Raw genomic sequence first — 879,615 nt, 5'->3', positions numbered from 1 at the left:
TTTCAAGGAAGGCTAAAATGTCCTCCTTGAGCTTCTCGTCTGGAGTATAACCCTCCTTGAGCCTTATTATGGCCTTCACTACCTGTCCCCTGATTCCCTCTGGGTCAGGAACGCCTATGACAGCACACTCGGCAACTGCCGGATGGGTGTTGAGGGGTTGCTCTATTTCATCTGGCCCGATTCTGTAGCCGCTGGACTTGATTAGGTCGTCATCTCTGGAAACGAAGTATATGTAGCCGTTTTCATCTTTCCTGACGAAGTCTCCGAGCACGTTCCAGCCGTTCTTCACACTCTTCGCCTGCTTCTCGCTCAGGTCTCTCGATGGGTGATTCCAGTATCTTATTCCGGTCGGACCTTTGATGTATAAGCTCCCCACTTCATCTGCCCCGCACTCCTTTCCAGTTTCAGGGTCAACTATCTTAGCAATATAGCCCGGCACTGGAAAACCTATGCTTCCAGCAACGGGCTTGGGAGCGCAGGCGTTGGCGATACAGATGTGCAGCATCTCTGTAGCACCCAGAGACTCGTAGATGTCCATTCCGAAGACCTCCTTCCACCTCTTTGCCGTCTCAGCACCCAAAGCTTCTCCACCGCCCGTGAAGAGCCTCAGACTGCTGATGTCGTACTTGTTCATGTACTCCTCCAGCTTGGGGTCGGCGAGAATCATTCTGTAGGATGTTGGAAGTGAGGAAAAGACTGTGATGCCGTGCTCCTCCACGTACTTGAAGAAGTTCTCAACGCTGAATCTCGGCCAGATGCTCGCTGCAGCACCGTGGAAGTAGGGAATTAGGCAGCCGTTGCCGTAGCCCATCGCAAAGCTTACCGGAGCGGGCCCTCCAACAACGTCATCTGGTGTGAGCTTCCAGACGTGCTTGCCCACGAGGTAGACTGATGATATCACATTCTCAACGAAGTGCACACAGCCCTTTGGCAAGCCTGTTGTGCCAGAGGTGTAGAGAATCAGTGCTGGGGTTCCGATTTTGAGCAGTATTGGGTCAAACTTCGCACTCTCAGCCGTAACCTCCGAGAAGGGGATGAAGCCCTCCTTCTCCCCATCCATCACAACCATGGCCTTTGCAGTCTTGATCTCATCCTTGACCTCATTCACCGCCGGGAATACTCTCTCGTCACCGCTGACAAACAAGGCCTTAATTTCAGCGTTGTTCGAGACGAATGACACCTCCTTGCCCGCCCACATTGGGTTTAGAGGCACAGGAATGGCTCCTGCCTTCATTATGCCGAAGTTCACTGCAATTGCTTCCGGCATGTTCCTCGTTCTGAAACCGACTCTATCATACGGTTGGACGCCTATCCCAACAAGGAAGTTGGCAATCTTGTTGCTCAGCCTGTAGAGGTCTCTGTAAGTTACTCTCCTGTCCTCAAAGTAAACAGCCACCTTTCTGCCTCGCCCTTCCCTGATATTTCGGTCAAGCAACTCTTCAGCCAGATTCAGCTCCTTCCTCTCTCCAATATACTCCTGCACCTCGACAGGAATTATTATCTCGGGCCAAGTCTCCTTTGGAACGATATATCTCTCAATCTCCATAAACTCACCCCAAAACCTCCTTTATCTTCTCCAGCGAGTCCGGATTTTCCAGAGCTGAGGTGTCGCCAAGCTCCTGCTTGGCAACAACAGCCTTTATCAGCCTCCTCATAATCTTCCCGCTCCTCGTTCTCGGCAGATCGGGGACAAACACAACCCTGTCCGGCTTGAAGGGCTTTCCGAACTCCTTCACAATTTTGTCAACGATTTCCTTCTCCAGCTCCTCACTCGGCTCATAGCCGGGCTTTAGAGTCACAAAAACCCAAACAACCTCTCCCTTAAGCTCATGCGGAACTCCAATGCATGCGGACTCCTGGACAGCAGGAATGGAGTTCACGATGGTCTCAATCTCTGCAGGTCCCATTCTCTTTCCTGCAACCTTTATGACGTCATCGGCCCTGCCGAAGAGGAACCAGAAACCATCCTCGTCAACATAAGCCCAGTCTCCGTGGTACCAGACTCCCTTCCACCTGCTCCAGTAGGTCTTGATGTACCTCTCAGGGTCTTTCCAGAAGCCTCTTGTCATTGATGGGGCTGGCTTCTTGCAAACCAGATATCCAATCTGCTGCCTCACAGAGTTTCCAGCGTCATCAAACACATCCACGTCCATCCCCAATCCGGGATAGCCCAAGGTTGTCGGCTTGAGGGGCATTGCGGGAGAGGGAAGCAAAAAGCAGCCGAAGATCTCGGTTCCTCCTGAGAGGTTTATGATCGGGCACCTCTCCTCGCCAACGACCTTCAGCAGCCACATCCACGTGTCGTGGTCTATCGGCTCTCCGGTGTTGCCCGTAGCCTTTAAACTGCTCAGGTCGTGCTGCTTTACCGCCTCATCTCCGTATCTCTTCAGCAATCTGTAAACCGTCGCTGAACCACCAAGCTGCGTAATTTCAAACTCCTCAATCATCGCCCATATCCTGTCGGTGTTGGGATAGTCGGGGGCTCCCTCAAAGAGAACGTGAGTCCCGCCGAGATGCTGGCAGCCAATAATCTGCCAAGGCCCCATCATCCAGCCAATGTCGGTGATCCAAAGAAAAACGTCTTCAGGCTTCAAATCCATGTTGAAGAAAATCTCCTTGCTGCTCTGCAAAATCACTCCCGCATGGGATAAAACAACCCCTTTCGGCTTTCCGGTTGTGCCTGAGGTGTAGAGCAGCAAAGCAGCATCGTTGGGGTCCATCTCAACCGTCTCACACCTGCTGCTCTCCTTAACCTCATCCCAGTAAACGTCCCTATCCTCCTTCATCTCAACTTCGGTGTCCGCCCTGTTCACCACAACAACCTTCTCAACCTTCGTCCCCTCAAGGGCCTTGTCGAGTTCGGGCTTGAGTGGCACAGCCCTCCCTCTTCTGTAGCTTGCATCTGCTGTAACAACAACCTTCGCATCTGAATCAGCAAGCCTCGTCTGAATGGCTGCAGAGCTATAGCCCGAGAATATCGGCATCGCAATGGCGCCAATCTTCATGGCAGCAAAGAGAGTAACGACAGTTTCAGGAAACATTGGGAGGTAGAGGGCCACAACGTCCCCCTTCCCAACTCCAAAGGCCTTGAGGGCGTTGGCGAGCCTGTTCACTTCCCTGTAAAGCTCGAGGTAGGTGTATCTCCTCACTTCTCCATCCTCTCCCTGCCAGATGAACGCTAACTTGTTCCTCTTCTTTCTGTGCCTGTCCAAGGCGTTGTAAGCGGCGTTTACTCTGCCGTTCACGAACCAGTCAGTCCACTCTATGCCCTTCGACATGTCGTAGACCTTCTCGTAGGGCTTGAACCACTCCACATTGAGCCACTCAACAGCCTTGCTCCACCACCACTCTATGTCGTCAGTGGACTTCTCAACCATCTGCTTGTAGTCGGAAAAGCCCTCAGCATCCATGAAGGCCTTGACGTTGGACTCCTCAACCAATTCTTTTGGCGGATGCCAGATAAAGCCCATTTTTCTCACCTCAAAAAATAAAATTAAACAATTCCTTTCTCCTTTAGCTCCTCAAGCTTCTTACCCGAAATACCCAGATACTTCCCATAAATGTACTCGTTATCAGCCCCAATCGGCCTGCAGACCCACTTAACTCTTCCCGGAGTTTTGGACATGAACCTCAGCGTTGAGTTGGGGACAAGCACCTCACCGTAGTGCGGGTCCTTCATTTTTACGAACATCCTCTTGACCTTGAAGTGCTCAATGTCCAGAACCTCCTTTGGAGCGTTTAATCTGCCAGTAACAACCGTCCCCTTCTTGTCGGGCCTTCTTGAGTACTCAGTCACAATTTCAAGAAGCTCCGCAGCAGTGTAGTTCATTGTGAACTTCTCAATCTCATGCTGAATCTTGGGCTGGTTCTCTGGAGTCAGCCTTTCCTTGATTGTGGGGAACTGCTGCTGCAGATCGGGGCGGTTCATTATCTCGCAGAGGGCAGCCCAGTTTGGATCAGTGAAGCCCGACATGAAGGCGTAGCCGTCCTTGCATCTCACGTAGGTGTAGGGGAAGACAGCGTAGTCGAAATTGCCAGCCCTTACCATCTTGTTCTTGGTGAGGTGGAAGTACTGCATCAGGTAGTTGGAGATTGCCATCATCCCCTCTGGCGGGGCGGCATCAATCATCTGCCCCTTTCCCGTCTTTCTCTTGTAGAACATCGCCAAAAGAATTCCAAAAGCCGCCCACGTACCGCCAACATACCACCCCATCCAGTTTCCGTGTTTGAGAGGTTTCTTGTACTCCTGTGGAACTTCAGGGTCAAGCTCTGGCTCGCCTGTCACCGACATTACAACTCCCCTAGCCTGATCAGTCATGTCATAGTCGGGCTGATTTGAATGCTTCTTCGCATCCTCTCCGAACTGGCCGTAGGTGTTTACAGCACAGTAAATCAGTCCGGGATTGATTTCTTTCAGATGCCTGTAGCCAATGCCCAGAGAATCCATGTATCCCGGCTTGAAGGATTCAATAAGAACATCGGCCTTCTTGACAAGCCTCTTAAGGAGTTCTCTGCCCTCTTCCTTTTCAATGTTGAGCGTAACGTGAAACTTGTTTCTTCCCTCAGTCAGATAAGCCAAACCTGCATCCTTGACCATTATGCCGTAAGGCGTCATTTTTCTGGCAATGTCTCCTTCAGGCGGCTCGATCCTGATAACCTCCGCCCCAAGCTCAGCAAGCAGAGACGATGCAAACAGCCCGGCGTAGTTCCCGTAGCTCATATCAAGGACGACCATGTCGTCTATTGCCTCGGGCTTTCTCATCACGTCGTCGGGATTGGTTTCGTTGTAGATGAATCTGGCATACTGGGGGTCGAGGGCCATTCCAACAATCGCCTTCTCCTCCATTCTATCACCTCACGGGAACTTCAACCCCTTCTTTCCGTCCCAGTCCGGCGGAGGGCACTGCGGCTTCACGTCTGGATTCCACCTGTAGATGACGCCCTCCTCGTAAAGCTGCTCGATTTCATCCATGCTCAGGCCGAGGTACTTTGTCAGTACAAACTCATTGTCAAAGCCCAATGGCCTCGCACCCCACTTCAGCCTTGAAGGCGTTTCCATCCTTGGCGGGTAGCAAGGTTCAACAAATTCCCCATACAGTGGGTCGTCGTAGGCCATAATTGCCCCCCTCTCCCTCAGATGCTCGCTGTAGTAGGCCTCGTCAACCTCAATAACATGTGAGGCTGCAAAGCCGTATTTGTCTGCAAGCTCCTCAACATCCTTAACCGTCTTGGTTTTTGCCCACTCAGCAATTTCCTTCAGAATCAGCCTCGCATTCTCATCCTTCAGCCTCTCAAGCGGGTCGGCAAACTTCTCGTAGAGATCCATTCTCCCCATAGCCTGGCACAGGCCTTTGAACTCCTCTTCGCTGAAAGCAACGATTGCAACCCATCCATCCTTGCAGTCGAATAGGTCAGAGGGGCAGATTGCCAGATCCCTGTTCCCCACTCTCTCCCTGTTCTCTCCTGTCATATCCACGTAGGTCCAAGTCCAGTCCAGAAATCTGATGACGTTCTCAACCTGAGAATAGTCGATGTACTGCCCTTCTCCTGTCCTCTCCCTGTAGTTCAGGGCTGCAACGATAGCAACTGCACACATCAGAGCAGTTGTCCAGTCAGCAATCCACACACCCGACTTGAGCGGGCCTCTCCCCTCAAAGCCAGTAATGTAAGCCAAGCCACCCTCGCTCTGAGCAATCGCATCGTAGGAAGTTCTTCCAGTGTATGGTCCCCAGCTTCCGAAACCAGAGACGTGAAGCTGTATAATCCTCGGATTAATCTCTCTCAGCCTGTCGTAGCTAATACCCCACTTTGAAAGCCTTCCGGGAGTGAGGTTGTCCACGACCACATCGCTCCGCTTCACGAACTCGTAGAAGAGCTCTCTCGCCTTAGGGTGGCCGAGGTGCATGCCAACCCAGTACTTGTTGTGGTTCTGCTCCAGCAGTCCCGGAGAGAGGTTTCTCCAGAAGTAGGCGTACGGAGTGACGTAGCGCATCTGGTCTCCCCTGCGGGCTTCGAACTTTATCACCTCTGCCCCAAACTCAGCCAGATAGTCTGTTGCTGCAGGTCCGAGAACGACGCTGCAAACCTCAAGAACCCTAACGCCCTTGAGGGGCTCATCCCTGTCAAAGAGGTCTTCAGCACCGAGCAATTTTTTCATATAATCCATATACTCCTCCACACTACTCAATACAATCCCTCCATGCAGTATTAATAATTTGGTAATTTTCAAATGTATAAGTTTTTCGATTTCAAACTTTAAAAAATTGTAGAAATATTAGAAAATGTGATACTGGCGGTCTCTCTCAACTCTCTTTATAAGATCAAACAGCATATCGATAGTTTTTATTCCGTACTTCAGAATTTTAAGAAGCTGAACCTGAAAAATCTGGGCCGTTATGAAGGCATCGGCGAGGGCGTTGTGCCTGTAGCTTACCTCAACCCTGTATTTCTTTGCCAAATTGTCCAGAGTCATTTCCCCTACCGGTCTCTCTCCGAGAATGTAGCAGACCGCCTTTTCGAAGTCTATAACATCTATCCTCTTGTTCTCCACTTTGTAGCCCTCTCTCTTTAAAGCTCTCTTTAGGAAGCCATAGTCGAGTTCTATCGCGTAACCCACCAGCACCTTTCCCCTTAAGAGGTCCGCAACTTCTTCAGCAATCTCTGAGAAGTCGTGTGCCGTCTTCAGTCTTGCGGGGTCGAGGCCGTGGAACTTCATCGACTCATGCTTGAATTTTTCCGGTCTGAGAAGCCTGTAGTAGCTTTCTCCGGCCAAAATTCTTGTTCCGATTATTGGGACTGCTCCTATTGCGATGATTTCATCTTTTTTCTGGTTTAAGCCTGTGGTTTCCAGGTCTATCGACAGAAACTGTACTTTCCTTAAACTGCCCTCCATTAAAGACCCCTCTCAATGCTGTAATGCCCCTTTAAAAAGTTCTGGAACTTTTTGATAACCTTGAAGCCCTCTTTAAGGACGAAGGCCTCGATTCTGTCGATCTCAGACACTTTGATGACGTTATCAGCTTTTTTGCCCTCAACAACCTCTTTCGCCTGGAGTCTAAGCCTTAAATCCTGGAGAAACTCGTAAGTTTCCTTAAGGGACTCGGCAAGGTCTGCGTCCATTACATGAGCCTCCTTAAGCTCTTCCAGCCTTTCCCTCGTGTTAGTTACTTCGATTAATCCGTGCTCTAAAGCAAGAACCCTCACACCGTTTACAATAGGGTATATTCCGTTCATCTTTAGGTCAATTTCCTTCTTCATTCTTAACCCAAAAAGCCCAAGGGGAGGTTCCGCTATCGTGGCATCGTAGGCGAGGTATCGTAGGGATTGAGAAGTGTGCTCCCTCTTGATGTGCTCAATCAACTCTTTGCAGAGTTTTTCGTCTCCGTAGATGACCCTCAGGTCGAGAAATACTGAGAGGAATCTGAGGTTGTCTGGTGTCAGCTTGATAAACCACTCTGAAAAAACGCTTTTCCACTCTTCAACGCTCTTGCACCAGTTCATCGCCATGTACCCTCCCCTGCATTTCGGAATTCCAACGTAATCGAGAGCGTTGTTGACACTCTCCGCAAATTGGCTGAGCCCCTCTCCGTCACCCTCATGAACGATTGCGTTGTCCTGGTCGGTTGCAATTACCTGCTCCTTCCTGGCTGAGCTTCCCATGTGCACCCATGCGAAAGAGGGCAGCTTTCCCCACTCCCTCTCAAATCTCTCCTTTTCCATCTCAATCACCTTTACAACCAGATAGTCGTAGATTTCCGTCAGTATGTTGGAAAGGTCGTAGAAGTGCATACCTCGCATTACAAGGGAAGAAATCGATTTTGTCAAATTCTTAAACGTGTTTTTTATTTCTTCGAGGCTCTTGGCCTTTTTCAGTTTTCTGTACAGCACGATGAGGGAGGTTGTTGGCTCAAAGAGTGTTAAGATGTCGTTGGCCGTTATTACGCCCCTCACCTTTCCGTTCTCTGTGACAACAAGGTGATTTATGCCCCTCTTCAGTAGCTCGAGATGGGCCTCGAACACCGGTGTTGAGTAGTCAACAGCAACTACTGGAGAAGTCATGTACGCGGAAACTTTTTCCTGGTGGCTTTTTCCGTAGATAATGAAGGTTCTAAAGTCCTTGCTCGTTAGTATTCCGAGGGGTTTGAGATTGTCATCCACCACCACAATCGAACCGACTCCGTTAAGCTCCATCTTAATTGCAGCGTCTCTGATTGACGTGTATGGACTGCAGACAACCGGTTTTTTTGAAATAAGCTCTCCAACTCTTGTCAGAAATAACCTGTCAGTAATTTCTTCCTCCCTGAAGAGGTCAGGAATTCTGCTAAACCTTTTCTCCTCAAAAGATTTGAAAAAGTCTGAGAAAAGCTTGTTTTTTTCCATGATGTCCATGAAGACGTCTTTCTTGATGAGGTAGCAAATCGTGTCCTCCTCAGCTACAGCAACCCTCTGCGGGTTATGCGTAAGGCCAAATATTTCTCCCCTTGAGAACCGGTCAATTAGCTCTCCATTTTCATATACTCCGACAACGCCAGAGTAAACGAAGTAAACGTAATTGCTGTTCTCCCCGCGCTTTATTATCTCCTCGCCCTCCTCGTAAGCCTCCACTTCCAGCTCGCCAACTATTTTCTCAAGCTCTTCCTCTTTCAGTAGATTGAAGGGTTTTATTTTTCTCAAAAACTCTTTAGGCGGCAGCATTTTTTATAATTAACAAATCTGGCAATATAAAGCTTTTGCAGATACACTCATTTTAAATATCAATCAACATTAGTTGTGTTCATAAATGAAAAAATTTAAATATGTTGGATTTATCACAAACAATAGAGAAGGTAGGTGAGAAAATGCCTTGGCCGCCGAAAGTGTTTTGGGTAGGTTTGGTAGTGTACTACGGCTTTGTGGCACTTTGCTGGATTGGGGAAGCGACTGCAGGGATAAACCACATACCGACGGCAGCTTTCTGGTACGCGTCGTTCCTAGGGACGTTCTTGATACCGCTGTTCATGTCGATAATATACTTCTACTTCCCGGAGAAGGCTGAAGAAGCGAGAGGTGGTTCGTAATGGCTCAGGTGGAGGCACCGGTCATAGGAATTACAGTGCTGTACTTCCTGGCCATAATTATAATAGGATACTATTCGAGGCAAAGGCTGAAGAGCGCTACAGACTACTACGTTGCTGGAAGGCAGGTTGGCGCTGTTGTTAACGGTCTTGCACTGGAATCTACTTACCTGAGCCCTGCTTCGATGCTCGGACTACCGGCATACATCTTCATCCTCGGCTACCCCTTCTGGTGGGCGATGTCGGCCATAATTGCTGGAATGCCCATTGCAACTCTGCTGACAGCATCAGCACTGAGAAAGTACGCACCAACAAGCTTTGCTGACTACTACGCTGACAGGTACAACGACCAGAGGCTCAGATGGCTTGTGGGTATAGTTACAGTGATTGGTGCGGTGCTCTACATAACGCTCTCGCTTGTGGGTATGGCCCTCTTCCTGTTAGCTGTCGCAAAAGTGCCCTACATCATTGGACTGATAGTTGGAACGATTATAGTGATGCTCTACGTTGTGTGGGGCGGAATGATAGCAACGAGCTGGAACGCTGCCTTCCAGGCGTTCCTGATGACTGTTGCTGCAGTTATTGCTGCTGCAGTAATTGTTATCAAGCTCGGAGGACTTGGAGGATTTTACGAGGCTGTTTTGGCCAACAATCCCAAGTTCTGGAACACCCCGAGCGACCCTGAGCCACCCCACCTCCTCAGCGGAACGTGGATTGCAGTTATTGGCTGGTTCTTCGTCTGGCACTACGGATTCGCAACGATGCCCTACACCGTCGTGAGGTTCTTCACAACCATGGACATCAAGACCGCAAGAAGAAGCATTTTCTGGTGCACTCTCGCTGCAGGCATTTTCTACATGGCTCTGGAAATTATCGGTGCTGCCTCAAAGCTTATGATTGAAACAGGCCCGATGGGAGGAGAGGGAGCCAATGCGGTCAAAATCCTTCAGAGCTACATGGCCCAGTATGGAGTTGGAGGGTGGACTGACTACTCAATGATTGCAGCAGTTGAGGCCTTACAGAATCCATGGGTTCTCGGTATCCTCTGTGCTGGCGGTTTAGCAATTGCAATGTCAACTGCAGCAGGATGGGTTATGGTTGTCAACACTCTTCTGACAAGGGACTGGGGAGACATGCTTCTGAAGAGCAAGTTTGCTAAGGAGAAGCCGGTGACTCTGGCCAGGATAATCTCAGTAATATTCCTGATCGTGGGATTCCTCGTTGCCATCAACCCGCCGGGACTTGTGCTTGACCTGTCAGGATGGGCATTCGTCGTCATCATCTCCGCCCTCGGTCCAGGACTTGTGCTGGGACTGTGGTGGAAGAGGGCAACGAGAGCGGCGATGTGGACAACAGCAATAGTCATGACCCCACTGCACCTCTACGCATGGCTGAAGGCAAAGCTCGTGCTCGGGCATCATGCCTTCTTCTTCCTCAACGACGTGCTGTTTGGCAACGCAAAGGCCCTGATTACGCCACACCAAGTCTGGGCAATTCCAGTGGGCTTCCTGCTGTTCATCATCGTGTCTCTCATAACCAAGCCCGTTGAGGAGGAGGCTGTACAGAAGTACTGCGTTGAGCTGACCAAGGAGGTTTAAATTTTTATTTTTATATTTTTGTTTTTAACACGCTGTTTTTAGCGTACTGTATTTAGCTTTAATGTCAATAATTAATTACGAGAGCAAATGAAAAATCTAAACGCGTAAAAATTGAATATATCAAGTATTAATTGGAACAAATTCGGTACAGGCGGATTATCTATTTTTAAATCGGCACATTACGTAAAATTTAAGTATTAACGAAATGCAAAGAATAATTGGTGATGGAATGGTAGCTGTTGTGGGAGTTGGTTATGCGGGTTTCAACTCCACCACGCCCGACCTGAGCTGGAAAGAAATTATGTACGAGGCTGCGGTCAGAGCCTACACCGATGCTGGCATAAATCCGCGCAGGGATGTGGACAGCTTTGTAACGTGTGCTGAGGACATATACGAGGGCTTTGCCATTTTCGACGAGTTCGTCCCGGACCAGCTCGGAGCGGTGGTGAAGCCGACGTGCACCGTAACGGCAGACTTCCTCTATGGCGTTGCGACGGCATACATGCACATAAACAGTGGGCTGGCGGACATCGCAGTTGTTGAAGCCCACAGCAAGGCGAGTGACATTCAGACATTTGGCAATGTTGTTAAGTTTGCGATGGACCCGATATGGCTGAGGAACGTTGGAAATGCCCATCCATATTACCTCGCTGCTCTCGAAATGTTCCAGTACATGGCTGAGAGGTGTCTCAGCGAGGAAGACGTGGCAAGGGTTGTAGTGAAGAACAAGAACAACGCCCTGCTCAATCCTGCAGCCCCTTACGCTGCAAACGTAACTCTTGACGACGTCATGGCGAGCCCTAAGCTCTTTGACCCCATGAAAAAGATGGAAATAGCTCCTCTTGCTGACGGCTGTGTTGTCTTTGTCCTTGCAAGCGATGAGGTGGCGAGGAAGCTGACAGACAACCCAGTCTGGGTTAAGGGAATTGGATGGTGGAGCGAAACCTACGGCTACGATACTGCGAGCTTCTCTGCAATGTATGCCTACAAGGCAGCAAAGATGGCCTACAAGATGGCGGGAATAGCCAATCCCGCCAAGGAGGTGGACTTTGCTGAGGTTGACGACAGGTTTGCCTTCAAGGAGATGCAGCACATCGAAGCATTGCAGCTTGCTGGCAAATTCGACGTTGCAAGGCTTATGGCTGAGGGCTACTTCGACAGGGATGGTGCCAAGCCGGTAAACGTTTCTGGAGGAAGTCTGGGAGTTGGCAATCTGCTGGAGTGCACAGGAGGGCAGAAAGCTTTAGAGGTGGTTCTGCAGCTTCGCGGTGAAGCGGGCAAGAGGCAGCTTAGCGATGTGGAGGTTGGAGTGGCTCAGGCATGGCGCTACCTGCCGACGCACAGCGGTGCTGTAGCAGTTTTTGGTGTGTAAGGTGGTGGTTATGGAAGTTGAGAGGATAAGCGGTTTGAAGTTTCACAAGAAGCAGGATGTGGCCATTGTAGGAGCGGGAATGACCACCTTCAAGAGGAGGCTCAATGAAACGGGAAGAGAGCTGAGCTACCTTGCTGTAAAGCAGGCTTTAGAGGAGGCTGGCCTTACGATTGACGACATTGAGATGGTGGTGATGGGCTCTGCACCAGACGCCTTCGATGGCTTCCACATGAAGGGAGAGTACCTGCTCGACGGCTCTGGTGGGAGTAACCGCCCTTACATGAGAGTTTTCGTCGGTGGTGGAACTGGAGTCTTTGCCCCAATCGCTGGCTACTGGCACGTTGCAAGCGGTTTAGCTGATGTCTGCCTTGTCGTTTGCGAGGAGAAGATGTCTTCAGTCCATCCCCATCCCCAGTCGGCTTTCAAGTACATCTGGGACCCCATCCTCGACCGCCCGCTTAACCCCAACCTGATATGGATTTTCGCACTCGAAATGCGCCGATACATGCACGTCCACAACATAAAGCACGAGGATATCGCTTTGGTTTCTGTCAAGAACAAGGCAAATGCTTTGGATCATCCGTGTGCTCAGGTGGCGGAAAAGATTACTGTTGAGGATGTTCTCAACAGCGAGCCGATGGCATTGCCCGTGAGAAGGCTCGACGTCTCACCGCCATCAGACGGAGCTGCAGCGCTGATAATGGTCGCCCCGCACATTGCGAGGCAGCTAACCGACAACCCAGTCTGGGTGACGGGAGTTGGCTGGGCCCTCGACACGACCTGGTGGACCAACAGAGACCTCTACTTCCCGCGCTATGTGGCTGAGGCTGCGAAGATGGCTTACAGGATGGCCCACATCACTGACCCAAGAAAGGAGATTGACGTTGCTGAACCCTACGACCCCTTCGACTACAAGGAGCTGCACCACATGGAGGGATTGGGATTGGCGAAGAAAGGTGAGGCTCCAATTCTGACAAGGGAAGGAGTTACGCAGAGAGACGGTGACTTGCCCACCTGCCCGTCAGGAGGTCTGCTTGGTGTTGGAAATCCAATTGCAGCTACAATGGGTGTTAAGGCGTGCGAAATCTACTGGCAGCTCGCCTACAGGGCTGGAAAGAGACAGGTGGCGAAGGAAGTCACAACAGGAGTATGTCAGGCATGGGGAGACCTGATGCAGGTTGGAACTGTTATGGTTATGTCTAACAAGAGGTGATAGGATGGCTGTAGGCAAAAAGGATATTGAGTGCCCTCCCTATGCTGAAGGCACACCGCTAAGCGATGCGGATATCAAGGAAAAGAGGGTTACCTACGTTGAGGACCACCCTGACATCCGCTACTCGTGGACTGCAGGACAGGCGATAAGCAAGTTTCTTAACGGCCTGAAGGAGGGCAAAATTTTGGGTGTGAAGTGCAACAAGTGCGGTAGAGTTATGGTTCCACCCAGAATGTTCTGTGAGCTCTGCTACAAGCCCATCGACGGATGGGTTGAGCTTAAAGATACGGGGACGGTTGAGACCTTCTCTATATCCTACATCGACCCCGATGCGAGGCCACTGCCTGAGCCGGTTATTGTTGCAGTGATTTCCATAGATGGAGCCTCACCGCACATGGGAATCATGCACATTCTCGATGAAGTGAAGCCTGAGGACGTTTACATCGGAATGAAGGTCAAAGCAGTGTGGAAGAGCGAAGAGGAGAGGGAGGGAGCGATTACAGACATTAAGTACTGGAAGCCGTTGGAGGGGTGAAGATGATAGAGAAGATTGTTAATCCCAAGGAGTTGAGGCACTGGGATGGTAAAATAGAGCTTTACTGGATTTACACAAGCGGCAAAGCGGGAGACGAGTTCTTCAAGAAACTGAAGGATGAGGAGAAGTTTATTGCAGCGAAGTGCAAAAAGTGCGGAAAGGTTTACTTCCCGCCCCGCATCTACTGCGAGAAGGACTTCAGCGATACTGAGTTTGTGGAGGTTAGTGGGGAGGGATGTGTGAGAGCCTTCACCGTTGCAAGGCTCGACGCCTACGAGAACCCGCTTGAGAAGCCCGAGATTTACGCTGTAATTGACATTGACGGCACTGATGGTTGTCTCATCCACCTACTCGGCGAGGTGGAGCCAGAGCAGGTTGAGGTGGGGATGAAGGTAAAGCCCGTTCTGAAGCCAAAGGAGGAAAGAGAGGGCAAAATCACCGACATCCTCTACTTCAAGCCCCTTTAATTTTTTGAGGTGATTTTATGAATTTTGAGCTTAGCGAAGAGCAGAGAATGATTGCAAACGCTGCGAGAGACATTGCAAAGGACTTTCCGCCCGAGTACTGGAGGGAGAAGGAGGAGAATGGTGAGTTTGCGGAGGAGTTTTTCAAGGCGATAAGCGATGCGGGCTTCATGGGCATTGTTATTCCAGAGGAATACGGTGGTGGCGGCTACGGGATGACAGAGCTGCTCATTGCAATGGAAGAGCTCGCTGCCAACGGCTGCGGGATGGCTGGAGTCTGGTACATGGTTCTGACGGAGGTTTTTGGTGCCCTTACCATCGTCAGACACGGAACTGAGGAGCACAAAGAGAAGTATTTGCCGAAGATTGCCAAGGGGGAGATGGAGTTCTGCATGGCCTTAACGGAGCCTGATGCGGGCACAAACACTTTGGCAATAAGAACCACTGCCGTGAAGGATGGTGACGAGTGGGTTATAAACGGAAACAAGATTTTCATCAGCGGGGCGGACAGGGCGAAGGGAATGCTCATCATCGCCAGAACGACGCCGAGGGAGAAGGCTGAGAAGAAAACTCACGGCATAAGCCTTTTCCTTGCTGATCTTCCCAACGATGCAGTTAAGGTTAACCCAATTCCAAAGCACGGGATAAACTACTCAAAGACCTGCGAGGTGAGCTTCAACAATTTGAGACTGCCTGAAAACGCCCTCATCCCGCCCCTCGATGGCGGGTGGTATCACCTGCTCGACACACTCAACCCTGAAAGAATGAGCTTCACAACTGCTGCCATCGGCATCAGCAGATTGGCAATAAGCAAGGCTGTTGAGTATTCAAAGCAGCGCAAGGTTTTTGCAGACCCCATCGGGAGCTATCAGGGCCTGCAGTTCCCCTTAGCTGAGGCTTACGCTACCCTCGAATGTGCGGAACTGATGAACTTCAAGGCAGCAACTCTCTTTGATCAGGGGGCACACTACAGAGAAGTTGGGGCTGCTGCCAACATGGCTAAAGCTGTGGCTGTTGAGGCTGGCATTAAGGCGGTTTACTGGGCAATGCAGACCTTCGGCGGCTACGGCTACGCTAAAGAGTACGACGTGGAGAGGTGGTGGAGAGAAATCAATCTGATTCGCCTCGCTCCAGTGACGCAGCAGATGGCGCTGAACTTCATAGCGGAGCACATCCTCGGCATGCCGAAGAGCTACAGGACGTGAAATTATGGCTGCAGTTGAATACAGAGAGGAAGACGGAGTTCTGTGGGTGAAGTTCAACCGTCCCGAAGCGCTCAACGCTATAAACAAGGACTTCGTTAAAGGGCTGAGAGAAGTCGTTGATTATGCGAGGAACAACAAGACTGTGAGAGTTATCGTCCTCACTGGAGAGGGGAAGGCCTTCTGTGCTGGAGCGGACATAAAGATGTTCTCTGAATCCTCCCATTTTGTTGCGAGAAGCACAATTGAGGAGCTCGGCAAAGTTCTTGAGGAGATGGAGGATTTGGAGGTGCCGGTGATAGCAGCCATAAACGGCTTTGCCCTTGGTGGGGGCTGTGAGATTGCGATGGCGTGTGATATTATAATAGCAAGCGAGAGGGCGAGCTTCGGTCAGCCTGAAATTAACCTCGGCATCATTCCCGGAGCGGGAGGAACGCAGAGGCTTGCCAGGATAGTGGGCTGGAAGAAGGCCATGGAGCTCTGCCTCACGGGAGAGAGAATCTCCGCAGAGGAAGCCTACAGGCTCGGCTTGGTAAATAAGGTTGTGGAGCACGATAAGTTGATGGATGAAGCAAAAAAGATGGCAGAGGTCATCAAGAGCAAGTCTCCCTACGCAGTAATGCTGGTTAAGCAGGCCGTGAACAGGGGCTTCAAGATGGGGCTGAGAGATGGTATAATGTATGAGAGGGACCTCTTCGCCCTCTCCTTCTCATCTCCCGATGCGGAAGAGGGGATAAAGGCCTTCGTGGAGAAAAGGAAAGCTGACTTCAGGAGGGAGAGGGAGTGAAAGATTTTAGAGTTGTATTTTCCCTTATTTTATTGACTGTGTTTATCCTTGGTTGCACACAACCCGCTCAACCTACCCAGCCCCAACCTGAGGAGAAAATAAAGGTTGGAGTTCTCATCCCCGAAACTGGCCTTTATTCCTCCGCCGGAGTTGCGATGAAGAATGCTGCTGAGCTTGCTGCTGAGCATGCCGGTAATGTCGAGCTTGTTTTTGCCGACTGCGGCGACTCTCCAGAAAAGGCGAAAACTGCCTTTGAGTATTTAGTCTCACAGAAGGTTGATGCTGTTGTTGGGGCATACTCAAGCCCGCAGGCAATGGTTGTTGCCGATGCTGCTGGGGAAAACAAGGTTGTTTATCTGGTTAGCGTGGCATCGACGGGTGTGATAGAGAAGAAGGTTACAGAGGGGAACAGGTACGTTTTCAGAACTGCTTACAACACCACATACTGGGGTGTTCTGGCTGCTGAGTTTCTCAGCTTATCGAAGCCAGATAAATACTACTTCGTCGGCTACGACCCGCTGAAAACCTTCAATCAGGGAATGCTCGCAAAAATCAATGAGCTGTATGGAGAGCCTGAGCTGGAGGTTTACTACAAGTCTCCAAGCGTCTCGCCTGATGACTACAAGAATGTTGCGAAGCAGATTGCTGAAAGGGCTGGCGAGAGGGATGCAATAATCCTTGGTGACCCCGGAGGAGTTTCAATTAACTTCCTGAAGGAGTACAGGGCGAATGGGGGTAAAGGCATAATTTACTCTGTTGGAGGTGCCCTCGCTTTGCCCGCAACTCTGAAAAAGCTCAATGCTGGCTACACTGCCTTTCAGGCCGCTGCGCTTGAAGAGACGGAGAAAACCGATTTAACTGCCAAGTACTTTGCCGACTACAAAGCAAAGTTTGGGGAAGATGCCAACAACTACGCAGGGCTGCTCACCTACGACTCCATAATGATTCTCTCGCAGGCCTTCGAAAAGGGTGGAAAGGAGAAGCTTATCGAAACGCTTGAATCAGGAAGCTTTAAGGGAGCTGCTGGGATTTACAGGTTTAACGAAAACCATCAGGCGCTCTGGGGAAGCGAGGAGCTGAAGGGAACGATTGGAGAGTTCGTTAACGGCAAAGTGGAAGTTGTTTATCCGCCCGAATTTGCCACCTCACAAGTAGTGTGGCCGGAATGATTTCAGCAGTTTTTACAGCAATTTTTTTATCCTTTTTCGCCTCTGCAGTAATCCTGAACTACAAGCTCGGCAGAATGCTGAACCTCACCTTTGCATCCCTCTTTACGCTGGGAGCTTACCTCTACCTTGCAGTTGAGGAGCTATCTGTGCTTGCATCACTTCTGGCAGGATTTCTGGTTGGTGCCATACTTTCGAAGTTAACTGAAAGGTTGTCTGTGGGCGAGGCTACCGTGGTATCTCTGGGATTTGCCATTGCCATTGAGGAGCTACTCAGAATTCTATTCAGAAGTGCCTACTATCAGATTGTGGAGGCGAGCTACTTAGAATTTTATGGGGAGACTCTGGAAATCCACGAAATCCTGAATGCTGCTGTTTTATCTTCTCTTCTCGTGGTTTTTGGCCTGATACTGAATTCAAGAAGAGGGCTTGAGCTGAAGTTCATGGAGGAGGACTGGGAGTTGGCGGAGATTTACGGAGTCAGGACGGAAAGAATAAGGCTTATTGCTGTATCTCTTTCGTCGGCTTTGGTCTGCCTGAATGGTGCTTTGCTTTCCCCCACCCACATCCTTCATCCGGCGATGGGCTGGAGCGTTATGGTTGTTGCAGTAATTGTAGCGTCACTTGCAGCAGCAGCGGGCAACACCTTCAGGAAGTACGCAGCAACCTTCCCCATCGCCCTCGCCTACTCAATTCTGGTGGGGTGGTTGCCCTGAAGGCAGAATTGCTGCTCCTCGCCCTTCTGATTCTTCTGCCAGCAACCTTTCAGAGCAGCTTTGCAGTATCGGTTGCAGCTTTGGCGATGATTTACTCCACCCTATCGCTTTCATGGTACTTCATGGAGAGAAGGGCAGGCTGGGTCAGTCTTTCTCACTCAATCCCCTTTGGCCTCGCAGCCTACTGCCTTGCCATAAATCCCTTCCTGATTTTACTCTCAGTCGTTGCCTCTCTCCTCATCTTTCTTGGCTTGAGTAGACTCGGCAGAGAGAACTTTCCCTTTGCAACCTTTTTCACGGCAGTCATTTTCTGGTACCTCTCCCACTACATCGTAGTTGAGAAAAATGGGGAAATGGTTGGTGGTGAGGAGGGTTTTGGCTTTACATCAATTGGCCTCCTTAACTCCTACCTCCTCGCCTCCCTTCTTTTGACTCTTACGGTTTTTTTCCTGATGGCAGTAAAGAGGTCGGCTCTCGGCCTTAAAATCGAGGCTGTTAGGGATGATGAGGTCGCTGCGAGGGCGGTGGGAATTGACGTTTTGAAAATCAGGGCTGTGAGCTTTCTGATTTCCGTGATATTGGCAACTCTGGCTGGGGTTTGCTACCTGCTTTACTTCGGCCATGCCTCGCCTGAAATTTTCTCGATGGAGGTTGCTCTGCTTCCCTACATAGCAACTCTAATTGCAGGAAAAAGGCTGATTTCGCCTGTAGTTGGTAGCTACGTTGTTGTGGTGGTTTCAAGGGCCTTTTCGGGAGTGCTGCCTGAAGCCCATCTCTTGCTTTACGCTGCGGTGCTCATTCTCTCCCCAAAGCTGAGCAGGTGGTGGAATGCTCAGAGTGATTGACCTCTCAAAGGTTTACAACGGAAATGTGGTGTTGAGGGGAATAAATCTTGAGGTAGAGGGATTTGTTGGAATTTTCGGGCCAAATGGTAGCGGTAAGTCCACACTTCTGAAAATCATAGCCGGACTTGAAAAGCCCACCTGCGGGAGGATAATTTTTGAGGGAGAGGACATAACGGCGATGAAGGCGGAGAAAATTGCCAGAATGGGAATATCAATGGTTTTTCAGATTTCAAGGCCCTTCAAGAATTTGAGCGTTGTGGAGAACATTGCTACACCTCTTCTGCTCTCAAAGAGATACAGAGAGGCAATGGAGAGGGCGGAGGAGATTTGCGAGTTTGTCGGGCTCGATGCTTTAAAGGAGGAGAGGGCGGGGAAGCTATCTCAGGGGGAGCTTAGGTTGCTGGAAATCGGGAGGGCTTTAGCGATGCAGCCAAAGCTTTTGCTCCTCGATGAGCCCTTTTCGGGGCTTGATGTGGAGAATGCGAGGAGAGTCAGGAGGATTCTCAGGAAGATTAAGAAAGAGGGGGTTCCAGCGTTGATTACCGCCCACAGAATGAAGCTTTTAAGGGATTTAGCTGACAAAAGCTACGAGATGAGGGGTGGAAAGCTTGCTGAAGGCTGAGAATATCAGTGTAAAGCTTAACGGGAGGGAGATTTTAAAAAAGGTCACCTGTTGGGTTGAGAGGAGAGAGATCATGCTTGTTCTCGGCCCCAACGGAAGCGGCAAGTCCACACTGCTGAAGGCGATGATGGGGGTGGTGGAGCATGAGGGAAGGGTTTTTCTTGATGGGGAAGATGTGACTGCGCTGAAACCATCTGAGAGGTTCAGGCTTGGTTTAACTTTGGCCCCTGAGAGGCTGAGGGTGGCGAAGAAGCTTACAGTTGAGGAGAACCTCGCCATTGCTGGGGATGTTGAGAGGGCCTTTGAGCTCTTTCCAGAGCTTAGGCCGCTGGCGAATAAGAGGGCTGGAAAGCTCAGCGGTGGGGAGAGGCAGATGGTGGTGCTGGCGAGGGCTTTCATCTCCAATCCGAAATACCTTCTTCTTGACGAGCCCTTTCAGGGTCTCTTCAGGGAGGTCAGGGGGAGAGTTGTTGAGCTAATTCACGAAGCTTCAAAGAAGAGCGGGGTGGTGGTTGTTACTCACGACGAAATAAACGAGGTCTTTCCTATGTCGGAGAAAACCTGCGTTCTTGTTGGTGGAAAAGCCATTTACTTCGGGGAGGGTGATGGAGCGGAGAAGCTTGTTAAGGAAATGTTCATGTAATAAATTATTAAAAGAGCATATTAATGCCTTCAATGAATGCCTCAACTGAAGCCATGATTATATCCGTTCTCGCACCCCTTGCTGTCACGATTTTGTTGTCCTTCTTCAGCTGCACGACCACGTCAACAAGGGCATCAGTTCCGCCGGTTATTGCGTCAACGTGGTAGCTCACGAGCTTTATGTCGGCAAACTCCTTTATGGCCCTTCTTATGGCGTTTATTGCCGCGTCAACAGGTCCAAGGCCAACAGCGGCCTCTATCCTTTCCTGACCGTCGATTTTGAGCTTCACGCTTGCCATCGGCATGACGTTTTTACCGCTGAAGATTGCTAGGTCTTCGAGCTTGACCTTCTTTTCCCTCTTTATCTGCAGAACCGTCTCGATTATCGTTCTGACGTCTGCGTCCGTAACCCTCTTGCCCTTGTCTCCAATCTCCTTGATCCTTGCGAGGATTTCCTTCATCTGCTCCGGCGTTGCCTTGTATCCAAGCTCGTTCATTATTGCCTCCACGCTAGCCCTGCCTGCGTGCTTTCCAAGAACGATGACCCTCTTTCTTCCGACAACTTCGGGAGATATTGGCTCGTAGGACTTTGCATCCCGGAAAAGGGCCGAGGTGTGTATTCCGCTTTCGTGCGTGAAGGCGTTGTCGCCCACAATCGGCTTGTTTGGAGGGACGACAACTCTTGAAAGCTTTTCGACGAGTTTTGAGGTGTTGTACAGCCTCTCCTTTTTGATTTTCGTCTTGATTCCGTAGAGGTACTCAAGGGCAATAACGACCTCCTCTATTGCTGCATTACCCGCTCTCTCCCCCAGACCATTAATGGTTCCGTGAAACTCCTCGGCTCCGGCCTTTATTCCGAAGATTGTGTTCGCAGTAGCGAGACCAAAATCGTCGTGGCAGTGGATTGCGAGCGGCAGCTTAACTTTGGCCTTGATTTTCCTTACTATCTCCTCCATCTTTTCGGGGGAAAGAACTCCTACGGTGTCGGCAAAGGTAATTCTGTCAGCCTTAGCCTCCTCTGCCCTCTTGAAAAGCTGAATTACAAAGTCCAAATCCGCCCTTGAAGCGTCTTCAGCTCCAAACTCGACTATCAGACCTCTTTCCTTGGCATACTCAATGGCCTCAACGCTCTTTTCGATGACGTAGTCCCTGTCCTTTCCCGGAAACTTGGCGTTGATGTGTATGTCGGATGAAGGGGCAACCATGAAGATTGATTCGGCCCCGGCATCGGCAGCGGCATCTATGTCTTCCCTTTTGATTCTCGCAAAGCTGCATATCTCCGCATTCAGACCTCTCTGCGAGATTTCCTTTATTGCCTGAAAGTCTCCCTCAGAGGCTATGGCAGTTCCGGCTTCGATGATGTCAACTCCGAGGTTGTCCAAGGCCTCGGCTATCATCACCTTCTGCTCCACGCTCAGCGAAACGCCGGGTGTTTGCTCTCCATCCCTGAGTGTTGTATCAAGGATTTTGACTTGCACGGATTAGCAAATAACGAGTGGGTAAAAAAACTTTGGCCTTCCAGAAGGTTTAAATGAACTTCATAGAGAGCTTTGACATGGATGATGAAGAGAAGGAAAAGCTCCTTGAAAAGCTTGCTTCCCAGCAGTTGAGGGCCGATTACCGGAAGGCTCTGGGAAGCGAGCACAAGAGAAGGTATATGGATATGGAAATTGAGAAGATATTCAAGAAGGGGAAGAAGGATGAACGCTGATGAGTTTGTTGAGGCTTTTAACAATGCAAAAGACTTGACAGAGCTTGAGCTGCTTGCAGAGCTTGGAAAGAGCATTTCTGACGACCTTGAGGGTCACGAGAAGGGAAAGGTTCTCGGAACGCTGGGCAATATCTACTACGCTCTCCACAGGCTGAAGGAGGCTGAGGAGGCATACCTTGAGGCCTTGAACGTTTATCTGAAGCTCTCCGAGGAGGATGAGGGTTTCCTGCCCTACGTTGTCGGATGCCTGTACAATCTCGGCAACCTCTATCAGGTTTCCCGGAAGTTCGCTGAGGCGGAGAAGGCCTACACGGACGCGTTGAAGGTTCTGGGTGACGTGAGAAACGATCAGAGGCTCGCTATTCTGACCGCTCTCGGAACGATGTATGCAAAGCTGGACATGAAGGAGCACGCTGAAAGGTGCTTGGTTGAGGCCTTCGAGATGGCGAAGGTGAAGGGAGATGCAAGGTTGCTGGGGACTCTGCTTAACAACCTGGCGGTGGTTTATCAGAGGGGAGGAAGGAAGAGAGAAGCTGCAATGCTTTTGAAGATGGCTTTAGACGCTTTAGAGCGGGTTGGAGAGGACCTGGGAATTGCGGCCGTTTTGCAGAACCTCCTGCCCTATCTGGACGAGGATGAGCTGAGGAGAGTTATGGAGCGTCTTGAGAGCTTTGGAGAGCTTCCAATCGATTTAAAGGCTAAGATAGCTTACTTCAAGGCGAGAAGGGCCGAGGAAAAGGGGGAAGACTCCGCCAAGCACTACATGGAGGCGGCCTGTTTGGGCTTCATGGCCTACAGAAATTTCGGTTTTCAGTCCATTAACTTCATGCACTGCCTGGATAAGGTCATTGAATCGGATTCGGAGCTCAGAGAAGACGCTGTAGTTCTGAAAAAGGTAATTCTGAAGTACTACTACGGGAGCCAGAAGGTGGAGATTGACTTTGACAGCAGAGTTGGGAGAATGATAAAGGCTGTGCTTGAGGGGGACGACATATACGAGGACGGAATTCTTGAGGATACGGTGAGGCTGATAGCTGAGGACCTCCTCAAGGCAGGGACGAAGGTATAACGACAAAGGTATAACCCTAATTTTTTAAAAAAAGTTTAATAGGCGTAAATTCTGCCGTAAGGCCTCTTCGTGACGGGCTTCAGCTTGAGGAACTTGCCGCCGAGTATCTCATCCTTCTCGAAACCAAACTCCTTGCAGAAGTCTCCTATGTGTTTTTCGAGGAACTTCCAGTCCTCTTCTTCCATATCAACGATGCCGACCTCCTTGCCAAGCTGCCACTGCTCCACCTTTCCGCGGATGTACATTATTCCCCCATGCATGCCCGTTCCTATGTACCGCGCTCTGTGGGGCTTGTCTCCGAGATTGAGACCGAGAAGAACAACCCTTCCACCCGCCATGTACTCCCCAAAGAAGTCCTGAGCCGTTCCGCCGACTATCAGCACCGGAACCTTGTCCTTGTACTCCTTCATGTGGATTGCCGTTCTGTAGCCGACGTCGTCCCGAATCATGATCCTCCCTCCCCTCATCGCCATAGCCACGACATCTCCTGCCCTGCCGTGAACTATTATTTCTCCATCATCCATCGTGTTTCCGACTCCATCCTGTGCGTTGCCGTAAACCACAATTTTGTGCCCTGCGAGAAACGCTCCGAGGTCGTTTCCTGGGAAGCCGTGCACTTCAATTTCTACCTTTCTGGAGTCCGGGAGGTAGAGCCTCGTCCCGATATATCTCTGCCCCATCACGTTCAGCAGCTTGAGCCTCGACACTCCCTTCTCAACCACAGCATACCTCATCAAATCGTTCAGCTCCTTGTGCGTCAGCCCTTTAGCGTCGATTACTGCCGTATCGCCTTCCACCTTGACCCTGTCAAGCAAGTCCTCAATTCCTTTGCAGAAGTCGAGGAAGAGGTCGCAAAAACCACCAATAGAGTACTTCATTCTCCCGCCCCCTTTATTCCGAGAACTTCAAGCTCCCAGTCCTCAAGCCCAACACCGCGGAGCTGCTCCCTGTTTCCTCTCAAGCTCTCTATGGCGTTTATACCCATCCCACCGAGCATCTCCTTTATTTCGTGACTCCACGCCCTCAGGAGGTTAACAAGCCTCTTTGCAGTGATTTCCGGGTTGAGCCTCTTTGCCAGGTAGGGGTCTTGGGTGCAGATTCCCCAGTTGCATATACCCGTGTGGCATTTCTGGCAGAGGGTGCATCCCATCGCAACCAAAGCCGGAGTTCCGATGTAAACCGCATCAGCACCAAGGGCAATTGCCTTGACAACATCAGCGCTGCACCTGAAACCGCCAGCCACAAGGATGGAGGCCTTGTTCCTGATTCCCTCGTCCCTCAGCCTCTGATCAACTGCTGCGAGTGCGAGCTCAACGGGGATACCGACATTATCCCTAATCATCTTCGGTGCAGCCCCCGTTCCTCCTCTCAGGCCGTCAATGGCTATTATGTCTGCTCCTGCCCTCACCATACCGCTCGCTATCGCTGCAACGTTATGCACGGCTGCAATCTTAACGCTCACGGGCTTCTCGTAGTTCGTCGCTTCCTTGAGGGCGTAGATGAGCATGCTCAAATCCTCAATGGAGTAAATGTCATGCTGAGGAGCGGGCGAGAGAGCATCTGTCCCCTCAGGAATCATTCTGGTGACTGAGATGGGGAGAGTGACCTTCTCGCCCGGCAGGTGACCGCCAATTCCCGGCTTCGCCCCCTGTCCTATCTTGATCTCAACCACCGCTGCAACGTTGAGGTACTCCGGATCGACTCCGAACCTACCGCTTGCGCACTGGACAATGGCATTCTTGCCGTACTTCCTGAGCTCTTTGGGCAATCCGCCTTCTCCGGTGTTGAAAAGCGTACCAAACTCGCTTGCGGCCATCGCAAGGGATTTGAATGCCTGATAGCTTATGGCTCCATACGACATGGCCGAGAAGACGATCGGCGTTTCAATCTGAACGTTGGGGTAGAGCTCGGTTGTAATCTCTATATCCTCAAAGTCTTCTGAGTACTTGAACTCCAGCCTGTCCTGCTTTCTGCCGAGGAAAGTTCTCAGCTCCATCGGCTCTCTCAGCGGGTCGATGGAGGGGTTGGTGACCTGAGAGGCGTTCAGCACGATGTGGTCCCAGTAGATTCTGTAGGGCTTGTCGTTTCCCGAGCCAGTGAGAAGGACTCCTCCTGTTTCAGCCTGCTTCTTCAAGTCCTGCAGCCTTTCCCTCGTCCAGTTGGCGTTGGGTTTGTAGTTGCCGGGATGCGGTTTCACCACAAGAGCGTTTGTCGGGCACATCACAGCACACCTCTGACAGCCGACGCACTTCATCTCGTCCTCTCTCATCATGTCCATTTCTTCATCATACCAGTGAACGTTGAAGCCGCACTGCCTCTCGCAAACTCTGCAGCGTATGCAGCGGTCCTGTCTTCTTTCAATCATGAATTCGGGAAGCATGTGAGTGTGAAATTCACCCTCCAGCATCATTCCACCTCTGAAAGCTGCTTTGCCAGCTCCTTCTCCCTGCTTTTCAACCTGCCAATGACGGGCTCTCCACCCATCGGCGTGTAAACTCTGTCCAGATCTGGACACACAGCTCTGATTGCCGACTCCTCGGATGAGACGAAGAGCAGGTCACCCTTCTCTCCCGAGGTTATGGGCCTGAGCCTTATTCTGTCAGTGATTCCAAACATCTCTCCGTGCCTCGCAACAACTATCGTCCAGGGGCCGTTTATCAGCAGAGGTCCGTAGTTCATTCTTAAAGCGGTGTAGAACTTCTTCTTTTTCTCGTCCATTATGTCGATGTGGTCCCACATTGGCGGGGCGAAAATCTTGGAGACTATCTCGATGGGCAACCCCTGCTTTCTCATGAGTAAGTCAACTGCGTAGGCCATCACTTCTGTGTCTGTAAGCAGTGTGCAGTAATAGCCAAACATCTCAAGGTAGCGCTTGTTCGTGCCGTAAGATGAGATTTCGCCGTTGTGAACAACAGTCCAGTCGAGGATGCAGAATGGATGCGCACCACCCCACCATCCGGGAGTGTTTGTTGGAAAGCGGGAGTGGGCCGTCCACATGTAGCCCTTGTATTCCTCAGCAAGCATGAAGTATTCTGCAATGTCCTCAGGGAAGCCGACTCCCTTGAAAACGCCCATGTCCTTGCCCGATGAGACGACGTAGGCGTTGTTAATCTTCGTGTTTATCTCCATAACCTTCTTCACAACATAGTCATCATCGCTGAGCTTCTTCTCATCCCCCTTCTTGTTTGGCGAGACGAAGTAGCGCCAGAATAGCGGGGGTGAGGCCACATTCGCTTCCGGATTGACCGGAATCTCCTCTGCATACACAACATCAAAGTTTGCGTCCAGAAACTCATCAACTCTGTGCTTTGCCTCCATGTCCCAGTCCTGGAACATCACGTGAAGGGCGTAGTAGTCCTTGTACTCAGGATAGATGCCGTAAGCTGCAAAACCACCGCCAAGGCCGTTTCCTCTCACCTTCATGTTTATCATGGCATTTATGGCCATCTCACCACTGAATCTCCTGCCACTGCGGTCTATAACTCCGAAAAGACCGCAGGCTTGGTGATCCTTATCGGGAAGAACGACTCTCTTACCCCTCATATCTCTCTCACCACTCCAAGCTTGATTTTATCTTCAATCAGCTTCCATCTCGTTGGTTCGGGAATGTCCAGAAATCCGAAGTTGTCCTTAAGCAGCTTCTCCTTAAAGGATGAGACGTCTATTCCCTCCTCCATCAGCTTGAGGAATATTCCTGCTCTTTCCATCTTTCCTGCGATTATGAATCCCGCGATTCTACCATCCTTAAGGGCGAACTTTCTGTAGCTGTCCCCCTCCAGCCTGTAAATCACCTCAAACTCCTCGCTGTCGTTTGGAACGTTGAGGCCAGCGTTGATTATATAGTAATCAAAGAAGTGCATGGCGTTCATTGATGTTGCCAAATTGTACTCCCTCTCGATACCAACCATGTTGAATCCCGCAATTCTACCGCCAGTGTAGGCTGTGGGCCAGAGTGGCAGAACTCTGTTCGCTCCAAACACGAAATCGTAAATCTCAGCGCAGTCACCGCATGCGTAAACGTCCTTTACGGATGTTTCCATTTTCCTGTTGACCACTATGCCCCTGTTGACCTTTATCGGAGTGTTCTTCACGATGTCAACATTCGGAACGACACCTACAGCGACGAGCAGCATGTCCGCCTCAAGCTCCCTTCCATCCCTCAGAATGACTTTCTCAACCCTTTCCTCTCCAACAACCTTGGAGATGGTGTTGTTGAGTATGATCTCCACCCCATTCTCCTCAAACTTTCTCTCCACGATTCTTGAGGTTGTTTCATCAACAACGGGAGCGAGAACCCTATCTGCGAGCTCAACAACCTTCACATCCAAACCCTTTTTGGCCAGAACCTCTGATGCCATCAGACCGATGATACCTCCACCGAGAACCACCGCCTTCTTTGCCTCCTTGATGGCCTTCTCAACCGCAAGCACATCATCCATCTTCAGGAAGGTGAAGACGTTGCTCTGCCCTCCCAGCCCTTCCATCGGCGGTATGAAGGGCTTTCCTCCTGTTGCGATGAGAAGCTTCCCGTACTCAACCTCCTCTCCGCTCTCAAGCAGAACCTTCTTAGCTTCAACATCAACTCCTACCGCCCTCACTCCGAGCTTCGTTTCAACGTCCATTTTCTCGTAGAAGTCTGGTGGGCGGTAGTACATCTTCTCGAACTCAATTTTGCCGTCGAGGTAGTAGGGGATGAGGGCTCTTGAGTAGGCGTGGTACTTCTCTGCGGAGATTACCAGAATGCTTGAATCCACATCAAGCTCCCTTATCGCCTCCACGCATCCAATTCCTCCTGCCGAGTTTCCAATAATCACGTAATCGTACTTCATACGTACTCCTCCACCTCTTCAACGATTTCCAAGGCATTGTTCGGGCAGTACTTAACACAGTAAGGATAATCAAGCCCCTTGCACAGGTCGCATTTCAGGGGCTTTTTGGTTTCAATATTGATTCTTATGGCCCCGTAGGGGCAGGCCATGATGCAGCTATAACAAGCAACGCATTTACTCTCATCGTGAATCACAATCCCATCGTCATCCTTGTAGAGCGCTCCAGCTATGCATGCCGCAACGCACTTCGGCTCCTCGCAATGCCTGCACTGCAGGGCGTAGGTTTCCGGCAAGTCCTCCTCAACAAGTATCCTTGGCTGCGGTCTGGGCTGCTCGTAGAGGAAGGCCTTGATGATGTCCTTTGACTTTGAGTGGGCGACACTACACCATACCTCACACAGGTGACATCCAATGCAAACCTCCGGTTTTGAAACAATCCTTATTCTTGCCATGTTCTCGCCTCCGGACATGGGCTTCAACTCTAAGTGTATTTAAACCTTACCGTCAGGATACATGAGGATTTGTGTTGTTAAAATTGGTTTGTATTGGTATGTATTTGAGAATTGGTGAAGATTTTTCAGATTTACCTACGCTTGCCTGCAGGTAATTTAACAAATCCCCTTGAATGCAAAAAAATATATATCGAAATGGTAAGGCGGCTGAGAGGTGATTGTATGGAGGAGGTTGAGAGAGCTAAGGCGGTGTTGAAGGAAAATAACGTCAGACAGGTACTCTGTGCATTTGCGGATGTTAGGGGATACCTTCAGATGTTCTCAATTCCCGCGAGGGAGTTTGTTGACGGCAGCGCCTTCGAGAACGGAATCGGTTTTGACGGTTCCTCAGTCAGAGGGTTCAGAACGATAGAGAAGAGCGACATGGTCTGGATGCCTGATGCATCATCGCTTAAAATCATTCCGTGGATAGATGACCCTATTCAGAAGTCCGCGATAATGTTCGGCAACGTTTACGAGGCGTGGGGCACTGAGATTGCTGACTGTGATCCAAGAGGTTACGTGGCCAAGAGGTACGAGGACATGCTGAAGAGCGAGGGAATGTCAGCCATATTCGGGCCAGAAATTGAGTTCTTCCTTTTCGAGGGTGTTGACTTCACAAGGCTGAGCTGGGACATGTGGGTCTCGCCCAACGGCGGTGCGGGAGACAGCTGGGGTCCGCCGAGAATCATGCCCATCAGCTCTGAACTTGAGAGTGGGTACATGATAAGGCCCAAGGAGGGTTACTTCAGACCTCCACCTGAAGATACAACGGTTGAATATAGAAACGAGCTGGTTTACTATTTGGAGCAGCTCGGAATAGACATTGAGTACCACCACCATGAGGTTGCCACAGCAGGGCAGGTGGAGCTGGATTTCAAGCCAAAACAGCTTGTGGATGTTGGTGATGCTTTCTACCTCTACAAGTTCGCAGCGAAGAACATTGCAGCGATGCACGGGTTGTATGCGACCTTCATGCCAAAGCCGCTTTACCTCGACAACGCGAGCGGAATGCACACCCACCAGAGCCTCTGGAAGGGAGAGCCCTTCAGCGGCGAGGCTGTTTTTGCAGATCCTGATGATGAGTACATGCTGAGCCAGAAGGCCCGCTACTACATAGGTGGGTTGCTGGAGCATGCAAAGGCTCTGACAGCACTCTGCGCTCCGACAGTGAACAGCTACAAGCGCCTTGTGCCGGGCTTTGAAGCTCCCATCTACATCTGCTGGAGCCCGAGGAACAGGTCCGCTTTAGTGAGGGTGCCGATGTATGTCAAGAAGCCCTCAGCAATAAGGGTGGAGTACAGGGGTGTTGACCCGAGCTGCAATCCTTATCTTGCCATCACAGCCCAGCTTGCTGCCGGCTTAGACGGAATAAAGAAGAAGATAGACCCCGGTGACCCGCTGCTTGAGGACGTTTACGAGCTGACACCAGCACAGAAGAGAGAGCTTGGAGTGGGAGAGCTGCCTACAACGCTTAGAGATGCGATAGACCATCTGGCAAGCGATGAGCTTATGCAGGAAGTGCTGGGCAGCCACATCTTCGACGCCTTCATGGAGCTGAAGATTGACGAGTGGAACCAGTACTGTCTCTACATCACTCCGTGGGAATTCATGAAGTATTTTGATATCTGATTTCTTCAATTTGTTTTTCAGTTCATTTTTCAGGTTCTACCACTGATAATCAAAAACAAAATAAAGGAAATGTCAGAGAATGTATGTGGCTCCCGAAATCAGGCGCAATGATAAACTGCTGGAAAGTCTGAGGGAAGACTTTAGGGAGTTCGCCGATTCCTGTCTGGGCATCCTGCTCTACGGCTCATACGCCAGAGGTGAGGAGACGAAGAGAAGTGACATTGACGTTTGTCTGGTCAGGCCAGAGGAGGGGATTTTTGACAGGGTAATGCATAAGCTGGGCGGGAAGTATGACGTTAAGGTGTTCGAAGACCTTCCATTTTACGTTCGCATTGAGGTGATAAAAAATCACATCAGGATTTACGCAAAGGATGAGCTTGACTTTTACCTCTACAAGCAGAGGAAAATATGGGAAGACATGGAGAGGAGGATCAGGGAGAACGAGTTCAGTAGCGTGGAGGAGAAAATTCAGGCGAGGAAGAGGTGGTTAAGTGCGAAGAAGGAGATACTTGGAAAAACTTGAGTGGGTGGAGAGGGAGATTAACTTTGCCACTGAGCATGCGATGTCGGATGAGGTGAGGAAGAGAGCAGTTCTTTACTCCATCATGACAGCGGTGGAGGTTGTAATGGACATTGTAGCGATGTTAGTGAAGGATTTGGGAAAGCAGGTGGAGGATGACTACACCAACATTTCAAAGCTTCTTGAAGAGTGTGTAATTGAGGAGAGCGAGGCGGAACTTTTGAGAAGATACAACGGCCTCAGGAATGCCATTGCCCACCACTACAACCACCTGGACCTCTCAAAGGTTGAGAGAGCGTTAACGCAGCTTGACGAGCTCTACGAGGTTGCCGTGAAGCTCGTGAAGACTGCTGATAAGCTTGCAGGTTAGTTTGCAGCTCTAGCAGGCAGAATCCCTCAACTTTCGTTCCAGTTCAGTTAGTTTTTTTGTCATACCCTCTCCTTACTTCCTTTCAACCCAGCCTTCCCTCAATACCTATCGATTGTTACAATTTCCTTCCTCATAAGCAAAAGGTTTAAATATATGAAGGGACCATTAAATTACGGTGGCGGCGGGTTAGCTGATGCTGTAGCTTTCCCGCCGCCATAAAAACAGGAGAATTTATATAGTTGAAGGTGAGATGGAAGGTGAGAAAAGGAGGTAGAGAAGTATGAAAAGGGTAGGATTAATAGGCGTAATAATGGCGGCGCTTTTAGTGATATCAGCGACTCCAGTGATGGCAGGAGTGTCGGTTAAAGTGTCGGTTAACACGACTTATCCTGGCGAGCTGACAGTCGAGAATTTCAATTTAACGCCAACTTACGGCAGGGTTCCACTGACTATAAACATTACTGATGTCTATCTGAAAAATACTAACCTCACTACGCCTCTTTCGGGTACAGTGTACTTGTACGTAAATGGGCAAATAAAGAATAATTACTACTGTAGTGTAACACAGACGAATAACACGACCAGTTGGATGTCATGTGGCATTGAATATACAATAACAGACACAAGTCAGACCAACATCTCAGTTGGAAACAAAACAGACTATCTACAAAACGTGACGCTCACTCTCTGGACAACTCAGCTACCGGAATCCTATGTCCCTCAGATTCCAACGCTGGACTTGAAAGATGACGGTCCGATATCTGTGGATGTACTGAAAATACCGTCGTTGAAGTTGTCAGATGACCAAGTTAACGTTGGGGAGACTGTGACCATTGAAGCCAATTGGAATTACTATGCCAAAGAAGATGGTACAAGAAGGATTGCAGTGGTTTCATGGGCGGATTACAGGAACATAAGGAGTGGGGCCACGATTGACGTAGCTACACTTCTCGACAAATCGAAGATGACGATTTCTCTTCCAGAAGATGGCGGCTCTAACAGTTGGGATTTCACACCCACGGAGCCAGGTTACTATGTAGTGGTAGCGTTTGTGGACGACACCAACTTCTCTGATGTGCTGGTGTTTAGAGCAACACCAACAGCGGCTGAGAAGCCAACGGTCTCGATAAGCGTCAGTAAGAGTGTGGTTGCTCTTGGAGATTACATCAAAGTGGGTGCGTCAATGTCGACGGATCAGGCAGTAAAGCCAATTGCGGTGTTTATTACAGGTGCAAATCAGACTGAGGTGCTGTGTAGCTATCCCGAGCCAGGGGCTTCGACTGTAGGGGCTTGGACTGTGAAGGAAGCCTGCGGCGATGACGAGTGGTGGATACAAATAAAAGACAGACCAGAGGGGGTTTATGTTGCTAAAATAGATGTCGGAGAGGGTGAACTCAGGGCTGAGGCAACGGCTGTGTTCCAGGTTGTCAAGCCGAAGATCCTTAGCTTGGACGTTCCATCGCAGCATGTCAAAGGACAGGACTTGGTAATCACGGGTACAACTAACTTGGCTAAGTCGGGTACCGAAGATGATAGTGGAAGCAATGCCGCGGAAAATAAGGCGTACCTGGTTATAAAGGACCTCTCAGGTAAGGAGGTATTCAACGATACTTTGAGCAATCAGGTGTACGATTCAACAGGAGGAAAAGTTAAGAGTAATGCTGTCTCCCTCATCGACTCGGATGGAAGCTTCAAATTCAAGATCGACTACTTTGGTAAGTACTTTGCGACTGAAACTGGATTTTACATCGCCGAAGTGAAAATACAGTCCGACTCTCTTGGAGAATACACGGACACTGAGACTGCCACGTTCGAGGTTGTTAAGCCCGAGTTAAAACTCATAGCTGATAAGACAACTGTCACGAGAGGTGACACAGTTACATTCACAATTGACACGAACCTCAAAATTAATTCAGAAGTGAAATTCAAGATAGACGATTTGGCCTTCTGCAGTGGTGATCCAGACTGTGACGTAAAAGAAAAAACTTATTACGTTGACGCATTGGGCGATGTTGTAATAAAGCTTGATGTCAACACAGAGGCTCCGTTGACTGACTACAAGTTTACAGCAGAAATTCCTGGTTTGGGCATCTCAACAGACATTAGGGTTAGTGTAGTTAAGCAAACGCTGGATATCAGCGTCGACAGAACTACAGTTCCCAGAGGTGGAGATATAAGAGTTACAGGATCCTCGACTGCCGACGGAGTTTACATCTATGCCAGCGATTCAGGTGTGTTTACGGTTGGTGATACACCAGTCCCGGATGTGGATCTGAAGACTAAAGGATCTAAGATTAACACTACCGATGTTCCTTACATGGAACCTGACGATAATGACAACATTGATTTCCAGATATCAGTGAACGTTACGGGGGTGGAGACTGGAACATACTATCTGTACTTCTACGCACCAGCTAACATCTCAGTAGTCGATAAAGCCTCAGACCCGCAGAAGATTATCGCAGTCACTGTTACCGACCCGCAGATCGTTGAAGTCACCGCTCCGAGCAAAGTTCCATACCAGTCCAAGTTTGAAGTAAGTGTTCTTACAGATCCCGGTGACAGGGACAATGTCGAAGTTAGGCTCGTCCTCTCTGGGCCTAATGTTAGAGATACAACAGTAGCGGATTGGGCTTCCGTAGATACAAATAACTACTTCAACAAGACGGTAGATCTCAGGGATATAGCGAAAAATAAACTTAACCTTGACGCACTTGAGCCGGGGCTTTACGTACTGACAGCTGAACTTAGATTCAAGCAGAGCTTAGGTGGAGAAAAGGTGGATTCAGAGGACAAGCTGATTGAAATCCTTGGGCTCACGTTCGAAGTAGATGTCAACACACCTGTGGTGATTGGTGACGAGATAGTTGTCAACATAACTACTGACAGGCTTGAGGCAGGATACGACAAAATATTTGTGACTCTGGTAGGTACAAATTACAAGGTTACTCAGGTTGCAACTCTCAATAGCGAGGGCAAGGCTACCGTAACCTTCGAAACATATGGGATGAGCGCGGGAACTTACAAAGTTTACGTGAGAGATACAATGGATACTTGCAGCGAAACCGACCAATACACTTGGGTTGATGAACACTATATGCTTGACCCGGCAAGTGAACTTGCTCCAATGTACAAGGCCGACGATGACGTCCTCGTAATCAAGACAATCGAACTCCTTGAAACCGCACCAACTACAACAACAGTCGTAACAACCACGACTGCCGTTACAACCACAACAGTTGCCACAACCACCACAGCAGTAGAAACCACAACAACCGAAGCTGTCACAACCACAACCGAAGCCCAGCAGGGCGGCGGAGTGCCTGGCTTCGAGGCAGTGTTCGCCATTGCTGGCCTGCTGGCAGTGGCGTACCTGCTGAGAAGGAAGTAATTCCCCAAATTTTTCTCTTTTTTATTTTGTGATAAAGTTTTTAAGCTACGAGCCTGTATTCTGGTTATGAAAAAGCTGATGCTCATCCTGTGTCTCGTGGTTCTAATCGCACCGACTGCAGCTCTTGAGACACTTACGAAAGACAACTTTGCCACTCCTGATACACAGGTGAGTCCAGAGAAGGATTACTATTTCCCTGGCGATACTGTGTCAGTTGACTACATTATTCTTCCAAAAACCGAAGACGATATGAAATTAATTGGAGGTGAGGATTATAAAACACCCAGAACATACACATTTGAAACTGCTCTTGAAAACCCGTACTGGACAATAGTCATTCGCTACAATTACGGCAGCGCAACCAAGTCCGAAGATTTCACCGGCAATAAGGTAAAAGTGGATGTTTATGGTTTGGTCATTGAAGGTGAGCTAAAAGGGGTCAAATACATAGAGGCGAACTTAACAGGCAGAATACCTTCAGTGACAGAAAGGGTTGAAGAGATTGACCTTGTCAGCGTTTCAGTAGAGCAGGCAGAAGAAGACGCCCTCCCACCTCTAACAGTGAAGGTTGTCAACGTGCAGAAGTTCAGCGAGGACATTAGCAAAGTAAGGGCAGACGCAGACAAGCTGAAATCGGATCTTGACTCGGCGGGCGTTTCGTACAACCAGTCCGACTTTGATGAGGTCTATTCACTCCTTGACGAGGCCTATAATCTGTACATTCAGGGAAAGTACCTCGAAGCTGATGATAAAATTAATCAGGCTGAGGAAAAGCTCGATGAAATCGCATCTCAGGCTGACAGGCTAAAGGCCGAAACGCTAAGGTCCAAATTGAAAGACAGCCTTGATAATGCCTACCTGAACCTCAGCATGCTTGAGGTTGCCCTGAACAAAATTGAGAACAGCCAGAACTACACGAATTATCTCCAAAGCTACGCTGAGCTCAAGAGCAGGTATGATGACGTTAAAAAGGATTACGATGCTGCCGACGATCTTTACAAGGACGGGAAGTACTCCGATGCCTACAACTCCTTTAAAGAGCTGGAAGACGACATTAGCAGTCTTCTTTCAGACATAATGACTCTCAGGGAGAAGGTTGACGCTGAGGTTACATCGTCGCCAACGCAGGGGGGTTTTGGGCTTCCAGCGCTGAATGTTGAACTTCCGATCTCGCCCCTTTACCTGGCAGCGGCTTTGGTTGTGGCAGCAGTGGCCATTGTAGCTGCCATCAAACTCAGGGGTGGCAGGAGAAAGTGGGACGAACTCAGGTAACCCTTCATTTTTAATTTTCTCGAAAATTTTAAATTCTCGTTGTATAAATTTTAACATGCGAGCAAAGTCACTCTTACTGATTGCGACTTTAGCAGCAATCCTGACCATCCCGGCTTCAGCCTTCGATTTTGATTACTCATGCTCAAAAACGTTCGATGACTACTATTTTGGCGGGGAGTACCTCTACTTCACATGCACAATTATTCCGGCCTCATCAAGCGACTCAAAGCAGGCTGATGACACGGAGTACACCTTTTTAACAAACCTCGACTCCTCGGCAATTACCGTCACCGTGGAGTTCAAGGACGGGAAGAAGCATCTTCACCCGGCTCCTGACGATGATTACGAAAAAATTAACGGAACAACACTTTCCTTCTACATTCCTGAAACTGACGATGGAGTTGAGGAAATTCAGGTTGCTGTAAGTGGCTACGTTCCCGTAATAGAAAAAAGACTGGAGAACATCTCAGCTCTGAAAGTCACTGCCGATGAGGAGCTCTTTGACCTTCAGATTACTGTTGTGAATAAGCAGAAGTTCTACTCAGACTTAAAGGAATTTGAAAAGGAAAGCTGTGCCGACGAGAAGAAGCTCAGGGAGGCAAAGACGCTTTACAACGAGGGGAAGTATTCTGAGGCTGAGAAACTTCTCGCTGAGGTTGAAGAGGCAATCAACGAGTGCCATTTCAGAACCCTGAAGGAGAAATACGATGAGGAGATCGATGACCTCAAATCACAGCTGTCAAAAATCACGACCACCCTTGCCTTTATTCAGTACCGGCTTGATTACGATAGGGAAAAAATTGAGAATTACGATGAAATGATGGAGGAATGGAGAAACCTGACTCTGCAGAGGGAGCAGCTTGATAACGAGATTGATGAGCTTGTTGAGCTTGTTTCCAAGGGGCAGTTCTCCGCTGCTGATGAAAAAATTGAGAGCATAAGCAGCAACCTTACGTCGCTGAAGGTAAGGGCTGAGACTCTGAAAGAATCAATCAACGTAAAGAACACCTTTGAATTTGATTTAGTAACGCTGGCCATCATAGCTGGGGGTGTTGCAGTTATAATAGTGACAGTCTACACCATCGTAAGCATAAGGAGGAGAGACAAATGGTAGAAGTTTAAAGAAATCTTGCAGATCGACTTGACCCAGCAATTACAGCATCTATCAGCTCTTTCGAAAAGATACCGTTCTCGACAACCCCGCTAATCAGCTTTATCTCACCCTCCAAACCCTCAACCCTATCCTCTTCTATAACACCAAAGTCGCAGTCCACAACAAAATTTCCGTTATCCGTTATCACCGGCCCAATCTTTCCCTTTCCTTCCCTCAGCCTTGCCTTGCATCCCATTTTCTCAATCTCCCTCAGAACCCATCCGTAAGCGAAGGGCAGCACTTCAACCGGCACAGGCATTGACAGTTTTTCCACAAGCTTGCTCTCGTCCACGATTATCACAACCTTCCTGCTCGCCTTGGCAACGATTTTTTCCCTCGTCATCGCTCCCCCGCCGCCCTTTATGCAGTTCAGCTTGGCATCTACCTGATCAGCCCCGTCAATGCACAGGTCCGGCTCGAACTCAACCAGGTCAACAATTTCAACCCCATTCCTGATCGCAGCGAAGTAGGACTGGTATGATGATGGAATTCCGTAGATTTCCAGTCCCTCCTCCCTTATTTTGTCTCCGAGCAGGTTCAGAAACACCTCAACTGTAGAACCACTCCCTATTCCGAGAACCATGCCATCCTTTACAAGCTCAAGAGCAAGCTTTGCGGCGTTATACTTCCCACTCGAGTCCATCAAACCACCCTTCTACTATATCAAACTCAACCGAAGCTGTCAGGTCGATTTTCAGGGGCGTGATGCTCACGTACCCCTGCCTGAGTGCGTGGATGTCAGTCCCCTCCTCCGCATCCTCCGTTTCCTCTCCATAAATCCAGTAGTACTCCCTCCCTCTCGGATCCAGCCTCTTCTCGACGCTTACTCTGTACATTCTTCTTGCGAGCCTCGTTACAGCAATTTTTCCGTTCGGCTTTGCCGGAACGTTAACGTTCAACAAGTCCACACCCTCAGGCAATCCTTTGTAAAGCACAATTTCCGCTATACCCCGCAGCACCTTGGATGCAAAGCTAAAATCGGCCTTGCTCGTCAGCTCGAACTTGCTCACGTCAGGCATTTGCAGGGAGATGGCTATGGTTTTGCTTCCGTGGGTTGCTGCTTCAAGCGCTGCGCCAACAGTGCCTGAGGTTGTAGCGGCCTCTGTTGAGAGATTTTCCCCTAAATTAATTCCGCTGACCGCTAAATCGGGAATCTCTCCGATTACCTCGTACATTCCAATGATTACTGAGTCGGTGGGGGTGCCGTCAACCGCAAAAACTCTCATCCCGTTTACTTTAACCTCCGAAACCCTTATCGGCTCCATTATGGAAAGGCTTCTCCCAACACCGCTCCTCTGCACTGCTGGGGCTACAACAAAAACCTCCCCAAGCTCGCTCAACGCGTCATAAGCGGCTTTAAGTCCGGCGGAGTAAAGCCCGTCGTCGTTAGTTAAGAGGATTTTCATACTTCCTTCTCTACTCTGTCGATGTAGAGAGCTATTTCGTTTATCACTTCGGGATCAAGCTTCTTTTCAATTTTGAAACCCTTGCTTTCGGCGAACTCCTTCAATCTTTCGAAGTGAATCGAAAGCTGGGAAACAACGTACGTTTTGAGGAGGTAGAAGTTTCTCTGAACCTCCTCTTTCTCAGCCTTACCGCTTTTGTAAAGGTTTAATATTTCCTCGCAGTCACTCCTGAACATTTCAAAGATGTTTTTCTGGTCTAAAAGCTTGTCCGCCTCCTCAACGCTCTTTTCTCCTCTAATAATCTCTCCCATTCTGTCAAGAAACGAATTGATGTAGAGCATCAGATTGAGTTATTGGTAAGGGCTATAAATCCGTTGCGATAATGCATTTTTAATGAAAGAGATAGAGCGGAGATGCTTGCGGGCTTTAATCGGTATAGTTCAGAACATATACGACCAGATGAAGGCTGGGCAGGTTCCCGAGCTTCACATTGCAACGAGAACCAAGTACAACATCGAGTTTAATGAGGAAAGTGAGGTTTGGGTTTACGGTGACAGGAAATCCGTAAGGTCGGCTAAAACCGTTAAGGGTGCGTACAGAATCCTCAAGATGACGTATGTTATCGGCTTCCTCAAGGAGCAGCTTAACCTCAACAAGTCCTCAACCCTCAGAGAGCTTTACTACATCTCTGAGGGCTGGGGGGCGGCGAAGTTTGAAGAGCAGCCGGAGAGCGACAGGCTTGTTGAGGACCTCGAAATTCTTACGAACTTCCAGAGGGAGCACTTTCACATCCGCCCTGAGGAAGATGGTGCCACCGTCATCGGCCCTCTGAGAGTCAGGGAAGAGACAAGAAGAGGAGTGAGGGAGATACACTGCCAGGATGATGTCGGAGAGGGAGGTTACCAGATTCCTGTCAATGTGGACAAGATTGAGTTCGTTGACCACGACGCCAAGTTCGTCATCGCCATTGAAACCGGCGGTATGAGGGACAGGCTTGTGGAGAACGGATTTGATGAGAAGTACGATGCAATCATAGTCCATCTGAAGGGCCAGCCTGCGAGAAGCACCAGGAGGCTACTCAGGAGGCTCAACACTGAGCTAAATTTGCCGGTTGTTGTCTTCACCGATGGCGACCCCTGGAGCTACAGAATCTTCGCCAGCGTAGCTTACGGAAGCATCAAATCCGCCCACCTTTCCGAGTATCTCGCCACCCCAGCTGCGCAGTTTGTCGGAATAAGGCCGACGGACATCGTCAAGTATGACCTGCCAGCTGACAAGCTTACGGAGGAAGACATCAAAGCTCTCAACGCCATTCTTACCGACCCACGCTTTGACTCCGAGTTCTGGAAGAAGGAGGTAAACCTGCAGCTCGAGATAAACAAGAAGTCAGAGCAGCAGGCCCTGGCAAAGTACGGTTTGGACTACGTTACCGATGTCTATCTTCCGGAGAGACTTTCCGAGCTTGGCGTGATTTAGCTCTCATCGAAGGTGACCTCAAGGCTCATAAAATCCTCAGCGATAATCGTGTTCTCAAACACCTTCTTTGCCTCTTCAAGCAGTGGAGAGGCGTCTTTGGAGTAGCGGGTGCTGATGTGAGTAAGTATCAGCTTTTTCACGTTCGCCTCTCTTGCAACTTCGGCAGCCTCCTTCGCCGTGGAATGCCCGCTTTCGATAGCCCAGTCCTTCAACTCCTCTTTGAATGAGGCATCGTGGATGAGGATATCCGCATTTCTTGCAATCTCAACTGTCCTCTTTGTCGGCCTGCTGTCACCTGTGTAAACGACCTTTCTGCCCCTCCTCTTCTCACCCAGAACCATGTCCGGAGTTATTGTCCTCCCCTTCCAGACTATGCTTTCTCCTCTGGCGAGCTTTGCGTAAAGCGGCCCGGGAGGGATTCCAAGCTCCTTCTCCGCCTTCTCTCTGTTGAACTTTCCCCTTCTGTCGTTCTCAATGATGGCGTAGCCAACGCTCTTGACTATGTGCTCCGTTCTGAAGGCAACAACCTTAAATCCATCAAATTTCACTTCCTCGCCATCCTTAAGCTCTCTCACCCTGATATCGTAGTTCAGCTGGTCGTAGCCGAAGGCCTCGAAGAGAGCCCTTAGCACCTCAGCCCTTGGCGAGTAAACGTTCAGCTCCCTGCTTCTTTCGTTCAGCGACATGGTCTCAATCAGCCCGAAAAGCCCGATGAAGTGGTCGGTGTGTAGGTGGGTGATGAATATGTTGTCGAGGTTTCTGAAACCGGTTTTGGCAATCATCATCTGCCTCTGCGTCCCCTCACCGCAGTCGAAGAGCATTCTTTGCCCGCCAAATTGAACAAAAATAGCAGGAGAATTTCTCTCAACACTTGGAATTGTGCCAGAAGTGCCAAGAAAAGTGATTTTAAATAACATTCAGGATTCGAGGACTATTTCAATGTTCACGTCTCTCGGAACCTGAATCCTCATAATCTGCCTCAGTGCCCTCTCGTCGGCGGAGATGTCTATCAGCCTCTTGTGAACCCTCATCTCCCAGTGGTCCCACGTTTCGCTGCCCTCTCCGTCGGGAGCCTTTCTCACAGGCACAACCATCCTTCTCGTTGGGAGCGGAACGGGACCGCTGAGCTCGACGCCGGTCTTGTTGGCAATCTCTTTAATCTGGCTGCAAATTCTGTCCAGCTCTCTTGGATTCAGGCCGGAGAGCTTAATTCTCGCCTTTGGACCCTTTATCGGCATGAGACCACCAAAAAAATAAAGTTATTTTCTTGGGGTAAGGTCGAGAACCATTCCGGCTCCGATGGTCATGCCCATGTCTCTGATGGCGAACCTGCCCATCGGCGGGATGTCCTTGACTCTCTCGATGACCATCGGCCTTGTTGGCTCAAGCTTGACAATCGCTGCATCACCTGTCTTGAGGAACTGCGGGTTCTCCTCCTTAACCTGGCCGGTTCTCGGGTCAATCTTCTTCTGCAGCTCTACGAACCTGCAGGCAATCTGGGCGGTGTGAGCGTGCACAACTGGAGTGTAGCCTACTGTGATTGCTGTGGGATGCTGCAGAACCACAAGCTGGGCCGTGAAGTCCTTCACAACAGTTGGCGGGTTGTCTGGATGGCCAGCGACATCTCCTCTCCTGATGTCCTTTTTGCTGACACCTCTAACGTTGAAGCCGATGTTGTCACCCGGATAAGCCTCCTGGATGGGCTCGTGGTGCATCTCGATGCTCTTTACCTCACCGCTTACGCCGGCAGGCTCGAACACGACCTTGTCTCCAACTCTGAGCACACCGCTCTCGACTCTGCCAACAGGCACCGTTCCAACACCGCTGATTGAGTAAACGTCCTGGATGGGAATTCTGAGCGGCTTATCAACAAGCTTCTCCGGTGGCTTGAGCAGGTCGAAGGCCTCAAGCAGCGTCGGACCGTTGTACCAGGGGGTCTTATCGCTCTTCTTTGCAACATTGTCTCCGTAGTAGGCTGAAACTGGGATGAACGGAATCTCGTCGACCTTGTAACCCACCATCTTGAGAAGTTTGCTTACCGCCTCCTTTGCAGCCTCGTACTCCTTCTGGTCGTAGTTAACTCTGTCCATCTTGTTTATAGCCACGATTATCTGGTTAATGCCGAGAGTTCTTGCGAGGAAGATGTGCTCCCTCGTCTGCGGCTGCACCTTCTCAACGACATCCATGACGAGAACTGCTGCATCCGCCTGAGATGCGCCGGTAATCATGTTCTTGATGAAGTCCCTGTGGCCGGGGCAGTCGACGATGGTGATGTAGTATTTGTCGGTCTGGAACTTTCTGTGGGCTACGTCGATTGTAACTCCTCTCTCCCTCTCCTCCTTCAGTCTGTCCATGACCCACGCGAACTCGAAGGTGGCTTTGCCCTTCTCCTGAGCCTCTTTCCTCATTTTCTCGATGATGTGCTCCGGAATCTCACCCGTTTCGTAGAGCAGCCTTCCAATCAGAGTGCTCTTTCCGTGGTCCACATGCCCTATGAAGGCAACATTAATGTGCTCCTTTTCCTTAGCCATACCTATCTCCTCCTTTCTGGTTTTTCGTTAAATCCATTAGGAGGATATATAAACCTTTCACCAGCTTAAAATGGTGGAGATTAGCAGATACAGTAAATCCCCAAGAATAAATGCAACAATATACCCCGCTGTGATGAAGAGAAGGAAGGGCAATGCAGGGGTAACCCAGACTTTCTCCACACCGCTTTTTCTCAATCTGTTAATCATCTGCTCATCGGGCTCGACAGCCCTCCTCACCCGCCTTAACTCTCCATTCTCGTCTATGTACTCCAGGAGGTTGTGGAACTTCGGTAGATTTCCAACCTCAGCCCTGTATCCGGTGAAATAGTAGAGCAAATTCCCCTTCAGCGACCTTACCCCTTCTTTCGCCAGATTTCGCAAGAACATGAACAGGAGGAGGAACGGTGCGGCTATTACGGAATTTGCGAGGGTGGAGAAGGCAAAGGAGAAGCTAGGCCCGAGAAGAGGGAAGCCGTTGAAGGTTGGGTAGAAAGGGAAGATAACTGCCAGAGCCATGATTGCCTTTGCATCCGCACCACCGTAAGCTCCGATTAGGTAAAGGGCGTAGGAGAGGGCAATGACCATCACAACAAAAATTCCCGCAATCATGTACTCGAAAATGAGGTGTTTTCCCAAGAAAAGCTGGTAAACTGTTATCGGCAAAGAAACGAGCAGCATGCGCTTCCATACCCTGTTGGGGACTATCCTGCTCTCTAAATCCAGCTTGCATGCGTATAGCAGAAATCCGAGGACTACCAGGAACTTAGCGAGGTCCAGCATAGATCTCGTACAGGTCTGACAGTATCGCTGAGGCGGTCTCCTCCTTTCCTGCTCCCCTTCCCGCCACGAAGATGCTTCCTGCTGTATCTGTTTTGAACATGGCTGCGTTCATTGTCCCTTTGATTGCAAGGGGGTGGTGGAACGGCACGAGTCTGGGGGAGACCTTTAGCTTTTCTCTGCTAACCTCTGCAATTAGCCTGATGGTGTATCCCTTCTCGGCAGCAACCTGAAAAGCCTCAGGAGTTATCTGGGTTATCCCCGTAACCTCAACGTCCTCGTAACTAGCTTTAACACCTATCGTGTTCGCAATTATCACGAGCTTAAGCGCTGCATCTATCCCCTCAACGTCGTAGCTCGGGTCAGCTTCGGCATAGCCGAGCTCCTGCGCCTCCTTGAGAATATGCTCGTAGGGGAGCCTTTCCTCTTCCATTCTCGAGAGGATGTAGTTGCAAGTCCCGTTGAATATCCCCTTTACGCTCTCTATCTCGCAGAGGGCAAGGTACCTTTTGGCCAGCTTTACGACGGGCATCGCCCCTCCCACCGTTGCTTCGTACATTAGCCTTACTCCGTTTCTTTCTGCGAGGCTCATCAGACCGTGGAATTCGGCAACGAGCGGGCCCTTGTTGGAGGTTACTACGTGCTTGCCCCTCTTGAGAGCTTCGCGAATGTAATTCACCCCCTCTCCTCCGTCAACTCTCGTCACGCTCGCCTCAATCAGCACGTCGTAGTCAGCGCTCCTCACAACCTCGATGGCCTTTGCATCATCCCTAAGCATTCCGGTCTCTCGTTTCATTCTCAGCGCTTCAACTAAGCTGAAGTCCCCGCTTATCGAGCTCTTGGAGTCTGCAACCGCCGTAACTTTGAACTCACCGATGGCCTTCTCAATCTCCTCCCTTTTCCTGATTAAAAGCTCGGCAACCCCCTGTCCGACAGTTCCGAATCCCACGATGGCTATCTTTATCATACAAGCTCCTCGTTGACCGGCTCAATCAGAATTATTTCCTTCTTTCTGCAGACCTCCTTAAGCTTTTCCACCGCCTCCTTCAGCTTCTCCTTTCCCGAGGCGGAGATCGTTATTATTGCAGTCGAGGGGCCGGATATCTCAGGCATGCTGACGTGCATCTCCACACACTCAGCCTCACCATCAACGTCTATGCTGCTTATCGTGTCGCTGATGTCGGTGTGTATTAAATGGCCAATCAGAAGAACCGACGTCGTTGCCGTAAGCCTAACCTCATTGAAGCTCCTTATTATTATTCCAAGCGATTTCAGCTCGTCTATCAGCTTCTGCACTTTCTCGCTGTCCATTTTGAAAGAAATCTCTACGGGAAGTCTGTTCAGAGGTGTCTTTTTTCCTCTCTGGTGGACTATTCCGACTATGTTTCCCCCCATCCCTGAGATGGGCTGTAGAACTTTCAGCAGCTGGCCCGGCCTGTCCTCCAGTTCGACGCTCAGGGTAATCAGAACATCACTCATATATTGGTACGCCTTCGCTTTCGGTGAGCTTGCTGAACTCCTCCATTAGCTTTCTCGTAATCTCTCCGGGCTTTCCGTCTCCGATTTTTCTGCCGTCGATAACAACAATAGGCGCAATTTCAGCAGCGGTGCCGGTTACGAAAACCTCGTCTGCCGTGTAGAGGTCGTAGAGGCCTATGTTCGTCTCCTTGAAGGGTATTCCTAACCTGTTTATTATCTCTATCACAGCTTCCCTCGTAATTCCCCTCAGGTTGTTTATCGTCGGTGGGGTTGTGATAGCTCCATTTTTCACCACGAAAATGTTGTCTCCGCTCCCCTCCGAAACGTAGCCGTTTCTGTCGAGGAATATGGCCTCGTCCCCTCCCTTAGCGTTTGCCTCTATCTTTGCCAGAATGTTGTTCAGGTAGTTGAGCGACTTTATGTTTGGCGGGAGCGCGTCGAAGGAGTTCCTTCTCACGGCAACGGTGATCGCCGTAAGCCCCTTCTCGTAGAGGTCCCCGTAGAGCTTCCCCCACGGCTTTGTTATGACTATTATCGACGGATTCTGGCACTTTCTCGGATCAAGCCCGAGGTCTCCAATCCCCCTCGTCACTATTGGTCTGATGTAAGCATCTCTGAGGTTGTTTTTCCTGAGCGTTTCCAGGATTATCTCCATGAACTCCTCCTTTGTTATTGGTATTTCGAGGTCGATGGCCTTTGCCGAATCGTAAAGCCGGTCTATGTGCTCTTTTAACCTGAAGACTCTCCCGTTGTAGGCCCTTATCCCCTCAAAAACGCCATCCCCGTAAAGAAAGCCGTGGTCGAAGATGCTCACCTTCGCTTCATTTTCCGGTACGAACTCACCATCCATATAAACGTACAGCATCAACCAGAAATGAAGGGTGAAATTAAAAATAGTTTCGTTTCTCTGATAGAATTGCGGCAACCTTTGCAGCCCTCTCGACCGAGTCAAAGATTAGCGTTTTAGACCCCTTGAGCGCCTCCTTAATCTCTGCGTAGTTTTCGGGAGTTGAGGAGTAGCCGAGAATGGATGGTTTTGTTATTCTGCCCATAATCTGGGATATGACCTCTGCCGGCAGAACCCAGCTTGGGGGTGCAACTGCGTAGAGAAACATAACCAGCCCCACGTCATCATCCCTGCACACCGTATCGATTACCTCCGCGAACACCTTTAGGTTGAGACCGCTGAAAGACAGGTCAACGGGGTTCTCCCTTAAGGTTATGGGGGGTAGCAGGCTCTTCAGCTTCCTTACCGTCTCCTCTCCAAACCTTGCCAATCTCCCCCCGCTGCTTTCGATGATGTCAGCCGCAACGATTCCAAGACCGGCCTGTATTGTTAAAACAGCCACCCCACCACTGACTTCAAACTTTTCCATTGCGATTGCTGTGTCAATAAGCTCCGTCGGAGTTTCAACCACCACTGCGCCAGCCTGCTTCATCGCTGAAGCGAAGACTCTGTAATCTCCCGCCATGCTGCCCGTGTGGCTTACAGATGCTTTGTCAGCAACGCTGCTCCTTCCGGACTTCATCACCACAACTTTCTTCTCACTGCAAAGCCTCTTTAGCTCCTCGAAGAGCCCTCTCCCGTTGTCGATTCCCTCAACATACACCGCAACTACGTCGGTGTTTTCATCTTCCCTTAGAAACCTCATTACATCGGGAAAATCAACGTCGCATCTGTTTCCCAGATGCAGGATATGGCTGAACCCAGAATCCCTGAACTTGTGGATTATGTAGTGGCATATCCCACCGCTCTGCGAAACCAGCGCTATTCTGCCCTTTTTCACCTCACTGAACATTGGAGTAAAGCTCGCGTTGATGCCGCCCACTACACTCACAATACCAAATGTGTTGGGCCCTACAATTCTTATTCCGTACTTTCTGGCAATTTCTCTCAGCCTCTCCTCCCTAACTTTCCCCTCCTCAACCTCTGCCTCCTTAAAGCCGGATGAGATTATTACCACTCCCTTCACTCCAGCCTCTGCGGCTTCCCTTACAGCGTCAAGAACGAACTCGGCGGGAACGGTTACAATTGCTATGTCCGGTACCTCTGGAAGGGACTTAACTGAGGGATAGGCTTTCAGGCCGAGAATTTCGCTGGCATTCGGGTTTATCGGGTAAATTCTCAGGTTTTTGTTCGACATCAGGCTTCTTACAACGGAGTTTCCGACCTTTATCGGATTGGTGGAGGCCCCAATAACCGCCACACTCCTTGCTTTGAAAAAGAAGCTTATATCCCCAACATCCATCTCAAACCTCTTCCTCTCCCCAACAACTATCCTCGCATCCACCACAACAGCTCCTCTCTCATAAACAAAAACAGGATTCAGGTCCATCTCCACTATTCCTTCCTTTTCAACAACCTCATTCAGCTTAAGCAGCAAATCAACAACAGCCCCAACGTCTCCCTTAACCCCTCTGTAACCCTCCAACAATTTATACCCCTTAACCTCCCTAACCATCTCCTCCGCATCTCTCCTTGTTAAGGGCAAAAGCCGGAAGCTGACATCCTTCAGAACCTCAACAAAAACACCACCAAGCCCAAACATTGCAACGCTTCCAAACTGCTCGTTCTCTGCAACGCCAATAATAACCTCGATCCCCTTCTCAAGCTGGGGCTGAATGTTAACTCCCTCAGCCTTTGGAATGGACATCAGCCTTTGAAAAACCTCCCTAACCTCATCCTCCGATTTAACGTTAAGAATGACTCCACCAACGTCGCTTTTATGGATGATTTCCCTCCCTGCAACCTTCATCACAACGGGAAAGCCGATTTCCTTCGCAGCTTTAACAGCCTGCTCTTCTGTTTCGCAGAAGATGCACTTTGCAGTCTTTATGCCATACTTTTCGAGCAAAGCTTTGGATTCGTGTTCGAGGAGTAATCTCATACTCGGCGAGTTAATCAGCTGATTTAAAACGTTTTTCCGTTCTAATCGATTTCGATCACCTCTCTCGTTCTCTCGTAAACCCTCAGGCCCACTACCCTCTCAAGCTCCTTGGCAAATTCCTCTGAGGTAAGGCACTCCAGAAAGTCCCTCACTGCCTTCTTTTCCAGCCTGTCTTTCCTTATCAGGAAATCGTACTCCTCGCTTCTCAGCGGTATGAAGTCAAGGCCGTACTGGGAGGCAACGCTCCTTATCCCCACCCCGACATCAGCCTTTCCGCTTGCTACTGCAACTGCAACGGAGGTGTGGGTTTTCGCCTCAATGCTGTATCCCTTAATGGAGGCTGTGAGCTCGTTAAAGCTCAGCCCCTTTCTCTCCGCAACCTCTCTGAGGTACATGTCGGTCAGAATCCTCGTTCCACTCCCCCTGTTTCGGTTGATGAAGGTGACGTCTTCTCTTAGCAAGTCTTCGAAGCCCGTTATGCTTTTAGGATTCCCCTTTGCAACAATCAATCCCTGCTCCCTCAGGTAGCCCTTGACCAGCACAGCATCCCTTACACCATATCTCCTTACAATTGGTTCGTTGTAAACTCCGCTCTCATCAAGCAGATGCGTTCCCGCAATGTCCGCCTCACCCCTCTTTACTGCAAGAATTCCTCCTGTTGAGCCGACGTTTACCACCTTGCTTGTGTAGGGCTTTTTCTTCCGCATAAGGGAGAGCAGGATGTCAACGCCAATGCAATGACTCCCGATTATCATCAAATCTGCAGGCTTTAGATGGCTGAAGAGCTTCACCTCAACCTCATCGCCCTCTTCGAGCATCACAACATTTTCAGGAATCTCCACAAAGCCGTCGGTGAAGGCAAAGGCTGTGACAGCCCCGCTGTAAGAACCGCTTACCGGATAGGCAGAATATCCCTCAGCTCCCTCCACAACGTTCACCGGCAGATATTCTCTCCTTCCTTCAGCTGAGAAGACCTTTATAGCGAGCCTTGCCCTCACCTTTGCCCCCGAAGATTCCCTTCTTCCTGCAAGCTCCCTTATTATTGGAGCCACGATCACCTCAAAAACCGTCATTGCAGATGTTGGATAACCCGGCAGTCCAAAAATGGGCTTTGAATCACTCACCGCTATCACAGCAGGCTTTCCGGGCTTTATGGCTATGCCGTGAACGATTACTCCCGGATGAAAGTCATCGAGAATGCGGTACATCACGTCTCCAGCTCCGGCGGAGGTGCTCCCGCTCGTTATGACAATGTCCGCTTCTCTTAAAGCTTTAGCTATAATGCTGCGCATCTCCTCCTCGTTATCCCTTGCAATGCCCATCAAAATTGCTTCACCACCGTTCTCCTCCACAGCAGCGGCAATGCTGTAGGAGTTCACGTCGTAGATCTTTCCCTCTCCCAGCCTCTCTCCCGGCTTCACAAGCTCATTGCCTGTGGAGATTATCGCCACCTTCGGTCTGCAATAAACCTCAACCTCGCTTATTCCGCATGCAGCCATCACGCCAATCTCCCTGTGCGTCAGTTCTGTCCCCTCTCTGGCTATAAGCTCACCAGCCATCACGTCGCTTCCTGCGTACATTACATTCTCTCCGGGAGAGACAGGCTTGAAGATGTCAATCTCGTCCTCCCTTCTCCTCGTGAACTCCACCATAACAACTGCATTGGCCCCCTTTGGCATCATAGCTCCCGTTGCGATCTCCACAGCCTTACCGCTTTCAACCTCCAACTCAGGCCTCTTTCCCGCCTCCACCGTTCCAACAACTTTGAGTGTGACTGGACTATCCTCCTCGGCCTCAAAGGTGTCCTCAGCCCTTACCGCATATCCGTCCATCGTCGCTCTATCGAAGGGGGGGACATCCGTTAAAGCGTAAACGTCCTTTGCCAGAACCCTTCCTGCTGCGAGGTGGAGCGGAACGACCTCAGTCTTTCTGCGAGGGCTGAAGTGATTGAAAAGAAGCCCCCTTGCTTCATCAACTGTCACAACATCACGAAAAACCTTCCTCATTCAAACACCTCTGTTACATCTCTCAGAAGGGTAACCTCCACCTCCTCGCCCTCCTCGTATCCCTCCTTATCCTCGGGAACAACCAAGAGGGCATTTGCCCTGACAAAGGAGCTGAGAATCCCCGACCCTGAAATTCTTATCGGATAAACCTTCCCATCCTCCCACAGAACCCTTACGTTACTCCTCACTCCTATCTCCGACGGTATCCTGCCCTGCAGCACACCCTTCTGCCTGCTCCACTTTCTCGCAATAATCCTGACGTTCATCATTCTGTAAAGCGCAGGAATGGCGAAAGTGTAAAAGCCGAGCAGGGCAGCAGCAGGAGAGCCCGGAAGCATGAAAACAGGCTTTCCCTCAACAACCGCAGCTCCAGTGGGCATACCGGGTTTCATGGAAACGCCATGGAAAACAATCTCACCAAACTCGCCAACAACATCAGGAACGAGGTCCTTCGCTCCTACAGAAGTGCCACCCGTAATCACAGCAGCATCAAATTCCAGAGCTTTCTGCAGCTTATTTCGCAGCTCCTCCTCATCATCCCTCGCAATTCCAAGGGAAATCGCCTCGAAACCGAACTCAAGAAGGGCATTGCAAATCATCGGGTTGTTGGAGTTGTAGATTTTGGCCCCTTCAAGCGGCTCACCAACCTCCGCAAGCTCGTTTCCGGTGGTGATAACCGCCACCCTCGGTTTGCGGTAAACTCTGACGCTTTCAATTCCCAGTGAGGCAATCACTCCGGCATCCTGAGGCTGCAGAATTTCCCCTTTCCTGAACACAACCTCTCCCGCCGCTATGTCCTCTCCCACCCTCGAAACGTTTTTCATAGGCGTTACGGACTTCAAAACCTCAACAAAGTTGCCGTTTAACCTTGTGTGTTCGAGCATTACAACAGCGTTGGTGCCTTCGGGCATCATTGCCCCGGTCATTATTCTGACAGCCATTCCCGACTCCACCACGACCTTCGGCACCTCTCCAATCTCAACGCTTCCCGCAAGCTGGAGCATGATGGGGTTGCTTACGGATGCACCGAAGGTGTCCTCGGCTTTGACGGCGTATCCATCCATCGCCGCCCTGTTGAATTTCGGCACATCGAAGCCCGCTACAATATCCTCTGCCAGAACACGGCCTTGGAGGTTATAAACGCTAACATCTTCAGTTTCAAGAGCTTTAATTTTTTTTAGCAACCTGTAGAGGGCTTCATCAACCCTTTCCCTCTTCCAGAACCCCTTTTCCCTGACCATTATGCATGGTCGTGCAGAACGGTATAAAGCTGTTGCTCCGGAAGGCTTTGAAAATCAATGCCGGGGAAAAAGTAATTTTTACTCCCGTCCAACAAACTCTGATGAAACAGCTCATACTGGCTCTTGATGTGATGGATGGTGAAAAAGCGATGGAAATCGCCAAAAAAGTTGCTGAACACGTTGACAGAATAAAGGTCAACTATCCTCTCGTTCTTTCTGCTGGCGTGGGGATAATGAAGCGACTTTCCGAAATCAAACCCGTAATTGCGGATTTCAAGATTGCTGACGTCCCCTACACAAGCTCCCTCATCGCGAGAATTGCCTTCGAGAACTCAGCCGAGTCGGTAATTGTCCACGGCTTTGTTGGCAGTGACACTCTTAGAGAGGTTTGCAGAGTGGCTGAGGAGTTTGGGGGAAAGGTTTATGCCGTAACGGAGCTCAGCAGCCCCGGAGGGGAGGAGTTCATGAGTGCAGTTTCTCTGAAAATCGTTGAGAAGGCCAAAGAAGCAGGCTGTCACGGCCTCATCGCTCCGTCAACAAGAATTGAGAGGCTGAGGGAGATAAGAAAAGCTGCGGGGGATATGGAGATACTCTGCCCGGGAATTGGGGCACAGAAAGGCAGCATCGAAGCTGTGAAGTATGCTGATGGAATTATAGTGGGGAGGGGAATTTATGCATCAGGTAATCCAGCAGAGGAAGCCAGAAAGCTCAGGAGAGTCCTCAAGATTTGAGCTAATTGCCTTCGACCTTGACGGAACTCTTATCGAGCTCAACATCCCCTTTGATGAGATAAGGAGAGAGCTTGGAATTGAGGGGAGGTTCATCCTTGAGTCCATAATGGATGAGAAGGACCTTCAGAGAAGGCAGGAAATGCTCAGAGTTCTTGAGAGCTATGAGCTTAGGTGTGCGATGGAGGCAAGGCCAGCCTACTACGCCGTTGAGCTCGTTAACGGCCTTGATGCCATAAAAGGAGTCATTACAAGGAACAGCAGAAGAAGTGCGGAAATAGTTGCCGAGAGGCTCGGCTTCGAGTTCGATTTTATCATCGGAAGGGAAGATGCCGAGCCAAAACCCTCTCCTGAGCCCTTGAACCTCGCCTTGAGGATGTTTGACGTCAGCCCCTCAAAGGCTTTGATGGTTGGAGACTTTCTTTTCGACTTGCTATCGGGAAAGGCGGCGGGAGCAAAAACCGCCCTGATACTGACAGATAGAAACAGGGGGATGGCAAAGTCTTTTATCCAGCACGCAGACTACGTTTTTGAGTCCCTGAAAGAGCTGGCAGATTTCCTTGAGGTGGAGCAATGAAGGAGATACCGAAAAGCCATCCGAGATACGCGTCGCTGGTAACAAGGGAGAAGCTTGTCGAGGGAGTTGAGCTGGGAGTTACTGCGATGCCAGGGATTGATAGCCCACGGAAGGGGGGAGGCTTTCGACTACATTCTCGGCGAGGAGACGAGAGATTTCGCCCTGAAGGCAGAGAGAGCTGCAGTCGCTTTAATGCTTCTGGCAAAGCATCCCGTAATCTCCGTTAATGGGAATACAGCGGTGCTCGTTCCAGAAGAGACGAGGAAGCTTGCAGAGCTCGTAAATGCAAAGGTGGAGATTAACGTTTTCCACCACAGCCCCGAGAGAGTGGAGAAGATTAAACGCTACCTTGAAAAGCACGGAATTGAGGTTCTCGCTGCAGGAGATGCGGTGCTTGAGGGCCTTGAGTCGGCGAGAAGGATAGTTGACAGCAGGGGGATTCTCATCGCTGACGTCGTGCTTGTGCCCTTGGAGGATGGTGACAGGTGCGAGATTCTGAAGAGGCACGGAAAGAAGGTTATAGCCATTGACCTCAACCCCCTGTCGAGGACAGCAAGAATGGCTGACATAACCATCGTTGACAACATAATCAGGGCCTTTCCAAAAATGGTAGAGATGGCCGAAGAAATGAGGAAGTGGGAAAGGGAAAGGCTGAAAGAAGTCGTTGAAAATTACGACAACTCAAAGGTTCTTGCTGAGGCCGTGGAGGGAATTATCCAGTATCTGCAAAAGGTAAAGGGAGAGTTGCTCAGTCCCTGAACCTTCTGTCGATTATGTAGAAGGTTGCAGTGCCAGCAGCAACAAGCTCTCCTTCCTCGTTCCTCACCTCTCCGTAACCAACCGTAACCTTTGAGCCGATATGCATCGGCATTCCCACTCCCACAATCTTTCCCTCCGTAACGGGCCTGATGTAGTGAATGTTGAGCTGTGCTGTCACTGCAGTTTTCCCCATCTTCACCACCTCTCTGTTGACGTTCAGGCCAATGGCAGAATCGAGAACACTGGCAATTGCCCCACCGTGAGTGGTGCCGAGGGCCTGAAGATGTTTGCTTCTATCAATCTCCATCTCTACAACAACCCTGTCTCCCTGTAACTTCGGAACCATTCCGATTAGCTTGTACCAGGGTGCAGAGCCAACAGCTTTCAAAAGCCCCTCAAACTCATCCATAAAATTGAAGGGGAGGGAAATTTTTAATAATTTTGGATTTGAGTTTGGTGAATCAAGGAGGTTAAACGAAACATATTTATTTTTGAAAACATATAAATTACATGCTCGAGTCATGGGCAACAAGCAGCCTAATTTTGTTCGTAGCGATTCTTGTGGTCATATCTTTATCTTTATTATATTGCTCATACTTAAGGCGGGAGAGGTGGTGGAAGATTTCGGGAATTTTCAGTGTTGCTTCATTTGCGGTTTATATCCTTCTTTTCTTCTGGTCATTCTGGAATTTACTTTCCAACCTATTATTTATCTTATTGGTAGAATTAGCGGTCTTTATAATACTCTTGCCGATTTTTAAGGTGGTGTTTGAATTGAAATTTGAAAATGAAGAGAAATACGGCGAAATTGATGGTATTCCTGTTATTATTGGTTACGAAAAGGGCAAGAAAGTATACAACGCATTTTATACACCGCTTAAAAGAAAAATTTTTGTCACGAAAAGTCTTAAAGACGTTCTTTCCGGTGAGGAGCTTAAAGCTGTTATTTACCATGAATCAGGGCATTCTAAAAACAAGTGGTGGATGATAACTAGATCTACTGCCATGATGTTTTGGGTTTTGATAGCTGCTGTTGTATTAACTACACTTTTTCTCTTGGAAATGGGCAAATTTCAACCAAATCTTAAAGTAAGTCTTTTTATAACCCTAGGAGCGCTACTTATCATTTACGCAACATTTTTCATGGTTTTCAGCTGGATAAACGAGCATGAAGCCGATTTATTTGCAGTTAAAAAGTCTGGGTACGAAAACTTCTCCAAAGCTCTTTTCAAGACGTATTTTTACAATGTTCTTGGGGATTATGCAGAATTTGTCGGCAAAATAGACCTGAAAAACTTCAATTCGGGAGATGTGACACCATTTGAAATCCTGAAAATTTTGTTGAAACAGAGTATTTACTACCTCTTCCCTCGGAATATCCTTAACCAGCCTATTCCTCAAACTCACCCGCCCCTAAGATACAGAATTTTGTTGGCGCATCAAACGTTAAAATGTTGAGGAGTCGGAACAAATAAAGAAGGAGGTGAAAAATGTGAAATTCATAAAAAAGAGTGAAAGTGTTATAGGACTCTGGTTACCTATATTGGTCATTTTGATTCTTTTTGCATTTCTTGTTGCTGAATCTGTTATTATGAAGGACATAATCCTCTCAAATTCAGTTGTTGCTTTAGCAACAGCCATAATGGCATCAGCAGCACTCGTGACTATTTTAGTTAGTAACAGACAGGTTCAGCTGATGGCAAGACAACAGAGATTGAAAGCAATCGAAGATAGACTAGAAAAGTTCTACATACCGCTAATAAAGGCTTTCTCAAGCTATGTGTATACAGCCCAGACTGAAGATGAAATCGAGACGATAATAACATGCAGACGCTACTTGGCAGGTAATAACCTGTTAAGAGTTTTGCCAATGCATTTCAAATTCAAGGCCGATAAAATCGCTGGATCTGCAAATTGGACTTTTTATGCCAAGGAAGATTTTGAACAGTGGAAAGAGGCTCTGGATGTTCTTTGGGAGGAATTTCTTGAAGTCTTAAAAGAATACTACACACTAAGCGGCACAGAAATTTCCTTACCCGAAAAGCCAGATTGGCTGATTGGCTACAAATAATTAAAAAGGGTAATAATCTTGATTTTAGCCCTTGGACACAAACATTTACCACTCAACGCTGATGGCGTTGTTGGGGCAGGCCCTCACGCAAGCGCCACACTCCATGCAGGCATCCTCATCAACGTAAGCCTTGCTGCCATTGAGGTGGATGGCATTTCCCTTGCACTCTGGAATGCAAAGCCCGCATCCGTCACATCTTGCCGCATCTATTACAGCAGGCATAAAATTCGATACATGTTTCGAAAAATAAAATCAGGGAGGTTTTGAGGAAATTTTTCAATTCCACGGAGGAAAATTTTTAATGTTTAAGAAAGAACAATTCTATGGCCGTTGTCTATGATGAGATCGGGCCGGAAGTGGTGATGCGGTTCTACGACCCGAAATACGGGACAAGGTCCTTGACACTCTGAAATTTGGTGCATGTGCCGGTGGAATAAGGATGCTGCCCGACGTTACGGTTGAGGAGGTTGCATGGCTTGTGAGGGCTATGAGTCTCAAGGCTGCAATCTTTGGAATTCCCGTTGGCGGGGCGAAGGGAGGAATCTGTGCAGACCCAAATTCGGAGCATAGGAGGGAGATACTTACCAGTACGCCAGATACATTGCTCAGTTTCTTAAAAAGGCCCTTTACATCCCCGGCTCTGACATGGGGACGAGCTGATAGATGCCCACCTGCACGTCACGGGCTTCAGGAGTGGGGACTACGTGAGGGAGAGCCTGCTTACACCTTCGGCGTTTTCGTTGCTAGGGCAATAAAGGATTTGGAGGCGATGCTTGATGCTGGATATACTACCATAGTTATGCAGGGAGTGTTGTGGCTCTGCATCTCAGAGAAGCGGTTAAGGAGGGTGTTGTGAGGGGGGCCGAGAATAGTGGCGTCTGGATATCCCCTCTCGCAGACCTTCGGGCATGGGGACATCCACTTCCTCCCCCCTGAGCTTGCAGACGCAAGAACTTCGAAGATAAAGGTCCCTTTCCAGTCTCTCCTCTGCGATGGGGAGGATGAGTTCAGGAAAGGTGCTCGCTACGTTCTGAGGGAAGGAGTGGACTTCATCAAGATTTTTGTCACCGGAGGTGTTGCGTCGCAGAAGGACAAGCCCGAATTCCCCCAGATGACGAGGGGGGAGATTGCTGCTGTTGTTGAGGAGGCGAGGAGGGCAGGCAGGCTTGTCCACGCCCATGCCGAGTCATCTGAGGGATACATCAACGCCGTTGAGGAGGGGGTAAAAACCCTCGCCCACGGAATGGATTTGAATCAGGATGCAATAAATCTGTCAGTTGAAAAGGACGTTACTCTCATTCCCACACTCTCCATCGTTGACGTCGCACTGAAATTCGGGCCCTCAAACAACCTGCCCGAATGGATGCTTGAGAAGCTGAAAGAAGTGCACGAGATACATGCCGAGTCCATAAAAAGGGCTTACAGGGAGAGAGTGAGGCTTGCAACGGGAACGGACTTCTTCATAGGGGCAAAGGAGGTGCAGCTTTACGGCCTGAACAGCCTTGAGATCAAGCTTCTCGTTGGTCTGGGAGTAAAGCCGATGGATGCCCTTAAAGCGGTGATAAAAGAGGGAGAAATTGTAAAGCAGAGCTAAGGAACGAGCCTGTGCCTGTCCCTCGGGAAAAGCACCGCTTCTCTCACATTTTTCAGGCCGAGCATGGACATGATGAGCCTCTCAGCTCCAAGTCCCCAGCCTGCATGGGGCGGCATGCCGTAGCGGAAAGCTTCAAGATAAAAGCCGAAGCTCTCGGGCTCCATTCCCTTCGCTTTTATGCTCTCAACCAGCATGTCGTAGAGGTGAATTCTCTGGGCTCCGCTCGAAAGCTCAAGCCAGCCGTGCATTAAGTCGAAGCTCTTGCTGATTTCAGGCCTGTCTTCATAGGGCATCGCGTAGAAGGGCTTTGATTCAGTAGGCCAGTCGGTGATGAAGTAAAGGCCTCCCATCTCCTCTCCAACAAGCTTGAGGGCGTTGGTGCTCAGGTCCTCTCCCCACGGAATCTCCTCTCCCTTTCTCGCTGCAATCTCCCTCGCCTCGTCGTAGGTTATTCTGGGGAAGGGCAGCTCAGGTATTTCCAGCGAAACTTCGAGCCAGCCAAGGTAGCGCTCGCACTTCTCAGCCACATCCTCGTAAACCCTCTGAACGAGCCTTTCAAGGACGTCCATGACTCCGTTGTGGTCGGTGAAGCTCATCTCAATGTCGATGGAGATTGCTTCATTGAGGTGGCGTGTGGTGTTGTGCTCCTCGGCCCTGAAAATCGGGCCAATTTCAAAGACCTTCTCGAAGCCAGCAGCCATCAGAACCTGCTTGTATAGCTGGGGGCTCTGGTTGAGGAAAGCCTCCTTCTCAAAGTAGCTTATTGGGAAAAGCTCCGTTCCTCCCTCAGTTGCGGTTGAAACAATCTTTGGTGTGTGCACTTCAATGAAACCCTCCTCTGACAGAAATTCTCTCACGCTCTGCATCACCTGATGCCTTATTCTGAAGATGGCCTGAACTCTCGGCCTCCTCAAATCCATGAAGCGGTGGTCAAGGCGAGTGTCGAGCTCTGCTGGAACTTTCTCTGTGACCTCAAGGGGAAGGGGAGCATCAGCTTCGTTCAGAACCTCAATTGATTCTGGAATAATCTCCACACCACCCGGAGCCTTCTCTTCCCTTCTAACCTCTCCCGTTACCGCAATAACGCTTTCCCTTCTAATTTTCTTGGCCAGCTTGAAAACCTGCTTGCTGACAAACTTTCTCGGGAGAGTAATCTGAACAATCCCCTCCCTGTCCCTCAGCAGTATGAACACCAGCCCACCGAGATCACGAACTTCGTGAACCCAGCCGTACAGCGTGACCTTCTGACCTTCCATTTCAGGCTTTACGTCGGCAGTGTAAACACGCATGCTCTTACACCTTCAGGCAGTTTTTTAAGTTTAGCCTCAAAGCTCCAAGATGCTTATCTCTCCGTCCTCGACTATGGCGTAAGTCCTCTTGCCCGTCAGGTAGCCGCAAACCTCTCCGGGATTGAGCAGGTTCTTTTCTTTCAGCACTTCATGCGTGTGGCCGAAGACAACGAGAGTTTCGAGCTTTTTCAGCACCTCCAGCACTCTCTTGTCTGTGCCGTGGTAAACCACTCCGCCCGGAAATTCAACGATGTCGCCAATCTCCCAGCTGTTTCGCTCCGCAATCTGCGTGAGAATTCTCCTCTCGCCGTCGTTGTTCCCGAAGGCTATGTAAAGCTTCACTCCGAGCCTTTCGAACTCTTTCAAGGTGAAGGGGGCAATCACGTCGCCCGCATGCACCACAAAATCCAGCTTCTCTTTGCTCAGGGCATCAGCAAGCTCCTTCACCGCTGAAAGGTTGTCGTGCGTGTCGCTCACAACGGCAAATCTCATAATGGTTGTTCGACAGAGGAAAGAATAAATTTACTCAATGATGAACTGCCAGCGCCTCTGCATCATCGGAACGCTTCCGAAGGCATCCCTTTTTACAAGCATAAGCTCCCCTATTTCGAACTCCCTCAAAAACCAGCGCATGTTCAAAAGAAGGCAGCCCGGAATTCTTACGCTGGCGATTTCTGAAAGTCTGTAAGCAGTTTGAAGGTAATCACCCAAGCTCTCAGCCCTCTCAACGTCAAGCCTTTTCAAAAGCTCTGTGTTCTCTCTGTAGATGGAGAGGGGCTGCAAGAAAAGCTCATCAGCCTGCGAAGCAATCTCGGCAATCCTTTCAAGCTCCTCGTCATTAATGCCCGGCATGAAAACTGTCCTTACAACTGTGTAAGTATGTTCTGACATTTTTTCGATGTTTTTCACAACCCTCTCGAAAAAATCTTTCCCCGTTATCTCAGCATAGCTCTCCCTGCTACCAGCATCGAGGCTGATCATGACTATGTCCGCCTCACTGCCGAGAATTTCCGGCTCAAGAAGTGTTCCGTTGGTCTGGATGTCAATCCTCACTTCCCCAAACCTTTCTCTGAGCTTTCTGATGATTTCTACAACCCTGGACGTGCCAACAACGAAGGGCTCCCCGTACTGCGAGATGGTGATGGCCTTCGGATTTAAAGAACCGTAGTAGCCCGGTTTTGGGGCAGTGCCTTTAAGCTGGGCAACTCTGGAGTAGCAGAAGATGCATCTCAGGTTGCAGGATGGTGTGACTTCGTAGCTTGGATGGTGCACTGGATTCTCAGCATTCTCATCAGTGCCCTCGCAGTGGATGCAGTGCTTTGGATACGGTAAAGATTCCAAGAATTTCTTTATTTCTGCCACATTTACTATCATAGCCCATCAAAAAGCTTAACCACGAACTCTGCGAGCCTTACGGCATCTTCCTTTGTCTTCATTATGGTGTTCGTGGCCACACTTCTCTCCATTACACCTTTGTCGGCTTCATCAACCACCAGAAGGTCAAGGAAGTCCGCATACACATCCGCCACTCCTCTTGCAGAAACTTCATAGCCCTTCGCCCTCATTAGCTTCCCCGCCGGACCGCTAACAGCCTTCTCTCCCACTATGGGGGAGATTGCTATAACCTTTTTGTCCCTCAACCTCTCTCTGAAGTCCTCAACGCTCAAAATCGGCAGTATGCTGGTTATTGGATTGCTGGGGCCTATAAGCACTTCCTTTTCCTTCCTCAGCCTTTCTTTGACCTCATCGGGAATTCTCGCTTTCTCAATGCCCCTGAAGTAGACGTCCTTCACTTCAGGCTCTCCCCTCCTGAGAACCCAGAACTCCTGAAAGTGCATCTCCCCCTCATCTGTCACAACAGTGGTGGAAACCTCCTCCTCGCACATCGGGAATATTTCCTGCTTTACCCCATAAGCCTCAGCAACAGCTTTTGTAGCCTCGCAGAGAGATTTTCCAGCCCTCAGCATCTCGCTCCGCAGAATGTGCGTTGCCCTGTCCAAGTCCCCAATCCTCATGCCCTCGTCAAAGCCGAGCTCCTTCAGCCTCTCGTGCGTGTGGAAGGTGTCGCCCTTTATCCCCCACCACTTCTCATCGTCGATGACCTCCGCAATTGCGTAGATGACCGAATCAATGTCAGGGCAGATTTTGTTTCCCGAAACCCAGACATCTTCGGCTGTGTTCACGACAACCCAGAAGTCAGCTACCTCCTTCAACCCCTGCAGAAGCTTTGGCGTCCCTGTTCCCCCAGAGAGGACGAGCAAAGCCTACACCTGCCTGAAGACCTCCCCGAACTCCGTTATGTCCTTCTCACTTCTCAGCAGCTCCTTGAGGATTGATGGGAGTTCGCCAAGCTTCACCCTAACCTGTGCAGTCGTGTCTCTGTCCCTGATTGTTACGGTCTCATCCTCAAAGGTCTGATGGTCAACGGTTACGCAGAAGGGAGTTCCTATCTCATCAAAACGCCTGTATCTTCTCCCTATGCTTCCCGAATCGTCGTAATCGGTGAAAATACCCTCTTCTCTCAGCATCTGGACAATCTCCATCCCCTTCGACTCGAAGGGCTCCCTTGAGAGCAAAGGTAGGACGGCAACCTCAATCGGGCTGACCCACCTCTTGAGCCTCAGAACTCTCCTCTCTTCTCCATCAACAACATCCTTATCAAAGGCGTGCTCAAGAACGGAGTAGGTAATCCTGTCAAGGCCGAAGGATGGCTCTATGACGTGCGGTATGACCTTCTCTCCCGTAACCTCCTCCTCGACCTCCTGAATCTCGAAGAACTCCTTCGTTACCTTTACCTTCTCGCCGTCAACCTCAACCTCTACCTCATCCAAGTCAGCTTCAACATTTAAAGCTTCAAGAGCCTCAGCTACCTTCTTTGCCTTCTGCCTGAACTCGGGACCGAGCTTGCTCAGTATGGGGACAATTTTCCTCCTCTTCACCTTAACTGGCTCCTCGTAGGGCACGAAAACGCTCAGATCTTCACCGCTGAACTTGCTGTGCCTCTTCAAATCGTAGTTTGTTCTGTCCGCAATGCCAACAACCTCAATCCAGCCGTAGCTGGTTAAAACTTCTGCATCCCAGCAATCAGTTGCATAATGAGCCCTCTCTACATCCTTGTGCTGCCTGAACCTCAGCTTCTCGTCCTTGATGCCTATCTCAAGCAGAAATCGCCTCGTCTTTCCTATGAAGTACGCCAGAATCTGGTTGGCTATGATTCCCTTCTCCACCGCTTCCTCAAGCGTTATCTCGTGCTGGCTGTCAAACTTATCCACAAGCTTTACCACATCTTTAGCGTAAAGGCTGAAGTGTGGATGCTTCTTCTCCCCCGGATGGACGAAGAACTCCAGCTCCGCCTGATTGAACTCTCTCAGCCTTATCACTCCCTGCCTCGGGCTGATTTCGTTCCTGTAAGCCCTTCCAATCTGCGCCACACCGAAGGGAAGCTTTTCCCTGAAGAAGTTCGCCAGCCTCTTGAAGTCGACAAACATTCCCTGAGCGGTTTCGGGGCGAAGGTAGCCCTTCTTTCCCTTCCCCGGCCCAATGGTGGTGGAGAACATGAGGTTCATGGGGGCAGGGTCTTTGAATCTCCCTCCGCATTCGCACTTCAAGTCGTAAACTTCCATGACCTCCTTAACCGCCTCGACAGTCTCATCTACCTCGATTCCCAGCTTTTCCTTGACGTAGTGATCTGCTCTGTAAACCCTCCCGCAGTTCTCGCATTCAATTGCAACATCCGTGAAGGAGGTTGCGTGGCCAGAAGCTATGAAGACTTCCTCTATGCCTATGGTTGGTGTGTCAATCTCAGCCGCTCTTTCATTGATCACGAAGTACTTCCGCCAGATGTTCTCAATCTTCCTTCTGAGGTTGTTACCAAGAGGAGCGTAATCGATAAAACCTGCCATTCCTCCGTATATCTCGAAAGACTGCCAGAGGAATCCTCTGCGTATCAGCATTTCCATGATTTCGCTCATGTGCATGCAGTGCAGAATGCAACTTAAAAGGTTATCTTCTTATGGTGCCGCGCAGCCACTAAAATATGGACAGGAAAAAGGTCGTTGAGTGGTGGGTTGACAGGCTTCTGATCAACTACCCCGTAAAGCCGGTCTTTGAGGTGGTCAGCTTCCTTCAGGAGGCTGCTGAGAAAATAGTTGACAGAGCATTGAGCCTTTATGAAGGAAAGAGCGTTGATTTGAGCGATGCGGTGGATGACATTATGCGTTTTCTTGCCACAGATAGGAATTTTGGTCCCGGAGACAGCATAAGGCTCTTTTGCGAGTTGAGGGACTTCATGGCTGACGAGCTTAACCTTAAAGCCGAGGACAGGCTAAAATTTGGCAGGAAGTTTGAGGAGATACTCTTCACGGCCTTTGACGCCTACATGGCGTGCAGAGAGAAAATTTTCGAGCTAAGGCTGAAAGAAAAGGAAGCTGACCTCGAGATGATGAGAAAAATAATGGATTACGCCTCTAGGTCTTTATCCTCTCAGGATTGAATCCCTTCTTTATAAGCAGTTCCTTAACCCTGTTCACGTGATTGCCCTGAAGCTCTATCACTCCGTTCTTTACCGTCCCACCGCACGCCAGCTTTGACTTCAGGTATTTCGCAAGTTCCTCAAGGTTTATCTCTCCCTTATCAATTCCCTCGATAATGGTCACTTCCTTCCCGTAGCGTCTCTTGCCAGTTTTAATCACTATAAACTGCTGCTCTTTCGCAACTTCCTCGCAAACACACAAATCTTTCGGCAGTCCGCAAACAGGGCAGATTTCCGACATCTTCCCGCTTAACCTCCTTTTTAAGAAGTGGGTATATGCAAAATTTTAAATTTTCGGTTACATCATCATTCCCTGCTTTGCATAGGCAATGCGGTTTAGCTTTGATGACGTCAAAGGTTTTTAACCCCTCGTATAATCAATTACATGAAGGTAGTTTTCCATCTCGACATGGACAGCACCTCACTGCTGGAACTGTGCCTCGCTAACGTTAATAACTTCCTTAATGATGTTCCAGAGGCCGAGGTTGCGGTGCTGGCCAACGGCTATGCGGTAAAGCTATTCGTAAGAGCAGCAAATCCCAAGCTCGAAGATAGGATGAGAGAGCTGTCAGAGAGAGGAGTTAAGTTTTTCGTATGCAACAACGCCCTAACCCTTCACGGTATAAAGATAGAAGACGTCTTTGATTTCTGCGAAGTTGTTCCAGCAGGTGTTACAAAGCTCGTGGAGCTTCAGAATGAAGGCTATGCGTACATTAAGCCTTAGTAATTTCTTTTTTGAAAGAAAATTTTAAGATTAATTTGCGGAACTCCCAGTGTGAGGTGGCTCGCCACATTTGTAGCCTTGCTAATCGCAATTTCCTCGGTTAGTGCGGCGGAGGTGCATATATTTGTAGATAAGGAGAGCGTAAACCTGGGGGATCAAATCCGGTTTCAGGTCTATTTTGAAGTTAATCGCTCGGCGGATATAGCAGTTGTGGGGGATGGTGGGGATGGCGCTCTCCTCTGTCACGTGGATGAGGGGGAAGACCTCTATGAAAAGTGCGGGGAGGAGTGGGTTTTTAGAATCCCCGAGGACTGGCAGGAGGGAACGTACCGTTTGAAGGTTGTGATTGACGACACCGAGCCTGAAGAGCATTCTGAAGAGTTCAAGGTGGTCAAACCAAAAATAAAGGAATTCGAACTGAAAAATCTTGTGTATCAGAGCAGAACGGAACTGGAGGTTCTCGTGGAGAGTGCGAATCCGGCGAGTTTGAAGCTGAGGCTTTACGGAAACAACGTTGACCTTTACTACGAGGAAACTGCAGATTACGAGGAGGAGAGCAACGTCTACTCCGCCAAATTCGACCTGAATCTGAGGGAAGTGTATGAGAGAACGAGGGATATTGCTGATGCGGTAAAACCTGGAAAGTACATCCTAGATTTAAAGCTTGAATACGGCGGGAAGGTTTGGGATTCCAGAAGAGTTACGGTTTCAGTCGTAAAACCAGAGGTTGCGGTTTCCGCACCTGAAAAAGTGAAGGTTGGGGAGCCAGTAGTTGTTAGCATCGACACGAACAGAGTTGGTGACACTGAATACGACGGAATACTGGTTGTGCTGGAGGGCAACAATTTCCTGCTGTACAAGAAGGCGTATCTTGATGAAAACGGGAAAGCAAAGGTTCAATTCGAAACTGCAGGACTGAGGGAGGGGAAGTATGCAATTTACGTTAGAGACACGTCCAAAACCTCAACCCTCTCGATCTCAGATCTGGCTAAAAACTACTACGACCTGCCGCCTGACAACAGCTTTTCAAGGATAATTCAGGCTGAGGATGACGTTCTGGTGAAAAAAGAGCTCTGGATAGTGGGGAATGGGAAGGAAAGTGTGAAGGTTATTCTTCAGCCCTCAAAAGCGGAAATCTTTAACGGAACCACCATGAGCTTTAAAGTTCTCCTCAACCAGTCGGTGGAGCTATCATCCTTCGAATTCGTTATTTTTGTTTCCGGAAACAGCGTGAAAATCGAGTCGGTTACTTTACCCGACGGTTTCAGGCTGCTCGACAAAACCCTTTATCCCGACTACCTGAAAATCAGCGCTTACACCACGAACAAAACGAAAACGGGCTTTCTTGCAGAGGTAAAGGTTGCTGCTCAGAGTCCGGGCGAATCAAGGCTCTTGATAAAAAATGCAGGGGTTTACAACGGATTGGGGGAATTCGTTGACGTTACCACCTCTCAGGCTGACGTGGTGGTGAAGGAGAGCAGGAAGGAGGGCAATACTGCCAACGTCAGCATAACTTTGAAGGAGAATGCCACCGGCGCAGAGAACGTTACCAACAACTCCGTTACAGCCACCACTCCGCCTGCTAAAGCTTCTCAGCAAACTCCTGCACCCGCCACACCTCCTGTTTCAATGAACGTCGGTGAAATTGACTTCACGAAAGTTTTCATGTTCACAGCAGGTTTTCTTGCCACGTACTCTGCCGGAAGGATTATGATGAGAAAGCTGTCCGCGAGAGGAGGCAAACGTTAAATATTGTATGGTTGGCATCACGCCATGGGCACGGTAAAACCCGCTTACATCAAGGTCATCGCGAGGGAATTGTTGAAGAAGTATCCGGAAGTGTTTACGGGCAACTTCGACGAGAACAAGAGGCTCGTGGCGGAGCTTACCAACATCCAGAGCAAGACCGTGAGAAACAGGGTTGCTGGATACATCACGAGGAGAGTTAACAGAGGGTTGGTCAATGTTTGAGGGCGTGATTCCCGCAATGGTAACGCCCTTCAAGGAGGACTTCAGCGTTGACTACGAGGGGATAGCGAAGAATCTCGACTACCTTGAGAAGCACGTCAACGCTCTGGTTCCTGCTGGGACAACAGGAGAGGCTGCAACACTCAGCTACGAGGAGCACATCGATGTTGTGAGGTATGTTGCAGAGACGTCAAAGCTTCCTGTAATTGGTGGTGCAGGTTCAAACTCAACGAGGGAGGCAATTTGGCTTGCAAAGGAAGTTGAGAAGGCTGGTGCAGAGGCTGCAATGCTCGTCACTCCCTACTACAACAAGCCCAACGCTGAGGGGCTCTACCAGCACTACAAGGCTGTTGCGTCTGAAGTTTCCATTCCAATCATAGTTTACAACGTTCCCAGCAGGACGGGCATAAACACAACTCCCGAACTCGTAAGAAGGCTGGCGGAGATTGACAACATTTTTGGCATTAAGGAGGCGAGCGGGAACCTCAAGCAGATCTCCGAGATTATAAGAACAACACCAGACGACTTTGTCCTGCTTTCTGGCGATGATTTTCTCACCCTGCCCATTCTCTGCCTTGGAGGAAAGGGCGTAATCAGCGTTGCCGCCAACGTCGCCCCCCACCTGATGAAGGAGATGTACGAAGCTTTCGTTGAGGGGAACATAGAAAGGGCGAGGGAGATGCACCACAGGCTTACGCCACTCTTCGACGTGCTCTTCATCGACACCAATCCTATTCCGGTTAAGAAGGCTTTGCAGCTTATGGGGCTTGCAGCGGGAAAGCCGAGGCTGCCTCTGGTCGAGCTCTCTGAAGAGAAAACTCAGAAGGTTAAAGAAGTTCTCAAGAGTCTTGAGCTGATTAGCTGAACATTTTATATACTCCAGCTCAATTTTATTTATGCGAGTTGCGGTTTCCGGGGCAGCGGGCAGAATGGGCAGGCTTGTTGTTAAAAATGCAGTGGCAGAGGGCTTGAAGGTCGTTCAGGCTTTCGACATCAACGAAGTTGGAAAGGATGCGGGAGAACTTGCTGGAGTTGGAAAGATTGGTGTTCCGATTGAGGACGACATCTCAAAGCTTGATGCTGATGTGCTGATTGACTTCACCACAGCAGAGGCTGCAATGAAGAACGCTGAGGTTGCTGCGGAGAAGGGAGTGAGGGTGGTGATGGGGACAACAGGCTTCACTGACGAGGACAGGAAGAGGCTTGCAGAGCTGGCGGAGAAGGTTCCGATGATTGTTTCGCCAAACTTCAGCCTCGGTGTCAACATTTTCTGGAAAATTGTTGAATACGCCGCAAAAATGCTCTACGAGTGGGATGCAGAGATTGTGGAGCTTCACCACAGGCACAAGCGTGACTCTCCGAGCGGAACTGCCCTGAAGCTTGCTGAGATCATAAGGAAGGTTAAGGAGGAAAAGGGAATAGAAGCAGACCTAAAGACGTGCAGAGAGGGAATTTCGCCGAGGGAAAGCGAGATTGGTGTTTTTGGTATTAGAGGAGGAGACGTCGTTGGAGAGCATACAGTCTTCTTCTTCGGAAGCGGGGAGAGGATTGAGCTTACACACAGGGCGATGAGCAGAGAGTGCTTTGCGATTGGGGCAGTTAGGGCTGCGAAGTGGATTGCAAAGGTTGACAAGCCCGGCTTTTACACCATGGACGACTTTTTGGAGTGATTATCAACCAGTACCCCTCATTTTTTTGACCGACTCCTCGTAAGCTTTGGGAACTGGCAGCGGCACTCTCAGGCCAGTTGAAGGAATTGGATACCTTATCCCCCTCCTGTGAGTCTCCCTCAAACCCTCCACAAGCTCCTCCGCCATCTCGAAGGGGAAGGAGAAGGCTATTTCGAAGTCCTGAGTCTGGCCGAAGAGCCTGTCACCGTAGCAGGGAATAACAAGCCTCGGCTCCTTTGAAATGAAGGCATCTAAAAATTCAGCACACGCCCCTCTTCCCCTTATCACCGTCTCAAAGCCCCCTCCTCTCCTGAAAAGGTAGGCGTGAACGAATCTGAGGATTTGGGCGGGCATTCCGTAAACCACGACGAAGTCTGGCTCTTCCTCCGCTATTTCAAGGGGAGAGACCTTGCATCCAATGTACTTCTCGGCCAGCTTTGGTAATGCATCCTCATACTTCACTCCAGTTTCAGGAGAGTCCACATATCCCGCCTCGTAGGCGAGCTGCCCGCTTTTGTAAAGCTCATCAGGCTCCGCAAAGCCATAGGCGACAATTCCAACAGGGCAGGTAGTGTTGAGGTCGAAATAAACAATCCAGCGATACCTCCTCGCCATGTTGTAAATCTGGCAGATTGTAAGCCCCTCGAACCTCCTCGCCTTTCCGATTTCATCCTCGCTTTTAACCATTTTGAAGCCGAGGGGAAAGGTCTGGGGCTTTATGTACCTCCCAATTTCCTCGGCAAGAGTTTTCGGGTTCATAACAATAATCAGTTTACAATATTTTTACTTTTCGAAAGTTTGGAAAATTAACACGATATGAAAAAAGTTCATATATTTTTGCGCTTACGAACTCAGGTGGGGGCGAGCAGGTACAGATGGGTTGTATTCGGTGTGATGGCTTCAATCTACTTCTTTGTTTATTTTCACCGCACGTCATCAGCTATCCTCGCAACCACGCTCATGGAGGAGTTTGCCGTAACCGCTCTTGCCGTCGGTGTACTCTCATCTGCCTATTTTTACCCCTACGGCTTAATGCAGATTCCGGTGGGTTACCTCTCCGACACCAAGGGACCGAGGTTGACAACGACCGTGTTCACGCTGCTGGCCTTCGTAGGGACTGTACTCTTCGCCGTGTCCCCAAACTTTGAAGTGGCCGTTCTTGGGAGATTCCTGATTGGCATCGGCGTGTCGGGAGTTTACATCCCTACGATAAAACTGCTATCCCGATGGTTTAGAGTAGACGAGTTTGCCACCTTGACAGGCGTGCTGTTCGCTGTGGGCAATATGGGTGCATTAGTTTCGGCCTATCCGCTTGCAACGATGGTCTCTCTGTTCGGATGGAGGGTCACGTTTCTCTTCATTGGGGCAATTACCTTTGTTCTTGCTCTCAGTTGCTGGATTTTCGTGAGGGATTCACCGGGAGGAGTTTTGGAAAAGTCCAGAGAGGGTGGGAGGTTTGCGACTAATTTTCGCGTGGTGGTGCTCAACCCGGTTGTCTGGTTAATCGCCACGTCTGCCTTTCTGAGATACGGCATCGTAATGGGCTACCAGGGGCTGTGGGGTGGTCCGTACCTAATGGACGTCTACGGAATGCAGAGGGAAGAGGCTGGCGGTGTGTTGATGATGGTCGGTCTCGGAACGATTCTGGGAGCGCCAATCATAGGATTCCTCTCAGACAAGGTTTTCAGAACGAGAAAGTGGTTCCTCGTTGCTGCGGGTATCGGATTCACCTTTACGATGGCTCCGCTCGTCTTCTTCACGGCCAGCCTCACGGTATTCCAGCTGTACGCAATATCATTTCTTATTGGCCTTTTCAGCGCTGCGGGTCCGGTTGCCTACGCCCTGATTAAGGAGTCTTACCCGCTCGAAGTTACCGGTCTGGCGACAAGCATCGTAAACGTTTTCCCCTTCTTTGGCGGAGCCCTCTTCCAGGTTTTCATGGGCTATCTTATGGACACGGTGGGGATGGTTGATGGCTCCTATCCTCCGGAAGCATACTCACTCGCGTTCTCCTTTTGCCTCGCTGCATCAGTGGTTTCGGCGGTGCTGATTTTATTTGTCCATGAAAAACGATAAGCTTTTTTAAATCACACGAATTCGTCAAGTTAATGATAATTGGGATTGACGTTGGTGGAACCAACACGGACGCTGCTATTGTTTCTGACGAAATCAAAACGATTAAGCTCCCGAATGAGGCGGGAATAGGTGGAATTCTCAAGGAGATTTCGAAGGAAGCTAACCTAATCGAGGAAAAGGTTGTTGTTAGCACGTCCTGGCCGTTAAACCTCATCATTTCAAAGTTTAGCGAGTCCCGCACTCTCAGCCTCGTAATACCTGGGCCGGGGTTGAATTACTCTGAGTATGGTGAGGTTTTGAAGGGCTATGTAAACCACAGGGGAGACGTTGTTGAGGACATCGATGAGTACGAAATTGCGGCAATCTTCAGGGAAAATTCCTACGATAACGTAGCGATTTCATCAAAATTTTCGGTCAGAAACGGTTCTCTGGAGGACAGAGTGGCTGAGATTGTGAGAAATTATGTGGAAGACTACAGAATTGCCCTGAGTCACTATGCAGGTGGGATGAACTATCCTGCGAGAATTCACACGACTGTAGTAAACGCCAAAATAAGGGAGACTGTTTACAGGCTCACCGAGCTGATTAAAGCTTATGCCGGGGATTTCTACTACTTCAAAGGGGATGGAGGAATTGTGCCGTACACGATAGCCCTCAACAATCCTTCAGAGCTGTACAACTCATCTCCTGCCGCTGTGGCTCTTGGTGCCGTTTATCTGACGGGGGAGAAGAACGCTCTGGTTGTCGACATAGGGGGGACTTCAACGGACTTTGTTGAGGTTATTGACGGAATGCCGAAGATAGTAGAGGGGATAGAGCTTGCCGGAAGGAAGACGCTGATAAGGTGCGTTGACTCTGTCAGCATTCCGTTTGGTGGGGATTCGGTGGTTGAAAACGGAAAGCTCGTTCCAGTCTGCTCAAAACCTATCGCCTTTGGAGGAGAGAGTTTCACGCTCACCGACGCTTTGAACTGCGCTGGATACGAAATTGGAGACTACAGAAGCTCGAGAAAGTATGAGTGTGACGTTGAGAAAGCCCTTAATCAATTTGTTTCTCTTGCAGCGACAACGGTGAGGGAGATAGGCTGCAAAAAGATAGTAGGCACGGGTTACCTGGCACCGTATCTCATTCCCGAGGTTGCAAAGGCTGCAGGGGTTGAATATGTAATCCCTGACCACTACGAGTCGGCAAACGCCGTTGGTGTGGCAGTTTCAAGGGTGAGCCTCACTCTCTACGTTCGCATTGATACGGAAAAGTGCTTTGCAGCGTACAACGGCCACACCGAAAGCTGCCCCTTCAAACCGGGTAGCTTGCCGGACGATGAGCAGATTCTAGAGGTAGCAAAGGAGAAGGTCGTTGAAGTGGCGAAGAAGTTCGGGGCGAGCGAGGAGGAGCTTGGGAAAGTCAGGACTGTTTACTTCAACTCCTTCACCGTCGTCAGAGGAGGGATGAAAAGGGGTGTTATCGCGGACGTTATCGTTCAGATAGAGCCGGGAATCAGGTATGGAGGATTATAAGCCATTTTTTGAAGCCATTGACGAACTGAAGGAGAAATCGGAGAACGGCTGGGTTGTGGTGGTGGAGGGGAAAAAGGACGTCAGGTCTCTGAGGGCGATAGGGGTGAGCGGTGAGATTGTTGTGTTTACGGGCTACGCATCAACCGCCGACACTTTAAAGGACAGAAAAGTCATAATTCTGACAGATTCGGATGCAAAAGGAATGGAGATAGAAAAGGGCCTCGTAGAAGCTCTGAAAACTTACGGAAAGATTCCGGACGTTGAGATTAAGAGAAAGATTTTCAGCAACGTAAGAAAGGAAATTTCGAAGGTCGAGGAGATTTCGGCTTTTTACGAGAAAATAAGTGGAATTGAACTCTAATATCCCGGATCGAAGGGCAGAAGGGCGAAAACCTTTGCGTCCTCAACCATGTTGTCTATTACGCAGTACTCGTTTGCCTGGTGAGCGACACCGTCTGCGGTGCACCATGCAGCAGTTTCGGTGAAACCGCTTTTCCTGAAAAACGAAGCGCATGTGTTGCCGCCAATTCCGTAAACCTTCGGCCTGAAACCTCTTAGCTCCTCTATCGTGTGTCTCAGCCTTTCGATTATGTGGGCTGTTTCGGGGGTTGGCGGGGAGGACACCTTTTGCACCACTTCAATTTCAATCTTGCTGTTGCCCCTCATCTGGTGGAAGCTCCTGATGTCCTCTATGTAGTCCAGCACCTCCTCCACGTCGTAGTCAGGAATTATCCTGCAGTCCATGTAGCTCACGTCGAGGCCGGGAATGGTGTTAATGTTGTCCACATTCTTCTCCCTCTTTGTTGGCTCGAAAGTGGAGTAGGGCGGAACGAATAGCCTGTTTCTTGCGTTGAACTTCGAATGAAGCTTTCTGTCCAGGTCAAGTATGAACTCCATGGCCCTTCTGTTTGCGTTCAGGCCTGACGGCATGCTTGCGTGGCTCTGCTGACCGTGAACGACGAACTTCAGCCACAAAATGCTCTTCTCAGCAATCTCTATCATATCCCCTTTGGGCGTTCCGATGTCCGGAACGACAAACATGTCCTCCCTGTCGAAAATGTTCTGCTTGAGAAGGTGCTTTATTCCGTAGTTGCTTCCCGCCTCCTCGTCAGCCACGTAAACAAGGCCGAGGCTGTACTTTGGAGTCAGGCCGCTTTCAACGATGGCTTTCGCTGCGTAAAGCGATGACACTAAGCTCTGACCGTTGTCCTCGCTTCCCCTTCCGTAAATCCTTCCGTTCTTAACGATTCCCTTGAAGGGTGGAGTTTCCCACAGCCTTTCATCACCCTCGGGAACGACGTCAAGATGGGCAACAATCCAGATTGTTTTTTCGAGGACGCCCTTAACCTTGGCGACTATGTTGGGCCTCACACCGTCGCTAACTCTGTCATCCTCAACGTCGTACCTCTCAACGCTGTCAAAACCTTCGAGGTGCTTCATCAAATACTCCGCCTTCTTGTACTCCCCGTCCCCTCCGAACTCAGGGGCTATGGCTTTTATTTCAATCAAATCGCAAAGCGTTTTGACCATGTCATCTCTGAAGTCTTCAACCGCCTCCACAATCCTCATTTCGCCCCCTCTATTTTTCTCTTAACTTCCGATATCAGTTTTTTAGCCTCCTCGACAACGAAGCCATCATTAGTTGACTTGGCAAGCATCTCCAGTTCCGCCATTACGGGAAGGTAAACTCTGACGTCTCCGTTTGCATTGCTGTAAACGTCCTTGAGGATGTCGAGCTTCATTCTTGAGTTGAAGTCCTTTTCAAGCTCTGTGTAGAGGTCCCTGAGCATCGAAGCTACCACCTTCCCGTAGGGCGTCAATGAAACGACCCTCATCCTGCCTTCAGGCCTGCTTTCGACGAGAGAGCACTTTTCGAGCTCTCCCAAAACCTTTGAAACGTAGCTGTACGGTGAACCGATATCAGTTGAAATTTGAAGCGGGTATATCTTTTCTCCGTTCTCCTCAGCTTTGAGGATTCTAAGAATAATCTCTACAGTTCTTTCATGAAGAAACAGCCTTGTAAGGCTCAATTTTACACCTCCTCTTCTGTCTTCTTCCCTCATATATTTAAAAATTTTCCAGTCTATTTAACGTGGTCAATAAGGTGACTACCGTCACAGGATTTAGAGGGGAATTCGAAACCTTCCCTGCAGAACCCCACACCGACTCCGATTTCTTCACAGAAGCTCTTTATTTTGAATAGAACCCTTCTCCGCACCTCTTCAGGGAAATATCTGTAGGCACCCTTTCTCTCAAACTCAATTCTTTTCAGCCACGGCAGCTTTTTCGCCATTCTTGCCAGTGAGTCGGCTTTCAGTTTAAGGGTGGAGGTTACAACGTGGTCGGGCATAGCCTTCTCGATAATATCAAGCTTCGAGTCGTTCACTCCCGGAATTACGGGGTCTAAGCGCAGAACAGCTGGAATTCCCGCATCTTTAACCGCTTTCAGCGCTTCTATTCTTTTTTCAGTTGGTGGAGCGTTTGGCTCAAACTCATCGAGGCCTGTTATGGTGATGCTGACCGCACTTCGCATTTCACTCAGCAGCCTGAGGTCTCTAACCACAATATCGCTCTTCGTAACAACCATCACCCTGACGTCGTAGTCTTTCATGATTTCGAGACACTTTCTCGTAATCTCCCTTGCTTTCTCAACTGGCGGGTAGGGGTCGGAGCTGTTGGACATTGAGATGAGAGCGTTTGCTGGAAGCTCCTGAAGGTCTCTCTCAAGATTTCTGAAAAGGTTCCTCTTCTCTCTGAGCTTGAAGAAGCTGGGGATGTAGGTGGCGTAGCAGTAAAGGCAGCCGTGAGCGCAGCCGGTGTAGGGGTTGAAGGAGTACTTCTCCGGGCAGGTGCATAGGGGCGATTTCCACGGGTCGAATTCCCTTATGACCCTCATAGGTACATTTCTCGGTTGATGAAGGGGATTAGAGCCATTGTTACGGAGATTCTTGAGAGGTCGGTTCTCGATATTGCCCCCTTGCTGAGGTAGTGCACGGCCCCCACCTTTTTGCCAAGGTTTTTTATCCCTGAAACCTTCTCCATCACTTCTCCAACCTCTTTCCCCTTCAGAACCTCCTCAACTACCAGTTTTGGGTACTCAAATCCCGGTCCGAATCCGATTGTGCATCTCTCCCCATCGTAAACAGCGGCAACCTGAAAGTCGAGGTAGCCCGTTATCGTGCACTCAGAGCGGAAAAGTCCTGCCTCTATTCCGACTGAGAAGTCGAAATCAGGTGAGTAGGCTTTCTTCGCCCTCTCTATAGCCCCCCTCACTGTTTCAGCATCGAAGGGCTGTGGTGGGGCTGAGGTGCTGACCTCAACACCCACAATTTCCACATCGTCGAAATACTGCTCAAAGGCCCGCCTCGCCCCTTCAATTTTCGTTGGATTTTTCGAGCCCACGACAACCCTCACCATACTATCAAACCTTAACCCTCTCAAAGCAGAGATAGTTTTTCCCGTAGGCAAAGACCATCCTCTTCCTCACGTTCTGGGCCAGTCTTACAGCCCTTGCAAGGTCGATGAGCCTGATTTCCCTGCTGTCTGCAATGTCTACAAGGTACTCCGAGTGCGGCAGGTCGTCAACGCTCTCGACTTTCCTGTAAACCCTGAACTCGCTTCCGAATTTGAAGCCAGTTTTGACCACAAACCCCCTCTCCTTGAGGTTTCTGTAAACCTCATACCTCCTATCAAAGTTTCTCTCAACCTCCCTCGCTCTCTTAACAAGCTCTTCTCTGTCAGCGTTCAGCAGATTGAGCTTTCCCAAATCGAGAAGGTAGAGGCTCTCAATCAGCGAGAGTGTGACGAGATCTCCTTTCTCGCTCCCGTAGAAGTATCTGCTGAAAATCTCGGTCTGCTTTGTAATCACATACTCATCTGACAGAATTCCTGCTATCTCGGGAAGCTCCTCCTTTTGCTCTCCCATCATATCTGGCTCATACACCCTGAAATAGGTTATCTCGCTCTCCTCGTCAACGACAGCAAGCCTTAACTCGTCGAAATTTCTTGCCTTTTCGGCAATTTCTTCCATTCTGATTGTTTTTCTTTCAGAAATTGGTAAGTAGGGCTTTTTCGTCAGCAAAAACTCCCCCTGAATCTTCACCTTGTTTCCTCTATCCCTCAGGTCCTCGTAAACGAAGTAGTAGGTTGAGAAGTCCTCCATCCTGCTTTCAGCCCAACTCAGGACATCTTCGAGCTCTCCAAAGCTCTCTATCCCCTTTATCTGGAGGTAAACAACCTCAAGCGGGTGAAGGTAGATTTTATCCCCTCTCTTAACCCCGAAGCCCCTCCTCTCAAGGCTTTTCTTGGCCTTTACCACAGCAAAATCTCCGCCTATCATGCTGCCCAATTATTCTTCCAGTTCCACACCATAAACCTTTTCGACGTTCTCAACGCAAATTTTGTAGGCAATGTCTTCATAACCAAGCTCGATAAGCTCCTTCACCTTTCTCGGAACCGTCTTTGGTCCGAGAACCGCTCCCGGCCTTTTCCTGTCGTCTATGTAGTCTGTTTCAACGGTAAAGCGGTTTCCCTGCTCTGCGGCCTTTAAAACGTTATTGTTTCCAGCAAGAACAGAAGGGAAGATACCTATCTCCTCGAACTCCTTGATCAGTGGTGGGGAGAAGTGCTTTACCACCTTCTCCCTCTTCAGGCCAACCTCGTCGGCCATTTTTGCAATTTCAAGCATTCCCTCCTTCGTGTAGCTCTCCGTGTGGAGCTGAATGGCACATCCAACATCCTTCGCAACCTCAAAGGCGTGCCTCAAAACATCATTGCTCAGCTGCCAGACGTGCCTGCTTACAGGATAGTGGGGCCTTCCAGATTTCAGTGCAACAGCTTTGCCCTCCTCAACGTACTTTCCCGCAATTTCGAGAGCCTCCTTCATCATCTCCGCCGCTTTTTCGTGGCCAATTCTGTCCCCTATTACGGTAATCTCAGCTGGATGGACTCCCAGCACTGCGTAAGCCTTCACGATTTTGTTCGCCTTCTCAACAAGGCTGAGATGCCTTTCGAAAACCTCCCTGAAGTCCTTACCGCTTGTAGGCCTTATGCCGTAGTGGTGGCACAGAAGGTTGACAAGGAAGACGTGCGTCCCTCCCGCATCCCTGAACTGCTCTAATGCTTTGAGCTTGAGGTGGTTGTACAGGTGCATGTGGTCGTCGGTTATTATCATATCTTTTCCTCGTGACTGCTGGTTAAAAATTTCCTGATTGGGTTTGGTAAAGGTTAGGAATCGGTAAAGGTAATAAGAAAATTATGAAAAATTAAAGGAAAGCAAGATTAGGAAGATGGTTCAAGGTGGGAAAACACGATAAGCTCAAATCAAATCATGGGAGAGATGGGGAAGGCTGCAATCTCAACTACAAAAGAGTCTTGACGGCAGCTGGGTCGACACCCTGAGGACGAAGACACATCTTGCAACTGAGATCAAAAACGCTCTGATCAACCTGAAGCTCCGCCTTGCCAACATGCAGGCCAGAAGACCCCCTTATAACCTCAGGGTCTGAACATGATCAAGGCCGTAATCGAGGAGGGTTTGCAGAGTTGCACAGAGCCTCGGAGCTATGAGGAGGGTTATGTTGACGCGGATGGAAATCTGGTAAGATATTACGAGGTGCAGGCTCCGAACTACGATGATATAAGGCCTCCGATAAGTCAGCAAGAATTCTGAGAAATGCAGGGTAGCAACCTATCTAAGCGTAGTGCTCAGCAAAATCGTGCTGGATCTGGTTATCGTCTTGTAGAGGCGGTTAAATGGCTGAAGGAGCAGTTGAATTGAGGATTAGAGATGTTGCAATCTTCGTTGATGGTTCTGAGGTCGATGGATGTGGGGTTCACACCTAAAGACTCTGAAAATGTCAAACCCGTCAAAAGACTGGACGAAGAGAACTGTTGCGGTTTCGATAACATAGGATAACGGGGAGAGGTTACACTGCTCGCGTCAAGCAAAAACAACGCTCCACTGATGGGCTTCGTCAAATAGAGCTGTGTGATTTCTACTAAGGATGAATAACAGGTTTCAATAGCATAACAATGGAGCAGACATACTTCCCCTTCCCCGAATCGAAGTTCGAAGCGGAAAAGCCAAAGCTCACGTGGAAGTTCTGAAGAACTGGTATCAAGATGGAAAGAAGTTTTAATACAATTATTTTTAAATAAATATCTGAAGAATTGATGTTAGGAACTTAGCATTGAAGTTAGGAGAAAAATGCTAAGTAATGCCAAACTTAGATAAGTCTCCATGCATTCTTTTAACTTCTTTTTTAGCTTCTTCGTAAGCTTTCCTCTCGGCTTCTTTGTTTATGTAGTTATTTCTGTATTTTCTTTCTAAATTCTCTCTAACTGTGCTTATTCGCTCACCTCTACATTTTATGCAATATCTATTTTTCTTTACTTCTTCAAATATCCCATATTCGATACCATGGTTTATTATTTCTGATGCTTTTTGTTCGGCTATAGATCGCAATGTTAAATTATCCACAGCTAAGTCACTAAATTCATCAACAAGCGCATTTACGACTTCGATGTAAGTAAATTCCTTAGGATTCGCTTCATCTAATCTCTTCTTTTCTACAAAAATTCTTTCGTAAATTACTCTTTCAATGAACCTCCACGGTTGTGAACAATATTCTAAATCCAAATCCGAGAGGTAATCAAATAGGGGAGGACCTCTCATGATCCTATCGAAATTTGTGTCAAGGTGATTGCCATACACTTTAACTATTTTGTTTTCGCCTTCAAGAACAGACCAAATTATTATCCTGTTAATTTTGTCCTCACTTAATTCATTGAATGCTGAACTTTGTCCTCTTCGCTTTTTATTGGTGTGGTCGTTTACAGACTGCAAAACTCCTCCAGTATTAATCGATTCCACGCACAAAATAAATTCAGAGTCTTTAATATTTATCCCTAACATTTTTTCAATGTGGCTGCAGTGTTCATTGAATGACACAATCTTTTTAGCAAAACTCTTCAACATGTATTTTGAATTATGGCCAGTTTTACATTCGATTAGTGAAGCTATTCCGTTTGTGGAATTTATTGCTACCAGATCGAAAACAGAAATATCATTCTTTTTCAGAGATAGGTCAATCAACGGCTCACGCATAATAATGTCATACCCTATGGGAGTGTTTTCATATAAGTTAATCAAAAGAGATTTACAATGTCTAACAAGCGAACAATGGCGTTTATCTAAAGTTATTGCGGAATCAAGCTGCACTTCTACATGTCTTCTAGCTTCTTCTAACTTCTTTTCCGCTATTTTTTTAATACTATTGGCGAACCAATCTCTATCATATTTCGCCATCTTCGATCAAGTTAGGTATGCACTCGGATCGAGTGATGACCTTACAGACTGGAAGAACCTAAGAGAGGAGCCGAGATCTAACTTATCAGAAGGGTAAATCTTTAGATTTTTGTTATTATAAACAACAGAGAATTCACTTGGTTTTATTAGGTCTATAACTCTAAAATAACTGAAATCCAAAAATTCTGAATTTTCTGCATTCTCACTAATATCAATGTCTAATGGTAAAAATTGCCATTCAGGTTCCAAAACTTTAACGAAGTCATCAAATTTTACGCATTCAAGCTGCTCAGTTAGCTTTATGGACCAAGGTATTTTGATGTTTATTTTGAATTCTTTGCGTTTTGTTTTCATGAATTTGTCCAAGACACGGGCTCTGGTAATTTTTTGTTTAGACTTTTCAACTTCAGAAACAATACTATCCATAAGCTGATAAATAAAGTTAAAAGACGATCTAGCTTTTATAACTAAAATCCCTCTGTAGTCTAGTCTATACGTTCCGTATCCAATCAGATTGAATTCAAAAACCCTCGGAAGAATTCCATAGTATTTTTTGTATTCCTCATAAATTTGAATTGCATCGTCACCCCTATATTCGACAAATCTCTCTATGTTCGGACGTATTAACGCTTTTCTTTTGAAAAATGGACTGTACGTCCCTGTAAAGTATGTTCCCATAATCTGGTCTGAATATTCTTTTTTAAGAGACTCGACTAATTCGTCCATTTTAGTTAAGCTTATCCATAAATTAGATATATAGGGGGATTTGTTTAAATATTCAAGTAAAGTCGGTGGTATCTCTTTTGTTTTTGTTGCTAAGGTGAAAAAGATTGGATTGTGATTTTCAGTGAAAAGAGCAAGATATCTTACATCTCCATACTCAGATTTTTTTGTGAGATAAAAAACGCATCCGTAGTCAGATATTAGCTTAAATCCAGATTTCTTTAGATCATAGAGAAATTCATCAGCGCTCTTAAAATTGGAAATTGTGAAAATCGCCTTGAGTGAGGTCGGCATCTCTTTACTTTTTATGACCCTATCTAGGTAGTCTATAAACTCTGCCGATAACTCAAAACGCTCGGTTGTTGGTGGCTTGATGGGGAACATGATCTCCACCTCCTTCTTTGTTAACTATCCCAGATATAAGATTTATGATAGTTGGTCAGTTCTATCTCCACCCTAGGCAAGAGCTCTTTGAGTATTTTTTTCGAATTCTCTGTTTGTAGCTAAACTATATCTCAACCCACGCAGGAATTACTTTTTCCTTGATATAAATTTTTGTGCATTTATGGGACGTGTCCACTTAACACAAACACCACCTATACCTGTTATAATAGAGCATAAACAGCTTACAGAGATTATGGCAGCTAATCGAACAGAAAAAGATCTTAATTCGCTGCTTCAGCGAAGAGAAAACTGATTCGACCAGACTTCTCTCACCGAAAGGTTTGGTGTTCGTATTCCAATCCAAGACTCTCCAAACTGAACCAGCCAGGGAGCCTTATCCACCACAAATTTTGGTTTATTCTCGCAATACTCAAGCACTTCCTTGATAAAGGACTTTGTGGTCAGGTAATTCCTTGTCGTATAGACTCTCATAAGAATAAGCTCATTCCTCTCCACATCTATCGCAGCATAGACGTAGTAATGCTTCCTGTTCGCCTTAACCACTGTCTCATCCATCGCTATCAGATTCCTTTTTTCTCCGCTGAGATGGGAAATTTCTCCTCAAACTTCTTTATCCAGCGATGTACTCATGATTTGGAAACCGGATGCAACTCTGACAGAATTTTAGCAGTTCTTCTCACCGATGATGTCTGGATATAGGTTGCTACTCCCAAAACTTTAATTTCGAAAAGACTTTAAGCTCCTTAACAATATTCTTTACTGATTGCATATTTTGGTGTTATTTTTTGGTACTTGTTTGTTTTAGTAATGGGGACATGTCCCATTTATGTGATATCCCGAAATAATCTCACTCCTCAAACAACCAACCCTTTGTGTACTCAAACACTCTCAGCTTCCTGAGAAAAACCTGATATGGAGTCTCCATTCATCAAAATTCAGGCTCATTTGATGTTTAACATAATTGTACCAGTAACGTCTTGAATTTTACCTAATTCCTCATATTGCTTCTTGGTGTTACTTTCATCAGCAGATATCTCCTTTACTGGGCTCCCTTGTTGAGCTGTCAGATTATCCACCTTATTTTCTTGTTCTTGGCTTTCTCACGTGAAGTGGGTGTTTAGTAATGAAATAATTCAGGATACTATTACCCTTACATCCTCTCAAGCGGCTCTATTCCCAGCAGCTCGAGGCCGTTTCTAAGCACGACTCTTGTGGCATCAACTATGGCCAGCCTGTGCATTCTAACCTCTGACTCCGCTTTCAGAACGGGATGGTCCCGGTAGAAGTCGTTGAAGGTTCCCGCCACGCTCAGCAGGTACTCCGCAAAAACGTTGGGACGAAGCTCGCTAACAATCCTCTTCACGACGTACGGCATTTTCGAGAGAAGCATCACGAGCTTTCTCTCTCCTGCCGTGCAAAGCTCTCCTTTGAACTCAAGCTCAGGCATGCCATCTTCAACGGCCTTTCGGAGAATGCTGCATGCCCTTGCGTGGCTGTACTGTATGTAGCTTGCGGTCTGCCTCTCAAAGTCCAGAGCCTTACTCCAGTCGAAGGTCATGTGCTTCTCCGGGGCGATTTTTATGAAATCGAACCTTATTGCCCCTACAGCAACTGCATCGGCAATTTTCCTTTTCTCATCCTCTTCCATATCCCTCTCCGAGAGTATCTTCCACGCTTCATCCCTGACCTTGCTTATCAGCTCATCGGCGGAGATGAACTTGCCCCTCCTCGTGCTCATGCTGCCCTCAGGCAGAGAAACGAACTCGAAAAAGATTATTTCCGGCGGCTTGAGTCCGAGAAGCTCAAGAATTTTCGACAGCTGAGCGCCGTAAAGCTTGTGGTCTGCCCCAAGAACGTTTATGAATCTCTCGTAATTCTCATTCTTCCACATGTGATAAGCGAGGTCTCTGGTGATGTAGAGAGTCGTTCCGTTCTCCCTTCTTAAAACCACCTCTTTGTCGAAGCCTTCAAGCTCAATAGTCCAGGCACCGTTTTTCTTTACAAGACCCCTCTCTTCCAAAATTCCAAGGACTTTGCCCACGTAACCGTTGCGGACGAACTCACTCTCCCAAACAAACTCGTCGTGCTCGACGTTAATCGTCTTCAGAGTTTGCTTTATACCCTCTAAAGCCGTCTCCACAGCCCTTCTGAACTTCTCAACAGTCTTCTCGTCTCCCTCCTCGTAAGCGAGCATCAATTTTTCCACCTGCTCCTCAAGTTCGGGATTGCTTTCGAGCAGCTTATTGGCCTCGATGTAGGCCTCAGCAACCGCGTGGTCTGGCTTCTTGTCCTTGAGGCCAAACTTTTCAATGCCGAGAACGGTGATTGCGGTCTGCCTTCCCATGTCGTTTACGTAGTAGTGCGTTTTAACGTCGAACCCGGCCTTGGCGAAAATTCTCGCTATGGTGTCCCCTATTATGGAGTTTCTTATGTGACCTATGTGCAGGGGCCCGTCGGGGTTGGCTGAGGTGTGTTCAATCAGAATCTCTCCTTTTAGGTTGAGGTGACCGTAATTCTCGTCTTCGTCGAGGATTACGTTAACGGTGTCCTCAAGAAACTCGTAACTCGCAAAGAAGTTGATGTAGCCGTTTACGCTTTCAACACTGCCGATGTATTCGCTCTCTACTTCGAGATTCTCCACTATCTCGTCCGCTATTTCCTTAGGGCTCTTCTTTCTCTCCTTTGCAAGCTTGAAGGCTATCGTTGAGGCAAGGTCAGCGTGCTCGCTCTCCCTCAGAAATTTCTTGTCTCCGTATTCACCCAGTGCTTTAATCACTTCCTCTATGAAGCGCAGGAACATCGGTCAGAATTGGCTGGAGGATTTTTCAATTTAACTGAAAAGGTGGGCACGCCTCGGGTCGACCTGCCTTACGGGCGGCTTGAAGCCCCAGGCACCTCCTCCCCGCACCCCCGGAAGCGCCGGTCGTCCGGGGTTAGCCTGCTCCCTTCCGGGCCTGGGCCGTTCCCCCCGGCTAATATGGCGGACAGCCCCTCCGGGCAGCCCGGCCATAACCGCCGGCCCTCCGGGACGAGGACTCTGCGGTGCCTGGAACCGCTGCCGCCCGCTTGACAGGCCTCCCCTCGGCTTCGGCCCCCGCGTATCGGCGGTTTCGGGTTACAGGGGACGCCGAACCCCCCGGCCTAGCCCACCAAATAAAGTATTGTCACAGTGAGTTATAAAGGTTATGGCAAACTATTTTAAGGATTTAATTCAAGATTAAATAATGTTAGATCTTGATGTAGCCCTTCCCCTCGAAGTTTTGGAAAAGCTGAGAACGGGCATTTACGTGTATCAGGAAGGTAGATTCGTTTTTCTCAATAGAGAGGTTGAGCGGATTTCGGGCTACACCAGAGAGGAGCTATTGAGGAAAAGTCCTTACGATTTGCTTGCTGACGAGACGGACAGAGAAAACATAAGGCTTTTTACCGAAATGTCTGAATCCGGTAAATTTGACAATCTTCCGGAGAGGTACGTGGCGAAGATTAGGCGAAAGAACGGTTCCCCGGCCTGGGTTGAAATGAAGGCTTTTCCGGCCATTTTTAAAGGAAAGGAAGCTATAGTTTGCAACGTCATCGACATTACCGAACTGGTGCTGGAGGAGGAGAGAAAAAAGAGCATCGAGAGATACGTTGAACTTGTAGGGAAAATTATCCGTCACGACCTTGCTAACAAAATCTCCGCGGCGATGAATCTCCTTGAGCTTTCAATGGAAAAGCGGGAGGATGAAATAGTCTCGAAAGCATACCAGATTTTGGCGGAGTCGGTAAAGACCCTCAGAAGGTTGAGAAACCTGGAATTGCTGATGAAAACGGGAGGTGAGCTTAGAGTTGTGTCGGTAAAGGAGGTTTTTGAGGAGGTTAGCAAGAACTACAGCATTAACGTCGTTGTGACGGGAGATGCAGCAGTAATGGCAGACGACGGTCTTTACTCGATCGCAGACAACCTGCTGAACAACGCCGTAAAGCATGGAAGATGCAAAAACGTGAGAGTTGCCACTGAATGGGAAAAAGACAAAGTCGTTGTAAGGGTTGAGGATGATGGTATTGGCATTTCGGATGAGAACAAGAGCAGAATATTCAACGAAGGTTTTCATTCGGGAGAGGGTCAGGGACTGGGTCTGTTCATCGTTGCAAGCCTTATGGAGAGATACGGAGGGAATGTGGAGGTTAAAGACAACGAGCCCACAGGGACAGTCTTCGTTTTGAAGTTTCCGTATAAGAAAGACTAGAAGGCAAGAGTCAGAGGAACTTTATCCCTAGCTCCCCCATGCCGTTAAAGCGCATTATGTTCAATATTAAGGGCGTCAAGGACTCGACAAGCCTCGAGTTGCTCAGAGGCCCCGCATCGAGTGGGCGAAGTCCATCAATTTCTGATATGAGGCTCATGACCACCTTCTTTGACTCATCATCATCCCCGCAGACCGGAACATCCCAGTCAAACTTCTCATCGAGGTTTGCAAACCTCGCAGCGGGGATGGTGTGGAGGGCGGAAACTACTTTTTCGCTTTCTAGCACTTCCGCAACGATCTCAGCAGCAGACCTCTCTGAGCTGTAGGTAAAGCCCTTAGCACCTCTGGATACAGGCACGAGAGGGGAAACGACGATTTTTTCCCTCAGAATGTTTTTGAGGTCTCTTGCAGTGTCTATTGCGTGTTCCCATGGAATCGTGAGGACGGCAATGTCGCAGGCTTCTGCAGCATCCTCATTTTTCATTCCCGTAATGCTAGCATCTCCAGCAATTCTTCTGTATTCAGCCGCCTTAGCTTCGGCTTTCTCTTCCCTACGAGAACCGACAACAATTTCATGGCCTAAAGTGGCAAGCCTTAACGCCAGACCCTTTCCCAGATTACCTGTGCCTCCAAGAAGGGCTACCCTCATCTCTAGTCGTTATGTATTGAGGTATATAGTCTTTCTCCAGTAATTTCAAATTTGAAGGTTAGCGTTTTAAAAGTGGGAAGGAAAATCCGCTCTATGTGCGAGGGTCTGTACTTCAGAAAGGTTGATGACCTCGAGGAGGGGGAAAGGCAAGATTCAAAACAAAAGTAAGTTTTTATAGTGTTGTAAACTACCCCTTGCATGGACACCTACGCCATCATCTCATTTTTATTAGGGATAGCTTTCGGATTCCTGAGGAGGGGAAAGGAGGACAGAGCCAAAATTATCGAAGTTATATTCGTTTCCCTGCTGCTGGGTCTGGTTTCCGGAATCGCTCTCTCCCATGCTGTTCTTGACGGTGCAGGATGGGGTGAATTCGTGAAAGCCTTCGGCCTGATTGTTGCGGCGTTAATCTACGCAATCTTTTTTGCTGCTGGAACCTACTTGGGGGACTTGCTTGAAAAATTGAGGAAATAAAAAATTTATTCAGAGGCTGAAGGAATTTCTCCAACAACGTTGTCCACGAAGAAGTTCATCGAGAGGAGTTCCTTGTCGGTCATTACCTCTCCTTCTGCCTTAACGAGGTTGCCCTGCTGGTCGTAGATTGGCCCTACGAACGGGTACTGCTCCGGAACCTCCCCGTTCAGATACTTCTGCTTCTCCTCCTCTACCATCTTCTTCACGTCTTCAGGTACTACGTCGCTAAGAGGTGTTAGACCAACAACGCCCTTGTCTATTCCCCACCAGATCTGCTCGCTCTTCCAGGTTCCCTGCATCACCTGCTCTATGACGTAGGAGTAAATCACGCTCCAGTTCCAAACGGCAGAGGTGAGGTGCGCGTGAGGAGCGAACTTGGACATGTCGCTGTGGTAGCCTATAGAGTAAACCCCCCTCTCCTCTGCAGCCTGCTGCGCTGCTGGAGAATCCTGATGCTGGGCTATAACGTCACACCCCTCATCGATAAGGCTGAGCGCCGCCTCCTTCTCTTTAGCTGGGTCATACCAAGTCCCCGTCCAAACAACGTAAATCTTGGCATCCGGATTCACCTTCTTGACACCGAGAGCGAAGGCGTTTATTCCTCTGATGACCTCCGGAATCGGAACTGCGGCAACGTAACCTATCTTGTTGGTTTTTGTCATTGCTCCTGCCACGAGACCGCTCAGATACCTGGCCTGGTACATTCTGCCAAAGTAGGTTCCAACGTTCTTCGCGGTCTTGTAACCGCTGCAGTGCATGAATATCGTGTTGGGGAAGTCCTTCGCAACGGTTATCGTGGCATCCATGAAACCGAAGGACGTTGTGAATATCACGTCATAGCCCTGCTCTGCAAACTCTCTGATAACCCTCTCATCGTCACCACCTTCGGCAACGTTCTCTGCGTAGGCGGTTTTCACTCCGTAAACCCTCTCAATATACTGCCTCCCTAAGTCGTGGCTGTAAGTCCACCCCGCATCCCCAATCGGGCTTACGTAAACGAAGGCAGCGCTAAGCTTTTTCTCAGATGCAGTTTCAGTAGTTGTGGTTTGCGTGGTTGTAGGAGTCTTCTCTTCTCCTGCACACCCTGCAAACAGCCCAGCAGCTAATACCGCTAGAGCGATAAAAACCAGAACCTTTGCCTTCATATCTTCTGCCAAATGCCAAAAGAAATAAACTTTACTCTTTCCTCCCCCTGACATACGGTATTCCAAGTGCTGCAGGCGCTCCAAAGGCAGCCCTTTTTCTCACGACACTGAACAGCAGCACTACTATCGTGACGACGTAGGGGACCATTTTCATGAGGTGGTACGACACCTCTATTCCCGTCGCCTGGAGCTTGAAGGACAGCACGTCAAGACCTCCGAAGAGGTAGGCACCAAAAACTGCTCTCTGCGGCATCCATCCGCTGAAGATAACTAAAGCTAAGCAGATCCATCCCCTTCCTGCGGTCATCCCCTCCGTCCACAGCTTCGCGTAGGCGAGGCTGAGATACGCCCCTCCAATCCCAACGAGAAAGCCTCCTAAAAGCGTGCTCAGGTACCTCACTCTGTCAACGTTAACACCCATGCTGTCAGCAGCCTCCGGTTTCTCTCCGGCTGCAATTATCTCCAAACCGTACCTCGTCCTGAAAAGGATGAACCACATAATTGCTGCGAGAATTATTGCGAGATAAGCCAGCGGATCGTGACTGAAAAGAATTTCTCCGATGTAAGGAATGTCTGACAAGACGGGAATCTTTACTGGATCGATGTAGAACGCAACTTCCCCTATGTAGTTTCTCCCCAGAAATCCCGTTATGCCGAGACCGAGAAGAACCAGCATCAATCCGGTTATGGACTGGTTGGCTCTCAGCGTTATGGAAAAGAACGCATGCACGAAGGCGAGAGCCATTCCGGCAAGCCCACCGCAGAGAACTCCGAGCCATGGGCTGCCGGTCGCGAGGCTTACGGCAAATCCGGTAAAGGCTCCGGTAATCATTATCCCCTCAAGTCCGAGGTTAAGAATTCCGCTTCTCTCGGTAAGAATCTCACCCAGCGTTGCGTAAAGCAGTGGTGTACCGGCCCTAATCGAGGAAGCCAGCAGCGAGGCCAAGAAGCTTGGGTCCACCATCTTAATCCCTCCTCCTTAGCGATTGCCCGCCTATTATGAACAGAACTATCAATGACTGAAATACGTAGACTATAGCAACTGGCACAGAGTAGGTGGTCTGGAGCGCTGAGCCACCAACGTACAGAAAGCCAAACAGCGCTGCGGAGAGCATGACGAGCAGCGGATTTCCGGAAGCGAGAAGAGCAACGGGAATTCCCGCGTACCCGTATCCGGTGGAGATTGAGGGCCTCAGTCTTAGCTGAATACCGCTCACCTCAATCATCCCCGCTATTCCTGCGAGCATTCCGCCGAGAAGCATGGAGTATATTACCATTTTCTGCCTGCTTATCCCCGCGTATTCAGCAGCCCTCGGATTCGCTCCGACAACCTTGAGGGAGAAGCCAAAATCCGTCTTCCTGATGATGTAGTAAATTACCAAGGCAATGACGACAGCAATGAAGAACCCAAGGTGGAAGCGAGTTCCGAAGAACCTTGGAAGTGTTGCGGCATCGGGAAAAAGGTCTGTGTACGGGAAGTTGTAAACCTCCTTGCCCCTCATAGGGCCGTAAACCATGTACTCCACCCAGTATATGGCGACGTAGTTAAGAAGGAGTGTGGAAATTATCTCGTTGAGGTCGAATTTTGCCTTCAAAACAGCCGGAATTGCCGCCCAGCCCATCCCGAACAAAGCTCCCACAGCAAACATTGCCGGGAGCATCGCGTATCCCGGAAGGTTGGAGTAAAGGGCCACAACGCTTGCGGCGAAGGCACCCATGTAAAGCTGCCCTTCCGCGCCGATGTTCCATAGCCCCGCTCTTAGTGGAATTGCCACCGCCAAGCCGGTGAGTATCAGAGGTGTTGTTTTCACGCACAGCTCCGCGAGACCGAATTTGGATGTGAAGGACCTTGTGAACATCACAGCGTACGCTTCGAGGGGATTTATCCCTATGGCGGCGAGTAAAATCCCCACCAGGACGAGGGATGCGGCTACGGAAATGACTGGAGTTACTATGTCCCTCATGCTGCGACCTCCAAACCTCCCGCCATCAGGTAACCAATTTTCTCGTAGTTGGCATTTTTCCTGTCCACGATTCCCCTTATCTCACCCTCGTACATAACCCCTATTCTGTCGCTGAGCTGGAAAATCTCATCCAGATCTTCGGAAATCAGAAGGACTGCAGACCCCCTCATCGCCGCCTCTATAAGCCTCCTTCTCACGTAGTCTATGCCGGCAACGTCAAGTCCCCTTGTTGGTTGGGAGGCTATGATCAATCTGGGATTTCTTGAAAGCTCTCTTGCGAGAATCAGCCTCTGGATATTTCCACCAGAAAGCGTTCCTGCCGGAGAGTGCAAAGATGGAGTTTTTACAGAGAATTCCTCAACGAGGCTCATCGCTCTCTTTTCCATTTCTTCGAAGTTCAGGGAGAAGCGCTTTTTGTACTTTTTAAAGTCCTTCAGCATAAGGTTTTCCAGAACGGAAAGAGAGGGTGCCAACCCGACGCCTATCCTGTCTTCGGGTATGTATGCTATGTCCTCTCTTTCCGCCACGCCTTTGGCTGTTATATCCTTTCCGTCAAGAATGATTCTGCCCCTCTCAACCTTTCTCAGTCCCGCTATAGCCTCTTCGAGCTCTTTCTGTCCGTTGCCCGAAACTCCGGCAATCCCAAAAATCTCTCCCTCTCTTATTGAGAAGCTCACACCCTTCACAGCGTAATTTCCCCTTTCGTCCCTAACCCACAAATCCTCGACCCTGAGGACTTCTCTGCCGGGCGTTGAAGGCGGTTTTGTAATATCAAGCACTATGTCCCGACCAACCATCATCCTGGTAAGCTCTCTTTCGTTTGTTTCAGAAGTTATGACAGTTCCCACCTTTCTCCCTCTTCTCAAGACGGTTATCCTGTCCGTGACCTTAAGAGCCTCCTTTAGCTTGTGAGTTATGAAAATAATTGTAAGACCACTCTTCGTCATGGATTTCAGAGCGTAAAAAAGGCTGTCAACCTCCTGAGGTGTGAGAACAGCTGTCGGCTCGTCGAGGATGAGAAGCTTAACGTCACGGAAGAGAGCCTTCAAAATTTCGACCCTCTGCTCCTCTCCAACGCTCAAGTTCATAATGACCTCGTAAAGCGCCACGTCAATCCCGTACTTTTCGGAGAGACGTTCAATTCTTTCCTCAACCCACCTGTGGTTTATTAGGGGGTCAGAGGGAGTGCGATAACCGAGAACTATGTTTTGAAGTACGTTCATCCTCGGAACAAGCATGAAATGCTGATGGACCATCCCTATACCGGCTGAGATGGCATCTTTCGGACTTTTGAATCTCACCTTTTTACCCTCGAAGATTATTTCTCCCTCATCCGGCTGGTAAATTCCGTAGAGAATATTCATTAAAGTCGTTTTACCCGCTCCGTTTTCACCCAGAAGTCCGTGAATCTCGCCCCTTTTTACTTCGAAGTTGATGTGGTCGTTGGCAACAAGGCTGCCGAATCGCTTAACTATGTTCCTCATTTCGAGCAGAGTTTCCAAAGGCTATCACCTCAGCCTGAAGGTCGGTTTATCTCTGAGTCTTTCAATAAGTTGAAATATTTTGCTGCAGAAACTGTATCGTGATATCTGTTGATTGGTATCACAGAAGAATGAAGCTCGTCAGGAAATTTGCCAGGGACATTGAGGTGGATGAGCTGGCTATCTGCATTCCTCTCGAATACAAGTCCGCTTGTCTAATTTACGAGCTTTCCAGGTACACCAACGTCTATGCTGCAAAGCTCGACGATTTTTCAACGAAACCTGAGGTTGTTAGTTGGTTGAAGGAGAAGGGTGTTGAGGTGAAGATGAAAAGGGACGTTGTTAATGCTGAGTACTTCCTTGATTGTGCAGCGGTGCTTTCGAGAGTGGCGGTAAAAAGCGGGAAGGAAAGGCTTAAGGTTGTGGAGCTCACGAAAACCGGCGAGGAGTACCTGCGAAAGATGGATGTTAGGATGAAAGCAATATCGCTTGACTCCTCGACGTTAAAGGGCACTGGAGAGAACACACATGGGACGGCTTTTGGTTTGCTCGATGCGTTGCTAAGGCTGAACGTGTTTTTGCCGGGAAAAAAGGCCCTTATTCTGGGTTTTGGCAGAGTTGGGAGAGGTTGTGCGAGACTCCTGAAGTCTGTAGGCTGTGATGTAGCCGTTTGGGACAATGACGAAACGAGGCAGATTGAAGCTCTTTATGAGGGATTCAGAGTCGAGAAAGATTTTACCGCGGAAGTGGTGGTAACGTGCACCGGAGTTAAAGGTGTTCTCGGTAAAGAGGAGCTTGAAGAAATCTCTGATGGGAGCATTATTCTGAACATGGGTGCTGAGATGGAAATTGAGCCTGCAGGTGAGCTTATCAAAGACTACGGCCTGGTTAAGGAGTACGAGATAGCCGGGAAAAGGTATTTCTTGGTCGCTGACGGTTATGCGGCAAACCTCGCCCTCGGTAGCGGAACACCGATTGAGGTGATGGACAGGACCTTTTCCGCGGCAATCCTTGCTTTAAACCATTTGAGCAGGAGCGATTTTGACGGAATTATCCCCCTTCCCCACCACATAGAATCGACAATTTTGGAAGCCATAATGATGTACAAATAGAAATGCTTTTAAAAAAGAAATTCTATCAGGATTGATTGAGGTGGAACTATGCTTTTAAAGCCGGAGGAATACATAGAGAGGTTGGGTGAATACAAAAGGGATATCTACGTTCTCGGAAAGAAAATTGAGGATTTCGTAAACCATCCGAATATAAGGCCGACGGTTGAGGCAATGGCCTATACCTACAGCATAGCGGAAAAGTACGCTCCACACTCCGAGCTTGTTGGAGAGAAGGTAAACAGGCTGAACTACGTTAACCAAACTTTTGAAGACCTGATTGCGAGATATGATTATCAGAGAGAGCTAAGCCTAAAGCTTGCAACCTGCAACTACCGATGCACCGGTTGTGATGCAATTAACGCCATTTACCCGGCAACAAAGGCGCTTGACGAGAGGGAGGGAACGGACTATCACAGGAGGTTTTTGGAACTGCTCAAAGAGATCCAGAAGAAGGATTATGCCTGCACCGCCGCGCTGACGGATGTTAAGGGGGATAGGGGAAAGAGGCCCTCGGAGCAAAAGGACAAGTACCTTCGTGTGGTTGAGAAGAGAGAAGATGGGATAGTGGTCAGAGGAGCTAAGATTTGCCAGAGCGGTGCCTTTGCGGCAGACGTCAACTTCGTCTTACCAACTCAGACCTTCCGTCCAGGAGAGGAGGAATTCGCTGTCGTTTTTGCCGCCATGCCCGAGGACGAGGGGATAAAGTATATCCTTCAGAACACTGGAATTCAGGCGAAGCAGCGCGAAGGGGGAAAGTTTGAGGCAGGAAATAAGTACGGAGACAGAACAACCTGCATGGTTGTGTTTGACGACGTCTTCATACCGTGGGAAAGGGTTTTCGTTTTTGAGGACTTGAAGGCGGCGAGGGACGTGGTCAGCTACTTCGCACCCTCTCACAGGTGTGTGGGGGCAGCGTGCAAGGCAGGGTTTATCGACTCGATGGCCGGTGCAGCGAGTCTAATGCTAAAGACGAGCGGTCTTGAGAACGTTTCAGCTTTGCAGCAGAAAGTGGCTGAGATGGTTGCAGTCAGCGAGGGTGCCTTTGCAATCTCCGTCGGTGCTGCGGTGAAGGGGGCAAATCACAACGGCTGCTGGTTGCCCAACTTTCAGATGGCAAATTCCGGGAAGGTTATAGGTGTAGAGGGGTTCGCCAAAGCTCTGATGAACCTGATAGACATTTCGGGAGGGATTATAGGCACCTCTCCTTCAGAATTTGACCTTGAAATGGTTGGGGACTTCCTCCGGGCAAGCGAGAAATTTACCGCGGAGCAGAGACTTAAAATCGTGAAGTTCATCGAATTTTGGACTACTTCATCCCACCTGGTGGGAGCATTCCACGGCGGAGGCTCACCAACGGCCGCCCTCATTACCCTGCGGTTTTTGATGGACTTGAGCAGCAGAGAGGAGGCTGTCAAGAACTGCATTGACTTTTAATTTTTTGTGTGAGTTTCCAAGCACAAAAGGATAATGCTCCGGCCGGGATTTGAACCCGGGTCGCCGGCTCTCTTCGGCGAAACCTCGAAAGGCCGGAATGATTGGCCGGGCTACACCACCGGAGCTTAGGATTGACTTAAAGAGAGTAGATATATATCACTTTCGCCTACCTCTCAGCCAGCCTCACTTCAACCTCAACCACGTCTCCGACCTTCAACTCGTTCATGCTGTAGTAATCGTAGGGAACGGTGAGAAAGGCGTCGAACTGCATGAGTTCCTCTATCCTCCTCGCCAGGTCCATCCCCATCTGCAGTCCGAATTCGATTACCTTGACCGGATCGCTGAAATCGGCTTTGGCCATAACGCCCGGCTTCCTGCTGGCCGATTTCAGGTAAAGCGTAACTTCATCGTCACTTTTAAGCTCTATCCTGACTATTCTGTACTTCATGCTCTGCCATCATCTCCAAAACATAAATACATTTGCGGTAAGAATTAATAACCTCTGCACAAACTGAGTGCATGCTGAGAGAAAGCAGGATGAAGAAAGGCATGGACCCAAAGGCTCTGAAGCTCTCCTCTTCAATCGAGCACGATAAAAATATCTTCCTGTACGATATTCTCGTTGACGTTGCCCACGTCCTGACTCTCAAGAAGGGAGGCTACTTAAGCGAAGAAGAAGCAAAGGAGATAATTTTGGCTCTGAAAAAGGTAAAGGATTCTGGATTTAGGGAAGATTGGCCCTACGAAGACGTTCACGAAGCCATTGAGGCAGAGGTGACGAAGATAACCCCTCACGGTGCAAAAATGCACACGGGAAGGAGCAGAAACGATGAGGTTGCAACCTGCCTGAGAATGTTCGCGAGAGACCACCTGCTGAATCTCGCAGAGGCAATCCTCAACGCGCTGGATGTTTTGATTAAGAAGGCCGAGAAGTCCCACTTTCTGATGCCCGGATTCACGCATCTCCAGTATGCGCAGCCAACGAGGCTGTCGCATCACCTTCTCGCTTATCACGATATGCTCTCAAGAGACTTTGAGAGGGCAATAGAGGCGTTCAGGAGAGTGAACAAATCACCTCTCGGTTCCGCTGCCTTCGCGTCCACGGGATACAGCCTTGACAGAGTCTACGCTGCAAGGTTGCTGGGATTTGACGGAGTCGTTGAGCACAGCGAGGATGCAGTGGCGTCGAGGGACTTCGTTATTGAGTCCATTTTTGTGGCGGCCGAGGCAATGCTTTCAATCAGCAGAATTGCCGAGGAAATTGTCCTGTTTTCGTCAGAATTCGGCTTCATCACCTTACCTGATGAGTTTTCGTCAACGTCCTCCATCATGCCTCAGAAAAAGAATCCTGACATTGCAGAACTTTTGAGAGCCAATGCGGGAAAAATTGCGGGGAATTTAACGTCAGCAATGATGATTTACAAGGCGACACCCTTCAGCTACAACAGGGACTTTCAGGAGATGAATCCCCTGCTCTACGAATCTCTGAAAAGAACGCACTTGGCTGTGGAGGTTTTTGCCTCAATGATGGGTAAAATAAAGTTCAACCCTGAGATTACGGAAAGAAAAGCCTCAAAGGGGTTTGCCACCGCAACCGAGCTTGCAGACATGCTCGTAATGAAGTACGGCGTTCCCTTCAGGATGGCGCATCGCATTGTTGGGAGGTTGGCTGCAAAGGAGCTGGAGAGGCCTACAGCATCCGATGTTAATTCGGCAGCTAAAGAACTTGGTGTTGAAATAAACGTCAGAGATGAAGACGTGCTTGAAGCTCTGGACGTTGAGAAGGTCGTGGAGAACAGGGGAAATCTGGGAGGGACGAGCAAGGCTGAGGTGGAGAGAATGATAAAAGCGAGGAAAAGCGATCTGAAAGACAGGAAAACTTTGTTAAGGAAGCTTAGGGGAGAGGTTAAAATGGGGCTTAAAATGCTTTACGATGAGGCCAAAAAGCTGGGGGTGGATATCAATGTCTGAAAGGCTTGAAGGCAAGAGAGTCAGAATAAAGGCAAAGGGAAAGATTTTTGAAGGCATAGTGATGCCCTCCTTTACCGGAAACTTTGTCCTGAAGCTTGATAATGGCTACAATGTTGGATTTAAGGAGTACGAGCTTCTCGAAGTCCTTGAGGTTGAACCCTTCGAACCCCATCTTCCTGAACTGGTTAAGAGGGAGGGATTGCCGGATGTCAAGATTATCTCAACGGGAGGCACTATAGCCAGCAAGGTTGATTACAGAACCGGAGCGGTAACAAGCCAGTTCACAGCGGAGGAAATAGCCTCGGAAGTGCCTGAGCTAACCGAAATCTGCAATGTTGATGCCGAGCTGCTTTACAACATTCTGAGCGAGAATATGAAGCCAGAGAATTGGATTGAGCTTGCAAGGCACGTCTACAAAGCTTTAAAAGACCATGAGGGAGTAATAATCACCCACGGCACCGATACAATGCACTTCTCCGCTGCTGCGCTTTCATTTATGCTCTCAACACCAAAGCCCGTGGTTTTTGTTGGTGCCCAGAGAAGCTCCGACAGGCCCAGCAGCGATGCTGCGATGAACTTGCTGTGTGCTGCGAAGGCAGCAACAGAGGACATTGGCGAGGTGGTGGTTTGCATGCACGGCTCGACAAGTGATGATTACTGCTTAGTCCACCGCGGTGTGAAAGTAAGGAAGAACCACACCTCCAGAAGGGATGCCTTTCAGTCTGTAAACGCAAAGCCCATAGGCAGAATCGACTACCCCTCGCTCAGCGTTGAGTGGCTTTCTTGGCGTTACCGCAGGGGTGAGAGGGAGTTGAAGCTTACGGACAGGCTTGAGAGGAAAGTAGTCCTCATCAAGTTCTTCCCCGGGCTGAGCAGCGACATCCTCGAATACTACCACTCCAAGGGTTACAGGGGATTTGTTATCGAGGGGACTGGATTGGGCCACGTTTCTACTGATTGGATTGACACGCTAAGAAGAGTTTGCGAGGACTCCGTTGTTGTGATGACCTCCCAGTGCCTCTGGGGGAGGGTCTGCGATAGAGTTTACGACACCGGAAGGGACATTCTGAGGGCAGGAGTAATAGAGGGAGAGGACATGCTTCCAGAAGTCGCCCTAATAAAGCTCATGTGGCTGCTTGGAAACTACAGCATAGAAGAGGCGAAAGAAATGGTGAAGAAGAGTGTCGCCGGCGAAATAGAGCCGACGACACAGTATTAGCCTCTGCTCTTCTTCCCCCTCTTGGCTATCACCTCCAATCTAATTTAACCAAAAAATCATTAATAAATTTTTTGCTCAAAATTGCAATTACTTTCAGATTAAGTAACTCTACCCCTAAGCTGTATAACGAACCTTGCACCCTTGGAGGAGGGCTCAGCCCTGACATTACCACCATACCTTTCAATTAGCTTTTTAACCAAGAACAGCCCCAGACCCATCGCCCCACCCTTTCCGAATTTTACACCTCTCTCAAACACCTTCTGCAGCTTGTCCTCAGGAATTCCAGAGCCGTCGTCCTCAACCACTATCTCGCAAAGTCCATCTTTCTGAGTGCATTTAATCTCAACAAGGGAGGCGTTTCCGTGGACGACAGCATTTCTTATCAGGTTGTCGAAAACAGAGAAAAGGGCATCATCAGCCTCCACCACAGCATCTCCCTGAAGTGATATCTGAATGTCGTATTTTCCCCTCAATTCCCCAACAATTTCGGAGATTCTAATCTCCTTCAGCTCCTTTCCATCTTCAGAGAGAACTTCAAGCTCTCTCATCCTCTTTATCAGCTTTACAGCATCATTCAATCTTCTTTCAACTGTAGAAAGAAGGCTCTCCTCCCTTAAATCCCTGTAAACTTCAAGCATTCCAAGGGCTGCAGTTAAGTCGTTTATCAAATCGTGGCGGAGAATTCTGTTGATGGTTTTGAGGAGTGTTGTTCTGCTCTCAAGCCTTTTCTGGAGTAACAGGTTTTCGGTTATGTCTGAGAAGGCTACAAGGTAGGCTTTCTCTCCCATCCACTCCGTCTCAATGTATCTCACACTGAGCCAGATTTCCTTACCATCCTTTCTCTTCATCTTTGAAATGAAGCTGCCTTTCTCTCCTTCAATTTTGGATGAGATTTCCTCCAAAGACGGAAAATCTTCCCTGCTATATCCGAGAATCCTTTCGGCCTCTTTGTTGGAGTATATAATCCCACCATCACCCAAAACAATAATTCCAAAGGGAACGTTCTCTGCCAGCCTTCTAAGCTCTTTTTCGAGCTTTTTGATTTTGCTCACGTCCCTCATTGTAACTACAATTCCCTTAACTGGCGTGTGAAGGAGGTTTTTGCCCATTGCTTCCACTTCCACCCAGTGCCCGTCTTTATGCAAAGCCCTGAACTCGATGAACTCTGGAACTCCTGGGTTTTCGAGCAAAAACTGAAGTTTGGAAAATATGTAGTCAACCTCGTCGGGATGGGCAAAAATGAAGGTATTAACTCCTATGAGCGAATCACTGTCATATCCCGCAATATCCTTCACAGAAGGAGAAATGTACTTTATGTTTCCATATTCGTCGATGATCATCAGTATTTCGGACGAATTATCCACCAATGCCTTATACCACTCAATCTCCTGCTCATCCTGCTTCATTGTTGATTCCCCGCAAGCTTGATGATGTTGTCCTCAATTTGCTTGAAGGCAATTTTCTTAGCTTTATCGGCTTCAATTGCTTTGGCCTTTATTGCTATGTTGTTGGTTACGGACTCAAAAAACTCCTTCATTTCCTCAGAGAACTCAGTTGGAGAGTGCAGAACGTTAAAGCCTATCACATCACCGTTTATTATGAGAGGAGCAATGATGCAGCAAAGCCTTGGCTTCTTGGTGTAAAAGGGGCAGTCCTCGTCTCTATCCTCTGCAGAGACAATGATGGCTTTCTTCTTCCTGAGAACCTCCTCAAAGCATTTTGGATAAGTTGTAATCTCAACTGCACAGCAGCAACCCTCGCAGTAAACCTTTGTTATTTCTCCATTTGAAAGCATGCCTATCCAGCAGGAGCTTTCCTTGCCTATGTCGGCCAGAAGCTTAACGGATTGCTCAAAAAGCTCCTCTCTGTCATCCACTCTGACAATAAGGTCGTTGGCGTAGGTAATTGCCCTGAGCAGTCTGCTTGTTGCCTCAAACTCAGTAATGTCTTTAATGCTGAGCAGAATCTCAGAGTTAATCTTTTTTATTCGATAAACCATTATTTTTCTTCTTCCCCCGACCAAAGCTTCAATCTCGGATTCTTCAAGTGAGGGGTCGATATCCAGAATTTCCCGTATATTTTTCCCTTTAAGCTCTTCACCACTTACACCAAACTCCTCTTCAAAAGCCTTATTGACCTCAATAATGCTGAAACTACCATCGAGAAGGACCATGGGCTCGAAGGATGTGTCGAAAACACCCCTATACTTCCTCTCAGACTCAACTATTTTCTGCATGGCCTCTCTTCTCTTTGTGATGTCTCTGTAAATAGCAACTGCATACTTTCTGGAAAAGGGGAGGGCGGTTAGCTCAAAATATCTCTCTCCAGTCTTTGTAGCTCTCTTAACCTCAACAAACACCACTTCACCCTCTTTAACTCTTCTGTTCAAATCTAAGGCCTCTTCATGATTCTCAGGTGGTACAACAAGTTTATCGAGGTAATCGCCCACAATAAAACTTCCATTATTGACGAACAAGTCTACAAAGGACTGATTGGCGTAGACAATTACGGGTTCTTCACCCACAAACCTTCCGATCACTGCAGGATACTTTATTCTCTCAAGAAAACTTTTAAGAAAGGAAAACTCGCCCTTATCTGACTCAAAGAACTCGACTTTGCAAGCAGGATTTTTCCTCTTTATCTCAGCACTCAGTTCAGCAGCTTCAGCCCAGTCGATTTCAAGGTTGATTTTAGCCTCTTCTATGCTGAAATGCAGAACTTTGCTGAATTCCTCCATGCTCAGAATTATTTTCCAGCCCGGAAGGTAATGCGATTCCTCGTTTGAAATGATTAAGTTCATTATAGTGAGTATTGTGGAGAAAATATTTAACGATTTTGTTTGATAAATTAGCTTAAAAATAGGAGAAATTACTCGATTTTCTCGAACTGGTCCTTTGTCGCACCGCAAACAGGACAGACCCAGTCATCAGGCAAGTCTTCCCATTTCGTACCTGGAGAAACGTCACTTTCCGGATCCCCTTCAGCTTCATCGTAAACGTATCCGCAAATCGTGCACTGATACTTTGCCATACCCAATCATGTTTCTTCTCAGTTATAATCCTTTCGCTTAAATATCGCCTCAACAACATTGAATGATGGAAAAGGTGGCAGTGGTTCACTACGGTGAGATTGGTATCAAGGGCAAAAACAGGGAGTTTTTCGAGAGGAAGTTGATTGAGGCAATAAAAAGGGCCACCGGCATGAGGGTTAGAAGAAAATACGGGAGAATAGAGGTGGAGTACAGAGAAGGTCTGGAAAGCAGGATGGCGAAAATTCCAGGAATAAGGTATTTTGGTGTTGGGTTTAAAACCGAACTCAACCTTGAATCAATTAAAAAGGCAGCTTTAAGTGTGCTGCCCGAAAGCTTCAAAACCTTCAAGGTTGATACTTCGAGAAGCAACAAAAACTTCCCAATGAACTCCGTTGAAGTCAACAGAAAAGTTGGAGCGTTCATTGTGGAAAAGACGGGAAAGAAGGTCGATTTAACGAATCCTGACGTAACAGTTTGGATTGAAATCTGCGAAAAGGAGGCTTACGTTTACTCGAAGAGGTACGAGGGGATTGGTGGCCTGCCGGTTGGTGTTGCCGGAAAAGTTGTTGCTCTCATTTCAGGAGGGATAGACAGTCCCGTTGCTGCATTTATGGCGATGAAGAGGGGCTGTGAGGTGGTGGCTGTCCACTTCTTCAACCAGACCATGCACTCCCCAAAGGTGAGGGAGAAGATAAGGATGCTTGCTGAGAAGCTTGCTGAGTACCAAGGAAAAATTAAGCTTTACATGGTGCCGTTTAAGGAGGTGCAGTTTGAGATAATCAACAGGGTTCCGCCCAAGCTGAGGATGGTTGTTTACAGAAGGAGCATGATGAGAATGGCCAACCTTATTGCAGAAAAGGAGGGATGTAAGGCCGTAGTCACGGGAGACAGCCTCTCTCAGGTTGCGAGCCAGACGCTCGACAACATCAATGTCATTTACTCAGCCTCAAAGCTTGCGGTTCTTCCACCACTGATAGGAATGGACAAGGAGGAGATTGTTGCCATTGCAAAGAGAATTGAAACTTACGAGATTTCCATTCTTCCCTACGAGGACTGCTGCAGCTTCATGGTTGCCCAGCATCCCGAGACAAGGGCGAAAATTGAAGACGTCGTTAAATACGAGGGTTTTGAGGAACTTGAAAGGAAAGCGGTAGAGGAGAGCGAGATTCTGGAGGTGGGAAGCTGAATCTTGAAGAGTGGATGGAGATTTACGAGCAAATTCTCAGGGATTTCGGATTCAGCAGGGAAGAGGATGAGAGGGCTGCAAGGCTGATGAAGGAGCTGGCTGGGGACAGGCTGCTTGAAAGCTCTGTTCTTGAATTCATAAGGGGGAAAAGCGTGGCGGTAATCGGTGGGGCTTATGAGGGTGAGAGTATCAGAGAGGAGGTAGTAATTACGGCAGGAAAGGCCGTAAACAAGGTCAATTTCGTTCCGCATATTCATGTAACCGACATGGAGGAGGATGAGAAAATCTTGGCAAGTTTGGAGGAGAGGGGATGCATTCTTGTTCTGCACGCTCATGGGGACAATGTGGAAAGGATAAAGAGGGTTGTTCCAGTAGTGCAAAGATTTGTGGGAACGACTCAGAGCACACCTTTCGACAGAATCTACAACTTTGGTGGCTTCACAGATGGAGACAGGGCTGCATTGCTGGCAAAGAAGTTCGGGGCGAGGAGAATAAGACTCTACGGCTTTGATTTTGAGAAAGCTGATAACCCTGTCAAGCTGAAAAAGCTTAAGTGGGCAAAATTCATCCTTGAAAGGGAGGGTATAATTTGGGGGCCCGTGGGGTAGTGGATATCCTGGAGGTCTCCGGAACCTCCGACCCGGGTTCAATTCCCGGCGGGCCCGGTATTTTTTGGTGATAAAGACGATTGGCAGGATTGTCACAAAAATGAAACTTGCAGGAGTTTCTGAAAACCAATTGCATCATTAACCTCTAAGTTCGCACGAGTATCAAACATAATGAAATAAAAATAAAATTAAATATTAGTCGCCTCAAACCCCTTTTTGACCGCTAACACGTCCCCGTAGCCCATTTCTCTGTATATCACGCTCATCAGACGTTTCAGGTCCACAACTCCCAGCTTTGCTATCGCTCCGAGCATTGCAATTTCAGGCTTACTTCCGCACCTTTCCGCAATTTTATCCGCGTTTAACGCAATTCCTCCGTTCTCAGGCATTTTTCTCGCATTCACGATTAGCAAACAATCGTCGCTTTGAACGCTTCCCTTGCAGACTATCGTTATCCTCCTTTTCGCACCAACCAACCTCAGCTTGAACCCTCTTTCGAACTCCTCGAAGCTCTCAACCCTGCTATCCGTTCTCAGAGCTTCCCTCAAAATGCCTGCAACTTCTCCTTCCCCGATAAACTCTATCTCGTACGATGCTACCACCTCCGTTATGTAATGAAAAATAATTACTTATCCGGTATATAAAGTTTGTGGTTCAGTTTAGGTTTTGTCTCTGCGATTTCAATCCTTGAGCTTTTAGCCTCTTTTTCTTATTGCCACCGCTGCAACCACCGCTGCTGCGACAGCAATAGGTGCTAATATATAGCCCACAGCAGGAAAGCTCCACACCTCGTTGATTCGGTTGTTGGCATTTTTGTACCTATCGTCTATCTTCCCCATTGAGCGAGCGTAATCAACCACGGCCTCCCAGACCTTCACCTCCCTTCCATTGGCCTTTATAACAAGCTCGCCGAACCTTTCAGGAGGTATTGCATTTCCATGCTTGTCCTTCGGCACAACTGTGAGCTGCGGCAGAACTTCCGCAACCTTGGGGAGGAAGGAGAGGATGTAGTTGTCGGTAACGACTCTGTAAAGTTTGTCACGCTCAATTTCACCCTCCGAGGTTTCGGCCTTCACCACCGCTCCCAGGTTTCCGGGAAGAAGAACGGTGGGGATTTTCTTGTCGATAAAAGGAAGATCTATCAGGGCATTGTCGGGGTTGTAGTAAACCCTCAAGCCTGAAAACTGCAGAAAAAAGTCATCACCGTAGAATTTCTGTAGCAATACCGCAATTTCGAGAACTTTGTATATTTCATCCCCCGTGAGGTAGAAGCTAACCAGGGAATAGCCTGCACTGCCGTCGCTCCCCACTCCAAGGCTTACGGGAACAAGGAGGTTGTAAAGGGAAATTTCGCCATTAACCGGAGTGATGTTACCTCTAATCTCCCCGTTGGCGAAGACTGCAATATCTGCTTTCTCACCCGTAGCCTTCTCAACAGCGAAGCGCATGGCGTCGGTTATGAAGTCACCCAGGTTTGACTCCCTGAACTTCTGAGTGGTCAGGCTGAAGTCCGATCTCACCACCGTTTCGAAAATGCTGTTAAACCCACTTCTTTCCTTCACAAAGGCATTCAGCTTTTCAACGTAGTTTTGAACCATCAAACCTACTTCGGGGTCGTCAGGAATGCTGTCGTTGATTTCCAAAAGGCTGTAGCTTTTGAGCTTAACTTCATCTTCGTATTCAATCTCCAGAACACCCAGATATCTGAGACTGTCTCCGGTTTCCACGATTACTGTCCCTCCGGGGGTGACAATCGGTTCTTCGAGCACCCTGTGGTCGTGGCCTGCTATGATGACGTCTATTTCAGGCACCTCCTCTGCAAGAACGAGGTCCTCATCGATTCCTGAGTGAGACAGAGCGATGATAACCTCCGCTCCCTCTCTCACAAGATCTTCAACAGCCTCTTTAGCTGCAACAACAGGGTCTTCAAAGGTGACGTTTTCGTGGGAATACACCTTTCTCTGAGCATCAACGCCAAGTATTCCGATGAAACCGACCTTAACCCCGCCAACGTTGGCGATGTAGTGCTTTTTTAGAACCTCTCCAAGCGGCCCCTCAGCATGAACATTTGTCGCCACCACCGGTATCGTCACGTTCTGCAGGTAGCCTTGAAGGGCCTTTGAGGTATAATCGAACTCGTGATTTCCTATTGTGACGACGTCGTAGCCTACTTTCTGCATTATTGAAATCTCAGGTGAGTAGCCTTCTGCTATCAGCCACGAAAAGGGAGTTCCACCGATGTAATCCCCCGCCGAAACGAGAATTACGTTCTGCTTATCTTTTTCCAGCTCTTTCACTAAGTAGGCAAGCTTCGCAAACCCCCCTTTTCCGTGGTATGGGATTAATGCGGAATGCTCGTCGTTGGTGTGAAGAATTGTTATTGTTGCTGCCTGGGAGGTGGAGGAGAGAACAACAATAATTGAAATAACCAGTAGAAGTTTTAACTTCATCCCATCACCGCCTGATTATTTTCAGCAACAATCTTTGCTCTGTACATACCACCAATTCTAGCATGATTCCCTATAAAAGTTTCTTCGGATGGAGGCAATTAAAAACCAATGTGCGCGGGCCGGGATTCGAACCCGGGCTAACGCCTCGGAAGGGCGTTGTCCTACCGCTAGACTACCCGCGCTTGTCATTGCTGGAGCTTCAGGGTTAAAAATGTTTTCGACTTGTGTGCCTTTAAGCTCTCAGCATCTGGCAAAATTCGGGTTCAGCGATATTTTTAAATAACTCCTCCTGCAACGAACCTTAGATAATTCTGGAGGGAAAGAATATGCCACCAAGACCATTGGATGTGCTAAACAGGTCCCTGAAATCCCCAGTCATCGTAAGGCTGAAGGGGGGTAGGGAATTTAGAGGAACGCTGGATGGATACGACATCCACATGAATCTCGTGCTGCTTGATGCGGAGGAAATTCAGAATGGAGAGGTCGTCAGAAAGGTAGGAAGTGTGGTTATAAGAGGAGACACGGTTGTTTTCGTTTCACCAGCTCCGGGTGGTGAGTGATGTCGGACGGAACGGCTGCGATGGGTAAGAAGGGCAGAAAGAGAGTTCATATCAGGTGCAGAAGGTGTGGAAGGCACTCATTCCACAGAAGAAAGGGTTATTGCGCTGCATGTGGGTTCGGAAGGAGCAAGAGGCTTAGAAGCTACAACTGGGTTAGAAAGAAGAAAAACAGAACGTAAATGTGTGGGGTTGTAGGTATATACCATCCTGACGGGGAGCTTGCTCCCCGACTCGCCTACTATTCTCTCTTCTCCCTTCAGCATCGCGGTCAGGAGTCGGCAGGTATCGCGTCCTTTGACAACCACATAAGGCAGAAGAGGGGCATGGGCCTCGTCACCGAGGTTTTCAACGACGAGGACTTTGAGCTGCTTGCAGGCAAATCGGTAATCGGCCACGTCAGATACTCAACGACCGGTAGGTCGAGACTTGAGAACGCTCAGCCTTTCGTCGTCAAATCAAAGGCGGGATACATAGCTGTAGCACATAACGGAAACCTCGTTAACTACTCTCAGCTGAGAAACGAGCTGGAAAACGAGGGAAGGGTTTTCACAACCGATTCAGATACCGAGGTAATTTCCCAGCTGCTCTCAAAGTTTCTGATCGAGGAAGGGGACATCATAAATGCTCTTGAAAGGCTGAACGAATCACTTGTGGGCAGCTACACCATGACCATGCTCGTTGACGATGCGGTGATAGGCTACCGCGACCCTCTCGGCTTCAAGCCGCTGTGCGTTGGAAGGATTGATGATGGTTATGTGATATGCAGCGAAAGCTGCGCAATCGATGCTCTCGGTGGAGAGTTTATAAGAGACGTACAGCCTGGGAAAGCGGCGATTATAAAAGATGGTGAGCTTGAGTTCGTAAAAATCGCCAAATCGGAGAGGAGAGCTGTTTGCATTTTCGAGTACATATACTTCGCCCGCCCGGACTCAATAATTGACGGAATAAGCGTTTACAAAGCGAGAAGCGAGATGGGAAAGGTTCTGGCGAGGGAGTCTCCTGTCGAAGCTGACTTCGTTTCAGCTGTACCCGACAGCGGAATAACCGCGGCAATAGGCTACGCTCAGGAATCAGGGCTGCCTTACTTTGAGGGCTTGATAAAGAACAGATACGTGGGCAGGACTTTCATAATGCCGGTTCAGAGTCTAAGGGAGACGTCAGTGAGGCTGAAGGTAAACGTCGTCAGGGAGAACGTGAGGGGGAGGAGGGTTGTGCTGGTTGACGACAGCATAGTGAGAGGGACCACCTCAAGGAGAATCGTGCAGATGATAAAAGACGCGGGAGCAAAGGAGGTGCACATGAGAATCGGCAGCCCCCCAATCATAGCCCCGTGCTACTTCGGAATAGACATGAAATCGAGGGAGGAGCTGATAGCCGCCAGCCATACCGTTGAGGAGATAGGGAGAATTTTCGGAACGGATAGCCTCGCCTACCTGAGCCTGGAAGGTCTTCTCGAAGCGGTTAGGAGGGCGGGTGGAAAGAGGGGATACTGCCTTGCCTGTCTGACCTCCAAATACCCCGTTTCAGTGCCTGGAGAGGAGTGTGAGTGTTAAAAAGTTAAATCTTAAAATAGGGCAGCCACATCATCACAAGCAGCAGAATCAGAATTCCGAACATCAGAATCATGAAGTTCCTCTGCCTCTTCCTCTCTTTGTTGAGTATCTCTCCACACTCATCGCTGCAAACCTGCTGGTCAGGCTCAATGGCCTTGCCACAAACCACGCAGTGCCTGTGAGGGACGATGCCGGGCATAACTGCATTTGGACGGAGACAATATAAACGTTAGCTTTTTGTAATTCTAATCATAGCTACATCATGATTGTTTCGATACTGGGAGCGGGTGCAATGGGCTCAGCCCTCTCCGTCCCGCTCGTAGATAACGGCAACGAAGTGAGAATCTGGGGGACCGAGTTCGATACGGAGATTTTAAAATCAATCTCAGCCGGCAGAGAGCATCCAAGGCTTGGTGTAAAGCTCAATGGCGTGGAAATTTTCTGGCCAGAGCAGCTTGAAAAATGTTTGGAGAATGCAGAGGTTGTACTTCTGGGTGTTAGCACGGATGGCGTGCTGCCCGTAATGAGCAGAATTCTCCCGTATCTCAAGGACCAGTACATCGTACTCATCTCTAAAGGGCTGATTGATTTTGATAACAGTGTTCTGACGGTTCCCGAAGCTGTATGGAGGTTAAAGCACGATTTGAGGGAAAGGACTGTGGCGATAACCGGGCCCGCTATTGCAAGAGAGGTGGCGAAACGCATGCCCACAACCGTTGTTTTCAGCAGCCCATCCGAAAGCTCGGCCAATAAAATGAAAGAAATCTTTGAGACAGAGTACTTTGGCGTTGAAGTAACAACAGACATAATTGGCACGGAAATAACCTCCGCCCTCAAAAACGTTTATTCCATAGCCATTGCATGGATAAGGGGCTACGAGAGCAGAAAAAACGTTGAGATGAGCAATGCAAAGGGAGTGATTGCAACGAGAGCCATAAACGAGATGGCAGAGCTGATAGAGATTCTCGGAGGGGATAGAGAGACCGCCTTTGGCCTTTCCGGATTTGGAGACCTCATCGCAACCTTCAGGGGAGGAAGGAACGGGATGCTGGGAGAGCTGCTTGGAAAGGGGCTTAGCATCGATGAGGCGATGGAGGAGCTTGAGAGGAGAGGAGTTGGTGTGGTTGAGGGCTACAAAACGGCAGAGAAAGCATACAGGCTGTCCAGCAAAATAAATGCAGACACAAAGCTGCTCGACAGCATCTACAGAGTCCTTTATGAAGGACTGAAGGTTGAGGAAGTGCTGTTTGAACTCGCTACATTTAAATAAATCATTATTGAAGGCTCAACATGGAGAGTCACCACAAGTGGGGCATCGCTTTCATTGCAGCAGGGCTGGCACTTGAAATCCTCTTTCCCGTCCTTCTGGTCTTCGACACAATACTGATTGTTGTTGGAATCGCGCTCATACTGTTTGGAGGAAGAGAAAAGAAAATCGAGGGGGTGAGTTGATGGAGAAGGAGATAATAATTACAACAACCGAAACAGTTCCGCAGCGTGAGGTTGCTGAGATTCTGGGAGTGGTTTTCGGAAACACAGTCAGGGCGAAGCATGTCGGTAAGGACATTCTGGCGGGTCTGAAGAACATAGTTGGAGGGGAGATAGAGGAGTACACGGAAATGCTGAGGGATGCAAGGATGGAGGCTCTGAACAGGATGATTAAGGAGGCCAAAAAGCTCGGCGCTGATGCAGTGGTAAACGTTCGATTCACAACTTCACAAACAATGGCTGGAGCTGCTGAACTTCTCGCCTACGGAACGGCTGTGAGGCTGAGGTGATAGCCATCGAAAAAGCTCTTGAGGAAATCAGGGCTGCTGGGATAGCGGTCTCCACAAACATGGAGGACAGAATTGCCTACTGCAAGGACTACAATCCCCTTCACCTTCCCAAGCTGCTCAGGCGAGAGTTTTCTGCAATGCCTGACGCTGTTGTTTTCCCGAAGAGCACTGAGGAGGTTTCAGTCATTCTCAAGGTCGCAAACACCTACGGCATACCTGTGTACGTTTTCGGCGGTGGGAGCGGGGTTATAGATGCAGCAACTCCCTACGAGGGGGGAATAGCTCTCTCCACGCTCTCCCTCGACCAGATAGAGATTGATGAGGAGAACATGGTTGTTAGAGCGGGAGCTGGGGTTGTTGGGGGAAGGCTGGAGAAGATTCTGAACCATCGGGGCTTCACGCTCCGCCACTCTCCCCAGAGCCTCTACTGCTCGACCGTTGGCGGCTGGGTTGCTACGGCAGCGAGCGGGCAGTTCTCAACTGGCTACGGCAACATCGAGAACCTTCTTGTCTCCCTAACGGCTGTTCTCCCGGATGGTGAAGTGGTTACGGAGAGGGCAACTCCCAGAAGGGCTGGGCCCGATTTAAAGAAAATTTTTGTGGGAAGCGAGGGGCTGCTCGGTGTTGTTACCGAAGCGGTAATGAAGATTTTTCCATTGCCGGAAGAGTTTCTAACGCTCTCAGTCGAATACGATGGTATTGGTGAGGCTGTGAGGGATGCAAAGGCTTTGATGCAGCTAAGACCAGCTCTCATGAGAATTTTCGACGATGAGGAGAGTCTGAGGTACTTCGACTCGGAAAGCTTCACTCTGATAGCGGTTTTCGAGGGAAGGGCTGCGTCTGCAAAGCTGAAGGAGGCCAGAAATCTCGTTAGGGGAAGGTTGGTTGAGGGAAGGGCGGAGAAGTGGCTTGAGAAGAGGTTCGACGTTTCGGATATAAGCCGAATCGTCCCCCTCGGCTTCATCTTCGACACCATAGAGGTTGCGTGCTTCTGGAAGGATGCGGAGAGAGTTTACTCAGAGGTTTTGAAGGCCATAAGGAGCGTTGAGGGAACAGTCACAGCCTCAGCCCACGCATCGCACTTCTACGAGAGCGGTTTGTGCTTCTACTTCACCTTTGCCGGTTTGCCGGCAGACATAGAGAGCTACTACTTTGAAGTATGGAGGAGGGCCATCGAGGCTTCGCTGAAGAACGGTGGGAATCTGACGCACCACCACGGCGTGGGGAGGTTGAGGAAGAGGTGGCTTTCGGCAGAGATTGGGGGATACTATCCTCTGCTGAGAGACCTGAAGAGCGTTCTGGACAGGAGGAACATCCTCAACAGGGGGGTGATGCTGTGATAAATCCGAAGGTCATAACGAGAATTCTGGCCAACACCGACCTGAAGACGAAAATGAGGCTGGCAAAGGTGGTTCCAAAGCTCGGCAAGTCTGATGACGTGACGAAGTGCATGCTCTGCCCGAACATGTGCCTCCATGTCTGTCCAGTATTTGACGCTGAAAGAAGGCTGACCGTCTCACCTTCCGTGAAATCGAGGCTCGCCTACCTCGGTGAAACGGAAGAGGCCATTTACCACTGCCTTCCGTGTGATGCCTGCAAAAATGCCTGTCCCATGGATATAAGCGTGAACGACAATCTCAGGGGTTACAGGGGAGGGGAGAGGGCTATGAAGGCCATAGAGAGGTTTGAGAAGTCCATGAGAAAAGTGGAGGTTGAGCCAAGAGACGGGAAAATCCTATACTTCCCCGGCTGCAGCACCTTTGAGAGTGGTCTCTTCGACGTAACAGTTGAGGTTCTGGAGAAGCTCGGCGTTGATTTTGCCGTTAAAAACCTCGAATGCTGCGGAATGCCCTACTACGAACTCGGCTTGGTTGATAAGTTCAGGGGGAAGATTTCAAGTCTCAAGGATGCTGCAGCGAAGTATGAGGGGGTTATCAGCAACTGTCCGCACTGCGTTCACGTAATGAGGGAGAACGGAATAAAGGCTGCCCACCTTCTGGCTGTTCTCAAGCCCGTAAAGATTGGCGGGGATGTGTCCTACCACGACCCATGCATTCTTGCAAGGAAGCTGGACATTGTTGAGGAACCAAGAAGGCTGCTCGCAGAGATGGGCTTTGTTGTCCACGAGCCGGTGTTCAATGGTAAAGACACGCACTGCTGCGGTTACGGCGGGGTTTACAGATTTGTCGTACCAGAAATGGCGGAAAAAGTTGCGGAGAGGAGGATGGAGCACTTTGAGCATCAAATCGTGACTCTCTGCCCCTCGTGCAGGATGGCGCTGAAGGCAAAGGATATTGTTGAGATTATAGCTGAGGGCCTATGATTGGGGTAATCGATGCGGGAACAACAACGATAAAGCTTGCCGTTTACGATGAGGATAAACTTGTAGCGATCAAAAAGGAGCCGGTTGTCAAGCACAATCCAAAGCCGGGATGGGTTGAGATCGATGCAGAGGATTTAGCGAGGAAGTGTGTGAGCTTCGCTGACACAGCCATTGACGAGTATGGTGTTGAGGTAATTGCCATAACCAACCAGCGAACCACCGCAGTTCTGTGGGATGGTAAAACGGGCAGGCCAGTCTTCAATGCCCTTGGATGGCAGGACATGAGGGCCAACGCTCTTGCTGAGGAGATGAACAGAGACTCTACCATCAGGATGGCAAGGACTGCTGGAATGATTGCGAGAGGGGTGGTGAAGCTGCTTCCAACGCTGAAAAACAAGAGAAGGGTTAAGTGGCTCATCACACTCTCCCGCCTCTCAATCCGCCCCAACCACACCAGCGTGAAGCTCTGCTGGATGCTGAGGGAGCTTGGAGAGAAAAAGGAGAAGTATGATCTGAAAGCTGGAACCGTTGACAGCTGGCTTGTATACAGGCTGACAGGTGAGCATCTTACAGATTACTCCAATGCTGCTGCTACAGGCCTCTACGACTCCTACTACCTGCGGTGGAGCGAGCCCATTCTAAAAATTGTTGGAGCAGATGAGGAAATGCTTCCGAAAACCCTCGAAAGCGACAGAATCTTTGGAGAGTACAGAAATGTGCCAGTCACTGGAGTCATCGCCGACCAATCCGCCTCCCTCTACGCCCTCGGATGCTGGGAGGAGGGAGACATCAAGGCCACCAACGGAACCGGAACCTTCGTCGACCTCAATGTTGGAGAAGAGCCCCAAGCCTCTCCCGGAGGTTTGCTTCCCCTCATAGCGTGGAAGCTGAAGTCGGAAATGAGATACATGATGGAGGGGATGCTCTTCTACAGCGGTTCTGCCGTGGAGAAGCTGAAGGAAATCGGCATCTACGATGATGTTTCTAAAACTTCAGAAATGGCCTTCAGGTCGAAGAATGACGACATGCTGCTCATCCCCTCCTTCACCGGCCTCGCAACTCCCCACTACGTCTCGGTTCCCGGCTTGCTTTACGGGATATCCAACGCCATGACGAGGGAGGATATAGTGAAAGCCCTGCTCGAATCCATAGCCTTCAGAATAGCCGAAATCGTCGAGATTATGCGGAAGGAGTTTCCCTACGAAACTGACAGAATCAGATGCGACGGAGAGATGTCCTCCAACGACTTCTTCCTGCAGAGAATTGCCGACGTTACAGGCTTGAAAGTTGAGAGGGGGGCAGTGCTTTCGGGAACTTCTTTCGGGGCGCACCTCGTTGCTGGGAGGGCTTTGGGCAAGTGGAAAAAGGACTTCTGCATGCCCTTCGATAAAGTTTTCGAACCCTCTTTGGATTTATCGGAGAAGTACAGAAGGTGGAAGAGGCTGCTTGAAATATCGAAAAAGCTTAAGGTGTGAAAAATTTTAGCTGTGGGGAAAAATTTTTAAAGATAATTATCAACTTGCATCATGCCGTATGCTGACAACGGTGTTAAAATTTACTACGAGGTTGAGGATGGAGGAGAGCCGGCAATCGTTTTCGTTCACGGATGGACCGCCAACATGAATTTCTGGAGGGAGCAGAGGGAGTACTTCAAAGGCAAACACAGAATGCTTTTCATCGACAACAGAGGACACGGAAAGTCGGACAAGCCCTTCAACAGGAGCTTTTACGAGTTCGATAACTTCGTTTCCGACTTGCATGCCGCGGTTAAGGATGCGAGTTTTGACAGATTCGTGCTCGTTGGGCACTCCTTCGGAACAATGATTTCGATGAGGTACTGCGTGGAGCATCCTGGGAGGGTTGAAGCGCTTGTTTTGATAGGGGGTGGTGCGAGAATCCAGTCCCTGCACCGCTACGGCTACCCAATTGGAAGGCTTTTCGCTACATTGGCTTACGGAATCTCCGCAAGAATCATAGCAAACATGGCCTTCGGGAGAAAGGCTGGAGAGCTGAGGGATTGGGGGCTGAAGGAGGCACTGGAAAACACTCCCAAACATGCAGCCCTTAACACTCTCTGGACTCTGACTACAGTGGATTTAAGGGACATTGCGAGAGAAATAGAGAAACCGACGCTGATAGTTGTCGGAAAGGAGGACGCACTGCTCCCCGTAAGCAAGTCGGAGGAGCTTTCGAGGCTGATAAAGAATTCAAAGATGGTGATCGTTCCCGATGCCGGACACTGCGTGATGCTTGAGCAGCCTGAAATCGTTAACAGGGTTTTGGAGGAGTTCATACACACGTTTTCGGCGATGCTTATCAGAGCCTGAGGTGGTTTGTTGGAGAGGCCAACCGGTGTAACTGTTTTGGCGATTCTGTATGTCTTGGCGGCTGTATTTTTCTTTCTAGCAGCAGCGGTATCCGGATACCTTGCACAAGTCGCCTCTACAACTCAATTGGGAGAAATACCTTACGCTGAGCTGTTTTTTGCGTTCAGCGGAATCTTTTTCTCGATTACCGGCACCGTCTGGCTCATAACCGCCTATGGGCTTTGGAAGGGCAGGGGCTGGGGTTGGTGGTTGGCTGTGATTTTCACGGCATTCGGTCTGATATCATCGCTGCTTTCACTCCCAAAGGGAGTGGTGGGGATTGTGGTTTTGGGAGCAATCCTTTACTACCTCACAAGACGTCACGTTAGGGAGTTTTTCGGTGTCTGAAATGGAGAGCGACATACTACGTGCAGGATGGGAGGCCTGGAGGAGAAATCCGGTAACGGCGGTTCCGTTTGTGCTTCACGGGCTATCAGTGATTGCCGTTTCAATCGCCACTCTGCTTTCGGCAATCTACGCCATAATGCCAGAGCTTCCTGCAGCGATTCTTTCAGGAGATTTTGGCGATGAGGCCTTCAAGCAGATGTTCGGGGAGTTTTTAAAGAGGTGCCTCGGTAATATTGAGCTGCTGGGCGTGACCTTTGTTTTCGGGCTGGTTATTGTAGCGGCTCTTGCTGCGCTGTTTAAAGCCTGGTGGATTAAGCTTTGCTACGACGCTCTTGAGGGCAAGGCCATACTCTCTACAGCGTTTCACCACGCGAAATCCCTCTTCGTTCCTCTGTTCAAATTCGAGCTTATTCTTACGCTATTGATTGGCATCGCCTTCATCCCTCTAATCAATCTTGGACTGGATTTCTTCAGGAACATTCACATGCTCACCAAGGAGGCGGCTCTATATTACGTTATTTCCTTCATGATTTGGAGCGCATTCTTGGGCATCTTCGCAATCACGATTCAGTTTCTCTTCACCTTCGTACCGTACGCCATTGTAATCGACCTGAAGGGGACGCTTTCGGGGATAAGGAGGGGAGTTATGGTTCTGAGGCACAACTTGGTGGATACGATAATTATGTGGCTTCTTGTCGGGCTTGCGGGTATGGCTCTCCAGGTAGCAGCTTACCCCTTCAGATTCTTCGGATTCTGGGGGACTTTGGCGGGGACGCTGGTTGCAGTTATTCTCGGCTGGGTTGCTGTAATGCCTATCACGACGTGCTGGTGGGTTGAGCTTTACAGAAGGAGGAGTAAAACTTTAAACAGTTTCCCCAATGGGTGAACATGGAGGGCATTTTGAAGAAGATTACGGATTACAAGTGGGAACTACCGAAGAGTTACAAGCCTGGAATGAGGGTTCCCGCTTACTTTTACATAAGCAGGAAGCTGATGCAAATTCTTGAAAAGGATGCGGTTGAGCAGGCTGCAAACGTTGCGACAATGCCCGGAATACAGGTGGCATCGCTCGTCATGCCAGATGTTCACGTTGGCTACGGCTTCCCCATCGGTGGGGTTGCCGGGTTTGATGTTAACGAGGGAGTGGTCTCACCCGGAGGAGTGGGCTTTGACATAAACTGCGGTGTAAGGCTTTTGAGGAGCAATTTGAATGTTGAGGATGTCAAACCGCTAATCAAAAAGCTGATAGACGAGCTATTCGTTGCTGTGCCTTCGGGAGTGGGCAGCGAGGGTAGGCTGAGGGTAAGTGATAGAGAGCTTGACGAGATTTTTGTTGAAGGCGCGAGATGGGCTGTTGAGAACGGCTACGGATACGAGAGGGACTTGAAGCACTGCGAGGAGGAGGGAGCTTTGGAGGGAGCGAGGCCAGAGGTTGTGAGCAAGAAGGCGAGGGACAGAGGAAGGCCACAGCTCGGCACTCTCGGCAGCGGAAACCACTTCCTTGAGGTTCAGTATGTTGATAAGGTCTTTGATGAGAAGGTTGCGGCAAAGTTCGGAATCGAGGAGGGAATGGTTACGGTGATGATACACTGCGGAAGCAGGGGGCTGGGACATCAGGTCTGCACAGACTTCCTTGAGGTTCTCGACAGAGCTGTTAAAAAGTATGGAATAAAGCTGCCAGACAGGCAGCTTGCATGCGCCCCGATAAACAGCAAAGAGGGGCAGGATTACTTCGCAGGCATGGCTGCATCTGCCAACTACGCATGGTGCAACAGGCAGATTATCGCCCACTGGGTGAGAGAGACCTTCCAGAAGGTAATGGGGATGAGCGAGGATGACTTGGGCATGGAGCTTGTTTATGATGTGGCCCACAACATAGCGAAGTTCGAGGAGCACAGGGTTGATGGCAAGAAGATGAAGCTCTGCGTCCACAGGAAGGGAGCTACAAGAGCTTTCGGGCCGGGACTGAAGGAGGTTCCGGAGGACTACAGGGATGTTGGACAGCCTGTCCTCATTCCGGGCAGCATGGGAACGCCGAGCTACATCCTCGTCGGGACGGAGAAGGCCATGGAAGAGACTTTCGGCTCAACCTGCCACGGCAGCGGGAGGGTTATGAGCAGGGCTGCTGCAAAAAGAAAGCTGAGGGGCAACGTTGTGAAGCAGAATCTCGAAAGAAAGGGAATTTATGTCAGAGCGACGCACGGAGCTTTGCTGGCTGAGGAAGCGCCTGAGGCATACAAGCTCAGCGACGATGTTGTCGATGTAGTCCACAGAGCGGGCATTTCAAAGCTTGTGGCGAGGCTGAGGCCCTTAGGCGTTGCTAAAGGGTAATTTTTTTAAATTTCTTCCGAAGCATAAAGTTGATAAGCTGAAGTTCACTAAGCTTGCCTGAGCGGGGGTTGCCGAGTGGCCAAAGGCGGTGGACTCAAGACCTGATGGGGAGAAATCCACTCCCGTAGGGGTTCGAGGGTTCGAATCCCTCCCCCCGCATCACTGAACCTTCTCCCACTTGTATAGCTCCACCACGTCCGCGAGCGTCCTGCCCTTCTCCTCTATCTCCCCCCTTATCCTGTCCTCAGACTTCTTGACCTCCATTGCCCTTCTCGCGATCTCGTAAGCCCTCCGCTTCGGAATCACCATAACACCGTTGTCGTCCGCTATAATCCAGTCTCCGGGGTTTACCTCAACGCCGCCGCAGATAACCTTGACATTAATCTCCCCGAATCCCTTTGGCTCACCTGCGTTGGGAACCTCCTTTCTGGCGAAAAGCGGAAATCCAAGCTCCCTTATGTCATCCACATCTCTGACAGCTCCATCGATTATTACACCCGCAATCTTCCTGTTTATGCAGCTCCTCGTGGCAAGCTCTCCCCATACCGCCGCAGTATCGCCTGAAACCTTGATGACCAGCACATCTCCCTCTCCAGCAACGTTTATAGCCTCAACCGGCTTGGCCCAGTCACCATCCATCGTGCTTACGGTAACAGCCTTTCCTACAATCTTCTTTCCCCTTACAAGCGGATAAACGCCGTCCATGGCTTTAGCTCTGTGCATAGCATCGCTCACATTGGGTGTAGAGACTCGCATCAGCAGCTCCCTTATCTCCTCGTCGAGGCTCTTTCTCCTTACCTCCACACCACCTTTTTCAGCCGCCCTGTCAATAGCCTCCCTCACTTTTCTGGCAGACTCCGTCACGTTCCTTGATTTCACGATGTTGCTTCCCACTATGACTATGCTCGCCCCCATGGAAACGCATGCTGCGGCTCTTTCAGCATCCAGACCTCCTGCAGCAGCGACGGGAATGGAAACACTGTCAACAACGTCCTTCAAAACCTCAAGCGGGTCCAGCCCTTTCATCTGCTGGTCGATACCGACGTGAACGTTAAGGTAATCAACACCGAGCTCCTCGACCTCCTTCGCCCTGCTGGCAGGGTCAGGGACATTAATGAGGTCAGCCATAACCTCGCAGCCGTACTTCCTTGCGGCCCTTATCGCCTCGGCGATTGTGTCATCATCAGACAACGCGAGGATGATTACAATGTCAGCACCGCTCTTTGCTGCCATCTCCACCTCAATCGCTCCCGTATCGATAGTCTTCATGTCTGCTAGGACCTTGTGTCCCCTGTAGTGTTTCTTGAGCTCCCTTATCGCGTTCATCCCCTCGCTTTTGATTAAAGGCGTTCCAGCCTCGAGCCAGTCCGCCCCACCCTCTATTGCCTCCCCCGCAATTTCAATCGCCCTTTTAAGCTCGAGGAGGTCGAGGGCGACCTGAAGTATGGGTCTTTCCATAACCTACCTTCGATTTGGGGAAATTTAATCTTTTTTAGAAAATAACTTTAAAGCCGAGATACCAATAGCGACAGTGGTGAACCATCCCTGCATAGTGCAGGTGAGAGATGTTCAGCCGGATAAGATTGAAATCGTGAGGAACATGGCGCTGAAAAGGAACGCGGAAGTGGAGAAGGCCAAAAACGGACTGGATATTTACTTTGAGGACGTTAACGAGGCGAGGAAGTTCATTTCCAAGCTAAGAAAATCGATGAAGTTAAGGATAAAGATGTCGACGAAGTATGCTGGGCTTAGGGGGAGCAGGGTGAGGGTTCTCTTCGTTTACTCGCTAAGGGGGTTGTGATGAGGATAGCTGTCAAAGAGTTTTTGAAAATCAGGAGGGAGCTGAAGACGCTCAGCGACATTCGGAAGCTTCCTTATCCCAGAGGAACGCTGCACTGCATTCTGCAGCAGAAGAAGGTTGACAGTGTGAAGAGGAAGTACCACACCTTCGCGGAGAGAATTCCGGAAATTATAAGCTACTGGGAAAGGGAGAAGAAGTTTCCGAAGTGGCTCACCCTACCGCCTGTGATGAAGATAAGGCTGCTCATGAAGGGCATGGGATTTTCAGCGAAGTCGATAAACAAAGCTCTCCGAAATCCTGAGGATGTTGTTGAGGATGAGAAGCTCGCAGAGCAGATTAGAAAGGCCGTTTTGAGCGACTACGTTTACTCCCCTATTGCCGCAAGGCTTCAGAGGGCGAGAGGAAAGCTGGGGGAGAGGGGTCTGGCATACGAGCTTGAAAAGGCCGGAATTGAGTTTCTGACCGAGAAGGACTTGAAGGGCCGGTTCAGCAAGACTCCGGACTTCTACTTCGAGGAGCCGGTGGAGTTCATGGGAGAGGAGTTGAAGTGGATCGAGAGCAAGGCCCTTTTCGGCGATCCGAGGAGCCACGACCTTTACTGGAAAAAGCAGTACTCAAAGTACTACGAGATGTTCGGTAACGGCCTCATCGTTTACTGGCTCGGCTGCGTTGAGAGTATTGAAGCAAGCGACGGCTCGGAGTTCAAAAACGGATACAGGACCTCTTTACTCGATATGCTGCTGTATCTGACGGATTCGAAGGATGAAAGCTACGCGGAAAGGCTCAATGCAAGATTCATAGAAGTCAACGAGCAGAATGATGTTCTCGCTGCCGAGAAGGTGGTTGATGCCTACGCAGAGGGCAGAGTCCTGGCGTTCACCGATAGGAAGAGGGAGGTAGCGAGAATTTTAAAAAATATGGGGTTTGATGTGACTTTGGGACAAAATTACCTCACCACCCTAACAGCAAACACATTGTGCCACAGCCCAACAGCAAACAAAGCCATCTCTCTCCTGTCCTCCCTCCTCTGCCTTATCAACCATCCAAATCTCCTCTTATCAGCAGAAAATCCTGCCTCACTTAAGTTCCTCTTGAAGTACCTCTTCAGAAACCTATAAGGAGCTTCAACAATCCTCTCGATAACCCTCAACCAGTCAAATCCTATTCTGGCAAGATTTCGCTTTGGAATGACGTAGACAGCTGTCTCAGCATCAAACAGCCTCAGAGTCTTCCTACTGCTGTAATACTTATCCAGAGAAATCGAGTTTACCTTCACCCCCATGCTTTTGAGCATTCCTAAAGCCTTCTCAAAGGCATCTTTCTCAGATCTGTCAGAATAGCCAAAGCCAACGTACATTCCCGTATCGATGTCAATTATCCTGAAAACGTATCTGAAGTCTTTACCTTTCCTTTTAGGATTGCTTCTATAGTGCTTAGTGATGGTTAGGCTGTATCCTGTCCCATCTCCTGAAAAATCTCCTGAAACTCCTTCCTCTCTAAGCAGAAGGATGAAGAGGTTGTGTAAAGCCATTCTAACTTCTTCATCCGAGTATAATCTTTCTATCGTTTTGTAGCTAACCTTTATCCCGAATAAAGGTTCAAACAGCTCTAAAAGCTCCTCAATATCTCTGTTTGATTTGTCCATCAGCCTTGCAAACAGAAAGAGCATAACTCTCTTCTCCAGATCAACTTTCTTTGGTCTTCCCACCCTCTTTTGCACGGTTATCACAGAAATAGCCTCTCTAACGTATTCAGGGAGTTTTCTCAGCCTTTCCTTAACAACTTCTCTCTTCCTCTCCCATTCTGTGTACGGATACTTTTCCTTCTCCTCCTGTCTTATCTCCTCTGCAATTTCATCCAAAACATCCAGAAGTTCCCTTACAAACTTCCCTGTCACTCTGAATCCAAGGTTCATGTTCTGATTCCAACCAAAAAGTATTTAAGTATTTCTATGGATATACTTAACATGAGGAGGGTTGAAGTGAAGAAGGGAGATTTTGTTCTGAAAGAGGAGGTTGAGGTTGTTTTCGAGAAGAGAGTCACGCCTTTCGGTAATTCAGCAAAGGTTGATGTGCCCAAGAGGTATATTGGGTGGAGAGCGTATGTGATTGTTGTCAGGGATTAAAGGAATTTTGTCCCAAAACCGGTTTGATGTGGTGATTATTTAAAAGAGGGCTTTTCCCCCTTCGGGGGACTTGGAACGAACTCCACCCCGGGATGCCTCTGCATCATCGGCTGCGGGTAGAGCTCCATCAGCTCGTAAACCTCCTCCGGAACGTCTGTTGAAACTTTAAGGCCGAGCTGCCTTAGCTCTTCAACGGTAAGCGGGTAATCGTGAGTCCACCTGCCCTCGGTGAGTATCTTCGCCACCTCCCTCGCTTTCTCCTCATCCATTTTGTCCTTGAGCAAGTTGAAGACAGTCTCTCTGACCTGGTTAATCGCCTTCTCTGCTATATCCGCCATGATGAGCGTTTTATCGTCGATGTCCTTCGGCTCCTTCTTCTCGACCACCTTCAGAATTGACGGAGCGGGATAGTTCATGAGCTGTGGGTCAACGGGGCCGAGAACAGCGTGGGGGTCGATCAGAATCTCGTCCGCTGCAAGGGCGATAAGCGTCCCTCCGCTCATGGCGTAGTGCGGGACTATTACGGTTGTTTTCGCCGGGTGGTCGTGGAGAGCCTTGGCTATCTGCGTTGCGGCAAGAACAAGCCCTCCGGGAGTGTGGATGATCAGGTCAATCGGCTTGTCCTTAGGTGTGCTCCTTATCGCCCTCAGAACCTTCTCCGAATCGTCGATGTCTATGAAGCGGTAAATCGGAATGCCCAGAAAGCCTATGCTCTCCTGGCGATGAATCATCGTTATGACGTTACTTCCCCTCTTCATCCCTATCCTGCGCATAGCCCTCCTTCGTGCCGCCAAAAGCTGCTGGTGCTTCAGCTGAGGCGCAAAGATCAGATAAAGGAAGAGCAGTATCCAGAACAGCCCGCTTAGCGATGCCATCGGGTCTGAATACGTAACCATGAAAGTCTTTTGCATTAAAAAATAAAAGGTTTGTGTCTAATATCCGAGTTCCTCAAGCCTCTCCCTTAAAATCTTGGCGGAGTTTCTTAGCTTCTCAATTTCCTCGTCACTAAGCTTGATGTCCGCAACCTCCGCCCCATTCTTTCCGAGCTTTGCGGGAACTCCCACAGCCACGTTCTCAATTCCGTATTCGCCCTGCAGAATCATGCTTGTCGGGATGATTTCGCCGGTATCCTCAACAACGGCTTTAACCATGCGGTAAATTGCTACGGCGGGACCGAAAATTGTAGCTCCCTTCCTCTTTATTACTTCAGCAGCTACAAATCTGACGTCATTCTCCACAGCTTCCCAGTCCACCTCTCCGTCGAAGTCGGCAAGGCTTTTGGCAACGAACATGCTGTCTCCGTGCTCTCCAATTATCCATGCCCTCCTGATGTTTCTCGCCCCGGCATTGTAAAGCCTCTCCTTCAATCTCTGCGAATCGAGCTGGTTGCCCATGCCGAAAACCTCATTTCTCGGCTTTCCGCTCTCCTTCCACATTATGTAAGTCATAACGTCCATCGGGTTTGTCACGACCAGAATCTTGCTCTCAGGAGCGTTTTCGACGATCTTTTTAGCAATGTCCTTGATTATTCCCGCATTTTTGTGCGCCAAGTCTAAGCGGGTCATCCCCGGCTTTCTTGCGAGGCCTGCAGTGACGACGATGATTTCACTACCCTTAAGCAGTGAGTAGTCCGCCCCACCAACTATTTTCGGGTACTTGTCTATTCCCGCCGCTGCGTGAGCCAAATCCATTGCCTCCCCAACTGCGAGGTCTTCGGCTATATCCACAAGTGCTATCTCGTCAACGTCAAGGTTTAGCAAACACGTGAATGCTGAAGTGCTTCCAACCCTTCCCGCACCAACAAAACCGAGTTTCATGAAGAAAATTTGATGCTAAATTTATAAGGTTTCCTTAATCGATTACCCTTCTGTCCTTCGGCACGAAGTTCCTGAGCACTCTCCCGTTCCCCTTCCCGCATCCGGCGAAGTAGCTCCCGTGTTTCACTATGCAGTAACCTTTAACATCCGCCTCAATATCCTCTCCCCTCATCCATCTGCCGAAGCTCTCCTCATCAAGCTCGATTACGTTTTTCTTGGCAAGTTTGCCGGCAATGAAGCTCCCCTCAATGGACAGCCTCAACCCGTCCCTCTCGATTGTGCCAAAATAAATCCCCCTGTGCGAGGCAATTTCGTCAAACTCGCAGCTCTTGTACGCGTAAACTCTGCTCTTCCCGCCCATGTAAAACCTGATATCCTCCGGAAGCTCCGCTTCGAACTGCTCTTTAAGCAGTCTCCTCACGGTTTCCTCAACTTCGCCACGAAGAACCCCTCTGTGTCGCTGCTCTGGGGATGAAGGCGAAGGCATTTTCTCACCTCCTCGCTGTATTCTTTACCGTCAAATTTCGTAAACGGCTCCACACCCTTCACGGGTAGATTTACCTCCTCTATCTCGGCATCTGTGTTTCTCAGGATGTAGTCCACTACCTCCTCATTCTCAATTGGCTCCAGAGTACATGTTGAATAAACTACTACACCACCGGGCTTTACCGCTTTGTAGGCAGCCATTAAAAGGCTTTTCTGCAGCTTTGAAAGTCCGTAGCAGTCCCTCATTTTCCAGAGCCTTATGTTTCTGTAGTTCTTTCTTATCATTCCCATGTTACTGCACGGAGCGTCGACAAGCACGGCATCAAACCTGTTTCTGAACCTTCCGAAGTACCTTCCGTCCTTGACCGTAACCTTTGCGATCAGAACTCCGCACCTCTGCAGGTTGGAGATGAGAATGTTTATTCTCGAGTGCTTTACATCGTTCGCGACGATGCACCCCTCGTTCTGCAGGTACTGGGCAATCTGCGTGGTTTTGGCTCCGGGAGAGGCGGCAATGTCGAGCACCGTCATTTTCGGTTCCAGTTCCATGACAAGGGGTGGTATCATCGATGCTGCTTCCTGTGAGAAAATCAAACCGAGCTGATGCTCTGGAATTCTCGAAAACTCGTCGATGGAGAGGTAAAACCCCTCTTCGCACCACGGAACTCTTCCAGTGATTAGCTCCTTCAGATTCTCGACCACCTCATCAACTTCCGCCTTAAGTGTGTTCACCCTAACACTGACTCTCAGCGGTTTTACCATGTACCTGAAAAACTCGTCGCTTCCGTCAATTTTAAGCAATCTCTCGTAAAGTTCCGGGTTGATTAGTCTGAAAGCCTCCTTTATCTCTTCAATGTCCCCATCGGGGTCTATGAAAACCTTCATCTCAAATCGGGGAAGTGGTAAGCTTCGCTCTCGTCAAAACTATACTTTATAACGTTAAACCTCTCTTTAAGCTCCTTAACCTCGTTCCTAAGCTCATCGACGGATTTTTTCTCCTTTATCGCCGCATCCATGATTTCTGCAATCGCCCTCATCTCTTCCTCCTTCATTCCAATTCTCGTTACCTCCTGCACTCCAATTCTTATTCCCGACGGATTTGCGGTCTTTTCGAGGGAGTCCCAAGGCAGCAGGTTCTTGTTAAGTATGATTCCTGCATTTTCGAGGACTTTCGCCACCCTCTCCCCACCTCCGAACTCCCTGACGTCAACGGCCACCTGATGGGTTTCGGTGAACCCCCTCTTCTCTCCGAGAACCTTGTAGCCGAGGCTGTAAAGCTCCTCCGCCAGAGCCTTTGCATTCCTAACCACCTGCTTTGCGTAATCCTCACCGAACTCCAGCATTTCCATTGCGGCAACAACATAGCCTGCAAGGGTGTTAAGGTGGTGGTTGCTCACCACCCCCGGAAATACGGCCCTGTCAACCTTCTCGGCAAGCTCCTTTCTGCTGGCGATTATTGCTCTCTGTGGGCCGAAGAAGGTCTTGTGGGTGCTGCCGGTCATTACGTCTGCCCCCTCCTTGAGCGGGTTCTGGAAGGCCTTTCCGGCAATGAGTCCGAGAACGTGGCTGGCGTCGTACATTACGTAAGCGCCAATTTCGTCCGCAATCTCCCTAATCTCCTTCACAGGCTGCCTGAAGAGTATGAGGGACGAGCCGAGGATGAAGAGCTTCGGCCTCTCCCTTTCTGCAACCTTTCTCGTCTCGTCAACGTCAACGCTCATCTCCTCGCTGTTAAAGGGATAGTGAATCACCCTCAACCCTCTCAAACCAGCCGCAGAAACCCTATCGTGGCTTATGTGCCCGCCACAAGGGACGGAGATGCTCATAATGGTGTCTCCAACATTTGTCAGAGCGAAAAAGGCTGCGAGGTTCGCAACAACACCGGAAATTGGCTGGACGTTTGCGTGCTCAGCCTCAAATATTTTTCTCGTTAACTCAATCGCCATGCTCTCGATTTGGTCAACATACTTGCAGCCCTCGTAGAACCTCTCCCCCACTCTTCCCTCCGCATACCTGTGGCCGAGATCGGAAACGTAACACCTCCTCACGGAGAGGGAGGTTAAGTTCTCACTGGCAATCAGCGGTATGGAGTCCCGCATCAGTTTGGTATGCCCTTCGATGATTTGGAAGACGTCTGAAGGATTCATGTCCTCTGCTACGGATGAAAAATATTTAAGGCTTCCGTGAACATCCCTCATGGAATTCATCTCTTCGAGAGATATGCAAATTCTTGACACGAACTGCGAGTATTTCGGTCTGAGCAGGATGCTCCTTATGGAGAACGCCGGCAAAGGAGTGGCTGAGGAGGTAATGAAGAGGTTTTACGAGGGAAAGGTTCAGATTTTTGCGGGGAGTGGAAACAATGGCGGTGACGGATTCGTGGCTGCGAGGCACTTAAAAGGTTTTGACGTCGAGATATTCCTGCTCTCAAAGCCGAAGACGGAGCTTGCGATTAAAAACCTCGAAATCTGCCGCAAAGCAGGATTTCCTGTAAAGGAAGGTTTGCCCGAAGAAATCGATGCTGACATCGTCATTGATGCGATGCTCGGAACGGGCGTGAGGGGAAGGCTGAGAGAGCCATACAGCACGGCTGTAAAGATGATTAACGAGAGCGACGCCTTCAAGGTGGCTGTTGACGTTCCCACAGGCCTGGATCCCGACAGTGGAAGTTATGAAGAGGCTGTTAAGGCTGATCTGACTGTGACATTCCACAAGGCGAAGCCCGGGCTGGCAAAGGCAAGAGAGGTTTGCGGAGAGGTTGCGGTCAAGGACATAGGAATCCCGGAAAGCTTTGAAAACCTATGCGGCCCGGGGGATGTTGCATTCTCCTACAAAAGATACGAGGATGCGCATAAAGGGGTTCACGGAAAAGTGCTCGTTGTGGGTGGTGGGGATTACACAGGCGCTCCGGCCTTGGCGAGCCTTGCAGCGCTGTATGCTGGGGCTGATATCGTCACAACTGCCGTTCCAATGGCGATAAGGAAAGTAGTTGCATCCTTCAGCCCGAATCTTATAGTGAGAGGTGTTGGCGAGGAAAGGATAGAAATGAAAAATCTTGAGGAGCTCGAGGAGCTGGTAAAAAGGCACGACGTAGTTGTTGCTGGAATGGGTGTGGGGGAGAACCCAGAATTTAAGGAGGTTGTCGAGGAACTCCTTAAAAGCTGCAAAAAAGCCGTTCTAGATGCTCAGGGGATTGTTGATAGTGTGCCAGAAAACTGTGAGTGCATTCTCACACCCCACAGAGGAGAGTTCGGAAGGGTTTTCGGTGATACTGAGGTGCAGAAGGCTGCGTTGAAGGCGAAGGCAGTAATACTGCTGAAGGGGAGGGAGGATGTTATAACGGATGGCAGCAGAGTGAAGGTTAACCGCTCGGGAAATGCGGGCATGACGGTTGGCGGAACCGGAGATGTTCTGGCAGGAATTGCGGCCGCTTTCCTCTGCAACGACGATGCTTTCCACTCTGCCTGTGCTGCAGCCTTCCTTAACGGGTTGGCGGGAGATGTGTGCTTTGAAAAATTCGGCTACAACTACACGGCGACGGATTTGGTAAAAGCAATACCTGAGGCAATTCTGAGGTGTAAAAGCTTTTGAGGTTTAGAGCCTTTAATCTCCCCTTCTTTTCAGCCCTCTCCTCACGTATTCCATAATATCAGATGTTATGTAGTCAAGAAGCGTCCCCTTAGCCTCGAAAATCCTCATGTAGTCCACTATCTCTCTGTACTCTCCACCAGCAATTGCGTTCGCTATTATCGCCGCTCCCTGGGCGGATTGCTTGCCCCTCCCAAAACCGCCGAGCAGCCTGACCTCCTTTCCCTCACCCCTCAGCTTTCTCAGCACGTCTGGAGCAAACCTGCCAGAAAGCATGTAGAAGTCGGCATCCGTTGAAACCTCCATGGCTCTTATCCCCTTCAGCACGAACTCCGAGAGGATGTTGGTAACCTCGTTTTCGTTGACCTTCCACTCACTTGCGAAGCTCTTTACCCCCCCGCTGAAAATCAGCTTCTTTGGGAACTCCCCGATGATGTAGGCAAGCTCAGCATCCATAGCTCCGAGAGATGAGTAGCCGGGGAATGACGTCGTCCCTCCCATTCCGTCAACAATCCTCCCGTTCCGGACGGCAATAAAGGCGTTGAATCCCTCTCCAACCTCTGCCAGAATGAAGTTCAGCTTTGTAAGCTCCTCTTCCTCGCTCAGCTTAGCAACGGCAAGAACTGCCGAGCACAGCTTGTCTGCAGTTCCGATGTCGATTCTGTTCATCTTCCTCCACGGCGGTACTGTGGGGAGGTGGATTACTGCAGGGACTGTGTAGAGGTTAACGTTTCTCTCTTTCACAGCTTTGATTATATTTCTCAGCCCTATTGCCCTTTCGGAGTCAAAGTTTAGCGTCATGAGGAGCAAGTCCACCTCATCGAGCTCGGAGAAGCGCTTTACCGGAAGACCGTAGCCCGAAAGCCCGGCAGCAACCTCAGCCCCCGACTCCTCGATAACTTCAACTATGACATCCGGCGAGGCTCTGACCTCCTCTGTTGGAATGTTTTTTCTGAATACAACTTTTCCGTCTTCAATTGCGACGACATCATAGCTCCCCGTTCCCGGATCGATGCCTGCGGATATCATGCTACCTCCAGGTTGAGCCTTGAAGTATGCCCCTTATCCTGTCACTTGTACTTCGCATGATTCTTTTTAACTTTACCCTTCCCCCGTCCAGAACCTCGATTCTGAAGTCAACTCCGAGCAGCTTCATGTGGAGTTTGAAAAGTTCAAGGACGTCTGGGCTTTCAAACACAAGCTCGCTCTCCTCGCAAACCATCTCCCCCCGCTTGCACTCCCTGATGCTCTCTATCATCGGTTCAAGTATAGCCCTGCCAAGCCTGAGGCATCTCTGATTGAAGTCCTCCTCCCCTTCCTCAAACTCAAAGCTCTGGAATGCTTCCCTGATTACTCTCGACAGCATGAAGTCTCTGCCGTACTCCCCGAAAAACCTGAACGCATACCTCAGATCCGACTGATTAGCGTAGCTTGTGGTGTACTTTAACGGATTCAGCACCATCTCGCGGTCTTTAAAAACAACCCCCTCCCTTCGGTTTTTGTTCAGCTTCTCCACAACCTCTTTTATCCTCGCAACGTCGTCGGAGCTAACGGTTTCGAGAATTTCAGCAAGCCTGAAACCGTATTTCTCCGCAATTTCCTTTTTCTCGTCAATCGTTACAGGCTGGTTGGTTTTTCCCTCCCTGACATCGAAGAGAAAGAATTCAAGGGTTTCTATGCCGTAAACGTCCGTAGGGACGTAGGGTGAGGCTCTCCCAACGGCCTCGCAGCACAGCATGTAATCGGGATAGTCCCTGAAGAACTCGTCGTCTATGAGAGTTCTCGCCTTCTCTGTTGTGTAGGGGCAAATGAGCCCCCTTCTGGTGATGGCATAAAGGTTGTCCCCGACTTTGACAATTCTGACGTTGTAGCCGTTCATCTTCTCCTCAAGCACCACCTCTCTATCGCCGAAGTGCTTTTTTATCGTTGGATCGAGCAGCAGCGCCCTCCTTATCTTGGGAAAGCCCCTGAAAACCTTTAGAGAATCCTTAGCCTTTATTACTATAGTCCCCTCTTCATACTGGCCAAACTTTTTTTCGAATCTGAAGGCCTCCTCAATATCGGCAAAAAAAGGGTGCCTGACAAACGCCTTTCTGAGAATATTTCTCTCTTCCAGCCTTCCGGCTGCTGATTTCGATAAATTTAAAGCCTGAGCAATAAAATTCATGATTTGGAGTATAGGAACCTGATCAAGTCCCTTTCAGTGATAATTCCTTCAAGCTTGCCGTTTTCCACAATAAGGGCTACTCCGTAACCCTTTTCCAGCATAGAGCTAACAAGCTGGGATATGCTTATGTTCCTTGGAAACGTGAGGATATCCTTGTAAACAAGCAGCTCATCGTTCGCGAGGATGGTTGAAATGGGTTTGTCGATTGCATCCTTTATGTTTCCGCTCGTAAGCATCCTGAAAGCCTCTCCCGTCCCGAAGTACCTCAGTATCTCCCTTACCGTTATTAGCCCAACCAGAATGCCGTCATCTATTATGGGTATTCTTCTCAGCTTTTTCTCAATCATCGTTCTCATCGCCCTCTCTATGGAGTCCTTGGGCCTGAGCGTGATTACGCTTGAGGTCATGTAGTCTGAAGCAACTCCGTCTATGCTGCGGTTAGCCCCCAGATACTTCAGAATGTCCCTCTCCGTGATGATTCCCACGACAACGTCGTCTTTGTTGACTATCGGGCAGCCACCAACATTTTTTTCAAACATCGTCTCAACAGCCTCTTCGAGAGAATCTGATTCGTTAACCGTGACCACTTCACGCTCCATAATTGTTTCCACAACTTCATTCACAGCAGCGGAGAGATTTCCACCGTACCTCCCCTTGATAAGCCCGAACTTCGGACCTCCACCAAAGATGTTGACGAAGTCGGTGGCGGATATTATTCCTTCAAGCCTTTTCGTTCCCGGATCGGCTATGGGGATCCTTCTGAAGTTTCGCCTGAGCATCATTTTTAGAGCGTTCATCAAGGTTGAGGTTGGCGGGAGTGTGAAAACGTCTTTTGTGGCAATTTCCATCACATTTCGCGTTAAAACCAAAACAAATCACCCCTCAAAATCCATGCAATCCTCACAAAGGTTCAAACCGTTGCTGGGATAGAGCTTATCCGCATACTTACCACACCTGTCGCAAATTCCACCGATTTCCTCTTCTTCCTCGATAACGGGCCCCTCCAGCTGAATTGTGTAACCTGAAGCATCCTGCGTTACTAGGGATGCGAACTCTCCAAGGTCAAGCGAGACGCTGAGGATGTCGTTGTCTGTAATTATGCCAATAAGCTCCTGGTTGTTGTTCACAACGGGTAGCCTTCTTATCCCTCTTTTCATCATAATTCTCGCCGCCTCCCTAAGGCTCGTGTTGGGGCCGATTGTTATTACAGGCTGCGACATAACCTCTTCAACGAGAACTTTGCTTGGCACTTTGTTCCTCGCGACGATTTTCGAGATGAGGTCCTTCTCGGTCACTATGCCCACTGGCCGACCGTCCTCAACGACCACTGCACTTCCCACTCCGTACTCGACGAGCTTCTTCGCTAAGTTGTGCACACTGTCGGTTCTCTTTACAGTGCAAACGACAGTGGTCATCACTTCCTTTACTGGCAGGTCTGTCTGCATTGTACCACCTCATGGTTTGGTCTTCAGGTGAATTAAAAGCTTTTTTGATGTTCATGAAATTTCAAAATTGCAGACAAATAACTTTAATAATTTCGTACAGCCTTTCCACATTATGATAGAGGAGAATCTGGTTGAATTCATCGAGATTCTCATGCTCGCTACCGCTGTTGCAGTTACGGTTAAATTCATCCGATTACCCTACACCATAGCTCTCGTTCTTGCTGGGCTTTTCGTTGGACTTGCCGGCCTTTTGCCGGAAGTCCCTCTGAGCAGGGAAATCGTCTTTTTCATTTTCCTCCCTCCTCTGCTGTTCGAGGCGGCGATGAACATGGATTTAAAGGAGCTGAGGGAGAATTTCGGGCCGATTGCGCTTATCGCCTTTTTGGGAGTCGTGGTTACAACTACTGTCGTTGGATTTTCTTTGAACTGGATTCTCGGTATCCCTCTGGCACTTGCCCTCATTTTCGGTGCGATGGTCTCCGCAACCGACCCTGTTTCGGTTCTCGCAACGTTCAAGTCGATCTCCGCTCCGAAGAAGCTTTCCATACTCATCGAGGGTGAGAGCGTATTGAATGATGGCGCCGCAATCGTGGTTTTCGCAATAGCCCTCGAAATGATGCTCAAGGGCGTTTTCGACCCTCTGAACGCTGCGTTGGACTTCGCTGTTGTCTGCGTTGGTGGTGCGGCTGTTGGATTGGCGGTAGGCTACCTTGCCTACAGAATACTTGCAAAAATCGACGACGCCCTTGTTGAGATAGCTGTAACGATAGTCGCAGCCTACCTCGGTTTCGTTCTGGCGGAGAGGTTTCACTTCTCCGGTGTGATTGCGGTGGTTGCAGCAGGCCTAATCCTCGGAAACTACGGCAGGGACTTTTCAATGTCCCCCACAACGAGAGTTATCATGCTGGATTTCTGGAGCGTCATTGTTTTTCTCGTGAACTCCATAATATTCATTCTGATCGGCGTTAACACGCACATAACAATTTTCTCGGCATGGAAGGAGATTTTGGTGGCCATAGCTGCCGTGATTCTCGCAAGAGCCTTTGTTGTTTACCCGGTAATGACCTACTACCGATTTCCAAACCTGTGGAAGCACGTGGTTTTCTGGGGTGGTTTAAGGGGTGTAATTCCCGTTGCCCTCGCCCTCAGCTTCGGCAACCAGCTTCTCTCGGCAATGGCATTCGGTGTCGTGCTTTTCTCCCTGCTTCTGCAGGGCATTTCACTCGAAATTTTCGTCAAGCGGAAGTTCGTCAGCGAGAGTGAGAGGGAGTTGGAGGAAATTATAGCCAGGTACATCGCTGCAAGGAGCGCGAAGTTTGAGCTGATGAAGGCGGTTGAGCAGGGGAGAATCGTTGAGCCTGTGGCGAGAGAAATGCTGCCGAACCTCGATGCGGAGATTGAGGAATTGAGGTCGAAGCTTGAGGAGAAGATAAGGGGAGGTATGGGGTCGAAGTTAAGGAAAGCCGCTGTGAAGTACGTCATCGACGCAAAGAAGAGTGCCGTGGTTGACGCAATGGCCGGAGGGCTGGTTTCTCAGGAGGTTGCGCTTGAGATAATGCGAGAGCTTGATAGCAAAACCGCCGAACTTATGGAATGAGTTGTCTGCCACTATTTAACTGCCCTACAACAAAGTGGCAAATCTTATATTTTGAAAATGAGAAGTTAAAATCATGAACTTTGAGTTTGAGGAGGAGCACCGAATTCTGAGGGACAGCGTTAGAGAGTTTGCTGAAAAGGAGATCATGCCTTACGGCAAGGAGTACGACGAAAAGGGAGAGTATCCCTGGGAAATATTCAGGAAAGCCGCCAAGCTCGGCTATGTGGCTGCGGACATTCCCGAGAAGTACGGTGGTGCGGGGCTCGATTACCTCGGATGCGCCATAATTGCTGAAGAGTTCACAAGGGCTGACAGCAGCATAGGCTCAGCGGTTTTGACAGCTTCCCTTGGTTGCCCGATGGTCAAGTACTTTGGAACGGAGGAGCAGAAGGAGAGGTATCTGCCGAAAGTTGTAAAGGGTGAGACGCCCTCGGCTATCGCCATAACCGAACCGGATGCGGGGAGCGATGTGCAGGCCATAAAGACAAAGGCGGAAAGGGTTGATGGGGGCTGGAAGCTTAACGGAACCAAGACCTTCATAACCAACGGCAGCGTCTCGGAGTGGGTTGTGATTCTCGCCAAAACTCAGCCTGATGCTGGCTACAGAGGAATTTCCGCCTTTCTCGTCGAAACGGGATGGGATGGGTATGAAGCGAGGAGAATAAAGAAGATGGGGCTGAATTGCCACGATACTGCGGAGATATACCTGAAGGACGTTTTCGTTCCCGAAACGCACATTATCGGCCAGGAGAACTTTGGCTTTTACCAGCTTATGAGGTTCTTCAACGAGAGCAGGGTGTTTGTTGGTGCCGTTCAGCTCGGAATGGCTGTTGGAGCCTACGAAAGGGCTTTGGAGTACGCGAAGCAGAGAAAGGCCTTTGGAAAACCGCTCATAGAGCATCAGGCGATACAGTTCAAGCTCGCTGATATGTGGAAGGATATTGAGGCTGCTAAGCTTCTGATTTACAAGGCCGCTTGGCTTATTGATAGGGGAAAAGCGAATCCTGCGTTGAGCTCTGCAGCAAAGCTCTTCGCCAGCGAGACTGCGATTAAGGCAACGTATGAAGCTTTGCAGATTTTCGGCGGCTACGGCTACAGCAAGGAGTACGACATCGAGCGCTACTACAGAGATGCCAGAGTTGGAACGATTTATGAGGGTACGAGCGAGATACAGAAGCTCATCATCGCGAGAGCCATTGCTGGAAAGCTCAGATTATGAAAAGCTTTTTATTTATTACATTCCAGAAAAGTTCATGGAAAAGTTCATTGAGAGTGTGGCCAATTTTATTGACGAAGAGGACGTTAAAGTTTTGAAGGCAATTGGTAGCGACCCGATCGTTCTTCACTCCATCAAGAAGATTTTCGATTATCCCGAAAAGGCTAACAAGTATCTGATTCTGCTCAGGGACTCTCCCGTAGCTGTGTATCTTGTGGCCAAGATATCCGAAAGGCTCTCCAGGTATCTGGAGGGTGAGGATGAGGCAAAGTGCTTTGCGGTTTTTTTAACCGCTTTGAGGGAGCTGAGGGAATGTGGGGACAGGAGGGTTCTCCAGAACATGTTCCTTCTTCTGAAAGAGGCGATAGAGCGCAGACTTTCGGACGGAAAGTATGAGGATGCAGCAAAGCTCGTCATGGAGTTTCAGGATTTCGGCTTCAAGAGCTACGTAAAGAAGGTTCTGTTCTTCGCTCTCGAAGTTTCGGAGGAGGGTGACTACAGGAGGGCCATGAGGATTCTCGAACTTCTGCCTGAAACCGATGCCGTTATTGACGCAAAGGCAAGTGTTCTGCTTGAGTGGGGCAGAAGTCTCGCGATGAGCAACCCCGAAGCGGGGATGAAGAAGATAGAAGAGTCGCTCAGGCTAAAGGATACCGTTGAGGCAAGGCTGGCTATGGCCGAAATCCACGAGAGCATGGGCAACTACGAGAAGGCCTACTTCATCTACACCTCTCTGAGGTCTCTCTACCCCGGAATCGACAGGAGGATTGCCAGAATGCTGATGGAGTGGGGTGAGGAAATCGGAGACGTTGAGAAGCTCAGAGAGGCTTACAACCTCGCTATGGGGGACAGGTTGCTTGCGGAGGAGATTGAGAGAAGAATAAAGAAGCTCGAAGCTCAGAGGCTTTCTGGATCATAGCCTAGAACGACAACCCACCACCACCTCGCCATATCCACCAAATCCTTGCTGAAAGCTCCAGACAGATGATACTCCCCATTTCTGATCGTTATCATCCCCGCTCCGAGAAGCTTGTTCCTCATGGAGTAAAAAGAGGAGCGCACCATTCCCAGCTCCTCCATTATCTGCTCCCACTCCTCTACTCTGAGCGGCTTCCCGCTCTTCTGCCTCTCCTCGACCAGAGTGAGGAACTTCACAGCTTTAAGCGCAACTTCTTCCTTCCTGAAAATTCTTCGCATCAGCTCAAGCATTGGCATCTTCGACTGGGAAATTCTAGCATTGGATGCTGACCTCACTATGATGGAGGTGGCTGTTTTGGGCGCGTCCTTTACCTTCACGCCCTTAAATCCTTTTTGGACAATATAAGGTTTTAGATGGTGTTTGCAGCTTTGCAAATCTAAGCAGAAAAATTTAAATATCACATCGCTAACGAGAAGTTACTAACAACACTAAAGTAAAATGTAGTGATAAAACATGAGGTGGTTGGATGATACTGCTCGTTGCTCTGCTTTCTGGGCTGGGACTGTTCCTCGGTGTGCTTGCAGGACTCGCCGGACTCATCCTTGGGTCGATTTTCGTGGTGTCGCCGTTCGTGCTGCTCAGCGCAGGAGGCCTTGCACTGCAGGTGTTAAACTTCCTTCTCCTCTTCATATCGACGATTGCCGGTGGTTTTCTTGGCTTGCTGAGCTTCATTTGATCTATTAAACCTTAACTCAAACCTACCATTTTTCCAAAAATCGCAAACCAAATAAACCCCTGCGAAGGACTGTCAGTGTTATGGGAGCTACGATAATTGTTGGCGGATTCTGGGGAGATGAGGGGAAGGGAAAGATAGTGGCTCACGTTGCACACAGCGATAAGCCTGTTATTATTGCCAGGGGAGGCGTAGGGCCAAATGCGGGCCACACAGTGGAGATTGACGGTCAGAAGTTTGGAGTGAGGATGATTCCGTCGGGGTTCGTTTACAAGGACGCGAAACTGCTGATCGGGGCCGGAGTTCTCGTCAATCCCGAGGTTTTTCTCAAAGAGGTTGAACTTCTGAAGGTTGGGGACAGGGCGAGGGTTGATTACAGGTGTGCGATAATTGAGCCGAAGCACATTGAGGCTGACAAGGGAAGCGAGCACCTGAGCAAGAAAATCGGCACGACCGGAACTGGCTGCGGGCCGGCGAATGTTGACAGGGTTAACAGAGTTGCAAAGCAGGCGAAGGACATTCCAGAACTCAAAGACTACCTTGCTGACGTCCCCCTTGAGGTGAATCAAGCTATAGAGAACGGACAGTTTGTGCTGATAGAGGGGAGCCAGGGGTTCGGTCTCAGCCTGTACTACGGAACCTACCCGTATGTGACGTCTAAGGACACAACTGCCTCGGCCATAGCCTCGGACGTTGGGGTTGGGCCGACGAGGGTTGATGACGTTATTGTCGTCTTCAAGTGCTTCCCGACGAGAGTTGGTGCTGGTCCGTTCCCCACGGAAATGCCTCAGGAGGAGGCCGAGAAGCTCGGCATAGTTGAGTACGGCACCGTGACCGGAAGGAGGAGGAGAATAGGCTACTGGGACGGAGAGTTCGCTCGCTATTCCGCAATGGTTAACGGCGCAACGCAGGTTGCGATAACCGGAGTGGACAAGCTCGACAAGGAGTGCTACGGGGTTACGGAGTGGGAGAAACTTACTCCCAAAGCGAAAAAGTTCATTGAGCAGGTTGAGGAGGACGTCAGGGTTCCGGTAACGCTCATCTCCACCGGACCTGAGCTGAAGCAGATTATAGATTTAAGAAAAGAAAAGCTTTAACTCTTTTTCTTTAATTTCTCTGCTTCCTCCTCCCTCAGAACCCTCCTCAGCACCTTCCCAACGAGGGACTTCGGAAGCTCATCTCTGAACTCGTACAGCCTCGGTACTTTGTAGGCAGCGAGCCTCTCCCTGCAGAACTTGTCCAGGTCTTTTTCCGTGACCTTCCCCTTGTATTCTGGCCTCAAGACCACAAAGGCCTTGACCGTCTCTCCTCTGTACGGATCAGGCACTCCGACAACAGCAGCTTCAGCAACAGCGGGATGCTCGAAGAGAACTTCCTCAACCTCTCTTGGATAGATGTTGTAACCTCCTGCCACAATCATATCCTTCTTCCTGTCCACGATGTAGAAGTAGCCATCCTCGTCCATCTTCGCCATGTCCCCCGTTAAAAGCCATCCGTTGATCAGAGTTTTTTCAGTTTCCTCATCCATCATCCAGTAGCCCTTCATCACCTGAGGGCCGTATATGGCAAGCTCCCCCTCCTCACCGGGCGGGAGAATGTTGCCCTCCTCGTCTATCACAACGGCATAGGTGTCGGGATAGGGAACTCCAATGCTTCCGGCCTTATTAAGCCCATAGAGCGGGTTGCAGTGCGTAACAGGGGAAGCCTCGCTCAACCCGTAGCCTTCAACAAGCTTTCCTCCGGTGATTTCCTCCCACTTCCTTTTCACCTCAACAGGCAGGGGAGCGGCACCGCTCACGCAGACCCTGAGGCTAGTTAAGTCGTACTTGCTAAGCTTCGGATGGTTGAGCATGCTTATGAACATAGTCGGCACTCCGGTGAAGGTTGTGGCTTTGTACTTGTGCACGGCTTTCAGTATTGCCTCAACATCCCTCGGGTCGGGGATTGGAATGACCTTCATCCTCAGAACCGCCGATGAGTTCAGCATGGTCATGCCGTAAACGTGGAAGACCGGCAAGCAACCAACAGCAACGTCGCTTGGCGTCGTTCTCGGGTCCCACTCAGCAACCTGATAAGCATTCACCACGAGATTGTAGTGGGTGAGCATAACGGCCTTTGGGAATCCTGTCGTGCCGCCCGTGTACTGGAACATTGCCACGTCCTCTTTCGGGTTTATTTCAGCCCTCTTGTCAGTTCTTTCGTACTTCAAAACGTCCTGCCAGAAAACAACCTCCTTCCTCCTGTCGATATCAACCTTACCGACCATCTTCTTCTTCAGAAACGCCTTGAAAAGTGCGCTCATCACAAACCCCAGAAAATCCTCAATTCTGCATATCACAACCTTTTCAAGCGTGCCGTCCTCGATTAGGGGCCTTATTCTCGGATACATCCCCTCAAAGGCGAACATCCTTGTTGCACCGCTGTTCTTTACGATGTATCTGATCTCCCTCTCGGTGTAAATCGGGTTGCACTGCACCACTATGCCCCCCACCTTGTATATTGCGTTGGCTATGATTGCGTAGTGCGGGAGGTTTGGCAGTGCAACGACGATTCTGTCTCCCTTCTCAACCCCTATGTCGAACAGGAAGTTTGCGACCTTATCCGAAGCATCCTTCATCTGCCTGTAGGTCCACTTTGTTCCGAAAAACTCGAAGCAAATCTTGTCGGGATCGGACGCGGCGGCATCTTCAAGAATCCTGTAAGCGGGCATTACCGGATAATCGATGTTTGCTCTCACACCCTCATCGTAAAACTTAGTCCAAACGCGGTTTATTTTTGTCACGTCCACCTCTCGGATGTTCTCTCCTTCCACACCAAGTACGTTCATGATAGAAGGTGATAAGTATTTTTTAAAAACTTTTCTCTTCTAGTAGCACATCAGAATAAAAAATTCCTTCTTTTATTTCCGACTAATGGTAAACTTAATTGCAAGTTTATTGCTACCACATTCCTTTACCACCTTTCTCTCCAGAAGGTTGGTATGAATAGAGACACAACCGTGAAGATTTCCAATCTGCCTATCCACATATTGACGGCAAGCAGAATTTTGGTTAGAGAGGGAAACGACGCGTAGTTCTCCGCCGCCCCCGCTAGTCCAAGTCCGGGTCCGACATTTCCAAGAGTTGCTGCGGTAGCTGAGATTGAGGTTACTATGTCGTATCCGGAGAGGGAGACTAAAATTGACGAAACGGCAAAAATCAAAATGTAAAGAACGAAGAAGGCAGCGATGTCGTCGAGGATTTCCTTTTTAATTGCCCTTCCCTCAAATTTCACTGCCCTCACTGTCCTAGGTTCAGCAGCCCTCAAAATCTGGTGAACAGCGTACTTGATTAAAAGGTAGATTCTTATGACCTTAATCCCTCCTCCTGTTGAGCCGCTTGACCCTCCGATGAACATGAGAACTACCAGAATGAGCTTGGCGGAGTCGCTCCACGCATCAAAGTCTGCCGTGGTGAAGCCGGTGGTGGTCATGATTGAAACGGCCTGGAATATCGAGTACCTGAGCGATTCAAAGATGCTGTATCTGTCGAGGTTGACAGCTGCTATAACAACCGAAGCCAAGGCGAGGAAGCAGACGTAAGCCCTAAACTCGGTATTTCTAAAAATCACGGGCTTTCCGGAGAGCAGAAAGTAAATCAATGCGAAGTTCGCCCCGCCCAAGAAGGCAAAAAAGGCTACAACCGCCTCCACTCTAACGTCTTTAAAAAAGGCTATGCTCTCTGAGTGCGTTGAGTAGCCGCCCGTTGAGAGCGTCGTGAAAGTGTGGTTGATTGCGTCGAACAGAGAGAGGCCAAGAGCGTACAGCAAGGCTACTTCGGCAATGGTGAGAAGGAGGTAAACCTTGTAGAGGGATAATGCCGTATCCCTGATTCTCGGCTTGAGCTTCGAAAGGCTCACTCCGGGATACTCCGCCTGAAACAGCACTGTGCTTCTTTTCGCCACGTTTGGGAATATGGCCAGAAAAAGAACGATTATGCCCATTCCCCCTATCCACTGCGTTAGACTTCTCCACAAAAGCAAAGACTTTGGAAGCTCCTCAGGAGTCAGGACCGATGCGCCGGTCGTGGTAAAGCCGGACATGGACTCAAAGAATGCATCGACGGGACTGATTCCGAAAATGATGTACGGAATTGAGCCAAAGATTGACATGAAAAGCCAGATTAGCGCAACTATTGCGAAGCTCTCCTTGTGCCTCAGAGAATCGAATTCGCTCTCAGTTTTAATTCCGTACCCCAGAACTGCCCCTACAAGGAGGGAGAGCGCGGCAGGAATCAGGAAGGGATGATAAGGCTCCTCGAAAACGTGGGCGGCTATCAGGGGAAGTATGAAGGAGAAGGAGAACAGCATGAGCAGTTTTCCAAGTATGCTGGCGGTTAATCTGAGATTCATCTGAATATCTCCTCTATCTTCTCGATCTCATCCCATTTCGCGAATACAAGCAGCCTGTCCTCGTACTCTATTGTGGTGTCCCCCCTCGGAATCAGGCACTCGTTCCCCCTGACTATAGCGCCGATTATGGCGTCCTTTGGGAGGGGCAGATCCTTCAGAGCTTTTCCAACGAGTCTTGTATTTCTCACAACAACCTCCACAACCGCCGTCCCCTCTATCTCTGCCAAAGTCTCTATGCGCATCGTCCTGAGGAGCTTGGAGACCTCGTTGTAGGTGACGCTTCTGGGGTTCAAGGCTACATCAACGCCAACGGCTTCAAAAAGCTTCACGTACTCCCTCTTCTCAACCTTGGCTATCGCTATCCTAGCCCCCAGATTTTTCGACAGCAGGGATATGAGGAGATTCTTCTCGTCGCTCTCCGTTGCTGCTAACACCGCATCCGACTTTCCTATTTCCTCTTCAATGAGAAATTCGATGTCTGTGGCATCTCCGCACACGATTCTCACGCCCTCAAGCTCGCCGCTGAGAGCTTCGCACCTCTCCATGCTCGACTCAATCAGCTTGACGCTGGTCATACCTTTAGCAAGGATTTTGGCTGTGTAGCTTCCAATCGTACCAGCGCCGAAGATTGTCACCCTCCTCGTTACTGGAGGTCCGAAGATACCCTTCAGCATCTCCACGTCCTCTGTTTTGCTAACGATCGCTACCCTGTCACCAGCTCTCAAAACCGTATCTCCGCGAGGGATTTCTATGTGTCCGTTCCGGTAGATCGAGGCTATCACCACGTTCTGCGGGAGGTAGAGATCAGCAATGGCTTTGCCGTCGGCCTTCGACCCCTCCATCACCTGGAGTTCGATCATTTCCACCTTTCCACCGCTGAAGGTCACTACCTCAATCGCTCCCGGAATTCCTATGAGCCTCGCCGCCTCCTGCGCGAGAGAGAGTTGAGGGCAGATAAGCACGTCATACCCCAGCGGATGCTCCTTCACAATCGGCCTGTCAACGTACTCCGGATTCTCAACCCTCACGATAACATTTTTTGCCCCAACCTTTTTGGCTGCAAGGCCCGAGAGGAGGTTAACCTCGTCGTTGCCAGTCACAGCCAGAAAAACGTCTGCCCTCTCGACTCCCGCATCCCTTAGTACTTTCATATTGGCTGCATTACCGTTAATTGCCACTACATCAAGCTCCGAAACTCTTTCAAATCTCGAAACATCCTTTTCTATGATGATTACATCGTGGTTTGGGGCGAGTGACATGGCCAGATGGTATCCAACCTCGCCCGCCCCAGCAATCACGATTCGCATATCTTCTTTCTCCCCAAACTTCTCTATTTAACCTTTTACGTTGAATCTCAGGAGGGCAGCTATTCCACCGAGGCTCATCAGCCTCTTACCCGGCTCGAATTCGGTGCTCATTATCACCACCTTTCCGCCCGACTCCTCAACTTCCCTGAGCAGTCCGTCAACATCCCACTTCTCCCTCTCCTCAAGCAGAAACTCATCCGCAACGAGCAAAACCTCAATCGCCCTGTAATTGTGCGCCTCCCTGACCTCATCCAGACCGTAAGCGACTCTCTCTCCCTTCGCTATCCCTTCAAGCAGCCTGTCTATATACTCCGCCTCCTCAGCAAGTCTAACTTCCCCAACTATTTTGTCAACGACCCTTCTCTTCAAAATTTCAATGAAGCCCCTTGAGCCGACGGAGGAAACGTCCACCACAACGGCATTCTTAGCCATCTCAGGATACCTCTCCTTCAAAAAGTCGAGAAAATCGTTTTTGGCGAATCCCGGTCCAGCAACGATGAGGTATTTAAAATCGAAGCTCTCAAGCTTTGCCGCAACCTCTCCGAAGAACTCTTTTCTGCTATCCCCCATACCCTTTCCGTAGCCCATCCTCTCCTCAAAAATCTCCTCAACACCCCACTGCCTCAGAACTCCTGCAACAGCGTAACCTTCCTCAATGGTCAGCATCACGATTTCGGGGCGGTTGGAATCCTCAACGGCCCTCCTCAGTCTTTCAAGCTGCTCTGGCTTCCACTTTTTAATTATGCTCAGCTCCTTGCCCACAGTGATATTCAGAGTGTGGTATCCGGACTCCTCAATCCCGGCAACTATCTTCCCAGAAACCCTGAGACGGTTGGCGAACCTGTGAAACTCCACCTTCTCCACCTCGATGCCGAGCCTCACCGTGACCATCTCCTTATCGCTCCTCAGCTTGTCGCTGCTCTGGCTCGCCCTTTTCGTAGTTGCGAAAACCACATCTCCCTTCTCGATTATGAAGCGGAGATGCCAGAGGTCGTCGAGCGTTTCGGGGATTAGCTTTATCTCACCCTCGTTATCCCTCAGGTTCTCCTCAACAATCTGCACACCACTTCTGGATTGCGGTTTTATAAAAGTGTTAGCGTCTCAAGTAAAAGCGGTCGTTGAACATCACGAATCTTTAAGGCTGCTTGCCGCCAGATAACCAAGCAAAACCGAAGCCACAAGTTTCAACCACTCTACCCCGCTCAGAAAGAGAATTGGGATGGAGAAGGCTGTCAGCAAGCTTAATATTGGTTTTTTGGGCACGTTTCGTCTTAAGACAGGAATAACCGCCAAGGAAACGATTGAGTAAACAAGAGGACTGAGGTCTTTACTGTAAAACCCAAGAAATGACGCAATGGAAAAAAGAAGGGCTGAGATAGCCGCAGCTATAATAACGGCTCCTACAATACTTGCGATGATGTCAACGGTGTTGCGGGCCCTCATATTCAGTAGTTGTATTAAAAACTTTTTAATTTTTTCCATGCTGAAGCATTCTTCGTATTGTTTGGCAATTCTGGTTTATCAAAAGAATAGAAAAGCCGTGATGTGGGGCTCTGACCTTTTCTATCACTTGAGAGGTTTTAGTTCTATTTTCGAACAAAAAACTTATATTTACGAGAGCATTCTTTCCCTACAACGGAAAAACCGAGTAAGGTTTAAGTTACCTCGAATAATATGAATGAATGAGGTGGTGAGATGGCATCCATTTCTGAAAAAATGGTTGAGGCTTTGAACAGGCAGATAAACGCTGAAATCTACTCAGCATACCTCTACCTCTCCATGGCCTCTTACTTCGACTCCATCGGGCTTAAGGGCTTCTCAAACTGGATGAGGGTGCAGTGGCAGGAGGAGCTGATGCATGCGATGAAGATGTTTGACTTTGTCAGTGAGAGGGGAGGGAGAGTTAAGCTCTACGCTGTTGAGGAGCCACCATCTGAGTGGGATTCGCCTTTGGCAGCCTTTGAGCACGTTTACGAGCATGAGGTAAATGTTACGAAGAGAATTCACGAGCTTGTTGAGATGGCAATGCAGGAAAAGGACTTTGCAACCTACAACTTCCTGCAGTGGTATGTTGCGGAGCAGGTTGAGGAGGAAGCCTCTGCCCTCGACATTGTGGAGAAGCTGAGGTTGATTGGAGAGGACAAAAGGGCTTTGCTTTTCCTTGATAAGGAGCTTTCTCTCAGGCAGTTTACTCCTCCAGCTGAGGAGGAGAAGTAAGGAGGTGGTTTTGTGACGGAAGTTATGCAGGTGTATAAGTGCATGGTTTGTGGAAATATTGTGGAAGTGGTGCATGCCGGAAGGGGACAGCTAGTTTGCTGCGGGCAGCCGATGAAGCTGATGGAGGTAAAGACGACCGATGAGGGCAAGGAGAAGCACGTCCCCGTCATTGAGAGGGAGGGCAACAAGGTTTACGTGAAGGTTGGAAGCGTTGCCCATCCAATGGAGGAGCAGCACTACATCGAGTGGATTGAGGTAATTGATGACGGCTGCGTGCACAGAAAGCAGCTGAAGCCGGGGGACGAGCCAAAGGCGGAGTTCACGGTGATGTCAGACAGGGTCTCTGCCAGAGCTTACTGCAACATCCACGGCCTCTGGCAGAGCGGGTGAAAGCATGGAGACGCCCAAGAACCTCCTGAAGGGCTACATCGGAGAGAGCCTGGCCATAAGCAGGTACCAGATTTACTCAAGCATTGCTGAGGCCGAGAAGTTCATCTATGTGGCGAAGTACTTCCGAGAGGTAATTGAGAATGAGAAGAAGCACGCTGAAATCTTCGCCAACCTGATAAAGAAGCTCGATATCGAGCCGTCTGAGGTTGAGGTGAAGGCTCCGATAAAGTTTGGAACCACCGCTGAGAACCTCAGGTATGCGGTTGAGGGTGAGAAGTGGGAGGCCGAGGAGTTCTACCCATCAACCGCAGAGGTTGCAGAAAAAGAGGGTTTTAAAGAGGTTGCAGAGAGGTTTAGGGCTCTAACCAAAGTTGAATTCTCACATCAGAGAAAGTTTGCCAAGCTCTTGGAGCTGATTGAGAATGACCAGATGTTTAAGAGGGACGAAGAGGTTGAGTGGATGTGCCTCGTTTGCGGCTACACCGAAAAAGGGAAGGAGCCGCCAAAGGTCTGCCCCAACTGCGGGGCGATGTACTACCACTTCGTCTCGAAGGACATTCTGGCTTATTAGGAGGTGAAAGTATGGGAACGCTTGAAAATCTTGTTAAGGCCTTCATTGGAGAGAGCATGGCGAGGAACCGCTACACCTTCTACGCCAAAGTTGCGAAGGATGAGGGCTACGTTTTCATCCAGAGAGTTTTTCTGGAGACTGCTGAGAACGAGAAGGAGCATGCAGAGAACCTCCTGAAATTCATTCAGCAGCTCAGAGGAGATAATGCAGCAATCAAGGTTGAGGCAGAGGCACCGCTCGTATGGGGCACGACAGTTGAGAACCTGAAGGCTGCCATAGAGGGGGAGCACTACGAGAACTCTGAGATGTACCCGCAGTTTGCCGATGAAGCGGAGAAGGAAGGTTTTAAGGATATTGCAGACAGATTAAGGGCCATAGGAAAGGCTGAGGAGCACCATGAAAGGAGATACCGCAGGCTGCTGGCTGAGGTGGAGAACGGAACCTTCTTCAAGAGGGATAAGGAAATTGCGTGGGTCTGCCTTGAGTGCGGATACATCCACTACGGCACTGAACCGCCCGAGGAGTGCCCGAGCTGCGGGCATCCCAAAGCTTACTACGTAGCCGAAGACTTGCTTTCCCTTTAATTTTTTGGTGGTTTTATGGATGTTGAGGCCTTTTACAAAATCAGTTACGGACTCTACATTGTCACCTCTGAAAGCAACGGCAGGAAATGCGGGCAGATAGCCAACACGGTCTTTCAGCTCACTAGCAAGCCCGTGCAGATTGCCGTTTGCCTGAACAAGGAGAACGACACCCACAATGCCGTAAAGGAGAGCGGGGCTTTTGGTGTCAGCGTTCTTGAGCTCGAAACACCGATGGAGTTCATAGGAAGATTTGGGTTCAGGAAGAGCAGCGAGTTTGAGAAGTTTGATGGGGTTGAGTACAAAACGGGCAAGACTGGAGTGCCTCTCGTAACCCAGCACGCTGTGGCGGTGATAGAGGCAAAGGTTGTTAAGGAGTGCGACGTCGGCACCCACACGCTGTTCGTTGGGGAGGCTGTTGATGCTGAGGTATTGAAGGATGCAGAGGTGCTTACCTACGCTGACTACCATCTCATGAAGAAGGGTAAGACGCCGAGAACGGCAACGGTTTACTTCGAGAGCAAATGAATCTCGAAGAGCTCAAGCCCTCAAAGCTTATAACTTTTTTATACCACCCAGACGAGCTTTTGAGGTTCAAGGCTGCTGAAGTTCTCGGCAGGAAGGTTAAGGGAGAGGGGGCGAGGAACTTCATCCTGAGGCTTTTCTGGCACCTCAGCGATGAGAGCGGGGCTTACTGCATCGGAGCGCCTCTCGGCATAGCGGAGATAGGCAGAAACAATCCTGAGGTTTTTGAGGGCTTTAAGAACAAATACGTCTCGCTCCTCGACGACTGGGAGGTGGAGAGGAAGTACGTTGCCTACGGGATCGGGAGGGCTGCTGAAATTGTGAGGGATGCATACCCCAATCCGGTGGAGAAGCTGAGAGAGAAGGTTGAGGAGATAGGGGACGCGAGCTTTATCGCCTACGCAATCTTCGCACTGAAGGTGCTCGGGGATGACGTTTCTGACATGATTGCTAGGTTTAGGAAATCAGAGGAGATTGTTGAATTTTACGATGGAAGTGAGATGGTAAGAACAAAATTGTCTGATCTTTTAGTCGAAGTTGCAGAGGACTAGCTGATTTAAAAAATTGCCCTGTTTCATCATACTTGGAATTTCACTCCACCATATAACCCTTCCCAACCATCTCACCAATAAACGACTCATACTTCTTCCTCTCAGCGTACCTTTTAAGCAGCAAATTAAGCAGGTTCTTTGCCCCTCCTTCGCTCCAACACGTCCACTTCTTCACCCTCTTCGCTATCTCACCCCACCAGTTGTTGTGCCATGGGATTGTCATTCCTTCAAGCTTTTTGTAAGCAAACAAAAGAATGCTCTTCATGTGCCTTTTAAAGAACCTCGTTACTCTCTAAATCTGGCTTTTCCAGAGAGTTCTTTAACCGAAGCAGGATTCCCTTAACTTCGTTCACGTATTGCTTTCTAACTTCGAGATCAACTCCATGCTGCCAGAGTTTGTAATTCACCTCTCTCTAGTCGTGAATTTATAATTAGTATAGTTTGAAGAGAATCGTGAATTGTTGAATAAATTGTGAAATAAAGAATTATAAAACTACGCAAAAAAGGAAAAGCTTATATGTAATAATGTAAAATCACAAATGGTGAAAAAATGAAAGTGAGGGGTTTCGTACTCATAGTTCTGGTAGCGGTGGCCCTTTTGATGGCAGGATGTCAGCAGCAGGAGCAGCCAGCAGCCACAACGACTCCAGCTGAGGCTCCTACTGGGGAGTTTGCCGGAACAGTATACATCGGCTTCAGCGGTCCTCTGAGCGGTGGCGCGGCTTTATACGGGCAAAATAACCTGCAGGGAATTCAGTTTGCAGTTGAAGACATAAATAAAGCAGGTGGTATAGAAATTGCAGGAAAGAAATACAGACTTGAGGTTGTTTCGGCGGACGATAAGTACAGTCCCGCCTTAACGGTTCCAAACGCTGAGAAGATGCTTGAAGTCTACAAAACGCCGGTTATTTTCTGCCCCCACAGTGGAGGAATTCTTGCAATGGAAAAAATTAACGAGGAGAGAGGATTCATAATTGGTGCTTACACTTCAAGCCCGGCAATTCTCCAAGGTGGAAATAAGCACATTTTCCAGATTCCGCCTAACTTCGAGCTAGTTTACGTTCCATTCCTCTCAAACGTCTTCCTCGATAAGGGGATAAAGAGGGCAGCAACGATGGAAGGTACGCATGAGTACGGAGTGCTTTGGGGCGAGAAATTCAAGGAATACTGGAAGTCTAAGGGTGGAGAAATAGTCGCAGAGGCTCCAGTAAACTATTACACTGAAACGGATTTCACAACGCACCTCCAGAAGGTACTTGCAGCAAATCCAGAGGTCATCCTTGTGGTTGGCCCGTCCGAACCGATTGCCAACCTAATAAAAACTGCAAGAGAAATGGGCTACGAAGGTGGTTTTCTGGTGGCTGAGCAGGCCAAGATTGAGGAAATAATGTACTTCCTTGGAATAGAGTACGATTTCTCCACAAAAACTGTCACGAAAGGCGACCTTTCGCTGCTTGAGAAGACCGCAGGAACTTCAGCACCAGAAGCCCTCGTTCAGCTTCCGGAGGTAACAAGCGATTACAGAAACAAAGTTCTGACTCAGGACCCGCTGATTGAAGGTTACAAGGTTACTGTCAGCAGAATTAAGGAAAGGCTGGGGGATTACCCGGTTACCTGGGAGCATGCACTCGAGTACCAGGCAATGATGGTCCTGGCTAAAGCAATGGACGAAGCGGACTCTCTCGATCCGGATGCGATAATGGATGCCATGGAGAACAAGGTCTGGCCCATGGATGGCTACATGGGTATTCCGAGCTACATCTACACGAAACTGCTCAGAATAGCTCCATGGGACACGAGAGGAGCTCTTAACACCCCCGGAAGCGCCCTTGTAATCTGGGATGGGCAGGTTACGGGCTACATCGAAATATATCCGAAGTTCTGGGGACAGGAGTACTACTACACGGATGCCTCAGGAAACAAGGTCTGGGGCTAAACTTTCCATTATTTTTTGGTGATATATATGCCGATTGTGGTTGCAGTAGATAAAAAGTCGGATAGGGCTGAGAGAGTTCTTAGGTTTGCCGCAGAAGAGGCCAGGTTACGTGGAGTCCCTGTGTATGTAGTCCACTCTCTACCAGGTGGAGGAAGGACGAAAGATGAGGACATAATCGAGGCGAAGGAGACTCTTTCATGGGCAGTCAGCATAATAAGGAAAGAAGGGGCAGAGGGGGAGGAGCATCTTCTCGTGAGGGGAAAGGAGCCACCAGACGATATCGTGGACTTTGCCGACGAAGTTGACGCAATTGCAATAGTCATCGGGATCAGAAAGAGAAGTCCTACTGGAAAGCTGATTTTTGGGAGTGTTGCGAGGGATGTAATCCTTAAAGCAAACAAACCGGTGATATGTATTAAGTGAGATTTTGGTTATCCTAAAGTGCTCAAAAGGCGAATTAGTGAAACTCCATGAGGAAAAATTTCACTTTCTATGATGTACAGTGGGAGTCTAATGCTATTAATTGGAAAAAAACCAAAAAGGTTTTATACTTTTGCAATCCTATTTTAAAATGATGATTGAAATAAATTATTTCATGAACCTGCTCTTAGGGGGACTCGTAGTGGGGTTCATTTATGCCCTAACGGCACTGGGGATTACAATAATCTACGGTATTTTGCAGATTCCGGATTTCTCCCACGGGAACAGATACATGATCGGTGCTTACGCGGGATTCCTTGCAGCCTCAGTAGCTGGCAGCATGCTTGAAATCAGCTATGTTGCTGCAATTCTCGGTGCAGTAGCAGTCTCTTCCGTAATTGCCGTTCTGAGCTACCTTTTCGTTTACAAGAGATTGCTAAGTGCTCCTCACATAACGTCATTCATTGCAGCAATAGGTCTTTTAATGCTGCTGGAAGGATTCGCCCTGGCAGTCTTCGGTCCGAGATACCAGCGCATTCACACACCCTTCGACTACATGGTTGTTATTGGAGCACTGAGAATTAACGCGCAGAGGCTTATCGTCCTTTTCTGCTCCATCGCCGCCATAGCGTCTCTGCTGTACTTTTTGAGAAGGACGGTAACCGGAATAGCTCTCGAGGCTGTTGCTCAATCGCCAATAGGAGCGAAGCTCGTTGGAATCAACACCGATAAGATGACGCTAATAGCCTTTGCCATTGCCGGGGCGCTTGCAGGTTTCGCAGCGGCATTAATTGCTCCAATAACTCTTGTGTATCCTATAATGGGTGCTGAGCTCAACTTGAAGGCCTTCGTAATCTGCGTCGTTGGTGGGCTTGGGAACATCCCGGGTGCCATAGCCGGAGGGCTGGTCCTCGGAATTGTTGAATCCCTCTACGGCGGTTATTTTGACATCAGGTGGAAAAACCTCGTTGCGTTTGGGATTCTTGTCGCCATCCTGATTCTCAAGCCAGAAGGTCTGTTTGGTAAGAAGGAGAGGAGAGCATGAACTGGAAGTTTGTTTATCCCGTAATTTTGATTCTGGCAGTGCTTCTGCCGCTGACAGGTTCGTCTTATGCGCTCAGGATTTCAACGCTGTTCATAATATACACAATAGCTGCCATGGGGCTGAACATAATAATCGGATACACAGGCCAAGCTTCTCTGGCTCAGGGAGCTTTTTACGGTCTTGGAGCCTACGTTAGCGCCTTGCTTGTGCTTAACGGCTGGTCTTTCTGGGCGTCAGTGATCGTGGCAATCGCCTTCGTGGCCTTTGTGGCGTTCCTGATAGGTCTAATGACTCTCAGACTTAAGGGTGCGTACTTTGCCATTGCCACGCTCTTATTCAACGTCATAATCTATGAAGTTGTGGACAAGTGGGATGAGGTTACCAGAGGGCCGAGGGGGCTTTTTGGCATCCCTTCTCCGTCAATTGAGCTTAGCGGTATTTCAATCAGTTTCAGTGGAACCTACAACTTTTACTACCTCATGCTGGCCGTTCTGATCGTCATGACTCTCCTTTACTGGCTTATAATCAGGTCCTCCTTCGGCAGCATAATAGTTGCAATCAGAGAGAATGAGCTATTGGCCGAGTACGCAGGGGTAAATCTTACGAAGTTCAAGGTTGCCTCTTTCGTCTTAAGTGCCATCTTCGCCGCTGTTGCTGGAGCCTTCTACTCTGCATACATCGGCAGCATCTTTCCAGATATTACGAGCTTCGTTAACAGCTTTGCATTCCTCACCGCTATCATCTTTGGAGGCGCTGGAACTATGCTTGGACCGTTCATAGGAACCGCCGTTGTTACGCTGATAAACGAGGTCTTCTTCACACTCGCTCAGTACACAGTCCTCGTTCAGGGAATCGTATTCCTTTTGGCGATTCTGTTCATGCCAAAAGGAGTTATGGGGGCTTACTACTCTAGAAAGGCCGAGAAGGGAGAAAAACTTCCCAAAAGGGCTCTTGTAGGTAAGTTCTGATAGGTGGTAGAATGCTGAAAGTTGAGGGAGTTGGAATAAGATTTGGAGGTCTAATAGCTCTGAACAACGTAACCTTTGAAATCAGGAAGGGGGAAGTTCTGGGGATTATTGGGCCAAATGGGGCTGGAAAGACGACCTTGTTCAACGTCATTTCGGGCCTTTACAAACCAGATGAGGGTGTTATAATCTTCGAGGGGAAGAACATAACGACCATGCCTCCACATAAAATCGTAAGGCTCGGGATAAGCAGAACTTTCCAGACGGTCAGTCTGTACTTCAACCTACCTGCAATCGGTAACCTGCTCATAACGCTCACCGCATGGTACAGAAGCGGCGTTCTATCCGCCCTGAGAGAAGAGAACGGTGACGAGACCTTCAAGGAGGCCATGGAACTTTTAAACTTTGTTGGACTTGATGAAAAGGCCTTCACTCCTGTCAAAAACCTTCCGCAGGAAGCTCAAAGGAGGCTTTCCATCGCCATTGCACTGGCAACAAAGCCAAAGCTGCTTTTGCTCGACGAGCCTACAGCAGGTCTGAATCTGGAGGAGACGGACAGAATTCTGGAAATTATAAGGACTCTGAAGGAGAGAGGTGTTACAGTTGCAATAATTGAGCATAAAATGAGGTTCATAATGGGTGTTTCTGACAGAATTGTCGTTCTGGACAGCGGAGAGATTATCGCAGAAGGCAGCCCTAAGGAAATCGTAGAGAACGAAAGAGTCATTAAGGCATATTTGGGTGAGAGCTATGTTGTTTGAGGTTAAAGACCTTCACGTAGCATACGGCAGCTACGAGGTTCTCAGAGGTGTGAATCTCGAAGTTGACCGTGGCGAAATCGTCTCGATAATTGGTAGCAATGGTGCAGGAAAAAGCACTCTTTTCAGAACTATTTCTGGCCTAATCAAGCCGAGAAGCGGCAGAATAATCTTTGAGGGAGAAGACATTGCGGGGAAAAGCCCTGAAGAGATTGTTTCAATAGGCATCACCCACTGTCCGGAAGGTAGATTCCTCTTTCCAGAGCTTAGCGTTTACAAAAACCTCCTCCTCGGCTACTACACTAAAAGGAAGGACAAGAAGGGGTTTAAGGAAAGGCTTGAGTACGTTTTCGAGATATTCCCGGTTCTGAAAGAAAGAATTAACCAGAGGGCAGGGACGATGAGCGGTGGTGAGCAGCAGATGCTCGCAATTGCCAGAGCTCTGATGCCATCCCCGAAACTCCTGCTCCTGGACGAGCCAAGCCTGGGATTGTCTCCTAAGCTTTCGTGGAGTGTTTTTGAGGTGTTAAAAGAAATAAAAAAAGACACGGCTATTCTTGTCTCAGAGCAGAACGCCTCTCTCTGTTTGAAAGTTTCCGACAGGACTTACGTCATGGAGCTTGGAGAAATAAGGCTCAGCGGTAAAGCCGATGAGGTCTTGGCAAACCCAGAGGTGAAGAGGGCATATCTCGGTATTTGAAGATATCTCTTATTTTTTTGTTTAAATAAAGCTTCTGAACAAAGAAAAGCCGAATTTTAGGCTATTTCCTCCTTAAATAAGAAAAGAAAATTCACAAAAACTCTTCCTCTCTCCCCAGCTTTCTTATAATCTCCATCTGTCTCAGCACGAGCTCTCTCGCTTTCTCCATGTCTGTATTTTCGATAATCTTCCCGCCCTCTATTACCTTCCTCAGCAGTGGCTCGCCCTTTCCGCTGTATTCTTCCCTGAAAAGCTTCACCTCATCCCTAAGCTCATCCCAGTGCCTGTAAACCTGCTTCATTCCTCCTCTCTTGCCCCTCTTGGCCGCAAATCTGCCCTCTCTCTCCACTATGTCCAACGCGAAGTCAACGGGATTCGCTCCGCTTATTGCAGTCCCAACGCCAAAGGCATCAACGATGTCCCTCAGCTCAAGAACGTCCTTTAAGCTGAGCCCTCCGCTGACGAAAATTCTGACGTGCTGCTTTCCCCTGATGTCCAGCTCCCACCTCACCTCTTCGACAATCTTCCTGAACTTGCCCCTTCTTGATGAGGGAGTGTCGAGCCTCACTCCGCTCACGTTCTCAACATTCTCAACGGCCATCACAGCTTCTGTTTTCTCATCAAAGTAGGTGTCCACCAGCATCGTTCTCGGCACTTCTTTGTCAACAACCTCATCAAAGCTCCTCCACGCCTCAACCTGGTTGCCGAAGCAGATTATCATGGCATGAGGCATCGTTCCCATGCTTTTCAGGCCGAGGTACTTCTCGGCAGAGTAGTTGCTGACCCCATCAACACCGCCGATGTACGCTGCTCTCTCTATTGCAGGGGCTATGGCAGGATGCATCCTCCTCGTGCCAAAGGAGTAAACCCTCTTGTCCCCAGCCGCAAGCTTGAACCTGAAGGCCTGTGTTGCGACAGCGCTGGCGTGGCAGAGGAAGCCCAGCAAAGAGGTCTCATACCTCGCAAAGTCCTGGTATTTACCTACAATGGTCATCACGGGCTCGTGGGGGAAGAAAAGGCTGCCCTCTGGCATTGCGTAAACGTCAATGGGCAGACCTTCGAGGAGGTTGAGGGCATCTTCAAGGCCTGCGAAGACTCCCCATCCTGACGTCGTAACCTCTGCCACCACAGTGGGATTGACGTTCTTCGCCTTCAGAACCTTCTCCGTCCAGATGAAGTACTTATCCGTAACAATTCCGTTCTTAATATCGTCCTCGCTTACCATCTTGAACCTCATTTCGAATCACACTCACACGGCTTTTTTCCGCAGCGAATGCAGTAACCGGGATACTTTTTTAAAATTTCCTCCTCCACGTCAACATCCAGCAGATTGGCGAGGCTTACGAGCCACGCCATCACATCCGCAATCTCCTCTCCAACGTTAGTTCCCTTCCTCACAGCCTCAGCAAGCTCCCCAACCTCTTCAACAACCCACAGCATGGTCTTTTCAACGCCCCTCTCCCTGTCACGGTTTATGTAAATTTCCGAAATCATCCTCTGAAACTCGGAAATTTTCACAATCTCACCTGCACGCCCCTCTCAGCCAGATACTCCTTAATTTCCCTGATTCCAATTTCTCTGTAGTGGAAGATGCTTGCAGCTAAGCACGCATCGGCCTTCCCTTCCACAAACCCCTCGTAGAAGTGCTCCTTTGTTCCAGCTCCTCCTGAAGCTATGACTGGAATGTTAACCTCCTCGCTTATCTTTCTCGTTATGGGGATGTCGAAACCATCCTTCGTGCCGTCTCTGTTCATCGACGTGAGCAGAATCTCTCCAGCGCCAAGCTCCTCAACCCTCTTCGCCCACCAGACCGCATCTATGCCGACGGGCTTTCTCCCGCCGTAAATCACAACCTCGTACCACGCCTTCGTGCCATCCTCAAGCTCCACGATGTATTCACCCTTGCTCAGGTCGAAGTTCCTCCTGCAGTCAATGGCAACAACAATGCACTGGCTGCCGAAAATATCCGCAGCCTCTCTCACAAATTCGGGGTTTTTGACGGCGGCGGTGTTGATAGAAACCTTGTCCGCTCCAGCAGAGAGAATGGTGTTTATGTCCTCAATGCTCTTTATCCCCCCTCCAACGGTGAAGGGGATGAAAACCTGCTCCGCAGTTCTCTCTATAACATCAATCATCGTCCTTCTCCCTTCTGGAGAGGCTGTGATGTCAAGAAAAACAAGCTCGTCTGCCCCCTCCTCGTCGTACCTCTTCGCCAGCTCAACTGGGTCGCCAGCATCCCTAAGATTGACGAACTCCACTCCCTTAACAACCCTCGCTTCACTTTCGTCAAGAGTTACGTCGAGACAGGGGATTATTCTTTTGGCCAGCATCAGTAGGCCACCTCGAAGCTTTCGTAGTTTTCAATTTCAGCCTTTTTAACCTCAACCCCCCTAACAGTGGCAAGCGGAGGTCCAGATTTTACGGCTGAGAGGAACTTGTCAAGAGTAAGCTCCTCTCCGACGGCGTATATGTAAACCCTCCCGTCCGGGAGGTTTTTAACGTAACCCTTAATGCCCAGCTCCCTCGCAACCCTGCGTGTGAAGTACCTGAACCCCACCCCCTGAACGTTGCCGCTGACGTAGATTTCGAGGGCAATCATAACCCCACCTTTTGCCTGCGGTATATAAGTTTGAATTCTTTTGTATGAATATTTTCGAACGAATTGAAATCATATAAATAGTTTGCCTGCATAGCAATTGACATGAAAAAACTAATTGCGATAATTGCGGTGGCGGCGGTGGTTATTGCGGGATTTGTTTTCACTGCCAATCAGCCAGAGCAGGCTGAAGAGGTGGCGAGCCTGAAAACCTTCTCCTCTCCTGATGAGTTCAGGGAGTATCTGGCAAAAAGCGCTGAAATCTCTGCATTCTATCCAGTGGTTTACACCGCAAGGGCTGAAGTGATGGTGGATTCCTCTAAGGGAGCTCCCTTGGGGGAAGCAACTCCCACAGCCATTCCAGCAGTAACTACGACTCCCGAAAGGTATTCTGAGACCAATGTTCAGGTTAAGGGCATCGATGAGCCAGACATCGTTAAAACGGACGGAGTCAACATCTACTACTCTCCCTTCCCCTTCATTGTTTATATCCGCTATCCGGAAAAATACTACATCGACACAACGAAGGTAATCAGAGCCTTCCCACCATCGAACCTCAGCATTACTGGTGAAATAAAAGAGTCCGGCAACCTCCTCCTCCACGAAAACGTTCTGATGATTCTCAACTCCGAGGGCATTTATGCTTACAACACTGAAACGCAGAAGGAGGTGTGGAGCGCCGAGTTTAACGGCAGCTACGTTGATGCAAGGCTTTATGGCGGAAAGCTCTACGTTGTAACGAGAAGCTGGCTGAACTTTGGCGAACCATGCCCCATAAGACCTCTAACAGTTAACGGAAAGTCCGTGGAGATTGCTTGCAGCAGAATCTATCATCCAACAATTCCCGTAACCGTCGACACAACCTACACCGTCGTTAAACTTGACGCCAAAACGGGAGAGGTTGAGAACTCAGTCTCCTTTGTCGGTTCATCGGGCATGTCGGTTGTTTACATGAGCAAAAATGCAATCTACGTCACCTACAACTCCTATGCTGACCCTGCAAAGCTCACCTACCAGTTCATTTCCGAAAACCCCGACTTGGTTCCGGACTGGATTAGAGAGAAGATAGAGAAGCTGATGGATTACGACATAAGCAGCAGAGCCAAGCAGGTCGAGATAATGTACCTTCTGGAGCAGCTCAGAGCTTCAATGAGCGAGGACGAGAGGCTGAAGTTTGAAAATGAGTATTACAACAGGTGGGAGAACTTCACGAAGAAACACGCGAGGGAGATTGAGAAGACGCACATCGCCAAATTCTCTCTGCAGCTTGAGGCTGAAGGGATGAACTCAGTCCCGGGAAGGCTCCTCAACCGGTTCTCCCTTGATGAATACAACGGCTACCTGAGAGTGGCGACAACAGTTGATTGGGACGAGAACGACCTCTACGTGCTTGACGAAAAGCTTGAGGTTGTGGGGAAGATACAGGGATTCGGCCTCGACGAGAGAATTTATGCAGTGAGGTTTGACGGAGATGTTGGATTCATCGTAACCTTCCGCCAGACCGACCCCTTCTTCGTCCTCGACCTCTCAAATCCTGAAAATCCGAAAATCGTGGGAGAGCTGAAGATTCCGGGCTTCTCTTCCTACCTCCACAGAATTGATGAGAACACCGTTCTCGGCGTAGGCAGAGAAGAGGGGAACGTCAAGCTCTCCCTCTTCGACATCTCCGACTTAACCAGCCCGAAGGAGAAGAACAGGTACATTCTACAGGAATACTGGAGTGAGGTGCTCAGCAACCACCACGCCTTCCTCCTCGACAGCCAGCACGGAATCTTCTTCCTGCCTGCAGGGCAGAACGGCTACATCTTCTCCTACAAAGATGGTTTGAAGCTGATTAAAGCTGTGAAGGGAAATGCCGTTAGGGCAATCTACATTGACGATTATCTATACATCATCGGCCCTGAGGAAATCAGCGTTTACGATGAGAACAGCTGGGAGAAGGTTGGGGAGCTGAAGCTTCAGTGATTTCTTATTTTTCATGGTAATAACAATTACTATTATCATTTTTATAAAAACTCCGAAAAGATTATATTTTCGTAATGTTTAATTGAGACATGCGCTGGTGGTTGTGCATTCTGGTTTTGCTGCTTGCTGTTCCTGCGCAGGCGTTATTGATGCCGGGGACGAGAGTTGTGGAAGAGCACCACGCCAATCCTTTTGAAATCGACGTCTCTTCGATAGACAACCTGGGCGATATTCCGGTGGATGACCCGTCTGATGGAATCAACTGGAGCTTCTTGTACCTCCCCTATCCAAACTGTACATCCGGCACTGGTGATGCGACTTTTATTGCGGTGAGCAGAGGCTCTTCAAACAACATCCTGATTTACCTCGAAGGGGGTGGGGCTTGCAGCGACTTCTACACCTGCGGAATGGGGCAGTACGTTGACCATGCGAGCTGTAATGCCACACCAACAGCCACGGTAACCACTCTGAATCCGAATCCATGGGTGGTAAGCTACCACTACAGGTACGGCATCTTCGACCGAGCGAATCCGGACAACCCCTTCAGGGACTGGACGATTGTTTTCGTTCCCTATTCGACCGGCGACGTGCACTGGGGGAACAGGGTAGTGAAATACTGTTACTACAACCCCTACAACCTCAGCCAAGTGGATTGCTCAATTAACTTCACAGTCCACCACGTCGGCTTCGTTAACGCTATAACAGCCATAAGGTGGGCTGCTGAACAGGGCGACTTTGATAAGGTTGTCATTGCAGGTTCAAGTGCTGGAGGTTACGGAACGATTGTTCACTCTTTCTATGCGAGAGAAATCTTTGGAAAGCCGATTTTGGCAATAGACGATGCAGGGCCGGGATTAAACGTAAACCAAAGCAACTTTACAATACAAATGTTGTTTGGTATTGAAACTCTCAATGAAACGTGGGGAGCCTACGATAATCTCCCTGATGATGCCCAAGATTTTCTTGGGGACAGGGACCCAATCTTCTTCGTTGACTACTTCCTTGACCACTACCCCGACAGCAGGTTTGCCCTCTACGAGGACCAGATGGACTACACCATCGGGGTTTTCTTCAACGGCTACACTGAGGAGCAGTTCAGAGATTTGCTGCTGAATAAGGCATGCGAAATAAAGGCCATGCACAGACACAACTTCTTCAGATATCTACCCCTCGGAACAGAACACACCATTCTTGCCTATCCGTGGTTTTACGAAAAGAACATCCACAACTATCGGGTTTACGAGTGGGTCTGGGACTTGATCAAGGGGAAGAAAAGGGATGCTGTTGAGCTGGATGGTGTTAGGGGTATATACCTTGCATGCCCACCGGGAATTTTTGCTAAATAATTTTTCTACTTCTTAAAATTTTTACAACCACATCCCTGTCCGCATCTGTCTTAACACAGAAACCGCAGTAGTGCGTCCTTGAAGCTTCGTAGCCGAGCTTTTTGAGCTCCTCAACAACCACATCGGTCGGTGGGAGAGTGAGAGAGTGGATTTTTGCCAGCGCTGGGAGGCTGTAGGCAGTCGGAGCATCAATCTCAGCCAATATTTTTTCAAGAAACGCTCTCAGCTTCCCCTCAGCCTTTTCTGCAACCTTCTCAGCAAAATCCCTCTGCTTGAGCTCTCCCAGCCAGATTGGACCGATTAGGCTGAATTTCCCACCACATTCACACCTCTCCGCCCCCTCACCCATTCCCAGCACCTTTTTCCTCAGGCAGGTGCTGCAGTAAGCTAAGTAGCCCATTTTCTCGTAAACCTTTGCCGACATTGCTGTGGACTTCTTAATTTTGAAGTGAACCCTGTAGTAGTGCTCCCTCACCCAAGATATGAGGGGAAACAAAGCTTTCTCGTATTTCGTTGCCTCTCTCACAACAAAGCCAATCAGCATCCTCAGCCCTACCTCATGGTAAACGTCAGTTTTCACAGCGAATGCTCCGTATTTTTTCAGGCCGGAGTTTGTGGCGCTCCCGCAAAGGGCAGCGGTGTCGGTTGCGGTAACGCTCAGATACCTCTTTGCAGAGAAGCAGGCTGAATCCATGAATGGGGCTGGAGAGCCGAAAGGGTCGATGTCTATGTGCTCGAAGGCCCTCTGCCTCATCACCGCTGCCGCATCGCCGTTGATAACCTCCCCACTTACGCCATTCTCCCTTAAATTCTCCTCTATAACCTTCACGGCCTTTGGGCTTACGTCGTTGAAAACAGCTTTCTTCCCTGCCTCAAGCGCAGCCCTGATTCCCCTTATCCCGCTTGCTGAGAGGGCGTCGAAGTATTCCTTAGAGTCCATTGTTGCAAAAACAAGCATGTCCAGATCTCTGCAGAATCTCATCCTCGGGTTGTAAAAAACTCCCTCAACCTTAACTCTCGCCCTTCCCTCCTCAACCTCCATCCTACCCCTCTAAGATTCTGGTTATCTCCTCAGCTATCCTGTTTCTGTTGCTTTCATCGATGACGTAAACCTTGAACTCTCTCCTGATTCTGTCCAGCAGTCTGTGCCTTGATTTGAGGTGAATGGTGAAGAGCAGCCTTTCTCTCCCCATCAAATTTTCCACGAACCTCACAAACTTCCTGCTCTTGAGCTCCATTGGCCCCACTTCGTCAATGATTACCAAATCAGCATCCGTCCTCACTGAATCCAGAAACTCCTCAAGCCCCTCAACGTTAACAGCATACTTTCCAACCCTTGCTTTTCCCTCACCAACTCTGGCAAGCCACTCCTCATTGCCAGAGCTCAAATCAACGAGCTTGAATCCAACTCTAACACCATCCCTGCGAACCTCTTTAGTAATAAACCCGCCTACAGTCATTTTGTCCTTCAACGACTCGTGCACCTTAAGGCACAGGGTTGTCTTCCCCACTCCCGGTCTTCCGGTGACCGCAACTTTCACAGCCTGAAATTGGTGGACGAGTAAAAGTTTTTATCGTAAAAGTTTTTAGCTCTGCCCCTGAGCGTGAGAGGTATGAAAGTGCTTGTTGCAGAGCCAATCAGTGAAGAGGCCATCGACTATATGCGCAAAAACGGATTAGAGGTTGAAGTAAAAACAGGAATGTCGAGAGAGGAGCTTATTCGGGAAGTGCCCAAGTATGAGGCCATCGTCGTTAGAAGCCAGACCAAGGTGGATGCTGAAGTCATTCAGGCAGCTAAGAACCTCAAGATTATCGGAAGAGCAGGAGTTGGAGTGGACAACATAGACATCAACGCCGCAACGCAGAGGGGAATAGTTGTTGTTAACGCTCCGGGAGGAAACACGATCTCAACCGCTGAACATGCAATCGCCCTAATGCTCGCCGCTGCCAGGAAAATCCCGCAGGCTGACAGAAGCGTCAAGGAGGGGAAGTGGGAGAGGAAGAAATTCATGGGAATTGAGCTTAGGGGGAAGACTGCTGGAGTCATCGGGCTTGGCAGAGTTGGTTTTGAAGTAGCAAAGCGCTGCAAGGCCCTAGAGATGAACGTTTTAGCCTACGACCCCTTCGTGTCCAAGGAGAGGGCCGAGCAGATTGGGGTTAAGCTTGTTGACTTTGACACTCTCTTGGCATCATCGGATGTCATAACTGTCCACGTTCCGAGAACGAAGGAAACCATCGGTCTGATTGGAAAGGGGCAGTTTGAAAAGATGAAGGACGGTGTGATAGTCGTCAACGCTGCCAGAGGTGGAATTGTCGATGAAGCAGCGCTTTACGAGGCGATAAAGGCGGGAAAAGTTGCGGCTGCTGCCCTCGACGTTTACGAAAAGGAGCCGCCATCTCCAGACAACCCGCTTCTCAAGCTGGATAATGTGGTCACAACTCCTCACATCGCCGCATCAACAAGAGAGGCTCAGCTCAACGTGGGGATGATAATTGCGGAGGACATCGTGAACATGGCGAAGGGTCTGCCTGTTAGAAATGCAGTCAACCTGCCCTCCATTGAGCCCTCCGATTTCGAATTTATGATGCCTTTCCTGACGCTGGCCGAGAAAATGGGGAAGATTGCGAGCGTGAGGCTTGGGGGAGCAATAAGAAAAGTCAAGGTGACCTGCAGCGGAAAGCTTGCAACCAAGAATACCGAATTCGTTACGAGAGCGCTCCTCAAAGGTCTTTTCGAGCCTATTCTCAGCAATGAGATAAATCTGGTTTCAGCGAAGCCGGTAGCAGTTGAGAGGGGGATAACCATTGAGGAAAGCAAGGTTGAGAGTGTGGAGCACTACGAGAGCTTGCTGGAGGTTTGGGTTGAGAGCAACGGAAAGGAGATGTATCTCGCAGGCACATGCTTCGGCAACGAGTACAGAATCCTGAAAATTGACGTTTACAATGTCAACTTCGTCCCGAAGGGCCACTACATCATCTCCCTGCACGAAGACAAGCCCGGTGTCATCGGCAGAGTGGGGACGCTGTTCGGCAGGAACAACATCAACATAGCGGGGATGATTGTTGGGAGGAGCGGAGACAAGCCGGGAGGAATTCAGCTTATGCTCCTGCTCGTAGATGATCCGCCAACGCCAGAGGTGCTTGAGGAGATGACGAAGCTTGATGGAATAATCGACGCAACCTACGTCGAGCTTTAGCTTTTTTAAAAAATTTAGAGGCACCAGCTTCTCGCCACCAGGACCTGCCTTTCAGTCCTCATTCCTGCGGGATGGTAGGCTATCACAGGAACGCACCCTCTTACGTCCTTCCATATTTCCATTTTCATTGCGAGGGAGCCGTTGAGGAGATATTCGACCATCGTGACGTAGTAGCCCTGAACGTTCTCCCCCTTCCTCGGCCCATCCGGAATCACCACTTTATCCCAGGTCGTTGTGGCTTTGCCGACCTCAAGAAGCTCGTCGAGCCCCATGAAGTCCAGCGCCTCAAGCGGCTCTGGAGGCTTGACTGGTGGCTGGTAGCTGTAGCCCTCAGCAACCTCAACCTCTCCATCAGGTGAGATGTAAGCTATAACCACACCCCTCGACTCCACCGTCATTGCCCCCATTCTACCCTCGCTTCTCCACCTTTTTCCGAGCACGAGGGGGTAGTCGAAGGAGACTATTTCAGTATCGAAGACAAGCTTCCCGGAGCCCTTCAGAAACCACGTCCATCCTTCTCTGTCCTTCTCCCATTTCGTGTCGTAGGGGGCGAGACGCTGGTAGAAAACTGAAACAACCTCTCTGTTCTCGTTCAGAAAAACCTGCGCCTCATAGCTGCCAATACCTTCGTGCAGCTTTCCGTAGCCGTCGAGAAAGAAAACCTCGCCCTTGTCGACATCCTCGTAAACGTACCTCTGCTCCCATCTGAACCAGTATTCGGGTTTTGGAAAGATTATTTTTGCGCTTTCCGGATACTCAACTTCCATGCCCCTTCGTCTAAGGCTTGTTAAAAAATCTGGCGGATTTTGGCTGTCCGTAAAGATTACATTGAGGTCAGGGAGGAGCTCTTCGACTGGGGATTGCTGGACAAAATAAGCTTTGAGGACTTTCTGGAGAAGCTTGCCAAGCACTACAGTCCCGAACCAGTTAGGGAGATGGAGGAATAAATTTTGCTAATTAGTCGAGCTTTAATGCGAGCTTCCTGATTTCCCTAATCATCCTCGGCATGTCTATCTTCATCGGGCAGACTTCCCTGCACTTTCCGCAGAGTGTCGAGAGGAAGCAGTAGTCAGTTATAGCATCGGTTATCGCGCTCCAAATCATCCCCATCGGCCCTCCGTAAACTTCTCCGCCCCACACGTTCCCTGCAAGCTGGAAAACCGGGCATTCGAGTTGACACCTTCCGCATCTGACGCAGGCGAGCTGCTCCCTGAACTGCGTGTTTTTCCTGCCATTATCGAGGAGTATGACGTGCATGTCCTGCTGCTGAACCTTCTCGTTAACGTTGATGTATGCAGGCGGAAACGTGCCGAAAAAAGCAGACTGCACGCAGATTGATTTCAAACAGAGCTCATCTGTTGGCAGGATCTTTTCAATGCTGACCAGTGCGAGGTAGGTTTTCGGAAGGGAGGTTGACAGCCTGATGTTACCCTCATTCTCAATCAGAAATATCCTTCCCGTCTCTGCGGAGAAGGCGTTGCAGCCCGAAACACCGACATCGGCCTTAAGGAACTTCTCCCTCATGAACTTTCTGACTTCTCTGGCCAGAACCTCGGCACTCTCTCCTTCAACACCAATCCTTTTCAGGATTTCCCCAACTTCCTGTTCCGAGTAGTGTAGAGCCGGAATCACCATGTGCATCGGCTTATCTCCTGCAACCTGAACTATCAGCTCTCCTAAGTCGGTCTCCCAGACCTCGTTTCCGATCTTCTCCAGCCACTCTCTCAGGTGAATTTCCTCCGAAACCATCGACTTCGCCTTGACGACGAGCTTTCCCTCACCAACAACTTTGCCCGCTATTTTCCTTGCTTCTTCAGCACTCTCTGCATAGTAAACGTTAACTCCGCGTGACTCAAGCACATCTTTGGCCTTATCGATCCAGAAATCGTAGTTCTCGGCAACTTTCAGTTTTGCGCTTTTCACATCTTCGGCAAAGTCGATAAGGTAGGGGTGGTTTTCGACGTTTCTTCTGACGTTCTCACTCAGATTTCTTAGAGACCTGAGTATTCCCTCCTTTATGGATTTTCTCCGCAAAGCATCGTAGATGTTCACTTTCTCACCACCAGCACTACCGTGAACTTTCTCGGCCCGTGCATGCCGAAGACGGTCTTTCCTTCAATGTCCGCAGTCTTTGAGGCACTGCTTGAGGCAAAAAGAACGTCGGATTTTCTTCGAGCGTGTTCGTAGGCCAGCAGTATGTTTTCTTTCACGTCCTCCTCCTTCAGAATCGCAACATGGTGCTCGGCAAGTCCGGCCTTCATCTTTTCCTCGAAGCCTCCAAAAAAGATGACTCCTGTCTTTTCATCCGCACTCAACGCATAGCTTATGTGAGCATTCTCAAAATTCTTTATCAGAACATCAGCTTTCTCGGTAATAATAACCTCCACTCCGTTCGCCTTCAGAGCTTCTACAATCTTCATCCCACCACCATCGAGAAGTCAACGGCGTTACCACCCGCTCTCCTCAGATTTGCAAGGCAGATGGGGCAGAATGTTATTATTCGCGAATTTCCAAGCTCCTCCACCCTTAACCTCGCTATTTCTCTTGATATTTTCGGAGATAAAGCCTCCACAGGACCTCCGCAGCAGTTTGTCAGCCTTCCGGAATACCTGACGCCTCTGTATTTGACTCCAGCGCAGTTGAGAACTTCTCTCACTCTGTCCGATAGCTCGAGATAGCGGCCGTAGTAGCACGGGTCGTGAATTACGAACTCCTCATTAAACAGGCTTTTTGCATCGCTCAGCAGCTCAATGTAGCTTTTAACATCAAACTCCACTCCCGTAAACTTCGGATAGAGAACTTTCAGCGCGTAGGTTGTGTGGGGGTCAGGGGTAACGATCTTTTCAATTCCTGCGGATTCAAGCCTTTTGCAAACAAACTTCGCGTGTTCTGCAAAAGCTTCGTCATGCCCGAAATCGTAGAGCAGAATACCGCTGTAAAAGTCGAGATGCGGGGCGTAGAAGACGTCAACCGATTTTGCAAGTAAAAAGTAAACTTTTTGCAGAATCGTTTCAGCCTCTTCCCTGGCCTCTCTTGGGGTAATCGCCTTCAGCAGTGAGAATGGGACGGGAAATGCTTTGGAGAGTGTGAGCAGTCCCTGAAGTCTGGAGTTTTCGATCTTCTCTAAGAATTTTACAGTGGCCTCGATATAGGGCGTTAGCTGGTAGAGCATCCCGGTGAAGAATAGCCAATCCCCTTCCTTGCTGATTTCAACCTTCTTCCACCAATTGTTGGTTTTCTCGTTTTTTATTCCGAGGGGGTTTCTTGTCTTCTTCATGTTTTCCGAAAGTAACTTAACTACATACTCAGGCTTGATCATTCACTTCACCTCTGACAGCTTCAACATATACTTTCTGAATGACCTAATAACCTCGGGAATGTTTATCCCTGCAGGGCAGAATGCAGCACAAGCTCCGCATCCCAAACAGGAAAAAAGACCGTTCACACTTTCCTCTGTTGCAAGACCTTTCAGGTAAAGGGAAATTGTGTTAACTCTCCCTCTCGGCGTGTAGTTTCTTTTAATGAGAAATCTTGTGGGGCAGGACATCTCGCAAAATCCGCAAAAGGAGCACCGTGAAATCTCCTCAAGAATCTCTTTGACCTCCACTATACCACCTTTCCAGGATTGAGGATGTTCTTAGGGTCAAAGAGCTTCTTGATTTCCCTCATTATTTCCAGAGCTTTCTCGCTCTTTTTGTACTTCATTTCCATTTCAAGCCCCTCTTTTTTAACCACGCCAATTCCGTGCTCAGCGCTTATCGTACCACCAAGCCTTAGAGCGAGCTCCATAACTTCCGTGTAGAACTTATGTGACCTGCTCATCAGCTCCTCGTCCTCCGGAGACGTCCATATCGTTGGATGGAGGTTTCCGTCACCGACGTGGCCGGCTATGAAAACTGTAAAGTCGTATTTCCGGGCAATTTCCTTTATCCCTCTGATTGCCTCTGGCAGCTTTGAGACCGGAACGGATATATCCTCAATCAAAACGAGCGACTTTTTGGTTCCAAACTCCTTGGAAGCCAATTTGATTGCCAGAGGGTAGAACGCTCTCCTCAGAGCCAGCAGGTTTTTCTCCTCTAGCTCTCTCTGATTTCTTGCTATTATCACTCTTCTCGCTGTCTGTGACAGTATGCTTTCCAGAGCGCTTGCGATTCTCTCACTCGCCTCGTGATTGCACTCAATTCCAACAACAAGCATGTTTCCTTCCTCGTCAATTCCAGAAATCTCCCGACCAGCTTTCACGAGGTCGCTGTCGAGGAACTCCATTATTGCCGGCCACATGTGCTTGATTTCCACAACGGCCTGCATCGCCTTTTCCGGGCTGTCGAAGAAAGCCCCTGCATAGACTATATTTTCCGGTAGCGGGGCGATTTTCAGAATTGCCTTTGTAACTATTGCGAGAGTCCCCTCGCTTCCCACAATCAGCTTAGTCAGGTTGTACCCCTGCCTGCACTTGAGCGTTCTTGAACCTATGTTGAGAACTTCTCCATCTGCTGTGACAACTTCCAGTCCCAGAACCCAGTCAACCATGGTTCCATACTTTGCTCCCCTCATCCCTCCCGCTCCGGTGTTTATCGCTCCGCCAACTGTTGCTGACCTCACCGAACCCGGATCGACGGGGAACGTGTAGCTGTGTTCGTTCAACCTTTCCTCCAGCTCCGCAATTCTCACTCCCGGTTGAGCCACTGCATAGCCATCCACAACGTTTATCTCCTCGATTTTATTCATTTTTGAGAAGTTTATGACTATCCCGTCTTCAGGAACCGAAGACCCGCTTAACTCCGTTGAGCTTCCCTGAGGGTAGATTTTAATGTTGTTCTCGTAGCAGAGTTTTGCAATCCTCGCAACCTGCTCCGTATTTTCCGGAAAAACTACCGCAGTTGCGTTACCGGCTTTTCCAATAGCATCAGTCGAGTGGAGCGTTACAACAAGAGGGTCGGTGCTGACGTTCCCCTTACCAAGGATTTTCTCAAGCTCTTTTGTTATCTTCATTACATTACAAAGATCATTGAAACAATTTGGTTTTGGGGTTCATATGTTTACCATATCTTTTATATTTTTTTAGAGCGTGCTGGTAACATGAAAACGATAGACGAGCTTGTTGAAAGCGCCAGACAGATACTTCAGGAAAGGGATGTGAACATAGAGGTTTTAGAGGGGGGTACGGAGAGGGGGTTGACGGTAAGGAGAAACAGAGAGATTTTAGACTCCATCGGAATAAAAATGAACCTCCTATCAGACTTCGAACCTTCTTTGGAAACGGAATTTCTCGGAAGGAAGATTTCCATGCCTGTTATGCCGGCCCCGCTTTCAGGGCTGGTAAAATCTGTGGATGCCAACTGTTTTAAGAGAATAATCCGCGAAGCGTGGGAGGCGGGGGTTGTTCCGTGGATAGGCCATCCTATTCAGGATGATGTTTCGGAATTCGAGAAGGAGTTCGTCTGGATTATCAAGCCTCTCAGAAACACCAAGAGAGTGTACGATGATGTTGAGAAGGCAGAATCGTCAAAGGCCATGGCAATTGGCATGGACATTGACTCTGCAGCGGGAATAAAGGTTGGGGGGACAATTCTGAGCTACGGGGGAACTAAGGTGTGGAGCAAGAAGGAGCTTGCTGACCTCGCCTCCACGACGAAGTTGCCATTCATCGTCAAGGGGGTTCTCAGTGAGAGGGATTACTACTCACTCGCCGACATTAGCTCTGCCATTGTCGTCTCGAATCACGGCGGGAGGGTGCTCGATTCGGCTATTTCTCCGCTCGAACTTCTGCCATACTTAGAGAAAGTGGTTCCAACCGGTGTTGACAGCGGCTTCAGGTACGGCTCGGATGTGTTCAAGGCCTTAGCTCTGGGAGCCGATTTCGTCCTTTTTGGCAGACTCATGGTTTACGCGCTTGCAATTGAAAACGGAGTTCAGACTGCTTTAAACATGATCAGGGATGAGCTTTTGAGGATTATGAAGCTCACGGGAGCGAAAAGTGTGAAAGAAATAAGTAAAGAAGCTGTTGTGCTTTAATTTTTTTAAATCATTTGTATTTTCAGGATGAAGACTGCTATCGCCGCCACCACGCTGACAACTATTGCGTAAATCGTTGCCGGCACGAGGTTCTTCCTGATCACGTCTCCCTCTTGGCCGAGGATTCCACAGGTTGTGCACACAGCAACAACGTTGTGGACACAAATCATGTTCCCCACCGCTCCACCCACGTTTTGCAGGGCGAGAATGATGGTTTTCGGCAGGCCTGTTGCGTTTGCAATTTCAAACTGGAACCCTCCAAACAGTATGTTCGAGACGGTGTTGCTGCCGGACATGTAGGCTCCGAGTATTCCGACAAAGACTGCGAGCATTATGTAGCCCAGTCCTGTGGCGTTGGCGAGGCTTACCGCCATAACCTTTAGCATGCTCGGCATTCCGGAGAGGTTGTTTCCAGAGTTCATCATAATCTGCGACAGTGATACGGCGAATACGAGGGCAATCGCTGCAGGGGCAACTCCTATGGCTGTTGTCTTTAGAGCTCTTGCCGTGTGCTTGGGACTTAGTCTCGATACAGCGTTGCTGATCAGCACGGCAATAATGAATATTGTTCCGGGATTGTAGAGCAGTTTGTATGTGTGGGACAGCGAAGTGCCGAGAATACCGCTGATTCCGATTACGAGATTCGTTGTGACAAATTGATTTATTGCTGGAACTGTCCTAGTTAGAACGAGTCCAAGAGAGACGAGAACGTAGGGAACCATGGCTTCCAATATCGAAAACTCCTTTTCGATTCTTTCTGACTCTTCTCCGGCTTCATGCTTTTTGGCGAAATCCCAGGAAGTTTTCGGCACAAAACCTGCCTTAAGGGTAGCGGAGTATATCACGAGACCGATTATCCCACCGAGAAGCGATGGAAATTCCGGACCGAGCGAAGCGGCAAGAATCCAGTAGGGAATGGCAAAGCTTAGTCCAGCTAGCAGCAGTGAGGGTGCAGCATCCTTGACATCGCTAACCTTTCCTCCGCTCCACTTGACCATGAAGACTGCACCGAGCAGAGGTATGAAGACCGCCATTATGCCATGAAGGGTTGCCGTCCAGAAGGTGACGTCGGTGTAAAGGAACTGCTTCAGCGTGTATCCGTACGATTCCAGAACTTCTTTAACTACCGGACTGTCCAATGAGGAGCCAAGTCCTCCCCAAACGGGAATTCCCACAGCTCCAAAAGATACGGGTGAGGAATCGAAAATCAGAACCAGGGGAGCCGCTATCGCCGGCGGGAATCCGATACCCACGAGCAGAGGTCCGACTATAGCCCCCGGAGTTCCGAACCCAGCAGCTCCTTCGAAGAACGTAACGAGCAGGAATGCTATTCCTGCCTGTATTCTTCTGTCTGCAGACAGTCCCATTATCCCTCTTGTTATAGCTCTTGTCGCACCGCTAAGCCTAGCGTCGTAGTAAAGGTAAACCGCTCCGAAAACAACGAGCAGGATGTCAAGGGCCGAAAGAGTCCCCTTAATTGTTGCTGCTGCTATCCATTCCGGTGGCATTTTCCAGTAGAAAAGGGCAATGATCACCGTAACGAGCCAGCCGATTGGCATAGCTTTCATGGCCGACATTCTGAGGCCCGCCATCAGAAAAAGCACCAATAGTATCGGTGTTGCTGCAACTATTGCATCCACTCTATCACCTCCATGTTTTAATTTTTAAAATTTTAATCAAAGATGGTAATTGAGTTTGGGGTTCACATGTGAACAGCAAAGGTTATCTAACGATGCAAAAAAGATAAATCATAATGAAATTGTTAATGATTGAACTGCATCAAGAAGACTGCAGCAATATTGCTGTGAGTGAAAAGATAAAGGATGCAGAACTCAATTTGGTAAATGTAAGAGAAGATGGAGACTACACTCATATTGATGCTATTTTCTTGGGGGATATGTTTAAAGAGAACGTGATTAGCACGCTTCGAAAAGAGAAAGCTTTTAACATAAACCTGAAAATGAAGTCAAGGTCGGAGATCTGGGTTTCTTACGATATTCTCACCACCGCTGCTTGGAGAAATTTTTCATCGCTCGGTTGTACGGTTGTTCCCCCACTGCGGGTTGCTAACGGCGTCGAGAAATGGTTTGTGTACACACCTGATGAAATCTCGCAAAGAGACATAAAGAGACAGCTTGAAATGGACAACGCAACGCATATTTCAAGAATCAGGGAGTTGACGCTGAAAAGCTTTTTGAAGGTTATATTTAACATGGACTTTCTTTCTGACTTTATTGATACAATGGAGGCACTCACAGACCTTCAGGTTAAAACGATAAAGCAGGCTTACGTTAACGGCTACTATGATTATCCGAGGAGATGCACCCTCGGTGATCTGGCCAAAATTAACGGGATTTCAAAAAATGCGATGGCAAAAAGATTGAAGAGCGTAGAAAAGAAGATTTTTGAGTGCCTTTTTGGTTATATTTAGGCCCTAACGACAAGATTAAATTTTCAGAATATTCACGAGCGTCATGGCTCTGTGCGGAATAGACGACGAAAGACCGCTTAAGGGGCGATTTTTCCATCAAGGACTAGGTCTATGTGTCTTCGGCGCCTTTTACGCTGCCAGTTGAGAGGGCAAGACAATCGGCTCAGAATCAGCCATAAATCCTCGTTGCTCTATAACAGGAACGCCAACGTCAATCTCATCGTATGGCACAACGGTCCTCTTGACCTTTCTGTTCCCCTTCTTCGCTCAAATATCTTTTGACCTTCAAATCAAAATCTACCGAAGCCATCAACCCATCATCTTCGCCGCCTTGATGAACTTCAGAATTTCAGGAATCACATACTTACGAGCCTGCCAAATTTCAATACCCATTATCTTCCTCTCTTTGTTGTATTCAACGAAAATGTCCTCTCCCAGCTCGCCCATATCCTCAACTTCCTCGATTGATATGTAGAGGATGTCAGCGTCATACTTGACCTTCATATCTTTACCCACCTCTCCGCCTTAATTCTGTTTTTAACAATATTAAACTTTGAGGTGGCAACCACCGTCACATCCCTCACTATCTCTCCCGGAATTAAATCACCAACAGCCATTTGCTGTTTCTCTTCCGAATAACCACGAAATAGCCGTCTGAGTGTCGTAAAAGATTTCATCTGAATTCTCCAAATCATCTCTTACCTCTCTTCGCTGACTTTCCTTTTCCTTATCCTCTCCAAGGCATGCCTGAATTACGGTCATTAAATCCACTTAAGCCTTCTTTCACTCCCTACTGCATTTAAAACTGGTTTTAAAGGGCCCGGACCGGGATTCGAACCCGGCTCCTGGGATCCACAGTCCCAGAGGATAACCACTACCCCATCCGGGCCATTCGGAGGTATGGAGCCATCAGACCTCCAGTATTTAAATTTCACCATCCGGTTTAAATTCTTTTTCGGTAGGCGTATGGTGTTGTTTTCGGGTTTGCTCGAAATCCGGGGATTACTTCACCATATCCACAGCTATGGCCCCGATGACGGCAAATGTGCTAATAAGGATTGTAGCGTTGATGAACTGCGTTGTTGTGAAGTGCGCCACGATATATATTCCGTAGAGGTAAATCATTCCGGCTGAAATGAGGTATGCGATGACTAAAACGGTTAGAAGCCTTCTTGGGATGTAGAAAAGCGTCTCCTTTTTCAAATTTCCAATTTTAGACTTAGTGATAAAAAGGTAAGCGATAACTACCGTTATGATAAAAATCGCGAGTGAGCGCTCAAGCGAGATCTCTTTGGCAATCTCCCACAGCTCCCCGGTAAAGAGAAATGGAAAGGCAAAGGATATTGCACCGATTATCTCCTGAGTTATGTCGTCCCATCCCAGCTTGTCTGGCTGCTCCTCAAGCTCTCCACGCAGCCTCTCAAGGCTATTGAAGACTTCGTCAATCTTTCCCTCGATTTCAGCCTGTTTTTTCGCCATCTCATCTACCTTCTTGGAGGTCTCGTCCACAAAAATGAGATTTGCCCAAAATTTATATAGTCTTTGCAAAGCAGTAGACGGTGAAGTTATACGAGTGCGTGAGACGCAAGTTATATATTCCAATCTCTGAAAGAGGGCTGGGAGGTGACGATCATGGCAAGAATTCATGCGCGAAGAAGGGGTAAATCAGGATCAAAGAGAATTTATCGCGACTCACCGCCGGAATGGGTGGACATGTCACCGGAGGAAGTGGAAAAGAAGGTTCTGGAGCTTTACAATGAAGGATACGAGCCGAGCATGATCGGAATGATTCTCAGAGACCGCTACGGCATCCCGTCGGTAAAGCAGGTGACAGGGAAGAAGATTCAGAAAATCCTGAAGGAGCACGGTGTGGAGATAAAGTATCCCGAAGACCTGAAAGCTCTGATAAAGAAGGCACTGAAGCTGAGAGCTCATCTGGAAGTCCACAGGAAAGACAAGCACAACAGAAGAGGTCTGCAGCTGATCGAGGCGAAAATCTGGAGGCTTTCGAGCTACTACAAGGAGAAGGGAGTGCTGCCGGCAGACTGGAAGTACAATCCGGATAGACTCAAAATTGAGATTTCGAAGTAACTGTTTTTAATCCCTCCACACTTTTAATTTCATGTTCTCAACTAGCGACGGAATTCTGACAGTGGAGGGTGTGAAGGTAACGGAGATTGTCAGGGAAACTGGCACGCCCGTTTACGTCACTTCAAGGGCCCTACTTGAGAGAAACCTAGAGGCTTACAAAAAAGCCTTCTCCAACGAAGGGCTGCTTTATGCTGTAAAGGCCAATAACAACCTCGCTTTGATGAGGATAATCGCCTCTCATGGCTTTGGTGCTGATGTTTTTAGCGATGGTGAGCTGTACCTTGCATCTCTCGCAGGCTTCAGGAAGGATATGGTTCTCTTCAACGGCAACTCGAAAAGCAGAAAAGAGATAGAAATGGGGGTTACTGCTGGAGTCAAGTTCAGCGTTGACAGTCTGGATGAGCTCAGAACTATTTCGAAAATTGCTAAGGAGGTTGGAAAGGAGGTTGAGATTGCTTTCAGGGTCAATCCCGACGTTGACCCGAAAACTCATCCGAAAATCGCTACGGGGCTTAGAGAGTCAAAGTTCGGCATTCCGCATGAAATGGTGAGGGAGGCTTACGAGATGGCTTTGAAGCTGGACGGTGTTGTTCCGGTTGGAATACACTGCCATATCGGCAGCCAGATACTCGACCTCTCCCCGTTCGTGCACGCGCTGAACAAGGTTATGGACATCGCCGTGGATATCGAGAAGCTTGGTGTTGAGCTGAGCTTTGTGGACATGGGTGGTGGGCTCGGAATTGACTACGAGGGGAAGGGCGCTCCAACCCCCAAGGACCTCGCAAGCGCAATTCTACCTGAATTCGAAGGAAGAAAGGCTGATTTAACTTCCGACCCGCAGCTCTGGCTGGAACCTGGAAGGAGCATTGTTGGCAACACAACCGTCTTGATTACAAGAGTGAACGCCGTGAAGAAGGGCTACAAGAACTTTGTTGCTGTTGATGCCGGCTTCAACGTCCTAATCCGTCCCGCGATGTACGGTTCCTACCACAGGGTGGCGGTAGCGAACAAGATGGATGCCGAGCCTGAGGAGGTTTATACGGTCGTTGGGCCGATATGCGAGAGTGGAGATGTTCTGGCCAGGGACAGGAAGCTACCCAAAGTTGAAGTGGGTGATTTAATCGCCGTTTTCGACGCGGGAGCCTACGGTTTCGTGATGAGCAGCCAGTACAACGGCAGGCCGAGGTGCGCAGAGGTGCTTGTGAGCGGGGATAGATGGGACGTAATCAGGGAGAAGGAGAGCTACGGTGATTTAATCGAGAAGCAAAGGTTACCTGAATGGCTGCTATGAGGATTTTAATTTTTGGGGACACCCATATCCCGGAGAGGGCTGATGAAATTCCGAGGGAGTTCACCGACTACCTCGTGGACTTCGACATGGTAGTAATCACTGGTGACCTGACCTCAGAAAGGGTGCTGAGGTTCGCTGAGAGGGTTGCGGAATCAGTAATAGCGGTGAGGGGAAACATGGACGACCTCCCTCTCCCGCATTCGGCGAAGTTCAGGGTTGAAGGACTCAGTTTCGGAGTTGTTCACGGTCATCAGGTTTATCCGAGGGGCAACAGAGAGCAGCTTGAGCAAATAGCGCTCGAGATGGACGTTGATGTGTTGATTTCCGGCCACACACACCTGCCTGATGTTTATAGAGGGGCTAAAATCCTTCTCAATCCCGGTTCCATGACGGGAGTGTGGGGTGGTGGGGCCTATAGCACCTATCCGTCATTCATGGTTCTCGAAGTGAAAAAGGGAAGTTTCAGAGGAAGCCTTTACAGGCTGCTTGATGAAGAAGTAACTGTTGAGCAGTTTTCGTTTTAGTGGTAAAAGAAATAAATCCTCCCGAAAACATTGAACAGCCGATGATGACTGATGGGCGACCTGAGAAATGATGAAAGGGAGAGTCTGAGGCTAATCCAAAATGTTGTAGAGCGTATCCCTCTGTTTTGGAACTCTCCCCGCAATTTTTATTAGCTCTCTTAGCTCTTCCGGATGCATGAACTCACCACTCGTCGCTCCTGCTGATTTGGAGATGTTCTCCTCCATCAGAGTGCCGCCGAGGTCGTTCGCGCCCACGTGAAGCGCAGCCTGAGCCAGCTTCTGACCCATCTTAACCCACGACGCCTGTATGTTTTTGATTTCGGGGTAGAGCAAAATTCTGGCGATGGCAATCATCAGCAAGTCATCAAATCCAGAACTGCCCTTCGCATACCTTCCAAGCTCGTTGTTTTTGGACATGAATGGCAGGGGGATGAGCTCAGTAATACCTCCCGTTTCCTGCTGTATTTTCTTGATTAGAAGGAGGTGGTTTATCCTGTGCTCCCAGGTGTCGATATGACCGTACATTATCGTCGCCGTTGTTGGAATGCCGACTCGGTGAGCAGTCTTTATAACCTCGACCCATTCCGCCGTTTTAAGCTTCCTCGGGCAGATAAGCGCCCTTATGCTGTCGTCGAGAATTTCCGCAGCCGTCCCAGGCATCGAGCCAAGACCTTCCTTTTTAAGCTCCTTTAACACCTCCTCCACCGTCATTCCGCTGTTCCTTGCCGCATGAACGACCTCCATTGGGGAAAAGGCGTGAATGTGTATCTTTTTGTCAACATCCCTCACAGCCTGAAGAATTGAAAGGTAAAAGTCTAGGTCTGCATCGGGCAGCAAACCACCCTGGATGCAGAGCTCTGTGCAGCCGAATTCAACTGCCTCCTCAACTTTCTGCTTGATTTCATCCAAGCTCAGCAGGTATTTCTTCCTATTGCGGAAGGAGCAGAACTTGCAGTCGTTGATGCAGATGTCGGTGAAGTTTATGTTTCTGTTGACTACGTATGTTACGGTATCTCCTACAAGCTCTCTCCTGAGTTCGTCGGCAATTCTGAAAGTTTCGTAAGGATTCTTCAGCAAGTCGTCAAGGGCGAGCATAACCATCAGCATCCGAATACTTTTCAATCAGCGGCTCTAAGGCTTCGCCATACCATTTAAGCTTTACGAATCTCGGATAGATGGGCAGCCTCTCTTTAAGTATAAACTCCCCACGAAGAGCTCTCTCCAGCCTCTCAACTTCCGGCCACGGTGACTCGGGATTGATGTAATCATGGGTTACGTTTGAAATGCCTCCAACGTCGTTTGCTCCGGCCTTAAGGAAGGGGTAAATGTCATCAACCAGATTGGGCGGTATCTGGATTGCGACTTCCTGAGGGAGTATCTCTCTCGCAGCCTTCACAGCCTCAAGCATCTCCTCAAGTGTTGGAGGGGGAGTGTTCTCCATAGGTGTGCCCTTCTTCGGCTTGAAGTTCTGAACAATCACTTCCTGAATGTGGCCGTAGTTGTCCTGAATTTCTGCTATAATCTCGAGAGAGTAAAGCCTGTCCTCCCTGCCTTCCCCTATCCCCACCAGTATTCCTGTGGTGAAGGGGATTTGAAGCTTTCCAGCATCTCTGATCATCTTTATCCTCACTTCCGGCTTTTTGCCTGGGCTGTTTGCGTGACACTCAAGCTCCACAGCCTGCTCCAGCATAAGCCCCATGCTCGCGTTGTAGGGCTTTAGCTTCCGCATCTCTTCCTTAGAGAGAATTCCGGCGTTTGTGTGTGGTAGGAAGCCCATTTCCACGGCGATTTTATTCATTTCAAGGATGTAGTCAACCATGCTTTTATAGCCCATTTCAAGCAGCATCGCTTTGAACTCGGGATACACCTCATCTGGCCTCTCCCCAAAGGTGAAAAGCGCCTCCTTAGCCCCCCTTGCTGCCGAAAGGATTTTTCGCACCTCTTCGGCGCTCATTACTCCAATCTCTTCGCTCCTGAATCCGCAGTAGTCACAGCGGTTTCTGCAGTTCCTCGTAAGAGGGATGAAAACGTTTTTGGAGTATGTGACGATTTTCACAGCCAAGAGTTTGCAGAGGTTAAAAAAAGATTTAGTTAAAGGTGCATTTTTATCTCATGCAGAAGCTGTGATGGAGATTTTATCGGGTAATCGAGCTTGTCAAGAATCTCCTCAGCGCGCTTACCCTTTATGACGAGCCCCTTTAACCTCTCAACCAAAGCTTCCTTGTTTACCGGGAAGTCCAGTCCCTTTATCCTTGCCAGAACGTGCACAGCCCAGTCAATATCAAGAACCTCCAGTTCTTCCTGCTTTATCTCGACCTCCTCCGCATCAAGTCTCCCCTCTTCCTTCAGCTTCCTGTATACAAGCTTCGCTATTCCTCCGGCTATGTGCTCTTTTGGCCTTTCTTCAAGCTCGCCTTCAAGGTATCTCTTTACTTCCTCTTCATCAGCGGTTGCGATGTTTTTAGCGGTCTGCTCGGTGATTCCAAGCTCCCTGGCAATCTCTCCGTATGTTTTCATTGCCTCGTTTTTCAGCACAACGACGTATGCGGCTTCTGCAAGGCTTGGAAGCCAGGTGAGGTTTCTGTACTCTACAAGCTTCTTCAAACCTCCAAGAAGGTTTATACTCTCGTAAAATACCTTCTCGGCCATCTTGTCAAGGTTTCCACCCTTCGGTTTTGCGATAACCTCAAATCCCATTCCAATCACCTCCTGTTATTTTTCCTCATCTAAATCCTTCTTCCCCCTTTTCTTTATGTACTCGCTCAGCGGTGCGATGATTTCTATCGTGCCGATTTCGCTGATTTCGAAGACCCACACTCTTGAGTCGTGGGGAGCAATTCTGCATCCATCAATCCTTATCGTTCTGAGAATGCTGCCGAGAGGCAGGCCGTAGAGGCTGACATCCCAGCGAGACTCTATCAGCTTTTTGTCCAGCACGATTGTACCATCGACGATGTGCGCCACCGCAAGACCTCCCGCAGCCTCAGCACTCTCGCTCGCCTGCGCGGACCTCTTCTGCGAAACGAAGATTCCCGTCTGGCGATACTTCTTCATGAAGTTGAAGAACTGCCTCACTATCTGCCTCGCCATCATCTCCTTGTGCTCGTAAAGTCCCGTGATGCTGTCGATTATCGTGTTTGTAACCTTCTTCTCCTTAATCGCGTAAGCCATGGTCTCCATGAGCGCTTTCGGATTCTCTCTCAGCTCATCGCTCTCGCTCGCATCGATGACAACGACGTTGCTCTCAACCTTGGTGAAGTCCACACCCATGGCCTCGCTTCTCTCCTTCATCGCCGTGTAGAGGAAATTGGCTGGGCTCTCAACTGTCACGTAAAGCACTCTGTAGCCGCTGCCGGCCTGGGTAATGGCGAACTGCTCAGCCAATAGTGATTTTCCAGTATCCGGAACTCCTGTGATGTTCATCACCGCGAGGTGAGGAATTCCTCCAAGCGGCTTTCTAACGTACCTGTCCCCCTCCTTTTCAACCTTGTAAAACAGCTCGTCAAGCTTAGTTCCTGTGGGGATGCCGAAGAGCTTTGGAGCCTTTCCTTCGAGCTCCCTTAGCTCATAATACCTATACATGTTATGTTTTATGGTGATTCTGAATTTATAGTTATCTATTAGTCGAACACCAAGAAATGGAAAGATATTTTAACCTCTTAATAGAAGTACGTATCGATGGAAGTAAGGAAGCTTCAGTTAATAGGTGGTTCAAGCTACATGGTAAGTCTCCCGAAGAACTGGGTGAAGGAGAACCAGCTAAGGCAGGGTGACGACATATATCTGCAGGTTGAAGACAGCGTGATAACTCTCTACCCCAAATCCTTTCGAGAGTTTTCGAGGATAACGAGTGTTCAGATTGATAAGCTGCTAAGACTCGACGAAAAGTTCGTGCGAAGGTTCATCTACGCTCTGTATCTTCAGGGGATTGATGAGATTGTAATCAGCGATGACAGGATAAACGCGAGGATGGTGAGCAGGATAGGGGAGATTGTAAAGGACTTGATTGGAATGGAGATTATTGACGCAACCGAGGGCAAAGTTGTGCTGAAGTGCCTAACTTCAACCGATTTCGACGTTTACGGCGTTGTGAGAAGGATGAGCCAGATTATCCAGAGCATGATAGCGACAATAATGGAAGGCATTGAAAAGGGGGACAGAGAGGCTTTAAAGGATATAGAGAACCTTGAAAAAGATTCAGACAGGCTGTACCTGCTTGCGGTCAGGCAGGAGCACAGGCTAGTTAGAGAGTTCTCAAGTCCGAGCAAGTGGAACGAGTTGAGGTTGATTCTCGGTATCAGAACTGTTGCAAAGCTTATAGAGGAGATTGCCGACTCGCTATACAACTTCTCAACCTATGCAGTCGAGATGACTCCAGAAGAGCTACGGAAGGTGAGGGTTTACTTTGAAAGGCTCGGTAAAATTTTCGACTCCCTGGCGAAGGCCTACTTCAACTCGGATGTTGAACTTTCGGAGGAAACAATTGAAGAGCTTGAAGAGCTTGAAGAGCTTCTTTTGAGCAATATGGACGGCGGTGTTTATTACCGACTGGCAGTTGAAACCATTTTAAGCGCCTGCAGGCACATGAAGTCCATAGGTGAGATAGCCTTCAACAAGTCAGTCAGGGAGTCTCTGAGAGAGATGAAAAAATCAGAGAGGATGCAGTCAGCAAAAAGTATCCAGTGAAGACTATCCCGGCCACGATGGCAGAGTATTTTAAATTCAGATTTCTCGCATTTTTAACGGCAAAGGTCCAATAAACTGCCTGCCATAATGCGGTTGCAACTCCGAGAATCGTGTTTGGCAGTAGAGAGCTTTTTATTCCGTAGAGCATCTGCTGACTCGTTTCGTAGCTGAGATAAATCGATATCGGGCTTAGGACTATGACGGAAATGTAAGAGTATGCAACAAGCTTGGCGAGATTGCTGAAACTACCCTCTCCTCCGAAAACTGCCGAAAGTATGTGGAGAATGCCGGAGATTAAAATCCAGAAGATGAGCGTCGTGAAGAAGGGAGTTATCAGCATTCCGTAGTAGGTTATCTGAAGCATCGCCTTAATCTGCTCTTCAGTTAACGTTCCAACCTCCGCAATCTGCTCTCTCACGGCCTCAAGCACCATTGGAGCCACAATGTATGAAGCAAGAGACGAGAGCAGAGCGGCAATTACGACAACGGCCAGAGCCTCGCCAAATCCCCTTTCAAGCCTTTTTCTCAGAAAGCTATCGGGATTTGTGATTACCTCCATGCTGATACTTGATGTCAGACGTATATATCTTTTGCCTGTCTATGGGTAGCCCAACATTAAATACTCGCGTATTAACAAACAGTATGGAGCTGAAAGTGGGATGCTGCGGCTTCCCGGTTTCGATGAAAAGGTACTTTGAAACGTTTGACGTGGTTGAGGTTCAGAAGACTTTTTACAAGCCGCCGGAAGTCAAAACCGCTGAAAAGTGGAGAAAATCTGCCCCTGAAGATTTTGAGTTCACCATAAAGGCGTGGCAGGTAATCACCCACCCTCCAAGCAGTCCCACCTACAAAAAAGCGGGAATCAAGTTCGAAAACTGCGGCTTCTTCAGACCGACAGAAGTTGTTTTTATGGCTTGGGAGGAGACTAAGAAGATTGCAAAAGCTCTAAAGGCCGAAATAATCGTCTTTCAAACGCCGAAGAGCTTCAGAGATACTGCTGAGAACATGGAAAACATGCGGGCTTTTTTCAGCAGCATTGACGGAAGTTTTACCTTTTGCTTTGAACCGAGAGGCTGGAGCGAGGAGAGCGTAAGGGCAATATGCGAGGAGCTTGATTTAGTCCACGTCGTTGACCCCTTTGTCTCCAAGCAGCTTTACGGGGAAATCTGCTACTACAGGCTTCACGGATTTGATTACAAGCACAAGTACACCGATGATGAGCTTGAAAAGCTGCTCGGGATAGTTGACAGGGACGGCTACGTTATGTTCAACAACGTCCACATGTTCGACGATGCGCTGAGGTTCAAAAAGCTTGTTGAGAGAGAAGCAAAGTCAAAATAAAGCTTAAGGTGAAGGCCGTAAATGGCGTTAAAATCCAGCTTGCAACAATTCTTTTCAGGAATGCAAATTTGACACCCCTAACACTCTTGTAGAGCCCAACTCCAGTTACCGCACCGACGGTGCAGTATGTTGTGGAGACGGGCATTCCGATGAGTGTGAAGAGTAAAACCGTTATTCCAGCCGCAAACTGCGCGGCAAACCCCGTAAATGGGTCGAGGGCTGTTATTCCCTTCCCGACAACCTCAGCCACTCTTACGCTGACAATCCACGCACCGAGAAAAAGCATTGCAGAGCCGAGGAGTGCTGCTTCAAACACGTTCATCACTCCGAACATCACTATGGGGGCGAGGGCGGTTGCGAGCTCATTGGCGCCGGTGTTAAAGCCAATAACAGTCGCACCGATAAATAGCAGAACTCTAAGGACTCTCTCAACTCTTAAGGCGGGGAGCTTTGCGAGAGTTCTTTCCATAATCCAGTAAAAGACAATTGAAAGAAGGAGCGCTCCAAAGGGTGAAATAACCCACGACAGGACGATTTTCGCCACCGTACTTACATCAATTCTGTTTCCGAGAGCAAAGGCCGAGCCGATAAGGCTCATTACTATGGCCTGATGGCTTGAAACCGGTGTGCGGAGGTAGTTAGCCGCAACGATGGCAGCTGAGGAGATAATCAGAGAGACGGAAACAACAATCTCGTTGAGCTCAACCATCTCTCTGCCCACAGTGTCCATTATTCTGCCGCTGCCAAACAGCATTCCTGCAAACACCAGCAGGAAAAGAATGTACGCAGCCCTTTTCATCGTAAGCAGACCGCATCCCACACAGATTCCAAAGGAGTTGCAGGTATCGTTGGAGCCAATTGCAAAGGCTATTGCAAGTGCTGCAACGAGAGCGATGGTCACGTCCATTGAGTTTTTTTGAATTGAACCATACTTATTTTTTTCCGAGAGGTAAGAGTGGAGAGCGATAGGGGAATAAATAAAACACTTGGTTTAACTGAAGTCAATGGACGTCTTTAACAGAAATGCCGAGAGGTACGATGCGTGGTACGATAGAAACAGGGAGCTTTACGAAGCAGAGCTGGAACTGCTTCCCAAACCGATTTCTCCTTCTGTGGAGGTTGGAGTTGGAACAGGAAGGTTTGCGGTAATAGGCATTGATCTCGGAGTTGACGTCTCGCTCCAAATGCTGAGAATTGCTAAAAAGAGGGGGGTCGAGTGCGTTGCAGGAGATGCTGCTCATTTGCCCTTCAAAGATAAATCCTTTCGCTCCGCATACCTCATCTTCACCCTCTGCTTTCTTGACGAGCCGATTAAGGCTCTAATGGAAATCAAGAGAGTTCTCGAAGGCACTCTTGTGGCATGCGTGGTTCCTGCGAACTCCGGCTTGGGGAGGGAGTACTCTGGGAAGGACAGCTCCTTCTACAGAAAAGCGAGATTTTTAACAGAAGACGAGGTTCTCTCAATGCTTCGTGAGACGGGCTTCAAGGTCAAAGAAATAAGGAGAAGAAAGCTTAAGTACGACGAAAACGACTTTGTTTGCTTTATTGCTGAGAGTTAAATCCCAGCTCCTCTTTTAGCCTCTCTATCTCCTTTTCGAGCTCGTCGAGCTCAGCAAATCCGAACTCCTTTTCTCCCACTCCAGCAAGTCTCCAGAAAAGCCTCGCTACAATGGGCATCATCTTGCCCGCGTAACCCGGAGAGTGGGGGAGGAGTTTTGCTGCCAAATCTCCAAGTTTTTCAAGCTGCTCCTTGCTGAGCTTGTCGAGGTTCATGCTCGCCTCGCCGAGGAGAGAAACCCCTGCTCCAACAACCTTCTCCCTCTGGGCGTAATACTTTGCAGCCTCGCTCGTGATTCTGTGCACACCCATACTATCACCCCAATTTTATCTTTGTTTTCAAACTATATGAAGATTGCGGTATTTCAAAAATGCTCAGACTTAGAGGCTATACTCTGAGAGAAACGATGATTACTGCCAGCAATATTAAAAATGCGCCAAAGTACTGCACCGGTGTTAGAATCTCCGCCAGAACTGCAACGCTGAAAAGATGGGCGAAAACCCCTTCGAGGGACAGAATAACAGCCGCATCGGAGGATTTGGTGTAGCTCTGAAGCCAGTTCTGTAGCATTTTTGCCACGAAAGTTGCGAAGAATGCTGTGATGAGGAGGCATAGAATGACGGTTGTGTTTATCTCGAATTTGGTGGTTGTGAAAACAGCAAAGGGAGCGGAGAGAATGAAAATGGCGAAGGACTGCCAGAATGCCAGCATCGTGGGATTGCTGAGGCGAGAGTAATGGGAAATCATTGCAATCTCCGCTCCAAAAAAGAGGGCGCAGAAGAGCATCAGGATGTCTCCGATGTTGAAGCCCGAGTACCCTGAAAGAAAGTAGAACCCTACGAAGGCGAGCAAAACTCCTGAAACATCCCTTTTGTCGAAAACATCCTTGTACACAAGCCATGAGATGATGGGGGCGAGAACGACGTAGGTTGAGGTTATGAAGCCAGCGTTGGTTGCGGTGGTGTAGTCGAGCCCTACAGTCTGGAAAGTGTATCCAAGGAAGGACGCTATTCCGATTTTAAAACCGTCCTTAAAATCCCAACCCTTGAGGAAGGGGAGGAAGAAAAGACACGCTATGAAAAACCTTACCGTGTTGAAGGCGAAGGGCGACATGCTGTCCAGGGCTATCTTTACTACCGGGAATGTGGAGCCCCAGATTAAGGCGACCAGAGCCAGCCCAAGGTCAGCATAGAGACGCTTCACTCCCTCAGCCCCTCCCTGTTGTTTTATAAAGCTAACTTTTAGAGAACATATATTATTACGAAGAAAATTGTCATCATAATCAACCCTAAGGGAACGCCTATCCTCGCCCACTCACCCATCGTAATCCTCAGCCTTCCCGCAACGACGATGTTCGGAATGTTTCCGGGGATCAGCATACCTCCCGAGATTATCAGACCCATCAGAGCGCCCTTTATCTGCAGCTCGGTTAATTGAGGACCTATTTCAGCTGCGGCGAGCGTTGCATTGTCGAGGATTGCGGAAACCATGTTTACCCAGTATATTATCTCGGGCGGTATCTTTGAGATGTACCAGTAGATGATCGGCGTAAAACCTTCCCCAAGCAGCACCAATGCCGCGATAAACACGTAAACTCTGACCGCCCTAATCACAACGGTTCTCAGAGTTTCGGTGTATTCCGGAATTTCTATTTCCTTAACGGAAACACCACCCACTCTCATAGCCGCGTAGATTCCCAGTATTATCACCGACGGGATGATGTACTCCCCTACAAGCTCTATTAAGTAGAAGAAGTCCTCGTTGAGCTTCTTAACGACTATGGTGGAAAGGGGCTCGCCTACTGGAGTTAACGCAGCCCCAAAACCCACAGCAAAGCAGGCTATAACCACGAACTCAACTTTCGACTTTCTTTCTAAGGGCATCACGAGCGCGATTTCCGCAAGTATGACTGCAGAAACTATGACCGAGATTATGCTAGAAGCAAGACCGAAAACTGTCACAACGAGGAACGCAAAAACTTTGATTCCCAGCTTCTTGAGAACAGCTACCAGAAAGGAGTAAACCTGCTTGTTGTAGTAGTGGATAATCAATCCGACGATCAGCACAACCTGAAATATACCCACCGGGATGCCCATAACCTCCGTTATCCTAACAGGCGTCTCGAGAGCTTCAATAATTAGTTCCAGGCTCCACAAGCCGCTTACAGTAACGGCGACGATTCCCATTATCAGGAAAAAGGGCTCAAGATTCTCTTCGATTTTTCTGACTCTAAACGGAAGAATGAGAACGAGGAAAAGGATTATGAAGAGACCAGCAGCAATTAACGGGTCCTCCTGCATGTGGTGTTGAACAGCCATGCACTTTCTATTTCAGCCAACATATAATTTTTTCGGAGAATTTGCCAGAAACTTACATAATCACAAGGTTCATAAACACGTTATCTTAGTTTCTGGAAAAAGCCGGGGTTGCAGAGAGGTACTGCGCCAGCCTTGAGAGCTGGTGCCCGTAAGGGCTCCTGGGTTCAAATCCCAGCCCCGGCGCTGGGGGTATTTTTTGAGTTATACATATCGAGCATATCGAGTAATAGCTTCTTTTAAAGCTCTAATACAACGATTTTACCGATTCGCCTTCTCTGTACGGGATATCAAGGTAGTAATGCTTGTTACCGTCGATAATTTCAAAATCAGGGAATATTTCCCCGTCACACCTCTTTACCCTCAATCCCATCCTACTTCTTTACAAAATTAACTTCGCCAAAATCTTGGAGCAAAGCGTTATATTTTATTAATTAAACAAAATTCATGCGGATTCCAGCGACAATCAAAAAGAAGATGGCCCTTCCACCCGCAACTCCCGTCTTCACCGGCGAAAAGAAAGTTGAGGAAACTAAAATTACTGCGGCAATTTACGACGAGAAATCGGTGGAGTTTAAGGAGCTAGAGGTGGGGGAGCTTGAAAGTGTGGTCAGAAGCGCGCTCGCACTCAATAAAAAGCTCTGGATTGATGTCGTTGGTGTTCACGATGAAAGTCTTATCGCTAAAATCTGCGAATTCCTGGGAATCCACCCTCTCGCTGCTGAGGACATTCTCAACACAGCCCAGAGGGTAAAAATTGAAGACTACGACGACCACCTTTTTCTTGTACTTAAAATTCTGCTTTACAACGAGACCCTTGAAATTGACCAGCTCAGCCTGGTTTTGAAGAAAAACCTTGTGGCGACGTTTGAAGAAAGAGAGTACTGGATTCTCGACTCCATCCGCTCAAGGCTTAAGTCCGGGGGGAGAATGAGAAAGCTCGCTGGCGATTATCTTGCCTATACCATACTCGACGCGGTTGTTGACAGCTACTTCGAAGCACTTCTGAAAATTTCGGATGAGATTGAGGTGTTGGAGGATGAGGTTGTTTCTGGGGACAGCACACTCATCGGGAAGATTCACAGCCTGAAGAGGGAAATACTTGCCTTCAGAAACGCCGTATGGCCCCTAAGAGATGTTCTCAGCTTCTTTACCAGAGTTGAGCACGAGCTTATAGGTGAGGAGGTAAAGGTGTATTACAGGGACGTTTACGACCACGCTGTTCGACTCATGGAGGTTCTTGAGACGCAGAGAGAGCTGCTGGTGAGCTTGAGAGACTTATTTCTGTCAGCGGTCAGCAACAAGCTCAACGAGATAATGAAGGTGCTCACTATGATTGCGACCATATTCATTCCCCTGAGCTTCATTGCGGGTGTTTATGGGATGAATTTTAAGTACATGCCTGAGCTGGAGTGGAAGTACGGGTATCCGGCCGTTCTGACAGTTATGGCCGTCATCGCACTGGTAATGATTGCCTTCTTCAGGAGGAAGGGGTGGTTATGAGAAAAATCATAGTCAGGGGGAGGAAGGAAGACCTAGAGGAGATAGCGAGGGAATTGGGAGATAGAGCTTTCATTTACGATGACAGAATCGAGCTATACGTTCAGGACAGTGAAACGGAGGAATTGGTTAGCAGAATTAAGGATAAGCTTGACCTGAGATACAAGGAGAGCATAATCGAGGTTTACAAACCTGAGTTCGTCATCTCCCCCGCTTCGAGGAGGGAAAAGGCGGAGGAAAAGACTCCGGTTGAGAAGCTTGTTGAGATGACAAAATCGTATGCTAGCCTCAATCCCGGAAGAAGCGTGGTAACGGCCATTGCAGGCGTCATCGCCCTCTCGGGCCTCATTATGAACAACGCCGTTATAGTCATCGGAGCGATGCTCCTTGCCCCTCTTCTCGGTCCGATACACGGTTTTGCCGTCAATCTTTCCGTTGGATACGTAAAACTTGCCTTCAGAAGCGCTCTTAACCTCCTTTTTGATCTTTTCCTCACCATGGTCTTTTCTACGCTTTTTGCGATGATGATTGGTCTCGTCCATCCCCTTCAGCTAACACCGGAAATTCTGCTGAGAACGGAGGTAAGCCCAGTTTACGAGCTTCTTGCAGTCCTTCTTGGGTTTGCCTCAATTCTTTCCCTTAGCAGGGGAATATTGGAAAGCCTAGCAGGTGTCGCTGTTTCAGCCTCTCTGCTACCTCCGGCAGTGGCTACTGGGATTCTTCTCGTTATCAGCCCTCCTCTTGCCGTGAAATCGCTGACTCTCACCCTTCAGAACGTAGCCGGATTGATGGCGGGAAGCTTGGCTGGAGTTTACGTTTCGGGCATAAGAGCGGAGAGGTACTACGAGAAAAAGGTAGCAAGAGCGTATCTTGCAAGGTCGCTCATTGCCCTCACCCTCCTTCTTATCGCTCTGCTCTTCCTCTCGATTTTGGCGGGCTAGGATATACGACGCTGCGCTCTCTCCAACAGCAAGAGGCAAAGTTATTAATAGTTCCCAGACTACAGAAATTGATGCTCGGATGGGGCGAGATGGCGATCATAATAATAGGAGCGATAATACTGCTCGGCCCGGAAAAGCTAACGGATTTCGCCAGAGAGCTCGGAAAGCTTTACGGAGAGTACAAGAAGGCCATGAGAATGATCGAGCTTGAGTACATTTACGGAGTGAAGCAAATCAGCGATGAAGAGCTTGAAAAGGATTTGAAGGAAAAGCACCAGCAGCTGCTGGATGAGATAAAAAGGTTAAACTCAGACTAAATCCTCCAGCTCCTCCTCGCTCATTCCGGTTATATCGATTATGGTCATCCCGGTTTTGAGCCTCTGAGCCTCCTCCTTGGACATTATCTCCTTGAAAGCCTCGTCCGAAACGATTAGGCTGTTACCGAAGGGGTCCTCAAGAATGAGAGTGAGCTCCTCGTCTCCGTCAATCGTGTTTCTGATTCTTTCGAGAATCCACTCGCACCTCCTCACCTTCTCCTCGTCATCGGAGTTCCAGCGCATGGCTGTTCTAACAACACCCTCCACCCTGTCCAGCACGCCTTCGAGGTTTGTGATGAAGGCCTGGCTTGCCGGGCCGGGCTCAATTGCCACCCCGATTTCGGGAATGCGTATGGTTCCTGAAGTGGACCTTATAACCTTGGTGAAGAGGTTCTCCCTGTTTATTTTTATGATGTATCTCACCGGGTCCTTTTCTCCGAGAACAACGGAATCCGCGTGTCTGAAACCGCACTCACAGCTAATCGACGTGAGAAGAACCTTGCCGAAAAACGGAACGTCGTAGGTTGATACTACCGCCCTCAGCTCCCTTCCGCAGCTCGGGCAGGGAATCATCTTGAGGAACTCCTAATCTTGTTTCTGTCCACCTTAATTCCCGTAGGCGTTATTATCACGTAATCCTCGCCAAGCCCGACGATATCTCCCTTCACGTCTTCAGCGAGTTGCCTCAAATCCTTTAGCACTCTATCGAGAGTGAGCTTATCGTGCTTTATGAAGGCGATATCCGCCACAACAATGTTCCCGTCGTAAATCTCCCTTTTGATTTCAGGAACTTCGTTCAGTCCTGTAACCTCGGCCACCCTGATGTAAACTCCGGCAGCCTCACTAATCTCAGCCTCATACTCGCTGAGGTCTAGCTCTTCATATTCATCAATGTTCAGTTTTTCGGATTTGCCGAGAATCTTGTCTATAATCCCCATGGTTTCACCGAAGCTATTTTTGATTTAAAGTATTTAAAGATTTTTTCCAAACCATTCGGCATTCATCATCAAACTCTGAAAACCCTCTCCCCCGCAAGCCTGCGAAGCCGGTCCATGATTGCCTCGTTCTCCACGCCCTCGATGACAATAATATCGGGACGTCTGGATTCGGCCTCTCTTACCGCAGAGAAGAGGTTCGCCGAATACTCCTCAGCCGATTTTCCGATCACAATTGTTTCATCCGTAATTTTCTCCCTCGCAATTACAACAACTCTACCCCGCTTTTCTGCCTCATCAACAAACTCCTTTATTCTCTGCAAGGCTCTTTCACCGACGAAAACGTAAACCTGGCAGGATAGGCTGTAGGTCTCTTTTCTCGGCTCAACCACGACCTCAACATGCTTCTTTATGCTCTCAACGCTTACCGCACCAACTCTCAGAACCTTTGCAGGAGTTTCGGTCAAGTCAACTATCGTCGACTCAACTCCCACCTTGCATTCTCCCTTTACGACGGCATCTATTCTGCTTCCAAGCTCCTCAACAACGTGCTCCCACCTCATCAGGCTCGGTCTTCCTGAGAGGTTTGCAGAGGGAACGACAATGGGTTTCCTAAGCATCTCCATAAGCTGTAGAGGAACCTCGTGCGCGGGCATCCTCACGGCTATCTTTCCCTTTGGAGAAAGCAGCGAGGGCATAACACCCTTGCTTTTCAAAACGAGGGTTAGGGGACCGGGGAAAAAGGCTTCCATGAGCTTTTCCGCTCTTTCATCAACTTCGGCAATCTTGCCCACATAATCCCTGCTCCAAACGCCTACGATGAAGGGCTTATTCAGGCTCCTCCCCTTAATCTCGTAAAGCCTTCTCAAAGCCTCTTCATTGGTTGCGTCGCATCCCATCCCGTAAACGGTTTCAGTCGGGAAGGCAACGATTCCTCCTGCTCTCAAAACCGCAACAGCCTTCCGAATTCCCTCTCTGCTTGGCTCAAGAACTTCTGCCATTAAAAAAACTCATTATGCAGGCTATCAATTTTTCGGAAAAACCTTTTATCCGCCTGATTAATGGTTAAATGGTGATTGAATGGACAGAGTTGAGAGTTTAGCCAACCAGATTTTTGAAGATTACAAGGATTATGGAGTTGACAGAAAGGAGATTGTTGAGAAGCTCAGAAAACTTCTTATCGAGTTCAGAGTTCCGGAAAATGAAGCTGTTAGAACCATCAGAAATTACATCATCAGGGAGTACGGAGCACCTGCAACGGTAAGGAGGGAGAGGATTACAAAAATTGAGGAAATAAAGGAGCCGAACAAATGGGTTACGGTGAAGGCCAAGGTCATTCAGCTTTGGGAGAGCAGCAGCCCCTCAATAGCCCAGGTGGGGTTGATTGGTGATGAAACCGGCTACATCAGGTTTCTCGTGTGGACGAAGGCCAAGAAGCAGCCAGTTGATGAGGGTAAAAGCTACATATTCAGGAACGTTGTTGTTGACGACTACGGGGGAGTTTTAAGGCTTAACGTAACGAAAATAAGCGAGATAGAGGAGATTGAGGAGGATGTGAAGGTCAAACCGCCGGAAGAGCTGAGCGAGGACGTGGAGGTCGTTGGGGCGCTTGTAGCGATTCAGCAGAACAGCGGACTCATTCAGCGCTGCAGCGTTGAGGGCTGCAACAGAGTGATAAAGATGGGGAAGTGTCCGGAACACGGAAAAACGAAGGCGAAAGACGATTTGAGGATTAAAGGAGTGCTTGACGACGGATACAGAACCTACGAGGTTATCATAAACGAGGAGGGTGTGGAATCTCTGACCGGAATTAACCTTGAGAAGGCAAAGAAAATAGCCGAGGAAACTTTGGATAGAGGTGCGGTTCTGACAGAACTTAAGAAAATGCTTCTCGGAAAGTACCTGAGGGTTGTTGGCACCGCAACGCCGAGATACCTGATAGCCAAGCATGTTGAGTTCTTCAGACCAGATATCAGAAAGGAGATTGAGAAGGTTAAAGCCCTTCTGGAGGAGGTATAATGACGGCTTTTCTTAAAAGAGAGGTTGCGAGAAGGGTTTTTGCGAAGGAGCTCATGAACTCAACCTACACCTTAAAGGATGAGTCGGAGAAAAGTCCAGTTTACGTCCTCACACCTCTCGGATTGAAATGCAACAGAGTTTTTATAATCGGAGTTCTCACAGAAAAGGGGGGGAGGGGAGAGGACGGAAGCATTTACAGAATTCGCGTTGTTGACCAGACCGGCTCTTTTGTAGGCTACGTCGGAAGGTATCAGCCCGAAGCGTATGAAGCGCTGGAGGACATAGACACTCTAACTCTCGTAGCTCTTACCGCCAAGGTGAGGGTTTTTGAGGGTGAGACGGGAAAATTCGTTACTTTACGCCCCGAAACGATAAGCATCGCCGATCCGGAGTCGAGGGACTATTGGGTGATGGAGACGGCAATTCAGACGCTCGAAAGGATAAAGGAGATGGAGAAGGGGGAAAAGGAGACCGCAAGACTCGCCATGGAGGTTTACAACACAAACCTCGAAGAGTACAAGAACGCCGTAAGGGAGGCAATAGCGAGAGTTATGGAGGACTACGGCGAGATTGGGGTTGAGGAGGAGGAAGAAGAGGAGATAGAGGAAGAGGAGTTTGAGGTTGAAGAGGAAGAGATAAGCTTTGAGGAGGAGGAGATAGACCTAACCGAGCTGCTGGAGGACTAAAGCTTTCCTGCAACGGCCCTCTCAAAGTCGTATTCGGTCAGGATGCCTTCAGCGTGAAGGAGGGAGTTTGCCTCCTCAAAGGTTTCCGCCCTCTCCACTATTTTTGCAGCGTGATTTATTTCAAAAACGGCTTCCGCCCTGAAGTAGAATATCAGCGTTGAGAGTGGTGTAACGAGAGCGCTTCTCCCCTTTCTGAGCTTCTTCAGCCCCATTTCACCCTCGAAGGCCATGAGGGGAATCATGCTCGCCTCGGTGGTTACGTCTTTCACAGCATTCCTCATCAACTCGTAATCCCTTCTGCTCATCGAGCAGCATCCCAGAAAACCGCCTTTTTTGATGATGTCGGAGATGTTGAGCAGCAGCTCCTCAACTCTCAGCTCTCCATCGCTCCCGAAACCTGTTACGGCAACAATCCCGCCAACTTTCTTTAAGGCAGCAACGCAGATTGCATCTGCAAGCGGACTCCTCACTCCCGACTCAAAACCGACGGAGATTGCATCTCCCCCAGCGTCAACTCCAACAATGAGTGAGATGCCCTCTTTTTCAGCAAAATCTCTGATCCCCTCAGCAAGCTTCCCTACATTCTTTGTGAGGTCAAGAGCGACGACTTTGCCAAAGTGCTTGGCAGCCTTTGCGATGTTCGGAATTACTCCATCAGCAGTTTTGGTACTCTCGTTTGCAATTCCAACCGTCTCGTTAATTCTTTCGATGCCAACAAGCTCTTCCAGAGGCCTCGGCCCAGGCTTCGGATCGACGACGATCCTGTCCCAGACCACGCTTCCGTGTAGCGTCTCAAATCCGAAGTGGCCGAGAAAGTTTGCAACGGGAATCGTGCTTACAATGTCCCCTCCACCGCCAATGCCAAACGTCAGAGCCTTTTTCGGCTCCAAAGATTTGAGAATCTCTATAATCTCCATTTCAGAACTTCAGATATCCCTTTCTCTCCAGCCACTCAACCTGAGGATTCGTGTATCTCCATACAATGTCCGCCCTGTCCTTCTGGAACGACCAGGGAACAACGATTACCACATCACCCTCTCTAATCCATATTTTCTTTCTCATTTTCCCCGGAATTCTTGCGAGCCTCTCAACTCCGTCCTCGCACCTGACCTTAATATGCCCTGCACCGAGCATCGAGGTTACCACTCCGAAAAGCTCCCCCTTCTTCCTGTCCGGTAACCTCACCCTAATTACGTCATCCTCGCTGCTCAGACAGACACCCCTAACCTTTTTCTTGCATCTTCAAGAAGCATGTTTAAATATTTTGCCACCGCAATCTTTAGGTCGAGGGGGTGAAGCTGGCCCGATTTGAAGTCCTCAGCGAGCTCCTCGAAGGAAGCGTACTCCACATCCCCTCCGAATTTCGCATCCCTCTCCACGACAATTTTTCCGAATCTGGGCAGAATGTGGTATTTGGCAATATCGAGAATCGGGTTCTCCTCAACAACTCCGGCAGGGCAGTAGGCCTTCCTGATCTTCCTCTCCACCTCCTCAGGCGGGTCTCTGACGGAGATGTAGTTCCCCTTCGAGCTGCTCATCTTCTGACCGTCGAGGCCGACGAGAATTGGCGTGTGAAGGCAGACGGGAGAACTGTAGCCCAGCCTGGGGAGGTTCTCCCTCGCAAGCATGTGGATTTTTCTCTGGTCTATTCCTCCTACAGCTAAATCAACTCCAAGGTGGGCGATGTCGAGGGCCTGCATGAGCGGGTAAATCATCTGAGAAACCATTGGGTCCTCCTTCCTTCTGCTCACCTCATCCATGCTTCTCCTCGCCCTGTTGAGAGTGGTTATCCTCGCCATCTTAAGAACGTCAAGGACGTAATCTCTGCTCAGCTGATACTCACTTCCGAGAACGAACTTGGCCCTGCTCTCATCCAGGCCGAGAGCGATGAAGACCTTCTTGTTGTAGTCCGCAACTTCGGCAATCTCCTCAAACGTGCCCTTCTCGTTGAGGTAAGCGTGAATGTCCGCAAGAAGAACGATAATTTCAAACCCGGCCTCCTGCAGGTCCATTAGCTTCTGGACGGTCATCATGTGACCGAGGTGTATTTCACCGCTTGGCTCGTATCCAACGTAAGCCCTCGGCTTCTCCTTGGTTTCAATTAGCTGCCTTAGCTCCTCCTCCGTCACAACTTCCTCGGCATTTCTCGTGATCAGCCTCAGTTTCTCCGTGATGTCCATACCGAACGAAAACCCAGGCTGTTTTTAAAGTTGTTTAAATGTTTAAAAGCCCTCCAAAGCTTGCTACCTGCTAATGATGAAAAAGGTTGCAAAGGCTTGAAAATATATTTATACTTCTTAAACTAACTTCAATTAATGCTGGAAAGAATTAAGTCGGGCGTCATCGGGCTTGATGAAATCCTCGGTGGGGGGTTCATTAAAAACACAGTCAATGCAGTCGTAGGCGGCATGGGGTGTGGTAAGACCATTTTCTGCATGAACTACCTTCTTGAAGGCCTTGAAAACGGTGAAAAATGTATGTACGCTTCACCAGACCTCGATGTTGACGAGTTTCTGAGGCTTGCCGAATCAATGCATTGGGACTTTTCCAAGTACATTGACAACGGGCAGCTGAACATAATGACGGTTGTGGCGGAAGACGCAGCATCGTTCATAAAAATGGCTTTTGAATACGACAGAGTTGCCGTGGACGCATTATCTCCTCTAGTCATTGACGTTGAAGCCGGAAGCAGAAAGGAGATAGGCTGGTTGCTTAAAAATCTCAAGTCGAAGGGGACGGCCCTGATTACTGTGGAGGAGCCTTTAAGACAGAATGCCGATTTGCTGTTGCTTTTGGCTGATAGCGTTATAAGCCTCAGATACACCGGTTACGGCGGTCCTTTCAGCAGGACGCTGAGAGTTCTAAAGCATAGAATGTCCTGGCACGGAGATGGGGTTTATCCCTTCTACATTATTGAGGGTGCTGGGATAGTTATTGACGAAAAGAGGGGAGAAGGGTTTGAATTAGAGGAGGAGATGAACCTGCCCGAAAGGGCCAAGGAAAAAATCGCAGAGATGTGTAAAAAGGGCACTCTCACCTTAGAGGATATTAGCAAAATAAAGCGGAGAATACCATGAGGGCGGACTTGCTTGAGCTCATAGAGCCCTTCAGAACTGACGAATCCGTTCTCTTTGCGGTAGTTTACAGTATAGACGGCACGGTTCTTGCCAGCCACATAAAAAGCAGGGAGTGGATACCAACCCTTGAATGGGCTGAAAAGGAGGTTGAGGTGGTAGCGAGGCAGGTGCTTGAGGAGAACCTGAACAGCGTTGAGTTCAGATTGGGGAAGGAGGGAATCCTCATAAGGCCGATTTCGAGGTCGATGCTCCTTGTTGTAGGAATTTCCGACGCTGCCTCGCTTTATAAGGTGAGAATAGACACCGAGTCGCTGCGAGTCTATGATTGAGTTCGCATACAGTCTGAAAAATGACCCCAAAAAGGCGTTTGATGAAATCAGGTCCAAAGCGGAGAATTTGGACTTCAGGCCAAATCTCGCGATAGTTTACCTCACCGAGCATCTGCAGAAAGATGCAAAGGTGTTCAAATTCGATTTTGACACGCTCTGGTGCCTGTTGAAGGGTTTATAACTCCCGATGGCGTGTGGACTCGCGGATGCCTGTGCATGTTTGCCGACATCGACTACACTCTGAACGTTTTCAGGGGTAATCCAGACGAGGTGGTCGAGCAGTTGAGAAGCGCTGAGAAGGGGAGGTTCAATTTGCTGGTCTATCCGCTGTTTTATGTTGATAGTAGATATTCTTTTTTAAGTAGCTTTTTAAGACTTAAAATGGCAAGAAACGTTGAGGAGGCATCTAGAATATTTAAAGAAGCGATATATCCTATAAATACGCTTTTGCGTCCATTCAGAGATGAAAAAGCAAACGCTGTTTCGCTTAATCTCTTCCCTCTAAATTTTGGTATTGGTAAACCAAAGATAGCAATAAATGGTTCTAATATTGGGAGGAGTGTAATTCTTCTAACTATTGATAAAAATTTTGGCACAAAATATGATGACTTCTTACCTGAAAGAGGAACTGATGTTGAAGAAACTAAGAAAATTTTAAAGAAAGAATTCCAGTTCATTGAAGATGTTGCCATAAGCAAAGGAAATTTGTCCATAGCAAAAATAAATAATATGAGTATAAGAGAATTCTTAAGGTCTCATAATTTAAGAATGAGAGGTGATTTGGAAAACGATGTTAACAGAGAGGGCATATTCGGAGCGTCACCTTACATTTTAGCTTTAATCAGCAAAGAAACTAATGGTTCTACATGTTTAGGATTGATGGATTATAATTTAAAATTTTATCCTTCCTTTTTTACTTTAGATATATTTTATGACGAGGGATTATTTTTAGGAGAGCAGCTGAAAGGTGGGTTGGATAGAATAAAATTAGTAATAAACTCAGAAAAGTTTGACTTTATTTTCGTTGACCAGAATATTATGTTAATGTTCGAGGATTGGATTGTAAATGTTTTTCGGGGAAAAGATGTATACGGCGTTTTAGTGTCTTTCCCGTCGTACACAGGTAAAATGCAGAAGAGATCAATGAGTGAAGTAGAAGAAAAAATTTGTTTAAACACAACGTTGTCGACAGTGTTTCTTAATTTATAGTACTCCACGTTTTTTTTTGCTTAATTATTACAGTTTACAACCTATAGCAAAGGCAATTAAAAAACCTAGATAAGAGTAAGTGTAAATTTTTAAAGAAGAAATAATATTTTTAGTTATTTTCCATTTTTCTTTATGAAATTTGTAGATTGCGAACAAAATGGGGGGATATACTGTGAGAACTAGCAAGGAACTGGTAGGAGTCACATCTAACAATGATGAAAAAATTACGACAAAAGTTGAGGCAATAAACAACATCACCGATATTATCAATAAAGTGCTGGGTGAAAGAACTACGGCTAATGTTCTGTAACCAGATTTTATATCGGCAGAAATGTCTTTTAAGTCTTTTAAGAAGAAACCCGAGAGATATGTAAATCCAGTAGCCAAAGTAAAAACCACTCCAACTTGAGAAATTTCAGAAAAAATGGTCCAAAAACTTAGTGGAAAAGAAAACGAACACAAAATATATGTAAATACTTCAGTCTTGTAATCCTCTTTGAATCGTCTGATAATTTTTCCAATAAAAATTTTATCAGAGTAAAGCCAAGTTAAAACGACAGATAATCCTGTTAATAGTAATGCAATTTCTTTACTTTTTGATATAAAAAATATTAATAAAAAAGATACAAAATAAAAAGCAACGACAAATTCTGTCACGATTTTGCGATGTTCAATAAGAAATCTTGCATAGTTACGACCGGCATTAAGATCATCTTCAGCATCATTTAGGTGATTCCAAAGGTTAGCGGCTGTAAAAAATGAAAATGCGAAAATATACGAAATAATAAGCTCGTTATAGCCAGACCCTGAGAGCATGAATGCCAAAAGAGATAGTAAAGGTATAGGATAAGCAAAATTTATTGGTTGAGACCCGATCTTTATTATTTCAAATATCATTAACCTGCAAATATCTTAATCTCCTTGAACACCTTCTCCGCTTCCTTTCTCTCGTCCTTCCTCTCCATTTTTCATCACCTCAGTCATTATTAAACCTTGTGATATATAAATTTTACTATCATGTAAGCATAATTGTAATAACAATGACCATTATTACGTAAATAATAATTATCATCAACATGCTGCAAAAGAAACAGAGGATAAAATGCTACTCTTGCGCCTAAACAAGATAAAGTTTAAATGTTGATAAACAACGAAAATTGATGTGGAAAAAAGTGCAATTGAAGCCCTTGAGATGCTTTGCTCGGATGACCTTGAAAGTACGCTTCCTAATCTCTGCAGCTTTCTTGTAAATTATGCTAAGGTGAGTTATGCAGAAATAGAAGTGGGTGGGCTGAAAGCAGAGCAGGGGAGCAGAGTGGCAAGGTAACTGAGGTAAAAACTGGAGATGCCACGATAAGGCTCTGCGGGGATGATGAGGTAATAAAGCTTCTGATTCCCTTGCTGAGCAAGCTGCTGGACAGGTTGCTGCTCTTCCAAGAAGTCGTGACCTTTCTCGACCGCACCCCTGACATCATTCTAACGATGAACGAAGAGGGGGTTATAGTAAGCCAGAATGAGACAGCCCGCAGAGTTTTTGGGGATGTGGGGGGAAAAATCTACTCTGAGATTTGTAAAGATGACACCTGCTCCGTCGGTGACAGATACTACAGCATGGTTGCCATTAAGGGATTCAGGAGGACCATAGTTGTGGGGAGGGACATCACTGAGAGAATCAGGCTTGAAAAAGAGCTTGAGGACAGGGAGAGGAAGTTCAAAGCCCTTGCAGAGCTCTCACCAGCAGGAATCCTCGTGCATCACCAGGGCACAATTCTCTTCGTGAATGAGGCTCTCTGCCAAATTCACGGCTACACCAGAGAGGAACTTCTGAATAGGAAGGTCTGGGATTTGATTCATCCAGATTACCACGACTTGGCAAGGGCTATGATGCAAAAGAGGCTTGAGGGAGAAAAGCCGGTTTACGAGCTCAAAACCATCAGAAAAGACGGAAGCGAAAGGTGGGTGCTCGTTGCCGGAGGGGCGATTGATTGGGATGGGAAGAAGTCCGTCATGGCCTTCGCAATAGACATAACCGACAAGAAAATGATAGAACAAAGGCTTGCAGAAAGGGAGGAGCTTTTCAGGAGCATATTCAACATCTCTCCTGCTGGGCTTTACATACTCGTAGGGGGTAAGTTTAAGCTCGTCAATCCAGCATTTGAGCGAATTACGGGCTATTCTGCTGAGGAGCTTGTTGGAATGAAAAGCCTTGAGATCGTTGCTGAAGAAGACAGGGAGTTTGTGAGGCGGAAAGCCATTGAGATGCTGAAAGGGCGTGAGACAGAGCCCTACAAGTACAGAGTAGTGAGGAAAGACGGTAAAATCAGGTGGGTTTACGAGAACGTGGCTTCTATCGCTTATGAAGGAGAGAGGGCGGCACTCGGCAGCGTTATCGACATCACAGAAATTGAGGAGGAGAGAAAAAGGCTGGAAGAGCTGACATCCATGCTCGAGCTGATAAACAAGACGCTAAGGCATGACGTTCTCAACGCCCTGACTTCGGCAATGGCCCTCCTTGAGATGGGTATTGAGGAGAGCAACAAGGACTACCTGAACAAGGCTTTGACGTCAATTAACAGAGCTGTAAGCATAGTCCGGAACATGAGGGCGTTTGAGGATGCCGTGAAGTCTGGAGAGTTGAGATGCATAGATGTTGGAGAGCTGGTTTCCGAGGTTGCAAAGTCCTTTGAGAACGTTTCGGTTAAAGGAGAGGGCAGGGCTCTTGCCGACGAGGGTCTGAGGTCTGTGGTAGAGAACATCGTGAACAACGCATTCATCCACAGCGGTACGGACAGAGTGGAAATCACAGTTTCTGAAGGCAAGGAATGGTGTGAGATAAGGATTGCCGATTTTGGAATCGGTATTCCGGATGAGATAAAACAGAGAATTTTTGAGGAGGGGTTCAAGTACGGGAAGGCTGCGCAGACAGGACTGGGGCTTTTCATCGCAAGAAAAATAGTCGAGAGATATGCTGGAGAAATCTGGGTTGAGGATAACGAACCAAAAGGCTCAGTTTTTGTAATCAGGCTTAAGAAATGCTGAAATCTGCTCCAATATGGCTTCTCGGGCTGTTTTGTAGTCGGCAAAGCCCATGAAGCCTCCCAAAACCTCATCTCCATCTGCAAGAACCAAGGTGGGGAGCATCAAAACCTCGTACTTCTCAGCAAGCTCCCTTTTCTCGTCAACGTCCACGACTTCAAATTCCACAGTGCCGTTAAGCTCCCCCATCAATCTCTCGACAACTTTCTCAAAGGCCCTGCAGTAGGGGCAGTATTTGCTGGTGAAAACCAAAGCCTTCATCACTTGCCCCAGAAGGGATTGTCCTTTCTCTTAATCTCAAGAAACTCCTTAAAGGCCCTCTTTGTTTCCTCGTCCAGCGAGTCCAGAAGGTCGCGCTCTATAACCTTCGCATGCCTTTCAGGGACATCAACGTAAAGCTCCTCATCTCCCTCAAGCTGCCTGCCGATGGTAACATCCTCAATGGCGATGGCAAGCTCATCACCGGCAGAGGCTATTGCAACATTCTTGCCCTCCTTCTGCATTGTCCTCACTGCCCCAACCTTCGTGCCGTCGGGCTTGATTAGGTCAACCCCCCTCCTCAGCTCACCCGCAAGAACTCTCACTCCAACAATTGCCGGCTTGCTCCTCCTGAAAATAAACTCCTTCAGAAGCTTGATCTTGCCGGGCTTGATTAAAGCCTCAACCTTCTGCCTCTCCCTCGCCAGCCTCTCCTCCTCTCTCCACTTGACAAAGCTTTCGATGAGAGTGTAGATGATTTCGTGGGAGAAAATCCTGACACCGTACTTCTTCGCCTCCTCCTCAACTCCGGGAAGAAGCTTGACGTTGAAGGCGAGAACGACCTTGTTAAGCTCATCCTTGTTGGCGGAGGCATCGACAACGTCCCTCTTATCAACATCCCCCACTTCTGCCTTCTTTATGGGGATGCCCTCCTGCCTCAGCTCGTTGATTAATGCCTCGAGAGAGCCGAGAGTGTCGGTTTTGAGCACAACCCCCTCCTCATCAGTTCTAATGGCAATCTCCTCGTACTCTTTCCTGACCCTCTCCTCGAACTTCTTTATGTCCTCCTCGCTCTCAACAACCTCGAACTCGCTTCCCGCAAGCACGTTTTCGAGGTTTGGGGCAACAATCTTTATACCGGCTGCAGCGGTAACGCTCTTCACGCTCTGGAATTTGCTCTCAACCCTCATTTCTCTAACTGGAGGGGGCTTCAGAATCGCCTTAACGTTTGTGACGATTACCTCATCCTTTCCTGCAATGGCAATCCTGTCCCCAACTTTGAGCGTTCCGTCGTAGAGGATTGCATCGCAGGTAACCCCTAAACCGCGCTCCTCTTTAACCTCCAAGACAGTTCCTCTCCCCTTACCCTCGATGTGGAGCCTCAGGTTCTTCTCAAGGTACCTCTGGGCAAGGCCAACAAGAATGAGGAGAAGCTCCGGAATCCCCTCTCCCTTTAGGGCTGAGATTGGCACCACTGCGACAGTTCTCGTGAAGTCAGATATCCTGTCAAAACGCTCAGCAGAGAAGCCACGCTGGTAAAGCTCTGCAATGAGGTTGTAGAGCCTGTTCTCAAGGTTCTGCTTCGCAAAGTCCTCCTGCATCGCGTAGCTCTTCATGAAGGGCGTGTCTTCGTGGCTCTGCCAGCCGGGAATTCTGTCAATCTTGTTGGCGGCAACAACGAAGGGCGTTTTGAAAGTTCTGAGAATGGATAAAGCTTCCTCCGTCTGCGGCTTAAAGCCCTCGTTGATGTCCACAATCAGAATGGCGAGATCTGCCAGAGCTCCACCCCTTCTTCTGAGGTTGGTGAAGGCCTTGTGGCCGGGAGTGTCAATAAAAAGAAGACCGGGAATCTTAACCTCAACCTTCCAGATGTCTTTGCAAATCTGCTTGATGACATCTAGGGGAACCTCAGTAGCCCCGATGTGCTGCGTTATTCCCCCAGCCTCCTTTGCCACAACCTTCGACTTTCTGATTCTGTCCAGTAGTGTTGTCTTGCCGTGGTCAACGTGGCCCAGCACGGCAACAATTGGAGTTCTCAGAGCTTTTGCTTCTTCTTTCTTTTTGCTCATCTCTCCTCGTAAATCCAGTCTTCGTCAGCCTTCTCCCAGTTCACAATTTCATCATCGCTGAAGAAAAGCGAAATTTCCCTCTCTGCGGACTGAGGAGAGTCGGACGCATGAACAACGTTCCTGCCCACATCAAGTCCAAAATCTCCTCTGATGGTTCCCGGTGCTGCCTCAGCTGGGTTGGTTGCTCCAACCAGCGTTCTGACAACCTTGATGGCGTTTTTGCCCTCAACAACCATCGCCACAACAGGCCCGCTGGTGATGTAGTCAACAAGAGCGGAGAAGAAGGGCTTCTCCCTGTGCTCCGCGTAGTGGTTCTCTGCCATCTCCCTTGCAATCCAGAGCATTTTCATTGCAACAATCTTCAGCCCCTTCCTCTCAAGCCTGCCGATGACCTCTCCGACGAGACCCCTCTGTACCCCGTCAGGCTTTACCATAACGAAGGTCCTTTCCATGGAATCACCTTGAGTAGTGCTTGGTCCACTTCAGCTTTCTCGGCTTCCTCTTCAGCTTGAGCATGTTCTTCTCGCACTTGCCGGAGCAGAAGTAAAAGACCCTTCCGTCCCTCCTGACGTACATCTTGCCTGTCCCCGGCTCTATGTCGTATCCGCAGAAGGAGCAAACTCTCTTCTCCATCTCTTCACCTCACAGCAAGCTTCCTTGCCTCTCTTGCCGTCTCCTTAATCATAATGATGTCTCCAACCTTGACCGGCCCGAAGACGTTTCTGGTTATGACTCTTCCCTTGTTCTCTCCAGCAAGCACCCTGACCTTCACCTGAGTAACCTCTCCGTGCATTCCTGTCCTGCCGACAAGCTCAACAACCTCAGCAGGCTGAATATCCTCCTCGTCAGCCATATTATCACCTTATTTACTTCTGAAGGCCTTTAATCTTCTCCACAAGGCTTCCAAGCTCCTTTCTCAGCTCTCCCTCGTTGATTATCGCTGCCGAAGCGCATGGCACCTCAATGCCCACAGCCCTTCCAAGGTCGTTCTTGCTTTTAACGTAAATGTACGGCACATTCTTCTCCTCGCAGAGGAGGGGCAGATGAGCAACGATCTCAGGCGGGTCAACATCCTCTGCGATGTAAACGAGCTTTGCCAGTCCCCTCTCCACAGCCTTTGTCGTCTCGTTGGTACCTTTCTTTACCTTACCGCTCTCCCTAACCTTCTCCAGCAGACTCAGAGCTTCGTTCTGCATGTCCTCAGGAACCTCAAATCTCACGTACATGTCATCACCTCCTTCATCAAATCATCATTCATCGGCTCTTCCCTAATTCCCCGTGCAGTTTTAAAAGTTTTGGTAACACTGATATGTGATGATGGTAATCACAAGATTTAAATGGATTAACATCCTATTTTTTATGATATGGACAACCAAGCTAAACTGAGCTTAGACCTGTTGCTAGGACTTTCAATATTTCTCACCACCTTCTTATTCGTAGCCAACTTTCTGCCGGGGATTTTTGCCGACGTAAGGCATGAGATTGCCCTCGGAAGTCATGCGTATCGTGTTGCTGCTTTGCTTGTGGAGGATCCGGGGTATCCAGATGACTGGTGCACTGCGGTTGACACCTCCAACTGTATTAGCAAAGAATTTCGACCCGGATTGGCAATATTTGACGAAAACAACGGAACAGAATACAATTACCTCAATACATCCAAAATATTCAAGCTACAAGAGCTTTTAAGCAACTCGGCCTGCAGGGACACTGTGAGGAATTACTTGGGACTGAATTCTACGAATTTTAAGTATAAGTTCTACTTCAGCCTGAAGTACCTCAATGACACAGAAATCGTAAGCGGTGGGGATAATTTGCCTGAAATGGGCAACATCATCAAGTTTGACAGGCTGGTTTACGTTGACAACTGCACCGCAATACCCTGTGAAAGCATCGCGGAAAGGTGTGTTTGCAAATTGGAGGTGGCGGTATGGATTTGAGGGGGCAAACCTTCACGCTCGAAGGGGTTGCTGCTTCACTGCTCATTCTCCTCGCAGTTTACACCATCTTCCAGAGCACCGTTGTCATCGCCCCCTCCTGGAGCGATTACGCTAACGTTCAGCTAAAGCAGCTTGGATATGACATCCTAAGAGTTTTTGACTCAGATGGTGGCAACTCATCCTTAAAGGGGGCAATTGTGAACTGCTCATCCGGCTTCAAAGCCCCTGACGAATTTAATGCGAACCTGTCAAAAATTCTCGATAGTCTAAATGCCTTCGGGAAGGTTGAGCTGATATGGGTTAATGGCTCAAAAATTGAAAGCCATGCGCTTTACGGATTTAACAAAACACCCACGCCCGACGCTGTTAGGGTGAGCAGGTTTGTTGTTGTCCAGGATTTAAACAATTCAGAGTGCTTTAACTTAACCACGCCAACAACCAAAGTTGTGGAGGTGAGGTTAACGCTATGGAGAACATAATGGATGAGAAGGGGCAGATGATACTCCTCTTTGCATTCGTAGTTGTGATTGTCGTTCTAACTCTGTCCTATGTTTACGCCCAGAACATTATTGCGGGTGTGGAAAGCTCAAGGGCCATGCTCGCCTTCCCTAAAGAGGAAATCAGGAATCTGGAGGAAATCCAGAAGAACTTTGGAGGGGACAGTGAGGTCAATTCGCAAATACAGACGCTATGCGCCAAAAATGGATGGGTTTGTTATGTTGGGGTAGATAAGGTTGAGTTTAAGAACGTGGAGGTGGATTATTGTGCGGGAAGTGATTGTTGAGCCCGATGAAAGGGGAGTTTCGTTACTTTTAGAGTATTTGCTACTCACCGCTATTCTAGGAGTGTTTGTTGTAATCTTAGGCTTATCAATCCACGACACACTCACTGAAGCTCAGGTTTCAAGGGTTGTTGAAAACCAGTTTGCCGATGTGGCTTCCCAGATTTCTGCCTTTTACACAGACTACATTTTGCTCAGGCCGCCCTCTGGCTACATTAAAACGAAGGTGTCCATTTTACCTGAAGTTGGTGACTATGAGTACAACGTTAAGTTGGAAAAGGAAGGAAGCAACGTTTTTGTGAGAGTAAAAAGCACCACGGGTGAATTTGAGTCTGCGAGCGGGCTTGGATTGGACAAGTTCATCCTTCCAAACGGAGAAAAGCTTGAAATAAACGCCCAGGGTGAGTTTATAAGCACAAAGGCGGAAGGTGAAGAAGAGAAACCTGAAATTGTTTATGGGAGAGAGGAGGAGTGTCCTTTTGAAGTCAAACCCCGGTTTAAGTTCTCGCCAAGCAGTATTGAGAAGGGAGGCAGCACCGAAGTGGACGTGTACTTTGATAACTCTGACGAAATAACAAAAAATGTGGCTTGGAATATCACCCTCTGGAATGGAACGGTTATACATGGAACTGAAAAGTCAGCCAGCTTTGATATTAAAGTTGATGACATTACTGGCTGCAACCAAGTTGGAACTTATGAATACGAATGCAAGGCAGAAATCTTTGCATGGATTGATGAGCCAGAATACACCGAAAACGGAAATTTAAGATGTAATGGAACCTATACTCAATCTCTGCTTGTGTCTGAGCAGCCGGCGCAGTCAAACCCTTACTTGGTTTACGACAAGTGGGTCGAGCCAAAAGACGTTTCTCCGGGAGAGACTTTTGAAGTTCATCTGAGGTTGGAGGGCAGAGGGTTTGTAAATCAGGCAATTAACCTCTCTACTGTGCATGTGGTTGATGTTTCCGGGAGCATGATGGACCCTACAATATACAAAAACTATACTGTAACTGTTGTTCCCAAAATTGTAAGGAAAACAATAAATCTTACTGATTCTGGGAAACTTGAAATTTGGGCTTACACGACTGACCGACTTCCAGAATGGTACACAGATGATGCCTGTAAGGCATGTTATGCCAACTGTCCTTGGTACGGTGAAGGGTATGACGCCTCTTTTGTTAGATTGTATGTTAATAATGTGGAAAGTGGTAACGAGTACTCAGAAGGAGCAAAGTTGGGCAAGTACTATTCCGACACTGTCGGTCCGGGTAACTACACAATTGAGGTTGTAGCGAGAGCCCCCAAGCAAATAAATTTAACGATCCTCGTTAAATTTAATTCTACAGAAGAGATTCTAAATCAAACCGTTCCCTATGAGAACTATCAGGAAATCAGCTTTGAGCTGCCGGGATTGGTTGAGTATAAGTGGTTGGCAATTACGGGACTGGACCACACGCCGTATTGGAGTAACGCGTATTGGAGCGATTGGAATACAATCGAGTATTACACAGTAGACGATAGAGTAAGATATTGGAGATATATTGAGAGAATATGTGGTTACAATTCTTTCACCTATGACGGAGAAAATGTCCTCCTTGACCAATGGGTGGTGGGACCATCCGAGAAAACATATGTTCTGAAGAGATATTATGATGGGAACTATTATGGGTGGTATTACGCTTGGAACAATTATGGATACGATTTTTATTCGGACTTTTTTGTACCAAACCCCACTCCGGGAACTTATAAAATCATAATTGTTCCATTGACAAAAGAAAGTATTGTCATAGAACCAAAAGTTGTTATGAAAAGAATGGATGCCGCAAAATTGGCAGCAATAACTTTCAATAACATGCTTGGAGAGGGTGACTTCGTAGGTCTAGCAACATTCACAACATATGCTGAGAGGATTTCAGTTAATCAGACACCACTCAAGTATATGACTAAGGATAAACTCAGAGTGAACAATGAAATCGAGGGATTATACGCTAAACTGGCGACAGACCACGCCGACGCCCTGTACTGGGGAGTGAAAGTATTTCCGATATGGCCTGACGAAACACAGAACAACTGCACAGAGTGCATAAACAACACACGCCCGTTGATGATATTGCTGACTGACGGTGAGACAACAACATGCGACAAAAATGAAGACTACTTCAACAACACTTGTAAAAACAAATGTGTCAGGGATAACGGGCATTATGGTGCTCAACAGGCATTATGTGTGGCAGATTATATAAAGAGAAACATAAAGGTTAATGGCTTCAATATACCAATTTGTACAATCGGATTCGGGACGGATATAGGCAGTGACGGGCAGGCTTTCCTTAGAGATATAGCCTCACCCCGTCCGGACAACGGCGAAGCGTGCTACTTCTTCGCTACAACCAGCGAGGAGCTTATTGAAGCCTACAAGACCATTTTCAACATATTCCAGATAGCCGCAAAGAACATCTCAATACATGAGACTGTGAACGTTTCTACGGGTGGTATTTTTGAGTTCGTCAGCGCACATGCAACGTCCAACAAGGGCACCCCTGTAAATCTACAGGTTGAGCACTTAGCGGACAAGACAGTAATAAAAATAGACCTTCAGTCAATACAGAAAGACGAGGTTGTTGAGCTTGTTGTGAAGCTGAAGGTGAAAGAGGATGCGCCGGAGGGAACCTACGATATAAATATTGACGGAGCTACCGAATCCTACATTGAATTTACCGCCCTCAACTATCTTGGCCAAGAAACCACGCAGTGTCCTGCCGGCACAACGCCCGCTGACGGGAAATGCAAGCTTCTGATTCAGTCCGATAGGGACAAAGTTACAATAAGAAAGGGAGAGGGAGGTGCTATATCACTTGAATAACAACGGCGTTTCAGAAGTTGTGGGAGCACTACTTACAGTTGTAGTCATAGTCACCGCAGCCGGAATAATCTACGTAATCTCGCATCCAGTTATAGCAAACTCCATAGACAACGTGAACTACCAGAACGCCGTAAAAAACATGGCCGAAATCAAGGAAATTGTGCAGAGAATGAAGTACGGCAGTGAGGTTGCAACGTCTAAAGTTATTCAGCTCAACGGTGGGAGCATGTCGAATGCGAGATTTTTCAATTTCACAGTTTTTACTACCGAACTCCCACCCGGGTTGCAGGGAAATCCTAATCCTAACATCAATGCAATCATTCATGCTGCTCACGACATAGAGGTTGACTGGTACACGCATACGCTTAACATTGAAATCGCAGGAAGGGAAATCGTGTTCGAGTCGGGAATATTCGTTAAGGAGTATGGCTCGGTAAATCCTATTCCCATATCCGAACCTGACATCATAGTCACCAACGACACGCTATACCTGTCAATCTACGACTTTATAGGAGATTACTCTGCCGGAGGACAAAAAATCACTATCAACTTCAAACACAACTTCACAACAATTTTCAGCAACGTAACCTCCTTTGAACTTAAGTCGGAATTCTGCGATATATGGAAAAAATCTTTCGAAAAAGCGCTAAACGACGTTCCGTCAAAGCCCGCTGATTTCGAGGATGATGACTGCATCGACAACACGATAAAAATTAAGAAAGCCAGTGGCGACATCAGCATAATTTTCACGAGGGTTGAGGTCACATGAGCAAGGCCGTATCGGAGATTCTGGGCTACATGTACATCTTTGGAATTGTGATGGCCGTACTTGCCATTGTTTTTGTTCAGGTTAACACCATGACGGAGGACATGAAGAGGAGCGTCATGTCGCAGAGTCTGGAGCAGAGCTTCAAGAAGATACAGTACATCATCCATTCCGTTTCCTTTGGAGAGGTTCCTTCTCAGGCGGTTGAAATAGAACTGCAGGGAGGGACCTTAACTCTTGACAAAAGTGATCCGGAGTTCATTGTAGCATTCGTCAACTACACTGAAACGAATCCCTCAAACTTGCCGTGCGGCAGAGTTCCAAATTCCGTTCCATTGTGCATAAACCTCTCCACTGGAAGGCTTTATACTGCCTGCACTCACACCGGTTACAACTTCTCAGCGTGCACCCTTAACCACACCATCGGAAAAATTGTTTACAGATACAAGGACTGGTTTTTAACGCTGGAAGCGGGAAGCGTTTTTTCAAAGTACTCTAACCAGGATTACTCAAAGTTGCTATACGAGCCGAGAATTCTCTACAACGCAACCCTCTCCACACCAGGAAAAAGATTTCTCGTAATGACAATTCCTTTGCTGGATGGTGAGCTGTCCATAGGGGGCTCAGGGAGATTTAGGTTTGTTTTGAATGAGGGAAACAGCAATGTGAGCTTAATAAGCGTCAGCAACCTTGGGCAGGACTTCAACGATGCCTATGTAATTTTGAGGGGTACGGAAAACAAGGATGCTTGGTGCAGGTTTTTTGAGAGGAGTGGAGACGTTTTTAACACAACCTTGGATGATACTAAAACGTCCTACCGCAGATGCTCGAACTCGGAAAATGCGATGGCAAGCATTAAACTTAGCAACGTTCACGAAATTATTGTTATATTCAGACAAGTTTTGTTTTCCACCTAACCCGAATTTTTATCTAAAGACTCCAGAATCTCCTCTATCCTCCTCACTTCCTCCTCAATCTTCTCTATAGCCTTGCTGCAGTCCAGGTAGTCAAGCATCGCCCCGCAGCGTGGGCAGGTGAAGTTGAGCTCCATCGCATCGTTATACGAAACTTTGACGCACATGTTGGGGCAAATGTAGTAGATGGTGCTCGTCTCGGCCTCTATTTTCTCCCTCAGCTTTTTTGCAGTCTTCTCAAGCTCCCTTTTGAGCACGTCCAGCGCTTTGTCGTAGTTTATCCGCCAGTAGTACTCCATCCACCCTGTCTCGTCGTCCCTTCTCCTCACGTAGTCCGCCAGACCTATTTCGTATAGCGCAAACAGAGCCTTTCTTATCTCGTTAATCTCTATTCCGAGTTCAAGGGAAAGCTGGTCATCGGTAAACTCACCCTCAATGCCAAGCGAAAAGAGAATCAAACCAACCTCACCAGCGGCCCTCCCAACAAGCTCGTTCAGCAGCTCCTCTACACCAGTCGTCGTCTCAGCTTTCACAAATATATCTAATGGTCACAAACCTTTTTTAACCTTTTGGTCTTGATAAAATGAATCCAGCAAAAATTTATAAAAAATTAGAGTTCAGCGAAGGCTTTTTCGAGGGGCGGTACAACCTGCTTTTTCCTGCTCATCACACCATCCAGCCACACGCTCTTGCCCTCAAGCTTCTTTCCGAAGGCCTTCTCGACAACTTCCGGATAGTCTGTAACCACCAGCAACTCTGTGCCCTCTTTCATTATGTCGGTCAGCATCAGGAAGATTCCGGCGTAGCCGCCCTCCTCCTTCATCTTCTTCATTGCCTCGTAAATCTCGTCAATCCTGCTTTCTATTAGCGAGAGGTCAACAAGCTCAATCTGACCCACACCAACCTTCTTCCCGCTCATGTCGAAGTCCTTGTAGTCCCTCTTTATGATGTCCATGGCCGTCAAATCGTCAACTGCGGAAAGCTTGGCCTTGATCTCCACTCCGAACTTCGTCAAGTCATCAATTCCTGCAATCTTCGCGAGCTCCTCTGCAACCTCCTTGTCAAGCTCGGTTGTTGTCGCCGACTTGAATATTACCGTATCGCTCAGTATCGAGGAGAGCAGAATTCCGGCAATATCCTTTGGAATCTCAACTCCCGTCTTGTCGAACAGCAGCTTTATGACAGTTGCAGTGCACCCTACAGGCAGGTTGACGAAGAGTATTGGCTGTGGGGTGGTAACATCCCCGATTTTGTGGTGGTCAACGATTGCAACAACCTCAGCCTTGTCTATGCCGTCGACGGTCTGTGCCTTCTCGCTGTGGTCAACGAGGGCAACCTTCTTGCCCTCACCGTTCGTCATAATCTCAGGCACTTCAAACCCAAACTTCTCAAGAACGTACTTCGTTTCCGGATTCACATCTCCCTGGATTACTGGTTTCGCTTCAGCCTCAATCTTCATCATCTTGGCCACATTTCCGCCCTCTTTCCACTTGTTCCAGAGATAGGCAAAGGCAATTGCAGAACAGACGCTGTCTGTATCGGGATTCTTGTGTCCAACAACATAAACCACGTGCTCCATAGCAAAGTCAATGATGGGAAGGTAATAACGTTTTCGAAATTTTTTCAAAACCTATTCGTACTCAATTCAGACTCATCTTTAACTCGATTCTAGCTCCGTTGAGTTCAAAATAATTACACGTATTTCGAATACAGCGAAATCTTTCATACACAAAAATTTAAAATATCACTCCGATTTCTTCCAAAAAAACGAAAGGGGGTGGTGAAATGGTCGAACCGACAAGAGAACTTCTTTGGGGTGTTGAGGAGCTTCATGTCACGGTTCACTACCTTTACTTTATAGTAGCTGGAATAGTTTTCCTGTTCGGCCTTTTCAGGCTGTACAGAATAATTAAAGCTGGCAGGAACGATGAGAACAGGTTTGATAACCTTCCTGCAAGAATTATCACAGCTTTGAAGGACTCGGTTTTCTTCGTGCGCCTGTTTCTGCGTGAGGCCAAGATGGGTTTGATGCATGTGCTGATTCTTTGGGGGGTAGCCATCCTTACCGTCGGTACGGCGGTTCTTACAATTGCCGACCACGTGACGTCGGACTTTTTCAGGGGCACCTTCTACCTCATCCATGAGGCCCTGATGGACATTGCCGGCTTAGCGTTTCTCACAGGACTTTTAATAGCAATCGTGAACCGCTACATTGTCAAACCCACAAGGTTCGCAAAGAAGTGGCCATATGCCAATGATGACGGCGGAGTGCTTTTTGGGCTGTTAATTGTTGCCCTCCTCGGATTCGCAATAGAGGCATTGAGAATTGCGTCGGGCTATCCCGCATACACCGCCTTTATTGGGGGATTAATCGCCTCAACCCTGCCCTTTGATGTCTCTGCTTACAGGGCGGTATGGGTGGCCCACTCCATCTTTGCCCTGACTTTGATCGCCCTTGTCCCCTACACGAAGCTCCTTCATGCCATAGCTGCACCACTCAATATTTTGACGAAAACGAACAGAGTTGGGGCAAGGGAAGTTAGCGATGAGGAGTACATGGGTGCTGTAAGTGCAAGAGATTTGCAGTGGAGGGACCTGCTTTCGAGCCTTGCATGCATGCGCTGCGGGAGGTGTCAGGACAACTGTCCGGCGTTTAACTCCGGAACAACTCTCTCGCCCATGTACCTGATGCAGAACCTCAGGAGGAGCCTCAACCAGAAATCCGACATTACCGGCAACCTCGGTGATTTCGAGCTCGTTGGCAATGTTCTGGATGAGGAAGCAGTTTGGGCGTGCACAACTTGCAGGGCATGCATGGAGATGTGTCCGGTTTACATAGAGCAGATGGAGATAATCGGGGAGATGAGGAGGGGATTGGTTGAGAGCGCTGAAACACCGCCAGATATAAGGGACTTCCTGACGAACGTGCAGAAGCAGAAGAACCCGTGGGGAGAGGCGAAGTTCAAGAGGGATCAGTGGGTGAAGAAGAGCGATGTGGAGGTGCTGACTGTCAAAAACAATCCGGAGTTCGAGTGGCTGTGGTTTGTGGGCTGCGGCCACAGCTTCGACAGCAGGAACCAGCAGGTTGCGATAAAGCTTGCCAGGCTGCTCTCGGACATCGGCATCAACTACGCCATCCTCGGCAGGGAGGAGGGGTGCTGCGGAAATGACGTAAGGAGGGTTGGAGAGGAAGGGCTATTCCAGCTGCTTAGAGAGGAAAACTACCAGACCTTCGAGAAGTACGGCGTTGAGAGACTCTTCGCAACCTCCCCGCACTGCTACAACACCTTCAAGAACGAGTATGAAGGTATCGAGGCCAAGTTCATCCTCGAAATTATCTACGATGCGATAAAGTCGGGGAAACTTCAGCTGAAGCACGAGGTGAAGAAGAGGGTGACCTTCCACGACCCCTGCTACCTCGGCAGATACAACGGAATGTACGAGCTGCCAAGAGAGATTCTGAAAGCCATTCCGGGCGTTGAGCTGGTTGAGATGCCGAGGAACAGGAACAGGAGCTTCTGCTGTGGCGGTGGTGGAGGAAACTTGGTTAGAGAGTATCCGGGCGAGGACAGGCCAAACAACATAAGGGCAAGGGAGGCTGCTGAAACCGGTGCGGAAATTCTGGCAGTTGCCTGCCCCTTCTGCATGATAATGCTTGAGGATGGCGTGAAGGCTGTTGGAGCTGACAAGCAGATGGCGGTGATGGACGTCACTGAGCTTGTGTACGCTGCTGTGTATGGTGAGGAGTAACTTATTGTTATCATAATTTTTATGAGATTGGTCAATAAATTTTTTAAGTATGAAGTGCAGTTTTAATGATGATTGGCAAAACTGAGGCGGTAACGCTTTACATGATTTCTGAAGGTATAGGTAGTGTTGAAGAGCTTAAGACGGTCCTTCCCATCTCGGACAGCGAGGTTGAGGGCATAATTAGAAATCTTGAGCAGGAGGGTTACCTGGTAAACTCAAACGGTCTCAAGCTGACAAAGAGGGGTTTTGAGGTTTTAATGGATGAAGAGGTCGTGAAGATGGTCAGCGAGGTGAGGAAGCACATTGAAACGCTCGCTTCGGACGATGACGCGAGAGAGGAAATTGAGAGGCTTATTTCCGAAGAGGATGTATTAGGAAAGGTTGGAGAAGCAAAGCTGTTTCTGCAGAGGCTTGAGGAGGAGCGCAATGCTGAGCCTGTTGAGCTGGGCAAGACAGAGATAGTAATCCTTTACCTTATATCCGAAGGTGTGAGCCATTCCGTTGATATCAAAACTCTCCTTCCTATCTCGGCCAGCGAGCTGGACAGACTTCTTGAAAAACTTGAAATGGATGGCTATCTGGAGAAATCGGATGGTTTTAAGCTCACTAAGAAGGGTTTCGACGCTCTGCTCGAGCATTCCAGAGAGGTAAAGGACTACGTGGAGGACTACCTCAAGAAGAAGGCTCAGAAGGTCAGCGAGGTGAAGAGGCTGATAGAGAAGCTTACTTCCGACGAGGTGGAGGTGAAAAGCGGAATCAGGTACTACCTCTCTCCCGAGGAGGAGATTTTATCGCATTGCAAGGACAGCTTAACGGGGTACGAGTTTTACGCAACCAACGCGAGAATTCTGAGGTACAGGGCAACGACAAAGGGTGAGGATTTTGCAGAGCTGTCATACTCCGAAATCGACGGATTGACCCTCTCTACCGGAAGAGATGTCAGGCTGCTTGCAGTTGGGGGAGCGGTTATAGCTCTGGGAGTTCTTGGCATAGGAGTTCCCGCTTTCCTGCTCGGTCTCGGTGCTGTCGGACTTTACCTCTACAGGAGCAGTGTTTTTTACGAGTTCGTAGGAAAAGATAGTCTTGAGAAGAAAAAGGTGGCAAAGAGCTGGAGAATATACGATACGGAGTCAAAGGAGGTTCAGGAGTTTGTAAGGACAGTGAGGGAGGAAATTTCAAAGAGAAAGCTTCGAAGTAGTAGTTAGCGGCCATATTGGAGTGTAAAGGGCAGGGAACTGGGAACATTGATTTGGGTTATGTGACATTCAGTTGTTCGTAACTGTGGGTAAAGGAGGCTTTGAAATACGCCTGCCGAACAAAAGTGATTGAGGAGACTTTTTAAAGTTGATTTTAGGTATTAAGCAGTTTCTTAGCTCATTTAAAAATTGTTTCCACACGAAGCTTTACCCACCTCGAAAAAATAAATATAAATCGGCCTGAACTCCTTCGTTCATGAGGAGAACTCTCCCGGTCATCGTCCTGCTCATCATAGCATCTCTGATAAGGCTTTACAACCTCTCCCTCCCACCCTTATTCTTCGACGAGAGCATTCACGCTACGATTCTGAAATCCCTCTTTCAGGGAACCTACAGGTACGACCCCGCCTATCATGGCCCTTTGCTTTACTACATCCTCTACGCTCCTGTTAAGCTGCTGGGGGAAAGCGAGTTTTCGTTGCGCATCCTTCCCGCCATTACCGGCGTGGTTGTGGCTCTTACACCCCTCCTCTACAGAAGGTTTCTTGGGAGTAAGGCAGCGCTGATAGCCTCAACTCTTGTGACGATTTCGGCGGTAATCGTGAACTACTCGAGGTTCTGCAGGGCGGACATCTTCCAGCTTCTCTTCACCGCCCTCTTCGTTTACTTCATTTTCAGGTACCTTGAAAGGGAGAAGAGGCTAACAGACTTCAAGCTGGACAGGGACACGCTGCTGCTGGTAGCGGCCTTTACCTTCCTCGCTCTTTTCGCCACGCTGAAGGAGACCTTTTATCCAATAGCGGCAATCTTCCTGCTGTACTTCATTTTTGACGTCAAAAAATTCAGGCTCTCCGATCTGGCAGTTTCAATTGCGGTTTTTTTCGCCATATACTCGGCCTTTTACACCAATTTCTTCACTTACACCACCCCTCTGACGAACTTCTCAGAGTTTCCGGCCGTGAAAGCTGTGAGCTACTGGAAGTACCAGCACGATATAGCGAGAATTGCCGGACCGTGGTACTACTACCTCGAACTCATCCTTCTCTACGATTTGCCGGCCTTTCTGGCTGCAGCATTTGCGGTGTATGTTATAATCAAGAAAAGAACGAACTTCGAGGCTTTTGCGGCCTACTGGTTCCTCAGCAGTCTGATTTTCTTCTCCTACATGCAGGAAAAGGTTCCGTGGCTCGACGTCCACATCCTCTTCCCCATGTATCTCCTCACGGGAATCGGATTGAGCAGGCTTGATTTGGATGGAAAAAAGATTTCCGCGCTCGCCGCACTTTGCATTCTCTTCTCAGCCTACGGTTCTATCCATGTTAACCACATCAACCCGGTTAATCCTGCAGAGCCTGCCCTTTACCTCCCAACCCAGTACGACGTCAGAGAGTTCGCGGAGAAAACGAAAAATGAGACGGTTTACGTTTTCACGAGTGTTGGAGAGTACTGGCCCCTTGCATGGTACCTCAGGGACCACAGGGCTTACTTCATAACGACGGGTGTTGAGGGGAGAAGCTTCATCTCTGGAAATTACATCGTGGTCAACGCGACCAACGACATGAGGCTGGACAAGACAAATCTGGAGTTCGTGGAGACCATGGTCGTCAGATGCTGGACCTTCTGGACCACACCAGAGTTGCAAAGGATTCCAGCGTTCCTTGCGTTCAGAGAGCCCCTCACCGACGTCTCCTGCATGAACTTCAGCGTTTACAGGGCAATCTGACAAAGCTTTTAAAGCTCCCTCACCACAAGCATTCGTGAAGCTATCGATTGCTGACTTCGAGGAGTGGCTGAGGGAAAGGGGATACGATTTGATGATGGGTGAGCAGAACTTCAGGCTTTACCTCGACCTTGGCTTTTCGGCTCTGCTCTTCTACAACAGCAACCTCCTATTCAGCTTCATCCTCGACAAAGTTGGTCTGAAAAGTGCCGACGAAAGGGTGCCGGACAGGCTGAGGTTCGAGATTGCCAAAAGGCTGAGAAGGATTGAGGCAACAAAGGACGAGATCGAGATAGAGCTACTCTGAAACGACTCTCTTTCCCCTCTCGCTCGGAATCACCTTAATCTTTGCGTCATCAAAGCTGATGTCGAAGACTTTGCCCAGAACCCTGTCGAGAAACACTGCAAGTGCTGCAACCTCGCTGTGCGGCTGAGTGCCGATTGAGATGTTCAGGTCGCAAAGCTCGTAAACCTCCGGCGGAACCTTCTCCGCCCCAACAACCACGAGAACCTTATCAGCCCTCTTGATCTCTTCAAGCTTTTGAGGCAGGGGAATGCCGTACATCGTCAAGTGAACCTTAAGCCCGTCAAACTCCCTTAGAAGCTTTTTCCAGCTCACTGCCTTGATGAAGAAGTCCCCTCCCCACCTCTCCACAACGTCTCTGACACTCTCAAAAACGGATTTGTCCTCAGTATCGAAGTATATTCCCTTAGCCCCGAAGGCTCTCGCTGTCAGAGCAACGTGAGTCGAGATCCGCTTGTCCCTTTCCGGCCTGTGCCCCAGCCTCAAAACGTAGACTTCCATACCGCATCCTCGTAAGTTTCCTTCTCCTCAGCGTAGAAAATTCCGCAGGCCTTTGCGTCCGAGCAGTTTTTCATGGCTTCGAGAAGGTCGCTGCTCCTCTCAATCCAGTAAATTTCCTTCCTCATTTCCCAGAAGTTGTTGAAGCTCACGCACGGCTGCATAACCTCAACAAACGAGAAGCCTTTGTGCTTCATTGCATTGTAAAAAACTTCCGACAGCCTCTCCTGCTCCCCTGCAAAGACCCTCGCGACAAACGTGGCCCCGCTGACGAGCATGAGATGGCACGGGTTTAGAGGATACTCCGGATTTCCGCGGGGAGTTGACCTGCTTTTCCTGCCTCTGGGGGAGGTTGCCGTAACCTGCCCGGTTGTGAGCCCGAAAACGCCGTTGTTGTGAAGGATTATTGTAATGTCGGTGTTTCTTCTCGCCGCATGGACGAGGTGCTCCACACCCTCGTTAAGCCCGTCTCCATCTCCTGAGAATCCAACAACCACCAGATTGGGGTTTGCAAGCTTCAGGCCGGTGAGGAAAGGAGGAACCCTGCCGTGAATGACGTGGAAACCCGGCAGACTTAGGTAGTCTGAAATCTTTCCATGGCACCCTATGCCAGACGAGACCGCAATGTCAAAGCCCTCCTCGATTACTCTCCTGCTTGCCCTCTCAAAGGCTTTGAGAATCGCGAAGTTCCCGCATCCGGGACACCAGGTTATCCTGACCATTTCTCCACCTCCTCTCTGACCTCTTCAGGCGTAAACGGCCTTCCATCCCACCTGAGGATTCTTTTAACCTCAACCCCCTCAGCCTCGATCAGCCTTGCGAGCAGTCCCGTGTAGTTGCACTCCACGCAGAAAACATTCCCGCTAATTTTCGGCAGGAAGAGGGGTCTCATGTACCTGATCGCCGCCACGCTGAATCCAAGCTCCTCAGCAACCTCCTTCACAGCTCCAAAATTGCTGCCCCACGTAACAATCCAGTCCTTCCCGTTTTTTACCACCACGTAGGGGTTGAGATTCGCTACGACCCTCCTTATTTCCTCCTCCTTCCTCATCCTTTTCGCGTACATCTTTGTTGCGGTTTCCGCATCATCGGTTGCAAAGCCGTATTCATCGTGCTCGTTGCTGTTTGCCTTGAATATGGCCGGAGGGGCAGCGTAGGGGGAAATACCGCTCTCCGTTATCGCGTACCTCTTGAAAAGCTCCCCCTTTTCTCTGAAAATCTCTACTTCCCTCTTAACCACCCCTTCGAGCTTCGCTGTTGCAAGGCTTTCCGTGATGTGCTTCTCCGTCAGAAGTATTGCTGGTGTCTGGAACTGCCATGCCAGATTCAGAAGCTCACCCGCAAGCCTGTAGGAGTCCTCGATGGTTATGGGTGATGCAACTATAAGCGGAAACTCGCCGTGCGCTGGGTTAAGGGCAAAGTAAAGGTCCTGCTGAGCGGTGTAGGTCGCCATTCCCGTGGATGGCCCGCTCCTCTGGGCGAGAATGATCAGAACGGGCACCTCAGCCATCCCTGCAAGGCTTATGCTCTCGCTCATCAGCGCAAACCCACCACCGCTCGTCCCCACTGCAGCCCTCTCCCCGCCAAAGGCGCTCCCTATGGCCATCATTATTGCGGCAATCTCGTTTTCGGGTTGCAGAGCTACACACCTGCTGTCTGCGGCCAGAATGTGGAGTATTGGCGAGGCGGGCGTCATGGGGTAGGCGTAGTAAAACTTCAGTCCGGCTGCCAGCATCCCTTCGGCAATTGCCCTCGCACCGGAAACGAGCTCCTTTTTCTCACCAACCCGCTCAACACGCCCAACTTCAGCAGAAAGGTCAAGGCTCTCATAAACCTTCCCAACAATTCTGAGGTTTTCCTCACCCCTCTTCCCAAGCTCCTCCTTGATTACTTCCTCAACAACGCCCCTCTCAACCCCCACCGACCTGCAGAAAATGGCAATGGCCGCAATGTTTCTCGAAATGTCGGGCAGGCCAAGCTCCTTTACCGTTTCGGCAATCGGAAACTCCAGCTTTGGGTCATAATTTAGGTTAAGGGAAGAATCGCTAATCAGCAACCCTCTCAGCCTATCGGCGTGTTTCTCAAATACGTAATCCCGAAGGCAGATTAGGGCGTCGTAGTGATAGCTGTAGGAGTTAATTTCTTTCAGCGATGCTCTCACCACGCTGGCGTTGTGCCCACCCCTGATCAGAGACTGATATTCCTGATACACGAAAACGTGGTAGCCAAGCTCAGAGAAAATCCTTCCGAGAATAGTCCCAGCCCCTCTTACTCCATCTCCAGCGGCACCAGCAATGCAAACATTCATCGCCCCTTCATCACTCCTCCTCTTTAAAAGGTTTCAGAACCCTCACAACCCCATCTTCAATGGCCACCTCTGCCCTACCCACACCCAGCGGATTTCCGTCGCACGAAACGACCTCGTCAGCATCTATTTTCACCACCTCATCGTCAAAACTGATGGTGCTCGTGACGATGGGCTCTACTCTCCTCAAATCTTCCTTTGTGTAGGTGGATACAACAATTCCCTCGCTCACGCACGCCACGACACCTTTAAAGCCGAGGAAAGCTGAGAGGGACGCTCCGCCGGCAATACCCTTACCGAGAAATCTCCTGTCGGTCATTGCGACAAAGATGTTGCCGAAAACGCCCTCAACAACCCTCTCACCGACCTCCACCCTTGCTCTGAACTTTCTGGGCGTGGCTATGACCTTCTCGCCCCTCATGTACCTCCGCGCATCAACCTGAACTCTTTTTCCGTCAACCGTTGACAGTATCGTGGAGCCAACAACTACATCGTTGAAGGCAACTCTCTCCTCCCCACCAAATTTGACCACCAGCCCCCTCATCTCGACCTCTTCCAGCCTGTCAAAGTCCGGTGGACAGAGCGCAGGACTTACGTTGGTCGTGCCGATGCCGATGCATAGGAGGGGTGTTTGCGGTTTGGCTGATGCTGCGTCGCTTACGGTTCCGTCACCGCCGAAAACGGCTATAACGTCAACATTGCCGTCGAGAGCTTTCACCAGATTTACCGTGTCGAGCCTCGTGTTTGTCTCCTTAACTTTTACCCTCTCAGCCTCGATGCCGAGCAGTTCCGCTACTTTGTCAGCAGTAACAAACTCCCCATCGAGCTTTTTCAGAACTCTAACCACCACTCTCCTCTTCAAGTCATCAAACCCTCCGCCGGCGTGCGGATTCAGAACGATGCCGACCTTCACAGATAAAGTTGCCGGGAACTTTTAAAAATCTCGCCCGAACTTGCTTCATGCGAATTGCCTTTACTAAAATGCACGGTAACGGTAACGACTTCGTCCTGATTGACGAATTCGAAGGAGTGATTGTGGGAGAAGAGGAGAAGCCGAGGTTTGTAAGGGCAGTATGCCACAGAAACTTCGGCGTTGGTGCTGACGGTGCGCTTTTTGTTCAGCCCTCGCAAAAGGCGGACGTCAGGTTCAGGTACTTCAACAGCGATGGCAGCGAGGCTGCGATGTGCGGGAACGGTATAAGGTGCTTCTCCCGCTACGTCGTGGAGGAGGGCTATGCTGGGGAGAGGTTGAGAGTAGAAACCCTCGCTGGGATTCTTGAGCTTGAGGTAAAGAGGGAGAACGGCTGGTGGGTGAAGGTTGACATGGGAAAGCCTAAGTTTGGAAGGGAGGAGATTCCAGCAAAAACCGACGTGTGGGGGTATGAGGTGGAGCACGACGGCAGGAAGTTCAGGATTTACGCTGCCAACACCGGAGTGCCGCACGTGGCCGTTTTCGTGGACAGTCTCGACTTCGACATCGTCCCCCTTGCGAGAAAAATCCGCTATTCCGAGATTTTTCCGGAGGGAACCAACGTAAACTTTGCGAAAGTTGATGGGGACACAATTACGGTCAGAACCTACGAGAGGGGTGTTGAAGGGGAAACACTGAGCTGCGGAACCGGAAGCGTTGCCGTTGCGGCAATAGCAAACAGGCTCGGCCTAACCGGAAGTAAGGTTGACGTTGTAACGAAGGGAGGTTTGCTCAAGATAGAGCTTACAGAGGATACTGCCTACATGACGGGTGGGGCGAGCAGAGTTTTCGACGGGATTTTGAGGCTAAACGAGCTGAGATATGATATTTGAGAACCGCCTCGCTCTCTCTGCGATGGCCGGAGTGAACAATGCGGAGTTTTGCAGAAAGCAGAAAGCGTCGCTTGTAATCCTAGGAGGGTTCAATGCTGACAGAAGGGCCCTTGAAGCGGCGGAAAAAGCCGTTAAGAGGGGTAGAAAGGAGTTTCTGTTCGGGATTGACGGAATTGAAGGCGAGATAAAAAAGCTTGGGAGGAGGAAGTTTGCGGTAAACGTAAGGTCTTCATCCCTTGAAGGCTACCTGAACGTTGCTGAACTGGTAGCGGAGTTTGAAGGCATAATTGAAATAAATGCTCACTGCAGGCAGCCGGAGTTCGTTGAGATAGGCTGCGGGGAGTGGCTGCTCTTCAACCACGAGAGGCTGGTGGAAATCGTCAGCAAAACCTCAAGAATAGCACCCACATTCGTGAAAATAAGGGGAGGTCACAAATTGGATTACGAGAAGATCGCTCGAAAGCTCTTCGATGCCGGCTGTCTGGCAATTCATGTCGATGCCATGATTCCGGGTGGTGGATGCGATTTTTCCCTGATTGAGAGAATTTCAAGAATTGGGAATGTGATAGGAAACAACTCCTTCGTTGACATCGAGAGCGGGGAGAGAATCATAATGGCAGGGGCGAAGATGGCTTCGGCAGCCAGGGCTGTTTTGAGGGACGAAAACTTCTTCGAAAAAATGCTGAGAAGTCCCCTCCTTTCCCAGCCCGTTGAGCTCAGCTGTGGGCGATTCCGATGAGGTCGGAGATTGTGCAGTCTCTTGCCCTCGTAAAGGCTATCAGGCTCTCCTTCAGGCTGTAGAAAATTCTCCGGCTGTAGTAAACCGCCGAGCCTATCTGCACGGCCCTTGCACCTGCCATTATAAACTCAAGAACGTCCTCAAAGCTCGTTATCCCCCCACAGCCCACTATTGGAACCTCGATTTCCTTGTAGAGGTCGTAAACGCACTTTAGGGCTATGGGCTTGATTGCCGGCCCGCTCACACCGCCAGAGAGGTTGCTCAAAACCGGCTTTCCAGACATTATGTCTATCTTCATTCCCCTGAGAGTGTTTGATATCGTTATTCCATCAACTCCGGCATCCTCAAGGACCTTTGCGAGCTTCAGGTAGTCGTGCATCGCTGACAGCTTGGCAAAAACTGGGTTCTTCGTCTTTCCTTTCAGCTCCTCAACTATTGCCGCTGAAAGCTCAAGGTCCATTCCTATATCGAGGCCCGCTCCCTTCACGTGAGGGCAGCTGAGGTTTAGCTCGTAACCGTGGAGATAGGGAAGAGCGGAGTCAAAGGTGTCAACGAGATCGGAAAACTCCTCAACGGAATGTCCGTAGAGGCTTATGAGGAGAGGTGCCTCATTCGTGTAGTCCTTCAGCTCCTCGGCAAAATCTTTGGCCGCAGGAGAAGCTAGTCCAACTGCGTTTATCAGCCCGCATTTCCAGTTTACGACGGTCGGATTCCTGTAGCCCTCCCTCTCCTCAACACCGACAGACTTTGTAACAACCGCTCCCGCATCCCGCGCGATGAGATTGAGGGAGTGAACCTTACTGCCCATAATCCCGCTTGCAAGCATGAGAGGGTTTTTCATTCTTAAACCGCCAATCTCCGTTTCCAGCGGGTTCATCGTGTTTATTTTGCATGGACATTATAAAGGTTTGGTGCTCCAATCGGAAAAATTAAATCCCCAACATGGAAATTTAATTGTGGAAAAAATCCTCAAGCTCCTGGAGAGGGGAGAGGGAGAAAACGTAGAGTTCAAGGAGTTCTTGGGCAACTTTCACCTTAAAGAGGGCAGGTTCAGGCAGCTCGCCTGCCAGATGAACCACAGGATTATAATGGGAAAGGGTGTGGCTCTTTACGTTGTTGGCGTGTCAGACAGCGGTGAGATAAAGGGTATTGATGAAAACAAATTTTCCGAAACCATTGAGGTTTTGAAAAAGCTTGCCACCGAAATTGAGGCTGAGGTAAGCTCCGTTGAGAGGCATGAGGTTAACGGAGGCTACGTGGGGTTGGTGGAGATAAGGAAGACAAAGGCGAAGGAGCACATATTGGTAGGAACAGCGGGACATGTTGACCACGGGAAATCAACGCTCGTCGGCTGCCTCATCACGGGAAAGCCAGACGATGGGGATGGCGCGACGAGAGTTTATTTAGACGTTCTGAAGCACGAAATTGAGAGGGGGCTGAGTGCTGAAATAAGCTTTGCCGTTTTCGGTTACAAAGACGGAAAAGTTCTGAGAATGAAAAATCCGCTGAGCAAGGCAGAGAAAGCAATGGTTGTTGAAACGGCCGACAAGCTGGTGAGCTTCGTTGACACCGTAGGCCACGAGCCGTGGCTCAGGACTACCATAAGAGGTCTGTTGGGGCAGAAGGTCGATTACGGCCTCCTCGTGGTTGCTGCAAACGATGGTGTGATGAGAACGACAAAAGAACACCTCGGAATAATGCTCGCGATGGATTTGCCCGTCATCGTGGCTGTAACCAAGGCGGACATGGTCGACGATGCGAGACTCAGTGAGGTTTTGCAGGAGATATCAGCCACTCTCAGGAGAGTTGGGAGGGTTCCAACCGTCCTGAAGTCAAGGCACGACGCCAGAAAAGCTGCTGAGATGGTAAAAAGCAACAAACTTCTCGTTCCCGTAGTCATAACTTCTGCTGTTACTCTGGAGGGCTACGACATCCTTGAGGAGATTTTCCTGCACCTGCCAAAGCGCTATACTGCTGACGAAGACTTCCTCATGTACATCGACAAGATTTACAGTGTTACTGGAGTGGGGACAGTCGTGAGCGGGAGCGTGAAGAGCGGAGAACTTGCTGAGGGCGATGAGGTTTACATCGGACCCTTTCAGGATGGCAGCTTCAGGAGGGTGAGGATTCAGAGCATAGAGATGCACCACTACAGAATCGACAGAGCAAAGGCGGGAGACATAATTGGTGCTGCAGTCAAAGGAGTAAGGTACGACGAGTTGAGGAGGGGAATGGTCATAAGCAGGAAAGAGCCAAGGGCTGTCTGGGAGTTTGATGCTGAGATTTACGTCTTCACCCACCCAACCCTAATCAGCGTCGGCTACGAGCCGGTTATGCACGTCGAAACCATTTCAGAGACTGTGACGTTTGTTGAGATGGATAAGGAATACCTCAAGCCCGGAGACAGAGGAATAGTGAGAATGAAGTTCAAATATCACCCCCACTTCGTTTACGAAGGCCAGAAGTTCATCTTCAGGGAGGGAAGGAGCAAGGGGATGGGGGAGATAATCAGGGTTTTTTGAAAACTTTTTAATCGCCTCTCGCCTTTTTAAGAGCTTTTCAGAATTTTTCACGAAAACTCAAAATAGCCACTATTATAGGGCGCACGGAATTTTCTTGACAGCGTAAACCTTACTGTGCTGGAAATGAAGGACATTCTGCAGAATCTGAACAGGTGGCTAATCTGATTGCAGGGTTCTCATCAAACTTGCATGGAATCTTTGATTTAATTTTGTATTGAAAATTTTAAAACTCGGATTTGCCGCAAACGAATACTTTTTTATAAATTTCCGAACGAAGTTATGCATGGAAGAGGGCATTACGAGAATCGGTGTGAGCCTGCCGAAAAATCTCTTAGACGAGTTTGATAGGATAATATCCACCAGAGGTTACTCCTCAAGAAGTGAAGCCATCAGAGATGCAATAAGGACGTATATAACCGAGTACAGGTGGCTTGAGAGCGAAAAAGGGGAGATTGTGGGCGTTCTTGTGGTGCTCTACGACCATCACGTAAAGGGCGTTAGCGATTTACTGATCGACTTGCAGCACGATTTTCATGAAATAATCACCTCAAGCACGCACATACACCTCAACGAGGACCAGTGTCTTGAGATGATACTGGTTAAGGGCAAAATGGAGAGAATAAAAGTGCTCGTTGACAAAATCTCAGCCGCAAGAGGCGTTATGAACGTCAAACTGATCTCTGCGGTTAAGAAGGTTTAGGAATCGTAGCTTGCATCCCCTCTGCAAATCAGAAACACCGCTGCGTACTCGGGCAGTTTAACTCTTCCCGGGTAAATCTTCCCGCTGAAGTCCCCGATGCTCAAATTCAGCTTTCTCGCTACCTTTACCACGACCGCTTCATCACCGAAAGCAAGAGCATCTTTAAGAGGGTTGAAGCTCTCAATATCCTCAACTTCCGTCACCCTCAGTCCGGTTTTCCCGTGAAGGCTTCCCGGAAGCCTTATCAGCCTTTTAACGTCCGCAGTGACTGGAGCATCGATGTATATGCTGAGGGCGGAGTAGTCAAACTTCTCGACAGCACGGATAACCTTCTTCGTTAGCTTCTCCTTTTTCAGGTCTGCAGGTTTGATTTTGAGCTTGCTGGTCAGCCTCTCATCCTCCTCAAGCTTCTTTCTGAGGTAATTCAGAACCCTCTTTGCCGCGTTTGAGTTGGCAAACCTGTCCTCAACCACGATTTTAGGGGAGTTGAGGCGGAGGTAATCCACTATCTCCCTCCTCTCCGCGCTTCCCAGAGAGAGGAACTCCTCGTCGTGGACGTGAACGTGATACCCCCTCCCGCCTGAGAAGTAAATCTTCATATCTCTTATTCCGAAATCCGCACGAAGGACGGCTGTAAGCTTTTTAATCTCCCTCTTCGCCATCTCAAGAGCCTTTTCGAAGGATTGCGCTTTTACCGGCAGGTGGTCCGCATCAATGTCGAAGATTAGGTCCGCACCGAGCCAGCCCTTGTTCTCCATTTTGTCCTCAGCGGGTCTCTCGTAGTATGCGGAGGAGAAGTAGATGTGGGCTGGAACGTTGGACAGTATGTAGGCTCTGAAGTCAGTCTCCGACCTGAAGGATATGTGCCGGTGCATCACAAAATCGGGAAGCAATTCCAGCGGGACGAAGGCGAACTCTCTGTTTTTGAACTTCCTCGGAAGTTCAACCTCATTTTTCGAGTAATACTCCTCGAACTTCTTTTTAAGGAAAAGCTTTGTCAGCATGAGCGCAGAATCTGCAGGATTACCCTTCTTCTCCTTCTTCTGGTATCGAAGTTGATAATCACAACCTGCTGCCATGTCCCCAGAATCGGTTTTGAGTTGTGGAAGGGAATTAGGACGGATGGGCCTATTATGCTCGCCTTAACGTGCCCCGAACCGTTGTCATCCCCCCACGTCTTGTGATGCTCGTAGCTGTCCCCATAGGGGGCAATCTTCTCCATAATCCTCGGAAGGTCTTTTTTCAAGCCCGGCTCGTATTCGATGGTTGTCACGGCCCCTGTGCTTCCAACGCTGAAGACGAGAACCGCGCCACTCTCCACGCTGCTCTCCTTGACGAATTTCTCAACCTCAGGGGTTATGTCGGCCATGTCCCCGAAACCGTCCAGCTCAACCTCTATTTCCTTAATCATAATTCTCCCTCCTTATGAGGTAAAACTGCGCACCTTTATAGTTTACAATTCTCGCCTCCATGTAGTCCCCGTAGAGGGGCTTGATGAGGCAGTCCGCACCAACTTTCCGCGAAACCTCGACTATTGCGGAAAAAAGCTCCGGTGGTGGGCGGAGGGAGTAGATGAGAGAGGCCCCTTCATATATTTTGAGGTTGGGCTTTGTCACGTCGTCAACGTAAAATCTGCAACCCTCAGGAGCTCTCCGCTCAACAACATCCGTTGCGAAAACCTCAAAGCCCCTCCTCGCCAGAAGCTCGGCTACCGCAGTAAATCTCCCTATTCCCACCTCCACGACCTTACCTCTGTAGTTTTCTGCTATGTAGTCGGCAATTTGCAGCATGAACAATTTTTATATCTCAGAGGGGCAATTAAGTTTTGTGCAGACGGTGATAATCAGGGACTACACGCACAAGGACTTTAAGGAAGTTCTCGAAATAGATAAGGAAGCCTTCTCTCCGCGCAATCCTGCTTATGACGTTTACGTTTACATAACCTACGGCACCGACCTGCTTGTTGCGGACATAGGGTCGAAAATAGCCGGTTACATCGTTACGATGGATGTTGACGAGTTTACAGGCAAGATAATAGCTTTTGCTGTGAGGAAAGAGTTCAGGGGGATGGGTATAGGAAAGATGCTTCTCTCGGAAGCGATTAAAAGGCTTGAGGGGAGGGGAAAGAGGAAGATAACCCTGGAAGTTAGGGTCTCAAACGTTCAGGCTCAAAAATTGTATAAAAAATTTGGATTCGAAATTATCGATGTTATCAGTGGCTACTACAGTGACGGAGAGGACGCTTATCTCATGGCTCGCACAGCTCAGGTGCAATAGATTCGATTACGAACTTCAAATTCTCGCTTTCTATCAGGTCCTCAGGGCTGCGCTCCCTAAAAATCTCCGAAATCCCCTTACAAAGCAGGGAAATAGCCTTTTTGTGCTCGGTTTTGCTTTTGTGAATGTGCACGGGCTGAACGCCCAGCTCATCATAGGCCTTGAAGTGGCCGTTGGCGATGCCGGCATTTTCGAAAAGCTTTTTAATGTTGTAGAGGGTCAGGTGCAGCAATATTATTTCTTCCTTGTGCATGGGACATCACTCCCTCAGAAGCGAGTATTCAACATCATTTATAAGTTTTTCTGCTGTATTTTGGTTTAAATACTTTTATAACGTTTTATTCTTTACATTTTGCCGGGAAAATTTTAATTTAGAAAAAATATTTAAATCTAGCCACCCGAAATAACTCTCACGACCTTTACTTCCCCTCCTTCTGCCACGTCGTCCACCGGTACAGGGATGTTGTCCTTGACTACAACAACTGTTTCGGGGTTGATGCCGAGAGACTCAAGGATTTCCGAGTACCTCTGCCCGTTAACTTCAACTTCAACTTCCTTCTGGTCAAAACCGACAAACTTAATCTTCAGCTTCATTCTTCAGGCAGGACCTCTTTGGAGATCTCCTTTATGCTTCCACCACTGGTCGCGGTCTTTATTTCGGAGACATTGCTCTCAAGGAGCTTTTCATCCTTGCTAAAAAGCTTTCTCATGCCCTTTCTTCTGAACTTGCGCCAGTTGAACCGCCTCATCTGATCACCAATCATATATAGTGTAAAAGGAGGTAGAAATAGTTTTTGTTTCAGTTCTGTGAGTCAGGTATAGTTGAGGCTCAACTGCTCCTCTGCAATGTCTCCGAAAATCGGCAGCTTAAATGCCTCTCCTCTGCTTGCCTTGACGATGCAGAAAGCCCAGAGAATTATGCTGAAGGCCATCACCACTCTGGAGAGCAACGCACCGCCGGGCAGAACTGGAAGCAAAATGACCAGAGCCGTTATTGTTGAGAATGTTAGGGTGGACTGGACCGCGTGGAACCTCACGAAGGGGCTTCTGTCGAACAGCAGGAAGAGAACTCCTGTTACGAAGCCGAGGGTGTAGCACATGGCCGCCCTAATGTTCTCGTTTATTACCTCCATAGATTCAGTTTTCTCTCACACTTAAAGACATTACCCCCTCAGCTGCTCCCCTATTATTCTGTCGAGGAGCTTCAAAAACTCGTCCTCCCTTCCCTCAGGAATTGTTGCTCCCGCTGCAACGCTGTGCCCGCCTCCAACTCCACCAACCGCCTCGGCAGCCCTCTTGAGGGCTTTGGCAAGATGCACTCCCCTTTCAACGAGCCTGTAGGTTGCTCTGGCAGACACCTTAACACCCTTGTCGCTCTCAGCAAAGGCTATTATTGGCTTCTCCCTGTTTCCCTTGTAGAAGCACATCCCTGCAACGATTCCCACGATAGTATCGGGAATGTTGCTCCCCGCGTGGAAGTACTGGATGTTCTCAAGCTCCTCTATTCCCTCCCTGTCGACAAACCTAATTCCGTCCGAAAGGTTCTTTCTGTGGTTCTGCAAGAGTGTCCTCGCCCTTCTATACGCCCTCTCATCACCCAGACAAACACCCATTCCAACCTCGGCCTCATTGTAGCGGGCAGTTGCGTTAAGGAGTGTGGAGAACTCCATCGCATCCCTCTTTTCCGTCCCCTCCTCCTCGTTCACGAGGATGTAGCACTCCCCGACCATCCTCAGAATGCTCGTGTATGGAATGCCGAAGTCCATGGCAAGGCTGACTAGGGCGGAAACGACCCTCCTTTTCTTTTCAATCTCAAGGTCTATCCACCTCACCCACGGATCGACTCCAAGGCTCTCCAGGAGGTTAAGAACCCCCGACTCGTTGGCGGTAATTCCGGGAATGAAGGGGTCGGAGTTGTACTCGAGCATCTTCGCAACGGGCCTCGTCTGCTTGCCGAAGAATCTCAGGTCTCTTAAAACGGCAATCTGTTTCTTCCTCAACCCCTCCATGACTATCTCCCTGTTCAGACCCTTCAGCATGCCCCACCTTGAGTCCTGCAAATCCCCCACTGCTCCGACGATTGAGATTGGTAGAAGGTCGGAGTTGTCGTTTTCGTAGTCAAACAGAGTCCTTCCGTTTCGCAGGTATTTTGAGACAAGATAGGTTGTTGTCGCACCGCTGAGCTCAAAAGCACCATCGTAGCCGAAATCGTGCGGGTTCAGCTGCATTGGATGATGACTTTGCGGGAGGTGGTGGTCGGTAATTGCAAACTCTATCCCGTCAAGCATGTTGAGAACCCCGCTGCCTATGTCCGTGAACCAGACAAAGGTGTTCTCGTCTTTTATCGCCTCAATCTCGCTCTCATCGAGCTGCTTTACGAACCTAATCCCGCTCTCAACACCGGCCCTCAGCAGAGAGGTGTGAGCGATGGTTCCTGCGGTTATGCCATCAGCATCGATGTGGGTCACCACTAAGACCTCTTCGTTCTTCAAAATCCTGCCTGCCAGCTCGGCGGCTCTCTTCAGGAGTTCATTCACAAAAAGAGTTTCGGAGAAAAGAACTTAAACTTTTTTGCTCCATTTCCTCTGTGGGAAGTGCATTCGTGTTTCTTGAGGCATCGCTCGAACTAATCCCCCAAAAAATTCGGGGTCATCCTGCGGTGAGGGCAGATGCAATAAGAAGGGGGAAGAGACCAGAGAAAATCCTTCTGGACGACTCGAAGCACCATACGGCGATGAAATCCCTGGAATTCAGGGAAAAGAGGGGCAGGCCCGATATAGTCCATCAGTGCCTCCTTCTCCTCCTCGACTCACCTCTGAGGGATTTCGAAGTTTACGTGCACACCCTCAACGGGGAGATAATATGGGTAAATCGCGAAACAAGGCTTCCGAGGAACTACAACCGCTTTGTTGGGCTAATGGAGAAGTTATTTGAGGAGAGAAGGATAACAGCTGGGGATACTACCCTCATCGAGTTCAAAGATGTCGGCCTGAGGGACATCGTCAGAGGGAGGGACGTTCTCCTTTTCAGAGAGAAGGGGGGGCGCTTTGAATTCTCCGAGCTGCTTGACGGTGACGTTGCGGTCTGCATCGGCGCATTTCCGCACGGTGACTTTTTCGAGGAAACCCTTCGGGAGCTTGGGGAGTTTAAGGAGGTAAGTCTTGGTACAGAAAGCTACACAAGCCTTTATGTGACGAGTCGTGTTCTATGCGAATATGAAAGAGTTCGAGCTCATAAAGTTGGTTGAGCGCCTGTTTGGGGATGAAGATGTCATTACTCCCGCAGGAAAGCACGATGCTGCTTACGTCAAAATCGGAAACAGGCTGATCGTCCTCACCTGTGATACCGTCAACGAAAAAAGCGATTTTCCACCTTACATGCTTCCCGAAGAAATGGGGTGGATGGCGATTGCTGTCACCCTCTCGGACGTAGCTGCCTGCGGAGCAAGACCTCTTTACTTCCTCAGCTCAATCTCGCTCAAATCGATCGAGTTCTTCGAGGACATACTGCTCGGAATCAAGAGGTGTGCGGACAGATTCGGAGTGAAGGTTGTCGGGGGGGATATCGATTTCAGCGAGATAACGACGATAGCCGGTTTTGCCATCGGCGAAGCGAGAAGGCACATAACGAGGAGGGGGGCGAAGGTGGGAGAGGGGGTTTTCATAACCGACCTTCCGGGAAAAGCTCAGCTCTGCCTGGAAATGCTCGAAAGAGGGGCGAAGAGGGAGGAGCTGCCTTATGCGGAAAAGCTCTACACTCCCGTGCCGAGGATTGAGGAGGGAATGAGAATTGCCAGATACGCCTCGGCCATGACCGACGTGAGCGACAGCCTTGCCGTCAGCCTCCATCAGATCAGCCAGAGCAGCAACGTGAAGATAGTTCTCGACAACATAGTTTTATCTCATCTCAGCCCAGCGGAGAATGCACTGGAGCTCTTTCTTTACGGTGGAGGTGATTTTGAGCTGGTTTACACCGCAAAAAGCAGCGATGATGGCATCAGAATTGGCAGAGTTGAGCGGGGCAAGGGCGTTTTTGCAGAGATTGACGGGAAGACCTTTGAGGTGGAGTTCAGAGGTTACTCCCACTTTTAGCGCTCTCCAAAAACAACAAAAACAGGATTTAGCGAGCGAAAAGCCAAACCACCAGCCAGCTCGTAGCTTTTCGCCGCATTAACTAAAACAATTTCTCTGAAGATGCCCTTTTCCCTCATTTTTCTGGCGGCGCTTAAAGCCACCTCAATCCTCGCTGCATTAACCACAACCCTTCTGGCGTTGCAGATTTCCAGCATCTCCTCAACGCCCTTTGTCCCCCCTATGAACACCACATCAGGACTGTATTTTTTCAGAAACTCCTTGCCGTCCATCTCCAGCAGAACCACGTTGTCAAACCTCTTCAACCTCTCTCTGGCCTCATCTGAAATTTCTATATCAATAGCATAAGCTTTCCTGACGTAGGGAGCAAAGAACTCCGTCACCGCCCCACTTCCGCATCCTATATCGGCAAACACATCATTGGGAGAGGGCCTTAGCTTGGAAAAAACTACTCCTATAACCTCCTCCTTGGTGAACTTCCCCGTCATAGTCTCTCAACCTCAAGAGGATACTTCTCCAGCTCCTTTATAACCCAATCGTCCCTCCCCAGAACCACCACAGTCTCACCCTCGAAGGCCTTCAAAACTGCCCTCTCAAGCTCATCAGCCGAAAAGCAGGGATGATCATCAATTTTACTCTCAGCCAGAATCACCTTTCCCAGCGAGAAAGACCTTATCCCAAGCTTTCTGGCAACGCTGTAGCTGAACTCCTCCCCTTCCCACACAATTTTCCCATCATCCATGAAGTAGAAGTAATCTCCAACCTCCTTAGCCAGATCAGCGTCGTGAGTGGAAACAACAACTCCCTTTCCCTCTTCCCGCAGCTTCCTGATAATCTCAGCAATCATCCTCAAACCCTCCCCATCTACGTTGGCAGAGGGCTCGTCCATGATGCAGTAGTCGGGATTCATTGCCAAAGCCGAGGCGATGGCCAACCTCCTCTTCTCCCCACCGCTCAGAGTGCTGCATAGCCTTTTCTCGTATCCCGACAAACCCACAGCCTCCAAAGCATTTCTAACAACCCTCTCCAACCTCTCTCCCTTCAGCCCGAGATTTCTTGGGCCAAAAGCGACATCCTGCCAGACTGTTGGTGAAAGAATCTGGTCGTCCGGATTCTGGAAGACGTAAAAAACCCTCTTTCTCACCTCAAGCAGGCTTTTTCTGTCGTATTTAAGCTCCCTTCCATCAATGATGACCTTCCCCGATTTGGGCCTCAGAAGGCCGTTGAGGTGCTTCAGCAAAGTCGTTTTTCCAGCACCATTCCTTCCCATGAGAACCGTAACCTTCCCCCTCTCAGCTTTGAAGTTAACTCCCTTCAGAACCTCAGCATCCCCGTAGCAGAAGTGGAGGTCTACTGCCTCAATCATAACAGCCACCCTGCAAGGCAGAGGGATGCAAGAACCGCTATGGCAACCCCAACCCCCCTGTTCTCCACGAAGGGCTCTGGATGAAGTCCAGAGTAGCACCGTGCCTGCATGGCCTCCTCCATTATCTCCGCTCTTCTCATTGACCTGATGAAGGCTGAAAATGCGAGCAAAGAAGTCGTCCTTACCATCTTTGCCGCATTGATGTAGCCCATCCTGATTGAAGCTGCCGTATCGAGTCTGGAAAGCTCCTCGAAAAGTATCTGGATTGCCCTGTATGCGAGAAACATCAGTTCGAGGATAAAAGATGGCATTCTAAGCCTTGAAAGCGTCGAAACGAACTCAGGAACTGTTGTTGTTAGAATCATAAACGCCACTATCGTGAGCGAGGATATGCTCCTCAGCAATGTGTTTACCGCAATCAGCAAGCTTCTGTCCGTAATCTCCAGAATCCAGAATCTGAAAAGGCTTTCTCCATCAATCGTGAACAGAATGACGAGAGTTCCGGCCAGAAGGAAAAATAAGGGAACCCTCAGGATTTTAACATAAGCCCTTCCATCACCGTAAAGCCCGAGGGCTGCGAAAAGGGCTATCGACAGAATCTGCGCCCCCCAGCCCAGAATCTGAACGATGATAAGGGAGGATAAGGCAAGATAAACCTTCAAATGCCCATCCACAACCTTTCTCGATTTTACCTGAGCCTCTTCAAGCGTTTCGTGCATGCTTCAGCCCTCTGTAGTAGCCGAGGAAGTAGCCTATGATGAGCGAGCCTATGGCAGCCTGTAGGCTGAAAAGCATGCTTTCAATCTCTCCGCTTGGCGGCTCGAAAATGGGGCTGAACCAAGGCTCGTAGTCTGGCTTAAGCTCCTTTATTACCTCTTCCGCTTTCTCATCCGCCCCAGCCCACTCCTCCGCTGTAACCTTGGCAGCAAAAATCAGCAGAATGAGAAGTAAAAGAAGCTTTTTCATGCCTTTACCACCTCCAGAACGTCGCTTCTAACTTCAAAGATGTAGGAGACGAGCATCACAGCCACCACGCCCTCAATGATGGAGAGCGGAACCTGAGTTACGGCGAATATGCCCATGAAGGTCGCAGCGGATTTGATTATGCCTGCAACTCCAGCTGAGCTGGGAAAGGCAAGGGCGAGCTGCAGTGAGGTGACCACATAAGTTACCAGATCCGAGAGCATCGCAGCAGCAAAAACAGCCACTCTGAAATTGACATTCTTCAGCAGCTTGAAAGCAATCCACCCAACAAAGGGGCCTATAACGCCCATGGAAGCAGTGTTTGCTCCGAGCGTTGTTATCCCTCCATGAGCCAGCAGCAAGGCTTGGTAGAGCAGCACTATTGCCGAAAGCAGGGCTGTCACCGCAGGCCCGAAAAACACCACTGCTATGCCAGTCCCAGTCGGATGTGAGCAGCTTCCAGTCACAGATGGAAGCTTGAGGGCTGAGAGGACGAAGATGAAGCCTGCAGAAACAGCAATTAAGGACTTCATCGATGGCTTTTCCTCTATAATCCTCTTAACTCGAAGAGCTCCGTAGACCAGAAATGGTATGGCAAAAACATACCAGAATGCAGCCCACTCAGGTGGCAGGTAACCCTCCATTATGTGCATCACAACACCTCCAGATTTCTTGAGCTTGTGTCAGATTGACTTTATTTAAATTTTTTGGATTTTCAGTAAGATTTATTTAACTGAGTTTAGAGTTGCAGCAATGGCAAAACTGCTCTACGGCGTTGGAATTGGCCTGACAAAGAAGCACCTCACGCTTGAGGCTATTGATGTGATTAAGGAAGTAGATGACGTTGTTGTGCCGGGAAAGATGGCCTACGAGGTTATTAAGGATATTAGGGAGCCGAGAGTTGTTGAGTTCCCGATGGGGGACAGCGAGGAGGTTGTGAAAAATCTTGCAAAGGAGATTAACGAGTTCGATGGCACGGTTGCCTTCTGCTGCATAGGCGACCCGGTTTTCTACTCCACCTTTAACCATCTTGTGAGGGAGGTAAGGAAGCTCGACCCCAATCTGACAGTAAAGGTAATCCCCGGAATCAGCAGCATCTCAGTTGCCCTCGCCAAAACTGAGACTTTCGTAACCAGATCCGCCTTAATTGCAACTCAGGATTTTAGAGATGCAGATGTTGCCGTTGTGCTGAAGGTCAAGAATCCGAGGGAGGTGGAGAGAAGGTTGAGAGAAAAAGGTTACAACGATTTCACTCTGCTTGAAAAGCTTTTCATGAATGGGGAGAAAATTTACTGTGAAATGCCCGAGAAGTCGAGCTACTTCAGCGTGATGGTTGCGAGGAGAGTTGAGGAGAGATGAAGGTTTACTTCGTGGGCTTCGGACCGGGAAATCCAGAGCTTTTAACCTTAAAGGCCTACAAACTGCTTAAGGAGGCGGATTTGGTAGTTTACCCCGGCTCGATTGTTCCTGAGAAGTTTTTTGAGGAGTTTAAGGGGGAGAAGGTGAACAGCCACGGCAAAACCCTCGAAGAGATTGTTGATTTGATTGAAAGATACGTGAAAAGGGGAAAGAGGGTTGTTAGGGTGCAGAGTGGAGATCCATCAATTTTCGGGGCTGTCTGGGAGCAAATAAGGGAGCTGAGGAGGAGAGGGATTGACTGCGAGGTTGTTCCGGGTGTGAGCAGCGTTTTTGCTTCAGCCGCATCACTTGGAATTGAGCTGACCTCCCCCTCAACGGAGGGAGTTGCTATAGTCAGGCCAGCAGGGAAAACTCTTGAGAAAGACCATCTTGAGGAGCTTGCAAGGCTGCCCCTCACTCTCGTAATTCTCCTTGGCGTTGACAAAATTGGTGAGATAGCGGAAAAAATTGCAAGAGTGAGGGGGTGGGATGAGCCCTGCGCCGTTGTCTTCCACGCCTCAAGGGAGGATGAGATAAGGATTAAGGGCACACTCAAAGATATTGCGGAGAAGGTGAGGGAGAAGGGGATAAGAAGGACTGCAACCATTATTGTGGGAAAGGTCGTTGAGGGATACGATGAGAGGTCGCACCTCTACTCTTAAGGTTGCCATTCTCTGCTTTGAAAAGGACAGGCCAAAGCTTGAAGCCCTGAAGGAAATTCTCGGCAGAAGCTACGAGGTGGAGTTTGTTGATTACAGCAAGGATGTGTGGGATGATGTTCTGCAGTATGACTGCATTGTTGCCTACCTCGCCTCTGGAATTGTTGTGAGGGGCATCTGCGGAAGGCTGAGGGGGAAGTGGAAAGACCCGGCAGTAATAGTGCTGGACAAGCCGCTAAAGCACGCTGTGGTGATGCTGGGCGGGCATCACGGCGGGAATGAGGTGGCAAAGAAGCTTGAGGAAGCTGGGCTGAAGGCTGTCATCACAACTGCAATGGAATTCACCGAGGGCTACAGCGTTGGGGTGGGGTTCAGGAAAAATGCCACGGCGGATGAGATTCTTGAGGCCATTGCAATGGCGCTTGAGGAAGTTGGAGGGAGGATGGAGGAAATAAGGGTAATCTCCACGGTTGATGCGAAGAGGGACAGCGCAATTGTGGAGGTGGCGAACAGGTTAAAGAGACCGCTGATTTTTGTGAGGGCGGAGGAAATCAACTCCATGGATATAAGAGAGACGAAGGCAGTTAAGATAGGTGTTAAAAATGTGGCCGAAGCCTGTGCAATTTACGCATCAAATTCGGGAGAGCTAATACTCCCAAAGAGGGTTTACGGAGGTGTTACTGTTGCCATCGCGTGGTAAGCTCTACGTGGTTGGAATAGGCCCGGGAAAGGAGGAGCTGATGACATTGAAGGCAAAAAGGGCCATTGAGGAGGCTGATTATATCGTAGGCTATCAGACCTACGTTGATAGAATCTCACATCTAATTGAGGGGAAGAAGGTCGTCACGACTCCAATGAGGAAGGAGTTGGATAGAGTAAAGATTGCCCTTGAGCTTGCCAAAGAGCACGTTGTTGCCCTCATCAGCGGTGGTGATCCATCCATTTATGGCATCCTTCCTCTCGTCATTGAGTATGCTGTAGAGAAAAAGGTTGATGTTGAAATTGAGGCTATTCCGGGTGTAACAGCTGCCTCAGCAGCCTCATCACTGCTCGGCTCAGCTATAAGCGGTGATTTTGCTGTTGTTAGCCTCAGCGATTTGCTGGTTCCGTGGAGTGTGGTGGAGAAGAGGCTCCTTTACGCCCTAAGCGGGGATTTTGTGGTGGCAATCTACAACCCATCCAGCAGAAGGAGGAAGGAAAACTTCAGAAAGGCAATGGAGATAGTTAGAAGGTTCAGGGGAGATGCGTGGGTCGGGGTTGTGAGGAACGCGGGCAGAGAGGGGCAGCAGGTTGAAATCAGGAGAGTTTCTGAGGTTGATGAGGTGGACATGAACACCATTCTGATTGTGGGAAATTCAGAGACGAAGGTTGTGGATGGGAAGATGTTCACGCCCCGCGGTTACTCGAATAAGTACAATATCGGTGAAAAGAGAAGGGCGGAAAGGATGGGAGCATCGACGAAAGGTGGAATGGAGGTGGCGAGAAGGAGCGAGGAGATTCTAAGGAGCTTTTATCCTGAAGAGGGGCTGAGAGGGGACATAATTAGGAGATGCATCGCGACAACGGGGGATGTGACGATAAAGGACGTTATCAGGTTTGTGGGGGATACCGAGGAGGGAGTCCGAGCTTTGCGGGATGGCTGCAGGATAATCGCAGACGTGCACATGGTAAGGGCCGGTTTGAGGAGAGATGCGATTGTTGCTGTAGACTTTGCCAGAGGTGATGACACGAGGACTGCTTCAGGCATCAGAAATCTTGCGGAGATGATTGAGGGAAGTTTGGTTGCCATTGGCAACTCGCCCTCGGCAGCCTTTGCTTTATGCGAGGTGGCTGAGAAGCATCCGCCAAGGTTCATCGTTGCCACTCCCGTTGGCTTCGTGAATGCTGCAGAGTCGAAGGAGATGGTCAGAAAGCTGCCAGTTCCTTCAGTGACAACCGAGGGGCCGAGAGGAGGAAGCGGGATTTGTGCTGCGATAGTTAACTGCCTGATCGAGCATGCTGATAGACCCGATTGAGCTTTACCGCTATCCCGAAAAGTGGATTAAGGATAGGGATGCGGAGAAGAAGGTAAGGTCAGGGCTTTACATTCTCACGGAGGACGGCTATCTGCGGAGGGGGATAACTACTGGAACTACAGCCTCCGCTGCTGCTGTTGCTGCTATTGCCTCTCTGAAAGAGAAAGTGGAAAAAGTAAAGGTTTCCACGCCTGCAGGGGTGGATGTTGAGGTGGAGGTTGAAGCTGAAAAGGGCTTTGCGAGGGTGAGGAAGTTCTCGGGCGACCACGAGTTTGATGTTACCAACGGCATTATCTTTGAGGCTGAGGTTTGCGAAACATCTGGAATATTTTTCGGCAGGGGCGTAGGTGTTAAGGCTGGAGAGAAGGCGGTAAGCAGGTCTGCAAAGCTTCAAATCCTTGAGAACTTCATAAAAGCCAGCAGGGAGTTTAATTTCAGTGGAGGAGTTAGGATTTCTGTTCCGGATGGGGAAGAGGTGGCCAAGAAGACCGGCAACGAAAAGGTAGGGATAAAAGGCGGAATATCCATACTGGGAACAACTGGCTTCGTTGAGCCGTGGTGTAAGAAGCTTGTAGAGACGAAGCTGAAAATTGCGATGCAGTACCACAGAATAGCAATTACAACGGGCAGAAAGGCTTGGCTCTACGCAAGGAAGAAGTTTCCCGAATATCAGCCCTTCGTCTTCGGAGTGCACATTGATGAGGCTCTAAAGCATCCGGGAGAGAAGATTATCGTGGGATTTCCGGGATTGCTGAAAATCTGGGCTGGCAGCAGGGATAGGATTGAGGAGAGGGCCAGAGAAGAAGGAGTTAGAGTGGTGGTGATTGAGGATGATATGGATAGTTGGGTCTGGGACGTGCAGGGGACAGACCACTGAAAGGGCTAAGGAAATCATAGAAAGGGCGGAGGTAATCTACGGAAGCAGAAGGGCGTTGGAGCTGGCTGGTGTTGTGGATGACAGCAGGGCGAGAATATTGAGGAGCTTTAAGGGAGATGAAATCAGGAGAATTATGGAGGAGGGGAGGGAGAGGGAGGTTGCTGTAATCTCCACCGGAGACCCCATGGTTGCCGGGCTGGGGAGAGTTTTGAGGGAGATTGCTGAAGATGTTGAAATTAAAATCGAGCCCGCCATTTCCAGCGTTCAGGTTGCCCTCGCAAGGCTGAAGGTTGATTTGAGTGAGGTAGCAGTAGTGGACTGCCACGCCAAGGATTTTGATGCCGAGCTTACCGAGCTTCTAAAGTACAGACACCTGCTCATTCTCGCTGACTCGCACTTTCCGCTTGAGAGGCTCGGTAAAAGGAGGGTCGTTCTTCTCGAAAACCTCTGCATGGAGGGAGAGAGGATTAGAGAAGGGAATGCCGATTCCATCGAGCTGGAATCGGATTACACAATAATTTTTGTTGAAAGGGAGGTGATGGAATGAGAAGAGGTCTGGTTATAGTTGGGCACGGAAGCCAGCTCAACCACTACAGAGAGGTTATGGAGCTGCACAGGAAGAGGATTGAGGAGAGCGGAGCCTTTGATGAGGTTAAGATAGCCTTTGCTGCGAGGAAAAGGAGGCCGATGCCCGATGAGGCGATAAGGGAGATGAACTGCGATATCATTTATGTAGTCCCCCTCTTCATCTCCTATGGCTTGCACGTCACCGAGGACCTGCCGGATTTGCTCGGTTTTCCGAGGGGAAGAGGGATTAAAGAGGGAGAGTTTGAGGGGAAGAAGGTTGTAATCTGCGAGCCAATCGGAGAGGACTACTTCGTCACCTACGCCATCCTCAACTCCGTGTTCAGGATCGGCAGGGACGGGAAAGGTGAGGAGTGAGCATGACCGCTGGCAAAACAATCGCAATGTGGAGTGGTGGAAAGGATAGCTGCCTTGCATTATGGAGGGCAATGAAGGAAATGGAAGTTGACAGCCTCGTCTGCATGATGCAGCACGGAAAGGCGAGGGCACACGGAATCAACGCCGAAATTGTTAAGGCGCAGGCCGAAAGCATAGGCATAGACATTGTTGTTGAAGAGGCAACGTGGGAGGATTATGGGAGGAGGTTGAAGGGCATCTTTCACAGATTAGGAGTTGAGAGGGCGGTTTTCGGGGATATATACCTCGAAGAGCACAGGACGTGGATAGAGAGGGTTTGCAGGGAAAGTGGTGTAAAGCCGTTTTTCCCTTTGTGGGGTGAGAGCACTGAAAAGCTGGCGGAGGAGTTCATCGAGGCGGGGTTTGAGGCTTACGTCATTGCAACGAAAAAGGAGTTCAGAGACCTTCTTGGAAGAAGATTTGACCGCAAATTTGTTGATGAAGTTAAGAAAAGGGGAATCGACCCCTGCGGTGAAGATGGTGAGTTCCACACCTTAGTTGTTGACGGACCAATTTTCGAAAAAAGGCTGGAAGTGAAGCTTCTGGATGCCTACGAGGGGGAGAGGTACTGGCACTTGGGGGTGGAACTTTTGAGAGCTTAAACCTCAAAAACGCTCCCGCTCCCAACCATCACATACTTCTCCCCAAGCTTCTCCTTGAGCACGAACTCATAGCCTAAACCAGTGCAGTGGCAGGGAGCAATCTTCTCGATTATGGCATCAAGCCACTTGATGATTTCAGGAAGCTCTGAAGGCTTGAAGGCGATCAGATGCGTCCCACCTACAATGTACTTCACCTCATCTCCCACAACCTCCTCTGCCCACTCAACCGTGTTCCTCAGCCCTGCGTGGCAGCAGCCGAGGACGAGAAGCAATCCTTTATCGGTTTTTACGGCTACGGATGTATCGTCCAGCAGCCCGTCAAACTGCTTTTCTCCATCAACCACGATGTAGGAGTCCTCAAGCAGCGCTTGCTCGTGCTTCCTTGGCACTTCTCCAAGCATCCACACGTCTTTTGCAACCTCCTGAGGCTCGGTAACCTCCACAACCTCAGCCATCGCCTCAATCCTCTCCCTTACAAAAGGTATGCCCACATGCATCCCCTTGTAAAACCTCGGCAGGAAAGCATGGGGATGAGTGTAGAGCTTCATTTTTGGCCTCAAAACACTCATCAGCCCGCCCGTGTGGTCGTAGTGGGCCGTGGGCTCAGTACCATCTTTTGCGGCAATTCAAGCCCCCTCACCAGCATGTTCCTAAAGGCGATATCGGATGCCTGAATCCATCAAAACAGGCTCCTTAGCGTCAATGTATGCAGAAAAACCCCACTCAGCCTTCATTCCCGGTGGCCTTAAGTCAACTACCTTATTGTCCACAAGAACGTAAACTTTCACCATAATTATATTTAATTCCAGGGCATTTTAATCCTTTTGATTTGGGATGCTTAGTTCCGCCTCAACTTCCAGGAGGTTGTCAGTTTTTCCAGCCAAAGCGATTCTGCAGCCCTCCTCAATTGTGAAATTGAGGTCCATGATAACCCTCCCGCCGCATTCCGCGGCAATTACCTTCACACCCTTACCCTCGAGCTCCTTTAGGGTTTTTCCTACTACCTTGGACCCCCTCTTTACCTCGTAAACGGCAATCTCGATATTCTCAAACCTCATTCTCCTTCTTATAGATTCTCCGAAAACCTCTGAGAGAATCATCTCAGCCGTAACCATTGGCAACACAATAACGTAGTCCGCTCCCGCCACGTACATCTTCTCCGCATTCTCACTTTCGTTGCATCTGACGTAAATCTTCAAATCCTCCCTCATTCTTCGTAGAGTTAGAACGCAGAAAATGGCATGTGTGTCTTCTGGAAGGGCGATAATTGCGGCATCGAAATCGGATAGCTCGATATTTTCCCAGAAGGATTCCGACGTTACGTCGGCCCTTATAAACTCGGCACTTCCCTCGGGCTCGTGCACCTCCTTATCAACGACGACTGTATCCACTCCCCTCGAGGTCAGAATTCTTGCCGCTGTCCTCCCAACGTCACCGTAGCCTAAAATGAGTACCCTCATACACGATCCCCTTTATTGCCTCCTCAGTACCGGCCAAAAGTGCAACGCAACCCTTTTCAAGAACTCTGTCCTTTGGTGGGTTGAACTCCAGATTTCCGAGACGGCATGCTGCAATGACCCTCAGCCCTCTCTCCTCAAGTTCTGAGACTGAAATATTCGACGGCAGCACGATTTCAATTGCCTGCACACCATCGAAAATCTCCCTTCTCTTCCCGATCTCGACCTCCTGAAGTATCATCCTCGCAATGCTCGAAGCTATGAGACTTTTCGGCAGGAACACCTTCTTTGCCCCCGCGTAGAGCAGGTATTTCGTGTACCTGTAATCCCCGTAGACAACATACTTTGGAATGCCATACTCCTTGAGTGTGAGCAGCGTGTCGAGAATGTCCTCCACCCTGTCCCATGCTACTATCATGGCGTTTGCTCTCTCAACTCCGTTCTCGAGAAAAGACCGCTCGGAGCCGCTGGTGAGGACGCAAACGACTCTGTCATCCAGAGCCCTTCTTACCCTTTCAGGGTCTTTTTCAAGAACGACGTATTAACACCGAATTCTCTGAGTATCTTGCAGAATTCGACTGTGAAGAGGTTGTATCCGCAGATAATAATGTGGTTGCTCATTTTGACAGATGTCGGTAAGACGAGCTTTAGCCTCTCCTCTGCCCAGGGAATTATGGCGTACGGAAGCAGGAAGCCGAAGAAGTACAGCACACCGCTGACCATTACAACAACCGAGAAAATCTTGCCCGCCGGTGTAGTGAAGTAAATATCCCCATACCCGACGGTTGTTATCGTCGCTATGACCCAGTAAAACCCATCGACAATTGAGTAGCTTCTCCCCTCGTAATTCTGCATCAGCGCAACGAAGAGCGTTGAGTAGAAGAGAATTAGAAAAATAAAAATTAAAATCGAATTTAGGATTCTTGACCTCATTCGGGCTTTGCCATCAGCTGGGTCTTGCCGAGGATTTTTCCATCTTTGGCGTGCGGGTTTCTGAAGACGGTGTCGTTGCTCTTCTCAATCTCCCTCGCCTGATCGGCAAGGATTGCGGCGATTCTCATCATCTCGTGAGCTGAAGCGACAAGCGGGATGTACTTCTCTGGATCCTTCTCAATGAAGCATCCCTTCACGTCGATGTCCGCAACCTTCTCTGCAATGTAGAATGCCGCCATCGCCTTCGCCTTGGCGTATGGATTGCTGAACTTACCAGCCTCGACTGCCTTTTCGGCTGTGACAACAATCTGCGGAAGCTCAGGCTGCTTTCCAGCCTTAATATCTTCAATAACCTTGTCGATTGCCTCCTGCACGAGCCTGAAGGCTCCGGTAGCGGCGAGAACCTTCACAACATCAGCGTTGAAAAGCGCCATCTCTGTCGGGTCGAGGAACTCTCTCCTCGCTCCAATCATGGAGTCTGCGTTGATTAGAATGTATCCGAATCCCTTCTCCTTAAGCTCGTCCTTTGCCTTCTTTGCCGGTGCGTCGCTGATTACAATTACAGGCTTGCCCTCAAAGGCCTCTCTGGCAGCCTTTGGCCCTGGTAGGGCTGCGTTTGGTGAAACAACAATCACAACATCCGGGTCGAACTCCTTGAGCTTCTCAGCCACAACAGCCTCTTCAGGCTGCATTTTTGCACCGCTTGTAACAACTCTAACCTCGATGTCCTCTCTATCAGCCCTCTCATCAAGCAGATACTCCACAAGCAGAGCAGTGCCAATAGCACCCATCTTCAAAACACCAACTTTCACAACCATTTTTATCACCTGCTGGCTGTATGCTTCAGTTTATTTAACATTTCCTTTTTAATCTCATTGCTGATATGGGAGCATGAAGGTATTTTTTGTGGTTGATATAAAAAGCGGTAAGGTAGTTGCGGGAAAGGGAGGGGAGAGGGAAAGCTACCCTCCCATAACCGCCATCAGCAGGCTTGTGTCATCTGATGATGCCTTGAAGGTGATTGAGGAGATTAAGCCAAGATTTTTGTATGCTGCAGACCTCGACAGGATTGTGGGATTGGGTGACAACTTTTCCCTGCTATCGAAGCTATCAAAGAGGGTTGAAGAGCTCATAGCTGACTGCGGTTTCAGAAGCCCCGAAGAGCTTGAAAAATTGCCCTTCACTCCTGTGGTTGGAACGGAAACCTTCGACATAACTCAGCTTGACAGGAAATGCTACGTCAGCCTCGATTTCAAGGAGAAATTTCTGGATGCATCTGGAAAGTTCGAAAGCTGGGAGGAGGTGGTTAAATTCCTTAACTCCTTCGACCTCTACGGGCTGATAGTCCTGCCGATACATGCTGTTGGAGCTATGAAGCCCGACCTCTCCGTTTTAACTAAAACTCTCGAACTTTCCGAACATCCAGTCATGCTTGGAGGGGGGATTTCGGGAGTTGAAGATTTGGAAAGGCTCAAGGAAATGGGGTGCAGCGGTGTTCTGGTTGCCACGGCGGTGCATAAAGGCAAAATACCGCTTGATGTAGTAAGGAAGGGGAAATTTTAGCCGTAAAGCTTCTCGGATATCGCTACAACCACAATCCCTATCCCGTAGGCTGTGAAGCAGTATGGGCAGAAGTAGCCGTGCAGAACCGCGTACGTTCCGAGGAAGGACTCTCCAAAAACGCCGGAAAACCTCCAGAAGGTGAGCAGTGCTCTGTTAACTCCTGCGGTGAAAACGACAATGGAAAGGACGAACCAGCAAAGGCCAAGAAGAGCCGGGACAAAGGGGGGGAGGGAGAAGACCGATATTGACGCGCACACCCCTGTTGGGCAGGGAACCGCCTCGCTGAGAAGAAGGTAGGATGAATCAGCGATTCCTGCAAGGGATAGCAGGATTGCCAGTCTTCTCATTTCATCCCCTCTATTGCTGTCCTAACCTCATCAGAACCCACAAAAACGTGAGCCTCCTCGTCCATTATAACGAGAGTAGGCACGTACTTAATTCCAAACTCCTGAGCTATTTTGGAGCAGTTTGCGTCCATTTCCGCGACATTGCACCAGGTTAAGTTGTGCGTTTTTGCAAACTCCTCCACGTACGGTTTCACTTCGCGGCAGTGGGGGCATGAGTCGGAGTAGAAGAAGTAAATTTTAGCTTGAGCACCTAAATCCGAGTTGAAATTGTGGTACAAGGCATTCCCCACTACGGCAGCGAGAACTCCTGAAATGACTGCAATTGCATAAAATGCAGCTTTCCTCACCATTGGCATCTATGATTTCCTGCTTAATATATCGCTTGCGATTCCGCTCCACCTAAAATTTTTTAAGGCTTTGGCAAACTCAGAACGAGGTGAGTAAATGCCGGTACTCTGGTTGGCGGATGTTGATAAAAACGATATTCCTCTTGTTGGTGGGAAGGGTGCGAATCTTGGTGAACTTTTAAGAGCTGAAATTCCGGTTCCTGATGGTTTCGTTGTTGACGCTCGAACGTTTCGCGAATTCATTCAGAAAACAGGGATAGCTGAGAAAATTTACTCCCTGCTAAGGGAACTCGATGTTGAGGATACGGAAAAGCTGGATGCTGTTTCGAGGGAAATCAGGGAAATCATCGAAAAGACGGAGATGCCTGAAGACATTGAGAGGGAGATCAGAGAGGCGTACAGGAAGCTCTGCGAGGAGGAGGGAAAGGAAGTTTACGTTGCGGTCAGAAGCTCAGCAACCGCAGAAGATTTGCCGGATGCAAGCTTTGCGGGGCAGCAGGAGACTTATCTGAACGTTGTTGGCGAGGACGAGGTTGTTGAGAAGGTCAAGAAATGCTGGGGGAGTCTTTTCACACCTAGGGCCATTTACTATAGAGTCCAGAAGGGCTTCAGGCATGAGGACGTCAGCATCGCCGTCGTTGTGCAGAAGATGGTGAACAGCGAGAAGAGCGGAGTAATGTTCACGTCCCATCCGGTTAGCGGGGAGAAGAAGTGCATCATCGAGGCGGTTTTCGGCCTGGGAGAGGCTATTGTAAGCGGTCTCGTCACTCCCGACACGTACGTTTACGACAGAGTGAAGAGAAAGATAGAGGAGGTCAAGATTGGTGAGAAGAAGTTCATGCTTACGAGAAAAGACGGGAAGACCGTTAAGGTCGAGCTTCCACCCGAGAAAGCAAACGAGAGGGTGCTGAGCGATGAGGAGATAGAAAAGCTCGTAACTCTTGGAGAGCTGATAGAGGACCACTACGGCAAGCCGCAGGACGTCGAGTGGGCTATTGAGGGGGGCAAGATATACATAGTCCAGTCGAGGCCGATCACAACCATAAGAAAAGAGAAAAAGGAGGCTGAAGAAGAGGTTTCGGAAGAGGCAGAGGGCAAAATCCTTCTGAAGGGGCTTGGAGCATCTCCGGGTATCGCCTCGGGTAAGGTGAAGGTGATTTTCAGCGAGAAAGAGATTTCCAAGGTTGAAGAGGGAGACATACTGGTCACAACGATGACCACACCAGACATGGTCCCGGCGATGAAGAGAGCAGCCGCCATTGTGACGGACGAGGGAGGTATGACCTGCCATGCAGCCATAGTTTCAAGAGAACTCGGAGTGCCGGCGGTTGTTGGAACTAAAGTCGCAACTAAGGTTCTGAAAGACGGAATGGTTGTAACCGTTGACGGTGAGAAGGGAATCGTTTACGAGGGCAGAATTGAGAAGAAGGAGGAACCAAAACCGGTAGTGGCTTCCGCTCCAATCATAACCGCGACAGAGGTGAAGGTGAACATCTCAATTCCCGACGTGGCGGAGAGGGTTGCGAGGGAGACAAATGCGGATGGGGTCGGTTTGTTCAGAATCGAGCACATGGTTCTCGGGCTCGAAAAGCATCCGATGAAGTTCATAAGAGATGGTGAGATTGACAGGTACATCGATTTGCTCTATCAGGAAATGAAGAAGGTTGTCAAGGCGTTCTATCCCAAGCCGGTTTGGATCAGAACCATCGACGCTCCAACGGATGAGTTCAGGGCTATGGAGGGTGGAGAGGACGAGCCTATTGAGGCCAATCCGATGCTCGGATTCAGAGGAATCAGAAGGGACCTGGCGGAGGAGGAGCACTTCAGGGCCGAGATGAGGGCGATAAAGAAGCTTGTGGACGAGGGATACACCAACGTTGGGGTGATGCTTCCGCTGATAACCTCTCCGGAGGAGGTCAAAAGGGCTAAGGAGATAGCCATCAGCGAGGGATTGCCGCTGGACAAAATTGAGTTTGGAGTGATGGTTGAAACGCCGGCAGCAGCGCTAATACTTGAGGATATCATTAAAGAGGGCATAGACTTCGTCAGCCTAGGAACAAACGATTTGACGCAGTACACTCTGGCGGTGGACAGGAACAACGAGAACGTCGCATACCTTTACAACGAAACCCATCCTGCCGTGCTCAAGCTCATCGAGAGAACAATAAAGGTTTGCAAGGAGCACGGAGTGAAGAGCTCGATCTGCGGTCAGGCTGGCAGCTATCCGCACGTCGTTGAGAAGCTGGTCGAGTTTGGCATCGACAGTGTTTCGGCAAATCCCGATGCGGTCCAAAGGATAAGGGAAGTCGTGGCAAGAGCTGAGAAAAGGATAATTCTGGAAAAGCTCAGAAAGATTTAGCCGTAGGCAATTATCTTTCTTGCCTCCATTTTTCCAATTTTTGAATTCCCTTCGATCAAAAGTCTGTTTCCTGCCCTTATTTCGTCGATTTCGCAGTTCTTCGCAACCCTTACGTCGCTTTTTGCGGTTATCCTTTTACCCTTGCACCCAGCAAGAACAACAACGTCCTCAGCCTCGATTTCGTTGAAGTTGCTGTAGGCTCCAACGGTAACCTCCTCAGCCCTGATAACGCCTCCAACAACGCACCCTCTTCCCAAATTTACTTCCTTTGCTTCGATGCTCCCAAGAAAGCTGCAGTCGATTCCCGCCACAACCGTTCCGTCGAACCTAAGATTTTTGGTTACCACACTACCCGACTTAACGCTCAGAACCATGTTTTTCCTGTCAATCCGCATCATCTCTTAACACCCTGCCTGACCTTCACGGCCATTCCCCTCTCCATTTCAAGCATTTCGAAGGCTGAGAGCACCGCTCTTCCAGTGGCGAGCAACTTGTCAGCAGTGTTGACCACCACAACTTCATCGTTCGCTCTGATTTCCTCATCGACTTCAACAACGTGCTTGGCAAAAACGCTTTTGCCTGCTGCAATAAAATCGGACACCTCATCCATCACCACAACTCTCATCTTGGGGAAGGGGAGCGCCTCCTTAACCCTCCTTGCTCCCTCAATGCTCAGCGTAAACCACCCGGAGTCAGGCTTGAGCGTGGCAATCCTAACGCCCCCGTCAACAACCTGTCTAACCCTCCCTGAGCTGGAAAGTATGAACTTGCAGGTGTCCGGGAAAAGCACTCTCCCAACACCTCTTCCGAACTGGTAGTCAGCAATAACCCTCAGCATCCTGAGATTCTCATCTTCCATACCTTCTTTCCCTCCTCTGATATTCTCTCAATATCCTGAGAAAGTCTGCATATCTGAGATTTTGCCAGTCAATATCCGCAAAGTACAGTTCGGCATAAATGCCTTGCCAGATAAGAAAATCGGGAATATCGTTTCCCGCCTTTATAATCATGTCGGGGGGAGATTTAATGGTCAGAAATTTCTCAAAGAGGTTTTCGTCCACCTCATCCACCTCAAGCTCGCCCCTTTCCACCATTTTCGCAACCTTCCTAACGACGTTGATTATCTCCTCTCTCCCGGTGAAGGTCAGAATGTTTATCGTGGGCTTTAGCCCATCTTTTTCCTCAACGCTTCCGTTTCTGATTATCCTGAGCTTAAAGCCATCGAAAAAGGACTCGTCAATCTGAGTGTTTCCGCAGATGGTTATTTCATCAACTCCGAACTTCCTGCACCATTTTGCGAGGTTGAGAAATCCCTCCCCTATGCTGTTCGTCACAACGACAATGTGCTTCGGAACCTTTTGAATTTCCCTCTCGAGCAGCTTTTCGTAGATTCTCAGCAGCATCTCATCAAAGTTTAAATGCAAGGAATACTTAACTTTTCCCGATGCATCCAGCTTTGGTGCTTGCAGCAATAGCTTTGATTGCGATAAAACTCGATCCAAGGTTTGTACTCGGATTGCTGGTCTTGCTAACGTTAATCTACGGTAAAAAGAGAGGATTTAGCCTGAAATTGAGAAATGTAACTGAAGATGAATCTTATTTTAATGCGTTTCTCTTCTCAACGATTCTTTCAGCTCTGTCATGCTTCTCACTGCCTAAGGACGTTGTTTTCGCCTCAATTTTTCTCATATCCGTTCACAACTACAGAAAAAACGCTCTCTGGAATATAGCGGTTTACACAACAGCATCTCTTTTGTACTTTCTCTGCTATCATGCAGTAAACGGTGTCGAACTCAGACTCGCGCATACCTTCTTCATCTCCCTATCGGGCGGTCTGACGGCAGCGCTGGTTGAGAGCGTTGACACTAATGCGGACCGCAGGCTCACGTTACTCTTAGCCATCTCATCCGTCTTCACGATATTCAAGATGTACGTGCCCTCAGCTTCAATATACAGCTTGGCTTTTGCCTTCCTGCTCTCATTCTTCGTGAGCCTCCTTGCCCTCTACGCAAAGGTTGCGGACGAGTCGGGATTGATGAGCGCGACCATTGTCGGCACGACGCTGATTCTCTTCGCAGATATAAGGTTCTTCGCAGTAATTCTGCTTTTTTACGCCCTTGGCTCAGCGATAACGAAGTACAAGTACAGCGTTAAGCTGGAAAGGGGAATAGCTGAGCAGGCCGGAGGGGCAAGGGGCTACGCAAACGTTTTCGGAAACAGCCTTGCCCCCCTCTTCTTTGCAGTTCAGTTCGGTGTTTCGGGGGATGCAATTTTCGCAGCAGCCTTTGTTGCAGCTGTTGCAGCGGCTCTTGCCGATACCATGGCGAGTGAAATCGGAAAGGCGGAGGAGAAGGTGTATCTGATTACAAACTTCAGCAGAGTTGAGCCCGGCACGAGCGGCGGAATTTCTGTTAAAGGAGAGTTTGCTGCACTTTTTGGATGCATAGTTACGGCACTGCTGTCTCTCCTCCTCGGCATTATTGGCTTCGATGTGCTTTTGCCAGTAACGCTTTCGGCCTTCGCGGGTGTTCACATAGACAGCTTGCTCGGTGCAACGCTTGAAAAAAAGGGATATTTGACGAACTCCGCTGTAAACTTCCTCGGAACACTCTCAGCAGGGATTATCTGCGTCTTGCTGCTATTGCCGCTGCTGTGATTGCAGTTACTGCTGCTAAGCCCTCAAATCCGGGAGTTTCGACGATTCTCTCTATCGTCGATTTTCCGGAGGGTGTGTAGTGGGTGTATGGGTTAAACTCTGCATGGACAAGCTCCTTTTCCCCACCTGAGCTCACCATGAGCGAGAGCAGCTTTGCCAGCCTCATTGAGAGCTTGTAGTACATCAGTTTCGCGTACTGGTTGTCGAGGTTCTCGGCGTACTCGAAGTACGCAGCGGGCAGCACCGGAAACAGCGATTTCTCAGCCTCTGAAATTGCTGCCATCGCTGCCTCCCTCGCCCCCTCTACTTTGTCATCGATTTTGCCGTAGGTAACCTCGATGGAAAGGCTCGCGTCAGTAATCGAGTTCAGGGCCATCACTGCCGCTCCCGCATACAGGCCCTCGGAAAGCAGCCTTTTGGCTGTGTCAAGGGACTCAAAACCCTGGTTTATCAGATACTCGTTCCCATTAAGCGATGAGGCGTAAATTAGCAGCGAGCTCGCCTGCGTAACGTAGAACTCGGCTCTCCTCTTAAGAGCATCTTTGGAAATTTCGTAGTCGTTCTTCAAATCGGGGAGTATTGACAGCCACACCTTGGCGCTCTCTACCCTCTCCTTCGCGTAGGCGAGATACTGTAACGCCTCATCATCTGATTTTGCATTTTTAGCATTCTCAAGCAGGTTTTCTGCCTCAGCAACCCTCTCCTGTGCAGCGGCAATGATCTGCAGGGAATTCACGCCCATTTTCTCCTTCGCAAGGTAGTCCTTCAGCTGGTCAATTTCGTTCTGGATTTTTCCAACCTCTTCGTCAAACTGCTGGGCTGTAACAATCTTGCTCTTGTACTCCTCGTACCTCTTGAGGATTTTCGCCTGGAAGTAGGTGCTGGTTGCCGTGTAGTACTTACCCTCTTTGTAGAACTCGTCGGCCTTTTTAATCAGCTTCTCAGCATCTTCGCTGGTGGCGGTAACCTCATCGAGAGAGGCTTTCATGCGGTCGGCAAGCTTCTTGAGAATTTGCGAGTAGCTTCCGATGTTGAACTGCCCCTCTGGTTGCTTTATCTCGTAACCGGTGAAAAACTTCAGTGCATCGTTTAGCGTGGCAACCTCGTAAACGTTCACACCGAGCTTCTTTCCGTATTCAACCAAATCGAGCTCTTTGTATTCGACTTCGATGTAGCTGATGATTCCAACTCTCCTGACCTTCTTTTCTTCCACGTAGGTTATCCTCTGGCCCTGGGGTATGAGGAAAATTTTGGCACCGTTTTTGGCAGCAGCTTCGAGCTTGTACTTTAGCCCTCCAACAGGGCCGATGTATCCGTCCGGGTAAATCATTCCGGTCATGTAGACGTCATCCCTTATTGTTAGGTTTTTGAGGGCTGCCACCGTTGCGACCGTCAACACACCCCCAGCAGAGGGGCCACCGACAATTGGCGCTTCTGCCTCTATGATGTAGAAAAAGTCGTATTTTGTAAAGTCTATACCGAGCAAATCGCATGCAGTAATTGCGGCAAGCTGAGCGCTTCCCTGCATGTCTATTTCGGTGTACGGTGTTGTTGAGACGAAAACTCTGCCATCGCCGGGTGTAACGATTACGGAGATGTTTATCACAACACCCGTTGGCTGGTCGCCGCTTGTGACAGCCACGGCCTTTATGCTCGCTTTCTGAGCGTTCTCGAACTGCGCTCCGGCAGGAGTGATTAGAATCAGCATCAACGCGAGAATTTTCAAAGCAGACTTCATGAAAACTCTTTGACCTGCGTAATTTAAACATTGCAGATAAAAAGTCTATAACACCCTCAAATCCAGCACGTACCTGTTGACGTAGGGGGCGAAGTTGCCGCACCTCCTCATTTTCACAACCTCAACCTCAAGACCCTCATCCTCAAACTTCCTCCTTACCTTTTCGGGCAGAATTTTCTCCTCATTCTGGCTGTCAAAGGTGTAGTAGTGAACAAACCCTCCCCTTCTAACCTTACCTCTGAGAAGGTGGATGAAGTTCTCCGCTGAATAGGGAGCAGGCATCACCACCCTGTCAAACTGCCCGGAGAGTTGGGGAACAACTTCCTCAACGTCCCCCTCAATCACCTTCACAACACCCTCAACCTTATTGAGCCTGACGTTTTGCCTGAAGTACTCCACAGCGTGGGGGTTGAGCTCAACCCCAACAACCTCTCTCGGCCTTGCGAGCTTTGCTATGACTATCGGGTAAGGCCCAACACCCGCGAACATCACCAGAACTCTCTCCCCTTCACCAACAAGTCTCGCAATTCTCTCCCTTTCCCCCGAAAGCTTTACCGAGTAGTAAGCCTTAGTTGGGTCAACCAGAAATCTGCAACCGTGCTCCCTCACAACAGTCTCCGTTTTCTCACCGTAAATGGGCTCGTATCTGGCAACTCTGTAAACGCCATCAACCTCACCAACCTTTCTCAGAACCGTTTTTACGTGCTTGTGCCTTTTCAGTATCGCTTCCACAATATCCCTGCTGTGGTGCATTATCTCATCCGGAATCTCAATGATTACGACATCTCCTATTATTTCAAAGCTCCTCCTAACGAGTTTCAGCTCCTCCTCACTTAGCCTGTCCTTGAGCAACTCCTTCAGCGACACACCTGAACTTTAAATCGGCGGAGATAAAAACGGTTGCGATGGGTTTAAGCGTTATGATAATGCTCATGAGGTCAGTAAAGATTAAATATTTGAATTTAGCAAGCTTGAGCAATGATAGGAGTGCTGATACCTCTGCTGCTCCCCATAGCCCTCTTAGAACTCGTCTCGTTCATCCCAGTCTTGCTTTTTGCCCCGATGTACCTTCTGGGAAGTGTCGTTTCGCAAAGTTCTACGGAATTGGCCGTGAGCCTCATAGGATTCGTGGGGCTGATGTACTACTTTTTGAGGGGCTAAAGCGGGTACGATGAAAGTTATAAATGCCGCTAAAATTTACTGAGGTTATGGAAGCAGAAATCACAAAGGCAATAGTCGAAACCGCTTCGGAGGAATGGGTCGAATACGCGGAGTCCGACGTCATTGTTGTTGGTGCCGGGCCATCGGGGCTAACCGCTGCGAGATACCTTGCGGAAAAGGGCCTTAAGACGCTCGTTCTTGAGCGCAGGCTGAGTTTTGGCGGTGGGATAGGCGGAGGAGGAATGCTCTTTCATAAAGTCGTCGTGGAGAGGGAGGCGAAGGACATCCTCGACGACTTTGGTATCAGGTACACCGAGCACAGAAACTTTCTCGTTGCGGATTCTGCCGAGTTCATGGCAAAGCTCGCCGCAAAGGCCATTGATGCCGGAGCAAAGATAATTCACGGAGTTTCGGTAGAGGACGTTATATTCAGGGACGACCCGCTTGGGGTTAGGGGTGTTTGCATTCAGTGGAGCGCGGTTGAGATTTCTGGACTGCACGTTGACCCGCTTTTCCTGAGAAGCAGGGCTGTTGTGGATGCAACCGGGCATGATGCGGAGGTTATATCCGTTGCTGCAAGAAAGATACCGCTGGAAGTCTCCGTTGTCGGCGAAAGGTCCGCTTACTCCGAAGTTGCGGAGAGGGAAATCGTGGAAAAGACTGGAAAAATCGTTAAAGGGCTTTACGCTGCAGGAATGGCCGTTGCAGCAGTCCATAACCTGCCGAGAATGGGGCCGATTTTTGGCGGAATGCTGCTGAGCGGAAAGAAGGTTGCGGAAATAGTTGCTGAAGACCTGAAGTTATGAGGGTGGTTTACACATCCCCGAGGATTGAGAATCTCCAATTTTTAAAATCGGAGTTCTCGAATTACAGCGTGATAGTTCTCGAAGAGCCGAAAAACGACCTTTTTCACGACGTTCTTGAGGGGAAAATAACGGTGGACCTTTACGTGAGGAAAATCAGCACGCAGTTCCCCCTTTACACGCGAAAGCTAATCGAGATGCTGAAAGAGCTGAAGAGCAGGGAGATAATGCAGGTAGAGCCCTATCTTGAAGAGGTGGAGAGGCTGAAAAATTTCAGCGAGGGGGATGAGAGGGTGAGGGAGATGGAGAAGAGGGTCAATGCTCTCTACATCGATTACACAGAGTCCTTCCTGAAATCTGACTTTGACGAGATCGTTGAAAAGGTTTTGAGGTTCTCCGAGGCTGAAGCTGAAAGAATAATGCTGAGGGACGAAATGAGGGCCAAGGCACTTGATGATTTGGATGAGGCGGTCATCGAGGCTGGAATGAACCACATTAAGCTGGCAGAAATTCTCGATGCTGAAAGTGTGAGGATTCCGGAAATCATTGCTGAAAGGCTTGGAACTAGGTACCTCGAAAATCCGGGGGAGAAATTGCTGAAAGCGTTCATCTTTGAAGAGGATGACGACCTGAGGCTTCTTGCGGCCAGAAATTTAATATTCACATCTCTGCTGGAAAAAAGGGAGATGGAGCCCGATTTTGATGGGGACTATCCCCACTTCACGCACGAGCAGAAGCTGGTGAGGTTCGTCGATAAACTTGATTATGAAAAATGTAGAAAGCTCTTTTACAGGTTCTGGAGCCCCAGATAGCTCAGCAAGATTTATATTTCTTGCTTAGGGCAGGAAATAGGATGAGAATCGTAATGAAGTTCGGAGGAGTGAGCGTTAAAGATGGGGAAAACATTTACCATTGCGCTAATCTCGTTAAAAAGTTCTCGGAGGGAAATGAAGTTGTAGTCGTTGTCTCAGCGATGCAGGGTGTGACTGATGCACTTTTAAAGGCCGCGCACCGCTGCTGCTCTGAACCATCTGCCGGATTCATCAAGATGTTCATCGCGGATATGATGAAGAGACACTACGAGGCGATCGAGTATGCGGTCAGGAACGACGAAATCAAGGCAAAGGTGATTGCAGCTGTAGAGCGACTTCTTGATGAGCTTGAAAAGGTTCTCCTCGGAATCAGCTACCTTGGCGAGCTTACGAGGAGAAGTGAGGACTATATAGTCTCCTTCGGCGAGAGGCTCTCAGCTCCAATATTTTCAGCAGCCCTTCTTTCCCTCGGCGTTGATTCTGTAGCTCTCACTGGAGGGGATGCAGGAATAATCACGGACAGGAACTTTGGGAGGGCAAAGCCGCTTCCCGGGGTTTACACAACAATCAGAAACAGGCTTGAGCCTTTGCTGACGATAAAGAAAACTATTCCCGTCGTTACGGGCTTCATAGGCGCAACGGATGACGGCAGCATAACAACCCTCGGCAGAGGAGGGAGCGACTACACCGCAACAATACTCGCCGCAGCCCTTGACGCGGACGAGGTGTGGCTGTGGAAGGAAGTTGACGGAATAATGACCTGCGACCCCAAGTACGTGCCCAATGCGAGGGTGATTCCGGAGATATCCTATCAGGAGGCAATGGAGCTGTCCCACTTCGGAGCAAAGATACTTCACCCGAGAGCCTTGGAGCCGGTGATGAGGAAGAACATTCCAGTAAGAATCAAGAACACCTTCAACCCCGATGCTCCGGGAACCGTGATTGGCCCGACAACGAAGGATTCAAGCGAGATAGTGAAGGCTTTAAGCCTCATTCCGCAGGCGGGGATAGTCAACGTCAGCGGTGCGGGCTTCGATTTTGCGGAGATAATGTCGGAGGTTTTTGGCAGACTTGCTGAGGAGAGGGTAAACGTCATTATGGTAGCTCAGAGCTCCTCAGAGCTGAATCTGTCGATAGTGGTCGATATCCGGGACTTGGAGAAGGCCTACAACGCCCTGAAAAGCTTGGAAAACGGCGTGATAAAGGTCGAAAAGATTCCCTACATAGCGGTCGTGAGCGCAGTTGGTTCGGGAATGGCTGGAACGCCGGGCGTTGCAGGAAAGATTTTCTCAGCGCTTGGCAAGAACGGAATAAACGTAATAATGATCAGCCAGAGCTGCTCTGAGTACAACGTTTCGTTCGTCGTTGACGGTAGCGATGGCGTTAATGCTGTGAAGGTAGTGCACGATGAGTTCGGGCTCGGCAATTAACCTGCTGAGGGAGAGGGCAAGGAGGGCTGCCGACCTCGTTGCAAGGCACGACTTCATCAGAATATACACACACCATGATGCAGATGGAATCTCAGCTGGTGCGATCATAGCCAAAGCCCTCCTAAAGGCGGGTAAGGCCTTTCACATCACTTTTCTGAAGGGTCTGAACGAGCCCTTTGAGTACGAGCAGGGAGAGCTTCTGCTCTTCGCCGATATGGGGAGTGGTTATGCTGATTTAATCTCGCAGGTTGACACGGATGTTGTCATACTAGACCACCACATCCCCAACGGGGAGATAAGGCCGAAGAGGAATCTTGCCCACGTCAACCCCCACCTCGTGGGCATGGACGGAACCTTTGAACTATCGGCAAGCGGCGTATGCTACTTCTTTGCCAACGAGCTCGGGAGGAACAGGGAGCTGGCATCTGTAGCTTTGATCGGCGCCCTCGGAGACAAGCAGAGGATGGTTGGGGGTAACGAGGAGATTCTGAGAAACGGTTTGGAGGCTGGAGTGGTTGAGGAGAGAAAAGGGGTGAGCCTCCCGTCGGGGAAGCTGCGCGACGTGCTGGTCCAGAGCCTGGAGCCGTTTCTCGACTTCTACGGAAAGGAGGAGGAGCTTGAGGAGTTTCTTGAGAAGGCGAGGCTCGATGGAGACAAGGAGTTTGATGAGCTTAGCGACGAGGAGATCAGGCGACTCGCTGACGCGATAGTGCTGAGACTTCTAAAGATGAATGCCTACACGGGCATATTCAGCCAAATCGTTGGAAAAAGGCTGATTCTGAAAAACCTGCTCATCAAGAATGCTGTTACGGCTGTCGATGTTGTAAACTCCTGCGGGAGGATTGGGGCTATGAGCACGGCCTTAGCCATGCTTCTCGGAGACGTGGAGGCGATGAACAGAGCCATCAGGATAAACAACGAATACGTCATTCAGACTCTTGAAGAGCTCAAAAAATGGAGAAATGAGGTTAAAGAAGGCTTCTGCATAAGGTATCTGGTTATGGAGAACGGGCTCTCCGCGAGTCCGATAGCGACCATATTTTCCCGCTACGTTTTCACAGACAAACCCCTGATCGTCGTCAACATCAAGAATGAGTACGCGAAAGTTTCCGCGAGAACTAACGAGGCTCTGGCTGAGAGAGTTGACCTTGCGGAAGTAATGAGGCTTGCAGCCGAGAAGGTTGGGGGAAGAGGAGGGGGGCACAGGGTTGCAGCGGGAGCGAACATCACGCCGGATAAAGTCGAAGAGTTTCTGAAGGAGGTTGACAGGCTTTGCTGTGCCATGCTCGCTTAGAAGTAGAATCCAAAGACCCTGAGGCTGTTGTGAAGGCTCTCAAGCCAGACGACCCCGAGTGGTGCAGCTGCTGGGCTGATAACCGCATCGTGATAGAGGTCAGGGTTGAGAAAATCGGAACTCTTCTCTCCGCCTTGGATGATTACCTCATGAACATAAAAATGTGTGAAGGAGTTCTTGAGGTTCTCGGCTGATTCAAACGCCGATTTTAAAGCTCACCCTTCATCCTCTCAAGTCTCGACCTGATTGCGGTAAGCTCCTCCTTCGTCACGCTCACTCTTGCCCCGACCTCGCGCAATTCTCTGTTTAATTCTCTCACTTTTTTTAGGAGCAGCAGGTTCAGAGCTATGCTGATGACCAGCAGCAAAACAAGCAAATACTCGAGCACGTCCATAACCCTCACCTTCTTCTGAATATTCTAAGCATTTTTGCAAGAGCCCCCTCCTTCTTTTTCTCCTTAACCTCTGCCGGGACCTTCTTCTTCGCCCCTCCGGCAATGTAGTTTGCAAGCTCCACTATGGCTCTTGCCGCGGGGGAGTTGGGGGACCTCAAAACGACGGGCTTACCGTAAGCCGCGGCCCTCCTAACCTCGGGGTCTTCGGGAATAAGCCCGATAACCTTTGCTTCGAGAATCGCCTCTATCTCGTTTTTTGCCATCTCAATGCCGAGCGTTGTGATTCTGTTAACGACGACTCCGAGAACCTTGGTGCCCAGCCTCTCCGCTACTATCTTAGTTTTCAAACCGTCGGTAATCGAGGAGATTTCGGGATTGACAACGAGAAGAAGCTCCTGAGCCGCGGCTATGGCTATAACGGCGCTCCTCTCAAGACCCGCAGGGGCGTCGAGAAGCAGTATGTCCGTGCTTTCCATAATTTGCGTGAGCACGTCCTCAAGCTTCTCAGGGTTTGCCTTTCTGAGCCCCTCGAGGCTCACACCAGCAGGCACGACCTTCACGCCACCCGGCCCGACGTATATTGCTTCATCAATTCTCGCCTCTCCAGCGAGCACGTTCTGCAGGGTGACAGGTAAGCCTTCCATTCCAAGAATGAGCTCCAGATTTGCCATTGTTATGTCTGCATCCACTATTGTGACGTCGTGCCCAAGCTGAGCGAGAGCCACACCCAGATTTGCCGTTATCGTCGTTTTTCCCGTCCCGCCCTTTCCTGAGGCAACCGTTATGGTTCTGACCATTGTAACCCCTCCATCCTAATACTCATTATGACCTTACCATATTTAAATATTTTGTAATGGCAAGGCAAAATTGCAATTTCAGCTTTGAAACTAAATCAGCTGCATCGCCCTATCAACAACCTCTGCATCGTATTTTCCCTGCACATATCTCGTCTTGCCTCTCCCCTTTTCTCCGAAGGAGATTTCAATCAGCTTCAGCCTTTCGAGCTTTTCGAGGATGTTGTAGTACTTTCTGTAGCTCATCTTAATTTCGCTGCACACCTGCTCGTAAAGGTCGCCGGTTGAAATTGCGTTCTGGGAGTATATCATTCTGAGAACTGCCCTCTCCTCGCTGTTAAGGGCCGTGAGAATCTTTGCTATGAATGAAAGGGACTCTCCGGCGTGGGCGACCTCAACGTCCCTCTCCTCAACCTTTCTGCTCCCCCTGCTCTCCGCGTTCATTCCCGCAGCCTTTAGGAGGTATATTCCGTACCTGACATCACTCGCCCTGTATGCGAGCTCAACAACTCTTCTGAATGCCCCGTCATCGAAAACCCCTTCGTAAAATCCGTGCTCGACCCTTTTCCTCAAAATTCCCTCAATCTCCGCATAGCCGTACGAGGGGTAGTGTATCTCCATGTAGTGGAACGATGCCCCCACGAAGGGGTCGAGTAGCAGGGGGAACTTTACATCGGTGGCTGCTGCAACTATTCCCACCTTAACTCCGTACTCGTCTGGAGCCTTCAGGATTTCGTAAAGAATCTCGTTGGCGTAATTCTTTCCGAGGAAGTTTATGTCGTCGAGAACGACCAAAAGGGGCTCGTCAAGGTTGCTCCAGACTCTGTCCATCAAAACCGTTTTGCTTATCCCGGATGGCGGGGACTGCTGTCCCAGAACGTCCTGAAAAATTTTGGAGAAGACTTTGTAGGGCTCCTTGAACCTCGGGATTCGTATGTAGGAGTAAAGCAGCCCCGTTTCTCTCTCAGCTTCTCTGAGAACGTACCTTATCGTCGAGGTCTTTCCCGTTGACGGCGGTCCGAGGCAGAATGCGTTAATCGGGGACGAGTTGAGCATTGCTGGCTTTATGCACGACACAAGCTGCCTGATCTGGCCGTCCCTGAACAGCAACTCGTCCGGAATGTAGTCAGGGTCGAAGACCTCCGGATTTTTGAAGAGCGTCTCATCCCACGAGAGCATTAATGTAAAGGAGACGTTAATATGTATAATCCTTTTCACTTGCATCCGGGGGTCGAAGTTTATATTGACCTTGGAGCATTACCTACTATGATTGAGGTACTTTCGGTTGAGGTGTATGGAGGGTTCAACGCTGTAGCCGCACCGTTGGAAGTGTGCCTTGACTTTTTGAACGGCTACAGAAGCAGATTTCCAGCGCTATACGTGTGTGGAAACAGCTCAAAGGCTCTGGATGGTATCAGGGGGAACTTCAGGGTGAGGAGAGGCTTTACAATTCACCAGCTAATAGAGATTCTCCTCAACGCCTATCAGGACATGATATTCATCGAGCACGACGCACTACTCTTTGAGGACTGCGATTTCCACACCCTTGAGGACTTCGTAATGCTTCTGAGGCAAATAGGGAGGGACAGAACGGTCGTTTACTTCACAACCAATCGAGACAGAATCTTTGACTTTCTAACCACGCTCGCGGACCGCTACATCCTCGTTGAGGCTGAGGAGGGTGGGTACTTCATAGCGGAAGTTGATGAGAAGGGAATAAACCAGCGCTTCTATCCGAAGATGGTTGGACAGCTCACGCTGGAGGTGTTCTGAATGGGAAGGAGCGTTTCAAGCGTTAGAATGGGGGTAAAGAGGATTGCAGAGCGGTGGGAGAGGACTGCAAAGGCTATGAAGAAGGAGGAAAGCCTTTACGCCATAAAGCTTGCCGGCATGGTCAGGAAGCACAGCAGCGAGGCGTTTTACACCTTCGATGACCCACTGGAAGCGGCGATCTTCTCCGTGCTTGTTGAGCTCCTGAAGGAGCTTGATGGAAATGTGGATACTGGACTGCGCGCCTTCGGGAAGGGGGATTGACCTCTGGATCAAGAAGGAGAACGGAAAAGTTGTCAGGAGAAGTTTCAGGTTTGAAAATTACTTTTTTCTGCATTTTCCCGACAGAGCTCTCCACGTTGAGCTTTTAGAGGCTCTGGAAACTCGCTACAAAGTTGAGGAGTGCACTTTCAAAACAATTTACGGTGAAATTGAAGGATACAGAATTTACGCCGGGAGGAAGGTTGCGGAGATGATAGAGAGGCAGGCAAAGGATGCTAAGCTCTTCAACGTTGACGTTAGGCTGGAGCAGAAATTCATGGCCAGAAAAAGGATTTTTCCGTGCTCTCACGTTCTCGAAGACGTTTCGGAAAGGTTTGAGGCTGACTTCGACCTGCCGTTTGAAGTTCTAAGGGTGGGTGTTAAGGGAGATGTCTTCAAACCCGAGGTCGAGGAGATGAGCATAAACGGGAAGAGAATTGAGGGCAGCGAGAAAGAGCTGTTAGAGGAGCTTTCCGGTGCGATGGAGGACATGAATCCCGACATCGTTGTGATGGAGGATGCGGATTTCTGGATGCAGCATCTCGGCTTGAAGGCGATGAGCAGAACCGGAAGATTTCGGAAGCTCTCTCAGAAGGTTTACTGGAGCTACGGCAGGGCGAGATACAGAAAGCAGGCCCTGATACCGGAGGGAAGAGTTCTCATAGACTCGAACTCCTTCAACTTCAGGGAGGGTGGGCTTAGGGGAGTTCTACTCGCCTCAAGGATATCCGCCATATCCCCAAACCACGCATCCCGAATCACACCCGGCTCGCTCATCTCGCTTTACGAGGTCTTTGAGGCGCTGATGAGGGGCATTGCGGTGCCATTCAGAAAGAGCGACGCTGAGAGGGTTAAGAGCATCGAGGAGCTGAGATTCTCGGACAGAGGCGGGATGATTTTCCAGCCCGAACCCGGAATTTACGAGAACGTCTGGCAGCTCGACTTCACGTCCATGTATCCGTCGATAATTGTGAAGCACAATCTCTCACCAGAGAGCATCGGAAAGGAGGGGAGGGGATTCCTGGCGGAGGTGCTCGAGCCCCTTCTCAGGCTGAGGATAAAGACGAAGAGCCTTAAGAGGAAGGATTCCCGCTATGCGGGAGTGGACTCAATTCTCAAGTGGATGCTCGTCACTTGCTTCGGCTACACCGGCTACAGAAACGCCAAGTTCGGCAGAATAGAGGTTCACGAGGAGATAAACAGAATCGGAAGAGAAATTCTTATAAAAACAAAGGAAATTGCGGAGGAGCTAGGCTTTAAGGTTCTTCACGGGATAGTTGACTGCTTGTGGGTTAGGGGTGAAGACATCGGCAGCTTCCAGGCGAGGGTTGAGGAGGAAACGGGCCTGCTGACCGAGGTGGAGAAGTTCGACTGGATAGTCTTTCTTCCGATGAAGGACGGCAGTGGAGCGTACAACCGCTATTACGGCAGGCTGAGCAGCGGAGAGATGAAGCTCAGGGGGGTTATGGCTAGAAGGCGTGACGTACCGGAGTACGTGAAAAGAATGCAGAGGGAGTGCTTTGATGTTATGAAAAGAGCAAGAAGCGCTGGCGAGCTTCTCAGGCTTTTCCCCGAGCTGAGACGGATTTACGAGAGATATGCCGAGAACATAAGAAGGGCGAGGCCTGAGGAAATGATTATCAGAAAGGTTGTTGGAAAGGCGGAATACGGAAAAAAGCTGCTGGAATCTTCGGCAATCAGAGAGTACAGAAAGGCAGGAATTGAAATCAAGCCAGGGATGGTTGTGGAATACGTGGTTGCTGACTCCAAGAGGAAGGTCGTCAGTGTGAGGAACCACTCGTATTTTGACGTCAGATACTACAGAAAACTGCTCGATAAAGCGTGGGAGGAGCTGAGCTGGTTTTTAAAGTCATCTCATCAAGAATTTGATTAGAATCGAGGCAAAAACAATGGTGCCGTAGGCAGTTCCTGCAAGAAGGAAAAGCATTGCAGCAGGAAAGGCCTTGAATGAGGAGGTGATAAGGAAGGCAGTCAGATAGACGAGGAAGCAGGCAGCAAAAAATCTTCTCTCACCTTTTTTCTCGCTTGTCTTGCTCTCAGGTTTACAGCTTTTGATGTTTATTATGAGATAGAAGAGAAGCAGGTAGAAAAGCCAGACGACCAGCTGGCCCGAAAAGCTTCCCATTTTGTCGAATCTCAGGGCAAAGGTCCAGAAAAGGTAGAGGATTATCAGGGCGAAGGTTAGCAACTTCAAAACCCTACCGCTGGGCATTATATCCTCAATCTTCCTCTTTTCCAGCAGGAAGGATGGGGTTAGAATGGTGAAGAAGCTCAGCAGAGCAACCCAAAACATAGACGGAGGAGTGTTGACTGACTGGTTGAGTCCGGCCAATGCTGCTAAAAGCAGGGCAAACTTCTTTCCAGCTTTTTGCATCAGTGGAAACTGCTTTGCTGCGTTCAGCAGAGTGTTTGAGCTTGTGTAGATGTACTCTGCAATCAGCAGAGGTAAAATGAAGGCAAAAATTGGATGCCAGAAGAATACGAGAACAGCAAACTGAAACCAGTAGATTCCCAGAAACTGGAAGGCGTCTGGCCCCCAGTAGGGGTTCCAGAGAACCTTTGTGATGTAGGCCTCATACATCCCGAAAACGCAGCCGAAAAGAAAGAGCCTCTGCCAGTTCACACCCAGCCGGAAAAGCCAGCCACCCAGAACGAGAGCGTGGAGGGAGTAGAGAGGAAAAATCACCCCAATTCCCCATGCATCAAACACACCTGCAGGATGGGATGATGAGAGCACTTCTGCAAGAGTTGAGGATAGGAAGCCGATAAGCAGCCAGTATAGCGCTTTCATACATACTTTGCGTAGGTTTCGGGAAAGAGTTCAGGCCTTCCCGGAAGTGAGAGAGCAGCCCTGTATTCCTCAACAAAGTCCGCATCCGTTGAGAGGTCAAAGTAGGCGAAGGCGTTTGCAATTGTCTCTGCAAGCTTCCTTTTTCTCTCCGACACGAGGGCGAGGTATGCTCCAGCAAGTGAGCCGTTGCCTATCTGCTTTACCTCCGCTTTCAGTTCGGGGAATAAGCCAATTGTAACGGCATTATCAAAGTTTATGTAGTATCCAAAGGCTCCCGCAATGTAAAACTCGTCTATATCCTCAAGTCCCAGACCAGCTTTCTTTATCAGCACCGCTATCCCCGCACACACCGCAGCTTTGGATTTAAGCAAAGTTTCGACATCCTTTTCGGTGAAAACGATGTCTTTGGCTGTAGCGGACTTTTCAGCCTCAACCACAACAAATTCGTAGCCATCCTCTCCCCTCCTAACTCTCGGATGCTTTTTGTTCATCGCCCCGGTAGCGTCGAGAATGCCGTTCTTGAACATCTCCGCCATCAGGTCAATTAGCCCACTACCACAAATGCTCCTCGGCTTTCCATTGCCAATTACAGTGTACCTCACCTCCTCGCCCTCAATTTCAACGTGGTCTATCGCCCCTTCAACCGCCCTGCTTCCGTGCTTGATTTCGTAGCCCTCAAAGGCCGGCCCGCTCGCCACGCTCGTCGCCATTGCCCAGCCCTCACTCCCCACAACAATCTCCCCATTGGTTCCGAGGTCAACCATCAGCGAAATGGTGGCAGAATCGACAATTCTTGAGGCGAGAATGTCGCCAACAATGTCACCGCCAACAAATCTGCCCACTGGAGGCAGGCAGAAGAGCTCGGCGTTGCTGTTCACCTTCAATCCAATTTCTGAGGCATTTACTACAAAACCCTCCCTTTCTACTTTTACATCGGGAGAGGAGAAAAGGTACTCCACGTCCTTCCCCACCAGAAAGTGGGTCATTATTGTATTTCCTGCGGCAACAACATCATAGATTCTGTCAGGCGTTGCGTAGCCCTCCAGAAGTTTGTCAATGAGCTTGTTTATCGACTCCACCACAGCCCTCTGCAGAACCTCAACACCATCCTTCCTGCTTCTTGCGAACTCAACCCTGCTGAGCACCTCCTCACCGTAAATAATCTGCCCGTTGTAGTCTGATGCTACATTCACCACCTTCCCATCCTTCAAATCCACAAGAGCTGCTACAATAGTCGTTGTGCCCACATCAACAGCCAGCCCAAAGGCTTTCTCGTCGGGAAGGACATCGATAACCTCCTTACCCCTCACAACAAGCCCGAAATCGCCCTCCTCCACGTCTGTGCTGCAAGCAAGCCTCAACCCCTTCTGCGACAAAACTTCAGGAAGGAAAGCGTCGCTGCAGAACTCCACCTTCACAACCGGGTTGAACTCTTTGGAGGAGATGAAGAAGTCCTTGAGGATTTGCTGCCTTTCCAGCCTCGATTCAGGAGGAATGAAGACCTCAACATCACCTTTGACTGCAGTCTGGCAAGCGAGGTAGTATCCCTTTTCCCTGACAAACTTCTCGTGAGCCTCCTCACTTAAAATCTCCACATCTCCCTTCCTTACCACCACTAAACACTTACCACAACTCCCTTTTCCGCCGCATAAGCTTCTAATTCCTTCACCAATTTCCTGAGCAGCAGAGAGAATGGTTTTACCTTCATCAACCTCAGCACGCTTGCCTGAAGGAAGGAAAGTGATAATCGGCATGCTTAAAGACAAACTAAAAGTTATAAATCCCTTTTCCCAAAATTGTTTATGGACATTGCAATGGTTTACTCTGACAGATTGCTTTCTCCCCAGATTCCTCCCTCAAGAAAGCTCAGAGTTTTGAAGGAGGTCGAAATAAGGCTTATTGAGGGTGAGGAGCAGGAAGTGGAAGAGCTAATCATGCAGATTCACTCTGAAGAGTATTTTAGCAGAATTAGAAGTCACCCCTTCTTTGAAAATGCTGTTGAGAATGTGAAGTGCATACTTACTGGCCTTAAGGCGTTGAAGGATTACGACGCTGTGATAGTTCCTGTTACCACCGCGGGACATCTGGCAGAGCAGAGCAGAATGAGGGGCTACTGCCTTCTGAATGGTCTGGCAATAGCTGTTAAGGCGGCTGAAAGCTACGGACGAATTGCTGTTATTGAAACTGACGCCCACCACGGAAAGGCCTCAATTGTTTCGGAGGAAAGAGCAACATTCTTCTGCATCGGCAGAAGGGAGTGTGAGATTTCCGAAGACCTTAGATGTGTTCTCGGAAGGAGGATGGGGAAGGATTACGTGAAGTCCTTCGAGGAGTTGGTAGAGAGAGTTAAGGAATACGACCCAAATCTTGTCATCTGGTATCTCGGGCTTGATTTGGACAGCAGAGAGTATGCGGAAATGCCATTCGGGAGAGAGGAGTGGGAAAAGCTGGTGAAGAACTTCATGAAAATGGCCGAAGGAAGAAAGAGCCTGATAATGCTTGCTTTAGGATTGAGGGATGATGTGCTGAAAGACATCGTTGGGTTGTTTGCGGGTTGGTAGAGTTCAGCAATCAAGCTAAATCTGGTCAAGCAGCTTTCTTTTCTTCTCTTCGAATTCCTCTCTTGATATTACTCCACTTTCATAAAGCTCCTTCAGTTTTCTGATTCTCTCTATTGGATCCTCCTTCGGAGCCGCTTTGGCGACAGCTTGCGGATAGGTGCGTGTAATAAACTCCTTCGGCTTGCTCAGCTCAAGCTCGAATCCGAGAATCCCCTTCCGTTTCTGAATGGAGACCGGCTCCACGGCAATCGCGTTGATAGCATCCCTAATCGCTTCAATAGCCTTTTCAGCCTCATCTTTCTCCATCCACGTCAAAACTATTTCCTCTCCCTCCTCATTTCGAATGATGAACTTTGCTCCGATTTTTCCCTTTTTGAAATGCACAAATTCGAGTTTTTCGTATGGAATATCAATCAGGTCGTATCTGCCAAGAATTTTTTGGTCAAGGTAGATGATACGCCTGTCCGTTACAATCAGGTATTTCGGCTTCAGCTCGGTGTAGAGCTTCTTCTTAACGCTGTAAAGCACGTCTTCGCCCGGGTAAAGGTTTTCCAATATTTCGTCGGGAAGTTCCGCCAACCAAACCACCTCTTTCTGAGAAATTAAATATCAAACCATTTAAAAATTTCTCACATTTCGGTCAATGTTAATGGGGAAAAATCAGAAAAGCCCTGAAGGGTCTCTTCCCTTGTCAGCCAGCAGCTCCTGAACGTAGGTCATTCCATCTGGCAGCTCAAGCAGCTCATCCCTCTCAACCAGCTCAATTGCCTCCATCGGGCATGTTGGCACGCAAACTCCACAACCCAAACACTTTTCAGCATCGACGCTGGCTGGCTCTCTGTTAATCTTTGCCTTTATTGCCTTCATCGGGCAGCGGAGCATGCAGATGCCGCATGCAATGCATCTTGAGGTGTCAACAGTGGCAAGGTAGCTGGAGTGGGCGATGGTGTTCGGATGCTTTGCCTCGTGAACGGCTTTGAAGAAAACACAGCAGTCGCTGCAGCAGTTGCAGATTGTTGCCACGTGCTTTGACCTTTCTGTGAGATGTACTAGCCCCTCCCTGTTGGACTGCCTCAGAATCTCTATTGCTTCATCAGCAGAAATTCTCCTTCCAAGCCCGTGCTCGACCATGTATTTGCCAACGGAGCCCATGTGGATGCAGTTCTCAATGCTGTGCCTGCAACCCTCCCCAACAAGCCTCGCCATAACTCTGCAGGGGCAGTAACCCACAGCAATGTAATCTCTCTCCTTCACAAGCTTTACTGCATCCTCGTAGGGCAGAATCTCCGATTTCTCTGAAATGGTGTCCCTTTCGGGCAAAGCTCTCATTATCGGGTGCTCTCTATCACCAATCTCGTCCAGAAATCCCTCTTTCCTGTACTGACTCCAGAGCCTTGCGAGCTTCTCTTGCCTTGGATCCTTGCCGGGGCCGGGCCAGAAGGGAGTCTCCGCAAAGCCCACTATCACTGGAAAGAGGCGGTAGTATGTTTGGCCGTCCTTTTCACCCTTCCAAACCGTCCCCTTTTTCGCCATCTCATTCAGAATCTTCTCCACATATTCCAAGCTTTTCCCCGTCCTCTCGGCAAGCTGCTCTGCTGTAAACCTGATGAAGGGCATGTGAACTGCAATCTTCGCCTCCTCCTCATCGAAAAGCACACTCAAAAGCTCCTTTTCGACACCGCTTACAGTTTTTGGTAAACCTATGGGTGCCTTATTCAGCTTCTCCCTCAGCTTCTCGTATATTTCGAGATGGTGCGAGTGGTGCATGCTTTCACCTCATAGCCTTTTCTCCGCAAATTATATAACTATATCGCAAATGCTATAGATTTGTATAGTATATGATGAGCTACAGTCTGATGGAGGAGCTGCTGGAAGGCTGGAAGAAATGGGCAGGAAAATTGATGTTTTGCAAGACAGCATGACAGCTTGGTTCTCACATGGATTGTACGAATCAATATAGTAAATTTTTTTAAAATTAAAAATTGACACCAATACATGAGAGGAGAGGATGTATTTTACGAAATTAATGACGAAAACGTCAGAGAGCTGAGAAAGAGATACAACAAAATCAGAAGGTGGGTAATTGCGGACTTTTTGAGGCGGAGCGGGAGAAGATATCCGGAAAAAACTGCGCTTATCTTCAACCATCCCGATGGCAGGGAGATCAGACTAACTTACAGCGAGCTGGACAAAATGGCAAATAAGGTGGCAAATGCTCTCCTGAATTTGGGGATAAAGAAGTATGACAGAGTTGCCATTCTCGCTCACAACACCCTGCACCACGTTTTGACAATCTTCGGCTGTGCTAAGGCTGGAGCGATATATCTCGGCCTGAACTACCTGATGTACGGAAAAGATCTGGCCTACTGCATCAACCACTCGGAGGCAAAGGTTCTGATTGTTGAGGATGCTCTGTTTGAAAGAATCGAGCCGGCGATGGACCAGCTCAAGACGGTCGATACGTTCCTGTGGTCGAATCAGGGTGTTGGGGTTGAAGGTGAAGGGAGATGGGAAAGTTTCGATGATTTCTTTGATGGAGAGAGTGATACGGAGCCAGATACGATACTGAACATCGAAGACCCGGTGCAGATGACCTACACAAGCGGAACTGAGAGTCTGCCGAAGTGTGTTGTTCACACCAATGAGTCGCTTATAGCCCAATATGTTGGATGCATAGTGGATGGGGAGTACACAGCTAATGACATCATGCTTAACACGATGCCCATCTACCACTGCGCCCAGCGAGATGTCTTCATGATGCCAATATTCTACGTTGGCGGAACGAATGTAATGATGACGGAGCCCAATCTGGATTTAATGCTGGAATACATTGACAGATACAAGCCCACGATGCTCTTCCTTGCCCCCACTGTCTGGATAGGATTGCTGAGACATCCTGATATCGACAAATATGACCTTCAATCACTGAGAAAGTGCTACTACGGGGCCTCAATCTTTCCGGAGGAGCCCCTGAAAGAGCTCATGGAGAAGCTTCCACAGGCGAGATTTTTCCAGTACTACGGACAGACGGAGCTCGCTCCATACCACACAGTTGCGAACCATGAAGAGATACTGGAGTACACAAAGACTGCTGGCAGAAGCGGGCTGAATCTTGAGTCAAGGCTTGAAAACGACGAGCATGAGGAGATAGCTGAAATAGGGGTTCCGGGAGAGATTACCGCCCGCGGACCTCACGTTATGCTGATGTACTACAAAGACCCGGAGAAGACTGAAGAGGCTTTCAAATGCGGATGGTTCCACAGCGGTGACATTGCGGTGAAGTACAGGGAAAGCTACTTCGAAATCGTTGACAGAAAGAAGGACATGATAAAGACTGGTGGTGAGAACGTATCCAGCAGGGAGGTGGAGGAGGTTATATACAAGCACCCTGACGTCTGGGAGGTTGCCGTCATCGGTTTGCCGCATGAAAAATGGATTGAGGCTGTAACGGCAATCGTTGTGCCCAAGCCGGGGAAAACAATCAATCCTGAGGAGATTATTGAGTTCTGCCGTAAGGAACTCTCCCCCTACAAGGTTCCCAAAGGTGTAATCGTGCTTAAGCCTGAAGATTTGCCAAAAACGCCGTCTGGAAAGATAATGAAAAGGGAGTTGAGGAAAATCTTTAAGGATTATTATTCGGCTTGAAGGAAGAGCTAAGAGAGTACTGCTCAAAATACATCGCCGACTACAAAATGTTTTTCCCATTTAGGGCCTTCCTGTTCAGCAATTCGGTGTATTTTTCCCATTCATTGTCTTCTGACTCAGACCTCCAGATGACGAATCTGCAGACATCGGCCCCGGCAGGGATGGTTGTCTCGAACTTCACCTGCCACTTGAGCTTTTTCCCTGTCTCCTTCTCATATTTTTCCCTCAGAGCCTCAAGCATTCCCTGAACAAAGTATCTCTGAACTCTGCAGTCGAAAGCGGAGTAAACGTCCTGATGAGGGCACCACAGGATATCAAAGCCCACTCTTTCCTCGCTTTCAACCCATGGCTTTTCGATGGATGCGTAGGCAATGGTGTTTACGATTGTGGCGAAGAAGCTCAATAGCTCGGCCTCATCCATACCCTCAAATTTGCTGCTGGAAATCATCTGCTCCGCAACCTCCCTGCCAACCTTCTTCAGCGCTTCATACACGACCTTCTGTCCTTTTTCGCCAAAATCACTCTCACAGGCCTTGAGGGTCTCAATAACAGCCCTTGCCTGCATGGTTCCCCAAACCCACAGCACCGCTGGGTCATAGTCAGTATTGAGCAGCTCTCTCACCCTTTTGAGGCCCTCACTGTAAGGAAAGACGAAAGTAAAGCCTTTCTCAGCCATTTCTCTGCGATTCCAGTGGGTTTTCTCACTCATCCAACCACCTCCTCACCAAATCAGGGCTCAAAACATCTCTCAACTTTTCACTCTCATTGGTAAATTCTGCCTCCCTTTTATCTCTGAAGGCAGCAGGCCCCTCGAAGAAGTCCCTGTTGAGCAGCAGATTCCAGAAGAGCAGGTTCTCCACCCTTACACCCTCCTCAATCGGCCTTCCAATGCCCCTTATCACGGCCTCCTTGTCCATTCTTACCGAGCCCTGAGGGAAGGAGCATATTCTCCTCGCCACTTCCTTTGCCCTCTTCAAAAGCTTCTCCGCAGGGACAACCTCATTCACGAGCCCTATCCTGTATGCTTCTTCCGCATCGATCTCCTTCCCCGTCAGAATAAGCTCCATTGCCCTTCCAAGCCCAACTACCCTCCAAAGCCTCTGAGTTCCTCCGTCACCCAATCCAACATTCCATCTTCTGTTCAACACCCCAAATCTGGCATTTTCGGAGCAAATCCTTATGTCGGCTGCAAGTGCAATTTCAAGACCGCCTGCATAGCAAAGGCCGTTTATGGCAGCAATTATCGGCTTGAAAATCTCCATCCCCCTCGTCAACCCGCCAAAGCCCGGGCCGTAGTAGGCGTTCTTCCTCGGGAAGTTAACCCTCTGCTCCAGCACAAACTTGTGCCACGCCTTTAGGTCAGCTCCAGTACAAAACGCTCTGTCAGTTCCCGTGATTATTGCAACCCACAAATCGTCGTCGTCTCTGAAAGTTTTCCAAGCCTCAAAAAGCTCTTCATTGGTTTCGGGGTCTATGCAGTTCAGAACTTCGGGTCTGTTGATGCGTATAGTGAAAACCCTCCCATCCTCTTCTACCTCAATATTTTTGTAATTCATAGACCTATTTATTGTGAAGAAATAGAAATTTTTGGAAAATTCTATGAACTCCTCAAAGGCTTGAACTAGCATTTATTGACATTAAAAATTCCATGCCCCCGCCGGGAGTTGAACCCGGGTCGAGGAGTCCGCAGCCCCTCAGGATATCCGCTACCCCACGGGGGCGACGTGGAAAAATTGGACTCTTGCAAGATAAATCTTTCCTTTAAAAATTAAATTGAAAACAGAAGATAAAGCCCGTAGAAGAACGCCAGAAGGAAGGCGAGCGTTGTCAAAGCTGAAACTGCCCCCTTTTTCCTCATTCCCGCATTGGTGTCCAGTAGTATTGCCCTCAGCCCGTTGAAGGCGTGGAAGGACACTGCAAGCAGTAAAAGCGCATAGAGAGCCTTGAACTCAGGCTGAGCGACCCTCTCAACAACCTCAGCATATCTAAGCGCATCATGTGTGGTCATGTGGGTCACATAGAAGTGGGCTGTTACCAGCAAAATCATCAGCAGTCCGGTGATCATCTGCATAAGCCATGCAAGTGGTTCCAGAACGCTCTTTGCAGACTCCATTTCAACCACCCGTTAGAGAATACATGATGTAGCTTGCGTAGAGCCACACCACCACTGCAATTAAGGTGAAAATCACAAGAAGAGGCTTTCTGTACTCGTAAGCCACCCCAAACTCGTGCAGGATTATTCTGAAGCCGTTAACTCCGTGAAAAACACCGCAGAGCACAAGCAGCAGGTCGAAGACGAGAAACTGCCTTGAGACAGTAAGAGCTATCATCCCCTCGTAAGTTGACCCAGTCTTGTCCATAAGGGACGAGAGGTAGGTTAGATGCATCAAAAGGTAAATCAGCAGCACAACTCCAGTGAGACGCTGAAACGTGAAGGCCCAGCTGAAAAGGCTCCTTCCCTTAAACCTGAACCAGCCTGAAACGCCCATTCTACCACCCCAAAAGGCTCTTCAGAATGCTGAAAGCTGTCTTTTTCCTCAGCATCTGCACAGCCTTGGCAGGCTCCACATTTTTTGGACAAACCTCGCTGCACTCCATTGCTAGATGGCACCTCCAGACTCCGTTTGATGAGCTGGCAATCTCGTACCTCTCCCTCTGCCCATCATCCCTGCTGTCAGCGCAGAATCTATAGGCAGCAGTCATTGCAGCGGGGCCAAGGTAGCCGTCAAGAGTTGCTGCTGCTGGGCAGACCGAGTAGCAGGCTCCGCACTTGATGCAGAGTGTGAAGACGTAGTACTCATTCAGCTCCTCCGGAGTCTGCAGCAATTCTTTGGGCTCTGCGTAGTTGTCATCCTTTCTTATCAGATATGGCTTCACGGCCTTGTGCTTGGCGAAGAATCCATCAAACTCCGTAATCAAGTCTTTAATCACCTTGAAGTTATCCAAGGGCTCAACCTTCACAGCATTGCCGAGAGTTAAAACCTGAGTCTCACACGCTAACCGTGGCTTATCGTTTATCTTCATCGCGCAGCTACCGCAAATTCCCATTCTGCATGAGGCTCTGAAAGCAAGGCTTGAATCGAGATTCTCCTTGATGTAGTATAGAGCCTCAAGAACGGTCATCCCCCTCTTTGCAGGCACCTCGAAGCTCTGCCAGTAAGCCTTTGTCCCATCAAACCTTCTAATCCTGAACTCCACCATCCAACCACCTCAGTATTTCCTTTCAACCGGCTGCCACTTCGTTATGGTTACTGGCTTGTAGTCGAATTTCGGCCCCTCGGGGGTGTAGTAGGCGAGAGTGTGCTTCAGCCAGTTCTCGTCGTCTCTCTTTGGGTAATCAAGGCGGTAGTGGGCTCCTCTGCTCTCCTGTCTCTTCAAAGCCCCTATGGCAACAACCTCAGCCAAGTCGAGCATGTAGCCGATTTCGATGGCAGAGGTCAAATCGGTATTGAAGCCCCTCGACTTGTCGTTGATTTCCACGTTTCTGTAGCGCTCCTTCAGCTCCTTTATTTTCTTCACAGCTTCCTTCAGTCCCTTCTCCTCTCTGAAAATCCACATGTTAGCCTCCATCGTTTCGTTCAGCTCCTTCTTTATCTGGTATGGGCTCTCGTCCCCGCTTTTGCCCAGAAGCTCATCGAATATTCTCTTCTCCTCCTTCTCCCTGAACTCGGCTGAAATCTTCCCCTGCTTCGCCTTCAATGCATACTCAGCCGCAACCTCTCCCGCAACCCTTCCAAAAACCAAGCATTCAGCAGTGGAGTTTGAACCAAGCCTGTTTGCTCCGTGAATGCTTACGCATGCGCACTCACCGGCAGCGAAGAAGCCCTTTACTGCTGTCTCACACCTCACGTTGGTATCTATTCCACCCATCGTGTAATGAGCGACCGGCCTTACCGGAATCGGCTCCTCCACGGGGTCAACGCCAGCGAATTTTATTGCTGCATCTCTGATTAGCGGTAACCTCTCCTCTATCTTCTCCTCGCCAAGATGTCTCAGGTCGAGGGCTATGTAGGGGCCATACTCCCCCTCAAATCCTCTTCCCTCAATGATCTCAGTCCACATCGCCCTCGAAACGACATCCCTTGGCGCTATCTCCATTTTTTCAGGAGCGTATCTTTTCATGAACCTCTCACCGTTCTTGTTCAAGAGGTAGCCACCCTCACCTCTGCATCCCTCGGTCATCAAGATGCCTGAAGGTACAAGGCCTGTGGGGTGGAACTGGAAGAACTCCATGTCCTTCAGCGGGATGCCATTTCTGTAGGCTATCGCCAGCCCATCTCCCGTAACCTGGTGGCTGTACGTTGTGAAGCCGTAGAGCCTCCCCGCTCCTCCGGTGGCGAAAATCACGGCTTTTGCTTCAAAAAACTCCATCTCTCCCGTCTTGAGCTGGATTGCTGAAACTCCCTGCACCGCTCCATTCTCAATCGCTAAGTTGGTTATGAAGTACTCAGGGAAAATCTCGACATTGTCGTACATCAGCATCCGCTCGTAGAGGGTGTGAACTTCATGAAAGCCCGTCCTGTCCTTCGCGTATGTGGCGCGATTGAAGCTGTGTCCTCCGAATGGCCTCTGGGCAATCGTTCCATCCTCGTTTCTGCTCCACGGACACCCCCAGTTTTCCAGCCTTATGATTTCCTTAGGGCATTCCCTCACAAAAAACTCCACCGCATCCTGATCAGCGAGAAAGTCTGCACCCTTAACCGTATCCCAGGCGTGCAGGTCAAAGCTGTCCCCTTCCCTTAAAACAGCAGCCGTCCCACCTTCCGCACAAACGCTGTGGCACCTGATGGGGTAAGTTTTTGCGATAAGAGCGATGGATAGCTTTCTGCTTTTTTCTGCTGCAGCTATTGCAGCCCTCATCCCTGCAATCCCTGCCCCGACAATAACGATGTCGTGTTCCATTACACCACCTTGTTTAACTCTATTAATCCCTCTATATAAACATTATACTAACTGTTGCCTCTCTTTAAAATTCACTTCGTATGCTTTGTATTGATTAGTACGCACGAGAAAAAAGATTTTATATAACAAACCTAAACTTCAAGCGATGGCGCAGCTTGAAATCATAGACCTCCACAAGAGATTCGGTGAGCTTGAGGTTCTCAAAGGCGTGACGATGAAAGTAGAAAAAGGAGAGGTTGTGGTCATTATAGGGCCTTCTGGAAGCGGAAAATCCACTTTGCTGAGATGCATAAACCGTCTCGAGGAGCCTACGAGCGGAAAAATTCTTCTGGATGGCGTTGACATAACCAACAGCAAGATTGACATCAACAAGGTGAGGCAGAGAATAGGAATTGTTTTTCAGCAGTTCAACCTCTTTCCTCACCTCACAGCCTTGCAGAACGTCACTCTTGCCCCAATCAAGATAAAGAAGATGAGCAAGCGAGAGGCCGAGGAACTCGGTATGAGGCTGCTTGAAAAGGTCGGTTTGGAGGACAAGGCTGACTACTATCCGGCTCAGCTGAGCGGCGGGCAGCAGCAGAGGGTTGCAATCGCAAGGGCTCTGGCCATGAATCCCGAAGTGATGCTGTTTGATGAAGTGACTTCCGCTCTTGACCCTGAGCTCGTGAAGGAAGTTCTCGATGTCATGAAGCAGCTCGCAAGAGATGGTATGACGATGGTTGTAGTTACGCACGAAATGGGCTTCGCAAGGGAGGTGGGGGACAGAGTGATTTTTATGGATGGTGGTGTGATAGTAGAGGAGGGGAAGCCGGAGCAGATATTCTCCAACCCCAAACACGAGAGAACCAGAAAGTTCTTGAGCATGATACTTTGATTTTTATAGTACTTGACATAACTAACTTAACCAAAATTCAAGAACTTTTTTATCCACTTTTCTTCGAAGCTCATTCTCTGAGTTAACTGGTAAAAGCTATTCGAAATCACTTCCTTAAGCTCTTCCAACGTTTTAATGAAGAGAGGAGACAACACTCTCTTTATAACTCTCCAGATTTGCTCAATAGGATTCAGATCGGGAGAGTAGGGAGGCAGATAAACCAGAACCATGTTCAGCTTCTTTGCCTTTCTTCTCGTCTTTCTGGCCCAGTGCGATCTGAAGTTATCCAGAACAATGATTATGATTTTATCCGGATTCTTCTCTCTTATCTTCTCAAGAAATTCACATACGGATTCTTTCTTAGAATTTTCCTTGAAATCTACAACGCTCTCCCCATTTATCGCATAGAAACCGAAAGTGTTGGCTCTCATTTTTGTAGTGTTCTTCTTCACAGATGGTTTATTGAAGGACCAAAGCCTTTGAGTGTTTGCGTTGAGCTGGGGCGAGGTTTCATCCAGAAATCCTATGATACAACTTTCTAAGTCAACTTCAAGTTCTTCAAGTTTTTTTAAACTCCTCTTCTGCGTTCTCAGGCCTTCTATAGTCTTTCTGGTATGGCTTGGCGTATTTCATGCCAAATGATTTTAGCAGCCTGCTCACGTGCCTTAAGCTATACTCTACTCCGAAATTTTCCTTGATGAGTTCTCTTACCTCTTTTGTTGTCCAGTTATCTCTCTCTTTCAGAATGGATTTTAACTCTTCCTTCTGCTCATCGCTTAATTCTGAAGGTCTTCCCCCTCCGTAGTTCGGTTTTAAGCCTTCCAAACCTTGTTTATTCCACCTTTCAAGCCATACATAGCCTATGACTTTGCTTACTCCAACTTCTTTCGCTGCTTGAGGAACAGTTGCCCCCTTGTATAGCTCTTTGATGAAGAAAAGTTTTCTGAGGACTTCCGAACAGATTTTTCTCTTGCGAATTTCTTCGTTTAACTCTTCCAGGGTTAGCCACCTAACTACCTCTTTTTCGGGTTTTCGTCCCATGTATTTGTTTTGTAGTTGTTAGTTAAAAATGTTTTGTCTAATACTCTAATTGAATAAAAGTTGACAGTTCAATTAATATCAGGTATGATTTATCTCAGCACGCTTTCGCAAGTTTTTTAAAATAGATTTTAACAATAAATAAATATATCTATTAGAGGTGATGAAATGGAAGAGTTTAGAAAGTTGTGGCAGGAAGCGTATGAAAATCCTGAAAAGTTCTGGAATGAGAGGGCTGAGGAGGCCATGGACGACATAAACTGGTTTGAACCTTGGAAGAATGTTTTTAAATGGGAATACCCAAAGTTCAGCTGGTTTGAAGGGGGGAAGACCAACATCTGCTACAACTGCCTTGACTACAAGGTGAAGAGGTACGGTTCAAAGCCTGCCTACATCTACGAAAACCCCGAAATGGACTTGAGCTATGCAATTACCTACAGACAGCTTTACAGCATGGTTAAAAAGTATGCCGCATCTCTGAGAGGAGCTGGACTGAGCAAGGGGGACAGAATTCTTCTTTATCTTCCAAACTCAATCGAAGCTGCGGCAATGCTGCTCGCAGCAGCAAGAATTGGCGTTATTTCTGTGACAGTCTTTGCTGGTTTCTCCCCCAAGGCCGTTGCCGACAGAATTGAGCTGACCACACCGAAGCTAATCTTCACGCAGGATTTCTCCACAAGGAGAGGGAAGCTGGTGAGGCTGAAGGACAACATCGATGAGGCTCTGAGCTACGTGCCTGAAAACGTAAGGGAAAACGTCGGAATGGTGGTCGTGAAGAGAGCGATGCCGGAAGAGGAGGTCGATTTAAAGGAGGGGCGGGATTTCACCCTGAAGGAGTTTCTTGACCTGAAAGGAGGAGAAAGCAGTGATTATGTTGAGATGGATGCGATGGACCCAATCTTCGTCATGCCCACATCAGGCACAACGGCCAAGCCCAAGCCTGTGGTTCACGTTCAGGGAGGTTATCAGATATGGAACTACTATGCTGCTAAGTGGGTTTACGGCCTGAAGCCTGACGATGTGATATTCAACACCTCGGACATAGGCTGGATTGTCGGGCAGAGCTACATGGTTTTCGGCCCGCTTCTCGCAGGCTCTACGTGCATTCTCTTCGACGGCACTCCTGATTATCCCGAGCCGGGCACGTGGTGGGAGGTTGTGGAGAGAAACGGAGCAACGCTGATATGGACATCCCCGACTGGTGCGAGGATACTGAGAAAGCTTGGAGTGGAGAAGGCAAAGGAGTACGACGTGAGCTCGGTCGAGAGGGTGGTTTGTGCGGGGGAGGTTCTGAATCCAGAGGTGTGGTACTGGCTCTACAGAGATGTTTTTGAGGAGGAAATTCCAATAATTGACCACATGTGGCAGACCGAAACCACCGGAGCGCTATTCGGCTATCCCTACGGTCTCTACGGGGATGAAATTAAGGAGTACATCAAGCCCGGCTCCGCCGGACTTCCCTTACCTGGAATAATTCCCGTCGTTCTTGACGAGCTGAGTGGAGAGGAGCTACCACCGAGGGAAAAGGGAGTCATGTACCTCAAAAGACCTTTCCCCGGCCTAACACCAACGCTCTGGGACAGCTTTGACAGATACGTGAGGTCATATTGGGAGGTTGGAGCGGGCAGAGGAATGTACTGCACCGGAGATGCTGCCTACATTGACGAGGATGGCTACGTGTGGTTCACGGGAAGGGCTGATGAGGTCATAAAGATTGCAGGTCACAGAATTGGGACAATAGAGGTTGAGAATGCCCTGATAAGTCATCCGGCAGTAGCTGAGGCAGGTGTAAGCGGCATACCTGATGAAATCAGGGGAGAGGTTGTGGCAGCATTCGTCGTTCTCAAGCCCGGCTACTCTCCGAGCGAGGAGCTGAAGAGGGAGATAATAGACCACGTGAGGAAAACTCTCGGCCCGATTGTTGTTTTCAAGGACATACAGTTCGTGAACATGCTTCCAAAGACGAGGAGCGGTAAAATCATGAGGAGGGTCATGAAGAGGCTTTTCCTCGGGCAGGAGCTTGGTGACCTGTCAACGATCGAGGAGGAGGCATCGGTTGAGGAAATCAAGGAGGCGGTTGAGAAGCTCAAGAAACTTTAAAAATTTATTCCTTTTTTTCTCTTGCTCCGGTAAAAATCAAAAAGTTTAAAGGTGTAACTGCAAAGCAATCACATGAACCTGATTTTTCTCGGCCCACCCGGAGCGGGTAAGGGTACGCAGGCAAAGAGAGTTTCCGAAAAGTATGGCATTCCGCAGATTTCAACCGGTGATATGCTGAGGGAGGCTGTTGCTAAGGGGACGGAGCTGGGAAAAAAGGCCAAGGAGTACATGGACAAGGGGGAGCTTGTGCCTGACGAGGTTGTTATTGGCATAGTCAAGGAGAGGCTGCAGCAGCCTGACTGTGAGAAGGGCTTTATCCTCGACGGATTTCCGAGAACTCTCGCTCAAGCAGAGGCTCTCGACGAGATGCTCAAAGAGCTGAACAAGAAAATCGATGCCGTCATCAACGTTGTTGTTCCTGAGGAGGAAGTCGTAAAGAGAATCACGTACAGAAGAACGTGCAGAAACTGCGGAGCCGTCTATCATCTGATTTACGCTCCACCCAAGGAGGATAACAAGTGTGACAAGTGCGGTGGAGAGCTATACCAGAGAGACGACGATAAGGAGGAAACTGTGAGGGAGAGGTACAGGGTTTACAAGCAAAATACGGAGCCGCTTATCGATTACTACAGAAAGAAGGGCATACTCTACGACGTGGACGGAACCAAAGATATAGAGGGCGTCTGGAAAGAGATAGAGGCCATATTGGAAAAGATCAAATCCTGATAATTTTTTCCTTTATTTTCCCGTCAAGCCACTCGGCAATTAGCTCAACAATCCTATTGTCATGCCTTAAAAAGTGGTCTCCCTTCTCCACCTCCACGAATGCCTTGGGCTCCCTCGCAAGGTTGTAAAGTGTGAGCCCATTCTCGAACGGAACAATCTCATCCAGCCTGCCATGAACGATTAGCTTCTCGGCACCAACATCTCCTATCCAGTTTTTGGGCTCAATCTCGGTGAACTCCTTCAAAAACAAATTCTTAAAACTCTCAAAGCTTCCAATCCCCTTAAGGGTGTTTTTCATGCGAGCATTTTCGTAAACCAATTTCAGAACCTGCTCGGTAAACATATCCAGGCAGCAGGGTGAGGAAACAACGACCATTTTCCGAAGGTTCCTCAACTCAGCAGCGGCTCTTACAGCAACTGCTCCGCCCATACTGTATCCGAGTATGCTAACCTCCTCAAAGTTTTCTGCAATCCTCAGCAAATCCTCGACCCAGGCTTTAAGGCTGAAGTGCCCGTCGCTCAATCCTGTTCCCGAAAAATCAAAAATTAGGGTTGGAAAACCACGTTTGGAGAAAAAACCGGCGAGGTCTGTGTAGCTCTTTTCAACTACTGAACCGGGCTCGTAGGGAAGTCCGTGGCAGACAATTAGCGCCCTCTCCACGTATATCCTCGCGAATACTCTGCCAATTTTTTTATCAAAGTGCATTTATTTCAATCCGACGAGCTTCTCAAGTTCCTCGAGGTCCTTCTCAATTTTCTTTATTTCCTCCTTTTTGTTCTGGACAAGCTCTGAAACTATCTCTTTCAAATCTCTTGTGAGCTTGTAGCACTTGAGCGGTCTTCCCTTGCCCTTCTTTTTGAGCTCCCTTTCCTTAATCCATCCCCACTCTTTCAGGTCCTTCATCGCAAGGCTTACCTCTGGTTGTCTGAGGTTTGCGGCTCTCTCTATGTCTCTTGAAACCGCCTCACCAGCCTTCGCAAGGAAAACCACAACTTTGGCTATATTCCTGTTCAAACCCGTTTCTGAGAGCAGCTGAACGATTCTCTCCTCCTTCTCGGTCAGCTCTTCAACCATGTGATTCACCTCCCATTACCGTTATGTGCAACACTCTTTACTTATACTAAGGACTATATAAATTTTTTTGCATTTAGGTATTTATCTAATATCCAATCGCTATTTTGTCAGATAAATCATTAGATGGGAAATATTATAAAGTCCTAAAGCCGACAATCCTTAAAATGAAGAAAAAAGACCGCTACACGATTTCGGAGCTTGCAAGAGAGTTCGAGATAAGCACGAGGACCATTCGGTATTACGAGGAAATTGGTCTTCTCAACCCCGAAAGAACGCCGGGAAATCAGAGAATTTTTTCGAGAAAAGACAGGGCAAAGCTGAAGTTGATTTTAAGGGGTAGGAGGCTCGGTTTCAGCCTTGAGGAGATTAGAGAGATGATTGAGATGTACGATGTGGCAGGAGAGCCGGAGCAGATAAGGCTGACGCTGAAGTACGGCGAAAAGAAGCTTAAAGAGATTGAGGAAAAAATCAGGGAGCTCGAGCTTCTAAAAGAGGACCTTCTCAACTTAAGGGAGATGCTAGTCAAGAGACTTGAGGAGCTGGAAAAGGGAAGTTAACGTAAACGTTAAATTTAAATATTATTTATGGCTTATTTTTGTTTGGGTGAGAGTGTGTTTACTATACCGTATCTTCTGGAAAGAGCGGCAAAGCTTTTTCCCAACAAGGGAGTTGTTGGCAGGGAAGGGACAAAAAGCTACTCAGAAGTAAGGAAAAGGGTTCTTGGGCTAACAGCGTTTTTTGAGAACATAGGGATACGGAACGAGGTTGTGGCAGTAGCGGACTGGAACACACCGGAGTTCTTCGAGCTGATTTATGCGATAACTGCAGCTGGAGGGATTCTGTATCCGGTCAACATAAGACTGCCACCAGATCAAATAGCCTACACGCTGAAAAAATCGGAATCGGGACTTCTGATTTACTCCGACGACTTTTCAGCCCTTGCAAAAGTTCATGAAGGAGAAAGCTTGCACATAAAAGAGGTGGCTGAGAAGGCTGATGAGGCAGAGCCTGAAGTCAACGTTAAGCAGGATGATATGGCTGTTATGCTCTTTACCAGCGGTACCACGGGATTGCCAAAGGCTGTGAGATACACTCACGAAAAAATGATTCACGGAGCTCTTAGCATAGCACATCAGCTTGCTCACCACGAGACTCCTGCAAATCTAACTCCGAGGGACGTAATCTTCCCTCAGATACCCATCTACCACATTCTCGCTTGGGGAACTGTGTTCATAGCCCCCTACATGGGTTTGAATCTGGTGATGGGCGGAAGATTTGATCCGGCAGAGGCTGTGAGGCTCATCAAAAAAGAGGGGGTAACATGGATTAACGCCGTTCCGACAATGGTTAACATGCTCCTCGAGACGAAAGAGGACCTCAGCGGCATTAAGGTGCTCATCGGAGGGAGTACGATTACAATTGACCTGGCAAGGCGCATGGAAAAAGCAGGAATGAAGTTCTCAACAATCTATGGCGGTACCGACATGCTGGCTGCATCCATTGCTATTATGACCGAAGAGGCCAAGGTGAAGGGTGTTGACTACATCAGGCAGGTAACTCATCCCGTTCCCTTTGCGGAGTTCAAAATAGTCCCCCAGGAGGGAATGGGGGGTGAGTCGGGGGAGATATACTTCAGAGCCCCTTGGCTACCCATGGAGTACTACAAGGACGAGGAGAAAACCAAAGAAGCCTACACCGAAGATGGCTGGTTCAAAACAGGAGACCTCGGAGTTGAGATGCCAGACGGAGGAGTAAAGATACTCGACAGGGTGAAGGATGCCATCAAATCCGGCGGAGAGTGGATTCCGAGCAGCATTCTCGAATCAGTGATTTCGGAAATTGAGTGGGTGGAGTACGTTGCAGTTCTCGGCAAGCCCGACGAGAAGTGGGGTGAGAGACCTTTTGCAGTAATAAAGCCCGTTGACAGGAGTAAGGCGAGCATTGAAGAGGTGAAAGAGCATCTGGCCAAAGCTGTTGAAGAGGGCAGAATTGCCAAGTGGTGGATTCCGGAGGAAATTGCGATTGTTGATGATATGCCTCTCACGAGCACGGGAAAAATTAACAAACTTTCGTTAAGAAAAATGCTGTTGGAGAGGTGATGTAAATGCTCGAAAACGACGCCCTTCTTACTGAAGAGGAGATTAAGATAAGGGAGGAGGCAAAGGAGCTTGTTAATGCTATTGACCCCGAGCTTCTGAGGAAAATGGACAGGGATGAGGTTGACTACCCCTTCGAGTTTCTTGAGGAAGCTGCGAAGAGGAAAATGCTTGGATTGAGATTTCCGGAAGAGTACGGGGGGAGAGGGCTTAGCTGGACTGCTGAGAGCGTTGCTGTTGAGGAGGTTGGCGTTCTGGGCAACGGAATAGGGTGCAGTTATGCGATGGTCAGCATTGTTGGGGAAGCAATTTACCGCTTCGGTCAGGAGTGGCAGAAGGAGGAGTTTCTGAAGCCGATAATAAAGGGTAAGAAAGTCTCTGCCGAAGGACTGACGGAGCCGAGAGGAGGGAGCGACTTCTTCGGAACAACAACGAGGGCGGAGAAGAAGGGGAATGTGTGGGTGCTGAATGGTGCGAAGAGGTTCATAGCTGGTGGCAAGGTAGCGGACTTCTACCTGATTTACGCCAGAACTGATCCAACTGCTCCAGGCCACAAGGCCCTTACAGCTTTTCTGGTTGAGAGGGACATGGGCGTTGAGGTGGAGGAGCTCTACAACCTCCTCGGCTTCAGGGGAATGGGGACTGCGAGGATTGTGTTTAAGGATGTTGAAGTGCCAGATGAGTACAGGCTGGGAGAGGTTAATGGGGCCAGAGTGATTTTCAACAGGATGATGATTCCCGAAAGGATGACCTCCGCTGCAGGAGCGCTTGGAACCGCAAGGGCGGCGCTGGAGGTGGCGGTGAAGTACTCCAACAAAAGGAAAGCCTTCGGCAGGAAAATAAGGGAGTTTCAGGGAGTCAACTTCATGGTTGCTGAGGCTGTGACGAAGCTTGACGCTGCAAGGGCTTTAACCTACAACGCTGCGAGGGCTGTGGACCTCTACGATGCGGGAAAGGGCCCCGACCCAAGAAGGCTGGTCAGCGAGGCGAAGTACTTTGCAACCGACGTAGGATGGGATGTTGTCAACAAAGCAATGCAGATTCTCGGTGGAATAGGCTACACCCAGGTTTATCCGGTCGAGAGGATGCTGAGAGACATGCGTCTCGCCCCTATATGGACTGGCAGCAACGAAATCATGAAGGTGCTGATACAGCACGAAACCTACAAGATGATGGGGCTGCCGTCAAAGGACAGGGATGTTGAGAAGGACGCGATGGACTGGTACAAGGAGTGGGAGAAGGTTTACGAGTGACTTACAGCAAACTCCTCGGTATCAGCCCCTGCATCAGCATGCAGTCGGCCAAAACCAAAGCCACCATTGCCTCAACCACGGGCACGGCCCTTGGAACTATGCAGGGGTCGTGCCTGCCCTTTACGCTTATCTCAGCCTCCTCCATTTTTTCGTAGTCAACGGTTCTCTGCTTTTTTGAAATTGATGGTGTGGGCTTGATTGCTGCCCTTAACACTATATCCTCCCCATTCGAAATCCCTCCCAGAATTCCTCCTGCGTTGTTGGTGGCAAAGCGGATTCTGCCATCCTTCAGCACTATGGGGTCGTTGTTCTCGCTCCCCCTCTTTCTTGCGGCCTCAAATCCGGCGCCGATTTCCACACCCTTTACAGCAGGAATGCCCATAACGGCGTAAGCCAAGTAGGCGTCGAGCTTTCCGAAGACCGGCTCACCCAAACCGGCAGGGACGTTTTTTGCAACGACCTCCACCACCCCACCCACGCTATCCCCCTCGCTCATCGCCTCCTTTAGCCTCTGCTCCGCCTCCTTCTCCGCTCTCTCGTCCGGCATCCTCAAAGGACTCCTTTCAGCCCTCTCAAAGGCCTTTTCAGCATCATCGACCTCACAGCTTACTCCTGCAATTTCCTTCGCGTACCCCATAACTTTAACGTCATACCTTCTGAGCAGCAGCTTTGCCATCGCCCCTGCAGCAACTCTTGCAGCGGTTTCCCTCGCTGAAGCCCTTCCACCACCTCTCCAGTCCCTCACGCCAAACTTGGCCCAGTACGTGTAATCAGCGTGTCCCGGCCTGAAAACGGTCTTCAAGCTCTCGTAAGCGCTCGAATCCGCATCGACGTTCCAGACAACCATTGATATGGGCGTGGCGGTAGTGAGACCCTCAAAAACTCCGGAGAGGATTTCAACTCTGTCAACTTCCTTTCTCTGCGTAGTGTACTTCTTCCCCGGCCTCCTCCTTTCCATTTCCCTCTGAATGAACTCCTCGTCAACCTCAAGACCTGCGGGAAAGCCGTCTATAACGCAGCCCACCGCTCTGCCGTGACTCTCTCCCCAGGTTGTGACCCTCAAAAAATGGCCGAAGGTGTTCATTCTCGCTCTCTATCCGCTATAAGCTTCCCACCAACGCCAACGTTCTCGGCTGGAGGCTCGTGAATCAGAATTGTAATCGCGCTCCTGTCCATGCCGTAGATTTCTGCAGCAACCGACGTCAGCCTCTCAACAAACTCCCTCTTTTTACCCACATCCAGCTTGGGGCCGTAAACAATCAGGACTGGCATAAAGTGTGTTGGCAATTGGGTAATAAAACGTTTTTCTAAACCCTTAAATCTTCAACTGCATCGTCAGGATTCGATTTATCGGTCTTTCTGACCTCGATTCCTGCCTCTTTCAGTCTTTCCAGCGCTCCTTCTCCTATGTTCCTGCATACTACCACACTGACACCCTTTTCCCTGAGAATCTCGGCAATCATCCTACCTCTACCCTTTTCCGCTTCCGGGATTTCAACAACGCTTGATTTCCCGCTTTCAAGGTCAAGAATGTAAAATCGTCTGGCCTTGCCAAAGTGCGGGGCCACCCTCAAACCATCCTTTTGGTCCAAAATCGGCATGGCAACCCTCATCTTCTCAGCCTCTCGATTTCCCTTTTTATTTCCTCAAGCTCCGCTTCGAGCTCATCCCTCATTCTCTCAAGCATTCTGAGTTTCTCGTCCCTTTCCGATTCATACCTCATCCATCCCGGCTTTCCGGTCGAGTAACATCTCCTTTTCCAGCCCCTGCCCCATCCTCCTCTCATGCATCTCATATTCTCACCTCCTATTTGAAATATGTTTCAATAGCAAAGTATTTAAATTTTGCGACATGTTTCAAATTTGTGTTCCGCTGGAGAAAGGGGAAGTGCAGGGGAAGAAAGCTCAGAGATATTTACATCTCAGGTCTGCCAGCAGTAAGGGCCATGATTCCAGAACCGGGAACCGGAAAGAAGCCTGTCGCGATAAATCTTGCTGAGGCCGAGGCTTTAAGGCTTGTGGATTACGAAGAGATGAGCTTTGATGATGCCGCAGCAAAAATGGGAGTTTCGAAGGCTACAGTCTGGAGACTGGTGAATGCTGCAAGAAAAAAGATGGCAAAGGCAGTTTTCGAGGGCAGAGCAATCCTAATCACTAAGGGTGGGGAGCTTGAAAGGCTTTAGCCCATGCTAACCCTCTCGACGTACCTCCCCCTCTCCTCAATCTCCTTTGCCCTCTCTATTACCTCCTCACTTCCCCCCTCTGCGAGGTACCCTTCAATAAAGGCGTCTCTCAGCCTCTCCCAGTTCTCAAAGCTCGCCTTCAGCGATTCAAAGTAAACGTGCACGTCCACACCCATCGGCTCCACTTTGTTATCGAAGAAAGCGAGCCCAAAATCAACGAAGTATATTCTGCTGTTGCTTAAAATCAAGTTCATAGGGGTTATGTCTCCGTGAATTATTCCCGCTCTGTGGAGCTTCGCGGCCATTCTCCCTACTTCTCTGCTCACGTCCTTACTCATCACATCCTTCACAGCCTCTCCGTAAATCCTTTCCATGACGATGGTGTCCTCCTCAACATCCAGAACGATTGGTGTTGGCACACCAGCTCTTCTTGCAGCGGAGATTATCTTCGCCTCCATCTTTGTCCTTCTTAGCCTCAGCTCCCTGTCAAGCTCCTTTATCCTGTACCTCTTTGGGATTCTGGTTTTTACAACCACATTTTCCAGAATTTTTACTTCCGCTTCTCCACCAAGATAGACCTTCACGGCTTGAAAAAAGAGTAAGGGAAGTTAAAGCTTGCCTTCTGCAACTCTTGTTACATTGAAAACACCAATGAGCTGCCCTTTTCTAACCTCTCCATCCATTATCGGCAGGAAAACAACCTCTTCTATGGTTTTTCTGCTCTCCAGACTCCAAGGCTCATTTGCAATCCCACCAACCATCGTTCCGTAGGCCTGCCTCATGATGCCGAGAGGATTAACTACTGCATAATCAGGAACGTTAATCGGCCGGATTTTGATGATTTCCGCAACACCCCTTATGAGCTTCCTGTTCTCGTCGGAAATGGCTGGCCTCCACTCCCCCTTTCTGCCTACCCTGAGTGGCTTGCTTCGGTATTCGTGAATCGTCTTGACAACACCTTTGCCGGCCTTTCTGGAGAACTGCAACTGTCTGCTGTTGCCCCCTCCACTGCTCTCGCCCATAACGCAGACGAGACCCAGAACTTCCCCCTTCTCAACAACTCCATCGCTGAACCCAACCAAAACGGCCTCATCGAAGACTCTATCCTCCTCAAACTTCCTAGTTCTACCCCCTACAAGATCAAGAAGCTGAGCAAAGGCGTTTGCGGCCAGACCGTAGGGGGTGATGATGCTTCCCCCCTTCACGTCCACCCTCTCTATTTCTACAGCCGAAACTCCTCCCTTCTCGATCCTCACCCTCTCGTCCGCAACAATCGGCAGAAGACTGCACCTCTCACTCTCGAAGTATCCGCTGAACGTTCCCGTTACGTTTTCTCTATAGAAAACTCCGCCCTCCACCCACGTCAGAGATGCTTTAACAGTTCTTTCCTCCACCCTCGGTTTTGAGGGAATCACCCTGGAGAGCAAACCCGTCCTAACGAAATTTATCCGCAGCATTCCTAGCAAGTCGCCCTCCTTTACGTCCCCAGACCTCGTTGGGATGAAAACTGCGTGATTTATGCACTTTTCGTCCTCAACCATTCCGGGAGCCCCGCACTCAATTACGTCTGCAACAAAACCGTTTGCATGGCTTATTGCAGCCACAGGCCTGACAACGGTGTTTTCAGGTATTTCGATTACTCTTGTACCAACAACCGCAACCTCCCCCTCGCAAACGGTGAGGTCCTCACTTGCGATTATGGGGCTGAGCTGGCTAACCTTCGAAATTACGTAGCTTCTCGGTTCGACATCAACATCAAATTCAAAAGTTTTGCTACCCACTCCCTCTTGCCATGACAGAAGCTTAGCTCTCAACACACTAAATAAACAATTTAACCTTAAAAATGTTTTCGGTTTCCAAAAATCCTGGATTTCGAATGTGGCTTAATTTCGATACATTTATTAACTTCTTTTCAAGCCAGAGGTTGAAACAGGCAATCAGGTGTTAGCTATGGCTGGCGAAATACTTGTTATAGGAGGCGGAATTTCTGGACTGACTGCTGCTATAGAAGCTGCCGAAACGGGATATGATGTGATTCTCTTGGAAAAGAACCCGTACCTTGGCGGAAGAGTATCACAGCTGAACAAGTACTTCCCAAAGCTTTGCCCACCGTTCTGCGGGCTTGAAATCCTCTTCAAGAGAATGAAGAGCACACCAAAGCTGAAGTACTTCACAAACGCCGAGGTTCAGGAGATAAGCGGAGAGTCGGGGAATTTTACGGTTAAAGTCAAACTCAAGCCGAGATACGTCAACGAGAACTGCACAGCATGCGGGGCTTGCAAGGAGGTTTGCCCGATTGAGGCTCCGGACGAGTACAACTTCGGACTGAAAAAGAAGAAGGCCATCGATTTGCCTAACATCATGGCGATGCCCTTCCAGTACTACATTGACGACAAATACTGCAATAAGTGCGGTGAATGCGTTTCTGCATGCAAGTACAACGCCATAGACCTCAATGAAGAGGAGAGGGAGATGACCCTGAATGTGTCATCCATAATTGTTGCGACAGGCTGGAAGCCCTACGATGCAACCAAACTTGATAACCTCGGCTACGGAAAATACAAGAACGTCATAACCAACATGGAGATGGAGAGGCTTGCATCGCCAAACGGGCCGACTGGTGGCGTTATTCAGACGATGGACGGTAAGCCAATAGAAACAATCGCATTCGTTCAGTGCGCCGGAAGCAGGGATGAGAACCACCTGCCCTACTGCTCTGCAATCTGCTGCTTAGCGAGCTTGAAGCAGGCAACCTATGTGAGGGAGCAGTATCCTGATGCGAAGATATACATCTTCTACATCGACATCAGAGCCTTTGGAAGATACGAGGACTTTTTCGCAAAAGTTAAGGCTGACGAAAAAATCGAACTCATCAAGGGAAAGGTTGCGAAGGTTGAGGAGGTTGACGGAAAGCTTGTTGTGACTGCTGAAGACACGCTTACCGGTGTGAAAAGCAAGAAAGAGGTCGACATGGTTGTTCTCGCCACAGGCATGCAGCCTGCCATCGAGCCCATTCCCGGGCTTGAGCTTGACGAGTATGGATTCGTTAAGCCAAAGCCGGGCATCATTCCGGTAGGTGTTGCGGCGATGCCCATGGAGGTCGCCTCAGCCAACGAAACCGCAACGGCAGCAGCGCTGAAGGCTATTCAGCTTGCAAGGAGGTGAAATGATGGAGAAAGTTGGTGTTTACATCTGTACCGGTTGTGATATCGATAAGCTGGACATCGAAAGGCTGAAAAACGTTGCAAAGGAGGAGTTTGGAATTGAGGCAAAGATCCATCCGCACCTCTGCTCGCAGGAAGGAGTTGAAATGCTCAAGAACGATGCTGCGGAGCTTGACGCTCTTGTAATTGCAGCATGCTCACCCCGTGTGAAAACGGCCCTCTTCACCTTCGATGACAAGTACGTTGAGAGGGCGAGTCTCAGAGAGGGAGTTGTCTGGAGCCACGACATTGATGAGCACGCTCAGGAGCTTGCCGAGGATTACCTGAGAATTGCCATCACCAAAGCCCAGAAGGCTGAAAAGCCCGAGCCATACATTGAGGAGGTATCGAAGGACATCCTCGTCGTTGGCGGTGGTGTTACAGGCTTAACCGCCGCTCTTGAGGTTGCAAAGGCGGGTTACAAAGCCCATCTTGTGGAGAAGGAGGCCGAGCTCGGAGGATGGGTGGCCAAATACTACAAAACTCTGCCCGTTGAGCCGCCATACACGAGAATTGAGGAGAATCCTGTATTCCAGCTAATTGATGAGGTAAAGAGTAATGGAAACATAGAGGTTTACACCTCCGCAGAGATTGACTCAATCAGCGGCCAGCCGGGAATGTTCGACGTTGTGCTAAACAAGGATGGAGAGAAGGTGCAGTTCAGAGTTGGAGGAATTGTTGTCGCAACCGGCTGGAAGCCTTACGACGCCTCAGCTTTAGAGGAGCTTGGCTATGGGAAGTTTGCCGACGTCGTCACAAACCTTGAGTTCGAGGAGATGGCAAAGGAGGGCAAAATCCTCAGAAAGTCTGATGGAAGCGAGGCGAAGAATGTGGTGTTTATCCAGTGCGCAGGGCAGAGAGACGAGAACCACCTGCCTTACTGCTCATCCGTCTGCTGCCTCGTGAGCCTTAAGCAGGCAAAGTACGTGAGGGAGCTTACCAATGGCAATGCCTTCATAATCTACAAGGACATGAGAACTCCAGGACTTTGGGAGGATTTCTACAAGGAAATGCAGCAGGACGATGGAATTTTCCTGACGAAGGGTGACATCAAGGAAATCAAAGAAGAGGGTGGAAAGCTGACGGTTGTCGTGACCAACACGCTACTTGGAGAGGACATTGCAATTAAAGCTGATTTGATCGTGCTCGCAACGGGAATGGTCTCAACGCTGAAGGGACTTTATACGGTAAAGGAAGAATTCCCGGATGAAAAGACCGTGCCTTACAAGCACATTTCCGAGCCGCATTTGATTAAGAGCGAGGAGGATGTTGAAGTAATCAAGCAGGCCGGGCATATACTCAACCTGCAGTACAGGCAGGGTCCCGAGCTTCCCACGCTGAAGTACGGGTTCCCCGACTCCAACTACATCTGCTTCCCCTATGAGAGCAGGAGGCTTGGAATTTACGCTGCCGGAGCTGTCAGGGCACCAATGGAGATTGCCTCATGCATTGAAGATGCGAAGGGAGCAGCCTTAAAGGCGATTCAGGCGGTTGAGCTCGTTGCTGAAGGTAAAACGACTTTCCCGAGAACTGGAGATATCGACTACCCGCAGTTCTTCCTCCAGCGCTGCACTCAGTGTAAGAGGTGTACTGAAGAGTGCCCCTTTGGTGCACTTGATGAGGATGAGAAGGGCACTCCGATGCCCAATCCGCTGAGGTGCAGGAGATGTGGTATCTGCTTCGGTGCCTGTCCTGAGAGAATCATCAGCTTCAAGACCTACAGCATCGACCAGATGGCGTCAGCGGTTAAGTCAATCTACGTCCCTGATCCCAACTGGGATGAGGGGGCTGAGGACAAGTTCCGCTTCATAGTCTTCGCCTGCGAGAATGACGCTTTGCCAGCTTTGGACATGTCCGCTCTGAACGGAAAGAAGTGGAGCCCGCTTGCCAGAATCATCCCGGTGAGGTGCCTCGGTTCGGTCAACACCGTCTTTATCGCAGACGCACTCTCAAAGGGTATTGATGGGATTCTGCTTGTAGGATGTAAGTACGGAGAGGACTACCAGTGCCACTTCATCAGGGGAAGTGAGCTTGCCAACAGAAGAATGGAGAATGTGGCAGAGACTCTTGAGAGGCTGATGCTGGAGAAGGAGAGAGTGCAGGTGGTGGAAATCTCTATAAACGAGTGGGACAAGATTACAGAGATTATAGACAACTTCGTCAACCAGATCATGGAGATTGGTGCGAACCCGTATAAGGGGTTCTGAGGTGGACTATGGAGGTTGATGCGCAGTTCGTCAGGGATGTGATAGGATTTGGAGGTAAGACGCTTAGAAAGTGCTACCAGTGTGCAACATGCAGCGTCGTATGCCCGCAGAGCCCCGAAGAGGCGCCATTCCCAAGGAAGGAGATGATATGGGCTCAGTGGGGGCTGAAGGATAAGCTGATTAAGGATGCGGATGTCTGGCTCTGCCACCAGTGCAACGACTGCAGCGAGTATTGCCCGAGAGGTGCAAAGCCCGGAGAGGTTCTCGGAGCTATAAGGGCCAAGGTAATTCAGGAACTCGCATTTCCAAACTTTTTTGCCAAAATACTGTTGAAGCCCGCTGGAATAGTCGTCTACTTTGCCATTCCAATCATCCTCACGTTAGCCTACCTTGCGGCCTTCAGCCCGGAAATACCCAGCGGGGAGATAGTGATTGGAAACTTCATTCCGCATCTGCACGTTGAGATAGCTGGCTTCTTGGTTGGAGGATGGGCTCTGCTGATTGCGGCCATTGGGGCTTACAGGTTCTGGACTGGGATAAACTCTGAGGTCTCGAAGGTTTACGAATACAGGCTCGGCGAGAACGCAGAGCTTGAAGTGGTTAGGGCAAGCCCAAGGTTCATTGAGTGCCTCTTCTGGTCAATAATAGATGTACTTAAACACTCACGGTTTGCCGAGTGCGGCACGGCAAGATACCGCTATTTTGCCCACTTCATGATCTTCTGGGGTTTCATCATCCTTGGCATCGCAACTCTCGGTGACATAGTCTATCTCTACGGTCTCGGAGTTGAGGAACTCGCTCTTCCACCAACTGACCCTGTGAAAGTTCTGGGCAACCTCGGAGCCTTGCTGCTGGTAGCAGGCTCCCTTTGGGCGATTGTGGCAAGATTCAGCAACGAGAAAATAGGTTACGGAACGTACTTCGACTGGCTCTTCCTCGGCACAATATTCGCAGTTGGTCTAACAGGAGTGGGCATTGAGGCTTTGAGGTATGCGGGTAGCGTGGCGGCGTACTACATGTACCTTGTACACCTGGTTCTGGTGTTTACGCTGATTGCCTACGCCCCCTACTCAAAGTTTGCCCACCTCCTCTACAGAACCCTCGCCTACACGTGGGCGAAAAGCGTGGGGCGAGAGCCCCAGCAGTGATTTTTTATGGAGCTAAAAGATTTTCAAAAAATTTTTAGGGAGAAGTACTACGAGACCGATTCGCGTAGCGGTCCTCTGTTTCTGCTGGCGGTGCTGTTCGAGGAGGTTGGAGAGCTTGCTGAGGCGGTCAGAAAAAACCAAAACGTTGAGGAAGAGCTTGCTGACGTGCTGTTCATGGTAATCTCAATTGCCAACCTGTACGACGTTGACCTCGAAAGGAAGCTGATAGAGAAGTACGTAAGGGGCGACCCCAGCCCCCGCTGGGACCTGCCTGACTTGTAAATTTGCAAGAAAAGCATATATTTTGGGAAATATAACATTTAGTCAATGGCAAAAAACCACTACGATATACTTAGAAGGCACATCAGGAGTGAGGACTTGCTTGAGACACCAGAGTTCGGTAGCGGTAGCAGGATCGTGGAAGAGTACTGGATACAGGAACCATTCACAAAGGCCATAATTGTTGAAAACGAGGATGAGTTCAGAAACGTCTATTACGCTCTCGAACCGACTGTAAGCTCCGAGGAGGCGGAAGTAATCTCCGCCCTTTACGATGACCTGAAGAAAATTTTGGTTCTGCAGGACGTCTCTGTTGATCTGGAAGAGAGAGCAGAAGTGCTTGTCAGAGCGATTGAAAAGCTCTCCAAGGAGTACGCTGTGAGTTTTACTGACAACTTCTACTCGAGAATGCTTTACTACCTTTTCCGCGACTTTTTCGGTTACGGTTTGATAGACCCCTTGATGGAGGACACCAATGTTGAGGATATCTCGTGTGATGGCTACAACATTCCAATTTTCATATACCACCAGAAGTACGGAAATGTGGAGACGAACATCGTTCTTGATCAGGAAAAGCTTGACAGGATGGTTCTGAGGCTGACGCAGAGAAGCGGGAAGCACATTTCAATAGCAAATCCGATTGTTGATGCCACGCTTCCCGACGGGAGCAGGTTGCAGGCGACCTTTGGCACCGAAGTAACGCCTCGGGGTTCAAGTTTTACGATAAGGAAGTTCACGATTGAACCGCTCACACCCATAGATTTGATAGAAAAGGGAACAGTTCCTTCAGGAGTTCTCGCCTACCTCTGGCTGGCGATAGAGCACAAGTTCTCCGCAATCGTTGTGGGAGAGACTGCGAGCGGAAAGACGACCACGCTAAACGCCATTATGATGTTCATTCCCCCGGATGCAAAGGTCGTCTCCATCGAGGATACGAGAGAGATAAAGCTCTACCACGAAAACTGGATCGCAGAGGTTACGAGGACGGGAATGGGTGAGGGAGAAATAGACATGTACGACCTTCTGAGGGCTGCGCTAAGGCAGAGACCCGACTACATCATTGTGGGTGAGGTTAGAGGAAGGGAGGCACAAACGCTCTTCCAGGCTATGTCTACCGGCCACGCGAGCTACTCCACACTCCATGCCGGAGATATCAACCAGATGGTTTACAGACTCGAATCTGAGCCGCTTAAGGTGCCGAGAAGCATGCTTCAGTTCCTCGATATCGCTCTCGTGCAGACGATGTGGGTGAGGGGAAACACAAGGCTAAGGAGGACGAAGGAGGTTAACGAAATCCTCGGCATAGACCCTGTTGACAAAAACCTTCTGGTGAACCAGTTTGTTAAGTGGGACCCTAAGGAGGATAAGCACATTGAGGTTAGCATGCCTAAGAAGCTTGAAAAGATGGCCGATTTCTTAGGTGTCAGCGTTCAGGAGGTTTACGATGAAATGCTGAGCAGAAAGAGGTACCTTGAACTCATGCTGAAAAGGGGAATCAGAAACTACAAAGAGGTTACGAGATATATCCACGCCTACTATCGCAATCCTGAGCTTGCTATGACGAAAATGGAGGAAGGCCTATGAGCCTCTACACTCCATTGGCGCTGAGGAGATTTTACAGGAAAAGATACATCCGAAGACCGGGAAGCTACTCGGAGCTGTCTTCAGCGATAGAAAGCGCGAGGCTGAGGATGACGGTGCCGGAACTGCTCTCCATCGCCCTATTTTACCCCCTTCTCTCCGTTATTCCGGGCATTCTTCTCGGCTTTCTCGTCTCGGAGGTGATAAATCCCGGAGGACCCTTAATCATAAGGAACACAGTCATCCCCTACTGGCAGTTCGAACTCGCTCTAATTACGGGCTTCGCAGTTCTCGCCTTCGGCTTCACGAGGTACCTGATTCTCTCGTATCCCTTCTACATCACCAACGTGAGAAGGGGCAAGATAGACTCATCCCTACCCCATGCTGTGAACATGATGCTGGGAATGGCGAAAGGTGGTGTACCTCTCATTTCGATATTTCGGTTTGTTGCGGAGAACAGGGAAATTTTTGGCGAAATAAGCCGGGAATTCGACAAAATAGTCACTCTTGTGGAGATATTTGGGTACGACATGATAACGGCGATGAAGTACGTTGCGGATACAACACCATCGGAAAAGCTGAAGGTGTTCCTGGAGAACTTCATCAACGTCTATGAGGGTGGAGGAGATGTTGTGGAGTACCTCCGTGCGAAGTCCGAGCAGCTGCTCACAGAAAGGGAGACTTACTACACTTTGTTCTTTGAGACCCTTCAGGTATACGCTGAGATATACCTTGCCCTCTTCATCGTCGCCCCGCTTTTCTTCCTCATAGTCCTCGTTGTTTTCCAGATGGTTGGTTCAGGCGCGATGCAGACGTTCAAGATTGTTTTGTTTGCCATGATACCTCTCGGCTCGCTCCTCCTCATGTGGCTGATAAAGTCCTCCATGCCAAGTGAGCCCGTGGGCTTTGCAGAGCACAAAAAGAGGGGGGATAGGGACATCTACTTCAGGATCGCTGACAGAGAACCGGGATTCAAGATTTACGTTTGGAGGATGAGGCTAAAAAAAGTTCTGAACTTCCTGAAGAGGCCTTTTACCGAGGAGCCTTACCTCCTCACGCTCCGCGCTCTCTCTTTCTACCTCATCGTGCCTGCTGTTGCCGTTTTCATTTATCTTTACGGCAAGGTGGACTTAGACCTGCTCATTTTCGTCACTCTTTCGATGGTGATTCTTCCATCAATTCTGTTCATCGAGTACAAGAATAGATTGCTCACTAAAATGGAGAAGGAGCTTCCAGAGTTCATGAAGCAACTCGCCTCCCTTAACGAGGCAGGGTTGAACGTAGTTGAGGCGCTGAGACACCTCTCGGAGAGCGAGCTCGGAGTCCTGGGGAGGGAGATAAGGAAGATCAAGAGGGAGGTTGAGTGGGGTGAGCTGATTACCTCCGCCCTGGAAAAAATCGAGAGCAGAGTCAGGAGCCAGATTGTGGCGAAGGCCATAACTTTGCTTGTGAAGGCAATTGAGTCAACACCGAGCATCAGAGATGCCCTGAACACAGCATCTATGTACTCGGAGCTGGAAGTGGAGGTAAGAGACAGGATAAAGGCCCAGATGAGTATGTACACCATCATAATCTATCTTGCATTCGCCGTTTTCCTCTACACTGCCTACATCCTGATTCAGAACATGCTCACGGTTTTTGCATCCGTGGAGGTTACGCAGTTCACTTCAAAGATAGACATTGGGGCTGTTAAGGACACGTTCATGCAAACTTCGTTGCTCGTTGCCCTCTTCTCCGGCATAATGGCTGGCCAAATGGGGGAGGGAAGGATTGAGGCAGGTTTGAAGCACATTTTCATTTTGGTGGTGGTAGTGTATGTCTTCTTCAAATTTGTCATCCCGTAAAACGAGAATTTCGGCGCACTTCCTTGATGCAGCCCCAGCAGAGGACGAAATTGTTACTGTTGAGGGGTGGTTGACCTACTATGACGAGGAGAAAAAATCCTGGATTCCCCTCGAAAGGGCTCAGGTCACCATTTATGTGGACGGCAGAGAAGTTGGAAAGGCCGAAACGAACGAGTATGGCATGTTCACCTTTGCCTTTCCCGCACCCTACAAGGGGAGGCACAAGCTGGAGGTGAGGTTTAAGGGGAAGGCAGGATACGAGAGCAGCAGCAAATCGCTCGACTTTCAGGTAATGGAAAGGGAGCAGAAGCTGAAGCTTGGAAGACTGGCAAGAGACGTGCTTTTGCTGATAATAGCATTGGTTTTCCTGCTGTTCGTTGCGATATTCATCACGAACATGCTCAGATGACCCTCACGCTTCTAAAGCGCAGTGACTTCGTTACTGTGTTTTCAATCTGTCTTAGCTCACCTAAGCCCCCTTCAACTTTTTTAAGCAATTCAAACACGTTTCCGTAAATCATTGCCCCCTTAACGGCCTTCTCCCCAAAGTAGGCGTTGTTACATTCCAGACTGAAATCACCGCTAACGGGGTTTGCGGTGTGGGAGCCGATTAAGGAGTGGATTGTAAGGCAGTTGTCGTCATCAGCGTCATCAACCTCCAGAACAACGTTGCTGACCATTGGTGCCGGAAAGCTGCTCTCCTCGAGTCTGAATCCGTTTCCAGTCACACCGTACTTTTTGGAGTGCTTCCAATCGGTGTAGTAGCTTCTAACAACACCGTTGTCTATAAGAAACGTCTTTCTTGCGGAAACCCCTTCATCGTCAAATCCGCAGCTCATTAAGCCCCCCTCAACAGTCGGGTCATCGATAACCGTTATTCTTCCAAACTCATCACCGAGCCTGATTACACTCCTTCCCTTTTCGACGTTCTCGGCGGAGAGGGAGGGATAGAGTGTATTGGAGAGCAGCTGGTGGACAGCGATTGGCTGGAGAATGACATCATAGGTGCCACCCTCAATTTTGATTGCTTTAGCCGAATCAACTGCAAGCTCCTCGGCCTTCTTCGCAGCCCCCTCTATGTCAAGCTCAATGCTTCTGCTCCCGCAAACTTCGTAAGCGCTTCCCCCCTCAAAAACAGCCTCCACTATCATGGACGACGAGGTTGACTTTTCACGGCTATCGAGGCCAAAGGAGTTGGTTATTCTGACCTCCTCCACCGCATGCTCAATGGTAGCTGAAGCTATGTTCGCTTTTTCTACGGCACTCCTCAACCTCTCAAATTCCTCCATAATAAGCTCCGAATCCGCCTCCTCCACTCTTTTGTCGTAGATTCCCTTAACACTTGCAGGCTTTTCATTCGGGAAGTCTTCAAGCTCATCTTCAGAGATTCTGGCGATTTTTTCCGCCAGAGAAAGTGCCTCATCCCTCGTCGAAGCGGATGCAAAACCAACTCTCCCTTTCAAAATCACTCTTGCGGAGAAGCTTTTGTCAACGTAGGAGCTGACAATCTTGAGCCTTCCCGCCTCGATTTCTGCCATTATACCTTTTGTTCTGTACTCGAAAACCTCCCACTCCATCAGGCCCCACCAACCGTCGCTCTGCACAAAACAGGGGGAGAACCGTCGGAGACGGGAACGAGCTGTCCCGCCTTGCCGCAGAATCCGGGGTCGAACTCAATCTCCCTGCCGATTTTCACGTTTCTCAGTATTTCAAGAGTGTTTCCGGACAGGGAAACGTCCCTGACCATCTCAGCCAGCTCCCCATTCTTAATGAGGTAGCCGTACTGGGCGTTGAAGTGGAAGTAGCCCGTTGCGGGATTGGTTTCTCCACCCCTCGAGCCCACAAGGTAAACTCCATCTCTGCACTCCTCCAAAAGCTCATCGAAGCTGTAGTGATGGGTATCAATGTACGTGTTGCTCATCCTGACGATTGGTACGTCAACACCCTGGCTTCTCGCGTTTCCCGCAACACCGCCAAGCTTCTTTGCCGTCTCTCTGCTGTGCAGGAAGCTTTTCAGAACCCCGTCCTCGACAATAACCTTTTTCTCTGCCCTAACACCTTCATCATCGAAGGGGAAGAAGCCAAATTCGGGAAGAGTTGGGTCGTCGATTATAGTAACGCTCTCATCTGCTACCTTTTCGTTCAGCCTTCCCTTGAGCACCGTTGCTCCCTGAAGGACGTGGTCGGCCTCAACCGCATGTCCGAATGCCTCGTGGACGAACACTCCAGCCAGGCTTGAGTCCATAACAACGCTCATCTCGCCTGAGGGCGGAGCTAAGGCGTTTACGAGTTTCGGAAGAACCTCAACGATTTCGTAGGCTTTTTCATCGACGCCGTCTAAAACCTCGTAACCGCCGACCCTCATCTGCCTTTTTGAAAGAAACTGCAGGCTTCTCCCCTTTCCCACACCCATTATGGAGACTCCCGTTCTCAAAACCTCGTACTCAACTTCCGACCCGCATGAGTCCCTGTATTGCAGCACTCTTCTGTTCTCAAAGTAGACCAATTTCGTGCTTACGCAGACGTCTCTGATAATTTTTTCGAGGTCTTTCAGCAGCTCCACCTTCTCCTCGATGGACATGTCCTGCGGGTCCCTCTTAACCCTCATTCTGTAGCGCCCTTTTGTTGCGATCTCCTCTATATCTCCATCGCCCTGAGTGAAGGCGTTTTTCTCTGCCTGCCTTAAACCTTCATCGTCGGCGACATTACCCTCGAAAATCCCCCAGAATCCGTTCTTGAGAACTCTAAATCCTTTGGAGGTCGATTTGTTGTATCTCGGCTTTTCCAGTTTGCCATTCTCAAGCTGGAGGTTCAGGGAGACATTTTCAACTCTTCTTATGTCCCAGAACCTCATTCACTCCATCCCTCTTTCCCTGAGTATGCCCTCTGCAGCAATCAGCCCTGTAACTGCAGCACCAACAATGCCTCTGCTAACCCCCGCCCCGTCGCCGATTGCGTAGATGTAGGGTATGTTCGTCTTCATCCACTCGTCAACTTTAAGCTTCAGAGAGTAAAATTTCACCTCGGGGGCGTAGAGAAGCGTGGAGTCGTCGGCAACGCCTGGAATCACCTTGTCCAACCTCTCAAGAGCATCGAGGATATCGTCAATTGCCCTTCCCGGATAGGCGAGGCTGATGTCTCCGGGGATTGCTGTTTTCAGTGTTGGCTGAACGAGCCTGTTGTTCTTTATCCTGCTCTCTGTGCTCCTCCTTCCGAGCCTCAAGTCCTTCAGCCTCTGGACTATTGGATTTCCCCCTCCGAGCTTTGTTGTTATCCTCGCCAAATCCCTTCCCCACTCGTTTGGCTCGTCGAACGGTTCGGTAAACTCATAGTGGCCCAGCAGAGCAAAGTTCGTGTTGCTGCTCTTTTCCTTGGCCTTGCTGTGTCCGTTAACGAGGCAGAAATCACCGTAATCTTCCCTAATCACCCATCCCCTCGGGCATGTGCAGAAGGTCCTCATGTAGTCGTCATGCCTTTTCGTGATAACCCTCAGCTTCGGGTCGTAGATTGCCGAGGTTATGTCGTCCATGATCGACGCGGGCACCTCAACTCTGACGCCAACGTCTATGGCCTTGGAGTTCTCCGCCACCTCGAGGTTGTAATCTCTTGCCCACTTTTCAAGCCAGCTCGCTCCGCTCCTGCCAACAGCTATGATGAGATAGTCGTAACCGAACTCCTCGCCCTTTTCGGTTCTCACAACCTTTCTCTCAGGGTCTATGTCAACCACGGTTTTTCTGGTGTAAATCTTCACACCTTCCTTCTTCAACTTGTCCTCGATGCTTTTCACAACCTTGGGCAGCTCGTCACTCCCCACGTGCCTCTGCCTCAGGGGAACGAACTCGATTCCGGCGGCGTTGGCCCTCTTAAGAAAATCTTCAATTTTTTCAAGGTCGTCGCCGTAAAGCTCATCTGGCGCACCGTGTTTGAGAAAGATCTCATCAACCTCATTCATTTTCTCGATGAGGTAGTTGGGGTCGAGAAAGTCGAAATCGCCGCCGACGGAGAAGCTTGAGGGATACTCAGGGTGGACGTAGTTGAGCTTCCCATCCGACAGACCACCCGCTCCCCCTACTCCGGAGGTTATGTTGCAGGGATTACACTTCGTGCAGTAACTCTCGGAAAGGTCGCTCGGGCACTTCCTTTTTGAAATATCCCTCCCCATTTCAAAAATGGCGGTGTTAAGCTTTCCTGCAAGCTTGTAAGCGGCGAACATCCCTCCAGGTCCTGCCCCTACAATTATGACGTCAAATTTCATACATTTTGAGCTTAGTGGCTGGAGGCCTTTTAAGCTTTGTTGTTTTGTAGTTGAATGTCACAAACACGGTAAAGGTTTTTAATATGCTAAGAGAAAACAAGTATTGGTGGAGCAAGGAGACGAGACTGACTTAACAAAACTTGAAGAGTTTCTGAAGGTTGTGTCGAAGAGCGGTGTTAATCTCGTGATATTTTCCCTTGAAAAAAGGCCAAAAAAGTTCTCCCAAATCATGGAAGAAACGAGGCTCAACCCCGGAATCGTGGATCGCAGTTTAAAGGCTCTTATCGAGCTTGGGTTGGTGAACAAAAGCGAAGGCAGGTACGAGCTTACCGAAAAGGGGATAAAAGCTCTGAAAGTTATCAAAGACATTCTCGACATTGTTAAGCAAAATTCATGACCTCTGCGCCGCTTAGCAGGTCCTCCTCGACCCCTTCAACAAGCGGATTCTTGTTGATTATCCTTCCTTTAAGCCTGTAGCTCACCTCTACTTCTTCATCCGGCTTCACTTCTAAGCTCCACGTAACCGTGGAGTAACCCGATCCGGAAACCTTGGCTCCGTCCGCCTCTACATTCCCTGAGCACATCTCGTAGAGCTTTATGCTCTTCTTTGAGCGCGTGAAGTTGGATACCCTTATTGTCACCACCTTGACACCGTCCCTTTCCTCCACGATCCTCTCAACGTGGAGGTAGCCCATTATCCTCGCGACGATTCTGTCTATTTCAAGAGGCTCCTTCTCAAGAATCTCGCAGACCTTTTTCGCTATCAGAGGTAATACTTTTCCGATCATCTCCTCCTTTTTCTTTTTCTTTTGCTGCCTGCTCTTTCTCTCGAGGTACTCTTTCAACCTCCTTCCCACTTCCTGCAGTGCGAGGCGGGTTTCATCTATTATTTCGGGAATAGCAGCAACGCTCTCCTTCGATTCAGAGGTGTAGGGGATGTTTGTTGACGCCAAATGTATGAGAATGACTGCAGGAGCGGACGGAAGCTCGCCCCTGTTCTGGACCATCCCGTAGGACTTCCAGTTGACGCTTTCAACCGCTTTGGTTAAAGCACAGCCACCCTGCTGGTAGAGAAGGGGTATCTTGTTCGCGTACCTTAAAAGCGTGACCTTCTCCGACTTTATCTCGCCACCGTAGGCAAGTCCAACCTCCACGAGGAACGGATGGCCGGAGTAAACCTTCGGTTTTCTTGTTACAGCGTACACGAACTCTGGCTGGAACTCGGCCATCAGGCTTTTTGCGATCATTGCCTCCCCTATTGGAGAGAGGCAGTCCGTAGGTGGAGGAAGAAAGTCGGTCTGTCGAAAGGCGTTGAGCAGCTTGGCAGCGTCATCCCTCCCCATTTCCTGCGGTGTTTCATCACCGCTGAACCCCGCCTTTCTCAAAACGTCGTCGGCAATCTTTTCGCCAACCCTCACGAACTCTTCCTTTAAAAACCTCCTCAACGTCGTCGCTCTGGTTGACTTCAGCATGCTCATCAGCGTTCCGAGCTCTATTCCGTGCGGATGGGGCTTGATGGACTTCGGTGGTTGCGGGATATCGTCCGTCACCCTCTTGAACTCGTTTATCGTACCGTCGGGCTCAACAAAGGTAATCTTTGCGTGCGGGTTTATAACTGAGGTTTCCCTCAGGTACTCGTAGACGCTTTGCTTCCTCTCTCTGACGTAGTTGCCTGCAACTTCAAGCTCGATTTTTGTGCCGCTTGGCAGGTACCACTCTTCTTCGCCCTCCTCAACGATCTCCGGCTCGTTCTTCTTTGTGTTGATGTAGAGAACCACCTTCTTCGCCCTATCCTCATCGGGCGTTTTCGAGATGACCGTCGCGGGCTTCCCCGTCGTAAGCTGGGCGTAGAGAACGGCTGCGGAAATTCCGATTCCCTGCTGACCCCTGCTCTGCCTTATTTCGTGGAACCTGGAGCCGTAAAGCAGCTTTCCGAAAACCTTGGGAATCTGCTCCCTGGGAATGCCGGGACCGTTGTCCTCAACGACGATTTTGAAATGGTCATCAACCTTCGAAATTCTAACAAAGATGTCTGGCAGAATTCCCGCTTCCTCACACGCATCGAGGGCGTTATCCACAGCCTCTTTAACAACGGTGATAATCGCCTTTGCCGGATTTGAGTAGCCCAGAATATGCTTGTTTTTCTCGAAGAACTCAGCTACGCTTATTTCCCTGTGCTTTCCGCTCATATCTCGGCTCCTATCACCGTCTGTGTTTTCGTTACCCCTTCAATACCTCTTATCTCGTCAACGAGCTTGTTCAGCTCAGACAAGCTGCTGGTTTCGATTATTACAACAAAATCGAACTCGCCAAAAACATGGTAAACCTCGCGAACGCCTTTTTTGCCCTTAACCGCGAGATAGACATCCTTCTCCTTTCCAGGAGCAACGTTGACCATAGTTACTCCGATTACCATGAATTAAAGTTCAAAAGAGGCTTTAATACTTTTCCCCTAAAAGATAGTCAGAAGGCCAAAACTATTCCGAACAGCTTGCCAAGCGAAAGGCCGAAGTTTCCCAGAATCTGGTTAATGTAGGGGCCGAATTTTAGCAGCGCTGGAACTATTGTACCGAGATTGCCGAAGAGCATTTGATGAGATTCGGCCATTTCAGCCTTTAGCGAGGGATTCTTGGAAATTTCCTCAAGCAGAAGCGTTGCAATCTTCATTGCCCATCCGAGAAGGGCGTTGAACTCATCCGCAATCCTGCTGGCATCAACGTTCGCCACCGCTATAACTCTATCTGCAGCAGCACTGGCTGTTGCTGAGGTCTCAGCAAACTTTGCAAGTGCCGCCATGAACTCTGCCTCGCTTACCATTTTCCTCACCTCCTATCAGTTCTCATTATTATGGTAATCATCAACTTCATGATAATGTCTTGTCCTCATGCTATTTAACTGTTACTCATAATGATTGTAATCGTAAAAATATAAGCAATTATCAATAGTTGTAATTCAACCTTTGGTTATCAAATCCTCCTTGGATTCGGCAAAAGCGAGGGATGGGAGATTGCCGGCTAAAGCTACCAGCTCATCTTTCACGACAAGAATTCCTTCAACAAAGTCAGAATACTTGCCGTAAAACTCTGAAACGGTCTTTTCAAGCTCCTTTTTTCCAAAATCCCCTATCAAATTCCCAAGAGCAGTGGCGAGGGCGTCGGCAACACTTGCGTCTCTCGCAACAACAGTGGCTGCATCCGCTTTGCCAAAGCTCACAGAGTGGCCAATTTTACCGCTGGAAGTGCAGATGGCAAGATAATCGACTGGAGGAACTTTGAAGGCGAGTTTTGAGGGATAAATTCCAACCAGCAGCTCTCTGTCGGAGTGGATAACTATATCTCCTCCGTTATCTACGACAGCAAGCTTTGCTCCAGCATCAATCATTTTTTCAACTGCGTATGCAGCGATAGTTCCTGCGACTGCTGCCATCGGCCCCACTCCTGCAATTTTTGCAGCGTTGCACATTCTGTTTATGATTTCTCCTCCTGAGCACTCAATCGGCTCGTAGCTGGTGAAGAAGTCAGGATTGTGCAAAATGTAGTCCTCAATTTCGCTCCTCGCCTCAAGGATGGCCTTCACAGCCGTTTTGTAGAATTCCTCGTTCTCGGTTAGAATTGTTACAATGGTCTCCTTGTATTGGAACTTGAACCTTCTCATAGCCCTATGAGCTTCCTGATTTCACTGAGGGAGTGCTTAACTGTTCTCCTGCTCTCAACTGCTATGATTTTGGGCAGAAGTTTTAGGGCGGTTAGGCGGTTGTTGTTGAGCATGGCATCCACAAACCTCTGCTCGTTCTCAATCCACTCAAGCTCCTTCAGAATCCTCTCCTCGTATTTTTCCAGCTCAGAATTTATCATGCATTCGGCAAGAATTTTTGCGGATGCGAGGGCAGGGGCGTTCCCCTCTCCCGCACCGCTAACACAGCCTATTGCCTCACCAACTCCCACAACGTTACCGCTGATGAAGGGTCTGCAGCGCGAGGGCGGGAGCATTCTTACTTTGCCCGTACACCTGCATGTTGAATCTGTGGGATTAAAGCCGTATTTAGCTCTAAGCTCATTCAGCAGCCTTTCAATTTCCCCCTTTTCAACATTCCCAGCCCCAATGTGCCACCATCCGTCGCCAAGGGGAAAGGCCCACGCGTAGCCTGTTCTTTCCATCTGGATGTAGAGGTTTGGCTCAACATCGTGCTTTTCGGTGGTTTGAACAGTCGGCAGAACTCTATCGTTAGCAATCTTGGGCAAAAAGGCTCTGGAGGAGCCAGTGGCATCGACAATGATTTCAGGATTCTCGGCTTTTCTCATCTCAACCCAGAGGTCAGCAAGGAGAGATTTTTTATCGAACATCACTATGTCCCTGTTCTTCAGCCAGATTCCGTTGGCGACGACGTATTCTGGTTTGAGAATCACGTAATCGTCGAAGTTGATGCCGATGTCGGAGTAAAAGCTCTTGGCTTCGCTGTAAACTATTCCCCAAGCACATCTACAGTCAGGCTCACTTCTTTTGTCGTAGATGGCAACCTCAAATCCCTCAGAGGATAAAAGGTGGTAGAGGTAGGTGCCTGCTATTCCCGCGCCGTAAATCTGAATCATAGCGACTGCAGGTTTTCAACCACAGCCTCTGCAAACTCCCTCGTTCCTACCTTCGTCCCGCCCATGTGGCGGTGGATGTCGTAGGTAACAATTCCGCTGCTTATCGTCATCTCCACAGCTTTCTTTATCATCTCGCTCGCATCCTTCCAGCCGATGTACTCGAACATCAGCGCTCCTGTGAGAATTTCGGCTGTGGGGTTGACCTTGTTCTGGCCAGCGTACTTCGGTGCAGAGCCGTGCACAGGCTCGAAGACGCCAATGCCATCACCTATGTTGCTGCCCGGAGCTATTCCAAGTCCCCCAATCAGGGCAGCAGCAGCATCGCTGAGGTAATCACCATTGAGGTTTGGCAGGGCAATGACGTCATACTCATCTGTCCTCGTCAGAATCTGCTGGAACATGTTGTCCGCAATCCTGTCCTTCACCACGATCTTGCCCTCAGGCTGCTTCCCGCCGTACTTGTCCCAGAGCTCGTCCTCTGTTATGCAATACTCGCCAAACTCCTGCTTTGCCACCTCGTAGCCCCAATCCCTGAAGGCTCCCTCCGTGTACTTCATTATGTTGCCCTTGTGGACGAGAGTCACGCTTTTCCTGTTGTTCTCTATTGCATATCTGATGGCCATCCTGACAAGCCTCTTGGTGGCAAACTCGCTGATCGGCTTTATTCCGATTCCAGAGTCCTCCCTTATGGTGACACCAAACTCGTTCTTGAGGAATCTTATTAACTTAAGGGCTTCCTCGCTACCCCTCGGCCACTCAATGCCAGCGTAAACGTCTTCGGTGTTCTCCCTGAAAATAACGAAGTTGACCTTTTCAGGATGCTTTATCGGGCTTGGAACTCCTTTCAGGTAGTAGACTGGCCTAACATTGGCATAGAGGTCGAGAACCTGTCTGATTGTGACATTTAGACTCCTGTAGCCACCTCCAACGGGGGTTGTGAGAGGGCCTTTTAAGGCAACTCTGAACTCCTTTATGGCGTTCAGAGTGTCATCAGGCAGATAGTTGCCGTAGAGCTTGTAGGCATCCTCCCCAGCATAAACCTGAAACCAGACGACTTCCTTGCCAATCTTATCAGCAGCGGCATCGAGAACTCTGATTGCAGCTGGAACCACATCCTTGCCTATGCCATCTCCCTCGAAATACGGGATGATGGGGTTATCTGGAACGATGAGTTTGCCGTTTTCATATCTTATCTTTTCTCCGTTCTCTGGAGGTTTGACCTTCTCGTACTGCATAGCGGAAGGTTGTGGTAGTTTATAAAATCCTTCCGCTCTTGGTTGAGTCGAAGATTGTCAAAATGTGCAAAAGTTTTTACGGTATAATTGCTTTAAGCCTCACATGAGCCTGAATTTCGATGCTGAAAGCTTTTATTTCGGAATATCACACCTGACCTTTGCCGCAATGGCCTCAAGTATGATTTTCGCAGCGAGAGTCTGAGTAACCTTGTTCGAGTCGGGAACAACCTCTACAACATCAAAACCAACAACTCTGTCTGCTATGCCTGCAAAAAACCTAATAAAATCTATAGGCTTCAAACCAAAAGGCTCAGGCGTTGAAACGCCGGGAGCGAAGGCGGGGTCGAAAGCGTCCACGTCAAGGGAAACGTAGATTTTGTCAAAGTCCTCCACCATTTTAACCGCCTTCTCGACCTCAAAGTCCCACGCGTGGAGGTATTTTATTCCGTTTTCCTCCGCAAACCTCTTCTCCTCTTTAATACCGCTCCTGACGCCGAAAATTGCCACCCGCATCCCGCTCTCAAAGATTCTCCGCGTTGTGCAGGCGTGGTTGAACCTGTCCCCATCGAACTCGTCTCTCAAATCAAAGTGCGCATCGAAAACGACGAAGCACGCTTTTCTGAACTTGCTCGTTGCTGCAAAGCTGATTGAGTGCTCTCCACCAATGGCTACGGGAAAACCCTCAACTTCACCAAGAAATTCCTTCGTTCTCTCAACAATCTGCTCAAAACCGCCATCGCAGTTTATGTTGCCCGCATCGCCCACTTTGACCAGCGAAAGCTCCACGTCAAAAAGGTTCGAATAGGACTCCAGATTCCAGCTTGCCTCTCTTATCGCGTTGGGAGCGAAGCGAGAGCCAGGCTTGAACGACTGAGTTGCGTCGTAGGGGATACCGTAGATTAGGTATTCAGCCTCCTCGGCATCGCAGTTTGAAAGGGAAAAGTAGGAATCGATGTGCATTAAGCCATTCTTTCAATTTTTCTCTTTCCGAGAGATTCAAGGTAAATGACTTCTCTTCCCTGCTCCATTTTGTCCTTGAGTTCTTCGGGAACCTCAAGTTCAAAGGTTTCATAGGTTTCGAGGTCCATGAGCTGTGCAACGTTTCCCGTAACGCTGATTATCTGCGCCCTCTTTCTCTCCACAATGGGCACGTAGATTTTTGCCGTTACCGGCTGCACGATGCTCCTCTTCTGCGAATCAAAGATGCCTATGGCGTCGATCCTCGCCTTAGCCGCACCGTGCTTTCCGGGCTTGCTGACGGAGATGCTGAGGATTTCGCAAGGCTCATCATCAATAACCACATAACCTCCCTCTCTGAGCTGTCTCACTTCGACCTGCTGCTTCATACCTTGCTGCCTAATTTTGCGTTAATTTAAATTTTTCTGAAGAAGAGTTAAAAATGCGACTGAGAAGAAAAAGCATGAAGCTCGCAAAAATCAGACGGCTGGTTCTGTTCTACTTCATGGTGCTTTCAGGAGTAATTATAGCCTTTACCGGAATACTGCTTTACCTCTGGCCTCACGGGCCAAATCAGGGCAGCTGGTAATTCTCGGATTCCAGAAGTCGTTCTGGCAGGATGTGCACACCTACGCGGCGATTTTTGGAGTTGTGGCAATCCTTCTCCACCTGATTGAGAACAGAAGGTGCGTGAAGCTTTACGTTAGGGAGACGCTGAGAGGTGTTTAGCTATATTAGCTTCATGGCTGCCTCTACAGCCTCAATTACGCTTTTTCCGGGCTTAATTGTTATCACAGGCACGTCAACAACTTTTTCTGCGAGGCTACTGAGTATGGGGGCGCAGACTATCGCCCTCGCACCATCCTTCTCGGCCCTCACAACGGCAACTATTGCATCCTCAAGAGTCGAAACGGGATAAACCCTGACTTTTTCCCCGAATTTAAGTTCTTCTAAAACGTATCTTGCTGCGATCAACGCCACAAACCCCTTTTTTTCGTAAAGTGCCGAAAAAATCCTTGTTATGTTGTCGTATCTGGGCTTGCTCCCCTTTAAAATCTTGTAGAGAGAGGATAAAGGGATGTTCGCCCTCTTTGCAAATTCGGAGGGATGCATTCCCCTCTCATCGAGCAATTTCTGGAGGCAACTTCCGAAATCTTCTCCCCTCGCAATGCATTCGGCAAGGCGGTATATCATAACCATAAAAGAGCATAATCCTTTAAAATTTTTCCCTTTTGGACTACGAATTTTCAAAAGGGAAAATTTAAAATTTCCGCTTCCTCCGACTTTGGGACAAAATTACCTCACCACCCTAACAGCAAACACATTGTGCCACAGCCCAACAGCAAACAAAGCCATCTCTCTCCTGTCCTCCCTCCTCTGCCTTATCAACCATCCAAATCTCCTCTTATCAGCAGAAAATCCTGCCTCACTTAAGTTCCTCTTGAAGTACCTCTTCAGAAACCTATAAGGAGCTTCAACAATCCTCTCGATAACCCTCAACCAGTCAAATCCTATTCTGGCAAGATTTCGCTTTGGAATGACGTAGACAGCTGTCTCAGCATCAAACAGCCTCAGAGTCTTCCTACTGCTGTAATACTTATCCAGAGAAATCGAGTTTACCTTCACCCCCATGCTTTTGAGCATTCCTAAAGCCTTCTCAAAGGCATCTTTCTCAGATCTGTCAGAATAGCCAAAGCCAACGTACATTCCCGTATCGATGTCAATTATCCTGAAAACGTATCTGAAGTCTTTACCTTTCCTTTTAGGATTGCTTCTATAGTGCTTAGTGATGGTTAGGCTGTATCCTGTCCCATCTCCTGAAAAATCTCCTGAAACTCCTTCCTCTCTAAGCAGAAGGATGAAGAGGTTGTGTAAAGCCATTCTAACTTCTTCATCCGAGTATAATCTTTCTATCGTTTTGTAGCTAACCTTTATCCCGAATAAAGGTTCAAACAGCTCTAAAAGCTCCTCAATATCTCTGTTTGATTTGTCCATCAGCCTTGCAAACAGAAAGAGCATAACTCTCTTCTCCAGATCAACTTTCTTTGGTCTTCCCACCCTCTTTTGCACGGTTATCACAGAAATAGCCTCTCTAACGTATTCAGGGAGTTTTCTCAGCCTTTCCTTAACAACTTCTCTCTTCCTCTCCCATTCTGTGTACGGATACTTTTCCTTCTCCTCCTGTCTTATCTCCTCTGCAATTTCATCCAAAACATCCAGAAGTTCCCTTACAAACTTCCCTGTCACTCTGAATCCAAGGTTCATGTTCTGATTCCAACCAAAAAGTATTTAAGTATTTCTATGGATATACTTAACATGAGGAGGGTTGAAGTGAAGAAGGGAGATTTTGTTCTGAAAGAGGAGGTTGAGGTTGTTTTCGAGAAGAGAGTCACGCCTTTCGGTAATTCAGCAAAGGTTGATGTGCCCAAGAGGTATATTGGGTGGAGAGCGTATGTGATTGTTGTCAGGGATTAAAGGAATTTTGTCCCAAAACCGCTTCCTCCACGCATTTTATGAAGAGGTTGCTGATTCTGCTGCTAGCCTCGGCAATCATGCTTTCCGGATGCTCACAGGTTGAGGACAAGAAGGTGAAAGTGGTCACGATGTCTCCCAGGGATATGGTTGAGCAGCTGAAGCTCGGAGAAATTGACGCCTTCGTAGCCTGGGAGCCTTTCGTTAGTGAGGCGGTTGTTAAAGGATACGGTAAAATAATAACAACTTCTGCCGACATATGGCCGAATCATCCGTGCTGCGTCGTTGCAACTGCTGAAAAAGATGATAGGGCAGTAGTTACAGCAATCGTCTGGGCACATGTGAAGGCAACCAGGTTCATAAACGACCCTGAGAACAGGGAAAAGGTTTTACAGTACGCAATGGAGTTTACGGGAAAAAGCAAGGAGGTCGTGGAAGAAGCATTGACGAGAATCAAGTTCATCGAGTATCCTGATGAAGGGGAGTTCGTGAAGTACTACGAAAACCTCAAAAAGGGTGGTTACCTCAAGAAGGATGTTGGAGAGCTTGGTTACAAAAGTGAGGATGAGTTCCTCCGCGATTTTCTTTACAGGGATGTCTATGACTACGTTGTCAGCAAGCTTGCAGAAAACGAGAGCTGGATTCCGGAAAAGGTGAACAGGAGTGTGAGAATGGGGTATCTCACAGCTGACCTCCACCAGCTCGCCTTCTACGTGGCGATGAAGGAGGGCTACTACGACCAGGTGGGGCTGAAGGTTGAGGCAAAGGAGTTTGCCAACGGTGTTGTGGAGATGGAGGGATTCAAGAACGGGGAAATCGACGCGGGCTATCTTGGAGGGGCTCCTGCAACACTGAAGAGAGTAAACGATGACGTCAGAATTAGCATAATTGCGGGGGCGAACAGCGAGGGCTCGGCTATTGTTGCGAGGAGTGCCAGCAGCATAGAAGAGCTTGCAGGGAAGAAGGTTGCCATTCCGGGCTTTGGAACAGTTCAGGACTTTCTGCTCAGAATGGCAGCTGAAAAGGCGGGGCTGGAGATAACGACATGAGGCTGAAGGGAGCGTTTGTACTCATTTTTTCCTGGTATCTGATTTCCGCCCTAACCGACCTCCCCCACCCCCACGAGGTTGCGGAGGTTTTTTTCACGCTGCTTGTTAACCCAGAGCCGGTTCTTGGCAAGACCCTCGTTCAGCACGCTGTTGCGAGTCTTTTCAGAGTTCTTGCGGCCTCTTTTCTTGCCTTCTCTATTGCAGTACCTCTCGGAATAATTTCGGGGTGGAACAGAACGCTTATGGAGTTTATTGCACCCGCAGTTGAGGCTTTGCGCCCCATACCCCCCTTGGCTTGGATTCCGCTCGCCTACATAATCTTTGCTCCACTGCCCAATACCGTTGAAGTTTCCCAGATTTTCATAGTCTTTGTTGGAGCTTTCTTCCCCTGCTTCATCTCCGTTTTTGACTACGCAAGAAATGTCCCGGAGGAGCTTTTGGAGATGGCCGAGGTCTTCAAGGCTCCTGAAAGGCTAATAATCACGGACATAGTCGTACCACACTCCCTGCAGGGGATTATGAGCGGTGTCAGAATTGGTCTCGGTGTGGGATGGATGAGCATCATTGCAGCAGAGATGATTGCTACCTCCGGAGAGGGCTTGGGTTACTTCATTATGGTAATGTACAATGTTGGCGGGAGGACTGCTGAAATTGTTGCGGGCATGGCGATGATTGGAATTATTGGGTACATGATGAACTGGCTGCTTCTGAGGGCTGAGAGGTGGGTGATGCCGTGGCGCTAATTGTAGAGGGGCTGAAGAAAAGCTACGGAAATCTGAGGGTTCTTGACGGGGTGACTTTCAGCGTTGAGAAGGGGGAGTTTGTCTGCCTTATTGGGGAGAGTGGGTGTGGCAAAACGACAATTCTCAAGATTATAGCGGGTCTTGAGAAGCCGGATGGGGGGAGGGTGGAGTTTGCAGGTGGAGCGAGAATGGGCTTCGTTTTTCAGGACGACAGGCTTCTGCCGTGGAAAACAGTTTACGGAAACATTCTCTTCGCCCTGAGAGCTTCGGGGATTGAGGATGGTGGAGTTGTGAGAGAGATTATAGATGCCGTGGGGCTGAGGGGGTTTGAGAACTACTACCCAAAGCAGCTCAGTGGAGGAATGAGGCAGAGAGTGGGGATTGCGAGGGCTTTAGCAGTGAATCCCGACCTTCTGCTCATGGACGAGCCCTTTGCCAGCCTCGACGCGAGAACGAGGGAGAGGATGCAGGAGGAACTTCTCAGAATTGTTGAGGGAAAAACGGTCGTTTTTGTTACCCACAGCATTGATGAGGCTGTTTATCTGGCTGACAGAGTGGTTGTGCTCTCCCCGAGACCTTCAAGAGTCCTGAGAATCGTTGAGGTTGACATTGAAAAGCCGAGGGACAGAAACTCGGAGGAGTTTATTGAGAAGAGGAAAGAAATTTACAGCGCTCTCAAACCTTAGTCATGGGGAAGCTGGTTGCAACTGCTGCAATCATCTTTGCTGTTTCATCCATCATCCTTCTCTCTCTTGCCCACCAGAATGATTACCTCCTCATTTCCGGCAGCGAAAGCTGCATACTTCCAGCTAAAAACTTCTCTGTATCTTTTATCCACTCTGTGGAGCTTTCAAAGGAGGTTGATTTCTTCTATGTCCAGAATGGGGAAATTTACCTCTACAAAACTCTCGTCAGGTCTGCGGGCTGGGGGCTGCCCAGCACAGAGAATTTCACAACCACTGATGAGGGCTTTGAGTATGCGATTAAAAGACGCATTGGAGTGTTAAGAATCTCCACAAATCCTTTAAACCACTACAGCCTTGGGGTGGATGGGAAGAGCATTTCCCTTGACAAATTTGGCAGCTCTCTGGAAATAAAGGTCGTGAGAATTAGCCCCTTGGTGGCAGCGTTGCAGAGGTGGTGCTGATGGGTGAGGCGGAGGTGGACGTGACAGAGCTTGAGAAGAAGTTCCTTCACGAGCGCGATTTGAAGGGGAGATATGCGTTGATAGTTTCTGCCGTGGCAATTGTATTCTCAACCTTTCACGTCATCAACGGCTCCTTTACCGGGTTGCTTCAGCACGACATCGTTAAATCTGTCCACCTCGCCTTTGCCATAGCCCTCGCCTTCCTGATTTACCCCCTCTCAAAGAAGAGAACTGAAACAAAGATCCCCTTTTACGATTTTATTCTCGCAGCGGTAGGATTCTATGTAGCATTTTATCTGGCGATGAACTACAAGGAACTGCTCTTCAGGGCTGCCATCGGCTACACTCCCTTCGATTTTTTCATAGCAGTTCTCGCTGTTATATTCGTCCTTGAGGCGACGAGGAGAGTGGTCAATCCTGCTCTCGTGGTTGTTGCGATAATCTTCATCCTCTACGCCAAGTTTGGTGCCTCGCTGCCGGGTGTTCTTTCCCACCCCTCCTACGACTGGAAGCAGATTCTTGAGCACCTCTACTACACCAAGGAAGGGATTTTTGGCACACCCATTGCCGTTTCTTCGAGCTTCGTAGTCCTTTTCGTTATTTTTGGCGCATTCCTTGAAAGGTCAGGGGCGGGTAGGTTCTTCATAGACCTCGCCTACTCCTTAACTGGCTGGATGGTTGGAGGGCCTGCGAAGGCTGCGGTTGTGTCGTCAGCCCTCATGGGAACGATTTCTGGAAGCTCCGTTGCCAACACGGTCACAACGGGGGCATTCACCATCCCGCTGATGAAGAGGGTTGGGTATAAGCCAGAGTTTGCAGGTGCGGTGGAGCCCGCTGCATCAACTGGAGGGCAAATAATGCCGCCCATCATGGGGGCTGCAGCCTTCATAATGGCCGAGTTCGTTGGAATGCCCTACATAAACATCGTTTATGCGGCAATCATCCCAGCCTTCCTCTACTTCTTTGGTGTTTTCTCTGCAGTGGACTTTGAGGCGAGAAAGGAGAACCTGAGGGGATTGAGCAGAGAAGAGCTCCCCTCACCCCTTCAGGTTTTGAAGGGGGGATGGTACTACCTCGTCCCACTCTTCATAATCATCTACATGCTGGTCAGCGGCTACACGCCAATTCTTGCTGGAGTTTACTCCATTTATGCGGTTATAGCCATAATGATTCTGAAACCGCTGATAATGAACTACAGAAAGCCTGCAGAGCAAAGGGAACCGCTTGGTAAAGTCCTGAAGGGTTCCATTCTCAACATCCTCTCAGCCTTAGAGCACGGTGGGAGGAGTGCAACAACCGTTGCGATGGCATGCGCTTCGGCAGGAATCATCGTGGGGGTTGTAACTCTAACTGGCTTGGGATTCAAAATCGCTGCTGCTGCCATAGCCCTCTCTCACGGCTACCTGCCCATAATACTTGCCCTAACAATGCTCGTCTCCCTAATTCTTGGAATGGGTGTGCCTACAACGGCAAACTACATCATCACCAGCACAATTGCCGCTCCAGCCATTATTACTTTCATGGCGCAGGGCTACGGGATGCCAGTGAGAGAGTTCCTCGAAACCTATCCAGAGCTTGTTCTCCCAGCCCACATGTTTGTTTTCTACTTTGGAGTAGCCGCCGACCTCACACCGCCAGTAGCCCTCGCAGCTTACGCCGGTTCCGCAATTGCTGGCGGTGATCCATGGAAAACGGGAATCAATGCCGTTAAAATAGGGATAGGGAAGTACCTCGTCCCCTACCTCTTCATCTTCTCTCCAGCTTTGCTGCTCATAGGCGTTAAAACTCCCGCTGACGTTTTTAATCTTCTAATTCTACTTGCTACGGTAATGCTTGGAATAATGGCGATAAATGCGGGCACCATAGGTTGCATAACCAAGCCTTTAAGCAAAGCTTACCGCCTTATTGCAATAGCTGCTGGGGCTTTGCTACTCTTCCCCGACTGGACTGCAAAGGTTGTGGGTTTAGTGGTTTTCACAATAATATTTTTAAAACAGCAATACAGTCTTCATAATGAGGTGGTAGAATGAAAAAGATTGTGGCTGTTCTGTTTCTTGCAGCCCTGATTTTGGGATGCGCACAGCAGCCAAGTGAGGAGAAAACGACAACTCCGGCGGCAACAACTACGGTGGCTGAGGTGAGAGAGGTAACTATTCTTACAGGCGGTTCTGCGGGAACTTACTACCCAATCGGAGGAGCGATGGCCCAGGCCATAACTGAGTTCGCTCCCGGCATTAAGGCAACTGCTGTGACGAGCGGGGCCTCAGTCGTCAATGCGAGAAAGGTTGGAGCCGGTGAGGCTGAGTTTGGACTTATGCAGAACGATGTTGCCTACTACGCCTACAATGGAATCGAGATGTTCAAGGACAACAAGATTGACAAGCTGAGAGGCGTTGCAACACTCTACCCAGAAATCATCCAGATTGTGACGCTAAAGGAGAGCGGAATTAAGACCGTTTACGACCTGAAGGGCAAGAAGGTTGCTGTTGGTGCTCCCGGCTCTGGAACGGCAGTTGATGCACTGCAGATTCTGAATGCAGCAGGCATTGATGAGAGCAACACAGACATCAGGTATCTCGACTTCAAGGAGGTTGCCGATGCCCTCAAGGACAGAACCATTGATGCCGGATTCATCGTTGCGGGAATCCCAACCTCTGCCGTCAGCGATGTTGCTGCAGTCAGAGAGGTGGCGATTGTCGAAGTTCCGGACGAGATTTACCAGAAGCTGAAGGAGCAGTATCCCTTCTACACTCAGGTTACCATTCCAGCAGGAACCTATCCGGGTGTTGACGAGGACGTTAAGACTGTAGCAGTCCTTGCAATGCTCGCCACCAACGCTGATTTGCCAGAGGACCTCGTTTACGAGGTTACCAAGGCAATATTCGAGCACAGAGATATTCTTGAGGCTGCACACAAGAGGGCTGCAGACATAACACTCGAAACTGCCCTTGAGGGCATGCCAATCCCGCTGCATCCCGGAGCAGAGAAGTACTATAAAGAAAAGGGATTGCTCCAGTAATTTTTTACCTTATTTTTCCCCTGAAGGGTATCAGGTCAACCATTGTTTTGAGGCCTGCCTCGCTTTTAACAACAGCCTCTGCAAGGTTGACTGCAACTGAAGCTGTTCCAAGGTCGCCCTTTGTTCCCGTTGACGTCCAGATGATGCTATTGTCGCCATAAATTTCAATTCTCTCGTATTCTTCTGCATTGGCGTAGGCGTGGAATTCAATCCTTATCTTCTCCTCCCCATTTTTCAAAGCACTTCCGTAGCCTATGGCTCCAAGAACCTCTCCGCTATCATGCACAAATTTCTGCCCCTCCCTTACCTCGTCAGGAGAGAAGTTAAGGGCCTCACTGATTAGAAGCACAGACTCCGCATAGCCAACATGCCCGGTAATCTCCCCCTTCTCAAGCTTCTCCTCTGCATCCTCAAGTTTCAGGCCAATTCCCACCTTCTTCTGGAAGGGCTCTCTCCTCTTCAACGTATCAATGCACCTTACAGCCTTTATCCTCTCAACTTCCGTGAAGGGGGCGGAGAGGAAAACCACCAGCGCATCAAGGAGGAAGCCGGGGTTTATGCCCGTTCCAAGGACAGTTTTTCCATTCTCGACCGCAAGGCTGTTGATTTTTTCAGCAAGCTCAGGATAGCGATAGCCGGGATAGCTGAGGGTTTCGCAGGTGCTTATAACGTTGAATCCTTTTCTCAGGCACTCCTCGATTTGGGGATAAACTCTGTCGAGGTAGGAGCCAGTGCAGAGGAAGGCAACGTCTCCTTCAAATTCCAGCCTGTCGCTGATTACGCCGTCAGACTGAATTCCGAATTCACTCAACTTCCTCCCCTTCAGCTCTGGATTGATGTCAACAGCTCCAACGACGTTTATTCCTCTCTTGGCACAGCATTCAGCAATCAGCCTTCCTATCGGCCCGAAGCCATAGATTACAGCGTCCATGGAGGGAGAGTGAGGGAAGGTATTAAACTTTAATTGTCATGTAAACCCTTATTTTTCAGCCTACTATCCCTCCTAATTTTTGCTGCCCCACCATGATGGTATATGCTTTTGCATGTCAAAATTCCGGAAAGGAAAGCTGATAACTTTTTTAATCCACCGGCTGTTCAGGTTTCATGCTTCCCGCTAAATACTCACCGAAGGATGTGGAATCTGAAATTTTCAAGTTCTGGGAGGATAATGACATCTACAGAAAAGTTAAGGAGAAAGGTGGAAGAAAGTTTTACTTCGTTGATGGCCCACCCTACACAACAGGAAGGATTCATCTGGGAACTGCGTGGAATAAAGTTCTGAAGGATACCATTCTGCGCTACAAGAGGATGATGGGCTTTGCTCCCACAGACACTCCGGGCTGGGACATGCATGGTTTGCCAATTGAAGTTAAGGTGGAGCAGGAGCTTGGATTCAGAACAAAGAGGGACATTGAGAGTTTTGGAATTGATAAGTTCATCGAGAGGTGCATGAACTACGCTCTGGCCAACAAAGACGCCATGACGGAGCAGTTCAAGAGCCTCGCAGTCTGGATGGACTGGGAGAATCCCTACATGACCATCAAGGCTGAGTACATGAACGCTGCGTGGTTTGCGATCAAGAGGGCTCACGAGAGGGGGCTGCTTGAGAGGAAGAAGATGGTTGTTAACTGGTGCCACCGCTGTGAAACGGCACTGGCTGATGCTGAGGTGGAGTACTGGGATGAGGAGGACCCCTCAATCTACGTCAAGTTCCCCGTAAAGGGGGAGAAGGACACCTACATCGTCATCTGGACCACCACGCCCTGGACACTTCCAGCCAACATGGCCGTTGCCGTTCATCCATCACTTGAGTACGCAAAGTTCAGGGCGGTTAAGGACGGGAAGGTTGAATATTTAATCCTCGCAAAGGAGCTTGCCGACTCCGTATTGGGAAAGGGAGACTACGACAGCTGGGAGGTGGTTGAAACCTACCTCGGAGAGGATTTAGAGGGTCTGGAGTACGAGCACCCCCTTGCCGATGAAGTGCCGTTGCAGAAGAACTGGAAGCATCAGGTTTTCTTTGCTGACTTCGTCACTGCTGAAAACACGGGCTGTGTCCACATTGCTCCGGGGCACGGTGTTGAGGACTATGAGCTTGGAGTGGAGAAGGGACTGGAGGTTTTCAATCCCGTTGACGACAGGGGGGTTTACACTGAGGAGGCAGGCAAATACGCAGGAAAGCACGTGAAGGAGGCCAATGACGACATCATTGACGACCTCTACCGCAAGGATTTGCTGCTGGCTGAGGAGAGAATTGTTCACCGCTACGGCCACTGCTGGCGCTGCAAGACGCCAATCATTTACAGAGCAACGGAGCAGTGGTTCATCAAGATTTCAGAGCTGAAGGATGAGATGCTGGAGGAAATAGACAAGGTAATGTGGATTCCCGAGTGGGCGGGAAGTGCGAGGTTCAAGGACTGGGTCAGCAACGCCAAGGACTGGTGCATAAGCAGGCAACGCTACTGGGGCATCCCCATTCCTGTCTGGATTTGCGAAAAGTGCGGAGAGATGAAGGTTGTCGGCAGCATTAACGAGATAGAGTGGGAAAACGACCTCGATTTGCACAGACCCAAAATTGACGCCGTAACGTTCAGCTGTCAGTGCGGAGGGGTAATGAGGAGAGTTCCAGATGTCTTTGATGTCTGGTTCGACAGTGGTGTGGCGAGCTGGGGGAGTATTGCTTATCCACTCAGAAAGGACAAATTCGAGGAGCTTTGGCCCGCAGATTTTATCACAGAAGGGCACGACCAGACGAGGGGATGGTTCTACTCCCAGCTTGGCACTTCAGTTGTTTGCTTTGATAAAGCCCCCTACAAAGCTGTTTTGATGCACGGCTTCACACTTGACGAGCAGGGAAGGAAGATGAGCAAGAGCCTCGGCAACGTTGTTGAGCCCGAGGAGGTTGTTGGCCAGATTGGCGTTGACGGCTTCAGGCTCTACGTCCTCTACTCCGCTCCCTGGGAGGACCTGAGGTTCAGCTGGGAGGAGGCGAGGAACATAAACAGAATGCTCAACGTCGTGTGGAATGCTGTCAGATTTGCCCACACCTACATGAGCCTTGATAATTACAGCTTTGGCGAGAAGGGAGAGCTTAAGATTGAGGACAGGTGGATTCTATCAAGGCTTGAGAGCTTTATAAAGGAGGCTAACGAGGCCATGGAAGGCTATCAGGTCCACAGAGTTGTCAGAGCCTTCTTTGACTTCTTCGTTGAGGACTTCAGCAGGTGGTACATCCAGATTATCAGGCCGAGAGTGTGGGAGGAGAGGGATTCCCCATCGAAGCTCGCAGCCTACTACACGATGTTCAGGGTGATTGACAGGTCTTTGAGAGCTATAGCCCCCTTCGCCCCGCTCATTGCGGAGTGGTTCTACCAGCACGTTGTAAAGGAGTTCAGGGAGGGGGAGGAGTCCATTTTCATGGAGGAGTATTCCACTGCTGAGGTTGAGATGATTGATGGCGAGCTTGAGGCAGCAATGAAGGTTGCGAAGGAGATTGTAGAGGCTGCAGCCAATGCAAGGAACAAGGCAAAGAGGAAGCTGAGGTGGCCTTTGAGGGAGCTTGTTATAGAGTCGGGCAGCGAGAAGGTAAGAAAGGCTGTGGAGATGCTTGAGGAGACAATTTTGAGCCAGTGCAACGTTAAGCAGGTTAGAGTGGTTGACAGCTTTGAGAAGGAGATTGAAATCAAGCCGAACTACAAGTACATCGGCCCGTTGCTCAAAGAAAAGGCTGGGGAATTTGCGAAGTACGTGGCATCGCTTAAGGAGATTCCCGAAAAGCTCGTTTTCGATGGTGTGGAGCTTGACCCCAAGCAGGCCATAGTTGTGGACTACAGGCTGCCTGAAGGATACGAGTATGCAGAGTTTTCAGGAGGAGTGGTTTACATCTACAAGGAGCTCGACGATGAGCTTGTGAGGGAGGCATTTGCCAGAGAGGTTATTAGGAGAATTCAGGAGATGAGAAAGGAGCTCGACCTCGACGTCGAGGAGTTCATTGAAACGACAGTGGAGATGGATGCCGAGCTCGTCAAAGGCTGGGAAGACTACATAAAGAGCGAGACGAGGTCACAGAAGCTGGTTTTCGGCAAAGCAGAGGGGTACGTTAGAGAGTGGAATATTGAGGGAAAGAAGGTTAAAATAGGAATAAAAAGGCTGAGGGGTTAGAAATCCCTCCAATTTTTGTTTGTGTACTCCTCCTCTTTCAAACCAAAAAGCTTATTATTTCCGTCAAGGGAAGAGATTTTATGTCGTTAAGAGAGAAAGTTGAAGAAGTTGTTGAAAAAGACATAAGACCGGCCTTGATGAGGGATGGGGGAAACATAGCGGTCGTCGACGTTGATGAAGGTTCTGGAACCGTCAAAGTTCAGCTTCTTGGCGCATGCGGTGGTTGCCCGATGTCGATGATTACACTGACCTCCTTCGTCGAGAGATACCTCAGAGCCAAGGTTCCTGAAGTAAAGAAGGTCGTGCCAGTCTGATTATGATAAAGCTGGTAGAGCCTCTTAAAAAGCTCATAATAGACGGAGTCGGAGTTAGTGGAGAAGAAGTGGAAGAGCAGCTTTTCGGTGGATTTTGCGAGTGCGGAGGAGTGATGTACCAGAGGTTCTGGTTTACCAGGGATTCCGAGAAAATTCTCGTCTCTGAATGTGAGAAGTGCTGGAAGCACAAGGCAATGATTTTTAACTCCCACTCCTTTGTGTCGCATCAGAGCGTTGAGGTTCTCGGAAAGTACGACTTCGTCGAGCTTTTAAAGGAGACGCTGGGCGAAAAGGAATTTGAGTCACTCGTCAGAAAGGCAAAAAATGAGGAATTTGACCCCGTTTCTTACACACGAGCAAAAAAAATGTTGACTTCAATGAATCTTGATATTGACGAGATTTTAGACCAGGTTCGATGAAGATTAAACTCCAGGAGATCAGGGAGAGAATTAAGCTTTACAGCGAAATGACCGATATCGCCTCGGTTTCGAGGCGTTACTTTATCATAGGGTTTTTTGATGGCGTTTTGACAATTCTGGGTCTCATAATTGGTTCTCACCTTTCTGGCGAGATTTCGGCAAGGTTGGTTATCACGGCTGGTGTTGCAACTGCTTTGGCGCTGGGCATTTCGAGTTCATGGGGCGCGTTCGAGGCGGAGAGGATAGAGCAGAAGATAATGAAGGATCAAAAAGAGAAAGCTCTGCTCGTGAACTCAAGAGAATCAACAATTGACCGAGCCCATCGCTTTGCGGCTTACGTTTCATCGATCATCCATGGAATAGCTCCAATTATCGGCGCAATCCTGCCATTAATTCCTTATGCTTTCCTCCCGCTTGAGGAAGCCTTCGTAATGGCTGTTGCGATAGGATTCGCTAGTCTCTTCATTCTCGGAGCGGTAATGGGGAAGTCGGCAAAGTTCAACGTGTTCGTGAGTGGTTTCAGGATGTTTCTCGCCGGTGTTGTGACTGCTGTGATAGTAACAATTCTCAGCCCCAGCCACTTCATCTGAAACCTTTTTTAATTCCGCCCCTACTTAGCTCATGGGAAGAGCCTGGAAGTTCGGAGATGACATAGACACGGACGTCATCATACAGGGAAAGTATCTGGTAATCAATGAGCCTGAGGAGCTCGCAAAGCATGTTTTTGAGAATCTTCGCCCCGAATTCGCCAAGGAGGTTAAGAAGGGAGATTTCGTTGTTGCTGGAGAGAATTTCGGCTGTGGGAGCAGCAGAGAGCACGCCCCTCTCGCTTTGAAGGCTACGGGAATTGAGGCTGTCATTGCAAAATCCTACGCCAGAATTTTCTTCAGGAATGCCATCAACATCGGTCTGAGAGTTCTTGAGTGCAAGGAGACGGACAAGATTGAAGACGGAGACGAGCTGGAAGTTGATTACGAGAAGGGCGTGATTTACAACAAAACAAAGGGTGAGGAGTATCCAATCAACCCACTGCCCGATTTCCTGAAGGAGATTCTGGAAAAGGGCGGGCTGGTTGAGTTTGCAAAGAGTTTGAGGGAGAGGGCATGAAGAAAATTGTGGTAATCCCCGGAGACGGCATAGGCAAGGAGGTTATGGAGGCTGCGATGCTAATTCTCGAGAAGCTCGACCTGCCCTTTGAATACAGCTACTACGATGCTGGAGATGAGGCTCTGGAGAAGTACGGAAAAGCTCTGCCTGATGAGACGCTGGAAGCTTGCAGGAAGAGCGATGCGGTGCTTTTCGGTGCCGCCGGGGAAACGGCGGCAGATGTCATAGTGAGGCTGAGAAGGGAGCTCGGAACCTTTGCCAACGTCAGGCCAGCGAAGGCAATTGAGGGCATTGAATGCCTCTATCCCGGCTTAGACATTGTTGTGGTGAGGGAAAACACAGAGTGCCTTTACATGGGCTTCGAGTTCGGCTTCGGGGACGTTACTGAAGCCATCAGAGTGATTACGAGAGAGGCTTCCGAGAGAATTGCGAGGTATGCTTTTGAGCTGGCTAAAAGGGAGGGCAGGAAGAAGGTTACAGCCCTGCACAAAGCCAATGTTATGAAGAAAACATGCGGGCTATTTAGGGATGTGTGCAGAGAAGTTGCGAAAGATTATCCCGAAATTCAGTACAATGACTACTACATCGATGCAGCTTGCATGTACCTCGTTATGGACCCCTTCCGCTTCGATGTAATCGTTACGACAAACATGTTTGGTGATATCGTCTCTGACTTAGCTGCAGGCCTCGTTGGAGGACTTGGTCTTGCCCCCTCAGCCAATGTTGGGGAGAGGACGGCCATTTTCGAGCCGGTACATGGTGCTGCCTTCGACATCGCTGGAAAGGGAATTGCAAATCCAACTGCCATGATTCTCACAGCCTGCATGATGCTCCGCCACTTCGGCTATGTTGAGGAGGCCAAGAAGGTTGAGGAAGCTGTTGAGAAGACCATTAAGGAGGGGAAGAAGACTCCGGATTTGGGAGGTAACCTCAAAACTATGGAGTTTGCCAACGAAGTTGCATCCCTTTTGGATTAGATTTAAATAGTAAAACTTGACTAATTTTTTTCATGAGCTACGAAATATTGATGGCAAGGTTGGGCTTTCCCGACTCGGAAAGGCTCAGGAGGATACTGGAGTATCTGATGAACGAGGAGGAGGCGAAAGTAGCTGCTGCACTGCCCGGAACTGCTGAAGAGGTTGCTGAGAAGCTTGGAATGGATGCGGAGAGAGTTAAGGAAATCCTTGAGAATCTCTTCTTCAAGGGCGTCGTCTTTCCAAAGGATTTCCAGAAGAGGGACTACTGGAGGTTTGCCAAGGATCTGGTTCAGCTTCACGATGCCACTCTCGCTTCTGTCCACATGAAAGACCCCGAGTATGCAAAAATGTGGAAGGAGTTCGGGGAAAAGGAGGCTCACGCCAAAATGGGGCAGCTGCTTGCAATGGCAGACTTCAAGGTCTGGAGAGTTGTTCCGGCTTACGGGGCGATAAAGGACCTGCCTGACGTGCTTCCGCAGGAGAACATCGTTGAGATGATAAAAGCTCAGGAGAAGATTGCAGTTGTGCCGTGCTCCTGCAGAAACGTCACATATCTTGCAGGGGATGGCTGCAAGCATACGGATGAGATGTCACTCTGGCACTGCATCCAGTTTGGTAGAGGGGCAGAGTACGTCATCACGAGAGGTTCGGGAAGGGAGATAACGGCAGATGAAGCAATAGAGATAATAATGAAGGCTGAGGAGGATGGTTTAGTGCATACATGGCCCAACACCGGCAAGATTGTTGACAGAAGGGTGACGGTTAACTGCAACTGCTGCGAGGACTGCTGTGAGTTCTTCCTCTCTGCAAAATACGGCAACGTTCCAATTGAAAGCCTGCTGGAGAAGAGCAGGTATCTTGCTTATGTGGACGAGGACATGTGCATAGCCTGCGGCGTTTGCGAGGAAAGGTGTCCCTTTGAAGCCATAACGCTCGAAGACGTTGCGAAGGTTGACGAGGAGAAGTGCTTCGGCTGCGGGGTCTGCGTTGTTGGATGCGAGCAGGAGGCGATTAAGCTTAAAGCCATTAGACCGCCCGAGCACATTCCTCCTTAATTTTTTAGCGTTTGCAATATCGTTTTTGAATATCCTAGAGCAGAGAATACGGAAACTGTTGGAGAAGGTTTGGTAGGTCTCATTAACAATATTATCAAAAATATAATATTTATCTAAAACCATTTTCCAATTTTCGATTTAACTGGTATTCGACCCCCGAAGACAATAAAAATGGCAGCAGAGCAGAACTCGTATACGAAGCATTCAAAGAAGAATTTGAATATTTACGACCTTAAACCAAAAATAAAAAATTAAATCGATATCCACAACATTAGAGTATGCTTCAATTTCTCTCTTCTTTTGATATAGCATATCTACGTAAACATCGTAACCTTAGCAGAATTCTTTCCAAGTACTTATATATTTTCAAATAAAAAACGAGCACATGGAGCACAGAATAGTGGGAAGGCCGAGTTACAGCATGCTGGAGCTTAAGCTTAGGCCAGGAGAGGAGGTGCTTGCCGAAACCGGAGCAATGGTTTACATGAAGGACGTTGAGCTAAAAACGGAGATGAAGGGTGGACTTCTTGGTGGTTTAAAGAGGTCTCTGCTCGGTGGGGAGTCCTTTTTCGTCAACCGGTTCGTTTCCAGAGGGGAGGGCGTTCTCGGCCTCGCACCAACCTATCAAGGCGATATTATCCACATACCGCTGAACGGAACAATCTTAGCCCAGAGTGGGGCCTTTCTGGCTTCGAGCGATGGCATTGAGGTTGACACGAAGTGGGGAGGTGGCAGAACGTTCTTCGCCGGAGAGGGACTGTTTCTTCTTAAAATTGAGGGCACGGGTGACCTCTTCCTCTCCTCGTTCGGAAGCATCGAGGAGCTCCAGGTTGACGGCCACCTTAGGGTTGACACTGGCCACATCGTTGCTTTCGAGCCCACGCTCGATTACAAAGTGAGCAAGGTCGGTGGGCTTAAGGCCACGGTTCTCAGCGGTGAAGGGCTGGTTGTTGACTTCAAAGGAAAAGGGAAAGTTTGGATTCAGACGAGGTCAGTAGCTGACTACGTTGGCTGGCTGGCCTCGCTTCTGCCCTCAGACTAACCGAAAATCCTTCTTTACTTTTTTGCTCTTCAGAACTTCAACACCCGCAACCTCTGCAGCTTCATTCACGATTTTCTTCACCGCTGAGTTCACGGACTTCTCGTCGATGATAATGTACTCAGCCTCGCTCAGCTTTACTGCCTTAACCAGAAATTCGGCTGTCAGGTGCTCGAAGGTGTACTTTGCGAAGTTGTGACCGAAGGTAAAGGTTGTGGTGAGCATGATTTCGGTCTGCCTTGGAGCGTAATGCGTCCCTCCAACACCAACCGCAACATTCCAGTCCATCTTTTCTGCCCTTATCGCATCCAGCATTGCCTCTGCGACTACTTCTGCAGCCTCTCTGTCTTTCCATTCCTCCTCAGTTGAGCCGATTTCGTAGAACGCCGAAGGCTTGGATATCTCAGATGGGCCGTGGTGCGTGACCTCCATTGTGAACTCGAATTCCGGCTTTCTGTCCAGCCTTTCCCTTAAGGCGAGAACGTAGTTCTTCATCGTTTGCGGGGATGGCTTTGCAAGGCTGTAGGGCTTTCCCCCGAAGTCTGCGGTCCCGACATTTCCCGAAACGTGTACGGTGAAAATCTTTCTGCCGTCCTTGCTGCTGTGCCTTGAGGCGAAAAGAATTTCCTCAAAATCGATGTACTTTGCCAGTTTTTCGTCGATGTGGTCGGCGTAGATGAGCCTCTCCTTTGTTTCGGCTATGTAAAACTCGTCTGAAAGGTAGAGTTTGAACTCCCCCACATCCTTTTCTTCGAAGTCGGCAAAGGTGAGTAAATTATCTTTGATGTTCTGACCTGCGGTGTCACTTTCACTGCAAACCACGAGTTTCATGCTGCTCCAACGACCACTGGCGTTATAAAAGCTTCAACAAAGGCCGCGATGAGCAGAATCGGTAAAACCAGTTTAACGTAAACCCTTACCGCTCTGAGCAGATACTTCTTGAATTCCTCCCCTCTGAACAATGCTAAGTAGAATCTGTATCCCAGCCACACCCCGTAAGCGCATGCGATAATAATAGCCGGAATTTCGAGGATTCCATGCGGTATGATTGCAAGAACGACCTTTGCCAGACCCCAGTCAGGCTCTCTCCACGAAATAACAACTCCAACAATGTAACCGTTAAGCATCACGAATGCAATAGGAAATATGCCGAAGAAGAAGCCGGCAAGCATGGCGATCAGCGATTTGCCAGCGTTGTTTGCGAAGATGATGAGGGCGAGAATTATCGGATTATCGAAGAATCCTCCTAAGTACTCGAAGAACCTTTTCAGCTCCTTCTCAATCGGGTAATCCTGCCCTGCTGTGTATCCGGCATAGACTGATGCTGTGAAAAGGATGGTGAGGAGCAAAGATGATGCGATTACGAACCTTCTCTCGTCATTCATTGTCTCTTTACCTCGAACTGTAGCTTATAAAGGTTCTCAACCCTCTCTATCGTATCCGCCTCGTCAACATCCTTATCATCCCTCAGTCTGACGAACCTGGGGAATCTCAGCGCATAACCGCTCTCGTATTTCGGGCTTTTCTGAATCTCCTGATACGCAACCTCGAAAACGTACTTCGGGATGAACTCCACCTTCTTCCCCTGCTGCGAGACGATGAGGGGTCTGAACATCTCTGTCAGCTCCTCCAGATCCTCCTCAGTGAAGCCCGTGGCGACCCTTCCTACCTTAAGCAGTTTGCCCGTTACCGGATCAAGGCAGGCGAGCTCAAAGGAGCTTAACCAGTGACTCCTTTTTCCCTCTCCCCACTCTCCTCCAACCACAACGAGGTCGAGAGTTTCCATTATCGCCTTGACCTTAAGCCAGTTCTTGCCCCTCTTCCCCGGAATGTAGGGGGATGAGGGTAGCTTGATCATCACTCCCTCGTGCCCTGCGCTGATAGCCTCATCGTACATCTTTCTTACCTCATCAACACTGTCCGTAACTATCTGCTTCGCCAGTTTGATTTTCTCCGACTCATTTACTGCGGATTCCAGTAGCTTTCTCCTCTCCCTCAGCGGAAGGTCTATGCACTCTCCATCGTGGTAGAGAATGTCAAAGAAGTGAGCTTCAAGCGGTATTTTCTCAACCATCTTTGCCACATCGTGCTTTCTCCTGAACCTTCTCAGCACATGTTGAAACGGCATCGGCTTTCCTTCCTTGACCGCAATAACTTCTCCGTCAAGAATGACGCCCGGCTTGACGCTCTTCTTTATCTCCTCCACTATGTCCGGCAAGGCGTTGGTAACGTTCTCAAGCCTTCTTGAGTAGATTGTAACTCTGCTCCCATCCCAGTGAACCTGAACTCTGCTCCCGTCGAACTTCCACTCCACCGCCGCTGTTCTCATCTCTCTAACTGCGCTTTCGAGGCTCTCAGCAACCTGTGCGAGCATCATTCTGACCGGAATGTGAATCTCTATCTTCATTTTCCTCAAGCCCTCCTCGCCCTCTTTCTTGGCAACCACTGCCACCCTGCCGAGGTCGTTGGTGATCATGTAAGCCCTCTCAACCGTTTCCGGATCCGCCCTGAAAGCTCTGGCTATAGCATCCCTCATTATGCCCTCTCCAACACCAAGGCGCATCTCATTCAAAATCAGCCTTGTAAGGTACCTCGCCTCTAGTGGAGTTGCGAGACCGTAGAGGCCGGTGAGGAGCATAATCTTTCTTTTCATGCTCCCTTCTCCCGTCAAAGATGCGATCTCATCGAAGGTCTCCCTCACTTTCCTCACTGTAAGCTCCTCGAAGGCGAGGGTTGTCATTTTCTTCTTCTTTATCAGCTGCTCCGCAACGAGACCGAGGTCTCCGTACTCCCTTATCATACTCTCTATCTCGCTTCTCTTGACTCCGCTTACGTTTTCAAGAGCCTCGTAGAGCAATCCAATCCCGACACCAAGCTCCCTCTCATCCCACGGCGGGTAAACCTTGCCGGTGATAAAAAGGACAACGTCATAAAGGTCTCTCTCATCCTCAATTTTTTGAAGAAACGCAGCTATCCTCGCGGTAAGCTCAAGTGTTGACGATATTTTTTCGAGCCTTTCGCAGAACTCGGCAAACTCGGCAAACAACATCATCGATTTTAGTCTGCCTGGTTCAATAAAATACTATCGCCAACCTTTTAATACTTCCTGCTTAGTTATATCAATGGCTCTTGAATCTCTCAAGGAAGTTGCAAGGAAAATTGCGGGGTCATCGAGCATTGATAAGAAATTCGTCGAGGAGATGGTTAAGGAGATACAGAGAGCCCTCATCAAGGCTGATGTCAATGTCAGGCAGGTTAAGGAAATCAGCGATGCGATAAAGAAAAGGGCTCTAAGCGAGGACGTTCTTCCCGCTCTCAACGCAAAGGAGCAGATTCTCAAAATCGTTTACGAGGAGTTGCTCAGGGGAGTGGGAGAGGGGCTTGAGATACCGCTGAAAAAGGCCAAGATTATGCTCGTCGGTCTTCAGGGGAGCGGTAAGACCACAACAACGGCCAAAATGGCCAAATACTTCAAAGACAGGGGGATGAAGGTTGCTGTTGTTGCAGCCGACACATGGAGACCTGCAGCCTACGAGCAGCTAAGGCAGCTTGCGGAGGAGTACGGAATAACGTTCTACGGCGAGAAGGGGGAAAAAGATGCGGTCAAAATAGTCAAAAACGCGCTGGAAAAGCTCAAAGACCACGACATGATAATCATAGACACAGCCGGAAGGCATGCGCTCGAAGATGAGCTGATTGATGAGATGATAAAGATTGCAGAGGTTGCGAGGCCGGACTACAAGCTGCTCGTGCTTGATGCAGCGATAGGCCAGCTTGCAAGCAAGCAAGCTCAGGCGTTTCACGAGGCTATAGGAATCAATGGCATAATCATCACGAAGTTCGATGGAACGGCGAAGGGTGGTGGTGCTTTGTCGGCAGCGAGGCAGATTGGAATACCGATAGCATTCATAGGAACGGGAGAGAAGGTGGAGGACTTCGAACGCTTTGATCCCGCTGGCTTCGTTTCGAGACTGCTTGGAATGGGAGATATCAAGGCGCTAATGGAGAAGATTGAGAGGATTGCAAGCGAGGAGGAGCTAGATCCTGAAGCATTCCTGAAGGGAACCTTCACGCTGAAAGACATTTACAAGCAGATAGAGGCAATGAACAAAATGGGGCCGGTTAGAAAGATTTTCGAGATGCTCCCCTTTGGCCTGGGATTGAAGGTTGATAATGACGTAATGGAGATGACGCAGGAGAAAATGAAGAAATTCAGAGTGATTATGGATTCGATGACTGAGGAGGAGTTGCTGAATCCAAAAATCATCGATTCTTCGAGGATAAGGAGGATAGCAATCGGGAGCGGAACCTCTCCTCAGGAGGTCAAGGAGCTTCTGAACTACTACAAGACGATGAAGAACCTTATGAAGAAGATGAAGAAGAACAAGCTGCCAATAAAGGGTCTGGGGAAGCTGGGTTTCTGATGAAGGCAGGCATCGATGAGGCTGGAAAGGGCTGCGTCATCGGCCCACTGGTTGTTGCAGGAGTGGCTTGCAGCGATGAGGATAGGCTGAGAAAGCTTGGTGTGAAAGACTCCAAAAAGCTAAGTCAGGGGAGGAGAGAGGAACTAGCCGAGGAAATAAGGAAAATCTGCAGAACGGAGGTTTTGAAAGTTTCTCCCGAAAATCTCGACGAAAGGATGGCTGCTAAAACCATAAACGAGATTTTGAAGGAGTGCTACGCTGAAATAATTCTCAGGCTGAAGCCGGAAATTGCTTATGTTGACAGTCCTGATGTGATTCCCGAGAGACTTTCGAGGGAGCTTGAGGAGATTACGGGGTTGAGAGTTGTGGCCGAGCACAAGGCGGACGAGAAGTATCCCCTGGTAGCTGCGGCTTCAATCATCGCAAAGGTGGAAAGGGAGCGGGAGATTGAGAGGCTGAAAGAAAAATTCGGGGATTTCGGCAGCGGCTATGCGAGCGATCCGAGGACAAGAGAAGTGCTGAAGGAGTGGATAGCTTCAGGCAGAATTCCGAGCTGCGTGAGAATGCGCTGGAAGACGGTGTCAAATCTGAGGCAGAAGACGCTTGACGATTTCTAAACGAAACCGTTATTACCACAAATGGCGAAGACTTTATGAAGCCCCGTGGTGTAGCGGTCAATCATGCGGGCCTTTGGAGCCCGCGACCGGGGTTCGAATCCCCGCGGGGCTATGTCTAAAATCAGCGTAATAATTCCTCCAACAAAGCACGCCATTTCCTGGTTATGTTCTCCCACTTAAGCCCCTCTGGTGGAGAATAGCGTTTGCCTTGTTTACGGTAAACCTCGGCAATGGCCTTCGCGATACTTTCAGGATTGGAGGGTTCGGCGAAAAGCGTTCACTTTTGATAGCGCCTCTAAAAGTCCGTTATGCTATGAGAATCCGTTGCTGGAGGCATGAACCCTCCTGGCTGGAATCCACAATTAATGGTATTTTTATCACTTTCTCAATAAAATTCTGCAGGTTCCATACAAATTACCGATTCCGACAGTCATGACTATCACAGACATTACCAGAGCCTCGATTTGTTGTCCTTTGCTTAGAAGCTTCCTTAAGATTGATCTGAGGATGAAGTTCAAATATTTACTTTCCATTTCTAGAGGAAATTCTTTCGCAAGAATGGCCTTGGAATAGCCTTCATAGAACGCTCTTTTTACTGCATAGCTGATTCTTACCCTACTCTTTGGAACTTTATGGTAAACCACCGCTGATGGTTCATAAATTATTTTAGCATCAGGCTTGATCTTCCTTAATCTCATAGCAAATTCAGCCTCTTCACCACTCAACAGCTTTTTACCGTATCTACCTATTTCTGATCTAAATGGACCGGCAATTTCAAAAGCTTCCCTTCGAAAACTCATGTTTGCCCCAATTGGATTTCTTATATTTGTCCTTTGCTCGGGCATACCTTTGTAAGTGCATCCGACAATCCAATCCAGTTCCTCAGGTAGCCACTTGGGTCTTCCGTTTTCGAAAACCGGAATAATCTTGCCACCAACACCGTAAACACCTTCGTCAGAGTAATTTTCGACGATTTTTTCCAACCACAAGTCATCAGCCCAAGCATCATCATCAATAAAAGCTATAATATCTCCTTTAGCTTCAAAAACACCCTTATTTCTTGCCTTCGAAAGGCCAAAACCGTCGGAGACTACCACTCTAACATCTTTTGGGACAATATTTTTATAGTACTCAACTAAGCTTTTTACAGGATCTAAAATCAGTAGAATTTCATAAGGTTTTAAACTCTGATGTCTAACGGATTCAATACATCTAAGCACGTCTTTATATCTTTCTTTGGTGTATGTGGAAATTATAACCGAGGTTTTCATTGCTTTCAATTTTGTAATAGGCAGGGTTTTTAAAATTGTTTAATGTCGAATGAGAAAAGCAGGAGAAAGTAGAAGAGTAAGTTGAGTTGGAAGACAAAAAATAAGTGGGAATCTTAAATATTGAATTCACAGAGAAATATGTGTATGCCCAACATAACCTTATCATTACCTGAAGACCTCTACAGGAAGATGAAAAAATATGGTGAAATCAGATGGAGTGAAGTTGTAAGGAAAGCAATAGCTGAGTATCTGGAAAAGCTGGAAGAGATCGAGACTGAGGTTGGCTCCAAGGAACTTTAAGAAGAACTTGGCGAAGATTTTAGAAATAGCCTTAAAGAACTGGATTTCGAGAAAGCTGTTGAAAGCTACGAGAAAATGAAGGATATTGAATGGAGAAGAACCTTTACGATACAAACAAATTGATCGAATTGTACAAAAATAAGGAAAGTATGAGCGGATACACGACGATACTAAACGTTATAGAATTTCCAAAGGCACTTGAGTTCAATCTAACGGTATTATACCTATCAAAATCTGACTACAGGCTGGCAATAAAGATTTCTACAGAACTTTTAAAAATTGGAGAGCCAGTACCTGCTGTGTATACATTAATTTCTGCAATCGCTAATAAACAACGGTTTAAGGGTTGTAACGCTGGACAAACTTTTTATGCTAGTTAAGGAGGTCATAAGCGAATTTGATGTTCTTGTAGATTAATATCTTTTTGCTGAAAAATATCAATATCCACCACAACAAAGTTTAATATCTGAAATTAAAGGGGAAAATGTGAAAATAGCCCAGGTTTGTCCGAGATTTTATCCCCACATAGGAGGAGTCGAAACTCACGTTTACGAAATAGCTAGTAGAATAGCAAAGAAGTTCGATGTTGAGGTTCTGACTACCGACCCAGGCGGAAAATTGCCGAAAGTTGAAGAAATTGATGGGCTTACCGTGAGAAGGTTTAAATCTCTCGCCCCTTCCGAGGCGTATTACTTCTCTCCCGAACTCTACGACTATTTAAAGAAAAATAGCTCGGACTACGATGTAGTTCACGCCCACAACTACCACGCGTTTCCCGCTCTGTTTGCTGCCTTGACCAAAGGAAAAAACAAATTGATTTTCACGCCGCATTATCACGGGAGCGGTCACAGCTTTTTCAGAAACGTCCTTCATAAACCTTACAAGATATTCGGAAGGAAGATCTTTAAGAGAGCCGACGCAATCGTTTGCGTTTCCAATTACGAGAAAAATCTGGTTTTGAAAAATTTCAAGGTCGCCGAGGATAGAACGTATGTAATCCCAAACGGAATAAATTTAGATGAGTTTAAAGACATTGAAAAAATTAAGAGAAATAAGGAAAGTTGGAAGAAAACTATCCTCTACGTAGGGAGAGTTGAGAAGTACAAGGGGTTGGATTATGTTGTGAAATCATTGAAACACTTGCCCGATAACTTCACGCTTGAGGTTGTCGGTAAAGGTAGTTACAAGTCGAAGATAGTTGAAATGGCGAAGAAGTTAGATGTTATCGACAGGATTAGGTTTTATCAGGACTTAAGCAGAAAAGAGCTCATCGATAGGTATGCGAAGGCTGATGTACTAGTTCTTCTATCTAAGCACGAAGCTTATGGAATTGTTGTAGCCGAAGCTCTAGCTGCAAAGACTCCATGCATTGTTGCTAACACATCTGCTTTGAGTGAGTGGATAGATAACAAGAACGTTTTTGGTATCGATTACCCAATCAACGTTTCGGAGCTTGCAAGACTGATAGAGAGAGTTTCAAATGTTAAAGCTGGAGATATGAAATTGTTGGATTGGGATGATGTTAATGAAAGATTAATAAGGATTTATTCCGCAAAAATTTAATAGCTAATATATCAAGCAAATTTATGGAAGTGAAATACCTCAAAGATTCAGAGTTTCTAGTTCTTCTGCTAATCACGACTTTTGTAGTGATCACCAATGTGTACTTTATTGCTTGGGATGACAGTCCTCAATCTTGGGACCCGGCTTTACATTTAACTTACTCGTTTGTGTATTTCAATCTAATAAAGTCGTTACAATTTTCCGAAATAGTTAAGGTTAGCAATTACTACCCCCCATTCTTTTATCTCTCTTCTACACCACTTTACTTTCTGTTCGGGTTTTCCGAAGATATCGCAATTTTAACAAATTTAATTTACTATTTTATTTTAATATATTCAGTTTTCCAAATAGCCAAGATTATGAAAGACAGAAACGCTGGAGTTATATCAGCTGTGATCATTTCCGCTTTCCCGGCGCTTATAAAATTTCAGCGAGTATATATGATTGACTTCGCTCTATTGTCTCTAACAGCCTTTGCTATTTTGCTTTATCTGAGATCGGAGGACTTCAGAAATTTAAAGTATTCAGTTCTTTTCGGCATAGTTTTCGGTATAGCTGAGCTAACAAAGTGGAATGCTTTCGTATATATCATCCCTTCGATTTTTGCATTGTTTTTAGTAAATTATTTCATGAGATGCCCATATTGTCACCAGATCGTTAAAAATGGGTGGAAAGTAGGTTACAGAAGATTCTGCTCTAAAAAACATCTAAAACTTTACGAAAAGTCTGCGAAAACAAATAATACTATGTTGAACTTTGCGATTTCCCTCTTTGTTGCATTTCTTTTTGCAGCTTGGTGGTACCTTCCAAATTTAAGCACGGTCATTATGCGACTTACCTACTTTGCAAACATAGGTGGAAAAGAAGGAGACCCTGCATTTCTAACGATTCAGGGCTGGATATACTATGCTAATTCAATACTCGACGCTGTTGGAGCTGTGTTCTTAATACTGTTTGCCGTTTCAATATACTATCTATATAAAAACAACCGATACCTCTTTTTAGGACTTTTGACACCAATTGCGCTTATTTACATCATCTTAACACTACTTTCAAACAAAGATCCGAGGTACATCATGCCCGTTTTACCGTTTGTTGCAATTTCAATAGGAGTTTTTGTAAGTAGCTTGGCGAATCGAAAATACAGTACGATTCTCACTTTCATCATTCTTCTTTTCGGTCTTTTGAATATATCCGCTTTAACTTTCGGGCAGCCAGATATAGACAATAAAATTCTCCCCAATCCAGAACACCCTAAAAAAGAAGACTGGAAGATATATGCTCTACTCGAAGCTATTAAAGAGAGTGGGGGAGAAGGAAAAATAGTCGTCGTTCTTCCTGATCATCCATATCTCAACGGGCAATCTCTGAACTTTTACAGACTTAAGGAGGGTTATAAATTTGCGATTTACAATGGAGTTTACATTGGCTATGAGGCCTTTGTTCATAATTTCGATAAGATTACATACATAATTCTAATAGAACCAAGGGAACACAAAGGAGTTTACGGAGATATAGAAAAGAAGCTATATGAGTTCTTCTACGAGCGAAAAGACAATTTTGAGGTTGTTAAGGTATTTGATCTCCCAGATAACTCTAAACTCTACATTTACAAAAGAACATGATTGAATTCTTAAGATTGCTAAAATTTGCATCTGTTGGAGCGTTCGGAGCTCTGATAAATACATTAATTCTTTACATCTTTACGGAATATTTCAGAGTTTATTACATCGTTTCCTCAATTTTGGCAATAGAGATAGCTATTGTAGTTCAATTTATATTAAATGATCGTTGGACATTCAGAGATAAAAGAAGCTCTGATTTGAGATTGTTTCTTTTCAGACTTCTAAAGAGCAATCTTTGGAGAGTTGCTGGTATTTTCGTGAACATATCCATTTTATACGTGTTGACGGAGCTCTTTAAGATATATTATATCTTTTCGAACTTTGTTGGCATTGGATGTGCATTTATTTTCAACTACATCATGGAGAGTAAACTAACTTGGCGTTGATACGAAAAATTAAGAAAAGGAAGTGATTTGGGGGAGATGCTATGAAGTTCCTAAGAGATGTTTACGAAAGGAGAAAGAAGTACTTCGATAATCTGTAGGAATTTTTGAAGGAGATAAAAGAGATTACAAAAAAGGATGTTCAAGATGCGGAAATATATCTCTACGGTTCGGTTGTTGAAGGTGATTACTCGATCGGCTTGTCGGATATAGACGTTGCAATCGTTTCAGACGTATTTGAGGATAGAAACAGGAAGCTCGAATTCTTCGGGAAGATTACCAAGAAGTTCTTCGATTCACCCTTCGAGTTTCACATCCTAACTAAAAAAGAGTGGAAGATGAGCAAACGTTTCATTAGGAAGTATAGAAGGCTTGATCTAATTACCTAACATCTACCCTAAAAATCTACGAAACACTCGTAATCATTGTCGGATTGGCGGACAAAAGCCTAAAGGACAAAAATTTGTTAAAATCGTCGTTGATTCGTTCATAAGATTAAGAGGTTTTAAAGATTGAACCACTCGTCAAAGATGATTTCTTGAATGCTTTAGATATCGTGAACTATTTCGGATTGGATTTCGAAGATTCTTTGCATTTTGCCGTTGCTAAGAGAAAGAACATAGAGGAAATAATCTAAAACGATATCGATTTCGATAAAACTGGCATTAAAAGGGTTTTTAAGCTTTAGATTTTGGAGAAAATATTTAAATAGTATCCACTTAATACGTATTTACATGGGAACATTAACGATCTCGATAAGCGATGATGTCGAAAAAAGGTTGAGAGATGTAGTTAAGGAGAAACACGGGTCGAGCAAGGGTGCGATGTCGAAAGTTATAGAGGAAGCTTTGAAGATTTACTTCTCAATACTGGAAAAGAAGAAAAAAGTCTTCAGAGCTTACAGAGGAGAAGAACTCGTCGCTGAAGCTCACGATCTTGAGGAACTTGCCAAAATACTGAGGGAGAAGAATGTGGATCCGAGGAGTGTGAAAATAGTCTCTTCAGAGCATATAAAGCCTGTTGCAAGGATGGGCTGGAAGTATGTTCGTTAACGGAACCCCAGTTATCGAGATCGTTCTGAGCAACCCTCTTCTTTCCGTTAAGTTTCCAGAATCTGGCAGTGTGCTTGCGGTCATCGACACAGGATATGAGGGCTTTGCAGTCGTCCCACAAGACATCTTTAAAAAGCTTCGTCTTGACGAGTTGAGTCAGCATAAAAGAGCATTAACACTTCCTACGGAAAGGTTGATTGAATCCACCGGCTCTTATGCCAGAATCATAATTCCAGAGCTGAAAACATTCAGAGACGGATTTGTGGAGACAACTGATGGAGTAGATGAGATAGTGCTCGGAACGGAGTTTTTAGAGGGATTTAAGCTTGTGCTTGACTACTGCACGAGAAGTTTTGAAATAAGCTCTTGCTGGTGATTCTCGATCCTGCTGAAGGAAATTAAGGTATAGGCTTTCTAAACGGATCCATTTTCAGCTCCACCAAAAGTCCCCCTCTCGTAGAAGAACTTGCTCAGCTCTTTTTTAAGCTCCTCCCATCCCGGCACCTTATTTTCATCTTCAACCGCAATTTCCAGCGTTACTGCAAACTTGTAGGGCTTTTCGAACATGTCGACAAGTTTCTTGTAGTCTTTGATCACGTAGTTATTTGCCGGTTTGAATCCCTTTTCAATCAACCATCTTGCAACTTCATAAACTTCCCTCGCCTGAGAAAGCTTATCAACTTCTTCCCCAAAGGCCCATAAAACGTCCTTAATGCTGTTAACTTCACGTTTGAAGGGATCTATTTCTGCAGCATTCCAGCAGTTTTTGGTGGATACGCGAACTTTAAAGCTTTCAATTGAAAGCACCTTCAGAACTGCCGGAGGCTCACTTCCTACTTCGGCTGAAATCTCGTAAGTTCCTCCTTCTTCGAATCTCTCCAGACGGGGTGGGTAGTACCTGAGGTCGAGCTTTAACTCATCTAAATCGAGTTCAACCAGGACTTCAGCTTTCACGTCGGAAAACTCGTAATTCCATCCTCTGTTTCTTACCTCTTCAAGGAGAGGTTTTACCCAAGGATGAAAATCCAAAATATCCTTCTCGTTTAAGCTGAACGAGCCTTTCAGCTTGATTTTGTGCTTCATTTATCTGCATCAGAGCAGAAAGTTGATAAAGTTTGGGGTAGCTTCGTGAAGCTTCGTGTAGTGTGGATTTTCCCCCCTCTCGACGCGCTCCCTCAAACATCTACAGTCGCACCGCATCTCGAAGCTCTTCGGCTTTTGGACGTAACCTCGCATCAATCAGAGTTTAAGCGTGCCGATTTCTGAGTTTGTGAGTTTTAAAAAGGCAAACTGATCGAGGAAAAGGTATTTATATTCTTTAAGACTAATAAAAAAGCATGGGAAAAGTAATCCAAATAGAAGTGCCCGATCGGGTTAATGAGAAACTAATAAACAAGTTGAAAGAAATGCTGGCAGATAAGATATTAGACGAAATAGGGAAAGATTACGCTGATATCGACTTGTACAATTTGTATCTAACGCTAAAATTCCCCAAAACAGAAGACGTTACGTTTGATACTGATAAAGAACTGGAATACCTTAGAAAGATGAAAGAGAAAGAGAAGAAAAGAGTATGGTCGTAGCGGACACGAACTTGGTAATTGAAAGAGTTAAGAAAAACGAAAGTATTGAAGAAAACATAACGGAAGTAACTATCGTCGAATTTCCTCCAGTTATAAACTACAAAAAATTTCACGGAAAAGTTCTAATCATCGAAAGAGGTGACGTTTTACTCTCTATAGAGCTACAAAGACGTTTAAGAATTGTTAGAAAGCCGAGAAACCATTTTCAGACCTTTTAATTGCCTCAATTTGTATAAATAGAGATGAAGAATTAATAACGAAGGATAGGGATTTCTTAGACATCGCAGAAGTCTCAAATTTGAGAGTTAAGTTAATTGAACCGTGAGAATAACTCACGTTTTTCCGAGATTCCGTCCTCATTCCTCACATATGCGGAGTCGAAACCCACGTTTACGATATAGCCAAGAGGATATCGAAGAATTACGATGTCGAAGTTTTAACAACCGATCCGAGCGGAAAATTGCCGAAAGTTGAAGAAATTGATGGGGTTACCGTAAGAAGGTTTAGGTCTTTCGCACCTTCAGAGGCTTATTATTTCTCACTTGAGCTTTACAGATAAAACAAGTTCGTCTAAATTCCTTCTTAAAACCTTATTCTTCTTAACTTTATGGCGTCGTCTCTTACAACTACAAATCACCAACGAAAACTATATTGTATCCACCATTCCTTAGTAAAATTGCAAGTTTCTTATTCTAACATTGGCATCTACTGGAATCCTCGTGCCTTTGATGACTGGCTTTCCAACCATAACTTTCGAGTCTACGACCATTCTTTCCATATCTTAGAGTTCGTCGTCATTGCTATTATACTCCGTAAATCGCTTGTCAAAAGACAGAAAACTCGAAGAGGTTCGAAAAATTTGAAGAAAAGGTAGTAAGAGCAGATTTAGACTTATCCAAACCGATTTTCTCTTAAACTCATAAATCACATTTTTAAGATTTGAGAACTTTCGATCAACATCAAGATTTTTAGCAAACGATTTCATGTTCTGACATATACAAACTCAAAATGCAATCCTTAATTTATTGGCAAAAATACGATAATACGCTTTAGTAATTGTGAGCAATGTGGTTAGCTTCAGGATACCTCCCGAGCTTAAGAAGAGAATGAAGGAGATCGACATCAACTGGAGCGAAGAAATCAGAAAATTCATCGAAGCCAAAAGTAGAGAATACAGGAAAAAGAAGGCTTTGGAGGAAATTAACGCTATGCTTTCGAACTTATCGGGAGCTGAAAAGGGAACCGCTGAAAAGTACGTGAGGGAAGATCGTGATAGTAATTGATGCGTTATATTTGGCTCAGGCGAAGAAATACGAAAGTCTTCTAACGAGCGACGAAAAACAGTGGAAGTTGCAAAAAAGATGGGAATTGATGTCAAATACGTGGAATAGAAACTGTGATACTTCCGACATTTGTCTTAGGAATCCTCCAAAGCCTCATCAAGTTTTTCGAGCGGAATAAACTCGGAAAAATCGCCTTTCCTGATTTTTTCTCTGACTTCTTTAAGCAGTTCATCCTCTTCCGGAGTTAACGTGGAATCGATGAGGTCTTCGATTGCCTTCCTCAATACGGTCGAGTTTTTTCCTGATTTCTCTGAGTTCCTTGAGAAGGTCAACGAGAGAGGCAGTTTCTTGCATAGTCGATAAATTGGTCAAAGAAGTTGATAAAGGTTTGTTCGAGCTTTAATTTATCTGCATAAGATTTTAAGCCAATTAAGGCTCGTTTAGATCAAATATTGTTTTCAAAACATGCCCGAAAGCCATCCACACCGAATTTTTAGCTTATGTTGAGAAGTAAGAAACGTTTTTAAACAACCTGAGTTAGCAAATCTTAAAATGAAGGTGCTGTTCGTCTATGCAGGAATGCATCCAGCTCACGAACCGTTCGTTGAAGCTGTGAAGGCTGATGTCTATCCAGCTTATCATAAAGATGTTAATGGATTTGTGAAGTTCGTTGAAGGTTTAAAAATGGCAAGGGAATATCCAGATTATGACGTTTACATACTTGAGGGCGGAATGCCAATGTTTCCGATGTATTTGCGGAAGAAGTTGTTCAGAAAAAATGGATTTGTTGTAGGTCTTTTGGCGGATGAAACTTTCATAAATCTCGTTGAAAGACAACCTCACTACTCCACTGCCGAAACTCTAATTCACAGAATTTCCGCTAAGGTTTTGGATGCCGCCATTGCTGTGTCTCCCTTTGTGAAAGAATACGCAGAGAAGATAATCGACGTTCCGATCGAAGTTGTAAGGCCAGCAATTCCAAAAGACAGTTATGAAAAACTCGGTAAAGTCAAGCCAAATCTTGAATCGAACGTAATCGTGTCTGTAGGACAGCCGAGGTTCAGCATAGGCATGGACGTTTTGGTAGAACAATTTAGAATAGCGAAAAAGCAAATCCCAGATCTTGAGCTTTGGATCGTCGGAAAAGGGCATCCAAAAGAGTATGAAAGGGTCGAGGGCGTCAAGGTTTTGGGCTACGTAGAAGATCTTTCCGAGGTTTTCGAAGAGGCAAGCCTTTTCGTTCACGCCGGAAGATGCTCAGCCTATCCGGTAGCAACGCTCGAGGCGATGAGAGCTGGTTTGCCTGTTGTTGTTTCAACCATGACAGGAACTAAGGAGATAGTCGAGAGAGTAGAAGAGCAAGTTAAAAGAGAGTTCGGCTTGAATTACGACGGTAACAAATTCATACAACCGCTCAACAGAATTTTTGAAGGTATAGTCGAATACTTCAAACTTGACAGCGAGGTAAGAAGAATAATGTCGGAGCTATACAAAAAAGAGTCTGAGGAGTTCGAGCCGGGGAAGAGGGGTAGGGAGTTTAAGGAGAAGTTTAAAAAATTATTGGCAAACTTTAATAACAAAGAGGTGCCATAATGTGAAGATAGCTGTTTTTCATGAATCTTTTGGCGAAATTGGTGGTGGTGAAATCCTCGCTTCCTATCTTGGTAGGGCTCTTAATTCAAAAGTCTACTCGATAGTAAAGGATGAAAATATAAATACGTTAGGTTTTGAAGACATTTCTCAGCATTTACCGTTAGTAGCCAAGATTCTACGAAGATTTAGAAGTTTTGATTATTTAACGTGGAGTAACGTTGATGTAAGAGATTTTGGAGATTACGATGTGGTTATAACATCGGGACTCACAGCAAGGGTGTTGATAACTCCGGACGACGTTATGCACGTTCACTACAACCATTCTCCAGCTCGATGGCTTTATGACTTATGGCACCACAGAAGAAAGTCAAAGGGTTGGCTCAAAAGGAATGTATTGCTTCCTTTAGCCTCAGAATTTTTTAGAATTTGGGATACGGCAGTGGACAAAAGGGTCGATTACTATTTCTCTAACTCACCAGTTACGAAAAGAAGGCTCTGGAAGTATCTAAAAAGAGATTCGGTAGTGCTGTATCCTCCTATAGAATTTGACAAATATAAATGTAAAAATTCAGAGGACTTCTACCTTTTCGTTGGAAGGTTGTGGCATGAAAAAAGACCGGAAGAGGCTATAAGAGGGTGCATAAAAGCCAAGAAAAAAATTGTGGTCATAGGCTCTGGTTATCTGGAGAAATATTTAAGGGACAAATACGGTAAAAACCCGTACGTGGAGATAAAAGGGTTCGTTAGCGAAGAGGAAAAAGTAGATTTATTGGCGAGCTGTAAAGCTGTAATCTATCCTTGCATAGCAGAAGATTTTGGGATAGTTCCAATTGAAGCTTTCGCTTCAGGAAAACCTGTTATTGCTGATAATTCTGGATTTCCTCCTTACGTCGTTAATGAGGAGAGAGGAATCATTACCGATTGCTCGAATCCAGATAACATAGCTAAGGCAATTGAAGAGTTAGAAAAGAAGAAATATGATCCAGATAAGATCAGAGAATTTGCGAAGCAGTTCGATTTTTCGGTGTTTAAGGAAAATTTATGGTATTGGTTAAAGAGGTGGTATGATGAGTTTAGCCAAAATGTACGATAAAGAGTATTTTGAGGGCAAAACTTATAAAGAAGGATACAAATTTGAAATATTCTATCCATTCCACAAGACAATTGCAGAAGCAATTTTCGAGATGTTCAAGCCCAGAATTGTGCTGGATGTTAGGATGTGCTATGGGATATCTTGTTAAAGCTTTTAGAGAATTAGGCGTAGAAGCTACGGCATAGATATTAATGAGTACGCTGTGAGCAATGGAGTTATCGATACTTTACTCATAGCTGATGCAACTAAGTTACCCTTTAGAAATGAAACATTTGATGTTGTTACCGCTCTCGATTTAATAGAGCACTTAGAACATCCTGAAAAATTTGTTTCTGAGGTGTATAGAGTCAGTCCTTAAAGCCTCAGGTTATTTGTTGGTGAAAACATGTTCTCCAAGCTCAAGAGATGCAAATGCAGACCCTACACATGTAACGATTCTTTCAGAAAAAGAATGGGTCAGAATTTTCGAGGATTACGGCTTTGTTAGATTAAGAGATAAGGAAAGAGATGTTAGACAAAAAATAGCGCTATATTATGCGAGCAAACAACCTAGCTCAACTTTGGGAAAAGTCTTAAACACTTTGAGGATTTAGAAAGCATGCAATCATTTTTAAAGAGCTCTTTATTCAGCCAAGATACGACTACTATTTCGTATTAAGGAGGGGTTAGAGGTATGGTCGTTGAGCTACAAGAACAAGTTTATCTTTGTAAAGTGCAAGAGAGTAGCCTCTTCGAGTATGGAAGAATTCTTTTGGAGATTCAGAGGGGAACAAGATGTATTTACACCCTAGCCTCCCAAGTGGGACAAAAGACAGAACGATCTGGGACACTACAATTTTCTTCTAGACATACCTTATGGTATAAAACTATTTGAAACTTTGCCAGAGCTTGGAATAAAAGACAAAGCTTATAGGATCGATTGGATCAAGGGAATTCCTTGGCTTTTTAAGAATAAGAAGAAGTACTACGACCACATGCCAGCTTGGATGATAAGAAACAGAGTAGGCAAAAAGCTATTTGATGGATATTTAGTTTTCTGCTTTGAGAGAAATCCGTGGGCAAAAGTCGTCAGCAGGTATCTCTATTATAAGAGATTTGATAAAAACTTCAATCTGAGCTTTAGAGAATTTGTTAAAAGTAATTGGATATACGATGCCTTAAACTTTCCACAATACACGGATCCACTAAGAAATTATAAAGTCATCGTAGACTTCATTGGCTACTACGAAAATCTAGAAGAGGATATTGCGAAGGTTATGAAGAAGATCGGATTGCCAGAAGAGCTTGACGTTAGGATAAATACGGCAGCAGATGACAATTACCGAAAAATTCTATGACAAGGAACTGAAAAGGATCGTTGAGGACGTCTTTCGTTTTGAAATTGAAATGCACGGCTACGAGTTCTAAGAAAGGATTAAATGTAATTCATTCAAGGAAGGGAGAGAACATGGTAAAGGTTTCGGCTCTTATCTTTTCAATGAATAGGGTTGGTAATGTCATAAACTTAGCTAGTAAGCTCAAGGATTATGTGGACGAGATCACGACGGCAAAGGAAACCTTAAAAACATATTTATGGGTGTATCACTATGGGGCATAAGATCATAATTATCTCATGTCCTTTTCCCATAACAGGAGGAGGTAGAAGGTCTTTTGAAGTTCTAAGAAGGCTACCGGACCACATGGAAGAGGACATCGAGATAGTTCTTCCTTTAGATTGTGTTAGAGCTATACTTCGAGACGAAATGGATAAAACTGACAAAATAATTGCGGAGCTGATAGATAGGGGAATTGAGATAAATGAGTACTCACTACAATTGTTAGAAAAATCGGCTAAGGCTAAGTTTAAACAATTTAAAAAAGATTGTAAAGGCTTAAATATTTCGGAGTTTCTCAGAGGGACTTTTTCGTTTGAGATATACAAAAAAGAAAATTCTGTTTATCTGAAGAATTGTCTAAAATTTGTCGATACAGAGAACGTTCATTGCGTTTATAGTCATCATGAGTGTTTAGATTCTGCTCTTCTTTCTTACTTATTAGCTGAAAAACTAAGAAAAAACTTAGTGGTACTTTTACAACTTGAACCTTTTAGACCTTTAAACTACCTGTTGAGGACTAAACTTAAATACACTTATTATGCACCAAGTATTAGAGAAATTATCAATACAATACCAGAGATCATTTTTAACGCTTACACAAGTAGAGTTTACAAAAAGATAGTGTCATCTAAATTTTTTAAATGTTTCTTTTCAGTTTCTTTAGCCCCAGTAATACTCTCAGGTCTTCAAAATTCCAGTTATAGCATATTAAACCCAGCTAATGCTTTTGAATCGGAGTTGCTGAAATACAGAAAGAACTTAAAGGAGAAAGAAGATTGTGCGATCTTCTTCGCAAGACTTTCTCCAGAAAAAGGGATATTTGAATTGCCGTATATTTGGAAAAAAGTTACCAATATCTTCCCAGATTTAAAGTTGATAATTTGCGGAATACCAGAAACAAGATTTCTAAGAAAGTTCGAAAATATTGCCAAAAAACAGGGAGTTAGCGATAAGATAATTTTAAAAGGATACGTTCCAAGAAACGAGTTGCTTGAAATCGTTTCTAGGGCAAAGGTGTTTATTTATCCAACTCATTCCGACTCATATTCATTGGTAGCTTTGGAAAGTCTTGCTCTCGGGACACCTGTTGTGACTTATGACATCCCTGCCATTAAATATAGTTATGGCGAGTTCGACAGTGTAAAGATCGTTCCGGAATGGAATATTAATGAAATGGGCTAAAAAGGTTGTAGAAGTTATTAAAATGAATGAGGACGATTATCAAAAAATGCTGAACGAAAGACAGCTACTGAATTTTTTGAAATTGCATAGTTCTTGGGAGAATGTAGCTAAGGCTGAAGCTAGAGAATTGGAAAAAGTCTTAAATACTTAACAAAAAGGTGAATCCCAATGGGACTAGTTCAGGATGTAAAGACTGTATTAAATCTTATACAAAATACTGAAAATTGGATGGAAATTTTAGTAAGAACGATCAGAAGTGGAAAGATCGAAAATACGACTGTCAAGCTTCGAAAATGTCCTATAAGGTTACACATAGGCAAGAGTGGTATACCAATTAGACCATCCCACATCAATTCGATTTCTAACGATTTAAAATATTACAAAGCTAAATTGGATAATGAATGTTATATTGATATTGATGACAATAAAATTAAACTGATATTTAACGATCAGATTATCAACTTACCAAACGATAAATACTCTTTAACACTCTCGTTACCTCGATGGATTATATTCTTATCATCTGATGGGAAAATTCTTAAGAGCGAAAATAAACCATTAGTAGAGATCTTTGGTTACAAATTTTATTTGCCAGATTGTAAAAACGGCATATACGAAATAATTGAAATGTTCATAGACGAAGTTTATAACAGATTTGATTTCAAAAATAAGACTGTTTTAGATATTGGAGCCTTCATAGGAGATTCATCAATTTGGTTCATTCACAAAGGTGCAAAGAAGGTCCTCGCCTACAAGCCAAATCCGAAATTATATCCTATCTTGAAGAAAAATATTGAAATCAACAATTTATCGAATAAGATTGTCCCAGAAAATTATGCTGTGGGCTGTTCTAAGGGTAAAGCAAAAATGAAAGTTCCGTGGTATGGCGCTGGTAATATTTATGGTCTATTTGAAAGCGAATATTCTGAAGAAGTGGAAGTTGAGATAGTATCGATTGATGAGATACTTGAAAACAACAATATCGACATAATAAAGCTGGATTGCGAAGGTTGCGAATATGAAATTTTAGATTATTTAGTAAAATCAAATTGGCTTGACAATTTGGAGGGTGTCGTATTCGAGTGTCATTACATCAACAACGAACTAAATCCAGAACGTATGGTAGCCAAACTTACCAGAAATAGTTATGACTGTTATATTAAGGGGAATATATTATCAGTTAGAAGGAGGGGAGGAAAATGATTAAGTTTGTGTTCAATGGATATTACAGATCCGGGACGACGATATTTTATAAGATTTTGAATGAAAGCAATCCGAGTTATCTTTGTCTTTATGAACCCCTGTCTCCTCATCTCTTCGAAGCTCTAACTAATCCAGAGAAAATTGTTCTTCATCTTCATGGATTTCATCCATATAAATGCTATAGGCACTTAAATTCTCAAAATCTTGACGAATTTCAAAGAATACACAAAGACATCTGCCAGAAATTTAAAAACTACGGGGACAACATACCGATCCATCTAAGCGAAGTCGTTGAGTTATTCGATTTTCTCAATAACTTAGAAAAAGATACAATCATTCAACCGAATAGGTGCCACTTCATTTTATCTCAACTCGCTCAAAGGTACAGATGCACGTTTATTCACATAATCCGAAATCCAATCGACGTTTGGATTGGGCAAACGTTAGAACCACTGGTCTTAGTGGGCAACGTCAAAAGGGCTAAGCTTGTTTACAAATTCAAAAACACCTTTATTGGAAGGTATGTTCTCACGAAGTATCTGCCAAATAGAGAATGGGTAAACGGTTTTGCTATAAACGAAAATTTCAAACTTATCAGGGTTTTCAATTTGGACTATCCCGATTCTCTTGATCTACTCGATAAAATGCTCATCGTCTGGACATACTGCAACTACTACGCATTCAAGCAGGCGGACAACGAGAGAGGGATGGTCGTTTACTATGAAGAAGTCACAAGAGAACCGGAAAAGTGGTTTAGGATTATGACGGAGTTTTCTGGAGTAAATTTTGACCTAAAATATGCAAAAATACTAAAACCGAGGATAACGAAAGACGAGAAACTAAGAAAACATTTCGTTGAGAGACTGGAAAGATTGGGTTTGATCGACATGGTAAACGAATTCTATCCTCCTAAAAGATGGTTTGGATAACACTTTAAAACTTTGAGATTGGGATTAAATGAATGTCCGCAATAATAGGAGCCCCAATTAACTCGAAAACAGCTTACATACTCGACAAGTTCTTAAAAAATCAAGAAGAAATTCAAAAGCACTCAGCAACGAAAGTTAAAACGATCTTCGCTAGTGAAGATATAACATTTGCCGAGAAACTCAAAAAAATTTTGCAAAAATACGATCTAAATCACGAGATAATAACATCCAAGCCAAACAGACCAAAAAATGCGAAAAACAGAATCTGGAACATAGTTTCAGCGAGAAACGCAATCAGAGAATATTTTTTAAAATCGAAAGCTGAATACTTAATTTTCATGGATGCTGACATGATATTCGAACCCGAAATTGTAAACAAACTGATAAAAATAGCCGAAAAGGGCTACGATGTCGTTTACAACGCCTATCTCGATAGGGGAAATCCGAATGGGATAAACCTCACGGGTTTCGGAGGAACTCTGATAAAAAGGTGGGTGATTGAAAAGGTCAAGTTCAGGTGTAAGGAGAAGATTGGAAGGGTTATCGATGAGGGTGTCTTCTTTGAATTCGACTTAGTGAAAATAGGTGCCAGAGTTTACAGAGGATTTATAGCTTATTCGGAACACCACGATCCGAAAAGACCTCCATCAATCTGCCATCCAAGAAAGCTGAGCTTTTCTGAAAGAATAAGAAACGACATCCGTTTTAGATTCGTCTTCCATGCGATCTCCATCCCGCTTTGCTACGATATCCTATGGAACGTTTCAATGATGTTGAAGAGATGATTTGTCGTTCACACCTGAAACCTCTAAAAAAATCAACTCTCTTAAAATCCTCAAAACGTAGCAATCAAAGTAGACATTTGGGAGTAAGTTACCCATAACATCCAAGGTGTTATTTCCAAAGAAGAAGCTCCAAAAGATTTATTTTATCGTCTTAAAAATAAGTAGTTTAATGGGGTTGAAGGTGCCTGCCTTCCAGAAGGAGATCGAAATTTAGAGTTACAGTAAGGGATAAAAAATGGAAGCTTATAGTCAATCCAGACAGAGAAGATGAGCTTTACAACATAAAAAGAGACCCCGTTTAAGCGGGAGAATAATAGTAAAGGAGTCTGATGCAGAAAAAAGAGCTGAGGAAACTTGCGGAGATGCACTTGAAAAAGAGGAGGGAAGAGGTTGAAGATTTAGTTCTAATATTAAAAGTGCATCAAATAAGTTTAAATATCCATTAGCAAGAAACCAACGAATTTTGACTTATGTATTGAATTTGTTCAACTTTTAAAGCTCTCCAGCCTCCCTAAGAATGTTCTCTATAATTTCCTTGCTCAATCTGAAACCTTTTTTAATAAGTTTCTCGATTACTGGCTTTATCTCGTCATAATAACCCCTTCTCTTTGCGAGAAGAATCAGTCCAACAGTTCCCGTAACCCTTAATCCGAGAGATTGAGCTGTGTTTCTTGCAGCTTTATCGTCAATAATTACAAGATCTGCATCGAGTTCGATAGCTAAGGCAATTGTTTCAGCTTCGCCTCTATGAAGCTTCTCTCTAAGCAAATCCACCAGAATTCTGTTTTTAACTCCTCTGATTTCAATCCATTCTGGAACAGAATCACCAAACTCCTCTGCGACACCTTCTGGTATTATTATTTTGTTAAAAAGGCGGTGGAGGATTTCAAATTCTCCAATGTTTGAAAGGACAATCAAAGGACTCGTGTTTGAAACAACAATCATAACAGCTCTCCAACAACATCTATATCTTTTTGTAGCTCTTCCAGATCATAATTTAACGGCACGTTTCTCCTTCTCAGTTCATAAAGAAATTCTCTGATACTCAAATCAGCTATCTCAGCTGCTTTTCCGAGGGAAACTATTCCTTCTCGATATAGTTCTATGGCGACAAGTAGTTTTGCTTCCTCTTCCAATCTTTTTTCTCCAAGGATTTTTGTTATATCTTTCGGGAACCATAATCTCACGTAAACCCCTTCACCCATGGTCAAGCACCAAATAAATGTTGCACGTTCCAACTAAAAACATTTTCCTCGAAAATTTTGTTGAAAACAGATTCGAAAGAGTTCAGAAGAGTGTGAGCTACCCCGCCCTAAAGGGCGGAACTTCTCCCGTTCCACCCGCCTTTACGGCTAAAGCTTCATCTGGGAGTTCGGGAAGCTCACTACACCCCCATCCCGACGGACTCATTATCCGTCGGGCTAAATTGATAGCGGAGTTCATGGGGAACATCCCCTAAAAGCTTAGTTGTGCTTCGAGTACTTAAACCTTGCGTATCCCCGCTTTGAAAAGCGAGGTTTTGCAAGCAACGATATTATAACCTTTGACATAGGCATATCTTTAAGCTCGAATTTAAAATGGTTTACCAACACACCCCTTTGTATATCTTAGCTTCTTTCATAGCCTTCTCAACTCTTCTTCCATCAATAACAATTTTACCGCTGTAATCAAGCTCCTCGAACTCCTTCCATTCGGTAACTATCAGCACAGCATCCGATTTTGTAATAACATCTTCAGCTGAGTTAGCATATTCTACTTGAGGGAAAAATTTCCTAAAGTTTTCTATGGCCTTTGGATCGTAGGCTATGATCTCTGCCCCCTCTTCCAGCAGAGCTTTGACGATTGGTATAGCCCTACTCTCTCTTACGTCATCCGTATCGGGTTTGAACGCCAAACCCAGAACTCCGATCTTCTTTCCTCTTAAGTTAGGAATGTGCTTCTTCAGAAGTTCTATCATCTTTAACGGCTGTCTCTCATTTACTTCCATAACAGCTTTCAGTATCTTCGGATTCTCGCCGAGTTCTTCAGACTTCCTAATCAAAGCTCTAACATCCTTAGGAAAACAGCTCCCCCCGAATCCAATCCCAGCTCTGAAAAATGATGGATTTATTCTGTGGTCCAAACCAACACCCTCAAACACCTTGTAAACATCAATCCTAAGCTTCTTGCATATGTTTCCTATCTCGTTGGCGAAGCTTATCTTCGTAGCTAAAAAAGCGTTCGATGCGTATTTTATCATTTCAGCGGTTTTTATCTCTGTGATAAGCTTTGGGCAATCGAAAGGTTTATACAATTCCTCTAAGACCGATTTAGTCCTTTCATCCTTAACACCAATCACTATTCTATCCGGATTGAAGAAATCATAAACAGCGTTGCCTTCCCTCAAGAATTCGGGATTCATAGCTAAACCGAAATCTTCGAACGCTTTTTTGCCAGATTCTTTCTCGATTATCGGTTTTATTTTATCCTCCGTTGTTCCCGGAACGACTGTGCTTTTAACCACGACGACATGAAAGTTATCGTTGTTTTTCAAAGCCTTTCCTATTTCTTTCGATGCCGATTCAGCGTATTTTAGATCAATAGAGCCATCACCTTTCGATGGTGTTCCAACGCATATGAATGTTAGCTCCGAACTCTCCAGAGCTTCTCTGTAGTCTGTAGTGGCTCTGTATTTGCCCCTGTTTTTCTTCATAAGTTCTTCGAGTCCTCTTTCGTATATCGGTGGTTTTGATGAATTTAACATTTCAACTTTTCTTTCATCAACATCTATGAATACTATCTCGTGACCAAGTTCAGCAAAACCAATACCCGTGACTATTCCAACGTATCCACTTCCTAAAATTGCTATCTTCATTGTATGGTGTCTAGTAAGAACGGATATTAAGTTTATCCTTATGTTATTTATAGCATTCACAATTGCCACAAAAGTTCTAAATTGGGGGAAAGTATCACGGTAATTTAAGAGTGGGCCATTCCACATTCCAGTTTCGAAAACATCACGATTGAATTTGCTTTTCCTGTTGAATGAATTTGCAACCCAGAGACACTCCAAAATATTGAAATCCTAGTAAATTGTAAAACCCTTATTTAACATCCATGATTGTTGAATTATAAGCTGTAACAATAACTTCTCAATGATATTATTCAAAATGGTTAGAGTGAGCAGGAAAACGGTTAAAGCATTAACACTATGATTGCAGGCCAAAAATCGTTAAACAACACCCTTCAACCAATTAGATCATTTCCACGCCAATACACTCCTTAAATACTCCACATCCTCCCTTCCAAAGCCCCTCAAAACGTAAAGCAACAGAAAGTAAATCCCAGCCCCTACCAACACCTTAAGAATCGCATCGGCAAGCGACCCGAATCCTGCATACCAAAGCAAAGCCGTCATTACAGCAGCGGATGTTAACGGTTTCAAAATGTAAGAAGCTCTGACAACAACTCCAAAATGCTTCACCGACAAAAAGGCAAGAGTAAACCAAACAAAAGCGTTTGACATTACAGTTGCGATTGCCGCCCCCACTATTCCCATTCTCAAGATAAATACGTAGTTCAGAACCACATTCAGTATCATTCCGAAAAAAGTTGCATATACCGGATATTCGGGCATCTCCTTGGCGTTGAAAAGCGCCCCCCAGAAGCCCAATGCCGATCGGAGAATCAGAATGGAGAGCACAACCATAACCCCTGCCGCCTGAAGGTAATCTGCGCCGTAGACGAACTTCACAAGAGGCTCGGCTATAACCATAAGTCCAAATGTGCAGGGGAAGGCAATAATCGATGCGTAGCGGAAAACTCTGCTGAAAGCGCTTCTCAGATCCTCACTCTCGAGCTGAACGAAAACGGGAAAGAGCACGCCTGGCAGAGCGACAATCCCGGAAACTGCCCCTACAATGTTGTATGCCGCTCTGTAAAATCCGACATCCTCTGAAGGTAGCATAGCCCCTATCATTACGGAGTCGACGTAAGCGAAGACGGTCCATGTTATGGAGCCAACGGTGAGGTAACCGGTAAACCTCACAATCCTTCTCCAGTCGACCCGCTTCGCTTTACCAAACAGAAAATTTCTCAATTTTCTGAAAAGCATAGCAAGTAGAGCGATAAGCGAAAGTAAGCTGGCACCCACGTACCCCAGCAACGCCCCGGCAACTGACAGACCGAGGTAGAGGAGAAGAAAAATGAGTGTTGCCCTTGAAATTTCGTAAACTAGGGCTCTAACAAAATTTGCCTTGAAGTCGTTAAAGGCGTTGAAAATGCCGTTTATAAATCCTGCCATTGAAAAGAACGTGATGTAGAGCGCCATTATTCTCAAGGGCAATGACAGCTCCGGTTTGCTGAAAAATTGCTCAGCAATAAAATCTGAGCCTAAGAAAAGCATTGAGGCCACAGCCAGCACAAGTAAAGCCTTTAACTTAGTCAGACTCCGAATATAACCCCTAACAAGCTCATCGTCACCTTTAATGTTGGCGTGGGCCACGTATCTTACCAAAGTCGCATTTATCCCGAGATCGGTAAAGGTCATTAGCAAAAACGCGACTGAAATTGCGAGCGAGTAAATCCCGAAAAGCTCGGGCTTCAAAACCCTTGCAACGTAAATGGATATAACCAGGCCCGCCAGATTCCCGATAAGCACGGAGCTGCTGTTGTAGATGACGTTCTTCAGAACTCTGCGGGCAAGCACACTCCAGCTTTTTCAGGCGGAAAAAATAGTTTTCTGTTGGGTAATTTTGGGCTGGTTTAAATTTCTGGCCAATTTCGATTCAACAAAACCAATGAGCATGAGCGAAAACATGCTGGCTGAATTGAATAACGAGCAGAGGAGATGAAAATTGTGCGCAGGCTTGGCTGTGATCTTCTACAGGAGATGAAGGAGTTTGCTGAAAAGGGTGTGCAGATTCCTTGGGATTAAACTATCTTAGGCCAACACCTAACAAAGCTACAAAATTCTCACAATTTTCGGCCTGAACACCTCCAACCACACCCTGAACTCTTCCTCGTCCATTATATGAAACTCGAAGGGATGCACAAACGGCAACCCAGCCCTCTCCTCAATTTCAGCTATTATTCTTGCCCTCTCTCTTGCCTTTCTCACTTCTTCTCTCGTTGTAACCACCAGAATATCAATATCGCTTGAAAGCACAGCTTTTCCTTCAGCAACGCTGCCAAAGAGGTAGACTTCAGCCTCACCCAGCACCTCTCTTGCCGCCTTAACTATTCTTGGCAGCCACTTCCTATACTCTCTCGCAATCCTAATCCTTTCCTTCCATAACTCTGGAAACAGCTGAGATCACCTCCTCTGCAATTTTAATCGCTTCCTCTGCATCCTCCCTTTCATAACCCGCCCCAAGGTAGCGGGCTTTGATGTAGGCGTCCTCAAGAAAAACAAGCTGTTTTCTATCAAAATCGAACTGCTCGTCAAGAAGCTTCGACAAAATTGACAGCAACTGCCTGATGGAATGAGTTCTCGGCACCTCTCCGCTCAATTCGAGAATCACAGACTTGAGGTAAAGCTGAACTGCCTGCTCAGCCATAAAGCATGTGAGGTCGTAATCACCTACCTTAAGCCTTTCCTTAGCGGCATCCATGAATCCCATCGCCCTTCTCCGAAGCTTTTCCGCAACATCTTTTCTGGGCATTGACGACAAACTGTCAGAAAAGTTAAAAATGTTGCCCAAAGCTCATGAGGCGAAATCCCTCAACATTTAAATACATTCCCCTAAGGATTGATTTCATGAGTGAAGTTCCGCTTCCTGAAGTTAATATCGGACTTGTCGGTCACGTTGATCACGGTAAAACCACTCTTGTTGCAGCGTTGAGTGGTGTCTGGACTGACAGACATAGTGAGGAGTTGAAAAGAGGTATCTCAATCAAGCTCGGTTATGCAGATGCGACATTCAGAAAATGTCCGGAATGTGAACCTCCCGAAGCGTACACGGTTGAAGAAATCTGCCCGATTCATGGCGTTGAAACTGAAATTTTGAGGACGGTAAGCTTTGTTGACAGCCCGGGCCACGAGATGCTGATGGCAACGATGCTCAGCGGTGCGGCAATCATGGATGGGGCCGTGCTGGTCATCGCCGCTAATGAGAAGTGTCCCCGTCCCCAAACAAAGGAGCACCTGATGGCTCTGCAGATCATCGGTATCGACAAAATAGTCATTGCCCAGAACAAGATAGATATCGTAAGCAGAGAGAGGGTGCTGGAAAACTATCAGGAAATAAAGGAGTTTGTTAAGGGAACAGTGGCAGAAAACGCTCCGATAATCCCAATCTCAGCGCAGCAGAAGGTGAACATGGACGCACTCATCGAGGCTATCGAGGAAACCATCCCAACACCTGAAAGGGACCTTGACTCCCCGCCGCTAATGCATGTGGCAAGAAGCTTCGATGTCAACAAGCCAGGCACTCCGCCCGAGAAGCTGCTCGGAGGTGTGCTCGGAGGGAGCCTTTCGAGAGGCAGGATAAGAGTTGGCGATGAGATCGAAATCAGGCCCGGGGTGAAGGATGAAAGGGGGAACTGGAATCCTCTCTTTACCGAGGTTCAGAGCATTGTGGCATCGGGAAGATTTGTTGATGAGGCAACACCGGGAGGGCTTGTGGGTATAGCAACGAAGCTCGACCCTACCCTTACGAAGAGCGACGCCCTCGTGGGAAATGTAGTAGGCCACCCGGGCAATTTGCCAGACGTGCTGACGAGCTTTACGATGGAAGTGAACCTCCTTGAAAGGGTTGTGGGGCTTGATGAAGAAATGGAGGTCGAGAAGATAAAGATGAACGAGCCCCTCATGCTCGCAGTGGGGACTGCAATAACTCTGGGAGTTGTGACATCAGCGAGGGATGACATCGTTGAGGTGAAGCTCAGAAGGCCAGTGTGTGCTGATAAGGGTTCGAGAGTTGCCATCAGCAGGAGAGTAGGGAGCAGATGGAGGCTGATAGGGGCAGGAATAATAAGGTGAGGTGCGCGGTAGTAGACACCAACGTTCTGATGTACGTATACCTCAATAAGGCCGACGTAGTTGGGCAGCTAAGGGAGTTCGGCTTCAGCAGGTTTCTGATAACGGCCTCAGTCAAAAGGGAGCTTGAGAAGCTCGAAATGAGCTTAAGGGGGAAGGAGAAAGTAGCGGCGAGATTTGCTCTAAAGCTTCTTGAGCACTTTGAAGTTGTGGAGACGGAGAGCGAGGGGGACCCCTCTTTAATTGAAGCCGCTGAAAAATACGGGTGCATTCTTATCACCAACGACAAGGAGCTTAAAAGAAAGGCGAAGCAGAGGGGAATTCCCGTTGGATACCTGAAAGAAGATAAAAGGGTTTTTGTTGAGCTGCTCGATTAGTCCCCGAAGTTATCACCGGGGAGGTGGCAATTCTCTTGGCTCCCATGCCCCTTATTATCGGCTTCAGGAACTTCACACGGCTTCTGTCAACGATGATGTGCACTGCCGCCCCACCCTTGGCCAGAGGAGAGATGGTGGGGTCGAAGCCGTTCTCGGTTAGGTAGTCTATTATCCTTCTCAGGTCGTCCTCATTTGGAACATTGAAGTAGAAACTCACAAGGTTTCTGGACTCGATCACCTCTTTGAGGTCCGTGACGAGGTTCTCCATCACCTGCTTCTTCTCCTCATCCTTGAGCGACTCTTTGTTGACGATGAAAACCGAGTGGACTTTATCCATAACCAAGTCGATAATCCTGCACATGTTCTCCTTCAGAGTCGTTCCGAACTCGGTGATCTCGATAATCAGGTCCGCCTCAGGCATTGGGGGGAGCAATGCGGCCTCGGTCTTTCCTATGGGGTCGAAGACGATTGCATTCAGCCCGTGCTTCTCAGCATACTTTCTCGCAATTTCAGGGAACTCGGAGGCTATGAAGACCTCTCTGTCCCCTACTTTCTCCTTGAAATCCTCTATCGTGTAAACGTCTGGATATATTTCTTCCGAAATCGCCACCACGAGCTTTGTCGGTCTCAACGGCAGCTCCTCCAGAATTTCAACGTTCTTCAGGTTAGACTTCAGCATCCAGTTCTGCAGAATGTCCTCTCCCGTTATCCCTCCATCTCCTTTCCCCATTTCTATGTAAAAGGGCATTATCTGCGGTCTCACCTGCTTAAAAACCAGCTTGGGGTGGTCAACGTCAATGAGGTATCCCCTCTCCGTCTTTCCAAGCCTGTATCCAGCGGTAATTAAGGCGTCCCAGATTGGCTTTTCAAGATGACCGTCAGGAAGTAGACCTTGACCTTTTCGTTCTGCATCATGGCTTTAGTGTTAAAGCGGTGGGTTTTATAAGCTTAACTTAGCGCGGAGGCGATAACATCAGCAACGCTCACGTGGCTGACCGGGCTAAGTATGGTGTCGGTGGAAACGATATCCTCTATCCCGGATTCGAGGATTCTCATCATCGCATCTCTCGCAAGAATTGCGTGGGTGCATGCTACAAAGACTCTTCTTGCTCCAGCCCTTTTCGCTATTCTTGCAGCCTGGCAGACAGTTCCTCCGGTGGAAACTATGTCGTCGACTATAACAACATCGCCCTCAACTCCCGTCCTTAAATCGTCTATAATCACGTTCTCCGCATCTATTCTTATCTTTCTCAGAGCCACAACGTCACAGTTGGCCTTGGCCGCAAACTTCTCCGCCCAGAATGCCGCTTTCTCGTCAGGGGCAAGGACGGTAAAACTGTCGGAGAACTCCTCAAGGCAGTATTCCGCCAGCTTCTCCATTCCGGTGAGGTCAACATGTTCAACGCCAAACACGTTCTCCTGAAGGTGGAAGTCAACCGTGATAATTTTCTTAACACCTGCTGCTTTCAGCACCTTCACGACGGTTTTGATGGGCAAAGCTTCCCCCTTTACGGTATCCAAACTACGCGCGTAGGCAAAGTAGGGAAAAACGCATGTAACCGACCTTGCTCCGTTGCTGTAGGCCGTTTCAGCTATGAGGAGCGTTTCGAAGATTATCTCGTCAGGATTGGGATGCATGGAGTTGAATATAACAACATCCTCCCCATCAATGTTCGAGGCAAAGCGGAAGTACTTCTCTCCGTCAGGATAGCGGTCAACGTGGGAGTAGCAGAGAGGGAGGCCGGAGATTTTCGCAACTTTCAGAGCCATCAGCCCGTTTGTCCCGCCCACCAAGATTACCATGAAATTTTGAGGGCTGCAGGATAGATATAGTTTGAGGTGCGGAAGTATTAATATCCCCACCCCCTATTCAGAGCAATGCAGAGGTTCGAGATTCTCGATAAGGATGCAATGGGCAGAATTTGCAGGATTGAGACCCCCCACGGCAGGATAGAGACTCCCACGATTCTGCCCGTAATAAATCCAAACATTCCCTTCATCAGAGCTGAGGAGATGAAAAAGTTCGGTGCGCAGGCCGTGATTACGAACTCCTACATCATCTACAGGAGCATGAGGGAGGAGGCTCTGGAAAAGGGAGTGCACGGAATTCTTGAGACAGACATGCCCGTAATGACGGACAGCGGGAGCTACCAGCTCATGGTTTACGGCGATGTTGAGATTAAAAATGCAGAGATTGTGGAGTTCCAGAGGCATATAGGCTCGGACATCATCGTCCCGCTCGACATTCCCACACCGCCCGATGCTGATTATGCTACCGCAGAATCTGATCTGAGAATCACCCTTGAGAGGGAGAGAGAGGCTAAGGAGCTTTTGAAGGGGGCAGAGAACCTTCTCGCTGTTCCTGTTCAGGGCTCCACCCACCCCGACCTTAGGAGGTTCGCTGCAGGCGAGGCAAGGAAGATTGGTGGGGACATCTACCCCATTGGTGCAGTGGTTCCGCTGATGGATGCTTATCGCTTCAGAGATCTGGCGAGGGTGATTCTTGAGGTCAGGAGTGCTCTTCCAGTTGAGCCCATCCACCTCTTTGGGTGTGGTCATCCAATGCTCTTTGCCATGGCCGTTGCTCTTGGCTGCGACCTCTTTGACTCCGCTGCCTACGCTCTCTACGCCAAGGACGACCGCTACCTTACGGTTTATGGCACAAAGAAGCTGTCGGAGCTGAACTACTTCCCCTGCAAGTGCCCCGTCTGCTCCAATCACGACCCCGAGGAGCTCAGGAGAATGGAGAAGAATGAGAGGGAGAGGCTGATTGCGGAGCACAACCTCTACGTCAGCTTTCAGGAGATTGAGACGATAAAGCAGGCTATAAAGGAGAACTCTCTGTTCGAGCTTGTTGAGAAGAGGGTGAGAGCGCATCCCAACATGCTGGCTGGATGGAGGCAGGTTAAGCATTACTGGGAGCTGCTTGAAAAGGCTGACCCCAAAATGAAGAGGAAGTTCCTCTACACCGGCATCGACAGCCTTTACCGCCCTGCAGTTAGGAGGCATGTCAAGGCAATCAAAAACGTGGAGCTTCCTGAAGAAGTTCTGGTTTCAACAGATTTTGGTATCTACGCCAACATCTATCTCCGCCCCGTCTTTGGCCCCGTGCCTGCAGAGATGCTGGAAACCTACCCCGCTGGCCATGCAGAAATTCCTGAAGAGGACGTTGTGGAGGAGGAGGCTCTGAAAGCGGCATCTGAAGCGCTGATGGAGCTTATGAACTCTCATCCAGAGAAAAGGTTTAAGGTTTACGTGTCAAAGGTGTGGATGAAGCACCTTCAGAATCTCCCACCGAACGGTGAGCTGAATGTTCTATCCTGAGAAAAGGGACGGGTTCTCCAGAACAGGAAAATTCGAGGTTGAAGGTAGAACAGTTCAAACGCCAGCCATACTTGAGGTGGGAGAGATTCCTGAGTGGGATTTCGGATTAGCCCCAACCTCCTTGAAGTTCATCAGTGAGGAGCTTTATTCAAGGCTCAGGCCGATAAACGAGGAGGTGGAGATTCTAACCTCCCTGCACTTGCTATCTCCCAGGCAGCTTGTTCAGGTCTTTGAAGATTTGAGCAAGGAAGGAGTTTCTCCCAAACCACTGTATGCTGCCTCCTCCGCTCTTCCATCAAACGTTTCACTGCTGATTTATCTTGGCGCCGACTTGGTTGACAACGTTCTGGCAATAGCAAAAGCTTACAGCGGCATTTACTTCCTCGGAGAGGTGGAGGTGGAGATTAGCAAGCTTCGCAGACTCCCCTGCAACTGCATACACTGCAGAAACAGAGTTGTTGATGAAGTAGAGAACCTTCTGGAGACAACAGCAAAGCACAACACGGAAATGCTGAGAATGGAAGTGGAGAAGTGCAGGAGACTAATTCTCAACGAAGAGCTCAGAAACTACGTGGAGGGAAAGGTGAAGCTGAACCCCGAATTTACAGCAGCATTGAGGCTCTCAGACAGTCTCAGAAATCACAGCACTTTTCCCAGATTCAGAAAGTCGAGGTGCAACTTTTCGGCTTTGGAAAGCTCCAGCAGGTTCGAGGTCAGGTATTTCTTTGAGAGGGCGCTTGAATGCTATAAGCCCTTCAGCGACACCGTTCTGCTGCTTCCGTGCACCGCCAGAAAGCCCTACCTCACCTCCAGAACCCACAGAGCTCTGAGGAGCAAAGTGAAGGTTAACGTTAATGAAATAATCATCTCCTCCCCGCTCGTCGTTCCAAGGGAGTTTGAGCTGCTGTATCCTGCAGTAAACTACGACACTCCGGTGACTGGCCACTGGAGCGAGGAAGAGGTTTCGTTTGTTGCGGGATGGCTTAAAAGGTTCATAGAAAAGGGAGGGTTCAGAAAGGTGGTTGCTCACGTCACTGGAGGTTACAGAAAGGTTGTGGAGAGGGTTGAAGATGAGGTTGAGGCGGAGGTAGTTTACACAGCTGAAAAAGATGTCCTGAGTGACGAATCAATTGAAAGGCTGAAGCAGGAGATTGAAAGCAAGGGAAAGGTCGACCTTTACCGCAGAATTTTGGAGCACATGCTTTCCTATCAGTTCGGCATCACATGGAGCGGAAAGGTTGCGGGGAGGTATCCGGAGCTGGAGTTACTTGAGGGGAAAAAGAGGCTGGCGAGGGTTGACAGGATTTACGGAATGCTGGACATATACGAAAAAATCGCCGCATACCTTCTTGAAAAGAACATCTACACTGTGGAAATCGGTGATTTCGAAGTGAAGGGCACGATTTTCGCAGGGGGAGTTCTGAGGGCGGACGAAAAAATAAGGCCAAACGACGTTGTTGTGTTCCACAACAGCCGCATTTTCGGAGTTGGGCTCGCAGCTATGAGCGGCAAGGAAATGGCGGGGAGCGAGAAGGGGATAGCGATTAACGTGAAGAGGAAGTTCTCTTTTTAACCTCAACCCTGCACTTTTCCCCGCAGGCAGCATTCACCTCAACATCGTAGCCAAAAACTTTGAAGAAGCCTTCCAAAAATCCGGTGCATATGACAGTTTTCCTCACTTCGGTCATCTCCCTGGACGGACAACCGTCGAAAACCACGCCACCCTCTTTCTCACTCACCCTCACGCCTGTAATCATGCTCAGGAACTCAGCAACGTCGCTGAAATCTTTCAGGTGTAGATTTCTCTTCACCTCAGCTCCCTTTTCCATCCCGTACTTAACGGAAAAGTCATGGAGCCTTTCGTTATCTTCAAGCATTTCCTCGATAAACCTGACCGCAAAGTCGCTGTAATGCATTCTGGAGAGCTTTATAAGCCTCCATTTTTTCGTTAGCTTCTCTCCTCTCATTTCTCACCTTACAATGGAGTAGAATATCGAGCTCAGGCCGGCAATCTGCATAAGAATTGCCACGACAACGACGCTCATGTCAAGCACTTGAGCAACGAAGGTTAGGACTGGCAGGGAAGCGCCGATGATGAGAAGAAAGAAGCCGATGGAGAGGTAAATGAGGAATTCCTGCTTCGTTCTCTTGTAGGTGTCGTAGATGTAAATGATAAACCCCCCTCCTATCAGAAGGTATATGGCCGTCAGTATGAGGGTCAGGATATCGAAGTAATCGCCCATCTCATCACCCCATCTCCGGAAACCATATTTCCTCCTTCAACCTCTTCGTCGTGACGATGCACTCCACCATCATAACCCCCTCCATCGCGGATATTTTCGACGTTATTTCACCAATCTTATCAAGGTCGCTCGACCTCACTTTGGCAATCATGTTGAAGTTGCCCAGGGCTTTGTAAACTTCAACCACGTTATCCATTGCTTTTATATTATTAAATACCTTTTCCGGGTTTTCTGCGCTTATGAGCAGAAAGGCCGTCACCGTATCGAAAACATCCGGGTTTATTACAGCAGTGTAGCGCTCAATAACTCCCTCCTTCTCGAGCTTTTTAACTCTCTTGTGAATGCTCGATACGGACATGTCGAGCATTTCGGCAAGCTCGGACAGGGTTTTTCTCGAGTCTTTAACAAGCTCGGAGAGTATTAGCATATCTTTTTCATCCATAATGAAAATGTTTTTGTCCTAAGATAAATTTTTTGTTGCAAATATGTAAGTACCGTCTTTTTCGAAAACCTTTTCGAAGCACCTTTCAAATTTTCTGACGTCTGGTGAGAACAGCCTCTTCTCCTCGTAGCCGAAGAAAATGTATTTTACACCGTACTTTCCAGCAATCTCTCTCATTTTTTCGCAGCTATCGGTGGAGTAGAACTCTCTCACGTCCTTCGCCCTCTCCGCAACGAGAGAGTAGTTTCTCCTCCACACGTACTCGTGGTTGGTCCAGGCGATCACTGCTGGATTGCCGGTGAAGGCTGCAACCCTTCCTCCATAGTGGTAGGCGCAGAGCGCACCCTGAGTGCATCCCTCCTCCATGACCACCCCATCCCTGCTCTGAAGCCACTTCACCGCGTAGTAGTCCCCATCGTACGCCTTCATGAAGCTCATCCCATCCAGCGTCATATCTGCTCTGCCGTATCTGACAGGTGTTGCGACAAGGGGATAAACAATGCCGATGATGAGCAGAGCGATGAACGCGAGTTTTTTCCACTTGCTCCACTCAATGTTGGCTGCTGCAGAAATCATAACCGCAGCCAGGCGTAGATGTAGAACTTGAAAACGGTGTTCATTCTCGACTCCACGGCAACGAATTCGGGAAGCGTGAAGGCCAGCAGGCCTGAGAGCAGTATGGCGGAATAGAAGTCTTTTTTATAGATTCCGATGGCGGATGCTGCTATTAGTGGAGCAAGTAGAGCGAGAACTGGAGAAAGGAAGTACAGGGGAACGGAGAGAGGGAGGAAGTAGAGCACGTGCTTTCTACCTGTGAAGACGTATGAGGCAGCAATCGGTGTGAAGGCGTACAGTACGAACTGCAAGACGTCACTTCTCTCGTCTATTACCGAAAACTCTGCAGCGGGAGTGTTCATGTGCAGGAAGAGGAGAGATGCGGGCACTGCAGATAAAAATGCTGAAGAGATGAGCCACCTGTCACGGCGGGCAATTCCAGCCAGAAGGGCGGCGAGAAATGCCAGCGGGTAGTGCCATGAGTTTGTTGCGAATAGGGTGAAGAGGGAGAGTATAAGCGCTGCATAGGAAAATCTGCTCTCCTCTTCGCGAGCCATAAGGGCAAAGACGAGCGCGATTATTGGGATTGCCACGACGTGAGCGTGCAAATCGGCGTGGATGAAGCTGAAGTACGGAAACTCGTTAATCGTGTTATCTATCACCCTCGTGCAGTTCCAGTAGTATCCGCCGTCAACTGGCAGACCTGAAAAAAGGCGGTTGAAGAAGTCAACGAAAGAGTAGAGGTTTCCCGAGAAAACTGTCAGGAACACTCCGAAGAGTGCTGTTTTGAAACCTCTGTTCCTCAGCATTCCGTAAATTATCAGAGAGGTGTAGGCAGGCAAGGCTGCAATGGCTACGTTGTACCCAACTTCCGGAGGTGCGAAGGATAGGAGAGTTATGCACGCTCCAATCAGGTGGCCGAAGTAGTAGTAGAAGTCGAGCTTGTATCCTGAAAGGAAGGGATCGTTGGGAGGGAAACTGTTAGCCCTCAAAACAGCGTTCATGAAAGCGGAGTCCATGAACTTCTCCGCATCGAGGATGTCAGGGTCAAGGAATCGCAGAAAGATGAAAAAGGCGAAGACTGCTGCAAATACCATTTCGGAGTTCTCCACCTTTACGTCGCTTCTGTAGATCACATACAAGGAGAGGGCCATGAAGGCCAGAAATGCAAGGTAGAAGGAAATTTTGAACGGAATGAGGAATCCCGCGAGGAATGAGATTGCCGAGAGGGTGAGGAGGGAGAGGAAGCGAGCCTCGTGGTATTGAAAGTGCCTGAGAAAAGGTGTTGTGAGGAGAAGAGAAGAGGTGTAGAAACAAACTGCGTAAATTAGGGTGTACATATTAACCCTGCTCCACCTCTTTCAAGCTCAGATTGAGAGATGCGAGTGATAGCAGGCCGAGAAGCACCGTTGTCACGTTTTTGACCGCGTGGTCAACCAGAGCAATCGTGAACGCTGTTCCAGCGGAGAACTGTGAAAGAAGAACTGCCGTAACCGCAGCCTCATACGTCCCCACACCTCCTGGAGTGATTGGCAAAGCTTTGACTATGTTTCCGACTGCCACCGCCAGAGCGATCAGTATGAAGCTCACATCTCCGAAGCTCAGAGCAATCAGGTAGCAAACTGTTATGTCGGAAAGCCAGAGCAGAAGTGAGAGGAAAGTCAAAACAATGCTCTGCTTAATCCCCATCACCTTCATGGCGTTTTTGAACACCTTCCCAACTACGTTCTCCATCCTTGAAAGGAGGAGGATGCCGGCAAAAATCATACCGGCAAAAATAAAGGCGTAAACGGGCTCCTTCAGCCCTGCTCCGAGAAGTAATGCCGAAACCGCAGCTATCAAAGCGACTGAAATCAAATCATAGACCCTCTCGGCAGCAATCCCCCCAATCGACTCTGAATACGGAACTTCCCTCCTCCTGAAAACGTAGGCTCTCGCCAAGTCACCTAATCTGATGGGGGTTATCACGTTAACGGTCTGGCTGATGCTTACCGCAGCGGTCGAGAACAGCAAACCCCTCTCCCTCCCCAAACTTCTCATGATGTAGTCGAATCTGAGGCCTCTCAGGATATATGAGAGGGAGTAGAGCAGAGCTGAGGTTAGGAGAAAAAAGGGGTTGATTGAGATCAGACTTTCGTAGACGTTCTCAATACCAGCTTTAACTGCAATTACTCCGAGAATGGCGAGAGCAATTAGAGTTGAGATGATCAGGTATTTCCTGCTCCTTTTCTTCTCATCCATCCACATCCTGAGAATCTGGGAAAACATGTAAAGGATGTCCTTTCCGAAGGCAACCTTCGTCTCTCCCCCGTGCTTCCACCTTACCGGAATCTCCTTGACTCTGTAGCCCCTCTTCTGAGCCAGAACTAATACCTCCGTGTCCCAGAACCAGTGGTTGTCCTTCACCTCTTTACCTAGATCCAGAATTAAATCCCGCCTGAAGGCCTTAAACCCGCACTGGTGGTCGTGGAGTTTTGAGCCGAGGAAAAGGCGAACGAGGAAGTTGTAGCCCCTCGACGCAATCTCCCTCTTTGCAGGCCTGTCCGTCTGGCTTTCCTTCATCAGCCTTGAGCCAGTAGAGAAGTCATAGCCTTCAACAATTATGGCATCAACAAGCTCCTTCAGGTGGGAGAGGTCGGTGGCGAGGTCAACGTCCATGTAAACGACAACGTCTCCGCTCGCCTTTGAAAAGGCGTTCATCAAAGCCCTTCCTCTCCCCAGCCTCTCGTCCGAGTGGAGATGCTTTATTCTGGGATTGCTGGCAGCAAGCTCCGCTGCGATTCTGTCTGTTCCATCCTTAGAGCCATCCTCTGCGATGATAATCTCGAAATCGTATCCCGTTTTTTCGGCTGCTTTGATAACCTCTTCAACAGCACCTCTGAGCCTTTTTGCCTCGTTGTACGCTGGGAGAACAATGCTGATTTTCATTGTGGTAAGGCTTTGAGCATGAAATATTTGCTTTTCCCTACACGTCAAACACAGCAACGAGAGGGAGGTGGTCGGATGGCTTTTCTGCCAGCCTCGGTTTGATGTCTGCGTAGCAGTCCACGCATCTTTCGGCGAGGGGTGGGGTGGCGAGGATGGCATCAACCCTCCATCCCAGCCCCCGCTCAATGGCTCCCTTAACCCTGTAGTCGTAGAAGGTGTAAATTCTCTCGTTGGGATGTATTTTTCTCAGCACGTCAACAAAGCCGAGTTCGAGTATTTTTTTGTATGCCCTTCTCGCATCCTCGTGGAAGCAGACGTGGTTCTTCAGCTTGTCTGGGGAGTGAACGTCGATTGGCTCAGGAGCAACGTTCATGTCTCCACACCAAACAGCAAAGCTTCTGAAGTCAACGGTTTTTTGAAGGTAATGGTAAAGCCTCTCAAGCCACTGGAGCTTGTACTGGTACTTCTCGCTGTCAATTTTGAATCCCTGAGGAACGTAGGTGTTAATCACGTCTATGCCAGCTATCTTTGCCCTTATCAGCCTGTCCTCGTCCTTCGGCTCTGAATCGAGACCGAAGCTGACATCCTCAGGCTCTTCGAGGGAAGCTATGGCCACTCCATTCCTTCCCTTGCTCCCGCTGAAGACGACGTGGTAGCCGATGCGGTGAAAATCGGCCTCAGGAAACTTCCTGTTCTCAACCTTCGTCTCCTGCATGCATAGAATGTCAGGCTTGTTCTCCTTCAGCCACGGAATCACGATGTGCAGTCTGCTCCTGATGGAGTTTACGTTGAAGGTGGCGATTTTGAGCATGATGTTAATTCATAAAGAAGTTGATAACTTTAGCGCTCCCAGCTTTTCTTAAGCATGTTCCAGATCTTCTCGGATTCAATCCAGCCATCCTCAAGCTTTTTGACAACATTGTTAATTCTTTCGACATTTTCGAGGATTTTATTGCTGCCAAGCCTTTCAGCCTCAAGAGCTATGGCTGTAAGCGGATTCCTGATGTGGTCAACCAGAACAGCCATCTGGTAAACGTTGTCCCGAGTTTTTTCCATCAAAGCTCTTCTTTCCTCTTCCAGCCTCATCTTTTCAATTATAGTGCTGAGCGTGCAGGCGAAGGTATGGATAATTTGCACTTCTTCCTCGCTGAGATTTCCATTCAGTTCGAGGGCAACGCTTCCATGGTTTCTATGGTCGATTAAGGTTATGTTTTCACGGAGTTCTCCTTTTTTTACCTCCCGCTTTTCCCCATTTATTTCCAATAAAACTTTTGAACCCCCATAGATTCTTGATAAGGTTTCTGCGACTTCTTTTGCAATTGTGTTGATATCCTTCTCCTCGGAAATACCTTCTGTCAGAATTAAAACTTCCTCAAGTAGCCTGTTTAGTTTTTTGAGCTTCTGCTCGTAGAGCTTCTTTTCGGTTATATCGTGCAAAGTGTGGATGAAAAGCCTTTTTCCTTTTAAAGTTAATCCTGTCCTGTAAACTGCTGAAATGAACCATTTTCCACTGGGGTCATATACCTCCCTCTCGGCCACATTCTTGTTCATCAGAACGGCTTCTTCAAGGGGGCATTCGGGGATAGGTTCGTTACTTCCATGGACAGCCTGAGGGCAGTATTTCCCCACAGCATCTGGAACCACTTCTTCAAATGCCCCGTTTGCCAATATAATTCTATGGTCCTCATCTACTATCAGCACGTAATATGGAAAGGCATCGAGAAGAACCTTCAGCTTTGAGAGGTCAGATGTGGTCACTTCCATCGAGAGTTTTTACTCCATTGCAGTAAAAAAGTTATGTTTCAAAAATGAAAGTTGCTATAAACATCTATAACACCTTTCGAAAAAAAGGTTCAGCAGTCCAAAACAACAAAAATTAATAATTTGTAAACCATTTCGAACATGCAAAACTCCCCCATTGAATTCATCCAAAAACTCTGCAGAGAGTGCGGGCCGAGGCTTGCGGGCAGCGAGGGCGAGAGGAAGTGTGGAGATATTATTTACGAAGAAATGCTCCAGTTCTGCGATGAGGTTGAAAAGGAGCATTTCAGGAGCCATCCAAGAGGCTTTCTCGACTACATCTGGTTCACCGCTGGATTCTACCTAGCTGGAGTGCTGCTTTACCTTATCGGACAGCCTGTTCTGGCGGGAATTTTGATGCTCGCAGCCTTTTTCATCTTCCTCTTCCAGCAGTGCCTCCACTACGAGATAATCGACTTTGTCTTCCCTGAAGTGGAGGAGTTTCACGTTGTGGGAAAAATTAAGCCGAAGAGCAGAGCGGAGAAGCTGGCAATAATTTCAGCCCACTACGACTCCCCCTACGAGTTTCCCCTGCTCGGAAGGTTGAAGAAAAAATCCTTTCTGATTATTGGCCCTGCAATAGCAATCACTCTGCTCACAATGTTCCTCTCCTTTGCTGAGGGTGCGGCAAACATCTCCCTTGCTTTTATCCAGAAACCTTTGATGCTTATAGGCAGCGCCCTTCTGCTCTTAATCGCCTTCACTCTCCGTTCCAGCTACGTTACTCTTGGAGCAAACGACGACCTCGCTGCCATTGCTGCTGTTCTTGAGGCTGGAAGGCAGCTCAGCAGGGAAAGGCCTGAGAAAACGGAAGTTTGGGTTGTTGCCTTCGCGGGAGAGGAGCACATGAGGGGGTCGAAGAGATTCGTTCAGAGGCATTACGACGAGCTGAAGAGCAGAAACGCAATAATGCTCGCCCTTGAGTGTCCCTCTGCCGACTACTTCCTTATAGCAACCGAGGAGAAGATGTACTTCGCCAAGCACTCTCCCCTGGCTGTTGAATACGCAAAGAAGGCTGCTGAAAAAATAGATTTTGACGTTAGAGTAGCTCCACTCCCCTTTGCTGGAAGCGACGCTGCCAACTTCTCAAGAAAGGGGCTGCATGCAGTATCAATATTCGGCCATTCCGCAAAGGATGACGCTCCCTACTACTGGCACACGAAGCAGGACATTCCCGAGAATCTGAGAGAAGAGCCAATAATGAAGGCCTCGCAGCTTGTAAAGAACTTCGTTTACGCAATCGACTCTACGGAATGATTTCGGTGGTGTTGAGAAATCTCGGATACATTATTTTTTCTTTGTTGGCCAAAATTAAGTGCTTACAGGCGAGAATTGAATCAACGAGGTTTTTCACCGTTGAGCAAACAAGCCTGAACCCTCTGTCCCCCCATAGCCTTTCGCGGTTAAAGAAAACGCACCTCCCACCGCAAAACCTGAAGTAGCTGCATGACAGGCAGGGCTCAAGTATTTCGAGCCTCCTTTTTATTCCTTCATCAAGGCTCCCAACCTCGTTCCAGTCAAGGTCTGGGCAGATGGGGCAGGCGAGAATTCTGCCGTCGGTGGCTATTGCAAAGGATTCGAAACCTGAGGAGCAGGGAGGGTGGGTGAATGGTTTAAAGATTGCCGTTGCAACCCCCATAAAAGGAACTAAGCCGTGCAAAACCCCCTTTCTCAGCTCGGAAGCCCAGAACTTTACGAGCTTCCTGACTCCAGCGTTGTACCTCTCAACCCACCTCTCGAAATCCCTCCAGACTCCGTCGCTGCTCCAGACTGCATCAATCTGCCAGTGAACGTGGGTGAAGCAGTCGAGGTTGAGGATGTGCATCACATCCTCGTAAATGTCAGTCTCCTGACTTGCGACCATTCTGGCGATAAGCTCGCCCTCAAAACCTTTCCTCCTGACGTTGAGAACGTTTTCAAGCACTCTCTCGTAGTTTCCCCTGTAAAGGTCGTGAACCTCCCTTCTCCCATCAAAAGACACGAGAATCGTCGAGAACCTCCTAATGTACTCATCCTCAAGCCTGTTTAGCTTTAGGCCATTTGTCTGAAGAATGAAATGCTCCGCTTTGACTGAGTCCATGATTTCTTTCATCTTTTCCATTTCAAGGAGAGGCTCTCCACCGTAGAAGGCTACGGAGTTTCCGTCGGCTATTTTTTTGAGGGATTCAAGGGGATACTGTATCTTGGGGGGCATCAGCCCTTCATCGTACCCCCCGCAGTAAAGACAGTTGCCGTTGCAGACTGGAGTCAGAATTACGATGAACAGCTTTCCCGCCATTAACCCCCCATTCTGGAGAGTCTCAGCCTTTCCAGAATGCTCCTGTATATCTCCTCCTCACACTCAAAAACGACCTCTGTTTGAGGTATGTTGAGTTCGCTTCTCCCAAGCTCTTTTAGGGATATCCTCACTGCCTTGCTGCCCTTCTCTGCCAGAATTTCCGAATCCATCTCCTTCACCTGAAATCCCAGCCTTTCAAGAACTCTCCTCAGCTCGAACTTGGCCTCCTCAGCACTCATTCCAAAAACGTGCCGCATCACAGGAACATTTTTGCAATTCTAAGGGAATTGGCTATGTGTCTTGCAGCGTTCCCCTCAATTATGTCCTCGTGGCCCGGATAGAGGTTCTCCACGTCCAGTTTAGAAAGCTTCTCAAGGGAATTTATAAGCTCCCTCGCACTCCCTCCGGGCAAATCAACTCTGCCAAAGCTTCCGTGGGCGAAAACCGTGTCACCGCTGAAAAGCCACTTCCTTTCCGGCTCGTATAAACAAATGCTGCCGGGAGAATGGCCGGGAGTGTGTATAACCTCCAAAGAAAGCTCTCCGAGCTCTATTACCTCTCCCCCCTCCAGCATTATGTCTGGCTCAAATTTCTTGAAGCTAACTCCGAACATGAAGGATGTGAAGCCCTGAGCCTTCAGCAGCGAGTACTCATCCTTGTGGATTGCAATCTTAGCTATCCCCTTGAAGTGTCCAGCTGCAGCAGCGTGGTCGTAGTGAGAGTGGGTTAAAATGATGTAGTCCAGCTCTCTCGGGTCAATGTACCTTTTGAGGGCGTTAAGGATAAACTGGATGTCCCCACCAACGTCTATCAAAGCCTTCTTCTCGTCAAGCAGTAGATAGCAGTTTGCAGCAAGAGGGGGAGCAACGATTCTTACAGGCTTCATAGAAGCTCCATGTCCTCTATCTCGACGCTCTCCACTCCCTCAATCTTGCCAATCTCCTCGATGTACCTGTCGCCAATGCCCTCCATGTCGGGCATAACTGCCATGAGAACGATAGCTTTCAGGCCAAAAGCAATGGGCTGAATTGCCGAATCTCTGATTTCCACACCTTCCATCTGGATGTTCTTGATTTTCTCCAGAACCTCGTTGAGGTCAACATCAACGTCGCTGGGCATCACTCTAATCTTCATCATTACGCTACCCATTCAACCACCTCCTTAAGGTCCCTCGAACCCGCAGCTCTCGCATACGTAGGGATTGCTCAGCCTTCTGCACTTCTTGCAGCGGTAAATCATCTCACCACATTCCGGACAGGGGAAAGCAACGTAGTTAGCGCCCACGAGGACTGCTCCACAGCTCACGCATCTTGTTATATCCATCATCGCTCACCTCCCACTATTAGCGTGCCTCTGCCTCTTCCTCTCAATATATAATTTTTTAGCTCCTCTGGCGAGCAAACAAACATGTTAATTCCGTATTTTACCAGCAGTTTGGGTGTGTAGCCGTCAACCACATCGGTCTTCAGCTCCGAAGCCCGCACCTCTTCAACAATTTTGCCGTCGAGCTCTTTTACACCACCAGCAGCCGTAACCTTCACAATCTCAGTAAAGCCGGCCTTCGCCGCAATCCACACAGCTATGCTGTCGGATGTAACCTCCCACGAGTGCGGGAGCTCATCGTACTTTCTCAGCAGACGGTAGGGCAAAAGCACTGCCTTTGCATCGGGAAAGTTGAAGTCTTCAGGCTCAATAACCTTGAAACCAAACCTGCTGGCGGTCTCTGCCATATAGAATCCGTAGGCGCTCATCGCAGTGATGGCCATCCAGTGGGAGGTTGAGGAGCTTAACCTCTTTTCGGCATCAATTTTCCTGACCAGATCAGCAAAAATCCACCCTCCTGGAATAGCGTAAACTCTCTGAAGATTTTCAAGGGCCTCAAATACTACCTCAAGCCTGTCAGCCACGCTCCCTCCAATCTTGACAATCACAAAAAGAGTGGTTTCTGGAGGATAAATCAGTTACTCATTTCAGCTTTTCTTCAACCGCCTTCACCTTGTCTGCCATCCTGCCCCCCTTAGCCCTGTTGTCTATCTTGATGACGTAGTAGTTTCTCGGCGAGCCAGCTTCAAAGAGCGCTCTGTCAACCTTCTCAAGGATTTCAGCGAGTCTGCCGAAGTTTTCCACCTCAAAGGAGGTCCCCATTGGCCCGAGGCTGTAATTCACCCCCTCCTCCTTCAGAACCTCAATAACCCTCGCAACGAAGCTGCTGAGAGATTCACCAACACCAATTGGTACTGCGGAAATTTCAACAATCATACAAAAAATAGAAAAAATTGGATTTTAAAGCCTGTCGATGATGGGAATCGAAACTTTCTGCTTCTCCCTCCTGAATTTCACAGGTTCAGAGAAGCTCTGCTGCTTTCTGAGTTTCTCACCGTTGTTCCGGCTCTCAACTCTGATATCTCTCAATTTTTGCTTTTGCAGCACGTTCTCGTAGCTTAATGAACCGACGAAGTCCCTGTCCTTTATTCCCGTCATTATCGAAACCACTCTCACAAAGCCCTCAAACTCCTTGTCAATCCTCGCTCCCCATATGACGTTGGCGTAGTCATCAATCTCGAAGGTGAGATTTCTGATAATCTCCTCGGCCTCCTTTAGAGTTAAATCGTGCCCGCCCGAGATGTGCACGAGAGAGCCAGTTGCCCCTCTGTAGTCAACATCAAGCAGCGGGTGGGATAAGCAGTCCCTTACAACCGCATTGGCCTTGTCCTGAGCCTTCGCCTCTCCAACAAGCATCACGGCAACTCCACCGTGACCCATTATCGCCTTCACATCCGCAAAGTCGATGTTCACGAGCGAAGGGATTGTTATCGTGTCAGATATGCCCTTAATCGTTTCAGCTATGAGCTGGTCCATAACGCTGAAAGCCGCATCGATGGGCAGGTTGGGGTAGTAATCCAGCAGCTTGTTGTTATCCAGAACAACAACAGTGTCGCAAACCTCCTTCATTTCCTCAAGACCGTCCAAAGCTTTCTGAATTCTCGCCCTCTCAACTCTGAAGGGCATCTGGGCAAAGCCTATGACTATAGCTCCCTGCTTCTTGGCCACATCTGCCACAACAGGGGCGGAGCCCGTTCCAGTCCCACCTCCCATTCCGGCGCAGACGAAAACCATGTCAGAATCGCAGAGCAAATCCTCAAGGACGTTTCTGGCCAGCTCAGCAGCCTTCCTTCCAATCTCGGGATAACCTCCTGCACCAAGCCCCCTCGTTATGCTCCTCCCTATCAGCACTCTCTTGTCAGCCTTAGTCCTCAAAAGCTGCTGCTTGTCCGTGTTGATTGCAATGGTCATGGCGCTCGACACATTCATATTCGACAGTCTGTGGACAGTGTTGTTCCCGCTACCTCCACAGCCAACCACCACAATTTTCGGCGTCTCGAAGTCCTTTATCTCCTCGCTAAACCTGCTATTCCTCTCCTGCTCCAAATACTGCTGGGCCTTACTCACAATACTCTTCATACCAACAACCTCCTAACGATAAGTATCCATCTGGGCAATACTCTCAAGCTGCTCCTTGTACTTCTCCAGAAGAAGCTTCACAGCTTCCCTGACAGCTTCGCTAACTGAAGTGAACTCCCCGCTCTCCACGAGGAGTTCGAGCTTCGTGTAATACTTCTCCGTGAGCCTTATGCTAATCTTTCTCGTTGGCGGCATCCTTCCACCGGAAATATTGCCCTACATCGGAGGACAGATGGAGGACTGGTGTCTCCATCTGTCCGACTTTGTCCTTCAGCTGGTATCAATTGTCCGACATTATAATATTTAAGTTTTTCGGATTCTATTATGATAAAGTGTTTAAGAAAATATTCCGCGAATGATAACTACTTGGCAAGGACTAATAAAAACTGCAGAAAATCAACAGCTGATAATAGTTGAGGAGCTCAAATGTCCGGAGGTAAGGATGATCGATGCTGGAGATCTTGAGGTTGTGAAGGAGCAAGAAGAAGAGTAAAAAACCATGATAACCGTATGTAATCCTCAAGATTAAATTCCAGCTTCAGAGATATTTTTAGCTGAACATGCTTCTTGAAGCTTTCAAACTCCTCCAAAACCGAATTCAGTGCGGGGGGAGGGATTCGAACCCTCGAACCCCTACGGGACGGGACCCTGAATCCCGCGCCTTTGTCCGCTCGGCAACCCCCGCTCAGGGCCTATTGATTAATTGGATTTATGAGGTTTGTGGTGTTGACCAGTTAGTTTGGCTCTGAAATTTGCAGTGGCATCAAAAGAGACCTATACCAAAGACACAATTCTAAATTATGATAGACGAGGACTCGTATTTTAAAGAGCAATCCAGAAAATGGGATGAAATTTGGCCCCATCCATGCCCGCCAAAAGAGCCTGTTTATCCGCTTGGAAAGATACCTCTTTTTAATCATCTGGACATTTACGCGGAGAAAAATCCAGGAAAAAGGCTATATCATTTACTATGGAAGGAGAACAAGCTATGGAGAGATGGGTGAACTGACAAATAAGTTTGCAAATTTTCTGCTCTCGAACAGATTCGCAAGAGGAGATAGAACAGCTTTGCTGCTTCCTAATTGCCCGCAGTACTACATTGCTCTTTTTGGAACGCATAAGGCGGGCGGTTGCGTTGTTTCGCTCAATCCAATACTAAAAGAGCCTGAACTAGAGTTTTACTTCAAAGAAGTGAAGCCAAAGGCAGTGGTATTGCTTGATGCACTGCTTCCCTTAGTCAAAAAGAGTTGTTGGCAGCTTGTCCTTAGAGTGCGTAGTAATACCCACAAGCTTTGTCGAGTTCTTGTCTGAAAACCCGGAGATACCTGTCCACCACTCGATGACGGGTTCAAATACTGATAAGGGACTGAAGGATCAATCGACGACGCTTCAGCCCGTAAACCAAAGTTGATGTTGACCTGGATAATTGCGCAACGATATTCTTCACGAGTGGGACGACTCGAGTCCGAAGGCAGTGCCGCACAAGCATGGTGGTTTTTGTACAAAGCCGCAAGCGTTGGACCTACAGTTCAGCACACCTTCTGGTGGAGGAATATCCGAGTAAGAAGGTTGATTTCAAGGAATTTGCTTCAAAACTCACAGAAGATGAGATCAACCTAAGAGTGATGCCAATATTCTGGGTTGCGGGACATGACAATGCTGTCCTGTCTTCGACAATTTCAGACTCAACTGTTGCTTTGCTTTCGAGATGGGACGTTATAGCAGCCATGGAGGCCGTGAGCAGGTACAAAGTCACGTCAATGTATCTGACATTCGATATGTACTGGCAAATTCTTGAGCATCCCGAGAGGGAACTTGAAATCTTTGAGGACCTGTACACGTTCAAGCTTTGTGAAAAAGGACTGACAGTACAGCTGAGAGAAAAATGGAAAGAAGTGGCTGGAGCAATACTCCGTGAGGCCAGAACATCTTGAGCTAAAGATGCCCAGCTCAAACGGAATACATCTCTTCCTCGATGAGCCCCTCTTCTCTTAGAATTTCGCAAACTCTGCAGAGGTAATCCACCTCGTCTTCGATGGTTATTTTGCCAGAAGCGAGGTTCTCCACAAGCTCCTTAACAACCTCATGTGCTTTCTCAGACTTTGATAGAATCTCCATTCCCCTCTGTCCCCTTTTGCTCTTGAGGTACTGCGAAACTGCTGCCTGTGTCAACCCGAGCAAATCTGCAACATCCTTTACCCTGTAACCTCTATCTATTAGCTCAAGCGCAACCTTCGCCCTCAGGGCGGGGAGTACGTATTTCACCATCATCACGCAGTGCGGTTTCATGGCTCAAGCCTCACAATACTCTCCGTGGTCGTCCATCTCACCCTTCTCCATCTTCTCAAGTTCCTTTTCCAGACCTAACTCCTTTATCTTATCAATTTTTCCATTTTTTCTAAAGTAGTCAACTATTGCCCTCCTCAGCGCATCTGCGGCCAAGTTGGAGCAGTGCATTTTCTGCTTCGGCAAACCGCCAAGGGCTTCGGCAACAGCATCTCTTGTAATTTTCAGAGCTTCCTCTATAGTTTTCCCCTTCGCCATCTCAGTGGCCATGCTGCTGGTTGCAATGGCAGCAGCGCAGCCAAAGGTCTGGAACTTGATATCCTCAATTCTGTTGTCCTTCACTTTAATGTAAATGGTCATCAAATCCCCGCAAACTGGATTGCCGACAGTTCCCACACCATCAGCATCCTCAATCTTTCCGACATTCCTCGGATTCTGGAAGTGGTCGAAAACCTTGTCGCTATACATAGCCCTCACCTCCTGTAGAGAGGAGACATGCTCCTCAGCCTCTCAATAACGCCCGGCAGCACCTCAAGCAGCCTGTCAACATCTTCGTCAGTGTTGTATCTGCCCAGCGTCAAAAGCAGAGTGCCGTGCGCCTCCTCATGCTTCAGCCCGCACGCCATGAGAACATGGCTTGGCTGCAAGGTTTTTGAGCTGCACGCCGAGCCGGTTGAAGCCTGAATTCCCGCCATGTCAAGGCTCAAAACGATTGACTCCCCCTCAATGTAGCTGAATCTAACGTTTACATTGTTGGGCAGCCTTTTTTCAGGATGGCCGTTTAGGTAGCTTTCCTCAATTTTCAGAACGTTATCGATTATCCTATCTCTCAACCTTCTGAGCCTCTCGGCTTCTTCTCTCCACTCCATTGCCGTGATTTCGGCAGCTTTCCCAAAACCTACTATCGAAGGAACGTTCTCGCTCCCGCTCCTGAGTCCGTTTTCCTGCCCACCTCCGAGGATTACGGGCTGAAGTTTCGCCTCCTTCCTTATCCAGAGCGCCCCCACTCCTTTGGGGCCGTAAATGTCGTTGCTTGAAATAGTCAGCATATCAGCACCGATCTTCTCAACATCCACCTCAATCTGCCCGACCGAGGCTGTGGCATCAATGTGCAGAGCCGCTTTTCCAGCCAGAACTTCGGAAATTTCCTCTACAGGCTGGATTGTTCCGATTTCATTGTTTGCATGCTGGACGGAAACCAGAATCGTATCATCTCTGAGCTTCTGATCTATAAAGGAGACGTCAACCTCGCCGTACTTACCAACAGGAATGTACTCAACTTCAAATCCCTGCTTTTGCAGGAACTTCGCGGGGTTTATGACAGACATGTGCTCCACAGCCGAGACGAGAATGTGCTTGCCTTTTCTCGCATTCCTCATTGCGTAGCCAATTATGGCTAAGTTGTTCGCCTCCGTTGCACCGGAGGTGAACACAACCGTCCCACCACCGCCATTTACGAGCTTTGCAACCTTTTCTCTCGCCTCTTGAACTGCCTCCCTTGCCTTAAAACCGTAGGAGTGGACGGAGGAGGGATTTCCGAATGATTCAGTCATGTAAGGCAGCATCGCCTCCAGAACCCTCTCATCTACGGGCTTTGCAGAGGTGTAGTCGAAATACGCCATGATACCACCTCAGAAGTACAGCACGCCGTCTGCTTCGAGCACGAGCTGATTGAGCGTTGCAGCACCGACAACCTTCACACCTTCAACGATTTCACCCTTATCTATTCCCAGCAGCTCGGAGCTTCTGTCGCAAACCATCATCTCAACACCACTCTGCACTGCCTGGTCCATCACTTCCTTCAAACTTGGGAAGTTTCCTATTTTAATCTTATCAGCGTTACCCTTTTTAACAACTGTTACACCCTTGATAACAAAGTATATGATGGCGTCGTCGCCCATCGCCTTTGCCGTCATGGCGAGTATGAATGGGGCGTAGAGCCTTTCGGGAGTGTCGATACCGCTCGTCTCCCTGCGAGAGTTCGCTTAGCCTGTAGATTACTCTCTCAACCTCTGTCTCTTTTATTATGCAACAATTTCCTGCAGGAATTGTCCTTCCGTGAGGACAAACCTGAGGATGGCCGAGAAGGGTGCAGATTGCCTCCTCCGCCTCATCGTCTATCAGATGTTCGAACCTGCACGCATGCTCCTCTACATCTTTAAAGCCAAGAATATCGCTGAGAAGCCTTTCGGCGAGTCTGTGAAGTCTTACGATTTTCTCAGCCCTCTTTCTCCCATCCTATGTAAAAACAAGCTTTCCGTCCTTTACGCCCACAAGCCCCTCCCTTTCAAGCTCCTCAATCACCCCCCTCATCGAAGGAATTCTTATCTACTTCCTTGCCCTCCTCTTCAGCCATCCACATTTCTCTCAGAGTATTCTCCGCTTTTTCTGAAATCAATCACACCACCCCTAACATTAAGGCGGTTACAAAGCCTGTAGTAAAGGCTATCGTTACGGAAAGCACAAAAACAAGCACCCCCTGTCTAAGTCCTCTCTCCTTGCATACTACGCTGAACTGCGCTACGCAGGGAACGAAGAGTGTAAGAGTAACCATGGCCACCAGAATCTGATTGTATCCGAGCAAACCCTCGCCAGCAATATCGAAAAGTCCTGCAGCACCGTAATCCCTCCTGAAGAAACCATATAGGAACACCTTTGAAGCTTCAGCAGGCAGACCTATAGCCGAAACCGGAACGCTCAGTGCAGCGATTATAATATCGAAGACTGTGGTTATTCTGCCAATTCATATCAGGAAGCTGATAAGAACGAAGATTGGCAGAACCTCCTTGAAATACCACTCAAGCCTCGACACGGTTTTGTAAAACACATTCTCAAGCTTCGGCACTCTCACCGGTGGAATTTCCATGAAGAAAACCGCCCTCTCCCGGTAAAATTCTGGAAGCGAAAAATCCGGTTATCAGGAGAACCGCAGTGACGATTGAAATCCACATCAGCATCGCTATGAAGTCGGGAGCTATACCAATCATAACTCCAAGCTGGGCGCTGCATGGTATGCCCACAGCAAGCAAAACCGTGGCTATAATCCTCTCCCTCCATGTCTCAAGAATTCTGGTCACGATGACTGCCATCGTCCCACAACCCGTGCCGAGCAGGAGCGGGATGACAGTCCTACAACTCATTCCGATTTTCTTGAAGACTCCATCGAGCAGATAAGCGGTTCTCGGTAGTAATCTTGAATCCTCCAGAATCGAAAAAGCGAGGAAGAAGGTCGTCACTATCGGGAAGATTATTGCTATCGCGTATCTGATGCTCAGCGTTATAATCCCGTAATCTCCGCCGATCAACTCCCTGATCCCAGTAGTTCGGAACGTTCTGGTAAAGGAAGGCATTGACAGCTGAATTAATGTTCTCTTCGAACCACGTCTCTATAAAATCAACAAGAATCTGCGCACCGATATACCCGGCAAGGAGGTAGATAAAGGCGAGGGACAGGATGCTGAGGGGAATGCCGAACAGCGGATTCAGGAAGAGAACCCCTATTTTCTTTGTCAACCCTTTTGAAGTCTCCTCATATCTCATAACCCCGTTTAGCATCTCTTCCGCATCCTCATAAATCTCCCTCATTATTTCGTAGGGGAGAACACCGCTGACGTTAACCCTTTCCACTATTTTATCATAATTTCTCTCCTTTTTAACCATTTCAAGGGAAATGGGGTCTTTTAAAAGCAGCAAAATCGCCATGGCCCTTTTGGAAATGCTGTAGTCTCCTTCAAGCATCTCTTCAACTTCCTTGACAACCTTCTCAATCTGGGGGCTGAACTGATAACCTGCCTGCCGTCCTTTCCCCCATCAATTCTCCTTCTGATCTCCTCCTTCAGGCTACCCACGCCCCTCTTCTCCGTTGCGATTGTCTTTATCACGGGAATTCCCAACCTTTGCTCAAGCATCTTCTCGTTGATGAATATACCGAGCTTCTCAGCCTCATCTACGAGATTGAGAACGAGAATCACGTTAAAACCCGCCTCGATTAGCTGAAGAGTGAAGGGAAGCGCCCTCTTTATGTTCTTGGCATCAACAACATGAACTACCAAATCAACCTCCTCAAGCAGTCTTCTCGCAACCTCCTCCTCACCGGTTACAGGAACCAAGGAATGCATTCCCGGTGTGTCTATCACCTCAATATCCCTCATTCTTGCAATTGCAACGTCAACTGTGGTTCCCGGATAATTTGAAATAGTTGCGTATTTTCCTGTTAATGCGTAAAAAAGTGCGCTCTTCCCCACGTTCGGATTTCCAAAGAGCTACCTTTCTGCGACTGCTTTCCATCACTGTGGGTTGATTAACACTGTGACACTTCATTTATTTTTAGGTTAACCTAAATTATTTAAAGGTTTTGGTTAATGCAGGAAATGTTAAGGTTTTTAACCTATGGCTAAACTTCTATACGTGATTGAAAAAATCGGCGAACCTCTTGAACTCGCAGAAGAGGATCAGTTCACGATTTTTGTGGGTAGAACACCATACAGAATAATGTGCACTCCAAAAAATCTGCAAGAGCTTGCAGTTGGATTTCTGATCTCTGAAGGGATTGCCAAATCTGTTGAAGACATCGAATTCCGTGAGGCACCCTGTTTGCAGAACAGCAATGCGGTCTTCGTCAATGTGAATGGAAATCCGGGCGAATCCACCATCAGGTCTTCCGGATGCATAGGAATCTACAGAGAGGATGAAGTTGTAGGGAAGGTTGAAGTGGGAGAGAGGTTCTCAATATGCCGAGACAGAAAGGGCTCTGGATTATCTTAACGTCGAAGAGTATGAGAGAACACATGGATATCATATTGCTGCAATAGTGGGGAAAGATGGATTAATTGTCCGGAGATACGACGTTGGAAGGCACAACGCTGTTGATAAAGCCATAGGGGCGGCTCTATTGATGGGGGTTGACCTGAGCCGGACTTTCTTGCTACTGTCAGGCAGAATTTCGAGGGGTATAGCGATGAAATGTGTGAGAGCCGGAATACCTCTTGTGGTGTCCAAGGCGGCGATACTGGATTCTGCGATAAAGGTGTGCGAAAAAAAGTGGTTTGGCTGCAGTGTCCTTTGCAACAAATGTAGTTGTTAGAGGGGACGCAATTGATGTCTAAAACAGCTGCTTCCCCGTTCTGTAGCCCTCCAGATCAACCAGAACCGATCTAAATCCTATTTCCTTCAGCCTGTCCCTCACTATCGTCGCTTTTTCGAGTAGCTTGCCTATCTCCTCTTCACCGACCTCCACGACTGCAACACCGTCATAATTCCTCACCCTTACCTGCCTCACCCCAGCAATTTCTATCACCAGATTCTCTGCCTCATCGACCATTCTCAGCTTTCGCTCGTCAATTTCAACGCCAGAAGGGATTCTCGAAGCCAAGCAGGCAAGAGACGGCTTGTCGTAAAACGAAAACCCCATGGACTTCGCTACCATCCTTATTTCCTTCTTCGTAATCCCAAATTCAGCCCAAGGACTGTAAACCCCGTGCATTTCCTTTACAGCTTTGTATCCCGGTCTGTGCCCTTCTAAATCGCTCGCATTTGTCCCTTCAAAAACTGCATCGTAACCCCTCTCCTCGGCCAAGGACACCAGAGATGAAAGAACCTTTTTCTTGCAGAAGTAGCACCTCTCAGATGTGTTTTCCCTGAATTCCGGTGTCAGAATGTCCATATTGACAAACTCGTGTTTCACGCCAATTTCCATTGCGATTTTTGCAGCATCTTTAATTTCCCTTGACGGAGATTTTTGAGAGACAACCGTTACTGCCAGAACATCAAGTCCTGCATCCTTGCAGACCGCAGCAAGAGTTGAGCTGTCAACACCACCGCTGAAGGCGATAACAACCCCTTTGAAACCTTCAAGAAATCCTCTCATCCTCTGCAGTTTTTCCAGTGTTTCTGGATTCATCGGTTGTTGTTCTGAGAAAAAAGATTTAAAGTTAACGTTGTTAACAAAGTTTAAAAAATTTATATGTTCTTCCCAAGCTCCCTCGCGATGTTCAGCAGCATTCCCAGAGCCTTCTGCACCTCAGGCTCTCTGAGTGCTTTCATCAGCCCTACCATGCCAACGGGCTCAGGCTCCCTCTCGCACCTGCAGATCGCATCTCCAAGAGCGTTGAGCAGAACCAAAGCTCTGTCGCTGGTGAACTTGGTCGAAATCAAGCCTATGTTCGATATCATCTCCATGTTCCTCTCCACCACCGCATCGCTGATTGAGTCCTGAACGATTTTGATGAGGGCTGAAAATCCAAGCAGAGCATCGAGATTCCCACTCTTCTCAAGCCAGACCAGCTTGTCAATCGCCTCTATGAGGTGCTCCTGATTCTCCGCTATTTTCTTCAGAAGGGGCTCAAGCTGCTTGACAGTCTCCTCTTCCGACATACTACCACCTCAGAGCATACCTCTTGCCGTAAGCCAGTACATTCTGTTGTAGGCAAGCTTCATCCAGTGGATGAACTTGTTAGGCTTTACGAATTTCGGTGGTGTCTCGTAGTCGAACCATATGTATGTCGCCTCGCTGAATCCCGTCTCGATGAAGCACATCGCCTTTCCGAAGTATCTGGCTGTTGGGGGCAGGCCCTTAATCTCCGCAGCTATATTCTCCGCCACAACCTCCGCCTCAAAGTGTGCCACACTGCCTGCTTTGCTTACTGGCAAATTCGTCGCATCTCCAACAACATACACATTCTCCAGTCCCTCGGCCTTCAGCGTGTACCTGTCAGTCGGGACCCAGCCATCTCTATCGCCAAGGCCTGAGTCGATGATTACCTGAGAGCCCTTGTGCGGCGGGATTGCTATAAGGAGGTCGTATGGCTCCTCCTCACCCTCCAGAGTCTCAATGACCTTCTTCTCAGGGTCGATGCTTACGGGATTGAAGAAGGTCTTGTAGTTTATCCCCCTCTCGTCGAACATTTTTTGGACAAGGTCGGAAACCTCCTCCATCGTGAAGACTCTGTTTATCGGGTAGGTGTAGAGCAACTCCACATCCTTCCTCACGCCGTGAATCTTGAAGAACTCGTGGAGCATGAAGGTAACCTCAATGGGTGCAACGGGGCATTTGTGCGGGATTCCCATTACGCTGACGACAACCTTTCCCTTCTTGAACCTTGCAAGCTCCTCTCTCAGCCTTTTTGCCCCATCAAGGTTGTAGAACCAGTGTCCGCCATCAACAAGCCCCGGCATCTCCTCAGGAGCAACTCTTGAACCTGTAGCGATGACAAGGTAGTCGTAGTTTACCACTTCTCCATTTTCAAGCTCAACCCTGCTCTTCTCCGCATCAATTTTCGTTGCCCTTGCAATCTTCAGCTCAATTAGCGGGTCAAGAAGGTACTTAACATCTTTGAGAATCTCGCTCTCCTCCATTCTGTTGAAAATGAGGTAAAGCAGTCCCGGCTCGTAGAGCTGCTTCTCCCTGTCTGAAATCAGGGTTATGGAGACGTTCTTCTCCCTGATTTCCTCCCTGAGCTTCATTGCGAGGTAGTTTGCAGTAATGGTTCCAGCAACTCCTCCACCAACAATAACAATGTTTTTCATATCACTTCAACTTCTTAACAACAATTCTCCAGTAGTCTTCTTCCTTCTTTACCTCAACAAGCTCATGTCCAGCTTTCTTGACCCACTCAGGAATGTCTTTGGCACTGCTTTCATCGCTGGAGAGAACCTCAACAACCTCTCCAACCTCAACCTGCTTGAGAGTTTTAATCATCTCCATCAGTGGGCCCGGGCAGTAGCTTCCCCTTGCGTCAACAACTACCATCTCAACCACCCCCAAAAAATTTAGATGAAGAGAACCTTTGCGTCCTCAACCATGCCGAGGAACTTCGTGACGCCAATGACGTCATCAAAGATGTCAACGAAGTCGTCAAGGCTCATCTTCAGCATGTCCATGACCATACCGCAGGCATAGACCTTCAGATTTCCTACCTCCTTTGCCTGCTTGAGAACGTCTATGAAGAGCGGTGCATTTGCCTGAATCATGCCCTTACCAAGCTCTCCAGCCTTCCATGCCTTGTTCTCCACCACGTCTTTCTTGAAGGCCATCAACCCGTCCATTGTGGCGAAAACCATTACCTCGCCGAGCGTTGCGGCGGTGCTTGCAATAATGCTCGCAGCCTGAACCTTCTCCAACTCACCACTTGCCAGAACAATTGCCAGTTTCATAACATCACCTCACTGAACTATCACTCTTATTTCTTAAATAGCTTTGCGAGGTTTTGATAATTTCGTGAAAAACTGCTCCCTGAAAATTTAACGGTGTTAAAAAGCTTTTATAAAAATATTCAAAAAGCTTTTACTTCTTTTTTATAAGAATACTCCATTCTTTCTCTCCTACCTTTTCCACTGAAAGAACCTCATGCCCCTCCTGCTCCACGCTCCTCGGCACGTCTCTCACTGCAGGCTCATGGTCAATGATAACCCTAAGAATCTCCCCGCTTTTCATCTCCTCAAGCTTGAGCTTTGTCTCGATGAAGGTGAAAGGGCAAACTTCTCCGCGAATATCAAGGACTTCATTAGCCTCAATCTGCCTCGATTCTGCACGTCTCGACATAGTAATCACTCCTCAGCTCCTCAATCCCACTCTCACCACACACCCTGCACTTCTCCTGCTTCTTTACCTCAATGAAGTTAAAATCGTTGTGGAGGATGTCGGCGTAGAGAAGCCTGTTGGTGAAAAGCTCACCTGTGCCAAGAATGAGCTTAATCGCCTCGTTGGCCTGAAGAACTCCAAAAAATGCTGTGGTCGTCCCTATTATCCCCGCCTCCCTGCAGCTCGGAACGCTGCCGGGCGGAGGAGCTTCGGGCAGAAAGCAGCGGTAGCAGGCAGTTTCGTGGGGGATAACTGTCATAATCTGCCCTTCAAATCTCAGCACGGCAGCGTGCACGAAAGGCTTACTTTCCAGAACGCATGCGTCGTTTATCAGGAACCTCGAACTGAAGCTGTCGGTGCAGTCCAGCACGACGTCGTATTTCGATATCACCTCTCTCGCATTCTCTGCAGAAAGGTGGAAGGGATACACATCAACCTCCACATCAGGATTGAGTTTCTCAACGAAGCTCGCTGCCGATTCAGCCTTGTTTACGCCAAGATTTCCTGCGTGAATGGTCTGGCGGTGGAGATTCGTTATGTCCACCTCATCTCCATCAGCGATGCCAATCCTGCCAACTCCGGCAGCTGCGAGAAACTCTATTGCGGGGCTTCCGAGCCCACCTGCTCCCACAACAAGCACTTTCGCCTTCAGAAGCTTTTCCTGACCTCTTCCACCAATTTCTGGAATCAGAATCTGTCTTCCGTAGCGCTTTACCTGCTCCTTGTTCAGCATTTAACCACCAGCCACCGTCGGAACGATTGAAACCTCGTCCCCGCTTCTTACCTCAGTTTCGAGCCCCTCAGCATACCTCACATTCCTGCCATTGACAAAGATGCTGATGAAGGGTGAAAGCTCACCGTCCCTCTTCAGAATTTTTTCGAGGTCTTTGCCGGTAATCTGAGAAAGCAGAGCTATTAGCTGGTTTACCGTAAGCTTCTCCGCATCAATTTCCAGATCTCCCTGATTTATCGATGCTGGAAGCCTGACCTTTATCGCCATCCCTTCACCTCCCCAAGACCTTCTCAAACTCTTCTACTCTGGCATCTATCTTTACGGTGCTCAGAGTCTCTGCCACAGCTTCAGCTGTTTTAAGCCCGTTTCCTGTGAGATACGCCACAACCTTCTCGTCTCTGTCAATTCTGCCGTCCTCAACCAGCCTTATTAGAGCAGCAACTGTCACACCTCCAGCAAGCTCGGTGAAAATCCCCTCAGTCCTCGCGAGGAGCTTGACAGCCTCGATAACCTCAGCGTCGCTCGGGTCTTCAGCGTAACCGCCGCTTCTCTCCACAACCTCCTTTGCAAAGATTCCGTCCGCTGGATTCCCTATGGCGAGGCTGTGGACTATCGTGCTGAACCTCTCTATTGGCTCAACCTGTCTTCTCTCCTTCACAGCCCTCGCTACCGGAAATCCCTCAGGCTGGGCGGCGTTGAAAGCAACTTCAGCCGAATCGATAAGTCCAACTGTCTCAAGCTCTTTGAAACCTCTGTAAATCGAGTAAAGCAGCGCTCCAGATGCGACGGGCACCACCACCTGAGATGGGGCCTCCCATCCAAGCCTCTCCGCAGCTTCAAAGGCAAGGGTTTTGCTTCCCTCCACATAGTAGGGGCGGAGGTTGATGTTCACGAATCCCCAGTTCCTGTTCTTCTCCGCTATTTCCGCAGCGAGCCTGTTGGCGTCGTCATAGGTTCCATTTACCTCAACAACCGTAGCTCCATGCACGAGAGCCTGAACGATTTTGTTCTTCTCTATACCAGCAGGAACGAATATGAAAGCTTTCAGTCCAGCCTTAGCGGCGTGCGCTGCCAAGCTTCCGGCGAGGTTTCCGGTAGAGGCGCATCCAACAACATCCATCCCGAACTCCAGCGCCTTGGTTACTGCAACGCTCACGACTCTGTCCTTGAAGGAGTAGGTTGGATTGGTCGAATCGTCCAGCAGGTAGAGGTTCTTTAGTCCCAGACACTCTCCAAGGTTCTTTGCGTGTATGAATCTCGTAAATCCTGCTCCGAGGTCAACGGGATCATGGTTGGTGGGTAAAAACTCCCTGTATCTCCATACGCTCTGCACTCTCTTCGAAATCTCCTCTTTACTCACGCTCTCCTTTATCCCCTCGTAATCGTAAACGGCTTCCAGCGGCCCGAAGCAGAGGCTGCAGTGGTAAAGGGGTTCGGGCGGGTATTCCGTTCCACATATCCTGCACTTCAACGCTACCAGATACATAACGTTGTTAAGATGCTATGAGTATTAATAATTTTTGGTCAGTGTTAAATTCATGGCAGTAATAAAGAGGACAAAAGAATTTTATCCCAGCAGTCAGGATAATGGCCAATGATTCTCATCAAGAATGCCAAGATTTTGACTCCCAAGGGAATTGTGGAGGGAAATCTGAAGGTTGAAGGGAAAAAGATTTCCGAAATAGGCGGTAAGGCTGTGAAGAGCGATGTCGTCATTGACGGCAGCAGGAAAGCTGTTATTCCCGGCTTCTTCAACACCCACACCCACGCTGCAATGACTCTCTTCAGGAGCTACGCTGACGACATGCAGCTTCACGAGTGGCTGGAGAAGAAAATATGGCCTTTGGAGGCAAAACTGGATGATAAAGCAGTTTACTGGGGAACGAAGCTTGCATGCGTTGAGATGCTGAAGAGCGGGACGGTGTTTTTCAACGACATGTACTTTTTCCCCGAAGCTATTGCAAGGGCGGCTGAGGAGTGCGGAATAAGGGCATGCGTTTCTGCAGCTTTCTTCGACTTCTTCAATCCCGATTTGCTGGAGTTGAACCTGAAGAATGCGGTGAAAAGCCTGAGGGAGATTGAGAAGTACGATGTGCTTAGAGCGATAGGCCCTCATGCTGTCTACACTGTGAGCCTTGACGGGTTGAGGAGGGCTGCTGAGATAGCGGAGGAGATGGACATCTTCATGCACTTCCATCTGGCAGAGACGGAAAAGGAGGTTTTAGACTTTAAAAAGCAGCACGGGAAGCTGATCGTTCAGGCTCTGGATGAAATTGGATTCTTGAGCAAGAGGCTTATCGCTGCCCACAGCGTCTGGCTGGAGGATGCCGAAATTGAAATTCTGGCGAAGAAGGGGGTGAGCGTTGCCCACTGCCCTGCGAGCAACATGAAGCTTTGCGTCGGTAAAGCGATAAGGTATGAGGCAATGAAGAGGGCTGGAGTTAACTTCACCCTTGCCACAGATGGTGCGGCAAGCAACAACAACCTCGACATGCTGGAGGAGATGAAGTTCGCCGCTTTGCTGCAGAAATTCCACCACAGCAACCCAACTCTGCTAAAAGCGGAGGAGGTTTTCGAGGCTGCAACGCTTAACGGGGCAAAGGCTTTTGGCATAAAGTCTGGAGTAATAAAGGAGGGCTACGAGGCCGATATTGTTCTGGTGGACTTAGCAAAGCCCTACATGCAGCCAGAGCACAGCCTCATCGCCAATCTTGTATATGCTGCCTCCTCAGGCTGCGTTGACACTGTAATAGTGAAAGGAGAGGTGGTGGTTGAGGGCGGGGTGTTCAGGAGCGAGGAGGAGGAGCTCAAAATAATAGAAAAGGCCAATGAAGTTGCAAAAAGGCTCACAGGTTCAGCATAATCGTCCAGCTTATGTACCAGCTTGAGAAGGTCAGGAAAGCAATCCCAGCCCAGTCCTTTCCCTCAAGCTCAATCCCCATTTTTGGCAGGATGAACTTCTGCACGTAGATGAGGAAAACGAGGATTATGATGCCGAAGGCATCCCTCTGCCTGAACTCGCCCGTTGCGAGGAAGGAAAGAATGCCAGCAACAACTCCCATAAGTATCGGGGTAAGAGTTTTCTTCATCTCCTTGGCCAGATTGTACTCTTCCTCCTTTGGTGCTTCAGGCTTCTCTTCCCTTTCCTTTCTCTTCTTCTCCTTGGCCATCTTTCTCACCTGAATGAGGGTCTTAGAGAGAGCAACTTTGGTAAGGGAAGGGGCATAAAGGGCTTGCCCTCGCACTCCGACCTGACTCTCTCAGCAAGCTCCTCTGCACTCATCTCCACTCTCTTCTGCTCCTTCTGCGTTGACTCAGCCCTTACGGTGACTGCAAGCTTCCCGCTCTCAATTTCCTTCTCTCCGACAACTGCAATGTATGGAATCCACTCGGTCTGCGCATCCCTAATCTTCTTGCCCAGCGTTTCGTTCCTGTCGTCAACGTCCACTCTTATTCCGTTTCTGGCGATATCATCGGCAATCTTAATGGCCGCATCGACAAACCTCTCGCTAACGGGAATAACCCTAACCTGAGTGGGGCTGAGCCACACTGGAAGCATTGGCAGCCTTCCTTCATCAAGCATGAACTTTGCCTTCTCAAGCAGTGCATACATCACCCTCTCCACCGCTCCGCTGACAGAGCAGTGCAGAATGTAGGGGTGCTTTTCCTTCCCGTCGGAATCTACAAAGGTAATGCCGTATCTCTCGGCATTTTCCACATCAATCTGCACCGTTGAGAGGGCAGAGGCTTTGTCGAGCGCATCCACAAAGTTGAACTCGAATTTGAGGACGAAGTAGAAGAAGCGGTGGTCCCACATTTCGATGAGAATGGGCTTCTTCAGAATGTCAACGAGGCTGTGCACGAACTCCCTGTTTTCCTCATAGAAGTCCTTGGTTATTCTAACCGCCACCTCGTAGTCCTCAGGCTCAAGCCCAATCTCCCTCAGAACCTCCACCGACAGGCGGTACTGGTTGAAGAACTCCTCCTTCGCCTGCTCCATGTCCTTTGCCACTGTGTGCATATCGGGCATCGTAAAGGCTCTGAGCCTCCTTAATCCAACAAGCTCTCCCCTCTGCTCCTTCCTGAAGGAGTAGCGGGTAAGCTCGTAGATTTTCAGGGGGAGATTGCGGTAGGTTATGGTCGAGCTGGAGAGCATCAGAAACTGACCGAAGCATGCAGCGAACCTCAAAAAGAACTCCCTCTTGTCCCCCTTGATGATGTACTGCCTTGCAGGGAATCTTTCGAGGTACCTCCTCAGCGTGGGGTGGTTGCGGTCGTACATGATGGGAGTTTCAACCTCCATGGCGCCATAGTCAATGCACTTTCTCGTTATGAACTGCTCAAGGAGCGTTTTCACCAGCCTGCCCTTGGGATAGTATCTGATGTGCCCCGAATCGCTCGCTGGCTCATAATCTGCGAGCTCAAGCCTTCTCATGTACTCCACATGCGGAGGAGTGACATCAACAGCCCTCCTCTTGGCAATCTCGTAGTTGACGAACTTTCTCAGCTTCTCATAGCCCGTGAAGTCGAACTTCTCCACCTCAACGAGCTCCTTTTCAGGGGTGAGGATATACCAGTAGCTTACAACCTTCTCCTCCTCATCCTTCAGCGCCTGAGTTACCTCAGCTTCAGCTTCTCCTCCAATCTCTCTCGAAAGCTCGCTCAGCGGATGACCCTTGCATGAAATCCTGAAGGCTTTATACCATCCGAAGGGGGAGCGATGAACCTCGAAGTCTGAAAGCTCAGCTTCAAGCTGCTTCAGCAGCTTAACGGCAGTCTCAGCATCGGCAAGATTTGACGAGAGGTGGGCGTAAGGATAAATCATTATCCTCTCAGCGTTGACCTTCTCGGCCACCTCTCTTATGGCTTCAGCGGCCTTCCTAACAACGTTCTCGTCATCGCCCTTCTCCACAGAGGTGAAAGCAACGAGAACTTCCTCAACCCTCTCACCTTTGCCATCAAAAGGTTCCGCAAGCTTCGTTTTCTTCTTCACCTCATACTCCATGTAATCAGCGTGAATCAGCAGAAGCTTCATGAAAAAGCGACAAATGGAGGAGTAATAAATTTTTCTAAGCAATTAAAAAAGAAAAAAGTTTACTCGTAAACCAAGGCGTTGGCAACGAGTTCGCTAACTCCGGAGAAGCGCATGTCGAGGTTGTAGTAGTTTATCATCTCTCTGAACTGCGCCTTGCAGTTGGAGCAGATTGTTGCTATTATTTTTGCACCAGTCTGCTTGAGCTGCTGAACCTTCATCTTGCCGTAGGTCTCCATTCTGAACTTCAGGAAGTCGTCCTTGGCCATGATGGCGAATCCACCGCCACCACCGCAGCAGTAGTTCCACTCTCTGTTCGGGTACATCTCTCTGAAGTCCTTGCAGGCTGCCTGCAGTATTCTCCTTGGCTCCTCGTAAATCCCACCAGTTCTTCCCCACTTGCAAGAGTCGTGGAAGGTTACGGGCTCAGGGTTCTTCTCCTTGTCAAGTTTCAATTTGCCTTCCCTTATAAACTGGTCAAGAAGCTCCATCCAGCTTATGACCTTGAATGGTCTCTCTTCCGGTGGGATTAGGTCTTTGGCAAAGTGGGCAATGGAGTCGTATGCGTGCCCGCACTCTCCAACGACCAGATATTCAACATCCAGCTTCTTTGCAGTCTCAACGTGGGCCTTCATCACTCTGACCAAATCTTCGTCGCTGTAGAACAGACCGTAATTGACAATGTCGTTGACACCCGTTTTTGGAGAGTTTAGAGTCCAGTCCTCCCCAACGTAGTTCATTATCTCCACAATTCCCTGAACTGTCTCAGTGAAAGCGAGGTAATCACCTGCGTTGTTCATTATGAGATACTTCGCTCCCTTCTTGTCAACGGGAATTTCTACCTCCACGCCCTTTTCATCCTCAATGTCTTCCTTTATGAACTCAAGGATGTCCATAAACGCCTCGTAGGGAATCTTCGGAGCATTTCCGTACTTGAGCTGGTTTTCAACACCATTGTCCTTTAGCTCGTCTGGAACAATTCCGAGGTCGGCGAAAATCTTTCTTGTCTCTCTTGTAATCAGCCCGTTGTCCAGACCAAAGGGACAGGCGAGGGCACACCTCCTGCAGACTGTGCAGCGGTAGGCTGACTCCGCAAGGGCATTTATGTCATCCTCAGTCGGGTCTTTGGCGCCAATTAATGGCCCGAAGAGCTTTCCGGTGAGGGTGAAGTGCTTCTTGTATATCTTCCTCAGCATGTCCGACCTGTAAACGGGACTGTAAATCTTCTTCCTTCCGCTGCCGAGATACATTGTGCAGGCCTCTGCACAGGTACCGCACTTCGTGCATGCTTCGAGCGTTAGCTTGTATGGCAGGAGGAAGGGCCAGTTCTGTTTGGTCAAATACTTTCTCATCGCTTCCAGAAACTTCTCCTTCTTTGGCTCGTCAGGGCGAAGAATTTCATCAGACATTGCGCGGTAATCGTCAAAAACTCTTCTCCATTTGGTTACCTCAACAGCCCTTTCCTTTCCCTTCTCAACAACTTTCTCCTCAACCATTCATATCACCTCGGGTAAATGTGCCTCTCGTCCAGAATCACCTTCTGACCGAAGAATATCGCTATCGGATGTATGAGCGTCTTGAACGGCAGGTACATCATGTAAATCTGCGCCAAGGTTATGTGCACAAGGAAAAGTGGGTGCGTTGGCGGGTCCACTGGGGAGAGGGTCAGAATTCCTCTAACCCACATCCACATGTGCTCGTGGTCCATGATTCCGCCAATTCTGAGGTAGGCACCGAGAGTAAGGGTGGCCATGAGCAGTATCAGTGCAAAGTAGTCCGCAAAGGTTGAATCGACCTTCGTCTTGTGCATTTCAATTCTCCTGATGAAGAAACCTATCGTTCCAATTGCGGCAGCAACGCCGGCAGCCGCACCGAGGTAGTACTCCATAGGCCCAAGCGATGGAACGAATATGTACTTGGCGTGTAAGCTAAGGCTCACAATCAGACCGATGTGGAAGAGCATCGCCAGAATCCAGATGGAGATGTCAACCTTTCTCGGCCCCGGCAGGACGAAAATCTTCTTCACCAGTCCGAGCAATATTTCAACGGTGTTATGCTTTGCTGGAAATATTGCCCACACTACAGGCCTCGGCATAACCAGCCATTTCACAAAATTGTAAACGAGGGCCAGTGTCATCACTGCCAGCGTTATGTAGGGCAGAATGTTCGCAATAAACCATGCTAATTCTCCAGCCATGGCTTTTTCACCTCCAACGCATTTTTTTCTCTGTCCCACTTATAAAGTTTTCCAAAGATAAGATTCATCTTTAGCATAATAATAATTTAAAAAAAGCATTAATAGACTTTAAATTATTAAATTTTCGTTTTTTATAGCTCATAACCTAAATTGCTGTTTTTTTCGCCTTAAGTCTCTATCTCATACCTTTTAAACCGATATTGAAATTGCAAACATTTGATTTGACCTTTTTAGACTATTAGCTATTGCATGTATATAAAAAATAAAAATTAAATTTTTTATCTTAATTATTAAAAACTTGAGAAAATTTTAAATAATTCAAAAGAGAGAGATTTATTGACGATAAGGAGGTGGTGCAATGATTTGGGTGCAAGCAATTGCTTACTTTGGGATTGCAGTTTTCTTTTTAGTTGTATCGGTGAAGTTTCTGAAGTATCTGTCGATGCCACTGCATCTCAGATGGGAGCTGTATCCCGTCCCGCATGAAAAGTACAGGGCGAAGTACGGAGGAAGCTACTACGAGGAGACCGAATGGTGGAAGAAACCGAGGGAAACATCCTTTGCCGGGGAGCTTAAGGAAATGCTGCTGGAGATGCTCTTCATTAAGAGGGCTTTCGAGTACAACCGCCGCCTGTGGTTCTTAACCTTCCCCTTCCACGCCGGTATTTACCTCATGCTTCTCTGGTTTGCCCTCATTTTCGCTTCTGCAGCTTTTGAAGTATTGTGCGTGGGCTTAGATCTAACAAATGCTGCGTCCATCGTCTTCGGTATCGGCGTCACACTTCTGATTTTCGGCACAACTGCGTTGCTGCTCAACAGGGCGATAGACAGAAAGCTCAGAACCTACAGCTCGCCGGTGGATTACTTCAACCTGCTTTTCATACTTGCCGTAGCTGTTACCGGCCTACTCGCAATGAGGGCTGACATGGAGTTCCAGCATGCCAAAGCCTTTGCCGTCTCGCTGATTACATTCACTCCTACAGGCGAGCTGCCGGCTGCAGTTGCCCTCCACACAGCCCTGCTTTCCCTGCTTGTTGCCTATATCCCCAACACGAAGATGTCCCACTTCATTGCTAAGTACTTCACCTACCATCAGGTGCTGTGGGAAGATACTCCGAACCTCGTAAACTCACCGCTGAGGGAAAGGATTGCGCTTCATCTCGGCTACAAAGTGAAGTGGTCGGCCCCTCACATAAGGGCAGACCTGACATGGGCGGAAGAGGCTACAGCCATCGAACCTGTTCTTGAGGTCAGGGCTCTGGCCGAGAGAAGAAAGAGGAGGTAAAAACAGAGGTAAGGGGATGCCAGAATACATCTTCAACTTTATTTCTTTTGAGGAGTTTTGTGAGGTGGAAAAGAGGATTCTCAGGCTCAGGTTGAGCGAACTTTCCCACGTTCCATTTTCAGAGGAGCCAGAGCTTCAGGAACCAAATCCTGAGTGGAGCGAGAAGTACGTTACTGAGCTTGACGGCTACATAGCCATAGACGAGCCTTGGAAACCGCAGAATGAGGAAGAGGAAAAGGAGCTGGTTGAGAGGTTCCTTTCCGGGCTGAGAAAGCTCCTTGACAGGGAGGCAAACTGGACATTCTTGCAGCCTTTAATGCTTTCTTTGGAGTACTGCGCCCGGTGCCAGACCTGCAGTGAAGCCTGTCCCATTTACGTGTCAAGCGGGAGGAAGGAAATTTACAGCCCCCTCTTCAGGTCAGAGATGTTCAGAAAAATCATCAGGGAAACAAAGGGCGGGAAGAGAAGGGGAAGGCTGACGGTAAAGGCCATTTTGAGGCTCGCTGAACTCGCCTACAGATGCACCCTCTGCAGAAGATGCACCCTCGCATGTCCACTCGGAATAGACAACGGCCTGATAACGAGAGAAATAAGGAAGCTCTTCAGCCAGGAGATGGGAATAGCTCCTTCATCCCTGCACATGCAGGGTAGTGTGCAGCAGCTTGTTGATGGCACATCCGTTGGCTTCACACCCATCGTAATGGAGGATTTTGTCAGAGAGATAGAGTTCATGGTAAGTCAGGTGCTTGGAAGGAGGTACTATCTTCCAGTGGACGTTAAAGGAGTTGACATCCTCCTGATTCACAGCGTTGCGGACTACATCCATCACCCTGAAACCATAGCCGCAATGGCAATCATTTTCGAAATGGCTGGCTATGAGTGGACGCTGAGCAGCAAAGCTCCGGCCCTCGATGCGGTCAATTATGGAATGTGGTATGACGATATACAGCTTGCAAGAATAGCTCTGAGCCATGTTAAAGTAGCGAGTGAGCTTGACGTTGAAAGGATTGTGGTTGGTGAGAGCGGGCATGCGCACAGCACGTTGCTGACGACTTCTGAAAGGTTCTTCGTCGAGCTTTTTCCAGTTGAGAGCTATCTCCCACTTCTGTGGAAAATTGTCAGAAGGAGAGAAATCAAATTTGACGCCGATTTAAACGACTTTCCAGTCACCCTTCATGACCCCTGCTACATAACGAGGTTTACAGGCATAATCAAGCCACAGAGGGACATTCTGAAGGACGTCTGCCCCCAGTTCAGGGAGATGAAGCCAAGCGGCGTGAAAAACTACTGCTGCGGCGGAGGAGGGGGGCTTGCAGTTATCAACACAATGAACTTTCCCGACTTCAGGGCGAGGATAGCGAGCAGGCTTAAAGTTAAGCAGATTGTAGATGCCTTCAACTCTGACGTCAGCGAGAAAGTGCAGAAGTATGTCTGTGCTCCCTGCAGCAACTGCAAGATGACAATAAACCACGCCCTCAAGCATTTTGGCCTCAACAGGTTCAATATGAAGTGTGTGGGAATCCCTGAGATTGTTTTGAACTGTGTTGAGAACGTTGAAAAGAAAATTCTCAGTATTGTTTAGGAGGTGGTTTAATGGTTTGGAGGAAGAAGGACGAGTTGATTACTGTTCAGGATATAGCCTTACCATACGAAAGGCTAGCTTACATACATCTTCAGGATTTGCTGAAGCTCCCCCCACCCTACGACAGCGGGGATGAGCCAGAGCTTCAGGAACCAAATCCTGAGTGGAGCGAGAAGTACGTTACTGAGCTTGACGGCTACATAGCCATAGACGAGCCTTGGAAACCGCAGAATGAGGAAGAGGAAAAGGAGCTGGTTGAGAGGTTCCTTTCCGGGCTGAGAAAGCTCCTTGACAGGGAGGCAAACTGGACATTCTTGCAGCCTTTAATGCTTTCCCTTGAGTACTGCGCCCGGTGCCAGACCTGCAGTGAAGCCTGTCCCATTTTCGTGTCAAGCGGGAGGAAGGAAATTTACAGACCAACCTACAGGTCGGAAGTATTGAGGAGGATAATCAAAAGATACCTACAGCCCACAGGTGGGTTGCTTGGTAAATTTACGGGTGCTGATATCGAGTTGAACGCTCTGACCGTCACAAGGCTCGCTGAACTCGCCTACAGATGCACCCTCTGCAGAAGATGCACCCAAACCTGCCCCCTCGGAATAGACAACGGCCTGATAACGAGAGAAATAAGGAAGCTCTTCAGCCAGGAGATGGGAATAGCTCCTTCATCCCTGCACATGCAGGGGACAGTTCAGCACCTCGAAAAGGGCTCTTCAACGGGCTTAACCACTGAAGGATTTAAAGACATCATCGAGTTCATTGAGGAGGAGATAGAGGAGAGAACGGGAAAGAAGATAAAGATACCCGTGGATGTAAAAGGAGCGGACATCCTTCTCTACCACAATGCAGGAGAATACCTCAGCTGGCCGGAAAACATCGCTGCCTTCGCCATAATCTTCGAGGAAGCAGGGCTGGACTGGACGCTTAGCAGTGAGATGGTTGGCTACGATGCTGTTAACTACGGAGTCTGGTATGATGACGTGCAGTTCTCAAGGATAGCCCTCAAACACGCTGAAATCGCAAGAAAGCTTGATGTAAACAGAATTGTGGTTGGAGAGTGCGGGCATGCACACAAAGCTCTGACAGTCATTGCCGATAGAATTTTCGTAGATGAGTACCAGATACCGAGAGAAAGCTGCCTGCCATTGCTCTGGGACATTGTGAGGAAAAAGAAGCTTAACCTCGACCCGGAGAAGAATAACTTCCCGGTCACACTGCACGATCCGTGCAACGTTGTTAGGCTGATGGGTATTGTCGAGCCGCAGCGCAGGATTCTCAACGAAATCTGCCCGCAGTTCAGGGAAATGCATCCAAACGGGGTTTACAACTACTGCTGTGGTGGCGGTAGCGGTTTCGCCATAATGAACTCCATGAACTTCCCTGAGTTCAGGGTTAAGGTGGCGAGCAGGATGAAGTTTAAGCAAATTCTTGATGCTTTCCAGGACAGCATCTCCCCCGAAATAAACAAGTACGTCTGCGCACCCTGCAGCAACTGCAAGGGGGCAATCAGGGACATTCTCACCCACTACAACGCAACCGAGAAATGCGGAATCTACTACGGCGGGTTGGTGGAGCTAATTGTAAATGCGATGGTTGATATAGAAGAACCATTCATTGAAATGTATTAAACTTTTTTAAAATATTTTTTGCTCCCTGAAATTTTTCTTCCTCTAGCTCATCGAGCAATTCTTCGACTCCAAACCGAGTTTCTTCAGATAACTCTTAAGGATGTCTTCTCTAATTGGATGGACGGAGGCGATGGCCAAGATGTCCTCTTTATTTTTTATTTCAAATTCTCCTTTTTCCGGCTCAATAAGCAGTTCCACATCAACGTGCTTTTTGAAAATCCGTCCCGCCTCAAGCACGAAATCTATCTCCGCACCCCTAACATTTTCTGCAGGGGGCCGGGTGGGGATTGCGAGATACGCTTTATCGGGGCTAACGGATTCGAGAAATTCAGCAATTCTTTCTACCTCCTCCAGAGTTGTCAGACCGTCAATAAGCATGGTTTCGGTTATAAGGGTGCCGTTGTAATCCTCGGCAAACTTTGAAATTCCATCGAGTATATCTTCAAGCTTAAGGGCTGGATGGGGGCGGTTAACTCTTCGCCAGAGCAATTCATCAACGGCATCGACTTTGAGCGAGACTAGGTTGGCTAAGTTCAACTCCAGCCTCACGTCTTCCATAAAAAGCAGGGATGAGTTGGTTACAACTGCAACTCTCCCCAAATCTTTGAGCATCGAAATCTCGGCACCGAGATTTTTTGTCCAGAGTCGGCTCACCATCGGGCACAAAGGTGATGTAGTCGACTTTCTCTTTTCTCACAGCATCTATCCTTCTCCTTACGCTATCTAAAATATCTTTGGGTTCGTAGAACTCTCCCCTCTCCACAGTTGTTTTTGGCGTCCTGCCAAGCTGGCAGTAAACGCAGGAGTAGCTGCAGTGCTTGAAAGGAATGTTGTTAACACCAAGGCTGTTTCCCAGCCTCCTAGAAGGTACGGGCCCAAAAACCAACATTAAGGCACATTTGGTGAAAGAGTTATAAGCTTTTCATGGAAAAATTAAAAATAATCTTCTGCTAACATGAGTTAAGGTGGTCGGTATTAGCTGGCAGATTGTCCTTGCCGTCATAGGAGTGGTAGCGGGATTTATTATAACTGACAAAATTCTAAACATGAAGGGATACAGGGGTAGGGAGATTTTAAGACCCATGGAGCTTGAAGAGCTTTGCAGCCATCTAATGACAAAGTACCTCGTAAGCGTGGCTGCAATTGCAGGCGATAAAAAAATTGTTGAGGGCGTTGACGACTACGAGATTGACGAAATCAGAACTCTGATGAGGAGCATGGGAAGCGAGGAAATTCTGCTCGTTTCGGGAAGCGACTACAGATACGCGATGAGGGGAAACGGTATTTTCATCTACATTAAAGGAAAATTTGTCTCCTTAGAGGATTTTGCAAAGGTCTGGAAGCTGGTTAAGAGCAGCATAGCGGGGGTGGGAGTGTGATTCTCCTTCTGCTTGCTTTAATCTCTGCCACAACTGCCTTTCAGGGCGATGTTGTCAACCTCACCCTCAACGAGCAGGCAACAGTAACCCTTGACGAGTGCATGTACTTTCTCGACACCCTCCAGAACTCCTCCACGCTCCCTCCTGGGGAATATGGGATAAAAATCACGCACTCATGCCTCGGAAACGAGCAAATCGAGATCAGAACGAACACGACAACTGATGTCATCACAATCAAGGTTGAGAAGGACCCAAATCCAGAAGAAAGCTTAGTTGAGGCGGAGAATGAAGTTTTGAGCTTGAGAAAGGAGGTTCAAAGGCTTGAGGGTGAAGTGAGCTACTATAAAAAGCTGTTCGAGGTTTTGAACAAAATAAACGTTGACCTCTACGACAAGCTTCAGAACTTAGCTACCGAAAACGATGAGCTGAAGAGGGAGCTTGAGCTGTACAAGTCTAAGGCGGGAAATTACAGTCAGCTGATTGATGAGCTAAGGTTGGAACTTTCCAAAATGAACGAAACTGTAAGGCAGCTTCAAGCAACCAATGAGGATTTGCAGGCAAACCTGACAAAAATTGATGCGGAGTTATCGAGAGCTTCAGCAAACCTTGAACTTTTCCAGACCCTCTTCTTCGTAACGCTATCCTTTTTAGTCGGCTCCGCCTTCGCACTGATGAGGCGGTAGAATGGAGGTGTTCGTTCTCGGATGTGCAGGCAGCGGTAAGAGCACCTTTGTGAGAAGCTTCTCAGAGTTCCTGCAGGAGAGGGGCTACAGCGTTAAATGCGTTAACCTCGACCCCGCAAGCGACCCGGCTTACCGTGCTGACAAGAACGTAAGAGAATTCGTCAAAACCGAGAACGTTATGGTTGAATACGGGCTTGGCGTTAACGGTGCCCTCATTAAATCCGTCGAGATTGCTTCGGAACACGCTGAAGAGCTGAAGGCGGAAGGGGACTTCGTGCTCTACGACACGCCGGGGCAGCTTGAGCTCTTCATCTACAGTGAAGCGGGGAGAAAGTTCGTTAGGGAGCTTTCGGGGAGCTTTTCCTGCTCGCTCTTTCTGGTCGATTTGACCACAGTCACCGATCCCGAGAGTCTTCTTTCCGCCATAATGCAAGATGTTATCGTTTCCCTTCGCCTCTCTCTTCCAACTTTGACGGCCTTCACCAAGTCGGATGTTGCGGATGTAGATGTCAGGTCATTGCTGGGTGAGATTAAGCACAGAGAGGGTGTGCTCGCTGAGCTGATGGAGAAACTCGTAGATTTTATTGAGCTGACAACTATACCATATAGACCAATAAAAATTTCAAATATTAAAAAAACAGGTTATGAGGAGCTTTTCTCCGCCTTATACGAGCTCTTCTGTGCTGCGGAGACCTGAGCTGACTTTACTCCTCTGGAATCTCGACCTGTCCCTCTTCAATCATCCTTGTGAGTTCCTTCGGGCTTTTGCCCTCAACGGTTATTCCCATCGAGTTGCAGGTTCCGAGGACCTCTTTGACTACCTCTTTAAGCGTGTATGACAGGGACTGCTGCCTCTTTATCCTTGCAATGTTTAGCAGCTGCTCCATCGTGAGGTTTCCAACAACCTCCCTGCCCGGATTGGAGGCTCCCTTTTCAATCCCCAGCTCCCTTTTAATCAGCGCTGAAACTGGAGGGATGCCAACCTCAATCTCAAAGCTTCTGTCGTCCTTGACTATTATTTTGACCGGAACGCTCAACCCCTCGTAGTCCTTCGTAGCCTCGTTTATTTTGTCAACAACCTGCTTCACGTTCAAACCGAGAGGACCTATTGCCGGACCCAAAGGTGGACCCGGAGAAGCCTGACCTCCTGGTACCAGAACCTCTACCACCTGCACCATTTTTACACCTCCTCCTTCTTGTCTATCACTCTCACGTGATCAGCCTTTACCGTTACGGGAATTGGCACAACAGCTTCAAGAAGCTCGACCGTTATTTCATTCTTTGCCTCATCCACCCTTTTGACGATGGCCATTTCACCTTTGAATGGCCCGGAGACGATTTCTACCTTGTCCCCTTCTCTAATTTGCTCTGCGGCCTTCTTCGGGGTCAGAAAGTGCTCTATCTCGCTGAAGCTTATCTCCCCCTTAACAACACCCTTCACGTGCGGCAGACCTCTTATAGCCTTCAAGAGGTCATCAGGTGTTTCAGCCTCGACTATAATGTACCCTTTCAGCTCCTTTGGGGCGAGAATGGAGTATACTTTAAGGTTATGCTTCCTCGCTGCCATGTCCATTAAGTTGGCCACAACCCTCTCCTGGTTGGCTGTTGTCTTAACAGCAAAGAACCTGCTCATTTCAGGGCACCCGGAAGTATTTCCATCAGAATGTAAATAACGAAGCCGACAAAGCCAACTATGAACATTACGGCGAGGGCCACCTTCGCGGTCATTGAGAACTCTTCCCAGTCGGGCTTCCTCGCCATCTTCAGGACATTGTAGTACTCCTTGAGCTTCGACTGTACTTCGTTGATCTGCATGCCGCTAATATCCACAACCTGTTTTTAAAGCTTTATCTTACAAAGTCAATCCCGTACTTTCTTGTGACAGGATAACCCTTCCTACCGAGTATCTGCGGGCTTTTCACACCCGTAACGATGATCAGCGTCCTCATGGTGTTCTCAAGCTCCGGGTCAATCATGGCTCCCCATATGATTCTTGCATCAGGGTCGACCTTGCTGTAAATCTCCTCAATTACGCTCTCAGCCTCCTCAATGGTCATGTCGGGCCCGCCAGTAACGTTGACGAGCGCTGCCTTGGCTCCTGAAACATCCACGTCGAGAAGCGGGCTCTTCAGAGCCTTTCTGACAGACTCCGCAGCCTTGTCCTCACCACTTGCCTCTCCGAGACCAATCATTGCAACTCCGCCCTTCTCCATCACTGTCCTTACATCAGCAAAGTCGAGGTTGATTAGTGCAGGCTTGGTTATAAGCTCCGTAATGCCCTTAACTGCCCTCATCAAAATTTCATCTGCCACCTTAAAGGCGAGCTGCATCGGATAGTTCGGAACTACTTCAAGAAGCCTGTCGTTCGGGATTACGATTACCGTGTCGGCAACCTCCCTCAGCCTCTCCAGTCCAGCTTCGGCGTTCGCCCTTCTTACAGCTCCCTCAGCCGAGAACGGGAAGGTTACGACTGCAATCGTAAGCGCCCCTGCCTCCTGCGCAGCCTCAGCAACAACAGGTGCCGCTCCAGTTCCCGTTCCACCGCCGAGGCCGCAGGTAACGAATACCATATCCGAGCCCTCTACAAGCTTCTTTATCTCGTCCTCGCTTTCTCTCGCAGCCTCCTCGCCAACCTGCGGCAGGCTTCCAGCACCCAGACCTCTGGTTCTTCTTTTCCCTATCAAAATTCTCCTGTTGGCCTTTGTGTAGTAAAGGTGCTGGACATCGGTGTTGAGGGCTATAAGCTCCGCACCCTCTATTCCCTCTTCGTACATTCTTGTTATGGTGTTGCAGCCGCCACCTCCAACGCCTATGACCTTGATTACAGTCTTCAGCTCATGCAGCACTTGCAGTATTTCATCCTCCACGTCCTCAAAACCCCTTCCTTCTATCCTTTCTTTCTTTTCTCTCTCAGCCCTTGCAAGAGCCTCCTCAACGATTGATTTCATGAACATCCCCCATTTCTTTTTCAATTATCAATGCAAGATAGTATATAAATTCTTTGTTCGCTCCGCCCTCTTCCTGTGCTTCTGATGGAAGAGAAATTCTTATAATTTTTTTCGATGTTGGTGAAAGGATGGTGGAAAGGATTGCTGACGGCATCTACAGAATAGAAGTGCCACTAAAGGGAAGCCCTCTCAGGTACACCAATTCGTACCTTGTCATGGATGGTGATGAAGCCCTGCTGATTGATACGGGATTTAACAGGGAATCGTGCTACAGAAGCATAAAGGGAGCCCTGGAAGAGCTGAATGTGAGGAACTTCAGAGTTTTCTGCACGCATATGCATGCGGACCACATGGGCTTGGCGGCAAAACTTGCGGATGAAGTCCTAATGGGAGAGACCGAGGCCAAAATTGTAAGGGAGACGATGGTTGAAGAGGATTACTGGCGGGATTTGCTGAAATTTTACATCAAAAACGGATTTCCCGCAAAAGAAGCTGAGAAGATACTCTCCCTTCATCCGGGAAGGAATTTTTGGGTTAAGGACGATGTCGAGTTCGTTGCAGTTGGGGAAGTGGTTAGAGTTGGCAGCTTCAGGCTCAAAGCCATCGAGACCCCCGGCCACTCTCCCGGCCATACGTGCCTTTACGACGAAAGCAGGAAGATATTCTTCTCTGGAGACCACGTGCTGATAGACATAACACCAAACATAACGTGGTGGCCTTTCCTCGAGGATTCGCTCTCGAGCTACCTGCAAAGCCTTGAGAAAGTCGAAAATCTGGACGTAAAACTCGTTCTTCCTGGCCACAGGCGTAGGTGGAACGACCTGAAAACCAGAGTGGAGGAGATTAAAAAGCACCACTCCAAAAGACTTCGGGAAGCGTTATCTGCCCTGAATACGCCGAAAACAGCCTGGGAGGTTGCACCGAGCATAACATGGGATTTGGTTTATACAAAGTGGGCAGACGTGCACGTCGTGCAGAAATGGTTTGCCGTCGGTGAGACCATTGCCCATTTAGAACACCTGTACCACAAAGGACTTGTCGGTAAGAAGGAGGAGAATGGTGAGATTAGGTACTTCAGAGTTTCCTGAGCTCCACCACCTTCTTCTCCACATCGATGACCGCAAACCTCCCCCACATCACCGGGCCAGGGTTGACGATGAGTTGGGGTGAATCCACTACTCCGTGACTTTCGTGGATATGGCCGCATAGAATTACGTCAAACTCTATCATTCTCTCTCTTATCGCCTCACAGCCAGCGTGCACTCCTGAGTAGGTCCTGTCAAGAAACCCCTTTGGAGGACAGTGAGAGAGGAGAATGTTGAAATCTCTGAGTACAAAGTTGTCCATGATTTCAAGAATTTCCCGCTCAGTGTACTCTGACGGCGTGTTGAAGGGCGTAATTCCGGAGCCACCAACCCCGTGAACTGTGTAGCCGTCAAACTCAACGCTTTTGCCGTGAATGAACTTTAAAGCCTTGTATTTCTCACCCAAGATTGCCTCATGGTCGCAGTTACCGTGCACGGCAAGGCATGAGTCAGTTTGTTCAGAAATAATTTCATCAACCACCTTGGCATCCTTCGGCCTAAATTGCGTGAGGTCTCCGGCGATGAAAACAGCATCGTATTCGGCGGCTTTCAGAATTTTTTCAAGGTTTTGCGTTGAAGAATGAATGTCGGAAAGAAGAAGCACCCTCATATTACGTAGATTTCTCCGTTCTTCGGTGCGTACGCTTCAACTCCAATGTTGTCCTTAATCCACTCTGCAAACGCCTCCGTCTCTTCACCATGAATTGTGAAGACGACCTCTGCCCCTCTGTCAACAACCCTCTTAACGTACTCCTTCAGCTGCCTGTCGTCCGCATGCGCGGAGAAGTCGTACTGCTCGACACCCATTTTAAGCTTCACGACCCTTGTTCCGAGGTTTAGCATGCCCGTTTTTAGTGCCATGTCCCCGTTTGTCCCCTCTACTTGGTAGCCCGTGAGCAGTATCTTCGACTTCTCGTCGTTGTAGAGCCTCGATATGTAGAACATCGCTGGACCGCCGTTGAGCATTCCGGCAGTAGTCACAACGGCTGACGGCTCCTCCAGCACTCTTTCCCTCTGCCTCCACTCGACGGGGATTGCGTTTCTAACGGCCCTCTTGAGCTCCTTCGGGCTTCTGATAAAGTCAGGATGCCTCTGAATAACCTGCGCAACCTCCTTACCCATTCCGTCTACATAGGGAGTTATTCCGTACCTTTCGAGGATCATCAGAACTTCCTGAGTCCTCCCAACCGCAAAGGCGGGGATGATCGCATGACCCCCCATATCAAGTGTGTCAATCACGCTCTCAACAAAGGCTCTTTCAAGCTCCTTTCTGTCAGGGTGCTCAGTCCCGAAGTAAGTGCTCTCGACAATAAGTATGTCCGTCTCGGGATAGTCCGTATTGGCCCCCTCAAGCAGCCTCGTCTCCTCAAGCCTGATGTCTCCTGAGTAGAGAATGTTTACATCCCCTCTCATGTGGATGCTTGCACTACCCGGAATGTGGCCGGCATTGAAAAACTCAACCTCGTAATCTCCCACTGTTATCGGCTCCTCGTACTCAACCTCCCTTATGTTGCTCTCAAACTGCCTAAGCTCTCTCTTGGTGAAGGGAGGGGGGTGCATTATCTTCATCGAGTCCCTCAGCAGTATCATTGAAAGCTCGTGAGATGGAGGGGTGAGAATGACCTCAGGGTCGTAGTACATTAGGTTCGGAGCAACCCCGATGTGGTCGAGATGACCGTGTGAGAGAATTACAGCCCTTGGGGATAAACCATTCAACGGAAATTCAGGAGGGTCAGAAGGTTTTACACCGTAATCAATCATAATACCATCTACCATAACCGCTGACCTTCCAACCTCTCTACATCCTCCAAGAAAGTTAATTGTAGTCATACTTATTGACTTCTCAACTCTGCAATAAATATGTTTCGGCCAAATAATACATTTTTGAGTTTGATAAATCACTCAAGGCGTCTGATTGTGCAATCATCAACGTAGTTTTCGTCGAAAATACCTTTCAGCCTTCCTGAGCAAACAGGACAGTCATCCCTCTCAGGAATGTTGATTGTGAAGAACTCCATCTCGGCAAGGTTTCCCCTTATCAGCCTTCCGATGAGCGGTTCACCACTTCCGGTGATGATTTTAATTACCTCTGCCGCCTGCAAACAGCCAAATGCCCCGGCAGTAGCTCCTAATATGGCCCTTCCACTCTCTTCAGGTGATTTCGGAATGTAGCATCTGTAGCACGGCTTTCCCGTGAAGGTTGCCACCTCCCCTTCCCATGCATACACGGCCGCATGGACGAACGTCTTTTTTAAAATCATGCAAGCATCGTTCAGCAAAAACCTGCTCCTGAAGCTGTCGGGGCAGCCCGCAACAACGTCGTATCGCTCAACGACCTCAAGAACGTTTTCGGGAGTTATTGAGAAGGGGTAAACATCCACCTCAACGTCGGGGTTGAGCTTCTTCACAAATTCTGCGGCCGACTCCGCCTTATTTTCCCCGAGATTCCCAGCGTGTATAATTTGCCTTTGCAAATTGGAAACCTCGACTGTGTCGCCATCAACTATCCCAATTTTTCCCACGCCCGCTGCTGCGAGGTAGGCTATTACCGGGCTACCAAGACCCCCCGCGCCGACCACAAGAACCTTGGCTTTGCTCAACCTTCTCTGTCCCTCCTCCCCAAAAATCATAATCTGCCTGCTGTATTTCTCAAATGTCAAGGTTCTTCACCTCTTTCGAGTGGGCCATTATGAAGTTCCTCCTGCTCTCCACATCCTCGCCCATGAGAATGCTGAAAAGCTCGTCTGCCCTTTTGGCATCCTCAAGAGTTACCTGGATCAAAATTCTGTTTTCCGGGTTCATCGTAGTTTCCCAGAGTTGCTGCGGGTTCATCTCTCCCAAACCCTTGTACCTCTGCACCTCTCCACCACCAACCTGCTCCAGCGTCCTCTTCAGCTCTTCGTCGGAGTAGGCATAGTAGCTCTTCTTCCCCTTCTTTATCTGATACAGCGGGGGCTGGGCTATGTAGAGGTAGCCGCTCTCTATCAGTGGCCTCATGTACCTGTAAAAGAAGGTCAGCAGCAGCGTCCTTATGTGTGCCCCATCGACGTCAGCGTCAGTCATTATTATGATTCTGCGGTATCTTGCCTTTGTTATGTCGAAATCCTTTCCGATCCCAGCACCTATGGCTGAGATTATGGCCTTAATCTCGTCATTTTTAAGCACTCTGGCCATTCCCGCCTTTTCGACGTTTATAATCTTCCCCTTTATCGGAAGGATTGCCTGAAATCTTCTGTCCCTTGCCTGCTTAGCTGAACCCCCGGCAGACTCGCCCTCAACTATGAAAAGCTCCCTCTCCTCAGGATTCTTCGATGAGCAGTCGGCGAGTTTTCCGGGCAGGGTTGTAATCAGCTCGTTCTTCCTCTTTACAAGTTCCTTGGCCCTCTTCGCAGCCTCCCTTGCCTTTTTATTCAAAATAAACTTATTGAGAAGCGTCTCAGCCTGAGCCGGATTCTCTTCAAGCCACCTTAAAACTCCCGAGTAAACCGCAGACTCGACGACAGTCTTGACGTCGCTGTTCGTGAGCTTGGTCTTTGTCTGCCCTTCAAACTGCGGTTCAGGAACTTTGACGCTTATAACAGCCGTAAGCCCCTCCCTTATGTCAACTCCGGTGACAGGCTCAAACTTTTTGAGGTGCTTTTTGCCGTACTCGTTTACCGCTCTTGTAAGCCCCGCTCTAAAGCCTACGACGTGGGAGCCACCTTCTGACGTGTTGATGTTGTTGGCGAAAGCCTGAATGTTCTCGACATCCGAATCCGTGAACTGAATTGCGACCTCAACACTCACTCCGTCCTTAGTGGTCTCAATGTAAATGGGCTCATGGAGAGGCTTTCGATTCCTGTTTAGGCTCCTCACAAGACCGATTATCCCGTCTTCAAAGTGGAACGTCTCTTCCTTACCCTCCCTTTCATCGAATAGTATAATCTTCAATCCGCGGTTGAGATACGCGAGCTCCTTCAGGCGCTGGGCCACTATCTCATACTTGAATTCCGTCGTTTCGAAAATCTCCCTGTCCGGCTTGAACCTCACCGTAGTGCCGTGCTCTTTCGTCTCTCCAAGAACTTCAGTTCGGTGACCGGCTTCCGCGCTGATACTTCTGGTAGTAGATTTTACCGTTTCTTTTGACCCACACCTCCAGCCACTCCGAGAGTGCGTTAACAACCGATACACCAACTCCGTGCAAGCCCCCGGAAACGCGGTAAACCTTCTTCGAGAACTTTCCCCCAGCGTGAAGCTTCGTCATCACTATTTCAAGCGCTGATTTGCCTAACTCGTGCATTTCCGTAGGTATGCCTCGCCCGTTATCCTCTACCGATGCCGAGCCATCTTTGTGAAGACTCACTTTTATTGTATCGCAGTAACCCGCAAGGGCCTCATCAACCGCATTATCAACCACCTCCCAAAGAAGGTGATGAAGTCCACGCACTCCTACTCCACCGATATACATTCCAGGCCTCTTCCTTACAGCTTCGAGGTCGTCAAGAACTTCGATATCCTTTGCCGTGTACTCAACAGCCGTCTGATCAGGACTCACAACTTTTCTACGACATCTTTGTTAATAAGCACTTTGATTTTTAATACGTTATGTATTATTTTATTTTTTTAATTTCAATGAAAAATTAAACTTAAAATAAGATATAGGAATTTTTAAAAGACACAAAAGATATATATAAAACCTCGATTGATTTAAAATATACTTAGAAGTCAAAAAATTTTTAACTTAGTATTTATTTGAATTTAATTAAATATCTCACAAAATGCCATTCTACAAAATTTGTAACTAGACAATATACAATTCATGATAAATACCACAACCTTGGCAATTTTTGCAGTTACCCCCCATTAAACACATCCGAATTCCCTTATTCACATAATTTTTGAAACAACTGAGTTACTCTTTCTTTATGTTTTAGGAAATCCTAAAAATTTTTGTTACAAAAATTGTGTAACATAATTTTAGACAAGATGTATAATTATATTGCTAAAATATCGGTGGATTTTTTTATTTTTTAAAGCCTATTATAATATCACAAAATTTAATAAAAAAATTATTTTTATGGTATATTAAAGAATTAAATAACTTATAAATTAAACTGCAATAATAATCAAATCAGCATAACTACAACCAACAACCTGAAAAAGTGACCCTTCAAAAAACGGACTATTGCCTTTTTTCTTGGTCGCGAGAGTTGAAGATGAAGTAGATTTTTCGACCAACCTTCTTTTTCTTGACAAGCTTCAAGTCAGCCATCAGGTTCAGGTAGTAGCTTTCCGTGGACCTTTTACGCCCGGTAATTTTGGCTATGTCCTCAGCAGTTGCCTCCCCAAGCCTAAGCAGAGCCACAGCAGTTTTGCGTATGTTTTCGGGTAGGTCGGTCATCATCATGTGCTATTAAGATGCACTTGTATTTAAGCTTTTCCAAAAAGTTACCAGTTATGAGTACAAACCTTTGGTACAATTTCATATTATGGTAAAAGCATTGCAACTTAGTTGCAATCAAACTAAACAATTAACTGTTTAAGATTTTCCGAATATCTTTATAAATGTTGCTGTCGAGGCGGGGGCATGTACTATACAAGAATCACGCAAATTGAGCGATTAACTGACGAGGTGGCTACACTGTACTTCAGTATCAGCCTGCGGTCTTACCCCGGTCAGTTCGTAATGGTTTACGTTCCGGGTTGTGAGGAAATACCACTCAGCCTATCCTCCTCAAATTCGGTAACGGTGAAGGCCGTTGGCGAGACCACCGCAAGTCTGATTAATGCAAAAGAGGGGCAGTATGTCGGTGTAAGGGGTGCGTTCGGCAGCGCCTTCACGCCATCAAAGCGCGCCCTTATCGTTGCGGGGGGTATTGGAATTGCACCAATGAAGTATCTTTACGAGTACCTGATGAAATGCGGCTCAAAAGTGAGTGTTGTTTATGGCGAGAGAACCGCCAAAAACTTATTTTGGCTTGATAAATTTGACAGAATCACGGTTACAACCGAGGACGGAAGTTTTGGTTTAAAGGGAACCGTTTTAGATGCCCTAAAGCTTGAAAAGCTCGATGAATACGAAAAAATCTACGTTTGCGGAAGCGAGGGGATGCTGAGAGCAACATACGACTTTTTGAAGGAGAGGGATGCACTTGACAAGGCTGAGTTCTCGCTTGAAAGGTACATGAGGTGCGGCATTGGTGTTTGTGGCTCTTGCGTGATAGAGAATGGTCTGAGAGTTTGCGCTGATGGGCCGGTTTTTAATGCCTCCGAACTGCCGTGGTAACAATATTTAAATTCACTGAAATAGGAAGGGAGAAGGATGAAAGAAAAGAGGCTAATCATAAAGAGAAGTGGTTATCCTTCTAAGGGCGAGATTGTCATAGGAACGGTTAAGAGGGTGCTCGATTTTGGAGCCTTTGTTTCCCTTGATGAGTACGAGGGCAGAGAAGGGATGGTTCACATTAGCGAGGTCGCGTCAGGTTGGATTAAGGACATCAGGGAGCACGTCAAAAAAGGACAGAAGGTAATATGCAAGGTACTCGATGTAAATCCGAAAAGAGGGCACATTGACCTCTCGATAAAGGACGTCAACGAGAGGCAGAGAAGGGAGAAGCTTCAGCAGTGGAAGAACGAGATGAAGGCATTCAAGTGGCTCGAAATAATCGGCGAAAAGCTGAATATCGATTTCAAGGAGCTTGAGAAAATCGGGAAGAAACTCATGAAGGAGTACGATTCCGTTTACTCCGCCTTCGAGGAGGCTGCTTTTGAGGGATATGAGGTTCTCGCTCCCATTGTAGGGGAAGAGTTTGCCAAGGAGATGGCGGAGATAGCCAGGGAGAACATAAAGCCCAAAAGGGTTAAGGTTAGAGGGTACTTCGAGCTTAAGAGCAGCGCTTCTGACGGAATCGAGAGGATAAAAAAGGCCCTTCTTGAGGCCAAAAAGGCTCTGGTAAATGGTGTGGAGATGAAGCTTGAGTACGTCGGCGCACCCAAGTACAGAATCGTCGTAGAGGCGGATGATTACAAAACCGCCGAAAACGTTTTGAAGAAGGCCACAGAAAATGTACTGAAAGCGATCAAAAAGCTTGGTGGAGAGGGCAACTTCATCAGGGAAGCGGCATGAAGGTTTTGATGCGAAAGTGCGGAAAATGCGGAAGGTACACGCTGAAGGAGAGATGTCCTGTGTGCGGTGAGAGGACTCACATGCCAATCCCACCGAGATTTTCGATTGAAGACCCTTACGGTAAGTACAGGAGAAAGTTGAGGAAGGAAATTGGATTTTTCAGCTTTCGGAGGTGAATGAATGTTAGAAAAGGTTGATGTAAGATTTTTGAAATCCCCGGAGGAGGTGGGGCTTGAAAACCCCGTCTTCATAGAGGGGCTTCCCGGCATTGGGCACGTAGGCAAGCTCGTTGCTGATCACTTGGTTAACGAGTTGAAGGCTGAGAAGGTGGTTGAGATTTACTCCCACTACTTCCCACCGCAGGTGATGGTTCTTGAGGATGGGACAATAAGGATGCCCAAGAATGAGGTTTACGCCTGGAAATCAGACGGTAACGGTACGGATTTGTTGATACTCGTTGGGGACTTCCAGAGCATAAGCAACGAGGGGCACTTCGAGCTCGTCAACGCATACATTGATGTTGCCAAGAAATTCTCGGCGAGAATGATTTACACGCTTGGAGGATACGGCGTGGGAAAGCTCGTTGAGGAGCCGTACGTGATTGGGGCTGCAAACTCTCCTGAAATTGTGGAGGAGCTTAAGAGCTACGGGGTGAAGTTCGAGCCCGGAGAACCGGGAGGGGGAATAATAGGCGCATCGGGTCTTTTGCTCGGAGTGTCGGAGCTCGAAGGGATTCCCGCTGCATGTCTCATGGGTGTTACATCAGGCTACATGGTCGATCCGAAGAGCGCGAAGGTCGTTCTCGACGTGCTGTGCAAAATGCTGAGTCTTGAAGTCTCCGTTGAGGCCCTTGAGGAAAGGGCCAAGGAGATGGAAAAAATAATCGCCCAAATCAAAGAGATGCAGGAGATGGCTGTTCAGCAGTGGAAGAGCGACGAAGATTTGAGATACTTTAGATGAGGTATCCAGAAATAGATATCGCCAGAGGAGCGGCAGTAATCTTAATGCTCCTCTTTCACTCTTTTTTCGACGCGCATTACTTCGGCAAAATAGAGCTTTCGGGGGATTTCTGGTACTACTTTCCGAGATTCATCGGCGGAATGTTTATTTTCATCTCAGGATATACTCTGTCCGTAGTCAAACCTGATTTTAGCAGGCTGAAGAGGAAGGTTTTAAAGCTTGCCGCCCTCTCTTTGGCGATTACAGCAGTTACCTTGGTGTTCGTCCCGGAAAAAACTGTTGTTTTCGGGATAATACACTTCTTCACTCTTGCCACACTTCTCGGCTACCTGTTTCTGAGATTTCCAAAAATTCAGCTTCCCGCGGGAATAGCGCTTTTCTTTGCAGGAATAGCTCTCAACCAGATAAGAGTGGGAACGAATATGCTTGTGTGGCTCGGACTAATGCCTTACGGCTTCACCACCCTTGATTACTATCCCTTACTGCCCTGGTTCGGGGTTTTCCTCCTAGGAATGTTTTTCGGAAATGTAGCCAGGCCAAAGGGTGCTAACCTTAACGTTCCGGTTGTTTCTTTCCTGGGCAAAAACTCCCTGAAAATTTACGTGATTCAACATCCGGTAATCATCCTGCTTCTGCATCTGTATTTTGGGGACATTCTTCAGCAGATTTTTTAGATTTCAAAGCATCCTCCACCGCCCTCGAACCGAAGTAAAATGCCACTACAACCATGAAGGCCCACTTCAAGCCGTCAATAAGTGCACCAACCTCTTCAGTAAGCTCAAGTTTTCCGGAGAGCACCATCGAAAGCGTTCCAAAGTAAAAGCTGGTGGTTACAATTGCTATAGTTCTTCTTATTTCCTTTTTGTTCAGATTGCCAAGGGGCCATTTGAAAAGCACCAGGAAAATTATGAAAAGGAAGGATGCAAGCAGCACTATGGTTGCGAGGGATAGGAGCCTCTGGTCAACTGAAAACAGTCCCTCCTTGAAAAGGAAATATGCAAGCAGAATTATTGTTAAAAGCGATATTATTCTTTGGACTATGTCCGTTGCGGATGTCTTGGCATTGTCAGACATGTCAGTTCATCATCGTAAACTTACTTAAACATTTCGCTTAGCTTTAGCAGAACATCCCTTGCCTTCTCAACGTCCGCAAGCCTGACCCTCTCCCTTACAGTATGGCAGAGGTGAAGCTCTCCCGGCCCCCAAACCACTACATCGTACCTGTCTTTCAGGTTTAGGGCATCAGTCCACGATGGCATAACGGTATGCTCAACCTCAAGACCCGCAGCCCTCATCGCCCGCTCCAGAAACCCAGCGACCTCCTTGCTGATGAAGCCTTCGTACGCATTGGAGACCTCGTATTTCCCGTAGTTACTGAGAAACTCGATTTCCTTTAGCGCTTCCTCCAGCTTAGTTTCCGGCTCTATCAGAACATCTAGCTTCACCATGCAGTAATCGGGGATGACGTAGTCATCGCTCCCGCCCGCAATTTTGAGAGGTGTAACCTTAAAATGCTTTTTAAGCTCGCTAATCATCTCAAAGGCCTTTTCTATGGCGTTGACACCCATTTCAGGGTAGGAGCCGTGGCTTTGCACACCCTTAACTTCGACCGTTAAGTCGAGGTTTCCGTAATGCCTCGAAGCGATTTTAAGATCCGTGGGCTCCATCACAACCGCCATACTGCCGTAACTCCACTTCTCGGCGAACTCCTTCGAGCCCTTTCCTCCTTCTTCTTCATCGCAGAAGAAGGCAATGGTGAAGTCAACACCCCGTTCTGCGGCCTCAAGAATCGCAGCTACGCTCGCCTTCGCATCGCACACGCCGGTTCCGTAGGCGTAAACACCATCCGTGCTGAAGGGGGCCTTCACAGGAGTTGTGTCGAGATGCGTTGAGACTATCAGCTCTGATTTCGATTTGGTGGAGATGAAGTACTGTCCCTCTACCACGCTGTAACCTTTGCTTTCGAGAAAATCCCTCACGAAGTCTTTAATCTCATGCTCACTTCCGGTGGGTGACTCGATCTCGACGAGCTTTTTCAAAAGCATAATCGTAGCTCTTAAAAGCCCAGTATATAAGCCTGATTCGTGGAGATAAGAAGGGCTGACAAAGACGACCTCGACGACTTCGTGAGGGTTTACGTCGAATCCTACAGGGGGCTTGAGGATTATGCGTACACGAGAAAAAGGGACGTAAAGAATTACTTCAAGTGGTTGCTTTCCAGGGACAAGGATGGTGTGATGGTCGCTGAAATCGATGGTGAGGCGGTTGGATTTGTCGCGTGCGACACGAACTGGTTCAGCATATTCGAGCGAAAAAAGGTGGGGGAGATACACGAACTTTTTGTCCTTCCTGAATTTAGGGGGGAGGGGATTGGCGCAAAGCTAATGGAAAAGGCCTTGGAATACGCTCTCGAAAGGAACAGAAAAGTTGCCGAACTGTGGGTGGGCAGAACAAACTACAGGGCGAGAAGGTTCTACGCCTCGCAGGATTTGAGGAGGCCGGAGAGTGGGGGAAGTGGGTCAGAATGAGAAAAGTGTTGGTACGCTGAACTTACCCATCAAGCTTTCGAAAAAATGGCGTCGGGATTACAACGTCCTCAGCTGGCTCGTCCGCTACCCTTCTCACGTAAACTCTACCGTATTCACCCCACGTTTCGGCAAGAGCCTCCATCTCATTTTTGCTTCCAAAAGCCACGTAACTTGGACCGTTGCCGGAAATACCGCAGCAAATTCCCTTTTCCCACCCTTTCTCGGCGATTTCCAAAGGATAGCCCAACATTTTGCAGATGTACTCCGTGTTAAGCTTCATAGCTTTGCAGTACTCACCCCTCATAGCCGCCTCTACCGCCCCTTCAACCTCGCTCGCCCTCTCCCTCAACCTCCTCCAGTCCACTTTGCCTCTGCTGAATTTGGGTATTAGCACAGCCGAGTAACCTTCAAATTCGTCGGTTCTAATCAGCCTCATTTTCCTGTTGTCTGAAACTACAAATCCGCCGAGCATAGAAGCGGAGGCGTCGTCAAACGCTCCCGTGTAGCTAATTCCTGCTTCGAGAGAAAACCTCGCGTTCGACCTGAGAATCTCAAAGGCGTTGAGCTCTTCACCCTTCATTTTTTTGACCGCACATATGAGTGCGTTCACGAAGGCGCTGCTGCTCCCCAATCCGCTACCACCCGGAATCTCGGACTCCACGATAACTTCTGCCGTGACATCCATCGAGTTGAGAATTCTCTCAGCGACAATGCTCCTTCTCTCTACTCCGTTAACAAAAACTTTGAGCTCGTCGGAAGGCCTTAGCTTTACGATTGTGTGCATTTCTATGCCGAATGCCGAGCCTATCCCCGTTGGCAGTGCGTTTAAAACAGTTCCTGCAGCGTAGGCTTTTGCTCTCATCACACCACTTCTTCGAAAGCAGCGAAAAGAGCTATTCTTTCCCTAACCAGCAAGGGAAGCTTCTCCAGCCCCGCAATTTCAAGCTCCTCATCGGTTATCCCGTAGTGCTTCACAACCGCCTCTGCATCATATTCGGGCCTGAATTCTATCTCCTTGAAACCCTCCATCTTGCTCTCGTCGAGGATTACCGCAGCAACCCTGTTGAGTCCCTTTTTAACTCCAAGCTTCAGAGCGTCCTTTATCTGTCTCGTTGCAGCATAGTGGAGCAGTATCTCTATTGGAAGGGATCTTGAAATTCGTCTACCTTTCTGCCAGTTCTTTAACGCCTTGTTCGCGGCAAACTCGACGACCTCAAGCGAAACTACGTACTTTGAGTCGATAAACGCAGCGTAGTCTGCCCTAAAAGCTGATGGGTCTTCGACGTAAATTTCCCCGAATGCAACTCTCATAGAACCCTCATTACCGACTCCATCTTTATGCCCTTGTCCGTCAATTCATACCTCAGGATAGCCTTTGGAACAAGTATTCCCTTGAACTTTACGACCTTCAGCCTCCTCTGGACCTCGTTTTCAACCTCTTTCAGCGTAAGCTCGATAACTCCGTCCGAGTAGTGCTTTACAGTTGTTTCAGTTCTCGGATCAAACATGCCCTTCGTAACGAGGAGCATCACAACAGACTGGTTCCTTTTGGCATAATTTGAGAGAACGTCAATGAGGGCTATGACATCTTCGATGGGATAGTTGGCGAGGAAGTACGTAAAGTTGTTGATAACAACCCTCTCGAACTCTTCGTGGCTGAGTATTGTTTTAATTCCTCCGATTGGATCGTAAATGGTTTTTCTGAGAAAGTCCTTGGCATCCTTCTCCCCCTCCTCCTGCTGCATGGACGCTCTCAGGCTCAGCAGGGTAATGTTCTCCCAGACCGCCTCGTCAAGGTCGAAGTAGAGGTTGATGTACTCCCTGATCTCCTCGCTGCTGTCATCTGTAGCAAGGTAAAATACGTTCTCGCCATGCGTGGCTCCCTCAACCGTGAAGTGGTAGGACAGCACATCCGCCCCGGCACCGGGCTCCTCGAAGACGGAAACGACGCTACCTGCTGGCATTCCCCCGCCTAGCTGCGTGTCGAGTGGAAGTATCCCTGTCTTCACGAGTTTCATCGTTTAAGGATTTGTCCGCTTAATATTTAACCTTTATTCTTACTAAAGTTTGCTTACCAATTTGTAATGCCCGTGTTTTGGAGTGTAAACCTCTCCGTGCAGTTTGAGCTTGGAAAGAATCTCTTTGGCCTTCGTCCTATCGATTCCCTCCTTCTCTGCCTCCTCCAGAATTAGCTCCTCCGGAACACCCCTTTCGTGCTCCTCCTCAAGCTGCTCGATGATTTTCTTCAGTATCATGATTCTGTCCCTCTGCGTTTTCGAGGTGCCCGAGTAGGCCAGGTCTATGTCCATCTCCCCCGTTTCGGGGTCAACCGCAATCTCCCTGAGACTCCTCATCATGATTTCGATAACCCTGTCCACGTCCTCCGGCTCCACCCTGTCGCTGAGCCTGACTCTCGCAGAGGCTTCTGCAAGCCTGACGATGCTTTCAAGCTGTCTTGCGGTTATGGGAACGGGGGAGTTCTCCTTAACTCTCGACCTGAGTGACAAGTAGAACTCCTTGATTTTTTCCTTAGCCTCATCTGTCAAAACGGGATAGACGGTTTTTCTTGCATATGCTATGTACTTCCTTAGGAGGTCGGGGTCAATTTCCGGAACTATCCTCTCCGACCTCTGCCTTATGAACTCCTCGTCGTACTCTGCGGCAACGTTCTTGGCCTTTTCCGTCATCTCTCCAAGCTGGTGAGAGTAGAGAATGTGTTCAACGAGCCTCTTGTCCTTCTCCTCATCCGGCTCGTCCTTCAGAACGAAAATCAGGTCGAACCTTGAAAGGAGGGTGGGGGACATCTCAATTTGCTCAGGAACGGGAGTGAATTTCTCGAATCTGCCGTACTTCGGATTTGCCGCACCGAGCAACGCGCATCTGGCCTTTAAGATGGCGTTTATTCCCGCTTTGGCAACGCTGATGGTTTGCTGCTCAAGTGCTTCGTGCAATGCCGAGGTGTCTTCCTTACGCATTTTGTCAATCTCATCAACCAACGCAATGCCCTTATCCGCAAGAACGAGGGCTCCGGCTTCAAGAGTCCACCTGCCATCCACCTCATCTCTGACTGCGGTGGCAGTGAGGCCTGCAGTTGTTGTCCCCTTTCCGGTTGTGTAAACGCTCCGCGGAGCTATTCTGTGGACGTACTTCAAAAGCTGCGATTTGGCAACGCCCGGATCGCCCACAAGAAGGATGTGAATGTCCCCCCTTATTTCAGTGCCGTCGGGCAGCTTCTTGGGCACGCCGCCGAAAAGCTGAAGGGCAATGGCAAGCTTCACGTCCTCATGACCGTATATTGAGGGGGCTATCGACTTTACTATCTTCTCGTAGATGTCGTCGCTTGCGGCAAGCTGCATTATCAGTTCCCTGTCCTTCTCGGTAATCTCGAACTCCTCGTACTCCTGCTGGAGAACCTCAACGGAGTTCCCTTCGATGTAAAGGTCCATATGCGTCATTTTCCTCTGCCCAAGCCCTCTCGGCTTCGCCCTCACGATCCCGTTTATTATCACCCTGTCCCCCGGATTCACGGAGCCTGCCAAATCACCTTCAAGTATGACGTCTATCGTCTGCGGCTGCTCCCCACCCCTGAGATTTTCGGGGTACTCCTGAATCTTCACCCTTTGACTGTCAACGGAGATGCTGCTGTCCGGGAGAAAAATCATCTTCTTCGTGCTGCACTTGCTGCACTCAAAGGGCTGTCTGAGCTGGCTGTCCTCCTGAGGAACCATGGTTATGCTTCCGCAGTTCAGGCAGGCAAAGGCGGCTTCAACAATTCTCGGCCTGACTTCAGTAACCTTCCTGACAATCCCCTCTATCGCCATGAATTTTCCGATATGCTCCGCCCTGAGGTTCCTTATCAGAACCTTCCTTGCTGTTGGGAGTGAGTAGAATCGGGCTTGCAGCCCTCCAGAGAAACGCCGTAAATGTTGGTGGCGTTCGCCAGACCCCTTTCAGCGTGAACGAGCACCTCATCGGGCTTTTCAATCAACTCTTCTCCGAGCTTGCCCTCCTGAAAAATGGAGAGGTCTCTAACAAAGTTCACATAGAGTGACCTACCGTCCCCGCCCGATTTCAGCTTGTAGGCGAGTTTGTTAATCTCCTCTCGATAGTACCTTTCAAAGAACTCCGTCCAAAGTGCCGGACTGCTTATACCCATTATAGAGAGATATCAAAAAATGCTTTAAAACTTGTTGCTGCACTGCGCTTGATGCGACTGGACGAGCTGAAGAGAAGTATCAGGCTCAGAGTTTTCAACAGCAGGGAGATTTACGATTACCTTAAAAAGCTTTTCGAGGATGAGGAAAAAATCACCCTCGAGTTCAACCCCAATCCCGAGCCCAGGCTGTCTCTTCCCGGAGTAAAGATAGATAACTCCGAGATTTACTTTCACGCCATCCCGAAGCAGAACGAGCTTGAAAGCTTCATAAAGGCAATTAAAATCGTTGCCGAGGGTGTGAAAGGAGGCTCTGGAATCAGGATTATAACCTTCGTCGCTCCTGTGTGTCCAAACTGCAGGGCAACGGTCGATTCTATCAACACCCTCGCCCGAAAGTATGCAATCGAGCACCACGTGGTTGATGCCACAATGTTTCACGACTTCGCAGAGAGACACGGAGTGATGAGTGTTCCCACGACGTTCATCGGAAAGATGAGGTTCGTAGGTGCGCTTACTCCCAGCAAGGCTGAAAAGTGGATTAGGGATGCGATGAATAGGGACTACAGGGACTACATTATTGAAAAACTCGCGAGCGGTGAAATTGAGGACGTCAAGGCCATCGTCGTCGAAGAAAAGCTTGGAGAGCTCCTTGGAGAGCTGATGGGACACGAGGAGTTCATCGTGAGGCTGGGGGCGATGGCGACTGCAGAGGCTCTTGAGGGCGAGAAGGAGGTCGTTGAGGGGGTTAAAAAGGCCGTGAGGAAGCTTCTCACACACGAAGATGCTAGGATAAGAGAGGATGCTGCAATGATGCTCGGAATGCTTGGCGGTGAGGAGGATGTGAAGGAGCTTGAAAACCTAATTTCCGAAGGAGGGAGAGTTGCCGATTCTGCTCGTGAGGCTGTGGAGGAGATAAGGAGGAGGGATAATGGCTGACATAGTTGTTGATGGCATTCGGGCGACTTACAACATCAGGGGTGAGAGCGCAGCGCTCCTTTGCCCTCCCCACCCGCTTATGGGCGGGAGCAGGTTTGACGTTAGGCTCGAGAGAATAGCTGCCGAGCTTACCAAGCGAAACGTCTCCGTCCTGAGGTTCGACTACCAGCGGCCATTCAGGAGCGGTATAGGTGAGGTGGAAGATGCAAAGAAGTGCGTTGCCTACCTTAAAGACAGACACGACAAGATTGCGGTTATAAGATACTCATTTGGAAGCGTGGTAGCGTCGAACGTTGCCGAGTACTGCGATGCCGCGGTTTACATCTCACCGCTTCCTGAAATAAACTCCATATACTTTAAAGATGCCGAAATTCCGAAGCTTTTCATAATAGCGACGCGTGATCAGTTCGTGTCTCTCGAGGAGTCTGTGAAGCTTTACGAGCAAGCTTCAAAGCCGAAGGAAGTTGTAAAGGTTGAAACGGACCACTTTTACTTCGGAAAGTTTGACTTCATCGCGAAAATTACGGCGGACTTCATTGAGAGGCAAAGCTTCTGAACTGGCCCTTGCTGATCTGCTCCTCTATCTTTCTTATGAATCTGTCGTGGGTTCGGAGGACGGGGATAATTGTCATGTCTCCTCTGAGGTCCTTTATCTTCTCAACGTACTCAGCAGTGTCGTCGTTCCCGTAGTAGACGATCCAGTTTCTGTATTCACCCACGGTGGTGAATGAGGTGTAGGTGATGAGCTCAACAATTACGAGCCTGTCGTCGAGAATTCCGTGAATCGTGTCGTACTCTATGAAGAATATTCTGCCGTTTGAGTAGTACAGCCTTTCAGCCTCCATGGCCACAACCTGCCTCGCAAACTCCGAAAGGGAGAATTCTTCAGGCTCGTCGAGAATTACTGGACCTATGTAGCTCACTTTGTCCATGCTAAGTGGGCGTTCAACCTGTTTAAATTTTCTCTGGTCAGGGAACTGTGCCGCTTATTATCACCACGAGCTTGCTCCAGAACCGATAGGGGCCTGTTTCAACGAACCTTATGTCCTCTAAACCAGCTTTCATGAACCAGTAAACGCACTGCTGAGTGGAGGGAAAGAGCATTATGCTTTCCGCAAATTTTCTGACTGCAAAATTGTCGGGCTTCCTGGGTGCGAGAATTACTACCTTCCCCCCGCTTTTGGTCACTCTTGCCATTTCCTCAATCCCCCTCTGCGGATTTGGCCAGTACTCTATGCTCCCTGCAGAGATGGCAGCGTCAAAGGAGTTGTCCTTGAAGGGGAGGTTTTCTGCGTCACCCAGAAAGTAGTTCACGCCACCCATTTTTGCTCTGGCCTTCATCATCTGCTCGGGTGTGATGTCGACCGCCACAACCCTCTCTTCTCCAATTCTTCTGACTATCTCCTCTGTCGTAAAACCCGTTCCGCATCCAACTTCGAGGACAAGAGACTCGGCATCAATGTCGGCCATGTCAACTACAGTCTTGCGCATCTTGTCTGAATAGAAAATTGGGTTGATGTAATCGTAAATTTTAGAAAAGTATCGGTAAAAAATCCTTGCCCTCTTTTTGTCCTCTAAAATTCCCATTTCACTCTACTTCACTCTTCCTTCTGCTTGAATATCTCTTCCAGCGGAACCTTTCCGTGCTTGACGACTACGGTGTTGATCTGGAGAATGTCCTTGGAGATAACTCTGCCCCTGACTCCCTTTCTCTTCCTAAGCCCCTTCTCCTTTGGCCTGAACCCTACACCGCCGCTGAGGAGCAGCCTTCTTCTTGCCGTTCCTGGCAGGTCGGGCCTCATCGGAAATCCGTCCCTGTCCGTTCCGCCGGTAATCTTCAGCTCGTAGTCGGGTGGGAGGTCAACGATTGTGCCGCTGATGACGTCGCCTATCTGTTTCCCTATGAGCCTGTTGGCGTTGGCCCCCTCAACGACTTTCTGGTATGCTCTCCCCGTCTTTGGATCCGAAATTACAACCCTGAACTCCATGCAGAAGTTGCTTGAGTCGAGGATTTATAAAACTATTGATGCTGCTTGGCCGTGGTGAGATAGACGCCGGCAATTGTAATTATTCCTCCGATGGCGGTGAAGAAATCGGGTTTCTCGTTGAGTGCATAGAAGGCGAATATTGCGGTGAAGAGTGGCACTAGATAAACGTAAACCGCCACACTGGTCGAATCGGCATTGGTTAAAGCGTAGTACCACACCACGTAAGCGAAAACCGAGCATAGAATGGAAAGGTAGAGCAATGCTGCCACCGTTTCTGGATTGAAGGTTACTGGGTTTGCAAAACCCGACATCAGGGCGAAGGGAATGAGAAAAATGGTTCCCAGCGCAAATGCGTAGGCCGTGAGGGTTTCGTGGTCGTACTTCAAAAGCATTTTAGAACCCAGAACGGTGTAAACGGCCCACAGGAAGCCGTCAACAATCATAAGAACATCACCGAATATGGTTTTGGAGCTGAAAAATTCCAGAGTGCCTTTAGAAACGATGAGAACCACTCCGGCGAAAGACAGAAAAACCCCTGCCAGCTTTCTTGGATTGGCCTCTCCCTTTACAAGTCCCCACAGGGCAACGAAAACAGCTGAGGTGTTTATTAGTATTGAGGCGTTTGTTGCCGTTGTGTACTTCAGAGCGAGAAACTGAAAGGCGTAGAGCAGAGTGACTCCCGACAGAGCGAGAACCGAGAGGTGAAGCCACTCTGAGCCGCTCGGCTTTGCAAGGCCTCTTTTCCAGAAAACCCAGGCCATCAAAAGCGGAGACGCCAAGAGGAATCGGTAAAATGCGAGATTAAAGGGATCGAGCTCCTTAAGCCCTATCTTTATGAATATAAACGAGCCCGCCCATATAAGCATTGTTAGGGCCAAAAGGAGATGCGTCTTTGAATTCATTAGCTCGTTTCTCCAAGTTTAAGGAAGAACTCGTGAATTCTCGTATCATCCGTCAGTTCGGGATGAAAGGCTAGGCCTAAAACGTTTTTTTGCCTTGCTGCAACGATGAGGTTCTCAAAGGTTGCAAGCACCTCCACGTCTTTCCCGACTTCAGTTATGGCCGGAGCTCTTATAAATACGGCATCGAACTTTCCAACGTACTTTACATCCAGAGGCACCTGAAAGCTTTCCCTCTGCCTTCCGAAGGCGTTTCTCTTAACCTTCGCGTCCAGCAGACCCAAAAGCTTCGTGTTCGTTTTTTCAACCTGCTCGTCGCCATATTTGGAAAGGAGTATCAAACCAGCACATGTACCCATAACCGGCTTTCCCTCTTCTGCAAGCTGCAAAATTTCGTCAGCAATGCCGTCGGAAAAAATGAGTTTGCTTATTGTCGTGCTCTCCCCACCAGGAAGAATAACGGCATCGCTTCTTGAAACAACACCTCTCCTTCTTGTAGCAACAACCTCTCCATCAATCCCAAGCCTTTTAAGGGCCCTTTTCGTCGCCAGGACGTGCTCCTCTACGTCTCCCTGAACGCCCACCACTGCAACTTTCATAACCCTCTCGTTTGCAGCCTCTCATCCTCGCTCAGCTTGAAAACATCAAGTCCCTTCATCGCCTCTCCCAGTCCTTTTGAAACTTCTGCCACAACCTCTGGCTCGTCGTAGTGCTGCACAGCCTCAACTATTGCCTTCGCATACTCTGGTGGATTGGAGGATTTGAATATGCCTGAGCCAACGAAAACACCGTCAGCTCCTAGCTGCATCATCAATGCGGCATCTGCTGGTGTAGCAACTCCTCCAGCGGCGAAGTTCACAACCGGCAGCCTTCCGAGTTCCCTGATCTCAAGGAGAATCTCGTAGATGCCGTCTATTATTTCTCCGAGGGTGTATTCCTCAAAGACAACATCGTTCCTCGAAACGCTCTCCAGCCCCATCTCCTCCCTAACTCTTGAGGCGAGCTCAGCGTACCTGGAAGCGTACTTCTCAGCAACACCGTAAATTCTCTCCTCGTTCATTTTCTGCAGCTCGAAGATTGCTCTGTTTATCAGCCTCATGTGCTTCACTGCTTCAACAACATTGCCAGTCCCCGCTTCTCCCTTCGTTCTAATCATCGCCGCTCCCTCCCAGATTCTCCTCACAGCCTCGCCTAAACTTCTGGCACCGCAGACGAAGGGCACGACGAACTTCCTTTTGTCGATGTGGAAGAAGACGTCTGCTGGTGTTAGCACTTCACTCTCGTCAATCATGTCAACTCCGAGAGCCTCCAAGGCTCTTGCCTCAGCTATGTGGCCGATTCTGCACTTAGCCATTACCGGAATGGTGACCGCATCTATTATCTCCTGAATTTTCTTCGGGTCGGCCATTCTCGCCACACCACCAGCAGCCCTTATGTCTGCCGGTACTTTGTGCAAGGCCATTACAGCAACCGCTCCCGCCTCCTCGGCTATCGCCGCCTGCTCGGCGTTGGTGACGTCCATTATCACTCCGCCCTTCTGCATCTTGGCGAATCCTCGCTTGATCAGCTCCGTGCCGAATTTAAGCTCTTCAAGGTTGATCTTCATCGTTATCCCTTCGCAATGGCTGAATATAAACTTTGGCTCCTCAGCTGTCTCGACACAAGATATTATAAACTATAAATCATTTTCACAAAATTTTTTAGTTTGCAAGCCTATCCTCATTATGGATTCGTTAGTATTGGAATTATCCCACTCAATTAAAAGAGTTGATGCTCATCCCTTGCAAAGGATTCTTTATGCTCAGGATTTGCTCAAAATACCCAGAATTATGGAGCGATTGTAAAACACCCAATCTGCGTTGTTCAGCCTGAAACCGATGAGGATGTAAAGGCTATCTTGAAAATCAGCAGGAAGCATAAGATTCCGGTCGTTCCCAGAGGTGCTGCAACCTCCGCCTATGGCGGGGCCGTGACGATAAAGCCTTGCATCGTCGTTGATTTTACCAGAATGAGAGATGTAGTTGTTGGTGATGAAAAGGCGGTTGCAGAAAGCGGTGCAGTTTGGCTGGAGGTGGAAAAGGAACTCAACAGGCACGGTTTGGCCTTGAGAGTTTATCCATCCAGCGCCCCAGCCGGAACCGTGGGCGGGTGGATAGCACAGGGCGGTTACGGGATAGGGAGTTTGAAGTACGGCGGGATTGGGGAGAACTTAGAGTGGATCGAGGTTGCCGACTTCAAGGATGTTAAGAGGGTTAGCGGGGAAGAGATGAAGAACTACGTCGGCCTTTTCGGCACGACGGGGCTTATACTGAAAGCATGCCTGAAGGTGAGGGAAAACACAAAAATAGAGAGCGTAGCGACTGAGGCGGAATTTGAGAAATCCATCGACTTGCTTGAAGGGGCCTACCACGGGGCGTTCATCAATCAAAAACTTGCAGGAATGCTTGGATTTGGCGATTCCGACCTTTTACTCCTGAGCTATGAGGGAGAGGCAGAGATGGAGGGGGACAGGGAGCTCGGGAGCAGGATGTGGGGCAACCGCTTCAACCTCTTCAAGGCTGGGAGGGAAAAGGAAGTCATATTTACCGAAGCTGTCCTACCGTATGAAACGGCATCCGATTTCTACTTAAAGGTTGATTTGCCGGTTGAAGCCGTCTTTACAAAGGACAATGTTGTGTTTCTCGGTCTTCTTCCCATCGATAACTACTACAAGGCTGCATTGAAGGCCATTAAGTTCATAAGAATTGCAGAAAGGCTTGGTGGAAGAGCCTACGCAACTGGAATGCTTTTCCCCCACAAAGGTTTTCTCGACTTTGCTAAGGATTTCAAAAAGGCCGTTGACCCTGAATCACTGCTCAATCCGGGAAAGGCTGTTGAGAGTAACAGCTTTTCCAGGCTGATAAGGCTCGTGGAGATGGTGCTATGAACATCAGAGAGATTGCAGCGAAGTGCAGCAAGTGCGGATACTGCACAACCTGCCCAACCTACAGGATAGAGGGATGGGAAACCGTATCTCCGAGGGGGAAGATTCAGCTAGCCCTAAAATATGTGGATGGGGAGATAGACGTTGACCAGAAAATCGTCAAGGACATTTTCAAGTGCTCGGTGTGCGGCTTGTGTCAGGAAGTCTGCCCGGTAGAGCTTCCCCTAATCGACTTCTGGGAGGAACTGAGAAGGACGCTCGTTCAAAAGGGACTGGCTCCGCTCTCTGTTCACAGAAAGCTCAGGGAGATTACCTTCAGAAACTACAACCCCTACAGTGGTGATCAGGAAAGGAGGGGGGACTGGGCAGACTTTGAGATAAAACCTGCTAAGACGCTGTATTTTGCGGGCTGCACCGCAAGCTTCAGATTGCAAAATCTTGCCAAGTCAACAGCCAGCGTTCTGGAAAAGCTCGGAATCGATTTTACAATTGCCGGTAAGAATGAGTACTGCTGCGGTTCCCCGTTCCTGCGAACAGGACAGAAAGACATTGTTGAAAGGCTGTTTGAGAAAAACTACGCATACTGGCAGAAGATGGGAATAGAGAGGATAATAACGTCCTGTCCCGGATGCTACAGAACGATATCACTGGACTACCCCAAAATTGCGGAGGAGAAAGGCTACGAGTTTGACATTGAGGTTGTCCACACCGTCTCAATACTCGATAAAATGGGGGAGTTTGAAAAAATAGATTTGAAGGCAACTTATCATGACCCCTGTCACCTAGGAAGGCATATGGGGATGTACGAGGAGCCGAGAAACGTTATAAAGAGGCTTGGCATCAACTTTGTGGAGATGGAGAGAAACAGAGAGCAGGCTCTTTGCTGCGGCGCTGGTGGGGGATTGAGGAGTCAGTTCCCTGAAATTTCCTTTGAAATCGGAAGGCAGAGAGTTCTGGAAGCGATGGAAACGGGGGCGGAATACCTCATTACCTGCTGTCCCTTCTGCGAGTATCACCTATCTAAATCTGCAGAAAAGCTTGGCAATAGAATCAAAGTCGTTGATTTAGTCGAAATCGCAGAAAAGCTAATCTCTCCCTGATTGAAACTCTTCTGCCGTCAAACCGAGCGTGAAAGAGCGCGTTCAGAAGGTCAAACTCGTCGGGTAAGTAGTTAATAGCCAAGCCAACCGCTCTGGCTGAGTGGGCATCGCTGCCCGCAATTTCTGGTTTGGAGAGCTTCTTAGCGTATCTTTTGGCGAGGAAGTTGAAGTAGCTCTTTGCGTTGAACGTCTCAATTCCGTCCACCATTTTAAAATCTTTCAGCCTTACACTCCCTTTTCTGATAAAATCGAATGGATGGGCAAGAAAACAAACACCTCCAAGCTCTCTCGCAATCTTGCAGGTCTCCTCAACGGACATTCTGGGCTCAATGTCCTTCGTTATACCGTAAACAAGCACGTGCCCCGTTGACGCCGTAACCTCGCAACCCGGAAGAACTTTCAGCGGTAAGTGCTCCTCCTTAACGATGTCTATGGCCTCAAGAGAGCCCTGAACGGTATCGTGGTCTGTAATCGCAATAACTTCGAGCTTTTTCTCCACTGCAGCCTCCAGTATTTTCCTCACACCGTCCCTTCCGTCGCTGAAGGACGAGTGAACGTGAAGCTCCGCTCTCAGCACAAAGGATGTCGTCGTCAGGTTTTTTTATTGTTTGCCCAAGAAACGTTATGGAAGTCGTCCCCATAGCCTACGACTCGATGGGAGTGAGAAGCATGGCAACCTTTGTTAAAACAGCAGACGTTTCTATTCTCATCGATCCCGGCGTCAGTCTCGCTCCCAAACGCTACCGTCTCCCTCCCCACAGAATTGAGATCGAGAGGATGAATCAGAAGTGGGAGGAAATCAAGGAAATGATGAAGAAGGCCGAAGTTGCCATCATAACCCACTACCACTACGACCACCACGACCCCAACGAGGTTGAAATTTTTTCTGGAAAAAAGCTCTTGCTGAAACATCCAACGGAAAAAATCAACAGGAGCCAGAAGGGAAGGGCCGCCTACTTCTTAGAGCAGCTTAAAAGTGTGGATGTTGAGATAGACTACTGCGATGGAAAAAGCTACGAATTCGGCAACACGGTTGTTGAGCTCTCAAAACCGGTTTTTCATGGCGCAGACAGCAGGCTTGGATTTGTTGTTGAGGTTTATGTTGAGGATGGGAAGAGCAGCTTCCTCTTTTCCTCAGATGTGGAGGGGCCGAACAATGAGGAGCAGCTTGCCTTCATGCTTGAGAAGTCTGCTGAGGTTGTTTTCATCGATGGGCCAATGACATACATGCTCGGCTACCGCTTCTCGCAGAAGTCCTTCGAGAGCAGCGTTGAGAACCTGAAGAGACTGATTGCTGAAGACGTCAAAACGCTAGTCCTCGACCATCATCTTACGAGAGACCTGAGGTGGAGGGAGAAGATGCAGGAGGTTTTCAAAGCAGGAGAGGAAGCTGGAGTGAAGGTTGAATCTGCAGCAGAGTTTGCTGGAGTCAAAGAGGAGCTTCTTGAGGCGAGAAGGGCCGAGCTTTACAAAATGGATAAAAATTAGGAGAAATACTTGCTAAGCTCTTCAATCCCGCTGTAATGCGGCTTCTCAACGCTTGGCGTGTAGTGGCAGTCCCAGCACTCTGGGTGGATGCCAACGTAGTCATGACACTGGTCGCAGAACTCCTCCTTGCTGTCGTGGCAGCTCCAGCAGGTGTTGGTTGAGGCGTGGTATTCCTCTCCAGTTGTGAAGCTATGGTAAATCCCCCCTCCCTCTGCTCCGTGCCTTATAGCCTGAGTTCTCCACTGCTGAAGCAAAAGCATGTGGTTTGCGGCCATCCAGTCCTTGTCCTCGACACAGTTTCCAGCAGGCTCCTTAAGCGTGGGGACGTGGCCAAGGGTTCCGGCCATCGCGTTGTACCAGTAGGGCGTGAAGAAGCCGATGAGAAAAACCAAAATCAGGGGAATCACATACTTCTTGTTGTACATTTCACTCACCCTCCTCTGGTTTTAAAGGCTCTCCTCTCAGGTCAAACTGCCTGTCCTCTGGCTTTTCACCGAATGCTGTCATGACGAGAGCGTTGCCAACCATCTCCATTGGACCCCCAACCTCAATGGGAATCTTCCAGTATTCGAGCGCGTGCGGGAACTGGGCCTTGTCGATAGCGCAGGGTGTAAGCAGGATGTTCACTCCGTACTTTCTGTAAACATGCCTGACGGCCATCATTCTCGGCATAACTCCACGCATTCTCAAATCCATGAGCTCGTCAGCCAGCATACCTCCACCAGCACCGCAGCAGTAGGTCTTGTCCTTGATTGTGTGCTCGGGCATGTCGTAAAAGTTGTTCATCACGTTCCTCAGCACGTATCTCGGCTCCTCGATGAGCCCCATACCTCTTGCAACGTTGCACGGGTCGTGGTAGGTTGCGATCCACTTGTCGTTTCTGCTTTTGTCAACGACAATCTTCTTGTGCTCTATCAGTGCGGCAACAAACTCAAGGATGTGAATCCATCCGTGCTCTCCAGAGGCGTAGCTGTCAAATCTCACTCCCCTAAGACCTTCGGCCAGATTTCCAAGGTCGGGGTCTTCCCAGAATCTCCTCCACTCCTCGTGCTTTGGTGGCAGGTTCATGGTGTTGATGAACTGGTGCTTGTCCCTCCACATGTGCCCGCACTCTCCACCGATGATGAAGCTCACTCCGAGCCTTTCAGCCTCTTTGTAAATCTTCGAGTTGAGGAGTTGCGCTGCTTCGTAGCTGTGGAAAGTTCCGAAGTTACCTCCCTCGCTGGCGTAGGTTGACCATGTGATGGTCAAACCGTACTTTTCCTCAAGCTCGTTGAAGAGCAGAAGGTATCCGAGCATGACATACCAGTGAGGCGTTGCAAAGTAGTCCGCTGATGGGGCAACAAAGAGGATGTCGGCTCCCTTCTTGTTTATGTAGGTGTGGAGGTCAAAGCCGGTGTAGTCTTTAAGCTCCTCCAGTCCCTGCTGTATTGCACCATACATTCCTCCAGGCAGCAGACCGAGGTGGTTGCCTGTTCTCGATGAAGCTTCAATGGATATGGTCATGAACCTCTGGTTGAGGCCAACTCTGCTGAGCATTCTTCTGAGCCACCACACTATCTCTGCTGTGTCAATGCCGTAGGGGCAGAAGAGGCTGCACCTTCTGCAGAGGGAGCACTGGTAGGCGTAGTAGTAAAGCTCTTTCAGCACATCTTCGTTGAGTTCCCTCGCTCCAGCCCACTCGCCGAAGAACTTTCCTGCAGGGGTGAAGTAGCGGCGATAAACTGACCTGATTAGCTCTGCTCTTGCAACAGGCATGTTCTTGGGGTCGCCTGTGCCAATGTAGTAGTGGCATTTATCTGCACAGGCCCCACACCTTACACAGATGTCCATGAACAGCTTGAACGACCTGTTCTTTTCCAGTGTATCCTTCATCGCCTCAAGGAAGATCTCCTTCCAGTTTTCCGGAAGCTTGAGGTCGTGAAAATCTCTCTCAACGTCACCGAATGGCATTTTGAACCATTCTGAATCAACCTGCTTGGGCAATGACAGGTAGCTTAGCCTTCCCTCCTCGAACTCCTTAACTGGTTTTAGCATCTCTCTCCAGCTTGGGAATTTTTGCTTTATCTCTATTCTTTCGGGCATCTCTTCCATTTATACCACCTCACAACTCCTCGGGAACAATCTTGTAGTCCGCCTCTTCAATCTCCTGCAGCTGATCAGTGTACATGCTGTAATAGGTATCCCAGTCGAGCTTCTTTGACTTGTAAACTCTTCCAGCAACGGTGATTCCCTTAGCAAGCAGCGGAACGTCTGCCGGGTCCCATGGGTTGACGTGCCTCCTTGCTCTGTTGTCGTTGGGCATGTTCCTCGTGGGTGAGAAGAAAACTCCGCCAGCGTGCATCAGCTTGCTGAAGGGGAAGTACGCAAGCAGGAAGCTTGCAAGGGCGAAGTGAACGTAGAATATTGGCTCTATTGTGTTTGCAACCTCAACGGCGTGGCCGATGTTGAAGGTCATCAGGCTCATGAGAAGCTCCTTAACCGCAAACAGGTCGGCCTTGACGAAGTACCTCATTACGTTGCCGCTGATTGTAATCGCAAGGAGAAGAATCAGGGCAAAGTGGTCGCTCGGAAGGCTGAGTGTCCTCTCTCTGGAAAGGAAAATTCTCCTTAGCCAGAGCAGGAAGAGGGCTGCAACAATCGCCAGTCCTGACATATAGACGGATGGAATGAAGACACCCTTGAAGGCCTCAATCTCGCTAAGAGTCTCAACAAAGCTTGGAACTGGGTCGAGGAAGAACCTTGAGTGCCTGATGAGGACGAGCAGCAATGAGTAGTGGAACAGTATTCCGAAGAGCCAGAGCCAGCGGGCATCCTTCTGCGAGACTCTGTCGAGGTAGTAGCGGGTGTTCTTCAGCAGGCTGCGGAAGAAGAATATCTCAAGGAGCATTCTTCCTGCAGTCTCCCACCATGTGTAGGGAGAGTCAAAGCGGTCGTAAATCGTTCTTTTGATGAAGGGGAAGGACTTCTGCTGCCCACCAGTCGTGGGGATCTTAAGAGGAACAGCACTGTTGGCCCAGTTAACGATTCTGTAAATCACTCCGATAACGAATATCGCTACGGCAATGTAGGGCACTATTACGCCGAAAATCACTCCGATCATTCTTCCACCACCTCCTCCACTGCCCTTTCGGGAATCAGTGCGAACAGCTTAACTCCAACCACGAAAATCAGGTAGACCATGGCAATCAGCCCTATTACCTGCAGCCACTCGAAGACTGATGGTGTATAGGAAACAATGTAACCTTCGAGGGTGTGCAGTGACTCAAGCTCGTATCCGGGCAAATATTCCTCAGGGAACACCTGTCCAGGGATGATCAGGTAGAAACGCTCTGCAAAGACCAGTGCAGCGTGCAGGATTCCGGCAAAGGTTATCCATCTGAGGTCGTATCCAGTCTTTGGGTTCAGGACAATTATTATCGGTATCGCTATGCCGAAGATTACCAGCAGCCAGAAGCTCCAGAATACGCCTGATGTGGGTGTCAGGAACACAAACTGAACCGCTTCATGCAGCGCTGGGATGTACCCCTTTTCAAGCCCCTCAACTGCAAGGAAGTAGCCAAGAACCATCATCAGCCCGGCGAAAATCAGAGCCAACCCTCTGATCAGCTTTGGATCAAGCTCCCTCTTGGTAAAGCGGAAGGTGAAGTAGAGGTTCGCAAGGAGCAATCCCAAACCTGAGGTGATAGCACACACGATGAACATTGGTGGCGTTAGAGCTGAGTGGTAAAGTTCTTTTGAATAAACAAAGCTGTAGATGGCTCCGGTACCGCTGTGAACGAGGACAGCCCAGAAAACTGCCAATCCGGCCATGAACCTTGTTGCCTTTTCCATCTCCTCAAACTGCACAAGCAGGTAAATGGAACAGATGACAAAGTAGCTTGAATACAAAAACGCGTTCCACGAGAAGATCGACGTCGGGTTGAAGTACCTCACAGCGTTCATGAAGTGGTAGAGCTTTCCTATGTCGAGAGCAATGCTGAGAATTGCTGCGATAATCCACGCAGCTGCCATATATGCGGCAATTCTGCTGAAAACCTTGTACTTCTTTATGTTGAACACTCCGGCGAGAGCCGAGACTATGAGCGAGCCCGCACTTAAACCGATGAAGTAGGGGATTCCAGCGTTGACAATGCCCCAAGGCACACGGTTGCTCAGCCCGTTAAGGCCCATTTTGTGGTCGAGAACGTAAGCGTAAAAGCCCAAGGCTGTAACTGCTGCCAGTATTATCACGAGAGCGAAGTACTGGATTGAGTCACCCTCAATTTTCTTAAACTCCACCGCCATTTACTCACCCCCCAGCTTGGCGTAGAAAACGTGCGGATCTGTGCCAAGATTTGCCCTGAGCTGAACGACGATATTTTCCCTGAGAATCTTTGAAATCTCGCTGTTTGGATCTTTAATATTTCCAAACACCAGCGCTCCTTTCCCGTACTTGTGGCAGGCCTCAACGCATGCCGGAATCGGCTCCTCACCCTTCTTCACAGCCTCATCAATCCTGTGGACGCAGAAAGTACACTTCTCCACCACACCTTCTGTTCTCATCTGGACGTTCGGATTTACCTCCTTCAGCCCCTCTCTTGGATCAATGAAGTTGAAGCATCTCGCCCCGTAGGGACAGGCAATCATGCAGTATCTGCAGCCGATGCAACGGTGCATGTCTATCTCAACAATGCCATCGGGTCTCTTGAAGCTCGCCTTTGTAAGGCAGACCTGAACACATGGTGGGTGCTCGCAGTGGTTGCAGAGCAGAGGGATGTAGTACTCTTTAGGATTCACTTCAGGCTTATCGAGCTTCAGTTTCGCTATCCTCATCCACTGAGGGTCAAATCTCTCTTCCTCAAACTCTGGAACGTTGTTTTCTTTGTCGCATGCAACAACGCACGGTGGCTTTATCTTCTCGTCGCCAGTTTTTGCGATAAGCTCCTCCATGCACTGCGTGCACCTTTCAACGTCAACGGCCATGGCCCATCTTCTCTTCTCTCTGACCTCCTCAGGAGATTCGATGAACTGTGTTTTTGCTGAGATTTGCGGAGTTAAAATAGCTCCCGCTGCTGCTGCTCCCGTTAGCAACAGAAATTTTCTTCTCGACATCATGTTTATTCCTCCGATTACGGCTTTTCTGTAAACTTCAAATTCTCTGTCTGCTGTATATTTAGCTTATATTAACCTTTTGCTTTTTTATTCGATTCTGAGCCGTCTGCGGACTTAGGAGAGCCAAAATATATCGAAAAATGATGATTTTTGACCTCATAATAATGGTTATTATAAGATTTTGGCTTATGTATAGAGGAAAACTTTAAATATAATGGGGGATAAGTATAATCTGGTGATGAGTATGGAGATAAGACCTGTAATTGAGATTAAAGATTTAATTGTCCTCTCTGTAGGAGCATTAGCTTTGCTGCTACTCCAGCTTCAGATGACTTAATTTTTCGGTATTCCTGCTTTTAAACCAAATTGGTTGGTATAAAAGAAAAAATTAAGGGTTCATCTCGTAGGCATCTGCATAGGAGTAAACTTTCTTCACAACCCTCTCGAAGCGCTCCTTGTCTGGAACAGGTCTCTTTATCATCTTCTTTGCGTACTCAATCTGCTTGTCCGTAGCTGAGGGCTTTGCCATCAGCTCAACCGCAAACTTTGAGAAGTCCCTGATCATGAAGTCGAAAATCTCTTCCAGCAAATCTTTGTCGACATCGTAGATTTTAGCTGCCTCAAGAATCAGGTGGCCGTAGACGAGGAGGGCGAACATCTCGCCCCACGTTACCATGAAGTCGAAGTCCCTCATCTGCTCTGGTGAGGGAGGAGCAGCCATGCACATCTCCTTGAAGGTGGCAATCTGCTCTTTGAAGACGTTGATGTTGGGGAAGTCGAAGCTGTCGTAGACCTTTTGATAGTCGTGGAATCTAACCTGACTCAGCCCTCCAGAGGGGCCCTGGTTGAACAGAAACTCATCGTGCTTCGGAACATCCATCTTCGGCACTTCTGGGAATTCTGCTGGCTCGAAGAGGTACTTCGGAAGGAATTTCAGTATCAGAGCCATGTTCACGTGAACAGTCCCCTCAAGCTTGGGCAATGCTCGGATGTGCCTTGCCGCCATCTCGAAGTAGGTGTCCTTCTCGAATCCTTTGGCTGCTATAACGTCCCAGAGCAGGTTGATTACCTCCTCGCCCTCCCTCGTCACCTTCGACTTCACCATGGCGCTGTAGAGCAGGTATCTCCTGTCCTCCCTCGAAGCAACTCTCATGTAGTCGCAGGCTCTTCTTGCAAAGAGCTTCATAGCCATGAGCCTTGCATAGGCGTCAACGAACAGCCTTTTGATGTGCGGGAAGTCTGTTACGTACATTCCGTAGAGTCTCCTCTTTGAGGCGTGGTTTATAGCCTCGTAGAAGGCGTGGGTGCAGATTCCGATTGAGGCCCAGCCGAGGTTGAACTTTCCAACGTTTACGGTGTTCAAAGCAGCGTCCCAAGCCTCCTCTCCCTTCTCAAGTATGTCGTCCTCAGTTACGGGATAATCGTGAATGAGGAAATCTCCGACAAACATCTGCGCATCCACGATGTTCTTTATAAGCTCGTAGTATTTCTCATCCCTTCTGAGTGCGAAGAAGGCAAACCTGCTCTTGTCGGGCTTGTCAGGCAAACTGCCGTCTGGGTCGGCGATCCTCGCAAAGGTTGAGATTATCGCAGCGACGTTGGAGTTGCCAATGTAGTACTTCCTTCCGTAGGCCTTGTAGGTGCCATCAGGCTGAGGGACGAGCTTGGTTTCGGTAGCATAAATATCAGCCCCGTGCTCCCTTTCAGACAAACCGAACGCAAAGACTGCACCGTTCTTGAGAAGCTCGGCAACCTCCTTCTTTATCTTCTCGTTCTTGCTCATCCAGATTGGCCCGAGGCCGAGAACCGTAACCTGCCACGTGTACCAGTAGTCGAGGCTGTAGAAGGCCAGGAGCTCGCTGAAGTCGCAGATTCTCCATGTGTCCCACCTCACGTTGGGGTCGCCGTCTGCGTATTCCGGCGGGGTCATGAGGGTGTAGAAGATTTTGTTCTCCTTTATGAACTCCAGAAAGTCAGCATACCACTCCCTCTTGCTCGCCTTCTCCTTCAGCTTGGCCTTTCCCATGTTCTCGAAAAACTCGATGGTTTTCAGCATTATTTCTCTGCTCTTCTCATCCAGATGGTCTCCGTTATACTTCTTCGGGTTCAGCAAGTCCATAGCACAGGTTCTAGATTTGGTATATAACCTTTACTTAATGTTGTCAAAACAAATTTTATCTTTAAAATTTTAAGAATCAGATATAGCCACATAGTTCTACTGCAGTGGCAATGTTGGAGAATGAAATTGCAAGTTGATGGAAGTTCAAAGTTATGCGAATATTCCAGAATTCGAATTGGAAAATTCGTTCGTGAGAGTTAGCTGAAGAATGAATCCAGGCTCATCTGCGATGAACCCTTCAAGGAGGCTTCGGTGTAGCCGAACCTTTCAAGTATTCTCAGAACCGACGGGATGATCTGGTTGTCAATGTAGTAGTCCTTGTCAAGCTTCTTTATCTCTATTCCGCTCTTCGTTTTTATCCTCAGATTTTCCCCGTCGAAGTCCTCAATCAGGTCTATGGGGTAGGCTCTGTCCCCTATGTTCCCGGAGCCCTTGACTATCACATAGCCAATCTTTGACGAGACAGGATAAATGATTCCCATTTCTCTTGCCTTTAGAGCGGCCTTAACGTGGGCCTGCATGGACTCGTACTTTGACGGCTTCTTCGTTAGACCTTTGTAAATCACCACCTCTTCTAAAGACACTTTTCCCTCTTTGATTCTCAAAATAACGTCTTTAACCAGAGACAAAGCCTTTTCGGGGTTCTTTTCTTTGAGTATAACCTCAATAACTTCCCTCTGCACCTTCTTGGCCAGCTCGCACCAGTCTCCCCTTCTTACCTCAAGCCCCTTCACCACCAGCCTTCCATCTTCAGTAAGCCCCGCATAGCGCTTCTTTTCAACGAAGAATATGGCTGAGTAATACTCATCCACCTCAATCTGTATCGGCAGCTCCTCGTGGAGCTTATCTATCAACCTATCCACGTCCTCTTTGGTCATTCCTGCCTTGGTGACGAAAATGCTGTCCGTATCCCCATAAAGAACTTTGAATCCCATGCTTTCTGCTATTTTTGCCGAGGTCCTGATGAAGTGTCTTCCCCAAGCTGTTGTTGCCTCAGCGCAGGGATGGCAGTACCACCTTGCGAGGTTCCAGCCCATGTAGCCGTAGAACGAGTTGGTGAGAACCTTCAGAGTTTGTTGCTTTATGTCGAGAAGTTTGTACTCAGAACTTTCAGGACTGAGGTTTTTAAGCTCAACTTTGAGCTCTCTCCTCTTCTCTATGAGCATTCTAAGAATTCTCTTGAAAAATCCGTCAGGTGACTTGCGGAACTTATGCCCAACCTCGGGGGCTTCGTAGCAGTCATCTCTGCAGCCGTATGTGTCTGGGCTGATGTTGAAGGCTATCATTATGGAAGGATACATGCTTGCAAAGTCTAAGCAGGCGACGTTCTCATGAAGCCCCCTCTCGGGCTCAAGGACGAAAGCACCCTCATAACTCTCCGCGTGTTCAGGTGGGTTTGGAGCTATTTCCCCAATCTTCTTTGCCTCGCTGAGCAGCAGCCAGTCTACCTGCTTTCCCCTTCCCATCCTCGTTACGTCATCCACTGGCAGACGTATCATTTTCGAAAGCTCGTAGTGCATCGGTAATAGCTCTTTGGCGATGAGATAGGTGTTTATAGCGTCCTGTCTGGCGTAGTTGAGCACCTTCTCCTTTTCCCCTCTGCTCCAGTAGCGGTAAATGTCCTTCGCCTCAATGTCGGCAATCTCTATTTTCGTGCCGAGAAACTCCGCAACGTTCTCGAGCTTTTTTATTTTGATGTCCGAGATTCTCATGGCGATGTCGTAAAGGTCAACGTTCAGCCTTCCAGTTATCTTTGGCCTTCCCCCCCTGAAAACGACGTTTGAACCGTCCCTTCCAACGTCAAGCGGGATGTTCCATCTCTCCGCCCTCTTCCTCAAATAGGGCCAGTCGAAGGCATCCTGATTGTATCCGACGATTATGTCGGGATCGTAGCTCTTTATAAGCTTGACAAAATCCGAGATGATTTTTCTCTCATCTCCGGTGAGGATTATCTCATCATCGTCGTTGGTTTTTACCGATATGACTATGATTGGGTCCTTCTCCGGCTCGGGCATACCAAATGAAGATAGCATTTCACAATCGAAAACGAGCATTTTAAGCTCTGGAAACTCCATTCTCGGAATTCTCTCCACTTTCTCAATTTTGTAGCTCCTGATAACCCCTCCCTGCTTTTCCCCCTCGATCGCTATGCCGTCCATGCAAGCCAAGTCTTTGTCAATTAGGTAGCGGTACGCGAAAGGAATATCTGCTTCCCTAACATCGCCGAATTGAGACAGGTAGTCCCTCAATTTGGGAACATGCTGAGGGTGGTGAGCGTAAACGATGTATCCCTCAACTTCCCTTCCTAGAGTCTTCAGCTGAGCTTTTTCGAAGGACTTTAATTTAATAACCTCTCTTCTCGTAGAAGTTGCAGCGTTTTTCAGAATATCCTCATCAACGCCGATAACGTAGAAGTACGGGTCGAAGTTGTAGTCGTATGCGACGAAAATCCCCTGATCATCCTTGCACCACAGCCTTACTACGGCCTTACCACCGATTGTCTCGTAATCTGCATCGATGAGCCAGCCCTCAACTCTTTCCATTGAACCAATTATGCTTAAAAGGATTTAAAGTTTGGTGTGATTGGCTGTATCTTCTTCGCAACTAAAATTAAGATAATGTGATCTTGCAGTCCCTCTCGCTCATCTGCTCCCATCTCAATTAACAATACAGCGCTATTGCAGCAGCCTCACCAGAGCCATAACCTGATAAACGCCAAAAATCGCCGTTGGAATTGCCGCACAAACTGCTGCCTGCTTTAATTCAACATTGCGAGCGTTTTTAAGGGCGAAGGTCCAGATTAAGAAGCTCCAAGCAGTAACGGCGAGGTTCAGGAAGATGGCAGAATAAACGTAGCTGTCGGGGAAGTGGCTTACAAGTGATTTGACAAGAATTTCCGGATTTGCCGACAGCTCCTGCAGGTCAATTGTAGGGATTGTTGCTTCCTCAACATACTTCAGAGACACCGGGATAGTTACAGCAGAGCCAAGCAAAGAGAGCATAAAGCCGTAGCCTGCGAACTCAAAGGTTCTTCTGAACTCTCCTCTGCCATCAAAAAATGCTGAAAGACCGTGCATGACTGCAGCGATTATCAGCCAGGTAGCAAAGAAACCGAGAAAGGTTGAAACAAGCTGTATGTACGCTCCCGCTATGAAGAAGGATTTAAGGCTTTCCGGAAGGGCTTGGGAGAGCTTCAGTGTCATCTGTACTGGTAGAGGGCTGCAAGGAGCGAAATTGCGAGAACGATCAATGCTGGTTTTTTAAGGTTGGTGTTTTGGCTGATCATCAACCGGAAGAATTCGTCGGGGTTTGTTATTAGCTTCATGCTTGCACGGGACGGCATCGATTTTATAATATTTGCTATTTGCTACTAATGAGTAAAGGTTAAATACATTAAGTGTCAATGGTTTGATGAAACAAGTCATGGTTGTAAGGGGTTGGAATGAAGAGGTTATGAAGTGGCTTGCAGTGACAATTTGCTTGGCGTGGTTGGGACGGCTGTTGATCAGGTAGGAGATGCAACAGCGTCTACGCATATTATTCTACGCGTGGGAAAACATGAACGCAAAGAAGAATTTGACAAGAAGGTAACCTATATCATGAAATATGGTTTTTTGCTGGGACTGCTTATTATAGTTTGGAGCAGATTAACGGGGCAAATAGCAAAGTACGCTGCGTAGTTCTTAGTATTTCTGTAATCTTCGTGGTGTTTGCATCCATACATGGATACAATTGCGTTTCCTTTACAACAATTTTGGACTAAAAAAATTTTCATAAACAACAACAAAATAATAAAGAAAATTAAATTTCCTTAAATTTCTCCCTCAGCTTCCTCGCGCAGTTTATGCTCACATCCAGAAGCTCATCGAAAAGCTTTTCATCTAGCAGGTAACCACCGCTTTTCTGCATCGCAACGACGTTATCATCCTTGTCGGTTGTGATTGTAAGAGTCGTATCTCCAACGCTCATTTCCTCCCTGCTGGGGTCGACGAGATACTTGTTACCCACAATCAGCGACGTCACAGACACCGGAAGGTCTCTGACGGGCAGCAGGTAGTCCTCTCCAAGGTCGAACCTCTCTGCCGGAACCTTGGTGTTCATCAGAGCGGCGATTGCAGCTAAGGCCGAAGCATCCAGGAGGTTTCCGTCATCGTCAAGAGCGTGGATGTCCACAAAAACGATCCAAACCTTCTCTCCCTCTTCAATCACGAGCTTTGAGAGGTCCACAGCCTCGCTCTCCCTGATACCTCTGTCAACAACTCTTGCCAGTTCGATGGAGTTCTCGTCGGGTGGTCCCGGCTCGAAGGTTGGCGATGCAAGAGGAACGAGCTCGGCGTTGACGATTATAACCCCCCTGTCGGGGGTGTCCGGATAGGGCTCGCCCGGCTGCATTTTAACTCCAACCACTACCTGCGTGTCACCCAGCTTGACAAGCGCCGAACCTTCAGCCTTCTCTATGACATTCGGTATTATCTCTACCTTTCTGAACTCGTCGAAACCTCTGCCGTCTATCCTCTCGTTGTCCCTCAGCTTCGACAGAACGTAGTCCCTTTTAATGTCCACAAGGATGTCTTCAGGCATCTTCACCACCCTCTGTTATCTCGTCCATCTCCTCTCCTACCTCTATGTACCTCCTGAGTATCGCCTCCCTCTGCATCTCGTAAATCTGCAGTGCTCCCTTCTTCGCAAGCTCAATCGCCTGCTTTACCTCATCCCTCGTCATTCTGCCGTCCATCTGGAGAAGTGCAATGGACTCAATCTTTCCGTTTCTGATGAGGAATGCGAAGGGCATGTCGGCCTCACCAAAATTGTCCTCCTCTTTCATTGGGTCGAGGACGAGCTGTCCGTCAGCCTTCCCCACCGCAACGGACGTGATCATTCCCTTCATAGGCACTCCGGCATCGACGAGCGCAACGCTTGCAGCATTCAGGCAGGCTGTCCTGCTTCCCGCATCAGCCTGCAAAACCTCGACAAAAATGTCAATCGCACTTCTAGGAAAGAGTTCTTTCATAATCACCGCCTCAAAGGCCTCCTTGCTGACCTTGGAGATTTCAATGCTCCTTCTGTCAGGCCCCGGCCTCTTTCGCTCTTCAACGCTGAAAGGAGCCATGTTGTATCTGTATCTTATGATGGCCTTGCTCGGATCCTGAAGGTGTCTTGGATGCACTTCTCTCGGCCCGAAAACCGCTGCAATTACCTTGTTCTTCCCCATTTCAAGGTAGCAAGACCCGTCAGCCCTTTTTAAAACGCTTGCCTCAATTTTAATTGGTCTGAGCTCGTCGAATTTCCTTCCATCGAGCCTTAAACCATCTACAATTAACTTTTCTGGTTTTTCATTGAATTCCGACATCTGCCTTCCTCCTCTTTATAAATTCTGCAACCCTATCTGTTAAACCTTCCGTATGAGCCTCCTGCTCGATAAGGTAGATTGCCTCCTCGGCGATGGAAACTTTTCTGCGGTCTCCGTTCACCCATATCAGACCGTTCTGCCCAACGACGATCTGAACGTCGAGCTCGCTCTTCAGCAGCTTTATCATGCTCCCCTTTTTGCCGATGACTCTCGGAACCCTTGCAGGGTTGATGGCAACGATCCTGCCGAACCTTATCGGCCTGCAGATTCTGTCTTTCATGGTCAGAGTGACCTTCATTTTTGGGTCAATGTTCAGAACCTTTGCTATGATCGCATCACCTATATCCAAAACTTCATTCGGTTTCTTGTTCGGCTTCATTTCCGGATTCTCGCTTACAGGCAAAAAGGCCTGATAGGGTGAGTAAATGTCAACAGCCCAGCCGTTGGCGGCAACCTCCCTTATTATGCCGATCACAACATCCCCAACGGAAGGTGTGTACCTCCCCTTCAGAGGGATTACCCTAACGTGAGTCTCGGTTTGATCAAAAAGGCCTATTATCTTTGCGTAAACTTTCCCACCTTCCACGTACGTTCCGTAACCTGCGGCACGTGGATTTGTGGAAAGCAAATCTCCTGGCAGTACTATCTTCCTCATTATCCTATCCTCCTCAAAACCTTTGTCAGAGCCTCTCCTTTCGCGACTTTTCCAAGCAGGTCCATCAGGTCACCGTACATTCCGGATGGTATGCGCATCACGCAAATCCAGCTTCCATCCCTCTGCCATTCCTCCCTTGTCACGCCTCCAAAGTTATACAGGGCGGAGATAGCCCTTCCAGTGTGTTCAGGCGGTATTTTAATGGCAATTTCCATTTCCTCAAACTTCAGCGGAAGAATTGGCTTTAGAGCTTTTACGATATCCTTTACCTGAGCTTCAACGGACTTGAAAATGTCGATGTGAACCTTCGCCTCCTCTAAGGCCCTCTCGATCCTTGAGGGAGGGTGTGGAGCGTTCGTTCTCGGATCAATCGTATTTCTGCTTATGAAGTTGATGATCTGCTTTCTTTTCGCCTCGAGCATTTCCCTTCTCTGCTCGGCGGTTATCTGAACCTCTCCTTCGAGTATGATTTTCCTGGCAATCTCGAAAACGTCGTCTGTGCCAAATATCTTCCTCAGCTCGTCCACCGAGGCCCTCTCGCCCTTTTTCGCGTCTTTGAACACTTCCTCTGCGGCGAGGAGGTCCTCGAAGTTGACCTCCTTTCCTTCCTTGAGGTCTCTGGCTAAGTAGGGGTCAACGAGGACCTCAAACTCCTCTCCGCCCTTTCTGAGCCTTGCGATTACTGCCTTATCGAGGGATACCATACTTCACTTCTTCAGCAGCTCCCTAATCCTCTCGTTCGCTCTCTCCACGTAAGGCTTGAGCTCCTCAGGAGACACTTCCTTGAAGGTTCTGTCGTCAACTTTAACGTAGCCAACCTCGATGTTCTCCGGGACGAGCTCCGATTCAATGGAAAGTCCCATTGCAACGAGTCCGAGAACCATGGCGTCATCGAAGCTGAGGTCATCGCGGTACTCCTTTTCGAAGAACTCGGTAACTGCATTTCTGCCCATACCTATGGCCGTTGCCTTGTACTCCAGCAGGGCACCGCTTGGGTCAGTTTCGTATAGCTTCGGAACCTCATCGACACCGGCGATGAGAAGCGAAACGCCAAAGGGCCTTACACCTCCGTACTGAGTGTACTGCTGCTTGAAGTCGCAGATTTTCTTTGCAAGCTCCTTCACCGTTATAGGCTCATCGTAGGTAAGCCTGTTAATCTGGGCCTCTATTCTCGCCCTGTCGATAAGCACCCTTGCATCCGCCACTAGTCCAGATGTTGCGGCACAGATGTGCTCGTCAATCTTGTATATCTTCTCAATCGTGTCCGCCTCGAGAAGCTTGCTGCCTACCCTCTTATCAGCTATCAGGATGACACCCTCTTTGCACTTAATGCCTATAGCCGTTGCTCCTCTTTTTACAGCCTCTCTGGCGTATTCCACCTGGAACAGTCTTCCATCAGGGCTGAATACCGTTATTGCCCTATCATATCCCATTTGCGGTAAATGCATGTTCACACCTCCAAATACTTTCTTTTACACCTTTTTATTGTACCGCTGACACCCAATGTCAGCGGGATTACCCTCACACCTCCCACGTGCGTCATTAACGTGAGAGCCACCATCACCTTATCGAGCGCTTCCCTGTAGCACCTTACTATCCCCCTCTCTCCGTCGAATGCTTCCAGCCTGAGTCCGCTGGCTGCAAAGCACTCTCCGAACAGGCTCAGCATTTTCTCTGAGAGAGCGCGGGAAAGTGACCTCTCGTCGATCTTTTTTTCAGCTATAATCCTGAAGGCAATATATCTTTTTCTGCTTCTCAGTGATGGTGGCAAACCCTTCACGATTGCTTTACTGCGAAAGGTGAAAAAAAGTTTGTGATGGTTGCGGAAATTACCGCGAGAGCCATGCACAGCAGAATGCTTATGTAAGGCAGTGGTGAGAGGGTAAGAAACTTCTCAAGCATTCCCATGTAGGCCAAGTAGGCAAGAAAGGCTCCGAAGATGAACAGGCTCAGCGCTAAGCCAGCAGCAACCGCTTCCTTCAAATTCTTAGAGAAGTACCCCACAATCAGCCCTCCGATTATGATGCCAACCCAGTGGAAAGCGGAGAGCGCAAGAGCTACGATGAAAACACCTATTACAAAAATAAGTCTCTTCATGAGCTCACCTCCCTGAAAACTATCTTTTCACCCCTCACGTTGAAATCAAAGCTCTTGTACTGCCCATTCGCCCACATTTCGAGCTGATCGTAGTAGTGGGGAGAGAAGTAGTTGCCCGAATTCCCACCCGGAATTACGCAGTAGTTCTCGTCAAAGTTGACTATCATCCTCCAGCTGCTTCCTGCCTGCGATAATCCCGTTCCCCAGTCAACGGCCCTTCTGAAGTTGAAAACGGTGTAGGTGGAGCCATTCATCGGCATGGATGGATAGTCGAAGAATTTCACGAAGCTGCTGAAGGCATGCTTGATTTCAAGCCTGTTGTAGTCCCCATAAACTCTATATCCCTTGGTTTCTATGATTTCAACAGCCTTCTCCATCGCTCTTGCCGCAATATCATCTCTCTGCTCCCTCTGCTCGGTTCTGATGTCATCATACCATATGCTGTTAGAGGGCAAGTTCTGGAGGACGTAGAGGTGAGGATAGAAGCTGCTTTCCAATCCTGCAGAGTAGAACTCATCCCCAAAGGTCTCGTTAACGAACTCATCAAGCCAGATGGAGAATATCAGCGCCGCTTCGCTGTCCTTCTGCATTCTGAAGTCCCAGTTTCTCAGCTTTTCCGCATAACTCCTCGCCTTATCACTCATTTTTTCCTCAGCCTCGAAGATGAAGGGTGTGAAGAACTCAGCCGGTTTGGAGTAAACGTCTCTCTGCATTTTCATGAAGTATTCGGGGGTAATCTTCTCGCCTGAGTTGGCGGCTTCATCAAGCATCTCGTAAATCCTCATCCCTCTGTAGGGGTCTGCGAAGTACATCGAATCGCCGAGGTAGTGCTGATAGCCGAACACCACCCTCTGGTTCGCCGTTCCAACGTAGTCAGGGTTTATCAGGTGGGGAATCTCCTCAAATGGGATGAAGCCGTCCCAGCTGGAGATGCCGTAAGGTTTGAAGCCTCTCCACTCCCCCTCTCCCGCCGAGCCGTTGAAGATAACGTTTCCCGGAACCTCTGTTCCGTTGACCAGCCTTATAGGGAACTTTCCTGCGGGGTAGTACATCACGTTTCCGTAAATATCCGCATAGACGACGTTTTGTGCTGGTACGTCGAAGAGCTTCAGCCCCTCCATGAATTCCGAGATGTTGTGCGCGTGGTTGTACTTGTAAACCGCAAGCGCCTCGGTCGTTGCCGTTAAGCCCGTCCACGCAACGGCAATCTTCCTGCCGTACTTCTCCAACACGGGCCCGTGAACGGTTTTCTCCACAACCACCTGCCTCTCCTCAATGCCCTTTTTGGTCTTAACCTTCACAACTTTAATCGATTTTTCCGGTTCGAGCCACTCTCCCTTGTAGAGATACTTATCTCCGTTCCACACGTAGTAGTAGAAGTCTATTACATCCGCCCCTACGTTGGTGAAGCCCCAGGCAACGTAATCGTTCATTCCTATCAGAATAACTGGCACACCGGGAAGGGAGACACCTCTCACATTCTCTCCGTTCACTTTCAGGTGCATTTCATACCAAACGGGAGGAGCCATTAGGAGCAGATGGGGGTCGTTGGCAAGCATCGGCTTTCCGTTTGCTGTGAGCTTGCCGGAAACAACCCAGTTGTTCGAGCCAAAACCGTCTTTAGCCTCAAAAGGCTTTAGCCATTCGAGCAGAGATTTGTTCACCATTCCCGTTCTGATTATCGGGTAAGAGTGGTTCAAGTAGTCCGGATAAAGCTCCAGAGCTTTTTCACCAAGCTTTTCAACAATAAAGGACCTTTCCAGATCCCAGAACCTGCCCGTCAGACTCCAGGATATCTCCTTTCCGAGGAGAAGTGAGTCAACTGGTGTCCACTCCTTAGGCTTGTATCCTGCAAGCTTGAACTCCATCGGAAGTGGGCGATTTTTGATGTAGTAATTAACACCCTCGCTGTAGGCAACGAGCAAATCGCCAATTTCAGAATCCTTGAGAACACTCCAAGAAGCCTCCGCAGCCCCCAAAAAGTCCATTTTAACATGGAATTCGTCTGAATCGAAGAAGTCTTCACCGAAAACCTCGCTAAGCTGCCCCTTCATCATCCTGCGGTGCAGGTCCATCTGGAAAAGCCTGTCTTTGGCATGAACGTAGCCGACAGCAAAAGCAAGAGCTTTTTCGTTCTCCGCAACTATGTGCGGCACACCGTATTCGTCAAAGTAAACCTCCGCCCACCCGTAGGGGTTGGGAATTTCCTTTGATATATCAATTTCCCACAAGCTGCCGCTGAAGGGGGCAAGCAGGTTCAAGTAGCTGTGGGCAAGAAGGACGAGCAAAACCAGAACTGCCAACGGGATGGCCGCATACAATTTCTTCATAGCTTCGATGAAATTTGAAATTATTTAATTTTTATGTTTTGACTAATCCAGCCTCCGTCAGTCCAGCCTTCCGGCAAACTCAAGCTTTCCCAGCGCTTTTTCCACAGCCTTAGCCTTCGCTCGAATTTCCCTGTAGCCTTCACAGCCCACACCCATGTCTCCCCTCTCCGTTAAGGGAAACTCCCTGCAGCTTTTCGGTCTGATTTCATGAATTGCGCATCTGTTATCTTTGAGGAAAGGACACGGTTTGATCAGAATAGGGCTTTTCAACTCAACGTCATTCAGCTCAACGTACTCAAATAGCCCCAAATCCGCCTCTGCAATAATCTTGCCCTTACTGGGGTCGTAAACGCACTGGCTTAGCTTCTCGCAGCACTTCCCGCACATTCTGCACTCAAAAGGTATGGCAACCTCTATGCCCTCACTCCTGTAAATCGCGTACATACCCGCTAAGAAGTTTTAAAACCTCCTCTCCCTCTTCCCTGCTGGAAGCTGTGGTTATAACGTAAACCTGCTGCACGGAGGAGCCGTCGATAAGCAAGGCTCTAACGTTCCCCTTTTCGTCGCTTCTCGTGAGCTTGAGCTTAACTCCTCCACCTATGCTCGTCGCATTTCCCTCAATAACACCCGGAACGACCTTTTTCACGTAGGGTGATTTGGCAAGGGAGAGTATCAGCTTATAACCCTCCCTCCCGCCGATTATGGTGGAGTGGCTGCCGTGTATCTTTTCTTCCGGAGGTATTTTTACGGTTTTCAGCTCCTTTTCCAGCCTCAAAACACGCTCCAACCTCTCAAAGAAGCTTTGTGGCGAATCAAATGCGTCGCTCACCGAAACGTCAAAGGGGTAAAGCGTGCTCCTCAACCCCTCTAGCGCCTCATCAATAAGCTCCTCGCTCTCTCCTGAAACCACAATGCTCTCCACTCTGTAGGAGTAAATTCTCTCTGCAAGAATCTCGTAGAGGTTTCTTATCGAAACATCCTCATCGTACCTCTTAATTGAAAACTCCTCAAAATCCCTCTCTCCAAAAATTCTGACGAAAACCCTGCTTTCAGAAACGTAAACTCCGCAACCAACAGCGTGTCTCCTCCCACAGTTAAGGCAGAAGGCCGCGCAGCTGCTCAGCTCAGCTCCACACTCACAAATCAGTCGTTGAAGCATATCAAGTGTCCCATCTTGTCCTTCTTCGCTTTAAGATAGGGCAGATTGACCTCGCAGGGTTCTACCTCAATCGGCTCTCTAACGATTTTGAATCCGTACTTCTTAAGCTCCTCTATTTTGAGGGGATTGTTGGTGAGCAGCCTGATGCTCTTGACCTTCAAATCCATGAGAATCTGGGCGGCGATTCCGTAGCTCCTCATGTCGGGAGGAAATCCGAGCTCGATGTTTGCATCTACGGTATCCTTTCCCTCTTCCTGAAGCTTGTAGGCCATAAGCTTGTTTATGAGCCCTATCCCTCTGCCCTCATGGCCCCTCATGTAGATTGCCACGCCCTTACCCTCTCTGTCAATCATTTTCAGAGCGTTCTCAAGCTGGTCTCCGCAATCACACCGCAGTGAGTGAAAAACGTCGCCCGTCAGGCACTCCGAGTGGATTCTAACCAGAACGTCTCCCTCATCAACCCTACCCTTAACGAGGGCGACTATCTCCCCCAAAGGTGTTTTGTAGCCCACAGCCCTGAAGGTGCCGTAGAACTTTGTCGGGAGAGTGGCTTCAATAACCCTCTCAACAATCTTTTCTGACTTTATCCTGAACTCAATCATGTCTTTTATCCTGAAAACGGGCATTGAGTGCTCTTTGGCAAATTTTAGAGCATAATCCTCCCCAGCAACGCCACCTTCTGCCGTCATGAGAGGAGCGTAAACGGCAGAGGGGGCGAACCCTGCCATCCTCGCCAGATCAACGCAAGCTTCGGCTATCCCCGGCCTCTCCAGCACTCCCATCTCCTTGGTCTCTTCTACGAATATTCTGCCGGGATACTTGATGTCGCCAGCATTACCGCTAACCAACTCTCTGATGAATTTTGCCCTTTCCTCTGCCGAAATTTTCTCAAGATTTGGGTCGATTGGAATTAAGTTCCCGTTCTGGAACCTGAACCTGTTAAGGCCGAGGTTAAGAATCTGCTTCCAGGTTAAGGCCAAACGAATCTCATCGCAGTTCTTCATCATGAAGTTGAGTATTTCTCCGCTGACAACCTCTGCGGGAATGCAGATGGCGCTTTTTTCCGAATCAAGAATCATTACAGGCTTTCCGGATTTTACGTGAGATGAAACCTCTTCCATGAAAAAAGTTGGTCGGGGGAATATAAACTTAATTTAATCCTCCCTCACACCTTTCGGCTTTGATTTCTCATCTTCTTTCCTTTCAAACTTCTCCTTCTCCATCATTTCTCTGTATTCTCCCTCGGTCATCTCCAATATGAAGCTTCCCACGTATCCACAGTTTTTGCAGTAGTACTTCCCCGTATAACCGCCAGCATCAAGCTCCACTTCCTTTGATTTGCAAACCGGACAGACGAGAATCCTCTTCATGGTGGGAGTTTGATTTCAGGTGTAATAAAAGTATCCAAACCTGCATTTTTCGAGTTGAAATAGAGTTCCCTTACAAACGTTTTTGTACTTGAAATAAAACCTCAAACAAACCTAATCGTCTCCAGATTCATCGGAGCTCTCGTTTCGATTCTGTAGGTCTTGTATATGCTTGAGGCTAAATCTATGCACTTCGACTCGTCTCCGTGCACTGTTGCAACCTTCTCTGGCTTGGAGTTGAGGTAGCGTATGTAGTTCATAAGCTGCTTCCTGTCGGAGTGGCCCGAGAATCCGTCAACGGTCTCAACTTCCATCTTTACCTCAACAACCTCTCTTCTACCATCAACTGGGAAAGGTACCTCCTTCCAACCCTTTTGGATTTTCCTCCCCAGCGTCCCTTCAGCCTGATAGCCAACAAAGACGATGGTGTTTCTCTCGTCCTCAGCAAGATGCCTGAAGTACTCCATCACAGGCCCACCGTTTAGCATACCTGAGGTGGCTATTATGATGCTCGGTGATGGGTCGCTTATAACTTCCTCCCTCTTTGAGGAGGAATCGACCCTAACGAAATTTTCGCTTATGAAGGGATTTATCCCGTGGTAGAAAATCAGGTCTCGGAGTTGTGCGTTAAGGTACTCTGGATACGCTGTATGGATTGCCGTTGCCTCGTAAATCATTCCGTCGAGGTAAACGTATGTTTCCCTCAGCCTCTTCTCTCTCATAGCTTCCTCAAGAACGATCATTACTTCTTGGCTCCTTCCCACTGCGAAAGTTGGAATCAGCACCTTTCCTCCCCTGTCGAGAGTTCTGTTGATGACCTCTATCAGCCTCTCCTCAGCTTCCTTCCTTGAAGGCTGGAAGTCGTTTGGACCACCGTAGGTTGCTTCCATCACTAGCGCTTCAAGCCTGGGAAAATTGGTCGCAGCCCTGTCGAACAGCCTTGTCTTCTCGAACTTGAAGTCTCCCGTAAATGCAATGTTGTAGTGCCCCTCCCCGATGTGGAAGTGAGCGATGGCGGACCCGAGAATGTGGCCGGCGTTGTAGAAGGTCAGCCTCACGTCGGGGCTGATATCCGTAACAACTCCGTAATCAAGAGTTATTGTGTGCTTCAAAGCCTCCCTGATGAGATTTGAGCTGTAGGGAGGGTTTGTCCCCTCTCTACCCGCCACTTCAAGAAAATCAAGCTGAAGCAAAACCATCAGGTCCCTCGTTGGGGGTGTGAGGTAAATCGGCCCTCTGTAGCCGAATTTGTAAAGCAACGGCACGAGCCCGCAGTGGTCGAGGTGAGCGTGAGTTATCACAACAGCATCAAGGGCGTCGAGTGGCTGCACTTCTGGAACATACAGGTAAGGTGTGCTTGAGAGATTGCTCACATTCACTCCGCAGTCAATCAGAATTCTGCTCTCAGGTGTCTGGAGCAAGTAGCAGCTTCTCCCCACCTCTCTGCTACCGCCGAGGAAAGTTACCCTCACCCACTTTTCGTCTATGAGCGAGGTTCTGTGTATCCTTTCCCCAATTCTCTTCAGAATTTCGCTCCTCTCCTCTCTCACGCTCAGCAGGTAGTTTCTGATGTTGTCGATAATCTTGGACTTTATGGGTGGAGTTCGAACGACTCTCGGGCTCCAGCCAACGGCTCGCATTATCTCTCTGAATGTGGAGCCCTGCTTTCCGATGACAACTCCCGGCTTCTCCGCTTCTATTATTACCTCGCCGTTCTCTTCGTCAAAAAAGATGTTGGAAATCCTTGCATCCTCGGGAACGATTTGCATTATTATCTGCCTTGCCTTCTCAGGAGGTTTCAGGGATTTCGGATCAGCTCGAATGATAATTCTCTTTCTCAGGTCCTTTGCGAGTTTCTTGACTATATCGACCTCTGCCAGCTCCTGCGGGTTCTCAACGTATATTACAAGCTGAGGCCCCTCGAATTCTATGCTCTTTACCCTAACCTTCGGCGGTAGGTACTCCTTTACCTTCTCCCGTATTTCATCCAGATACTTCGTCATCCTTATTTCCTGAACTTGGCCAGTATCTGCTCAACCTCTTCGGGACTGTACTGGTAAAACTCATCCTCAGTTATCTTCACCACGTCAATTCCATCTCCCGAAGCAGAGTCTCTTTTCATTGCGGAGTATATGGCCCTCACCGCAAGCTCAACCGCCTCGTCGACTCCAATTTCCGGTGTGAATCTGTCCTCAAGCACACCGTAGGCGGTAAGGCTACCACTGCCAGTGGCAACGATATCCTTCTCCTCTATTGCACCACCGATTGGGTCGATGGAGTATATGCTCTTCCCCTCTGAGTCAATTCCGCCTATGAGAAGCTGCACCAGGTAGGGGAAATAGCGATAGGAGTTGAGAAGGTTGGACGTTAGGGTTGCTATCGCCCTGACGGTCGGTTTTCTTTCCCTCCTTATCTCGTACAGGTTTGCCTCGATTTTAATGATCCTTGCGAGGAACTGAGCGTCACCAACACTGCCCGCGGTGGTCATGGCCATTCTGTCGGCAATCTGGTAGATTTTCTTTGCAGCTTTGCTGGCAATGAAGTTTCCCATCGTGGCTCTCTTTTCGGTAGCCATGACTACTCCGTCCTTACAAACCAAGCCCACCGTCGTGGTTCCCTTATATATCTTCTCCTCTATCATGCTCATCACTTTGTTTTTGCTTTTTAAAATAGCCCTAAGGCAACCTTCAATAGAGAAAAAAGATTTTTAAATGTTTCGTTCTTTTGAAATCATGTTCGAAGAGGCGATAAAGGTTGGAAAACTTCTCGCTGCAGCTAGGCTAATTGACGGGGCGAGCGGTAATATGAGCTTCAAAATGGCTGATTCAATTTACATAACCCGCTCCGGTGAGAATCTTGATGACCTAACCGATTCATCCTTCGTCAAAATCAAGCCGGGAGAGTTTGTGAAGGAAGCATCAGTTGACCAGCTAATCCACCTCAAGATTTACGAGAAAACTGACTACAACGCTGTCCTGCACTGTCATGGTGTTTTCAACGTGGTTTTGGGGAACAAAATGGACAGGATTGAGCCCCTTGATCTGGAAGGCAAGCTTTACTTTGGCGAAGTTGAGGTTGTTGAAGGGCAGTTCGGCTCTCCAGAGCTCGCTGAAGGGATAGCTGAGGTAGTGAAAAGGAAAGGTGTGGCTGTTGTAAGAAATCACGGAATCTACGCAGCAGGAAAGAGCTTGAGGGATGCTTACAACAAAGCAAGCTACGTTGAACACTCCTGTGAAATCCTTTACCGCTCAATGCTGCTCAACAAGCTTTAGCATTGCGTAAGCGGGGAAAAGCTTTGAATAATCCCCATATAGCTCCGAAATCAATCTGCACTCCGCACCTGCCTCCTCACAGGCTTCAGCAATCAAAAACTCTCCAATGCCGCATGCGAAGACAGTCTTTAAGCCGTAAATCTTTGACTTATGCTCGATAACTTCAGACAGCCTGTCAATCATGGCCCATTTCGCTTCCAGAGCAAGCTCTTTAACCTTTTCCTCTCCAAGCTCCTCCAGATCACTGCAAACTGTCCTTGCAAGCCTTCTCATGCACTCCTCTCTGCTTCTGCCTTTTCCATCGGGAGTGTCGCAGCTGTAGTCCTCTTCTTTAATATCTCCCGTGGTAACAAAAACGTCCGCAGTTATGGCAAAGAACTCAGGGCAGAGGGGGGCTCCTTCAAATTCTTTAAGGACGTAAAAAACCGGTGTCCTCAAAACACCGAAGTAAATTAATTCGCCCCTCTTAAGCCTTTCAAAGTCCGTTTTTGCAGCCTCAATTTTAGAAGTGACAGGGATTATATCTGTGGTTGTAGAGCCCATGTCAACGAAGAGAAAGTTTCTGTAAGCCTCCTCCAGCAGAAATCTGCAAGAAGCCACCCAGTTGCTGGCTGCAAAGTTTTCGGGATTGTCTATGTCTGATTTTAAGTTGCCTTCAACGTCCAGAAATCTCACATCTTCGAAGGCCTTTTTGCAGGCCTTTGCTATAAACTCAACACCCTCTGCCCTTGACTTGAAAAAGTCCGCAAGCTCTGCGGTCATCACAACTCCTGCTTTAGCAGTTGAATATTTCTCTGCAATCTCCCTCAGCTTGCCCTCTAGCCTCTCCGCCTCCCTCCACATTGGGAAATATATTATCTCCCATCCATCCTTCGAAGCAACTTTAAGGTTCGCTCCGCCGATATCAATCCCCAAAGAACTCATCGAGCCTCCCCTCTCCGAAGGAAAAGGACTGATAATCCTCTCCCACGGGATAACTTTTAATCGCAAGATGGTGCGGCGGGAAGAAGTGGCCGAGGTGCGTGAGGACGACTTTGCCGGCATTCAGCCTTTTGGCGAGTTCTAAAGCCTCTTTCGCATTCATGTGTTTCCTGAACCTCCCAGTTGGGGCCAAAGCCTCTACGATGAGCAAATCGGGATTCTGCATTTCTCTCAGAGTTGCTTCAGGAATCCTCACGTTGGTATCCCCGCTGACGACAACCTTGTAGCCCTTCCACTCCACCTTGACTCCCACAGCGCTCACAGGCGGGTGGTTTACCGGCAGGAGTGTGAAGTCCATACCGGCAATGGTAAAATTCTCGAACGCCTCCACCTCTACAGGCTTGTAGGACATGAACTTCATGAAGTGGCCTATATCTTCGTGAATTTGAGGGGTGGAGTAAACCTTAACGTTGTTCTGGACCCTGTAAAACTCGCCAAAACCTCCAAAGTGGTCGAAGTGGCAGTGAGTCCATATCACCGCATCAACCTTCTCCACCCCGCAGTCGAGAAGCTGCCTCCGCAAATCGGGAGAGGTGTCAATCAGCACAGTCTTGCCGTTGTTCTGAACCATCACCGAGAACCTCTTCCTCTCCCATCCCTTCCTCCTCGCATCCTCGCAAGTTCTGCAGTGACAGTTGAGAATAGGGGTGCCGGGAGAGTCACCTGTTCCAAGCAGAGTGACTATCATGGTCAGTAGGATTTCTTAAGCTTGAGCCTCTCCCTGACTTCCCTTATCGCATTCAGAAGGTCTTCCTGAGTGAGCTCTCTTCTCCCCTGAAGGAGGGCATCGAGAACAGCTTCCCTAACAACGAGCTTTATGTCCGCTCCCGTAAACCCATCGGTCTCCCTCACAAGCTCGTCAATGTTGAAATTGCCATCAATTCTTGCCAGAAATATTTCAAAGATTCTCTTCCTGATGGCTTCAGCAGGCTCAGGGAACTCAATAACCTTGTCGAACCTCCTCCAGACTGCAGGGTCGAGCAGGGAGGGGTGGTTTGTTGCAGCTATAAGCAGAACTCCATCCTCAACGAGGTTTATGTCGTCGATGGATTTAAGGAGGGTGTTAACGGCCCTTTTAATGGCAGCATGCTCGTCGCTCGTCCTCATTTTGGCAACATAATCAAACTCGTCAATGAACAGAATGCAGGGAGACATCATTCTCGCTATGTCGAAGATTTTCTCGATGTTCTTCGAAGTCTCGCCAAGATACTGGCTTGTAATCATTGAGAGCTTCACTTCAAGCAGTGGAAGGTAAAGCTTTTTGCTCAAGGCCCTCGCAGTGGTGGTTTTTCCCGTGCCGGGCGGGCCTATGAACAGAAGCTTACCAATGTCCGAAAGGCCAATTTTCCTCAGAAAACTTCTCTCTTCCAATGCAATCTCAATCTTCCTGACCTCTTCAAGCTGCTCCTCGCTTAGGGCCACCTCCCTGAAGTCAACTGGAATTTCTTCGGGGGACAGCACTCTCACAAGGGACAGCATCTCCCTTGTCTCGTCCTTCTTCTCAAGTTCCTCTATCAAGCCTTTGAGCCACTCCTTGTCTCCGTGCTTCGGAAGGTTGGCCTTCTTCGCCTCCTCGTAGGATACATCGAGGGAGTCGTAATTCTGGTAGAAGTAAGCGAGTGCGGGGTTTTTCTTTATCAACTCAACTCCCCTGCTTGCAAACCATTTGACAGCTAAATCAAAGGATGTGAGAATGTACTGTCTTGAGAAGGAGTTAAGGTCAACAAAAGGTGGCTTCTGCTCAACTTTCCCCGCATATCTCATTACAGTATCCTCCCTGATCACTACCGGTCTTTTTATACCTCCCTTGTTGTAGAGCAGTTTCCTGATTTCCTTCGGTATGTCATCTTCAGTTAGCTCCTCATACCTGTTGAATATTTCTGCAGTTAGCAGAAGTTCCACAAGCTTAACAGCGCTCATCTGGGACACTTCCTACAAATCACCGAATCGTGATTTAAATTTTTTGGGAGTTCTGCCTGACTTCGTTTTTGGTTAAGTTTTAGGTTTAAAGTTACAAGCTGATTCAGAAAACTTTATCAAATCCGATTTTTAGGAAAATCATGAAAAGTTGTAAAGCTACGAAAATTGAAGCCGTGCTCACAATGGACTCAAAGGGCCAGATTTTGCTGCCCAAAGAGCTAAGGGAGAGAGCCGGACTGAAAGCGGGAGACAGGCTTGTTGCAATTGCTGGCTGTGATGAGAACGAAGAGGTTTGCTGCCTTATTCTCGTTAAGGCGGAGTTGGTGGACGAGGAGATGAGGAGCATTATCGCACCTATGCTTAAGGGGGTGGTAGGGTGAGCAGAATTGATGACATAGAAAGGGACATCAAGAAGGCTGAAAAGGTGGTGGAACACTACGTAACGCTTGAGGAGAAGAAGGAGCTCTCAATAATCGAGAAATTTCTGACTCTGTGGATCTTTCTCGCAATAATTGGGGGAGTTGCCCTCGGCTATGTCTATCCTGACATTGCGAACATCATCGGCTCTCTCAGCATTGGCACAACATCCATTCCCATTGCCATTGGCCTTATTCTGATGATGTACCCACCTCTCGCCAAGGTCAGGTATGAGGAGATGGGAAAGGTATTCAGCAACCTCAAGCTTCTCGCCTTCTCTCTAACGCAGAACTGGATTGTGGGGCCAGTGGTGATGTTTTTGCTTGCCATCGCTCTTCTGAGGGACATGCCGGAGTTCATGATTGGTGTTATCCTCGTTGGGCTGGCGAGATGCATTGCAATGGTCATAGTATGGAACGAGCTTGCTGAGGGTGACAGAGAGCTTGCGGTTGGGCTTGTGGCCTTTAACGCCATCTTCCAGATTCTCTTCTATGCGGTTTACATCTACATCTTCATCACCTTCGCTCTGAACGCCCTCGGGCTGGTTGAGGGAGTTGAGGCCAACGTGAGCATAGTCGAGGCAGCAAAGACTGTCTTCATCTACCTCGGAATTCCCTTCATCATGGGCGTTGCCACAAGGTACGGCAGCTTCAGGCTTAAGGGAAGAGAGTGGTTTGAAAACGTTCTGGCTCCGAAAATAAGCCTCATCACGCCCGCAGCACTGCTCTTCACCATCGTCGTGATGTTCTCACTGAAGGGCGAGTACATCGTCGAGCTGCCGATGCAGGTTGTTAGAGTTGCAATCCCGCTGACGCTATACTTCCTCATCATGTGGTTCATAACCTTCTTCATAGCCTACAAGCTGGGTGTTGACTATCCGAAAACCACCGCTGTTTCATTCACCGCTGCAAGCAACGACTTTGAGCTGGCAATTGCAGTAGCTGTTGCCATCTGGGGGATACACAGCAATCAGGCCTTTGCCACAGTGATTGGACCGCTCATAGAGGTTCCGGTTTTGATTATGCTGGTCAACGTTGCTCTTAAGCTGAGAGATAAGCTTTACAAAGCCTAATTCTCTTTTTGTATTTCTTTAAACTCCCTGAGGCAAGTCTTACAGCACAAAACGTAGACTTTGTTTTTTAGCCTGTAAACAATCGGTTCATCGCACATCTCCTTTCCGCAGTAGTCGCATCTGTAGTTTACTTTGGCTTTGAACGGCACTTCTTTTGCTATTCTCTCAGTAACAGGAAAGACCTCGAGAATCTCGGCTTTGTCCATTACTCTCGACAAATCCTCGAGACTGTTCAGCTGAACTCTGATGAGGTACTTTTTGCTGGCAATCCTATTGACCTCAACAACCTCCTCCATCTCGAGTATCTTTTCAGCGTCCTCTGTGTTGGCAAGCAGATATGCAGAACTTCCGAGATTCTCGAAGCTGCTGGCAAGCTTTATGGTGTAGCCCTCAATAACTCCTTCATTCTCGAGCCTCTCGATTCTCGCCTTGACAGTCTGCCTGCTGAGGTTGAGGGCCTTGGCAATCTCCGTTATGCTGACTCTGGAGTTAGCTTTAAGAATGTTGATAATTTTAAGGTCAACTTCGTCGAGTTTCATGCTAAAAATTTGACAAATTGTTAAAAAAGCTTATCCAATTTTTACGTAGTGGTAAAGGATACTTATATCTCTTCAGCCAGCAAGACTCCGCCAATGGAAAGAACCGTCAGAGTTACCGGAATGACGTGCGCCATGTGCGTCAAGTCGATTGAGACGGCTGTTGGAAGCCTGGAGGGTGTTGAAGAGGTTAGGGTAAATCTCGCCACCGAGACGGCTTTTATAAGGTTTGACGAGAAAAGGATCGATTTTGAAACGATAAAGAGGGTGATTGAGGACCTCGGTTATGGTGTGGTGGATGAGCAAGCTGCTGTTAGTGCGGAGGTTGAGCACCTTTCAAGAATGAAAAGGAAGCTCTACGTGGCAGCCTTTGCCGGAGTATTGCTGCTCTTTCTTGCGCACTTTATCAGCTTACCTTACGAGGACTTCGTTCAGCTCTTGATAGCCTTGCCCGCTATCTTTTATTCGGGGAGCTCGATTTTCAAGGCTGCATTCTCCGCTTTGAGGCGCAGAACGCTTAACATGGATGTAATGTACTCAATGGGAGTTGGGGCGGCTTTCCTTGCAAGCGTTCTATCAACCGCCGGAGTCCTTCCAAGAGAATACTCTTTTTACGAGACGTCGGTTTTGCTGCTTGCCTTTCTTCTCCTTGGCAGAACGCTTGAGGCGAGGGCGAAGAGCAGAACCGGGGAGGCCATAAAGAAGCTCGTAGGGCTTCAGGCGAAAACAGCGGTTGTAATCAGGGATGGAAAGGAAATAGCGGTTCCGGTTGAGGAGGTTGCTGTTGGAGACATCGTGATTGTTAGGCCTGGGGAGAAGATACCGGTTGACGGTGTGGTGGTGGAGGGGGAGAGCTACGTTGACGAGTCGATGATTTCAGGTGAGCCTGTGCCAGTGTTGAAGAGCAAAGGTGATGAGGTTTTCGGGGCAACAATCAACAACACGGGTGTTTTGAAAATAAGGGCCACGAGGGTTGGGGGTGAAACTCTTCTTGCCCAGATTGTAAAGCTGGTCGAGGACGCGATGGGCAGCAAACCTCCGATTCAAAGGCTGGCAGACAAAGTCGTTGCATATTTCATCCCCACAGTGCTTCTCGTTGCGATCTCAGCTTTCATTTACTGGTACTTCATCGCCCACGCTCCGTTGCTCTTTGCCTTCACAACGCTCATCGCGGTTCTGGTGGTTGCCTGCCCCTGCGCTTTCGGCCTTGCCACACCGACAGCATTAACTGTTGGAATGGGAAAGGGGGCCGAGCTCGGAATTCTTATAAAAAATGCCGACGCTCTCGAAGTGGCTGAAAAGGTCACAGCTGTAATTTTTGATAAAACGGGCACTCTCACCAAAGGAAAACCGGAGGTTACGGATTTAGTTCCCCTCAACGGGGATGAAAGGGAACTTTTGAGGTTGGCTGCGATAGCCGAGAGGAGGAGTGAGCATCCCATTGCTGAGGCCATCGTTAAAAAGGCTTTAGAGCATGGCATTGAGCTTGGCGAGCCCGAGAAGGTTGAGGTCATTGCTGGCGAAGGTGTTGTGGCAGACGGCATTTTGGTGGGGAACAAAAGGTTGATGGAGGACTTTGGGGTTGCTGTTAGCAATGAAGTTGAGCTAGCGCTGGAGAAGCTGGAAAGGGAAGCCAAGACCGCCGTAATTGTTGCAAGGAACGGCAGAGTTGAGGGGATTATAGCGGTTTCTGACACGCTCAAGGAATCTGCGAAACCTGCTGTGCAGGAGCTTAAAAGAATGGGGATAAAGGTTGGAATGATTACAGGGGATAACTGGAGGAGCGCCGAAGCCATTTCCAGAGAGCTGAACCTCGACCTCGTCATTGCGGAGGTTCTGCCACATCAGAAGTCCGAGGAGGTCAAAAAGCTGCAGGCTAAGGAGGTTGTAGCCTTTGTGGGGGACGGCATAAACGATGCCCCGGCACTGGCTCAGGCAGACCTCGGCATTGCCGTAGGGAGCGGGTCGGATGTGGCTGTTGAAAGCGGAGACATTGTGCTTATAAGGGACGACCTTAGGGACGTCGTAGCGGCAATTCAGCTCAGCAGAAAGACCATGAGCAAAATCAAGCAGAACATTTTCTGGGCCTTGATTTACAACGTAATCTTAATTCCCGCCGCGGCGGGCTTGCTTTATCCCATCTTTGGCGTTGTCTTCCGCCCCGAATTTGCAGGTTTGGCTATGGCGATGAGCAGCGTGAGTGTTGTGGCAAACTCCCTGCTCTTGAGAAATTACGTTCCTCCGATAAGGAGGGGAGGTGATAGTGTGGAGAAGATTGTATTGGAGCTTTCAGGACTGTCATGCCACCACTGCGTGGCCAGGGTGAAGAAGGCTTTGGAGGAAGCAGGAGCGAAGGTTGAAAAGGTCGATTTGAACGAGGCTGTTGTTGCTGGAAACAAAGAGGATGTGGATAAATACATAAAGGCAGTTGAAGCAGCAGGATACCAGGCAAAGCTCAGAAGCTAATTCAATTTTTTATTCCTGCTTCAGCATCTCCCTTACAGTTTTGTTGAACTCTATTTCGCCAATGGACTCGAGCATTCTGCACGTCTGGAGGAGGAGCTCCTTGACAATCATGCCCTCTGGATTGCTGCTTATCGACTGCTGAATCTTTTGTGAAAGTTCTCCAACAAAGGAAATGTAATCCTCGATTACAGACATCTCCGACTGCGTGAAGGCCTTAAAACTCTTCTCCAAAGCTTCCTGGAGGTCAAAGAAAAACTTCTGAACTTCCCTTCTAACATCCAAACTGTAATCCCATATGTACCGTGAGAAGATTAGCAGTGTATCCGCAATCTCCTCGTAGAACTTTGCTATAATTCTTGAGCCAAGCAAAAACCTCAGCTCATCCCAGTTCGACACTGCAATCTTTTTCATTCCTCTGTTGACGATTCTGACCGCAAGCAGATATAGCCTGTCAAAATCCTCCTCATACCTCTGAATCCTTTCGAGAATTTCCTTCACATTTGGACTTTCGAGTGGCAAACTCCTTTCCATCTCGCCCATCAGTCCGGAAAGAATCTGAAGCATCCTTTTCAGTATTGTGACAATGTCAAAATCAGGAATTGTGAAAATCTGCAAAACAACACTGTTTGAAGTGCAGTCGAGCACCTCCATTCCGATAAAGTGGTGAGAAATTTCAGAAATGTCTGTAATGTGCCTGTCAATCCCTCCCTTCTCCAGAACGATTCTGTCAACTCCGAGAGAGTAGATTGAGCCCAAAAACCTCCTAAGGAACCTCTTTTCAAAGCTTGGAATGTCCCTTACGACGACTTTAACCTCCTTTTCGACTGTTTGAGGCTGCACAACTATAAACTCATCAAACTCCCTCAGCACAACTTCATCTCCCTGCTTGAGGTTGTGCTTTGAAATCCACTCTTTTGGCAGGGAGATAGCGTAGCTTGAGCCGCCGACGAGTTGAAGTTTCCTTATTTTCATTGATAAACTATTTGTTTTTGTTGTATTTAAACAATACGTATGCCTCAATAGTTGATGTATTCATCTGAAGGGTTGGGAGTAATATATAGGAAAGATTTATAAAATTTCATGCGGAATATTTAAACATGCCCCGTGAGGTAAACATCAGGATTGCGGGAACAGGGGGGCAGGGTGTGATTAAGGCCGGATTGGTTTTAGCTGAAGCTTTCGCCCTTGAAGGTAAAAACGTTGTTCAAACTCAGAGTTACGGCCCTGAAGCGAGAGGTGGGGCTTCGAGGGCCGATATCATTGTAAGTGATGATGAAATTGACTTTCCCGGATTGAGGAGAGTTGATTATCTCTTAGTTCTTCACGATTCAGCTTACAGAAAATACTATCCTCAGGTTGATGGAGAAACCCACGTGATTTACGACTCCTCTCTTGTGAATGCAAGGAGGGGGCTCGGCTTTCCCTTCACCGAAACATCCATTCGGGAGTTCGGAACTCCTTTATTTGCCAACATGATTGCCATAGGAGCTCTGACAGCTATGCTCGGATTGCAGCCCGAGAAAGTGGAGGTGGTTATTCAGAAGAGAATGAGGAAGGCGGAGGAGAACGTAAAGGCTTTCAGAATCGGATTCGAGATGGGAAGGAGGGTTACCAAACCCAAGGTTGTTTCGCATGTGGTTAAACCATATATTCTTTCATGACTTCTTGGTTTTAGATGTACGCCGTTGTAGTTGACTTAAATCTCTGCAAGAAGTGCGGGATATGCAGTGAAATTTGTCCGAAGGGAGTTTTTGGTGAGGGTGGTAGCGTTTTGAACGGGAGAAAGTGTTCCGGATGCAGACTCTGCGAGCTTTACTGTCCTGATTTTGCGATAGAGGTTTTCAGGGTGGGTGGAGATGGAGCTGATTCAGGGGAATGAGGCTGCGGTGAGGGGAGCAATCAACGCCGGCTGCAACTTTTTTGCAGGTTATCCAATAACCCCCTCATCGGAAATAGCCCACGGAATGGCTGAGCTGCTACCAAAATTTGGTGGAGTTTTCATTCAGATGGAGGATGAGATTGCGAGCATCTCTGCGGTAATCGGTGCCTCAATGGCGGGTGCAGTTGCGATGACCGCCACCTCTGGGCCGGGATTCAGCCTGATGCAGGAAGGCATGGGCTACGCTGCCATAACAGAGTCACCGGTTGTGATTTTCAACGTCATGAGAGCTGGCCCGTCAACGGGGATTCCAACAGCCCCCTCTCAGGGGGACGCGATGCAGGCGAGGTATGGAAGTCACGGAGACTACCCCATCGTGGTTCTGGCTCCAGCATCTGTGAAGGACATGTACTACCTCACTGTGGAGGCCTTCAAAATCGCCTTCAGGTTTTCCACTCCAGTCATCGTGCTGAGCGATGAGATTGTTGGGCACATGAGGGAGAGCGTTGCCCTACCACCTCTCGGCGAGATTGAGAGCTACGAGAAGAGGGCGAAGAACCTGATTGATGGGAGGAGAAGGCACAGGACAGGACTGGTTCACACCGAAAACGGCCTTCCCACAACTGACCTTGAGGAGTATGAGAAGCTGTTGAGGCTGTTGTTTGCGAAATTTGATGATTTCAGGCCAATGGTAAGGTTTGAGGGGGAGGAGGGAGTTTTGTTTGTGGCCTACGGCTCCTCCTACAGGCTTGCTAAAAGCTCAGCGAAGCTTCTTGCGGAGAAAGGTGTATCTGCAGGAATCCTGAAGCTTGAGAGCCTCTTTCCCTTCCCGGAGGATGCTGTCAGAAGATACTCCAAAAAAGCAGACCTTGTGGTTGTGCCGGAGATGAATGCTGGGCAGGTTGTTAAGGAGGTTGAGAGGGTTTGCTGCTGCAGGGTTAAAGGTGTCTCGTACTTCGGCTCTCTGATTCTTCCGGAGAAGCTTGTAGAGATAGTGGAGGGGGAGCTATGAAGGCAGAGTATGCTGATTACCTGAGAACTGAGATGCTGCCGACGATATGGTGTGCAGGCTGCCCCAACGGCATAGTCCTCGCCTCATTCATCAGGGCCGTGAAGAGGGGTTTTGAGAGGGATAAGACAGTGGTTGTGAGCGGAATTGGCTGCAGTGGGAGAATAACGCAGTACCTTGATTTTGAGACGGTCCACACCACTCACGGCAGGGCTCTGGCCTTTGCTACAGGGATCAAGCTCGCCAAACCAGAGCTAAACGTGGTGGTTTTTATGGGAGATGGTGATGCGGTGGCGATTGGAGGTAACCACTTCATCCACGCCTGCAGGAGGAACATAGACCTCACTGCAGTTGTCATAAACAACTCCCTCTACGGAATGACTGGTGGGCAGCTTGCCCCGACAACTCCGGAAGGTGCAAAAACTAAAACCTCTCCCTACGGGAACGTTGAAAGACCCTTCGACATTGCAAAGCTTGCGATTGCAGCGGGAGCAAGTTACGTTGCGAGGTTCACGGCCTATCAGCCAAGATGGATAGAAAAGGCCATTTTTGAGGCCATGCAGCATCACGGCTTCAGTGTGGTTGAGGTGGTTACTGGCTGCCCGACTCATCAGCGTATAAAGCCTGCGGATTTGCTGAAACATCTGAAGGAGAACTTCAGAAGGAGGGACAACGTCTCTCTGGATGAAATTCAGCCCACTGATATTGGCGTTTTCAAAAAGGAGGTGATGGAGGAGTTTTGTGAAAAAATAGAGAAACTCAGGATGTACGTGAGAAAAGGAGAAAACAAAGAAAATGTTTAAATATTTTTGTTTCCAACAACAAATCATGAAAAAAGCTAGGTTGTGGAAAGTATTAGCGCTATTGTTCTTGGCGATCTCAATCGCCTTTAGCGGATGTACACAAACCGAAAAACCTACGGAAACAGCAGCTACGACCCCAACTACTCAACCTCCAGAAAAGGTTGAGTACAAAATAAAAATGACCACTGGTTCACCTACGGGAACTTATTACATAGCACTCACGTCCATTGCGAGTGTTGTGTCTAAATACAACCCAGATATTTACGCAACTGCAATTCCCGGTGGTGGTTCTGCCGCCAATGCAAGAGGCGTGGGTAGCGGTGAGGTTCCAATATCCTTGTCAACTTCAATGGTGGCCTACTTCGCATACACTGGAACTGGAACTTTTGAGGGAGAAAAATATCCCAAACTTAGAGCTATGGCCCCGGCTCACCCCTTAATCGTTAGCTTCATAGTTAAAGCGGACAGCGATATGAAAACCATCTACGACCTAAAAGGAAAGAGAGTGGCAATAGGTGAGGCAGGAAGTGGTGATGCAGTTGCTGCCGAGGTCGTTCTGAAAGAAGCGGGGATATGGGATGACATTATAAAAGTTAATGTTGGAGATCCAGAATCATGGAACATGGTTAAGCTCGGAACGGTTGACGCAGCTATCCACCACACTTCGTTGCCAAATCCAAACCTCTACGAGGAGTCTATGAGCACTCCGATTAGACTCTTGGAGATTCCCGATGAGTTGGCAGATAAGATCACAGAAAAGTATCCGTACTTCTCAAAGTATGTGGGCAAAAAGGACAGCTACAATGGAATGGACTCGGATGTCAAGGTTCTTGCAGCACCCGTGATTTTGATAACGAACGAGGATGTTCCAGAAGACTTAGTTTACAAGTTCACAAAGACGTACTGGGAGCATTTTGACGAGGTTAAAAAATCTGCCCCGTTCCTGGAGACTGTAAATAGAGATAATCCTATGGCTGGAATCTCAATTCCGCTGCATCCTGGGGCCTATAAGTACTGGACCGAAATAGGCGTGGAAGTTCCAGAAAAATTAAAACCGTAATTTTTTAAATTTTTTTATGGGGTGACCAATTATGGACCACTCAAATGTCAGTGACAGAGTGACGAATCTCATTTCCGCTGCATACGCCCTTTACATGATCGTATTTGCACTTGGTTTTTTCCTCGTTGTTGTTATGCTGTTAAGCAACTTTTTTGGCTTTTCAGTCCCCTCCTATCTGATTCTAACGCCTATGCAGCACATGGGCATGTTTTTGTCTGGGATTATACTAATAAGCTTTGTAACACACCCTCTACGTAAAAATGGGGCAAAATGGTACGACTGGTTGATGGGTATTGTAGGAGCTTCGGGCGGTTTGTACATTTTCTTTGTGTATCCGGAATTAATGCTAAGAATGGGCATTACAACGACAATAGACGTGGTATTTGGGCTAATAACAATTATTTTCCTTCTCGAAGCTGGTAGAAGGACGACTGGTGCTGCCCTTGCCGTATTAACCATGGTTTTCATTCTGATTGGTCTGTATGATGCGGGATTTGATATTTCGTCCTTGGTTACGAGAATATACCTTTACAATGTGGGAATATTCTCAACCCCATTTCAGGTAGCCACATTTATGATTTTCATCTTCATGTTTTTTGGAGCTTTGTTGTCAGAAATTGGTGTGGGCAAATTCTTCACAGATTTGGCATTTGCGTTAACCGGAGCGAGAAAAGGTGGACCTGCAAAGGTTGCAGTTGTTGCCAGCTCACTGCTCGGAACGATGAGCGGCTCTGCAACGGGAAATGTGGTCACCACTGGCACTTTTACAATACCACTGATGAAGAGAGCGGGATATAAACCAGAAACTGCTGGAGCAATAGAGGCCAGCGCCTCTACGGGTGGACAGCTGATGCCCCCGGTCCTTGGGTCGGCGGCCTTCATAATGCCGCTGTTTTTAGGTATCAGATACTGGGATGTTGTGGTAGCTTCCGTAATTCCAGCGCTGCTGTACTACTTTGCCCTTTACATCTTTGTTGACCAGGAAGCATCGAAGCAGAAAGCCTTTGGGGTGCCAAGAGAGCAGCTACCACCGCTGAGACCATTGCTTTTGAAGCTGTACTATCTCCTCCCACTGGTAGTTTTGGTTTCAGTCTTGTCGTCAGGTTACTCAGTAGAACATGCCGCAGTTGCATCGATAATGGCGGCGCTGTTTATTGAATGGTTCACGAGAGCGGGAATTAGAAAATTATTTGGAGTAATCTTTACAGTAATAATATTCGGCCTTGGATTTACGCTTGCCTCCTCAGGACTGGATATTTTCAGCATTCTCGTCGTCGTGGGGGCAATATCACTCTTCATCACAATGGGGATAGGGTTAGTACTCAAAGGAGCAAGAGAGATGACATCAATTATAGTCAGAAGTCTTGCAAGTAGCTTCAAATCAGTTACCCCAGTAGCAATAGCGTGTGCTCTTGCCGGAGTTATTGCGGGAGTTCTTGCGTACACCGGACTCGCATTAACTCTCAGTCAATTTCTTGTCGAAATTTCAGGGGGTAATATTGTAATTTTGCTAATTCTGGTTGTTGGAATAACGATTCTTCTTGGAATGGGGATGCCAACGCCAGCCGTCTACGTGTTGTGTGCAACCTCAGTTGCTCCTGCTCTCGTTGAAATGGGAATTCCACCAATAGCTGCGCACTTTTTCATATTCTATTTCGGAATCCTTGCACCACTAACACCTCCTGTTGCAATAACCGCATATGCTGGTGCGGCGGTCGCAAAGGCGGACTTCTGGAAGACTGGTATCGAAGCTTTCAGAATGGCCTTGATAGGGTGGTTTATCGCCTTTTCTTTCATCTCAAGACCGGAGATGCTGATTCTACCGATTGAATCTCTAGATTTATCTGCTATCTCTAATGTGGTATTTGGAGTGTTTGCATCAGTCTTGGCAGCTCTTTTGTCTGGTGGAGTCATATCAGGCTATCTCTTCGGTCATCTAAATGCTATGCAAAGAGTTTCTTTTGCGATAGCATTGATTTTACTTTTGATTTCCCTATTTTATACAGAGTACTTAATTTTAGTATCAGCACTCATCCTCGCTTTGCTGAACCCGGTAACTCTTAAATCTTTTAGAGGTAATAAATAAAGCAAAATTTTAAAGCATCAATTTTTTCCCATCAAACGCATTTAACAGCCAGAAGGTTGCTGCACTCGTGGTTCGAACCTGCATAAAAAAAGCATTTTACCTTTTCAACCATGCCGAGGGGGGGATTCGAACCCCCGACCTCCTGATTATGAGTCAGGCGCCCCAACCAGCTAGGCTACCTCGGCTCAATGCCATTTAGCCCAACTTGAATTAAAACTCTTTCGCTCAAAGCTCAAGTGCTCAAAGTTTTAAACACTCCCTCAGACTGTTAAAAATGGAGCTGCTCAGAGACATCAGCGAGGAGTTGAAAAGCTCGTACATTGACTATGCCATGAGCGTTATTGTTGGCAGGGCATTGCCAGACGTCAGGGACGGCCTTAAACCCGTTCAGCGACGCATTCTCTATGCCATGTACGAAATGGGGCTGTTCAGCAACCGCCCCTACAGGAAGTCAGCGAGAATAGTCGGAGAGGTTCTCGGTAAGTACCATCCTCACGGCGACTCGGCGGTTTACGATGCTCTCGTCAGAATGGCTCAGGACTTCGTCATGCGCTATCCTCTTGTGGATGGACAGGGCAACTTCGGAAGCATAGACGGCGATTCCCCAGCAGCGATGAGGTACACCGAGGCGAGGCTCACCAAGATTGCGGAGGAGATGCTGGCCGACATAGGCAAAAACACCGTTGATTTCATGCCGAACTTTGATGCCACTCTCAAAGAGCCTGTAGTTCTGCCCTCAAAAATCCCAAACCTTCTCATTAATGGATCAAGCGGTATCGCGGTGGGAATGGCCACGAACATGCCGCCCCACAATTTGGCTGAGGTGTGTGAGGGCATTATTGCCTACATCCAGAATCCCGAAATTTCCGTTGAGGAGCTGATGAAATACGTCAAAGGTCCCGACTTTCCGACTGGCGGCGTGATTGTTGGCGTGGATGGGATTAAAGAAGCCTACCTCACCGGCAGGGGAAAGATAACGGTGAGAGGGAAGGTTGAGGTTGAAAAGAACGCAATCATAATCAGAGAGGTTCCCTACATGGTCAACAAGGCCAAGCTGGTGGAAAGCATAGCTGAGCTTGCGAAGGACAGAATAGATGAGATAAGGACGATAAGGGATGAATCGGATAGGGAGGGAATCAGAGTTGTAATCGAGCTCAAATCCGGCTCAAATCCGGAAACGGTGATAAAGAAGCTGTATGCCTACTCAAACCTCCAGACTACATTCGGAATCATAAACCTCGCCCTTGTTGATAACGAGCCGAGAATTCTCAACCTGAAGGAGCTCATAGCACTGTTCGTTGACCACAGAAGGGAGATTATTAGGAGAAGAACGACCTATGACCTCGAAAAGGCACAGGAGAGGCTCCACATTGTTGAGGGTTTGAAGGTTGTTGTTGAAGACATTGACAACGCCATAAACCTGATTAAATCCTCATCTTCACCATCCGAGGCGAAAGGAAAGCTGATTGAGACATACTCCCTCTCCGAAAAGCAGGCGGATGCCGTGCTGCAAATGCGCCTGCAGAAGTTGACGGCAATGGAAATTGACGCTCTCCTTAAAGAGTACGAGAGCTTGAAAGAGAAAATCGCGGAGTACGAGTCAATTCTTGCCAGTCCCGAGAAAATAGATGCCATAATTGCAGACGAGGTTAGGGAAATCAGGGAAAAGTACGGGGATGAGAGAAGAACTGAGATTATCGGCCAGGTGGATGAAATATCAACGACCGACCTCATAGAGGAGGAAGAGAACGCTGTGCTGATTACAGCAGAAGGCTACGCGAAGCGCATGTCTCTGGAAGAGTTCAGGGTGCAGTCCAGAGGTGGAGTTGGCGTTATTGGAGCGAGCGTCTCTCCTGGAGATGAAATAGCCGTCTTTAGAATATGCAACTCAACCGACAGGCTCCTGATTTTCACCAACACCGGCAGGGCATTCTGGATTAACGCCTACGAAATTCCTAAAATGGACAGAACGGCCAGAGGCACCACCTTAAAGAGGTTGATAAGGCTCGAAAACGGTGAGAAGGTTGTATCCGCCTTAGGTGTTAAAGATTTCAACGGCAAGATTGCAGTTATCCTCTCACCTGATGGCTACATTAAGAAGGTCCCGCTGATTGAGTTCGAGAACGCCAAGAGGGCAGGAGTTAAGGCTTCAGCCGGGGAAATCCAGCAGGTCGAGCTTCTTGAGGGGGACAGCATTTTCATCGCCACAGCCAACGGGAATGTTGTGAGGCTGAGAGAGACTGACGTGCCCGAGTATGGAAGAAATGCAAAGGGCGTTATTGCGGTCAGGCTCAGAGATGGGGATAGGATAGCGTGGATGAGCGCTTCTGAAGGAGAGTACTTGCTGATGCTGACAGAAAGAGGATACGGAAAGAGATGCGATGTTAACGAGTTCAGGTTCATCGGCAGAGGCTCTATGGGAATGATTGGTTACAGAATTTCGGAAAAAACCGGTAAATTGGCGTTCATTTCTGCATGCAATGGTGAGGAAGTGTTTATCATGAGTGAGGACGGCTACTGCATAAGAATTGACTCCTCCACAATTCCAGTGCAGGGCAGATACTCCTCAGGAGTCGTGGTTGCGAGAAAGGGTGTGAAGAGAGTTGCATTAAAAAAGGTTAGAAAAGGTCCTTGAGGTCCCAGAGGAGCTTCGGATGCGCCTTTAGAAGCTCCTTGACTATCGCGGCAACGCTCATCTCCCTTAAATTTTTGCCCGCAATCGCCCCTGCAAGCTTGTTGAGGAGCGCATCATCCATGTCGATGAACTTGAGCTGCAGCTTCTTGTTTCTTCTCAGCTTTTTACCGAAGTCGTTTTTCCAGAGCTCATCATATCTTCTCAGGAAATCTGCCGAGAAATCGTTTTTCTGAACAGCCTCTGCCGCAACCTTTCCGGCGTAGTAGCCAGCAGACAGGGCGTTCGCAATCCCACCTCCCGTAATGGGGTCCGCATGATACGCAGCATCTCCAGCGAGCATTATGTTGTCCGCCACAGCTGTCTCGATTTCTCCGTAAACCGGCACAGCTCCGGCAACAAACTCAACTATCTTTCCCTCAATACCCTCTTTCTCGATGAATGCGTCAAGGTACTCCTTTGCAGTCCTTTCGGCCATTTTCGGCAGAACTCCTATACCCACATTTGCCGAACCGTTTCCCTTGGGGAAAATCCAGGCATAGCCGCCGGGAGCAAGCTCTCTCCCGAGGTAGAAGTACGTGTAGCTCTCATCGATATCGAGACCGGTCATGAGGTACTGAGCACAGCTCTCTACCTCATTAAGCTTGAGGGTCTTGATTATCCCAGCCTTTCTGCCAATCTTGCTCTCCACGCCGTCAGCTCCGATCAAAATTTTCGTCTCAACTTCCCAGTCTTCTCCGAGCCTCCTGAGCTTTACCTTCACCTTTCCATCTTTTCTCTCAAAATCGACCATTGCCGTCTTAACATAAACCTCCGCCCCAGCCTTTGCGGCAAGTCTGGCAACGTGGCGGTCGAAAATTTTCCTCTCAAGAACGTAACCAACCTCATTGCCAGCCATCTCCTCTGACATCACGATTTCGGTTTTGTTCGGGGCATAGATTTTCGCTCCGGTTACCTCGGCCGCAATCCACTTCTTGTCCACTTCGAAGAATTTCTCAATGCTCTCCCTGCTAATTCCCTCGGCGCATCTAACAGGCGTGCCAATCTCCTGCCTCTTTTCCACCAGAAGAACCTTCAAACCCTGCTCCGCAGCGGTTTTCGCTGCCATGCTTCCCGCTGGCCCGGCTCCAACAACCACAACGTCGTACATTAGTCCACCTCCACCATGGCCAAGGCTCCCATCGGACACATCTTCACGCAGATTCCGCAGCCGGTGCACCTGTCATCGTAAATCTCGAGAAAGGTTTCAACAAGCTCATTTGCATCTGCAGGACAGACGGCAACGCAGGCCCCGCAGTAAGCGCATTTTCTTCTGTCAACGATAGCCTTCCTTGCCATGGAAAAAGGAAAAAATGCAAATATATTTGCTTTTCGTTAGGACTCTTCCTTAATCTCCCTAACCTCTATCGTCTCCACCGGACAGTTAACCACGCAGAGACCGCATGCGGTGCAAGCTTCACTCACCCTTCCGACAGCTTTACCGTTGACAATCTCAATAGTGTTGCCGTTTTGACTGACCGGACAGATGCTTTCGCAGATACCGCAGCCGATGCAGATCTCACCCACTCTGATTTCCTTCTTTTTACTCCTTTCAGCCCTCTTGAACTCAATCTCTATGTCCTCCCTAAGCCTTCTGTCTATTTCGATGGCGTTGCCGGGACAGTACCTCTCGCACGTCCCGCAGAAGTTGCACCTGTCGCTGAAAACAACCCTCTTCTCCGGATCATAGGCATAGGATATTGCGTTGTTGGGGCAGATGTCTCTGCAAACCGTGCAGTCCTCGATGCACTTTTCTTTGCTCCACTTCTGCTCCCCTTCAAAGATTCTTTCAACCTTTATTGCGCCAGTTGGGCAAACCTCGGTGCACATTTTGCAGGTTGAGCATGAACCTTCGTCAACTATCACAGTTCCTATGACAGCCTCCTTCCTCTGCTCGAATATCCTGCAGGAGTCGCATCTCACTGTTATGACGTCCATCGGGCAAACCTTTGAACATATTTCACAGTATATACACTTGCTTTCGTCGATGACTGGCTTACCGTGGTAGATTTTGACTGCCTTAGTGGGGCAGTTCTCAACGCAAAGTCTGCACTCTATGCACCCCTAACCTATGCTTATCTCTCCTCTCCTCAGCTTCTTGAGGTCAACAGACCTGATAACCTTGATTGCATCTCTTGGGCAGGTTTTCATGCAGAGTGAGCATAAAATACAATCTTGAGGATTTACATCTACTTTCTTAAATCCCAACTCTTCTTTCAAAATTTCTGTATACACTCCACCTTCTTTACCGTTTCTGTAGAATTTAAGAGCCCCGAACTGACAGAAGTCGCTGCAGGTTCCGCAGACGGCACAGTTCTCGTTGATTTCCACTTCGAAGTCCTTTCCGTTTCTATATACGCTAATGGCTGACTTGGGGCAAACTGACTCGCACATTCCGCATCCAACGCATCTCTCTGCGCTGAAATACAGGTAATTCCCCCTCTCTTCATCTCTTGCAACCTCTATGATGCTACCACCTCCTTTTTTGCTGATGAAGTTAATGGTTTTATAAGCATTTTGGTTGATTTAGCTGTGATAGTATTGATACATATTGGTTTGTATGGTAAAGTTATTTAACCAACTCCTGATTTTCCCCATGGATTTGTGGGAATTCATAAAAGAGTACTACATCGACTCGATTGTTTACAAGGAAGGTTATAACATCGTGAATACGCTCACGTGGGCTGCAATTCTGATTGTTGCTGTCTACGCTCTCTACAGGTTCCTCGGAAAAAGGCTCGATTTTGATGAGAAGTTTGTTTACGCAAATATCCCCTACATTCTCCTTGGCTCTTCCGTGAGGGTTGTTGAGGATGCAGGATTTCTCACACCGCCCATCTCGTACATTTTCATGACTCCCTTCATCTACATCCTGATTTTTGCCATCGCCTTTCCCACCCTCTTGCTGTCGCTGAGATTTTACGGTGAGAAGTACTACAGGGTTTATGCTGTCGTAGGCCTCGTCCCTGCTGTCGGAGTTCTCATCCTGCTCTTCGCAAATCTGCCGGTCGTTAACTGGTGGGTTATTCCTGCAGGAGTTGGTCTTGCGGCAGCTTTTACAGCGGTTTTCTACGCAATCTCCTTAAAGCCGATGAAAAACGAGCTAAGCCTGCTTACGATGTTCTCTCACATGCTTGATGGCTTTGAAACCTTCTTCGGAATCAGCTACCTCGGTTACTGGGAGCTCCACGTCCTTCCGAGGTATCTGATTGATAAGTTCGGGCCAATATCTCTGCCTGCAGCTAAGTTTCTGGTTTTTTACGCCATCCTTTACCTTCTTGACACGTCAGAGGAGGATAAGAAGCTTAGAAACTACGTGAAGTTTGTTCTGGTTGTTCTTGGCTTAGCTCCGGGGCTTAGAGACGGAATAAGGATGATGTTCGGAACATGAAGGTCGTTTCGCTGCTCACGGACTTCGGGGACTTCTATCCGGGAGTGATGAAGGGAGTCATCCTCAGCCTCGCCCCGGAAGCGAGAATCGTTGATATTACTCATTCTGTGGAGCCGCAGAACATCCTGCAGGGGGCCTTCCTCCTCTACCACTCTTTCAGGTATTTCAGGAATGCTGTGCATGTAGCAGTGGTTGACCCCGGAGTTGGTAGCGAAAGAAGGGCTTTGGTGATTGAGGGGAAAAACCACTTCTTCGTAGGCCCCGATAACGGAATTCTCTATCCTTCAGCAGTTGAAGATGGAATTAAGGCTGCTTACTCCATCAAAGAGGAGATTTCAGAGCTCGTTGGAGAGCTTTCCTCCACCTTCCACGGCAGGGACATCTTCGCTCCAGCAGCAGCGATGGTGGTGAGGGGAGATTACACCTACTTTGAGGAAATTAACAAAGAGGAGCTGGAAAAGCTTGAACTCTTCGATTGCTCAATACAGGGCAATAAAGTTAGGTGCAGAGTTGTTTATGTCGACAGATTCGGGAATGTGGTGACAAATCTCAGGGAAGTGAAGGGGAAAGGATTTTACTTCAGAGGTGTTGAGTTTCCCTTTGTGAAAACGTACTCTGATGTTGATGTTGGGAAACCTCTCTCGCTGATCGGAAGCTTTGGCACCCTTGAGCTGAGCGTAAGGGAGGGCAGCGCTGCCGAGATGCTTGGAATTAAGAGGGGAGGGGGCTGGATAGAGCTGGAGGTTTTGTAAATGGATGAGAAAACTCTTGCCAAGATGATTGAAGCCGTGAACAAGCACATGCCCGAAAAGACGAGAAGCTTAGCGGAGATGCTGAAGGAAAAGGACCCAACCATCAGAGCGAAGGATGGAAATGAATACTACATTGAGAAGAGAGAGCTTGAGTTCATAGCCCAGCACGTGGACGAGCTTGACTGGCCGAGGTTCAGAATTCCCGTAATCCTTGAGATGAACGACATTGGAGGGGAGAGGGTTATTTACGTCAGAGATAAGCTTCATGCAGAGTTCATTAAAAGAGCCTTCGGCTTTGACAGAGTTCTCAACGGAATACTGACACTCTACATGTACGAGCTTCCGCAAATACGCCGTAAGCTGAGAACGGCAAGTCAGGTCATTTTCAGGATTTCCCTGAAGTAGTTTTTCTCGTAGAGAATCAGCAGCGCAGGGACTGCTGAGGTCGCTGCCAGAAGGCTGAAGATTATAGCTATGAATGCGAGAATTCCGAAGTTGCTCAAAACGGGGAAGGTGGAGAAGTAAAGGGCCCCAAACCCGCCCGCAGTTGTTAGGGCTGAGGTGAGGACAGCTTTTCCCGTTCTCTCAACTGTTCTCTTAACGGACTCCTCCACACCAAACTTCCCCCTCTCCTCGAAGTACCTTTCCGTGATGTGGATGGAGTAATCAATACCCATTCCCAGCACAATTGAGTTGAGGGCTATTGAAATGGTCGTCTGCTTAATCCCCATCAAAAGCATGCAGACGTTCATCGAAGCTACAGCCACAGAAATGCTGATGAGCGGTATGATGGCCCTCACAACAGAGCGGTAGGCGAGGAGAAGGAAAGTTACGATGAGCAGATACGCCACCAACGTCATGAGGTTGAGGCTGCTGAATAGAACCTCACTGAGATGGCCGAGGATGACGGGGAAGCCCGTTATGTAGTAATCCCCATCCCACTCCAGAAATCTCAAGTCATTTTCGATGCTCCGCATCATCTTCTCAACTTCCTCCTCCGTCTGCGTGTTGGTGTAGAAGTAGACTGCCAGCTGGTTCCCAGAAATAAACCTGCTGTAAATGCTTTTGGGAAGAGCATCAATAGCCTTCGAAAAACTCTCTGCAGGGATGGCACCGTAATACTCCTCCAAGGTCTTCCCGAGGGAGTCGTAGTCGTAAATCTCCTCCCTTGAGGAAATGTACTTGGCCAGCTCTTCAGCTTTCACAACACTTTCCGCATCAATTCTCTCTGTAGAAAGAACCAGAGCGTAGACGTACTGCGGGGAAACCTTTCTCTCAATCTCCTCGAACTTAACCAAAGCTGGAAGGTCTGGAGGAGCATACTTCCTCCTGTTCGTTTCAAGCTCAACGTGTGTGCTGGCATAAGCTCCGACAACAATCAGAATCAGAGTTAAAGCAAGAATTTTTCTCGAATTGGCTATTGTAACCTTGGCTATTGTCGTGAGAAGCTTTTCAAGAATTCCGGGGGAAATGGATTCCTCTCTCCCTCCTCTGTCGGAAAGCTTTAGCAGTGAAGGCAAGAAGGTGTTCGAAAGCAAAAAAGCGGTAATAAGACCAACTGAAAGGAGGAAGCTGAACCAGAAGAGCGAAGGAATTCCCGGAGCACACATCGATGCGAAGCCAATTACTGTTGTGGCCATGGCCATGAAAAGGGGGAACCTAGTGTGGTTTAATGCCTCCTCTAAGGCCTCATCAACCTCTCTCCCTCCCCTCCTCTCTTCCTCATAGCGGTTCTGAAGCTGGGCAGCGTAGTCAATGGCAAGACCGATTAGAATGGGGATTGTTGCGGAGTTGTACTCTGTCATCTGAAGCCCCAGAAGGGGCAGCAATCCAGCCATAACTGCAACGGACATCAGAGAAACAATTAAGGGAAACAAAACCGTGAGCTTGCTCCTCACGACCCCGCTGAAAACGGCAACTAGGACTGCAATCATCGTCACTGATGCTATGAAAAATGTGCGGTAAACATCCTCCTCAACGGCCTTAGCAATCTGGTACATCAGCACAGCCCCGCCCGTAACGTCAACAACAACTCCGGGCGGAGGAGAGACGAATTGCAGAATCCTCTCAATCTCCTCAGCAAGCTCCATTAGCCTGTCATTCTCCATGCTTTCAATTTGAACAGAAATCAGAGCAAAGCTCCTTTCAGGCAAAAGGGACTTGGCGAGCCTTTCAGCAGTTTCCCCAACGAGTTCTTCGCTGTCAGGAATATCTCCAAGCACATCACGAAGGATGGAGGCGGGAGAAGAGGTAGAAACAACGCCATCCCTCCCCTCAAGAACCTTCTGGAGGGAGAGCATGTACTCCATAACATCTCTGCTCAAAACGTCCTCAGCCTTCACGATGATGTAAACGTTTTCGGGAGTATAGCCAAAATCCTTGTAGTAAAGCTCATACTGCCTGTAAATCGCATCCCATGGAGGAAAGCTGTCTGCATAGTCAGCAGATCCAAATTCAAGGTTTTGGGCTGAGAAGATAAAGAAAGCGATTACAGACGAGATTAGAAGGATCGTAAGGAGCGGGCGTTCGACAGGGAGCATCAAAAGTGATTCGGAATCTCGGTAAAAAACTTTTTGAACATTCATTCTGAATTGCTGCCATGAGAGCAGGAGGAGCCGGAGAGCTTTTTGGAACCAATGGAGTTAGAGGGATTGCAAATTCCGAGCTTACAGCCGATATGGCTCTAAACCTTGGCAGGACCATTGGAACGCTAAGGCAGGGCAAGATAGCCATCGCATGCGACACGAGAATTTCAAGCTCAATGCTCAAATCTGCAGTTTCGGCTGGAATAATGTCCACTGGCAGTGATGTTGTTGACATCGGCATTGCCCCCACACCGGCCCTTCAGTATTACGTGAAGGAGACGGACTGCTCAGCAGGGGTTATAGTGACTGCAAGCCACAATCCGAGAGAGTATAACGGCATCAAGTTCGTTCAGGAGAATGGGGTGGAGTTCTACAGGGAGATGGACGAGGAGAGCGAGAGAGTTTACATGAGCAAGAAGTTCAGGATCGCAGAATGGAGCGAGGTGGGGCAGCTTTACCAAGACAATTCGGGGCTGAGGAAGTACATAGAGGCCATCATCAACTCAGTTGAGCTTGACAAATCCTACAGGGTTGCCGTTGACTGTGGAAACGGAGCTGGCTGCTTCACCACTCCCGAAATTCTGAAGGAGCTTGGCTGCGACGTTTATGGAATAAACTGCAACCCCGACGGCAGATTCCCCGCAAGAAATCCCGAGCCTGTAGAGGCTTCGCTGGATTTGCTGAAGAAGGCTGTTGTTGACTTCAGGGCAGATTTCGGCGTTGCTCACGATGGAGATGCTGATAGAGCGGTTTTTGTTGACGAGAAGGGAAACTTCGTCAATGAGGATGTGATGCTCGCTCTCATGGCAAAGCACTACGTTGAGAAGAATGGAGGGGGGTTGGTGGTAACTCCAGTCTCATCCTCAAAATGCGTTGAAGATGCGGTTAAGATGGCTGGTGGAGAGATTATTTACACCGCCGTAGGCTCGCCAGTGGTTGCAAAGGTGATGATTGAAAAGGAAGCTGTTTTCGGCGGAGAGGGAAATGGTGGGCTGATTTTCCCAGAGCATCTCATTGCGAGAGATGGGGGGATGAGCGTTGCAAAGGTTCTGGAGCTTCTTGATGAGAAAAGAAAGAGGTTGAGCGAGCTTGCGGCTGAGATTCCAAGATACCACATTGTAAAAGGCAAAGTGGAGTGCAGGGAGAAGAAGAGACTGCTTGAAGGGCTGAAGGAGGAGTTTCCCGAAGCCAATCACATCGATGGAGCGAGGATTGACTTCGAGGACGGGTGGGTTTTAATTCGCCCCTCAGGGACTGAGCCCATTGCAAGGGTTTATGCGGAAGCAAAAACTGAGGATAGGGCGAGGGAGCTTTACGAGCTGGGATTGAGGGCGATAAAAAAGATTTTAGGCTAAGAGGCTCTGGAACTTTCTTGCCATCCTTATGCCCTTTATTTTTAGCTTTCCGGTGGCTAAAAGCTTTAGAGTTTTCAGCATTCCCGCCTTTCCCGTTGCGAGGGAGTTGATGGTCTCAAAGTCGGAAGAGATGATAGAGAATTTCCCTTTTGCGGGCATTCCGTTGTAAACCGTTATCCTGCCCTTATTAAACTCAACCGTTGCCGCTGCGTTCATGTCTGTAACCTCAACAACCAGATTGCCCTCCAAATCCCTCACAAGGTTTCCTTTGGAGGGGTTTTTTGTGAGAGCCTGGTCGATGAGCTGTCCGAGTATCATCGCAAAGCCCTGGTTCTCGTAGGTAACCTCCACAGGCTGAAGTGAAGCTTCGTACTTCTCAAGGAACGCGTCGCTTCCAACCTTGAACACCGCTGCAAAGAAGCCGAAGAACATGATAAACAGACCTGCAAACCCTGCAAGGAATGCGAGAATCCTGACGCCTGTGAGGAACATGAATACTCCACCAGTAACCAGCAGGGCTCCTATAACAACCCACAGCAGTCCGAACAGAAAGGCCTTAACCGCAAGCCTGAACGCTGAACCCCACTTCATATACGGATTGATGATGATGATTTTTTAAAGTTTTCTATGTTATTTCCAGCCAGAGTAGAAGGGTATCAGTATTGGGGATTGTTGTTGCAAAATAGTTTCCATGCTGGTGTAGCTCCGCCAACCGACCCGGGATCATGCTTCTCACCCGGGCGTGAGGGGCGGAGCTATTGTTGTTTAGTTTAAAACTTAATTAAGTTTTTTGGTCCTTGAGGGAGGAGAGCGTGATTTCAACCGCCCTGCTGACTATTTCCATGCATTTCCTTCTCTGCTCCACAGACACGAGGTCGAGGTTCGGATTTAAATCCCCGCAATTTGGGCTTCCATTTAACTCAACAAACTTTCTGTAAATTCCAGCGCATTTGGCATAGACGGGCATGTACCTTTCCAGCGGGTTCTGGATTTTCCTTCTGTCCCCCATCATTTTCATAGTGTAAAGACTTGCTGCTGCTATGGAGCCCCACAAGGCCCCGCAGATGTGTCCCGACCCCGAGATTCCACCGGCGAAGCCGATAGCCATGTTTTTCATGTCCTCGTTGAGACTGATATTCAGAGCTTCGGCAAGGGCAACAAAGGAAGAATAGGCACAGTTCCTCGTTTCGTTGAGAAGCTCTATCGACCTTCTCTTCGCTTTCTCAGCCTCTTCCATGCTGAACAATGTATTTTTCAGTAATATTTTTCAGTAATAAAGTTTTTGGAATTTTGGTTTACATATTAGCCCTTAAGCTACTATTTTTTGGAAAATATACGTAAAATCCTACACGGATTCGAAAGGTTTATAGCTAATCCCGCAAGCCATACAGCATGAAGCTTTTCGAGCCAATCGAGTTTGGAGGAATGAAGGTAAAGAACCGCATTGTAATGCCTGCTGCTGAACTCAACTACCACACTCCCGATGGAAGACCTACTGACAGGCTTTTGAGATTCTACGAAGAGAGGGCGAAGGGAGGGATAGGTTTTGCGGTTGTAGGGATTGCCAAAATCGAACCCCACTTCTTTGGTGGAATAGCAGCACACTCCGACGAATTTATTCCAGACCTCAAGAAGATAGCCGACGTCTTCCACAAGTACGACGTGAAATGCGCTTTACAGCTATGGCACCCAGGCAGATACGAAATCTCCTTCGACCCCAACCGCCAACCAGTCGCCCCATCCCCCATACCACCACCAATCTTCACCAAGCGCACTCCCAAAGAGCTCACCAAAGAAGAAATCCTTCAAATCGAGGAGGAGTTTGCTGATGCAGCTGTGAGGGCGAAGAAAGCTGGCTTCGATGCTGTCGAGCTTATTGGTTCAGCAGGCTACCTCATTTCCCAGTTCTTCAGCCCCGCAACGAACAAAAGAACGGACGAGTATGGGGGCAGCTTGGAAAACCGCACGAGGTTTGCGGTTGAGATAATTCAAAAAATCAAGGAAAAGTGCGGAGAGAGCTATCCAGTAATGATACGAATCCCCGGAGACGAGTTCATCGAGGGAGGGAACACAGTCAGAGAAATGAAGCAGATTGCCAAAATATTGGAGGATGCAGGAGTTGTAGCAATCAACGTAATGGCGGGCTGGCACGAGTCCAGAAAGCCTTTGACAACAATGCTCGTTCCCAGAGGAGGTTTTGCTTACCTTGCAGCAGAGATAAAGAGCGCTGTAAGCGTTCCCGTTATCGCATCTCACCGCATCAATGATCCGATTGTGGCTGAAAAGATACTGCAGGAGGGCAAGGCAGATATGGTTGCAATGCTGAGAGCTTTGATTGCCGACCCTGAACTGCCGAAGAAGGCCAAGGAGGGAAGGTTTGATGAGATAAGGTATTGCGTGGCCTGCAACCAGGGCTGCATGGACATGGTTATGCAGGCTCAGCCAGTTACATGCCTCGTTAACCCCATAGTTGGAAGGGAGGCTGAGTTTGAAAATCTGAAAGCAGAAAAACCAAAGAAGGTTGTTATTGTCGGAGGTGGACCGGGAGGATGCATGGCTGCAGAGATGCTTGCAAGAAAGGGGCATAAGGTAGTTTTATTCGAGAAAACTGACAAATTGGGAGGGCAGCTCAACTTGGCTGCGAAGTCACCTTTGGGCTATGAATTTGCAGAAGTGGGCAAGTACTTCATGAACGTCCTGCCAAAGCTTGGGGTAGAGGTGAGATACAACACGGAGGCTGATGCGGGCAAAGTTTTAGCAGAGAACCCTGATGTTGCGGTAATAGCCGTTGGAGCTTCTCCTTTGATCCCACCAATTCCGGGAGTTGAGAATGCTGTAACAGCCTTCGATGTCCTCGCAGGAAGGGCAGAGGTTGGAAACAGTGTGGTGGTTATAGGCGGAGGAGGAGTTGGATGCGATGTTGCAGCAGAGCTTGCAAATGAGGGGAAGAAGGTTACAATTGTGGAGATGTTGCCGAAGATTGGCCAGGATATAGGCATCTCGACAAGATGGACCGTATTGATGTACCTGAAAGAGAAGGGAGTGGAGATGCTCACCAACACGAAGGCTGTTGAAATCAAGCCCAATGCAGTGGTTGTGGAGCAGAATGGTGAGAGGAAAGAGTTGCAGTGTGACACTGCTGTTATAGCTGTCGGTACAAAGCCGAACAATGGGCTGTATGACGAGCTTCAGGGCAAGGTTAGCGAGCTCTACAAGATTGGAGACTGCGTTAAGCCCAGAAAGGCTCTCGATGCAACAAGGGAGGGAGCTGATCTGGCTTTGAAGGTTTAGGTTTTTCGTTTTTTATTTATTTTCTGAGATTCAGTCGTTCCGAGTTTTTCTAAAACAGAAAAGGCTTCGCTGAGCTTATCTGCAAGCCTGTCCACCTTCTCCCACTCGTCATCGAGAGTCTTCACAATCTCCTCAATTGCCATAACCTGTTCATGAACCTTTTCGTAAACGTCTCCTCCTACTTTTACCTCCACAAAACCGTTAATGGCGGCAAGGGGATTTCTTATCCTATCGACAAGAAGAGCAAGGTTCTCTGAAGCTGCCTTAATAGCTACAAGAGAGCTTCTTATGATTCTCCTTGACTCCAGCATGATCATGTTTTTCGCTACACACTCCCCTAAAACGTTGAAAAGTTCCATGTCCTCGGCGGTGACCTCAAACCAGTCTGGCAGCTGGATTTTGAGGCTCCCCAACACTCTGTCCTGAAACCTAACGGGAACTGTGACCTCACCTACTTTAATCTTGAAGTCCTGAATTTTTTCTGAAAAGCTTGCATCATCAAAATACTCACGCAGAATGTTCTCAACTTCGTCAATTTCGCTTGGTGAATGCCTAAGCATGTCCAAGGTGGCTCTAAGCAGAGTTTCAAGAGAGACCAGCCTGGAAACGTCTCTAGCTACAACAATCAGGTATTCTCCAACCTTTTTGCACCTGGCGTCTATCCATGCCCTACCATCTTTTTTCTTAGCCAGAGCTCTGATTTCACATTCAGCCCCATCCGTTAAGGACCTGATGATTTTGAGAACATCCTCTCTGTTCCCCTCCCAGATGAACTCAATAAATTTTTTACCAACAACTTCTGAAATATCGTATCCGGCCTCTTTTACCGAAGGGGTCGCGAAAACGATTACATCATTCTGAATGACGAAAATACCGTCTCGAATGTTCTCCAGAACAAGTTCCATGTAATCCATGTATTATTTTAGAACTTAATATTTAAAACTTTTTAGGTCGTGTCCTCGAGTAGTTTCAGAACCTTTTCAAGCACTTGTTCTTCCCTTAACTCTGGATGATCATAAGCTACGGAAAGGTCTTTCAGATGTATTACAACAATATTGGAATTTTTCAGGATTTTTTCAACTCCCACTTCGATCTCCTTTGCAAATACGATGTGGGGCATTCTGTGATCATTTCTGAAGGCAAGAAGGGGAATTACGTGTTCGAATCCAAGCCTCTCAAGAATTGTCACTGCAATTCTTTTTCCCTGAGGCCCTAGTATTACTGCATCGAAGGTATGCTCTATCCCAGACTCACCTCTCACTTTCTCTCTTTCTATGATTTTGTATCCTCTTTTTTCAAGCCTCTCTAAGATTTTTCTGGCTGCATCCATCATCTCACCGCAGGCTTTCCGTCGAAGACGAGTCTTTTCACTTCGTTAGAAGCTCTGGACATCCTCGCTTTACGAACTGCGATCTCCCTCCTAAGTTCGCCATCTTTCTCCACCACCCTCAGCTCAACTACATTATCAACGATGGTGCTTAAAAGAGTCTCCTTGATAGTACCGCCAATTAGGCTGATAACAACTGTTATCCCGTTCTTTTTCATCTGAAACACCACATCCCTAACCACTCTGTGAAAAGCCTCTCCAAACTCCCTCCTGATTGCGTTCAGCCCGTCGATGAAAAGCATTGTGCGGTGGTCCAGAACAGTCTTAGATAGTATGTCGTATAGCGCCCTTAAAGATATCATCCTCGGATTTAGGCTCAAAATCTCGAGACCTTCTACTTCTCCGTAGCCAAGGAATTTTAAGGTTTCTTCAATCTGCTGCCTTGGCTCTTCAAAGGAGATATAGGTAACATTCTCACCGTTAATGGCAACATTGGCTGCTGCGCTAAGCATGAGCACTGTTTTTCCCCCTCCGGAAGGTCCAACGAATGCCGTCGCAGTTCCCCTGATGATGCCACCACCCAAAAGTTCATCAAAACCATCAATGCCGGTGGCTATTTTGTTATTAAAATCTATGTTCGACTCGAGCTCCTCTATTCCGTGCATCAGCACTCTCACACCTGAAGGAGGTCCTATTTCAAAGTTGTACACAGCCCTGTCCAGCGGCTTTCCCCTGAGCTTCAGCACACTCATCGTTCTAACAGGAGCCCCAGCCTCTGGAACTTCAAGCCTGAGAACTATAACTCCATCAACAACGAACTCCTCTATCCCCTGACCGATTCTCGTCTCGCCTATTGGCATCTCTTCTGTCATCAGCACAACCGACTTCAGCTCCCTGCTAATGGTTTTGAGGGCGTTGTGCAGAATTGCCCTTGCCGTCTCGGGATTCATCGACAGTATGGGAGAAATTGAGTCGATGACGATTCTCGTCGCTTTCAATTCGAGGGCATTTTTAGTTAGCTCTCTCGATAGCTGCATTAGCGCATCTTCCGAGGTGGGTGCGAGCATTTCCACATATTTGAATGAGCCCGTCTTCTCCAGTTTCTCAAAGTCCATCCCAAGTTTTTTCATGTACTCGTAAAACTCCTCCTTCGACTCGCCAATGCTTATGTAAAGTCCATTTTCACCGAATCTTCTGGCCCCTTCATAAAGAAACTTAGCACAAAAAGTCGTTTTTCCGGAGCCGGGATTACCGGCAATAAGTATTATCTGGCCCCTGTAGAATCCTCCAAAAATATCATCAAAACCCTCAATCCCTGTCTTTACCGCCTCCATTCTGCATCACCTTGCTGTATAACTTAGCCACCTCAATCAATTTTTTATTATCCCCACTTTTAAAGCTTTTCAGGATTCCGTAGGCTCGAATGCTATACTTCTTCAGAAAATTGCTGAGCAGGTAGTCAAGAACGTCAACTGCCATCTCCGAATCGAAGAACTTCACGAGAAACTCGTAGGTGAGCTTGGGATTTTTAAGAGTGGCTTCAGCAAAATTCATTCCTGTATGCTTCTTGCAGTGAAAGTTCAAAACTTCATACAAGTTTGGGGCTATGCTCGAAAAGAAACTTGAAAACAGAGCTTCTAAAGAATCAATGATACTCCTCATTATCATTGTCATTTTGGATCCCTTGGTTAATATGGTTCCCAATATATATAGCTTTTTGGTATCTTCACTCCCCAACCCACGCCCTCAACCTGACAACAAAGACCGCTCCCCTCGGACTGTTATCCTCAACCCGGATTTCCCCACCGTATCTCTCAACAAGCTTCTTAACGAGGTAGAGCCCCTGTCCGGTTGATGCAGCTTCGCCATAAGTAAATCCTTCTTCGAAAATATTATCCTTTATCTCCTCCGGTATCCCCTTGCCGTAGTCAATTACCCTTATCTCGCAGAAGTCTCCAACGTTTTTCATTGTGACCTCAATTCTGTCCGTCTTGCCATGCTGGATGGCATTCTGGAATAAATTCTCAAAGACTGCTCTCAATCCTCTGTCGGCCACAACCTCACACTCACCCTCTATTGTTATGGGCACGTTAAAGTGGTCTGCAACGTCTTCAACGATTTCTCTGACATTTATTCTTTCCAGCTCTCCCTTAACTACGGCCTCCTCAAACTCCCTCAAATCTTTTATGATTTTGACTGCTCTCTCAATAGACAATCCCAGTTTCTCCAAATAGTTGGAATTCTCGCAGTTTTTACAAATTTCTCTGCTAATCTCAAAGTACGACATGGCGGTTGTGAGGGCGTTCAGCACATCGTGCCTTAGTGCGCGGGTTATCAATGTTAGCATTACCTTCTGCTCTTCAAGCTTTGTGACGTCAGATAAAGCAATAATCCCCAAAATCTCACCCATAAAACGTGCTCTGCTCCCAAAAACCTGAACTGTTCTGTAGTTTCCGTCCTTTCCTCTAACTTTTATCAAAAAAGGTTCTACCGTTTCCCCCGCAAGTCTTCTCCTCATCGCATTTTCCGCTTTTTCTCTGTCTCTGGGGTGGACAAGCTCGACAAAAATTCTCTGCAAAACCTCCTCCCGAGAGTAGCCAAAAACTCTCTCAAAGGCCTTATTTGCGTAAACAATAACCCCTATCTCATTGTGTAGTAAAGCAGGGAATGGGGCAATTTCCACAACTTCCCGAAATACATCTTGCATATTACTCATTCCAAGTATTTCTCTATGACTTCAATCAGCTGCCTCCTCGTAAAGGGCTTTTCAACAACTTCAAGCGCTCCTGCATCAAGCAGCTCCTTCCCCTTCTTTCTGGCATAGGCAGTGAGGCCTATTATCTTTGCCTGAGGGTCTATTTTCTTTATCTCCTTAGTTGCCTCAACACCGTCCATTACGGGCATCATGACGTCCATTAGCACGACATCTGGTTTGAACATCTTGTACTTCTTTACTGCCTCCTCACCGTTCGTTGCGGGTATAATTTCGTACTTATCACCCAGCATAATCTGCACGGTTTCGAGAACTGCTGAATCATCCTCCACAACCATAACTCTACGTTTGTTCACAGCATCACCTCCTTTCTTCACGCTCTCTTCTTAAATAGTCTCTTATTGCCTCAGACTCAACCCACCCCCTCTCGAGCTGCTCAACCAGCTCCACCACTCTGTCAAGCTGCTCTTTAATTTTTTTCTTCGCTTCCTCGTTCTCGACGAATATCTCAACGTATCCCTGTGCAGCAGCCAAAGGATTGCGGATGTGGTCAACTAAAATTGCAAACTGCTCTATGTTCTTCTCTATCTGCTCGTATGCTTTCATCTTAGCCTCAAACAGTAACGCTTCGTGTATGGCTATAGCAAGCTGTCCCGCTGTTGTTTTGAGGAAATCGATATCCTTCCCCTCAATTCCCTTGCTTGCTGCAAATATCACTCCTACTTTCTCATCTCTTGCTATTAAGGGTATCGAGACATAGCGAGCAAATCCGCCTTTGAGCAGCTCTACCTCCAGTTCATTTAAATCATCTTTTTCCAGAATATTTACCACGACCTCTTTCTCAGCGTCTATTTTCTCTAAAACAGATCTTCCAATCTCAGGATCTGAAACAACAAAGCCATTTTCACCGAAAACCCTGATAGCAATAACATCACAGCCAATCTTTCGCCTTACAACCTTTGCCACTTCAAGAAGCATATCTCGAAGGTTTTTGCCCTCTATAATTCCCAAATCGACTGATCTCAGAATCTGAAGGCTTTCGAGAGCGTCTCTTAGCTTTCTCTCCGCAATCATCTTTTCGGTGATATCCTCAATTATGTTAAGAAATGTGTAGGGAACCCCCTCTTTTTTAAGCAAAACCGGAAACACTTTTAGGATTTTTAATTTCCCACCAATGTTTACCTCCAAGTCCAGCTCCCTGAACTCTTCGCTCAGTCCACGGTAAAACTCCTTCATTATCTCGGGCAGCTTGGCGTCATCAAAAAGGCCAAGTTCGGTCCATTTTTTCCCTATGACGTCTTCTCTTCTCATTCCGAACATTCTTAAAGCTGCATTATTGCAGTCAAGGATCGTTGTGTCCACTGACGCAAGAACTATTCCCAGAGGGGAGTTTTCAAATACAGCCCTGTACCTTTCCTCGCTTTCTTTTAGCTTTCTCTCCATCTCCTTAGCTTCGGTAATATCCATTAAGGAGACAACAACCCTTTTAGTTCCGGGAATAACCGTAGCCGTGATAATTGCATACCTTATTCTGCCTTCTTTGTCAACATACTTTATCTCGTACTGTCTTGGAGCCGATTCGGGGTCTGCAAGCCTTAGTTTGTGAATTCTTAGAATCTCTTTGCGATCTTCTTCAGGAAGCAGAATGGTGAAAGGCTTTCCTACAAGCTCTTCTCTGCTGTATCCTGATAATTTTTCCACCTCTTTGTTTGCGAAAACGATCTTTCCGTTTTCGATTACGAGTATTGCTGTTCCTGTGTTCTCTACTACAAGCTCGTACAGCTTCTCCAGCATCTCCTTTTCCTTTTTCTCTCTCAGGGAGGCGATTGCATTAGAGAGACTTTCGGCAAGCTCTTCAAGCAGGGAGAGCTCTTCCTCGTCAAAAGCGTCTGGCTCTGGAGCGTAGATGGCTAAAGAGCCAATTACCTCGTTCTCAACGTGAAGAGGAATGGCTGCTACAGATCTAAAACCTCTTTTTAAAGCTTCTTCTCTCCAGGGTTTGAAGGACTCGTCTGCGTCGGTTTCCCTTACCACCACAGTTTTTCTAAGCCTGATTGAGCTGCCAACAGGTCCCCGACCGGTCTCGCTATCGTTCCAGGTAACCTTTATTACCCATGCATAGTCGTCATTGCCTGAAGCGGCAACTGGCTTTACAGTCTTATCCTTCTCAGCATACCCAACCCAGGCGTAGGCGTAACCGCCTTCCTCAACAATTATCCTGCAGACTTCCTTTAGCAGCTCTTCCTCATCGCTTGCTCTGGTTACAGCTTCGTTAACCTTGCTCAAGACCCTTAAAGCTCTCTCAGCCCTTTTCCTTCTTTCTTGCTCTTCCTGCAAAATTCTCTCATAAACACCCAACATTTTCCTCAGAAGTGCTGGAACAAACCTTGCAAAGTTCTTCGCAACCTTCTCGAACTCTTCGTATTCAGAAAGTTTATTTGCGAAGAGTTCCATTCTTCTGACTACATCTTCCGGTTTGCTTCCACTCCTGATTATCCTCTCAATCAGTTCATCATCGATTTGTTCCACTATTTTTTCGGAGTCCTCACCTGAGAGAAGGGCGTAGATGTATCCTTTAATTCTCTCCTTAACCACTACTCTCAGCTCAGGAGAAAATTCTTTGGATACTTCCTTAAACCACTCCTCCCAAATTTTTTCAATTGACTCACTATCCATATCCTATCCCTGCTCGGAGGGTAACTTGTTTAAATTTATCCTAAAAAAATATCAACCTTTCGCAAGACCATGAAAACACCTGTGAGATTAAGGAGAAAGCTTTTGTGTCTAATACCATGATTGTAATTATGAGAATTACTGTAATCGCCCTCGTTGCCCTTGCCATAACTGGATGCTTACAGGTGGTAGGGAAACCCCAGTTGAAGGAAATCAACAGCAAGTGGGGAAAAGTGACAGAGTCTACGACAGAAATCATAACAACGGTCAAAGTTTACAATCCAAACCCGTTTCCGCTACCGTTAAAGGACATTCTGACGGAAGTTTACATCAACGGAATCAAAATGGGTGAGGGATCGGCATTAAGCGCCCATATCGAACCAAACTCTGAATCAACTGTGATAATCACCACGTATGTCGACAACAGCAAAATTCCCCAATGGTGGAGAAGCCACATCACAAACGGGGAGGAGTCAACGGTTAGCATTAGGGGATACATGGTCTTTGATCTAAGATTTATTGACTTCAAAGTTCCATTTGAAATTACAAACCGGTTTAAAACAGATATTCTTTCCGGATTCTGCACAAACGTTCCTGAAAGGTCGATGGCTTCCCTGTCACTGTGGAGTCCGTTAAGGCGATGTGGGGAGTTGTAACAGACAGCCAAACAGAAATTGTGGCTCTCGCTAAAGTCAGGAACGAGGATGTCGTTCCTATTGTAGTAAGCGGATACCACTACACCATTGAGATGAACGGCGTGAAGGTTGCCGATGGTTATGAAAATTCTCCAGTAACCGTAAAACCAAAATCGAAGACCACACTTAAGTTTTCTTTAAGGCTAAACAACAGTTTTATTCGAGAATGGTGGGTGACGCACATCGCGAATGGGGAGAAGACGAAAATCAGAGTCGCTATTAAACCAACCATTGAAGTAGGGGGCAGAGACGTTGAAGTTCCCGTGTTCCTGAGGGAGTCTGAGTTTACGACGAAACTCCTGAGTTAAATTATAATCACTACTGGCACTGGACGGGTTCCGAACAGGTTCTCGAAACTGCTCTTAAATCCTGTCCACCTGAGCAGCTCTTTCTACGAGTAGGCGCATATACACTCCCACGGTTCTGACCGGCGATACTTCAACTCCGGCAAACTTCCACACTTCAAGCATGGCGAACCAAAACCCAAATCAGCAGTGAGGCTAACTTTCAAACATGCACGTGCCATGGAGGCGTGTTGCTTCCTGGCACTGCAACGCCTGCGGGATGTGCTGCAGAGTTTACACGCCAAGGCTTACAGCCTACGAGTACCTGAAGCTCAGAGGCACCGGCTTTGTGATTGAGAAGGCAGGAAGATTTTACATTCGCAAAATTGGAGGGAAGTGCCCCTTCCAGAGTGGCAGGCTCTGCTCACTGCAAAACGACCTAAAGCCACTCGCATGCAAAACCTTCCCGTTCGTGGTGAGGAGGAAGGGAGAAGAGGAGGGGCTGTTTGAGCTTAATGGGGATGAGTTTTACGTTTATGCCGACACCTTCTGCCCCAACCTGAAAATAAAACGGGATAGGAGGCCAGCTGTTGCAGAACTGGTGAGAGAAGCGGTAATGCTCTTCACAGGTCGAGGAAGGTTAAGCAGGCTCACCGCAACAATCCCAGAAACTGCAAAGCCTCAACAACCCCCTCGCCGTCTGGTGATGGCGTAACTAAATCAGCATACTCCTTCAGCCTCTCATCGGCATTGGCAACAGCAATTCCGAATCCAGCAACTCTGAACATGTCTATGTCGTTCTCTGAGTCGCCGATAACTGCAAACTCCGCTGAACTGATACCAAGCCTCTCGGCAACGAACTTCAAAGCTTTTCCCTTGCTAACATCAGCATCCATAATGTGGTAGGCAAAGCCTGAATCCACAAGCTTAACCCCCATCCCCTCAATGAGCTTTCTCGCCTCGTTGATGTCAAAGCTCCTCCTCATGCACACTTCCGACTTCCTGTATTCGAAGTCCAGCAGCTCAACCTCATAGTGTTTCTCAAGCACCCTCACAGCCTCAACGCATTTCTCTTTATCTCCTAAAACAATATCCTCCCCATCGTACTCGAACCTCACCACGCCCCCATTCTCGCAGATTACCACGTCTGAGACTCCAATCAGCTTTGCTGCAGCCCTCGCAAAACAAGATATGTTACCAGTGGCCAAAATCACGGGAATTTTTACCTTGCGGAGAGCTTCAACAGCCCTGCAGTTCAGAGCCCTCTTTCTGTCGGTGAGGGTGCCATCTATGTCAACTGCGATGGCCTTTGGTTTGAACATGATTCCTGTTTGGGGTGTGGGTAATTAAGATTAAGGGTTTTATTGAGAGTCAGTGTGATTGCAAAGCAAGAGGAAATAAATTGAGTTTAGATTTTGGCCAGTTTTAGACCGTTATTCTGCGAAAAATCATCTCAGAGTGCTTGTCACAGTAATTTATCTTGAGTTTTAATTGGGTAGAATTATGTTTTATATTTGGTTATTTTTGGAAATGGATTGTTTTGATTATTTTTTGGCAGGATAAGCTTGAGGAAAAGATTTTAAAGTAGAAATAAGTTCCGGAAAATGGTTTAGTAGGAAATTGAGTAGCAGGATAAAAGTCGCACGCCGTTATAAATGAGATGCACTTTCGACACCTCGCGGAGGTATATAAATGAAAAAATCCCTCAGAAAACTTTAAATTGGAAATAGAGGGAAAATTACTGATGGTTGAAATCAGACCAAAATGGGATTGAAAGATTGCCGAAGTGGTGCTTAGAGCTTTCAGCAAGGCGGTTGAAATCAGACCAAAATGGGATTGAAAGCAGCAAGTGCGAGAACTACTCTCCAAAACGTTTTTGAGTTGAAATCAGACCAAAATGGGATTGAAAGGACGACGACTCGAGGGTTCTTCTCTCCCTCGATCAAGGGTTGAAATCAGACCAAAATGGGATTGAAAGCAGTAATAGCAGCCGCTGTTGCCAGAGGTGGAGTTCAAGTTGAAATCAGACCAAAATGGGATTGAAAGATTGTTCTGTCCCAAATCGTTCTGAGAGCTGTTAATGGTTGAAATCAGACCAAAATGGGATTGAAAGCGCTTTGAGAGTAATACGTTTTGACTTGATTGAACAGTTGAAATCAGACCAAAATGGGATTGAAAGCTTAACGAGAGAGGAGATCGAACAACTGTTGCCCTAGTTGAAATCAGACCAAAATGGGATTGAAAGCTTTTAACTATTGCCTTACCGTTAGGGAGCGTCGTGAGTTGAAATCAGACCAAAATGGGATTGAAAGGACATAATCTTTGCCAACTCCACCAAGAGGGGGGTTTGTTGAAATCAGACCAAAATGGGATTGAAAGAGCGATTTTACGGGCGGCTTCGAGAGTCTGTACTTGGTTGAAATCAGACCAAAATGGGATTGAAAGCGACCCTTTCCAATGCGAGGGCTTTGAGATTCGTTAGTTGAAATCAGACCAAAATGGGATTGAAAGTGGAACTCTCCGACATAGAGCAGCTTCAGCTCGGCCGTTGAAATCAGACCAAAATGGGATTGAAAGATAAAGGAGGCATACCTCACGAACTCCAGAGGGGAGTTGAAATCAGACCAAAATGGGATTGAAAGAAGGGCAAGAGGAGAAGCAACTCATCAAATCCCCCGAAGTTGAAATCAGACCAAAATGGGATTGAAAGTTGTATTGCTATGGCAAAGTGAGTGTTGAGGCAATTGGCGATGTTGAAATCAGACCAAAATGGGATTGAAAGACCTGTCTTTGTCCAATAAACATATCATTCCTCCTGGTTGAAATCAGACCAAAATGGGATTGAAAGAGTATAATTTGCTTGAGAACAATAGCATAGTTACGGAGTTGAAATCAGACCAAAATGGGATTGAAAGGGAGCCGTTGAAGTCTGCGAGCATCGGTTCAACGACGTGGCTGAGTTGAAATCAGACCAAAATGGGATTGAAAGGGTTTAGACTTCCAGCAGGTAAGACATTCAAGGTTCTTAAAGTTGAAATCAGACCAAAATGGGATTGAAAGATAAACAGCGAAGAACGGGTCGTTAAGAGGGCTAAATAGTTGAAATCAGACCAAAATGGGATTGAAAGTCGGGAACTGCTAATATCTCGATTGCTGACGACGAGATTGGTTGAAATCAGACCAAAATGGGATTGAAAGGCCTTCTTTGAGGTCTGGATCTGGCTTCAGGATCTTAGTTGAAATCAGACCAAAATGGGATTGAAAGGGGTCGCAACCGCTGACGGCTCGGTGGTTTTCAAAACGACTGTTGAAATCAGACCAAAATGGGATTGAAAGTCTTTTTTTAGAACTCGGTAAGCCTCCTTGATGAACGCCTCGTTGAAATCAGACCAAAATGGGATTGAAAGTCTGGACTCCCTCTTCTCTTCCTCTACGACGCCGAACGGTTGAAATCAGACCAAAATGGGATTGAAAGAGGACACGAAGGCTCTGAGGAGGTTTCAGGGGAGTAGTTGAAATCAGACCAAAATGGGATTGAAAGGTTGTCGTATTCGGCGATGGGCTGCTCCCCCGCAGGTTGAAATCAGACCAAAATGGGATTGAAAGCGTGAAATACTCCATCCCAACGCTGAGCAGCTCGGTAGTTGAAATCAGACCAAAATGGGATTGAAAGAGAGCAATCAAAAAATAGAAAGGTTACAAGGCACCTGTTGAAATCAGACCAAAATGGGATTGAAAGTCGGACTTCGAGGGGTTTGACTGGGTGATAGTCGGAGGTTGAAATCAGACCAAAATGGGATTGAAAGTGGCATGGGAAGAAATCGTGGTATCTTGTTTTGCCGGGTTGAAATCAGACCAAAATGGGATTGAAAGAGACATACAGAGACATAAATCTTGGAGTAAGCAGACTCAGGTTGAAATCAGACCAAAATGGGATTGAAAGAATATACCACTCTGGCCGAATCGATCAGAAGAGAACTGACAAGTTGAAATCAGACCAAAATGGGATTGAAAGCGTTAAGGCGAGTGTTAGCGGTAAAGCCTCTGAGCTCAGCAAGTTGAAATCAGACCAAAATGGGATTGAAAGGGAGTTGCTTTGACTGGTAATCTGTTCGATCAGATTGTGTTGAAATCAGACCAAAATGGGATTGAAAGCATAATCTTCTTGAAAGTCACGGGAATGTGGAACTTCGTTGAAATCAGACCAAAATGGGATTGAAAGGAAAGGATACAAATGTCAAACAACCGATAGTTGAGAAGGTTGAAATCAGACCAAAATGGGATTGAAAGGACGTCGTGGAATAATGCGACAAATATGGCTTCATCGTTGAAATCAGACCAAAATGGGATTGAAAGAAAACACTTTCCACAAGCGCTTAATCCGCCACGTCAATGTGGTTGAAATCAGACCAAAATGGGATTGAAAGGAGTTTCAGAAGATGGCGGAGGAGTTGAGATTACAGTCGTTGAAATCAGACCAAAATGGGATTGAAAGGGTTCTACCGAGCAAAGAGCCCGACCGAGAGCTTAACGTTGAAATCAGACCAAAATGGGATTGAAAGTAGCCTGCCACGTTCCTGCTAACTCCCCATGCCAGAAAGTTGAAATCAGACCAAAATGGGATTGAAAGACACCAGAACGGCAAACAGAGCTCTCATCCTCCCCCCGTTGAAATCAGACCAAAATGGGATTGAAAGTCATAATCGCTTTCCTGATAATGCTGTTAATTCCGCATGTTGAAATCAGACCAAAATGGGATTGAAAGTATTCGTGTATCAGGTGTTCCTGTTGATTCCGGGCCTGTTGAAATCAGACCAAAATGGGATTGAAAGCAGTTAGGACAATATACTACTGGTTGAGAGCACATGAAGGTTGAAATCAGACCAAAATGGGATTAAAAGAGCTCTTGGCCTGCCTCTGAAAGCTCGGAACACAGTAAGTTGAAATCAGACCAAAATGGGATTGAAAGTGGACGTGTAAATCTTCTTTTCGTCATCAGAGATATCTTTTACTTGGACATGCTTCTTGAACCTCCCAAACTCAACGAACAGAACTAAATGCGGGGGGAGGGATTCGAACCCTCGAACCCCTACGGGACAGGACCCTCAATCCTGCGCCTTTGTCCGCTCGGCAACCCCCGCTCAGATGAAAAATTCTGCATAGGATTTATGAATATTGTGGTTTAAAGGGCGATGACTTCATATAACTTTGAAATCCACCTTCTACATGAAAGCCGTAATGCTCCTGAGTGGTGGGATTGATTCCTCAACACTCCTTTACTACTTGCTCGACGGAGGTTACGAGGTTCACGCTCTAACGTTCTTCTACGGCCAAAAGCATTCCAAGGAAATCGAAAGCGCCGAAAAAGTTGCAAAGGCTGCTAAAGTTCGACATCTCAAGGTCGACATCTCTACAATTCACGACCTCATCTCTTACGGGGCCTTGACGGGGGAAGAGGAGGTTCCAAAGGCATTTTACAGCGAGGAAGTTCAGCGGAGAACAATCGTTCCAAACAGAAACATGATTCTGCTGTCAATAGCAGCAGGCTATGCGGTAAAAATCGGAGCGAAGGAAGTGCACTATGCAGCACACCTCAGCGACTACAGCATCTACCCAGACTGCAGGAAGGAGTTCGTTAAAGCTCTTGATACTGCAGTTTATCTTGCAAACATCTGGACGCCTGTGGAGGTTAGGGCGCCCTTCGTGGACATGACCAAGGCGGACATCGTGAGGCTTGGTTTAAAGCTGGGAGTTCCCTACGAGCTTACCTGGAGCTGCTATGAAGGGGGCGATAGGCCTTGCTTGAGCTGCGGGACGTGCCTTGAGCGCACTGAAGCCTTCCTTGCCAACGGAGTGAAGGACCCTCTCCTCAGCGATGAGGAATGGAAAAATGCGGTGAAAATTTACGAGGAGATGAGGGCGAGGAATGAGGGCAAATCTGATTGAAATTTTCGAGTCGATTCAGGGAGAGGGGTTTTACATTGGCGTCAGGCAGCTTTTCGTGAGATTTGCGGGATGCAATCTTAACTGCTACTACTGCGACACACCAAAAACGTCTGAAAACTGTTTGGATTTGACTGCAAACAGAACCCTTAAGAATCCAGTTTCTGCCGAGTACGTTCAGGGGCGGATAGACTCCAGCAAAGTCCACTCAGTGTGCTTTACCGGTGGTGAGCCCATGCTGCAGGCTGAGTTTATAGCATCTCTGAGCAAAACGCACCCCTTTTACCTTGAATCGAATATGACTCTGCCTGAAAAGGCTAAAAAGCTCAAATTCTGCGATTACGTTGCAGGAGATTTGAAGGTAAGGGAAGCAGGGCTGAAAAACTACGATGAAGTATTCCAAAAAACTGTAAAATGCTTTAAAGTATTGAGAAACACCAGAAGGAGAAAGACTTTCTGCAAAATAGTCCTTCCCGATAAATTTGATGCTGATGAAGTTCTTAACTCGGCGTACGAGATCAAAAATTACGTTTTCGGATTTGTCCTTCAGCCTGTCTTCGGCAGCAGGGTGGAAAAAATTCTTAAGCTGCAGAAGCGTATGATTGACTTCGCCGACACGAGGGTGATTCCGCAGGTTCACAAGTATCTGGGGGTGAGATGATGGAAGAGGAGATGATAATTGGCATATCCACATCCTTCAGCGCAGCACACAGCATCCCGGGCCACAAAAAGTGTGGAAAAGTTCACGGCCACAACTTCAAGGTTGAAGTGGAGATATCGGGCAAAGTAAAGGAGAACGGGATGGTCATGGACTTCTTCGACCTAAAGAGAATTGTCAACGAGGTGGTGGCTAAGTTCGACCACACACTGCTCAACGAGCAGATCGAAATTCCAACCTCGGAGAACATCTGCCTGAGAATATTCAGCGAACTTGCGGAAAAGGGACTTAACGTTCGCAGAGTGAGAGTTGCTGAAAATGAAGACAAATGGGCGGAAATTCGAAGGTGAGATACTTACACTTTAATTGCAATTAAAATTGCCATTTAATGGCAAACATAAAATTTTTATATTTTTAGTTTACTTTCATACTATGCGAAAAGGCCAGCTTGACGATATCGATATGGCCATTATCGAGAACATTTTAAGGGGTAAAACTCAGAGCGAGATTGCCGAGATGCTCGGAATAACGCTCAGGACTGTTCAGAACAGAGTCAGAGCCCTTGAAGACAACGGATATCTAATAAAAATTAAGGAGGGTTACTGGAAGGCAAATTACCAGAAGCTCGGGCTTAGCATGCTCACTGTAACCTTCGTCGACCTCGACATTGAGTCGAAGACGAGGATAGACGAGATTATAGAGCACTTCAACAAGCTCGACTACGTGGAGAACGTTCTTGAACTCGTTGGCTCCGCCTACGACCTCTGCTTCGTAGTAAGGTACAGAGACATTGAGGAGTTCAACGAGGAGCGCAGGAAGTTCATGGAGTGGTTCGTTAAGAAGGGAATAAAGATTAATCACCTTGCAACCTACATATCCTCTAAAACGCACAAAGATCATCGTAGAACGACCATCAGAACCAAAACATAGTTCCAACTCTACGCATAGAGCTGCAAGGCAAAATTCATATTTCACGAAAACATTAAATATTACACGACTACTTTTTTCAATGAGAGTTGGAGTTATCGGCGTTGGATGTTCAAGGTTTGGGAGAAGAGATGATGCTGTAATTCAGGAGCTTGCCTATGAGGCTGTTAAGGAGGCGCTTGACGATGCAGGGATAACTCAGGATGAGGTTGAGCTGAGCGTTGTTGGATCAGTAAATACGAGGGGATACGAGCTGATGCCTGCTGTTCCTGTAAACGAGTATTGCGGTTTTGCGGGTAAGGGGCCTCTGAGGGTGGAGGCTGCCTGTGCAACAGGAGCTGCTGCGGTTTATACAGCGTACACATCAATCGCTTCAGGCATGGCTGACGTGGCCATAGCCATTGGCGTGGAGAAGATGACTGAGGTTGACACTGCCACCTCCCTCGCTATCGGCGGCAGGGCGGGGAATTATCTGTGGGAGTTCCACCAGTACGGCACGACCTTTCCCGCTTACTACGCAATGCACGCAACCGCCCACATGGCGAAGTATGGAACTACTGAGGAGCAGATGGCAAAGGTTGCGGTTAAGGCTCACAGAAACGCTGCCAGAAACCCGAAGGCGCACTTCCAGAAGGAGATTGCCGTTGAGGACGTGCTGAATTCGAGGTACATCACCTATCCACTGAAGCTCTACGACTGCTCCCCGATAAGCGATGGCTCGGCAGCAGCAATTCTGGCGAGTGAGGAGAAGATAAGGGAGCTCGGCATTGACGATGTCGTGTGGATTGACTCGGTTGGCTACGCATCAGACACCTCAAATATGACCAACAGGGAGAGCTTTGTCGGCCTTAAAGCTACGGTTCTGGCGAGGGAGATGGCTTACAGGAAGGCTGGCATAGAGGAGCCGGTAAAGCAGCTTGATTTTGCTACTGTGCACGACTGCTTTACCATCGCCGAGATTATGGCCTACGAAGACCTCGGCTTCTGCAGGAAGGGCGAGGGAGGGAAGCTTGTGGAGAGCGGGGAGACAGAGCTGGGCGGAAAGCTTCCTGTAAATACCTTCGGCGGTTTAAAGGCGAAAGGTCATCCGTTGGCAGCAACAGGAGTTGCGATGGTTTACGAAATCGTAAAGCAGCTGCGTGGAGAGGCTGGGGAGTTGCAGGTTGAACTGAGGAACAACAGGGCTTTGCTGCACAATGTGGGCGGGACGGGACATTTTGCCTTTGTCATGATTTTCGGGAGGTGAGAGGATGTTTATCGAGAGTCGTGAGCTCGTGATGAAGCACCGCATTCCCGTGGCAAAGACAGAAAGGTACTGGAAGGGGCTTGAAGAGGGGAAGGTTTTCAAGACCGTCTGCAAAAGCTGCGGGAAAGAACACCACCCGCCAAGGGCCGAATGCCTTTGCGGTGGAGAGGTTGAGTGGGTTGAGATTACAGGAGAGGGGGTTGTTGAAGCTTTCACCACAGTTCACACAATTCCCGCAGGTTTTGAGTGGCACAGGGAGCCCTACACCATCGCCATCGCCAGATTTGGGGAAGTGAGGGTGATGGGATGGGCGAAAGAGGTCAGGGTTGGCGACGTTGTGAGGTTAAAGCCGGGCAAGGACGAAACTGGAGTCTGGAAAGTTTACTTCGAGGTGGTTTGAATGGATTTTAAGCTAACTCCTGAGCAGGAGGACATAAGGAGGGCTGCGAGAGAGTTTGCTGAGAAGGAGTTCACCCCCGAAGTTATAGAGGAGTGCGATAGAGAGGAAAAGTATCCAATGGAAATCGTCAGGAAGGCGAGAGACCTTGGCTTCTCGACAGTGAAGATTCCTGAGGAGTATGGGGGTATGGGGTTAAGTCTTTTTGAGGAAGCTCTGGTTACGGAGGAGTTCTACAGGGTTAGTCCGGGGATAGGGAATGCTTGCCTTAGCTCAACCTTCGGCACTGAGCTTCTCATCCTGTTCGGCAGTGAGGAGCAGAAGGAGAAGTATCTTAGATGGGTGACTGAGAGGCACGGGATTTCGGCAATGGCGACAACCGAGCCAGAGGCGGGAAGTGATGTGGCTAACGTTAAGACCAAAATCGTCAAGGAGGGGGACGAGTGGGTCATAAACGGCACCAAGATGTTCATCACCAACGGCACTGTCTGCGATTTCGTTTTGGTTCTGGGTAGAACCTACGAGGGGGAGAAGAGGCACCACGGCCTCACCTTCGCCATTGTGGAGAGCAAGAGTAAGGGGTTTAAGGCTACGAAGATAAAGAACAAGCTCGGCCTCAGGGCGAGTGATACAGCTGAGATTGTGCTGAAAGATGTAAAGGTGCCGGAGGAGAACATTCTGGGCGAGCCGGGAAAGGGCTTCTACTACCTCATGGAGTTCTTCAACCACACGAGACCGAGGGTGGCGGCTCAGGCTGTGGGGATAGCTCAGGGGGCTTTTGAGCTTGCTTTGAACTACGTTAAGCAGAGGAAGCAGTTCGGGCAGCCGATTGCTGCATTTCAGCACACGCAATTCAAGATTGCCGAGATGGCGACGCGCATTCAGGCTGCAAGGCTGCTGACGTGGCAGGCTGCTTGGCAGTGCAGCATCGGGCAGTCAAGGCCTGAGCTTTCCTCGATGGCCAAGTGGTTTGCAGGGGAGACAGCTGTTTACGTCGCAGACTGGTGCGTGCAGCTTCATGGTGGCTACGGGTACATCGGCGAGTATCCGGCAGAGCGCTACTACAGGGATGCGAAGCTGATGGAGATTTACGAGGGAACGAAAGAGGTTCAGAAGCAGATAATTGCGAGAAGGTTGATAGGAAAGCTTTGAGGTGGGAGAATGGGAGAGAGAGTCAAGCTTGAGCTTGATGGTGAAATTGCTGTTGCAACCCTCAACAGACCAGAGAAGCTAAACGCTCTTGACACCAAAACGAGGATGGAGCTGGCTGAGGTTATTGAGGGCATCGAGGAAGTGGCAAGAGTTTTAATCATTACCGGCAGCGGCAAGGCCTTTGCTGCCGGCGCTGACATCAACGAGCTTCTTCAGAGGGATGCAATTAAGGCTTTTGAGGCAACAAAGCTCGGAACGGATCTCTTTTCGAGAATTGAGGAGCTTGAGATTCCGGTGATTGCCGCAGTTAACGGATACACCCTCGGTGGGGGTTGTGAGCTGGCGATGGCGTGCGACATAAGAATTGCCAGTGAAAAGGCAAAGTTCGGGCAGCCAGAGATAAACCTCGCCATAATTCCCGGAGCGGGAGGGACGCAGAGGCTGCCGAGGCTCGTGGGGCTGGGGATGGCGAAAAAGCTTGTTCTTACGGGGGAGATAATCGATGCTCAGACTGCTTTAAGAATAGGGCTGGTTGAGGAGGTTGTGGAGCACGAAAGGCTGATGGAGAGGGCAAAGGAGGTTGCCGCTAAAATAATCGAGAAATCGCCTCTCGCTGTAAAGGTGGCGAAGAAAGCTTTGAACGCATCAATCAACATGCCCCTGAAGGAGGGGCTGAGGTATGAGGCAAGCCTCTTCGCCCTGCTCTTCTCCAGCGAGGATGCTAAGGAGGGGATGAGGGCGTTTCTGGAGAAGAGGAAGCCTGAGTTTAGGGGAAGGTGATGGCATGTTCGAGAAGATTGGAGTTGTCGGATTCGGCCTGATGGGCACCCAGATAACCCAATTTTTTGCCCAGCAGGGTTTGGAGGTTGTTGCGATTGACGTTAGCGAGGAAAGGCTGAGGAAGGGAATGGAGGCGATAAAAGCCGGCAGATTTGGACTGCAGAGGCTTGTGGAAAAAGGAAAAATCACGGAGGAGGAGATGAACGCTGTGCTGAGCAGAATATCCACCAGCACATCTCACAGCGCTTTAAAGGACTGTGATCTGGTAATAGAGGCCGTTTTCGAGGACGTTAACCTGAAGCTGAAGGTTCTGAGGGAGATTGATGCTGTTACGGATGCGGTCATAGGCTCAAACACCTCCTCAATAAGCATAACCAAGCTCTCCTCCGCCGTCAGCAACCCAGAGAGGTTTCTGGGCATTCACTTCTTCAACCCAGCGCAGATTCAGAAGCTTGTTGAGCTTGTAAAGGGCTTGCTGAGCGACGAGAAGCTTGTTAACGGCATCAGAGACTGGTTCCTCAAGCTGGGAAAAGTGCCCATCGTCGTCAATGACTCCCCCGGCTTTGCTACCTCCCGCCTTGGCCTTGTTCTTGGCAAGGAGGCCTTGCTGATGGTTCAGGAAGGTGTTGCGACACCGCAGGACATCGACATCGGCATGATGCTCGGCTACGGCTACTCTATGGGCCCCATTGAGACGGGAGATTTGGTCGGCCTCGACACGAGGCTCAGAATCTACGAGGCGATGTTCGAGGCAACGAAAGACCCCAAGTGGGCACCTCCAAAGCTACTCGTCCAGCTTGTGGATGCTGGCTATCTGGGCGACCCATCGTTAAAGCCGGGCAGCAAGGGAGGTGTTTACGAGTACTTCGGGCAGGAGAGGGCTACTGAGGTGCTGAGGAGGTTGGGGGTTCGTAAGTGATTTTCTTTCAATTTTTCTTCTCATAAATTTACTGTTCTTTGTAACCTTTGGTAACACCAAAAACCAAAATTTTAATCTTCAGTCTGCCATTAGCACAGTTGTTAGTAACACCACACAAAAAGGTGATGCTCGTGCAGCTAAGGCAGGTAGGTGTGATAAGGTCTCCCTACAAAAACTTTAGCAAAGCTCCACATCAGGGAAGGTTCTCCAAGGAAACAGTAGAAATCGAGATTTTCCCGGAGTTTGAGGACGGTTTGAAGGATATTGAAACCTGCACTCATCTTATTGTCCTCTACTGGCTTGACAGAGCAAACAGGGACGCTTTGCTTGTTGTTCCTCCTCACGACAGCAGAGAACATGGAGTCTTTGCGACCCGCTCTCCCCATCGCCCGAATCCGATTGGTTTCGCAGTTGTTGAGCTGCTTGAAAGGGATGGGAGAGTTCTGAAGGTTAAAGGACTCGATGCTCTCGACGGCACACCAGTTGTGGATATAAAGCCGTACTCTTCTACGATAGATTCAGTAGGAAACGCGAAAATCGGATGGTTTGAGGAGGCAAATCCTCAATCAAAGCTGACAAGGCTGCTTTTGAGGGCAAAGGAGTTTCACGGTCACATCTGCCCCTTCGTTGCGCTCGGAGTTAGAATGTCCGTCATAGCAATGGAAAAGCTCGGAGTTGAAGAAGATGCAATGGCGAGTGTTGGAGAGGATATTCTCGCAATAGTGGAGTGCAACAACTGCCTTACTGACGGCGTGCAGGTTGCAACCGGATGCACGCTCGGAAACAACTCTCTGATTTACCTCGACCTTGGAAAGAATGCTCTTACTATAGTCAGAAGAAAAGACTGGAAGGGCGTGAGAGTTTACGTAAATGCTGAGAACGTGAGGAAGTACTTCAGCAAAGAGGCTCTTGAGCTCTTTAACAAGGTTATAGTGAGGAGAGAGGGCAGTGAGGAGGATGCAAAGAGGCTCTCCGAGTTCTGGGAGGAGACTGGCTGGAAGATGCTTGAGATTCCGGAAGAGGAGTTCAAGGTTGAGTTTGTAGAGGTTCAGCCTATAGAGAGGGCACCGATTTTTGAAAACAAAAGGTGTGAGAAGTGCGGAGAGCTTGCAATGGCCACACGCGTTAAGGATGGTCTCTGCTTGAGGTGTGCGGGCAGCTACTACGCCGTTGTTGGTAGGGGGATTGTGAAGTTCGATGGAGAGATGAGGGAGGTGGTCTGAATGAGGAAGGTTTCGCTCCTTGCTCTGGCTCTGGCGATTCTGATTGCCGGCTGTGCTCAGCAGCCTGCTCAAGTTAAGGAGGGCGGGAAGGTTACGGTTACGGACATGCTCGGCAGAACAGTTGAGGTTCCTGAAAAAGTTGAGAGGGTTGTTGCAATTGGCCCCGGAGCTTTGAGGCTGGTCGTTTACCTCAACGCATCCGACAAGGTCGTAGGAGTGGAGGATGCAGAGACCAACTGGCCTGAAATGGGAAGACCTTACAGAATGGCCCATCCCGAATTTGCCAATCTGCCGACTATAGGCAAAGGTGGCCCGAATCCGTCACCGAATGCTGAGGCCATCGTTGCGGTGAAGCCGGACGTCATCTTCGCCTGCTACATTGATGCAACGCAGGCAGACACTCTGCAGCAGCAAACAGGAGTGCCGGTTGTTGTGCTCAGCTACGGAGAGCTTGGAAACTTCAGGGCTGAGGAAATCTACACCTCTCTAAGGCTTGCAGGGAAAATCCTTGGCAGGGAGGAGAGGGCTAAGGAGATAATAAGCTTCATCGAAAACGCTTACAAAGATTTAACGGGAAGAGTTGAGGGGGTTCCTGAGGAAAACAAGCTATCAGTTTACGTTGGAGCGCTCGGTTTCAAGGGAGGTCACGGCATAGAATCAACGCAGTGCAACTTCCCTCCGTTCATGGTTGTCAGGGCAAAGAACGTTGCCTGCGAGGCGAACGTGAGCGGGGCTTTCTTCATCGACAAGGAAAAGCTGCTTGAGTGGGATCCGGACATCATATTTCTCGACGAGAACAACCTCCACCTTGTCCTTAACGACTACGAGAAGAATCCCGAAATCTACCAGTCACTCAAAGCCTTTAAGAACGGGAAAATCTACGGAATTCTGCCCTTCAACTACTACACCACCAACATAGAAACTGCAATTGCCGACTCCTACTTCATCGGCAAGGTTCTCTATCCCGATAAGTTTGCAGACATCGACCCCGGAAAGAAGGCGGACAAAATCTTCGAGTTCCTCGTTGGCAAAAAGCTTTACGAGCAGATGGCAGAGCACTACGGCGGTTTCAAGAACATTGCAGACGTGTTCGAGAAATGACCGAATACAGAAGGAGAATAAGAGTTGCTGAACTGCTGCTCCTGAGCTTGCTAATTTTTTCAGTTACTGCATCCCTTCTCGCAGGCTCATACAGCCTTTCTCCAGCAAAGATTTTCAGCCTAAACTCCCCCGTCATCACCAACATAAGGCTCCCCCGCATAGTCACAGCCCTGATTGTAGGTGCAAGCCTTGCTGTAAGCGGGGCAGTGATGCAGTGCATACTCAGAAATCCGCTCGCTTCACCCTTCACGCTCGGCGTTTCGCACGGAGCAGCCTTTGGTGCGGCTTTTGCCATAATCTACCTCGGCGCGGGAATGCTCCACAGAACGGGGGAGAGCATAACAATTCTCAACCCCTACCTCGTCCCCTTTTTCGCCTTTCTTGGATCACTCATCAGCGTTTTTGTAATACTAACGCTCTCAAGAATCAGAAGCTTCACTCCGGAGGCGATGATTCTCACCGGCGTTGCGATGGCCTCCCTCTTTCAGGCGGCAACAATGCTCATGCAGTACTTCGCTGAGGACGTAATGGTCGCCTCGGTCGTTTTCTGGACGTTTGGAGATATGGGGAGAACTAACTGGAATGAAATCTACCTGATGGGCGCAATTTTTGCCGTATCGCTGCTCTACTTTATCTTCAGGCGGATGGACTACAACGCCCTCACTCTCAACGATGAGACTGCAATCTCGCTCGGTGTGAATCCGCAGAGAGTCAGACTCGAAGGACTTGTAATCTCATCCCTTCTCACAGCCGTCTGCGTTTCATTTACAGGAATTGTTGGGTTTGTTGGGCTTGTAGCCCCGCACTCCATAAGAATTGCTGTTAGTGGGGACCACAGGTTCCTTATTCCGCTCAGCACGGTTTTTGGTGCAACGCTTCTCCTAATTGCGGACACCTTCGGAAGGACTGTGATCAGCCCCGTGATGATTCCAGTTGGCATAGTGACGGCCTTCGTCGGTGCGCCCATGTTCATTTTCCTCCTCTTGAGAGGCTGGAGGTGAAAGAATGATTGAAGTCAGGAGCTTATACTACTCCTACAACTCCAAACCCGTTATTCAGGATTTGGAGTTTGAGGCTGAGAGGGGCGAATTCGTTTTCATTCTCGGCCCCAATGGGAGCGGAAAGACAACTCTGCTGAAGTGCATGGCCGGCATTCTGAAACCAAAGGGAGCGGTGCTCGTTGAAAAGGTTAGCATTGATAGGCTTTCGGGGAGAGATCTGGCCAGAAAGCTTGCTTACGTCCCCCAAAGAAGCGATTCAGGATTTTTAACTGTTTATGATGTCGTTCTGCTTGGCAGAAGGCCCTACATGGGCTTTTCACCATCCGATGAGGATTACAGGATTGTGGAGGACGTGCTTTCGCTGCTCGACCTCAAGAAGTTCTCCTACAGAAGAATCAACGAGCTAAGCGGTGGAGAGCTTCAGAAAGTAATGATTGCCAGAGCCTTAGCCCAGAAACCGAAAATACTCCTTCTGGACGAGCCCACGAACAACCTTGACGTGAAGAACCAGATTGAGATAATGAAGCTTCTTCGGAAAATAGCCGACGAGAAGGAGATTTCAGTTATATCCACCATGCACGACTTGAATCTTGCTGCCATCTTCGCAGACAAAATAGTAATGCTGAAAAACGGCAGGATATTCGCTTCAGGCGGTAAGGAGGTTCTTACGCAGGAGAACATAAAGGAGGTTTACGGCATAGAGGTGGAAGTTCTCAGGCACAACGGGAGGGTTCTTATTGTCCCGCAGTGACTTCTTGGCCTTAGTACAGGAGTGGAGCCAGGGATACAGGAAAATTCTTCTGCTCAAAGCAGCCCTTGAGCTCGGAATCTTTGAGGCTTTGCGGAATGAGGCTGATGCGGACGAGGTTGCCAAAAAAATCGGAGGGGACAGGAAGATTACAGGAATCATGCTGGAGTGCCTTGCCAAGGAGGGGTTGCTGGAGAAAAAAGGAGAAAGGTACGTCAACTCAAGAATAGCCCAAACGCACCTCTGCAAGAACTCCAGCCTCCCCATGCTGAACTTCCTGAAAAAGCACTTTTATGATCTGGAAATCTGGCTAAACCTTGCGGAGATAGCAAAGAAGGGAGCTGTTGAGGTAAAAAGGGAAAACCTCTTTTCCAAACTCGTTATTCACGCGATGGCGGAGCATGCGATGATGGGAGAGCTTCAGTGGGCTGTTGAAACTGTTGCGCAGTACGAAGAATTCAGGAGGGCGAGGAAGATGCTTGACCTCGGCGGAGGTCACGGTCTTTACTCTGTTGCTTTCACACAGCTAAATCCGAATCTTGAGGCTGTCGTCTTCGACCTTCCAGAAGTTGTTGAGAAGGCAAAGCATTACTGCAAAAGCTCTGCGAGAGTTCGCTTCATGTCGGGCGATTTCTTCAAAGACGAAATTGGGGGAGGGTACGATTTTATATTCTCATCATGCAATCCGGCGGGCAAAAATTCGGCAATGTTTCCAAAAATTTGCAATGCACTCAATTCTGGAGGCATTTACGCAAACAAGCAGTTTTTCTGGGATGATTGCAGCTTGGATTTGCTCGACCTTGAGTGGAACCTCTGGAATTTCGGCATTGAAAAGGGGGAGAAAAGATTTACATTCAAAGGAGACCTCAGCCTCGATGAATACCTGAAAGAACTCGAAAAACATGACTTTGAGATTCTCGGCATCCACAGCTATGGGGACCAAAAAATGATAGTGGCAAGGAAAACAAAATAAGCCCTGAGCAAAACTTCAGCAGATGCAGGACTTCAAGAAGCTGCCGACTGTGCTAACGGCAGAGGAGCTGATAGACAAGATTTTCAGGAGAGCTGCGAGAGTTGAGGGGAGAAATCCAAAGGAGAAAGCCTTGAACAAGCTTGCAACAATCTCCAACGTTTCAAGGGACTACTTCGGCAAGATTATCGGAGCCCATCCGAGCTACGAAAACCTTCCCGACTTTTACAGGGAAATGGTTGACGTGGTTGTGGGAATAAGGCAGCTCAAGAAGTCCCTCGTAGCGCTGAAGTGGGCGGACGGGATGATTCAGAAGGTTGTGAGCAGAGCTGTGAGGGAAGTTAAGGGCGGTAAAAATCCCTCTGCTGTGGTTAAATCTGCCTACGGCAGAGTTGCATCAATCATCGAGCAGATTGATGATGAGCTTAGGTTCCTGAACGATGCCAAAAACAGGATGAGGGAGATACCCATTCTTCAGGATTTGCCCACAATCGTCGTTGCAGGCTACCCCAATGTAGGAAAATCTTCGCTCGTTGCAAGAATCTCAACGGTAAAGCCAGAGGTTGCCAGCTACCCCTTCACCACCAAGAAAATCAACCTCGGCTTTGCTGAATTTGCTGGAAAGAGAGTCCAAATCATTGACACGCCCGGTCTTCTTGACAGGCCGTTGAGCAAGAGAAACAGAATTGAGAGGAGGGCGGTTCTCGCTTTAAAGCACCTCGCTGACATAATCCTTTTCGTCATTGACCCAACAGAAACCTGCGGATACTCTCTGGAAAAGCAGCTTTCCCTTCTCGAGGAGATAAAGGGCTACTTCGCCAAGCCAACAGTAGAGGTGTACAGCAAGGCTGACATGCACGACAGAAGGGATAGACAAGCTTACTCAGCCGTTACAGGCGAGGGAATTGACGAGCTAATCAAAGAAATAGAAAAAATGGTAAAAATTCACTCGCAGACGTCTACGGTGATTGCCCCCTCAGGGCAGACCTCAACGCAGGAGCAGCACTCCTGACACTCGTCCGGGTTTGCCGGGTAGCTCTTCCCGTCGTCGTTGAACTCAAACACTCCTCCGGGGCAAACGGAAATGCACTCTCCACATCCGCTGCACTTGTCCTGATCAACGTTTATTTCAGCCATTTAACATCACCTCCAGAATTCCAATGAGAAGTCAGAAAGAAGTATTTAATTTTTTTGATTTTCCCCGATTTTTCACCCTTTTGAAAAACCGCCTAGTATGCGAGCTATGAATAGGTTTGTAAACTCCGCCTGGTTACCGCTGTGTCTTTCAAGCGTTTCTATCAAACCAATATCACCTGGTGAAAGACTTGAGAAAAAGCTTCTAAGCTTCTCTCCGTAATTGCCAGCAGCTTTAGAAGCTCTCAGCGCAGTTGCAGCATAAAATAGTGCTATAAGCATGCTTCTCAGCTTAAAAGCGTCCTCAAACTCATCAAGCCATTCTTGGATTTTGAGCCCGACTTTTACCGCTTTGCTGCACTCAATGCTGCACGGGTAAAAGTTGGATGTGAAGAGATAGGGGATAGAAATGAGCTTCGAGGACTTTAACGCCTTTAATGACTTGACGAAAACACCCTTTTCAGCACACTCCATGATAAACCTGCTCTCAGCCGGAAAACCCCTCTTGCTCTCTATGTAGCTTCCAACGCAGCAATCAGGGTAGCCGAGCAGCTTACCTTCCAGCCGCAAAAGCTTCTCTCTGCCCTTTCCCAGCTCAATTCTACCTTCGAGAATCCTTCTCTCAACCTTTGAAAGCTCTCTCAGTTTTTTGCAAGCTCTTTTACCCACAAAAATCTGAACGTCCGGATAAACAAATCCCCTGCTGAGAATTCTGCTTACAAAGGCGACTTTTGCGTGTGGCTCAAGTCCCAGTTCGTGCAAGTAACCGAAATTTCTGTTTAGTTGCTCATTGAGCTTCTCCTCCAGCCTATCAGCCTCGGCCATCAGCTCGTCAACCTCAGCTTTGCCTTCCATAAAATCGTCAAATTTTCGGTTTATGGCATCAAAGGCACCCTCCTCAACCTTAAGAATCCCCTGCGGCAGGACGTAGGATGATGCATTGCACAGAATTCTCGAAATTTCGAGGGACAGGACAGGATTTTTCCAGAAATGCTTTTTAAACTCAAAAAACATAAAATAAAAGAAGAATTAACCTTCAGCTCTCTTCTTCTCAAGCTCCTCGATGTACTCTTTGGTAGCGACGTAGGTTGTTGAGCCGGAGCTCCAGTATCCGGCAACCCCTTCATTAATCAAATCCTGCACGATCTTCTTAACGACTTTCTTGTCCATTTTGAGGATTTTTGCCAGTTCAGGAATCTTCCAAGTCTTCTTGCTGAGCTGCGCCAGAACCTTTTGCTTATCCTCTTCCGTATAATCCGCCATTTTAGGTCACCTTAAAAAAATTGGTGGAAGTGTTTATAAATTTACCACTTGAACTGCGTTGAAGCTCTGAACTCGCTGTAGAAGTATGGAGTGATTCTGTAGTCGTCGATGAGGTGCTGTGTGAATTCGAGGCCTGTGAGCTCGAAGAACCTCTCCCAGCCGATTCTGTCAACCCACTCTATCAGCCTTTCGTGCTTGTTTGCATTGGCTGCCCACGCTTCAAGAATCTGCTTTACGTACTTAACCAGAGTGGGCCATCTCGGTGGCTCGTTGGGCACCCACGGCACCACGACCTTTGAAAGCTCTGGCATTCTCCTTGCTTCAGAGAGTTTACCTCCGACCATGATTGCAGCTCCATCGTTCTCAGGGTCGAAGAGTGGCATGCCGGGGCACATCGTGTAGCAGTTACCGCAGTACATGCACTTCTCCACGTCAACCTTGATGGTCTTGTTCTTCATGTCCGGCTTGAGGGCTCCTGTTGGACATGCAGCCACTGTTGACGGAATCTCACAGGTCTTTCTGATGGCCTCGTCGTTGGGTATTGGAGGTGTTCTGTGGATACCGACAATTGCAATATCTGAAGCGTGGACAGCACCACACATGTTTGCACAGCAGGCAAGGCTGATTCTGCACATTGCAGGCAGCTTGTGGTCGGTGAAGTACTCGTAAAGCTCATCCATCACAGCCTTTACAATACCAGAAGCGTCAATGGCTGGAGTGTGGCAGTGAATCCAGCCCTGAGTGTGGACAATGTTGCTCAGCCCGTATTCTCCCTTAACAGCATCCCATGTTCCACCACATGGGAAGCCAACTCTCTCCTGCACCTCGTTAATCAAATCATCAATCTTGCTCTCGTCAGTTACGAAAAACTCGACGTTGTTTCTGCTCGTCCATCTCAAATAGCCGTCAGAGTATTTGTCGGCAATGTCACAGAGTTCTCTTACCGTGTATATGCTCAGAAGTCTTGGAGTTCCGAACCTTACAACGTAAATGACATCTCCGCTCTCAGCAACTCTCTTAATGACACCCGGCTTTACTACTTCATGATACTTCCACTTGCCGTAGTTTTTGGCTATAACCGGGTGGAGAAGGTCCCTGAAGTATGGTGGACCAAAATCCGTTTTAACACCCTCAACTACCATTACCACATCCCCCTCTTCTTCAATTCTTCAGTATATGCCGACGGCTTCAACTCGTCCTTCTCGAAGAACATGAACGGGTTGTTTCTTGGTGCCTTCACCATTCTCACATCTGCTTCTCTGCCGATGACCTTGAGGAACTCCCTCATTCCCTTTCTCCAGATTAACTCCCCGATTCTTTCTCTGAACTTGCCTTCCTCGTCCCACCAGTCCCAGATGGCTTCAAGAATCTCCTTGATTTCATCGTAGGGTTTCTCAACCTCTACGAATGGAACTGCAACCCATCCAATGACAGCACCCTCAACGAAAGGTGCCTTACCACCGATGAGGATTGTTGCTCCTCTCTCATCACCTGGCTTGAGAGCTTTTGGCATCTTGTTTATACAGTGCATACATCTGACACATTCTCTGTTGTCGATCGTGAGCTCCTTCCCATCCCACTTGATGGCTCCAGTTGGGCAGAGCTTTACGACCTCATTCTCGATGTCCATCCAGGATGCATACTCCTTAACTGCCTCCTGGTCAACCTTGATGTCATCCTTCCAGGTTCCGATAATGGCGAAGTCTGACCTCGCCTTTGAGGCAACACAGTCGTTCGGACAGCCGGCGCACTTTATCTTGAACTTGTAGGGCCACATGGGCCTGTGAAGCTCATCCTGATAGGTCATTGTGAGGTCGTAGCAGAGCTCCAGCGTATCGTAGCAGGCAAACTCACAGAGTGCTGGACCCATACAGGCTGAGGGTGTTCTGAGATCGGAGCCGCTTCCTCCAATGTCGAAGGGGATTTCGAGGTTACCCAAGTCCTCAAAGCACGGCTGGAGGTACTCACTCCTCGTTCCGAGGAAGATGATATCTCCAGTCGAGCCGTGGAAGTTGGTCAGACCGCTTCCCCACTTCTCCCATACGTCACAAAGTCCTCTGAGGGCCTTTGTCGAATAGAACCATCCTGAGGGCTGGTTTATACGCATTGTGTGGAAGTGCTCAACTTCTGGAATCTGCTCTCCGAGGTCGGAGTACCTGCCGATAACACCTCCACCGTAGCCTACAACCGAGACAATACCTCCGTGCTTCCAGTGCGTCTTCTTGTCTTTATAGGAGATTTCAAGCTGCTTGAGCAAGCCTCTTGCGCCCTTCGGCATTTTCACATCCTTACCCTCGGCAGCAGCCTTTTCCATCAATTCTGCTGTCTTCTTGATTTCCTTTACAAAACTTGGCCAAGGCCCCTTTTCTAATTCATCAAGCAAAGGAGTTTCTGACATTCGTTCACCTCCTGTAATTGCAAGTCCCCCTCTTTTTAGGCAATATATAAGAATTTCGAAATTTGCGCTTTCTGGTTTAAGCTTACCTAAAAATATCTGCAATCGAGAAGTTTTTTAACCTTCCCACAACTCCCCCTTGTGGGTGGAAAGGTTTACATAGTTGGAGCTGGTCCCGGAAACTTCGAGCTTTTAACTCTGAAAGCATACAGGCTGCTTCAGGAGGCTGATGTAATTCTGTACGACAGGCTAGTTGGGGAGGAAATTGAGTCCTTCCTTAAAACCCTTGGCAAAGAGGTTGTCTATGTTGGCAAGGAGAGAGGGGAGAAAGGAGAAAAAAGGCAGAAAGAGATAAACAGGCTGATGAAGAAGTACTTTGAAGAAGGAAAGAAGATCGTGAGACTGAAAGGAGGAGATCCGGGAATTTTCGGCAGAATGGCTGAGGAGATTGAATTTTTGGTTGAGAATAGAATCCCCTTTGAGGTTGTTCCGGGCGTTAGCTCCGTAAACGGTGCGCCGGTTTGCTCAGGAATTCCCCTTACCGAAGCAGAAAACGCATTCGGCTTTCTTGTTGTGAGCGGAAGTGACTCTGGGAGAATAAGAGAACTGCACGAGAAGGGGACGCTCGTGATTCTGATGGGGGGCTGCACGGCCAAGGATGTTGCCAGAAACCTGATTGAATCAGGGGTGGATGCAGATAGAGACGTGGCGGTAATCGAGAGAGGGAGCATGAAAAACCAGAGGGTTACTATTACAAAGCTTTCTGAGCTTGTTGAGAGAGATTTTAATTTTGATAGCCCTGCGCTAATCGTCGTTGGGGATGTTGTAAGGTTCGCAAGAGTTTGCCAAAACCATGAGGATAGAAAAATATAATTGACCTGAGGTTAAGAAAAAACAGATGGTAAAGAGAGCCAAGTTGATTAACGATGTGGTGGAGCTAATCCCGATATTTCATCTCCTCTCAACCGAAACTTACAGGAAGGTTTACAACGCACTTCTTGAGGGATGGTACACGGCGAGAGAGCTTGAGGAGATGATAGGTGAGGGATACAGGGACGCCCTTAGGATACTGAAGAATGCAGGGATGCTTGAGGCGAAGTGGAGAATGCCATCTGATCCCGGAGGAAAGCCGGAGAAGGAGTACCACGTGAGCTACACCCACGTGAGCGCGAACTTCTACATTTCGCTGAAAGACCTCAACAAAGTTCTCGAAGTCGTATTCATGAGCGATGATGAAGTTGAGGAGTACGTCAGAGAAATAATCAAGGAAATTGAGGCTGGAAGAACGTCGGTGACGTACATCACCAAGGATTTGAACCTCGACCCTCTGTTTCTGAGGGCTATAGCCAAGCGCTCCCTCAAGCTGAACCTGAAGGGGCAGCTTATTGAGCTAGCGAAGGATGAGGAGATATAGCATCAAAGAAATTTTGGATAAATTCAGGTGGCATCCCGAATTTGATTTTTCCAAAGTTAGAATTCGATACATAGACAGGCCAAAGGGCTACAGCGAGGTAAGCGGTGATGACATAAAGGAGATAGGCCACATGTTTATCTACCTTTACAGCGGCGCAGCCATTCCCCACCACAGGATTGTGGAAATAAGGTACGGAGAGGAGGTAGTATGGAGAAGACCGTAATCGGCGTGGTTCACCTCCTTCCCCTTCCGGGCTCACCCGAGCACACTGACCTGAGTGCGGTAATAGACAAAGCCGTAAAGGATGCCAGGGCAATTGAGGAGGGTGGTGCGGACGCGCTAATACTCGAAAACTACGGCGATAAACCTTTTTTGAAGGAAGTTGGCAAGGAAACCGTCGCTGCGATGACTGTAATAGCCTGCGAGGTTAAGAGGGATGTTTCCATCGGGCTGGGGATAAATGTGCTCAGAAACGACGCCGTTGCGGCATTAGCCATTGCCAAAGCCGTAAACGCCGACTTTGTTAGAGTTAACCAGCTTTTCTTCACTTCCGTCTCCCCTGAAGGAATTCTTGAGGGGAAGGCCGGAGAGGTGATGAGGTACAAAAAGCTGGTTGACTGCAGGGCGATGATTTTTGCGGACATTGCAGTGAAACACGCTGTACACTTCGCCTCACTTGAGGATTACTGCCTAAATGCCGAGAGGAGTCTTGCGGACGCGGTGATTTTGACGGGAAAAACGACAGGTGGAGAAGTTTCTTTGGAAGAGCTGAAATACGCCAAAAAAACTTTGAAAATGCCTGTTCTCGCCGGAAGCGGTGTTAACGCGGAGAATGCTGCCAGAATTTTGAAGTGGTGCGACGGAGTTATTGTTGGCACCTACATAAAGCGGGGCGGATTGGTTGATGCCGAGAGAGTTAGGAGAATCGTTAGAGCTGCGAAAGGGTAGGCATTCAGTCGTCTATTTGACGGAAAAATACGCGATAAAGCAGTTTCACGAGAGGTTCAGGTACAACTTTCTGAAGGAGGTTAAGTTCCTCACGCTCCTCCAGCCTTTCTTCTTCACCCCTAAGCTTTACTTCGTCGATTTTGCAAATCTCAGAATAGTGATGGAGAGGCTGAGGGGTAGAAGGTTTGACGAAGCTTTCATCAGAAAGGCTGTCGAGAGAGCTCTTGAGGCCTGCTTCATTATGGATGTAATGGGGGTTGAAAAGCAGGAGATGAACCATCCGGACAAGCACATAATAGTTGGGGATGATGTTTACCTCATCGACTTCGAGAGGGCGAGGTTCAAGGACCGCCCATCCAACCTCACACAGTTTTGCATGTACTTGAGAAGATTTGGAATTGAAATTGAAAAAACTTTGCTTAAAGATTACAAGACCTCGGTGAATTGCGAAAACTTCAGCAGGATTTTACATAGTGTGGTGGAAAAACTTAAATAACTCAGAATTAAGAATTATTTGCCAGCAATTGGCACTTTAATTGACCGGAGGTGATTGTATGGTTGGCGCAAATATACCAGCAGAGCTTGCCGCTCTGCCGATAGAGAGTTTGATTGGCAAACCGCTTGAGGCCGCTGTGAGGGCTCAGGCCTTTGCAGCGATGACCACAGCACGATTCGTTCAGGAGGTTGGGCTTGACGACGACGGGAATGTTAAGACGGTAACATTCAAATTCAAGAGAAAGGAGCTCGACCCGGAAACGGGAGACGTTACGGACGTTGACACGACAGTTGAGGCACCCTTGCTGACGATTCTTCCCGTGCCCTTCATCAGGATAAAGGACATGACGGTCCACTTCAACTTCACCATAAAGACCTCTGCGCAGGACAAAACTCAGCACGACTTCGCCAGCAAGCTTACAGCAAAAGCAGGATGGGGCTGGGGAAGCGTGAAGCTCACAGCCTCTTACGGATTCAAGAAGGAGAGCAGGTCCCAGGTTGACAGAAGCTCGGAGCTTGACATCACCGTCAATGCTGTGCAGGATGAAATGCCTGAAGGTATGAGAACTCTGCTCAGCCTGCTGAAGGAGAGCATAGCTCCTGCTGGAGCTTCAGGTGGGGGAACAGGGTAAAGAGGTGCTTTGATTGGTCAACGTAGCTTTACTGCTGGATCAGATTATCGCAACCCCACTCAGGTCGATGGTGGAGGCCCAGCAGGAGTCAGCTAACGCAACCGTGGAGTTTCTAACAAGTCTGATCGACGAGAACGGAAAGCCCAAGGGCATTGAGCTGGCTTACGAGCAAACGGTTTTCGATCCAGAAAGGGGGCTGTGAGTGAGAAGAACAGGGTAAAAATCCCGCTTCTCACATTGGTTCCCGTTCCCTACCTCAGCATCGACGAGGCGGAGATAGACTTCAGCGCGAAGATTGTTGCAACGTCAAAGCAGCAGAAGGGGAAGTTCGTGCCGCTGTATGCGTCTACGCACCAAAAGCTGAAACAAAGACAGACCTCAACGGAGAGCTTAACATCAAGATAAAGGTAAAGCGGACTGAGATTCCAGAGGGCATCGCAAGGATGATAACAGTTCTCAGCAACTCGATTACGGTAGGGGAGGGATAATGCCGGGAAGAAGAGTTCGCAAAGACGTTGCCCGTGACGTTAAAAAGCCGGATTTTGTCGAGCCGGTTAAGCCGGTTGACAAGCCGGAAATTGCAGTCAAAAAAGCACCCCTAAGAGAGCTCGCGGCATCGATAACGCTCTCAGCCCTCTCAGCCAAAAAGCTGATTGACATGGAGCTCTCAAAAATTCGAAAGGAGTACGAGAAGGACGAGTTTCTCAGGAACTTTCCTCTTCCCGGATTCGAGATTTCCGAGATGGAGCTTGAGCTTAACTTTGCTGTTGACGAAGTTAAGGACGGTGGGGAGGTAATCGTTTCCTTTGACGAGGAAAAGCTTTCGAAGCTCTCAGGTGCAATTTCAAAGATGAAAATGAAAATTGTTGGCAAAAGCCTTCAGCAGTTCGAGACCATAGACGGACAGAAAATCGTCAAGTAACTTTTTTCCTCAGCAGAAACATCATCCCCAGATTTCCCACAACCATCGGGTCCCCGCCAACCTCTTTAAAGGGTGAAAGGTGGGCGTTGGGGCCTGTGCAGAGCCTCTCCCTAACATCAACGACCTCATCGTAGTAGCAGCCGTGCCCTTCGTCGCTCAAAACGTACTCGTTGCTCAGCTCACCCCTCTCAAACCTCTCAAGGAGCGATTTTATCTCATCCACACCTCTCCTCCTTAAAACAGGAGTGTGGTGCTCCAGTAGAGCCTTAATCCTGTAATCCTCATCGACTATCGCTGCTGTTAGATGGGAGTTGCCGAAATTAACCAGCAATGCGGGGAATTCCTTCACCTGCAGGGCGCATCCGGCAATCGCTGCGAAGACGGTATCGACAACGTAAACCTCAGCCCTGACGTAATCCAGAACGCTGCTCGCAGCATCCCTCATCCTGTTGAACTCCGGCGGTATCTCTCTATGGTGAAAGAGAAATCCCTCAATGCCGGGGTTTTTTCTCAAAAGTGACTCAAACATTCTGAACCTGAAAACCCTGTTGCTGATTTGCGGTGAAAAGCCGTGGTCCTGCACCGCTACCACATAATATCTCGGCATTTCATAGCCCATTTTTTCGATGAAATCAGAAAAGAATGGCATGTCCACGTCTTTCGTTTCAAGCTCCACCGCATCGCCCTCAGGCTCGCCAATGATTATCCCCATCTCCCTAACCCTTTCGAGGTTATCGGCAAAGGTCAGCGCTGCCCTCTCTGTTGCGTAAACCCTGTATCTCTGAAGGTGTCTTCTAACTGCAAAGGTTATCGCTCCCCCACCCATCGTGTAGCCGCGGAGGAAAACGTCTCCCTCTACCCTTTCAATCTTCTTAGCCAGAATTCTCGTTGGTGACGGCAGAATCGCTTCGGACAGTTTCTCTCGTTCTCCTCAGCAAACAGCATGAAGTCCTGAGTTCCGGAACCGACGTCCAAGGTAAAAACGCTCTCACCACCAAGCATTTCCACCACCCGCGAAGTAAACGAACGCTATCGAGCCGAGTATAAAAGATCCGGCATTAACCGCGCTGTTATCGCTCCTGAAAACCTTGAATGCCACCCTTTTCCTGGAAAAAGGGAAGAATGGCGGAAATTTCTGCATCGTGAACACATCAACGGCTATGTGGATTGACACCGCAGCAAAGACTGAGAGGGCAAGCATTTCAGGAATTCCCGCATACCTGAAAAGGAAGAAGAACAGCAGGGTTGAGATTGCAGCAAAGGTGAAGTTGTGCGTGTACTCCCTGTGCCTGATTTTCAAAACCAAGTCCACATCGGGCAGCATGGAGAAAATTGCCGCCAATGCGACGAACTCCACACCCAGTTTGGGGATAAAGGGGGAAAGAGCTAAGAGCGTCGCTCCCATGTGTCCGGGACGGTTCATTCCACCCTCCACCTCGTTCCCTTGGGTGTGTCAATCAGCCTGATTCCTCTCTTCGCGAATTCATCTCTTATGGCATCGGCAAGCTCGAAGTTTCTCTCCTTCCTTGCCCTTTCCCTTTCAACAACCTTTTCTGCATCTTCTCTGCTAAGAGCGGGCACTCTCTCCATCTTCTCGAACAACCCGAGAACTCCACACAATCTCTTAAAAGCTTCGTAAAGCTCTTCTGCTTGGTTAAGGCTTAACTCGTAAAGGGATTTGTTGATCAAGCCGGCAAATTCGTGAAGAACCGCAATCGCATCGGGTGTGTGCAGGTCTCTGTTCATCGCCTCCTCGAACCTCCTGATGTAATCCTCAACATCAACCTGATTACCCTCTTTCCTGTCTCCGAAGGTTTTCAGATATGCAATCTCCATATCGAGGTTTATTAAAGCTGACCTAAGATACTCGTAAGCCCTCTTCGCCCTCTCAAGTGCCTCTTCGGTGTAGTCGAGAGGGCTGCGGTAGTGGGCTGTGAGCAGAAAGTATCTGAGCACCTCTCCTTCGTACCTCTGAAGCACATCCCTAATCCTGACTATGTTTCCCAGGCTTTTGCTCATCTTTTCCCCTTTTATCCTTATGAAGTCGTTGTGCACCCAGATTTTAACAGGCTCCACCCCGAATCTCGCAAAGCTCTGAGCCCTCTCGTTTTCGTGGTGGGGGAATATCAAGTCCTTCCCCCCGCCGTGGATGTCGAAAGGCACTCCCAGATACTTGGCCGACATGACGCTGCACTCTATGTGCCACCCCGGCCTTCCTCTGCCCCAAGGAGAGTCGAAAACAGCCTGAGCCTTTAAATCAGCCTCTTTCGCGGACTTCCAGAGGGCAAAATCCTTCACGTCCCTTTTCCTCTCATCCGGCTCTATTCTGTGCCTGTTTAGCTCTTCAAGACTTTGCTTCGATAGCTCGCCGTAGTGCTCAAAGGCTGGCACGTGGAAGTAAACATCCCCATCAATTACGTATGCGTAGCCCTTTTCAATCAAATTCTGGATAAACTCAATTATGTCGGGGATGTGCTCCGTAACCTTAGGCTGATACGTTGGCTTTTTTACGTTTAAAGCCTCCATGTCCTTCAGATATTCCTCAATGAACTTTTCCGCCACTTCTTTCTGCGTCTTGCCCTCCTTAACGGCCCTGTTGATGATCTTGTCATCCACATCCGTGAAGTTCTGAACATATACTACCTCATATCCGAGATACTCCAAATACCTCCTGAAAACGTCGAAAAACACGGCACTCCTCGCGTGGCCGATGTGGGAGTAATCGTAAGCTGTGATACCGCAAACGTACATCTTCACCCTTTTGCCATCCACAATATCCTCAAGCTTCTCGATTTTTCTCGAGAGGGTATTGTAAACTTCCATATTTAGAGAACGGTCATGGGTTTAAAAATTTCAACCCTCAAGAAGCTTTTTTATCTCGTAAGTAACAATTTCCCTCGCCCTAAGCTCGTCGAGAATGTTTTCAATTCTGCAAACCTGCTCCTCGACTCTCTTGGCAAACTCATCGAAGGAAAAGTTCTCCCTGATTTCCAAGTAGCCCTTTATTATCGCCAGTGGATTTCTCAGCCTGTCTGCCAGATGCTCAAACTGGGAGAGGTTCTCCATAATCACCTTCAAAGCCGCCTCCTTTTCCCTCTCTATCTTCAGCGATTTGAAAGCGAATTTTACGTCCTTTCCGATTGCCTCAAGAACGCTGATTTCTTCCTCCGAGAACCCTTTTTCGGAGAATACCATTATCACACCCGAAATTCTGCCGTTCGAGATGGGCAGAATCAAAACCTCCTTGCCGTCAACCTTCTCAACCTTTATCTCATCTGAATCAATGTGCTCCATCGCCATTTTCTCGCATTTCTCCTCATCAAGCCCCCTCGAAATGCCTGCCAGTATTAAGCCATCCTCATAGAGGTAGACCGCAACCTCAAGTCCGGCCCTTTCAAGGTGTTTTCTGACCGTGCTGAGAATTTTAAACTCAGTTTTCTCCTGCGATATCTCCCTGCTGCAAACACTCGTAACTCTCAACAAAAGGTTCAGCCTTTTCAGCATTTCCTCCCTTTCCTTTAAATCCGTGATGTCGGCAATGTTTGCCATAACCGCAGGCTTCCCTCTGTACGAAATTCTGCTCGCAAGAACTTTCAGCCACTTCTCCTTTCCGTCTTTCGTTAGGACTTTCACCTCATAGCTATTCGGAACCTCCTCTCCCCTCTCTCTGGCCCTGTATCTTTCCACCACCTTATCATAAAAGTCGGGATGAAGTACCTTGTAGGGGTGTTCGAGGGAGTTTACCTCCTCAATAGTATAGCCGAGTATCTCTCTGAGCTTTTCGTTGCCGTAAACTACTTTGTCGTTCTGAATTATGAAGATGCCCGTGTGGGAGTGCTCTGCGAGAGTTCTGTAGAGTTCTTCGCTCTCCCTTAACTTTTTCTCCGCCAGCACTTGAGATGTCACGTCGATGAAGTTTCCAAGAACTGCTGGCTTCCCCCTGAAGGTTATGGGGGAGAGCACAAAGCTTGCGTACCTCCCTTCCCCGCTTTTCGTGTAGTACTTCGAGAAGGTCTGAATGACTTTTCCTGAGAGTGCGTCGTTTACAGCCCTTTCCACCTCATCCCATATTCTGCGGTCGAAGACCTTTTTCCATTCCTTTCTCAGCTCATCCAGAGTGTATCCGGTGTAGTCCTGCGTGGCTTTGTTCATGTAAACGAGTTCACCATCCTGAATGACGTAAATACCCGAGTGGGAGTTCTCAGTAAGAGTTCTGTAAAGCTCCTCGCTTTCCACGAGTTTTTGCTGAAGCTCCTTTCTTGTTGTGACGTCCCTCAAAACCAGAATTCCGCCTGTAACTTCTCCATCAGAGGTCCTTATTGGAACACCGACAACCTCAACCCATCTCAAACTGCCAGACTTATCCCTAATTCTCAGCTCCATTCTTCTGAACTTCCCACCTCTGCCCTCCTCGACGGCCTTGTTCACTTCCTCAAGGTGACTTGGATGGATAAACTCAAACACATTCCTCCCGATGAGCTCTTCCGGAGTGTATCCGTGGAGCTTCACTGCGGGATTCGTGTGGATAATAGTCCCCTCGCGGTCAACGATTATGATTGCATCAACGGAGTTTTCAAAGGAGAGCTTGTACTGGACAAGCTCCTCTTCAAGCCCCCTGAGAACCCTGTCCAAATCCTCGACAAAGAGGTAAACACCATCCTTTGCAATTTTAAAGAAAAGGTACTCCTTGTCCCCAACCCTGACACTCCCGAGATTTTTCCCCTTAACGCTCTTCAAGTCAACCTCTGAAAGGAGATTTTCCGCGGCCTTGTTGTGATACACGATTTCGTCCGCAAACAATGCAACGACAGGATACCTGAAATCATCGAAAATCGACCTTAAATTCCTCACCTTCTCCTCCGTCAGCGTCCTTGCAAGAACCTCGTAAACTCTCTTTCCGAGGACGCTGACCTCCCTCACTTTAACTCTCACATGAAACAGTCTATTGTTGATTTTCACAGAAACTTCTCCTTCTCCCCTCTTAAGAATCTCGTCAACCGACTGAGAGAGTTCAGGAAAAACGTCATGCAGCTTCTTGCCCTCCACCCTCTCCAGACCTGTGAAGCTGTAAAAGGTGTTATTGGCGGCCAGAATCCTCTTTTGCTCATCAACGAACAGAAGACCGTAGTAAAAGTCCCAAACCCCAGCATATATGCTCCTCAGCACTTCACAAAATTTGCTGACGTCGTATGCGTAGACGTATTCACCGTCGCTGTACAAATGCAGATGGTAAGACTCCCCGTCAACTCCGACAACCTCTACCTCACCACCACTTTCAAGCCTTTCTTTGATGCCGGAATCTTCCGTTAAGTCGTAAATCGTCGCAGAGAGAATAGAATCAAGATCGTAACCCATTTTTTCAACAAAGCCTCTGTCGGCGTCTATAATTTCCCCATTCTTAGAAAGCTTAAAGGTGTACTGACTGCTATCGCCTAGCTTTAACATTTATGCTGACTTTTCTGGACGATGAATATAAACTTTGCTGTTCAGTTAAATAAAAATTATTTATGTAATATTGTTTTCAGCCTATCTATTGCCTCCTCTATAACACCCTCTCCTCTGGTTAAGGCAAACCTGACGAACCCTTCTCCAGACTTGCCGAACCCAATCCCCGGAGTTGCCACTATTCCTGCCTTATCTATTAACTGCTTTACGAACTCGATGCTGCTCCCGCCCACCTTTGCCCAGACGTAGAAGGTAGCTTTCGGTTTTTCGGCGTCAATTCCAACATCCCTCAACCCTTCAACCAGCAGGTCCCTTCTCCTCTGGTACACCTTGCAGTTTTCCTCTATAACTCTGTCAGGGCCATCCATCGCGGCTATGGCAGCCTCCTGTATCGCCTCAAAAACCCCGCTGTCAACGTTGGTCTTCACCTTTAAAAGGCCGGCAAGAATATCTCTGTTACCACAGGCGAATCCTATCCTCCAGCCGGTCATGTTGTAGGTTTTGGAGAGGGAGTTGAACTCCACGCAGACTTCAAAGGCATCCTCAAACTCAAGGAAGCTGGGAGCCTTGTAGCCATCGAAGGTAATCTCGCTGTAGGCTGCATCGTGGGCTAGAATAATTTTGTTGTCTATGCAGAAGTCTATTGCCTCCTTGATAAACTCCTTTGGAGCCACGGCTGCAGTGGGGTTGTTTGGGTAGTTCAGAAACATTATTTTGGCCTTTCTGGCAATTTCATCGGGAATCAACTGAAAATCGGGCAGGAATTTGTTTTCTTCCTTTAGCGGCATTTCATAAGGTACGCCGTCGGCAAGCAATGTGGAGGAGTAGTACACAGGATACCCCGGCTCTGGTACGAGAACATAGTCTCCGTCGTTCACGAAGGCGAGCGGAAGGTGCGCTATCCCCTCTTTGGAGCCGATGAGAGAGATTACCTCCGATTCGGGGTCAAGATTCACTCCCTTTCTTCTCCTGTAGAACCTTGCCACACTCTCTCTGAAGCTAAGCATCCCCTCGTAGCTTGGATACTTCTGCCTCTCAACCTTCTCAGCGGCGTTTTTCAGCGCCTCAACGATGTGCTCAGGCGTTGGTAGGTCCGGGTCGCCCACTCCGAAATCGATTACCTTAACTCCTTCCTGCAACTTTTTCCTTTTCATTGCATCGATCTCTGCGAAAAGATACGGGGGAATCTTTTCCAGTCTGTCCGCCAACTTAAACATGCGATTTGTTGGAGCTTTCGAATATATCAACTTTTACCCGAATAACGTAAATATCAGAAGCTTGAGGTTCTTGCATGTGGCTAAGGGTTACCACTTTCCCCGACAAGGAAATGGCAATGGAGATTGCATCAAAATTGAGAAATTCAGGAGCGAGAGTTGAAGTAAGGGAAATTGTTGAGTGGGATTTTGAGGAAAGGTACTTTCTGAGGGGAAATTTAAGCGAGCTTGAGGAGTACGAGGAGGCTCAGGATTGGAAAAACTACTCCGAAATTATTCGTGAAATACTGAAGGGCAGGATGGAGGTTTCCGAATTCGAAAGGGAGTTTCTCAAAAGAGCTTCCCCTGAAAATTATGAGAAGGTCGTAAAGCTCAAGGATGAGAGTCTGGGTGATAAGGAGTTTCTGGATGCGATGGAAGCTGCCTTTAGAGTCAGCCTTCTCATGTCCTCTGTCTACTCCTTTTTGAAGGCAAACGGAATTGAGGTTGGGGAGGATTACATTGAAGGAGAGCTACCTGAAGACCCCACGATCATAATAGAGCTTGACGAGGAGGTTGAGGGGTGCGAGAAGGGCTATTTTCTCCAGCTTACCCCTGCATGGGACGTGAACGTGGACATTTTGAGCGTCCTGACCAAGGATGTTGAGTTGGAGGGTCTGGATGGCGTTGTGATTGATGCCGCTGCTAGAATTGTGATGAACGTCATTGCGGGGCTTGAGGACACCAACGACATTGAAAAGCTGAGGGAGTACACCTCAGGCATCATAGAGGATGCAGACAATCTTGACGGAGAGCTTTACGTGGATGCGGAGGAGGTTTACGAGGCGATACTGAAGAGCCTTGAAAAAGCAGGAATTGTCCGGGTTTCGGGAAGAAAGGTAAAGCTGAGAAAATGATCTCCATCTGCCTTGTCAACACCTACGACAAGCTGAAAAAACACGAAATTCACTTGCGGAGCATTGCACGGGCAGCACCGCTCTGCTACGCCTTCAACTTTCACCTCGCTTTGCTCGACTTTCCCTTCTGGAGGAGTGAGAAGGAGGTGGCTGAGGAGGTTGCCAACTACACGACCATCGGAGAAGGCGGGAAATACCTGCTATATCTCGCAGAATCCGGGAAACTTCACCTAATAGATAAGATTCCGGCTCATTTCGGAGAGGTGGTTGCCACAACGTCCAAGCCTGACCCGGACAAAGTAGTCAATCCCGATACTTTAGCAGCGTTCAAATCGGCAACTTTTTTAATAGGTCTCGGAAGAAGGGGTTTGCCACGGGAAATGTTAAAGTCCGCAAAATACCACCTCGACGTGACACGCAAAGGGGTAAGCCTTGAAACCTGCAGCGCCATTGGGGCGATTGCGATGTTGCTGGCTGTAAAGGTGGTGGGAGAATGGAGGAAATAAGATTCTGCCCAGAGCACGGGTTTTACAGAGGGGAGAAGTGCAGGTGCGGTGCGGAGGGAGAACTGATTCTGCCCAAGGAGAAGGTTGAAAAGCTTGGAAAATTCATTTCCGGAGTTCTGAGGCACTTCCCCGACAAGTTCGGTCTCAATATGGACGAGAACGGCTGGGTGAACCTTGAATCTCTTGCAAGAGTTGTGAAAAGGAGGTACAAGTGGGCGAACATCTGGCTGATTAAAGCTCTCGTTTACAGCGACGAAAAGCAGAGGTACGAGCTGAAGGGCGACAAAATAAGGGCGCGATACGGGCACAGCATTGATGTAAAGCTCAGCGACTTTCCTGAGGCAAAAGAGGACGTTCTGTATTACGGAACAAGCGAGGAGGAAGCTCACAGAATGCTTGAAATCGGGATAAAGCCCGTGAACCAGAGATACGTTCACCTGTCAACAACAATCGAGAAGAGCAAGGAGGTGGCGAGCATCAGGACTGATACACCAATTGTTCTAGAAATAGACGCCAAAAAGGCTAGAGAAGACGGAATAAGAATTATCAAGGCGAACGACCTTATTGCACTCGCAGAAGAGATACCGGCAAAATATATAAAAAGACAGATTGTATTTAATCAGTACTCGTCGTCGTAGTAGTACTCCTCTTCCTCCTCGAACTCATCGTAATCCTCAAATTCTTCCTCTTCCTCAACGCTTTCGAGCTCATCCAAATCAAACTCCTCGTTTGTATCGAGCAGGAGTAACTTCCCCTCCTGGTAAACCATTATTGAGTTGCAGAGCGAGCACTGAATCTCAACACCCTCATACAAATCGGTGATTTCAATCTCCTCTCCGCAGGACGGGCATCTGATAAGCTTGACCGCCATATTTTGGATGTGCAACTTTCTCAGATTTAAAGTTTGTGTTGGTCTCTAAACCCACAAGCGCCAGAAGGATTGAGAACAGAAGCGGACCCGGCGGGATTCGAACCCGCGACCTTGGGCTTAGGAGGCCCACGCCCTGTCCTGCTAGGCTACGGGTCCTCTTTCCAAGCACGATTGCTGGTATTATAAATCTTGCTCTAAAACGCCCCTGCAAAAAATCCGACCAGACCGAGCACCATTGCTACCAGCGTGACCTTTCTGTACTTCCTTATTGATTCCCTCTCGTAATCCCCAACCAGCCTTAAGGCCACATAAATCAGCAAAACATCAGTTACGGAAACCGGAACTGCATATTTGAGGTCGAACAAAAATTCTGGAAGGAGAAACAGAGGAATAGGGCTGATTGAGACCGCAGTGAGATAAAAAAGAGATGCAATTGATGCTGCTTTCCTTTCTCCCATCGTTCTGGCAAGAGACCTCACATCTCTGAGGGCATCACCTTCAACATCCTCTATTCCCTTCATTATCTCCCTTCCAACGCCGGTGAGAAAGGCCATTGAGGCCAGGAGCGCTGTTTTTTCCGTTATCCAGCCTGACGAGATTATGCTACCAAAAAGGAATGGGGCTGCCATGGTGAAGGCTATGTACACATTTCCGGCAAATCCAAGCTCCTTCAGCTTGTAGTCGTAAAGGCATGCCAGTACTGAGACAGCAAAGGCAAATATGAACGCCAGGGGGGAGATGAGATATGCTGCAACGAAACCGGGTGGCATGAGCGCTATCGCGAGAGCCAAAGCTATCCTCCTGCTCAAATCGCCCCTTACGAGGGGTCTGTCCGTTCTGTTGTTGACCAAATCAACCTCGTAGTCGAAGTAGTCGTTAAGGGCAAACGTTGAAGCCTGGAGGAAAACGGCAGTGAGATATCCGAGCAGAAGCTTCCACAAATCTGAGAAGAAGGGGTCGGAAACGTAGATACCTATCACAACCCCAAATCCGTACATCAGTCCGTGTTCAAGCCGTAAAAGGTCCCAGATTGCCTTAAGGTAGCGTTTCAAGGAACGCATCGATACCCTTCTCATAGATTACGTTTCCAACTATTATGGTGTCTGCATACCTGAGCATCTCCCTCGCCTTTTCCCTGCTGTCAATCCCTCCTCCGTAGAAAAGTCTCGCCTTGTCGAGAACTTTCTTCACCTCAGCCACAAGCTCTGGATTGCCGTAGGTGCCGCTGTACTCGATGTAAATAATGGGCAGATTGAACAGCTTCTCTCCAACCAAGGCGTAGCTTGCGGCAAGCTCCTTGTCTATGTTGCAAAGGGCCTTCGTCACTCTTGCAACGGCGGAATCGGGATTTAGCACGATGTAACCCTCAATCTGAATGAACTCGGATTCGATTATTTCAGTGAATTTCTGCAGATTCTCGTAATGCATTCTGACCCACTGCGCATGCTTTCCCGTAATCCAGTCCCCATCTGCAGAGTTCAGAACTGTTGGAACAAAGAGGTAGTCAACGTCATAGACCACGTTTGACGGGTCTGAGGGCTCAACAACTATTGGGAGGCCGTACTGGGAAACTTTTTCGATTAATGTTCTGGCCTTCTCGTAAGTTACGTTCTGCGTCCCCGAAATCATCACGGCATCAGTTCCACTATCCGCTACAGCCTTTATGATTTCATCGGTGTTTGTCCTGTCAGGGTCGAGCTTTGTGATGTGTCTCCACTTTCTCCATCGCATTGAGAATTCACTCCATGGCCAAATTATAAATCTTTAGGTTCAGAACCTCAGCCTTGGGTCCTTTTTTGCAGCATCTCTTACGCAATAAAACTCCTTACCAATCTTTCTAAGATACTTGCACCTTTTGCCCGTGTAACCCATGATGCAGAGTTCACAATCCTCCTTATACACTCTTTTAAATCCAAGCTTTTCGGCCATTATTCTAATGTCCATTATTAAATTATCCCCCTTTCATCTTAAAACTCTTGCGAGAAATTCATCGATGGTGCTCTTTGATGGAAAGTTTCTCGCTCCAACCCTTTCGACGTTGTAAGCTCCGCAGAAGTTTCCCAGCGTAAGGCAGACTTCGAGGGGGTAATTTTTGATAAAGCCATAGATGAAGCCAGCAGCGAAGGCATCCCCCGCTCCAGTGGTGTCAGCAACCTTGGCTGGAAATGCTGGGGACTGAAAGCTGCCCTTCTTGGTGTAGCAAGCGCTGCCTAGCTTCCCCTGGGTGACAATCAGGTAGTCCACGAATCTCAGCACGTCTGCGGTCTCAACACCAAGAAGGCTGAACTCGTCAGCGGACATTATGAGCATGTCCACGTGCTGAAGAATCTGCTTGAGCCTTTCAAATCCGAGGCTTGAATAGGGAAAACCGGGATTGAGTATTACAAAGCCATCAAATCTCTCAGCCTCCTTTCTCTGAACTTCAAAGCTGTGCTCGGAAGGGAAGGGGTCGAGGTAGAGGTAATCCCCGCCATCCACCTCAACAAATGGCTTTCCAGCGGCATTTGGCTCTACAAAAAACGTTCTCTCTCCCTCCCCATCGACGAAAACGTGAACTTTGCCCGTTTTCTCATCAGTTATCTCGGCTTTCACCTTCGCCAAGGTGTTCTCGACGAAGTAAATTCCGTCCTCGTCCCTTCCCAGTGTCGTGAAGAGCGTTGATTCAACACCCAGGCTGGCAAGGTTGTGGGCCACGTTCGCACCTGCACCACCCGGCGATTTCCGGGTGGAGAGGATTATGCTGTGCCCGCCCCTTTGTGGATACCTGTCGATGAGATAGATATAATCCACAAGCGCAGGAGCGTGTGCTGAGAACATGTGGGAAGTACGGCTCGAAAACTTAACATTTTTGGGTAAGCTGAAAATAGCAAGCCATATAATAAGCGCTGCAGTCGGGGGTCCATGAACGTTGTTGTAATCGGCGGAGGGGCTGCTGGACTGAAGGCTGCCTCCAGAATCAGAAGAAAGGATGGAGATGCAAGCATCACCGTTGTTGAAGCTGGAAAATACGTCTCTTTAGGGAGATGCGGGCTGCCCTACTACGTTGGCGGACTTGTTCACGAAGTTGACAATCTGAGGGAAACTACCTACGGGGCGGTGAGAGACGAGGCTTACTTCAAGAAGCTGAAAAACATCGACGTGCTGACTGAAACGGTGGCAACCGAAATAGACAGGAGCAGGAAGACCGTGAAAATTGTGAGGAACGGCAGTGAGGACGAGCTCAACTACGATTATCTGGTGATTGCCACAGGAGCCAGACCAGCTAAGCCGCCGATTGAGGGGATTGAGGCAGAGGGCGTTGTAACACTTACGAGTGCCGAGGAAGCGGAGAAAATCATCGAAATGTGGGAAGAGGGGGCGGAGAAGGCTGTGGTCATCGGAGCAGGGTTCATAGGGCTTGAATCCGCCGAGGCTCTGAAAAATCTGGACATGGAGGTTACCGTAATTGAGATGATGGATAGAGTTGCGCCTGCTATGCTTGACAGAGAAATGGCAGTTCTTGTGGAGAACCACCTGAGGGAAAAGGGAGTGAACGTTGTAACGTCAACGAGAGTGGAGAAGATAGTTTCTCAAGACGATAAAGTCAGAGCAGTCATTGCGAACGGAAAGGAGTACCCTGCAGACGTCGTTGTTGTCGCCACTGGTATCAAACCAAACAGCGAACTCGCTGAGAAGGCTGGGCTGAAAATAGGTGAAACGGGGGCTATATGGGTTGACGAGTACATGAGAACGAGCGACGAAAGCATATACGCTGGTGGGGATTGTGTCGAGACCACGTGTCTTGTTACGGGCAAGAAAATAATAGCTCCCTTTGGTGACGTGGCGAACAAGCAAGGAAGAGTTATAGGAGAGAACATAACGGGAGGGAGGGCCGTTTTCCCGGGTGTGATTAGAACGGCCATTTTCAAAGTATTCGACTTCACAGCCGCTTCAGCCGGAGTGAACGAGCAAATGGCAAAGGAGGCGGGCTTAGACTACTTTACCGTCATCGCCCCCTCTCCCGACAGAGCCCACTACTACCCACAGGCCAACTACATCAGGTTAAAGCTCATCGTCGAAAAGGGCTCATGGAGAGTCATCGGTGCCCAGGGCGTTGGAATGGGGGAGGTTGCAAAGAGAATTGACGTTTTAAGCACGGCAATTCAGGCCGGAATGACCATCGACCAGCTTGCAAACCTTGACCTTGCTTACGCCCCACCATACTCCCCCGCTCTCGACCCGGTGATTACTATCGCAAATGTCGCAATGAATAAGAGAGATGGTCTATTCGAGGGGATTAACGTCTTCGAGCTGAAGGAGAAGCTTGAGAAAGAAGACATTGTGATTCTTGACGTAAGAAGTGAGGAGGAGTTCAAAACCAGAAGAATAGAGTCGGAAAAGGTCATCCACATTCCCATCCTTGAGCTGAGGGAAAGGCTTGACGAGATACCCAGGGATAAAGAGATAGTTGTCGTCTGCGCCATTGGTCTCAGAAGCTTTGAGGCGTCAAGAATTCTCAAACACGCTGGCTTCGAAAAGGTGAAAATTTTAGAGGGTGGAATGGCCTTCTGGTTTTGAGTTTTAATTTTTTACTTTATATCTGAATAAAAGACCTCAACGCAATCATCGAACCTCCAAATCAACAGAGCTGCAGAAAACAACCGGCAGAGAGCCTATCACCGTTTCCGGGAAGTAGCAGAGTTTGAGCTTTAAACTGTCAATCGGCACTTCGCTGTAGAAGATTGCGTGGAATTTGCCCTGTTCATTGCGAAATTCCACAACCTCGCTGCTGAAGGTGAGGGCAGCGGTAAGCAAATGGACGCGATTGACCACCAACCCCTCAGAATCCATAAAGTGCAGAGTGGCGTGATAATACCACATTTTACCGGTTTTCGCAGAGGAGATGTAGAAACAGAAGTTGGTTTCTGAGTCGAGCAGTTCGATCGAAATCTTGTTGCAACCCTCGCCCTTCACCGGCGATTCGATGGGTGTGGCTGCGTGCAGAATCGATATCACGACGATGGCTACGAGAAATGCCCTCCACAATTTCGGTTTGAACACTGAGGCAATGGTGGTTGCAACCAGCAAGACTGCGAAAACTGCGATGGAAGGTGTGTTGAAGTGCATAGTAGGTGAGACTGTGAGAGGCCCGTAGTTCACCTTTGTGGCCCTTAAAATCAAAGCGGCTGTTATGGGTAAAAGGATGTAGACAAAACCCCTTCTTGCGAGAGTTATCAGCACTACGGGAAAAATGAAAAAAGGCTCGAACGTCATTACGATAGGGGCGATTGCTGTTATCGTTAACCTTCTAAATGCATTTCTCAAAAAATTAGGAGACATGTTATCTGTGTTCGTCATCCACGTGTTCTATCCAAGCGTAGATCGGGTAGTCCGACCCTACATCAGTGATGTGTGCATTTGGACTGGTTGAGCTGTACTCATAAACGGGTATTCTCAGAATTTTTGCTTTCATAGGATACCAAACGGGATTTGCGCTGTTTAAGTCCTCTTCTGTATACACGTGGAAGTAGGTTGCGATCCTGTCTCCGGGTTTCATAGCGTAAATGTCATTATATTCGAGTCTAAGCCCTTTTGCGAATCCTTGTTCGGTTTCCTTGTACCACGAGCATTTGACTGTGTTCTCAGCCGATGCGGAAGCACTGAAGCCGAAGTCTATTGGTGAAGTTATGCTGCTAACCAGACCTATTCCTAATCCAATGCTCGGTCTGCTAATGTGTCTGGAGTAGTAGTTGCTATAAACATCGAATATCAACCCCCAGTTGTCGTAGTTTCACCAGTAATTACTTCAGCCTTTATTGTCTTGCTCCAAATGTCGGCCTTACCGATCAATAATTGCGTGTCCCCATCATGCCTTTTACCATCGCCGTCAACCCACCATTCCTTATCAATCCAAATACTAAGGCTGTACGGCTCCATCGTGCCATCAATTATCTCCATTGAACCCGAGAGAGCAGCACAAAACTCTATGTGGTTCTCAAAGTAAAATATCCACCATCCATGCTTCAGGTCGAACTGATGTGGGTGCAGATGCACTTGAAGCAAGAGATTTATAGCTCATTTCTGGAATTTTCCCCTCTAAGAACACGATTCCATCGCCGTACTTACCAAAAAGCTCAAGTTTTCCATCGCCAATGTTGATCTGCAGAACCTTTATGGACCCCTCGGACCCGCATTTCAACACTACTCCTTCGAAATTGCTAGATTTGAATGGTGTACACTTCCCCGCAAATTCGCCTTTTTTGTTGTTAATGTTTACTACTCCCCTTACCTCATTGTGGTTCAGTTTAAGGACACCAGTAATTTCAATGGCATCATTAGCTGGATCCATCGGTTCAACCTTAGGATCAAAGATTCCTTTTAAAAGTACCATCTGGGTTGCAAGTGGCTCTGAGAACGTATTTTTAGGTTCGATGGTTGCCTCGACTGGTGTTTCAGCAGCCATTGTCACGCCAATACATGCTAACATCAGTATCGATATCAATATCCCCACAATTCTGTTCATCCTATCCCCTCCGCACTGCTACTGTGCCTCTCACTGACGATATTTAAATTTTTCTTTAAGATAAAAACTTAAAACTAATTTGCTTTTTAAGTTTGTAGCTTGAATTTTTCTGTACGTCGGAAAATTTATATTGCAATATTGCCACTTGCTCACAATGATATTACCTAAAAGAAAGAGAGAAATCCTGATGTTACTTGCCAAAAACTCACTTACCAACTCTGAAATTTCTTGCAATCTTAGATTGAGTCCAGCAGCAGTTTCTGACCACCTTAAAAATCTTCTGGAAGAAAGATTGATTGAAAAAAATGGAAGACGATTTGCCATCACCTTGAAGGGGCTCATTACTCTCCATTCTGGCGAAACTCTAAAGAAAACTTATTCTTTAATCGAAAGAGACTTCGAGTTCTGGAATCAGCACGATTTAGCAGCAATCCCTCCACATCTTCTCCTAAGACTTGGAGAGCTTGGAGATTACACGATAATAGAGAGCGGAGAGAATGAGGTTTTGAAGCACAAAGAAGTTTTTATGAATATGGTAAGCAAATCAAAGTGGATCAGGGCTGTTTTCGGATTCTTTCTCCCCGAATATCCCGCTTTTCTTTCCAAACTTTCACAGGAAGTTGATATTTCCATTGTTATTGGCAGGAGTGTTTTACCGAGGCTTAAGGAGTACTCAGAGGAGGTTAATTCATTCAGTGGGAAGCTGATGTCGTGTGGGGAAATAAAACTGGTTTGCATTGCTTGCAGTGAGGGGCTCTGCCTTGGTTTGTTTAATAAAAAGGGAGAGTACGACTTAAAAAGAGGGCTGGTAAGCTACGAAGACAGCGCTATTAAATGGGGTTGTGAGCTTTACGGCCATTTTGAAACTCAGAGCCTTTTCGCTCCTACAAAACCACAGATTACTCAACTTCCCAAAACCGCGAAAAGCATAAATTAGTCTTGAACAATGATAAAGCATGAGGGTAGTTGTTATCGGCGGTGGGGCAGCGGGAATGAGCGCTGCTTCGAGAGTTAAGGCTTTGCAGCCTGAGTGGGAGGTTACGGTTTTTGAGGAGACCAACTTTGTCAGCCACGCTCCATGCGGGATTCCGTACGTTGTTGAAGGCTTGAGCGACCCCTCACACCTGATGTACTACCCGCCGGAATTTTTCAGGGAGAAAAGGGGCATTGATTTGCACATCAACGCGAAGGTAGTTGAGGCTGGAGACGGCTTTGTGAGAGTCATAGAGGACGGTCAGGAGAAAACCTACGAGTGGGATAAGCTTGTAATCGCCACCGGAGCACTTCCAAAAACCCCACCCTTCGAGGGCCTTGAGCTGGAAAACGTTTTCACCGTCAGACATCCTGTACAGGCGGCTGAGCTGAGAGAGGCGGTTGAGAAGGCGGAGAACGTTGTAATCGTTGGTGCTGGCTACGTAGGAGTTGAGATGGCCGAAGCTGCGGCAGCGAGAGGGAAGAAAGTAACGGTTGTGGAGTTTCTTGATCAACCACTCCCAAACCTCGACAGGGATGTTGCGGACTTGGTGAAGCATAAGCTTGAGGAGAAGGTCAACCTGAGGCTGGGGGAGAAGGTAGAGGCTTTTGAGGGCGATGGAGCGGTGAGGAAAGTGGTGACTGACAAAGGAGAGTATCCTGCAGATGTGGTTATAGTTGCAACGGGCGTGAAGGCCAACACTGCCATTGCCGAGCAGATTGGCTGCAAGATTGGAGAGACTGGAGCAATCTGGACGGACAGCAGGATGCAGACAAGCGTTGAGAATGTTTTTGCTGCTGGAGATTGCGCTGAAACAACCCACATGCTGACGAAAAAGAGAGTCTGGATTCCCTTAGCCCCGCCGGGCAACAAGATGGGCTACGTTGCGGGAGTTAACGCCGCTGGCGGCAACATTGAGTTTCCCGGAGTGCTTGGAACTCAGCTTACGAAGTTCTTCGACCTTGAAATTGGCGCCACGGGGCTGACGGAGAAGGCTGCGAAAGCTGAGGGATTTGAGGTTAAAACAGCTGTCGTGAAAGCAAAAACCAGAGTTCACTACTACCCCGGGGCCAAGGACACCTTCCTAAAGGTTGTGGCGGATGCAAGCACAAAGAGAATTCTGGGAGCGCAGGTTCTCGGGGCGGATGTGGCGATGAGGGTTAACGTCTTTGCTGCGATGATACAGGGCGGCTTCACGACGAAGGATGTTTTCTTCGCCGACCTCGGCTATGCTCCTCCATTCACACCCATCTGGGACCCGATTGTTGTTTCGGCAAGAATTCTTAAATTCTAAACTATTTTTTTCATGAGCTGGATTGATGAGCTTTCAAAAATTGTTGAGGTCTTTCCACCATCGGACGCTTATCGCTTCGATGAAACTCCACCTCTCGTTGCTCCCAGAGCAGCTGAAAATTTCGTTGTGGTGAAGCCCAGCAACAGCGAGGAGGTCTCGGCGATTTTGAAGTTCGCCAACGAAAAAAGTATACCAGTTTTCATGAGGGGCGGTGGGACTGGGCTTAGCGGCGGGGCTGTGCCGACTGAGGAGGGCATTGTACTCTCAACTGAAAAAATGACAGAGCTTGAGGTTGATGCCGACAACAGAGTTGCTATTTGCGGTGCGGGAGTTACTTTGAAGCAGCTTGACGATGCAGCCTTCAGGCACGGCTTGAGCTTCCCGCCCCATCCCGGAGCTGAAACCGCAACAGTCGGAGGGATGATTGCAACCAACGCTGGGGGAGTGAGGGCTTTGAAGTACGGAACCATGAGGAACTACGTTCTCAGCCTCGAAGCTGTTCTTGCCGACGGCAGGATAATCAATGTTGGCGGGAAAACGATAAAGAACTCCTCGGGCTACTCTCTCCTTCACCTTCTTGTGGGGAGTGAGGGGACGCTTGCAGTGATAACTAAGGCAACAATTCGCCTTTTCCCGCAGATGAGGGACATGACTGTCCTCGCCATCCCCTTTCCGACGATGGAGGATGCTATGAACTGCGTTGTTGAGGTTGCGAGAAAAATGCTCCCCATGGCCCTCGAATTCATGGAAAAGAGGGCAGTTGAGATTGGGGAGAAGGTTAGCGGGGAGAGGTGGGTGAGCAGGGAGGGGGAGGCACACCTCCTGATGGTCTTCGAGAGCTTTGATGAGGCCGAGGAGGCTGCAAAAATTGCCCAGTCGCTTGGAGCGATTGACGTTTACGCAGCAACCACAAAGAAGGATCAGGACAGGCTGCTGAAAGTGAGGGGAATGATTTACGAGGGGCTGAGAAAGGAGGTCATTGAGGTTCTCGACGCCTGCGTTCCTCCAGCTAAAATTGCCGAGTACTGGAGAAGGAGCAACGAGCTTGCTGAAGAATATGGCATCGAGCTAATAACCTACGGCCATGCTGGAGATGGCAACGTCCACCAGCACCCGCTGGTTTACGAGGGATGGGAGAAAAGCTACTTTGAGTTCAGAAAGTCCCTCCTCAGCCTCGCTGTCAGCCTTGGCGGTGTGATCAGCGGCGAGCACGGTATAGGGGCGGTTAAGCTTTCGGAGCTAGAGGAGCTGTTTCCAGAGCAGTTCGAGCTGATGAGACAAATCAAGCTCCTCTTCGACCCAAAAAACATCCTCAACCCCGGCAAGGTTGTTCGCAAACTATAAATATGCTACAGCACACCACTTGACGTGATAGAGGTTAACAACCTGACGGTGAGGTATGGAAAAACGACGGCTGTCAGCAATGTTGGATTCACAGTTGAGAGGGGAGAGGTTGTTGCCATTCTCGGGCCAAACGGAGCTGGAAAGAGCTCCATAATGAAGTCCATTGTCGGTATAGTGGATTTCGAGGGGGAGATAAAGATTGATGGAATGAATGCGAACACAAAGGTAGCCAAGAACCTCTTTGGCTACGTACCAGAGGAGATAAGACTGATAGACCACCTCACGCCTGAGGAGTTCTTCAGCTTTCTGGTATCGGTAAGGAAGCTCGGTGAGGAGGCAGCAAAGAGAGTTGAGAAGTACGTCAGGATTTTCAGGCTGGAGGAGCAGATGGACAAGCCGATAATCTCGCTCTCTATGGGGAACAAGAAGAAGGTTGCTGTGGTTGCGGCATTGCTTCACGATCCTCCCTACCTTCTGCTCGATGAGCCCTTAAACGGCCTCGATGCTTTCTCTGCCAGAGTTCTGAAAGAGGTGATGGCCAGAAAAACTGAGAGCGGTGGAATACTGCTTTCCACGCACATAATGGAGATAGCTGAGAGGCTTGCAGACAGAGTGATAATTCTCAACAGGGGATTGAAAATTGCTGAAGGCACTCTGGAGGAGCTTAAGTCCTACGGGACATTGGAGGAGGCCTTTTTGAAAATCACCGGTCAGCATGAAAGTCTTGAGGAGGTTATCTCCGCTTTATGAGCTTTCGGACCTAATCTTCGTGGAGGCTGCGGTGAGGAACGCTGCAGCAGTCTATCACGACCTATCGAGAGTTACCAAGTGGATCAGGTACAATGCCCTCCTCCTGAAGATAATGTTCACCTTTGCCGCCCTATTTTCAGTAGGGCCCGCCTTTTTTGACGACAAGGTCAGCTACGCATCTTCCCTGCTTTCTCTGTTCTTCTTTTTCCTGATGTTCGGCACCGCTTATGCTCATGGCTACTTTCAGGTCGATTTGAGCTACATGCACACCTTTTATTCTCGCAGTGATATTTCAAAGGTTAGGTTTTACGGATTTTTCAGGCTGTTCGACTGGCCTGCTGTCATTGCTCTCCTCTCCCTTCTAGTTCTCGTGGGAATGAGGAATCCTGCCGGACTTCTTCCAGCGCTTCTGGGATTTCTTGCAGTGATAATGGGGGCTTTGAGCATTGTGATACTTCTCGGCAAAAGGCTGGGGAGCGTTCAGACGGGCAGGTCTTTAAGGGCCGCATTTTTCCGAATTTTTGGCTTAATTGCCTGGCTGGTTTCAATCTACGGGCTTTATCTCATAAACCAGCTTGCCATATACCTGATGACTTTCAAAAATTACGAGGCCTACGACTCTCTTTTCCCCATCTCATACGGACTCTGGATTTCTCAGCCCTTTAGTGCTAAATACGCAGCCCTTAGCCTCTTTTATTTCGCCCTCATCACTCTTCTCTTTTTCTATGCTGTCAGGGAACTTTCCAAGGAGGAGATTGCGAAGCACTACGGCAGCTTGAAGGGATGGAAAATAAAAAGGAGAGGGAAAATGACCGCTATGGTAATAAAGGACTTCAAGCAGCTTTTCAGAAATCCGCAGCTTTTCGTTATTGCATTGCTTCCAATATACGGCGCCTTAATGCAGCTTGTATTCTACATAAAACTTTCAGAAGTGGCGAGCGTTCTGTATCTGCAGATCTTCCTCGCCATTACTGTCTCAAGCTTCATGAGCCTCGAAAGGAGCAGCTACATCACCGCCCTCCCTCTGACGGACTTGGAAATGAAATTCTCGAAAATTCTGGAGGGGCTGCTGATTTACTTCGTCTCCATGGGCATTGTTGCAGCAGTGGTGATTTACAAAGGGGGAAATTTGATTAACTCTCTGTCCCTCTTTCCCACAGGCTTTGCCGTGGTTCTCGTTGCAGTGCAGTTTTCCCGCCGACTGACGAGCGAGCCGGTAAATGTAGAGGCAGTAATCGCCACGCTAATCTCCTTCTTCATCGTTTTAGTTCCTGCTGCAGTGGGAGGTGTTGCAGTTCTGATTTTAAAAGCTCCATTTTCGAGCTATGCCTTTCCAGTCTCCCTTGCCGAAACTCTTGCAGTGTTAGCAGTATTTGCATTGCTCAATCGACGAAAAGCAAAGCTACCATTTCGTCTTTGACTGCAAGGCTGGAAGCGTCAACGCAGAGGGCGGAGAGTGATGGTCTGACTCTGCTGCACCTACCGCTGCATTCATTGCATAGCATGCAACTGCCGGGAAAGGTTGCAAAGGCAAAGGGCTTTTTCAGGCTAAGCTCGGCCTCAAGCATGAACTCCTGAGCCCTTCTCACATCTTCTTTACTTTTAACTTTGAACCTGAACAGGTAGGCCCTTCTGTAAGCCCTCACGAACCTCTCGCATTCCTCAAAATCGGGAACGTTTGGAGGGCAGGAGGGCATTCCGTAACTTTCGCAGCCGAACATGCACTTCCATCTCGCCCTTGGATCAAGCTTGATTTTTGCAGGCTCAACTTCCTCAAACTCCACCTCAACTCCAAGCTTTTCCGCAATCTCCTTAAATTTCTTGCCGGACATCAGAACCACTCCAGAATGTTGTAGTAGGTATCACGCAATGCAACTGGCCTCCCCACGGCCTTAACGGCTTTCACAATCTCCTCAATTTTTGCAGGCCTGAAGTCTTTCCCCGTAGCTCTTACAACATTCTCCTCCAGCATCGTCCCACCAAAGTCATTTGCCCCGAAGAAGAGGCTTAGTGTAGCGATCTCAAATCCCTGAGTGAGCCATGAAGCCTGAATGTTTCTGAAGTTGTTCAGGACTATTCTTGAAATGGCTAAAACCTGCAGGTATCTGAGGGGAGAGACAGGGCGTTTGATTTCAGCGTAAAGCTCCGTGTTTCCCGGCTGGAAGGTCCATGGGATGAAGGCTGTGAAACCGCCGGTTTTTTCCTGAAGCTCCCTGATTTTTATGAGGTGCTCCACTATGTCACCGTCGCTCTCCACATGCCCGAACATCATTGTTGCAGTCGTGGGCATGTTCAGGCTGTGGGCTGTCTCCATAACCCTCAACCACTCATCGCTTGAGCACTTGTTCGGGCTGATTTTTCTCCTTACAGAATCAACAAGAATCTCAGCCCCACCACCCGGCAGAGAGTCTAATCCGGCAGCCTTCAATCTATCAAGAACCTCCCTTATGCTGCTCCTCTCAAGCTTTGCCAGAAAGACGATTTCTGGCGGGGAGAGGCTGTGTATGTGAACACTGGAAAATCTGGCCTTAATTTTCCTGAAAAGCTCCTCAAACCACTCCAATCCCAGATCAGGATTCATTCCGCCCTGAAGCATTATTTGAGTTGCTCCCATTTTGACAGCATAGCCTACTTTCCTCAGAATCTCTTCATGAGAGAGGACATAGCCTTTTTCCCTTGCGTAGAAGGCGCAGAACCTGCATTTTGAAAGGCAGATGTTCGTGTAGTTGATGTTTGTGTCATTGACGAAGGTTACGAGGTCTCCGCACTTCACTTTCCTGATTTCGTCGGCAATTCTCCCCACAGCGTGAATTGGGAGGGAAAAAAGCTCCAGAGCATCCTTCTTTGTAATTTTCTCATTCAAGTAGTCCGTAATCTCTGCAGTACTTCTCGAATTCATCAAGCCCCCTCCTTTCCTTGCTGCTCAACCTGAACTTAAGCGTTCTGAAGTACTCCTCAAGGAACTCCCTCGGCATCTTAAAGGCTTTCTCTGCCGCTCTAACAACTTCATCGAACCTCCTGTAGCCTTCCTCAGTTGCCATCAAAATCTTCCTGTCCATTTCCTCCGCATTTGTTTCTTTCAGAGAGGCTGATATTCCAAAAACTGCGGGCAGAGAAGTAAGCTCGTACCACTCCTCCCCCAGATCCATAACGACTTTGTAAATCATCCTCGCCTTAATTGCCTCATCCCCAATAACGAGCGCATGAGGGCAGAGTTCGAGCATTTCCGAGGCTTTTGCAGTGTTAACCTCTACAAGCATGTTCTTCATTCCCCTCTCAGCAAGCAGAATTTTTAGGAGGTTGACGGAGGTTAGGGAGTGGGGAGTTACGGCAATTGACCCATCATCCAGCTCCTTTTTTCTCGAAACCACCACTACGCTGAGCACTTTGCCTTCGGAGGCAACACAGAACTCGTAGTGTCTCAGCCTTTCCCTGTTTTTGAGGTAGAAGAATGCTGGCACTGGAGCGTAGTCAATTCTGCCAGATAGGAGCATTGAAGCCATTTCCCTCGGATTTGCCTCAACAATCTCAACCTTCTCGTTGAGAAAGTAGTAGGGCAGAAAATTGTTGAGGTAGTCGAATTTGCCAACCCTCATGCGTACCACTTCAGGATGTTGCAGAAGGTATCCCTCTGCCCGACTCTCTTGCCAGCACTCCTGCAAATCTCCACGAGCCTCTCAACTGTCAATCCTGCGGGCGTTTCAGCGCCTGCAGCATGCGTTACTTTCTCCTCAACAACCGTCCCATCTATATCGTTCGCCCCGAACCTCAGAGCAACCTCTGTCAGCTTCTCCCCCAGCATGACCCAGTAAGCCCTCACGCTCCTGAAGTTGTCCAAAGCGATTCTTGAAACAGCTATTGTTTTCAGAATGTCAACGGGGTTGGTTTTCTCCCTCACGATTTTGCCGAGGGGGTTGTTCTCTGGATGGTAAACGAGAGGTATGAAGGAGACAAAGCCTCCAGTCTTCTCCTGAAGCTTCCTCAGCCTGTAGAGGTGGATGGCTCTGTGCCTTATTTCCTCAACATGACCGAAAAGCATCGTGGCGTTGCTCTTGATTCCAAGCTCGTGGGCAATCTTCATAACCCTCAACCACTCATCGCTTGAGCACTTGTTTGGGCTGATTTTTCTCCTTACAGAATCAACGAGAATCTCAGCCCCACCGCCCGGCATCGCTTGAAGACCCGCATCCTTAAGCCTGCTGAGAAACTCCCTGATGCTCATTTTCTCCTTCTTGGCGTAGTAGTAAACTTCAGTTGCAGTCAAGGCTTTAATCACAACCTCTGGCTTCTCTCTCTTGATTCTCCTGAAAACCTCCTCGAAGTATTCCACCCCAACTTCGGGATTGTGCCCCCCAACAATGTGTACTTCCGTTATGCCATCAACCTCCCTCACCTTCCTCAGAATTTCTTCCGGAGATAGCAGATAACCTTCTCTGTTGTTGAAGGCGCAGAGAGGGCATTTGGCAACGCAGATGTCGGTGTAGTTTATGTGCCTGTTTACGACGAACATCACTCTGTCGTTCAGCGCATCAGCCCTCTCTCCCAGCTCATGTAGATTTTGATGAAACAGCTCCTCAATCTCCCTTACCTTCAACCTCCATCGCCTCTCTGAGCCTTCTGAGTTCTTTTCTGAACTCGACGTTGCTTCTGAATATAAAATCAGCTATAAGGCCGAACATGATTAGCTGAACTCCCGTGATTATGAAAAGTGCTGTAAGAATTGCCAGCAAATAATGCGTAATCCTCAAAAACCACTCGTAAACGACAAAGGCTCCTGAAATCAGCCCGGCGATGATGAAAATCAGGCCGAAAATGTAGAGGTATCTTGCAGGGCTGTACCTGCTCATCAACTCATAAATTGTTTTCCCAATCCTGAATCCGTCTCTTAAAGGATTCAGCTTCGTCTTTCCTCCCCTTTTTCTGTAGGTGATGGGCACTTCAACAATTCTGAAGCCCTTTGCAAGCGTCTCTACCGTTAGCTCGGTTTCAACCTCAAAACCGGGTTTTGTAAGCTCTACAGATTTGTAAACCTCTTTTTTTAGCGCTCTGTAGCCTGAGAGAATATCTCTCAGCTCCACTCCGTACGCCAGCCGGAAAAACATGTTGAGAAGCTTGTTCCCAATTAAGTTCAGTCTAGTGAATGCCCCCTTCTCAAAGCTGGCAAACCTGTTTCCAATCACGTGATCAGCCCCGCCTTCCTTTATTGGTTCAAGAAGCCTGTAAACCTCTTCCGGAAGGTAAGTTCCATCTCCGTCCACGAGAACCAGTATGTCGCTATCAACAATCTCGAAAGCTTCCGCAACAGCCTGCCCCTTCCCCTTCCCGCTCTGAATTACTACCTCAGCGCCTTTTTCCCTTGCAATTTCCCTTGTCCTGTCCTTGCTGTTTCCGTCGATTACAAGAACTCTAAATCCTCTTTTGGCGAATCCCTCAACGACCTCTCCAATGGCCTCCTCCTCGTTCAGCGTTGGGATAACGACCGTTACATCCATTATATCCTCAGAATCTTGAGCATGCTAAGCAGGGGGATGCCTTCTATTTCGTTTCCTCCCCTCTTGTTCACTATGACCGCCGCGCAGACGGCTTTCCCATCGTTAGCCTCTATCACCTCTATAGCCTCCTTTATCGACCTCCCGGTTGAAGTTATGTCATCTACAATTGCGCACTTCTTCCCCGAAACTCTCGCAAAGTTCTCGCTGAGAATTCCGCCTTTAGGCTTCTCCTCATCCGTCTTGAACTTTCTTGGGTAGTAGATTGTGAACTCGCATCCAAGCTCTTCCGCAACCATTGCGGCGAGGGGTATTCCGCTGGTGGCAATACCCACAACCACCTCTATATCCTCCTTCACCTCGCTCACTATCATGTCTGCCATAGCCATCGCAACAAGTCTAAGCCTCGAAGGCTTAGTCAGCTCCCTCCACTCCACGTAAATGTCAGAAGGCGGTGTCTCGCCCACTCTCGTAATCAACCATAATGCAGTTTCTCTTGAAACGTTGAGCTCATCAGCAATCTCTTCAGTCGTTAAGCCCTTCTCCTTAAGCCTTCTAGCCCTCTCAACCAGAGTTTCGATTTTTGTCATTTTTAACCCTCCTAATTATAGCCTCACTCCCACACACGGGGCAAATTTCAGACTCAATTCTTCTACCACATCCTCTACACACCTTCACCCATTTAAATTCTTTTGATATCTGTCTGTGGAGAATGCCGTCGAACCTTATTCCAAGGCTCATTGCCACATTCTGGATAGCGTAATCGTCGGTTACAAGAACGACCTCGTTCCCCTTCTTTATTTCATCCAGAGCCTTTGCCAGTACCTTTATGTCCGTATCTGAGAGCTTGTGGATGTCACCGGTTTTTCTCGCAGCCTCCTTCACCTCTTCAACGCTCTCAGGACTCGCCTCCTCCACCCTGAAGTTTTTTACGCTGAAGTACAGTGCCGAAGCCTCGTCGAGGATCTCTGCCACTACCTCTGGCACGGTAACCATGTTCCTGTAAACGGCCTTTCTCTGGAAGATCGCACTGGAGTCTATGACGTGCACTTCCACACATTTCATTTGGATGCATTATAAATAACTCTTACCCTCACCTTGCGAGGTAAAGAACGATCTCCATCACATCTCCCTTAATAGACAAGTGAAGGTTGAACGCCTTAAACCTTCCTTCGATGCTCTCTTCAAGGAGTTTGTAGATGTGCTCCGCATACTGCCTTTCAAATTCAGGATGGTAGTATTCTGCCATCTCAAGGCTCAATTTGAGCGTGTAGCCTTCCCTGTATCCTAAAGGTAGTTTCTCACCGTTCAGTCTTGGATCTTCTCTTATTCCAGTGCCTTTAAAGTACTGACGGATTCTTGATTCGAGCGATTTCGCATCTCTATCGCTTGCCACATACCCGATGGAAAGGTTGAGCGGTATGGTGGTGTTGTTATCAATGATCTCTGCCTTCTCAATCCTCTTCCCATCCCTTAACCATTTGATGAAGTATCCCTGAGGGTCGAAGGGCGGGAGGTGCTGGTCGAGAATGAAGTAAGTTCCGTTGACGGCTATGGCTGCAGCAACATGCCCGACATCATCGTTCTCAAAGGTCACATTAACCAGATAACCTTTACAACCGTTGTACTTGAGAAGAGCGAGTGTAAGAAAAGCGTAATCCGTGCAGATGCCCTTTCGAAGCATTATCGTTTCGGATGGCGTTTGAATGTATCTACCCGTGTCGTACACCTCAACTTCCTTGCCTCTGACCACAATCTGCGGAGGTGGGAGACTTGCCTTCTCAACATCGTAAACGAGATTCTCATCCTCCCACTCAAGTATTTTCCACGCTGTGTCCTTGCAGTCAACTCCTTTCAGCTTCTCCGCAACGGCCGCAACTTTCTGAACTTCTTCATCGTTCAGAATGTAATTTAGCGCGCATTCGTAGTCGTATCTCCAGACCTTGCTGCAGTACTCCTCCCGCGAAAGCTCTTCTGCCGGCGGAGATATGCAAAGGGTTAGAAGCAAGGCTGTAAAGATGATCGACCATCTCATGGGCTAAGTAAGGTGTCCATTTATAAGTCTTGGCTCTACTTTCGGCGTGACCTCCTACGTCTTGGTGCTCCGCTGTTGTGAATATTTTCAGGTGAGGGTGGGAGCGCTGGGGGTCATAGCGTTCAGGAGGGGCTATTACTACTATGTCGGCAGTGCCAATAGCGGTGTTCACAGAGTAAAGCGGCACTTTTCCATCAAAAAGAAGAAGAGGTGGCACATCGACTATATCTCAGCTAAAATGGAGGTGGTGGGAGCTATACTTTCTAAAGAGCCGGAATGCGGGCTTGCACAAAGGTTCGAGAGTTTTGAAAGAATTAGGGGATTCGGATGCTCCGACTGCGATTGCGAATCCCACCTCTTCTACTCCCCAACACTGAACCTCGAATTTCTATCGACGTAAATGCCATCCTCTCCGGCCAGAGCGTTGTATATCTCAACGTAGGACCCAATGTCAACGGCATAGTAGAGGCTCTCATTTTCCAGTAAAACCTTCACTCTGCCAGTCTCATCTGAAATGTATATTTCATTGGCCTTTTCCGGCTCACCCAGTCCGGATACAAAGCCCTTTACGTTTACCCTCTCCCCAACCTTCTCATCAAGCTCAGAGATATTTACAAAGTCGACAAAAACCTCCACCTCCGAGAGGCTGTTGACGTGTATCTCCTCCCCCCTCGCATAGCCCCTTACTTTTATCCTCGCTCCTTCCACAATATCCCCAGCCTCTATTATCTCTGCCGCCTCATTCCAGAAGTTAACTCTAACCGTGCAGTCGTCCTGAATTACAACGCTTCCAACCTTTCCGCTCCTGCCGTTTTTGCTGAAATGCCTTACGGGAAAAACCCTCAAAACCACGCCTTCAACGGCAACTCTGCCGCTTTTGGCCAACGCCTCACTCACCCTCACAGTTTCTCCCTTTGCGTAGCTTTCGAGCAGTTCCGCGGTCACCTCATCAATAAGCCCGCCGAAATGCTCCATTATCTCATCATACGTTTTTGGAATCTTCATAACGAAAACCTCCAGTGCATGTAGCCTGCCAGAAGAAGCCCAAGAAAAAGCAGAAACAGCCCCCACTTTTCCCTTTCAGGAATTATCATGCTACCAACCTCTCAAGCTCTGCAGGAGCGTCGGCAAACTCTCTCAGGCACTCAAACTCCATGAAGTGCAGAGTTTTTGCAAGGACAACCATCACGTGGAGGGGTTTGCCAAAGTCAATTTTCTTCAGATTTTCGAGCCTGTCGCACTTAACCACTTCCTCTCCACTCCCCGCTCTGGCTATCCCCACTGCGTAAAGGTCTTTCATTTGGGCATCTTCGGCGATTAGGTTTTCTACGGCATGCCCTATCGTCATTGGCTCCGGATGGAGGTCTAAAAACAGCAGCGTGTGTGCGTCGATGCTTCGATTAGCCTTAATAACATTAACCGGCGTCTGCGACCTGTGCCAGCTTACAGTCGCGGATTTTCCGAATCTATAGTTGTGCAAACCCGTTAGTCCGCAAACAGCGGTAGAAATGCTTGCCCCGTGGATGATTCTCGTTTTGACGCCTTTCCTCTCCGCCTCAAGCTTAATTGCGGAGTGCGTGGTTGCAACCATTGGGTCTCCGGGGACAAGCAGCACAACACTTTTACTCTTTGCTCTCTCTATCAACCTGAAGCTGTTTTCCTCAAGGTCGCTCCTCTCCAGCTCAACAACTCTCTTACCGAAGAATTCTTCCATTTCCTCAATGCTGCTCAAAAGCTTCGACGTATAATACTCCACGTAAACCTCATCAGCCTCCCTTACGGCCTCCAGTCCCTTGACTGAAATGTCTTTGACGTCCCAAAGTCCGAGTCCAACGAAGGTCAGCATCTATCAGAAAGTTTAAATTAAGCATTTTACTTTTTCTGCCATGCAGAATGCTGAGAGTTGGTTTAAAAAATACTGGCACTTATCAGTTCTTGTCATCGCAGCACTGATTTCAGTAAAGCTTAGAATTCTGAACCCGTGGAATAGCGTATTTACCTGGACGGTCAGGCTTGGTGGAAACGATCCGTGGTATTACTACAGGCTGATTGAGAACACAATTCACAACTTTCCGCACAGAATTTGGTTTGATCCGTTCACTTACTACCCCTACGGCTCATACACACACTTTGGGCCATTCTTGGTTTATCTTGGATCTATTGCGGGAATCATTTTTTCCGCTACGAGCGGTGAAAGCTTAAGAGCAGTTCTGGCATTTATACCAGCAATTGGAGGTGTTCTGGCTATACTCCCGGTATATCTGTTGACTAGGGAGGTTTTTGACAAGAGAGCAGCCGTTATCGCGGCATTCCTCATTGCGATAGTACCCGGACAGTTCTTGCAAAGGAGCATTCTCGGCTTCAACGATCACCACATTTGGGAAGCTTTCTGGCAGGTCTCCGCTCTAGGAACATTCCTGCTTGCTTACAACAGGTGGAAAGGGCACGACTTGAGCCACAATCTAACGGCGAGGCAGATGGCATACCCAGTAATTGCAGGAATAACCATTGGGCTGTACGTGCTTTCGTGGGGAGCTGGATTTATTATAGCCCCAATTATTCTGGCGTTCATGTTCTTCGCTTTCGTTCTTGCCGGATTCGTCAATGCGGACAGGAAAAACCTCTCTCTTGTTGCAGTTGTAACGTTCGCAGTTTCGGCATTAATTTACCTTCCCTTTGCCTTCAACTATCCCGGATTTAGTACCATCTTCTACTCTCCCTTCCAGCTTCTCGTCCTTCTCGGCTCGGCGGTAATAGCTGCCGCATTTTACCAGATTGAAAAGTGGAACGATGTCGGATTTTTCGAAAGAGTGGGTTTGGGAAGAAAAGGTATGCCACTGGCCGTTATTGTTCTAACCGCCCTCATAATGGGGCTCTTCTTCGTAATTTCCCCTGATTTTGCAAGAAATTTGCTTTCGGTAGTACGCGTTGTTCAGCCGAAGGGAGGAGCGTTAACAATTGCTGAAGTGTATCCTTTCTTCTTCACTCACAATGGGGAGTTTACTCTCACCAATGCCGTATTGCACTTTGGCGCTTTATTTTTCTTCGGCATGGCTGGAATTCTGTACTCTGCTTACAGATTTCTTAAGAGGAGAAGCTTTCCAGAAATGGCTCTTCTGATCTGGGCCATCGCCATGTTCATCGCTCTCTGGGGGCAGAACAGGTTCGCGTATTATTTCGCCGCAGTTTCTGCTGTTTACTCGGCACTGGCACTCTCCGTGGTTTTCGATAAACTTCACCTTTACAGGGCGTTGGAGAACGCTATTGGGGCGAGAAATAAGCTGAGCTACTTCAGGGTTGCATTTGCCCTTCTGATAGCCTTGGCCGCAATCTACCCCACCTACATCCTCGCGGATGCGCAGAGCTCCTATGCAGGAGGGCCGAACAAGCAGTGGTACGATGCTCTGACGTGGATGAGAGAAAACACGCCTGATGGAGAAAAGTACGACGAGTACTACCTGCAGCTTTACCCAACACCCCAGAGCAATAAGGAGCCCTTCAGCTACCCCTTCGAAACCTATGGGGTAATAAGCTGGTGGGATTACGGGCACTGGATTGAGGCCGTAGCCCACCGCATGCCCATCGCCAACCCATTCCAAGCGGGAATAGGGAACAAGTACAACAATGTTCCTGGTGCATCATCATTCTTCACGGCCGAGAACGAGAGCTATGCGGAGTTTGTTGCAGAGAAGCTGAACGTGAAATACGTTGTTAGCGACATTGAGATGGAAACGGGGAAGTACTACGCAATGGCCGTTTGGGCTGAAGGAGATTTACCTCTTGCCGAGAAATACTACGGCGGATACTTCTACTACTCACCCACGGGCACATTCGGCTATGCGAATTCCCAGTGGGACATCCCGCTGAACTCCATCATCATCCCACTGAGAATCCCAAGCGAGCTTTACTACAGCACTATGGAGGCAAAGCTCCATCTGTTTGACGGTAGCGGTCTGTCCCACTACAGGATGATTTACGAGAGCGACTATCCCGCTGAGTGGAAGTCCTACTCCTCTCAGGTCAACCTGAACAACGAGAGCCAGGTTCTTCAGACTGCGCTCTACGAGGCGGTGATGAGAGCGAGATACGGTGTTTCTCCAACAATGGGAACGCAGGAAGTTCTCTACAAGTACGCCTACACCCAGCTTTACGAAAAGAAGATGGGAATTCCCGTAAAGATTGCGCCTTCAGGGTATGTGAAGATTTTCGAGAGAGTGAAGGGGGCTGTGGTTACCGGCAAAGTTTCTGCCAACGTTACTGAGGTTAGCGTAAACGCAACAATCAAAACGAACCAGAACAGAACATTCGAGTACTGGCAGACGGTCGAGGTTAAAAACGGCACATACACAGTTGTACTCCCGTACTCCCATAACTCGGATTATCCCGTCAAGCCGATTACGCCGTACCACATAAAGGCAGGAAATGTCGTAAAGGAGATAACCATTTACGAGAGTCAGGTTCAGAATGGAGAAATCATTCAGCTTGATCTGTAAAGTGTTACTTCTTTTTTTATTGTTAGCACTTGTTGTAATTATGATTCAAAAAATTGCTACATGGAATATTTTTCGATTAATTTAAATTCTAATGACTCCAAAATCGTAAAGGAAGCCTGAGAAAATCAGGCTCAGTGAGGAATCGTGTAGGTTGGCGGAAAGGTGAAAAGCGATAAATACAAATAAACAAAAATTGTTGTTTGGGTATAGCTGGAGAGTTTAGTTTAATTTGGAGGTGAGCAAGATATGGTTGAAAGAAAAAGAATAGAGATTCCGGAGGGTGTTAAAGTCAAGGAGAGCGTTGGAGAGGAAGCAGAGTTTCCATTTGACATCTCTCCGATGTACGAGGGAGAGAGAATCAGGAAGGGAGACATGTACGTTGAGCTTGGAGGTCCAACGCAGCCTGGGTTCGAGCTTGTCATGGCTCTGCCGATGGATCAGGTAGAGGACATGAAGGTCACGCTCATCGGCCCGGATCTGGACGAGATGGAGGAAGGACAGGCATATCCCTACGCGATGATTTACTACATCGCCGGTGAGATGGTAGAGACTGATCTTGAGCCTGTTATCGAGAGAAGAAACCACGACTTCCAGAACTACATCGAGGGGTACATGCACCTCAACCAGAGATACGACATCTGGATCAGAATCGGAAAGAATGCGATCAAGAAGGGACTGAAAAGCCTGATTCAGATTGCAAAAGCCACAATGATGCTCTACAAGAACGAGCTCCCCTTCATCGAGAAGATTGAGGCTGTTTACATCACCGACAAGGATCTGGTTGAAAAGCTGCTCAACGAGCTTGCAATGCCGATTTTCGAGGAGAGAGACGCGAGAGTTGAGGCTTTGAGCGATGAGGACGTTGACGAGTTCTACTCATGCACCCTCTGCCAGAGCTTCGCCCCAACAAACGTCTGCATTGTCAGCCCAGACAGACCCTCGCTCTGCGGAGCTATAACCTGGTTCGATGGTAGAGCGGCAGCAAAGGTTGACCCCGAGGGGCCAAACAGAGCGGTGCCGAAGGGAGAGCTGCTTGACCCGATCGGCGGTGAGTACAGCGGTGTTAACGAGTTTGCAAAGCAGGAGAGCGGTGGAGAGTACGAGAGGATAAAGCTGCACAGCTTCTTCGAGTATCCGCACACAAGCTGTGGTTGCTTTGAGGTTATAGGTTTCTACATGCCCGAAGTTGACGGAATTGGCTGGGTGCACAGAGGCTACGCTGAACCCGCACCCAACGGTTTGACGTTCTCAACAATGGCCGGTCAGACTGGTGGTGGAAAGCAGGTCGTTGGGTTCCTTGGCATCGGTATAGCCTACTTCAGAAGCAAGAAGTTCATTCAGGCCGATGGTGGGTGGTACAGGACGGTCTGGATGCCGAAGGAGCTGAAAGAGAGAGTGGCAAAGTACATCCCGGACGACATCAGGGACAAGATTGCAACCGAGGAGGATGCCAAGACCCTTGATGAGCTGAGGGAGTTCCTCAAGAAAGTTGACCACCCCGTTGTCAAGGGTGTTGTAAGGCCGGTTGACGGCAAGAAGATTACCAACGGATGGGTTGAGGAAGAGGAAGAAGAGGCTGAAGAGGTCGCTGAGGAGGCTGCTGCTGAGGCAGCACCAGCAGCTCAGCCAGCACAAGCAGCTCAGCCGATGGCAATGCAGCCAATGCCGATGCAGATGCCAGGATTCCAGCTCCCCGCCCTTCAGATGCCTGCAGCGTCAGCAGCTCCGGCAGGTGTCAAGCTTGTAATCAAGGACGCGAAGATTACCATCGAAAAGGTCATCATCAAGAAGGCAGAGAAGGAGAAGAAGGGTGGGAAGTAATGGAGGAGGAAGTGAAGAAGGTTAAACTCATCCTTAAAGGAGCTCAGATTCATATCCCAGAGCTGATAATAGAGGAAGAAGAATGACAGTAATCGCGGTGGCAGGCAAGGGTGGGACCGGAAAAACGCTGGTTTCCGCCCTCCTCATTAATTTTATTTCAGAGCACACTACAAGCGTTCTGGCAGTTGATGCCGACCCAGACAGCAACCTCCCAGAAGCTCTCGGTGTGGAGAAGCAGGTAAGAAAAACTCTTGGCGAAATCAGGGAGCTCTTTCAGGTTAGCAGGGATGAAATGGGTTCAATGAACAAGGAGCAGTGGTTGGAAGGCAAGATTTACGCTGAAGCAATATGCGAGTGCCCCAGATACGACCTTCTGGTGATGGGAAGGCCGGAAGGAGAGGGGTGCTACTGCTTTGCCAATTCTCTGCTTCGAGGTGTGCTGAAGAGGCTGATGAGACACTACGAGTACATAATAATCGACACCGAAGCTGGTCTGGAGCACTTCAGCAGAAAAACCATCGACTCTGCTGATTACATAATAATCGTAACTGACATGTCGAGAAAGGGACTGGCAACTGCAAAGAGGATCAAAGAGCTTGCCAGTGAGCTCAAGCTGAACTTCAAGAAGATTTTCCTGATTGCCAACAGAATCGCTTCCGAGGATGCAGAGAAAACGATTAGAGAGTTTGCGAAAGAGGAGGGTTTGGAGCTTCTTGCCGTGCTGCCCTACGACAGCAGTGTAGCAGAAATCGACCTTAGAGGAGAACCTGTAAGCAAGATAGACAAGAATTCTGAAGTCTATAGGAAAATGAAGGATGTAGCTAATTTAATGCTCAATTTGTCAGCCAAAGCGAGGTGATTAATTTGAAAAAGTTCACGCTTGAGGAGTTTTTGGATTTGCTGAAAAAGTATAATGTAGAGGAGATAGAAGGGGTGAAAATTGAGGGCGACCTCGAAATAGAGTTCGAGGGATCGTCGATAGACCTATCAGCAATTGCCCCTCTTTACTCAATGCTTTCCGAATTCGGTAACTTCCTGTATCACGCAAACATGGCACTCGGCTATCTGCAGAGGCTTTCTGCAGCCCTTGGCATCCCAACACCCTTCGCTGCACAGCCTCAGCTTGCCCCTGCGGCTCCTGCTGCACCGGCTGAGGTTCCGGCAGTCGAGGAGCTGAAGATTCCAGCAGAGCTTGTAAGGGCAAAGTTTGAGCCATACAAGGAGGAGTATCCGGGCAAGATAGAGGAGGTTGTTCTTGGCGCAACCAAGGCTGATGGGGGAACCAGGGAGTACACTGTCACGCTTGGTGGAGAGAGGAGTCTCGCTTTCTACACCTTCGACGCCCCACAGCCCCACCTTCCCGCAATAGCCATTGACGTCTTCGACAGAAGGCCCATGCTCGCAAAGGCGGTGAGGATGCACTACGAGGATGTGCTGGACAACCCTGCAGAGTGGGCGAGGAAGTGTGTTAAGAAGTTCGGTGCTGACCTAGTAACGCTCCACCTCATCAGCACGGACCCCCTGCTGGACGACACACCTGCAAGCGAGGCCGTGAAGGTTCTTGAGGACGTTCTGCAGGCGGTGAAGTGCCCCATAATCGTTGGAGGTAGCGGAAACAAGGAGAAGGACCCCGAGGTTCTTGAGAAGGCCGCGGAGGTAGCTGAGGGAGAGAGAATCATGCTTGCCTCAGCAACTCTCGACATGGACTGGGAAAGGATTGCCAACGCAGCCAAGAAGTACGGCCATGTCGTTTTGAGCTGGACCCAGATGGACATAAACAACCAGAAGACGCTCAACAGGTACCTGCTGAAGAGGGTCGAGATGCCGAGAGACAGCATCGTCATGGACCCAACGACCGCAGCCCTCGGTTATGGCCTTGACTATGCCTTCACGAACATGGAGAGAATCAGAATCAGCGGTTTGAAGGGAGACACAGACCTGAACTTCCCGATATCAAGCGGTACGACCAACGCGTGGGGAGCGAGAGAGGCCTGGATGGTGGACTCACCGATTGAAGAGGACACGCCCTGGGGGCCAAGAGAGCTCAGAGGCCCAATCTGGGAGATTATAACTGGTCTGACACTCTCCCTTGCCGGAGTCGATCTCTTCATGATGATGCATCCAGTAGCAGTTGCCGTCCTCAAGGAGGTCTTCAACACACTCGGCGGTAAGGTTAGCGGAGGAGTGGCTGACCCTGGCGAGTGGATTTTCATGGAGGTGTAATGAATGAAGGTAAAGAGCCCCCTTGAGGTTTACAACTACCTGCCGAGAACTAACTGCGGAGAATGCGGCTTCGACACCTGCATGAGCTTTGCAGCCCACATCCTTGATAGATCAGTAACACCTCTCGACTGCAAGCCGCTTGTGAGAGATGCGGAAAAGGACCCGAAGGTCAAAAAGAAGCTTGAAGAGCTTCTTGAGCTTACCGCTCCGGAAATAGCTGAAGTCGTAATAGGCGTTGGAGAGAACGCGGTAAAGATTGGTGGCGAAGAGGTGCTTCACAGGCACGAGCTCACATTCTTCAACCCAACCGGCTTCTTCTACGACGTCTGGGACACGATGGACGACAAGGCTCTGGAAGAGAGATGTGATAGGGTAGTAAGCTACAAGAAGTTCTACGTCGGAAACTTCCTCACGCTCGACGGCTTTGCTGTGAGGTGCACCTCTGGAGACCCGAAGAGGTACAGAGAGGTTGTTAAGAAGGTTGCATCATACGGCAAGCCGCTCATCCTCGTTGCTCTCGATTCTGAATGCATGAAGGCAGCGTTGGAGGAGGTTGCCGACCAGAGACCGCTGATGTACGCAGCAACCGAGGGTAACTGGAAGGAGTTCCTCAAATTGGCTCTGGAGTACAAGGTGCCGGTAACGCTGAGAGCTAAGGACTTGGACCTGCTGAAAAGCATGGCGGTAACGTTCAAGCAGGCAGGGGTTAAGGACATCGTCCTCGACCCTGTCACTGAGCCCCTTGGAGAGGGACTTAAGGGGACGTTTGAGAGGGTCATACAGCTTCGCAGAACGGCAATAGCAGGCCAGGACAAGGATGTTGCATATCCGATCATGATAACTCCGATCGCGGCATGGCTGATTGAGGGAGATGACGTTACAAAATCCTACTGGGAGGCTGTGATAGCGAGCATTTTCATTGTTAAGTACGGAGATGTCATGATTTTCAGGAGCATTGACCAGCACGTGGTTATGCCTACGATAACGCTCAGGTTCAACATCTACACCGATCCAAGAACGCCTGTGCAGGTTGAGCCCGGATTGAGGGCAATCAACGACCCAGGTCCGGACGATCCAGTGTTCATCACGACCAACTTCGCCCTGACGTACTACACAGTCGAGAGCGACCTGACAAGCGGTGGAATCAAGGGATGGTTGCTCGTCCTCAACACAGAAGGATTGGGTGTCGAGGTTAGCGTTGCTGGCGGGCAGTTCACGGCATCAAAGGTCAAGGAGCTCATAGAGGAAACGAAGATTGAGGAGAAGGTTAACCACCGCTACCTTGTGATACCGGGTCTTGCTGCAAGGCTGCAGGGAGCGATTGAGGACGAAACCGGCTGGAAGGTGCTTGTAGGACCAATGGACTCTGGAAGAATTAAGGGGTGGCTCGAAAAGAACTGGCCACCCAAAGAGTAATTTTTTACCTTTTTATTAAATCAGTTAAAATAGACTCAACTTCCCCGAGCCACTTTCTGATGCTTTTAATGTCCGCAAGTTCAATTCACCCTTCTTCGCTATCCTGTCGTGCTGCAAAACAAACATTCCTCTGCTGATTTCCTTCCCAAACCTTCTTGGCGGGAGATACGCTACTACAGCCTTCTTCCCCTGCCTGTACTCCTCGCTGTTCGTTACGACCTCAAGCCTCCCCCCACAGTCGAAGACGCACAGCCAGAGCCCGTCCAGACCGCTTCTCGAGGTGATTTCTCCAGCAAAGTACCTTATTGCCTCTCCGATCCTCTCTATTTCTCCCCTCTTCATCAGTTCTGGAAGATGCGCCAGGTACTCAAGCCAGTAATCTGCTATGGCGGTACTGTAGTCCTTCGAGTCGGGAAGCATTTTTCTTAAACTGCTTGCGGTATCAACGACCTTCAGAAAGCTCTCGAACTCCAAGAGCTCATCAACGCTCAGGTAGCAGTACTTAACGTTCTGAAGCTCAGACGAGATTGATTTCAGCGCTTCAACGAACTTTTTTCTCCCCTGCACCTGCAACGACTGCGACACTCTGATAAGCTCCTCCACACCCTTCTCAGCCAGCAGGATTCGAAAGTCGTTTGCCGTGTCCATCTTACCCCTCCAGAGCCTCAACCATATCCTTCAGAGAGTTGAAGACGTAGTCGGGCTTTAATCCGTGCCTTTCAATCATCTGGTCCAGGTTCTCTCTTGTTGTCACACCGGTGAGAACGAGTACAGTCTCTGCCCCAATAGCTTTTCCAGCAGCTACATCGACGTCTATCTGGTCTCCGACAACCGCAACGTCCTTAGCGTCAAGGCCGAGAATGTCAAGAGCCTCGCGCATTATAACTTCCGAAGGCTTTCCAACGACGACATCAGGCTCCCTGCCGGTCATCCAGTAGAGAGCGCCGATAATCATACCTGTTCCGGGAATTGGGCCGTCCTCGGCGGGAAAAATTCTGTCGGGGTTGGTTGCGATGTACCTTATCCCCCTCAGACAGGCCCTCAGGGCTTTGGTCATGAGCTCGAAGTTTATTTTCCTGTTTGAGCCAACAACCAGGTACTCTGCCTCATCGTAGTCAACAATCTCCAGCCCAGCTAGCCTCAGTTCCTCTATCAGGCCCTCCTCTCCAGTTGTGAAAACCTTCGCATTTGGCTTCTCTCTTGCAATAAACCTGGCAGTTGCGTAGGTTGCCACTAGTATTTCATCTTCACCGACTTCAAGACCGAAGCTCCTCAACCTCTCAAGCAGAATTCTCCTGCTCCTCGTTGAGTTGTTCGAAACGAAAATTATTTTCTTGCCGAGCTCTTTGAGCTTTTTTACACCTTCAACGCCCTCTGGAATCGGTGTAACGCTCTTGCCGATGACCCCATCTATGTCAATTATGTAGCCCTTCTTATCCGGCATCATCTTACATCAGTCCCAGAGTTCTGAGCTCCTCAGAAATCCTTTCAACAGCCTTTCTAGCATCTTCAGGGCTTTTACCGCCTGTAACAACCATCTTGCCGGAACCGAAAATCAGCACGACAACTCTCGGATTGTCAAGCCTGTAAACTAGACCCGGAAACTGCTCCGGCTCGTACTCAATGTTCTCAAGTCCCAGACCGATAGCTATTGCGTTGAGGTTCAAATCAACTCCGAGGTCCGCAGAAGCTACGATGTTCTGAACCTTCACCTCAGGCTCGTCGATTACCGAAATGCCGATTTCCTTCAGCATCTTCACGATTTGCTTTACCGCCCTTCTTGCGTCCTCCACGCTCTTGGAGCCTGTGCACACGACCTTCCCACTCCTGAAAACCAGAGCGGCAGCCTTTGGCTCCTTCGTTCTCAAAACCAGTCCGGGAAACTGCTTTGGTTTGTATTCTGAGTCCTTAATTTCCCTAGAAATCTTGTTCAAATCTATATTTTCTCCAATCTGGGTTGATGCCACAACATTCTCGATTTTTATCTTGTAATCCTGCATAACACCACCATTTTTAAAGACTTATATACCATATAAATACCTTTGCCATCCCTCTTAACTTTGATTTATTTTGTTAATCACGATTGAGAAGTAGGTAAAAGCGAGAACCTCAAAAATGGAGAGTTCTGAAAATCTCCGCAGTGTCAACACCCTTTTCGGTTAGGCAGATTATAATCGCGGGAGTGATGATTAGGGATAAAACGTAGGCAACAGCGCAGGAAACGAGGGGCAGAAGCCATCACAACGAAACCAACCAATAGCTAGAATGTAACCGAGAAGCAGAATCAGGCCGCTGAGATAAAGGTAGTTGAGAAGAACGTTCGTGATCGACCCCTCTTTCAGGCTAATTGCGCCAGGGGGAAAAGTAGCCCAAGAATCATGGCGGTGATGAAAACCGCCGAGGAGTTTCTTAGCATATCACTCTTAGTCGCCAAACTTTTTTAACACCTGTGCCAAAACTGCCGACGTGATCAGAAAACTCGGAAAGACTCTTGAACTGGCCAGGGAGAGCAGAGTTACAGTAATCGCTGGAAGAACTCAATACCACCTGATGTGCACTCCCAAAAACCTCATAGAGCTTGCGGTCGGATTTGTAATTTCAGAGGGGATTGCCAAGTCTCTCGATGAAGTTGAGGTGAGCAAAATTGAGGATGACATTATCTACGTTAAGATGGACGGGGAGCATAGCTCCACAACAATAAGGTCCTCAGGATGCATCGGAGTTTTCAGGGAGAGGGAGGAGATACCGAGGGTTAAAGCTGGAGAGAGGTTCACGCTTGAGGAAGTCAGGGAGGCTTTGAATTACATTGAGACGGAGGAGTACAGGAAAACGAGGGGCTATCATACTGCAGTTATAGTGGGTAAAGACGGTGTTGTGTCGAGGATGTATGACGTGGGCAGGCACAATGCCGTTGACAAGGCAATTGGCTCAGCTTTGCTAAAAGGTGCTGAGCTGAGCAAAACTTTCCTTCTCCTCTCAGGTAGAATTTCGAGAGGAATGGCGATGAAGTGTGCAAGGGTTGGGATACCTTTAATTGCGTCGAAAGCAGCAATTCTCGATTCAGCCATAGAGGTCTGTGAGAAGAGCGGGATTGCAGCAGTCTCCTTCGCCACAAACATCGCTGTTGAGGGAGAGGCGCTTCTGCTATGATTGAGAAAGCAATTTCAAGGCGCATTAAAGAGTTCAGGCAGCTTGGAGAAAAAGGGGAGGTGGAGTTCGACTTCAGGCCCTTTCTTGATTTCAGTGTGAAGGCAACCATCAGAACTGAGCTTGCCTTCTGCATATCAACAGCCAACTCCTCCGCCACAGCAGGCTTGAAGTTCCAGAGGCTTTTAGGACAGGGAGTGGGGGTCAAGGAGGCGCTCACCTTGGCTGGAGTGAGATTCCACAACAGAAAGGCTGAGTACATCAGGGAGGCTTTTAAAAGCTTCAAGCTGGTGGAGAAGGCTCTGGAGGCTGAAAGCAGTAAGGCTAGGGAGATTCTTCTCAAGATAAAGGGGCTGGGAATGAAGGAGGCAAGCCACTTTCTCAGGAATGTCGGGAGAGAGGATGTTGCTATAATAGACAGGCACATTCTGAGGTGGCTTGAAAGGCAGGGCTACGAAGTTCCCGGCACGATGACGGCGAAGAAGTATCTCGAAGTTGAGAAAATTCTTATGGAAATTTCGGAGGAGAGGGGAGAGAGTCTTGCAGAAATGGATTTGAGAATCTGGGCCGAGATGACGGGTAAGGTCTTGAAGTGAGGTGTTGAAATGAGGTCGATATTCTGGGATGATGGGTTGAAGCTGATTGACCAGACGAAGCTTCCCGAGAAGCTGGAGGTAATTGAGTGCAGAAACGTTGAGGAGCTGGCGGATGCGATAAAAAAGCTTGCCGTAAGGGGAGCTCCGGCGCTTGAGGCTGCTGGAGCTTACGGCATTGCCTTGGCTGCGAGGGAGAGGGAGTTTGCTGATGTTGATGAGTTGAAGGAACACCTCAAAAAGGCGGCAGATTTTCTCGCCTCAACTCGTCCCACTGCCGTGAACCTCTTTGTTGGTATAGAGAGGGCACTCAACGCAGCTCTGAAGGGGGAGAGCGTTGAGGAAGTGAAGGAACTTGCGCTAAGGGAGGCAGAGAAGCTGGCAGAGGAGGACGTGGAGAGGAACAGGAAGATGGGTGAGTATGGAGCGGAGCTGCTTGAGGATGGAGATGTTGTCCTGACCTACTGCAACGCTGGAAGACTTGCGACAGTGGACTGGGGGACCGCATTGGGAGTTGTGAGGAGTGCTGTGGAGCAGGGGAAGGAGATTAGGGTTATTGCCTGCGAAACCCGCCCCCTCAATCAGGGGTCAAGGCTGACCTGCTGGGAGCTTATGGAGGATGGCATTGATGTTACGCTCATAACTGATTCAATGGTGGGCATAGTTATGCAGAAGGGGATGGTGGACAAGGTCATAGTGGGGGCTGACAGGATAGTGAGGGATGCTGTGTTTAACAAAATCGGCACCTACACGGTCTCGGTAGTGGCAAAGCATCACAACATTCCCTTCTACGTTGCCGCCCCAAAGGCGACCTTTGATTGGGAGAGAACAGCCAAGGACGTTGTGATTGAGGAAAGGCCGAGGGAGGAGCTGATTTTCTGTGGAAAAAGGCAGATTGCCCCTCTAAACGTTAAAGTTTACAATCCCGCCTTCGACCCAACGCCTCTTGAAAACGTAACGGCCCTCATAACCGAATACGGGGTGATATACCCGCCTTACGAGGTTAACGTTCCGAAGGTTCTCAAGTTTTAATTCTACTTTTGTCAGTTAACCTTATAATTGTGATTGTTGCAATAATGGTAATGAATGCCAAGGGTGTTAGCGAGGTCGTGGGGACTTTAATGGCAGTTCTTATCACCTTTGCCTTAGTCGCAGTTGTTTTCAATTTTATCACAGCAGCAACGGTGAAGAATACGTAAACCTCTCTTCTGAGCCACCAGTAGGGGCAATGTGGGTTTTCAAAGACGGTGAGACACCCACAGGACCGGGGGCATTGCCCAAAACTCTACACCTCAATCTGAGAGCGTGATTGTGGACACTTTTGTTTAAAATTCGCCTCCTCCTGAGGAGGATAAGCTACAGGATTATTGCTCCACAGAGGTGTATTTGTCTCTCAGCTCTTTCAGAGCACCTTTCCATGAAAGCTTGAGCTTATCACCTTTTTTCTTTACCTTTCTTTCGAGCAGGAATTCCATGTAGTCTATAACTTCTCTCTTCAGGTCATCTGGAAGCTTTTGGAAGAGTTCGTAAGCCCTCTCCATATTAAAATAAATTAATCACTGATGTTTTAATTTTTCGCTTTGTTTTTAAGTCTCTCTTGAGAATATGTGCTATTACCCACCACTTTTGTTTAAAAAAATAAAATTCACTTCCTCCTGAGGAGGAAGCTCATAAAGGCTGCAATTAAAGCTAACACTCCTGCAACGAGAAAGGCAATTTCGTAGCTTCCCGTAACGTCAAAGACGTAACCAGCCATTATTGGTCCAACCAGCCCTCCGACTCCGTAGGACGTAAAGACAAGGCCGTAGTTCACACCGAGGTTTTTCGTGCCGAAAAAGTCTCCTGTGGCGGAAGGGAATAGCGAGAAGTTCGCTCCGTAGTTAAAACCTATTATTGCAGCGCAGATGTAGATGGTTATCAGTGTAAGGGCAACGTGCGGGAAGGCAATGAGTGTAATTCCCTGAATCAGAAAGAGGACGAACATTGTCATTGCCCTGCCGATTTTGTCAGAAAGTGCTCCAGCCCCCGGTCTCCCGACAGCGTTTGCTACTGACAGAATGCTCACGGCGAATGCAGCGGCCAGAGGCTCCAAGCCCCTCTCCTGAGCGTAGGGAGCGATGTGGCCGATGACCATTAATCCTGCCAGAGCCATGAAGAAGAAGCTCAGCCAGAGGACGTAGAACCTGTAATCCCTAAGCATTTCTGACGGCCCGAGCTCAGGCTTACCTGTTACAACCTCAACCTTGGCAGGATTTGATGCTTGGACAGCAGGCAGTTCTGGAGGGTTGGAAAGCAGAGATGCGGCAAAAACTGCGACGATGAGCAAAATGACTCCAAGAATGTAAAAGGTGGTGCTTATGCCGTATGTATCGATTAAAATCCTCTCAAGGGGGGCAAAGATGAGGGCGCTCATTCCGAAACCCATGACCACCAGTCCAGTGGCGAGACCAACCCTTTCGGGGAACCATTTTCTTGCCACTGGGATGGGGCATGCGTAGCCGAGTCCACATCCAGCTCCAGCTATGACGCCGTAGCTGAAAATGAGCCAGTAGGGTGACTGGATGGACTCAATTAACCCCGATAGCAGAAAGCCGACACCAAGCAGCACACCACCCAGCATTGCAACCTTTCTCGGCCCTATCCTGTCCTGCGTTCTTCCTGCGGGAACCATCATGAGTGCGAAAATCAGCAGGAATATTGAGAAAGGCAGTGAAGCGATGGTTTTGCTCCAGCCGAAGGTATTCATTAGCGGGTTAACAAAGACGCTCCATGCGTAAACTATTCCGAGCATGAGATTGAGCAGAAAGCCTGCAAATATAACGAGCCACTTTGAAGCCATACTACCACCAAAAAATTAGGATTTGGACCCCTCAAGGGCCGCCTTAACCATCTCGTAGGCCTTCTTCGCCTCCTCAACCGCAACCTCGCTCTCAAGGGTTGTGACGTCACCGAGCTCTTTGCCCTCTGCAACAGCCCTAAGCAGCCTCCTCATGATTTTACCGCTTCTTGTTTTGGGTAGAGTGTTAACGAAGGTTATCACAGCATCGCTGGCAACAACAGGGCCGAGAGTGGCTCTGAGGTGCTTCTTGAGCTCGTTCACCATATCCGGTGAGGGTTCAACACCTTCTCTCAGCACCACGTAGATTATCGGAATCTCTCCCTTTACCGGGTCGGATTTGCCAACGCAGGCTGCTTCAGCAACATCCGGATGAGAGACCATTGCCGATTCAATTTCAGCAGTTCCAATTCTGTGCCCAGCAACCTTCAGTATATCATCAGCCCTTCCAAGAACCCAGACGTAGCCGTCCTCATCGAACATGGCAAAGTCGCCTGTGTAGTAATACCAACCCTTGCTCTTGTACTTGCCGAAGTAAACGTCAATGAACCTGTTTGGGTCTTTGAACAGCGTCATGAGCATTCCGGGCCATGGTGTGGAGATAACGAGGTAGCCTCTTTCTCCCGGTTTCACAGAATTGCCCTCATCATCAAGAACCTCCATCCTAACTCCAGGAATTGGATAGCCATTTGTGCCCGGCTTAAGTGGAATTATCTTCCCCAATCCTGGGAAGTGGTCCGTCAGCATACCCCCAGTTTCCGTCATCCACCATGTGCTTGAGCAGACAACATCTTCTCTACCGAAAACCCTGTAGTACCATCTCCAAGCTTCGGGGTTAATCGGCTCTCCAACGCTGTGGATTATTCTCAGCGTTGACATGTCGTACTTGGTGTAGTTCTCCTCAGGGAAGCGCATGAGCATTCTTATTGCCGTCGGGGCGGTGTAGAATATCGTCACTCCGTAGCGCTCAATCATCGCTGCCCATCTGCTCACGTCAGGGAAGTCTGGGGCGCCTTCATACATCATGGTCGTCGCACCGCACATCAGTGGACCGTAAACAATGTAGCTGTGTCCCGTAATCCAGCCGATGTCGGCAGTGCACCAGAATATGTCGTCATCCTTGATATCGAAAATGAGCTTCATTGTAGTGTAGAGGTGAACCGCATAGCCTCCGACGGAGTGCTGCGCTCCTTTCGGCCTTCCTGTGGTTCCCGAGGTATATAGGATGAAGCTGAAGTCCTCAGAACCCATTTTCTCGCACTCAACCTTCACGTTCTTTCCAATGTCTGCCATCAGGTCCTCAAACCAAACATCTCTGCTATCGTTCCACGGGATTTCATTTCCTGCTCTCTTGACCACGATAACCTTCTCAACCTTGTGACCCTCCTGCTCGCAAATCTTAACGGCGTCATCTACAATCGCTTTGAGGTTCAGCACCTTCCCTCTCCTGTAAACGCCATCTGCAGTGACAACATACCTCGCACCAGCATCCATTATTCTAACCGCCAGAGCCTGAGCACTGAATCCGCTGAACACTATGCTGTGCTTCGCCCCTATTCTCTGCACTCCAAGCATGAAAAGCGGCAGTTCAGGAATCATTGGCAGGTAGAAGGTCAGGATCTCGTCCTTCTTAACTCCAAGCTTGTCCTTCAGCATCGCGGCAATCCTGTTCGATTCCCTGTAAAGGTCGTAGTAAGTTAGCTTTCTCACTTCAACCGGCTCTCCATTTTCCTTAACCGGCTCTCCTTCCCAGATAATCGCCACCTTGTTCTTCCTTCCCTGCTCAATCTGCCAGTCGGTACAGAGGTAAGCGAGATTCGTCTCTCCGCCAACAAACCACCTGTAGAAGGGCGGGTTGCTATCGTCAAGAGCCCTGTCCCACTTCCTGAACCAGAAAATCTCGTTTGCCCACTTCTCCCACCACTTCTCTATCGATTCCTTGTCCTTGATGGTGTCCTCGTGGAACTTCCTGTAATCTTCTATTTCCCAAACCCTGTCCTTCCAGCTTGGTGGAATGATGCGGTTCTCAAACTCTTTTTTCATAGCTTCCATCGGGTCTGCCATCTAAACTCCCCCCTTAAAGTCCGTCATCTATTCATCACCAAAAATAGGTTAAATTATTGATATTTAACTTTATTTGGGATTAACGATTAAAAATGAAAATTTTTGCGAAAATTAAAACACTTTTGCGCAAATTTGCTCACAATTGCACTGCAGTGCACAACAATGTACCTTGTTGTACCATCGAAAGAGTAATTAATCAGCGATATTAAAAAGGAACAATGGCAGAAAGATTGAGTGTTTCTCTCGATGACAAATCCAAGGAAAAGTTGGAGAAAATGAGGAAGATGACTGGTAAAAGCACAAGCGAGCTTATTCGCGACCTCATCGACCTCGGGTACGATATTTATCAGTTAGGAGTCGATACAGACTCGCTTGAGGCTTGGGTTGACTATCTGGCGAAGAGGCAGCACATGATTCTTGACATCGAGCACTGGAGGGTAATTTTCAATGAAATTGAGGGGGTGAACAACTCTGAGTTCTGGAGGCAGATGGAGGAAATTGGGTTAAGCCACGCAGTGCAGTACAAGATGAAGGGTCTTGACACCGTTGAAAAAATTCTGAGGTACGTGGAGAAGGCCAACTGGTATGAGATAAAGGATGAAGGAAACGGTGTTTACACGCTCATCCTCAACGACCTGAAAATCAAGAGGTTCGTCAAAACTTTTCTTGAAAAGGTCTTTGAAGGTCAGAATTTGAAGGCGGAGATAAAAGAGGGATTTGGAAAGCTGATTGTAGTCGAAAAATAGTCAGACTGCGGCAAGCTCAAGCTCCTTGAACTTGCTCATCAGCCTGTTTTTCTTTTTACCGTCCTCAAGCACGTGCTCAAGAACTTCGTTGATTCTCGAAACCGGAATCACCTCTATTTTGCCCTCGTGCTCCGCATCCAACAGCACATCGTCTATGTTGTCCTTCGGTATGATTACCTTCTTCAGACCTGCCTGAATCGCCGCCTCGATTTTCTGCGTTACACCACCCACTGGAAGCACTTCACCCTTAACAGAAAGGCTTCCGGTCATCGCCACCGACTGGTCGACGGGTATTCCTTCAATTGCCGAAATCACTGCTGTTGCAATGCTTATGCTTGCAGAGTCGCCCTCAACACCCTCGTAGGTTCCGACGAACTGGATGTGAACGTCCATGTTTGAAATGTCTCTGCCTGTGTACTTTTTGATGATTGCCGAGACGTTCATCACAGCTTCTCTCGCAATTTCCTGTAGCCTGCCGGTGGCAATAACCCTTCCCTCAGATTTGCTCATTGAAGGAGTTACTTCAGCAATAATTGGCAGAACTATTCCTGCCGACTCTCCTATAACCGCCAGGCCGTTAACCCTTCCAACTTCGTATCCTTCCGTGATGAAGAGCTTATAGTCCTTTCTTCTTTCAATGTATTTGTCTGCAAGCTGCTCCTCGATTGTTTTTGCAATCTTCTTTGCCTTCAAAACGTGCTCCAGCCTCACGATATCCGACCCCTCGCTTTTCGCAATATCGCCAGCAGTCCTCACAAGACCTCCAAGCTCTCTCAGTCTCAGGGTGAGGTGGTTCCTTCTTCCAGCCCTCCTCCTGGCTTCTTTGATTATTTCCGCCACAGCATACTTGTCGAAGTGCGGAATCTTGCCGTCCTTGACAACTTCCTGGGCAACAAATCTTACCAGTTTCTGCCTGTTTTCGGGAGTGTCGGGCATCGTATCGTTCATGTACACCTCGTAACCGTAGCCCTCGATTCTGCTTCTCAGAGCTGGATGCATCCCCATCAAGGCGTCGAGGTTGCCGGCAGCAACCAGAATGAAGTCGCATGGCACCGGCTCGGTTCTCACCATTGCACCGCTGCTCCTCTCACTCTGCCCAGTGATTGGGAACTTCTTGTCCTGAAGGGCTGTGAGAAGCTTCTGCTGGGATTCGATTGTCAGTGTGTTTATCTCGTCAATGTAGAGAACTCCCTTGTGGGCCCTGTGGATTGCACCCGCCTCAACCCTCTCGTGGGCTGGAGTTTCAAGACCGCCGCTCTGGAAGGGGTCGTGGCGAACGTCACCAAACAGTGCTCCGGCATGTGCTCCAGTCGCATCTTCGAAGGGAGCGGTAACCTTGTCCGAGTTGTCAACCAGCAGCTTCGGAACGTTTCTGTCCTCTCTTGGTATGAAGTAGCGGGACATCATTAGAATCAGCACTGCTGCAATGATTCCCCAGATCAGATTTCCCGGATTTGTCAGCACGGTGTAGCCTATGACGAGGAAGACGAGGGTGAAGATCAGGAAGTTCCTCGCCTGGGCCTTCTTCATCGCCTCCTCTTTGTAGGCCTCTACAATCTCCCTTCCCTTCCCTGCGGGAACGAGCCTTATTTTTGGCTGATTTGGGTCTTGAGGGTTGGGGTAAACTAAGATGTCCTCAAGCTCCTCCTTCGGCAAAAGCTCTGCCATCGCCTTGGCGAGCATGGACTTTCCGGTTCCTGGTGAGCCGATGAGCATTACATGCCTTTTCTGAACAGCTGCCTTCTTTATGGCCTCAACCGCATGATCCTGACCTATAACCTGGTCTATCAACCTCTCTGGAACAGCAACGTCCTTTGTGGATTCAAAGTCCAGCCCGCCAAGGATTTCCCTTACTTCCTCATTCATCCTCTCACAAATTGGACAAACGTGTTAAAATAACTTAGCCCAGCATTCTACACTTACCCAGAAACCACACCTCGAGTTTTATGCACTCCTTGGCATCGCAATCTATCTCTGTGCAGGCAAAGCATGGCGGATAGCCTGCAACCTCTTCCATTCTGTCGAGAACCGCCTTCAGGTCCAGCTCTTCCTCCTCTTCCACCTCCTCCTCCGCACCCGCGGGGATAATCTTGAAGGTCTTTACTCCATCAACGACAACCTCTACTCTCTTTATCAGCCCCTCCTTCTCCAGTTTCCTGAGTATCCTTGAGCACTTGCTGCTGTCTATGTTGAGCTCCTTCCAAAGGTCCTTCTGGAGAACAGCTCCTCTCTCCTCGAGAATCTTTAATATTTCTTCTCTTGTGTCGGTAATCTGAAATTCCGTCATTCTTCTTGCGGCTGGATTAGAACGACGTTATTACCTCTGAGCACTATTTCTCCCAGGCTCCTTACCTTCTCCTCCCCCTTGCACTCCATCGCGTTTGTCAAGTATAGGTTCATGTAGTCGTCCACACCCTCAAGTTTCCCGACTAACTGGTTCTCCTCGCCCTTCATTTCGACCCTTATTATCTTTCCCACCATTGACTTTACCATCTGATTTGGAAGCACCATATCACCTCGCTGACCTGTGCAGAAAAAGTATATAACAACTCATTTTAAAATCTTTCCCAATGATTGTGGTGACGGGAGGAGCAGGATTTATAGGCAGCCATGTCGTCGATAAACTGTCAGAATCAAACGAAATAGTAGTTATTGACAACCTCTCCAGCGGAAACGAGGAGTTTGTCAACGAGGCGGCAAGGCTCGTTAAAGCTGATTTGGCTGCTGATGACATCAAGGATTACCTGAAAGGTGCTGAAGAGGTCTGGCACATCGCCGCGAACCCAGATGTGAGAATTGGGGCTGAAAATCCCGATGAAATTTACAGAAACAACGTTCTCGCAACTTACAGACTGCTCGAGGCCATGAGAAAAGCGGGGGTGTCAAGGATAGTTTTCACCTCCACTTCGACCGTTTACGGTGAGGCTAAGGTGATTCCAACTCCCGAGGACTACCCCACGCACCCAATAAGCCTTTACGGTGCTTCGAAGCTTGCCTGCGAAGCTCTGATCGAGTCCTACTGCCATACCTTTGACATGCAGGCGTGGATTTACAGATTCGCCAATGTCATCGGGAGGAGGAGCACACACGGCGTGATATACGACTTCATAATGAAGCTGAAAAGGAATCCGGAGGAGCTTGAAATTCTCGGTAATGGAGAGCAGAACAAATCCTACATCTACATTTCCGACTGCGTTGATGCGATGCTTTTCGGTCTGAGGGGCGATGAGAGAGTCAACATATTCAACATAGGCAGCGAGGATCAGATTAAGGTGAAGAGAATTGCCGAAATAGTCTGCGAGGAGCTTGGACTGTCTCCCAGATTCAGATTCACGGGAGGAGATAGGGGGTGGAAGGGAGACGTGCCGGTAATGCTCCTCAGCATTGAAAAGCTGAAAAGGCTGGGATGGAAGCCAAGATACAACAGCGAGGAAGCTGTGAGAATGGCCGTGAGAGACCTCGTTGAAGATTTAGACGAACAGAACTGAGAAGATTACCGCAAATATTCCGGTAAGGAAGATGCCGTCAAAGGTTCCAGCACCGCCAATGCTCACGACTCCCGAACCTATTTTGTTTAAATCCTTCAGATGAAGGATGTCCGCTCCGAAGAGGGCTGAGAGAACTCCTGTTGAGAACGAGAGCTTTGGTAGCAGAGCCATGTGGGCGTCAATCATTGCGAGAGTCAGGAAGCTGAAAAATGCCGCTGTTAGCGGTGGGATTAGCATTGGCACAACAATCCCAACATTGGGAACGGGCTTGGCGAAGTAGTATATTACCGCAGAGGTCAGCAGAAACGTCGTGAGCCATGCTGATAGGGGGATGTAGTGGAGGAGGTCCAGCATCGCCTTAACAGCGAGAATTGATGGGAAAACGCAACCACCCAGGTTAACCGCCACCACCATCTTCTGCCTTCTCTTGACCACATACATCAGGCCGAAAATTCTGTAGGTCGTTTCGTATTCCACGCCCTCCCTCTCGTAGATTGGGATGTTGATGAAGCTCCCAACCAGTATGAAGAAGAAGATAAGCATTGCTGTTTTTGCACTCACACCAAAAACAAGCTGAAAGACGGCAGTGCCCGTGAAGATAAACATCAGAAGCAGGAGAGGGAGGAAAATAAGGAGCAGAAAAAGGGGTAATATTAAAGGCGGGAAAATGTAGTCCCTCATCTAACTCTTCTTCTGTCGACAACTATGAAGTCTTTTAGAGACCTCACACACTCGAAGGGGATTATGTAAAGCCCCTCTTCCTTCTTGAAATCGGGAATTTCATTTTCGGGCTTTACAAGAAGATTGACTATCGTTCCGGTTTTGAAGTCAACCGTAATGTTGTAAAGAGTTCCGACAACAGTCCCATCCGTGAGCACGACCGACTTTCTCGCCAGACTTCTCGCAGGAACGTACATGAACTAAATTTTCAATCCATCCATATAAATTTTTCCCGTTGTTGCGGCTGCTGAAGATGCAGAACGTTGTGAAGGAAGTAAAGTGTTATTCACCTGCCAGCAAAGCTTAAAGGTATGAAAACGGAGGTATGCAAATGATTGCTGAAATATATTATGAACGGGGAACAATTGTTGTTAAAGGTGATGCTCACGTTCCTCATGCTAAGTTCGATTCTCGAAGCGGAACTTACAGGGCGCTTGCCTTCAGATATAGGGACATAATCGAGTACTTTGAAAGTAACGGCATTGAGTTTGTTGACAACGCAGCGGACCCAATTCCCACACCCTACTTCGATGCTGAAATCAGCCTGAGAGATTATCAGGAAAAGGCGCTGGAGAGGTGGCTTGTTGATAAAAGAGGTTGTATTGTCCTTCCAACAGGCTCAGGAAAAACTCACGTTGCAATGGCTGCTATTAACGAGCTTTCAACCCCAACTCTTATTGTGGTCCCAACTCTTGCCCTCGCTGAACAGTGGAAGGAGAGGCTGGGAATTTTCGGTGAGGAGTACGTTGGAGAGTTCAGTGGCAGAATAAAAGAGCTGAAACCCCTCACCGTCTCAACCTACGACTCCGCATACGTAAACGCTGAAAAGCTGGGAAACAGGTTTATGCTTCTCATTTTCGATGAGGTGCACCACCTTCCAGCCGAGTCCTACGTCCAGATAGCTCAGATGTCTATTGCTCCCTTCAGGCTGGGACTGACGGCAACTTTCGAAAGGGAGGATGGAAGGCATGAAATTCTAAAGGAAGTGGTTGGTGGGAAGGTTTTCGAGCTTTTTCCAGACAGCCTGGCGGGAAAGCACCTTGCGAAATACACGATAAAAAGAATTTTTGTCCCTCTTGCTGAGGACGAGAGGGTGGAGTACGAGAAAAGGGAGAAAGTGTACAAGCAGTTTCTCAGGGCAAGGGGAATAACGCTGAGAAGGGCGGAGGACTTCAACAAGATAGTTATGGCCTCTGGATACGATGAAAGGGCTTATGAGGCGTTGAGGGCGTGGGAAGAGGCGAGGAGGATAGCCTTTAACTCCAAAAACAAAATCAGGAAGCTGAGGGAGATACTCGAGAGGCACAGGAAAGACAAAATCATAATCTTCACCCGCCACAACGAGCTCGTCTACAGGATTTCGAAAGTTTTTCTGATTCCGGCAATAACGCATCGAACCAGCAGGGAGGAGAGGGAGGAGATACTTGAGGGCTTCAGGACGGGCAGATTCAGGGCAATTGTGAGCAGCCAGGTTCTCGACGAGGGGATTGACGTGCCTGATGCCAACGTCGGTGTGATAATGAGCGGTAGCGGTAGCGCGAGGGAGTACATCCAGCGACTCGGGAGAATTCTCAGACCGTCCAAGGGGAAAAAGGAAGCCGTGCTGTATGAGCTGATTTCCAGAGGGACAGGAGAGGTGAACACAGCGAGGAGGAGAAAGAATGCTGCCAAAGGAGCTGCTTGACGTCAGAAGGGCAAAGGGAAGAATTTTTCCGAAATTTGCGGATGAGAGGGACTACGAACTGGCGGAAAAGGTAATTGAGATTTTCAAGAAGGGATTGGGAAAGAAATACGGCAATCTGATGAAGCAGGCGAGAAAGCTTGAGAATGCGAAGAACTTCAAGAAGGTCAGGGGATTCATCAGGGTGCTTGAGAACCACTGCATCGAGAAAAGCTGCGCCTTCGATGTCGACAGCGAGCTTGAGCCGAGAAAGGTCAGAATGCTGCTCTTCGAACACGGCTTTGTTACGTCTAAGAAGGAGAGGGACAGGGTTCTGGAGTATGTCGCGAGATACTTCAGCACTACTCCTGAGACGGTTGAGAGGGCGATGTATGCCGACAGGGAAGAGGAGTTGATTCTAACGAAATTTAGACCCTTGACTCCCGACAACCTCATAAAGCTCTACAACCTTTCTCTTCTTCAGACGACCCTTTTCAACGCTCTGAGGCTGACGTTCTGGGCATCCGACAGACATAAGGAAATATTCAGGTCGATAAAGCGTTTGGGGTTGATGTACGAACTTTATGAGGATTCTGGCAGGCTAATGGTTGAGGTTACGGGAGCGGCAACACTCTTGAAGATGACTCGAAAGTACGGCGTCTCCTTTGCAAAGCTCATTCCGTGGATACTGCGGGCGAAAAACTGGTTCATCAGGGCTGAGATTTCGGACTTCGACAGGCTATACATCATGGAAATCGACGACAGGATAAGGGACCTCTTTCCAGATGTTGAGGAGCGCTTATCCTACGACTCAACGCTCGAGGAGGAGTTTGCAAGGAAGATGCAGATGCTAGGTTACGAAGTGGAGAGGGAGCCTGATGTGGTTAAAGCGGGAAAGTACGCATTTATACCGGATTTTGCGGTAAATTTGGGAGATAAGAAGGTTTACATTGAAATAGCAGGTTTCTGGACGGACGAGTATCTCAGGAAGAAGGCTGAGAAGATTAAAAGCTCTTCAATTCCGCTGATTCTGATTGCAAGGGAGGACTTTGGAGACGGCGGAGCTAATGTGAAAGACGTAATACTCTTCAGCAGAAAAATCCCTTACGGGGAGGTTATTAAAGCGCTGAAGAGGTATAAACCGGAAAAGAAAGTTGAGGGGGACGTTGTGGAGCTGGAAAACTTTGCGGAAGTTCCTTCAGAGTACGTGATCGCGGGGAAATATGCTGTGAGGAGGGAGATTTTCGAGGAGATAAAAAGGGAGATTGAGGTTTCGAACCCATCAACTCTCGAAGATATCAAAGCCATTCTTAAAAAGTACGGTCTCGGAGAGAGCGCTATCCGGGCTTTCGGCTACAGAGTAAGGTGGATAGGTCTCGGAGAGGCTGTGATTGAAAGGACTGATTAATCCACACTTCTAGGAAGGCCCTCTCTTGCACCGTACTTTTCTATGCACTTCGCCGCAACAAAGTTTCCGAGCCTTCCGCACTCCTCTATGTCCTTTCCTTTCAGGTATCCATATAGGAATCCGGCGTTGAAAGCATCTCCCGCACCCGTTGTGTCAACAACCTTTGTGCTCACGGGCTTTACGGTAACTTCCCTGTCTCCCTTTTTTATCCAGCATCCCTCCGAGCCGAGCTTGACCGCAACTATTTCAATACCCATTTCAATGCAGCGTTCCGCTGCAGTCCTGTAATCCTCCGAAAAGAGCATCTCGATTTCCTGCCTGTTTGGGAGGAATATCGTGGTGTTTTTCAGAATTTTCTCCATGTCCCCCAGTCCCCTCTCAGCGTAGGGCATTCCGGGGTCGAAGCTGACACTATCAAACTCCTCAACTATCCTTTTTTGCGAGTTCAGCGAATCCAGACCGTTCTTGCATATGAAGGAAGTTAGGTGGATGAGGTCGTACTTTCTCGCTGAATCGACGTCGATTTCATCGTAGGCTATTGTGTCGTTCACACCAGGATCGACGAGGATGGCCCTGTTTCCCTTCTCGTCAACGAAAATCATGGCAGTTCCGCTTCTCCCCTCCGCCCTGATTACGAAATCCGTGCTCACGCCCTCTCTTTCAAAATCAGCGAGGAGAATTCTGCCTTCTTCATCGCTTCCGACCTTACCTATGTATGCTGTCTCAATGCCTAGTCTCGAAAGCCCCACAATTGTGTTTGCCGCACTACCACCAGGAGAGAGCTTCAAATCGATGACGAAGCCTTCTTCATCCTCCCTTGGGATTTTGTCAACGGTGTAAATCTTGTCGAGGTTAAGAGCTCCGAAGCCTATTGCGCTACTCAAGGCTAATCGCCTCAGTTGGGCACACGTCTACACAAGCTCCGCATTCAGTGCATATCTCTTCATCCACATGAGCGTAGTCGTTGAGCTCTATAGCCCCAACAGGGCACTCATCTACACAAGTGCCGCAGCCATCACACAGCGAAGCATCAACCACAGCAGGCATGAAAGAAAGAGGGGCTGAAAGTATTAAACAGCTTCGCATTATTTCAACTTTGCAAGTAAAATTTATTTACTATTATTCGCAATTTATTTTATGACCGATGTTGCCAAGTTCGGCATTAGCAGACTGGACGAGTTGCTTGGCGGCGGACTCGACAGATACACCGAAAATCTGATCATTGGAAGGAGCGGAATTGGAAAAACAATTCTTGCTGCACACTGGGCGGCGGAGGGGGCTAGAAATGATGAGACTGTTGTGTATCTCTCAACCACCATGAACAAGAAAAACTGCAAAGCCTATCTCGGCAGGTTCCCGTTCATGGAGGATGTTTACGACAAAATAAAGTGGAGGTTCATACGGGTCGACCCCAAGTTCGTTCTTCCGCTGACGAGGGAGAAAATTGTTGAAGGGCTAAGGGCAACTTTCGGAATGGACGGTAAGGATATTGATAGAGTCGTTTTTGATTCCTGCACAGACCTCGAACTCGCACTGGCGGATCCGGTGCTTTACAGGAGGGCTTTGACCTACATGTCGGACCTCTCCTACGATTACGAGATTACATCCCTCTGGATAGAGGAGGCTCCCATGCAGGGCGATTGGAGCAGCACAAAGAACATCGTTGACAGCGTAATCTTCCTAAACCTTCTGCGAACTCAGGAAGGTTACCAGAGGGCGATGAGAATCCTGAAGAAGTACAGAACGAGGGTGCCGCTTGAGTGGATTCCTTACGAAATTACTGACGAGGGTGTGGTTATAAAGGACGGATACATTGTGAAGAGAAGCTATGACTACGAATACAAACGCGGTTGAGCTTGTTAAAGAAGCTATAGACCGCGGAGCGGAAATTATACTGGTTAAAGTTGATTCGAAGAAGTATGTGAAGATGAGCTTAGAGCTGGTCAAGCACTTCACGGAGTTTGCGGAGGGAATCTTTGTCACCCTCAACCGCCCCTACTTCAGCCTGAAGAAGATGCTGCTGAAGGAGGGCGTGGATATCAGCAAGCTTTACTTCATCGACTGCATTACCCTTCAGCTCGGTGGACAGGTTATTGACGAGGAGAGGTGCTTCTACCTCACCTCTCCCGATCCGGTACAGTTGCAGGTAACAATAGAGAGGGCAATGGACCTGGTTACAGTAAATAATAGGTTCATTTACCTCGACTCCCTCTCGACGATATCTCTCTACAAGTCCTTTGAAACCCTCGTTAAGTTCCTGAGGCATCTCACAGGAAAAATGAGGTTAAGGGGTTTTGTAGGAACAATCTTCACCATTGAGAAGGAAATGGACGAGAGCTACTACTCCCAGATTTCCCTGATGGTCGATGAGGTGATTGAAGTTGACTGAGACTTTTCCAACAGGCCTCGAATTTCTGGACAAGCAGATAGGGGGCTTCCCACCGGGTTTGGTGATTCTCTACGAGAACGCCGGAGCAGGGGGCAGAGAGTTTGCAGTAACTTCGATGTTCAACAACGCGGACAAGTTCAAAATCCGGTATCTGTCCATCTCAAAGCCAATTGACGTCGTTAAAAAGGAGCTCGAAAGCGCCATCCCCGAAAGGGGCAGCGTACCTGATATTGAAGTAGTGAGCCTTGCGGACTTTTACTTCAAGGACACGCTTGTTCCCCTCAAGTGGGTTTCTGAGAGGGGAGTTGCGATCGAGCTATTGAAGGGTGAGAAGAATCTGTTTACGAAGCTCGTTGAGTTCTTTGACGGCCTTGAGAGTAACAGCTACGTTTTTTTGGACTCCCTCACAGACCTTGCCAGGGCGGCGGTGAACAGACTTGGCTGGGAGAACTTCGTTGACCTGCTGAAGGGTATAAGGGTTTACTGTATAAAGAACAACATTCTGCTAACCGCTCTCCTGACTTCGGAGGTTTTCGAGAAGGGGAAGGAAGAGGAAATGCTCGACCAGGCTGATGGAGTGGTCATTTTTGAGTGGTCAGTTGAAAAAGACACAATACTGCGTTGGATGTACTTTAGAAAGTTCCTTGGACTGCTGCCCAAGATAGAAAAGGAGAGAATTGTTAAATACTCAGTAAAAATCGATCCTGTAATAGGCTTCACGATTTCGAGGATCATGAGGGTCATGTGAGGTGGTCGGATGCTGAAGACGGGGATTGAGGGACTGGATGCAATTCTGGGTGGGGGGATTCCCGAGGGGCATATTGTTGCGGTTGTTGGCCAGTACGGAACCGGCAAGACGACGCTGGGTCTGCACTTCATCTACGAGGGCTTGAAGAATGGGGAGGCGTGCATGATTATTAGCTTTGACGAGGATGAGGAGAGCATAATTGGGGATGCTAAGAGCGTGGGAATGGACTTGACGGCCTTTGGAGACAAAGTCCACATAGTCAGGCTGGAGGCGTCGGAGGTTAAAAAAAGCCTCGAAAAGCTGGAGAGCGATTTACCTGAGATCGTCAGAAGTTTAGGAGTTAGTAGAATGCTGGTTGATTCCATAAGCGTTCTCGAGACGCTTTTCGATGATGCAGGCAGATACAGCATGCTCGCAGCTTTCAGAAAAATGCTCAAGGAAAACGGCATTACCGCAATAATTACAAGCGAGGCGGACAAATACCAGCCGAACACCTCGAAGTACGGAATTCTGGAGTACATCTGCGATGGTATGATCAGCCTGAAGGTTGTCAGGAAGAGCGAGCTCGATGAGCCCACCTTGGGGCTTGAGGTCGTTAAAATGAGGAGAGTCAAGCATTCAAGAAAGCCCAAGCCATACATCATCACCGATTCTGGAATAGTTGTTTACGAAGAAGCGGAGATTTTTTAAGCGACCAAAATTTTCTTTATCCGCTACGTAAACGCAATTTAAGCGGGGGTTGCCGAGCGGCCAAAGGCGCTGGATTTAGGGTCCAGTCCCGTAGGGGTTCGAGGGTTCGAATCCCTCCCCCCGCATGATTTAGCTCTCCCTACCTCCCTTTATAGCCCTCATTACAATCTCCTGGACAACCTTAAAGCGACCCTTTCTGATTTCCTTCCATATGAACTTTGGTCTGAGGTAGAAACGGAGGTAGCAGTACTTCAGCCAGTGAGGTGCCAACGGCTATTTTCACGGCCGAGCCGAGGAGGTATATGAATGAAGGAACAAGAGCGTATCCTCCTCCAAGCCCGACGATTCCCGTGATGATACCTATAACGAATCCTATGGTTGCTTTCGCCGTGCTTGAGCCGGGAACCTCATTTCCGGGCTTTTCGGGCATCGCCCTCTTTATCGTTCCCTCGTAAATCATCCTATGCTGACGTAGAGGAAGGCAAAGCCGAGGATGAAGTTCAGAAGCCACAGCTGGTTTGCGATGTAGAAGAAGATTATGCTCCCAACTGCAGCCCCAACCGCACCGCTTGCCGCAACAACCTTTGCAGTTGAGTAGTCCACGTTCTTCAGCCTTATGTGGCCTACAGCTCCGGAGCTTGCGGTTAAAATCACAGCCGTTATCGTCGTCCCTATCGCTACCGGCAGCGGGTAGTTGAAGAGGAATGCGAGGGCAGGGAGCATTATAACGCAGCCACCAATGCCAAGCAGACCGCCGAGCGTTCCGGCTATCAGCCCGGTAACGAAAAGCAGCGTGGCGGTTATCGGGTCCATTCAAATCACCTCACTATTAACACAGGGTTTCTGGCATGCCTCGCAACCTTCTCAGCACAGGAGCCGAGCGCATCGCCGATCTCCGCAACCGCACCACTTCCCCTCTCCGTCATCACTATCATGTCAACTCCTTCCTCCTCCGCTGTGTCGATGATTACTTTCCAGCATTTCCCTGCCTTTACAATCCTCTTCTCAACGTCGTACTTCTCAAGCGCCTTCTCCGCCTCCTTCGAGAAGTCCAGCGGAACGAGAACTTTCATTCTTCATCACCTCCCTCAAGCCATTCCAATGCTGGAGTTACGGTTGCGAAGATCGTCGAAGCTAAGGCGAACCTTGCAACCAGTATAGCTTCTCCAATCTCCCTCTCGCTCACACCCCTCCGCTTTGCAATCTTCGTGAAAACCTCTGTGCACATCTTGCTTCCCACTGCAGCTGCAACGGCAATCATTATCAGGTGCTTGTACTTCTCAGGAATGCTCTCAAGGCTCATCACGAACTGCCTCTCATCCATCTGCCTCTCCAGCCACTCCGGAGCGACCTTGGAGAATAGCTTCTGCGGCTTTGGCTCCTCGCCTATCATCTCCTCCATTTTTTGGAGTATCTCTGCGACCTTTGCCTCCTGACTACCTTCTACCATGTTTTTGTTTAGAAAGTAATAATATAAATCCTTTGTCGTTTAAAATTTAAACCAAAGAAAAACGAGAGTGTCTCCAGCGCTTTTTCTGTTAAAGAGGAGCTAATAATGGTAAAGAAAAAGGAAAAGTGTTTGCGGTCAAGCTCCTCTAATCGCTATGCCAACAGTTCTAACTCCAATAATGGCCCACGCTGCAATGAGGAACGCGTAGAGGGCAGTTGCTGCGTAGCTAAACACTGGCACGAAGTGTGAAAGCGCGATGGTTGAAAGTGTGTAGGCTGCGGTGGGGAAGACGTAGCTCCACCAGCCGAGGAAAAAGGGCATCTCTTGTCTGAGGTACCTGAGAAGAAGTAAAATGTTAACTGCAAGAGCCCACAGCCCGAATCCCCAGAGCGAAATTGATGCAATCAACGCCAGAGGAACGAGATTTGCGGAGAATATTGCTTCTGCGTGCTTTGCTATAAGCGTGAAATCAACGATCAGTATGCCTATCGGAGCGAGGAGTATGAAGTTTGTGGGTGCGAGTTCGAAAACCGGAAGTTCGTGGTTCACGAGTCTGAGAAAGAGTATCGTGGAAATGAAGAGAAACAGCATCAAACCTATTCCGAAGTAAATCAGCGAGGTAACGAAAAAGGTCTCGTTCGGTGAGTACTGCAGCAGAGCGTCTGTGACAAGTATGGTCGAGACGGGAGGGATGAACCATCCACCATGGATGTGGTGAATCTCAGCCTTAACGTTGGCGAAGAAATGGTAGGAGAGATAGACGGTGAGGACTAAAATGAGCCCAGCTCCGTAAGCGAGAAGCGGCAGGTCAAGGGGAATTCCGAGCTTCCTGTAGAGTATGGCGAGAATGACCGCTGAAATGGGTTGCAGAGGGTAGAAGTTTCCCATAACAAAATGTCCCAGTTCTGCCGCCACAACCCTCGGATATCTGATTATTTTCGCCAGCCATACTGCGGTTAGAATAACAAAGATTGCTGTAAGAAGGTAGGTCAGAACTACGCTTAGCACCGGAAAATACGGCAGCGATGCTATGGCCACTCCACCAGTCCCAAGAATCGTCGCAAACCACCCTATCTTGAACTCTTTCAGACTCATGTGGTTCAGTTTAATTTCTAAGCTTAATAGTTTTTTGCGGTTTTGAAATTAAAAAGAAAAATGGCGTGTGGTAAAGTTGTAGTGAAGTCAATCTGTAAGACTGTTGAACTCTTTGAGTGAAAAAGCTTTTCAGGAGAATGTGGTGAAGAAAAATGATGCGATGCCCAGAATGCAGCACGGAAGGATGGAGAGTTTTGCCGCTGACCGTCGGCGCACACGTTAAGGAGGGACTCTGGAGTAAAATCAAAGGGGATTTTTACTTCTGCTCTTTGGAGAGCTGCGAGGTTGTTTACTTCAACGAGCAAACGGTCTTTAGGAAGGGTGAGCTGAAGACGAGAGTGGGTGTTAAGGAACGGGAAGAACCAAAGCCGGTTTGCTACTGCAACAGGGTTACAGAGAAGATGCTGTTGGAAGCTGCCGAAAAGTTCGGAAAGGAGAAAGCTGTCGAGATCACGGGAGCAGGAAAAGGAAAATGGTGCGTCGTTACCAACCCATCCGGGAGATGCTGCCACTGGCATCTGGAGAGGCTGGGATTTCCCGTTGGAGGTGAGAAGAAAGCGGCTAAAAGAGTGGAAATTAAGCTTGACGGTCTCACATGCATGGGGTGTGTTAGCGCTGTAAAGGCGGCTCTTGAAGAGGCCGGAGCGAATGTTGTTGAAATTGGGCTGGACAGGGCTGTTGTTGAGGTTGACGAGGAAGCGGAGCTGCAGAAACTCGTTGAGGCTGTTGAGGGAGCAGGTTACTCTGCACGGCTTGAAAAGAGATGAAAGGCAGGCTTAAGGTTTGACAAGATAGACGCTAATAATCACCGGGATGCATTTCTGTCTCTGATGAAGCCATCATGCTTAGACGGGAAAAGCTAATTTAGATGCCGGGCTATAATATGCATGGAGTTCAAAGTAGAGGATGACAGGATATCCCTTTACGCTGACTCGAAAAGGGTGTCATGGGTTTTATACAGAAAGCATAGCGGGGAGATAGAGCTACTCGCAACCTTCACCGCAAAGGGGGAGGAGGGAAAGGGCTACGCCTCGAAGGTTGTTGGTGAGGCTCTTAATTATGCCAGAGGATTCGAGAAAATAAAGGTGTCGTGCCCCTACATCAAAAGCTGGATTGAAAAGCACGGCTTTGACAGAGATGTTGAATACACGAAGCTCCTTGAGTTCAAGGAAGCTGTTGAGAAGTTCAACCGCTTTCACTCCCCCGAAGCTGTTGCAGAGTTCATGAAGGAGGAGGGTGAGGTCGTTTACGTCAGGTTCACAGGCCCCTTCTGCGTGAGCTGCGGAGTTTACGACTACTTCGAGGATTTGACTCAGGATGCGGAGGTTCTGGACTATGAGGAGGTTGAAGATGGATTTATTGTTAGATACAGGCTGCTATAGAAGATCATTGCTTTTTCTTCGAGCAGCCTTTCCATCTCCAACCAGATTAACACCTTTTTCGAAGGCATGGAAGCTCAGCTTGTTGGACTCAGAAACCAGGGTACTTTCCATCAGCCCGCTACAAACTCTTCCTCTTTGGTGATTTACAGCCAGTTTAGCGATATTAATTCGTAAATACGAAATTCGAACATAGAAAGGTTTATTAGGGAAGAAATTTTAAAGGTAAGGGAGGTGATAGCATGGAACTGTTTCAGACTGCAGACTGGAAGAAGGAGAAGCACGTGCCAGTAATTGAGGTTTTAAGGGCTGAGGGCGGAGTTGTGGAGGTAAAGGTCAGCGTTGGGAAGGAAATCCCGCATCCGAACACAACCGAGCACCACATTGCGTGGATAGAGCTTGTATTTCAGCCTGAAGGCAGCAAGTTCCCCTACGTAGTTGGCAGGGCAGAGTTTGCCGCCCACGGGGCTTCAGTTGACGGCCCGAACACGAGTGGTGTTTACACCGATCCGGTTGCGGTGTTCGCCTTCAAAGCTGAGAAATCCGGGAAGCTTACGGCCTTCTCCTACTGCAACATCCATGGCCTCTGGATGGGAGAGGCGACGCTAAGCTTGGAGTGATTGAATGGCCAGGATTCTTGTTATTTTTCATTCCATCACGGGCAACACGATGAAGCTCGCAAAGGCCGTTGCTGATGGTGCGAGGGAAGGAGGAGCGGAGGTTGCTGTTAAGAGAGTTCCCGAAACCATCCCGGCTGAAATCCTCGAAAAGAACCCCGGCTACGTTAAAGTAAGGGAAGAGCTTGAAAGCTTCGAGGTTGCAAGGCCAGAGGAGCTTCAAGATTATGATGCAATCATTTTTGGCTCTCCGACGAGATTTGGAGTGATGTCCTCGCAGATGAAGCAGTTCATTGATATGACGGGAAGGTTGTGGATGGAGAGGAGGCTTGAGGGCAAGGTTGGGGCTGTTTTCACCTCAAACGAGATGCCCCACGGCGGTAAGGAGGCGACGCTGCTCTCAATGCTCCTTCCTCTCTTCGCACACGGGATGATTATTGTCGGACTGCCCCCGGCGAAAGAACTCTACAGGGCTGGAAGCTACTACGGGGCGGCATCAACAGGAGTTCCCAAGGAGGATGACTTGCAGGTTGCAAAAATGCTCGGAAAAAGGGTGGCAGAGGTGGCTGAAAAGCTCTGCTAAACTTTACCGTTTGCAATTTTTACCTTTTCCTTAGCCTGAGGTCAGACAGGCAAATGGTTCGAATTTCGTAAATTTGGATTTTTCAAAATCCAGAAAAATTTCGAAAGACTTAAGTTAGAGTTTGGCCAAGTTAAGTTATGTATGAGGATGTTGTTGGGAGGGAGCTTGAGCGTTACGGCCTTTTTTCGGCTTATGCAAAGATGGCCAAGGACGAGAGGATAAAGAAGCTCTACCAGTCCCTCGCAAGGGCGGAGGAGATTGCACTGATTTCCCTTCTCCGAAACCTGGGAAAAGACCCCTACAGGGATGCAGTGGAAATGGGGGAGAGGCTTGAGGATGAGGCAAGGTTCATGGAGGAGAAGATGAAGGAAGCTTTGGCCGAGAAAAACAGGAAGGTTGCAACGAATCTGAGATTCCTCGCGGTAATCAAGAAGAACATGTCCGAAATGCTGGAGTTTCCAGAGGACTTCAAAGCGATATACGTATGCCCCATGTGCGGATACATTGTCAAGGACGAAACGCCCGACGTTTGCCCGCTGTGCAACGCTCCTGGAGAGAGCTTTGAGAAGTTTGAGGTGATTGGAGAGTGAAGAGGTGGAGATGTAAGCTCTGCGGGCTTGTTTTCAGAGGGGATGAGCCGCCTGAAGTTTGCGGAAGGTGCGGTGCGACTAAGGAGCAGTTTGAGGAGATAAAAAGCTACAGGGAAACGAGGATGGCCAAAAGCAAAAAGTAGAAAGATATTTTATTCAACCCACTCCAAACCGAGTTCCTCCAGCTTCTCCCTGCTTGGCACACCCTCAGGCCACTTTCTGAACTCGTAAAGCTCCGAGACCTGTTTTTTCACATCAGGCACGTTTCCGGCGCTCCCGCCTTCAAGCGGCTGGAGGACTATTTCAGGCAGGGTGTCGTGCTCCGCCTTAACCCCGCACTTCACGTTGTAAACTCTCTTGAGTGTAAACATCCTCTCTCCTGCAGTGTAGATGTTCTCAACGGTGTAGTTGTAGCCCGTAACCGCCCTCAGCATCTCTGCAATGTGTCTCGGTTTGACGGGCATGAAGGCGCACATTGTGATGGCGTTGAAAAGCTCAGAGAAGTTCTGAACCTTTGCCGCAAGAATTCCTTTGCCCTCGTTGCTGAACCTGTCGTCGCTCTTTATGCCATACTCGCTAATAGTCTTTCCCATCTCGTAGAGGTACATTTGATGTGGCAAATGGCACGCCCCCCTTGGATGAGTTGCGTAAGCCGCGGCAAGGCTGCTGAAGGCTCTTGCATCGTGCATAGGTATCTCAAGCCCCTTTACATGAGCGCTCCACGCCTCCTTGCCGTACTTCAGGCCGATGAACCTCACACCCTCTGCAAGCTCCTCTCCTTTGCCTCTCCTGCAGGCGATGTCCTTAACCATCTGCTTCACAGCCTCGGCATCACCCCACTTGATGTTGAAGTCTCCAACTCCCTTCTCGGTGAGGTACATGGCAAAGGCTACGCTAACTCCAGCAGAGATGGAATCCATTCCGAGGTCGTTGACGAGGTAGTTAATCTCAATCAGCGACTCCAGGTCGTCGTTGAGCTGGAGAGCCCCGAAAGCCGCAAGAGTCTCGTATTCTGGCCCGTGAATCTGCTTTCCCTTGTGCTCAACAACCCTTCCGCACCTAACGACGCAGCCCAAACACCCATCGTTTCCCCTTAGAACCGATGCCGCCATCGCCGCACCGGAAATCTTAGTTGCCCCATCCCATGTTCCCTGAGTGTAGTATTTGATTGGCAGGTCACCAAAGCCTTCGGCGGTTTCCATGTAGCCGGAAGTTCCAAGCTGTGTGAACATGTTGCAGGTGAAATCATCCTTTATTCTCTGCAAAACCTCATCGACGACTCTGTTAAAGCCCTCCTCGTCCGCAACCTCAACCCTCTGCCTTTCTGACGGATCATAAACAACAGCAATGCCTTTCAGCTTCTTTGAGCCCATCACAGCCCCCACTCCCGTTCTTCCGGCATGCCTTGAGTTGTCAACCTGGATGCACGCGTACTTCACCAGATTCTCGCCAGCTGGGCCTATCACAGCCGTTGCGACTCTCTTCTCTCCCAAATCCTTCTCAATCTGCTCCTGTGTCTCGTAGCATCCCTTTCCCCACAAATGCTCGGCATCAAGGATTTCCGCACCGGTTAAATCTACCTTGAGAAGAACGGGCTTATCGCTCGCCCCCTCCACAATAATGCCGTCCCAGCCCGCGTATTTGAGGTAAGCGGCCATCCTTCCGCCTGAGTTGGACTCACCCCAAATTCCCGTGAAGGGGCTGCGGGCGCAGAACTCAAGCCTACTGGTTGAGGGGGCTTTTGTTGCCGTAAGCGGGCCGGTCACAATCACAAGGGGATTCTGCGGAGAAAGGGGGTCAACCTCAAAACTTCTCATGTCGTAGTGGAGCTTTACCGCATACCCCGCACCACCAATGAACTCCCTCAAATCCTTCTCCTCTGGAATGAGAGTCGAAACCGTTTTTTCGGACAAATCAACCCTCAAAATCTTACCGCAGTAGCCGTACATGCTCTCACCTCAGAAGTCAACCCTCTTTCCGTAGAATGCGTACTCAAGCAGCTTCCTCGTTTGCTCGGTGTCTGGACATCTCGGAGAGGTAATCATGCACGCATCGTTGATAGCATGGCTCCATATATCCTCAATTGCCCCAAAGTACTCCTTCTCACCAACAATGTCTGAAACCTTTGTCGGAGCCTCTATCTTCTTCATGAGGTCCATTACTTTCTCCACCATAGACTCTCCGCTCTCCAATCCAACCCTACCAGCCAGATAATCCATCATTGCCCTCGAGCCTTCATCGTTAAGGTAGAACTGCAAAACGTAGGGGAGGAACACCGCAACGCAAATGCCGTGGTGCACCTTGAAGTAGGCTCCGAAAGCATGGCCCAAGGAGTGCACCGGCCCCACCTGAGAGTTTCCGAATCCCATTCCGGCCATCGTTGCGGCGTGGTGCATCTTAGCCCTCGCCTCCTTGTCCCCGTTGTAAGACTTCTCAAGGTTGTCGAAGATTAATTCAATTGCCTTCTCGCACATTGCATCGCTGAAGTCGTTTCTCCACGGAGCCAGAGCACCCTCGATTGCATGGGTTAGCGCATCCATTCCCGTGCCGGCTACGAGCTTGGGCGGAAGGTTTTCAACAAACCTGTAGTCGAGTATTGTTAAATCCGGTATCGCTTCTCTGTTCGCAGGAAGAACTTTTCTCTTTTCCTTGGTGTCGGTAAGCACCATTGCCCATGTTGCATCCGCTCCCGTGCCGCTGGTTGTCGGAATGGCGATGAGCTTTGCTTTCTTTTGAAAACCGAGCTCATAGAGATCTGTAAAGGGCGTGATGAACTCTGGATCGACGTCAAGCTCCATCAGTATCCTCGCCATCTTCGCAACGTCCATAACGCTGCCACCACCGAGAGCGATTATGAGCTGCGCATCAAGCTCTCTCGCCACTTTTGAGCATTTTAGGGCAGTTTCTATGCTCGGCTCCGGCTCTACCTCGTCGAAAACCTCTATTCTCTCCGCCTTGAGATTTTTCTTTACCTCCTCAAGGTAGCTCATCTCGCTCAGAACCTTGTCAGTTACAATCAGCACCCTCTCTGCTCTCTCGCTCTGCAGGTGCTCAATGGCATCGTCACCGAAAACTGTCTTTGGTACAACAAACCACCACATGATGAGAGGATGATTGAACAATATAAAATGTTTTTCAATGTTCATTTTGTCATTCTTTCACTTTTACACGAAACATTTTTTAATTTTAAATACCGAAATCTTCTGATGCCCACTCTTCGCTTCAGCTTCAAAAAGAAGGAGGATGAAGTTCCAAGAAGAACTGCTGTTTTCGAGATAATAAAAAAAGGTGCAAAGGAGGAGTTTCTCGGTGAGGAAACCTATAGAACACTCTCAAAGAGGCTTTCGCAGGAATTTGAACCTCCTGAAGGGTGGATTGAGGTTGAGGGTTATCCCGTTTACGGCAGATTCGTAATCTCAAGCGTTCACATCCTCTATAATGAGGAAGATAACGAGTTCATTTATCACGTCAACGAGCCCAAGCTGAGTGAAGAGGAGGAGAAAATTGTCAAGAATGTGATCGGCAGGCTTGAGTACTATGCCGCAAACCCCAAGGAAATTGGGGACAAAGTTGGAACGCTCAAAAAGAAAATAGATTCCATCCTTGAGGCTTACAGAGTAAACCTTGAAGGTTCGGATTACTTCAGAGTTCTTTACCACATTTTCAAGCGAACTATCCTTTACGGCAAGATAACACCCATAATGTACGACCCGATGATCGAGGACATTTCATGCAACGGATACGGCAAGTACATCTACATCTTCCACCGCAAGTACACAAACCTCCGCACCAACGTCATCTTCGACGATCCGGATGAGCTTGACAGCTTCGTTGTCAACCTCGCCCAGAAGTGCGGAAAGCACATCAGCATCGCAGAGCCAATGGTTGACGCGACAATGCCCGACGGCAGCAGAATCCAGATGACTTTGGGGAGGGAGGTGACCGACCACGGCTCGACCTTCACCATAAGAAAGTTCCGCGAAGAGCCCGTCACTCCCATCGACCTAATAGCATGGAAAACCTTCAGCAGCGAGCAGATGGCATATCTATGGCTCTGCATCGAGAACAAGAAGTCACTAATCTTTGCCGGCGGCACTGCGAGCGGTAAAACCACTTCGATGAACGCCATCTCGCTCTTCATCCCCCGCCGCTCCAAGATAGTGACAATTGAAGACACAAGAGAGCTTATGCTCCCCCACGAGAACTGGATTCCTGCTGTAACAAGAGATGCCTTCCACGGAGAGAAGGGAGCAGTTGACATGTACGATTTGCTCAGAGCGGCATTGAGGCAGAGGCCTGAGTACATAATAGTCGGTGAGGTTAGAGGGAGGGAGGCTTTAACGCTCTTCCAGGCGATGGCTACAGGCCACACAACCTACTCAACACTGCACGCTGACAGCATAAGCGGTGCGATACACAGGCTTGAAAACCCGCCAATTGGAGTGCCGAGGCCGATGCTCGAGGCTCTTGACATTATAAGCATCCAGGCCCAAACTTACGTTGGGGACAGGAGAGTTAGGAGGAACATGGAGATTGCGGAGATTGTCGGTTTGGATGCGCACACAAAGATGCTGAGAACCTCAACCGTATTCCAGTGGGACAGCGTTAAGGACGAGCACGCGATGGTTGGAACTTCCAAAGCTCTGGAGGAGATAAGGAGGCAGAGAGGGTGGAGTGTGAGGGAGCTGAACGAGGAGCTTGAGAGGAGGAGGAGAGTGCTGGAGTTTATGCTCTCCAACGGAATAAGAATGTTCAAAGACGTCTCTGCGGTCATACATACCTACCAGGTGAATCCCGAGAGGGCGATGAAGCGCCTCGGCGTTGAGGAACTCTGAAATTTATTTTACTGCATTCTTGGCACTGCAATCTAAAATATTGTTAGTTTAGAAAAGAATCGCCGAATTTGCCAAATTTACCATTAGAGGGAAGATTGGGCTAATGTTGGTAACCATCATTTTCCGATTTAACACCTATTTTTATCTCTCATTCTTGCCCATCATCAGGTGTTGAGCAGATTCCCAATACGATATTTTTGCCTCCTGAAAAGTCCATTTCATGAAAAAATTTATATAGGATTTTGGCACATTAATCATTGGTTAGTCTGAACCAGAATGGAGGTGTTAAGGGTGGAGCTTCCACTTGCTCCTGTGGAAAGGCTTCTGAGAAAGGCTGGAGCTTCAAGGGTCAGTGAGGATGCAAAGGTGGAACTGGCGAAGGCCATAGAAGAATACGCCATGCAAATTGGCAAAAAGGCTGCTGAGCTGGCAAAACATGCTGGGAGAAAGACGGTAAAGGTGGATGACATCAAGCTTGCTCTGAGGGAGCTTTAAAACCTTCAACTTTTCGATTTACATTTTTTATAATAAATTAAGGGATGCGAAACCCTGCAATCGGCAACGCAGTTGCTGTAGGTTCTCATTGTGTCGCACGATGGGGAGGTGTACTCAGCCCCCTTCCCCCTCTCTCCGGCGATGTGCTCGACCTGATACCTCGTCTTTTCATCGTCGAAGTCAGGTGCGGACTTAAACAGCGCTATTATTTCGTCAACGGTCATTCCGATGTTAAGGAGGAAGGAGGTAATTGCAAACCTTGCGGTATGGGGGATGTTCATACCCCTCTGAAGCTCTGAGAGAATTTCCCTCATGCAGGGAGGGAGGCAGTTAAGGTCAACCTCCCCCAAGTCCATTGCAAACTTCTCCGACTCCCTCTTCGCCTTCCTTGAAAGCTCCCTCACTGCCTCGCTCACCGCCTCGCTCACCGGAACCTTCTCGAAAAGCTTCATTCTCAGTAGCTCCTCCAGCCCCCTTAAAACCTCGGCTTTGGTGGTCTCAACCCAACCGTTTCTCAGCTTTCTGTTCACGAGCCTCCACTTGTCATCCTTAATTCTCGCGGAAACTCTAACAAAGGTTGAAACGTGCATTTTCCAGCCTTTAAGCTTCGCACCGAGGTCTATCGCCACAAGCCTGACTATCGGCTCTTTACCGCTCTCTTCTACATCTTCCCTCAACAGCCTTGAGTAATAGCTCGCCTCGTTAACAGCGTACCTCATCCTCACCCAGTCCTCCATCGCCGAAACAATCATTCTGGATGCGATGTACGTCAAGAGGGAGAGCTTGGCGTTTGTGTAGAACCTCTCAACCGCTTCACGGGGGTAGTAGAGCGAGCAGTTTTCGAAACAGCCCATACAAAGGTCGCAACCTTCAAGCGTTCCCCTTTTCTGGCAATCATAGCAGTTCTCCTCACAGCCAAGACAGAAGAACTCCGACTCATCTGTGAACCTGTCGTACTCCACCCTGCCGTCAATTGCCTTGTCAACAATCCTCTTTGCGGCTTCAACAGTATCCAGAAACTTTCTAAGCTCATCCTCGATGTTGAATGAGAAAACGCGTGAGGCAATTCTCAGAAAGGGATAGCGAGCCAAAATTGGGTAAAGGGGTAGGTATTTCATCAATCACTCCGACTCTATGCGCGGAGCCAGGATGTACTCGACCTTTGCCCTGCCGCCAACAAGCTCAAAAACCAGCCTGACTGGATAGTTGGTTCCGAGGTGAATCGTGAGCAAATCACCGCTTCCCGCAACCTTGCAGAACTCCTTGAGGTAGTCAACGCTGAACATGCTCCTTGCTTCCCCTCCGTTGAACTCTATCAGCTCAGTTTCCGTCATGTGGAAAACGATGCTGTCAACATCCCCCTTCGCCTCAATCCTGAAGCCCTCCTTGTCTGACCTGAAAATCACCTGGTCGCTGATTTTGTCTGCAGCCGCAATTGCCTTCTTGAACTCCCCCGCATCCATAACAATCTTCGCTGGCAGCTCCAGCTCGGGAATTCTCGGCTCTTTCCTTATTGCGGAGGGGTCTATCAGCGCCACCTTGTACTCCACGCTTCCGAACTTTACCTTCAGCGTGCTCTCATCCTCAACGATCAGCTCAACGAGGTCTTTGGTCGAGATTGACTTGCTTATGTCGAAAATCCTGTCCATGTCCACTCCTATGGTTTTCTCCTCATCTATGTTGTAAACCTCAAAGCTGTCTTTCGGGATGTCAACTATGACCATCGCAACGTTTGCGGGGTCAACGGCTCTCGAATGCAATCCCTTTTCTAGGAAGTGTATTCTCGCCTCGCTGACCAGCGCAACTATAGCCCTCGTTACGGTCTTCAACAACTCTCCGGTCATTATGACGTCTATCATCTCAGCTTTTTTTAGACGTGTTAATATTTAATTTTTTCTGCTTGGCTGCCTGTGCTTCCTTTCCCTAACTCCGCACAAATGGTGTGCGGAGCTAACCTCTCATGGCCTTGAGAACTCTTCTCAGCAGCTCCTCCTCACTCACCGGAGAATCAACGCTCACGACTTTTGGATGATTCACTTCCTCAAGCAAACAGGCTTTCTTGCAGCCGTTAATCAAAACGAGAACGTCAGCATCCTCCGAGTAAAAAATTGTGAAGTGCTTTCTCAGCACATCCTCAACATCCTCCCGCCTGTACTCGGGGTTGCATCCACCGCAGTACTTAACTCCGACCTTCATCCCCTTCTCTCTTGAACCCTCTCACCCTCAAGTAGTCCTCATCTGGAAGAATCCCCGCAACTCTCTTTGCCTCTTCCTTCTTCACGTCGATGTTCGCCCTTCTCGCAATCATTATCTTCTGCGCGGCTGGCGAGCCTGCTCCGTGCATAGACTCCGGCAGCTCAGCCCCGATTGACAGGTTCTCGATCAGCCTTATCATCCTGACCCTGTGCTCGGTCGGTACGTCGGCCTTTCCTTTGAGGTACTTCTCAATCAAATCTCTTGTTTCGGGATTCTTGTAGTCAAGCTCGGACGGTGTTGTCGCCACCAAACCGCCAACGATGTCCTGAGCCAGCCTCGACCACTCGTAGGGGAAGCGGGTTATGTTGAGCTTCGTGACGTTGGCCAAAAGCAGGTTCGGCATGTAGGCTCCAGAGGGAGTTTTGAAGCCCTCGTAGGAGCACGCGAGGGAGCAGCACCAGCAAGTTTCTGCCAAATGAACCATTTCAGTCAGCTTGTCCACGATGTGCGAAGCCCTTTCAACGCCGTTGTACTCGGCAATAGCTGCCGAAGCTCCGATCAGCACATCCGCAACTCCAACCTTGCAGCCTCCGTAGTTCTGCCTGTGATATGTTGCGAAGGTTTCAACAAGCTCCGACGCAAAATCGTACTCCCCGCACATGAAAACTCTCTCCCACGGCACGAACACGTCGTTGAAGATTATCAAAGCCTCTCCGCCAACCGTGGCATATTTAGCATTCCCACAGTCGATGTCCCCGTCCAGCCTTCGCACGTCATTTGTCTGCCTTCCGAAAATCATCACCACTCCCTCTGCATCTACCGGAACGGCAAACGCCACGGCGTAGTCCTTATCCTCTTCCCCCATGGCTCTTGTTGGCAGTGCTATGATCTCGTGAGAGTTTACCGCACCGGTAATGTGCGCCTTGGCGCCTCTCACAACAATCCCGTCTTCCCTCCTTTCAACAACCCTCACATACACGTCCGGGTCTGCCTGCTGGTGCGGCCTGAGGCTCCTGTCGCCCTTAACATCCGTCATGGCTCCCGCCGCCATCAAATCGTTTTTCTGAACATGAATCAGGTAATCCTTGAACCTCTCGTGGTAGTCGGTTCCGTATTTCCTGTCAACGTCGTAGGTTGTTATGTAAAGAGCGCAGAGAGCATCAAGCCCCACGCAGCGCTGAAAGCAGCTTCCTGTCTTTCTGCCGAGCAGCCGCATCATCCTTACCTTCTTGACCAAATCCTCCGTGCTCTGGTGAATGTGGGTGAACCTGTTTATCTTCTCCCCAGTTAGGTGGGAAGTAGCGGTCATCACATCCTCGTATCTCGGATCGTTAGCGAGTTCGTAGGTCATTGCAGCAGCATTCACATGCGGAGCGGTGATGGGATCGTCAGCAACGCTATCGATCTTCCTCCCCATGAAATAGACCTTTGGCTTCAGCTTTCTCAAACTCTCAATGTACTCCTTTCCGTTCATCATGCCTTCCACCCTTCAAACTTTACTTTTGAAAAAATAAAAAATTTTCCGATTTTTTGAATCTAACTCCAAAGCAAGTTCACAGAATGTCAACTGAGGTTAGGTATTTATAAAAGCACCTGTAATCACTATTTATGCGAGCGTCCTTCAAAATTTTCAGAGTCTTCGGAATTGATGTGGAGGTGCACATAAGCCTTCTAATCCTGCTTGTTCTTCTCATATACGCCTTCTCAGTTTCTCCGTTCCCCTACGGCTTTGCAAATTTTCCTTTGTCTGAGAGGATAATTTTATCAAGCATGGCTGCGGTGGGACTTTTCGCTTCAATTCTCGCGCATGAGCTCGGCCACTCTCTCGTTGCGAGGAGATACGGTGTCAGGATAAGGGGAATAATGCTCTTCATCTTCGGTGGGGTTGCGATGATGGATGAGCTGCCGAAAAAGCCGCGAGAGGAGCTTGTGGTTGCCATATCCGGCCCCGCAACGAGCTTCGGAATTGCCGTTGTCTCCGCTCTCCTCTCGTCAATTCCCGTTGCCGAGCTCAGCGCCTTCTTTCTGCTTTTCGGCTACCTCAACTTCATTCTTGCCATCTTCAACCTGATTCCCGCCTTCCCGATGGATGGAGGTAGAATTTTGAGGAGCTTTTTGGCTGAGAAGAGGAGTTACGCCGAAGCTACAAAGATTGCCGCGGAGATCGGAAGGGCGCTGGCGATATTTATGGCAATCTTCGGGATATTCACGAATCCGTGGCTGATACTCATAGCACTCTTTGTTTACATCGGAGCCAACGAGGAGGAGAGGCTCGTGCTGCTTGAGAACGTGCTCGGAAGGGTTAGGGTGGCTGATGTTATGAACACAGAGGTTGTTACTGTAACCCCGGAGATGACGGTCTCGGAAGTGATTGATTTGATTCTGAAAACAAAGCATCTCGGATTTCCAGTTGTTGAAGGAGAAAGGCTTGTGGGGATTATCACTCTCCACGACATAATCGGGGTTGAGCCCGAGGAGAGGGTTGGCAACATTATGAGCAGAGAGGTTGTTGCGGTCTCACCAAACCAATCGGCCTTTGAAGCTTTCAAGATTATGAGCGAGATGGGGATCGGGAGGCTGCCGGTGGTTGAGCACGGCAGAGTTGTCGGAATCGTGTCAAGGAGCGACTTAATGAGAATCAAGGAGATTCTTGAGGCTCTGGAGGTGATGGGTTGGAGGAAAAGAGGCTCGTCATAGTAGGCACAGCACACGTTTCCAAGAGAAGCGTTGAAGAGGTCGCGGAGGTTATTGAAAGGGAAAAGCCCGATGCGGTTGCGGTTGAGCTCTGTCCGAGAAGGTATCACGCCCTCGTCCACGGGCAGAGGGAGGAGATTTCGGTAGCTGATGTGATAAGGAAGGGCAACGTTTTCATGCTCCTCTTTCAGCTCATTCTTGCATACTTTCAGAGGAAGGTTGGAGAGGAGACTGGAGTGAAGCCGGGCAGCGAGATGCTTGCAGCAATTGAGAAGGCAAGGGAAGCAGGAGCAGATGTGCTGCTCATAGACAGAGATATTGGCCTTACCTTCACGCGCTTCTGGCAGAAGCTGACGTTCGTGGAGAAAATAAAGCTCATTTTTCACCTCGTAAGAAGCACCTTCAGCGGGGATGAGATAGAGGTCGATGAGATGCTTGAAGAGGACGTTCTTGACATGCTGGTAAAGGAGTTCAGAAAGATATCCCCCAACGCTGCAAAAGTTCTGATCGACGAGAGGGATGTTTACATGGCCGCCAACCTGCTCAACGCTCTGTCCAGATACAACAGAATTGTAGCCGTTGTTGGTGCTGGCCACAGGAAGGGGATCGAGGAGGCTCTGCTGAAACTCAAGGAAAATCCCGTAAATTTGAGGGAGCTTGAGGAGGTGAAGAAGGGTAGAAGCTACTTCAAAATTTTCATGGGGGCCTTTACTGCCCTGATTGTTGGAACCTTTATCCTCATAGCCACGTCGCTCAACACGGAAGTTCTAGTTCAGGCGTTTCTTTACTGGTTCTTAATTAACGGAGTGCTCTCTGCAGTAGGCGCTTCGCTGGCGAGGGGGCATCCTTTGTCCATAGTAACGGCATTTCTGTGCGCCTGGATGACTTCCCTTAATCCGCTTGTTGCTGCCGGCTGGGTTTCGGGCCTAGTGGAAGCATGGATTAGGAAACCGACGGTTGAGGATTTCTCAAAGCTCGTTGAGGCGGAAAGCCTTAGGGAGATGATGCAGAACAAGTTCTTCCGCGTGCTCCTCGTTGCCGCTTTAACGAATGTCGGGAGCATGATAGGAACAATTTACGGCGGGTGGTACATCATCTCCACCTTCGGTGTGGACGTTGCAAAGGTTGTGGGGGAGAGGGTTGTTGAGGTAATAGGAGGGCTCCTATGAAGATATACATCCAGCCTCTTTCGGTGAACAGCCACACGGTTGAGGTACTCGCAAACTCCCTCCCGAAAATTTTCAACGCCGAGGTTTTTGTGCTTCCGGCATCAGATGTTAGCCTTAAGTGCTACAACGCCTCCAGAAGACAGTACAACTCAACGTGCATCCTGAGGATGCTCCCCCCGATTAAAGTTACCTTGGGTGTGACGGGTAAGGATATCTACGCCAAAGGAATGAACTTCGTTTTTGGCGAGGCAGAACTCGGAGGGGCGAGGGCCGTGCTATCAGTTTTCCGCCTCACAACAGCGGACAGCGAGCTTTACAGGGAGAGGGTTGTCAAGGAGGCTGTGCACGAGATCGGCCACGTTCTTGGTTTGAAGCACTGCAGTAACAACTGCGTTATGCGGTTTTCAAACTCAGTTCAGGATGTTGACAGAAAGCCGGTTAGCTTCTGCAGGGAGTGTGCATCGAAAATCAGGTATTAGCTACCCACAACCTCAAAAATCTTAACATCGCCGAATTCCTTTACCAGCCTGAAGTGGGTCAGGTTTTCGGCGTTCTCCATGTGGAGCCTGTAAAGCACGGTATGGTTGAAGAAGTTAAGGATTTCACCTTCAGTCATCAAATCCACATTGTAGCCAGCGATCCGCATGATTGCGGGGAACTTAGTGTTGTTAGCGTCCTTCATCGTAATCTCATCGGCGGTAACAACGTACCTCACACCACGTTTCTTTGCAATTTTAATGGCTTCATCCTCGCTTTTTGCAGTAAAGAACTTAGCCGCATCAACAGCCCCTGCCTGAAAGTTGTTGCAGACCACAGCCTTTTTTGAAACGTAGAGAATCCAGTTACCGTAGTCCCACCAGCTCATTACAGAATACTCAGGCTTTTCGTAGGGGTTCAGGTAGTTCTGCTCTTCCAGCGAAGTTCTCATCCATTCGAGAGCTTCTTTCCAGTCTTCGGTGAGGTCGAAGGGGACTACGGCAACGACTATACACGGTATGGCGAGGATTACGAGGAATGCTGCAACAACAGCATGATCCTTCCACTCTACCTCCGCATTTTTCTGCTTGACTTTTCTGTCCTTTCTTTTCCTCCTTCTACTCTTTTCCTCCTCATCAGCCTTTTCGAAAACAGGATATTCCAGCCTTTCGAGAACTAAGCTAACCAAGTAGGCAGATAGCAGTGCCGACGGCACCACAAGAACTTCCGTAAACCTGAGCTGCATCAGAGCAAGAATGAAGGACAGGAAGAACATCGAGAGTACAAACCTGTTTCTAAAAAACAAAACCGAAATCAGAGCGAAAATGAAGTAGATGTAACCTGAAGCTGATATGATTTCAAAAATTTGTAGAGACCTCGCCTCGCTTATGGTTGGAAGGTATATGTTGGCCCCAAAGATGTAGTTGATGCCTCCCTTCACGAATTCGAAGTGTGGGAGGGGAATAAAGTAGATAATAAGAACGGTGGCAAGCGATAATGCTATGTAGTAGATCGTGGCGTTTCTAAATCTGTCCTCGTAACCCTTTACTACACTACCAACGAAAAGAAAGGCGGCAAGTCCGAAAAATGATATACCAACTGGAGGATACAGAACGAAGGAGATTGCTGGAATAAGGTATGAGGCTGCTACAAGTCTCAGCGCTTTTCTGTCAAAGTGAACAAGTGCTGAAAATGCCAGCAATGCTCCATATATCGGTGAACCGAGCCAGGCAAGAGCCATAAAAAGCATTGGAAGTCCAGCTAGAATCTTCCAGACACCATCCTTAAGCAGAAGGTACGCTGATAGCAAAAAGAGAAAGATTACCAAAGCGTGATGGTCGGCCTGCCCAAGAACTGTCTTCCACACTGCCACCGGTGCTGCGGCATAGATGAAGGCCGAGATTAAAGCAAAGGTCTGATTGTTTACAATCTGAAGGGCTGTGAGGCAAATTAGCACAACAGACAAAACGCCAAGGATGACGGGAAGGAAGACGGCGAAGATTTCCGACGAATGAAAACCGAAGAGCATGCCGGGGAAGGCAAGGATATAATCAAAGAGCGGGGGCCAGGTTATTTTCAGCCCGAAGGGATAGTTTATATAGTAATCGTAATCCGGGCGGAAACTTTCCTTTACCATTACCTCCACAAGCCTCATGTGGTAGTAGGAGTCGTAACCCGTGTAGTAAATCCCCGAATCGAAAATCTCACCGAAGTTCTGAAATCTGACCGCAAGGGCAAAGAGTATAACCGCCAGCATCAATACCTTTCTGTCCATGAAGGCAGTATTATGATTTCAATATTACTTTTTCTCCATTGCTCTCGTTCAGCAGAAACATGCTGAGGAAAAGAGAACTCAGGATTATCTGAAATCCTGAAAAAATGAGCAACATGGAAAGAATTGCATCATTAAATTCGTCCAAAGACCCAAATCCTTTAGCAAGCCAGAATGAAACTATTCTGTAACCGAGATAAAAGCCGAGTGCGAGAATTGCTAACCCAGCAAGCATTAACCCCTCGATGGTCGAGTATCTGCTGAAAAAAGACGTTATTCTATCGTCTCTCCTGAATCCAATCTGCCTTGAGTACAGCTTTCCCGAAACGCCGAAAAAGAAGGTCTGGATACCAATGAGAGTTAAAAGTGTTCCGAGAATCAGAGTATGTGTCCTTATCGGTTCAAAGGTCAGGACGTAGGTCATGACTGCAACGCCGATTAAAGTCAGAAATATGGATGGGATTAGAAAAACATGGCCTGGAGAGGTGGCGAGAATTAGCCTGAGATGCCTCCAACCATCCCTGAACGACCTCAGCTTGCTATCTCCCTTCCGGGGGTAGTATGTTACGGGAACCTCCAGCAGTCTCAAACCGCTCATCGTTGTTTTGAGAACAAATTCCGTTGCAAACTCCATTCCCGGACATTTGAGGTCGAGTTGGGAGAGTGAACTTTTTTTTATTGCCCTAAAACCGCTGTGGACATCGCTGAATCCCGTCCCGAACAGGAAGTTTGTTAGCTTTGTGAGGAGGGGGTTTCCCAAATATTTGTGGTGCCAGGGCATAGCGCCGGGCATTATTTTGCCTTTAAACCTGCTGCCGATAACAACATCCGCCTCATCCCTTAAAATTGGCTCAACAAGTTTAGGTATCTCAGCTGGGTCGTAGGTTCCGTCTGCATCCATCAGAACAATGATATCACCACTTGCATGCTTTAAACCCTCCAAGTAGGCATTGCCGTAACCTTTGACGTTCTTTATCACCCTGCATCCAAGCTTTTCCGCAATTTCCGGCGTTGAGTCGGTAGAGTCATCTACAACGATTATCTCCTTAACCCCAACCACCAAACATTTTTTCACTATTTCCTCAATCGCCTTCTCCTCGTTTTTAGTCGGAAGAACCACAGTTATCATAGAAATCAGCCATCTTTTTTGCTATAACGCTCCAGTCGAACTTTCTGGCGTAATCCACACATCTTCTCCTCATTTTTTTCCTTGACTCCATCGCAATTTTAATTTTTTCGGCAATGTCTTGGGGAGAAGGTGAGGCTATGAACCCGGTTTCTCTCGCAATCTCCACCACAGCATTCATTGGGTGGTTTATAGTAACAACAGGCAGACCGCAGGCGTTAGCTTCGAGGGCTGCAATTCCGAAACCCTCTCTTCTGGAGGGAAGAACAAAAACCTTTGCGCTTTTCAGCGTCGCTATCAGATACCCATAGTTCATAAAGCCAGCAAACTTGACATTTTCGGGAGCTGACTTGATTAAACTGGCTTTTTCCGGCCCCTCACCTACAATAAGGCAACTGTAATCAGGGAGGAGCTTCATCGCTTTGATTAGCAAATCAGCACCTTTCTCCTTTATCAGCCTGCCTGCAAAAACCACATCCAGTGATTCTTCAGACGCTTCGACCCTCCTTATAAATTCAAAGTCGATTCCGTTGGGAATTACCTCAACATTTTTCACACCAAGATTCAGGAGGTTTCGGGCGGTTGTTTCAGATACCGCAACCATCTTTCTGTCGAGTGAAGCAACAATTCTCTCAATTTGCCTGCCAAATAATCCCGCATATCCCAGATACTCCTTCCAGTAGTCCCCCCAATACTCGTGCCACGTGAGCACCAAATTCCTTCTCCTGAAGAAGGGAAAAACCGAAAGATATGGGAAAACCTGGCAGTCCAGAACGTCTGCATTGATTTTTGCGTTCTTTGCCAGACTCAACGCAAATGAAAGAGCTGAGCTGATACTTCTCCTCTCTCCCGAGTAAAGCCTCAAGGGACCGCAAACGGGTATCAGCTCAATCCCTTCTAATTTTCTCTGCTCTTTGCCCCACCACCCGGCACAGAGCCATTTAACTCTGAATCCCCAATGGGAGAGCCTTTTACCTATCTCGTAAATCCTTTTTTCAACCCCGCCCTTTACCCAAGGGTAAACTGCGTCGTAAATGAACACAACTTCCACGTTATAAGTTTACAAGGTGGTTTTTCATTTTTACTCAGATACAACATCAGAAAAAATTATGTTCAGAACAATAAACCAGATACAATGAAAACCATAATACTTGCAGGCGGGAAGGGGACACGTCTCTGGCCGCTTAGCAGGGAAGCCATGCCCAAGCAGTTTTAACGATTATTTGGAGAATCTCTTTTTCAGAAGACTGTCAGAAGAGCCTTGATATTTTCCGATGCAAGTGATATATACGTGGTTACTAACGAAGAGTACAGATTCAGAGTTTCAGATGATCTTGACGATTTAGGGGGTAAAAATTCCAGAAGAGAACATACTGCTTGAGCCAGAAGCCAAAAATACATTACCAGCAATCTGCTATGCCATGATGAAAGCAGGAGACGGAAATTTCGCTGTTCTGCCATCTGACCATATCGTAGAGGTCAATGAGGAGTGCATCAAAGCGTTCAGAATTGCAGAAAAGTTCAGCGATAGATTTCTGGTTACCTTTGGCATTAGGCCGACAAAAGCACATTCTGGTTACGGGTACATCAAGCCGGGTAATGACCTTGAGGGCGCGTTCAGGGTAGAGGATTTCCATGAGAAGCCAGATTTAAGGATGGCAGAGGCTCATAAAGGAGGGCTACCTATGGAACAGCGGCATGTTTCTTTTTGACAGTACTCTTTTTAAGGAGGAGTTAAAAAGGCACGCTCCGGAAATGCTGCGCATTTTCGAAAAAGGTGTGGGAGCATATGCTGAAGTTCCGGAAATTTCGATTGACTATGGCATTGTAGAAAAATCGGAGAGAGTAGCTGTGGTGCCAATTGATGTAGAATGGAGTGATATGGGCAGTTTCGATGCTATTTATGAGTACCTGCATAAAGATGAGAGCAGTAATGCAGTGGCTGGAAGTGAAGTTATTGCGGTCAACTCAAAGGGAAATTTGGTGGTTGCGGAGAGGTTAACCACGCTCATTGACGTGGAGAACCTTCTTATAATAGACACTGACGATGCAATGCTTGTGGCAAAGAGGGGAAGCGCCGAGAAGGTTAAAGAAGTCTATAACATCCTCAAAACTAAAAACGACAAGAGGGCAATTATCCACAGAACCGCCTTCAGACCATGGGGGGCTACACAGTTCTGGAGGAGAACAACTACAAGATTAAGCGAATTACAGTCAAACCCGGCAAGAGAATTAGCCTGCAGAGACACTATCACAGAAGCGAGCACTGGATTGTCGTGAACGGTACTGCAAGGATTGTTGTTGATGGGAAAGAGATACTGCTGAGGAAGAGAGAGAGCACTTTTGTCCCTGCCGGCTCTCTGCACAGAATAGAGAACCCCGGAAAAATCCCTCTTGAGATAATTGAGGTGCAGATTGGAGATTATCTGGAGGAGGATGACATAGAAAGGTTCGAGGACGATTTTGGGAGAGGTTAGAGTTAAAACCGACAATATTTTATAAATCAATTTCCCTCTTTTATCGTGAAGGGCGTACTGCTTCACGGTGGTGCCGGCACCCGATTAAGACCACTAACCTTTACGGGGCCAAAGCAGCTGATTCCCGTAGCCAACAAGCCGGTTTCCCAGTATTGCCTTGAGGACATGATTGGTGCAGGAATCAAAGAGGTAGCCATAATTTTGGGGGAGACCTATCCAGAAATGGTGGAAGAGCACTACGGAGATGGTTCGAGGTTCGGATGCAAGATTACATACATCCATCAGGGTAAGCCACTCGGTATTGCTCATGCAGTCTATCTTGCCAAAGACTTCGTCGGTGATGAAAAGTTTGTAGTTTATCTCGGCGACAACCTGATTCAGGATGGTATAAAGGAATACGTTAAGAGATTTGACGAGGAAGATTTTGACGCCTTCATACTTCTCAAGGAGGTTGAGGATCCAAGAGCCTTTGGTGTTGCCAAGTTTGAGGGCGAGAGACTGGTCGGACTCATTGAGAAGCCAAAAGAACCTCCAAGCAACTACGCGGTAATTGGTGTATATATGTTCAAACCAGTTGTTTTTGACATAATCAAAGACCTAAAACCGAGCTGGAGAGGAGAACTTGAAATCACCGACACGCTACAAAAAATGATTGAAAACGGTTACAATGTGGGATATGCTAAACTGAAGGGTTGGTGGTTCGACACAGGCAAGGCAGAGGACATACTGAAGGTGAACGCAACGATTCTCGATGAGAGGGCAAAAAGGAGTGTAAAGGGAGAGGTTTTGGCGTCGCAAATTGAGGGAAGAGTTGAGGTTGGAGAAGGGGCAAAAATAACTAACAGCATCGTAAGGGGGCCAGCGGTCATCGGGGAAGACTGCATAATCGAGAACTCGTTCATCGGGCCCTACACGAGCGTTGGTGAAAGAACGGTCATTAAAAACAGCTCGCTTGAATACTGCATAGTTCTCAGCGAGTCAATTATCGAGGGTGTGGAGAGAATTGAGGAGAGTCTCATTGGGAGGAAAGTCAGAATCAGAAAGAACGACAGAAAGAGGTTCCTAAGATTCACCATTGGGGATTACTCCGAGATCCTGCTTTGAGGTGGAAGATGAGAATTCTTGTTACGGGAGGAATGGGGTTCATCGGCTCCAACTTCGTTAGGTACGCTCTTGCTCACCACCAGGTAGAGATTCTGAACCTCGATGCTCTGAAGTACGGCTCCAATCCGGAAAATCTGAAAGACTTGGCAGAGGATGAGAGATACAGCTTCATCAAAGGGGATATAAACGACTATGAACTCGTCTCTGATCTGATTAAGAAGGTAGATGCGGTGGTGAACTTCGCTGCAGAGAGCCATGTGGACAGGAGTATATCCAGTCCCTATGCCTTCATCGAGAGTAACTTTCTTGGAGTGTATACGATTCTCGAAGCAGTGAGAAAGTGCAATCCTGAGGTAAGATTGGTGCACGTCAGCACGGATGAGGTTTACGGGGACATTGAAAAAGGCTCCTTTACGGAAAAGGACGGGTTGATGCCTTCCTCACCCTACTCAGCAAGTAAAGCTGCTGCAGACATGCTGGTCCTCGGCTATGCAAGGACTTACAACCTAAACGCATCCATTACAAGGTGCACGAACAACTATGGGCCCTATCAATTCCCGGAAAAACTGATTCCGAAGACCATAATAAGGGCAAAAATGAATCTGAGCGTCCCAATCTACGGAACCGGAATGAACGTGAGGGACTGGATTTACGTCGAGGACCACTGTAGAGCAGTCTGGGAGGTTATGGAGAAGGGGGAGAGAAGAGAAGTTTACAACATTTCAAGCGGAGAGGAAAGAACGAACCTTGAGATTGTAAAAACGATTCTGGAAATCATGGGGAAAGACGAGAGCCTGATTGAGTATGTTGAGGATAGACCAGGACATGACGTTCGCTACTCCCTCGACTCGTGGAAGATAATGAGAGAGCTGAAATGGAGGCCAAAGATTAGCTTTGAAGAAGGGATAAGGAGGACTGTTGAGTGGTACCTGCAAAACGAGTGGTGGTGGAGGCCTCTGGCTGATGAGAGGATTTTGCATCCCACGCCATGGAAGCTGAGATGGTAGAATGAAGGTAGCGGTAATAGGAGCCAAAGGCCAGCTTGGAACGGACCTTGTTGACGTTCTTAAGGAGGAGTTCACAGTTTATCCGCTTACTCATGAGGATGTTGATGTTGCAGTGTCTGAAAGCCTTGAAGTGCTGAGAGACATCCACCCCGACGTTATCATAAACACCGCTGCCTATGTCAGAGTTGATGATGCGGAGAATCATGCGGAAAAGGCCTTTGCGGTCAACGCCATCGGGGCGCTTAATGTGGCCAGAATCTCTTCGGAAATTGATGCGGTTAACATTTACATCAGTACAGACTACGTTTTCGATGGTGAGAAGGGAGAGCCCTATGTCGAGACAGATAAGCCAAATCCTATAAACGTTTACGGAGCGAGCAAGTATGCCGGAGAAATTCTCACGAAAAACTACTCGGAAAAACACTACGTGATCAGGGTTGCAAGTCTATACGGGAAGGCCGGGGCGAGCGGAAAGGGCGGTAACTTCGTAAACTGGGTGGTGGATATGGCGAGAAAGGGGCAGGAGCTGAGGATTGTTGCGGACCAGTTTATGAGCCCCACCTATACCAAGGACGTGGCCCTCGCTGTTAGAGAGTTTCTCAAACTCCGCCCCGACTACGGAATTTACCACATGGTAAACGACGGATACTGCTCGTGGTTTGAGTTTACGAAGGCAATATTCGAAATTCTCGACTGGGATGTGGAAATTCAGCCAATAAAGTCGAGCGAGCTTAACAGATTGGCGAGAAGGCCAGCTTTCTCTGCCCTGCAAAACTACAAACTCGAAAGAATTGGCATTAAGATGAGGCACTGGAGGGAAGCTTTAAGAGATTATTTAGCTGAGAAGGGTTTGGTTTGATTGGTGGTAGTATGCTGCCAGGTATCGTTGTTAAACCGCTCAAAACCTTCGCAGACGAGAGGGGTTTCTTCACGGAGATAATGCGAAGAGACTGGGATGTTTTTGAGGATGAAATCCTTCAGGCGAACATGTCCGTGACCTATCCGGGAATCGTGAGGGCTTGGCACAAGCATGAGAGGGGGCAGGTGGACTACTTCGTCTGCATAGGCGGGGCGATAAAGATATGTGCCTACGATGATGAAACTCAGGAGCTGGCAGAAATAGTTTCGACGGGCAAAAACCTTCAGGTTGTGAGGGTGCCGGGACATTACTGGCACGGCTTCAAGGCGATTGGGGTGGAGCCTGCAGTGCTGGTGTATTTCGTCAGCAGACTGTATGACTACGAGAATCCCGACGAGGTGAGGAGGCCCTGGAACGACTCCACAATTGTGCCTGCAAAGATAAACGGCAGGGAAGACGACCCTCGCTGCGGAAAGCCGTGGGACTGGTTTTATCCTCCGCATAAATGAGGACTGTTTACGCAATCGTTGTGAACTACAACAATTTCGATGATACCGCTGAATGCATAGACTCCCTCTTGAACCAGACATATCCGTGCAGGGTAGTTGTGGTGGACAACGGATCGGAGAGAGAGGTGATAGAGAAGCTCAGAAGGAAGTATCCTCAGGTTGAAATGCTAGAACTCGGTGAGAACAGGGGGTATGCGGGAGGTTGCAATGCTGGCATTAGAGCTGTTATTGACAAAGCCGATTACGTGCTGATTTCCAACAACGACGTGGTTTTTGAGAGGGATGCAGTAGAAAGAATGGTCTCAGAGATGGAAGAAGATGAGACAATTGCAGCCTGTCAGCCTGTGGTGAAGTACTACGGCGACGAAAGAATATGGTCTGCTGGCACACGCATTTTTCTTGGATATCCTGTTTTGCATTTGAAGAACAAGATGGTTGAGGTTGAGATAAGTTTCGACTCTCCTTTTGGGCTTGTTGGATGTGCGATGCTGATAAGAAGCTCGGCTTTGAAGGACGTGGGCTTCTTTGACGAGGAGCTTTTCATGATGCACGAGGAGACGGAGTGGTGCATAAGAGCGAGGAAGAAGGGTTACAGGCTCGCCGTATGCAAAGCTGTGGTGAGACACAAGGTATCTGCCTCCCTGGGACTGTTCAGCCCCCATTATCTTTACTATACTGCCAGAAACTGGCTGATAGTGGCGAGAAGAGCTGGAAAAGCGATGTTTTTCTATGCGCTGATTACCGAGCCGCTGAGGGTTTTATACTATTTGGTGAGGCTGAAGAGGAAAGGTGACATCATCCAATACCTTAAAGGGGTGGTTCACGGAATTTTAAGTAGGAAAGGGAGAAGATGCTGACCTTCATAGTGGTTAACTACAACGGGGAAAAATACCTGAAAGAATGCCTGAATTCCATAATAAACCAGACTTACAGAAAACTCAGAGTTCTGGTGATAGACAACGGTTCAACAGATGGATCCAGAGATATTTTGAGGAATTTTGAGGATTATTACTCTCGGTTTGAGGTTATTCGGAATGAGGAGAATTTGGGGTTTGCCAAGGCTGCCAATCAGGGAATTGAAATGGCAAACACTAAATTCGTTGCCCTCGTAAACAACGATGCCTTTCTGGAAAGAAACTGGGCAGAAGAGATGCTGAAGGCTGCAGATGATTTAAGGGCGGGAATCTTTGCATCCAAAATACTGTTTGAGGACGGGCGAATAAACTCGGCGGGACATGCAATACACAGAGGTCTGGCTGTGATGGAGAGGGGGTTTTTGGAGAAGGATGAGGGGCAGTTTGACGAGCCTTGCTACGTTGCCGGAGCATGCGCTGCGGCTGCAATGTATCGCAGAAGCCTTTTCGAGGACGTGGGTTTGTTTGATGAGGACTACTTCATGTATAACGAGGATGTGGATTTGAGTTTAAGAGCATTGATTAGAGGTTGGAAGATTCTGTACGTTCCAACGGCCATAGCTTATCACCTACACTCAGCATCTACGGGCTTCTTATCGGATTTCTCTGTGTATTACAACAGCAGGAACTGGGTGTGGAGTGTGGTTAAGAACGTGCCCAGGGATTTACTTCTGAGGGAGTTTCCTTACTTCATCCTGAGAAATTTCAGCTCGATGCTGTTCTTCTGCCTGAGGGGCAATTTTGCAATTTTGAAGTCAAAAATCGACGCTATCAGAGAGCTCAGGAAGTTTCTGGAGAAGAGGAGGGAAGTTCAGCAAAAAGTGAGGTTTAAGGCAGTTGAAGACTACATCGAGGGGCTTGGTTTTGGCAAGGCTCTGAAGGTTGCGAGGTTAGCAGGGGTTCTCCGATAGACACTGAGATTACGTTGCCGGATGGTTTGCACACTCCTTAGCACGAATTCAAGGCTCTACAACTTCAAGGAAATCCACTTGCCTGAAATCTTCATAGTGCTTGCAGGTTGCTGCGATTAAGGCATCGTTTGGCAGCAATCCAAATTTTCCAATAAGTTCAACTATGTATTCTTTGGCAATCCTGTCAGTTGGCAGCATGTCGATAATCTCAAAAACTCTCAGAACTGGCTCCAGATTTACATTCTCAATTAGCTCTGGCCTCTTTCTTAAGGTTAGCGGACCTTTATCCGTTGTAAGGATCAGGTAAACGTAAACAGTTTCCAGAAACACCGTTTTTGTTAGTCAAGCCGTGTATTTCACCATCTTCCACATCCCGGAAGAAGGAAACAACGCTTTTCTTTCCTCTCAGCAGGTCGATTATGACATTCGTGTCAATAAATATCTTCTCCATACTCAATCATTTCAAGGGCTTTTTTCACCTTTTCATCGCTCACTTTGAGAATTCCAGCCACAGACTCCACAACACTCTCCTTTAGCTCCACCTTAACCTTTTCCCCCTCCTTCAAGTCAACCTTCTGTAACGGTTTGAACACGCCATTCTCATACACGGCTTCTATTACTTTTGGCATGTCATTAATTTGCATGAAAGAAGAAATAGGTTTCGGCTGGTGCTTCTTTTTTGATTTTTCAGTTAGAGTCCAAGTACTTCAAGAAAATCAAGCCTCCTGAAATCCTCATCGAAAGTTGCAATTTTCTTTATGCCGTAATGCTTACAGGTGGCAGCTATTAAGGCGTCGTTTGGCAAGAGCTTATACTCCAGAATTATTTTCTTGGCCATATCAAAAATGTGTTCGTCGATTTCTATGATTTTCAGAGCATCCTTAAGCACATTTAGTGCGTGAAGCCTCGTTTCAGTTAGGGATGAACCTATACCTTTCTCAAAGCTATCCTTAACTTTGAAAATGTTGACACGGCTAACGGAGAGTTCGTCAACCACGCTTACAAAGATGATCTTGAAAGATGCCTCCTCAAGAACGTTTACAGATGTATGGAGAACGTATTCCGACAGTTTCTCTAAAATCTTGAACTCTTTCCTTAAGATGACTTCGAGAATCACTGTGGTATCAATAAAGCATTTTTCCGACATCGTGTAACCTCTCCAGTTCTCTGAGGTCTATTTTTGTTTTTGGTGCGTTTTTAAGTAAAACTTCAAGCTCTCTGATCAGACTGTGATCGATATAGCCCCTCTCATCCAATCTAAGTCGGATTTTTTCTCCCTCCTTCAAGTCAACCTTCTGAAGGGGCTTGAACAACTCCGTTCTCATATACAGCTTCGATGATTTTTGGCATATAGATTGTGGGTCTGAGAATAGAAATAGGTTTCCCCTAAGGCTCAACAACCTCAAGAAAATCTACTCGCCTGAAGTCTTCATCGAAGGTGGCGATCTTCCTTATCCCGTAATGCCTGCAGGTTGCAGCTATCAGGGCATCGTTCGGAAGTAATTTGAATTTGCTCATGATTTCCGATATTTCCCGCGGATTTTGATAGTCTCTCAAGACTGTTATGTTTAAGTCTCGAATTACACTTTCAAAAGCCTCTATCTCCTTGGCACAGAAACTGTATCCTTCCTCTGCCACTAATTTCCTGAACTTTACATACGATTTTATTCCAAATTTTATCTCGGCAAGCTTTCTTGAAACTACGTAAATCGTCTCGTTCCAAACAGTGAAAGTCGAGAACAGCGGTTCGTAGGTTTCGAGAATTCTTTCAGATTTTTCGGTCAAGTTCGTTTCGAAGAGGAAGTTGTAGAAAATGTTGGTATCCAAAACGATCAAAGCATTACCTCCCCTTCGTATTCTCTCAACTCCTCCACCTCTGCTTTTCCGAAAACACCCTTGTATTTTCGCAGGATTTCTTTTTTGTCTTCTTGAATCACAATTCTTACTTTGGATCCCGGTCTGAAATTCACCTTCTGGAGGGGCTTGAAAACTCCGTTTTCGTAGATGGCTTCGATTATTTTGGGCATACTGATATTTGGTTGAGGTTTAGAAATAGGTTTCGGCTGATGTTTTCCTTTTCGATTGCCGGTCACAATCTCTAAAATCCTAATTTGGCGTTCGCTACTTCGTGGCAAACCTGTTTGGGTTAGAAGTCTCATGGGCGGTTTGCACACTTCGTAGCACGCAGTTCAAAGCTCTACGACCTGCAGAAAGTCAACCCTCCTGAAATCTTCATCGAAAGTTGCAATCTTCCTGATGCCATAATGCTTGCATGTTGCAGCGATTAACGCGTCGTTTGGTAAAAGCCCGTATCTCGACATTATTTTCCGAGATTCAACCGTAATCAAATTGGAAGATTGTAATTCGACAAAAATGCTTAGAATCTCGTAAACTGGCTCAAGGTCAATTTTGCAGATAATCTCATGATTTCTCTTCAGCGTTTTTGCGTCTAATTTTGTCAACAGTCTCATGTACACAAAGACAACTTCCGAAACCACGATTTGGTTAATATATCCGCGAATTTCCCCGATCTCAATTTGATCTATTAATTTCTTTGCCTTTTGATCCCCAGCAAGGTGTCTTACCAAAATATTTGTATCAACAAACACCCCAGAAGTCATCTATTTCCTCCAGAACCTTTTTTATTTCCGTCTCGCTGGCCTTTAGAATACCAAACGTCTTGTCAGAGATGGATTCCAAAACGATTTTGGCTTTTTCCCCCTCCTTCAAGTCAACCTTTTGGAGGGGCTTAAACACGCCGTTCTCGTAAATGGCTTCGATTATTTTGGGCATACTGTTATTTGGTTACAGTTTAGAAATAGGTTTCGGCTGCCGCCTTTTAGATTGCTCCATCACAATTTCTAAAATTTGGCGTTCGCCACTTCGTGGCAAGCTTTCAGCTTGCTCACTTCGTAGCACGCAGTTCAAAGCTCTACGACCTGCAGAAAGTCAACCCTCCTGAAATCCTCATCGAAGGTTGCGATTTTCTTTATCCCATAATGCTTGCAGGTTGCTGCTATTAGGGCATCGTTTGGCAGGAGTCTGTATCGCTCCATAATCTCGAGAACGAGGTCCCAAGAAGGCAATGGCAGGATCTGGAATCCGTCATGAAGAATTGAGCTGTAAAACAGCTTTGCATTTTTGAGACTTTTCTCGTACACATTTGAATCTTCCTTGAGTTTCTTGATTACTTCGTAGTGCTTCTCCAATTTCACAAAATCAGAAGCGGTAAACTTCATGAGTATATAGGTCGTTTCCTCTACCACATTGAGCGATGTAAAATATTCGTAATTCTTCAGTTCTTCGTAAATCCTCCGTGCATTCTCATTCCCTCTAAAATACTCGACAAAGAAAGAGGTGTCGAAAAAGACCTTCATGCTCTCTCCGTTATCATCAGATCCATATCTTCGTCCAGGTCCGTCTTACGCCTGTGTCGGAACATCCCGAATAACTGGGTAAGTCCCCGATCCACAATGACTTTTACCTTCTCCCCCTCCCTGAGTTCAACTTTCTGGAGGGGCTTGAACACTCCGTTTTCGTAAATGGCTTCAATGACTTTTGGCATGTTATTAGTTTGCATGAAAGAAGAAATAGGTTTCGGCTGCAGTCTTTTTTGATTGCTCAATCACAATTTCTAAAATTTGGCATTCGCTACTTCGTGGCTTGGATTGGCGCACTTTGTAGCACGCTTATTGGCAATGCATCTTTAGCCGACCTTTGTTGTAAGTAAAAATTATATTACATAATTCTGCAGAAATCTAAAATTATGACTTATAGACTCGTGGAGTTATTTAGAACGCATAAAGGAAAGGTGACGGATAAATGGACTTCCTATTTAGAAATATATGAGCAGTTATTTTCAGACTACAAGGATAAAGAAGTAAACATTTTGGAGATTGGAGTTCAGAATGGTGGGAGCCTTGAAATCTGGGCGAAATATTTTACAAATGCAAAAAATATAATTGGCTGCGACATAGATGAAAGATGCTCTGAGCTTACTTACGACGACGAGCGAATAAAGATCGTGATAGGAGATGCAGGTGATTTATTGACTGCTAAAAGGGTGAGAGAAATTGTTAGCAGTTTGGACATAATAATAGACGATGGCTCACATAAATCGTCCGATATAATTAGAGCCTTTGCAAATTACTACCCTCTGTTGAATTACGGTGGGATATATATTGTCGAAGACCTGTGTTGCAGTTACTGGAAAAACTTTGGCGGCGGTTTGTTTGAATACTATTCAGCAATTAATTTCTTCAAAACCCTCATTGATGTTATTAACTACGAGCATTGGAGATTGGGCAAATCGAGGAAGTGGTTACTTTCGAAGTTTGCTGAAAAGTATAACCTGAGTTTTGACGACTCAGAGCTCGCTACGATACGATCAGTTGAGTTTTACAATTCTTTATGTGTGATCAGAAAGGAATGTCCAGAAAAAACAGTAATCGGGCCCAGAATCGTTGTTGGAGAGGAAAGCATATTTGGTGATTTAGAGGAATTCAGGAAAAGGAATAATACAAGTGTTCAGGACATACGCGCTGAAGTTGAGGATATCTCCACGGAAATGGAACACTCCATCTGTCAAACTCGTCGTAGAGAAAGGTAGCTGGTGCATAGAAACTCTTTTATAAAGTATTGGTGGCTTTCGAATAATTTGGGGCGGGTGCAAAGTATGTTAGAGTGGACGGGGGGGAGATATATTCCAACGGCAAAACCTGAAGAGGTTGGAGCGGAAATTCACTATGAGCACCTTCACAGGTATTATTTTGCAGCACAGTTTGTCAAGGGGAAGGTTGTTTTGGACCTCGGATGCGGTGAGGGTTATGGGAGCTATATTTTATCCAAATACGCCAAGAAAGTTGTTGGGGTGGATATTGATGATAAATCTATAAAGCACGCGAGCAGCACATATATAAGAAGCAATCTTGAATATCGTGTCGGTTCAGTTACCAGCATACCGGTCGATGGTGAGGAAATTTTCGATGCTGTAATTTGTTTTGAAGTTCTTGAGCACATTGCAGAACATGAGGAAATGCTTCAGGAAGTGAAGAGAGTTTTGAAGAAGGATGGAATTTTCGTTGTGTCGACTCCCAACAAAAAGGTTTACAGTGACGAACCAAACTATCAGAATCCGTTTCACGTAAAGGAGCTGTACTTTGATGAGTTTAAAGCTTTGCTTGGCAGATACTTCAAGCACATCTACTTTTTCGGGCAGAGAGTTTATCCTTCTTCGCAAATCTGGTGCCTGACAGAAGATAATGATAGAAGCAGTGAATTCGTAATAGAAAGGGGAGAGAGGAGTTTTGTTAGAGTTGAGGCTGAAAGGAAGGAACCTATGTATTTTATTGCGATAGCATCAGATTCACCGCTGAAAGAAATTGATTATCGAAGTTATCTTACCGATGTTAGTAGTGTCCTAATCAACAACTTCAGAAAATACATCAGGCATCTTGAAAAAAGGTTAAGGGAGCTGGAGGTGGAAGTTGGCAGATTGAATTCAATTGTTGAGCAGAAAGAGAGGCAAATAGGGGATCTGAGTGCGAGTCTGGATAAATTAAACACCGAGGTGGCCGAGAAGAGTGGAAGAGTCTATGAGCTTGAAAACGCGTTGAAAATCAAGGATGGAGAATTAAGCAGGTTGCAGCAGGAGATAGAGAGCCTGAGGAGTGCGGTCAGGGATAGGGAAGCTGAGATCGAAAGGCTCAACGATGAGCTTGAGAGGATAAGTGGGGAGCTTGAAAGTGAGAGGGAACGGGTATCCGCTCTAACAAAATCGCTCGAAGAGAAAACCAAAGAGCTGAACGAGTTCAAGGTAAAATCGATCAACTTGGAGCAAAAAATAAGGAGCTTGGAGGGGGAGCTGAAGGAAAAGGAGAGCTTGGTGGAGAGGCTGAATGGAGAGCTTACAGCAAGAGAGAAAGCAATTGAAGAGCTTAGGAAGGAGGAGCAGAGGGTTAAGTCGGAACTTGCTGCCAGGGAAGAGCAAATAAGAAATCTCACGGAGGAGAATATTAGACTGGCAGCAGAGCTGGACTCGATAAAGTCCAGCGTTACGTGGAGAGCTGTGATGAAGTGGCACTCCTTTGTTGAGAGAGTTGCTCCATTAGGGACGAGGAGGAGAAGGTGGTATGATTTGGGGATTAAAGGGTTGAGGGTTTTGGCTAGTTCTGGATTCAGAGGTTTGTGGAGAAGCGCGTCAGAGTACAGAAAGCAAAGAAAGTTGGAAGAGATGCAAATTGAGACTAAAGACATTTACGGTACTCCTAGTACATCTTTCAATACAGCTGATGTGTCAGAATTAGAATTTCCTAATTTCGAAAATCCTGAAGTTTCAATAGTGATTCCTGTATATAATAATGCAGAATTAACATATAATTGCTTGAAATCAATACTCTCTAATACTGCTGGTTGCTCATATGAGGTTATATTAGTTGACGATGCATCAACAGAAAAGGAGGTTGATACTCTATTTGATAAAATCAAAAACGTGAAGATTATACGAAACAAAGAAAATGTAGGCTTCGTTGAATCCTGTAATATTGGTGCAAAAGCTAGTTCAGGAAAATATATATTATTTTTAAATAATGATACCATCGTTACTCCAGGATGGCTACCACCACTTTTGGAGTTGATAAAACGAGAAGATGTTGGGGCAGTAGGCGCTAAACTCGCATACCCGGATGGAAAACTCCAAGAGGCTGGGGGAATAATATGGAAAGACGCATCAGGGTGGAACTACGGAAGATACGACGACCCAGAAAGACGAATACAATTTTGTTAGAGAAGTGGATTACTGCTCTGGTGCTGCTCTGATGGTCAAAAAAGAGATCTTCGAAAAAATTGGGGGATTTGACGGGAGGTTTAAACCTGCTTACTATGAAGATACAGATTTATGCTTTTCTGTTCGAAAAATGGGTTACAAGGTAATGTACCAACCGAAATCCGTGATAATTCATTTAGAGGGGGCAACATGTGGAACAGATACGAGTTCAGGCGTAAAGAAGTTTCAAGAAATAAATAGACAGAAGTTTTACGAAAAATGGAAAGATACCTTGCTAAAGCACCATTATAATCCTGATCCTTCAAACTTGTTTTTGGCGAGATGCAGGAACGGAGGAAAGCGCATCTTGGTGATTGACCACTATGTTCCAACATTTGACAAAGATAGCGGTTCCTACAGGATGTATAATATACTCAAAATTTTGATAGAGCTTGGTCATTGTGTTACGTTCATAGGCGATAATTTGGCAAAAATGGAGCCGTATACCAGTATTTTGCAGCAGATTGGTATCGAAGTGCTTTACGGGCCCTACACCAGATCAATTGAGGACTACTTAAAAGACCACGGAAAATTCTTTGACATAGTTATCTTGAGTAGGGCACCGATAGCAGAGAAACATATATTAGCAGTTCGTAAATACTGCAGTAAAGCGAAAATAATTTTTGATACAGTGGATCTCCACTTCTTGAGAGAAATGAGGAGAGCAGAATTAGAAAAAAATGACAAAGTTAAAGAGTTGGCCGAAAAGTTGAAGAATATTGAACTGAAGTTGGCGAGATTGGCCAACTTGACGTTGGTAGTCTCGCCATTCGAAAAAGAACTTCTACTGAAAGAAGATCCAACACTAAATGTGGAGGTTCTGTCCAACATCCATGAGATAAAACCTCCAAAAAATAGTTTCGAGAATCGTAAAGATATAATGTTCTTAGGCGGTTTTGCCCACCCTCCCAACATTGATGCAGTAAAATGGTTCATTAATGATATATTTCCAAAAATTAAGCAACAACTACCGGAAGTAAAATTTATAATCGTAGGGAGCAACCCTCCTGAGGAAATTATGTCGCTTAGTTCGGATGATATAATTGTAACAGGGTATGTTAGAGAATTAGAGCCTTACTTTGAAAGCGTTCGGGTATTCGTATCGCCACTTAGATACGGCGCTGGTGTTAAGGGAAAAATTGGTGAAGCTATGGCTCATGGTGTGCCTGTAGTAACAACGTCGATAGGAGGGGAGGGGATGGGATTGATTGATGGGGAGAATGCACTAATCGCCGATGATCCGGTAGAATTTGCTGAAAAAGTAGTCAAACTATATACAGACAAAGCTCTATGGGAAAAAATTTCAATGAGGTCGATTGAGCATGTTAAGTGTAATTTTTCATACAATGTTGCAAAAAATAAAATCATTAATATTATTTAGAGGTGAAAGTGTGGACAGGGAGGTCGGAAAAATATTTCCACCAGGTCATTTTTACTCCCCTATTCCAAATATAAAAGAGGTAAGGAGACGGGAGGAAAAAATATTTAGAGTTCGAACTGATAATGAGGTCCTTGGCATAGACTTGAATAAAGAAGAACAATTGAAGCATTTGGAGATAATTGGTTCTTACGTTGACTTATTCGATTATCCAGAAACCCCCGAACATAATCTAAAATGTATATATTATAAAAATAATGGGGTGTTTGAAAAGTTAGATGCTTTGGCATACTTTGCTTTCATAATTCACTACAGACCAAATAGGATTGTAGAAATAGGTTCAGGATTCTCGTCACTTATAGCTATGGATGTGAATAAAAAGTTCTATAATGATAAAATAGAAATAGCTCTTATTGAACCTTACCCATCTGATTATTTGAGAAGAGGAATTTTATTTTACAGAAATGCTGAGTTAATTGATCAACCAGTGCAAGATGTTGATTTATCATTTTTCGAGACTTTAGAGGAAAATGTGATATCCCGAAATAATTTCACTCCTCAATCAACCACCTCCCGTACTCAAACACCCTTTCAGCAGGCAGCTTCCTGAGAAAAGCCTGATAAGGAGTCTCCAGCTCTTCAAAATTAAGGCTCATGTGAGGTTTAACGTAATTATACCAGTAAACGAATTCATCCAGTGATTCAAAAAGACCAATTTTTTGCTCCATCAGTCCAAAGAACCTCTCAATCTTTCCATTGGTTTGAGGATGGTTTATTCTGGCAAGAATATGCCTAACACCATTCTCAACCAGGAATTTCTTAAATCTGTGCTTAGCCCTCTCCCTGCTCTTCGCAGCCACAAACTGAGTTCCGTGATCCGTCAATATTTCATCTGGAATTCCATATTCAGCGAACCCTTTCCTGAGAACTTTGATCGTGTTCTCAGTCGTTGCCTTCTCAAATACTCCATAGCAGGTGATGAAGCGGGAAGCATCGTCCATGAAGGCTATTATCCAATTCTCTCCAAGCTTTTTCCAGTCTCCCTGCCATAAACTCATTGAGTGTTTTCTTTCATAACGAACCCATTTCCTCCGCTTTTTCTTATTCATATTCTCCTCCACCAAACCGTGTTTTAGCAAGATTCTGTATATAGTGTTGTGGGGGATGTGGATGCCGTAATCCCTCTCTATCAGCCTTTCCAGCGGAACTGGGCTGAGCTTGTATTTTTCGTAGGCTTGCAGGATTATTTGCTCAGTTTCTTTGTCTATTGGCTTGGGCTTTCTTCCAGGTTGTTTGAGTTCTGGAATTTCTCCTGTTTCTTCGTATTGTTTTTTGAGTTGGTAGATCCTTCTTGGTGTTACTCTCATCACAGCTGCTATTTCTCTTACTGGGGTTCCCTTTTCGAGTTGTTTGATGATCCATCTGATCTTTTTGTTCGTTAGTTTTCTCACATGAAGTTGGTTGTGGGTAGTGAAATAATTTAGGGATACTACAGACTTTAGAGGAAAATGACATTTTATTTATTGATTCAACGCATGTGGCTAAAGTGGGTAGTGATGTAAATCATATTTTCTTTGAAATAATGCCAAGGATACATAAAGGAGTGTTGATTCACTTTCACGACATCTTCATACCTGACGAATATCCAAAGGACTGGGTGTTCAAAGAAAACAGAGGATGGAACGAGATGTATCTTTTAAGGGCCTTTTTAATGTACAACCAAATATTTAAAATTGTATTTTCAAGTTACTATGTATCGACACGTTTTCCGAATAAAGTATTAGAAAAATGCAAAAAAATGATTGGAGGTGGCTCTTGTTGGTTGAGGAAGGTGAAAGAATTGTAAAAAGAAAAGTTGATCGAAATACGGATATGGATTTGATGTGGGATTTTAAATACATAGAGAGTGGAATGAATATTAAAACCATAAAAGAGGTGGAATTGTGAATAGAGTTATACTGTTCCATTTTCACTTTTTTAAGAATGCTGGTTCTGCCGTGGATTATATACTTGAAAAGAATTTTGGAGATAGATTTGTAAAAAAAGAGTTTAAACTGTGGCCTTACTACGAAAATATAAAGGAAGTAATTAAATGGATCGAAAATGAGAGCGATGCAGTTGCGTTCTCATCCCATACGGCGAGGTTGTTTGACTCCACACTTTTGGAAAGGAGAGGTATCAAAATCATTCCTATTATTTTTGTAAGACATCCTATTATTCGGATTCATTCTGCATACCATTATGAAAGGAAGCAGGTGGACATTTTTCGCCCTGGACCGGTCATTGCTCGCAATACGGACTTTAAAGGCTATGTCGAAATAAGGTTGGCTATACCAAGACAGGAGTTCAATGTAAGCAATTTCCATGTTTTCAGATTGGCAGATATGCTCCATGGCGAAAAGAACATGAAACCGCTGGAAAAAGCACTTATAGCTCTAAAAAGACTTCCTTTTATAGGGTTGGTAGAGGAATTTGAAAAGTCAATGACAAAGTTGGAAGAGACCGTGAGAGAATATTTCCCTGAGTTTAAAGCAAGTGTTATTAGGACCAATGTTCAGTTTAGTCCCGATATGCCTTTAGAGGAGAGGTTGAAAATTATAAAGAATGAGGTTGGTAAAGATTTCTACAAGAAGCTGATGGAAATTAATGAGGAGGACATGGTGCTGTGGGAAAAAGTTGTAGATATGTATAAGGAGGGGTTCTGATATGGATGTTTTTCTTCACATTGGACTTCCGAAAACTGGAACGACGACTATACAAAGATTCTTAATTAATAATAAATACTTTTTATATAAAAAACATGGCGTCCTATACCCCTCAACGCCTTTGTTCAATTCAGGCCACCATTTGTTGCCTTTGTCACTTCGACCAAATATTGCGAAAGCAAGGGGTATCGAAGACCTTCAAATTGGAAATGTTTGTAGTTTATTAGAATCAGAGATTCGGGAGACTTTGGGACAAAATTACCTCACCACCCTAACAGCAAACACATTGTGCCACAGCCCAACAGCAAACAAAGCCATCTCTCTCCTGTCCTCCCTCCTCTGCCTTATCAACCATCCAAATCTCCTCTTATCAGCAGAAAATCCTGCCTCACTTAAGTTCCTCTTGAAGTACCTCTTCAGAAACCTATAAGGAGCTTCAACAATCCTCTCGATAACCCTCAACCAGTCAAATCCTATTCTGGCAAGATTTCGCTTTGGAATGACGTAGACAGCTGTCTCAGCATCAAACAGCCTCAGAGTCTTCCTACTGCTGTAATACTTATCCAGAGAAATCGAGTTTACCTTCACCCCCATGCTTTTGAGCATTCCTAAAGCCTTCTCAAAGGCATCTTTCTCAGATCTGTCAGAATAGCCAAAGCCAACGTACATTCCCGTATCGATGTCAATTATCCTGAAAACGTATCTGAAGTCTTTACCTTTCCTTTTAGGATTGCTTCTATAGTGCTTAGTGATGGTTAGGCTGTATCCTGTCCCATCTCCTGAAAAATCTCCTGAAACTCCTTCCTCTCTAAGCAGAAGGATGAAGAGGTTGTGTAAAGCCATTCTAACTTCTTCATCCGAGTATAATCTTTCTATCGTTTTGTAGCTAACCTTTATCCCGAATAAAGGTTCAAACAGCTCTAAAAGCTCCTCAATATCTCTGTTTGATTTGTCCATCAGCCTTGCAAACAGAAAGAGCATAACTCTCTTCTCCAGATCAACTTTCTTTGGTCTTCCCACCCTCTTTTGCACGGTTATCACAGAAATAGCCTCTCTAACGTATTCAGGGAGTTTTCTCAGCCTTTCCTTAACAACTTCTCTCTTCCTCTCCCATTCTGTGTACGGATACTTTTCCTTCTCCTCCTGTCTTATCTCCTCTGCAATTTCATCCAAAACATCCAGAAGTTCCCTTACAAACTTCCCTGTCACTCTGAATCCAAGGTTCATGTTCTGATTCCAACCAAAAAGTATTTAAGTATTTCTATGGATATACTTAACATGAGGAGGGTTGAAGTGAAGAAGGGAGATTTTGTTCTGAAAGAGGAGGTTGAGGTTGTTTTCGAGAAGAGAGTCACGCCTTTCGGTAATTCAGCAAAGGTTGATGTGCCCAAGAGGTATATTGGGTGGAGAGCGTATGTGATTGTTGTCAGGGATTAAAGGAATTTTGTCCCAAAACCAGATTCGGGAATACAATCCAAAAAAAGTGATTGTAAGTTCAGAGGCTTTTTTGAATTTAAATATAAATGAAATACTTAAATTTAGAAAATTTTTAAATATCAGAGTATCCAAAATAGTCTGCTATTTACGCAGACAAGATTTATGGCTGGAATCAGGATACAAACAAGCGGTTAAAAGCCCATTTAATAGAAGCACTGAAAAATTCAAAATAAAGTATTTTGATTATTATTCTAAGTTATCTAATTGGAAACAAGCCTTCCCAGAAGCAGAAATCATCGTAAGAATCTACGACCGAAAACTATTCCCGGAAGGCAACGTTATTCTCGACTTTCTGCAAGCTTTGGGTATAGACATGCCAGAAGCAAGAGAATACAAGATCGAAGCTAACCCATCGCTGAGCCACCTTTCAACACTGGTTATGAGGAGAATAAACGAGGAGCTCAATTTGTCTCCGCAGGATCGTTGGAAAGTCGTAAACTACCTCCTCGAACTCGACAGAAGAGAGGGCAGCATCCTTAAGACCTTCTTTACACTCGAAGAAAGAATAAAATTCCTAGAGCAGTTCAGGGAATCCAACGAAAAGCTGTTCAGGGAGTACTTTGGCACCAAAAATCAGTTTGTATTGAGCGAAGAGGAGATAGAGTTCTACAGACAGCAGGATCAGATTCCGAGGGAAGTTATAGAGAGGGCGATTGAGGAGAGGTATCAAAAAGTTCTTGAGTTTATGAAACGTGAGGGGATCATGGCGAAGGAAAAGATATTCCCAAAGGTGAACGTTAACTACTTGCCTGAAGCAAATCTTGAGTTTTTCAGGATCGATGTTTTGCAGGCTAACCTTCTCAACGGCAGATTAATCCTCAGTGGATTGCTACTGCCAAAGAATGCTGAAGGTGTCAAGCTAACTGTAAAAGACGCAGAAGGTATAAAGGAAATCCAGTGGGGCTTACCTTCCCCCATTTTCGGAGAACTACACCCCGATAACCCAATAGCCAAAAATGCGAGGTTCAGAGTAGATAACGTAGTTCCGGATCTGGAGAAGCCGATAGAAGTATTTTTGAACGGTGAAAAAGTGGCTGAAATCATTATAGACGGGAGCCGAGGCTGAAGTTAAAACTTTAATCTTCGTAGATCTTTCTTACCATTCAATCCTCGGCTCACCCCACCATGCCCAATCCCACCTCGAATCGTTGTTGGGGCCTGGAAGCGTAGAGAAAATTATGGTTACGTTTCTGCCAGCATATCTGCTCAGATCGACCTCGAAGTCGTTCCACTTCCTTTCTTCTGGATTGTGCTTGGGATCTATGTACTTAGAGAAAACGAGCTCCTCGAATCCTTCGTCTCTTATGTAAACCTCGAAGGTTACACCGTCTCCTTTTTCTGGATCCCAGACATCAGGATGTAATGCAATGCTGAACCTGAGTTTTGCGTTTTGGGGAATGTAAATTTCATTGAAAACGATAATTGAGCGATTTTCATTTGAGATTGGATGCTGGAAAAGAACGAATTTTACATCGTTATAAATTCTTAAAACTCCCTGGAGCTGAGATTGCTTTGGCAGGAGCTTAACTTCGTCGGGCTTGTATAGCAAAATATTGTTTTCAGCAAAAACACTGAGTCTCAGTTCTTCAAGTTTTTTAGCCCTTTTTTTAACAATTTCTGGATTAAGATGCAGTTTTTTTAAGTTCTCATCTGGTTGAACATCGTAAGTTTTCAGTATTGCTGATCTTTCGCTCATACTAACAAAGTTGTGTTCTCCTGTTTTAATCCCTGGGAAAAAGTTCAAGATGAAACTGCAAATGAGAAGGGTGAAGAGCATGGTTTTTAGAAAGGCATTAGCCGAAGTCTTAATCATACCTTTATTTTCCTCGCTGAGAGTAGAGTATAAAATGGAAAGACTGTAAACGCATATCAGCGGGAGAAAAACTACAGGGTAATGGCGGTAGGATGGTAGAAAGAAAATTTTCTCTGGAGGTCCAAAATAGTTTGCTATGTCGCCTGACCTTGTTACAACCAGTTCGAGGGAAGTTAAGACGCCAAATGCGAGCAATCCATACCACTTTGCGAATCTATCTAATTCAAGATTTTTTCTATTGATCGCTATCAGAGCTACAAATATCGAGAAAATTAAGATCCCGAAAAGAAGCACTGTTTGTTGATCTCTTATAACCTCGCTACCCAAAACGCATAAAAAGCAGGAAAATTTGTGTAAAGGATAAAACAATGCAGTTTTTATGTAAATTAGATAAGTATCGTAATTATGGAGAGGATATTCAGGATTCGGAGAATAAAACGGCGGTTTACTTAAGACCCAGAAATGGACAAAAAACACTAATCTTTCCCCTTAAGTCGGGAATGTGCTTCTTCAGAAGCTCGATCATCTTCAACGGCTGTTTCTCGTTAACTTCGATAACGGCTTTTAGTATCTGTAGGTCTTCACCGAGTTCTTCAGACTTCCTAATCAAAGCTCTAACATCCTTAGGAAAACAGCTCCCCCCGAATCCAATCCCAGCTCTGAAAAATGATGGATTTATTCTGTGGTCCAAACCAACACCCTCAAACACCTTGTAAACATCAATCCCAAGCTTCTTGCATATGTTTCCTATCTCGTTGGCGAAGCTTATCTTCGTAGCTAAGAAGGCGTTAGAAGCGTACTTTATCATTTCAGCGGTTTTTATCTCTGTAATAAGCTTTGGGCAATCGAAAGGTTTATACAATTCCTCTAAGACAGATTTGGTCCTTTCATCCTTAACACCAATCACTATTCTATCCGGATTGAAGAAGTCTTCAACTGCGTTGCCTTCCCTCAAGAATTCGGGATTCATAGCTAAACCAAAATCGTCAAACGCTTTTTTGCCAGATTCTTTTTCGATTATCGGCTTCACGAAGTTCTCAGTCGTTCCAGGCAAAACCGTGCTCTTAACGACGATAACATGAAATTCCTTTTCAGCCAGTGCTTTCCCCAGTTTACTTGAAGCCTCTTCTACTTGCCTGAGATCAAGAGAACCATCCTCTTTTGAGGGCGTTCCAACGCATATGAAAGACACCTCAGAATTGTCTAATGCCTCAAAATAATCATTTGTGGCGTAAAATTTTCCCTCATTCTTTTTTATTAGCTCCTCCAAGCCGGGCTCGTAAATTGGAGGGATAAGATCGTTTATTGATTTGATTTTGCTTCCATTCGAATCGACAAAAACTACTGGGTTGCCGAGTTCTGCGAAACCAAGTCCGGTCACTAATCCAACGTATCCACAGCCTATGATTGAAACCTTCACACTTTAAATTGGTTTATTAAATTTATATCTTTCTTCTTAAATCCACAACCCCAAAAACCTCCCTTTCCACCTCTCATCACCTCGAAAAGCAATATCTAGGAATAACGTTGTCCCGGTCTGGAGAAGAAGGTTGCCGAAATCGCAATTAAAAGATAAATGAACTCAAAACAAAGATTTAGAACCATATTAACTATAGACTGATTGAGGTGCATCGAAATGGACAAAAGTTATGAACTCTTTCAAAAGTTGCCCGATGAACTCAAGAGAGAAGTTCTCGACTACATAGAGTTCCTGCTGGAAAGGAGAGCGAAGAGGGAGAAGAGTCACCTTAGTTTATCTTGGAAAGGCGCACTGAAAGAGCTGAGAGACAAATACACCTCTGTGGAGCTGCAGCACAAGGTCCTCGAATGGTGGGGCTGAATGTATTTAATCGATACGAACATATCTCGGAAATACTTCTTGAACAAGATAGGCTGACGAGGCAGAGAAATTTCTGAAAGAAATCCCAGCAGAACACTTGCAAGTCTCAGATTTTTCTGTATTTTCTATCGGGATCATTCTGTTCAGGCAGAGGATGTACTCTTAGAGTTCGTAGAAGATGTTTTTGTAAGAGGTGGGATAATCCCTATCACTCTTTGATTTTGAAGAAGTCGTTAAGGTGTCAAAGAAGTATAAATTAGACTTTGATGATGCCTATCAGTATGCACTGGCTAAAAAGTACAATTTAGAAATAGTAAGTTTCAATTCAGATTTTGACAGGACAGATGCAGGAAGGGCTCTTCCAGAGCAGGTCATTGACGGATCTATCTAAAGTGGTCCACAATTTTCACAATTTCAAAAGAGCTTGAGGCGGCCGAGGGAATAAAAGAGGTGCAATGGGGCTTACCCTACCCTTATTTCGGAGAGCAACGCCCTCGAATACCCCAAATCGCTAATACAATTCAAATTTTCGAATTTCATCAAAAGTTCAAAAATTCGAGACGAAAGGAATTTAAGCTTTTATAAGTAATAGGAGTTAAATGCACGAAAAACTCTTAGAGCTTTCGAGGGAACTTAAGGAAAAATTCAAGGATGAAATAATAGAGATAATAGTTTTCGGGTCCTATGCAAGAGGAGATCTCGATGAAGATAGCGACATAGATATACTTGTAGTTGTGAATGACGATAGTGTAGAAGATGACTTAAGGAAAGCAGCATACTCCTTTATTCCAAAAATTGGGAGGTTGATATCTGTGAAGATTATAGACAAAAAAACCTTTGAGAACATGAAAAAAATGGAATTCTCTCTCATTTCTTCCATTGAAAAGGAGGGAATAAAGATTGGATGAACTAGAATTGAGAATCAGAAAAGCTGAGAAGCTTGTTCAAGATGCGAAAAAGGAATTTGAGATGGGGCTTTACGAAAGGTGCTGCAGCACAGCATATTATGCGATGTTTCACGCCGCTAAGGCTATGCTTCTCGGTTATGGAAGGGATTCAAAAACTCACAGAGGAACAATATACCTTATTTGGGAGTGTAGAGAAGAGCTGGGATTAAGTGATGATGATTGTTCAAAGCTGAGCAGAGCGTTTGATCTGCGGGAGGAAAGTGACTACGGAATATACAAAGAAGTTTCGAAGGATTTGGCTATCAAAATTCTAAAAGATGCAGAAATTTTTGTGCAGAAAGCCAAAAACGCTGTAAACAAGAACAGATAGTTTCAAGGGAGATCTTCAATGGTCCATCCACTTTTTAAAGCTTCTAATATGTCATAAACGGAAATTCTGGTGCCCTTAATAACCCATAATGGACGCTCCAGATCCGGAGAAACCGATAGAGGTCTACCTCAACGAAAAGAAGGTGGCTGAAATAGTGATAAGAAAAGCTGAGACGAAAGTGACAAAAAGGCATTTATGATGAATTTTGATGACCTCTATTACTAAGAAGAGAATGGTCGCAAATATCTCAGGTGGTTCAAGGAGCACAAAGATTTGCAGAGATCCTCAAAGAAGTCGTAAAAAAGCAGAGAGGGGGTTAACCAGAGGTGATCTGTTGGTTGGAGCAACACAACTTTTTATCATCGAGTTTTTCGGAAATGCTTCGGGGAATTTCTCATTGAGCTTTCTACCATTTTCAAGAACTCTTCCGGCTTCAAAATCTTAAATTTGTGTTCTTTAATTTGGTATTCCCAATTCTCATCTCTTAGATCGAGTAGATCATTATCGAGAGTTATCAGGAAGTTCGCTTTTGAAGCATATACTGTATTCAAAAACTTGTTATCTTCCTTATCTCTGCATATATCAAATTGCTCGTTTGGATTTATGGTTTTAGATTTACTTTCCAAAAGGACGTAAAACTCTAAAAGAACTTCAACAGGGAAGAACTCGGTTAATTTGGTTATGAGAACTCGAAAATACTCGTCCAGAATCTCCCTGGAGACGTGGTTTTCCAGTTTGTTATCAATAAGATGTGAGATCAATTTATATGAGCCTCCTTTTTTCGATATCAATGCTGCCGCGATTACTGAAGTATCTATTACAACCTTTTCCACTCTTCTCTAACCTCCTTGACAGTCTTAACTACCTCCTCCTCTGACAGTAGCATATCTCTATCTTCTAATTTCTTCCTGATCTCGCCAATTCTTTCCAAGGTCTTTTTTCCCTCTATTTTTTTTATCAAGAAGTAGTCTCCTATTCTCCAAACAATTACTTTTTCATTCGGACTTATAATTTTTCCCGCTTCCAGCACTTGCACTTCCATATGGAATATATGTTCTCCATGGTTATAAACTTATGCTTCAAAACCTCTCCGTTACCTGCAAATTAAGATAAGCTGTCCTTGAAAGAGCACGTTGATTTTCAGAGTCGATATTCTGCATGCCAATCTGCCGAGTAGCAGACCAATTGCGGAAGGCTTGGTTTTTTTTACCAAAACAAGGTGCTAAAGAAATTCCTAAACTAAGGAGTGAAGTGGGGTTACCTTCCTCTTATTTCGGAGAGCAACGCAAAGACAACCCGATAGCCAAGAACGCAAGGTTCAGAGTAGATAACGTGGTTCCGGATCTTGAGAAGCCGATAGAGGTCTACGTTAATGAGAAGAAGGTTGCTGAAATAGCGATAAGAAGACGAAATTGATTTAAGTTTCAGAGTAGAAATTAAAACATGTCCAAACAATTAGTAATTGATATCCCCGAGTGGATGGACGAGGAAAAGCTCAGAAATGCGATACTCCAGGCTGTATTTAAAGCTACTAGAGAACTGTCAATTGAAGAGGTAAGAAAGATGCTGGGGATAAAATCCGAGGATTTAACAGATGAGCTTGATGTTGAAGGTGTAGAGAAACTAAGGGAAAAGGAAAAGGAAAGGTTAAAATGGTTGTACTAGACACGAGTGTCGTCATTGAAAAGGTGAAAAGGAAGGAGAAAATAGGAGAAAACATAACTGCAGTTACGTTTGTGGAGTATCCGAGGATTGTGTTTTACAAAGAATTTTACGGCAAAATCCTTTTCCCAGACATCGAAGATTTTGTACTGGCGCATAAAATTCAGAGCAGACTCGTGAAATTGGGCAAAGCTAAAACATTCGCAGATTTGCTCATAGCTTCAATCTGCATAAACAGAAACGAAGAGTTGATAACGAAGGACAGCGATTTTAAGGATATAGCCAATGTTTCCGAGCTCAAGCTAAGGTTGCTTTGAATTTTGCTCTGTTCGGGATAAAGGGTTTTTAGATCAGATTTCGAGGGGAGAGAGGACTTTTGAGAGTACCAAAAAAGCAAGGTTCAGAGTAGATAGCATTGCCCGATTCCAGAGAGCTTGAGTCATTTCGAACGGTGAAAAAATGAAATAGTGATAAGGAGAAGTGAGACGAAAGAGATTTAAGTTTTTGAATTAATCAAATTCTATGCCCCGAGTAATTGAAGTAATATACGAAAATGGGATGTTCAAGCCTCTCGAAAAGGTTGATCTCCCTGAAGGTTCCAGGTTTAAAATACTAATAGAAGATTTTAGTGAGATTGATAGGATTCATGAGCATGTTAAAAAAATAGCAGGGGAAGCTTCTAAAGAGAAAATCCTTGAACTGCTAGATGAAGTATGGATTTAGTCTACCTTGATTCAAGCGTTATCGTAGAACTGCTACTCGGTAGCGAAGAAAGAAGGCGGACTATAAAATCTTTAATAGCTGGTAAAAGACGCTTCACATCAGCCATATCTTATGGAGAGGTTCTTTACGTTGTTTTAGCTATAAGTGCCGAAAAATACTACGGAAGTAGGGGGCGCAACGCTGTAAGAAAGTTTGTAAAAGAAAAGCACGATCATTACATCACTCTCCACGAAAGTGTATGCCGCACGTATTCGAGTCTGAACATAGATACCCTAGCTCATCCAAAAGTTGAAACTCTGAGTGTGCTGATCAGAAAATACAATTTGCTCCCTAGAGATTTGATCCACATCACCACAGCGATCGAAGGCAACTGCAATGCTTTCTTAACGTTGGACGAAGACTTTAAGCAAGTTAAGGAAAATATCAATGTTGTTATTATTGAATGACTCGATCTCATTGGATATCTTAGTCTATTTAGGAGTGAATGGAGTTCTTCGGACAGTTAGATCAAATGCTGGGGAGTAGTAGAGAGAACAATCTATGGTACCAAAAGGCTCTTTACTTCATGAGAAGAAGCGGAATAATCGCCAAGGAAAAGGTGTTTCCGAAGGTTAGCGCAAATTACTCGCCACTTGAGGGTCTGGAATTCTTCAGAATAGACACTCTAAATGCAAATCTGTTATATGAAAGGCTGATTGTAAGTGTTCTCGCTCTGCCGAGAAGAAAGAAAGAGATTAACCTAACAGTAAAGATGCAGAAGGAATCAAAGAGGTGCAATGGGTCTTACCCTCCCCTTATTTCGGAGAGCAACGCAAAGACAACCCAATAGCCAAGAATGCGAGGTTCAGAGTAGATAACGTGATTCCTGACACAGAGAGGCCAATAGAAATCCATTTAAATGGCATAAAAGTGGCTGAGATTTCTATAAGCAGACCCGGAGTCAAAAGTCTAAATTCGAAAACTTAGTTGAGCTAAGGTTAAAAACCAACCCTTCCCCTATTTCAACCTAAATGACCGTCAATAACCCCCAAAACCTCTTCAACTCTATCCCTCTCACAAACACAACCCAAAACCTCCTTTTTACCACCCGCATTGAAGTCCTTTTCCCTGAGTTTAGAAATGATTTTATGCATATTGACCTTTTCAGCGATATCAGGAGAGACTCTGAAGTACACTTGAGCTTTTTTGTGGAAGTTTCCGTTCACAGCTAATGCCCCATCATAGCCAAGCTCCCAGACAGCTTTTCTTGCAACTTTGGAGATTATGTTAAACGGGCTCTCAAAGGTTATGTATGCTATCCCATCCCTGACTTCCACGTTTGAAAGGGCATCCTGAATGGCATCCCCTACTGCTTTTGCCCTTTTAATCCAGGGTTTGTGGGTGAGGAGGTCCTTTTCTGAATTCTCCAATACAACCTTAACCGCCTGTTCAACGCCTTTTCTGTCCATCGCAATGTAATTCGAGTCTATCAGCTCAATCACTTTCAAAACCTCCTCTCGTGCTAAACCCTCTTTATTCAAAAGCTCCACAACTTTGGGTATCTTAAAGGCCTTCTCTCCAACATCTCCAACAGCACCAAGGGCTGTCCAGGTGTTCCACACATCAAAGTATTCAGAAACGACAAAAGACGCTGAAGGGCTCTCTTTACCTTCAAGAGAAGGGTTTATCTGCCTAACTCTTGGATTTTTTATTTTTGGCTGGATGTGGTGGTCTATGAAAACCGTCTCCTTCTCTATGCCCTCAACATCATACGGGAGATTTAAATCGAGTATGTAAACCCTCTCAGCATGTTCGATTGCTTTTCTAATCCTATCATCGAAGCGAAATTCCCCAATTGGCGGACTCATGTTCCTGAACTCGTCCAGCTCAAGGGCTTTGATTAGCAAAGCGGCTGAGGTTATTCCATCAGTGTCCCAGTGATGGATTATCAGATTCATACTAATCACTGCTTACTCTTGGATAATTAAAGATACTTGTCTCTTTCACCTTCTCATAATCCCTTAAGGGGCATTCCAATTTATAACATTGGCTAAATCTAAAGAAGCCTTATTGAGGTACGTCAACGGATTAAAGTTTGCCGAAACAGTTCAAGGAAAGCAGCATACTCCTTTATTCCAAAAATTGGAAAGTTGATATCTGTAAATATTATAGACAAAAAACCTTCGACAACATGAAAAAATGGAATTCTCTCTTATTGTTTCCATTGAAAAGGAGGGAATAAAGATTGGATGAACTAGAATTGAGAATCAGAAAAGCTGAGAAGCTTGTTCAGGACGCCAAAAAGGAGTTTACGAGAGGTGCTGCAGCACAGCATACTATGTTTCACGCCGCAAAGGATACGCTTCTCAGCTCTGGAAAGTCTTGTTTTGGGGGTGCAGAGAAGAGCTTGGATTAAGTAATGATTGTTCTAAGTTGAGGAGAGCTTAGGAGGAAGGTGACTACGGAATAAGATGCCGAAATTTTGTGCAGAAGGCAAGAAACGCTGTAAGCAAATGACTAGTTCTTTGAGGTTGCTGAGAGCGAAAACATTCCAGTTTTAGAACCAAGAGTTTTGAAATAGAATTTGTAGCCCTGAAAGGCAGTTTCGTTTAGTGCCAACTCAAAATTATCACTTAGCGTTCATCTTTTCATAAACCTTAACCACATCACTCGGTTCACCAATAGCCACCACACTCTTTTTCAGAAGCATCGCTTGGTGGCACCAGCCCTTTATCATGGAGGGAGAATGACTCACCAAAAGAATTGTGACACCATCTTCATTCATCTCTCTGAGCCTTTTGTAGCACTTTTTCTTGAAATTGACATCCCCCACAGCGAGCACCTCATCAACTATGAGAACGTCCGGATTAGTGTTGATAACGGTTGCGAATGCGAGTCTCGCTTTCATTCCCGAGGATAGATTCTTCAGCTTGGCATTCCTGAAATCTTCGAGTTCTGCGAACTCGATTATCTCCTCATATTTTCTCTCAATCTCTTGCCTCTTCAAGCCCATAATCGTTCCGTAGATGATTATGTTGTCCCTTACCGGAAGTTCAGGATTGAATCCGACTCCTAAACCCAAAATGGGAACGACTTTGCCGTTTACTTCAACACTTCCACTGTCCGGGTGCATTATACCTGCAATTATTGATAGAAGAGTCGTCTTCCCTCCCCCATTCGGGCCGATTATTCCAAAAATTTCTCCCTTCTCAACTTCAAAAGATACATCTTTCAATGCCCAGAACTCTCTGTACTTCAAGCCACCGGAGAAAGCTGACACAATTCTTTCAAAAAGTGTATCCGCCCTTTCAACAGGTATTCTGAATTTCTTCGAAACTCCCTCTACCTTAACAGCAGTCATAATCTTTCAACAAATCCTTTTTCCAGTTTTTTAAATATTGCGTGGCCGATAAGCAATATACCGAAGGTCACCAGCAGAACGTAAATCATATCAAACAAATCCGGGAGTTTTCCGTAAATCATAACATCCCTGTACGCGTTGAGCAACCTAACGAGGGGGTTGAGCATATAGTATGGCAGAAGATTCACGGGGATTATATCTATGGGATAAATTATGGGAAGCATGAAAAACATTAGCTGCGTAACAACACTCCAGATTTCTTTTAGGTCTCTGAAGTAAACTTCAATAGCTGAGAGCGATAAATTCAACCCAAATACTAGAAGAACGTATATTGGGTGGAGCAAGACAAGCAAGAAGAAGTAACTGATATCACCTCCAAAGTGTATTATACCCGGCAAAAGTATTACCATCTCGATAAAAGAGCTTAGTCCATAAGCCAGTGTCGTCGTCAAAGGCAAAATCTCCCTTGGAATGGTCGTTTTCGTAACCAGATGAGCTTTTCCAGTTACAGCATTAAGTCCGATGGATGTTCCCATGCTAAAATAGCGGTAAAAGAAAATACCGACAATCAGATACAATATTCTGTACTCTGTTCTGTGCAAAAGCTGACTGAATATAGCATACAAAACCAAAGCCATCAAAAAAGGAACCACAAGGCTCCAAGCAACACCAAAGACAGTTCCTCTATATCTCTGCTTGAATTCGTACTTCGTGAGGGTTAAAATTACATCCCTGTATTTCAGATAGCCAAACATCTCTGCCTCCCTTTCTACGAGTTGATAAAAAAGTTTCGAATTAGAGATAGCCCAATTCCATCAACTTCTTCAAGACTGCTTCTACTTCCTCCTCAACGGTCATTTTTGTCCGTATCAACCACAACTTCAGGATTCTCTGGCTCCTCATATTCACCATCCAAACCAGTCAACCCCTTTATCTCTCCTCTCAAAGCTTTGCTGTAAAGCCCTTTAGGGTCGCGTTTCATCCTAACTTCGAGAGGACATCTTGGATAAACCTCCACGAATTTTTCTATCTCCTTCCTTGCGTACTCTCTCCACGCCCTGTAAGGGGACACGACTGAAACTATCGTTATGATACCGTTTCTCGACAACCTTCTCGCCATCTCCACGACAACTCTATTGTGCATCCACCTCTCTTCCTCGCTAAAACCTAAGTTTGGGTATAGCTTTCTCCTGACGCCATCTCCGTCCAGCAACTCAACCCTGTACCCCATACTCTCCAGTTTTTTGTAAAGAGCATTAGCGAGCGTCGTCTTTCCCGCACCGCTAGGCCCGGTGATCCAGATAACAAAACTCAACTACATCACCTTCTTTCGATTACGCTCTTCTGGTTCCATAGAGTATTAAAAAATAACGTTATGAGATAATTCTCCATAGTGTTTGACTTCTAAAAACTTTTTATCTGTTATCATGACACCTCGGTTTCTTAGGAATGCATCCCCTATATTTTGGGAACTTCTAGTAGCTATCAACACTCCGCGTGTTACGTAGTCAGCAAGCTCTCAGCTTGCGACAGAGTGGGCGAACGCCAAATTGAGTCAATGGCAGCTAAAGAAACCTGAAATAAAGAGAGGTTTAAATGGGTGAGATGACAAAACCAGTTCCACAACTCTTAGAACGTCTGCAGCTGAGGTAAGACCATGGAGCTGCTTTACCACCAACGCAATGAATGACCAATAACGAACAATATAAAAAAGTTAAAATAAAATCAGCCCTTTATTTCCTTCAGCTTCTCGATGAGCTCGGGGACAACTTCGAAGAGGTCGGCAACAACACCGTAGTGAGCCACACCGAAGATCGGTGCTTCCGGATCCTTGTTGATGGCGATTATAAGCTCGCTGTCCTTCATACCCATGATGTGCTGGAATGCACCGCTGATACCGAGGGCCAGATAAAGCTTTGGCTTCACGACCTTTCCTGAGATACCGACCTGCCTGTCCTTCGGCAGCCATCCGTTGTCTATGACCGGCCTGCTTCCAGCCACCACACCACCAAGAAGCTCTGCAAGCTCCTCAGCCAGCTCGATGTTGGATGCATCCTCAATACCTCTGCCAACTGACACGATTATGTCGGCCTGCGTAATGTCAACCTCACCGACCTCTGGCTCGATGTAGGACACGAACTTCCTTCTCGATTCCTTGCTCGGCTTGATTCCGGCATCGACTATCTCTCCGCCTACCTCAGGCCCTTCCTTGAAAACTCCCTGTCTGATGGTGAGCACAGCGGGAGTTGACTTCAGCTTAAGGTCAACCATAAGCTTGCCCTGCATCAAGTATCTCGACACCTTAACTCCATCGCTAACGTCAACGGCAACAACGTCAGTTGCAATCGGAACGTTCATCTTAGCTGCGAGGTACGGTGCAAACTCCCCGCCCTGGGCGGTGTTGCCAATCAGTATCAAATCGGGCTTCTCTCTTTCGGCAAGCTGCAGCAGCACGTCAACGTAAAGGTCGGGCGTGTAGTTCTCAAGGCTGTCATCCTCCACCTTCCATACCTTGTCGGCGTACTTCGCAAGCTCCTCTGCGTACTTGCCCACATCCTTGCCGATCACCACAGCCTCAGCCGTGCCATCCCCCTTGATCTGGTTTGCAAGGTTTAGCAGTTCGATGCTGAGCGGATTGAGCTCCTCGAACCTGTATTCGGCAACGCAGAACACCTTCATTATATCAACCCCCTCTCCTTCAGTATCTGGATAATCTTCTCAGCTATCTGTGACGGATCACCCTCAATCATCTCTGCCTTCTTGACCGGCGGGAGATACATTTTCTCTATTTCGAGCGTTGAGATGCTTGGCGTAACGCTGACTTCCTTCATCTCCTTCGACTTGGCCCTCTTTATACCCATAATCGACACGTATCTTGGCTCGTTGATACCGCTCTGAATTGTGAGAACGCACGGAGTGGGAAGCTCCACTTCCTCAAGATAGCCTCCTTCAAGCTCTCTCCTTGCTATAACCTTTCCGTCCTCAACCTTAAGCTCAGCAACGGCGGTAGCAACCGGCAAATCCAGCATTGCAGCGAGCAGTACACCTACCTGTGCGTTGTTCAAGTCTTGGCTCATGAGCCCTGCAAAAATCATGTCGAACTGCTCGTCCTTTATTGCCTCCTTTATCACTTCAGCCGTCTGGTACGCGTCAAAGGACGTGTCAACGGGAATCTTTATTGCCCTGTCAGCACCCATGGCGAGGCATTTTCTCAGCGTGTCGTCGCAGTTCGTGCCTACACCTACCACCACAACCTCTCCGCCCTTTTCCTCTTTGATTCTTATGGCCTCCTCAACAGCATACCTGTCCCAGTCGTTGATGTCGTAAACCAATCCGCTCTGGCTTATGCTTTTGCCATCGCTGGCAACGCTAATCTCCGACTCCGGATCTGGAGCGTGCTTTGCGAGCACGATTATTTTCATTCAACCACCTCCGTGCCATGATGAGCAAACCGAAATAAAAAATTTCCTATTTTTAAAAATTTGAAAGGTGAATTTTTACTTTCCTTTGAACTCAGGCTTCCTCCTCTGGAAGAAGGCCGAAACACCCTCTACAACATCCTGAGTTGAGGTTGCAACAGCGAACATTCCGGCCTCGATCATCTGTCCAATCTCTGCTGGAAGCTCAGCTCCGAAGTTAATGGCGTACTTTGCCGCCCTCAGGCTGACTGGTGGGCCAGCTGCGAGCTCCTTTGCCAGGGCCATAACCTCCTCCTCGAACTTCTCCGGATCAACAGCCTTGTTGACAAGCCCAATTCTCTCTGCCTCATCGGCATCAATTCTCTTTGCGAGCATTATCATTTCCTTGGCCTTTGTAAGTCCAACCAGCTTTGGCAAGCGCTGCGTTCCGCCCCAGCCGGGGATGAGGGCGAGGCTGATCTCCGTGAGCCCAATCTTGGCACCTCTCTTCATTATTCTGAAATCACATGCCAAGGCAAGCTCGCACCCTCCACCAAAGGCGTATCCGTTTATAGCTGCAATGACCGGCTTCGGGAACCTCTCAATCTGCGTGAAGACCCACTGTCCCTTCGCCGCCACCATCATCGAGTTTGCCGGGGCCAAGAAGTCCGGCACCTGCATTGCGGTTTGCAAGTCAAAGCCTGCTGAGAAAGCCTTGTCTCCGGCTCCGGTAATTACAACAACTCTCACGTCGTCATCCTTCTCAAGCATTCTCAGAGCCTCGAAGATCTCATCGAGCGTGTCGAGGGAGAGGGCGTTCAGTCTCTGCGGGCGGTTTATTATGAGCTTTGCAATCTTGTTCTCGGTGTCCTTAACAATCTCGATGTTCTTGAAGGTCATCTCTCCCTTGCCATAGCTGTAAAAGCCCTCACCGCTCTTCTCTCCCAGCTTGCCCTCTGACACCATCTTCTTGAGGTGTTCTGAGGGCTTGAGAATCTCGAATCCCTTCTCCTTGTAAAGCTCCTCGACCTTTGCAAGGATTACATCCAGACCAATCTCATCGCCAAGCTCACATGGCCCTTTGGGCATGTTGGTTCCCAGCTTCATTGCAGTATCGATGTCCTTCGCATCTGCAACACCCATTGCAATTAGGTCTGCAGCTATGTTCACCATCGGAGCTATGAGTCTGATTGCGTCGTACTTCCCAGCAAGCTCCTGAGGAATCTTTGGCCTTCCAGCGCTCCAGTCATAGAATCCCTTGCCCGTCTTCATTCCAAGCTCGTTTGCCTTGAACTTCTCCTCAAGAAGCTTTGATTGCGGAACAATGTCCCACTGCTGGCTTGCGTGGTAGAGAATGTCCAGCCCGACGAAGTCTGAAAGCTCTATGGGCCCCATCGGGAAGCCGTACTTGTACATCATCGTCGCATCGATTTCCTCCTTTGTCGCAACTCCCTTCTCAACGTCGTCAATTGCAAGGACAAGGTAGGGCACCAGAATTCTGTTCACTATGAACCCAGCAACATCCTTCTTAACCACAACAGGAACCTTCCCAAGGCTTTTTACGAACTCGACGCCGAACTTGATCGTTTCATCGCTTGTCTTCTCTCCCTTAATGACCTCAACGAGAGCCATCACAGGCGGAGGGTTGAAGAAGTGCAGACCAAGGAACTTTTCCGGTCTGTCGGTAGCATTTCCAAGCTCTGTTATGCTCAAACCTGAGGTGTTGCTTGCAAAGATGCACTCAGGCTTGGCGTACTTCTGAACTTCAGCGAAAACTTGCTTTTTCAGATCCATTATCTCGGGCACCGCCTCGATGACCAGATCAGCGTCCTTAACAGCCTCTTCCATGTCGAGGGTGAAGTGAATTCTGCTGAGAATTTCCTTTGCCTTCTCTTCGGTCATTTTGCCCTTGCTCACAGCCTTCTGGAGGTTCTTCTCAATCGCTGCCTTCCCTCTGTCCAGAAACTCCTGCTTTATGTCTCTCACCCATACCTCATAGCCTGCGGTCGCACACACCTGGGCAATTCCGCTGCCCATTGCTCCAGCTCCAAGCACACAAACCTTCTTTACCTTCATACTCTCACCTCACGCCGGTGCAATTTCATACATCAGGTAGCCTTCCTTCCTCTTACCTACCTGAATCTTAACCCTCATTCCGGGCTTAGCCTGCTGGGGGTCACCCTTGTACCACGCAAGGATTCTCGGCCCATCGTCAAGCTTTGCTATTGCTACAGGGTAGGGGTCGTATGCGCTGAATGACGGCGGCCTTACGAAGACAACCGTCATTGTTTCAAGCGTTCCTTCATTCTTAAGCTCGACCCACTCTATGTCTGAATCAAAGCAGCTTGGACAGTCCTTCTGAGGTGGGAAGAAGAGTCTTCCGCACTTCTTGCACTTCGTTCCTAGCAGCTTGCCCTCCTTCAGCCCCTCGTAGAAGGGCTTGATGTTCTCAACGGAGATGATGTAGCTGAGCCTGAGCTCTCTCAAATCAACCCACTGAGCTGCACCGCTCTTTTCGTCAGTGATGATGGGAAGTCCCGTTTCCTCAATAACCTTCTTTATCTCCTCTTTCATCGATATCACCTCTTCTCAAGCCCGTAAATTGTCACGTAGCTGTAGTGCCCCGTTCCTCCAACATTGTGGGCAAGCCACCTTCCCTTGTTTATGTCAGCCTGCCTTCCCGGCTCTGCCTTCTGCAGCAGCTGCTTGTAAGCCTCCACTGCCTGACTTACACCAGTTGCTCCAATGGGGTGACCTTTGGCCTTTAAGCCACCATCAACGTTTACCGGAATCTTTCCTCCGATGTAGGTCTGCTCCTCTCTGATCAGCTTGTAGCCCTCTCCCCTCTTGCAGAATCTGAGGTCCTCGTAGGCAATAATCTCTGGAGCGGTGAAGCAGTCGTGGACGTTGGCACCGTCCAGATACTTAGTTGGGTCGTCGATGTCGATTCCGGCCATCTTGTAGGCCTGCTCGGCAGCGTAGGTTGCTGAGGCAAGGGAGCTGAATTCCTCCCTTCTGCTCAGGTTTGCAGTTCCAGTTCCAACACCCTGTCCGAGAATCCAGATTTTCTCATCTATTCCAAGCTCCTTTACCTTCTCCTCGCTCGCCAGAATAATGCAGGCTGAGCCATCGGTGATGGGTGAGCAGTCGAAGAGCTTGAAGGGCCAAGCAACGTATGGGCTTTTCATCACAGTCTCAACATCAATCTCCCTCTGGAACTGTGCGTAGGGGTTCTTAGCTCCATAGTAGTGGTTCTTTACTGCAACCTTTGCGTAGTCCTCTTCGGTAGCTCCGTACTTCATCATGTAAGCCGTGCCATGAAGGGCGTAGTAAGCTGGAAAGGTGAGGCCGAAGTTCTCGAACTCCCAGAAGTAGCTTCCGAACCTGCCGATTAGCTCAATTACGTTCGGATTGGGGGACTCCTGCATCTTCTCCACGCCGAGAACCAGAACGATGTCAGCCATTCCGGACTTCACAGCAGTGTAACCAACTCTCACTGCAGCACTCCCGCTGGCACATGCTGCTTCAACCCTCATTGAGCCCTTTGGGGCGAGGTCTGCATACTCCGCCATCAGCGCCGGAACAGCAGCCTCGCTGCTCCACATGCCTGCATTGCTCACGACAAAGAATTCTATGTCTTTTGGCTCAAGATTGGCTGACTCAAAAGCCGGTTTCATAGACTCCCAGCATAGCTCTGCAATGTTCACGTCCTTCCTTGTTCCAAACTTGGAATGTCCCACTCCTATAACAGCAACGTTCTCCGACATCACTTTTGCCTTTATTTACTCAACATAAAAGCCTTTCTTTATTTTGAGTGGTTTGAAGCCTATATATCCAAAAAATTTAAGTTTGCTCTGCCAATAGTCCAGAACGACCATTAAAGATTTTGCAGCAAACTATGCAACAGTTTTTAAAATCGGAGTACCACTACTGGGTGGATGCCCGATTACCTTGTCGTTCTGCAGGCTGCGTGGATTGTGAGAAAGGCGAGAAGTGTTGAGGACGCGATGAACATAGCGGTTGCCGAGGCGGGGAAGAAGCTCAACCCTGATTTGGACTTCGTGAAGATCGATGTGGGAGACACAGCCTGTCCAAAGTGCAACAGCCCGCTGAAGGCCGTGTTTATGGTTGCCGGTGTTGCGTTAGTGGGGCTAATCTTCGAGATGAAGGTTTTTAACGCAAAAAGCCCGGAGCATGCGGCCAAAATCGCCAAGTACGAGATCGGAAAGAGAATGCCGCGAATTCCGCTTGAGGTTATAGAGGTAGCGGAGATTGAATGACAGTGCTTTTGAAGAGCAAATCAATTGCTAACATAATTTTTATATACGTTACTTACTACCATTATTATGGTGTTCAGAAAATTGAAGGCTGAGGCGGAAATAGTACTTCGACACCTGGAAGTGCTCAAGACTGTGATGGAGAAGCAGCCGGTCGGGATATTTAAGTTGTCGGACATTCTCAACATGCCCAAGCACAGAATAAGGTATTCTCTGCGTGTGCTTGAGCAGTCCGGCATAATAGTCCCGACACAGTACGGAGCAATGGTGAGAGACGAGGGCTACGACAAAATCGAGGAAATGAAAGGAGAGTTAAAAGAAATAAAAGAGCTAATAAATAATATTGAAGAGCTTTTAAACAAGCTCTAAAATTTTTTATTTTTTCACTCAACAACTTCGGCAAAGCCGTACTTTCTCAGGACCTTTGTTATCCTGATGGTCACCACATCATCCACTTTGACTCCGGGCACGAAGACCACGAAGCCATCAACTTTCGCTATTCCGTCCCCTTCCGAACCTACTGCCTCAATTCTTACTTCCCTAATGTCTCCAACTTCCACAGGTGGCGCACGGCCAAATTCTCTACCAAATTCACTCAATTTCAACACCTCATTTCAAATTTCGTAAATGCTTGCGGCAGACTATTTATACTTTTCCCCCTTGAGGACTTTGGGACAAAATTACCTCACCACCCTAACAGCAAACACATTGTGCCACAGCCCAACAGCAAACAAAGCCATCTCTCTCCTGTCCTCCCTCCTCTGCCTTATCAACCATCCAAATCTCCTCTTATCAGCAGAAAATCCTGCCTCACTTAAGTTCCTCTTGAAGTACCTCTTCAGAAACCTATAAGGAGCTTCAACAATCCTCTCGATAACCCTCAACCAGTCAAATCCTATTCTGGCAAGATTTCGCTTTGGAATGACGTAGACAGCTGTCTCAGCATCAAACAGCCTCAGAGTCTTCCTACTGCTGTAATACTTATCCAGAGAAATCGAGTTTACCTTCACCCCCATGCTTTTGAGCATTCCTAAAGCCTTCTCAAAGGCATCTTTCTCAGATCTGTCAGAATAGCCAAAGCCAACGTACATTCCCGTATCGATGTCAATTATCCTGAAAACGTATCTGAAGTCTTTACCTTTCCTTTTAGGATTGCTTCTATAGTGCTTAGTGATGGTTAGGCTGTATCCTGTCCCATCTCCTGAAAAATCTCCTGAAACTCCTTCCTCTCTAAGCAGAAGGATGAAGAGGTTGTGTAAAGCCATTCTAACTTCTTCATCCGAGTATAATCTTTCTATCGTTTTGTAGCTAACCTTTATCCCGAATAAAGGTTCAAACAGCTCTAAAAGCTCCTCAATATCTCTGTTTGATTTGTCCATCAGCCTTGCAAACAGAAAGAGCATAACTCTCTTCTCCAGATCAACTTTCTTTGGTCTTCCCACCCTCTTTTGCACGGTTATCACAGAAATAGCCTCTCTAACGTATTCAGGGAGTTTTCTCAGCCTTTCCTTAACAACTTCTCTCTTCCTCTCCCATTCTGTGTACGGATACTTTTCCTTCTCCTCCTGTCTTATCTCCTCTGCAATTTCATCCAAAACATCCAGAAGTTCCCTTACAAACTTCCCTGTCACTCTGAATCCAAGGTTCATGTTCTGATTCCAACCAAAAAGTATTTAAGTATTTCTATGGATATACTTAACATGAGGAGGGTTGAAGTGAAGAAGGGAGATTTTGTTCTGAAAGAGGAGGTTGAGGTTGTTTTCGAGAAGAGAGTCACGCCTTTCGGTAATTCAGCAAAGGTTGATGTGCCCAAGAGGTATATTGGGTGGAGAGCGTATGTGATTGTTGTCAGGGATTAAAGGAATTTTGTCCCAAAACCCCCCTTGAGGATGAAGTACGTCAGAGTCTCCTGCAGCCTCAAATCATCCAAAATTCTGTTTATCCTCTCAATCTGGTTCTCAATTTCTCTAAACGCCCTCTCGTACCCTATGTCGTCCTTTATCTCGAGAAATCCGGAAATAATGGCTACTGGATTTCTCAACCTGTCAGCAAGCGACTCAAGCTGCTTCAGATTTTCAAGAAGGAGATTGAAGGCTATCTTCCTGTCCCTCTCTGCTCTGTAGGATGAGACGGCAAAGCCCAGGTTTATGCCCAGCTCCTCGATTATGGTCATTTCATCCTCCGCCAGGCTGCCCACATTGCAAAGAACCAGAACTCCAAAAACGTTCCCGTTATGCCTGATTGGAACGGCCAGGCTCTTAGCTTTGCTTAAAGGGCAATGGCAATCTTCAAACCTCAAAACTCCGTCCTTGGTTTTTTCAGCAAGATGACACTCTGGAGCTAGAGGTGTAGCCTTAATTAACCTGTTTCCGTCCAGAATCCAAGTCCATGAGTCCGTGTCCCTGATTTTTGAGAAAAATCTGCAAACCTTCTGCAGCAAAGCGTACTCGTCCCTTTCCTTCAAAATGAGCTCGTTTATTTCACCGATTATCCTTAGTAGCTGATTTTTCTTTTTCAGCTCCTCCTCGGTTGTCACCCTGTCCGTAATGTCCCTTATAACACCTTCAGCCCCAGCAACCTCACCATTTTTAAACACAGGCCACTCGACGACCTCAACAAACCTTACCCCACCATCTCTGCTCTTAGCCCTAAAGCTGAACTTCACGCTCTCCCCTCTAAGCACCTTCCCAAAGTTCTCCCTCAGAATCTCCAAGTCGTCCTCGTGGGCAATAATTCTCGAAGTCCGCCCCAGCAAGTCCTCCTTCGCATACCCCAGGATCTCTGCGTATCTTGGGTTAACGTCGATAAACCTGCCGTATCTGTCGAGAATGAAGAACATGTCCTTTGACCTTCTGAAAAATCTCTCGTACATTTTGAGCTTTTCCTGATTTTTCATTTCATCAGTTCTGTCTATAAGCATCCCCATCACAGCGGGCCTTCCTCTGAAAATCACCCTCGCTGCTATAGCATCAACGTAAAGTAACCTGCCGTCCCTGGCAACGAGTCTGAACCTGTAGGGAACCTCAACGTGCTCACCCGCAAGCCTTCTGACGTAGTTGTCGATAACCTGCTCTTTGTCATCTGGATGCACTAAGTCAAAGGGATTCATCCGGTATAGCTCCTCAATTGAGTACCCAAGCCCCGTTGCCATCTCGTTAACGAAGGCGAACTTTCCGTCCTGAATGATGTAAACGACTACGAATGCTTTACTTGTCAGCGTTAAAAACAGGTTTTCAAACTCTCTGTCCCTCGTAGCATCTCTGAGTGTGCACAAAATTGCTTCCTTACCGTTATAGTAGCCCTTTGAAGCCATGATTTCTAACTTCCTCTCCTCTCCCAGCTCCGAGGTGATTGCCACCTCATCTCTCACAACACCTTCACCAATTTTTTCATTCAGAGAGCGAATGAAGTTTGAGAACCGCTCAGAATAGTAATTCTCCCCTAACAATTCTCTGAACATGTTGTTTGAGTATACAATTTCACCATCACGGACAACCGCCAAACCGATAGGAAGGTAGTCCAGGCAGCTTTCGTCCTGCTCCGGAATCAACACGCATACTTGGCCGTCATCAAAATCAACCTTGGCCATTTTGAAGCTCATTCCGTTATACCTTGCAACTGGAGATGCGGTGCCATTCTCAACAGTAAAAACCTCGTGAAAGTACTTTCCTTTGAGACCCGGTAAACCAGTTACATCGATAATTTTTCCCCTCTGGTTTAGTTTTAGGAGAATAAATTGCGACATTATTTTAATGTTTGATATTAGCTCCTATTTAAATTTTTTGGTTAATAATCAGTATAATTGCGAAAAAATGAAATGTCAAAGTACAATCCTTTCGTAGTCTTTTTCCACCTCCTCCAAAAACTTTTCAGGAGTTATGCCACGTGCATAAGCCACAGATGTCATCCCGCCAGCTCCAACTCCCTCCTTAACAAAGCCCTCCTCGTAAGCCCTCAGCCCCGGATATCGTGACTTACCGAGCATGGGGTCAGAAGCTATGACGGGGAAGGGGGAGAGGGAGAGGTCTGCTGTGGCGTCGCTGGCAACATATTTTGTGGTGGCTATCACAGCCTCCACTTCTCCCATTCTGGCTATGAGGTTGGCTATAGCCACCATCTGGGTCCCTCCCGCCAAGATTACTGGCTTTTCTGATCCGAGAGCAATTCCTGCGACACCAACCATTACCGGGTCGCCGACGGCTGAGAGAACTTCAATGGGGTCATTGCTTTCAACCCTCTCCACAGCCCTCTCAACAACCTTCCTCTTCAGCTCAACCGGGTTTTCAGGCATGCTGGATGAGACAGCTGCGTTAAGGCCGAGAGCCTTTAAAACTGCCGCAGCAGTTGTCGTTCCTGCGGGAATGCTCTCTCCAATAATCAGAACATCCGAAAGCTTTGAAAGCTGCCTTCCTACAATTTTGGCCCTCTCCAACACCTCCTCAACCTTCTCTCTGTCCATTGCTCTGCTTTCAGCGATGTTCTCCCCCACTGGAGCGTTGAGGTCGATGTAGGGGATTTTTGGCGGAACCATCAGGCCGGAGTTTACAACGAAGAGTGGGATGGAGGTAAGGCGTAAGGCGGTGTAGGTTATCAGGGCTGGAGTTGGCTTTCCGTCTGGCGTTGCGGGTACACCATCAATGGAGAGGCATTTCCCGTGGTAGAGTAACTCCGCATCTGCGGGGGGAGTGTACTTTATCAGCTCTGGATTTGCCCCGGCAACCGTTATCCCCTCAATGTTTGCAGTCTTTGTGTTTCCAATAACGAGCACGAATGCTGCCCTGCCCTTTGCCAGCTCAAGGTTATCGCTCTCTCCTTTAACGAACTTCAGAGTCATAGTCCAACTTTAAAAAATAGGGAAAAAGAGTTTTTGATTGTGTTACAATCGTATTACTTCCTTCTCAGGAGGTAGCCCACACCGAGTAGCCCGGCTACAGCAATGAGAGCTTCAAAGCCCGGCGTAGCTGAGACTTCCCCACCTCCTTTCTCCGTGGTGGCTGGAACCTCGGTAACCTCCTCTGGATTTATCGTTGTGGTGTAAGAAGGTTGTACCTTGCTGACCTTCTCACAGCAAACCTTGAATCTGGCTGAATTATCTCCGGTGATATCTGTCAAAACCAAACTCGGCTGGGAAATGCTGTCTCCAACTGAGAGCTGGTGAGTGGCTATCAGATTGCCTCCCGAATCATAAACGGATATTTCAACGCTCTGGTTTGCGTAATTCACGCTGTTCAGAGTTAAGGTGTACTCTCCGCACTGATACTTTTCCCTTATTTTGGCATCAACCTCTGTCCATGTTTCACATGCGACCTTCTCACAGCACACCGTAAACAATGCCGAGTTATCTCCCGTAATCTGGCTCAGAGTAATCTTTATGCTCCCTTCCACGGCTGTATCTCCCACTCCAAGCGTGTGGGTTGACAGAATATTTCCGCTCTGGTCTATTATCGATATCGTGACCTTCTGATCAGCATAATTGAGCCCAGTCATGGTGAAGTAGTAATCTCCACACGGATACTTTTGCCCTATTACAGCCCTCATGTCCTTCTCTTCACATTCTATAGGTAGTTCCTCACAGCAAATCTTGAATTTAGCGGAATTGTCTCCGGTGATATCAGTCAAAACCAAACTCGGCTGGGAAATGCTGTCTCCAACTGAGAGCTGATGAATTCCCAAAAGGTTTCCTGAGGAGTCGTATACTGCAACCTTCACCGCCTGAGTTGGGTAGTCGACGTTGTCCAGCACAATCGTATAATCTCCGCACTGATATTTCTCGCCTATCTTCAGCTCGACTTCCCTCCAGTTTTCACATGCTACTGCTTCTTCACAGCAAACTTCAAGTACGACTGTGTTTTCTGACATCTCCTTTAGCGTAAGGGTCAAACCTCCCACAACCAGACTCTGACCGAGGTTCACGGAGTAGCTTCCGACAAGGTTGCCGTTCTCGTAAACCGTTACTGTAGCGTAGCCGTTTGTGGAGACCTTTTCTATCGATATCACATAGTCTCCGCACTGGTACTTCTCACCAACCTGAAGCTTTACCGTCTGCGGTCTTTCACATGGTTTTTCAACCACCTCGGTTGGACAGAACCACCCTATTGCGAGGAATCCTGAAACTACTCTGTGTTCATCTTCAACGCTGGCAGTAATCACGTGCTGTCCAGCAATAACGTTAGTTTCGTATTTTCTTAGCTGCGTGAAACCCTTGTAAACTTTGTAGGAATCCACAAGGTTTCCGTCGAGGTATAGGTCGAGACCGTCGTCTGCTGTGTAGTAGAGAGTAATATTTCCGTTTGCTGGAGCAGTAAACTTTAGCGTGGCTTTAAAGTCTCCGTATCCCTGCGGGTAATTGTGGTTCTGGTTGGTGTAGGGCGTAATCCAGTTTGCAATGGAGTCGATTTCTGGACCCGAATACCACCCCGGATACGGTGGGACGACGTAAGCCGTCATCCCCTCAACCTCCCAGTCCACCGGGTCATTCACAGAATCTTCTGCAGCACCGTATAAGTCCGGAATGAAGTTTCCGGTTGTGCCGGTGCTGAGGTCGATTATCCCCTCACACTCCGGAACCTCAATACCTTTCGTTGCCTGCTGGCTGCAGTCTATGACAAAAAACTTGCCTCCGTAAGCGTAATCACGCTGGTTGATTTCCTGAATGTATATCTGGTACGTTCCTGGGGACAAAGTTGCAGGAATGGTCCATGTGTACTGCCCTGAATTGTGTATTCCGGAAGCTATCGGCGTCATTGCCAGACTGAGAGTATCCACCAAGGAAAGGTCAACCCTCCAATCCTCATCTCCTCCAGTCCACTCAATGACTATCTCATCTCCAGCGCAGAAGCTCTCTCCCTCTGCAGGCTTAACAACAACGAGCTTTTCAGGCTTTAATTCCGGAGTAACGTCAGGTCCTGCTGCTGTGATGTATGTAAGAGGATACTTGTCGACGAGGTAGCCAGCGTTGAACGGCTGGTCGCACAGCCCATCAACGTCTGCATCAACACACAGGTCGCTGTATCCGTTGCCAGAGGGCGTGCTGTAGAAGTTACCACCGAAGTATGGGCCACCAATTATGTTGGTCCCGGGTGTTTTCTGAGTAAACAGATTGACGTTTTCCAGATCTCCGGGGTCGGTTGCGGGATTCGCTGCAAGTCCGCCTATGTTCTGGTGGTTTTTAAGGTAATTGTCGTAAATATAAACATTTTTCAAACCAATGTAGGGCCAGTCCCCGTAGAAAACCTTGTATTTTGCTGTGTAGATTCCAATGTTGCAGCCTGTAACTCTGTTGTGGGCTATATCGGATGCGAAGCTGTTGGCAATCTTTATTCCGACATCTGCATTCCTGACAACATTTTCATAAACCAGTGCGTTGTCTGAGAACTCCACGTGAATCCCTATGGAGGCCGAGTTTAAAATCTCAGATTTTGTTACCGCGACTCCCTGTGCCCCTCTTATGTGTATTCCTACGTCAAAACCCTCTACTACCACGTTCTGTATGGACACGTTTTTAATGACGTTTGTGTAGTTGTAAACCGGGTCATTATACACAGTCTGGCTCACAACGAATATCCCATCTCCGGTTGTCCCCGAAATCTTGTGACCCTTTCCGTCAAATGTCACATGGTCAGAGGTTATCACAATACACGTTCCCGATGCTGTTATGTCGCTGGCAAGCTCGTAGTAGCCCGGACTCTGAATTTGAGTGCAGCCAGTTATGGTAGCTGCGTTTACTGTTTGCAGCAGTGCAAGCAGAAGCAGAGCGGCAGTTAATCCTCTAAACAGTCCGAAATTTCCCAAACTTTCACCTCCAATTTAACTGATTAATTACAAAAGCACATTCCTAATACTTAATAATTCCCTGCTTTTGAAAAATAGTAAAAACCTCTAAAACTACCTATGAAAAATTAAGGTTTAAAGGGCTCAACAATCGAGCTTCTTCCCTTCACTATCAGCTCCGCCACACCCTCTCCTGCAGCCAAGGCGAGGGACATGCCGTGCCTGCCAAAGCCGTTGAGCTGGATGAATCCCCTGACTTTCGTCTGGCCGATTACAGGCATTCCGTTCCTGCCTGCATCGTATAGCCCTGCCCACTGCCTCAGCACTGCCATACCCCTCAGCTTGGGCACAAGCTCAGTAACCCTCTTTGCGTAGGTCGTGAGAAAGTCGAGGGAGGCTTTGGTTTCAAGCCTGTCCGTCTCGCTGCCAAGAATCCCTCCAACGATTTCTCCTCTCATGGACTGGCTGAAGTAAACGCCTGTTGAGATATCCATAATGTAGGGGTCAAGGTAGGGCTTCAGGCTTTCAGTTACGCATATCTCCTCCCTGAAAACCTTGTTGTTCAGCTCCACCCCTGCCTGCTGGCTGATTTCATTGCTCCATGCCCCTGCAGCGTTGATGATGTAGTCAACCTTGTAGCTCTCCCCGCTGGCTTTCACAGTTAGATCGTTGCCCTTCACCTCAACACTTGCCGGGGTGTAGTCGTAAATCTCCACTCCAAGCTCCCTGCAGCCCTTTGCCAGCCCCCATACAACGGGCCATGGAAAAACAACTCCACCATCGGCGAAGTAGCTTGCAGCGGTGAAGGCGGAGGTGTTTATGTCGGGGAACAGCTCCTTAACGAACTCAGGCTCGACCATCTTCACCTTAACTCCGGCTTTTCTCTGGAACTCAACCTCTTCCCTGAGCTTCGCCTCCTCACCCTTGCCCGCAATCTTGACGTAGCCGTCCCTTCTCAGCAGAAAGTTGAACCCGACCTCTGACTGAAGTTCATCGTAGAGTTCAAGCGTTCTCTTTGCCAGCTTTATCATAGCTTCATTTGTGAACTGGGCAGTCAAACCGCCTGAGTTCCTTCCGCTCGCACCGTAAAGCAGATACTTCTGCTCGAAAACCTTCACGTCAGCCCCAGCCTTTGCCAGAAAGTACGCTGCAGAAAGCCCCGCAACTCCTCCACCGATAACAGCGACCTTCATTCTTTATCACCCTTCCCTGCAGCGAGTATGTAAAGCGGGACCGGATTCACGGGCTGCCTCTGCGTTGTTACGCCAATCTCATCAACGCTCTTGCCAGTCTTCTGGCTGAGTATTCTTAGGATGTGCATCAGACAGCTCTTACCCTGACATGGGCCAGTCGTTGCTCCGGTAAACCTCTTGAGGCTCTCAAGGTCGTCGTAGCCAAGCTCGATGGCGTGGATTATCTCCTCCTCGGTCAGATCCTCACACCTGCAAACAACCTTCCTGTCCTTCACGCTTATCACCCCACTGGCCTTACAGCCCTGACTTCGAAAATCAGCTCTGCAGGCACCTCCACTCTGACGAGAGAGGTGTTGTCGTTCCTCTCTGGCGGCAGAACCCAGTTAACCACTCCCTCACCGATTTCCTCACCTTTCCTGTTGTACAGCTTCACCCTGTCTCCCTTCTTCAGCCACGGCAGGAACTCGTATTGCAGCGTCACCTCTCCCTTGCCGTCGTCTCTCAGTCTAAGCATGAAGATTGCGAGGCCCGGACAAACGCGAATGCACTTCATGCATCCCGTGCACTTCTCGTAGTCAACCTTTGGCGGGTCGTTGATGTTTTTCATCTCAATGGCGTTTGCGGGACAGGATTCGAAGCAGGGGCTGCATGGGATGGGCTGGGGGCACTCGATGTAGGCTACTGCCTTCTTCTTCAACCTCTCCTCGCTTGGAAAGGGCGGGAGCTCATCCCTCTCAAGGTATCCTCTTTCCAGATACTGGGTCATAGCATCACCTCGCTCTCAAGTGTGCACTTCTCCAATCCGCAGACTATTCTCTCTCCGAAGGGCCCAGCTCTGAACTCCTCTATTTCCTTAACCGCCTCGTCCAGCTCCTTCTTCGCCTCCTCACCACCATAGCCCAGCGTAACTGCGGCATGAATTCCCGCTATCCTGCCCTCCATGATTGCTGCTGTTGCTTCCTCAATCCCCGCAACGTCTCCTGCAACGTAAAGCCCCTTAACACTCGTTTCGTTGAATCTCGTTCTGAGCGGGACGATTCCTCCAAGCTCTGGCACGAACTTCATCTCGCAGCCCGCCTGATAGAGCAGTTCGTGTGTGGGGGATAAGCCGACGGCAACGCAGATGAAGTCGCACTTGATTTCCTTCTCGGTGCCGGGAATTGGCTGCCACCTGTCGTCGAGCTGGGCAATCACAGCCCCCTCAACGCTCTTCCTTCCTATGGCTTTAAGTATGGTGTGTCTCACGTAAATTGGCACTCCGAGCCTTCTCACCTTTGCTGCATGGACGAAGTAGCCTCCAATGCGGGGCATCGCCTCAACAATGGCCGCAACATTCACTCCAGCCTGCATTAGCTGGTAGGTGAGGATAAGCCCTACATTACCTGACCCAACAATCAGCCCCATGTTGCCCGGCTTTATTCCGTAAACGTTCATCAGCGTCTGCACACCGCCAGCACCGTAAACTCCCGGCAGGTCATTGTTCTCAAAGATCAGCGTCCTCTCGTAAGCTCCCGTAGCTACAACAATCTTCTTGGCCTTTATTCTCAAAAGCTTTCCCTCATCATCGTTTAACCTCTGATAAGCCCCCGCCTCACCGTTGTAGATTCCGAAAACCCTCGTTTCCCTTCTCACCTCAACATTCTCTATGCTGTTGAGCTCCTCCTCCAGAATTCCGGCAATTTTTATCCCTCTCGTCCCTGCCCTCTCCTTGGCAGAGCCGAAGAAGCGGTGCGTCTGCTTTACCAGCTGCCCGCCGAGGAAGGGATTCTCGTCAACAAGCAGAACCTTTGCCCCATACTTCCCAGCGTTTATTGCTGCCGACATTCCTCCCGGACCTCCCCCGATAACCAGCACATCAGTTTCAATCTCCTCAAGCTCCGCTCTTCCCTGAAATACAGCCTTTGGCGGGTTGCCGAAGCCCGTAAACTTCCTCATTCTCTTGACCATGAACTCCCTTGCTTTCTTGCTGGTAGTGAACTTGGTGTAGTGGCTGCCGTGGGGGAAGACTTTGTCAATCACATCATCGAGAATGGAGAAAACATCTTTCTCAGCATCAGGCATCCCGCTCTGCGTTCTGACCTGCATCCCGTCCCTGACGTAAACCTTGCAGGTTCTGACGTTCGGGATGCCGTCAACCTCCATCATGCATGCTGAGCACTTGCCTATGGCGCAGAAGAATCCCCTCGGGCGGTGCCATCTGAAGGATCGGCTGAAAACTCTGACTCCGGCAGCGTAAAGTGCAGCAGCAACTGTCTCCCCCTCATATGCCTTTACGGGCTTGCCATTGAGGTAAATTGTGACCTCTTTTCCTCTTTTAAAATCGACAATAGGATGCTCTTGCAGTCTGCCAAACTCGGTTCTGACCATCCTTTCACCTCTGCAACAAGTATTTTAAAATCGTGAATTAGAATGCTTATTTAAACTTTCCTAAGTTTTTTATCTAAATTATTTGTTATTAATAACCAAAAGCAAAAATTTAAATTTATAGTGGAAGCTGAGCGATTATGATTGCCGATTATGAGAGTAAGGCTGCTGACGTTTTGATGAGGTTGATGGAGAAACTTGCCGAGGATGGAGATGCTATAATAAGCGCAATGGACAAGCTGATTTACCTCGAAAACAGCGGTGTTCTTGACGAGCTTGTGGAGATGTCCGGGGCTGTTTTAGCCATTAGAAAACTTCCCGAAGAGTTTCTCGATGAAGATGTGCAGGAAGTGGTGACGAAGAACCTCGAAATGCTGCTAACCGTTGCCCTTTCAGTGGATGAGGGGATGATAAAAAGGGTTGAGAAGCTTGTTGAAGCATTTAAGAAGGCTAAGAACTTCGAGCCGGTTGGAGTGACAGGGGCTCTGAAGTCTCTCAGAGACCCGGACGTGCAAAACGCCTTGGGCTTCCTGCTTGCATTTGCCAAAAATCTAGGTCAAAGTATCAAATAACCATTAAAAAATTTTTTAAATACCAACTAGTTTCTTTGCAGTTTATTATTTAAGATTTCAAAATATTTCCACACAGTTTGGTTAATTTCAAACTCCCTTGCATGCCAGAGGAGTCTCCAAAGACCATATTGGTTGATTATAACAAATGCATCAGCTGTGGAATCTGCGTTTCTCTCTGTCCTCACGATGCTCTGCAACTGAAGGATGGGGTGCCAGTGATGGTCGGAAAGCGCAAGGTTTGTGGACTTTGCGCAGCTTCATGCATAACCAAAGCCATCTCGATGAAGGCCAAGAACTTCACAGACGAGGGGTTGCTTGATGTTGACGTGAAGGACGTCGTGGTTTTCGCTTGCAGGAGAAACGTTGAAAAGGGTAAAGACTACGATGCAACATTAATATCCCTTCTCTGCTCCGCAAGGCTCGATATGTACCTAATCGCAGAAGTTTTCGAGAGAGAGGCGAAGGCTGTTGTGCAGGTTCCTTGCCACACCATCAGGCCGAGCAACATCCTCGGCTTCGACGATCCAGAGAATCCTCAGGTTCTAAAGGAGCTGACGAGGGCGCTTGGGGCCGAGGTTCCGACGTTCACGAGGGACAAGCAGTGCTGCGGTGGGGCGGGTGGTTACGCGAGGCACAACAGAAGAGCAGCGATGGAGTTTCTCAAGCTGAAGCTCGATTCTATGAAGGAAGAAGTCGATCCCGACTGCATCGTCGTTTCCTGCATAACCTGCCTGATGTGGATGGACGAGGCTCAGGAGGAGATGAGGAAGCTGGGGATGATTGACTACAGCATTCCGGTTTTCGACTACAACCAGCTTCTCGCAATCTGCCAGGGCCACGACCCGAAAAAGGTGGCGAGGATAGCAGCAACTCCGAGGGACGAGGTTATAGCGAGGATCCTGGAGAATAAACTTTAAGTTTTTCCATTTTTGTTATCTCAAGTTCGAATTCCGTAATAAAAGGTTATATTGTCTGATTAGAATTTAGAATATCTCTTTAACGAGGAGGTGATTGATTTGGCGCCGCTTTTGGGGGATAATTCCCGGAAATTGAAGTCGTTACAACACACGGCAGGATGAAGCTGCCGGAAGCCTTTAAAGGGAAGTGGTTCGTTCTGTTCAGCCACCCTGCAGACTTCACTCCAGTCTGCACAACCGAGTTTGTGGCTTTTCAGAATAGATACGACGAGTTCAGGAAGCTTAACTGCGAGCTGATTGGCCTTAGCATCGACCAGGTGTTCTCGCACATTAAATGGATAGAGTGGATTAAGGAAAAGCTCGACATCGAAATCGAGTTCCCCGTGATTGCCGACGATACGGGCAGAGTCGCTGAGATGCTCGGTTTGATTCATCCAGCCAAGGGAACGAACACAGTAAGGGCGGTTTTCATCGTTGATCCAGAGGCGGTTATCAGGGCAGTAATCTACTACCCGCAGGAGCTGGGAAGAAACATGGACGAAATCCTTAGGGCTGTGAAGGCTTTGCAGGTCAGCGACCAGAACGGTGTTGCGATGCCTGCCAACTGGCCCAACAATGAGCTTGTTGGTGATGCTGTGATTATTCCCCCACCAATCAGCGAAGCTGAGGCAAAAGAGAGGCTTGAAAAGGCTAAGGCTGGAGATATCAGCTGCTACGACTGGTGGTTCTGCTACAAGAAGATTTGAGGTGTGTTGATGGCAAAGAAGCTCGCTATTTTTCTTTTTAATGACGATGAAATGTGCATGCTCCACGCCTTTCTTTACCTAAGGGAACTCAACGAGAGAGGCTACGAGGCAAAGCTGATAATAGAGGGCAAAGCGACTGTGATTCCTTTAAAATATGCCGAAGGCAGCATTGTTTCAAAACACTACAAGTAGGCAAAGGAGAGGGGCTGGATAGACTGCATCTGCAAGGCATGCTCAGCCAAAATGGGTTCGCTGAAAGATGCGGAAAAGGAAGGTTTAAACGTCTGCTCCGACTTGAGCGGGCACGTCAGCATCGCAAGATACATCGAAGAGGAATATGAGGTATTGATCTTTTAGTTGCTCATTATTGTTATAAGTATATCACCAAAAAAATTTATATTTTTTAATAGCTCTAAATTTTCATGAAGTACTTGCTGTTAGCTCTGCTTCTGTGCCTGGCAGTGGGGACTGCCGGTGGGTTTAAGATTGTGAAAACATGCGAAAAGGACCCCAGAGGCTACATCGCAGACCTTGGAAACGGCAAATACCTGATGCACCTCGAGGGCTCACCCTACGAGATGGGATACCAGCACGGCTGCCTTAAAGGGGCTGAGGTTCAGAGTATGACCAAGGAGTTCGTTAAATCTGTGCTTGCCGGTTACGACATTCCGGAAGATTTGATTCCGGGTCTCTTGAAGCTGGGTAAGGAGGTTGCAAAGGGGAATGAGAAGTATGTCCCTTCAGAGTTCAGAGAGGAGATGAGAGGGATTGCAGACGGAGCGAGAGACGCTGGCTACGATGTGGATTACGATGATGTTCTGTTGCTAAACATGGGTTTCGACGTCATACTGAGCATCGCCTATCCGATAGCCACTCCCATCGTTGCATGGCAGGATAAGAAAGGCGTTGCCTGCGATGGGTTCGTGGCGATGGATGATGCCACCTCCGACGGCAGAGTGCTGATGGGCAGGAGCTTCATGTTCAACCCCGAGGTCTTCCACGAGGTTGCACTGCTGATAGAGCAGTACCCCGATAGAGGTCACAGATTCGTGAGCGTATCCGCACCTGGCTTCGTTGGTGTGACTGCGGCAATGAGCTCCGCGGGGATAGCCATAGGCATGGACATGGTTCCTGCAATGGACACAAAGCCATTCGTTTCCGGAATGGGGTGCTTGCTCACCGCGAGACAGGTTGTGCAGTATGCCGATGAGCTAAGCGATGCTGTGAACATGGTTAAGGGTTCAAAGAGGGGCGTACCGTGGCTTTACATTGTCGGAGATGGAAAGGGTAGAGAGAAGGGTGGAGCGGTGCTTGAAGTTTCTGCAGACAAGTTTGCAGTGAGATACATGGACTACCGCTACCCCGAATGGGCCGAGTCACTCGATTTTCCAAAGCAGATTGAGGACAAGGACGATTTGGTTGTCGTGGCAAACCACTACATAGTTCCGGAGATGTACTCGACCATAAGCTACGCCGTTAAGGACTCGCTCTGGAGGTACGAGACTTTAACAGGACTAATTCTGGACAGTTACGGCAGCATAGACGTCGAAAAGGGGAAGGAGCTAATTGACTACCTCCACCCACCGAACTACGGTTACTACGGAGAGGACGAAAACGTGCCAGTTGCTGCAACAAGAACTCTGTTCGACTTGTCCAACCTAGAGTTGTGGAGCCTTTACGGAATGTACACAGACCCATGGGCTCACTGGGAGCTTACAACAGAATACCAGCCAGCTGGCCTCGATAAGGCGTGGAAGGACACCGAAGGAGATGTTGCTGGTCCCTCCTGGAAGCCGATCAACTACGGGGCGCCCATAATCGACAAGGAAAAGATGCTCGATTCCGCTGATCTCCAGAAGCTTTCTGAAGCGGACGGCAACTACGTTGAGCAGTGCGTTAAGGCATACGCTGGGAATCCGAACTATGCTACCATCCACCTCAGATTCAATGTGCAGAGTTCTGCGAACATCATGCTAACCGTTGCCGACCAGAACGATGGTCTTGAAATCTACGCTTGGAACTACAACACCAACGACTGGCAGAAGGTTTACGACAGAATCTATCCATCCGGCTTCACCACCCTGCGTCTTTCGCTTGGCAGCGAATTTGTAAACAACAGGAAAGCAGACCTGGTTCTGATTTCAGAGGCCAAATGGAAGTTCGGCATGATATACGACAAGGCCTGCGTGGCTGTAGATGCTGCTGCGGTTACCTAATCTTTTTTAACCCCCTTCCTTTTTTGACGGCATGAAGAAGTGGATCGTTCTTGCTTTAACCGTAACATTCTGGGGATTAGCCTTTACGGCCATAAAGTACTCCGTAAGGTTTCTGTCCCCAATCGCGATTGCTTCATTAAGGTTTGCCATCGCCAATACACTCTTTGCCGTGATTATTATTTTAGGAAAGAGAATAAAATGGAAGGACTTGCCGAAGGTGTTTGCTCTGGGCATTTTCGGCGTGTCCGTTTACCACGTCTTCCTGAACCTCGGTGAGGTTTACATTTCGTCGGGAGTTGCGAGCGTCGTGATTTCTCTCGCCCCAATTTTCGTCCTTATCCTTTCCGCGATTTTTCTAAGGGAGAGGATAACGTACAGCAAGGTTGTTGGGATAATCATTGCCTTCCTCGGTGTTGTGGTGATATCAGAGCCTTCCTACGCCAACATTTACGGAATAGCGCTCGTAATGGTAAGCACTGTCGCTGCGGCAATCTACACTACATTCGGAAAGAGTCTGCTTTCGAAGTACAACCCTATAACGCTGACAAGCAACGCGATGGTTCTCGGCTCAATCCCGCTTTATCCCTTCCTTCCCGACTCGATTCGCTCTCTGGGCGGAGACCTCAACCTCATCGGCTCTATAGTATTCCTTGGGATATTCTCCACCTTTTTCGGCTACCTCGGGTGGTACTACTTCCTCGAAAAGGAGGAGGCTTCAAGAGCGTCGGTATTCCTTCTCGCCATTCCCGTCGTGTCGCTGCTCGCAGGCAACATTTTGCTTGCCGAGCCCCTCACGCTCAGAACCGTTGCAGGCTCTGGCCTCGTGCTGCTGGGAATTTACATCGTCGTCAGAAAAAGATAAATCCATTCACGAGAAGGTTGCCTTATGACCAAACTTGAAAACATCTACTGTGCAAGATGCGGCTCGGAGTTCGACCTCAACATCAGAAGGACAACAAGCTACTCAGGCCCCCTTCACATTCCGAACCTTTACTGCCCATTTTGCGGCTCAAGGAGGCTGATGAAGAAGAAGGGGATATTCTTCAGCTCATCCCCTTAGCGTGGCTCAGAATGTGCTTCAAGGAGCCTTTAATTATCTCTGCTGCAAGCCTTACGGCCTTGCTTGAGCCCGGCAGGCAGAAGACTGCCTTGTCATTTACAAGACCCGCTGTTGCTCTCGAAAGAATTGCCGAGTAGCCGACTTCTTGGTAGCTAAGCATCCTGAAAAGCTCCCCAAAACCCTCAATTTTTTTGGTAAACAGCGGCTCTACGGCCTCGATTGTCACGTCTCTCGGATTCAATCCCGTCCCTCCGGTTATCAGGCAGACGTCGGCTCTCACAAGGGCTTCCAGAACAGCCTTCTGAATTCGCATTACGTCATCGGGAACGAGGAAATACTGGGAAGCGTTGAAGTTCTCCACGAGCAGCTTCCCGGAAGCATCATCTTCCGGGATTTTCTCAACGCCCCTCACCTCCCCGTGTCTCTCATATCGGCTTGTGGAAACCGTTATCACCGCCACCTCGTAGCTGACATCCTTTTCGTGCATCAGAACCACCTCTCAAGCGTGGCCTGGGTTGACTTCAGAGCTTTGAGCTTCTCCAAGGCCTTCTCGACCCTCTCCCTGCTGAAGTCGTGCTCCTCGCACAGGAACTCGATGGCCTTCTCAAAGTCAGGCTCCCTGAACTCTATTCTGTAGTCGTCAGTCACAGGAGGATTCAGGAAGAAATTCCTTATCTCCTCTACGTGGTCAATATTTACTTTCAGAGCCTTGAGTGCCCTGAAAATATCTCCGTAGGTCTTGATGTAGTTCAAAGCCTTCTTGACGCCGACACCCTTCACACCCTCATTGTAGTCCGTCCCGACCAGAATCGCTATGTCGATGAGCTGCTCCCTCGTCAAACCCAGCCTTTTGAGGTTGCTTTCCAGAATTATTATCTCCGGCTTTACATCCACATAGACATTTTTGCCGGGAAGCTTCCTTTTTCCCGTTATTGCGAGATTTCTGGCGAGTCTCGGGCTTCCGAAGAGCAGAGAATCGTAATCCTGGCTTCCTGTGTACTCCACATCGCCTTTTGCTGCCATGTAAGCAGCCTGCGCCTCTCCTTCAGACGGGGCATCGACAAAGGGAATCCCCATGTAACTTAAAAGCGTCTTTGCGGAGTCAACAATGTACTCGTCAACCCTCCCTGCAGCCTGAGCATACTTTTTCGCGTCCTTATCTCCTGCCTGCAAAGCCGCAATCCACATCTCCTCTGCCTCAGCCCTTCTCTTTTTCCTCTCCTCAATTTCAGCCTTCTTGAACTCCGGTGGCTCTCCGTCGAATACAAACACCGGCCTGATTCCCACCTCGACCATGTTGGAGACTCTGTATAGGATTCCGGAAAGGTGAGAGGTGATTCTGCCCTGTGAGTCCTTTAACGGCGTACCGTCAGGCTGCCTTATTATCGAGATGAACTGGTATAGCGTGTTGAAAGCATCAACGGCAATTTTCTTTCCTGAGAAGTACTCAAGCTCGACCTCTTCCCTCTCAAAGAGGTCACCAATATCCGCACCCATGATAAATGTTGACGGAGAATACTTAAAAATCTTTGCAGGAAGAATAAAATTGATGAAGGCGGTTATACTTGCCGCTGGATTGGGCACGAGGCTTGGTGGTGTTCCAAAGCCTTTGGTCAGAGTTGGTGGCTGTGAAATAATTTTAAGAACCATGAAGCTCCTCTCCCCCCACGTTTCGGAGTTCATAATCGTGGCAAGTCGCTACGCTGATGACATCGACGCGTTTTTGAAGGATAAGGGTTTCAATTACAAGATAGTCAGGCATGACAGGCCCGAGAAGGGAAACGGCTACTCCCTGCTTGTTGCCAAAAACCATGTAGAGGACAGGTTCATTCTGACCATGGGCGACCACGTGTACAGCCAGCAGTTCATCGAAAAGGCTGTGAGGGGGGAAGGGGTTATAGCGGACAGAGAGCCGAGGTTTGTCGACATTGGGGAGGCCACGAAGATTAGAGTGGAGGACGGCAGAGTGGCGAAGATCGGCAAAGATTTGAGGGAGTTTGACTGCGTTGACACTGGATTTTTCGTCCTGGATGATTCAATCTTCGAGCATGCTGAAAAGCTCAGAGACAGGGAGGAGATACCGCTGAGCGAGATTGTTAAACTCGCCAGACTGCCTGTAACTTACGTTGATGGGGAGCTATGGATGGATGTGGACACAAAGGAGGACGTTAGGAGGGCTAATAGAGCCTTGGTGTCTGCTGCAGTCAAGGGCTCCGGGGACGGGTTTATTTCAAGGAAAATCAACAGGAAAATCTCGACGAGAATTTCGGCAGCCATCGTTAATAAAGTCAACCCCAACCAGATGACTCTTATCTCTTTCCTTGTCGGAGCTTTTTCCGCCTTAGCAAGCTTTTTTTCGATTCCCTTAGCAGGCCTGCTGTACCAGTTCTCCTCAATTCTCGACGGGTGTGATGGGGAGATAGCAAGAGCCTCACTGAAAATGTCCAAAAAAGGCGGGTATGTTGATTCAATTCTGGACAGGTTCGTCGATTTCCTTTTTCTCGCAATAATCGCTCTCCTGTATCCAAAAACGGCAACCGTAGCTATGTTTGCGATCTTCGGGAGTGTGATGGTCAGCTACACCTCCGAGAAGTACAAGGCGGAGTTCGGAGAGAGCATATTCGGAAAGTTTCGCGTGCTGAACTACATTCCCGGAAAAAGGGATGAGAGGATTTTTCTGATCATGATTTTCTGCCTGCTTTCCGCGATTAGCCTGCAGTGGATATTCTGGATGTTTTTGTTTGTAGCAGCTATCAGCCTTACCAGAGTTGTGGTTACTTTACTTGCTGTTTTGGTTTCTAAATAAAATTGAAAAGGTTCACAAAAACCGGCGACAATACGCCGCCGGCAGGATTCGAACCTGCGACCGTCCGGTTAACAGCCGGACGCTCTACCAGCTAAGCTACGGCGGCTCTTGCTCTCCTTGTCGGTATAGAAATTTAAGCTTTGCCCTCAGAAGCAACAATCTTAAATAATTGTTTAGTAAATATCAATCATGCGTTTTGTAAGAGGTTTTCCGTCGACAATGATGGATGAATACCAGCTGAACATTACAAACATACTGAGACATGCGGCCACGAATTTTCCAGAGAGGGAGGTTGTTTCGAGAAACCTGGATGGGAGCCTGTTCAGATACAGCTATGGCGAGGCTTACGAGAGAGTTTCAAGACTGGCCAACGTCCTCGAAGAGCTTGGGGTCGATGTTGGAGATAGAGTGGGAGTTCTGAGCTGGAACACTCACAGATTCTTTGAGCTCTTCTTTGCCATTCCCGGGATCGGAGCAGTCCTTCTGGAGATGAACCTGAGGCTGCATCCGAGGGAGATTGCCTATGTTGCAAACCACAGCGGTGCGAAGGTGATATTCGTTGATGAATCCTTGCTTCCAATTGCCGAAGCTATAGCCCCGTCTATAGGTGTGGAGAAGTATGTGGTCATGACCGACGGGGAAACTCCGGAGACGAAGCTTCCGGAAGTTTACAGCTATGAAGAACTTTTGAGAAAAGCAAGTAAGGACTACGATTTCCCGATGGTGGATGAAACTTCTGCCTACGCAGCCTGCTACACATCCGGCACAACCGGAAATCCGAAGGGAGTTTACTACTCCCACCGCTCGATGGTGCTCCACTCACTAATAGCGGCAATCGGAATGGGTTTAAGGCCCGAAGACGCTTACATGCAGCTTGTTCCGATGTTCCACGCAAATGGGTGGGGTGTTTTCTTCGCTGCAACACTGGCAGGGAGCAAGCTCGTCTTCCCTGGGAGATATGCTGTAGACAACCTTGCTCCGGTGGTTGAACTGATGCAGAGCGAAAAGGTTACAGCAACAGCTGGAGCTCCTGCCATTTTCCTTCCCATGCTAAACTACCTCCAGAAGGTCGAGCCAAAGCCGAAGTTCAACATAAGGGCGTGGAGCGGCGCAACTGAGCCACCGCTTGCAGTGATGAAGGGATTGAAAGAATTCGGCATTGAAATAATTCATGCTTATGGGGCAACCGAAACATCCCCGCTCGTGTGCTACAACTACGTAAAACCGGAGCTGAGGGAAAAACTGAACGAAGAGGAGTTGTGGGAGCTCAAGAGGAAGCAGGGAATCCCCGTGTTTGGCGTGGAGGTCATGCTGGTTGACGAGGAGGGGAACAGACTTCCACACGATGGCAAGACGATTGGCGAACTCTGCATCAGGGGGCACTGGATTACGGGAAGCTACTACAAGGATGCAAGAACGTTCGAGTCGTTCATCGATGACGGGCTGTTAAAGTGGTGGAAGAGCGGTGATGCCGCAACCATCGACGAGTGGGGATACATCAAGATTGTAGACAGGTTCAAAGATCTAATAAAGAGCGGTGGAGAGTGGATAAGCAGCGTTGACCTTGAGAACCACCTTATGGCTCATCCAAAGGTATTTGAGGCGTGCGTTGTGGGCATTCCCCACCCCAAGTGGGAGGAGAGACCTCTAGCGTTTGTCGTTCCAAAGCCTGAATTCAAGGACAGCATAACAAAGGAAGAGCTGTACGAGCATTTAAAACAGAGATTTGCAAAGTGGCAGTTACCAGATGACATCATCATAACTGACGAGATACCAAAAACAAGCGTAGGAAAGTTCAGCAAACGGACGCTGAGGGAACAGTACAAGGATTACTATACTAAATAAAAATTTTTCATTCTTTTATTAAATCACCAAGTATGCAATCCAAACAAGCGCTGCAGTAATTCCCGCAATTGCCAGAAGTTGCCTGTAGGTCTTGCCGATTTCTGTGCCAAAGTACTCTGCGGTGAGGATGTAGCAGAGGTGCATGGGAGAGAGCATGACCCCAATATAACCAGCAGCAATTACGAGCATCAGGTTCTTCGCCACAACAATTCCAGAACCCGTAAAGGACGTTAGGAGAGGGAGAGCTATGGATGAGTAGCTCATTTCGATGCCCGTGGCAAAGCCCACCAAGAGTGTTAGAAGAAACGCTGCTGCAGGAGCAGGAAATCCGAGAGAGATGTCGGTGAAAAGAGATTCCGCCGCACCGCTGTTCTGTATTACAGACTTGTAAACCATCACTGCGAAGACCAGCAGTATTATTTTTTTGTCCACTGTCCTTCTGAAAATCTCCCTGAAGTCTTCCAGCTTTGCTCTATTGTGGATGCTAACTGCAGCAATAGCCACAACAAGGGCAAGGAGGAGGTCGAGCCTTAGCAGAACTGAAAGGATTAGGAGTATGGCTATCGGATAGAGGTTAATCAGGGAATCAAAAAGGTTTCTTGAAACTCTAAACCTCCTTTCCATGCCTCTGGTCAGCGTTAGTCCAGCAGTCAGTGCAAAAACTCCGATTGGAAACGTAGCAGCGGCAAAGTGGAAATAGTCAACGTTGACGACTGCCGCACCTATTATGACGCTCGGATAGAGGGGCCAAAATGTGACCCATACGTGTCTGAACCAGTAGTTGAGGAGAGTCGCTTTTTCGGGAGAGATTCGGTACATTTTTGTCAGTGGTCCGAGCATAACTGCTGAGATAAGCGCACCACCGGGCATGGGAAGCAATCCAATCAAAAGTGGGATGAGGAGAAAACTGTATACTCCAAACGATTCTGAGAGTCCGCCTGTGACTTTTTCGAGCATTCCAAAGTATTCCATTGAGTAACCGAGGGTGAAGGCAAGAATAACAATAACCACTATTTCAATTGTTTGGGGATTTGCAAGGGACTTCAGCATAACCAAAAGCCCATCAGCACCGAGAGTGAGGTAGGCAAGTATTGCTGAACCAACAAAGATGGCCAAGCCTATGTTGACCTTTCTTATCAAAATCAGCACGACGGCTATGGAGAACAACAGTGCCAAACTGCTCGATGCCACCATAGGCACGAAGTTTTGCTCTCCTGAATTTAAAACTTTCATCACCTTTATATTTCTCAACTTCCCAGGTGGGCCGTGAAAGAAGTCATAATGAAATACGTAGTTCAGAACGCCGCAAAGTACGGAAAAGCCAGTGAAAAGGCTGTAATGGGGAAGGTGATGGCAGAAAATCCAGAACTCAGAAAAAAAGCTAAAGAGGTCCTTGAACTCGTAAAGGAGTGCATTACCGAGTTCGAAGCGCTTTCTGAAGAAGTAAGGAAGGAGCTAATCAAAAAATACAGCATGGATAGCGAAGCTAAAAGGGAGTTGGAGACGAAGAAGCTTCCAGAGCTTGAGGGGGCTGAGAAAGGGAAAGTTGTGATGAGATTCGCTCCTAATCCAAACGGTCCACCTACACTCGGTTCTGCTAGGGGGATAATCGTCAACGGTGAATACGCGAAGATGTACGAAGGGAAGTACATTATCAGGTTTGACGATACAGACCCCAGAACCAAGAGACCGATGATTGAGGCCTACGAGTGGTACCTAGAGGACATTGAATGGCTCGGTTACAAGCCTGACGAGGTTATTTACGCCTCAAGAAGGATTCCCATCTACTACGATTATGCAAGAAAGCTTATAGAAATGGGCAAAGCCTACACCTGCTTCTGCAGTCAGGAGGAGTTCAAGAAGTTCAGGGACAGTGGTGAGGAGTGCCCACACAGAAACATCAGCGTCGAGGATACACTTGAAGTCTGGGAGAGAATGCTTGAAGGAGACTATGAGGAAGGAGAAGTCGTTCTTAGAATTAAGACGGATATGCGCCACAAGGATCCGGCAATAAGGGACTGGGTGGCTTTCAGGATAATAAAGGAATCACATCCTCTCGTTGGGGATAAATATGTTGTCTATCCCACACTCGATTTTGAATCTGCTATAGAGGATCACCTTTTAGGCATAACGCACATTATCAGGGGTAAGGACTTAATTGATTCTGAGAGGAGGCAGAGATACATCTACGAGTATTTTGGCTGGATTTACCCCATTACAAAGCACTGGGGCAGGGTTAAAATCTTCGAATTCGGGAAGCTATCGACTTCTTCAATTAAGAAGGATATTGAAAGGGGTAAGTATGAGGGCTGGGATGACCCAAGGCTGCCAACCTTGAGAGCCTTCAGGAGGAGAGGATTTGAGCCTGAAGCCATAAAGAGCTTCTTCCTTTCGCTGGGAGTTGGCGAGAACGACGTTTCCGTCAGTCTCAAGAATCTTTACGCTGAGAACAGGAAAATCATCGATCGCAAGGCAAACCGTTACTTTTTCATTTGGGGGCCCGTGAAGATTGAAATCGTTAACCTGCCGGAGAAGAAAGAGGTCGAGCTCCCGCTGAATCCGCACACGGGCGAGAAGAGAAGGCTGAAAGGTGAAAGAACTATATATGTTACAAAAGACGACTTCGAGAGGTTGAAAGGGCAGGTTGTAAGGCTGAAGGACTTCTGCAACGTTCTGCTTGACGAGAAGGCAGAGTTCATGGGTTTTGAGCTTGAGGGGGTCAAGAAGGGGAAGAACATAATCCACTGGCTTCCTGAGAGCGAGGCTATCAAGGGCAAGGTTATCGGCGAAAGGGAAGCGGAAGGGCTTGTGGAGAGAAACGCAGTTAGAGATGTCGGGAAAGTCGTGCAGTTCGAGAGATTTGCTTTCTGTAAAGTAGAGTCTGCTGACGAGGAACTGGTCGCGGTGTACACGCACCCGTGACCAAAATCCTTAAAAGCCCAATGAGATTAAGGTCGAAAGAGCCACAAGCCCGGGTGGTGTAGTCCGGCCTATCATGCGGGCCTGTCGTGGAGATGGGGTCCTTAAGCCCTAAATCCGCGGAAAGCCCGCGACTCGGGTTCAAATCCCGGCCCGGGCGCTCTCATCGCTTAAGAGCTTATTTTTGTAACACTACACAAAAGGTGAACCGCTAATTTTAAATCCAGAAAAACCAACTTACATCACCCGCCGTTGCGGCCGGAGGGTGCAGTAGCACGCGATGAAAGGCCGTCGGGAGCAACAAAAATATAAACAATTCAGCCTCAACAACCCTTAAGGGCTCGTGGTCTAGTGGTTATGACGCCTGCCTCACACGCAGGAGGTCCCCGGTTCGAATCCGGGCGAGCCCATTTATTTCTTTAGAGGCTGGGGCGACATGTTCTCTCATCATCGCTTATGTATCCCGCCTCATGAGTGTATTGGCAGCCTGAAAGCACTCCATTGCGAGAGTGTTGTAAATGAAGTAATCCTTCACATCCTTGGATTTGAGATTCATTGTACCTCTTAGATGCTTCTCAAAACGCAAAACGAGCTCTGCAAACCTCATCCAAGCACCTCTGATGAAATGCGCTTATACATTCGAGACGTGTCGAGGTATTCTCTCATAACCCTGAACTTTATCTCCGCAAGCTTCTCTTCATCTCTCACAAAAAGCTCTCTTCCATACTTGAATACCTCGTGTTTTATGTGCAGAGGAAGGCGGTGGAAAAGGACCACATCAATTTCTGGAGATGATAGGCTTCCGATATCTGCTTCGCTTTCAGGGGTTGGATTTTCCATTATAACTGCAATGTCTATGTCTGAGAGAGGTGTCGCATTTCCTTTAGCGTGAGAGCCGAAGAGGTAGATTGCAATTACTTTGGGATGGGATTTGATAGTTTCGATGATTTTTGAGAGTTTAGGGTTAAGTTCCATGTTTGTTTTAGCAGTGCAAAGTTAATATTTTTTGCTTCTTTAATCTTTTACATGAGCATTGAAGTTAGGAAAAGCATATTTCCTTCATTGCCAATTATCGTGTTTATCGTTTTTGTCGAGGTTCCAGTCTTGTCTGTAATTTATCCGTTAATTGAAGTTTTAACAATTTACCCACTGCTAATCTCTCTAATTTTTTCACTGGCAGTTTTCGCATATAAGTTTCAAAAATCTGAGAAGAACTTGAAGAGATTGGCAAGGCAAATAATGGCTTTGTTCGTCATTTTCTGGTTGCTCTCTCAAATCACAATGGTTGTTGCCGTGGAGTCTGAGTATCATGGTATCGTCAGTTTTCGACGGGATATTTACAACGCCCAATTATCCTGTAAAGGCTGAATCATACGCCGAACATCTAAAAGGGAGTTACAGAAACGTTTACGAAAGTCTATACAACCTGAAAGATGACACCGGAATCTCTGTCCTCGACGAACACGGCTTTAATGCTGTGAATGTCACGATTACTGCGATAATAGACCCCGCTGCAGGTGAAGCAAACGATAGACCAAGCAAAAAATGCGGAAGTGGAAATCTTCGCGTTGAAAAACTGGTATGACCCTCTGATTGAAAGAGGCGAGACAGATGAGAGTGGAAAATATCAAACTGTGCTGAGGAATTATGGAGTTTATGTCGTAACAGTTAAAACATCAGATAATCGATTTGTGGGCGTTGTAGAGGTTAATGGTGAGGATTTGGAAAATGGAGATGAAATCGTTGTGAGGTTGCATAAGTATGAGTAATTTGTTTTGGTAGAAGAATTTCCAAACTCTCTTGAACCAACCGAAAGTTCTAATCACCTCTGTGCTTAAAGCTAAATGTTGGCATCCAGCAAAAACTTAGATTTTCGCATATTTCCTGATTTCCTCCTTAGCATGGTTTTTGCAGCATATTCAATTGCATCGAGAACATCATCTTTTGAAATCCCGTACTTCTCTGCCATTTGTTTATTGCGGTGTTCGTGTTGAGAATTTTGTAAAAGTCCGAAACTTTCGCACTGCAATACATTACCAATCAATTTTTTAAGTGCGACACAACGTGAAACATGAATCCGCGGAAAATCGCAGCCAGTTACGAGGACGTCACCATAGGAATTTTCGGCTCTCACTCAGCGAAGGAAGTGGGAATGGCTGCAAAAGCCTGGGGCTTCAAGACAGTCATCGTCGTGCAGAGGGGAAGGGACAAGCTTTACACCAAATACAACAGGCACCTTTATGATGAGGTGATAATGGTCGAGAAGTTTAAGGACATACTTAACAGGGAAATTCAGGAAAAACTACTCGAATTGAACACCATTTTCATCCCCAACAGGAGCTTTGCCGTGTATGTCGGTTACGACGGTATAGAGAAGGAGTTTGAAGTCCCGATTTACGGCAACAGGTTTATGCTGAGAGCTGAGGAGAGAAACCACCCTAAAAACCAGTACTACCTTCTCGAAAAGGCAGGTTTGAGGTATCCCAAGGAGTTCAAGTCTCCGGAGGAGATCGACAGGCTCGTGATAGTCAAGGTTCAGCAGGCGAAGAATCCACTCGAAAGAGCCTTTTTCTACGCCGTTTCGCCGGAAGACTACTACGAGCAGGCTGAGAGATTGCTGAAGGAAGGTGTAATTGACGAGGAGGGGCTAAAAAAGGCCAGAATAGAGGAGTACGTGTTGGGAGCGAGGTTCAACGCCAACTTCCACAGTTACGCCCTTAAAGACGTGTTTGGGAACTTTGACTTTGTGGGGTTCAGCGACAGGAGACAGGTCAACCTGCAGGGATTTCTGAACCTGCCTGCGAAGGATCAGCTAAAGATTAACGTTCCGGTAAAGAACGAGGAGATTGGTCATTTCGGAGTTACCATGAGGGAGAGCAAGCAGCAAGAAGTTTACGAGGCTGCAGAGAAGTTCATCGAAGCCTGCAAAGCTGAATTTCCACCGGGAATCATAGGCATGTTCGGTCTGCAGGGAGCAATGGCTTACTCTCCCGAGGATGAGACGAAGCTTGAGTTCGTAATCTTCGATGTCTCCTTCAGGGTTCCTGGCGACCCTGCAATAGGCCCCACATCGCCGGAGATGAGAAACCTCACACTTAAGCATGGTGTGAAGATAGAAGACCCACTGGATTTGACAATGATGGAAATAAAAAAGGCGATGGAGCTCAAAAGAATGGAAGAGATAGTTACTTAACCGGCCTCAAGCAGCTCAATCCCGTCGTCAGTAAGCTTCAGCTTCCCATCTTCCTCTTTTACAAACCCCTCTCTTATGAGCCAGTCCAGATTGAACTTGAACTGGAAATCGGAGAGTTCAAGCTCCTTTTTTAGCTCTTCCCTCGTCTTGCCCTGAACGCCTATCGCGGCAACAATCTGCCTTCTTATAGGGCTCATCGAAGCCTTAAAAAGCCTCTCGTGATGCTCCCTATCTCTTACTTTCTCACCCATCAATACCACCTCAAAAATACATTGGCAAAATTTAATTTAACTCTTTCCCACATTTTATCAAGCCGTCACATCCGTGACCAAAATCCTTAAATTGCTCGTTGCGAAGAAAAGTTGAGCCGGGGTTGCCGAGCGGTAAGGCGACGGCCTGCTAAGCCGTTGGGCGTTGCCCGCGTGGGTTCGAATCCCACCCCCGGCGCTGAAACTTTGGTGCTTTTCTGAGCCACAAAGATGGCACTGCTAAGCCTCAGAAAACCTTAAAAAATTCGGATTTTATTGAGGTTGTGAAGGTTGCAATTATAGGCGGTGGCGCTGCTGGAATGAGTGCAGCTTCAAGAGTGAAAGCTTTAAGACCCAACTGGGACGTCAAGGTTTTTGAGAAGTCGAGATGGGTTAGTCACGCTCCTTGCGGAATTCCCTTTTTCGTTGGAGGCGCTGTCGAGAAGTTCGATGAGCTTTGCGCTTACGACATAGATTACTTCAAGCGTGAGAGGGGTATTGATGTTCATACCAACGCGAGGGTTGTGGAAATTGAGGAGGGTAGGCTAACCGTTGATGAGGGTGGGAAAGAAGCATCCTATGAGTGGGACAAGTTGCTATTCGCCACTGGATCAAAAGCAGTTCGGCTAAATGTGGAAGGAGAGAACTTGGAGGGCGTTATTTACGTTGACGACATCGAAAATGCGGAGAGAGTCAAAATAGAGGCAATGAAAGTCGATAACGTGGTTGTTGTTGGCTCTGGCTATATAGGAGTGGAAATGGCGGATGCTATAACAAGACTTGGAAAAAACGTCACAGTCATTGAGGTGATGGAGCGACCACTTCCCGAGTATGACGCTGAAATTGCCGCAATAATTAAATCAGAGATGGAGAAATACGTAAACCTAAGACTGAGTGAAAAAGTGACGGCTTTTGAAGGAAAAGACAGAGTAGAAAAAGTTGTAACAAACAAGGGCGAGTATCCATGCGAATTGGCAATAATAGCTGTTGGAGTTGCGCCCAACACTGACCTCGCGAAAGGTTTCGTTGAGCTTGGTGTTAAGGGGGCAATCAGGACGAACAGCAGGATGGAAACGAGCAGAGAAAATGTTTACGCTGCTGGAGACTGTGCGGAGTCGATCAATATCGTAACAGGCAGGGAGGACTGGATACCGCTCGCCGCTCCGGCAAACAAGATGGGGTACGTTGCGGGTGTCAACATGGCCGGGCTTGAAATGCACTACCCGGGCTCGCTGAAAAGCCAGCTAACCGGTTTCAAGGACATCGAAATAGGAAAGGCGGGTTTAAGCGAGAATGAGGCAATAAGGTTTGGATATGAGGTTGTTTCAGCCTTCATAACTTCAAGAACCTCCGCTCGCTACCTTCCAGGCGGTTTAATCCACCTGAAAGTCGTTGCCGACAGAAATGGTAAGCTGCTCGGCCTGCAGGCGGTGGGGAAGGACGTGGCGATGAGAGTTTACGCTGCCTCAGCACTTCTGCACAAAAATGGAGATGTGAAAGACCTTTTCTTCTGCGACTTCCCCTACTATCCGCCCGTTTCGAGAGTTTGGGACCCGCTGGTTGTCGCGGCGAGGAACATATTCAGGAAGCTCGGATTGCCGTAGCTACTCGTATTCGATTGTCGCTGGAGGTTTGGGGGTTATGTCGTAAACAACTCTCGAAACTTTGTCTATCTCTCCGGTAATTCTCAGTGCGATTCTCCTCAACCTATCGTAGTCTATCTTTATTGGGTCTGCCGTCATCCCGTCCCTCGACTCCACTGCTCTAACGGCAATGATGTATCCCCATACCCTCACGTCCCCCTTCACACCGGTGGCCTTGCCTATGAGGGCTGCGAAGCACTGCCACTTATCGTAGTCTGCAAGCTCCTCCTCCACTATCTTGTTCGCCTTTCTGACGATCTCGACCTTTTCAGGTGTTACCTCTCCGACGATTCTGACCGCCAAACCGGGACCGGGAAACGGCATTCTCTCGGAAATCTCCTTCGGCAGACCGAGATATCTCGCAACCTCCCTCACCTCGTCCTTGTAAAGCTCCCTCAGCGGCTCTATAACGTCCTTAAACTTGTAGCTTGTGGGAAAACCTCCGACGTTGTGGTGGCTCTTTATACCCCCCTGACTTTCGATAATGTCCGGATAAATTGTTCCCTGAATGAGGTACTCAGCGTTGTGCTCTTCAGCAACCCTTTCAAATATTCTTACGAAAAGCTCACCGATAACTTTCCTTTTTTCCTCCGGGTCTGTGACACCCTTGAGAGCCTTGAAAAATTCCTCCTTTGCATCGATGAACACAAGCCCCATATTGCCGAAGATTTCCTTTATTTTCTCAGGCTCTCCTTCCCTCATCAGCCCTGTGTCCACAAAAACGGGAATGAGGCGGTCGCCTAATGCCTTGTGCGCGAGAACTGTGCAGACTGAGCTGTCCACACCTCCTGAGAGGGCTATTATAGCCTTACCGTCTTTAACTCTCTCCCTAATCTCCTTAATTGCGTTTTCAACAAACTTCTCCACGTCCATCAAATCTCCTCCTCTCTCCTGTATTTCAGCGCTGCCCTCACAAATCCAACGAAGGGTGGGGAGGGTCTGTAAGGTCTCGACTTGAATTCTGGATGGAACTGGGTTGCGAAGAAGAACGGGTGGTCGGGAAGCTCGGCAATCTCCATCCTTCTCCCACCGTCTGAATAAGCGCTGAATACGAGGCCTTTGCTCTCTATTTTCTCAATGTACTCCGGATTTACCTCGTACCTGTGCCTGTGCCTTTCAACAACTTTTTCGCTTCCGTAGAGCTTGTGGGCGATCGTGCCCGGCTTGATCGTGACCTCAATGTCTCCGAGCCTCATTGTCCCACCCATCTCGTCAATCCCCTTCTGCTCTGGCAGAAGATCGATTACAGGGTGGGGTGTGTTCTCGTCAAGCTCCGTGCTGTTTGCTTCGCTGAAACCAACTACGTTTCTGGCAAATTCAATAACGGCAAGCTGAAAGCCGAAGCAGATTCCGAGGAAAGGCACGCCATTTTCCCTCGCATACTCTATTGCCCTAATCTTCCCCTCGGCCCCCCTCGCTCCAAAACCTCCCGGCACGAGGATTCCATCAACGTCGAGAGTGAAGTCGTCAACATTCTCTAAGTCCTCGCTGTCAACCCAGACAATGTTGACCTTGCAGCCCGCCTCTATTCCTCCGTGCTTTAAAGCCTCCTTGATGCTGAGATAGGCATCTCTCACGTCAACATACTTCCCAACTATGGCAATTGAAGCCTCCTCGTAGAGTGTTTTCATTCTTTTTACCATCTCCTCCCACTCTTTTCTGCTTTCTTTTGCCCTTAAATTCAGCTTTCTCATCAGATACTCATCAAGCTTCTCCCTTTTGAAAATTAGAGGCACCTCGTAAATGTCCTCAGCATCCTCATTGCTGATTACCGCCTCTTCAGGAACATCACAGAAAAGGGCTATCTTCTTCTTCGTAGCCGGCTTCAATCTTTCAGAGCATCTCCCCACAATTACGTCGGGATGCAGTCCAAGCTCTCTCAGCTCCTTCACACTGTGCTGCGTTGGCTTCGTCTTCTGCTCTCCTCCCGCATCAAGCGGAACGAGGGTGACATGGACGAGGGCAAAATCCTCCTCCTTCTCCTCATTGTGCATCTGCCTTATCGCCTCAAGGAAGGGCATCCCCTCAATGTCTCCAACAGTTCCTCCAATCTCAACAAGGCAGATTTCTGCGTTGCTCTCCTTCGCAACCCTCCTGATCCAGCTCTTTATCTCGTCCGTAACGTGGGGAATTATCTGCACCGTCTGGCCGAGGTAGTCCCCCTTTCTCTCTTTCTCAATCACTCTCTTGTAAATCTTCCCCGTTGTGATGTTGTGGTCTCCCGTGACCTCCTCTCCGATAAACCTCTCGTAGTGGCCGAGGTCGAGGTCCACTTCAGTCCCATCCTTCAAAACGTAAACCTCCCCGTGCTGGAAGGGGTTCATAGTTCCTGCATCGATGTTAATGTATGGGTCGATTTTTATCGGAATGACTCTGTAGCCCATGTCCACGAACAGCCTGCCAATTGAGGCCGCTGTGATACCTTTGCCCAGTCCGCTCATCACTCCTCCAGTCACTACAATGTACTTCATTGTCTCAACTCCGGAGGGCGCAAATCTGGAATCCCATCCTCAATGGGAAATTCAGCACGACAACTGCTGCAAACGAGCTTTCCAGATATAATCTCCTCTTCGTTCTCCTCAACCACTTCAACTTCCAATTCCGACTTGCAGAGAGGACACGCGAGGATTTCCAGAAGCTTCCTTTTCATGAATGCTGTTGGAGGTATGAGTAAATAACGATTTCCGCCTTAATTTTAAATACCGCAAAAAAGCCTACCAGCATGGATTTCACGAAAGAAAAATTTCAGTTGCTTGCAATCTCATCTCTCACCCTTCCTTGGCTGATTTCCCTCGCATTTAATTATCATCATCCTGCATTAACCCAGACTCTGCTTTCCGGTTTAGCGGTGGTCTCTGCGAGCTTCCTCATTTCTTGGGCAGCAGAGACTGCAGAGATGGACGTTCCAAGGTCTTTCAGCTTGGCAATCGTTGCCCTTCTTGCCGTGCTGCCAGAGTATGCGGTTGACGGCTACTTTGCGTGGAAGGCTGGTAGCGTGGGAGGAGAGTACGTTCACTATGCAACAGCAAACATGACGGGAGCGAACAGATTGCTGATAGGCATTGGCTGGAGCCTCGTCGCCTTTATTGCTTTCAGGACGCTTAAAAGCAAGGAAGTGGAGCTTGACGATGGAATAAGGCTTGAAATCTTTTTCCTTTTCCTTGCAACTCTCTACGCTTTCACTTTACCGCTTAAGGGACACATCTCACCTTTCGATGCGCTTGTTTTTGTCTCTCTGTATGCCATCTACATCTACCTCTCCACGAAGGCTGAGAGAGAAGAAGTGGAGGTTGGGGGTGTTCCAGCCTACCTTTGCAGCTTGAAAACTGAAACAAGACGTCTTTCAGTGGTTGTCCTGTTTCTCTTTGCCGGTTTTACCATTTTGATGAGCGTTGAAGCTTTCTCGGAAGGTTTGCTTGAGACGGCGAGAATTGCTGGGATTGATGAATTTCTCGCTGTTCAATGGATTGCCCCCTTAGCCAGCGAGTCTCCCGAGCTAATTGTTGCGATTTACTTCGTTCGGAGATTCAGGGTTTCAGCTTCAATGAACGCCCTGATTTCCTCCAAAGTCAACCAGTGGACCCTTCTGATTGGAACAATAGCAATCATCTACAGCATCTCGGCATTCAAGCTCCAGAGCCTCCCTCTGGATGCGAGGCAGAGCGAGGAGGTTCTGTTAACTGCTGCCCAATCACTGTTTGCAGTTGCCATTCTGCTTGACCTGAAAATAAGCTGGAAGGAAGCTTCAGCCCTCTTCCTGCTGTTCATCGTCCAGCTGTTGTTTCCGGGAGTGGAAGTGAGATACATTATCTCGGCAATTTACATCATTCTTTCGCTGCCAATTCTTTTTGCAAAGAGAAAAGAGATTGTTGAGAGCTTCAGGACGGTTAAGAGGCTTATTTCCTGAGCATTTTCACGACTTCCTCAATGGGCATGTTTTCAATTTTTTCCGCAAGCTCAAAAACCTCTTCAAGATTGCCCTTCTCAAGGTATCCGAGCTCCCTCAGTATACGCCTTGCATGGGCCTTTGCCGCGGAAATGTCCCCCCTAACCCTGACGAAGATTATTACAGGCTCACTCAAAAGCACCGCTGAATACTCATCACTCTCAAAAACGAGTTCTTTAACTTCGAGCTTCTCGATGAGCTCTCTGATGGCTTTCAAATACGAAACTGCAACTTTGGAGTTTCCCTTTACTTCTCCATCAACGTACGCGTATTCAGCTTCCATTCAAAACCTCCTCAAGTCTTCTGAGACACCACCTAACTCTCTCCTCCTCAACGATTGCCAAAACGCATTTTCTGCTATCCCTTCTGAAAACCACGTACTGCCCATCAACGGCGAGATAACCTTGAAAGCTCTCCGCTGGAACGAGGACGTAAATAAGCTCTTTCAATTCAGCCGCTAAATCAGGTTCCAGACCAACAGTCGATATCTCATCCGAGCAGATTGCCAGCTTGTCCACCTTCAACTTTTCTGAAATCTCCTCGACACTCACTATTTTAACCAACAGAATTGAAGTAATTAACTTTTTTCGTTATTTTGGCGGCGACAGTTTTCTTAATTTTAAAAAAATAACCTTTTTAAAAAAACTTTTACTATTACGTCAACCTATATGCCTATCTTCATATCCTACCGCTCTTTAAACCAGAACTTTTTTCAATACTCGATCAATAAAAGCTACATGCTTTTCACACCTATAGAAACTGAGCACCTGAGAATGAAGAACCGCCTCGTCAGATCAGCAACGGCAGAATCGATGGCCACGAAGGAAGGTTTTGTGACTGAGGAGATGATAGAACTCTACACGAAGCTTGCGGAAGGTGGTGCTGGAACAATAGTGACGGGCTACATGTTCGTGAGCGAGGATGGCAGAGCCTCCTTCAAGATGACCGGCATAAGCGATGACAGCCACATCGAGGGGTTGTCAAAGCTGGTTGAAGCTGTCAAGGCTGCTGCAAAGGATGCTGTCTTTGTTGCACAGCTTGCCCACGCTGGAAGGCAGACTTTTCTGGGCAACGCCATTGCCCCTTCAGCGGTAAAGGACCCTTTCACGGGAGTTGAGCCGAGGGAGATGACAAGAGAGGACATTGAGAGAGTGATAGAAGCCTTTGTGAAGGCAGCCCTCAGGGCTGAGAAGGCTGGCTTCGATGCGGTGCAGCTTCACGCAGCCCACGGTTATCTGTTAAGCGAGTTCATCTCCCCCCATGTCAACAGAAGAAAGGACGAGTACGGGCAGGAGAGGGCAAAGATTTTGCTCGACATCTTCGATGGCATAAGGCAGAGGAGCAGAATCCCCGTCATGATTAAGATGAACGCCTGCGACTTCGTTCCCGGAGGGCTTGAAATTGACGAGGCTGTCAGGATTGCAAAGCTACTCGACGATGCTGGCTTTGAGGCCATTGAGGTGAGCGGGGGAATGTATGAATCCATCTACCACAACCGCTACAACGTTGTCAGTCAGAAGGTTGCTAAGAGCGGGGAGGCTTACTTCAGGGAATACGCCTTCAGGATAAAGGAGGCTGTTAGCATTCCAGTAATGGCTGTGGGAGGGATAAAAAGCAGGCAAACTGCAGAGGAACTGCTGAAAAAGGTGGACTTCGTTTCAATGTCCAGACCTCTGATCAGAGATCCCTACCTGCCGAAAAAGATGATGAACGGAGAGGTTGATGCCTCAGACTGCAAATCCTGCAACCTCTGCCTCACAGCAATCTTCGAAGGAAAACCCTTAGCATGCTACGCTAAGAACTGAGAAGCTTGAGGACTGCAGGTAAAATATCCATAATCATCCCCCTTTCTTTCCACTCCTCCTTCAATCCCGGCTTGTGGATTAGGCCGAAACCAACGGACTCCTCAAAGTAAAGCCCCCCATGTGCCCCCTTGTGGTCTGCCCTCTCAAATTCATATCCCCTCCTTGCTGCAATAACAAAGTCACCGCACCTCTCGCTCTTCAACAAACCCTTAACTCTCTCTTTGGCCATCGGATACTCCTCGCCAAACTCGTATTCGCTGAGAGGTAGCACCTCCTTTTCGTCTGCCACGTAAATTTCACCATCCTTTTTGAAGAATACGTGCTCAACACTCTCGAATTCTCTTAGAGCTTCAAAAACCTTTTCTTCCCGTTTTAGAGCATAAATGTGGCACATCCTCGGACCGCTTGGTGCGAAAACCGCATCACCTTCCTTTCCTGTTCTCTGCCTGTACTCGTGGTAATCGATGTTGGTGAAGGCGTTGAGGCCGAACTCTTCAAACTCCTCTGCCAAATCAACATGATACTTCTCACCCTCCTTAAGCCTCATCTGACCGTGGTCCGTAACTACACCCATAACTGGTTCAAAATCCTTTTCAAGCTCCCTGTAGAGCTTCCCAAGCTCTTCGTCAGCATCTCTGATTGCATCTTCTGCAGAATCGTAGATGAAAGGCTTACCCTCCTCCCCCTCGAAGCTGTCAGGCCCGAAGAGGTGCGATGCGGCATCCGTCTCCATGAACCACGTCACTCCAAACCTGTATCCAGCTCTCACAGCCTTAAGAGTGTTCCTCACAGCAATCTCATGCTGCAGAACGTGCAGCGGGAAAAGCTTCAAAATCAACTTTTTCAAGAAAGAGCTCTTCTTTCTCCCCCTATGCCTTGCAAACCTCCTCAAAAACATGAGCTTGCTGGCAACAGCCACACCTTTATCCTCTCCCGGAGATATGAAGCTCATCTTCAGGTCTGCACCCTTTCTCACCAGATCAGCGCTGAATGTTCTCAAACCCAGATCCTTGGCCATCTCAAAGCCTGTCTTCGCAACAAGGTGCTCATCGTTAAGATTTGTGGAAGCATCAATCCAGTTGTCGGGCATTGTTAGCTCGAAATCGTATCCCACATACTCCCCTTTCGCTCTGTCGTACCACGCCTGCCCAACAAGCCCGTGCTCACCCGGAAATGCTGCCGTTGAAATGGAAGCGTGACCGCTAACAGTGGCAGAGGGGAAGACAGAGATGCATTCATCAATCAAAAGAGACTCCTTTGAAATCTCCTCCAAAAAGGGGAGCTTCCCGGCTTTGAAAAGCCTCCAGAAAACACCGTGGCTTACACCATCAACTACGACGATTACGGCACACTTCACAGCTTGCTTAGGGCTAAGTTGTTAATAACTTTAATTTTCTGTATTAAAAAATCGGTTTTGAATTTTTTGACCAAAACCTTTAAATAATTTAGGTTAGCCTAAAAACCAATGGAATGTCACAGTGTTAAAGCGGAAACCGTCACTGCAGAAAAAAAGGTGGCGCTCGTGGGGAACCCCAATGTGGGGAAAAGCGCTCTATTTTACGCCCTCACCGGGAAGTATGCGACCATTTCCAACTACCCCGGCACAACAGTCGACATTGCCGTTGCCAAACTTGGTGATCTGGAGATTATCGACACTCCGGGAATGCACTCCCTCGTTCCGGTTACGGGAGAGGAGGAGGTGGCAAGAAAGCTGCTTGAGGAGGCTGATTTAGTCGTTCACGTTGTTGATGCGAAGAACATAAGGAGAGCGCTTCCCTTCACCCTTCAGCTCATAGAGGCGGGGTTCAACACCATACTCGTCCTGAACCTCGTTGATGAGGCCGAGAAGTTTGGAATTTTCATAAACGAGAAGCTGCTTGAGGAGAGACTGGGCATTCCAGTTCTGAAAACCGTTGCGACTGAGAAGAGAGGAGTTGGGCGTCTGAAGGATGAAATAAGAAAGAGAATTGGTTTAAAGCCAGAGAAAAAGAGGTTAATTCGCTTCTCCCCACAGGTTGAGAAAGTTGTATCCGAGGTTGAAGGGCTGATTGAAGGAGAATACAGCATTTCAAAGAGAGGACTGGCGATTCTTCTCCTTCTGAAAGACTCAGTGTCACTTGAGGCCGTTAAGAGGGAGAAGAATTATCCTCAGATACTGGAAAAGGTCAGCAAAAGCAATCTTCTCCCCTACGAGATAATGAGGGAAATCTATGAGAATGCCGAAAGAATTCTCGATGGCGTTATCGAGGAGAGGGACGTGGAGAGCAGCATTGCAAGAAAAATCGGTATTCTCGCCCTCAATCCCCTTTTCGGAATTCCCCTAACAATTCTGTCCCTCGCCTTCATCTACCTTCTCGCAGGCATTCTGGGAGCTCAGATTCTCGTTGACTTAATTGAAACTTGGTTTGAGGAGAACGTTAACACTGCCGTGAACACCTTTCTTGAGCAGAACATTCCTAATTACTGGCTGAGGGAGCTTATCGGCGGAGAGTACGGCATTATCACTCTCGGAATCAGATACGCAATTGCAATAATCTTCCCCATAGTCACAACCTTCTTCATTGCCTTCTCCCTTCTTGAGGATTCGGGAATTCTTCCGAGGACGGCTTACCTGCTGGATGGAATTTTCAAGAAAATCGGGATGAGTGGCAGAGCTGTTATCCCACTTCTCCTCGGAACTGGATGCGGAACGATGGCCGTTATTGTTACAAGAATTCTCGAAACGTGGAGGGAGAGGGTTATTGCCACGATTCTCCTTGCAGTGGGCATTCCATGCAGCGCTCAGCTTGGCGTGATGCTCGGAATTGCCCCTGACTTCAGGGCGATGATGATATGGATCTCAGTGGTTACTGCAGTTCTGCTGATAGCGGGATTTATTTCCTCAAGGGTGATTCCGGGTGAGAGAGCAGTTTTCTTCATGGAAATACCTCCCATAAGGGTCCCAAGGCCTGAAAATGTGTTTTACAAAACCGTTTCGAGATTGGAGTGGTACTTTAAGGAAGTTCTCCCGATTTTTGTCCTCATAAGCGTTTTGATCTGGATTGGAAGAATAACGACCGCCTTTGACATCATAGTTTCAGCACTGAGTGTACCAGTCTCCGCAATAGGACTTCCACCCAAAGCCTCCGAAGTGTTCCTTTACGGGTTTTTCAGGAGGGATTACGGAGCTGCAGGACTTTTTGACATCTCCAGCGAGGGTTTGCTGAGCTACGGACAGGTTGTTGTTGCGATGGTCACTCTAACTCTCTTTGTTCCCTGCATAGCCCAGTTCAGCATCATCTGCAAGGAGAGGGGGATAAAGCAGGGAATAGCTGTATTCTTGCTGTCTGTGGCGATAGCCTTTACTGCAGGCTACGCCACTGCTGTTATGATGGGGGTGGTTTGACGGTTTTAAAGCTTTCAGAAACTGCGGAGAACATCCTGAGAGATGTATGGATGGCAGAGGAGGAAGGAAAAAGGCTTAAAGTCGATTCTGTGGAAACAGAGGCACTGGAAGAGCTGAAGAGAGAAGGATTGCTGACAGTTGACGGAGGCATTATCAAGCTGACAGATAAAGGTAGGAAAAAGGCAGAGAAAATCGTTAGGCTTCACAGACTTGCTGAAAGGCTCCTTAGCGACATTTTGGGGTTTAAGGATGTTGAAGAGCACGCTTGCAAGTTCGAGCATCTAATTGACGATGAGGCTGAGGAGGCGATATGCACCTTACTGGGACATCCTCAGGTCTGCCCGCATGGCAGGAAAATTCCTCAGGGCCACTGCTGCATAGAGAAGGAAACAGAGGTGGAGAAGGTCATCTACAGGCTGAGTGAGCTCTCTCCGGGAGACGAGGCAGAAGTCAAGTACACCGTGGCTGATGACAGGGAAACAAGGATGTTAATCTCAGCAGGCATAATTCCCGGTGTTGGGTTAAAGGTCATAAGGGTTTATCCCGCCTTTGTTATTCAGATTGAAAACACCCAGTTCGCCCTCGACAAGAAGCTTGCCGATGCAATTTACGTGGTCAGGAGGGGTTGAGGTTTACATAGGTAAAAGCTCCAATAAAGCAAAAATTGTAGCCCGCCAAGTGGAATTCCCCTCACCAATCAGGGAACGCATGGCTGGCGGGCACGCCGGGTAGGAAAAGTTGATAAAAGAAAATAAAAGTCTTTCTAAAACTGGAATAAGTTGAGGTTCGCCAGCTTCTTCAGCTCCCCCTCGAATTTTCTGAGGTTTTGCAGCCTGTAATCTTCCTCAAGAGCTTTTCTAAGAACTTTTTCGTCAGCTTCAAGCTTCATCTCCCTTGTCCTGCCATACCTCCCTTTGGATATTACAACGGAGTTCAGAATTCCGAGCATATCGAGTTCAGAAATCAAATCACTGATTCTTCTCTGCGTGAGCGGGTCAACTCCAACCTTTCCGCAAAGCTTCTTGTAAACGCAGTAAACCTCCCCTGTCGTGAACTTTGGCGAGTTCTCAGAAATCAAGGACATGCTGTAGAGCAGAATTTTGCTGTGAACCGGTAAAGTCCTTACTGTCTCAATCATGTAGTCTGTCTCAATTTTCCTTACGGCCTTCTTAACGTGCTCAACCCTCACCATGCTGTCCCTTTCCCTCTCAGCAATCTCAGCACTCACTCTCAGCAAATCGAGGGCTTTTCTCGCATCACCGTGCTCCTGAGCAGCTATTGCAGCGCAGAGCTGGATAACTCCATCCTCCAGCACTCCGTCCTCAAAAGCCAGCTTTGCCCTCTGCTGCAGAATGTCCTCAAGCTGCTCTGCATTGTATGGCGGAAAAACAATCTCTTCCTCGCTGAGCGAGCTCAAAATTCTCGCATCCAGATACTCCTTGAATTTCAGGTTGTTAGATATCCCAACAATGCAGATGCTCGAATTCTCAAGCTCCGAGTTTATCCTCGTGAGGCCGTACAGAGCTTCCTCGGCCTTCTTAACCAGCTTGTCTATTTCGTCGAGAATAACAACAACTCTGGTTCCTCTCCTCTCAAGAGCTTTTTTGACCTCTTCATAAACCTGGTCGGTAGGCCAGCCGGTCATGGGGACGTTGCTGCCGAACTTTCTCGCCAGGCTTGCAAGAACCCTGTAGGCGGTATCAACGATCTCGCAGTTTATGTAATGTACCGCTACATTCAGCTTCGCCTTCCTGCTCGCCTCCTCCAGCTGTCTGGCTACAAAAAGCACGGTTGCGGTTTTTCCCGTACCTGTTTTTCCGTAAATGAAGATGTTTGAGGGAGTCCCGCCCCTAAGCATGGGGGAGAGCAGTAGTGCAAGCTGGTTGATCTGCTCTTCCCTGTGCGGGAGCTTTTCTGGTGTGTAACTATGCCTTAAAACATCTCTATTTTTAAATATTGTCGCTGAGCTCAAAATATTGTCAAAGATATTCATTTAACCACCAATTCTGGCTAATTCCTCTCCGTATAAAGCTTTTTCCATTCTCAATTTTTTTTATTTACAATTGAATCATATTCACCGCCGAGAGTTTAATGGAAATAGTCTCTAATTATTCTCCACCCACCTTGAGGTAAACCAAGGCTTCCTTTCCACCAATTGCTTCCAGTTCAGCATCACTTCCTATGGGTCTCCTCATATAAACCTCTCGGCCGACCTTTCCGAGCAAAAACTCAAGCTGCTCCAGGGTGGCTTTGTTTACGTCAAGGTCGGCCTCAACCGCAGTAACGCTCCTGTGGCCGTAATCGACAACCCTTGCGTCAACATAGAGATTTCTGGGGTACTTTCCAACCAGACCAACAAGAATCGGGTAGGTAGCAAGCTGCCTCGCGTAGCTGATTTTGCCCTCAACCTCCACTCTGAGGTCGGTTATCCTTCTACCTTTGGGAAGAATTTTTTTCAGCATGGGCGTGTCTATGTTCTCCCTCACTCTGTTTTTGAAAGCTATAAACTCCTTTCTGTGCTTTTTCAGCCTTCTGTCCCCCTCCTTCTCCATCGGCGTTCCGGGGAATATCTTCACCTGCCTGATGTTGATTCTCCTCAGAAGGAGGTTTCTTTCCATAACCTCCTCGAGAAACCGGTAGTTCAGCTCAAAAGTCTCCTTCGTCTCCCCTTTCAGCCCTATGACGAAGTTTATGCCAGGGAGAAAGTAGGGAAGACCGTTGTAGGAGGGGTGCCTGCCGTATCTGTTAATCAGCTCGATGGCGAACATTACCTCCTCCGGAGATGCTGCCAGGCTGTTTTTCCTCACAACTCTCTCATCGGCACTCTCAAGCCCCATGGCCGCCACGTTGCCGGGAGTCTGATACATTACGATGGTCTTTATAAGCTCCGCAGACTCTTCCGGATGCTCCGCTATCGTTTTCGGATTCACGTTGTCGATGTGGAGGGTTTTGATTTTTGGGCACAAATCCCATATCGCCCTGTGAAACTTTTTCATCGCCTCAGGATTCGGTCTCGGAACACCCTCAAACTCCCCCAGATAGCTGAAAAAGTCAGTCTGCCTTCCGAGACGGAAGTGTCTAACACCGCAATCGTAGAGGGCTTTTACCTCTCCAAGCACGTCTTCAGGGCTTCGGAACCACAGGCTGTGAACTCTCTCGATGCAGAAGCTGCACTTGCCCCAGTAGCACCCCCTGTAGGTCTCGATCTCGCAGATGATGTGGGGAAAGTCCGGATGCTGCCTCACAACCTCAGCACCGCGAGCGGCAAAGGCATTGAGGTTGAACTTCTCTCCCCCAAGCCTCTCGAAAAGCTTCCTTTCGAAGGGGAAGTCTATGACCTCAATTTCAACGTCCTCAAGCATTCTCAACTCCTTCTGCGAAAGTTCGAGGGTGATTGGGCCTACGAGCAGATTTCTCTCAGCAAGCCCCATTGAAAAAAGCTCCTTCTTGCTCAAAGGCTTTCCTCCGAGATACTTTCCGGGAACAGCTATGCCCGCAATGATCACAGCCAAATCAAACTTCTTCAACCTCTCGACAGTTTCCGGATGGGCTCTGAGGTGGTCGATTGTGAAGTAGGTTGCCTCATAATCGAGCGATTTCAGCATCCCGTAAATGTATCTTGGATAGGGAGCTACGTAAGGCGGAACTCCGAGACAGGAAGGCTCGTCAACGTATCCATCGATTATTGCGGCTTTCATCCTCTCTGAATCTTCGCATGCCCGCCAATTATCGAGCCGCTCAGCTCGATGTTCCTGATCTCGCAATCGTCATCAATTATGCTCCTCCAGAGCCTCACCCTCTTCAAAACCGTCTTGGAAAACACAACGCTCTCACTCACATCTGATGAGTCGATCTCGCAGCCCTCGCCGATGTAGGCGTAGGGCCCAACAATCGACCTGCCCTTTATGACCACATCCCTTTCAATCACAACCGGCTCGATGATTTTAGCAGCCTTGGCAACCTCCACCGACTCGTGAACGAAGCTGTCAGTGTAAAACTTGAAGGCCTCGATGTAGGAGTCGGGATTTCCCACATCGTACCAGTTTCCGTTGTCGAAGATGCAGCCGTAAACATCCATTTTCTGGCAGAGGTAGCTGAGGAAATCGCCAAGGTTATCGCTCCTCTCATTCCCACCAACATACTCAACGAGTAAGTCGGCTATTTCCCTCGGAAAAGTGTAGATAGCTATTCCAACAAGGGTTGAAGCTGGCTTTTCCGGCTTTTCATAAAACCTTCTCACAATTTCCCCCTCAAGCTCCGCCACACCGTACCTTTTTGCCAGCTCGTAATCCCCAACGTCGTAGAGGGCGGTAACAGGCGATTTTTTCTTCCTGAAGAGCTCTACAATAGGGTTAAGCTCGAAGGAGAAAATGTTGTCTCCGGCAACAACAAGGAAGTCGTCGTCAATGCCCTCAACAACCTGTGCGAGAGCCTTTACTGCTCCAAGCTTCTCCTCCTCCCTCATCGTGTCCTCAACAACCACCTCAACGTCCTTACCCTCAGCCCACTTCCTGAAGTCCTCCTCGAACCTTTTGTTTGTGGATAGTAGAATGGGTGAGTTGAACTTCAGAACCTTCTCGTAAACGTGGTCAACTATCCTCTTAGTTCCTACAGGCAGCAGGGGCTTCGCCTTGCTCTTGGTTATCGGCCAGAGCCTCGTTGCGTAACCGCCCGCCATTATTATGACTTTCATCGTGCTGTCTTTGTTCAAAAAGAATAAAAAGCTTTTGAGGGAGTCAAAATATGATTCTGAAACCCATAGGAGTTGTTAAATCGCCATTCAAAACTCAAAACGATGCCCCAAGACAGGGGAGGTTCTCCGATGCGGTTTCGGAGATAGCCATCTTTGATGAATACGCTGATGGATTGCACAAAATTGAGAACTTACGCCATATCATCGTGCTTTACTGGATGGATAAAGCCAGCAGAGATAAGCTGAGAGTTGTGCCACCCGGAGAGACCGAAGAGAGGGGTGTCTTCACCACCCGCTCTCCGAGCAGGCCGAATCCGATTGGACTCTGCGTTGTGGAGATTCTTGAGGTTGAGAGGAATAGACTGAAGGTCAGATGGCTTGACGCTCTCGACGGCTCTCCGGTTATCGACATCAAGAAGTATTCTCCCGAGATCGACTGCGTCAATCAGCTTGAAGGTCAACAACCCTAAATGCCTCTACATCCACCAGTCCCAGGTCCGTGAGCTTCAGCTTGGGTATAACGGGTAAGGCGATGAAGGATAGGGTGATAACTGGGGACTTCAGCCTGCAACCGAGCTTTCTGACTTCCTCCTCAATTTCTGAAAGCCTTTCCAAAACCCTCTCTGCCCTCTCATCGCTCATGATTCCCGCTATCGGCAAAGGCAGTTCAGCCCTGACTTCTGCATCCGCAACAACTATTCCCCCCTGCAGTTCAATGACTCTGTTCACCGCCGCGCAGATGCTCCCGTCATCCACTCCCACGCATACGATGTTGTGAGCGTCGTGAGCGATGCTCTGGGCTATAGCCCCTCTTTTCAGGCCAAATCCCCTCACGTAAGCCTTTCCGACCCTACCACTCCGGATGTGTCTTTCAACCACAACGGCCTTCAAAATGTCCCTCTCCACATCAACGCCTTGAACTTCTTCTATAGCCTCCCCGGTAACAATTTCCCCGTCATAGACCTCTATAACCCTTACCCTCCCCGTCTTGAGCTGAATACTCTCGGGAGTTATCTTTCTCGCCTTTACAGTCTTCTTTGCCCATTCGGGATGGTTGAAACGCTTGAACTCTGGCCTTCTCCCCCCGACGAACACGTCCCTGACCTCAAACTTTCTGAGGTTCTTGAGGAGAACTATATCCGCAAGGCGCGAAGGTGCTATCAGGCCAGCGTTAATTCCGAAGTACTCCGCCGGGTTGAGAGTCAGCATCTGCAGAGCCTTTATTTCATCAATGCCCTCCTCTATTGCCCTTCTGAAAACGTGGTCGAGATAGCCCTCTTCGATTATGTCCTTAACGCTCCTGTCGCCATCAGTTACAAGCATCGTGTGCCTGTTTCCCGTCAGCCCTTTCAGAGCCACCAGGTTTCTTGCTGCGGAGCCTTCCCTTATCATAACCCACATGCCAAGCCTGAGCTTCTCCTTTCCCTCCTCAAATGACGTCGTTTCGTGGTCCGATGATGCTCCAGCAGCAATGTACGCGTTTAGCTTCTTACCCCTCAAACCCGGAGCGTGTCCATCAACGATTCCGGCGAGGACGATCTTCTCAAGCACCTCTCTGTCAGCACTTACAACCCCAGGAAAGTTCATCATCTCTGCAAGCCCCAAAACCTCCTCCTCTTCGAGCAACTCCCTTATCTCCTCCACACCTATTCTCGCTCCCGACGTTTCGAGGGGGGAAGAGGGGACGCACGAGGGCACCATGCAGTAGAAGCGGAGCGGTGTGCTCCTTGCCTCCTCCAGCATCAGCATTACTCCATCCTTTCCGAGGACATTAGCAATTTCATGGGGGTCTGCAACAACACCCGTTGTACCTCTCGGCACAACGAGCCTCGCAAATTCTGAAACGGTGAGCATGGACATCTCGATGTGGGTGTGCGCGTCAATCAAACCCGGAACAGCTACAAGATTGGAAGCTTCGCACTCCTCAACGCCAGAGTAACTCCCAATTCCGGCAATAAAACCCTCAGCAACTGCTATATCTCCCTCAAAAATTTCTTCGTTAACTAAATCAACAATCTGAGCGTTTTTTACAACAAAATCTGCTCTCCTGTCCCCCCTTGCAACCTCGATGATTCTTCTCAGCTTTTCGACGTCAGCAGTCGGTGAGGACATCCCTCACAAGCTCCTCATCAACCTCAAGGTCGAACTCTTCCTTGAGCGCTCTGACAGCCTCATCAACTGTTTTAGCATTAACCTTTTCAATCAAATCCCTTAGCTCCTCCTTGACGCTCCAAGGATAAACTATCCATCTCCACGCTTCCATTTTTGCAGCATAGTAATCCGGGACGAACTTTGAAGTGGTTTTGTAGTCAACAACAGCCACTCTGATTTCTGCAGGGCGGTACTGGTTGACGTGGTCAACAACGACCCTGATGGTGTCACCCGTATCTGCAACATCATCTACAATGAGAATTTTCTTCCCGCTTACATCCACATTCAGCGGCTGGGTGATTTTAGCCTCCTCCCTTTTCTCTGCAACATCCCAGTGCTCAGTTTTGACGCTGTAAAGCTCTCTGATATCCAAATAATCGCATACAATTCTCGCAGGCACCCATCCACCTCGGGCAATGGCCACAACAGCATCAGGCTGGTAGCCGCTTTCCCTGACCTTCATTGCAAGTTCTTTGCACAGCTTTCGTATCTCATCCCAGGTGTAGAGAACACACTTGAACTTCACGCTGGCTTTACAAAAAAAGCGTTTAAAATGTTTTCGATGCTGACACCTCAAAGCTGGCTAAAAAGTTAAAAAGTTCGAGGGATTAGGGAGGATGTGAAACTGGAAAACTTCTACGTCAAGGATGACGCAAGCACGGATGAGAGCTACGGATGCTACCCAACCAAGAGGCCGATGGAGGAGTACATCAGGAAGGGGTTAGTGTGCATCGACAAGCCCATGGGGCCAAGCAGCCACGAGGTGGTTGTTTGGGTGAGGAGGATTCTCAATGTCAGCAAAACGGGCCACGCAGGCACTCTCGACCCAAGAGTTACAGGCGTTCTGCCAATTTTCATTGAAAATGCAACAAAGATGGTCAAGTTCCTTCAGGAGTCGAGCAAGGAGTACGTCTGCCTCATGAGGCTTCACGGTGATGCGAAGAGGGAGGATGTTGAGAAGGTGATGAAGCTCTTCGTCGGCAGAATCTACCAGCGCCCCCCGCTTAAGTCCGCGGTTAAAAAAGTGCTGAGAATCAGGGAGATTTACGAAATGGAGCTTCTGGAGATGGAGGGCAGGGACGTGCTTTTCAGAGTTGTTACTGAATCTGGAACATACATCAGAAAGCTCTGCAGGGACATCGGAGAGGTGCTTGGCACTGGGGCGCACATGCAGGAGCTAAGAAGAACTCGGACGGGGAAATTTGGAGAGGACATGTGCTACACACTGCAGGACCTGCTTGATGCTTACGTTTTCTGGAAGGAGGAGGGAGAAGAGAAGTATTTAAGGGAGATAATCAAGCCGATGGAGGTTGCTGCTGCAGAGCTGCCCAAAATCGTCATCAAAGATTCCGCTGTTGATGCCATCTGCCATGGGGCGAATCTTTCAGTGAGGGGAGTGGCTTACGTGGAGAAGAATGTTAAGAAGGACAGCACTGTGGCGATCTTCACGCTGAAAAACGAGCTGGTGGCAATTGGCAGAGCTTTAATGGATGCAGAAGACATCTACAGGCTTAAAAAAGGAATTGCTGCGGACATTCAGAGAGTGATGATGGAGAGGGGAGTGTATCCCAAAGTCTGGAAGTCCTCTTCTGATTAGGGCTGTTTTTCGCTGGATGATAGGGCGAGGAACACGGCAAAGGAGATTATGAAGGTCCAGACCGAAGCTGGAATGCTGAGGGGCGAGAGCTTCTGGAAGCTCAGAACAACTGCGGTTATGAATCCAGCTGAAAGCGTTGCAATTCCCGCCAACCTTCCTCCCCTGTTAAGGTGGAAAACACCCAGTATCAGGGGAAGCTGGCAGAGGAGTATTGTTGAGCTTAAGACACTGAGCTCAACGATGTATCCGGGCCTTGAGTAGGCGAACAGAGCTACGGCAACTGTCAGAATTACTATCAATACCCTCCCGCTCCCCACCTTCTCACTGCCAAGCAAATCCCTCGTTATCATCGACGAGAGCGTCAGGACTATGGAGTTTGCAGTGGTGATTGCTGCAGCAAAGATGCTCAGCGAAATTGCGGCTCCAAGCAGAGGGGGCATCATTGCAAGCATTGTCGGCGTTACCGCATCCCTGTCGGGGACTTTGGGGAAAACACCCATTTCGGTCATGGTTCTCAGCTCAAGGCCAATGAGCGTGACTATTACGGTGTAGATGAGGCCGAAGAAGCCGAAGAGAATTACCATTCTCCTTAAAGCTGACCTGTCCTTCGGGATGTAAAGTCTCTGGAATACCTGAGGATTTGTGAGGGCAAAGAAGAACCACGGAAGCGTGAGGGATATGAACTTCACAGGCGTCCAGATGCTGTTTGGAACAACCAGTAGCTCTCCAAGCCTTGAAACTTCTGTAAAGAAATCCTTTTCGGCGAAGCCATACTGATGAACCCACAGTATGGCTGCAATTGCCATCAGCAGCATGAAGACTCCCTGAAGGGCGTCTGTCCACGCCACACCCCTGAGTCCACCGAGGAAGGCCCAAAGAGCGATGAGAATTGCTGAAGCCACAATGCCAGCTTCAAAGCTCATTGCATTGGTCTTGCTGAGTATGAGGCTCACCCCTATTAGCTGGACAGATATGTAGGGGATTAGGGCAATTGAGACGATTACGGCCATCAGCTTAGCCACTTCACTGCCGTACCTCTCTGCAATCATGTCACCCGGAGTGACGTAGCCCCTCTCCTTTGCCATTTCCCAAACTCTGGGAGCGTAGTAGGAGAGGAGGAAGAGAGTGCCGACAAGGTAGAAAAGCTCGAATCCCAAAGCTCCCACGCCTGAAAAGTAGCTCAGCCCCACGAGCCCTACCATCATGAAGGCGGAGTAAGTTGTGGCTGCGTAGGTCAGGGCTGAGATGACACCGCTAACTTTTCTGCCAGCTATGTAGTACTCCTCCTGCGTTCTCAGCCCCTTCATCGCCATTATTGCAATGGCAGTTCCGATGATTATGTAACCTATAAAGGCGTAAAGAAACTCGATCAACTTCACCACCTCTTAATCGTCAAGTATGTAAGGTATGCAGCAGTTACAGCAGTCCAGTAAAGGTAAGTGGTCATGTCATGGCTTCTTATCGCAACAAACGGAACCAGCATGGCAGCAATAACCACAATTCCTTCAAGCAGCTTCATCGAACATATGTTCGAGAAGTTGTTTTTATTGTTTTTGGTTGTGCTGTTTATGGGAGACTGGGGATTTGAAATTAGCGGACACCTTTTAAACTATAAATACCGCAGCAGCCTATAAACCAACATGATGCTGTACTTCTTCGACCCCGTGTACATGATGCTGGCCGTGCTGGGCTACTTCGTAATGCTGCTCTTAGCCTCCACCATCGCCCCCAAGGTGGCCAGCAGAGTTTCAGGGAAGTTCTCGCTCTTCACCTCAATGGTACTTCTCGCCGGAATGATTCTCGCCATTTCGGCAGCAATAATCTACCTCATACTGGCCTACGCTGGAGTTTACATCAGCTTCTACGGGCTTATAATCTTCCTGTTGATAATCAACCTGCTGATGTACCTGCTTTCCCCCTACATCATCAACCTCAGCTACGGAGCGCAGAGAGACGAGAGGCTGCAGATGGTTGTGAACAGCGTTGCGAGGAGGCTGAACGTAAAGCCGCCAAAGGCGGTGGTTGTGAGAAGTCCCCCGAACGCCTTCGCCTACGGAAACTTTTTGACGGGAAAGTTCGTGGCGGTTTCAGAGTCGCTGATGAGGATGCTCAGCCAGGAGGAGCTTGAGGCAGTCATTGGTCATGAAATCGGCCACCACAAGCACAGGGACAATGCCGTGATGCTCCTCTTCGGCCTGCTGCCCTCAGTAATCTTCTACCTCGGTTACGCCTTGCTCCACTCCTCAATGAGGGACGACAGGAGGGGAGCGCAGCTCGCAGCAATTGGCATTGCAGCAGTTATAGTTTCATTTATAGTCCAGATTCTCGTTCTCGCCTTCAGCAGGCTCAGAGAGTACTATGCGGACTTCGAGGGAGTTAGGGCGACAAACAAGGATGCAATGCAGAGGAGTCTGGCGAAGATACACCTCTTCTACCACCGCTACCCCGACTACCTCGCCCCCATCCAGGACAGCAAGTTCAGAACTCTCTTCATCTACGCCTTCACCAATGCGGTGGCTGAGCCAATAACGAGAGCTGACATTGAAGCGCTGAAGAACATGAAAGTCAGCCCCATTCAGGAGTTCCTTTCAACACACCCGCCACTGCCGAAAAGGCTGAGGTTTATCGAGAGTATAAGAGTTTTTTAGCTGTAAAATTTTTTAACTTCAAACATAACACTCTTTTGTGAAGCTTAAGTCAAAGGGCTGCAATGTTTATCTCATAAAAGATGGAGATTCCACATACCTGATTGATGCGGGGACAGATGAAGGGCTAATTTCAAAGCAGTTGAAGGAGATTGATGGCATAATCATCACCCACGCCCACTTCGACCACTACGCTGCTGCAAGCGCTCTGCAGAGAGAGTTCGGATGCCCTGTCTATGTACACAGCGAAGACATCCCCTTTATCCTTGGAGAGAAGAGAATGATGTATTCTGGCTTTCTCGGCTTGTTTGCGAGAGTTGGGGAGAGAATATTCAGGGCTGAACCTCCAGAAGATCTGAAAAGCATTGAGAAGCTGAACATCAACGCCACCATCATCCACACACCCGGCCACACTCCCGGCAGTTATCTGCATTCTTCATGAGAGAAACCTTTACTGCGGAGACCTGCTGAGGGGCAGGAAAGGACTATCGCTTTCTCCAAAAAGCTTCTGCTCCGACTACAGCCAGTATGTCGAATCAGTAAGAAAAATTTCAGGGTTGAATTTCTCAGGGGTTTACCCGGGACACGGAAACGCCGGCAGCAGAGCTGATTACGACGTCCTGCTCTCGAAGATCCTGAAGGGGACTTAAAAGGGGGACTTAAATTCATCATGACAAATAAACAAAAATTTTATATGCCCTCAGGCCAAACAGTTATTGTTGCAGGGCAAACCGGGCAAAGAAGAGTGACGGAACACATGGGGCCGGAGGGTAAAACCGAAGGCTCTGTGTCGGGTACGTCAGAAAAGCTCTGAATGTGGGTTGGAGCTTTTGAAAATCTTCGATGCCCGGGCCCACATGTAACCTTTACTGTTTTAGGCCAAACTTGTAACTACTTCACCTGATACGTGCCAAGCTTTTTCTGCGAGTATGCGACGAGCCTGCTGAGGGGGATGGTCATCATCAGGTAGAAGAGAGCCACCCCGAGGAAGGGAGTCCAGGCGTTGAAGGTTGTGTTGACTATCTGCCTTCCCACTCTTGTCAGCTCCACAATGGAGATGACCGACAGCAGCGAAGAGTCCTTCAGCAGGGCTATGAACTCGTTGCCCAAGGCAGGCAGAATGTTCCTGAAAGCCTGCGGAAAAATCACGTACCTCATGGCCTGAAGGTAGGTCATGCCGAGGCTTCTTGCAGCCTCCATCTGGCCGATTGGAATCGACTCTATTCCTGCCCTCACAATTTCGGCAATGTAGGCACCGCTGCAGATGCTGAGCGCAATTATTCCGGCTGGCTCTGGCTGGAGGTTGATGCCGATGGCTGGAAGGCCGAAGTAGACGATGAGTATCTGCACGAGCAGAGGTGTTCCTCTGATTACCTCCACGTAGGCAGTAGAGATTGCGAAGGGCAGGGGATTTTTTGAAACCCTTCCAAGGCCGGCAATGGTGCCAATGATAAGTCCGAAGAAAATGGAGATTAGAGTTAGCTTCAGCGTCACGCTCGCCCCGAATGCGAGGTCGGGAAGTATCCGTATGAATAGGTCAATGTCGAACTGGTTTATAGCTGCCATTGAGCCTTAAAAAAAGGAGGGATATAAAAAATTTTTTTGTTACTCTCCAAACCATTTGTTGTAAATCTTGTCGTAGGTCCCGTCTTCCTTGATTTCCTTGAGAACTTCATTGATTTTCTCCAGCAGAGCAGGATTATCCTTGTTCACAGCAATACCGTAGTACTCGGGTGCAAATTCGTCGGACTCGACAATGCGGTAAAGTCCAGGATTCTCTTTTGCTGCAATGTAGGCTACGAAGTTGTCGATGATGGCAGCATCAGCATCTCCCTTCTGTACAGCCATCAGAGCCTCGGGTGTGCCTTCAAACCTCTTTATTTCTAGCTGGATTCCCTTCTCATCCTTAAGTCTCTGAGCTGCAAAGTCTCCCGTGGTTCCCTGCTGCACCGCAACGACCTTCCCGTTGAGGTCTTCGACGTCCTGAATGTCGGTCTCATCGGCCCTTGTGATAATCACCTGCTTAGCCTCAAAGTACGGGTCGCTGAAGTCAACCTGCTTTGCCCTCTCCTCCGTGATTGTCATCGCAGAGCAGATGACGTCGTACTTGTGAGCCAGCAGGCCCGGAATGATGCCGTCCCATGCAGTGTTCACGAACTTTGCCTCGAGCCCCATCCTCTTTGCAATTTCCTTCATGAGGTCGATGTCGAAGCCAGCGTACTCTCCGGTCTTCTCGTCTGTGAACTCAAAAGGCGGATAGGCTATATCGCTCCCCACAGTCAGATAGCCCGGTTCCACGAGCTTTATCTGAGCTTTTTCTTCCTTTTGCTCTGCCTGCTGAGTGCAACCGAGCAGAAGCAGAGCGGCCAGTAAAACCAGTATTGGAACTACTTTTTTCATGAGGGCTCACAATTTTTAAAACTTAAAAAATTTTCGATAGATAAATCAAAAATTGGAAAAGCTTAAATACATGCTGCTAAACCTTCCTCCAATGCATGGTGTAGCCAAAACCAGGGTGTTTGGATTTTATTTTAGGTTTAGCTTTGGCTACTGGTTTAGCTTCTAATTAGCGGGAGGTGTTCTGCAGTGGCTCCGTGCTTGTGTATGGGTTTATGCTCTAAAAATATAAGAGGTGTTTTATATGTTAGGTAAAAGAAGAAGGATGTCCAGAATAATGAAAAACGGAAGGACAGTAATACTCCCGATGGACCACGGGATAACGAAACCGGAAAAAGGGATTGAAAAAGTGGATAGAGTCGTTGAGGAGGTGCAGGATTATATCGACGCAGTCATAGTGCATAAAGGCGTCGCGAAACGCTCTGCAGTTCTTGCAGATATTGATGCAGCTTTAATCATCCATCTCAGCGCCTCAACCTCCCTCGCTCCTGATCCGAACGACAAGAGAATTGTTACGAGCGTTGAGAAGGCAATCGCTCTTGGGGCCGATGCTGTGAGCATTCACGTAAACATTGGCAGCAAAACGGAGGCTGAGCAGATAGAAAAGGCAGGAACAATTTCAGAGATTTGCGATGACTACGGGATTCCCCTTCTGGCGATGATGTATCCGAGAGGTAGCATCGATGTAACCACTGAAACCGTAAGGCATGCGGCCAGAATCGGATACGAGCTCGGAGCTGACATTCTGAAGGTTCCATACGTGCAGAGTTTCGAGGAGGTCGTTGCGGTGTGCGATATTCCCGTCGTCGTAGCTGGGGGGAGCAAGGGAAGCGAGCACGAGTTCCTGAAGAGGGTAGAAGATGCAATTGCAAAAGGTGCTGCGGGAGTGGCTGCGGGGAGAAACGTATTTAACAGCGACCATCCAGTGAGAATTGCCAAAGCACTGCACATGATAGTCCATGGCAATATGCATATGGAGGAAGTGATGGAGTATGAAGGAAATATGGTTGTTGGCTGAAAGCGAAAGCTGGGATGAAGCGAAGGAGATGCTGAAGGATGCGATAGAAATCGGATTCGACGGGGCGCTCGTGAGGAGGGATTTTCTTGAGAGAGCTGAGAAGCTCGGAAGAATGAAAATTGTACCAATTGAGGATGCAGTCGTTAAAATCTCCTCCGCAGAGGATCAGGAAAGGGCGCTGCAAAGGGAAGTGGTCGTTCTGAAGTTCGAGGACTGGAAGGTGATTCCTCTCGAGAACATCGTGGCAATGAAGAAAAGCGGGAAGGTCATCGCTGCGGTCGATACGATCGAGGATGCGAAGCTTGCCCTGACCACCCTCGAAAGGGGGGCTGATGGAATAGCGGTTAGCGGGGACAGAGAGACGCTGAGGAAGTTCTACGAGGTTGTTAAGGAAGAAGGGGAGAGGGTTGAGCTCGTGAGGGCAAGAGTTAAGGAAATCAGACCTCTCGGAGTTGGGGAGAGGGTTTGCATAGACACCGTCACCCTAATGACTCCGGGAGAGGGTATGCTCGTCGGGAACCAGGCATCATTCATGTTTCTCGTCGCCAGCGAGAGCGAGGAGAGCGAGTACGTTGCTTCGAGACCTTTCAGAGTTAATGCAGGCAGCGTTAACGCCTACCTGAAGGTTGGGGATAAAACCAGATATCTGGCTGAGCTTAAGGCTGGAGATGAGGTTGAGGTTGTAAAATTCGATGGAGCGGTGAGGAAGAGCTACGTTGGGAGAGTAAAAATTGAGAGGAGGCCGTTGATTCTAATCAGGGCTGAGGTCGACGGCGTTGAGGGGAGCGTAATTCTGCAGAATGCCGAAACCATAAAGCTTGTTGCCCCGGACGGAAAGCACGTTTCAGTTGCCGAGCTGAAGCCCGGAGACGAGATTCTTGTCTGGCTGGGAAAGAAGGCCAGGCACTTCGGAGTTGAGGTTGACGAGTTTATCGTGGAAAGATAGCATGAAGCTTGTTGCAACGCTTTCAAGTCCGGAGGAGCTCGAATTAGCTGAGAAGGCTGATGTTGTCGAGCTAAGAATCGACCTTTTCGATTTTAGCGGTGCCAGAGTTGATAAAGAGAAAATTCTGACGTGCAGAAGGGTTTCGGACGGAGGGAAGTTCGAGGGTGATGAGAGGGAGAGGATTGAAAAGATGAAGAGAGCCTTTGATTCGCTCAACCCCGATTACGTTGACCTCGAAAGCGACCTCCCGGACTCGGCCTTTGACTTCAACTGCAGAATAATCGAATCCTACCACAACTTTATCCGCACTCCAGACTACTCCGAGCTCAAAGGCATCGTTGAGGGCAGGAGGGGGGATTTGGTGAAAATAGCCACGATGGGAAAAAGCAAGAGGGACGTTGAGACCATCGTCCGAATCCTCACGAATTACGATGACGTTGTAGCTTTCCTCATGGGGGAGAGGTTTAGCTTCACGCGCGTCCTCGCAGCTTACTTAGGCTCTCCATTCATTTACTGCTATGTTGGAAGCCCAAAGGCGCCTGGGCAGATAAGCCTGGATGATGCGAGGGAAATAATCAGCAGGCTGGGGTGATTTCTGTGAAGATTCTTATCTACGGCGTTGGAAACATGGGAAAGCTTTTCAGAGACATCTTCTACGGCAAGGGATACTACGTCAGGGGATACGACATAGACCAGATGAAGAGAGACACAAACAGCATTTCAGGTTTTGACGTCATATTCGTCTGCACTCCCATGTATGCTCTTGAAGAGGCCTTAGAGCACATAAAGAGGGAGGCGAAAAAGGAGGCCTTGCTTGTGGACGTTTCGTCTGTCAAGAAGGTTTCCGTTCCGCTGTTTGAGGAATCTGGATTCGACTTCCTGAGCATCCATCCGATGCTTGGCGGGGACAGCGAGATTTCCCTCTCAAACGTAATAGTCGTTAGGGAGTCGGGAAGGGAGGAGGAGAAGGTAATCCTCGAGGAGCTCAGGAAATGCGGAGCCGTGCTCAGCAGGCTCGACGTTGAGGAGCACGACAGGAAGATGGCCGAGATTCAGGGGATAGCTCACTTCGCTCTCGTTTCAATGGCCGACTTTCTCAGGTACGGCAAGGAAGAGCTCAAATACGCATCACCGATTTTCACCGTCCTCTACAAGCTCGCAAGCAGAATAATAAACCAGAACTGGGAGATGTATTTCCAGATTCAGAAGAACGCCGAGGATGTCAGGGAGGAGTATCTCAGAAGGGCTATGGAGTTGCACGAAAAAATGAAGGACAGAGAGAGCTTCAGAGAAATCTTCGAGAGTTTGAGAAAAATCTACACCGACTACGAGTCGAGCACGATTATCCTCGAATCCTACAAAGCCACCAAAAAGGCTGAAAGCATAGAGGAGCTTCGGGGGCTGATAAAGTCCATAGACTCGCTGATTCTGAGGCTCATAGAGAGGAGAATCGACGCGGCAAGGCAGATTGCGAGGATAAAGATGGAGCGGGGGGAGCCGATTGAGCTGAAGGATGTGGAGGAGGAGAAGCTCTGGGAGGTTATGTCGAAAACTACACTGAATCCGGTTAAGCTGAAGGAGATTTTTGAGGGAATAATGAGCCTCGCAAAGGAGGAGGAGTACAAGGTAGCGGGAGTGAAGTATACAATCGCCGTTCTCGGTCCTCAGGGAAGTTTCAGCGAGGAGATGGCTTTGAAGCTCGTTGGCTCACGCGTCCCGCTTCGCTACTGCTCCACCACAGATGAAATAATCAAGCTCGTTGAGAGCGGTGAGGTGGACTACGGCCTTGTTCCGATAGAGAACTCCGTCAACGGAACGGTTTTGCCGGTCATCGATGCTCTGCTGAACCACGATGTTGAGGTCTTCGGAGAGGCTAAGCTTGAGGTCAACCACTGCCTCGTTGCAAAGAGAAAAATAGAGCTGAAGGAGATAAAAACAATTTACTCCCATCCCCAGGCTGTCGCTCAGTGCATGGGCTTCATAAACAACTACCTGCCGTCGGTTGCGATAAGATACACGACATCAACCAGCGATGCAGCGAGGATGCTCGATGACTATTCGGCAGCGATAATGTCTGAGAACGCCGCAAGGTTTTACAGGCTGCACGTGCTCAGAAAGGGAATACAGGATTTGAAAGGCAGGAACATAACGAGGTTCTACCTCATAAGAAGAAGGTCGGGAAGGAGTGAGGGGAAGATAACCTCCCTCTTCTTCGGAGTTGAAGATAAGCCGGGAGCACTGAAGGATGTGCTGGAGGTCTTCCACAAAAAGGGGTTTAACCTCAGAAAGCTCGAATCGAGGCCTGCCGGAACGGGTCTGGGGGACTACGTCTTCTTCGTTGAGGTAGAGGCGCCTCTGAGGGAAGAGGACCTGTTGGACTTGAAACAGGTCACGACCTTCTACAAAGTGGTTGGAGTTTTTGATGAGGTCAAGAGGATGAGCACCCTCTAATCACCATTTTTCGAAGTGCGTGAGCATGCTCACCGGATACCTGTTTCTTGGAGACGGATTCTCCGCTGGGTGGCCAATTGGAATTATCGCCATAGGTCTCACGTATTCGGGCAGCTCCAGAATCTCAGATACCTGTTCTTCATCGAAAGCTCCCACCCAAACCGCTCCGAGGTTCAAAGCGGTGACAGCAAGGAGAATGTTTTCGATTGCCGCCGTTGCGTCCTGCTCGGCGTAAAGTCTCCCTCTCTCCCCGTAAACCCTCATGCTTCTCGGATAGTTGGCGCAGACAACGATAACAACGGGCGCCTCAGCTATGAACATCTGCTTCAGAGCGGCCATGGCGAGCCTTTTTTTAGTTTCGGGGTTTCTGATGACGACAAAGTCCCTTGCCTGAAGGTTTCCGGCTGAGGGTGCGGCGTTTCCAGCCTCCAGAATCTTCATCAGAATTTCATCGTCAACGTCATCCTGCGTAAACTTCCTTATTGAGACCCTTCTGAACAGCAAGTCAAGGCATTCCATAATCTCAGTTTTACTTCTGCTTATTGACTTTTACCTTGTGGTAAAGACCTTCCGGCATCAGAATTCCGACGGCTATCAGAAGGGCGTAGAGGACGATGTCGTCGTTTATAGGGAGAGAGAGCGTTCGAATGATCTGTCCGAGCCACCAGTTCTTCGCAAGGTAAATTACTATGGCTCCAGCAAGAGGGCCGTAAAGAGTCCCCAGTCCTCCGAGAACGGCTGAGAGGATTATCAGCAGCATCAAAGGTACTCCGTAAAGCTCCGGACTTACGGTAACGCGGTAGTTAACGACCATCGCTCCAGCAATTCCCGCAAAGAAGGAGCTTAGCGCGAAGGCGAGAACCTTGTATTTGGTCGCGTTTATTCCCAGACTCTCGGCAAGCTCCTCGCTGTCCCTCAAAGCCATAAACCTCAGCCCAATCCTGCTGTCCACCACCTTCTTCATTACGACTAAGGACACGACGAGAACTGCAAGGCTGAAGTAGTACTTCTCCACGGTTGTTGTGAGCATCGTGTTCTCTATCGCAAATCCTTCCTCACCACCAAAAAGCTCCCTCCAGATGAAGACCGTCTGCATGAAGACGAGCGGAAGTATTGCCGTAACCAGGGAAAAGTAGTAGCCTCTGAGTCTGAGCGTGATAATACCAATTGAAAGCCCAACTCCTGCCGCAACAACACCGCCGGTTATTATTGCCAATGCCGGATGCAGCGACAGCCCCGCCCTTATAGGAGTCTGCAGAATTGCTGCAACGTAAGCTCCAAGCCCCACAAAGGTTGTGTGGCCCAGGTTCACCTGCCCCGTGTAGCCTACCATGAGGTCCCAGCTGATAACCATTATTGCGAAAATGTACGCGAGGCCGAGGATGTAAAGGTACGCCTCCGGAAGAATGAACGGCATGACCGCAGCGACAATCAAAGCCAGCGCGTTAAAGGCCCTTGTTATCCTCATTCTTCCACCCCGAACAGACCCGTTGGCTTGACAATTAGAATCGCCACGATCGTTAGAAGCATCACGAACTCGGACCATCTCGCTCCGAGGAAGGTTATCGTCGTCACGAGAATGTATCCCACTATGAACGATGCAACAACACTGCCCCTAAGGCTGCCAAGCCCACCGAGAATTACGATGGCGAAGGCGTAAATTAAAGCCCTCAGGGAGACTTCGGGACTGACTGCAAATATCTGGGCGTAGAGAATCCCAGCGAATCCTGCAAGGACGGATGAAAGAACCATCACAAGGAGAAATATCTTTTCGATGTCAATCCCTACCATCATGGCCGCTCTGCTGTCCTGAGCTGTAGCTATAACCTTCTTTCCGAGCTTGGTTCTCGTCACAAAAACCTCAAGCGCAGTGAGGCAGAGGACCGCTAGGACAAATGAAAGAATTCTCATATAGGTAACCTTAACACCCCCTATCTCTGCAAACCCGCTTACAAATGGCTCGATGGATACGCCTCTGTCCCCGTACAAAACCAAGAGTACTTGCTGCACCAGAAGGGCGAATGCGAGCGTCAGGATGATAACCATGACCTCCCTATCCCTCACAGGCTTTGTTAATGCGTAAACCGCCAAACCGATTAGCGCTGAAAGCAGCAAGCCTGCGAGGATGGCAAGGTAAAGGTTGTACCCCTCGCTTATGAGAGCGTATGCCAGAAAGGCGGAGCTGACGAATGCTGCACCGTGGGCGAAGTTCAGAATCCTCGACACACCAAAAATTAGGGAGAATCCTGAGGCGACGAGCCCCCAGATTCCCCCCACCACAGCACCAAATACGGCTATCTTGACCAGCGTCTCGATCATACCCTCTCAGCCTACTTTTCTATCCAAGGCGGCAGCTTGAGCTCTCCGTTAGCCACGGAAGGCGGATAAATTATGTACTGCTTTCCATCCTGCCACTGCGAAATCCAGTTGCGGACGTAGTCATCGCCCCACATCAGGTCGTGGTTAGGGTAGAAGGCGATAGTTCTTGTGAGCTTAACCGGATTGGAGGCATCGAACTTCTCCAGGTATTTAACCAGAACGTCTGGATTGAAGGGGTCCTTCTCTCCGTTCTTGGCAGCCATTTCAACGACCATCTTGTAGAGGTAAACGGCGTCGTAAGCCCCGTACGCCTGGTGGGATTCAGGGTAGTGGCCGTATTTCGCCTTGTATGCCTCAACGAACTCTCTGCACTTTTCTGTCGGAGGAGCTGTCACAAGCGCTCCGCCATCGGCGAGGAAAATCTCGTAATTTGCCATTCCATTCGTTTTCTCGTAGAACTCAGGGTCAATCGGAGCGAGGTCGTGTCCGGCGAGCAGCAGATTTGGCTTTAAGGTTGCCCACTGCTTGGCCAGAACGTCTCCCGTTCCAGATATTGCCAGAATGGGCATTATCAGGTCTGCATTGAGGCTTTCAGCTTCAAGTATAAGCTGCTCATATTCAGAGTAGCCCCTCGGAATCTTGACGTCCTTGACAATCTCAACACCCATCTCCTCAAGCAAAGGCTTCAGAGCGGCCATGACAGGATCAGTCCACACATGCTCGTCCCTGATTATGTAGACCTTCTTCACCTCGTAGCCGCTGTCCCTGAGGAACTTTACCATGTCCGCAAGGTCGAGAGCAAAGGTCGAGCCGTTGTTCTGCGACACCCTGAACCAGTACTTGTACTTCTCGTAATTCTGCTCCACCTTCTGGGCATGAGCGGGAGAAGATGCATCTGAGAGGAAGAGAGTCTTCGTCTCAGCCATCGTCTCCATCATTGCGGTCATAACTCCGCTGGAGAAGCCACCGATGATTACGTCAGCATTCTCTACAGTTGCAAGCCTCCTGAACTCAGATGTCGCTGTGTTGGAGTCGAGCTTGGTGTCTCCAACCACCACCTCCACCTTGTATCCCAGTATGCCTCCCTGAGCGTTTATCTCCTCAGCGGCAAGCTTTACTGCTTTTTCTTCCGCCTGACCTTCGGGTGTGGCCATCGGCCTATGACGCCTATGACCACCTTATCCCTTTCAGCCTTCTCCGGTTGCGCACATAGCGATGTGATAGCGGCAAGCAGTATTAGGGCTGTTAGCACAGCTTTAGCATGTCTCATGGTTTGGATAAGCAAAGCAAAGTATTTAAACCTTGCCGAAACAGTAAAAAGCATGCTAAAAGTCAGAAACGTGCACAAGAGGTTCGGGGAGTGCAGCGTGCTTGAGGGTGTAAACCTTGAGATTGACAAGAGTGAGAGGGTCGGCATCATAGGCCCGAACGGGGCTGGCAAGACAACGCTTTTCAACATCATCACGGGCTTTCTGAAACCCGACAGAGGAGAAATAAGGTTCAGGAGCAGAGATATAACGGGCCTTAAGCCAAACCAGCTGGCGAAGATGGGGATAGTGAGGACCTTCCAGATTGTGAAGGTTTTCAGCAACATGACGGTTGAGCAGAACATGCTCACGGTCTCGGATGACCTCGACTACCTCAGAGAGTTTGGGCTGTGGGAGAAGAGGCACGAGCTTGCAGCAAACCTATCTTACGGGGAGCTGAGAAAGCTGAGTATAGCTCTTGCCCTAGCCCCAAATCCGAAGCTTCTCCTCCTCGACGAGCCCTTCTCAGGGCTAAGCCCGAAGGAGGCTAGGGACCTTGCGGGGATAATTGAGAGCATAAACCACAACGGCCAGTCGATAGCAATCATCGAGCACAGGCTGAAAGATTTGTTCAATGTTGCAGAGAGGGTTGTCGTGCTGAACTCAGGCAGGATAATCTTCGAGGGGCACCCTGAGGAGGTTGTTAGGGAGAAGACCGTTGTTGAGGCCTATCTAGGGAGGAAGTATGCCGTTGCTTGAGGTGGAAAGATTAAACGCCTTCTACGGGAAGGCTCAGGTTCTCAGAGACGTGAGCATAGCCGTTGATGAAGGCGAAGCCGTAGCCGTTCTCGGCCCCAACGGAGCGGGTAAGACGACTTTGCTGAACTCCATTTGCGGTCTTGTCAGGGCAGACGGCAGGATTGTTTTTGACGGCAGAGATATTTCCGCACTCAAACCCCACGAAAGGATAAAGCTTGGAATCGCAATAAGCCCTGAAGGTAGAAGGCTCTTTCCCGAGATGAGCGTTGAGGACAACCTTCTTATTGCCGGAGACTCCAACAAGCTCGATTTTGTTTACAACATTTTCCCCAATCTGAAGGAGAAGAGAAAGCAGAAGGCAAAGAACCTGAGCGGTGGAGAGCAGCAGATGATTGCGATTGCGAGGGCCTTAATGCTTGAGCCCAGACTTCTGCTCCTCGACGAGCCGTCGATGGGGCTCGCACCGATTGTGGTGGAGAACATCGCCGAGAGAATTGAGACGATCAAAGAGGAGCTTGGAATTTCCATCCTTCTGGTGGAGCAGAACACGCAGATGGCTTTCGATGTAGCCGACAGGTTCTACATCCTCGCAAGTGGGCAAATTGTCAGGGAGGGCACGATTGAGGAGATGGAAGAAATAGAGCAGGAGTATTTCGGTTAAGAAAATTTTAATCAGGCTCCCAGGCTGAAAATTGCCTGCCAGATTCTCTCTTCAATTCCGCGCTCCAGTTCCTGCTCGTATGCGTCGATTGCAGTTACGATGGCGGATATTTCCTCCCATGTAAACTCGCTCTCCATGAATATCTCGTCGAGCCTCGCCTTTATCGGCCTGAAAATCCTCAAGTACTCCTTTACCTTCTCCGCAATGTTCCTCTCTTCCACGAACTTCGTGTGGATGTTGCCCCTAACAAACTCCTCATCGTTGAGCACAGCGAAATGGAAGGGGATGTTCGTTTCCACACCCTCTATGATGTACTCGTAGAGAGCCCTCTTCATCCTCGCAATGGCCTCCTCCCTCGTCTCGCCGTAGGCGATGAGCTTGGAAATCATGCTGTCGTACTCCTCCGGAATCCTGTAGCCCATGTGGATTCCGCTGTCAACCCTTATCCCAATTCCTCCCGGGCTTCTGTAGTGCAAAATCCGTCCGCTTCTCGGATAGAAGTTTACAGGGTCCTCGGCATTTATTCTGCACTCAATTGCGTGTCCCCTAATGGCTACATCCTCCTGTCCGTGCCTGAGTTCCTCACCGTAAGCGATGCGAATCTGATACTTCACGATGTCAATGCCAGTAACAACTTCAGTTATTGTGTGCTCGACCTGAAGCCTTGAGTTTATTTCAAGGAAGTAGAAGTTTCCGTTCTCGTAAAGAAACTCGAAGGTTCCGGCGTTTGTGTATCCGATTTCCCTCGCTCCCTTCACCGCAAGCTTTCCGAGCTCCTCCCTCATTTCCTCGTTCAACGCTGGAGATGGAGCCTCCTCTATGAGCTTCTGGTGCCTCCTCTGGATGCTGCACTCCCTCTCGCCCAGATGGATGACGTTTCCGTGCTGGTCTGCAAGAATCTGAACCTCTATGTGCCTCGGTCTCGCAAGATACTTTTCGAGGTAAACGGTGGAGTCCTTGAAGTAGCTCTCACCGAGCTTTTTCGACTTTCTGAAAGCTTCCTCAAGCTCTTCTTGACTGTTGACAACTACAATGCCTATTCCGCCTCCACCTCCAGAAGCTTTGACCGCTACGGGGTATCCAATCTTCTCCGCCCACTCCTTCGCCTCATCAACGGTATCAATTTTCGGTGAGCCCGGAATGACAGGAACTCCAGCCCTCTGCATGCTCTCTCTCGACCTCACCTTCGAGCCGGCGATGCGTATAACTTCAGGAGATGGTCCGATGAAAACGATTCCCTCCTCTTCGCACCTTTCCGCAAACTCGGCATTTTCCGCGAGAAAGCCGTAGCCAGGGTGAATTGCCTCCGCTCCAGACTTCTTGGCAACTTCAATGATTCTGTCAATGTTGAGATAGCTGTCTCTTGGATCAGCTTTGCCGATGTAGTAGCACTCGTCAGCGTAAACCCTGTGAAAGGCCCTTTTGTCCGCAGAGCTGTAAACCCCGACGGTCTTAATTCCAAGCTCCCGGCAGGCCCTCATCACCCTGACGGCTATTTCCCCTCTGTTTGCCACAAGAATTTTGCTGAACATCCAGTTTTAAGGCTAAAGCCACCGATTTAAAAACCTTTTTTCAAATAGAACTGCAAGAATACGTAAAATCCAAGTAATTGCAACAAGAATACGTATTTGATTTGTAGCAGTTGCCGAGAATTTTATTTATTTCGATAAATTGTTATCTAAGGCACCGAAAACGATTTACAGCTTAGCCTAATGTCAGCAGTGATGACGACAATCAGAGTTTTCGACACCACCCTGAGAGATGGAGAGCAGATGCCCGGAGTTTCGCTCCCCCTTGAATACAAAATCAGAATAGCCAAGCAACTCGACAAGCTCGGCGTGGATGTTATCGAGGCCGGATTCCCTTCAGCAACGAAGGGGGAGTTCGAGTCGGTTAAGGAGATAAGCTCGCTCAGCCTTAATGCTGAAATTTGCGGTCTTGCGAGAATCGTTAAGGAGGATATTGATGCTGCCATTAACGCTAACGTTGATATGGTTCACATTTTCGTCCCCACCTCCAGAATACAGATAGAGCACACCGTAAAGATGTCGAAAGAAGAGATTATTGAAAAATCGGTCGAATGCGTTGAGTACATCAAATCTCACGGCGTAAAATGCATGTTCTCCGCGATGGATGCGACAAGGACGGAGGTTGAATACCTCAAGCAGATTTTCAAGGCCGTTGAAAATGCAAAAGTTGACATCGTGAATGTTCCAGACACCGTCGGTGTAGCGACGCCCTTCAAGTTTTACGAGCTCATCAAGCAGCTGAGGGAGCACCTCAAGGTTCCGATAGACGTCCACTGCCACAACGATTTCGGGCTGGCGGTTGCGAACACCTACGCGGCAGTGATGGCCGGAGCCAATGAGGTGCAGGTGACAGTGAACGGAATTGGGGAGAGGGCCGGTAACGCTGACCTCGCGCAGGTTGTGATGATTCTCCACGCAATCGAGGGGATAAAGACGAACATCAAAACGGAGCACCTCTTCGAGACCTCAAAGCTCGTTGAGAGGCTCACCGGAGTTAAGATGCCACCAAACCACCCGATTGTGGGGGAGAACGCATTCAGCCACGAGAGCGGGATACACGCCCACGGAGTGCTGAAAGAGTACTCAACCTTCGAGCCGGGTGTAGTTACGCCGGAGATGGTCGGACATAAAAGGAGAATCGTCATAGGAAAGCATGCGGGGAGGTATCAAATAAAGAAGATTCTTGAGGAGGCCGGCTACCATCTTGACGACGAGAAGCTGAACCAGATATTCGAGAAGGTAAAGGAGATGGGGGACAAGGGGAAGAGAGTTACAGACCTGGATTTATTTGCCATAGCTGAAGTGGTCATAGGCGAACTGAAGAGGGAAGAGAAGGCCATTCTCGTTGACGAGGTTACAGTTTTGACCGGCAACAAAATCACGCCAACCGCAGTTCTGAACGCCGAGGTTTTCGGTCACAGAAAGGTCACCTCAGCAATCGGTGTGGGGCCTGTTGACGCCTCCCTCAAGGCTGTTACATCTCTGGTTGGGGAGAGCATAAGAATCACGGAATTCAGAATGGACGCCATAACTGGAGGCAGCGATGCTCTTGCTGAGGTTTACGTAACGGTTGAAGACGATGAAGGGCATTCGTTCACATCCAGAGGAGCGGCACAGGACATAGTGATGGCCTCAATCGATGCGGTCATCAATGCAGTTAACTACCTCCTGAGGATGAAGAGGAGAAAGAGCTGATGTACATTGTCGTATCAACCGGAGACAGAGCAGCAAGGATAGCCTCAAAGCTACCAGACTGCATAATCATAGACAGAGACCCTGACTCAGCCGAGAGGCTGAAGGAAAAGGGATTCAACGTTTTAAACGGGGACGCCTCCAATCCTGAAATTCTCGCGAGATTTGACATGGGAGAGAAAATAATTCTTGCAGACAACGACGATTTCAACATTAAGGTTGTAAAAACCGCCAAGCTGCTGGGACTTGACGTTTATGCTGTTGCCGCAGATGAAGACAAGTGCTGGCTTTACGAGGTTGAAGGAGTATCAAAAATTTGCGGCTCGGTTGAAGCTCTGCTGTCAACCATTTTCAGGAAGAACAGGTACTTTGAGATACAAGTTGAGGCTGAAATGGAGGGAAAGACGCTGAAAGAATACGATGCTGGCGAGGATTGCATGGTCATCTCCGTTTTCCGTGATGGAAAAGTCTTACAGCCATTCCCGGACCTTGAGCTGAAGGCGGGAGATTTGCTGGGGCTTGTATGCGGCGAGCAGGTGAGAACCACAAAAAATCCCTTCGACAACATTCTGCTGCTCAAAGGAGACATGGGTGAAGGGGAAATCAGAGAGGCTGAGATGGTAGCCAAGAAGTTCGGAGCGAACCTGATTACCTTTGAAAAAGTCGGTGGCGCTTACGCCTGCGCTCTTGAAGGCTATGGTGAGAGCGTAGAGCTTGAGGAGGCTATCAACATCCTTAAAAAGAGCGACGAGCTTGACCTGATCGCTACGACCTTGACCGAGAAGAACAAAGAAATTCTGAAAAAGCTTGTTTCAAGCTTTCCAACTCTGGTTTTGTCGGGAAGGGATGACTACAGGAGAATTCTCGCTCTTGTTAACACCTCCAACCCGGACACGATAATCAGCATGGCCAAGGCCTTCTCGAGGTTTTTTGGCAAAGCGAAGGCCCTTTTCCTCGACGAGGAGCAGATAAAGCACTTCTCCAAGTTTACGGAAACGGACCTCGAAGTGGAGGTCTCAAGGGGAAACCCCATGGTTGATGCGGTAAAGGAGTTCAAGAGCGGTTACGACCTCGTCATTCTCTCCCTCTCCAATGACATCGGGAACATTGACAGAGACATTCTCTGGAAAATAATTCTCGACAAGGAGTCTTCCGTTCTGGTGGTAGAGTGAGTGAGGTAGAGCAGTTCGCCACCATCGCTTTAATCTCCCTAACCGCCTTCATTTCCCCTTTAATCGCAGACAAGCTAAGGGTTCCGGTAGTTGTTCTTGAGATCGTGCTCGGCATGATTTTCGGTGTTAGCTTCCTTAACGTAATCTACGCTTCCGAATGGCTTTCATTTCTCTCACTTTTCGGCCTCATTTTTCTCATGTTCCTTGCCGGGCTTGAGATTGACGCAGATGTGGTTTTGAAGAGCGGCCATTTAAAGAGGGTTGTAGCGTTCTTCGCCCTCTCACTCGCTCTCAGCGTCGCGTTAACAGCTCTAATGGGATTAAACCTCTTTTACGCTATCATCCTTACAAACGTGGCGGTGGGTGTTGTAGTCTCTGTGCTGAGGGAAATTGGACTGGAAAAGGAGGATTTCGGGCAGCTGAACATAGTAACCGCTCTGGTTTCCGATTTCTCTACGATGTTTCTGCTTTCCATTTACTTCATAACTGGCTACCTGCAGGTAGCCTTTGCCTTCCTGATAATTCTTGTTTTCCTCGCAGCCTACCGCTTCGGTAAGCTGGTGATATGGCACTTTCCTGACTTCATATCGAGGTGGTTCTCGGATGAGCCTTCTGAAATCGGAGTGAGGGGGAGCCTGGCCATCATGATTCTCTTCGTTGGCCTGAGCTCCCTCCTCGGAGTTGAGGCAATTCTGGGAGCTTTCCTTGCGGGAGTTCTGCTTTCGATAACCTTCAGGGGCGGAAAGAAGCTCTACGACAAGCTCTACGGTATGGGTTTTGGATTCTTCATCCCCATCTTCTTCATCAAAACGGGTAGTGAGCTCAATATCACGCAGGCCGGAGAGGGGATTGGTTTCATTCTCCTTCTGCTTGCCGTATCTGTTGCAGTTAAGGGAATTCCATCCCTGATTTTTGCCTCAAACTTCGGTTTGAGAAGGGCGATTTCGATGGGTATGCTTCAGTCCACGAAGCTGAGCCTTACAATCGCCGGTGTGGCAATCGGAGTCTCCTCAGGAGTTATTACCGAGTTCGAGAGCACCGCATTGGTGACATTCACTATAATATCGTGCCTGCTTTCCCCAACGCTTTTCCGCTTCCTCTATCCCAGATACCTTCCAAAAACGAGGTAGCCTGTGTGCCAGACCTTCGTTGAGGTTCTCGTCCCAACTCTTTTGATGTCTAGGTCCACTCTAAGCAACTCGAACGCTTCGAGCTCCTTGAATCCGCGCCTTTCCATTTCCAGATAAACTTCCCTCGCAGCCTCGATGTAGGGGTTGTAAACAACGATATGCCCTCCCGGCTTCAGAATTTCTTTCGCCTTCCTAATGAAGGCAACGTCATCCTTCATGTCGAGAGTGATGAGGTCAAACTCAACCTTAAGGGAGTCCGCAACAGCCAGAGCGTCGCCAACAATCTGGTGAATGTTCTTCAATCCTGCAGTTCTGAAGTTCTCCCTCGCAATTTTAGCAAAGTCGGGCCTTTTCTCCACGGTCACAACCTCCCCGTACTTGTTGAAGTACGCGAGGTAGGCAGCAAGAATTCCGCTCCCAGTTCCGGCGTCGAAAATCAGCGAGTCCGGAGATAGGCCGGTGTAGGCAATTATCGCTCCTATGTCCTTGGGCATGATTGGAGTTGCACCTCTCTTGAAGTGCCTGAAGAAATCTGCCGGGTTGAAGGGGGCAATCCTGTACTTGACACCGAGGTGCGTCCTCACCTCATCCCCGTAGTCCTTTCCCCTAAGCTCCTCAAGGTTGATTATACCGTGATGTGTGTGGAGCTTACCTTCAAACCTGTCAACCAGGAAGCTGTACTTCCCTCTAGTTAAAACAACCGGAGGCTTCATTCCTGCAGCTTCATAAGAGCTTCCGCCAGGTCTCCTCCCGCCTCCTCAAGCGCCCTTCTTGCAGTCTCTTCATCAACGTTGGCCTGCTCCATTATGAGCTTGATATCATCCTCGCTTATTTTCGGCGGCCTCTTTACAACCTCATACTCCCCAACAATCTGGAACGTCTCAACTCCCCTCGCGGAAATCTTGGAAACGTTAGGGTTGCGGAAAATGAGCTCCTCATCACTCGTTCTGATAATAACCTCCTCGGCATCGAGTTCCTCCATTTCTATTCCCATCTGCTTCATCATCTTTTTCATCTGCTTTGGGTTCATCGGAAGCATGGGGAAAATTGTAAGAGGAGGTTAAAAAAGTTTTTACTGCTTTCTTCTTTTCCTCACGAATGCTGCGGCTATGATGAAACCGATTGCAGCGATGCAAATCGCAGCGTAAAGAATGTAAGGTGGAGACGGCTTGACTTCAAGGGATACGACAATGGAGTTGGATGTGTGCTCGTAGTTGCTTTCGTCGTAGTACTTAACCTTTATCGATGCTGGATAGCTTCCCTCGCCTGCATCCTTGTCAACATCAACTCTGAAGCGTGCGGTAACAACATCTCCGGGCTTCACCGTTCCAACGAAGTACTCACCGGGCTGTGATTCTCCGAGCATACCGCCGAAAGTTCCCGTGCCTGCGATGCTGAGCGGCGGGGATACCTCGAGCATGACCACCGCGTTGTAGATTTCAGCATTCCCGGCGTTCTTGAGCTCAACCACCACATCTCCTGTCGAATCGGGATTCAAATCACTCCTAACCGACACTAACTGAAACGCCGCGAGCTTTGGAGCGACGTAAATCGGAAACTCCTCAACGCTGACAAGGTCACTCGCAAAATCATCGTCAAAGGTCTCGACGAGGTAAAGGAGATGATTTCCCGCAACGGCGTCGTTTGAAACTTTCACTCTGAACGTTGCCGTATCGCCGGAGCTTTCGACGTAGGAGGATGATGTTACTGGACTGACGGTTGAGTCTGGGGAGAGCAGGTAGAGCTTTACGTTTCTAGCATCTGACTGAGCAAAGCTGAGCTTCACCTCTCCAACGAGACCGATGCCGAGATTCGACGTCTCGACCTTTGAAACTTTCAGAGCGGGAGCGGGGCTGACGTTAACGCTTACGTAAATTTTCGGGCCGAATGCCTCATCCCCGTACTCATCCCGGTATTTCACAACCACGTAGCCGAGGTAGCTTCCCGGTGGGGCGGAGGAGGTGATGTAGAACACAACATCCCTGCTCTCCCCCCTCTTCACCTCTCCGAGGTAGGGTGTGCTGGTGGACTTCAAAAGAGGATTGTCGAAGCTCAGGACTGCAAAGGCATCCCTGATCTCATCGCCGGTGTTGGTTATTCTCAACGCAAGGTAGCCTCTTGAAGGAATTGTCACGACGTTGCTCATTTTCTGCTCCGAACTCTGCTGCTGAAGCAACGGAATTGATGGAATCTGGACGCTCTGCTCAACTCTTAAGGTTTTGGCAGGACTTAGAAACTCTCCAATCTTCTCGACCTCGAAATAACCTGCACCCTCAATTTTCAGGCCGATGGGCTTTGAGAGCTTGTACGGCATTCCGGAAGATGTTCGAAAAACTGCCACAACTTCTGCAGGATAGGACTGCTGGAAAACACCTTCCGGAACGTAAACCTTGAACATCGCCTCAAAGGACTCCCCAGCATCGAGATTACCGGCATAAACGCTCATCGCCTTCGGCTCGACCATCAGAGGTGGTGTTGCGTTTAAAATGAAGATTGCATCCTCCAAGGCCTTCTCACCGGTGTTTTCCAGCTTAACTTTCAAAACCCCCTCCCTTCCTGCGACGAGGTCTGATGTGATTGAGATTACATCGAAATCATAGTCCTTTTTCTTCACTTCAAATTCCACATCAACTGAAGTCTCCAGACCAGTTTCAAAGTTTATTGTGTAGTTATTCCCCACAGGAACCATTTTCGCTTTCGAGTAAGTGATGTCGAAATATAGGGCGCGCTTTCCCTCGTAGATGTCCTTATCAACGCTAACAACGACGCTAACAGGTATTGCTCTGCCACATGGTACATCTCCTACGAGAATACTCTCGCTTTCCACTTCGATCTGGGAGTTTCTGGGTTCAAGAATGACTGATTTTGCAGTTGTAAGCATTGGTAGTATGTTTGAGGTGTTTTCGTTAATTGGAAGAGGATTATCCAACCACCCTACTACCTCGCAACTGAGAACGATTGTTATAGCCTTCTTATCCCCGGGATGCAGAACATTGCTTCCGGCAACGCTTGCGTGAAAATCGATACTTGCTGAAATTTCTTGGGCCACCGCGGGATAGATGAGAAGGAACGCGACGGCTGTCGCGAGTAATGGCGCACGCATGTCTCATTGAAATCAAAAAAGTTTATAATTTTGTTGTTACCTTCGTAGTAACAATGGATGAAATAATAGAGGTTCTGAAAAGGCTCGGATTCAGGGATTACGAGGCGAGAGTTTACGCAACCCTCGCCACGAGGGGTGAGGCTACGGCAAGCGAAATTCACAGAGTCAGCGGAGTCCCGCGGAACAAAGTTTACGAAGTTCTCAGGTCGCTTGAAGACAGGGGGATGATTGAGACGATAAAAAGCTCCCCAGCCGTTTTCAGGGCGATAGACCCTGAAAGCGTTCTTGAGGAATACAAGGAGCAGCTTGTCAGCGCCGTCGATACAGCCATCAGAAGCATAAGGGAGTCCGAGGACTTCTCAACCCTTCACCCCGTGTGGTGTGTCAGAGGTCTTGCAGGAATAAAGAACAGAGCAAAGGCCATGCTCCAGAGAAGTGAAGAGGTTTTTGTCATCACCGCCAAGAGAGTGTACCTCGACATGATTCTAAAAATCAAGAGTCCTGAGGATATTACGGTCGTTACCGATAACGCTGAAAAATTTTCAGACCTGAGCGTAAAAACCCTTGAGCTGAAAAAGGAGTTTTCAGGCATTTTCAACGATGCTGTCATTGATGGGGTCCGATACCGCTTTGAGCTCCTCCTCATCTCAGGCTACGAGTCCTTCGGCGTTTACAGAGCTGGAGACGAGCTTCTTGGCGTGAGCATAAGCCTTCCGATAATCATACTCTTTCAGAGGATGATCTTCCTCGGACTTCTGGCAAAGTGATTTATTCCACCCGCCTACTTAAAGCATGGAGGAAATTCTGAGGCTCAGAAGGAGTGTCAGCATTGACGATTACATTGAAAAGGTAAAGCCAATCGTTGAGGCCGTCAAAAGGGAGGGAGATAAAGCTGTAATCCGATTTACGAGGGATTTGGACGGAGTCGAGCTTGACAGCCTGAGAGTTACGGAGGATGAGTTTGAGAAGGCTTATGATGCGGTGGATGACGGCCTCATTGACGCTCTTGAAGTGGCGAAGGAGAACATCTACAGGTTCCACTACGTCACATCAGTTGAGAGGGATATGAAGGTTGAGTTCGAGGACTGCGTTATGGGGAAAATCTACACCCCCATAGAGAAGGTTGGCGCTTACATTCCAGGCGGGAGAGCAAGCTATCCATCAACGGCCTTAATGATAGGCGTTCCGGCAAAGATTGCGGGAGTTGAGAAACTGGTCGCCTGCACCCCTCCCAACAAGGATGGTAAAGTAAACCCACTAACCCTCGTTGCCCTCGATATTGCCGAATTTGATGAGGTTTACAAGGCAGGCGGAGCGCAGGCGATAGCGGCCATGGCATACGGAACCGAAACTGTTGAGAAGGTTTACAAGATTGTGGGGCCTGGAAACATCTACGTCACAGCGGCCAAGCTTCTTGTGGCAAAGGATGTGGCAATAGACATGCCTGCAGGCCCTTCGGAAATTCTCGTTATAGCGGACGAAACTGCTAATGCGGACTTCATAGCCTGCGACTGCCTCGCTCAGCTTGAGCACGACCCGATGGCAGTGGCTGTGGTTCTCACAACCTCCCGGAAAGTTGCCGACGAGGTGGAAAAAAAGGTCAAATCGGAAGGAGATTTCAGCAACTTCGCCGTTTTCGTTGTTGAGGACTTGGCGGAGGCCTTTGAAATTTCGAACGAATTTGCTCCGGAGCACCTCACGGTAGCGGTTAAAAATCCGGAGGAATGGCTCGGGAAAGTCAGAAATGCTGGCAGCGTTTTTCTCGGAAACTTCTCTCCCGTCGCAGCAGGAGACTACGCCTCTGGAACGAACCACGTTTTACCCACTGCAGGCTACGCCAAGATTTACGGCGGCCTGAGCGTTGAGAGCTTTCTGAAGCACTTCACCTTCCAGATGCTGAGCGAGGAGAGCATGAGGAGAATTGGAGGGGATGTAGTAAAAATTGCAGAAGCTGAAGGGTTGAGGTGGCATGCGGAGAGTGTGAGAAAAAGGTTGGAAAAAATTTAGTATTCGAGAACTTCTTCGTAGAACCTTTTTATCATTCTTTTGTCTTCCAGCAGCTCTTTCTCCTTCAGTATCTCTCTTTCGAGCTTCTTCAGCGCCACATGGACGGCGTACTCCACTCCCCAGCTCTCGCCACTGACCATGAAGTTACCCTTCTCGCTTGCGAGCTTCAGCCTGACGTGAATCAGAGGCAGATTGCGGAAATGCTCCTTGTGCCTCTTTATGTAGATAAACAAGAAGGACTCTCCGAGAAAGTCGGAAAACTTTCTCATCAGCTTCTCCACGTCCTCCAATATTGCTTCCCTATCGAACTCATCGAGTGTTATGTCTGCAGTCGAAATCTGAACGTTGAACTCCTTTCTCGACTCCTTCTTAAGGTAGTACTCCAGAATGTCCTTCTTTATTACAATGCCGTCGGGCAGGCCGTCTCTGGTAACAACAACGCTCGAAATTCTGTTCTCAACCATTAGGTCGATGACCTCTGCAACGCTGTCGTTCCTGCTAACCGAGACCACCGGAGAGCTCATTATGCTCTCCACCATGATCGATAGTGTCTTCTCCTTCTCTCCGCTCGAATCTCCCATCCTTGCTCTCTTTCTCGGGGAGATAACCCTGTCCACTACATCTTTGCCTGTGAGAATTCCAATTACCTTGTTGTTCTCATCCACAACCACAACCCTGTCAATTCCGTGAGTTCTCATCACCGAAAGCGCTTTAGCGGCGCTGTCGAACCTCCTTACTGTGATTACCTCTGGATTCATCACTTCTCTGACCTTCACGTCCTTAAACTCGTCCTTAAGGGCGCTTAGGAAGTCGTTAATGTAGATGACTCCAACCCTTTTATCGTCAATCTGGACTATAACGAAGGGTGTGGAGTCTTCAACAAACCTCCTCGCAACTTTGTAGGGGTCAAGCTCGTTCAAATCAATTTTTCCCGTTCTTACAAGAAGGGATTTAACCTTAGTTTCATGGGGGTTTTTCAAAACACTCCCCCTGATCAGGTCCTTTTCCCTAACAACACCGACTATTTTTCCGTCTTCCTCCACAAGTATCGCATTTGCCTTATCCCTGTCCAGCTTTTCAAGCATCGGAAACAGCTTCGAAACCGTCTCATTTGCGTTAATAACCTCGAAATCATCCCTGATTAACTCTTTTAACGTCTCTGCGTCCATAACGATCACCTCCTTTTAAGCAATGAATCTCAACATTGTGCTTAACAAATAGTTTGTGGCCGCGAACGCTAAAAAAGTTGCGATGAGCCCCTTTGCTCTTCTCTCAACAGCCACCTCGGCATCCCTCAAAAGCTTCTCCCCCATAACCTTGACTTTAACTCTCCGCTCACCGTAGCTGAAAACAGCATCTTTCAACTCAGCTTCCCTGCAGCAATTGGCCAGCTTCTCCGCAACTTCCCAGTCCCTTTCATCCTGACCCGCTGGCTTGTAGGCGAGCTTGGCTCTCATTCCGGTTTTGGCGTGGTTGTCCGTTGATGCAACAACCGCCGTGTAACCCATCTCGCCAAAAAGCTTTTCGACGTGTCTTCTGAACCTCAAATCGACGTTGTTGGCATCAAAAACAACAATCGCATACCTCTCCTCCCCGTAATCCAGCAGAACCGCAGCAGCGTAGCCGCACAGGCTGTCGGTTTCGGCATCAACGCGGACGAATGCCGATTTAGCGTTTGAGGGCTCAGAAGTTCTTTCCTCCGCTACCTTTACCAGCCTCGCTATCTCCCCCACCTCGCCTTCATCAGGGTCGTAGTTTTCCTCGTATGCGTTGTGGCAGTCAACAACGAAGCTCTCGGAGTTTATGATAAAATCGTCGATGTGCCTTTTTCCGCTGACAAAGACCATCCTCGTTTCTGCAAAGGGAAAGCAGTAGGCCTCAAAGTTCTCGCTCTCAACCTTAAAGGGTTTTTGAGGTGTGAGAGCCTTTTCAGAGCACCTGACCGCCGAAACGATTTTTTCCACCTCCTCCGCACTCACTGGATTCCTGGCGTGGGAAGTGGGAGAGTGGAGGTAAATACCACCATCGGAGAGCTTCTCCACAAGCATCGCTCCGCCAACGTTTCTGAAGGGGCCGGGGTGGAAGTCCGTCTGAACAAGCCTTGCTTCATTAACCGCCAAGCACCTCACTCTGCCTTCGAAATCATCTGCAGAGTCTTCAAGGAACTCCTCCATGAATTTGGGATTGGAGGTCAGCCAGAACAGGACGAACTTCTCGACGAAGTTTCTAATCCTGACAACCCCAACTTTGACGTCGAGAATTCTGATGTAAAGCAGAAAAAGGAGGGTTGAGATAAGAAGGCCTATCAGAGTCGAAATTTGGGGGCTGAGGGCAATATACGGCAGTGATGCGAGCGGGACTGATAGAGCCTTTCTTTCAGAGCAGAAGTAGTAAGTGATGAAAAGGACGAAGGCTGAAGCCGTTGCATTGCCCTTTAACACAACAGCCGGCGTGCTGAGGGTTGTTATGAAGATTGCGAGGAAGGAGATTCTCTTAAGGTCGAATTTCAGCTTTGCAACCTTCAAGGCTGCAAGTGAGACAGCGAAAACCAAAGCCCACAGATAGAGAAGGCTAGCATCCAGCAGGGAAAGCAGTAAAGCTGCAAAAAGAGAAGCTACAAGCATTATTTCCGCTCTCGGTATTGAGAAAAGCTTGTAGTATAAAGCTTCAACGCTCCTCATAAAACCATGTTCCTTATCTCGTTCCAGATTGCATCAACTTTCCTCTTTGTCTCTGCGTCCATCTCCACCACATCCGGCCACTCGCGCTCGTAGCCCTCATCCCTCCACTTCTTGGTCGCATCGATTCCGAGCTTCCCCGCCAGGTTTGGAATGTAGGCGGAGTGGTCGAGGGAGTCGGTGGGAGAGGGTGGAAGGATAACGACATCCCTTGCAGGGTCGAAGCGCGAGGTTACCGCCCAGACAACCTCCCTCATGTCGTGCACGTTGACATCATCATCCACCACAACCACAATCTTCGTGAGAGAGAGCATTCCTGTACCCCAGATTGCGTACATGACCTTTTTGGCCTGCCCCGGATATCTTTTCTTGATTGAAACGATTGCGAGGTTGTGAAATGCTCCCTCCACGGGAAGGTTGATGTCCACAATTTCAGGATGCATCATCCGGAGTATCGGGAGGAAAATTCTTTCCGTCGCCTTGCCGAGCCATGCGTCCTCCATCGGCGGCTTTCCAACGACGGTGGCGTGGTAGATTGGGTTCTCCCTGTGAGTGATGTGGGTTATGTGAAAAACAGGATAAGGTTCTGGTGGGGTGTAGTAGCCGGTGTGGTCTCCAAAGGGCCCTTCCACTCTCATCTCATCCACCCTCACGTATCCTTCAAGGATAATCTCCGCATTCGCTGGGACGAGCAGGTCAACTGTCTCGCATTCAGTCACCTTCAGCCTCTCCTTTCTTATAAAGCCGGCAAACATGAACTCGCTAATGCCCGAAGGCAGAGGGGCCGTTGCAGCGTAGAGGGTTGCAGGGTCAACTCCAATGGCAACGGCAACCTCAATCTTCCCCCCTCCCTTCTCAGCCATCTTCCTGAAGTGCTCCGCCCCGTGCTTGTGAATCTGCCAGTGCATTCCGGTTGTTTTTCCATCGAAAACCTGCATTCTGTACATTCCAGCGTTCATCTCCCCGGTTTCGGGGTCTTTAGTTATCACAACCGGAAAAGTTATGAACCTGCCCGCATCCTTCGGCCAGCACTTGAGAATTGGGAACTTATCCAGACTTTCAGCCACCACCTCCTTGCAGGGAGCTTTGCCTGTCTTTTTAGGGATGAACGACATGAAGTCCTTTAGCATCCCAACTCCCTTCAAAGCATCCATAAAAGAAGATGGTCTGAATTCCAGCGCGGAAAGTAATCTTTCCCCGATTTCCTCCAACCTTTCCACCTCGAGAGCGAGCTTCATCCTCCTCTCAGTTCCGAAGGCGTTCATAAAAACCGGGATGTCGTAACCCTTCGGCCTTTCGAAAAGCAGAGCCTTCCCTCCGGCCTTTACAGTTCTGTCAGCAACTTCACTCATTTCGAGAATCGGGCTGACTTCGTGCTTCACTCTCGCCAGTTCCCCCTTATCTTCAAGTCTGCCTATAAACTCCCTGAGGTCTTCGTAGGCCATCGCTCCTCCTCGCCCCAAGGTAAAAAAGTTTTATTGGTTTATACAAAGACATAAATTTTTTTGAAAAGAATTGGCAGTTAGGTTTATTAATTACCTCAACGTAATAACAATAATGAGTATCTACGCAGTTGGATTGCTGCTATCACTGTTTGAGCTTACTCTGTTCACCGTAAATTACTATTACGGTCTGCCCCCCTATGTATTTCTGCCAAGTATATACCTATTTAATATTATTTTGGTAATGGTTGCATTTATCGCTTCAGTCTACTTAGCAAGAGCATCCAAGAGCGAAAGGAGAACGCTCTTCTCCACCCTCGCATTTTTTTCGGGATTATTGCTGCTCTCGATTCTCAGCGTTGGTCAGATGGTTTGGGTGAGGAGCGACTTTCAACTGAAGGTTGAGCACTTTGAGTACTTTATACCGATATACCTTCTGGCAGAAACGCCGATTCTCGGATTCTTCCTCTGGAAGATTTTGAGGGAGATGAGGTATTTCGATGTAAAGCACTTTCTGCCCGCAATCCTCGCAATACCCATCCTTGTTTTTTCCAGTTATGAGCTGGTAGGTCTTGAGTACTCCAATCTGTCAACGTTTATACATCTGGAAACTCTGATATGCGACTCTGTGATAATTCTTTCTCTGTTAACGCTCACAGCTGCTTACTTCAAAACGGAGTCTGCGGCTTACTACAAATCCTTTCTGCTTTACTTCATACTGAAGTACATCAGCGATGTGGCCCTCCTGAGGTCTTTCAGGGGGTGGCTGGACTTCGACCTCTCTACAGCCATTTTCACATTCTCAAACATAGTGCTACTGACAGTTCTCTACAAATTCTACAGGACAGAAATCACGCTTCTCAGCTACTACGACCTCGACGCGGAGAGGAAGAAATATGCAGAACTCTACGCTCAAGTAAACGAGTTGCAGGAAATTCTCAAGCTGATAAACAGGATGCTGAGACACGATATTTTGAACAAGCTGCAGATCATATCGGGATACGTCGAGACGTACCGAATGACGAAAAGGGAGGAGCTTCTCGACAAGGTCATGAAAGCTGTTGAGGAAAGCAGCTCCTACATAGACAAGATAAGGGAGCTCGAAAAAATTGTTCTCACGATGAGCGAGAAGCTGAAGCCCATCAACATGCGAGAGGTTGCAGAGGAGGTGGCAAAGTCTTTCAATATCGAGATAAACATAAAGGGAAGCTGTGTTGCAATGGCGGACGGTGCAATATACTCCGTCCTTGAAAATCTCATTTCAAACGCAATCAAGCACGGAAGGACGAACAGGGTGGACATAATCCTCAGTGAGTTTGAGGATGACTGCGAGATTAGGGTTGTGGACTACGGAGTAGGAATCCCCTTGGAAATCAGGAGGCAGATTTTCAAGGAGAGCTTCAAGTACGGTGAGACTGGCGGGACGGGACTGGGGCTTTACATCGTCAAGAGGGTCGTGGAGAGGTATGGGGGTAAAGTGTGGGTTGAAGATACAAAGCCCCACGGAGCGACCTTTGTGATAAGGTTAAAAGCTGCGAGGGTAAAGCTGAGTGAGCGATGATGAAAGGGCCCCTCTGAACGGTGATGAGGGTTTTGAGTTCTGAGCTCAGAGCTGCTCTAAAAGTGTGTTGCAAGCTGCTATAATCTTCTCATTGGCTCTTTTAACCGCCTCAAGCGGGTCAACGCCACTCGTCTTTATGTAAATCTCGGGTTCTCCGATGAGAGGGTGGGGGATGTTGTATCTGGCAACAATTACGTCCTCATCCTCAACCAGATAGTGCTGGAGAAGGTTGAGGTACGTGTGCCCCTCCCCTTTAATCACGAGCCTTACGTAGTCTTCTCCGATGTCGATAATCTTTACCTCCATACTACCACTCTCCCTTGCCGTAATCTGTCGAGATTTTTCTCTTCTCAACCCTCCCGCACTCCGGGCATTTAAGGATGTCGCCCTCTCTGACCATCTCCGTCTTGCAGTTGCTGCACAAAGCCCTCAAAACGCCCATCTCCTCCTCCTTCGTTGATAGCCTGAGGTTGTCCCCGATAACCCTTGCCTTCAGAATGTCGAGGTAGCCCACAGCTTCCGAAATTTCCTTTACGTATCCCTCATCGACATTGGAGACGTGCAGAATTCCTATTCCCCTGTTGCTCGGACCCCTATTCTCTCCCTTTTTGCTTGAAACTTCGATCAGAGCGATTGAGTTTCTGAGGTCCACAACTCTGCCGAGGACAACATCTCCCTTAACTATCTCCGGGATCGGAGAGATGCTCTCCACCTTTGCAACTCTGTCCTTGATGATGAGCTTTCCCGCAACGGCGGCAAAAAGCTCTCCTCCCTCCTCGTAAACTCCCTCCCCTTTAACGTATTCCTCCGCAGAACCTATCCTATCTCCCGGCATTACGAATCTCATGTTTCTCAATCCTAAACACCTCTACGGGTATATACTTAAATGCTTTTTCGTGGAAAGAGTAGGTCCTCTTAAGGGGGATGGAGAAGTTCCACTGGTACGTAACTTTAAAGCCATGCTCTTCCGAAAGCTTTCGAACGAAATTTGAGCTTCCTGCGGAGTGAACGGTGTAAATTACCTTCGAAATCTCAAAGGCTTTGAGCAAAAAAGGTCTGTCCGCGTGCTTTCTCTGTATGCCGAAAGGAGGGTTCATCACAGTTGTAACTTTCCTCTTGCACCGGAATTTCGATACCTCGCTCCTCACGAAGTCTGCCTCAACCCCAAGCTCTGCTGCGTTATCTCTCGCTATTTTCAATGCCTCAACATCCAGATCAACTCCAACTGAGTAGTGGCCAAGCAGTGAGCAAGCTATTGCCAGAATTCCCGTACCGCACCCCAAATCGATGATTAGGTCGAGGTCACCGTTAAGTTCCGCTGTGGTTGCTATGAAGGCAGCAAGCGAAGGTGGGGTGACGTATTGCTCAAGCTCTATTTTCGGATTCTGAAAACCCTTAATTTTTTCCAGCACTATTTCCAGCTTTTTCTTCTTCATGCTCTATACCAGCTTTTAAAAAAGCCTTGACCTCTTCGACATCTACCTCCGTGTCCACACATCCTGTTTTCCGAAGGGGGACGCACTGGTGTGGAATGTCCTTCAGCGTAAGCCTCTCACTGGCCTCGCAAAGCTCAGGAAGACAAGCAACGCCGAGACACGCAAAGGAACCCATATCCAGACTTTTTAGGATTCTGTAAATCATGCTTCCCCCGGGAACTATGTAGGCGTGCTTATACCCAAGCTCTTCCGCAGTCTCTACAATTTCGGCTATATCGCAGCCCCCGCACTTCTTGCAAATGTATCCTTTCTCAGTTAGCTCTGCCTGGCAGCTCTTCGAGTTTCTGAGGCACTGGGGCAGGAATATCAGCCTTTTTTCCACAGGAAGCTCCGCCCAGTCTTTCCTGTAGGCTCTGTTCTTTACGAGAATGTAAATGTAGTCCGCAAGCCCTTCGTCCTCCCCGAGAATTTTCAGGGCAGCCTTTATGGCGTTTTTCGAGCTTAAGTCTGCTCCAGCGGAGACAAGCTTCGATATGATCCTGTCTATCATTCGTTAGGAATTATTTGTTGAGGATTTAAACTTTGCTTTGCGCTGATATCGTTTCATGCAAAAAATGAAAGTTTATTTCACTGGTTCAAAGTACTGGATGTCCGTTATCTTCCCCTCCCTCTCCTCCTTCCACACTGCTTTAACCCTCGTTCCCGGTTTGAATGTCTCGTGGATTTTCCTCCAGTCTGACAAGTCAACACCGCCAAGAAAGCAGAGCATTCCCGTATCTGCCCCATCGAGCCTGACAACACCAATGGCGTAAGGCGGGTCAGGTAAGCCAGTAAACTTCATGTAGGTTACTGTCAGTGTTTCAACCACGCCTTCATCGCTCACCTCAACCCATTCTTTGGTTTCAACATGGCACCTCTCGCAGAAGGCTCTGGGGGGAACGAGAACTCTCCCGCACCTATCACATCTCACTCCAAAAATCTTCCCCTCCTTCAGCCCCTGAAAGAACTTCGTGGCGTGCAAGCCAGCAGAATGCTTGAAGGGAATCTTCCACCAAACCTCAAACTCCATCACATCCATAAAATCACCTCCTTGAAGAAAGCAAAGCGAGGGTGTGGAACTGCAAAGTCCCACCCCATGCGTGTGCAAGTGCAACTTCAGCACCATCAACCTGATTTTTCGCCTCGTTCATCACCTGCAGGGCAGCTTCACCAAACCTCACAAGGCCAGTAGCTCCAATGGGATTTGTGCACAGCACCCCTCCTGAGGGGTTGGTGGGAAAATCGCCATCCACAAAGGTTACACCCTCCCTCGCAAAGTTCTTCCCCTCTCCCTTCTTGGCAAAGCCCAGAGCCTCCAGCTCCAGAATCTCCTGAATGGTAAAGGGAGAGTATAGCTCGGCAACATCTATCTCATCTGGCTCAATTCCAGCAGCCTTGAAAAGCCTTCTGCCAGCTATTGCCAATGAATCCCACTCGGCAAAGCTCGGCCTGTCACCGAGGTAGTAGCTGTCGCTGATTGTTGTCTCCGCAACAACCCAAGCTGGATTGTCCCTTATCTTCCTCGCCACATCTTCAGAAGCGAAGATGACGGCAGCAGCACCATCGCTCCTCGGACAGCACTCCAGCAGCTTGAGGGGAGAGCAGACAACCCTGCTTTTGAGAACACCCTCGACGCTCACATCCATCTTAATGTGGGCGTAGGGATTCTTGAGGGCATTTTTGTGATCCTTGACGCTCACCCACGCCAAGTCCTCTTCAGTTGCGCCATACTTTGCCATATATGCTGTGGCCTGAAAGGAGGCTACGTGAATGGCTCCCAGACCTGAGTGTCTCTCGTAAATGGGGTCGACTGCTGTGTTGAGAACGGGCTGCGCATCAACGCACTCCCCTACCCTCTGCACGCAGACGGCCATTACCAAATCAAAAAGCCCGCTGGCAACGTGCTCGTATGCCGCCAAGGCTGTGGTCATTCCCGTTGTGCCACCAGTGGAAATCTTCATTATCGGCTTTTCGAGGCCCGCTGCAGTAGCATCCCACCTCTCAGGGCAGTAGATACCGTCGAAGGGGTCCATACAGCCGTAAGCTACTGCCTCGACATCCTTCATCTCCAGTCCAGCATGGTCGAGGGCGGCATTTATTGCCTCGAAGGCAAGCTCCGGATGGGTTTTATCCTTCCTCTTTGTCCTGAAGGGAGTTTGACCGAATCCAACAACCGCAACTCTCATTTTATCCCTCCAAAATCGCAACGCAAGACTTCTGGGCGTAGCCGCTCATCGATTGAGCCATCCCACACTCGATCTCTCCCTTCCTGATTCTCTCAACGATGCTGGCGAGCAGGAAGGCTCCAGTCGAGCCGTAGGCGTTGGTGCATAGCGCTCCTCCTGAGAAATTGACATCTCCATTGAACTCCCAACCTCTGCCCGTCTCAGCAAACCCAAGAGCCTCAAGAATCATGCAGTAATAATCAGCGGTCAAATCGGAAATCTCTAAGGCTTCCACGTCTTTTCTCTCCTTTCCTGACATTTTGAAGGCCATTTCCGCACTTTTTGCAACAAAAGGAAGGTCATGCAGGGATCTGTCGAAGTAGTAATTTTCAGCGCTCCACCCAAGACCGCTAACCCACACTGGACTGTCGGAAAGCCTTCTCGCAACCGTTTCCTCAGCAAGAATGAATGCAACGCATCCATCACACCACTCAGCCATTTCAAGCCTTCTCAGCGGTGATGAAACGACTTCAGAGCTCAGAACATCCTCAACGCTTACTTTCTCCCTTATGTAGGCTCTTGGATTCTTCGCCCCCTTCTCCCTCATCCTTACCACAACCTCGGCTATCTTTTCCTCCTTCACGCCATACCTCTCCCTGTAAGCGTAGCTCTGCATGGCGAAGAAGACTGGCAGGGAGAGGTTGAAAGGGCGGTGGAAGAAGGGGTCGAGGCTTTGCAGCTCAACCAGCTCAATGGGCGTTTCTGAGCTGTGCCCGAAGGCGAGAAGCATCGTAATCTCTGAGCCGCTCTTCACCTTCATGAAGGCCAGTGGAAGGGCGAAGAGAGCATCATCGCTCACCCTTATCTCATGCCTCAAATACGCACCAGCAGCAGGGGCTGTGTACATGTTCGAAATTGTTCTCCCAACCCCGAGGTTGTCGTAACCACCAAGAATGAAGCTGTCCACCTCACCCCTCTCAATTCCGGCATCCTCAAGAGCCCTTTTCGCAGCTAAAAAGGCCACGTTGTAAAAGGGCTCCTCGTGAATCCGAAACTCACTAAAACCCACACCAACAATTCCAATCCTCAAATAATCACCTCTTATACATCTCCTCAATAAATTTCTCATACCTCTTCAGAATGACGTGCCTCCTCTTCTTCAAAGTTGGAGTTATCTCCCCCTTCTCAAGGCTGAAAGCCTCAGGCAAAATTTTGAACTTCTTGATTGTCTCGTGCTTTGCCAGCCTGCTGTTGACATCATCAACAATTTTTGCGTAAAGCTCCTTAACTGCATTATTCTCCACAAGGTTTTCATCAACAGCCACAATCTCCTCCTCTCCAGAAATGCTCCTCTGAACAATCGTTCTACTCCTGTCATACTCAATTCCGTTTTTATCGGCAAACTCAAGGAGCATGCTGAAATTCGGGACTATGAGGGTAGTTACGTAGGGCTTTCCGTCACCAATGATAACCGCATCACTCACAAGCGGATTTTTGAGCAATTCCTCCTCTATAGGGACAGGAGAAACGTTTTTACCCGTGTCAAGGACAATTATGTGCTTCTTCCTCCCGAGAAAGACGAGGTAGCCATCCTCGTCGAACTCTCCAAGGTCACCTGTCTTCAGCCATCCATCCTCGGTGAAGGTTTTTCTCGTCTCAGCTTCCTTTCTCCAGTAGCCCTTCATCACGTTGTCTCCCCTGACGAGAATCTCTCCATCCTCAGCTATCGCCTCCTCGATGCCGGGAATTGGCGGGCCAACTGTGCCGGGTTTGAACCTTCCGACAGGATTGAGGTTGGATGGTGCTGCAGTCTCTGTCATTCCGTAGCCCTCAATTACGGGAATTCCCATGCCATTGAACATGTAGGCCAGCTCCTTCTGTAGTTCTGCGGCAGAGGAGCAGACAAACCTGATTCTTGTGAGGCCGAGGTTCTCCCGAATTTTGCTGAAAACAAGCCTGTCTGCGATTATTCTCTTTATATTCAGCCAGAAGCCGTATTTCTCCCCTCTGCTCATTCTCTTTCCACACTCAATGGCAACTCCTCTCGACCAGTAGAAAATCTTCTTTGCCAAAGCTGGTGACTTCTCAACTTTCTCGACAATTCCCGCATTCACCCTCTCAAGAATTCTCGGCACAACTATTAGTCCAACAGGCTTCACTGCTGTTGACGTTTCGAGGAACTGCTGGGGACTGCAGAAAACTGCTGTTGCTGCCCTCGAAATTCCAGCAAAGAAAACAAGCCTCTGGTAAACGTGGCTCAATGGCAGATAGCAGATGTGGGGCTCTCCGGGATAGAAGGGCGTGATGGACATCACAGAGTGGCAGTTGAACCTCCAGTTCCAGTGCGTGAGCATCGCCCCCTTTGGCTCTCCTGTGGTGCCAGAGGTGTAAACAATGCTTGCAAGGTCGTCAGGCTCAACGCTCTTCCATCTGCTTTCGAATTCATCATCAGAAACCTCACCGACAAGCTTTTCCAGCTCCTCCAGAAAGTAAACCTCAAAGTCCTCAGGAACGTTTTCAGCATACTTCTTTTCCGTGAAAACAACTCTGCTCTCCGAGTCTCTCAGGATGTATTCAACCTGCTCTCTGTTAAGAACGCTGTGGACTGTAACAACCACTCCCCCAGCAGTTAGAACTGCAAAGTCGGCAATCTCCCATTCATAGCGTGTGTCGGCGTAAATCGCAACCCTGTCTCCCTTCCGCAGGCCGGAAGAAATTAAAAACTTTGATAGCTTCCTCACCCTCTCCCAGAACTCCTCGTAGGTGAGATATTTCAGCTTTCCATCGTCCCAGTAGCCAATGGCCGACACTCTTGGATGACTCTGAACGGTGTTCCAGAGCATCTTGTTGAGCGATTCCTTTCGCTCAATTTTCAGCTCTGGGTCTTTGACAACCTTCATGGCTAAACTCTGTAGCTCCTCGGCATTCCGAGGATGTGTTCAGCTATGTAGTTCAGAGCCATCTGCTGTGTTATCGGTGCAAGGCGGAGAAGGTTGACCTCCCTCCACCACCTCTCAACATCGTACTCCTTGGCGTAGCCGTAGCCGCCGAAGGTCTGCATTGCCCAGTAAACTGCTTTCAGCGCGTTCTCAACAGCCACAGCCTTAGCCATGTTTGCAGCATCTCCTATCTCCCTGAAAACAGCGGCCATCTCCACCCTCTTCTTCGGGTCTTTGACATCTTCAGCGGCAAATTTGGTATCGTAGAGCCATGCAGCCTTGTACATCATGAGCCTTGCACATTCTAAGGCAGCATAGGCCTCAGCTAAGGGGAACTGCAGACCCTGATAGCTGCCAATCGGATCAGCAAAAACCTTGCGCTGCTTTGAATACTCAACTGCCTTGCTTATCGCTAACTTAGCCCCTCCAATTGCTCCTGCAGCGGCGCTCATCCTCTCAGGATTGAGGACATCAAGCAGCAGATACCAGCCCAGATCTTTCTCGCCGAGAATCGCATTGCTTTCAACTCTCAGGTTGTTTATGCTCACCTCACAGGTTTTCGAGAAGTTTATGGCGTGCTTTGGTATTGGATTCCACTTAACCGCCTCGTTGGGCAGGTCAACGAGGAAAAGTGTAATACCGAGGGTTCTTCTTGGGGCTTTCTCAGGAGGTGTTGTTCTTGCCACAAGAAGCATCCCCTTCGCCCTGTCAACCCCGCTTATGAAAATCTTGTTCCCGTTAATGACATACTCCTCTCCATCTTTTTCTGCAAAAGTCTTGATTCTCAGCGTGTTTGTGCCCGCATCTGGCTCGGTTAAGGCCATGCAGAACTCCATCTCCCCCTTGGCGATTTTGGGCAGGTACTTCTCCTTCTGCTCCTCTGTGCCGTATCTTACTATGGGCAAAGCCCCGAAAACTTCAGTCAGCACAAAATACCACACTCCTCCAGCACCGCAGCCATTGGCTGAAAGCTCTTCCATGGCAATAAGAAGCTCAGTCATCCCGTAGCCGCCACCGCCGTACTCCTCTGGAATCACGATGCCCATGAAGCCCGCATCGCATACAGCCTTGAAAAACTCCTCCGCAAACTCACCATTCTCCTCCTTCTCCCTCCAGTATTCAGGCGGGAAGTCCTTTGCAATGTCTCTTGCTGCATTGGCAATCATCCTCTGTTCCTCGTTGAATTCAAAGTGCATTTTCTCACCTCCTCAGCCTTTCTTCTTCACCGCAACCCTCAGAATGCAGTTCAGCACCACATCGCCTGTCTGCTTAACCACACTCGCTTCTATCTTCACAACACCAAACTGCCCCCTGTCCTGCTTCTCCACAACCTTTGCTCTCGCCTTAATCGTGTCTCCAATGAAAACGGGATTGGTAAAGCGGAGCCTGTCAACGCCGTAAAAGGCAACAACGGTCTCCTCCAGAAATCCAAGCCTCATCAGCAAACCGGTCATGATGGAAAATGTGAGTGTTCCGTGGGCGATGCGCTGGCCAAAAATTGTTGTTTTCGCATATTCTGCATCAACGTGTATGGGATTCCAGTCTCCTGTGAGGGCAGCGAACATCACTATGTCCGCTTCCGTTACTGTTCTCCCAACAGTTTCAAGCTCCATTCCTTCCTGAAAGTCTTCAAAGTAAAGGCTCTGCATCATTCTCCCTCCAGCTGCTCCACGTAGGGCTTTGCAGCCTCAACGACCTTGAAAACGGCATCAGGATTCATTATGCTGTCAAGGTTCACTGCCTTCTCCACTTCCCAGCCGAGCAGAATCTTCTTTATCGGCACCTCCAGCTTCTTGTAGTTCAAAGTCATTGGAATGTCGGGCACTGGAATAATGTAGTCCGCAACGAAGTAGGCTCCGAGATTCTCTTTCAAGGCTCTGTTTATCTTCTCCTTAAGCTCCTCGTTGACCTCAATTCCATGTGCTGGAACCACGAAGAGGAAAATCTTGCCCTTGACCTCAACAACGAGGCTGCTGATAATTTCGTTCATACTCTCGACAACCTTGTAGAAGTCCAGAGTTCCCATTCTAACTCCCTTTCTCTTGATTGTTGAATCAGAGCGGCCGAAGATTATTGCCGTTCCTCTGTCTGTAATCATCAGCCAGTCCCCGTGCCACCAGACGTTGGGGAACATGCTGAAGTAGCTCTCTTTATACCAGCTGAAGTCCTTGTCATTCCAGAAGTAGAGGGGCATTGAGGGCATCGGGAGCTCGATGACAAGCTCTCCCACTTCATTGATTACAGGCTTGCCTTCAATGTTGTAAGCCTCAACTTTCGTCCCCAGCCACCTGCACTGAAGCTCTCCACTCCAGACGGGGAGAATTGGGCAGCCTCCAACAAAGCCCGTCATCACATCCGTCCCGCCGCTTGCAGAGTTCAGCCATACGTCCTCCTTAACATTCCTGTAAACCCACTCAAAGCCCTCAGGCGATAGCGGGGCGGCGGTGGAGCCAACCATTCTCAAGCTGCTCAAATCGTACTGCGAGCCGGGCTGCAGGCCGAATTTCATGCAGCCGTGGAGGAAGGGAGCACTCGTTCCGAAGATGTTCAGCTTCTCCTTCTCGCATATCTGCCACAGCGGCTGGAGGAAGTTGTAAAGCGGGCTGCCATCGTAGAAGACAATGGTAGCTCCAGCGAGGAGACCGCTAACAACAGTGTTCCACATCATCCATGAGGGCGGGGAGTACCACAGGAAGCGGTCGCCCTCCTTGAAGTCCATGTGGAAGGAGCCCTTGAAGATCTCGACCGTTATCCCCCCATGCCCGTGAACAATGGGCTTCGGAATTCCTGTTGTTCCTGAGGTGTAAAGAACCCATAGTGGATGGTCAAAGGGCAGAGGCTCGAAGGTGAGCTTCTCCTTTCTATCAACCGTCTCTTCCCAATAGTGGAGTGGGATGCTAAGCTTCAGGTCGTGGGACTCGTAGAGGTTGGGAATCAAGACAACCCTCTCAAGGCTCGGGATGCCGCTGACAACGGTCTTAATGTCCTCCAGCTTGTTGAACTCCTTCCCGTTGTAGAAGTGGCCATCAGATGCGATCAGAACCTTTGGCTCAAGCTGCTTGAACCTGTCAATAACAGCCCTTGGCGCAACCTCACCACCAACGGCCGCCCAGATTGCACCAATGCTCGCCGTTGCCAGCAATGCAATAACCGCTTCAGGAACCTGACTGCAGTAGGCAACAACCCTGTCTCCCTTCTTTACACCCATATCTTTAAGCCAAGCAGCAAAGGCTGCAGTCTGCCTCTCCAGCTCGCTCCATGTTAAAGCCCTCCTCAAACCGTCCTCTCTAACGTAAACAACCGCTTCTCCCTCACCAGCCTTCAAAAAGGCATGCTCCGCATAGTTCAGCGTTGCCCCCTCAAACCACTTTGCTCCCGGCATCTTCCTTTCATCGAGAACAGTCTTGTAATCGCTGTAGCTCTTAATCTCAAAGAACTCCCACACGCTCTCCCAGAAGTCCTCAAGGTTCTCCACAGACCACTTCCAGAGGTTCTTGTAGTTCTCAACGTTCTCCCTCGCATTCTCTGAAACCACAAAATCGAGACCCTTGTTTGAAGAAAGCCACTCAACAAACTCGGCCAGATTGGAGTTTTTGATAAACTCCGAATCCGGCTCCCACAAAATTTTCGGCTCCATAGTTCACCTCCAATTTATAACATTTAATGAGCAAATTTAAATTCATTATCATCTTAAAAAATTGAATTATGCTCAAAGTGTGAGCATCAGGGGAGTACGAGGTCCTTGTACTTCTCCCTTATCGCCCTCTTGTTTATCTTGCCCACAGTGGTTCTCGGCATCTCATCCACAATGAAAACCCTGTCAGGCAGCCACCACTTCGCCATCTTTCCCGTCTCAACGAAGTTCTTCATCAGGAAGTCTATTATCTCCTTCTCTGTCACGCTCATCCCGGGCTTTGGCACAACGACGGCTATGGGCCTCTCACTCCACTTCTCGCTCCTCGCAGCAACTACTGCAGCCTCGCTGACAGCAGGATGCTCCAGAATGTATCCCTCAAGCCTTACGGAGCTTATCCACTCGCCTCCACTCTTTATGACGTCCTTAGCCCTGTCGAGAATCAGGATGTAGCCCTCCTCATCCCACACTCCCAAATCGCCGGTGTGGAACCATCCTTCCTCATCCCAAGATTCAGCAGTCTTCTCCGGATTCTTCCAGTATCCCTCCGTCAGGCCGGGACTTCTGATGAGAATCTCACCCATCGTCTGGAAGTCCCTCGGCACCTCTTTGCCCTCATCGTCAACAATCCTGACCTCAACGAAGGGAGCGGGCAAGCCTGCCTTGTTGAGATACTCCACCTGCCTCTCCCAGTCCCAGTCCAGCATGTGGTCCTTTAGAACGGCAAAGGTAAACCCCACTCCTTCAGACATGCCAAAAGCTTCAATCATCTTTATGCCCAGCTGCTTAGCTCTCTCAAAAAGCACTCTCTGCGGGTGCTCACCATCGCACACAAACTTGAACTTGGACAGAGCATCCTTGTACTTCTCAGCCTCTGGATGCTCAATGAGCATTTTAAGGAACACCGGCACCCCGCCTGCAAAGGTAACGCCCTCATTCTTTATCAAATCCAGCATTACCTGAGGCTCATATCTTCCCGGCAGAACCTGCTTCATTCCAAGCATTGTTGCCAGATACGGGAAAGTCCAGCCCATTCCGTGGAAGAAGGGCGGGATGTGCATTATGGTGTCTGCAGAGCTCATCCTCGCTGGGGATTCATTGGCTGAAAGGGCAAGGCCGTTGATTATGCACTGCATCACCACCTGCCTGTGGGAGAAGTGGACAGCCTTAGGCAATCCTGTGGTGCCTGAGGTGAAGTAAACCACCGCCGTTTCATGCTCGTCAAGCTCAGGAAAATCGTAGCTCGAACCCTCCTTAACAAGATCCTCCCAGATGTAAACCGGCTTGAGGCTTGTCTCGACTTTGTCCACATCATCGCCCGTCACTATCCAGCCCTTCACTGATGGCACATGGGGAGCGAGCTTCTCGGCCAAGGGCAGAAACTCGTCCCTGATAACAACAAAGTCGTCCTCGACGTAGCGCATCGTGTAAACTATCTCTTCTGGAGCCAGTCTTAGGTTTACGCAGTGCAGAATGCTGCCCATCATTGGAATGGCGAACATCCCTTCCAGATACTGGTGCGTGTTCCAGTCTATGAAGGCAATCTTCGCTCCCCTAGCCCCAATATTTTCAAGGGAGCTGGCAACTCTCTGCAACCTTTCGTAGAATCTCCTGTAGGTGTATCTGTTGATGTCCCTGTAGACTATCTCCTTGTTCGGAAAGGCGTGCAGGGGGAAAAAGAGGGTCTTCTTTATGGTCAGGTTGTACCTCATACCACCACCCCTTTTTTATTGAATAATAATTTCGTATGAGTATTCATAAATACTTTATCATCATAAATAAACAAATCGTGCTCATTTCGTCAGTTGTTGTTCGGGGGAAAACGGTAACTTCCTGTTTTCCCTCAAACAATCCTGAGGGTCTTGTCTACGAATTTTTCAACAAGTTTGGCGTGCTTTTCTTCATCATTTAAGAGTGCTTTTAACTTCTCGACTTCCTCACCAAGAAGATTACCAAATTTGTATATCATCTGCTCGTATAAAGACCTTACACTCACTTCAAGCTTGTATATCTCGTTAAAAAACCTCCTGTCCTTGAACTCGAATTCCGCAGACTTTTTCTCAATTTCAATTCCGAGGTTATTTGCGATTTCTTCAATCGTGGCCTTATGCCTTTCAGAGTCAGCAATGAGCTGAAAGAGAACTTTTTTCTGAGTCTCGTCCATAACCTCAAGAAAAGCTTTGAAATTAGCCTCGTTTTTCAAATCCTGCCTCGATTCTGTAGGCTTTCTCAAGCATTCCCTTTAAGACTGCCTTTGAATCCATGAAAACTTTAACTTTTTGTCAAAATAAGTTTTTCTGTGATATCCCGAAATAATTTCACTCCTCAAACAACCACCTCCCGTACTCAAACACCCTTTCAGCAGGTAGCTTCCTCAGAAAAGCTTGGTAAGGAGTCTCCAGTTCATCAAAATTCAGGCTCATGTGAGGCTTAACGTAATTGTACCAATAAATGAACTCATCCAAAGAATCAAACAGATGGAGCTTCTGCTCCATCAGCCCAAAGAACCTCTCTATCTTCCCATTCGTTTGTGGATGGTTCACTCTCGCAAGAATGTGCCTTACTCCATTCTCGGCCAAAAACTCTCTGAATCTGTGCCTAGCCTTCTCTCTGCTTTTCGCTGCAACAAATTGGGTACCATGGTCTGTGAGGATTTCATCCGGAATGCCATACTCAGCGAATCCTTTCTTGAACACCTTGATTGTGTTCTCAGTAGTAGCAGAGTCAAATACTCCATAGCAGGTGATGAAGCGGGAAGCATCGTCCATGAAGGCTATAATCCATTTCTCTCCAAGCTTTTTCCAGTCTCCCTGCCATAAAGACATTGAATGAGTCCTTTCATAGCGAACCCACTTCCTCCTTTTCTTCTTGTTCATGTTCTCCTCCACCAAACCGTGTTTGAGTAAAACTTTGTATATGGTGTTGTGGGGGATGTGGATTCTGTAATTTCTTTCTATCAGCTTTTAAAGAGGTACTGGACTTACCCTGTATTTTTTGTAGGCTTGCAGGATGATTTGCTCTGTTTTCTCGTCAATTGGTTTGGGCTTTCTTCCTGCTTGTTTTAGTTCTGGGATCTGGCCAGTTTCCTCGTATTGCTTTTTAAGCTGGTAGATTCTTCTTGGTGTAACTCTCATCACAGCAGCTATTTCCTTTACTGGTGTTCCCTTTTCGAGCTGTTTGATGATCCACTTGATCTTTTTGTTCGTTAGTTTTCTCACAAGAGTTGGGTTTAGGGTTGTGAAATAATTTTGGGATACTACACAAAATAAGTTTTTCTTTCATCTTTGAAAGCTTAGTGATAAATTGTCATGATAAGATGTAGCTTTGCTACATCCATATACCATTATACCATTTCGATTTCTCATTTGAATGTGTCCACATAACACAAAAACCACCTCGATCGATTGTAGTAAAGCATAAACAGCTTACAGAACAGATTCCAGAAATTGTGGCAGCGACCCTCATAAGAATGAGCTCATTCCACTCCACACCTATCGCAGCATAGACGTAGTAATGCTTCCTGTTCGCCTTAACCACTGTCTCATCCATCGCTATCAGATTCCTTTTTTCTCCGCTGAGATGGGCAATTTTTCCTCAAACTTCTTTATCCAGCGATGTACTGATGATTTAGAAACAGGATGCAACTCTGAAAGGATTTTAGCAGTTCTTCTCACAGATGATGTCTGGATGTAGGTTGCAATTCCCAAAACTTTAATTTCGAGTCGTTCCTCTCAAAGATTTAAGCTCCTTAAAAATATCCTTTACTGATTGCATATTTTGGTGTCAATTGGCGAAAGATTTTTAAACATTTGATATTAGTGAACACATGTATGAGCTATGCTCTGTATAGCTCTGTTAACGTTGGCTGTCTGTTCGGTGGATTCCCTACTGCTACACCGGATGCGGGTGGAAAAACTGCTACTGGGCGGAGATAGCAGGGGGATTGCCGAAAGCATCGCATCAGAGCTGGGCATCGAATACTTCGCAGAACTGCTGCCGGAAGACAAGGTGAGGGTTATAGAGGAGATTAAGGCTAAGGAGAAAGCTTTGCTTTTGTTGGAGATGGCATCAACGATGCCCCAGTTATAGCGGGGGCTGATGTGGGCATCTCCATGGGGGCGATGAGAAGTGCAGCCATCGAGGTGGTGGATGTCGTGATCATGGACGACAGGCCGTCGAAGGTTGCCAGAGCAATTAGGCTGGCAAAGAGGACACAGAAGGTAGTATGGGAGAACATAGTCCTCGCCTTAGCTGTAAAAGGATTCTTCATAAGCCTCGGCGCAATGGGGATGGCGACGATGTGGGAGGCTGTGTTTGCGGATGTCGGGGTTACGCTGATTGCCGTTATGAACTCGATGAGGTTGCTGAGGTAGAGGTTGTGGTATAGAGAGCTGAACTTTTCAAAACCACTCGATCTAAGCATTAGTCTAGCAACAAAAGATTCCAAACTTTTTATTCTAAGTTTCCTTAATATCGTTGGAACCGAGTAAAAAAATTTTTAAAATTTTATGCTGATAAATACCATGGAAAAGTCCGAAATTGTTGTTGCGATAATTGCAGTCGTGGTTGTGGCGTTCTTCCTGCTGAACTTCTTAACCCCCTACGGCTACATGCCTATGATGGGCTACGGTGGCTACCCAATGGGTGGCTACAACCCGATGATGGGCTACAGTGATGAGCGCTACTACCCACCGGGCTGCTGTCAGGGTCCTGCTGAGTTCAGTTCAAATGGAGAAAAAATTTACTTCACGGGAATTAACGAGAAGGGAGAGAGAATCCCCTTTACAGGTGGTCCTCAATGGCTGGTGATGCATGGGGGAAGCTGCGTGAACTGCCATGGCAGGGATGGAAGGGGAGGGCTTGTGCCGATGATGTGCAATGAAAAGGCTCCAGACATAAGATACTCCGCCTTAACTGAAGAGGAGATGAGTGACGAGGAGATCAGAATTGCAATCACAAAGGGGGAGCATGATAACGAAACCCTCGACTGGTGCATGCCAAGGTGGCAGATGAGCGATGAGGACTTGAACGATATCATAGCCTATCTGAAGGAACTCGGCTGATGATACCGCTTCTCGTAAGATTTGTAACGCTGAGGAATTTGCATCCAATTCTTACCCATTTCACAAACGGCATAACACCGGCATCTTTCGCCTTAGCCTTAGTTGCCAGGTCAGACAGATTTATGAGCTACATTCCAGAAAGCTTGTGCACGGAGCGCGAATGCTGCTTTGCTTAAAAAATTTGAGAAAAGAGAGGTATGATATGTAACTGTGCCCACTCACCAGTGCCACATCATCCGGGCAGTGCCAGTGGTACGTTACGTAGTAGCCTTGCTGCACTGGCTGCTGTGGCGTGTTGTTGTAATCATAGCCATATCTGTACCCGTATTTCACCACCCATTCCGTAACCTCCGCCCATGCCATTTCCGCCCATCATGGGTATGTAACCGTATCCTCCGTACCTCATCATTCCCCATGGTATTGCCGTCGCAACATAGAGCCCTGCCCAGCCACCAGCACCAGCACTATGCTAATCTTCTTCCAATCCATTTCACCTCATAACTGCTTTAACCTGAAAGGCAATAGGTCTTGCCCGTTAAAACGTCTGAAATTGAAGCTGCCAGATGGTTCAGAACGTTTCATAAGCTGACGATACGTTTCATCTCCAAAATCAATCGTTTTATCTGCAACTATTGTCTTAAATACGCTTCCCAGAAGAAGGTATTGTCCTAAAATCTGAAATCCTACTTTATCAACATTTTCATCCAGCCTGCCGAGTTACCTGGATTTATTAAAGGGCTTGCTTTGGTGATCATCCTCTCGTGGCAGGTAATTATTTTTCATTTTGACTCCCTATGTGGAAACTATTTTTTTTCCCGAAACTTTTAAATAGTTACCTTAACAATGTTAAGTTATGAAACAGGTTGACTGTATCGGCCTCTACTGCCCCGAACCCGTATTCAGGGCGAGGAAGGCAATGGAAGAGTCAGAGGTTGGGGAAATTATAGAAATTCTTGCAGACGACCCTGCTGCAGAATCGGACATCCCAGTTTTGGTTAAAAAGCTCGGTCAGGAGCTTGTCGAGTTTGAAAAGCTTGAGGATGGGGTTTTGAGGTTTGTTGTAAAAATTGTAAAGGAGGTGAGGTAGATGGCGAAGCTGCTTTACGTTCAGACGAGCGGTATCGACACTCCCGAAAGGCTCTACGCTCCCTTCGTCCTCGCAATGACCGCCAAGGCCATGGGAGATGATGCAATCATTTACTTTGTTATCAAGGGTGTAACAGTTGTTAAAAAGGATAATGCTGAGAAAATTAAGATGGGAAACTTTCCGCCGCTGAGTGAGTTAATGAAACAGGCAAGGGAAAGCGGGGTTGAGATGATGGTTTGCGACAGAAGCTCCGAACTCCTTGGGATTGATAAGGGAGAGATTGTTGATGGTGTCAAGATTGTAGGTGCTGCAACGCTCAACCAGCTCGTTCTTGAGGCGGATGGTGTGCTCTATTTCTGAGGTGGTGGAAATGCCCTACTTTGACTACGCCTCCACAAAGCCTGTGGATGAGAGGGTTGTTGAAGCAATGCTTCCCTACATGACCGAGCACTTCGGAAATCCTTCCTCAGTCCACTCCTACGGCTTTAAAGCAAGAGAGGTGATTGAGGAGGCAAGGGGGAAGATTTCGGAGCTGATAAATGGTGGTGGCGGGGACATCGTTTTCACCTCAGGTGCCACGGAGTCCAACAACCTCGCTCTCATTGGATATGCGATGAGAAACGCCAGAAAGGGTAAGCACGTTCTCGTTTCATCAATTGAGCACATGTCCGTCATAAATCCGGCAAAGTATCTTCAGAAGCAGGGATTTGAGGTTGAATTCATCCCAGTGGACAAATACGGCACCGTCGACCTTGAATTTATTGAGGAGAAAATCAGGGAAGACACGATTCTTGTTTCTGTTCAGCATGCAAACAACGAAATTGGAACGATTCAGCCCATAAAGGAGATTTCAGAAATAATTAACGGTAGAGCAGCTCTGCACGTTGATGCTACAGCCTCTCTCGGGCAAATTGAGGTGGATGTTGAGAAGATCGGTGCTGATATGCTGACTATTTCAAGCAACGACATTTACGGCCCCAAAGGAGTGGGGGCGCTTTGGGTAAGGCAGGGAGTGAGGTTGCAGCCGATAATTCTCGGAGGTGGGCAGGAAAAAGGGCTCAGGAGTGGTAGTGAAAACGTTCCTGCGATAGTTGGATTTGGTAAAGCCGCTGAAATCACCGCAAAGGAGTGGGGAGAGGAGGCTGGGAGGCTCAGAAGGTTGAGAGATAGGATAATCGATAACGTTCTGAAAATTGAGGAAAGCTACCTAAACGGCCATCCTGAAAAAAGGCTGCCCAACAATGTAAACGTGAGATTCAGCTACATTGAGGGAGAGTCAATCGTTTTGAGCCTTGACATGGCGGGAATTCAGGCTTCAACCGGCTCGGCGTGCAGCTCAAAAACCTTGCAGCCAAGCCATGTTCTCATGGCGTGTGGGCTGAAGCATGAGGAGGCGCACGGCACTCTGCTTTTGACGCTGGGCAGATACAACACTGACGAAGATGTTGACAGGCTGCTTGAGGTGCTGCCGGGCGTGATTGAGAGGCTGAGGAGCATGTCTCCTCTCTACAGGAGGTGAGGGCTATGTATAGTGATAAGGTTTTCGACCACTTCCAGAATCCGAGGAATGTTGGAAAAATTGAGGATGCTGATGGTGTAGGAACTGTCGGCAATCCAGTTTGCGGGGATTTGATGACCATTTACATTAAAGTGAAGGACAACAGAATTGAGGATATCAAGTTCCAGACCTTTGGCTGCGCTGCTGCCATTGCAACCAGCAGCATGGCCACTGAGATGGCGAAGGGGAAAACTATAGAGGAAGCTCTGAAAATTACAAGAGATGCTGTTGCCGAAGCCCTTGGCGGTTTGCCGAAGCAGAAAATGCACTGCTCCAACTTGGCCGCAGATGCGCTGAGGAGGGCAATAGTTGACTACTTTAGAAAAAATGGAAAAATTGATAAGATAAAAGAGTTAGGTCTGGAAAAGGAACTTGAGAAGATGGAGAAGGGTGAGATGGACGACCACGGAGAGTATTGTGAGGCTTGAGCCATGAAACCGCACTGCGTGATGATGGTGAAATACGTACTCCCCGCCCTGAGGGCGAAGGTTGCGCTTGAGCTAATAGATAGAGGTTACAGGGTAAAGGATGTTGCAGATTTGCTCGGGTTGACACAGGCAGCAGTTTCGCAGTACCTCAAGAGCAAAAGGGGACAGAGGGGGCTGGACATCATAAAGAAATCCGATGGGGCGAAGAGAATTGTAAGAGAGCTCGTGGATGACCTCGTAGCAGGAAGAATTACCATCGAAGACGAGGTGGATTACCTCTGCAGAGTTTGCGAGATTCTCAGAGAGGAGGGGCTCATCGAGGAAGAGATGTATTCCGTTTGAGCTGGACAAGAGTACGGCAAAGCATCGCTGTGATGTCTGCGGTAAAATCGCAAGGGACCCGATTGTTGTCAAAACCTGCTGCGTTGACCACCCTGTAACCTTCTGCAGCAGAGGCTGCTACCAGAAGTGGAAGGCGGGGTGGATGAGAAGGCAGGAGCAGTTGAAGAGCGGAACGAGAAGGTTGCTCTGATAAAGCTTTTATTCAGAAATTAACAGTGTTCATTATGTCTGACAGAATTAACGGAATCATAGTCCACAGCGGACAGTGGGACAGAATTTACCATGCATTCAGCATAGCATCGGTTCTCGCATCAATGGGCGAGGAAGTGCAGGTTTTTCTCACCTACTGGGCTCTGAGAAATATATGCAGAGGAGAGAAGGTTTTCGATGGAGATGAGGAAAGACAGGCAATTGAGAGCGGCATCAAAAGAGGTATTTTGAGAGAGCTGGAGCAACTTGTGAATCTCGGAAAGTCGTTCGGACGGATGCGAATCATTGCGTGCTCCGGCAGCATGGAGCTTTTCGGTCTCAGAGAGGATGAGCTACCGGAATGGGTGGACAAGGTCGGCGGGCTGACAGAGGTTCTTGGCGGTGACAACTTCATCTTCGTTTGATTTTTCTCTGCCCTACGTTAACAGCTATGATGACCTGAGGAAGGAGTACAGAGCGAGGGAGAGGTGTGGTTACAGGGCGCGGAGCTATTTTTTGAAAACCTTTGGCTTTGACGTTGACGATTACAGCTTTGATTTCAGTGGAGGGGGTATGTGGAGGCAGTTTTTTGGCTTACACTTCGAAAATATCGTTGCCGAGGTTCTCTGCAGATCATACGACCTTGATCGTTTTGACCTCACGTATCTGTGTGACGGCTTCACGACCAGAAATCCATTCAAGTACAGCCTTGTGATGCCAAAGTTTGCAAGAAGGAAAAGGGGATGGGAGGTGAGAAAGTACTTAGTTGCTGAAGACTTCGTCGAAAGGCAGTGCATTGCGGACATAAAGCTTTGTGGCAGCGACGAGCCAGCCTTCAATCTCCACGCCAGTATCGCCGAAAGGTCAGGGATAAAAAACCGCACGACAGATATTTCCGATTTTCTCGCCGACTTCGTTCATCACTCCCTTTTGCACCTAAATCGTGAGAGCTTCGGCAGAATCTTCGACACCCTCTTTGTTCTGAGAGAGAAGAATGGCAGGCTGCTAAGGGAAAAGCTTGGATACGACGGAGAGACCTACAAACGCAACTCCCACCAAATCAGCTTTAAAGAGCTGGAAGACCTCAGCGCAGAGAAGAAAGTTTTTCCTTCAGCAAAAACATACTACAGCCAGCTTTACCTCTTCATCCCGGGAATTTTCGCCTCCTACGCCCAGATTGAGGCGGTCTTTGAGCTCGCAGATGAGGCAATTTATATCCCTGCTGCCGAGGGTTTCAGGAGGTGCAAGGAAGTTATTGGCTTCTATCCCCTTGTCATTCCAATGCCGGATTTCAACCTGCTTGAGGAGTTCAGGTTTACAAAGAATCCGGCGTGCGTCTGCATGTGCTCCGAAATTGATTTCGAATTTTCCCCCTCAGGAAACTTTTACTTGGACTGTCTGAACATCGGAAGGAAACTGCTTCGGGATAAAACTTAAAAAACTTAACAATGTTAAGTAAGCCTATGGAACTGCTGAGACCATCAAAGGGAATGATTAACGTTCATCCCATTCAAAGAGGAGGAATTCTGACTGAAGAGGCGAGGAAGGTGCTTTTAGAGTGGGGGGATGGCTACAGCATGTGTGATATCTGCCTTGAGGGCAGAGTTGACCTGCTGGACAAACCGCCAGTCAAGAGGTTCAAGGAAGAGGTTGCGGAGTTTCTCGGTATGGATGAAGTGAGGTTCACCGCTGGGGCGAGGCATGCGAAGTTCGTGGCGATGAGCGGGTTTAAGGGGGCTTTGGTGGTGGACTCCCTCGCCCACTACACTACCTACATTGCAGCAGAACTCAATGGCCTGAGAGTTTACGAGGTTCCCAACACGGGCTATCCTGAGTTCAGGATAGAGGCTGAGAGTTATACGGATGTTTTCGAGAAGGTTAAGGAGGAGACCGGAGATTATCCCGCCGTTGCACTGCTAACCCACGCCGACTACAAATACGGGAATCTGGCAGATGCTAAGAAGGTTGCGGAAATATGCAGGGATTACGGGATTCCGCTTATTTTGAACACAGCCTACACCTCAGGGATTATGGAGGTGAGTGGAAGGGAAACGGGATGCGACTTTATTGTTGCAAGCGGGCACAAAAGCTGGGCCGCAACAGCACCCATCGGAATTCTCGCAACAACTTTTGAGTTCGCTGAAAGGGTTTTCAGGGTTTCTGAAGTGAGGGGAAACTGGAGCGGCAGGGCTTTCACCAAGAAGGAGGTTGCCCTTTTCGGCTGCTCTCCAGTTTACGGCCTTCCCCTTGTAACCCTTATGGCCTCCTTTCCAGTAGTAAAGGAGAGGGTGAAGAGATGGAAGGAGGAGGTTGAGAAGGCAAGGTGGTTTGTTGAGGAGATGGAAAAGATTGAGGGTGTTATGCTTCTGGGGGAGAGGCCGAAGAACCACACGCTCATGAACTTCGAAACTCCGTCCTTTAACTTAATAGCTAAAAAGCACAGGCGGAAGGGATACTTCCTCTATCACGAGCTTAAGGAGAGGGGAATTTTTGGTGTGCAGCCGGGAATGACGAGGAACGTTAAGCTCAACGTTTACGGCCTGAGCTGGGAGGAGGTTGAGAGGGTTGCTGAGGCCTTCAAGGAGATTGCCGAGAAATATGGCCTGGAGGTGGAAGATTGAGCTTCAGGAGGTATTTTCAGCTCAGATACAGCCCTGTTGGAGTGAAGCTGCTTGAAACCGAGGATGGAGAAGTCATGGACAGGTTCTGCTCCGCAGTGAGAGAGGCGACAAACAGGAGGGTAATTGCAAAGGCCTTCAACTGTGCTGGAGCAGAGGTTTCCCTTTTTCTTGAGCCTCTGAAGGGATTTGAGGCTCAGGGCATCCTCATCGAGCCCTACAATGAAAAGGGAGATTACGATGTCGTGCTGGTCATAGCTACCCCCGAAAAGGTGATGGAGATTTCAAGAGCTTTCAGGCAGGTTTTTGGAGATTTACTGGTAGCAAGGTTTAGCGGTAGCAGAGCGGTTTGCGGTGAGGCAACGGCGGATGTTATCAAAGAGGGGGAGCCCAACGTCTCCTTTCTGTGCGAGGGGGCGAGGGTTCTCGGAGGTTACAGCAGCGAGGAGGTCGTGGTGGGCTTTCCAGCTGAACTCTTCAGAAGATTCGAAAGGGAGCTTGTGACAGGGAAGCTGAAGGCCCTTTGTGGATGTTTGACTGACGACCTCCCCGAACACGTCAAAAAGAAGTTCATGTCCATGGGGTTTGATAAAGCCACTGACCACTTCATGGGCTATATCAACGGCAAAATCGTCAGCGTTTACGTCTTCAGAGGTGACGTTTCGGATAGAGTGGCCATATACACAAGCTTAAAGTTCAGAAGTGAGGAGGAGACCGAAAAAGCTCTTGAAGCCTTTGATGACGGAGAAATCATAGCTTACAGAAGGGAAAAATGGTTGGAGGTCTCAAAAGTTCTTAAGCTGGAAGAAGATATAGCAAGGGCTGTCAAAAGACCTGAATTCGAGCGCTGGTTTTTGGATGAGGTTGAGGGGCTGGTTAAGCTCGTTAAAACGAAGACTGCATGAAATAAAATAAAAATTAAACAACCACAACACTCGCCTTCGCCCTCTCCACAATCTTTTCAATGTTCTCCTTCCCCAGCCCCCTGTTGAGGAATATGGTGTCTGCACCGTGCTTTTCTGAATACCTCAGCGTATCTTCAACTATGTTTCCCCTGATAACAGCTCTTTCAGCCTTAAGATGAGATGAGAGCTCCTCTGTTTCCCTCTCCATCCTCTCAAACTCCTCCCTGAACTTCCTCGATGACGCTTCAGGAGGCATCGTTGGCTGGACTATTGCCAGAATGAAAAGCTCCTTTGCCCTTTCAAGCCATGCAGTGTTTGGTGTGCTGGAGGAGTGGACGTAAAGAGCCTTGTTGAAGCTAAGCCCTCCCCTCGGAAAAACCAGAGTGACGTTTTCAGACAGCAGCCTTTCAGGTAGGGGCATTGAGGTGAAGAAGTAAACAACCTCTGCCCCCAGCGACTCAACAGCGTGGATTAGCTCATCCTCAAATCTGTCGAAGGCTATGCTCAGCCCCGAAACGTTGTAGAATTCTTCAAATCTTTCAAAGAGCTTCTCTGCTCTCCTTATCGCCCTAATCTTGTCTCTGGCCATCGCCCTCATTTCTCCCTTCTCTGAAATCGCCCTTCCCCCTGTGCCATTCTCCAGAACCAGCAGATGTATCTCCTCTGCATCAAAGCTTGGCTCTATTTCATCCCTGAGAACCACAACCGCCCTCATCCAACCACCTCTGCAAACAATCTCCTGAACTCTCCCTGCCACTCCTCAAGCCACCGCCATATCACCTCGTAGGGCTGAACCTCAATGCTATAAACGTTCATAACTCCAAGCAGCTGCCCCTTCCTTATTTCTCCGTCGAAGACTGGCAGGAAGACTGCCTTTATAATCTCCCTTCTTTCCTCGACTCTTCTCGGCCTTTCCTCAACAACATCAACCACACTTCCAAAGGCGTTTCTCATCACGTAGAGGGGATAGACAATGGTGTTCTCCTCAAGGCTAATTGGTTCTATCGCAATTTCCTCAACCTCCCCCTTCCTGACCTTTCGGTTCTCTGCCGCAACAATGGGCTCCCATCTCGCTATGGTCTTCCTCCTGTAGGCGAAGGGCTTGATTCTGAACTCCTTTCTTCCCCTCTCATCAACAACCTTTGCAAGAACCTCATCCTTTTCCCTTCTGCCAACGCTGAAGTTCTCTGTTGCTATGTAGTAAACATTAATCACACCCAGCAGGTCTCCCTTCTCAACTCTCCCGCTTCTTGCGGGCAGGAAAATTGCCTCGCCAATTCTCTTCTTCTCCTCAACCTTCCTCCTCTTTCCCTGCTGAACAACATCAATTAAAGAGCCCAAGGCATGCCTCCTGATGAAGAGAGGCGTTATGACGGTGTATTCAGGCAGCGTTATCTCCTTTATCTTTATTCTCGCAACCTCACCCCTCTCAACATCAACAGATTCTGCAGCTATCACCGGCTCCCACTCGGCAACATGGCTCCTGAAGTAGCCGAAAAACCTCGTCTTTATTCTCTCCCTCCTTATCTCTCCATCTTCCTTCCACGTCAGGTTCGCCTGAACTATCTCCTCCCTTATCCTTATGTCTCCAGCCTTGAATCCCAGTCTCTTTCCAATTGCCCCGGTTCTGACAAAGAAAACCTTCAGTATGCCAACGATATCTCCTTCCTCCACAACTCCATCTTCAGCGGGCAGGAAGACTGCGTGAGTTATCTTCTTCTCCTCCTCAACTCTGCTCGGCTTTTCCTCAACAACGTCAACTGTTGTGCCCGTCGCATGGGGGGCGATTGAGAGCGGAGCAACGATTGTGTTCTGAGGAATCCTGCCACTCTCAGCCTTATAAGCTCAGGCTTCCCCTTCTCAACCTCACGCCTCTCATCTGCGACGAGAACCTTCCACTGCGTGAAGGGAGCAATCCTGTAGCTGACCTTATCCTTCTTCACCTCGAAACTTCCCAGTCTCTTTCCCAGCTCTTCCCAATACACAATTTCCATGATTTTTCAAACCAAACGCTGTATTTAAATTTAACGGTGTTTTTACATGATTAAAAATAATCGAATTAGGCAACTTAACACCGTTCAAAAATAATTTAAAGCTAATGAGTTTTTAAGAGTCCATGGACAGAAACGAGATGCTTGAGTTTGCGGCAAAGCTTCACAGCCACCTCAGCCCCGGAGTGGCTCTGGGCATAAAGATGGCCCAAATTGCATACGAAAAGCTTGGTGTGAACTTCAGAGGGAAGGGGCTTGTTGGGATTGCCGAGACAGCAATGTGCCTGCCCGATGCTCTGCAGGTCGTTGCAGGAACCACACCCGGCAACAGGAATTTGATTGTGAAGGACTACGGAAAGCTCGCTTTGGCGATTGTGAGGTTTGACACCAGAGAAGGCTATAGGGTGACGATTAAGAAAGAGGCGGCCAAGAAGTCTGAGCTGATAAAGAAATTCCTCTACAGGCTTGGAAAGCTGAACAAAGAGGAGGAGAAAAGGCTGGCTGAGGAGTTTCTGAACCTTGAGCCTGAATACTTTGAGGTTAGAGAAATAAGGCTGACGATACCTGTGGGTGGGACAAAGGAGCCAATAGTTGAATGTGAGAAATGCGGGGAGCTTCAGCCATCTGATTACGTCGCTGAGGTTGATGGAAGGATGGTTTGCTTTATGTGTGCTGGAAAGGGGTATTTTGAGTAGCAATTTTTCCTAATATTTTAGGGAAAAACCTTATGACCTTGCCAAAAAGACACTATTTATGAAGGTAAGCAGGAGAGACTTTATCAAGCTCTCTGCAGCGACTGCTTTTGCTTCCGGTTTAGGTCTTGGCTACTTCCAGAAAAGTCGTGGAGTGCAGCAAAATGCAGGCGAAATCAAAACTGTGAGGTCGGTTTGCTCACCAAACTGCACGGGAGCATGCGGTTTTGATGCGCTTGTTTACAACGGCAGAATCGAGACACTCACTCAGGCAGCAGATTATCCTGAGCCTGAATATAACCCAAGGGGATGTCTCAGGGGACAGTCAATGATGAACTTGATTTACGGTCCGGACAGGTTGAAAAGGCCGTTAATCAGGGTGGGAAAAAGAGGAGAGGGGAAATTCAAAGCTGTGAGCTGGGATGAGGCTTTGGATTACGTTGCAGACAGGCTGGCTGACATAATGAAGCGACACGGTCCGGAATCGGTGGCAATTTCGATTCAGGTTCCAGGGACTGGCTACGTTCACAAAGGGGCTATGATGAGACTCGCATCCATGTTCGGATGGAGTGCTTTGCACGGCTATACGATGAATGGAGACCTGCCAGCCTTCTGGTCACAAACCTTCGGAGTTCAAACGGAGGAGTTCGAGTCCCTTGAATGGACCAACTCGAAGTATATAGCCATTTTCGGCTCCAATATAATGGTCACCCGCCTTCCAGATGCAAAGTTCGTAAACATCGCTGCGGAGAGGGGGGCGAAGGTTGTTGTAGTGGACCCGAACTTCAGCCCCACAGCAGCTAAGGCTGATGAATGGGTGCAGATAAATCCTTCAACCGACTCAGCTTTCGCGCTGGCAATAGCGAGAGAGATAATTGAAAACAGACTCTATGACGAGGAATTCATCAAAACATACACCGACATGCCGCTGCTGGTGAGAATGGACACCCAGAAAAGGCTGATGGCGAAGGAAGTAAAGGAACTTGAGGAGATTGCTGGAAAACTAAACGTTCCAGAATACAGAGATGTGTTCGTCGTTTACGACGTCAACGAGGGATTCAAGCCGGTGAATCCAGAAACCCTTGAGAGGGATTTTGAGCCTGCGATAGAAGGAGAATTTGAGGTAGAGCTTGTTGACGGAAAAAGGGTGAAGGTAAAACCGGTTTTCCAGCTTCTAAAGGAGGAGGTTCAGAAGTACACCCCCGAAAAAGTTGCTGAGATTATTACTCCTCCAAACAGAAATAAGGGCGAGTACGTGGATATGATCAAAAGACTTGCATTTGAAATGGCAACCGTAAAGCCTTTGCACATCATCTACGGTGCGAGTAATTACCAGTGGTACCACGGTGACCTGAAGGGAAGGGCTCTGGCGCTGATTGTTGCATTAACAGGAAATCTCGGAAAGAGTGGCGCAGGAATATCCACATATGCTGGACAGTTCAAGATTCGCTGGCCTCTTGGAGCATGGTGGAGCTTCAAGGGTAGGAAGAATAAATGGGTAACCTACCTCCTCTGGATGAACAAGGAATACAGGCAAAGCGAGGAGTTCAAAAAATACAACAGAGAAACCCCCTATCCTAAGAACGATGTTAAAGCTTTCCTCTTCGGCTGGAACAATCCCTTCGACCAGCACAACATGGCTAACAGGATGATTGAATACGCCGAGAATGGAGACTTGGAACTCATAGTTGCGATAGACTTCCAGATGACGACCTCATGCAAGTGGGCAGATGTGGTGTTGCCCGGTGTCGCATGGTACGAGAAGTACGAGCTAACAGCAACGATTCTCCATCCCTACGTCCAGCTCCAGCAGCCTGCGATCGAGCCACTTTTCGAATGCATGCCAGAAATATGGATTTTCAAGGAGCTGGCCAAAAGACTCGTCCAGAAGTGGAACGATGAAGAGCTCAAATCCAGCATTTCTGAGTTCTATCCTGATCCAGAGCTTTTCGATGAGGAGGAGAGGGCGAGAAAGGATGGGACGTGGAGTTTCAGGTTGGCAAGGAATATTGCACATAAGGCCTCCCTGAAAGCTGTCGAGCTCATGCTCAAGACTGGTGGCGAGCTTGTGGAAGGGATAACTCTTGAAAAACTGCTAAAAGGACCTGTGAGATTGAACCTGCCAACCCCTAATAAAAGACAGATTCCATTCTGGGAGCAGATAAACCTTAAAAAGCCTTTCCCACCCCAGTCCTATCCTGTTCCACTTCAAAAAACGGCGAGATTTGTGAAAAGTGGAAGAATTGAGTTTTACAAAGAGGAGGACGTTTTCATAGACCTTGGGGAAACTCTGCCAGTTCACAAAGACCCGTTTGTTGATACTGAGTACAGGCTGAATCCCGAAGCGAAGAGGAAATACAGGTACTTTTACATCACCAGAAACGCGCTCTACAGAGTTCACTCCACCCACAGCAACAACATAACGATGCTTGAGCTTCAGGACTTCAGGCCGAGAGTTTGGTTGCATCCTATAACAGCAAAGGAGAACGGAATTGCTGAGGGAGACCTTGTAGAGGTTTACAACGACAGGGGCAGGGTATACGGCTATGCCGTACTGGATGAGGGACTGCATCCCTCGGTAATCATATTCGAGCAGGGCTGGTGGAGCAGATATTTGAGAGGAACATCCTACAACAGCCTGACCTTCCCCTGGATTAAACCAACCCATATTGTCTACTTCGTCCCCGGCATCTGGGAACCCACTACAGCGTGGAATGAGGTTGCGTGTGCAGTAAGGAAGGTGGAGGTGTAGGTGCATGGTGAGGTATGGAATGGTTATAGACCTGAACAGATGTATAGGCTGCAGAAGCTGCGCTGTTATTTGCAAAATTCACAACTCTCTCCCGCCGGGCACTTGGTGGCACAGAGTTGAGACCGTAGGGAGCAAAGAACATCAAACTCCGTCGGGAGATTACCCCAATCTGACTGAACTTTACCTCCCAGTCCCCTGCATGCATTGCGATAATCCACCCTGCGTTAAGGTATGCCCCGTCGGTGCAACGTGGAAAAGAGAGGACGGGGTTGTGCTGGTGGACTTTGAGAGGTGCATTGGCTGCAGGTACTGCATGACTGCCTGCCCTTATGGTGTGAGGCAGTTTAACTGGGAAGATAAGGATAAGGCGGTAGAGAAAGGTTTCAAGGCGGCAGGATTTGAAGGTGAGTACGTAGAAGGATACAGGCACGGATATCCCATTGATCACAGAACCAAAGACGGAAGGCTGGTTTACACGCCCAAGAGACCAAGAGGAGTGGTTGAAAAGTGCACATTCTGTGTGCAGTATATTGACAAAGGTCTAAAGCCCGCATGTGTTAGAGGCTGTCCAGGGAATGCGAGGATTTTCGGAGACCTCGATGACCCTAACAGTGAGATTTCAAAGGTGTTGAGGGACGGGGCACACACGAGATTGCTGGAAGATTTGGGGACGGAGCCAAAGGTGTTCTACCTTTTACCTATGAAAAGGGCTGAAAGAGGAGAAGTTAGGTATTCTCCAGAACTGGAGGTGAAATTGTGAAGTTTAAAGCTTTAGTTGCGGTTCTGGTTGCCTTAGCAGCACTGGGAATGGCAGCATGGCTGTATCAGCTTCAGGAAGGATTGATAGTAACGAACATGCGGAATCCCTTTAGCTGGGGGCTCTACATTGCGATGTGGGCATTTTTTGTCGGAACGGCTGCTGGTGGTCTTGTTGTGTCATCTGCGATATACATCTTCGGGGCAAGAGAATTCAAGCCCATAGCGCCAGTGGCATCAACGACTGCCTTCATCTTCGCTGTCGGTGCGATGGTTATGGTTCTACCCGACCTCGGTAGGGTGGACAGAATACTGAACATGTTTCTTTACCCCAACTTCTCATCTCTTCTACCCTGGGACCTGATAGTACTCTCAACCTACGCTTTCCTTTCGGCCATTTACACCTACGTTCTTCTGATGCCGAGAATTGCTGAGAGGGGAGTCTTAGGTTTTCTAAAGAAAGATGCGACTGATTTAGAGTCTTTAAGGCAAAAGTCCGAGAAGTATGCGAAAGTTCTTGCTCCGATAGCCCTCCCCTTCGCCATACTCATCCACACCGTGACGGCTTGGGTTCTCGCAACGCAACTTTCGAGGCCGTGGTGGTATGGCGGGCTGCTCGCCCCAACTTTCATCGCAGCTGCAATCGCCACAGGGCCTGCCGTTGTAATACTTGCATCCCTCTTCGTTTATGGTTATGAAGATAGGCTTAAAAATGCCTACAGACTTCTCGGCAAGATTTCTGCAGCATCATCCGCTGCTCTCCTTTTCATGTACTACAACGACTTCCTCGTCAGATACTGGTGGGGAGAAGGGCTGGAATACGAGGCTCTGGCTATTGTCTTCAGAGATTACCTCCACATACACTTCCTCGAAGTTCTGTTTATCCTCTTCTCAGCCATCGTGCTGGCCAAGGCGACGACCCGTGCAAGGCTAATTATTGGTAGCGTGTCTGTCAACGTGGGTGTCCTCCTCCACAGATTTCTACTGATGCCTCCTGCCTACAACGTCTTTGCCTTCAGCATCGAGGGATGGCAGTATCCTATCGCTGTAGGAGAGGTGAGGGGTGACCTGTTCAGCCCTCAGCCTGTTTTCGTGGATTACTGGAGCTACTCACCGTCTGCAGTTGAAATTGCAGTAACGGTCGGAATTGTTGCCGTACTGAGTTTGGTCCTGCTGACTCTGCTTAAGGCTCTTCCTCTCAAAGATGTGGGTGAGAAGGCATGAGAGAGCATCTTAAGCTTTTCTCGCTGATTTTTTCCTATCCTGATGAGGACAAGCTCGGAAAAGCCATAGCGCTTGCAGAGGGCATTGGCCTTACAGAGATTGCTCAAACTTTGAAACAGGTTGACATTGAAGCACTTCAGGTTGAATACACTTCTCTTTTTATTTCCTCACACCCCTCAGTTCCGTGCCCTCCATACCAATCCTACTTCGAGGAGGGGAGCGTTTACGGAAAAGCATCCCTCAGAGCAGCTGAGCTATACTCGAAATACGGTCTTAACTACGTTTACGAGTCTGAACCACCAGACCACATATCAGTCGAGCTTGAGTTTCTTTCAATGAATCCAGAGCTTCTCTCCGATTTTAGAGACTGGTTTTTAGAATTTGCTAAGTGTGTTGAGGAGAAATCAGAAATTTATGCGACCTTCGCAAGGGCTTTTAGAAAATTTTTAGAGAAGCCCAGCAAAGTCCAGAGCTAAAAACCCGACGACGAAGAGCAGATTCAGAAAAAGCAGTGAAAATCCGAAGCTCCTAACACTAATGCTGTTTGCTTTTACCGTTACAACTATCGCCGCTGCTGTCACAGCTGCCGCAAGGACTGGATGGGAGAGGATGTAGAAAATAAGGGCGAGGGGTATAATCGCGAGGTAGTTCTTTGCCGAAACTCTGCCGTAAATTCTTGAGTCAGCAAGAAAAAGGTTGAAGGCTGTTAGAGAGAACAAGAGGGTTAATGGTGCCAATATTTCCATCAGGCCCGCCCCGTAAGCCAAGGCCATCATCGGAAAGGGGAAGGTGAGAGCGAAGGCACCGATTTTCGTCTCAATTCTCCACTCATTCACGAATTTGAGCGCTATGAAGAGGATCGAGTAAGCGAGGAGGAAGTAGATGGTAGTGGGGTTAAGGTAGAGGATGTATGCTGCCAACGCTGAAAGGAGAATTGGAAAAACGAGTGAAAAATCTTTCTTCATATACATGAGCGGGTTTACTGACAGCAGGGAAAGCAGCGCTATTGCTAAATTAAGAGGTGTGAGGTATTTCATCGCCAGGAGCGTTGAGGTTAACCAGATGCTTATCACGCCCCCCATTTTTGGCAAAAGCCTCATGGAGGTGAGTTAAGACTTGGGGGGATAAGGATTCTCCCTAAGATTTTAGGTCCTGCTGTACCTCTCCTCCTTCCACGGGTCACCCCTGATATGGTAACCCCTGCTCTCCCAGAATCCCAGCCTCTCTTCCGCCATAAACTCCACTGCCGTAACCCACTTGGCGCTCTTCCAGAAGTAGAGGTGTGGCACAACCAAGCGGAGCGGTAGCCGTGCTCGAGAGATAAGGGCTTTCCATCCATTTTGATGGCGAAAAATCCCTTCGAGAAGTCCTCTATGGAGAGGTTGGTTGTGTAGCCGTCTGCTGAATGAACCATCACGTATCGGGCGTTTTCAAGGGGCTTTGAAAGCTTTATAATCTCAGAGGCTTCAAAACCTTCCCAAACGGAGTCGAGCTTGCTCCAGCCCGTTACGCAGTGAACATCACACCTAAACTCCTTCTGCGGGAGTTCGAGCATCTCCTCGTAGGTAAAGGTAAGCTCCCTTGAAACCAGCCCGTAAACCCTAAATCTCCACTCCTCAATGTCGATGTGCGGGATGCCCCTGTATTGCAGCACCGGGAGTTTGTCAAAAACCCTCTGACCGGGAGGAACTCTTTCTTTCATCTTCTACTTCCACCCCAGCAGCCTCTTCTCGCCCTCAAGCCTTTTTATCTCCGTCACATCCTGAACAACCTCCACCGTGCCAAGGTACTCCCCCTCATCCCTCACGGCGAAGTATCTTATGTGTATAATTCTCCCACCCATGTTTATCCAGAACTCAGCAAAATCCCTCTCCCCGTTTCTGAAGGCCTTCAGTATTTTATCAACAATGTGCACGCTCCTCGGCGGGTGGCATAAATGAACTCTCCTCCCGATGACGGAAGGTGTTCTTGCGAATATCCTGTCGCTCCCTGAGAAAAACCTGACCCTGTCATTGCTGTCAACGAAGGTTATGTCAAAGGGCAGAGCTTTGAAAATGGCGTTAATTTCTCTCTGAGAGAGATATCCCTCATCAAGCCTTAAGTCATCCTCCCTCACTACCTCATAACTGTCGGGCTTCAAGAGCTGTCCCTTCAGCAAGTTTTGCACCTCTTCTGGCAGGCTGATAAGCTGCTCTGCGGTTATGGTAGTGTCTATCTCGTAAGGATGCACGGGCTTGGCATCGCTCTTCCATTCTGCTGGCTTGAGCTTGTAGTAACCTATTATCTCTTCCTGCTCCCTTATTGCCCTCCACTCTCCCTCGCTGAGCAGAACTTTTAGCGTTGGGTAGAAGATGTTGTTCTCCCTGAAAACCATATCCAGCATTGCCGATGAAACCTCCCTCGCTTTCTCCACAACTCTTTTGATGTGCTCCTCCCACCTCTCTCCCGTGTCTGTGGTAAGAAGTCTGTGCAAAACCCTCAGGGCAGCCCTTATCTCATCATGCTTGAACCACAACACGTTTGGAATGGCAGTAATCCCCCTCCTCTCGATGTAGGGGAAAATGAGCATCTCCTCTCTGTTGTAGTGAGTGTGGCCAACCTTTATGAGTTCTGCCACAACGCTTTCCATCTCCTCCAGAATTTCTCCCTTCATCTCCCTCTCCAGCGTGTTTGCAAGCAACGCGAGCATTTCCGCATCCTTCACTATCTCCCTGTTTTCCATGAAGAGGGTGTGGAGCGGATGCCCTTCAGGAATATCTTCAACGCTGAAAGCCCCCTCAACGCTCTCCCTGAAGAGCTCAACATGTATGTCACACATCTTCGCTATCTCCCTCGTCGAAATACCCTCCTTAACGAGCTCCTGCTCAATAAGCGGGATTTCGAGGGGTGAAATGCTGGCAAGCACATCTTTAAACTGCTCCTTCAGCTCTGAAACATCCCTACCTTCATGAATCTGCCTGAGAAGGCTTTTCAGCAACTCCTTCTTGTCTTCCATGATGGAATTTAACATGATACTATTTTACCATTTTCCCGCAAAGCTTCACCGAAGATTTTAGTGGAAACTGATTTGTAGTTTCATGATGAATTAGTGTTATGGTAGCAATATCTGATTTGAGGGGGCTTTCCCTGCCCGAAGCCCTCGGAGGAATTGTTGAGGCGATTGAGAATGTAGAGGTTGGGGAGCAGGTGCAGTTCGTGCTCGATTCGGATGCTGATGTTGAGGCAATCACCACACACCTTTCCGAATACGCAGAGTGCAGTGCTGAGAAGGGTGACAGGTTCATTCTGCTTAAAGTCACAAAAAGGGCTGAATTTAAGGCTGATGAGGAGGAGGAGTTCAGGATTGATGAAAACACCAATGTTGGAAGGCTCATCGAGAGGTATCCTGAGGCTACAGAAATCCTCGCATCCTACGGCTTCACACCTCTGCGAAATCCCGTATTGAGGAAAACTCTTGCAAAAACAATCACTCTTGGCAGGGCTAAGATGCTGAAAAAGCTGAGCGATGAGGAGTTTGAAGAGATGCTGAGGAAGCTGAGAGAGTTGAGGGGGTGAGATTATGTCCTTGGAGGAGTGGATTAAGGCTGATAGCCTCGAAAAGGCTGATGAGTATCACAAAAGGTATAACTACGCTGTTACCAATCCCGTCAGGAGGAAAATTCTTAGAATGCTCGATAAAGGCAGAAGTGAGGAGGAAATCATGCAGACCCTTTCACTGAGCAAAAAGCAGCTTGATTATCACCTCAAAGTCCTTGAAGCCGGTTTCTGCATAGAGAGAGTTGGAGAGAGGTGGGTTGTTACAGATGCTGGAAAGATTGTTGACAAAATAAGGGGGTGAGAGTGTGGAGATTGCTGAAAAAGTTTACTGGGTTGGTGCGAAGGACTGGAATCGCAGAATTTTTGACTCGCTCATTCCCCTCCCGCAGGGAACGAGCTACAACAGCTACCTGATTGTTGATGAGTGAATCCGGGGTTTGAGGACGTGCTCAGGCGGAACGTTGAGAGGTATGCTGACAGAATTGATTACGTTGTTATGAACCACGCCGAACCCGACCACGCCGGGGCGATACCCTTTATCATGGAAAGCAGCGACGCTTTGCTGGTGACCACGAAGAAGGGGGCTGAGATGGCGAAGTTCTACTACGATGTTCCTGAAAGCAGGGTGAGGGTTGTTGAGGATGGGGAGGAGATAAGCCTCGGCGAAAAAACTCTCCGCTTCATCCACGCTCCGTGGCTTCACTGGCCTGAAACGATGTTCACCTATCTCGTGGAGGATGGAATACTCTTCCCCTGTGATTTCTTTGGCTGTCACACAGCTTACGGCTTCTACGATGACGAGGTGCCTGAGATTCTCTACTACGCCCAGAGATACTTCGGTGAGATAATGATGCCCTTCCGCAGTATGGGAAAGAAGGCTCTGGAGAAAATAAAAGGCCTGAAAATAAACATGATAGCCCCAAGCCACGGGCCGATTTACAGAAACCTCGAGAAAATCCTGTCAGCATACGAGAAATGGACTGCAGGGGAAACTGAGGAAAAGGTGCTTGTGGTTTACGCCACCATGTGGGGCTCGACGGAGAGGATGGTGAATCTGCTTACTGAGCTGCTGATGAAGGAGGGTTTGAAGGTTGCCGTTCACAATTTAGCGAGTGCGGACATTGGCGAGATTGCGAAGGACTTGGTTGACTCAAGAGCTATTGTGCTCGGCACTCCAACTGTGCTGGGAGGAATGCACCCCCTCGCCCTCTTCGCTGCAAACCTCGTAAAGGCTCTGAGACCACCAGCCAGATACGCAGCAGTTCTGAGCTCTTTCGGCTGGGGTGGAGGGGCTGTGAAGCAGATTGAGGAGATAGTTTCTTCTCTGAACCTCGAAGTTCTCGGGGTTGTTGAAGTTAGGGCAAAGCCATCGGATTCAGACCTTGAGAAGGTAAGAAAGCTGGCTGAGAAAATTGCAGGGGTGGTGAAGGTATGAAAGCCGTTGTGGACAGAGACCTCTGCATTGGTTGCGGGACGTGTGAGGAAATATGCCCTGAGGTTTTCAGGCTTAACGATGAGGGCATAAGCGAGGTTATCGGTAGCTGTGACAGCGCTGAATGCTGCGAGGAGGCTATGGAGAGCTGTCCCGCTTCGGCGATTTCACTTGAGGATTGATTTTTCAAATTTATTTTTAAAAAATGAAGATTTTAGTTCTATGTGCGGATTCCAGCGAATCTAATTACTTAGGTATAATGAAGCTGTGCCCTGCCTACCACCATACTGGACAGACCCATTGACCTCAAAAGATCACCGCCAAATCCTGATTCTCCAGACCTCTCCATCCCTCCTCTTTTCCACTCTCCAGCCCTCTTTTTCTGCAATCTTCTCAATGTCCCTCACAGATGGAGGATTGTTCGTCAAAACCTCAAGCCTGTCAACCTTCTGCATTGCAAGCTTGGTTATAATCACTGGATACGGGCAGACCATGTTCCTGCAGTCCAGCTCGTGAAAATCTCCTCTTTCAATCAGCTTTAGCTCCATATCCATCACCAAGATGTTTTTTAATGAGCTCAACCGCCTCCTCAACGCTCAGGTTCTCCGCCTCCTTCCAGCCGTGAATGAAGACGTCGTAGAGCTGCTTTCCTGCTTTAACCTTCCCACAAAGTCCGATTTCAGCAAGAGGATGGCAGGCACAGGCGTTGCTGCATCCGCTCACCCCCACAAATCTATCGCTCGCTGGAATGTGCCTGAGAACGTCCTTTGCGTGCACCAGCGTCTTACCGCAGAAGTTCGATGCACAGGCGATGTGCATTCTTGGAGCACTGAGGTCAAACTGCTCGGAAAGCCTCTCTTTCAAAGCCTTCAAGTCGTCAATATCGGTGAAAACAACGTTCTGCCATGGTGTGAGCCTGATTCCTCCATCAAACTCCTCAGCAACCTCAGCAATGAAGCTCAGCCTTTCCGAGTCGAGGATACCTGCGAACACAGGAAGGGTGTAGTAGTTGCTGCCATCATCCTGCAAGCCCTCAGTGTGCTCTGATGGCGGATTGCAGTTGAAATCATCAGCTAAATCGAATTTAACACCCATTCTGAGCTCAATTTCTCTTCTCAGCCACTCGCATCCAGCAGTCTCAAAAAAGTTCTTGAACCTTGCCTCTGCTTTTCTCTCAGCTCTGAAGTCTTTGTAGATGTCTATGACCGTCCTTATAAAATCGAAGGCATCCTCCTCGTAAACAACGATTCTCAAGCTCTTTGCCTTCCTGACTCCGGGCTTCGAAGCCCCCAGTCCTCCCCCAACAAGCGGTACAAACCCCTCGCCGTTCCACTGCATTGCCAAGTCCTGCGCCTCCTCCCTTATGCAGTTGCTCTCGCAAGTAGAGATGCCAATCTTGAACTTGTGCGGAAGGCTGACGTAATCCGGGTTGCCTGAGAAGAAATCCGTAATCTCCCTAACAAGCCAGTAAGCATCGTATCCCTTTTTCCCAGACAGAGGGCAGCAGACGGCGTTTCTCACATCACCGTGGCATGTTTCGGCAAAAGCCTGACTGCACAGGTCTGTTGTGAAGCCAAGCTTTTCCATCTCAGCGAAGATTTCCAGAGCATCCTCAGCCTCGATCCAGTGAAGCTGTATGTCCTGCCTCGTCGTAATCTCAGCATAACCTCTCCCATATTTATCTGATAGCTCAGCAACACCTCTCAGCCGATCCGGTGAAATTATCCCGCCCGGAATTTTTATACGAAGAAAGTGATCAGAATTATTGCCCCCATCTCTGCCGAGGGAGTATTTCCACATCCATTCCCGCAGTTTGTGAAGCTCGACTTCAATTGCCATAGGTTAATTAACACTGTTAAGTTAATAAATCTTTTGCCTTAACTCTGTTAAATTTATAAATTATTCGCCAATTTCCCTGCTCATCTGGGCGGAAATCATGCTGAGGTACAAGAAGAAGATGAACAGAGGTGCTGCTATAACGAAAATCAGGATAATGTAAAAAAGGAGTGGCAGTTCTCCGCTCAGGGTTGCATGAAAGATGGCGTACTCCATCCCGAGAAAACCTGCCGAGAGAATCAGGGATAAAAGAAGGACGGGTTCGAAGTACCTGTTGACCCAGTAACTTCTCCTCTCTTCCCGGATTTTGCCTATGTTCATGTAGAAGGCGGGGAGATTTATGAATTGAGGGTAGCGGTTGATGAGGGTGAATCTGAGCTTCGTGATGATCAGGATGATTGCTGGAGCAATGCTGAATACTGCTGGCAGGATTAGAAGCTCCTCTCTGCTTCCAAACCTGTCTGGCTCGCCGCCAGCTCCAAAGTGGGTTGGGACGGTCTCAGGGAGTTGGCTGTAAGTCAGCAGTGGATAAAGCCAGAGGAGGGCAATTGCGATTAGGTTTAACCGCAGAAGGGCTTTTCCCGTGTCTGTGAGCGGGGATGGGGAAATATTCATGGTTTGGATCTTGGATGGAGAGTGTTTAAAATTTTCCGTAAACGAGTTAATTATCTCCTCCTGCGTCTATTCCAACTTTTAAGATAGTCCAGTACATATTTTGGATTCTGGACTTTCAGTTTTACTTTATCGATTTTCTTTACCAGCTCCACCAATCTCAAATCCCTTGTGGCGAAGTGTGTGGTTCCATTAAAAACAGCTGTTGTGAGTCCTCAGAAAGAGCTTTTCTCTCCCTTATCGAAAACCAGTACCATGAAGAAGCAGGGACAGCCTCTCTGAAAAGCTTCATGTTAATAGCATCGTCATATATGACACCAAAAACCTCTGCTATTGCCATCTGTGATGTTCCTGAAACTTTTTCTTTCAATTTAAGAATTTCCTCGACAAGCTTGAAAGATTCTGCCATATGCCTGTATCGCTCCGTAAGTAGCGGATCGCTGGCGTCCTGATTCTTGTTCTTAAGCAGTATCCAGTCGGCTATAACGTTAGCATCAAGAAAAATTCTCATATTACAGTAAATCCCATATCGATTTCTTTTCTCTCTTTTTTGATGGTTTCCACAACCTCTTTATCTGCCCTGCTTTTCCTGAACTGATAGTCCTTTGTCTTACAGCATAATACTTTCCGGTAACTGGATTGTATATTCTCTTTTTTCTCTTTCTCTCGCTGGTCATTTTAACCACCACTTTTGTTTTTTCATTACTTTTTAAATTTCTACCGCTTTTAATCTAAGGTTAACGGAAACATCCTCAATCATACAAACAAACCTCAACCTCCTCTCCAGCCCTCAAATCCCTGTCAGTCACAACGAACCCATCTGAAACTGCACTTCTCGCCATCGCTGAAACCAGACTCACCTCATACTTCTCATACGGAATGATGGAAACGTGAGAGTGCCTGAATCCCGCTGGAATTGCATAACCGTCCCTCAGCTTCACAAACAGGAAGTAGCTGAACCCCTTCGTGGGGAGCTTTACATCTCCCGCAATCCTTGCCCTAACCTTCGGGAAGGGCTTATCCCCTGCGAAAAACCTTCTCAGAGACAGCATGGCTGTAAAGCAGCCAGCAGGCTTTCCGGGCAAGGCAAAAACGGGCTTTTCATTTACAACAGCCACAACCATCGGCTTTCCCGGCCTCTGCCTCACCTTGTAAATCAGAACCTCTCCCATCTCCTTCAGAGCCTTAACCACGTAGTCCTTCTCCCCAACGCTAACTCCGCCGCTTGTAAGAACAGCATCGTAATCTCTCACACCCTTCTCAACCATCTCCCTTACTTCTTCCGCATCATCCCCAGCCACACCAAGAAAGTGAACCTCGCAGCCCAACTTCCGCAAAAAGGCGGAAATCATTGCCGAGTTGGAGTCCGCAATTATCCCCTTCTTTATCTCATCCCCGTTCGAGAACACCGCAGCCCTCAGCCTCCTGAAAACCCTGACCCTCTCAACTCCAGCGCTGATTAAAGCAGCAATCTCCTGCGGGCCTATTCTGGTTTTTGCCGGCAGAATCAAATCCCCCTTCTTCACCTCACTCCCCTTCTTCAGCACATACTTTCCCCTGTTGACTTTCTCCCTTATCCTCATCTTGCTGCCATCAACCTCGGCAATCTCCACCTTGACAACCGTGTCAGCATTGACGGGCATCTTCGCCCCGGTGGTGATGTAAACGCACTCCCCTCTGTTGACGAATCTATCCTCAACCTCTCCAGCGTAAACCTCTCCCACTATTCTGTACTCCCTGACACCATCCTCAAGCTTCAAGGCATAGCCATCCATCGTTGCGATGTCGAAGGGCGGCATGTCCTTGGCAGCGAACACATCCTCCGCCAGCTCCCTGTCCAGAGCATCCTCCACTCTAACCTCCTCGCTCTCACGCTTGAAGTAAAATCTCTGCCTCAGCTCGTCCATCAGCTTCCAGGTTTCGTCAATTGTTGTCAGCTCCCTCATTTTTCTCACCTACGAGGCTGCTGTAGAGGTACTTCGCATCCTCTCTGACGAAATCCCTCACGAAGTTGAGGAGAGGTGCAGAGGGGAGATTTTTGACGAGGGGCTGGAGGTGAGCCTTTATAAACCTGTGCTGGGCTGCCCTGATTTTGTAAAGCTCCTCCTCCTTCATCTGCTGCGCCAAGCTAATCTCCCTCTCAACCAGCTTCGACATGAAGGCAAGCTCCACAGCTATATGGTCAGCATGCAACTCTGAAGCCTGAAAGCCGTATCTTTCGTAGAAGTCTTTCATTACGCTCTCGTAAACTTCAGCAAGAGATTGAGGCATGTCCTTTATAAGAACAGAGCCCCTCAACTCCCTAACGAGCACAGAACGCAGATTAAAATCAATTTCGCCGAATTTTTCGATAATTTCTCTGCAGTCTTTGGGGATTGCCTCATCGTAAAAAAGGTGGTAAAAAATTTTTGAAAGCGTTGCGTAAACCTTTGCCCTCCCTATGGTCACAAGCAACTGCTACCACCACACGTTCGGCATTTCGAACTTCTTCCTTTTGCCCGTCTTCTCGACCTTTGCCGGAATGAAGAAGTAAACTTGGGCTGCGCCTATCCAGCTGAGCAGTGGCCAGTTGTCGAGAGACGTGTCAACGCAGGCCACGACATTGGGCGTAACTCCGCTGAACCTCCAGCTGTCTATCCCAAGGTCGTCGTAGTATCTCCTGTCGGACTTCGTGAAGAGGATTCTTTTCTTCGTCTCGTCAAGCTGCTTTACAGGATTCACGGCATCCGAGGGGAGAGAAGCTCCATCAGGTAGCTCTGAAACGAGAGCTGCAACGCTTCCGTCGTTCAGCCTGAAGTAAGCTGGCTTTTTAACAGCCGAATCAGCCCACCTTCCCATTCCCACAGGTATCGCGATTGTTCCCTTTACAACCGTCGGCTCCACAGCTGCAACGACTTCAAGCTCTCCTGTGGGAGTTACTATCTTTATGACATCTCCGCTCTCAATTCCAAGCTTCTCCGCATCTTCGGGGTTAATCACGGCAAAGTTCTCCGGCATCACCTGTTTCAGCCAGTAGTAGAACATGCTCCTGTGTTTGGTGAAAAGCGGACTTCCCGGCGGCACGACGAGGAAGGGATACTGCGATTCAGGATAAATTTCCCTGAGCGGAGTTCCGTAGAATCTCCTCTCGGTTCCAAGCGGTGCGTAGGTGGCTGGAGGTAGATATTTCGGTCCACCGTAGAACTTCTCTCCGGTGACGCTGTTTCTGGCCTTAGCAAGCTTTTCGCTCCAGAAGTACACGGTATCTGTCCACGGCTTCCTCTTCGAATACCCCCTCTCGTCGAAGGAGTCCTCGTACCTCGTGAATACTCCACCCCTCGCCAGCCCGTAGGCGACATACCTCCACTCGTTGGGCACTATATCCTTGAACCTCGCAATCGGGTAGTTCTTCTCGACAAAGTCCACTTCTTCGTCGCTAACCGTCTCAGGAATCAATCCGCGCTTCTTAGCATCCATCGCTGCGTTGGCGAAAACGTACATTATGTACTCCCACGCACAGTAAAGATCAAACTTCTGCCCGTCGTAAGCTCCCACTCCCTTCACAGCCCCCTTGCCGTAACCGGGCATCTTCAGCTTGAGCGCAATGTCAATGAGGAACTCCCACATTGAAGCGTATTTGGGATGTCCGTTGGGACAGGTGCCTACGAGCTGAGTCATGGGCATTACTGCCGGACTTCTCCAGTATTCCGCCAGCGTAACACTCGCACTGGTTGCGTAGAGGTAGTTGATTCCCATGGTGCCGGTTTCGAGATACATGGTGTCAGGAACGATGTAGTCTGCATAGAGGAATGTCTCGTTTATCGATGTGGTTATGGCTATGAAGAGCGGGAGCTTTGATGTGTCCTTCAGCACCTCTATGAACTTAACTCCGAAGTTAGCCGAAAGAACGGGGTTGGCGTAGTACATAATAAGGGCCTTGATTGGGTAGGGATACTCCTCCGCAATTCCGGCGAACATTTCTGTATAGCTCTCTTCTGGCGTTAGCGGATACCACGGGCGCTTGGCTGGATAGGGGTTCTCACCCCTCTTCTTCTTCATCCAGTATTCGAGGCTGTCCTCGTAGGCAACTTTATGCCTGTCTATTGGCGGCCCCCACCTCACAGGCTCTCCAAACTTTGATTTGTCAACGTAGTAGAGCTCTTTGTTGTAGTTCGTGTGTGAAGCTCTCGTCATGAGCCCGCCCTTCCTGTGAATGTTTCCGATGAGCATGTCGATACATCTCAGAGCCCAGACGTTGTATTCTCCGTTGGTGTGCATGCCAGCTCCTCTGTGAACTATGGTTCCGCAGTTGGGCATGGCTTTCCTGATTTCCTCAGCAATCTCGTATATTACAGCCACATCAACTCCGCAAATCTCGCACCACTCTTCCACGCTCCTGCTGAAGCACTCCTCTTTCAGAATCTGAAGGGCTGATTTGACTCTCCTCTTCCCTTCCTTCGTTTCCACATAGCCGTCGAAGAATATCTCCGCCTTTTCGACGCTGTCGTTCGTTACGAAGCTTCCGGCGTAAACAACCGGATTGTCGCTGCCAAGCCCTATGTCCTCTCCCTTCAGAAACTCTCCCTTTCTATCACCTTCCCAAATCACGAGCCACGATGCGTTCGTGTTTAAGGGGTAGCCAGCTTTCCTTGCAGCATCAGTGTTTGCGTATGAGAGAAATTCTGCGTCGTAGTAACCCCTCTCGAACATGACTCTAAGCAGAGCCATGGCGAATGCAGCATCCGTGCCGGGCCTTATCGGAACCCAGACTATGTTTCCGTTTGCTGTTGTTCTTGGAGCAGTTGGATTGACGTAGTAAACCTTTAGCTCCCCCTCTGCAGCCCTCTCAACTATCAATCCCTGCCCCGTAGCGCCGGGATGCAGCCTGCCCATCTGGGCTCCCACCATTAGGAGGAGCTTTGCCCCAATCGGGTCAGCCTGCACATCGTGGTAGCCTGACCATATCTTGTTTCCCGCGTAGTAGCCGAGCTGGCATGACGAGGTGTGCCTCAGCCAGTTCACGCTGCCGAAAGCATAGGTCCACCGCTGGTAGAAGTAGTCCGCATGACCCTGTCCCCTTCCCCTCATGTAAACGAGCTGGTTGGCTTTTGTTCCTAAATCGGGCCTATCGGGGTCGATGAGAATATCCTCAAGCTTCAAGCCCTTTTCGCCGAGCTTTGCACTCCACTTTGCCTTGAAGTTGTTTATAGCCTCCGTCAATTCGCCGTAGCTCTTCGTATCGTCCTTGGCAATCTCCATGATTGCATCGACGTCCTTCTTCATCTCGCTCAAAACGGCATTGGCGTCGAATCCGGCTTCGCTGAGAATTCCGTATGCAAAGAGTTCCTTCAATCCCGGCAGCCTCTCTCCCGTTTCCTCAATAACTCCTCCGTTTACAACCTCGTTTATCAGCTGCTCCCAGGTAATTGGCTTGAACTTTCCGCTCCCTCTCGGTCCTGCCCTTTTCAGCGGGACAATAATCCTGTAGGGGTCGTAGAGGTAGTGTATTCCATCCTCCCCTCTCGCACAGAGAGTTCCCGAATACTTCAGCCCCTCAGTGATTGGTGTGTTGTAGGGCAGAGGCTCGTATCTTCTGCTCTGCTTTTCCTTCGAAACGTATCGGTTGTAAACGTGATAGGGATTGCCCGAAATCCTCTCAACTACCTCCATCCCTCCTCTCTGGACGACGTTCACCCTTATGCCGCACCTTACATTGCACCCGAGGCAGGCTGAGTGCACAATCCTGCCAACGGAGTCCGGCTTCACCTCTGTGTATCTCGGCTTAACCAGCCTGTCAACTGTTTCCGAGTAACCTGCGAGGAAAACTGATGCCGAGCCAACAGCCACGAGACCCTTAATAAAATCCCTCCTGCTAAGCTGCATCTTCCTCCACCTCCATTGGAAATATGTAGCTTAAAATCACCAGCAGAAGTATTGCCAATGCTATGGGTGAGACTGCCTCAGCAAGCCAGTTCGGTGCCAGCTCCGGCTCTAAAACTCCCATTCCAGCCCTTGAAATTAGCTGTCCATTGATTATCAGATTCCACTTGTTCACCACAACGCCGAAGAGAGCCAGCACCGGAACGATAGGTGTTATCGCTTCATACTTCGCAGAAACCAGAGTCAGGATGAAGGTCAGCAGGAAAATTACCGCAGCAGCCTGCATCATTGGTACTACAGCAGCAAAATTCGGGTTGCCCCACATTCCCCAGATGAACATCTGGAGAATTAGCACTCCAGCCAGAGCTATGGCTGCAGCTCCGTGAATTTGCAGCAGGGGATACCTTATTCTTTCGTCCTCCATCCTTTCGAGGTAGTAGAGAATGAGAGCTGTTCCTGTTGCTGTAATGAAGGTTTCGCCGAAGAACATTGGCAGCATCAGCCCCCAGTTCTTCCAGGCGTAAATCCACGTCTGAGAGAAGAACAGCATTCCGGGATATATCGTCCAGAGGGCAGAGAGCGGAACGAGGATTGCAGCTAAAACCTTCATCGCCGGCTTCAGCCTTTCGTAGCTCTCCTCACTTTTGACTCCGAAAGAGAGGAAGCTGAAGGTTCCGCCCTTCTTGTGCATGGGGTAGCTGAAGTAAAGCAGCGCGAAGATTAACGCAACTATGAAGGTCAGCGGCCAGAGCAACCCTCCGTATAGAGCCATTACAGAAATGCCCGGATGCATTTCCGTCGATGCCAGATGAGGCCTCGTCAGTATCTCCGTAGCCCTGTGAGGTAACGCCAAATCGGCGAGCGGGCCGAGAAGAATGACGGAGAAAAAGGAGAGCCCCAGAATGAGGAACATGGGTATTGCCCTTCTGAGGTAGCCTGAGAGAAGAGCTAATGCGGCGAGCAAAAGCAAATCGGCCCCAGAAATAAGCAGTGCGTAGGAGAAGGCTACTGGCTCCCAGATTATGCTCTGGGCAAACTCGTTGAAGTAGGCAAAACCTTCGGGATAGCTCCACAGCATTTACTCCACCCCCGTAAGGCTTACGTAATAGGTATGGGGCTCGTTGCCCGTGTAAGCCTTAAGCACCACAGCGTTTTTCTTGGAGAGTATTTCCTTCACCGCCTTATCGCTCATTTTGCCGTAAACCCTCGCAGAGGTTGGGCACGACTCGACGCAGGCCGGGAGCCTTTCTGGAATTCTGTGGTTGCAGAGGGTGCATTTGTCAGCCGTGCCCTTAACGGGGTTTCTGAACCTCGCTCCATAGGGGCAAGCCTGTATGCACGCACCACACCCAATACAAATCTCGTCGTCAATCAGAACCAAGCCTTCCTCGGTTTTGTAGGTGGCATTGACTGGACAGGCGTGGACGCAAGATGGATTATCACAGTGGTTACATATCTTTGGCACGAAGGCTACCCTTCCGTTCATTGCATATCTCTCAACCCACGTGCGGAAGTAGCCGACGGGAACGTTGTTTTCAGCGGCACATGCAGCAACGCAGGAAAGGCAGCCGTAGCACTTCGAAACATCCACAACGTAAACGTATCTGTCGCCGTTCTCCATTTTCCACCTCCTCTTGCCAGAACCTTTCTGGCTAACAATGTTTACTACTTGATAAAATATAAGGGTTTTGGAAATTAACACCGTAAAAAAAACGAAAAATCATTTCAAAGCTTCAGGTCTGTAGTGCTTGGCAAGCTTTTCCAGAAAGTCCTCGAAGCTTATTTTGTCCAGCAATCCCCAGTCGAAGGGCTCTGCTTCCCTAACTTCGATGTAAAGGGCTCCCGAAGGGCAGACGGCAATGCACGAGCCGTATCCATCGCAGAGCCTTTCATCCTTCAGCTTTACCTTCTCGTTGTTGAGCACAAGCGCACCCGTGGGGCAGGAGTTGACGCATCTCCCGCAGCCAATGCACTTCTCCTCGTCTATGGCTATAATCATCCGTTTCATTTCAGCGTCCCCCTCAGTGTCCCCTGTGGGCTCTCCTCTCAGCCTCAATCATGCTCTCATCAATTTTCTTCGAGTAGGGCTCGACAGCACCGCTCACCCTCACAATGTATTTCTCAGACTCAGTCTGCTTTCCGTGCTCCTCCTTCGCCTTCTCAACCATCAAATGGAGTGCGTGGCAGCATGGAACCTCCATGGTGTAAACCTCAAGCTTTGCATCGCTCTCCGCTACAATCATCTTGATTCTCTCGAACATCCTTCTGGGGTCTTCGAGCATGGGACAGCCTATGATGACCGCATCGCTCTCAAACCTGTCCCTGATGTCTCTGTTAACCAGCACGGCACAATCGGCAGCGATGACTATCTTCTCCCCCTTCAGGAAGGGTGCCTTGGGGTGGACGAGCATGATCTTAACCGGCCACTGCTTTACCTCCTGCATGGTCCAACTTAGTCAGCAATCAACATCTACCTTTTCCCTAAAATCTTCGAATATGAAAAAAATCAAACTTCAGCCCTTTCAGTAACCCTGCCGTAAGATCTGTGGATTAGTCCGAGCATTGCTGCAAGGTATCCGAGCTGCAAAATCAGCCTGACCCACTCCATGCTTGCAGAGTAGCCGAACATCACCGCCAAAATGCCTCCAATCAGCCCCTTGTGGTGCAGAGGGTTCGACTCGTCAATTCCAAGGCTGTAGGCTTTCTCGAAGAGCGGGTGCTCAAATCCCTCTTCTTCAAGAACCTCCACGAACTCGTGGGTGCCGTATCCAAGCAGTCCAGCTGCGATGAAAGCCAGCAGAACGCTTGTTGCATAGAAGAACCTCCTGAGGCTCATCCTGTATTCAAACCTCAGTATCAGCACTGCAAGCGTTATTGCAACCGCTGCACCAGCTGAAGCCCCAATGACGGTAGTAGTGAATTCTGCGATGGCGAAGGGCGTTAGAAACAGAACAGTCTCTATCACTTCCCTCACAACGAAAACGAAGGCTATCAATGCTATCCCCCACTTGAATTTGGCCTCTGCCCTTCTCTCAACCTCTCCCCTGACGTCTTTCCCTGCCATCCAGAGAATCATGTATGTGAGGACTCCAACTGCCAAGTAGGAGGCAAAGCCCTCGAAAAGCTCCTTCTGCTCCCCATGCAGGCCACCGTAGGCAACTATCACCGCAGTAGCTATCGCAAATCCTGCAGCTATTGCCGCAATTGTGCCGTAGTAGGCGAATCTGACTTCCTCAGTCCTTCCGCTCCTCTTGAGGTAGGCGACGAGTACTGCCACAAGCAGTGCAGCCTCAAACCCTTCCCTCAGCGTTATGACCATCTGCCCCATCATTTTTAACACCGTTATGTTTAGGATAGCCTAAATTTAAAAAGTTTTTGGTTGGCCTAAAATCGGTTTTGAAAATGCAATCAAAAATGCATAATGCTTATAATGTTAAATATAAACACTGTTAGGTAACAGTGTTTGGGGTGGTGATGGGATGGCCTTGCTGTTTATGGACCCGCTCGACCTGTGGCTGATGCTGCTGGGCGTAACACTCTTTGCTGCAGCGTGCGCGGTGTATATGAATGTGGTGAGGGGGAAGAGGAACGATGACTGCAACAGGGGAATGGGAGCGTACTTCATTGGTGTAGGGATTTACGCCCTCGTCGCCGGTCTATGGGGGATGATGACCTGGCCTCTGCCGGGCTCAAACAACATAGTTCTCATAGACTCTTTCGCACTGTTCGGCATTGCAAGCCTTGTTGTTGGGGTTGTTCTGTTCAAGGGCCTTGACATCAGAGCTGCTGGAGCAATAGCTCCGCTTGGCCTGCCAACAATCGTCTATGCTTTCGTAATCTGGAACTACGGGATGACGAGAGAGCCGCTTGAGGCGGGGCTTATGTTCTTCCTCACAGGACTTGCGGCTCTGCTTTCACCGACGCTTGCCATCCAGAGAATTGGCAGGGTTCTGGGTGTTCTGGCCATATTAATCCTCGTTGTGGCCGGGATAATGGCCTTCTACACCGGCATGAACGCAGCCTTCGGCCACGTTGCAGGATGGGGCAATTGGGTTCCGTGGTACGGAAGTGTGACGGTTGGGGAGTGAAAGCTCAATTTATTTATTTTTAGCAGAAAGGGGTTTTGAGGGATTTGGCTGGGTGAGGATGTAATGGAAAACAATGAGGATGAAGGTTTTGCCATACAGTTCCTCAGCAGTTTGTAGAAAGTAGAAATTCGCGGAGATTGCCGTAATCCAAACAATAATCTCCGAATGAAGCATTCTGACTTTGAAAAGCAACCTGATGGGGAAGTCAAGCAGGAACTCCGCATCTGCTATCAGTGTGCAGAGAACGGGGGACAACAGGTAAGCAGGGTTACCTCAAAACCGCTTCTGACCCCGTATTTCGTGGATACGAAGAAGAAGTAAAACGCCAAGACTGAGAGAAGAAGTATGAGAACCCTCGCCCTGTGGTCGTGCATGCTACCGCAGCAATCTGGCATTAATGGCCACAATCACGGTGCTGAGGCTCATGAGTATCGCTCCGACAGCGGGACTCAGCAGGATTCCGGCTGAGTAAAGCACTCCTGCGGCCAAGGGGATGGCGAAGGCGTTGTAGCCAGTGGCCCAAAGCAGATTCTGCTTCATCTTCGAGTAGGTTTTTCTTGATAGCTCAACGATTGCAGCAACATCTCTTGGGTCGTTCCTAACCAGAACGATGTCCGCAGTCTCAACGGCAACGTCGGTTCCCGCTCCGATTGCTATCCCAACGTCTGCCTGAGCTAAAGCTGGAGCGTCGTTGACCCCGTCACCAACCATCGCTGTGACGTACTTCTGCTGAACCTCCTTAACCTTCTCAGCCTTCTCATGGGGCAGAACTTCGGCAAAGTAGTCATCCAGTCCAAGCTCCTCAGCAACCCACTTCGCAACGAACCTGTTATCGCCAGTGAGCATCATGCACTTTATCCCAATTGCCTTGAGCTTTGATATAGCTTCCCTCGATTCGGGCCTTATTCTGTCTGCCAGAGCTATTACTCCTGAAACTTCTCCGTTTTTCAGGATAAAGACGACCGTTTTGCCCTGCTGCTTCAACTTCTCAACACTCTCATCCGTCTTAATACCCAACTCTCGTATGTATCCCGGACTGACAACCATATACCTCCTGCCGTTAACGATGCCCTCAACACCCTTTCCCGGAATCGCCCTGAATTCTTCCACCTCTGTTAGCCCAAACCCCCTCTTCTCAGCCTCCTCAACAATTGCAGCGGCAATGGGATGCTCAGACCTCGCTTCGAGGGATGCGGCGATTTGGAGAAGCTCATCTTCGCTGTGATTGAACCCCACAATATCAGTAACACCAAATCTTCCTTCAGTGAGAGTGCCGGTTTTGTCGAAGATTACAGCCTGCAAATCCTTCGCCCTCTCGAAGGCCTGCCTGTCCCTTATTAGCAACCCGGATTTTGCTGCAAGGGATGTTGAAACCGCAACGACCAAGGGAATTGCCAGCCCAAGAGCGTGGGGGCAGGTTATAACCATGACCGTCACAGCCCTTTCAATCGCAAAGGCGAAATCTGCAATGTAGGCAAGCCATATAGCGAGCGTAACACTTCCCACAGTTAAAGCGATGACTGTAAGGAGTAAAGCTGCCCTGTTCGCCAAATCCTGTGTTCTGCTCTTGCTCTCCTGAGCCTGCCTTACAAGCTCGATGACCTGATTCAGGTAGGTGTCCTTTCCTGTCTTCTCAACCTCAACTACAAGCGACCCCTCGCCATTTATCGCTCCGCCTATAACTGTGTCACCGGGCTTTTTGGCGACCGGCTTTGATTCTCCTGTTAGCATCGCCTCGTTTACAAAGCTCTCGCCCTCAACAACAATACCATCAACGGGAATCTTTTCTCCGGGCTTTACCAGCACTTTATCGCCGGGCTTCAGGTTTTCAACCTTAACCTCAACGATTTCTCCATCCTTCAGAAGGTGGGCTTCAGAGGGCATAATCTTAACAAGCTCCTCCAGTGCCCTTGATGCTCCAAGAACGGAGCGCATTTCGATATAGTGGCCGAGGAGCATGATGTCTATCAGCGTAGCCAGCTCCCAGAAGAAGAACTTGCCTTTCAACCCAAAAACGACTGCGGAGCTGTAGAAGTAGGCGACGCTTATCGCTACGGCAATTAAAGTCATCATCCCCGGCTGTCTTCGCCTCAATTCGTCAAAGATACCCTTAAGGAAGGGGTAACCGCCGTAAAAGTAAACTGCAGATGAGAGCAGGAAGAGGATGTATAGAGACCCTGCAAACTCAACTCTGAATCCGAGAAAGGTCTGGATTGCAGGTGAGAGGATTAATATTGGGATTGTTAGCAGTGTAGAAACGTAGAATCGCTTCTTGAAGTCCTCCATCATCATTCGGTGGTGGTCTCCGTGATCTGCAGAATGTTTCATCTTTTCGTGGTGGGCTGAGTGCTCTTCTTCATGCCCGTGGTGCTCGTGGTGCTGGTGGATCATCTGCATGTCTTCAGAGTTCGAGTGCGCAGCCTCTCCATGACTATCATGTTCATGCATCCCTCAACCCCCCTCCAACTCCTCCTTCATCCTCCTGTACTCCTCCTCGCTTATCTCTCCCCTCGCATACCTCTCCTTGAGGATTTCGAGGGGGGTTTTCTCTCTCGCAGGTTTGCTCTCCCTCAAAACGATGTATATAATCAGAAAAAGAATCCCGAGCATCGGAATTATGACGAGGATGAACCACAGCAGCCCGTTCATTCCCCTTTTCTCTGCATCCTGATACACGAGATAGGCCAGAATCAGCCACGGAATCCACCATATTAGCATTCCAAAGAAGGGAAAGGCGTAGGGGTGCATGTATCCGTTCATAATTAACATAAAGTATTTTAAGATATAACTATTCTCCCTAAAACCTGAAAGCTTGAAGGATTCAGGAGTCCACTTTTCCCGCCAAACCTTTCAGCCAGTCGCTCAGATGTATCCTGTAGGTTTTGCATATCATAGATATCTTTGACTGGGAGAAGCCTGTTCTGAAGTGCAATGGGTAGTTATGCCGTTGTTCTCCAGCAATATTTTCATAACTGTCAGCTCATCCTCATCAAGCAGGTTTTCGAGAAGTTCAAGCGTTCCATTTCTGTCCGAATTCGCCTCTGCCTGCTTTTCAGGAATATTTTGTTTTGGTAAATCCTGCTTTCCTACCTTCTTGTCTTTTTCTGATAGGAATGGCGACGATGTGGGAGGCTGTGTTTGCGGACATTGGCGTCACGCTGATTCCGTTATAAATTCGATGAGGTTGCTAAGATAACATGCTGGGATTTATTATCTGACAATCTTTCTTTTAGATGGCTCTTTGGCATATCTGTTCCAGCTACCAATTACCTTTCATATTTAACACCCTTCAGCATCAATTTCGCCATCTTCAGCGTGACATTGGCTTCAACCCATGCTGCAATTTCATACGGAATTTTGAATCCTGCTGCTCCAGCTATGATGATGGCAGGGATTTCGAGAATGCCATGGGGTATTGTATACTTAACTTTTCAATTAAACCTATATTCATACAGCCAAGTTGATGACCAACTGTAAAGCCATTCAGAGCCAGAAGTATGAAAGTCGGGACACCAAGTGTTGCCCCACCCATGATGCGAATCAGGCAAACTTCGACATTATTAAAAAATATTTGAGTGAAATGATCTACACTGGATATTTTTGCAGTATAAACGAAATCGCAAAATAGTACCCAAGCAAAAAGAAAGTTGAAAAAATTATTGCCGAAAAAACAAAACTTTCAGCTTTTGGATAGGACATAAACTGACAAAACTCCAGCAATCAGACCCATCACTACCGATAAACTCTTAGCTAGCCCTATCCTTTCCTGACTAGCAGACGTTCCGGTGAAGGCTATCCAAGCGGCTGCGAATATTACAGCAAACCCCGCTAAGATTATCAATCCGGCTTTCCAAACAGAATATATTTTCGTTCTTCCGTATTTTATCCCCAATACCAACATGAACCCGGAGACTAACACGTAAGCAAAGACCATCGTTGAAACTGTGAATGCGGGATCGACACTGTATTTGGATGACAAAAAATTGAATACATGTAATTTGACAGTGCTCCAGCCCCGATTATGAACAGAGCTTTTTCTAACGGTTTCATGGCTATTCTATCGCTATAGGACTTGACATTATAAGAACTGCTGCAACAACAGGTGCACCAATTCCGCAGTTGCTGCTGCGGCAGCCAAAGTAGCTGTGATAACGATACCCTCATACGCTGCTGAGGCAGCCGTAATCGGAAGCGATTCGTGATGGCCGTAGTACAGCTCAAAAGCCAAGTTTAGTGGCTGAAACGCTGGCATCACAGCCATCCCAACCATCGCCAAACAAATCGCCACTGCAAGCCACTTCATCACTTCTTCATCCCACCCTCTCGCAGCCTCCATCCAACTAACTCGACATGCTTCACAAAATCATTGACACTTGCTATATTTAATCTTTACTCATTAGTAGCAAATAGCAAAATATTATAAAATCGATGCCGTCCCGTGCAAGCATGAAGCTAATAACAAACCCCGACGAATTCTTCCGGTTGATGCTCAGCCAAAACACCAACCTTAAAAAACCAGCATTGATCGTTCTCGAATTTCGCTTCTTGCAGCCCTCTACCAGTACAGGCTTATGCTGAAGCTCTCCCAAGCCCTTCCGGAAAGCCTTAAATCCTTCTTCATAGCGGGAGCGTACATACAGCTTGTTTCAACCTTTCTCGGTTTCTTTGCTGCGTGGCTGATAATCGCTGCAGTCATGCACGGTCTTTCAGCATTTTTTGATGGCAGAGGAGAGCTCAGAAGAACCTTTGAGTTCGCAGGCTACGGCTTTATGCCCTCTTTGCTTGGCTCTGCTGTAACTATCCCGGTGTCTCTGAAGTATGTTGAGGAAGCAACAATCCCTACAATTGACCTGCAGGAGCTGTCGGCAAATCCGGAAATTCTTGTCAAATCACTTGTAAGCCACTTCCCCGACAGCTACGTTTATTCTGCCATCTTCCTGAACCTCGCCGTTACTGCTTGGAGCTTCTTAATCTGGACCTTCGCCCTTAAAAACGCTCGCAATGTTGAATTAAAGCAGGCAGCAGTTTGTGCGGCAATTCCAACGGCGATTTTTGGATTGCATCAGGTTATGGCTCTGGTGAGGCTGCTGCAATAGCTTTAGAAAAATTTTAACAATTCTTTACAATAAATCATATGGAAAAGTCCGAACTGATTGTAGTGATAATCGCCATTGTAGCGGTAGTGATTTTCCTGCTGAACTTCCTGACTCCCTACGGCTACATGCCCATGATGGGCTACGGTGGCGGAATGATGGGCTACAGTGATGAGCGCTACTACCCACCGGGCTGCTGTCAGGGTCCTGCTGAGTCCAGTTCAAATGGGGGGAGCATGATAACGAAACCCTCGACTGGTGCATGCCAAGGTGGCAGATGAGCGATGAGGACTTGAACGATATCATAGCCTATCTGAAGGAACTCGGCTGATGATACCGCTTCTCGTAAGATTTGTAACGCTGAGGAATTTGCATCCAATTCTTACCCATTTCACAAACGGCATAACACCGGCATCTTTCGCCTTAGCCTTAGTTGCCAGGTCAGACAGATTTATGAGCTACATTCCAGTATCCCACATAATTCTGCCAGCGTGTGTAGATGTCGCTGCATGGCGATGATGTCGTTCGTTGCAATTGTTACACCTCTCACGATGCTTACAGGGCTTATAGACTGGAAGTACCGCTACGATATGAGGAAAGTTCCAATAATTCAGAGAAAGGTGATCACGGGCATCGTAGGTTACGTTTTCGTGGTTGTATATGTTGTGCTGCACTCCCTGACAGATTACTCTCTTGCTGCCCTTGCAATGGCTCTGGTATTCTTTGCTATAACCGGCGAATACGGAGGAAAGCTGGTGCACGGAGCGCGAACGCTGCTTTGCTTAAAAAATTTGAGAAAAGGGAGCAGTCAGAAAAGTAATCCGAACTAATTCGACTATGTTTCTGCACTCCTTATTAAACAACAACTATGATACCCCGCATGAACCTGTGATAGGGACTGCAGTAAACGGAGCACATGAAGGGATAAACCCCCTCTTTCTCGGCGTAGAACTCCACCACCACCTCCTTGCCCGCAGGAATCAGCTCGTTGATGCCGAGAGACGGGATGAATATGCCGTGGGTCACATCGGCAGCTTTAAACACGAGCTTTACCTTGCTGCTTTTGGGAACGACAATGTAGTTGGGTTTGAATCCACCCGACTCGGTGATGTGGGCTTCAATGACAATCTCCGGGTTATTTTTCTCCTTTCTGGACTCAATGTAGTCGTAGGTCAGGTATGCAGGTATTGCGGAAATCAGGATTACGAAAAGCAATGCAGCAATCTCCTTCTTCATAATCTCACCCCGCTATGATTTTTATCAGCGTGAGGGCTGCAATTAAGTGAGGAACGCTGTAAACCGCTGTGAGGGCCTCAAATTTATCTGTCAACCTCTTGGCTACCCTCTTAGTTGCAACAATTGCAGAAGCAAGTCCTGCAGCAATGAAGAGAGCCTGAATCTGTATTATGAGCTTGACGTTCGCCACTGGAAAGGCATTCTTCTCCACCCCGAAGGGGTCGAGGAAGGCGCTGAATGGATAGATGTGGAAGTAGGCGAGCAGCCCAACTGCAAAACCAGCCCACACAAGGAGACCGTAAGGGGCCAAGGAGTAGCTGAGGGCCACGAAAAGCTGCTTGGTGTCAACTTTGGCAATTCTCGCACCAATCCAGCTGAAGATGTAGTAAAGCCCAGCGAAGGCTGCGATTGTCCCGACCACGATTCCAGCCCATATAAGCCACTTGACAATCCCGAAGAAGGATGGAAGGAGTAGATAAGCGTTCTCCAAGTTCACTCCATAGGGATTGCCCATGTTGCCGAAGTCCTTGAGCCAGTAGAGGCTGCCGAAGAAGAAAAGCTCGTAGAAGATAGCCAGACCGAACCTTATGAATCCCATCGCCGCCTCATCGAGCTTCAGAGCCTTACCAGCTCTTACTGCCTTCTTTGAAAGCTCTTCGAAGGGCAACCTGAGCCTGAAGCTGAGGTTGTCGTATCTGCATGTCCTGAGGCACTCAAGGCATAGCCCGCAGTAGGTGTTCTCCTCGTTCCCTCCGGGATATAGCTTCCACGGGCAGGCGTAACCCTCTTCGCTCCCTTTCAGGCAGAACTTCTCACATCTCCTGCACTTCTCCCTGTCCTCACTCCTCAAAGCAAGGAGGGAGGCATTGGAGTGATAGCCGATGTATCCGCTTGCCGGACAGACGTGCCTGCAGAAGTATCTTGGAGGATAGATGAGATACATTGCCGTCGCAACAGCAATTAGGGAAATGAAGAGCAAAGCTGTAACGAGGGGCTTGGTTACTATCCACGGAATGAACAGGGAAAGCAGAAGGAAGCCAATGGCTGGAATCCACATGTTCCTGTATCTTGCGGGAAAAGTGAAGCTGCTTTCAAATTCCCTCACTCCCAGAATCCTCCTCCTTTTGAGCCACTCTCCTATGACAGGAATGGGACAGACGGCACACCAGACTCTTGCAGCGAACAGAATCATGAACTCAACTAACGCAAACCAGAGAATCCACGTAACGGCAATGGAAAAGTTCTCACTGCCAACAGCACTGCCGAAAAGACCTGTGAAAATTATGAGCAGGAAAACGGAAAGATTTATCGCTGTGAGTAGGAAAATAACCCATCTGGGCTTAAGAAGTCTTGCCCTAAACCTGATTTCTCCCCCTCCACTCCCATCGTAAAGCAGTGCTGCAAAGCCTACCATTAGAGCAAAGCGGAAAGGGCGTAGTATGGAATTTTGGGCTCGACAATTATATCAATGCTCATGAAGGGGTGCAGAGAACCGCAATTTGCCGAACACCTGACTCTGTACTTCCCGACATCGGTGAATGTTACCGGCCCCACAACCAGCGTTCTTCCGGGAATAACCAGCAGTTCTTCAGCAATGCCGTCTGTTATGCCGTCAATCGTGAAGCCGTGAGTAACATCCTTTGTGACAACATGGAAGGTTACAGTGTCGCCAGCGTTGAGTTTCAGCGATGGAGTGCTGGGGTAGTAAAGCTTGTCTCCCTCCTGAATTGCAACAACTCTGTATCCGAACTGGAAGGCTTCGATGTAAACTGTTTTGTTGACTCCAGCGGGTTGAGGGGAGAGAAGGTTGAATCCCTGCGAGATTGCAGGGATTAGAATGAGAATCAAAAAAATAGGGGTTAAAACCTTCCGCATGCTACTCCCACCAGCCCTTACCAGTAGCCCATCATCGGACAGCCATGACCTCCGTAATACCCGTAAGGCACGTAGTAGCCCTGAGGCTGCTGTGGAGTGTCGGTGTAGTTATACGCAGGGCCATATCCCTGCCCTGAGGGGCCGTACTGTGGTGCGTAGCCACCCATCATGCCACCCATCATTCCTCCTCCATAGCCCATCATCGGGGTGTAGCCCATCATTGGGCCATATCCCATGCCCCATGGCATCGCTGCCGCAACATACAGCCCTGCAGCGATGGCGAGGGCGACAATTATTCCAACCTTCTTCCAGTTCATTTCGCATCACCTCAATAACTGTGTTAACCTCAAAGGCAATAGGGATTGCCCGATGAAACGTCTAAAATTGGAGCTGTCAGATGATTCAGAACGTTTCAAACTGTAACCAGACGCTTCATCTACTGAATCAAGAGGCTTTTCTGCCACTATCAACCTGAAAACACTACCAAAAAGCATGTATTCCTTAACGATTTGGAATCCTGCCCTTTGTATGTTTTCGTCCGTCCTCCTGTTAATCTCAGGTCCGAATGCCCTGAATATGGGATTGAGGAGGTTAAAGAGTGGATGCAAAAACCTGCTTTTGGGGAGCATGTGCTCCAGAAAGTATGCCCTTCCCCCCTTCTTCAGCACTCTGAACGCTTCTCTTAAACCTCTGACCGGGTCATCTACGGAGCAGAAAACGAAGGTTGTGAAAACTACATCAAAGCTGTTACTGCGGAAAGGAAGATTCTCCGCATCTGCCAGAAGAAAATCAACTTTTTTACCGCTCTCTTTAGCCCTTCTCACCGCTCTTTCAAGCATCTTCTCGCTTATGTCCAGCGCCACAACGTTGGAAGGATAGTGTGGAATGTTCTTGCCAGTCCCTGCACCAATTTCGAGCACAAGACCTTTCTCAGCTTTTATGAGGTCGAAGAGCATTTTTCTCCACTTCCTGAAGTTCATTAACTCCATTGGAGTTTCAAAGAGGTCGTAGAACCTCGCTATCCTGTTGTATCTTCTTCTGTCACTCTTGGCAGACTTTCTCGTGGTTGATTTTACCATAATACACCTCAAAATTAACACTGTTATCATAGAAGAAAAGGGCTTAAGGATTCATTTATACCTTTCGTTTACCATCCTGGCATCTTTTTACCCAAAAAACATGCAGCCTGTAAATTCAATGGGCGATTTAAGCAAAGGAGCGAAAATTTAAAAATGTCTCAGGAAGGTTTAAGGTTGATGAAGGTCAGAAGCTCTGAGGCTGTGCTGCTTGTAGCCGGAATCTTCCTGCTGTTCCTCTACTTAAGCTTCTCCCCCATGTCGCACCACTACATGATGATGGGACCAGCCTACATGGGTATTTTGCCTATCATTTTCGGGATGGGTGGTCTAATCCTGATTTTCCTCTCGGCGTACCTCATTTTAAGCACGCAGGATGAGAAGGCAGAAGTTGTGCAGGAGGCTCAAACAGCCACCATATCTGAAGCCAAGGAAAGATCTACCACAGACAAGCTCGAAACTGCGATGAAGCTCCTCAACGATGACGAGGCAATGGTTTTGAAAATCATTGCAGAGAATGAAGGCATCACACAGGACTCACTGAGGGCGAGAACGGATTTCTCCAACTCCAAGATGTCCATGATTATAAAGAAGCTTGAGGAAAAGGACCTGATTGTGAGGGAGAAGTTCGGGAAGACCTTCAAGGTTTATCTCAGCGAGTGGGTTAAGGAGTAAGGCAGTTTTGAAAAATTTCAACTTTTTGGTTTGAGCGATGATCCTGTCAACTTAACCACCTCAGATGGTTGTAGTACAGCATGAACAGCTTGCAGAACAGATTCCAGCTCCTCACGGGATTCTTTGCTGTTATAGAGCAGAAAAAGATCTTGATCTTCTGCTTCAAAGAAGAAAACACCGCTTCAACCTTGCTTCTCCTCCCGAAAGGTTTCGTGCTCGTATTCCAATCCAAAGCTCTCTAAAGCTGATTTAAGCCAGGGAGCTTTATCTACGACGAATTTCGGCTTACCCTCGCAGTAATTCAGCACTTCCTTGACGAAGGACTTCGCGGTCAGGTGATTCCTCGCCGTGTAGACCCTCATCAGAATAAGTTCGTTCCTCTCCACATCCATGGCCGCAAAGACGTAGTACCGCTTCCCGTTAGCTTTAACGACAGTTTCATCGATTGCAACGAGATTTCTTTGCTTTTTCTCTGTCGAAATGGGCAGTTTCTCCTCAAACTTCTTTATCCTGCACGGCGTTGTGCGAAACCGGATGAGAGGATCTTGGCCGTTCTCCTCGTAGAAGATGTCTGACGTAGGTGCTATTCCGAGAATTTTGACTTCGAGCGGCACTTGTTCCTCTCGAAGACCTTGAGCTCCTTCACGATCTCTCTAACAGACTTCACGGATCGTAAATTCTGGTCGAGGATTTATCGATTGCTGTTATTGTTACAGGACCAGGATGGAGAAAACTAAGCTTATAAACTGCTCAGCCTCAAATTTCGACATGAAGCTGTAGATAGATCTCAGTTTTATTTCCTCTCTTAGCCTCAAGAACTTTCTCAGTTCTGACCGCTTATTCAATTCGCTTACAGCATAGGAAATCTCCAGTTCGAAGAACATAGCCATTACTTTGAGGTACTCTACGGCTTTATTGACTGGAGATATTCCATTTCTCGCCAGCAATTTCTTTGCTTCTCTTGATTCAAGCTTGCTTACGATTTGAGATAGGAGCTCCAATTTCTCGTCTCCTCTGGCAGGAATTACTGGTAGTTTCACTTGAATCACCTGAAAAAGGATGATTCGGTTAGATTTGATTAATTTTTCGAATTTTGGTGGTTTTGTTTTTGATTTAGGGTTGTGTAGTTTTGTCCTGTTGAAGGGGAAGGTGGATGAGCTCGTTGTTCGCTTCACAGAGCTAATAGAAGGAGATTGAGTAGGGGTTGAAGGAACACCCTATACATCATCTCTCCCAATTTTACGAAACATTTATTGAACATAACAATTAATCAAAAATATGCCAAAAAGACGACTTCAGACCACTCTTTCAGAGGAGGCGTTCAGAATCATTGAAAAGTTTAAACCCGACTACGGTGGCATCAATGAGGTTATCGAGGCAGCCCTGAAACTGCTCAACAGAGAAGACAGGAATCTCAGCGAAGACGACATCCTTCTTATAAGACTTATTAGAGATTTGGATTTCACAGGATGTGGGAGAAGCCAGTACATGCATCTGATATGTGGTGATATTGAGAAGGCTGTAAAGGAGAGTATGATGGAAACTGCAGTGGAGTGGTTTTTGAAGAAGCCCTTTGCGGAAATAGAGCTTGAGGAGTTTCTTGAGACGGTAAAGAGGGGCTGGAAAGTTCTCAACAGGGTTGATTATGTGGAGATTACAAAGGGAGATGGGTGGATTCAGATTTTTTGCGAGCACACGATGCGCAGGAGGGAGGTGAGCGAGTTTCTGGCCATGCACATCCTCAATATCTACGAGAAATACTACAAAGGGGAGTGGGATGTTGTTAAAAGCATCTCGACCAATGGCTTTACTCTGAAATTCTACCGCAGAGTATGAGCATTTATGCTCATGTAAATTCCTTAAAAATTTAATATTTGCTCATTAATAATTGTTACATGGGCGTTGACAGGTACTCTGGTCTGCCCTTTGTGGCGAGGTTCAGATGGAGTGTTGGAAAGCTGATGGAGAGATTCTACCGTTCTTTTGAGGAGAAGAAGATAATGGCAGCGAAGTGCGAAAAGTGCAGCTACACTGTCGTCCCGCCGAGGCAGATTTGCCCGCAGTGCTACTCAAAACTGGGTGAGAGTTGCTTGGTTGAGCTAAGTGGCAGAGGGGTGGTGGAGAGCTTTACGGAGGTTAACTTCAAGCTTGACGGGAAGGGAGGCTACATATGGCTGGAAAAGCCCGAGGTTCTTGCCGCCATAAAGCTTGATGGAGCCAGCTCCACAATTTTTGCAAGAGTTGAGGGAGATGTGAAGCTCGGCTCCAAGGTTGAGCCTGTGTGGGCGGAGAAGACCGAGGGGAAGCCCTCAGACCTTATTGGCTTCAGGGTGATAGAATGAGGGTGGCGATTATTGGCTATGCAGTAAGCAAGCTGGAGTGGGATGCAGAGAAGACGAGGGAGGAGGCAGTTTTTGAGGTTACGAGGGAAGCGATGAGAAGGGCTGGGGTTGAGAGGGAGGATGTTGGGACGGTAATAAGTGCATCAACGGACTTCCTTGATGGGAGAACGATTTCAAACTGCATGCTGATTGGGGCCAGCGGGGCCTATCTGAAGGATGAGAGCAAGGCTGAGGAGGATGGCATGTATGCTGCACTCTACGCTGCCCAGAGAATAATGAGCGGTGTTCATGATGTTGCTTTAGCTATCTCCCACACTCACAGCTGGATTTTCAACCCCCATCAGGTTTCGCAGTACATGCTTGAGCCGTGGTTCGACAGGCAGAATGAATTGCTGAATGGAATTACGCTCGCAGCTTTACAGGCGAGGCTTTACATGAGCAGGAGTGGGGTGGATGAGGGGCATCTGGCAGAGGTTTGCGTTAAAAACCTGAGGAATGCTGCAAAGGTTCCCTATGCCTTCAGAAAAATGGCTGATGTAACTGTTGAAGAGGTGCTGGAATCAAAGCTATACTCCTCTCCGCTTACAGAGCTTATGATTGCCCCTCCATGCGACGGTGCTGCTGCTGTTGTCCTTGCCAGCGAGGAGGTGGCAAAAGAGCTTTGCGATGAACCAGTTTGGATTAAGGGCATTGGCAATTCCTGCGACAGATACTTGAGGGACAGAGACTTGGGAAGGCTTGAGTCGTTGAGGCTTGCTGCTGAGAAAGCGTACAGAATGGCGGGTATTGAAGAGCCCTTCAGGCAGATTGATGTTGCTGAGATTTCGGAGAGGTTTGCCCACCATGAGCTAATGGCCTACGAGGCCCTTGGTTTCTGCAGAGATGGAATGGGGAAGGTTCTGATTGAGGAGGGAATTACGGAGGTTTACGGAGACATGCCCGTCAATCCCAGCGGTGGAGCTTTGGCTGGTGATGCGATTTGCGCAACGGGAATGATAAGGCTGATTGAGGCTGCAAGGCAGGTCAGGGGTGAGGCAGAGAATCAGGTCGAAGATTGCAGAACTGCTTTGGCTCATGCTCAGTGGGGGTTGTGTGCTCAGAAGAATCTTGTTTTTGTGCTGGGTGATAGGCCATGAGGAGAGTTGCGATTATTGGTTGCGGGCAGTCGAAGCATGGTAGAAGGACTGATGTTAGCCAAGCTGAGCTTGTTGCAGAAGCCGTTTGGGCGGCGATAGAAGATGCAAGCATCGCTCCCGAAGACATTGAGGCTTACGCTGTTGGAAACATGCAGGGGTTTGGTGGGATCTGCCAGCCCGATTTGGTGTTTGCCGACTACATCGCTGCAGGGGGTAAAGCGATGCAGAGAGTTGCCACAGGAGGGACGGTTGGTGGCTCCACCGCCCACCTCGGCTACTACGAGGTCGCTTCAGGGATGTACGATGTTGTTCTGGCTGTGAGCTGGGAGAAGCACAGCGACAGCGCAGAGCCGGGTGCGACAACAGGCTTACTCCACGTAGCCTTCGCCAATTTAAGCTACATGATGAAAATTGGCATGGACATGAGGAGCTTCGCAATTATGGGCCTTGCCGGTGCTGCTGCTGGCATATCAGCCTATCAGGCTGCCTTCTACATGGCCAGATCAGGATGCAGCATCGAGCACTTCGACATGGTTGCAGCCAAGGCAAGGAGAAATGCTGCAAAGAACAAGTACGCCCACCTTAAGTGGCCCAACTGCACTCCTGAAGACATAGCAAAGACCGAGATGCTGATATGGCCCATGCGCTTCGGCCACGTCTGCCCTGCAAGTGATGGTGCGTCATGCGTTATTTACGCCAGCGAGGATGCGGTGAAGAGGCTTGGAATCAAGGAGGTGGCGTGGGTAAAGGGTGTTGCAGCCTACGCTGACGAGGAGGCTGATCAGGGAGAGAGCTATCAGGGGACAGCAGTTGTTGACTACTCCGACCAGACAGGGGCAATTCTCTCTGCCAGAAAGGCCTACGAAAGGGCGGGGATTAAGGATCCAAGGAAGGAGATAGATGTTGCTGAGATTTACGCCCCCTTCCCCCATCAAGAGCTGATGTTCAGCGAGAGACTTGGTTTCTTCGATGATGGCACCGCATGGAAAGCTGTGGAAGAGGGAGTAACAGAAATTGACGGCGACTTCCCCATCTGCCCCTCAGGAGGGGTTAACGCAACAAACGCCATTGGCTCTTCTGGCATGCAGAGGGTTGTGGAGGCAGCACTGCAGATAATGGGGAAGGCTGAGGAGCATCAGGTTCCAAAGGACGTGAGAAATGCAGTTGCTCACGCGTGGGGGGGACAGGTGCAGTTCAACACGGTAATGGTGCTTGGAGACAGGCCGAGGTGATGGAAATGGGGCTTATTAAGGAAAAATTCGAAAAAACCATGCAGGTAGAGGGAGAGTGGAACTGGGAGCCTACAGGTGGAAGGCTCCGGTGGGCTATCTGGATGAGTACGTCAAAAGCTTCAGGGAGAGAAAAATCATAGGCTCCCTCTGCGCTTCATGCGGCAGGGTGTATGTGCCACCGAGGGAAATCTGTGCGAGGTGCTTCACAGAGACAGCGGAGAAGGTTGAGGTCAGCCAGTATGGAGAGGTGCTCGCCTTCCTCGTCTCCCCACCCCTTGAGAAGGGGAAAGTTGTCATTGCGGGCATTGATGCAGTTCAGGCAGGATTTCTGAAGGAGGGAGAGCAGATAATTCTGGCTATGGTGAGATTTGAGGGCACCTCCTCGTCTTTGGTTCTGCCTTTAATAAACACTGAGCCGGAGAAGGTCAGAGTGGGGATGAAAGTTAAGGCGGTTTGGGCTGAGGAGTGCAAGGGGAAGCTTGCAGACTTGATTGGGGTAGAGCCTGCCTTTGAGGTTATCTATAAGTGATTTTTTAACTTTTTTGATGTCTAAAAATGGATGCAGCAGGATTTGGCTTAGAAGCGCTTTACTCATCAATCCAGCATCCACACCACTTTCTTCTCGCTATCCCTCCTCGGCGGGACTGGTGGTTGCTTCGCAGGGTAGCCAACTGTGATGACAGCAACGAGCTTTTTACCCTCAACGCCGAGAGCCTTGTTTATCTCCTCCTCGACATGTACAGGCCCAGTCATCCAGCAGGTTCCAAGGCCCATCGCATGGGCAGCGAGAAGCATGTTCTGGATTGCTGCTGAAACGCTCTGAACATCGCTGTAGTCATCTCCAGTTGGCGTGTAGTAGGCAAAAACCGCAGCAGGAGCGTTTCCAAGGCTTTTGAAAAACCTCCTTGTCTGCTCTATTACCTTTGGCGTCTCAGCAAAGAACCTCTGCAATCTGGGCAGAATGTGCTCGTAGCCCTTCTCGACGATTCCTATCATCTCCTTGAGCCTCTTCCCCGCAACAACCACGAAAAACCACTGCTGCCTGTTCATAGCTGAAGGTGCCCACATGGCAAGCTCTATCATCTTCTCAAGCTTCTCCCTCTCAACCGGCTTGTCGAGGTAAAGCCTGTGGCTTCTCCTCGTCTTTATAACATGCTCGACACACTCAAGAAGCTCCATAAAAATTAAAAATTAAGTTCAGTTAAAAGCTTTTTGAAAAGAGCTTTATATTCACACGGTAATTTGTTTTAGATGGTTACCGGCATTGTCTTTCATGAGGAGTATCTGAAGCACGAGCAGAGCCCAACTCATCCCGAAAGGCGTGAGAGGCTTGCTTACACAATGGACCAGCTGAGGGAGGAGGGGATATTCGAGAGCGAGCGTATTGTTCTTCTTGAGCCCTTCAAAGCATCGCTTGAGGATGTTCTTGAGGTGCACACTGAGGAGTATGTAAGATTCCTTGAGATGGAGAGCAAGAAGGGCGGAATTATTGACTTTGACACCAACATTCCTGTAGGGGTTTTTGACAGGGCCCTGTTGGCGGCTGGTGGAGCGATAAGGGCTGCTCAGGCCGTGCTAAACAAGGAGTGCGAGAACGCTTTTGCGATGATTCGCCCTCCGGGGCACCATGCGAAGCCCTACATCGGGGCTGGTTTTTGCTACCTCAACAACATGGCGATAATGGTGAAGTGGCTGCTGAAGCAGGGCTTTGAAAGGATTGCCATTCTGGACTGGGACGCTCACCACGGCGACGGCACTCAGGAGATTTTCTACAACGACGACAGAGTTCTTTTCATATCAACCCACCAGATGCCCCTCTACCCCGGAACGGGCTATCCTGAGGAGTGCGGAACTGGCAAGGGCGAGGGCTACACGGTAAACATCCCTCTCCCTCCCGGAACGGGAGATGAGGGCTACATGATGGTCATTGACGAGATAATTGAGCCAGTTGTCAATGAATTTAAGCCGCAGTTCATTGCTATCTCTGCCGGACAGGACAACCACTTCACGGACCCAATTACAAGCCTGGCTTTGACTGCAAGGGGATATGCGGAGATGATGCGGAGGGCTGTTGCAATGGCTGAAAAGCACTGCGACGGAAGACTTGTTGCCGTTCTTGAGGGAGGTTACAGCGTTGAAGGGGCCCTGCCTTACACAAACCTCGGGATAATTGCGGCGATGGCGGGCTTTGACCTGTCAGCCATAAGGGAGCCCGAAAACTACCTCCCCGAGCTGCTCTGGCGGAAGAGGGATTCGGCATTGGTGAAGCTGAAGCACAACATAGAGGATGTGAAGAGGGTTCACTCAAAATACTGGAAGTGCTTCAAATGAATCTCGAAGAGCTGAGGAGGATACAGGAGGAGATGTCCAGAAGTGTGGTTCTCGAAGACTTAATCCCTCTTGAAGAGCTTGAGTACGTTGTGGGTGTTGATCAGGCCTTTATCAGCGATGAGGTTGTCTCATGTGCGGTCAAGCTGACCTTTCCGGAACTGGAGGTTGTTGATAAAGCTGTGAGGGTTGAGAAGGTCACTTTCCCCTACATCCCCACCTTTCTCATGTTCAGGGAGGGAGAGCCTGCAGTTAATGCGGTCAAAGGGCTTGTGGATGACAGAGCGGCAATCATGGTTGATGGGAGCGGAATTGCCCATCCGAGAAGGTGCGGGCTTGCAACATACATCGCCCTAAAGCTGAGAAAGCCGACTGTGGGGATAACAAAGAAAAGGCTTTTTGGTGAGATGGTAGAGGTGGAAGATGGGCTTTGGAGGCTTTTAGATGGAAGTGAAACCATAGGCTACGCCCTTAAAAGCTGCAGGAGGTGCAAACCAATCTTCATCTCACCGGGGAGTTACATATCTCCTGACTCAGCCTTGGAGCTGACGAGAAAGTGCCTTAAAGGCTACAAGCTTCCTGAGCCGATAAGAATCGCCGACAAACTTACCAAGGAGGTTAAGAGGGAGTTGACTCCAACCTCAAAGCTTAAATAACAGTTTGTTCAAAAGTGTTCTGAAGCGGGGTGGGGTAGTCAGGTGATCCCGGCGGGCTCATAACCCGCAGATCCGTGGTTCAAATCCACGCCCCGCTATTTGCCCAGCCCCCACCTCCCCCCCGCTTTTCAAAAATCACCACATTGGCCAGTCGGACCCCTCAAAGGTCCTTCCCATCTCTGCTATCCACTTCTGCACGTCCTTATCTTTGAGGGCCTTCTTGTCCACTATGACCACTTTTCTGACTCCCGGAATAACCTCCGCTTCAATCTGCATTGCCCTGAATGCTCCTCTCAACATCCTCATGACCATGTTCGTAGCACTTCTCGAAACCAGCGTCAGAATGTAAATTCCACCCTCTCTGCTGTAGTTGAGCAGGTTTTTGATTCTCATATGCTCGAGCAGCTCGTCGAGGCCGAAGCCTTTAAGCTTCATCTCCACGCCTAGCTCGTAACCAACATTCTCTATGAGCTTCCAGAATTCTTCGTCGGCCTTCGCGTTTACGAGGTCGAGGAGGGCAATCCACATTTCGAGGTCCACCATTACGTGGTCCCTTCTTTCGAGGATGTCCTCGTACTGCTTGAGATCAGATATTCTCGCCCCACCCTCTGCAAGTTCGGCATAAGTTATAATCGATTCTCTGATAATGTCGGATACTGTCTTATTTTCCACTGCCGTTAGCTTTTCAAGGATTTCCACAATAGAATCATCAACTGCAACGGACAATCTCTTGAACTTCGGCATTGAACTTTTATTATTGCTGCGAGCATAAAAGGTTTTCTGAAACAATTATCATAAATAGTGATACTTTACCAATACTTTACCATACCTTATCATAAAATTTATGCTCATTTGTTCTAAGGTATACAAGTATCTTTCACTATATTTCATCTTATTCTATCGTAATATAGATTGAGATACTAAACATAAAAAAATTTATTTTTGTAAACTGAAAACAAGCTTTATCGAATCAAATCATACAACGTAAATTAAAAATCATAAAAAATCGGAGGTGTGAAAAATGGGTGGAAGCTTTGCGACGGGCGGAAGTGCAATGACGCCCGACATGTTCATCCACATTGGGCCCTTTGAAGCGATTTTTCTCCTTGCCCTCGGTTTCTTCGGTGGAATGCTGAGCGGCTTCATCGGCAGCGGAGGCGCTTTCGTCCTCACTCCCGGTATGATGTCAATCGGCACTCCGGGGCCGATAGCAGTAGCATCAAACATGTGCCACAAGTTCCCTAAAGCAATGATAGGCGCCTACAGGAGATACAAGCTCAGGCAGCTTGACCCGAAGCTTGCAGTTATTATGGCCGTTTCTGCAATAGCAGGTGTTCAGGTCGGAATTCAGGTTCAGAAGCAGATTTATGAGGCTCTCGGAGAAACGGGAACAAACCTTTATGTCAGTATTGCATTCTTGGTTGTTTTGCCTGCAGTATCCCTGCTTCTTTTGAGAGACGTGGTGAGGGCGAAAAAGCTCGGCATATCCGACACCGAATCAACCCTGCCAAAGAAGCTTGAAGAGAAATTTAGGCTTCCTCCGAGGATAAGGTTCGACGTTGTCGGAAGAACGCATTCAGCATGGCTCACGATTCCCCTCGGATTTGGTACAGGGTTCCTCGCTGCAACGATTGCCGTTGGTGGTTTTATAGGCGTTCCTTCCATGATATACCTTATTGGCGCTTCCAGTGCCGTTGCGAGTGGGACAGAGCTGGGAATAGCCTTTGTCATGGGTTCTACCGGTACATTCACGTGGATTTACTTGCTTGGAGCTGTTGATTTCAGGCTCACAACCCTCATTCTTGCCACGTCGCTCATAGGGGTGCAGATTGGAGCTGTCGGAACGACCTACGTCAGGCAGTACTACATAAAGATGGCGATGGCGACAGTGATGCTCCTCGTAACGCTGAGCAGGGCTCTGGCCGTTCCGGGCTACCTGGCAGAGCTTGGGTGGATTGAGCTGGATGAGGGAGTGGTAGAAACCCTGAACTCACTCGTGCTTCCGGTAATGGCTGTTGCGATGCTTTCCGTAACTCCACTCGTCGGATATCCGATGATGAAGGTTAGGATGAAGCTGAAGAAGCTCGGATTGCTTGACAGGGCTATTGAAGCCTCGGCCCACACCGGGTCTGGCAACCTCAAGAGGCTCGGAATATTCGGCGTCTGGACACTCGCAAACTACTACTGGCTCTTCCGCGACCCTGAATGGTGGCCGAACTTCGTCACCTCAATACCCCACGCCGACCCTCTGACAGGGGTGGTGCTGTCAATCGGAGTTATACTGCTTGCCATCTACTGGAGCTTCATCCACGGGAGCTTTGCACACGCATTCCTCGACCTCATCAAGGTTTCAGCGCTGAGAGATGACCTCGCCAAATCAATAGCCCAGAGCGGGTATGAGGGTATAGACGCGTGGGCTTCAGAGGTTAAGGCGGGTGTAGGAGCATGAGGCTTAAAGAGCTTTTTGATGCGCAGATGGAGTACTTCGGAGAGGTCTTTGAGAAAACAGAGTGGCCCTACTGGTAGTCAGCCCATAACGCACTTTGCACACCTAATTTTTTCATAATCAACGTCTTTTCTTTCGTATCCTGCCTTGCAGACCATCACCGGTGCTTTGGTTTCGTAGATTATCTCCTTGTAAGGGTCCCCCCTCAACAACCTTTTCAGAAAGCCTCTTTTCTCCATTCCGAAAACTATTAGGTCGGGGTTCAGCAGCTTTTCGAGCCTCAGCACCTCCTCCGATACGTTTCCGAGGATTATCTTGACCTGCTTCACTTCAAGCCCTGCCTCCTCCAATCTCTCCCTGTAGAACTCCACGAACTTCGAAGCCTTAACTCTCAGAGAGGTGTATATCTTCATCTCCTTCTCGTAGGACGCTATTGGGGATATTTCAATGTCTTTGCCGAAAACTACGAACACATCTCCCCTGAAACCGGCTCTTGCCATAAAAACAAGCCTCTCGGCTGCAACCCTCCCGCAATCCGTGTCGTCGATTACAAGGATAACCCTTCCCCTTTCATGTGATTTCATAATATCACATACCCCGTCCGATACCCTATTATCACTGCAAACCTTTATATAAGTTGCCTTTTAAAATTAAACGATTAAACATTTAGAGAGAAATAAAAAAATTTATCATTGCCTAATACACAAATAATTCTGGTGACGCCGAAATGGAGTACGTTATGTGGATGGTTTTGCTTTTTGCGTTCACGTTCCTGATCGGGATTATCGCCCCCATTTCGGGAGTGGGTGGGGGTGTGTTGTTCGTCCCCCTCACCACAGCCTTCTTTCCATTCAACATCGATTTTGTGAGAGGTGCCGGGCTGGCAATAGCACTTACCTCAGCCCTCTCTTCCTCACCAAGGCTTCTTGAGAAGGGTCTCGCAAATCTTAGAGCTTCGATCGTTATTGCGACAGTTTCAATAGCTTCATCGATTGCCGGAAGCGTTCTGGGGCTTTGGATAACCAATGAGATGCCAGAGGGAAAGCACTACATAACCATTGCCCTCGGCATATCTCTCTTCTTCATCTTCGCCGTGATGGTGAAGAGCAAGAGGGTGGAGTTTCCAGAAGTTGACAGTGTGGACTCAATCTCCGCAAAGCTCGACTTGAGCGGAAGGTGGTACGAGCCATCGAGGGATGAGGTGATTGAATACAGGCTCACAAGACTGCCCTACTCCCTCCCCGCCTTTGCCGGTGTTGGCCTGGTTGCGGGAATGTTTGGTCTCGGTGCGGGCTGGGCAAATGTGCCAGTGCTGAACCTGCTGATGGGCGCTCCGCTTAGGGTTGCAGTATCGACGAGCATGCTCATAATAACCCTCAACGACGCGGCTGCAATGTGGGTCTACATTGCCAGAGGTGCCGTTCTGCCGCTCATAGTTGTTCCATCGGTTTTCGGCGTGACTCTCGGAGCAAGGATAGGGGCGATGATTGCAGAGAAGGTCAGGCCGAGGGTGATAAGGCTGGTTGTGCTCGGAATCATGCTATTCGCCGCAATCCTCGACATAGAGAAGGGGCTTGCTGGTCTGGGGGTGATATGATGAATGTTGAAGTGGGTGAGGAGTGTATTCGATTTGCAAAGGTTATAAGGTACTTCACCCTCGCGGGGTTGATTCTGCTCGTGGTGTCCTCTGCAATGTATCTGCTCGACATCGACCCGTTCGTTGAGCCAGACAGGGTGGTTGAAACCTGGCACCTGCCGGCATCGGAGTTCTGGAAGGTGAATGTTGGAAAAGAGATGGAAAGCTACTCCGAGTTTCTGTACATCGCCCATCCCGACAATGTTGCAGTTTTCTCGCTTTTCTTCCTCGCCTTAGCGCCCGTCTTTGCACTGCTCTCAATTCTGCCAAAAATGAAGGGAATTTACCGTATTTTAACCATACTCGTCGTTGCAGAGCTTCTCTTCGGTGCAGTCAGACCACTGATACTCGGCGCAATCGGAGAGTAGCTACCACATCGGCCAGTCGGATTCCGCAAACGCCTCACCCATCTCGTCCAGCCACCTATCCATCCACTGCTTTACCTTGGTCAGGCTTCCAACCTCGACCGCATAGAGGTTTATAATTCCAAGAATCTCCCCCCTATTCACCTCACCGTCGGCGATTGGGAGGAAGACCGCATAATTGACGAATCTGTCCTCTTCAACCTTTCGGGGTGGAAGGTCTGAGTAGAGGTCCACGAAGGACCCGTAGGCGTGCCTCATTATGCACATTGGGTAGGTTATCGTGTTCTTCGGAATCTTTATCTTCTTAATCTTTATAATTTCGGGCTCCCCGTATCTTACTTCCTTCCTCTCGTCGGCTATTATCACTTCCCAAGACGCGTTGGCAGACCTTCTGTAGCCGAAGGGGTCAACACTCAGCTTCTTTCTCACTATCCCCCCACCCGTCCTGTAAACTATGTTCACCTCTCTGGTTTCGAGTTCAATCGGGACGTTCTCAAGCCTATCAACTCCGACGAAGTAAACGTTTATCACTCCAATCAGGTCCCCTTCCTCTATCACTCCGTCCTCCACTGCAAGAAACACCGCCTGCTGGATTCTCTTCTCGTCCTCAACTCTGCTCGGCTTGCCAAGCTGCACGACATCAAGCACGGTTCCGTAGCGTTCCTCATTATCGACAGAGGCACCACAACGGTGTTAGGTGGTAGTCTGACCTCCTTTATTCTGATTCTCAGCACGTCACCCCTCTTCACCCTCACCGTTTCATCCGCAACGAGAAGCTCCCACACACCGACGTGGCTCCTCGTGTATCCGAAGACCTTCGTCCTGATTTTCTCCCTGTAAACGTTCCCGTTATCCCTCCAAGTTATGTTCGCCTCGGTTATCTCCTCCCTCAGCTCAACCTTTGGCGGCTTTAATAGCGGTATCCGGGAAAGCAATCCGGTGCGTATGAAGAAGACCTTCAGAACGCCAACGAGGTCCCCATCCTTTACCACACCGTCCTCAATCGGAACGAAGAGAACCTGGCTTACGCACTTGTCCTCCTCAACCCTGCCGGGAATTCCGCACTCCACAACATCCGCAACGACTCCAAGGGCGTGGCGCATTATGTTCAGAGGGCCTACAATCGTGTTCTCCGGGATTTCTATGGTTTTCACCTTTATAATCGTAGGTTTGCCCCTCTCGACCTCTGCATCTCCATCCGCTATCAGAGTCTTCCACTGCGTAACGGGCGCCATTTTGTATCCGAAAGGTTTGAGCTCGACTTCAAGCTTCTCGACTTTGCCTCCTACCCTGTCCACCCAGTACAGCATCTCGGCTTTCATGCTACCCCACAATTAGGAAACAATTAACTGTTATAAAACTTTTTGTTAAAAAAATTGGTGCTGTAGTATCCCGAAATAACTTTACATCCCAACAAGATTGTCACGTGAGGAAGCTAACAAACAAGGACATACTCAGAATGCTTTAAAAGAAATTGAAGCTGTAATTTTAGGAAAGGTTTTGGGGAAATAGACAACATTCTTGTCTCTTCAATCTGTGGAAAAGGATATGGCAAAAACGATTACTATAAACACAGCAGAGAGAAGAGAACAATTGTAACGCAGCTCGGTAAGACCGCCTTTAAAGTTAGCAGGGTCAAAGACAAAATCGACCGGCAGAACTTTCTGCCCATTGTACAGCCTTGTAGAATTCGATGGAAAAAGAACTTATCAGCCAGACATAGCTGCAATAGCTGTCGATTACGCCTTATCCATGAGCTACAGGGATTCAAGACAGAGACTGCAGAGAATGACAGAATCTCCATCCCATCTCACGATATGGAGGAGGGTGCAGGAGCTTGGAATGGAAGCAGAATCGGAATTCGAATACGATGACTTTGTATCTGCTGACAGTACTAAGCTCCATGCCCAGGGTAAAGGTAAGCTCGATGTAAAGGTTATCGCTGGGAAAAGCGTTATCGTTGGGATTAACGAGAGCTATAGGGAAATGAAAGGAGAGTACGACGTTAAAGCAACAATCGTAGGAGATGCTGACAGAGATCTCAGCTGTTTTGAAGAAAGGCAGATAGATCTCATTCACATCTGGAGAGAGGTTAACTACAAACTCTGGCAGCACGGAGTTGATCTCGAAACAAGAAAACAGTACGTGAACGAAGTTAAGGGAATCCTGCTCAGGCTTAAGAACTCTATAGAGAAGCCAGATTTAGAGAGCAGAATTAAGAAAACAGAGAAGGCTCTGAATGAATTCGTAAAGGAAATGGAAGAAAAAGGAGGGTTTCGAGGTTCTTTAAAAGGCATATGGAGAACATTCTTTTGTTTGCATACAAGAAGCTTGAGGGGATAACAATTCCCTGGCACAATAACTGGATGGAGGCTTATGGGTGAAATAGCAAAGAGAATGAAGAACAAGTGGATGTCATGGAGCGAGAGAGGGGCAAAGAACCTGCTGAATTTGCTGCTGAGGAGATATGTTGAGAGGGAGAGGTATGAGTCGTTTATTGGTGAGATGGTTGGGAAGGGTTGTATGGTGGAGGTGAAATTCCAAGTATGATGAAACAGGGCCAAAAAATTGGTGAATGTTCACCAGAGGGGCCAGTCCCCCTCGTCAAACGTTCTGCCCATCTCCGTCAGCCAGTTGTCGAGCCACTGCCTCACCCTTCCTAGCGGGCTGAGTTCGACATCGTGCAGGTTTATTATACCTAACAACTCTCCTTCTTTGATTTCTCCGTCCATGACGGGCAGGAAGACTACCTTTTTGATTTCTCCCCCTTCTTCAACCTTCCAAGGCTTACAGTCGCAGAAAACGTCCGCAACGGTTCCATAGGCGTGTCTCATGATGTGGAGGGGATAGAGAATTGTTTTGGGTGGGACTCGAACTCTCTTAACTTTCACGACAACTGGCTCCCCGTAGCGAACCGGCTTGCTTTCATCCGCAATGAGAGCCTCCCACTTCCCAACCGGACTCCTCCTATAACCGAACGGTTCAACCTCTACCTCCCTCTTTACGATGCCGTCACCACTCCTGTAAACGATTCTCACTTTCTGCGGCGGCTTATCCTGCACTAAAGGCTTGAAATCCCCCAATCCGACGTAATAGACGTTTATAACTCCGATGAGGTCTCCTTCCTCAATCACTCCGTCCTCCACTGCGAGGAATATCGCCTGGTGTAGTGTCTTCTCTTCCTCAACTCTGCTCGGCTTTCCGAGCTGTACCACGTCCAGCACCGTCCCAAAGGCGTTTCTCATCACAGGCAGTGGCACAACAACGGTGTTAGGTGGTAGTCTGACCTCCTTTATTCTGATTCTCAGCACGTCACCCCTCTTCACCCTCACCGTTTCATCCGCAACGAGAAGTTCCCATACACCAATGTGGCTCCTCATATAGCCCAGAATTGTCACCTTTGCAGGTTCTCTGTAGATGTTGCCGTTGTCCCTCCAGACTATGTTGGCTTCGTGGAATCCCTTCTTTAGTTCAACTTTCGGTGGCTCAAGCCCCAGAATTCTTGTAAGCAGCCCCGTCTTTATATAGAAAACTTTAAGAACACCTACCATGTCACCCTTCTTTATAACACCATCCTCGACTGGAAGAAACAGGACCCTGCTTATGCACTTCTCATCCTCAACCCTGCCCGGAACTCCGCACTCCACGACATCAACTAAGGTGCCAAGAGCGTGTCTCATGATACTTAGAGGTCCGACAAGGGTGTTTCCAGGAAGGAAAACCGGCTCAACTCTTACGATTACGGGTTTTCCCTTCTCGACCTCCACATCTTCAGCAGCTATAAGCACTTCCCATTGAGTTATGGGAGCGGTTCTATAGCCAAAGGGCTTGAGTTCGATTTCCATTGATTCAGCCCTTCCCCCCACCTCATCAACCCAGTACAACATTTTTACCTTCACAACCATCACCTCCAATGCTATTTAATGATTATCTGTTATATATCTCTTTCGTTTTTCTACTAATGTGTTTATTTTGAACTGTGGATTTATTAAGTTATCGGGCGATTTATAATTGCGTGATTGTCGGTTAGATTTAAATAGCCAGAAATTGAAGGGCACTGGAATGAAGAAGATAGAACTCTACACATACGACGATGCGGTTAAGGACATGGAGGAGGGGGCTACGGAAGCGGAGGTTACTGCGAGAAAATGGGAATCAATTCTTTATGCCCTGAGAGAGATTGAGGAGGTAGCGCTACAGCTAACGCCTCTCTGCGAGAAGTACATCGACTTTGATTGCGAGGGTTGCCCGCTTACCAACTTCGACCTTCCTTGCTCAGAAGCGATATCCACCTACAGCCTCTTCTGCGGTGATTTGAAGAAGCTGAGGATGGTTGCGGAGAACATGCTCTCGATGATTCTCGCCGCTGGGAGGTATGAGGAGAGGAGGAACAGCTTTTTCGTCTAAGTGTAAGATCTGCGGTAAAGCCGCTCCTTTCTCTCTTCCAGTCTGCCCTGAGTGCTCCAAGAAAGATGCAGCTCTCGAAATCGCCACCTCACTTCACCCACCTCTATACGAGAAAAGAGTCGAGGGCTGCAACCTCTGCAGCAACAAATGCTCTGGTATTGCCCTTTGCGGCAAACCTGAATACGGCAAATTGACCTACTACGAAGACCCTTTGCCGACGAACTGCTGCAACGCCTGGTTTTGCAATGGGAGCAAGCTAACAGGGACGAATCTCGCCGTGTTTTACTACGGATGCAACTTCGACTGTCTTTACTGCCAGAACTGGACCCACAAATACTTCGAAGACGTCAGAACCGTTAGTGTTGACGAGCTTCTGCGTGCTGCGAAAAACTTCAGAGTCAGGTGCGTCTGCCATTTTGGGGGCTCACCCGAGCCGCAGCTCCCATTCGCTTTGAAGTTCAGCAGAAAAGCACTGGAATTCAAAGAAGACCTGATGATTTGCTGGGAGTGGAATGGGGCCGGAAACACCTCTCTGGCGTTAAAGGCCGCCGAATTAAGCTCAAGGTCTGGAGGAACTGTGAAGTTCGACCTCAAGGCGTGGAATCCAAATCTGCACGTTTTGCTTACGGGGAGAGATAATGAGAGGGTAAAGGACAACTTCGAGAGGATTTACGACAAACACGGAGAGGTGCTATCCGCAACAACACTGCTGGTGCCCTACTACGTTGATGAGGAGGAGGTGGAGGGTATTGCCCGGTTCATTTCCTCGTTCAGCACTGAAATTCCCTACAGCCTCCTCGTCTTCCATCCGGACTACAGAATGTCCGACTTCCCCGTCACCCCTGTGCAGCAGGTGAAGAGATGCTACAAAGCGGCCAAAAAACACCTTAAAAACGTGAACATCGGGAATCTACATCTTCTTGGACTTTAAAAGCTCTATCACCCCATCAAATGTGTACTCTTCCGGTATCTCCGCCCTTATACCCTTTTCAGCCAAAACCTTTGCCGTGGGAGGGCCGATGGCTACAACGAAGATGTTCTTAAGGGCCTCTAAGCATTTTTCATCGCACAGCTCAAGAAGGCTTCTCGCTATCATGCTGCTTGAGAAAACAATTGCATCATAAAATCCCTCTCTAACCTTCTCAACCTCTCTTCTCTGCTCCTCTCCCTGCAGCTTTTCGATTCTGTAAACCTGGATTTCCCTGAAATCTGCCACTTCCGACAGTCTTTTTACTGCCTCACTGCCAGCATTGCTCCTGAAGGCCACCACCCTTTTTCCCCTAAGCATTTCAGCAAATTCTTCGTAAAGGGTCTCGGAGTCGAATTTTGAGGGCAAAAGCACTTCCTCAGCCTCTATTAGCTCAGCGGTTTTTTTGCCGATGGCTATTACTCTTTTCAGCCTGACACCCCTCTCCCTCAAAACTCGCGCAGCATTCTGGCTCGTAACTATCGCGAAGTCGTGCTCCGGAACATCGAAATCTGTGTAGATTAGCTTTATGAAGGGGCATCCGTAGGCGTCGAATCCCTCCTCGCGGAACCTCCTAATCGTCTCGCTGAGCAGCTCAGCCGGACGGAGAATCAGAACTTTCATAGGAGCTCTTCTCTCAAATCGTTCAGGAAGGGGAATTTTTTCCTGACCTCGTAAACGTCCCCTAGCCTTATATCGCTCATCATGACCTCCTGATATTCAGATGCCTCGATAAGAACCGTGCCCATCGGGTCGATGAGCATGGAGTGCCCCCCGTAATCGAGGTCGCCCTCAACGCAGTTCACACCTGCTACGAAAACCTGATTCTCAATTGCTCTGGCCTGAAGAAGCACCCTCCAGTGGTCTATCCTCTCTTTGGGAAACTCCGCCGGAATGACTATGATTTCAGCTCCCATCTTGACAAGCTTTCTGGAAAGCTCCGGAAATCTCACTTCGTAGCATATCAGCAGGCCTATTTTGCCAAGATGCGTCTCAAAAACTTCAAGCTTATCCCCCGCCTTGAAGTACTTTTTCTCGTTCGTAAGGGGGAATAGGTGGGTTTTCCGATACTTACCTATTATTTTCCCCTTGTGGATAATGACTGCCGAATTGTAGAGGTCATCCCCCTCCCTTTCCGCAACGCCAGTTATAATCATTATGTCCTTCTGTTCCGAAATCTTCAGCAGCAGAGAGAGCTCTTCCTCCAGCGGCTCTACGGTCTCATAGTTGTGCTTGTAGAATCCCGTGTTGAAGACCTCTGGCAGTATTACCATGTCTGCCCTTACTTGAATGGCCCTCTTGATAAGGCTCATCCCCTTCATTATGTTCACTTCTCTGTCGGGCAGAATTCTCTGCTGAGCCAGAGCTATACGGATTTTCTCAGAGGTAGTCAATTATCTCACCCTCCTTGGTTATTTTCCAACCTCCATCCTTCCTTTCAATGCAGAAACCCCACTCAAGGATTTTGAGGTGGTAATCGAGCTCCTTTTTGCTCAACTTCAGCTTTTCCATAATTTCGTCCTCATTCTTTCCCTCCGCTATCATCTTCAGGATTTCCTTTCTGACTGGATTCGCGACAGCCTTGTGATACCTCTCGTGGTATATCCTGCTCTTCTCGATGCTATCGCTGTACTTTTCCCAGCTTGACATCCTTTTAAACTTGTTGAGCTAAGATTTTAACTTTTCGAATGGTTTATATAACCTTCACGAACGGTGGGGGCGATGAGGGATAAGATACTCTCAGTCCTCGAAGATTATGATAAGGCAAACATCCACATAGGGACGATTGGAAGCCATTCGGCACTCAACATCCTCAAAGGGGCAAAGGATGAGGGGTTCAGCACGGTCTGCATTTGCAGGGAGAGGGAGAAAAAGGTTTACGAGAGCTTCGGGGTTGCTGATAAGTTCGTAATCGTTTCAGACTATTCAGATTTACTTGATGAAAACATTCAGGAAGAGCTTAGGCACTTGAACACAATTTTAATCCCTCACGGCTCCTTCAACGCCTACATCGGTAAATTCGATTCGTTGCTGCTACCGATGTTCGGAAACAGAGAGCTGATGATTTGGGAAACGGACAGGGACAGGCAGAGAGAGTGGCTGGAAAGGTCAGGAGTCAGAATGCCGAAGAAATACAGCAGGCCAGAGGAGATAGAGGGGCTGGCCATTGTAAAGTATCCGGGGGCGAAAGGGGGAAAGGGTTACTTCATAGTGTCCTCCCCAGAGGAATTTTATGAAATTTCGGATGAAATGGTGAAAAAAGGGCTTATTGGTGAGGAGGACATCAAAAACGCTGAAATACAGGAGTACATTCTCGGTGCGAACATTTACTTCTCCTTCTTCTACTCCCCGGTTTACGGAAGGGTTGAGCTAATAGCGGTGGACAGAAGGTATGAATCAACTGCGGATGCTTTGGGCAAGGTTCCGGCGAAGGAGCAGATTAGAGCTAACATAAACCCAACATACACCGTTATCGGCAACTTTCCGGTGGTTCTACGAGAGTCTCTGCTCGTGCAGGCATTCGAGGCAGCTGAGGGCATCGTTGAGGTATCCAAGGAGATAGCCTACCCCGGCATGGTCGGAGCATTCTGCATTGAGTCAATTTTTGATGAGAACGCACTGATGTACGTCTTTGAGATTTCTGCAAGAATTGTGGCAGGGACGAATGTCGGAATTCCGACCTCTCCATACTCCTACATTCTCTTTGGAGAGAACATGTACATGGGGAGGAGAATAGCGAGGGAGATAAAGCTTGCAGCGGAGAAGGACATGCTCGGCGAGTTGATTTACTGAATTTCTTTCCAGAGCGAAAAGTATTAAATTTAACGACTTATTAGGGAAAATATGGAGGATGAGATAAGGAAAGCGGCAGAGATTCTTGCCAAATCGAAGCACGCGGTTGTTTTCACAGGTGCAGGAATTTCGGCCGAGAGTGGTATTCCCACGTTCAGGGGCGAGGATGGGTTGTGGAGAAAGTACGACCCTGAGGAGGTCGCCTCAATTTCGGGATTCAAGAGAAACCCAAGGGCCTTTTGGGAGTTTTCTATGGAAATGAAGGATAAGCTGTTTGCAGAGCCAAATCCCGCTCACTACGCCATAGCGGAGCTGGAAAGGATGGGGATTGTGAAGGCCGTCATCACTCAGAACATAGACATGCTGCATCAGAGGGCGGGGAGCAGGAGAGTTCTGGAGCTTCACGGAAGTATGGACAAGCTCGACTGCCTCGATTGCCACGAAACATACGACTGGAGCGAGTTTGTAGAGGATTTCAACAAAGGCGAAATCCCGCGCTGCAGGAAATGCGGCAGCTACTACGTCAAGCCGAGAGTGGTGCTTTTTGGTGAGCCACTACCGCAGAGAACGCTATTCGAAGCGATTGAAGAGGCAAAGCACTGCGATGCATTTATGGTGGTTGGCTCTAGCCTCGTGGTTTATCCCGCTGCTGAGCTCCCCTACATTGCGAAGAAGGCTGGAGCGAAAATGATCATCGTAAATGCGGAGCCAACAATGGCTGACCCCATTTTTGACGTTAAAATCATCGGAAAGGCCGGAGAAGTTTTGCCAAAAATCGTAGAGGAGGTCAAGCGGTTGAGGAGTGAAAAATAATATTTTTTCTTATTTATTTTTAAAAGCTTTTCTTTAATATTCCTGTGTCAGAAAATTATAAATATCTCTCACGACCATTAAAGAATATTAAAATTAAAAATTGGAGGTGGTGCAAATGGTTGATCTGGATTTGACCCAGATTCAGAAGGACATACTGTATGCTTTGATAACGCTGTATAAGAAGAAATCTGGCGGATCGGTGAAAGGAGAGGAGATTGCAGAACTCATTAACAGAAATCCCGGAACCGTAAGAAACCAGATGCAGGCTTTAAGGGCACTGGGGCTTGTGGAGGGTGTACCGGGACCGAAAGGTGGTTACAGACCGACTTCAAAGGCCTACGAGCTTCTGTCAGTAACGAGACCGGAGGAATCCGTTGTTGTTCCGGTAGTCGTAAACGGAAACGTTATGGAGGAGCTCTCTGCGGAAGAGATCGTTTTGCCCTCTATATCAAATCCAAACATCTGTCAAGCGAGAATAAGGATTATTGGAGATATCAAGAAGATTAATCCGGGAGACAGCGTAATTGTAGGCCCCACACCCGTCAACGAGATGATGGTTTACGGAAAGGTGGTTGGTAGGGATGACACCGAGAACACGATCGTACTCGACATTGAGAAAATCGTCGCTCTGCCGAAGGACACGGTTGGCGAGCACATGTCTTCACCGATAATCTCCGTAGATGCCGAAGAGTCTGTTGTAAACGCAGCAAAGGTTCTTGCCGAAAACGGAATCTACTGCACACCAGTCCAGAAGAACGGCAAGTTCGTGGGAATCTTCACTCTCGACCACGTGGCAAAGGCGGTTGCCGAAGGAAAGCTGAATGCGAAGGTTGAAGAAGTGATGAGACCGAAGCTCGTGATGGTTGAAAAGGACACCAAGATAGGTGAGGCCCTTAGACTGATGAGAGATGAGAAGGTAAGGATACTGCTCGTCACAGATAAGGGAGAGCCAGTTGGAGTCATTACCGACCAGAAGATTCTGACGAGGCTCGCGCCCGAGCAGGTGGAAACTTAAATTTCCTTTTCTTTGTTTTTGCCTACTCAATTTCGGCCTTAACGGTAACGAACAGTGGTCCTCTGACGTCTATCTTCCCCTTCTTCCAGAGAATGTACCTCCTGACGTTTTCGTGGATGTAAAGGTTTATGTCCGAGAGGTTCTCTACAATCCTAGCTTTCACCTTCACCTCCTCCTGTTCCCTCATCGCAGCCTCCTCAACCTTCCTTGCTGCATAGTAGGCAAAGCCGTCGATGTACCTAATGCCGGTAGGCACACCCTCCTCAAAGAAGCTCCTCCACTTCTTGGTTTTTGGAATGCCGTAGATGTCCCCTTTGTAAACAACAACCTCGTTGGCGTAAGCAGGACCGCATAGCTTCGTGTTCTCCTCCTCCTCAACCACGTAAACCCTCACATTTCTGCCCATCATCTCCCCTTCAAATGCCAAAAAGCTGCAGGGGCTCGGCTCCGAAGCGTGCTTTTCTGCCGTCTCCACAATGCTCTGGGCAATTTTCAGCCCTACAGCAGTCTGGGGGACCTCCTTAACCTTTATTTCCCTCGCAATGTCGAGGTCGCTTAGCTTAATCTCTCCATGAATCTGCGGGTAAACCATCTTCCTCACATCGTCGTAGCCATAGAGAATCATTGCCAGCCTTTCCACTCCTAAGCCGAGATTCATCACGGGATAGGGAATGTCGTACTCCGCAAGGGCCGTGGGAGAGTAGATGCCGAAGGTGGCAATCTCAATCCAGCCGTCGCTGTACTTTGTACTTGAGCCAACGAGCTTCGGATGGAAGGCAAATACCTCTGTCTGCGTGTCGGGGATGTAGTACTTGCTCCTCTTCTCGTCCTTCCTGAACCTGAAGTTCTCGAAGCCGAACTGCCTTAGCAGAGCCTCGGCAACAGCCTTTCCGTCATCAACGCTGAGCTCTTCATCAACCAGAACACAGCTGGCTGAGAAGTAGGTGTAAAGCCTCGTCGCATCCTCTCCCTGCTCCCTCCTGAAGCAGCGGTCGATGCTGAAGAGTTTGATGGGTAGGGGGAGCTTGTCGGCGATGTGGCTCAAAGTTATGAACCAGCCAGTCGTCATGTGGCTTCTGAGAGTGAGCGTGCTGGAGATTGGCTTTAGCTCCTTGAACTCTGGAAAGACTTCATCGAGTATCTTTACAGCAGTTATGTCATCAACGTCCAGAACTTCAGCAATAAGGTAGCTCAAATCGTCTCCGTCAATCTCACCCTTCTTGTAGCGGTGGAAAATCTCCTGCAGGGGCTTTGAATCAACCTCCCTCTTTGTTATGGCCTCAATCTGCCTGATTTTCTCCGCAGAGATACCCACATTGGGCTTGGGGAGTGTGGCAAGGTAGAAGCACCTGTCGAGGACGGCCAAAGCCTCCCTTCCGAACTGCTTTTTAACGTGGACATCCTCAACAATCAGCGGATTCACAACCTCAGAAAATCCTATGGAGAGGTAAGCCTCCCTCAATCTCTGAATTGTGGCAAATAGAGGGTGCTCCTTACCAAAGCTGAAACCCACTCTGGGATAAAGCTCGTTCGGACTTCTCTCAGCCAGAATTTCCTTTCCGGCCTTCCATGCAGCTTCGAAGTCCTTCTCTGCAAGCTCTCTGTACTTCTGAGGGTCGAATTTCATAACGGCTGAGATACAAAAGGCTATTTATCTTTTTGTTTACTGCCTGCGTGCTCAGAAGGGACAAGAAGAGGGAGTCGAGGATTGCCAGAGAGAGGGTTTTTTACCTCATAAAAAGGGCTGAGGAGTGGAAAAACATCGACTACGAGCTTGCAAGGAGATACGTTGAGCTGGCAAGGAAAATTGCGATGAGGTACAGGGTGAGAATTCCGCGAGAGCTGAAGGCAACTTACTGCAAGAAGTGCCTCTACCCCTACAAGGCTGGGAAATTCAGAGTGAGGGTGAGGAAGAGCAGGGTTATTATCACATGCCTCAACTGCGGTTTTGAGAGGAGAATTCCCATCCGGCCCAAAAGAGTAAACCGCAAAGTTTAAATTGCCACTTTGAAACTAAGTAGCATGACAAAGATTGGCAAGAAAATAAGAATTGAGAGAATAATTAACCGGGAAAGCAGGAATACCGTAATCGTCCCAATGGACCACGGAGTGTCTATGGGGCCGATCGAGGGGCTGAAAAATTTGGCTGAGACTGTAAATGCTGTGGCTGAGGGTGGGGCGAATGCTGTAGTTTTGCACAAGGGTGTGGTTGGCTTCGGTCATAGGGGATACGGGAAGGATGTTGGCCTAATCATCCACCTCAGTGCATCAACCTCTCTCGCTCCTGACCCGAATGAGAAGGTTCTGGTGTGCACGGTTGAGGAGGCGATAAAGCTCGGTGCTGATGCTGTAAGCGTTCACGTAAATGTGGGCAGCAAGACAGAGGCATACCAGTTGAGGAAGCTCGGGGAGATTTCGAAAATAGCCGGGGAGTGGGGAATGCCGCTGCTGGCGATGATGTACCCGAGAGGGGATGGAATCAACCAGTTCGATGAGAAGGCGGTAGCTCTCGCTGCAAGGGTAGGGGCGGAGCTTGGGGCGGACATAATCAAGACGAACTTCACCGGAGACGTGGAAAGCTTCAGGAGAGTTGTCGATGGATGTCCAGTGCCGGTTGTGGTGGCTGGGGGGCCGAAGATGGGCAGCGATGAGGACATACTCAGAATGGTCAGGATGGCAATGGATGCTGGAGCGAGGGGAGTGGCAATAGGAAGGAACATTTTCCAAGCCAATAATCCGACAAAGATGACGAGGGCAATATCTATGATAGTCCACGATAACGCTGACGTCAGCGAGGCCTTGGAGTTCCTGAAGAGTTAGCTTATGTAATTATCAAGATTTTCTATTTTCCTCCCGCAGTAGTGGCACCTTGCCGTTGCCCTCATTTCTTCCGTTTTGATGTAAAACTTGGGTGTTATCGGCTCCCTTTCAGCATTGGAAATGCAGGCGTGGTTGGGGCATTTGAGCACTCCCTCCACCACCTCAGGAGGGCTTACCTTGAACTTCCTCTCTATCTCGTAATCTCTTATCAGGTTTATTGTTGCGTTTGGTGAAATCAGGGCGATTTTGTTTAACTCTTCATCCCGAATAAACATCCCCTCTACCTTGACAATGTCCTTCTTCCCCATCTTGCTGCTCGGGACGTTCATGGCCATTGAGACCGTCAAATCTGTGCCGGGCTGAATTTTCAGTATTTTCAAGACAAGTAGGGCTTTTCCTGCGTTGATGTGGTCTATAACGGTCCCCTCCTTTATTTTGCTTACAACAAGCTCCCTCACAGCATCACCTCGCTGAGTATCGCCATTCTCACAGGAACTCCGTAAAAGGACTGCTGGAAGTAGCGGGCATGCTTTGTGGAGTCAACGGATGGGTGAATTTCGTCAACCCTCGGCAGGGGGTGCATCACAATCATGCTGTCCTTGGCGCTCTTTAATGTCTCCGCAGTGATGCGGTAGCTGCCGGAAACCTTCCTGTACTCCTCCTCATCCGGAAAGCGCTCCTTCTGTATTCTTGTAACATAAAGGACATCTATCTCGGAGATTACCTCCTCCAGCCTTGCCCTCCTGATTTCCGCACTAACATCTTCAATTATGTCCTCAGGTAAAGCGAGTGCTTCCGGGCTGATGAGGTAAATTCTCATATCAAAGAGGGCGAGGGCCTTTATCAGGGAGTGTATCGTCCTTGAGTACTTGAGGTCACCCATAAGAGCAATGGTTATACCATCAAGCCTCCCGCACTCCTTTTTGATGGTGTAGAGGTCAAGGAGCGTTTGGGTTGGATGCTGGCCAGCTCCATCGCCTGCGTTGATGACCGGCACGGATGAGTTCTCTGCAGCAAACCTCGCCGCTCCTTCGAGCGGGTGCCTTATGACGATAGCATCGCAGTATCCAGAGACAACTCTGATGGTGTCTGCAAGCGTTTCTCCCTTTGCAATGCTGCTCGCCTCCTGAGCGGTCATGTTGATGACATCTCCCCCAAGCCTCTTCATCGCTGTTTCAAAACTCATTCTGGTTCTTGTTGAAGGCTCGAAGAAGAGGTTTCCGAGTATTTTGCCCTCAAGAATTCTCAGCTTTTTCTCCCCCCTCGCAACATCCTCAAACTCTTCAGCTTTTTTGAGAATGTAGTTTATGTCCTCCCTATCAAGGTCGCCGATAGAAATGAGGTGCCTCATCACACCTCCTCTCCTTTTACGGTTTTAAACTTTCTCCCGTATGCTATTGCACTTGATATAACCAAGCAAAAGCTTAAATAATTATGAAGAAATTATACTCCATGCCGAGTTCTACTGGTTTGAAGGAAAATGTTGCCGGAGCGCTGAGCTACCTGCTTGGCCCGATTACGGGTATTCTCTTCCTCTTGATGGAAAAGGAGAGCCAGTTTGTGAAGTTCCACGCCATGCAATCGACGATTACCTTTGCCGGATTCTGGGTTCTGGACATAGCTCTCTCGTTTATCCCCTACATAGGAGTGCTTTTGATTCCCATCGTGGGGTTGGTCGCCTTTATAACGTGGCTGGTGTGCATTTACAAGGCCTACAGCAACGAGTGGTTCAAGCTTCCTGTTGTAGGAGACATTGCGGAGCAGCAGATTGGAGGAGTATGAAGGTATTCGAGTTTGAGGTAGGCAAAGGTTTCCTGCTCAGGCTGGACTACGGGAAAGATCTGGTAAGGCAGATCGAGGAATTTCTGGAGGAGAAGGGAATACATGCAGCCCACATTTCAGCGATAGGAGCGGTCAGGAGTGCTGTGATAGGCTACTATGATCAGGAGAAGAAAGAGTACGTAAAAAAGGAGTTGATGGAGCCGCTTGAAATCTTAAGTTTGTCCGGTAATGTCTCGATGAAGGATAGCAAGCCCTTCTGCCACATCCACGTTTTGCTGGGGAAGGATGGGGAGGTTTACGGAGGACATCTGTTTTCAGCGGAGGTTTTCGCCTGCGAGGTCTTCGTTCTGCCCCTGAGTGGAGAGGCTCCCGAAAGGGCTTTTGACGAGCAAACAGGGCTCTTTTTATGGTGAGTCTATCCCATCAACGCTTATTCCTCGGCATGCAGATTATCTCCTTTATTTCAGCATCGAAGAAGTTGTTCATGTGAGCCGGGCGAATGACAACAGCGGTGTCTGCTCCTCTGCTTCTCCCGCCCACGGCAACGACCTCCTCAATGGGTATTGCCCCGCTGTCTGCGGCCATTATTGTTATCTCAACGCAGACCTTCAGCCCATGCCCGAAGAGGGAGCGAAGAGCCTCAGCAATAGCCTCGGTTCTGCTGACTCCTCCAAGCTTCCTGCTGATGCTCCTCTCCAAGCCGGAGAGGATGTGGGACTGCCTTACGATTTTCGCTCCCCTTTTTCTGAGCTCTTCCTCCACCTCAGGAGGCATTGTGTTCTCTCCCTCCCTCACGAAGCCAGTGTGGTAGGTCACAACGACCACTTCGAGCCCTTCGGCCATTTCAAGAGCTTTCATGGCTGTATCGCCGTAGGATGACGCCACGACAAGGTGTTTAATACCAAGCTCCTTAGCCCTCTCGACCGCAAGTCTCAGAGTTTCCTCGGTGTTCTCCCTTCCGGGTTTGTTGAAGTAGACAATCTTCTTCTCCATGAACGAAATAGGGGCAGGGATTTAGATAACTTTTTAGCATGAGACCAAAGAACATGCACTTGCTGAAGCAGCACAAGCTTTATAAATTTACCAATTCAACATTCATCAAATGGCAGGACTGGACGAGCTCAGGAACCTGTCAGCGACGAAAATGAGGCTGCTTAAACTTCTGAAAGAATGGAAAGACCTTTCAGAAATTTCCTGCGAAATTGGGCTGAGAAAGCAGAGTTTAATTCCGCACTTAAAATTCCTGAACACCTTTGGACTTATTGAAAAAAATGGTAGGCATTACAGGACAACAAAAGTCGGTGAGCTTTTTCTTGAAAAGTTTTCTGAGTTTGCCAGATTTCTCAATGTTATTGGAAGCTGCGGAAAATTCCTGAGTGAGCACGATATTTCACCCATCCCTGCAAACCTGCTCAACAGAGTTGGAATGCTTTATGGAGCAAAGATTTACACCAAGAAAAACCCTTACGAGTTCCTTCCAGAGTGGCTCGACATCGTCAAAAATTCCGGGCGAATTCAAGGCCTCTCTTCAGTCTATCACCCTGCCTTTCCCCATTTGTTTTTGGAACTCTCAGCAGAGAGGGATGTGAAGCTGACTTTAACTGAGGAGGTACTACGACAAAAAAGCCTATGGGATTGGAGTGTAGATTTTAGTTTCATGGGGTGGTGAAAGATGAGGAGGAAAAATGTTATTCTGGTTATTTTTTTCTTAATTTTCTTCATAGGTTTCGAGTTTTCGGACATGACACTTGCATTCATAAATCTTCCTTCAAGTTATACGTATTATGTGACCAGCTTCGATAAAAAATTGCCAAAGAATGTGACTTTGATTATTCCAACTTGCAGTTTAAATGGGGATATCGCCGAAATTAAGCCTCTTCGTGAAGGCAACATTTCCCTTCTCGATACTCAGTACGGTAAAATGATAAAGATCGAAGCTGAGGAAGTGGGTCATATAACCATAACGAGTTTTATAAGCAGCGAGAAAACAATTGATATTATAAATGAAAATATAACGCTCTCTCCGATTCTTGAAAGGGAACTCCTTTCAAAAACAGAAAACAAGAAAGAGTTATCTATGGTCTACAGAGTTAAGATTCCCGTTTATGCAGAATTTGAGGGGAACTCTACGATTTATGTCACTTTACACGTAGAGTCGGGTTTTAAAGCTCTTCCCTTTTTCTTCACCTTCACAATTCCGTGGGAGCCCAGATACGGCTGGAAACCTTACGCAGGGCACAAGTATCTGGAAGTAAAAATCACCAAAAAAGGCTGGCAGCTTGCGGAGGGTGAAGAGAGAGTGAGGTTAATTTTCGCGGTATGATAGGTGTTTATGAATATTTCGATCTACATAGTATTCCCAAGACTATCCTTTCACGAATTTGGAGCCTTTCTTGCAGTAATTTCACAGGTTTGGTTTTTCTGAGTATGGAGGTGAAGAGTAAGAGATCTGACGTACCCTTTGCCTTCTCTCTTCTGGCCTATGTATTTTTGATGTTAGTCTATAGGGCATTTCCAAATATTTCCCAACTCACGAAAGCTTCACTTTGATCGAACACACTCTATAATCGACTTTAATGGTCTTTGCCTTAATTTTTTAGTGTTTATTCTGCTCTAATCCGTTCTATTACTGGTACCCTCTGCTTATCCCTCAGCAGCTGCCTGAACTTCTCCACATGTCCTCTCTCGCAGCAACTGCTTTTCACAGAGCGCCATTGATTGGAGAAGCTCTGCTTTTACCTTACGGTTTGTTTCAATTAATAGCCACAATTTTGGACTGTTTTACGTGATTTTAATAGCCACGAACTGTGAACGTTTCTGATTGGACTTCCCTTATTTTGGAAGCATCAAAAGGTATTCCTGGTTACTTCAATCTGGATGCTGCTCCACAGTCGGCGAGTCGAAAATTATTTGAGGCTCTTTAACCACTGAAGTATAGTGGGAGAATATGAACGCCATCTGGATTGTAAAAGGAATAGAAAATGTTGTTAAATCAAATCCGAAGAGACTCGAAGAGCTTCTTGCCAATCTCAGGAGAGATAAGGAGTTGTTCGAAGAAATTGTTATCTCCGCCTACGTTGAGGGGCTGATTAGCCTGTCCAAGGCTTCTGAATTGCTTGAAATTACGCGAGATGAAATGGCTGAGATTCTTAGAAAGAGGGGAGTGCCTCTAAGAAATTTGAACAAAGATGACCTGGTCGCCGAAGTAGAGGCGATCAAATGGTTTTAGTCGATAATACCGTTCTTTCGAACTTTGCAAAAGTCGGTAGAGTCGACCTTCTCAGTAAAGCCTTCGAAAAACTATTTGTGACCGAGCAGGTTAAGGAAGAGTTTGAGTTTGGTGTTAAACGAGGCGTGTTACCAGCTTTGCCCCGCAATTTTGAAATTCTGAGGCTTGAGGAGTATGAGTTGGATATTTACAACTCTCTGAGAACAAATCTGGGGAAGGGAGAAGCTTCTTGCTTGGCTATTGCAAAAAATCGAAAAATACCTCTCCTTACAGACGACTTCGATGCCAGAAAGGTTGCCAACATTTTAGGTGTTCCAGTTTCAGGTACTGTCGGCGTGCTGGCTCGATGCGTTGAAAAGAACCTGATTTCAAAAGATGAAGGAAATCAAATCCTTAAAGAAATGATAGCAAAAGGCTTTTACTCTCCGATTTCGGATTTGGACGAGATTCTGTAAAATGGGGTTTGGTAGCGGGGATATCCTTACTCATCAGAATGCTGCTTGGATTTATTTAAATTATATAATATAATAATTTAGTTGTCAAAATATTCTACATAAATATTCTCAAACTATGGTCAGAAACTACATATAGCAATTGATGTATTGTTTTAATGGTGGTAGCATCTGAAAAAGGTGTTGAGTCTGGTTTTGGTGCTGAATAGTAGCGTTGTGCCGGTGATGGCCGTCGGCGGTGAACAAATCACAGTATGCAGTTCTAAGAGCTGTTCAAATGAGAGGTGGATAAAATGAAGGGCAAAAAATTTTTGGTTTTTATCTCATTTTTTATAATCCTGCTTGGAATATTAGATCTAATTATGGAATTCGACCACCGTTCCTACATAATTATACTTGTGGGGCTTGCATCTCTTTTTGCATCGCTGAACATCAGCATCTCACGTCTCGCCATCGCCGTCTGCATCGCTGCAGCAGTATTTATAGAAGCCATTCATGTTTCCAATCTGCATTACAGGGTGATACTTTATGCCATAGGAAGTTTACCTTTAATAATATCGGTTGGCTCGTATCTTAAGGGAAGTGAGAAGGGTAGGGGGATGAGATGAGGGTTGAGGATGTTTTTTAATTCTATTTATTTTTTTAATACCTGCAACAGTGGCAAGCTATGTGTTCATAAGAGTGTCCAAGATTAGAAAAGGCTACTTCCCCGTTTTGCTTGCTATAGGTTTTGCAATCACTTTTGCTGAAGGTTTCATCCTTTTCCTCGTAAATTTTGGAGCTATCCCTACAAATGGTCCCACAATCCAACTTGTGCCACAGATAATCATGCAAAATCCAAATCCACTGATACGCTTCTATGGGACGTTAATACTTCTGTGTTTTCTGAATACGATCGTGTTGAGCATATTTTACGCTACTATAGCTAAATTGCTGCCCAAATTTTCCGGATAGGTGATACAATGAAATGGGGCAGCAGTACTGGTGGTTTGGTGCTGGGAGAGCTTGGAGGAATTAGCACAAGCAATGGCAGGGGACGGAAACCCCTAACCCCGGATATCGTTGCACAGCATGAGATTTCCCACTGGGAGCATGACCGTGCATCATGAACTGCTGCTGGGTCACTTTAGGGGGCGATACATGGTGCGATTCATGCAGGCACAGGATAGAACATCAACATCAACGGAATAAGCGATAAGTGATACCATGAAGAAAAAACACCTCGTCTTTTTACTTTTAATTAATTTTGTTGTCAGTGGTCTTCCTGCACATAATGCTGGCCACATGGGGGCTCCACATGTCTTTCTACGTCAAAAAGCTATCCTCCCCCCAGAACTACTTCGAAATCACCGAAGAGGACTTTCGGGAGATTCCGAAGCTGAAGGAGATATTCGTGGACTTGCAGAAACTGGCTCCGGGAGAGGAGAGAAGCTACGAGCTCGACTTCAGCACCGGAAACAAAATTAGCGAGTATCTAACAGAAAAGCAGGCTGAAGTTGGTGAATGCGGCTACACATACTGCTTCAAATACGGTGATGCTTACTACGGAGCCCACATGGGGACGCCTTAGATAGAGTGGAGTGGAAAGATGGGACCCATTAACTTGGCACTGTATCATTAGCAGTTATTATTTTTATATTTTTTGGAATTTTTTCTTACCGATGTTTATCGTATACCGTGGTTTTGGGCTTCTCGACCCTTTTGCTGTTAAAGGAAGATACACCTCAGACTGTTACATATTCCTCCTAAGCGAAGAACCGTTCGAAAACGTAACACACTGTTCGTCCCAACGGCAAAGCTGGGCTCTGTGGAGCTCCCACCAAAGAATTTCGAGACTACAAAGATTAACAACCGAACATCATAAAGCTAACCGGGGACAAGCTACCATCCGAAAAACTTTGGCCTGAAAAGAAAGAACGAAACCCTGTACAGGATGGAGTTCAGGGTCGAATTCCCCAAGATGAGCGAAAATCTCTCAGCGAATACAAAATAGATAATGACTCCGTAGAAATCCTCCGAAGCTACACCAATGCCAGCTAGTCAGGTTGCTCATCAGTCTGTATTTACCTTGAATTTGATTATGTAGACATTTTCGGTACACGAATTTCGGCCACTATCACTCTCTCAGGTGTTCGGCTCTAGGGAATGTTACAGATATGGAAAGAAACAAGTGGATATCGGCTCCTGTATCGTGTGAGGGTTAATCTATTGCTAAATAATTTTATCCAAATTTCGATTATTGATTTATTCGACATTTAAAGTCGAATTTTTAATTACAAAAACAAAATTTATTAAACTAAAATTCGATGAGGACTTTCTGAACAATTCGGTTGGCTCCGAACAATTCGGAATTAATCGAATTTTTAATATATTTTCGAAAACAAAAATTTTATAATACGCATGTTAGCTCACTGAATTCAGACTATTTCCAGCCTTTCCAAAACGAGTTTGTAAACGTTTGAATTATTCCCCCTAAACCAAATGTTAGGGTTTGCGACACTTCACAAAAGTTAAATATCCGATATGAACAGCAATGCATATCGGAGGTGGCGTTGTGAAAATCAGAATCTTGATTCTTCTGATGCTGGCGCTGTTTCTGCTTGGATGCTCCTCCAACGTAAACACGAATGTAAAGCTGAAGGTCTTTCATGCAGGAAGCCTGACAGAGCCGATGAAGGCTTTCAAGCGAGCTTTTGAGGAGAAGCATCCGAACGTAGAGGTGCAGACTGAGGCTGCAGGAAGTGCTGCGACGATCAGAAAGGTTACTGAGCTTGGAAGGAAGGCTGATGTGATTGCAACGGCTGACTACACCTTAATCCAAAAAATGATGTACCCGGAATTTGCAAACTGGACGATAATGTTCGCCAAAAATCAGATTGTTCTGGCCTACAGGAACGACAGCAGGTATGCTGACGAAATCAACTCGCAAAACTGGTATGAAATCCTGAAAAGGCCCGACGTGAGATTTGGCTTCTCCAACCCCAACGACGACCCTTGCGGGTACCGCTCGCTTATGGCAATCCAGCTTGCGGAGCTTTACTACAACGACCCAACCATCTTCGACGAACTTGTTGCGAAAAACTCCAACCTGCGCTTTAGCGAGGATAATGGCAGCTACGTTCTCAGAATGCCCTCATCTGAAAGAATAGAGATTAACAAGAGCAAGATAATGATTAGAAGCATGGAGATGGAGCTGATACACCTCGTTGAGAGCGGAGAATTAGACTACTTCTTCATTTACAAGAGCGTGGCCAAGCAGCACGGCTTTAATTTCGTTGAGCTCCCTGTTGAAATTGACCTAAGCAGCCCCGATTATGCCGAACTATACAGCAAGGTTAAAGTTGTTCTTGCAAACGGCAAAGAGGTGACAGGCAAGCCAATCGTTTACGGCATCACCATCCCGAAAAATGCTGAAAACAGGGAGCTTGCTGTGGAGTTTGTGAAGCTCGTAATAAGCGAGGAGGGGCAGGAAATTCTAAGAGAGCTCGGGCAGGAGCCGCTTGTCCCACCAAGGGCCGACACAGCAGTTCCAAGCCTGAAAGCAATGGTGGAGGTATCATGAGGCTGCTTTTCTCAGCCCTTCTGGCCCTTCTTTCTTCAATAATCCTCCTTTTCGTACTGCTGCCAGTTGCTGCCACCGTTACTCTCCAGCTCTTCAACTTTGACGAATTTTTGAAAGCTGCATCAGACCCGGCAGTTTGGAAAGTCGTCCTCACAACCTACTACGCAGCTTTGATTTCCACTCTAATCGCAGTAATTTTTGGCACACCGCTCGCCTACATTCTCGCAAGGAAGAGCTTTCCGGGAAAAAGCGTTGTGGAGGGGATTGTTGATTTGCCCGTAGTTATTCCCCACACCGTGGCCGGAATAGCCCTGCTTGTCGTTTTTGGGTCCAGCGGGCTGATTGGAAGCTTCTCCCCTCTCAAATTCGTCGATGCTCTTCCGGGAATCGTTGTTGCAATGCTGTTCGTATCCGTGCCAATTTACATAAATCAGGCAAAGGAAGGCTTTGCCAGCGTTGACGTCAGGCTTGAGCACGTTGCAAGGACTCTTGGCTCCTCTCCGCTTAGGGTTTTCTTCACTGTCAGCCTCCCCCTCTCCGTAAGGCATATTGTGGCAGGGGCAATAATGTCGTGGGCGAGGGGAATAAGCGAGTTTGGGGCTGTGGTGGTTATAGCATACTATCCCATGATTGCTCCGACGCTGATTTACGAGCGCTACCTTTCTGAGGGCTTGTCGGCAGCCATGCCGGTTGCAGCAATCCTGATACTGCTCAGTTTGGCAGTTTTTGTGGCCTTAAGAATTATTGTGGGGAGAGAAGATGTTTCTGAAGGTCAGGGCTGAGAAAAGGCTGGGGAACTTCAGGCTTAACGTGGACTTTGAGATGGGCAGAGACTACTGCGTGCTGCTCGGCCCGACTGGTGCTGGAAAGAGCGTTTTTCTCGAACTTATTGCCGGGATTGTAAAGCCTGACAGGGGAGAGGTGAGGTTAAACGGTGCTGACATCACTCCGCTTCCTCCAGAGAGGAGAGGAATCGGCTTTGTTCCCCAAGACTACGCCCTCTTCCCCCACCTCAGCGTTTACAGGAACATCGCCTACGGCCTCAGAAATGTTGAGAGGGTTGAGAGAGACAGGAGAGTCAGGGAGATGGCGGAAAAGCTCGGCATAGCCCACTTACTTGACAGAAAACCTGCAAGGCTCAGCGGTGGGGAAAGACAGAGGGTGGCGCTGGCAAGAGCCCTTGTAATCCAGCCAAGGCTCCTTCTGCTTGACGAGCCGCTCTCTGCTGTTGATCTAAAAACGAAGGGGGTGTTGATGGAGGAGCTGAGGTTTGTGCAGAGGGAGTTTGATGTTCCGATATTGCATGTAACTCACGATCTTATTGAAGCTGCGATGCTTGCGGATGAGGTGGCGGTGATGCTCAACGGAAGAATAGTGGAAAAGGGGAAGCTCAAGGAGCTTTTCAGCGCAAAGAATGGGGAGGTTGCAGAGTTTCTCTCTGCGAGAAATCTTCTGCTGAAGGTCTCGAAAATACTCGATTAGGTTTTTACTATCGGATTTCTCAGCACCCCAATTCCCTCAATCTCAAGCTCCACCACGTCTCCCGGCTTGAGGAGCTTTCCAACGTGCATCCCGCATCCCCCGCCGGGAGTGCCTGAGAGCATTACGGTGCCGGGGTGGATTGTTTGGTCTTTGGAGAGATGGGCAATCAGGTCGGGAATCTTCCAGTGCATGTCCTTCGTGCTGGCCTCGCTCCAGACCTCTCCATTAACTCTCGCCACCATCTTCAGGTTGTGGGGATCCTTGATTTCATCCTTCGTCACTATGCAAGGCCCCATTGGTGTTGCGTTGTCAAAATCCTTGCTCTTTAACGGCCCGAGGGGCATGGCTTTTAGCTCAATGAACTCCATGTCCCTCGCACTGATGTCGTTGACGATTGTGTAGCCCAGAACGTAATCCATCGCATCCTCCTTCGATACGTTCTTCCCCCTCTTCCCCACAACAATTCCAAACTCAAGCTCGTAGTCGAGAATTTGCGTGAAGCTCGGCCATATAACAGGCTCCTCAGGGCCAATTACGGAGTAGGGGTTCATTTTGTATCCAACTGGAACCTGATACCACTCCTGCGGTATGCTCATGCCGAGCTTTTCAAAGCCCATTCTCACGTGCTCCTCGAAGGTTGAGAAGTCCACCATCAGTTTGGGCTTAAGGGGAGCTTTCAGCTTCACCTCGCTGAGAGGCCATACAGCCCTCTCTCCATTCGGCCCCTCAACCTCTCCCTCCTTTTCCTCAACAAACTCCCTTACTCTCTCTGCCTCCTCAAGAGCTCTCTCTTCCCCCTCAAGAAAGCCGAGCATGTCTGGTGGCATTAAAGCTTGAGCAACTCTCATTGCAACCGCCACACCTTCTTTCCTTAGCAGAGATGCATAGCATAGAGTCAAATCGAAAACCTTCTCACCTTGCACGAAACCAATCCTCTCCTCTCCCAGCCTTTCAAAGGTTACGAGCCTCATTTTCTACCACCTCCGTATTCGAGCATTTTTCTCGCCACCTCAACCAATTCAGCAAACTCCAGCTCCCTTCCCTCAATCTCGGCGTAGGCTCTGGCCACATTGCCGACAATTCTCTCCGCTTCGCTCCACTTTGCATATTCGCCCAGATCAATGTCCATCGCCGCCTCGTACCAGCCCATTCCCCTCTCGTGCCTCTTCTTTGCCTCCTCCCAGACAAACTCGAAGTATTCAATCGCCTCAACCAGATGCTCTTCCCCTGCCAGCCCACCATGGCCCGGAACGTAAATTTTTGCATCAAGGTTGAGAAGTTCTCTGAGCGCGTTTACGCTCCCCCTGACAGACCCGCCGACGGCAAGGGGTGTGCAGGGCTTTGCGAATAGCAAGTCTCCGCAGAAAACAACTTTCTTTTGGGGAATATATATGTAGCAATCCCCCCTCGTGTGAGCAACACCCGGATGGATGATTTGCATTTCAGCGTCATTATAAAGCTTCATTCTGCTTTCGAAAGTGATGTTCTGCGGCGTTATTTTCGCCCCGCTGAAGTCCAAGTCGGGAAAAAGGGACTGATAAATTTCTACGAAGGCCATTAATGTTTCCTGCCTTCCCATCTCGTGAGCTACTGCGACCGCATCAAAAAGATGATTCGTCCAAACGTGGTCAGGGTGGCCGTGAGTGTTGATGAGAATTCTGAAATCTTTGGCTGTAACCTCCCTGAATTGGCTGATCATCTCCTTAGCTCTCTGCTCGTTGCAAACACTGTCAACAACCACACTGAACTCTTCACCCACAATTAAACCTGCGTTGTTTACGAACCACTCCCCTCTGCCCTGAATGTATGCATAGACTCCGTCAGCAACCTCAACCAGCTTGCCGTGCATGAGGCTAAGTGGAGTTGGGCAAGATATAGCTTATCCTTTTTTGCCCTTCAACCCTTTTCGGCCTCCTTCTCTCTCAGCAACCTCCTGAGAAGTTTTCCCGACGCCGTTCTGGGTAGCTCTTCAACAAATTCAACTTCCCTTACTCTTTTATAACCCGAAATCCTCTCTCTTACCCACTCTATTATGTCCTCTTCGTCAACCTTTCCCCTGTATTCTGGCTTGAGAACTATGAATGCCTTTGGAACTTCTCCAGCCTCCTCATCCGGCTTTCCTATAACTGCAACGTCCATAACAGCCTCGTGCTTCATCAACAGAGCTTCAAGTTCAAACGGTGCGATTGTATAACCCTTGTACTTGATGACTTCCTTTACTCTATCCTGAAAGTGCAGAAATCCCTCTTCATCAATAAACCCAACATCCCCGGTTCTGAAGAACTTTCTTCCCTTCTCATCGTACCACCAGCACTCCTGATTTTCCTTCTCCCTCTTCCAGTACCCTTTGAAAATGTTCGGACCTCTGATAACTATCTCACCACTCTCCCCAACACCAAGTTCTCTGCCATCCTCAAGCGAAATAACCTTGAGTTCTATATCAGACATTGGAACGCCCTGTGTCGTGCTCTTGTCGAGTCTCAAAGGAGGATTCGTCGTAACCATCGGACATGCCTCGGTCATTCCCCAGATTTGATTGTGCCTGAGGCGAGGATTGTTACACTTTTCAGCAGCCAGTTTCAGAAGCTTTTCAACCAGAGCGGGAGCAACAGGCCAGGCACCCGTAGCAAAGACCTTCAGATAGCTCCAGTCATAGGTTTTATTCGAACTTTCAAGAGTGTTGACGAGCACGTTGAGCGCTGGAGGAACGGCCCATGAAAATGTGCCCTTGTACTTTTCAATGTTCTCAGCCAGCATCTCCTGGTTAAACATTCCCATCACAACATACTCGTTACCGACGGTAACCATCAAATTGACCAGTCCAAACTCCGCTGAATGGAACATTGGCATGCAGCCCACAATCGTGTCCATGTGCGAAAGCCCTGTAGCTACGGCAAGCTGTAAGGCGTTTGCAGCTAAATTAAAGTGTGTGAGCATCACACCCTTCGGCATTCCAGTTGTGCCGCCCGTATAGGGAATCAGTGCCACATCCTCTTCGGGATTCACCTTCACGTTTTCAAAATCCTCACTGCCGGAATCCATAACTTCTGACAAGCTGTTTACCTCACCACCGACAACGAAAACTCTTTCAACTCCTGTCTTTTCAAGAACAGGTTTGAAATTCTCGTAGAGCATACTGTGAACGACCAGCGTTGTAGCTTCGCTGTCGTTCAGGATGTGCTCTAATTCAAACGACTTGTACATGGGGTTTATCGGAACGGGAGTTGCAGCAACTCTCCAGAGAGCGTAGATTGTCATAACGTAATCGATAGAGTTAGGTATGCACACACCAACGTGCTCCCCTTTCCTCACTCCTTTCCTCGAGATGCCGCTGGCGAGCTTTTTCGTAACCTCACATATCTCCAGAAAATTCATACTTTCAGGAAACTCAGAAGGGAATTTTGGTTCTGCAGAAATTATTGCCGTCTTTTCCCCAAATTTTTCGGCTGCTGCATCTATTCTGTCCGCCAACGAGATTTTTGGGTAATACAAACTTGGAAATCCGATTTTGTACTTCAACTCCATGCACTCAATCACAATTTAACATTAAAATACCTTTCGCTTTTTACTTTGAGCTAATTTTTAATAGTCGTCGGAGAAACATTACAGTGGGAGCGGCGGTGGGCGGCTGACCGAAAGGAGGAAAGTCCCCCCACCCGCTGTGGCGGAAGGCCCCTGAGAAGGGGCGGAGGAGGAACAGAAACGAGACCGGTGCGGGGAAATGCGATGATTCCGCAAGGATGAGGTCACCCGCTCCGGATGAAACGGCCTCCTCCCCGCCGGGTGCAACGCGTAAGCGGCTCAGTCTAATGCCGCCGGAACAGAAGGGGGCTTACTACCGCCACTCCCAAAGTTTTTTGAACCCTCCACAAATTTTTCACTATGCGGAGGTTGTTGTTAACTCTGATTCTTGCAGCAACCCTGCTCGGATGCAGCCAGGCACCGCAGGAAAAACTCAAAGTGGGAATTTTGCCGATTGAGGACTCTCTGCCCATAGTTGTGGCCGACGAGCAGGGCTTTTTCAAAAAGCACGGACTCGATGTTGAGGTTATACAGTTCTCAAGCGCCGTTGAGAGAGATGCCGCGCTGACCGCCGGAGAGGTCGATGCCGTTATAACCGATCCGCTTGCGGTGATACTGCTCAGAGACAAGGGCTACGACGTCAGAATAGCCTCATTGTGCTTGGGAAAAACACCTAAAGAGGGAGTTTTCGCTATACTCGCTGCACCAAACTCCGACATCGACTCAGTTGAGGATTTAGACGGCAAGGAAATAGCAGTCTCGCTGAACACAATAATCGAATACGCTCTTGACGTTATGCTGTCCGAATACGGATTAAACTACACCAAGATTTCCATCCCCAAGATTCCGATAAGAATGCAGGCTTTGCTGAATGGGAATGTAGAGACTGCCGTTCTGCCGGAGCCACTAGCAAGCTACGCGGTAAGCAAAGGTGCGAAGCTGATTCTCAGCGATGCGATGCTGAACGAGAGCATCACGCAGACTGTCATAGTCTTCAGAGGGGATGTTGATGACGAGAAGGTTCAGAAGTTCCTTGAAGCTTACAGAGAGGCTGTGAGGGAGATAAACGCGAACAAAGAGAAGTACAGGGAGAAATTCATTGAGATAGCGAGAGTTCCTGAGAATATTGCGGGCAGCTATCCAATACCCGATTATCCCGAACCGCAGCAACTGCCGAAGGAATACTACGACCGCTACCTTGAGTGGGCCATGCAGAGGGGGCTGATTGAGAAACCTGTCCCCTACGAAGAGGCAATCAGATGATTACGGTAAAGGGTATTTCAAAATTTTTTGGAGAGCTAAAGGCCCTTGATGGTGTCAGCTTTGAGGTTGAGGATGGAGAAACCTGCGCGATAATCGGTCCTTCAGGCTGCGGGAAGTCGACGTTACTGCTCATCATGGCCGGACTGCTCAAACCCTCTGAGGGTGAAGTGTTGGTCGATGACAGGGCTGTCAATTCCCCACTCAAAAATGCCGCCCTAATTCTTCAGGACTTTGGCCTGTTTCCGTGGAAAACCGTTTACGACAACGTTGCTCTTGGCTTGAAAATTAGGGGCTTCAGCAGGAGGGCAGAGAGGGAGAGAGTTACAGCGCTTCTCGAAAAGTTCGGTTTGAAGGGCTTTGAAAAGAGCTACCCTAAGCAGCTAAGCGGGGGGATGAAGCAGAGAGTAGCTATAGCCAGAGCAATCGCAATCGAACCCCAAATCCTCCTGATGGACGAGCCCCTCTCCTCCCTTGACGCTTTATCGAGAGAGGAAATGCAGAACTTCCTGCTCAATCTCTGGAAGGAAACTAAAACAACCATGGTTCTGGTGACTCACAGCATTGAAGAGGCCGTTTTTCTGGGAAGAAAGATAGTGGTTCTTACCGAGAGACCGGGAAGGGTGAAGGCGGTCGTGGATAACAGAGAGGCTGGGGATGAGAGTTACAGATACGAGGAGGTGTTTTTCGAAAGATGCAAGCTTCTAAGGCAGACTATAAGGGCTACCTGATAACCTTAGCTTCCCTGCTTCTCATCTGGGCGGCTGCAAGCTACTTACTGCAAAATCCCGCCCTGCCCAATCCACTGGACGTGCTGGCTTTAATCTTAACTCGCAAAGAGCTGATAACGCACACAGCCGTGAGCTTGATCAGAGTCGTGTACTCTCTCGCGCTTGCCCTCTCAGTTGCCCTTCCTGCTGGCATTTTAAGCCGCGAAAGAGTTGTTGATGCAACAATCTCGCCGATAATATACCTTCTCTATCCCATCCCCCACATTGTTCTTCTTCCCCTCTACATTCTTCTCTTCGGGATAGGTGACCTGTCAAGAGTTCTGCTCATCGCAACAATCCTTTTTTTCCAGATTGCCGTCACAACCAGAGATGCGGCAAAGCAGGTCAGCGATTACTACGTTTACTCAATACTCTCACTCGGAGCGTCAAAAATCGACATTTACAGGCACGTAATCATCCCAGCTGTTATGCCGAAAATCCTGACTGCGTTGAGAATAAGCATAGGAACCGCCATAGCAGTCCTGTTCTTTGCTGAGAGCTTCGCCACAACGAGCGGTCTGGGATACCTCATAATCGACTCCTGGAGCAGGGCCGACTACACGACAATGTACGCTGCAATTACAACAATGGCCCTTCTCGGCTTTGCACTGTACGTCATCGTTGAGAGCGCCGAGAGGAGAGTCTGCAGGTGGCTCTAAGTCCAAATCCATTATTCACAAGCCAGAGCGACTCCGGAATGTGAATCAGAAACCAGTGATAGCTGTAAAAACAGGTGGGATTTCCGAGTCGAAAAGGAGGATAAACGCAACTGTAAGAGGTAAAAACTGCCCTTTTCCGGAGAAAATTCCCGTCTTTCCTTAGCGTGAAGATCGCCAGTGGCACCAGCAAAAATGAAGTGAAGAACGTAAAGAAAGTGCACAAGTGTAGTTCTGCAAGGTAATCGGGGCAGAAACCTGCGAGACAAAAAACCTGACTAACTAGGTATGCCGCCAAGCAGATTACCACCGGTAGGTTCACCAAGAACGGTTTGATTGTCAAGGCCGTCGATCCTGCAAATGTGGCGATGGTCCTCGCCACCATCGAGGCAGAAGCTTTCGAGAGATACGAGCTCGAACAAAGAATTCTCGATAAAATTCTACAGTGTCCCCCAATCCAAAAATCTATTTATACTCCCCTATACAACCTTATACATGCAGCGCTACATCTACCCTGTCGACCTAACGGAAGTTGAGGATGAGCTCAACATCATAGTTGAGAAGCTTAAAACATCTAAGGCTGAGGCAATCAGAGAAGCGATCAGGCACTACGCTGAAGAACTTCGAGGATTGGAAGTTGTTGAGCTGAGAGACGTCCCGAAAGAGCAGGCCAAGGAAGAGGTGAAGGAGTTTATCAAGGGCAAGGAGAGAGTGTGGGCGGATGAGATCGCAGATGCCTTAAGACTCGACCTCAGCTTGGTTAACGATATTCTGATGGAGCTGTGGAGTGAGGGCTATGTCGAGCCAGAGGATTGAGGGAGAGAAGATTCGCTGCGTTGGCAGGAGGATCAGCAAGCCCAGGTTGATCCACCAGACTGGAAAGCACAGAGCAATTGAGATCTTCGTGGAGGGAAGGCCAGCTAAGGCGGAAGTTGTTAGAGCTTGGAGGGTGCTGAAAACTGCAGAGGATTAACCCCCAACTCACTCTTTTAAAGTCATTCGAATCAATCGCATTAAATGGCGATAAATCGAATTATCAAACTTGGGCTTGAGGAGGAGGCCAACAAGCTGCTCCTCCTCGTCCTGAAAATCGTAGTGTCTAAGGTCAACATCTCCTCCTCGGACAATGACAAAGTCTTCATCGCCGATAACGTGACCCATTAGAATCTTCTTTACCGCTGTGGGCATGCCCAGTCTGTCGCTCTGTTGAGAGAAGAATTTGCGCATGTGCTTCATTCTGAGCGGTGAGTTCACTTTACCAAATGACTTCCGCAGCGTCGATTCTGTAAACGGATAAACCGATTTAGGCTTGTAGCTCTCGAAAAACGCCTTGAGAGCTTCCTGAGCTTCGATTGAGATAAAAGTCACTCTCTCCTCATAGTCTTTTGTGATCTCAGCTGGGATGCGTATTGTTCTGTTTTCCAAATCGATGTTCTCAGCTTTTAGTCTGTAGAGTTCCTCAGCTCTGATGCCCGAAGTGGCTGCGAGCAAAACCGCAGCTCGTGTTCTCAGCACCATCGACCTTACTGGGAGATCCTGAACTTCAGATAGTAATTTTTTGATATCTTTAACTTTCACTACGAGCTTTCTCCGCTTGGGTGTTTTCGGAAGCTGGATCTCATCTGCAAGAGGGTAATTCAGGTGTTTAAGCAGTCTGCGGATGTCCAGCACGGCTTTACGCACATATTCGGGCGAATACTCTCTTTTTAATTCGTTTATATAAATTTTTATGTCACTAAGATTAAATCGGTATGAACACCACTCCGCAAAGTCATATAATCTCTTTGATGTGTCCCTCAAATGGCCACCAGAAACGCCCTTAATGGCCATTTTTGTCAAAATCTCCTCAATGTCCTGCTTATTGAAAACAAAACAGATAGCCCCGGCCGGATTCGAACCGGCGTCGCCGGATCCAGAGTCCGGCAGGATTGACCGCTACCCCACGGGGCTTCGATTCGAATGGTACCCAAGGGTTTATCAAAATTTTGGTTTCAGGAACTCCAGGAAATGGCAAACGATATATATTTCCACAATTTAAAGCCTACATGCGTCCTCTCGGCGTCACGATACTCGCAATCGTCCTTCTTGCAATCGGCTCCCTCGCCGTTGTTACCGGCACAATTCTCCTTTCAACAAAAGAGGAGTCATACCCAGTTTTTGTCGAAGAGTACGGAAAGCTGCTCAACCAGTCTCTGGGCAATATGCCCGTCAGCGAGGAGGATCTGAAAACCGTTTACGAAATGGCTTCGTACATGGCGGTAACTTTCGGGATAGTTTACCTGCTGGCAGGGTTTGGCCTGCTCACACTCAAAGAGTGGGGCAGAATACTCACCATTCTGATAGCGGGGGTCAATTTTGTTTACAGCATTTTCCTCTTCTTCATCCAACCTCTGGCAGCTGTTGAAATCGCCATCAACCTGCTAATCATATGGTACCTAATGAAGCCCGAGGTTAGGGAGAAATTTTCCAGAAAAATTAGCATAGAAGAGCGGATTCTCGGCGACCAAAATCCTTAAATAACTCGGAGCCAAGCCAGTTATGCCGACGGTCATAGGACGGGGGAAACACCCGGACTCATTCCGAACCCGGAAGTTAAGCCCCGTTCCGTCCCGCACAGTACTGTGTTCCGAGAGGGCACGGGAACTGCGGGAACCGTCGGCTTTTTTGTTATTAGCTTTTGGAAGAGATTAGGTTCATCTGCTTCCGGTCTGCCTCTGCCCAATCCCTGTAAAAAAAGATTAATTCAGCATTATTTCAACAGCTTTATCAACCTCTCTTTCCGTAATTACGAGAGGCGGCACCAAGCGAATCCTCCTTTCGGAGGTGTTGTTGACCAGCAATCCATTTTCAAGGCACTTCCTGACGAATTCAGCCGCATCTCCTACGTCAAACCCAATCATGAGTCCCACTCCGATGACGTTCTCAAAGCTCTCCTTCAGCCTCTTAACGAAATACTCGCCCATCCTGGCTGAGTTCTCCACCAGCCCCTCTCTCTCGATGACTTCAATCGTCGCCAGTGCTGCAGTGCAGGCCAGAGGGTTTCCGCCGAAGGTTGAACCGTGGTCTCCTACCTGTATCTTCTCAGCAACCTCCTCCTTCAATGCGCAGCACCCTATCGGCACTCCTGAGCCCATTGCCTTTGCCATCGTTATCATGTCCGGCTCAATGCCGTAGTGGTCCTTGGCAAACCACCTGCCAGTCCTTCCGAAGCCCGTCTGGACCTCGTCAACTATGAGCAGAAATCCGTATTTTTCCCTAAGCTCCTCAATCGCTTTCACAAACTCCCTATCAGCCGGATAAACTCCAGCCTCGCCCTGCACGAGCTCTACAATGACGGCAGCGGTTTCTTCATCCACCACCTTCTCCAGACTCTCTGGATTGTTGAACTCGGCGAACTCAACGGGGCTTACCAGAGGCTCAAACGGTTTCCTGAACTTCTCCTTGTGCGTGACAGACAGAGCCCCCATCGTTCTGCCGTGAAAGTCACCGGTAAAGGAAACGAACTTCTTTCTTCCAGTGGCCCTCCTTGCGAACTTCAGGGCAGCCTCAACAGCCTCCGCTCCGCTGTTGCAGAAGAAGAACCTGTCCATTCCTGCAATTTCGCTCAATTTCTCTGCTAGCTCTACCTGAGGGGTGGTGTAGTAAAGGTTCGAAATGTGGATTAGCTTTTCGAGCTGCTCTTTCAGCCTCTCAACGAGGTGGCTGTTACAGTGGCCTATGCTCACCGTCGCTATTCCTGCAACCAGGTCCAAATACCTTTTTCCGTTGACGTCGTAAACGTAACAACCCTCTCCTCTTTCAATGACCACCTTCTGCCTTGTATATGTTTGCAGAATGTGCTTTTTCTCCCTCTCGATCCAGTCCATGGAAAAAATTTTGCTGAGTAATTAAGTTCATTGCTCCGCCCTTATCATTAGCTCCCTGTACTTCGAAATGAGAAACTCCGGCTCTCTCAGCACAGAGATGTTGTAAACAGCCACCGCCCCAAGCAAGTCTCCCTTTTCTATTCTTCCTCCCTTGGGGGATAGCACAACCGCATGCGTAACAACTCTGTCCTCCTCAACCATTTTTGGCGGCGAGAAGGCGCAGAGGTCAACGATGCTGCCGAATGCATGGTTGAAGGAGGTCAGGGGTTGGGTTATCGTTCCCGACGGGAACTCAAGGTCCCTGATTTTAACCACTCCCACCTCCCCTTCTGCAAGCTCAACGCTTTCCTCAGCTATCACTGGCTCAAACCTTCCTATGCTGCTCCTCCTGAAGCTGAAAGGCGTAACGACTATACTCCTTCTTCTTATCCTTCCATCCTTCCAGTAAACGTGGTTGGCCTCAACCTTACCCGTCAGATGCTGAAAGATTCTGGCAGCCCTTTCTCCGGATGAGATGTAGTACACGTTCAGAACACCAAGCAAATCCCCTTTTTCAACCCTGCCATCCAAGGCTGGAAGGAATACTGCATGGGTTATCAGCTTTCTCTCCTCTACAGCCCTCGGCCTCCCCATGTGGGCAATGTCAATAACCGTTCCGAGGGCGTGGGTCATAATGGACATGGGAACCGGAATGGTGTTTTCCGGCAGCTCAAGGTTCTCAATCCTTACCTTGACAGCCTCGCCCTTCGTTACCTCAGCCTCTTCTCTGGCTATCAGGGGGTACCACTCCCCAATGTGCCACCTGCGGTACCAGTACTCCTTCAGAATCCTTTTTTCTCTCACAACCTCATCATCTTTGACGTAAACAAGATTTGCCTCCTGCTCTTTGAGTGACATCGCAACCTCCGGGGCTGTGATGGCTCCTACATTCTCCGCTGGCGCCACATTCATCGGGTAAACCTTAACCACGCCAAGGAGGTCATCTATTTCAACCGTACCATCCTCAACAGGAAGGAAAACCACGTGGGTTATATTCTTCTGCTCCTCAACTCTGTAAAGCCTTTCCCCGTAAACGTCAACAACCGTTCCCAAAGCGTGCCTCTGAATCGAGAGGGGAGAGACTGCCGTTTTTGCTGGCAGTTCTACCTTTCTCACCTTTATTATAACCGGTCTACCCCTCTTAACCTGAACTTCCTGCGTGGATATTAGCAACTTCCAGTAAGCGGTGCTGCCGGTTTTGAAGTATGCAGAACTAATTTCAGCGAACTTCTCAAGCGTGCTCCACTCCCCGTCCAGCTTCCAGTAAACGGTTCTTACTTTCATAATAATTAATTAACTTATACCTTAAAATTTTTTACGGTAACCTTTTTGAGTGTCGGTGGTACTAATTGCATGCAAAAGAGCTTGGTTATTGCCCTGATCATTGCAGTGGTTGCGTCAACGGCCTCGATATACCTTTACGATAAATGCGTTCAGGCTGAAACCAAGTACAGTCTGCTCAGAATCGAGTACCTGAGCCTGCTGGAGGAGAGGGGAAAGTACGTTGAGCAGCAGAAAAGTCTCGCTGAGAGACTCCAAAACTGCACAAAAATGCTGGAAAAAGCTGCTGAGGAACGTAGAGATGTAGAGAGAGACGTGGAGGAGCTTAAAGACCTGATATCCACGAATCCCGAACGGTGGACCGTCAGGCTGGAAGGCTCCATTGTTGAAAGGTTGGATAAGGCAAAGCGAGCTATTGAGGACTCCCTGAACTCTCCGATAATCTCAAAATTTGCCGAGATGATTGTTGTCTCAGATGCGGTTTACCTGAATGGAAAAAGGTTCTCCTTCGACTACGTCGAGGATGAGGCAATGCTCAAGGAAAAGGATGCAATAGTCAATCCAGAGTGGTTCCTTATTCACAGGGTTGGCGACTGCGACGATGTGGCTGCAGCAATGGCGGCTGTTATGAAGGTGAAGGGCTACGACGTCAGGTTCTGCGTGGGACAGAGGGAAGGGGAAAGTGGAGATTCCAAGCACGCCTGGGTGAGGATAGGCGATGAGGATGTTGACTACAGGTACTGCGTAAACAGGGTCTGCGAAATGGAGGTAGGCTACTTCGGCAACATCGCTGAAAAATGTGTGGAAATTTAGAGCATTTCTTCAAGCCTTTTTCGGTAGTAGTCAAGGGCTCTCGCCATAAACTCCTCGCTCAGCTTTCCGTGAAGTGAGGGAGTCTCAAATATCCTCTTAGGGACGGAAAGCTTCTTGGGATTGAAGCCCATGGCGACCTTCAGCCTCGCCTTTTCCCTGTAAATTTCGGTGCCAAGGTTCTTGAGCTCATCAGGTGAGATTGAATAGCCAAGCGGTTCAAAAGCTCTGGAAATTACTTCGGGTGTGTAGATTCCCCTCGCGAAGAAGCACACAACTAAGCTAGATAAAACCTGCCTCCAACTCTCCTCCTCGATCAGCCTGTTGATAACCTCTTCTGGCGATAGGTCCTTTACCTTTTGATCAAGGCTGTAGCCTGCAGAGTCGAGATGGGAGTGTCTCATCCCCGTCAGGTAGCCGAGCACCGCTGCATAGCCTGTGTGGTAGCCCGGCATCTCATTGCCGCCAAAGGCTAGGGCGAATTCCCTCCCTCCGTAAATCTCCGAGGCGTGCTGAACGCCCATAGCGAGGTGTTTGTAGAACTCCGTCGGCTGCTCGTAAATGTAGTCGATCGCTTTCAGGTAGCTTTCAACATCTCCGAAATTCAGCTTTACGAGCGTCTCTCTCTCGGTGATAATTCCCCTCTCCAGCGCTTCGGTCGCCCACGCCAAGCACACTCCTGTGCTCATAGCATCCAGGCCATAGGTTTCAACCCTGTGTATGAGCCTCAGCAAATCGTCTCTCCTCCCAATTCCGAGCATGGAGCCGAGGGAGTAAATTAGCTCGTAGTCGTAGGAAATCATTATGGTCCGGAAGAAGTAAGGCTCGTTCTCGTAGGGCAGCCTCAATGCGGCAAGATGAATACACGCAACCGGGCAATGGCTGCAGGCTATCCTCCTTCCGAGGTTGTGCTCCGCCAGAGCCTCTCCGCTTATTTCCTCAGCCTTCTCAAACCTCGCAGCTTTGAGGTTCTTTGTTGGAAGGGCGTTTAGCTCGTTCAGGGGTATTACGTTGGCTGCGGTGCCGAGAAGATGATACTTTTTCATCGCGTCCGACTCAATCGCCATCCTGTATATTTCGTCGTAAACTTCCCTGTATTTTTTGCCGTCAGCCGGCAGGTACTTCTTTCTCCCTCTGACAATCAGAGCTTTGAGCTTCTTGCTACCAAAAACCGCTCCGAGTCCGAGCCTTCCGAAGTGTCTGTACGTCTCAGTTGTGACGCAGGAGTATCTGACAAGCCTCTCTCCAGCACCGCCAATCCTCATCATCGTCCTCGTTCCCCTGCCCGACTCATTTTCTGCCAGTATCCTTCCAACAATAAGCGAGTCAGGAATGCCCCAGAGGACTCTACCATCCCTGAAGTGAACCTTTCCAGGCTCAACTACCAGATATACGGGCTTTTTGCTTGCTCCCTTTATCACGATTGCACCGTAACCTGCAGCAGCTATCGATACAGCAGTTCTCCCTCCGGCGTGGCTCTCGCCCAGATTGCCGGTGAGGGGGCTTTTGAACATCGCAACTGTTTTAGATGCGAGTGGGTAGGCCGGGGTTAGGGGTCCGGTGGCGAAGACTATGACGTTTTCGGGAGAGAGCGGGTCTGCTTTCGGATCCATGTGCTCTCTCATAAGCTGAACCGCCACACCCGTTCCACCAAGCCATTTCTCGAAAAGCTCAGGGCGATGCTCTACTTCGTAGGTGTAGTTGTTGAGGTCTATAACGAGAACAACATCCCTCATGCTTCCACCTCTTTATAGGCTATAACTTCGTGCGGGCAGTAGCTGGCGCAGTAGCCGCAGTGGATGCAGACGGCTATTTTTCCATCTTCCCTCACAAAGATGGCGTTGAGTGTGCAGGCTTCAACGCAGTAGTGGCATCCAAGGCAGAGGTTCTCCAAGTAAATCACTCCGCCCCCTTTCTTTGGCTTCAGGGCTCCGGTTGGGCAAACCTGCACACACGGTGGCTCCTCACAGGCTCTACAGAATATGATTGTCGCGCCCCTCTCAAAACCGCTCAGGCTGACAGGAAGGATTGCAGAACTGCTGTTACCTATTTCCGGCCTCTTTGCAAACTTTCTCGAGCATGCGAACATGCAAAGCCCGCACCCAACGCATTTCTCTATGTCCTCAACCACGAGACGCTTCATACTCCTTCACCAGCCCTTCAAATGCCTCGATAAACTCCTCCTCCTTTCCCCTGTCTATGACCGTCGCAGCCGCGATTCTGTGGGTTGCGTCCGCAAAGCCGCCAACAGCCTCGCTGGCTTTCGGTATCAGATAATCGAGGCCGGGCATTTTGCCTCTCAAAATCATTCTTTCCAGAGGCGTAGGAGCTCTTGCGCTCACCTTTACGGCATCCCACCCAATCTCACCGAGGTCTGGAATGGACTTCGGCTGGTTCTGAAAACCTATTAGGTAGAGGTTATCCTTCAGAAACGTCATGTCCTTTATGAGCTGGCAGAACTCTCCGACCATCTTTACGCCCATAGGGTAGAAGAAGTCGCCGACGTGGAACCACTGCACGTACTCTCCAATCTTCAATTCACCGTTCCTCAGCCTCTCCATCATCTGCTCAAACTTCTCTTTTTTAAGCTTCTCAAGCTGCTCAACCTTTTCAAGAGTTTTCTCATCAAATCCCTCAAAGCACGCTCTGATTCCAAGCTGGTAGGCTCTCTCCTCGTAGCCCACTGCCCCAAGAGTTGTTAGCCTCGGGGCGATGACGTCAGCATACTCTCCGAATTGCTTAATGAAGTACCTCTCCTTCGCTCCCTCAAACCTCACCTTCACCTGCCCCTCATCAATCGCCTCTTCGAGTGCAAATCTGTCGAATCCCAGCACACCCCCGCTCCTGTCATGGTAGTCCCCAACACTCCCGAGAACGGCTATGTAAGCGTACTTTTTAGCCTCTTCCCCAGCAACAGCCCTGAAAAATATGTAGTTGAGACTCGATGCCGAAACGAAGACATCTCCCGAAATCCCCGCAAGCTCCGGATCGAGAACGTGAACGTAGTCACTGTCGATATCCTTCGCAGGATGGTGGTCGATTATCAGAACCATGCTCTTTCCGGCGTTTATTTTATCAATCATGTCAGCAGCTAACCCGCCCAAGTCAGTGTAGATGATCATGCCATCCCTTGAAGAGTGAATCTTCTCCACAACCGCAGGGTAGACCTTCTCAATGCAAATCAGCTCCGCCTCAAAACCGCAGTACTCGCAGAGCTTTTTCAAAAGCGCCCCGGAGCAAAGACCGTCAGCATCGTTGTGGTGAACAACTGTAACCCCGCCCCCGGCATAGCTTCTTATGTAGTTGGCAGCCCTCTCAACCCACTCGAAAAACTCCTGATGAAGAAATTCCTCCATGTTAGACATTGGTAAAAGGATATACTAAAAATTTTTCATCTGAGATGAATGCAGTCTCCGGCGTAGATTTTTTTGCCGCTTACTACAAGCGAGCCGTCTTCGGAGATTGCCTCCGCAATTCCCTCCGCAACTCCCGAAGGAGTTGTCACTCTCACAGCCTTTCCTACCGAGGAGCACCTCCTTTCGATTCTCCTTCTGAGCTCACACCACCTACCGTCCAGCAGCATTCTGTAGTTTTTCGAGAAATTTCTGATGACTTGCTCAAAAACCTCCCTTCTGGAAACATCGTACAGCTCGGAGAGTGAAATACCGTTTTCAGGATGAGGATTTTTCACGTTGATTCCAACTCCAACTATAACGAGCGGTCTTTCAACCTCCCCGTGCAGTTCGGAAAGAATTCCGCAAACCTTTCTGCCCTTAATCAGAACATCGTTCGGCCACTTTATCTCCGATTGAGGAATCGCCTCAGCGACGCTCAGCCCCGCTATCAGCGTGAGCTTTGGCAACTCAGAGTAGTCGAGGGGTGGTGAGAGCGTTACCGAGAAATACAGCCCGCCCTCCTCGCTGAGCCACTTCCTTCCGTGCCTCCCCCTTCCGGCCGTTTGCCTGTTAGCGAAGAAAAGCGCATCTGGTTTGCCGTACTCCTTGGCCCTGCTGTTGGTGGAATCGGTAACATCGTAGAAGTGAACCTCCTTAAAACCGCTTTCAAAGGCCAATCTCGCCACCTCATACGGATTGAGCTCCTCTTCTCCAGCTATGGTGTAGCCGCTCGCATTTGACTCAACATAAACTCCGCACTCCTTTAGCTTTTGCACAGCCTTCCATACAGCGGTCCTCGAGATTCCCAACTTCTTAGCCAGCTTTTCTCCGGAAAGAGGGTTCTCAGATAGAATCCTGTAAACTCTGTAGTCTGTGGATTCCCTTGAAATGCGCATGAGAGATACAACACCATAATCTTAATAAACCCTTTTTTCCTCAAGCTGACTGAGGGCCCGTGGCTCAGCCTGGTTAGAGCGCTCGCCTGATAAGCGAGAGGTCCGGGGTTCGAACCCCCGCGGGCCCATTTTTAAGGTGGGTTAATTGGGCTTTTCCAAGATTGGGATTGCTTAGGTATGAGCTTTATGAGTATTTACTTTTTTGTAATACAAAATTAAAAATCGAAGAGAGGAGAAATCGATTAAGGCAGCTTACTCGTTATGGTTGGTAATTTTCCCGGCGCGAACTACTCAAGAGATACGAGACGCGCGGAGATAGACATCCAAATAGACATTCAGAAGATTTAAAGCCAACAATCACCTTCCAAAAAGCTTCTCTATTAGCTCTCTTTTATCAACTCCAAGGTGTTCTGCGACATCCTTCAAAATTGAGTTAAGAGTTCCAGGTTTCAAAGATCCCTGTCTTGGAATCGTTATGTGGTGTTCTCCTCCCCGATGGGTTGTGAGTCTCATATGACTGCCGGTAACTTCATAGCCGTACTTTCTCAGTAACTTGGCGAGTTCTTCGCCGCAATATCTCTGGGAAGTTTCATAGGGTTAAGACCTCTTGCCTCACTATGTGAAGTCTGATAATTTTGGCCTTTCTCCTTCCTCAAAATGACACTCTACAGCATCTTTAACCATTTCTTTCAGTTCCTCAAGAGAGCCAGCCTGGGTGAAAATTGAGTGGCCAAGAGCTCTTGCAGTGTAGCCGTCATCTGTTTCTTCCACTAGGAAGATTACCCCATCAATTTTTTCACCTCTTGCATAGGACATTGTTTCACTTCATCACTCTTTAATCTTTTGCAGGTGACTTATTAGCTTTTCAAGTTTTACATTGCCTGGCATAGGTTGACCTCTTTCCTAGGCTGCATATATTGCTCATAGATCTCAGAGAGAAGTTTTTCAGTCATAGGACTGGAGGTTAAGGCTTCCTGTGTTGTGGGCATGATGTAATCTATCAGCCCTGGGTGAGTCGCCAGGACTTCTTCCATGAGCTAGGCAACCTGAACGTTAATGTTTTTAATGTCGTCGATAATAATAGAGCTTCTTTGATGGCCTCTTTGGAGGCTCTTGTACTCTTTAAGGTGTTGTCCGGTCCTCCTCGAACAACTAGTCCCGGTCTGGGTTGAAACTGCGCAGGATGAGCGTGATTGTGGAAATACGGCACCAACTAAGGAAATTAAGGAGGTTTGACACAGGTTTGACAATCCGCATAAGACATGACGACGTGTATAGGAGCTGGAAATACCTTAGTAGATAGGGGTCGCGACCTCTTTTCAGATACACCACCGCCGGTGGTTTTCATTCACAACTCTGACAGCAAGCAAAAACCTTATATTTGACAAGGTGTAACTTTGCTCAATGCGTTTGAAAATCTCCCTCCTGTCACCTGCAGACAGCTTCGAGATTGACTTGAACCACTCTTATCACCTCGCTTCGGCGATTTACAGGGCTATTGAAAGGGCTGACCCCTCGCTTTCCATTGAGCTGCACAAGCCAGATGTCCCGAAATTCTTCACCTTCAGCAAGCTCTTCATTCCAAAGAGGAAGTTCAGGATAGAGGGAGAAAAGATGGTGTCGGATTGCGAGGAGGCTTACTTTTTCTTCTCCACTCTCAGAAATGAGGTTGCCGCCAGTCTTGTTGAGGGTTTGCTCTCAAAGCCCGAGATAAGAATCTGCGGTGTTGACTTCATCGTCTCAGAGGTGTCTGTTCTTCCAGAAAGGGAGGTAAAGGGAAGGGAGAAGTTCGTAACTCTCAGCCCCATATATGCATCTACCTCAGTCGGAGAGAACGGCAGAAGGAGGATTTTTGATTTGTATCCGAAAGACAGTAAGTTTTACGAGGTTATCTTGCAGAATCTTGTGAAGAAGTACGTTCTATATTACAAAAGCGCTCCGGAAAACCTCGACTTCCACATGAAACCTCTCAACGTTAAAGCGAAGCGCATCAGGCTTAAGGACACCTTTCACAGATGTGTTGAAATGGTTTTTAAGGCTGAAGGTAGTCCTGAGCTGCTTGACGTGGGTTATAAGGCGGGTTTTGGCTCTAAGAACAGCATGGGGTTTGGGATGGTGAAGGTGGTATGAAGGTAGTTACGCTTGACGATTTCATCGGAAAAGAAAATGAATGTGACAATTCAGGATATGGCGAATCTAATGAGCTTAGGTTTACCGGTAACTGGTTTATTGATGCAGGGATTTTGGGGTTTGTTAATTTGATGGAGGGAATTTACAGGGGGATTTATGGTGATTAAAGCCTTTCGCAAATTAACAGGCCATAGTCCATACGAATATCAAAAGGAAGCAATGGATAATTTACTGGAGGGAAAATCCCTGATTATTAGAGCGCCGACCGGTGCCGGAAAAACTGAAGCATCTTTAATTCCTTTTATTTATGGCCTCAATGACTACTTACCACCTCAGTTGATTTATTCGCTTCCGACAAGAACTTTAGTGGAAAGTATTGGCGAACGTGCTATTAAGTATGCTTCATTCAAAAAACTAAGAGTAGCAATTCATCATGGCAAAAAGGCAACAAGTAGCCTTTTCGAGGAGGATATTATTGTCACAACAATCGATCAGACTGCTGGGGCATATTTGAGCGTTCCCTTAAGCATGCCAAAAAGGTGGGGAAACATTTTTGTAGGTGGTATTGCATCAGCTCTGACCGTTTTTGATGAAGTACACACTCTTGACCCAGAAAAAGGTCTTCAAACTGCTGCAGCAATCGCTATGCAATCTGCAAAACTTGGCCTTCCTTCAATCATAATGTCTGCTACTCTACCAGATGTTTTCATTGAACGTGTCAAGGAAAGAATAGAGAAAAATGGAGGTAAAGTCGAGATTATGGACGTGAAGAATGAATCAGAAATCAAATCGAGGAGAAATCGAAAAGTTGAACTTATAAATAGACCTGATGAAATGTTAACGGCAGATACTGTTCTAAAGGAGGCTGAGAACTGCAGAAAACTTGTTGTAGTTGTTAACACTGTCGAACGAGCACAAAACCTGTACCTCGATCTAAGGAAGAAAATAGACTATCCCATTTTTCTCCTGCATTCCAGATATCTAGAAAAAGATCGGGCAGAAAAGGAGAAATCCTTTGAAAAAGTATTCGGTAAGAATGGTAAAGGCGAGTGTATATTTATCTCTACACAAGTAATAGAAGTAGGAATGGATATCTCATCTCCAATAATTCTGTCAGAAGTTGCTCCAATTGATGCACTGATACAAAGGGCTGGGAGATGTGCAAGGTGGGGTGGCAATGGAGAATTTCACGTTTTTGGGCTCGCCAGAGACAGTAGCAATCCATATGCTCCATATCTTAAAGAGCTAATCGAGAGTACAATAACTGAAATCAGGAGTAAAGGGGATTTTCCTTTAGATTGGCAAACTGAACTCCAACTCGTCAACAATGTACTTTCAAGTCATTTTGAGTTTTTCATGGATTCGAAGTTTTTCTACCAGAGACTTGGGGAACTTGCAAGAGCTGTTTATGAAGGTAGTAAGGCAAAGGTGGAGCAGAACGTTAGAGAAATTTTTTCGTGTGATATTACACTTCATGAAAATCCTGACACTCTAGAACCAGAGGAAATCTTGGCACTGCCGAGAATACGTGTTGATGCGCGAGTTTTAAGTGGTAAAGTTGAGAAGCTTGCGGAGTTAGGCATAAAAACATACAAACTAGAAGAAAATCCGGTAATTGGAGATTATGAAAGCAAATACACGCTAGTACTTGTAAAAAGTAAAGAAGATGTAACCCCATTTCAACTTTATGTTCTGAGTGGTGCTTGCTATTCTCCAGAAGTCGGGCTTGTGCTTGGCAAATCTGCTCCTAATGCAATCAAATCCTTTGAGCCCGATAAACTGAAACTTAAAGGTATTAAAAGCCAAGCTGATTATAAACTTGAGAAAGAGAGTTGGGTTGAACACGCAAAGAACTCTCTATGGGTACTCGACTGCTACCTAATTCCTCGTTATTACTATGTTATCAAAAATTTCGCTGATTACTTCGGGTACGAGTATAATGAGTTTGTCAATCTTATTAAATGCATAACGGCACTACATGATCTGGGCAAATTAAACATAAATTGGCAGGAGAAAGTAGGATGGAATGGCAAAATACCTTTAGCCCATTCAGATGAAAGTGACGTCAGAAAATTGCCCCCACACGCAACTGTTTCTGCAAAAGCCTTGCAACCTTATTTAGAAAGTTTATTTGATGACGCAGGTGTATTCAAAGCATTCTATTTGGCAATTGCTCATCACCACGGACCGTGGGCGAGAGAATACAAAGAATACCGTCTAATTCCAGAATTCAACAAATTCATTGAGGAGGTCTGGAGCGTTCCGAAAGAGTTGATTAAAGTCCATGATTCAGCCAATAGGCTTGATTTTACGTACTTAAATGTAGCTGATGAGAATGAGGCTTACAGACTTTATGGTTTGCTTTCTAAATTGATAAGAATTTCAGACAGACTTGCTACTGGAGGTGCAAGTTATGAATCGATATTTTCTGCCTAAAACTGGCTGGGAGTTTTTTGATGTATCAAGGGCCTATGGAGTGGGGGTTATCGTGCATACACTGAGCGGAGACGCAGTTGTAAGCGACATGGGTGGATTATATTTAATAGAATCACAAAGAGAATTGAACTTTGAGCGAATCGACCAGATTCATAAATTTTTTGGTGACGATCAAGCTTGGGACTGGACGTTTATAACAATTGGAAGTGGACAAAGAGAAAAGACGAAAAAGAAGGTTGTAGAGTTCTTAGGAAATGTAGAAGATATCCGAAACATATTGGACGGTTTAAAAGAGCTTAAATCACCCGTTTACATAGGCAGCGGGAAGGAGACTCTATATCAGCCAATGGAGTTGGCAGCAACGAAGGGTATTAGGGACGAAATACTGTTAAAAAAGCAATATTCAGAAGGGTCGCCTGTAAAAGTGTCGATAAGTGACTTTACTCTCTCAGTATTGGGGCATATCAATGCAACCATACGAAAGTTCTCGAACATGGGCATGATTTTTGCCATTCCAAGCCCTACCAGAACAAGAATATTACACCTGATTGGTGAGATCAGAAAGAGAATCGATGACTCGGTAAAAGGCTTACATAGAGCAGGGTGGTTTCCATCACTCGCTCAAATAGCTGTTAATTTGGTTTTAGAAGAACTAAGAGTTGAAGAAGGTGGTAAATTTGCACCAAAGTTCGGTTCTCTGATATATGGTGTAATGACCAAAACAGGGAACCAGTGGAAGCCGTTAACAGGTGGCATTTTCCCCCTTGACTTATTACACCAGATAGCCGAATCCAATGAGGCAATAAAGGTGTTGAACAAATGGAAAGACATTTTTGAGTGGACCGCTTTCAGAAAAGGCTATGAAGACCTACCATCTGCTTTAGCCGAATTCATCACAAATCCCAGTTTGTCCAATTATGAGAGATACATCAAACTCCATCTAAGAAATGACATTGGTAAAGATCGGATAAAGTTCGGAAGTTATGAAGAAAAAGTTTTAAAGGAGGTGGTGAATTTTGTCGGAGTTTAAACTTGGAGATATTTTTGGATGTGAAGCCGTAAAGAATTTTGGGGCGGCATTGAGGAAAGCGCTGAGGATTGGCGACGATTACGCATCTCTTGTAGAATTAGAATACGTTGAGACAAAAGAACAGTTTGAAGAAGTCATAAAGAAGTTTTTGAGAAGATATGAAACTATAGCTAGGAGAGGCTACAAGGGAAAGGAGCTTAGTCGCCTTAGTGAAAAGGATTTGGAAGAACTTATGAGTTTGGTGGATAAATACGATGTGAAGCCAATTAGAGCAGCTCTCATCAGTTATGCTCTTGTTAAAAGTGAGAGAGAAGATGAAGCTACATTAAAATCTGAGGAGGTGGTTTAAGTGAGTGGAATTTATGAAATCGCCATTTTGGGGAGAGCTACATGGCAGCTACACAGCTTGAACAATGAAGGAACTGTTGGTAACGTTACAGAGCCGAGAAGTGTTAGAATAATAGACCCGAACACAAAGAAGGCCGTAACAACCGATGGAATTTCTGGAGAGATGCTAAAACATATTCATACAGAAATAATGTGGACATTGGATGATAAAAACAACTTGTGCGATGCATGTAAGGTGCTAAATCCAGAAAAGTTCAATTTTGCGATAAAATCAAAGAAAGCAACACCTAAGGATGTTGAAGACGCATTAAAGCAGGCTTTAAATACATGTGACATTTGCGATGTTCAGGGCTTCCTTCTCGAAAGACCTACAGCCTCAAGAAAATCAACAGTAGAATTTGGCTGGGCTCTCGGAATCCCTGAGGTTTATAGAGATATCCACACTCATGCAAGACACGCTCTTGGTGAAAAAGGCAAAAGAGAGAAAACTGAAGAGAGTGAAGAAGAGGTTGGGGGAGTTTCAACTCAGATGGTTTACCATCGTCCAACAAGATCTGGAGTTTATGCAATCATTTCAGTCTTTCAGCCTTGGAGAATTGGGCTGAATGAGGCAAAGCAGGATAAATACACCTATGATGCAAACGATAACGCAAGGGAAAGAAGATATCAGCTTGCATTGAAGGCGTATCCGCTCCTGTTTGCCCGCCCAGAAGGAGCAATGACTACCACACGATTGCCTCATGTTGAAGATTTCAGCGGTGTAATAGTTTACTCGACAAAGCCAATACCTGTTCCCATAATCTCGCCCCTTAAGAGTAACTATGTTGATGAAGTAAAAACTATAGTGGAGAACATAGACGATTCTTTAAAAGTTGCTGAGTTCAATGGTATTGCAGAGTTTGCAATGAAAATAGGAGAGCTAATTAAAAATAAACCTTACAAAATGGAATTTTAAGGTGAACAAGGATGCAATGGGTAAAATTGACATTACACTTCCCATCATTTTTTTCGTACCGCATACCAGATTATTCTTCACAGTACGCCTTAAGTGTCCCATTACCGTCTCCGTCGGCGATAAAGCTATCATTGGTAGCAACAGCCATAAGAACAACTGGTAATGTTGCTGAAGGTGAACGTGTTTTTTATGCTGTGCGGGATGCTGATATACGAATTTTACCGCCTGAACAAATTGCAATTAACTCGGTTTTGATTAAGCGGCTGAAGAAAAAGAAGAATCCCACGGAGTTAGAAACTTTCGAGAAAACATTTGGTGTTAGAGAGTATGTCTTTTTCCCAGATGATGTAAACTTGTTCATTGGTTGTGATGATATCGATATAGCAATCAAATACTTTGGTATGCTGAGGTATCTCGGCTCTAGTGACTCGATGCTTTACGTCAAGTGCATAGAGAAAATTAATGAGCCACCAAAAAGTGCAATTAAAGCAATAGCTGATAAAGAGTTTGCGGAAGCAATCTCTAAAGAACCCTATATTGTTTATCCTGTAAAAGACATAAGCAAGAAGGCAAAATTCGAGCAAATAAACCCATATTCAGGCAAATCTGGCAGAAACGTCTTTGAAAGGAAGTATTATCTCATCAAAGCCAGAATCAAAAAGGGCAAAAAATGGAAGCTTCTTGAAATTCAGTGTTAGCTTCCGGTAGCCTGTAAAGTGTTTTATGAAGTGGACAACATATAAGACAAAAGTTTTATCAAAAGTATCCCCAAATCATACCTATGGTAAAACTCAAGGTTAAAGTAGGTGCGAAGGGGCAGGTCGTGATTCCAAAGGTTATAAGGGACAAGCTGGGAATAAAGCCAGATGATGTCCTTCTTGTGGATGAAGAGGGCGGGAAGATAGTGATTGAAAAGCAGGACATCGATGATTTCATTGAGTGGGTCAAAAAAACCAGAAAGAAGGTTGCGGGCGAGGTTTACAGAATTGCATTGGAGGATGAGTTCGAATGAAAATTTTTCTGGATGCCAATTATCTGATTTACCTGAAGTACTCTGAAAGTGACGAAATCTTTGATTACTGCGTAAACCTTCTCAGAAAAATTGAAAAATACGACCTGGTGACTAACATGCTCGCAATCGATGAGGTTATCTGGATACTCAACAGAAAGTATAAAATCGAGCTTGATGAGGTGTTTGAGTATCTTGACAGACTTTTAAGCTTTCTCAGGGTTGTTCCGATTGAAGCTGAGGATTACGACCTCATGAAGGAGTTCATGCTTGGATACAACCTCAAACCCTCGGACTCTCTGCATCTTTCGAGCATGAGGAGACATGGGGTGAGTGTGATAGTCTCGGAGGATTCCGACTTTGACAGGGTGGATTGGGTTAAGAGGGTGTGGATTGGCAGAGGTGATGTTTGACCGCTGTTTGCTTTGATTTACAAGGATTTTCTGATAACAGTAGCTGGAAAGAATTGACGGGATGCTTTTTTGTAAGCTCAACCATTGCCAGCGGTGAAAGTTATTTTCAGAGTTGAGAGTGGAAAGGTCTTCATCGAGGTAAGCAGAGAAAGACTGAAGGACATTCTGAAGGCGGGTAAGCCCGTTGGAGAAAAAAGTGTAAAATTCCAGAGGAGGCTCAGAGATGAGTGGGACAAAGAGGGTGATTGAGTGAGTGAGACTCCAAGAGTCTGTCCCGACACAAACGTTTTCATCGCCGTAAAAAACAGAGAAGAAGGCCGAATACTGCGAGAAAATTCTGGATGCCATCGATGATGGGATTATCGAGGCGCTGTTTCCACAATCGTCGTTGCGGAGGTTCTTGTTGGATTCTACAGAAATGACGAGATTGTTGAGGCAGAGAAGTTCGTCAATCATATCACCCAGAGATTTACAGTTAAAGGTGTGGACGTTGAGGTTGCAAATATGGCTGCCAAGTTGAGAGTAAGAGGATTAAAGCTCCCCAATGCAATAGTTGTTTCGACAGCAATTCTAAGTGACTCCGTCCTGATAACAAAGGACAGGGGAATTAGATACGAGGGACTTGAAATTCTTACTCCAGAGGAGTTCGTTGAGAAGTACCTGATGTAAAATCAACCTGACGATGAGTTGGATTTAGATGCCCCCATAACTTTGTTCCCTGATGAACCGAGGCATGAAAAACTATTTATCTCAAACGAATTATCGAGATGCAATGAAGGCAGCAGATATTATGAACTCGAATGTAATTTACGCGACCCTTCCGAGTACGAGAGACAAGGTACTCGAATTGTTCAAAAAATACGAAATTTCAGCCGTACCTGTTTTGAAGAACTCCGAGCTTGTTGGGATTGTCACGAGAAAGGACATTTTGAGGAAAATAGAGGAGAATCAGCTCGCCCTTCTGATGACCCCAAATCCCACAACGGTTGATGCTGATGCAGACGTCAAAGAGGTTGTGAAAATACTCACCTCGACGCCTTTCAGAAGGCTTCCCGTTGTTAAGGACGGCAAGCTTGTTGGCATAATAACGGTGAGGGACATAATCAAGAAGATTGCCGAAATGAACATCGAAAAACCGGTTAAGAGCTACATAACACCATACATCGTCTGCGTCTGGGAGGAGACACCTCTGAACGTGGTCGGAGAGATAATGAGGCTCTCAAATTCCGAATTCGTTGGAATTCTCAACGACAACGACGAGCTCGTGGGAGTTATTGATGAGAAAATCATGCTGACTGAAACGCTTATAGAGGACTTCATAGAGCAAACGGCTTACTCCTCCTCAAGCGACACGGATGATAGCTGGAGCTGGGACTCGGTTAGAGATTACACTGTGAAATACTTTGAGGTTAGTGTTGTCAAGCTACCAAAGGAGCCCGTCAAGAACTTCATGAAGAAGCCGGAGTTCGTCTACCCGCAAACGAGCGTTTCGAAGTGTGCGAAGAGAATGGTCAGGAGCGATTTGGACTACATTCCCGTCCTTGATTCGGAGAACAGACTCATAGGAACCGTGAGGGACAAGGACTTAATTAGAGTTCTTCTTGAGGTTTAAAAAGCTCTCAATCACCTTCCTTACCTCCTCTTTGACTTCCTCGAGCGGTTTTGACGCATCGACGACGACTGTCGTCTCGTCTGCGTTCTCAAGAAAGCATTTCCTAACTTTTCTGAGATAATCCAGCTTCTCGAAAGGTGAAAGTTTGCCCCTCTTCCTGACCCTCTCAAGCGCTATCTCCGGCTCTACGTCGAGAAGTATCGTTAAATCAGGTTTAGGAGCAATTTTTTCGTTCATTTCCCTGATCAGCCTTGCGTCAATGCCCCTCGCTGACTGATAAGCTATGTTTGAGAAGTAGTACCTGTCCATGACGACAGCATACCCGCTCTGCAATGCGGGAAGTATGTTCTCCCTCGCGTCAATCTCCCTGTCCTTCAAAAAAAGCTCAAGCTCCTCCTCGGGCGAGAGTCTCTCCTCAGAACTCTTTATTTTTTTCCCGAATTTGCTGTCGCCCGGCTCTTTAAGCACCTTGACTTTGTATCCCTTTTCTTTGAGCAGTTCTGCAATGTAAGCAGCAATGGTTGTTTTTCCCGCCCCGTCAATGCCCTCGACAGCGATGAGCATTACTGCTCCTCGCCTTTATCGTATATATTCTTAACCGACAGCTTCCCCCAAAGGTACATGCAAAAGTTTGCTACGTCCAGAAGCTCATCCCTGAGGTTTTCCCAGTCTTCCTTTTCGACAGCCTCCCTGAGCTCATCCATTTCTTCAAACAGCCTGCTCAGAAGCCTTTCTTCGGAAAAGTCAAACCACGGCCGAGGCGTGTTTCCCGGCCTGCTCACCCTCTTCATGTATTTCGCGTGCATCTCCCTCAGAAACTTCTCGGCCAAGCGGAAATAGTCCATATGCTGAGTATGAGCTGAGCATTAAAGAGTATTGTAAATGATTAATTGCTAAATTGACCGAAAGTTATAAATGGTAATTGTTTAAAGAATATGGACGATGTACAGGTATCCGGTGGAGGTTATAGCCGACACGTATCTTAGCAAGGTCGGCGGGTACAGCTACGAACTCGACAGGAATGAGATTGGCATAAACGTCAAGGCGCTTGAGATGAACACCTCCATTATAGCAAATGAGACCCTCGCAACCTTAAAGAGGTTCGAGGAAATTAGGCCCTACTTCCTGAGAAGAAAGTTCGTGGTTGTGGGGATAGAGGAGAGCATGGACTGCTACGAAATGAGTGCCAACGGTGAGGTAGTGCTGCCCGAGGAGATGGAGGGTAGCATGGAGGTTGGGGAGAGCGTGATTGTCAACACGGTTGAGGCATTCAGGATTGATGGAGATTACAGCAACATTATCAAGGCGATTAAATGGCGTTTAGACAACCAAATACTAAGGAACTGAAAGTAATAAGAAAAGCCCTCAGCTACTACGGCTCTGGCGATTTTTTGAGCCATTACGCTCTGCTTGTTAAGGAAGGTGAGAAGAAGGAGGTTTACGGAGTTTCCAAGGAGCTTTACGGCGTGATTGGAGAGCTTAATCCGCACTACGCAGGAGTCAAAATTGGGGAGGTGGGGAGAAGGTTCAGGTTCTCCCTTGAAGGTACGTTCTGGCTTCTGAGAAACAGCAGGAACAGAGTGTGGGTGAATGAACGGGGGGAGATGCTGTTCCTCTACGGCAGGGACATTTTCGCAGGTTCAGTTGAGAGAGCCTCTGAATTCGGGGAAAACTCAATTGTTTTCGTTTGCAACAGATTCGACGACGTTCTTGGAATAGGGAGAAGCAGGCATTCATCTGACGAGCTGAGCAATCTTCCCGAAGATAAGGTGTTTGTGGAGAACCTGGTTGACAGGGGGGAGTACCTGAGGCATCAGAAAACCTACCTTTCCTTTTAGTGGAAAACGTTTAAATGCAATAAGACCACGTTAATCGCATGGGCAGAACGAAGAAAGTGAGGTCAGCAGGCAGGTTCGGACCAAGATATGGCCTCAGAGTCAGAAGAACTTGGCTGGAAATCGAGGCGGTTCAGAGGCAGAAGTATGTCTGCAAAAAATGCGGCAAGAAGGCAGTGAAAAGATCAGGAACGGGAATCTGGGAGTGCAGGCACTGCGGATACAAGTTCGCTGGAGGATGCTACCAGCCGGTAACGCCTGGAGGCAAAATTGTTGAGAAGTCAGTGGGGTAAAAAATGTCCTACGTGTGCCTCATATGTGGGGCTGAAGTAGATATAGACACTGAAAAAAGCCTCGTTCAGTGCACGAACTGCGGAGGAAGGATACTCATAAAGCCCCGCCCCCTCGCAAAGAAGAAGAGGGTAAAAGCCATATAACACATTAATCTATTTTACTTGTGAAGTTCGCCTGCAGAGCGATAACCAGGGGTAGGGCCGAAGGAGAGGCTTTGGTAACAAAGGAATACATCTCTTTTCTGGGTGGTATTGACAAGGAAACGGGCATTGTGAAAGAGGACTGCGAGATAAAAGGCGAAAGTGTCGCGGGAAGAATACTCGTTTTTCCCGGTGGGAAGGGCTCAACCGTTGGCTCCTACGTTTTGCTCAACCTCAGGAAGAATGGTGTGGCTCCCAAAGCAATCATAAACAAAAAAACCGAGACTATAATTGCCGTGGGTGCTGCTATGGCCGAGATACCTCTTGTGGAGGTTAGAGACGAGAAGTTCTTTGAGGCGGTGAAGACAGGAGACCGTGTAGTTGTTAACGCGGATGAGGGGTATGTAGAGCTGATAGAATGAATGTGAGAGAGGAGATAGAGAAGCACTTCAGAATATACGGCGAGGAGAAAATCGGTAAGACTGTCAGATTCTACGTAGTTCCCCTTTCGCCTGAAAGCGAAATCAGGAAGCTGCTTCACCTTCTCTCTCAGAGCTACGAGGTGGGGCTGAGGTATCAATACGGTGAGATGGTCCTTGAGCTGAAGGAGATTGAGAGGAAGGAGAGCTACCTGACCAACATAATCCTCTTCATGCAACCCTCATTACCACCACAGCCGTTGGTTCAACCTTCTACGGTGAGAAGATAAACCTCGCAGGCGGTTTGATGTTCTCCCTCGCCATAATGTTCGTCCTCGGCAGCCACGAGATGGGGCATTATTTCGCGGCAAGAAGGTGGAAAATGAAGACCTCACTTCCGTACTTCATCCCCTTTCCAACTATCATCGGAACGCTTGGGGCTGTGATCAGACATAGGGGCGTAATTCCAAGCAGAAAGGCGCTCTTTGATGTCGGCGTGAGCGGGCCTATCACCGGGATTATTGCGTCGGTAATTGTCGTTTTGATCGGTCTTCAGCTTCCGTTCGAGCTCACCAGCGAGCCGACAATATACATAGGCACACCGCCGATTTTCGATGCAATCCTCTACCTAACAAATTACCAAAAAGAGGCCATCCATCCGGTAGCCTTCGCCGGATGGGTCGGGTTCTTCGTCACGTTCCTGAACATGATTCCCGTCGGTCAGCTTGATGGCGGTCATGTGCTGAGGGCCATGCTTGGAGAGGCGAGCGAGAAAATTTCAAGAGTTGTTCCCTTTTTGCTGTTTGCCTACGGATTCTTTCTCATGATGCAGCTCAACCAGCCAAACACAATCTGGTTTTTCTGGGGGTTTATCTCCCTCTTCTTCTCCATGCAAAGACACCCAAAGCCTGCTGACGATGAAACTCCGCTTGACCTGAAAAGATACGCAGTCGGTGTTATCGCCTTCATTCTGGCTCTTCTCTGCTTTACTCCCGTCCCCTTCTACGTCACGTGAAGGTCGTGTTCACAGCCCCCATGAGCTTTATCAGGAACTCCACCTCAGCCTTGAACATCCTCGATAGGCTGCTTGCGAGGTTCTCCGCTTCCTGCGGGTTGCTCTTGAGGTAATCGTAAATTCCTTTTTGGAGGTACGTCACACCCTTCGTCCCCTCTGCATCGCCAAACACGGTTGTGGCGTTGCTCCCGAGGTAGTTGATCGCAATAGAGAAGTTTTTCATCGCTGAAACGTTGTGCTGCGTCGCGTTTAAAACTTCGTGTATGGCGAAGCTGTTCCAGTAGTTCGACACAAGCCCACCGTAAATCAGCCCCCAAACGTTGGAAAAGTTGAGATTTGCTCCCTGAGAAACGAGGGAGGAGTTTGTTGCTGAAACTACCAGCAGCGTGAAGAAGTTCTCCAGTATCTGAAAATTGAGGTCCAGAGTTGCGATTATTATGCGCGAGAACTCCTCGATTGATACTGCCATTGTAAATTTTGTGTAAACTTTGATTTAATAAATCTTTCGCATAAAATCATGTAATTCACTATCATTATGATAGTTTTTGGAATCAAAAGGGATAAAGGGCAACAGCTATAACAATGCCTACCCACTCAACTCATGGACCCCCTTGAGATAACCAAAGACCTCATAAAAATAGACACCCGCAACCCTCCCGGAGTGACTACTGAGGCTGTCGAGTATCTTTCACAGCTTTTCTCGTCCTACGAGCAAAGGATTTACGCGAAGGAGGAGGGTAAGGAGAATCTCGTTGTTTACATCAGCAGGGGCAAACCCGAAATCATGCTCACCTCCCACCTCGATACCGTTCCTGCTGGAGACGAGCTTCTGAACCCCGTCATTGTTGACGGAAAGCTCTACGGGAGGGGGAGTTGTGATGCGAAGGGCTGTGTTGCGGCAATTTGCTCAGCCTCGCAGATAGAGCCTGAGTGCGGGCTGAAGCTGGCCTTCACCTCAGATGAAGAGGTTGGAGGGGTTAATGGGCTCGGATATGTTTTTGAAAGGGAAAAGGCTGATGCAGTCATAATAGGGGAGCCGACGGGGAGTGAGAGCATCGGAGTTTTGCAAGCTGCCGTTTTGGCGTTGGATATAGAGTTCAAGGGAAATTCGGGGCACACAGCCTCTCACGACGCTAAGGAGGGGGCGATATACAGAGCCTCCGAGTACATCGTTGAGAAAGTTGAATCCTTCAGAGGGCTTGAGGGGGATTTTGGGAGCTATAGGGAAATTTTCAGCAAGCTCGGCATGGATTTTGCTGTTAAAAGCTGGCATGCGGTCTTCAATCCTTCTATGATTAGGGGAGGGGTTAAGAGGAATGTTGTTGCTCCGAAGTGCACGGTTTACGCCGACGTAAGATTCGCCCCGTGGATAAGCGTTGAAGAAGTGAGAAGAGAGCTTTACGCCGAGAACATGGAGTTCAGGGTGGAGGGCTTTCTGCAGCCCTACGGTGTTGGCTGCGATGCTGTTAAGCTTGAGGATGACTTAAGGCTGCTGAAAATTATGAGCGAGGCAATAAGGGAAGAGGGATTGAGGCCGAAGGCTGTGTTTTCCTTGGGTGTTGGAGATACGAGGCACGTCAGAAAGCACGGAGTTCCCGCATTCTACTTGGGTCCGGGTGGGGGGAATTTGCACGGTGAGGACGAGTTCGTTTACGTGGAGGAGCTTTACAGAACGGCAAAAATTTACAAAAATATTGTCAGAAGGTTCTGACCTTCCCCTCAATAACCATGTCAGTTATCTTGCCAACGTTGGCAATCATCTCCTCTGCAATGTCCCTTGCGGGCCTTTCGAGCTTTGAAATGTCGTAGCCGCTTTTCGGGATAACCTGAACGCTCAGGGCTTTTGGCTCATTTATCGGCTTGCCAATCTGGCTTAGAATTCTGACATAGACTTCCTCAACGCCTTCAACCTCTTCAGCAATTCTTGCTGCGATCTGGTTGGCAAGGAGGTTGTAAATCTTGCCTACGTGGTTGATGGGGTTTTTGCCACTGCTCGCCTCCATGCTCATCGGTCTGCCGGGGGTGATGAGGCCGTTGCACCTGTTGCCCCTTCCAACGCTCCCGTCGTCTCCGTTCTCCGCTGAGGTGCCGGTAACTGTCAGATATACGCAGCCAGTCTCGTAGTCGTCGGCGGTATTTACGAAAACTTCCACCTCCCTCTCGGTGTACTCGGAAGAAATTTCTTTAACGAAGTTCTCAAGCTCCTCTTTAATTGCGTCATACTCTTTAATGTTGGCAACATACCTGTCAACGAAGGCTGCGGCGATTGTGAGAGAAATTCTGTCCTTCTCCCTCAGCCCCATTACCTTAACATCTTCTCCGATTGCAGGATTCTTCTTCCTGAACTCCTCGTAGATTCTCCTCTCAACGTTGAAAACCAGCCTTTCAGTTTCAGAGAGAGGAGCAAAACCTATGCCGAACGACGTGTCGTTGGCAAGGGCAACGTTTCCACTCTTTCTCCTAAAAACGTCCTGCAGGTCGGTGCTCCCCTCACCCAGCCTGACGTTGAAGACCACATCCAGCTCAGGGTCGAGGTTCTGCATGTGCTGCCTTATGTAGTCTCTCGCAGCCTTCAGGGCGATTTTGTCTGTGGGAATGTACTCACCATTGAAGAACTTCGTCGCTCTTCCCACCAGCAGGACGTAAATCGGCTCGATGACCTCTCCACCACCGAACTGTGGGTTTGAGCGGCCGGCAACGATCTGTGTTTCGTCAGTGTTGTGATGCAGCACCGCCCCAAACCTTCTGATGTACTCTCTGCTCAGCTCTCTGCTCATAGCCTCAGCCATCCCGTCAGCCAAGCTATCAGGATGACCGATGCCCTTTCTTTCCACTATTTCAATGACCTGTTTCTCTATAGGAGTGTGAACCAGTTCCTCAACGAATATGTTCGGCATAGACTCACCTGAACTCCGCTTATGGGAGGAAATATAAAATTTGCAGTTAATGGATTAAAAAGCAACAACCGTTTTATAGTAAAAATTAACTTTAAAGCATGATTGAACTTCCGAGCGACATATGGTATGGTGATAAACCTTTACTTTTTGAGCCGCCGGAAAGCTGGGAAGTTAGCGTTTTCAGGATGGCGGGGGATTCTGCCAGAGAGGTCGAAAAAGAGGAGATTTTTAGGGTTTTGAGGGAGCCAATCGGGCAGAAGGCACTTTCAAAGCTTGCCGAGGAGAGGGGAGAGGCGGTTGTGGTTTTCGACGACATGACGAGGCCGACGAAGCTTAAGGGGATTGCTAAAGCGGTAATTGAGGAATTGAAGAGGGGAGGGGTTTCGGATGAGAACATCACCTTCATCTGCGCCAATGGTGCTCACGGCACCTACGACAGGGATGATTTTGCGAAGAAGCTCGGCGAGGAGATTGTGGAGAGCTATCCCGTCTTCAACCACAACCCGCTCGGCAACCTTGACTATCTGGGCGAAACCTCCGCAGGTACGCCGGTGGAGATAAACTCTGAGGTTATGAGCTACTCCCTCAAAATTGGCTTAGGGTGCATTCTGCCCCATCCGCAGTTTGGCTACAGCGGTGGAGCGAAGATTGTTTTGCCTGGAATTGCAGGAATGAGGAGCATAGCCTACAATCACGGCGTCATAGGAGGGTGGAGCGCCGCTATGGCTGTGAGAGAGCTTCATCCAACCTGTCAGATGGCCTACGGCAGAGTGAACGAGGAGAATGTGATGCGAAGAGATGCGGAGGAGGCGGCGAGGATGGCGAAGTTTGACTTCATTGTGAACTCTCTCGTTAACACGAGGAGGGAGAACACACACGTTTTTGCGGGAGATATTGTTGAGGCTCAGAGAAAAGGGGTGGAGGAGGCGAGGAAGCACTATGCAACGCAGATTGGATTTGAGTTTGACGTTGTTATTTCCAACGCCTACAGCAAGGCAAGTGAAGCTGCCATAGCAACGTGGCCCTCCCTCTGCCTCAAGCAGGGAGGAACTCTTGTCGTGGTTTGCAACTCGAAAACCGGGCAGATAAGCCACTACATCCACGGAAGGTGGGGAATGAGGAGGAAGGGAGGATTTCTTTACCTCCCACCTCCAGACACGCTCAAAAGGGCTGGAAAGGTGATTTTCGTTTCTAAGTATCAGGAGAAGCAGCCGTGGCTTGAGGTTTACGATGAAGTCGTGAGGGTGAAAACTCTGGAGGAGATGGTGGAAGAGGTTGGGAAAGAGGAAAAGAAGGTGGCTGTTTTCCCTGATGCGACCATTCAGAAGCCTTTTTAATTTTTGAAAATGTTTAAATAGGAAGAATATCCAAGTATAATTATGAGAGTAATAATTGTAATAATGATGGTAGTCTTTGTGGTCGTCGGAACTTCAAGCGGGCAGGAGATAATACTGACATCGGAGAAACTCATCAACTCCGCATATCAGCTGCAGGAAATTCACGAAAAAGTGGGCATTCAGTCGGATATCGTTACCGTGGAACAAATCTGGGACAGCTACAGCCCTGTAGAGGACCCTCTCGTTAGCGGATACAGCACAGAGCAAGTTTACGACAGCTACAACTACACCTTAGCCCTGAAAATAATCTCGTTCCTTCGGACAGTAAATGCGAGCTATGTAACAATTCTCGGTGATGCCGACATCGTTCCGCCGAGCTACTACGCAAAGCTCATTTTCTACGAGCCTTTTCCTACAGACTTCTTCTACGCTTCCCCTGACTACGACCTCAAGCCCGACTTTGCTGTGGGAAGAATACCAGCAGGCAGTGAGGATGAGGCTGAGAAGGTGCTGGGAAAGATAAACGATTGGCTCTCCGACATCGGCAGCGGAAACTACGTGAACGCAGCTTTGATAGGCATGAGGATTTACGCCGCCCCCTACTCCATAGAGAGGGAGACGATAGACGATTACGAGGTTTGGCAGGGGGAAACTGCGGTAAAGCTTCTGGAGGACCTCGGCTTCACTGAAACCTTCAACACAACCATAGCTCTTCAGAGCGACGAGGAGTGGACAAGCGTAAAGCAGACTTTCGATGAGGCCCTTTCAGGTGGGTACGGAGTTGTTTTCCACGTCGGACACGGCATACCCTACGCTCTCGACTCTGATGATGGGGGTATGTACACGACGAGGTACATGAACATGCTGGACAAAAGGCGTCCGTTGCTCCCCGTGGTTCTGAGCAGCGGGTGCAGTGCTGCGGCCTTTGATGAGGAAATAAGGGACATCTATCTCCCCAACTGGGCACCAGGACTGTGGAGCGAGTTTCTTCTTACGAACGACGCAGGAGGGATTGCGTTTGTAGGCTTTACCGGCACCACGGGAAGCGACTACCAGTTTTCCGAGAGCGATGGCTTCGTGGAGGTAGCGGGTGTGAAGCATGCTGACAACATCCTGATTAAGACTCTCAAGAATCTCCCCGGAAACAGGCTCGGAGATGCTTTTAAAGCAGCTCTGGAAGAAGTTAAGAGTGAGGAAAACATAAAGCTAAACCCATCGACGGAAGTTGAGGAGTGGAAGCTGAGGGTTTACCTTGAAGCCGAGACGAAATTTCTGGAAACCTGAGCTTCGTTTGGGCTAACGCTCTCAATTCTTCCGTTCTAGTCGTCTTAGATGAGGAAAGACCGCTGAATTTGAGCTTTCGTTGTCATCCGTTCATTTTCAACGAAAGCGTGAACCAAGAGCTCTGGATTTACTTCAACGGAAACTTCGTTGCGAGCTTAAATTTGACAAAGGGCTGGAAAGATTATGGCGTTCAAATACCGGCAGAATTCACGAAAAAAGGTGTCAATTATCTGGAGTTCAGATACAAATACGCCGAACGTCCGAAGGCATACGGAATAAACGAAGACATACGCGAATTAGCTGTAGCTTTTGATTGGATAAAGCTGTCGAGCAGATAAGTGAAGTTTTCATGAAGCCGAGTGGAGAGTTTTTGTAGGAGGACAGTTGAGCCTAGTTAGTTCATTTCTCCGTTTAAAGCCTCAAAGAGTTTATCCTAATCTCAAAATTTCTTAGTTCTCTCCTGTTTTCTCGGTCTGAGATCCCCAGATCTTGATGGCCTCGAGCAGGGAAATCGTTCTGGGTTTGAACAGCTCCATTTTCGGCTCCTCTGTCTCTTTCTCCAGCTTCTCTTTAACTTTTTTCTCTTCTTCTATTTCCCCTTCTAGCTTTTCTGAGGCTTCCAAAAGCTTTGAAAGAACTTCGACAATCTCCTTAATCTCTGCAACTATCTTGTCTCGAAGCTCTGTAGCTCTCTTCGCTTCCTCAAAAATCGTGTCGGCTTTAGCTTTAAGCTTATTCAGCTCAGGTTCTACTCCCGACTTTATCTCAGCATGAATCGTTTTCTTAAACTCTTCCTTTTCTTTGACTCTTTTTTCGAGCCATGCGACCTTGTTCTCCAGTTGTTCCTTTCGATACTCGAGGCTTTGGGTCTCTCTTTCAAGCACGATCCTTTGAAGTCTGAGCTTCGGAGCTATGAAGCTGAGAAATCGAAATCAGCGAAATCGATTGAAAATACATTCAGTCTTGCAATAAGTGCCGAGTCCTACAAATTCGTTTCTCGAGTTCCGAAAAATTATGAAATTCCTGAAGAGTGTATTTTTGCAATTAACCAAAAGCTAAAAGCCTCTAAACACAGAAAAAGCCTTAAAAAGAGCTTTGATCTTCTTTACTTATCCTATGCACGGGATATTAGATAGCAGCTGTCTTTTAGAGTATGCAGTTGAACGCTAAATGAGCTTTTGACTTTTTAAAGGAAATCTTTATCATCCCGATGGAAAAGAGACAGTTTATGAAGATGAAAGAAAAATTAAAAAGAGCTTGCTTTGAATTTGCTGTTTCGAACAGGTATCTTTATAATTTGGCAAAAAGAATTTTAGACAGTAGCCCTAAGCTTCAGAAAATAAAAGAGTTTTTAATTCCAAAAGAGTTCTTAATTCCAGCAGCTAATTTAAGCAATGTATTCGAACCTGAAACGAGTTTTCAGAATTCTGGGCGGTTTTTTAAAAAAATCAAGACGTGCTTCAATGGAGGACTTCCTCCTGAAAACTTGGATCAAGATTTGGCCATTATTAATCAACGTTGGAATGTAAATAATGAAGGATATCAAATCTTTTCTCACAGAAAAATTTTGGGGCCATTTCTTGTTCGGGGTAGGAGATTGGTTCATGGCGAAGTTAGGAGATACGTTGATCCAATCTTCCATCTGCAGAGAGAGTTCAACGCAAGTGTTGTGAGAATACTCAACAGAACGACAGAGGATCTAAGGGTGCTATCAAGCAAAAACGACGCGATCGAGGGTAAATTGAACACCGTTGAAGAGAAAATTTCGGGGACCGTAAGAAAAGATGAGTTCAAAGAATTCAAAGATAAAATTATGATTAATCACGATAAACTCCAAACGGACTTTTACGAGCTTAAAAATAGTTTGACAAAAAACCTTGAGGAATTATCGAGCACAGTTGAATCAATTAAAGCAAAAATTGACACCGCTGAAGAGAAAATTTCGGGGACCGACATTCACACTTCTGATTACTACTTTTTGTTTGAGGAAAAATTCAGAGGAAGTAGAGAGCTCGTGAAAGCTCGACTTAGAAGATATATTCCCTATTTTAAAGGTTGTAGAAGGGTGTTGGATATCGGATGTGGAAGAGGAGAATTTCTAGAGCTTTGTAAAGAAGAGGGAATAGAGTCAATTGGTGTAGATATCAATGAGGACATGATAAAATTCTGCGAGGGCAAGTTCAACGTGGTAAAATCCGACGCCATAGAATATCTAAAATCTCTTCCTGATAAATACTTAGACGGAGTCATGATATCACATTTTGTGGAGCATCTCGACCCCGAACGACTTTTTGAGCTTTTGAGTCTCTGTTACTCGAAAATGAAATACTCGAGTTACATTGTTATCGAGTCCCCCAACCCGACTTCACTCTACTCTCTCATAAACTTCTATATCGATCCCACCCATAAAAAACCAGTACATCCAGAGACTCTTAAGTTCATTCTCGAATACCTGGGGTTTAGAGACGTAAAAATCGAATTCTTCGAAGAGTGCGAAGAATTGACTAAACTTGCCAAAATTGATTCAAACACTGTGTCAGAGGAAGTTATCAGAGTTATCAACGAAAATATCGAGAAGTTAAACAGGATATTATTTGGTCCTCAGGATTATGCTATCATAGCCAAGAAATAACTTCAAGAATCTTCAAGAATTTCTTTCAGATACTTTTTTGCAACCTCTCTCCAGCTCAAAACCTCAACTTTTTCAGGCTTCGGGTGTTCTCCTTTCCTGTACAGCTCCATCCAAGACTTTATGGCGTCAGCCAAATCTTCCGGTCTTAGTCCGCTGAAGTAATACGCTCCGTCTCGGGCTATCTCTCGGAAAACCTTTATATCTCTCGCTATTATCGACAATCCCCTGTAAGCGGCTTCAACGATGGGTAACCCAAACCCTTCATCTTCGCTTGCCATAATCAGAGCTGTGCAGGCTCTGTAAATTTTGTCAAGAAATTCGTCCGAAGCGTTGTTGATCCAGAAAAGTCTCCTGTTTAGCTCTGGATGGTTTTTAATCCTCTCTATGACATCCTGAGTTAACCATCCCTCCTTCCCAACAATCACGAGATTTACATCGTATCCATCCCTCCATAGAATTTCGAAGGCACTTAAAGTCTGTCTGTGTCCCTTTCTCGGTTCTATGGTTCCTACCATCAAAAAACTTGGTTTAGACTGAAGCAGTTTAACGAGATCTCCCCAGTTATCCGGCAGCCCTCTGGTGCCGAACTTTTCGATTTCCGCACCCAAGTGAATACTCGTTATCTTTAAATTACTTCTCAGCAAATTTTCCTTTTTTAAGTATTCTGAAAGGTCGTTGGCTGTAGACTCAGATATACAGATTATCTTATCCGATATTTCCGCTAAGGTCTCTATGTATTCCCGGAACCATTCATTCATACCATCAATAAACCATTTGGGTCTCTTTAGAGGGAGTATATCGTAAACCACAGAAACGATCTTTACACCGGAGGCTTTCAGTTCCCAGTAGATCCCTTTTTTGTGGGGATTTTGATAGGTGTAAAAGTCAAGCAATAACAGAATGTCTCCTTTTCTGAAGTCAACGAGCTCATCGTCAAGAAACTCGTAATCAAGGTTTAGAATTTTGCCAGCCCACTTTCTCGCGTATCGGTAAATACCAATATTTTCATCGAAGTAAACTGGTTCCACCCTAATCTTTTTGGGCGCAATAGACAACAGCTCGTTGATTAGCGACTTTACCACTCTCTGAATACCCGTGTGGCGATCTACTTTAACGATCTCGCTCACGTCGACAAGAATTTTCCTTTGTTTTGGCGATGCTGGAAAAGTCTTCTCGAGATGTTTTGAGATCTCATCAAAGAACCTCTCATTTCGGGGTATCTCTATCTGTGAGATCTTTTCAATGATTTCTGAATCGTTCACCCTGCTGTAGAACTTTTCAATCGCCTCATAGAATCTTTTAGCTATCTCTCTCGGATTTAAGTTCTCTTCAACGTATTTCCGTGCATTCTTTGAGATTCTATCCCTTAGCGAGGAATCTTCGTGGAGTCTCTCTAATGCTTCCCTTAACTCTTCTTTGGAAGGATTCTCAGATAACTTATAAACTACTTCGTTTGGAAGATATTTGATAAAACCGTGAGCATTCGCTATTGTCGGAATTCCGAATGCGAGGCAGTCCAGAATCGCTCTCGATACTTCACCTCTCGAAAGTGTTCTGAGCTGAACGGCTAAATCGCAAGCTTCTAGGTATTTCTTCCAGGTTTCTTCGTCAACCCATCCAGTAACCTTGACCTTTCCACCGCTATTTTTCGCCTTCGCGAGGACTCTAATTCCGTATTCATCATCGAAAGTCTTTCCAACCAAGACCAAAACGCAGCCCTTCTCTGGCAAGGAAGAAGACAAGAAAGCATCGACAATTAGCTCTGTCATTTTGGTATTGACTATTATCCCAAAACTGCATATCAAAAATGTCTCGTCCTCGTATCCGAACTCTTTTTTTGCAACCTTTTTATCTCTTATCTTTTCGACCTTTCTCATCTGGGGAATTATGCTGAATTTTTCCTTCTCAGTCTCATAAAATTCTTTTGCTAACTCTATGCTGTGTTCCGAATGGACTATGATTCCGATAGCATTCTGCAGAATTCTGAGGTTTATTGGATATTCCCACACAGCCTTTTCCAAACTCTCCTTTAAATCGATCAGCCCCTTGAAGCCGTGTGAGAAGAAAAGTTCTCTCTCTAAAACCTCTCGCCTCCCTTGGCTAGCCCACCAGAGAAAGTTACTTAAAAAGAAGTCGTGCAGGACTACTACTCCAGGATATGATTCGAGAAGCTCCCACATATGGGCATGAAACTCGGAATTGCCCATATGGTACAGAACCCTCTCGTATTTCCTGAAGTTCTTGGTGAAGTATTCTACCGTCCTAATCGGAAAATTGGCTCTTACATACTCATCGGAGACATCATTCTGGTTTACGATTAGCTCTACTTCGTAGTATTTGGAGAGCTCTGGCAAAAGTTCGGAGCTGTAATAGCTTATTCCGCTCTGAGCTGGGGGAAGCGGGGATAGATAAGCCATTCTTGGTTTTCTGAATAAATAAGCGACAGATTTACCGTATCCGAATTTTTCTTTAAAGAATTTTAATATGTTTTTCGCACTTTCTCTCCACGAAAAGTCCTTCGCTCTCTTCAGCCCGTATCTCCTCAGCTCCTCCCTAAACTCATCGTTCTCCAAAACTTCCAAGATCTTACTTGATATCGAATTAATGTCTTTCGGATTAAATAAAGCATCACTTCTTTTTATTATCTCTGCGATGCTTGAGGAGTCTGAACCTATAACTGGTGCCCCACAAGCCATCGCTTCGACAACCGGCAATCCGAATCCCTCGTGTAGAGAGGGGTGCACAAAAAGTTCGCACAGATTGTATAAGGTGCTTAAGTCTTCATCTCTAATATAACCTGCCAAAACGACGTTTGCTCCTACTTTTCTCGCCAATTCTTTTAGCCTTCTCTCGTTGTATTCGTCAATTTTACTCGCTATCACGAGCTGTAATTTGTCCTTAATTTCTTTCGGCAACTTTCCGAAAGCCAATATCAAAGCTTCGACGTTTTTTCTGAAATCATAGCCACCGGGCACATAAAGCAAATACCTTTTAGAGATGCCGTAATTTTCAAGAACACGCTCATCGGGTTCATCCAAAACTCTAAAAGACTCACTCGGTGCTGGATAAGCGACGCAGAAGTCTCCCTCTTTCAGGTTCAGATATTCTATCCCCTCCCTCTTTGAGCTCTCTGAAATTGCAACGAAAGCATCAGCTGCTCTAAACTGATTCAGCCTATAGTAATACCAATGCTTCATTTTTTTATCTGCGAGATAAAAATGGGGGTAAATGAGGGGAATTAAGTCGTAGAGAACCACGGCTGTATTCACGTTCCTAAACTTTTTTATTGAAATCGGTATATTGTCGACGAAGCCTTCAAAAACGCTTGGAACGAAAACAACATCTGGCTCAACTCTTGCGATCGCCAGATCCCGAATAAGCTCGGATACTTCGACTCTCCATTTTTCTGGAGAATTGATAAAAGCAATTGTTTTTAGTGGAGAAAATACAAGGTAGTTTCCTTCAGGCAAGCCCAGACTGTATTTAATCTTCACAGCTTCTCTCGGAAAGGCGTCGTTAAGCAGTATGTAAACTTCGTCTCCCTTTATTTTAACAATCTCTTCCGCAATTTTTAGCGAATACCTCCCTATTCCGCGAAATCTGCTTTCACCTTGAGCAGGTTGAAGGTCTATAAGTATCTTCATTTTCTCCTTCTGGCATCTAAATAGTAGTTCAGCTGGTCGCGGATTATGTCCTTGAGGCTGTGGTTGACCCTGAAGCCTATCTCCTTTGCTTTTGTTGTGTCCGAGAGCAGTATCGGAACTTCTGCCGGTCTGAATCTGTTAGGGTCGAACTCTACCGGAATCTTACCTTTGTCTGTAAAGACAAGTATTCCTTTATCTTCCAGCTCAAACGACAGCTCGTCTTTCAGCATCAGCTCGTCAACGACTGTTGCTTCGAACTTAACCCCGAAGATTTTAGCTTCGACGATCTCGCTCGGGTTCTTGACAACCTTCTCACCTTTGTAGGTTTCTATTTTGTCGATTCTGTATCCCGCCATTTCGAGTGCAAGTAAAATGTAGCTAAGAACGGAGTTCGTTCTCGTAGAACCTTGGTTGTAAACGTCTCCGTACCTCCCCTTCTCCGCAAGGAGGCAGTAGCCCTTGACGATATCGTTGATGTGGCTCTAGTCTCTAAATGCGTTGACGTTCCCTATTTTTATTTTGTCAGTTTCACCGAACTTTAATTTCATAACTTGTAGCGCTATGTTCGATGTCACAAACATTTTCCCTCTTCCCGCACCTTCGTGGTTAAACGCCCTCGAAACTATCGTTTTTAGGCCGTAGCTGTGGTAGTAATTTCTGAAGAGGTGGTCTCCATAGACCTTGCTTACGGCGTAAGGAGACATGGGTCTGAGTGGATTGGTCTCTTTTATTGGCAATTCTGGAATTTTTTCGGGTTCGGGAAAAACTGTTCTTCCGGAAGCCTTAATTCTCTCGTACTGCTTTTCAGAACTAATAACCAACCCGTACTCCTCGCTCGAACCTGCAAAAACGATAACCGCATCTGAATCCTTAATCCTAACAGTTTCGAGTAAGTTTAGCGTGCCGATGCAGTTTATCTGCATAGTTTCCACGGGATTTATGAAAGATTGGGGAACAAAAGATTGCGCTCCGAGGTGAAATATAACTTCCGGTTCGGCAACATCCAAAGCTTTTGCAAGGCAGGTAATATCCAACAAGTCCCCCTCAATCAAATGCAAATGAGGGTCATTAAGAATTCCCATGTTTATGAGATTTTGGGGCGGGGACCAATCCGCCCTTCTTCTCACAATTCCATAAACTTCTGCTCCTAACTCTATTAAATGCTTAGCTAAGTAAGACCCGACAAACCCCGTAACGCCGGTAATTAAAGCTCTTGTACCCTCAGCAAGCCTCATGCCGTTTTTTAGCATGTGTTGTTTTTAAAATTTTTCTTTACGATTCTTATCGCATCTTTTATCTTGTTTTTAAATATACTAATGTCAAACTCCTTTGCCCTTCTAAAACAGTCTTTCTTAAATTTATCAGGATTTTTCGAAACTTTTTTCATTGCATCAATTATCTCATTAACATCTGCATTGACGAGATATCCTGTTTTTTCGTTTATAACAGTCTCCTTAAAACCACCCTCGTTTACGGCGATTACAGGCTTTCCAGAAGCCATTGCCTCAATAGGTGTAAGTCCAAAATCCTCATCCTTAGCTGTGCATAGCAAACCCTTGCATCGAGAATATAGATCGATCAACTCTTCTTCACTGACACTTCCCAAAAACTTAACGTTGTCTGGAGCTATTTTCATAATCTTTCTCGCGTACCTCTCCGCATGATCCCCCTTTGAGAACCAGCCAACGATGTAAAGCTTCTCATCTTGCAACTTTTTAAAAACTTCAAGCTGCAATTCTATCCTTTTTTCTGGATAAATTCTGTTTACAGAAAGCCAAAAGTCTCCGTAGCACTTGAACTTAAACTTCGAAGTTTCCACAGGCGGATAGATGACTTCGGCATCGATTCCCCAAAAATTTTTGCATCTGCTTTTTATGTTTTGCGAGATGCAAACGACTTTATCTATGTGTTTTAGCATCCTCTCAGCCCATTTCCTGTGAAACTTTACCCATAATATAAAAGCGGGCTTCGTCAAAATATTTCTCTTTTTTAGGTAATCTCCGTAGAGATCGTAAAAAGCTCTTGGAGGAGTGTAACAGTATAAGAGATTAGGAATGTGCCTCTTCGAGGCGAACATTACCCAGTTTCCAGAAAGTATGTAGAAGTCGTAATCTGGAAAGTCAGAAAAGTAGAACTTAAGGGAAGCGTCTATCTGCTTTAAAGGTGGCAGCTTTATCGTCTCACCCAAGCTGATAACTTTGTTCCTGAACTCCTCTGGAACTGCATCGACGTCGGTTGTGATTACGTCTGCGTTGAAGAGCTTCGAGATTGTCAGCGCAACCTTCTCCCCACCTCCAATTGCTCCGAAGTAGTCGTGAAAAACGCAAATTTTCACAGCCTGCCTTAGCGAAGCTGATTAAAAATTTTGCTCTAAGTTTAAAAACATTGAGCTCAGTCTATGGGTATGTCCGGATATTTGAGAAAAAGAGATGTCATAATCACCATGACTCAATTTGAGTTTAAGCAGAGATACCGAGGCACGGCTCTAGGTTTGATTTGGAGCCTCTTAGCTCCTTTTTTATTGGCACTCGTCTTGTTTCTGGTTTTCAGAAATATGTTCTCTTGGGTCGAGAATTTCGCCGCATACGTCTTGGTAGGAGTGTTTGTGTTTAGATTTTTCCAGGTGGCGACGTCTGTTGGAATGCACACAATCGTTGGTAAGTCTCACCTAGTTACAAAAACGAACATCGATAGGGAACTCTTACCTCTCGCGACGACTCTTTCTTACGGCATGAGTTCCTTCCTTGAAATACTCGTAATCGTCCCTATAGTGCACGTTTTGGGTGGAAATGTCGGTTTTACGATCCTTTTCCTCCCAGTTATTCATTTTGTCTACATAATTTTTATATTTGGTCTAAACTTATTTCTCTCCTCTCTGATGGTTTACTTCAGGGATTTAAACCAGATCTGGGAGGTCATAACTAATGTGATATTCTTTGCAAGTCCAATAGTCTATCCGCTCACAATGATCCCCGAAAGCTACAGAGAAATGTACATGCTCAATCCAATTGCTTGCATCATTGAAATCTACCGTGGAATTTTGATGGAAAATCAAATTTTGCTGGAAAAATTTATTTACTTTTTATTAATATCTCTTGCACTCACCTTTGCTGGTCAGTTGTTTTTTAGAAGAATGCAGAAGAGATTTGGTGAAGTTCTATGATAGAGGCTGAGGGGATATCGAAGAAGTTCAGAATACCAAGCGAGAAAAGGTTTACGTTATTTGAAGAGCTCTCAGCATTTTTTAAAGGTAAAAGAGATTTCGTAGAGTTCTGGGCACTCAGGGATGTAAGCTTCAGAGTAAAAAAAGGCGAAACATTCGGAATCTTCGGACCAAATGGCTCGGGCAAATCCACGATCCTCAAGATAATTGCCGGAATTCTTTATCCTGACACTGGTAGTTTAAGTGTTTCTGGAAAGGTCACACCAATTCTTGAGCTCGGTGTGGGCTTCAATCCAGAGTTAACGGCTAAGGAGAACGTTTACCTTTACGGAGTCATTATGGGTATGAGTAAGGAGGAAATAAGAAGTAAGATTGAAGAAATCTTCAGGTTTGCAGAACTTGAAAAGTTCAAAAACATGAAGCTCAAGAACTACTCATCTGGTATGTATGCAAGGCTAGCATTCGCAACAGCAGTAGCAACTGAGCCTGAAATTCTCCTGATCGACGAAGTTCTAGCCGTCGGTGATATCTATTTCCAAAGAAAGTGTATAGGCAGAATTAGGGAGTTAAAACAGAATGGAACCACGATAGTCCTCGTTTCCCATTCTCCAAATACTTTACTGGAGTTGTGCGATAGAGTCATGTTGATCGAGGCTGGAACTGTAAAAGCTATAGGTGAACCTGGAAAAGTACTTGAGGGCTATCTTTAAAACCGCAAAAGAGGGCTGTTGAGCATTTAAAGAGAGAACTTCAAGGAATCACTTAACTTCAAAGATTTTCACAGTTCCGAAATTTTTCAGGAGCCTGAAGTGCGTCAAATTGGTTGCGTTCTCGACGTGGAGCTTGTAAAGCATGGTTTTGTTGAAGAAATCAATTATTTCCTTATTTTTCATGTACTCTGGACTGTAGCCAGCGATCTGCATTATCGGGATGAATTTCGTCTTGTTAGTTTCCGGCTTCACAGTCAGCTCCTCTACAGTAACGACGTATCTAACTTTTCTTTTCTCAACGATCTTCATCGCCTCTTCTTCGCTCTGTGCTGTGAAGAACTTCGCAGCATCATCAGCTCCAGCCTGGAAGTTGTTGCAGACGACAGCCTTTTTGGCAACGTAGAGAATCCAGTTCCCATAATCCCACCAGCTCAGCACAGCGTAATCTGGCTTTTCGTAAGCTTTGAGATAATCCTGTGCTTCCAGATTCTCTTTCATCCAGTTCAGAGCCTCTTTCCAGTCCATAGTCATTTCCACCGGAGCCAAGGAGTTGGCGAAGCAAGGCAAGGCTAAAAAGAGTAAAAAAGCAATCACGGTCGCGTGATCTTTCTTCCTAATTTCAACTGCTTTCTTTTTCTCTTTTCTTCCCCTTCTTTTACTTTCCCCCTCTTCTTCTTTCCGGAAAACAGGATAATCAACTCTTTCCAAAATCTGGCAAATCGTATAAGACGCAAGAATCGCTACTGGAAACGCAAGAACCTCGACAAATCTCAGCTGAAGAATCGAAATGAGAAAGGATAGAACGAAGAAGACCTTTAGGAATCCGTTTCTGAGCATGAATAGTGCAGGGATTGCGAGAACGAAGAAAAGATATCCAGCGCTCGAGATAACTCCGAGAATCTGGAAGGACCTCGCTTCCCGAATTGTCGGCAGATAAATGTCTGTGCCGAGCACATAACTGATTCCGCTCTTCACGAAGCCCAGCCAACCCACGGGCATGAGGTAGGCTGAGAGCAAAGCGACCGAACAGATGCAAAGGTAGTAAACGATCGCATACCTGAACCTTCTCTCAAACCTCTTTACAAAGCTGCCGACCAGTAAAAATACTGCTATCGCGAGAAAAGAGAATCCGAGGAAGAGATTCTGAATCGATGAAAGTACTGGAATCAGATTCGAGATACCCACGATTCTGACCTCCTTCTCGTTGAATTGAAAAAGCGAAGATACTGCGAGCAGGGCTGCGTATATCGGAGCCCCGAGCCAGGAAAGAGCCATAAGGAGCATCGGAATACCGGAAAGTAGCTTTAAAAGTCCAGGCTTCGTTACCAACCAGATCGACAGCAGAAGAAGGAAGACGACCCAGATGTGGTGGTCAGCTTTTCCGAGCAGGCTCTTCCAAACTGTCACTGGGCAGACTGAGAATATGAAGGCAGAAATCAGCGCGAACTTCTCGTTCCTGAGAACTTCGAGGGAGATAAGGTAGACCAGGACTATACAAAGGACTCCTATGATCACCGGAAAAACGACCGCGAAAATTTCCGATGCCCAGAAACCGAGAAATAGTCCAGGGAAAGCCAGAATGTAGTCGAAGAGGGGGAGCCAGTCTATTCTGAGACCGTATGGATAGTTTATGTAGTAATCAAAAGAGGGGCGGTAGCCCTCCAGAACGATCGCCTCCACGAGCCTCATGTGGTAGTAGGGGTCGTATCCGTAGTAGTAAATTCTCGAGTCGAATATCTCTCCGAAGTTCTGAAGCCTTATGCAGAGACCGAGGAGAACTATCAGAATTAGGAGAGAGAGCGACTTCCTATCCATGCCTACGGGTGTCACTTACTTATTATTATCTTTTTCTTCTTTCAGGAGAAACATGCTGAGGAAAATGCTGCTGATCGCAATCTGGAATCCGGAGACTATGAGGATCAAAGAGACCAAAGCCTGGTTGAACTCGGCAAGCGACCCGAATCCCCTCTCAACCCAGCTGGCGAAGACTCTGTAACCAGAGTACGTTCCGAGGATCAAGAGAGCGAGTCCGAAAAACAGGAGTTTCTCCATTGTGGAGTATTTTCCGAAAGCTTCGGTAAGCCAATCTCTGACTCCGAAGCCTATCTGCCTCAGGTATATCTTCCCAGAAACTCCAAAGAAAAAGGTCTGGATCCCAAGCAGGAGGAGAGTTGAGCCAAAGATTAGAGTGTGCGTTCTTATTGGTTGCAGAACTATAACAAATAGAGCCGTTGCTATTCCCAAAAGGATTAGGATTATAGAGGGTAAAAGAAAAAGGTATATCGGCGAAGCTGCCAAGACAAGTCTAAGATGTCTCCACCCGTCCCTGAAGCTCCTCAGCTTGCTGAAACCGATTCTCGGATGGTAAGTGATTGGAACCTCCACGATCCTGAGACCTTTAATTGCAGCTTTCAAAACGAGCTCGGTTGCGAATTCCATCCCTGGGCAAACCGGATCGATCTTCGCAAGTGCATCTTTCCTCAAAGCCCTCATCCCGCTGTGGACATCGCTAAGCTTTGTTTTGAATAGAAGATTCGTAAGCTTCGTCAGAACTGGGTTGCCCACGTATCTGTGATGCCACGGCATAGCCTTTGGCATTATCTTCCCCTTGAACCTGCTCCCTATTACGAGGTCAGCTTCTCCTTTAACAATCGGCTCGATCAGCCTTGGAATTTCCAGCGCATCGTAGCTACCGTCAGCATCGAGCATCACGATGATATCTCCGCTCGAATGTCTAAACCCCTCCAAAAAGGCTCTTCCGTACCCTTTTACACCTCTTATTACCTTGCATCCAAGCTTCTCGGCTATCTCAGGAGTTCTGTCTGCGGAGTCGTCGACAACGATTATCTCCTTCTCAAATCCGAGAGAAAGACAGTCTCTCACGACTTTTTCAATGCTATTCTGCTCGTCCTTCGTTGGGAGGACTATGGACACCTTCATAAAATTCCTCCAGCCTTCTGGCTATCACCTCCCAGTCGAAGTTCTTTGCGAAATTTATACATTTCTCCCTCATCTCTCTACGCATCTCCAATGCGAGCCTTATCTTTTCTGCAAAGTCCCTTGCATGTGGCTCTGCGACGAACCCAGTTTTCTCCGCGATTTCAACAACGGCGTTCATTTGATGTCTAATCGTTACCACTGGCAATCCGCAGGCGTTCGCCTCGAGAGCGGAGATGCCAAAACCTTCTCTCCTCGAAGGAATCGCGAAGACCTTTGAGCTCTTCATCATCGATATCACCTCCTCGTAGCCCAGAGAGCCTCCGAAATCGACGTTTGCTGGGGCGATCTTTGAAAGCCTTTCTCTCTCAGGACCGTCCCCAACTACGAGGCAATTGAGCTCTGGGAGGAGTTTCATCGCATCGAACAGGAGTTCGAGGTTTTTCTCCCTTATGAGCCTTCCTACGAAGATCACGTCCCACTCCTCGGAAGAGGCTGGGATTTCTGAAATCCTTGGAAAATCGACGCCGTTCGGTATTACCGTAGCCCTTATTCCTAAGCTCTCCAAAGCCTTTCTCGTAGTCTCGGAGACAGCGATAGTTCTTGCCTTAAGCTTAGCAACGATCCTTTCAACAGCCTTTCCGAAAAACCCGGCTTTGCCAAGGTACTCGTACCAGTAATCCCCCCAGAACTCGTGCCAGGTAAGGACGAGCTCTTTTCTAGTTGCAAATGGAAAGACTGAAAGATAAGGAAAGACCTGGCAGTCTATAACGTCTGCTTTGATCCTTGATTTTTTAAGCAAACTCGCTGCGAAGATCATAGCTTCTCTGATCGTTCTTCTTCCCCTCGAATACAACTGCTGAGCCTTACAAACCGGAATCAACTCCACACCTTCTTGAATTCTTTTCTCCTTTCCCCACCATCCGACGCAAAGCCATTTGACGTTGTGCTCGTTAGACAATCTCCTCCCAACTTCGTGAAGTCTCCTCTCAACTCCTCCCTTTGTCCACGGGTAAACAGCGTCGTAAACGAATACTATTTCCATTTTCGGAGACTTCGAGTTTCATGAATAAAACTTTTGCTTCGGAAGCACTTTAAATCCCAGAAACGAGTATCAATCAGCCAGAAAGTAGCAGACGAGCAAAGAACCAGCAAAAACTAAGCAGTTGCTCGCACCAACGACGTCGCCGCTCACACCGCCGAATTTCTCTTCCGCGTATCTCTTCACGAGCAGTGAAATCGTTATCGCGAAGAGAAGCGGAAAAACTGCCAAAGGCTTAAGGACGACCAATAGCAAGGGCAGAGATCCGATGACTACATCTCTCTTCCTCGCGAACTCCATCATGAACCCCGTCATACCCTGCCAAGCTGGTTTCGAGGTTGTGAGCAAGAGGAGCATCGAGAACTTCGCGAGAACTTGTGAGAAGATTATGTAGAAAGCGCTGACTCGCTGGAAGGAGTAAAAGAGGATCAGAAAATAGACGCACAGGAAAACAGCCCCGCCTGTTCCGAGGTTCAAGTCCTTTATCGCAACCTTCTTCCTTTCCTCTGGAGCGAAGAACGCGTCTCCAAAGTCTGCGAGTCCGTCGATGTGGTTGACACCCTCGATCGCAACGTAGAGGAGAACGCAGAGGAACCAGAAACCAAGAACTGCCGGAATCGATATGACAGATCCGATAAAAATCCCGACGAAGGAAAAAACCCAGAGGTTCCTTCTGAGCACGTCTACGTCTCCTTTTACTGGCAGCGTCGTCAGGAACCCGAGACTACTCCTCAAGAGGTCTAAAGCCATACTTTCCGTAAAGCGGGACGAACCTAACAGCCCCCCAGCTCCATTTTCGAACCCCGTTGTCCCTTTCAACAACGTAGAGAAACTGAGTAGTTTCTCCGATTGGAATAACCATTTTTCCACCAATTTTGAGCTGTTCTAAAAGCGGCTTCGGAATGTCTGGCGCTGATGCTGTGACGTATATCTTATCGTATGGCGCCATCGGTTCATAGCCCAGGCTGCCATCGCCAACGATAACTACTACGTTCTCGTAGCCAAGAGCGGATAAATTCCTCTTCGCAATCTCCGCTAGCTCCGGAATTCTCTCCACGGAAACTACGAGTCCTCTTTTTCCAACGATCTCAGCTGTAACAGCAGCATGATAACCGCAACCCGTTCCAATTTCGAGAACTCTTTCCCCTTCTCTCAGATCTAGGAGTTCGCACATGATCGCAACCATGTGTGGAGCGCTTATCGTCTGCCCATAGCCTATTGGCAAAGGTGTATCGACGTAAGCCATAGTTCTATAGCGTTCTGGAACGAAGAGATGCCTCGGAACTTTTTTTATTGCGTTGTAAACTTTTTCGCTCAGGTTTAGCTCGTCCCTCAGCCTTTCTGCAAGGATCCTCCTTTTCTCATCGAAGTCCATAACCTCTCAGCCCTCTTCGCATCTTCGATCGTGTTATATCATATGGTTGTTATACTTATTGTGGTAATAATGATGTGAGATAAAAATTTACAGAAATAAAGCATGCTGATTTGTCAGTTCACGTCATTTTGATGAAACAGAAGTGAAAAATATTTTTCTCTTTTGAAATTTTTATCGAGGAAATTCTGGATCGAAAGACAAAATATTAGCCAATACCAAGAACGATTGCTCTCACCGATTTTGAGTTAACAATACCCCCTTTGGACTTTAATCATCTCAGCAACTCTCTTTTCTAAATTCCCACTGGTAATCTCCTGTTTTCACAGAAGGCCGAGAGAGAACGCGTATTTATCCCACAAGTTTTATATATTCCTTTAACAACTGACTTCATGGAGCTTCCGAGTTTTATCTTTCAGGCTCAGGAGAATCTGGTTGAGAGGCCGTGGGGAGGGGAGTGGATTGCGCTGCTTAAGGGTTTCAGACAGAGCGGCATTGGAGAATCTTGGGAGTTTTCAGCCCACACTTCCCGTCCCTCCACGGTTCTGGTTAAGGGGCAGCAGCTGAGCATGATCGAGCTCTTCTCAAAACACAGGGATGAGTTGCTGGGGAGGGCTGCTGAGAAGTTCAGCAAGTTCCCCATCCTCGTCAGGCTGATTGATGCTGCCTCCCCAACTCAGGTTCACGTTCACCCCTCCGACAAGGCAGCCGAGAGTCTCGGAGAGGCGGAGGGTGGAGTAGAGTCCGCATGGCTCGTCTTCAACAAGGGAAAAGCTTACGCCGGCTTCAAGGAAGATGTAAAAATTGAGGAGCTTGAGGAGAAGCTGAAAGAGGAGGACTTTGACTTCAAAACGCTCCTGAACACCTTCGAAACCACACCATACGACACCTTCGTCATCCGCCCCGGCATTCCCCACGCTGGAGAGGGGCTGAGGGTTCTTGAGGTTTCATCAAACTCCACCCTTGCGTACTTTTTCAACGAAAACGACTGGGAGAAGGTCAAGAAGGTTCTGAACACCAAAAAGGTTGAGGAATTTGAGGTTAAGGGAAAGAAGGGGATGGCTGAGACGGAGAACTTCGGGCTGGAGGTTGTAGATGTTACAGGTACGGCGGAGATTAAGACTGGGGGCGTGATGAACATTCTTTATGCTGCTGAAGGCTACTTCATCCTGAGGGGAAAGGAGACTGCAGACCTGCATCGCGGCTACTCCTGCCTTGTCCCAGCCTCAACGGACTCCTTTACAGTTGAAAGCGAAAGGGGAAAAATTGTAAGAATATACCTTAAGGTTTAGGGCCTCGAAACTATCGCTACGGTGGCAACTGAGTAAGGCCCTCCGAGGTTGTGGGCGAAGCCTGCCTCAGCATCCTTCACCTGCAGCCCCTCAGCCTTGCCGAGAACCTGCTTTGTCAGCTCTGCAACCATCCTCACCCCGCTGGCAGCTATTGGGTGGCCGAAGGACTTGAGCCCCCCATCGGGGTTGATGGGGAAGTCGCCATCAATCGCCGTAACGCCGTTTCTTATCAGCTCAGCCCCCTCTCCGGGCTTGCATAGCTGCATGTCCTGATAGTTGATTAGCTCCGTTATTGTGAAGCAGTCGTGGACAATGCCGAAGTCAAGCTCCTTTCTCGGATTCTCAATTCCCGCCATCTTGTAAGCCATCTTCGCAGCCTTAACCGTCGCTGGAAAACTCAGGAAGCTCTCCGAAGGGCGGTGCCAAGGGTGCATCGTCTCCACAGCCATTCCCACAGCCTTTATAACAGCATAGTCATCCCCAACAATCTCCTTCGCTATCTCAGGCCTTGTGAGGACAACGGCAGCAGCACCATCGCTCACAGCGCTGCAGTCGTAAACGCCAAGCGGGTAAGCAACCATAGGGGCTTTCAGAACCTTCTCCACTGTTACCTCGCTTCTGAAGTGTGCCTTGGGATGCCTCGCTCCATTGTAGTGGTTCTTCACCGCAACCATTGCCAGATCTTCCCTTGTCCATCCCCACTCCTTGAAGGCCCTGTTTGCCGCCATTGCGAACATTGCCGGAGCGCTGACGTAGGGCATCGCAACGCTGAAAATTCCCTCTATTGGCGGCAGTCCCCTGCTTCCAGCATCCATCAGCTTCTCAACCCCAGCAGCAATAACCAAATCGTAAGCCCCGCTCGCAACGGCAAAGGCGGCATTTCTGATGTTGTCCATTCCCGTTGCGCAGTAGTTCTCAACTCTGCTTATCGGCTTGCCGAAGAACTTCAGCGTGTCGCTGAAGACGTTTCCGCTTATTCCGGTTGAGGGGTAGAAGGTTCCGCACCAAACAGCCTCAACATCCTTAAGCTCGACATTTGCATCTGCTATAGCCTCATACGTTGCCTCAACCAGCAAATCCTCGTGGTCTTTCTCCCAGTGGTGCCCGAACTTCGTAACACCACAACCTATAACCGCAACCTCTCTCATGATATCACCTCGGCAGGCGGGCCTTCCAGCCGTAGTATCTGAACCTGTTCTTCTCAAACAGCAGTCTGAAGGTTCTCTCCACCTCTGCATCACATTCAACACCGCTGAAATCCCTCAGCGTGTCGGTGAGCTCAAACAGCACTCTCCCCCCTCCGTCGAGGTCAACCACCGCAATGAAGTGGGGGTGCACTCCATCTCCCGCATAGTTGCCGGGCATGACGAGATAGTCGATGGTGAAGGTGTAGATTTTGCCCCTCTCTCCAAGCCTCACTTCTTCATAGTTATCCTTCGCCCCGCACTCGATGCAGCATCTTGAGATGGGGTAGCTAACTGTCCCGCAACTTTTGCACTTCATCCCGTAAAAGCGGATAATGGACTTCTCATCCCTCCAGAACTTCGTCAGCGAGGGGCGGTCAGGAGCATCTCTTACACCAACAAACCCCCTGTTGAAGAGATAATCTCCATAGCTGATTTCCTTCCTGCTTTCAAGCATCCTGCCCATGTTGCTGTCCATCGCCTGCTCAATCTCTACAGCTATGACATCAGCTCCCTCTCCGTAGCCCCCAAGCAGAATTCTTCCCTCCCTCTCAAGCTGTGTGGCCAGCAGAAGTAAGGGGTGAGCTGAGCCGGCAATTCCAACGCTGTCGAAGTAGAATTCCTCAGGCCTTGCCCCAACTGCCTTCAGCAATCCCTGATAGCTTTTTGGGTCAGGAGCAGAAGCCACAATCCTGTCAATGTCCGCTGGACTTAACCCAAGTTTGGCAAAGAGGGGCATCGCAGCCTTCTGAACGCTCGCTGCATAGCCATACCTCGCATCAACCCTCATGTCGTAGTCCCTGACTGTATCGTCATCTGCAAGCATCCACGAACCTGGAAGGGGTTTGGTTGAGGTGCTGTAGCCCAGAATTTTCGCCCCGCCCTCCTTCTCAACCACAACCGCTGCAGCAGCATCTCCGTAAAGCTGCTCGTAGAGTGTGCCGGGCTTTGTAGGAATTTTATCGCCAGCAACAACCAGAACTCTGCTGAACCTTCCGGAATCAACAAACTCGTTGGCTGTGATAAGAGCATCGGTTGCAGCCCTCATTGTGTCAGTTATGTCCATCGTGAAGGTGCTATCGGGCAAATCGAGGGCTGAGGCGATGAAGCTCGCACACTGCTTGATTCTGAATGGTGGAGAGGAGGAGGCGAATATGACTGCATCAAACGCCCCATCAAACTTCCTTGCCGCTTCAACCGCCATTGTTATGCTATCCTCGTCCCAGTGCGCTACCGCCCTTTCACCCCCCATCGAGGGCATTCCCGTCTCCTTCGATATCTCATCCCTTTTGAGCTTCCATACCGGCAGATAAACGCTGCAATCGCTTATGTAAGCCAAGCAACCACCTCCATTATTTTTCATTTTTAGCATGATTTTATTTAAGATTTGCCTTTTTTGATAGCATTGATGAGTTTAGTTTCAACTCGTTTGAATGATAGCCAATGTTTGGTGCAATTCAGTTGTAACCGATTCGCGAAAATACTTCTGGGACAAACGTTGATTTGGGTTAATCCATCAAACACCCGAAAGTGGGGAAAAAGCAAAAAAGTCAACCCTCAAATCACAAGCATGGAACCCCTCGAACTTCTAAAAAAGTATGTTAGGGATGAAAAGCTGATCAAGCACTGCATCGCAACGGCGGCGGTCATGAAATCCCTTGCGAGGGAGCTTGGAGAGGATGAGGAGAAATGGTGGACAATCGGCATTCTCCACGACATCGACTACGAGCAGACTCAGGGGGATATGGAGAAGCACGGTTTGGTTGGGGCTGAGATTCTGCTGAAGGAAGGTGTGGAAGAGGAGATTGCTGAAGTGGTTAAAAGGCACAACCACATGCTCTTTGGCGATTACGAGAAGCCCGTGGAGATAGCCCTGCAGGCAGCGGACAGCGTATCCGGTTTGGTTATAGCATGCGCTCTGGTGAAGGGCGGAAAGATAACAGAGGTGACGCCAAAAACGGTCAAGAAGAAGTTCAAGGAGAAGAGCTTTGCTGCTGGATGCGACAGGGACAGAATCAGAATGATAGAAAAGCTCGGAATGCCACTGGAAAAGCTGTACGAAGTCGCAATAAGGGGGCTGACGGAGGTAAAGGATGAGCTCGGTCTCTCTTAGTTATGGTTTAGCCTGAAACACCTCCTTCTTTCATCCCACTCCGAAGCCTTTATCCTGCCCATAACCTTCTCCGACACGACAAAGAACTTCTGCTCCCTGCAGACATCGTAAAAGTCCCTCATGGTTATGTTGAGCCACTCCCTGAACTCATCGAAGGCGCCTTTTTCAACAACCCTGACCACCCTTTCTCCCACACACACCCTGACCGTCTTCTCGTGCAGCTCTTTTCTAAGCCTCCACTTCGCCACGAGCGGTGGCTGCACAGCTTTTATCGCACTTTCCACGTCCTCTCCATCCAGTTCAACCCTCAGCAGAATCTCCGCTATGTGGTTTATTCTGTCAGGCACGCCAACGGTATCCCCCCTGAGCTCAATTCTGCGGTAATCAACCTCCACGCCCTCCCTCTCAAGCGCCCTCCCAATTCTGCTCGTGTACCCCCTCTTCGTCCCCGACTTGTCCACTATCCCTCCGATAATGAAGCACTCCGCCCCCGTCCTTCTGTAAAGCTCATCCCCGTTTGGATCAAGCAGCACGACCCTCTCAATCCCCTTCTCCCTCAGAAACTCCTCGGTTGAGGGATAATATTTCCCAAACCCAACGTTCCGGTAGGTCACTACCAGCTTCTCATCCCACATGTATTCCCTGACAATGCCGAGAGTCTGCTTCACCTGTAGCTCTATCTTCCACCTTTCCTTTTCAGAGTGCTCATCAAAAAACCTGCAGTCCACCACCACGTAGGGAAAGGGGTGCTTCGTAAGCTCATCCCTCGTCAGCAAAATATCAGAGCGGCATTTCCCGACGTATGCGTTCGGAGGCAAATCAACGAACTGTCCATCGAGCGTAAAGGAGTGCTGCAGCCCACCGTCGCTTTTGCAAACATCCGCCTTGCCGTTAGCCACGTAGAGAGCCATTCTGGCGATGGGGTCGGGTGAAGACATTACCTTCTTGAGCCTCGTCCCAACTCTGCTGACCCCTCTTCTTGCTAGCTCTGATACGAAGACATCCTTGAGGCGCATTGCTTTACGTACTTGGCGGACTTGTAAACTTTAACGTTTTAAGGCTTTTATATATTGGTGAACTTAAAAATAGAAATCGGATAAAATTCCGAAAATCTTGGCAAGAGCTATTTTTATCTGGTTGCCTATGCCCACCCCTTCGATCCTGATTTTTCCACTGTCTATATATTCTTTCAGGAGCTTCGGGTCCTTTTTGCTTAGCAAATCTCTCACTGTGCCCTCGTCTGAATAAACGTTCATTGATGGATTGATCAGCTCACCTTTGCGAATATCCTTAACTTTCCCGTCGGCAATTTCAACTCCAACCCTTAGCGTTTCTCCGCTCTCCTTCAGTATATACCAGTTCAGTCTTTCATCCTTGAGAACATCTCCGACTTTGAGCTCGTGAACAACAGCGTATATCTGAACAAAAAGTGGATCTTTGACGCCAACAGCAAACTGGAGAATCTGCAGAGCATCGTAGGATGTTACTCTTCCGTCATCGAAAATAACAGTATAACAGACAGCAAAGATCAGGAGTAAGGAAGAAATTCCGTAACGGAAAACCTTATCTCATGGAGGTTGAACACTACTCCTTTGGCCGTATCAGAATTGGTGGCAGGGATTACACTTCCGACGTCATTGTTGGGCCGGATTTTCTCAAGCCGAACTGGTGGAGAAAGGAGGGGCACAGAGTTTTTCTGGAAGACATTGAAGAGGTCTTTGACCTCAGGCCGGAGGTTGTAGTCTTCGGCACGGGAGCCAGCGGGAGGGTTGTGGTGGATGATGCGGTGATAGAGAAGCTGAGAAATCTGGGAGCGGAGGTTATAGTGGAGAGAACTGATGAAGCCGTAAAGCGCTACAACAAACTGCTCAAAGCCGGTAGGAGAGTTGTTCTCGCAGCTCATCTGACATGCTAAACTTTTTTAAGTTCTGCATCTGCCTTAAGGCATGTTCAAAAGGGAGACAAAGGACTTCATAAACATCGACCCTTTGCAGACTGGCGGAAAGCTCACCGAGGAGGCGAGGCAGGCTCTGCTTGAGTGGGGGGATGGCTACAGCGTCTGCGACTTCTGCACCACAGGAAGGCTAGACGAGATAAAGACTCCCCCCATTCACGACTTCATCCACAATCAGCTTCCAAAATTCTTGGGCTGTGATGTGGCGAGAGTAACAAACGGGGCGAGGGAGGCGAAGTTTGCAGTGATGCACTCCCTCGCCAAAAAAGATGCCTGGGTTGTCATGGATGAGAACTGCCACTACTCCAGCTACGTTGCTGCTGAGAGGGCCGGGCTCAACATTGCGCTGGTTCCGAAAACTGACTACCCCGACTACGCCATTACCCCCGAAAACTTCGCCCAAACAATCGAGGAGACCAAGAAAAGGGGTGAGGTTGTCCTTGCCCTCATAACCTACCCCGATGGCAACTACGGCAACCTTCCCGATGTGAAGAAAATTGCAAAAGTTTGCTCCGAGTATGACGTTCCCTTACTCGTTAACGGAGCATATGCCATCGGAAGAATGCCAGTAAGCCTGAAGGAAATCGGTGCTGACTTCATAGTCGGCAGCGGGCACAAGAGCATGGCCGCAAGCGGACCCATAGGTGTGATGGGAATGAAGGAGGAGTGGGCTGAAATTGTGCTGAGAAGATCCGAGAAGTACAAAAACAAGGAGGTTGAGCTCCTCGGCTGCACCGCAAGGGGTGCGACAATCATAACGCTGATGGCATCCTTCCCGCATGTGAGGGAGAGGATTAAGAGGTGGGATGAGGAGGTAGAGAAGGCCAGGAGGTTCGCTGCTGAAATGGAAAAACTCGGAATAAAGCAGCTCGGCGATAATCCTCACAACCACGATTTGATGTTCTTCCATGCTGAGGTTCTCTACGAGATTTCCAAAAAAGCAAAGGGGGGAAGGTTCTTCCTTTACAGGGAGCTCAAGTCGAGAAAAATACACGGAATAAAGCCCGGCCTAACAAGGTACTTCAAGCTCTCCACATACGGGCTGAGCGATGAAGAGGTGGATTACGTGCTCAATGCTTTTAAAGAAATAATAGAAAAATACTCATGACTTCAATTTTTCCAGAAATTCATCCACGGGTATGGCTGGCATTGTTACCGTCCTTATTGTCCCTCTGCTGGCCAGCTCGACCATCGCCTTCATAACAACCGCTGGGTCGTCAGCCTCTATTATGTTGACGAAGTCGTACTCGCCAAAGACGGCGTACTGCTCTATAACTTTCACACCCATTTTCTCAAGCTCCTGATTTACCTCCTTCACTCTCTCAGGCTTCTCCTTGAGGGTTTCAGCGCCCTCGTCTGTCAGTCTGGAAAGCACAATGTACCTCATGCTCTCACCACAAGTAGTGTACATTTATCCTAATAAATTTTGTGAATTCCCGGCAGAGTCCCTGAGAAGTTATGAAAAATCAGATTGATGCCCAGATGTACTCGTAAATTTCGTTGAGAGTCTTCACAAGACCTCTGTTTTTTGAGTATATCGATACCATGTCTCTTTCCTCATCTGTTGTGATAATCAGTATTTCTTTATCGTCAGAAATGACGAAGCGGGCGTTCATCGGTATCTTCAAGTACTTCACCTCGGCAATCTCGGTTATTTCAGAGGGTATGCTTGCGGAGTCCATGGATGTTATCAGCTTCACGCTAACACCTCTCGAAATCGCCCTTTCGTACTCGATGATATGCCAGTACTTAATTCTCTCAACCCCCTCAACTCCGACCATGTTCTTGACCTCCCACTCCGCCCTGTCTATCATGTCCCCAATCAGATTTATTGTGTCCGTGATGCCGTTTACCACAATGAAGTCGAGCCCCTTCTCACCCTGATTTCTCATCAGGCTGGTTTCATAGAGCTTGATAATAGTATCTTTGGTCGATGACAGCATTTTTAGCTCTTTCTCCCTCTCGTGGATCAGAGAAGATAAAACGATGTCGAGAGGATAGGCTTTGAATATCATTGGGCTCTCAGATATCCTGAAAACCACTTTCTTACCCTCAAGCCTCTTCAAAACTCTGTAGACGAAGGGTGCAGGGTCACCGGTTAATTTGGACAGCTCCATCCCCGTCTTTGGCCCGGAGCTGAGGAGGGCGACATAAATTTCAGACTCTTTTTTTTGTCAGTCCAAGCTTTCCGAGGTACTCCGTTACATCTTCGATGGAACTTGTCAACATAATTAGTTACACTCAGCAGTATATCTTTTTTATTGTCGGACTGCGGTTTTATTTCACTGACGTATTACAGGATTTAAAAACAAATTAGATTGCACATAGTGCGAATGCAATTTAACTTAAAGGGGCATTGGCCAAAAGTTCAGGCATTCTTCGGAAATGACCACTACCATAAAAACCGCTTTTTGATAAAGATAGATTTAACTTCAGTAAGTCAATAACTTTTATCAATATTTAATCAAACGATTCTCCATGGAGTATTCGGGTTACAGATGGGTGGTTTTGGGGTTGGCATGGCTTCTTTTCGGCACGCTGTTTCTCTTCTGGTACGACATGGGGACGCTGGCTCCAGTGCTGATGGAGACGTACGGCATCGACCAGACGACTTACTCACTGGCCTTCACACTGCCGTGGCTCATAGCAGGTTTGCTTTCATTCCCTGCAGGCATGTTTGCGGACAGAGTGGGGGTGAGAACCGCTGCGACGATCGGAGGGGTTATAGCCGCTCTGGGGACCTTTGTAAGAGCCTATCCTGGAGTGGAGACGCTGTTACTCTCTCAGGCAATACTGGGAGTTGGACTGGGAATTGTGTTCGTGAACCTTCCAAAGCTCATAAACGCCTGGTTCCCACCCCACCAGGTTGGACTGGCGACGGGAATCTATCTGACCTCGATGATGATATTCCTCTCGACGGGAATGGTAATTGCACCCTACTTCCCAAGCTGGGAGTACGCCAACACTCTTGGTGGGGGTGTAATATTCATTGCGACACTGATTTTCGCCGCCTTTGTGAAAAACGCACCGCCAGGAGTGGAGATTCCGAAGGCGCCGGTAATCGAAGGGGCGAAGGCGGCGCTCAGCAACAGGGCAATCTGGGGGGCTGCGCTGGGCACCTTCTTGGCGATGAGCGGAATGGTTCCGTGGCAGGCTCTGTTTGCCACAGCAGCCTACGTTGAGCTTGGGATACCCATTGCCGTAGGAGGAGCGATTGTCTCGCTCATCACAAATCCGGGATGGGTTGGTTCCTTCGTTTTCCCCGCCCTGAGTGCCAAAACCGGCAAAGTGAGGCTTTACATAATCGTGCTCTCAATACTCTTCTCTGCGCTGATGCTTGCAGCATGGTTCAGCGGGGACGTCAACGCCATGTGGGTTCTTGTCGGCCTTGCGGGATTTGTTGCGGCGGGAGTCATCCCGCACTGGATGGCGGTGCCCGCTTACCTCCCCTTCGTTGACAGCAGGATGAAGCCTGAGTACATAGGCGGGGCTACTGGTGTGTTGAACACCTTCCTCTGCCTCGGCGGCTTTCTCAGCACACCTTTCATAATCGCCCCAATCGCAGCAAGCTCTGGCTTCACCACCGCCTTCACCGTAGCCGCGATATTCTTCGCCGCTCAGGGCATATTTGCGGTCCTTATTCCGGAACCGCCCAAATAAGGAGGTGTTGTGTATGGCTGAATGGCCGATGGACAGACCTGAGTTGAGAACCATCATAACGACCTACAGCGTTCCAGAGTCGAAGCTTCTGCTGAACTCATTCATCATGCCGAAGACCTTCTACGGGTTGGCCGGTTTGCAGATGTTTGCTGGAGCCATGGTGCAGTTCGGAAGAAGGAGGGCTTTCATAGTCACCGATAAGGGAGTGAGAGCCCTTGCTCTGACAGTGCAAAAAATGCTTAAGGGTGTCGGCATTGAAGTCGAGATTTTCGACGAAGCGAAGCCTGAGGTGCCGTTGAGCTCGATAAAGCCCGCTGCAGAAAAAATGGAAGCCCTCCAGCCCGACTTGATTGTGGCAGTTGGTGGTGGAAGCGTTATGGACATGGCGAAGGCCTCGTGGATTCTCTACGAGGCTCCGCAGACAGACCTGACAAACGTCGATGCGATGCAGCCGATCGGGCTGAGGAGAAAGGCGTTTCTGGCGTGCATCCCAACAACTGCCGGAACGGGAAGCGAGGCAACAAACGTTGCGGTCATTACAGATGACACTGTGGAGCCGCACAGGAAAGAGGGTGTTGTGCATCCTGAGCTTTATCCTGACTTCGCCGTCCTCGACCCGCGATTTGTTTTGAAAATGCCTCCGAATCTCACACTTGGGACGGGGCTGGATGCCCTGTCGCATGCAGTTGACTGCTACCTCTGCAGGTCGAGCAACGAAATTTCCGACGCTCTGGCGGTGAGAGCGACAAAGCTCGTTTTCAAGTACCTCCCGTTAGCCCTGAAGTACCCCGACAACCCGCAGATCAGGCTCAAAACTCAGATTGCCGCCATGATTGCAGGTTCAGCCTTTTCGAACGGCGGAATAGGAACGACCCACGCAGTTGCGCACAACATAGGCGCGCTCTTCGAGGTTCACCACGGTATGGCGTGTGGGGTTACAATACCCTACGTCATCAAGTTCTACGCGGAGGTGGATGATAAGTACCTCAGCTTTGCCGAGGAGCTTGGCGTGAGAGGAGGCAGCAACGAAGAAACGCTGAAAAAGCTCATAGACATTTTCATGGACTTCTACAGGAAAATAGGGGCACCAACGACTATGAGAGACCTTGGCATAAAAGAGGATGACTTCAAGGAGAAGCTCGACACCTTCGCACAGTACGTTGTTAAAGACCCAACAGGGCCCTTCGCTCCGAGGCAGCTTACTGTTGAGGAGGCGAAGGAGTTGTTGATGGATATGTATTATGGGAGGTTGTGAGTATGATGGGATTTCATGGTAAAATTCTGGAAGTGAACCTTTCAAACTCGACCGTTAGCGAGATAGAGGTTACAGAGGAGATGATAAAGAAGTTCGTCGGTGGGGCGGGACTTGGTGCGGCGATGCTCTACAGCAGACTCACCGCAGACCTCGACCCGCTCTCGCCCGAAGCACCGCTGGCTTTCCTGACCGGAATGTTTACCGGCCAGACTCCATTTTCTGGAAGGCACGTCATTGTGGGCAAATCACCGCTGACTGGGCTGTGGGGCGAGTCAACATCTGGAGGTTTCTTCGCCGTGAGTATGAAAAAGGCGGGAATTGACGGAATAATACTGACGGGCAGGGCTGAAAAGCCCACCTACCTTTTCGTGTCCGATGGAAAGGTTGAGTTCAGGGACGCCGGGGATATCTGGGGCAAGAGCACGAGCAAAACAATTGAAATCGTCCAGAACGAAACAGACAAAAAGGCAAGGATTGCGTGCATAGGGCCGGCTGGGGAGAACCTCGTCAAGTATGCGTGCATCATCAACGATTCTCACAGGGCTGCAGGGAGAACGGGAATGGGAGCGGTCATGGGCAGCAAAAACCTGAAGGCGATTGCAGTTGTTGGCGAGGTTGGCCTACCGGATGTTGCTGACGAGGCTAAGCTCAAGGAGCACTACTCTGCACTGCTGGAAAGCGTTGCTGCAAATCCCGGCAAGGAGCTCTGGCACACTTACGGAACGCTGATGTACACAACACAGGGATACGAGCTTGGCGACACGCCAGCAAAGTACTTCACCGAGGGCGTATTCCCGGTATTCAGGATTTCCGGAGAGGCGATGCTTGAAAACTACGAGGTAAAGCCAGAGGGCTGTGCCAACTGCCCCGTCATCTGCGGTCACAGAGTTAGAGGGGTAAAGATGGAGTACGAGAGCGTTGCGTCTCTCGGATCACTCTGCGGAATCTACGATCTTGACGGAGTACTCGATGCTACGCAGTACTGCAACGAGGCAGGACTGGACGTCATCTCAGCCGGAGTCAGCGTTGCCTTTGCCATGTACCTGACTGAAAAGGGCCTGCTTAAAGACGGTGTGAGGTTCGGAGATGCTGAGGGGCTTCTTGAGATGCTGAAGAAAATCGTGGGTAGAGAGGGGCTTGGAGAGTTGCTGGCGGAGGGAACAAAGGTTGCGGCGAAAAAGCTCGGTGTGAGCGAGGAGGAGACCGCACAGGTGAAGGGTTTGGAGATTCCCATGCACGACCCGAGGGCCTTCAGCGGAATGGCGCTGACCTACGCCACCTCCTCCAGAGGAGCGTGCCACCTCCACTCCGATTACTTCACGGTGGACATCGGCGCCGCTCCTGTTCCGGAGCTTGGAGTTATCCCGACAAACAGATTCGACGAAAGCGAGGAGAAGGTTAGGATGCACGTAATTCACCAGAGCGCCAAGGAGATGTGGAACAGCTACATACTCTGCATGCTCGGCCTGATAGGGGTAAGCGATGCTGCAAACTTCCACTCCGCCATAACCGGGGAGAGCGTAACGCCCAGCGACGTGGCAAAAATCGGTGAGAGGACTTACATGCTGAAGAGAATGATAAATCTGAAGCTCGGAATGAAGAAAGAGGACGAGAAGCTGCCGGAAATAGTCAGGAGACCTCTGAAGAAAGGTGGGACGGGAGGATACTCGCCCAATGTCAAAAGGATGCTTGAAATATACTACAGACTCAGGGGACTTGACGATAATGGCCATCCCACGAAGGAGAAGCTTGAGGATCTCGGCCTAACCGAATTTTCCTAATTTTTTATGAAGGTTAAGGTCACGCTCTCGGCGGTTCAGTTCAGGAGCCTTGTCGATTACGAGAGCAGGAGCTTCCATCTTGACCTTGGAGAAGGCAGCACGCTCGGAGATGCTGTTAGGGCTGTTGAGGAGATGCTGAGTGCTGAAATAGAGCCCCTGCTGGAGAGGGGAAACGTCAGGATAATGATGAACAACAGTCTTGTGGATTATCAGAAGGAGAAGAACAGAGTTCTTAACGACGGTGATGCGCTAATCTTCATAACTCCTATTTCAGGTGGCTAACTTCAATTTTATTTCGAAAACAGCTCCGCCATCGTTGCAGGCTCTTACCTCTCCTCCGTACCTCTCTATTACCTTCTTCACGATGTAGAGTCCAAGACCACTTCCTGCCGAGTCCCCGTGGGTGAAACCCTCCTCGAAAATCCTGTCGATTACCTCTTCAGGCAGGCCTTTGCCGTCGTCCCTCACCACCATAACAGCAAAATTTCCCCTCTTTTCCACCCTTATCTCAACCTCCGTGCTTTTTCCGTGCTTCAGCGAGTTCTCAAGGAGGTTTGTAAGGACCGAGTATATCGCCTTGTCCGCGAGAACGGTGGCGTCACCCTCGACTCTAACCTTCAAACCCCTCACGCTGAAATCCTCCGCCACCTCTTTAACGACATCTCCCAGCCTGATTTCGACGAGTTCTCCGCTGGTCAGCGTTTGCTCGAAGGCTCTCGCCCTTTCGATAAGCTCAACCACCTCATCCAGAGCCTCCAGAGCCACCGGAATTCTTTCAGATTTTATTTCATCAGACAGAATTTCTATGTTTGCCCTCGCAATGGTCACCTTGTTGAGAATGTCGTGCCTGAGCAGCTTGTTGATGAGCCTCAGCACATCGTTTAGCTCCTCAATTCTTCTGCTCGACTCAACGATTGGGGTTATGTCTCTGAATGTGAGTATGAATCCTGAGCCGTCAAGAAGCTCTGTTGCGTAGATTGAGAGGTAAAATATCTTCCTGCCGGCGGTGAACTCAAAAACTTCTCTTTTTTTGGTGTACCTTCCGCTCGCCAGACTTTTGATGAAATCTCGCATTTTTTCTCCACTTTCAAGTCCCTCAATTTCCCAGACTTTCAATGAAACAACATCTTTTCCAAGGATTCTTCTTGCCTTCGAGTTGCAGTAGGTAATCTCTCCTTCCCGGTTTACCACAACAACTGCCTCCGGCATGCTCTCCAGCAGGAGCCCGAAGGATTCATCCATAAACAAAAGATTGTGGTGCAAAATTTAAGAAGTTTTCCTCAAAAATCGACAACTCCCTTCGCCTTCAGTTCGTCAATTTGCTCATCGGACAGATTCAGCAAACCTTTCAGGACTTTTTTGGTGTCAGAACCAAGCTTAGGGGGGCCGCGCCAGATTCTGCCGGGAGTTTCGGAGAACTTGGGCACTATTCCGACCTGCTTCACCAGCCTTCCGGTGGTTTCGTCCAGAACCTCGATTATATCTCCTCTCTCTATCCAGTGCCTGTCCCTGACGACATCCTCAGGCGTCGAAACCCTCGAACACGGCACTCTGAAGGCGTTGAAAAGCTTTTCAACCTCCTCCTTGGTGTGGCTCATCAGGTACTCGTTGAATATTCTGTCAAGCTCCCTTCCCTTCTCGCTGTTAACAGCCTCTGGCGATGCTGCGCACTCCTCGTAGGGATAGTCGGCAGGATTTATTCCCGTGGCCTTGGCCAGAGCCTGAATGAACCTCTGATAGAGCCCCGGCCCAATAGCACCTATGGCTATCCAGCCGTCCTTCACCCTGTACAGTCCGTAAGGCTGTGTGTTGAAAACCCTCAGCCCCTCTCCCTCCCTGTTTATTCCGAGGTTGTGGTACATCGTGTAATACATCTCTATAACTCTCGCAATCGCCTCGAACTGTGCAACGTCCACAACCTGTCCCCTACCTGTCTCCTTTGCGTAAACGTAGGCAGACAAAGCCCCTATTACTCCAAAGAGGGCCGTGACGTAGTCTCCAATGTAGAGAGGGAGCCTGTGAACCTCCATCCCGGGAGGGGCTGCAAGCTTGCACCAGCCTGAGTAAGCCTGGGAGATTATGTCGTAGCTTCCCCTCCCGCACTTCTCATCCTCCCCTCCAAACTCAGACCTCCCAAAACCGCTGACGTGGACTATAACGAGCCTCGGATTTGCTTCGAGCATATCCTTGTCCGTAATGCCGTACCTCTCCTCAAGCCATACGAGGTTTTCGATGAAGATGTCCGCATGCTTCAGCAGCTCGTAGAATATTTTCCTTCCTTCCTCGCTTTTTATGTCGAGTGCAACGCTGAGCTTGTTTCTCGTAACGCATACGAACTCGCCGCCAATCCTTTTGCCGTCCGCTTCAAAGTAAGGTGGCACAACTCTTAGCGTGTCGCCAACTTTTGGCCTCTCCACATGAATGACCTCCGCACCGAGGTCGGCAAGAATTGTACCTGCGGTGGGGCCGGCTATGATGCTTCCCGTTGTTATAACTCTGACACCTCTCAGCGGCCCGAACTCAGGAGTGAAAAAATTGGGCATTGTTACACCTTCCTGAAGTGGTACCAGTATCTGACCTTATCTCCAGGCCCTTTTATCTTGAGAATTTCCCACTCAACTTCGTCGCCGATGCTCAGCTCGCTGTAATCAACGTCGAACATGGCTCCGACAATCTGCACTCCGTTTTCAGGATAGTCCCCAAACCTCGCCACTGCAATTACGAAAGGAGCGAACTCCTCAATTACCATCGGAAATCCAAGCAGCAGAGCGCTGAAGGCGTGGATTTTACCCCTCTTCGGCACCTCTACCCACTCGTAATCGGTGCTGTTGCAGTGCTTGCACATTGCCTGAGGTGGATAGAAGATTCTGCCACAGCTCTTGCAGCGCTGCATGGTGAGCTTCCCCTCAGCGAGGTTCCTGTAGAAGGGGTAAACCTTTGTCGAGTCGGGACCTTCAGAATCCTGCTGCTCGAAGGGGTCAACGATGGGCAGCAGGGGAGTTGTGTCAGGAACTGTTAGCTCCTTCACCCTATCACCTCCCGAACTTAACCTCTCTCGGCCTGTTCAGGCTGTACAGCATTATGTGGTGGAACTGCGCCATTCCGCTGAGGTTGTGGGCAAGGCCAAGCTCCGCACCGCTGACGTATCTCTTATCAGGCACCTCTCCTCTGAACTGCATGACCATCTCCCACGCCTGCCTCACTCCCGTGGCGCCGAGAGGATGGCCGTTGGCCAGCAGTCCTCCGCTGGGATTCACCGCCACCTTTCCCCCGATGTAGCTCTGCCCCTCTTCAATGAACTTTCCGCCCTCTCCTTTCTTGCAGAATCCGAGCTCCTCGTACTCCATGATTTCGCTGATGGTGAAGCAGTCGTGCACCTCTGCAACGTCTATGTCGTCGGGAGTGATGTTGAAGAGATCGTAAACGTCCTTCGCCAGGTATCGCAGCGACAGCCAGTCGCTCATCTCACCCATCTCGTTGATTGAGTTGGCCATCGTTCTCTGAATCCCTCCGAGAATCCATACGGGCGTGTCGGTGAACTTTCTCGCTTTCTCCTCGGTGGTTATGAGCAGAGCAGCAGCACCGTCGGTAATTCCGCTGCAGTCGAGGAGCTTGAGAGGCGGGGCAACCATCCTGCTGTTAAGAACGTCCTCCTTGCTGATTTTTTTCTGAAACTGTGCGTAGGGATTGGCCGAAGCATACTCTCCAGCCTTCTCCCTTACCAAAGCCATCTGATCCTCAGTCGTGCCGTAGAGGTGCATGTGCCTCTGGGCGACCATTGCGAAGTATGGTGGGGCCGTCAGACCCATTGCAGTATCGAACTCCCTGTTTCCGACGTTCATCATGCTGGTCTGGCTTAGATTCATGAACTTGGTGTTCATCTTCTCAACCCCGACTACCACGGCAACGTCACTCAGCCCAGAAGCGACTGCGAGCCATGCGTACCTTATTGCAATCTGACCGCTCGCGCAGGCTGATTCGGTTCTGGCAACAACTCTCCTCGGCTTTATTCCGAGCAGCTCAGCAGCAAGCGGCGCGACGTGAGTCTGGTATGTCCACCTTTCGGGCTGGGCTGCACCTATGAAAAATGAATCAACGTCTTTTTTGTCGAGGTTCGGAACGTCGTCGAACAGCGCTTTGCCAGCCTCAACCACAAGGTCCTTCCAGCTTGCCTCCCTTCTGCCAAAGTTCGTTATCCCTGCTCCCACTATTGCAACATTCCTCAAAATCTCACCTCCCCCTGAAATTAGGCTTTCTGCGGTAGTTAAAGGCCTGTATTCCCTCAGCAACGTCGTCTGTCAGGGCAATGACCGCACCAGCTTCCGACTCGGCAAGGTTGCCCGTCTCAAGTGCCGGCATCGTGCCGAGAGCTATTACCTTCTTGAGGTACTTCACTGCAAGCGGCGGCAGCTCCGCAACCTCCCTGGCGAGTTTCATCACTTCATCCCAGAATCTTTCCTGCGGGAAGACCTCGGCAACCAGACCGAGGTTCTTCGCCTCCTCAGGCTTTATGTTCCTCTTCAGCATAATGACCTCTTTCAGCTTCGAAACTCCGACGTAGTAGGCCAGCCTCTGCGTTCCTCCCCACCCCGGAATGATTCCGAGGTTAAGCTCCGGTAAGCCGAGAAACGCCCTTTCGCTCATCACCCTTAGGTCGCAAGCCATCGCCAGCTCAAATCCCCCACCAACCGCAGCACCGTGAATTGCGGCGATTACGGGCTTGGAGAGCATCTCAATCTTCCTGAATACTTTATGTCCGAGCTGGCTGAACTCCGTGACCATCTCAGGTCTTCCTGAAGCGAACATCGCTATGTCCGCTCCTGCGCAGAAGTTCTTACCCTCTCCAGCAATCACGATTGCCCTGACCTCCTCATCTCTTTCCAGCAGGTCAAGAGCGTCCTCCACCTCCTTCAGGAAGGTTGGATTGAGCGCGTTGGCTCTCCTCGGTCTGTTGAGCTTCAGAACCCCTACTTTCCCTTCCTTCTCAACCTTTACGAACTCGTAGTTGCCGTCACCATACTTGTAGAATCCCTCGCCAGTCGTCCTGCCAAGCTTCCCCTCTTCAACCATTTTCTGCAGAACCGGATTGACTTTGTACCTCTCCTCCCCGTTGTACTTTTCGTAAAGCTCATTCAGCTTCTTCACGATGCTGTCTATGCCGAAATCATCTGCCATCCTCAGCAATCCCCTCGGATAGTTTAGCCCGTGCAGAACGGCGAGGTCTATCTCCTCCGCACTCGCAACGCCCTTCTCTATCAGCCATGCCGCCTCGTTTACTGCTGGAGCAACGAGCCTGAGCAAATCGAAGTTTGCTCCCGCCCTCAGGGGAACTTCATTTGTTTTACCCTCGCTCCAGTCGTAGAAGCCCTTACCGGTTTTCTTTCCGTAATGGCCGGCCTTGAAAAGCCTCTCGAATAGTGGAGACGGGCGGTATGATTCTCCAAGAGTCTGGCGGTAGTACTCAAGGACGTGGTAGCTCACATCAACGCTGCCCCCACCAAGAACGTCGTGAAGCTCGAAAAGTCCCATGGGAAGGCCGAGTCTGTACTTGACCGCCGAGTCGATCTCCTCGATTGTTCCCTCACCCATCTCAACAGCCCAAGAAGCCTCGTTGGACATCGTGACGAAGATTCTGTTTACAATGAATCCCGGAACGTCCTTCCTGACGTGTATGATTATTCTGTCGATTTTTCTTGCAAAGTCCTCCACAATCCTTATTGTTTCCTCGCTCGTCTTCTCTCCCCACACTATTTCGAGGAGCTTCAGAATCTTAGGAGGGTTGAAGAAGTGCATTCCTATAAACTTCTCCGGTCTCTTGGTGGCTTCGGCGAGCTTCGTTATGCTCAGAGAGGATGTGTTGGTGGCGAATATTGTGTGGTCAGGGCAGTACTGCTCTATCTCGCTGAAAACCTTCTTTTTGAGGTCGAATATCTCCGGAATTGCTTCGATGACGAGGTCCGCATCCTTTGCAACCTCTATTAGATCAGCTGTGGCCTCAATTCTTTTCAGCACCTTTTCAGGATCTTCTGAAATGTAGCCTCTCTCGTAGCTCTTCCTGAGCCCCTCCTCAATTTTTTCCATCGCCCTCTTCAGCTGATCCTCGCTCACGTCCATCAGTTTCACGTTGAATCCGTGTATTGCAACAACCTCGGCAATTGCATGCCCCATCGAGCCGGCGCCTATAACGGCAACGTTCCTTATCTCCAAAACCATCACCTCCTACTTCGGAATCTCAAGCTGAGGGAGGGAGCGGTACATTACGAACTCCGCAGCCCTCAAAACGTTCGCAGAGCCTTTCAGCTCCGTAACCTCAAAGCTTAGCCTGAAAGAGCCGTCGAACTTTGCGTTAAGGAGTTCTACGAATTTTTTCGCCACATCGGCAACAACCCTGTTCTCAAGCTCGAAGAACTCTGGCGAGAGAACCTTGTAGCCGGTATTTAGGCTGAAGTTCATCGACCTGGTGTAGCAGAGCGGAGCGGCGGAGATTACGGGCCTGTTCTCAATGTCGAGAATCAGAGCCTCCTTCGGAGTGTAGCTGGGCAGCGGTGTGGTGGAGTACCACATGTAGAGCTCGTTTATCACCTCATCAGCATCCGTCTGCTCAAGAACAAGGTAGCTGATCAACGCGGCTCCGTTCAGCGGTCCGCAGGTTGACCCCCATCCTATAACTCCCCCACGCCCGTAGAAGGTAACTTTCGATGGGAAGCTCTTCCAAGGCTCACCGACACTCTCCGAAAGCCCCTCGACGACGGCGTTCACAAGACCATACATGCAGTATCCTTCAAAAGCGCTCTCGTATGCCCTGTCCGCAATTTTTTGCGGGTCAAGCCTTTCATACGGCCAGGGGAGCTTTTCAAAAGACTCCATAATACCAGTAAGTTCTCTTTTTAATAACGATAATTGACAAAGAAAAGTTAAAAATTAAAGGCTCATTGCAGCCCTTATGTCCTCATCCATGTCATCGAGTGCAGCGCCTTTCGTGATTAACGAGACCAGAACCATCGTAATTATCCCGACAGCAAAGGTTACACCGTATCCCGGCAGTCCGTAGGGCAGAGACATGCTCAGGACCTTCTCATAAACCAGAAATCCAAGGTTCATCGCAACTGTCAGGGCGGTTGTGATTATCGCAGCCTCCTTCGTTGCCCTCTTCCAGTTAAGACCTATCACCAGCAGCGGGAAGAGCATAGATGCGAAGTAGCCGAGACCCAGCGTTACGAGTATGCCCACAACGTAGCCGCCGTAGTAGCCGAAAAGCGCCGCCACAACGGTGAGAATCACGGTCACGACTCTACCCCAGAGAATCTGCCCCCTCTGGCTCAGCGATTTTCCTATCGCCGTCGGGATGTCTCTCACAACTGCTGCAGTGCCCATGGATATGAAGCCGCTCACCGTTGACATTATCGCAGCAAGGACGCCGGCGTAGATTACGGCTTTGAGAACGACGGGCATCTGGGCGATAACTCCGAAAATCGCCTGATCACTTCTCGCCGGAGCTTCTGCAAGCCCCTTTATCACGACCCAGACGGAAGCGTAGCCGCCGAAGAACCACATGAGGCAGGCGAGTGTCCATGCTATTGTCGTAACGAGCGCTCCCCACTTCAGGTCTCTGTAGTCCTTCAGAGCGAAGAACTTCGTCACTGCATGGGGCTGGACAGATGAGCCGATGTTGAGGGCCCACCACCATCCCATGATTCCCAGCCATATCGGGCCGACTCCAATCGGGTCGATGTGTCTCGGATTGCTCTCAGCTATGGTTGCAAAGAGGTTCTCCACCCCACCCGTCATGATCAGGATGAAGACCACGAAGATAATGGCAGCAACCATCATCACGAGCCCCTGAAAGAAGTCCGTCAGAATGCTCGCGACCATTCCTCCGAAGGCCGTGTAGAGCATTATTATGCCGAAAACAATGGCAATCGAAAGCTCAAGCGGAGTTCCGAGCATGTCTGTTAGGACAAGACCCGCGCCCATCACGTTTCCGGCGAGGTAGGTGATTATGCCGAAAATCAGGGCGACGGCTGTTAGGAACCTCACAGCATCGCTTTTGAATCTCGCTGCAGTTAAGTCCGGGAGAGTTGCCACCGGCCTCGCTTCGGTTATCAGCTTGATTCTCTTGCCAAGCAGGTACCATATCAGCGGCATGGAGATTACCGGAGTCCATATCACCCAGTTGACCGTCCCGCCCATGGGATAAACCAGTCCCGGACCGCCGATGAAGGTGAACGCACTCGCAATTCCTGAGAAAACCGCAACGGCTGTGACGAACATCCCGAAGAGCTTTCTCGCACCGTAGTAGTGCTCCGCCGTTTTGATTTTTCTCGCAGCAAAGAATCCGAGGGCAAGCGTTACGACGAAGTATGCCAGAACTATCGAAACCGTAATCGTGTCCGCCATTCTACCCCTCCTCGTACCGATACCTTTCAACGAATTTCTTCCAGTCGTCCTCCGGCAGAATCCTGTCGAAGAACAGAGCGTATCCCACTGGTACTATGTAGAGCACGAAGAACATCACCACCATCACGAACATCCCCGGATGCATTCCGGCCACGAACTCTGGAATGCTGCCGTAGTAAACGTCGTAGTAGTAAAGAATCAGCGTCTTTCCTACGAGCATGATTGCCAGAACGATCAGACTGAACACCGCCGCAAACCTCGCCCTGTCCTCTCGATAGAGTCCGAGAAACAGCCAAAGAGAGATGTTCACAGCAGCGAGGTACAGAAAAGCTCTCCAGCTGTTCGCAAACGCCGCGAAAAGCATCGCTCCCACAATGGCCGTCTGCAAATAGATTACCGAATCCCTCGCCTCCATACAACCACCATTTGTTCAGAAAAAATATCCTGATAAATAATTAATTAACAACAAAAAGTTAATTAAAAAAAATTTTATAAAATGATTTGTCGTGATTAAGCTGAGACCTTCTGCGGGGGCTTCATGAGGAGTATCAGAATCATCCCGCCTATGGCTATGAAGGGAGCCGAAACCTGGTAGATGAAGCCCCATCCGTAGGTGGCTGCAAGCATTCCCGCGATGGGCGGCATCACTATGAAGGGCCACTGCCCAACTGCTGTTATGAAGCCCGTAGCCGTTCCTGCGATGTTCGGCGGGAAGCGCTCGGAAATAAGCGGTGCTGGTATCGTGGTTAATAGCAGCGCTCCAAGCCCCACCAGCACGATGGAAGCTGCGTAGTAGGTTATCGGCATTCCGGGCTTCAGCGATCCAAAGATGAAGAACGCCACGGATGCCACAAGGAACATTATCCCCGCAAAGTTCTTTCTGCTGATTATGCCCTTGGAAGCGAGCAGGTCGGAGAGGGGCAGCAGGGTGTACATGGAGATTATTCCGACGAGCTGAAGCAGGCTCCAGAGCCAGCCCGATGTCATCGGGTCGAGCTGAAGTCCCTTCTGCAGGTAGGTTATGGTGAAGACCACGTACATGACGCAGCCTATAAGCCACATCGAGTAGGCTCCGAAGAGAATCCACGCGTCCCTGTATTTGAAAACCTCCCCTACCGAAACTTTGCTCTGCTCAACCTGGACATCCTTCTTGTCCCTTATGAGCGCAAAGGCGAGAACACCCATCAGAATGCACAGAATACCCATGTCAATCCAGGCGCTCCTCCATCCGCTTGTGATTACTATTGATGCAACCACAGGCCCCATGAACAGAGCCGACAGCCTGAAGCCGAGAAACATGTAGCTGTTTGCGGTGGAATACAGCGAAGGCGGGAACCAAGCTCTCGCAATTTTCGGAAATGCGGAGCTAAGCCAGGAGAAAAGCCCCGCAATTCCGAACATCACAATGGCCATGTATATGCTCTGGGCGTAACCGACGAAAATCGTGAAAACACCCACCACAACTGCGGCAATGCTCAGAGTTACCCTCACACCTATTTTGTCGCAGAGAACGCCTATCAAAAACCCTCCAACAACCATACCTATGGAGTTCGCGGTAACCATCAGCGAGGCGGTCGCAGCAGGAACACCGAACTCGTCCATAATCTGCGGAGCGGTGAAGGAATAGAGATAGTGCAGCCACCTCACCGTGAAAGCCAGCATCGCTCCAGTTGCAACCATCCAGGGAAGAAACTTCGAATTTTCACCCATTGTTTCACCTCCAACAGCTTCAGTACCTTCCGTACTTCTTCACGGCTTCGATCACAGCCTTAACGTTCTCAGGCCTTGCGTCCCTCGAAATACCTCCGTCCACACCCGGATAGACCATCATCCCGCCCTCCTTGCAGTCCTCCAGAAGGCTCTTCATGTACTCCTCCACCTTCTGAGGTGTGCCTCCTATCAGCAGAGAGTTCGGAGGACCTGACACGAGGATTACGTGGTCTCCGAGAACCTCTCTCACCTTTCTTGGGTCGGTTTTCTCGAAAACTCCAACGACCTTCTTCTTTGGAGCTTCTAACAGCGTTTCGAGGTGCGCATCGTGTCTGCCCTCAAAGAGCACGAAGTTCACCTGCCCCATATCGGCAACCTTGTGAAGAACCTCGTTGAGGTAGGGCCAGTAGTACTCGTTGTACAGCTTCGGATTCAGGTACTCGGTGAGGTGGAGGGGGTAGAAGCAGAGCACGACATCGCTGCCGAAGATTTCTCTTGCCACCTTTGGCGGCATGCCCGTCCTCTCCGCCATCTCGATGAAAAGCGGCGTTACGGCCTCTGTGGCGGATTTAACCTTCTCTGGAACTCTGTAAAGGTCGATGGCCACGTTTTTGATATCCCTCAGATAATCGCCGATGAGGTCGAGCGGAGCGTAGCTCCAGGATGTGGCGAAAGAAGGATAGCCAAGCTCTGCAAGCTCCCTTCCCAGCTCCTGTATGGTGTTTGTGTATCTAACAACCTCCGCTCCAAGCCTCGCTATCACCGCGTTTCTGTCAGCGGCGCTTTTCATGTTCTGACAGGCTCTCGGAAGGGCAACCTCGTTTATGAACTCAAGCGGATTTTCTGTAAATGCATCGTATTCGTCAACGTTCATGACGGGCTTTCCAATGAACTGCGGATGCGCGTCGTCGCTGAGCTCCATTCCCGGCCACTTGGTGTAAACGTCGCCAAGAATTTTGTGGTAGTGGGCGGTGAGAAACCTCATACCTTTGGCTATTTCCGGAGCGTTGTGGAAGGCAAGAACGAAGAGTATGCCCTCAAGGCCGTATGAAGCCCTCATAATGTCGAAGTCGAAGTCTTTTGCCGTCTTTATAACACTCTCCTTGAACTTTCCGTAGTCGAACAGAGCCTCTTTCGCCTTGTAGCCAGCGTACCTTACGTGAAAAAGCAGAGAAGTGGAAGCGTATATTGGCACCCTATCAGGCTCCTTCCCCTTTACCACGTCCTCAATTCTCTGCCTTCTCTCCTCCATGAGCTGCTCAGCGTTCATCTACTCCACCCCCACAAGAGCCTTGATCTTCCTCACACCGACAGCGGCATCGTCCGCCCAGTCATCTGCTCCCGTGTACTCCTTTGCCTCCTCGCTCGTCCTTCCACCGCCTATGATTATCTTGCCCTTGTAGCCAGCTTTTCTTAAGGCCTCAACCGTCCTCTTCATGCTCTCTATAGCTTCGGTAAGCAGGCCTGAGAGACCAACAACATCCGGATTGTGCTGATTTGCAGCCTCAACAAAGGCTTCAGGGGGCTGGTCAACACCTATATCAACAACTTCAAAGCCCTCAGCCTCAAGCAGCGCAATGACAATGTTCTTGCCTATGTCGTGGACATCACCCTCCACCGAGCCTATCACAACCTTTCCCTTGCTTTCAGCCTTCTTCTCTCCCAGCAGCGGTCTTAGGATTTCCATTACCTGCTTGAGAATTTCTCCCGCCATTATCAGGTCTGAGACGAAGTACCTTCCCTCCTCAAAGCGCTTTCCAATGATGTCAGTTGCCTTTCTGACGTCCTCAAGAATGGTGAATGGATCCTCTCCGCTATCAACTCTCTTCTTTGTCAGATCTACGGTCTTTGCCTCGTCGAGGTCTGCCAAGGCCTGAACGAACTCTTCCAAGGTATCACCTCCGTGAAGCTTGGAGAAGATGAAAAATGACTCTATTAAGGTTAATTGACTCAAAAAAATAAATGATTTGATGTAAAACAAATTTGACATTAAATTGGTATTGCACGAACAAAAACGCTGTAAAAGTTCTTCTCAACCGAAAGCTCTACGTAATTCAGCCTGCTGACAACGTCTTCCATCTCATCCCTCACTCTGACCGATTTCAGAGCCATCTTCGCTCCGCCAACTGCCGTGTCGCCGGCGAAGGTTATCTTCTCCGAAGGTATGTCGGGCAGCAACCCGATGACCTTCGCATTTTCGACGTTAATGTGCCTTCCGAAGGATCCGGCAAGGTAAATTCTCTCGATTTTGTCGGGCTCAATCCCCAACCTTTCCGAAAGAATCATCCATCCCGACTTTATCGCCCCTTTGGCCATCAGAAGCTCGTTTATGTCCTTCTCGCTCACCGTTATCGGCTTTCCGAACTCAGTCTCTTCCGCCTTGGCAACGACGAACTTAGGAACCCCATCAACGATTATTCTGCTGTGGTCCTTTACGAATTTGCCGTTTCTGTTGATTATTCCGTTCCTGTAGAGCTCTGCGATGAGGTCGATAAGCCCCGTTCCGCACAGCCCCTTCGCCTTGGCGTTGTCGATGGTGGTGTATATGACCTCATCCCTCTCAATTCTCACGCTGTCTATCGCCCCGCTAATGGCCTTCATGCCGAAGGTGATGTGGGCTCCCTCAAAAGCTGGACCAGAAGGGGCAGAGCACACACCAAGCTTCTCTCTGTTGCCGATGACAATCTCGGTGTTCGTTCCGATGTCGATAACCATCGAAATCTCCTCAGCTTTGTGTATTCCTGTTATGGCAATGTTTGCAACCGCATCCGCACCGACAAATCCCGCTACGAGAGGCAGTGAGCTCACGTATCCCTTCCTGTTGATTCTCAGCCCAACATCTTCTGCTGGAAAGCTCACACCCCTCCTGACGGCGGGAGTGAAGGGAGAGACACCGATGAACCTCGGTTCGATGCCGAAAAACAGGTGGTGCATCACGGAGTTGCCAACAATCATCACCTCGTAAACGTGCCGTAAGTCAACACCGCTTTCGTTGCAGAGCTCAGCTATTATCTGGTTCACGGTCTCAACGACAACCGTCTGGAGCCTCTTTCTGTTTTCAGCGGACTTCGAGGCGTAGGTTATTCTCGAAACTATGTCCTCTCCGTACGCAACCTGCGGATTGTCGGAGTAGCCAGTTGCGATGGTCTCACCGCTCTTCAAATCGACGAGGTGGCAGATGATTTTGGACGATCCGACGTCAACGGCCACGCCGTAACACCTGTCGCTAACGTCTCCCTTCTCAAGGTCAATGAGTCTGCCATTCCAGAAGGTGGCCGTTACCCTCCACTCAGCCTCCCTCAAAAGCTTCGGCATTTCGGATAGCGTTTCCAAATCGAGGCTGAAGTCTCCCAGAGCCCTCGTCAACCTGTCGTAGTCGGGAAGCTGGTCTTCAATGCTCGGAGGCTGAATTTCCGCGTAAACCTTTCTGACCGCAGGATTCAGCTCGACTTCTTTTTCTATCGTAAGCCCCGCAACCTTCCTCCTTTCGAGCCTGCTTTCCGGTGGTATGAAAATCGTCGCCCTGCCCTCCTCAACCCTCGCCTGACAGGCAAGCCTGTATCCTTTGCTTATCTCCTCCTCGATCAGGTGCTTTCTCTCATGATCGGTAATATCGCTCAAACTTCCCCTGTAGTCAACCACGACAACCTTGCACTTCCCGCAAACTCCCTTGCCTCCGCAGTCGGACCTGATGAGAACTCCGTTCCTCCTCGCTATTTCGAGTATTGTGTCCGGCTCATCCTCAACCTTCTTTCCGACCGGCTCGAAGGTCACCGACACCATTTCAGACCATCTCTATCCAGTCCTTCGTGCGCCTGAAGTACTTGTATGCTGTGTCTATTGTGTACATCGCCGGGAACACCTCTCTGCAGTCCTCAATTGGGCCGTAGAGCACGAAGTCCGAGCCGAGGATGATCTGCATCGTAACAGCAACGATTGTCGCCGCCTTCTCCGCCTCCTTCCCGAACATGTTCTTAAATCCTTTCCAGCTTCCTATCGCGTTGTGCGCACCGGAGCCCGTTGGAAGCCCGTATTTCCTCTTTATGTCAATTGCCGCCTTCGCCGCAGCGGGAAGGCTCGGAACGTCCATTACAAACGTGTCAACGATTGGCTTGGTTATCCCCGCCTTTTCAACCTTCGCCATGGCCTTTTCCAGAGCCTGAAGCCTTGCAGCGCTGCTGATAACGTTGTAGGTGTATGCGAGCACCACTGCCGCTTCAACTTTGCTGTTAGCAAGCGCTTCTATCTCGGCGTCTTTCGATTCGGGCGAGATTGAGTTGTAGATTACCCTGTCGGAAAGCCCCACCTCATCTGCATGCTTAACTCCTGCGAGCTTTATGTCCGCGATGGCAGAATCGATGAGGAAGGGGCTGTCGGTGACGTCAGCAACGAAGTCGATGTACTTTATCATCGCCTCCTCGCTCATCCCCACAACATCAAGCAATCCCGGATTGCCTGTTTTGTCGCTCAGATCCTCCATTTCCCTGATTAGCGCCTCAGCCCCCTCTCTGTCAAATATTCCCCTCTTCTCGTCCTCTACGATTTTGTGCTTTCCGTAAAAGATGCTTCCAATCAGCACCGTCGGATTCTCTCCAACCTCTCCGCCTATTTTTACTCCTCCTATCTCAAACACCTTCTGGTTCTCGAACCTGAACATTAACACCACCTCCTGCGTATTTTCTTCCAGCCAACACAATGCCGACAGCAAAGAAGTGAAGTACTGCCGCAATTGCAAGCGAAAAGAAGTATGACCCTAAAACATCTCTGATGAATGCACCGATGAACGGCCCGATTATGGCCGAAGAGGCCACGGAAGTGTTAAGGATTGAGGTTAGCTTTGCAACGTGCTCGTTCCCGAAGAAGGTCGGGACAGCGGCAAAGTGGACTGTAGGCTCCCCAGCGAGCGAGAAGTAAAGCAGGCATCCCGTCAGAAGAATGAGCGAGGGGCTGGTGTAGCTGAGGTAAAAAGCAAAGATCATCACTCCCGCGAGAGCGTAAACGATTGGGAGCGTTCTCAGCGGCCCGCCCATCCTGTCGTTCACAACTCCCCAGAAGTAAGCCCCAAGGGCGTTTCCAACCGCCGCTACGGACATGAAAAGCGGAACGAAGGATGAGGCAACGTACTCAACATCCAGACCTGCCTTTCCGAGCCCCTCCACAACTATAGTTGCGATGTTCATCATAATCAGAAACCATCCGATAGCCGTGGAGAACATTACAGTGAAAAGAATCCAGAATCTTAAATCCCTTATTGACTCCTTGAGGGAAACGGTCTTTCCACCGTTGGCGAAGGTGGCTGCCATCTCTCTGGGCGGGGTTCTCCACACTCCAACACCGATTATGTAAATCACTGTGAAAATCGCAGCTCCAAGAAAAGTGAAGGCCTCTTTCAGCCCGTAGCTGGTTATGAGGTAGGCCGCAAGAGGCGAAATGAGAACTGGAGAAAGGTACTGCCCGAAGAGGGCGATACCGTAAGCTTTTCCCGGAGCGTCAGGATACCACCTGCTTATAACCACCGGAAGAGTACCGATGTACATCCCTATTCCGGCACCTATTGTGAGGGCCCCCGCATACCAGTAGAGCCTCGCATTCTCCCAGGACGCGTGGGAGAACATCATGGAGATTATCGTTGTTCCTGCGAGGTAGAGCAATCCTGCAACAGCCATTGTGGGCTTCGGTCCGCGCCTGTCTGCGATGAAACCTGCCAGAACCTGTGTCAGAAGGTTTCCAGCAGCGGAGAAGGACGCTGCAAGAGCAACGGGAGAAACTGCATCCAGCGAATAGGTTTTCATTATGAAGGGGTAGAACTGGCTCCAGATGAGGGAGAACATTGCAAACATCGCCAGTATTGCTGCTGAAACCGGATACACCAGCCTTCGCTCTACCACCGCGAATCCCCTCTTAAGCAGAGATGAGTGCTAAATAAAGGCTGTTATGAACTGGTTCATAAATAAGAAAAAATTAGTAAGTTCCGTACTTCTTCACGGCTTCGATCACAGCCTTTACATTCTCAGGCCTTGCATCCCTCGAAATACCTCCATCAACTCCCGGCCATATCATCATTCCGCCTTCCTTGCAGTCCTCCAGAAGGCTCTTCATGTACTCCTCCACCTTCTGCGGTGTGCCTCCTATCAGCAGAGAGTTCGGAGGCCCTGAGACGAGGATTACGTGGTCTCCCAGAACCTCTCTCACCTTTCTTGGGTCTGTTTTCTCGAAAACTCCGACGACCTTCTTCTTCGGAGCTTCTAACAGCGTTTCGAGGTGTGCATCGTGTCTGCCCTCAAAGAGCACGAAGTTCACCTGTCCCATGTCGGCAACCTTGTGAAGAACCTCGTTGAGGTAGGGCCAGTAGAACTCGTTGTACAGCTTCGGACTCAGATACTCGTTCAGGTGGAGCGGGTAGAAGCACTCCACAACGTCAGTGCCGAAGACCTGCTTTCTGATTTCTTTTGGAGGAGCTGATACTTCGGCCGCTTTGATTATGAGGGGTTTTACCGCTTCAACAGCCTCCTTGACCTTGTCGGGATAGCGGTAGAGGTCCATGACCATGTTCTTTATGTCCCTCAGAAAGTCGCTGATGAGGTCGAGGGGGGCGTAGGCCCAGGACATGGGAATTGTTGGATAGCCGAGCTTGGCGAGCTCCATCGAAACATCGGCCATGAACGCACCGAATCTTGCCAGCTCAGCCCCATACTTCGCAAGTGCTGCGTTGTATTCTGCAGATCCAACGTTGGCGAGCTTTCTGTTTATCCTCGGCATCGCTACCTTGTTTATGAACTCAAGCGGGTTTTCGATTAGCTGGTCGTACTCCTCAACCTTCATTATCTCCTTGCCGATGAACTGCGGATGGGCGTTTTCTTCGAGCTCGTATCCCGGCCATCTGGTGTACACATCCTGCAAGACGAGGTGAGTGGGGCCGAGGATGAATCTTGCTGCTGCAGACATGTCTGGCTGCTCAAGCAACGCAACGGTGTATATCATCCCCTCCAAGCCGCCAACGACGGTGAATGAGTCGAAGTCGAAATCTTTTGCAACCTTGAGCCATGCGTCCTTGCACTTTTCGTAGTCGAAGAGAACCTCTTTGGCTGTGTAGCCAGCGTAGCTTCCATGCCAGACGGTCGTTGCACCCGTCACTGGAACCCTATCAGGCTCCTTCCCCTTTACCACGTCCTCAATTCTCTGCCTTCTCTCCTCCATGAGCTGCTCAGCGTTCATCTACTCCACCCCCACAAGAGCCTTGATCTTCCTCACACCGACAGCGGCATCGTCCGCCCAGTCATCTGCTCCCGTGTACTCCTTTGCCTCCTCGCTCGTCCTTCCTCCTCCTATGATTATCTTGCCCTTGTAGCCAGCTTTTCTTAAGGCCTCAACCGTCCTCTTCATGCTCTCTATAGCTTCGGTAAGCAGGCCTGAGAGACCAACAACATCCGGATTGTGCTGATTTGCAGCCTCAACAAAGGCTTCAGGGGGCTGGTCAACACCTATATCAACAACTTCAAAGCCCTCAGCCTCAAGCAGCGCAATGACAATGTTCTTGCCTATGTCGTGGACGTCTCCTTCAACTGTTCCTATTACGACCTTTCCCTTGCTTTCAGCCTTCTTCTCTCCCAGCAGCGGTCTTAGGATTTCCATTACCTGCTTGAGAATTTCTCCCGCCATTATCAGGTCTGAGACGAAGTACCTTCCCTCCTCAAAGCGCTTTCCAATGATGTCCGTAGCCTTTCTGACGTCCTCAAGAATGGTGAATGGATCCTCTCCGCTCTCAACTCTCTTCTTTGTCAGCTCTACGGTCTTTGCCTCGTCGAGGTCTGCCAAGGCCTGAACGAACTCCTTTCTAACATCCGCCATCTAAACACCTCCAAATTAGAAAATAGGCCTTCTAAAGATAAAAGCTGTTATGAATCAGTTCATAACAAAATTATCTGACTTTTGATTAAAATAACTTGATTTGGCTAAAGTCTTATGAAAATCTTGCCGGGAGTGTGGTCTATCTCGACCTTTAAGCCTGCGGAAGCCAAAACCGACGAAATTATAAGCTTGGTTATGGCCGTTGACTCAGCATAGGTGTTGAAGATGTACTCTTTATCTCCCACTCTGGCAAATGTGCCGGCTCCGGCAAACTCCATAGTTGTGAGTATTTCCTCAAGCTTCTGCTCGTCCGTGTACTCACTCCACCTGTCCCTCGTAATCTCGAAAAGCTTCACCACCCCGGCAACGGCAGACCTGAACTCCTCATCGCTTTCAATGCTCTCAGGCGGCACCTTCTCCTGAAGCTTTTTCAGCATAACTCTGTAAATTTCCCTGTCTATGACCGCAAACTGCTTCTGCTCAACTCCGTTAATGTGAAAGGCAAGGCGTGTTGCGTTTGCGAAATACTTTCTGAAATCCACCCCTGCAGCCTTCGAAGCCTTAAGCAGGTTGTAGTAAAGCTGAATCGCCTCCCTGAAAATCTTGCTCAGGCTGTCGCCGCTATCTCTCCTCAGCTCCTCGATGAGCTTCATGTCGTCTTCCGAGAGGGAGATGGTGATTCTGTGGAAAAGTTTCATGTAAAAAATTTTTGACAATCCTTATAAGATTTTCTGATTCAGAAATAGTAGTAATACTCCCCAGCAGCCTTCTGCTCCCTGTCCAGCCTCGAATCGGGCTTGTTGACTCTCGGCCTCTTTGTCTCCTCGTCTCTCCTGAAGGTTATGCCCAGCTTCGATAGAAAGAGGTTCATTCCCTCCCTCATTCCCCTCGGCCTTCTCGCTATGCCGTGCTTTCCCGGCTGCCCCTCGAAGACCAGCAACCTGTCACTCACCATGTCAATGAGGTAGATGTCGTGGTCAACAACCAGAACGCTCTTGCCCGTGTTTAGTGCAAACCTCCTTATGACCCTCGCAGCCTCAGTCCTCTGCTCCACGTCGAGGTGGGCTGAGGGCTCGTCAAGGAGGTAGAGGTCAGCTTCCCTCAGCAAGCAGGCGACGATGGCGACTCTCTGCAACTCTCCCCCGCTCAAATCGTCTAGGTAGCGGTCCATGAGGTTTTCCAGCATCAGGGGCTTGAGAAACTCGGTTTTGTAGTAGGAGCTGTCAATCATGGGGTTTATTCTTCGCAGAAACATCCCAACCTGCATGTTTACATCAGCCTTAACATACTGGGGCTTGTAGCTGACCTTAACATCCAGCTCAACCTTCTTCTCGTCATCCTCAATTACTCCCGCAAGAACCTTCACGAAGGTTGATTTGCCTGTTGCGTTTGAACCTACAACTCCCAAAACCTCTCCCTGATAAATCTCTCCCCCCTCAACTTCAAGCCTGAAGCCCTCGTAGGATTTGGTGAAGGATGGATATTCAACAAGGATATTCTCCCCCACACTTTCCCTCGGCTGGAAAACCTCGAACTCGATGGGCTTGTCCCTTATTCTGATGTTCTCCTCAGCCAGATAGCCCCTCAGATACTGGTTTATGCCAACTCTCGCTCCCTTCGCGTTGGTGACGACACCAAAAACGCCCGGAGTACCGTAGGTGATGTGGACGAAGTCGGCAAGCATGTCCAGGATGGCGAGGTCGTGCTCCACTATCATAACAGTCTTTTCAGCAGCAAGCTCCCTTATCACTCCCGCAACGGCAATGCGCTGGTATATGTCGAGGTAGCTCGTAACCTCGTCGAAGAAGTAGAAGTCTGCATCCCTGAGGATGCAGGCTGCTATAGCAAGCCTCTGAAGCTCTCCGCCGCTCAAATCCTTCACATCTCTCTTTATTGCCTCCGCAAGGCCGAGCTTTTCAACCACAGCATCGAGCATCCCTCTCTCGTCAACTCTCTTCAGCAGCTCAATCGCCTTACCGCTGTAAACCTTAGGGATAGCTTCGATGTACTGCGGTTTCTGGCTAACTCTTATTGCCCCCTCCTTTATCCCCTTCAGATAGTCCAGAAGCTCTGTTCCAGCAAACCTGTCAAATATCTCTTCCCAGCTTGCCTCCTCCTTCCCAAGGTTGGGCTTGAGCTGCCCCGAAAGGATTTTGATTGCCGTGCTCTTTCCCGTCCCGTTTGGGCCTAGAATTCCGACCACATAGCCCTTTCTCGGAACGGGGAGGTTGTAGAGGACGAAGCCGTTCTTGCCGTAGCGGTGCACCTCCCTGCCCTCAAGCTCCTCTGGCAGACCAACAATCCAGATGGCGTGCATCGGGCACTTCTTGACGCATATTCCGCATCCAACGCAGAGATTCTCGGATATGACGGCCTTGTCTTCTATCTTTACCGTCTCGTCTCCCGTTCTGACGCGAGGACAGTATTTCACGCACTCCTGTCCGCACTTCTTCGGCTGGCAGCGTTCTCTGTCCACAACTGCAATTCTGAGGGGCATTGGTTCTCGATGGGCGGTTTGGTATTTAAGGTTTGGGCGTTTGGGGATTTTTAAACGGTTAAAGCTTAATGAATAAATTTGGTGGTGGATTTGCTGGAGAAGAGCTTTAGGCGGTTTTAAACTCTCGTCGGTCTGAGTTTTGTTTCCTTGTCACACTTTCCACAAATAAATTTACGTAATCCCACTTTAGTCTGATTTCAAAAAACGCCGGCAAAAACGATTATCGCAGCAATTGTTTTTTACTTTTCCTCTTTTTTCTGAACACCTCAACCACCCGTCATAATCAAAACACACATGTCGTACTTGCAGGCTACAGCGGCATCTGTGAAGCGTTTATCAGTGAGAATGAGTTTGTGCATGGTGCTTTTAGACCAGATATCTATAGCTTCTTCTTCATAGCCAAATAATGACTGAAGCCCATTGGAGAGAAGATTTGTACCTCTTACACCATTCAAGATACACTCTCCAACATACCCCTCAACATATCTGTAAATCAGCGTCTCATGCGTAACAGGGTCATAATGACTGTAATAGCCTCTTTCATGCATATCTTCAAGCCTTTCCAGCGCAAACTCGTAAAGAGTTTTATTCCACTTTACAGGAGGCAGGCCATTCTGAGCTCTAAGCTGATTCAAATATTCAATCGCAGCTTTTGAGCTCTCTTCAGTTGATTCGTAGTGATAGAACTCAGTAATGTAGATGTAGCAACCGAGCATGGCCAACAGCATCACCCCTATAGCAAGCTGAATCGTCTCTTTCATAATCTACATTCATAAAAAAATTAGAAAATCTTTTTCCTCTTGCCACGCTTGCCACCTATGCAAAAGTCGCCATTGCCTTTCAATCCCATTTTGGTCTGATTTCAACTTGGGAGCTACCGAGTCCAACACAAGTTTATGAGATGTTCTTACTTTCAATCCCATTTTGGTCTGATTTCAACTGTTCCTTGACAACGCCCCAGTAGTGTACGTCGTCTGCCTTTCAATCCCATTTTGGTCTGATTTCAACCCGTCAGGACATGCCCAATAAATTGTGTTAATGTCTCGCTTTCAATCCCATTTTGGTCTGATTTCAACAAGGGTCAAATGCCTTATGGTGCTGAGGATGAGATAAGGCTTTCAATCCCATTTTGGTCTGATTTCAACGCAATTCTGAGTTCAGGTTTGTTGTTGCCGAAAAATCAGACTTTCAATCCCATTTTGGTCTGATTTCAACACTCCTCAACGCATTCTCTGACGGCATGGGCTCTTGATCTTTCAATCCCATTTTGGTCTGATTTCAACGTAGCAGTAATCGCAGCCGTGAAGGCAGCCAGTTACGGGGTTCCCTTTCAATCCCATTTTGGTCTGATTTCAACGATTAGAGGCAACGATGGATTACCAAGAGTCGTAGTCTTCTTTCAATCCCATTTTGGTCTGATTTCAACAGTCAAGATTGTAGAAGTGTTGGAGAAAGATGAAGCACTTTCAATCCCATTTTGGTCTGATTTCAACTGCCACTTGCAGATGGACCAGAGAATCCGATTAGCATTCTTTCAATCCCATTTTGGTCTGATTTCAACTGGCACTCTACAAACTTCTGGAACAAACGCAAACTTCCTTTCAATCCCATTTTGGTCTGATTTCAACTTAGAGCTCCTGAAGAGGATAAAGAAGACGAAGATGCTCTTTCAATCCCATTTTGGTCTGATTTCAACTAGAAACATGGTATGGGGAAGAAGTGAGTTACAGAGAGCTATCTTTCAATCCCATTTTGGTCTGATTTCAACTCAGAGTTCGCAGCTGACAATGCCGGTGAAGATGCAAACTTTCAATCCCATTTTGGTCTGATTTCAACCAGGATGGATAAGCTCTGTCCGATTTGCGGCCGTAGGCTTTCAATCCCATTTTGGTCTGATTTCAACGAAGACCACGACGCCTGCGCTGCCTTGTGCTGGGAGCAGTACTTTCAATCCCATTTTGGTCTGATTTCAACTGCAAGGGCACTCCGCACTTGTAGGTTATGGTTACCTTTCAATCCCATTTTGGTCTGATTTCAACCATCTCCAGATAGTTATCTGTGGGTGACGTTGGGAAGAGCTTTCAATCCCATTTTGGTCTGATTTCAACGTGGGGTTATAGAGAGGTTAAGGTGTTCGGTCATTCTTTCTTTCAATCCCATTTTGGTCTGATTTCAACCCAATCACGTTCCTGATTGGAACTCCACCCAAAGGAGGCTTTCAATCCCATTTTGGTCTGATTTCAACAAATGCTGGATGAAGGCAAAGAGGCTGAAAAACGGCCTTTCAATCCCATTTTGGTCTGATTTCAACCCCTTCTCGGTTTGGCTGCGGCTGGAACAATGCTGGCTTTCAATCCCATTTTGGTCTGATTTCAACTCGTAGCGTTCGTTAAGTTTGTAAACACGACCAGAAATCTTTCAATCCCATTTTGGTCTGATTTCAACACAGCGGCAGACTCTACAACACGCTCAATTATCCTGGCCTTTCAATCCCATTTTGGTCTGATTTCAACTAACCCGTTCCACCACCGAGCGACGCCCAGCGACGCTTACTTTCAATCCCATTTTGGTCTGATTTCAACAGCGATGGCTGAAGAGTCGGATCAGCGAGGAAACCGCTTTCAATCCCATTTTGGTCTGATTTCAACAACCTCCGTAAAGACAAAGTAACCTACCAAGAGAGCGACTTTCAATCCCATTTTGGTCTGATTTCAACTGAGAATTGCGTAAATCAACACTCCGAACAGGATGAACAGCTTTCAATCCCATTTTGGTCTGATTTCAACGCATCACCTCCTTTTTTATATATTTTTTTAAAAAAATACTTTCAATCCCATTTTGGTCTGATTTCAACTCTCCAGTCTATGAAATCGGATACCTTCTCTACATAGATCTTTCAATCCCATTTTGGTCTGATTTCAACGTGCAGTTATGTAGCTTCGCTTATTACATGCATAAGCTGATGCTTTCAATCCCATTTTGGTCTGATTTCAACGCCGAAATTGAATGGGAAAGACACGCCGACGGTGAGGATCTTTCAATCCCATTTTGGTCTGATTTCAACACGAACGGGAAGCTTAGGGGCGGTTTTCACATCAAACTTTCAATCCCATTTTGGTCTGATTTCAACTACGAAAACGGTTAATCTAATTAGAGAAAAGCTTAACGAACTTTCAATCCCATTTTGGTCTGATTTCAACGAAGGTCTTTTGCTCTGGCTGTGCCTGAATGTCCATGCTTTCAATCCCATTTTGGTCTGATTTCAACTCGAAGAGAGAGGAGAGATTGAGGTCAGGCTGGTTGTGAAGCTTTCAATCCCATTTTGGTCTGATTTCAACATTTTGATGGCAGCCATAGGTGCTGTGAATGGATATGTAACTTTCAATCCCATTTTGGTCTGATTTCAACTGAAGTCGCCAGTGGCCATGAGTTCTTCTAATATTGCTCCTTTCAATCCCATTTTGGTCTGATTTCAACTTCTCGTAAACCTGCTTGACCCTCGCAGCTATTACCTCCTTTCAATCCCATTTTGGTCTGATTTCAACGAACCTTGAATGTCTTACCTGCTGGAAGTCTAAACCCTTTCAATCCCATTTTGGTCTGATTTCAACCTATTATCGGTGCGGATGAAAACAATCGCTGGACGGCTTTCTTTCAATCCCATTTTGGTCTGATTTCAACTCTTGAGTATGGTGTTAGCGTTACGGCAATAAACGACGTCTTTCAATCCCATTTTGGTCTGATTTCAACGGGAAGTAACTGCCCTCGAATCTTTTTCCGCAATTTGGAATCTTTCAATCCCATTTTGGTCTGATTTCAACAACCACAACTCCGGCCAGTATGGCCCTAATACTCCCTCTCTTTCAATCCCATTTTGGTCTGATTTCAACAACAAACAGCACAACGGTGTATTCAACTACTTCAAACACTTTCAATCCCATTTTGGTCTGATTTCAACTTGCCGACAGCAGACCTACGACGTGGTCGAACTCGCTCTTTCAATCCCATTTTGGTCTGATTTCAACTTTTTTTCCGGCGAAGTCGTAATTGTATGGGAAAACTTTCAATCCCATTTTGGTCTGATTTCAACTAACGATCTGTTTTGACTGCTCAGTTTCACGACTTGCTCTTTCAATCCCATTTTGGTCTGATTTCAACCAACGCGAGTCTCACTTCTCGCATGAGTACGTAAGAGAACCGCTTTCAATCCCATTTTGGTCTGATTTCAACATGCCTTCCGACGAGACCAATTCTGCCGATGTAAATGCAACTTTCAATCCCATTTTGGTCTGATTTCAACTCCGCTTTTGAAGAATTCGTCAAGCTCTTCCTCGCTCTTTCAATCCCATTTTGGTCTGATTTCAACTCAATTTCTGTCAGCATTTCTTTAAGCATGTTCACTTTCTTTCAATCCCATTTTGGTCTGATTTCAACCGAAGAACGAGGCGCTCTCTTTGGCAGCAATCCTCGCTTTCAATCCCATTTTGGTCTGATTTCAACTGATACCCTCTTCGAGGATCTCCGACGTAACCTTGCTGACTTTCAATCCCATTTTGGTCTGATTTCAACGCCTCGATGTCTCCCTTGTGACCCATCCAGAAGACTCTTTCAATCCCATTTTGGTCTGATTTCAACGACGAGGTAAGATTTCTTTTCATTGATTCAAATACCTTTCAATCCCATTTTGGTCTGATTTCAACAAGGCAGTTAAACCAGTAACAGGGGTGAACTGCTTTACTTTCAATCCCATTTTGGTCTGATTTCAACCAGAGCCACCGAGGAGCAAATCAAAGCCCTTAACAAACCTTTCAATCCCATTTTGGTCTGATTTCAACAAGAGTAAACCTGACACTCACACTAGGGCTGAAAGGCTCTTTCAATCCCATTTTGGTCTGATTTCAACCATCAGTAATTTTCCCTCTATTTCCAATTTAAAGTTTTCTGAGGGCTTCTTTCATTTATATACTTCCGCGAGGTGTCGAAAGTGCATCTCATTTATAATAGCATGCGACTTTTATCCTCCTACTCAATTTCCGATTAAACCATTTTC

At 48.3% G+C, this 879,615-nt stretch carries 990 protein-coding genes, 20 tRNA genes, 1 rRNA gene, 2 other RNA genes, 19 pseudogenes and 2 CRISPR repeat arrays (1 of these 1034 only partly in view); of the genes and pseudogenes, 480 read left to right on the top strand and 552 right to left on the bottom strand.

Going from position 1 to position 879,615, the window contains the following annotated elements; genetic code table 11:
• The 6 genes from AF_RS04940 to AF_RS04915 form a co-directional block, all read right to left on the bottom strand.
• Window positions 1-1,546, bottom strand: the 5' portion of a protein-coding gene (locus tag AF_RS04940; RefSeq protein ID WP_010878476.1) for an acyl-CoA synthetase. It extends 110 nt beyond the left edge of the window; 1,546 of the gene's 1,656 nt are visible here — the first part of the coding sequence; it begins with the start codon at window positions 1,544-1,546; its stop codon lies off the left edge, out of view.
• A gap of 4 nt (window positions 1,547-1,550) precedes the next feature.
• Window positions 1,551-3,470, bottom strand: coding sequence for an AMP-binding protein (locus AF_RS04935; protein WP_048064661.1), 1,920 nt, complete (start codon window positions 3,468-3,470; stop codon window positions 1,551-1,553).
• A 23-nt stretch (window positions 3,471-3,493) separates the two neighbouring features.
• Window positions 3,494-4,846, bottom strand: a complete 1,353-nt coding sequence (locus tag AF_RS04930) for a CoA transferase (protein WP_010878474.1) — start codon at window positions 4,844-4,846, stop codon at window positions 3,494-3,496.
• Between the two features lie 9 nt (window positions 4,847-4,855).
• Window positions 4,856-6,157: a CoA transferase gene (locus AF_RS04925; protein ID WP_244372812.1), complete on the bottom strand. Its 1,302-nt coding sequence runs from the start codon at window positions 6,155-6,157 to the stop codon at window positions 4,856-4,858.
• A 117-nt stretch (window positions 6,158-6,274) separates the two neighbouring features.
• Window positions 6,275-6,892 carry an exonuclease domain-containing protein gene (locus AF_RS04920; RefSeq protein WP_010878472.1) on the bottom strand — a complete coding sequence of 206 codons (618 nt, stop codon included), beginning with the start codon at window positions 6,890-6,892 and terminating at the stop codon, window positions 6,275-6,277.
• Window positions 6,892-8,694 carry a CBS domain-containing protein gene (locus AF_RS04915; protein ID WP_010878471.1) on the bottom strand — a complete coding sequence of 601 codons (1,803 nt, stop codon included), beginning with the start codon at window positions 8,692-8,694 and terminating at the stop codon, window positions 6,892-6,894. Before AF_RS04915 ends, AF_RS04920 begins: the two co-directional genes overlap by 1 nt.
• Window positions 8,695-8,876: 182 nt before the next feature.
• Here AF_RS04915 and AF_RS04910 point away from each other — a divergent pair, with 182 nt between their 5' ends.
• The 13 genes from AF_RS04910 (at window position 8,877) to AF_RS04850 (ending at window position 20,216) form a co-directional block, all read left to right on the top strand.
• On the top strand, window positions 8,877-9,056 hold the full coding sequence (locus tag AF_RS04910) for a hypothetical protein (protein WP_231487637.1): 180 nt from the start codon (window positions 8,877-8,879) through the stop codon (window positions 9,054-9,056).
• Window positions 9,056-10,651, top strand: coding sequence for a sodium:solute symporter family protein (locus tag AF_RS04905; protein WP_010878469.1), 1,596 nt, complete (start codon window positions 9,056-9,058; stop codon window positions 10,649-10,651). The genes AF_RS04910 and AF_RS04905 overlap by 1 nt, the downstream gene beginning before the upstream one ends.
• A 229-nt stretch (window positions 10,652-10,880) precedes the next feature.
• Complete coding sequence (locus tag AF_RS04900) at window positions 10,881-12,023, top strand: thiolase domain-containing protein (RefSeq protein ID WP_048064660.1); 1,143 nt, start codon at window positions 10,881-10,883, stop codon at window positions 12,021-12,023.
• 10 nt (window positions 12,024-12,033) lie between these two features.
• Window positions 12,034-13,236, top strand: coding sequence for a thiolase domain-containing protein (locus tag AF_RS04895; RefSeq protein ID WP_010878467.1), 1,203 nt, complete (start codon window positions 12,034-12,036; stop codon window positions 13,234-13,236).
• Between the two features lie 4 nt (window positions 13,237-13,240).
• Window positions 13,241-13,771: a Zn-ribbon domain-containing OB-fold protein gene (locus AF_RS04890; RefSeq protein ID WP_010878466.1), complete on the top strand. Its 531-nt coding sequence runs from the start codon at window positions 13,241-13,243 to the stop codon at window positions 13,769-13,771.
• A gap of 2 nt (window positions 13,772-13,773) precedes the next feature.
• Window positions 13,774-14,238 carry a Zn-ribbon domain-containing OB-fold protein gene (locus tag AF_RS04885; RefSeq protein WP_010878465.1) on the top strand — a complete coding sequence of 155 codons (465 nt, stop codon included), beginning with the start codon at window positions 13,774-13,776 and terminating at the stop codon, window positions 14,236-14,238.
• A gap of 17 nt (window positions 14,239-14,255) precedes the next feature.
• Window positions 14,256-15,440 carry an acyl-CoA dehydrogenase family protein gene (locus tag AF_RS04880; protein ID WP_010878464.1) on the top strand — a complete coding sequence of 395 codons (1,185 nt, stop codon included), beginning with the start codon at window positions 14,256-14,258 and terminating at the stop codon, window positions 15,438-15,440.
• A 4-nt stretch (window positions 15,441-15,444) separates the two neighbouring features.
• Window positions 15,445-16,224 carry an enoyl-CoA hydratase/isomerase family protein gene (locus AF_RS04875; RefSeq protein ID WP_010878463.1) on the top strand — a complete coding sequence of 260 codons (780 nt, stop codon included), beginning with the start codon at window positions 15,445-15,447 and terminating at the stop codon, window positions 16,222-16,224.
• Between the two features lie 38 nt (window positions 16,225-16,262).
• On the top strand, window positions 16,263-17,393 hold the full coding sequence (locus tag AF_RS04870) for an ABC transporter substrate-binding protein (protein ID WP_231487676.1): 1,131 nt from the start codon (window positions 16,263-16,265) through the stop codon (window positions 17,391-17,393).
• Window positions 17,390-18,106, top strand: coding sequence for a branched-chain amino acid ABC transporter permease (locus tag AF_RS04865; protein ID WP_048064311.1), 717 nt, complete (start codon window positions 17,390-17,392; stop codon window positions 18,104-18,106). The genes AF_RS04870 and AF_RS04865 overlap by 4 nt, the downstream gene beginning before the upstream one ends.
• Window positions 18,094-18,951: an ABC transporter permease subunit gene (locus tag AF_RS04860; RefSeq protein ID WP_010878460.1), complete on the top strand. Its 858-nt coding sequence runs from the start codon at window positions 18,094-18,096 to the stop codon at window positions 18,949-18,951. The genes AF_RS04865 and AF_RS04860 overlap by 13 nt, the downstream gene beginning before the upstream one ends.
• Window positions 18,935-19,573, top strand: coding sequence for an ATP-binding cassette domain-containing protein (locus AF_RS04855; protein WP_010878459.1), 639 nt, complete (start codon window positions 18,935-18,937; stop codon window positions 19,571-19,573). The genes AF_RS04860 and AF_RS04855 overlap by 17 nt, the downstream gene beginning before the upstream one ends.
• The gene (locus AF_RS04850; protein ID WP_010878458.1) at window positions 19,551-20,216 is read left to right on the top strand and encodes an ABC transporter ATP-binding protein; all 666 of its coding nucleotides are present in this window, start codon (window positions 19,551-19,553) and stop codon (window positions 20,214-20,216) included. Before AF_RS04855 ends, AF_RS04850 begins: the two co-directional genes overlap by 23 nt.
• Window positions 20,217-20,223: 7 nt before the next feature.
• Here the strand turns inward: AF_RS04850 and AF_RS04845 are convergent, their stop codons facing one another.
• The gene (locus tag AF_RS04845; protein WP_010878457.1) at window positions 20,224-21,693 is read right to left on the bottom strand and encodes a 2-isopropylmalate synthase; all 1,470 of its coding nucleotides are present in this window, start codon (window positions 21,691-21,693) and stop codon (window positions 20,224-20,226) included.
• Window positions 21,694-21,746: 53 nt separating this feature from the next.
• Between AF_RS04845 and AF_RS04840 the strand changes: the two genes are divergently transcribed.
• Together AF_RS04840 and AF_RS04835 are read left to right on the top strand one after the other, a co-directional pair.
• Window positions 21,747-21,926 carry a hypothetical protein gene (locus AF_RS04840; protein WP_010878456.1) on the top strand — a complete coding sequence of 60 codons (180 nt, stop codon included), beginning with the start codon at window positions 21,747-21,749 and terminating at the stop codon, window positions 21,924-21,926.
• Window positions 21,916-22,995, top strand: a complete 1,080-nt coding sequence (locus tag AF_RS04835) for a tetratricopeptide repeat protein (RefSeq protein ID WP_010878455.1) — start codon at window positions 21,916-21,918, stop codon at window positions 22,993-22,995. The genes AF_RS04840 and AF_RS04835 overlap by 11 nt, the downstream gene beginning before the upstream one ends.
• A gap of 35 nt (window positions 22,996-23,030) precedes the next feature.
• Here the strand turns inward: AF_RS04835 and AF_RS04830 are convergent, their stop codons facing one another.
• From AF_RS04830 to AF_RS04810, 5 genes are read right to left on the bottom strand one after another with little or no spacing between them, the layout of a single operon-like run.
• Window positions 23,031-23,873 (bottom strand): hypothetical protein, encoded by an 843-nt coding sequence (locus AF_RS04830; RefSeq protein ID WP_010878454.1) that lies wholly within the window; start codon window positions 23,871-23,873, stop codon window positions 23,031-23,033.
• Window positions 23,870-25,405 (bottom strand): glutamate synthase-related protein, encoded by a 1,536-nt coding sequence (locus AF_RS04825; protein ID WP_010878453.1) that lies wholly within the window; start codon window positions 25,403-25,405, stop codon window positions 23,870-23,872. Before AF_RS04825 ends, AF_RS04830 begins: the two co-directional genes overlap by 4 nt.
• On the bottom strand, window positions 25,402-26,538 hold the full coding sequence (locus tag AF_RS04820; RefSeq protein WP_010878452.1) for a class II glutamine amidotransferase: 1,137 nt from the start codon (window positions 26,536-26,538) through the stop codon (window positions 25,402-25,404). Before AF_RS04820 ends, AF_RS04825 begins: the two co-directional genes overlap by 4 nt.
• The gene (locus AF_RS04815; RefSeq protein ID WP_010878451.1) at window positions 26,535-27,824 is read right to left on the bottom strand and encodes an NAD(P)/FAD-dependent oxidoreductase; all 1,290 of its coding nucleotides are present in this window, start codon (window positions 27,822-27,824) and stop codon (window positions 26,535-26,537) included. Before AF_RS04815 ends, AF_RS04820 begins: the two co-directional genes overlap by 4 nt.
• Window positions 27,821-28,294 (bottom strand): 4Fe-4S dicluster domain-containing protein, encoded by a 474-nt coding sequence (locus AF_RS04810; protein WP_010878450.1) that lies wholly within the window; start codon window positions 28,292-28,294, stop codon window positions 27,821-27,823. The genes AF_RS04815 and AF_RS04810 overlap by 4 nt, the downstream gene beginning before the upstream one ends.
• Before the next feature lie 177 nt (window positions 28,295-28,471).
• Between AF_RS04810 and glnA the strand changes: the two genes are divergently transcribed.
• From glnA to AF_RS04780, 6 genes are all read left to right on the top strand, one after another.
• The gene (gene glnA / locus AF_RS04805) at window positions 28,472-29,947 is read left to right on the top strand and encodes a type I glutamate--ammonia ligase (RefSeq protein ID WP_010878449.1); all 1,476 of its coding nucleotides are present in this window, start codon (window positions 28,472-28,474) and stop codon (window positions 29,945-29,947) included.
• A 79-nt stretch (window positions 29,948-30,026) separates the two neighbouring features.
• Complete coding sequence (locus AF_RS04800; protein WP_010878448.1) at window positions 30,027-30,470, top strand: nucleotidyltransferase domain-containing protein; 444 nt, start codon at window positions 30,027-30,029, stop codon at window positions 30,468-30,470.
• Window positions 30,439-30,837: a DUF86 domain-containing protein gene (locus AF_RS04795; RefSeq protein WP_010878447.1), complete on the top strand. Its 399-nt coding sequence runs from the start codon at window positions 30,439-30,441 to the stop codon at window positions 30,835-30,837. The genes AF_RS04800 and AF_RS04795 overlap by 32 nt, the downstream gene beginning before the upstream one ends.
• A 280-nt stretch (window positions 30,838-31,117) precedes the next feature.
• A complete protein-coding gene (locus tag AF_RS13280) occupies window positions 31,118-34,228 on the top strand; it encodes a PGF-CTERM sorting domain-containing protein (protein ID WP_010878446.1) in 3,111 nt (1,036 codons plus the stop codon).
• Window positions 34,229-34,294: 66 nt separating this feature from the next.
• Window positions 34,295-35,500 (top strand): hypothetical protein, encoded by a 1,206-nt coding sequence (locus tag AF_RS04785; RefSeq protein ID WP_010878445.1) that lies wholly within the window; start codon window positions 34,295-34,297, stop codon window positions 35,498-35,500.
• A gap of 55 nt (window positions 35,501-35,555) precedes the next feature.
• Complete coding sequence (locus AF_RS04780; protein WP_048064310.1) at window positions 35,556-36,614, top strand: hypothetical protein; 1,059 nt, start codon at window positions 35,556-35,558, stop codon at window positions 36,612-36,614.
• Window positions 36,615-36,618: 4 nt separating this feature from the next.
• Here AF_RS04780 and rpiA read toward each other — a convergent pair whose 3' ends face one another.
• The 3 genes from rpiA to AF_RS04765 are packed head-to-tail and all read right to left on the bottom strand — an operon-like array spanning window position 36,619 to window position 38,400.
• Window positions 36,619-37,296 (bottom strand): ribose-5-phosphate isomerase RpiA, encoded by a 678-nt coding sequence (rpiA, locus tag AF_RS04775; protein WP_010878443.1) that lies wholly within the window; start codon window positions 37,294-37,296, stop codon window positions 36,619-36,621.
• On the bottom strand, window positions 37,274-38,059 hold the full coding sequence (gene surE / locus AF_RS04770) for a 5'/3'-nucleotidase SurE (RefSeq protein WP_010878442.1): 786 nt from the start codon (window positions 38,057-38,059) through the stop codon (window positions 37,274-37,276). Before surE ends, rpiA begins: the two co-directional genes overlap by 23 nt.
• Entirely contained in the window at window positions 38,056-38,400 is a 345-nt protein-coding gene (locus AF_RS04765; protein ID WP_010878441.1) for a hypothetical protein, read from the bottom strand. The genes surE and AF_RS04765 overlap by 4 nt, the downstream gene beginning before the upstream one ends.
• Window positions 38,401-38,452: 52 nt before the next feature.
• On the opposite strand from AF_RS04765, the gene AF_RS04760 reads away from it, so the two are divergent.
• The gene (locus tag AF_RS04760; protein ID WP_010878440.1) at window positions 38,453-39,535 is read left to right on the top strand and encodes a DNA topoisomerase IV subunit A; all 1,083 of its coding nucleotides are present in this window, start codon (window positions 38,453-38,455) and stop codon (window positions 39,533-39,535) included.
• On the opposite strand, the gene rnz is transcribed toward AF_RS04760, so the two are convergent.
• From rnz to glp, 10 genes are read right to left on the bottom strand one after another with little or no spacing between them, the layout of a single operon-like run.
• A complete protein-coding gene (gene rnz, locus AF_RS04755) occupies window positions 39,532-40,452 on the bottom strand; it encodes a ribonuclease Z (RefSeq protein WP_010878439.1) in 921 nt (306 codons plus the stop codon). The two genes, AF_RS04760 and rnz, sit on opposite strands and share 4 nt — an antisense overlap.
• Window positions 40,453-40,773, bottom strand: coding sequence for a 30S ribosomal protein S10 (gene rpsJ / locus AF_RS04750; RefSeq protein WP_010878438.1), 321 nt, complete (start codon window positions 40,771-40,773; stop codon window positions 40,453-40,455).
• 21 nt (window positions 40,774-40,794) lie between these two features.
• Window positions 40,795-42,066 carry a translation elongation factor EF-1 subunit alpha gene (gene tuf / locus AF_RS04745; RefSeq protein ID WP_010878437.1) on the bottom strand — a complete coding sequence of 424 codons (1,272 nt, stop codon included), beginning with the start codon at window positions 42,064-42,066 and terminating at the stop codon, window positions 40,795-40,797.
• Window positions 42,067-42,123: 57 nt separating this feature from the next.
• Complete coding sequence (locus AF_RS04740; RefSeq protein WP_010878436.1) at window positions 42,124-42,846, bottom strand: A24 family peptidase C-terminal domain-containing protein; 723 nt, start codon at window positions 42,844-42,846, stop codon at window positions 42,124-42,126.
• The gene (locus tag AF_RS04735; RefSeq protein ID WP_010878435.1) at window positions 42,830-43,810 is read right to left on the bottom strand and encodes a homoserine dehydrogenase; all 981 of its coding nucleotides are present in this window, start codon (window positions 43,808-43,810) and stop codon (window positions 42,830-42,832) included. The genes AF_RS04740 and AF_RS04735 overlap by 17 nt, the downstream gene beginning before the upstream one ends.
• Window positions 43,807-44,322 carry an ACT domain-containing protein gene (locus tag AF_RS04730; protein ID WP_010878434.1) on the bottom strand — a complete coding sequence of 172 codons (516 nt, stop codon included), beginning with the start codon at window positions 44,320-44,322 and terminating at the stop codon, window positions 43,807-43,809. The genes AF_RS04735 and AF_RS04730 overlap by 4 nt, the downstream gene beginning before the upstream one ends.
• A complete protein-coding gene (gene ilvE, locus AF_RS04725) occupies window positions 44,315-45,187 on the bottom strand; it encodes a branched-chain-amino-acid transaminase (protein WP_010878433.1) in 873 nt (290 codons plus the stop codon). Before ilvE ends, AF_RS04730 begins: the two co-directional genes overlap by 8 nt.
• 22 nt (window positions 45,188-45,209) lie before the next feature.
• The gene (locus AF_RS04720) at window positions 45,210-47,210 is read right to left on the bottom strand and encodes an acetate--CoA ligase family protein (protein WP_010878432.1); all 2,001 of its coding nucleotides are present in this window, start codon (window positions 47,208-47,210) and stop codon (window positions 45,210-45,212) included.
• A gap of 41 nt (window positions 47,211-47,251) precedes the next feature.
• Entirely contained in the window at window positions 47,252-49,216 is a 1,965-nt protein-coding gene (locus AF_RS04715; protein ID WP_010878431.1) for a molybdopterin biosynthesis protein, read from the bottom strand.
• Window positions 49,213-50,457 carry a molybdopterin molybdotransferase MoeA gene (glp, locus tag AF_RS04710; RefSeq protein WP_010878430.1) on the bottom strand — a complete coding sequence of 415 codons (1,245 nt, stop codon included), beginning with the start codon at window positions 50,455-50,457 and terminating at the stop codon, window positions 49,213-49,215. The genes AF_RS04715 and glp overlap by 4 nt, the downstream gene beginning before the upstream one ends.
• 101 nt (window positions 50,458-50,558) lie before the next feature.
• On the opposite strand from glp, the gene pyrF reads away from it, so the two are divergent.
• From pyrF to AF_RS04695, 3 genes and pseudogenes are all read left to right on the top strand, one after another.
• A complete protein-coding gene (gene pyrF, locus AF_RS04705) occupies window positions 50,559-51,188 on the top strand; it encodes an orotidine-5'-phosphate decarboxylase (RefSeq protein WP_048064309.1) in 630 nt (209 codons plus the stop codon).
• Entirely contained in the window at window positions 51,130-51,762 is a 633-nt protein-coding gene (locus AF_RS04700) for an HAD family hydrolase (RefSeq protein ID WP_010878428.1), read from the top strand. The genes pyrF and AF_RS04700 overlap by 59 nt, the downstream gene beginning before the upstream one ends.
• Window positions 51,759-52,521, top strand: a pseudogene (locus AF_RS04695) (4-phosphopantoate--beta-alanine ligase). The gene AF_RS04700 and the pseudogene AF_RS04695 overlap by 4 nt, the downstream one beginning before the upstream one ends.
• On the opposite strand, the gene AF_RS04690 reads toward AF_RS04695, so the two are convergent.
• Window positions 52,511-52,930, bottom strand: a complete 420-nt coding sequence (locus AF_RS04690; protein WP_048064308.1) for a PaaI family thioesterase — start codon at window positions 52,928-52,930, stop codon at window positions 52,511-52,513. The pseudogene AF_RS04695 and the gene AF_RS04690 sit on opposite strands and share 11 nt — an antisense overlap.
• A 101-nt stretch (window positions 52,931-53,031) precedes the next feature.
• On the opposite strand from AF_RS04690, the gene AF_RS04685 reads away from it, so the two are divergent.
• Together AF_RS04685 and AF_RS04680 are read left to right on the top strand one after the other, a co-directional pair.
• The gene (locus tag AF_RS04685; RefSeq protein WP_010878425.1) at window positions 53,032-53,979 is read left to right on the top strand and encodes a M48 family metalloprotease; all 948 of its coding nucleotides are present in this window, start codon (window positions 53,032-53,034) and stop codon (window positions 53,977-53,979) included.
• 34 nt (window positions 53,980-54,013) lie between these two features.
• Complete coding sequence (locus AF_RS04680; RefSeq protein WP_143274392.1) at window positions 54,014-54,592, top strand: hypothetical protein; 579 nt, start codon at window positions 54,014-54,016, stop codon at window positions 54,590-54,592.
• A 45-nt stretch (window positions 54,593-54,637) separates the two neighbouring features.
• Here the strand turns inward: AF_RS04680 and AF_RS04675 are convergent, their stop codons facing one another.
• On the bottom strand, window positions 54,638-54,814 hold the full coding sequence (locus tag AF_RS04675; protein ID WP_010878423.1) for an indolepyruvate ferredoxin oxidoreductase subunit alpha: 177 nt from the start codon (window positions 54,812-54,814) through the stop codon (window positions 54,638-54,640).
• A gap of 160 nt (window positions 54,815-54,974) precedes the next feature.
• Here AF_RS04675 and AF_RS12390 point away from each other — a divergent pair, with 160 nt between their 5' ends.
• Both AF_RS12390 and AF_RS04670 read left to right on the top strand, forming a co-directional pair.
• Complete coding sequence (locus tag AF_RS12390; RefSeq protein ID WP_307772158.1) at window positions 54,975-55,448, top strand: Glu/Leu/Phe/Val dehydrogenase dimerization domain-containing protein; 474 nt, start codon at window positions 54,975-54,977, stop codon at window positions 55,446-55,448.
• A 15-nt stretch (window positions 55,449-55,463) separates the two neighbouring features.
• Window positions 55,464-56,186, top strand: a complete 723-nt coding sequence (locus AF_RS04670; RefSeq protein WP_010878421.1) for an amidohydrolase family protein — start codon at window positions 55,464-55,466, stop codon at window positions 56,184-56,186.
• On the opposite strand, the gene aspS is transcribed toward AF_RS04670, so the two are convergent.
• The 5 genes from aspS to glyS are packed head-to-tail and all read right to left on the bottom strand — an operon-like array spanning window position 56,183 to window position 61,446.
• The gene (gene aspS, locus AF_RS04665) at window positions 56,183-57,475 is read right to left on the bottom strand and encodes an aspartate--tRNA(Asn) ligase (RefSeq protein ID WP_010878420.1); all 1,293 of its coding nucleotides are present in this window, start codon (window positions 57,473-57,475) and stop codon (window positions 56,183-56,185) included. The two genes, AF_RS04670 and aspS, sit on opposite strands and share 4 nt — an antisense overlap.
• A gap of 36 nt (window positions 57,476-57,511) precedes the next feature.
• Window positions 57,512-57,967, bottom strand: coding sequence for a metallophosphoesterase (locus AF_RS04660; protein ID WP_010878419.1), 456 nt, complete (start codon window positions 57,965-57,967; stop codon window positions 57,512-57,514).
• A gap of 30 nt (window positions 57,968-57,997) precedes the next feature.
• The gene (locus AF_RS04655; RefSeq protein ID WP_010878418.1) at window positions 57,998-58,849 is read right to left on the bottom strand and encodes a radical SAM protein; all 852 of its coding nucleotides are present in this window, start codon (window positions 58,847-58,849) and stop codon (window positions 57,998-58,000) included.
• Window positions 58,846-59,736: a 2-phospho-L-lactate transferase gene (cofD, locus tag AF_RS04650; RefSeq protein WP_010878417.1), complete on the bottom strand. Its 891-nt coding sequence runs from the start codon at window positions 59,734-59,736 to the stop codon at window positions 58,846-58,848. The genes AF_RS04655 and cofD overlap by 4 nt, the downstream gene beginning before the upstream one ends.
• 3 nt (window positions 59,737-59,739) lie before the next feature.
• Window positions 59,740-61,446 carry a glycine--tRNA ligase gene (gene glyS, locus AF_RS04645; RefSeq protein ID WP_048064657.1) on the bottom strand — a complete coding sequence of 569 codons (1,707 nt, stop codon included), beginning with the start codon at window positions 61,444-61,446 and terminating at the stop codon, window positions 59,740-59,742.
• 65 nt (window positions 61,447-61,511) lie between these two features.
• Between glyS and AF_RS04640 the strand changes: the two genes are divergently transcribed.
• On the top strand, window positions 61,512-61,967 hold the full coding sequence (locus AF_RS04640) for a hypothetical protein (protein WP_010878415.1): 456 nt from the start codon (window positions 61,512-61,514) through the stop codon (window positions 61,965-61,967).
• On the opposite strand, the gene yciH is transcribed toward AF_RS04640, so the two are convergent.
• Window positions 61,942-62,247 (bottom strand): stress response translation initiation inhibitor YciH, encoded by a 306-nt coding sequence (yciH, locus tag AF_RS04635; protein ID WP_010878414.1) that lies wholly within the window; start codon window positions 62,245-62,247, stop codon window positions 61,942-61,944. The two genes, AF_RS04640 and yciH, sit on opposite strands and share 26 nt — an antisense overlap.
• A gap of 144 nt (window positions 62,248-62,391) precedes the next feature.
• Here yciH and AF_RS04630 point away from each other — a divergent pair, with 144 nt between their 5' ends.
• Genes AF_RS04630 through dapB form a run of 5 tightly spaced genes read left to right on the top strand, consistent with a single transcriptional unit; the run spans window position 62,392 to window position 66,368 of the window.
• Window positions 62,392-62,730: a DsrE family protein gene (locus AF_RS04630; protein ID WP_010878413.1), complete on the top strand. Its 339-nt coding sequence runs from the start codon at window positions 62,392-62,394 to the stop codon at window positions 62,728-62,730.
• Window positions 62,731-62,781: 51 nt separating this feature from the next.
• Entirely contained in the window at window positions 62,782-64,479 is a 1,698-nt protein-coding gene (locus AF_RS04625; RefSeq protein ID WP_010878412.1) for a hypothetical protein, read from the top strand.
• A 24-nt stretch (window positions 64,480-64,503) separates the two neighbouring features.
• Complete coding sequence (locus AF_RS04620) at window positions 64,504-64,701, top strand: 30S ribosomal protein S17e (protein WP_010878411.1); 198 nt, start codon at window positions 64,504-64,506, stop codon at window positions 64,699-64,701.
• Window positions 64,694-65,563 (top strand): 4-hydroxy-tetrahydrodipicolinate synthase, encoded by an 870-nt coding sequence (gene dapA / locus AF_RS04615; RefSeq protein ID WP_010878410.1) that lies wholly within the window; start codon window positions 64,694-64,696, stop codon window positions 65,561-65,563. The genes AF_RS04620 and dapA overlap by 8 nt, the downstream gene beginning before the upstream one ends.
• 31 nt (window positions 65,564-65,594) lie before the next feature.
• The gene (gene dapB, locus AF_RS04610; RefSeq protein ID WP_010878409.1) at window positions 65,595-66,368 is read left to right on the top strand and encodes a 4-hydroxy-tetrahydrodipicolinate reductase; all 774 of its coding nucleotides are present in this window, start codon (window positions 65,595-65,597) and stop codon (window positions 66,366-66,368) included.
• Between the two features lie 3 nt (window positions 66,369-66,371).
• Here dapB and AF_RS04605 read toward each other — a convergent pair whose 3' ends face one another.
• A complete protein-coding gene (locus tag AF_RS04605; protein ID WP_010878408.1) occupies window positions 66,372-67,127 on the bottom strand; it encodes a DUF169 domain-containing protein in 756 nt (251 codons plus the stop codon).
• Window positions 67,128-67,223: 96 nt separating this feature from the next.
• Between AF_RS04605 and AF_RS04600 the strand changes: the two genes are divergently transcribed.
• Genes AF_RS04600 through AF_RS04590 form a run of 3 tightly spaced genes read left to right on the top strand, consistent with a single transcriptional unit; the run spans window position 67,224 to window position 70,322 of the window.
• Window positions 67,224-68,444 (top strand): MFS transporter, encoded by a 1,221-nt coding sequence (locus tag AF_RS04600; RefSeq protein WP_052270475.1) that lies wholly within the window; start codon window positions 67,224-67,226, stop codon window positions 68,442-68,444.
• 32 nt (window positions 68,445-68,476) lie between these two features.
• A complete protein-coding gene (locus AF_RS04595) occupies window positions 68,477-69,961 on the top strand; it encodes a hydantoinase/oxoprolinase family protein (RefSeq protein WP_010878406.1) in 1,485 nt (494 codons plus the stop codon).
• The gene (locus tag AF_RS04590; protein WP_010878405.1) at window positions 69,948-70,322 is read left to right on the top strand and encodes a toprim domain-containing protein; all 375 of its coding nucleotides are present in this window, start codon (window positions 69,948-69,950) and stop codon (window positions 70,320-70,322) included. Before AF_RS04595 ends, AF_RS04590 begins: the two co-directional genes overlap by 14 nt.
• Here the strand turns inward: AF_RS04590 and AF_RS04585 are convergent.
• From AF_RS04585 to AF_RS04560, 6 genes are read right to left on the bottom strand one after another with little or no spacing between them, the layout of a single operon-like run.
• Window positions 70,319-71,530 (bottom strand): M20 family metallo-hydrolase, encoded by a 1,212-nt coding sequence (locus tag AF_RS04585; RefSeq protein ID WP_010878404.1) that lies wholly within the window; start codon window positions 71,528-71,530, stop codon window positions 70,319-70,321. The two genes, AF_RS04590 and AF_RS04585, sit on opposite strands and share 4 nt — an antisense overlap.
• The gene (locus AF_RS04580; protein ID WP_010878403.1) at window positions 71,527-72,024 is read right to left on the bottom strand and encodes a winged helix-turn-helix domain-containing protein; all 498 of its coding nucleotides are present in this window, start codon (window positions 72,022-72,024) and stop codon (window positions 71,527-71,529) included. Before AF_RS04580 ends, AF_RS04585 begins: the two co-directional genes overlap by 4 nt.
• Window positions 72,025-72,044: 20 nt before the next feature.
• Window positions 72,045-72,857 carry an SPL family radical SAM protein gene (locus tag AF_RS04575; RefSeq protein WP_010878402.1) on the bottom strand — a complete coding sequence of 271 codons (813 nt, stop codon included), beginning with the start codon at window positions 72,855-72,857 and terminating at the stop codon, window positions 72,045-72,047.
• A complete protein-coding gene (gene yjjX, locus AF_RS04570) occupies window positions 72,854-73,378 on the bottom strand; it encodes an inosine/xanthosine triphosphatase (RefSeq protein ID WP_231487630.1) in 525 nt (174 codons plus the stop codon). Before yjjX ends, AF_RS04575 begins: the two co-directional genes overlap by 4 nt.
• A gap of 4 nt (window positions 73,379-73,382) precedes the next feature.
• Complete coding sequence (gene endA, locus AF_RS04565) at window positions 73,383-74,300, bottom strand: tRNA-intron lyase (RefSeq protein ID WP_010878400.1); 918 nt, start codon at window positions 74,298-74,300, stop codon at window positions 73,383-73,385.
• A gap of 9 nt (window positions 74,301-74,309) precedes the next feature.
• Entirely contained in the window at window positions 74,310-75,134 is an 825-nt protein-coding gene (locus AF_RS04560) for a TatD family hydrolase (RefSeq protein ID WP_010878399.1), read from the bottom strand.
• 336 nt (window positions 75,135-75,470) lie between these two features.
• Here AF_RS04560 and AF_RS13075 point away from each other — a divergent pair, with 336 nt between their 5' ends.
• Window positions 75,471-75,632, top strand: a complete 162-nt coding sequence (locus AF_RS13075; RefSeq protein WP_010878398.1) for a hypothetical protein — start codon at window positions 75,471-75,473, stop codon at window positions 75,630-75,632.
• Window positions 75,633-76,172: 540 nt separating this feature from the next.
• Here AF_RS13075 and AF_RS04555 read toward each other — a convergent pair.
• From AF_RS04555 to ffs, 6 genes and pseudogenes are all read right to left on the bottom strand, one after another.
• A complete protein-coding gene (locus AF_RS04555) occupies window positions 76,173-77,270 on the bottom strand; it encodes a hypothetical protein (protein ID WP_010878397.1) in 1,098 nt (365 codons plus the stop codon).
• Between the two features lie 6 nt (window positions 77,271-77,276).
• Window positions 77,277-78,377 carry a hypothetical protein gene (locus AF_RS04550; protein ID WP_148183438.1) on the bottom strand — a complete coding sequence of 367 codons (1,101 nt, stop codon included), beginning with the start codon at window positions 78,375-78,377 and terminating at the stop codon, window positions 77,277-77,279.
• Window positions 78,378-78,671: 294 nt separating this feature from the next.
• Window positions 78,672-78,953: a DDE-type integrase/transposase/recombinase gene (locus AF_RS04545; protein WP_010878395.1), complete on the bottom strand. Its 282-nt coding sequence runs from the start codon at window positions 78,951-78,953 to the stop codon at window positions 78,672-78,674.
• Window positions 78,954-79,245: 292 nt separating this feature from the next.
• A pseudogene (locus AF_RS12855) lies at window positions 79,246-79,370 on the bottom strand (IS481 family transposase); the annotation flags it as partial.
• A 178-nt stretch (window positions 79,371-79,548) separates the two neighbouring features.
• Entirely contained in the window at window positions 79,549-81,198 is a 1,650-nt protein-coding gene (gene argS / locus AF_RS04540; RefSeq protein ID WP_010878394.1) for an arginine--tRNA ligase, read from the bottom strand.
• A 40-nt stretch (window positions 81,199-81,238) separates the two neighbouring features.
• An RNA gene (gene ffs / locus AF_RS12645) (signal recognition particle sRNA) lies at window positions 81,239-81,550 on the bottom strand.
• Between the two features lie 72 nt (window positions 81,551-81,622).
• Between ffs and AF_RS04535 the strand changes: the two genes are divergently transcribed.
• Window positions 81,623-82,627, top strand: a complete 1,005-nt coding sequence (locus tag AF_RS04535) for an ATP-binding protein (protein ID WP_010878393.1) — start codon at window positions 81,623-81,625, stop codon at window positions 82,625-82,627.
• A gap of 10 nt (window positions 82,628-82,637) precedes the next feature.
• Here AF_RS04535 and npdG read toward each other — a convergent pair whose 3' ends face one another.
• Window positions 82,638-83,276 carry an NADPH-dependent F420 reductase gene (npdG, locus tag AF_RS04530; protein WP_010878392.1) on the bottom strand — a complete coding sequence of 213 codons (639 nt, stop codon included), beginning with the start codon at window positions 83,274-83,276 and terminating at the stop codon, window positions 82,638-82,640.
• 198 nt (window positions 83,277-83,474) lie between these two features.
• Between npdG and AF_RS04525 the strand changes: the two genes are divergently transcribed.
• Window positions 83,475-83,750 (top strand): hypothetical protein, encoded by a 276-nt coding sequence (locus AF_RS04525; protein WP_010878391.1) that lies wholly within the window; start codon window positions 83,475-83,477, stop codon window positions 83,748-83,750.
• A 5-nt stretch (window positions 83,751-83,755) separates the two neighbouring features.
• Here AF_RS04525 and AF_RS04520 read toward each other — a convergent pair whose 3' ends face one another.
• Genes AF_RS04520 through AF_RS04505 form a run of 4 tightly spaced genes read right to left on the bottom strand, consistent with a single transcriptional unit; the run spans window position 83,756 to window position 88,343 of the window.
• A complete protein-coding gene (locus AF_RS04520; RefSeq protein WP_048064307.1) occupies window positions 83,756-84,895 on the bottom strand; it encodes a BMP family ABC transporter substrate-binding protein in 1,140 nt (379 codons plus the stop codon).
• A 31-nt stretch (window positions 84,896-84,926) separates the two neighbouring features.
• On the bottom strand, window positions 84,927-85,859 hold the full coding sequence (locus AF_RS04515; RefSeq protein ID WP_010878389.1) for an ABC transporter permease: 933 nt from the start codon (window positions 85,857-85,859) through the stop codon (window positions 84,927-84,929).
• 1 nt (window position 85,860) lies between these two features.
• Window positions 85,861-86,859, bottom strand: a complete 999-nt coding sequence (locus AF_RS04510; protein ID WP_010878388.1) for an ABC transporter permease — start codon at window positions 86,857-86,859, stop codon at window positions 85,861-85,863.
• Window positions 86,856-88,343 (bottom strand): ABC transporter ATP-binding protein, encoded by a 1,488-nt coding sequence (locus tag AF_RS04505; RefSeq protein ID WP_010878387.1) that lies wholly within the window; start codon window positions 88,341-88,343, stop codon window positions 86,856-86,858. The genes AF_RS04510 and AF_RS04505 overlap by 4 nt, the downstream gene beginning before the upstream one ends.
• Window positions 88,344-88,441: 98 nt before the next feature.
• On the opposite strand from AF_RS04505, the gene AF_RS04500 reads away from it, so the two are divergent.
• The gene (locus AF_RS04500; protein ID WP_086975767.1) at window positions 88,442-89,452 is read left to right on the top strand and encodes an adenosylhomocysteinase; all 1,011 of its coding nucleotides are present in this window, start codon (window positions 88,442-88,444) and stop codon (window positions 89,450-89,452) included.
• 48 nt (window positions 89,453-89,500) lie between these two features.
• Window positions 89,501-90,886 (top strand): 4-hydroxyphenylacetate 3-hydroxylase family protein, encoded by a 1,386-nt coding sequence (locus AF_RS04495; RefSeq protein WP_010878385.1) that lies wholly within the window; start codon window positions 89,501-89,503, stop codon window positions 90,884-90,886.
• Between the two features lie 34 nt (window positions 90,887-90,920).
• Here the strand turns inward: AF_RS04495 and AF_RS04490 are convergent.
• Together AF_RS04490 and AF_RS04485 are read right to left on the bottom strand one after the other, a co-directional pair.
• A tRNA-Glu gene (locus tag AF_RS04490) sits at window positions 90,921-91,011 on the bottom strand.
• Between the two features lie 41 nt (window positions 91,012-91,052).
• Window positions 91,053-91,334 (bottom strand): hypothetical protein, encoded by a 282-nt coding sequence (locus AF_RS04485; RefSeq protein WP_010878384.1) that lies wholly within the window; start codon window positions 91,332-91,334, stop codon window positions 91,053-91,055.
• 71 nt (window positions 91,335-91,405) lie between these two features.
• Between AF_RS04485 and argH the strand changes: the two genes are divergently transcribed.
• A complete protein-coding gene (gene argH / locus AF_RS04480; protein ID WP_010878383.1) occupies window positions 91,406-92,857 on the top strand; it encodes an argininosuccinate lyase in 1,452 nt (483 codons plus the stop codon).
• Window positions 92,850-94,076 carry a Glu-tRNA(Gln) amidotransferase subunit GatD gene (gatD, locus tag AF_RS04475; protein ID WP_244372807.1) on the top strand — a complete coding sequence of 409 codons (1,227 nt, stop codon included), beginning with the start codon at window positions 92,850-92,852 and terminating at the stop codon, window positions 94,074-94,076. Before argH ends, gatD begins: the two co-directional genes overlap by 8 nt.
• A gap of 98 nt (window positions 94,077-94,174) precedes the next feature.
• Here the strand turns inward: gatD and AF_RS04470 are convergent, their stop codons facing one another.
• The 3 genes from AF_RS04470 to rd all read right to left on the bottom strand — a co-directional run bounded on the left by AF_RS04470 (window position 94,175) and on the right by rd (window position 97,106).
• Window positions 94,175-95,482, bottom strand: coding sequence for a sensor histidine kinase (locus AF_RS04470; protein ID WP_048064305.1), 1,308 nt, complete (start codon window positions 95,480-95,482; stop codon window positions 94,175-94,177).
• A complete protein-coding gene (locus AF_RS04465; RefSeq protein ID WP_048064304.1) occupies window positions 95,479-96,876 on the bottom strand; it encodes a PAS domain S-box protein in 1,398 nt (465 codons plus the stop codon). The genes AF_RS04470 and AF_RS04465 overlap by 4 nt, the downstream gene beginning before the upstream one ends.
• Window positions 96,877-96,944: 68 nt before the next feature.
• Entirely contained in the window at window positions 96,945-97,106 is a 162-nt protein-coding gene (gene rd / locus AF_RS04460) for a rubredoxin (RefSeq protein WP_010878381.1), read from the bottom strand.
• A 62-nt stretch (window positions 97,107-97,168) separates the two neighbouring features.
• Between rd and thiI the strand changes: the two genes are divergently transcribed.
• The 3 genes from thiI to AF_RS04450 all read left to right on the top strand — a co-directional run bounded on the left by thiI (window position 97,169) and on the right by AF_RS04450 (window position 98,958).
• Complete coding sequence (gene thiI, locus AF_RS04455; RefSeq protein ID WP_010878380.1) at window positions 97,169-98,293, top strand: tRNA uracil 4-sulfurtransferase ThiI; 1,125 nt, start codon at window positions 97,169-97,171, stop codon at window positions 98,291-98,293.
• 14 nt (window positions 98,294-98,307) lie between these two features.
• Window positions 98,308-98,901 carry a 6-hydroxymethylpterin diphosphokinase MptE-like protein gene (locus AF_RS12640; protein ID WP_010878379.1) on the top strand — a complete coding sequence of 198 codons (594 nt, stop codon included), beginning with the start codon at window positions 98,308-98,310 and terminating at the stop codon, window positions 98,899-98,901.
• Window positions 98,887-98,958 (top strand) — tRNA-Arg (locus AF_RS04450). The genes AF_RS12640 and AF_RS04450 overlap by 15 nt, the downstream gene beginning before the upstream one ends.
• Before the next feature lie 131 nt (window positions 98,959-99,089).
• Here AF_RS04450 and AF_RS04445 read toward each other — a convergent pair.
• The 3 genes from AF_RS04445 to AF_RS04435 form a co-directional block, all read right to left on the bottom strand.
• On the bottom strand, window positions 99,090-99,503 hold the full coding sequence (locus AF_RS04445; protein ID WP_010878378.1) for a hypothetical protein: 414 nt from the start codon (window positions 99,501-99,503) through the stop codon (window positions 99,090-99,092).
• Window positions 99,504-99,596: 93 nt separating this feature from the next.
• Window positions 99,597-101,351, bottom strand: coding sequence for a bifunctional metallophosphatase/5'-nucleotidase (locus AF_RS04440; protein ID WP_010878377.1), 1,755 nt, complete (start codon window positions 101,349-101,351; stop codon window positions 99,597-99,599).
• A gap of 111 nt (window positions 101,352-101,462) precedes the next feature.
• Window positions 101,463-101,533, bottom strand: a tRNA-Gly gene (locus AF_RS04435).
• A gap of 144 nt (window positions 101,534-101,677) precedes the next feature.
• Here AF_RS04435 and AF_RS04430 point away from each other — a divergent pair.
• From AF_RS04430 to purF, 3 genes are read left to right on the top strand one after another with little or no spacing between them, the layout of a single operon-like run.
• On the top strand, window positions 101,678-101,911 hold the full coding sequence (locus tag AF_RS04430) for an LSm family protein (RefSeq protein ID WP_010878376.1): 234 nt from the start codon (window positions 101,678-101,680) through the stop codon (window positions 101,909-101,911).
• Window positions 101,911-102,090: a 50S ribosomal protein L37e gene (locus AF_RS04425; RefSeq protein WP_010878375.1), complete on the top strand. Its 180-nt coding sequence runs from the start codon at window positions 101,911-101,913 to the stop codon at window positions 102,088-102,090. Before AF_RS04430 ends, AF_RS04425 begins: the two co-directional genes overlap by 1 nt.
• Window positions 102,091-103,464, top strand: coding sequence for an amidophosphoribosyltransferase (gene purF / locus AF_RS04420; protein ID WP_010878374.1), 1,374 nt, complete (start codon window positions 102,091-102,093; stop codon window positions 103,462-103,464).
• 4 nt (window positions 103,465-103,468) lie between these two features.
• Here the strand turns inward: purF and AF_RS04415 are convergent, their stop codons facing one another.
• Window positions 103,469-103,663: a DUF2116 family Zn-ribbon domain-containing protein gene (locus tag AF_RS04415; protein WP_010878373.1), complete on the bottom strand. Its 195-nt coding sequence runs from the start codon at window positions 103,661-103,663 to the stop codon at window positions 103,469-103,471.
• 63 nt (window positions 103,664-103,726) lie between these two features.
• Between AF_RS04415 and gpsA the strand changes: the two genes are divergently transcribed.
• From gpsA to AF_RS04365, 11 genes are all read left to right on the top strand, one after another.
• Window positions 103,727-104,734, top strand: coding sequence for an NAD(P)H-dependent glycerol-3-phosphate dehydrogenase (gpsA, locus tag AF_RS04410; RefSeq protein ID WP_010878372.1), 1,008 nt, complete (start codon window positions 103,727-103,729; stop codon window positions 104,732-104,734).
• 20 nt (window positions 104,735-104,754) lie between these two features.
• Window positions 104,755-104,916 carry a hypothetical protein gene (locus AF_RS13070; protein WP_010878371.1) on the top strand — a complete coding sequence of 54 codons (162 nt, stop codon included), beginning with the start codon at window positions 104,755-104,757 and terminating at the stop codon, window positions 104,914-104,916.
• Window positions 104,916-105,242, top strand: a complete 327-nt coding sequence (locus AF_RS04405; protein ID WP_010878370.1) for a YbjQ family protein — start codon at window positions 104,916-104,918, stop codon at window positions 105,240-105,242. The genes AF_RS13070 and AF_RS04405 overlap by 1 nt, the downstream gene beginning before the upstream one ends.
• A complete protein-coding gene (locus AF_RS04400; RefSeq protein ID WP_010878369.1) occupies window positions 105,239-106,582 on the top strand; it encodes an FAD-binding oxidoreductase in 1,344 nt (447 codons plus the stop codon). The genes AF_RS04405 and AF_RS04400 overlap by 4 nt, the downstream gene beginning before the upstream one ends.
• Window positions 106,579-107,565, top strand: a complete 987-nt coding sequence (locus AF_RS04395) for a (Fe-S)-binding protein (RefSeq protein ID WP_010878368.1) — start codon at window positions 106,579-106,581, stop codon at window positions 107,563-107,565. Before AF_RS04400 ends, AF_RS04395 begins: the two co-directional genes overlap by 4 nt.
• Window positions 107,562-109,040, top strand: coding sequence for an FGGY family carbohydrate kinase (locus AF_RS04390; protein WP_010878367.1), 1,479 nt, complete (start codon window positions 107,562-107,564; stop codon window positions 109,038-109,040). The genes AF_RS04395 and AF_RS04390 overlap by 4 nt, the downstream gene beginning before the upstream one ends.
• A 51-nt stretch (window positions 109,041-109,091) precedes the next feature.
• On the top strand, window positions 109,092-109,892 hold the full coding sequence (locus AF_RS04385; RefSeq protein WP_010878366.1) for an alpha/beta fold hydrolase: 801 nt from the start codon (window positions 109,092-109,094) through the stop codon (window positions 109,890-109,892).
• 9 nt (window positions 109,893-109,901) lie between these two features.
• Complete coding sequence (locus AF_RS04380; protein ID WP_148183434.1) at window positions 109,902-110,279, top strand: hypothetical protein; 378 nt, start codon at window positions 109,902-109,904, stop codon at window positions 110,277-110,279.
• Window positions 110,272-111,165: a hypothetical protein gene (locus AF_RS04375; protein ID WP_010878364.1), complete on the top strand. Its 894-nt coding sequence runs from the start codon at window positions 110,272-110,274 to the stop codon at window positions 111,163-111,165. Before AF_RS04380 ends, AF_RS04375 begins: the two co-directional genes overlap by 8 nt.
• Before the next feature lie 2 nt (window positions 111,166-111,167).
• Window positions 111,168-112,610: an RtcB family protein gene (locus tag AF_RS04370; RefSeq protein WP_048064301.1), complete on the top strand. Its 1,443-nt coding sequence runs from the start codon at window positions 111,168-111,170 to the stop codon at window positions 112,608-112,610.
• A 61-nt stretch (window positions 112,611-112,671) separates the two neighbouring features.
• Window positions 112,672-112,769, top strand: a tRNA-Leu gene (locus tag AF_RS04365).
• On the opposite strand, the gene hxlA is transcribed toward AF_RS04365, so the two are convergent.
• Window positions 112,770-114,068, bottom strand: a complete 1,299-nt coding sequence (hxlA, locus tag AF_RS04360) for a 3-hexulose-6-phosphate synthase (RefSeq protein WP_010878362.1) — start codon at window positions 114,066-114,068, stop codon at window positions 112,770-112,772.
• Window positions 114,069-114,144: 76 nt separating this feature from the next.
• Between hxlA and AF_RS04355 the strand changes: the two genes are divergently transcribed.
• Window positions 114,145-114,411: an NMD3-related protein gene (locus tag AF_RS04355; protein WP_231487625.1), complete on the top strand. Its 267-nt coding sequence runs from the start codon at window positions 114,145-114,147 to the stop codon at window positions 114,409-114,411.
• Window positions 114,411-115,091, top strand: a pseudogene (locus AF_RS13805) (TPD domain-containing protein); the annotation flags it as partial. The gene AF_RS04355 and the pseudogene AF_RS13805, both read left to right, overlap by 1 nt.
• A 266-nt stretch (window positions 115,092-115,357) precedes the next feature.
• On the opposite strand, the gene AF_RS12635 reads toward AF_RS13805, so the two are convergent.
• Window positions 115,358-116,326, bottom strand: coding sequence for an ISNCY-like element ISA1214-1 family transposase (locus tag AF_RS12635; RefSeq protein ID WP_010877790.1), 969 nt, complete (start codon window positions 116,324-116,326; stop codon window positions 115,358-115,360).
• Between the two features lie 51 nt (window positions 116,327-116,377).
• Here AF_RS12635 and AF_RS04345 point away from each other — a divergent pair, with 51 nt between their 5' ends.
• Entirely contained in the window at window positions 116,378-116,536 is a 159-nt protein-coding gene (locus AF_RS04345) for a DUF2080 family transposase-associated protein (protein ID WP_010878145.1), read from the top strand.
• Between the two features lie 35 nt (window positions 116,537-116,571).
• Here AF_RS04345 and AF_RS04340 read toward each other — a convergent pair whose 3' ends face one another.
• From AF_RS04340 to glyA, 5 genes are read right to left on the bottom strand one after another with little or no spacing between them, the layout of a single operon-like run.
• Window positions 116,572-117,432 (bottom strand): SDH family Clp fold serine proteinase, encoded by an 861-nt coding sequence (locus AF_RS04340; protein WP_048064299.1) that lies wholly within the window; start codon window positions 117,430-117,432, stop codon window positions 116,572-116,574.
• A gap of 36 nt (window positions 117,433-117,468) precedes the next feature.
• Window positions 117,469-118,353, bottom strand: coding sequence for a malate dehydrogenase (gene mdh / locus AF_RS04335; protein WP_010878358.1), 885 nt, complete (start codon window positions 118,351-118,353; stop codon window positions 117,469-117,471).
• 34 nt (window positions 118,354-118,387) lie between these two features.
• Complete coding sequence (locus AF_RS04330; RefSeq protein ID WP_010878357.1) at window positions 118,388-118,774, bottom strand: methyltransferase RsmF C-terminal domain-like protein; 387 nt, start codon at window positions 118,772-118,774, stop codon at window positions 118,388-118,390.
• A complete protein-coding gene (locus AF_RS04325; RefSeq protein WP_010878356.1) occupies window positions 118,771-119,724 on the bottom strand; it encodes an NOL1/NOP2/sun family putative RNA methylase in 954 nt (317 codons plus the stop codon). The genes AF_RS04330 and AF_RS04325 overlap by 4 nt, the downstream gene beginning before the upstream one ends.
• The gene (gene glyA / locus AF_RS04320) at window positions 119,721-120,986 is read right to left on the bottom strand and encodes a serine hydroxymethyltransferase (protein WP_048064652.1); all 1,266 of its coding nucleotides are present in this window, start codon (window positions 120,984-120,986) and stop codon (window positions 119,721-119,723) included. Before glyA ends, AF_RS04325 begins: the two co-directional genes overlap by 4 nt.
• Before the next feature lie 49 nt (window positions 120,987-121,035).
• Here glyA and AF_RS04315 point away from each other — a divergent pair, with 49 nt between their 5' ends.
• Window positions 121,036-122,430: an NAD(P)H-hydrate dehydratase gene (locus AF_RS04315; RefSeq protein ID WP_010878354.1), complete on the top strand. Its 1,395-nt coding sequence runs from the start codon at window positions 121,036-121,038 to the stop codon at window positions 122,428-122,430.
• A gap of 12 nt (window positions 122,431-122,442) precedes the next feature.
• On the opposite strand, the gene AF_RS04310 is transcribed toward AF_RS04315, so the two are convergent.
• The 4 genes from AF_RS04310 to AF_RS04295 are packed head-to-tail and all read right to left on the bottom strand — an operon-like array spanning window position 122,443 to window position 126,039.
• Window positions 122,443-123,456 (bottom strand): DUF1464 family protein, encoded by a 1,014-nt coding sequence (locus AF_RS04310; RefSeq protein ID WP_010878353.1) that lies wholly within the window; start codon window positions 123,454-123,456, stop codon window positions 122,443-122,445.
• A gap of 1 nt (window position 123,457) precedes the next feature.
• On the bottom strand, window positions 123,458-124,594 hold the full coding sequence (locus AF_RS04305; RefSeq protein ID WP_010878352.1) for an RNA ligase: 1,137 nt from the start codon (window positions 124,592-124,594) through the stop codon (window positions 123,458-123,460).
• Complete coding sequence (locus AF_RS04300; RefSeq protein WP_231487623.1) at window positions 124,591-125,463, bottom strand: CBS domain-containing protein; 873 nt, start codon at window positions 125,461-125,463, stop codon at window positions 124,591-124,593. Before AF_RS04300 ends, AF_RS04305 begins: the two co-directional genes overlap by 4 nt.
• A gap of 6 nt (window positions 125,464-125,469) precedes the next feature.
• Window positions 125,470-126,039 carry a CBS domain-containing protein gene (locus AF_RS04295; protein ID WP_010878350.1) on the bottom strand — a complete coding sequence of 190 codons (570 nt, stop codon included), beginning with the start codon at window positions 126,037-126,039 and terminating at the stop codon, window positions 125,470-125,472.
• A gap of 112 nt (window positions 126,040-126,151) precedes the next feature.
• Between AF_RS04295 and AF_RS04290 the strand changes: the two genes are divergently transcribed.
• The 3 genes from AF_RS04290 (at window position 126,152) to AF_RS04280 (ending at window position 129,771) form a co-directional block, all read left to right on the top strand.
• Entirely contained in the window at window positions 126,152-127,636 is a 1,485-nt protein-coding gene (locus tag AF_RS04290) for a Na+/H+ antiporter (RefSeq protein WP_010878349.1), read from the top strand.
• Window positions 127,637-127,709: 73 nt separating this feature from the next.
• Window positions 127,710-128,855, top strand: a complete 1,146-nt coding sequence (locus tag AF_RS04285) for an acyl-CoA dehydrogenase family protein (protein WP_010878348.1) — start codon at window positions 127,710-127,712, stop codon at window positions 128,853-128,855.
• A gap of 34 nt (window positions 128,856-128,889) precedes the next feature.
• The gene (locus tag AF_RS04280; protein WP_010878347.1) at window positions 128,890-129,771 is read left to right on the top strand and encodes a tetratricopeptide repeat protein; all 882 of its coding nucleotides are present in this window, start codon (window positions 128,890-128,892) and stop codon (window positions 129,769-129,771) included.
• Here the strand turns inward: AF_RS04280 and AF_RS04275 are convergent.
• A complete protein-coding gene (locus AF_RS04275; protein ID WP_048064297.1) occupies window positions 129,750-130,148 on the bottom strand; it encodes a hypothetical protein in 399 nt (132 codons plus the stop codon). The two genes, AF_RS04280 and AF_RS04275, sit on opposite strands and share 22 nt — an antisense overlap.
• Window positions 130,149-130,297: 149 nt before the next feature.
• On the opposite strand from AF_RS04275, the gene AF_RS04270 reads away from it, so the two are divergent.
• Both AF_RS04270 and AF_RS04265 read left to right on the top strand, forming a co-directional pair.
• Complete coding sequence (locus tag AF_RS04270; RefSeq protein WP_010878345.1) at window positions 130,298-130,507, top strand: hypothetical protein; 210 nt, start codon at window positions 130,298-130,300, stop codon at window positions 130,505-130,507.
• A gap of 80 nt (window positions 130,508-130,587) precedes the next feature.
• Window positions 130,588-131,601 carry an adenylosuccinate synthetase gene (locus AF_RS04265; protein WP_010878344.1) on the top strand — a complete coding sequence of 338 codons (1,014 nt, stop codon included), beginning with the start codon at window positions 130,588-130,590 and terminating at the stop codon, window positions 131,599-131,601.
• Here the strand turns inward: AF_RS04265 and AF_RS04260 are convergent.
• The 5 genes from AF_RS04260 to AF_RS04240 form a co-directional block, all read right to left on the bottom strand.
• On the bottom strand, window positions 131,598-133,331 hold the full coding sequence (locus AF_RS04260) for a long-chain-fatty-acid--CoA ligase (protein ID WP_010878343.1): 1,734 nt from the start codon (window positions 133,329-133,331) through the stop codon (window positions 131,598-131,600). The genes AF_RS04265 and AF_RS04260 overlap by 4 nt on opposite strands.
• A gap of 125 nt (window positions 133,332-133,456) precedes the next feature.
• The gene (locus AF_RS04255) at window positions 133,457-134,893 is read right to left on the bottom strand and encodes a TrkH family potassium uptake protein (RefSeq protein ID WP_010878342.1); all 1,437 of its coding nucleotides are present in this window, start codon (window positions 134,891-134,893) and stop codon (window positions 133,457-133,459) included.
• On the bottom strand, window positions 134,890-136,200 hold the full coding sequence (gene trkA, locus AF_RS04250) for a Trk system potassium transporter TrkA (RefSeq protein WP_010878341.1): 1,311 nt from the start codon (window positions 136,198-136,200) through the stop codon (window positions 134,890-134,892). Before trkA ends, AF_RS04255 begins: the two co-directional genes overlap by 4 nt.
• A gap of 27 nt (window positions 136,201-136,227) precedes the next feature.
• Window positions 136,228-137,262, bottom strand: a complete 1,035-nt coding sequence (locus tag AF_RS04245) for an mRNA surveillance protein pelota (RefSeq protein ID WP_010878340.1) — start codon at window positions 137,260-137,262, stop codon at window positions 136,228-136,230.
• 63 nt (window positions 137,263-137,325) lie between these two features.
• The gene (locus AF_RS04240; protein ID WP_148183432.1) at window positions 137,326-137,643 is read right to left on the bottom strand and encodes a hypothetical protein; all 318 of its coding nucleotides are present in this window, start codon (window positions 137,641-137,643) and stop codon (window positions 137,326-137,328) included.
• Between the two features lie 252 nt (window positions 137,644-137,895).
• Between AF_RS04240 and AF_RS04235 the strand changes: the two genes are divergently transcribed.
• Genes AF_RS04235 through AF_RS04210 form a run of 6 tightly spaced genes read left to right on the top strand, consistent with a single transcriptional unit; the run spans window position 137,896 to window position 141,035 of the window.
• Window positions 137,896-138,417 carry a ferritin gene (locus tag AF_RS04235; protein ID WP_010878337.1) on the top strand — a complete coding sequence of 174 codons (522 nt, stop codon included), beginning with the start codon at window positions 137,896-137,898 and terminating at the stop codon, window positions 138,415-138,417.
• Window positions 138,418-138,429: 12 nt separating this feature from the next.
• Window positions 138,430-138,807 carry a desulfoferrodoxin gene (locus tag AF_RS04230; RefSeq protein WP_010878336.1) on the top strand — a complete coding sequence of 126 codons (378 nt, stop codon included), beginning with the start codon at window positions 138,430-138,432 and terminating at the stop codon, window positions 138,805-138,807.
• A gap of 4 nt (window positions 138,808-138,811) precedes the next feature.
• Window positions 138,812-139,378 carry a rubrerythrin family protein gene (locus AF_RS04225; RefSeq protein WP_010878335.1) on the top strand — a complete coding sequence of 189 codons (567 nt, stop codon included), beginning with the start codon at window positions 138,812-138,814 and terminating at the stop codon, window positions 139,376-139,378.
• A gap of 11 nt (window positions 139,379-139,389) precedes the next feature.
• Complete coding sequence (rbr, locus tag AF_RS04220) at window positions 139,390-139,962, top strand: rubrerythrin (protein WP_010878334.1); 573 nt, start codon at window positions 139,390-139,392, stop codon at window positions 139,960-139,962.
• Between the two features lie 15 nt (window positions 139,963-139,977).
• The gene (gene feR, locus AF_RS04215) at window positions 139,978-140,487 is read left to right on the top strand and encodes a ferric-chelate reductase (protein ID WP_010878333.1); all 510 of its coding nucleotides are present in this window, start codon (window positions 139,978-139,980) and stop codon (window positions 140,485-140,487) included.
• Complete coding sequence (locus AF_RS04210; RefSeq protein WP_010878332.1) at window positions 140,484-141,035, top strand: DVU0298 family protein; 552 nt, start codon at window positions 140,484-140,486, stop codon at window positions 141,033-141,035. Before feR ends, AF_RS04210 begins: the two co-directional genes overlap by 4 nt.
• 40 nt (window positions 141,036-141,075) lie before the next feature.
• On the opposite strand, the gene AF_RS04205 is transcribed toward AF_RS04210, so the two are convergent.
• Complete coding sequence (locus AF_RS04205; RefSeq protein WP_010878331.1) at window positions 141,076-141,300, bottom strand: hypothetical protein; 225 nt, start codon at window positions 141,298-141,300, stop codon at window positions 141,076-141,078.
• Window positions 141,301-141,585: 285 nt separating this feature from the next.
• Here AF_RS04205 and AF_RS12385 point away from each other — a divergent pair, with 285 nt between their 5' ends.
• From AF_RS12385 to AF_RS04175, 6 genes are all read left to right on the top strand, one after another.
• Window positions 141,586-142,971, top strand: coding sequence for an ABC transporter substrate-binding protein (locus AF_RS12385; RefSeq protein WP_010878330.1), 1,386 nt, complete (start codon window positions 141,586-141,588; stop codon window positions 142,969-142,971).
• A gap of 27 nt (window positions 142,972-142,998) precedes the next feature.
• Window positions 142,999-143,394 carry a universal stress protein gene (locus tag AF_RS04195; protein ID WP_048064295.1) on the top strand — a complete coding sequence of 132 codons (396 nt, stop codon included), beginning with the start codon at window positions 142,999-143,001 and terminating at the stop codon, window positions 143,392-143,394.
• A gap of 148 nt (window positions 143,395-143,542) precedes the next feature.
• Window positions 143,543-144,436 (top strand): branched-chain amino acid ABC transporter permease, encoded by an 894-nt coding sequence (locus AF_RS04190; protein ID WP_010878328.1) that lies wholly within the window; start codon window positions 143,543-143,545, stop codon window positions 144,434-144,436.
• Window positions 144,433-145,404 carry a branched-chain amino acid ABC transporter permease gene (locus AF_RS04185; RefSeq protein ID WP_010878327.1) on the top strand — a complete coding sequence of 324 codons (972 nt, stop codon included), beginning with the start codon at window positions 144,433-144,435 and terminating at the stop codon, window positions 145,402-145,404. Before AF_RS04190 ends, AF_RS04185 begins: the two co-directional genes overlap by 4 nt.
• 11 nt (window positions 145,405-145,415) lie before the next feature.
• Window positions 145,416-146,162 (top strand): ABC transporter ATP-binding protein, encoded by a 747-nt coding sequence (locus AF_RS04180; RefSeq protein WP_010878326.1) that lies wholly within the window; start codon window positions 145,416-145,418, stop codon window positions 146,160-146,162.
• Window positions 146,155-146,859, top strand: a complete 705-nt coding sequence (locus AF_RS04175) for an ATP-binding cassette domain-containing protein (protein ID WP_081423298.1) — start codon at window positions 146,155-146,157, stop codon at window positions 146,857-146,859. Before AF_RS04180 ends, AF_RS04175 begins: the two co-directional genes overlap by 8 nt.
• 91 nt (window positions 146,860-146,950) lie before the next feature.
• Here the strand turns inward: AF_RS04175 and AF_RS04170 are convergent, their stop codons facing one another.
• Genes AF_RS04170 through AF_RS04155 form a run of 4 tightly spaced genes read right to left on the bottom strand, consistent with a single transcriptional unit; the run spans window position 146,951 to window position 149,458 of the window.
• Complete coding sequence (locus AF_RS04170; RefSeq protein WP_010878324.1) at window positions 146,951-148,096, bottom strand: nicotinate phosphoribosyltransferase; 1,146 nt, start codon at window positions 148,094-148,096, stop codon at window positions 146,951-146,953.
• The gene (locus AF_RS04165) at window positions 148,093-148,377 is read right to left on the bottom strand and encodes a MazG nucleotide pyrophosphohydrolase domain-containing protein (protein WP_010878323.1); all 285 of its coding nucleotides are present in this window, start codon (window positions 148,375-148,377) and stop codon (window positions 148,093-148,095) included. The genes AF_RS04170 and AF_RS04165 overlap by 4 nt, the downstream gene beginning before the upstream one ends.
• Window positions 148,374-149,189, bottom strand: a complete 816-nt coding sequence (gene hisF, locus AF_RS04160; protein ID WP_010878322.1) for an imidazole glycerol phosphate synthase subunit HisF — start codon at window positions 149,187-149,189, stop codon at window positions 148,374-148,376. The genes AF_RS04165 and hisF overlap by 4 nt, the downstream gene beginning before the upstream one ends.
• Window positions 149,189-149,458, bottom strand: coding sequence for an acylphosphatase (locus tag AF_RS04155; RefSeq protein ID WP_010878321.1), 270 nt, complete (start codon window positions 149,456-149,458; stop codon window positions 149,189-149,191). The genes hisF and AF_RS04155 overlap by 1 nt, the downstream gene beginning before the upstream one ends.
• Before the next feature lie 102 nt (window positions 149,459-149,560).
• On the opposite strand from AF_RS04155, the gene AF_RS04150 reads away from it, so the two are divergent.
• Window positions 149,561-151,420, top strand: a complete 1,860-nt coding sequence (locus AF_RS04150; protein WP_010878320.1) for a beta-propeller domain-containing protein — start codon at window positions 149,561-149,563, stop codon at window positions 151,418-151,420.
• An 89-nt stretch (window positions 151,421-151,509) separates the two neighbouring features.
• Entirely contained in the window at window positions 151,510-152,766 is a 1,257-nt protein-coding gene (locus AF_RS04145) for an alpha/beta hydrolase family protein (RefSeq protein ID WP_010878319.1), read from the top strand.
• On the opposite strand, the gene AF_RS04140 is transcribed toward AF_RS04145, so the two are convergent.
• Together AF_RS04140 and AF_RS04135 are read right to left on the bottom strand one after the other, a co-directional pair.
• Window positions 152,759-153,808, bottom strand: coding sequence for a tRNA (guanine(10)-N(2))-dimethyltransferase (locus AF_RS04140; RefSeq protein ID WP_010878318.1), 1,050 nt, complete (start codon window positions 153,806-153,808; stop codon window positions 152,759-152,761). The genes AF_RS04145 and AF_RS04140 overlap by 8 nt on opposite strands.
• A 1-nt stretch (window position 153,809) precedes the next feature.
• Complete coding sequence (locus AF_RS04135) at window positions 153,810-154,307, bottom strand: NTPase (RefSeq protein WP_010878317.1); 498 nt, start codon at window positions 154,305-154,307, stop codon at window positions 153,810-153,812.
• A 72-nt stretch (window positions 154,308-154,379) separates the two neighbouring features.
• Here AF_RS04135 and serA point away from each other — a divergent pair, with 72 nt between their 5' ends.
• A complete protein-coding gene (serA, locus tag AF_RS04130; protein WP_010878316.1) occupies window positions 154,380-155,963 on the top strand; it encodes a phosphoglycerate dehydrogenase in 1,584 nt (527 codons plus the stop codon).
• A 14-nt stretch (window positions 155,964-155,977) separates the two neighbouring features.
• Here serA and AF_RS04125 read toward each other — a convergent pair whose 3' ends face one another.
• Complete coding sequence (locus AF_RS04125) at window positions 155,978-156,730, bottom strand: hypothetical protein (RefSeq protein ID WP_048064293.1); 753 nt, start codon at window positions 156,728-156,730, stop codon at window positions 155,978-155,980.
• Window positions 156,731-156,769: 39 nt separating this feature from the next.
• Here AF_RS04125 and AF_RS12850 point away from each other — a divergent pair, with 39 nt between their 5' ends.
• Window positions 156,770-156,910, top strand: a complete 141-nt coding sequence (locus tag AF_RS12850; protein WP_180546195.1) for a hypothetical protein — start codon at window positions 156,770-156,772, stop codon at window positions 156,908-156,910.
• 10 nt (window positions 156,911-156,920) lie between these two features.
• Here the strand turns inward: AF_RS12850 and AF_RS04115 are convergent, their stop codons facing one another.
• From AF_RS04115 to glcD, 5 genes are read right to left on the bottom strand one after another with little or no spacing between them, the layout of a single operon-like run.
• Window positions 156,921-158,015 carry a LutB/LldF family L-lactate oxidation iron-sulfur protein gene (locus AF_RS04115; protein WP_010878314.1) on the bottom strand — a complete coding sequence of 365 codons (1,095 nt, stop codon included), beginning with the start codon at window positions 158,013-158,015 and terminating at the stop codon, window positions 156,921-156,923.
• Window positions 158,012-158,383, bottom strand: a complete 372-nt coding sequence (locus tag AF_RS04110) for a LutC/YkgG family protein (protein WP_010878313.1) — start codon at window positions 158,381-158,383, stop codon at window positions 158,012-158,014. Before AF_RS04110 ends, AF_RS04115 begins: the two co-directional genes overlap by 4 nt.
• Complete coding sequence (locus AF_RS04105) at window positions 158,380-159,282, bottom strand: (Fe-S)-binding protein (protein ID WP_010878312.1); 903 nt, start codon at window positions 159,280-159,282, stop codon at window positions 158,380-158,382. The genes AF_RS04110 and AF_RS04105 overlap by 4 nt, the downstream gene beginning before the upstream one ends.
• Window positions 159,283-159,570 carry a (Fe-S)-binding protein gene (locus AF_RS04100; protein WP_197030948.1) on the bottom strand — a complete coding sequence of 96 codons (288 nt, stop codon included), beginning with the start codon at window positions 159,568-159,570 and terminating at the stop codon, window positions 159,283-159,285.
• Window positions 159,570-160,955 carry a glycolate oxidase subunit GlcD gene (gene glcD, locus AF_RS04095; protein ID WP_010878311.1) on the bottom strand — a complete coding sequence of 462 codons (1,386 nt, stop codon included), beginning with the start codon at window positions 160,953-160,955 and terminating at the stop codon, window positions 159,570-159,572. Before glcD ends, AF_RS04100 begins: the two co-directional genes overlap by 1 nt.
• A gap of 87 nt (window positions 160,956-161,042) precedes the next feature.
• On the opposite strand from glcD, the gene AF_RS04090 reads away from it, so the two are divergent.
• Window positions 161,043-161,978, top strand: coding sequence for an alpha-hydroxy acid oxidase (locus AF_RS04090; RefSeq protein ID WP_048064291.1), 936 nt, complete (start codon window positions 161,043-161,045; stop codon window positions 161,976-161,978).
• Between the two features lie 5 nt (window positions 161,979-161,983).
• Here AF_RS04090 and AF_RS04085 read toward each other — a convergent pair whose 3' ends face one another.
• Entirely contained in the window at window positions 161,984-163,618 is a 1,635-nt protein-coding gene (locus AF_RS04085) for an L-lactate permease (RefSeq protein WP_010878309.1), read from the bottom strand.
• A 320-nt stretch (window positions 163,619-163,938) separates the two neighbouring features.
• On the opposite strand from AF_RS04085, the gene AF_RS04080 reads away from it, so the two are divergent.
• A complete protein-coding gene (locus tag AF_RS04080) occupies window positions 163,939-164,409 on the top strand; it encodes a helix-turn-helix domain-containing protein (protein WP_158296883.1) in 471 nt (156 codons plus the stop codon).
• Window positions 164,410-164,718: 309 nt separating this feature from the next.
• Here AF_RS04080 and AF_RS04075 read toward each other — a convergent pair whose 3' ends face one another.
• The 3 genes from AF_RS04075 to AF_RS04065 form a co-directional block, all read right to left on the bottom strand.
• Entirely contained in the window at window positions 164,719-164,913 is a 195-nt protein-coding gene (locus AF_RS04075; RefSeq protein ID WP_010878307.1) for a DUF2283 domain-containing protein, read from the bottom strand.
• Window positions 164,914-165,226: 313 nt separating this feature from the next.
• Window positions 165,227-165,298: transfer RNA gene (locus AF_RS04070), tRNA-His, on the bottom strand.
• 113 nt (window positions 165,299-165,411) lie between these two features.
• Window positions 165,412-165,918: a DUF2391 family protein gene (locus tag AF_RS04065; RefSeq protein ID WP_052270473.1), complete on the bottom strand. Its 507-nt coding sequence runs from the start codon at window positions 165,916-165,918 to the stop codon at window positions 165,412-165,414.
• Window positions 165,919-166,041: 123 nt separating this feature from the next.
• On the opposite strand from AF_RS04065, the gene AF_RS04060 reads away from it, so the two are divergent.
• The 3 genes from AF_RS04060 to AF_RS04050 are packed head-to-tail and all read left to right on the top strand — an operon-like array spanning window position 166,042 to window position 168,315.
• A complete protein-coding gene (locus tag AF_RS04060) occupies window positions 166,042-166,500 on the top strand; it encodes a 30S ribosomal protein S15 (protein ID WP_010878304.1) in 459 nt (152 codons plus the stop codon).
• 31 nt (window positions 166,501-166,531) lie between these two features.
• On the top strand, window positions 166,532-167,791 hold the full coding sequence (gene lysA, locus AF_RS04055; protein ID WP_010878303.1) for a diaminopimelate decarboxylase: 1,260 nt from the start codon (window positions 166,532-166,534) through the stop codon (window positions 167,789-167,791).
• Window positions 167,779-168,315, top strand: a complete 537-nt coding sequence (locus AF_RS04050) for a metallophosphoesterase (protein WP_010878302.1) — start codon at window positions 167,779-167,781, stop codon at window positions 168,313-168,315. Before lysA ends, AF_RS04050 begins: the two co-directional genes overlap by 13 nt.
• Before the next feature lie 90 nt (window positions 168,316-168,405).
• Here AF_RS04050 and cofH read toward each other — a convergent pair whose 3' ends face one another.
• From cofH to AF_RS04030, 4 genes are read right to left on the bottom strand one after another with little or no spacing between them, the layout of a single operon-like run.
• Window positions 168,406-169,422, bottom strand: coding sequence for a 5-amino-6-(D-ribitylamino)uracil--L-tyrosine 4-hydroxyphenyl transferase CofH (gene cofH / locus AF_RS04045; protein ID WP_010878301.1), 1,017 nt, complete (start codon window positions 169,420-169,422; stop codon window positions 168,406-168,408).
• Window positions 169,397-170,371: a 7,8-didemethyl-8-hydroxy-5-deazariboflavin synthase subunit CofG gene (cofG, locus tag AF_RS04040; protein WP_010878300.1), complete on the bottom strand. Its 975-nt coding sequence runs from the start codon at window positions 170,369-170,371 to the stop codon at window positions 169,397-169,399. Before cofG ends, cofH begins: the two co-directional genes overlap by 26 nt.
• 35 nt (window positions 170,372-170,406) lie before the next feature.
• Entirely contained in the window at window positions 170,407-171,012 is a 606-nt protein-coding gene (locus tag AF_RS04035) for a KaiC associated regulatory domain-containing protein (RefSeq protein WP_048064643.1), read from the bottom strand.
• 15 nt (window positions 171,013-171,027) lie between these two features.
• The gene (locus AF_RS04030; protein WP_010878298.1) at window positions 171,028-171,897 is read right to left on the bottom strand and encodes a KaiC domain-containing protein; all 870 of its coding nucleotides are present in this window, start codon (window positions 171,895-171,897) and stop codon (window positions 171,028-171,030) included.
• A gap of 96 nt (window positions 171,898-171,993) precedes the next feature.
• Between AF_RS04030 and AF_RS04025 the strand changes: the two genes are divergently transcribed.
• Window positions 171,994-173,001 carry a phosphate signaling complex PhoU family protein gene (locus AF_RS04025; protein ID WP_010878297.1) on the top strand — a complete coding sequence of 336 codons (1,008 nt, stop codon included), beginning with the start codon at window positions 171,994-171,996 and terminating at the stop codon, window positions 172,999-173,001.
• Here AF_RS04025 and AF_RS04020 read toward each other — a convergent pair.
• Window positions 172,937-173,560, bottom strand: coding sequence for a Yip1 family protein (locus AF_RS04020; RefSeq protein WP_010878296.1), 624 nt, complete (start codon window positions 173,558-173,560; stop codon window positions 172,937-172,939). The two genes, AF_RS04025 and AF_RS04020, sit on opposite strands and share 65 nt — an antisense overlap.
• Window positions 173,561-173,643: 83 nt before the next feature.
• Here AF_RS04020 and AF_RS04015 point away from each other — a divergent pair, with 83 nt between their 5' ends.
• Window positions 173,644-174,342 (top strand): DUF72 domain-containing protein, encoded by a 699-nt coding sequence (locus AF_RS04015; RefSeq protein ID WP_048064289.1) that lies wholly within the window; start codon window positions 173,644-173,646, stop codon window positions 174,340-174,342.
• On the opposite strand, the gene AF_RS04010 is transcribed toward AF_RS04015, so the two are convergent.
• The gene (locus AF_RS04010; RefSeq protein WP_010878294.1) at window positions 174,305-175,249 is read right to left on the bottom strand and encodes an inorganic phosphate transporter; all 945 of its coding nucleotides are present in this window, start codon (window positions 175,247-175,249) and stop codon (window positions 174,305-174,307) included. The two genes, AF_RS04015 and AF_RS04010, sit on opposite strands and share 38 nt — an antisense overlap.
• Before the next feature lie 97 nt (window positions 175,250-175,346).
• Between AF_RS04010 and AF_RS04005 the strand changes: the two genes are divergently transcribed.
• Window positions 175,347-175,901, top strand: coding sequence for a class I SAM-dependent methyltransferase (locus tag AF_RS04005; RefSeq protein ID WP_010878293.1), 555 nt, complete (start codon window positions 175,347-175,349; stop codon window positions 175,899-175,901).
• Here the strand turns inward: AF_RS04005 and AF_RS04000 are convergent.
• The 3 genes from AF_RS04000 to AF_RS03990 form a co-directional block, all read right to left on the bottom strand.
• Window positions 175,885-176,211: a hypothetical protein gene (locus AF_RS04000; protein ID WP_010878292.1), complete on the bottom strand. Its 327-nt coding sequence runs from the start codon at window positions 176,209-176,211 to the stop codon at window positions 175,885-175,887. The two genes, AF_RS04005 and AF_RS04000, sit on opposite strands and share 17 nt — an antisense overlap.
• Before the next feature lie 76 nt (window positions 176,212-176,287).
• Window positions 176,288-177,103 carry a DMT family transporter gene (locus AF_RS03995; protein ID WP_048064288.1) on the bottom strand — a complete coding sequence of 272 codons (816 nt, stop codon included), beginning with the start codon at window positions 177,101-177,103 and terminating at the stop codon, window positions 176,288-176,290.
• Between the two features lie 38 nt (window positions 177,104-177,141).
• Window positions 177,142-178,218, bottom strand: coding sequence for a DUF1646 family protein (locus AF_RS03990; protein WP_010878290.1), 1,077 nt, complete (start codon window positions 178,216-178,218; stop codon window positions 177,142-177,144).
• 101 nt (window positions 178,219-178,319) lie between these two features.
• Between AF_RS03990 and AF_RS03985 the strand changes: the two genes are divergently transcribed.
• From AF_RS03985 to AF_RS03970, 4 genes are all read left to right on the top strand, one after another.
• Window positions 178,320-178,401, top strand: a tRNA-Ser gene (locus AF_RS03985).
• Between the two features lie 261 nt (window positions 178,402-178,662).
• A complete protein-coding gene (corA, locus tag AF_RS03980) occupies window positions 178,663-179,718 on the top strand; it encodes a magnesium/cobalt transporter CorA (protein ID WP_010878289.1) in 1,056 nt (351 codons plus the stop codon).
• Window positions 179,715-180,656 (top strand): TIGR00341 family protein, encoded by a 942-nt coding sequence (locus tag AF_RS03975; protein WP_048064287.1) that lies wholly within the window; start codon window positions 179,715-179,717, stop codon window positions 180,654-180,656. The genes corA and AF_RS03975 overlap by 4 nt, the downstream gene beginning before the upstream one ends.
• Window positions 180,657-180,727: 71 nt before the next feature.
• Window positions 180,728-180,973, top strand: coding sequence for a twin-arginine translocase TatA/TatE family subunit (locus AF_RS03970; RefSeq protein ID WP_010878287.1), 246 nt, complete (start codon window positions 180,728-180,730; stop codon window positions 180,971-180,973).
• Here AF_RS03970 and AF_RS03965 read toward each other — a convergent pair.
• From AF_RS03965 to AF_RS03955, 3 genes are all read right to left on the bottom strand, one after another.
• Window positions 180,965-181,546: a ZPR1 zinc finger domain-containing protein gene (locus tag AF_RS03965; protein WP_010878286.1), complete on the bottom strand. Its 582-nt coding sequence runs from the start codon at window positions 181,544-181,546 to the stop codon at window positions 180,965-180,967. The genes AF_RS03970 and AF_RS03965 overlap by 9 nt on opposite strands.
• Window positions 181,543-181,911, bottom strand: a complete 369-nt coding sequence (sepF, locus tag AF_RS03960) for a cell division protein SepF (RefSeq protein ID WP_010878285.1) — start codon at window positions 181,909-181,911, stop codon at window positions 181,543-181,545. The genes AF_RS03965 and sepF overlap by 4 nt, the downstream gene beginning before the upstream one ends.
• A gap of 68 nt (window positions 181,912-181,979) precedes the next feature.
• Window positions 181,980-182,909 carry an L-threonylcarbamoyladenylate synthase gene (locus tag AF_RS03955; RefSeq protein WP_010878284.1) on the bottom strand — a complete coding sequence of 310 codons (930 nt, stop codon included), beginning with the start codon at window positions 182,907-182,909 and terminating at the stop codon, window positions 181,980-181,982.
• 79 nt (window positions 182,910-182,988) lie between these two features.
• On the opposite strand from AF_RS03955, the gene AF_RS03950 reads away from it, so the two are divergent.
• Together AF_RS03950 and AF_RS13065 are read left to right on the top strand one after the other, a co-directional pair.
• Window positions 182,989-183,927 carry a replication protein A gene (locus tag AF_RS03950; RefSeq protein ID WP_010878283.1) on the top strand — a complete coding sequence of 313 codons (939 nt, stop codon included), beginning with the start codon at window positions 182,989-182,991 and terminating at the stop codon, window positions 183,925-183,927.
• Window positions 183,927-184,613 carry an RPA family protein gene (locus AF_RS13065; RefSeq protein WP_010878282.1) on the top strand — a complete coding sequence of 229 codons (687 nt, stop codon included), beginning with the start codon at window positions 183,927-183,929 and terminating at the stop codon, window positions 184,611-184,613. The genes AF_RS03950 and AF_RS13065 overlap by 1 nt, the downstream gene beginning before the upstream one ends.
• On the opposite strand, the gene AF_RS03940 is transcribed toward AF_RS13065, so the two are convergent.
• Genes AF_RS03940 through AF_RS03930 form a run of 3 tightly spaced genes read right to left on the bottom strand, consistent with a single transcriptional unit; the run spans window position 184,610 to window position 186,793 of the window.
• Complete coding sequence (locus tag AF_RS03940; RefSeq protein WP_010878281.1) at window positions 184,610-185,530, bottom strand: DUF1152 domain-containing protein; 921 nt, start codon at window positions 185,528-185,530, stop codon at window positions 184,610-184,612. The two genes, AF_RS13065 and AF_RS03940, sit on opposite strands and share 4 nt — an antisense overlap.
• A gap of 1 nt (window position 185,531) precedes the next feature.
• Complete coding sequence (eif1A, locus tag AF_RS03935) at window positions 185,532-185,825, bottom strand: translation initiation factor eIF-1A (protein WP_048064286.1); 294 nt, start codon at window positions 185,823-185,825, stop codon at window positions 185,532-185,534.
• Window positions 185,822-186,793, bottom strand: coding sequence for a tyrosine--tRNA ligase (locus tag AF_RS03930; protein ID WP_010878279.1), 972 nt, complete (start codon window positions 186,791-186,793; stop codon window positions 185,822-185,824). Before AF_RS03930 ends, eif1A begins: the two co-directional genes overlap by 4 nt.
• Before the next feature lie 135 nt (window positions 186,794-186,928).
• Between AF_RS03930 and AF_RS03925 the strand changes: the two genes are divergently transcribed.
• From AF_RS03925 to AF_RS03910, 4 genes are read left to right on the top strand one after another with little or no spacing between them, the layout of a single operon-like run.
• The gene (locus tag AF_RS03925; RefSeq protein ID WP_010878278.1) at window positions 186,929-187,690 is read left to right on the top strand and encodes an RAD55 family ATPase; all 762 of its coding nucleotides are present in this window, start codon (window positions 186,929-186,931) and stop codon (window positions 187,688-187,690) included.
• Entirely contained in the window at window positions 187,687-188,019 is a 333-nt protein-coding gene (locus AF_RS03920; protein WP_010878277.1) for a hypothetical protein, read from the top strand. The genes AF_RS03925 and AF_RS03920 overlap by 4 nt, the downstream gene beginning before the upstream one ends.
• A complete protein-coding gene (locus tag AF_RS03915; protein ID WP_010878276.1) occupies window positions 188,012-188,200 on the top strand; it encodes a hypothetical protein in 189 nt (62 codons plus the stop codon). The genes AF_RS03920 and AF_RS03915 overlap by 8 nt, the downstream gene beginning before the upstream one ends.
• The gene (locus AF_RS03910; protein WP_010878275.1) at window positions 188,179-189,228 is read left to right on the top strand and encodes a hypothetical protein; all 1,050 of its coding nucleotides are present in this window, start codon (window positions 188,179-188,181) and stop codon (window positions 189,226-189,228) included. Before AF_RS03915 ends, AF_RS03910 begins: the two co-directional genes overlap by 22 nt.
• 27 nt (window positions 189,229-189,255) lie before the next feature.
• Here the strand turns inward: AF_RS03910 and AF_RS03905 are convergent, their stop codons facing one another.
• Entirely contained in the window at window positions 189,256-190,125 is an 870-nt protein-coding gene (locus AF_RS03905; RefSeq protein ID WP_010878274.1) for a UbiA family prenyltransferase, read from the bottom strand.
• Between the two features lie 265 nt (window positions 190,126-190,390).
• Here AF_RS03905 and AF_RS13060 point away from each other — a divergent pair, with 265 nt between their 5' ends.
• Window positions 190,391-190,555: a hypothetical protein gene (locus AF_RS13060; protein ID WP_158296882.1), complete on the top strand. Its 165-nt coding sequence runs from the start codon at window positions 190,391-190,393 to the stop codon at window positions 190,553-190,555.
• A 71-nt stretch (window positions 190,556-190,626) separates the two neighbouring features.
• Entirely contained in the window at window positions 190,627-192,267 is a 1,641-nt protein-coding gene (locus AF_RS12380; protein ID WP_052270472.1) for a sensor histidine kinase, read from the top strand.
• Here the strand turns inward: AF_RS12380 and AF_RS03895 are convergent.
• Genes AF_RS03895 through rpl7ae form a run of 6 tightly spaced genes read right to left on the bottom strand, consistent with a single transcriptional unit; the run spans window position 192,235 to window position 195,538 of the window.
• The gene (locus tag AF_RS03895) at window positions 192,235-192,525 is read right to left on the bottom strand and encodes a thioredoxin family protein (RefSeq protein ID WP_048064285.1); all 291 of its coding nucleotides are present in this window, start codon (window positions 192,523-192,525) and stop codon (window positions 192,235-192,237) included. The two genes, AF_RS12380 and AF_RS03895, sit on opposite strands and share 33 nt — an antisense overlap.
• Window positions 192,525-194,312, bottom strand: a complete 1,788-nt coding sequence (infB, locus tag AF_RS03890; protein WP_010878271.1) for a translation initiation factor IF-2 — start codon at window positions 194,310-194,312, stop codon at window positions 192,525-192,527. Before infB ends, AF_RS03895 begins: the two co-directional genes overlap by 1 nt.
• Window positions 194,309-194,764, bottom strand: a complete 456-nt coding sequence (ndk, locus tag AF_RS03885; RefSeq protein WP_010878270.1) for a nucleoside-diphosphate kinase — start codon at window positions 194,762-194,764, stop codon at window positions 194,309-194,311. The genes infB and ndk overlap by 4 nt, the downstream gene beginning before the upstream one ends.
• A gap of 4 nt (window positions 194,765-194,768) precedes the next feature.
• Window positions 194,769-194,945, bottom strand: coding sequence for a 50S ribosomal protein L24e (locus AF_RS03880; RefSeq protein WP_010878269.1), 177 nt, complete (start codon window positions 194,943-194,945; stop codon window positions 194,769-194,771).
• 4 nt (window positions 194,946-194,949) lie between these two features.
• Entirely contained in the window at window positions 194,950-195,165 is a 216-nt protein-coding gene (locus tag AF_RS03875; RefSeq protein ID WP_010878268.1) for a 30S ribosomal protein S28e, read from the bottom strand.
• A gap of 13 nt (window positions 195,166-195,178) precedes the next feature.
• Window positions 195,179-195,538, bottom strand: a complete 360-nt coding sequence (gene rpl7ae, locus AF_RS03870; RefSeq protein ID WP_010878267.1) for a 50S ribosomal protein L7Ae — start codon at window positions 195,536-195,538, stop codon at window positions 195,179-195,181.
• Between the two features lie 138 nt (window positions 195,539-195,676).
• Between rpl7ae and AF_RS03865 the strand changes: the two genes are divergently transcribed.
• From AF_RS03865 to AF_RS03840, 6 genes are read left to right on the top strand one after another with little or no spacing between them, the layout of a single operon-like run.
• Window positions 195,677-196,249 carry a DUF7287 family protein gene (locus AF_RS03865; RefSeq protein ID WP_010878266.1) on the top strand — a complete coding sequence of 191 codons (573 nt, stop codon included), beginning with the start codon at window positions 195,677-195,679 and terminating at the stop codon, window positions 196,247-196,249.
• Window positions 196,240-196,728, top strand: a complete 489-nt coding sequence (locus AF_RS03860; RefSeq protein WP_048064284.1) for a DUF7288 family protein — start codon at window positions 196,240-196,242, stop codon at window positions 196,726-196,728. Before AF_RS03865 ends, AF_RS03860 begins: the two co-directional genes overlap by 10 nt.
• On the top strand, window positions 196,716-197,033 hold the full coding sequence (locus AF_RS03855; RefSeq protein ID WP_010878264.1) for a hypothetical protein: 318 nt from the start codon (window positions 196,716-196,718) through the stop codon (window positions 197,031-197,033). Before AF_RS03860 ends, AF_RS03855 begins: the two co-directional genes overlap by 13 nt.
• The gene (locus AF_RS03850) at window positions 197,014-199,893 is read left to right on the top strand and encodes a vWA domain-containing protein (protein WP_010878263.1); all 2,880 of its coding nucleotides are present in this window, start codon (window positions 197,014-197,016) and stop codon (window positions 199,891-199,893) included. Before AF_RS03855 ends, AF_RS03850 begins: the two co-directional genes overlap by 20 nt.
• Window positions 199,886-200,662, top strand: coding sequence for a DUF7289 family protein (locus AF_RS03845; protein ID WP_048064283.1), 777 nt, complete (start codon window positions 199,886-199,888; stop codon window positions 200,660-200,662). The genes AF_RS03850 and AF_RS03845 overlap by 8 nt, the downstream gene beginning before the upstream one ends.
• Window positions 200,659-201,576, top strand: a complete 918-nt coding sequence (locus AF_RS03840) for a DUF7289 family protein (RefSeq protein ID WP_010878261.1) — start codon at window positions 200,659-200,661, stop codon at window positions 201,574-201,576. The genes AF_RS03845 and AF_RS03840 overlap by 4 nt, the downstream gene beginning before the upstream one ends.
• On the opposite strand, the gene tfe is transcribed toward AF_RS03840, so the two are convergent.
• Together tfe and AF_RS03830 are read right to left on the bottom strand one after the other, a co-directional pair.
• Window positions 201,573-202,106, bottom strand: a complete 534-nt coding sequence (gene tfe, locus AF_RS03835; RefSeq protein WP_010878260.1) for a transcription factor E — start codon at window positions 202,104-202,106, stop codon at window positions 201,573-201,575. The two genes, AF_RS03840 and tfe, sit on opposite strands and share 4 nt — an antisense overlap.
• Before the next feature lie 77 nt (window positions 202,107-202,183).
• Entirely contained in the window at window positions 202,184-203,152 is a 969-nt protein-coding gene (locus tag AF_RS03830) for a manganese-dependent inorganic pyrophosphatase (RefSeq protein WP_010878259.1), read from the bottom strand.
• Between the two features lie 206 nt (window positions 203,153-203,358).
• On the opposite strand from AF_RS03830, the gene AF_RS03825 reads away from it, so the two are divergent.
• The 4 genes from AF_RS03825 to AF_RS03810 all read left to right on the top strand — a co-directional run bounded on the left by AF_RS03825 (window position 203,359) and on the right by AF_RS03810 (window position 208,546).
• Window positions 203,359-205,323, top strand: a complete 1,965-nt coding sequence (locus tag AF_RS03825; protein ID WP_010878258.1) for a heterodisulfide reductase-related iron-sulfur binding cluster — start codon at window positions 203,359-203,361, stop codon at window positions 205,321-205,323.
• A 65-nt stretch (window positions 205,324-205,388) separates the two neighbouring features.
• The gene (locus AF_RS03820) at window positions 205,389-206,528 is read left to right on the top strand and encodes a hypothetical protein (RefSeq protein ID WP_010878257.1); all 1,140 of its coding nucleotides are present in this window, start codon (window positions 205,389-205,391) and stop codon (window positions 206,526-206,528) included.
• Between the two features lie 247 nt (window positions 206,529-206,775).
• Complete coding sequence (locus tag AF_RS03815) at window positions 206,776-208,242, top strand: flippase activity-associated protein Agl23 (RefSeq protein ID WP_010878256.1); 1,467 nt, start codon at window positions 206,776-206,778, stop codon at window positions 208,240-208,242.
• A 34-nt stretch (window positions 208,243-208,276) separates the two neighbouring features.
• Window positions 208,277-208,546: a hypothetical protein gene (locus tag AF_RS03810; RefSeq protein ID WP_010878255.1), complete on the top strand. Its 270-nt coding sequence runs from the start codon at window positions 208,277-208,279 to the stop codon at window positions 208,544-208,546.
• Here the strand turns inward: AF_RS03810 and AF_RS03805 are convergent.
• Genes AF_RS03805 through AF_RS03790 form a run of 4 tightly spaced genes read right to left on the bottom strand, consistent with a single transcriptional unit; the run spans window position 208,538 to window position 212,259 of the window.
• Window positions 208,538-209,044 carry a tRNA (cytidine(56)-2'-O)-methyltransferase gene (locus AF_RS03805; protein WP_010878254.1) on the bottom strand — a complete coding sequence of 169 codons (507 nt, stop codon included), beginning with the start codon at window positions 209,042-209,044 and terminating at the stop codon, window positions 208,538-208,540. The genes AF_RS03810 and AF_RS03805 overlap by 9 nt on opposite strands.
• On the bottom strand, window positions 209,026-209,763 hold the full coding sequence (locus AF_RS03800) for a thiamine pyrophosphate-dependent enzyme (protein ID WP_010878253.1): 738 nt from the start codon (window positions 209,761-209,763) through the stop codon (window positions 209,026-209,028). The genes AF_RS03805 and AF_RS03800 overlap by 19 nt, the downstream gene beginning before the upstream one ends.
• Window positions 209,751-211,349: a 2-oxoacid:acceptor oxidoreductase subunit alpha gene (locus AF_RS03795; RefSeq protein ID WP_010878252.1), complete on the bottom strand. Its 1,599-nt coding sequence runs from the start codon at window positions 211,347-211,349 to the stop codon at window positions 209,751-209,753. The genes AF_RS03800 and AF_RS03795 overlap by 13 nt, the downstream gene beginning before the upstream one ends.
• A gap of 10 nt (window positions 211,350-211,359) precedes the next feature.
• On the bottom strand, window positions 211,360-212,259 hold the full coding sequence (locus tag AF_RS03790; protein ID WP_010878251.1) for an NAD(+)/NADH kinase: 900 nt from the start codon (window positions 212,257-212,259) through the stop codon (window positions 211,360-211,362).
• A 47-nt stretch (window positions 212,260-212,306) separates the two neighbouring features.
• On the opposite strand from AF_RS03790, the gene dapF reads away from it, so the two are divergent.
• Window positions 212,307-213,149, top strand: coding sequence for a diaminopimelate epimerase (gene dapF, locus AF_RS03785; RefSeq protein ID WP_010878250.1), 843 nt, complete (start codon window positions 212,307-212,309; stop codon window positions 213,147-213,149).
• A complete protein-coding gene (locus tag AF_RS03780) occupies window positions 213,139-213,888 on the top strand; it encodes an MJ0144 family RNA dihydrouridine synthase-like protein (protein WP_010878249.1) in 750 nt (249 codons plus the stop codon). Before dapF ends, AF_RS03780 begins: the two co-directional genes overlap by 11 nt.
• Here AF_RS03780 and AF_RS03775 read toward each other — a convergent pair.
• The gene (locus tag AF_RS03775) at window positions 213,866-214,765 is read right to left on the bottom strand and encodes a dihydroorotate dehydrogenase (RefSeq protein WP_010878248.1); all 900 of its coding nucleotides are present in this window, start codon (window positions 214,763-214,765) and stop codon (window positions 213,866-213,868) included. The two genes, AF_RS03780 and AF_RS03775, sit on opposite strands and share 23 nt — an antisense overlap.
• A 79-nt stretch (window positions 214,766-214,844) precedes the next feature.
• On the opposite strand from AF_RS03775, the gene AF_RS03770 reads away from it, so the two are divergent.
• Window positions 214,845-216,410: a GTPBP1 family GTP-binding protein gene (locus tag AF_RS03770; RefSeq protein WP_048064281.1), complete on the top strand. Its 1,566-nt coding sequence runs from the start codon at window positions 214,845-214,847 to the stop codon at window positions 216,408-216,410.
• Window positions 216,411-216,693: 283 nt separating this feature from the next.
• On the top strand, window positions 216,694-217,110 hold the full coding sequence (gene nikR / locus AF_RS03765) for a nickel-responsive transcriptional regulator NikR (RefSeq protein ID WP_010878246.1): 417 nt from the start codon (window positions 216,694-216,696) through the stop codon (window positions 217,108-217,110).
• Here nikR and priS read toward each other — a convergent pair.
• From priS to AF_RS03750, 3 genes are read right to left on the bottom strand one after another with little or no spacing between them, the layout of a single operon-like run.
• Complete coding sequence (priS, locus tag AF_RS03760) at window positions 217,107-218,114, bottom strand: DNA primase catalytic subunit PriS (RefSeq protein WP_048064280.1); 1,008 nt, start codon at window positions 218,112-218,114, stop codon at window positions 217,107-217,109. The genes nikR and priS overlap by 4 nt on opposite strands.
• Entirely contained in the window at window positions 218,108-218,521 is a 414-nt protein-coding gene (locus AF_RS03755) for a secondary thiamine-phosphate synthase enzyme YjbQ (RefSeq protein WP_048064279.1), read from the bottom strand. The genes priS and AF_RS03755 overlap by 7 nt, the downstream gene beginning before the upstream one ends.
• A complete protein-coding gene (locus AF_RS03750) occupies window positions 218,514-218,900 on the bottom strand; it encodes a UPF0146 family protein (RefSeq protein WP_010878243.1) in 387 nt (128 codons plus the stop codon). Before AF_RS03750 ends, AF_RS03755 begins: the two co-directional genes overlap by 8 nt.
• Window positions 218,901-218,937: 37 nt before the next feature.
• On the opposite strand from AF_RS03750, the gene rimI reads away from it, so the two are divergent.
• Window positions 218,938-219,387 carry a ribosomal protein S18-alanine N-acetyltransferase gene (gene rimI / locus AF_RS03745; RefSeq protein ID WP_048064278.1) on the top strand — a complete coding sequence of 150 codons (450 nt, stop codon included), beginning with the start codon at window positions 218,938-218,940 and terminating at the stop codon, window positions 219,385-219,387.
• On the opposite strand, the gene AF_RS03740 is transcribed toward rimI, so the two are convergent.
• The 5 genes from AF_RS03740 to AF_RS03725 form a co-directional block, all read right to left on the bottom strand.
• Entirely contained in the window at window positions 219,359-219,640 is a 282-nt protein-coding gene (locus AF_RS03740; RefSeq protein ID WP_010878241.1) for a UPF0058 family protein, read from the bottom strand. The genes rimI and AF_RS03740 overlap by 29 nt on opposite strands.
• Window positions 219,641-219,777: 137 nt before the next feature.
• Window positions 219,778-219,981 carry a MoaD/ThiS family protein gene (locus AF_RS03735; protein WP_010878240.1) on the bottom strand — a complete coding sequence of 68 codons (204 nt, stop codon included), beginning with the start codon at window positions 219,979-219,981 and terminating at the stop codon, window positions 219,778-219,780.
• The gene (locus tag AF_RS13055; protein WP_156029505.1) at window positions 219,978-220,151 is read right to left on the bottom strand and encodes a hypothetical protein; all 174 of its coding nucleotides are present in this window, start codon (window positions 220,149-220,151) and stop codon (window positions 219,978-219,980) included. Before AF_RS13055 ends, AF_RS03735 begins: the two co-directional genes overlap by 4 nt.
• A gap of 48 nt (window positions 220,152-220,199) precedes the next feature.
• A complete protein-coding gene (locus tag AF_RS03730) occupies window positions 220,200-220,520 on the bottom strand; it encodes a DUF4870 domain-containing protein (RefSeq protein ID WP_048064277.1) in 321 nt (106 codons plus the stop codon).
• Between the two features lie 30 nt (window positions 220,521-220,550).
• Entirely contained in the window at window positions 220,551-221,924 is a 1,374-nt protein-coding gene (locus AF_RS03725) for a single-stranded-DNA-specific exonuclease RecJ (protein ID WP_010878238.1), read from the bottom strand.
• 50 nt (window positions 221,925-221,974) lie between these two features.
• Between AF_RS03725 and nep1 the strand changes: the two genes are divergently transcribed.
• Window positions 221,975-222,634 carry a 16S rRNA (pseudouridine-N1-)-methyltransferase Nep1 gene (gene nep1, locus AF_RS03720; protein ID WP_010878237.1) on the top strand — a complete coding sequence of 220 codons (660 nt, stop codon included), beginning with the start codon at window positions 221,975-221,977 and terminating at the stop codon, window positions 222,632-222,634.
• Entirely contained in the window at window positions 222,603-223,478 is an 876-nt protein-coding gene (gene thiL, locus AF_RS03715; RefSeq protein ID WP_048064276.1) for a thiamine-phosphate kinase, read from the top strand. The genes nep1 and thiL overlap by 32 nt, the downstream gene beginning before the upstream one ends.
• Here thiL and AF_RS03710 read toward each other — a convergent pair.
• From AF_RS03710 to cbiM, 5 genes are read right to left on the bottom strand one after another with little or no spacing between them, the layout of a single operon-like run.
• Window positions 223,475-223,966 carry a methyltransferase domain-containing protein gene (locus tag AF_RS03710; RefSeq protein WP_010878235.1) on the bottom strand — a complete coding sequence of 164 codons (492 nt, stop codon included), beginning with the start codon at window positions 223,964-223,966 and terminating at the stop codon, window positions 223,475-223,477. The two genes, thiL and AF_RS03710, sit on opposite strands and share 4 nt — an antisense overlap.
• Window positions 223,963-224,844: an ATP-binding cassette domain-containing protein gene (locus AF_RS03705; RefSeq protein ID WP_048064275.1), complete on the bottom strand. Its 882-nt coding sequence runs from the start codon at window positions 224,842-224,844 to the stop codon at window positions 223,963-223,965. The genes AF_RS03710 and AF_RS03705 overlap by 4 nt, the downstream gene beginning before the upstream one ends.
• The gene (cbiQ, locus tag AF_RS03700) at window positions 224,841-225,563 is read right to left on the bottom strand and encodes a cobalt ECF transporter T component CbiQ (protein WP_010878233.1); all 723 of its coding nucleotides are present in this window, start codon (window positions 225,561-225,563) and stop codon (window positions 224,841-224,843) included. Before cbiQ ends, AF_RS03705 begins: the two co-directional genes overlap by 4 nt.
• Window positions 225,547-225,810, bottom strand: a complete 264-nt coding sequence (locus AF_RS03695) for an energy-coupling factor ABC transporter substrate-binding protein (protein ID WP_010878232.1) — start codon at window positions 225,808-225,810, stop codon at window positions 225,547-225,549. The genes cbiQ and AF_RS03695 overlap by 17 nt, the downstream gene beginning before the upstream one ends.
• On the bottom strand, window positions 225,807-226,460 hold the full coding sequence (cbiM, locus tag AF_RS03690; protein WP_010878231.1) for a cobalt ECF transporter S component CbiM: 654 nt from the start codon (window positions 226,458-226,460) through the stop codon (window positions 225,807-225,809). The genes AF_RS03695 and cbiM overlap by 4 nt, the downstream gene beginning before the upstream one ends.
• Before the next feature lie 100 nt (window positions 226,461-226,560).
• Between cbiM and AF_RS03685 the strand changes: the two genes are divergently transcribed.
• The 8 genes from AF_RS03685 to AF_RS03650 are packed head-to-tail and all read left to right on the top strand — an operon-like array spanning window position 226,561 to window position 232,339.
• Window positions 226,561-227,166 (top strand): precorrin-2 C(20)-methyltransferase, encoded by a 606-nt coding sequence (locus tag AF_RS03685; RefSeq protein WP_010878230.1) that lies wholly within the window; start codon window positions 226,561-226,563, stop codon window positions 227,164-227,166.
• Window positions 227,163-227,867 (top strand): cobalt-precorrin-4/precorrin-4 C(11)-methyltransferase, encoded by a 705-nt coding sequence (locus AF_RS03680; RefSeq protein ID WP_010878229.1) that lies wholly within the window; start codon window positions 227,163-227,165, stop codon window positions 227,865-227,867. Before AF_RS03685 ends, AF_RS03680 begins: the two co-directional genes overlap by 4 nt.
• Window positions 227,842-228,564, top strand: coding sequence for a cobalt-precorrin 5A hydrolase (locus AF_RS03675; protein ID WP_143274383.1), 723 nt, complete (start codon window positions 227,842-227,844; stop codon window positions 228,562-228,564). The genes AF_RS03680 and AF_RS03675 overlap by 26 nt, the downstream gene beginning before the upstream one ends.
• Entirely contained in the window at window positions 228,539-229,879 is a 1,341-nt protein-coding gene (gene cobJ, locus AF_RS03670) for a precorrin-3B C(17)-methyltransferase (RefSeq protein ID WP_010878227.1), read from the top strand. Before AF_RS03675 ends, cobJ begins: the two co-directional genes overlap by 26 nt.
• Complete coding sequence (locus AF_RS03665) at window positions 229,860-230,756, top strand: cobalt-precorrin-5B (C(1))-methyltransferase (RefSeq protein ID WP_010878226.1); 897 nt, start codon at window positions 229,860-229,862, stop codon at window positions 230,754-230,756. Before cobJ ends, AF_RS03665 begins: the two co-directional genes overlap by 20 nt.
• Window positions 230,710-231,303, top strand: coding sequence for a cobalt-precorrin-7 (C(5))-methyltransferase (locus AF_RS12375; protein ID WP_010878225.1), 594 nt, complete (start codon window positions 230,710-230,712; stop codon window positions 231,301-231,303). The genes AF_RS03665 and AF_RS12375 overlap by 47 nt, the downstream gene beginning before the upstream one ends.
• Window positions 231,300-231,698 carry a sirohydrochlorin cobaltochelatase gene (cbiX, locus tag AF_RS03655; RefSeq protein WP_010878224.1) on the top strand — a complete coding sequence of 133 codons (399 nt, stop codon included), beginning with the start codon at window positions 231,300-231,302 and terminating at the stop codon, window positions 231,696-231,698. Before AF_RS12375 ends, cbiX begins: the two co-directional genes overlap by 4 nt.
• Window positions 231,699-231,700: 2 nt before the next feature.
• The gene (locus tag AF_RS03650) at window positions 231,701-232,339 is read left to right on the top strand and encodes a diphthine--ammonia ligase (RefSeq protein ID WP_048064273.1); all 639 of its coding nucleotides are present in this window, start codon (window positions 231,701-231,703) and stop codon (window positions 232,337-232,339) included.
• On the opposite strand, the gene AF_RS03645 is transcribed toward AF_RS03650, so the two are convergent.
• From AF_RS03645 to AF_RS03625, 6 genes are all read right to left on the bottom strand, one after another.
• Window positions 232,336-232,908, bottom strand: coding sequence for an MBL fold metallo-hydrolase (locus tag AF_RS03645; protein WP_010878222.1), 573 nt, complete (start codon window positions 232,906-232,908; stop codon window positions 232,336-232,338). The genes AF_RS03650 and AF_RS03645 overlap by 4 nt on opposite strands.
• Window positions 232,909-232,989: 81 nt before the next feature.
• Window positions 232,990-233,130 (bottom strand): hypothetical protein, encoded by a 141-nt coding sequence (locus AF_RS13050; protein ID WP_010878221.1) that lies wholly within the window; start codon window positions 233,128-233,130, stop codon window positions 232,990-232,992.
• A gap of 24 nt (window positions 233,131-233,154) precedes the next feature.
• Entirely contained in the window at window positions 233,155-233,799 is a 645-nt protein-coding gene (locus tag AF_RS03640; RefSeq protein WP_010878220.1) for a potassium channel family protein, read from the bottom strand.
• Window positions 233,771-234,295, bottom strand: a complete 525-nt coding sequence (locus AF_RS03635) for a hypothetical protein (protein WP_143274382.1) — start codon at window positions 234,293-234,295, stop codon at window positions 233,771-233,773. The genes AF_RS03640 and AF_RS03635 overlap by 29 nt, the downstream gene beginning before the upstream one ends.
• Window positions 234,296-234,303: 8 nt before the next feature.
• Window positions 234,304-234,729, bottom strand: a complete 426-nt coding sequence (locus AF_RS03630) for a potassium channel family protein (protein WP_010878218.1) — start codon at window positions 234,727-234,729, stop codon at window positions 234,304-234,306.
• Window positions 234,726-235,547 carry a F420-dependent methylenetetrahydromethanopterin dehydrogenase gene (locus tag AF_RS03625; RefSeq protein ID WP_010878217.1) on the bottom strand — a complete coding sequence of 274 codons (822 nt, stop codon included), beginning with the start codon at window positions 235,545-235,547 and terminating at the stop codon, window positions 234,726-234,728. Before AF_RS03625 ends, AF_RS03630 begins: the two co-directional genes overlap by 4 nt.
• A 73-nt stretch (window positions 235,548-235,620) precedes the next feature.
• On the opposite strand from AF_RS03625, the gene AF_RS03620 reads away from it, so the two are divergent.
• The gene (locus AF_RS03620; RefSeq protein ID WP_010878216.1) at window positions 235,621-236,292 is read left to right on the top strand and encodes a HisA/HisF family protein; all 672 of its coding nucleotides are present in this window, start codon (window positions 235,621-235,623) and stop codon (window positions 236,290-236,292) included.
• Here AF_RS03620 and AF_RS03615 read toward each other — a convergent pair.
• Together AF_RS03615 and AF_RS03610 are read right to left on the bottom strand one after the other, a co-directional pair.
• Window positions 236,289-236,639, bottom strand: a complete 351-nt coding sequence (locus AF_RS03615) for a hypothetical protein (protein ID WP_010878215.1) — start codon at window positions 236,637-236,639, stop codon at window positions 236,289-236,291. The genes AF_RS03620 and AF_RS03615 overlap by 4 nt on opposite strands.
• Complete coding sequence (locus tag AF_RS03610) at window positions 236,636-236,989, bottom strand: thioredoxin family protein (RefSeq protein ID WP_048064272.1); 354 nt, start codon at window positions 236,987-236,989, stop codon at window positions 236,636-236,638. The genes AF_RS03615 and AF_RS03610 overlap by 4 nt, the downstream gene beginning before the upstream one ends.
• A gap of 94 nt (window positions 236,990-237,083) precedes the next feature.
• Between AF_RS03610 and ppsA the strand changes: the two genes are divergently transcribed.
• Complete coding sequence (gene ppsA / locus AF_RS03605; RefSeq protein ID WP_010878213.1) at window positions 237,084-239,345, top strand: pyruvate, water dikinase; 2,262 nt, start codon at window positions 237,084-237,086, stop codon at window positions 239,343-239,345.
• Here ppsA and AF_RS03600 read toward each other — a convergent pair.
• From AF_RS03600 to AF_RS03590, 3 genes are read right to left on the bottom strand one after another with little or no spacing between them, the layout of a single operon-like run.
• On the bottom strand, window positions 239,342-239,743 hold the full coding sequence (locus tag AF_RS03600; RefSeq protein ID WP_010878212.1) for a hypothetical protein: 402 nt from the start codon (window positions 239,741-239,743) through the stop codon (window positions 239,342-239,344). The two genes, ppsA and AF_RS03600, sit on opposite strands and share 4 nt — an antisense overlap.
• Window positions 239,740-240,204, bottom strand: a complete 465-nt coding sequence (locus AF_RS03595) for a PUA domain-containing protein (RefSeq protein WP_010878211.1) — start codon at window positions 240,202-240,204, stop codon at window positions 239,740-239,742. Before AF_RS03595 ends, AF_RS03600 begins: the two co-directional genes overlap by 4 nt.
• Window positions 240,194-240,748: an undecaprenyl diphosphate synthase family protein gene (locus AF_RS03590; RefSeq protein ID WP_048064638.1), complete on the bottom strand. Its 555-nt coding sequence runs from the start codon at window positions 240,746-240,748 to the stop codon at window positions 240,194-240,196. The genes AF_RS03595 and AF_RS03590 overlap by 11 nt, the downstream gene beginning before the upstream one ends.
• A 41-nt stretch (window positions 240,749-240,789) precedes the next feature.
• Between AF_RS03590 and AF_RS03585 the strand changes: the two genes are divergently transcribed.
• Window positions 240,790-242,001, top strand: a complete 1,212-nt coding sequence (locus AF_RS03585) for a TIGR00297 family protein (protein WP_010878209.1) — start codon at window positions 240,790-240,792, stop codon at window positions 241,999-242,001.
• Here the strand turns inward: AF_RS03585 and AF_RS03580 are convergent.
• Together AF_RS03580 and AF_RS03575 are read right to left on the bottom strand one after the other, a co-directional pair.
• Entirely contained in the window at window positions 241,967-243,739 is a 1,773-nt protein-coding gene (locus AF_RS03580) for a S16 family serine protease (protein WP_010878208.1), read from the bottom strand. The genes AF_RS03585 and AF_RS03580 overlap by 35 nt on opposite strands.
• Before the next feature lie 45 nt (window positions 243,740-243,784).
• Window positions 243,785-244,606, bottom strand: a complete 822-nt coding sequence (locus tag AF_RS03575) for a class I SAM-dependent methyltransferase (protein WP_010878207.1) — start codon at window positions 244,604-244,606, stop codon at window positions 243,785-243,787.
• 111 nt (window positions 244,607-244,717) lie between these two features.
• On the opposite strand from AF_RS03575, the gene AF_RS03570 reads away from it, so the two are divergent.
• The 6 genes from AF_RS03570 to AF_RS12630 all read left to right on the top strand — a co-directional run bounded on the left by AF_RS03570 (window position 244,718) and on the right by AF_RS12630 (window position 249,433).
• Complete coding sequence (locus AF_RS03570; RefSeq protein ID WP_048064271.1) at window positions 244,718-244,900, top strand: hypothetical protein; 183 nt, start codon at window positions 244,718-244,720, stop codon at window positions 244,898-244,900.
• Between the two features lie 23 nt (window positions 244,901-244,923).
• On the top strand, window positions 244,924-245,706 hold the full coding sequence (locus AF_RS03565; RefSeq protein ID WP_010878205.1) for a sulfide-dependent adenosine diphosphate thiazole synthase: 783 nt from the start codon (window positions 244,924-244,926) through the stop codon (window positions 245,704-245,706).
• 68 nt (window positions 245,707-245,774) lie between these two features.
• On the top strand, window positions 245,775-246,515 hold the full coding sequence (locus AF_RS03560) for a hypothetical protein (RefSeq protein ID WP_143274381.1): 741 nt from the start codon (window positions 245,775-245,777) through the stop codon (window positions 246,513-246,515).
• 41 nt (window positions 246,516-246,556) lie between these two features.
• A complete protein-coding gene (locus AF_RS03555; protein ID WP_010878203.1) occupies window positions 246,557-247,945 on the top strand; it encodes an aspartate kinase in 1,389 nt (462 codons plus the stop codon).
• Complete coding sequence (locus AF_RS03550; RefSeq protein WP_010878202.1) at window positions 247,923-249,239, top strand: DHHA1 domain-containing protein; 1,317 nt, start codon at window positions 247,923-247,925, stop codon at window positions 249,237-249,239. Before AF_RS03555 ends, AF_RS03550 begins: the two co-directional genes overlap by 23 nt.
• Window positions 249,218-249,433: a KEOPS complex subunit Pcc1 gene (locus AF_RS12630; RefSeq protein ID WP_010878201.1), complete on the top strand. Its 216-nt coding sequence runs from the start codon at window positions 249,218-249,220 to the stop codon at window positions 249,431-249,433. Before AF_RS03550 ends, AF_RS12630 begins: the two co-directional genes overlap by 22 nt.
• A gap of 14 nt (window positions 249,434-249,447) precedes the next feature.
• On the opposite strand, the gene AF_RS03545 is transcribed toward AF_RS12630, so the two are convergent.
• From AF_RS03545 to AF_RS03535, 3 genes are all read right to left on the bottom strand, one after another.
• Window positions 249,448-249,633: a hypothetical protein gene (locus tag AF_RS03545; RefSeq protein ID WP_010878200.1), complete on the bottom strand. Its 186-nt coding sequence runs from the start codon at window positions 249,631-249,633 to the stop codon at window positions 249,448-249,450.
• 5 nt (window positions 249,634-249,638) lie between these two features.
• On the bottom strand, window positions 249,639-250,430 hold the full coding sequence (locus AF_RS03540) for a septum site-determining protein MinD (protein WP_010878199.1): 792 nt from the start codon (window positions 250,428-250,430) through the stop codon (window positions 249,639-249,641).
• Window positions 250,431-250,520: 90 nt separating this feature from the next.
• On the bottom strand, window positions 250,521-251,606 hold the full coding sequence (locus tag AF_RS03535; protein ID WP_048064270.1) for an ORC1-type DNA replication protein: 1,086 nt from the start codon (window positions 251,604-251,606) through the stop codon (window positions 250,521-250,523).
• An 87-nt stretch (window positions 251,607-251,693) separates the two neighbouring features.
• On the opposite strand from AF_RS03535, the gene AF_RS03530 reads away from it, so the two are divergent.
• Genes AF_RS03530 through AF_RS03520 form a run of 3 tightly spaced genes read left to right on the top strand, consistent with a single transcriptional unit; the run spans window position 251,694 to window position 254,352 of the window.
• Window positions 251,694-252,200 (top strand): hypothetical protein, encoded by a 507-nt coding sequence (locus tag AF_RS03530; protein ID WP_048064269.1) that lies wholly within the window; start codon window positions 251,694-251,696, stop codon window positions 252,198-252,200.
• Complete coding sequence (locus AF_RS03525) at window positions 252,201-252,461, top strand: hypothetical protein (RefSeq protein ID WP_048064268.1); 261 nt, start codon at window positions 252,201-252,203, stop codon at window positions 252,459-252,461.
• Window positions 252,415-254,352, top strand: a complete 1,938-nt coding sequence (locus tag AF_RS03520) for a type B DNA-directed DNA polymerase (protein ID WP_010878196.1) — start codon at window positions 252,415-252,417, stop codon at window positions 254,350-254,352. The genes AF_RS03525 and AF_RS03520 overlap by 47 nt, the downstream gene beginning before the upstream one ends.
• Here AF_RS03520 and AF_RS03515 read toward each other — a convergent pair.
• The gene (locus tag AF_RS03515; RefSeq protein ID WP_010878195.1) at window positions 254,329-255,270 is read right to left on the bottom strand and encodes a hypothetical protein; all 942 of its coding nucleotides are present in this window, start codon (window positions 255,268-255,270) and stop codon (window positions 254,329-254,331) included. The two genes, AF_RS03520 and AF_RS03515, sit on opposite strands and share 24 nt — an antisense overlap.
• Window positions 255,267-257,024: an ASKHA domain-containing protein gene (locus tag AF_RS03510; RefSeq protein ID WP_010878194.1), complete on the bottom strand. Its 1,758-nt coding sequence runs from the start codon at window positions 257,022-257,024 to the stop codon at window positions 255,267-255,269. The genes AF_RS03515 and AF_RS03510 overlap by 4 nt, the downstream gene beginning before the upstream one ends.
• A 48-nt stretch (window positions 257,025-257,072) precedes the next feature.
• Between AF_RS03510 and AF_RS03505 the strand changes: the two genes are divergently transcribed.
• Window positions 257,073-257,831, top strand: a complete 759-nt coding sequence (locus tag AF_RS03505) for a histone deacetylase family protein (protein WP_010878193.1) — start codon at window positions 257,073-257,075, stop codon at window positions 257,829-257,831.
• A 15-nt stretch (window positions 257,832-257,846) separates the two neighbouring features.
• Here the strand turns inward: AF_RS03505 and AF_RS03500 are convergent, their stop codons facing one another.
• Window positions 257,847-258,419: a PH domain-containing protein gene (locus tag AF_RS03500; protein WP_010878192.1), complete on the bottom strand. Its 573-nt coding sequence runs from the start codon at window positions 258,417-258,419 to the stop codon at window positions 257,847-257,849.
• A gap of 72 nt (window positions 258,420-258,491) precedes the next feature.
• Window positions 258,492-259,598 (bottom strand): 4Fe-4S binding protein, encoded by a 1,107-nt coding sequence (locus AF_RS03495; protein WP_010878191.1) that lies wholly within the window; start codon window positions 259,596-259,598, stop codon window positions 258,492-258,494.
• Between the two features lie 228 nt (window positions 259,599-259,826).
• Between AF_RS03495 and AF_RS03490 the strand changes: the two genes are divergently transcribed.
• A complete protein-coding gene (locus AF_RS03490) occupies window positions 259,827-261,476 on the top strand; it encodes an acyl-CoA synthetase (RefSeq protein ID WP_010878190.1) in 1,650 nt (549 codons plus the stop codon).
• Between the two features lie 40 nt (window positions 261,477-261,516).
• Here the strand turns inward: AF_RS03490 and AF_RS03485 are convergent, their stop codons facing one another.
• The 7 genes from AF_RS03485 to AF_RS03455 all read right to left on the bottom strand — a co-directional run bounded on the left by AF_RS03485 (window position 261,517) and on the right by AF_RS03455 (window position 266,378).
• On the bottom strand, window positions 261,517-262,185 hold the full coding sequence (locus AF_RS03485; protein WP_010878189.1) for a hypothetical protein: 669 nt from the start codon (window positions 262,183-262,185) through the stop codon (window positions 261,517-261,519).
• Complete coding sequence (locus tag AF_RS03480; protein WP_048064266.1) at window positions 262,178-263,032, bottom strand: enoyl-CoA hydratase/isomerase family protein; 855 nt, start codon at window positions 263,030-263,032, stop codon at window positions 262,178-262,180. The genes AF_RS03485 and AF_RS03480 overlap by 8 nt, the downstream gene beginning before the upstream one ends.
• 93 nt (window positions 263,033-263,125) lie before the next feature.
• A tRNA-Arg gene (locus tag AF_RS03475) sits at window positions 263,126-263,197 on the bottom strand.
• Window positions 263,198-263,244: 47 nt separating this feature from the next.
• The gene (locus tag AF_RS03470) at window positions 263,245-263,589 is read right to left on the bottom strand and encodes a succinate dehydrogenase hydrophobic membrane anchor subunit (RefSeq protein WP_231487612.1); all 345 of its coding nucleotides are present in this window, start codon (window positions 263,587-263,589) and stop codon (window positions 263,245-263,247) included.
• Between the two features lies 1 nt (window position 263,590).
• Window positions 263,591-263,965: a succinate dehydrogenase subunit C gene (locus tag AF_RS03465; RefSeq protein ID WP_010878186.1), complete on the bottom strand. Its 375-nt coding sequence runs from the start codon at window positions 263,963-263,965 to the stop codon at window positions 263,591-263,593.
• 1 nt (window position 263,966) lies between these two features.
• Window positions 263,967-264,677 (bottom strand): succinate dehydrogenase iron-sulfur subunit, encoded by a 711-nt coding sequence (sdhB, locus tag AF_RS03460; RefSeq protein WP_010878185.1) that lies wholly within the window; start codon window positions 264,675-264,677, stop codon window positions 263,967-263,969.
• A gap of 9 nt (window positions 264,678-264,686) precedes the next feature.
• Window positions 264,687-266,378 (bottom strand): succinate dehydrogenase/fumarate reductase flavoprotein subunit, encoded by a 1,692-nt coding sequence (locus tag AF_RS03455; protein WP_010878184.1) that lies wholly within the window; start codon window positions 266,376-266,378, stop codon window positions 264,687-264,689.
• Between the two features lie 145 nt (window positions 266,379-266,523).
• On the opposite strand from AF_RS03455, the gene AF_RS03450 reads away from it, so the two are divergent.
• Window positions 266,524-267,252: an amino acid ABC transporter ATP-binding protein gene (locus AF_RS03450; protein WP_010878183.1), complete on the top strand. Its 729-nt coding sequence runs from the start codon at window positions 266,524-266,526 to the stop codon at window positions 267,250-267,252.
• 26 nt (window positions 267,253-267,278) lie between these two features.
• Here AF_RS03450 and AF_RS12625 read toward each other — a convergent pair.
• A protein-coding gene (locus tag AF_RS12625) for an IS630 family transposase (protein ID WP_086975715.1) occupies window positions 267,279-268,293 on the bottom strand; the annotation gives its coding sequence in 2 pieces (ribosomal slippage) (window positions 267,279-267,827 and window positions 267,829-268,293; 1,014 coding nt in all).
• Window positions 268,294-268,458: 165 nt separating this feature from the next.
• On the opposite strand from AF_RS12625, the gene AF_RS03435 reads away from it, so the two are divergent.
• Together AF_RS03435 and AF_RS03430 are read left to right on the top strand one after the other, a co-directional pair.
• A complete protein-coding gene (locus AF_RS03435) occupies window positions 268,459-270,390 on the top strand; it encodes an acetate--CoA ligase (protein ID WP_010878180.1) in 1,932 nt (643 codons plus the stop codon).
• A 72-nt stretch (window positions 270,391-270,462) separates the two neighbouring features.
• Window positions 270,463-271,116, top strand: coding sequence for an adenylate kinase (locus tag AF_RS03430; protein WP_010878179.1), 654 nt, complete (start codon window positions 270,463-270,465; stop codon window positions 271,114-271,116).
• On the opposite strand, the gene AF_RS03425 is transcribed toward AF_RS03430, so the two are convergent.
• The gene (locus tag AF_RS03425) at window positions 271,106-271,822 is read right to left on the bottom strand and encodes an alpha/beta hydrolase (RefSeq protein ID WP_010878178.1); all 717 of its coding nucleotides are present in this window, start codon (window positions 271,820-271,822) and stop codon (window positions 271,106-271,108) included. The genes AF_RS03430 and AF_RS03425 overlap by 11 nt on opposite strands.
• Window positions 271,823-272,191 carry an ArsR family transcriptional regulator gene (locus AF_RS03420; protein WP_048064265.1) on the bottom strand — a complete coding sequence of 123 codons (369 nt, stop codon included), beginning with the start codon at window positions 272,189-272,191 and terminating at the stop codon, window positions 271,823-271,825.
• 164 nt (window positions 272,192-272,355) lie between these two features.
• Here AF_RS03420 and AF_RS03415 point away from each other — a divergent pair, with 164 nt between their 5' ends.
• Genes AF_RS03415 through AF_RS03405 form a run of 3 tightly spaced genes read left to right on the top strand, consistent with a single transcriptional unit; the run spans window position 272,356 to window position 275,540 of the window.
• Window positions 272,356-272,748, top strand: a complete 393-nt coding sequence (locus AF_RS03415) for a MerR family transcriptional regulator (protein WP_010878176.1) — start codon at window positions 272,356-272,358, stop codon at window positions 272,746-272,748.
• Between the two features lie 42 nt (window positions 272,749-272,790).
• Window positions 272,791-274,290 (top strand): AMP-binding protein, encoded by a 1,500-nt coding sequence (locus tag AF_RS03410; RefSeq protein WP_052270505.1) that lies wholly within the window; start codon window positions 272,791-272,793, stop codon window positions 274,288-274,290.
• A gap of 5 nt (window positions 274,291-274,295) precedes the next feature.
• A complete protein-coding gene (locus AF_RS03405; protein ID WP_010878174.1) occupies window positions 274,296-275,540 on the top strand; it encodes an acyl-CoA dehydrogenase family protein in 1,245 nt (414 codons plus the stop codon).
• A gap of 1 nt (window position 275,541) precedes the next feature.
• Here the strand turns inward: AF_RS03405 and aroC are convergent, their stop codons facing one another.
• The 4 genes from aroC to AF_RS12840 are packed head-to-tail and all read right to left on the bottom strand — an operon-like array spanning window position 275,542 to window position 277,335.
• A complete protein-coding gene (aroC, locus tag AF_RS03400) occupies window positions 275,542-276,624 on the bottom strand; it encodes a chorismate synthase (RefSeq protein ID WP_010878173.1) in 1,083 nt (360 codons plus the stop codon).
• Window positions 276,621-276,812 (bottom strand): 4-oxalocrotonate tautomerase DmpI, encoded by a 192-nt coding sequence (dmpI, locus tag AF_RS03395; protein ID WP_010878172.1) that lies wholly within the window; start codon window positions 276,810-276,812, stop codon window positions 276,621-276,623. The genes aroC and dmpI overlap by 4 nt, the downstream gene beginning before the upstream one ends.
• Window positions 276,813-276,847: 35 nt before the next feature.
• Window positions 276,848-277,153, bottom strand: coding sequence for a NifB/NifX family molybdenum-iron cluster-binding protein (locus AF_RS03390; RefSeq protein WP_010878171.1), 306 nt, complete (start codon window positions 277,151-277,153; stop codon window positions 276,848-276,850).
• The gene (locus tag AF_RS12840; protein ID WP_010878170.1) at window positions 277,150-277,335 is read right to left on the bottom strand and encodes a DUF5320 family protein; all 186 of its coding nucleotides are present in this window, start codon (window positions 277,333-277,335) and stop codon (window positions 277,150-277,152) included. Before AF_RS12840 ends, AF_RS03390 begins: the two co-directional genes overlap by 4 nt.
• Before the next feature lie 69 nt (window positions 277,336-277,404).
• Here AF_RS12840 and AF_RS13045 point away from each other — a divergent pair, with 69 nt between their 5' ends.
• On the top strand, window positions 277,405-277,722 hold the full coding sequence (locus tag AF_RS13045) for a DUF134 domain-containing protein (protein WP_010878169.1): 318 nt from the start codon (window positions 277,405-277,407) through the stop codon (window positions 277,720-277,722).
• On the opposite strand, the gene AF_RS03380 is transcribed toward AF_RS13045, so the two are convergent.
• Together AF_RS03380 and AF_RS03375 are read right to left on the bottom strand one after the other, a co-directional pair.
• Entirely contained in the window at window positions 277,719-278,306 is a 588-nt protein-coding gene (locus AF_RS03380; RefSeq protein WP_010878168.1) for a Kae1-associated kinase Bud32, read from the bottom strand. The genes AF_RS13045 and AF_RS03380 overlap by 4 nt on opposite strands.
• 24 nt (window positions 278,307-278,330) lie before the next feature.
• Window positions 278,331-279,539, bottom strand: coding sequence for a DUF22 domain-containing protein (locus AF_RS03375; RefSeq protein ID WP_010878167.1), 1,209 nt, complete (start codon window positions 279,537-279,539; stop codon window positions 278,331-278,333).
• Window positions 279,540-279,672: 133 nt separating this feature from the next.
• Here AF_RS03375 and AF_RS03370 point away from each other — a divergent pair, with 133 nt between their 5' ends.
• From AF_RS03370 to AF_RS03340, 7 genes are read left to right on the top strand one after another with little or no spacing between them, the layout of a single operon-like run.
• Window positions 279,673-280,887, top strand: coding sequence for a CoB--CoM heterodisulfide reductase iron-sulfur subunit A family protein (locus AF_RS03370; protein WP_010878166.1), 1,215 nt, complete (start codon window positions 279,673-279,675; stop codon window positions 280,885-280,887).
• Between the two features lies 1 nt (window position 280,888).
• Window positions 280,889-283,132, top strand: coding sequence for an FAD-dependent oxidoreductase (locus AF_RS03365; RefSeq protein WP_010878165.1), 2,244 nt, complete (start codon window positions 280,889-280,891; stop codon window positions 283,130-283,132).
• Window positions 283,133-283,140: 8 nt separating this feature from the next.
• Window positions 283,141-284,280: a quinone-interacting membrane-bound oxidoreductase complex subunit QmoC gene (gene qmoC, locus AF_RS03360; protein WP_010878164.1), complete on the top strand. Its 1,140-nt coding sequence runs from the start codon at window positions 283,141-283,143 to the stop codon at window positions 284,278-284,280.
• A 6-nt stretch (window positions 284,281-284,286) separates the two neighbouring features.
• Window positions 284,287-284,562, top strand: a complete 276-nt coding sequence (locus AF_RS03355; RefSeq protein WP_010878163.1) for a MazG nucleotide pyrophosphohydrolase domain-containing protein — start codon at window positions 284,287-284,289, stop codon at window positions 284,560-284,562.
• A 45-nt stretch (window positions 284,563-284,607) separates the two neighbouring features.
• A complete protein-coding gene (locus AF_RS03350; RefSeq protein WP_010878162.1) occupies window positions 284,608-286,143 on the top strand; it encodes a type II/IV secretion system ATPase subunit in 1,536 nt (511 codons plus the stop codon).
• On the top strand, window positions 286,140-287,984 hold the full coding sequence (locus tag AF_RS03345; protein WP_010878161.1) for a type II secretion system F family protein: 1,845 nt from the start codon (window positions 286,140-286,142) through the stop codon (window positions 287,982-287,984). Before AF_RS03350 ends, AF_RS03345 begins: the two co-directional genes overlap by 4 nt.
• Window positions 287,956-288,393, top strand: a complete 438-nt coding sequence (locus tag AF_RS03340; RefSeq protein WP_010878160.1) for an Ig-like domain repeat protein — start codon at window positions 287,956-287,958, stop codon at window positions 288,391-288,393. Before AF_RS03345 ends, AF_RS03340 begins: the two co-directional genes overlap by 29 nt.
• Here the strand turns inward: AF_RS03340 and AF_RS03335 are convergent.
• From AF_RS03335 to AF_RS03325, 3 genes are read right to left on the bottom strand one after another with little or no spacing between them, the layout of a single operon-like run.
• Window positions 288,386-289,561 (bottom strand): TldD/PmbA family protein, encoded by a 1,176-nt coding sequence (locus AF_RS03335; protein ID WP_010878159.1) that lies wholly within the window; start codon window positions 289,559-289,561, stop codon window positions 288,386-288,388. The two genes, AF_RS03340 and AF_RS03335, sit on opposite strands and share 8 nt — an antisense overlap.
• Entirely contained in the window at window positions 289,561-290,838 is a 1,278-nt protein-coding gene (locus tag AF_RS03330) for a TldD/PmbA family protein (protein WP_010878158.1), read from the bottom strand. Before AF_RS03330 ends, AF_RS03335 begins: the two co-directional genes overlap by 1 nt.
• On the bottom strand, window positions 290,839-292,239 hold the full coding sequence (locus AF_RS03325) for an NAD(P)/FAD-dependent oxidoreductase (RefSeq protein ID WP_010878157.1): 1,401 nt from the start codon (window positions 292,237-292,239) through the stop codon (window positions 290,839-290,841).
• A gap of 106 nt (window positions 292,240-292,345) precedes the next feature.
• Between AF_RS03325 and AF_RS03320 the strand changes: the two genes are divergently transcribed.
• The gene (locus tag AF_RS03320; protein WP_010878156.1) at window positions 292,346-292,636 is read left to right on the top strand and encodes a winged helix-turn-helix transcriptional regulator; all 291 of its coding nucleotides are present in this window, start codon (window positions 292,346-292,348) and stop codon (window positions 292,634-292,636) included.
• On the opposite strand, the gene top6B is transcribed toward AF_RS03320, so the two are convergent.
• The 8 genes from top6B to eif5A form a co-directional block, all read right to left on the bottom strand.
• Window positions 292,620-294,428, bottom strand: a complete 1,809-nt coding sequence (top6B, locus tag AF_RS03315; RefSeq protein WP_010878155.1) for a DNA topoisomerase VI subunit B — start codon at window positions 294,426-294,428, stop codon at window positions 292,620-292,622. The two genes, AF_RS03320 and top6B, sit on opposite strands and share 17 nt — an antisense overlap.
• Window positions 294,425-294,655, bottom strand: a complete 231-nt coding sequence (locus AF_RS03310) for an Lrp/AsnC ligand binding domain-containing protein (protein ID WP_010878154.1) — start codon at window positions 294,653-294,655, stop codon at window positions 294,425-294,427. The genes top6B and AF_RS03310 overlap by 4 nt, the downstream gene beginning before the upstream one ends.
• A 47-nt stretch (window positions 294,656-294,702) precedes the next feature.
• A complete protein-coding gene (locus AF_RS03305) occupies window positions 294,703-295,056 on the bottom strand; it encodes a hypothetical protein (RefSeq protein WP_010878153.1) in 354 nt (117 codons plus the stop codon).
• Between the two features lie 135 nt (window positions 295,057-295,191).
• On the bottom strand, window positions 295,192-295,893 hold the full coding sequence (locus AF_RS03300) for a UPF0280 family protein (RefSeq protein WP_010878152.1): 702 nt from the start codon (window positions 295,891-295,893) through the stop codon (window positions 295,192-295,194).
• A complete protein-coding gene (locus tag AF_RS03295) occupies window positions 295,890-296,828 on the bottom strand; it encodes an NAD(P)/FAD-dependent oxidoreductase (RefSeq protein WP_010878151.1) in 939 nt (312 codons plus the stop codon). The genes AF_RS03300 and AF_RS03295 overlap by 4 nt, the downstream gene beginning before the upstream one ends.
• Window positions 296,825-298,063, bottom strand: coding sequence for an isocitrate dehydrogenase (NADP(+)) (icd, locus tag AF_RS03290; protein WP_010878150.1), 1,239 nt, complete (start codon window positions 298,061-298,063; stop codon window positions 296,825-296,827). Before icd ends, AF_RS03295 begins: the two co-directional genes overlap by 4 nt.
• Window positions 298,064-298,195: 132 nt before the next feature.
• Window positions 298,196-299,023: an agmatinase gene (gene speB, locus AF_RS03285; protein WP_010878149.1), complete on the bottom strand. Its 828-nt coding sequence runs from the start codon at window positions 299,021-299,023 to the stop codon at window positions 298,196-298,198.
• Window positions 299,023-299,409: a translation initiation factor IF-5A gene (eif5A, locus tag AF_RS03280; RefSeq protein ID WP_010878148.1), complete on the bottom strand. Its 387-nt coding sequence runs from the start codon at window positions 299,407-299,409 to the stop codon at window positions 299,023-299,025. The genes speB and eif5A overlap by 1 nt, the downstream gene beginning before the upstream one ends.
• A gap of 74 nt (window positions 299,410-299,483) precedes the next feature.
• On the opposite strand from eif5A, the gene AF_RS13690 reads away from it, so the two are divergent.
• A complete protein-coding gene (locus AF_RS13690) occupies window positions 299,484-299,609 on the top strand; it encodes a hypothetical protein (protein WP_257640091.1) in 126 nt (41 codons plus the stop codon).
• A 140-nt stretch (window positions 299,610-299,749) separates the two neighbouring features.
• Here the strand turns inward: AF_RS13690 and AF_RS03275 are convergent, their stop codons facing one another.
• Window positions 299,750-300,214 (bottom strand): helix-turn-helix domain-containing protein, encoded by a 465-nt coding sequence (locus tag AF_RS03275; RefSeq protein WP_081423253.1) that lies wholly within the window; start codon window positions 300,212-300,214, stop codon window positions 299,750-299,752.
• Between the two features lie 102 nt (window positions 300,215-300,316).
• A complete protein-coding gene (locus tag AF_RS03270; RefSeq protein WP_010877790.1) occupies window positions 300,317-301,285 on the bottom strand; it encodes an ISNCY-like element ISA1214-1 family transposase in 969 nt (322 codons plus the stop codon).
• A 51-nt stretch (window positions 301,286-301,336) separates the two neighbouring features.
• On the opposite strand from AF_RS03270, the gene AF_RS03265 reads away from it, so the two are divergent.
• The 7 genes from AF_RS03265 to AF_RS03235 are packed head-to-tail and all read left to right on the top strand — an operon-like array spanning window position 301,337 to window position 307,450.
• Window positions 301,337-301,495: a DUF2080 family transposase-associated protein gene (locus AF_RS03265; RefSeq protein ID WP_010878145.1), complete on the top strand. Its 159-nt coding sequence runs from the start codon at window positions 301,337-301,339 to the stop codon at window positions 301,493-301,495.
• A gap of 38 nt (window positions 301,496-301,533) precedes the next feature.
• Window positions 301,534-302,541: an ABC transporter substrate-binding protein gene (locus AF_RS03260; RefSeq protein WP_048064263.1), complete on the top strand. Its 1,008-nt coding sequence runs from the start codon at window positions 301,534-301,536 to the stop codon at window positions 302,539-302,541.
• Window positions 302,538-303,284, top strand: a complete 747-nt coding sequence (locus tag AF_RS03255; protein ID WP_010878143.1) for an ABC transporter permease — start codon at window positions 302,538-302,540, stop codon at window positions 303,282-303,284. Before AF_RS03260 ends, AF_RS03255 begins: the two co-directional genes overlap by 4 nt.
• The gene (locus tag AF_RS03250) at window positions 303,263-303,970 is read left to right on the top strand and encodes an ABC transporter ATP-binding protein (RefSeq protein ID WP_010878142.1); all 708 of its coding nucleotides are present in this window, start codon (window positions 303,263-303,265) and stop codon (window positions 303,968-303,970) included. Before AF_RS03255 ends, AF_RS03250 begins: the two co-directional genes overlap by 22 nt.
• Window positions 303,971-303,972: 2 nt before the next feature.
• A complete protein-coding gene (locus AF_RS03245; RefSeq protein WP_010878141.1) occupies window positions 303,973-304,431 on the top strand; it encodes a DUF1850 domain-containing protein in 459 nt (152 codons plus the stop codon).
• The gene (locus AF_RS03240; protein ID WP_048064637.1) at window positions 304,431-306,461 is read left to right on the top strand and encodes a TRAP transporter permease; all 2,031 of its coding nucleotides are present in this window, start codon (window positions 304,431-304,433) and stop codon (window positions 306,459-306,461) included. The genes AF_RS03245 and AF_RS03240 overlap by 1 nt, the downstream gene beginning before the upstream one ends.
• Window positions 306,458-307,450: a TAXI family TRAP transporter solute-binding subunit gene (locus tag AF_RS03235; RefSeq protein WP_010878139.1), complete on the top strand. Its 993-nt coding sequence runs from the start codon at window positions 306,458-306,460 to the stop codon at window positions 307,448-307,450. Before AF_RS03240 ends, AF_RS03235 begins: the two co-directional genes overlap by 4 nt.
• A 4-nt stretch (window positions 307,451-307,454) precedes the next feature.
• On the opposite strand, the gene AF_RS03230 is transcribed toward AF_RS03235, so the two are convergent.
• Window positions 307,455-308,381, bottom strand: coding sequence for a dihydrodipicolinate reductase (locus AF_RS03230; RefSeq protein WP_010878138.1), 927 nt, complete (start codon window positions 308,379-308,381; stop codon window positions 307,455-307,457).
• A gap of 173 nt (window positions 308,382-308,554) precedes the next feature.
• On the opposite strand from AF_RS03230, the gene ileS reads away from it, so the two are divergent.
• The 8 genes from ileS to AF_RS03190 all read left to right on the top strand — a co-directional run bounded on the left by ileS (window position 308,555) and on the right by AF_RS03190 (window position 316,525).
• Window positions 308,555-311,611: an isoleucine--tRNA ligase gene (gene ileS / locus AF_RS03225; RefSeq protein WP_010878137.1), complete on the top strand. Its 3,057-nt coding sequence runs from the start codon at window positions 308,555-308,557 to the stop codon at window positions 311,609-311,611.
• Between the two features lie 80 nt (window positions 311,612-311,691).
• A complete protein-coding gene (locus AF_RS03220) occupies window positions 311,692-311,925 on the top strand; it encodes a NifU family protein (protein ID WP_010878136.1) in 234 nt (77 codons plus the stop codon).
• 2 nt (window positions 311,926-311,927) lie between these two features.
• Window positions 311,928-312,344: a hypothetical protein gene (locus tag AF_RS03215; protein WP_010878135.1), complete on the top strand. Its 417-nt coding sequence runs from the start codon at window positions 311,928-311,930 to the stop codon at window positions 312,342-312,344.
• Window positions 312,341-312,934, top strand: a complete 594-nt coding sequence (locus AF_RS03210; protein ID WP_010878134.1) for a VIT1/CCC1 transporter family protein — start codon at window positions 312,341-312,343, stop codon at window positions 312,932-312,934. Before AF_RS03215 ends, AF_RS03210 begins: the two co-directional genes overlap by 4 nt.
• A gap of 31 nt (window positions 312,935-312,965) precedes the next feature.
• A complete protein-coding gene (locus tag AF_RS03205; RefSeq protein ID WP_010878133.1) occupies window positions 312,966-313,451 on the top strand; it encodes a 3-isopropylmalate dehydratase small subunit in 486 nt (161 codons plus the stop codon).
• On the top strand, window positions 313,448-314,428 hold the full coding sequence (locus AF_RS03200) for an isocitrate/isopropylmalate family dehydrogenase (RefSeq protein WP_010878132.1): 981 nt from the start codon (window positions 313,448-313,450) through the stop codon (window positions 314,426-314,428). The genes AF_RS03205 and AF_RS03200 overlap by 4 nt, the downstream gene beginning before the upstream one ends.
• A 32-nt stretch (window positions 314,429-314,460) precedes the next feature.
• Entirely contained in the window at window positions 314,461-315,483 is a 1,023-nt protein-coding gene (locus AF_RS03195) for a 4Fe-4S binding protein (protein ID WP_010878131.1), read from the top strand.
• 385 nt (window positions 315,484-315,868) lie between these two features.
• Window positions 315,869-316,525, top strand: coding sequence for a TIGR00266 family protein (locus AF_RS03190; protein WP_010878130.1), 657 nt, complete (start codon window positions 315,869-315,871; stop codon window positions 316,523-316,525).
• Here AF_RS03190 and AF_RS03185 read toward each other — a convergent pair.
• From AF_RS03185 to AF_RS03175, 3 genes are read right to left on the bottom strand one after another with little or no spacing between them, the layout of a single operon-like run.
• Window positions 316,517-317,353 (bottom strand): D-aminoacyl-tRNA deacylase, encoded by an 837-nt coding sequence (locus tag AF_RS03185; RefSeq protein WP_010878129.1) that lies wholly within the window; start codon window positions 317,351-317,353, stop codon window positions 316,517-316,519. The genes AF_RS03190 and AF_RS03185 overlap by 9 nt on opposite strands.
• The gene (locus AF_RS03180) at window positions 317,350-317,907 is read right to left on the bottom strand and encodes a stage II sporulation protein M (protein ID WP_010878128.1); all 558 of its coding nucleotides are present in this window, start codon (window positions 317,905-317,907) and stop codon (window positions 317,350-317,352) included. The genes AF_RS03185 and AF_RS03180 overlap by 4 nt, the downstream gene beginning before the upstream one ends.
• Window positions 317,904-319,571 carry an ATP-dependent DNA ligase gene (locus AF_RS03175; RefSeq protein ID WP_048064635.1) on the bottom strand — a complete coding sequence of 556 codons (1,668 nt, stop codon included), beginning with the start codon at window positions 319,569-319,571 and terminating at the stop codon, window positions 317,904-317,906. Before AF_RS03175 ends, AF_RS03180 begins: the two co-directional genes overlap by 4 nt.
• A gap of 73 nt (window positions 319,572-319,644) precedes the next feature.
• On the opposite strand from AF_RS03175, the gene srp54 reads away from it, so the two are divergent.
• From srp54 to AF_RS03160, 3 genes are all read left to right on the top strand, one after another.
• The gene (srp54, locus tag AF_RS03170) at window positions 319,645-320,946 is read left to right on the top strand and encodes a signal recognition particle protein SRP54 (RefSeq protein ID WP_010878126.1); all 1,302 of its coding nucleotides are present in this window, start codon (window positions 319,645-319,647) and stop codon (window positions 320,944-320,946) included.
• Entirely contained in the window at window positions 320,946-321,563 is a 618-nt protein-coding gene (gene rnhB, locus AF_RS03165) for a ribonuclease HII (protein ID WP_010878125.1), read from the top strand. Before srp54 ends, rnhB begins: the two co-directional genes overlap by 1 nt.
• 39 nt (window positions 321,564-321,602) lie before the next feature.
• A tRNA-Gln gene (locus AF_RS03160) sits at window positions 321,603-321,675 on the top strand.
• Between the two features lie 265 nt (window positions 321,676-321,940).
• On the opposite strand, the gene AF_RS03155 is transcribed toward AF_RS03160, so the two are convergent.
• Complete coding sequence (locus AF_RS03155; protein ID WP_010878124.1) at window positions 321,941-322,834, bottom strand: glycosyltransferase family 2 protein; 894 nt, start codon at window positions 322,832-322,834, stop codon at window positions 321,941-321,943.
• 144 nt (window positions 322,835-322,978) lie between these two features.
• Between AF_RS03155 and AF_RS13440 the strand changes: the two genes are divergently transcribed.
• From AF_RS13440 to AF_RS03115, 8 genes are all read left to right on the top strand, one after another.
• Window positions 322,979-323,134 carry a ribbon-helix-helix domain-containing protein gene (locus tag AF_RS13440; RefSeq protein ID WP_244372801.1) on the top strand — a complete coding sequence of 52 codons (156 nt, stop codon included), beginning with the start codon at window positions 322,979-322,981 and terminating at the stop codon, window positions 323,132-323,134.
• Between the two features lie 89 nt (window positions 323,135-323,223).
• Window positions 323,224-323,514, top strand: a complete 291-nt coding sequence (locus tag AF_RS03145; RefSeq protein ID WP_010878122.1) for a type II toxin-antitoxin system VapC family toxin — start codon at window positions 323,224-323,226, stop codon at window positions 323,512-323,514.
• A 106-nt stretch (window positions 323,515-323,620) separates the two neighbouring features.
• Window positions 323,621-324,697 carry a glycosyltransferase family 4 protein gene (locus tag AF_RS03140; RefSeq protein ID WP_010878121.1) on the top strand — a complete coding sequence of 359 codons (1,077 nt, stop codon included), beginning with the start codon at window positions 323,621-323,623 and terminating at the stop codon, window positions 324,695-324,697.
• A 23-nt stretch (window positions 324,698-324,720) separates the two neighbouring features.
• Window positions 324,721-326,322: an ArnT family glycosyltransferase gene (locus AF_RS03135; RefSeq protein ID WP_010878120.1), complete on the top strand. Its 1,602-nt coding sequence runs from the start codon at window positions 324,721-324,723 to the stop codon at window positions 326,320-326,322.
• Window positions 326,319-326,708 (top strand): GtrA family protein, encoded by a 390-nt coding sequence (locus tag AF_RS13870; protein WP_010878119.1) that lies wholly within the window; start codon window positions 326,319-326,321, stop codon window positions 326,706-326,708. The genes AF_RS03135 and AF_RS13870 overlap by 4 nt, the downstream gene beginning before the upstream one ends.
• Window positions 326,709-326,812: 104 nt before the next feature.
• The gene (locus tag AF_RS03125; protein ID WP_010878118.1) at window positions 326,813-327,094 is read left to right on the top strand and encodes a nucleotidyltransferase domain-containing protein; all 282 of its coding nucleotides are present in this window, start codon (window positions 326,813-326,815) and stop codon (window positions 327,092-327,094) included.
• Window positions 327,095-327,439: 345 nt separating this feature from the next.
• Window positions 327,440-327,757 carry a hypothetical protein gene (locus AF_RS03120; protein ID WP_010878117.1) on the top strand — a complete coding sequence of 106 codons (318 nt, stop codon included), beginning with the start codon at window positions 327,440-327,442 and terminating at the stop codon, window positions 327,755-327,757.
• Window positions 327,747-328,133 carry a clan AA aspartic protease gene (locus AF_RS03115; RefSeq protein WP_010878116.1) on the top strand — a complete coding sequence of 129 codons (387 nt, stop codon included), beginning with the start codon at window positions 327,747-327,749 and terminating at the stop codon, window positions 328,131-328,133. The genes AF_RS03120 and AF_RS03115 overlap by 11 nt, the downstream gene beginning before the upstream one ends.
• Before the next feature lie 38 nt (window positions 328,134-328,171).
• On the opposite strand, the gene AF_RS03110 is transcribed toward AF_RS03115, so the two are convergent.
• Together AF_RS03110 and AF_RS13040 are read right to left on the bottom strand one after the other, a co-directional pair.
• Complete coding sequence (locus AF_RS03110; RefSeq protein WP_010878115.1) at window positions 328,172-328,840, bottom strand: hypothetical protein; 669 nt, start codon at window positions 328,838-328,840, stop codon at window positions 328,172-328,174.
• 9 nt (window positions 328,841-328,849) lie between these two features.
• Entirely contained in the window at window positions 328,850-328,993 is a 144-nt protein-coding gene (locus tag AF_RS13040; protein WP_156029502.1) for a hypothetical protein, read from the bottom strand.
• 101 nt (window positions 328,994-329,094) lie between these two features.
• On the opposite strand from AF_RS13040, the gene AF_RS03105 reads away from it, so the two are divergent.
• Entirely contained in the window at window positions 329,095-329,340 is a 246-nt protein-coding gene (locus AF_RS03105) for a hypothetical protein (protein ID WP_048064262.1), read from the top strand.
• A 667-nt stretch (window positions 329,341-330,007) separates the two neighbouring features.
• Here AF_RS03105 and AF_RS13865 read toward each other — a convergent pair.
• Complete coding sequence (locus AF_RS13865) at window positions 330,008-330,109, bottom strand: DUF433 domain-containing protein (protein WP_158296881.1); 102 nt, start codon at window positions 330,107-330,109, stop codon at window positions 330,008-330,010.
• Between the two features lie 298 nt (window positions 330,110-330,407).
• Here AF_RS13865 and AF_RS03090 point away from each other — a divergent pair, with 298 nt between their 5' ends.
• Window positions 330,408-330,623, top strand: a complete 216-nt coding sequence (locus tag AF_RS03090) for a type II toxin-antitoxin system VapB family antitoxin (RefSeq protein WP_010878112.1) — start codon at window positions 330,408-330,410, stop codon at window positions 330,621-330,623.
• A 134-nt stretch (window positions 330,624-330,757) separates the two neighbouring features.
• Here AF_RS03090 and AF_RS13035 read toward each other — a convergent pair whose 3' ends face one another.
• On the bottom strand, window positions 330,758-330,907 hold the full coding sequence (locus tag AF_RS13035) for a hypothetical protein (protein ID WP_158296880.1): 150 nt from the start codon (window positions 330,905-330,907) through the stop codon (window positions 330,758-330,760).
• Between the two features lie 268 nt (window positions 330,908-331,175).
• Between AF_RS13035 and AF_RS03080 the strand changes: the two genes are divergently transcribed.
• The 8 genes from AF_RS03080 to AF_RS03045 all read left to right on the top strand — a co-directional run bounded on the left by AF_RS03080 (window position 331,176) and on the right by AF_RS03045 (window position 339,003).
• Window positions 331,176-332,216, top strand: a complete 1,041-nt coding sequence (locus AF_RS03080; RefSeq protein ID WP_010878111.1) for a glycosyltransferase family 4 protein — start codon at window positions 331,176-331,178, stop codon at window positions 332,214-332,216.
• 1 nt (window position 332,217) lies between these two features.
• Window positions 332,218-333,309, top strand: coding sequence for a glycosyltransferase (locus AF_RS03075; protein ID WP_010878110.1), 1,092 nt, complete (start codon window positions 332,218-332,220; stop codon window positions 333,307-333,309).
• A 160-nt stretch (window positions 333,310-333,469) separates the two neighbouring features.
• Window positions 333,470-333,667 carry a class I SAM-dependent methyltransferase gene (locus AF_RS13860; RefSeq protein WP_081423252.1) on the top strand — a complete coding sequence of 66 codons (198 nt, stop codon included), beginning with the start codon at window positions 333,470-333,472 and terminating at the stop codon, window positions 333,665-333,667.
• A 520-nt stretch (window positions 333,668-334,187) separates the two neighbouring features.
• On the top strand, window positions 334,188-334,646 hold the full coding sequence (locus tag AF_RS03070) for a sulfotransferase family 2 domain-containing protein (protein ID WP_048064259.1): 459 nt from the start codon (window positions 334,188-334,190) through the stop codon (window positions 334,644-334,646).
• A 249-nt stretch (window positions 334,647-334,895) separates the two neighbouring features.
• Complete coding sequence (locus AF_RS12370; protein ID WP_010878106.1) at window positions 334,896-336,086, top strand: glycosyltransferase family 4 protein; 1,191 nt, start codon at window positions 334,896-334,898, stop codon at window positions 336,084-336,086.
• 168 nt (window positions 336,087-336,254) lie between these two features.
• Window positions 336,255-337,289 carry an FkbM family methyltransferase gene (locus tag AF_RS03055; RefSeq protein WP_010878105.1) on the top strand — a complete coding sequence of 345 codons (1,035 nt, stop codon included), beginning with the start codon at window positions 336,255-336,257 and terminating at the stop codon, window positions 337,287-337,289.
• Window positions 337,286-338,218 (top strand): sulfotransferase family protein, encoded by a 933-nt coding sequence (locus AF_RS03050; RefSeq protein WP_010878104.1) that lies wholly within the window; start codon window positions 337,286-337,288, stop codon window positions 338,216-338,218. Before AF_RS03055 ends, AF_RS03050 begins: the two co-directional genes overlap by 4 nt.
• Before the next feature lie 32 nt (window positions 338,219-338,250).
• Window positions 338,251-339,003, top strand: coding sequence for a glycosyltransferase (locus AF_RS03045; RefSeq protein WP_010878103.1), 753 nt, complete (start codon window positions 338,251-338,253; stop codon window positions 339,001-339,003).
• A 492-nt stretch (window positions 339,004-339,495) separates the two neighbouring features.
• Here the strand turns inward: AF_RS03045 and AF_RS03040 are convergent, their stop codons facing one another.
• The 7 genes from AF_RS03040 to AF_RS03010 form a co-directional block, all read right to left on the bottom strand.
• A complete protein-coding gene (locus tag AF_RS03040) occupies window positions 339,496-339,948 on the bottom strand; it encodes a DUF3368 domain-containing protein (RefSeq protein WP_010878102.1) in 453 nt (150 codons plus the stop codon).
• Window positions 339,945-340,208 carry a UPF0175 family protein gene (locus AF_RS03035; protein WP_010878101.1) on the bottom strand — a complete coding sequence of 88 codons (264 nt, stop codon included), beginning with the start codon at window positions 340,206-340,208 and terminating at the stop codon, window positions 339,945-339,947. The genes AF_RS03040 and AF_RS03035 overlap by 4 nt, the downstream gene beginning before the upstream one ends.
• A 97-nt stretch (window positions 340,209-340,305) precedes the next feature.
• Window positions 340,306-340,446, bottom strand: a complete 141-nt coding sequence (locus tag AF_RS13030) for a hypothetical protein (protein ID WP_156029500.1) — start codon at window positions 340,444-340,446, stop codon at window positions 340,306-340,308.
• 139 nt (window positions 340,447-340,585) lie between these two features.
• Window positions 340,586-341,857, bottom strand: a complete 1,272-nt coding sequence (locus AF_RS03025; RefSeq protein ID WP_048064256.1) for a UDP-glucose dehydrogenase family protein — start codon at window positions 341,855-341,857, stop codon at window positions 340,586-340,588.
• 384 nt (window positions 341,858-342,241) lie between these two features.
• On the bottom strand, window positions 342,242-343,690 hold the full coding sequence (locus AF_RS03020) for a flippase (RefSeq protein ID WP_010878099.1): 1,449 nt from the start codon (window positions 343,688-343,690) through the stop codon (window positions 342,242-342,244).
• A gap of 255 nt (window positions 343,691-343,945) precedes the next feature.
• Window positions 343,946-344,233, bottom strand: coding sequence for a nucleotidyltransferase domain-containing protein (locus tag AF_RS03015; protein ID WP_372428953.1), 288 nt, complete (start codon window positions 344,231-344,233; stop codon window positions 343,946-343,948).
• A 25-nt stretch (window positions 344,234-344,258) separates the two neighbouring features.
• Window positions 344,259-344,645 carry a HEPN domain-containing protein gene (locus AF_RS03010; protein ID WP_010878097.1) on the bottom strand — a complete coding sequence of 129 codons (387 nt, stop codon included), beginning with the start codon at window positions 344,643-344,645 and terminating at the stop codon, window positions 344,259-344,261.
• Between the two features lie 95 nt (window positions 344,646-344,740).
• On the opposite strand from AF_RS03010, the gene AF_RS03005 reads away from it, so the two are divergent.
• Together AF_RS03005 and vapC9 are read left to right on the top strand one after the other, a co-directional pair.
• Window positions 344,741-345,964 (top strand): translation initiation factor IF-2 subunit gamma, encoded by a 1,224-nt coding sequence (locus AF_RS03005; protein WP_048064633.1) that lies wholly within the window; start codon window positions 344,741-344,743, stop codon window positions 345,962-345,964.
• Window positions 345,931-346,338: a type II toxin-antitoxin system toxin ribonuclease VapC9 gene (gene vapC9 / locus AF_RS03000; RefSeq protein ID WP_010878095.1), complete on the top strand. Its 408-nt coding sequence runs from the start codon at window positions 345,931-345,933 to the stop codon at window positions 346,336-346,338. Before AF_RS03005 ends, vapC9 begins: the two co-directional genes overlap by 34 nt.
• On the opposite strand, the pseudogene hisG reads toward vapC9, so the two are convergent.
• Together hisG and AF_RS02990 are read right to left on the bottom strand one after the other, a co-directional pair.
• Window positions 346,256-347,212 (bottom strand): annotated as a pseudogene (gene hisG / locus AF_RS02995) (ATP phosphoribosyltransferase); the annotation flags it as partial. The gene vapC9 and the pseudogene hisG sit on opposite strands and share 83 nt — an antisense overlap.
• A 74-nt stretch (window positions 347,213-347,286) precedes the next feature.
• The gene (locus tag AF_RS02990) at window positions 347,287-348,141 is read right to left on the bottom strand and encodes a ribose-phosphate pyrophosphokinase (RefSeq protein ID WP_048064254.1); all 855 of its coding nucleotides are present in this window, start codon (window positions 348,139-348,141) and stop codon (window positions 347,287-347,289) included.
• 75 nt (window positions 348,142-348,216) lie between these two features.
• Between AF_RS02990 and tgtA the strand changes: the two genes are divergently transcribed.
• The gene (gene tgtA / locus AF_RS02985) at window positions 348,217-349,662 is read left to right on the top strand and encodes a tRNA guanosine(15) transglycosylase TgtA (protein WP_010878092.1); all 1,446 of its coding nucleotides are present in this window, start codon (window positions 348,217-348,219) and stop codon (window positions 349,660-349,662) included.
• Window positions 349,649-351,235 (top strand): archaeosine synthase subunit alpha, encoded by a 1,587-nt coding sequence (arcS, locus tag AF_RS02980; protein WP_010878091.1) that lies wholly within the window; start codon window positions 349,649-349,651, stop codon window positions 351,233-351,235. Before tgtA ends, arcS begins: the two co-directional genes overlap by 14 nt.
• Here arcS and AF_RS02975 read toward each other — a convergent pair.
• The 8 genes from AF_RS02975 to AF_RS02940 are packed head-to-tail and all read right to left on the bottom strand — an operon-like array spanning window position 351,207 to window position 357,531.
• On the bottom strand, window positions 351,207-351,629 hold the full coding sequence (locus AF_RS02975) for a hypothetical protein (protein ID WP_010878090.1): 423 nt from the start codon (window positions 351,627-351,629) through the stop codon (window positions 351,207-351,209). The two genes, arcS and AF_RS02975, sit on opposite strands and share 29 nt — an antisense overlap.
• 3 nt (window positions 351,630-351,632) lie before the next feature.
• On the bottom strand, window positions 351,633-351,905 hold the full coding sequence (locus tag AF_RS02970) for a hypothetical protein (protein WP_010878089.1): 273 nt from the start codon (window positions 351,903-351,905) through the stop codon (window positions 351,633-351,635).
• 4 nt (window positions 351,906-351,909) lie between these two features.
• On the bottom strand, window positions 351,910-352,347 hold the full coding sequence (locus AF_RS02965) for a winged helix-turn-helix transcriptional regulator (RefSeq protein ID WP_010878088.1): 438 nt from the start codon (window positions 352,345-352,347) through the stop codon (window positions 351,910-351,912).
• A gap of 18 nt (window positions 352,348-352,365) precedes the next feature.
• Complete coding sequence (locus tag AF_RS02960) at window positions 352,366-352,923, bottom strand: DUF2298 domain-containing protein (protein WP_010878087.1); 558 nt, start codon at window positions 352,921-352,923, stop codon at window positions 352,366-352,368.
• The gene (locus tag AF_RS02955) at window positions 352,920-354,242 is read right to left on the bottom strand and encodes a DUF2298 domain-containing protein (protein WP_010878086.1); all 1,323 of its coding nucleotides are present in this window, start codon (window positions 354,240-354,242) and stop codon (window positions 352,920-352,922) included. Before AF_RS02955 ends, AF_RS02960 begins: the two co-directional genes overlap by 4 nt.
• 1 nt (window position 354,243) lies before the next feature.
• On the bottom strand, window positions 354,244-355,830 hold the full coding sequence (locus AF_RS02950) for a flippase-like domain-containing protein (RefSeq protein ID WP_048064253.1): 1,587 nt from the start codon (window positions 355,828-355,830) through the stop codon (window positions 354,244-354,246).
• Between the two features lie 37 nt (window positions 355,831-355,867).
• Window positions 355,868-356,641: an exodeoxyribonuclease III gene (gene xth / locus AF_RS02945; RefSeq protein ID WP_010878084.1), complete on the bottom strand. Its 774-nt coding sequence runs from the start codon at window positions 356,639-356,641 to the stop codon at window positions 355,868-355,870.
• A 29-nt stretch (window positions 356,642-356,670) separates the two neighbouring features.
• The gene (locus tag AF_RS02940; RefSeq protein ID WP_148183422.1) at window positions 356,671-357,531 is read right to left on the bottom strand and encodes a PAS domain-containing protein; all 861 of its coding nucleotides are present in this window, start codon (window positions 357,529-357,531) and stop codon (window positions 356,671-356,673) included.
• A 201-nt stretch (window positions 357,532-357,732) separates the two neighbouring features.
• On the opposite strand from AF_RS02940, the gene AF_RS02935 reads away from it, so the two are divergent.
• Complete coding sequence (locus tag AF_RS02935) at window positions 357,733-358,887, top strand: M28 family metallopeptidase (RefSeq protein ID WP_010878082.1); 1,155 nt, start codon at window positions 357,733-357,735, stop codon at window positions 358,885-358,887.
• Here AF_RS02935 and AF_RS02930 read toward each other — a convergent pair.
• From AF_RS02930 to AF_RS02890, 9 genes are read right to left on the bottom strand one after another with little or no spacing between them, the layout of a single operon-like run.
• On the bottom strand, window positions 358,877-359,908 hold the full coding sequence (locus tag AF_RS02930) for a TIGR04084 family radical SAM/SPASM domain-containing protein (RefSeq protein ID WP_010878081.1): 1,032 nt from the start codon (window positions 359,906-359,908) through the stop codon (window positions 358,877-358,879). The two genes, AF_RS02935 and AF_RS02930, sit on opposite strands and share 11 nt — an antisense overlap.
• The gene (locus tag AF_RS02925) at window positions 359,908-360,147 is read right to left on the bottom strand and encodes a TIGR04140 family protein (RefSeq protein ID WP_158296878.1); all 240 of its coding nucleotides are present in this window, start codon (window positions 360,145-360,147) and stop codon (window positions 359,908-359,910) included. The genes AF_RS02930 and AF_RS02925 overlap by 1 nt, the downstream gene beginning before the upstream one ends.
• A 17-nt stretch (window positions 360,148-360,164) precedes the next feature.
• Window positions 360,165-360,794: an MBL fold metallo-hydrolase gene (locus AF_RS02920; protein ID WP_010878079.1), complete on the bottom strand. Its 630-nt coding sequence runs from the start codon at window positions 360,792-360,794 to the stop codon at window positions 360,165-360,167.
• Window positions 360,791-361,057, bottom strand: coding sequence for an elongation factor 1-beta (locus tag AF_RS02915; RefSeq protein ID WP_010878078.1), 267 nt, complete (start codon window positions 361,055-361,057; stop codon window positions 360,791-360,793). Before AF_RS02915 ends, AF_RS02920 begins: the two co-directional genes overlap by 4 nt.
• 12 nt (window positions 361,058-361,069) lie before the next feature.
• Entirely contained in the window at window positions 361,070-361,234 is a 165-nt protein-coding gene (locus AF_RS02910) for a zinc finger domain-containing protein (RefSeq protein WP_010878077.1), read from the bottom strand.
• A complete protein-coding gene (locus tag AF_RS02905) occupies window positions 361,231-361,839 on the bottom strand; it encodes a hypothetical protein (protein WP_010878076.1) in 609 nt (202 codons plus the stop codon). The genes AF_RS02910 and AF_RS02905 overlap by 4 nt, the downstream gene beginning before the upstream one ends.
• Window positions 361,840-361,873: 34 nt before the next feature.
• A complete protein-coding gene (locus tag AF_RS02900; RefSeq protein WP_010878075.1) occupies window positions 361,874-362,167 on the bottom strand; it encodes an MTH1187 family thiamine-binding protein in 294 nt (97 codons plus the stop codon).
• A 24-nt stretch (window positions 362,168-362,191) separates the two neighbouring features.
• Window positions 362,192-363,370, bottom strand: a complete 1,179-nt coding sequence (gene ftsZ, locus AF_RS02895) for a cell division protein FtsZ (RefSeq protein WP_010878074.1) — start codon at window positions 363,368-363,370, stop codon at window positions 362,192-362,194.
• A gap of 12 nt (window positions 363,371-363,382) precedes the next feature.
• Window positions 363,383-363,565, bottom strand: a complete 183-nt coding sequence (locus AF_RS02890) for a ribbon-helix-helix domain-containing protein (RefSeq protein ID WP_010878073.1) — start codon at window positions 363,563-363,565, stop codon at window positions 363,383-363,385.
• Between the two features lie 160 nt (window positions 363,566-363,725).
• Here AF_RS02890 and AF_RS13025 point away from each other — a divergent pair, with 160 nt between their 5' ends.
• Entirely contained in the window at window positions 363,726-363,863 is a 138-nt protein-coding gene (locus AF_RS13025; RefSeq protein ID WP_156029499.1) for a hypothetical protein, read from the top strand.
• Between the two features lie 109 nt (window positions 363,864-363,972).
• Here the strand turns inward: AF_RS13025 and AF_RS02885 are convergent.
• Window positions 363,973-364,055 (bottom strand) — tRNA-Leu (locus AF_RS02885).
• Window positions 364,056-364,170: 115 nt separating this feature from the next.
• Here AF_RS02885 and AF_RS13020 point away from each other — a divergent pair.
• From AF_RS13020 to AF_RS12360, 3 genes are all read left to right on the top strand, one after another.
• Window positions 364,171-364,374 carry a hypothetical protein gene (locus AF_RS13020; protein WP_158296877.1) on the top strand — a complete coding sequence of 68 codons (204 nt, stop codon included), beginning with the start codon at window positions 364,171-364,173 and terminating at the stop codon, window positions 364,372-364,374.
• Window positions 364,367-364,681 (top strand): AMP-binding protein, encoded by a 315-nt coding sequence (locus AF_RS13855; RefSeq protein ID WP_158296876.1) that lies wholly within the window; start codon window positions 364,367-364,369, stop codon window positions 364,679-364,681. The genes AF_RS13020 and AF_RS13855 overlap by 8 nt, the downstream gene beginning before the upstream one ends.
• Before the next feature lie 107 nt (window positions 364,682-364,788).
• Window positions 364,789-365,304 (top strand): AMP-binding protein, encoded by a 516-nt coding sequence (locus AF_RS12360; protein ID WP_143274377.1) that lies wholly within the window; start codon window positions 364,789-364,791, stop codon window positions 365,302-365,304.
• Window positions 365,305-365,320: 16 nt separating this feature from the next.
• On the opposite strand, the gene AF_RS02875 is transcribed toward AF_RS12360, so the two are convergent.
• The 10 genes from AF_RS02875 to AF_RS13415 all read right to left on the bottom strand — a co-directional run bounded on the left by AF_RS02875 (window position 365,321) and on the right by AF_RS13415 (window position 369,900).
• Window positions 365,321-365,659 carry a transcriptional regulator gene (locus AF_RS02875; protein ID WP_010878070.1) on the bottom strand — a complete coding sequence of 113 codons (339 nt, stop codon included), beginning with the start codon at window positions 365,657-365,659 and terminating at the stop codon, window positions 365,321-365,323.
• 3 nt (window positions 365,660-365,662) lie between these two features.
• Complete coding sequence (nifU, locus tag AF_RS02870; protein ID WP_010877697.1) at window positions 365,663-366,124, bottom strand: Fe-S cluster assembly scaffold protein NifU; 462 nt, start codon at window positions 366,122-366,124, stop codon at window positions 365,663-365,665.
• Window positions 366,125-366,129: 5 nt separating this feature from the next.
• Entirely contained in the window at window positions 366,130-367,278 is a 1,149-nt protein-coding gene (gene iscS2, locus AF_RS02865) for a cysteine desulfurase IscS2 (RefSeq protein WP_010878069.1), read from the bottom strand.
• 9 nt (window positions 367,279-367,287) lie between these two features.
• Window positions 367,288-367,572 carry a DsrE family protein gene (locus tag AF_RS02860; RefSeq protein ID WP_010878068.1) on the bottom strand — a complete coding sequence of 95 codons (285 nt, stop codon included), beginning with the start codon at window positions 367,570-367,572 and terminating at the stop codon, window positions 367,288-367,290.
• Window positions 367,505-367,870 carry an iron dependent repressor, metal binding and dimerization domain protein gene (locus AF_RS12595; protein WP_244372834.1) on the bottom strand — a complete coding sequence of 122 codons (366 nt, stop codon included), beginning with the start codon at window positions 367,868-367,870 and terminating at the stop codon, window positions 367,505-367,507. Before AF_RS12595 ends, AF_RS02860 begins: the two co-directional genes overlap by 68 nt.
• A 184-nt stretch (window positions 367,871-368,054) precedes the next feature.
• Entirely contained in the window at window positions 368,055-368,309 is a 255-nt protein-coding gene (locus AF_RS13435; RefSeq protein ID WP_086975520.1) for a hypothetical protein, read from the bottom strand.
• 90 nt (window positions 368,310-368,399) lie between these two features.
• The gene (locus tag AF_RS13430; RefSeq protein WP_231487597.1) at window positions 368,400-368,522 is read right to left on the bottom strand and encodes a hypothetical protein; all 123 of its coding nucleotides are present in this window, start codon (window positions 368,520-368,522) and stop codon (window positions 368,400-368,402) included.
• Window positions 368,488-368,892, bottom strand: a complete 405-nt coding sequence (locus tag AF_RS13425; protein ID WP_231487596.1) for a nucleoside recognition domain-containing protein — start codon at window positions 368,890-368,892, stop codon at window positions 368,488-368,490. The genes AF_RS13430 and AF_RS13425 overlap by 35 nt, the downstream gene beginning before the upstream one ends.
• Window positions 368,786-369,394: a hypothetical protein gene (locus AF_RS13420; RefSeq protein ID WP_244372850.1), complete on the bottom strand. Its 609-nt coding sequence runs from the start codon at window positions 369,392-369,394 to the stop codon at window positions 368,786-368,788. Before AF_RS13420 ends, AF_RS13425 begins: the two co-directional genes overlap by 107 nt.
• Window positions 369,337-369,900, bottom strand: coding sequence for a FeoB small GTPase domain-containing protein (locus tag AF_RS13415; protein WP_052270470.1), 564 nt, complete (start codon window positions 369,898-369,900; stop codon window positions 369,337-369,339). Before AF_RS13415 ends, AF_RS13420 begins: the two co-directional genes overlap by 58 nt.
• Window positions 369,901-370,063: 163 nt before the next feature.
• Here AF_RS13415 and AF_RS13410 point away from each other — a divergent pair, with 163 nt between their 5' ends.
• Together AF_RS13410 and AF_RS13405 are read left to right on the top strand one after the other, a co-directional pair.
• Window positions 370,064-370,420 carry a formate dehydrogenase accessory sulfurtransferase FdhD gene (locus AF_RS13410; protein WP_231487592.1) on the top strand — a complete coding sequence of 119 codons (357 nt, stop codon included), beginning with the start codon at window positions 370,064-370,066 and terminating at the stop codon, window positions 370,418-370,420.
• Window positions 370,362-370,739, top strand: coding sequence for a formate dehydrogenase accessory sulfurtransferase FdhD (locus AF_RS13405; RefSeq protein WP_244372797.1), 378 nt, complete (start codon window positions 370,362-370,364; stop codon window positions 370,737-370,739). The genes AF_RS13410 and AF_RS13405 overlap by 59 nt, the downstream gene beginning before the upstream one ends.
• An 18-nt stretch (window positions 370,740-370,757) precedes the next feature.
• Here AF_RS13405 and larE read toward each other — a convergent pair whose 3' ends face one another.
• From larE to thrC, 9 genes are all read right to left on the bottom strand, one after another.
• Window positions 370,758-371,555 carry an ATP-dependent sacrificial sulfur transferase LarE gene (larE, locus tag AF_RS02840; protein WP_010878066.1) on the bottom strand — a complete coding sequence of 266 codons (798 nt, stop codon included), beginning with the start codon at window positions 371,553-371,555 and terminating at the stop codon, window positions 370,758-370,760.
• 59 nt (window positions 371,556-371,614) lie between these two features.
• A complete protein-coding gene (locus AF_RS02835; RefSeq protein ID WP_010878065.1) occupies window positions 371,615-372,028 on the bottom strand; it encodes a DUF1641 domain-containing protein in 414 nt (137 codons plus the stop codon).
• A gap of 9 nt (window positions 372,029-372,037) precedes the next feature.
• A complete protein-coding gene (locus tag AF_RS02830) occupies window positions 372,038-373,180 on the bottom strand; it encodes an NAD(P)/FAD-dependent oxidoreductase (RefSeq protein WP_010878064.1) in 1,143 nt (380 codons plus the stop codon).
• A gap of 1 nt (window position 373,181) precedes the next feature.
• On the bottom strand, window positions 373,182-373,403 hold the full coding sequence (locus AF_RS02825; RefSeq protein WP_010878063.1) for a sulfurtransferase TusA family protein: 222 nt from the start codon (window positions 373,401-373,403) through the stop codon (window positions 373,182-373,184).
• 20 nt (window positions 373,404-373,423) lie between these two features.
• Window positions 373,424-373,807, bottom strand: a complete 384-nt coding sequence (locus AF_RS02820) for a DsrE/DsrF/DrsH-like family protein (protein ID WP_010878062.1) — start codon at window positions 373,805-373,807, stop codon at window positions 373,424-373,426.
• 130 nt (window positions 373,808-373,937) lie between these two features.
• Window positions 373,938-374,204 carry a sulfurtransferase TusA family protein gene (locus AF_RS02815; RefSeq protein ID WP_010878061.1) on the bottom strand — a complete coding sequence of 89 codons (267 nt, stop codon included), beginning with the start codon at window positions 374,202-374,204 and terminating at the stop codon, window positions 373,938-373,940.
• Entirely contained in the window at window positions 374,164-374,967 is an 804-nt protein-coding gene (locus AF_RS02810) for a HesA/MoeB/ThiF family protein (RefSeq protein ID WP_010878060.1), read from the bottom strand. Before AF_RS02810 ends, AF_RS02815 begins: the two co-directional genes overlap by 41 nt.
• The gene (locus tag AF_RS02805; RefSeq protein WP_010878059.1) at window positions 374,968-375,234 is read right to left on the bottom strand and encodes a MoaD family protein; all 267 of its coding nucleotides are present in this window, start codon (window positions 375,232-375,234) and stop codon (window positions 374,968-374,970) included.
• Between the two features lie 4 nt (window positions 375,235-375,238).
• Complete coding sequence (gene thrC, locus AF_RS02800) at window positions 375,239-376,453, bottom strand: threonine synthase (protein ID WP_010878058.1); 1,215 nt, start codon at window positions 376,451-376,453, stop codon at window positions 375,239-375,241.
• Window positions 376,454-376,561: 108 nt separating this feature from the next.
• On the opposite strand from thrC, the gene AF_RS02795 reads away from it, so the two are divergent.
• On the top strand, window positions 376,562-377,830 hold the full coding sequence (locus AF_RS02795) for an amidohydrolase (RefSeq protein ID WP_010878057.1): 1,269 nt from the start codon (window positions 376,562-376,564) through the stop codon (window positions 377,828-377,830).
• On the opposite strand, the gene AF_RS02790 is transcribed toward AF_RS02795, so the two are convergent.
• Genes AF_RS02790 through AF_RS02775 form a run of 4 tightly spaced genes read right to left on the bottom strand, consistent with a single transcriptional unit; the run spans window position 377,814 to window position 382,235 of the window.
• Window positions 377,814-378,137 carry a hypothetical protein gene (locus AF_RS02790; protein ID WP_010878056.1) on the bottom strand — a complete coding sequence of 108 codons (324 nt, stop codon included), beginning with the start codon at window positions 378,135-378,137 and terminating at the stop codon, window positions 377,814-377,816. The genes AF_RS02795 and AF_RS02790 overlap by 17 nt on opposite strands.
• 5 nt (window positions 378,138-378,142) lie before the next feature.
• Window positions 378,143-380,002 (bottom strand): threonine--tRNA ligase, encoded by a 1,860-nt coding sequence (locus AF_RS02785; RefSeq protein WP_010878055.1) that lies wholly within the window; start codon window positions 380,000-380,002, stop codon window positions 378,143-378,145.
• A 59-nt stretch (window positions 380,003-380,061) separates the two neighbouring features.
• Window positions 380,062-381,495, bottom strand: a complete 1,434-nt coding sequence (locus tag AF_RS02780) for a (Fe-S)-binding protein (protein ID WP_010878054.1) — start codon at window positions 381,493-381,495, stop codon at window positions 380,062-380,064.
• 5 nt (window positions 381,496-381,500) lie between these two features.
• A complete protein-coding gene (locus tag AF_RS02775) occupies window positions 381,501-382,235 on the bottom strand; it encodes a respiratory nitrate reductase subunit gamma (RefSeq protein ID WP_010878053.1) in 735 nt (244 codons plus the stop codon).
• Window positions 382,236-382,554: 319 nt separating this feature from the next.
• Here AF_RS02775 and AF_RS02770 point away from each other — a divergent pair, with 319 nt between their 5' ends.
• The 3 genes from AF_RS02770 to AF_RS02760 are packed head-to-tail and all read left to right on the top strand — an operon-like array spanning window position 382,555 to window position 386,691.
• The gene (locus AF_RS02770; RefSeq protein WP_010878052.1) at window positions 382,555-383,481 is read left to right on the top strand and encodes a respiratory nitrate reductase subunit gamma; all 927 of its coding nucleotides are present in this window, start codon (window positions 382,555-382,557) and stop codon (window positions 383,479-383,481) included.
• A 16-nt stretch (window positions 383,482-383,497) separates the two neighbouring features.
• Entirely contained in the window at window positions 383,498-385,063 is a 1,566-nt protein-coding gene (locus AF_RS02765) for a (Fe-S)-binding protein (RefSeq protein WP_010878051.1), read from the top strand.
• Window positions 385,064-385,074: 11 nt separating this feature from the next.
• Window positions 385,075-386,691 carry a (Fe-S)-binding protein gene (locus AF_RS02760; protein WP_010878050.1) on the top strand — a complete coding sequence of 539 codons (1,617 nt, stop codon included), beginning with the start codon at window positions 385,075-385,077 and terminating at the stop codon, window positions 386,689-386,691.
• Window positions 386,692-386,733: 42 nt separating this feature from the next.
• On the opposite strand, the gene AF_RS02755 is transcribed toward AF_RS02760, so the two are convergent.
• Window positions 386,734-387,348: a radical SAM protein gene (locus AF_RS02755; RefSeq protein WP_231487586.1), complete on the bottom strand. Its 615-nt coding sequence runs from the start codon at window positions 387,346-387,348 to the stop codon at window positions 386,734-386,736.
• A 308-nt stretch (window positions 387,349-387,656) separates the two neighbouring features.
• Between AF_RS02755 and AF_RS02750 the strand changes: the two genes are divergently transcribed.
• The 3 genes from AF_RS02750 to AF_RS02740 are packed head-to-tail and all read left to right on the top strand — an operon-like array spanning window position 387,657 to window position 389,450.
• On the top strand, window positions 387,657-388,070 hold the full coding sequence (locus tag AF_RS02750; protein WP_010878048.1) for a hypothetical protein: 414 nt from the start codon (window positions 387,657-387,659) through the stop codon (window positions 388,068-388,070).
• A complete protein-coding gene (locus AF_RS02745) occupies window positions 388,067-388,753 on the top strand; it encodes a hypothetical protein (protein WP_010878047.1) in 687 nt (228 codons plus the stop codon). Before AF_RS02750 ends, AF_RS02745 begins: the two co-directional genes overlap by 4 nt.
• Window position 388,754: 1 nt before the next feature.
• Window positions 388,755-389,450, top strand: a complete 696-nt coding sequence (locus tag AF_RS02740) for an ATP/GTP-binding protein (RefSeq protein ID WP_010878046.1) — start codon at window positions 388,755-388,757, stop codon at window positions 389,448-389,450.
• Window positions 389,451-389,457: 7 nt separating this feature from the next.
• On the opposite strand, the gene AF_RS02735 is transcribed toward AF_RS02740, so the two are convergent.
• Genes AF_RS02735 through ftsZ (AF_RS02720) form a run of 4 tightly spaced genes read right to left on the bottom strand, consistent with a single transcriptional unit; the run spans window position 389,458 to window position 391,701 of the window.
• Complete coding sequence (locus AF_RS02735) at window positions 389,458-389,931, bottom strand: 50S ribosomal protein L11 (protein ID WP_010878045.1); 474 nt, start codon at window positions 389,929-389,931, stop codon at window positions 389,458-389,460.
• Window positions 389,932-389,933: 2 nt separating this feature from the next.
• Window positions 389,934-390,386, bottom strand: coding sequence for a transcription elongation factor Spt5 (locus tag AF_RS02730; protein ID WP_010878044.1), 453 nt, complete (start codon window positions 390,384-390,386; stop codon window positions 389,934-389,936).
• Window positions 390,383-390,568: a protein translocase SEC61 complex subunit gamma gene (locus tag AF_RS02725; RefSeq protein ID WP_048064250.1), complete on the bottom strand. Its 186-nt coding sequence runs from the start codon at window positions 390,566-390,568 to the stop codon at window positions 390,383-390,385. Before AF_RS02725 ends, AF_RS02730 begins: the two co-directional genes overlap by 4 nt.
• A 32-nt stretch (window positions 390,569-390,600) precedes the next feature.
• The gene (ftsZ, locus tag AF_RS02720) at window positions 390,601-391,701 is read right to left on the bottom strand and encodes a cell division protein FtsZ (protein ID WP_048064630.1); all 1,101 of its coding nucleotides are present in this window, start codon (window positions 391,699-391,701) and stop codon (window positions 390,601-390,603) included.
• 128 nt (window positions 391,702-391,829) lie between these two features.
• Between ftsZ (AF_RS02720) and AF_RS02715 the strand changes: the two genes are divergently transcribed.
• Window positions 391,830-392,789, top strand: a complete 960-nt coding sequence (locus AF_RS02715; protein ID WP_010878041.1) for an MBL fold metallo-hydrolase — start codon at window positions 391,830-391,832, stop codon at window positions 392,787-392,789.
• Here AF_RS02715 and AF_RS02710 read toward each other — a convergent pair.
• The 5 genes and pseudogenes from AF_RS02710 to AF_RS02690 all read right to left on the bottom strand — a co-directional run bounded on the left by AF_RS02710 (window position 392,776) and on the right by AF_RS02690 (window position 398,172).
• Entirely contained in the window at window positions 392,776-393,396 is a 621-nt protein-coding gene (locus AF_RS02710) for a metallophosphoesterase (protein WP_010878040.1), read from the bottom strand. The two genes, AF_RS02715 and AF_RS02710, sit on opposite strands and share 14 nt — an antisense overlap.
• Window positions 393,393-394,616, bottom strand: coding sequence for an MBL fold metallo-hydrolase (locus tag AF_RS02705; protein ID WP_010878039.1), 1,224 nt, complete (start codon window positions 394,614-394,616; stop codon window positions 393,393-393,395). The genes AF_RS02710 and AF_RS02705 overlap by 4 nt, the downstream gene beginning before the upstream one ends.
• 68 nt (window positions 394,617-394,684) lie before the next feature.
• Window positions 394,685-395,446 (bottom strand): HesA/MoeB/ThiF family protein, encoded by a 762-nt coding sequence (locus AF_RS02700; protein ID WP_231487584.1) that lies wholly within the window; start codon window positions 395,444-395,446, stop codon window positions 394,685-394,687.
• A pseudogene (gene gyrB, locus AF_RS02695) lies at window positions 395,436-397,320 on the bottom strand (DNA topoisomerase (ATP-hydrolyzing) subunit B). Before gyrB ends, AF_RS02700 begins: the two are co-directional and overlap by 11 nt.
• Window positions 397,321-397,947: 627 nt before the next feature.
• Window positions 397,948-398,172, bottom strand: coding sequence for a helix-turn-helix domain-containing protein (locus AF_RS02690; RefSeq protein ID WP_010878036.1), 225 nt, complete (start codon window positions 398,170-398,172; stop codon window positions 397,948-397,950).
• 180 nt (window positions 398,173-398,352) lie between these two features.
• On the opposite strand from AF_RS02690, the gene AF_RS02685 reads away from it, so the two are divergent.
• Genes AF_RS02685 through AF_RS02665 form a run of 5 tightly spaced genes read left to right on the top strand, consistent with a single transcriptional unit; the run spans window position 398,353 to window position 401,525 of the window.
• Window positions 398,353-399,051 carry a dihydroorotate dehydrogenase electron transfer subunit gene (locus tag AF_RS02685; RefSeq protein WP_010878035.1) on the top strand — a complete coding sequence of 233 codons (699 nt, stop codon included), beginning with the start codon at window positions 398,353-398,355 and terminating at the stop codon, window positions 399,049-399,051.
• A 36-nt stretch (window positions 399,052-399,087) separates the two neighbouring features.
• Window positions 399,088-399,891 (top strand): translation initiation factor IF-2 subunit alpha, encoded by an 804-nt coding sequence (locus tag AF_RS02680; protein ID WP_010878034.1) that lies wholly within the window; start codon window positions 399,088-399,090, stop codon window positions 399,889-399,891.
• Window positions 399,888-400,067, top strand: coding sequence for an RNA-protein complex protein Nop10 (locus tag AF_RS02675; protein WP_010878033.1), 180 nt, complete (start codon window positions 399,888-399,890; stop codon window positions 400,065-400,067). The genes AF_RS02680 and AF_RS02675 overlap by 4 nt, the downstream gene beginning before the upstream one ends.
• A 4-nt stretch (window positions 400,068-400,071) precedes the next feature.
• The gene (locus AF_RS02670) at window positions 400,072-400,851 is read left to right on the top strand and encodes a proteasome assembly chaperone family protein (protein WP_010878032.1); all 780 of its coding nucleotides are present in this window, start codon (window positions 400,072-400,074) and stop codon (window positions 400,849-400,851) included.
• On the top strand, window positions 400,848-401,525 hold the full coding sequence (locus AF_RS02665; protein ID WP_010878031.1) for a heparan-alpha-glucosaminide N-acetyltransferase: 678 nt from the start codon (window positions 400,848-400,850) through the stop codon (window positions 401,523-401,525). The genes AF_RS02670 and AF_RS02665 overlap by 4 nt, the downstream gene beginning before the upstream one ends.
• On the opposite strand, the gene AF_RS02660 is transcribed toward AF_RS02665, so the two are convergent.
• Entirely contained in the window at window positions 401,473-401,925 is a 453-nt protein-coding gene (locus AF_RS02660; protein WP_010878030.1) for a hypothetical protein, read from the bottom strand. The genes AF_RS02665 and AF_RS02660 overlap by 53 nt on opposite strands.
• A gap of 20 nt (window positions 401,926-401,945) precedes the next feature.
• Entirely contained in the window at window positions 401,946-402,896 is a 951-nt protein-coding gene (locus AF_RS02655) for a M20/M25/M40 family metallo-hydrolase (RefSeq protein ID WP_010878029.1), read from the bottom strand.
• 39 nt (window positions 402,897-402,935) lie between these two features.
• Here AF_RS02655 and AF_RS02650 point away from each other — a divergent pair, with 39 nt between their 5' ends.
• On the top strand, window positions 402,936-403,379 hold the full coding sequence (locus tag AF_RS02650) for a GNAT family N-acetyltransferase (protein WP_010878028.1): 444 nt from the start codon (window positions 402,936-402,938) through the stop codon (window positions 403,377-403,379).
• A 22-nt stretch (window positions 403,380-403,401) separates the two neighbouring features.
• On the opposite strand, the gene AF_RS02645 is transcribed toward AF_RS02650, so the two are convergent.
• The 5 genes from AF_RS02645 to AF_RS13275 are packed head-to-tail and all read right to left on the bottom strand — an operon-like array spanning window position 403,402 to window position 407,535.
• Window positions 403,402-404,241, bottom strand: coding sequence for a shikimate kinase (locus tag AF_RS02645; RefSeq protein ID WP_048064249.1), 840 nt, complete (start codon window positions 404,239-404,241; stop codon window positions 403,402-403,404).
• Window positions 404,241-404,690 carry a KEOPS complex subunit Cgi121 gene (cgi121, locus tag AF_RS02640; protein WP_010878026.1) on the bottom strand — a complete coding sequence of 150 codons (450 nt, stop codon included), beginning with the start codon at window positions 404,688-404,690 and terminating at the stop codon, window positions 404,241-404,243. Before cgi121 ends, AF_RS02645 begins: the two co-directional genes overlap by 1 nt.
• Window positions 404,687-405,397 carry an RAD55 family ATPase gene (locus AF_RS02635; RefSeq protein ID WP_010878025.1) on the bottom strand — a complete coding sequence of 237 codons (711 nt, stop codon included), beginning with the start codon at window positions 405,395-405,397 and terminating at the stop codon, window positions 404,687-404,689. Before AF_RS02635 ends, cgi121 begins: the two co-directional genes overlap by 4 nt.
• Before the next feature lie 42 nt (window positions 405,398-405,439).
• The gene (locus AF_RS02630; protein WP_010878024.1) at window positions 405,440-407,200 is read right to left on the bottom strand and encodes a minichromosome maintenance protein MCM; all 1,761 of its coding nucleotides are present in this window, start codon (window positions 407,198-407,200) and stop codon (window positions 405,440-405,442) included.
• A 35-nt stretch (window positions 407,201-407,235) separates the two neighbouring features.
• A complete protein-coding gene (locus AF_RS13275; protein WP_010878023.1) occupies window positions 407,236-407,535 on the bottom strand; it encodes a hypothetical protein in 300 nt (99 codons plus the stop codon).
• 51 nt (window positions 407,536-407,586) lie between these two features.
• Here AF_RS13275 and AF_RS02620 point away from each other — a divergent pair, with 51 nt between their 5' ends.
• Both AF_RS02620 and AF_RS02615 read left to right on the top strand, forming a co-directional pair.
• Window positions 407,587-408,471, top strand: coding sequence for a thioredoxin family protein (locus AF_RS02620; protein ID WP_010878022.1), 885 nt, complete (start codon window positions 407,587-407,589; stop codon window positions 408,469-408,471).
• Entirely contained in the window at window positions 408,464-409,027 is a 564-nt protein-coding gene (locus tag AF_RS02615) for an alpha/beta hydrolase (RefSeq protein ID WP_010878021.1), read from the top strand. Before AF_RS02620 ends, AF_RS02615 begins: the two co-directional genes overlap by 8 nt.
• Here AF_RS02615 and AF_RS02610 read toward each other — a convergent pair.
• From AF_RS02610 to pdxS, 6 genes are read right to left on the bottom strand one after another with little or no spacing between them, the layout of a single operon-like run.
• Window positions 409,005-409,403 carry a hypothetical protein gene (locus tag AF_RS02610; RefSeq protein ID WP_010878020.1) on the bottom strand — a complete coding sequence of 133 codons (399 nt, stop codon included), beginning with the start codon at window positions 409,401-409,403 and terminating at the stop codon, window positions 409,005-409,007. The two genes, AF_RS02615 and AF_RS02610, sit on opposite strands and share 23 nt — an antisense overlap.
• 37 nt (window positions 409,404-409,440) lie before the next feature.
• Entirely contained in the window at window positions 409,441-410,058 is a 618-nt protein-coding gene (locus tag AF_RS02605) for a methyltransferase domain-containing protein (RefSeq protein WP_010878019.1), read from the bottom strand.
• Window positions 410,059-410,069: 11 nt separating this feature from the next.
• Window positions 410,070-410,459: a 30S ribosomal protein S6e gene (locus tag AF_RS02600; protein WP_010878018.1), complete on the bottom strand. Its 390-nt coding sequence runs from the start codon at window positions 410,457-410,459 to the stop codon at window positions 410,070-410,072.
• 32 nt (window positions 410,460-410,491) lie between these two features.
• On the bottom strand, window positions 410,492-411,361 hold the full coding sequence (locus tag AF_RS02595; protein WP_010878017.1) for a DMT family transporter: 870 nt from the start codon (window positions 411,359-411,361) through the stop codon (window positions 410,492-410,494).
• A complete protein-coding gene (gene pdxT / locus AF_RS02590; RefSeq protein WP_010878016.1) occupies window positions 411,361-411,957 on the bottom strand; it encodes a pyridoxal 5'-phosphate synthase glutaminase subunit PdxT in 597 nt (198 codons plus the stop codon). The genes AF_RS02595 and pdxT overlap by 1 nt, the downstream gene beginning before the upstream one ends.
• Window positions 411,954-412,964, bottom strand: coding sequence for a pyridoxal 5'-phosphate synthase lyase subunit PdxS (gene pdxS / locus AF_RS02585; RefSeq protein WP_010878015.1), 1,011 nt, complete (start codon window positions 412,962-412,964; stop codon window positions 411,954-411,956). Before pdxS ends, pdxT begins: the two co-directional genes overlap by 4 nt.
• Window positions 412,965-413,195: 231 nt before the next feature.
• Here pdxS and AF_RS02580 point away from each other — a divergent pair, with 231 nt between their 5' ends.
• Window positions 413,196-414,284 (top strand): FAD-binding oxidoreductase, encoded by a 1,089-nt coding sequence (locus tag AF_RS02580; protein WP_081423248.1) that lies wholly within the window; start codon window positions 413,196-413,198, stop codon window positions 414,282-414,284.
• Window positions 414,281-415,381, top strand: coding sequence for a (Fe-S)-binding protein (locus AF_RS02575; protein WP_010878013.1), 1,101 nt, complete (start codon window positions 414,281-414,283; stop codon window positions 415,379-415,381). Before AF_RS02580 ends, AF_RS02575 begins: the two co-directional genes overlap by 4 nt.
• Here the strand turns inward: AF_RS02575 and AF_RS02570 are convergent.
• Window positions 415,332-415,958 (bottom strand): PHP domain-containing protein, encoded by a 627-nt coding sequence (locus AF_RS02570; protein WP_010878012.1) that lies wholly within the window; start codon window positions 415,956-415,958, stop codon window positions 415,332-415,334. The genes AF_RS02575 and AF_RS02570 overlap by 50 nt on opposite strands.
• Window positions 415,959-416,005: 47 nt before the next feature.
• Between AF_RS02570 and AF_RS02565 the strand changes: the two genes are divergently transcribed.
• The gene (locus AF_RS02565) at window positions 416,006-416,869 is read left to right on the top strand and encodes a hypothetical protein (RefSeq protein WP_048064248.1); all 864 of its coding nucleotides are present in this window, start codon (window positions 416,006-416,008) and stop codon (window positions 416,867-416,869) included.
• Here AF_RS02565 and hmeE read toward each other — a convergent pair.
• The 23 genes from hmeE to psmB all read right to left on the bottom strand — a co-directional run bounded on the left by hmeE (window position 416,866) and on the right by psmB (window position 439,681).
• Complete coding sequence (hmeE, locus tag AF_RS02560; protein WP_048064247.1) at window positions 416,866-417,294, bottom strand: Hdr-like menaquinol oxidoreductase cytochrome c subunit; 429 nt, start codon at window positions 417,292-417,294, stop codon at window positions 416,866-416,868. The two genes, AF_RS02565 and hmeE, sit on opposite strands and share 4 nt — an antisense overlap.
• Before the next feature lies 1 nt (window position 417,295).
• Entirely contained in the window at window positions 417,296-418,963 is a 1,668-nt protein-coding gene (gene hmeD / locus AF_RS02555; RefSeq protein WP_010878009.1) for an Hdr-like menaquinol oxidoreductase iron-sulfur subunit HmeD, read from the bottom strand.
• A gap of 10 nt (window positions 418,964-418,973) precedes the next feature.
• Window positions 418,974-419,972: a sulfate reduction electron transfer complex DsrMKJOP subunit DsrM gene (dsrM, locus tag AF_RS02550; protein ID WP_010878008.1), complete on the bottom strand. Its 999-nt coding sequence runs from the start codon at window positions 419,970-419,972 to the stop codon at window positions 418,974-418,976.
• Window positions 419,969-421,156 carry an Hdr-like menaquinol oxidoreductase integral membrane subunit HmeB gene (gene hmeB, locus AF_RS02545; RefSeq protein WP_010878007.1) on the bottom strand — a complete coding sequence of 396 codons (1,188 nt, stop codon included), beginning with the start codon at window positions 421,154-421,156 and terminating at the stop codon, window positions 419,969-419,971. Before hmeB ends, dsrM begins: the two co-directional genes overlap by 4 nt.
• Window positions 421,157-421,966, bottom strand: coding sequence for an Hdr-like menaquinol oxidoreductase iron-sulfur subunit HmeA (hmeA, locus tag AF_RS02540; RefSeq protein WP_010878006.1), 810 nt, complete (start codon window positions 421,964-421,966; stop codon window positions 421,157-421,159).
• A gap of 385 nt (window positions 421,967-422,351) precedes the next feature.
• Window positions 422,352-424,082 (bottom strand): acyl-CoA dehydrogenase, encoded by a 1,731-nt coding sequence (locus AF_RS02535; RefSeq protein ID WP_010878005.1) that lies wholly within the window; start codon window positions 424,080-424,082, stop codon window positions 422,352-422,354.
• A gap of 197 nt (window positions 424,083-424,279) precedes the next feature.
• Window positions 424,280-426,625 (bottom strand): DNA-directed DNA polymerase, encoded by a 2,346-nt coding sequence (locus AF_RS02530; RefSeq protein ID WP_010878004.1) that lies wholly within the window; start codon window positions 426,623-426,625, stop codon window positions 424,280-424,282.
• Between the two features lie 132 nt (window positions 426,626-426,757).
• Window positions 426,758-427,285 (bottom strand): Yip1 family protein, encoded by a 528-nt coding sequence (locus AF_RS02525; RefSeq protein WP_010878003.1) that lies wholly within the window; start codon window positions 427,283-427,285, stop codon window positions 426,758-426,760.
• Window positions 427,282-427,407, bottom strand: a complete 126-nt coding sequence (locus AF_RS13680; RefSeq protein WP_257640085.1) for a hypothetical protein — start codon at window positions 427,405-427,407, stop codon at window positions 427,282-427,284. Before AF_RS13680 ends, AF_RS02525 begins: the two co-directional genes overlap by 4 nt.
• Before the next feature lie 476 nt (window positions 427,408-427,883).
• Entirely contained in the window at window positions 427,884-428,663 is a 780-nt protein-coding gene (gene rrp42, locus AF_RS02515; RefSeq protein WP_010878001.1) for an exosome complex protein Rrp42, read from the bottom strand.
• Window positions 428,656-429,432, bottom strand: coding sequence for an exosome complex exonuclease Rrp41 (gene rrp41, locus AF_RS02510; protein WP_010878000.1), 777 nt, complete (start codon window positions 429,430-429,432; stop codon window positions 428,656-428,658). Before rrp41 ends, rrp42 begins: the two co-directional genes overlap by 8 nt.
• Window positions 429,416-430,087 carry an exosome complex protein Rrp4 gene (gene rrp4, locus AF_RS02505; protein ID WP_010877999.1) on the bottom strand — a complete coding sequence of 224 codons (672 nt, stop codon included), beginning with the start codon at window positions 430,085-430,087 and terminating at the stop codon, window positions 429,416-429,418. Before rrp4 ends, rrp41 begins: the two co-directional genes overlap by 17 nt.
• Window positions 430,087-430,791 carry a ribosome assembly factor SBDS gene (locus AF_RS02500; protein ID WP_010877998.1) on the bottom strand — a complete coding sequence of 235 codons (705 nt, stop codon included), beginning with the start codon at window positions 430,789-430,791 and terminating at the stop codon, window positions 430,087-430,089. The genes rrp4 and AF_RS02500 overlap by 1 nt, the downstream gene beginning before the upstream one ends.
• A 3-nt stretch (window positions 430,792-430,794) precedes the next feature.
• Window positions 430,795-431,535 carry an archaeal proteasome endopeptidase complex subunit alpha gene (gene psmA / locus AF_RS02495; RefSeq protein ID WP_010877997.1) on the bottom strand — a complete coding sequence of 247 codons (741 nt, stop codon included), beginning with the start codon at window positions 431,533-431,535 and terminating at the stop codon, window positions 430,795-430,797.
• A gap of 2 nt (window positions 431,536-431,537) precedes the next feature.
• Window positions 431,538-431,867 (bottom strand): Rpp14/Pop5 family protein, encoded by a 330-nt coding sequence (locus tag AF_RS02490; protein ID WP_048064245.1) that lies wholly within the window; start codon window positions 431,865-431,867, stop codon window positions 431,538-431,540.
• Complete coding sequence (locus AF_RS02485) at window positions 431,864-432,184, bottom strand: hypothetical protein (RefSeq protein ID WP_010877995.1); 321 nt, start codon at window positions 432,182-432,184, stop codon at window positions 431,864-431,866. Before AF_RS02485 ends, AF_RS02490 begins: the two co-directional genes overlap by 4 nt.
• Window positions 432,181-434,514: a penicillin acylase family protein gene (locus AF_RS02480; RefSeq protein ID WP_010877994.1), complete on the bottom strand. Its 2,334-nt coding sequence runs from the start codon at window positions 434,512-434,514 to the stop codon at window positions 432,181-432,183. The genes AF_RS02485 and AF_RS02480 overlap by 4 nt, the downstream gene beginning before the upstream one ends.
• Before the next feature lie 57 nt (window positions 434,515-434,571).
• Window positions 434,572-434,958, bottom strand: coding sequence for a YkgJ family cysteine cluster protein (locus AF_RS02475; protein ID WP_010877993.1), 387 nt, complete (start codon window positions 434,956-434,958; stop codon window positions 434,572-434,574).
• Window positions 434,936-435,673 carry a DUF2103 domain-containing protein gene (locus AF_RS02470; RefSeq protein WP_010877992.1) on the bottom strand — a complete coding sequence of 246 codons (738 nt, stop codon included), beginning with the start codon at window positions 435,671-435,673 and terminating at the stop codon, window positions 434,936-434,938. Before AF_RS02470 ends, AF_RS02475 begins: the two co-directional genes overlap by 23 nt.
• On the bottom strand, window positions 435,658-436,794 hold the full coding sequence (gene ribA / locus AF_RS02465; protein ID WP_010877991.1) for a GTP cyclohydrolase II: 1,137 nt from the start codon (window positions 436,792-436,794) through the stop codon (window positions 435,658-435,660). Before ribA ends, AF_RS02470 begins: the two co-directional genes overlap by 16 nt.
• 33 nt (window positions 436,795-436,827) lie before the next feature.
• On the bottom strand, window positions 436,828-437,043 hold the full coding sequence (locus tag AF_RS02460; RefSeq protein WP_010877990.1) for a TFIIB-type zinc ribbon-containing protein: 216 nt from the start codon (window positions 437,041-437,043) through the stop codon (window positions 436,828-436,830).
• 101 nt (window positions 437,044-437,144) lie between these two features.
• Window positions 437,145-439,043 carry a beta-CASP ribonuclease aCPSF1 gene (locus AF_RS02455; protein ID WP_010877989.1) on the bottom strand — a complete coding sequence of 633 codons (1,899 nt, stop codon included), beginning with the start codon at window positions 439,041-439,043 and terminating at the stop codon, window positions 437,145-437,147.
• A gap of 2 nt (window positions 439,044-439,045) precedes the next feature.
• Window positions 439,046-439,681, bottom strand: coding sequence for an archaeal proteasome endopeptidase complex subunit beta (gene psmB / locus AF_RS02450; RefSeq protein ID WP_048064626.1), 636 nt, complete (start codon window positions 439,679-439,681; stop codon window positions 439,046-439,048).
• A 91-nt stretch (window positions 439,682-439,772) separates the two neighbouring features.
• On the opposite strand from psmB, the gene AF_RS02445 reads away from it, so the two are divergent.
• Window positions 439,773-440,312, top strand: coding sequence for a class II aldolase/adducin family protein (locus AF_RS02445; RefSeq protein ID WP_052270468.1), 540 nt, complete (start codon window positions 439,773-439,775; stop codon window positions 440,310-440,312).
• Here AF_RS02445 and AF_RS02440 read toward each other — a convergent pair.
• The 3 genes from AF_RS02440 to AF_RS02430 are packed head-to-tail and all read right to left on the bottom strand — an operon-like array spanning window position 440,289 to window position 443,213.
• On the bottom strand, window positions 440,289-441,236 hold the full coding sequence (locus AF_RS02440) for a hydantoinase/oxoprolinase family protein (RefSeq protein WP_048064243.1): 948 nt from the start codon (window positions 441,234-441,236) through the stop codon (window positions 440,289-440,291). The two genes, AF_RS02445 and AF_RS02440, sit on opposite strands and share 24 nt — an antisense overlap.
• Entirely contained in the window at window positions 441,217-441,981 is a 765-nt protein-coding gene (locus AF_RS02435; protein WP_010877985.1) for an MBL fold metallo-hydrolase, read from the bottom strand. The genes AF_RS02440 and AF_RS02435 overlap by 20 nt, the downstream gene beginning before the upstream one ends.
• A gap of 2 nt (window positions 441,982-441,983) precedes the next feature.
• Entirely contained in the window at window positions 441,984-443,213 is a 1,230-nt protein-coding gene (locus tag AF_RS02430; RefSeq protein WP_010877984.1) for an ATP-binding protein, read from the bottom strand.
• A gap of 140 nt (window positions 443,214-443,353) precedes the next feature.
• Here AF_RS02430 and hgcC point away from each other — a divergent pair, with 140 nt between their 5' ends.
• Together hgcC and arsB are read left to right on the top strand one after the other, a co-directional pair.
• Window positions 443,354-443,593, top strand: coding sequence for an HgcAB-associated protein HgcC (gene hgcC / locus AF_RS02425; RefSeq protein ID WP_010877983.1), 240 nt, complete (start codon window positions 443,354-443,356; stop codon window positions 443,591-443,593).
• A 47-nt stretch (window positions 443,594-443,640) separates the two neighbouring features.
• Entirely contained in the window at window positions 443,641-444,702 is a 1,062-nt protein-coding gene (gene arsB / locus AF_RS02420) for an ACR3 family arsenite efflux transporter (protein ID WP_048064625.1), read from the top strand.
• Here arsB and AF_RS02415 read toward each other — a convergent pair.
• Complete coding sequence (locus tag AF_RS02415; protein WP_010877981.1) at window positions 444,699-445,241, bottom strand: TRASH domain-containing protein; 543 nt, start codon at window positions 445,239-445,241, stop codon at window positions 444,699-444,701. The genes arsB and AF_RS02415 overlap by 4 nt on opposite strands.
• A gap of 48 nt (window positions 445,242-445,289) precedes the next feature.
• Between AF_RS02415 and copA the strand changes: the two genes are divergently transcribed.
• The gene (gene copA, locus AF_RS02410; protein WP_010877980.1) at window positions 445,290-447,704 is read left to right on the top strand and encodes a copper-translocating P-type ATPase CopA; all 2,415 of its coding nucleotides are present in this window, start codon (window positions 445,290-445,292) and stop codon (window positions 447,702-447,704) included.
• A gap of 9 nt (window positions 447,705-447,713) precedes the next feature.
• Here copA and AF_RS02405 read toward each other — a convergent pair whose 3' ends face one another.
• Window positions 447,714-448,676 (bottom strand): AbrB/MazE/SpoVT family DNA-binding domain-containing protein, encoded by a 963-nt coding sequence (locus tag AF_RS02405; RefSeq protein ID WP_010877979.1) that lies wholly within the window; start codon window positions 448,674-448,676, stop codon window positions 447,714-447,716.
• A 125-nt stretch (window positions 448,677-448,801) separates the two neighbouring features.
• Between AF_RS02405 and AF_RS02400 the strand changes: the two genes are divergently transcribed.
• Genes AF_RS02400 through AF_RS02375 form a run of 6 tightly spaced genes read left to right on the top strand, consistent with a single transcriptional unit; the run spans window position 448,802 to window position 454,541 of the window.
• The gene (locus AF_RS02400; protein ID WP_010877978.1) at window positions 448,802-449,365 is read left to right on the top strand and encodes a 2-oxoacid:acceptor oxidoreductase family protein; all 564 of its coding nucleotides are present in this window, start codon (window positions 448,802-448,804) and stop codon (window positions 449,363-449,365) included.
• A gap of 14 nt (window positions 449,366-449,379) precedes the next feature.
• Window positions 449,380-449,583 (top strand): 4Fe-4S dicluster domain-containing protein, encoded by a 204-nt coding sequence (locus AF_RS02395; RefSeq protein ID WP_010877977.1) that lies wholly within the window; start codon window positions 449,380-449,382, stop codon window positions 449,581-449,583.
• On the top strand, window positions 449,561-450,595 hold the full coding sequence (locus tag AF_RS02390) for a transketolase C-terminal domain-containing protein (protein WP_048064242.1): 1,035 nt from the start codon (window positions 449,561-449,563) through the stop codon (window positions 450,593-450,595). Before AF_RS02395 ends, AF_RS02390 begins: the two co-directional genes overlap by 23 nt.
• Entirely contained in the window at window positions 450,592-451,395 is an 804-nt protein-coding gene (locus tag AF_RS02385) for a 2-oxoacid:ferredoxin oxidoreductase subunit beta (RefSeq protein ID WP_010877975.1), read from the top strand. Before AF_RS02390 ends, AF_RS02385 begins: the two co-directional genes overlap by 4 nt.
• 25 nt (window positions 451,396-451,420) lie before the next feature.
• Window positions 451,421-452,455, top strand: a complete 1,035-nt coding sequence (locus AF_RS02380; protein ID WP_048064624.1) for a TAXI family TRAP transporter solute-binding subunit — start codon at window positions 451,421-451,423, stop codon at window positions 452,453-452,455.
• Between the two features lie 31 nt (window positions 452,456-452,486).
• Window positions 452,487-454,541, top strand: a complete 2,055-nt coding sequence (locus AF_RS02375; protein WP_010877973.1) for a TRAP transporter permease — start codon at window positions 452,487-452,489, stop codon at window positions 454,539-454,541.
• A gap of 111 nt (window positions 454,542-454,652) precedes the next feature.
• On the opposite strand, the gene AF_RS02370 is transcribed toward AF_RS02375, so the two are convergent.
• Window positions 454,653-454,726 (bottom strand) — tRNA-Met (locus AF_RS02370).
• 89 nt (window positions 454,727-454,815) lie between these two features.
• Between AF_RS02370 and gyrA the strand changes: the two genes are divergently transcribed.
• Window positions 454,816-457,176, top strand: coding sequence for a DNA gyrase subunit A (gene gyrA, locus AF_RS02365; protein WP_010877972.1), 2,361 nt, complete (start codon window positions 454,816-454,818; stop codon window positions 457,174-457,176).
• Here gyrA and AF_RS02360 read toward each other — a convergent pair.
• The 4 genes and pseudogenes from AF_RS02360 to AF_RS02345 all read right to left on the bottom strand — a co-directional run bounded on the left by AF_RS02360 (window position 457,160) and on the right by AF_RS02345 (window position 459,678).
• Complete coding sequence (locus tag AF_RS02360) at window positions 457,160-458,323, bottom strand: digeranylgeranylglycerophospholipid reductase (protein ID WP_048064241.1); 1,164 nt, start codon at window positions 458,321-458,323, stop codon at window positions 457,160-457,162. The genes gyrA and AF_RS02360 overlap by 17 nt on opposite strands.
• A complete protein-coding gene (locus tag AF_RS02355) occupies window positions 458,323-458,511 on the bottom strand; it encodes a DUF362 domain-containing protein (RefSeq protein WP_048064240.1) in 189 nt (62 codons plus the stop codon). Before AF_RS02355 ends, AF_RS02360 begins: the two co-directional genes overlap by 1 nt.
• Window positions 458,512-458,547: 36 nt before the next feature.
• Window positions 458,548-459,273, bottom strand: a pseudogene (locus AF_RS02350) (4Fe-4S binding protein); the annotation flags it as partial.
• Between the two features lie 3 nt (window positions 459,274-459,276).
• A complete protein-coding gene (locus AF_RS02345; protein ID WP_280097473.1) occupies window positions 459,277-459,678 on the bottom strand; it encodes a 4Fe-4S binding protein in 402 nt (133 codons plus the stop codon).
• Between the two features lie 130 nt (window positions 459,679-459,808).
• On the opposite strand from AF_RS02345, the gene AF_RS02340 reads away from it, so the two are divergent.
• Genes AF_RS02340 through AF_RS02330 form a run of 3 tightly spaced genes read left to right on the top strand, consistent with a single transcriptional unit; the run spans window position 459,809 to window position 461,760 of the window.
• Complete coding sequence (locus AF_RS02340; protein ID WP_048064238.1) at window positions 459,809-460,603, top strand: DUF63 family protein; 795 nt, start codon at window positions 459,809-459,811, stop codon at window positions 460,601-460,603.
• On the top strand, window positions 460,600-461,355 hold the full coding sequence (locus tag AF_RS02335) for an SAM hydrolase/SAM-dependent halogenase family protein (RefSeq protein ID WP_010877968.1): 756 nt from the start codon (window positions 460,600-460,602) through the stop codon (window positions 461,353-461,355). Before AF_RS02340 ends, AF_RS02335 begins: the two co-directional genes overlap by 4 nt.
• Window positions 461,356-461,760 carry a DUF61 family protein gene (locus tag AF_RS02330; protein WP_010877967.1) on the top strand — a complete coding sequence of 135 codons (405 nt, stop codon included), beginning with the start codon at window positions 461,356-461,358 and terminating at the stop codon, window positions 461,758-461,760. It begins immediately after the preceding gene.
• On the opposite strand, the gene AF_RS02325 is transcribed toward AF_RS02330, so the two are convergent.
• Window positions 461,730-463,895, bottom strand: coding sequence for an efflux RND transporter permease subunit (locus AF_RS02325; protein WP_048064237.1), 2,166 nt, complete (start codon window positions 463,893-463,895; stop codon window positions 461,730-461,732). The two genes, AF_RS02330 and AF_RS02325, sit on opposite strands and share 31 nt — an antisense overlap.
• A gap of 59 nt (window positions 463,896-463,954) precedes the next feature.
• On the opposite strand from AF_RS02325, the gene glmM reads away from it, so the two are divergent.
• Entirely contained in the window at window positions 463,955-465,295 is a 1,341-nt protein-coding gene (gene glmM, locus AF_RS02320) for a phosphoglucosamine mutase (protein WP_010877965.1), read from the top strand.
• On the opposite strand, the gene AF_RS02315 is transcribed toward glmM, so the two are convergent.
• Both AF_RS02315 and AF_RS02310 read right to left on the bottom strand, forming a co-directional pair.
• Window positions 465,287-465,886, bottom strand: coding sequence for an SCP2 sterol-binding domain-containing protein (locus AF_RS02315; protein WP_010877964.1), 600 nt, complete (start codon window positions 465,884-465,886; stop codon window positions 465,287-465,289). The genes glmM and AF_RS02315 overlap by 9 nt on opposite strands.
• A gap of 190 nt (window positions 465,887-466,076) precedes the next feature.
• Entirely contained in the window at window positions 466,077-466,532 is a 456-nt protein-coding gene (locus tag AF_RS02310; RefSeq protein ID WP_010877963.1) for a C-GCAxxG-C-C family protein, read from the bottom strand.
• Window positions 466,533-466,687: 155 nt separating this feature from the next.
• On the opposite strand from AF_RS02310, the gene AF_RS02305 reads away from it, so the two are divergent.
• Entirely contained in the window at window positions 466,688-468,586 is a 1,899-nt protein-coding gene (locus AF_RS02305; protein WP_010877962.1) for an FAD-dependent oxidoreductase, read from the top strand.
• On the opposite strand, the gene AF_RS02300 is transcribed toward AF_RS02305, so the two are convergent.
• From AF_RS02300 to AF_RS02270, 7 genes are all read right to left on the bottom strand, one after another.
• Window positions 468,583-469,500 (bottom strand): PAS domain S-box protein, encoded by a 918-nt coding sequence (locus tag AF_RS02300; protein ID WP_010877961.1) that lies wholly within the window; start codon window positions 469,498-469,500, stop codon window positions 468,583-468,585. The genes AF_RS02305 and AF_RS02300 overlap by 4 nt on opposite strands.
• A 32-nt stretch (window positions 469,501-469,532) precedes the next feature.
• Window positions 469,533-469,919, bottom strand: a complete 387-nt coding sequence (locus AF_RS02295) for a hypothetical protein (protein ID WP_010877960.1) — start codon at window positions 469,917-469,919, stop codon at window positions 469,533-469,535.
• Window positions 469,916-471,247, bottom strand: coding sequence for an ATPase domain-containing protein (locus AF_RS02290; protein ID WP_010877959.1), 1,332 nt, complete (start codon window positions 471,245-471,247; stop codon window positions 469,916-469,918). The genes AF_RS02295 and AF_RS02290 overlap by 4 nt, the downstream gene beginning before the upstream one ends.
• The gene (locus AF_RS12830) at window positions 471,222-471,467 is read right to left on the bottom strand and encodes a hypothetical protein (protein ID WP_143274373.1); all 246 of its coding nucleotides are present in this window, start codon (window positions 471,465-471,467) and stop codon (window positions 471,222-471,224) included. Before AF_RS12830 ends, AF_RS02290 begins: the two co-directional genes overlap by 26 nt.
• A gap of 172 nt (window positions 471,468-471,639) precedes the next feature.
• Window positions 471,640-472,620, bottom strand: coding sequence for an ATP-binding protein (locus tag AF_RS02280; RefSeq protein ID WP_148183417.1), 981 nt, complete (start codon window positions 472,618-472,620; stop codon window positions 471,640-471,642).
• Between the two features lie 5 nt (window positions 472,621-472,625).
• Entirely contained in the window at window positions 472,626-472,964 is a 339-nt protein-coding gene (locus AF_RS02275) for a response regulator (RefSeq protein ID WP_048064235.1), read from the bottom strand.
• 22 nt (window positions 472,965-472,986) lie between these two features.
• Window positions 472,987-475,302 carry a PAS domain S-box protein gene (locus tag AF_RS02270; RefSeq protein WP_010877955.1) on the bottom strand — a complete coding sequence of 772 codons (2,316 nt, stop codon included), beginning with the start codon at window positions 475,300-475,302 and terminating at the stop codon, window positions 472,987-472,989.
• A 128-nt stretch (window positions 475,303-475,430) separates the two neighbouring features.
• Between AF_RS02270 and AF_RS02265 the strand changes: the two genes are divergently transcribed.
• The 3 genes from AF_RS02265 (at window position 475,431) to AF_RS12590 (ending at window position 476,993) form a co-directional block, all read left to right on the top strand.
• The gene (locus tag AF_RS02265) at window positions 475,431-475,955 is read left to right on the top strand and encodes an LEA type 2 family protein (protein WP_048064234.1); all 525 of its coding nucleotides are present in this window, start codon (window positions 475,431-475,433) and stop codon (window positions 475,953-475,955) included.
• Entirely contained in the window at window positions 475,940-476,302 is a 363-nt protein-coding gene (locus AF_RS02260) for an LEA type 2 family protein (RefSeq protein WP_048064233.1), read from the top strand. Before AF_RS02265 ends, AF_RS02260 begins: the two co-directional genes overlap by 16 nt.
• Window positions 476,303-476,507: 205 nt before the next feature.
• Window positions 476,508-476,993, top strand: coding sequence for a YkgJ family cysteine cluster protein (locus tag AF_RS12590; RefSeq protein ID WP_010877952.1), 486 nt, complete (start codon window positions 476,508-476,510; stop codon window positions 476,991-476,993).
• On the opposite strand, the gene AF_RS02255 is transcribed toward AF_RS12590, so the two are convergent.
• Window positions 476,929-477,600, bottom strand: coding sequence for a phosphoglycolate phosphatase (locus tag AF_RS02255; protein WP_010877951.1), 672 nt, complete (start codon window positions 477,598-477,600; stop codon window positions 476,929-476,931). The genes AF_RS12590 and AF_RS02255 overlap by 65 nt on opposite strands.
• Window positions 477,601-478,025: 425 nt before the next feature.
• A CRISPR array of direct repeats spans window positions 478,026-481,247; the repeat unit is 30 nt; unit sequence GTTGAAATCAGACCAAAATGGGATTGAAAG.
• 89 nt (window positions 481,248-481,336) lie between these two features.
• Window positions 481,337-481,419: transfer RNA gene (locus AF_RS02250), tRNA-Leu, on the bottom strand.
• Between the two features lie 85 nt (window positions 481,420-481,504).
• Between AF_RS02250 and queC the strand changes: the two genes are divergently transcribed.
• The 15 genes from queC to AF_RS02175 all read left to right on the top strand — a co-directional run bounded on the left by queC (window position 481,505) and on the right by AF_RS02175 (window position 494,355).
• Window positions 481,505-482,224: a 7-cyano-7-deazaguanine synthase QueC gene (gene queC, locus AF_RS02245; protein WP_010877949.1), complete on the top strand. Its 720-nt coding sequence runs from the start codon at window positions 481,505-481,507 to the stop codon at window positions 482,222-482,224.
• Window positions 482,205-482,882 carry a 7-carboxy-7-deazaguanine synthase QueE gene (locus tag AF_RS02240; protein ID WP_010877948.1) on the top strand — a complete coding sequence of 226 codons (678 nt, stop codon included), beginning with the start codon at window positions 482,205-482,207 and terminating at the stop codon, window positions 482,880-482,882. The genes queC and AF_RS02240 overlap by 20 nt, the downstream gene beginning before the upstream one ends.
• The gene (gene queD / locus AF_RS02235; RefSeq protein WP_231487579.1) at window positions 482,879-483,229 is read left to right on the top strand and encodes a 6-carboxytetrahydropterin synthase QueD; all 351 of its coding nucleotides are present in this window, start codon (window positions 482,879-482,881) and stop codon (window positions 483,227-483,229) included. Before AF_RS02240 ends, queD begins: the two co-directional genes overlap by 4 nt.
• An 82-nt stretch (window positions 483,230-483,311) precedes the next feature.
• Window positions 483,312-483,809 carry an Lrp/AsnC family transcriptional regulator gene (locus AF_RS02230; RefSeq protein WP_010877946.1) on the top strand — a complete coding sequence of 166 codons (498 nt, stop codon included), beginning with the start codon at window positions 483,312-483,314 and terminating at the stop codon, window positions 483,807-483,809.
• Between the two features lie 79 nt (window positions 483,810-483,888).
• Window positions 483,889-485,052: a thiolase domain-containing protein gene (locus AF_RS02225; RefSeq protein WP_010877945.1), complete on the top strand. Its 1,164-nt coding sequence runs from the start codon at window positions 483,889-483,891 to the stop codon at window positions 485,050-485,052.
• A gap of 4 nt (window positions 485,053-485,056) precedes the next feature.
• Window positions 485,057-485,452, top strand: coding sequence for a Zn-ribbon domain-containing OB-fold protein (locus AF_RS02220; RefSeq protein WP_010877944.1), 396 nt, complete (start codon window positions 485,057-485,059; stop codon window positions 485,450-485,452).
• Window positions 485,453-486,601: an acyl-CoA dehydrogenase family protein gene (locus AF_RS02215; protein ID WP_010877943.1), complete on the top strand. Its 1,149-nt coding sequence runs from the start codon at window positions 485,453-485,455 to the stop codon at window positions 486,599-486,601.
• 9 nt (window positions 486,602-486,610) lie between these two features.
• On the top strand, window positions 486,611-487,381 hold the full coding sequence (locus tag AF_RS02210; RefSeq protein WP_010877942.1) for an enoyl-CoA hydratase/isomerase family protein: 771 nt from the start codon (window positions 486,611-486,613) through the stop codon (window positions 487,379-487,381).
• A gap of 4 nt (window positions 487,382-487,385) precedes the next feature.
• Complete coding sequence (locus AF_RS02205; RefSeq protein ID WP_010877941.1) at window positions 487,386-488,300, top strand: 3-hydroxyacyl-CoA dehydrogenase family protein; 915 nt, start codon at window positions 487,386-487,388, stop codon at window positions 488,298-488,300.
• A gap of 98 nt (window positions 488,301-488,398) precedes the next feature.
• The gene (gene tsaA, locus AF_RS13400) at window positions 488,399-489,523 is read left to right on the top strand and encodes a tRNA (N6-threonylcarbamoyladenosine(37)-N6)-methyltransferase TrmO (protein WP_231487577.1); all 1,125 of its coding nucleotides are present in this window, start codon (window positions 488,399-488,401) and stop codon (window positions 489,521-489,523) included.
• A complete protein-coding gene (locus tag AF_RS02195) occupies window positions 489,524-490,624 on the top strand; it encodes an iron ABC transporter substrate-binding protein (RefSeq protein WP_010877939.1) in 1,101 nt (366 codons plus the stop codon).
• Window positions 490,621-491,625, top strand: a complete 1,005-nt coding sequence (locus AF_RS02190; protein WP_010877938.1) for a FecCD family ABC transporter permease — start codon at window positions 490,621-490,623, stop codon at window positions 491,623-491,625. The genes AF_RS02195 and AF_RS02190 overlap by 4 nt, the downstream gene beginning before the upstream one ends.
• 4 nt (window positions 491,626-491,629) lie before the next feature.
• A complete protein-coding gene (locus AF_RS02185) occupies window positions 491,630-492,376 on the top strand; it encodes an ABC transporter ATP-binding protein (RefSeq protein WP_010877937.1) in 747 nt (248 codons plus the stop codon).
• Window positions 492,377-492,380: 4 nt separating this feature from the next.
• Window positions 492,381-493,346 carry a methyltransferase gene (locus tag AF_RS02180; RefSeq protein WP_048064232.1) on the top strand — a complete coding sequence of 322 codons (966 nt, stop codon included), beginning with the start codon at window positions 492,381-492,383 and terminating at the stop codon, window positions 493,344-493,346.
• A 22-nt stretch (window positions 493,347-493,368) separates the two neighbouring features.
• Window positions 493,369-494,355 carry an NOG1 family protein gene (locus AF_RS02175; RefSeq protein ID WP_010877935.1) on the top strand — a complete coding sequence of 329 codons (987 nt, stop codon included), beginning with the start codon at window positions 493,369-493,371 and terminating at the stop codon, window positions 494,353-494,355.
• Here AF_RS02175 and AF_RS12580 read toward each other — a convergent pair.
• From AF_RS12580 to dsrA, 5 genes are all read right to left on the bottom strand, one after another.
• Complete coding sequence (locus AF_RS12580) at window positions 494,289-494,480, bottom strand: 4Fe-4S dicluster domain-containing protein (RefSeq protein ID WP_010877934.1); 192 nt, start codon at window positions 494,478-494,480, stop codon at window positions 494,289-494,291. The two genes, AF_RS02175 and AF_RS12580, sit on opposite strands and share 67 nt — an antisense overlap.
• 72 nt (window positions 494,481-494,552) lie before the next feature.
• Window positions 494,553-495,491: a DUF483 domain-containing protein gene (locus AF_RS02170; protein ID WP_010877933.1), complete on the bottom strand. Its 939-nt coding sequence runs from the start codon at window positions 495,489-495,491 to the stop codon at window positions 494,553-494,555.
• Between the two features lie 15 nt (window positions 495,492-495,506).
• The gene (locus AF_RS02165; protein WP_010877932.1) at window positions 495,507-495,740 is read right to left on the bottom strand and encodes a dissimilatory sulfite reductase D family protein; all 234 of its coding nucleotides are present in this window, start codon (window positions 495,738-495,740) and stop codon (window positions 495,507-495,509) included.
• A gap of 41 nt (window positions 495,741-495,781) precedes the next feature.
• Window positions 495,782-496,882 (bottom strand): dissimilatory-type sulfite reductase subunit beta, encoded by a 1,101-nt coding sequence (gene dsrB / locus AF_RS02160; protein WP_048064231.1) that lies wholly within the window; start codon window positions 496,880-496,882, stop codon window positions 495,782-495,784.
• Window positions 496,882-498,138: a dissimilatory-type sulfite reductase subunit alpha gene (gene dsrA / locus AF_RS02155; RefSeq protein ID WP_010877930.1), complete on the bottom strand. Its 1,257-nt coding sequence runs from the start codon at window positions 498,136-498,138 to the stop codon at window positions 496,882-496,884. The genes dsrB and dsrA overlap by 1 nt, the downstream gene beginning before the upstream one ends.
• Window positions 498,139-498,276: 138 nt before the next feature.
• On the opposite strand from dsrA, the gene cobA reads away from it, so the two are divergent.
• From cobA to AF_RS02110, 9 genes are all read left to right on the top strand, one after another.
• Window positions 498,277-499,008 carry a uroporphyrinogen-III C-methyltransferase gene (gene cobA / locus AF_RS02150; RefSeq protein ID WP_010877929.1) on the top strand — a complete coding sequence of 244 codons (732 nt, stop codon included), beginning with the start codon at window positions 498,277-498,279 and terminating at the stop codon, window positions 499,006-499,008.
• Window positions 499,009-499,033: 25 nt separating this feature from the next.
• Window positions 499,034-499,549, top strand: a complete 516-nt coding sequence (locus AF_RS02145; protein WP_010877928.1) for an ArsR family transcriptional regulator — start codon at window positions 499,034-499,036, stop codon at window positions 499,547-499,549.
• Window positions 499,536-499,772 carry a DUF504 domain-containing protein gene (locus AF_RS02140; protein WP_048064230.1) on the top strand — a complete coding sequence of 79 codons (237 nt, stop codon included), beginning with the start codon at window positions 499,536-499,538 and terminating at the stop codon, window positions 499,770-499,772. The genes AF_RS02145 and AF_RS02140 overlap by 14 nt, the downstream gene beginning before the upstream one ends.
• On the top strand, window positions 499,757-500,497 hold the full coding sequence (locus AF_RS02135; RefSeq protein WP_010877926.1) for a BtpA/SgcQ family protein: 741 nt from the start codon (window positions 499,757-499,759) through the stop codon (window positions 500,495-500,497). The genes AF_RS02140 and AF_RS02135 overlap by 16 nt, the downstream gene beginning before the upstream one ends.
• Window positions 500,454-500,993 carry a hypothetical protein gene (locus AF_RS02130; protein WP_010877925.1) on the top strand — a complete coding sequence of 180 codons (540 nt, stop codon included), beginning with the start codon at window positions 500,454-500,456 and terminating at the stop codon, window positions 500,991-500,993. The genes AF_RS02135 and AF_RS02130 overlap by 44 nt, the downstream gene beginning before the upstream one ends.
• Window positions 500,994-501,051: 58 nt before the next feature.
• On the top strand, window positions 501,052-501,624 hold the full coding sequence (locus AF_RS02125) for a DUF2589 domain-containing protein (protein WP_010877924.1): 573 nt from the start codon (window positions 501,052-501,054) through the stop codon (window positions 501,622-501,624).
• Between the two features lie 13 nt (window positions 501,625-501,637).
• On the top strand, window positions 501,638-501,826 hold the full coding sequence (locus AF_RS02120) for a DUF2589 domain-containing protein (RefSeq protein WP_010877923.1): 189 nt from the start codon (window positions 501,638-501,640) through the stop codon (window positions 501,824-501,826).
• Window positions 501,823-502,029 carry a DUF2589 domain-containing protein gene (locus AF_RS02115; RefSeq protein WP_010877922.1) on the top strand — a complete coding sequence of 69 codons (207 nt, stop codon included), beginning with the start codon at window positions 501,823-501,825 and terminating at the stop codon, window positions 502,027-502,029. The genes AF_RS02120 and AF_RS02115 overlap by 4 nt, the downstream gene beginning before the upstream one ends.
• An 82-nt stretch (window positions 502,030-502,111) precedes the next feature.
• On the top strand, window positions 502,112-502,546 hold the full coding sequence (locus AF_RS02110; RefSeq protein WP_010877921.1) for a hypothetical protein: 435 nt from the start codon (window positions 502,112-502,114) through the stop codon (window positions 502,544-502,546).
• Here AF_RS02110 and AF_RS02105 read toward each other — a convergent pair.
• The 6 genes from AF_RS02105 to AF_RS02085 are packed head-to-tail and all read right to left on the bottom strand — an operon-like array spanning window position 502,539 to window position 509,208.
• A complete protein-coding gene (locus tag AF_RS02105) occupies window positions 502,539-503,372 on the bottom strand; it encodes a DUF1786 domain-containing protein (RefSeq protein WP_010877920.1) in 834 nt (277 codons plus the stop codon). The genes AF_RS02110 and AF_RS02105 overlap by 8 nt on opposite strands.
• A gap of 29 nt (window positions 503,373-503,401) precedes the next feature.
• A complete protein-coding gene (locus tag AF_RS13015; RefSeq protein ID WP_158296875.1) occupies window positions 503,402-503,548 on the bottom strand; it encodes a hypothetical protein in 147 nt (48 codons plus the stop codon).
• Window positions 503,535-503,969, bottom strand: coding sequence for a metal-dependent hydrolase (locus AF_RS02100; protein WP_143274370.1), 435 nt, complete (start codon window positions 503,967-503,969; stop codon window positions 503,535-503,537). Before AF_RS02100 ends, AF_RS13015 begins: the two co-directional genes overlap by 14 nt.
• Entirely contained in the window at window positions 503,966-505,369 is a 1,404-nt protein-coding gene (cysS, locus tag AF_RS02095; RefSeq protein WP_010877918.1) for a cysteine--tRNA ligase, read from the bottom strand. Before cysS ends, AF_RS02100 begins: the two co-directional genes overlap by 4 nt.
• A gap of 30 nt (window positions 505,370-505,399) precedes the next feature.
• Window positions 505,400-507,991: a PAS domain S-box protein gene (locus AF_RS02090; protein ID WP_010877917.1), complete on the bottom strand. Its 2,592-nt coding sequence runs from the start codon at window positions 507,989-507,991 to the stop codon at window positions 505,400-505,402.
• Window positions 507,992-508,047: 56 nt separating this feature from the next.
• Entirely contained in the window at window positions 508,048-509,208 is a 1,161-nt protein-coding gene (locus tag AF_RS02085; protein WP_010877916.1) for an LL-diaminopimelate aminotransferase, read from the bottom strand.
• A 74-nt stretch (window positions 509,209-509,282) separates the two neighbouring features.
• On the opposite strand from AF_RS02085, the gene AF_RS02080 reads away from it, so the two are divergent.
• Genes AF_RS02080 through AF_RS02070 form a run of 3 tightly spaced genes read left to right on the top strand, consistent with a single transcriptional unit; the run spans window position 509,283 to window position 511,245 of the window.
• Window positions 509,283-510,101 (top strand): hypothetical protein, encoded by an 819-nt coding sequence (locus AF_RS02080; RefSeq protein ID WP_010877915.1) that lies wholly within the window; start codon window positions 509,283-509,285, stop codon window positions 510,099-510,101.
• A complete protein-coding gene (locus AF_RS02075) occupies window positions 510,098-510,607 on the top strand; it encodes a DUF531 domain-containing protein (protein ID WP_010877914.1) in 510 nt (169 codons plus the stop codon). Before AF_RS02080 ends, AF_RS02075 begins: the two co-directional genes overlap by 4 nt.
• Window positions 510,595-511,245 carry an RNA 2'-phosphotransferase gene (locus tag AF_RS02070; protein ID WP_010877913.1) on the top strand — a complete coding sequence of 217 codons (651 nt, stop codon included), beginning with the start codon at window positions 510,595-510,597 and terminating at the stop codon, window positions 511,243-511,245. The genes AF_RS02075 and AF_RS02070 overlap by 13 nt, the downstream gene beginning before the upstream one ends.
• On the opposite strand, the gene AF_RS02065 is transcribed toward AF_RS02070, so the two are convergent.
• The 6 genes from AF_RS02065 to AF_RS02045 all read right to left on the bottom strand — a co-directional run bounded on the left by AF_RS02065 (window position 511,227) and on the right by AF_RS02045 (window position 514,295).
• Window positions 511,227-511,478 (bottom strand): hypothetical protein, encoded by a 252-nt coding sequence (locus AF_RS02065; RefSeq protein ID WP_010877912.1) that lies wholly within the window; start codon window positions 511,476-511,478, stop codon window positions 511,227-511,229. The two genes, AF_RS02070 and AF_RS02065, sit on opposite strands and share 19 nt — an antisense overlap.
• Window positions 511,479-511,560: 82 nt before the next feature.
• Window positions 511,561-511,634 (bottom strand) — tRNA-Arg (locus AF_RS02060).
• A 38-nt stretch (window positions 511,635-511,672) separates the two neighbouring features.
• A complete protein-coding gene (locus AF_RS02055) occupies window positions 511,673-512,539 on the bottom strand; it encodes a UbiA family prenyltransferase (RefSeq protein WP_143274369.1) in 867 nt (288 codons plus the stop codon).
• On the bottom strand, window positions 512,514-513,209 hold the full coding sequence (locus tag AF_RS02050) for a phosphoglycerol geranylgeranyltransferase (RefSeq protein WP_010877910.1): 696 nt from the start codon (window positions 513,207-513,209) through the stop codon (window positions 512,514-512,516). The genes AF_RS02055 and AF_RS02050 overlap by 26 nt, the downstream gene beginning before the upstream one ends.
• Window positions 513,210-513,248: 39 nt before the next feature.
• Entirely contained in the window at window positions 513,249-513,422 is a 174-nt protein-coding gene (locus tag AF_RS13190; RefSeq protein ID WP_010877909.1) for a hypothetical protein, read from the bottom strand.
• A gap of 18 nt (window positions 513,423-513,440) precedes the next feature.
• Window positions 513,441-514,295, bottom strand: coding sequence for a carbohydrate kinase family protein (locus AF_RS02045; protein WP_010877908.1), 855 nt, complete (start codon window positions 514,293-514,295; stop codon window positions 513,441-513,443).
• Window positions 514,296-514,379: 84 nt separating this feature from the next.
• Between AF_RS02045 and AF_RS02040 the strand changes: the two genes are divergently transcribed.
• Window positions 514,380-516,035, top strand: a complete 1,656-nt coding sequence (locus tag AF_RS02040) for an FAD-dependent oxidoreductase (protein WP_010877907.1) — start codon at window positions 514,380-514,382, stop codon at window positions 516,033-516,035.
• Between the two features lie 45 nt (window positions 516,036-516,080).
• On the opposite strand, the gene AF_RS02035 is transcribed toward AF_RS02040, so the two are convergent.
• The 4 genes from AF_RS02035 to AF_RS02020 form a co-directional block, all read right to left on the bottom strand.
• Window positions 516,081-516,731, bottom strand: a complete 651-nt coding sequence (locus tag AF_RS02035; protein WP_048064227.1) for a hypothetical protein — start codon at window positions 516,729-516,731, stop codon at window positions 516,081-516,083.
• 67 nt (window positions 516,732-516,798) lie between these two features.
• A complete protein-coding gene (locus AF_RS02030; RefSeq protein ID WP_010877905.1) occupies window positions 516,799-517,230 on the bottom strand; it encodes a hypothetical protein in 432 nt (143 codons plus the stop codon).
• Window positions 517,227-517,415, bottom strand: a complete 189-nt coding sequence (locus tag AF_RS02025; protein WP_048064226.1) for a hypothetical protein — start codon at window positions 517,413-517,415, stop codon at window positions 517,227-517,229. Before AF_RS02025 ends, AF_RS02030 begins: the two co-directional genes overlap by 4 nt.
• 37 nt (window positions 517,416-517,452) lie before the next feature.
• Window positions 517,453-517,980: a hypothetical protein gene (locus AF_RS02020; protein ID WP_010877904.1), complete on the bottom strand. Its 528-nt coding sequence runs from the start codon at window positions 517,978-517,980 to the stop codon at window positions 517,453-517,455.
• A gap of 154 nt (window positions 517,981-518,134) precedes the next feature.
• Between AF_RS02020 and AF_RS02015 the strand changes: the two genes are divergently transcribed.
• The 5 genes from AF_RS02015 to AF_RS01995 are packed head-to-tail and all read left to right on the top strand — an operon-like array spanning window position 518,135 to window position 523,761.
• Window positions 518,135-518,917, top strand: a complete 783-nt coding sequence (locus AF_RS02015) for a helix-turn-helix transcriptional regulator (protein WP_010877903.1) — start codon at window positions 518,135-518,137, stop codon at window positions 518,915-518,917.
• A 19-nt stretch (window positions 518,918-518,936) separates the two neighbouring features.
• A complete protein-coding gene (locus AF_RS02010; protein WP_010877902.1) occupies window positions 518,937-520,247 on the top strand; it encodes an FAD-dependent oxidoreductase in 1,311 nt (436 codons plus the stop codon).
• A gap of 12 nt (window positions 520,248-520,259) precedes the next feature.
• Window positions 520,260-521,591 carry a D-lactate dehydrogenase gene (dld, locus tag AF_RS02005; protein WP_010877901.1) on the top strand — a complete coding sequence of 444 codons (1,332 nt, stop codon included), beginning with the start codon at window positions 520,260-520,262 and terminating at the stop codon, window positions 521,589-521,591.
• Between the two features lie 24 nt (window positions 521,592-521,615).
• Window positions 521,616-522,341, top strand: coding sequence for an ABC transporter ATP-binding protein (locus AF_RS02000; RefSeq protein WP_010877900.1), 726 nt, complete (start codon window positions 521,616-521,618; stop codon window positions 522,339-522,341).
• The gene (locus AF_RS01995) at window positions 522,307-523,761 is read left to right on the top strand and encodes a hypothetical protein (RefSeq protein ID WP_010877899.1); all 1,455 of its coding nucleotides are present in this window, start codon (window positions 522,307-522,309) and stop codon (window positions 523,759-523,761) included. Before AF_RS02000 ends, AF_RS01995 begins: the two co-directional genes overlap by 35 nt.
• Here AF_RS01995 and AF_RS01990 read toward each other — a convergent pair.
• The 8 genes from AF_RS01990 to AF_RS01955 are packed head-to-tail and all read right to left on the bottom strand — an operon-like array spanning window position 523,724 to window position 529,865.
• On the bottom strand, window positions 523,724-524,173 hold the full coding sequence (locus AF_RS01990; RefSeq protein WP_052270466.1) for a DUF2284 domain-containing protein: 450 nt from the start codon (window positions 524,171-524,173) through the stop codon (window positions 523,724-523,726). The genes AF_RS01995 and AF_RS01990 overlap by 38 nt on opposite strands.
• The gene (gene mqnC, locus AF_RS01985) at window positions 524,173-525,240 is read right to left on the bottom strand and encodes a cyclic dehypoxanthinyl futalosine synthase (RefSeq protein WP_010877897.1); all 1,068 of its coding nucleotides are present in this window, start codon (window positions 525,238-525,240) and stop codon (window positions 524,173-524,175) included. Before mqnC ends, AF_RS01990 begins: the two co-directional genes overlap by 1 nt.
• A complete protein-coding gene (locus AF_RS01980; protein WP_048064224.1) occupies window positions 525,197-525,937 on the bottom strand; it encodes a menaquinone biosynthesis protein in 741 nt (246 codons plus the stop codon). The genes mqnC and AF_RS01980 overlap by 44 nt, the downstream gene beginning before the upstream one ends.
• On the bottom strand, window positions 525,934-526,935 hold the full coding sequence (locus AF_RS01975; protein WP_048064223.1) for a CofH family radical SAM protein: 1,002 nt from the start codon (window positions 526,933-526,935) through the stop codon (window positions 525,934-525,936). The genes AF_RS01980 and AF_RS01975 overlap by 4 nt, the downstream gene beginning before the upstream one ends.
• Window positions 526,916-527,833, bottom strand: coding sequence for an S-layer glycoprotein N-glycosyltransferase AglJ (gene aglJ, locus AF_RS01970; RefSeq protein WP_010877894.1), 918 nt, complete (start codon window positions 527,831-527,833; stop codon window positions 526,916-526,918). The genes AF_RS01975 and aglJ overlap by 20 nt, the downstream gene beginning before the upstream one ends.
• Entirely contained in the window at window positions 527,833-528,420 is a 588-nt protein-coding gene (locus AF_RS01965) for an orotate phosphoribosyltransferase-like protein (RefSeq protein WP_010877893.1), read from the bottom strand. The genes aglJ and AF_RS01965 overlap by 1 nt, the downstream gene beginning before the upstream one ends.
• Window positions 528,395-528,895: a type II toxin-antitoxin system toxin endoribonuclease Nob1 gene (gene nob1 / locus AF_RS01960; protein ID WP_010877892.1), complete on the bottom strand. Its 501-nt coding sequence runs from the start codon at window positions 528,893-528,895 to the stop codon at window positions 528,395-528,397. Before nob1 ends, AF_RS01965 begins: the two co-directional genes overlap by 26 nt.
• Window positions 528,896-528,923: 28 nt before the next feature.
• Window positions 528,924-529,865 (bottom strand): transglutaminase-like domain-containing protein, encoded by a 942-nt coding sequence (locus AF_RS01955; RefSeq protein ID WP_010877891.1) that lies wholly within the window; start codon window positions 529,863-529,865, stop codon window positions 528,924-528,926.
• Between the two features lie 97 nt (window positions 529,866-529,962).
• On the opposite strand from AF_RS01955, the gene AF_RS12575 reads away from it, so the two are divergent.
• On the top strand, window positions 529,963-530,265 hold the full coding sequence (locus AF_RS12575; RefSeq protein ID WP_010877890.1) for a GIY-YIG nuclease family protein: 303 nt from the start codon (window positions 529,963-529,965) through the stop codon (window positions 530,263-530,265).
• Here the strand turns inward: AF_RS12575 and AF_RS01950 are convergent.
• Window positions 530,226-530,870, bottom strand: coding sequence for a hypothetical protein (locus AF_RS01950; RefSeq protein ID WP_048064222.1), 645 nt, complete (start codon window positions 530,868-530,870; stop codon window positions 530,226-530,228). The genes AF_RS12575 and AF_RS01950 overlap by 40 nt on opposite strands.
• An 85-nt stretch (window positions 530,871-530,955) precedes the next feature.
• Entirely contained in the window at window positions 530,956-531,711 is a 756-nt protein-coding gene (gene dph5, locus AF_RS01945) for a diphthine synthase (RefSeq protein WP_010877888.1), read from the bottom strand.
• 40 nt (window positions 531,712-531,751) lie between these two features.
• Between dph5 and aglB3 the strand changes: the two genes are divergently transcribed.
• The 5 genes from aglB3 (at window position 531,752) to acsC (ending at window position 539,818) form a co-directional block, all read left to right on the top strand.
• Complete coding sequence (gene aglB3 / locus AF_RS01940; RefSeq protein WP_010877887.1) at window positions 531,752-534,358, top strand: dolichyl-phosphooligosaccharide-protein glycotransferase AglB3; 2,607 nt, start codon at window positions 531,752-531,754, stop codon at window positions 534,356-534,358.
• A gap of 246 nt (window positions 534,359-534,604) precedes the next feature.
• On the top strand, window positions 534,605-536,179 hold the full coding sequence (gene cdhC / locus AF_RS01935; protein WP_010877886.1) for a CO dehydrogenase/CO-methylating acetyl-CoA synthase complex subunit beta: 1,575 nt from the start codon (window positions 534,605-534,607) through the stop codon (window positions 536,177-536,179).
• Window positions 536,180-536,261: 82 nt separating this feature from the next.
• Window positions 536,262-537,038 (top strand): AAA family ATPase, encoded by a 777-nt coding sequence (locus tag AF_RS01930; RefSeq protein WP_010877885.1) that lies wholly within the window; start codon window positions 536,262-536,264, stop codon window positions 537,036-537,038.
• A 5-nt stretch (window positions 537,039-537,043) separates the two neighbouring features.
• Window positions 537,044-538,402 carry a CO dehydrogenase/acetyl-CoA synthase subunit delta gene (gene cdhD, locus AF_RS01925; RefSeq protein ID WP_010877884.1) on the top strand — a complete coding sequence of 453 codons (1,359 nt, stop codon included), beginning with the start codon at window positions 537,044-537,046 and terminating at the stop codon, window positions 538,400-538,402.
• 3 nt (window positions 538,403-538,405) lie between these two features.
• A complete protein-coding gene (acsC, locus tag AF_RS01920) occupies window positions 538,406-539,818 on the top strand; it encodes an acetyl-CoA decarbonylase/synthase complex subunit gamma (RefSeq protein ID WP_010877883.1) in 1,413 nt (470 codons plus the stop codon).
• A gap of 24 nt (window positions 539,819-539,842) precedes the next feature.
• Here acsC and AF_RS01915 read toward each other — a convergent pair whose 3' ends face one another.
• From AF_RS01915 to AF_RS01905, 3 genes are read right to left on the bottom strand one after another with little or no spacing between them, the layout of a single operon-like run.
• Window positions 539,843-540,466: an RNA-binding protein gene (locus AF_RS01915; RefSeq protein ID WP_010877882.1), complete on the bottom strand. Its 624-nt coding sequence runs from the start codon at window positions 540,464-540,466 to the stop codon at window positions 539,843-539,845.
• A 1-nt stretch (window position 540,467) separates the two neighbouring features.
• A complete protein-coding gene (locus AF_RS01910; protein ID WP_010877881.1) occupies window positions 540,468-541,265 on the bottom strand; it encodes an HAD-IIA family hydrolase in 798 nt (265 codons plus the stop codon).
• Between the two features lies 1 nt (window position 541,266).
• Window positions 541,267-541,818 (bottom strand): TATA-box-binding protein, encoded by a 552-nt coding sequence (locus AF_RS01905; RefSeq protein WP_010877880.1) that lies wholly within the window; start codon window positions 541,816-541,818, stop codon window positions 541,267-541,269.
• Window positions 541,819-542,284: 466 nt separating this feature from the next.
• Between AF_RS01905 and fdhD the strand changes: the two genes are divergently transcribed.
• Genes fdhD through AF_RS12570 form a run of 4 tightly spaced genes read left to right on the top strand, consistent with a single transcriptional unit; the run spans window position 542,285 to window position 544,757 of the window.
• On the top strand, window positions 542,285-542,968 hold the full coding sequence (fdhD, locus tag AF_RS01900; protein ID WP_010877879.1) for a formate dehydrogenase accessory sulfurtransferase FdhD: 684 nt from the start codon (window positions 542,285-542,287) through the stop codon (window positions 542,966-542,968).
• Complete coding sequence (locus AF_RS01895; protein ID WP_010877878.1) at window positions 542,965-543,561, top strand: N-glycosylase/DNA lyase; 597 nt, start codon at window positions 542,965-542,967, stop codon at window positions 543,559-543,561. The genes fdhD and AF_RS01895 overlap by 4 nt, the downstream gene beginning before the upstream one ends.
• 9 nt (window positions 543,562-543,570) lie before the next feature.
• On the top strand, window positions 543,571-544,590 hold the full coding sequence (locus tag AF_RS01890) for an S-methyl-5-thioribose-1-phosphate isomerase (protein ID WP_010877877.1): 1,020 nt from the start codon (window positions 543,571-543,573) through the stop codon (window positions 544,588-544,590).
• 29 nt (window positions 544,591-544,619) lie between these two features.
• Window positions 544,620-544,757, top strand: a complete 138-nt coding sequence (locus AF_RS12570; RefSeq protein WP_010877876.1) for an archaellin/type IV pilin N-terminal domain-containing protein — start codon at window positions 544,620-544,622, stop codon at window positions 544,755-544,757.
• 165 nt (window positions 544,758-544,922) lie between these two features.
• On the opposite strand, the gene AF_RS01885 is transcribed toward AF_RS12570, so the two are convergent.
• From AF_RS01885 to acs, 3 genes are all read right to left on the bottom strand, one after another.
• On the bottom strand, window positions 544,923-545,099 hold the full coding sequence (locus tag AF_RS01885; RefSeq protein WP_010877875.1) for a DUF2281 domain-containing protein: 177 nt from the start codon (window positions 545,097-545,099) through the stop codon (window positions 544,923-544,925).
• 104 nt (window positions 545,100-545,203) lie between these two features.
• Window positions 545,204-546,397: an L-lactate MFS transporter gene (locus AF_RS01880; protein ID WP_010877874.1), complete on the bottom strand. Its 1,194-nt coding sequence runs from the start codon at window positions 546,395-546,397 to the stop codon at window positions 545,204-545,206.
• A 15-nt stretch (window positions 546,398-546,412) separates the two neighbouring features.
• The gene (acs, locus tag AF_RS01875) at window positions 546,413-548,458 is read right to left on the bottom strand and encodes an acetate--CoA ligase (RefSeq protein ID WP_010877873.1); all 2,046 of its coding nucleotides are present in this window, start codon (window positions 548,456-548,458) and stop codon (window positions 546,413-546,415) included.
• Window positions 548,459-548,676: 218 nt separating this feature from the next.
• Between acs and AF_RS01870 the strand changes: the two genes are divergently transcribed.
• Window positions 548,677-549,204 (top strand): ribbon-helix-helix protein, CopG family, encoded by a 528-nt coding sequence (locus tag AF_RS01870; protein WP_010877872.1) that lies wholly within the window; start codon window positions 548,677-548,679, stop codon window positions 549,202-549,204.
• On the opposite strand, the gene lonB is transcribed toward AF_RS01870, so the two are convergent.
• The 3 genes from lonB to AF_RS01855 are packed head-to-tail and all read right to left on the bottom strand — an operon-like array spanning window position 549,205 to window position 551,712.
• The gene (gene lonB, locus AF_RS01865) at window positions 549,205-551,070 is read right to left on the bottom strand and encodes an ATP-dependent protease LonB (RefSeq protein WP_010877871.1); all 1,866 of its coding nucleotides are present in this window, start codon (window positions 551,068-551,070) and stop codon (window positions 549,205-549,207) included. It lies immediately after the preceding gene.
• Window positions 551,071-551,104: 34 nt separating this feature from the next.
• Window positions 551,105-551,491 carry a helix-turn-helix transcriptional regulator gene (locus tag AF_RS01860; protein WP_010877870.1) on the bottom strand — a complete coding sequence of 129 codons (387 nt, stop codon included), beginning with the start codon at window positions 551,489-551,491 and terminating at the stop codon, window positions 551,105-551,107.
• Window positions 551,488-551,712 (bottom strand): LSM domain-containing protein, encoded by a 225-nt coding sequence (locus AF_RS01855; protein WP_048064620.1) that lies wholly within the window; start codon window positions 551,710-551,712, stop codon window positions 551,488-551,490. Before AF_RS01855 ends, AF_RS01860 begins: the two co-directional genes overlap by 4 nt.
• A 62-nt stretch (window positions 551,713-551,774) precedes the next feature.
• Here AF_RS01855 and AF_RS01850 point away from each other — a divergent pair, with 62 nt between their 5' ends.
• Window positions 551,775-552,692, top strand: a complete 918-nt coding sequence (locus tag AF_RS01850) for an NAD-dependent epimerase/dehydratase family protein (RefSeq protein WP_010877868.1) — start codon at window positions 551,775-551,777, stop codon at window positions 552,690-552,692.
• Here AF_RS01850 and AF_RS01845 read toward each other — a convergent pair.
• Together AF_RS01845 and AF_RS01840 are read right to left on the bottom strand one after the other, a co-directional pair.
• Entirely contained in the window at window positions 552,675-553,373 is a 699-nt protein-coding gene (locus tag AF_RS01845; RefSeq protein WP_010877867.1) for a DUF1614 domain-containing protein, read from the bottom strand. The two genes, AF_RS01850 and AF_RS01845, sit on opposite strands and share 18 nt — an antisense overlap.
• Window positions 553,370-553,609 carry a PRC-barrel domain-containing protein gene (locus tag AF_RS01840; RefSeq protein ID WP_010877866.1) on the bottom strand — a complete coding sequence of 80 codons (240 nt, stop codon included), beginning with the start codon at window positions 553,607-553,609 and terminating at the stop codon, window positions 553,370-553,372. The genes AF_RS01845 and AF_RS01840 overlap by 4 nt, the downstream gene beginning before the upstream one ends.
• 134 nt (window positions 553,610-553,743) lie before the next feature.
• Here AF_RS01840 and AF_RS01835 point away from each other — a divergent pair, with 134 nt between their 5' ends.
• Together AF_RS01835 and AF_RS01830 are read left to right on the top strand one after the other, a co-directional pair.
• Complete coding sequence (locus AF_RS01835) at window positions 553,744-555,096, top strand: DEAD/DEAH box helicase family protein (protein ID WP_048064221.1); 1,353 nt, start codon at window positions 553,744-553,746, stop codon at window positions 555,094-555,096.
• Entirely contained in the window at window positions 555,074-556,480 is a 1,407-nt protein-coding gene (locus AF_RS01830; protein WP_010877864.1) for a DUF790 family protein, read from the top strand. Before AF_RS01835 ends, AF_RS01830 begins: the two co-directional genes overlap by 23 nt.
• On the opposite strand, the gene AF_RS01825 is transcribed toward AF_RS01830, so the two are convergent.
• Window positions 556,477-557,364, bottom strand: a complete 888-nt coding sequence (locus AF_RS01825) for a carbohydrate kinase family protein (RefSeq protein WP_231487575.1) — start codon at window positions 557,362-557,364, stop codon at window positions 556,477-556,479. The genes AF_RS01830 and AF_RS01825 overlap by 4 nt on opposite strands.
• Complete coding sequence (locus AF_RS01820; protein WP_048064219.1) at window positions 557,357-557,527, bottom strand: 4Fe-4S binding protein; 171 nt, start codon at window positions 557,525-557,527, stop codon at window positions 557,357-557,359. Before AF_RS01820 ends, AF_RS01825 begins: the two co-directional genes overlap by 8 nt.
• 90 nt (window positions 557,528-557,617) lie before the next feature.
• Here AF_RS01820 and AF_RS01815 point away from each other — a divergent pair, with 90 nt between their 5' ends.
• The 5 genes from AF_RS01815 (at window position 557,618) to AF_RS01795 (ending at window position 560,432) form a co-directional block, all read left to right on the top strand.
• Window positions 557,618-558,334 (top strand): RAD55 family ATPase, encoded by a 717-nt coding sequence (locus AF_RS01815; RefSeq protein WP_010877861.1) that lies wholly within the window; start codon window positions 557,618-557,620, stop codon window positions 558,332-558,334.
• Entirely contained in the window at window positions 558,309-558,869 is a 561-nt protein-coding gene (locus tag AF_RS01810) for a hypothetical protein (protein ID WP_010877860.1), read from the top strand. Before AF_RS01815 ends, AF_RS01810 begins: the two co-directional genes overlap by 26 nt.
• Window positions 558,862-559,617 (top strand): hypothetical protein, encoded by a 756-nt coding sequence (locus AF_RS01805; protein WP_048064218.1) that lies wholly within the window; start codon window positions 558,862-558,864, stop codon window positions 559,615-559,617. Before AF_RS01810 ends, AF_RS01805 begins: the two co-directional genes overlap by 8 nt.
• Before the next feature lie 9 nt (window positions 559,618-559,626).
• Window positions 559,627-560,307, top strand: a complete 681-nt coding sequence (locus AF_RS01800; RefSeq protein ID WP_010877858.1) for a KaiC domain-containing protein — start codon at window positions 559,627-559,629, stop codon at window positions 560,305-560,307.
• A 42-nt stretch (window positions 560,308-560,349) separates the two neighbouring features.
• Window positions 560,350-560,432, top strand: a tRNA-Leu gene (locus AF_RS01795).
• Window positions 560,433-560,488: 56 nt separating this feature from the next.
• Here the strand turns inward: AF_RS01795 and AF_RS13395 are convergent.
• The 5 genes from AF_RS13395 to tdt all read right to left on the bottom strand — a co-directional run bounded on the left by AF_RS13395 (window position 560,489) and on the right by tdt (window position 562,852).
• Window positions 560,489-560,767 carry a TSUP family transporter gene (locus AF_RS13395; RefSeq protein WP_231487573.1) on the bottom strand — a complete coding sequence of 93 codons (279 nt, stop codon included), beginning with the start codon at window positions 560,765-560,767 and terminating at the stop codon, window positions 560,489-560,491.
• Window positions 560,764-561,120 (bottom strand): TSUP family transporter, encoded by a 357-nt coding sequence (locus AF_RS13390; protein ID WP_231487571.1) that lies wholly within the window; start codon window positions 561,118-561,120, stop codon window positions 560,764-560,766. The genes AF_RS13395 and AF_RS13390 overlap by 4 nt, the downstream gene beginning before the upstream one ends.
• Before the next feature lie 5 nt (window positions 561,121-561,125).
• A complete protein-coding gene (locus AF_RS01785; protein ID WP_010877856.1) occupies window positions 561,126-561,380 on the bottom strand; it encodes a universal stress protein in 255 nt (84 codons plus the stop codon).
• Window positions 561,377-561,757 carry a carboxymuconolactone decarboxylase family protein gene (locus AF_RS01780; RefSeq protein WP_010877855.1) on the bottom strand — a complete coding sequence of 127 codons (381 nt, stop codon included), beginning with the start codon at window positions 561,755-561,757 and terminating at the stop codon, window positions 561,377-561,379. The genes AF_RS01785 and AF_RS01780 overlap by 4 nt, the downstream gene beginning before the upstream one ends.
• A 135-nt stretch (window positions 561,758-561,892) precedes the next feature.
• Window positions 561,893-562,852: a tellurite-resistance/dicarboxylate transporter gene (gene tdt, locus AF_RS01775; protein ID WP_010877854.1), complete on the bottom strand. Its 960-nt coding sequence runs from the start codon at window positions 562,850-562,852 to the stop codon at window positions 561,893-561,895.
• A 152-nt stretch (window positions 562,853-563,004) separates the two neighbouring features.
• On the opposite strand from tdt, the gene copZ reads away from it, so the two are divergent.
• The 6 genes from copZ (at window position 563,005) to AF_RS01745 (ending at window position 566,164) form a co-directional block, all read left to right on the top strand.
• Window positions 563,005-563,619, top strand: a complete 615-nt coding sequence (gene copZ, locus AF_RS01770; RefSeq protein WP_010877853.1) for a copper chaperone CopZ — start codon at window positions 563,005-563,007, stop codon at window positions 563,617-563,619.
• A gap of 120 nt (window positions 563,620-563,739) precedes the next feature.
• Window positions 563,740-564,234, top strand: coding sequence for an N-acetyltransferase (locus tag AF_RS13010; RefSeq protein ID WP_010877852.1), 495 nt, complete (start codon window positions 563,740-563,742; stop codon window positions 564,232-564,234).
• 239 nt (window positions 564,235-564,473) lie between these two features.
• Window positions 564,474-564,851, top strand: coding sequence for a desulfoferrodoxin family protein (locus AF_RS01760; RefSeq protein ID WP_010877851.1), 378 nt, complete (start codon window positions 564,474-564,476; stop codon window positions 564,849-564,851).
• 4 nt (window positions 564,852-564,855) lie between these two features.
• Window positions 564,856-565,431: an NAD(P)H:quinone oxidoreductase gene (gene wrbA / locus AF_RS01755; RefSeq protein WP_010877850.1), complete on the top strand. Its 576-nt coding sequence runs from the start codon at window positions 564,856-564,858 to the stop codon at window positions 565,429-565,431.
• A gap of 137 nt (window positions 565,432-565,568) precedes the next feature.
• Window positions 565,569-566,021, top strand: coding sequence for a rubrerythrin family protein (locus tag AF_RS01750; RefSeq protein WP_010877849.1), 453 nt, complete (start codon window positions 565,569-565,571; stop codon window positions 566,019-566,021).
• Window positions 566,018-566,164, top strand: coding sequence for a rubredoxin-like domain-containing protein (locus AF_RS01745; protein WP_010877848.1), 147 nt, complete (start codon window positions 566,018-566,020; stop codon window positions 566,162-566,164). The genes AF_RS01750 and AF_RS01745 overlap by 4 nt, the downstream gene beginning before the upstream one ends.
• Window positions 566,165-566,173: 9 nt before the next feature.
• Here AF_RS01745 and AF_RS01740 read toward each other — a convergent pair whose 3' ends face one another.
• Together AF_RS01740 and AF_RS01735 are read right to left on the bottom strand one after the other, a co-directional pair.
• Window positions 566,174-567,970: an aldehyde ferredoxin oxidoreductase family protein gene (locus tag AF_RS01740; protein WP_010877847.1), complete on the bottom strand. Its 1,797-nt coding sequence runs from the start codon at window positions 567,968-567,970 to the stop codon at window positions 566,174-566,176.
• Between the two features lie 9 nt (window positions 567,971-567,979).
• The gene (locus tag AF_RS01735) at window positions 567,980-569,122 is read right to left on the bottom strand and encodes an iron-containing alcohol dehydrogenase (RefSeq protein ID WP_048064618.1); all 1,143 of its coding nucleotides are present in this window, start codon (window positions 569,120-569,122) and stop codon (window positions 567,980-567,982) included.
• A gap of 105 nt (window positions 569,123-569,227) precedes the next feature.
• Here AF_RS01735 and AF_RS01730 point away from each other — a divergent pair, with 105 nt between their 5' ends.
• Window positions 569,228-570,856, top strand: a complete 1,629-nt coding sequence (locus AF_RS01730) for a type II/IV secretion system ATPase subunit (RefSeq protein WP_148183415.1) — start codon at window positions 569,228-569,230, stop codon at window positions 570,854-570,856.
• Between the two features lie 276 nt (window positions 570,857-571,132).
• A complete protein-coding gene (locus AF_RS01725) occupies window positions 571,133-571,351 on the top strand; it encodes a histone family protein (protein ID WP_010877844.1) in 219 nt (72 codons plus the stop codon).
• A 5-nt stretch (window positions 571,352-571,356) separates the two neighbouring features.
• Here AF_RS01725 and priL read toward each other — a convergent pair whose 3' ends face one another.
• From priL to AF_RS01705, 4 genes are all read right to left on the bottom strand, one after another.
• Complete coding sequence (gene priL / locus AF_RS01720; RefSeq protein ID WP_010877843.1) at window positions 571,357-572,469, bottom strand: DNA primase regulatory subunit PriL; 1,113 nt, start codon at window positions 572,467-572,469, stop codon at window positions 571,357-571,359.
• 3 nt (window positions 572,470-572,472) lie between these two features.
• Window positions 572,473-573,210: a DNA polymerase sliding clamp gene (locus AF_RS01715; protein ID WP_010877842.1), complete on the bottom strand. Its 738-nt coding sequence runs from the start codon at window positions 573,208-573,210 to the stop codon at window positions 572,473-572,475.
• Between the two features lie 91 nt (window positions 573,211-573,301).
• Window positions 573,302-573,547: a hypothetical protein gene (locus AF_RS01710; protein WP_010877841.1), complete on the bottom strand. Its 246-nt coding sequence runs from the start codon at window positions 573,545-573,547 to the stop codon at window positions 573,302-573,304.
• Window positions 573,531-575,024, bottom strand: coding sequence for a 4-hydroxyphenylacetate 3-hydroxylase family protein (locus AF_RS01705; RefSeq protein WP_048064616.1), 1,494 nt, complete (start codon window positions 575,022-575,024; stop codon window positions 573,531-573,533). The genes AF_RS01710 and AF_RS01705 overlap by 17 nt, the downstream gene beginning before the upstream one ends.
• A 131-nt stretch (window positions 575,025-575,155) precedes the next feature.
• Here AF_RS01705 and AF_RS01700 point away from each other — a divergent pair, with 131 nt between their 5' ends.
• From AF_RS01700 to amzA, 3 genes are read left to right on the top strand one after another with little or no spacing between them, the layout of a single operon-like run.
• Window positions 575,156-576,244 (top strand): CBS domain-containing protein, encoded by a 1,089-nt coding sequence (locus AF_RS01700; protein ID WP_010877839.1) that lies wholly within the window; start codon window positions 575,156-575,158, stop codon window positions 576,242-576,244.
• Complete coding sequence (locus AF_RS01695) at window positions 576,220-577,410, top strand: TraB/GumN family protein (protein WP_010877838.1); 1,191 nt, start codon at window positions 576,220-576,222, stop codon at window positions 577,408-577,410. The genes AF_RS01700 and AF_RS01695 overlap by 25 nt, the downstream gene beginning before the upstream one ends.
• On the top strand, window positions 577,407-577,889 hold the full coding sequence (gene amzA / locus AF_RS01690) for an archaemetzincin (RefSeq protein WP_010877837.1): 483 nt from the start codon (window positions 577,407-577,409) through the stop codon (window positions 577,887-577,889). Before AF_RS01695 ends, amzA begins: the two co-directional genes overlap by 4 nt.
• Here the strand turns inward: amzA and aglB1 are convergent.
• From aglB1 to AF_RS01675, 3 genes are read right to left on the bottom strand one after another with little or no spacing between them, the layout of a single operon-like run.
• Window positions 577,886-579,661: a dolichyl-phosphooligosaccharide-protein glycotransferase AglB1 gene (gene aglB1, locus AF_RS01685; protein ID WP_010877836.1), complete on the bottom strand. Its 1,776-nt coding sequence runs from the start codon at window positions 579,659-579,661 to the stop codon at window positions 577,886-577,888. The two genes, amzA and aglB1, sit on opposite strands and share 4 nt — an antisense overlap.
• 10 nt (window positions 579,662-579,671) lie before the next feature.
• The gene (locus AF_RS01680; RefSeq protein ID WP_010877835.1) at window positions 579,672-580,787 is read right to left on the bottom strand and encodes a glycosyltransferase family 2 protein; all 1,116 of its coding nucleotides are present in this window, start codon (window positions 580,785-580,787) and stop codon (window positions 579,672-579,674) included.
• Entirely contained in the window at window positions 580,762-581,835 is a 1,074-nt protein-coding gene (locus AF_RS01675) for a glycosyltransferase family 4 protein (protein ID WP_010877834.1), read from the bottom strand. Before AF_RS01675 ends, AF_RS01680 begins: the two co-directional genes overlap by 26 nt.
• An 84-nt stretch (window positions 581,836-581,919) precedes the next feature.
• On the opposite strand from AF_RS01675, the pseudogene AF_RS13850 reads away from it, so the two are divergent.
• The 7 genes and pseudogenes from AF_RS13850 to AF_RS01640 all read left to right on the top strand — a co-directional run bounded on the left by AF_RS13850 (window position 581,920) and on the right by AF_RS01640 (window position 588,565).
• Window positions 581,920-583,261 (top strand): annotated as a pseudogene (locus AF_RS13850) (mannose-1-phosphate guanylyltransferase/mannose-6-phosphate isomerase).
• Window positions 583,262-583,306: 45 nt separating this feature from the next.
• Window positions 583,307-584,365, top strand: a complete 1,059-nt coding sequence (locus AF_RS01665) for a glucose-1-phosphate thymidylyltransferase (protein WP_010877833.1) — start codon at window positions 583,307-583,309, stop codon at window positions 584,363-584,365.
• A gap of 8 nt (window positions 584,366-584,373) precedes the next feature.
• A complete protein-coding gene (rfbB, locus tag AF_RS01660) occupies window positions 584,374-585,372 on the top strand; it encodes a dTDP-glucose 4,6-dehydratase (protein WP_010877832.1) in 999 nt (332 codons plus the stop codon).
• Window position 585,373: 1 nt separating this feature from the next.
• Entirely contained in the window at window positions 585,374-586,231 is an 858-nt protein-coding gene (gene rfbD / locus AF_RS01655; RefSeq protein WP_010877831.1) for a dTDP-4-dehydrorhamnose reductase, read from the top strand.
• An 11-nt stretch (window positions 586,232-586,242) separates the two neighbouring features.
• Window positions 586,243-586,740 carry a dTDP-4-dehydrorhamnose 3,5-epimerase family protein gene (locus AF_RS01650; protein WP_010877830.1) on the top strand — a complete coding sequence of 166 codons (498 nt, stop codon included), beginning with the start codon at window positions 586,243-586,245 and terminating at the stop codon, window positions 586,738-586,740.
• The gene (locus tag AF_RS01645; protein ID WP_010877829.1) at window positions 586,737-587,597 is read left to right on the top strand and encodes a glycosyltransferase family 2 protein; all 861 of its coding nucleotides are present in this window, start codon (window positions 586,737-586,739) and stop codon (window positions 587,595-587,597) included. Before AF_RS01650 ends, AF_RS01645 begins: the two co-directional genes overlap by 4 nt.
• Entirely contained in the window at window positions 587,591-588,565 is a 975-nt protein-coding gene (locus AF_RS01640) for a glycosyltransferase family 2 protein (RefSeq protein WP_010877828.1), read from the top strand. The genes AF_RS01645 and AF_RS01640 overlap by 7 nt, the downstream gene beginning before the upstream one ends.
• Window positions 588,566-588,613: 48 nt before the next feature.
• Here AF_RS01640 and AF_RS12350 read toward each other — a convergent pair whose 3' ends face one another.
• The 10 genes and pseudogenes from AF_RS12350 to AF_RS01590 all read right to left on the bottom strand — a co-directional run bounded on the left by AF_RS12350 (window position 588,614) and on the right by AF_RS01590 (window position 592,130).
• A complete protein-coding gene (locus AF_RS12350; protein WP_010877827.1) occupies window positions 588,614-588,895 on the bottom strand; it encodes a PIN domain-containing protein in 282 nt (93 codons plus the stop codon).
• 101 nt (window positions 588,896-588,996) lie between these two features.
• The gene (locus AF_RS01630; protein ID WP_048064614.1) at window positions 588,997-589,194 is read right to left on the bottom strand and encodes an antitoxin family protein; all 198 of its coding nucleotides are present in this window, start codon (window positions 589,192-589,194) and stop codon (window positions 588,997-588,999) included.
• A gap of 62 nt (window positions 589,195-589,256) precedes the next feature.
• Window positions 589,257-589,712, bottom strand: coding sequence for a type II toxin-antitoxin system VapC family toxin (locus AF_RS01625; RefSeq protein WP_010877825.1), 456 nt, complete (start codon window positions 589,710-589,712; stop codon window positions 589,257-589,259).
• Window positions 589,690-589,915: pseudogene (locus AF_RS01620) on the bottom strand (antitoxin family protein). Before AF_RS01620 ends, AF_RS01625 begins: the two are co-directional and overlap by 23 nt.
• Before the next feature lie 36 nt (window positions 589,916-589,951).
• Window positions 589,952-590,401, bottom strand: coding sequence for a type II toxin-antitoxin system VapC family toxin (locus AF_RS12565; RefSeq protein WP_010877824.1), 450 nt, complete (start codon window positions 590,399-590,401; stop codon window positions 589,952-589,954).
• Window positions 590,398-590,592, bottom strand: a complete 195-nt coding sequence (locus AF_RS01610) for an antitoxin family protein (RefSeq protein ID WP_048064216.1) — start codon at window positions 590,590-590,592, stop codon at window positions 590,398-590,400. Before AF_RS01610 ends, AF_RS12565 begins: the two co-directional genes overlap by 4 nt.
• 162 nt (window positions 590,593-590,754) lie before the next feature.
• Window positions 590,755-591,186: a type II toxin-antitoxin system VapC family toxin gene (locus tag AF_RS01605; RefSeq protein WP_010877822.1), complete on the bottom strand. Its 432-nt coding sequence runs from the start codon at window positions 591,184-591,186 to the stop codon at window positions 590,755-590,757.
• Complete coding sequence (locus AF_RS01600; RefSeq protein WP_010877821.1) at window positions 591,164-591,358, bottom strand: antitoxin family protein; 195 nt, start codon at window positions 591,356-591,358, stop codon at window positions 591,164-591,166. The genes AF_RS01605 and AF_RS01600 overlap by 23 nt, the downstream gene beginning before the upstream one ends.
• Before the next feature lie 131 nt (window positions 591,359-591,489).
• A complete protein-coding gene (locus tag AF_RS13260) occupies window positions 591,490-591,942 on the bottom strand; it encodes a type II toxin-antitoxin system VapC family toxin (RefSeq protein WP_010877820.1) in 453 nt (150 codons plus the stop codon).
• Window positions 591,939-592,130 (bottom strand): antitoxin family protein, encoded by a 192-nt coding sequence (locus AF_RS01590; protein ID WP_048064612.1) that lies wholly within the window; start codon window positions 592,128-592,130, stop codon window positions 591,939-591,941. The genes AF_RS13260 and AF_RS01590 overlap by 4 nt, the downstream gene beginning before the upstream one ends.
• A 201-nt stretch (window positions 592,131-592,331) precedes the next feature.
• On the opposite strand from AF_RS01590, the gene AF_RS01585 reads away from it, so the two are divergent.
• The 4 genes from AF_RS01585 to AF_RS12820 all read left to right on the top strand — a co-directional run bounded on the left by AF_RS01585 (window position 592,332) and on the right by AF_RS12820 (window position 597,376).
• Entirely contained in the window at window positions 592,332-593,174 is an 843-nt protein-coding gene (locus AF_RS01585; protein WP_010877819.1) for a class I SAM-dependent methyltransferase, read from the top strand.
• Between the two features lie 66 nt (window positions 593,175-593,240).
• Window positions 593,241-595,349: a glycosyltransferase gene (locus AF_RS12340; protein WP_052270463.1), complete on the top strand. Its 2,109-nt coding sequence runs from the start codon at window positions 593,241-593,243 to the stop codon at window positions 595,347-595,349.
• Between the two features lie 31 nt (window positions 595,350-595,380).
• Window positions 595,381-596,769 carry a glycosyltransferase gene (locus AF_RS01580; RefSeq protein WP_148183412.1) on the top strand — a complete coding sequence of 463 codons (1,389 nt, stop codon included), beginning with the start codon at window positions 595,381-595,383 and terminating at the stop codon, window positions 596,767-596,769.
• A gap of 10 nt (window positions 596,770-596,779) precedes the next feature.
• Window positions 596,780-597,376, top strand: a complete 597-nt coding sequence (locus tag AF_RS12820; protein WP_148183410.1) for a hypothetical protein — start codon at window positions 596,780-596,782, stop codon at window positions 597,374-597,376.
• On the opposite strand, the gene AF_RS01575 is transcribed toward AF_RS12820, so the two are convergent.
• A complete protein-coding gene (locus AF_RS01575) occupies window positions 597,318-598,217 on the bottom strand; it encodes an IS481-like element ISA0963-2 family transposase (RefSeq protein ID WP_010877817.1) in 900 nt (299 codons plus the stop codon). The two genes, AF_RS12820 and AF_RS01575, sit on opposite strands and share 59 nt — an antisense overlap.
• An 86-nt stretch (window positions 598,218-598,303) precedes the next feature.
• Between AF_RS01575 and AF_RS13845 the strand changes: the two genes are divergently transcribed.
• From AF_RS13845 to AF_RS01565, 3 genes are read left to right on the top strand one after another with little or no spacing between them, the layout of a single operon-like run.
• On the top strand, window positions 598,304-598,612 hold the full coding sequence (locus AF_RS13845) for a hypothetical protein (protein WP_010877816.1): 309 nt from the start codon (window positions 598,304-598,306) through the stop codon (window positions 598,610-598,612).
• Window positions 598,585-598,713 (top strand): hypothetical protein, encoded by a 129-nt coding sequence (locus AF_RS13660; protein WP_280097439.1) that lies wholly within the window; start codon window positions 598,585-598,587, stop codon window positions 598,711-598,713. The genes AF_RS13845 and AF_RS13660 overlap by 28 nt, the downstream gene beginning before the upstream one ends.
• Window positions 598,710-599,471 (top strand): sulfotransferase family 2 domain-containing protein, encoded by a 762-nt coding sequence (locus AF_RS01565; protein WP_010877815.1) that lies wholly within the window; start codon window positions 598,710-598,712, stop codon window positions 599,469-599,471. The genes AF_RS13660 and AF_RS01565 overlap by 4 nt, the downstream gene beginning before the upstream one ends.
• A gap of 258 nt (window positions 599,472-599,729) precedes the next feature.
• On the opposite strand, the gene AF_RS01560 is transcribed toward AF_RS01565, so the two are convergent.
• Window positions 599,730-600,698 (bottom strand): ISNCY-like element ISA1214-1 family transposase, encoded by a 969-nt coding sequence (locus AF_RS01560; protein ID WP_010877790.1) that lies wholly within the window; start codon window positions 600,696-600,698, stop codon window positions 599,730-599,732.
• Window positions 600,699-600,749: 51 nt separating this feature from the next.
• Between AF_RS01560 and AF_RS01555 the strand changes: the two genes are divergently transcribed.
• Both AF_RS01555 and AF_RS01550 read left to right on the top strand, forming a co-directional pair.
• A complete protein-coding gene (locus AF_RS01555) occupies window positions 600,750-600,908 on the top strand; it encodes a DUF2080 family transposase-associated protein (protein ID WP_010878145.1) in 159 nt (52 codons plus the stop codon).
• Window positions 600,895-602,034 carry a hypothetical protein gene (locus AF_RS01550; protein WP_048064214.1) on the top strand — a complete coding sequence of 380 codons (1,140 nt, stop codon included), beginning with the start codon at window positions 600,895-600,897 and terminating at the stop codon, window positions 602,032-602,034. Before AF_RS01555 ends, AF_RS01550 begins: the two co-directional genes overlap by 14 nt.
• A 30-nt stretch (window positions 602,035-602,064) precedes the next feature.
• Here the strand turns inward: AF_RS01550 and AF_RS01545 are convergent, their stop codons facing one another.
• Both AF_RS01545 and AF_RS01540 read right to left on the bottom strand, forming a co-directional pair.
• Window positions 602,065-603,108, bottom strand: a complete 1,044-nt coding sequence (locus AF_RS01545) for a hypothetical protein (RefSeq protein WP_143274364.1) — start codon at window positions 603,106-603,108, stop codon at window positions 602,065-602,067.
• Between the two features lie 154 nt (window positions 603,109-603,262).
• Window positions 603,263-604,201 (bottom strand): annotated as a pseudogene (locus tag AF_RS01540) (UDP-glucose dehydrogenase family protein); the annotation flags it as partial.
• Between the two features lie 216 nt (window positions 604,202-604,417).
• On the opposite strand from AF_RS01540, the gene AF_RS01535 reads away from it, so the two are divergent.
• The 4 genes from AF_RS01535 (at window position 604,418) to AF_RS01520 (ending at window position 605,899) form a co-directional block, all read left to right on the top strand.
• A complete protein-coding gene (locus AF_RS01535; protein ID WP_010877811.1) occupies window positions 604,418-604,621 on the top strand; it encodes a DUF2281 domain-containing protein in 204 nt (67 codons plus the stop codon).
• A 238-nt stretch (window positions 604,622-604,859) separates the two neighbouring features.
• Window positions 604,860-605,012: a PIN domain-containing protein gene (locus AF_RS13255; RefSeq protein ID WP_010877810.1), complete on the top strand. Its 153-nt coding sequence runs from the start codon at window positions 604,860-604,862 to the stop codon at window positions 605,010-605,012.
• A gap of 208 nt (window positions 605,013-605,220) precedes the next feature.
• A complete protein-coding gene (locus tag AF_RS01525; RefSeq protein WP_010877809.1) occupies window positions 605,221-605,529 on the top strand; it encodes a nucleotidyltransferase domain-containing protein in 309 nt (102 codons plus the stop codon).
• 7 nt (window positions 605,530-605,536) lie between these two features.
• On the top strand, window positions 605,537-605,899 hold the full coding sequence (locus tag AF_RS01520) for a HEPN domain-containing protein (RefSeq protein ID WP_244372795.1): 363 nt from the start codon (window positions 605,537-605,539) through the stop codon (window positions 605,897-605,899).
• A 2-nt stretch (window positions 605,900-605,901) separates the two neighbouring features.
• On the opposite strand, the gene AF_RS13840 is transcribed toward AF_RS01520, so the two are convergent.
• The 3 genes from AF_RS13840 to AF_RS01510 form a co-directional block, all read right to left on the bottom strand.
• Window positions 605,902-605,979, bottom strand: a complete 78-nt coding sequence (locus tag AF_RS13840; protein ID WP_372428859.1) for a DUF433 domain-containing protein — start codon at window positions 605,977-605,979, stop codon at window positions 605,902-605,904.
• Window positions 605,980-606,258: 279 nt separating this feature from the next.
• A complete protein-coding gene (locus AF_RS01515) occupies window positions 606,259-606,732 on the bottom strand; it encodes a putative toxin-antitoxin system toxin component, PIN family (RefSeq protein ID WP_010877806.1) in 474 nt (157 codons plus the stop codon).
• On the bottom strand, window positions 606,717-606,941 hold the full coding sequence (locus AF_RS01510) for a hypothetical protein (protein ID WP_010877805.1): 225 nt from the start codon (window positions 606,939-606,941) through the stop codon (window positions 606,717-606,719). The genes AF_RS01515 and AF_RS01510 overlap by 16 nt, the downstream gene beginning before the upstream one ends.
• A gap of 143 nt (window positions 606,942-607,084) precedes the next feature.
• On the opposite strand from AF_RS01510, the gene AF_RS01505 reads away from it, so the two are divergent.
• From AF_RS01505 to AF_RS01480, 6 genes are all read left to right on the top strand, one after another.
• Window positions 607,085-607,315 (top strand): hypothetical protein, encoded by a 231-nt coding sequence (locus AF_RS01505; RefSeq protein ID WP_143274363.1) that lies wholly within the window; start codon window positions 607,085-607,087, stop codon window positions 607,313-607,315.
• A 63-nt stretch (window positions 607,316-607,378) separates the two neighbouring features.
• The gene (locus tag AF_RS01500; RefSeq protein ID WP_052270461.1) at window positions 607,379-607,564 is read left to right on the top strand and encodes a hypothetical protein; all 186 of its coding nucleotides are present in this window, start codon (window positions 607,379-607,381) and stop codon (window positions 607,562-607,564) included.
• On the top strand, window positions 607,552-607,878 hold the full coding sequence (locus tag AF_RS01495) for a PIN domain-containing protein (RefSeq protein WP_048064210.1): 327 nt from the start codon (window positions 607,552-607,554) through the stop codon (window positions 607,876-607,878). Before AF_RS01500 ends, AF_RS01495 begins: the two co-directional genes overlap by 13 nt.
• Before the next feature lie 205 nt (window positions 607,879-608,083).
• On the top strand, window positions 608,084-608,284 hold the full coding sequence (locus AF_RS01490; protein ID WP_048064209.1) for an antitoxin family protein: 201 nt from the start codon (window positions 608,084-608,086) through the stop codon (window positions 608,282-608,284).
• Window positions 608,275-608,730, top strand: a complete 456-nt coding sequence (locus AF_RS01485) for a PIN domain-containing protein (RefSeq protein WP_010877804.1) — start codon at window positions 608,275-608,277, stop codon at window positions 608,728-608,730. Before AF_RS01490 ends, AF_RS01485 begins: the two co-directional genes overlap by 10 nt.
• Before the next feature lie 38 nt (window positions 608,731-608,768).
• The gene (locus tag AF_RS01480; protein WP_010877803.1) at window positions 608,769-609,113 is read left to right on the top strand and encodes a hypothetical protein; all 345 of its coding nucleotides are present in this window, start codon (window positions 608,769-608,771) and stop codon (window positions 609,111-609,113) included.
• Window positions 609,114-609,285: 172 nt separating this feature from the next.
• On the opposite strand, the gene AF_RS01475 is transcribed toward AF_RS01480, so the two are convergent.
• On the bottom strand, window positions 609,286-610,221 hold the full coding sequence (locus tag AF_RS01475; RefSeq protein ID WP_048064207.1) for a single-stranded-DNA-specific exonuclease RecJ: 936 nt from the start codon (window positions 610,219-610,221) through the stop codon (window positions 609,286-609,288).
• A gap of 287 nt (window positions 610,222-610,508) precedes the next feature.
• Between AF_RS01475 and AF_RS12550 the strand changes: the two genes are divergently transcribed.
• Entirely contained in the window at window positions 610,509-610,679 is a 171-nt protein-coding gene (locus tag AF_RS12550; RefSeq protein ID WP_231487566.1) for a hypothetical protein, read from the top strand.
• 213 nt (window positions 610,680-610,892) lie between these two features.
• Here the strand turns inward: AF_RS12550 and AF_RS01465 are convergent, their stop codons facing one another.
• From AF_RS01465 to AF_RS01430, 8 genes and pseudogenes are all read right to left on the bottom strand, one after another.
• Window positions 610,893-611,624, bottom strand: coding sequence for an ABC transporter ATP-binding protein (locus AF_RS01465; protein WP_010877801.1), 732 nt, complete (start codon window positions 611,622-611,624; stop codon window positions 610,893-610,895).
• Complete coding sequence (locus tag AF_RS01460; RefSeq protein ID WP_010877800.1) at window positions 611,621-612,379, bottom strand: ABC transporter permease; 759 nt, start codon at window positions 612,377-612,379, stop codon at window positions 611,621-611,623. Before AF_RS01460 ends, AF_RS01465 begins: the two co-directional genes overlap by 4 nt.
• A 40-nt stretch (window positions 612,380-612,419) precedes the next feature.
• Window positions 612,420-612,939: pseudogene (cysC, locus tag AF_RS01455) on the bottom strand (adenylyl-sulfate kinase).
• Between the two features lie 410 nt (window positions 612,940-613,349).
• The gene (locus tag AF_RS01450; protein ID WP_010877798.1) at window positions 613,350-614,303 is read right to left on the bottom strand and encodes an electron transfer flavoprotein subunit alpha/FixB family protein; all 954 of its coding nucleotides are present in this window, start codon (window positions 614,301-614,303) and stop codon (window positions 613,350-613,352) included.
• On the bottom strand, window positions 614,303-615,046 hold the full coding sequence (locus AF_RS01445; protein ID WP_010877797.1) for an electron transfer flavoprotein subunit beta/FixA family protein: 744 nt from the start codon (window positions 615,044-615,046) through the stop codon (window positions 614,303-614,305). Before AF_RS01445 ends, AF_RS01450 begins: the two co-directional genes overlap by 1 nt.
• Window positions 615,047-615,121: 75 nt before the next feature.
• Window positions 615,122-617,098, bottom strand: coding sequence for a 3-hydroxyacyl-CoA dehydrogenase/enoyl-CoA hydratase family protein (locus AF_RS01440; RefSeq protein WP_010877796.1), 1,977 nt, complete (start codon window positions 617,096-617,098; stop codon window positions 615,122-615,124).
• Between the two features lie 9 nt (window positions 617,099-617,107).
• Complete coding sequence (locus AF_RS01435; protein ID WP_048064206.1) at window positions 617,108-617,596, bottom strand: Zn-ribbon domain-containing OB-fold protein; 489 nt, start codon at window positions 617,594-617,596, stop codon at window positions 617,108-617,110.
• Between the two features lie 5 nt (window positions 617,597-617,601).
• On the bottom strand, window positions 617,602-618,789 hold the full coding sequence (locus AF_RS01430) for a thiolase domain-containing protein (RefSeq protein WP_048064205.1): 1,188 nt from the start codon (window positions 618,787-618,789) through the stop codon (window positions 617,602-617,604).
• A gap of 171 nt (window positions 618,790-618,960) precedes the next feature.
• Between AF_RS01430 and AF_RS01425 the strand changes: the two genes are divergently transcribed.
• Both AF_RS01425 and AF_RS01420 read left to right on the top strand, forming a co-directional pair.
• Window positions 618,961-619,302: a DUF555 domain-containing protein gene (locus AF_RS01425; RefSeq protein WP_010877793.1), complete on the top strand. Its 342-nt coding sequence runs from the start codon at window positions 618,961-618,963 to the stop codon at window positions 619,300-619,302.
• 66 nt (window positions 619,303-619,368) lie between these two features.
• Window positions 619,369-619,668 carry a hypothetical protein gene (locus AF_RS01420; protein ID WP_010877792.1) on the top strand — a complete coding sequence of 100 codons (300 nt, stop codon included), beginning with the start codon at window positions 619,369-619,371 and terminating at the stop codon, window positions 619,666-619,668.
• A 14-nt stretch (window positions 619,669-619,682) separates the two neighbouring features.
• Here AF_RS01420 and AF_RS01415 read toward each other — a convergent pair whose 3' ends face one another.
• Both AF_RS01415 and AF_RS01410 read right to left on the bottom strand, forming a co-directional pair.
• Entirely contained in the window at window positions 619,683-619,898 is a 216-nt protein-coding gene (locus AF_RS01415) for a TRAM domain-containing protein (protein WP_010877791.1), read from the bottom strand.
• Window positions 619,899-619,979: 81 nt separating this feature from the next.
• A complete protein-coding gene (locus AF_RS01410; RefSeq protein ID WP_010877790.1) occupies window positions 619,980-620,948 on the bottom strand; it encodes an ISNCY-like element ISA1214-1 family transposase in 969 nt (322 codons plus the stop codon).
• A 51-nt stretch (window positions 620,949-620,999) separates the two neighbouring features.
• On the opposite strand from AF_RS01410, the gene AF_RS01405 reads away from it, so the two are divergent.
• On the top strand, window positions 621,000-621,158 hold the full coding sequence (locus AF_RS01405; RefSeq protein ID WP_010878145.1) for a DUF2080 family transposase-associated protein: 159 nt from the start codon (window positions 621,000-621,002) through the stop codon (window positions 621,156-621,158).
• Here AF_RS01405 and AF_RS01400 read toward each other — a convergent pair.
• From AF_RS01400 to AF_RS01370, 7 genes are all read right to left on the bottom strand, one after another.
• Window positions 621,155-623,044, bottom strand: coding sequence for a PAS domain S-box protein (locus AF_RS01400; protein ID WP_010877788.1), 1,890 nt, complete (start codon window positions 623,042-623,044; stop codon window positions 621,155-621,157). The two genes, AF_RS01405 and AF_RS01400, sit on opposite strands and share 4 nt — an antisense overlap.
• A gap of 75 nt (window positions 623,045-623,119) precedes the next feature.
• A complete protein-coding gene (gene cobT, locus AF_RS01395) occupies window positions 623,120-624,133 on the bottom strand; it encodes a nicotinate mononucleotide-dependent phosphoribosyltransferase CobT (RefSeq protein WP_010877787.1) in 1,014 nt (337 codons plus the stop codon).
• A 53-nt stretch (window positions 624,134-624,186) separates the two neighbouring features.
• A complete protein-coding gene (locus AF_RS01390; RefSeq protein ID WP_231487562.1) occupies window positions 624,187-627,090 on the bottom strand; it encodes a NosD domain-containing protein in 2,904 nt (967 codons plus the stop codon).
• 107 nt (window positions 627,091-627,197) lie between these two features.
• A complete protein-coding gene (locus AF_RS01385) occupies window positions 627,198-628,262 on the bottom strand; it encodes an NAD(P)/FAD-dependent oxidoreductase (RefSeq protein WP_010877785.1) in 1,065 nt (354 codons plus the stop codon).
• Window positions 628,259-628,537: a (2Fe-2S)-binding protein gene (locus AF_RS01380; protein WP_048064609.1), complete on the bottom strand. Its 279-nt coding sequence runs from the start codon at window positions 628,535-628,537 to the stop codon at window positions 628,259-628,261. The genes AF_RS01385 and AF_RS01380 overlap by 4 nt, the downstream gene beginning before the upstream one ends.
• Window positions 628,538-628,542: 5 nt before the next feature.
• Window positions 628,543-629,028: a 4Fe-4S dicluster domain-containing protein gene (locus tag AF_RS01375; protein ID WP_048064203.1), complete on the bottom strand. Its 486-nt coding sequence runs from the start codon at window positions 629,026-629,028 to the stop codon at window positions 628,543-628,545.
• A complete protein-coding gene (locus AF_RS01370) occupies window positions 629,025-630,629 on the bottom strand; it encodes an FAD-dependent oxidoreductase (RefSeq protein WP_010877784.1) in 1,605 nt (534 codons plus the stop codon). The genes AF_RS01375 and AF_RS01370 overlap by 4 nt, the downstream gene beginning before the upstream one ends.
• 137 nt (window positions 630,630-630,766) lie before the next feature.
• Here AF_RS01370 and AF_RS01365 point away from each other — a divergent pair, with 137 nt between their 5' ends.
• The 8 genes and pseudogenes from AF_RS01365 (at window position 630,767) to AF_RS13185 (ending at window position 636,137) form a co-directional block, all read left to right on the top strand.
• The gene (locus AF_RS01365) at window positions 630,767-631,198 is read left to right on the top strand and encodes a DUF1641 domain-containing protein (protein ID WP_010877783.1); all 432 of its coding nucleotides are present in this window, start codon (window positions 630,767-630,769) and stop codon (window positions 631,196-631,198) included.
• A 101-nt stretch (window positions 631,199-631,299) separates the two neighbouring features.
• Window positions 631,300-631,386: pseudogene (locus AF_RS13835) on the top strand (4Fe-4S binding protein); the annotation flags it as partial.
• 30 nt (window positions 631,387-631,416) lie between these two features.
• Window positions 631,417-632,115, top strand: a complete 699-nt coding sequence (locus tag AF_RS12335; protein WP_165693598.1) for a CoB--CoM heterodisulfide reductase iron-sulfur subunit B family protein — start codon at window positions 631,417-631,419, stop codon at window positions 632,113-632,115.
• A gap of 158 nt (window positions 632,116-632,273) precedes the next feature.
• A complete protein-coding gene (locus tag AF_RS01355) occupies window positions 632,274-632,861 on the top strand; it encodes a peroxiredoxin (protein ID WP_010877781.1) in 588 nt (195 codons plus the stop codon).
• 9 nt (window positions 632,862-632,870) lie between these two features.
• Window positions 632,871-633,053: a hypothetical protein gene (locus AF_RS12330; protein WP_052270460.1), complete on the top strand. Its 183-nt coding sequence runs from the start codon at window positions 632,871-632,873 to the stop codon at window positions 633,051-633,053.
• A gap of 230 nt (window positions 633,054-633,283) precedes the next feature.
• Window positions 633,284-635,077 (top strand): C45 family autoproteolytic acyltransferase/hydolase, encoded by a 1,794-nt coding sequence (locus AF_RS01345; RefSeq protein ID WP_010877778.1) that lies wholly within the window; start codon window positions 633,284-633,286, stop codon window positions 635,075-635,077.
• Between the two features lie 31 nt (window positions 635,078-635,108).
• Entirely contained in the window at window positions 635,109-635,939 is an 831-nt protein-coding gene (locus AF_RS01340; RefSeq protein ID WP_010877777.1) for a DMT family transporter, read from the top strand.
• Window positions 635,940-635,963: 24 nt separating this feature from the next.
• The gene (locus tag AF_RS13185) at window positions 635,964-636,137 is read left to right on the top strand and encodes a hypothetical protein (protein WP_164466387.1); all 174 of its coding nucleotides are present in this window, start codon (window positions 635,964-635,966) and stop codon (window positions 636,135-636,137) included.
• Here AF_RS13185 and AF_RS01335 read toward each other — a convergent pair.
• Window positions 636,121-636,624 (bottom strand): MogA/MoaB family molybdenum cofactor biosynthesis protein, encoded by a 504-nt coding sequence (locus AF_RS01335; protein WP_048064607.1) that lies wholly within the window; start codon window positions 636,622-636,624, stop codon window positions 636,121-636,123. The two genes, AF_RS13185 and AF_RS01335, sit on opposite strands and share 17 nt — an antisense overlap.
• Window positions 636,624-637,634: a flap endonuclease-1 gene (gene fen, locus AF_RS01330; RefSeq protein WP_010877775.1), complete on the bottom strand. Its 1,011-nt coding sequence runs from the start codon at window positions 637,632-637,634 to the stop codon at window positions 636,624-636,626. The genes AF_RS01335 and fen overlap by 1 nt, the downstream gene beginning before the upstream one ends.
• Before the next feature lie 52 nt (window positions 637,635-637,686).
• On the opposite strand from fen, the gene AF_RS01325 reads away from it, so the two are divergent.
• Window positions 637,687-638,943, top strand: a complete 1,257-nt coding sequence (locus AF_RS01325) for a bifunctional L-myo-inositol-1-phosphate cytidylyltransferase/CDP-L-myo-inositol myo-inositolphosphotransferase (RefSeq protein ID WP_048064606.1) — start codon at window positions 637,687-637,689, stop codon at window positions 638,941-638,943.
• 33 nt (window positions 638,944-638,976) lie between these two features.
• On the opposite strand, the gene AF_RS01320 is transcribed toward AF_RS01325, so the two are convergent.
• Window positions 638,977-639,049, bottom strand: a tRNA-Asn gene (locus AF_RS01320).
• 83 nt (window positions 639,050-639,132) lie between these two features.
• Here AF_RS01320 and AF_RS01315 point away from each other — a divergent pair.
• Window positions 639,133-640,788, top strand: a complete 1,656-nt coding sequence (locus AF_RS01315; protein WP_010877773.1) for a long-chain fatty acid--CoA ligase — start codon at window positions 639,133-639,135, stop codon at window positions 640,786-640,788.
• Between the two features lie 18 nt (window positions 640,789-640,806).
• Here AF_RS01315 and AF_RS01310 read toward each other — a convergent pair whose 3' ends face one another.
• Complete coding sequence (locus AF_RS01310) at window positions 640,807-641,982, bottom strand: TIGR00529 family membrane protein (protein ID WP_158296873.1); 1,176 nt, start codon at window positions 641,980-641,982, stop codon at window positions 640,807-640,809.
• A 72-nt stretch (window positions 641,983-642,054) separates the two neighbouring features.
• Here AF_RS01310 and gltX point away from each other — a divergent pair, with 72 nt between their 5' ends.
• From gltX to AF_RS01295, 3 genes are all read left to right on the top strand, one after another.
• A complete protein-coding gene (gene gltX / locus AF_RS01305) occupies window positions 642,055-643,710 on the top strand; it encodes a glutamate--tRNA ligase (RefSeq protein WP_010877771.1) in 1,656 nt (551 codons plus the stop codon).
• A gap of 47 nt (window positions 643,711-643,757) precedes the next feature.
• Window positions 643,758-643,867, top strand: a tRNA-Asp gene (locus AF_RS01300).
• Window positions 643,868-644,044: 177 nt separating this feature from the next.
• A tRNA-Val gene (locus tag AF_RS01295) sits at window positions 644,045-644,117 on the top strand.
• A 44-nt stretch (window positions 644,118-644,161) separates the two neighbouring features.
• On the opposite strand, the gene AF_RS13000 is transcribed toward AF_RS01295, so the two are convergent.
• Together AF_RS13000 and AF_RS01290 are read right to left on the bottom strand one after the other, a co-directional pair.
• On the bottom strand, window positions 644,162-644,314 hold the full coding sequence (locus AF_RS13000; RefSeq protein WP_156029480.1) for a hypothetical protein: 153 nt from the start codon (window positions 644,312-644,314) through the stop codon (window positions 644,162-644,164).
• Window positions 644,311-644,682, bottom strand: a complete 372-nt coding sequence (locus AF_RS01290; protein WP_010877770.1) for a type VII toxin-antitoxin system MntA family adenylyltransferase antitoxin — start codon at window positions 644,680-644,682, stop codon at window positions 644,311-644,313. Before AF_RS01290 ends, AF_RS13000 begins: the two co-directional genes overlap by 4 nt.
• Window positions 644,683-644,733: 51 nt before the next feature.
• Between AF_RS01290 and AF_RS01285 the strand changes: the two genes are divergently transcribed.
• Complete coding sequence (locus AF_RS01285; protein WP_010877769.1) at window positions 644,734-645,075, top strand: hypothetical protein; 342 nt, start codon at window positions 644,734-644,736, stop codon at window positions 645,073-645,075.
• Between the two features lie 185 nt (window positions 645,076-645,260).
• A complete protein-coding gene (locus AF_RS01280; protein WP_048064199.1) occupies window positions 645,261-645,476 on the top strand; it encodes a hypothetical protein in 216 nt (71 codons plus the stop codon).
• Between the two features lie 71 nt (window positions 645,477-645,547).
• On the opposite strand, the gene AF_RS13655 is transcribed toward AF_RS01280, so the two are convergent.
• A complete protein-coding gene (locus AF_RS13655; protein WP_280097438.1) occupies window positions 645,548-645,676 on the bottom strand; it encodes a hypothetical protein in 129 nt (42 codons plus the stop codon).
• A 102-nt stretch (window positions 645,677-645,778) separates the two neighbouring features.
• On the opposite strand from AF_RS13655, the gene AF_RS01275 reads away from it, so the two are divergent.
• Window positions 645,779-646,900 carry a formate--phosphoribosylaminoimidazolecarboxamide ligase family protein gene (locus AF_RS01275; RefSeq protein WP_010877767.1) on the top strand — a complete coding sequence of 374 codons (1,122 nt, stop codon included), beginning with the start codon at window positions 645,779-645,781 and terminating at the stop codon, window positions 646,898-646,900.
• Here the strand turns inward: AF_RS01275 and AF_RS01270 are convergent.
• A complete protein-coding gene (locus tag AF_RS01270; RefSeq protein WP_048064198.1) occupies window positions 646,897-647,151 on the bottom strand; it encodes a hypothetical protein in 255 nt (84 codons plus the stop codon). The two genes, AF_RS01275 and AF_RS01270, sit on opposite strands and share 4 nt — an antisense overlap.
• 115 nt (window positions 647,152-647,266) lie before the next feature.
• Between AF_RS01270 and AF_RS01265 the strand changes: the two genes are divergently transcribed.
• Window positions 647,267-647,347, top strand: a tRNA-Ser gene (locus AF_RS01265).
• 85 nt (window positions 647,348-647,432) lie between these two features.
• Window positions 647,433-648,752 (top strand): FAD-dependent oxidoreductase, encoded by a 1,320-nt coding sequence (locus AF_RS01260; RefSeq protein WP_010877765.1) that lies wholly within the window; start codon window positions 647,433-647,435, stop codon window positions 648,750-648,752.
• Here AF_RS01260 and guaA read toward each other — a convergent pair whose 3' ends face one another.
• The 3 genes from guaA to AF_RS01245 are packed head-to-tail and all read right to left on the bottom strand — an operon-like array spanning window position 648,753 to window position 651,441.
• Window positions 648,753-649,664 carry a glutamine-hydrolyzing GMP synthase gene (guaA, locus tag AF_RS01255; RefSeq protein WP_010877764.1) on the bottom strand — a complete coding sequence of 304 codons (912 nt, stop codon included), beginning with the start codon at window positions 649,662-649,664 and terminating at the stop codon, window positions 648,753-648,755. It lies immediately after the preceding gene.
• The gene (gene pyrG / locus AF_RS01250) at window positions 649,664-651,262 is read right to left on the bottom strand and encodes a glutamine hydrolyzing CTP synthase (RefSeq protein WP_010877763.1); all 1,599 of its coding nucleotides are present in this window, start codon (window positions 651,260-651,262) and stop codon (window positions 649,664-649,666) included. The genes guaA and pyrG overlap by 1 nt, the downstream gene beginning before the upstream one ends.
• Window positions 651,259-651,441: a methytransferase partner Trm112 gene (locus AF_RS01245; RefSeq protein WP_048064196.1), complete on the bottom strand. Its 183-nt coding sequence runs from the start codon at window positions 651,439-651,441 to the stop codon at window positions 651,259-651,261. Before AF_RS01245 ends, pyrG begins: the two co-directional genes overlap by 4 nt.
• 72 nt (window positions 651,442-651,513) lie before the next feature.
• Between AF_RS01245 and AF_RS01240 the strand changes: the two genes are divergently transcribed.
• Entirely contained in the window at window positions 651,514-652,698 is a 1,185-nt protein-coding gene (locus AF_RS01240; protein ID WP_010877762.1) for a sodium:calcium antiporter, read from the top strand.
• Here AF_RS01240 and AF_RS01235 read toward each other — a convergent pair.
• Window positions 652,688-653,020: a hypothetical protein gene (locus AF_RS01235; protein ID WP_010877761.1), complete on the bottom strand. Its 333-nt coding sequence runs from the start codon at window positions 653,018-653,020 to the stop codon at window positions 652,688-652,690. The two genes, AF_RS01240 and AF_RS01235, sit on opposite strands and share 11 nt — an antisense overlap.
• Window positions 653,010-653,288: a hypothetical protein gene (locus AF_RS01230; protein ID WP_010877760.1), complete on the bottom strand. Its 279-nt coding sequence runs from the start codon at window positions 653,286-653,288 to the stop codon at window positions 653,010-653,012. Before AF_RS01230 ends, AF_RS01235 begins: the two co-directional genes overlap by 11 nt.
• A 186-nt stretch (window positions 653,289-653,474) precedes the next feature.
• Between AF_RS01230 and AF_RS01225 the strand changes: the two genes are divergently transcribed.
• Window positions 653,475-654,542, top strand: a complete 1,068-nt coding sequence (locus AF_RS01225) for an NADH:flavin oxidoreductase (protein ID WP_048064194.1) — start codon at window positions 653,475-653,477, stop codon at window positions 654,540-654,542.
• Here the strand turns inward: AF_RS01225 and AF_RS01220 are convergent.
• Window positions 654,532-655,899 carry a nucleotide pyrophosphatase/phosphodiesterase family protein gene (locus AF_RS01220; RefSeq protein ID WP_010877758.1) on the bottom strand — a complete coding sequence of 456 codons (1,368 nt, stop codon included), beginning with the start codon at window positions 655,897-655,899 and terminating at the stop codon, window positions 654,532-654,534. The two genes, AF_RS01225 and AF_RS01220, sit on opposite strands and share 11 nt — an antisense overlap.
• A gap of 108 nt (window positions 655,900-656,007) precedes the next feature.
• Here AF_RS01220 and feoB point away from each other — a divergent pair, with 108 nt between their 5' ends.
• Both feoB and AF_RS01210 read left to right on the top strand, forming a co-directional pair.
• Window positions 656,008-657,927: a ferrous iron transport protein B gene (gene feoB / locus AF_RS01215; RefSeq protein ID WP_010877757.1), complete on the top strand. Its 1,920-nt coding sequence runs from the start codon at window positions 656,008-656,010 to the stop codon at window positions 657,925-657,927.
• Window positions 657,924-658,556, top strand: a complete 633-nt coding sequence (locus tag AF_RS01210; RefSeq protein ID WP_148183404.1) for a metal-dependent transcriptional regulator — start codon at window positions 657,924-657,926, stop codon at window positions 658,554-658,556. The genes feoB and AF_RS01210 overlap by 4 nt, the downstream gene beginning before the upstream one ends.
• A 134-nt stretch (window positions 658,557-658,690) precedes the next feature.
• Here the strand turns inward: AF_RS01210 and AF_RS01205 are convergent, their stop codons facing one another.
• The 3 genes from AF_RS01205 to AF_RS01195 all read right to left on the bottom strand — a co-directional run bounded on the left by AF_RS01205 (window position 658,691) and on the right by AF_RS01195 (window position 662,620).
• A complete protein-coding gene (locus AF_RS01205) occupies window positions 658,691-659,920 on the bottom strand; it encodes an ORC1-type DNA replication protein (protein WP_010877755.1) in 1,230 nt (409 codons plus the stop codon).
• A gap of 115 nt (window positions 659,921-660,035) precedes the next feature.
• On the bottom strand, window positions 660,036-661,625 hold the full coding sequence (locus tag AF_RS01200) for a radical SAM protein (RefSeq protein WP_010877754.1): 1,590 nt from the start codon (window positions 661,623-661,625) through the stop codon (window positions 660,036-660,038).
• Window positions 661,622-662,620: a nucleotidyltransferase family protein gene (locus tag AF_RS01195; protein ID WP_010877753.1), complete on the bottom strand. Its 999-nt coding sequence runs from the start codon at window positions 662,618-662,620 to the stop codon at window positions 661,622-661,624. Before AF_RS01195 ends, AF_RS01200 begins: the two co-directional genes overlap by 4 nt.
• Before the next feature lie 50 nt (window positions 662,621-662,670).
• On the opposite strand from AF_RS01195, the gene tsaA (AF_RS01190) reads away from it, so the two are divergent.
• Window positions 662,671-663,090, top strand: coding sequence for a tRNA (N6-threonylcarbamoyladenosine(37)-N6)-methyltransferase TrmO (gene tsaA / locus AF_RS01190; RefSeq protein WP_010877752.1), 420 nt, complete (start codon window positions 662,671-662,673; stop codon window positions 663,088-663,090).
• On the opposite strand, the gene ade is transcribed toward tsaA (AF_RS01190), so the two are convergent.
• Together ade and AF_RS01180 are read right to left on the bottom strand one after the other, a co-directional pair.
• Window positions 663,062-664,732: an adenine deaminase gene (ade, locus tag AF_RS01185; RefSeq protein WP_010877751.1), complete on the bottom strand. Its 1,671-nt coding sequence runs from the start codon at window positions 664,730-664,732 to the stop codon at window positions 663,062-663,064. The genes tsaA (AF_RS01190) and ade overlap by 29 nt on opposite strands.
• Window positions 664,713-665,297 carry a phosphoribosyltransferase gene (locus AF_RS01180; RefSeq protein WP_010877750.1) on the bottom strand — a complete coding sequence of 195 codons (585 nt, stop codon included), beginning with the start codon at window positions 665,295-665,297 and terminating at the stop codon, window positions 664,713-664,715. Before AF_RS01180 ends, ade begins: the two co-directional genes overlap by 20 nt.
• Window positions 665,298-665,390: 93 nt before the next feature.
• On the opposite strand from AF_RS01180, the gene AF_RS01175 reads away from it, so the two are divergent.
• Window positions 665,391-666,368 (top strand): RNA-guided pseudouridylation complex pseudouridine synthase subunit Cbf5, encoded by a 978-nt coding sequence (locus AF_RS01175; protein ID WP_010877749.1) that lies wholly within the window; start codon window positions 665,391-665,393, stop codon window positions 666,366-666,368.
• Here AF_RS01175 and AF_RS01170 read toward each other — a convergent pair.
• Complete coding sequence (locus AF_RS01170) at window positions 666,365-667,747, bottom strand: sodium:solute symporter family protein (RefSeq protein ID WP_231487555.1); 1,383 nt, start codon at window positions 667,745-667,747, stop codon at window positions 666,365-666,367. The genes AF_RS01175 and AF_RS01170 overlap by 4 nt on opposite strands.
• Window positions 667,744-667,887: a hypothetical protein gene (locus AF_RS12995; RefSeq protein ID WP_156029478.1), complete on the bottom strand. Its 144-nt coding sequence runs from the start codon at window positions 667,885-667,887 to the stop codon at window positions 667,744-667,746. The genes AF_RS01170 and AF_RS12995 overlap by 4 nt, the downstream gene beginning before the upstream one ends.
• A 124-nt stretch (window positions 667,888-668,011) precedes the next feature.
• Here AF_RS12995 and AF_RS01165 point away from each other — a divergent pair, with 124 nt between their 5' ends.
• Both AF_RS01165 and AF_RS12325 read left to right on the top strand, forming a co-directional pair.
• Window positions 668,012-669,016: a zinc metalloprotease HtpX gene (locus AF_RS01165; protein WP_349284410.1), complete on the top strand. Its 1,005-nt coding sequence runs from the start codon at window positions 668,012-668,014 to the stop codon at window positions 669,014-669,016.
• Between the two features lie 37 nt (window positions 669,017-669,053).
• Entirely contained in the window at window positions 669,054-669,455 is a 402-nt protein-coding gene (locus tag AF_RS12325) for an MBL fold metallo-hydrolase (RefSeq protein WP_010877745.1), read from the top strand.
• 449 nt (window positions 669,456-669,904) lie between these two features.
• Here the strand turns inward: AF_RS12325 and AF_RS01155 are convergent, their stop codons facing one another.
• Window positions 669,905-670,579, bottom strand: a complete 675-nt coding sequence (locus AF_RS01155; protein ID WP_010877743.1) for an amino acid ABC transporter permease — start codon at window positions 670,577-670,579, stop codon at window positions 669,905-669,907.
• Window positions 670,580-670,618: 39 nt separating this feature from the next.
• Window positions 670,619-671,413 carry a basic amino acid ABC transporter substrate-binding protein gene (locus tag AF_RS01150; RefSeq protein ID WP_010877742.1) on the bottom strand — a complete coding sequence of 265 codons (795 nt, stop codon included), beginning with the start codon at window positions 671,411-671,413 and terminating at the stop codon, window positions 670,619-670,621.
• A gap of 241 nt (window positions 671,414-671,654) precedes the next feature.
• On the opposite strand from AF_RS01150, the gene AF_RS01145 reads away from it, so the two are divergent.
• The 4 genes from AF_RS01145 to pheA are packed head-to-tail and all read left to right on the top strand — an operon-like array spanning window position 671,655 to window position 675,825.
• The gene (locus AF_RS01145) at window positions 671,655-672,428 is read left to right on the top strand and encodes a 2-amino-3,7-dideoxy-D-threo-hept-6-ulosonate synthase (RefSeq protein ID WP_048064192.1); all 774 of its coding nucleotides are present in this window, start codon (window positions 671,655-671,657) and stop codon (window positions 672,426-672,428) included.
• On the top strand, window positions 672,403-673,374 hold the full coding sequence (locus AF_RS01140) for a 3-dehydroquinate synthase II (RefSeq protein WP_010877740.1): 972 nt from the start codon (window positions 672,403-672,405) through the stop codon (window positions 673,372-673,374). The genes AF_RS01145 and AF_RS01140 overlap by 26 nt, the downstream gene beginning before the upstream one ends.
• A gap of 1 nt (window position 673,375) precedes the next feature.
• Complete coding sequence (aroD, locus tag AF_RS01135) at window positions 673,376-673,966, top strand: type I 3-dehydroquinate dehydratase (RefSeq protein WP_010877739.1); 591 nt, start codon at window positions 673,376-673,378, stop codon at window positions 673,964-673,966.
• Window positions 673,963-675,825, top strand: coding sequence for a prephenate dehydratase (gene pheA, locus AF_RS01130; RefSeq protein ID WP_010877738.1), 1,863 nt, complete (start codon window positions 673,963-673,965; stop codon window positions 675,823-675,825). The genes aroD and pheA overlap by 4 nt, the downstream gene beginning before the upstream one ends.
• Here pheA and AF_RS01125 read toward each other — a convergent pair whose 3' ends face one another.
• From AF_RS01125 to AF_RS01110, 4 genes are read right to left on the bottom strand one after another with little or no spacing between them, the layout of a single operon-like run.
• A complete protein-coding gene (locus AF_RS01125) occupies window positions 675,826-676,344 on the bottom strand; it encodes a nitroreductase family protein (protein ID WP_010877737.1) in 519 nt (172 codons plus the stop codon).
• A gap of 10 nt (window positions 676,345-676,354) precedes the next feature.
• Window positions 676,355-677,293, bottom strand: a complete 939-nt coding sequence (locus tag AF_RS01120; protein ID WP_143274355.1) for a branched-chain amino acid ABC transporter permease — start codon at window positions 677,291-677,293, stop codon at window positions 676,355-676,357.
• Entirely contained in the window at window positions 677,290-678,144 is an 855-nt protein-coding gene (locus AF_RS01115; RefSeq protein ID WP_010877735.1) for a branched-chain amino acid ABC transporter permease, read from the bottom strand. The genes AF_RS01120 and AF_RS01115 overlap by 4 nt, the downstream gene beginning before the upstream one ends.
• Before the next feature lie 11 nt (window positions 678,145-678,155).
• Complete coding sequence (locus AF_RS01110; protein ID WP_010877734.1) at window positions 678,156-679,298, bottom strand: ABC transporter substrate-binding protein; 1,143 nt, start codon at window positions 679,296-679,298, stop codon at window positions 678,156-678,158.
• A gap of 168 nt (window positions 679,299-679,466) precedes the next feature.
• On the opposite strand from AF_RS01110, the gene AF_RS01105 reads away from it, so the two are divergent.
• A complete protein-coding gene (locus AF_RS01105; RefSeq protein ID WP_048064602.1) occupies window positions 679,467-680,150 on the top strand; it encodes an ABC transporter ATP-binding protein in 684 nt (227 codons plus the stop codon).
• Window positions 680,137-680,811, top strand: coding sequence for an ABC transporter ATP-binding protein (locus AF_RS01100; RefSeq protein ID WP_010877732.1), 675 nt, complete (start codon window positions 680,137-680,139; stop codon window positions 680,809-680,811). Before AF_RS01105 ends, AF_RS01100 begins: the two co-directional genes overlap by 14 nt.
• A gap of 11 nt (window positions 680,812-680,822) precedes the next feature.
• Here the strand turns inward: AF_RS01100 and AF_RS01095 are convergent, their stop codons facing one another.
• Window positions 680,823-682,343 carry an acetyl-CoA carboxylase biotin carboxylase subunit gene (locus tag AF_RS01095; protein WP_010877731.1) on the bottom strand — a complete coding sequence of 507 codons (1,521 nt, stop codon included), beginning with the start codon at window positions 682,341-682,343 and terminating at the stop codon, window positions 680,823-680,825.
• A gap of 192 nt (window positions 682,344-682,535) precedes the next feature.
• On the opposite strand from AF_RS01095, the gene AF_RS01090 reads away from it, so the two are divergent.
• Genes AF_RS01090 through AF_RS01080 form a run of 3 tightly spaced genes read left to right on the top strand, consistent with a single transcriptional unit; the run spans window position 682,536 to window position 686,334 of the window.
• Complete coding sequence (locus AF_RS01090; protein ID WP_048064191.1) at window positions 682,536-684,035, top strand: 2-isopropylmalate synthase; 1,500 nt, start codon at window positions 682,536-682,538, stop codon at window positions 684,033-684,035.
• Complete coding sequence (locus AF_RS01085) at window positions 684,035-685,204, top strand: potassium channel family protein (protein WP_010877729.1); 1,170 nt, start codon at window positions 684,035-684,037, stop codon at window positions 685,202-685,204. Before AF_RS01090 ends, AF_RS01085 begins: the two co-directional genes overlap by 1 nt.
• Window positions 685,201-686,334 (top strand): cation:proton antiporter, encoded by a 1,134-nt coding sequence (locus AF_RS01080; RefSeq protein ID WP_010877728.1) that lies wholly within the window; start codon window positions 685,201-685,203, stop codon window positions 686,332-686,334. Before AF_RS01085 ends, AF_RS01080 begins: the two co-directional genes overlap by 4 nt.
• Here the strand turns inward: AF_RS01080 and AF_RS01075 are convergent.
• The 3 genes from AF_RS01075 to AF_RS01065 are packed head-to-tail and all read right to left on the bottom strand — an operon-like array spanning window position 686,304 to window position 689,437.
• Window positions 686,304-687,047 carry a tRNA (adenine-N1)-methyltransferase gene (locus AF_RS01075; protein ID WP_010877727.1) on the bottom strand — a complete coding sequence of 248 codons (744 nt, stop codon included), beginning with the start codon at window positions 687,045-687,047 and terminating at the stop codon, window positions 686,304-686,306. The two genes, AF_RS01080 and AF_RS01075, sit on opposite strands and share 31 nt — an antisense overlap.
• Window positions 687,044-687,373, bottom strand: coding sequence for a nascent polypeptide-associated complex protein (locus AF_RS01070; protein ID WP_010877726.1), 330 nt, complete (start codon window positions 687,371-687,373; stop codon window positions 687,044-687,046). The genes AF_RS01075 and AF_RS01070 overlap by 4 nt, the downstream gene beginning before the upstream one ends.
• Window positions 687,374-687,406: 33 nt before the next feature.
• Window positions 687,407-689,437, bottom strand: coding sequence for a COG1361 S-layer family protein (locus AF_RS01065; RefSeq protein ID WP_010877725.1), 2,031 nt, complete (start codon window positions 689,435-689,437; stop codon window positions 687,407-687,409).
• 53 nt (window positions 689,438-689,490) lie between these two features.
• Here AF_RS01065 and AF_RS01060 point away from each other — a divergent pair, with 53 nt between their 5' ends.
• A complete protein-coding gene (locus AF_RS01060) occupies window positions 689,491-690,204 on the top strand; it encodes a TrmB family transcriptional regulator (RefSeq protein ID WP_048064189.1) in 714 nt (237 codons plus the stop codon).
• Window positions 690,205-690,229: 25 nt separating this feature from the next.
• The gene (gene hisD / locus AF_RS01055) at window positions 690,230-691,444 is read left to right on the top strand and encodes a histidinol dehydrogenase (RefSeq protein WP_010877723.1); all 1,215 of its coding nucleotides are present in this window, start codon (window positions 690,230-690,232) and stop codon (window positions 691,442-691,444) included.
• Here the strand turns inward: hisD and AF_RS01050 are convergent.
• Genes AF_RS01050 through AF_RS01040 form a run of 3 tightly spaced genes read right to left on the bottom strand, consistent with a single transcriptional unit; the run spans window position 691,441 to window position 695,567 of the window.
• Window positions 691,441-692,613, bottom strand: coding sequence for a CBS domain-containing protein (locus AF_RS01050; protein ID WP_048064188.1), 1,173 nt, complete (start codon window positions 692,611-692,613; stop codon window positions 691,441-691,443). The two genes, hisD and AF_RS01050, sit on opposite strands and share 4 nt — an antisense overlap.
• Window positions 692,614-692,628: 15 nt before the next feature.
• Entirely contained in the window at window positions 692,629-694,125 is a 1,497-nt protein-coding gene (locus tag AF_RS01045) for a DUF2070 family protein (protein ID WP_010877721.1), read from the bottom strand.
• The gene (locus AF_RS01040; RefSeq protein WP_010877720.1) at window positions 694,122-695,567 is read right to left on the bottom strand and encodes a menaquinone biosynthesis decarboxylase; all 1,446 of its coding nucleotides are present in this window, start codon (window positions 695,565-695,567) and stop codon (window positions 694,122-694,124) included. The genes AF_RS01045 and AF_RS01040 overlap by 4 nt, the downstream gene beginning before the upstream one ends.
• 241 nt (window positions 695,568-695,808) lie before the next feature.
• On the opposite strand from AF_RS01040, the gene AF_RS12320 reads away from it, so the two are divergent.
• Entirely contained in the window at window positions 695,809-697,125 is a 1,317-nt protein-coding gene (locus AF_RS12320) for a sensor histidine kinase (RefSeq protein ID WP_052270459.1), read from the top strand.
• Between the two features lie 45 nt (window positions 697,126-697,170).
• Here AF_RS12320 and AF_RS01030 read toward each other — a convergent pair whose 3' ends face one another.
• The 15 genes and pseudogenes from AF_RS01030 to AF_RS12990 form a co-directional block, all read right to left on the bottom strand.
• The gene (locus AF_RS01030; protein ID WP_010877718.1) at window positions 697,171-697,431 is read right to left on the bottom strand and encodes an RpoL/Rpb11 RNA polymerase subunit family protein; all 261 of its coding nucleotides are present in this window, start codon (window positions 697,429-697,431) and stop codon (window positions 697,171-697,173) included.
• Between the two features lies 1 nt (window position 697,432).
• Entirely contained in the window at window positions 697,433-697,972 is a 540-nt protein-coding gene (locus AF_RS01025; protein ID WP_010877717.1) for an exosome complex RNA-binding protein Csl4, read from the bottom strand.
• Complete coding sequence (locus AF_RS01020) at window positions 697,947-698,561, bottom strand: METTL5 family protein (protein ID WP_010877716.1); 615 nt, start codon at window positions 698,559-698,561, stop codon at window positions 697,947-697,949. The genes AF_RS01025 and AF_RS01020 overlap by 26 nt, the downstream gene beginning before the upstream one ends.
• Window positions 698,521-699,111, bottom strand: coding sequence for a DUF116 domain-containing protein (locus AF_RS01015; protein WP_010877715.1), 591 nt, complete (start codon window positions 699,109-699,111; stop codon window positions 698,521-698,523). Before AF_RS01015 ends, AF_RS01020 begins: the two co-directional genes overlap by 41 nt.
• Before the next feature lie 72 nt (window positions 699,112-699,183).
• Entirely contained in the window at window positions 699,184-699,639 is a 456-nt protein-coding gene (locus AF_RS01010) for a Zn-ribbon domain-containing OB-fold protein (RefSeq protein ID WP_052270458.1), read from the bottom strand.
• A gap of 4 nt (window positions 699,640-699,643) precedes the next feature.
• Complete coding sequence (locus AF_RS01005; protein WP_010877713.1) at window positions 699,644-700,786, bottom strand: thiolase family protein; 1,143 nt, start codon at window positions 700,784-700,786, stop codon at window positions 699,644-699,646.
• 1 nt (window position 700,787) lies between these two features.
• Window positions 700,788-701,855, bottom strand: coding sequence for a thiolase C-terminal domain-containing protein (locus AF_RS01000; protein WP_048064187.1), 1,068 nt, complete (start codon window positions 701,853-701,855; stop codon window positions 700,788-700,790).
• Window positions 701,856-701,859: 4 nt separating this feature from the next.
• A complete protein-coding gene (locus AF_RS00995) occupies window positions 701,860-703,665 on the bottom strand; it encodes an AMP-dependent synthetase/ligase (RefSeq protein WP_010877711.1) in 1,806 nt (601 codons plus the stop codon).
• A gap of 2 nt (window positions 703,666-703,667) precedes the next feature.
• A complete protein-coding gene (locus AF_RS00990) occupies window positions 703,668-704,900 on the bottom strand; it encodes an acyl-CoA dehydrogenase family protein (RefSeq protein ID WP_010877710.1) in 1,233 nt (410 codons plus the stop codon).
• Between the two features lie 12 nt (window positions 704,901-704,912).
• Complete coding sequence (locus AF_RS00985) at window positions 704,913-705,356, bottom strand: MaoC/PaaZ C-terminal domain-containing protein (protein WP_048064186.1); 444 nt, start codon at window positions 705,354-705,356, stop codon at window positions 704,913-704,915.
• The gene (locus AF_RS00980) at window positions 705,353-707,341 is read right to left on the bottom strand and encodes an acetoacetate--CoA ligase (protein WP_010877708.1); all 1,989 of its coding nucleotides are present in this window, start codon (window positions 707,339-707,341) and stop codon (window positions 705,353-705,355) included. Before AF_RS00980 ends, AF_RS00985 begins: the two co-directional genes overlap by 4 nt.
• Before the next feature lie 86 nt (window positions 707,342-707,427).
• A complete protein-coding gene (locus tag AF_RS00975) occupies window positions 707,428-709,050 on the bottom strand; it encodes a long-chain-fatty-acid--CoA ligase (RefSeq protein WP_010877707.1) in 1,623 nt (540 codons plus the stop codon).
• A gap of 131 nt (window positions 709,051-709,181) precedes the next feature.
• Window positions 709,182-709,502, bottom strand: coding sequence for a hypothetical protein (locus AF_RS00970; protein WP_010877706.1), 321 nt, complete (start codon window positions 709,500-709,502; stop codon window positions 709,182-709,184).
• Window positions 709,503-709,656: 154 nt separating this feature from the next.
• Window positions 709,657-710,556: pseudogene (locus AF_RS00965) on the bottom strand (IS481-like element ISA0963-1 family transposase).
• A gap of 336 nt (window positions 710,557-710,892) precedes the next feature.
• Window positions 710,893-711,045: a hypothetical protein gene (locus AF_RS12990; protein WP_156029476.1), complete on the bottom strand. Its 153-nt coding sequence runs from the start codon at window positions 711,043-711,045 to the stop codon at window positions 710,893-710,895.
• 208 nt (window positions 711,046-711,253) lie between these two features.
• On the opposite strand from AF_RS12990, the pseudogene AF_RS13830 reads away from it, so the two are divergent.
• From AF_RS13830 to AF_RS00900, 11 genes and pseudogenes are all read left to right on the top strand, one after another.
• Window positions 711,254-711,711, top strand: a pseudogene (locus tag AF_RS13830) (HAD-IC family P-type ATPase); the annotation flags it as partial.
• 150 nt (window positions 711,712-711,861) lie between these two features.
• A complete protein-coding gene (locus tag AF_RS00945) occupies window positions 711,862-712,401 on the top strand; it encodes a c-type cytochrome (protein WP_048064183.1) in 540 nt (179 codons plus the stop codon).
• An 853-nt stretch (window positions 712,402-713,254) separates the two neighbouring features.
• On the top strand, window positions 713,255-713,488 hold the full coding sequence (locus AF_RS00940; protein WP_010877700.1) for a sulfurtransferase TusA family protein: 234 nt from the start codon (window positions 713,255-713,257) through the stop codon (window positions 713,486-713,488).
• Window positions 713,489-713,848 carry a DsrE family protein gene (locus AF_RS00935; protein ID WP_010877699.1) on the top strand — a complete coding sequence of 120 codons (360 nt, stop codon included), beginning with the start codon at window positions 713,489-713,491 and terminating at the stop codon, window positions 713,846-713,848.
• A gap of 10 nt (window positions 713,849-713,858) precedes the next feature.
• Window positions 713,859-715,007: a cysteine desulfurase family protein gene (locus tag AF_RS00930; protein ID WP_048064599.1), complete on the top strand. Its 1,149-nt coding sequence runs from the start codon at window positions 713,859-713,861 to the stop codon at window positions 715,005-715,007.
• A gap of 5 nt (window positions 715,008-715,012) precedes the next feature.
• A complete protein-coding gene (gene nifU, locus AF_RS00925) occupies window positions 715,013-715,474 on the top strand; it encodes a Fe-S cluster assembly scaffold protein NifU (protein ID WP_010877697.1) in 462 nt (153 codons plus the stop codon).
• A gap of 3 nt (window positions 715,475-715,477) precedes the next feature.
• Window positions 715,478-715,816 (top strand): transcriptional regulator, encoded by a 339-nt coding sequence (locus AF_RS00920; protein WP_010877696.1) that lies wholly within the window; start codon window positions 715,478-715,480, stop codon window positions 715,814-715,816.
• 224 nt (window positions 715,817-716,040) lie between these two features.
• Window positions 716,041-716,430 carry a DsrE/DsrF/DrsH-like family protein gene (locus AF_RS00915; RefSeq protein ID WP_244372792.1) on the top strand — a complete coding sequence of 130 codons (390 nt, stop codon included), beginning with the start codon at window positions 716,041-716,043 and terminating at the stop codon, window positions 716,428-716,430.
• Complete coding sequence (locus AF_RS00910; protein ID WP_143274348.1) at window positions 716,402-717,442, top strand: hypothetical protein; 1,041 nt, start codon at window positions 716,402-716,404, stop codon at window positions 717,440-717,442. The genes AF_RS00915 and AF_RS00910 overlap by 29 nt, the downstream gene beginning before the upstream one ends.
• An 11-nt stretch (window positions 717,443-717,453) precedes the next feature.
• Window positions 717,454-718,626, top strand: a complete 1,173-nt coding sequence (gene pscS / locus AF_RS00905; protein WP_010877693.1) for an O-phospho-L-seryl-tRNA:Cys-tRNA synthase — start codon at window positions 717,454-717,456, stop codon at window positions 718,624-718,626.
• Window positions 718,623-719,528, top strand: coding sequence for a DUF169 domain-containing protein (locus AF_RS00900; RefSeq protein WP_048064182.1), 906 nt, complete (start codon window positions 718,623-718,625; stop codon window positions 719,526-719,528). Before pscS (AF_RS00905) ends, AF_RS00900 begins: the two co-directional genes overlap by 4 nt.
• Window positions 719,529-719,541: 13 nt before the next feature.
• Here AF_RS00900 and AF_RS00895 read toward each other — a convergent pair whose 3' ends face one another.
• The 3 genes from AF_RS00895 to AF_RS12810 are packed head-to-tail and all read right to left on the bottom strand — an operon-like array spanning window position 719,542 to window position 721,522.
• Window positions 719,542-720,243 carry a hypothetical protein gene (locus AF_RS00895; protein ID WP_048064181.1) on the bottom strand — a complete coding sequence of 234 codons (702 nt, stop codon included), beginning with the start codon at window positions 720,241-720,243 and terminating at the stop codon, window positions 719,542-719,544.
• Complete coding sequence (locus tag AF_RS00890) at window positions 720,240-721,316, bottom strand: DUF22 domain-containing protein (protein WP_372428822.1); 1,077 nt, start codon at window positions 721,314-721,316, stop codon at window positions 720,240-720,242. Before AF_RS00890 ends, AF_RS00895 begins: the two co-directional genes overlap by 4 nt.
• Window positions 721,238-721,522, bottom strand: a complete 285-nt coding sequence (locus AF_RS12810; protein ID WP_048064180.1) for a DUF22 domain-containing protein — start codon at window positions 721,520-721,522, stop codon at window positions 721,238-721,240. The genes AF_RS00890 and AF_RS12810 overlap by 79 nt, the downstream gene beginning before the upstream one ends.
• Window positions 721,523-721,644: 122 nt before the next feature.
• Between AF_RS12810 and AF_RS00880 the strand changes: the two genes are divergently transcribed.
• From AF_RS00880 to AF_RS12310, 5 genes are read left to right on the top strand one after another with little or no spacing between them, the layout of a single operon-like run.
• Window positions 721,645-722,214: an FmdE family protein gene (locus tag AF_RS00880; RefSeq protein WP_010877689.1), complete on the top strand. Its 570-nt coding sequence runs from the start codon at window positions 721,645-721,647 to the stop codon at window positions 722,212-722,214.
• A 58-nt stretch (window positions 722,215-722,272) separates the two neighbouring features.
• On the top strand, window positions 722,273-724,963 hold the full coding sequence (locus tag AF_RS00875) for a molybdopterin-dependent oxidoreductase (RefSeq protein WP_010877688.1): 2,691 nt from the start codon (window positions 722,273-722,275) through the stop codon (window positions 724,961-724,963).
• 4 nt (window positions 724,964-724,967) lie between these two features.
• Window positions 724,968-725,723, top strand: a complete 756-nt coding sequence (locus AF_RS00870; RefSeq protein ID WP_010877687.1) for a 4Fe-4S dicluster domain-containing protein — start codon at window positions 724,968-724,970, stop codon at window positions 725,721-725,723.
• Window positions 725,720-726,943: an NrfD/PsrC family molybdoenzyme membrane anchor subunit gene (gene nrfD, locus AF_RS00865; protein WP_010877686.1), complete on the top strand. Its 1,224-nt coding sequence runs from the start codon at window positions 725,720-725,722 to the stop codon at window positions 726,941-726,943. The genes AF_RS00870 and nrfD overlap by 4 nt, the downstream gene beginning before the upstream one ends.
• Window positions 726,940-727,419 (top strand): TorD/DmsD family molecular chaperone, encoded by a 480-nt coding sequence (locus tag AF_RS12310; RefSeq protein WP_010877685.1) that lies wholly within the window; start codon window positions 726,940-726,942, stop codon window positions 727,417-727,419. Before nrfD ends, AF_RS12310 begins: the two co-directional genes overlap by 4 nt.
• On the opposite strand, the gene AF_RS00855 is transcribed toward AF_RS12310, so the two are convergent.
• From AF_RS00855 to AF_RS00840, 3 genes and pseudogenes are all read right to left on the bottom strand, one after another.
• Window positions 727,390-728,016, bottom strand: coding sequence for a hypothetical protein (locus AF_RS00855; RefSeq protein ID WP_158296872.1), 627 nt, complete (start codon window positions 728,014-728,016; stop codon window positions 727,390-727,392). The genes AF_RS12310 and AF_RS00855 overlap by 30 nt on opposite strands.
• Window positions 728,017-728,088: 72 nt before the next feature.
• A pseudogene (locus AF_RS00845) lies at window positions 728,089-728,645 on the bottom strand (sulfite oxidase-like oxidoreductase).
• 3 nt (window positions 728,646-728,648) lie between these two features.
• Complete coding sequence (locus tag AF_RS00840) at window positions 728,649-729,938, bottom strand: DUF438 domain-containing protein (protein ID WP_209435123.1); 1,290 nt, start codon at window positions 729,936-729,938, stop codon at window positions 728,649-728,651.
• A 98-nt stretch (window positions 729,939-730,036) separates the two neighbouring features.
• Here AF_RS00840 and AF_RS00835 point away from each other — a divergent pair, with 98 nt between their 5' ends.
• The 5 genes from AF_RS00835 to AF_RS00820 are packed head-to-tail and all read left to right on the top strand — an operon-like array spanning window position 730,037 to window position 732,094.
• Window positions 730,037-730,498, top strand: coding sequence for a DUF1858 domain-containing protein (locus AF_RS00835; RefSeq protein ID WP_010877681.1), 462 nt, complete (start codon window positions 730,037-730,039; stop codon window positions 730,496-730,498).
• Window positions 730,499-730,502: 4 nt separating this feature from the next.
• Window positions 730,503-730,781, top strand: coding sequence for a winged helix-turn-helix domain-containing protein (locus AF_RS00830; RefSeq protein ID WP_010877680.1), 279 nt, complete (start codon window positions 730,503-730,505; stop codon window positions 730,779-730,781).
• 4 nt (window positions 730,782-730,785) lie between these two features.
• Window positions 730,786-730,908, top strand: a complete 123-nt coding sequence (locus AF_RS13650) for a hypothetical protein (protein WP_257640071.1) — start codon at window positions 730,786-730,788, stop codon at window positions 730,906-730,908.
• A 17-nt stretch (window positions 730,909-730,925) separates the two neighbouring features.
• The gene (locus AF_RS00825) at window positions 730,926-731,915 is read left to right on the top strand and encodes an FprA family A-type flavoprotein (protein WP_209435122.1); all 990 of its coding nucleotides are present in this window, start codon (window positions 730,926-730,928) and stop codon (window positions 731,913-731,915) included.
• Entirely contained in the window at window positions 731,912-732,094 is a 183-nt protein-coding gene (locus tag AF_RS00820; protein WP_010877678.1) for a ferredoxin, read from the top strand. Before AF_RS00825 ends, AF_RS00820 begins: the two co-directional genes overlap by 4 nt.
• A 132-nt stretch (window positions 732,095-732,226) precedes the next feature.
• On the opposite strand, the gene AF_RS00815 is transcribed toward AF_RS00820, so the two are convergent.
• From AF_RS00815 to AF_RS00760, 13 genes are all read right to left on the bottom strand, one after another.
• Complete coding sequence (locus AF_RS00815; RefSeq protein WP_010877677.1) at window positions 732,227-732,460, bottom strand: sulfurtransferase TusA family protein; 234 nt, start codon at window positions 732,458-732,460, stop codon at window positions 732,227-732,229.
• On the bottom strand, window positions 732,441-733,751 hold the full coding sequence (locus tag AF_RS00810) for a nitrite/sulfite reductase (RefSeq protein ID WP_010877676.1): 1,311 nt from the start codon (window positions 733,749-733,751) through the stop codon (window positions 732,441-732,443). Before AF_RS00810 ends, AF_RS00815 begins: the two co-directional genes overlap by 20 nt.
• A gap of 60 nt (window positions 733,752-733,811) precedes the next feature.
• Window positions 733,812-734,363, bottom strand: a complete 552-nt coding sequence (locus tag AF_RS00805) for a DUF1648 domain-containing protein (protein WP_010877675.1) — start codon at window positions 734,361-734,363, stop codon at window positions 733,812-733,814.
• Window positions 734,364-734,520: 157 nt separating this feature from the next.
• Window positions 734,521-734,871: a hypothetical protein gene (locus AF_RS00800; protein ID WP_010877674.1), complete on the bottom strand. Its 351-nt coding sequence runs from the start codon at window positions 734,869-734,871 to the stop codon at window positions 734,521-734,523.
• 1 nt (window position 734,872) lies between these two features.
• Entirely contained in the window at window positions 734,873-735,037 is a 165-nt protein-coding gene (locus AF_RS12985; RefSeq protein ID WP_156029474.1) for a hypothetical protein, read from the bottom strand.
• A gap of 75 nt (window positions 735,038-735,112) precedes the next feature.
• The gene (locus AF_RS00795; RefSeq protein ID WP_143274347.1) at window positions 735,113-736,306 is read right to left on the bottom strand and encodes a molybdopterin molybdotransferase MoeA; all 1,194 of its coding nucleotides are present in this window, start codon (window positions 736,304-736,306) and stop codon (window positions 735,113-735,115) included.
• On the bottom strand, window positions 736,284-736,808 hold the full coding sequence (locus AF_RS00790) for a Tat proofreading chaperone TtrD (RefSeq protein ID WP_010877672.1): 525 nt from the start codon (window positions 736,806-736,808) through the stop codon (window positions 736,284-736,286). Before AF_RS00790 ends, AF_RS00795 begins: the two co-directional genes overlap by 23 nt.
• A 9-nt stretch (window positions 736,809-736,817) precedes the next feature.
• Complete coding sequence (locus AF_RS00785) at window positions 736,818-740,222, bottom strand: tetrathionate reductase subunit A (RefSeq protein WP_010877671.1); 3,405 nt, start codon at window positions 740,220-740,222, stop codon at window positions 736,818-736,820.
• On the bottom strand, window positions 740,212-741,297 hold the full coding sequence (locus AF_RS00780) for a tetrathionate reductase (RefSeq protein ID WP_010877670.1): 1,086 nt from the start codon (window positions 741,295-741,297) through the stop codon (window positions 740,212-740,214). The genes AF_RS00785 and AF_RS00780 overlap by 11 nt, the downstream gene beginning before the upstream one ends.
• Window positions 741,298-741,840, bottom strand: coding sequence for a 4Fe-4S dicluster domain-containing protein (locus AF_RS00775; protein WP_010877669.1), 543 nt, complete (start codon window positions 741,838-741,840; stop codon window positions 741,298-741,300).
• 99 nt (window positions 741,841-741,939) lie between these two features.
• Entirely contained in the window at window positions 741,940-742,227 is a 288-nt protein-coding gene (locus AF_RS00770) for an ATP-binding protein (RefSeq protein ID WP_010877668.1), read from the bottom strand.
• A gap of 13 nt (window positions 742,228-742,240) precedes the next feature.
• The gene (locus AF_RS00765) at window positions 742,241-742,663 is read right to left on the bottom strand and encodes a hypothetical protein (RefSeq protein ID WP_010877667.1); all 423 of its coding nucleotides are present in this window, start codon (window positions 742,661-742,663) and stop codon (window positions 742,241-742,243) included.
• 62 nt (window positions 742,664-742,725) lie between these two features.
• Complete coding sequence (locus AF_RS00760; RefSeq protein ID WP_010877666.1) at window positions 742,726-743,559, bottom strand: FTR1 family protein; 834 nt, start codon at window positions 743,557-743,559, stop codon at window positions 742,726-742,728.
• A gap of 139 nt (window positions 743,560-743,698) precedes the next feature.
• Here AF_RS00760 and AF_RS00755 point away from each other — a divergent pair, with 139 nt between their 5' ends.
• Window positions 743,699-744,307 (top strand): DUF981 family protein, encoded by a 609-nt coding sequence (locus tag AF_RS00755; RefSeq protein WP_010877665.1) that lies wholly within the window; start codon window positions 743,699-743,701, stop codon window positions 744,305-744,307.
• A gap of 9 nt (window positions 744,308-744,316) precedes the next feature.
• On the opposite strand, the gene AF_RS00750 is transcribed toward AF_RS00755, so the two are convergent.
• The 6 genes and pseudogenes from AF_RS00750 to AF_RS00730 all read right to left on the bottom strand — a co-directional run bounded on the left by AF_RS00750 (window position 744,317) and on the right by AF_RS00730 (window position 748,643).
• Entirely contained in the window at window positions 744,317-744,562 is a 246-nt protein-coding gene (locus tag AF_RS00750) for a hypothetical protein (protein WP_048064176.1), read from the bottom strand.
• 120 nt (window positions 744,563-744,682) lie between these two features.
• Entirely contained in the window at window positions 744,683-746,755 is a 2,073-nt protein-coding gene (locus AF_RS00745; protein WP_010877664.1) for a heavy metal translocating P-type ATPase, read from the bottom strand.
• A gap of 3 nt (window positions 746,756-746,758) precedes the next feature.
• Window positions 746,759-747,067: an SHOCT domain-containing protein gene (locus AF_RS12530; protein WP_081423239.1), complete on the bottom strand. Its 309-nt coding sequence runs from the start codon at window positions 747,065-747,067 to the stop codon at window positions 746,759-746,761.
• A 506-nt stretch (window positions 747,068-747,573) separates the two neighbouring features.
• Window positions 747,574-747,723, bottom strand: a complete 150-nt coding sequence (locus AF_RS13645; RefSeq protein ID WP_081868574.1) for a stage II sporulation protein M — start codon at window positions 747,721-747,723, stop codon at window positions 747,574-747,576.
• Window positions 747,684-747,908 (bottom strand): annotated as a pseudogene (locus AF_RS13825) (stage II sporulation protein M); the annotation flags it as partial. The gene AF_RS13645 and the pseudogene AF_RS13825, both read right to left, overlap by 40 nt.
• A 477-nt stretch (window positions 747,909-748,385) precedes the next feature.
• The gene (locus AF_RS00730) at window positions 748,386-748,643 is read right to left on the bottom strand and encodes a hypothetical protein (RefSeq protein ID WP_010877660.1); all 258 of its coding nucleotides are present in this window, start codon (window positions 748,641-748,643) and stop codon (window positions 748,386-748,388) included.
• Window positions 748,644-748,878: 235 nt separating this feature from the next.
• Here AF_RS00730 and AF_RS00725 point away from each other — a divergent pair, with 235 nt between their 5' ends.
• Genes AF_RS00725 through AF_RS00715 form a run of 4 tightly spaced genes read left to right on the top strand, consistent with a single transcriptional unit; the run spans window position 748,879 to window position 750,230 of the window.
• Window positions 748,879-749,403 (top strand): Yip1 family protein, encoded by a 525-nt coding sequence (locus tag AF_RS00725; protein WP_010877659.1) that lies wholly within the window; start codon window positions 748,879-748,881, stop codon window positions 749,401-749,403.
• Window positions 749,404-749,441: 38 nt separating this feature from the next.
• Window positions 749,442-749,681, top strand: a complete 240-nt coding sequence (locus tag AF_RS00720; protein ID WP_048064175.1) for a hypothetical protein — start codon at window positions 749,442-749,444, stop codon at window positions 749,679-749,681.
• A 49-nt stretch (window positions 749,682-749,730) separates the two neighbouring features.
• Window positions 749,731-749,919 (top strand): hypothetical protein, encoded by a 189-nt coding sequence (locus AF_RS12805; RefSeq protein ID WP_143274346.1) that lies wholly within the window; start codon window positions 749,731-749,733, stop codon window positions 749,917-749,919.
• Window positions 749,910-750,230, top strand: a complete 321-nt coding sequence (locus AF_RS00715; protein ID WP_048064174.1) for a hypothetical protein — start codon at window positions 749,910-749,912, stop codon at window positions 750,228-750,230. Before AF_RS12805 ends, AF_RS00715 begins: the two co-directional genes overlap by 10 nt.
• Window positions 750,231-750,255: 25 nt before the next feature.
• Here the strand turns inward: AF_RS00715 and AF_RS00710 are convergent, their stop codons facing one another.
• Genes AF_RS00710 through AF_RS00690 form a run of 5 tightly spaced genes read right to left on the bottom strand, consistent with a single transcriptional unit; the run spans window position 750,256 to window position 753,590 of the window.
• The gene (locus AF_RS00710; protein WP_010877656.1) at window positions 750,256-750,636 is read right to left on the bottom strand and encodes a cytochrome c oxidase subunit II; all 381 of its coding nucleotides are present in this window, start codon (window positions 750,634-750,636) and stop codon (window positions 750,256-750,258) included.
• A 4-nt stretch (window positions 750,637-750,640) separates the two neighbouring features.
• A complete protein-coding gene (locus tag AF_RS00705) occupies window positions 750,641-752,050 on the bottom strand; it encodes a 4Fe-4S binding protein (RefSeq protein ID WP_010877655.1) in 1,410 nt (469 codons plus the stop codon).
• On the bottom strand, window positions 752,050-752,484 hold the full coding sequence (locus AF_RS00700) for a hypothetical protein (RefSeq protein ID WP_052270456.1): 435 nt from the start codon (window positions 752,482-752,484) through the stop codon (window positions 752,050-752,052). The genes AF_RS00705 and AF_RS00700 overlap by 1 nt, the downstream gene beginning before the upstream one ends.
• 44 nt (window positions 752,485-752,528) lie before the next feature.
• Entirely contained in the window at window positions 752,529-752,828 is a 300-nt protein-coding gene (locus AF_RS00695) for a hypothetical protein (RefSeq protein WP_010877653.1), read from the bottom strand.
• Window positions 752,829-752,834: 6 nt separating this feature from the next.
• Window positions 752,835-753,590: a class I SAM-dependent methyltransferase gene (locus AF_RS00690; RefSeq protein ID WP_143274345.1), complete on the bottom strand. Its 756-nt coding sequence runs from the start codon at window positions 753,588-753,590 to the stop codon at window positions 752,835-752,837.
• Between the two features lie 177 nt (window positions 753,591-753,767).
• Here AF_RS00690 and AF_RS00685 point away from each other — a divergent pair, with 177 nt between their 5' ends.
• The gene (locus AF_RS00685) at window positions 753,768-754,262 is read left to right on the top strand and encodes a helix-turn-helix transcriptional regulator (protein ID WP_231487547.1); all 495 of its coding nucleotides are present in this window, start codon (window positions 753,768-753,770) and stop codon (window positions 754,260-754,262) included.
• A gap of 182 nt (window positions 754,263-754,444) precedes the next feature.
• On the opposite strand, the gene AF_RS00680 is transcribed toward AF_RS00685, so the two are convergent.
• Window positions 754,445-754,876, bottom strand: a complete 432-nt coding sequence (locus tag AF_RS00680; RefSeq protein ID WP_010877650.1) for a DDE-type integrase/transposase/recombinase — start codon at window positions 754,874-754,876, stop codon at window positions 754,445-754,447.
• A gap of 105 nt (window positions 754,877-754,981) precedes the next feature.
• Window positions 754,982-755,311 (bottom strand): annotated as a pseudogene (locus tag AF_RS00675) (IS5/IS1182 family transposase); the annotation flags it as partial.
• A gap of 229 nt (window positions 755,312-755,540) precedes the next feature.
• On the opposite strand from AF_RS00675, the gene AF_RS00670 reads away from it, so the two are divergent.
• From AF_RS00670 to AF_RS00650, 5 genes are read left to right on the top strand one after another with little or no spacing between them, the layout of a single operon-like run.
• Window positions 755,541-756,098 (top strand): hypothetical protein, encoded by a 558-nt coding sequence (locus AF_RS00670; protein ID WP_010877648.1) that lies wholly within the window; start codon window positions 755,541-755,543, stop codon window positions 756,096-756,098.
• A gap of 59 nt (window positions 756,099-756,157) precedes the next feature.
• Window positions 756,158-756,604, top strand: coding sequence for a Zn-ribbon domain-containing OB-fold protein (locus AF_RS00665; protein ID WP_010877647.1), 447 nt, complete (start codon window positions 756,158-756,160; stop codon window positions 756,602-756,604).
• Window positions 756,601-757,740: a thiolase family protein gene (locus AF_RS00660; RefSeq protein ID WP_048064172.1), complete on the top strand. Its 1,140-nt coding sequence runs from the start codon at window positions 756,601-756,603 to the stop codon at window positions 757,738-757,740. Before AF_RS00665 ends, AF_RS00660 begins: the two co-directional genes overlap by 4 nt.
• Window positions 757,737-758,972 (top strand): thiolase domain-containing protein, encoded by a 1,236-nt coding sequence (locus AF_RS00655; RefSeq protein WP_010877645.1) that lies wholly within the window; start codon window positions 757,737-757,739, stop codon window positions 758,970-758,972. Before AF_RS00660 ends, AF_RS00655 begins: the two co-directional genes overlap by 4 nt.
• A gap of 55 nt (window positions 758,973-759,027) precedes the next feature.
• Window positions 759,028-759,501 carry a Zn-ribbon domain-containing OB-fold protein gene (locus AF_RS00650; RefSeq protein WP_010877644.1) on the top strand — a complete coding sequence of 158 codons (474 nt, stop codon included), beginning with the start codon at window positions 759,028-759,030 and terminating at the stop codon, window positions 759,499-759,501.
• A gap of 65 nt (window positions 759,502-759,566) precedes the next feature.
• On the opposite strand, the gene AF_RS00645 is transcribed toward AF_RS00650, so the two are convergent.
• Window positions 759,567-760,151, bottom strand: a complete 585-nt coding sequence (locus tag AF_RS00645; protein WP_010877643.1) for a nitroreductase family protein — start codon at window positions 760,149-760,151, stop codon at window positions 759,567-759,569.
• A gap of 72 nt (window positions 760,152-760,223) precedes the next feature.
• Between AF_RS00645 and AF_RS00640 the strand changes: the two genes are divergently transcribed.
• The 3 genes from AF_RS00640 to AF_RS00630 all read left to right on the top strand — a co-directional run bounded on the left by AF_RS00640 (window position 760,224) and on the right by AF_RS00630 (window position 762,054).
• Window positions 760,224-761,303 (top strand): histone deacetylase family protein, encoded by a 1,080-nt coding sequence (locus tag AF_RS00640; protein ID WP_010877642.1) that lies wholly within the window; start codon window positions 760,224-760,226, stop codon window positions 761,301-761,303.
• On the top strand, window positions 761,300-761,956 hold the full coding sequence (locus AF_RS00635) for an endonuclease V (protein WP_048064171.1): 657 nt from the start codon (window positions 761,300-761,302) through the stop codon (window positions 761,954-761,956). Before AF_RS00640 ends, AF_RS00635 begins: the two co-directional genes overlap by 4 nt.
• Window positions 761,957-761,979: 23 nt before the next feature.
• Window positions 761,980-762,054: transfer RNA gene (locus AF_RS00630), tRNA-Met, on the top strand.
• A 37-nt stretch (window positions 762,055-762,091) separates the two neighbouring features.
• Here AF_RS00630 and AF_RS00625 read toward each other — a convergent pair.
• The gene (locus AF_RS00625) at window positions 762,092-762,700 is read right to left on the bottom strand and encodes a ribbon-helix-helix protein, CopG family (protein WP_010877640.1); all 609 of its coding nucleotides are present in this window, start codon (window positions 762,698-762,700) and stop codon (window positions 762,092-762,094) included.
• A 277-nt stretch (window positions 762,701-762,977) separates the two neighbouring features.
• Between AF_RS00625 and AF_RS00620 the strand changes: the two genes are divergently transcribed.
• Window positions 762,978-764,405, top strand: coding sequence for a sulfite exporter TauE/SafE family protein (locus tag AF_RS00620; RefSeq protein WP_010877639.1), 1,428 nt, complete (start codon window positions 762,978-762,980; stop codon window positions 764,403-764,405).
• A 77-nt stretch (window positions 764,406-764,482) separates the two neighbouring features.
• Here AF_RS00620 and AF_RS00615 read toward each other — a convergent pair whose 3' ends face one another.
• Window positions 764,483-764,986 carry a universal stress protein gene (locus tag AF_RS00615; protein ID WP_010877637.1) on the bottom strand — a complete coding sequence of 168 codons (504 nt, stop codon included), beginning with the start codon at window positions 764,984-764,986 and terminating at the stop codon, window positions 764,483-764,485.
• Window positions 764,987-765,129: 143 nt separating this feature from the next.
• On the opposite strand from AF_RS00615, the gene AF_RS00610 reads away from it, so the two are divergent.
• A complete protein-coding gene (locus tag AF_RS00610) occupies window positions 765,130-765,999 on the top strand; it encodes a sulfite exporter TauE/SafE family protein (protein WP_010877636.1) in 870 nt (289 codons plus the stop codon).
• Window positions 765,996-766,406 carry a hypothetical protein gene (locus tag AF_RS00605; RefSeq protein WP_143274344.1) on the top strand — a complete coding sequence of 137 codons (411 nt, stop codon included), beginning with the start codon at window positions 765,996-765,998 and terminating at the stop codon, window positions 766,404-766,406. The genes AF_RS00610 and AF_RS00605 overlap by 4 nt, the downstream gene beginning before the upstream one ends.
• On the opposite strand, the gene AF_RS13355 is transcribed toward AF_RS00605, so the two are convergent.
• Window positions 766,407-767,051 (bottom strand): DUF22 domain-containing protein, encoded by a 645-nt coding sequence (locus AF_RS13355; RefSeq protein ID WP_244372787.1) that lies wholly within the window; start codon window positions 767,049-767,051, stop codon window positions 766,407-766,409.
• Window positions 766,958-767,725 (bottom strand): DUF22 domain-containing protein, encoded by a 768-nt coding sequence (locus tag AF_RS13350; RefSeq protein WP_244372785.1) that lies wholly within the window; start codon window positions 767,723-767,725, stop codon window positions 766,958-766,960. The genes AF_RS13355 and AF_RS13350 overlap by 94 nt, the downstream gene beginning before the upstream one ends.
• Window positions 767,726-768,074: 349 nt before the next feature.
• Between AF_RS13350 and AF_RS00590 the strand changes: the two genes are divergently transcribed.
• Both AF_RS00590 and AF_RS12980 read left to right on the top strand, forming a co-directional pair.
• Window positions 768,075-768,746 (top strand): hypothetical protein, encoded by a 672-nt coding sequence (locus tag AF_RS00590; RefSeq protein ID WP_048064168.1) that lies wholly within the window; start codon window positions 768,075-768,077, stop codon window positions 768,744-768,746.
• A gap of 33 nt (window positions 768,747-768,779) precedes the next feature.
• Window positions 768,780-768,953 carry a hypothetical protein gene (locus AF_RS12980; protein WP_156029471.1) on the top strand — a complete coding sequence of 58 codons (174 nt, stop codon included), beginning with the start codon at window positions 768,780-768,782 and terminating at the stop codon, window positions 768,951-768,953.
• 29 nt (window positions 768,954-768,982) lie between these two features.
• Here AF_RS12980 and AF_RS00585 read toward each other — a convergent pair whose 3' ends face one another.
• Window positions 768,983-770,308, bottom strand: a complete 1,326-nt coding sequence (locus tag AF_RS00585) for a DUF22 domain-containing protein (RefSeq protein ID WP_231487545.1) — start codon at window positions 770,306-770,308, stop codon at window positions 768,983-768,985.
• Between the two features lie 157 nt (window positions 770,309-770,465).
• On the opposite strand from AF_RS00585, the gene AF_RS00580 reads away from it, so the two are divergent.
• Entirely contained in the window at window positions 770,466-770,810 is a 345-nt protein-coding gene (locus AF_RS00580) for a hypothetical protein (protein ID WP_010877632.1), read from the top strand.
• Complete coding sequence (locus AF_RS00575; protein ID WP_010877631.1) at window positions 770,779-771,741, top strand: radical SAM protein; 963 nt, start codon at window positions 770,779-770,781, stop codon at window positions 771,739-771,741. Before AF_RS00580 ends, AF_RS00575 begins: the two co-directional genes overlap by 32 nt.
• On the opposite strand, the gene AF_RS00570 is transcribed toward AF_RS00575, so the two are convergent.
• The 3 genes from AF_RS00570 to AF_RS00560 are packed head-to-tail and all read right to left on the bottom strand — an operon-like array spanning window position 771,721 to window position 773,427.
• The gene (locus AF_RS00570; protein ID WP_010877630.1) at window positions 771,721-772,401 is read right to left on the bottom strand and encodes a uroporphyrinogen-III synthase; all 681 of its coding nucleotides are present in this window, start codon (window positions 772,399-772,401) and stop codon (window positions 771,721-771,723) included. The genes AF_RS00575 and AF_RS00570 overlap by 21 nt on opposite strands.
• On the bottom strand, window positions 772,398-773,171 hold the full coding sequence (locus AF_RS00565) for a carbon-nitrogen family hydrolase (RefSeq protein ID WP_010877629.1): 774 nt from the start codon (window positions 773,169-773,171) through the stop codon (window positions 772,398-772,400). The genes AF_RS00570 and AF_RS00565 overlap by 4 nt, the downstream gene beginning before the upstream one ends.
• Window positions 773,158-773,427, bottom strand: coding sequence for a winged helix-turn-helix domain-containing protein (locus tag AF_RS00560; RefSeq protein ID WP_010877628.1), 270 nt, complete (start codon window positions 773,425-773,427; stop codon window positions 773,158-773,160). The genes AF_RS00565 and AF_RS00560 overlap by 14 nt, the downstream gene beginning before the upstream one ends.
• Window positions 773,428-773,499: 72 nt before the next feature.
• Here AF_RS00560 and AF_RS00555 point away from each other — a divergent pair, with 72 nt between their 5' ends.
• The 3 genes from AF_RS00555 to AF_RS00545 all read left to right on the top strand — a co-directional run bounded on the left by AF_RS00555 (window position 773,500) and on the right by AF_RS00545 (window position 776,398).
• Window positions 773,500-774,570, top strand: coding sequence for a formate--phosphoribosylaminoimidazolecarboxamide ligase (locus AF_RS00555; protein WP_048064166.1), 1,071 nt, complete (start codon window positions 773,500-773,502; stop codon window positions 774,568-774,570).
• 51 nt (window positions 774,571-774,621) lie between these two features.
• Entirely contained in the window at window positions 774,622-775,383 is a 762-nt protein-coding gene (cobB2, locus tag AF_RS00550) for an NAD-dependent protein deacylase Cob2 (RefSeq protein WP_010877626.1), read from the top strand.
• A gap of 115 nt (window positions 775,384-775,498) precedes the next feature.
• Window positions 775,499-776,398, top strand: a complete 900-nt coding sequence (locus AF_RS00545; RefSeq protein ID WP_010877625.1) for a CBS domain-containing protein — start codon at window positions 775,499-775,501, stop codon at window positions 776,396-776,398.
• 22 nt (window positions 776,399-776,420) lie between these two features.
• Here AF_RS00545 and sepS read toward each other — a convergent pair whose 3' ends face one another.
• Window positions 776,421-778,025 carry an O-phosphoserine--tRNA ligase gene (sepS, locus tag AF_RS00540; protein ID WP_010877624.1) on the bottom strand — a complete coding sequence of 535 codons (1,605 nt, stop codon included), beginning with the start codon at window positions 778,023-778,025 and terminating at the stop codon, window positions 776,421-776,423.
• A gap of 47 nt (window positions 778,026-778,072) precedes the next feature.
• On the opposite strand from sepS, the gene AF_RS00535 reads away from it, so the two are divergent.
• Window positions 778,073-778,396 (top strand): ribonuclease P protein component 4, encoded by a 324-nt coding sequence (locus AF_RS00535; RefSeq protein WP_010877623.1) that lies wholly within the window; start codon window positions 778,073-778,075, stop codon window positions 778,394-778,396.
• 24 nt (window positions 778,397-778,420) lie between these two features.
• On the top strand, window positions 778,421-779,218 hold the full coding sequence (locus AF_RS00530; protein ID WP_010877622.1) for a 2-amino-3,7-dideoxy-D-threo-hept-6-ulosonate synthase: 798 nt from the start codon (window positions 778,421-778,423) through the stop codon (window positions 779,216-779,218).
• Here the strand turns inward: AF_RS00530 and pyrI are convergent.
• The gene (pyrI, locus tag AF_RS00525) at window positions 779,215-779,676 is read right to left on the bottom strand and encodes an aspartate carbamoyltransferase regulatory subunit (RefSeq protein ID WP_010877621.1); all 462 of its coding nucleotides are present in this window, start codon (window positions 779,674-779,676) and stop codon (window positions 779,215-779,217) included. The two genes, AF_RS00530 and pyrI, sit on opposite strands and share 4 nt — an antisense overlap.
• Window positions 779,673-780,569 carry an aspartate carbamoyltransferase gene (pyrB, locus tag AF_RS00520; RefSeq protein WP_048064165.1) on the bottom strand — a complete coding sequence of 299 codons (897 nt, stop codon included), beginning with the start codon at window positions 780,567-780,569 and terminating at the stop codon, window positions 779,673-779,675. Before pyrB ends, pyrI begins: the two co-directional genes overlap by 4 nt.
• A gap of 101 nt (window positions 780,570-780,670) precedes the next feature.
• On the opposite strand from pyrB, the gene AF_RS00515 reads away from it, so the two are divergent.
• Window positions 780,671-781,000 carry a DUF4870 domain-containing protein gene (locus tag AF_RS00515; protein WP_231487543.1) on the top strand — a complete coding sequence of 110 codons (330 nt, stop codon included), beginning with the start codon at window positions 780,671-780,673 and terminating at the stop codon, window positions 780,998-781,000.
• Window positions 780,997-781,413 (top strand): PPC domain-containing DNA-binding protein, encoded by a 417-nt coding sequence (locus AF_RS00510; RefSeq protein ID WP_010877618.1) that lies wholly within the window; start codon window positions 780,997-780,999, stop codon window positions 781,411-781,413. The genes AF_RS00515 and AF_RS00510 overlap by 4 nt, the downstream gene beginning before the upstream one ends.
• A 10-nt stretch (window positions 781,414-781,423) precedes the next feature.
• Here the strand turns inward: AF_RS00510 and AF_RS00505 are convergent, their stop codons facing one another.
• On the bottom strand, window positions 781,424-781,993 hold the full coding sequence (locus AF_RS00505) for a pyruvate kinase alpha/beta domain-containing protein (RefSeq protein ID WP_010877617.1): 570 nt from the start codon (window positions 781,991-781,993) through the stop codon (window positions 781,424-781,426).
• A gap of 109 nt (window positions 781,994-782,102) precedes the next feature.
• Between AF_RS00505 and AF_RS00500 the strand changes: the two genes are divergently transcribed.
• The 9 genes from AF_RS00500 to AF_RS00455 all read left to right on the top strand — a co-directional run bounded on the left by AF_RS00500 (window position 782,103) and on the right by AF_RS00455 (window position 789,725).
• Window positions 782,103-782,669, top strand: coding sequence for a helix-turn-helix transcriptional regulator (locus AF_RS00500; protein WP_010877616.1), 567 nt, complete (start codon window positions 782,103-782,105; stop codon window positions 782,667-782,669).
• Window positions 782,670-782,672: 3 nt separating this feature from the next.
• Entirely contained in the window at window positions 782,673-783,323 is a 651-nt protein-coding gene (locus AF_RS00495) for a hypothetical protein (protein WP_010877615.1), read from the top strand.
• A 624-nt stretch (window positions 783,324-783,947) separates the two neighbouring features.
• Window positions 783,948-784,229, top strand: coding sequence for a UPF0175 family protein (locus AF_RS00490; protein WP_010877614.1), 282 nt, complete (start codon window positions 783,948-783,950; stop codon window positions 784,227-784,229).
• Window positions 784,220-784,684, top strand: coding sequence for a DUF3368 domain-containing protein (locus AF_RS00485; protein WP_010877613.1), 465 nt, complete (start codon window positions 784,220-784,222; stop codon window positions 784,682-784,684). The genes AF_RS00490 and AF_RS00485 overlap by 10 nt, the downstream gene beginning before the upstream one ends.
• A 290-nt stretch (window positions 784,685-784,974) precedes the next feature.
• Window positions 784,975-785,289, top strand: a complete 315-nt coding sequence (locus AF_RS00480; RefSeq protein WP_048064163.1) for a hypothetical protein — start codon at window positions 784,975-784,977, stop codon at window positions 785,287-785,289.
• Window positions 785,290-785,978: 689 nt separating this feature from the next.
• Window positions 785,979-786,251, top strand: a complete 273-nt coding sequence (locus AF_RS00470; RefSeq protein WP_231487542.1) for a hypothetical protein — start codon at window positions 785,979-785,981, stop codon at window positions 786,249-786,251.
• Between the two features lie 963 nt (window positions 786,252-787,214).
• Complete coding sequence (gene wtpA, locus AF_RS00465; RefSeq protein ID WP_010877608.1) at window positions 787,215-788,243, top strand: tungstate ABC transporter substrate-binding protein WtpA; 1,029 nt, start codon at window positions 787,215-787,217, stop codon at window positions 788,241-788,243.
• A complete protein-coding gene (wtpB, locus tag AF_RS00460; protein WP_010877607.1) occupies window positions 788,240-789,025 on the top strand; it encodes a tungstate ABC transporter permease WtpB in 786 nt (261 codons plus the stop codon). Before wtpA ends, wtpB begins: the two co-directional genes overlap by 4 nt.
• Entirely contained in the window at window positions 789,003-789,725 is a 723-nt protein-coding gene (locus tag AF_RS00455; protein ID WP_010877606.1) for an ATP-binding cassette domain-containing protein, read from the top strand. The genes wtpB and AF_RS00455 overlap by 23 nt, the downstream gene beginning before the upstream one ends.
• Here the strand turns inward: AF_RS00455 and AF_RS00450 are convergent.
• Genes AF_RS00450 through AF_RS00440 form a run of 3 tightly spaced genes read right to left on the bottom strand, consistent with a single transcriptional unit; the run spans window position 789,722 to window position 793,250 of the window.
• Complete coding sequence (locus tag AF_RS00450; protein ID WP_010877605.1) at window positions 789,722-790,696, bottom strand: fumarylacetoacetate hydrolase family protein; 975 nt, start codon at window positions 790,694-790,696, stop codon at window positions 789,722-789,724. The genes AF_RS00455 and AF_RS00450 overlap by 4 nt on opposite strands.
• Window positions 790,693-791,574 (bottom strand): MBL fold metallo-hydrolase, encoded by an 882-nt coding sequence (locus AF_RS00445; protein ID WP_010877604.1) that lies wholly within the window; start codon window positions 791,572-791,574, stop codon window positions 790,693-790,695. Before AF_RS00445 ends, AF_RS00450 begins: the two co-directional genes overlap by 4 nt.
• Before the next feature lie 47 nt (window positions 791,575-791,621).
• Window positions 791,622-793,250, bottom strand: a complete 1,629-nt coding sequence (locus AF_RS00440) for an AMP-binding protein (protein ID WP_010877603.1) — start codon at window positions 793,248-793,250, stop codon at window positions 791,622-791,624.
• Window positions 793,251-793,337: 87 nt separating this feature from the next.
• On the opposite strand from AF_RS00440, the gene rnpB reads away from it, so the two are divergent.
• From rnpB to AF_RS00415, 6 genes are all read left to right on the top strand, one after another.
• Window positions 793,338-793,572: RNase P RNA component (gene rnpB, locus AF_RS12505), an RNA gene on the top strand.
• 35 nt (window positions 793,573-793,607) lie between these two features.
• A complete protein-coding gene (locus AF_RS00435) occupies window positions 793,608-794,510 on the top strand; it encodes a MetQ/NlpA family ABC transporter substrate-binding protein (RefSeq protein ID WP_010877602.1) in 903 nt (300 codons plus the stop codon).
• The gene (locus AF_RS00430) at window positions 794,507-795,238 is read left to right on the top strand and encodes an ABC transporter ATP-binding protein (protein WP_010877601.1); all 732 of its coding nucleotides are present in this window, start codon (window positions 794,507-794,509) and stop codon (window positions 795,236-795,238) included. Before AF_RS00435 ends, AF_RS00430 begins: the two co-directional genes overlap by 4 nt.
• The gene (locus tag AF_RS00425) at window positions 795,202-795,936 is read left to right on the top strand and encodes an ABC transporter permease (RefSeq protein ID WP_010877600.1); all 735 of its coding nucleotides are present in this window, start codon (window positions 795,202-795,204) and stop codon (window positions 795,934-795,936) included. The genes AF_RS00430 and AF_RS00425 overlap by 37 nt, the downstream gene beginning before the upstream one ends.
• 492 nt (window positions 795,937-796,428) lie before the next feature.
• Window positions 796,429-796,749, top strand: coding sequence for a winged helix-turn-helix domain-containing protein (locus tag AF_RS00420; RefSeq protein WP_231487538.1), 321 nt, complete (start codon window positions 796,429-796,431; stop codon window positions 796,747-796,749).
• Window positions 796,730-796,906 (top strand): hypothetical protein, encoded by a 177-nt coding sequence (locus tag AF_RS00415; RefSeq protein WP_231487537.1) that lies wholly within the window; start codon window positions 796,730-796,732, stop codon window positions 796,904-796,906. The genes AF_RS00420 and AF_RS00415 overlap by 20 nt, the downstream gene beginning before the upstream one ends.
• An 8-nt stretch (window positions 796,907-796,914) precedes the next feature.
• Here the strand turns inward: AF_RS00415 and AF_RS00410 are convergent, their stop codons facing one another.
• Together AF_RS00410 and AF_RS00405 are read right to left on the bottom strand one after the other, a co-directional pair.
• Complete coding sequence (locus AF_RS00410) at window positions 796,915-797,763, bottom strand: tyrosine-type recombinase/integrase (protein WP_010877596.1); 849 nt, start codon at window positions 797,761-797,763, stop codon at window positions 796,915-796,917.
• 47 nt (window positions 797,764-797,810) lie between these two features.
• A tRNA-Gln gene (locus AF_RS00405) sits at window positions 797,811-797,883 on the bottom strand.
• Window positions 797,884-797,978: 95 nt separating this feature from the next.
• On the opposite strand from AF_RS00405, the gene AF_RS00400 reads away from it, so the two are divergent.
• Both AF_RS00400 and rrf read left to right on the top strand, forming a co-directional pair.
• Window positions 797,979-798,449 carry a DUF7144 family membrane protein gene (locus AF_RS00400; protein ID WP_010877595.1) on the top strand — a complete coding sequence of 157 codons (471 nt, stop codon included), beginning with the start codon at window positions 797,979-797,981 and terminating at the stop codon, window positions 798,447-798,449.
• Between the two features lie 24 nt (window positions 798,450-798,473).
• Window positions 798,474-798,594, top strand: a 5S ribosomal RNA gene (gene rrf, locus AF_RS00395).
• A gap of 77 nt (window positions 798,595-798,671) precedes the next feature.
• Here rrf and AF_RS00390 read toward each other — a convergent pair.
• Window positions 798,672-799,799, bottom strand: a complete 1,128-nt coding sequence (locus AF_RS00390) for an acetylornithine/succinylornithine family transaminase (RefSeq protein WP_010877594.1) — start codon at window positions 799,797-799,799, stop codon at window positions 798,672-798,674.
• A gap of 27 nt (window positions 799,800-799,826) precedes the next feature.
• On the bottom strand, window positions 799,827-801,122 hold the full coding sequence (locus AF_RS00385) for a DUF22 domain-containing protein (RefSeq protein WP_010877593.1): 1,296 nt from the start codon (window positions 801,120-801,122) through the stop codon (window positions 799,827-799,829).
• Window positions 801,123-801,191: 69 nt separating this feature from the next.
• Between AF_RS00385 and AF_RS00380 the strand changes: the two genes are divergently transcribed.
• Complete coding sequence (locus AF_RS00380) at window positions 801,192-801,932, top strand: transglutaminase domain-containing protein (protein ID WP_010877592.1); 741 nt, start codon at window positions 801,192-801,194, stop codon at window positions 801,930-801,932.
• On the opposite strand, the gene AF_RS00375 is transcribed toward AF_RS00380, so the two are convergent.
• Genes AF_RS00375 through AF_RS00360 form a run of 4 tightly spaced genes read right to left on the bottom strand, consistent with a single transcriptional unit; the run spans window position 801,929 to window position 806,220 of the window.
• Window positions 801,929-803,665, bottom strand: a complete 1,737-nt coding sequence (locus AF_RS00375) for an aldehyde ferredoxin oxidoreductase family protein (RefSeq protein WP_010877591.1) — start codon at window positions 803,663-803,665, stop codon at window positions 801,929-801,931. The genes AF_RS00380 and AF_RS00375 overlap by 4 nt on opposite strands.
• A complete protein-coding gene (locus AF_RS00370) occupies window positions 803,662-804,072 on the bottom strand; it encodes a 4Fe-4S binding protein (RefSeq protein ID WP_010877590.1) in 411 nt (136 codons plus the stop codon). The genes AF_RS00375 and AF_RS00370 overlap by 4 nt, the downstream gene beginning before the upstream one ends.
• Window positions 804,053-805,285, bottom strand: a complete 1,233-nt coding sequence (locus AF_RS00365; RefSeq protein WP_048064161.1) for a single-stranded-DNA-specific exonuclease RecJ — start codon at window positions 805,283-805,285, stop codon at window positions 804,053-804,055. The genes AF_RS00370 and AF_RS00365 overlap by 20 nt, the downstream gene beginning before the upstream one ends.
• A gap of 35 nt (window positions 805,286-805,320) precedes the next feature.
• Entirely contained in the window at window positions 805,321-806,220 is a 900-nt protein-coding gene (locus tag AF_RS00360; RefSeq protein ID WP_010877588.1) for a bifunctional biotin--[acetyl-CoA-carboxylase] synthetase/biotin operon repressor, read from the bottom strand.
• A 53-nt stretch (window positions 806,221-806,273) separates the two neighbouring features.
• Here AF_RS00360 and AF_RS00355 point away from each other — a divergent pair.
• A tRNA-Ile gene (locus AF_RS00355) sits at window positions 806,274-806,348 on the top strand.
• Window positions 806,349-806,577: 229 nt separating this feature from the next.
• Here AF_RS00355 and AF_RS00350 read toward each other — a convergent pair.
• Both AF_RS00350 and AF_RS00345 read right to left on the bottom strand, forming a co-directional pair.
• On the bottom strand, window positions 806,578-806,733 hold the full coding sequence (locus AF_RS00350) for a hypothetical protein (RefSeq protein ID WP_231487535.1): 156 nt from the start codon (window positions 806,731-806,733) through the stop codon (window positions 806,578-806,580).
• 102 nt (window positions 806,734-806,835) lie between these two features.
• Window positions 806,836-807,036: a 2-oxoisovalerate dehydrogenase gene (locus AF_RS00345; RefSeq protein ID WP_231487533.1), complete on the bottom strand. Its 201-nt coding sequence runs from the start codon at window positions 807,034-807,036 to the stop codon at window positions 806,836-806,838.
• A 588-nt stretch (window positions 807,037-807,624) separates the two neighbouring features.
• Between AF_RS00345 and cas6 the strand changes: the two genes are divergently transcribed.
• From cas6 to AF_RS00295, 12 genes and pseudogenes are all read left to right on the top strand, one after another.
• Complete coding sequence (cas6, locus tag AF_RS00340; RefSeq protein WP_010877586.1) at window positions 807,625-808,350, top strand: CRISPR-associated endoribonuclease Cas6; 726 nt, start codon at window positions 807,625-807,627, stop codon at window positions 808,348-808,350.
• Window positions 808,347-808,517: a hypothetical protein gene (locus tag AF_RS12975; RefSeq protein WP_156029469.1), complete on the top strand. Its 171-nt coding sequence runs from the start codon at window positions 808,347-808,349 to the stop codon at window positions 808,515-808,517. The genes cas6 and AF_RS12975 overlap by 4 nt, the downstream gene beginning before the upstream one ends.
• On the top strand, window positions 808,507-810,786 hold the full coding sequence (locus AF_RS00335; RefSeq protein WP_010877585.1) for a CRISPR-associated helicase/endonuclease Cas3: 2,280 nt from the start codon (window positions 808,507-808,509) through the stop codon (window positions 810,784-810,786). The genes AF_RS12975 and AF_RS00335 overlap by 11 nt, the downstream gene beginning before the upstream one ends.
• Window positions 810,764-811,816, top strand: a complete 1,053-nt coding sequence (locus AF_RS00330) for a hypothetical protein (protein ID WP_231487532.1) — start codon at window positions 810,764-810,766, stop codon at window positions 811,814-811,816. The genes AF_RS00335 and AF_RS00330 overlap by 23 nt, the downstream gene beginning before the upstream one ends.
• Complete coding sequence (locus AF_RS00325; RefSeq protein ID WP_010877583.1) at window positions 811,803-812,165, top strand: hypothetical protein; 363 nt, start codon at window positions 811,803-811,805, stop codon at window positions 812,163-812,165. Before AF_RS00330 ends, AF_RS00325 begins: the two co-directional genes overlap by 14 nt.
• Window positions 812,166-813,119 (top strand): DevR family CRISPR-associated autoregulator, encoded by a 954-nt coding sequence (locus tag AF_RS00320; protein WP_010877582.1) that lies wholly within the window; start codon window positions 812,166-812,168, stop codon window positions 813,117-813,119.
• An 11-nt stretch (window positions 813,120-813,130) separates the two neighbouring features.
• On the top strand, window positions 813,131-813,817 hold the full coding sequence (gene cas5 / locus AF_RS00315) for a CRISPR-associated protein Cas5 (RefSeq protein ID WP_010877581.1): 687 nt from the start codon (window positions 813,131-813,133) through the stop codon (window positions 813,815-813,817).
• Between the two features lie 83 nt (window positions 813,818-813,900).
• The gene (locus AF_RS12305; RefSeq protein ID WP_052270455.1) at window positions 813,901-814,131 is read left to right on the top strand and encodes an AbrB/MazE/SpoVT family DNA-binding domain-containing protein; all 231 of its coding nucleotides are present in this window, start codon (window positions 813,901-813,903) and stop codon (window positions 814,129-814,131) included.
• Window positions 814,128-814,541, top strand: coding sequence for a type II toxin-antitoxin system VapC family toxin (locus tag AF_RS00305; protein WP_010877579.1), 414 nt, complete (start codon window positions 814,128-814,130; stop codon window positions 814,539-814,541). The genes AF_RS12305 and AF_RS00305 overlap by 4 nt, the downstream gene beginning before the upstream one ends.
• Before the next feature lie 93 nt (window positions 814,542-814,634).
• Complete coding sequence (locus AF_RS12970; RefSeq protein ID WP_156029468.1) at window positions 814,635-814,790, top strand: hypothetical protein; 156 nt, start codon at window positions 814,635-814,637, stop codon at window positions 814,788-814,790.
• A gap of 129 nt (window positions 814,791-814,919) precedes the next feature.
• A pseudogene (locus AF_RS12510) lies at window positions 814,920-815,210 on the top strand (type II toxin-antitoxin system VapC family toxin); the annotation flags it as partial.
• Window positions 815,211-815,313: 103 nt separating this feature from the next.
• The gene (locus tag AF_RS00295) at window positions 815,314-816,153 is read left to right on the top strand and encodes a CBS domain-containing protein (protein WP_048064160.1); all 840 of its coding nucleotides are present in this window, start codon (window positions 815,314-815,316) and stop codon (window positions 816,151-816,153) included.
• Here the strand turns inward: AF_RS00295 and tmk are convergent.
• Entirely contained in the window at window positions 816,127-816,717 is a 591-nt protein-coding gene (gene tmk, locus AF_RS00290; RefSeq protein WP_010877575.1) for a dTMP kinase, read from the bottom strand. The two genes, AF_RS00295 and tmk, sit on opposite strands and share 27 nt — an antisense overlap.
• Window positions 816,717-816,998 (bottom strand): MazG-like family protein, encoded by a 282-nt coding sequence (locus AF_RS00285; protein ID WP_010877574.1) that lies wholly within the window; start codon window positions 816,996-816,998, stop codon window positions 816,717-816,719. The genes tmk and AF_RS00285 overlap by 1 nt, the downstream gene beginning before the upstream one ends.
• Window positions 816,999-817,095: 97 nt before the next feature.
• Here AF_RS00285 and AF_RS00280 point away from each other — a divergent pair, with 97 nt between their 5' ends.
• From AF_RS00280 to AF_RS00255, 7 genes are read left to right on the top strand one after another with little or no spacing between them, the layout of a single operon-like run.
• Window positions 817,096-817,500, top strand: a complete 405-nt coding sequence (locus tag AF_RS00280) for a hypothetical protein (RefSeq protein WP_010877573.1) — start codon at window positions 817,096-817,098, stop codon at window positions 817,498-817,500.
• A complete protein-coding gene (locus AF_RS00275) occupies window positions 817,467-817,991 on the top strand; it encodes a PUA domain-containing protein (protein WP_010877572.1) in 525 nt (174 codons plus the stop codon). The genes AF_RS00280 and AF_RS00275 overlap by 34 nt, the downstream gene beginning before the upstream one ends.
• Window positions 817,992-818,029: 38 nt before the next feature.
• Window positions 818,030-818,281 (top strand): 50S ribosomal protein L37Ae, encoded by a 252-nt coding sequence (gene rpl37A, locus AF_RS00270; RefSeq protein ID WP_010877571.1) that lies wholly within the window; start codon window positions 818,030-818,032, stop codon window positions 818,279-818,281.
• A gap of 3 nt (window positions 818,282-818,284) precedes the next feature.
• Complete coding sequence (locus tag AF_RS00265; RefSeq protein WP_010877570.1) at window positions 818,285-818,425, top strand: DNA-directed RNA polymerase subunit P; 141 nt, start codon at window positions 818,285-818,287, stop codon at window positions 818,423-818,425.
• Window positions 818,426-818,436: 11 nt separating this feature from the next.
• Window positions 818,437-818,844: a DUF126 domain-containing protein gene (locus AF_RS00260; protein ID WP_048064159.1), complete on the top strand. Its 408-nt coding sequence runs from the start codon at window positions 818,437-818,439 to the stop codon at window positions 818,842-818,844.
• Window positions 818,841-819,131, top strand: coding sequence for a hypothetical protein (locus AF_RS13345; protein WP_244372781.1), 291 nt, complete (start codon window positions 818,841-818,843; stop codon window positions 819,129-819,131). Before AF_RS00260 ends, AF_RS13345 begins: the two co-directional genes overlap by 4 nt.
• Window positions 819,132-819,148: 17 nt before the next feature.
• Window positions 819,149-819,856 carry a site-2 protease family protein gene (locus tag AF_RS00255; protein WP_010877567.1) on the top strand — a complete coding sequence of 236 codons (708 nt, stop codon included), beginning with the start codon at window positions 819,149-819,151 and terminating at the stop codon, window positions 819,854-819,856.
• Here the strand turns inward: AF_RS00255 and AF_RS00250 are convergent.
• Window positions 819,849-820,325, bottom strand: a complete 477-nt coding sequence (locus AF_RS00250) for a hypothetical protein (protein WP_010877566.1) — start codon at window positions 820,323-820,325, stop codon at window positions 819,849-819,851. The two genes, AF_RS00255 and AF_RS00250, sit on opposite strands and share 8 nt — an antisense overlap.
• Window positions 820,326-820,457: 132 nt before the next feature.
• Between AF_RS00250 and AF_RS00245 the strand changes: the two genes are divergently transcribed.
• A complete protein-coding gene (locus AF_RS00245; RefSeq protein ID WP_010877565.1) occupies window positions 820,458-821,567 on the top strand; it encodes a M20 family metallopeptidase in 1,110 nt (369 codons plus the stop codon).
• Here AF_RS00245 and AF_RS00240 read toward each other — a convergent pair.
• Window positions 821,554-822,753: a methionine adenosyltransferase gene (locus tag AF_RS00240; RefSeq protein ID WP_010877564.1), complete on the bottom strand. Its 1,200-nt coding sequence runs from the start codon at window positions 822,751-822,753 to the stop codon at window positions 821,554-821,556. The two genes, AF_RS00245 and AF_RS00240, sit on opposite strands and share 14 nt — an antisense overlap.
• Before the next feature lie 98 nt (window positions 822,754-822,851).
• Between AF_RS00240 and AF_RS12300 the strand changes: the two genes are divergently transcribed.
• The 3 genes from AF_RS12300 to AF_RS00225 all read left to right on the top strand — a co-directional run bounded on the left by AF_RS12300 (window position 822,852) and on the right by AF_RS00225 (window position 825,712).
• Window positions 822,852-824,090 carry a nickel-dependent lactate racemase gene (locus AF_RS12300; protein WP_010877563.1) on the top strand — a complete coding sequence of 413 codons (1,239 nt, stop codon included), beginning with the start codon at window positions 822,852-822,854 and terminating at the stop codon, window positions 824,088-824,090.
• 42 nt (window positions 824,091-824,132) lie between these two features.
• Window positions 824,133-825,374 (top strand): C25 family cysteine peptidase, encoded by a 1,242-nt coding sequence (locus AF_RS00230; RefSeq protein ID WP_010877562.1) that lies wholly within the window; start codon window positions 824,133-824,135, stop codon window positions 825,372-825,374.
• A 107-nt stretch (window positions 825,375-825,481) separates the two neighbouring features.
• Entirely contained in the window at window positions 825,482-825,712 is a 231-nt protein-coding gene (locus AF_RS00225) for a hypothetical protein (protein ID WP_148183402.1), read from the top strand.
• A 111-nt stretch (window positions 825,713-825,823) separates the two neighbouring features.
• Here the strand turns inward: AF_RS00225 and AF_RS00220 are convergent, their stop codons facing one another.
• Window positions 825,824-826,258 (bottom strand): hypothetical protein, encoded by a 435-nt coding sequence (locus AF_RS00220; RefSeq protein WP_010877561.1) that lies wholly within the window; start codon window positions 826,256-826,258, stop codon window positions 825,824-825,826.
• A 326-nt stretch (window positions 826,259-826,584) separates the two neighbouring features.
• Between AF_RS00220 and AF_RS12295 the strand changes: the two genes are divergently transcribed.
• Window positions 826,585-828,006, top strand: a complete 1,422-nt coding sequence (locus AF_RS12295) for a class I SAM-dependent methyltransferase (protein WP_010877560.1) — start codon at window positions 826,585-826,587, stop codon at window positions 828,004-828,006.
• A 2-nt stretch (window positions 828,007-828,008) separates the two neighbouring features.
• Here AF_RS12295 and AF_RS00210 read toward each other — a convergent pair whose 3' ends face one another.
• The 3 genes and pseudogenes from AF_RS00210 to AF_RS00200 form a co-directional block, all read right to left on the bottom strand.
• Window positions 828,009-831,650 carry a glycosyltransferase gene (locus tag AF_RS00210; protein ID WP_010877559.1) on the bottom strand — a complete coding sequence of 1,214 codons (3,642 nt, stop codon included), beginning with the start codon at window positions 831,648-831,650 and terminating at the stop codon, window positions 828,009-828,011.
• Window positions 831,647-832,885, bottom strand: a pseudogene (locus AF_RS13820) (GDP-mannose 4,6-dehydratase). Before AF_RS13820 ends, AF_RS00210 begins: the two are co-directional and overlap by 4 nt.
• Window positions 832,886-832,893: 8 nt before the next feature.
• Entirely contained in the window at window positions 832,894-833,985 is a 1,092-nt protein-coding gene (locus AF_RS00200; RefSeq protein ID WP_010877557.1) for a glycosyltransferase, read from the bottom strand.
• 69 nt (window positions 833,986-834,054) lie between these two features.
• On the opposite strand from AF_RS00200, the gene AF_RS00195 reads away from it, so the two are divergent.
• Both AF_RS00195 and AF_RS00190 read left to right on the top strand, forming a co-directional pair.
• A complete protein-coding gene (locus tag AF_RS00195) occupies window positions 834,055-834,813 on the top strand; it encodes an ABC transporter permease (RefSeq protein WP_148183400.1) in 759 nt (252 codons plus the stop codon).
• On the top strand, window positions 834,810-835,523 hold the full coding sequence (locus AF_RS00190) for an ABC transporter ATP-binding protein (protein ID WP_010877555.1): 714 nt from the start codon (window positions 834,810-834,812) through the stop codon (window positions 835,521-835,523). Before AF_RS00195 ends, AF_RS00190 begins: the two co-directional genes overlap by 4 nt.
• 48 nt (window positions 835,524-835,571) lie before the next feature.
• On the opposite strand, the gene AF_RS00185 is transcribed toward AF_RS00190, so the two are convergent.
• The 5 genes from AF_RS00185 to AF_RS00165 all read right to left on the bottom strand — a co-directional run bounded on the left by AF_RS00185 (window position 835,572) and on the right by AF_RS00165 (window position 840,877).
• A complete protein-coding gene (locus AF_RS00185; RefSeq protein WP_048064157.1) occupies window positions 835,572-837,338 on the bottom strand; it encodes an STT3 domain-containing protein in 1,767 nt (588 codons plus the stop codon).
• 15 nt (window positions 837,339-837,353) lie between these two features.
• Window positions 837,354-838,463, bottom strand: a complete 1,110-nt coding sequence (locus AF_RS00180; protein ID WP_010877553.1) for a glycosyltransferase family 2 protein — start codon at window positions 838,461-838,463, stop codon at window positions 837,354-837,356.
• Complete coding sequence (locus AF_RS00175; protein WP_010877552.1) at window positions 838,420-839,505, bottom strand: glycosyltransferase family 4 protein; 1,086 nt, start codon at window positions 839,503-839,505, stop codon at window positions 838,420-838,422. The genes AF_RS00180 and AF_RS00175 overlap by 44 nt, the downstream gene beginning before the upstream one ends.
• Before the next feature lie 69 nt (window positions 839,506-839,574).
• Window positions 839,575-840,252 (bottom strand): adenosylcobinamide-GDP ribazoletransferase, encoded by a 678-nt coding sequence (gene cobS / locus AF_RS00170; RefSeq protein WP_048064156.1) that lies wholly within the window; start codon window positions 840,250-840,252, stop codon window positions 839,575-839,577.
• The gene (locus AF_RS00165; RefSeq protein WP_010877550.1) at window positions 840,227-840,877 is read right to left on the bottom strand and encodes a protein-L-isoaspartate O-methyltransferase; all 651 of its coding nucleotides are present in this window, start codon (window positions 840,875-840,877) and stop codon (window positions 840,227-840,229) included. The genes cobS and AF_RS00165 overlap by 26 nt, the downstream gene beginning before the upstream one ends.
• Window positions 840,878-841,266: 389 nt before the next feature.
• Between AF_RS00165 and manA the strand changes: the two genes are divergently transcribed.
• Window positions 841,267-842,166 (top strand): mannose-6-phosphate isomerase, class I, encoded by a 900-nt coding sequence (gene manA, locus AF_RS00160; protein WP_010877549.1) that lies wholly within the window; start codon window positions 841,267-841,269, stop codon window positions 842,164-842,166.
• Here the strand turns inward: manA and AF_RS00155 are convergent.
• Window positions 842,163-843,314 (bottom strand): acetyl-CoA acetyltransferase, encoded by a 1,152-nt coding sequence (locus AF_RS00155; RefSeq protein ID WP_048064155.1) that lies wholly within the window; start codon window positions 843,312-843,314, stop codon window positions 842,163-842,165. The genes manA and AF_RS00155 overlap by 4 nt on opposite strands.
• Before the next feature lie 4 nt (window positions 843,315-843,318).
• The gene (locus tag AF_RS00150; protein ID WP_158296871.1) at window positions 843,319-844,689 is read right to left on the bottom strand and encodes an OB-fold domain-containing protein; all 1,371 of its coding nucleotides are present in this window, start codon (window positions 844,687-844,689) and stop codon (window positions 843,319-843,321) included.
• Window positions 844,690-844,920: 231 nt separating this feature from the next.
• On the opposite strand from AF_RS00150, the gene AF_RS00145 reads away from it, so the two are divergent.
• The gene (locus tag AF_RS00145; protein ID WP_231487530.1) at window positions 844,921-845,463 is read left to right on the top strand and encodes an HDIG domain-containing metalloprotein; all 543 of its coding nucleotides are present in this window, start codon (window positions 844,921-844,923) and stop codon (window positions 845,461-845,463) included.
• On the opposite strand, the gene AF_RS00140 is transcribed toward AF_RS00145, so the two are convergent.
• Together AF_RS00140 and AF_RS12965 are read right to left on the bottom strand one after the other, a co-directional pair.
• On the bottom strand, window positions 845,460-846,479 hold the full coding sequence (locus tag AF_RS00140) for a hypothetical protein (protein ID WP_010877545.1): 1,020 nt from the start codon (window positions 846,477-846,479) through the stop codon (window positions 845,460-845,462). The two genes, AF_RS00145 and AF_RS00140, sit on opposite strands and share 4 nt — an antisense overlap.
• A gap of 63 nt (window positions 846,480-846,542) precedes the next feature.
• On the bottom strand, window positions 846,543-846,719 hold the full coding sequence (locus tag AF_RS12965; RefSeq protein WP_156029464.1) for a hypothetical protein: 177 nt from the start codon (window positions 846,717-846,719) through the stop codon (window positions 846,543-846,545).
• A 314-nt stretch (window positions 846,720-847,033) separates the two neighbouring features.
• Here AF_RS12965 and AF_RS00135 point away from each other — a divergent pair, with 314 nt between their 5' ends.
• Both AF_RS00135 and pscS (AF_RS00130) read left to right on the top strand, forming a co-directional pair.
• Window positions 847,034-847,378: an Mth938-like domain-containing protein gene (locus tag AF_RS00135; protein WP_010877543.1), complete on the top strand. Its 345-nt coding sequence runs from the start codon at window positions 847,034-847,036 to the stop codon at window positions 847,376-847,378.
• 31 nt (window positions 847,379-847,409) lie between these two features.
• Window positions 847,410-848,525, top strand: coding sequence for an O-phospho-L-seryl-tRNA:Cys-tRNA synthase (gene pscS, locus AF_RS00130; RefSeq protein WP_010877542.1), 1,116 nt, complete (start codon window positions 847,410-847,412; stop codon window positions 848,523-848,525).
• Here pscS (AF_RS00130) and AF_RS00125 read toward each other — a convergent pair.
• The 3 genes and pseudogenes from AF_RS00125 to AF_RS13800 form a co-directional block, all read right to left on the bottom strand.
• Complete coding sequence (locus AF_RS00125; RefSeq protein WP_086975383.1) at window positions 848,520-848,804, bottom strand: GYD domain-containing protein; 285 nt, start codon at window positions 848,802-848,804, stop codon at window positions 848,520-848,522. The two genes, pscS (AF_RS00130) and AF_RS00125, sit on opposite strands and share 6 nt — an antisense overlap.
• A 79-nt stretch (window positions 848,805-848,883) precedes the next feature.
• Window positions 848,884-849,360 (bottom strand): TrmB family transcriptional regulator sugar-binding domain-containing protein, encoded by a 477-nt coding sequence (locus tag AF_RS00120; protein ID WP_341871649.1) that lies wholly within the window; start codon window positions 849,358-849,360, stop codon window positions 848,884-848,886.
• 60 nt (window positions 849,361-849,420) lie between these two features.
• Window positions 849,421-849,576 (bottom strand): annotated as a pseudogene (locus AF_RS13800) (helix-turn-helix domain-containing protein); the annotation flags it as partial.
• A 319-nt stretch (window positions 849,577-849,895) separates the two neighbouring features.
• Between AF_RS13800 and AF_RS00115 the strand changes: the two are divergent.
• Genes AF_RS00115 through AF_RS00100 form a run of 4 tightly spaced genes read left to right on the top strand, consistent with a single transcriptional unit; the run spans window position 849,896 to window position 854,395 of the window.
• Window positions 849,896-851,077 (top strand): MFS transporter, encoded by a 1,182-nt coding sequence (locus AF_RS00115; RefSeq protein WP_010877539.1) that lies wholly within the window; start codon window positions 849,896-849,898, stop codon window positions 851,075-851,077.
• A gap of 13 nt (window positions 851,078-851,090) precedes the next feature.
• Window positions 851,091-852,332 (top strand): iron-containing alcohol dehydrogenase, encoded by a 1,242-nt coding sequence (locus AF_RS00110; RefSeq protein ID WP_048064153.1) that lies wholly within the window; start codon window positions 851,091-851,093, stop codon window positions 852,330-852,332.
• A gap of 2 nt (window positions 852,333-852,334) precedes the next feature.
• Window positions 852,335-854,113, top strand: coding sequence for an aldehyde ferredoxin oxidoreductase family protein (locus tag AF_RS00105; protein WP_010877537.1), 1,779 nt, complete (start codon window positions 852,335-852,337; stop codon window positions 854,111-854,113).
• 6 nt (window positions 854,114-854,119) lie between these two features.
• Entirely contained in the window at window positions 854,120-854,395 is a 276-nt protein-coding gene (locus AF_RS00100) for a MoaD/ThiS family protein (protein WP_010877536.1), read from the top strand.
• Here AF_RS00100 and AF_RS00095 read toward each other — a convergent pair.
• The 19 genes from AF_RS00095 to AF_RS00005 all read right to left on the bottom strand — a co-directional run bounded on the left by AF_RS00095 (window position 854,384) and on the right by AF_RS00005 (window position 875,326).
• On the bottom strand, window positions 854,384-855,355 hold the full coding sequence (locus AF_RS00095) for a sensor histidine kinase (protein ID WP_010877535.1): 972 nt from the start codon (window positions 855,353-855,355) through the stop codon (window positions 854,384-854,386). The genes AF_RS00100 and AF_RS00095 overlap by 12 nt on opposite strands.
• A gap of 38 nt (window positions 855,356-855,393) precedes the next feature.
• A complete protein-coding gene (locus AF_RS00090; protein WP_010877534.1) occupies window positions 855,394-856,656 on the bottom strand; it encodes a CoA transferase in 1,263 nt (420 codons plus the stop codon).
• 2 nt (window positions 856,657-856,658) lie between these two features.
• Window positions 856,659-857,141, bottom strand: a complete 483-nt coding sequence (locus AF_RS00085; protein WP_010877533.1) for a Zn-ribbon domain-containing OB-fold protein — start codon at window positions 857,139-857,141, stop codon at window positions 856,659-856,661.
• Between the two features lie 4 nt (window positions 857,142-857,145).
• The gene (locus AF_RS00080; protein WP_048064582.1) at window positions 857,146-858,342 is read right to left on the bottom strand and encodes a thiolase domain-containing protein; all 1,197 of its coding nucleotides are present in this window, start codon (window positions 858,340-858,342) and stop codon (window positions 857,146-857,148) included.
• Between the two features lies 1 nt (window position 858,343).
• Window positions 858,344-860,326, bottom strand: a complete 1,983-nt coding sequence (locus AF_RS00075) for a 3-hydroxyacyl-CoA dehydrogenase/enoyl-CoA hydratase family protein (protein ID WP_048064152.1) — start codon at window positions 860,324-860,326, stop codon at window positions 858,344-858,346.
• Window positions 860,327-860,332: 6 nt separating this feature from the next.
• Window positions 860,333-860,980 carry a C-GCAxxG-C-C family (seleno)protein gene (locus AF_RS00070; RefSeq protein ID WP_010877530.1) on the bottom strand — a complete coding sequence of 216 codons (648 nt, stop codon included), beginning with the start codon at window positions 860,978-860,980 and terminating at the stop codon, window positions 860,333-860,335.
• Between the two features lie 54 nt (window positions 860,981-861,034).
• The gene (locus tag AF_RS00065; RefSeq protein ID WP_010877529.1) at window positions 861,035-862,510 is read right to left on the bottom strand and encodes a sodium:solute symporter family transporter; all 1,476 of its coding nucleotides are present in this window, start codon (window positions 862,508-862,510) and stop codon (window positions 861,035-861,037) included.
• Window position 862,511: 1 nt separating this feature from the next.
• Entirely contained in the window at window positions 862,512-862,925 is a 414-nt protein-coding gene (locus AF_RS00060; protein WP_010877528.1) for a hypothetical protein, read from the bottom strand.
• Window positions 862,926-863,020: 95 nt separating this feature from the next.
• On the bottom strand, window positions 863,021-864,220 hold the full coding sequence (locus AF_RS00055) for an MFS transporter (RefSeq protein WP_010877527.1): 1,200 nt from the start codon (window positions 864,218-864,220) through the stop codon (window positions 863,021-863,023).
• A 19-nt stretch (window positions 864,221-864,239) separates the two neighbouring features.
• Complete coding sequence (locus AF_RS00050) at window positions 864,240-865,490, bottom strand: uroporphyrinogen decarboxylase family protein (protein ID WP_010877526.1); 1,251 nt, start codon at window positions 865,488-865,490, stop codon at window positions 864,240-864,242.
• Window positions 865,491-866,210 carry a corrinoid protein gene (locus AF_RS00045; protein WP_010877525.1) on the bottom strand — a complete coding sequence of 240 codons (720 nt, stop codon included), beginning with the start codon at window positions 866,208-866,210 and terminating at the stop codon, window positions 865,491-865,493.
• Window positions 866,210-868,003, bottom strand: coding sequence for an ASKHA domain-containing protein (locus AF_RS00040; protein ID WP_010877524.1), 1,794 nt, complete (start codon window positions 868,001-868,003; stop codon window positions 866,210-866,212). Before AF_RS00040 ends, AF_RS00045 begins: the two co-directional genes overlap by 1 nt.
• Before the next feature lies 1 nt (window position 868,004).
• Window positions 868,005-868,877 (bottom strand): tetrahydromethanopterin S-methyltransferase subunit H family protein, encoded by an 873-nt coding sequence (locus AF_RS00035; protein ID WP_010877523.1) that lies wholly within the window; start codon window positions 868,875-868,877, stop codon window positions 868,005-868,007.
• Window positions 868,846-870,108, bottom strand: coding sequence for an MFS transporter (locus AF_RS00030; RefSeq protein WP_010877522.1), 1,263 nt, complete (start codon window positions 870,106-870,108; stop codon window positions 868,846-868,848). The genes AF_RS00035 and AF_RS00030 overlap by 32 nt, the downstream gene beginning before the upstream one ends.
• 73 nt (window positions 870,109-870,181) lie before the next feature.
• A complete protein-coding gene (locus AF_RS00025; protein WP_010877521.1) occupies window positions 870,182-871,435 on the bottom strand; it encodes a uroporphyrinogen decarboxylase family protein in 1,254 nt (417 codons plus the stop codon).
• A complete protein-coding gene (locus AF_RS00020) occupies window positions 871,436-872,068 on the bottom strand; it encodes a corrinoid protein (protein ID WP_010877520.1) in 633 nt (210 codons plus the stop codon). It lies immediately after the preceding gene.
• Between the two features lie 104 nt (window positions 872,069-872,172).
• Window positions 872,173-872,766, bottom strand: a complete 594-nt coding sequence (locus tag AF_RS00015; protein ID WP_010877519.1) for a ribbon-helix-helix protein, CopG family — start codon at window positions 872,764-872,766, stop codon at window positions 872,173-872,175.
• Between the two features lie 38 nt (window positions 872,767-872,804).
• Complete coding sequence (locus tag AF_RS00010; protein WP_010877518.1) at window positions 872,805-874,565, bottom strand: ribosome biogenesis/translation initiation ATPase RLI; 1,761 nt, start codon at window positions 874,563-874,565, stop codon at window positions 872,805-872,807.
• A 266-nt stretch (window positions 874,566-874,831) separates the two neighbouring features.
• Window positions 874,832-875,326 carry a CAP domain-containing protein gene (locus tag AF_RS00005; protein WP_010877517.1) on the bottom strand — a complete coding sequence of 165 codons (495 nt, stop codon included), beginning with the start codon at window positions 875,324-875,326 and terminating at the stop codon, window positions 874,832-874,834.
• 76 nt (window positions 875,327-875,402) lie between these two features.
• Window positions 875,403-879,468: direct repeats of the CRISPR family, unit length 30 nt; unit sequence CTTTCAATCCCATTTTGGTCTGATTTCAAC.
• Between the last annotated feature and the right edge of the window lie 147 nt (window positions 879,469-879,615).

It is taken from the genome of Archaeoglobus fulgidus DSM 4304 (assembly GCF_000008665.1).
Classification (GTDB): Archaea; Halobacteriota; Archaeoglobi; order Archaeoglobales; family Archaeoglobaceae; genus Archaeoglobus; species Archaeoglobus fulgidus.
The sequence above is the reverse complement of the archived record's forward strand: the minus strand, read 5'-3'. Positions and strand labels throughout refer to the sequence as shown.

Excerpts from the sequence above, each read along its gene's own strand:
- AF_RS00755 (WP_010877665.1), top strand. The coding sequence starts at position 743,699 with ATGGCCTTGCTGTTTATGGACCCGCTCGACCTGTGGCTGATGCTGCTG.
- rrp4 (WP_010877999.1), bottom strand. The coding sequence starts at position 430,087 with ATGAGGAAGATAGTACTGCCAGGAGATTTGCTTTCCACAAATCCACGT.
- AF_RS03580 (WP_010878208.1), bottom strand. The coding sequence starts at position 243,739 with ATGAAGTCTGCTTTGAAAATTCTCGCGTTGATGCTGATTCTAATCACT.
- AF_RS04150 (WP_010878320.1), top strand. The coding sequence starts at position 149,561 with ATGAAAAAACTAATTGCGATAATTGCGGTGGCGGCGGTGGTTATTGCG.
- AF_RS04270 (WP_010878345.1), top strand. The coding sequence starts at position 130,298 with ATGATACTGCTCGTTGCTCTGCTTTCTGGGCTGGGACTGTTCCTCGGT.
- acsC (WP_010877883.1), top strand. The coding sequence starts at position 538,406 with ATGAAGGTAAAGAGCCCCCTTGAGGTTTACAACTACCTGCCGAGAACT.
- AF_RS03915 (WP_010878276.1), top strand. The coding sequence starts at position 188,012 with ATGATTGAGTTCGCATACAGTCTGAAAAATGACCCCAAAAAGGCGTTT.
- AF_RS03185 (WP_010878129.1), bottom strand. The coding sequence starts at position 317,353 with ATGAAACTCGTGGTTTGCAGTGAAAGTGACACCGCAGGTCAGAACATC.
- AF_RS03550 (WP_010878202.1), top strand. The coding sequence starts at position 247,923 with ATGAGTTCGGGCTCGGCAATTAACCTGCTGAGGGAGAGGGCAAGGAGG.
- glyA (WP_048064652.1), bottom strand. The coding sequence starts at position 120,986 with ATGAATCCTTCAGACGTCTTCCAAATCATCGAAGGGCATACCAAACTG.
- AF_RS04340 (WP_048064299.1), bottom strand. The coding sequence starts at position 117,432 with ATGGTTACGTATTCAGACCCGATGGCATCGCTAAGCGGGCTGTTCTGG.
- AF_RS01990 (WP_052270466.1), bottom strand. The coding sequence starts at position 524,173 with ATGTCCGGCAAGAAATTTAAGGAGATTGCGGAAAAGCTTGGAGTTGAG.
- AF_RS03540 (WP_010878199.1), bottom strand. The coding sequence starts at position 250,430 with ATGGTCAGAACCATAACGGTTGCCTCAGGAAAGGGCGGGACGGGAAAA.
- AF_RS01105 (WP_048064602.1), top strand. The coding sequence starts at position 679,467 with ATGCTAAAAGTCAGAAACGTGCACAAGAGGTTCGGGGAGTGCAGCGTG.
- ftsZ (WP_010878074.1), bottom strand. The coding sequence starts at position 363,370 with ATGAAGAGTATTGTGAGTAAGGCCCAGCAGTATTTGGAGCAGGAGAGG.
- AF_RS03235 (WP_010878139.1), top strand. The coding sequence starts at position 306,458 with ATGAAAAAGATTGTGGCTGTTCTGTTTCTTGCAGCCCTGATTTTGGGA.
- AF_RS04575 (WP_010878402.1), bottom strand. The coding sequence starts at position 72,857 with ATGAGGGTCATAAGGGAATTCGACCCGTGGAAATCGCCCCTATGCACC.
- AF_RS01950 (WP_048064222.1), bottom strand. The coding sequence starts at position 530,870 with ATGAAGATTCCAAAAACGTATGATGAGATAATGGAGCATTTCGGCGGG.
- AF_RS01885 (WP_010877875.1), bottom strand. The coding sequence starts at position 545,099 with ATGGAGAGGGCTTACGAACTCTTCCAAAAGCTTCCAGATGACCTGAAG.
- AF_RS01735 (WP_048064618.1), bottom strand. The coding sequence starts at position 569,122 with ATGTGGTGGTTTGTTGTACCAAAGACAGTTTTCGGTGACGATGCCATT.
- AF_RS02890 (WP_010878073.1), bottom strand. The coding sequence starts at position 363,565 with ATGCCGCCAACGAGAAAGATTAGCATAAGGCTCACGGAGAAGTATTAC.
- AF_RS04090 (WP_048064291.1), top strand. The coding sequence starts at position 161,043 with ATGAAAACGATAGACGAGCTTGTTGAAAGCGCCAGACAGATACTTCAG.
- gatD (WP_244372807.1), top strand. The coding sequence starts at position 92,850 with ATGTCTGAAAGGCTTGAAGGCAAGAGAGTCAGAATAAAGGCAAAGGGA.
- argH (WP_010878383.1), top strand. The coding sequence starts at position 91,406 with ATGCTGAGAGAAAGCAGGATGAAGAAAGGCATGGACCCAAAGGCTCTG.
- AF_RS02565 (WP_048064248.1), top strand. The coding sequence starts at position 416,006 with ATGGAAGTCGTCCCCATAGCCTACGACTCGATGGGAGTGAGAAGCATG.
- lonB (WP_010877871.1), bottom strand. The coding sequence starts at position 551,070 with ATGAATGAGGAAGTAAGGGAAATCCTTGGCGGGCTGGACTTTGAATCC.
- AF_RS00870 (WP_010877687.1), top strand. The coding sequence starts at position 724,968 with ATGGTGAGGTATGGAATGGTTATAGACCTGAACAGATGTATAGGCTGC.
- AF_RS01930 (WP_010877885.1), top strand. The coding sequence starts at position 536,262 with ATGACAGTAATCGCGGTGGCAGGCAAGGGTGGGACCGGAAAAACGCTG.
- AF_RS02400 (WP_010877978.1), top strand. The coding sequence starts at position 448,802 with ATGCCCCGTGAGGTAAACATCAGGATTGCGGGAACAGGGGGGCAGGGT.
- AF_RS00180 (WP_010877553.1), bottom strand. The coding sequence starts at position 838,463 with ATGAAGGTGTCCATAGTCCTCCCAACGAAGGACGAGCAGAATAGCATT.
- AF_RS04640 (WP_010878415.1), top strand. The coding sequence starts at position 61,512 with ATGGACAGGAAAAAGGTCGTTGAGTGGTGGGTTGACAGGCTTCTGATC.
- dsrM (WP_010878008.1), bottom strand. The coding sequence starts at position 419,972 with ATGATCGGAGTGATTTTCGGCGTAATAGTGCCCTACATTGCCGTAGCG.
- AF_RS01830 (WP_010877864.1), top strand. The coding sequence starts at position 555,074 with ATGCTGCCAAAGGAGCTGCTTGACGTCAGAAGGGCAAAGGGAAGAATT.
- AF_RS01020 (WP_010877716.1), bottom strand. The coding sequence starts at position 698,561 with ATGAAGAAGAAAAAGCTGGAAATAGTGCTGGAAAAAATTAAGGGTTTT.
- AF_RS02685 (WP_010878035.1), top strand. The coding sequence starts at position 398,353 with ATGTACTATACAAGAATCACGCAAATTGAGCGATTAACTGACGAGGTG.
- npdG (WP_010878392.1), bottom strand. The coding sequence starts at position 83,276 with ATGAGGGTAGCCCTTCTTGGAGGCACAGGTAATCTGGGAAAGGGTCTG.
- AF_RS02390 (WP_048064242.1), top strand. The coding sequence starts at position 449,561 with ATGGAGCTGATTCAGGGGAATGAGGCTGCGGTGAGGGGAGCAATCAAC.
- AF_RS01375 (WP_048064203.1), bottom strand. The coding sequence starts at position 629,028 with ATGACCCAGTATCTGGAAAGAGGATACCTTGAGAGGGATGAGCTCCCG.
- AF_RS03105 (WP_048064262.1), top strand. The coding sequence starts at position 329,095 with ATGGGAAAAGTAATCCAAATAGAAGTGCCCGATCGGGTTAATGAGAAA.
- tsaA (WP_010877752.1), top strand. The coding sequence starts at position 662,671 with ATGATTCTGAAACCCATAGGAGTTGTTAAATCGCCATTCAAAACTCAA.
- AF_RS01680 (WP_010877835.1), bottom strand. The coding sequence starts at position 580,787 with ATGATAACTGTGGTTCTTCCGACTAAAAACGAGGAGAAGGCGATTGAG.
- AF_RS03485 (WP_010878189.1), bottom strand. The coding sequence starts at position 262,185 with ATGAGTGAGAAAACCCACTGGAATCGCAGAGAAATGGCTGAGAAAGGC.
- AF_RS04780 (WP_048064310.1), top strand. The coding sequence starts at position 35,556 with ATGCGAGCAAAGTCACTCTTACTGATTGCGACTTTAGCAGCAATCCTG.
- AF_RS03370 (WP_010878166.1), top strand. The coding sequence starts at position 279,673 with ATGGCTGGCGAAATACTTGTTATAGGAGGCGGAATTTCTGGACTGACT.
- AF_RS03825 (WP_010878258.1), top strand. The coding sequence starts at position 203,359 with ATGGTCGAACCGACAAGAGAACTTCTTTGGGGTGTTGAGGAGCTTCAT.
- AF_RS02045 (WP_010877908.1), bottom strand. The coding sequence starts at position 514,295 with ATGTTCTCAGCACACGCTCCTGCGCTTGTGGATTATATCTATCTCATC.
- AF_RS02600 (WP_010878018.1), bottom strand. The coding sequence starts at position 410,459 with ATGGAGTTCAGGGTTGTAATTTCGGATCCAAAGACGGGGAGAGCATAC.
- AF_RS03555 (WP_010878203.1), top strand. The coding sequence starts at position 246,557 with ATGAGAATCGTAATGAAGTTCGGAGGAGTGAGCGTTAAAGATGGGGAA.
- AF_RS02705 (WP_010878039.1), bottom strand. The coding sequence starts at position 394,616 with ATGACTACAATTAACTTTCTTGGAGGATGTAGAGAGGTTGGAAGGTCA.
- sepF (WP_010878285.1), bottom strand. The coding sequence starts at position 181,911 with ATGGGGATTATAGACAAGATTCTCGGCAAATCCGAAAAACTGAACATT.
- AF_RS04820 (WP_010878452.1), bottom strand. The coding sequence starts at position 26,538 with ATGAGGGGTAAGAGAGTCGTTCTTCCCGATAAGGATCACCAAGCCTGC.
- AF_RS00065 (WP_010877529.1), bottom strand. The coding sequence starts at position 862,510 with ATGGCGGACACGATTACGGTTTCGATAGTTCTGGCATACTTCGTCGTA.
- AF_RS02040 (WP_010877907.1), top strand. The coding sequence starts at position 514,380 with ATGAACGTTGTTGTAATCGGCGGAGGGGCTGCTGGACTGAAGGCTGCC.
- pyrF (WP_048064309.1), top strand. The coding sequence starts at position 50,559 with ATGAAACAGCTCATACTGGCTCTTGATGTGATGGATGGTGAAAAAGCG.
- AF_RS03295 (WP_010878151.1), bottom strand. The coding sequence starts at position 296,828 with ATGATTCAGATTTACGGCGCGGGAATAGCAGGCACCTACCTCTACCAC.
- AF_RS00365 (WP_048064161.1), bottom strand. The coding sequence starts at position 805,285 with ATGGAGGAATTTCTTCATCAGGAGTTTTTCGAGTGGGTTGAGAGGGCT.
- AF_RS02635 (WP_010878025.1), bottom strand. The coding sequence starts at position 405,397 with ATGAAACTCGTGAAGACAGGGATACTTCCACTCGACACGCAGCTAGGC.
- AF_RS03860 (WP_048064284.1), top strand. The coding sequence starts at position 196,240 with ATGGATTTGAGGGGGCAAACCTTCACGCTCGAAGGGGTTGCTGCTTCA.
- AF_RS02215 (WP_010877943.1), top strand. The coding sequence starts at position 485,453 with ATGGATTTTAAGCTAACTCCTGAGCAGGAGGACATAAGGAGGGCTGCG.
- AF_RS04465 (WP_048064304.1), bottom strand. The coding sequence starts at position 96,876 with ATGAACTTAATCATTTCAAACGAGGAATCGCATTACCTTCCGGGCTGG.
- srp54 (WP_010878126.1), top strand. The coding sequence starts at position 319,645 with ATGGCTCTTGAATCTCTCAAGGAAGTTGCAAGGAAAATTGCGGGGTCA.
- AF_RS03665 (WP_010878226.1), top strand. The coding sequence starts at position 229,860 with ATGCTGATAGACCCGATTGAGCTTTACCGCTATCCCGAAAAGTGGATT.
- AF_RS13025 (WP_156029499.1), top strand. The coding sequence starts at position 363,726 with ATGATAACTACTTGGCAAGGACTAATAAAAACTGCAGAAAATCAACAG.
- AF_RS04620 (WP_010878411.1), top strand. The coding sequence starts at position 64,504 with ATGGGCACGGTAAAACCCGCTTACATCAAGGTCATCGCGAGGGAATTG.
- AF_RS13680 (WP_257640085.1), bottom strand. The coding sequence starts at position 427,407 with ATGAAGCTAATAACAAACCCCGACGAATTCTTCCGGTTGATGATCAGC.
- AF_RS03325 (WP_010878157.1), bottom strand. The coding sequence starts at position 292,239 with ATGAAATTTGACGTCATAATTGTAGGGGCAGGACCTGGAGGGATGTTC.
- glyS (WP_048064657.1), bottom strand. The coding sequence starts at position 61,446 with ATGAGCGAAATCATGGAAATGCTGATACGCAGAGGATTCCTCTGGCAG.
- AF_RS02185 (WP_010877937.1), top strand. The coding sequence starts at position 491,630 with ATGATTGAAGTCAGGAGCTTATACTACTCCTACAACTCCAAACCCGTT.
- AF_RS01100 (WP_010877732.1), top strand. The coding sequence starts at position 680,137 with ATGCCGTTGCTTGAGGTGGAAAGATTAAACGCCTTCTACGGGAAGGCT.
- AF_RS03200 (WP_010878132.1), top strand. The coding sequence starts at position 313,448 with ATGAAGAAAATTGTGGTAATCCCCGGAGACGGCATAGGCAAGGAGGTT.
- AF_RS00810 (WP_010877676.1), bottom strand. The coding sequence starts at position 733,751 with ATGGCAATTGAAGTCGAGCTTCACAAACTGCGGGAATGGATGTGGAAA.
- AF_RS04290 (WP_010878349.1), top strand. The coding sequence starts at position 126,152 with ATGATAGAGGAGAATCTGGTTGAATTCATCGAGATTCTCATGCTCGCT.
- AF_RS01555 (WP_010878145.1), top strand. The coding sequence starts at position 600,750 with ATGAGGAGGGTTGAAGTGAAGAAGGGAGATTTTGTTCTGAAAGAGGAG.
- AF_RS04345 (WP_010878145.1), top strand. The coding sequence starts at position 116,378 with ATGAGGAGGGTTGAAGTGAAGAAGGGAGATTTTGTTCTGAAAGAGGAG.
- AF_RS12985 (WP_156029474.1), bottom strand. The coding sequence starts at position 735,037 with ATGACCAGCGAGAGAAAGAGAAAAAAGAGAATATACAATCCAGTTACC.
- AF_RS02960 (WP_010878087.1), bottom strand. The coding sequence starts at position 352,923 with ATGATTTCTGCAGCAGCCAACATTGAGTGGAGCAAGTGGAAAAAACTC.
- AF_RS00120 (WP_341871649.1), bottom strand. The coding sequence starts at position 849,360 with ATGCTGTCATCGACCAAAGATACTATTATCAAGCTCTATGAAACCAGC.
- AF_RS01365 (WP_010877783.1), top strand. The coding sequence starts at position 630,767 with ATGATTGCCGATTATGAGAGTAAGGCTGCTGACGTTTTGATGAGGTTG.
- AF_RS03425 (WP_010878178.1), bottom strand. The coding sequence starts at position 271,822 with ATGCACTTTGATAAAAAAATTGGCAGAGTATTCGCGAGGATATACGTG.
- pdxT (WP_010878016.1), bottom strand. The coding sequence starts at position 411,957 with ATGAAAGTTGCAGTGGTGGGCGTTCAGGGAGACGTAGAGGAGCACGTC.
- dapF (WP_010878250.1), top strand. The coding sequence starts at position 212,307 with ATGCGAATTGCCTTTACTAAAATGCACGGTAACGGTAACGACTTCGTC.
- AF_RS04855 (WP_010878459.1), top strand. The coding sequence starts at position 18,935 with ATGCTCAGAGTGATTGACCTCTCAAAGGTTTACAACGGAAATGTGGTG.
- AF_RS02145 (WP_010877928.1), top strand. The coding sequence starts at position 499,034 with ATGGTAAAGAGAGCCAAGTTGATTAACGATGTGGTGGAGCTAATCCCG.
- AF_RS03470 (WP_231487612.1), bottom strand. The coding sequence starts at position 263,589 with ATGGAGTCTGCAAAGAGCGTTCTGGAACCACTTGCATGGCTTATGCAG.
- AF_RS03920 (WP_010878277.1), top strand. The coding sequence starts at position 187,687 with ATGAGGGCGGACTTGCTTGAGCTCATAGAGCCCTTCAGAACTGACGAA.
- AF_RS03055 (WP_010878105.1), top strand. The coding sequence starts at position 336,255 with ATGGGACTAGTTCAGGATGTAAAGACTGTATTAAATCTTATACAAAAT.
- AF_RS02405 (WP_010877979.1), bottom strand. The coding sequence starts at position 448,676 with ATGAAAATAAGGAAACTTCAACTCGTCGGCGGCTCAAGCTACGCTATC.
- AF_RS02300 (WP_010877961.1), bottom strand. The coding sequence starts at position 469,500 with ATGGATTACATGGAACTTGTTCTGGAGAACATTCGAGACGGTATTTTC.
- AF_RS03520 (WP_010878196.1), top strand. The coding sequence starts at position 252,415 with ATGGAAATGTGGATACTGGACTGCGCGCCTTCGGGAAGGGGGATTGAC.
- AF_RS13070 (WP_010878371.1), top strand. The coding sequence starts at position 104,755 with ATGGAGAGTCACCACAAGTGGGGCATCGCTTTCATTGCAGCAGGGCTG.
- AF_RS03525 (WP_048064268.1), top strand. The coding sequence starts at position 252,201 with ATGGGAAGGAGCGTTTCAAGCGTTAGAATGGGGGTAAAGAGGATTGCA.
- hmeB (WP_010878007.1), bottom strand. The coding sequence starts at position 421,156 with ATGGCGGTGGAGTTTAAGAAAATTGAGGGTGACTCAATCCAGTACTTC.
- AF_RS04050 (WP_010878302.1), top strand. The coding sequence starts at position 167,779 with ATGGCTGCTATGAGGATTTTAATTTTTGGGGACACCCATATCCCGGAG.
- rnhB (WP_010878125.1), top strand. The coding sequence starts at position 320,946 with ATGAAGGCAGGCATCGATGAGGCTGGAAAGGGCTGCGTCATCGGCCCA.
- AF_RS01995 (WP_010877899.1), top strand. The coding sequence starts at position 522,307 with ATGAAAGTCTTGAGGAGGTTATCTCCGCTTTATGAGCTTTCGGACCTA.
- AF_RS00915 (WP_244372792.1), top strand. The coding sequence starts at position 716,041 with ATGTCTGACAGAATTAACGGAATCATAGTCCACAGCGGACAGTGGGAC.
- AF_RS01820 (WP_048064219.1), bottom strand. The coding sequence starts at position 557,527 with ATGCCTGCTGTGGTTGATGCTTCGCTGTGTGATGGCTGCGGCACTTGT.
- AF_RS00175 (WP_010877552.1), bottom strand. The coding sequence starts at position 839,505 with ATGGAAATAGTATTCGTTTACGACGCTGTTTACCCGTGGACAAAGGGA.
- rbr (WP_010878334.1), top strand. The coding sequence starts at position 139,390 with ATGGGAACGCTTGAAAATCTTGTTAAGGCCTTCATTGGAGAGAGCATG.
- AF_RS01810 (WP_010877860.1), top strand. The coding sequence starts at position 558,309 with ATGACTACGAATACAAACGCGGTTGAGCTTGTTAAAGAAGCTATAGAC.
- AF_RS02020 (WP_010877904.1), bottom strand. The coding sequence starts at position 517,980 with ATGAACAGAATTGTGGGGATATTGATATCGATACTGATGTTAGCATGT.
- AF_RS04015 (WP_048064289.1), top strand. The coding sequence starts at position 173,644 with ATGGAGCTGAAAGTGGGATGCTGCGGCTTCCCGGTTTCGATGAAAAGG.
- aspS (WP_010878420.1), bottom strand. The coding sequence starts at position 57,475 with ATGCGTGTTTACACTGCCGACGTAAAGCCTGAAATGGAAGGTCAGAAG.
- AF_RS03265 (WP_010878145.1), top strand. The coding sequence starts at position 301,337 with ATGAGGAGGGTTGAAGTGAAGAAGGGAGATTTTGTTCTGAAAGAGGAG.
- AF_RS02130 (WP_010877925.1), top strand. The coding sequence starts at position 500,454 with ATGCCGAGAGAGTTAGGAGAATCGTTAGAGCTGCGAAAGGGTAGGCAT.
- AF_RS03040 (WP_010878102.1), bottom strand. The coding sequence starts at position 339,948 with ATGATTGTTGTTTCAAACACGAGTCCTTTGATTGTCCTTTCAAACATT.
- AF_RS00500 (WP_010877616.1), top strand. The coding sequence starts at position 782,103 with ATGGCAGGACTGGACGAGCTCAGGAACCTGTCAGCGACGAAAATGAGG.
- AF_RS13395 (WP_231487573.1), bottom strand. The coding sequence starts at position 560,767 with ATGATTTACGAGGGAACGATAAAGAGGGCGATGCCCGAAAAGCCCGGA.
- AF_RS02480 (WP_010877994.1), bottom strand. The coding sequence starts at position 434,514 with ATGAAGAAATTGTATGCGGCCATCCCGTTGGCAGTTCTGGTTTTGCTC.
- AF_RS02810 (WP_010878060.1), bottom strand. The coding sequence starts at position 374,967 with ATGCTGAACAAGGAGCAGGTAAAGCGCTACGGAAGACAGATTCTGATT.
- amzA (WP_010877837.1), top strand. The coding sequence starts at position 577,407 with ATGAAGATATACATCCAGCCTCTTTCGGTGAACAGCCACACGGTTGAG.
- AF_RS12305 (WP_052270455.1), top strand. The coding sequence starts at position 813,901 with ATGGTAAAACTCAAGGTTAAAGTAGGTGCGAAGGGGCAGGTCGTGATT.
- sdhB (WP_010878185.1), bottom strand. The coding sequence starts at position 264,677 with ATGGTGGAGTTCAGGATTAGAAGGTTTGATGGGACAAAGGCTTACTGG.
- AF_RS00455 (WP_010877606.1), top strand. The coding sequence starts at position 789,003 with ATGTTTCTGAAGGTCAGGGCTGAGAAAAGGCTGGGGAACTTCAGGCTT.
- cbiQ (WP_010878233.1), bottom strand. The coding sequence starts at position 225,563 with ATGCACGAAACGCTTGAAGAGGCTCAGGTAAAATCGAGAAAGGTTGTG.
- AF_RS01710 (WP_010877841.1), bottom strand. The coding sequence starts at position 573,547 with ATGAAGGTCGGAGTTAAGTACTGCGGTGGATGCAACCCCGAGTACAGG.
- AF_RS00635 (WP_048064171.1), top strand. The coding sequence starts at position 761,300 with ATGAATCTCGAAGAGCTGAGGAGGATACAGGAGGAGATGTCCAGAAGT.
- glp (WP_010878430.1), bottom strand. The coding sequence starts at position 50,457 with ATGGTCAGGGAAAAGGGGTTCTGGAAGAGGGAAAGGGTTGATGAAGCC.
- AF_RS01140 (WP_010877740.1), top strand. The coding sequence starts at position 672,403 with ATGAAGGAAATATGGTTGTTGGCTGAAAGCGAAAGCTGGGATGAAGCG.
- AF_RS01440 (WP_010877796.1), bottom strand. The coding sequence starts at position 617,098 with ATGAAGGTAAAGAAGGTTTGTGTGCTTGGAGCTGGAGCAATGGGCAGC.
- AF_RS04730 (WP_010878434.1), bottom strand. The coding sequence starts at position 44,322 with ATGAGTGATGTTCTGATTACCCTGAGCGTCGAACTGGAGGACAGGCCG.
- AF_RS04765 (WP_010878441.1), bottom strand. The coding sequence starts at position 38,400 with ATGCTCTACATCAATTCGTTTCTTGACAGAATGGGAGAGATTATTAGA.
- AF_RS04405 (WP_010878370.1), top strand. The coding sequence starts at position 104,916 with ATGGAGAAGGAGATAATAATTACAACAACCGAAACAGTTCCGCAGCGT.
- guaA (WP_010877764.1), bottom strand. The coding sequence starts at position 649,664 with ATGGACGTGGAGAAGTTTGTTGAAAACGCAATTAAGGAGATTAGGGAG.
- AF_RS12975 (WP_156029469.1), top strand. The coding sequence starts at position 808,347 with ATGAAGGTAGTTACGCTTGACGATTTCATCGGAAAAGAAAATGAATGT.
- AF_RS01955 (WP_010877891.1), bottom strand. The coding sequence starts at position 529,865 with ATGAGATGGTCGATCATCTTTACAGCCTTGCTTCTAACCCTTTGCATA.
- AF_RS12340 (WP_052270463.1), top strand. The coding sequence starts at position 593,241 with ATGTTAGAGTGGACGGGGGGGAGATATATTCCAACGGCAAAACCTGAA.
- AF_RS02670 (WP_010878032.1), top strand. The coding sequence starts at position 400,072 with ATGTTAGAAAAGGTTGATGTAAGATTTTTGAAATCCCCGGAGGAGGTG.
- AF_RS01500 (WP_052270461.1), top strand. The coding sequence starts at position 607,379 with ATGGACGAGGAAAAGCTCAGAAATGCGATACTCCAGGCTGTATTTAAA.
- AF_RS01010 (WP_052270458.1), bottom strand. The coding sequence starts at position 699,639 with ATGGATGTGATGGAGTTTGAGGTTTGGTGGAAGATTCCCTTCAAGCAT.
- AF_RS03570 (WP_048064271.1), top strand. The coding sequence starts at position 244,718 with ATGATAGGAGTGCTGATACCTCTGCTGCTCCCCATAGCCCTCTTAGAA.
- AF_RS00585 (WP_231487545.1), bottom strand. The coding sequence starts at position 770,308 with ATGGTTGTGAAGGTAAAAATGTTGTACTGGGTTGATGAGGTGGGGGGA.
- AF_RS04240 (WP_148183432.1), bottom strand. The coding sequence starts at position 137,643 with ATGAGGGCCCGCAACACCGTTGACATCATCGCAAGTATTGTAGGAGCC.
- AF_RS01285 (WP_010877769.1), top strand. The coding sequence starts at position 644,734 with ATGAGCATTGAAGTTAGGAAAAGCATATTTCCTTCATTGCCAATTATC.
- AF_RS13010 (WP_010877852.1), top strand. The coding sequence starts at position 563,740 with ATGGAGTTCAAAGTAGAGGATGACAGGATATCCCTTTACGCTGACTCG.
- AF_RS00330 (WP_231487532.1), top strand. The coding sequence starts at position 810,764 with ATGAATCGATATTTTCTGCCTAAAACTGGCTGGGAGTTTTTTGATGTA.
- AF_RS03530 (WP_048064269.1), top strand. The coding sequence starts at position 251,694 with ATGATTGAGGTACTTTCGGTTGAGGTGTATGGAGGGTTCAACGCTGTA.
- AF_RS13420 (WP_244372850.1), bottom strand. The coding sequence starts at position 369,394 with ATGCTTGAAGGAGACTACAGCATTTCCAAAAGGGCCATGGCGATTTTG.
- AF_RS01275 (WP_010877767.1), top strand. The coding sequence starts at position 645,779 with ATGAATCCGCGGAAAATCGCAGCCAGTTACGAGGACGTCACCATAGGA.
- AF_RS02315 (WP_010877964.1), bottom strand. The coding sequence starts at position 465,886 with ATGAAGTGGGGTTCAGCGTTCAGGCTTGCGGTTAAGGCCTTTCTGTTC.
- AF_RS00020 (WP_010877520.1), bottom strand. The coding sequence starts at position 872,068 with ATGGCGGATGTTAGAAAGGAGTTCGTTCAGGCCTTGGCAGACCTCGAC.
- AF_RS03260 (WP_048064263.1), top strand. The coding sequence starts at position 301,534 with ATGAAGAGGTTGCTGATTCTGCTGCTAGCCTCGGCAATCATGCTTTCC.
- AF_RS03490 (WP_010878190.1), top strand. The coding sequence starts at position 259,827 with ATGAGAGGAGAGGATGTATTTTACGAAATTAATGACGAAAACGTCAGA.
- AF_RS04740 (WP_010878436.1), bottom strand. The coding sequence starts at position 42,846 with ATGCTGGACCTCGCTAAGTTCCTGGTAGTCCTCGGATTTCTGCTATAC.
- AF_RS01605 (WP_010877822.1), bottom strand. The coding sequence starts at position 591,186 with ATGACTTCTGGGGTGTTTGTTGATACAAATATTTTGGTAAGACACCTT.
- AF_RS01840 (WP_010877866.1), bottom strand. The coding sequence starts at position 553,609 with ATGTACGTTCCTGCGAGAAGTCTGGCGAGAAAGTCGGTCGTGCTCACG.
- AF_RS12330 (WP_052270460.1), top strand. The coding sequence starts at position 632,871 with ATGGCAAAGAAGCTCGCTATTTTTCTTTTTAATGACGATGAAATGTGC.
- AF_RS04425 (WP_010878375.1), top strand. The coding sequence starts at position 101,911 with ATGTCGGACGGAACGGCTGCGATGGGTAAGAAGGGCAGAAAGAGAGTT.
- AF_RS04875 (WP_010878463.1), top strand. The coding sequence starts at position 15,445 with ATGGCTGCAGTTGAATACAGAGAGGAAGACGGAGTTCTGTGGGTGAAG.
- AF_RS00305 (WP_010877579.1), top strand. The coding sequence starts at position 814,128 with ATGAAAATTTTTCTGGATGCCAATTATCTGATTTACCTGAAGTACTCT.
- AF_RS02295 (WP_010877960.1), bottom strand. The coding sequence starts at position 469,919 with ATGATGGATGCAGCCAGAAAAATCTTAGAGAGGCTTGAAAAAAGAGGA.
- AF_RS03710 (WP_010878235.1), bottom strand. The coding sequence starts at position 223,966 with ATGACGGGGAAGTTCACCAAGGAGGAGGTTATAGGAGTAGTTTTTTCC.
- AF_RS02085 (WP_010877916.1), bottom strand. The coding sequence starts at position 509,208 with ATGTTTAAGTTGGCGGACAGACTGGAAAAGATTCCCCCGTATCTTTTC.
- AF_RS03350 (WP_010878162.1), top strand. The coding sequence starts at position 284,608 with ATGGCAAAAAACCACTACGATATACTTAGAAGGCACATCAGGAGTGAG.
- pscS (WP_010877542.1), top strand. The coding sequence starts at position 847,410 with ATGTTCAAAAGGGAGACAAAGGACTTCATAAACATCGACCCTTTGCAG.
- AF_RS00195 (WP_148183400.1), top strand. The coding sequence starts at position 834,055 with ATGTCCGGATATTTGAGAAAAAGAGATGTCATAATCACCATGACTCAA.
- gpsA (WP_010878372.1), top strand. The coding sequence starts at position 103,727 with ATGATTGTTTCGATACTGGGAGCGGGTGCAATGGGCTCAGCCCTCTCC.
- feR (WP_010878333.1), top strand. The coding sequence starts at position 139,978 with ATGGATGTTGAGGCCTTTTACAAAATCAGTTACGGACTCTACATTGTC.
- AF_RS02735 (WP_010878045.1), bottom strand. The coding sequence starts at position 389,931 with ATGGTGCAGGTGGTAGAGGTTCTGGTACCAGGAGGTCAGGCTTCTCCG.
- AF_RS02385 (WP_010877975.1), top strand. The coding sequence starts at position 450,592 with ATGAAGGCAGAGTATGCTGATTACCTGAGAACTGAGATGCTGCCGACG.
- AF_RS02340 (WP_048064238.1), top strand. The coding sequence starts at position 459,809 with ATGGATTTGTGGGAATTCATAAAAGAGTACTACATCGACTCGATTGTT.
- AF_RS01705 (WP_048064616.1), bottom strand. The coding sequence starts at position 575,024 with ATGATGAACGGAAAGGAGTACATTGAGAGTTTGAGAAAGCTGAAGCCA.
- AF_RS00285 (WP_010877574.1), bottom strand. The coding sequence starts at position 816,998 with ATGGACTATTTCCGCTTGGCCGAGAAGTTTCTGAGGGAGATGCACGCG.
- AF_RS02975 (WP_010878090.1), bottom strand. The coding sequence starts at position 351,629 with ATGAGAGGAGAGAAGCTAACGAAAAAATGGAGGCTTATAAAGCTCTCC.
- AF_RS01750 (WP_010877849.1), top strand. The coding sequence starts at position 565,569 with ATGTATGAGGATGTTGTTGGGAGGGAGCTTGAGCGTTACGGCCTTTTT.
- AF_RS02500 (WP_010877998.1), bottom strand. The coding sequence starts at position 430,791 with ATGGTATCCCTCGATAAGGCAGTAATCGCAAGGCTCAGAAAGGGCGGA.
- AF_RS01475 (WP_048064207.1), bottom strand. The coding sequence starts at position 610,221 with ATGAATCTGATAATCCATCACTGGGACACTGATGGAATAACCTCAGCC.
- tmk (WP_010877575.1), bottom strand. The coding sequence starts at position 816,717 with ATGCTCATCGCTGTCGAGGGCATTGACGGGGCGGGAAAAACAACCATT.
- AF_RS00990 (WP_010877710.1), bottom strand. The coding sequence starts at position 704,900 with ATGCACTTTGAATTCAACGAGGAACAGAGGATGATTGCCAATGCAGCA.
- AF_RS00720 (WP_048064175.1), top strand. The coding sequence starts at position 749,442 with ATGGAAAAGTCCGAACTGATTGTAGTGATAATCGCCATTGTAGCGGTA.
- AF_RS00350 (WP_231487535.1), bottom strand. The coding sequence starts at position 806,733 with ATGAGACTCACAACCCATCGGGGAGGAGAACACCACATAACGATTCCA.
- AF_RS00770 (WP_010877668.1), bottom strand. The coding sequence starts at position 742,227 with ATGAAACGGATGATTATAGCCATAGACGAGGAGAAGTGCATTGGCTGC.
- AF_RS01800 (WP_010877858.1), top strand. The coding sequence starts at position 559,627 with ATGCTGAAGACGGGGATTGAGGGACTGGATGCAATTCTGGGTGGGGGG.
- AF_RS00385 (WP_010877593.1), bottom strand. The coding sequence starts at position 801,122 with ATGAAAGTAAGAACCGTTTACTGGAAGCTGGACGGGGAGTGGAGCACG.
- AF_RS00230 (WP_010877562.1), top strand. The coding sequence starts at position 824,133 with ATGAGAGTAATAATTGTAATAATGATGGTAGTCTTTGTGGTCGTCGGA.
- AF_RS02355 (WP_048064240.1), bottom strand. The coding sequence starts at position 458,511 with ATGGCAAGGAAGGCTATCGTTGACAGAAGAAAATGCGCTTACTGCGGG.
- AF_RS04895 (WP_010878467.1), top strand. The coding sequence starts at position 12,034 with ATGGAAGTTGAGAGGATAAGCGGTTTGAAGTTTCACAAGAAGCAGGAT.
- AF_RS12805 (WP_143274346.1), top strand. The coding sequence starts at position 749,731 with ATGATACCGCTTCTCGTAAGATTTGTAACGCTGAGGAATTTGCATCCA.
- cgi121 (WP_010878026.1), bottom strand. The coding sequence starts at position 404,690 with ATGAGAGTTGCATTCGGGGAAATTTACGTCGAAGACCCATCAGCTTTT.
- AF_RS02715 (WP_010878041.1), top strand. The coding sequence starts at position 391,830 with ATGGTGGAAAGGATTGCTGACGGCATCTACAGAATAGAAGTGCCACTA.
- AF_RS13350 (WP_244372785.1), bottom strand. The coding sequence starts at position 767,725 with ATGAAAGCCGAGATGCTGTACTGGGTGGACAGGGTAGGAGGCAAAGTC.
- AF_RS01310 (WP_158296873.1), bottom strand. The coding sequence starts at position 641,982 with ATGGTGGCATCGAGCAGTTTGGCACTGTTGTTCTCCATAGCCGTCGTG.
- AF_RS04735 (WP_010878435.1), bottom strand. The coding sequence starts at position 43,810 with ATGATAAAGATAGCCATCGTGGGATTCGGAACTGTCGGACAGGGGGTT.
- AF_RS04555 (WP_010878397.1), bottom strand. The coding sequence starts at position 77,270 with ATGGCGAAATATGATAGAGATTGGTTCGCCAATAGTATTAAAAAAATA.
- AF_RS04545 (WP_010878395.1), bottom strand. The coding sequence starts at position 78,953 with ATGGATGAGACAGTGGTTAAGGCGAACAGGAAGCATTACTACGTCTAT.
- AF_RS00805 (WP_010877675.1), bottom strand. The coding sequence starts at position 734,363 with ATGAATATTTCCCCATCCCCGCTCACAGACACGGGAAAAGCCCTTCTG.
- AF_RS03800 (WP_010878253.1), bottom strand. The coding sequence starts at position 209,763 with ATGGTCAGGATAACCTGGTGTCCCGGATGCGGGAACTTCGCGATTCTC.
- AF_RS03145 (WP_010878122.1), top strand. The coding sequence starts at position 323,224 with ATGGAGAAGAACCTTTACGATACAAACAAATTGATCGAATTGTACAAA.
- AF_RS01355 (WP_010877781.1), top strand. The coding sequence starts at position 632,274 with ATGAAGCTGCCGGAAGCCTTTAAAGGGAAGTGGTTCGTTCTGTTCAGC.
- rrp41 (WP_010878000.1), bottom strand. The coding sequence starts at position 429,432 with ATGTCGGAATTCAATGAAAAACCAGAAAAGTTAATTGTAGATGGTTTA.
- AF_RS02165 (WP_010877932.1), bottom strand. The coding sequence starts at position 495,740 with ATGGCGGATTATACGGAAGAGGATAAGCAAAAGGTTCTGGCGCAGCTC.
- AF_RS02070 (WP_010877913.1), top strand. The coding sequence starts at position 510,595 with ATGGAGGAAATAAGATTCTGCCCAGAGCACGGGTTTTACAGAGGGGAG.
- rpsJ (WP_010878438.1), bottom strand. The coding sequence starts at position 40,773 with ATGCCGATAAAGGGTCCAAAGGCGAGAATTAAGCTCTCCGGCCTGAAT.
- AF_RS04030 (WP_010878298.1), bottom strand. The coding sequence starts at position 171,897 with ATGTATAGGTATTATGAGCTAAGGGAGCTCGAAGGAAAGGCTCCAAAG.
- AF_RS12375 (WP_010878225.1), top strand. The coding sequence starts at position 230,710 with ATGATATGGATAGTTGGGTCTGGGACGTGCAGGGGACAGACCACTGAA.
- AF_RS01155 (WP_010877743.1), bottom strand. The coding sequence starts at position 670,579 with ATGGCAGCTATAAACCAGTTCGACATTGACCTATTCATACGGATACTT.
- glcD (WP_010878311.1), bottom strand. The coding sequence starts at position 160,955 with ATGAAGATAACAAAAGAGCTTGAGAAAATCCTTGGTAAGGGGAACGTC.
- AF_RS01640 (WP_010877828.1), top strand. The coding sequence starts at position 587,591 with ATGCTGACCTTCATAGTGGTTAACTACAACGGGGAAAAATACCTGAAA.
- tgtA (WP_010878092.1), top strand. The coding sequence starts at position 348,217 with ATGCAGAGGTTCGAGATTCTCGATAAGGATGCAATGGGCAGAATTTGC.
- AF_RS03590 (WP_048064638.1), bottom strand. The coding sequence starts at position 240,748 with ATGCTGCTGAGAATCTACGAAAAGCTGCTCGAGAGGGAAATTCAAAAG.
- AF_RS03495 (WP_010878191.1), bottom strand. The coding sequence starts at position 259,598 with ATGCACCACTCGCACCATCTCGAAATATACGAGAAGCTGAGGGAGAAG.
- AF_RS04315 (WP_010878354.1), top strand. The coding sequence starts at position 121,036 with ATGGAATTCATCTCTTCGAGAGATATGCAAATTCTTGACACGAACTGC.
- AF_RS04690 (WP_048064308.1), bottom strand. The coding sequence starts at position 52,930 with ATGGATGAGTTTGAGGGGCTTTTGAAAGCTGTTGGCTCTGCACCCTGG.
- AF_RS13000 (WP_156029480.1), bottom strand. The coding sequence starts at position 644,314 with ATGAGGTTTGCAGAGCTCGTTTTGCGTTTTGAGAAGCATCTAAGAGGT.
- AF_RS00430 (WP_010877601.1), top strand. The coding sequence starts at position 794,507 with ATGATTACGGTAAAGGGTATTTCAAAATTTTTTGGAGAGCTAAAGGCC.
- AF_RS00090 (WP_010877534.1), bottom strand. The coding sequence starts at position 856,656 with ATGCCCAATTTTTTCACTCCTGAGTTCGGGCCGCTGAGAGGTGTCAGA.
- AF_RS03010 (WP_010878097.1), bottom strand. The coding sequence starts at position 344,645 with ATGCCCAGAAAAGATGTTGCGGAAAAGCTTCGGAGAAGGGCGATGGGA.
- AF_RS00620 (WP_010877639.1), top strand. The coding sequence starts at position 762,978 with ATGGGTGGAAGCTTTGCGACGGGCGGAAGTGCAATGACGCCCGACATG.
- AF_RS13655 (WP_280097438.1), bottom strand. The coding sequence starts at position 645,676 with ATGGCAGAGAAGTACGGGATTTCAAAAGATGATGTTCTCGATGCAATT.
- AF_RS04195 (WP_048064295.1), top strand. The coding sequence starts at position 142,999 with ATGCCGATTGTGGTTGCAGTAGATAAAAAGTCGGATAGGGCTGAGAGA.
- AF_RS02360 (WP_048064241.1), bottom strand. The coding sequence starts at position 458,323 with ATGTACGACGTTGTGGTTGTTGGAGCCGGGCCAGCGGGAAGCATGGCA.
- AF_RS02075 (WP_010877914.1), top strand. The coding sequence starts at position 510,098 with ATGATCTCCATCTGCCTTGTCAACACCTACGACAAGCTGAAAAAACAC.
- AF_RS01425 (WP_010877793.1), top strand. The coding sequence starts at position 618,961 with ATGCCCGATTACCTTGTCGTTCTGCAGGCTGCGTGGATTGTGAGAAAG.
- AF_RS01880 (WP_010877874.1), bottom strand. The coding sequence starts at position 546,397 with ATGGCTTCAAAGTGGCTCGTTATATTTGCAGGCTTTCTGCTCAATCTC.
- AF_RS12385 (WP_010878330.1), top strand. The coding sequence starts at position 141,586 with ATGAAAGTGAGGGGTTTCGTACTCATAGTTCTGGTAGCGGTGGCCCTT.
- AF_RS03215 (WP_010878135.1), top strand. The coding sequence starts at position 311,928 with ATGATAAAGCTGGTAGAGCCTCTTAAAAAGCTCATAATAGACGGAGTC.
- AF_RS00420 (WP_231487538.1), top strand. The coding sequence starts at position 796,429 with ATGCAGCGCTACATCTACCCTGTCGACCTAACGGAAGTTGAGGATGAG.
- AF_RS04075 (WP_010878307.1), bottom strand. The coding sequence starts at position 164,913 with ATGAAGGTCAAGTATGACGCTGACATCCTCTACATATCAATCGAGGAA.
- AF_RS12995 (WP_156029478.1), bottom strand. The coding sequence starts at position 667,887 with ATGAAGCTGCTTGAAGGAATTGTGGTTATTGCTGCCATGCTGGTTCCG.
- AF_RS01510 (WP_010877805.1), bottom strand. The coding sequence starts at position 606,941 with ATGGAAGTGCAAGTGCTGGAAGCGGGAAAAATTATAAGTCCGAATGAA.
- AF_RS04905 (WP_010878469.1), top strand. The coding sequence starts at position 9,056 with ATGGCTCAGGTGGAGGCACCGGTCATAGGAATTACAGTGCTGTACTTC.
- AF_RS04110 (WP_010878313.1), bottom strand. The coding sequence starts at position 158,383 with ATGAAGATTGTAGAAGCTCTGAAGGCGAACGGAGTGGAGGTTATTATT.
- AF_RS02125 (WP_010877924.1), top strand. The coding sequence starts at position 501,052 with ATGGTTGGCGCAAATATACCAGCAGAGCTTGCCGCTCTGCCGATAGAG.
- AF_RS01400 (WP_010877788.1), bottom strand. The coding sequence starts at position 623,044 with ATGTCGCAATTTATTCTCCTAAAACTAAACCAGAGGGGAAAAATTATC.
- AF_RS01645 (WP_010877829.1), top strand. The coding sequence starts at position 586,737 with ATGAGGACTGTTTACGCAATCGTTGTGAACTACAACAATTTCGATGAT.
- AF_RS02930 (WP_010878081.1), bottom strand. The coding sequence starts at position 359,908 with ATGGCGGGAAAGCTGTTCATCGTAATTCTGACTCCAGTCTGCAACGGC.
- priL (WP_010877843.1), bottom strand. The coding sequence starts at position 572,469 with ATGAAATACCTACCCCTTTACCCAATTTTGGCTCGCTATCCCTTTCTG.
- cas5 (WP_010877581.1), top strand. The coding sequence starts at position 813,131 with ATGCAATGGGTAAAATTGACATTACACTTCCCATCATTTTTTTCGTAC.
- AF_RS00275 (WP_010877572.1), top strand. The coding sequence starts at position 817,467 with ATGGCGTTTAGACAACCAAATACTAAGGAACTGAAAGTAATAAGAAAA.
- AF_RS02950 (WP_048064253.1), bottom strand. The coding sequence starts at position 355,830 with ATGAAAATCAGCATTGTTCTCCCAGCGTACAACGAGGCAAAAAGGCTC.
- AF_RS01025 (WP_010877717.1), bottom strand. The coding sequence starts at position 697,972 with ATGAGATTCGTAATGCCGGGAGATAGGATAGGTTCTGCGGAGGAATAC.
- AF_RS04585 (WP_010878404.1), bottom strand. The coding sequence starts at position 71,530 with ATGAGGATTGTGGAGGCGGTTGAAGACTTCAGAGATGACATGGTCAAA.
- AF_RS01235 (WP_010877761.1), bottom strand. The coding sequence starts at position 653,020 with ATGGAAGCTGAATACGCGTACGTTGATGGAGAAGTAAAGGGAAACTCC.
- AF_RS02770 (WP_010878052.1), top strand. The coding sequence starts at position 382,555 with ATGATTTGGGTGCAAGCAATTGCTTACTTTGGGATTGCAGTTTTCTTT.
- AF_RS02025 (WP_048064226.1), bottom strand. The coding sequence starts at position 517,415 with ATGGAGATAATTGATGGCACGATGGAGCCGTACAGCCTTAGTATTTGG.
- top6B (WP_010878155.1), bottom strand. The coding sequence starts at position 294,428 with ATGAGCGGAAAGCACAGGGAAATAAGCGTAGCTGAGTTCTTCGAGAAA.
- AF_RS12590 (WP_010877952.1), top strand. The coding sequence starts at position 476,508 with ATGCACGTGCCATGGAGGCGTGTTGCTTCCTGGCACTGCAACGCCTGC.
- AF_RS02100 (WP_143274370.1), bottom strand. The coding sequence starts at position 503,969 with ATGAACCGTCCCGGACACATGGGAGCGACGCTCTTAGCTCTTTCCCCC.
- hmeD (WP_010878009.1), bottom strand. The coding sequence starts at position 418,963 with ATGGAAGAGATGCCCGAAAGAATAGAGATAAAGCAAAAATTCCCAAGC.
- AF_RS00730 (WP_010877660.1), bottom strand. The coding sequence starts at position 748,643 with ATGGAGGCTGCGAGAGGGTGGGATGAAGAAGTGATGAAGTGGCTTGCA.
- AF_RS01005 (WP_010877713.1), bottom strand. The coding sequence starts at position 700,786 with ATGAGAGTTGCGGTTGTTGGATTCGGTCAAACTCCCTTCAGGACAAAG.
- AF_RS02860 (WP_010878068.1), bottom strand. The coding sequence starts at position 367,572 with ATGACGGCAAAGGCGATGGGCGACGACGCCATCATATACTTTGTTATC.
- AF_RS03415 (WP_010878176.1), top strand. The coding sequence starts at position 272,356 with ATGAAGAAAAAAGACCGCTACACGATTTCGGAGCTTGCAAGAGAGTTC.
- AF_RS03940 (WP_010878281.1), bottom strand. The coding sequence starts at position 185,530 with ATGGAGATTATAGAGATTCTCAAATCTTTGGAGCCGAAAAAGGCTCTG.
- AF_RS03620 (WP_010878216.1), top strand. The coding sequence starts at position 235,621 with ATGAAGGTATTTTTTGTGGTTGATATAAAAAGCGGTAAGGTAGTTGCG.
- AF_RS01465 (WP_010877801.1), bottom strand. The coding sequence starts at position 611,624 with ATGACTGCTGTTAAGGTAGAGGGAGTTTCGAAGAAATTCAGAATACCT.
- AF_RS03175 (WP_048064635.1), bottom strand. The coding sequence starts at position 319,571 with ATGTTGTTTGCCGAGTTTGCCGAGTTCTGCGAAAGGCTCGAAAAAATA.
- AF_RS00375 (WP_010877591.1), bottom strand. The coding sequence starts at position 803,665 with ATGAGGGATGTTGTTCTCGTTATAGACCTCAACAACTACACCTACGAA.
- AF_RS02080 (WP_010877915.1), top strand. The coding sequence starts at position 509,283 with ATGTGGCTAAGGGTTACCACTTTCCCCGACAAGGAAATGGCAATGGAG.
- AF_RS00045 (WP_010877525.1), bottom strand. The coding sequence starts at position 866,210 with ATGTCAAATTTGTTTTACATCAAATCATTTATTTTTTTGAGTCAATTA.
- AF_RS00435 (WP_010877602.1), top strand. The coding sequence starts at position 793,608 with ATGCGGAGGTTGTTGTTAACTCTGATTCTTGCAGCAACCCTGCTCGGA.
- aglB3 (WP_010877887.1), top strand. The coding sequence starts at position 531,752 with ATGCAGAATGCTGAGAGTTGGTTTAAAAAATACTGGCACTTATCAGTT.
- AF_RS03435 (WP_010878180.1), top strand. The coding sequence starts at position 268,459 with ATGGAAGAGTTTAGAAAGTTGTGGCAGGAAGCGTATGAAAATCCTGAA.
- cobB2 (WP_010877626.1), top strand. The coding sequence starts at position 774,622 with ATGGAGGATGAGATAAGGAAAGCGGCAGAGATTCTTGCCAAATCGAAG.
- AF_RS00560 (WP_010877628.1), bottom strand. The coding sequence starts at position 773,427 with ATGTCAAGCTGGGAAAAGTACAGCGATAGCATCGAGAAGAGCAGGATA.
- ilvE (WP_010878433.1), bottom strand. The coding sequence starts at position 45,187 with ATGCTGTACGTTTATATGGATGGTGAGTTCGTACCGGAAAATGAAGCG.
- AF_RS02755 (WP_231487586.1), bottom strand. The coding sequence starts at position 387,348 with ATGGTGAGCCGACTCTGGACAAAAAATCTCGGTGCCGAGATTTCGATG.
- ppsA (WP_010878213.1), top strand. The coding sequence starts at position 237,084 with ATGCCGGTACTCTGGTTGGCGGATGTTGATAAAAACGATATTCCTCTT.
- AF_RS12300 (WP_010877563.1), top strand. The coding sequence starts at position 822,852 with ATGATTGAACTTCCGAGCGACATATGGTATGGTGATAAACCTTTACTT.
- AF_RS00835 (WP_010877681.1), top strand. The coding sequence starts at position 730,037 with ATGGTAGCAATATCTGATTTGAGGGGGCTTTCCCTGCCCGAAGCCCTC.
- AF_RS01625 (WP_010877825.1), bottom strand. The coding sequence starts at position 589,712 with ATGTCGGAAAAATGCTTTATTGATACCACAGTGATTCTCGAAGTCATC.
- pscS (WP_010877693.1), top strand. The coding sequence starts at position 717,454 with ATGTTAAGTAAGCCTATGGAACTGCTGAGACCATCAAAGGGAATGATT.
- AF_RS01145 (WP_048064192.1), top strand. The coding sequence starts at position 671,655 with ATGTTAGGTAAAAGAAGAAGGATGTCCAGAATAATGAAAAACGGAAGG.
- AF_RS12965 (WP_156029464.1), bottom strand. The coding sequence starts at position 846,719 with ATGAACGTTTATTCAGACGAGGGCACAGTGAGAGATTTGCTAAGCAAA.
- AF_RS02195 (WP_010877939.1), top strand. The coding sequence starts at position 489,524 with ATGAGGAAGGTTTCGCTCCTTGCTCTGGCTCTGGCGATTCTGATTGCC.
- AF_RS02605 (WP_010878019.1), bottom strand. The coding sequence starts at position 410,058 with ATGGGAATTTTAGAGGACAAAAAGAGGGCAAGGATTTTTTACCGATAC.
- AF_RS02335 (WP_010877968.1), top strand. The coding sequence starts at position 460,600 with ATGAAGGTCGTTTCGCTGCTCACGGACTTCGGGGACTTCTATCCGGGA.
- AF_RS00015 (WP_010877519.1), bottom strand. The coding sequence starts at position 872,766 with ATGAAACTTTTCCACAGAATCACCATCTCCCTCTCGGAAGACGACATG.
- AF_RS00530 (WP_010877622.1), top strand. The coding sequence starts at position 778,421 with ATGACAAAGATTGGCAAGAAAATAAGAATTGAGAGAATAATTAACCGG.
- AF_RS00725 (WP_010877659.1), top strand. The coding sequence starts at position 748,879 with ATGCTGAAGCTCTCCCAAGCCCTTCCGGAAAGCCTTAAATCCTTCTTC.
- AF_RS03120 (WP_010878117.1), top strand. The coding sequence starts at position 327,440 with ATGGGAACATTAACGATCTCGATAAGCGATGATGTCGAAAAAAGGTTG.
- AF_RS03950 (WP_010878283.1), top strand. The coding sequence starts at position 182,989 with ATGGACAGAGTTGAGAGTTTAGCCAACCAGATTTTTGAAGATTACAAG.
- AF_RS03630 (WP_010878218.1), bottom strand. The coding sequence starts at position 234,729 with ATGAGGTCAAGAATCCTAAATTCGATTTTAATTTTTATTTTTCTAATT.
- AF_RS02275 (WP_048064235.1), bottom strand. The coding sequence starts at position 472,964 with ATGGTTGTGGAGGATGATTCAGCAGTTCTCGAAACCGTGCAGATTATG.
- priS (WP_048064280.1), bottom strand. The coding sequence starts at position 218,114 with ATGCTGACAAAGCTTTTCCTTAAAAAGAAGTTCGAGGAGTATTACTCG.
- AF_RS04325 (WP_010878356.1), bottom strand. The coding sequence starts at position 119,724 with ATGAAGGTTTTCATAGACCCCGATGGGGACATTGAAGAGATAAAGGAG.
- aroD (WP_010877739.1), top strand. The coding sequence starts at position 673,376 with ATGAAGCTTGTTGCAACGCTTTCAAGTCCGGAGGAGCTCGAATTAGCT.
- AF_RS02380 (WP_048064624.1), top strand. The coding sequence starts at position 451,421 with ATGAAAAAAGCTAGGTTGTGGAAAGTATTAGCGCTATTGTTCTTGGCG.
- AF_RS00490 (WP_010877614.1), top strand. The coding sequence starts at position 783,948 with ATGAACGCCATCTGGATTGTAAAAGGAATAGAAAATGTTGTTAAATCA.
- AF_RS01385 (WP_010877785.1), bottom strand. The coding sequence starts at position 628,262 with ATGAAGGTCGCTGTTATCGGTGGAGGAGTTGCGGGGCTTTCTGCAGCG.
- AF_RS02065 (WP_010877912.1), bottom strand. The coding sequence starts at position 511,478 with ATGGCGGTCAAGCTTATCAGATGCCCGTCCTGCGGAGAGGAGATTGAA.
- AF_RS04255 (WP_010878342.1), bottom strand. The coding sequence starts at position 134,893 with ATGAATCTCAGATTAACCGCCAGCATACTTGGAAAACTGCTCATGCTG.
- AF_RS04605 (WP_010878408.1), bottom strand. The coding sequence starts at position 67,127 with ATGAACCCGAAAACTCTTGCCGAGGAAATTGGGAGGTACATAAAGCCC.
- AF_RS13855 (WP_158296876.1), top strand. The coding sequence starts at position 364,367 with ATGGGTGAACTGACAAATAAGTTTGCAAATTTTCTGCTCTCGAACAGA.
- AF_RS01410 (WP_010877790.1), bottom strand. The coding sequence starts at position 620,948 with ATGAACCTTGGATTCAGAGTGACAGGGAAGTTTGTAAGGGAACTTCTG.
- rpl7ae (WP_010878267.1), bottom strand. The coding sequence starts at position 195,538 with ATGTACGTGAGATTTGAGGTTCCTGAGGACATGCAGAACGAAGCTCTG.
- AF_RS13280 (WP_010878446.1), top strand. The coding sequence starts at position 31,118 with ATGAAAAGGGTAGGATTAATAGGCGTAATAATGGCGGCGCTTTTAGTG.
- AF_RS01535 (WP_010877811.1), top strand. The coding sequence starts at position 604,418 with ATGGACAAAAGTTATGAACTCTTTCAAAAGTTGCCCGATGAACTCAAG.
- AF_RS00040 (WP_010877524.1), bottom strand. The coding sequence starts at position 868,003 with ATGGTGTCGGTGACCTTCGAGCCGGTCGGAAAGAAGGTTGAGGATGAG.
- AF_RS03305 (WP_010878153.1), bottom strand. The coding sequence starts at position 295,056 with ATGGTAAGCGAGGCAGAGTTCATGGCGGCACTTGCAAAGTTTGCTGAG.
- AF_RS03245 (WP_010878141.1), top strand. The coding sequence starts at position 303,973 with ATGGGGAAGCTGGTTGCAACTGCTGCAATCATCTTTGCTGTTTCATCC.
- AF_RS03190 (WP_010878130.1), top strand. The coding sequence starts at position 315,869 with ATGGAGCACAGAATAGTGGGAAGGCCGAGTTACAGCATGCTGGAGCTT.
- AF_RS04430 (WP_010878376.1), top strand. The coding sequence starts at position 101,678 with ATGCCACCAAGACCATTGGATGTGCTAAACAGGTCCCTGAAATCCCCA.
- AF_RS01870 (WP_010877872.1), top strand. The coding sequence starts at position 548,677 with ATGGCAGAAAGATTGAGTGTTTCTCTCGATGACAAATCCAAGGAAAAG.
- AF_RS04800 (WP_010878448.1), top strand. The coding sequence starts at position 30,027 with ATGTATGTGGCTCCCGAAATCAGGCGCAATGATAAACTGCTGGAAAGT.
- AF_RS02435 (WP_010877985.1), bottom strand. The coding sequence starts at position 441,981 with ATGATAGTCACTCTGCTTGGAACAGGTGACTCTCCCGGCACCCCTATT.
- AF_RS00075 (WP_048064152.1), bottom strand. The coding sequence starts at position 860,326 with ATGGTTTTGGAGATAAGGAACGTTGCCGTTATAGGCGCCGGCTCGATG.
- AF_RS04925 (WP_244372812.1), bottom strand. The coding sequence starts at position 6,157 with ATGAAAAAATTGCTCGGTGCTGAAGACCTCTTTGACAGGGATGAGCCC.
- AF_RS00425 (WP_010877600.1), top strand. The coding sequence starts at position 795,202 with ATGCAAGCTTCTAAGGCAGACTATAAGGGCTACCTGATAACCTTAGCT.
- dsrA (WP_010877930.1), bottom strand. The coding sequence starts at position 498,138 with ATGTCAGAAACTCCTTTGCTTGATGAATTAGAAAAGGGGCCTTGGCCA.
- AF_RS01725 (WP_010877844.1), top strand. The coding sequence starts at position 571,133 with ATGGAGGTGTTAAGGGTGGAGCTTCCACTTGCTCCTGTGGAAAGGCTT.
- AF_RS00245 (WP_010877565.1), top strand. The coding sequence starts at position 820,458 with ATGGACCCCCTTGAGATAACCAAAGACCTCATAAAAATAGACACCCGC.
- AF_RS03365 (WP_010878165.1), top strand. The coding sequence starts at position 280,889 with ATGATGGAGAAAGTTGGTGTTTACATCTGTACCGGTTGTGATATCGAT.
- cas6 (WP_010877586.1), top strand. The coding sequence starts at position 807,625 with ATGCGTTTGAAAATCTCCCTCCTGTCACCTGCAGACAGCTTCGAGATT.
- AF_RS03595 (WP_010878211.1), bottom strand. The coding sequence starts at position 240,204 with ATGGAAGATGAGAATCTCAGGATGCTGAGGGTTATTGCTGACTACCAG.
- AF_RS00095 (WP_010877535.1), bottom strand. The coding sequence starts at position 855,355 with ATGGATGAATCCTTCGGGCTCCTGCTGGAGAGCATGCCGGAGGCAGTT.
- AF_RS13020 (WP_158296877.1), top strand. The coding sequence starts at position 364,171 with ATGATAGACGAGGACTCGTATTTTAAAGAGCAATCCAGAAAATGGGAT.
- dapA (WP_010878410.1), top strand. The coding sequence starts at position 64,694 with ATGTTTGAGGGCGTGATTCCCGCAATGGTAACGCCCTTCAAGGAGGAC.
- AF_RS04865 (WP_048064311.1), top strand. The coding sequence starts at position 17,390 with ATGATTTCAGCAGTTTTTACAGCAATTTTTTTATCCTTTTTCGCCTCT.
- AF_RS00655 (WP_010877645.1), top strand. The coding sequence starts at position 757,737 with ATGAGGAGAGTTGCGATTATTGGTTGCGGGCAGTCGAAGCATGGTAGA.
- AF_RS02955 (WP_010878086.1), bottom strand. The coding sequence starts at position 354,242 with ATGTACACCCTAATTTACGCAGTTTGTTTCTACACCTCTTCTCTTCTC.
- AF_RS01270 (WP_048064198.1), bottom strand. The coding sequence starts at position 647,151 with ATGGGTGAGAAAGTAAGAGATAGGGAGCATCACGAGAGGCTTTTTAAG.
- argS (WP_010878394.1), bottom strand. The coding sequence starts at position 81,198 with ATGTTCCTGCGCTTCATAGAGGAAGTGATTAAAGCACTGGGTGAATAC.
- AF_RS00055 (WP_010877527.1), bottom strand. The coding sequence starts at position 864,220 with ATGGGTGAAAATTCGAAGTTTCTTCCCTGGATGGTTGCAACTGGAGCG.
- wtpA (WP_010877608.1), top strand. The coding sequence starts at position 787,215 with ATGCATATCGGAGGTGGCGTTGTGAAAATCAGAATCTTGATTCTTCTG.
- AF_RS02265 (WP_048064234.1), top strand. The coding sequence starts at position 475,431 with ATGAGAATTACTGTAATCGCCCTCGTTGCCCTTGCCATAACTGGATGC.
- AF_RS02900 (WP_010878075.1), bottom strand. The coding sequence starts at position 362,167 with ATGATTGTTGAAATTTCCGCAGTACCAATTGGTGTTGGTGAATCTCTC.
- AF_RS00450 (WP_010877605.1), bottom strand. The coding sequence starts at position 790,696 with ATGAGGCTCGTAACCTTTGAAAGGCTGGGAGAGGAGAGGATTGGTTTC.
- AF_RS01015 (WP_010877715.1), bottom strand. The coding sequence starts at position 699,111 with ATGATAGACAGGATCATATCGAAGCTTGTCTCCGCTGGAGCAGACTTA.
- hmeE (WP_048064247.1), bottom strand. The coding sequence starts at position 417,294 with ATGTACAACAAGAAGTATGTGATTCCCCTGATTTTGGTTTTTCTCATC.
- tdt (WP_010877854.1), bottom strand. The coding sequence starts at position 562,852 with ATGAGTCTGAAAGAGTTCAAGATAGGGTGGTTTGCGACGATTCTTGGG.
- AF_RS04440 (WP_010878377.1), bottom strand. The coding sequence starts at position 101,351 with ATGAAGTTAAAACTTCTACTGGTTATTTCAATTATTGTTGTTCTCTCC.
- AF_RS02255 (WP_010877951.1), bottom strand. The coding sequence starts at position 477,600 with ATGTTCAAACCAAAGGCCATCGCAGTTGACATAGATGGCACCCTCACC.
- AF_RS00985 (WP_048064186.1), bottom strand. The coding sequence starts at position 705,356 with ATGATGCAGAGCCTTTACTTTGAAGACTTTCAGGAAGGAATGGAGCTT.
- AF_RS12370 (WP_010878106.1), top strand. The coding sequence starts at position 334,896 with ATGGGGCATAAGATCATAATTATCTCATGTCCTTTTCCCATAACAGGA.
- AF_RS01315 (WP_010877773.1), top strand. The coding sequence starts at position 639,133 with ATGCGTTTTGTAAGAGGTTTTCCGTCGACAATGATGGATGAATACCAG.
- AF_RS13055 (WP_156029505.1), bottom strand. The coding sequence starts at position 220,151 with ATGATTGGTGATCAGATGAGGCGGTTCAACTGGCGCAAGTTCAGAAGA.
- AF_RS02485 (WP_010877995.1), bottom strand. The coding sequence starts at position 432,184 with ATGAAGAGACTTATTTTTGTAATAGGTGTTTTCATCGTAGCTCTTGCG.
- AF_RS01630 (WP_048064614.1), bottom strand. The coding sequence starts at position 589,194 with ATGCCAAAAGTAATAGAAGCCGTGTATGAGAATGGCGTGTTCAAACCG.
- AF_RS03480 (WP_048064266.1), bottom strand. The coding sequence starts at position 263,032 with ATGAATTACAAAAATATTGAGGTAGAAGAGGATGGGAGGGTTTTCACT.
- AF_RS01370 (WP_010877784.1), bottom strand. The coding sequence starts at position 630,629 with ATGGTCAGAACCGAGTTTGGCAGACTGCAAGAGCATCCTATTGTCGAT.
- AF_RS01245 (WP_048064196.1), bottom strand. The coding sequence starts at position 651,441 with ATGAAAAGGAAGCTTCTGGAAATCCTCGCGTGTCCTCTCTGCAAGTCG.
- hmeA (WP_010878006.1), bottom strand. The coding sequence starts at position 421,966 with ATGATGTCGAGAAGAAAATTTCTGTTGCTAACGGGAGCAGCAGCAGCG.
- AF_RS04005 (WP_010878293.1), top strand. The coding sequence starts at position 175,347 with ATGGACGTCTTTAACAGAAATGCCGAGAGGTACGATGCGTGGTACGAT.
- AF_RS04415 (WP_010878373.1), bottom strand. The coding sequence starts at position 103,663 with ATGCCCGGCATCGTCCCTCACAGGCACTGCGTGGTTTGTGGCAAGGCC.
- AF_RS00930 (WP_048064599.1), top strand. The coding sequence starts at position 713,859 with ATGCCCTACTTTGACTACGCCTCCACAAAGCCTGTGGATGAGAGGGTT.
- AF_RS00705 (WP_010877655.1), bottom strand. The coding sequence starts at position 752,050 with ATGGTAGGCTTTGCAGCACTGCTTTACGATGGGAGTGGAGGGGGAGAA.
- AF_RS04930 (WP_010878474.1), bottom strand. The coding sequence starts at position 4,846 with ATGGAGGAGAAGGCGATTGTTGGAATGGCCCTCGACCCCCAGTATGCC.
- rfbB (WP_010877832.1), top strand. The coding sequence starts at position 584,374 with ATGAGAATTCTTGTTACGGGAGGAATGGGGTTCATCGGCTCCAACTTC.
- AF_RS03735 (WP_010878240.1), bottom strand. The coding sequence starts at position 219,981 with ATGAAGCTGAAGATTAAGTTTGTCGGTTTTGACCAGAAGGAAGTTGAA.
- AF_RS00615 (WP_010877637.1), bottom strand. The coding sequence starts at position 764,986 with ATGAAATCACATGAAAGGGGAAGGGTTATCCTTGTAATCGACGACACG.
- AF_RS04595 (WP_010878406.1), top strand. The coding sequence starts at position 68,477 with ATGATAATTGGGATTGACGTTGGTGGAACCAACACGGACGCTGCTATT.
- AF_RS02805 (WP_010878059.1), bottom strand. The coding sequence starts at position 375,234 with ATGGCGATAAAGGTCAGGCTTCCAGCATCGATAAATCAGGGAGATCTG.
- AF_RS01200 (WP_010877754.1), bottom strand. The coding sequence starts at position 661,625 with ATGAAAGCCGCAATAATCGATGGATACGTTGACGAGCCTTCCTGTCTC.
- aroC (WP_010878173.1), bottom strand. The coding sequence starts at position 276,624 with ATGAACACCTTCGGCCATTTTTTGAGGGTCACAACCTGGGGAGAGAGT.
- AF_RS00665 (WP_010877647.1), top strand. The coding sequence starts at position 756,158 with ATGGGCGTTGACAGGTACTCTGGTCTGCCCTTTGTGGCGAGGTTCAGA.
- AF_RS00945 (WP_048064183.1), top strand. The coding sequence starts at position 711,862 with ATGGAAAAGTCCGAAATTGTTGTTGCGATAATTGCAGTCGTGGTTGTG.
- AF_RS02660 (WP_010878030.1), bottom strand. The coding sequence starts at position 401,925 with ATGTCTGACAATGCCAAGACATCCGCAACGGACATAGTCCAAAGAATA.
- AF_RS00190 (WP_010877555.1), top strand. The coding sequence starts at position 834,810 with ATGATAGAGGCTGAGGGGATATCGAAGAAGTTCAGAATACCAAGCGAG.
- AF_RS04010 (WP_010878294.1), bottom strand. The coding sequence starts at position 175,249 with ATGGACGTGACCATCGCTCTCGTTGCAGCACTTGCAATAGCCTTTGCA.
- AF_RS02310 (WP_010877963.1), bottom strand. The coding sequence starts at position 466,532 with ATGGAAGAGGCTGAGAAAGCGAAGAGAAGGTCGATAGAGCTTCTCAAC.
- AF_RS04505 (WP_010878387.1), bottom strand. The coding sequence starts at position 88,343 with ATGAGGAACATAGTTAAGCGATTCGGCAGCCTTGTTGCCAACGACCAC.
- rpiA (WP_010878443.1), bottom strand. The coding sequence starts at position 37,296 with ATGGACTCGAGTGGGAAGTATAACGCCGCAAAGCTTGCTCTTGAGCTT.
- AF_RS01420 (WP_010877792.1), top strand. The coding sequence starts at position 619,369 with ATGGTGTTCAGAAAATTGAAGGCTGAGGCGGAAATAGTACTTCGACAC.
- nifU (WP_010877697.1), bottom strand. The coding sequence starts at position 366,124 with ATGTATAGCGACAAGGTTTTCGACCACTTCCAGAATCCGAGGAATGTC.
- AF_RS01490 (WP_048064209.1), top strand. The coding sequence starts at position 608,084 with ATGCCCCGAGTAATTGAAGTAATATACGAAAATGGGATGTTCAAGCCT.
- icd (WP_010878150.1), bottom strand. The coding sequence starts at position 298,063 with ATGCAGTACGAGAAGGTCAAACCTCCAGAGAACGGAGAAAAGATAAGA.
- AF_RS12320 (WP_052270459.1), top strand. The coding sequence starts at position 695,809 with ATGGTTGCATTTATCGCTTCAGTCTACTTAGCAAGAGCATCCAAGAGC.
- iscS2 (WP_010878069.1), bottom strand. The coding sequence starts at position 367,278 with ATGGCGTATTTCGACTACACCTCTGCAAAGCCCGTAGATGAGAGGGTT.
- AF_RS04265 (WP_010878344.1), top strand. The coding sequence starts at position 130,588 with ATGGGAGCTACGATAATTGTTGGCGGATTCTGGGGAGATGAGGGGAAG.
- AF_RS03210 (WP_010878134.1), top strand. The coding sequence starts at position 312,341 with ATGAAGATTAAACTCCAGGAGATCAGGGAGAGAATTAAGCTTTACAGC.
- AF_RS03840 (WP_010878261.1), top strand. The coding sequence starts at position 200,659 with ATGAGCAAGGCCGTATCGGAGATTCTGGGCTACATGTACATCTTTGGA.
- AF_RS12335 (WP_165693598.1), top strand. The coding sequence starts at position 631,417 with ATGGTCGGAAAGCGCAAGGTTTGTGGACTTTGCGCAGCTTCATGCATA.
- AF_RS02970 (WP_010878089.1), bottom strand. The coding sequence starts at position 351,905 with ATGGGCGATTACTTCGATATCCTGACCCTCATACTGACGGCCATATAC.
- AF_RS13185 (WP_164466387.1), top strand. The coding sequence starts at position 635,964 with ATGACCAAACTTGAAAACATCTACTGTGCAAGATGCGGCTCGGAGTTC.
- AF_RS00145 (WP_231487530.1), top strand. The coding sequence starts at position 844,921 with ATGGAACCCCTCGAACTTCTAAAAAAGTATGTTAGGGATGAAAAGCTG.
- AF_RS01845 (WP_010877867.1), bottom strand. The coding sequence starts at position 553,373 with ATGAGGGACTACATTTTCCCGCCTTTAATATTACCCCTTTTTCTGCTC.
- AF_RS00010 (WP_010877518.1), bottom strand. The coding sequence starts at position 874,565 with ATGCCCCTCAGAATTGCAGTTGTGGACAGAGAACGCTGCCAGCCGAAG.
- AF_RS03640 (WP_010878220.1), bottom strand. The coding sequence starts at position 233,799 with ATGAGGGTACTCATTTTAGGCTACGGTGACGTTGGGAGGACAGCGGCA.
- AF_RS04125 (WP_048064293.1), bottom strand. The coding sequence starts at position 156,730 with ATGGAAGTTGAGTATCCGGAAAGCGCAAAAATAATCTTTCCAAAACCC.
- yciH (WP_010878414.1), bottom strand. The coding sequence starts at position 62,247 with ATGTCGGAAATCTGCCCTGTTTGCGGACTGCCGAAAGATTTGTGTGTT.
- AF_RS02765 (WP_010878051.1), top strand. The coding sequence starts at position 383,498 with ATGCCAGAATACATCTTCAACTTTATTTCTTTTGAGGAGTTTTGTGAG.
- AF_RS01780 (WP_010877855.1), bottom strand. The coding sequence starts at position 561,757 with ATGGTAGAAGGTAGTCAGGAGGCAAAGGTCGCAGAGATACTCCAAAAA.
- AF_RS03795 (WP_010878252.1), bottom strand. The coding sequence starts at position 211,349 with ATGAATGTTTGCATTGCTGGTGCCGCTGGAGATGGAGTAAGAGGGGCT.
- AF_RS01335 (WP_048064607.1), bottom strand. The coding sequence starts at position 636,624 with ATGCACGAAAAGGATGTCAGCTACGAGGTGGCGGTGATAACGGTTTCC.
- endA (WP_010878400.1), bottom strand. The coding sequence starts at position 74,300 with ATGATAGGCGGAGATTTTGCTGTGGTAAAGGCCAAGAAAAGCCTTGAG.
- rrp42 (WP_010878001.1), bottom strand. The coding sequence starts at position 428,663 with ATGCCTGAAGACATCCTTGTGGACATTAAAAGGGACTACGTTCTGTCG.
- AF_RS00920 (WP_010877696.1), top strand. The coding sequence starts at position 715,478 with ATGAAACCGCACTGCGTGATGATGGTGAAATACGTACTCCCCGCCCTG.
- AF_RS01095 (WP_010877731.1), bottom strand. The coding sequence starts at position 682,343 with ATGTTCAGCAAAATTCTTGTGGCAAACAGAGGGGAAATAGCCGTCAGG.
- AF_RS03330 (WP_010878158.1), bottom strand. The coding sequence starts at position 290,838 with ATGAGGTTCTGGGACATAAGAAGAGTTGAAAATGTCTCCCTGAACCTC.
- AF_RS02530 (WP_010878004.1), bottom strand. The coding sequence starts at position 426,625 with ATGGAAAGAGTTGAGGGCTGGCTCATCGATGCAGATTACGAGACAATC.
- AF_RS04935 (WP_048064661.1), bottom strand. The coding sequence starts at position 3,470 with ATGGGCTTTATCTGGCATCCGCCAAAAGAATTGGTTGAGGAGTCCAAC.
- AF_RS00515 (WP_231487543.1), top strand. The coding sequence starts at position 780,671 with ATGCCGAGTTCTACTGGTTTGAAGGAAAATGTTGCCGGAGCGCTGAGC.
- larE (WP_010878066.1), bottom strand. The coding sequence starts at position 371,555 with ATGAATCCAGAAACACTGGAAAAACTGCAGAGGATGAGAGGATTTCTT.
- AF_RS01195 (WP_010877753.1), bottom strand. The coding sequence starts at position 662,620 with ATGAAAGTCATAATAATGGCGGGCGGTTACGCAACGAGGCTCTGGCCG.
- AF_RS00555 (WP_048064166.1), top strand. The coding sequence starts at position 773,500 with ATGAGGGATAAGATACTCTCAGTCCTCGAAGATTATGATAAGGCAAAC.
- AF_RS01730 (WP_148183415.1), top strand. The coding sequence starts at position 569,228 with ATGCCCACTCTTCGCTTCAGCTTCAAAAAGAAGGAGGATGAAGTTCCA.
- dld (WP_010877901.1), top strand. The coding sequence starts at position 520,260 with ATGAGCTGGATTGATGAGCTTTCAAAAATTGTTGAGGTCTTTCCACCA.
- AF_RS03610 (WP_048064272.1), bottom strand. The coding sequence starts at position 236,989 with ATGGTGAGGAAAGCTGCATTTTATGCAATTGCAGTCATTTCAGGAGTT.
- AF_RS03990 (WP_010878290.1), bottom strand. The coding sequence starts at position 178,218 with ATGGCTGTTCAACACCACATGCAGGAGGACCCGTTAATTGCTGCTGGT.
- AF_RS04310 (WP_010878353.1), bottom strand. The coding sequence starts at position 123,456 with ATGATATCCGCAGGCATCGATCCGGGAACGGGGAGCTATGATGTCGTC.
- AF_RS02680 (WP_010878034.1), top strand. The coding sequence starts at position 399,088 with ATGAAAGAAAAGAGGCTAATCATAAAGAGAAGTGGTTATCCTTCTAAG.
- AF_RS00440 (WP_010877603.1), bottom strand. The coding sequence starts at position 793,250 with ATGGAGTTGAAGTACAAAATCGGATTTCCAAGTTTGTATTACCCAAAA.
- AF_RS03615 (WP_010878215.1), bottom strand. The coding sequence starts at position 236,639 with ATGAGAAGACTGGCAATCCTGCTATCCCTTGCAGGAATCGCTGATTCA.
- AF_RS01585 (WP_010877819.1), top strand. The coding sequence starts at position 592,332 with ATGACTTATAGACTCGTGGAGTTATTTAGAACGCATAAAGGAAAGGTG.
- AF_RS00660 (WP_048064172.1), top strand. The coding sequence starts at position 756,601 with ATGAGGGTGGCGATTATTGGCTATGCAGTAAGCAAGCTGGAGTGGGAT.
- AF_RS01600 (WP_010877821.1), bottom strand. The coding sequence starts at position 591,358 with ATGCCCAAAATAATCGAAGCCATTTACGAGAACGGCGTGTTTAAGCCC.
- AF_RS01205 (WP_010877755.1), bottom strand. The coding sequence starts at position 659,920 with ATGAATATCTTTGACAATATTTTGAGCTCAGCGACAATATTTAAAAAT.
- AF_RS04485 (WP_010878384.1), bottom strand. The coding sequence starts at position 91,334 with ATGAAGTACAGAATAGTCAGGATAGAGCTTAAAAGTGACGATGAAGTT.
- AF_RS04815 (WP_010878451.1), bottom strand. The coding sequence starts at position 27,824 with ATGAAGTACGATTACGTGATTATTGGAAACTCGGCAGGAGGAATTGGA.
- AF_RS13040 (WP_156029502.1), bottom strand. The coding sequence starts at position 328,993 with ATGCGAGGTTACGTCCAAAAGCCGAAGAGCTTCGAGATGCGGTGCGAC.
- AF_RS01980 (WP_048064224.1), bottom strand. The coding sequence starts at position 525,937 with ATGAGGGTTGGCAAATTCGACTACCTCAACAATTTTCTGCCCTACTAC.
- AF_RS01405 (WP_010878145.1), top strand. The coding sequence starts at position 621,000 with ATGAGGAGGGTTGAAGTGAAGAAGGGAGATTTTGTTCTGAAAGAGGAG.
- AF_RS02290 (WP_010877959.1), bottom strand. The coding sequence starts at position 471,247 with ATGGAGGCGGTAAAGACAGGGATTGAGGGTTTTGATGATATTTTTGGA.
- AF_RS03645 (WP_010878222.1), bottom strand. The coding sequence starts at position 232,908 with ATGAGTGTTTTGAGGCCAAAAATGAAGCTCTACACTCATCCCCATGCT.
- AF_RS00495 (WP_010877615.1), top strand. The coding sequence starts at position 782,673 with ATGAGGAGGAAAAATGTTATTCTGGTTATTTTTTTCTTAATTTTCTTC.
- AF_RS03930 (WP_010878279.1), bottom strand. The coding sequence starts at position 186,793 with ATGGACATCACGGAGAAACTGAGGCTGATCACGAGAAATGCCGAGGAA.
- AF_RS02575 (WP_010878013.1), top strand. The coding sequence starts at position 414,281 with ATGAACATCAGAGAGATTGCAGCGAAGTGCAGCAAGTGCGGATACTGC.
- AF_RS03970 (WP_010878287.1), top strand. The coding sequence starts at position 180,728 with ATGCTCGGATGGGGCGAGATGGCGATCATAATAATAGGAGCGATAATA.
- AF_RS13190 (WP_010877909.1), bottom strand. The coding sequence starts at position 513,422 with ATGGACATTAGAATAATGGCCGAAAAGCTTGGATTTAAAAGAGTGTAT.
- AF_RS00295 (WP_048064160.1), top strand. The coding sequence starts at position 815,314 with ATGAAGGCAGCAGATATTATGAACTCGAATGTAATTTACGCGACCCTT.
- AF_RS02935 (WP_010878082.1), top strand. The coding sequence starts at position 357,733 with ATGCAAAACTCCCCCATTGAATTCATCCAAAAACTCTGCAGAGAGTGC.
- AF_RS03195 (WP_010878131.1), top strand. The coding sequence starts at position 314,461 with ATGAGCTACGAAATATTGATGGCAAGGTTGGGCTTTCCCGACTCGGAA.
- AF_RS04155 (WP_010878321.1), bottom strand. The coding sequence starts at position 149,458 with ATGATTGCCCTCGAAATCTACGTCAGCGGCAACGTTCAGGGGGTGGGG.
- corA (WP_010878289.1), top strand. The coding sequence starts at position 178,663 with ATGCGGATTCCAGCGACAATCAAAAAGAAGATGGCCCTTCCACCCGCA.
- AF_RS03430 (WP_010878179.1), top strand. The coding sequence starts at position 270,463 with ATGAACCTGATTTTTCTCGGCCCACCCGGAGCGGGTAAGGGTACGCAG.
- AF_RS03240 (WP_048064637.1), top strand. The coding sequence starts at position 304,431 with ATGGGTGAGGCGGAGGTGGACGTGACAGAGCTTGAGAAGAAGTTCCTT.
- AF_RS03865 (WP_010878266.1), top strand. The coding sequence starts at position 195,677 with ATGGACAACCAAGCTAAACTGAGCTTAGACCTGTTGCTAGGACTTTCA.
- AF_RS02665 (WP_010878031.1), top strand. The coding sequence starts at position 400,848 with ATGAGGTATCCAGAAATAGATATCGCCAGAGGAGCGGCAGTAATCTTA.
- AF_RS13430 (WP_231487597.1), bottom strand. The coding sequence starts at position 368,522 with ATGGAAATTCCACCGGTGAGAGTGCCGAAGCTTGAGAATGTGTTTTAC.
- AF_RS04520 (WP_048064307.1), bottom strand. The coding sequence starts at position 84,895 with ATGAAGGCAAAGGTTCTGGTTTTTATCGCTCTAGCGGTATTAGCTGCT.
- AF_RS02090 (WP_010877917.1), bottom strand. The coding sequence starts at position 507,991 with ATGTTAAAGCTAGGCGATAGCAGTCAGTACACCTTTAAGCTTTCTAAG.
- AF_RS00625 (WP_010877640.1), bottom strand. The coding sequence starts at position 762,700 with ATGCCGAAGTTCAAGAGATTGTCCGTTGCAGTTGATGATTCTATTGTG.
- AF_RS02055 (WP_143274369.1), bottom strand. The coding sequence starts at position 512,539 with ATGCGTTCCTTGAAACGCTACCTTAAGGCAATCTGGGACCTTTTACGG.
- AF_RS01445 (WP_010877797.1), bottom strand. The coding sequence starts at position 615,046 with ATGAAAATAATCGTGCTCGCAAAGCACGCTCCAGATCCGGAGTCGGAG.
- AF_RS04590 (WP_010878405.1), top strand. The coding sequence starts at position 69,948 with ATGGAGGATTATAAGCCATTTTTTGAAGCCATTGACGAACTGAAGGAG.
- AF_RS02630 (WP_010878024.1), bottom strand. The coding sequence starts at position 407,200 with ATGGCGATAGAGGGGATTGTCAGGAAGGTTACTGAAGTCAGGCCGAGA.
- AF_RS00035 (WP_010877523.1), bottom strand. The coding sequence starts at position 868,877 with ATGTTCAGGTTCGAGAACCAGAAGGTGTTTGAGATAGGAGGAGTAAAA.
- AF_RS02015 (WP_010877903.1), top strand. The coding sequence starts at position 518,135 with ATGATATTACCTAAAAGAAAGAGAGAAATCCTGATGTTACTTGCCAAA.
- AF_RS02925 (WP_158296878.1), bottom strand. The coding sequence starts at position 360,147 with ATGAGTGCTGAGGAGGCCAAGTTCGAGCTGAGGAGAGTTCTTGAAAGG.
- AF_RS01850 (WP_010877868.1), top strand. The coding sequence starts at position 551,775 with ATGATTGTGGTGACGGGAGGAGCAGGATTTATAGGCAGCCATGTCGTC.
- pdxS (WP_010878015.1), bottom strand. The coding sequence starts at position 412,964 with ATGAAGATCAACCTTGAAGAGCTTAAATTCGGCACGGAGCTGATCAAG.
- AF_RS01225 (WP_048064194.1), top strand. The coding sequence starts at position 653,475 with ATGCTTTTCACACCTATAGAAACTGAGCACCTGAGAATGAAGAACCGC.
- cysS (WP_010877918.1), bottom strand. The coding sequence starts at position 505,369 with ATGGAAGTTTACAATACCCTCTCGAGAAAAATCGAGAAGCTTGAGGAT.
- AF_RS01915 (WP_010877882.1), bottom strand. The coding sequence starts at position 540,466 with ATGGACACGGCAAACGACTTTCGAATCCTGCTGGCTGAGAAGGGTGTG.
- nob1 (WP_010877892.1), bottom strand. The coding sequence starts at position 528,895 with ATGAAATGTGTGGAAGTGCACGTCATAGACTCCAGTGCGATCTTCCAG.
- AF_RS01905 (WP_010877880.1), bottom strand. The coding sequence starts at position 541,818 with ATGCAGGATTACAAGATAAAAATCGAGAATGTTGTGGCATCAACCCAG.
- cobT (WP_010877787.1), bottom strand. The coding sequence starts at position 624,133 with ATGACTCTGAAGTTCGTTAAAGGAGAGAGCGATAACCTTGAGCTGGCA.
- AF_RS03205 (WP_010878133.1), top strand. The coding sequence starts at position 312,966 with ATGGGAAGAGCCTGGAAGTTCGGAGATGACATAGACACGGACGTCATC.
- AF_RS00480 (WP_048064163.1), top strand. The coding sequence starts at position 784,975 with ATGAAGGGCAAAAAATTTTTGGTTTTTATCTCATTTTTTATAATCCTG.
- AF_RS03420 (WP_048064265.1), bottom strand. The coding sequence starts at position 272,191 with ATGGTTGAAGAGCTGACCGAGAAGGAGGAGAGAATCGTTCAGCTGCTC.
- AF_RS00795 (WP_143274347.1), bottom strand. The coding sequence starts at position 736,306 with ATGAGGGAGCTGACAACAATTGACGAAACCTGGAAGCTGATGGACGAG.
- AF_RS00935 (WP_010877699.1), top strand. The coding sequence starts at position 713,489 with ATGGCGAAGCTGCTTTACGTTCAGACGAGCGGTATCGACACTCCCGAA.
- thiL (WP_048064276.1), top strand. The coding sequence starts at position 222,603 with ATGAAAGAGTTCGAGCTCATAAAGTTGGTTGAGCGCCTGTTTGGGGAT.
- AF_RS00050 (WP_010877526.1), bottom strand. The coding sequence starts at position 865,490 with ATGAACGCTGAGCAGCTCATGGAGGAGAGAAGGCAGAGAATTGAGGAC.
- AF_RS04225 (WP_010878335.1), top strand. The coding sequence starts at position 138,812 with ATGGAGACGCCCAAGAACCTCCTGAAGGGCTACATCGGAGAGAGCCTG.
- AF_RS00830 (WP_010877680.1), top strand. The coding sequence starts at position 730,503 with ATGTCCTTGGAGGAGTGGATTAAGGCTGATAGCCTCGAAAAGGCTGAT.
- qmoC (WP_010878164.1), top strand. The coding sequence starts at position 283,141 with ATGGAGGTTGATGCGCAGTTCGTCAGGGATGTGATAGGATTTGGAGGT.
- cbiX (WP_010878224.1), top strand. The coding sequence starts at position 231,300 with ATGAGAAGAGGTCTGGTTATAGTTGGGCACGGAAGCCAGCTCAACCAC.
- AF_RS00110 (WP_048064153.1), top strand. The coding sequence starts at position 851,091 with ATGGCTGAATGGCCGATGGACAGACCTGAGTTGAGAACCATCATAACG.
- AF_RS03975 (WP_048064287.1), top strand. The coding sequence starts at position 179,715 with ATGAGAAAAATCATAGTCAGGGGGAGGAAGGAAGACCTAGAGGAGATA.
- AF_RS02710 (WP_010878040.1), bottom strand. The coding sequence starts at position 393,396 with ATGAGGGTGCTTCTTCTTTCCGACATTCATTCTTCAACGCAAAACCTT.
- AF_RS00505 (WP_010877617.1), bottom strand. The coding sequence starts at position 781,993 with ATGGAGAAGAAGATTGTCTACTTCAACAAACCCGGAAGGGAGAACACC.
- AF_RS01715 (WP_010877842.1), bottom strand. The coding sequence starts at position 573,210 with ATGATAGACGTCATAATGACCGGAGAGTTGTTGAAGACCGTAACGAGG.
- infB (WP_010878271.1), bottom strand. The coding sequence starts at position 194,312 with ATGAGCAAAAAGAAAGAAGAAGCAAAAGCTCTGAGAACTCCAATTGTT.
- hisF (WP_010878322.1), bottom strand. The coding sequence starts at position 149,189 with ATGCTGGCCAAAAGAATAATCCCCTGTCTCGACGTAACTCTTGACGAA.
- thiI (WP_010878380.1), top strand. The coding sequence starts at position 97,169 with ATGATGGAAAAGGTGGCAGTGGTTCACTACGGTGAGATTGGTATCAAG.
- AF_RS02375 (WP_010877973.1), top strand. The coding sequence starts at position 452,487 with ATGGACCACTCAAATGTCAGTGACAGAGTGACGAATCTCATTTCCGCT.
- AF_RS00685 (WP_231487547.1), top strand. The coding sequence starts at position 753,768 with ATGAAGGTCAGAAGCTCTGAGGCTGTGCTGCTTGTAGCCGGAATCTTC.
- AF_RS04370 (WP_048064301.1), top strand. The coding sequence starts at position 111,168 with ATGGAGGGCATTTTGAAGAAGATTACGGATTACAAGTGGGAACTACCG.
- AF_RS04525 (WP_010878391.1), top strand. The coding sequence starts at position 83,475 with ATGGACACCTACGCCATCATCTCATTTTTATTAGGGATAGCTTTCGGA.
- speB (WP_010878149.1), bottom strand. The coding sequence starts at position 299,023 with ATGCACATCGATTCCTACTTTTCCCTTTCAAACTGCGATGCCGAGGAG.
- AF_RS01485 (WP_010877804.1), top strand. The coding sequence starts at position 608,275 with ATGGATTTAGTCTACCTTGATTCAAGCGTTATCGTAGAACTGCTACTC.
- AF_RS04020 (WP_010878296.1), bottom strand. The coding sequence starts at position 173,560 with ATGGAGGTAATCACAAATCCCGATAGCTTTCTGAGAAAAAGGCTTGAA.
- AF_RS00140 (WP_010877545.1), bottom strand. The coding sequence starts at position 846,479 with ATGCGCCTCAAGGATGTCTTCGTATCAGAGCTAGCAAGAAGAGGGGTC.
- AF_RS01965 (WP_010877893.1), bottom strand. The coding sequence starts at position 528,420 with ATGACAAAAATCGAAACTCTGGTTGAGAGGGCTAGAAGGCTTAAGGAG.
- AF_RS12295 (WP_010877560.1), top strand. The coding sequence starts at position 826,585 with ATGGAAAAGAGACAGTTTATGAAGATGAAAGAAAAATTAAAAAGAGCT.
- AF_RS00820 (WP_010877678.1), top strand. The coding sequence starts at position 731,912 with ATGAAAGCCGTTGTGGACAGAGACCTCTGCATTGGTTGCGGGACGTGT.
- AF_RS04495 (WP_010878385.1), top strand. The coding sequence starts at position 89,501 with ATGCTTTTAAAGCCGGAGGAATACATAGAGAGGTTGGGTGAATACAAA.
- AF_RS01115 (WP_010877735.1), bottom strand. The coding sequence starts at position 678,144 with ATGATCGAGACGCTGGTCAAGATAGCCGTATTTGGTGCTGTGGTGGGG.
- sepS (WP_010877624.1), bottom strand. The coding sequence starts at position 778,025 with ATGAAATTCGACCCTCAGAAGTACAGAGAGCTTGCAGAGAAGGACTTC.
- AF_RS01525 (WP_010877809.1), top strand. The coding sequence starts at position 605,221 with ATGCACGAAAAACTCTTAGAGCTTTCGAGGGAACTTAAGGAAAAATTC.
- ileS (WP_010878137.1), top strand. The coding sequence starts at position 308,555 with ATGCTTCCCGCTAAATACTCACCGAAGGATGTGGAATCTGAAATTTTC.
- thrC (WP_010878058.1), bottom strand. The coding sequence starts at position 376,453 with ATGTATCTGGTAGCGTTGAAGTGCAGGATATGTGGAACGGAATACCCG.
- AF_RS13015 (WP_158296875.1), bottom strand. The coding sequence starts at position 503,548 with ATGCTTGGTGGTGAGAGCGTTTTTACCTTGGACGTCGGTTCCGGAACT.
- AF_RS04170 (WP_010878324.1), bottom strand. The coding sequence starts at position 148,096 with ATGAGGTTCAAGATGGTAAGCGAGGACGATATTAAGAACGGAATTGTT.
- hgcC (WP_010877983.1), top strand. The coding sequence starts at position 443,354 with ATGAAAAGTTGTAAAGCTACGAAAATTGAAGCCGTGCTCACAATGGAC.
- AF_RS04295 (WP_010878350.1), bottom strand. The coding sequence starts at position 126,039 with ATGCAGACAGACCTGCCAGTAAAGGAAGTGATGACCACTGTCGTTTGC.
- AF_RS03565 (WP_010878205.1), top strand. The coding sequence starts at position 244,924 with ATGCCGCTAAAATTTACTGAGGTTATGGAAGCAGAAATCACAAAGGCA.
- AF_RS00410 (WP_010877596.1), bottom strand. The coding sequence starts at position 797,763 with ATGGCCATTAAGGGCGTTTCTGGTGGCCATTTGAGGGACACATCAAAG.
- AF_RS00775 (WP_010877669.1), bottom strand. The coding sequence starts at position 741,840 with ATGGAGAACGGCGACAGATACGTTTACGTTGTGGATGTTTCGAAGTGC.
- AF_RS03310 (WP_010878154.1), bottom strand. The coding sequence starts at position 294,655 with ATGGTAATCGGAGTAACTATGGTCAACGTTGCTCCTGGAAAGGAGAAG.
- AF_RS01910 (WP_010877881.1), bottom strand. The coding sequence starts at position 541,265 with ATGATGCCGGATAAGAAGGGCTACATAATTGACATAGATGGGGTCATC.
- AF_RS03510 (WP_010878194.1), bottom strand. The coding sequence starts at position 257,024 with ATGCCGATTATCACTTTCCTTCCTTCAGGCAAGCGTGCTGAGGTTGAT.
- wrbA (WP_010877850.1), top strand. The coding sequence starts at position 564,856 with ATGGCCAGGATTCTTGTTATTTTTCATTCCATCACGGGCAACACGATG.
- AF_RS12635 (WP_010877790.1), bottom strand. The coding sequence starts at position 116,326 with ATGAACCTTGGATTCAGAGTGACAGGGAAGTTTGTAAGGGAACTTCTG.
- AF_RS04915 (WP_010878471.1), bottom strand. The coding sequence starts at position 8,694 with ATGCTGCCGCCTAAAGAGTTTTTGAGAAAAATAAAACCCTTCAATCTA.
- AF_RS00575 (WP_010877631.1), top strand. The coding sequence starts at position 770,779 with ATGAGGAGAGGAGGAACAGCTTTTTCGTCTAAGTGTAAGATCTGCGGT.
- queD (WP_231487579.1), top strand. The coding sequence starts at position 482,879 with ATGATGGAAGAGGAGATGATAATTGGCATATCCACATCCTTCAGCGCA.
- pyrG (WP_010877763.1), bottom strand. The coding sequence starts at position 651,262 with ATGAAGTACATTGTAGTGACTGGAGGAGTGATGAGCGGACTGGGCAAA.
- AF_RS02415 (WP_010877981.1), bottom strand. The coding sequence starts at position 445,241 with ATGAAACTCGACGAAGTTGACCTTAAAATTATCAACATTCTTAAAGCT.
- rfbD (WP_010877831.1), top strand. The coding sequence starts at position 585,374 with ATGAAGGTAGCGGTAATAGGAGCCAAAGGCCAGCTTGGAACGGACCTT.
- AF_RS03685 (WP_010878230.1), top strand. The coding sequence starts at position 226,561 with ATGGCAAAACTGCTCTACGGCGTTGGAATTGGCCTGACAAAGAAGCAC.
- AF_RS03270 (WP_010877790.1), bottom strand. The coding sequence starts at position 301,285 with ATGAACCTTGGATTCAGAGTGACAGGGAAGTTTGTAAGGGAACTTCTG.
- AF_RS00400 (WP_010877595.1), top strand. The coding sequence starts at position 797,979 with ATGCGTCCTCTCGGCGTCACGATACTCGCAATCGTCCTTCTTGCAATC.
- AF_RS02260 (WP_048064233.1), top strand. The coding sequence starts at position 475,940 with ATGTGGGGAGTTGTAACAGACAGCCAAACAGAAATTGTGGCTCTCGCT.
- AF_RS04720 (WP_010878432.1), bottom strand. The coding sequence starts at position 47,210 with ATGAGATTACTCCTCGAACACGAATCCAAAGCTTTGCTCGAAAAGTAT.
- AF_RS02760 (WP_010878050.1), top strand. The coding sequence starts at position 385,075 with ATGGTTTGGAGGAAGAAGGACGAGTTGATTACTGTTCAGGATATAGCC.
- AF_RS03180 (WP_010878128.1), bottom strand. The coding sequence starts at position 317,907 with ATGAATGACGAGAGAAGGTTCGTAATCGCATCATCTTTGCTCCTCACC.
- AF_RS00995 (WP_010877711.1), bottom strand. The coding sequence starts at position 703,665 with ATGAAGGTTGTCAAAGACCCAGAGCTGAAAATTGAGCGAAAGGAATCG.
- AF_RS03780 (WP_010878249.1), top strand. The coding sequence starts at position 213,139 with ATGATATTTGAGAACCGCCTCGCTCTCTCTGCGATGGCCGGAGTGAAC.
- hxlA (WP_010878362.1), bottom strand. The coding sequence starts at position 114,068 with ATGGAAAGACCCATACTTCAGGTCGCCCTCGACCTCCTCGAGCTTAAA.
- cbiM (WP_010878231.1), bottom strand. The coding sequence starts at position 226,460 with ATGCACATAATGGAGGGTTACCTGCCACCTGAGTGGGCTGCATTCTGG.
- AF_RS01785 (WP_010877856.1), bottom strand. The coding sequence starts at position 561,380 with ATGAAAGTTCTCGTTCCGCTGGACTTCTCGAAGGAGGCGGAGAAGGCG.
- AF_RS04825 (WP_010878453.1), bottom strand. The coding sequence starts at position 25,405 with ATGATGCTGGAGGGTGAATTTCACACTCACATGCTTCCCGAATTCATG.
- dph5 (WP_010877888.1), bottom strand. The coding sequence starts at position 531,711 with ATGCTGACCTTCGTTGGACTCGGACTTTGGGACGTCAAAGACATTTCA.
- AF_RS01075 (WP_010877727.1), bottom strand. The coding sequence starts at position 687,047 with ATGAAGCCTCCGGTTGTTTTAACTAGAGGGAAGTACAGCTTCCTGGTT.
- AF_RS03675 (WP_143274383.1), top strand. The coding sequence starts at position 227,842 with ATGAGAGGTCGCACCTCTACTCTTAAGGTTGCCATTCTCTGCTTTGAA.
- AF_RS01325 (WP_048064606.1), top strand. The coding sequence starts at position 637,687 with ATGAAGGCGGTTATACTTGCCGCTGGATTGGGCACGAGGCTTGGTGGT.
- AF_RS00415 (WP_231487537.1), top strand. The coding sequence starts at position 796,730 with ATGTCGAGCCAGAGGATTGAGGGAGAGAAGATTCGCTGCGTTGGCAGG.
- AF_RS02460 (WP_010877990.1), bottom strand. The coding sequence starts at position 437,043 with ATGAAGAGGATTCTCGTCTGTCCGGTTTGCAAATCAAAGGAAGTGGAG.
- AF_RS04535 (WP_010878393.1), top strand. The coding sequence starts at position 81,623 with ATGTTAGATCTTGATGTAGCCCTTCCCCTCGAAGTTTTGGAAAAGCTG.
- ade (WP_010877751.1), bottom strand. The coding sequence starts at position 664,732 with ATGTCCTCACCGACTGCTGACGTCGAAAAGCTGAGAAGAATCATCGAG.
- AF_RS04235 (WP_010878337.1), top strand. The coding sequence starts at position 137,896 with ATGGCATCCATTTCTGAAAAAATGGTTGAGGCTTTGAACAGGCAGATA.
- AF_RS03815 (WP_010878256.1), top strand. The coding sequence starts at position 206,776 with ATGAGGAGAACTCTCCCGGTCATCGTCCTGCTCATCATAGCATCTCTG.
- AF_RS03455 (WP_010878184.1), bottom strand. The coding sequence starts at position 266,378 with ATGGAACACGACATCGTTATTGTCGGGGCAGGGATTGCAGGGATGAGG.
- AF_RS13050 (WP_010878221.1), bottom strand. The coding sequence starts at position 233,130 with ATGGTGAAAGTTTACGTTCTTGTGGACAATAAGGTAGTTGACTTAAGG.
- AF_RS00070 (WP_010877530.1), bottom strand. The coding sequence starts at position 860,980 with ATGGAGTCTTTTGAAAAGCTCCCCTGGCCGTATGAAAGGCTTGACCCG.
- AF_RS01430 (WP_048064205.1), bottom strand. The coding sequence starts at position 618,789 with ATGTCGGAGAACGTTGCTGTTATAGGAGTGGGACATTCCAAGTTTGGA.
- AF_RS04390 (WP_010878367.1), top strand. The coding sequence starts at position 107,562 with ATGATTGGGGTAATCGATGCGGGAACAACAACGATAAAGCTTGCCGTT.
- AF_RS01090 (WP_048064191.1), top strand. The coding sequence starts at position 682,536 with ATGACGACAATCAGAGTTTTCGACACCACCCTGAGAGATGGAGAGCAG.
- AF_RS02170 (WP_010877933.1), bottom strand. The coding sequence starts at position 495,491 with ATGTTTTTTGAGTTTAAAAAGCATTTCTGGAAAAATCCTGTCCTGTCC.
- AF_RS03110 (WP_010878115.1), bottom strand. The coding sequence starts at position 328,840 with ATGAAGCACAAAATCAAGCTGAAAGGCTCGTTCAGCTTAAACGAGAAG.
- xth (WP_010878084.1), bottom strand. The coding sequence starts at position 356,641 with ATGCTCAAAATCGCCACCTTCAACGTAAACTCCATCAGGAGCAGACTG.
- AF_RS04060 (WP_010878304.1), top strand. The coding sequence starts at position 166,042 with ATGGCAAGAATTCATGCGCGAAGAAGGGGTAAATCAGGATCAAAGAGA.
- AF_RS04660 (WP_010878419.1), bottom strand. The coding sequence starts at position 57,967 with ATGAGATTTGCCGTTGTGAGCGACACGCACGACAACCTTTCAGCGGTG.
- AF_RS03025 (WP_048064256.1), bottom strand. The coding sequence starts at position 341,857 with ATGAAGATAGCAATTTTAGGAAGTGGATACGTTGGAATAGTCACGGGT.
- rnz (WP_010878439.1), bottom strand. The coding sequence starts at position 40,452 with ATGTTATTTAAAATCACTTTTCTTGGCACTTCTGGCACAATTCCAAGT.
- AF_RS13690 (WP_257640091.1), top strand. The coding sequence starts at position 299,484 with ATGAAGCTCGCAAAAATCAGACGGCTGGTTCTGTTCTACTTCATGGTG.
- AF_RS02220 (WP_010877944.1), top strand. The coding sequence starts at position 485,057 with ATGTTTATCGAGAGTCGTGAGCTCGTGATGAAGCACCGCATTCCCGTG.
- AF_RS04715 (WP_010878431.1), bottom strand. The coding sequence starts at position 49,216 with ATGAGGAAGGTTTTTCGTGATGTTGTGACAGTTGATGAAGCAAGGGGG.
- AF_RS03820 (WP_010878257.1), top strand. The coding sequence starts at position 205,389 with ATGATGATTGGCAAAACTGAGGCGGTAACGCTTTACATGATTTCTGAA.
- AF_RS03750 (WP_010878243.1), bottom strand. The coding sequence starts at position 218,900 with ATGCTGCAAATTGCCGACTACATAGCAGAAAACTACAGAGGTAAGGTC.
- AF_RS04560 (WP_010878399.1), bottom strand. The coding sequence starts at position 75,134 with ATGATAATAACCGACGACCACATGCACCTGTACAACCACCTCAAGCTC.
- tuf (WP_010878437.1), bottom strand. The coding sequence starts at position 42,066 with ATGGCTAAGGAAAAGGAGCACATTAATGTTGCCTTCATAGGGCATGTG.
- AF_RS00980 (WP_010877708.1), bottom strand. The coding sequence starts at position 707,341 with ATGGAGCCGAAAATTTTGTGGGAGCCGGATTCGGAGTTTATCAAAAAC.
- AF_RS00610 (WP_010877636.1), top strand. The coding sequence starts at position 765,130 with ATGGAGTACGTTATGTGGATGGTTTTGCTTTTTGCGTTCACGTTCCTG.
- AF_RS02140 (WP_048064230.1), top strand. The coding sequence starts at position 499,536 with ATGAGGAGATATAGCATCAAAGAAATTTTGGATAAATTCAGGTGGCAT.
- AF_RS03220 (WP_010878136.1), top strand. The coding sequence starts at position 311,692 with ATGTCGTTAAGAGAGAAAGTTGAAGAAGTTGTTGAAAAAGACATAAGA.
- AF_RS02525 (WP_010878003.1), bottom strand. The coding sequence starts at position 427,285 with ATGACACTGAAGCTCTCCCAAGCCCTTCCGGAAAGCCTTAAATCCTTC.
- AF_RS00135 (WP_010877543.1), top strand. The coding sequence starts at position 847,034 with ATGGAGGTTGAACACTACTCCTTTGGCCGTATCAGAATTGGTGGCAGG.
- AF_RS01480 (WP_010877803.1), top strand. The coding sequence starts at position 608,769 with ATGGAGTTCTTCGGACAGTTAGATCAAATGCTGGGGAGTAGTAGAGAG.
- AF_RS00970 (WP_010877706.1), bottom strand. The coding sequence starts at position 709,502 with ATGGACGAGACTCAGAAAAAAGTTCTCTTTCAGCTCATTGCTGACTCT.
- AF_RS02440 (WP_048064243.1), bottom strand. The coding sequence starts at position 441,236 with ATGAGTTCTTTGGGGATTGATATCGGCGGAGCGAACCTTAAAGTTGCT.
- glmM (WP_010877965.1), top strand. The coding sequence starts at position 463,955 with ATGAGAGCAGGAGGAGCCGGAGAGCTTTTTGGAACCAATGGAGTTAGA.
- serA (WP_010878316.1), top strand. The coding sequence starts at position 154,380 with ATGAAAGTGCTTGTTGCAGAGCCAATCAGTGAAGAGGCCATCGACTAT.
- AF_RS04700 (WP_010878428.1), top strand. The coding sequence starts at position 51,130 with ATGCATCAGGTAATCCAGCAGAGGAAGCCAGAAAGCTCAGGAGAGTCC.
- AF_RS04185 (WP_010878327.1), top strand. The coding sequence starts at position 144,433 with ATGAACTGGAAGTTTGTTTATCCCGTAATTTTGATTCTGGCAGTGCTT.
- AF_RS00255 (WP_010877567.1), top strand. The coding sequence starts at position 819,149 with ATGTTCTCCCTCGCCATAATGTTCGTCCTCGGCAGCCACGAGATGGGG.
- AF_RS13275 (WP_010878023.1), bottom strand. The coding sequence starts at position 407,535 with ATGGGTATAAGCAGTCCGGCACTTTGGACGGAGTTCTTTGAAAGGTAC.
- AF_RS00570 (WP_010877630.1), bottom strand. The coding sequence starts at position 772,401 with ATGAAAGTTCTGATTCTCCGTCCGGCTGAGCTGCTCAGCGAGACGATT.
- AF_RS03450 (WP_010878183.1), top strand. The coding sequence starts at position 266,524 with ATGGCGCAGCTTGAAATCATAGACCTCCACAAGAGATTCGGTGAGCTT.
- AF_RS00155 (WP_048064155.1), bottom strand. The coding sequence starts at position 843,314 with ATGAGAGAGGTTGCGGTTATAGGTTGTGGTGTTACGAAGTTCGGGCAC.
- AF_RS04760 (WP_010878440.1), top strand. The coding sequence starts at position 38,453 with ATGAAAGAGATAGAGCGGAGATGCTTGCGGGCTTTAATCGGTATAGTT.
- AF_RS02790 (WP_010878056.1), bottom strand. The coding sequence starts at position 378,137 with ATGGCCAAGGAGAAGAAGAGAAAGGAAAGGGAAGAGAAGCCTGAAGCA.
- queC (WP_010877949.1), top strand. The coding sequence starts at position 481,505 with ATGAAAGCCGTAATGCTCCTGAGTGGTGGGATTGATTCCTCAACACTC.
- AF_RS04470 (WP_048064305.1), bottom strand. The coding sequence starts at position 95,482 with ATGAAGCAGGATGAGCAGGAGATTGAGTGGTATAAGGCATTGGTGGAT.
- AF_RS02915 (WP_010878078.1), bottom strand. The coding sequence starts at position 361,057 with ATGGGTAGCGTAATGATGAAGATTAGAGTGATGCCCAGCGACGTTGAT.
- AF_RS00875 (WP_010877688.1), top strand. The coding sequence starts at position 722,273 with ATGAAGGTAAGCAGGAGAGACTTTATCAAGCTCTCTGCAGCGACTGCT.
- AF_RS03695 (WP_010878232.1), bottom strand. The coding sequence starts at position 225,810 with ATGAAAAAGCTTCTTTTACTTCTCATTCTGCTGATTTTTGCTGCCAAG.
- AF_RS02645 (WP_048064249.1), bottom strand. The coding sequence starts at position 404,241 with ATGAGAGCAAAAGCCTACGCTGCAGGAACTGTTTTAAACGCACTGCCA.
- AF_RS02780 (WP_010878054.1), bottom strand. The coding sequence starts at position 381,495 with ATGGTTGAGGAGAAAGTTGTTGAGAAGGGAAAGGAAAGGGCTGTTGAG.
- AF_RS00815 (WP_010877677.1), bottom strand. The coding sequence starts at position 732,460 with ATGGAGCTAAAGCTGATTGAAAGAGGAGATTTTCACGAGCTGGACTGC.
- AF_RS02620 (WP_010878022.1), top strand. The coding sequence starts at position 407,587 with ATGCGACTGGACGAGCTGAAGAGAAGTATCAGGCTCAGAGTTTTCAAC.
- gyrA (WP_010877972.1), top strand. The coding sequence starts at position 454,816 with ATGGAGCTGCTCAGAGACATCAGCGAGGAGTTGAAAAGCTCGTACATT.
- AF_RS00165 (WP_010877550.1), bottom strand. The coding sequence starts at position 840,877 with ATGGACTTCGATGAGAAAAGGAGGATCCTTGCAGAAAGGCTGAGGGAC.
- AF_RS02615 (WP_010878021.1), top strand. The coding sequence starts at position 408,464 with ATGGCTGACATAGTTGTTGATGGCATTCGGGCGACTTACAACATCAGG.
- AF_RS03135 (WP_010878120.1), top strand. The coding sequence starts at position 324,721 with ATGGAAGTGAAATACCTCAAAGATTCAGAGTTTCTAGTTCTTCTGCTA.
- AF_RS01450 (WP_010877798.1), bottom strand. The coding sequence starts at position 614,303 with ATGAAGGTGTTCTGCGTTGCCGAATACAGGTTCGAGGAGCTCAATCCG.
- AF_RS12980 (WP_156029471.1), top strand. The coding sequence starts at position 768,780 with ATGGGTGAAATAGCAAAGAGAATGAAGAACAAGTGGATGTCATGGAGC.
- AF_RS02470 (WP_010877992.1), bottom strand. The coding sequence starts at position 435,673 with ATGCTTCAACGACTGATTTGTGAGTGTGGAGCTGAGCTGAGCAGCTGC.
- AF_RS02445 (WP_052270468.1), top strand. The coding sequence starts at position 439,773 with ATGTTCGAAGAGGCGATAAAGGTTGGAAAACTTCTCGCTGCAGCTAGG.
- AF_RS03830 (WP_010878259.1), bottom strand. The coding sequence starts at position 203,152 with ATGGAGCACGTGGTTTATGTTGTTGGACACAAGAATCCCGATACAGAC.
- AF_RS00005 (WP_010877517.1), bottom strand. The coding sequence starts at position 875,326 with ATGAAAGAGACGATTCAGCTTGCTATAGGGGTGATGCTGTTGGCCATG.
- AF_RS03390 (WP_010878171.1), bottom strand. The coding sequence starts at position 277,153 with ATGAGGGTTGCCATGCCGATTTTGGACCAAAAGGATGGTTTGAGGGTG.
- AF_RS13865 (WP_158296881.1), bottom strand. The coding sequence starts at position 330,109 with ATGGTCGTAGACTCGAAAGTTATGGTTGGAAAGCCAGTCATCAAAGGC.
- AF_RS02395 (WP_010877977.1), top strand. The coding sequence starts at position 449,380 with ATGTACGCCGTTGTAGTTGACTTAAATCTCTGCAAGAAGTGCGGGATA.
- AF_RS01460 (WP_010877800.1), bottom strand. The coding sequence starts at position 612,379 with ATGTTTGGCTATCTGAAATACAGGGATGTAATTTTAACCCTCACGAAG.
- AF_RS00115 (WP_010877539.1), top strand. The coding sequence starts at position 849,896 with ATGGAGTATTCGGGTTACAGATGGGTGGTTTTGGGGTTGGCATGGCTT.
- AF_RS02330 (WP_010877967.1), top strand. The coding sequence starts at position 461,356 with ATGGATGAGAAAACTCTTGCCAAGATGATTGAAGCCGTGAACAAGCAC.
- AF_RS02475 (WP_010877993.1), bottom strand. The coding sequence starts at position 434,958 with ATGTACGCGATTTACAGGAGTGAGGGCATAGAGGTTGCCATACCTTTT.
- AF_RS00335 (WP_010877585.1), top strand. The coding sequence starts at position 808,507 with ATGGTGATTAAAGCCTTTCGCAAATTAACAGGCCATAGTCCATACGAA.
- AF_RS02730 (WP_010878044.1), bottom strand. The coding sequence starts at position 390,386 with ATGAGCAGGTTCTTTGCTGTTAAGACAACAGCCAACCAGGAGAGGGTT.
- AF_RS04260 (WP_010878343.1), bottom strand. The coding sequence starts at position 133,331 with ATGAACGTACTTGGTGTGGAAGGAGAGAACATCCGAGAGGTGGACGTG.
- ftsZ (WP_048064630.1), bottom strand. The coding sequence starts at position 391,701 with ATGAAATCAATCGTTGAGGAGGCTCTTGCAAGGGCTGAGAGAGAAAAG.
- AF_RS00545 (WP_010877625.1), top strand. The coding sequence starts at position 775,499 with ATGGTTGATCTGGATTTGACCCAGATTCAGAAGGACATACTGTATGCT.
- AF_RS00940 (WP_010877700.1), top strand. The coding sequence starts at position 713,255 with ATGAAACAGGTTGACTGTATCGGCCTCTACTGCCCCGAACCCGTATTC.
- AF_RS02535 (WP_010878005.1), bottom strand. The coding sequence starts at position 424,082 with ATGGACTTGCTGAACCCGAAGAAGTATAACGGAGACCATCTGGATGAG.
- AF_RS04190 (WP_010878328.1), top strand. The coding sequence starts at position 143,543 with ATGATGATTGAAATAAATTATTTCATGAACCTGCTCTTAGGGGGACTC.
- AF_RS03300 (WP_010878152.1), bottom strand. The coding sequence starts at position 295,893 with ATGAGAAGGTTCAAGTTCCAATACAAGGAGACCATTGTAACAATTCTA.
- dmpI (WP_010878172.1), bottom strand. The coding sequence starts at position 276,812 with ATGCCAGTCCTGATTGTTTACGGCCCCAAGCTGGATGTGGGTAAAAAG.
- wtpB (WP_010877607.1), top strand. The coding sequence starts at position 788,240 with ATGAGGCTGCTTTTCTCAGCCCTTCTGGCCCTTCTTTCTTCAATAATC.
- AF_RS02325 (WP_048064237.1), bottom strand. The coding sequence starts at position 463,895 with ATGCTCCCTGTCGAACGCCCGCTCCTTACGATCCTTCTAATCTCGTCT.
- AF_RS02105 (WP_010877920.1), bottom strand. The coding sequence starts at position 503,372 with ATGGGTGGGGGAGCGATAACCTTTGCAGTTAGAAGACACCTTCAGAGA.
- AF_RS04885 (WP_010878465.1), top strand. The coding sequence starts at position 13,774 with ATGATAGAGAAGATTGTTAATCCCAAGGAGTTGAGGCACTGGGATGGT.
- AF_RS03855 (WP_010878264.1), top strand. The coding sequence starts at position 196,716 with ATGGAGAACATAATGGATGAGAAGGGGCAGATGATACTCCTCTTTGCA.
- AF_RS03050 (WP_010878104.1), top strand. The coding sequence starts at position 337,286 with ATGATTAAGTTTGTGTTCAATGGATATTACAGATCCGGGACGACGATA.
- AF_RS01125 (WP_010877737.1), bottom strand. The coding sequence starts at position 676,344 with ATGGAATGCCTTGACTTGCTGTTCAGAAGGGTCTCAATAAGGAAGTTT.
- AF_RS03035 (WP_010878101.1), bottom strand. The coding sequence starts at position 340,208 with ATGGGTGAAGGGGTTTACGTGAGATTATGGTTCCCGAAAGATATAACA.
- AF_RS01110 (WP_010877734.1), bottom strand. The coding sequence starts at position 679,298 with ATGGCCACACCCGAAGGTCAGGCGGAAGAAAAAGCAGTAAAGCTTGCC.
- AF_RS01580 (WP_148183412.1), top strand. The coding sequence starts at position 595,381 with ATGGTCAAAAAAGAGATCTTCGAAAAAATTGGGGGATTTGACGGGAGG.
- AF_RS00390 (WP_010877594.1), bottom strand. The coding sequence starts at position 799,799 with ATGGACTGGATCGAGAGGGAGAAAAAGCACATTCTGCAAACATATACA.
- AF_RS01340 (WP_010877777.1), top strand. The coding sequence starts at position 635,109 with ATGAAGAAGTGGATCGTTCTTGCTTTAACCGTAACATTCTGGGGATTA.
- AF_RS04550 (WP_148183438.1), bottom strand. The coding sequence starts at position 78,377 with ATGTTCCCCATCAAGCCACCAACAACCGAGCGTTTTGAGTTATCGGCA.
- AF_RS00280 (WP_010877573.1), top strand. The coding sequence starts at position 817,096 with ATGTACAGGTATCCGGTGGAGGTTATAGCCGACACGTATCTTAGCAAG.
- fen (WP_010877775.1), bottom strand. The coding sequence starts at position 637,634 with ATGGGTGCGGATATTGGTGACCTCTTTGAGAGGGAAGAGGTCGAGCTT.
- AF_RS00485 (WP_010877613.1), top strand. The coding sequence starts at position 784,220 with ATGGTTTTAGTCGATAATACCGTTCTTTCGAACTTTGCAAAAGTCGGT.
- AF_RS03585 (WP_010878209.1), top strand. The coding sequence starts at position 240,790 with ATGCATCCAGCTTTGGTGCTTGCAGCAATAGCTTTGATTGCGATAAAA.
- AF_RS03880 (WP_010878269.1), bottom strand. The coding sequence starts at position 194,945 with ATGGAGAAGAGAGTTTGCTCCTTCTGCGGATACGACATAGAGCCGGGG.
- cdhC (WP_010877886.1), top strand. The coding sequence starts at position 534,605 with ATGGTTGAAAGAAAAAGAATAGAGATTCCGGAGGGTGTTAAAGTCAAG.
- AF_RS01650 (WP_010877830.1), top strand. The coding sequence starts at position 586,243 with ATGCTGCCAGGTATCGTTGTTAAACCGCTCAAAACCTTCGCAGACGAG.
- AF_RS01050 (WP_048064188.1), bottom strand. The coding sequence starts at position 692,613 with ATGGACGCAGAGACGTTAAAAGAGTTAATCAGGGATGATTTCGAGGTT.
- AF_RS03045 (WP_010878103.1), top strand. The coding sequence starts at position 338,251 with ATGTCCGCAATAATAGGAGCCCCAATTAACTCGAAAACAGCTTACATA.
- AF_RS04830 (WP_010878454.1), bottom strand. The coding sequence starts at position 23,873 with ATGAAGTACTCTATTGGTGGTTTTTGCGACCTCTTCCTCGACTTCTGC.
- psmB (WP_048064626.1), bottom strand. The coding sequence starts at position 439,681 with ATGATAGAGGAGAAGATATATAAGGGAACCACGACGGTGGGCTTGGTT.
- AF_RS13870 (WP_010878119.1), top strand. The coding sequence starts at position 326,319 with ATGATTGAATTCTTAAGATTGCTAAAATTTGCATCTGTTGGAGCGTTC.
- glnA (WP_010878449.1), top strand. The coding sequence starts at position 28,472 with ATGGTAAGGCGGCTGAGAGGTGATTGTATGGAGGAGGTTGAGAGAGCT.
- AF_RS00100 (WP_010877536.1), top strand. The coding sequence starts at position 854,120 with ATGAAGGTTAAGGTCACGCTCTCGGCGGTTCAGTTCAGGAGCCTTGTC.
- AF_RS00060 (WP_010877528.1), bottom strand. The coding sequence starts at position 862,925 with ATGGAGGCGAGGGATTCGGTAATCTATTTGCAGACGGCCATTGTGGGA.
- AF_RS00210 (WP_010877559.1), bottom strand. The coding sequence starts at position 831,650 with ATGAAGATACTTATAGACCTTCAACCTGCTCAAGGTGAAAGCAGATTT.
- AF_RS03080 (WP_010878111.1), top strand. The coding sequence starts at position 331,176 with ATGAAGGTGCTGTTCGTCTATGCAGGAATGCATCCAGCTCACGAACCG.
- AF_RS03965 (WP_010878286.1), bottom strand. The coding sequence starts at position 181,546 with ATGATTCCCTGCCCGAGCTGCGGAAGGGAGCTGAGGGCGGTAGTATCA.
- AF_RS04920 (WP_010878472.1), bottom strand. The coding sequence starts at position 6,892 with ATGGAGGGCAGTTTAAGGAAAGTACAGTTTCTGTCGATAGACCTGGAA.
- AF_RS04025 (WP_010878297.1), top strand. The coding sequence starts at position 171,994 with ATGGAAGTAAGGAAGCTTCAGTTAATAGGTGGTTCAAGCTACATGGTA.
- yjjX (WP_231487630.1), bottom strand. The coding sequence starts at position 73,378 with ATGGTGAGGGTTGTCGTGGGCTCGAAAAATCCAACGAAAATTGAAGGG.
- AF_RS12840 (WP_010878170.1), bottom strand. The coding sequence starts at position 277,335 with ATGAGATGCATGAGAGGAGGATGGGGCAGGGGCTGGAAAAGGAGATGT.
- AF_RS04835 (WP_010878455.1), top strand. The coding sequence starts at position 21,916 with ATGAACGCTGATGAGTTTGTTGAGGCTTTTAACAATGCAAAAGACTTG.
- AF_RS03155 (WP_010878124.1), bottom strand. The coding sequence starts at position 322,834 with ATGAAAACCTCGGTTATAATTTCCACATACACCAAAGAAAGATATAAA.
- AF_RS02190 (WP_010877938.1), top strand. The coding sequence starts at position 490,621 with ATGACCGAATACAGAAGGAGAATAAGAGTTGCTGAACTGCTGCTCCTG.
- AF_RS02230 (WP_010877946.1), top strand. The coding sequence starts at position 483,312 with ATGCGAAAAGGCCAGCTTGACGATATCGATATGGCCATTATCGAGAAC.
- AF_RS01740 (WP_010877847.1), bottom strand. The coding sequence starts at position 567,970 with ATGTACGGCTACTGCGGTAAGATTTTGAGGGTTGATTTGTCCGAAAAA.
- AF_RS00025 (WP_010877521.1), bottom strand. The coding sequence starts at position 871,435 with ATGAACGCTGAGCAGCTCATGGAGGAGAGAAGGCAGAGAATTGAGGAC.
- AF_RS00895 (WP_048064181.1), bottom strand. The coding sequence starts at position 720,243 with ATGAGGGCGGTTGTGGTTCTCAGGGATGAAATAGAGCCAAGCTTTGAT.
- AF_RS02655 (WP_010878029.1), bottom strand. The coding sequence starts at position 402,896 with ATGCTTTTGAAAAAGCTCGTCGAGATCGAGTCACCCACCGGAAGTGAG.
- AF_RS00605 (WP_143274344.1), top strand. The coding sequence starts at position 765,996 with ATGATGAATGTTGAAGTGGGTGAGGAGTGTATTCGATTTGCAAAGGTT.
- AF_RS02430 (WP_010877984.1), bottom strand. The coding sequence starts at position 443,213 with ATGAGCGCTGTTAAGCTTGTGGAACTTCTGCTAACTGCAGAAATATTC.
- AF_RS02205 (WP_010877941.1), top strand. The coding sequence starts at position 487,386 with ATGTTCGAGAAGATTGGAGTTGTCGGATTCGGCCTGATGGGCACCCAG.
- manA (WP_010877549.1), top strand. The coding sequence starts at position 841,267 with ATGGAGCTTCCGAGTTTTATCTTTCAGGCTCAGGAGAATCTGGTTGAG.
- AF_RS01150 (WP_010877742.1), bottom strand. The coding sequence starts at position 671,413 with ATGAAAAAAGTAGTTCCAATACTGGTTTTACTGGCCGCTCTGCTTCTG.
- AF_RS02610 (WP_010878020.1), bottom strand. The coding sequence starts at position 409,403 with ATGGACAAAGTGAGCTACATAGGTCCAGTAATTCTCGACGAGCCTGAA.
- AF_RS02010 (WP_010877902.1), top strand. The coding sequence starts at position 518,937 with ATGAGGGTAGTTGTTATCGGCGGTGGGGCAGCGGGAATGAGCGCTGCT.
- AF_RS03005 (WP_048064633.1), top strand. The coding sequence starts at position 344,741 with ATGAGTGAAGTTCCGCTTCCTGAAGTTAATATCGGACTTGTCGGTCAC.
- AF_RS03230 (WP_010878138.1), bottom strand. The coding sequence starts at position 308,381 with ATGGACGCTGTAATCTATGGCTTCGGGCCGATAGGAAGGCTGATTGCT.
- AF_RS03730 (WP_048064277.1), bottom strand. The coding sequence starts at position 220,520 with ATGGAGGTAATAAACGAGAACATTAGGGCGGCCATGTGCTACACCCTC.
- cobS (WP_048064156.1), bottom strand. The coding sequence starts at position 840,252 with ATGGCTTTAGACCTCTTGAGGAGTAGTCTCGGGTTCCTGACGACGCTG.
- eif5A (WP_010878148.1), bottom strand. The coding sequence starts at position 299,409 with ATGAAGCAGCAGGTCGAAGTGAGACAGCTCAGAGAGGGAGGTTATGTG.
- AF_RS13030 (WP_156029500.1), bottom strand. The coding sequence starts at position 340,446 with ATGAACTCCGCTATCAATTTAGCCCGACGGATAATGAGTCCGTCGGGA.
- AF_RS13440 (WP_244372801.1), top strand. The coding sequence starts at position 322,979 with ATGCCCAACATAACCTTATCATTACCTGAAGACCTCTACAGGAAGATG.
- AF_RS03895 (WP_048064285.1), bottom strand. The coding sequence starts at position 192,525 with ATGAAGGCTTTGGTTTTCACCAGCAAATACTGCCCCTACTGCAGGGCC.
- AF_RS04890 (WP_010878466.1), top strand. The coding sequence starts at position 13,241 with ATGGCTGTAGGCAAAAAGGATATTGAGTGCCCTCCCTATGCTGAAGGC.
- AF_RS04630 (WP_010878413.1), top strand. The coding sequence starts at position 62,392 with ATGAAGGTAGTTTTCCATCTCGACATGGACAGCACCTCACTGCTGGAA.
- AF_RS00125 (WP_086975383.1), bottom strand. The coding sequence starts at position 848,804 with ATGAGGTACATTGTGCTTTCCAGACTGACAGACGAGGGCGCTGAAACC.
- AF_RS02110 (WP_010877921.1), top strand. The coding sequence starts at position 502,112 with ATGCCGGGAAGAAGAGTTCGCAAAGACGTTGCCCGTGACGTTAAAAAG.
- AF_RS04515 (WP_010878389.1), bottom strand. The coding sequence starts at position 85,859 with ATGGTGGACCCAAGCTTCTTGGCCTCGCTGCTGGCTTCCTCGATTAGG.
- nifU (WP_010877697.1), top strand. The coding sequence starts at position 715,013 with ATGTATAGTGATAAGGTTTTCGACCACTTCCAGAATCCGAGGAATGTT.
- ndk (WP_010878270.1), bottom strand. The coding sequence starts at position 194,764 with ATGGAAAGGACCTTCGTTATGGTAAAGCCTGACGGGGTACAGAGGGGT.
- AF_RS00640 (WP_010877642.1), top strand. The coding sequence starts at position 760,224 with ATGGTTACCGGCATTGTCTTTCATGAGGAGTATCTGAAGCACGAGCAG.
- AF_RS03740 (WP_010878241.1), bottom strand. The coding sequence starts at position 219,640 with ATGCACAAGGAAGAAATAATATTGCTGCACCTGACCCTCTACAACATT.
- AF_RS02920 (WP_010878079.1), bottom strand. The coding sequence starts at position 360,794 with ATGAAGCCTGTAAGAATCGTTGCTCCCCCTCTTGCTGCAAACTGCTAT.
- AF_RS01060 (WP_048064189.1), top strand. The coding sequence starts at position 689,491 with ATGGATGAAATAATAGAGGTTCTGAAAAGGCTCGGATTCAGGGATTAC.
- AF_RS00645 (WP_010877643.1), bottom strand. The coding sequence starts at position 760,151 with ATGGAGCTTCTTGAGTGTGTCGAGCATGTTATAAAGACGAGGAGAAGC.
- AF_RS03405 (WP_010878174.1), top strand. The coding sequence starts at position 274,296 with ATGCTCGAAAACGACGCCCTTCTTACTGAAGAGGAGATTAAGATAAGG.
- AF_RS00360 (WP_010877588.1), bottom strand. The coding sequence starts at position 806,220 with ATGCGCATTTCAAGGGAATCCACAGACTACAGAGTTTACAGGATTCTA.
- AF_RS04880 (WP_010878464.1), top strand. The coding sequence starts at position 14,256 with ATGAATTTTGAGCTTAGCGAAGAGCAGAGAATGATTGCAAACGCTGCG.
- AF_RS13075 (WP_010878398.1), top strand. The coding sequence starts at position 75,471 with ATGATCAAGGCCGTAATCGAGGAGGGTTTGCAGAGTTGCACAGAGCCT.
- mdh (WP_010878358.1), bottom strand. The coding sequence starts at position 118,353 with ATGAAACTCGGTTTTGTTGGTGCGGGAAGGGTTGGAAGCACTTCAGCA.
- AF_RS01700 (WP_010877839.1), top strand. The coding sequence starts at position 575,156 with ATGCGAGCGTCCTTCAAAATTTTCAGAGTCTTCGGAATTGATGTGGAG.
- AF_RS00510 (WP_010877618.1), top strand. The coding sequence starts at position 780,997 with ATGAAGGTATTCGAGTTTGAGGTAGGCAAAGGTTTCCTGCTCAGGCTG.
- lysA (WP_010878303.1), top strand. The coding sequence starts at position 166,532 with ATGTTCTCAACTAGCGACGGAATTCTGACAGTGGAGGGTGTGAAGGTA.
- AF_RS01070 (WP_010877726.1), bottom strand. The coding sequence starts at position 687,373 with ATGCTTCCGATGAACCCAAAGCAGATGAAAAAGATGATGAAGCAGATG.
- AF_RS00975 (WP_010877707.1), bottom strand. The coding sequence starts at position 709,050 with ATGAGGTACAACCTGACCATAAAGAAGACCCTCTTTTTCCCCCTGCAC.
- surE (WP_010878442.1), bottom strand. The coding sequence starts at position 38,059 with ATGAAAATCCTCTTAACTAACGACGACGGGCTTTACTCCGCCGGACTT.
- AF_RS01065 (WP_010877725.1), bottom strand. The coding sequence starts at position 689,437 with ATGCGTGCGCCATTACTCGCGACAGCCGTCGCGTTCCTTCTCATCTAT.
- AF_RS03705 (WP_048064275.1), bottom strand. The coding sequence starts at position 224,844 with ATGATTGAGGCAGTAGACCTCCACTTCTGCTACGGGGATGCTGAGGTT.
- acs (WP_010877873.1), bottom strand. The coding sequence starts at position 548,458 with ATGGCAGACCCGATGGAAGCTATGAAAAAAGAGTTTGAGAACCGCATC.
- hisD (WP_010877723.1), top strand. The coding sequence starts at position 690,230 with ATGGAGGAAATTCTGAGGCTCAGAAGGAGTGTCAGCATTGACGATTAC.
- AF_RS01815 (WP_010877861.1), top strand. The coding sequence starts at position 557,618 with ATGACCGATGTTGCCAAGTTCGGCATTAGCAGACTGGACGAGTTGCTT.
- AF_RS01045 (WP_010877721.1), bottom strand. The coding sequence starts at position 694,125 with ATGAGGAGCGTTGAAGCTTTATACTACAAGCTTTTCTCAATACCGAGA.
- AF_RS01040 (WP_010877720.1), bottom strand. The coding sequence starts at position 695,567 with ATGGCCTACGAAGACCTCAGGGAGTTTATAGGCAGACTTGAAGATAAG.
- AF_RS04840 (WP_010878456.1), top strand. The coding sequence starts at position 21,747 with ATGAACTTCATAGAGAGCTTTGACATGGATGATGAAGAGAAGGAAAAG.
- AF_RS04145 (WP_010878319.1), top strand. The coding sequence starts at position 151,510 with ATGCGCTGGTGGTTGTGCATTCTGGTTTTGCTGCTTGCTGTTCCTGCG.
- AF_RS12830 (WP_143274373.1), bottom strand. The coding sequence starts at position 471,467 with ATGAATTTTGCTGAAGCCACTCTTAAAAATCCCAAGCTCACCTACGAG.
- AF_RS03465 (WP_010878186.1), bottom strand. The coding sequence starts at position 263,965 with ATGGGCGTTTCAGGCTGGTTCAGGTTTAAGGGAAGGAGCCTTTTCAGC.
- AF_RS00690 (WP_143274345.1), bottom strand. The coding sequence starts at position 753,590 with ATGGTAAAATCAACCACGAGAAAGTCTGCCAAGAGTGACAGAAGAAGA.
- AF_RS04655 (WP_010878418.1), bottom strand. The coding sequence starts at position 58,849 with ATGATAGTAAATGTGGCAGAAATAAAGAAATTCTTGGAATCTTTACCG.
- AF_RS02740 (WP_010878046.1), top strand. The coding sequence starts at position 388,755 with ATGGAGGTGTTCGTTCTCGGATGTGCAGGCAGCGGTAAGAGCACCTTT.
- AF_RS00800 (WP_010877674.1), bottom strand. The coding sequence starts at position 734,871 with ATGAGAATTTTTCTTGATGCTAACGTTATAGCCGACTGGATACTGCTT.
- AF_RS04510 (WP_010878388.1), bottom strand. The coding sequence starts at position 86,859 with ATGAGGGACATAGTAACTCCAGTCATTTCCGTAGCCGCATCCCTCGTC.
- AF_RS00185 (WP_048064157.1), bottom strand. The coding sequence starts at position 837,338 with ATGGATAGGAAGTCGCTCTCTCTCCTAATTCTGATAGTTCTCCTCGGT.
- AF_RS01085 (WP_010877729.1), top strand. The coding sequence starts at position 684,035 with ATGTACATTGTCGTATCAACCGGAGACAGAGCAGCAAGGATAGCCTCA.
- AF_RS04810 (WP_010878450.1), bottom strand. The coding sequence starts at position 28,294 with ATGTCCGGAGGCGAGAACATGGCAAGAATAAGGATTGTTTCAAAACCG.
- AF_RS03275 (WP_081423253.1), bottom strand. The coding sequence starts at position 300,214 with ATGATATACCGCCTTGCCGAATGCATTGCGAGGGGAGAAGATTTCGGA.
- aglJ (WP_010877894.1), bottom strand. The coding sequence starts at position 527,833 with ATGGATGTAACGGTCGTTATCCCAACGCTGAACGAGGAGGAGGCCATT.
- AF_RS04785 (WP_010878445.1), top strand. The coding sequence starts at position 34,295 with ATGAAAAAGCTGATGCTCATCCTGTGTCTCGTGGTTCTAATCGCACCG.
- pyrB (WP_048064165.1), bottom strand. The coding sequence starts at position 780,569 with ATGAGGCACCTCATTTCTATCGGCGACCTTGATAGGGAGGACATAAAC.
- AF_RS00240 (WP_010877564.1), bottom strand. The coding sequence starts at position 822,753 with ATGCCGAACATATTCGTTGAGGAACTGGTTCACACTCCTATAGAGAAA.
- AF_RS00780 (WP_010877670.1), bottom strand. The coding sequence starts at position 741,297 with ATGCTGTGGAGCTATCCCGAAGGTTTTGCCTACTTCAACGAGTTTGCC.
- AF_RS02135 (WP_010877926.1), top strand. The coding sequence starts at position 499,757 with ATGGAGAAGACCGTAATCGGCGTGGTTCACCTCCTTCCCCTTCCGGGC.
- AF_RS02795 (WP_010878057.1), top strand. The coding sequence starts at position 376,562 with ATGATTCTCATCAAGAATGCCAAGATTTTGACTCCCAAGGGAATTGTG.
- AF_RS13345 (WP_244372781.1), top strand. The coding sequence starts at position 818,841 with ATGAATGTGAGAGAGGAGATAGAGAAGCACTTCAGAATATACGGCGAG.
- AF_RS02035 (WP_048064227.1), bottom strand. The coding sequence starts at position 516,731 with ATGACGTTCGAGCCTTTTTTCATTTTTCCCGTAGTGCTGATAACTCTC.
- AF_RS03625 (WP_010878217.1), bottom strand. The coding sequence starts at position 235,547 with ATGGTTGTGAAAGTTGGTGTTTTGAAGATGGGTGCTATTGGCACTGCT.
- AF_RS00250 (WP_010877566.1), bottom strand. The coding sequence starts at position 820,325 with ATGGCAGTATCAATCGAGGAGTTCTCGCGCATAATAATCGCAACTCTG.
- AF_RS03345 (WP_010878161.1), top strand. The coding sequence starts at position 286,140 with ATGAGCCTCTACACTCCATTGGCGCTGAGGAGATTTTACAGGAAAAGA.
- AF_RS04385 (WP_010878366.1), top strand. The coding sequence starts at position 109,092 with ATGCCGTATGCTGACAACGGTGTTAAAATTTACTACGAGGTTGAGGAT.
- AF_RS03340 (WP_010878160.1), top strand. The coding sequence starts at position 287,956 with ATGTCTTCTTCAAATTTGTCATCCCGTAAAACGAGAATTTCGGCGCAC.
- AF_RS03515 (WP_010878195.1), bottom strand. The coding sequence starts at position 255,270 with ATGAAAGCGCTATACTGGCTGCTTATCGGCTTCCTATCCTCAACTCTT.
- cofH (WP_010878301.1), bottom strand. The coding sequence starts at position 169,422 with ATGCTGATGGTTATGCTCGCCCTTGACGACTTGCTGAAGAATCCTTAC.
- AF_RS04180 (WP_010878326.1), top strand. The coding sequence starts at position 145,416 with ATGCTGAAAGTTGAGGGAGTTGGAATAAGATTTGGAGGTCTAATAGCT.
- AF_RS12810 (WP_048064180.1), bottom strand. The coding sequence starts at position 721,522 with ATGGAAATTGTGTATTGGGAAGAGCTGGGAAAGAGACTGGGAAGTTTC.
- AF_RS02835 (WP_010878065.1), bottom strand. The coding sequence starts at position 372,028 with ATGTCGGAAGAGGAGACTGTCAAGCAGCTTGAGCCCCTTCTGAAGAAA.
- AF_RS02675 (WP_010878033.1), top strand. The coding sequence starts at position 399,888 with ATGAAGGTTTTGATGCGAAAGTGCGGAAAATGCGGAAGGTACACGCTG.
- AF_RS01495 (WP_048064210.1), top strand. The coding sequence starts at position 607,552 with ATGGTTGTACTAGACACGAGTGTCGTCATTGAAAAGGTGAAAAGGAAG.
- AF_RS03875 (WP_010878268.1), bottom strand. The coding sequence starts at position 195,165 with ATGGCTGACGAGGAGGATATTCAGCCTGCTGAGGTTGTTGAGCTTGTC.
- AF_RS01435 (WP_048064206.1), bottom strand. The coding sequence starts at position 617,596 with ATGAAAGAGGAGATAAAGAAGGTTATTGAGGAAACGGGACTTCCCATC.
- AF_RS01165 (WP_349284410.1), top strand. The coding sequence starts at position 668,012 with ATGCTGTACTTCTTCGACCCCGTGTACATGATGCTGGCCGTGCTGGGC.
- rd (WP_010878381.1), bottom strand. The coding sequence starts at position 97,106 with ATGGCAAAGTATCAGTGCACGATTTGCGGATACGTTTACGATGAAGCT.
- dapB (WP_010878409.1), top strand. The coding sequence starts at position 65,595 with ATGCGAGTTGCGGTTTCCGGGGCAGCGGGCAGAATGGGCAGGCTTGTT.
- AF_RS02240 (WP_010877948.1), top strand. The coding sequence starts at position 482,205 with ATGAGGGCAAATCTGATTGAAATTTTCGAGTCGATTCAGGGAGAGGGG.
- AF_RS03600 (WP_010878212.1), bottom strand. The coding sequence starts at position 239,743 with ATGATGCGGATTGACAGGAAAAACATGGTTCTGAGCGTTAAGTCGGGT.
- AF_RS00445 (WP_010877604.1), bottom strand. The coding sequence starts at position 791,574 with ATGCACGGCAAGCTGGTTGAGGTTGCTGACGGAGTCTATGCATACATT.
- AF_RS01760 (WP_010877851.1), top strand. The coding sequence starts at position 564,474 with ATGGAACTGTTTCAGACTGCAGACTGGAAGAAGGAGAAGCACGTGCCA.
- AF_RS02725 (WP_048064250.1), bottom strand. The coding sequence starts at position 390,568 with ATGCAGATCAACGAAGTACAGTCGAAGCTCAAGGAGTACTACAATGTC.
- AF_RS01290 (WP_010877770.1), bottom strand. The coding sequence starts at position 644,682 with ATGGAACTTAACCCTAAACTCTCAAAAATCATCGAAACTATCAAATCC.
- AF_RS04210 (WP_010878332.1), top strand. The coding sequence starts at position 140,484 with ATGAATCTCGAAGAGCTCAAGCCCTCAAAGCTTATAACTTTTTTATAC.
- AF_RS01890 (WP_010877877.1), top strand. The coding sequence starts at position 543,571 with ATGAGGTCGATATTCTGGGATGATGGGTTGAAGCTGATTGACCAGACG.
- rpl37A (WP_010877571.1), top strand. The coding sequence starts at position 818,030 with ATGGGCAGAACGAAGAAAGTGAGGTCAGCAGGCAGGTTCGGACCAAGA.
- dsrB (WP_048064231.1), bottom strand. The coding sequence starts at position 496,882 with ATGGTAGTTGAGGGTGTTAAAACGGATTTTGGTCCACCATACTTCAGG.
- AF_RS02455 (WP_010877989.1), bottom strand. The coding sequence starts at position 439,043 with ATGACGAAGTATCTGGATGAAATACGGGAGAAGGTAAAGGAGTACCTA.
- AF_RS03955 (WP_010878284.1), bottom strand. The coding sequence starts at position 182,909 with ATGGCAGAAGTTCTTGAGCCAAGCAGAGAGGGAATTCGGAAGGCTGTT.
- AF_RS03535 (WP_048064270.1), bottom strand. The coding sequence starts at position 251,606 with ATGCTCTCGTGGGATGAGACGCTCTTCAAAAATCCGGAGGTCTTCGAC.
- AF_RS00345 (WP_231487533.1), bottom strand. The coding sequence starts at position 807,036 with ATGTCCTATGCAAGAGGTGAAAAAATTGATGGGGTAATCTTCCTAGTG.
- AF_RS00670 (WP_010877648.1), top strand. The coding sequence starts at position 755,541 with ATGCCAAAAAGACGACTTCAGACCACTCTTTCAGAGGAGGCGTTCAGA.
- AF_RS03355 (WP_010878163.1), top strand. The coding sequence starts at position 284,287 with ATGGAGCTAAAAGATTTTCAAAAAATTTTTAGGGAGAAGTACTACGAG.
- AF_RS02785 (WP_010878055.1), bottom strand. The coding sequence starts at position 380,002 with ATGAAGCTTCTGCTGATTCACGCTGATTACATGGAGTATGAGGTGAAG.
- AF_RS13260 (WP_010877820.1), bottom strand. The coding sequence starts at position 591,942 with ATGAAGGTCTTTTTCGACACCTCTTTCTTTGTCGAGTATTTTAGAGGG.
- AF_RS12640 (WP_010878379.1), top strand. The coding sequence starts at position 98,308 with ATGGAGATTTACGAGCAAATTCTCAGGGATTTCGGATTCAGCAGGGAA.
- AF_RS04675 (WP_010878423.1), bottom strand. The coding sequence starts at position 54,814 with ATGCCTGCTGTAATAGATGCGGCAAGATGTGACGGATGCGGGCTTTGC.
- AF_RS12530 (WP_081423239.1), bottom strand. The coding sequence starts at position 747,067 with ATGAACGGATACATGCACCCCTACGCCTTTCCCTTCTTTGGAATGCTA.
- AF_RS01835 (WP_048064221.1), top strand. The coding sequence starts at position 553,744 with ATGATTGCTGAAATATATTATGAACGGGGAACAATTGTTGTTAAAGGT.
- AF_RS02690 (WP_010878036.1), bottom strand. The coding sequence starts at position 398,172 with ATGATGATGACCGACCTACCCGAAAACATACGCAAAACTGCTGTGGCT.
- AF_RS02225 (WP_010877945.1), top strand. The coding sequence starts at position 483,889 with ATGAGAGTTGGAGTTATCGGCGTTGGATGTTCAAGGTTTGGGAGAAGA.
- AF_RS03115 (WP_010878116.1), top strand. The coding sequence starts at position 327,747 with ATGTTCGTTAACGGAACCCCAGTTATCGAGATCGTTCTGAGCAACCCT.
- AF_RS00745 (WP_010877664.1), bottom strand. The coding sequence starts at position 746,755 with ATGCATGAACATGATAGTCATGGAGAGGCTGCGCACTCGAACTCTGAA.
- AF_RS02875 (WP_010878070.1), bottom strand. The coding sequence starts at position 365,659 with ATGAAACCGCACTGCGTGATGATGGTGAAATACGTACTCCCCGCCCTG.
- AF_RS00840 (WP_209435123.1), bottom strand. The coding sequence starts at position 729,938 with ATGGAAGACAAGAAGGAGTTGCTGAAAAGCCTTCTCAGGCAGATTCAT.
- AF_RS04580 (WP_010878403.1), bottom strand. The coding sequence starts at position 72,024 with ATGAGGGAAGAAGACAGAAGAGGAGGTGTAAAATTGAGCCTTACAAGG.
- AF_RS12310 (WP_010877685.1), top strand. The coding sequence starts at position 726,940 with ATGAGAGAGCATCTTAAGCTTTTCTCGCTGATTTTTTCCTATCCTGAT.
- AF_RS01120 (WP_143274355.1), bottom strand. The coding sequence starts at position 677,293 with ATGAGGATAACAAGGGCCTTTAACGCGCTGGCTTTGATTGTCGCTGCG.
- AF_RS00105 (WP_010877537.1), top strand. The coding sequence starts at position 852,335 with ATGATGGGATTTCATGGTAAAATTCTGGAAGTGAACCTTTCAAACTCG.
- AF_RS04140 (WP_010878318.1), bottom strand. The coding sequence starts at position 153,808 with ATGGAGGTTGAGGAGGGAAGGGCGAGAGTTAAGGTTGAGGGAGTTTTT.
- AF_RS04035 (WP_048064643.1), bottom strand. The coding sequence starts at position 171,012 with ATGGGATTTGAGGTTATCGCAAAACCGAAGGGTGGAAACCTTGACAAG.
- AF_RS01860 (WP_010877870.1), bottom strand. The coding sequence starts at position 551,491 with ATGACGGAATTTCAGATTACCGACACAAGAGAAGAAATATTAAAGATT.
- AF_RS03545 (WP_010878200.1), bottom strand. The coding sequence starts at position 249,633 with ATGGACGTGCTCGAGTATTTGCTTGTTTTGCTGCTGGTCATCAGCATA.
- purF (WP_010878374.1), top strand. The coding sequence starts at position 102,091 with ATGTGTGGGGTTGTAGGTATATACCATCCTGACGGGGAGCTTGCTCCC.
- mqnC (WP_010877897.1), bottom strand. The coding sequence starts at position 525,240 with ATGAATTCGAGAAGTACTGCAGAGATTACGGACTACTTGAATGAGAAA.
- AF_RS00785 (WP_010877671.1), bottom strand. The coding sequence starts at position 740,222 with ATGCAGCTTAGCAGGAGGGATTTTATTAAGGGTCTCGTGGCTGTTGGC.
- AF_RS01030 (WP_010877718.1), bottom strand. The coding sequence starts at position 697,431 with ATGGAGGTAAAGATTATCGACATCGGAGAAGACTACGTAAGGCTCGTG.
- nikR (WP_010878246.1), top strand. The coding sequence starts at position 216,694 with ATGGAAGAGGGCATTACGAGAATCGGTGTGAGCCTGCCGAAAAATCTC.
- AF_RS02910 (WP_010878077.1), bottom strand. The coding sequence starts at position 361,234 with ATGATGGATATAACAAGATGCGTGAGCTGTGGAGCAGTCCTCGTGGGC.
- AF_RS02270 (WP_010877955.1), bottom strand. The coding sequence starts at position 475,302 with ATGGATAGTGAGTCAATTGAAAAAATTTGGGAGGAGTGGTTTAAGGAA.
- AF_RS03255 (WP_010878143.1), top strand. The coding sequence starts at position 302,538 with ATGAGGCTGAAGGGAGCGTTTGTACTCATTTTTTCCTGGTATCTGATT.
- AF_RS02595 (WP_010878017.1), bottom strand. The coding sequence starts at position 411,361 with ATGAATTCAAAGACGCATCTCCTTTTGGCCCTAACAATGCTTATATGG.
- AF_RS04000 (WP_010878292.1), bottom strand. The coding sequence starts at position 176,211 with ATGGGTGTGCACAGAATCACGAGCGAGGCTGCAAAGTATTACGCCCAG.
- AF_RS00370 (WP_010877590.1), bottom strand. The coding sequence starts at position 804,072 with ATGAAGCGTCTCGTGGTTGAGGACATAGAGAAATGCGTTGGGTGCGGG.
- AF_RS04205 (WP_010878331.1), bottom strand. The coding sequence starts at position 141,300 with ATGAAGAGCATTCTTTTGTTTGCTTACAAAAAGCTTGAAGGAATGACA.
- AF_RS04285 (WP_010878348.1), top strand. The coding sequence starts at position 127,710 with ATGAACTTTGAGTTTGAGGAGGAGCACCGAATTCTGAGGGACAGCGTT.
- AF_RS03905 (WP_010878274.1), bottom strand. The coding sequence starts at position 190,125 with ATGATATTTGAAATAATAAAGATCGGGTCTCAACCAATAAATTTTGCT.
- feoB (WP_010877757.1), top strand. The coding sequence starts at position 656,008 with ATGGAATGTCACAGTGTTAAAGCGGAAACCGTCACTGCAGAAAAAAAG.
- AF_RS04685 (WP_010878425.1), top strand. The coding sequence starts at position 53,032 with ATGCTCGAGTCATGGGCAACAAGCAGCCTAATTTTGTTCGTAGCGATT.
- AF_RS04900 (WP_048064660.1), top strand. The coding sequence starts at position 10,881 with ATGGTAGCTGTTGTGGGAGTTGGTTATGCGGGTTTCAACTCCACCACG.
- AF_RS00470 (WP_231487542.1), top strand. The coding sequence starts at position 785,979 with ATGTCTTTCTACGTCAAAAAGCTATCCTCCCCCCAGAACTACTTCGAA.
- AF_RS00380 (WP_010877592.1), top strand. The coding sequence starts at position 801,192 with ATGCAAAAGAGCTTGGTTATTGCCCTGATCATTGCAGTGGTTGCGTCA.
- vapC9 (WP_010878095.1), top strand. The coding sequence starts at position 345,931 with ATGGAGGCTGATAGGGGCAGGAATAATAAGGTGAGGTGCGCGGTAGTA.
- arcS (WP_010878091.1), top strand. The coding sequence starts at position 349,649 with ATGTTCTATCCTGAGAAAAGGGACGGGTTCTCCAGAACAGGAAAATTC.
- AF_RS04280 (WP_010878347.1), top strand. The coding sequence starts at position 128,890 with ATGGAAAAGTTCATTGAGAGTGTGGCCAATTTTATTGACGAAGAGGAC.
- AF_RS01610 (WP_048064216.1), bottom strand. The coding sequence starts at position 590,592 with ATGCCCAAAATAATCGAAGCCATCTACGAAAACGGAGTTTTCAAGCCC.
- AF_RS03755 (WP_048064279.1), bottom strand. The coding sequence starts at position 218,521 with ATGATTAAGGAAATAGAGGTTGAGCTGGACGGTTTCGGGGACATGGCC.
- AF_RS00880 (WP_010877689.1), top strand. The coding sequence starts at position 721,645 with ATGGACAGAAACGAGATGCTTGAGTTTGCGGCAAAGCTTCACAGCCAC.
- psmA (WP_010877997.1), bottom strand. The coding sequence starts at position 431,535 with ATGCATTTACCGCAAATGGGATATGATAGGGCAATAACGGTATTCAGC.
- AF_RS00765 (WP_010877667.1), bottom strand. The coding sequence starts at position 742,663 with ATGCAGGAGGTAAAGCAGTGGCCGGTTAAGATCATGCTCGTCCACCCC.
- AF_RS03925 (WP_010878278.1), top strand. The coding sequence starts at position 186,929 with ATGCTGGAAAGAATTAAGTCGGGCGTCATCGGGCTTGATGAAATCCTC.
- AF_RS01590 (WP_048064612.1), bottom strand. The coding sequence starts at position 592,130 with ATGCCAAAAGTCATTGAAGCCATTTACGAAAACGGAGTGTTCAAGCCC.
- AF_RS02175 (WP_010877935.1), top strand. The coding sequence starts at position 493,369 with ATGCAGGACTTCAAGAAGCTGCCGACTGTGCTAACGGCAGAGGAGCTG.
- aglB1 (WP_010877836.1), bottom strand. The coding sequence starts at position 579,661 with ATGGACAGAAAGGTATTGATGCTGGCGGTTATACTCTTTGCCCTTGCG.
- AF_RS02990 (WP_048064254.1), bottom strand. The coding sequence starts at position 348,141 with ATGGTAATCTTGGTGGGCGGGACAAACGGGCTGATGGCTCTGAAAGTT.
- AF_RS02830 (WP_010878064.1), bottom strand. The coding sequence starts at position 373,180 with ATGAAAAACATTGTTATTGTTGGTGGAGGAGTTGCTGGAACCATTACT.
- AF_RS02305 (WP_010877962.1), top strand. The coding sequence starts at position 466,688 with ATGAAGCTTTTCGAGCCAATCGAGTTTGGAGGAATGAAGGTAAAGAAC.
- trkA (WP_010878341.1), bottom strand. The coding sequence starts at position 136,200 with ATGCGAATCGTGATTGCTGGGGCGGGCGAGGTTGGATACCATCTGGCC.
- AF_RS00710 (WP_010877656.1), bottom strand. The coding sequence starts at position 750,636 with ATGAAGAAGGAGATTGCTGCATTGCTTTTCGTAATCCTGATTTCCGCA.
- AF_RS02825 (WP_010878063.1), bottom strand. The coding sequence starts at position 373,403 with ATGGTAGTTGTTGACGCAAGGGGAAGCTACTGCCCGGGCCCACTGATG.
- AF_RS13390 (WP_231487571.1), bottom strand. The coding sequence starts at position 561,120 with ATGGACCCGATAACCGCCACGCTGCTTTTCGTTACCGGGCTGATAGCC.
- AF_RS02820 (WP_010878062.1), bottom strand. The coding sequence starts at position 373,807 with ATGAAACTGGCAATTGTTCTGGCAAGTGGTGAGTTGGAGAAGGTTCAG.
- AF_RS00580 (WP_010877632.1), top strand. The coding sequence starts at position 770,466 with ATGAAGAAGATAGAACTCTACACATACGACGATGCGGTTAAGGACATG.
- AF_RS13065 (WP_010878282.1), top strand. The coding sequence starts at position 183,927 with ATGACGGCTTTTCTTAAAAGAGAGGTTGCGAGAAGGGTTTTTGCGAAG.
- AF_RS03335 (WP_010878159.1), bottom strand. The coding sequence starts at position 289,561 with ATGGAGTGGGAGGTTTTCGAGTACAGAACAAAAGGTATAATGGCAGAA.
- AF_RS00265 (WP_010877570.1), top strand. The coding sequence starts at position 818,285 with ATGTCCTACGTGTGCCTCATATGTGGGGCTGAAGTAGATATAGACACT.
- AF_RS04105 (WP_010878312.1), bottom strand. The coding sequence starts at position 159,282 with ATGATCAAGCCTGAGTATGTAGTTAAGTTACTTTCGGAAAACATGAAG.
- AF_RS03505 (WP_010878193.1), top strand. The coding sequence starts at position 257,073 with ATGGACATTGCAATGGTTTACTCTGACAGATTGCTTTCTCCCCAGATT.
- AF_RS03775 (WP_010878248.1), bottom strand. The coding sequence starts at position 214,765 with ATGAACCCGCTGGAAACGGAGATTGGCGGTTTAAGAATGAAAAACCCT.
- AF_RS02210 (WP_010877942.1), top strand. The coding sequence starts at position 486,611 with ATGGGAGAGAGAGTCAAGCTTGAGCTTGATGGTGAAATTGCTGTTGCA.
- AF_RS01895 (WP_010877878.1), top strand. The coding sequence starts at position 542,965 with ATGATTGAGAAAGCAATTTCAAGGCGCATTAAAGAGTTCAGGCAGCTT.
- AF_RS04080 (WP_158296883.1), top strand. The coding sequence starts at position 163,939 with ATGAAGTCAAGGTCGGAGATCTGGGTTTCTTACGATATTCTCACCACC.
- AF_RS01240 (WP_010877762.1), top strand. The coding sequence starts at position 651,514 with ATGGATTTCACGAAAGAAAAATTTCAGTTGCTTGCAATCTCATCTCTC.
- copZ (WP_010877853.1), top strand. The coding sequence starts at position 563,005 with ATGATGCGATGCCCAGAATGCAGCACGGAAGGATGGAGAGTTTTGCCG.
- AF_RS12580 (WP_010877934.1), bottom strand. The coding sequence starts at position 494,480 with ATGGCTGAAATAAACGTTGATCAGGACAAGTGCAGCGGATGTGGAGAG.
- AF_RS01345 (WP_010877778.1), top strand. The coding sequence starts at position 633,284 with ATGAAGTACTTGCTGTTAGCTCTGCTTCTGTGCCTGGCAGTGGGGACT.
- AF_RS03650 (WP_048064273.1), top strand. The coding sequence starts at position 231,701 with ATGACCGCTGGCAAAACAATCGCAATGTGGAGTGGTGGAAAGGATAGC.
- AF_RS00695 (WP_010877653.1), bottom strand. The coding sequence starts at position 752,828 with ATGAACTGGAAGAAGGTTGGAATAATTGTCGCCCTCGCCATCGCTGCA.
- AF_RS02965 (WP_010878088.1), bottom strand. The coding sequence starts at position 352,347 with ATGGATGAAAAAGATATGCTAATACTCTCCGAGCTTGTTAAAGACTCG.
- ribA (WP_010877991.1), bottom strand. The coding sequence starts at position 436,794 with ATGGAAGAGGTTTCATCTCACGTAAAATCCGGAAAGCCTGTAATGATT.
- AF_RS02280 (WP_148183417.1), bottom strand. The coding sequence starts at position 472,620 with ATGCAAGATGTATTTCGGGAAGTTGTGGAAATTGCCCCATTCCCTGCT.
- AF_RS00715 (WP_048064174.1), top strand. The coding sequence starts at position 749,910 with ATGGCGATGATGTCGTTCGTTGCAATTGTTACACCTCTCACGATGCTT.
- AF_RS03805 (WP_010878254.1), bottom strand. The coding sequence starts at position 209,044 with ATGGAAGTCTACGTTTTGAGGCTGGGGCACAGGCCGGAAAGGGACAAG.
- AF_RS03680 (WP_010878229.1), top strand. The coding sequence starts at position 227,163 with ATGAAGGTTTACTTCGTGGGCTTCGGACCGGGAAATCCAGAGCTTTTA.
- AF_RS02050 (WP_010877910.1), bottom strand. The coding sequence starts at position 513,209 with ATGCGATGGAGAAAGTGGAGACACATCACAAAGCTCGACCCTGACAGG.
- AF_RS04305 (WP_010878352.1), bottom strand. The coding sequence starts at position 124,594 with ATGAATTTTATTGCTCAGGCTTTAAATTTATCGAAATCAGCAGCCGGA.
- AF_RS01560 (WP_010877790.1), bottom strand. The coding sequence starts at position 600,698 with ATGAACCTTGGATTCAGAGTGACAGGGAAGTTTGTAAGGGAACTTCTG.